The sequence below is a fragment of the Natronorubrum tibetense GA33 genome (assembly GCF_000383975.1).
Taxonomy (GTDB): Archaea; Halobacteriota; Halobacteria; order Halobacteriales; family Natrialbaceae; genus Natronorubrum; species Natronorubrum tibetense.
The window spans coordinates 3066492-3986240 of record NZ_KB913017.1; the positions used below are offsets into that span (position 1 = coordinate 3066492).

General features: G+C 61.1%; 849 protein-coding genes, 12 tRNA genes and 27 pseudogenes (2 of these 888 running past the window's edge). 437 read left to right on the top strand and 451 right to left on the bottom strand.

What is annotated here, in order from left to right; translation table 11 throughout:
- Both polX and NATTI_RS0115910 read right to left on the bottom strand, forming a co-directional pair.
- Positions 1–1351 carry the 5' portion of a DNA polymerase/3'-5' exonuclease PolX gene (gene polX, locus NATTI_RS0115905; RefSeq protein ID WP_006090512.1) on the bottom strand. 401 nt of this gene lie to the left of the window's left edge, so the window shows 1351 of its 1752 coding nt (coding positions 1–1351); the start codon lies at positions 1349–1351; its stop codon lies beyond the left edge, outside the window.
- Positions 1351–1788, bottom strand: coding sequence for a DUF5788 family protein (locus tag NATTI_RS0115910; protein WP_006090514.1), 438 nt, complete (start codon positions 1786–1788; stop codon positions 1351–1353). The genes polX and NATTI_RS0115910 overlap by 1 nt, the downstream gene beginning before the upstream one ends.
- Before the next feature lie 276 nt (positions 1789–2064).
- Here NATTI_RS0115910 and NATTI_RS0115915 point away from each other — a divergent pair, with 276 nt between their 5' ends.
- Together NATTI_RS0115915 and NATTI_RS0115920 are read left to right on the top strand one after the other, a co-directional pair.
- Positions 2065–2985, top strand: coding sequence for a rhomboid family intramembrane serine protease (locus NATTI_RS0115915; RefSeq protein ID WP_081603663.1), 921 nt, complete (start codon positions 2065–2067; stop codon positions 2983–2985).
- Between the two features lie 84 nt (positions 2986–3069).
- Entirely contained in the window at positions 3070–3867 is a 798-nt protein-coding gene (locus NATTI_RS0115920; protein WP_006090523.1) for an endonuclease V, read from the top strand.
- 38 nt (positions 3868–3905) lie between these two features.
- Here NATTI_RS0115920 and NATTI_RS0115925 read toward each other — a convergent pair whose 3' ends face one another.
- The gene (locus NATTI_RS0115925; protein WP_193787790.1) at positions 3906–4802 is read right to left on the bottom strand and encodes a universal stress protein; all 897 of its coding nucleotides are present in this window, start codon (positions 4800–4802) and stop codon (positions 3906–3908) included.
- A gap of 309 nt (positions 4803–5111) precedes the next feature.
- Here NATTI_RS0115925 and NATTI_RS0115930 point away from each other — a divergent pair, with 309 nt between their 5' ends.
- Together NATTI_RS0115930 and NATTI_RS0115935 are read left to right on the top strand one after the other, a co-directional pair.
- Positions 5112–6161: an SDR family oxidoreductase gene (locus NATTI_RS0115930; protein WP_006090527.1), complete on the top strand. Its 1050-nt coding sequence runs from the start codon at positions 5112–5114 to the stop codon at positions 6159–6161.
- A 63-nt stretch (positions 6162–6224) separates the two neighbouring features.
- On the top strand, positions 6225–6776 hold the full coding sequence (locus NATTI_RS0115935) for a hypothetical protein (RefSeq protein ID WP_006090529.1): 552 nt from the start codon (positions 6225–6227) through the stop codon (positions 6774–6776).
- A gap of 47 nt (positions 6777–6823) precedes the next feature.
- Here NATTI_RS0115935 and NATTI_RS0115940 read toward each other — a convergent pair whose 3' ends face one another.
- Positions 6824–7096: a helix-turn-helix domain-containing protein gene (locus NATTI_RS0115940; protein ID WP_006090531.1), complete on the bottom strand. Its 273-nt coding sequence runs from the start codon at positions 7094–7096 to the stop codon at positions 6824–6826.
- Positions 7097–7290: 194 nt separating this feature from the next.
- Positions 7291–9252: an SLC13 family permease gene (locus tag NATTI_RS0115945; protein WP_006090532.1), complete on the bottom strand. Its 1962-nt coding sequence runs from the start codon at positions 9250–9252 to the stop codon at positions 7291–7293.
- Between the two features lie 223 nt (positions 9253–9475).
- Here NATTI_RS0115945 and NATTI_RS0115950 point away from each other — a divergent pair, with 223 nt between their 5' ends.
- The 3 genes from NATTI_RS0115950 to NATTI_RS0115965 all read left to right on the top strand — a co-directional run bounded on the left by NATTI_RS0115950 (position 9476) and on the right by NATTI_RS0115965 (position 11755).
- Positions 9476–9850: a hypothetical protein gene (locus NATTI_RS0115950; RefSeq protein ID WP_006090533.1), complete on the top strand. Its 375-nt coding sequence runs from the start codon at positions 9476–9478 to the stop codon at positions 9848–9850.
- 131 nt (positions 9851–9981) lie between these two features.
- Positions 9982–11178, top strand: coding sequence for an MFS transporter (locus NATTI_RS0115955; RefSeq protein WP_006090534.1), 1197 nt, complete (start codon positions 9982–9984; stop codon positions 11176–11178).
- A 109-nt stretch (positions 11179–11287) separates the two neighbouring features.
- Entirely contained in the window at positions 11288–11755 is a 468-nt protein-coding gene (locus NATTI_RS0115965) for a universal stress protein (RefSeq protein WP_006090536.1), read from the top strand.
- Between the two features lie 31 nt (positions 11756–11786).
- On the opposite strand, the gene NATTI_RS0115970 is transcribed toward NATTI_RS0115965, so the two are convergent.
- A complete protein-coding gene (locus NATTI_RS0115970) occupies positions 11787–12551 on the bottom strand; it encodes a DUF7847 domain-containing protein (RefSeq protein WP_019991949.1) in 765 nt (254 codons plus the stop codon).
- 157 nt (positions 12552–12708) lie between these two features.
- Here NATTI_RS0115970 and NATTI_RS0115975 point away from each other — a divergent pair, with 157 nt between their 5' ends.
- The gene (locus NATTI_RS0115975) at positions 12709–14097 is read left to right on the top strand and encodes an O-antigen ligase family protein (RefSeq protein ID WP_006090539.1); all 1389 of its coding nucleotides are present in this window, start codon (positions 12709–12711) and stop codon (positions 14095–14097) included.
- Between the two features lie 26 nt (positions 14098–14123).
- On the opposite strand, the gene NATTI_RS26795 is transcribed toward NATTI_RS0115975, so the two are convergent.
- The 3 genes from NATTI_RS26795 to NATTI_RS0115990 all read right to left on the bottom strand — a co-directional run bounded on the left by NATTI_RS26795 (position 14124) and on the right by NATTI_RS0115990 (position 17925).
- The gene (locus NATTI_RS26795; protein WP_027119186.1) at positions 14124–15374 is read right to left on the bottom strand and encodes an ArsA family ATPase; all 1251 of its coding nucleotides are present in this window, start codon (positions 15372–15374) and stop codon (positions 14124–14126) included.
- A gap of 699 nt (positions 15375–16073) precedes the next feature.
- The gene (locus NATTI_RS0115985; RefSeq protein ID WP_006090543.1) at positions 16074–16364 is read right to left on the bottom strand and encodes a hypothetical protein; all 291 of its coding nucleotides are present in this window, start codon (positions 16362–16364) and stop codon (positions 16074–16076) included.
- 460 nt (positions 16365–16824) lie between these two features.
- Positions 16825–17925: a pyridoxal phosphate-dependent aminotransferase gene (locus tag NATTI_RS0115990; RefSeq protein WP_006090544.1), complete on the bottom strand. Its 1101-nt coding sequence runs from the start codon at positions 17923–17925 to the stop codon at positions 16825–16827.
- 108 nt (positions 17926–18033) lie between these two features.
- On the opposite strand from NATTI_RS0115990, the gene NATTI_RS0115995 reads away from it, so the two are divergent.
- The 3 genes from NATTI_RS0115995 (at position 18034) to NATTI_RS0116005 (ending at position 19874) form a co-directional block, all read left to right on the top strand.
- On the top strand, positions 18034–18546 hold the full coding sequence (locus NATTI_RS0115995) for a CinA family protein (protein ID WP_006090545.1): 513 nt from the start codon (positions 18034–18036) through the stop codon (positions 18544–18546).
- 129 nt (positions 18547–18675) lie between these two features.
- Entirely contained in the window at positions 18676–19230 is a 555-nt protein-coding gene (locus NATTI_RS0116000) for a hypothetical protein (RefSeq protein ID WP_006090547.1), read from the top strand.
- A gap of 158 nt (positions 19231–19388) precedes the next feature.
- A complete protein-coding gene (locus NATTI_RS0116005; RefSeq protein WP_006090548.1) occupies positions 19389–19874 on the top strand; it encodes a metal-dependent hydrolase in 486 nt (161 codons plus the stop codon).
- A 407-nt stretch (positions 19875–20281) separates the two neighbouring features.
- Here the strand turns inward: NATTI_RS0116005 and NATTI_RS0116010 are convergent, their stop codons facing one another.
- Positions 20282–21283 carry a DUF7139 domain-containing protein gene (locus NATTI_RS0116010; protein ID WP_006090550.1) on the bottom strand — a complete coding sequence of 334 codons (1002 nt, stop codon included), beginning with the start codon at positions 21281–21283 and terminating at the stop codon, positions 20282–20284.
- 199 nt (positions 21284–21482) lie between these two features.
- On the opposite strand from NATTI_RS0116010, the gene NATTI_RS0116020 reads away from it, so the two are divergent.
- Positions 21483–21767, top strand: coding sequence for a DUF5789 family protein (locus tag NATTI_RS0116020; RefSeq protein ID WP_006090551.1), 285 nt, complete (start codon positions 21483–21485; stop codon positions 21765–21767).
- A 6-nt stretch (positions 21768–21773) separates the two neighbouring features.
- Entirely contained in the window at positions 21774–22472 is a 699-nt protein-coding gene (locus tag NATTI_RS0116025) for a CPBP family glutamic-type intramembrane protease (protein WP_006090553.1), read from the top strand.
- A 105-nt stretch (positions 22473–22577) separates the two neighbouring features.
- Here NATTI_RS0116025 and NATTI_RS0116030 read toward each other — a convergent pair whose 3' ends face one another.
- The 4 genes from NATTI_RS0116030 to NATTI_RS0116045 all read right to left on the bottom strand — a co-directional run bounded on the left by NATTI_RS0116030 (position 22578) and on the right by NATTI_RS0116045 (position 25795).
- Positions 22578–23279, bottom strand: coding sequence for a DUF7345 domain-containing protein (locus NATTI_RS0116030; protein ID WP_006090555.1), 702 nt, complete (start codon positions 23277–23279; stop codon positions 22578–22580).
- A gap of 2 nt (positions 23280–23281) precedes the next feature.
- Positions 23282–24064 (bottom strand): hypothetical protein, encoded by a 783-nt coding sequence (locus tag NATTI_RS0116035; RefSeq protein ID WP_006090557.1) that lies wholly within the window; start codon positions 24062–24064, stop codon positions 23282–23284.
- A 266-nt stretch (positions 24065–24330) separates the two neighbouring features.
- A complete protein-coding gene (locus NATTI_RS0116040; protein ID WP_006090558.1) occupies positions 24331–25422 on the bottom strand; it encodes a helix-turn-helix transcriptional regulator in 1092 nt (363 codons plus the stop codon).
- A gap of 112 nt (positions 25423–25534) precedes the next feature.
- Positions 25535–25795: a hypothetical protein gene (locus NATTI_RS0116045; protein WP_006090559.1), complete on the bottom strand. Its 261-nt coding sequence runs from the start codon at positions 25793–25795 to the stop codon at positions 25535–25537.
- 239 nt (positions 25796–26034) lie between these two features.
- Here NATTI_RS0116045 and NATTI_RS0116050 point away from each other — a divergent pair, with 239 nt between their 5' ends.
- Both NATTI_RS0116050 and NATTI_RS0116055 read left to right on the top strand, forming a co-directional pair.
- Positions 26035–26499, top strand: coding sequence for a DUF302 domain-containing protein (locus tag NATTI_RS0116050; protein ID WP_006090561.1), 465 nt, complete (start codon positions 26035–26037; stop codon positions 26497–26499).
- A gap of 171 nt (positions 26500–26670) precedes the next feature.
- Entirely contained in the window at positions 26671–27753 is a 1083-nt protein-coding gene (locus NATTI_RS0116055; protein WP_006090563.1) for an AI-2E family transporter, read from the top strand.
- A 75-nt stretch (positions 27754–27828) separates the two neighbouring features.
- Here NATTI_RS0116055 and NATTI_RS0116060 read toward each other — a convergent pair whose 3' ends face one another.
- Complete coding sequence (locus tag NATTI_RS0116060) at positions 27829–28023, bottom strand: hypothetical protein (protein ID WP_006090565.1); 195 nt, start codon at positions 28021–28023, stop codon at positions 27829–27831.
- A gap of 149 nt (positions 28024–28172) precedes the next feature.
- A complete protein-coding gene (gene nreA / locus NATTI_RS0116065; protein WP_006090566.1) occupies positions 28173–29474 on the bottom strand; it encodes a DNA repair protein NreA in 1302 nt (433 codons plus the stop codon).
- A gap of 136 nt (positions 29475–29610) precedes the next feature.
- Here nreA and NATTI_RS0116070 point away from each other — a divergent pair, with 136 nt between their 5' ends.
- The 4 genes from NATTI_RS0116070 to NATTI_RS0116085 all read left to right on the top strand — a co-directional run bounded on the left by NATTI_RS0116070 (position 29611) and on the right by NATTI_RS0116085 (position 33648).
- Positions 29611–31458 carry a cation:proton antiporter domain-containing protein gene (locus tag NATTI_RS0116070; RefSeq protein WP_027119187.1) on the top strand — a complete coding sequence of 616 codons (1848 nt, stop codon included), beginning with the start codon at positions 29611–29613 and terminating at the stop codon, positions 31456–31458.
- Between the two features lie 235 nt (positions 31459–31693).
- Positions 31694–31873 (top strand): HVO_2753 family zinc finger protein, encoded by a 180-nt coding sequence (locus tag NATTI_RS25470; RefSeq protein ID WP_006090569.1) that lies wholly within the window; start codon positions 31694–31696, stop codon positions 31871–31873.
- Between the two features lie 7 nt (positions 31874–31880).
- The gene (locus NATTI_RS0116080; protein ID WP_006090570.1) at positions 31881–32147 is read left to right on the top strand and encodes an elongation factor 1-beta; all 267 of its coding nucleotides are present in this window, start codon (positions 31881–31883) and stop codon (positions 32145–32147) included.
- A 184-nt stretch (positions 32148–32331) separates the two neighbouring features.
- Positions 32332–33648 (top strand): MFS transporter, encoded by a 1317-nt coding sequence (locus NATTI_RS0116085; RefSeq protein ID WP_006090572.1) that lies wholly within the window; start codon positions 32332–32334, stop codon positions 33646–33648.
- Between the two features lie 113 nt (positions 33649–33761).
- Here the strand turns inward: NATTI_RS0116085 and NATTI_RS0116090 are convergent, their stop codons facing one another.
- Both NATTI_RS0116090 and NATTI_RS0116095 read right to left on the bottom strand, forming a co-directional pair.
- Positions 33762–34202, bottom strand: a complete 441-nt coding sequence (locus NATTI_RS0116090) for a hypothetical protein (RefSeq protein ID WP_006090574.1) — start codon at positions 34200–34202, stop codon at positions 33762–33764.
- Between the two features lie 84 nt (positions 34203–34286).
- The gene (locus tag NATTI_RS0116095; RefSeq protein WP_006090576.1) at positions 34287–34976 is read right to left on the bottom strand and encodes an MBL fold metallo-hydrolase; all 690 of its coding nucleotides are present in this window, start codon (positions 34974–34976) and stop codon (positions 34287–34289) included.
- A gap of 151 nt (positions 34977–35127) precedes the next feature.
- Here NATTI_RS0116095 and NATTI_RS0116100 point away from each other — a divergent pair, with 151 nt between their 5' ends.
- Positions 35128–36123 carry a terpene synthase family protein gene (locus NATTI_RS0116100; RefSeq protein WP_006090578.1) on the top strand — a complete coding sequence of 332 codons (996 nt, stop codon included), beginning with the start codon at positions 35128–35130 and terminating at the stop codon, positions 36121–36123.
- Positions 36124–36342: 219 nt separating this feature from the next.
- On the opposite strand, the gene NATTI_RS0116105 is transcribed toward NATTI_RS0116100, so the two are convergent.
- Positions 36343–37530: a cystathionine gamma-synthase gene (locus NATTI_RS0116105; protein ID WP_006090580.1), complete on the bottom strand. Its 1188-nt coding sequence runs from the start codon at positions 37528–37530 to the stop codon at positions 36343–36345.
- A 70-nt stretch (positions 37531–37600) separates the two neighbouring features.
- Positions 37601–38287: a helix-turn-helix domain-containing protein gene (locus tag NATTI_RS0116110; protein WP_006090581.1), complete on the bottom strand. Its 687-nt coding sequence runs from the start codon at positions 38285–38287 to the stop codon at positions 37601–37603.
- 349 nt (positions 38288–38636) lie between these two features.
- Here NATTI_RS0116110 and NATTI_RS0116115 point away from each other — a divergent pair, with 349 nt between their 5' ends.
- From NATTI_RS0116115 to NATTI_RS0116150, 8 genes are all read left to right on the top strand, one after another.
- On the top strand, positions 38637–38945 hold the full coding sequence (locus NATTI_RS0116115) for a 50S ribosomal protein L21e (protein WP_006090583.1): 309 nt from the start codon (positions 38637–38639) through the stop codon (positions 38943–38945).
- Positions 38946–38951: 6 nt separating this feature from the next.
- Complete coding sequence (locus NATTI_RS0116120) at positions 38952–39308, top strand: RNA polymerase Rpb4 family protein (protein WP_006090584.1); 357 nt, start codon at positions 38952–38954, stop codon at positions 39306–39308.
- A gap of 336 nt (positions 39309–39644) precedes the next feature.
- Positions 39645–40241: a DUF655 domain-containing protein gene (locus NATTI_RS0116125; RefSeq protein ID WP_006090585.1), complete on the top strand. Its 597-nt coding sequence runs from the start codon at positions 39645–39647 to the stop codon at positions 40239–40241.
- Positions 40242–40305: 64 nt separating this feature from the next.
- Positions 40306–41211 (top strand): 16S ribosomal RNA methyltransferase A, encoded by a 906-nt coding sequence (locus tag NATTI_RS0116130; protein ID WP_006090586.1) that lies wholly within the window; start codon positions 40306–40308, stop codon positions 41209–41211.
- 108 nt (positions 41212–41319) lie between these two features.
- Positions 41320–42534, top strand: a complete 1215-nt coding sequence (locus NATTI_RS0116135) for a mechanosensitive ion channel family protein (RefSeq protein WP_006090587.1) — start codon at positions 41320–41322, stop codon at positions 42532–42534.
- The gene (locus NATTI_RS0116140; protein ID WP_006090589.1) at positions 42534–43166 is read left to right on the top strand and encodes a HemK2/MTQ2 family protein methyltransferase; all 633 of its coding nucleotides are present in this window, start codon (positions 42534–42536) and stop codon (positions 43164–43166) included. The genes NATTI_RS0116135 and NATTI_RS0116140 overlap by 1 nt, the downstream gene beginning before the upstream one ends.
- A 182-nt stretch (positions 43167–43348) precedes the next feature.
- Complete coding sequence (locus tag NATTI_RS0116145) at positions 43349–44353, top strand: hypothetical protein (RefSeq protein WP_006090590.1); 1005 nt, start codon at positions 43349–43351, stop codon at positions 44351–44353.
- The gene (locus tag NATTI_RS0116150; protein ID WP_006090592.1) at positions 44350–45426 is read left to right on the top strand and encodes a methionine synthase; all 1077 of its coding nucleotides are present in this window, start codon (positions 44350–44352) and stop codon (positions 45424–45426) included. Before NATTI_RS0116145 ends, NATTI_RS0116150 begins: the two co-directional genes overlap by 4 nt.
- 118 nt (positions 45427–45544) lie before the next feature.
- Here NATTI_RS0116150 and NATTI_RS0116155 read toward each other — a convergent pair whose 3' ends face one another.
- Together NATTI_RS0116155 and NATTI_RS0116160 are read right to left on the bottom strand one after the other, a co-directional pair.
- Positions 45545–46336: a DUF2182 domain-containing protein gene (locus tag NATTI_RS0116155; protein WP_006090593.1), complete on the bottom strand. Its 792-nt coding sequence runs from the start codon at positions 46334–46336 to the stop codon at positions 45545–45547.
- A 27-nt stretch (positions 46337–46363) separates the two neighbouring features.
- The gene (locus NATTI_RS0116160; protein WP_027119188.1) at positions 46364–46969 is read right to left on the bottom strand and encodes a DUF1326 domain-containing protein; all 606 of its coding nucleotides are present in this window, start codon (positions 46967–46969) and stop codon (positions 46364–46366) included.
- 301 nt (positions 46970–47270) lie between these two features.
- Between NATTI_RS0116160 and NATTI_RS0116165 the strand changes: the two genes are divergently transcribed.
- Entirely contained in the window at positions 47271–48053 is a 783-nt protein-coding gene (locus NATTI_RS0116165) for a class I SAM-dependent methyltransferase (protein ID WP_006090597.1), read from the top strand.
- A gap of 30 nt (positions 48054–48083) precedes the next feature.
- Here NATTI_RS0116165 and NATTI_RS0116170 read toward each other — a convergent pair whose 3' ends face one another.
- Entirely contained in the window at positions 48084–48920 is an 837-nt protein-coding gene (locus tag NATTI_RS0116170) for a hypothetical protein (protein ID WP_006090599.1), read from the bottom strand.
- Positions 48921–49120: 200 nt separating this feature from the next.
- Here NATTI_RS0116170 and NATTI_RS0116175 point away from each other — a divergent pair, with 200 nt between their 5' ends.
- The 8 genes from NATTI_RS0116175 to NATTI_RS0116210 all read left to right on the top strand — a co-directional run bounded on the left by NATTI_RS0116175 (position 49121) and on the right by NATTI_RS0116210 (position 57664).
- On the top strand, positions 49121–50197 hold the full coding sequence (locus NATTI_RS0116175; RefSeq protein ID WP_006090601.1) for a TrmB family transcriptional regulator: 1077 nt from the start codon (positions 49121–49123) through the stop codon (positions 50195–50197).
- 305 nt (positions 50198–50502) lie between these two features.
- Entirely contained in the window at positions 50503–51975 is a 1473-nt protein-coding gene (locus NATTI_RS0116180; RefSeq protein ID WP_006090602.1) for an extracellular solute-binding protein, read from the top strand.
- Positions 51972–52985 (top strand): carbohydrate ABC transporter permease, encoded by a 1014-nt coding sequence (locus NATTI_RS0116185; RefSeq protein ID WP_006090604.1) that lies wholly within the window; start codon positions 51972–51974, stop codon positions 52983–52985. The genes NATTI_RS0116180 and NATTI_RS0116185 overlap by 4 nt, the downstream gene beginning before the upstream one ends.
- Position 52986: 1 nt before the next feature.
- Positions 52987–53991: a carbohydrate ABC transporter permease gene (locus NATTI_RS0116190; protein WP_006090605.1), complete on the top strand. Its 1005-nt coding sequence runs from the start codon at positions 52987–52989 to the stop codon at positions 53989–53991.
- A 2-nt stretch (positions 53992–53993) separates the two neighbouring features.
- The gene (locus tag NATTI_RS0116195; RefSeq protein WP_006090606.1) at positions 53994–55208 is read left to right on the top strand and encodes an ABC transporter ATP-binding protein; all 1215 of its coding nucleotides are present in this window, start codon (positions 53994–53996) and stop codon (positions 55206–55208) included.
- Positions 55201–55404 carry a hypothetical protein gene (locus NATTI_RS0116200; protein ID WP_006090608.1) on the top strand — a complete coding sequence of 68 codons (204 nt, stop codon included), beginning with the start codon at positions 55201–55203 and terminating at the stop codon, positions 55402–55404. The genes NATTI_RS0116195 and NATTI_RS0116200 overlap by 8 nt, the downstream gene beginning before the upstream one ends.
- Before the next feature lie 63 nt (positions 55405–55467).
- The gene (locus NATTI_RS0116205; RefSeq protein WP_006090610.1) at positions 55468–56544 is read left to right on the top strand and encodes a Gfo/Idh/MocA family protein; all 1077 of its coding nucleotides are present in this window, start codon (positions 55468–55470) and stop codon (positions 56542–56544) included.
- Between the two features lie 151 nt (positions 56545–56695).
- Positions 56696–57664: a sugar phosphate isomerase/epimerase family protein gene (locus NATTI_RS0116210; RefSeq protein ID WP_006090611.1), complete on the top strand. Its 969-nt coding sequence runs from the start codon at positions 56696–56698 to the stop codon at positions 57662–57664.
- Between the two features lie 52 nt (positions 57665–57716).
- Here the strand turns inward: NATTI_RS0116210 and NATTI_RS26590 are convergent, their stop codons facing one another.
- Positions 57717–57875, bottom strand: coding sequence for a hypothetical protein (locus NATTI_RS26590; RefSeq protein WP_019991950.1), 159 nt, complete (start codon positions 57873–57875; stop codon positions 57717–57719).
- Positions 57876–58106: 231 nt separating this feature from the next.
- Here NATTI_RS26590 and NATTI_RS0116220 point away from each other — a divergent pair, with 231 nt between their 5' ends.
- Together NATTI_RS0116220 and NATTI_RS0116225 are read left to right on the top strand one after the other, a co-directional pair.
- Positions 58107–59234, top strand: a complete 1128-nt coding sequence (locus tag NATTI_RS0116220; RefSeq protein ID WP_006090614.1) for a Gfo/Idh/MocA family protein — start codon at positions 58107–58109, stop codon at positions 59232–59234.
- A 173-nt stretch (positions 59235–59407) separates the two neighbouring features.
- The gene (locus NATTI_RS0116225) at positions 59408–59851 is read left to right on the top strand and encodes an SHOCT domain-containing protein (RefSeq protein ID WP_006090616.1); all 444 of its coding nucleotides are present in this window, start codon (positions 59408–59410) and stop codon (positions 59849–59851) included.
- Positions 59852–59882: 31 nt separating this feature from the next.
- Here NATTI_RS0116225 and NATTI_RS0116230 read toward each other — a convergent pair whose 3' ends face one another.
- On the bottom strand, positions 59883–60143 hold the full coding sequence (locus NATTI_RS0116230) for a hypothetical protein (RefSeq protein ID WP_006090618.1): 261 nt from the start codon (positions 60141–60143) through the stop codon (positions 59883–59885).
- A 124-nt stretch (positions 60144–60267) separates the two neighbouring features.
- On the opposite strand from NATTI_RS0116230, the gene NATTI_RS0116235 reads away from it, so the two are divergent.
- Positions 60268–61500, top strand: coding sequence for an HD domain-containing protein (locus NATTI_RS0116235; protein ID WP_006090619.1), 1233 nt, complete (start codon positions 60268–60270; stop codon positions 61498–61500).
- A 57-nt stretch (positions 61501–61557) separates the two neighbouring features.
- Here the strand turns inward: NATTI_RS0116235 and NATTI_RS0116240 are convergent, their stop codons facing one another.
- On the bottom strand, positions 61558–62328 hold the full coding sequence (locus tag NATTI_RS0116240; RefSeq protein ID WP_006090621.1) for an SDR family NAD(P)-dependent oxidoreductase: 771 nt from the start codon (positions 62326–62328) through the stop codon (positions 61558–61560).
- A gap of 114 nt (positions 62329–62442) precedes the next feature.
- Between NATTI_RS0116240 and NATTI_RS0116245 the strand changes: the two genes are divergently transcribed.
- The 3 genes from NATTI_RS0116245 (at position 62443) to NATTI_RS0116255 (ending at position 64713) form a co-directional block, all read left to right on the top strand.
- Positions 62443–63456 carry a zinc-binding dehydrogenase gene (locus NATTI_RS0116245; RefSeq protein ID WP_006090622.1) on the top strand — a complete coding sequence of 338 codons (1014 nt, stop codon included), beginning with the start codon at positions 62443–62445 and terminating at the stop codon, positions 63454–63456.
- A 182-nt stretch (positions 63457–63638) separates the two neighbouring features.
- Positions 63639–64406, top strand: coding sequence for an NAD-dependent epimerase/dehydratase family protein (locus tag NATTI_RS0116250; RefSeq protein ID WP_006090624.1), 768 nt, complete (start codon positions 63639–63641; stop codon positions 64404–64406).
- A 91-nt stretch (positions 64407–64497) separates the two neighbouring features.
- A complete protein-coding gene (locus NATTI_RS0116255) occupies positions 64498–64713 on the top strand; it encodes a DUF7535 family protein (protein ID WP_006090625.1) in 216 nt (71 codons plus the stop codon).
- Between the two features lie 133 nt (positions 64714–64846).
- Here NATTI_RS0116255 and NATTI_RS0116260 read toward each other — a convergent pair whose 3' ends face one another.
- Complete coding sequence (locus NATTI_RS0116260; RefSeq protein WP_006090627.1) at positions 64847–65854, bottom strand: glutathione S-transferase family protein; 1008 nt, start codon at positions 65852–65854, stop codon at positions 64847–64849.
- A 105-nt stretch (positions 65855–65959) separates the two neighbouring features.
- Positions 65960–67018 carry a calcium/sodium antiporter gene (locus NATTI_RS0116265; RefSeq protein WP_006090629.1) on the bottom strand — a complete coding sequence of 353 codons (1059 nt, stop codon included), beginning with the start codon at positions 67016–67018 and terminating at the stop codon, positions 65960–65962.
- A 190-nt stretch (positions 67019–67208) separates the two neighbouring features.
- Here NATTI_RS0116265 and NATTI_RS0116270 point away from each other — a divergent pair, with 190 nt between their 5' ends.
- From NATTI_RS0116270 to NATTI_RS0116280, 3 genes are all read left to right on the top strand, one after another.
- The gene (locus NATTI_RS0116270) at positions 67209–68780 is read left to right on the top strand and encodes a Na+/H+ antiporter NhaC family protein (RefSeq protein WP_006090630.1); all 1572 of its coding nucleotides are present in this window, start codon (positions 67209–67211) and stop codon (positions 68778–68780) included.
- Positions 68777–69052, top strand: a complete 276-nt coding sequence (locus NATTI_RS0116275) for a DUF7513 family protein (RefSeq protein WP_006090632.1) — start codon at positions 68777–68779, stop codon at positions 69050–69052. Before NATTI_RS0116270 ends, NATTI_RS0116275 begins: the two co-directional genes overlap by 4 nt.
- Before the next feature lie 87 nt (positions 69053–69139).
- Positions 69140–70222: a DNA methyltransferase gene (locus tag NATTI_RS0116280; protein ID WP_006090633.1), complete on the top strand. Its 1083-nt coding sequence runs from the start codon at positions 69140–69142 to the stop codon at positions 70220–70222.
- A 205-nt stretch (positions 70223–70427) separates the two neighbouring features.
- On the opposite strand, the gene NATTI_RS0116285 is transcribed toward NATTI_RS0116280, so the two are convergent.
- Positions 70428–71090: a potassium channel family protein gene (locus NATTI_RS0116285; protein ID WP_006090635.1), complete on the bottom strand. Its 663-nt coding sequence runs from the start codon at positions 71088–71090 to the stop codon at positions 70428–70430.
- 91 nt (positions 71091–71181) lie between these two features.
- Positions 71182–72558, bottom strand: coding sequence for a glycerate kinase type-2 family protein (locus NATTI_RS0116290; protein ID WP_006090636.1), 1377 nt, complete (start codon positions 72556–72558; stop codon positions 71182–71184).
- A gap of 347 nt (positions 72559–72905) precedes the next feature.
- On the opposite strand from NATTI_RS0116290, the gene NATTI_RS0116295 reads away from it, so the two are divergent.
- Positions 72906–74342, top strand: a complete 1437-nt coding sequence (locus NATTI_RS0116295) for an NCS2 family permease (protein ID WP_006090638.1) — start codon at positions 72906–72908, stop codon at positions 74340–74342.
- A gap of 99 nt (positions 74343–74441) precedes the next feature.
- Positions 74442–74687 (top strand): glutaredoxin family protein, encoded by a 246-nt coding sequence (locus NATTI_RS0116300; protein WP_006090639.1) that lies wholly within the window; start codon positions 74442–74444, stop codon positions 74685–74687.
- A 116-nt stretch (positions 74688–74803) separates the two neighbouring features.
- Here the strand turns inward: NATTI_RS0116300 and NATTI_RS0116305 are convergent, their stop codons facing one another.
- On the bottom strand, positions 74804–75775 hold the full coding sequence (locus NATTI_RS0116305) for a transcriptional regulator (protein WP_006090641.1): 972 nt from the start codon (positions 75773–75775) through the stop codon (positions 74804–74806).
- Between the two features lie 214 nt (positions 75776–75989).
- On the opposite strand from NATTI_RS0116305, the gene NATTI_RS0116310 reads away from it, so the two are divergent.
- Entirely contained in the window at positions 75990–77267 is a 1278-nt protein-coding gene (locus NATTI_RS0116310) for a tRNA(Ile)(2)-agmatinylcytidine synthase (RefSeq protein WP_006090643.1), read from the top strand.
- Between the two features lie 61 nt (positions 77268–77328).
- Here the strand turns inward: NATTI_RS0116310 and NATTI_RS0116315 are convergent, their stop codons facing one another.
- Complete coding sequence (locus tag NATTI_RS0116315; RefSeq protein WP_006090645.1) at positions 77329–78627, bottom strand: hypothetical protein; 1299 nt, start codon at positions 78625–78627, stop codon at positions 77329–77331.
- A gap of 559 nt (positions 78628–79186) precedes the next feature.
- Positions 79187–79390, bottom strand: coding sequence for a VNG_1110C family protein (locus tag NATTI_RS0116320; protein ID WP_006090647.1), 204 nt, complete (start codon positions 79388–79390; stop codon positions 79187–79189).
- A gap of 389 nt (positions 79391–79779) precedes the next feature.
- On the opposite strand from NATTI_RS0116320, the gene NATTI_RS0116325 reads away from it, so the two are divergent.
- The 6 genes from NATTI_RS0116325 (at position 79780) to NATTI_RS0116350 (ending at position 87578) form a co-directional block, all read left to right on the top strand.
- Complete coding sequence (locus NATTI_RS0116325; protein WP_006090649.1) at positions 79780–82653, top strand: M14 family zinc carboxypeptidase; 2874 nt, start codon at positions 79780–79782, stop codon at positions 82651–82653.
- A 159-nt stretch (positions 82654–82812) separates the two neighbouring features.
- Positions 82813–83922 carry an OBG GTPase family GTP-binding protein gene (locus NATTI_RS0116330; protein WP_006090651.1) on the top strand — a complete coding sequence of 370 codons (1110 nt, stop codon included), beginning with the start codon at positions 82813–82815 and terminating at the stop codon, positions 83920–83922.
- Between the two features lie 161 nt (positions 83923–84083).
- Positions 84084–85757: a Na+/H+ antiporter NhaC family protein gene (locus tag NATTI_RS0116335; protein ID WP_006090653.1), complete on the top strand. Its 1674-nt coding sequence runs from the start codon at positions 84084–84086 to the stop codon at positions 85755–85757.
- Between the two features lie 48 nt (positions 85758–85805).
- A complete protein-coding gene (locus tag NATTI_RS0116340; RefSeq protein WP_006090655.1) occupies positions 85806–86594 on the top strand; it encodes a VOC family protein in 789 nt (262 codons plus the stop codon).
- Positions 86595–86769: 175 nt separating this feature from the next.
- Entirely contained in the window at positions 86770–87132 is a 363-nt protein-coding gene (locus tag NATTI_RS0116345) for a helix-turn-helix domain-containing protein (RefSeq protein ID WP_006090656.1), read from the top strand.
- Complete coding sequence (locus NATTI_RS0116350) at positions 87129–87578, top strand: type II toxin-antitoxin system VapC family toxin (protein WP_006090658.1); 450 nt, start codon at positions 87129–87131, stop codon at positions 87576–87578. The genes NATTI_RS0116345 and NATTI_RS0116350 overlap by 4 nt, the downstream gene beginning before the upstream one ends.
- A 5-nt stretch (positions 87579–87583) precedes the next feature.
- On the opposite strand, the gene NATTI_RS0116355 is transcribed toward NATTI_RS0116350, so the two are convergent.
- Positions 87584–88687: a hypothetical protein gene (locus NATTI_RS0116355; RefSeq protein WP_019991952.1), complete on the bottom strand. Its 1104-nt coding sequence runs from the start codon at positions 88685–88687 to the stop codon at positions 87584–87586.
- A gap of 2001 nt (positions 88688–90688) precedes the next feature.
- Here NATTI_RS0116355 and NATTI_RS27035 point away from each other — a divergent pair.
- Positions 90689–91561, top strand: a complete 873-nt coding sequence (locus tag NATTI_RS27035; RefSeq protein WP_169554999.1) for a BGTF surface domain-containing protein — start codon at positions 90689–90691, stop codon at positions 91559–91561.
- Between the two features lie 260 nt (positions 91562–91821).
- On the opposite strand, the gene NATTI_RS27505 is transcribed toward NATTI_RS27035, so the two are convergent.
- Both NATTI_RS27505 and NATTI_RS0116370 read right to left on the bottom strand, forming a co-directional pair.
- On the bottom strand, positions 91822–91983 hold the full coding sequence (locus NATTI_RS27505; RefSeq protein ID WP_152423949.1) for a DUF3368 domain-containing protein: 162 nt from the start codon (positions 91981–91983) through the stop codon (positions 91822–91824).
- A gap of 25 nt (positions 91984–92008) precedes the next feature.
- Positions 92009–92260, bottom strand: coding sequence for a hypothetical protein (locus NATTI_RS0116370; protein ID WP_027119189.1), 252 nt, complete (start codon positions 92258–92260; stop codon positions 92009–92011).
- Positions 92261–92572: 312 nt separating this feature from the next.
- Between NATTI_RS0116370 and NATTI_RS0116375 the strand changes: the two genes are divergently transcribed.
- Positions 92573–92998 carry a hypothetical protein gene (locus tag NATTI_RS0116375; RefSeq protein WP_006090665.1) on the top strand — a complete coding sequence of 142 codons (426 nt, stop codon included), beginning with the start codon at positions 92573–92575 and terminating at the stop codon, positions 92996–92998.
- A 375-nt stretch (positions 92999–93373) separates the two neighbouring features.
- Positions 93374–94882: a sugar transferase gene (locus NATTI_RS0116380; protein WP_019991954.1), complete on the top strand. Its 1509-nt coding sequence runs from the start codon at positions 93374–93376 to the stop codon at positions 94880–94882.
- A 204-nt stretch (positions 94883–95086) separates the two neighbouring features.
- On the opposite strand, the gene NATTI_RS0116385 is transcribed toward NATTI_RS0116380, so the two are convergent.
- The 9 genes from NATTI_RS0116385 to NATTI_RS0116425 form a co-directional block, all read right to left on the bottom strand.
- Complete coding sequence (locus NATTI_RS0116385; protein ID WP_006090667.1) at positions 95087–95632, bottom strand: hypothetical protein; 546 nt, start codon at positions 95630–95632, stop codon at positions 95087–95089.
- 2 nt (positions 95633–95634) lie between these two features.
- The gene (locus NATTI_RS0116390; protein WP_006090668.1) at positions 95635–96756 is read right to left on the bottom strand and encodes a DUF4330 family protein; all 1122 of its coding nucleotides are present in this window, start codon (positions 96754–96756) and stop codon (positions 95635–95637) included.
- Between the two features lie 114 nt (positions 96757–96870).
- The gene (locus tag NATTI_RS0116395; RefSeq protein ID WP_006090670.1) at positions 96871–97356 is read right to left on the bottom strand and encodes a metal-dependent hydrolase; all 486 of its coding nucleotides are present in this window, start codon (positions 97354–97356) and stop codon (positions 96871–96873) included.
- On the bottom strand, positions 97349–97864 hold the full coding sequence (locus NATTI_RS0116400) for a single stranded DNA-binding domain-containing protein (RefSeq protein ID WP_006090672.1): 516 nt from the start codon (positions 97862–97864) through the stop codon (positions 97349–97351). The genes NATTI_RS0116395 and NATTI_RS0116400 overlap by 8 nt, the downstream gene beginning before the upstream one ends.
- Positions 97865–97921: 57 nt before the next feature.
- Complete coding sequence (locus NATTI_RS0116405) at positions 97922–100375, bottom strand: hypothetical protein (RefSeq protein WP_006090673.1); 2454 nt, start codon at positions 100373–100375, stop codon at positions 97922–97924.
- 100 nt (positions 100376–100475) lie between these two features.
- The gene (gene glmS / locus NATTI_RS0116410; RefSeq protein ID WP_006090675.1) at positions 100476–102269 is read right to left on the bottom strand and encodes a glutamine--fructose-6-phosphate transaminase (isomerizing); all 1794 of its coding nucleotides are present in this window, start codon (positions 102267–102269) and stop codon (positions 100476–100478) included.
- A complete protein-coding gene (locus tag NATTI_RS0116415) occupies positions 102269–103471 on the bottom strand; it encodes a sugar phosphate nucleotidyltransferase (RefSeq protein ID WP_006090676.1) in 1203 nt (400 codons plus the stop codon). The genes glmS and NATTI_RS0116415 overlap by 1 nt, the downstream gene beginning before the upstream one ends.
- Positions 103472–103737: 266 nt before the next feature.
- On the bottom strand, positions 103738–105063 hold the full coding sequence (locus NATTI_RS0116420) for an FAD-dependent oxidoreductase (protein ID WP_006090677.1): 1326 nt from the start codon (positions 105061–105063) through the stop codon (positions 103738–103740).
- An 80-nt stretch (positions 105064–105143) separates the two neighbouring features.
- Entirely contained in the window at positions 105144–106439 is a 1296-nt protein-coding gene (locus NATTI_RS0116425) for a TIGR00341 family protein (protein WP_027119190.1), read from the bottom strand.
- 164 nt (positions 106440–106603) lie between these two features.
- Here NATTI_RS0116425 and NATTI_RS0116430 point away from each other — a divergent pair, with 164 nt between their 5' ends.
- From NATTI_RS0116430 to NATTI_RS0116445, 4 genes are all read left to right on the top strand, one after another.
- Positions 106604–106888 carry a DUF357 domain-containing protein gene (locus NATTI_RS0116430; protein ID WP_006090679.1) on the top strand — a complete coding sequence of 95 codons (285 nt, stop codon included), beginning with the start codon at positions 106604–106606 and terminating at the stop codon, positions 106886–106888.
- A 372-nt stretch (positions 106889–107260) separates the two neighbouring features.
- Positions 107261–108232 carry a transcription initiation factor IIB gene (locus NATTI_RS0116435; RefSeq protein ID WP_006090680.1) on the top strand — a complete coding sequence of 324 codons (972 nt, stop codon included), beginning with the start codon at positions 107261–107263 and terminating at the stop codon, positions 108230–108232.
- A gap of 119 nt (positions 108233–108351) precedes the next feature.
- A complete protein-coding gene (locus NATTI_RS0116440; protein ID WP_027119191.1) occupies positions 108352–108531 on the top strand; it encodes a DUF7836 family putative zinc-binding protein in 180 nt (59 codons plus the stop codon).
- A 265-nt stretch (positions 108532–108796) separates the two neighbouring features.
- Positions 108797–109033: a UPF0058 family protein gene (locus NATTI_RS0116445; RefSeq protein WP_006090682.1), complete on the top strand. Its 237-nt coding sequence runs from the start codon at positions 108797–108799 to the stop codon at positions 109031–109033.
- A 202-nt stretch (positions 109034–109235) separates the two neighbouring features.
- Here the strand turns inward: NATTI_RS0116445 and NATTI_RS0116450 are convergent, their stop codons facing one another.
- Positions 109236–109712, bottom strand: a complete 477-nt coding sequence (locus NATTI_RS0116450; RefSeq protein WP_006090683.1) for a DUF555 domain-containing protein — start codon at positions 109710–109712, stop codon at positions 109236–109238.
- A gap of 165 nt (positions 109713–109877) precedes the next feature.
- On the opposite strand from NATTI_RS0116450, the gene NATTI_RS0116455 reads away from it, so the two are divergent.
- Together NATTI_RS0116455 and NATTI_RS0116460 are read left to right on the top strand one after the other, a co-directional pair.
- Complete coding sequence (locus NATTI_RS0116455) at positions 109878–110759, top strand: DNA-3-methyladenine glycosylase family protein (RefSeq protein ID WP_006090684.1); 882 nt, start codon at positions 109878–109880, stop codon at positions 110757–110759.
- 46 nt (positions 110760–110805) lie between these two features.
- Positions 110806–111123, top strand: a complete 318-nt coding sequence (locus tag NATTI_RS0116460; protein WP_006090685.1) for a DUF3784 domain-containing protein — start codon at positions 110806–110808, stop codon at positions 111121–111123.
- A gap of 67 nt (positions 111124–111190) precedes the next feature.
- On the opposite strand, the gene NATTI_RS0116465 is transcribed toward NATTI_RS0116460, so the two are convergent.
- Entirely contained in the window at positions 111191–111439 is a 249-nt protein-coding gene (locus NATTI_RS0116465; RefSeq protein ID WP_006090686.1) for a hypothetical protein, read from the bottom strand.
- Positions 111440–111540: 101 nt separating this feature from the next.
- Here NATTI_RS0116465 and NATTI_RS0116470 point away from each other — a divergent pair, with 101 nt between their 5' ends.
- Positions 111541–111819, top strand: coding sequence for an acylphosphatase (locus tag NATTI_RS0116470; RefSeq protein ID WP_006090687.1), 279 nt, complete (start codon positions 111541–111543; stop codon positions 111817–111819).
- Positions 111820–111875: 56 nt separating this feature from the next.
- On the opposite strand, the gene NATTI_RS0116475 is transcribed toward NATTI_RS0116470, so the two are convergent.
- Positions 111876–112373, bottom strand: a complete 498-nt coding sequence (locus tag NATTI_RS0116475; protein WP_006090688.1) for a hypothetical protein — start codon at positions 112371–112373, stop codon at positions 111876–111878.
- Between the two features lie 387 nt (positions 112374–112760).
- Here NATTI_RS0116475 and NATTI_RS0116485 point away from each other — a divergent pair, with 387 nt between their 5' ends.
- From NATTI_RS0116485 to moaC, 3 genes are all read left to right on the top strand, one after another.
- Positions 112761–113234, top strand: a complete 474-nt coding sequence (locus tag NATTI_RS0116485) for a hypothetical protein (protein ID WP_019991957.1) — start codon at positions 112761–112763, stop codon at positions 113232–113234.
- 179 nt (positions 113235–113413) lie between these two features.
- Complete coding sequence (locus tag NATTI_RS0116490; RefSeq protein ID WP_027119192.1) at positions 113414–114841, top strand: bifunctional ADP-dependent NAD(P)H-hydrate dehydratase/NAD(P)H-hydrate epimerase; 1428 nt, start codon at positions 113414–113416, stop codon at positions 114839–114841.
- Positions 114834–115364 (top strand): cyclic pyranopterin monophosphate synthase MoaC, encoded by a 531-nt coding sequence (moaC, locus tag NATTI_RS0116495; protein ID WP_019991958.1) that lies wholly within the window; start codon positions 114834–114836, stop codon positions 115362–115364. Before NATTI_RS0116490 ends, moaC begins: the two co-directional genes overlap by 8 nt.
- Before the next feature lie 13 nt (positions 115365–115377).
- Here moaC and NATTI_RS0116500 read toward each other — a convergent pair whose 3' ends face one another.
- The 6 genes from NATTI_RS0116500 to NATTI_RS0116525 all read right to left on the bottom strand — a co-directional run bounded on the left by NATTI_RS0116500 (position 115378) and on the right by NATTI_RS0116525 (position 119660).
- Positions 115378–115782 carry a VOC family protein gene (locus NATTI_RS0116500; protein ID WP_006090691.1) on the bottom strand — a complete coding sequence of 135 codons (405 nt, stop codon included), beginning with the start codon at positions 115780–115782 and terminating at the stop codon, positions 115378–115380.
- A gap of 6 nt (positions 115783–115788) precedes the next feature.
- On the bottom strand, positions 115789–116532 hold the full coding sequence (locus tag NATTI_RS0116505; RefSeq protein WP_006090692.1) for a beta-ketoacyl-ACP reductase: 744 nt from the start codon (positions 116530–116532) through the stop codon (positions 115789–115791).
- A 133-nt stretch (positions 116533–116665) separates the two neighbouring features.
- On the bottom strand, positions 116666–118264 hold the full coding sequence (gene phaC / locus NATTI_RS0116510; RefSeq protein WP_006090693.1) for a class III poly(R)-hydroxyalkanoic acid synthase subunit PhaC: 1599 nt from the start codon (positions 118262–118264) through the stop codon (positions 116666–116668).
- Entirely contained in the window at positions 118261–118806 is a 546-nt protein-coding gene (locus tag NATTI_RS0116515; protein WP_006090694.1) for a poly(R)-hydroxyalkanoic acid synthase subunit PhaE, read from the bottom strand. Before NATTI_RS0116515 ends, phaC begins: the two co-directional genes overlap by 4 nt.
- A 51-nt stretch (positions 118807–118857) precedes the next feature.
- A complete protein-coding gene (locus tag NATTI_RS0116520; protein WP_006090695.1) occupies positions 118858–119343 on the bottom strand; it encodes a hypothetical protein in 486 nt (161 codons plus the stop codon).
- Positions 119340–119660 carry an AbrB/MazE/SpoVT family DNA-binding domain-containing protein gene (locus NATTI_RS0116525; protein ID WP_006090696.1) on the bottom strand — a complete coding sequence of 107 codons (321 nt, stop codon included), beginning with the start codon at positions 119658–119660 and terminating at the stop codon, positions 119340–119342. Before NATTI_RS0116525 ends, NATTI_RS0116520 begins: the two co-directional genes overlap by 4 nt.
- A 295-nt stretch (positions 119661–119955) precedes the next feature.
- Here NATTI_RS0116525 and NATTI_RS0116530 point away from each other — a divergent pair, with 295 nt between their 5' ends.
- The 7 genes from NATTI_RS0116530 to cdd all read left to right on the top strand — a co-directional run bounded on the left by NATTI_RS0116530 (position 119956) and on the right by cdd (position 127938).
- Positions 119956–120591: a MaoC family dehydratase gene (locus NATTI_RS0116530; RefSeq protein WP_006090697.1), complete on the top strand. Its 636-nt coding sequence runs from the start codon at positions 119956–119958 to the stop codon at positions 120589–120591.
- Between the two features lie 148 nt (positions 120592–120739).
- Positions 120740–122137 (top strand): phosphohexomutase domain-containing protein, encoded by a 1398-nt coding sequence (locus NATTI_RS0116535; RefSeq protein WP_006090698.1) that lies wholly within the window; start codon positions 120740–120742, stop codon positions 122135–122137.
- Between the two features lie 209 nt (positions 122138–122346).
- Positions 122347–123411, top strand: coding sequence for a BMP family lipoprotein (locus NATTI_RS0116540; RefSeq protein WP_006090699.1), 1065 nt, complete (start codon positions 122347–122349; stop codon positions 123409–123411).
- Positions 123412–123417: 6 nt separating this feature from the next.
- Positions 123418–125064: an ABC transporter ATP-binding protein gene (locus NATTI_RS0116545; protein WP_006090700.1), complete on the top strand. Its 1647-nt coding sequence runs from the start codon at positions 123418–123420 to the stop codon at positions 125062–125064.
- Positions 125061–126326 carry an ABC transporter permease gene (locus tag NATTI_RS0116550; RefSeq protein ID WP_006090701.1) on the top strand — a complete coding sequence of 422 codons (1266 nt, stop codon included), beginning with the start codon at positions 125061–125063 and terminating at the stop codon, positions 126324–126326. Before NATTI_RS0116545 ends, NATTI_RS0116550 begins: the two co-directional genes overlap by 4 nt.
- Complete coding sequence (locus NATTI_RS0116555; protein ID WP_006090702.1) at positions 126319–127386, top strand: ABC transporter permease; 1068 nt, start codon at positions 126319–126321, stop codon at positions 127384–127386. Before NATTI_RS0116550 ends, NATTI_RS0116555 begins: the two co-directional genes overlap by 8 nt.
- A gap of 153 nt (positions 127387–127539) precedes the next feature.
- Positions 127540–127938, top strand: coding sequence for a cytidine deaminase (gene cdd, locus NATTI_RS0116560; protein ID WP_006090703.1), 399 nt, complete (start codon positions 127540–127542; stop codon positions 127936–127938).
- A gap of 301 nt (positions 127939–128239) precedes the next feature.
- Here the strand turns inward: cdd and NATTI_RS0116565 are convergent, their stop codons facing one another.
- Complete coding sequence (locus NATTI_RS0116565) at positions 128240–128506, bottom strand: flavin reductase (RefSeq protein WP_006090704.1); 267 nt, start codon at positions 128504–128506, stop codon at positions 128240–128242.
- Between the two features lie 54 nt (positions 128507–128560).
- Positions 128561–129037, bottom strand: coding sequence for a DUF488 domain-containing protein (locus NATTI_RS0116570; protein WP_006090705.1), 477 nt, complete (start codon positions 129035–129037; stop codon positions 128561–128563).
- A 59-nt stretch (positions 129038–129096) separates the two neighbouring features.
- Between NATTI_RS0116570 and NATTI_RS0116575 the strand changes: the two genes are divergently transcribed.
- Entirely contained in the window at positions 129097–129924 is an 828-nt protein-coding gene (locus NATTI_RS0116575; RefSeq protein WP_006090706.1) for a nucleoside phosphorylase, read from the top strand.
- A 51-nt stretch (positions 129925–129975) separates the two neighbouring features.
- Here NATTI_RS0116575 and NATTI_RS0116580 read toward each other — a convergent pair whose 3' ends face one another.
- The 4 genes from NATTI_RS0116580 to NATTI_RS0116595 form a co-directional block, all read right to left on the bottom strand.
- On the bottom strand, positions 129976–131349 hold the full coding sequence (locus tag NATTI_RS0116580; RefSeq protein WP_006090707.1) for an APC family permease: 1374 nt from the start codon (positions 131347–131349) through the stop codon (positions 129976–129978).
- Positions 131350–131780: 431 nt separating this feature from the next.
- Positions 131781–132545 (bottom strand): mechanosensitive ion channel family protein, encoded by a 765-nt coding sequence (locus NATTI_RS0116585; RefSeq protein ID WP_006090708.1) that lies wholly within the window; start codon positions 132543–132545, stop codon positions 131781–131783.
- 1 nt (position 132546) lies between these two features.
- Positions 132547–133359 (bottom strand): diadenylate cyclase DacZ, encoded by an 813-nt coding sequence (gene dacZ / locus NATTI_RS0116590; protein ID WP_006090709.1) that lies wholly within the window; start codon positions 133357–133359, stop codon positions 132547–132549.
- Positions 133360–133730: 371 nt separating this feature from the next.
- Positions 133731–133815, bottom strand: a tRNA-Leu gene (locus NATTI_RS0116595).
- Positions 133816–134296: 481 nt separating this feature from the next.
- On the opposite strand from NATTI_RS0116595, the gene NATTI_RS0116605 reads away from it, so the two are divergent.
- Positions 134297–134605 carry a transcription initiation factor IIB family protein gene (locus NATTI_RS0116605; RefSeq protein ID WP_006090711.1) on the top strand — a complete coding sequence of 103 codons (309 nt, stop codon included), beginning with the start codon at positions 134297–134299 and terminating at the stop codon, positions 134603–134605.
- A 142-nt stretch (positions 134606–134747) separates the two neighbouring features.
- Here NATTI_RS0116605 and NATTI_RS0116610 read toward each other — a convergent pair whose 3' ends face one another.
- Positions 134748–135239, bottom strand: coding sequence for a phosphopantetheine adenylyltransferase (locus NATTI_RS0116610; RefSeq protein ID WP_006090712.1), 492 nt, complete (start codon positions 135237–135239; stop codon positions 134748–134750).
- 146 nt (positions 135240–135385) lie between these two features.
- On the opposite strand from NATTI_RS0116610, the gene NATTI_RS0116615 reads away from it, so the two are divergent.
- The 3 genes from NATTI_RS0116615 (at position 135386) to NATTI_RS0116630 (ending at position 139847) form a co-directional block, all read left to right on the top strand.
- A complete protein-coding gene (locus NATTI_RS0116615; RefSeq protein ID WP_006090713.1) occupies positions 135386–137641 on the top strand; it encodes an NADP-dependent malic enzyme in 2256 nt (751 codons plus the stop codon).
- A gap of 310 nt (positions 137642–137951) precedes the next feature.
- Positions 137952–139304, top strand: a complete 1353-nt coding sequence (locus tag NATTI_RS0116620) for an outer membrane protein assembly factor BamB family protein (protein ID WP_006090714.1) — start codon at positions 137952–137954, stop codon at positions 139302–139304.
- Positions 139305–139475: 171 nt separating this feature from the next.
- Positions 139476–139847 carry a 30S ribosomal protein S8e gene (locus NATTI_RS0116630; protein WP_006090715.1) on the top strand — a complete coding sequence of 124 codons (372 nt, stop codon included), beginning with the start codon at positions 139476–139478 and terminating at the stop codon, positions 139845–139847.
- Between the two features lie 153 nt (positions 139848–140000).
- On the opposite strand, the gene NATTI_RS0116635 is transcribed toward NATTI_RS0116630, so the two are convergent.
- Entirely contained in the window at positions 140001–140996 is a 996-nt protein-coding gene (locus NATTI_RS0116635; RefSeq protein ID WP_006090716.1) for a phosphate signaling complex PhoU family protein, read from the bottom strand.
- Positions 140997–141197: 201 nt separating this feature from the next.
- Here NATTI_RS0116635 and NATTI_RS0116640 point away from each other — a divergent pair, with 201 nt between their 5' ends.
- From NATTI_RS0116640 to pstB, 5 genes are all read left to right on the top strand, one after another.
- Positions 141198–142169: a PstS family phosphate ABC transporter substrate-binding protein gene (locus tag NATTI_RS0116640; RefSeq protein ID WP_006090717.1), complete on the top strand. Its 972-nt coding sequence runs from the start codon at positions 141198–141200 to the stop codon at positions 142167–142169.
- A gap of 58 nt (positions 142170–142227) precedes the next feature.
- Entirely contained in the window at positions 142228–143151 is a 924-nt protein-coding gene (gene pstC / locus NATTI_RS0116645; protein WP_006090718.1) for a phosphate ABC transporter permease subunit PstC, read from the top strand.
- Complete coding sequence (pstA, locus tag NATTI_RS0116650) at positions 143148–144083, top strand: phosphate ABC transporter permease PstA (protein WP_006090719.1); 936 nt, start codon at positions 143148–143150, stop codon at positions 144081–144083. Before pstC ends, pstA begins: the two co-directional genes overlap by 4 nt.
- A 182-nt stretch (positions 144084–144265) precedes the next feature.
- A complete protein-coding gene (locus NATTI_RS0116655) occupies positions 144266–145927 on the top strand; it encodes a sensor histidine kinase (protein ID WP_006090720.1) in 1662 nt (553 codons plus the stop codon).
- A 396-nt stretch (positions 145928–146323) separates the two neighbouring features.
- A complete protein-coding gene (gene pstB / locus NATTI_RS0116665) occupies positions 146324–147187 on the top strand; it encodes a phosphate ABC transporter ATP-binding protein PstB (protein WP_006090722.1) in 864 nt (287 codons plus the stop codon).
- 103 nt (positions 147188–147290) lie between these two features.
- On the opposite strand, the gene NATTI_RS0116670 is transcribed toward pstB, so the two are convergent.
- Both NATTI_RS0116670 and NATTI_RS0116675 read right to left on the bottom strand, forming a co-directional pair.
- Positions 147291–148679 carry an FAD-binding oxidoreductase gene (locus NATTI_RS0116670; RefSeq protein ID WP_006090723.1) on the bottom strand — a complete coding sequence of 463 codons (1389 nt, stop codon included), beginning with the start codon at positions 148677–148679 and terminating at the stop codon, positions 147291–147293.
- 202 nt (positions 148680–148881) lie between these two features.
- On the bottom strand, positions 148882–149616 hold the full coding sequence (locus NATTI_RS0116675; RefSeq protein WP_006090724.1) for an HNH endonuclease: 735 nt from the start codon (positions 149614–149616) through the stop codon (positions 148882–148884).
- 658 nt (positions 149617–150274) lie between these two features.
- Here NATTI_RS0116675 and phoU point away from each other — a divergent pair.
- Positions 150275–150946, top strand: coding sequence for a phosphate signaling complex protein PhoU (phoU, locus tag NATTI_RS0116685; protein ID WP_006090725.1), 672 nt, complete (start codon positions 150275–150277; stop codon positions 150944–150946).
- Between the two features lie 25 nt (positions 150947–150971).
- Here the strand turns inward: phoU and NATTI_RS0116690 are convergent, their stop codons facing one another.
- The 5 genes from NATTI_RS0116690 to NATTI_RS0116710 all read right to left on the bottom strand — a co-directional run bounded on the left by NATTI_RS0116690 (position 150972) and on the right by NATTI_RS0116710 (position 156623).
- Positions 150972–151349, bottom strand: a complete 378-nt coding sequence (locus tag NATTI_RS0116690) for a hypothetical protein (protein ID WP_006090726.1) — start codon at positions 151347–151349, stop codon at positions 150972–150974.
- A gap of 1 nt (position 151350) precedes the next feature.
- Positions 151351–153042 (bottom strand): FAD-dependent monooxygenase, encoded by a 1692-nt coding sequence (locus tag NATTI_RS0116695; RefSeq protein WP_006090727.1) that lies wholly within the window; start codon positions 153040–153042, stop codon positions 151351–151353.
- Positions 153042–154625: an electron transfer flavoprotein subunit alpha/FixB family protein gene (locus NATTI_RS0116700; protein ID WP_006090728.1), complete on the bottom strand. Its 1584-nt coding sequence runs from the start codon at positions 154623–154625 to the stop codon at positions 153042–153044. Before NATTI_RS0116700 ends, NATTI_RS0116695 begins: the two co-directional genes overlap by 1 nt.
- 1 nt (position 154626) lies before the next feature.
- Complete coding sequence (locus NATTI_RS0116705; RefSeq protein ID WP_006090729.1) at positions 154627–155496, bottom strand: electron transfer flavoprotein subunit beta/FixA family protein; 870 nt, start codon at positions 155494–155496, stop codon at positions 154627–154629.
- Positions 155497–155762: 266 nt separating this feature from the next.
- Entirely contained in the window at positions 155763–156623 is an 861-nt protein-coding gene (locus tag NATTI_RS0116710; protein ID WP_006090730.1) for a polymer-forming cytoskeletal protein, read from the bottom strand.
- A gap of 126 nt (positions 156624–156749) precedes the next feature.
- Here NATTI_RS0116710 and NATTI_RS0116715 point away from each other — a divergent pair, with 126 nt between their 5' ends.
- On the top strand, positions 156750–156947 hold the full coding sequence (locus NATTI_RS0116715; protein ID WP_006090731.1) for a DUF5800 family protein: 198 nt from the start codon (positions 156750–156752) through the stop codon (positions 156945–156947).
- Positions 156948–156995: 48 nt separating this feature from the next.
- Here NATTI_RS0116715 and NATTI_RS0116720 read toward each other — a convergent pair whose 3' ends face one another.
- Positions 156996–157946, bottom strand: coding sequence for an AAA family ATPase (locus NATTI_RS0116720; protein ID WP_006090732.1), 951 nt, complete (start codon positions 157944–157946; stop codon positions 156996–156998).
- Between the two features lie 117 nt (positions 157947–158063).
- Between NATTI_RS0116720 and NATTI_RS0116725 the strand changes: the two genes are divergently transcribed.
- Positions 158064–158148: transfer RNA gene (locus NATTI_RS0116725), tRNA-Ser, on the top strand.
- Positions 158149–158395: 247 nt separating this feature from the next.
- Here NATTI_RS0116725 and NATTI_RS27420 read toward each other — a convergent pair.
- Together NATTI_RS27420 and NATTI_RS0116735 are read right to left on the bottom strand one after the other, a co-directional pair.
- Complete coding sequence (locus NATTI_RS27420; RefSeq protein ID WP_152423950.1) at positions 158396–158752, bottom strand: nuclear transport factor 2 family protein; 357 nt, start codon at positions 158750–158752, stop codon at positions 158396–158398.
- A 125-nt stretch (positions 158753–158877) separates the two neighbouring features.
- A complete protein-coding gene (locus NATTI_RS0116735) occupies positions 158878–160029 on the bottom strand; it encodes a PAS domain-containing sensor histidine kinase (protein ID WP_006090733.1) in 1152 nt (383 codons plus the stop codon).
- A gap of 265 nt (positions 160030–160294) precedes the next feature.
- Between NATTI_RS0116735 and NATTI_RS0116740 the strand changes: the two genes are divergently transcribed.
- Both NATTI_RS0116740 and NATTI_RS0116745 read left to right on the top strand, forming a co-directional pair.
- Positions 160295–161953 (top strand): 4Fe-4S ferredoxin N-terminal domain-containing protein, encoded by a 1659-nt coding sequence (locus NATTI_RS0116740; protein ID WP_006090734.1) that lies wholly within the window; start codon positions 160295–160297, stop codon positions 161951–161953.
- Between the two features lie 55 nt (positions 161954–162008).
- Entirely contained in the window at positions 162009–162212 is a 204-nt protein-coding gene (locus NATTI_RS0116745; protein ID WP_006090735.1) for a hypothetical protein, read from the top strand.
- A 47-nt stretch (positions 162213–162259) separates the two neighbouring features.
- Here NATTI_RS0116745 and NATTI_RS0116750 read toward each other — a convergent pair whose 3' ends face one another.
- Positions 162260–163786 (bottom strand): (R)-citramalate synthase, encoded by a 1527-nt coding sequence (locus tag NATTI_RS0116750; RefSeq protein ID WP_006090736.1) that lies wholly within the window; start codon positions 163784–163786, stop codon positions 162260–162262.
- Positions 163787–164030: 244 nt separating this feature from the next.
- Between NATTI_RS0116750 and hpt (NATTI_RS0116755) the strand changes: the two genes are divergently transcribed.
- Positions 164031–164591 carry a hypoxanthine/guanine phosphoribosyltransferase gene (gene hpt, locus NATTI_RS0116755; protein ID WP_006090737.1) on the top strand — a complete coding sequence of 187 codons (561 nt, stop codon included), beginning with the start codon at positions 164031–164033 and terminating at the stop codon, positions 164589–164591.
- 13 nt (positions 164592–164604) lie between these two features.
- On the opposite strand, the gene NATTI_RS0116760 is transcribed toward hpt (NATTI_RS0116755), so the two are convergent.
- The 3 genes from NATTI_RS0116760 to NATTI_RS0116770 all read right to left on the bottom strand — a co-directional run bounded on the left by NATTI_RS0116760 (position 164605) and on the right by NATTI_RS0116770 (position 170361).
- The gene (locus NATTI_RS0116760) at positions 164605–164997 is read right to left on the bottom strand and encodes a DUF192 domain-containing protein (protein ID WP_006090738.1); all 393 of its coding nucleotides are present in this window, start codon (positions 164995–164997) and stop codon (positions 164605–164607) included.
- 74 nt (positions 164998–165071) lie between these two features.
- A complete protein-coding gene (locus NATTI_RS0116765; RefSeq protein WP_006090739.1) occupies positions 165072–167642 on the bottom strand; it encodes a methyl-accepting chemotaxis protein in 2571 nt (856 codons plus the stop codon).
- Between the two features lie 199 nt (positions 167643–167841).
- Complete coding sequence (locus NATTI_RS0116770) at positions 167842–170361, bottom strand: methyl-accepting chemotaxis protein (protein ID WP_006090740.1); 2520 nt, start codon at positions 170359–170361, stop codon at positions 167842–167844.
- A 174-nt stretch (positions 170362–170535) separates the two neighbouring features.
- Between NATTI_RS0116770 and NATTI_RS0116775 the strand changes: the two genes are divergently transcribed.
- Positions 170536–171075 (top strand): DUF7097 family protein, encoded by a 540-nt coding sequence (locus NATTI_RS0116775; RefSeq protein ID WP_006090741.1) that lies wholly within the window; start codon positions 170536–170538, stop codon positions 171073–171075.
- A gap of 24 nt (positions 171076–171099) precedes the next feature.
- On the opposite strand, the gene ppc is transcribed toward NATTI_RS0116775, so the two are convergent.
- The 4 genes from ppc to NATTI_RS0116795 form a co-directional block, all read right to left on the bottom strand.
- Positions 171100–173790, bottom strand: coding sequence for a phosphoenolpyruvate carboxylase (gene ppc, locus NATTI_RS0116780; RefSeq protein WP_006090742.1), 2691 nt, complete (start codon positions 173788–173790; stop codon positions 171100–171102).
- Between the two features lie 382 nt (positions 173791–174172).
- Positions 174173–174418 carry a DUF7861 family protein gene (locus NATTI_RS0116785; protein WP_006090743.1) on the bottom strand — a complete coding sequence of 82 codons (246 nt, stop codon included), beginning with the start codon at positions 174416–174418 and terminating at the stop codon, positions 174173–174175.
- Between the two features lie 69 nt (positions 174419–174487).
- Positions 174488–175300 (bottom strand): ABC transporter permease, encoded by an 813-nt coding sequence (locus tag NATTI_RS0116790; protein ID WP_006090744.1) that lies wholly within the window; start codon positions 175298–175300, stop codon positions 174488–174490.
- Positions 175297–176415 (bottom strand): ABC transporter ATP-binding protein, encoded by a 1119-nt coding sequence (locus NATTI_RS0116795; RefSeq protein WP_006090745.1) that lies wholly within the window; start codon positions 176413–176415, stop codon positions 175297–175299. Before NATTI_RS0116795 ends, NATTI_RS0116790 begins: the two co-directional genes overlap by 4 nt.
- 191 nt (positions 176416–176606) lie before the next feature.
- Between NATTI_RS0116795 and NATTI_RS0116800 the strand changes: the two genes are divergently transcribed.
- The 9 genes from NATTI_RS0116800 to NATTI_RS27040 all read left to right on the top strand — a co-directional run bounded on the left by NATTI_RS0116800 (position 176607) and on the right by NATTI_RS27040 (position 187507).
- Positions 176607–176933, top strand: a complete 327-nt coding sequence (locus tag NATTI_RS0116800; RefSeq protein ID WP_006090746.1) for a TRAM domain-containing protein — start codon at positions 176607–176609, stop codon at positions 176931–176933.
- 943 nt (positions 176934–177876) lie between these two features.
- A complete protein-coding gene (locus tag NATTI_RS0116805) occupies positions 177877–178737 on the top strand; it encodes an IS5 family transposase (protein WP_027119193.1) in 861 nt (286 codons plus the stop codon).
- A gap of 146 nt (positions 178738–178883) precedes the next feature.
- The gene (locus NATTI_RS0116810) at positions 178884–180467 is read left to right on the top strand and encodes a pentapeptide repeat-containing protein (protein ID WP_241434331.1); all 1584 of its coding nucleotides are present in this window, start codon (positions 178884–178886) and stop codon (positions 180465–180467) included.
- 283 nt (positions 180468–180750) lie between these two features.
- Positions 180751–181035, top strand: a complete 285-nt coding sequence (locus tag NATTI_RS25480) for an AbrB/MazE/SpoVT family DNA-binding domain-containing protein (protein WP_081603669.1) — start codon at positions 180751–180753, stop codon at positions 181033–181035.
- The gene (locus NATTI_RS0116820) at positions 181028–181495 is read left to right on the top strand and encodes a type II toxin-antitoxin system VapC family toxin (protein ID WP_027119194.1); all 468 of its coding nucleotides are present in this window, start codon (positions 181028–181030) and stop codon (positions 181493–181495) included. The genes NATTI_RS25480 and NATTI_RS0116820 overlap by 8 nt, the downstream gene beginning before the upstream one ends.
- A gap of 611 nt (positions 181496–182106) precedes the next feature.
- The gene (locus NATTI_RS25025; protein ID WP_006090752.1) at positions 182107–183030 is read left to right on the top strand and encodes a M48 family metallopeptidase; all 924 of its coding nucleotides are present in this window, start codon (positions 182107–182109) and stop codon (positions 183028–183030) included.
- A 214-nt stretch (positions 183031–183244) separates the two neighbouring features.
- Entirely contained in the window at positions 183245–184633 is a 1389-nt protein-coding gene (locus NATTI_RS26150) for a hypothetical protein (RefSeq protein ID WP_152423951.1), read from the top strand.
- 1304 nt (positions 184634–185937) lie between these two features.
- Positions 185938–187215, top strand: a complete 1278-nt coding sequence (locus NATTI_RS0116850; protein WP_241434332.1) for a hypothetical protein — start codon at positions 185938–185940, stop codon at positions 187213–187215.
- 148 nt (positions 187216–187363) lie between these two features.
- Positions 187364–187507: a hypothetical protein gene (locus NATTI_RS27040; protein WP_241434333.1), complete on the top strand. Its 144-nt coding sequence runs from the start codon at positions 187364–187366 to the stop codon at positions 187505–187507.
- Positions 187508–187917: 410 nt separating this feature from the next.
- Here the strand turns inward: NATTI_RS27040 and NATTI_RS0116860 are convergent, their stop codons facing one another.
- Together NATTI_RS0116860 and NATTI_RS0116865 are read right to left on the bottom strand one after the other, a co-directional pair.
- The gene (locus tag NATTI_RS0116860; protein ID WP_006090756.1) at positions 187918–188853 is read right to left on the bottom strand and encodes a metallophosphoesterase family protein; all 936 of its coding nucleotides are present in this window, start codon (positions 188851–188853) and stop codon (positions 187918–187920) included.
- A gap of 222 nt (positions 188854–189075) precedes the next feature.
- A complete protein-coding gene (locus NATTI_RS0116865; protein ID WP_006090757.1) occupies positions 189076–189696 on the bottom strand; it encodes an SIMPL domain-containing protein in 621 nt (206 codons plus the stop codon).
- A gap of 289 nt (positions 189697–189985) precedes the next feature.
- On the opposite strand from NATTI_RS0116865, the gene NATTI_RS0116870 reads away from it, so the two are divergent.
- The 4 genes and pseudogenes from NATTI_RS0116870 to NATTI_RS27510 form a co-directional block, all read left to right on the top strand.
- Positions 189986–190732 carry a hypothetical protein gene (locus NATTI_RS0116870; RefSeq protein ID WP_006090758.1) on the top strand — a complete coding sequence of 249 codons (747 nt, stop codon included), beginning with the start codon at positions 189986–189988 and terminating at the stop codon, positions 190730–190732.
- Between the two features lie 109 nt (positions 190733–190841).
- Positions 190842–193229 carry a tubulin-like doman-containing protein gene (locus NATTI_RS0116875; protein WP_152423952.1) on the top strand — a complete coding sequence of 796 codons (2388 nt, stop codon included), beginning with the start codon at positions 190842–190844 and terminating at the stop codon, positions 193227–193229.
- A gap of 103 nt (positions 193230–193332) precedes the next feature.
- Positions 193333–193900: pseudogene (locus NATTI_RS0116880) on the top strand (zinc ribbon domain-containing protein); the annotation flags it as partial.
- 686 nt (positions 193901–194586) lie between these two features.
- A pseudogene (locus NATTI_RS27510) lies at positions 194587–194769 on the top strand (ISH3 family transposase); the annotation flags it as partial.
- A gap of 494 nt (positions 194770–195263) precedes the next feature.
- Here the strand turns inward: NATTI_RS27510 and NATTI_RS0116890 are convergent.
- The 11 genes and pseudogenes from NATTI_RS0116890 to NATTI_RS25490 form a co-directional block, all read right to left on the bottom strand.
- Positions 195264–196889 carry a hypothetical protein gene (locus tag NATTI_RS0116890; RefSeq protein ID WP_241434334.1) on the bottom strand — a complete coding sequence of 542 codons (1626 nt, stop codon included), beginning with the start codon at positions 196887–196889 and terminating at the stop codon, positions 195264–195266.
- A 346-nt stretch (positions 196890–197235) separates the two neighbouring features.
- A complete protein-coding gene (locus NATTI_RS26610; protein WP_006090762.1) occupies positions 197236–197409 on the bottom strand; it encodes a hypothetical protein in 174 nt (57 codons plus the stop codon).
- A 160-nt stretch (positions 197410–197569) separates the two neighbouring features.
- Entirely contained in the window at positions 197570–197818 is a 249-nt protein-coding gene (locus NATTI_RS27660) for a DUF7837 family putative zinc-binding protein (protein WP_081603665.1), read from the bottom strand.
- Between the two features lie 995 nt (positions 197819–198813).
- A complete protein-coding gene (locus NATTI_RS0116905) occupies positions 198814–199335 on the bottom strand; it encodes a hypothetical protein (protein WP_241434335.1) in 522 nt (173 codons plus the stop codon).
- A gap of 121 nt (positions 199336–199456) precedes the next feature.
- Positions 199457–201811, bottom strand: coding sequence for an AAA family ATPase (locus tag NATTI_RS0116910; RefSeq protein ID WP_006090766.1), 2355 nt, complete (start codon positions 201809–201811; stop codon positions 199457–199459).
- Between the two features lie 66 nt (positions 201812–201877).
- Positions 201878–203515, bottom strand: coding sequence for an AAA family ATPase (locus NATTI_RS0116915; protein ID WP_019991973.1), 1638 nt, complete (start codon positions 203513–203515; stop codon positions 201878–201880).
- Positions 203516–203875: 360 nt separating this feature from the next.
- The gene (locus tag NATTI_RS0116920; RefSeq protein ID WP_019991974.1) at positions 203876–204817 is read right to left on the bottom strand and encodes a hypothetical protein; all 942 of its coding nucleotides are present in this window, start codon (positions 204815–204817) and stop codon (positions 203876–203878) included.
- A 24-nt stretch (positions 204818–204841) separates the two neighbouring features.
- A complete protein-coding gene (locus NATTI_RS0116925; RefSeq protein ID WP_006090768.1) occupies positions 204842–205648 on the bottom strand; it encodes a hypothetical protein in 807 nt (268 codons plus the stop codon).
- A gap of 290 nt (positions 205649–205938) precedes the next feature.
- On the bottom strand, positions 205939–207093 hold the full coding sequence (locus NATTI_RS0116930; RefSeq protein ID WP_241434336.1) for a DUF4143 domain-containing protein: 1155 nt from the start codon (positions 207091–207093) through the stop codon (positions 205939–205941).
- A gap of 1003 nt (positions 207094–208096) precedes the next feature.
- Positions 208097–208240: a DUF7563 family protein gene (locus NATTI_RS27665; RefSeq protein WP_449289287.1), complete on the bottom strand. Its 144-nt coding sequence runs from the start codon at positions 208238–208240 to the stop codon at positions 208097–208099.
- Positions 208241–208310: 70 nt separating this feature from the next.
- A pseudogene (locus NATTI_RS25490) lies at positions 208311–208674 on the bottom strand (IS5/IS1182 family transposase); the annotation flags it as partial.
- Between the two features lie 497 nt (positions 208675–209171).
- Between NATTI_RS25490 and NATTI_RS0116940 the strand changes: the two are divergent.
- The 6 genes and pseudogenes from NATTI_RS0116940 to NATTI_RS0116970 all read left to right on the top strand — a co-directional run bounded on the left by NATTI_RS0116940 (position 209172) and on the right by NATTI_RS0116970 (position 215533).
- On the top strand, positions 209172–209864 hold the full coding sequence (locus NATTI_RS0116940; RefSeq protein ID WP_019991976.1) for a nucleotidyltransferase domain-containing protein: 693 nt from the start codon (positions 209172–209174) through the stop codon (positions 209862–209864).
- Positions 209857–210372: pseudogene (locus NATTI_RS27515) on the top strand (DNA-binding protein). The gene NATTI_RS0116940 and the pseudogene NATTI_RS27515 overlap by 8 nt, the downstream one beginning before the upstream one ends.
- Before the next feature lie 203 nt (positions 210373–210575).
- Complete coding sequence (locus NATTI_RS0116950) at positions 210576–210908, top strand: hypothetical protein (RefSeq protein ID WP_006090771.1); 333 nt, start codon at positions 210576–210578, stop codon at positions 210906–210908.
- 346 nt (positions 210909–211254) lie between these two features.
- Positions 211255–213594: an Eco57I restriction-modification methylase domain-containing protein gene (locus NATTI_RS0116955; protein ID WP_006090772.1), complete on the top strand. Its 2340-nt coding sequence runs from the start codon at positions 211255–211257 to the stop codon at positions 213592–213594.
- A gap of 280 nt (positions 213595–213874) precedes the next feature.
- Entirely contained in the window at positions 213875–214042 is a 168-nt protein-coding gene (locus NATTI_RS26805; RefSeq protein WP_006090773.1) for a hypothetical protein, read from the top strand.
- A 228-nt stretch (positions 214043–214270) separates the two neighbouring features.
- The gene (locus NATTI_RS0116970) at positions 214271–215533 is read left to right on the top strand and encodes a competence protein CoiA (RefSeq protein ID WP_241434337.1); all 1263 of its coding nucleotides are present in this window, start codon (positions 214271–214273) and stop codon (positions 215531–215533) included.
- Between the two features lie 49 nt (positions 215534–215582).
- Here NATTI_RS0116970 and NATTI_RS0116975 read toward each other — a convergent pair whose 3' ends face one another.
- Positions 215583–216500 (bottom strand): hypothetical protein, encoded by a 918-nt coding sequence (locus NATTI_RS0116975; RefSeq protein WP_006090776.1) that lies wholly within the window; start codon positions 216498–216500, stop codon positions 215583–215585.
- Between the two features lie 194 nt (positions 216501–216694).
- Between NATTI_RS0116975 and NATTI_RS0116980 the strand changes: the two genes are divergently transcribed.
- Positions 216695–217324 carry a homing endonuclease associated repeat-containing protein gene (locus NATTI_RS0116980; protein ID WP_006090777.1) on the top strand — a complete coding sequence of 210 codons (630 nt, stop codon included), beginning with the start codon at positions 216695–216697 and terminating at the stop codon, positions 217322–217324.
- Positions 217325–217470: 146 nt separating this feature from the next.
- Positions 217471–218640, top strand: coding sequence for a hypothetical protein (locus tag NATTI_RS0116985; protein ID WP_241434338.1), 1170 nt, complete (start codon positions 217471–217473; stop codon positions 218638–218640).
- A 76-nt stretch (positions 218641–218716) separates the two neighbouring features.
- On the opposite strand, the gene NATTI_RS0116990 is transcribed toward NATTI_RS0116985, so the two are convergent.
- From NATTI_RS0116990 to NATTI_RS0117025, 7 genes are all read right to left on the bottom strand, one after another.
- A complete protein-coding gene (locus tag NATTI_RS0116990) occupies positions 218717–219778 on the bottom strand; it encodes an HNH endonuclease (protein ID WP_027119195.1) in 1062 nt (353 codons plus the stop codon).
- A 113-nt stretch (positions 219779–219891) separates the two neighbouring features.
- Positions 219892–220557 (bottom strand): 3'-5' exonuclease family protein, encoded by a 666-nt coding sequence (locus NATTI_RS0116995; protein ID WP_006090780.1) that lies wholly within the window; start codon positions 220555–220557, stop codon positions 219892–219894.
- Complete coding sequence (locus NATTI_RS0117000) at positions 220557–221555, bottom strand: hypothetical protein (RefSeq protein WP_006090781.1); 999 nt, start codon at positions 221553–221555, stop codon at positions 220557–220559. Before NATTI_RS0117000 ends, NATTI_RS0116995 begins: the two co-directional genes overlap by 1 nt.
- Positions 221556–222012: 457 nt before the next feature.
- Positions 222013–222912 (bottom strand): hypothetical protein, encoded by a 900-nt coding sequence (locus tag NATTI_RS0117010; protein WP_394296414.1) that lies wholly within the window; start codon positions 222910–222912, stop codon positions 222013–222015.
- Complete coding sequence (locus tag NATTI_RS0117015; protein WP_006090783.1) at positions 222845–223183, bottom strand: hypothetical protein; 339 nt, start codon at positions 223181–223183, stop codon at positions 222845–222847. The genes NATTI_RS0117010 and NATTI_RS0117015 overlap by 68 nt, the downstream gene beginning before the upstream one ends.
- Positions 223180–224154, bottom strand: coding sequence for a hypothetical protein (locus NATTI_RS0117020; RefSeq protein WP_006090784.1), 975 nt, complete (start codon positions 224152–224154; stop codon positions 223180–223182). Before NATTI_RS0117020 ends, NATTI_RS0117015 begins: the two co-directional genes overlap by 4 nt.
- A gap of 2 nt (positions 224155–224156) precedes the next feature.
- A complete protein-coding gene (locus NATTI_RS0117025) occupies positions 224157–224756 on the bottom strand; it encodes a hypothetical protein (protein ID WP_019991983.1) in 600 nt (199 codons plus the stop codon).
- Positions 224757–224938: 182 nt separating this feature from the next.
- Between NATTI_RS0117025 and NATTI_RS25505 the strand changes: the two genes are divergently transcribed.
- A complete protein-coding gene (locus NATTI_RS25505; protein WP_006090785.1) occupies positions 224939–225169 on the top strand; it encodes a hypothetical protein in 231 nt (76 codons plus the stop codon).
- A 186-nt stretch (positions 225170–225355) separates the two neighbouring features.
- Here the strand turns inward: NATTI_RS25505 and NATTI_RS0117030 are convergent, their stop codons facing one another.
- The 4 genes from NATTI_RS0117030 to NATTI_RS0117045 all read right to left on the bottom strand — a co-directional run bounded on the left by NATTI_RS0117030 (position 225356) and on the right by NATTI_RS0117045 (position 233114).
- Entirely contained in the window at positions 225356–226549 is a 1194-nt protein-coding gene (locus tag NATTI_RS0117030; protein ID WP_006090786.1) for a hypothetical protein, read from the bottom strand.
- Positions 226542–228299, bottom strand: a complete 1758-nt coding sequence (locus tag NATTI_RS0117035; protein ID WP_006090787.1) for a DEAD/DEAH box helicase — start codon at positions 228297–228299, stop codon at positions 226542–226544. Before NATTI_RS0117035 ends, NATTI_RS0117030 begins: the two co-directional genes overlap by 8 nt.
- Before the next feature lie 645 nt (positions 228300–228944).
- Complete coding sequence (locus tag NATTI_RS0117040) at positions 228945–231620, bottom strand: DUF1156 domain-containing protein (protein WP_006090788.1); 2676 nt, start codon at positions 231618–231620, stop codon at positions 228945–228947.
- Positions 231621–231890: 270 nt separating this feature from the next.
- Positions 231891–233114, bottom strand: coding sequence for a DUF4143 domain-containing protein (locus tag NATTI_RS0117045; RefSeq protein WP_019991985.1), 1224 nt, complete (start codon positions 233112–233114; stop codon positions 231891–231893).
- Between the two features lie 16 nt (positions 233115–233130).
- Here NATTI_RS0117045 and NATTI_RS0117050 point away from each other — a divergent pair, with 16 nt between their 5' ends.
- Both NATTI_RS0117050 and NATTI_RS0117055 read left to right on the top strand, forming a co-directional pair.
- Positions 233131–234366 carry an AAA family ATPase gene (locus NATTI_RS0117050; protein ID WP_006090790.1) on the top strand — a complete coding sequence of 412 codons (1236 nt, stop codon included), beginning with the start codon at positions 233131–233133 and terminating at the stop codon, positions 234364–234366.
- Positions 234359–236161: a 5-methylcytosine restriction system specificity protein McrC gene (locus NATTI_RS0117055; RefSeq protein ID WP_027119196.1), complete on the top strand. Its 1803-nt coding sequence runs from the start codon at positions 234359–234361 to the stop codon at positions 236159–236161. Before NATTI_RS0117050 ends, NATTI_RS0117055 begins: the two co-directional genes overlap by 8 nt.
- Before the next feature lie 5 nt (positions 236162–236166).
- Here NATTI_RS0117055 and NATTI_RS0117060 read toward each other — a convergent pair whose 3' ends face one another.
- From NATTI_RS0117060 to NATTI_RS0117070, 3 genes are read right to left on the bottom strand one after another with little or no spacing between them, the layout of a single operon-like run.
- A complete protein-coding gene (locus NATTI_RS0117060; RefSeq protein ID WP_006090793.1) occupies positions 236167–236562 on the bottom strand; it encodes a hypothetical protein in 396 nt (131 codons plus the stop codon).
- Positions 236563–236598: 36 nt separating this feature from the next.
- Positions 236599–239229 (bottom strand): DUF1156 domain-containing protein, encoded by a 2631-nt coding sequence (locus NATTI_RS0117065; RefSeq protein WP_006090794.1) that lies wholly within the window; start codon positions 239227–239229, stop codon positions 236599–236601.
- A gap of 39 nt (positions 239230–239268) precedes the next feature.
- Positions 239269–242493 (bottom strand): hypothetical protein, encoded by a 3225-nt coding sequence (locus NATTI_RS0117070; protein ID WP_006090795.1) that lies wholly within the window; start codon positions 242491–242493, stop codon positions 239269–239271.
- A gap of 98 nt (positions 242494–242591) precedes the next feature.
- Between NATTI_RS0117070 and NATTI_RS0117075 the strand changes: the two genes are divergently transcribed.
- A complete protein-coding gene (locus NATTI_RS0117075) occupies positions 242592–242813 on the top strand; it encodes a hypothetical protein (RefSeq protein ID WP_154658243.1) in 222 nt (73 codons plus the stop codon).
- 231 nt (positions 242814–243044) lie between these two features.
- Complete coding sequence (locus NATTI_RS0117080) at positions 243045–243638, top strand: hypothetical protein (protein WP_006090796.1); 594 nt, start codon at positions 243045–243047, stop codon at positions 243636–243638.
- Positions 243639–243889: 251 nt separating this feature from the next.
- Here NATTI_RS0117080 and NATTI_RS0117085 read toward each other — a convergent pair whose 3' ends face one another.
- Positions 243890–246562, bottom strand: a complete 2673-nt coding sequence (locus NATTI_RS0117085; RefSeq protein ID WP_006090797.1) for a DUF1156 domain-containing protein — start codon at positions 246560–246562, stop codon at positions 243890–243892.
- Between the two features lie 142 nt (positions 246563–246704).
- On the opposite strand from NATTI_RS0117085, the gene NATTI_RS0117090 reads away from it, so the two are divergent.
- The 5 genes from NATTI_RS0117090 (at position 246705) to NATTI_RS0117110 (ending at position 251603) form a co-directional block, all read left to right on the top strand.
- Entirely contained in the window at positions 246705–247181 is a 477-nt protein-coding gene (locus NATTI_RS0117090; protein WP_241434339.1) for a hypothetical protein, read from the top strand.
- 73 nt (positions 247182–247254) lie between these two features.
- Positions 247255–249150: a DUF262 domain-containing protein gene (locus NATTI_RS0117095; RefSeq protein ID WP_006090799.1), complete on the top strand. Its 1896-nt coding sequence runs from the start codon at positions 247255–247257 to the stop codon at positions 249148–249150.
- Positions 249151–249232: 82 nt separating this feature from the next.
- Complete coding sequence (locus NATTI_RS0117100) at positions 249233–250150, top strand: hypothetical protein (RefSeq protein ID WP_006090800.1); 918 nt, start codon at positions 249233–249235, stop codon at positions 250148–250150.
- A gap of 233 nt (positions 250151–250383) precedes the next feature.
- Complete coding sequence (locus tag NATTI_RS0117105) at positions 250384–251025, top strand: tetratricopeptide repeat protein (protein WP_006090801.1); 642 nt, start codon at positions 250384–250386, stop codon at positions 251023–251025.
- Complete coding sequence (locus NATTI_RS0117110; protein ID WP_006090802.1) at positions 251022–251603, top strand: hypothetical protein; 582 nt, start codon at positions 251022–251024, stop codon at positions 251601–251603. Before NATTI_RS0117105 ends, NATTI_RS0117110 begins: the two co-directional genes overlap by 4 nt.
- Before the next feature lie 218 nt (positions 251604–251821).
- Here NATTI_RS0117110 and NATTI_RS0117115 read toward each other — a convergent pair whose 3' ends face one another.
- On the bottom strand, positions 251822–256846 hold the full coding sequence (locus tag NATTI_RS0117115) for a DUF3883 domain-containing protein (RefSeq protein ID WP_241434351.1): 5025 nt from the start codon (positions 256844–256846) through the stop codon (positions 251822–251824).
- Between the two features lie 353 nt (positions 256847–257199).
- On the opposite strand from NATTI_RS0117115, the gene NATTI_RS0117120 reads away from it, so the two are divergent.
- On the top strand, positions 257200–258021 hold the full coding sequence (locus NATTI_RS0117120) for an IS5 family transposase (RefSeq protein WP_006090804.1): 822 nt from the start codon (positions 257200–257202) through the stop codon (positions 258019–258021).
- 18 nt (positions 258022–258039) lie between these two features.
- Here NATTI_RS0117120 and NATTI_RS26155 read toward each other — a convergent pair whose 3' ends face one another.
- On the bottom strand, positions 258040–258210 hold the full coding sequence (locus NATTI_RS26155) for a hypothetical protein (protein WP_154658244.1): 171 nt from the start codon (positions 258208–258210) through the stop codon (positions 258040–258042).
- 296 nt (positions 258211–258506) lie between these two features.
- Here NATTI_RS26155 and NATTI_RS0117125 point away from each other — a divergent pair, with 296 nt between their 5' ends.
- Both NATTI_RS0117125 and NATTI_RS0117130 read left to right on the top strand, forming a co-directional pair.
- Entirely contained in the window at positions 258507–261356 is a 2850-nt protein-coding gene (locus NATTI_RS0117125; protein WP_006090805.1) for a DEAD/DEAH box helicase, read from the top strand.
- Positions 261357–261614: 258 nt separating this feature from the next.
- The gene (locus NATTI_RS0117130; protein ID WP_006090806.1) at positions 261615–262256 is read left to right on the top strand and encodes a tetratricopeptide repeat protein; all 642 of its coding nucleotides are present in this window, start codon (positions 261615–261617) and stop codon (positions 262254–262256) included.
- 10 nt (positions 262257–262266) lie between these two features.
- Here NATTI_RS0117130 and NATTI_RS26160 read toward each other — a convergent pair whose 3' ends face one another.
- Both NATTI_RS26160 and NATTI_RS25035 read right to left on the bottom strand, forming a co-directional pair.
- Positions 262267–262776, bottom strand: a complete 510-nt coding sequence (locus tag NATTI_RS26160; RefSeq protein WP_152423953.1) for a hypothetical protein — start codon at positions 262774–262776, stop codon at positions 262267–262269.
- A gap of 16 nt (positions 262777–262792) precedes the next feature.
- Positions 262793–263047 (bottom strand): hypothetical protein, encoded by a 255-nt coding sequence (locus tag NATTI_RS25035; protein ID WP_006090807.1) that lies wholly within the window; start codon positions 263045–263047, stop codon positions 262793–262795.
- A gap of 297 nt (positions 263048–263344) precedes the next feature.
- Between NATTI_RS25035 and NATTI_RS0117140 the strand changes: the two genes are divergently transcribed.
- Both NATTI_RS0117140 and NATTI_RS0117145 read left to right on the top strand, forming a co-directional pair.
- Positions 263345–266974, top strand: a complete 3630-nt coding sequence (locus NATTI_RS0117140) for a metallophosphoesterase (protein WP_019991989.1) — start codon at positions 263345–263347, stop codon at positions 266972–266974.
- Entirely contained in the window at positions 266974–267939 is a 966-nt protein-coding gene (locus NATTI_RS0117145; RefSeq protein WP_006090809.1) for a DNA-processing protein DprA, read from the top strand. Before NATTI_RS0117140 ends, NATTI_RS0117145 begins: the two co-directional genes overlap by 1 nt.
- Before the next feature lie 425 nt (positions 267940–268364).
- Here the strand turns inward: NATTI_RS0117145 and NATTI_RS27045 are convergent, their stop codons facing one another.
- The 4 genes and pseudogenes from NATTI_RS27045 to NATTI_RS0117160 form a co-directional block, all read right to left on the bottom strand.
- Complete coding sequence (locus NATTI_RS27045) at positions 268365–269036, bottom strand: hypothetical protein (RefSeq protein ID WP_241434340.1); 672 nt, start codon at positions 269034–269036, stop codon at positions 268365–268367.
- Positions 269037–269116: 80 nt separating this feature from the next.
- Positions 269117–270541: a hypothetical protein gene (locus NATTI_RS0117155; RefSeq protein ID WP_244879981.1), complete on the bottom strand. Its 1425-nt coding sequence runs from the start codon at positions 270539–270541 to the stop codon at positions 269117–269119.
- A 97-nt stretch (positions 270542–270638) separates the two neighbouring features.
- Positions 270639–270792, bottom strand: a pseudogene (locus NATTI_RS25510) (integrase core domain-containing protein); the annotation flags it as partial.
- Between the two features lie 51 nt (positions 270793–270843).
- Positions 270844–272934 carry a HEAT repeat domain-containing protein gene (locus tag NATTI_RS0117160; RefSeq protein WP_006090813.1) on the bottom strand — a complete coding sequence of 697 codons (2091 nt, stop codon included), beginning with the start codon at positions 272932–272934 and terminating at the stop codon, positions 270844–270846.
- A 68-nt stretch (positions 272935–273002) separates the two neighbouring features.
- Between NATTI_RS0117160 and NATTI_RS0117165 the strand changes: the two genes are divergently transcribed.
- Positions 273003–273368, top strand: coding sequence for a DUF429 domain-containing protein (locus NATTI_RS0117165; protein ID WP_241434341.1), 366 nt, complete (start codon positions 273003–273005; stop codon positions 273366–273368).
- Between the two features lie 48 nt (positions 273369–273416).
- On the opposite strand, the gene NATTI_RS26165 is transcribed toward NATTI_RS0117165, so the two are convergent.
- The 5 genes and pseudogenes from NATTI_RS26165 to NATTI_RS26170 form a co-directional block, all read right to left on the bottom strand.
- Positions 273417–273806: a DUF7344 domain-containing protein gene (locus NATTI_RS26165; protein WP_152423954.1), complete on the bottom strand. Its 390-nt coding sequence runs from the start codon at positions 273804–273806 to the stop codon at positions 273417–273419.
- 692 nt (positions 273807–274498) lie between these two features.
- Positions 274499–274972 carry an EVE domain-containing protein gene (locus NATTI_RS0117180; RefSeq protein ID WP_006090816.1) on the bottom strand — a complete coding sequence of 158 codons (474 nt, stop codon included), beginning with the start codon at positions 274970–274972 and terminating at the stop codon, positions 274499–274501.
- Between the two features lie 11 nt (positions 274973–274983).
- Positions 274984–275529 (bottom strand): hypothetical protein, encoded by a 546-nt coding sequence (locus NATTI_RS25515; RefSeq protein ID WP_241434354.1) that lies wholly within the window; start codon positions 275527–275529, stop codon positions 274984–274986.
- A 108-nt stretch (positions 275530–275637) separates the two neighbouring features.
- Positions 275638–275790, bottom strand: a pseudogene (locus NATTI_RS27050) (HNH endonuclease); the annotation flags it as partial.
- A 399-nt stretch (positions 275791–276189) separates the two neighbouring features.
- Complete coding sequence (locus NATTI_RS26170) at positions 276190–276834, bottom strand: hypothetical protein (protein WP_152423955.1); 645 nt, start codon at positions 276832–276834, stop codon at positions 276190–276192.
- Between the two features lie 907 nt (positions 276835–277741).
- Here NATTI_RS26170 and NATTI_RS27055 point away from each other — a divergent pair.
- The 6 genes and pseudogenes from NATTI_RS27055 to NATTI_RS0117215 all read left to right on the top strand — a co-directional run bounded on the left by NATTI_RS27055 (position 277742) and on the right by NATTI_RS0117215 (position 286616).
- Positions 277742–278701, top strand: coding sequence for a HEAT repeat domain-containing protein (locus NATTI_RS27055; RefSeq protein WP_244879982.1), 960 nt, complete (start codon positions 277742–277744; stop codon positions 278699–278701).
- A 288-nt stretch (positions 278702–278989) separates the two neighbouring features.
- On the top strand, positions 278990–281110 hold the full coding sequence (locus NATTI_RS0117200; RefSeq protein ID WP_006090819.1) for a hypothetical protein: 2121 nt from the start codon (positions 278990–278992) through the stop codon (positions 281108–281110).
- A 9-nt stretch (positions 281111–281119) separates the two neighbouring features.
- Positions 281120–282289: a BREX system ATP-binding domain-containing protein gene (locus tag NATTI_RS0117205; RefSeq protein ID WP_006090820.1), complete on the top strand. Its 1170-nt coding sequence runs from the start codon at positions 281120–281122 to the stop codon at positions 282287–282289.
- A gap of 184 nt (positions 282290–282473) precedes the next feature.
- A pseudogene (locus tag NATTI_RS27520) lies at positions 282474–282686 on the top strand (DNA-directed RNA polymerase subunit H); the annotation flags it as partial.
- Positions 282687–282704: 18 nt separating this feature from the next.
- Positions 282705–283853, top strand: a complete 1149-nt coding sequence (locus NATTI_RS0117210) for a BREX system ATP-binding domain-containing protein (RefSeq protein WP_394296415.1) — start codon at positions 282705–282707, stop codon at positions 283851–283853.
- A 300-nt stretch (positions 283854–284153) separates the two neighbouring features.
- A complete protein-coding gene (locus NATTI_RS0117215) occupies positions 284154–286616 on the top strand; it encodes an MBL fold metallo-hydrolase (RefSeq protein ID WP_006090822.1) in 2463 nt (820 codons plus the stop codon).
- Between the two features lie 390 nt (positions 286617–287006).
- On the opposite strand, the gene NATTI_RS0117220 is transcribed toward NATTI_RS0117215, so the two are convergent.
- Positions 287007–288722, bottom strand: a complete 1716-nt coding sequence (locus tag NATTI_RS0117220) for a GmrSD restriction endonuclease domain-containing protein (protein WP_006090823.1) — start codon at positions 288720–288722, stop codon at positions 287007–287009.
- Between the two features lie 138 nt (positions 288723–288860).
- On the opposite strand from NATTI_RS0117220, the pseudogene NATTI_RS27060 reads away from it, so the two are divergent.
- From NATTI_RS27060 to NATTI_RS0117250, 7 genes and pseudogenes are all read left to right on the top strand, one after another.
- Positions 288861–289189, top strand: a pseudogene (locus tag NATTI_RS27060) (IS1595 family transposase); the annotation flags it as partial.
- A gap of 222 nt (positions 289190–289411) precedes the next feature.
- Positions 289412–291952, top strand: coding sequence for a DEAD/DEAH box helicase (locus tag NATTI_RS0117225; RefSeq protein ID WP_006090824.1), 2541 nt, complete (start codon positions 289412–289414; stop codon positions 291950–291952).
- Positions 291953–292308: 356 nt separating this feature from the next.
- Complete coding sequence (locus NATTI_RS25525; RefSeq protein ID WP_081603666.1) at positions 292309–293595, top strand: metallophosphoesterase family protein; 1287 nt, start codon at positions 292309–292311, stop codon at positions 293593–293595.
- Complete coding sequence (locus NATTI_RS0117240; RefSeq protein WP_006090827.1) at positions 293588–297145, top strand: AAA family ATPase; 3558 nt, start codon at positions 293588–293590, stop codon at positions 297143–297145. The genes NATTI_RS25525 and NATTI_RS0117240 overlap by 8 nt, the downstream gene beginning before the upstream one ends.
- A 19-nt stretch (positions 297146–297164) precedes the next feature.
- Positions 297165–297272, top strand: a pseudogene (locus NATTI_RS26175) (IS5/IS1182 family transposase); the annotation flags it as partial.
- A 151-nt stretch (positions 297273–297423) separates the two neighbouring features.
- Positions 297424–300930: an AAA family ATPase gene (locus NATTI_RS0117245; protein ID WP_006090828.1), complete on the top strand. Its 3507-nt coding sequence runs from the start codon at positions 297424–297426 to the stop codon at positions 300928–300930.
- A gap of 240 nt (positions 300931–301170) precedes the next feature.
- Positions 301171–302331 (top strand): hypothetical protein, encoded by a 1161-nt coding sequence (locus tag NATTI_RS0117250; RefSeq protein ID WP_241434344.1) that lies wholly within the window; start codon positions 301171–301173, stop codon positions 302329–302331.
- 24 nt (positions 302332–302355) lie between these two features.
- On the opposite strand, the gene NATTI_RS0117255 is transcribed toward NATTI_RS0117250, so the two are convergent.
- Both NATTI_RS0117255 and NATTI_RS0117260 read right to left on the bottom strand, forming a co-directional pair.
- On the bottom strand, positions 302356–303816 hold the full coding sequence (locus NATTI_RS0117255; protein ID WP_244879983.1) for a PD-(D/E)XK nuclease family protein: 1461 nt from the start codon (positions 303814–303816) through the stop codon (positions 302356–302358).
- Positions 303817–303911: 95 nt separating this feature from the next.
- Positions 303912–305591 (bottom strand): AAA family ATPase, encoded by a 1680-nt coding sequence (locus NATTI_RS0117260; protein ID WP_006090831.1) that lies wholly within the window; start codon positions 305589–305591, stop codon positions 303912–303914.
- A gap of 255 nt (positions 305592–305846) precedes the next feature.
- Here NATTI_RS0117260 and NATTI_RS0117265 point away from each other — a divergent pair, with 255 nt between their 5' ends.
- From NATTI_RS0117265 to NATTI_RS0117285, 5 genes are all read left to right on the top strand, one after another.
- The gene (locus NATTI_RS0117265; protein ID WP_006090832.1) at positions 305847–308516 is read left to right on the top strand and encodes a Piwi domain-containing protein; all 2670 of its coding nucleotides are present in this window, start codon (positions 305847–305849) and stop codon (positions 308514–308516) included.
- A 62-nt stretch (positions 308517–308578) separates the two neighbouring features.
- A complete protein-coding gene (locus tag NATTI_RS0117270; RefSeq protein ID WP_006090833.1) occupies positions 308579–310699 on the top strand; it encodes a phospholipase D family protein in 2121 nt (706 codons plus the stop codon).
- 5 nt (positions 310700–310704) lie between these two features.
- Positions 310705–312762: a PD-(D/E)XK nuclease family protein gene (locus NATTI_RS0117275; protein WP_027119200.1), complete on the top strand. Its 2058-nt coding sequence runs from the start codon at positions 310705–310707 to the stop codon at positions 312760–312762.
- The gene (locus NATTI_RS0117280) at positions 312759–313667 is read left to right on the top strand and encodes a RecB family exonuclease (protein ID WP_006090835.1); all 909 of its coding nucleotides are present in this window, start codon (positions 312759–312761) and stop codon (positions 313665–313667) included. The genes NATTI_RS0117275 and NATTI_RS0117280 overlap by 4 nt, the downstream gene beginning before the upstream one ends.
- Positions 313664–317119, top strand: coding sequence for an ATP-dependent helicase (locus NATTI_RS0117285; protein WP_006090836.1), 3456 nt, complete (start codon positions 313664–313666; stop codon positions 317117–317119). Before NATTI_RS0117280 ends, NATTI_RS0117285 begins: the two co-directional genes overlap by 4 nt.
- Before the next feature lie 498 nt (positions 317120–317617).
- Here the strand turns inward: NATTI_RS0117285 and NATTI_RS0117290 are convergent, their stop codons facing one another.
- From NATTI_RS0117290 to NATTI_RS27345, 5 genes are all read right to left on the bottom strand, one after another.
- Entirely contained in the window at positions 317618–319876 is a 2259-nt protein-coding gene (locus NATTI_RS0117290; RefSeq protein ID WP_006090837.1) for a PAS domain-containing protein, read from the bottom strand.
- 277 nt (positions 319877–320153) lie between these two features.
- Entirely contained in the window at positions 320154–322427 is a 2274-nt protein-coding gene (locus NATTI_RS0117295; protein WP_006090838.1) for a phospholipase D-like domain-containing protein, read from the bottom strand.
- 360 nt (positions 322428–322787) lie between these two features.
- Positions 322788–323345, bottom strand: coding sequence for a DUF4268 domain-containing protein (locus NATTI_RS26810; RefSeq protein WP_338045770.1), 558 nt, complete (start codon positions 323343–323345; stop codon positions 322788–322790).
- A gap of 30 nt (positions 323346–323375) precedes the next feature.
- Positions 323376–323735 carry a hypothetical protein gene (locus tag NATTI_RS26815; protein ID WP_006090839.1) on the bottom strand — a complete coding sequence of 120 codons (360 nt, stop codon included), beginning with the start codon at positions 323733–323735 and terminating at the stop codon, positions 323376–323378.
- A 780-nt stretch (positions 323736–324515) separates the two neighbouring features.
- Positions 324516–324650: a hypothetical protein gene (locus NATTI_RS27345; RefSeq protein ID WP_019991997.1), complete on the bottom strand. Its 135-nt coding sequence runs from the start codon at positions 324648–324650 to the stop codon at positions 324516–324518.
- A 338-nt stretch (positions 324651–324988) separates the two neighbouring features.
- Here NATTI_RS27345 and NATTI_RS0117330 point away from each other — a divergent pair, with 338 nt between their 5' ends.
- Together NATTI_RS0117330 and NATTI_RS27065 are read left to right on the top strand one after the other, a co-directional pair.
- Positions 324989–325513, top strand: coding sequence for a hypothetical protein (locus NATTI_RS0117330; protein ID WP_006090841.1), 525 nt, complete (start codon positions 324989–324991; stop codon positions 325511–325513).
- A 568-nt stretch (positions 325514–326081) separates the two neighbouring features.
- Positions 326082–326330, top strand: coding sequence for a hypothetical protein (locus NATTI_RS27065; RefSeq protein WP_241434346.1), 249 nt, complete (start codon positions 326082–326084; stop codon positions 326328–326330).
- Between the two features lie 77 nt (positions 326331–326407).
- Here NATTI_RS27065 and NATTI_RS25540 read toward each other — a convergent pair whose 3' ends face one another.
- From NATTI_RS25540 to NATTI_RS0117355, 4 genes are all read right to left on the bottom strand, one after another.
- On the bottom strand, positions 326408–326587 hold the full coding sequence (locus NATTI_RS25540; protein ID WP_006090843.1) for a hypothetical protein: 180 nt from the start codon (positions 326585–326587) through the stop codon (positions 326408–326410).
- A gap of 135 nt (positions 326588–326722) precedes the next feature.
- A complete protein-coding gene (locus tag NATTI_RS0117345; RefSeq protein WP_006090844.1) occupies positions 326723–328312 on the bottom strand; it encodes a right-handed parallel beta-helix repeat-containing protein in 1590 nt (529 codons plus the stop codon).
- A 102-nt stretch (positions 328313–328414) separates the two neighbouring features.
- Positions 328415–329761: a BNR-4 repeat-containing protein gene (locus NATTI_RS0117350; RefSeq protein ID WP_241434347.1), complete on the bottom strand. Its 1347-nt coding sequence runs from the start codon at positions 329759–329761 to the stop codon at positions 328415–328417.
- A 52-nt stretch (positions 329762–329813) separates the two neighbouring features.
- A complete protein-coding gene (locus NATTI_RS0117355; protein WP_006090846.1) occupies positions 329814–330473 on the bottom strand; it encodes a hypothetical protein in 660 nt (219 codons plus the stop codon).
- A gap of 392 nt (positions 330474–330865) precedes the next feature.
- Here NATTI_RS0117355 and NATTI_RS27070 point away from each other — a divergent pair, with 392 nt between their 5' ends.
- From NATTI_RS27070 to NATTI_RS0117385, 6 genes are all read left to right on the top strand, one after another.
- Positions 330866–331411: a winged helix-turn-helix domain-containing protein gene (locus NATTI_RS27070; RefSeq protein WP_241434348.1), complete on the top strand. Its 546-nt coding sequence runs from the start codon at positions 330866–330868 to the stop codon at positions 331409–331411.
- Positions 331412–331743: 332 nt separating this feature from the next.
- The gene (locus NATTI_RS27075) at positions 331744–331980 is read left to right on the top strand and encodes a hypothetical protein (protein ID WP_241434349.1); all 237 of its coding nucleotides are present in this window, start codon (positions 331744–331746) and stop codon (positions 331978–331980) included.
- A gap of 332 nt (positions 331981–332312) precedes the next feature.
- A complete protein-coding gene (locus NATTI_RS0117370) occupies positions 332313–334145 on the top strand; it encodes a transposase (protein ID WP_241434350.1) in 1833 nt (610 codons plus the stop codon).
- A 27-nt stretch (positions 334146–334172) separates the two neighbouring features.
- Entirely contained in the window at positions 334173–334907 is a 735-nt protein-coding gene (locus NATTI_RS0117375) for a hypothetical protein (protein WP_241434353.1), read from the top strand.
- A gap of 449 nt (positions 334908–335356) precedes the next feature.
- Positions 335357–335983, top strand: coding sequence for a hypothetical protein (locus NATTI_RS0117380; protein WP_006090851.1), 627 nt, complete (start codon positions 335357–335359; stop codon positions 335981–335983).
- Between the two features lie 333 nt (positions 335984–336316).
- The gene (locus NATTI_RS0117385; RefSeq protein ID WP_006090852.1) at positions 336317–337696 is read left to right on the top strand and encodes a site-specific integrase; all 1380 of its coding nucleotides are present in this window, start codon (positions 336317–336319) and stop codon (positions 337694–337696) included.
- Positions 337697–337718: 22 nt separating this feature from the next.
- Here the strand turns inward: NATTI_RS0117385 and NATTI_RS0117390 are convergent, their stop codons facing one another.
- The 3 genes from NATTI_RS0117390 to NATTI_RS0117400 form a co-directional block, all read right to left on the bottom strand.
- On the bottom strand, positions 337719–338846 hold the full coding sequence (locus NATTI_RS0117390; protein ID WP_006090853.1) for a tyrosine-type recombinase/integrase: 1128 nt from the start codon (positions 338844–338846) through the stop codon (positions 337719–337721).
- Positions 338847–339065: 219 nt separating this feature from the next.
- Positions 339066–339140, bottom strand: a tRNA-Glu gene (locus NATTI_RS0117395).
- Between the two features lie 97 nt (positions 339141–339237).
- Positions 339238–340530 carry a helix-turn-helix transcriptional regulator gene (locus NATTI_RS0117400; protein WP_006090854.1) on the bottom strand — a complete coding sequence of 431 codons (1293 nt, stop codon included), beginning with the start codon at positions 340528–340530 and terminating at the stop codon, positions 339238–339240.
- Between the two features lie 147 nt (positions 340531–340677).
- On the opposite strand from NATTI_RS0117400, the gene NATTI_RS0117405 reads away from it, so the two are divergent.
- Positions 340678–341256: an MBL fold metallo-hydrolase gene (locus NATTI_RS0117405; protein WP_006090855.1), complete on the top strand. Its 579-nt coding sequence runs from the start codon at positions 340678–340680 to the stop codon at positions 341254–341256.
- A gap of 94 nt (positions 341257–341350) precedes the next feature.
- On the opposite strand, the gene NATTI_RS0117410 is transcribed toward NATTI_RS0117405, so the two are convergent.
- From NATTI_RS0117410 to rpl7ae, 12 genes are all read right to left on the bottom strand, one after another.
- Positions 341351–342400: an ABC transporter ATP-binding protein gene (locus NATTI_RS0117410; RefSeq protein WP_006090856.1), complete on the bottom strand. Its 1050-nt coding sequence runs from the start codon at positions 342398–342400 to the stop codon at positions 341351–341353.
- Complete coding sequence (locus tag NATTI_RS0117415; protein ID WP_006090857.1) at positions 342397–344286, bottom strand: ABC transporter permease; 1890 nt, start codon at positions 344284–344286, stop codon at positions 342397–342399. The genes NATTI_RS0117410 and NATTI_RS0117415 overlap by 4 nt, the downstream gene beginning before the upstream one ends.
- Positions 344287–344295: 9 nt before the next feature.
- Positions 344296–345405 carry a thiamine ABC transporter substrate-binding protein gene (locus NATTI_RS0117420; protein ID WP_006090858.1) on the bottom strand — a complete coding sequence of 370 codons (1110 nt, stop codon included), beginning with the start codon at positions 345403–345405 and terminating at the stop codon, positions 344296–344298.
- Between the two features lie 177 nt (positions 345406–345582).
- Positions 345583–346422, bottom strand: coding sequence for a hypothetical protein (locus NATTI_RS0117425; protein ID WP_006090859.1), 840 nt, complete (start codon positions 346420–346422; stop codon positions 345583–345585).
- On the bottom strand, positions 346419–346751 hold the full coding sequence (locus NATTI_RS0117430) for a DUF5827 family protein (protein WP_006090860.1): 333 nt from the start codon (positions 346749–346751) through the stop codon (positions 346419–346421). Before NATTI_RS0117430 ends, NATTI_RS0117425 begins: the two co-directional genes overlap by 4 nt.
- Positions 346752–346872: 121 nt before the next feature.
- Complete coding sequence (locus NATTI_RS0117435) at positions 346873–349932, bottom strand: FAD-binding and (Fe-S)-binding domain-containing protein (protein ID WP_019991999.1); 3060 nt, start codon at positions 349930–349932, stop codon at positions 346873–346875.
- Positions 349933–350078: 146 nt separating this feature from the next.
- Complete coding sequence (gene sod / locus NATTI_RS0117440) at positions 350079–350681, bottom strand: superoxide dismutase (RefSeq protein ID WP_006090861.1); 603 nt, start codon at positions 350679–350681, stop codon at positions 350079–350081.
- A gap of 194 nt (positions 350682–350875) precedes the next feature.
- Positions 350876–351298 (bottom strand): DUF7344 domain-containing protein, encoded by a 423-nt coding sequence (locus NATTI_RS0117445; protein ID WP_006090862.1) that lies wholly within the window; start codon positions 351296–351298, stop codon positions 350876–350878.
- A gap of 271 nt (positions 351299–351569) precedes the next feature.
- Positions 351570–352034: a nucleoside-diphosphate kinase gene (ndk, locus tag NATTI_RS0117450; RefSeq protein WP_006090863.1), complete on the bottom strand. Its 465-nt coding sequence runs from the start codon at positions 352032–352034 to the stop codon at positions 351570–351572.
- Positions 352031–352429, bottom strand: coding sequence for a 50S ribosomal protein L24e (locus NATTI_RS0117455; RefSeq protein ID WP_006090864.1), 399 nt, complete (start codon positions 352427–352429; stop codon positions 352031–352033). Before NATTI_RS0117455 ends, ndk begins: the two co-directional genes overlap by 4 nt.
- 3 nt (positions 352430–352432) lie before the next feature.
- On the bottom strand, positions 352433–352657 hold the full coding sequence (locus NATTI_RS0117460; RefSeq protein ID WP_006064297.1) for a 30S ribosomal protein S28e: 225 nt from the start codon (positions 352655–352657) through the stop codon (positions 352433–352435).
- Between the two features lie 11 nt (positions 352658–352668).
- Positions 352669–353031 carry a 50S ribosomal protein L7Ae gene (rpl7ae, locus tag NATTI_RS0117465; RefSeq protein WP_006090865.1) on the bottom strand — a complete coding sequence of 121 codons (363 nt, stop codon included), beginning with the start codon at positions 353029–353031 and terminating at the stop codon, positions 352669–352671.
- A 383-nt stretch (positions 353032–353414) separates the two neighbouring features.
- Here rpl7ae and tmcA point away from each other — a divergent pair, with 383 nt between their 5' ends.
- The gene (gene tmcA, locus NATTI_RS0117470) at positions 353415–355823 is read left to right on the top strand and encodes a tRNA(Met) cytidine acetyltransferase TmcA (RefSeq protein ID WP_006090866.1); all 2409 of its coding nucleotides are present in this window, start codon (positions 353415–353417) and stop codon (positions 355821–355823) included.
- A gap of 85 nt (positions 355824–355908) precedes the next feature.
- Here tmcA and NATTI_RS0117475 read toward each other — a convergent pair whose 3' ends face one another.
- On the bottom strand, positions 355909–356655 hold the full coding sequence (locus NATTI_RS0117475; RefSeq protein WP_019992000.1) for an SDR family NAD(P)-dependent oxidoreductase: 747 nt from the start codon (positions 356653–356655) through the stop codon (positions 355909–355911).
- Positions 356656–356804: 149 nt separating this feature from the next.
- Here NATTI_RS0117475 and NATTI_RS0117480 point away from each other — a divergent pair, with 149 nt between their 5' ends.
- The 4 genes from NATTI_RS0117480 (at position 356805) to NATTI_RS0117495 (ending at position 359106) form a co-directional block, all read left to right on the top strand.
- Positions 356805–357290 (top strand): DUF456 domain-containing protein, encoded by a 486-nt coding sequence (locus tag NATTI_RS0117480; protein ID WP_006088613.1) that lies wholly within the window; start codon positions 356805–356807, stop codon positions 357288–357290.
- A gap of 88 nt (positions 357291–357378) precedes the next feature.
- Positions 357379–357552, top strand: coding sequence for a hypothetical protein (locus NATTI_RS26620; protein ID WP_006088612.1), 174 nt, complete (start codon positions 357379–357381; stop codon positions 357550–357552).
- 142 nt (positions 357553–357694) lie between these two features.
- Positions 357695–358588 (top strand): carboxypeptidase regulatory-like domain-containing protein, encoded by an 894-nt coding sequence (locus NATTI_RS0117490; RefSeq protein WP_006088611.1) that lies wholly within the window; start codon positions 357695–357697, stop codon positions 358586–358588.
- A 164-nt stretch (positions 358589–358752) separates the two neighbouring features.
- Entirely contained in the window at positions 358753–359106 is a 354-nt protein-coding gene (locus NATTI_RS0117495; RefSeq protein ID WP_006088610.1) for a hypothetical protein, read from the top strand.
- Between the two features lie 32 nt (positions 359107–359138).
- Here NATTI_RS0117495 and NATTI_RS0117500 read toward each other — a convergent pair whose 3' ends face one another.
- Positions 359139–360857: a glutamate--tRNA ligase gene (locus tag NATTI_RS0117500; protein WP_006088609.1), complete on the bottom strand. Its 1719-nt coding sequence runs from the start codon at positions 360855–360857 to the stop codon at positions 359139–359141.
- A gap of 634 nt (positions 360858–361491) precedes the next feature.
- Between NATTI_RS0117500 and NATTI_RS0117505 the strand changes: the two genes are divergently transcribed.
- Positions 361492–362688 (top strand): Cdc6/Cdc18 family protein, encoded by a 1197-nt coding sequence (locus NATTI_RS0117505; protein ID WP_006088608.1) that lies wholly within the window; start codon positions 361492–361494, stop codon positions 362686–362688.
- 155 nt (positions 362689–362843) lie between these two features.
- Here the strand turns inward: NATTI_RS0117505 and idsA3 are convergent, their stop codons facing one another.
- Entirely contained in the window at positions 362844–363941 is a 1098-nt protein-coding gene (gene idsA3 / locus NATTI_RS0117510) for a geranylfarnesyl diphosphate synthase (RefSeq protein WP_006088607.1), read from the bottom strand.
- 1 nt (position 363942) lies between these two features.
- Positions 363943–365295 (bottom strand): ribonuclease J, encoded by a 1353-nt coding sequence (locus NATTI_RS0117515; RefSeq protein WP_006088606.1) that lies wholly within the window; start codon positions 365293–365295, stop codon positions 363943–363945.
- A 501-nt stretch (positions 365296–365796) separates the two neighbouring features.
- Here NATTI_RS0117515 and NATTI_RS0117520 point away from each other — a divergent pair.
- Both NATTI_RS0117520 and NATTI_RS0117525 read left to right on the top strand, forming a co-directional pair.
- Entirely contained in the window at positions 365797–368130 is a 2334-nt protein-coding gene (locus NATTI_RS0117520; protein WP_006088605.1) for an amino acid permease, read from the top strand.
- Between the two features lie 119 nt (positions 368131–368249).
- On the top strand, positions 368250–368915 hold the full coding sequence (locus NATTI_RS0117525) for a hypothetical protein (RefSeq protein ID WP_006088604.1): 666 nt from the start codon (positions 368250–368252) through the stop codon (positions 368913–368915).
- Positions 368916–368919: 4 nt separating this feature from the next.
- Here NATTI_RS0117525 and NATTI_RS0117530 read toward each other — a convergent pair whose 3' ends face one another.
- On the bottom strand, positions 368920–369660 hold the full coding sequence (locus NATTI_RS0117530) for an isopentenyl phosphate kinase (RefSeq protein WP_006088603.1): 741 nt from the start codon (positions 369658–369660) through the stop codon (positions 368920–368922).
- A complete protein-coding gene (gene mvk / locus NATTI_RS0117535) occupies positions 369657–370643 on the bottom strand; it encodes a mevalonate kinase (protein WP_006088602.1) in 987 nt (328 codons plus the stop codon). Before mvk ends, NATTI_RS0117530 begins: the two co-directional genes overlap by 4 nt.
- A 130-nt stretch (positions 370644–370773) precedes the next feature.
- Between mvk and NATTI_RS0117540 the strand changes: the two genes are divergently transcribed.
- The 6 genes from NATTI_RS0117540 to NATTI_RS0117565 all read left to right on the top strand — a co-directional run bounded on the left by NATTI_RS0117540 (position 370774) and on the right by NATTI_RS0117565 (position 376940).
- Complete coding sequence (locus NATTI_RS0117540) at positions 370774–371799, top strand: phosphate/phosphite/phosphonate ABC transporter substrate-binding protein (protein ID WP_006088601.1); 1026 nt, start codon at positions 370774–370776, stop codon at positions 371797–371799.
- A 6-nt stretch (positions 371800–371805) separates the two neighbouring features.
- Positions 371806–372507 (top strand): phosphonate ABC transporter ATP-binding protein, encoded by a 702-nt coding sequence (locus NATTI_RS0117545; protein WP_006088600.1) that lies wholly within the window; start codon positions 371806–371808, stop codon positions 372505–372507.
- Complete coding sequence (gene phnE, locus NATTI_RS0117550; RefSeq protein ID WP_006088599.1) at positions 372500–373390, top strand: phosphonate ABC transporter, permease protein PhnE; 891 nt, start codon at positions 372500–372502, stop codon at positions 373388–373390. Before NATTI_RS0117545 ends, phnE begins: the two co-directional genes overlap by 8 nt.
- A gap of 80 nt (positions 373391–373470) precedes the next feature.
- The gene (locus tag NATTI_RS0117555) at positions 373471–374391 is read left to right on the top strand and encodes a thiamine-phosphate synthase family protein (RefSeq protein WP_006088598.1); all 921 of its coding nucleotides are present in this window, start codon (positions 373471–373473) and stop codon (positions 374389–374391) included.
- A gap of 435 nt (positions 374392–374826) precedes the next feature.
- Entirely contained in the window at positions 374827–375978 is a 1152-nt protein-coding gene (locus tag NATTI_RS0117560) for a DUF354 domain-containing protein (protein WP_006088597.1), read from the top strand.
- Positions 375975–376940: a glycosyltransferase family 4 protein gene (locus NATTI_RS0117565; protein WP_006088596.1), complete on the top strand. Its 966-nt coding sequence runs from the start codon at positions 375975–375977 to the stop codon at positions 376938–376940. The genes NATTI_RS0117560 and NATTI_RS0117565 overlap by 4 nt, the downstream gene beginning before the upstream one ends.
- A gap of 79 nt (positions 376941–377019) precedes the next feature.
- Here the strand turns inward: NATTI_RS0117565 and NATTI_RS27350 are convergent, their stop codons facing one another.
- The 14 genes from NATTI_RS27350 to NATTI_RS0117640 all read right to left on the bottom strand — a co-directional run bounded on the left by NATTI_RS27350 (position 377020) and on the right by NATTI_RS0117640 (position 383764).
- Positions 377020–377142 (bottom strand): hypothetical protein, encoded by a 123-nt coding sequence (locus NATTI_RS27350; RefSeq protein ID WP_006088595.1) that lies wholly within the window; start codon positions 377140–377142, stop codon positions 377020–377022.
- Positions 377143–377300: 158 nt separating this feature from the next.
- The gene (gene rpsB, locus NATTI_RS0117575) at positions 377301–378116 is read right to left on the bottom strand and encodes a 30S ribosomal protein S2 (RefSeq protein ID WP_006088594.1); all 816 of its coding nucleotides are present in this window, start codon (positions 378114–378116) and stop codon (positions 377301–377303) included.
- On the bottom strand, positions 378113–379324 hold the full coding sequence (eno, locus tag NATTI_RS0117580; protein WP_019992002.1) for a phosphopyruvate hydratase: 1212 nt from the start codon (positions 379322–379324) through the stop codon (positions 378113–378115). Before eno ends, rpsB begins: the two co-directional genes overlap by 4 nt.
- Positions 379321–379506, bottom strand: a complete 186-nt coding sequence (locus NATTI_RS0117585; protein WP_006088592.1) for a DNA-directed RNA polymerase subunit K — start codon at positions 379504–379506, stop codon at positions 379321–379323. Before NATTI_RS0117585 ends, eno begins: the two co-directional genes overlap by 4 nt.
- A gap of 1 nt (position 379507) precedes the next feature.
- Positions 379508–379702 (bottom strand): DNA-directed RNA polymerase subunit N, encoded by a 195-nt coding sequence (locus NATTI_RS0117590; protein WP_004213962.1) that lies wholly within the window; start codon positions 379700–379702, stop codon positions 379508–379510.
- A 12-nt stretch (positions 379703–379714) separates the two neighbouring features.
- Positions 379715–380113 (bottom strand): 30S ribosomal protein S9, encoded by a 399-nt coding sequence (locus tag NATTI_RS0117595; protein ID WP_006088591.1) that lies wholly within the window; start codon positions 380111–380113, stop codon positions 379715–379717.
- Positions 380107–380556: a 50S ribosomal protein L13 gene (locus NATTI_RS0117600; protein WP_006088590.1), complete on the bottom strand. Its 450-nt coding sequence runs from the start codon at positions 380554–380556 to the stop codon at positions 380107–380109. The genes NATTI_RS0117595 and NATTI_RS0117600 overlap by 7 nt, the downstream gene beginning before the upstream one ends.
- A complete protein-coding gene (locus NATTI_RS0117605; protein WP_006088589.1) occupies positions 380553–380906 on the bottom strand; it encodes a 50S ribosomal protein L18e in 354 nt (117 codons plus the stop codon). The genes NATTI_RS0117600 and NATTI_RS0117605 overlap by 4 nt, the downstream gene beginning before the upstream one ends.
- Before the next feature lie 267 nt (positions 380907–381173).
- Positions 381174–381258, bottom strand: a tRNA-Leu gene (locus NATTI_RS0117615).
- 132 nt (positions 381259–381390) lie between these two features.
- Entirely contained in the window at positions 381391–382140 is a 750-nt protein-coding gene (locus tag NATTI_RS0117620; protein ID WP_006088587.1) for a DNA-directed RNA polymerase subunit D, read from the bottom strand.
- Positions 382141–382143: 3 nt separating this feature from the next.
- Positions 382144–382533 carry a 30S ribosomal protein S11 gene (locus tag NATTI_RS0117625; protein WP_006088586.1) on the bottom strand — a complete coding sequence of 130 codons (390 nt, stop codon included), beginning with the start codon at positions 382531–382533 and terminating at the stop codon, positions 382144–382146.
- A 1-nt stretch (position 382534) separates the two neighbouring features.
- On the bottom strand, positions 382535–383056 hold the full coding sequence (locus NATTI_RS0117630) for a 30S ribosomal protein S4 (protein ID WP_006088585.1): 522 nt from the start codon (positions 383054–383056) through the stop codon (positions 382535–382537).
- Positions 383056–383580 (bottom strand): 30S ribosomal protein S13, encoded by a 525-nt coding sequence (locus tag NATTI_RS0117635; RefSeq protein WP_006088584.1) that lies wholly within the window; start codon positions 383578–383580, stop codon positions 383056–383058. Before NATTI_RS0117635 ends, NATTI_RS0117630 begins: the two co-directional genes overlap by 1 nt.
- Before the next feature lie 101 nt (positions 383581–383681).
- A tRNA-Ser gene (locus NATTI_RS0117640) sits at positions 383682–383764 on the bottom strand.
- A gap of 195 nt (positions 383765–383959) precedes the next feature.
- On the opposite strand from NATTI_RS0117640, the gene NATTI_RS0117645 reads away from it, so the two are divergent.
- The 4 genes from NATTI_RS0117645 to NATTI_RS0117660 all read left to right on the top strand — a co-directional run bounded on the left by NATTI_RS0117645 (position 383960) and on the right by NATTI_RS0117660 (position 389794).
- The gene (locus NATTI_RS0117645) at positions 383960–385957 is read left to right on the top strand and encodes an AMP-dependent synthetase/ligase (protein WP_019992004.1); all 1998 of its coding nucleotides are present in this window, start codon (positions 383960–383962) and stop codon (positions 385955–385957) included.
- 92 nt (positions 385958–386049) lie between these two features.
- A complete protein-coding gene (locus NATTI_RS0117650; RefSeq protein ID WP_006088582.1) occupies positions 386050–387186 on the top strand; it encodes a DUF4129 domain-containing protein in 1137 nt (378 codons plus the stop codon).
- A complete protein-coding gene (locus NATTI_RS0117655) occupies positions 387183–389222 on the top strand; it encodes a DUF58 domain-containing protein (RefSeq protein WP_006088581.1) in 2040 nt (679 codons plus the stop codon). Before NATTI_RS0117650 ends, NATTI_RS0117655 begins: the two co-directional genes overlap by 4 nt.
- Entirely contained in the window at positions 389219–389794 is a 576-nt protein-coding gene (locus NATTI_RS0117660) for a DUF7519 family protein (RefSeq protein WP_006088580.1), read from the top strand. The genes NATTI_RS0117655 and NATTI_RS0117660 overlap by 4 nt, the downstream gene beginning before the upstream one ends.
- 33 nt (positions 389795–389827) lie before the next feature.
- Here NATTI_RS0117660 and moaA read toward each other — a convergent pair whose 3' ends face one another.
- Positions 389828–390847, bottom strand: coding sequence for a GTP 3',8-cyclase MoaA (moaA, locus tag NATTI_RS0117665; RefSeq protein ID WP_006088579.1), 1020 nt, complete (start codon positions 390845–390847; stop codon positions 389828–389830).
- A gap of 190 nt (positions 390848–391037) precedes the next feature.
- Between moaA and NATTI_RS0117670 the strand changes: the two genes are divergently transcribed.
- Together NATTI_RS0117670 and NATTI_RS0117675 are read left to right on the top strand one after the other, a co-directional pair.
- A complete protein-coding gene (locus NATTI_RS0117670; RefSeq protein ID WP_019992005.1) occupies positions 391038–391703 on the top strand; it encodes a helix-turn-helix domain-containing protein in 666 nt (221 codons plus the stop codon).
- Positions 391704–391797: 94 nt separating this feature from the next.
- Complete coding sequence (locus NATTI_RS0117675; RefSeq protein WP_027119201.1) at positions 391798–392022, top strand: hypothetical protein; 225 nt, start codon at positions 391798–391800, stop codon at positions 392020–392022.
- Positions 392023–392125: 103 nt separating this feature from the next.
- Here the strand turns inward: NATTI_RS0117675 and NATTI_RS0117680 are convergent, their stop codons facing one another.
- Positions 392126–393364, bottom strand: coding sequence for an RNA-guided endonuclease InsQ/TnpB family protein (locus NATTI_RS0117680; protein ID WP_006088576.1), 1239 nt, complete (start codon positions 393362–393364; stop codon positions 392126–392128).
- Positions 393365–393842: 478 nt separating this feature from the next.
- Between NATTI_RS0117680 and NATTI_RS27525 the strand changes: the two are divergent.
- A pseudogene (locus NATTI_RS27525) lies at positions 393843–393935 on the top strand (orc1/cdc6 family replication initiation protein); the annotation flags it as partial.
- 212 nt (positions 393936–394147) lie between these two features.
- On the opposite strand, the gene NATTI_RS0117690 reads toward NATTI_RS27525, so the two are convergent.
- Positions 394148–395620 carry an RtcB family protein gene (locus NATTI_RS0117690; protein WP_006088574.1) on the bottom strand — a complete coding sequence of 491 codons (1473 nt, stop codon included), beginning with the start codon at positions 395618–395620 and terminating at the stop codon, positions 394148–394150.
- Between the two features lie 173 nt (positions 395621–395793).
- Here NATTI_RS0117690 and NATTI_RS0117700 point away from each other — a divergent pair, with 173 nt between their 5' ends.
- Positions 395794–396237 (top strand): hypothetical protein, encoded by a 444-nt coding sequence (locus NATTI_RS0117700; RefSeq protein WP_006088573.1) that lies wholly within the window; start codon positions 395794–395796, stop codon positions 396235–396237.
- A 10-nt stretch (positions 396238–396247) separates the two neighbouring features.
- Here the strand turns inward: NATTI_RS0117700 and NATTI_RS27080 are convergent.
- Positions 396248–396481, bottom strand: a pseudogene (locus tag NATTI_RS27080) (DoxX family protein); the annotation flags it as partial.
- A gap of 154 nt (positions 396482–396635) precedes the next feature.
- Complete coding sequence (locus NATTI_RS0117715; RefSeq protein ID WP_006088571.1) at positions 396636–397127, bottom strand: archease; 492 nt, start codon at positions 397125–397127, stop codon at positions 396636–396638.
- A 218-nt stretch (positions 397128–397345) separates the two neighbouring features.
- On the opposite strand from NATTI_RS0117715, the gene NATTI_RS0117725 reads away from it, so the two are divergent.
- Positions 397346–397822, top strand: a complete 477-nt coding sequence (locus NATTI_RS0117725; protein ID WP_006088570.1) for a GNAT family N-acetyltransferase — start codon at positions 397346–397348, stop codon at positions 397820–397822.
- Between the two features lie 188 nt (positions 397823–398010).
- Here NATTI_RS0117725 and NATTI_RS27085 read toward each other — a convergent pair whose 3' ends face one another.
- Entirely contained in the window at positions 398011–398196 is a 186-nt protein-coding gene (locus NATTI_RS27085; RefSeq protein ID WP_241434264.1) for a hypothetical protein, read from the bottom strand.
- On the opposite strand from NATTI_RS27085, the gene NATTI_RS0117735 reads away from it, so the two are divergent.
- The gene (locus NATTI_RS0117735; RefSeq protein WP_027119202.1) at positions 398195–398986 is read left to right on the top strand and encodes a 2-oxo acid dehydrogenase subunit E2; all 792 of its coding nucleotides are present in this window, start codon (positions 398195–398197) and stop codon (positions 398984–398986) included. The two genes, NATTI_RS27085 and NATTI_RS0117735, sit on opposite strands and share 2 nt — an antisense overlap.
- A 144-nt stretch (positions 398987–399130) precedes the next feature.
- On the opposite strand, the gene NATTI_RS0117740 is transcribed toward NATTI_RS0117735, so the two are convergent.
- Complete coding sequence (locus tag NATTI_RS0117740; RefSeq protein WP_027119203.1) at positions 399131–399823, bottom strand: LiaF transmembrane domain-containing protein; 693 nt, start codon at positions 399821–399823, stop codon at positions 399131–399133.
- Positions 399824–399973: 150 nt separating this feature from the next.
- Here NATTI_RS0117740 and NATTI_RS0117745 point away from each other — a divergent pair, with 150 nt between their 5' ends.
- Positions 399974–400354, top strand: a complete 381-nt coding sequence (locus NATTI_RS0117745; RefSeq protein ID WP_006088567.1) for a hypothetical protein — start codon at positions 399974–399976, stop codon at positions 400352–400354.
- Between the two features lie 209 nt (positions 400355–400563).
- Here NATTI_RS0117745 and NATTI_RS0117750 read toward each other — a convergent pair whose 3' ends face one another.
- Entirely contained in the window at positions 400564–400893 is a 330-nt protein-coding gene (locus tag NATTI_RS0117750; protein WP_006088566.1) for a hypothetical protein, read from the bottom strand.
- 113 nt (positions 400894–401006) lie between these two features.
- Positions 401007–401699, bottom strand: a complete 693-nt coding sequence (locus tag NATTI_RS0117755) for a YqjF family protein (protein WP_027119204.1) — start codon at positions 401697–401699, stop codon at positions 401007–401009.
- Positions 401700–401799: 100 nt separating this feature from the next.
- On the opposite strand from NATTI_RS0117755, the gene priS reads away from it, so the two are divergent.
- The 3 genes from priS (at position 401800) to bcp (ending at position 405101) form a co-directional block, all read left to right on the top strand.
- Positions 401800–402975 (top strand): DNA primase small subunit PriS, encoded by a 1176-nt coding sequence (gene priS / locus NATTI_RS0117760; protein WP_006088564.1) that lies wholly within the window; start codon positions 401800–401802, stop codon positions 402973–402975.
- Positions 402972–403898, top strand: coding sequence for a hypothetical protein (locus NATTI_RS0117765; protein ID WP_006088563.1), 927 nt, complete (start codon positions 402972–402974; stop codon positions 403896–403898). Before priS ends, NATTI_RS0117765 begins: the two co-directional genes overlap by 4 nt.
- A 723-nt stretch (positions 403899–404621) precedes the next feature.
- Positions 404622–405101 carry a thioredoxin-dependent thiol peroxidase gene (bcp, locus tag NATTI_RS0117770; protein ID WP_006088562.1) on the top strand — a complete coding sequence of 160 codons (480 nt, stop codon included), beginning with the start codon at positions 404622–404624 and terminating at the stop codon, positions 405099–405101.
- Positions 405102–405313: 212 nt separating this feature from the next.
- Here bcp and NATTI_RS0117775 read toward each other — a convergent pair whose 3' ends face one another.
- Both NATTI_RS0117775 and NATTI_RS0117780 read right to left on the bottom strand, forming a co-directional pair.
- Positions 405314–407581, bottom strand: coding sequence for a CDC48 family AAA ATPase (locus NATTI_RS0117775; protein WP_006088561.1), 2268 nt, complete (start codon positions 407579–407581; stop codon positions 405314–405316).
- Positions 407578–407826 carry a DUF7127 family protein gene (locus tag NATTI_RS0117780; RefSeq protein ID WP_006088560.1) on the bottom strand — a complete coding sequence of 83 codons (249 nt, stop codon included), beginning with the start codon at positions 407824–407826 and terminating at the stop codon, positions 407578–407580. The genes NATTI_RS0117775 and NATTI_RS0117780 overlap by 4 nt, the downstream gene beginning before the upstream one ends.
- Positions 407827–408116: 290 nt before the next feature.
- Between NATTI_RS0117780 and NATTI_RS0117785 the strand changes: the two genes are divergently transcribed.
- Positions 408117–408917 (top strand): alpha/beta fold hydrolase, encoded by an 801-nt coding sequence (locus NATTI_RS0117785; RefSeq protein WP_027119205.1) that lies wholly within the window; start codon positions 408117–408119, stop codon positions 408915–408917.
- A gap of 155 nt (positions 408918–409072) precedes the next feature.
- Here NATTI_RS0117785 and panB read toward each other — a convergent pair whose 3' ends face one another.
- The gene (panB, locus tag NATTI_RS0117790) at positions 409073–409885 is read right to left on the bottom strand and encodes a 3-methyl-2-oxobutanoate hydroxymethyltransferase (protein WP_006088558.1); all 813 of its coding nucleotides are present in this window, start codon (positions 409883–409885) and stop codon (positions 409073–409075) included.
- A gap of 176 nt (positions 409886–410061) precedes the next feature.
- On the opposite strand from panB, the gene NATTI_RS0117795 reads away from it, so the two are divergent.
- Positions 410062–410295, top strand: a complete 234-nt coding sequence (locus NATTI_RS0117795; RefSeq protein ID WP_019992010.1) for a DUF5822 domain-containing protein — start codon at positions 410062–410064, stop codon at positions 410293–410295.
- Between the two features lie 46 nt (positions 410296–410341).
- On the opposite strand, the gene NATTI_RS0117800 is transcribed toward NATTI_RS0117795, so the two are convergent.
- On the bottom strand, positions 410342–410881 hold the full coding sequence (locus NATTI_RS0117800; RefSeq protein WP_049806290.1) for an HAD family hydrolase: 540 nt from the start codon (positions 410879–410881) through the stop codon (positions 410342–410344).
- A gap of 376 nt (positions 410882–411257) precedes the next feature.
- Here NATTI_RS0117800 and NATTI_RS0117805 point away from each other — a divergent pair, with 376 nt between their 5' ends.
- Positions 411258–412409, top strand: a complete 1152-nt coding sequence (locus NATTI_RS0117805; RefSeq protein WP_006088555.1) for a Rossmann-fold NAD(P)-binding domain-containing protein — start codon at positions 411258–411260, stop codon at positions 412407–412409.
- 24 nt (positions 412410–412433) lie between these two features.
- Here the strand turns inward: NATTI_RS0117805 and NATTI_RS25040 are convergent.
- The 3 genes and pseudogenes from NATTI_RS25040 to NATTI_RS0117820 all read right to left on the bottom strand — a co-directional run.
- Positions 412434–412898: pseudogene (locus NATTI_RS25040) on the bottom strand (dihydrodipicolinate synthase family protein); the annotation flags it as partial.
- A 76-nt stretch (positions 412899–412974) separates the two neighbouring features.
- Positions 412975–413652, bottom strand: a complete 678-nt coding sequence (locus NATTI_RS0117815) for a helix-turn-helix domain-containing protein (protein ID WP_006088553.1) — start codon at positions 413650–413652, stop codon at positions 412975–412977.
- 326 nt (positions 413653–413978) lie between these two features.
- Positions 413979–415253 (bottom strand): HAD family hydrolase, encoded by a 1275-nt coding sequence (locus tag NATTI_RS0117820; RefSeq protein WP_006088552.1) that lies wholly within the window; start codon positions 415251–415253, stop codon positions 413979–413981.
- Positions 415254–415413: 160 nt separating this feature from the next.
- Here NATTI_RS0117820 and gfcR point away from each other — a divergent pair, with 160 nt between their 5' ends.
- The 4 genes from gfcR (at position 415414) to NATTI_RS27355 (ending at position 417528) form a co-directional block, all read left to right on the top strand.
- Entirely contained in the window at positions 415414–416064 is a 651-nt protein-coding gene (gene gfcR / locus NATTI_RS0117825) for a transcriptional regulator GfcR (RefSeq protein ID WP_006088551.1), read from the top strand.
- A gap of 300 nt (positions 416065–416364) precedes the next feature.
- On the top strand, positions 416365–416640 hold the full coding sequence (locus NATTI_RS0117830; RefSeq protein WP_006088550.1) for a hypothetical protein: 276 nt from the start codon (positions 416365–416367) through the stop codon (positions 416638–416640).
- A gap of 323 nt (positions 416641–416963) precedes the next feature.
- Positions 416964–417413 (top strand): DUF4399 domain-containing protein, encoded by a 450-nt coding sequence (locus tag NATTI_RS0117835; RefSeq protein WP_006088549.1) that lies wholly within the window; start codon positions 416964–416966, stop codon positions 417411–417413.
- Positions 417397–417528: a hypothetical protein gene (locus tag NATTI_RS27355; protein WP_019992012.1), complete on the top strand. Its 132-nt coding sequence runs from the start codon at positions 417397–417399 to the stop codon at positions 417526–417528. The genes NATTI_RS0117835 and NATTI_RS27355 overlap by 17 nt, the downstream gene beginning before the upstream one ends.
- A gap of 87 nt (positions 417529–417615) precedes the next feature.
- Here NATTI_RS27355 and NATTI_RS0117845 read toward each other — a convergent pair whose 3' ends face one another.
- Entirely contained in the window at positions 417616–418578 is a 963-nt protein-coding gene (locus tag NATTI_RS0117845; RefSeq protein ID WP_006088548.1) for a transcription initiation factor IIB, read from the bottom strand.
- 162 nt (positions 418579–418740) lie between these two features.
- Between NATTI_RS0117845 and rnhA the strand changes: the two genes are divergently transcribed.
- Both rnhA and NATTI_RS0117855 read left to right on the top strand, forming a co-directional pair.
- The gene (rnhA, locus tag NATTI_RS0117850; protein ID WP_006088547.1) at positions 418741–419334 is read left to right on the top strand and encodes a ribonuclease HI; all 594 of its coding nucleotides are present in this window, start codon (positions 418741–418743) and stop codon (positions 419332–419334) included.
- A 167-nt stretch (positions 419335–419501) separates the two neighbouring features.
- Complete coding sequence (locus tag NATTI_RS0117855; RefSeq protein ID WP_006088546.1) at positions 419502–420149, top strand: DUF7108 family protein; 648 nt, start codon at positions 419502–419504, stop codon at positions 420147–420149.
- A 71-nt stretch (positions 420150–420220) separates the two neighbouring features.
- On the opposite strand, the gene NATTI_RS0117860 is transcribed toward NATTI_RS0117855, so the two are convergent.
- Positions 420221–420580, bottom strand: coding sequence for a PadR family transcriptional regulator (locus NATTI_RS0117860; protein ID WP_006088545.1), 360 nt, complete (start codon positions 420578–420580; stop codon positions 420221–420223).
- A 205-nt stretch (positions 420581–420785) separates the two neighbouring features.
- Between NATTI_RS0117860 and NATTI_RS0117865 the strand changes: the two genes are divergently transcribed.
- The 8 genes and pseudogenes from NATTI_RS0117865 (at position 420786) to bluB (ending at position 426829) form a co-directional block, all read left to right on the top strand.
- A complete protein-coding gene (locus NATTI_RS0117865; RefSeq protein ID WP_006088544.1) occupies positions 420786–421316 on the top strand; it encodes an inorganic diphosphatase in 531 nt (176 codons plus the stop codon).
- 315 nt (positions 421317–421631) lie between these two features.
- Entirely contained in the window at positions 421632–421766 is a 135-nt protein-coding gene (locus NATTI_RS27360) for a hypothetical protein (protein WP_019992013.1), read from the top strand.
- Between the two features lie 413 nt (positions 421767–422179).
- A pseudogene (locus NATTI_RS0117875) lies at positions 422180–422632 on the top strand (zinc ribbon domain-containing protein); the annotation flags it as partial.
- A 278-nt stretch (positions 422633–422910) separates the two neighbouring features.
- Positions 422911–424254, top strand: a complete 1344-nt coding sequence (locus tag NATTI_RS0117880) for an alkaline phosphatase family protein (protein ID WP_006088542.1) — start codon at positions 422911–422913, stop codon at positions 424252–424254.
- 57 nt (positions 424255–424311) lie between these two features.
- Positions 424312–424680: a hypothetical protein gene (locus NATTI_RS0117885; protein WP_006088541.1), complete on the top strand. Its 369-nt coding sequence runs from the start codon at positions 424312–424314 to the stop codon at positions 424678–424680.
- Positions 424681–424743: 63 nt separating this feature from the next.
- On the top strand, positions 424744–425157 hold the full coding sequence (locus NATTI_RS0117890) for a DUF371 domain-containing protein (protein ID WP_006088540.1): 414 nt from the start codon (positions 424744–424746) through the stop codon (positions 425155–425157).
- Positions 425158–425210: 53 nt separating this feature from the next.
- On the top strand, positions 425211–426050 hold the full coding sequence (locus tag NATTI_RS0117895; protein ID WP_027119206.1) for an endonuclease III domain-containing protein: 840 nt from the start codon (positions 425211–425213) through the stop codon (positions 426048–426050).
- Positions 426051–426157: 107 nt separating this feature from the next.
- Entirely contained in the window at positions 426158–426829 is a 672-nt protein-coding gene (bluB, locus tag NATTI_RS0117900) for a 5,6-dimethylbenzimidazole synthase (RefSeq protein WP_006088538.1), read from the top strand.
- Between the two features lie 26 nt (positions 426830–426855).
- Here the strand turns inward: bluB and NATTI_RS0117905 are convergent, their stop codons facing one another.
- Together NATTI_RS0117905 and NATTI_RS0117910 are read right to left on the bottom strand one after the other, a co-directional pair.
- Positions 426856–427269: an EamA family transporter gene (locus tag NATTI_RS0117905; RefSeq protein WP_019992014.1), complete on the bottom strand. Its 414-nt coding sequence runs from the start codon at positions 427267–427269 to the stop codon at positions 426856–426858.
- Between the two features lie 134 nt (positions 427270–427403).
- Positions 427404–429341 carry a beta-CASP ribonuclease aCPSF1 gene (locus tag NATTI_RS0117910; RefSeq protein WP_006088536.1) on the bottom strand — a complete coding sequence of 646 codons (1938 nt, stop codon included), beginning with the start codon at positions 429339–429341 and terminating at the stop codon, positions 427404–427406.
- A 335-nt stretch (positions 429342–429676) separates the two neighbouring features.
- Here NATTI_RS0117910 and NATTI_RS0117915 point away from each other — a divergent pair, with 335 nt between their 5' ends.
- Entirely contained in the window at positions 429677–430159 is a 483-nt protein-coding gene (locus tag NATTI_RS0117915) for a hypothetical protein (protein WP_006088535.1), read from the top strand.
- Here the strand turns inward: NATTI_RS0117915 and NATTI_RS0117920 are convergent, their stop codons facing one another.
- On the bottom strand, positions 430160–430834 hold the full coding sequence (locus NATTI_RS0117920) for a hypothetical protein (protein WP_006088534.1): 675 nt from the start codon (positions 430832–430834) through the stop codon (positions 430160–430162).
- A gap of 225 nt (positions 430835–431059) precedes the next feature.
- Here NATTI_RS0117920 and nucS point away from each other — a divergent pair, with 225 nt between their 5' ends.
- Positions 431060–431833, top strand: a complete 774-nt coding sequence (nucS, locus tag NATTI_RS0117925; RefSeq protein ID WP_027119207.1) for an endonuclease NucS — start codon at positions 431060–431062, stop codon at positions 431831–431833.
- Positions 431834–431929: 96 nt separating this feature from the next.
- Here the strand turns inward: nucS and NATTI_RS0117930 are convergent, their stop codons facing one another.
- Positions 431930–432412 (bottom strand): hypothetical protein, encoded by a 483-nt coding sequence (locus tag NATTI_RS0117930; protein WP_241434263.1) that lies wholly within the window; start codon positions 432410–432412, stop codon positions 431930–431932.
- A 50-nt stretch (positions 432413–432462) separates the two neighbouring features.
- Positions 432463–435198, bottom strand: a complete 2736-nt coding sequence (mutS, locus tag NATTI_RS0117935) for a DNA mismatch repair protein MutS (RefSeq protein ID WP_006088531.1) — start codon at positions 435196–435198, stop codon at positions 432463–432465.
- A gap of 550 nt (positions 435199–435748) precedes the next feature.
- Here mutS and NATTI_RS0117945 point away from each other — a divergent pair.
- Positions 435749–437326, top strand: a complete 1578-nt coding sequence (locus NATTI_RS0117945; protein ID WP_019992016.1) for a sensor histidine kinase — start codon at positions 435749–435751, stop codon at positions 437324–437326.
- Here NATTI_RS0117945 and NATTI_RS0117950 read toward each other — a convergent pair.
- The 4 genes from NATTI_RS0117950 to gvpA all read right to left on the bottom strand — a co-directional run bounded on the left by NATTI_RS0117950 (position 437296) and on the right by gvpA (position 439795).
- Positions 437296–437634, bottom strand: a complete 339-nt coding sequence (locus tag NATTI_RS0117950) for a CHY zinc finger protein (protein ID WP_006088529.1) — start codon at positions 437632–437634, stop codon at positions 437296–437298. The two genes, NATTI_RS0117945 and NATTI_RS0117950, sit on opposite strands and share 31 nt — an antisense overlap.
- Before the next feature lie 233 nt (positions 437635–437867).
- Positions 437868–438419 carry a gas vesicle protein GvpO, halophile-type gene (gene gvpO, locus NATTI_RS0117955; RefSeq protein WP_006088522.1) on the bottom strand — a complete coding sequence of 184 codons (552 nt, stop codon included), beginning with the start codon at positions 438417–438419 and terminating at the stop codon, positions 437868–437870.
- A 56-nt stretch (positions 438420–438475) separates the two neighbouring features.
- The gene (gvpN, locus tag NATTI_RS0117960; RefSeq protein WP_006088520.1) at positions 438476–439501 is read right to left on the bottom strand and encodes a gas vesicle protein GvpN; all 1026 of its coding nucleotides are present in this window, start codon (positions 439499–439501) and stop codon (positions 438476–438478) included.
- A gap of 6 nt (positions 439502–439507) precedes the next feature.
- Positions 439508–439795, bottom strand: a complete 288-nt coding sequence (gene gvpA, locus NATTI_RS0117965; RefSeq protein ID WP_006088519.1) for a gas vesicle protein GvpA — start codon at positions 439793–439795, stop codon at positions 439508–439510.
- 424 nt (positions 439796–440219) lie between these two features.
- Here gvpA and NATTI_RS0117970 point away from each other — a divergent pair, with 424 nt between their 5' ends.
- The 8 genes from NATTI_RS0117970 (at position 440220) to gvpM (ending at position 445266) form a co-directional block, all read left to right on the top strand.
- Positions 440220–440843 carry a GvpL/GvpF family gas vesicle protein gene (locus NATTI_RS0117970; protein ID WP_006088517.1) on the top strand — a complete coding sequence of 208 codons (624 nt, stop codon included), beginning with the start codon at positions 440220–440222 and terminating at the stop codon, positions 440841–440843.
- A gap of 2 nt (positions 440844–440845) precedes the next feature.
- Positions 440846–441100 carry a gas vesicle protein GvpF gene (gene gvpF, locus NATTI_RS0117975; protein WP_006088516.1) on the top strand — a complete coding sequence of 85 codons (255 nt, stop codon included), beginning with the start codon at positions 440846–440848 and terminating at the stop codon, positions 441098–441100.
- Positions 441100–441939 (top strand): Hsp20/alpha crystallin family protein, encoded by an 840-nt coding sequence (locus NATTI_RS0117980; RefSeq protein ID WP_006088514.1) that lies wholly within the window; start codon positions 441100–441102, stop codon positions 441937–441939. Before gvpF ends, NATTI_RS0117980 begins: the two co-directional genes overlap by 1 nt.
- A complete protein-coding gene (locus tag NATTI_RS0117985; protein ID WP_241434262.1) occupies positions 441932–442924 on the top strand; it encodes a hypothetical protein in 993 nt (330 codons plus the stop codon). The genes NATTI_RS0117980 and NATTI_RS0117985 overlap by 8 nt, the downstream gene beginning before the upstream one ends.
- Positions 442925–443016: 92 nt before the next feature.
- Positions 443017–443625 (top strand): gas vesicle protein GvpJ, encoded by a 609-nt coding sequence (gene gvpJ, locus NATTI_RS0117990; protein WP_006088510.1) that lies wholly within the window; start codon positions 443017–443019, stop codon positions 443623–443625.
- The gene (locus NATTI_RS0117995) at positions 443622–443966 is read left to right on the top strand and encodes a gas vesicle protein K (RefSeq protein ID WP_006088508.1); all 345 of its coding nucleotides are present in this window, start codon (positions 443622–443624) and stop codon (positions 443964–443966) included. Before gvpJ ends, NATTI_RS0117995 begins: the two co-directional genes overlap by 4 nt.
- Positions 443963–444925, top strand: coding sequence for a gas vesicle protein GvpL (gvpL, locus tag NATTI_RS0118000; RefSeq protein ID WP_006088506.1), 963 nt, complete (start codon positions 443963–443965; stop codon positions 444923–444925). The genes NATTI_RS0117995 and gvpL overlap by 4 nt, the downstream gene beginning before the upstream one ends.
- Positions 444922–445266: a gas vesicle protein GvpM gene (gene gvpM, locus NATTI_RS0118005; protein ID WP_006088505.1), complete on the top strand. Its 345-nt coding sequence runs from the start codon at positions 444922–444924 to the stop codon at positions 445264–445266. Before gvpL ends, gvpM begins: the two co-directional genes overlap by 4 nt.
- 164 nt (positions 445267–445430) lie before the next feature.
- On the opposite strand, the gene NATTI_RS0118010 is transcribed toward gvpM, so the two are convergent.
- From NATTI_RS0118010 to NATTI_RS0118025, 4 genes are all read right to left on the bottom strand, one after another.
- Positions 445431–445646: a hypothetical protein gene (locus NATTI_RS0118010; RefSeq protein ID WP_006088503.1), complete on the bottom strand. Its 216-nt coding sequence runs from the start codon at positions 445644–445646 to the stop codon at positions 445431–445433.
- Between the two features lie 377 nt (positions 445647–446023).
- On the bottom strand, positions 446024–447040 hold the full coding sequence (locus tag NATTI_RS0118015; RefSeq protein WP_006088502.1) for a Gfo/Idh/MocA family protein: 1017 nt from the start codon (positions 447038–447040) through the stop codon (positions 446024–446026).
- A gap of 537 nt (positions 447041–447577) precedes the next feature.
- Positions 447578–448642: a zinc-dependent alcohol dehydrogenase family protein gene (locus NATTI_RS0118020; protein ID WP_006088500.1), complete on the bottom strand. Its 1065-nt coding sequence runs from the start codon at positions 448640–448642 to the stop codon at positions 447578–447580.
- A gap of 561 nt (positions 448643–449203) precedes the next feature.
- On the bottom strand, positions 449204–450781 hold the full coding sequence (locus NATTI_RS0118025) for a class I adenylate-forming enzyme family protein (protein WP_006088494.1): 1578 nt from the start codon (positions 450779–450781) through the stop codon (positions 449204–449206).
- A gap of 271 nt (positions 450782–451052) precedes the next feature.
- Here NATTI_RS0118025 and NATTI_RS0118030 point away from each other — a divergent pair, with 271 nt between their 5' ends.
- The gene (locus NATTI_RS0118030) at positions 451053–452303 is read left to right on the top strand and encodes an acyl-CoA dehydrogenase family protein (RefSeq protein WP_006088492.1); all 1251 of its coding nucleotides are present in this window, start codon (positions 451053–451055) and stop codon (positions 452301–452303) included.
- A gap of 360 nt (positions 452304–452663) precedes the next feature.
- Here the strand turns inward: NATTI_RS0118030 and NATTI_RS0118035 are convergent, their stop codons facing one another.
- On the bottom strand, positions 452664–453833 hold the full coding sequence (locus tag NATTI_RS0118035) for a thiolase family protein (RefSeq protein ID WP_006088491.1): 1170 nt from the start codon (positions 453831–453833) through the stop codon (positions 452664–452666).
- A 129-nt stretch (positions 453834–453962) separates the two neighbouring features.
- Positions 453963–454961, bottom strand: coding sequence for an MBL fold metallo-hydrolase (locus NATTI_RS0118040; RefSeq protein WP_006088490.1), 999 nt, complete (start codon positions 454959–454961; stop codon positions 453963–453965).
- Between the two features lie 133 nt (positions 454962–455094).
- On the opposite strand from NATTI_RS0118040, the gene NATTI_RS0118045 reads away from it, so the two are divergent.
- The gene (locus NATTI_RS0118045; RefSeq protein ID WP_006088488.1) at positions 455095–455892 is read left to right on the top strand and encodes an enoyl-CoA hydratase/isomerase family protein; all 798 of its coding nucleotides are present in this window, start codon (positions 455095–455097) and stop codon (positions 455890–455892) included.
- A 551-nt stretch (positions 455893–456443) separates the two neighbouring features.
- On the opposite strand, the gene NATTI_RS0118050 is transcribed toward NATTI_RS0118045, so the two are convergent.
- From NATTI_RS0118050 to NATTI_RS0118065, 4 genes are all read right to left on the bottom strand, one after another.
- A complete protein-coding gene (locus tag NATTI_RS0118050) occupies positions 456444–457181 on the bottom strand; it encodes a 3-hydroxyacyl-CoA dehydrogenase family protein (protein WP_006088486.1) in 738 nt (245 codons plus the stop codon).
- A 111-nt stretch (positions 457182–457292) separates the two neighbouring features.
- A complete protein-coding gene (locus NATTI_RS0118055) occupies positions 457293–458582 on the bottom strand; it encodes an MFS transporter (RefSeq protein WP_006088484.1) in 1290 nt (429 codons plus the stop codon).
- A 201-nt stretch (positions 458583–458783) separates the two neighbouring features.
- On the bottom strand, positions 458784–460376 hold the full coding sequence (locus NATTI_RS0118060) for a class I adenylate-forming enzyme family protein (RefSeq protein ID WP_006088482.1): 1593 nt from the start codon (positions 460374–460376) through the stop codon (positions 458784–458786).
- Between the two features lie 88 nt (positions 460377–460464).
- A complete protein-coding gene (locus NATTI_RS0118065; RefSeq protein WP_027119208.1) occupies positions 460465–461238 on the bottom strand; it encodes an SDR family NAD(P)-dependent oxidoreductase in 774 nt (257 codons plus the stop codon).
- A gap of 351 nt (positions 461239–461589) precedes the next feature.
- Here NATTI_RS0118065 and NATTI_RS0118070 point away from each other — a divergent pair, with 351 nt between their 5' ends.
- Positions 461590–462582: an FAS1-like dehydratase domain-containing protein gene (locus tag NATTI_RS0118070; protein WP_193787780.1), complete on the top strand. Its 993-nt coding sequence runs from the start codon at positions 461590–461592 to the stop codon at positions 462580–462582.
- A gap of 341 nt (positions 462583–462923) precedes the next feature.
- Here the strand turns inward: NATTI_RS0118070 and NATTI_RS0118075 are convergent, their stop codons facing one another.
- Together NATTI_RS0118075 and NATTI_RS0118080 are read right to left on the bottom strand one after the other, a co-directional pair.
- The gene (locus NATTI_RS0118075) at positions 462924–463364 is read right to left on the bottom strand and encodes a Zn-ribbon domain-containing OB-fold protein (RefSeq protein ID WP_006088478.1); all 441 of its coding nucleotides are present in this window, start codon (positions 463362–463364) and stop codon (positions 462924–462926) included.
- Positions 463361–464509 (bottom strand): acetyl-CoA acetyltransferase, encoded by a 1149-nt coding sequence (locus NATTI_RS0118080; RefSeq protein WP_006088476.1) that lies wholly within the window; start codon positions 464507–464509, stop codon positions 463361–463363. The genes NATTI_RS0118075 and NATTI_RS0118080 overlap by 4 nt, the downstream gene beginning before the upstream one ends.
- Positions 464510–464737: 228 nt before the next feature.
- Between NATTI_RS0118080 and NATTI_RS0118085 the strand changes: the two genes are divergently transcribed.
- From NATTI_RS0118085 to NATTI_RS0118105, 5 genes are all read left to right on the top strand, one after another.
- On the top strand, positions 464738–465010 hold the full coding sequence (locus NATTI_RS0118085; RefSeq protein ID WP_006088474.1) for an MTH865 family protein: 273 nt from the start codon (positions 464738–464740) through the stop codon (positions 465008–465010).
- A 102-nt stretch (positions 465011–465112) separates the two neighbouring features.
- Positions 465113–465892, top strand: a complete 780-nt coding sequence (locus NATTI_RS0118090) for an SDR family NAD(P)-dependent oxidoreductase (RefSeq protein ID WP_006088472.1) — start codon at positions 465113–465115, stop codon at positions 465890–465892.
- 145 nt (positions 465893–466037) lie between these two features.
- Complete coding sequence (locus tag NATTI_RS0118095) at positions 466038–467213, top strand: acyl-CoA dehydrogenase family protein (RefSeq protein ID WP_006088470.1); 1176 nt, start codon at positions 466038–466040, stop codon at positions 467211–467213.
- A 350-nt stretch (positions 467214–467563) separates the two neighbouring features.
- Positions 467564–469033, top strand: coding sequence for an APC family permease (locus tag NATTI_RS0118100; protein WP_006088469.1), 1470 nt, complete (start codon positions 467564–467566; stop codon positions 469031–469033).
- 5 nt (positions 469034–469038) lie between these two features.
- Positions 469039–469596, top strand: coding sequence for an RDD family protein (locus NATTI_RS0118105; RefSeq protein ID WP_006088468.1), 558 nt, complete (start codon positions 469039–469041; stop codon positions 469594–469596).
- Here the strand turns inward: NATTI_RS0118105 and NATTI_RS0118110 are convergent.
- The 4 genes from NATTI_RS0118110 to NATTI_RS0118125 all read right to left on the bottom strand — a co-directional run bounded on the left by NATTI_RS0118110 (position 469590) and on the right by NATTI_RS0118125 (position 474019).
- Positions 469590–470969 (bottom strand): ABC transporter substrate-binding protein, encoded by a 1380-nt coding sequence (locus NATTI_RS0118110; protein WP_019992019.1) that lies wholly within the window; start codon positions 470967–470969, stop codon positions 469590–469592. The genes NATTI_RS0118105 and NATTI_RS0118110 overlap by 7 nt on opposite strands.
- Before the next feature lie 89 nt (positions 470970–471058).
- Complete coding sequence (locus tag NATTI_RS0118115) at positions 471059–472135, bottom strand: ABC transporter ATP-binding protein (protein ID WP_006088466.1); 1077 nt, start codon at positions 472133–472135, stop codon at positions 471059–471061.
- A gap of 49 nt (positions 472136–472184) precedes the next feature.
- Positions 472185–473072: a carbohydrate ABC transporter permease gene (locus tag NATTI_RS0118120; RefSeq protein ID WP_006088465.1), complete on the bottom strand. Its 888-nt coding sequence runs from the start codon at positions 473070–473072 to the stop codon at positions 472185–472187.
- Positions 473069–474019, bottom strand: coding sequence for a carbohydrate ABC transporter permease (locus tag NATTI_RS0118125; RefSeq protein ID WP_006088464.1), 951 nt, complete (start codon positions 474017–474019; stop codon positions 473069–473071). Before NATTI_RS0118125 ends, NATTI_RS0118120 begins: the two co-directional genes overlap by 4 nt.
- A gap of 261 nt (positions 474020–474280) precedes the next feature.
- Between NATTI_RS0118125 and NATTI_RS26190 the strand changes: the two genes are divergently transcribed.
- The 3 genes from NATTI_RS26190 (at position 474281) to NATTI_RS0118135 (ending at position 476433) form a co-directional block, all read left to right on the top strand.
- Entirely contained in the window at positions 474281–474442 is a 162-nt protein-coding gene (locus tag NATTI_RS26190) for a hypothetical protein (RefSeq protein WP_154658246.1), read from the top strand.
- Entirely contained in the window at positions 474439–475374 is a 936-nt protein-coding gene (locus tag NATTI_RS0118130; RefSeq protein ID WP_006088463.1) for a D-2-hydroxyacid dehydrogenase, read from the top strand. The genes NATTI_RS26190 and NATTI_RS0118130 overlap by 4 nt, the downstream gene beginning before the upstream one ends.
- 69 nt (positions 475375–475443) lie before the next feature.
- Positions 475444–476433, top strand: coding sequence for a TIGR03617 family F420-dependent LLM class oxidoreductase (locus NATTI_RS0118135; protein ID WP_006088462.1), 990 nt, complete (start codon positions 475444–475446; stop codon positions 476431–476433).
- Here NATTI_RS0118135 and NATTI_RS0118140 read toward each other — a convergent pair.
- Entirely contained in the window at positions 476406–477404 is a 999-nt protein-coding gene (locus tag NATTI_RS0118140) for an MBL fold metallo-hydrolase (RefSeq protein WP_006088461.1), read from the bottom strand. The genes NATTI_RS0118135 and NATTI_RS0118140 overlap by 28 nt on opposite strands.
- Positions 477405–477413: 9 nt before the next feature.
- Entirely contained in the window at positions 477414–478610 is a 1197-nt protein-coding gene (locus NATTI_RS0118145) for an acyl-CoA dehydrogenase family protein (RefSeq protein WP_006088459.1), read from the bottom strand.
- Between the two features lie 148 nt (positions 478611–478758).
- Here NATTI_RS0118145 and NATTI_RS0118150 point away from each other — a divergent pair, with 148 nt between their 5' ends.
- The 3 genes from NATTI_RS0118150 to NATTI_RS0118165 all read left to right on the top strand — a co-directional run bounded on the left by NATTI_RS0118150 (position 478759) and on the right by NATTI_RS0118165 (position 481759).
- A complete protein-coding gene (locus NATTI_RS0118150) occupies positions 478759–479535 on the top strand; it encodes an IclR family transcriptional regulator (RefSeq protein ID WP_006088458.1) in 777 nt (258 codons plus the stop codon).
- 1098 nt (positions 479536–480633) lie between these two features.
- Positions 480634–481302 carry a peptide-methionine (S)-S-oxide reductase MsrA gene (gene msrA, locus NATTI_RS0118160; RefSeq protein ID WP_006088455.1) on the top strand — a complete coding sequence of 223 codons (669 nt, stop codon included), beginning with the start codon at positions 480634–480636 and terminating at the stop codon, positions 481300–481302.
- A 49-nt stretch (positions 481303–481351) separates the two neighbouring features.
- Positions 481352–481759, top strand: coding sequence for a hypothetical protein (locus tag NATTI_RS0118165; RefSeq protein WP_006088454.1), 408 nt, complete (start codon positions 481352–481354; stop codon positions 481757–481759).
- 15 nt (positions 481760–481774) lie between these two features.
- On the opposite strand, the gene NATTI_RS0118170 is transcribed toward NATTI_RS0118165, so the two are convergent.
- Positions 481775–482233, bottom strand: coding sequence for a MaoC family dehydratase (locus NATTI_RS0118170; RefSeq protein ID WP_338045748.1), 459 nt, complete (start codon positions 482231–482233; stop codon positions 481775–481777).
- Positions 482234–483258: 1025 nt separating this feature from the next.
- On the opposite strand from NATTI_RS0118170, the gene NATTI_RS0118175 reads away from it, so the two are divergent.
- Positions 483259–483441 (top strand): hypothetical protein, encoded by a 183-nt coding sequence (locus NATTI_RS0118175; RefSeq protein WP_006088450.1) that lies wholly within the window; start codon positions 483259–483261, stop codon positions 483439–483441.
- Between the two features lie 86 nt (positions 483442–483527).
- Positions 483528–483866 (top strand): DUF7344 domain-containing protein, encoded by a 339-nt coding sequence (locus tag NATTI_RS0118180; protein WP_006088448.1) that lies wholly within the window; start codon positions 483528–483530, stop codon positions 483864–483866.
- A gap of 173 nt (positions 483867–484039) precedes the next feature.
- Here the strand turns inward: NATTI_RS0118180 and NATTI_RS0118185 are convergent, their stop codons facing one another.
- Positions 484040–484918, bottom strand: a complete 879-nt coding sequence (locus tag NATTI_RS0118185) for a universal stress protein (RefSeq protein WP_394296401.1) — start codon at positions 484916–484918, stop codon at positions 484040–484042.
- Between the two features lie 81 nt (positions 484919–484999).
- A complete protein-coding gene (locus NATTI_RS0118190; RefSeq protein ID WP_006088445.1) occupies positions 485000–485494 on the bottom strand; it encodes a universal stress protein in 495 nt (164 codons plus the stop codon).
- A 339-nt stretch (positions 485495–485833) separates the two neighbouring features.
- On the opposite strand from NATTI_RS0118190, the gene NATTI_RS0118195 reads away from it, so the two are divergent.
- The gene (locus NATTI_RS0118195) at positions 485834–486271 is read left to right on the top strand and encodes a universal stress protein (protein ID WP_019992020.1); all 438 of its coding nucleotides are present in this window, start codon (positions 485834–485836) and stop codon (positions 486269–486271) included.
- Positions 486272–486303: 32 nt separating this feature from the next.
- Here the strand turns inward: NATTI_RS0118195 and NATTI_RS0118200 are convergent, their stop codons facing one another.
- Positions 486304–486744, bottom strand: a complete 441-nt coding sequence (locus tag NATTI_RS0118200) for a universal stress protein (RefSeq protein ID WP_006088442.1) — start codon at positions 486742–486744, stop codon at positions 486304–486306.
- Between the two features lie 76 nt (positions 486745–486820).
- Between NATTI_RS0118200 and NATTI_RS0118205 the strand changes: the two genes are divergently transcribed.
- Positions 486821–487444: a SagB/ThcOx family dehydrogenase gene (locus tag NATTI_RS0118205; RefSeq protein ID WP_006088440.1), complete on the top strand. Its 624-nt coding sequence runs from the start codon at positions 486821–486823 to the stop codon at positions 487442–487444.
- 379 nt (positions 487445–487823) lie between these two features.
- On the opposite strand, the gene NATTI_RS26195 is transcribed toward NATTI_RS0118205, so the two are convergent.
- The 3 genes from NATTI_RS26195 to NATTI_RS0118220 form a co-directional block, all read right to left on the bottom strand.
- The gene (locus NATTI_RS26195; protein ID WP_152423926.1) at positions 487824–488036 is read right to left on the bottom strand and encodes a hypothetical protein; all 213 of its coding nucleotides are present in this window, start codon (positions 488034–488036) and stop codon (positions 487824–487826) included.
- An 8-nt stretch (positions 488037–488044) separates the two neighbouring features.
- Positions 488045–488455 carry a universal stress protein gene (locus NATTI_RS0118215; protein WP_006088438.1) on the bottom strand — a complete coding sequence of 137 codons (411 nt, stop codon included), beginning with the start codon at positions 488453–488455 and terminating at the stop codon, positions 488045–488047.
- A 191-nt stretch (positions 488456–488646) separates the two neighbouring features.
- On the bottom strand, positions 488647–488889 hold the full coding sequence (locus NATTI_RS0118220) for a hypothetical protein (protein WP_006088437.1): 243 nt from the start codon (positions 488887–488889) through the stop codon (positions 488647–488649).
- A gap of 166 nt (positions 488890–489055) precedes the next feature.
- Here NATTI_RS0118220 and NATTI_RS0118225 point away from each other — a divergent pair, with 166 nt between their 5' ends.
- Positions 489056–489505 (top strand): universal stress protein, encoded by a 450-nt coding sequence (locus tag NATTI_RS0118225; protein WP_006088436.1) that lies wholly within the window; start codon positions 489056–489058, stop codon positions 489503–489505.
- Positions 489506–489546: 41 nt separating this feature from the next.
- On the opposite strand, the gene NATTI_RS0118230 is transcribed toward NATTI_RS0118225, so the two are convergent.
- A complete protein-coding gene (locus tag NATTI_RS0118230) occupies positions 489547–490764 on the bottom strand; it encodes a CBS domain-containing protein (RefSeq protein WP_006088434.1) in 1218 nt (405 codons plus the stop codon).
- Between the two features lie 120 nt (positions 490765–490884).
- The gene (locus tag NATTI_RS0118235; RefSeq protein ID WP_027119210.1) at positions 490885–491523 is read right to left on the bottom strand and encodes a phosphoribosyltransferase; all 639 of its coding nucleotides are present in this window, start codon (positions 491521–491523) and stop codon (positions 490885–490887) included.
- A gap of 97 nt (positions 491524–491620) precedes the next feature.
- Between NATTI_RS0118235 and NATTI_RS0118240 the strand changes: the two genes are divergently transcribed.
- From NATTI_RS0118240 to NATTI_RS0118250, 3 genes are all read left to right on the top strand, one after another.
- Positions 491621–492262 carry a dienelactone hydrolase family protein gene (locus NATTI_RS0118240; protein WP_006088431.1) on the top strand — a complete coding sequence of 214 codons (642 nt, stop codon included), beginning with the start codon at positions 491621–491623 and terminating at the stop codon, positions 492260–492262.
- Positions 492263–492488: 226 nt separating this feature from the next.
- Positions 492489–494243: an SLC13 family permease gene (locus NATTI_RS0118245; RefSeq protein ID WP_006088430.1), complete on the top strand. Its 1755-nt coding sequence runs from the start codon at positions 492489–492491 to the stop codon at positions 494241–494243.
- A gap of 195 nt (positions 494244–494438) precedes the next feature.
- Positions 494439–494957, top strand: coding sequence for a DUF2267 domain-containing protein (locus tag NATTI_RS0118250; RefSeq protein WP_006088429.1), 519 nt, complete (start codon positions 494439–494441; stop codon positions 494955–494957).
- A gap of 159 nt (positions 494958–495116) precedes the next feature.
- Here NATTI_RS0118250 and NATTI_RS27090 read toward each other — a convergent pair.
- Positions 495117–495518: pseudogene (locus NATTI_RS27090) on the bottom strand (DUF4010 domain-containing protein); the annotation flags it as partial.
- Between the two features lie 555 nt (positions 495519–496073).
- On the opposite strand from NATTI_RS27090, the gene NATTI_RS0118265 reads away from it, so the two are divergent.
- A complete protein-coding gene (locus tag NATTI_RS0118265) occupies positions 496074–496985 on the top strand; it encodes a universal stress protein (protein WP_019992024.1) in 912 nt (303 codons plus the stop codon).
- A 184-nt stretch (positions 496986–497169) separates the two neighbouring features.
- On the opposite strand, the gene NATTI_RS0118270 is transcribed toward NATTI_RS0118265, so the two are convergent.
- The 3 genes from NATTI_RS0118270 to NATTI_RS0118285 form a co-directional block, all read right to left on the bottom strand.
- Positions 497170–497655: a hypothetical protein gene (locus NATTI_RS0118270; RefSeq protein ID WP_006088426.1), complete on the bottom strand. Its 486-nt coding sequence runs from the start codon at positions 497653–497655 to the stop codon at positions 497170–497172.
- Positions 497656–497898: 243 nt separating this feature from the next.
- On the bottom strand, positions 497899–498318 hold the full coding sequence (locus NATTI_RS0118280) for a universal stress protein (RefSeq protein ID WP_006088425.1): 420 nt from the start codon (positions 498316–498318) through the stop codon (positions 497899–497901).
- 188 nt (positions 498319–498506) lie between these two features.
- A complete protein-coding gene (locus NATTI_RS0118285) occupies positions 498507–498911 on the bottom strand; it encodes a universal stress protein (RefSeq protein WP_006088424.1) in 405 nt (134 codons plus the stop codon).
- 197 nt (positions 498912–499108) lie between these two features.
- Between NATTI_RS0118285 and fer the strand changes: the two genes are divergently transcribed.
- On the top strand, positions 499109–500338 hold the full coding sequence (gene fer, locus NATTI_RS27365) for a ferredoxin Fer (RefSeq protein ID WP_006088422.1): 1230 nt from the start codon (positions 499109–499111) through the stop codon (positions 500336–500338).
- A 124-nt stretch (positions 500339–500462) separates the two neighbouring features.
- Here fer and NATTI_RS27530 read toward each other — a convergent pair.
- From NATTI_RS27530 to NATTI_RS0118320, 5 genes and pseudogenes are all read right to left on the bottom strand, one after another.
- Positions 500463–500695: pseudogene (locus tag NATTI_RS27530) on the bottom strand (sugar phosphate isomerase/epimerase family protein); the annotation flags it as partial.
- A gap of 18 nt (positions 500696–500713) precedes the next feature.
- Positions 500714–501181: a universal stress protein gene (locus tag NATTI_RS0118300; protein WP_006088421.1), complete on the bottom strand. Its 468-nt coding sequence runs from the start codon at positions 501179–501181 to the stop codon at positions 500714–500716.
- 51 nt (positions 501182–501232) lie between these two features.
- Positions 501233–501994 (bottom strand): proteasome assembly chaperone family protein, encoded by a 762-nt coding sequence (locus tag NATTI_RS0118305; RefSeq protein ID WP_006088420.1) that lies wholly within the window; start codon positions 501992–501994, stop codon positions 501233–501235.
- An 85-nt stretch (positions 501995–502079) separates the two neighbouring features.
- On the bottom strand, positions 502080–502331 hold the full coding sequence (locus NATTI_RS0118310) for a hypothetical protein (RefSeq protein ID WP_006088418.1): 252 nt from the start codon (positions 502329–502331) through the stop codon (positions 502080–502082).
- Between the two features lie 218 nt (positions 502332–502549).
- Positions 502550–502789 carry a hypothetical protein gene (locus tag NATTI_RS0118320; RefSeq protein ID WP_006088417.1) on the bottom strand — a complete coding sequence of 80 codons (240 nt, stop codon included), beginning with the start codon at positions 502787–502789 and terminating at the stop codon, positions 502550–502552.
- 341 nt (positions 502790–503130) lie between these two features.
- Between NATTI_RS0118320 and NATTI_RS0118330 the strand changes: the two genes are divergently transcribed.
- A complete protein-coding gene (locus tag NATTI_RS0118330) occupies positions 503131–503781 on the top strand; it encodes a cytochrome b family protein (protein ID WP_006088415.1) in 651 nt (216 codons plus the stop codon).
- A 297-nt stretch (positions 503782–504078) separates the two neighbouring features.
- On the opposite strand, the gene NATTI_RS0118340 is transcribed toward NATTI_RS0118330, so the two are convergent.
- From NATTI_RS0118340 to NATTI_RS0118350, 3 genes are all read right to left on the bottom strand, one after another.
- A complete protein-coding gene (locus NATTI_RS0118340; protein ID WP_006088413.1) occupies positions 504079–506907 on the bottom strand; it encodes a cation-translocating P-type ATPase in 2829 nt (942 codons plus the stop codon).
- Positions 506908–507064: 157 nt separating this feature from the next.
- Positions 507065–507436, bottom strand: coding sequence for a Zn-ribbon domain-containing OB-fold protein (locus NATTI_RS0118345; protein WP_006088412.1), 372 nt, complete (start codon positions 507434–507436; stop codon positions 507065–507067).
- Positions 507437–507438: 2 nt separating this feature from the next.
- On the bottom strand, positions 507439–508602 hold the full coding sequence (locus NATTI_RS0118350; protein WP_006088411.1) for a thiolase domain-containing protein: 1164 nt from the start codon (positions 508600–508602) through the stop codon (positions 507439–507441).
- 136 nt (positions 508603–508738) lie between these two features.
- Here NATTI_RS0118350 and NATTI_RS0118355 point away from each other — a divergent pair, with 136 nt between their 5' ends.
- Positions 508739–509467, top strand: a complete 729-nt coding sequence (locus NATTI_RS0118355; RefSeq protein ID WP_006088410.1) for an SDR family NAD(P)-dependent oxidoreductase — start codon at positions 508739–508741, stop codon at positions 509465–509467.
- Positions 509468–509595: 128 nt separating this feature from the next.
- Here the strand turns inward: NATTI_RS0118355 and NATTI_RS0118360 are convergent, their stop codons facing one another.
- Positions 509596–510483, bottom strand: a complete 888-nt coding sequence (locus NATTI_RS0118360) for a universal stress protein (RefSeq protein ID WP_006088409.1) — start codon at positions 510481–510483, stop codon at positions 509596–509598.
- A gap of 152 nt (positions 510484–510635) precedes the next feature.
- On the opposite strand from NATTI_RS0118360, the gene NATTI_RS0118365 reads away from it, so the two are divergent.
- The gene (locus NATTI_RS0118365) at positions 510636–511061 is read left to right on the top strand and encodes a universal stress protein (RefSeq protein WP_006088408.1); all 426 of its coding nucleotides are present in this window, start codon (positions 510636–510638) and stop codon (positions 511059–511061) included.
- A gap of 183 nt (positions 511062–511244) precedes the next feature.
- Here the strand turns inward: NATTI_RS0118365 and NATTI_RS0118370 are convergent, their stop codons facing one another.
- Complete coding sequence (locus NATTI_RS0118370; RefSeq protein WP_006088407.1) at positions 511245–511718, bottom strand: universal stress protein; 474 nt, start codon at positions 511716–511718, stop codon at positions 511245–511247.
- Between the two features lie 256 nt (positions 511719–511974).
- Here NATTI_RS0118370 and NATTI_RS0118375 point away from each other — a divergent pair, with 256 nt between their 5' ends.
- Both NATTI_RS0118375 and NATTI_RS0118380 read left to right on the top strand, forming a co-directional pair.
- Positions 511975–512364, top strand: a complete 390-nt coding sequence (locus NATTI_RS0118375; RefSeq protein WP_006088406.1) for a DUF2267 domain-containing protein — start codon at positions 511975–511977, stop codon at positions 512362–512364.
- Positions 512365–512373: 9 nt separating this feature from the next.
- Positions 512374–513117 carry a class I SAM-dependent methyltransferase gene (locus tag NATTI_RS0118380; RefSeq protein WP_006088405.1) on the top strand — a complete coding sequence of 248 codons (744 nt, stop codon included), beginning with the start codon at positions 512374–512376 and terminating at the stop codon, positions 513115–513117.
- Between the two features lie 114 nt (positions 513118–513231).
- On the opposite strand, the gene NATTI_RS0118385 is transcribed toward NATTI_RS0118380, so the two are convergent.
- Positions 513232–513669, bottom strand: a complete 438-nt coding sequence (locus NATTI_RS0118385; RefSeq protein WP_006088404.1) for a universal stress protein — start codon at positions 513667–513669, stop codon at positions 513232–513234.
- A gap of 133 nt (positions 513670–513802) precedes the next feature.
- On the opposite strand from NATTI_RS0118385, the gene NATTI_RS0118390 reads away from it, so the two are divergent.
- Positions 513803–514246 (top strand): pyridoxamine 5'-phosphate oxidase family protein, encoded by a 444-nt coding sequence (locus NATTI_RS0118390; protein WP_027119211.1) that lies wholly within the window; start codon positions 513803–513805, stop codon positions 514244–514246.
- A gap of 294 nt (positions 514247–514540) precedes the next feature.
- Here NATTI_RS0118390 and NATTI_RS25555 read toward each other — a convergent pair.
- The 6 genes and pseudogenes from NATTI_RS25555 to NATTI_RS0118420 form a co-directional block, all read right to left on the bottom strand.
- Positions 514541–515536: pseudogene (locus NATTI_RS25555) on the bottom strand (IS630 family transposase).
- Between the two features lie 266 nt (positions 515537–515802).
- Positions 515803–515877 (bottom strand) — tRNA-Val (locus NATTI_RS0118400).
- A gap of 40 nt (positions 515878–515917) precedes the next feature.
- Positions 515918–516196, bottom strand: a complete 279-nt coding sequence (locus tag NATTI_RS0118405) for a DUF7553 family protein (protein ID WP_006088401.1) — start codon at positions 516194–516196, stop codon at positions 515918–515920.
- Between the two features lie 156 nt (positions 516197–516352).
- The gene (locus NATTI_RS0118410) at positions 516353–516886 is read right to left on the bottom strand and encodes a cob(I)yrinic acid a,c-diamide adenosyltransferase (protein WP_006088400.1); all 534 of its coding nucleotides are present in this window, start codon (positions 516884–516886) and stop codon (positions 516353–516355) included.
- A gap of 457 nt (positions 516887–517343) precedes the next feature.
- Positions 517344–517751: a DUF7344 domain-containing protein gene (locus NATTI_RS27670; protein ID WP_449289288.1), complete on the bottom strand. Its 408-nt coding sequence runs from the start codon at positions 517749–517751 to the stop codon at positions 517344–517346.
- 58 nt (positions 517752–517809) lie between these two features.
- Positions 517810–518475, bottom strand: a complete 666-nt coding sequence (locus NATTI_RS0118420; protein ID WP_006088398.1) for a helix-turn-helix domain-containing protein — start codon at positions 518473–518475, stop codon at positions 517810–517812.
- Positions 518476–518665: 190 nt separating this feature from the next.
- Between NATTI_RS0118420 and NATTI_RS0118425 the strand changes: the two genes are divergently transcribed.
- The 5 genes from NATTI_RS0118425 to NATTI_RS26630 all read left to right on the top strand — a co-directional run bounded on the left by NATTI_RS0118425 (position 518666) and on the right by NATTI_RS26630 (position 520748).
- Positions 518666–519310 (top strand): helix-turn-helix domain-containing protein, encoded by a 645-nt coding sequence (locus tag NATTI_RS0118425; protein WP_027119212.1) that lies wholly within the window; start codon positions 518666–518668, stop codon positions 519308–519310.
- An 83-nt stretch (positions 519311–519393) separates the two neighbouring features.
- Positions 519394–519744 (top strand): HalOD1 output domain-containing protein, encoded by a 351-nt coding sequence (locus tag NATTI_RS0118430; RefSeq protein WP_006088396.1) that lies wholly within the window; start codon positions 519394–519396, stop codon positions 519742–519744.
- Complete coding sequence (locus tag NATTI_RS0118435) at positions 519741–519926, top strand: hypothetical protein (protein WP_006088395.1); 186 nt, start codon at positions 519741–519743, stop codon at positions 519924–519926. Before NATTI_RS0118430 ends, NATTI_RS0118435 begins: the two co-directional genes overlap by 4 nt.
- A 21-nt stretch (positions 519927–519947) precedes the next feature.
- Positions 519948–520271: a hypothetical protein gene (locus tag NATTI_RS27110; RefSeq protein ID WP_241434260.1), complete on the top strand. Its 324-nt coding sequence runs from the start codon at positions 519948–519950 to the stop codon at positions 520269–520271.
- A gap of 300 nt (positions 520272–520571) precedes the next feature.
- Positions 520572–520748 (top strand): DUF7838 family putative zinc beta-ribbon protein, encoded by a 177-nt coding sequence (locus NATTI_RS26630; RefSeq protein ID WP_162832105.1) that lies wholly within the window; start codon positions 520572–520574, stop codon positions 520746–520748.
- A gap of 20 nt (positions 520749–520768) precedes the next feature.
- Here NATTI_RS26630 and NATTI_RS0118450 read toward each other — a convergent pair whose 3' ends face one another.
- Positions 520769–521224 (bottom strand): CBS domain-containing protein, encoded by a 456-nt coding sequence (locus NATTI_RS0118450; protein ID WP_006088392.1) that lies wholly within the window; start codon positions 521222–521224, stop codon positions 520769–520771.
- Positions 521225–521377: 153 nt separating this feature from the next.
- Between NATTI_RS0118450 and NATTI_RS0118455 the strand changes: the two genes are divergently transcribed.
- A complete protein-coding gene (locus NATTI_RS0118455) occupies positions 521378–523099 on the top strand; it encodes an NAD(+)/NADH kinase (RefSeq protein WP_006088391.1) in 1722 nt (573 codons plus the stop codon).
- 26 nt (positions 523100–523125) lie between these two features.
- On the opposite strand, the gene NATTI_RS0118460 is transcribed toward NATTI_RS0118455, so the two are convergent.
- The 9 genes from NATTI_RS0118460 to NATTI_RS0118500 form a co-directional block, all read right to left on the bottom strand.
- On the bottom strand, positions 523126–524331 hold the full coding sequence (locus NATTI_RS0118460) for a M24 family metallopeptidase (protein ID WP_006088390.1): 1206 nt from the start codon (positions 524329–524331) through the stop codon (positions 523126–523128).
- 232 nt (positions 524332–524563) lie between these two features.
- Positions 524564–526111, bottom strand: a complete 1548-nt coding sequence (gene gcvPB, locus NATTI_RS0118465; protein ID WP_006088389.1) for an aminomethyl-transferring glycine dehydrogenase subunit GcvPB — start codon at positions 526109–526111, stop codon at positions 524564–524566.
- Positions 526108–527445: an aminomethyl-transferring glycine dehydrogenase subunit GcvPA gene (gcvPA, locus tag NATTI_RS0118470; RefSeq protein ID WP_006088388.1), complete on the bottom strand. Its 1338-nt coding sequence runs from the start codon at positions 527443–527445 to the stop codon at positions 526108–526110. The genes gcvPB and gcvPA overlap by 4 nt, the downstream gene beginning before the upstream one ends.
- 181 nt (positions 527446–527626) lie before the next feature.
- The gene (locus NATTI_RS0118475; protein ID WP_006088387.1) at positions 527627–528895 is read right to left on the bottom strand and encodes an AI-2E family transporter; all 1269 of its coding nucleotides are present in this window, start codon (positions 528893–528895) and stop codon (positions 527627–527629) included.
- 62 nt (positions 528896–528957) lie between these two features.
- On the bottom strand, positions 528958–531423 hold the full coding sequence (locus NATTI_RS0118480; RefSeq protein ID WP_006088386.1) for a heavy metal translocating P-type ATPase: 2466 nt from the start codon (positions 531421–531423) through the stop codon (positions 528958–528960).
- Positions 531424–531441: 18 nt separating this feature from the next.
- Positions 531442–532260, bottom strand: coding sequence for a sulfite exporter TauE/SafE family protein (locus NATTI_RS0118485; protein WP_006088385.1), 819 nt, complete (start codon positions 532258–532260; stop codon positions 531442–531444).
- 199 nt (positions 532261–532459) lie between these two features.
- Positions 532460–533455, bottom strand: coding sequence for a M48 family metalloprotease (locus tag NATTI_RS0118490; protein WP_027119213.1), 996 nt, complete (start codon positions 533453–533455; stop codon positions 532460–532462).
- 221 nt (positions 533456–533676) lie between these two features.
- A complete protein-coding gene (hmgB, locus tag NATTI_RS0118495; RefSeq protein WP_006088383.1) occupies positions 533677–535014 on the bottom strand; it encodes a hydroxymethylglutaryl-CoA synthase in 1338 nt (445 codons plus the stop codon).
- A gap of 100 nt (positions 535015–535114) precedes the next feature.
- A complete protein-coding gene (locus NATTI_RS0118500) occupies positions 535115–535492 on the bottom strand; it encodes a hypothetical protein (protein ID WP_006088382.1) in 378 nt (125 codons plus the stop codon).
- 146 nt (positions 535493–535638) lie between these two features.
- Here NATTI_RS0118500 and NATTI_RS0118505 point away from each other — a divergent pair, with 146 nt between their 5' ends.
- The gene (locus NATTI_RS0118505; protein ID WP_006088381.1) at positions 535639–536394 is read left to right on the top strand and encodes a hypothetical protein; all 756 of its coding nucleotides are present in this window, start codon (positions 535639–535641) and stop codon (positions 536392–536394) included.
- Positions 536395–536563: 169 nt separating this feature from the next.
- On the opposite strand, the gene NATTI_RS0118510 is transcribed toward NATTI_RS0118505, so the two are convergent.
- The 8 genes from NATTI_RS0118510 to NATTI_RS0118545 all read right to left on the bottom strand — a co-directional run bounded on the left by NATTI_RS0118510 (position 536564) and on the right by NATTI_RS0118545 (position 544373).
- On the bottom strand, positions 536564–538204 hold the full coding sequence (locus NATTI_RS0118510) for a BCCT family transporter (protein WP_006088380.1): 1641 nt from the start codon (positions 538202–538204) through the stop codon (positions 536564–536566).
- 303 nt (positions 538205–538507) lie between these two features.
- A complete protein-coding gene (locus tag NATTI_RS0118515; protein ID WP_006088379.1) occupies positions 538508–539092 on the bottom strand; it encodes a DUF7110 family protein in 585 nt (194 codons plus the stop codon).
- 121 nt (positions 539093–539213) lie between these two features.
- Positions 539214–539558: a glutaredoxin family protein gene (locus NATTI_RS0118520; RefSeq protein WP_019992032.1), complete on the bottom strand. Its 345-nt coding sequence runs from the start codon at positions 539556–539558 to the stop codon at positions 539214–539216.
- Positions 539559–539805: 247 nt separating this feature from the next.
- Positions 539806–541137: a PQQ-dependent sugar dehydrogenase gene (locus tag NATTI_RS0118525; protein WP_019992033.1), complete on the bottom strand. Its 1332-nt coding sequence runs from the start codon at positions 541135–541137 to the stop codon at positions 539806–539808.
- A 193-nt stretch (positions 541138–541330) separates the two neighbouring features.
- Positions 541331–542548 (bottom strand): RNA-guided endonuclease InsQ/TnpB family protein, encoded by a 1218-nt coding sequence (locus NATTI_RS0118530; protein ID WP_006088376.1) that lies wholly within the window; start codon positions 542546–542548, stop codon positions 541331–541333.
- Positions 542549–542727: 179 nt separating this feature from the next.
- A complete protein-coding gene (locus tag NATTI_RS0118535; protein WP_006088375.1) occupies positions 542728–543195 on the bottom strand; it encodes a DUF6691 family protein in 468 nt (155 codons plus the stop codon).
- The gene (locus NATTI_RS0118540) at positions 543196–543750 is read right to left on the bottom strand and encodes a YeeE/YedE family protein (protein ID WP_006088374.1); all 555 of its coding nucleotides are present in this window, start codon (positions 543748–543750) and stop codon (positions 543196–543198) included.
- A gap of 158 nt (positions 543751–543908) precedes the next feature.
- Positions 543909–544373 (bottom strand): response regulator, encoded by a 465-nt coding sequence (locus NATTI_RS0118545; protein WP_006088373.1) that lies wholly within the window; start codon positions 544371–544373, stop codon positions 543909–543911.
- A gap of 241 nt (positions 544374–544614) precedes the next feature.
- On the opposite strand from NATTI_RS0118545, the gene NATTI_RS0118550 reads away from it, so the two are divergent.
- Positions 544615–544968 (top strand): DUF7344 domain-containing protein, encoded by a 354-nt coding sequence (locus tag NATTI_RS0118550; protein ID WP_006088372.1) that lies wholly within the window; start codon positions 544615–544617, stop codon positions 544966–544968.
- Between the two features lie 49 nt (positions 544969–545017).
- Here NATTI_RS0118550 and NATTI_RS0118555 read toward each other — a convergent pair whose 3' ends face one another.
- Together NATTI_RS0118555 and NATTI_RS0118560 are read right to left on the bottom strand one after the other, a co-directional pair.
- Complete coding sequence (locus NATTI_RS0118555) at positions 545018–545815, bottom strand: M14 family metallopeptidase (protein WP_006088371.1); 798 nt, start codon at positions 545813–545815, stop codon at positions 545018–545020.
- Positions 545816–545956: 141 nt separating this feature from the next.
- Positions 545957–546448, bottom strand: a complete 492-nt coding sequence (locus NATTI_RS0118560; protein WP_006088370.1) for a DUF309 domain-containing protein — start codon at positions 546446–546448, stop codon at positions 545957–545959.
- 636 nt (positions 546449–547084) lie between these two features.
- Here NATTI_RS0118560 and NATTI_RS0118565 point away from each other — a divergent pair.
- The 3 genes from NATTI_RS0118565 to NATTI_RS0118575 are packed head-to-tail and all read left to right on the top strand — an operon-like array spanning position 547085 to position 549944.
- Complete coding sequence (locus tag NATTI_RS0118565; protein ID WP_006088368.1) at positions 547085–548032, top strand: extracellular solute-binding protein; 948 nt, start codon at positions 547085–547087, stop codon at positions 548030–548032.
- Complete coding sequence (locus NATTI_RS0118570; protein WP_006088367.1) at positions 548029–548844, top strand: ABC transporter permease; 816 nt, start codon at positions 548029–548031, stop codon at positions 548842–548844. Before NATTI_RS0118565 ends, NATTI_RS0118570 begins: the two co-directional genes overlap by 4 nt.
- Positions 548841–549944 (top strand): ABC transporter ATP-binding protein, encoded by a 1104-nt coding sequence (locus tag NATTI_RS0118575; RefSeq protein ID WP_006088366.1) that lies wholly within the window; start codon positions 548841–548843, stop codon positions 549942–549944. The genes NATTI_RS0118570 and NATTI_RS0118575 overlap by 4 nt, the downstream gene beginning before the upstream one ends.
- Positions 549945–550357: 413 nt before the next feature.
- Here the strand turns inward: NATTI_RS0118575 and NATTI_RS0118585 are convergent.
- Positions 550358–550432 (bottom strand) — tRNA-Glu (locus NATTI_RS0118585).
- A gap of 228 nt (positions 550433–550660) precedes the next feature.
- Between NATTI_RS0118585 and NATTI_RS0118590 the strand changes: the two genes are divergently transcribed.
- The 4 genes from NATTI_RS0118590 to NATTI_RS0118605 all read left to right on the top strand — a co-directional run bounded on the left by NATTI_RS0118590 (position 550661) and on the right by NATTI_RS0118605 (position 554823).
- Positions 550661–551398, top strand: a complete 738-nt coding sequence (locus NATTI_RS0118590) for a fumarylacetoacetate hydrolase family protein (RefSeq protein ID WP_006088365.1) — start codon at positions 550661–550663, stop codon at positions 551396–551398.
- Between the two features lie 87 nt (positions 551399–551485).
- Positions 551486–552196 (top strand): MBL fold metallo-hydrolase, encoded by a 711-nt coding sequence (locus tag NATTI_RS0118595; RefSeq protein WP_006088364.1) that lies wholly within the window; start codon positions 551486–551488, stop codon positions 552194–552196.
- 154 nt (positions 552197–552350) lie between these two features.
- Positions 552351–553721, top strand: coding sequence for an Nramp family divalent metal transporter (locus tag NATTI_RS0118600; protein ID WP_006088363.1), 1371 nt, complete (start codon positions 552351–552353; stop codon positions 553719–553721).
- A 130-nt stretch (positions 553722–553851) separates the two neighbouring features.
- Complete coding sequence (locus NATTI_RS0118605; RefSeq protein ID WP_006088362.1) at positions 553852–554823, top strand: zinc ribbon domain-containing protein; 972 nt, start codon at positions 553852–553854, stop codon at positions 554821–554823.
- A gap of 95 nt (positions 554824–554918) precedes the next feature.
- Here NATTI_RS0118605 and NATTI_RS0118610 read toward each other — a convergent pair whose 3' ends face one another.
- The 5 genes from NATTI_RS0118610 to NATTI_RS0118635 all read right to left on the bottom strand — a co-directional run bounded on the left by NATTI_RS0118610 (position 554919) and on the right by NATTI_RS0118635 (position 561233).
- Complete coding sequence (locus NATTI_RS0118610; RefSeq protein WP_006088361.1) at positions 554919–556010, bottom strand: DNA topoisomerase IV subunit A; 1092 nt, start codon at positions 556008–556010, stop codon at positions 554919–554921.
- Complete coding sequence (locus NATTI_RS0118615) at positions 556007–558508, bottom strand: DNA topoisomerase VI subunit B (RefSeq protein ID WP_006088360.1); 2502 nt, start codon at positions 558506–558508, stop codon at positions 556007–556009. The genes NATTI_RS0118610 and NATTI_RS0118615 overlap by 4 nt, the downstream gene beginning before the upstream one ends.
- Positions 558509–558597: 89 nt before the next feature.
- Entirely contained in the window at positions 558598–558789 is a 192-nt protein-coding gene (locus NATTI_RS25050) for a hypothetical protein (RefSeq protein WP_049806270.1), read from the bottom strand.
- Positions 558790–559029: 240 nt separating this feature from the next.
- The gene (locus NATTI_RS0118625; RefSeq protein WP_241434259.1) at positions 559030–559506 is read right to left on the bottom strand and encodes a hypothetical protein; all 477 of its coding nucleotides are present in this window, start codon (positions 559504–559506) and stop codon (positions 559030–559032) included.
- Between the two features lie 728 nt (positions 559507–560234).
- Positions 560235–561233 (bottom strand): potassium channel family protein, encoded by a 999-nt coding sequence (locus NATTI_RS0118635; protein WP_006088357.1) that lies wholly within the window; start codon positions 561231–561233, stop codon positions 560235–560237.
- Between the two features lie 162 nt (positions 561234–561395).
- Between NATTI_RS0118635 and NATTI_RS0118640 the strand changes: the two genes are divergently transcribed.
- From NATTI_RS0118640 to gyrA, 3 genes are all read left to right on the top strand, one after another.
- A complete protein-coding gene (locus NATTI_RS0118640; protein ID WP_006088356.1) occupies positions 561396–564854 on the top strand; it encodes a PAS domain S-box protein in 3459 nt (1152 codons plus the stop codon).
- Positions 564855–565633: 779 nt separating this feature from the next.
- Positions 565634–567565: a DNA topoisomerase (ATP-hydrolyzing) subunit B gene (gene gyrB, locus NATTI_RS0118650; RefSeq protein ID WP_006088355.1), complete on the top strand. Its 1932-nt coding sequence runs from the start codon at positions 565634–565636 to the stop codon at positions 567563–567565.
- A gap of 18 nt (positions 567566–567583) precedes the next feature.
- Positions 567584–570124: a DNA gyrase subunit A gene (gene gyrA, locus NATTI_RS0118655; protein ID WP_006088354.1), complete on the top strand. Its 2541-nt coding sequence runs from the start codon at positions 567584–567586 to the stop codon at positions 570122–570124.
- Between the two features lie 117 nt (positions 570125–570241).
- Here gyrA and NATTI_RS0118660 read toward each other — a convergent pair whose 3' ends face one another.
- The 3 genes from NATTI_RS0118660 to NATTI_RS0118670 all read right to left on the bottom strand — a co-directional run bounded on the left by NATTI_RS0118660 (position 570242) and on the right by NATTI_RS0118670 (position 572682).
- Positions 570242–570775 carry an Rrf2 family transcriptional regulator gene (locus tag NATTI_RS0118660; protein WP_006088353.1) on the bottom strand — a complete coding sequence of 178 codons (534 nt, stop codon included), beginning with the start codon at positions 570773–570775 and terminating at the stop codon, positions 570242–570244.
- Positions 570776–570915: 140 nt separating this feature from the next.
- Positions 570916–571848, bottom strand: coding sequence for a ZIP family metal transporter (locus NATTI_RS0118665; RefSeq protein WP_006088352.1), 933 nt, complete (start codon positions 571846–571848; stop codon positions 570916–570918).
- A gap of 153 nt (positions 571849–572001) precedes the next feature.
- Positions 572002–572682 carry a metal-dependent transcriptional regulator gene (locus NATTI_RS0118670; protein ID WP_006088351.1) on the bottom strand — a complete coding sequence of 227 codons (681 nt, stop codon included), beginning with the start codon at positions 572680–572682 and terminating at the stop codon, positions 572002–572004.
- 86 nt (positions 572683–572768) lie between these two features.
- Between NATTI_RS0118670 and rocF the strand changes: the two genes are divergently transcribed.
- Both rocF and NATTI_RS0118680 read left to right on the top strand, forming a co-directional pair.
- Entirely contained in the window at positions 572769–573689 is a 921-nt protein-coding gene (gene rocF, locus NATTI_RS0118675) for an arginase (protein WP_006088350.1), read from the top strand.
- 117 nt (positions 573690–573806) lie between these two features.
- Positions 573807–574961, top strand: coding sequence for an NAD(P)/FAD-dependent oxidoreductase (locus NATTI_RS0118680; RefSeq protein ID WP_006088349.1), 1155 nt, complete (start codon positions 573807–573809; stop codon positions 574959–574961).
- Positions 574962–575066: 105 nt separating this feature from the next.
- Here the strand turns inward: NATTI_RS0118680 and NATTI_RS0118685 are convergent, their stop codons facing one another.
- The gene (locus NATTI_RS0118685; protein WP_152423925.1) at positions 575067–575723 is read right to left on the bottom strand and encodes a helix-turn-helix domain-containing protein; all 657 of its coding nucleotides are present in this window, start codon (positions 575721–575723) and stop codon (positions 575067–575069) included.
- An 82-nt stretch (positions 575724–575805) separates the two neighbouring features.
- Here NATTI_RS0118685 and NATTI_RS0118690 point away from each other — a divergent pair, with 82 nt between their 5' ends.
- Complete coding sequence (locus tag NATTI_RS0118690; protein WP_006088347.1) at positions 575806–577251, top strand: cytochrome P450; 1446 nt, start codon at positions 575806–575808, stop codon at positions 577249–577251.
- A 148-nt stretch (positions 577252–577399) separates the two neighbouring features.
- On the opposite strand, the gene NATTI_RS0118695 is transcribed toward NATTI_RS0118690, so the two are convergent.
- Complete coding sequence (locus NATTI_RS0118695) at positions 577400–577951, bottom strand: acyltransferase (protein ID WP_006088346.1); 552 nt, start codon at positions 577949–577951, stop codon at positions 577400–577402.
- A 302-nt stretch (positions 577952–578253) separates the two neighbouring features.
- Here NATTI_RS0118695 and NATTI_RS0118700 point away from each other — a divergent pair, with 302 nt between their 5' ends.
- On the top strand, positions 578254–578595 hold the full coding sequence (locus NATTI_RS0118700; protein ID WP_006088345.1) for a DUF7344 domain-containing protein: 342 nt from the start codon (positions 578254–578256) through the stop codon (positions 578593–578595).
- Between the two features lie 4 nt (positions 578596–578599).
- Here NATTI_RS0118700 and NATTI_RS0118705 read toward each other — a convergent pair whose 3' ends face one another.
- The 4 genes and pseudogenes from NATTI_RS0118705 to NATTI_RS27115 form a co-directional block, all read right to left on the bottom strand.
- The gene (locus NATTI_RS0118705) at positions 578600–579415 is read right to left on the bottom strand and encodes an Nmad3 family putative nucleotide modification protein (protein WP_006088344.1); all 816 of its coding nucleotides are present in this window, start codon (positions 579413–579415) and stop codon (positions 578600–578602) included.
- Between the two features lie 129 nt (positions 579416–579544).
- Positions 579545–579802 (bottom strand): hypothetical protein, encoded by a 258-nt coding sequence (locus NATTI_RS0118710; RefSeq protein ID WP_019992038.1) that lies wholly within the window; start codon positions 579800–579802, stop codon positions 579545–579547.
- A 7-nt stretch (positions 579803–579809) separates the two neighbouring features.
- Positions 579810–579986 (bottom strand): hypothetical protein, encoded by a 177-nt coding sequence (locus NATTI_RS26200; RefSeq protein ID WP_019992039.1) that lies wholly within the window; start codon positions 579984–579986, stop codon positions 579810–579812.
- 607 nt (positions 579987–580593) lie between these two features.
- A pseudogene (locus NATTI_RS27115) lies at positions 580594–580837 on the bottom strand (DUF7563 family protein).
- Between the two features lie 337 nt (positions 580838–581174).
- Here NATTI_RS27115 and NATTI_RS0118725 point away from each other — a divergent pair.
- Positions 581175–581399, top strand: a complete 225-nt coding sequence (locus tag NATTI_RS0118725) for a ribbon-helix-helix domain-containing protein (protein WP_006088342.1) — start codon at positions 581175–581177, stop codon at positions 581397–581399.
- A complete protein-coding gene (locus tag NATTI_RS0118730) occupies positions 581389–581775 on the top strand; it encodes a PIN domain-containing protein (RefSeq protein ID WP_006088341.1) in 387 nt (128 codons plus the stop codon). Before NATTI_RS0118725 ends, NATTI_RS0118730 begins: the two co-directional genes overlap by 11 nt.
- A gap of 191 nt (positions 581776–581966) precedes the next feature.
- On the opposite strand, the gene NATTI_RS0118735 is transcribed toward NATTI_RS0118730, so the two are convergent.
- The 4 genes from NATTI_RS0118735 to NATTI_RS0118750 all read right to left on the bottom strand — a co-directional run bounded on the left by NATTI_RS0118735 (position 581967) and on the right by NATTI_RS0118750 (position 584707).
- Positions 581967–582037 (bottom strand) — tRNA-Pro (locus NATTI_RS0118735).
- Between the two features lie 99 nt (positions 582038–582136).
- Positions 582137–583057: an RNA-guided pseudouridylation complex pseudouridine synthase subunit Cbf5 gene (locus tag NATTI_RS0118740; RefSeq protein WP_006088340.1), complete on the bottom strand. Its 921-nt coding sequence runs from the start codon at positions 583055–583057 to the stop codon at positions 582137–582139.
- Positions 583058–583060: 3 nt separating this feature from the next.
- On the bottom strand, positions 583061–583636 hold the full coding sequence (gene cmk / locus NATTI_RS0118745; RefSeq protein ID WP_006088339.1) for a (d)CMP kinase: 576 nt from the start codon (positions 583634–583636) through the stop codon (positions 583061–583063).
- A 126-nt stretch (positions 583637–583762) separates the two neighbouring features.
- Entirely contained in the window at positions 583763–584707 is a 945-nt protein-coding gene (locus NATTI_RS0118750) for a DUF106 domain-containing protein (protein WP_006088338.1), read from the bottom strand.
- Positions 584708–584947: 240 nt separating this feature from the next.
- On the opposite strand from NATTI_RS0118750, the gene NATTI_RS0118755 reads away from it, so the two are divergent.
- On the top strand, positions 584948–586435 hold the full coding sequence (locus NATTI_RS0118755; protein ID WP_449289289.1) for a DUF7289 family protein: 1488 nt from the start codon (positions 584948–584950) through the stop codon (positions 586433–586435).
- A 7-nt stretch (positions 586436–586442) separates the two neighbouring features.
- On the opposite strand, the gene NATTI_RS0118760 is transcribed toward NATTI_RS0118755, so the two are convergent.
- Positions 586443–587078, bottom strand: coding sequence for an adenylate kinase (locus NATTI_RS0118760; RefSeq protein WP_006088336.1), 636 nt, complete (start codon positions 587076–587078; stop codon positions 586443–586445).
- 59 nt (positions 587079–587137) lie between these two features.
- Here NATTI_RS0118760 and NATTI_RS0118765 point away from each other — a divergent pair, with 59 nt between their 5' ends.
- Positions 587138–587605 (top strand): hypothetical protein, encoded by a 468-nt coding sequence (locus NATTI_RS0118765; protein WP_006088335.1) that lies wholly within the window; start codon positions 587138–587140, stop codon positions 587603–587605.
- A gap of 48 nt (positions 587606–587653) precedes the next feature.
- On the opposite strand, the gene NATTI_RS0118770 is transcribed toward NATTI_RS0118765, so the two are convergent.
- Positions 587654–587950 carry an amphi-Trp domain-containing protein gene (locus NATTI_RS0118770; protein ID WP_006088334.1) on the bottom strand — a complete coding sequence of 99 codons (297 nt, stop codon included), beginning with the start codon at positions 587948–587950 and terminating at the stop codon, positions 587654–587656.
- A gap of 450 nt (positions 587951–588400) precedes the next feature.
- Between NATTI_RS0118770 and coxB the strand changes: the two genes are divergently transcribed.
- Together coxB and NATTI_RS0118780 are read left to right on the top strand one after the other, a co-directional pair.
- The gene (coxB, locus tag NATTI_RS0118775; protein ID WP_006088333.1) at positions 588401–589426 is read left to right on the top strand and encodes a cytochrome c oxidase subunit II; all 1026 of its coding nucleotides are present in this window, start codon (positions 588401–588403) and stop codon (positions 589424–589426) included.
- Positions 589423–591897 (top strand): cbb3-type cytochrome c oxidase subunit I, encoded by a 2475-nt coding sequence (locus tag NATTI_RS0118780; RefSeq protein WP_027119214.1) that lies wholly within the window; start codon positions 589423–589425, stop codon positions 591895–591897. The genes coxB and NATTI_RS0118780 overlap by 4 nt, the downstream gene beginning before the upstream one ends.
- Positions 591898–592258: 361 nt before the next feature.
- On the opposite strand, the gene NATTI_RS0118785 is transcribed toward NATTI_RS0118780, so the two are convergent.
- Genes NATTI_RS0118785 through NATTI_RS0118795 form a run of 3 tightly spaced genes read right to left on the bottom strand, consistent with a single transcriptional unit; the run spans position 592259 to position 595630 of the window.
- A complete protein-coding gene (locus tag NATTI_RS0118785; protein WP_006088331.1) occupies positions 592259–593962 on the bottom strand; it encodes a S8 family serine peptidase in 1704 nt (567 codons plus the stop codon).
- 57 nt (positions 593963–594019) lie between these two features.
- Entirely contained in the window at positions 594020–594187 is a 168-nt protein-coding gene (locus NATTI_RS26635) for a hypothetical protein (RefSeq protein ID WP_006088330.1), read from the bottom strand.
- 39 nt (positions 594188–594226) lie between these two features.
- Positions 594227–595630: a hypothetical protein gene (locus tag NATTI_RS0118795; RefSeq protein ID WP_006088329.1), complete on the bottom strand. Its 1404-nt coding sequence runs from the start codon at positions 595628–595630 to the stop codon at positions 594227–594229.
- Positions 595631–595797: 167 nt separating this feature from the next.
- On the opposite strand from NATTI_RS0118795, the gene NATTI_RS0118800 reads away from it, so the two are divergent.
- Positions 595798–596058, top strand: coding sequence for a cytochrome C oxidase subunit IV family protein (locus NATTI_RS0118800; protein WP_006088326.1), 261 nt, complete (start codon positions 595798–595800; stop codon positions 596056–596058).
- Positions 596059–596691: 633 nt separating this feature from the next.
- Here the strand turns inward: NATTI_RS0118800 and secY are convergent.
- From secY to NATTI_RS0118925, 25 genes are read right to left on the bottom strand one after another with little or no spacing between them, the layout of a single operon-like run.
- Complete coding sequence (secY, locus tag NATTI_RS0118805; protein WP_006088324.1) at positions 596692–598152, bottom strand: preprotein translocase subunit SecY; 1461 nt, start codon at positions 598150–598152, stop codon at positions 596692–596694.
- A 3-nt stretch (positions 598153–598155) separates the two neighbouring features.
- Entirely contained in the window at positions 598156–598653 is a 498-nt protein-coding gene (locus NATTI_RS0118810; RefSeq protein WP_006088323.1) for an uL15m family ribosomal protein, read from the bottom strand.
- A gap of 2 nt (positions 598654–598655) precedes the next feature.
- On the bottom strand, positions 598656–599123 hold the full coding sequence (locus NATTI_RS0118815; protein WP_006088321.1) for a 50S ribosomal protein L30: 468 nt from the start codon (positions 599121–599123) through the stop codon (positions 598656–598658).
- Positions 599120–599773: a 30S ribosomal protein S5 gene (locus NATTI_RS0118820; protein ID WP_006088319.1), complete on the bottom strand. Its 654-nt coding sequence runs from the start codon at positions 599771–599773 to the stop codon at positions 599120–599122. Before NATTI_RS0118820 ends, NATTI_RS0118815 begins: the two co-directional genes overlap by 4 nt.
- Positions 599770–600318: a 50S ribosomal protein L18 gene (locus NATTI_RS0118825; protein WP_006088317.1), complete on the bottom strand. Its 549-nt coding sequence runs from the start codon at positions 600316–600318 to the stop codon at positions 599770–599772. The genes NATTI_RS0118820 and NATTI_RS0118825 overlap by 4 nt, the downstream gene beginning before the upstream one ends.
- Positions 600318–600767 carry a 50S ribosomal protein L19e gene (locus tag NATTI_RS0118830; RefSeq protein WP_006088316.1) on the bottom strand — a complete coding sequence of 150 codons (450 nt, stop codon included), beginning with the start codon at positions 600765–600767 and terminating at the stop codon, positions 600318–600320. The genes NATTI_RS0118825 and NATTI_RS0118830 overlap by 1 nt, the downstream gene beginning before the upstream one ends.
- Positions 600760–601500 (bottom strand): 50S ribosomal protein L32e, encoded by a 741-nt coding sequence (locus tag NATTI_RS0118835; protein ID WP_006088314.1) that lies wholly within the window; start codon positions 601498–601500, stop codon positions 600760–600762. The genes NATTI_RS0118830 and NATTI_RS0118835 overlap by 8 nt, the downstream gene beginning before the upstream one ends.
- Before the next feature lie 3 nt (positions 601501–601503).
- On the bottom strand, positions 601504–602037 hold the full coding sequence (locus NATTI_RS0118840) for a 50S ribosomal protein L6 (RefSeq protein ID WP_006088312.1): 534 nt from the start codon (positions 602035–602037) through the stop codon (positions 601504–601506).
- Positions 602038–602039: 2 nt separating this feature from the next.
- On the bottom strand, positions 602040–602432 hold the full coding sequence (locus tag NATTI_RS0118845; protein ID WP_006088311.1) for a 30S ribosomal protein S8: 393 nt from the start codon (positions 602430–602432) through the stop codon (positions 602040–602042).
- 1 nt (position 602433) lies between these two features.
- Positions 602434–602622: a 30S ribosomal protein S14 gene (locus NATTI_RS0118850; RefSeq protein ID WP_006088310.1), complete on the bottom strand. Its 189-nt coding sequence runs from the start codon at positions 602620–602622 to the stop codon at positions 602434–602436.
- On the bottom strand, positions 602615–603160 hold the full coding sequence (locus NATTI_RS0118855) for a 50S ribosomal protein L5 (RefSeq protein ID WP_006088309.1): 546 nt from the start codon (positions 603158–603160) through the stop codon (positions 602615–602617). The genes NATTI_RS0118850 and NATTI_RS0118855 overlap by 8 nt, the downstream gene beginning before the upstream one ends.
- A complete protein-coding gene (locus NATTI_RS0118860; protein WP_006088308.1) occupies positions 603153–603857 on the bottom strand; it encodes a 30S ribosomal protein S4e in 705 nt (234 codons plus the stop codon). The genes NATTI_RS0118855 and NATTI_RS0118860 overlap by 8 nt, the downstream gene beginning before the upstream one ends.
- Complete coding sequence (gene rplX / locus NATTI_RS0118865) at positions 603854–604210, bottom strand: 50S ribosomal protein L24 (RefSeq protein WP_006088307.1); 357 nt, start codon at positions 604208–604210, stop codon at positions 603854–603856. The genes NATTI_RS0118860 and rplX overlap by 4 nt, the downstream gene beginning before the upstream one ends.
- A gap of 3 nt (positions 604211–604213) precedes the next feature.
- Positions 604214–604612: a 50S ribosomal protein L14 gene (locus tag NATTI_RS0118870; RefSeq protein WP_006088306.1), complete on the bottom strand. Its 399-nt coding sequence runs from the start codon at positions 604610–604612 to the stop codon at positions 604214–604216.
- Positions 604612–605055: a 30S ribosomal protein S17 gene (locus tag NATTI_RS0118875; RefSeq protein WP_006088305.1), complete on the bottom strand. Its 444-nt coding sequence runs from the start codon at positions 605053–605055 to the stop codon at positions 604612–604614. The genes NATTI_RS0118870 and NATTI_RS0118875 overlap by 1 nt, the downstream gene beginning before the upstream one ends.
- Positions 605046–605510 carry a ribonuclease P protein component 1 gene (locus NATTI_RS0118880; protein ID WP_006088304.1) on the bottom strand — a complete coding sequence of 155 codons (465 nt, stop codon included), beginning with the start codon at positions 605508–605510 and terminating at the stop codon, positions 605046–605048. The genes NATTI_RS0118875 and NATTI_RS0118880 overlap by 10 nt, the downstream gene beginning before the upstream one ends.
- 7 nt (positions 605511–605517) lie before the next feature.
- Positions 605518–605730: a 50S ribosomal protein L29 gene (rpmC, locus tag NATTI_RS0118885; protein ID WP_006088303.1), complete on the bottom strand. Its 213-nt coding sequence runs from the start codon at positions 605728–605730 to the stop codon at positions 605518–605520.
- Complete coding sequence (locus NATTI_RS0118890) at positions 605730–606701, bottom strand: 30S ribosomal protein S3 (protein ID WP_006088302.1); 972 nt, start codon at positions 606699–606701, stop codon at positions 605730–605732. The genes rpmC and NATTI_RS0118890 overlap by 1 nt, the downstream gene beginning before the upstream one ends.
- The gene (locus tag NATTI_RS0118895) at positions 606701–607180 is read right to left on the bottom strand and encodes a 50S ribosomal protein L22 (RefSeq protein ID WP_006088301.1); all 480 of its coding nucleotides are present in this window, start codon (positions 607178–607180) and stop codon (positions 606701–606703) included. Before NATTI_RS0118895 ends, NATTI_RS0118890 begins: the two co-directional genes overlap by 1 nt.
- A 7-nt stretch (positions 607181–607187) precedes the next feature.
- The gene (locus tag NATTI_RS0118900; protein WP_006088300.1) at positions 607188–607610 is read right to left on the bottom strand and encodes a 30S ribosomal protein S19; all 423 of its coding nucleotides are present in this window, start codon (positions 607608–607610) and stop codon (positions 607188–607190) included.
- Positions 607607–608329: a 50S ribosomal protein L2 gene (locus NATTI_RS0118905; RefSeq protein WP_006088299.1), complete on the bottom strand. Its 723-nt coding sequence runs from the start codon at positions 608327–608329 to the stop codon at positions 607607–607609. The genes NATTI_RS0118900 and NATTI_RS0118905 overlap by 4 nt, the downstream gene beginning before the upstream one ends.
- A 2-nt stretch (positions 608330–608331) precedes the next feature.
- Positions 608332–608586 (bottom strand): 50S ribosomal protein L23, encoded by a 255-nt coding sequence (locus tag NATTI_RS0118910; RefSeq protein ID WP_006088298.1) that lies wholly within the window; start codon positions 608584–608586, stop codon positions 608332–608334.
- The gene (gene rpl4p, locus NATTI_RS0118915) at positions 608583–609335 is read right to left on the bottom strand and encodes a 50S ribosomal protein L4 (protein WP_006088297.1); all 753 of its coding nucleotides are present in this window, start codon (positions 609333–609335) and stop codon (positions 608583–608585) included. Before rpl4p ends, NATTI_RS0118910 begins: the two co-directional genes overlap by 4 nt.
- Positions 609336–609338: 3 nt before the next feature.
- The gene (locus tag NATTI_RS0118920) at positions 609339–610358 is read right to left on the bottom strand and encodes a 50S ribosomal protein L3 (RefSeq protein ID WP_006088296.1); all 1020 of its coding nucleotides are present in this window, start codon (positions 610356–610358) and stop codon (positions 609339–609341) included.
- A 4-nt stretch (positions 610359–610362) separates the two neighbouring features.
- Complete coding sequence (locus tag NATTI_RS0118925; RefSeq protein WP_006088295.1) at positions 610363–611235, bottom strand: putative RNA uridine N3 methyltransferase; 873 nt, start codon at positions 611233–611235, stop codon at positions 610363–610365.
- A gap of 306 nt (positions 611236–611541) precedes the next feature.
- On the opposite strand from NATTI_RS0118925, the gene NATTI_RS0118930 reads away from it, so the two are divergent.
- A tRNA-Gly gene (locus NATTI_RS0118930) sits at positions 611542–611612 on the top strand.
- A 363-nt stretch (positions 611613–611975) separates the two neighbouring features.
- Here NATTI_RS0118930 and NATTI_RS0118935 read toward each other — a convergent pair.
- From NATTI_RS0118935 to NATTI_RS0118945, 3 genes are all read right to left on the bottom strand, one after another.
- Complete coding sequence (locus NATTI_RS0118935) at positions 611976–612548, bottom strand: hypothetical protein (protein ID WP_241434257.1); 573 nt, start codon at positions 612546–612548, stop codon at positions 611976–611978.
- A 65-nt stretch (positions 612549–612613) separates the two neighbouring features.
- Positions 612614–613852, bottom strand: a complete 1239-nt coding sequence (locus tag NATTI_RS0118940) for an RNA-guided endonuclease InsQ/TnpB family protein (RefSeq protein ID WP_027119215.1) — start codon at positions 613850–613852, stop codon at positions 612614–612616.
- Positions 613853–613926: 74 nt separating this feature from the next.
- Positions 613927–614301 carry a hypothetical protein gene (locus NATTI_RS0118945; protein WP_006088292.1) on the bottom strand — a complete coding sequence of 125 codons (375 nt, stop codon included), beginning with the start codon at positions 614299–614301 and terminating at the stop codon, positions 613927–613929.
- Between the two features lie 802 nt (positions 614302–615103).
- Between NATTI_RS0118945 and NATTI_RS0118950 the strand changes: the two genes are divergently transcribed.
- Entirely contained in the window at positions 615104–615457 is a 354-nt protein-coding gene (locus NATTI_RS0118950; protein WP_006088291.1) for a HalOD1 output domain-containing protein, read from the top strand.
- Between the two features lie 156 nt (positions 615458–615613).
- A complete protein-coding gene (locus NATTI_RS0118955) occupies positions 615614–615928 on the top strand; it encodes an MTH1187 family thiamine-binding protein (protein WP_006088290.1) in 315 nt (104 codons plus the stop codon).
- Positions 615929–616086: 158 nt separating this feature from the next.
- Here the strand turns inward: NATTI_RS0118955 and NATTI_RS0118960 are convergent, their stop codons facing one another.
- Entirely contained in the window at positions 616087–616530 is a 444-nt protein-coding gene (locus NATTI_RS0118960; protein WP_006088289.1) for a universal stress protein, read from the bottom strand.
- Positions 616531–616633: 103 nt separating this feature from the next.
- Here NATTI_RS0118960 and NATTI_RS0118965 point away from each other — a divergent pair, with 103 nt between their 5' ends.
- The 5 genes from NATTI_RS0118965 (at position 616634) to NATTI_RS0118985 (ending at position 619214) form a co-directional block, all read left to right on the top strand.
- Positions 616634–616843 carry a heavy-metal-associated domain-containing protein gene (locus NATTI_RS0118965; protein ID WP_006088288.1) on the top strand — a complete coding sequence of 70 codons (210 nt, stop codon included), beginning with the start codon at positions 616634–616636 and terminating at the stop codon, positions 616841–616843.
- A gap of 77 nt (positions 616844–616920) precedes the next feature.
- Positions 616921–617853 (top strand): methenyltetrahydromethanopterin cyclohydrolase, encoded by a 933-nt coding sequence (gene mch, locus NATTI_RS0118970; RefSeq protein WP_006088287.1) that lies wholly within the window; start codon positions 616921–616923, stop codon positions 617851–617853.
- Between the two features lie 2 nt (positions 617854–617855).
- Positions 617856–618365, top strand: coding sequence for a hypothetical protein (locus tag NATTI_RS0118975; RefSeq protein ID WP_006088286.1), 510 nt, complete (start codon positions 617856–617858; stop codon positions 618363–618365).
- Positions 618366–618494: 129 nt separating this feature from the next.
- Positions 618495–618722, top strand: a complete 228-nt coding sequence (locus NATTI_RS0118980) for a PLDc N-terminal domain-containing protein (protein WP_006088285.1) — start codon at positions 618495–618497, stop codon at positions 618720–618722.
- 96 nt (positions 618723–618818) lie between these two features.
- Complete coding sequence (locus NATTI_RS0118985; protein WP_006088284.1) at positions 618819–619214, top strand: hypothetical protein; 396 nt, start codon at positions 618819–618821, stop codon at positions 619212–619214.
- 14 nt (positions 619215–619228) lie between these two features.
- On the opposite strand, the gene NATTI_RS0118990 is transcribed toward NATTI_RS0118985, so the two are convergent.
- Both NATTI_RS0118990 and NATTI_RS0118995 read right to left on the bottom strand, forming a co-directional pair.
- Entirely contained in the window at positions 619229–620833 is a 1605-nt protein-coding gene (locus tag NATTI_RS0118990) for a GTPBP1 family GTP-binding protein (protein WP_006088283.1), read from the bottom strand.
- Positions 620834–620955: 122 nt separating this feature from the next.
- Positions 620956–621432 (bottom strand): cupredoxin domain-containing protein, encoded by a 477-nt coding sequence (locus NATTI_RS0118995; RefSeq protein ID WP_241434256.1) that lies wholly within the window; start codon positions 621430–621432, stop codon positions 620956–620958.
- 133 nt (positions 621433–621565) lie between these two features.
- On the opposite strand from NATTI_RS0118995, the gene NATTI_RS0119000 reads away from it, so the two are divergent.
- Both NATTI_RS0119000 and NATTI_RS25570 read left to right on the top strand, forming a co-directional pair.
- The gene (locus NATTI_RS0119000) at positions 621566–621745 is read left to right on the top strand and encodes a hypothetical protein (RefSeq protein ID WP_006088281.1); all 180 of its coding nucleotides are present in this window, start codon (positions 621566–621568) and stop codon (positions 621743–621745) included.
- Positions 621746–621751: 6 nt separating this feature from the next.
- On the top strand, positions 621752–622033 hold the full coding sequence (locus tag NATTI_RS25570) for a hypothetical protein (RefSeq protein ID WP_027119216.1): 282 nt from the start codon (positions 621752–621754) through the stop codon (positions 622031–622033).
- On the opposite strand, the gene pyrF is transcribed toward NATTI_RS25570, so the two are convergent.
- The gene (gene pyrF / locus NATTI_RS0119010; RefSeq protein ID WP_006088279.1) at positions 622030–622878 is read right to left on the bottom strand and encodes an orotidine-5'-phosphate decarboxylase; all 849 of its coding nucleotides are present in this window, start codon (positions 622876–622878) and stop codon (positions 622030–622032) included. The genes NATTI_RS25570 and pyrF overlap by 4 nt on opposite strands.
- 237 nt (positions 622879–623115) lie before the next feature.
- Here pyrF and NATTI_RS0119015 point away from each other — a divergent pair, with 237 nt between their 5' ends.
- A complete protein-coding gene (locus tag NATTI_RS0119015) occupies positions 623116–623400 on the top strand; it encodes a hypothetical protein (RefSeq protein WP_006088278.1) in 285 nt (94 codons plus the stop codon).
- Between the two features lie 169 nt (positions 623401–623569).
- Here NATTI_RS0119015 and NATTI_RS0119020 read toward each other — a convergent pair whose 3' ends face one another.
- Complete coding sequence (locus tag NATTI_RS0119020; protein ID WP_027119217.1) at positions 623570–623989, bottom strand: VOC family protein; 420 nt, start codon at positions 623987–623989, stop codon at positions 623570–623572.
- Positions 623990–624065: 76 nt separating this feature from the next.
- Positions 624066–625934 carry a polysaccharide deacetylase family protein gene (locus NATTI_RS0119025; protein ID WP_006088276.1) on the bottom strand — a complete coding sequence of 623 codons (1869 nt, stop codon included), beginning with the start codon at positions 625932–625934 and terminating at the stop codon, positions 624066–624068.
- A 275-nt stretch (positions 625935–626209) separates the two neighbouring features.
- Here NATTI_RS0119025 and NATTI_RS0119030 point away from each other — a divergent pair, with 275 nt between their 5' ends.
- From NATTI_RS0119030 to NATTI_RS0119040, 3 genes are all read left to right on the top strand, one after another.
- Positions 626210–627868: an alkaline phosphatase family protein gene (locus tag NATTI_RS0119030; protein ID WP_241434255.1), complete on the top strand. Its 1659-nt coding sequence runs from the start codon at positions 626210–626212 to the stop codon at positions 627866–627868.
- A gap of 117 nt (positions 627869–627985) precedes the next feature.
- Positions 627986–629719, top strand: a complete 1734-nt coding sequence (locus NATTI_RS0119035) for a carbamoyltransferase family protein (protein ID WP_006088274.1) — start codon at positions 627986–627988, stop codon at positions 629717–629719.
- Positions 629720–629821: 102 nt separating this feature from the next.
- Positions 629822–630190: a methylglyoxal synthase gene (locus NATTI_RS0119040; protein ID WP_006088273.1), complete on the top strand. Its 369-nt coding sequence runs from the start codon at positions 629822–629824 to the stop codon at positions 630188–630190.
- Between the two features lie 4 nt (positions 630191–630194).
- Here NATTI_RS0119040 and NATTI_RS0119045 read toward each other — a convergent pair whose 3' ends face one another.
- Positions 630195–630407 (bottom strand): hypothetical protein, encoded by a 213-nt coding sequence (locus NATTI_RS0119045; protein WP_006088272.1) that lies wholly within the window; start codon positions 630405–630407, stop codon positions 630195–630197.
- 34 nt (positions 630408–630441) lie between these two features.
- Entirely contained in the window at positions 630442–632721 is a 2280-nt protein-coding gene (locus tag NATTI_RS0119050) for an amino acid permease (RefSeq protein ID WP_006088271.1), read from the bottom strand.
- Between the two features lie 224 nt (positions 632722–632945).
- Here NATTI_RS0119050 and NATTI_RS0119055 point away from each other — a divergent pair, with 224 nt between their 5' ends.
- Positions 632946–633140: a hypothetical protein gene (locus NATTI_RS0119055; protein WP_006088270.1), complete on the top strand. Its 195-nt coding sequence runs from the start codon at positions 632946–632948 to the stop codon at positions 633138–633140.
- 72 nt (positions 633141–633212) lie between these two features.
- Here NATTI_RS0119055 and NATTI_RS0119060 read toward each other — a convergent pair whose 3' ends face one another.
- Together NATTI_RS0119060 and NATTI_RS0119065 are read right to left on the bottom strand one after the other, a co-directional pair.
- Positions 633213–634940: a cation:proton antiporter gene (locus NATTI_RS0119060; protein ID WP_006088269.1), complete on the bottom strand. Its 1728-nt coding sequence runs from the start codon at positions 634938–634940 to the stop codon at positions 633213–633215.
- A 2-nt stretch (positions 634941–634942) separates the two neighbouring features.
- Positions 634943–636700, bottom strand: coding sequence for a cation:proton antiporter (locus NATTI_RS0119065; protein ID WP_006088268.1), 1758 nt, complete (start codon positions 636698–636700; stop codon positions 634943–634945).
- Positions 636701–636866: 166 nt separating this feature from the next.
- Between NATTI_RS0119065 and NATTI_RS25575 the strand changes: the two are divergent.
- The 4 genes and pseudogenes from NATTI_RS25575 to NATTI_RS0119095 all read left to right on the top strand — a co-directional run.
- A pseudogene (locus NATTI_RS25575) lies at positions 636867–637199 on the top strand (NAD-binding protein); the annotation flags it as partial.
- 477 nt (positions 637200–637676) lie between these two features.
- On the top strand, positions 637677–638348 hold the full coding sequence (locus NATTI_RS0119085; protein ID WP_006088265.1) for an HAD family hydrolase: 672 nt from the start codon (positions 637677–637679) through the stop codon (positions 638346–638348).
- A 334-nt stretch (positions 638349–638682) separates the two neighbouring features.
- A complete protein-coding gene (locus tag NATTI_RS0119090) occupies positions 638683–641052 on the top strand; it encodes a hypothetical protein (protein ID WP_019992043.1) in 2370 nt (789 codons plus the stop codon).
- Positions 641053–641119: 67 nt separating this feature from the next.
- On the top strand, positions 641120–641425 hold the full coding sequence (locus tag NATTI_RS0119095; RefSeq protein ID WP_006088262.1) for a hypothetical protein: 306 nt from the start codon (positions 641120–641122) through the stop codon (positions 641423–641425).
- A gap of 131 nt (positions 641426–641556) precedes the next feature.
- On the opposite strand, the gene NATTI_RS0119100 is transcribed toward NATTI_RS0119095, so the two are convergent.
- From NATTI_RS0119100 to NATTI_RS0119110, 3 genes are all read right to left on the bottom strand, one after another.
- Positions 641557–641934 carry a hypothetical protein gene (locus tag NATTI_RS0119100; protein WP_006088261.1) on the bottom strand — a complete coding sequence of 126 codons (378 nt, stop codon included), beginning with the start codon at positions 641932–641934 and terminating at the stop codon, positions 641557–641559.
- 78 nt (positions 641935–642012) lie between these two features.
- Positions 642013–642471 (bottom strand): DUF2240 family protein, encoded by a 459-nt coding sequence (locus tag NATTI_RS0119105; protein WP_006088260.1) that lies wholly within the window; start codon positions 642469–642471, stop codon positions 642013–642015.
- Positions 642472–642597: 126 nt separating this feature from the next.
- Complete coding sequence (locus NATTI_RS0119110; protein WP_006088259.1) at positions 642598–643233, bottom strand: ribonuclease H family protein; 636 nt, start codon at positions 643231–643233, stop codon at positions 642598–642600.
- 179 nt (positions 643234–643412) lie between these two features.
- On the opposite strand from NATTI_RS0119110, the gene NATTI_RS0119115 reads away from it, so the two are divergent.
- From NATTI_RS0119115 to NATTI_RS0119150, 7 genes are all read left to right on the top strand, one after another.
- Entirely contained in the window at positions 643413–645026 is a 1614-nt protein-coding gene (locus NATTI_RS0119115) for an ABC transporter substrate-binding protein (protein WP_006088258.1), read from the top strand.
- 90 nt (positions 645027–645116) lie between these two features.
- Complete coding sequence (locus NATTI_RS0119120; protein WP_027119218.1) at positions 645117–646106, top strand: ABC transporter permease; 990 nt, start codon at positions 645117–645119, stop codon at positions 646104–646106.
- Positions 646103–647110 carry an ABC transporter permease gene (locus NATTI_RS0119125; RefSeq protein WP_006088256.1) on the top strand — a complete coding sequence of 336 codons (1008 nt, stop codon included), beginning with the start codon at positions 646103–646105 and terminating at the stop codon, positions 647108–647110. The genes NATTI_RS0119120 and NATTI_RS0119125 overlap by 4 nt, the downstream gene beginning before the upstream one ends.
- 1 nt (position 647111) lies before the next feature.
- Positions 647112–648386 (top strand): ABC transporter ATP-binding protein, encoded by a 1275-nt coding sequence (locus NATTI_RS0119130; protein ID WP_019992044.1) that lies wholly within the window; start codon positions 647112–647114, stop codon positions 648384–648386.
- On the top strand, positions 648383–649699 hold the full coding sequence (locus NATTI_RS0119135; RefSeq protein ID WP_006088254.1) for an ABC transporter ATP-binding protein: 1317 nt from the start codon (positions 648383–648385) through the stop codon (positions 649697–649699). The genes NATTI_RS0119130 and NATTI_RS0119135 overlap by 4 nt, the downstream gene beginning before the upstream one ends.
- A gap of 180 nt (positions 649700–649879) precedes the next feature.
- Complete coding sequence (locus tag NATTI_RS0119140; protein ID WP_006088253.1) at positions 649880–650245, top strand: DUF7344 domain-containing protein; 366 nt, start codon at positions 649880–649882, stop codon at positions 650243–650245.
- A 170-nt stretch (positions 650246–650415) separates the two neighbouring features.
- Positions 650416–651342 carry a DMT family transporter gene (locus tag NATTI_RS0119150; RefSeq protein WP_006088252.1) on the top strand — a complete coding sequence of 309 codons (927 nt, stop codon included), beginning with the start codon at positions 650416–650418 and terminating at the stop codon, positions 651340–651342.
- 18 nt (positions 651343–651360) lie between these two features.
- Here the strand turns inward: NATTI_RS0119150 and NATTI_RS0119155 are convergent, their stop codons facing one another.
- Both NATTI_RS0119155 and NATTI_RS0119160 read right to left on the bottom strand, forming a co-directional pair.
- On the bottom strand, positions 651361–651717 hold the full coding sequence (locus tag NATTI_RS0119155) for a hypothetical protein (protein ID WP_006088251.1): 357 nt from the start codon (positions 651715–651717) through the stop codon (positions 651361–651363).
- Positions 651718–652058: 341 nt separating this feature from the next.
- Positions 652059–654290 carry a CDC48 family AAA ATPase gene (locus tag NATTI_RS0119160; protein WP_006088250.1) on the bottom strand — a complete coding sequence of 744 codons (2232 nt, stop codon included), beginning with the start codon at positions 654288–654290 and terminating at the stop codon, positions 652059–652061.
- A 235-nt stretch (positions 654291–654525) separates the two neighbouring features.
- Here NATTI_RS0119160 and larC (NATTI_RS0119165) point away from each other — a divergent pair, with 235 nt between their 5' ends.
- The 9 genes from larC (NATTI_RS0119165) to NATTI_RS0119205 all read left to right on the top strand — a co-directional run bounded on the left by larC (NATTI_RS0119165) (position 654526) and on the right by NATTI_RS0119205 (position 665249).
- Entirely contained in the window at positions 654526–655956 is a 1431-nt protein-coding gene (larC, locus tag NATTI_RS0119165) for a nickel pincer cofactor biosynthesis protein LarC (protein ID WP_006088249.1), read from the top strand.
- A gap of 641 nt (positions 655957–656597) precedes the next feature.
- Positions 656598–657659: a Gfo/Idh/MocA family protein gene (locus NATTI_RS0119170; protein WP_006088248.1), complete on the top strand. Its 1062-nt coding sequence runs from the start codon at positions 656598–656600 to the stop codon at positions 657657–657659.
- A gap of 73 nt (positions 657660–657732) precedes the next feature.
- A complete protein-coding gene (locus tag NATTI_RS0119175; protein ID WP_006088247.1) occupies positions 657733–658995 on the top strand; it encodes a nucleotide sugar dehydrogenase in 1263 nt (420 codons plus the stop codon).
- A gap of 2 nt (positions 658996–658997) precedes the next feature.
- Positions 658998–660044 carry a glycosyltransferase family 2 protein gene (locus tag NATTI_RS0119180; RefSeq protein ID WP_027119219.1) on the top strand — a complete coding sequence of 349 codons (1047 nt, stop codon included), beginning with the start codon at positions 658998–659000 and terminating at the stop codon, positions 660042–660044.
- On the top strand, positions 660037–661134 hold the full coding sequence (locus NATTI_RS0119185; protein WP_006088245.1) for a DUF354 domain-containing protein: 1098 nt from the start codon (positions 660037–660039) through the stop codon (positions 661132–661134). The genes NATTI_RS0119180 and NATTI_RS0119185 overlap by 8 nt, the downstream gene beginning before the upstream one ends.
- Positions 661131–662012 carry a polysaccharide deacetylase family protein gene (locus tag NATTI_RS0119190; RefSeq protein ID WP_006088244.1) on the top strand — a complete coding sequence of 294 codons (882 nt, stop codon included), beginning with the start codon at positions 661131–661133 and terminating at the stop codon, positions 662010–662012. Before NATTI_RS0119185 ends, NATTI_RS0119190 begins: the two co-directional genes overlap by 4 nt.
- The gene (locus NATTI_RS0119195) at positions 662009–663013 is read left to right on the top strand and encodes a lipid II:glycine glycyltransferase FemX (protein WP_006088243.1); all 1005 of its coding nucleotides are present in this window, start codon (positions 662009–662011) and stop codon (positions 663011–663013) included. The genes NATTI_RS0119190 and NATTI_RS0119195 overlap by 4 nt, the downstream gene beginning before the upstream one ends.
- Before the next feature lie 75 nt (positions 663014–663088).
- Entirely contained in the window at positions 663089–664549 is a 1461-nt protein-coding gene (locus NATTI_RS0119200; protein WP_027119220.1) for a flippase, read from the top strand.
- A 106-nt stretch (positions 664550–664655) separates the two neighbouring features.
- Positions 664656–665249 carry a hypothetical protein gene (locus NATTI_RS0119205; RefSeq protein WP_006088241.1) on the top strand — a complete coding sequence of 198 codons (594 nt, stop codon included), beginning with the start codon at positions 664656–664658 and terminating at the stop codon, positions 665247–665249.
- A gap of 66 nt (positions 665250–665315) precedes the next feature.
- Here the strand turns inward: NATTI_RS0119205 and NATTI_RS0119210 are convergent, their stop codons facing one another.
- A complete protein-coding gene (locus NATTI_RS0119210) occupies positions 665316–666314 on the bottom strand; it encodes a GNAT family N-acetyltransferase (protein ID WP_006088240.1) in 999 nt (332 codons plus the stop codon).
- Between the two features lie 220 nt (positions 666315–666534).
- Entirely contained in the window at positions 666535–668430 is a 1896-nt protein-coding gene (locus NATTI_RS0119215; protein ID WP_006088239.1) for a hypothetical protein, read from the bottom strand.
- 673 nt (positions 668431–669103) lie between these two features.
- Here NATTI_RS0119215 and NATTI_RS25055 point away from each other — a divergent pair.
- The 3 genes from NATTI_RS25055 to NATTI_RS0119230 all read left to right on the top strand — a co-directional run bounded on the left by NATTI_RS25055 (position 669104) and on the right by NATTI_RS0119230 (position 673432).
- Positions 669104–671095 carry a polysaccharide lyase gene (locus NATTI_RS25055; RefSeq protein WP_244879984.1) on the top strand — a complete coding sequence of 664 codons (1992 nt, stop codon included), beginning with the start codon at positions 669104–669106 and terminating at the stop codon, positions 671093–671095.
- 240 nt (positions 671096–671335) lie between these two features.
- Positions 671336–672283: a polysaccharide lyase gene (locus NATTI_RS0119225; RefSeq protein WP_019992049.1), complete on the top strand. Its 948-nt coding sequence runs from the start codon at positions 671336–671338 to the stop codon at positions 672281–672283.
- A 273-nt stretch (positions 672284–672556) separates the two neighbouring features.
- Positions 672557–673432 (top strand): polysaccharide lyase, encoded by an 876-nt coding sequence (locus NATTI_RS0119230; protein ID WP_006088236.1) that lies wholly within the window; start codon positions 672557–672559, stop codon positions 673430–673432.
- A 519-nt stretch (positions 673433–673951) separates the two neighbouring features.
- Here the strand turns inward: NATTI_RS0119230 and NATTI_RS0119240 are convergent.
- Positions 673952–674830 (bottom strand): hypothetical protein, encoded by an 879-nt coding sequence (locus NATTI_RS0119240; protein ID WP_006088234.1) that lies wholly within the window; start codon positions 674828–674830, stop codon positions 673952–673954.
- A gap of 247 nt (positions 674831–675077) precedes the next feature.
- On the opposite strand from NATTI_RS0119240, the gene NATTI_RS0119245 reads away from it, so the two are divergent.
- The gene (locus NATTI_RS0119245) at positions 675078–676118 is read left to right on the top strand and encodes a DUF1616 domain-containing protein (protein WP_006088233.1); all 1041 of its coding nucleotides are present in this window, start codon (positions 675078–675080) and stop codon (positions 676116–676118) included.
- Between the two features lie 94 nt (positions 676119–676212).
- On the opposite strand, the gene NATTI_RS0119250 is transcribed toward NATTI_RS0119245, so the two are convergent.
- Both NATTI_RS0119250 and NATTI_RS25580 read right to left on the bottom strand, forming a co-directional pair.
- A complete protein-coding gene (locus NATTI_RS0119250; protein WP_241434253.1) occupies positions 676213–677082 on the bottom strand; it encodes a carboxylate--amine ligase in 870 nt (289 codons plus the stop codon).
- A gap of 458 nt (positions 677083–677540) precedes the next feature.
- Positions 677541–677648, bottom strand: a pseudogene (locus tag NATTI_RS25580) (integrase core domain-containing protein); the annotation flags it as partial.
- Between the two features lie 58 nt (positions 677649–677706).
- On the opposite strand from NATTI_RS25580, the gene NATTI_RS25585 reads away from it, so the two are divergent.
- A complete protein-coding gene (locus tag NATTI_RS25585) occupies positions 677707–678342 on the top strand; it encodes an IS6 family transposase (protein ID WP_081630550.1) in 636 nt (211 codons plus the stop codon).
- Between the two features lie 66 nt (positions 678343–678408).
- Here the strand turns inward: NATTI_RS25585 and NATTI_RS25590 are convergent.
- A pseudogene (locus NATTI_RS25590) lies at positions 678409–678973 on the bottom strand (DDE-type integrase/transposase/recombinase); the annotation flags it as partial.
- 472 nt (positions 678974–679445) lie between these two features.
- Here NATTI_RS25590 and NATTI_RS0119260 point away from each other — a divergent pair.
- Together NATTI_RS0119260 and larC (NATTI_RS0119265) are read left to right on the top strand one after the other, a co-directional pair.
- Positions 679446–680117 (top strand): hypothetical protein, encoded by a 672-nt coding sequence (locus tag NATTI_RS0119260; RefSeq protein WP_241434252.1) that lies wholly within the window; start codon positions 679446–679448, stop codon positions 680115–680117.
- A 150-nt stretch (positions 680118–680267) separates the two neighbouring features.
- Positions 680268–680447 (top strand): annotated as a pseudogene (gene larC / locus NATTI_RS0119265) (nickel insertion protein); the annotation flags it as partial.
- A gap of 272 nt (positions 680448–680719) precedes the next feature.
- On the opposite strand, the gene NATTI_RS0119270 reads toward larC (NATTI_RS0119265), so the two are convergent.
- A complete protein-coding gene (locus NATTI_RS0119270) occupies positions 680720–681181 on the bottom strand; it encodes a hypothetical protein (protein WP_019992051.1) in 462 nt (153 codons plus the stop codon).
- A 537-nt stretch (positions 681182–681718) separates the two neighbouring features.
- A pseudogene (locus tag NATTI_RS25595) lies at positions 681719–682151 on the bottom strand (transposase); the annotation flags it as partial.
- 240 nt (positions 682152–682391) lie between these two features.
- On the opposite strand from NATTI_RS25595, the gene NATTI_RS0119275 reads away from it, so the two are divergent.
- From NATTI_RS0119275 to NATTI_RS0119310, 8 genes are all read left to right on the top strand, one after another.
- Entirely contained in the window at positions 682392–682904 is a 513-nt protein-coding gene (locus tag NATTI_RS0119275; RefSeq protein ID WP_006088225.1) for a hypothetical protein, read from the top strand.
- A 349-nt stretch (positions 682905–683253) separates the two neighbouring features.
- On the top strand, positions 683254–684081 hold the full coding sequence (locus tag NATTI_RS0119280; protein WP_006088224.1) for a DUF4330 family protein: 828 nt from the start codon (positions 683254–683256) through the stop codon (positions 684079–684081).
- A complete protein-coding gene (locus tag NATTI_RS0119285) occupies positions 684074–684868 on the top strand; it encodes a hypothetical protein (RefSeq protein WP_006088223.1) in 795 nt (264 codons plus the stop codon). Before NATTI_RS0119280 ends, NATTI_RS0119285 begins: the two co-directional genes overlap by 8 nt.
- A gap of 495 nt (positions 684869–685363) precedes the next feature.
- Positions 685364–685594 carry a DUF7557 family protein gene (locus NATTI_RS0119290; RefSeq protein ID WP_006088222.1) on the top strand — a complete coding sequence of 77 codons (231 nt, stop codon included), beginning with the start codon at positions 685364–685366 and terminating at the stop codon, positions 685592–685594.
- Positions 685591–685998 carry a PIN domain-containing protein gene (locus NATTI_RS0119295; RefSeq protein WP_006088221.1) on the top strand — a complete coding sequence of 136 codons (408 nt, stop codon included), beginning with the start codon at positions 685591–685593 and terminating at the stop codon, positions 685996–685998. Before NATTI_RS0119290 ends, NATTI_RS0119295 begins: the two co-directional genes overlap by 4 nt.
- 110 nt (positions 685999–686108) lie before the next feature.
- Positions 686109–686582, top strand: coding sequence for a helix-turn-helix domain-containing protein (locus NATTI_RS0119300; protein WP_006088220.1), 474 nt, complete (start codon positions 686109–686111; stop codon positions 686580–686582).
- Complete coding sequence (locus tag NATTI_RS0119305; protein WP_006088219.1) at positions 686566–686805, top strand: hypothetical protein; 240 nt, start codon at positions 686566–686568, stop codon at positions 686803–686805. The genes NATTI_RS0119300 and NATTI_RS0119305 overlap by 17 nt, the downstream gene beginning before the upstream one ends.
- 25 nt (positions 686806–686830) lie before the next feature.
- Positions 686831–687139, top strand: coding sequence for an AbrB/MazE/SpoVT family DNA-binding domain-containing protein (locus NATTI_RS0119310; protein ID WP_006088218.1), 309 nt, complete (start codon positions 686831–686833; stop codon positions 687137–687139).
- A gap of 287 nt (positions 687140–687426) precedes the next feature.
- On the opposite strand, the gene NATTI_RS0119315 is transcribed toward NATTI_RS0119310, so the two are convergent.
- A complete protein-coding gene (locus tag NATTI_RS0119315; RefSeq protein WP_006088217.1) occupies positions 687427–688383 on the bottom strand; it encodes a hypothetical protein in 957 nt (318 codons plus the stop codon).
- Complete coding sequence (locus tag NATTI_RS0119320; RefSeq protein WP_006088216.1) at positions 688376–688807, bottom strand: hypothetical protein; 432 nt, start codon at positions 688805–688807, stop codon at positions 688376–688378. Before NATTI_RS0119320 ends, NATTI_RS0119315 begins: the two co-directional genes overlap by 8 nt.
- Positions 688808–689041: 234 nt before the next feature.
- Between NATTI_RS0119320 and NATTI_RS0119325 the strand changes: the two genes are divergently transcribed.
- The 5 genes from NATTI_RS0119325 (at position 689042) to NATTI_RS26210 (ending at position 695302) form a co-directional block, all read left to right on the top strand.
- Complete coding sequence (locus NATTI_RS0119325; protein WP_019992052.1) at positions 689042–689302, top strand: MarR family transcriptional regulator; 261 nt, start codon at positions 689042–689044, stop codon at positions 689300–689302.
- Between the two features lie 277 nt (positions 689303–689579).
- Entirely contained in the window at positions 689580–691385 is a 1806-nt protein-coding gene (locus NATTI_RS0119330; RefSeq protein ID WP_006088214.1) for an ABC transporter ATP-binding protein, read from the top strand.
- A gap of 318 nt (positions 691386–691703) precedes the next feature.
- The gene (locus tag NATTI_RS25600; RefSeq protein ID WP_081603638.1) at positions 691704–692408 is read left to right on the top strand and encodes a class I SAM-dependent methyltransferase; all 705 of its coding nucleotides are present in this window, start codon (positions 691704–691706) and stop codon (positions 692406–692408) included.
- A gap of 309 nt (positions 692409–692717) precedes the next feature.
- On the top strand, positions 692718–693728 hold the full coding sequence (locus NATTI_RS26205) for a hypothetical protein (protein ID WP_152423924.1): 1011 nt from the start codon (positions 692718–692720) through the stop codon (positions 693726–693728).
- An 86-nt stretch (positions 693729–693814) separates the two neighbouring features.
- Positions 693815–695302 (top strand): O-antigen ligase family protein, encoded by a 1488-nt coding sequence (locus NATTI_RS26210; RefSeq protein ID WP_152423923.1) that lies wholly within the window; start codon positions 693815–693817, stop codon positions 695300–695302.
- Positions 695303–695356: 54 nt separating this feature from the next.
- Here the strand turns inward: NATTI_RS26210 and NATTI_RS25605 are convergent.
- Positions 695357–696020, bottom strand: a pseudogene (locus tag NATTI_RS25605) (IS6 family transposase).
- A gap of 67 nt (positions 696021–696087) precedes the next feature.
- Here NATTI_RS25605 and NATTI_RS25610 point away from each other — a divergent pair.
- Both NATTI_RS25610 and NATTI_RS25615 read left to right on the top strand, forming a co-directional pair.
- Complete coding sequence (locus NATTI_RS25610; protein ID WP_081603637.1) at positions 696088–696816, top strand: ParB N-terminal domain-containing protein; 729 nt, start codon at positions 696088–696090, stop codon at positions 696814–696816.
- Between the two features lie 52 nt (positions 696817–696868).
- Complete coding sequence (locus NATTI_RS25615) at positions 696869–698083, top strand: glycosyltransferase (protein WP_006088212.1); 1215 nt, start codon at positions 696869–696871, stop codon at positions 698081–698083.
- Between the two features lie 121 nt (positions 698084–698204).
- Here the strand turns inward: NATTI_RS25615 and NATTI_RS0119355 are convergent, their stop codons facing one another.
- The 3 genes from NATTI_RS0119355 to NATTI_RS25620 all read right to left on the bottom strand — a co-directional run bounded on the left by NATTI_RS0119355 (position 698205) and on the right by NATTI_RS25620 (position 701179).
- On the bottom strand, positions 698205–699065 hold the full coding sequence (locus NATTI_RS0119355; RefSeq protein ID WP_006088211.1) for an IS5 family transposase: 861 nt from the start codon (positions 699063–699065) through the stop codon (positions 698205–698207).
- A gap of 112 nt (positions 699066–699177) precedes the next feature.
- On the bottom strand, positions 699178–700323 hold the full coding sequence (locus NATTI_RS26215) for a hypothetical protein (RefSeq protein ID WP_152423922.1): 1146 nt from the start codon (positions 700321–700323) through the stop codon (positions 699178–699180).
- Positions 700310–701179, bottom strand: a complete 870-nt coding sequence (locus tag NATTI_RS25620; protein ID WP_006088210.1) for a glycosyltransferase — start codon at positions 701177–701179, stop codon at positions 700310–700312. The genes NATTI_RS26215 and NATTI_RS25620 overlap by 14 nt, the downstream gene beginning before the upstream one ends.
- 130 nt (positions 701180–701309) lie before the next feature.
- On the opposite strand from NATTI_RS25620, the gene NATTI_RS25625 reads away from it, so the two are divergent.
- Both NATTI_RS25625 and NATTI_RS25630 read left to right on the top strand, forming a co-directional pair.
- On the top strand, positions 701310–702245 hold the full coding sequence (locus tag NATTI_RS25625; protein ID WP_006088209.1) for a glycosyltransferase: 936 nt from the start codon (positions 701310–701312) through the stop codon (positions 702243–702245).
- A 130-nt stretch (positions 702246–702375) separates the two neighbouring features.
- Positions 702376–703116 carry a class I SAM-dependent methyltransferase gene (locus NATTI_RS25630; protein ID WP_081603636.1) on the top strand — a complete coding sequence of 247 codons (741 nt, stop codon included), beginning with the start codon at positions 702376–702378 and terminating at the stop codon, positions 703114–703116.
- 26 nt (positions 703117–703142) lie between these two features.
- On the opposite strand, the gene NATTI_RS0119360 is transcribed toward NATTI_RS25630, so the two are convergent.
- The 7 genes from NATTI_RS0119360 to NATTI_RS0119395 form a co-directional block, all read right to left on the bottom strand.
- On the bottom strand, positions 703143–704309 hold the full coding sequence (locus tag NATTI_RS0119360; RefSeq protein WP_006088208.1) for a glycosyltransferase family 2 protein: 1167 nt from the start codon (positions 704307–704309) through the stop codon (positions 703143–703145).
- A 232-nt stretch (positions 704310–704541) separates the two neighbouring features.
- Positions 704542–705984: a sugar transferase gene (locus NATTI_RS0119365; RefSeq protein ID WP_006088207.1), complete on the bottom strand. Its 1443-nt coding sequence runs from the start codon at positions 705982–705984 to the stop codon at positions 704542–704544.
- 262 nt (positions 705985–706246) lie between these two features.
- On the bottom strand, positions 706247–708691 hold the full coding sequence (locus tag NATTI_RS0119370) for a hypothetical protein (RefSeq protein WP_006088206.1): 2445 nt from the start codon (positions 708689–708691) through the stop codon (positions 706247–706249).
- Between the two features lie 148 nt (positions 708692–708839).
- The gene (gene aglF / locus NATTI_RS0119375) at positions 708840–709613 is read right to left on the bottom strand and encodes a UTP--glucose-1-phosphate uridylyltransferase AglF (RefSeq protein ID WP_027119223.1); all 774 of its coding nucleotides are present in this window, start codon (positions 709611–709613) and stop codon (positions 708840–708842) included.
- Between the two features lie 402 nt (positions 709614–710015).
- The gene (locus NATTI_RS0119380; RefSeq protein WP_006088204.1) at positions 710016–711221 is read right to left on the bottom strand and encodes a winged helix-turn-helix domain-containing protein; all 1206 of its coding nucleotides are present in this window, start codon (positions 711219–711221) and stop codon (positions 710016–710018) included.
- Between the two features lie 391 nt (positions 711222–711612).
- Positions 711613–712518 (bottom strand): hypothetical protein, encoded by a 906-nt coding sequence (locus tag NATTI_RS0119390; RefSeq protein WP_006088203.1) that lies wholly within the window; start codon positions 712516–712518, stop codon positions 711613–711615.
- Positions 712509–712718, bottom strand: a complete 210-nt coding sequence (locus NATTI_RS0119395; RefSeq protein ID WP_006088202.1) for a hypothetical protein — start codon at positions 712716–712718, stop codon at positions 712509–712511. The genes NATTI_RS0119390 and NATTI_RS0119395 overlap by 10 nt, the downstream gene beginning before the upstream one ends.
- Positions 712719–712917: 199 nt before the next feature.
- Between NATTI_RS0119395 and NATTI_RS0119400 the strand changes: the two genes are divergently transcribed.
- The 4 genes from NATTI_RS0119400 (at position 712918) to NATTI_RS0119420 (ending at position 717053) form a co-directional block, all read left to right on the top strand.
- Positions 712918–713562, top strand: coding sequence for a hypothetical protein (locus NATTI_RS0119400; protein ID WP_006088201.1), 645 nt, complete (start codon positions 712918–712920; stop codon positions 713560–713562).
- Positions 713563–713831: 269 nt separating this feature from the next.
- Entirely contained in the window at positions 713832–714551 is a 720-nt protein-coding gene (locus NATTI_RS0119410; RefSeq protein WP_006088200.1) for a phosphatase PAP2 family protein, read from the top strand.
- Positions 714497–714895, top strand: coding sequence for a hypothetical protein (locus tag NATTI_RS0119415; RefSeq protein WP_006088199.1), 399 nt, complete (start codon positions 714497–714499; stop codon positions 714893–714895). The genes NATTI_RS0119410 and NATTI_RS0119415 overlap by 55 nt, the downstream gene beginning before the upstream one ends.
- Before the next feature lie 319 nt (positions 714896–715214).
- Entirely contained in the window at positions 715215–717053 is a 1839-nt protein-coding gene (locus NATTI_RS0119420) for a PGF-CTERM sorting domain-containing protein (protein WP_006088198.1), read from the top strand.
- A 217-nt stretch (positions 717054–717270) separates the two neighbouring features.
- Here the strand turns inward: NATTI_RS0119420 and NATTI_RS0119425 are convergent, their stop codons facing one another.
- Positions 717271–718041, bottom strand: a complete 771-nt coding sequence (locus NATTI_RS0119425) for a hypothetical protein (RefSeq protein ID WP_006088197.1) — start codon at positions 718039–718041, stop codon at positions 717271–717273.
- An 816-nt stretch (positions 718042–718857) separates the two neighbouring features.
- Between NATTI_RS0119425 and radB the strand changes: the two genes are divergently transcribed.
- A complete protein-coding gene (gene radB, locus NATTI_RS0119430) occupies positions 718858–719565 on the top strand; it encodes a DNA repair and recombination protein RadB (RefSeq protein WP_006088196.1) in 708 nt (235 codons plus the stop codon).
- A gap of 94 nt (positions 719566–719659) precedes the next feature.
- Here the strand turns inward: radB and NATTI_RS0119435 are convergent, their stop codons facing one another.
- On the bottom strand, positions 719660–720817 hold the full coding sequence (locus NATTI_RS0119435; protein WP_006088195.1) for a CBS domain-containing protein: 1158 nt from the start codon (positions 720815–720817) through the stop codon (positions 719660–719662).
- A gap of 159 nt (positions 720818–720976) precedes the next feature.
- On the opposite strand from NATTI_RS0119435, the gene NATTI_RS0119440 reads away from it, so the two are divergent.
- From NATTI_RS0119440 to NATTI_RS0119455, 4 genes are all read left to right on the top strand, one after another.
- Positions 720977–721279 (top strand): lycopene cyclase domain-containing protein, encoded by a 303-nt coding sequence (locus NATTI_RS0119440; protein ID WP_006088194.1) that lies wholly within the window; start codon positions 720977–720979, stop codon positions 721277–721279.
- 83 nt (positions 721280–721362) lie between these two features.
- Positions 721363–722139: a CAP domain-containing protein gene (locus tag NATTI_RS0119445; RefSeq protein ID WP_006088193.1), complete on the top strand. Its 777-nt coding sequence runs from the start codon at positions 721363–721365 to the stop codon at positions 722137–722139.
- Between the two features lie 123 nt (positions 722140–722262).
- Positions 722263–723045 carry a YihY/virulence factor BrkB family protein gene (locus NATTI_RS0119450; RefSeq protein ID WP_006088192.1) on the top strand — a complete coding sequence of 261 codons (783 nt, stop codon included), beginning with the start codon at positions 722263–722265 and terminating at the stop codon, positions 723043–723045.
- A 102-nt stretch (positions 723046–723147) separates the two neighbouring features.
- Positions 723148–723957, top strand: a complete 810-nt coding sequence (locus NATTI_RS0119455) for a putative sodium/potassium/calcium exchanger (RefSeq protein WP_006088191.1) — start codon at positions 723148–723150, stop codon at positions 723955–723957.
- Between the two features lie 168 nt (positions 723958–724125).
- On the opposite strand, the pseudogene NATTI_RS27425 reads toward NATTI_RS0119455, so the two are convergent.
- Positions 724126–724275, bottom strand: a pseudogene (locus NATTI_RS27425) (AEC family transporter); the annotation flags it as partial.
- Positions 724276–724441: 166 nt separating this feature from the next.
- On the opposite strand from NATTI_RS27425, the gene NATTI_RS0119465 reads away from it, so the two are divergent.
- Together NATTI_RS0119465 and NATTI_RS0119470 are read left to right on the top strand one after the other, a co-directional pair.
- Positions 724442–725887 (top strand): MATE family efflux transporter, encoded by a 1446-nt coding sequence (locus NATTI_RS0119465; protein ID WP_006088189.1) that lies wholly within the window; start codon positions 724442–724444, stop codon positions 725885–725887.
- Positions 725888–726072: 185 nt separating this feature from the next.
- Entirely contained in the window at positions 726073–726417 is a 345-nt protein-coding gene (locus tag NATTI_RS0119470) for a DUF7853 family protein (RefSeq protein ID WP_006088188.1), read from the top strand.
- Between the two features lie 399 nt (positions 726418–726816).
- On the opposite strand, the gene NATTI_RS0119475 is transcribed toward NATTI_RS0119470, so the two are convergent.
- Positions 726817–726891 (bottom strand) — tRNA-Val (locus NATTI_RS0119475).
- A gap of 183 nt (positions 726892–727074) precedes the next feature.
- On the opposite strand from NATTI_RS0119475, the gene trpD reads away from it, so the two are divergent.
- Genes trpD through trpG form a run of 4 tightly spaced genes read left to right on the top strand, consistent with a single transcriptional unit; the run spans position 727075 to position 731080 of the window.
- Entirely contained in the window at positions 727075–728091 is a 1017-nt protein-coding gene (gene trpD / locus NATTI_RS0119480; RefSeq protein ID WP_006088187.1) for an anthranilate phosphoribosyltransferase, read from the top strand.
- Positions 728088–728738: a phosphoribosylanthranilate isomerase gene (locus NATTI_RS0119485; RefSeq protein WP_006088186.1), complete on the top strand. Its 651-nt coding sequence runs from the start codon at positions 728088–728090 to the stop codon at positions 728736–728738. Before trpD ends, NATTI_RS0119485 begins: the two co-directional genes overlap by 4 nt.
- A gap of 15 nt (positions 728739–728753) precedes the next feature.
- Positions 728754–730433, top strand: coding sequence for an anthranilate synthase component I (gene trpE / locus NATTI_RS0119490; protein WP_006088185.1), 1680 nt, complete (start codon positions 728754–728756; stop codon positions 730431–730433).
- Complete coding sequence (gene trpG / locus NATTI_RS0119495; RefSeq protein WP_006088184.1) at positions 730430–731080, top strand: anthranilate synthase component II; 651 nt, start codon at positions 730430–730432, stop codon at positions 731078–731080. The genes trpE and trpG overlap by 4 nt, the downstream gene beginning before the upstream one ends.
- A gap of 77 nt (positions 731081–731157) precedes the next feature.
- Here the strand turns inward: trpG and NATTI_RS0119500 are convergent, their stop codons facing one another.
- Positions 731158–731340 (bottom strand): hypothetical protein, encoded by a 183-nt coding sequence (locus tag NATTI_RS0119500; RefSeq protein ID WP_027119225.1) that lies wholly within the window; start codon positions 731338–731340, stop codon positions 731158–731160.
- Between the two features lie 438 nt (positions 731341–731778).
- Between NATTI_RS0119500 and NATTI_RS0119510 the strand changes: the two genes are divergently transcribed.
- The gene (locus NATTI_RS0119510; protein WP_006088182.1) at positions 731779–734901 is read left to right on the top strand and encodes an adenosylcobalamin-dependent ribonucleoside-diphosphate reductase; all 3123 of its coding nucleotides are present in this window, start codon (positions 731779–731781) and stop codon (positions 734899–734901) included.
- A gap of 129 nt (positions 734902–735030) precedes the next feature.
- Here NATTI_RS0119510 and NATTI_RS0119515 read toward each other — a convergent pair whose 3' ends face one another.
- Complete coding sequence (locus NATTI_RS0119515; RefSeq protein WP_006088181.1) at positions 735031–736338, bottom strand: MFS transporter; 1308 nt, start codon at positions 736336–736338, stop codon at positions 735031–735033.
- A 167-nt stretch (positions 736339–736505) separates the two neighbouring features.
- Between NATTI_RS0119515 and NATTI_RS26640 the strand changes: the two genes are divergently transcribed.
- The gene (locus NATTI_RS26640; protein ID WP_006088180.1) at positions 736506–736682 is read left to right on the top strand and encodes an HVO_2523 family zinc finger protein; all 177 of its coding nucleotides are present in this window, start codon (positions 736506–736508) and stop codon (positions 736680–736682) included.
- 54 nt (positions 736683–736736) lie between these two features.
- Complete coding sequence (locus tag NATTI_RS0119520; RefSeq protein WP_006088179.1) at positions 736737–737276, top strand: response regulator; 540 nt, start codon at positions 736737–736739, stop codon at positions 737274–737276.
- Between the two features lie 32 nt (positions 737277–737308).
- Here NATTI_RS0119520 and NATTI_RS0119525 read toward each other — a convergent pair whose 3' ends face one another.
- Positions 737309–738058 carry a TVP38/TMEM64 family protein gene (locus tag NATTI_RS0119525; protein WP_027119227.1) on the bottom strand — a complete coding sequence of 250 codons (750 nt, stop codon included), beginning with the start codon at positions 738056–738058 and terminating at the stop codon, positions 737309–737311.
- A gap of 115 nt (positions 738059–738173) precedes the next feature.
- Here NATTI_RS0119525 and NATTI_RS0119535 point away from each other — a divergent pair, with 115 nt between their 5' ends.
- Complete coding sequence (locus NATTI_RS0119535) at positions 738174–738572, top strand: DUF5830 family protein (RefSeq protein WP_006088177.1); 399 nt, start codon at positions 738174–738176, stop codon at positions 738570–738572.
- Between the two features lie 33 nt (positions 738573–738605).
- Here NATTI_RS0119535 and NATTI_RS0119540 read toward each other — a convergent pair whose 3' ends face one another.
- On the bottom strand, positions 738606–739913 hold the full coding sequence (locus NATTI_RS0119540; protein ID WP_006088176.1) for a DUF7115 domain-containing protein: 1308 nt from the start codon (positions 739911–739913) through the stop codon (positions 738606–738608).
- Between the two features lie 103 nt (positions 739914–740016).
- Here NATTI_RS0119540 and NATTI_RS0119545 point away from each other — a divergent pair.
- Together NATTI_RS0119545 and NATTI_RS0119550 are read left to right on the top strand one after the other, a co-directional pair.
- Positions 740017–740171: transfer RNA gene (locus tag NATTI_RS0119545), tRNA-Met, on the top strand.
- An 815-nt stretch (positions 740172–740986) separates the two neighbouring features.
- Positions 740987–741277, top strand: coding sequence for a HalOD1 output domain-containing protein (locus tag NATTI_RS0119550; protein ID WP_006088175.1), 291 nt, complete (start codon positions 740987–740989; stop codon positions 741275–741277).
- Positions 741278–741518: 241 nt separating this feature from the next.
- Here NATTI_RS0119550 and NATTI_RS0119555 read toward each other — a convergent pair whose 3' ends face one another.
- The 6 genes from NATTI_RS0119555 to NATTI_RS0119580 all read right to left on the bottom strand — a co-directional run bounded on the left by NATTI_RS0119555 (position 741519) and on the right by NATTI_RS0119580 (position 749395).
- Positions 741519–741818, bottom strand: coding sequence for a HalOD1 output domain-containing protein (locus NATTI_RS0119555; RefSeq protein WP_006088174.1), 300 nt, complete (start codon positions 741816–741818; stop codon positions 741519–741521).
- A gap of 116 nt (positions 741819–741934) precedes the next feature.
- Entirely contained in the window at positions 741935–745102 is a 3168-nt protein-coding gene (locus NATTI_RS0119560) for a PAS domain S-box protein (RefSeq protein ID WP_006088173.1), read from the bottom strand.
- 127 nt (positions 745103–745229) lie between these two features.
- Positions 745230–746903 carry a gamma-glutamyltransferase family protein gene (locus tag NATTI_RS0119565; RefSeq protein ID WP_006088172.1) on the bottom strand — a complete coding sequence of 558 codons (1674 nt, stop codon included), beginning with the start codon at positions 746901–746903 and terminating at the stop codon, positions 745230–745232.
- 94 nt (positions 746904–746997) lie between these two features.
- The gene (locus NATTI_RS0119570) at positions 746998–747327 is read right to left on the bottom strand and encodes a cupin domain-containing protein (protein WP_006088171.1); all 330 of its coding nucleotides are present in this window, start codon (positions 747325–747327) and stop codon (positions 746998–747000) included.
- Positions 747328–747385: 58 nt separating this feature from the next.
- The gene (locus NATTI_RS0119575) at positions 747386–748531 is read right to left on the bottom strand and encodes a DNA-methyltransferase (RefSeq protein ID WP_006088170.1); all 1146 of its coding nucleotides are present in this window, start codon (positions 748529–748531) and stop codon (positions 747386–747388) included.
- A gap of 261 nt (positions 748532–748792) precedes the next feature.
- The gene (locus NATTI_RS0119580; RefSeq protein ID WP_027119228.1) at positions 748793–749395 is read right to left on the bottom strand and encodes a hypothetical protein; all 603 of its coding nucleotides are present in this window, start codon (positions 749393–749395) and stop codon (positions 748793–748795) included.
- A 435-nt stretch (positions 749396–749830) separates the two neighbouring features.
- Here NATTI_RS0119580 and NATTI_RS0119585 point away from each other — a divergent pair, with 435 nt between their 5' ends.
- Positions 749831–750475 (top strand): hypothetical protein, encoded by a 645-nt coding sequence (locus NATTI_RS0119585; protein ID WP_006088168.1) that lies wholly within the window; start codon positions 749831–749833, stop codon positions 750473–750475.
- Here NATTI_RS0119585 and NATTI_RS0119590 read toward each other — a convergent pair whose 3' ends face one another.
- Positions 750476–751063: an NADPH-dependent FMN reductase gene (locus NATTI_RS0119590; RefSeq protein WP_006088167.1), complete on the bottom strand. Its 588-nt coding sequence runs from the start codon at positions 751061–751063 to the stop codon at positions 750476–750478.
- Positions 751064–751193: 130 nt separating this feature from the next.
- On the opposite strand from NATTI_RS0119590, the gene NATTI_RS0119595 reads away from it, so the two are divergent.
- Positions 751194–752198 carry a hypothetical protein gene (locus NATTI_RS0119595; protein WP_006088166.1) on the top strand — a complete coding sequence of 335 codons (1005 nt, stop codon included), beginning with the start codon at positions 751194–751196 and terminating at the stop codon, positions 752196–752198.
- A gap of 26 nt (positions 752199–752224) precedes the next feature.
- On the opposite strand, the gene NATTI_RS0119600 is transcribed toward NATTI_RS0119595, so the two are convergent.
- Positions 752225–753178 (bottom strand): HhH-GPD family protein, encoded by a 954-nt coding sequence (locus tag NATTI_RS0119600; RefSeq protein ID WP_006088165.1) that lies wholly within the window; start codon positions 753176–753178, stop codon positions 752225–752227.
- Between the two features lie 315 nt (positions 753179–753493).
- On the opposite strand from NATTI_RS0119600, the gene NATTI_RS0119605 reads away from it, so the two are divergent.
- Together NATTI_RS0119605 and NATTI_RS27375 are read left to right on the top strand one after the other, a co-directional pair.
- Positions 753494–753817, top strand: a complete 324-nt coding sequence (locus tag NATTI_RS0119605; RefSeq protein ID WP_006088164.1) for a hypothetical protein — start codon at positions 753494–753496, stop codon at positions 753815–753817.
- A gap of 166 nt (positions 753818–753983) precedes the next feature.
- Positions 753984–754109, top strand: coding sequence for a hypothetical protein (locus tag NATTI_RS27375; RefSeq protein WP_275040219.1), 126 nt, complete (start codon positions 753984–753986; stop codon positions 754107–754109).
- Between the two features lie 178 nt (positions 754110–754287).
- On the opposite strand, the gene NATTI_RS0119615 is transcribed toward NATTI_RS27375, so the two are convergent.
- Positions 754288–756195: a DHH family phosphoesterase gene (locus tag NATTI_RS0119615; protein ID WP_006088163.1), complete on the bottom strand. Its 1908-nt coding sequence runs from the start codon at positions 756193–756195 to the stop codon at positions 754288–754290.
- Between the two features lie 277 nt (positions 756196–756472).
- Here NATTI_RS0119615 and NATTI_RS0119620 point away from each other — a divergent pair, with 277 nt between their 5' ends.
- Complete coding sequence (locus NATTI_RS0119620; RefSeq protein WP_006088162.1) at positions 756473–757276, top strand: phytanoyl-CoA dioxygenase family protein; 804 nt, start codon at positions 756473–756475, stop codon at positions 757274–757276.
- 347 nt (positions 757277–757623) lie between these two features.
- Here NATTI_RS0119620 and NATTI_RS0119625 read toward each other — a convergent pair whose 3' ends face one another.
- Positions 757624–759876, bottom strand: coding sequence for an NADP-dependent malic enzyme (locus tag NATTI_RS0119625; RefSeq protein ID WP_006088161.1), 2253 nt, complete (start codon positions 759874–759876; stop codon positions 757624–757626).
- 287 nt (positions 759877–760163) lie between these two features.
- On the opposite strand from NATTI_RS0119625, the gene NATTI_RS0119635 reads away from it, so the two are divergent.
- The 4 genes from NATTI_RS0119635 (at position 760164) to ilvD (ending at position 765165) form a co-directional block, all read left to right on the top strand.
- Positions 760164–760661: a Mov34/MPN/PAD-1 family protein gene (locus NATTI_RS0119635; protein WP_006088160.1), complete on the top strand. Its 498-nt coding sequence runs from the start codon at positions 760164–760166 to the stop codon at positions 760659–760661.
- Positions 760662–760748: 87 nt separating this feature from the next.
- The gene (locus NATTI_RS0119645; protein ID WP_006088159.1) at positions 760749–761180 is read left to right on the top strand and encodes an adenylyltransferase/cytidyltransferase family protein; all 432 of its coding nucleotides are present in this window, start codon (positions 760749–760751) and stop codon (positions 761178–761180) included.
- Positions 761181–761540: 360 nt separating this feature from the next.
- Positions 761541–762893 carry a YncE family protein gene (locus NATTI_RS0119650; protein WP_027119229.1) on the top strand — a complete coding sequence of 451 codons (1353 nt, stop codon included), beginning with the start codon at positions 761541–761543 and terminating at the stop codon, positions 762891–762893.
- A gap of 535 nt (positions 762894–763428) precedes the next feature.
- Positions 763429–765165 carry a dihydroxy-acid dehydratase gene (gene ilvD, locus NATTI_RS0119660; RefSeq protein ID WP_006088156.1) on the top strand — a complete coding sequence of 579 codons (1737 nt, stop codon included), beginning with the start codon at positions 763429–763431 and terminating at the stop codon, positions 765163–765165.
- A gap of 39 nt (positions 765166–765204) precedes the next feature.
- On the opposite strand, the gene NATTI_RS0119665 is transcribed toward ilvD, so the two are convergent.
- Entirely contained in the window at positions 765205–765834 is a 630-nt protein-coding gene (locus NATTI_RS0119665) for a molybdenum cofactor guanylyltransferase (RefSeq protein WP_027119230.1), read from the bottom strand.
- Between the two features lie 142 nt (positions 765835–765976).
- A complete protein-coding gene (locus NATTI_RS0119670) occupies positions 765977–766681 on the bottom strand; it encodes a glycosyltransferase (RefSeq protein ID WP_006088154.1) in 705 nt (234 codons plus the stop codon).
- A gap of 153 nt (positions 766682–766834) precedes the next feature.
- Between NATTI_RS0119670 and NATTI_RS0119675 the strand changes: the two genes are divergently transcribed.
- Positions 766835–767815: a beta-ribofuranosylaminobenzene 5'-phosphate synthase family protein gene (locus NATTI_RS0119675; RefSeq protein ID WP_006088153.1), complete on the top strand. Its 981-nt coding sequence runs from the start codon at positions 766835–766837 to the stop codon at positions 767813–767815.
- A 58-nt stretch (positions 767816–767873) separates the two neighbouring features.
- On the opposite strand, the gene NATTI_RS0119680 is transcribed toward NATTI_RS0119675, so the two are convergent.
- Positions 767874–768281, bottom strand: coding sequence for a hypothetical protein (locus NATTI_RS0119680; RefSeq protein WP_019992066.1), 408 nt, complete (start codon positions 768279–768281; stop codon positions 767874–767876).
- A 309-nt stretch (positions 768282–768590) separates the two neighbouring features.
- Here NATTI_RS0119680 and NATTI_RS0119690 point away from each other — a divergent pair, with 309 nt between their 5' ends.
- The gene (locus NATTI_RS0119690; protein ID WP_006088150.1) at positions 768591–768920 is read left to right on the top strand and encodes a transcription factor S; all 330 of its coding nucleotides are present in this window, start codon (positions 768591–768593) and stop codon (positions 768918–768920) included.
- A gap of 19 nt (positions 768921–768939) precedes the next feature.
- Here the strand turns inward: NATTI_RS0119690 and NATTI_RS0119695 are convergent, their stop codons facing one another.
- Positions 768940–769341 (bottom strand): DUF5518 domain-containing protein, encoded by a 402-nt coding sequence (locus NATTI_RS0119695; protein ID WP_006088149.1) that lies wholly within the window; start codon positions 769339–769341, stop codon positions 768940–768942.
- A gap of 138 nt (positions 769342–769479) precedes the next feature.
- Here NATTI_RS0119695 and NATTI_RS0119700 point away from each other — a divergent pair, with 138 nt between their 5' ends.
- Both NATTI_RS0119700 and NATTI_RS0119705 read left to right on the top strand, forming a co-directional pair.
- On the top strand, positions 769480–770868 hold the full coding sequence (locus NATTI_RS0119700; protein WP_006088148.1) for a DNA polymerase Y family protein: 1389 nt from the start codon (positions 769480–769482) through the stop codon (positions 770866–770868).
- A 142-nt stretch (positions 770869–771010) separates the two neighbouring features.
- A complete protein-coding gene (locus NATTI_RS0119705; protein ID WP_006088147.1) occupies positions 771011–772333 on the top strand; it encodes a J domain-containing protein in 1323 nt (440 codons plus the stop codon).
- Between the two features lie 84 nt (positions 772334–772417).
- On the opposite strand, the gene NATTI_RS0119710 is transcribed toward NATTI_RS0119705, so the two are convergent.
- From NATTI_RS0119710 to NATTI_RS0119720, 3 genes are all read right to left on the bottom strand, one after another.
- Positions 772418–773050: a uracil-DNA glycosylase family protein gene (locus tag NATTI_RS0119710; protein WP_027119231.1), complete on the bottom strand. Its 633-nt coding sequence runs from the start codon at positions 773048–773050 to the stop codon at positions 772418–772420.
- 98 nt (positions 773051–773148) lie between these two features.
- Positions 773149–773865, bottom strand: a complete 717-nt coding sequence (locus tag NATTI_RS0119715) for a helix-turn-helix domain-containing protein (RefSeq protein ID WP_006088145.1) — start codon at positions 773863–773865, stop codon at positions 773149–773151.
- Between the two features lie 329 nt (positions 773866–774194).
- The gene (locus NATTI_RS0119720; protein ID WP_006088144.1) at positions 774195–774611 is read right to left on the bottom strand and encodes a CopG family ribbon-helix-helix protein; all 417 of its coding nucleotides are present in this window, start codon (positions 774609–774611) and stop codon (positions 774195–774197) included.
- 106 nt (positions 774612–774717) lie between these two features.
- Between NATTI_RS0119720 and NATTI_RS0119725 the strand changes: the two genes are divergently transcribed.
- A complete protein-coding gene (locus NATTI_RS0119725; RefSeq protein WP_006088143.1) occupies positions 774718–775209 on the top strand; it encodes a metal-dependent hydrolase in 492 nt (163 codons plus the stop codon).
- Between the two features lie 48 nt (positions 775210–775257).
- On the opposite strand, the gene NATTI_RS0119730 is transcribed toward NATTI_RS0119725, so the two are convergent.
- A complete protein-coding gene (locus NATTI_RS0119730; RefSeq protein ID WP_006088142.1) occupies positions 775258–776133 on the bottom strand; it encodes a COX15/CtaA family protein in 876 nt (291 codons plus the stop codon).
- 181 nt (positions 776134–776314) lie between these two features.
- On the opposite strand from NATTI_RS0119730, the gene NATTI_RS0119735 reads away from it, so the two are divergent.
- Positions 776315–777418, top strand: a complete 1104-nt coding sequence (locus NATTI_RS0119735; RefSeq protein ID WP_006088141.1) for a M24 family metallopeptidase — start codon at positions 776315–776317, stop codon at positions 777416–777418.
- Positions 777419–777503: 85 nt separating this feature from the next.
- On the opposite strand, the gene NATTI_RS0119740 is transcribed toward NATTI_RS0119735, so the two are convergent.
- Both NATTI_RS0119740 and NATTI_RS0119745 read right to left on the bottom strand, forming a co-directional pair.
- Entirely contained in the window at positions 777504–778181 is a 678-nt protein-coding gene (locus NATTI_RS0119740; protein WP_006088140.1) for a helix-turn-helix domain-containing protein, read from the bottom strand.
- Positions 778182–778244: 63 nt separating this feature from the next.
- Positions 778245–779333: a glutamate--cysteine ligase gene (locus tag NATTI_RS0119745; RefSeq protein WP_006088139.1), complete on the bottom strand. Its 1089-nt coding sequence runs from the start codon at positions 779331–779333 to the stop codon at positions 778245–778247.
- Between the two features lie 430 nt (positions 779334–779763).
- On the opposite strand from NATTI_RS0119745, the gene NATTI_RS0119750 reads away from it, so the two are divergent.
- The gene (locus tag NATTI_RS0119750) at positions 779764–780297 is read left to right on the top strand and encodes a hypothetical protein (protein ID WP_019992068.1); all 534 of its coding nucleotides are present in this window, start codon (positions 779764–779766) and stop codon (positions 780295–780297) included.
- Between the two features lie 20 nt (positions 780298–780317).
- Here NATTI_RS0119750 and NATTI_RS0119755 read toward each other — a convergent pair whose 3' ends face one another.
- The 4 genes from NATTI_RS0119755 to kynU all read right to left on the bottom strand — a co-directional run bounded on the left by NATTI_RS0119755 (position 780318) and on the right by kynU (position 784899).
- Positions 780318–781901 (bottom strand): fatty acid--CoA ligase, encoded by a 1584-nt coding sequence (locus NATTI_RS0119755; RefSeq protein ID WP_006088134.1) that lies wholly within the window; start codon positions 781899–781901, stop codon positions 780318–780320.
- Positions 781902–781982: 81 nt separating this feature from the next.
- Entirely contained in the window at positions 781983–782615 is a 633-nt protein-coding gene (locus tag NATTI_RS0119760) for a fibrillarin-like rRNA/tRNA 2'-O-methyltransferase (protein WP_193787779.1), read from the bottom strand.
- Positions 782608–783510 carry an NOP5/NOP56 family protein gene (locus NATTI_RS0119765; RefSeq protein WP_006088131.1) on the bottom strand — a complete coding sequence of 301 codons (903 nt, stop codon included), beginning with the start codon at positions 783508–783510 and terminating at the stop codon, positions 782608–782610. The genes NATTI_RS0119760 and NATTI_RS0119765 overlap by 8 nt, the downstream gene beginning before the upstream one ends.
- Before the next feature lie 87 nt (positions 783511–783597).
- Positions 783598–784899, bottom strand: a complete 1302-nt coding sequence (gene kynU / locus NATTI_RS0119770) for a kynureninase (RefSeq protein WP_006088129.1) — start codon at positions 784897–784899, stop codon at positions 783598–783600.
- A 135-nt stretch (positions 784900–785034) separates the two neighbouring features.
- On the opposite strand from kynU, the gene NATTI_RS0119775 reads away from it, so the two are divergent.
- Positions 785035–785991: an alpha/beta hydrolase gene (locus NATTI_RS0119775; protein ID WP_006088127.1), complete on the top strand. Its 957-nt coding sequence runs from the start codon at positions 785035–785037 to the stop codon at positions 785989–785991.
- 39 nt (positions 785992–786030) lie between these two features.
- Here the strand turns inward: NATTI_RS0119775 and NATTI_RS0119780 are convergent, their stop codons facing one another.
- From NATTI_RS0119780 to NATTI_RS0119790, 3 genes are all read right to left on the bottom strand, one after another.
- Positions 786031–786660, bottom strand: coding sequence for a hypothetical protein (locus tag NATTI_RS0119780; RefSeq protein WP_193787778.1), 630 nt, complete (start codon positions 786658–786660; stop codon positions 786031–786033).
- Positions 786657–787319, bottom strand: a complete 663-nt coding sequence (locus tag NATTI_RS0119785) for a hypothetical protein (protein WP_006088124.1) — start codon at positions 787317–787319, stop codon at positions 786657–786659. Before NATTI_RS0119785 ends, NATTI_RS0119780 begins: the two co-directional genes overlap by 4 nt.
- A gap of 115 nt (positions 787320–787434) precedes the next feature.
- Positions 787435–788037: a metal-dependent hydrolase gene (locus NATTI_RS0119790; RefSeq protein WP_027119233.1), complete on the bottom strand. Its 603-nt coding sequence runs from the start codon at positions 788035–788037 to the stop codon at positions 787435–787437.
- Positions 788038–788355: 318 nt separating this feature from the next.
- Here NATTI_RS0119790 and trkA point away from each other — a divergent pair, with 318 nt between their 5' ends.
- Positions 788356–789690, top strand: a complete 1335-nt coding sequence (trkA, locus tag NATTI_RS0119795) for a Trk system potassium transporter TrkA (protein ID WP_006088121.1) — start codon at positions 788356–788358, stop codon at positions 789688–789690.
- Between the two features lie 172 nt (positions 789691–789862).
- On the opposite strand, the gene NATTI_RS0119800 is transcribed toward trkA, so the two are convergent.
- The 3 genes from NATTI_RS0119800 to NATTI_RS0119810 form a co-directional block, all read right to left on the bottom strand.
- Positions 789863–792226 (bottom strand): amino acid permease, encoded by a 2364-nt coding sequence (locus NATTI_RS0119800; RefSeq protein ID WP_006088120.1) that lies wholly within the window; start codon positions 792224–792226, stop codon positions 789863–789865.
- A gap of 324 nt (positions 792227–792550) precedes the next feature.
- Entirely contained in the window at positions 792551–794971 is a 2421-nt protein-coding gene (locus NATTI_RS0119805) for an efflux RND transporter permease subunit (RefSeq protein ID WP_006088118.1), read from the bottom strand.
- A gap of 3 nt (positions 794972–794974) precedes the next feature.
- Positions 794975–796807: a COG1361 S-layer family protein gene (locus NATTI_RS0119810; protein ID WP_006088117.1), complete on the bottom strand. Its 1833-nt coding sequence runs from the start codon at positions 796805–796807 to the stop codon at positions 794975–794977.
- 144 nt (positions 796808–796951) lie between these two features.
- On the opposite strand from NATTI_RS0119810, the gene NATTI_RS0119815 reads away from it, so the two are divergent.
- Positions 796952–797749, top strand: a complete 798-nt coding sequence (locus NATTI_RS0119815; RefSeq protein ID WP_006088114.1) for a TrmB family transcriptional regulator — start codon at positions 796952–796954, stop codon at positions 797747–797749.
- Between the two features lie 94 nt (positions 797750–797843).
- Here NATTI_RS0119815 and NATTI_RS0119820 read toward each other — a convergent pair whose 3' ends face one another.
- Both NATTI_RS0119820 and NATTI_RS0119825 read right to left on the bottom strand, forming a co-directional pair.
- Entirely contained in the window at positions 797844–798965 is a 1122-nt protein-coding gene (locus tag NATTI_RS0119820) for a DUF63 family protein (protein WP_006088112.1), read from the bottom strand.
- A gap of 75 nt (positions 798966–799040) precedes the next feature.
- Positions 799041–799853 (bottom strand): inositol monophosphatase family protein, encoded by an 813-nt coding sequence (locus NATTI_RS0119825; RefSeq protein ID WP_006088111.1) that lies wholly within the window; start codon positions 799851–799853, stop codon positions 799041–799043.
- A 168-nt stretch (positions 799854–800021) separates the two neighbouring features.
- Between NATTI_RS0119825 and NATTI_RS0119830 the strand changes: the two genes are divergently transcribed.
- A complete protein-coding gene (locus NATTI_RS0119830) occupies positions 800022–801377 on the top strand; it encodes an MFS transporter (protein ID WP_027119235.1) in 1356 nt (451 codons plus the stop codon).
- Between the two features lie 18 nt (positions 801378–801395).
- On the opposite strand, the gene NATTI_RS0119835 is transcribed toward NATTI_RS0119830, so the two are convergent.
- Complete coding sequence (locus NATTI_RS0119835; protein ID WP_241434251.1) at positions 801396–802424, bottom strand: universal stress protein; 1029 nt, start codon at positions 802422–802424, stop codon at positions 801396–801398.
- A gap of 353 nt (positions 802425–802777) precedes the next feature.
- Positions 802778–802860: transfer RNA gene (locus NATTI_RS0119840), tRNA-Leu, on the bottom strand.
- Between the two features lie 132 nt (positions 802861–802992).
- Here NATTI_RS0119840 and NATTI_RS0119845 point away from each other — a divergent pair.
- The 3 genes from NATTI_RS0119845 to NATTI_RS0119855 all read left to right on the top strand — a co-directional run bounded on the left by NATTI_RS0119845 (position 802993) and on the right by NATTI_RS0119855 (position 804014).
- Positions 802993–803220 (top strand): DUF5795 family protein, encoded by a 228-nt coding sequence (locus NATTI_RS0119845; protein WP_006088106.1) that lies wholly within the window; start codon positions 802993–802995, stop codon positions 803218–803220.
- Positions 803221–803268: 48 nt separating this feature from the next.
- Positions 803269–803649, top strand: coding sequence for a DUF6176 family protein (locus tag NATTI_RS0119850; protein WP_006088104.1), 381 nt, complete (start codon positions 803269–803271; stop codon positions 803647–803649).
- A gap of 101 nt (positions 803650–803750) precedes the next feature.
- Positions 803751–804014, top strand: coding sequence for a hypothetical protein (locus NATTI_RS0119855; RefSeq protein ID WP_241434250.1), 264 nt, complete (start codon positions 803751–803753; stop codon positions 804012–804014).
- 15 nt (positions 804015–804029) lie between these two features.
- Here the strand turns inward: NATTI_RS0119855 and NATTI_RS0119860 are convergent, their stop codons facing one another.
- Positions 804030–804908 (bottom strand): UbiA family prenyltransferase, encoded by an 879-nt coding sequence (locus NATTI_RS0119860; RefSeq protein ID WP_006088100.1) that lies wholly within the window; start codon positions 804906–804908, stop codon positions 804030–804032.
- A 418-nt stretch (positions 804909–805326) separates the two neighbouring features.
- Here NATTI_RS0119860 and sucC point away from each other — a divergent pair, with 418 nt between their 5' ends.
- From sucC to NATTI_RS26645, 4 genes are all read left to right on the top strand, one after another.
- Positions 805327–806481, top strand: coding sequence for an ADP-forming succinate--CoA ligase subunit beta (gene sucC, locus NATTI_RS0119870; RefSeq protein WP_006088099.1), 1155 nt, complete (start codon positions 805327–805329; stop codon positions 806479–806481).
- Positions 806478–807350: a succinate--CoA ligase subunit alpha gene (sucD, locus tag NATTI_RS0119875; RefSeq protein ID WP_006088097.1), complete on the top strand. Its 873-nt coding sequence runs from the start codon at positions 806478–806480 to the stop codon at positions 807348–807350. Before sucC ends, sucD begins: the two co-directional genes overlap by 4 nt.
- Positions 807351–807489: 139 nt before the next feature.
- Entirely contained in the window at positions 807490–807966 is a 477-nt protein-coding gene (locus NATTI_RS0119880) for a hypothetical protein (protein WP_006088095.1), read from the top strand.
- Positions 807967–808041: 75 nt separating this feature from the next.
- Positions 808042–808191: a hypothetical protein gene (locus NATTI_RS26645; RefSeq protein WP_162531100.1), complete on the top strand. Its 150-nt coding sequence runs from the start codon at positions 808042–808044 to the stop codon at positions 808189–808191.
- Between the two features lie 70 nt (positions 808192–808261).
- Here the strand turns inward: NATTI_RS26645 and NATTI_RS0119890 are convergent, their stop codons facing one another.
- On the bottom strand, positions 808262–809053 hold the full coding sequence (locus tag NATTI_RS0119890) for a hypothetical protein (protein WP_006088091.1): 792 nt from the start codon (positions 809051–809053) through the stop codon (positions 808262–808264).
- A 685-nt stretch (positions 809054–809738) separates the two neighbouring features.
- Here NATTI_RS0119890 and NATTI_RS0119900 point away from each other — a divergent pair.
- The 5 genes from NATTI_RS0119900 to bioD all read left to right on the top strand — a co-directional run bounded on the left by NATTI_RS0119900 (position 809739) and on the right by bioD (position 815746).
- Positions 809739–811214: a hypothetical protein gene (locus NATTI_RS0119900; protein WP_006088087.1), complete on the top strand. Its 1476-nt coding sequence runs from the start codon at positions 809739–809741 to the stop codon at positions 811212–811214.
- A gap of 237 nt (positions 811215–811451) precedes the next feature.
- Positions 811452–812564, top strand: coding sequence for a biotin synthase BioB (bioB, locus tag NATTI_RS0119905; protein ID WP_006088085.1), 1113 nt, complete (start codon positions 811452–811454; stop codon positions 812562–812564).
- Positions 812565–812596: 32 nt separating this feature from the next.
- Complete coding sequence (locus NATTI_RS0119910; RefSeq protein WP_006088083.1) at positions 812597–813661, top strand: hypothetical protein; 1065 nt, start codon at positions 812597–812599, stop codon at positions 813659–813661.
- Between the two features lie 174 nt (positions 813662–813835).
- On the top strand, positions 813836–815044 hold the full coding sequence (locus tag NATTI_RS0119915) for an aminotransferase class I/II-fold pyridoxal phosphate-dependent enzyme (protein ID WP_027119236.1): 1209 nt from the start codon (positions 813836–813838) through the stop codon (positions 815042–815044).
- Between the two features lie 9 nt (positions 815045–815053).
- The gene (gene bioD / locus NATTI_RS0119920; RefSeq protein ID WP_006088079.1) at positions 815054–815746 is read left to right on the top strand and encodes a dethiobiotin synthase; all 693 of its coding nucleotides are present in this window, start codon (positions 815054–815056) and stop codon (positions 815744–815746) included.
- 22 nt (positions 815747–815768) lie between these two features.
- On the opposite strand, the gene NATTI_RS0119925 is transcribed toward bioD, so the two are convergent.
- The 4 genes from NATTI_RS0119925 to NATTI_RS0119940 form a co-directional block, all read right to left on the bottom strand.
- Positions 815769–815969: a hypothetical protein gene (locus tag NATTI_RS0119925; protein ID WP_027119237.1), complete on the bottom strand. Its 201-nt coding sequence runs from the start codon at positions 815967–815969 to the stop codon at positions 815769–815771.
- A 104-nt stretch (positions 815970–816073) separates the two neighbouring features.
- Positions 816074–817585 (bottom strand): replication factor C large subunit, encoded by a 1512-nt coding sequence (locus NATTI_RS0119930; RefSeq protein ID WP_006088076.1) that lies wholly within the window; start codon positions 817583–817585, stop codon positions 816074–816076.
- Between the two features lie 43 nt (positions 817586–817628).
- The gene (locus NATTI_RS0119935) at positions 817629–818003 is read right to left on the bottom strand and encodes a PIN domain-containing protein (RefSeq protein ID WP_006088074.1); all 375 of its coding nucleotides are present in this window, start codon (positions 818001–818003) and stop codon (positions 817629–817631) included.
- Positions 818004–818234: an AbrB/MazE/SpoVT family DNA-binding domain-containing protein gene (locus NATTI_RS0119940; RefSeq protein WP_006088072.1), complete on the bottom strand. Its 231-nt coding sequence runs from the start codon at positions 818232–818234 to the stop codon at positions 818004–818006.
- Between the two features lie 596 nt (positions 818235–818830).
- Here NATTI_RS0119940 and NATTI_RS0119945 point away from each other — a divergent pair.
- Together NATTI_RS0119945 and NATTI_RS0119950 are read left to right on the top strand one after the other, a co-directional pair.
- Positions 818831–820006: a hypothetical protein gene (locus tag NATTI_RS0119945; protein ID WP_006088070.1), complete on the top strand. Its 1176-nt coding sequence runs from the start codon at positions 818831–818833 to the stop codon at positions 820004–820006.
- Between the two features lie 74 nt (positions 820007–820080).
- On the top strand, positions 820081–820827 hold the full coding sequence (locus NATTI_RS0119950; protein WP_006088068.1) for a competence/damage-inducible protein A: 747 nt from the start codon (positions 820081–820083) through the stop codon (positions 820825–820827).
- Positions 820828–820868: 41 nt separating this feature from the next.
- On the opposite strand, the gene NATTI_RS0119955 is transcribed toward NATTI_RS0119950, so the two are convergent.
- Together NATTI_RS0119955 and NATTI_RS0119960 are read right to left on the bottom strand one after the other, a co-directional pair.
- Positions 820869–821141, bottom strand: coding sequence for a DUF7521 family protein (locus NATTI_RS0119955; protein WP_006088067.1), 273 nt, complete (start codon positions 821139–821141; stop codon positions 820869–820871).
- A 73-nt stretch (positions 821142–821214) separates the two neighbouring features.
- Positions 821215–821565, bottom strand: coding sequence for an ArsR/SmtB family transcription factor (locus NATTI_RS0119960; RefSeq protein ID WP_006088065.1), 351 nt, complete (start codon positions 821563–821565; stop codon positions 821215–821217).
- A gap of 296 nt (positions 821566–821861) precedes the next feature.
- Here NATTI_RS0119960 and NATTI_RS0119965 point away from each other — a divergent pair, with 296 nt between their 5' ends.
- From NATTI_RS0119965 to NATTI_RS0119975, 3 genes are all read left to right on the top strand, one after another.
- Positions 821862–822062 (top strand): DUF7835 family putative zinc beta-ribbon protein, encoded by a 201-nt coding sequence (locus NATTI_RS0119965; protein WP_006088064.1) that lies wholly within the window; start codon positions 821862–821864, stop codon positions 822060–822062.
- Positions 822063–822195: 133 nt separating this feature from the next.
- On the top strand, positions 822196–822906 hold the full coding sequence (locus tag NATTI_RS0119970) for a helix-turn-helix domain-containing protein (RefSeq protein ID WP_006088062.1): 711 nt from the start codon (positions 822196–822198) through the stop codon (positions 822904–822906).
- 5 nt (positions 822907–822911) lie between these two features.
- Entirely contained in the window at positions 822912–823109 is a 198-nt protein-coding gene (locus NATTI_RS0119975; RefSeq protein WP_241434249.1) for a hypothetical protein, read from the top strand.
- 9 nt (positions 823110–823118) lie between these two features.
- Here NATTI_RS0119975 and NATTI_RS0119980 read toward each other — a convergent pair whose 3' ends face one another.
- The 7 genes and pseudogenes from NATTI_RS0119980 to NATTI_RS27540 all read right to left on the bottom strand — a co-directional run.
- A complete protein-coding gene (locus NATTI_RS0119980; protein ID WP_006088059.1) occupies positions 823119–824267 on the bottom strand; it encodes a GIDE domain-containing protein in 1149 nt (382 codons plus the stop codon).
- Positions 824268–824359: 92 nt separating this feature from the next.
- Positions 824360–824743 (bottom strand): glycine cleavage system protein GcvH, encoded by a 384-nt coding sequence (gene gcvH, locus NATTI_RS0119985; protein ID WP_006088056.1) that lies wholly within the window; start codon positions 824741–824743, stop codon positions 824360–824362.
- A 2-nt stretch (positions 824744–824745) separates the two neighbouring features.
- Complete coding sequence (gcvT, locus tag NATTI_RS0119990) at positions 824746–825852, bottom strand: glycine cleavage system aminomethyltransferase GcvT (protein ID WP_006088054.1); 1107 nt, start codon at positions 825850–825852, stop codon at positions 824746–824748.
- Positions 825853–826298: 446 nt separating this feature from the next.
- The gene (locus NATTI_RS0119995) at positions 826299–828176 is read right to left on the bottom strand and encodes a serine hydrolase domain-containing protein (RefSeq protein WP_241434248.1); all 1878 of its coding nucleotides are present in this window, start codon (positions 828174–828176) and stop codon (positions 826299–826301) included.
- Between the two features lie 587 nt (positions 828177–828763).
- Positions 828764–830020: an RNA-guided endonuclease InsQ/TnpB family protein gene (locus tag NATTI_RS0120000; protein WP_019992071.1), complete on the bottom strand. Its 1257-nt coding sequence runs from the start codon at positions 830018–830020 to the stop codon at positions 828764–828766.
- A 347-nt stretch (positions 830021–830367) separates the two neighbouring features.
- A complete protein-coding gene (locus tag NATTI_RS27535; protein ID WP_394296561.1) occupies positions 830368–830796 on the bottom strand; it encodes a pentapeptide repeat-containing protein in 429 nt (142 codons plus the stop codon).
- Positions 830797–831238: 442 nt separating this feature from the next.
- Positions 831239–832573 (bottom strand): annotated as a pseudogene (locus NATTI_RS27540) (S8 family serine peptidase); the annotation flags it as partial.
- Positions 832574–832753: 180 nt separating this feature from the next.
- Between NATTI_RS27540 and NATTI_RS0120010 the strand changes: the two are divergent.
- From NATTI_RS0120010 to NATTI_RS0120025, 4 genes are all read left to right on the top strand, one after another.
- Positions 832754–833230, top strand: a complete 477-nt coding sequence (locus NATTI_RS0120010) for an NYN domain-containing protein (protein WP_006088049.1) — start codon at positions 832754–832756, stop codon at positions 833228–833230.
- Between the two features lie 326 nt (positions 833231–833556).
- A complete protein-coding gene (locus NATTI_RS0120015) occupies positions 833557–834399 on the top strand; it encodes a TatD family hydrolase (protein ID WP_006088048.1) in 843 nt (280 codons plus the stop codon).
- 83 nt (positions 834400–834482) lie between these two features.
- On the top strand, positions 834483–835061 hold the full coding sequence (locus NATTI_RS0120020; protein WP_006088047.1) for a DUF2150 family protein: 579 nt from the start codon (positions 834483–834485) through the stop codon (positions 835059–835061).
- A 523-nt stretch (positions 835062–835584) separates the two neighbouring features.
- On the top strand, positions 835585–836556 hold the full coding sequence (locus tag NATTI_RS0120025; RefSeq protein ID WP_006088045.1) for a phosphoadenosine phosphosulfate reductase family protein: 972 nt from the start codon (positions 835585–835587) through the stop codon (positions 836554–836556).
- A 118-nt stretch (positions 836557–836674) separates the two neighbouring features.
- Here the strand turns inward: NATTI_RS0120025 and NATTI_RS0120030 are convergent, their stop codons facing one another.
- The 3 genes from NATTI_RS0120030 to NATTI_RS0120040 form a co-directional block, all read right to left on the bottom strand.
- Positions 836675–836866 (bottom strand): DUF7333 family protein, encoded by a 192-nt coding sequence (locus tag NATTI_RS0120030; RefSeq protein WP_006088043.1) that lies wholly within the window; start codon positions 836864–836866, stop codon positions 836675–836677.
- An 85-nt stretch (positions 836867–836951) separates the two neighbouring features.
- Positions 836952–837722 (bottom strand): hypothetical protein, encoded by a 771-nt coding sequence (locus NATTI_RS0120035; RefSeq protein ID WP_006088042.1) that lies wholly within the window; start codon positions 837720–837722, stop codon positions 836952–836954.
- A 114-nt stretch (positions 837723–837836) separates the two neighbouring features.
- The gene (locus NATTI_RS0120040) at positions 837837–838679 is read right to left on the bottom strand and encodes an aldo/keto reductase (protein WP_006088041.1); all 843 of its coding nucleotides are present in this window, start codon (positions 838677–838679) and stop codon (positions 837837–837839) included.
- 207 nt (positions 838680–838886) lie between these two features.
- Here NATTI_RS0120040 and NATTI_RS0120045 point away from each other — a divergent pair, with 207 nt between their 5' ends.
- On the top strand, positions 838887–839513 hold the full coding sequence (locus NATTI_RS0120045; RefSeq protein WP_086009524.1) for a trimeric intracellular cation channel family protein: 627 nt from the start codon (positions 838887–838889) through the stop codon (positions 839511–839513).
- Between the two features lie 20 nt (positions 839514–839533).
- On the opposite strand, the gene NATTI_RS0120050 is transcribed toward NATTI_RS0120045, so the two are convergent.
- From NATTI_RS0120050 to NATTI_RS0120080, 7 genes are all read right to left on the bottom strand, one after another.
- Positions 839534–840961: an amidase gene (locus NATTI_RS0120050; RefSeq protein ID WP_006088038.1), complete on the bottom strand. Its 1428-nt coding sequence runs from the start codon at positions 840959–840961 to the stop codon at positions 839534–839536.
- Positions 840962–841057: 96 nt separating this feature from the next.
- On the bottom strand, positions 841058–842434 hold the full coding sequence (locus NATTI_RS0120055) for a geranylgeranyl reductase family protein (RefSeq protein ID WP_019992073.1): 1377 nt from the start codon (positions 842432–842434) through the stop codon (positions 841058–841060).
- Positions 842435–842614: 180 nt separating this feature from the next.
- Positions 842615–843058 (bottom strand): pyridoxamine 5'-phosphate oxidase family protein, encoded by a 444-nt coding sequence (locus NATTI_RS0120060; protein WP_006088035.1) that lies wholly within the window; start codon positions 843056–843058, stop codon positions 842615–842617.
- A 181-nt stretch (positions 843059–843239) separates the two neighbouring features.
- Positions 843240–844589: a sulfatase family protein gene (locus NATTI_RS0120065; RefSeq protein ID WP_006088033.1), complete on the bottom strand. Its 1350-nt coding sequence runs from the start codon at positions 844587–844589 to the stop codon at positions 843240–843242.
- A gap of 114 nt (positions 844590–844703) precedes the next feature.
- Positions 844704–845132: a universal stress protein gene (locus tag NATTI_RS0120070; protein ID WP_006088031.1), complete on the bottom strand. Its 429-nt coding sequence runs from the start codon at positions 845130–845132 to the stop codon at positions 844704–844706.
- A gap of 117 nt (positions 845133–845249) precedes the next feature.
- Positions 845250–845666: a universal stress protein gene (locus tag NATTI_RS0120075; RefSeq protein WP_006088029.1), complete on the bottom strand. Its 417-nt coding sequence runs from the start codon at positions 845664–845666 to the stop codon at positions 845250–845252.
- Between the two features lie 221 nt (positions 845667–845887).
- Positions 845888–846628 carry a proteasome assembly chaperone family protein gene (locus NATTI_RS0120080; RefSeq protein WP_006088027.1) on the bottom strand — a complete coding sequence of 247 codons (741 nt, stop codon included), beginning with the start codon at positions 846626–846628 and terminating at the stop codon, positions 845888–845890.
- A 104-nt stretch (positions 846629–846732) separates the two neighbouring features.
- Here NATTI_RS0120080 and NATTI_RS0120085 point away from each other — a divergent pair, with 104 nt between their 5' ends.
- Both NATTI_RS0120085 and NATTI_RS0120090 read left to right on the top strand, forming a co-directional pair.
- The gene (locus tag NATTI_RS0120085) at positions 846733–847644 is read left to right on the top strand and encodes an RsmB/NOP family class I SAM-dependent RNA methyltransferase (protein ID WP_006088026.1); all 912 of its coding nucleotides are present in this window, start codon (positions 846733–846735) and stop codon (positions 847642–847644) included.
- A complete protein-coding gene (locus NATTI_RS0120090; RefSeq protein ID WP_006088024.1) occupies positions 847641–848198 on the top strand; it encodes a DUF7122 family protein in 558 nt (185 codons plus the stop codon). The genes NATTI_RS0120085 and NATTI_RS0120090 overlap by 4 nt, the downstream gene beginning before the upstream one ends.
- 44 nt (positions 848199–848242) lie before the next feature.
- Here NATTI_RS0120090 and NATTI_RS0120095 read toward each other — a convergent pair whose 3' ends face one another.
- The 3 genes from NATTI_RS0120095 to NATTI_RS0120105 form a co-directional block, all read right to left on the bottom strand.
- A complete protein-coding gene (locus tag NATTI_RS0120095) occupies positions 848243–849169 on the bottom strand; it encodes a ring-cleaving dioxygenase (RefSeq protein ID WP_006088023.1) in 927 nt (308 codons plus the stop codon).
- 104 nt (positions 849170–849273) lie between these two features.
- Entirely contained in the window at positions 849274–849699 is a 426-nt protein-coding gene (locus NATTI_RS0120100; protein WP_006088021.1) for a response regulator, read from the bottom strand.
- Positions 849700–850031: 332 nt separating this feature from the next.
- A complete protein-coding gene (locus NATTI_RS0120105; protein ID WP_006088020.1) occupies positions 850032–851570 on the bottom strand; it encodes a DUF790 family protein in 1539 nt (512 codons plus the stop codon).
- A gap of 307 nt (positions 851571–851877) precedes the next feature.
- Here NATTI_RS0120105 and NATTI_RS0120110 point away from each other — a divergent pair, with 307 nt between their 5' ends.
- The gene (locus NATTI_RS0120110) at positions 851878–853899 is read left to right on the top strand and encodes a glycoside hydrolase family 15 protein (protein WP_006088019.1); all 2022 of its coding nucleotides are present in this window, start codon (positions 851878–851880) and stop codon (positions 853897–853899) included.
- A gap of 282 nt (positions 853900–854181) precedes the next feature.
- Positions 854182–855141, top strand: coding sequence for a TIGR03885 family FMN-dependent LLM class oxidoreductase (locus NATTI_RS0120115; RefSeq protein WP_006088018.1), 960 nt, complete (start codon positions 854182–854184; stop codon positions 855139–855141).
- A 57-nt stretch (positions 855142–855198) separates the two neighbouring features.
- Here NATTI_RS0120115 and NATTI_RS0120120 read toward each other — a convergent pair whose 3' ends face one another.
- Entirely contained in the window at positions 855199–855402 is a 204-nt protein-coding gene (locus NATTI_RS0120120) for a DUF7501 family protein (RefSeq protein WP_006088017.1), read from the bottom strand.
- A gap of 169 nt (positions 855403–855571) precedes the next feature.
- Here NATTI_RS0120120 and NATTI_RS0120125 point away from each other — a divergent pair, with 169 nt between their 5' ends.
- Entirely contained in the window at positions 855572–855997 is a 426-nt protein-coding gene (locus tag NATTI_RS0120125; RefSeq protein WP_006088016.1) for a DUF7522 family protein, read from the top strand.
- Between the two features lie 150 nt (positions 855998–856147).
- Here NATTI_RS0120125 and NATTI_RS0120130 read toward each other — a convergent pair whose 3' ends face one another.
- Positions 856148–857611: a DEAD/DEAH box helicase gene (locus NATTI_RS0120130; RefSeq protein ID WP_193787777.1), complete on the bottom strand. Its 1464-nt coding sequence runs from the start codon at positions 857609–857611 to the stop codon at positions 856148–856150.
- Positions 857612–857795: 184 nt separating this feature from the next.
- Between NATTI_RS0120130 and grpE the strand changes: the two genes are divergently transcribed.
- From grpE to NATTI_RS0120185, 10 genes are all read left to right on the top strand, one after another.
- Positions 857796–858932, top strand: coding sequence for a nucleotide exchange factor GrpE (grpE, locus tag NATTI_RS0120135; protein WP_006088014.1), 1137 nt, complete (start codon positions 857796–857798; stop codon positions 858930–858932).
- 190 nt (positions 858933–859122) lie between these two features.
- Entirely contained in the window at positions 859123–861060 is a 1938-nt protein-coding gene (gene dnaK, locus NATTI_RS0120140; RefSeq protein ID WP_006088013.1) for a molecular chaperone DnaK, read from the top strand.
- 237 nt (positions 861061–861297) lie between these two features.
- On the top strand, positions 861298–862467 hold the full coding sequence (dnaJ, locus tag NATTI_RS0120145) for a molecular chaperone DnaJ (protein WP_006088011.1): 1170 nt from the start codon (positions 861298–861300) through the stop codon (positions 862465–862467).
- A gap of 123 nt (positions 862468–862590) precedes the next feature.
- On the top strand, positions 862591–862971 hold the full coding sequence (locus NATTI_RS0120150; protein WP_006088010.1) for a hypothetical protein: 381 nt from the start codon (positions 862591–862593) through the stop codon (positions 862969–862971).
- 140 nt (positions 862972–863111) lie between these two features.
- Complete coding sequence (locus NATTI_RS0120155) at positions 863112–863708, top strand: DJ-1/PfpI family protein (protein WP_006088009.1); 597 nt, start codon at positions 863112–863114, stop codon at positions 863706–863708.
- Positions 863709–863810: 102 nt separating this feature from the next.
- A complete protein-coding gene (locus NATTI_RS0120160; RefSeq protein WP_006088008.1) occupies positions 863811–864557 on the top strand; it encodes a hypothetical protein in 747 nt (248 codons plus the stop codon).
- A gap of 104 nt (positions 864558–864661) precedes the next feature.
- On the top strand, positions 864662–865207 hold the full coding sequence (gene hpt / locus NATTI_RS0120170; protein ID WP_006088007.1) for a hypoxanthine/guanine phosphoribosyltransferase: 546 nt from the start codon (positions 864662–864664) through the stop codon (positions 865205–865207).
- A gap of 158 nt (positions 865208–865365) precedes the next feature.
- Positions 865366–866745 (top strand): uracil-xanthine permease family protein, encoded by a 1380-nt coding sequence (locus tag NATTI_RS0120175; protein WP_006088006.1) that lies wholly within the window; start codon positions 865366–865368, stop codon positions 866743–866745.
- A 93-nt stretch (positions 866746–866838) separates the two neighbouring features.
- Positions 866839–867120 (top strand): MoaD family protein, encoded by a 282-nt coding sequence (locus NATTI_RS0120180; protein ID WP_006088005.1) that lies wholly within the window; start codon positions 866839–866841, stop codon positions 867118–867120.
- Positions 867121–867256: 136 nt separating this feature from the next.
- Positions 867257–868477, top strand: coding sequence for an MFS transporter (locus NATTI_RS0120185; RefSeq protein WP_006088004.1), 1221 nt, complete (start codon positions 867257–867259; stop codon positions 868475–868477).
- Positions 868478–868762: 285 nt separating this feature from the next.
- Here the strand turns inward: NATTI_RS0120185 and NATTI_RS0120190 are convergent, their stop codons facing one another.
- The 3 genes from NATTI_RS0120190 to NATTI_RS0120200 all read right to left on the bottom strand — a co-directional run bounded on the left by NATTI_RS0120190 (position 868763) and on the right by NATTI_RS0120200 (position 873913).
- Complete coding sequence (locus NATTI_RS0120190) at positions 868763–870016, bottom strand: RNA-guided endonuclease InsQ/TnpB family protein (protein WP_006088003.1); 1254 nt, start codon at positions 870014–870016, stop codon at positions 868763–868765.
- A 267-nt stretch (positions 870017–870283) separates the two neighbouring features.
- A complete protein-coding gene (locus tag NATTI_RS0120195; RefSeq protein WP_006088002.1) occupies positions 870284–872170 on the bottom strand; it encodes a S9 family peptidase in 1887 nt (628 codons plus the stop codon).
- Positions 872171–872236: 66 nt separating this feature from the next.
- Positions 872237–873913, bottom strand: coding sequence for an aldehyde ferredoxin oxidoreductase C-terminal domain-containing protein (locus NATTI_RS0120200; protein WP_027119239.1), 1677 nt, complete (start codon positions 873911–873913; stop codon positions 872237–872239).
- A gap of 114 nt (positions 873914–874027) precedes the next feature.
- Between NATTI_RS0120200 and NATTI_RS0120205 the strand changes: the two genes are divergently transcribed.
- From NATTI_RS0120205 to NATTI_RS0120230, 6 genes are all read left to right on the top strand, one after another.
- On the top strand, positions 874028–874693 hold the full coding sequence (locus tag NATTI_RS0120205) for an HAD family hydrolase (RefSeq protein ID WP_006088000.1): 666 nt from the start codon (positions 874028–874030) through the stop codon (positions 874691–874693).
- A gap of 156 nt (positions 874694–874849) precedes the next feature.
- Positions 874850–875785, top strand: a complete 936-nt coding sequence (locus NATTI_RS0120210; RefSeq protein WP_019992075.1) for a hypothetical protein — start codon at positions 874850–874852, stop codon at positions 875783–875785.
- A gap of 154 nt (positions 875786–875939) precedes the next feature.
- Positions 875940–876893, top strand: a complete 954-nt coding sequence (locus NATTI_RS0120215; protein WP_006087998.1) for a phosphatase PAP2 family protein — start codon at positions 875940–875942, stop codon at positions 876891–876893.
- A 188-nt stretch (positions 876894–877081) separates the two neighbouring features.
- A complete protein-coding gene (locus NATTI_RS0120220; RefSeq protein ID WP_006087997.1) occupies positions 877082–877696 on the top strand; it encodes a GNAT family N-acetyltransferase in 615 nt (204 codons plus the stop codon).
- 235 nt (positions 877697–877931) lie between these two features.
- The gene (locus NATTI_RS0120225; protein WP_006087996.1) at positions 877932–879614 is read left to right on the top strand and encodes an acyl-CoA mutase large subunit family protein; all 1683 of its coding nucleotides are present in this window, start codon (positions 877932–877934) and stop codon (positions 879612–879614) included.
- A 77-nt stretch (positions 879615–879691) separates the two neighbouring features.
- Positions 879692–880525, top strand: a complete 834-nt coding sequence (locus tag NATTI_RS0120230; RefSeq protein WP_019992076.1) for an aldo/keto reductase — start codon at positions 879692–879694, stop codon at positions 880523–880525.
- A gap of 26 nt (positions 880526–880551) precedes the next feature.
- On the opposite strand, the gene NATTI_RS0120235 is transcribed toward NATTI_RS0120230, so the two are convergent.
- Complete coding sequence (locus tag NATTI_RS0120235) at positions 880552–880866, bottom strand: YbjQ family protein (RefSeq protein ID WP_006087993.1); 315 nt, start codon at positions 880864–880866, stop codon at positions 880552–880554.
- Positions 880867–881028: 162 nt separating this feature from the next.
- Between NATTI_RS0120235 and mce the strand changes: the two genes are divergently transcribed.
- On the top strand, positions 881029–881412 hold the full coding sequence (gene mce, locus NATTI_RS0120240) for a methylmalonyl-CoA epimerase (RefSeq protein WP_006087992.1): 384 nt from the start codon (positions 881029–881031) through the stop codon (positions 881410–881412).
- 36 nt (positions 881413–881448) lie between these two features.
- On the opposite strand, the gene NATTI_RS0120245 is transcribed toward mce, so the two are convergent.
- Together NATTI_RS0120245 and NATTI_RS0120250 are read right to left on the bottom strand one after the other, a co-directional pair.
- Complete coding sequence (locus tag NATTI_RS0120245; protein ID WP_006087991.1) at positions 881449–881841, bottom strand: hypothetical protein; 393 nt, start codon at positions 881839–881841, stop codon at positions 881449–881451.
- 207 nt (positions 881842–882048) lie between these two features.
- A complete protein-coding gene (locus tag NATTI_RS0120250) occupies positions 882049–882726 on the bottom strand; it encodes an FAD-dependent oxidoreductase (RefSeq protein ID WP_006087990.1) in 678 nt (225 codons plus the stop codon).
- A gap of 258 nt (positions 882727–882984) precedes the next feature.
- Between NATTI_RS0120250 and NATTI_RS0120255 the strand changes: the two genes are divergently transcribed.
- Together NATTI_RS0120255 and NATTI_RS0120260 are read left to right on the top strand one after the other, a co-directional pair.
- Complete coding sequence (locus NATTI_RS0120255; RefSeq protein ID WP_006087989.1) at positions 882985–884742, top strand: 2-oxoacid:acceptor oxidoreductase subunit alpha; 1758 nt, start codon at positions 882985–882987, stop codon at positions 884740–884742.
- Positions 884739–885602 carry a 2-oxoacid:ferredoxin oxidoreductase subunit beta gene (locus tag NATTI_RS0120260; protein WP_006087988.1) on the top strand — a complete coding sequence of 288 codons (864 nt, stop codon included), beginning with the start codon at positions 884739–884741 and terminating at the stop codon, positions 885600–885602. Before NATTI_RS0120255 ends, NATTI_RS0120260 begins: the two co-directional genes overlap by 4 nt.
- Before the next feature lie 230 nt (positions 885603–885832).
- On the opposite strand, the gene NATTI_RS0120265 is transcribed toward NATTI_RS0120260, so the two are convergent.
- The gene (locus NATTI_RS0120265) at positions 885833–886489 is read right to left on the bottom strand and encodes a DUF6517 family protein (protein WP_006087987.1); all 657 of its coding nucleotides are present in this window, start codon (positions 886487–886489) and stop codon (positions 885833–885835) included.
- A gap of 152 nt (positions 886490–886641) precedes the next feature.
- Between NATTI_RS0120265 and NATTI_RS0120270 the strand changes: the two genes are divergently transcribed.
- The 4 genes from NATTI_RS0120270 to NATTI_RS0120285 all read left to right on the top strand — a co-directional run bounded on the left by NATTI_RS0120270 (position 886642) and on the right by NATTI_RS0120285 (position 889910).
- On the top strand, positions 886642–887763 hold the full coding sequence (locus tag NATTI_RS0120270) for a pyridoxal phosphate-dependent aminotransferase (protein ID WP_006087986.1): 1122 nt from the start codon (positions 886642–886644) through the stop codon (positions 887761–887763).
- A 137-nt stretch (positions 887764–887900) separates the two neighbouring features.
- The gene (locus NATTI_RS0120275; protein WP_006087985.1) at positions 887901–888386 is read left to right on the top strand and encodes a cupin domain-containing protein; all 486 of its coding nucleotides are present in this window, start codon (positions 887901–887903) and stop codon (positions 888384–888386) included.
- A gap of 141 nt (positions 888387–888527) precedes the next feature.
- Positions 888528–889493, top strand: a complete 966-nt coding sequence (locus NATTI_RS0120280) for an NADPH:quinone reductase (protein WP_006087984.1) — start codon at positions 888528–888530, stop codon at positions 889491–889493.
- Positions 889494–889652: 159 nt separating this feature from the next.
- The gene (locus tag NATTI_RS0120285) at positions 889653–889910 is read left to right on the top strand and encodes a DUF5789 family protein (protein WP_027119240.1); all 258 of its coding nucleotides are present in this window, start codon (positions 889653–889655) and stop codon (positions 889908–889910) included.
- Positions 889911–890013: 103 nt separating this feature from the next.
- On the opposite strand, the gene NATTI_RS0120290 is transcribed toward NATTI_RS0120285, so the two are convergent.
- The 3 genes from NATTI_RS0120290 to NATTI_RS0120300 all read right to left on the bottom strand — a co-directional run bounded on the left by NATTI_RS0120290 (position 890014) and on the right by NATTI_RS0120300 (position 892111).
- Positions 890014–891021: a TIGR04024 family LLM class F420-dependent oxidoreductase gene (locus tag NATTI_RS0120290; RefSeq protein WP_006087982.1), complete on the bottom strand. Its 1008-nt coding sequence runs from the start codon at positions 891019–891021 to the stop codon at positions 890014–890016.
- Positions 891022–891112: 91 nt separating this feature from the next.
- Complete coding sequence (locus tag NATTI_RS0120295; RefSeq protein ID WP_027119241.1) at positions 891113–891676, bottom strand: GNAT family N-acetyltransferase; 564 nt, start codon at positions 891674–891676, stop codon at positions 891113–891115.
- A gap of 108 nt (positions 891677–891784) precedes the next feature.
- A complete protein-coding gene (locus NATTI_RS0120300; protein ID WP_006087980.1) occupies positions 891785–892111 on the bottom strand; it encodes a hypothetical protein in 327 nt (108 codons plus the stop codon).
- 133 nt (positions 892112–892244) lie between these two features.
- On the opposite strand from NATTI_RS0120300, the gene NATTI_RS0120305 reads away from it, so the two are divergent.
- The 3 genes from NATTI_RS0120305 to NATTI_RS0120315 all read left to right on the top strand — a co-directional run bounded on the left by NATTI_RS0120305 (position 892245) and on the right by NATTI_RS0120315 (position 894618).
- A complete protein-coding gene (locus NATTI_RS0120305) occupies positions 892245–893642 on the top strand; it encodes an FAD-binding oxidoreductase (RefSeq protein WP_006087979.1) in 1398 nt (465 codons plus the stop codon).
- Positions 893643–893743: 101 nt separating this feature from the next.
- Complete coding sequence (locus tag NATTI_RS0120310) at positions 893744–894097, top strand: hypothetical protein (protein ID WP_027119243.1); 354 nt, start codon at positions 893744–893746, stop codon at positions 894095–894097.
- 149 nt (positions 894098–894246) lie between these two features.
- Positions 894247–894618, top strand: a complete 372-nt coding sequence (locus tag NATTI_RS0120315) for a hypothetical protein (protein WP_006087977.1) — start codon at positions 894247–894249, stop codon at positions 894616–894618.
- A gap of 131 nt (positions 894619–894749) precedes the next feature.
- On the opposite strand, the gene NATTI_RS0120320 is transcribed toward NATTI_RS0120315, so the two are convergent.
- Positions 894750–896441: a thiamine pyrophosphate-binding protein gene (locus NATTI_RS0120320; RefSeq protein WP_019992078.1), complete on the bottom strand. Its 1692-nt coding sequence runs from the start codon at positions 896439–896441 to the stop codon at positions 894750–894752.
- 106 nt (positions 896442–896547) lie between these two features.
- Here NATTI_RS0120320 and NATTI_RS0120325 point away from each other — a divergent pair, with 106 nt between their 5' ends.
- Both NATTI_RS0120325 and NATTI_RS0120330 read left to right on the top strand, forming a co-directional pair.
- On the top strand, positions 896548–897462 hold the full coding sequence (locus NATTI_RS0120325; RefSeq protein WP_006087976.1) for a beta-propeller fold lactonase family protein: 915 nt from the start codon (positions 896548–896550) through the stop codon (positions 897460–897462).
- Between the two features lie 60 nt (positions 897463–897522).
- Positions 897523–898383, top strand: coding sequence for a UbiA family prenyltransferase (locus tag NATTI_RS0120330; protein WP_027119244.1), 861 nt, complete (start codon positions 897523–897525; stop codon positions 898381–898383).
- A 70-nt stretch (positions 898384–898453) separates the two neighbouring features.
- Here the strand turns inward: NATTI_RS0120330 and NATTI_RS0120335 are convergent, their stop codons facing one another.
- Complete coding sequence (locus tag NATTI_RS0120335) at positions 898454–898708, bottom strand: hypothetical protein (RefSeq protein ID WP_027119245.1); 255 nt, start codon at positions 898706–898708, stop codon at positions 898454–898456.
- 327 nt (positions 898709–899035) lie between these two features.
- Between NATTI_RS0120335 and NATTI_RS0120340 the strand changes: the two genes are divergently transcribed.
- A complete protein-coding gene (locus tag NATTI_RS0120340; protein WP_006087973.1) occupies positions 899036–899680 on the top strand; it encodes a LysE family translocator in 645 nt (214 codons plus the stop codon).
- A 111-nt stretch (positions 899681–899791) separates the two neighbouring features.
- On the opposite strand, the gene NATTI_RS0120345 is transcribed toward NATTI_RS0120340, so the two are convergent.
- On the bottom strand, positions 899792–900052 hold the full coding sequence (locus NATTI_RS0120345; RefSeq protein ID WP_006087972.1) for an amphi-Trp domain-containing protein: 261 nt from the start codon (positions 900050–900052) through the stop codon (positions 899792–899794).
- Positions 900053–900235: 183 nt separating this feature from the next.
- Between NATTI_RS0120345 and NATTI_RS0120350 the strand changes: the two genes are divergently transcribed.
- The 3 genes from NATTI_RS0120350 (at position 900236) to NATTI_RS26650 (ending at position 901526) form a co-directional block, all read left to right on the top strand.
- A complete protein-coding gene (locus NATTI_RS0120350) occupies positions 900236–900703 on the top strand; it encodes a GNAT family N-acetyltransferase (RefSeq protein WP_006087971.1) in 468 nt (155 codons plus the stop codon).
- A 168-nt stretch (positions 900704–900871) separates the two neighbouring features.
- On the top strand, positions 900872–901360 hold the full coding sequence (locus NATTI_RS0120355; RefSeq protein ID WP_006087970.1) for a type II toxin-antitoxin system death-on-curing family toxin: 489 nt from the start codon (positions 900872–900874) through the stop codon (positions 901358–901360).
- A 25-nt stretch (positions 901361–901385) separates the two neighbouring features.
- Positions 901386–901526, top strand: coding sequence for a hypothetical protein (locus tag NATTI_RS26650; protein ID WP_006087969.1), 141 nt, complete (start codon positions 901386–901388; stop codon positions 901524–901526).
- A gap of 287 nt (positions 901527–901813) precedes the next feature.
- Here the strand turns inward: NATTI_RS26650 and NATTI_RS0120365 are convergent, their stop codons facing one another.
- The 4 genes from NATTI_RS0120365 to NATTI_RS0120385 all read right to left on the bottom strand — a co-directional run bounded on the left by NATTI_RS0120365 (position 901814) and on the right by NATTI_RS0120385 (position 905283).
- The gene (locus NATTI_RS0120365) at positions 901814–902197 is read right to left on the bottom strand and encodes a hypothetical protein (protein ID WP_152423921.1); all 384 of its coding nucleotides are present in this window, start codon (positions 902195–902197) and stop codon (positions 901814–901816) included.
- Between the two features lie 293 nt (positions 902198–902490).
- On the bottom strand, positions 902491–903669 hold the full coding sequence (locus tag NATTI_RS0120370) for a redox-regulated ATPase YchF (RefSeq protein ID WP_006087967.1): 1179 nt from the start codon (positions 903667–903669) through the stop codon (positions 902491–902493).
- 162 nt (positions 903670–903831) lie between these two features.
- Positions 903832–904221 (bottom strand): hypothetical protein, encoded by a 390-nt coding sequence (locus NATTI_RS0120375; protein ID WP_006087966.1) that lies wholly within the window; start codon positions 904219–904221, stop codon positions 903832–903834.
- 330 nt (positions 904222–904551) lie between these two features.
- Positions 904552–905283 carry a GNAT family N-acetyltransferase gene (locus NATTI_RS0120385; RefSeq protein ID WP_006087965.1) on the bottom strand — a complete coding sequence of 244 codons (732 nt, stop codon included), beginning with the start codon at positions 905281–905283 and terminating at the stop codon, positions 904552–904554.
- A 307-nt stretch (positions 905284–905590) separates the two neighbouring features.
- Here NATTI_RS0120385 and NATTI_RS0120390 point away from each other — a divergent pair, with 307 nt between their 5' ends.
- Positions 905591–906037, top strand: coding sequence for a hypothetical protein (locus NATTI_RS0120390; protein ID WP_006087964.1), 447 nt, complete (start codon positions 905591–905593; stop codon positions 906035–906037).
- A gap of 67 nt (positions 906038–906104) precedes the next feature.
- On the opposite strand, the gene NATTI_RS0120395 is transcribed toward NATTI_RS0120390, so the two are convergent.
- The 6 genes and pseudogenes from NATTI_RS0120395 to NATTI_RS0120420 all read right to left on the bottom strand — a co-directional run bounded on the left by NATTI_RS0120395 (position 906105) and on the right by NATTI_RS0120420 (position 912879).
- On the bottom strand, positions 906105–906674 hold the full coding sequence (locus NATTI_RS0120395; RefSeq protein ID WP_006087963.1) for a DUF7344 domain-containing protein: 570 nt from the start codon (positions 906672–906674) through the stop codon (positions 906105–906107).
- Positions 906675–907239: 565 nt separating this feature from the next.
- Complete coding sequence (locus NATTI_RS0120400; RefSeq protein WP_006087962.1) at positions 907240–907932, bottom strand: helix-turn-helix domain-containing protein; 693 nt, start codon at positions 907930–907932, stop codon at positions 907240–907242.
- Positions 907933–908273: 341 nt separating this feature from the next.
- Positions 908274–908465 (bottom strand): annotated as a pseudogene (locus NATTI_RS27135) (hypothetical protein); the annotation flags it as partial.
- Between the two features lie 6 nt (positions 908466–908471).
- Positions 908472–911903 (bottom strand): PAS domain S-box protein, encoded by a 3432-nt coding sequence (locus tag NATTI_RS0120410; protein ID WP_006087960.1) that lies wholly within the window; start codon positions 911901–911903, stop codon positions 908472–908474.
- A 155-nt stretch (positions 911904–912058) separates the two neighbouring features.
- Positions 912059–912358 carry a hypothetical protein gene (locus NATTI_RS0120415; protein ID WP_241434246.1) on the bottom strand — a complete coding sequence of 100 codons (300 nt, stop codon included), beginning with the start codon at positions 912356–912358 and terminating at the stop codon, positions 912059–912061.
- A gap of 125 nt (positions 912359–912483) precedes the next feature.
- Positions 912484–912879 (bottom strand): SPW repeat domain-containing protein, encoded by a 396-nt coding sequence (locus NATTI_RS0120420; RefSeq protein WP_006087958.1) that lies wholly within the window; start codon positions 912877–912879, stop codon positions 912484–912486.
- 214 nt (positions 912880–913093) lie between these two features.
- Here NATTI_RS0120420 and NATTI_RS0120425 point away from each other — a divergent pair, with 214 nt between their 5' ends.
- From NATTI_RS0120425 to NATTI_RS25065, 3 genes are all read left to right on the top strand, one after another.
- Positions 913094–913552 carry a response regulator gene (locus NATTI_RS0120425; protein ID WP_027119246.1) on the top strand — a complete coding sequence of 153 codons (459 nt, stop codon included), beginning with the start codon at positions 913094–913096 and terminating at the stop codon, positions 913550–913552.
- 577 nt (positions 913553–914129) lie between these two features.
- Complete coding sequence (locus NATTI_RS0120430) at positions 914130–914597, top strand: response regulator (RefSeq protein ID WP_006087956.1); 468 nt, start codon at positions 914130–914132, stop codon at positions 914595–914597.
- Positions 914598–914871: 274 nt separating this feature from the next.
- Positions 914872–915081, top strand: a complete 210-nt coding sequence (locus tag NATTI_RS25065) for a hypothetical protein (RefSeq protein WP_006087955.1) — start codon at positions 914872–914874, stop codon at positions 915079–915081.
- Positions 915082–915489: 408 nt separating this feature from the next.
- Here the strand turns inward: NATTI_RS25065 and NATTI_RS0120440 are convergent, their stop codons facing one another.
- From NATTI_RS0120440 to NATTI_RS0120450, 3 genes are read right to left on the bottom strand one after another with little or no spacing between them, the layout of a single operon-like run.
- Complete coding sequence (locus NATTI_RS0120440) at positions 915490–916515, bottom strand: tyrosine-type recombinase/integrase (RefSeq protein WP_006087954.1); 1026 nt, start codon at positions 916513–916515, stop codon at positions 915490–915492.
- Positions 916512–916670: a hypothetical protein gene (locus NATTI_RS26655; RefSeq protein WP_019992082.1), complete on the bottom strand. Its 159-nt coding sequence runs from the start codon at positions 916668–916670 to the stop codon at positions 916512–916514. Before NATTI_RS26655 ends, NATTI_RS0120440 begins: the two co-directional genes overlap by 4 nt.
- A complete protein-coding gene (locus tag NATTI_RS0120450) occupies positions 916667–916972 on the bottom strand; it encodes a hypothetical protein (RefSeq protein ID WP_006087953.1) in 306 nt (101 codons plus the stop codon). The genes NATTI_RS26655 and NATTI_RS0120450 overlap by 4 nt, the downstream gene beginning before the upstream one ends.
- Before the next feature lie 628 nt (positions 916973–917600).
- On the opposite strand from NATTI_RS0120450, the gene NATTI_RS0120455 reads away from it, so the two are divergent.
- Positions 917601–917840 (top strand): MarR family transcriptional regulator, encoded by a 240-nt coding sequence (locus NATTI_RS0120455; protein ID WP_006087952.1) that lies wholly within the window; start codon positions 917601–917603, stop codon positions 917838–917840.
- 15 nt (positions 917841–917855) lie between these two features.
- On the opposite strand, the gene NATTI_RS0120460 is transcribed toward NATTI_RS0120455, so the two are convergent.
- Positions 917856–918686: a hypothetical protein gene (locus tag NATTI_RS0120460; RefSeq protein WP_006087951.1), complete on the bottom strand. Its 831-nt coding sequence runs from the start codon at positions 918684–918686 to the stop codon at positions 917856–917858.
- A 330-nt stretch (positions 918687–919016) separates the two neighbouring features.
- Here NATTI_RS0120460 and NATTI_RS0120465 point away from each other — a divergent pair, with 330 nt between their 5' ends.
- Both NATTI_RS0120465 and NATTI_RS27140 read left to right on the top strand, forming a co-directional pair.
- Positions 919017–919496, top strand: coding sequence for a type IV pilin (locus NATTI_RS0120465; protein ID WP_006087950.1), 480 nt, complete (start codon positions 919017–919019; stop codon positions 919494–919496).
- Between the two features lie 12 nt (positions 919497–919508).
- Positions 919509–919749, top strand: a pseudogene (locus NATTI_RS27140) (type IV pilin) (its annotated part continues 194 nt past the right edge of the window); the annotation flags it as partial.

Here is a 919749-nt window from a genome sequence, read left to right on the forward strand (position 1 = left end):
AGGCGACGATCACGTCCAGCGCCTCGATTACCTCGTCGGTGAGACCGATCTCGCCGTCGGCGTCGACGTTGGCTTCGATGCCGGCAAAGACCGCAATCTCACTCGCGGCGGCAGCCTCGCGGACCTGTTCGATCTGCTCGAGAATTTCGGTGTCTGAGAGTCCCATCCCGCCGACGATACCGGGGCCTTCCGCGTGGTCCGCGACGCCGTAGAACTCGTAGTCCAGCGCCGCGGCGGCGTCGACCATCGCCTCGATACTCGTGTTGCCGTCGGACCACTCGGTGTGGGTGTGGAGGTCGCCGCGGATATCGTCTCGAGTGATGAGGTCGGGCAGGTCGCCGCTCTCGGCGGCGGCGATCTCGCCGCGGTCCTCGCGAAGTTCCGGCGGAATCCACGGCAAGCCGAGGGCTTCGTACATCCCCGCTTCCGTTTCACCAGCGACACGCTCGCCGACGCGCTGGTCAGATTCGGGGTCGTCGACGGTACTCACGTCGAACGCGCCGTACTCGTTTAACTTCATATCGCGGGCGATCGCGTAGTTTCGCAGGCGGACGTTGTGGTCCTTACTTCCCGTGAAGTACTGGAGCGCGGAGCCAAACTCCTCAGGGACGACGACCCGCAGATCGACCCGGATCTCGCCGACGCGGACGCTCGCCTTCTCAGGGCCGGACTCGATCTCGCTGTCGACCGACTCCCAGTCGACGAACGACTCGATCACGTCCTCGCCAACCTCGGTCCCGACGAGCACGTCCACGTCTCCGATGGTCTCCCGCCAACGCCGGATCGAGCCTGCCACTTCGCAGCGCTCGACGGCCTCGAGGGACTCGAGGAAGGCGAGCACGTCGTCGGCGAGCGGTCGCCCCTCACCGAGGAGGTGACGCTGGCCGACCTCGCGGGCGAACTCGATTCCCTCGCGGATGTTCTCTTCCGTCTTCGGGCCGAAGCCCTTGATCTCCCGAATCTCGCCGGCCTCGGCGGCTTCCTCGAGGTCGTCCAACGTCTGCACACCGAGTTCGCGGTAGAGTTTCCCCGCCGTTTTGGGGCCGACGCCTTCGATTCTGGTGATATCGGCGATGTCGATCGGCAACTCCTCGCGGAGTTCCTCGAGTTCCTCGATCGAGCCGGTTTCGACGTACTCGACGACCTTCGACGCGATGGCGTCGCCGACGCCGTCGATTTCCTCGAGAATCTGCTCGTCTCCGGCTTCGACCCGATCCCCGATCGGCACGGGGTGGGCCTGGATGTTCTCGGCCGCGCGTCGATAGGCGCGGGGTTTGTACTCGACGTCGTCGGCCGCGAGCAGGTCGGCGAACTCCTCGAAGCGGCCGGCGATTTCGGCGTTGGTCGCCATTATCGTCCCCCTCGAGTGCTGCCGTCGTCGTCGCCGAGGGCCTGCTTCAGGAACGACATCCAGCGCTTTCGGTCGGCGGCCTGCTGGGCTTTCTGTTCGCGCTCGAGATCCGTTGGGCCGAGGCTCTCCAAGGCGTTCAGTGCGCGGTCGATGCCGATGATGCTCTGGGCGAGTTCCTCGCCTTCCGCGCGGGTGATGTCGCCTTCCTCGATGGCCTCGAGGCGATCGTTCCGTTCGCGGCGCAGGTTCTTTTTCGCCTGCTCGACGCGGTCGCGCTCGCCGGCCGGGACCGTCTCGCGGCGCTTGATCTCGAAGACGAACGTCCGGAGGTCGATCGCCTCACCCTGGACGGTGATCGTCTCGGGGATGTCCGCGCCGACGGTCGCGCCATCGCGCTCGACCCGCTCGAGCAGCTGCTTGCGCTCGTATGCTTGCACGCCTCGATATCCGGGTTGGGAGGGCAAAAATGTACAGTTCGTCCCCGGCAGAGTGGGCCGCCGCTCCGTTTCGACTGCGCTCGAGCCGATCGGGTTCGACGGTGTTCGGTCGAACGAACGAACCGAACGGAGTTCAAGCTGTGACTGCTAGCCCGGTCGAACTGTTAGGGACGAAAAACTGTCGCGAGCGCGGATGTAAGCCCACCATTCGAGGCGCGATTCAGTGCGAGTGACGAACCCCAAATCCCTTAGCGGTGCCACACATACCCCCGGTCAATGGCGAAGTGCGACGTGTGTGGGAAAGACGAAAGCATGCCCTACAACTGTCGGCACTGCGGGGGCACCTACTGTGGTGAACACCGACTGCCGGAGAACCACGACTGTACGGGGCTCCAGAACTGGAACGACCCGAAGGGGGTCTTCGACAGCGGCTTCGACGACAGTGTCAACGGCGGTGGGGGCAAATCGAAGGCCTCGAGTCTGACCGACAAGCTCCCGATCGATACGGGGGCGGGCGGACCGCTCGCGTACTTCCGCGGGAACATGACCTACACGCTGCTGGCACTGATGTGGATCACGTTCCTCGCGCAGCTAATCACGCAGGCCGTCGCCGGTCCGCGCGTCGCCCAGGACCTGTTCGTCCTCTCCTCGTGGAACATCGAGTACGTCTGGACGTGGGTCACGTCGGTCTTCGCACACGGCGGCTTCATGCACATCGTGTTCAACAGCATCGTGATATTCTTCTTCGGACCCCTCGTCGAGCGCTACGTCGGCTCGCTGAAGTTGGCGATCCTTTTCGTCGTGAGCGGCGCCCTCGCTGGACTCGGCCAGATCGGCATCTCGATGGCACAGGGCGATCCCTCGAGCGTCCTCGGGGCCAGCGGGGCCGCGCTCGCGATCCTGGGCGTCATCACGATCCTGAACCCGAATCTCCGGGTCTACCTGTTCTTCATGATCCCGATGCCGCTGTGGATACTGACCGCCGGCTTTGCGATCCTCAGCCTCGGTTTCATCGGCGGCGGCGCTGCAGGCGCGTTCAACATTGCCCACGCGGCACACCTGATCGGCCTCCTCGTCGGATTGGCCTACGGGGAGTACATCAAGCGGACTCAGAACGTTCGCGCGCCGAGCCAGCTCCAACTCGGCGGCGGCGGTCCCGGCGGTCCTGGCGGTCCCGGCGGTCGCCGTCGGTTCTAACCACCCATCGCTCACTGGACACACTCGAGAAACCTCTCACAACCCTGGCACTGATTTTCACCCGCTGCCAACTCGTCCCTATCGATGACTCTACCTCGTCCGGACCTCGCACCCGACGGCTCGCTCGAGCGCGACGACATGGAGGCCCTCCAGCGCGAAATCGCCGACGCCGCGGTCTTCGAGGACGATTTCGCGTTCGATCCGGCGGCGCTCTCGAACCCGCTCGCGACGGCCTCGAGCCCCGACGAGCCGCCGATCGTCGCGGGCGTCGACCAGTCTTTCCTCACGAATTCCGAGGGCGACCAGGACCGCGCGCTGAGCGCCGTGGTCGCGATGCAAGGCGGCGAAGTGATCGAGCGCGTCCACGCGGTGACGCCGCTCGAGATTCCCTACATCCCTGGCCTGCTCGCATTTCGCGAGGGTGGACCGATCCTCGAGGCGCTCGAGGGACTCTCCGTCGACCCCGACCTCTTCCTCTTCGACGGCAGCGGCCGCATTCACTTCCGGCAGGCCGGCATTGCGACTCACATCGGCGTTATCCGGGACGTGCCAGCCGTAGGCGTCGCGAAGAGCCTGCTCTGTGGGACGCCGCGCGAGGACACCGAGAACCTCCCGGCAGGTACTCGAGTCCCGATCGAGGCGAACTCGCGGGTCGACTGCCCCGACGGCACCCTGATCGGCTACGCGGTCCAGACGCGCCAGTACGACTCCCCGGACCGGTACATCAACCCGCTGTACGTCAGCCCCGGCCACCGCGTCGGTCCCGAAACCGCGGCCGATATCGCGCTCGCGCTCGCCTCGTCCTACAAACTCCCCGAACCCGTCCGACTGGCCGACGGCTACGCCGATGAGGCAAAACGGGAAGTCGACGAGACGGCGTGAGAGGTAGGGAGGTGGGGACGGAGAGGTATCGACGGTCGCTACGACGGAGTCAGGAGCTGTCGAATTTGGGTGAGCACCGACCCGCCGACGGCGTCTCCGTCGCGAGCGAGAATGACCGTCTTGTCGGTCTGACGAGTGACCGTCCGCGGAATCGTGCCGACGAGGCGGCGCTGAAGCGCCCCCTGACGCGTCGCGCCGAACACGATGATGTCGTGGTCGGCGGCGACTGCGAGCAGTTCCGTCGCGACGTCGTTGCCAGCGTAGGTCGCAGACTCCGACCGAACGGGAGGTCCCGTGGCGTCCTCGAGAGCGTCCCGGGCCTGATCGATGTACTCGCCGGCCGCGGTCGAATCCGTCTCCCTGTCGACGACCGACGCCAGGTGGACGGTCGCGTCGTTGCGGGCGGCGATCGCGGCTGCGACGCGGACCGCTGGACGGACGTGCGGGCCGCCCGCGACCGGAACCAGGATCGAGTCGACGCCGTTTGCCTCGTGACCGATACGTTCGACGTAGAGGTCACACGGTGCGCGTTCGATGAGTCGATCGATCGTCGATCCGAGAACGGCGTCGGTTCGGCTTCCACGGGCCTGCCAGCCGACGACGAGCGCCCGTGCGTTGGTCTGTTCGACCGCCGCGAGGATGCCCTCGGAGACCGAGTGGCTGACGACCTGTGCATCGTCGACGGTGACGTCGTCGGGCGCGACGGCGATCGCCCTATCCAGTAGCTCCCGACTGTTTCCCGCGTACTGGTCGATGATCGTCTCGTCCGAGTAGACGGAAAACGGCGAATCGTGGGATTTGACGACGACCGAAGCGATCTTGACCGGACTATCGCTCGCTCGAGCGAGATCACCGGCCGTTCGGACCAACTGTTCGGCGCGGTCGGGATTGCCGACGGCGACCAACACTGGTCGGGTCGCTGACGAGGTGCTCATGACTGATATATAGTACCACGGCAGTGAATAGCTCCCGGTTAGTGATCGAGAACGTCACCGACGCTGATCAATCATCTCGTCGGTTCACCGATCGAAATCGGCCGGGTGAACTGGTGTCGGCGAGTAGTTGCCGAAGCGATCATCGATCGCGCGTTGTCGCTACAGCGACGGACCGCTCCGGCACCACCCGCTACAGTGCTCGAGCCATGCTCCCCCAGCGCCGACGGGGAACTCGATCGCTGAACCGGACAGTACGTTCAGCGCGACAAACCGTCGATACTTAGGTATCGTCTCTCGAACCCGTCACGTATGGCCACCGATGAGGACGTCGAGGAAGCCGACGATGGGCCGGACGGCACCGTCGTCGAGGAGGATCGCGAGGCCGAATCGACTGCGACCGAGACGGACGCCCCCGATCACACGTCGTCTGAGACCGATACAGACGACCGTACAGCGTCTGACACTACCACGAGCGACCGCGCAGCGTCCGAGACCACGACCGACGACGCGAGCGATCAGGACCGCTACGCGCGCAAGAAGAGCGTCCTGATCACGGGTTGCTCCTCGGGAATCGGTCGGGCGACCGCCGAAGCGTTCCTCGCCAACGACTGGCAGGTCTTCGCGACGGCGCGCGATCCGGACGACATCACGGCACTCGAGGAGGCAGGCTGTACGACCCTCGCGCTGGATGTCACCGATCCCGATCAGGTCGCACGGGCGGTCGAACGGGTCGTCGACGTCGCCGGCGCGATCGACTGCGTCGTCAACAACGCGGGCTACGCCCAGATGGGACCGATGGAGGATATCTCGACATCGGATCTCCACCGCCAGTTCGACGTCAACGTCTACGGCCCGCACCGACTCGTTCGCGCGGCGTTGCCCCACATGCGCGCCCAGGGTGCCGGCCGGATCATCAACGTCTCGAGCGTCGTCGGCCGGATCTCGATCCCCGGTTCGGGCGCGTACGCGGGCTCGAAACACGCTCTCGAGGCGATGAGCGACTCGCTGCGCGCGGAGGTCGAGGAGTTCGGGATCGACGTTACCGTGATCGAACCCGGTCCGGTCGAGACGAACTTCACCGACCGTGTCGGCGAGGAACTGCCCGAGAGCGAGCGCACACCGGCCTACGAGACGCTGTACGAACTGTACGACGAGATGCAACTGATCGGCGGCGGCAGCGGGGGGCCGTTCGCCTCCGAGCCGAAGGACATCGCGCAGGCAATTCTCGAGTCCGCGACGACTCCCGAGCCGCCGGCCCGATACCCGGTCGGGCCGCTCGCCCAGTACGGCGTCTACGCTCGATTCCTGCCGGAAACCCTCCGCGACGCGGGCTACCGGTTGCTTCAAAAACTGGTCTGAGCCGCTCTCGAATTCGTTACAGAACGTTTACAGTAGCCGGCCGCGAATTGCGGGTATTCGATAATGTCTTCGAAACGATCCGGTGCGGTCGAACTCGCGGATCGGGTCGCCGAGATCTGTTATGCCCTCGCCGGCTGGCTGACCGTCGTGTTCGGTATCGGGATCGCCTTCGTCGCGATCAGCGGATTCCTCGCGTCAGAGCCGCATCTCGGCAACGCTCTGCTGGCGATAGTACTGTTCGCCGTCGGGTTCGTCGTCGCTTCGCTCGGCATCTTCGTCAATCCGGGGATGCGTCGCCGACTGAACCGTCGGCACTCGCCGTCGGCGTTCGGCCGCGTTCGGTCAGTCGATCGACGGGTCGTCCGCCCCGACGAAGACTGCGACGAACGCTGTATCGCCTGTGACTCCCGCGTCGAGCGGGGACTGGTTCGGCGCTACCGGGAGGAGTACGCGCTCGCGGGACTGCCGGTCTACACGCGGTCGACGGACTACAACTACTATTGCCTCGAGTGTGCGACGAACGAAGTGTTGGATGAGTCGGCAGCCAGGGACGGCAAAAGAGACGGCGAACACAGTCGTCGACCCGTCGACGATCCGGCCCTCGAGCGACGGTAATCGGAATCGCTGCTATGGGACGACCGGATTCGGTCGCCCGGGGGCGGTCAGTCGGCGGGATTCGGTGGTCGGTGTCGGTCCGAGGAGGCGTCAGCGGGGGCTGTCTGCCGGCCGGTGTCGGTCTCGACGAGCGTGTACACCCCACCGGTACACTGACGGATATGGCCGTCTCGCTGGAGGGACCGGCAGCGGCGCTCGACGGTTACGGGGTGTGTCTCGAGAGCCGTCGCGAGATCGGCGATCGTCGCCGGACTGGACGCCTCGAGCGCCTCGAGGATTGCATCCGTCTGCGTTCGTTCCGGGGTGTCGTGGTCTGACATACCGTCTCATTCATGACGTATTCGGCGGAGTGCATCAACCGGAGACCCGGTTCCCAGCCAGTCGGAACGTGGTTTCCATTGGCAATTTCTCGAGCCGTTTGCTCGATTGATGCGTTCTGTGTACCGCTAATCGATGGGGGCCTCTCGGCCGAAATCCCGCATCTAATCGGAGCACTCGAGTCAGCGACCGGTCGTCACGAGCCCCACGCTTCGACGAACTCTGTCGGAAGCGCCGTGATGTCGATGCCCCAGGCGACGGGCAGCCACACGAGCGCGACGGCCGTGATCAGGATGATGCCAATCACGTTGAGACCGACTCCGACGCGAACCATCTGGGGCAGCGTGATATATCCGCTGCCGAAAACGATCGCGTTCGGCGGCGTCGCGACCGGGAGCATGAACGCGAACGAAGCCGCGGTCGCGGCGGCGATCATCAGCCCGAAGGGATGGACGCCGATGCCGACCGCGACGCCAGCGAGGATAGGCATCAACATCGCCGTCGTCGCCGTGTTCGAGGTAACCTCGGTCAGGAAGATAGTCATGGCAACGACGGAGAACAGGATGAGCACCATCGAGACGCCCTCGAGTGCTTGCAGTTGTTCGCCGATCCAGGCCGCGAGGCCGGTGTCACCGAAGCCGGCAGCGATGGCGAGACCGCCGCCGAACAGGAGGATGACGCCCCACGGAATGTCGACGGCGTTGCTCCAGTCGAGCAGGAACGTGTGCTCGCCGTCCTCGGTCGTGGTCGGCAGTGTGAACAGCACCATCGCACCACCGATAGCGACGACCGTGTCCGCGTCATCGGGAACCGGGACCGCGAAAATCGGATCGAGGAACAGCGCTACCGCACCGGGAACGAACGCCGGAGCGGAATCGAACTGCCCGATCAAGCTGGCACCGATCCAGGCGAATGCCATGCTGACGAAGACGACGAGCACCAGTCGCTCCTGTTTGTTCATCGAGCCGAGATCGGAGAGCTGTCGATCGATCGTGCCCGCACCGATCGGTAGCTGGTCGAACTGCGGGGACATCGCGATGCGAGTGACGTGAATATAGACTGCAACGAGACCGATCGCCGAGATGGGAACGCCGTAAAGCATCCACTGGGCGAAGCTGATGTTCTCGCCGAAGAGTTCCCCAGCCTGCCCCGCAAAGAGGATGTTTGGCGGCGTGCCGATGAGCGTCGCGACCCCGCCGACGGATGCACCGTAGGCGATACAGAGCATGAGTGCGATACCGAACGAGAAGTTCCCCTCGGTGGTATCGATATCGAGGTCGCTGTCGTCGACCAGATCCGCGGTCTGGTAGATGACCGCCAGCGCGATGGGGACCATCATCATTACCGTCGCGCTGTTCGAGACCCACATCGAGAGAAACGCCGTCGCGAGCATGAACCCGAGGATGAGCCGTGAGGGTTCAGTACCGACGGCTTTGATGGTTCGGAGCGCGATGCGTCGGTGGAGTCCCCACCGCTGCATCGCCATCGCGAGGAAAAAGCCGCCCATAAAGAGGAAGATCAGCGGATTGGCGTAGGACGGCGTCGTCTCCGCGGCCGGAAGCGCGCCGGTCAGCGGGAACAACACAATCGGGAGCAACGACGTCGCAGGGATCGGAATCGCTTCGGACATCCACCAGACGGCGACCCACGCGGTGACGGCTGCAACGGCTTGCCCTTCCGGTGTGAGTCCCTCCGGCGTCGGCGAGAGAAAAATAAGTGCGAACAAGACGGGTCCGAGGCCGAAGCCGATCTTCTGGCGAAGCCCGTACGAGCCGCCGACGTCGAACGGTGATTCTTCGTCTCCATTACCGCCACCGTCACCGCCGGTACCGCCACCGTCACCGCCGGTACCGCCAACGTCTCCGCGTTCGGTTGTCGTGTCGCTATCGTCGGTACCGCTGTCGACGTCGCGGTCCCGACCGTCTCCCGCGGTCTCGCCGAGATCACGACCGCCGTCCGCGAAGGCCTTCCGCGCGAGGCGTCGTTCCTCCGCGGAGAGGCTGTCCATATCCTCGACGATCGCGGGACCGTCGAGCGTGAGGTACGCCTTCGTCTGTTCGTTGAGCCGCCACAGATACGCCCACAGCCGCTGCGTGGCCGTTCGAACGCGGTTCGAGAGCTGGTCCGTCAGTCGGTCGTCGGGCTTTGAGTTCGGCATTGAATTCCTTCGGTGTCAGCGCGCGGTTCGGTCTCGTCAGCGGGCTCGGCTTTCACGGGTTGTTTGCTCGAGCCATCCAATAAGTAACTAGCAAGTAGCAGCCGTTTCCGGATACTCGAGCGTCGATAAGTTCCGATTACGGGTCCGCGATCCGATGGGTGGGTCACTCGAACGACGGACGAGCCGCCGGAATTCACAAGCCGACGCCCCATGAAATAGGGGTATGCCGCTGTTACAGTTCGACACGACGCTGTCGCTTACCGGGGACGAGAAAACGGCGCTGGCGGGCCGAGTAACGGAACTGTACACCGACGAGATGTCGACCACCGCGGGTCACGTCGCCGTGACGATCCGCGACCGCGAGTCGGCCGACCTCCATCTGGGCCGCGCGGTGGACGGACCGCTCCTCTTTCTCGACGCTGAGATTCGACGGGGCCGGCCGTTCGAGCGCAAGCGCACGTTCGCACTCGAGACCATGGCATACGTCGGCGAGACGTTCGACGTTCCCGACGAGAATATGAAGGTCGTCTTCACCGAGCACGCGGGCGAGAACATGATGGGCGTCGACCGCGTCGGCGGCGAGTGGGACGACGAGTGAGGGACAAGTGAGTGTCGAGTGGGGCAGCGAGTGAGCGGGGGAACCGTGCGACGGTAGCAGCGTCGCGAGCCGGAACGTCTCTCCGCCACCGGGACAGTAAAGCGCGTACTCGAGAAAAGAGGCGACGGTCGATGGATCGGTCGTACTGGCGAACAGTCTCGCTCGTGTCGCTGTGGCAGGTGTCGGCGAGTATCTGTTACTACACGGTCTTCGCGGCGACGCCGTTCTTTCGCGACGAGTTTGGGCTCTCCCGGCTCTCGGTGGGGTTCGTGGTGACGGCGCTGACGCTCGGCTACGCGGTCTGTCTGCTCCCCGTCGGCGCGCTGATCGACCGTTTCGGCGAGAAGCGGTCGCTCACGCTCGGCCTCGTCGGACTAGCGGCCGGCGTCGTGATGGTCGCCGGCGCACCCACCTACGCCCTGTTGCTCGCGGCTGCCTTCTTCCTCGGCTCGATGTACGCCTCCGCGATTCCGGGGACGAACAAGGCGATCTACGACGGCATCCCCGCGGGTCGCCAGAACTTCGCGCTGGGAATCAAGCAGGTCGGCGTCACCGCCGGCAGCGGTATCAGCGCGTTGCTCGTGACCGGATTGGCGGGCGTGCTCTTTTGGCAAGCCGGCTTCCTGATCGCGGCGGGCGTCGGGTTCGTCGTTGCCCTCCTCTTCGCGCTCCTCTACAGCGGCGCGGGCGACGGCGGCGCGGCGGAGTATCCGGACTTTCGGCGACTGTCGCGCAACCGCCCGTACCGGGTGCTCGTCGCGGCGGGCTTTTTCCTCGGCGCGGCGCTCTTTACGACGACCGGCTACACCGTCCTCTACGTCGAGGAGGATATCGGCGCGTCGGTGGCCTTCGGCGGCGTGGTGCTCGCGCTGGTACAGCTGTTCGGGAGCGTCGGCCGCGTCGTCACGGGCTGGCTGAGCGACAACCTGCCCGGCGATCCGCAGACCCGGATCGGGGCAATCCTGCTCGTCCAGGTCATCGCGGGGACCGTCCTGTTCGTCGTCGTCGCGGCGACCGACAGCGCGCTGAACGCCGCCATCGCCTTCTCCGCCCTCGGCTTCTTCGTGCTCGGAAACACCGGCATCTACTACTCCTACATGGCGACGCTGGTCACGGCCGACGAGATGGGCGGGGCGACCGCCGCCGGCCAACTCTCGCTCGTGATCGGCTCGGTCGTCGCTCCCCCGGCGTTCGGTTATCTTGCGGACACTGTCGGCTACCACGGTTCGTGGTGGCTACTCGCCGCCGGGATGGGTCTTGCCGTTGGCCTCCTGTTCTACGCGGTTCGGCTCGAGCCCCCGATCGACGAGCCGGCAATGCAGGAGTGACGGGGGCGAATCGGCTCGCCGATGGCGCACTCGGCGTTCGGACGCCACGCAACATCTCGACGCCGGATCCGGGAGACGACTTTTAATTCAGGCGACCGAAGGAACGGCCATGTACCGCATCCTGCTCCCGGTCGACGAAACCGAGGCTCGAGCGCGTTCCCAAGCGGAGTCGATCCTCGAGAACCCGGCCGCGCCCGACTGTACCGTCGATGTTCTATACGTTCACCGCGACGTTTCTGCACCGGACGCCGAGTGGGCTACCGGCGGTTTCTCCGAGACCTTCGCCGAGGAGATGGCCGAGAACGTCGAGAACCTCCAGCGGCTTCCGAACGCGGCCGAGGCCGCAATCAACGTCCTCGATTCGGGCGGCGTCGACTGGTCGCTCCACGAGACGACGGGCGAACCTGCCGAGGCGATCCTCGAGTTCGCCGCGGAGGTCGACAGCGACGTGATCGTGCTCGGCATCGGGACCGAGTCGCCGGTCGGCAAGGTCCTCTTCGGCAGCGTCGCGCAGGCGGTGATCCTCGCGAGCGATCGACCGGTGACGGTCGTCCCGGAGGGCCGATCGGAGTCGTAACTGCGACGTGGGGCGGTGCCTTCGGTCTCCGCTACCAGTTCGCGTCGTCCCAGCGGTCGTCGTCGCGGTCGGTTCGCGTCCTGTCGTCGCTCGTCGACCCCCACCCATCGTCCTCCCGGGTGTCGTCACCGGTTGTCGATGTCTCGTCGGTTGGCCGGTTCTCGAGGTAGACGCGAGCGAGGGCGAACTGGACGACGGGGCTGACGACCGCGGTCAGGAGAGCTGAGAGGAACAGAAACGTGATGTAGAACTCGCTGTCGAAACCGGTGAACAGCACCGTGACGATCCCGACGCTACCGACGACGACGAGCGATGCGAGGAAGATGCCGAACAGCTTCAGGAGGTTTCCTTTCGCGACCGACCAGCTCGTGCTGAGACTCTCGAACGCGTCCTGATCGTCGATAACGCAGGCCGGAAACGCAAGGGAGAGGCGAACCGCGAGGTAGATCCCCGGGAGAATCAGAAAGATGAATCCGATGGAAACCGCCACGACGTAGGCGATCCAGATACCGATCAACGAGACGTACCGGGCGAGAACGGTCGAAGAGGCCCGCCCGAGATCCCCGGACTCTCCGGATGCTTCCTGTTCGCCGATCACGTGGACGAGGCCGTCGATGTAGGGCAACAGGAGCCAGCCGACGAGCGTGAGCACGACCCCGACGGGGCTGAGAAGTTCGGCACCGAGCTCAATCAGGCCGTACAGCAAGAACACGACGATCAGTATCGGATTTCGACGGAGCCACTCGATTCCGTCGGCGATCGATCCGATCACACCTTTTCGCTGGAGGGATGTCATAGGTCAACCAGATTGAGATAACGGTTAGGTGTTACTGTCTCGGCGTGAACTGGCCGGCAGTATCGAACGTCACATCGGTATCAGTTTCGGTGCGGAGATTCACCTGTGGAGAACGACCGAAAGCAAGCCGTTGTTGGATACGGAACGGTCAGTACCGATGAGTGACTGGCGAGACACCGAGTATCTCTGGGGCCGATCGCCTGCTGATTCTCCGACGGTTCCGCTACACTATCCGCTACTCGCCGTATTCGCGATCGTCGTCAGCATCGCACCGTCGACGTGGTATTTCTCGACGGACCAGGGCTATCTGCTCTCGGCCGTCGTACTCGCTGCGATCACCGTATACGGGGTGGTGTTTACGGGCGTTCGGCTGTCGACGGACCCCGCATTTCTCGTTCTCTTCGGCGGGTACTGGCTCGGACTAATGGTGCAGTATCGGTTCCACGCGCCGCAAACCGAACTGTTCTACGTCGCGCTCAGTGCGCCACTCGCGGTGTTCGCGACCGTGGTCGTCCTCCCCCGGTTCGTCGAGGGGCGACGGCAGACGTTCGCGATGGCCCTCACGCTGGCCGCCGTCGCCGTCGCCCTGGTCGGAATACTGGTGCTCTGGTGGGCCGGAACGGCTGACACCGACCTTCCCGACTTCATCGGCGAGGAGGTCATGGGACTGTACGCGATCCGGACCGTCTCGGTGTTCAGTAACCCCAATCCGTACGGCTTTTTCATGATGATCGGCTGTCTGGCGGCGCTGTACACCGTACTCGTTCGCGGCGGACTCGTCTGGATAGTCGCGCTCGGCATCTGCGTGCTCGGACTGATCATGAGCGAGGGCGATGCCGCACTCGCCGGCGTGAGCGTCGGCACGATCATCGTCCTCGCCGGGCGACATCGACTGCTCTCGTTTCTGGGTATCGGTGTCGGCGTGGCCGTGCTGTACGCGGGGATCCGTATCGGTCACGTCTCCGAGGTGATGCAGACGACGCTGATGAGTCGCATCAATCTGTGGGTGCGTTCCGTGGAGCTACTCGCGGCCGACCCGCTGTGGGGGATCGGCTTTGCGGACGTCGGGTCCCAGATCGGCATCGGGAGGGAGTTCGACCACTCATCGATATACCCGCCGCTCAGTTCGGACACCGGAACCAGTAGCGGTCCGCACAACTCCTATCTCTATCCGCTGCTCAGCACGGGAGTGATCGCCGGGTCGCTGTACCTCGGCTCGCTGGTCTATGCGCTCGGTCGTGGGATCAGAGGACGCTGGACGGCCTGGAAGGGGTTCGTCGTCGGTACCGCGGCCGGGATCTACGTCTACATGGCCTTCGAATCGCACTTCCTCGGTGGGCTGGGCGTCTCATCCGTCGTGTTCGGCCTGTTCGTCGGCCTCATGTTGCTGACCGAGCCTGAAGAATCCGAGCGGGAGTCCCGGCCCGCTACCGCGCGAGAGGCACTCGCGACCAGCCGACTCGCCAGCGCTCTCACTCGAGTTCAACAGCGGGCCGCCGAGCGCGACGGGACCGGTTCGCGCCGCGAGTCGAGGCGAAACGGGTAGCCGATTCGCTCCCGCGATCCTGAGAGTTATCGCAGACAGGCCGCGACGACTTCGAGCATCTCCTCCCCGCGAACCTCATCGGCAAAGAGCGGCACCCGCCGGACGTCGGTCCCGCGGAAGAGGTCCTGGGCCTCTGCGAGCGCGTTCTGCTGGACATCCCAGCGTCGCTGACAGAACTCGCAGTCGTCCAGATTCGGCTGGAGGAACTCGCCTTCGACGTCATCGGTGACGTCCGAGAGCGGTTCCATGACGCGATTGACGACGAGGGTGCCGACGGGAATGTCGAACTCCCGGAGCTGTTGGCGCAGGCGTTTGGACTCGAGGACGCTCATCTCTTCGGGCACCATGACGATCCGGAAGTCCGTCCGCGCGGGATCGCGGAGGACCGCTCGGAGCCGTTCGATTCGGTCTCGCAGTTCGTCCAGGTCGTCGAGGTCGTCCTCCTCGGGCGGCTCCTGTCCGCCGAACATCCCTTTCATGCCCTCGAGCATACCGCTCATCCGCTTGCGGAATTTGAGAATTTTTCCCATCATCGTATCCATCAGTTCGGGCAATTGGAGCAGCCGAAGGGTGTGGCCCGTCGGCGCGGTGTCGACGACCACCCGGTCGAATCGGGGGTCGTCCATGTACTCGAGGAGGAGTTGCATCGCGGCGGCCTCGTCGGCACCCGGCATCGCGCCGCCGAAGATGGCGTCCATAGGCGACTCGCCGCCGAGCATGTCGCCGAGTCCGCCCATGCCACCCATTCCGCCGCTCTCGGTGCCGCCGCCGAACGGTCCCTGATCACTGCCGCCGAACGCGTCATCGCTCCCACCGAAGCCGGCGCTCCCGTCGTCTGTCCCGGTGCTGTCTCCGCCACCACCGCCACCCAAAAAGGCGGCCTGTCCCCGTTCCATCGCGGCCTCTGGATCGATCTCGGCCGCGTAGAGGGGGATATCATCGCGGAGACGACCGGGCTCGGACGGCACCTCGGTCTCGAACGTATCGGAGAGGGAGTGTGCGGGATCCGTCGAAACGACGAGCGTACTGGTGCCAGCGCGGGCGCTGTCGAGGGCCGTCGCCGCGGCCATCGTCGTCTTTCCGACGCCGCCTTTCCCGCCGTAGAGGACGTAGTCGGGACCGTCGATCGGCTCGTCGGACGGCTCCACGTCGATCGTCTCGCGTTCGTCGTCCGCGACGGAGTCCGTCGGCGTCACCTCGATAGTGTGTGCACCGTCGTCACCGCTCGAAGCGTCCTCGGCCTCCTCGCCGACCGGCTCGACGTCGATTCCACTCATGCCAGCCGGTTCTCCGTCCCGACACGAGTATTCGTCGGTCTCTCGGTCCGATTTCCCGGGCCAGTCACGTTCGTCCTCGAGTGGCACGTCGCCGTCCGCCTCGCGCTGCCAGCGATCCAGGTCGGCCAGCACGCGCGCTTCGGTGAAGAACGCCGAGCCCAGGAGGTAGGACGGTCCCTTGCTCGACTTGTAGCACAGGTCCGACCAGCCCGCACTCGCCATCGACTCGAGCAGCGGCAGGACGCCGTCGTCGGCGTTCCCGACCGTCCGCTTGGCCTGTACGATATCGTACTCCGCGAGCCCGGCGACGGCGAGTTCGAACGTGTCGACGGGCAGTCGCGTGCCCGCCTCGAGAACGGTGACGACATTGTCGTCCGCGAACGTCCGGGACTGGCTCTCGTAGGCGGACGTGAGCGCACGGGCTTGGGGCTGCGAGACACCAGTTCCGGAAAAACACCACTCGTCCGGAGACCGCTCGCTTGACAGTGCATCGGGGTCGGTTTCGATGGTCACGACCTCGAGCCCCGGCGGTCGGCCCGAGCCAATCGCGCCCTCGAGTTCCGGCGCGGCCGTTTCGCGGGGGTCGTACGCGACGATCACGCGCACGAGCGACACCGGATAGCTCTGGGAGGCGATACTCGTGAGGGTCCGCTCGAGGAGTCTCAATTCGTCGTGTCCGACCGACACCAGGACGTGCATCTACGGGAGTTGCACGGCGGGAAGCCGACATCGGGGGCCGGGGCCGTACTCGAGAGGGGGGTCGACGGCGATTCGATCGAGCGGCGGTGGCTGTTCGGAGCCGCCGTCGGCGCGGGCTTGAATCGGTTGTCGGTCGCGCCGTCTGTTCACCGTCTCGAGGGCGCGTCCGAGCGTCCGTTCGTCGACCTCGTTCGCCGGCCGGCGGACGAGCAGTCCGAGCAGTCCGCAGTTGACGAGGGCGTAGCACAGCTGCGTCAGGACGAACGCGGCGACGACGGCCTCGAGCAGCATCTCCCTGCAACACTCTCGGCCGCTCGTATCTGTATTGCGGCCGGAGCGCAGGTTGCGGTCTCCGTCGATTGCTCACTACGTCTGTTTACTGTACGGTGTGATTAAAGGAGATTAGGACGATACCGAGTGTTCTGCTATCGTGGCAACAGGGAATCGCCACGTCCTCCCCAGCCGATTCGCTCACTGCGTCTGCTCACGGGCGCGAAGCGCCCGTTCGCATGGTATGCGGGACCTTCGGTCCCGCACTATTCGCTCATCCCTCGCGCATATTCGAGCCGCGGTTCGCTAGCCACTCACCGCGACTCAGCGCGCGCCACCGCACGCCGGCTGGTCGGCGGTAACTCCTTCCCGGTACTGACCGTTACAGGTACTGAACCGATTACTTACTGCGGGTTTCGACGAGCCGTTGGATCCTGTATCCGACGTGGCTCGCCGTCGAACTCGAGGGTCGGCAGTCGAGTCAGTCGAAGTACGCGGCCAGCCGCTCGGCCGCCTCCTCGACACGCGGCGTGACGAGGGCGAATCGGAGCCACTCCGTCCGCGAGTCGCCGAAGGCTTCCCCGGGCATCCCGGCGACGCCGGCCTCGTCGATCAACCGTTTCACGTTCTCGAGCGTCCCCGGATAGCCGTCGAAGCGGGCCATAACGTAGAACGACCCCTTCGGCGTGGTGTACTCCGCTCCTGCGGCGTCGAGCGCGTCGGTGAACGTCGCGACGCGCTTGCGGAGCAGGTCGCGGTTTTCCTCGTAGTAGTCCGGATCCGTCTCGCGAAGGGCCTCCAAGACCGCGTACTGACCGGGCCGGGTCGTGGCGACGTTGACCAGCATGTGTCGGCTCTTGGCGTTCTCGACGAGGTGGGGCGGAAAGATCGCGTACCCCACGCGCACGCCGGTGATCGCCATTGACTTCGAGTACGCGTTGGTGACGATCCGGTGGTCCGAATCGAACTCGAGCGCGCTCGAGAACTCCCCCGAGAGGTCGAAGTGGTCGTAGACCTCGTCGCTGACGAGGATCGCGTCGTACTCCTCGGCGATGGCGACGAGTTCCCGAATCGTCTCCTCGGGGTAGACCGCCCCGGTCGGGTTGTTCGGCGAGTTAACCACGATCGCCGCGGTCTCCTCGCTCGCGGCCTCGCGCACGTCGGCCGGATCGAGGCGACCCTCATCGTCCGCCGCGACGAACCGCTGCGTGCCGCCGAGCATCGTCGTCTTCCCGGGATAGTAGGGATAAACCGGATCGGTCAGGATAATCTCGTCACCGCGGTCGCGCTCGAGCGCCCGCGCCATCGCGAGGTAGTTCGCCTCGCCCGCGCCGTTCGTGATTACCACCTGTTCGGCGTCGACGCCGCGGCGTGCAGCGATCTCCTCCCGCAACTCGAGCAGCCCCTCACTCGGCGGGTACTGGAACTGATCTGGCTCGAGGTCGGCGTACTCACGCAGGCCGTCCCGAAGCGCTTGGGGCGGCTCCCAGTCGGGGTTCCCGCTGACCATGTCGATAACGTCGCGATCAGCCCGGTCGGCGTATTGCATGACGTGAAAGAACAGCGGCGTCTCGTACTCCATGTGGTAGAAAGGGTGGTCCCGGACCGTCGTTCTTTCCGTTCGTCGCCGCGGAACCGCTCTCGTGAAACCCGTGCTTTGACACGTCGCCGGACCCTGTACTCGAGCACGATGAACGACGACATCGATCGCGAACTGCCGATGGCGGTCGCCGACGCGCTCCGGGACCGCGAGGAGACCCTCGCCGTCGCCGAGTCCTGTACCGGCGGGTTGATCGGCGCGGCGATCACGGCCGTCCCCGGTGCGAGCGACTACTTCGACTCCGGACTGACGACCTACGCCTACGATGCAAAGCGACGCCATCTCGGCGTCAGCCGCGAAGCCCTTGACGAGCACGGGGCCGTCTCCGAACCCGTCGCGTACGAGATGGCCCGCGGCGTGCGAGACGTCGCGGACGTCACGTGGGGGATCGCCACGACCGGCGTTGCCGGACCGACCGGCGGTACGGAGGAAGACCCGGTCGGTACCGTCTACATCGGCGTCGCGTACGCCGGTCCGTGGGGGAGCGAGTCCTCGTTTTCGGTGGTCAATCGGTACGTCTTCGACGGCGACCGGGCGACCGTCCGGTCGAAAACCGTAGATCAGGCGCTCGAGGACTTGCTCGAGGCGATCGACGCTCAGTGATCGTCTGATCGGGCGGCGAGCGCGTCCATCAGTCGCGAGGGTGTTTTCCGTCGACAATTTCAGACAGCCGGCGACCGTTTTCGACGAATAGACCAGAACCGGCTTTTGAATTAACAGGGTAGTGAGCGTATGAACCGTCAACACGCCGTCTTTGTGGCTGGCGCTCTCGCGCTCTTCACCGCGGTCATTCATCTGGTGTTCGGCGTACTCGATCTGTACAACTGGCTCGTCAACGGGGATTCGCTCTCGATACTGCCGTTTGCCTTCGTCGCGCTCTCGCTGATCGTCTTCCTCCTGATATACACGTACTCCAAGGGGCTGCTCCGAGAAGCACAGGCGTACGCCGCGGGTGCGGCCGTCATGTTTCTCCCGATCGTCGGCTACGCCGACTGGCACGCGGCGGGAATCACCGAACCAGCCCTCGGTCTCGACGATGCCGGACTGGGGCACGAGCACAGTCACAACGGCGACGGTCACGACCACAGCCATGACGACGATCACGATCACAACGGAGACGACCACGATCACAACGGAGACGACCACGGTCACAGCCACGACGACGAGGGCGGCGTCATCGAGGTCACGATCGACCACCTTCGAGACGATATGATAGGCCTGTCGACCAAAGTCGCCGAGTTCGTCGCCTTGGCGCTCTTTACTGCGCTCGCGATCACCGAACGGTAATTCGGGTCGAGATCACCGACTCGAGCGAGCCGACGACACCGAAACTCGAGACGAGAACGGACCCTCACTCGCCCCCGTCTCGCACGGCGCGACCGACACGAGTCGATGACAGTCATCGAAAGAAACCTTTTCGGCGGTTGCGTCTCCAGTAGCGGTAGATGAACAAGAAGGGACACGTTCTCAACGCCATTCTCTTGAGTCTCGGACTGGGCTACCTCCTCGAGCCGGCGGGCGACCTCGAGACGTTCCGGACGATCGTTATGATTGGCGTCCCGGTAACGCTGGGGGCCCTCTTTCCGGATGTCGATACGGCCTTCGGCAAACACCGGAAAACGCTGCACAGTCTTCCGGTACTGGCCGGATTCATCGCCTTTCCGTACGTCTTCGGAAACCTCGAGTACGTCTGGATCGGCGTATTGACCCACTACGTACTCGACGTGGCGGGGAGCAAACGCGGCATCGCGCTCTTTTACCCCCTCTGGAAGAAGGAGTTCGGACTGCCTGTCGGCGTCGCGGTCAGCAGCAAACACGCCACTGCCGTGACGGTCGTCATCACCGTCCTCGAACTGGTACTCGTCGCGATGGTTCTCTACGAGGTTCCTCAGTGGGGGCTCGAGCTAGGGCGGCAGGCGGTCGGAATCTAGCGCCTCCGTCGACACTGTGCGTCTCGGAGCCGGATGTTCTCAGTGACGCTATTCACGAGAGTTCGTGACTACTTGGGTCCCTACCCGTGTGGCGCCACCACGTAGCGTACGGTAACCGTGTCGTCACAGTACGTAGCGTATGACCACCATGTCGCGTCGAACGATCGGTAACACGGCCATCGCTGTTGGAAGCTCCTGGCTGTTCTTCGGTCTTATACGGTCTGCTGTAGCGATGTACCGGTGCAACCGCGACCGTCCTGCGGTTGTACCGGAACTGACGTACAGCGATCCGTATCATTCATATGGTGGATGTGATCCGCGGACGAAGGAGCTGTTATAGTCGGTACTCTCGGCGGTTGGATGTCCCAAAACGAGTAATTTCGAGCGTGAAAACGAAAACCGCGGTGTCAGTTGTTTGGTGTCCACTCTTGGCAGGCGTCCATATCGTCCATCGCTTCGTCGTGGCGGCCACAGTACGGGACCATCCCCTCGGACGAACGGACGTACTCGAAGTGGCCACAGTTCCCGCAGTACTGGTCCGTCGGTTCGTTCGGCGTGTCCGACTCCGAGCCGACGATTTCGGCGTCGCGGCCGTCACCGGCGTCGAGCGGCGAGGAGAGATCCGACGCCGCCGTCCCGCCGTCGCTGGTCGGGGTACCGGCGGTCGGCGCTCGAGGACGCGTCGAGCCACCGGAACGCCCGGTACTAGCGCTGGATCCGGTCGGCGACCGAGATTTCGATTCGGAGACGCTCGCAGATTCGTCGTACGATAGTTGTTTTCCGCCGGACTCGGGTTCGTTGGTCTGCGTTTCGACATCGCCGTCCGGCGTGCCGCCGAAGAAGCCGATGCCGCCGAAGCCGGTTGACTCGTTCGATTCGGTGACTTCGACGACGGTCTGGTTGTGCCGGGTGACGTTCATCTCGAGTGCACCGCCGGGATCGTTTCGGGTCTTGAAGTTGACGACGGCGGTGAACAGGCTCCAGAGGGCCGTAAACAGGCCGAGAAGGTAGATTGCGGAGACGCGGAGCGTGTGATCGTCGCCGTAGGATCGCCAGTCGTTGGGGTAGGCCCCCCAGAAGAGGACGACGCCGAGCAGACACAGGCTCACGCTGATCGCCGCGGCGGCCTGGATCCGGCGGCCCGCCGGGAGGACGATGAAGACGCCGACGAGTGCGGTCGGGACTCCGAGACCGGCAAGCACGCCGGCGAGGCGGACCGCCGCGAAGTGCTCGTCGATGTTTGGGGAGAGCGATGCGGCGAGCCCGCTCCAGAGGTCGGTCGTCGCCACGAGCACGGCCGCGACCGCCAGGATCGCGCCGACGAGGACGAGTGCCGTCCCCGCGTACAGACGCTGGGGGCTCGCCACCTCCCCCGCGCTCCCGTCGTAGGCCTCGGTCAGGCTTGTCATGCACGGGTGTTCGGACTCCCACCACAAAACGATACGTCAGACACACGTCGTGCGAAAGAGCGGTCACGCCACGCCGAACTGACGGGGACACCCACCGTTGTCGGGCCGATCGACCGGCGAATCGAACCCGAACCAACGACGCCGGAACCGCCCCTCGGGAAACGAAAGCTTGAATCGATGCGCTCGCAAAACCCCGTTCATGAGCGACGAGGACGACGAGGAGCCAGCCGTGATACTCGGAGCATCGACCCCCGTCGAGGGCGCCCCCCTCGCCCGCGTCACGTCCCGTCTGGTCTGGCCCAAAGAGAAGAGCGAGATCGATCGACTCGAGGGCGATAGCGTCGTCCGGACGCCCGACGGGCCACAGGAGCTGTCGACTATCCTCGAGGACATCGACGAGACGTACTTCCAGCGCCACCAGGAGTTCGAAAATCACGTTCGAGCAGTTATCGGCACCGGACCGATCCCGACGGCGGACGAGTAACTAGCCGTGGCGACCGAGGGTGCCCGGAGCGGCGGTCGGTGGCTTCGCGACCAGTTCGATCGACTCTCGTGGTTCCAGAAGTCGCTGCTGACCGGTGCGATCCTGACGATTCTCTGGATGCAGTACGTTCCTGGCGACCTCGAGCGACGGGTCTGGGTCGACGGACTCCTGCTGATCGGTGGCCCGCTCGCCCTCGGTCTCACACACGGGAACCACATCGGTTGGAACATCAACCGCGTCGCCGTTCGCAACGCGGTGCTACTCTCGCTGTTTGTTCTTCCCTTCTATCTGGTCGGCTCGACACTGCCGACGATCCGAGAGTTCTATCCGATGTGGGAGACCTCGGCCGCGCTGGGAGAGTTCGTGCCGCACGCAGTCCAGCTATTCATCCTTGCGCTGGCCGCTGAGACGTACTATCGTGGTCTGCTCTGTGTTGGCGTCAGGGAGATCGGGTTCAAGGCAGTTCTCATCAGCCCCGTCGTCTACATGATCCACCACGCCGGGAAACCGCCGATCGAATTCCTGCTGTCGGGTCCGACCGACATCCTCTTCGGCGCGGTGGATTACCAGTCCAACTCCATCCTCCCCTCCGTCATCGCTCACGGTGCGGGCCTCGTCTTACTCGACTGGCTCGTAGTCCACGACCCGCTGTTCGATCCCACGTCGGTGTTGGAGCACCTCGAGTGGCTGCCGGTTCCGTTGTGACTCGAGTTCGAAAAACGAAGAAATCCATCGCGACCGGGACGGTCACGGCTCGATCGGCGACCGACTGTGTATCGGCCGATTAGCGACCGACCGTGTATCGGTCGATCAGCGACGATTCGCGGCGAGCAAGGCGACGGTGAGACCGACGGCGACGAGTGCAACACTCCCGGTGAATCCGGGAGTTCCATCGCTCGCGTCGTCGCTCGCCGTCGTCGCTTCCGAAACCGTCAGCTCGAATCCGTCGAGATCGGTTTCGGCGTCCCACGCCGCTCGAGTCTCGTCTTGCGTCGTCGGTTCCGGTGTCGACGATTCGATCGTCGCCTCAGTTGGTGCGGTCACGACGAGTGATCGATCGGCGTCGAACCCGCTTGCGAACGGTTCCGTGACAACGAGCGTGTCGTCTTCGACGGCCGCCAGTCCCTCCCAGGTTACGGAGAGCGTCACGATTCCGCGGTCGTCGGAGACGGAAACGTCGGCCGATTCGGCAGACACCGTCATCTCACGCTCGACGTTGGCTTCCGCGTTCGTCGCAACTGAATCGAACCGATCAGCGGCCCGGTCCAGTAATTTTTCCTGTGCTGATTCGTCCTCGCGAAGCGTCTCGAACGCATCACGCTCGTCCGGATCAGTGAGGTCGTAACTCGAAACCAACGATACGGTGGCATCTCCGTCTGCCTCGAGGTCGACGTGAACCGCCGATTCCTCGACGGACTCACTGCTGTTCGGACTCGATGCTGCGACTGGCAGTGCGAACGCGCTCACGAGGAGCAACGAAATGACGCCCACGGTAGCGAGTTCGCGCTGCATCGTTACTCGCCACCACTGTGGCGGTCGGTTTCTTCGTGCTCAGTTTCGTTCGTCGTTTCCGCGTCGTCGCTATCGGATTCCGTCTCGTCCGTTGACTCCGCGTCATCGTCGGCCGATTCGGTATCACCGTCACGATCAGCGGCGGCATCGTTGCTCTGATCCGTTCCTGGGGTGTCTATCGGGGCCCCTGGCTCGCGGTCCGCAACGGGTGACTGACCGACGCTGTCACCGGCAATCGACTGTGCGATTGCAGCGACATCGCCACCACTGAGTTCTGCCGCGTTATTTTGCAGTTCTTCGATCGCGCTCACGTCGATCCCCCGATCCTCGAGGACCGATCCGTTCAGTTCGCCTGCGGTTGCGTTCGCATCCCCTGCGAGGCGTTCGACGGTCGCCGTTTCAGCGGCGATCGTCGCTACTTCGGCCCGGTACTGCCCCTCGGTGATTTCACCGGAGTCGCGGGCGTCCTCGAGTTCCTCGAGTCGCTGTTCGTGTGCTGCGAACCGATCCTCGGCGTCAGCGAACTGCTTCTCGACGACGTCCGCTCGCTCGTCGTCGGATTGGGCGTTCGCGAGTTCGATGCCGTAGGTTCGCTCCGTGAGTTCACCCTGTATCTCCGCCTCCTGGACGCCGACCGCACCGGAGAGCTGTTCGCCGGGCGCAACCGATTCCGTTTCGTCTGTCTGTTCGTCTCCGTCCGCGAGGGCACCCGCTGCGCCGAGTGGCATCGCTGCCAGCGCGACGACGAGTGCGATCGCCAGTACGATCGTCGGTAGTCGGTTCATGACAGCCCATCCTACGGACTAACCGGTGATATACGTCCGAGTTGATTACTCCGGTTCAACGACCGTTTCCGACGTTTTCTCCCATTTTCGATCCGTTGCAGTCCGTCGGTTTTACCGAAATTGGTACTCGAGAACAGTGACAGCGTTCCGCTGCGAGCGTATCCCGCCGAGACGATCAGTGGGCGTTCGATCGTGCCTCTCGAAGCGTCGCCGGCCAACCCCCACCCGAGGAGTCGGGGTTTGCATAGCGTCGTCCCACTACACGGTCACCCCTTCTGTACCGGGTCACGCGTCGTATCGGAGGCCTCGTCGTCCGTCGGAAGCGACAGCACGTTCTCGCGTCCGAGACGGAACGACTCCAGTTCTCCTTCCTCCCGGAGGGCGCTTACGACCTTGCTCGTCTTCGCGTCGGTCCACTCCAGTTCCTCGACGACGGTCTGCTGTTTCATCCGCCCGCCGTACTCCTCGAGCAGGCGGAGAACCTGTTCTTCGTTGCTAAGCAGGTCGTCCCGCGGATCGGGTGTGGCGTCGGTCCCCGCGGCTACCGTCCGGGAATCGGCGTCGCTCGCCGCCGCAGCGGACGGTGACGTGGGGGCGTCTGCGGGTTCGCTCGCGGTGGACGAACGAGTTCGGTACCACCAGATCCCGCCGGCTCCCATGGCGACGACGACCGCGGCCGCACCGATGGCTATCGTTCCGAGGCCGAGTCCACCAGAGGAGACGACGACGCGGGGCTCCCCGGAGACGAAGTCGGTCTCGCTTCCGTGCCAGATGACGGTTCGGTCACGCTCCTCGTCGGGCCCGGGGTCGACCGAGACGAGGTCGTACGCATCGGGCCAACTAATCGACAGCCGCGTTTCGTCGTCGAGATACAGCCCCTCGATCGCGTCGCCGGCGTGGAGTTCGTCGCCGTCGGCCGCGGCGAAGCCGTGCCACGTGAACGTGTATCTGACGACTCCGTACTCGGCACCTAACGACTGACGAGCGGTGTCGACGGTGAACTCCTCGGCCGACATCTCCCGATCCGTTGCGCTGACCGCCGTCGCCACGGTGTCGTCGACTCGATCCGCGAACTGGTCCGTGTACGCGTCCGGATCCTCATCGATATCGTCCCTGATGGATTCGAAGGCCTCGGTGCTCTCGTCATCGTCGAGACGAACCCAGAACTCGACGGACCACTCGGCGCTGCCGTCTTCCCCCAGCGAAATATCGAGTCGCGTCTCGTCGGCGTCGATCTCTTCCGGTTCTCCCGCGACGGAGGCCGACTCCGAGCTACTCGGTTGGGCAGCCGCCATCGGCACGGCAGCGATGGTCCCGAAACCAACGAGGAGGACCACCAGCGCGACGCGGAGATTCATACGCCACCGTGCTACCAGCGGTGCTTAAAATAATCGGTCCTCGCTAATTCTTGTCAAAACGGTAGTCAACGTGTTAGATGTTTCAACTCTCGGTACCCGAATCCACGACGATTTACGCACCGGATGGTGGAGCATCGCCGGCAGCCGGGACGATACGTTGGATGGCCTCACCGAGTGCGGAGAGGACGCCGCTAACGAAGTCGCTAATCGACTGAAGCAGATCCGTCACGAAATCGGGAACCGGGTCGGGCAAGTCGACCGGCGGCCCCTCTCCCTGAGCTGTCGTCTCATTAGTTGGCTGTGCCGTCGCTGCAGCCGTCCCCCCGACGAGGACGACGAGAGCGATCGTGACCACGAGTAGGTATCGGTTCATTACACCGGTTCAGAGGACCTTCATCGATATTAACCGGTCAGCTCGTTGCCTCGGTTTGCACCGATTCTTCGACGATTTGTTTCCCGTTTTCCCCCAGTTTCCTCGGGATATCTCGGTCGAGGCCCGTCACCGAGTGAGACTCCACAAACCGCGTTCCGGTTCCCGCTCATGGACACGATCCGCCGACTGCCAGCCGCGTTCGACCACACGTATTTGAGCCACGACGGCGAAGAGCGAGTATGTCACTGCCAATCGACCCCGCGACGCTCGACCCGGAGGATTTCGGCGAGAAACAGGCCATCCTCGAGATGGACCACGAGGACGCCATCGAACACGTCCGCGAGGTCTGTGAAGACGTCGGCTTCGGCATTCCCGTCGAGTTTTCGCCGTCGGAACTGTTGAACGAGAAGGTCGATGCCGACAGAGATCCCTACTACGTCCTCGGGGCCTGCAATCCCAATATCGCCGATCAAGCGCTCGACGAGACGATGAAGATCGGCGGCCTCTTTCCCTGTAACATGATCGTCTGGCAGGAAGAGCCGGGACGCCAGCGAGTCTACCATCTCTCGATTATGAAGGTCGCCCGACTGCTCGGCACGGCGCCGGACAACGAGGCGTGGGACGACATCATCGATACTACCGGCGAGCTCACAGAGGAAGCATTCGAGCGGTTCGACTCGGTCGACACCGACATCACCGACTGACGCCCCGAGCGGCTGTCGGCTCGGACCACGACCGCGTTGGCGCTTGTTCTCTCTCTACACTGGCACTCGTCTATTCTCCGCGCTGACTCGCTCGAGCCATCGCATTCGGCTCTCGAGATCGTTTGCATCCCAAATGTCAATCTTTACGTATTGTTCGCCACACGTGACTGTATGGACGCTCGAACCGCGTTTTTCGCCCTCCTGCTCGCCACTCTCGGCGTGATTTGCGCTCTGCTGGTCGCCCCGCTGTTGCAGTACGTGCTGGCTGCAGGTCTCCTCGCGTTCGTCCTCTACCCAGCCCACGAACGACTCGAGAGGCAAATTGGCGCCCGACCCTCGGCGCTCGCGCTCACCGCCTTTGCGATCGTCGCCGCCGTCGTTCCACTGATTTACTTTTCGATCGTCGTGCTCCAGACCGTCTTCTCGTTTCTCGACGATTTCGACGAACTCGCCGCCGTCGAAGAACTCAGAACCGCCGCGCTCGAACTCGGCATCGAGGCGGAGGTGCTCGACGAACTCGAGTCCGAACTCCTCGCGGAGATCGAGGGCTCGCTCTCCGGCTCCGTCGAGATCGTCTTACAGGAACTGGTCGGCCTCCTGAACGCGAGTATTCGGATGAGCTTCGGGCTCCTCGTGCTCGTGTTCCTCCTGTACTATCTGCTGGTCGACGGCGACCGGTTCGTCGCCTGGGTCAGCGACATCGCACCGCTCGAGGACAACGTTCGCGACGAACTGTTCGACGAGATCGAGGTCGTCACCTGGGCGGTCATTTACAGTCACGTCCTCGTCGCCGTCGTGGAGGGGCTGTTAGGCGGACTCGGATTCTACCTGCTCGGCGTTCCGAACGTGGCGTTCTGGACCGTCGTCATGATCGTCGTCTCGTTCCTGCCGGCAGTCGGCGTCTGGCTGGTCTGGGGGCCGGCCGTCGTCTATCTCGCCATCACGGCCGATCCGCTCACTGCGGTCGTAATGCTACTGTACGGCGTTGTCGTCCTCTCGATCGTCGACAACTACCTGCGGGCGATCTTCGTCGATCGCGGGTCGGGACTCCATCCGGCGGTGGTCCTTATCGGCGTCATCGGCGGGATCTACTTGCTCGGAATCATGGGGCTGTTCCTCGGCCCGGTTCTGCTCGCGGTATTCAAGGCGGGACTGAACGTCTTCAGCACGATGAATCTGGCCGCCGAGGAGCGCGACTCGCAACCGGCCGATGCGGAGTCCGACGGAGAGCTCGTGGAGATGGAACAGCCGTAGCGAGGCTCGATCGTCGCCCGTCAGCCGGGTCCCGAGTCACGTGCCCTCGGCTGCTCGTCGTCCCGATTCGCCTGCTCACCGCCGCTCGTCGTCCCGATTCGCCTGCTCGCCCTCCCTCGTTTCGACCTCCTCGAGGTACTGTTCGGCGTCGAACCGAACGTACGCCGAGAAGACCGCGATCACGCCGACGACGAACAGCGGGACCCCGACGAGCAACGCGAGCATCGCGATCACGGTGAGCAGTTCGGTACTGACGAGTGCGAGCCACATGCTCGATCATACGGCTCTAGACGGTTTAGAGGCGCGGATTCTCGACAGCGCGTGTCGAGGAGACCAATCCCGTCAGGGCCACTCGAGAAAGCAAAACGGTTCAGATCCCGTGACGTGGCGTCGACCGTCGATCGGTGCGATCGGTGGGACTACCCGCCTCGAGAGAACGCGCTGAGGTTCGACTGTAACCCGGCGGCGAGTTCGGACTTTCGCCGGAGGCGGGCGTAGGAGACCGGAAGCTGCGTCGAAACCTCCGCGACGGCCTCGTGGAAGGTCTCGGCCTCGCCGTAGTTGCCTTCGAAGGCGTTTCGCACGCTCTCGCGAACCTGCCAGACGCCCACGGGGGCCCAGTAGTCGTCGCTCACTTCCCGGAGGACTAGACACTTCGCCTGACGACCGATCGACTCGAGGTACTCAAGTACCCCCAGCCGTGCGGCGTAGTAGGCCCCGGCAGTCTCCTCGACGTAGCTCGAGCGTCCTTCGTACCCCTCGGACGCGCTCTGGAGCCAGATGTCGTCGTTCGGATTGGGGTTCCAGATGCTGCCGGGTGCTTTCATCTCGACGAGTTCGAACTCCCAGTTGCCCGGCGCGAGAACGATCCAGTAGCGGTTGCCGACGTACTCGTTGGCCCAGACCTGGACCTCGTCGATGCTAGGTTCGTTCCGAATGCCGCCGCGGAGGTACTGTCCGACGGTGTCGTCGACGGCGGTGATCGACCACCGCGTGGGGACGAGGCGACGCTGTTTGGCCTCGCCGAGCGCACCCGCAGAGAGGATCGAGTTGATCTCGTAGACGTCGAAACCGCGCCGATAGAGGTAGGTCATCGCCCCCTGGGCCTGCCAGTCGTCGTCCTCGAGGGTCTTCTTGACCTGTTTCGGGACGTAGGGATTTTCCCGCAGTTCGGCGTTGCGAGCGTTGGCCCGCGGACCGCGGGGCGTCGCGACGTCCGTCCCCGCGTCGAGTCCGAGATCAGGCGCGTCGTCCAGGCCGATCTCGAGGTCGACCGGTTTGCCGGCGATGGCGACCTCCCGCTGGACGCCGACGAAACCGTCCCAGGTGTCGTGGACGGACGGTGCCAGGCGACTCGCGATGCTCGGCGAGTCGACGTTCGCACGCTTGCTTGAGTTCAACAGCCCCGTGCGTCGCTGGAGCACGTCCGGGATGTCGTACCCCTGTTGGTACCAGTTGCCGTCGGTGACGTACTCCTCGGCCGCGTCCTCGTCGCCGACCGGCGAGAGGAGTCCCACGGGGATGTCGGGGTAGTTCGACCGGCCGACGAAGATCGACGGGGCCGTCGATCCCACGAGGGAGTCGCCGCTGAGCGCGCTGTCGAACCGCTGTTCGAACTCCTCGAGATGGTCCGTGATCGCGTAGGACTTCTCCTTTGCGAGGCGCCGTCGCTCGGCTTCTTCGTCGGGCTCTAAATCCTCGATGTAGTCGTCGAGGCGCATTCGGTGACGTGTAGGAGTGGCCCGGGTTTGAATGTTGAGTTGGGAGCCGACGATCGGTCGTCGTCGCATCGGTGTTTCAGGGTCCGGAATCGGCCGAGACGTTATGTACTGCTTCGTGGTACATCTCGACACACCCGTGGATCTCCTGTCAGTCGTGATCGCAATCCTCGCGCTCGGCATCGGCGCGCAGGTGCTCGCCAAACGCCTGCAGGTCCCCAGCGTGCTCTTTCTCATCGGCATCGGCGTCGTCGTCGGTCCCGAAGGGTTCGGTTTCGTCACCATCGAAACGTTCGGCGATGGCCTCTCGACGGTCGTGGGCGTCAGCGTTGCCATCATCATCTTCGACGGCGCCTTTCACCTCCGACGTGAGAAACTCGAACAGGCCCCACAGGCCGTGGTTCGACTGATGACGATCGGTGCGGCGCTGACGTTCGTCGGAACGGCGCTCGCGGTTCGATTCTTCCTCGGCACCGAGTGGGACGTCGCCTTTCTGATCGGCGCGCTGTTGATCGCGACCGGCCCGACGGTGATCACGCCGCTGCTCGAGGTGCTCACGCTCCGGGAACACGTCGGGACCGCCCTCGAGGCCGAAGGGATTTTCAACGACGTGACCGCCGCGGTGCTCGCGATCGTCATCTTCGAGGTCCTCGTCGTCGGGGACTCGCCGGAACTGATTCCGCCGGCGTTCCTCCAGCGGCTGGCGGCGGGGATCGGTATCGGGATCGTCGTCGCGCTCGTCGTTCGGACGATTCTCGTTCACGCCACGACGCCGGCCGGCAACGCGCCCCAGCTGGCGCGGCTGGTGACGCTCGTCGGCGCGCTCGTCGCGTTCGGGCTCGCCGAGTCGGTGTTCTCCGAAACCGGCGTGGCCGCGGCCGCGACTGCCGGTTTCGTCCTCGGTAACGTCGATCTCCCCCACCGCGAGGAGATCCTGCAGTTCAACCGCGACCTCACGCTGGTCGTGCTCTCGTTCGTCTTCATCTCGCTCGCGGCGCTGATCGACTTCGACTCGCTGCTCGGGCTCGGAATCGGGGGTATCGCTGTCGTCGTGGCGGTCACCCTGTTCATCCGTCCGATCCTCATGGCCGTCTCGGCGACCGACCGGCAGTTCAGTCGTGACGAGCGGTTGTTCCTCTCGTTCGTCGGTCCCCGGGGAATCATTCCGGCGTCGGTGGCGACGCTGTTCGCCATCGAACTTGAGGCCGCGGGCCAGTTCGAGGCCGCCCAGACGCTCGCTGGAACCGTCTTTCTCGTCATCTTCATCACGGTCGTCTTACAGGCGGGGTTCGCCCGTCAGATCGCAGAGTACTTTCAGGTCATTCCAATGCGCACCATTATCGTCGGCGGCGGCCGAGTCGGCCGGTCGCTCGCCACACGACTGGAGAATCGCGGGGAAAACGTCGTCCTGATCGACGAGGACCCGACCGTGGTCGAGAACCTTCGGCGGGACGGGTACACCGCCCACGAGGGCGACGGCACCGACGACGAAACGTTGCGAGAGGCGGGAATCGAGGATGCCAAGATCGCGGTCGCGACGACGGCCGACGACGACACGAACCTGCTGGTCTGCCAGCTTGCACGGACGAAGTACGACGTCGAAACCGTCGTCGCGCGGGTCAACACGCCCGGCAACGTCGACGCTTTCGAGACGCTCGACGTCCGGGCGATCGACGTCTCGAGTGCGACAGCGTGGTCGCTCGACAACCAGATCGAGCGACCCGCACTCGCCCAGTGGATGACCCAGATCGGGGAGGGCCACGACGCCCAGGAGATCTCTGTCACCGCCAGCGATCTGGGCGGGTCGACCATCGCCGAACTGGACGCCGAGATCCCCGACGGCTGTATCGTCGCCGTCATCGCACGCGAGGGCGAGACGTACGTCCCCAGCGCTGAGACGGTGCTCGAGGAGGGGGACAAGGTGACGTTCCTCGGTCGCGAGGACGCGGTCAAAGCAGCCGTCCGGCGGTTTCACCCGCACGACTGACGGCTGCAGTTTCGACCGCAGAATGTCAGAGGCAGAGGTCCGGTCTGGCGTTCACCCACCGAACCTCATCCTTCCCTTTCGGCTGGAATATAAAGTATCCAGACGGGCGTTTTCTGGCTCAGAAAACGCTGGGGCAACCGTCACATACCCCTCGTCAACACGCACCGTGGACAACGTATCGGTCTCGAGCCCCCAAAAGACAACCGTTAAAAACGGCGGGCGGGAAGGGAGGGGTATGAGTACGACGGACGACAAGCAGACCCGATCCTGCGTCTCCTGCGGGATCAACATCGCGGGCACAAACGCTGCCGCCTTCAAGTGTCCCGACTGTGGCGCCCAGATCTACCGCTGTGCCAAGTGCCGCAAGCAGAGCAACCTCTACGAGTGCCCCGACTGCGGATTCACCGGCCCGTAAGATACCCATGGGAAAAGTAGCTGCCAAAATCAAGGTCATGCCGGACAGCCCAGAGATCGACCTGGATTCGCTCCAGGAGCGTCTCGAGAGTGCCCTCCCTGAGGGTGCGAAGATCAACGGCGTCGAACGCGAAGACGTCGCATTCGGACTCATCGCGCTCTACCCCACCGTGATCGTCCCTGACGGCTCGGGCGGGACGGAGACCGTCGAGGAGAACTTCTCGGAAGTCGACGGCGTCGAGAGCGTCGGCGTCGAGAACGTCGGCCGTATCTAATCCGGTTTTCGGCCGCCTTCTTCAGCAGGAACCCACTCCCGAAGAGCCGTCAGCATCGCCTCATGACTCGCCGTAGCGTGACTCGTTGGACGGTCGTCGCCGCGGCGATTCGGTCTCGAGTCGCATTCCGCCAGCCACGCGGCTCTCGGAATTCTTACCACCCCGCCTGAGAAAGAGTCCCGACGTGAACGTCCTGTCGGATCCGACGAAACGCCGCTGGCTCGCGTGGGGAGCGCTGGTGATCGTCTTCTTGCTCGTCAATCTCCACCGGCTGTCGACGGCCGTCCTGTCGGAACGGCTGACCACCGATTTCGAGACGACGGCGGCACAGCTCGGGACGCTGCACGCCTCGTTCTTCCTCATCTACGCGGCGATCCAGATTCCCACGGGCGTCCTCGCCGATCGCCTCGGGCCGCGGTACGTCGGCTCGATCGGGGCCCTCGTCCTGAGCGCCGGGGCCGTCGGCTTCGCACTCAGCGGGAGCTACCTCGCGGCGTTCGGCTCGCGTGCGCTCATCGGCCTCGGCAGCGGCGTCATCTTCGTCTCGATCCTTCGATTCTGTGCGAACTGGTACCGTGCCGACGAGTTCGCGACGATGACGGGGCTAACCGGCAGCGTAGCCGGTCTCGGCGCGATCCTCGCGACGACGCCGCTCGCGGTCACCGTCGGACTGTTCGGCTGGCGGGAGACGATGCTCGGTCTCGCGGCCGTCGGGTTCGTCGCGGCCGGAGCCGTCTACGTCCTCGCACGTCAGTCGCCGGCCGACGCCGGGCTGGAACCGATCGAGGGCGTCCCCGAACAGCCGTCGGTCACGCTCGAGGAGATCGGCGGCCACCTGCGGACGCTCGCGCGCGATCTCGACCAGTGGCTGCTCTCGATCGTGTTCTTCGCGGGCAACGGCGCAATGTTGACGCTGGTGGGGATGTGGGGCGTGCCGTACATCGTCGTCGTCTACGACGTGAACGTCACGACGGCATCGTACTTTACGCTCCTCGCATCGATCGGCGTGCTGTTCGGTCCGACGGCCATCGGCTGGCTCTCGGACAGGCAGGGGCAGCGACTGCTGCCGATGACGATCGGAATCGGGCTGTTCGCGGTCGCGCTCGCCGCGGTTCCGATTCTCGGTCGACCGCCGCTGGCCGTCGTCGCCGTCTCGTATCTGGCCTGTGGCTTCCTCTTCGGCGCCGCGATGCTCTCGCTGTCGGTCGTCAAGGAACGGTATCCGGCCGGCGCCAGCGGCGTGGCGACGGCGACCGTGAACACGGCGGGGTTCATCGGCGGGACGATTCTCCCGACGGTGATGGGGATGGCCCTCGACGCCTATCAGACCGGCGAGACCGTCGGCGGCACCGTCGCCTACACCGAGTTCGGCTACCGAATCGCCTTCGGTATCCTCGCTGGCACCGTCGCGGTCGGGTTTCTGTGTTCGTGCTGGTTGCTCGTCCGGGATCGCAGGGAGGGGACATCGCCGCCGAACCAGGCGGTCTCGAGTTCCGACTAGCGATATCACAGTCGGTCGATCGGTTCGAGTCGGCCGTCGCACCTCGACTCGAGCGGCCGGCGAAAAGCGGGTGCCGGAACCGACCTCGTCGACTCGAGCCGACGCACCGGACGTTACGGCTGCTTTTCGCGGTCCGCGCCGAGACCGGCGCTGGAGATGATCTCTGCGCCCTTCGGCGAGAGGTCGACGGTAACGTCGCCGGGGACAGCCTTGCTGATTTCGTCGACGTTGCCCGCAAGAACTGTCAGGATGTCATCGGGGTTCGCGTACAGCAGCATGTTGCCGTCCTGTCCCTCCGCGACGAGTTGCGTGTCGTTCAGGACGATCTGGTTGTTCTGAATCGTCGCCGCGACGACCGGCAGCGCCTCGGGTTTCCCCTGCTCGGTGTCCTTGACTTTCCGGATGTGGACGTCTTCGAGGTCGAGTACGTCCTTGTGCTCTTGAATTACTTCAGCGCACGCGACCATATCCTGGAGCAGCGCCGATTTGTGGTGGCCGCCGTGTCCGTCGTCGCCGTCCAGACAGTGCTGGCAGACGCGAAGTTCGATTCGCATTGTGCGAGCGTTGTCGCTCGAGCCCGATGAGAATTCCGTTTCGGGGGCTGCGACCCGATGGCCGGAGTGTCCAACCGGACCCACTCAGTCCCGGTGGGTTTCGGTAATTTCTCCAATAGCCTCGGAGCCGCAGTCGACGTAGCCGCCGTGGAAGCAGACGACGTGTTCGATATCGCGGTCAGCCAGGTCGGCCACCGACTCGAGCGCGCGGTCCATGTTCGGTGTGAACTCGGGCTTCGGGCCGTCTATCGGCCCATCCCCGTCCGCGACGAGCGCGTCACCGGCGAGCAACAGGCCATCTTCGGGGAACTGCAACGAGATGTGACCCGGAGAGTGGCCGGGGGTGTCGACGACTTCCATCGGTCCTGCGAGGGTCGGGATTCGGACGCCCCCGGTGAGCTCTAAGTCGACGGAAGCCGGCGGATACCGATCGCCGTCGCCCTTGATCGGCTCCCGTTTCCCCGTCACGTACGGCGCTTCGTTCCGGTGGGTCGCGACGGCCGCGTCGACGTGCTCGAGCAACTCCGCGAGACCCCCGGCGTGGTCGCCGTCGTGGTGGGTCAGGAGGACAAGCCAGATATCCTCGAGTTCGTACCCCAGCGATCGGAGATGCGTTCGAACGGCGTCGACGGCCCCTTCCGGGCCAACGTCGATCAGGATCGGTCCGCGCTCGGTTTCGACGAGCGTCGGGGTGATCGGCAACGCTCGGCCGCCGTAGTCGACCGTGATCGGGAGCGCGTGAACGCCCGCCTCGCGATTTTCGTTCGTTCCCATACGCCAGTCGTCGACCGCCAGAACGAAATGATTGTCCGTCGGCTCCCGGTTCCCAATCCGCAGACCAACGGTCGGTGCCGGAAGTGGGTCGGTTTCAGAAGTTCGGTACTAATGAAAAATAATAAATCTAATAGATGTAAATACTACAACAATGACGAACATCGCCAGTGTTCCACGACTCGAGGTCGAGATCGACCCGTTCGCCGACGCCGCTTCCCAGACGCTCCCCGAGGTGGTTCGTCCGCTGGCAGACGCGTACGACGAGCAGATTGCGGATCGAGACCGATCGCTTTGGCGTTGGTTCTACCGGGCGACGGCCGAGTTCGGCCTCTCGTGTGTCGATACGGACCGCGTCCGACGGACTCGAAGCGCGAAGGTCCTCGCCACGATGTTCATCACCGTCGTCGACGACGTCGCCGAACGATACGGCGACCGGGCGACGTTCGCAGAGCTGTTGAAAGTGCCCTTCGAGCATCAGGACGCCGATCCGACTCGAGCGGGCGTCGCGGGCGAGTACGTCCGATTTCAACAGGAGCTCTGGGCGGCGTTGCAAGCGCTGTACGACGACGGTCCGCGAGCGGAGGAGTTCGCGGCGCTGTTCCGGTTCGACCTCCGGCAGGCGCTTCAGTCGGTCGACTACTCCGCGCTGTTGGCCCAGCACCCCGGGCTCGCCTCCGAGCGCGAACTCTGGACGTACGACGCGCACAACATGATGGTACTCTGTTTCGCCGATATCGATCTCGCCGCCTCGTTGTCGTTCGACGCGGCCGAACTCGCGGCGGTTCGGGAGGTCGTCACGCGGGCACAGCGGATGGCTCGAGTCGGCAACTGGATCGCGACCTGGGAGCGCGAACTCGCCGAAGGCGACTACAGTTCGGGCGTCGTCGTCCGCGCGCTCGAGTCCGGCGTCGTCTCGATCGACGAACTGCGAGGGCTCGAGACCCGGCCGACGGGCGACGCCGTCGATCCGATCGTTACGGCGATCCGTGAGTCCGAGATCGAGGCCTACTTCGTCGATCGCTGGCGCAGCGAGTACGACGAGGCGGTGCAGTTCGTCGGGGCGGTGGACAGTGTCGATCTTCGGACGTATCTCGAGGGGTTCGAGACGATCTTTCGGGCGCAACTGGCGAACCGCCCGTCGAACTGACCGGATCGCCCACCGCGACTGTTGGGACGGGCATGGGCACTGAGGTCTGCGAGCGGCCGAACGGATACGACCTCGTGAGACACTGTACGGTTGAGCGAGCGAATCGGCTGCGGAGGATGGAGAAATCGCTGCCATCACTGTGGGAACAACGCTCGAGCCGGTCTGATTCGCTGCTCGTCGACCGACGGAACGGGGATCCTCGTTCCGAGATCGATTCGATCAGTGAAGCGCCGATTCGATCGCCGCGTCGAGATCGTCGATCAGGTCGTCGACGTGTTCGATGCCGACGCTTACGCGGATCAGGCCGTCCGTGAGACCGGCGGCGATGCGCTCCTCGCGGGGGATCGCTGCGTGAGTCATCGGGGCGGGCTGTTCGATCAGGCTCTCGACGCCGCCGAGGCTCTCCGCGAGCGTGAAGATCTCGGTGTTCGAGACGGCCTCGCTCGCCTCCTCGAGGCTCGCATCGAGTTCGAAACTCAGCATCCCGCCGAAGTCGTCCATCTGCTCGGCGGCGATCTCGTGACCGGGGTGGGATTCGAGGCCGGGATAATAGACGCGGTCGACGTCGGGGTGGTCCTCGAGCCACGCCGCGATCGCGCGGGCGTTCTCGCAGTGGCGGTCCATGCGGACGGGCAGCGTCTTCGTCCCCCGGAGGACGAGGAAGGATTCGAAGGGGCCGGGCGTCGCACCGACCGAGTTCTGGTAGAATCCGAGTCGCCCATCCAGGTCCTCATCGTTCGTTAGCAAGGCCCCGCCGACGACGTCCGAGTGACCGCCGAGGTACTTCGTCAGGGAGTGGGAGACGATGTCGGCACCGAGATCTAGCGGCCGCTGGAGGTACGGCGTCGCGAACGTGTTGTCGATTGCACACAGCGCGTCGTGTGCGTGGGCGATCTCGGCCGCGCCCGCGATGTCGACGATCGACATGAGCGGGTTGGTCGGCGTCTCGAGCCACAGCAGTTCCGTATTGTCCTGAAACGCGGCCTCGATCTCGTCGAGATCGGTCATATCGACGAAGGAGAACTCGATATCGTACTCCTCGTACACCTGCGTGAAAATGCGGTGAGTGCCGCCGTAGACGTCGGTGCCCGTAACGACGTGATCGCCGGCCGAAAGGAGGTTGAGGACGGTGTTGATCGAGGCCATGCCGCTGGCGAACGCGCGGCCGTAGTCGGCGTTCTCGAGGCTCGCGAGGTTCGCCTCGAGATCGGTTCGGGTGGGGTTCCCGGTTCGAGAGTACTCGTAGCCCCGGTGTTCTCCGGGCGCGTCCTGCTCGTAGGTCGAGTTGGCGTGGATCGGCGTCATCAACGCCCCAGTTTCCGCGTCGGGTTCCTGTCCGGCGTGGATCGAACGGGTCTCGAGTCGGTACTGCTCGCCATCGTCGCCGTCGCGCTCGCGGTCGTCCATACCGGGCCCAACGGACTGCAGTGGGGTTACTCTTGCTTTCGACGTCGATCGGAACGGGTCGTCGAGATCCCTACAGTTGCTGGGGCGTCGTCGACTCGGAGATCGGTTCCGAGACGACGTGATCGACGAGTTTCGCCTCGATCTTCCGGAGGTGTTCGCCGACCGTCCCGCCGGCGATACCGACCTCGCTGCCGATTTCCTCGTACGTCGTCTCCCGCGGCGAGGCATAGTAGCCGAGATCGATCGCCGTTCGAAACAGTCGGCGCTGTTGTGCAGTGAGGGTCGCGAGGAAGACGTTCTCGTCGGGTTCGAACGCCTGTTTCGTCTCGAGAACGATGTCAACATCGTCGGGGACGACGGCCATCGCCCGCTGGAAGGCCGGCTCCGTCGCGAGGTAGGTCACGCGCAGGTCGCCGTCGCGGACGTAGATCATCGGCGGGTCGAGGAAGACGCGAAACTCGCGGGTGATCCGGAGGAGTGCGTGGACGGTCTCGTTCGGGACGAACAGCGAGCAGAGCAGGATTCGGTCGCCGAAGGCCTCGAGCCAATAGTCGAACGGACCGAGTTCGTCCGCCACGAACGCCTCGACTCGATCGAACTCGCCGCCCAGTTCGTACAGCACCAACCCGAGTTCGTCGGTCGCGAGGCGGATCCTGTGAATCGCGACGCGTCTGACTCCCTCCCGCTGGTCGAGTCGCTTCTCGAACGGGTGAAACCACCCGTCCGTCGGAGAGAGCCGAACGTCGTAGTGCCGCATACCCTACCAACCGGAGCCATTGCCCATAACTATCCGTCCACAAAAGAACGGTTAAGTCGTGGTTTCCCGAACCGGCAAATCTCCCGATTCGATGGCCGAGACGGGGGACGAAGGCAGACCGACTCGAGTTCTATAGTAGCCACTGAAAGTCAATGCACACCTGATCGCACGACAGCTGTGCGATCAGTGTGTACATCGTTTCAGTTGTTACTATACCCCCGGTGGGATCACCACTGGGATGAGAGTCCGTTCCGGAGGTGTCGGTCCGTGTGGACGAGTGCCGATGTGGAAACGGTGGCCGGAAGACGTGCGTTTTATAACCATCACCGCTCAAGAGGGCCGTACGACTATGCCACACTCTAATGGCCCTCGTCAAGGAACCCGGAGAAAACTCGCGAACGCTCCTCGAGACCGCGGTACGTCGCCGCCACAGCGAGCGATCCAGGAGTACGAGAACGGAGAGAAAGTCCACCTGAAGATCGACCCGAGCGTTCCGAACGGACGCTACCACCCGCGCTTCGACGGACAGACCGGCGAAGTCGTCGGCAAACAGGGCGACGCTTTCAAGGTACAGATCAGCGACCGCGGAAAGGAGAAGACGCTGATCGTCACCGCGGCACACATGCGCGCACAGAACCAGGACAAAAACCGGATCTGAGCCAGGATGACGATCTTCAAAGAGATCGTCGACGAGGAGTTCCTGACGGTCTCGGAGACGAAGGAGCTACTCGCCGACATCGAAGCCGAACGCGCGATGGACGAAGAGCGAGAGCTGCGCTACGAACTCGCGCGAGCGATCGAACACGTCAACCGTTTTACGGTCTTGGAGCCAGAAGAGGCCCAGGACCTCGTCGACGACCTGCAGGAACTCGAGAAAGTCGACGAGCCCACGGCGTACAAGATCGCGAACCTCTTGCCGCGCAACCGTGACGAACTTCGTTCGGTGTACGCCCAGCAGCGGTACTCGCTGTCGGGCGACGAACTCGACGAGATTCTCAACGTCCTCGCGCAGTACGTCTGATACTGTCTGCTGTACGTCATTTCCGGTAGGACCGCGAACCGTCCTGCGGCCCCACCGACAACTCGGTACAGCAAACCGTATGAGCCAGCGCCGTTCGGGGCGTGCGTTTTCTGGCGACGACGGTTCGGTACGACCCGAGCAGTCGCATTTCGAGCCATCGTCGGCGATTGGACCTGCCACTGATCCGGTTCGACCGTCACGCCCGCGGGTCGCCAACCGGAGCGATCGGGTGTACACTGACTTCCAGTGGCTACTATACGATGGCCGGGCACGGCAGTTCCCGTCCCACGATGGCGGGCCGACTCTTTAAGTACGCCCTCGACGTATTCAAAACCAATGAGCGAAGCCGACAGCGACGGGACGGATGTCCGCCGCGCAGTCGTGTTGGACTATCTCGCACACGGGCTCTCGGACGACGGCCGGCCACAGTACGAGAAGTCACCAGCAGGATACGCCCTCGGAATCGACGATTTCCAGCTCTATCAGGTCGCTTTCGACGAAGAGGAGCGACTCACGATCGGGAGCGAAGTCGTCGTCGAGCCGCCGGGCGAGCGCGAGATCGTGACCGAAGCCCACCGGGTCGACTACGAGAACCTCTCCTCCGGTGCCCAGACGGAACTCGAGTACGTCGTCGCCGACCTCGTCGAGGAGGACGAACAGCGGTTCGTCGACTTCTACAACGACGCCCAGCCGATCACGCTGCGTCTCCACCAGCTCAATCTCCTGCCGGGGATCGGGAAGAAACTCCGCAACGGGATCCTCGACGAACGCAAGCGCAAGCCCTTCGAGAGCTTCGAGGAGCTTTCGGAACGCGTCTCCGGACTCCACGATCCCGACGAGGTGTTAGTCGAGCGCATCCTCGAGGAACTGCGCGACGACGACCTCAAATACCAGACGTTCGTCGGGCGGCGCGAGCAGGAACAGAACCAGTAACTACTTTTCGACGCCAAATCCGCGAGACGGTGCGTTTACACCGCCCCCATCCGTAGCGCAGCCAATGAGAGACCCAGACGGACTGATCGCGCGGGCGGGCGTCCGCGGCGATCCGGACCGCGATCAGCACTTTCTCGTCGACGACCGCGTCCTTGATCGACTGCCGACGTATCTTGAGAGCGAGGCGCAACGCGCCTCGGATGAAGCGAGCGGGGATTCCCCGCGAGCCGATGAGATCGACGCCGACACCTCCCACCTGCTCGAGATCGGCGGCGGAACGGGCGCGCTGACGGACCGCCTGCTGGCGATGGGTGACGAGGACGACGAAGTTACGGTCGTAGAGCGGGACCGGAAACTCGCTGGGTTCCTGCAGGAGGAGTTCCGCGAGGAGATCGATGCGGGCCGGCTGACCGTAATCGAGGGCGACGCCCTCGAGGTCGACCTTCCCGACTTTACGGCCTCTGTATCCAATCTTCCCTACGGCGTCTCGAGCGAGATTACGTTCCGACTCCTGCCCGAAAAACGGCCGCTGGTGTTGATGTTCCAACAGGAGTTTGCCGAGCGGATGGTCGCCGGACCCGGAACGCCCGAGTACGGCCGCCTCTCCGTCTCGACCCAGCACTACGCGGACGCCGAACTCGTCGAGTCCATCCCGAAAGAGGCATTCTCGCCGCCGCCGGCCGTCCAGAGCGCGGTCGTCAGACTCGAGCCCCGCGATCCGGACTACGAGGTCGACGACGAGGACTTTTTCCTGCGGTTCGTCAAAGCGCTGTTTACCCAGCGCCGGAAAACGATCCGGAACGGGATTCGGAACACGGCCCATATCTCGGGGCTCGAAGCGCCCGACGCAGTCGTCGAGGCGGCCGACGAGGAGATCCTCCAGAAGCGTGCCGGCGCGATGACACCGGTGGAGTTCGCGGCGCTGGCCGAACTCGCCGCCGCTGTCAGCGAAGTAGGCGAGGGACAGTAAGGCCGTGGCGGCCACGTTCAATCGGACGGGAACCGTTGGCAGTATCGACACCGACCGACGGATACTCGTAGCTACGCGGACGACAGCCTCGAGAGACGACGACCACCTATGTCCGAGATACTGATGGGGTTCGACTGGCTGTCGAACGTCTTCGAGACGACCAACGGCAGGCTCGCGGTCACGTTCGCAGCGGTCGGCGTCCTGCTCGTCGTCCTGCTCTCCTACCGCCAGCTACAGGGCTGGCTCATCGAGCGAACGCGACCGCTGTACAGCGACATCATCTCGATGGGCGTATTGATTTTGACCTGTCTACTCAGTCTCGCAATCGTCCTTGGCGTCTGGGACCAGACCAGCGAAATTCAGTCGATTTACACAGATCTGGATCTCGGTAGCGACGTCATCGCGCGCGGCGTGTTCACGTTCGTTCTCGTTATCGGGACGCTCATCGTGACCCGATTCGTCCGCCGAGTGCTCCAGGAGGTGCTCGCCTCGGCGACGGCCGTCACCGACCATCAGCGAGAGATCACGCATCGACTCTCCCAGGTGCTGATCTGGTCAGTGTCGCTCATCATCGTTCTGGGCGTCTGGGTCGACGACCTCGGCGGCCTGCTCGTCGGGGCCGGGTTCGCCGGTATCGTCATCGGTATGGCCGCCCGACAGACGCTCGGCACGGTCATCGCGGGCTTCGTCCTGATGTTCGATCGACCGTTCGAGATCGGTGACTGGATCGAGGTTGACGACGAGGAAGGGATCGTCACCGACATCTCGATCGTCAACACTCGCCTCCAGTCGTTCGACGGCGAGTACATCATGATCCCCAACGACCTCATCTCCTCGAGTATGGTGACCAATCGGTCGAAACGCGGCCGACTGCGCATCGAAGTCGACGTCGGCGTCGATTACTCGACGGACGTCGAGCGAGCCGCCGAGATCGCGAGGGCGGAAGTCGAGGAGCTCGACGAATCGCTGACGGCACCGTCACCGCAAGTCATTACGAAGGAGTTCGCCGACTCGGCGGTCGTGCTGGGCGTGCGATTCTGGATCGACAACCCCAGCGCCCGCCGGTTCTCGAAGTCGAAGACGGCCGCGATTCACGCGATCAAGCGCGCCTTCGAGGACGAGGGGGTCAAGATCCCGTACCCGCAGCGCGAACTGACCGGCCGAGCCGAAACCGGTGGGTTCCGGATCGCCGAGGACGATAATCGAGACGCGGGTGACTCCTCGCTAAATCCCCAGGACAACGATATCGACGATTCAGCGGACGACAGGATCGAGGAACCGAAACGGGAGAGTCAGGCGGGAACGCCCGCGGAGGACGACTGATGGGGCTCGAGGACCGACGCGGCGTCGATACGGACGTCTACCAGCCAGCTGAGGACTCCCACCTGCTCGCACAGGCAGCCTGCGATCGGCTTACGGACGATGGCAACGGGACGCGAGATGACGAGACGCGAAACGACGAACCGCGAGACGGAGCGACCGGACCGCTCGTCCTTGAGGTCGGCACCGGCTCCGGTTACGTTGCGGGCCGGATCGACGCGGAGACGAGCGCGCGCGTAGTCGCCGCGGATCTGAACCCACACGCGGTTCGGCAGGCTCGCGAGAAGGGCCTCGAGGCGGTCCGTGCCGACCTTGTCGCGCCCTTCGCCGACGGCGCGTTCGACGCCGTCGTCTTCAACCCGCCGTACCTCCCGACGGACCCGGAAAACGAGTGGGACGACTGGATGGAACGCGCCCTGTCGGGCGGCGAGGACGGTCGGGCCGTCATCGACCCCTTCCTCTCCCGCGTCGGTCGCGTGCTCGCACCTGACGGTGTCGTTTACCTGCTCGTCAGCAGCCTGACGGGGGTCGACGAGGTCGTCGAGGAGGCCGGCGAACACGGGTTCAGCGCCGTGGCGATTGCGGACGACTCCTTCCCCTTCGAGACGCTGACGGTGCTCGAACTACTTCGCTAACCGCGACCGCACCATATCGACCAGCAGTCGGAACTACCGGCGGACGCTGGAACTACCGCGGAGGACGCGTACAGCTATCACGCCCGCCGAAAGCGCGGTAACGGAAACCTCGTGAGAATTACTGTCGTGTATTAACGAGGATGGAAAATATTAAGCGTCGGTATAGCCTAGCCGCATCCACGATGACTGAGTACGTTTCGACCACGCCGGGACTCTTTCCGCTCCCGGACTGGGCGAAAGACGACCTCTCGGACCTGAAGGGACACCAGAAACACGATCTCATCGGCGGCGACGAAGGCGGCGAGATCGCTACCGCCTACGAGAACGCACGTATCGACGTGATCGAGGACCAGCAAGAGGCCGGTCTCGACCGAATCGTCGAGGGACAACTCCGGTGGGACGACATGCTCGCCCACCCGCTGGCCGTCCACGACGCCGTCGAAACCCGCGGCATCGTCCGCTACTACGACAACAACAACTTCTACCGAGAGCCGGTGGTCTCCGGCGACCTCGAGTTCTCGGGAGACGTGGCGAACGAACTCGAGGCCGCAAGCGAGTTGATCGACGGCGACGACCTGCAGGCCGTCCTCCCCGGCCCGTACTCGCTGGCCGAGCTCGCCACCGACGAACAGTACGGCGACGACGCCGAGTTCCTCAGCGCCATCGCGGACTTCCTCGCGGGCGAGGTCGACGCCTTCCCCGCCCACGAGACGCTGTTCCTGCTCGAGCCATCCCTCGTCGAGGAGCCGCCGGAAGACGGTGCCGACGAGCGCGCGAGCGAGGCGATCGACCGGGTCGCGAGCGCGACCGACGCCGACGTCGTCGTCCAGCCCTACTGGGGCGCACTCGAGGAGAAAGTCTACGCCCACCTGCTCGACGCCGATATCGACGCGGTCGGCTTCGACTTCGTCGCGAACCAGGACGACAACATCTACAACATTCAGGAGTACGGCGCGACCGGCGACATCTCGCTCGGACTCGCCGACGGCCAGAACACGCTCGTCGAGGATCCCGAAGCGATCCGCGACCGCGTCGACTGGGTCGAAGACCAACTGCAGGTCACCGAGTTCGAGACGGTCTACCTGACCACGAACACGGAGACGTTCTACCTGCCGTACGCGAAGTACCAGGAGAAACTCGAGGCGCTTGCCGAAGCCGCGGATCTCGCGGAGGTGACAGCCGCATGAGCACGAACGTAAACCGAGACCAGTTCCGACCGGAGGATCACCCGAACGACCACTTCATCCTCACGGGCGTGGTCGGCTCCTATCCCAAACCGAAGTGGCTCAACCGCGCGAAGGAGCTCTATCAGGACCCCGACCACAGCTTCGACGAGGACGACTACCAGGAGGCCAAAGACGACGCCGCTCGCCTCATCACGAACGAACACGAGCGTGCGGGTCTCGACGTCGTCGTCGACGGCGAGATGCGGCGCAACGAGATGGTCGAGTTCTTCGCCCACCGCATCGAGGGCTACGAGTTCAACGGTCCCGTCAAGGTCTGGGGCCACAACTACTTCGACAAACCGTCGGTCGTAAGCGAGGTCGAGTACGACGAGAGCTGGCTCGTCGACGAGTACGAGTTTACCGCCGAGGCAGCGGATCGTCCGGTGAAGGTACCCATCACGGGCCCCTACACCCTCGCCAACTGGTCGTTCAACGAGGCCTACGATGACGACGACGAACTCACCCTCGCGCTCGCCGACCTCGTCAACGAGGAAGTCGAGAAGCTCGTCGACGCCGGAGCCCGATACATCCAGATCGACGAGCCCGCGCTCGCGACCACGCCCGACGACCACGCCATCGTCGGCAAGGCCCTAGAGCACATCGTCGCCGACATTCCCGAGGAGGTCCGCATCGGCCTCCACGTCTGTTACGGCGACTACTCGCGGATCTACCCCGAGATCCTCGACTACCCCGTCGACGAGTTCGACCTCGAACTCGCGAACGGCGACTACGATCAGCTCGACGTCTTCAAAGATCCCGCGTTCACCGCCGACCTCGCACTCGGCGTTACGGACGTCCACGTCGCCGAGGTCGAGTCCGTCGAACAGATCGAGGAGAATATCAAGAAGGGACTCGAGGTCGTCCCGCCGGAACAGCTCGTCGTCTCGCCGGACTGCGGGGTGAAGCTGCTTCCCCGCGATGTCGCCTACGGCAAGATGGCAAACATGGTCGAAGCCGCCCGCAACGTCGAGGCCGACCTCGACGAGGGCAACATCGATATCGAGCGCGGTGCGCCGACGCCGGCCGACGACTAACCTCGAGCGCGCGGTTCAAATCAGCCCCGGTTCTGTTGTGAGGAGCTCCGAAGACAGCTCCTTCAGTGGATCTACCGGTCACTGCGCGGTACGTTTCTTTTATCCACCCTCGAGTGGCCTACACCATCGCGACCGCGAGGAAGGCAATTCCGGCGATGCCAGCGACCACGCCGATCGTCTTCGCTAATTGTGGACCCCACGATACCGTTCGTTCGAGTGAGAGTGCGAGGGCGATAACCGCCATCCAGAGGACGTTCATCGAGCCGGCGACGACCATGAACCCGAACAGTGCCCAACAGCATCCCACACAGAAGAGGCTAAATCGTAGACCCATCCACGCCGCGCCGTAGACCCCGGGGCGATGATACGTCATCAGAAATCCGAAGGGTGATCGACACTTATCTAGGCATTGATACTTGTACGACGATAGTTGGTATCCCCCGAGCAGGAGTAACACGCTTCCGAAGAGGAGCGGTCCACGGTCGTCGGCGAGCGCTGCGAGTGGGACCACCGTATTGACTACCAGCGGGATCAGGCCAGTGACCGTCCAGACGAGCGTATATACCCCGAGCAACGCGCTCAATCTGACCGCCTTCGCGGATCTGGACGCATCCCGAAGCGTTCCGTTATAGAGTCTGAACAACGGGACCGTCGACGGATACATCATGGCGATCATCATCGTCCCCCACATGAGCAGATAGAACCCGACGCCGACGAGACCGTGTCCGATCGCCATCGCCTCCGGGACACCCGGATCGGACATCTGCATGTCCATCTCCCCTCCCGGCATCGGAACCCACCGCCAGAGAATTGCGATCCACGCGCCGAGCGCGAGCACGTACATCGCGACGGCGATGAGCGGAAGCTGGCGACCGGTGAGGATCTGCGTTCTGGTCTCTCGTGTAGCCATCGTTCGGGGAGGGTGTGAGTCGCCGGTTCAGGTGCTTGCCATCTCGAACTCGCCAAAGTACGAGTTATTGCCCCCGACGTCCCACGAGAAGTCGTCTTCGAAATCGACGGTCGCTTCGGTCGTCTTGCCAACGTTTGCTGTTTCGCCCGGTGGAATAAACGGGTGGGGGTATGCCGTTCCCTGACTGTCTCCGAAGCCGACACTTCTGTCGGTTTCGATCGTAACGATATCGCCGGCGCTGAACGAGAGGTTGCCGTTCTCCGTCGAGTAGCTGATGGGAACTACGACACTATCTTCGACGGTCTCGATCAGCGGCGCAGCGGCTTCGAACAATCCGCCCGCCTGGCCGGTGAATATGGTCTCGAGTGCCTCCGCTTGCCGTTCATCAGCAGCTTCGTCGATCACGAGGACGACGTGCCATCCGCCCTCGAGGAGGATTCCATCTTCCCAAACGAGCATCCCGGCTCCCAGCCCGTCTAACGATACGTCGCCGTACGTTCCGTCCGTGATATTCCAGAACCCAGCGAACGTGCATTTGTCGTCATCCGCCGGTTCGTACCACAAACACTGGCACGGGACCGAACAGTTGCACGCTTCGATGAAGTTGCCTTTCAGGCTCCAGTCTTGTGTCATTGGTGTTCTCCTCTTCCCCCTCCACGGTTTCTTCTGTACGCGATCCGGTCTGGATGAGGGCTGAATGTGAGGTTACACGAACGGTCACAAGTAGTCACCCACCGACGTTCTCGCAGTTGCTGCCGTTCGTGCAGCCACTGAAACGGGACGGCTAACTCCTCTGGTGGTCGTGATCGGCCATCCCCATACTGAACAAATTATCCAGGAAAGACGGCGGAAATAAGCGAAGACGATCCCTCTTGACTCGAGTCCACCGCTCGGACGTACACACTCTCAAATAGAGCGACCAACAGTATTGGGTATGGGAAGCAACGAGTCGCGACCAAACGACTGGAACGCCGACGATTACGACGAGAATCACTCGTTCGTCGCCGAGTACGGAACGGACGTGCTCGAGCTTCTCGCTCCGGAGCCCGACGAGCGGATCCTCGATCTCGGCTGCGGGACGGGCCATCTCACGGCCCGGATCGCGGCCACCGGCGCCACCGCAGTCGGCGTCGATAGCGCCGCCGAGATGATCGAACGGGCCCACGAGGCGCATCCGGACACCCTGTTCGTCGCGACCGATGCCCGCACGATGTCGTTCGACACACCCTTCGACGCGGTCTTCTCGAACGCCGCCTTGCATTGGATTCCCGACGAGGAACAGGACGCCACCCTCCGGGCTGTTCGCGATGCGCTCCGCCCCGGCGGTCGGTTCGTCGCGGAACTCGGCGGAACGGGCAACGTCGAGCGGATCGTCGACGCGACGCTCGCGGAACTCGAGGGTCGCGGCTACGACGCCGACAGTCCGTGGTACTTCCCGAGCGTCGGCGAGTACGCCGGCCGGCTCGAGGACCACGGCTTCGAGGTCCGCTTCGCGCGGCTGTTCGACCGGCCGACGGAACTCGATGACGGCCAAAGGGGGCTCCGGAACTGGCTCGAGATGTTCGGTGACAGCCTCTTCGAGTCGGTGCCGGCCGACGAGCAGGCAGCCGTGATCGGGGCCGTGGAGGATCGACTCGAGTCGGACCTCTACGACCGCGACGAGGAAACGTGGACGGCGGACTATCGTCGGCTGCGGTTTCGTGCGGTTCGTCGCTGATCGGCGCTCGAGATTTTCGGACTGTACCGATCAACGCTCGGCGTCCTCGAACGTGTAGAACCGTTCGTCGCAGGCGGGACAGCGTAGCTTCTCCGACGGGAGACTACCGATCGGCGTGACCTCACCGCAGCAACTCGAGCGGCTGATGGTTACCTCCTCGTCACAGAGTGGACACCGCTCGAGGACCGTTCGGAGCGGCCGACCCGCGGCGCGACGGATCGCGTCGGACTCGACGCGGGACTCGAGGGCGCGCGCGGCGGCGAGTTCGGCGATTGCGATCCCCCGCGAGAGCGTGACTGGTGCGCCGGTTTCGGGCATGAGAACGATCACGGATCGGCCCCAACTGCGCCGCGACTGCGCGTCGACCGACGGATCGGTCTGGCGGCCGGCCACCCGTGCGAGAGCTTCGAGATCGGTCTCGCGCAGCGTTCGCATCTCCTGTCGCCAATCTTCGCGAAAGTCGGACTCGAGGGCGATCTCGTCGCCGTGAAATTCGACGACGCCGGCCTCGACGAGTCCGGCGACGATTTCCTCGCCGGACGGCTGTTCTCGCGTCGCGTCGTCGGGTTCGCCACCCGGATCCGAGAGCGATCCGTCGTCGGCCGACGCCTCGGCGTGGAACGGATCGATCGGGAGCGCGGCGACGAGCCGTGGGGCGAATCTGGGCGTGTACGGCACAACGTAGCCGCGAAGCGCAATCGCGGCGGTCCCGATGACGACGACCGAAGCGGCGAGGCGTCGACGGCCCCGGAGCGTGGCGACGGCGACGAGAATGGCGAGTACCACACCGTTGGAGATCGTACACGGCCAACAGCGGTTCTCACCGGTGTACTCGGATCGTCGAATCGGCTCGAGCAGGTCGAACATACGCCCTGCGTTCCGATCGAATCCCCTTCAGTGTACTGTCTCAACAACAGGTTTTTACAACACCTGTTATATTTGACTGACAATGGACGAGCACGTGATACGGACACGAGACACTGCTTCGGCTCGAAGCCGGTGGCGTCAGCCGACCCTCCGCCGTCGGTCGAGCGGTGCGCGCGCGAGCTACGCAACGGTGAGTATCGATGGACGCTGATGAACTCGTCGAGACGCTCGAGGACGCCGGACTGTCGCCGTACCAGGCCGACGCGTTCGTGACGCTGCTCGAGCTCGGCTCTGCCTCGGCGACCGACATCGCGCAGGCGAGTTCGGTGCCCGATCCGCGCATCTACGACGTTCTGCGGGGGCTCGAGGACCAGGGGTACATCGAAACCTACGAGCAGGATAGCCTGCACGCCCGCGCCCACGATCCGGCGGAGGTGCTGGCGGACCTCCGGTCCCGAGCCGATCGGTTCGAGACGGCGGCAGGTGAGATCGAGGATCGCTGGAGCCAGCCCGATATCGAGGAGCACAAGGTAAGCATCGTCAAGCGCCTCGACACGGTGCTGGCGCGGGCCGACGAACTGATCCGTGAGGCCAGCAATCAGGTCCAGATCGGCCTGACGCCCGGACAGTTCGCCGACCTCTCGGACGCCCTCGCGACGGCCCGGGAGAACGGCGTCGACGTCAAGGTCTGTCTGTTTCCGGAACTCGGTACCGAGCCGACGCTGCCACCGACGGACGCGCTGGCTCGTGCCTGTACGGAGGCGCGCTACCGCGACCTCCCGTCGCCGTTTCTGGCGCTGATCGACCGCTCGTGGACCTGTTTCTCTCCTCACGGCAACTCAACGAACGAGTACGGCATGATCGTCAACGACCGAACCCACGCGTACGTCTTCCACTGGTACTTCCTCACCTGCCTCTGGGAGGTCCACGAGACGATCTACTCGGCCCGGCGCGACGAGCCACCGATCACGTACGTCGATCTCCGGCAGTGTCTCCGAGACGTCGAACCGCTGCTCGAGCAGGGGGTGACGATCGAAGCGACGGTCGTCGGGTACGACACCGAGACCGGTCGAGAGGTGACGAAACGGGGGACGATCACCGACGTCGCGTACGCCGGCGTTTCGGCCAGTGACGAACGCGTGATGCCGCTCTCACAGCTCGCGGGAAAGGCGGCGATCACGCTCGAGAACGGCGAGGAACGCACCACGGTCGGCGGTTGGGGGGCGATGCTCGAGGATCTCGAGGCCGTTCGGATTACGATCGAGTCGCTCGAGTGAGGTGTCGGGTGGGTCGGCCACTGGTGGCTCCGATTCAGACCGGCTCGATCAGTGGTGCTTGTGACCCGCAAGGGGTGTCGGTCCCGCCCTGTCCGCGCATTTTTCCGCGAGTGTGGCTGCTGTGTTGAACGGCTGTCGGGGACGTAGAAACTGTGTGTGAAGTCGTGCGTATTCGTCCGTGAGGCCACGAAACGCACGTCTTGGCCGCTTATTCATGTTCTTCTGAGTCTATTAGTTGCCATTAACTACACCTGTTGTACACTGACCAGTAAATATAAATAGTAATATCTATCATGTCTCCTTATATGCCTGGCAAGCACTCACAGGGGAGAAGTCGTACTGACTCGAACGTCTCGCGGCGAACGTTCGTCAAGGCAGCCGGTGCAGGCGGGGCCGCCGTCGGCCTGGCTGGCTGTATTTACGGAAGCGAGACGTCCGAGGACGCCGTCGTCTGGGGAATCGACCCGACCGCCGAGGAGGCGGTCGGCGACGAAATCCTCGACCTGCTGGCGGAGAACGGTGCCGACGGAGTCGACGTTCGGCTGCAGCCCGGCGACGAGGACACGGGCGACCGGCGAGATGCCTACACGAACCTGCTGCAGGCCGAGGAAACCCAGCCGGATCTGTTCCTGATGGACAACGGCTGGGTGAACGTCTTCATCCAGCGCGGACAGATCGCCAACCTGAGCGATGAACTCGACGACGAGGACCTCTCGCAGGTCGACGACGAGTACTTCGAGTCGTTCACCGAGACGGCTCGAGATCCGGATTCCGGCGATCTGTACGGGATCCCGATCTTCCCGGACTACCCGACGATGCAGTACCGCAAGGACTACGCGAGGGAAGCGGGGTACGACGACGAGGACTTCGACGAGTGGGCCACCGAGCCGATGACCTGGTCGGAGTGGGCCGAGGTTACCGAAGAAATCGTTGAGGCCTCCGACGCCGAGTACGGACTCGCGACCCAGTGGGACCAGTACGAGGGTACCGCCTGCTGTACGTGGAACGAGGTCATGTCCTCGTTCGGCGGCGCCTACTTCGGCGGCTTCGACACCCTGTTCGGCCCGGTCGGGGACCGCGACGTGACCGTCGACGAACCGGAGTTCGTCGAGGGGCTGGAGATGATGCGGACGTTCGTCGCCGAGGAGGCGGACGAGCACACCCTCGAGGACGAGTACCCACTCGGACTCGCGACGTCGAACATTACCTCCTGGCAGGAGGAAGACGCCCGCGAGGCCATCCTCGAGGGCGACGCCGTCATGCAGCGCAACTGGCCCTACACGATCAATTCGAACCTCGAGAGCGACGAGGGCGACGACCTCACGGTCGACGACTACGGCGCGATGCCGATGCCCTACGCCGTGAGTCAGGACGAGGCCGCCCAGCCTGGAACCGGCGGATCGACGTCCGCACTCGGTGGCTGGCACATCGTCCTCAACCCCAACTCCGAGAACAAGGAAGAAGCCCTCGAGGTCATTCGCGCGACGATGACCGACGAGTTTAATCTCGGCATGTTCGATCTCTTCGGCTGGATTCCACCGAAGCCACACCTGTTCGAGACCGAGGAGGCGGAACAGGTCGAACCGATGGGTAACTACATCGACACCCTTCGCGTGGCCGGTGAAAACGCCATGCCGCGTCCGGTAACGACGGTGTGGTCGAACCAGTCCAGTCGAATTGCCGAGGAAGTCAACCTCGCCGTCGCCGGCGACAAGAGCCCTGCGGACGCCGCAGCGGATCTTCAGGGCGCACTCGAGGACATCGAAGAGCAAGGATGAGCACCGAAGACCGGACGACCGGCCCGGCTCGACAGTCGAACCGCTCCGGGCCGATCGTCGCGATCACGCGCTGGATGGAGAACCTCGGCGAAACCGGGTTCGCCTATCTGCTGTTGACGCCGGTGATGCTTCTGCTCACCACGATCGCACTCTATCCGCTCTTGCGGACGTTCGAGCTGTCGCTGTACCAGAACGTGCTCTCGAATCCGGAGTTCGTCGGCCTCGAGAACTACGTCCAGCTGTTTACGGGCACGGCAGACTCGCGGTTCCCCGGATCGACCACGTTCCTTCCCGGCGTCAGCACCAGTGGGAGTTTCCCGTTCGTTCATTTCGAGGGACTGCTACGGAGCGCGCTCGCGGTGACGATCATCTTCACCGTCGTGAGCGTTTTCTTCGAGACGATTATCGGCTTCGGACAGGCGCTCGTCCTCGATCAGGACTTCCGGGGCCGCCGGTGGGTCCGCGCCGCGATCATCATCCCGTGGGCGATCCCGATCGTCATCCAGGGGATGATCTTCTACCTGATGTTCCATCCGAGCGCCGGCTTCCTCACGGGGCCGCTGTCCGACTGGGGAATCATCGCCGGATCCAACACGCTCAACGATCCGTTCAGTTCGCTGCTGATCATCACGGTCGCCGACATCTGGAAGACGACGGCGTTCATGGCGTTGCTGATCCTCGCCGGCCTCCAGAGCATCGACCGGAGCCTCTACGACGTGGCGAAGGTCGCCGGCGCGTCCAAGTGGCAGCAGTTCAGGTACATCACGTTCCCGCTGGTTCTGCCAGCGCTCGGCATCGCGATCCTGTTCCGAACGATCGACGCGATGCGGATCTACGGGCTCATCGACTCGGTGTCGGGCTGTACGACCGTCCCGTCGCTGTCGTGTATGGTCGTCGCGACGTTCGACACGAACCGCGGTCTCGCGGCCGCCGTCGCGTTCGTGACGGCCGGGATCATCGGCATCGCCGTTCTGGGCGTCATCTACCAGCAGTACAGGGAGGGGTTCTGAAATGACGACCGCATCCGAACCGACCGAGCAGTCGACGGACGAGATGGGGCCGCTCGAACGGTGGACCCACGGCGTCGTCAACGAGCCCGAAAAGCGCAAGCGGCTGTACCGGGCCCTGTTCTACGTCGCGGCGGCGTTTTTCCTCGTCACGACGCTGTTCCCGTTCTACTGGCTGCTGGTGCTGGCACTGACCCCGAGTGGCGCGATTACGCGTGGCGACTGGAACGTGACCGTCCCGCTTCTCGGCGAGATCCCGTTCCCGACGCCCCAGGGGTTCAAGGTCGCCTCCTTCGTGGAGGTGTTCCAGCAGGTGCCGTTCCACCTCTACGTGTTCAACAGCTTCGTGCTCGCGACGGCGACGACGATCATCGTCCTGATCCTCGCGAGCCTCGCGGGCTACGTCTTCGGTCGACTCGAGTTTCCCGGTCGCGGGCTGATGATGCTCGGCATCTTGGCGGTCTCGTACTTCCCGCCGGCGGCGTTCCTGATCCCGCTGTTCGACGCGTTCCTCGGGAACGCGGTCGTCGTTCCGTTTCTGGGGATCGAACTGTTCGAGCCGCCGCGGCTGGTCAACACGCCGGGCTCGATGATCATGCCCTTCAGCGCGCTGTTCCTGCCGCTGTCGATCTTCATACTCACCACGTTCTACGCCCAGATTCCGGACGGGTTAGAGGACGCGGCGCGCGTCGAGGGGACGACCCGACTCGGTGCGCTGTTCCGCGTGATCATGCCGCTGTCGGCACCCGGCGTCGCGACCGCCGCCGTGTTGACGTTCATCGCGGTCTACAACGAGTACTTCTTCAGCTCGATCATGGCGCTCCAGAACCAGCCCGAGCAGTGGTCGCCGCTGGTTGGCGGGATCTTGAGCTACCAAACGCAGTACACGACGGACTTCAACCTGATGGCTGCAGCGAGCATCGTCGGCGTGTTACCGATGTTGATCATCGTGGTCGTCGCGCAGGAAAAGATTGTCAGCGGACTCACTGACGGAGCACTCAAAGAGTAACAATGGCACGAGTACGACTCAACGACGTTACGAAACGCTACGAAGACATCGTCGCCGTCAACGAGATGAATCTCGACATCGAGGACGGCGAGTTCATCTGTCTCGTCGGCCCGTCTGGCTGTGGGAAGTCGACGACGATGGAGACCATCGCCGGGCTCACGAAGCCGTCCGACGGAACGGTCCACATCGGCGACACCGACGTGACGAAACTACCGCCGAAAGACCGCGGGGTCTCGATGGTGTTCCAGAACATCGCCCTGTTTCCGCACATGGACGTCTACGAGAACATCTCGTTCGGCCTCCGACTGCGGAAGTACGACAAAGACGAGATCGACCGCCGAGTCGACCGGGCGTCCGACATTGTCCAACTCGAGGGGATGTTAGACCGGATGCCAAACGAGCTGTCCGGCGGCCAGCAACAGCGGGTCGCGATCGCTCGCGCGATCGTCCGCGAACCGGACGTCTTCCTGATGGACGAGCCGCTGGCGAATCTCGACGCGAAACTCCGCGTCCATATGCGAACGGAACTCCAGCGACTCCACAAACAGCTGGACACGACGATTATCTACGTCACCCACGACCAGGCCGAAGCGATGACCATGTCCGATCGGATCGCGGTCATCAACGGCGGGAAACTCCAGCAGATCGATCCGCCGCTGGTCTGTTACAACGAGCCCGCGAACCTGTTCGTCGCGGGCTTCATTGGCTCCCCGTCGATGAACCTCGTCCGGGGCGAACTCGCCGCCAACGGCCTGCGGACCGATCACTTCGACCTCGAGTTCGCCGTCGACGACCTCGAGTCCGCCGTCGGCGACGGCGTGACGATGGGGATCCGACCCGAGGATATCTACCTCATGAAGAACGCGGATTCCGTCGATAGCGCGTCCGAGGTGATCGAGGCGCGAACTGACGTCCTCGAACCGATGGGCGACGAGATTTTCGTCTACCTCTCGCTCGACGACACGAGCAGCGAGATGATGACCAGCGAGGAGGTGTCGACGGCCTCGAATCAGTTGCTGATGAGCGTCGATCCCGACACCGTCATCGACGCGGACGAATCGGTGTCGGTCGTCCTCGATCGCTCGAAGATCCACCTGTTCGAGACGGCTTCGGGGACGGCGATCACGCACGGCATCGCGGACCTGTCGTCTCGGCCGACAGCCGTCGAGGCGGAGCCGACGCCGACGGAAGCGGAATCGGGTGGGCAGCATGAGTGAACTCGTTCCACTCGTCTACTACGGCGGACTGACCGTCCTGTTTTTCTTCTGGATCTACGGGATCGTGTCGTTCGCACTCGACCTAAAGCACAAGCTCGTTCCAGGAATCCGGCAGTATCGGCGCGGACGAACGCAGCGCGACCAACGACACCAAGATGACCATGAACGCAAAGAGAACGAAGAGCAGTTGTACTGAGCGAAGCGCCGTCGCCCGGCGACACCCGACCGCAGTCGGCAGAACTAACCTCCCGGAGGGCCGATGACGCGAGAATCGGCGTCACCGGCCGTTCCGACCGGCATCGTCGGTCTCGGAAACATCGGCCACCACCACGCCGAGCGGCTCGTCGATCTCGGCGTGCCGCTGGTCGGCGGGATGGACGTTTCCGCGGAGGCGCGAGAGCGGTTCGCGAACCAATACAGCGCCAAGAGCTACGCAGATCACCACGCGCTCTACGACGACGTCGACGCCGTCGTCATCACCACTCCCAACAAGTTCCACGAAGAGTACGCCGTCGCCGCGTTCGAACGCGACCTCCACGTCCTCCTCGAGAAGCCCCTGGGCCACACCGTCGAGAGCGCGGCGCGGATCAGCGAGGCCGCAGCGAAAAGCAGCGGAACGTGCATGATCGGCTTCAACAACCGGTTCATGAACGCCGTGAAACTCCTCCAGAAGCGGATCGAGCGCGGCGACCTCGGAGAGGTAACGCACGTCGAGGCGAACTACGTCCGTCGTCGGGGCATTCCCGGCCGCGGCTCGTGGTTCACTCGCAAAGAGGTCTCCGGCGGCGGGGCGCTCATCGATCTGGGCGTCCACGCGATCGATCTCTCGCTGTACCTGCTGGGCTACCCGGCGGTCGAGGAGGTGTCGGGCGTCACCCGTTCGGAGTTCGGCTCCCGCGAGGAGTACTCCTACCTCGAGATGTGGGGCGACGATCAAGGTGCCACGGCATTCGACGTCGACGACTCCGCGAGCGCGTTCGTCCGCTGTGCCGACGATCGAACGATTTCGCTCGAGGTCGCGTGGGCGACGAATCGCCCGCCGACCCACGAGTTCATCGTCCGCGGAACGGAGGCCGCCGCGCGGTTCGACCTCCTCACGAACGAACTCACCATCCACTCCGCAAGCGCGGACGTCACCGACCACATGCTGGATACGACGGTCGAGACTCGTGAGAACGACACGCACGCCGATGAGCAGGCCGCGTTCTTCGATATGATCGAGAACGGCGGTGACGCGGGCTCCAGCGTCGAGGAGGCGTTGACCGTCCAGCGGATCGTCGACGGGATCTACCGCTCGAGCAAGGACGGGCGGTCGGTCACACTCGACGACACCTGACGGCTCGAGTGTGGGCGGTCCCCGCGGGGATGCGCCGTCGGACGATCGGAAGGTCACGCAACCGATCGATGACAGCGTAGTTGCTACTACAGTTTTATTTTTACTATAATAGATAGAAATATATTTGCCACTGGCTCCGCTACCGATTCGTATGGACATCGGTGTACACACGCCACCGCTGGCGGACGAATCGCTCGAGGGTGCACTCGCGTACCTCTCCGAGATCGGCGTCGACGCGATCGAACCGGGCGTCGGGGGTTATCCCGGCGACGACCACCTCGTTCGACGGGAGTACCTAGACGACGAGGACGCACAGGCCGAGTTGGCGGAGCTGCTCGAGACCTACGGGATGCGGATCAGCGCGCTCGCGACGCACAACAATCCGCTGCATCCGGACGACGAGCAGGCAGCCGCGGCGGACACCGAACTCCGCGAGGCGATTCGGCTCGCCGACCAGTTGGGTGTGAACACGGTCACTTGCTTCTCCGGGCTGCCGGCCGGCGGTCCCGAGGACGAGGTTCCGAACTGGATCACGGCTCCGTGGCCCTCGGAACACGCCGACGCCCACGAGTACCAGTGGGATGTCGCCCTCGAGTACTGGTCGGACCTCGCCGCACACGCAGACGAGCACGGTATCGACCTCGCCATCGAGATGCACCCGAACATGCTGGTCTACGAACCCCACGGGATGGCTCGCCTGCGCGAGGAGACGAACGACCGGGTCGGCGCGAACTTCGACCCCTCGCATCTCTACTGGCAAGGAATCACGATCAGCGACGCGATCCGATACCTCGGCGAGCGCGACGCGATCCATCACGTCCACGCGAAGGACACTCGAGTGTACGAAGAACAGGCCCGCGAGAAGGGTGTTCTCGACACGACGGCGTACGACGATGAGTCGAATCGGTCGTGGCTCTTCCGCTCGGTCGGCTACGGCCACGACGAATCCCACTGGAAGGAGATCGTCTCGACGCTCCGGATGGTCGGCTACGACGGCGCGCTGAGCATCGAACACGAGGACTCGCTGACGAGTTCGCGCGAGGGTCTCGAGAAAGCCGTCGATCTGCTCGAGCGAGCAGTGTTCCGCGAGCAACCCGGGGACGCGTACTGGGCCGAGTAAGGGCAGGTGACGCAGCTCCTGCTCAGACGGATGATCGATATGCCAGAACTGGTCAGTATCCCATCATGACGAACACGATAATATAGGAGATCAATCCAAAGATGGCGGTGACCCCCAGCCAGACGAAGACTATGAGAACTGCCTGTCTGCCGGTCATTCCCTCTCCATCGAGGATTGTACTAAATTGGGCAAGGACATCGTCTCCCCTCATAATTGGGCTTAGTTGGTAATATGTAAAACGTTACTTGATTTTTGGGCGATAGTAGCCACTGGATATCACTGAACACCCGATCACAGAACAGCGTTGCGATCGGTGTGTGAATCGTTTTCTAGAGATGATTGTTCAGTGCGCACGTCGACTGTGCACGTATTCCTCGAGTGCCCCACGGAAAACTCCCTCGCGACGAAAACCACTAACTACACTCGTTGTGAACGAGTACGTATGTCACTCGAAGTCGGGGTTCTTGGCTATCGGTTCATGGGCAAAGCACACGCGAACGCGATGGCGCGGCTGCCGATGTTCTTCCCGGACGCACCGGAGATCGAGCGCAGCGTCCTCGTCGGCCGCGACGAGGCGGCGTTAACCGACGCGGCGGATCGACTCGGCTTCGACTCGATCGCGACGGACTGGACCGAGGTCGTCGACGACGTCGACGCCTTCTACAACCTCGGACCGAACCACGTCCACGCCGAGCCCTCGATCGCGGCGCTCGAGGCCGGCACGCCGGTCTTCTGTGAGAAACCGCTCGCGCCGACGCTCGAGGACGCCGAAACGATGGCCGAAGCGGCCCGAGACGCCGGGAGCGACGTGCCCGCCGGTTGTGCGTTCAACTATCGGTTCGTCCCCGCGATTCGGTACGCGAAACGGCTGCTCGAGGCGGGCGAACTGGGCGAGATACACCACGTCCGCGGACGGTACCTGCAGGACTGGCTGGTCGACCCCGAGGCCCCGTGGTCGTGGCGCAACGACGAGGAACTGGCTGGCTCGGGCGCGCTCGGCGACCTCGGCGCGCACACGGTCGATCTGCTCCGATTCCTGGTCGGCGACGACGACCTCGCCGGCGAGATGGTCGGCGTCAGCGGCCACCTGCAGACGTTCGTCGACGAGCGGCCGGTTCCGGATTCGGACGAGTCGCGACCCGTCACCGTCGACGACGCCTACTCCGCGCAGGTCGAGTTCGAAAACGGTGCGATGGGGACGCTCGAGGCCTCGCGCTTTGCTACCGGCCACAAAAACGACCACACTGTCGAAATCCACGGCTCAGAGGGCAGCCTCCGGTTCTCTCTCGAGCGACTGAACGAGCTCGAGGTCCTCCGGACGGACGAGAACCGCGGCTACGAGACGATTCTGGTCACCGACGCGGACGACCCCTACGTCGACCACTGGTGGCCGCCGGGCCACGTGCTGGGCTGGGAGCACACCTTCGTCCACGAGAACTACGAGTTCCTGAGCGCAGTCGAGAGCGGTGGCGAGTTCGAGCCGAGCTTCGAGGACGGCCTCGCTGCCCAGCACGTGCTCGCAGCCATCGAGGAGAGCGACGAGAATCGGGAGTGGGTCTCGCTCGAGTAGGGCCCACTCGATTGAGCAGTGCTCTCGCACCACGTATTTTGAGTACGTCAGCGCGCCACCGAACGTAACGTCGAGCGCTTCGGGCGAGATATCGCGCTGCCACCGACTGCTCATCGAACGGCTCGCACCGTGAGAATCACTTTTACCGACTCCCGACGAAGTATCAACTCAGTATGGGGAACAGGCTCCGTGAGTTCGTCGCCGAGGATTTCTGGCTGCTGATCGGGATCGTCACCTTTGCGCTGATCAGTCTCGCCGGACTCGCCGGACTCGAGGCGCTCGCCGGCGCGATCACGATACTCGGCTGGTTCCTGCTGACGCCGCTGTTCCTGTTCTGGGGTGAGGAGATCGCCGCGCTGTACTTCGGTGATGAAGAGACGATTCCGGATACGGACGACACCGAAATGGACGCGCTCGAGGACCTCAAGCGCCGCTACGCGGCGGGCGAAATCGACGACGACGAGTTCGAGCACCGCCTCGAGCGACTGGTGGCAGTCGACGAACTTCCCGACGACGTGTTCGCCGCCGAATCGTCCACGAAGGCGGACGCCGGAGGGTCGTCCGGGGAAACGGACGCCACAGGCGATCGACACGAGCGCGAGTACGACCTGGAGTGAGTGCCGCGAACGCTTCCATCGTTCGAACCGACTACGCCTTCTCGTCGGCCGTTTTCGCTCTGATGACCGTATCGATCTCGTCGTAGCGAACGCTCTTGTTTTTGGGCGACTGGCCGTCGATCTCGAGGTAGGCCGGCTCGAAGCTCGTCACCGCGCCAGAGTGTTCAGGATCTTCGGCGTCCGTTCGTTCCCGTTTCCAGATTTCGACGACGTCGCCGACGGAGATGTGTTCTCGGACGAGCGCTGCGGCTTTCTCCTCGTCGGCGTCCGGCGGGACAGTGAGTTCGGTCATGTCTTCGGACAGACGGCGGCGATGTCAGTAAGTGGCCACGCGTCGGTTGACGGCCGTTTTTAACTGACCGCACCATCCCCGGCCCGAACGACAGTTTTTGTACGATAGCGCCGAACCGAGGGGTATGACCACGATCAAGGACAGCGTCCACGATCATATCCGGGTCGACGGCGTGGCCCGTGCCCTCCTCGATACGCCCGCCGTCCAACGACTTCGGAATATTCGCCAACTCGGTACCGTCTCGCTGGTCTACCCCTCCGCCAACCACACCCGGTTCGAACACAGTCTCGGCGTCTACCACCTCGCCTGTGAAGCCCTCGATAACCTCGGCATCGACGGCCAACAGGCCGAACGCGTCCACGCCGCGGCGCTCCTTCACGACGTCGGCCACGGCCCGTTCAGCCACAATCTCGAGGCGGTCACTCACCGACGAACGGGCCGCTATCACGATGATGTCCACAGCCTGTTGGCGGAGGGTGATGTTGGCGACGTCCTTCGGAGCCACGACCTCGAGCCGGCGGCAGTCGCGGACCTCGTCGCGGGCGAGGGGCGGTTCGGACAGCTCGTCTCGGGCGAACTGGACGTCGACCGGATGGACTACCTGGTGCGAGACGCCCACCATACGGGCGTTCCCTACGGTACCATCGATCACGGCCGGCTCGTCCGCGAACTCACCTTTACCGACGGCGAACTCGTCCTGGACGAGGGGAACGTCCAGGCCGCCGAGAGCCTGCTGGTCGCCCGGGCACTGATGAACCCGACCGTCTACAGCCACAGCGTCGCCAGACTCACCAAGGCGATGCTCCGGCGGGCGAGCGAACGGTTGCTCGAGTCCCCCGACACCGATGTCGACGCCGGAACGCTCCAGCGGATGGACGATCACGACCTGATCGTCGCCCTGCGGACCTGTACGGAGACGAGCGAGTTCTCGCGACGGTTAGACCAGCGAGATCTGTACAAACGAGCGGTGTGGGCGGAGATAGATGACGTTCCAGGCGGGATCATCGAGTCCGAGCACGAGTCGATCCGGGAGTTCGAACGTGAGGTCGCCGATACGGCGGATGTCGATCCGGAGTGCGTGATCCTCGATGTTCCCGGACGGCCGTCGATGAAGGAGTCGACGACGCGCGTGCTGGTCAACGGCGACATTCGTCGGCTGGGCCAGCAGTCGCCGCTCGTCGAGGCGCTGCGAGCCGCCCAGTACTCCCAGTGGCGACTCGGCGTCTACTCGCCACCGGAGATGCGCGAACGGGTCGGCCGAGCGGCCGTCGACGTGCTGGGGCTGGATATCGAGGGCGCGCTCGTGCGGGAGGTTCGAAACGGACTGGACTCGACGCTCGATCAGTTCGTCGACTGACTTCGCGGCTGCCGGTACCCGGTTTCGAGGTGGTCCGGCCGTGGCCCGTTCTCCCCCTCAGTACCAGGCGCCGCCGGAGGAGACGTTGATGTCTTGGCCCGTCACGTGACGGGCGTCCGGACTCGCGAGCTGGATAGCCAGTGCGGCGACCTCTTCGGGCGGAACCAGTTCGCGGATCGCGAGATTGTCGAGCACTTCGCCTTTGGCCTCCTCGAACTCGATCCCTCGTTCGTCGGCCTGTCGCTCGAAGACGCTCCGGATGCGCTCGCCCTCGACCGGACCGGGACAGATCGCGTTCGCCGTGACGTCGTCTTCGGCGAACTCGAAGGCCAGTGCGCGCGTCAGCCCGATGACGCCCATCTTCGAGGCCGCGTAGGGCGTCCGATTGGGGTAGGGCCGTTTGCCGCCGATCGAAGAGAGGTTGACGATGCTGCCGTGATCGGACTCGCGGAGGTGTGGCGAGGCTTCCCGAACCGCTCGAGCGATACCGACGACGTTCACGTCGAGCGTCTCGAGCCAGTCTTCGTCGGTCGTTCGCTCGACGGGGGCGGTCGGTCCGGCGATGCCGGCGTTGTTCACCAGACAGTCCAGTCCGCCGAACTCGTTGACGGTGGCCTCGATGGCGTCGGCGACGGAGTCGGAGTTCGTGACGTCCGTTTCGACCGCCAGCGTTCGTTCGGGTGCGTCGATCAATTCCTCGGTCTCGTAGATCCCGTCGCCACGGGCCGCGAGTGCGACGTTCGCACCCGCGTCGGCGAACGCGACGGCGATTTCGCGACCCAATCCCTGACTCGCACCGGTGACGAACGCTGTGGTATTCTCCAGCATACTCGAGTCGTCGGGCAAGAGTCCCTAAAGCGTTCCTGCCGGTGAACCGCCACGTAACTCCCGACGGTTCCGCGTCCCTCATCGTCTTTGCGCTCGAGACCGACTCCTGTACCGATGCGAGCCGCAGCCTTCACCGATCTGATCGGCCCGGACGGCGTGAGCGTGATCAACCAGTCGGAGCCCGACCCCGGCCCGGACGAGGCCGTTGTCGACGTCGAAGCGAGCGCGATCAACCGCCACGACCTGTGGATTCTCGAGGGCGACTCGGCGATGGTCGACGCGGCCGACCTCCCGTTCGTCACGGGGTTGGACGTCGCGGGCGTCGTCAGCGAGACTGGTGACGAGGTCCGCGGTGTCGAACCGGGCGACAGGGTCGTGCTCTGTCCGAACGAGACCTGCGGCGCCTGTCGGTTCTGCAGCGAGGGTCCCGAGAACACGTGCGAGCGATTCTCACTGTACCACGGTGGCCTGGCCGAGCGGGCTCGAGTCCAGGCCGATCGACTCATCGTCTTGCCGGACGAGGTCGATACGACCGCGGCCGCCGCGCTGCCCACGGCGTACATGACCGCCTATCACATGCTCCGGCGGGCCGACGTCGGCCCGGGCGATCTGGTCTTCGTTCCCGGCGCGACGGGTGGAGTTGGCGTTGCGACTATTCAGTTGGCCGACCTTCTCGGTGCACGAACGATCGGGACCTCGTCGTCGGAGACGAAACTCGAGCGCGTTCAGGAACTCGGCCTCGACCACGCGATTCAGACGACCAACGTGGACGAGATTCAGGATGCCGTGGCCGATATCGGCGATCCCGACGCGGTCATCAACCACCTCGGCGGCGAGTACACGAAACTCGGCCAGCACGTACTGGCCCGCGGCGGGACGATGGTGATCTGTGGCCGCACAGCCGGCAACGAGTCGACGATCGACGTTACGAATCTGTTCCTCGGACACAAGCGCGTCGTCGGTTCGACGATGGGAACCCAGGACGATCTGCGACGACTCGTCGAGTTGACCGCTTCAGGAGAGCTATCGCCGGAGATCGACCGGACGTTCGCACTCGAGGAGACCGGCGACGCCTTCGCGACGATGCAGGACCGCGAGAGCGTCGGCAAACTGGTCGTCCAACCGTAGCTCAGCAGCCTTCATTCGGGCAGATTTCGGCCACCCGGCCATCCACCGCCGCGTGGGAATGAAAGGGGCTTTCAGGGTGTTCGCGTCCGCGCTCACGCAATCCGTATCAATTCACACGCTATTTAGTACTAGCCGGAACGCGCTGGCCGGAGCTATTTCCGCCGTCCCGATGTCGAACGCCCATGACCGATATCGCCATCACTGGCGCGTCAGGACGGGTGGGACGGGAGGCTATCGAGGCGCTCTCCGACGCGAATCTCACGCTTTTTTCCCACAGCGAGGCCGAGGATCTGGACACCACGCCGATAGACGTCGCGGACCGCGAGACGTTCGTCGACGCCCTCGAGGGCCAGGACGTCTTGATTCACCTCGCGGCCAACCCGAACCCGCGGGCGGAGTGGGACGAGGTTTCGGGACCGAACGTCGACGGAGTGTACAACGCCTACGCGGCCGCGGCGGAAAACGACGTAAAGCGGGTCGTCTTCGCGAGTTCGAACCACGCGGTGAACATGAAAAACACCGTCTCGCCGATCCGGCCGGAGTCGACGGTCGGCAAGCCCGAGATCGTCCGGCCCGACGACGAGATGGATCCCGACACCTACTACGGCGTGACGAAGGCATTCGGGGAGGCGATGGGCCACTACTACGCCAACCGCCACGGGATCGACGTGGTGAACCTGCGGATCGGCTGGCTGCTCTCGGAGGACGAACTCGAGCAGGAAGTCGCCGATCGGGACGGCGCGGGCGAGCGCTTCGCCCGCGCGATGTGGCTCAGTGACGGCGACTGCCGGCGGGTGATCGAGGCCGCGGCGACGGCGAGCCTCGAGTCGAATCCGACGACGGCCCACGGCATCTCGGACAACTCCGAGCGGTTCCTTTCGCTGTCGGAGACGATGCTCGAGTTGGGCTATCGGCCCCAAGACGACTCGGCGGACGTATTGGGAGACTGAGGGGATAGGGGACTCGAGGCGAGTGGGCCGTTCGGCGTCGGCCGATTCGTGGACCGTAAGACGGATTAGCGACTGGTCCGTACCGAGACATATGACACGGGTAAGCGAGTCGACGGGCTACGGACCGAACACCCAGATGTCCCTGTTCGGGTACATCATGGCGGCGGTTCTCGTGATGATTGCGCTACCGTTGCTTCCGGTGATCGTTCCCGCGTATCTCATCTGGCGAGTGTTCTCCGCCGACAAACCCGAGCACAGCTTCGAGACGTGGCGAAAGGAGCGGGGGCGACCGCCGAGCAGTTCGTAAGCGGTCAGTACCGTCGCATTTCTCACGACCGCTCCGCTGAATTCGATACCGGAAGCGAGCGGTACGCTGCTCACACTGGCAACGAGGAGCGCCACGTCCCGCGCGCCACCGCACGTCGGTCGTCGAGCGAGCCTCAGTCGTCCGCACTCACGCCGGCCAGCGCCGACGGCGGGCCGCCCGGCAGTTCGTCGCGATCGTGTGGGGCCCCGAACGCGAGATCCGGGCCTCGAGCGACGATCCGATTGGGGTTCACGTCGGGATGGGTCGTGTAGTAGTGTTCTTTGATGTGGTCCATGTTCACCGTCTCTGCAACGCCCGGCGTTTGGTAGAGGTCGCGCAGGTACGGCCAGAGGTTCTCGTACTCGCGGACGTACTGGACGTTACACATAAAGTGCGTGTGGTAGACGTTATCGAATCGGACGAGCGTCGTGAACATCGCGATATCGGCTTCCGTCAGCCGGTCTCCGGCGAGATACCGCTGGTCCGCCAGCACGTCGTCCCAGTGATCGAGCGCGGCGAACAGGTCGTCGACCGCATCGTCGTAGGGTCCCTGTTTCGTCGCGAAGCCCGCCCGGTAGACGCCATTGTTGATCGGCTCGTAGATCTCGTCGATGATTCGGTCCACGTCGTCCCGATACCCGTCCGGGTAGAGATCGACGTCTCGGTCGGCGATCTCCCCGAACTCGGTGTCGAGCATCCGCATGATCTCCCTGGACTCGTTGTTGACGATCGTGCCTTCCTGCGTGTCCCAGAGGACGGGCACCGAGACGCGACCGGTGACGTCCGAGTCGGCCTCGACGTACAGCTCTCGGAGGTAGTCAGCGTCGAGGACGGGATCGCGCGTACACCCCTCTTTGTCCGGGGTAAACTGCCAGCCGTCCTCGTCGCGGTAGGGGTCGACGACCGAGACGGAGATGGCGTCCTCGAGCCCCTTCAGCGCCCGGACCACGAGCGTTCGGTGCGCCCACGGGCATGCGTAAGAGACGTAGAGGTGGTACCGGCCCGCTTCGGCCCGGAACCGGGCGTCCGGATCGTCGCGGACCCGGTCGCGAAACGTCGTCTCCTGGCGTTCGAACGAGCCGTCGTCGTCGGTGTACTCCCCGGCATTCGTGCGCCACTCGCCGTCGACGAGCATGTTCATGCTCGAGCGTACGGCTCGAAGGTACAAAGCGTCCCGCTGACATCCGTGTTACCACCGTGGAACGACGCTTCGGGCGGTCAGCCCACGGCAGCCCCGCCCGGTATCTCAGCCCGCGGCAGTCACGACCCAGTAACTCGAGCCGATGGCGACGAGGAGGCCACCCTCGAGGCGCGTCACGCGCCTCCCGGTCGCGAGCAGCCCCGTCGCGACGACGGTCAGAGCGACTAGCCAGATGACGCCGGGGAAGACGGCGGGATCGACGGTCATGGGACGCACGACTGCCGCAAGGCCGAGCACGCCGAGCAAGTTGAACACGTTCGAGCCGATGATGTTGCCCGCGGCGATGGCGACCCCGCCCCGCCGCGTCGCGACGACCGCCGTGACGAGTTCCGGCAACGAGGTGCCGGCGGCGACGATCGTCACGCCGACGAGCCACGGCGAGATCCCGAACGAGAGTGTGATTGTCGTGGCCGAGACGACCAGGATGCGACCGCCGAGGACGACCAGCGCGAGGCCGAGGAGCAGCCGGAGCCCCTCGCGACCGAGGCGAACGGAATCCTCGGCCGTAGCGGTCTCGTCGGTGACGGCACCGTTCTCGTCCCCCGTTCCACCGATCGCTTCGATCTCGGGACTGTCGATTTCCTCGACTTCCTCGATCGCCGTCCCACCGTCTGAATCACCTGCCTCCGTACTCGAGTCCGAAGCCGACGACCGCCGGATCGCCATCCCGAGCGCCCCGAGATAGCCGAACAAAAGGACGAGGAGGAGCGCGCCCTCGAGTCGCGACACCGATTGATCCGCCAGCACCAGCGCGGCGATAACGGTCGCACCGGCCATCACGAGCGCGTCGCGGCGGAGCAGCGTCGTCGTGACCCGGAACGGGGCGAGGAGGGCGACGATCCCGAGGATCACGCCCAGGTTGAACACGTTCGAACCGACGACGTTGCCGACCGCGACGTCGCTCTGGCCCTCGAGTGCGGCGGTCGTCGAGACGGCGATCTCCGGCGCGGAGGTGCCGAAGGCGACGACGGTGAGACCGACGACGAGCGGCGAGATCCCGACCGACTCGGCGAGCCTCGAGGCGGCCGCGACGAGCCACGTGGCCCCGAGCCAAAGGGCGATCGTACCGACGACCAACAGTGCGACGCTCTCGAGGACTCCCATCAGTTCCTCTCTCTCCCGGACCCGACAAAAGCACCGGGCCGACACCCCGTGACTCGTGGAGGTATGTGTGCGCTGGAGGGACGATTTTCGGCAGACGGCCGGTAGATCGTCGCAGAGACCTATCGGCTGGCGGTATTCCTCTGGGTAAGACTTTTCAGCGAGAGTTTGATTGTACATATTGGGACTTCAAATGAGTGGTGTCAGTGATGATTCAGCTGATGACGATCCGACGGACGCATTCGTCCAAGGAACGGACGATGATGACCCACGAATAACGTTTTACGGCGGTCGCGGGATGAGCGCGTTCCCGATCGCCTTTTTCATCGTCTGGGCCGTCGCACAGACGGCGCTCTGGCGGATTTCCGACACCGGCGGACTGATCGTCGGTATCCTGATCGGCCTCATCGTCGGGATGTTCTTCGTCCGCGGGAACTGGAAATCGTACGCGAACACCATCTTCGAGGGGATGACCCAGCCCGTCGCGGTGACGGCAATCGTCGCCTGGATCTGGGCGGGAATGTTCGCTGAAGTGTTACAGGACGGCGGCTTCGTCGACGGACTGGTTTGGTTCGCCGACATCGCGGGGATCGGTGCGACCCTCTTCCCGGCGATCACCTTCGTCCTCGCAGCGCTGTTCACGACGGGAATCGGGACCGGATACGGCGCGGCCATCGCGTTCGTCACGCTGTTTTTCCCGGCGGGCATCCTGCTCGGCGCGAACCCGGTCTTGCTGTTCGGCGCGATCCTGTCGGGTGCGATCTTCGGCGACAACCTCGCGCCGGTCAGCGACACGACGATCGTCAGCGCCGTCACGCAGGACTCTGACATCGGTGGCGTCGTCGCGTCGCGATTCAAGTACGTGATAATCGCTGCGCTCATCGCGTTCGTCGGCTACGTCGTCGCCGGACAGTTCATGAGCGGGCTCGAGATCGCCGGTGATGCCCAGGAGATTCTGGTCGCCCAGAGCGAACCCATCGGTCTGATCCATCTCGTCTCGATGGGGATCGTCATCGGTGCCGCAGTCGCCGGCCGGCACATCGTCGAAGCGATCTCGTGGGGGATCGTCTCCGCGATCGCGTTCAGCCTCGTGCTGGGGCTGATGAGCGTCGGCGACATCGTGACCTTCAACGCGCCCCAGGACGCACCGGTGGCCGAACCGCTCGAGTTCCTCCCGTTTCTCACCATCGTCGACAACCCTGACGCGGTCGGCGTCGGCGGGAGCCTGATCAACGGCGCGGCGGGCTTCTTCGAACTCGCGATTCTCGTCCTGTTGATCATCGCGGCGGCACAGATCATGATCCGGGGCGGCGCGTTCCAGGCGATCCTGGACTGGTCGATCGAGAACCTCGCGACGAACGTCCGAAACGCCGAACTCACGATGGTCGGCTCCGCGGCGCTGATCAACGCCGTCATCACGATCAACACGGCCGCCGAGGTCGCGATCGGGCCCTACATCTCGAAGATCGGCGAACGGTTCAACCTGAACGGCTACCGTCGAGCGAACATCTTAGACGGACAGACCGCCGCGCTCGGCTACATCTTCCCGTGGTCCGGCGGCGTCCTCGCGGGCTATACCGCGATGCAGGATCTGCCCGACGCGTACGACTGGTTCGACACGGGCATGCTCGTCACGCCGATCGACGTCGTCCCGTTCGTCTTCCAGGGCTGGCTGCTGGTCGCGGTGTTCGTCGTCGCGGCGATCACCGGCTTCGGCCGCGAGTACGTTACCGACCGCGAAACTGAGGAGGTGGCACGAATATGAGTGTCTTCAAAAAGTATCTCAAAGGATGGACGTTCCGGAGTACCAACCCGTCGTTCGACGTGGGCGACGAGATTAGCGTGTTCGTCTCCGAGACGAACGGTACCGACGCGGGACTGGCCTACGTCGGTGACACGCGACTGATCATCGATGGTGCCGGTCCGGAGACCGTCGAGAAGCGCGTCCGACTCCGGGTGACCGAGTTCGACGAGGCGGAGTCGACCGGACGCGGCGAGTTCCTCGAGGTCGTCGGCGAGAGTTCCTACACGCAGTAATCACTCCGCAGTTTCGATCACGGTTTTTCGCCACTCGGGCGACCGAGAGACACACGTTTAAGCGACCCGAGTGAGCACTCGAGGTATATGGCAGAGGACGGGGACCGGCACCGACAGAGTCGCCTGTTCACGGACGACGACGGGGGATTCGACGCCGAACGCGCTCGAGACGAGTCGCTCCCGGTCGAGGACGGCGAACTGATCGATACTGACGAACTCGCCGATCACCAGCGCTACGTCGAGGGACGTGGGATCTACGACGAGCGTAATCGGGTCAACGACCTCACGGGCAAGGAGTGGAAGTACGCGACGAAGTCCGTGATTGCGGAGAGCTATCCGCCCGACGTCCAACACGACCTGCGGAGCGAACACGGCGGCCAGAAGCCACCGCGACTCTGTGCCGACCTGATCGAGCGGTTCAGCAAGGCCGGCGACACCGTCCTCGACCCGTTCGCCGGCGTTGGTGGGACGCTGCTCGGGGCGAGTTTCTGTGAGCACGAAGGGACGGGCCTGCGCGAGGCGATCGGTTTCGAGCAGACCCGTCGCTGGATCGAGATCTACGAGACGGTCCTCGAGCGCGAGAACGAGGAACGGCGGAGCCGCGGGGAACCGCCGCTTTCCGAACAGGACGTGCGCCACGGCGACTGTGCGGACCTGATCGGGGAGATTCCGGACGACTCGGTCGACCTGCTTCTGACCGACGTTCCCTACTGGAACATGGACGAACTCGAGCAGACCCGAAACGAGCGCGCAACCCGGGAGAGCAAACTCGGTGCGTTCGACGCGGACGAAGACGCCGGAAGCGCCGGAAACGCCGAAGACACCGAAAACGTCGCCGAAAGAGCCGACGACGCAGCGAGCGACGAATCGGACACGCAGTCCAAAGCCGAGTGGCTGGCCGACATGGCCGAGAAGTTCGACCGATTTGCCGACGCTGTCGCGCCCGATGGCCACCTCGTCGTCTTCATCGGCGACATGTACCGCGAGCAGTCCTACGAGTTCCTCTCGGCCGATCTCGCGCAGGCGATCGAGTCGACGGCACCGGTGACACTCGCGGCGAACCTCATCTGGTACGACCCGACGAAGGACCTCCACGTCTACGGCTATCCGTTCTCGTTCGTCCCGTCGATGGTCCACCAGAACGTCCTCGTCTTCCGACCGAATAGCTGATTCTCCCGCAGGCTGACCCGTGTCATTCGGGCGTCTGACGCGGTTTTATTGACTCTCGAGACGATCGTTCAACTGGCGCGCAGTGGCGGATTCGCTCCCCATCCCACTCCAATCCACCCCATCCGCGCGCCAGCATTCCTCCCCTCTCACTTTCGTGTGGACGACCGAACCGTACAGAAGGACGGCTCGTCTCCGCGACGCAGCCTCAGGCGCTCGCCGGCAACAGCGCCGCCCGAACGTCGTCCGCCCGATCGGTTTCGGTGATGATCGCGACCTCGTCGCCGCTTGCGAGCTCCGTCCCGGGTAACGGAATCGTCAGCGACTCGCGTGCACGACCGTGCGCGTAGATCCGCGCGTCCGCGGGCAAGTCGAGTTTGCTGATCCGCTTGCCGACGGCCGGCGAATCGTCCGTGATCTCGAGGACGGTCAGTTGCAGATTCGTCGCGAGATCCGCGACGACGTTGAAGTCGCCGCCGAGCATGGCCGTCTTGGCACCCGCCGCACCGAGTCGCTCGGGATAGATTATCTCGTCGACGTCCGCGGCGTACTTCTCGTAGATGTCCTCGCGGTAATCCTCGTCGATCCGCATGACGGTGCGGCAGTCGTGGTGCTCGCCCACCATACAGGCCGCGAAGTTGACGTTGAGATCCGGCGAGAACGCGCCGATAGCGTCGGCGGTATCAACCCCGGCGTCGATGAGGATGTCCTCGTCGGACCCGCTACCGTGGACCGTCTCGAATCCCTCGCTTTCCGCACGCTCGATGCGATCGGGATCGTTGTCGACGACGATGGCTTCGTGACCTTCGTCGCTCAGAATGCGCGCCGTTCGCGACCCGACCCGTCCGTAACCCACGATGACGAATCTCATGGTACAGTAGTACACGCTCCGAGGTCAAATACGTTGGCTCGAGGACGGGGAAAGCGGACGCGAGCGTCGCATTGTCCCTACGCCGCATCCGTCAGTCGCCGTTCGTCGACGCCGACTCGACGACAACCACTCGCAGATCGTTCAGGTTCGTGCCGGTCGCGCCGGTTCGAATCAGTTCGTCTCGGGCGGCCAGATACGGCGAGACGTCGTTGTTTTGTAACGCATCTCGAGCGCTCTCTCGCTCCTCGACGGTTGTCTCGTCGACGAGCGCCCCCGCCACATCGATTGGGCCGTCGATTCCGTCCGTGTCGACGGCTGCGACGGTGATCGCCCCCTCGAGGAGTGCGTCGTCCGCGAGTTCGATCGCCGCGCTCGTCGCGAACTCCTGGTTCGGCCCGCCGGTTCCGTCGCCGGTGACCGTCACGGTCGTCTCGCCGCCCGAAAGGAGCACGGTCGGCGGCGACAGCGGGACTCCCGTCGCCAGCACCTCCTCCGCGATGGCCACGTGTGTCGTCGCCGCCTCGCGGGCCTCGCCGCGGATGCGCGAGGAGAGTACGAGCGGTTCGTAGCCGCGGTCGACGGCGACCTCGCGGGCCGCCTCGAGCACCGTCATCCCATCGGCGACGATATGCGTCGTCGCGTTCCCGAAAACCGGATCGTCGGCGCCCGGCGTCTCCGGAACCTCGCCGGTGGCACCGCGATCGAGCCGATTGGCCACGGCTCCGGGAACGTCGGTCTCGTACCGCTCGAGCACCGCAATCGCGTCCGTGAACGTCGACTCGTCAGGGACCGTCGGCCCGCTCGCGATCACGCTCGGATCGTTGCCGACGACGTCGCTCAAAAGCAACGAGACGACGGTCGCGGGGGCTGCGCGACGAGCCAGTTGGCCCCCTTTCAGCGCCGAGCAGTGCTTTCGGACCGCGTTGATCTCGCGGATGTCCGCACCGCTCTCGAGCAGCGCGGTGGTTACTGCCCGAAGATCCGCGAGCGAGATGCCTCTCGCGGGCGCGGGCATGAGCGCGCTCCCGCCGCCGGTGATCGTCGCCAGCACGAGCGTCCGTTCGTCCGCGGCGTCTGCGGCCGCGAGCAGTTCGCGCGTGCTCTCGACGCCGCGCTCGCTCGGGACCGGGTGGTCGCCCTCGAGCACCGCGACGCGGTCGGTCTCGGTCGGATCGTCGGTGACGACGACGCCGCCGTCGATCCGATCGCCGAGGAGGTCCTCGAGCGCCGCGGCCACGTGTGCGGCGGCGTTCCCGCCGCCGAGCACGATGATCTCGTCGTACCCGCCGAGGTCGTATTGTGCGAGATCGTCCGTCCCGCCGGCGACGCGAAGGGTATCGTCTCCCTCGAGCGAGACGGCCTCGCGGATCACTCGCCGCGGGTGGCCGGCCGCGATTCCCGCTTCGATACACTCGAGAGCGAGGTCACGAGCGTCGGTCGTCGCCAGCCGATTTCGGTTCTCGATCATAGGCGATCACCCACCGAACGATCCGGTGACCGTCGCAGCAAACGGTCCGGTGGCCGTCGCAGCAAACGGTCCGGTGGCCGTCGCAGTAGTCGGTCGTCGGTGTGTCGCGGTTCGATGGCCGAATCGCCGGCGAACGGCCCGTACACCGTCTCCTCCATAGTCAGGCGTTTCTCCCGAAGCCGATAAAGGTGATCCTGATCCGGCCTCCCTCGAGTCTTCGACGGGAGACCGAACCGAAATCCCCGAAAGCGGTTGTCGCGAAATTATTGCACGAACGTGTCTATCAGCTATCGGCTCTCGGACGGGAAGCTTTAACTAATCGCTCTTGTTATGCTCGATCGTCCAATATGGGGGCTTCCGATACAATCGCGGCCTACTTCGGATTCGACGAACACGAGACAGACTATCGAACTGAGACGCTCGCCGGCGTGACGACCTTTCTGGCGATGGCCTACATCATCGTGGTCAACCCCGCGATTCTGGCCGAAGCGATCACCATCGACGGCTACACCGATGCCCAGACGCGGGACGTCATTGCGATCGCGACGATCCTCGCGTCCGTTCTGGCGATCGGCGTGATGGCGTTCTGGGCAAACCGCCCGTTCGGACTGGCCCCCGGGATGGGGCTCAACGCCTTCTTCGCGTTCACCGTCGTGATCATCCTCGGCGTGCCGTGGGAACTCGCTCTCGCCGCCGTCTTCGTCGAGGGAATCATCTTCATCGCACTGACGGCCGTCGGGGCCCGAAAGTACATTATCGAGCTGTTCCCCGAACCAGTTAAGTTCGCCGTCGGGGCTGGTATCGGTGTCTTCCTGCTCTTTCTGGGACTCCAGGAGATGGAGGTCGTCGTCGGCTACGACGCGACGCTGCTGACGCTCGGGAACGTCCTCGAGAGCCCCGTCGCGGCGCTCTCGCTCACCGGTCTCGCGCTGACCTTCTTCCTCTACGCCCGCGGTATCCGCGGCTCGATCATTATCGGGATTCTCTCGACGGCAGTCGCCGGCTGGCTGCTGACGCTCCTCGATGTCGTCTCTCCCGGCTCGCTGGTGCCGGAACCCGCGTACGATCAGGCGACGAACGACGGGCTTTTCAGCATGCTGCTCTCCGTCGAGTACGACATCACGCCGCTGATTTCGGGCTTCATCGACGGACTGGGGATGATGGCCGACGATCCGCTCGTCTTCGCGCTCGTCGTCTTCACCTTCTTCTTCGTCGACTTCTTCGACACCGCGGGGACGCTGATTGGCGTCTCCCAGATCGGCGGCTTCCTCGATGACGAGGGTGACCTCCCCGAGATCGAGCGGCCGCTGATGGCCGACGCGGTCGGGACGACGTTCGGTGCGATGATCGGGACGTCGACGGTGACGACCTACATCGAGTCCTCGACGGGTATCGAGGAGGGCGGCCGAACTGGCTTCACGGCACTGATCGTCGGCGTCCTCTTTCTGGCGGCGCTGCTCTTCGTGCCGCTCATGCGTGCGGTTCCGCAGTACGCGACGTACATCGCGCTCGTCGTCGTCGGGATCATCATGCTCCAGGGCGTCGCCGACATCGACTGGCAGGATCCCGTCTGGGCCATCTCCGCCGGCCTGACGATCACGATCATGCCGTTGACCGCCTCGATCGCGAACGGACTCGCCGCGGGGATCATCAGCTACCCGCTTATCAAGGCGGCTATCGGTGAGGCTCGCGATGTCAGCCCCGGCCAGTGGGTACTCGCCGTCCTGTTCGTCGGCTACTTCGCGATTTACTTCGCCGTCGAAGCGGGGCAGATCACGTTCTGACCGGCTCGCGCCGTCGCTTTCTGCCCGTTCGTCCTCGATTGCGGCAATTCGACACCCGACCAGTGGTCTCTTAGGGCTGAGTCGACTATCCGCATCCATATGGCTGACATTACGATGTACGATCTTCCCGGCTGTCCGTTCTGCGCGAAAGTCCGCACGAAACTCGACGACCTCGAGCTCGAGTACGATGTCATCGAGGTCCCCCGGTCACACGGCGAGCGCACCGAAGTCGAGAAGGTCAGCGGTCAGACCGGCGTTCCCGTCATCACCGACGAGTCACAGGGCGTCGAGGGGATGCCGGAGAGCGACGATATTGTCGAGTACTTAGAAGAAACGTACGCCTGAGTCGCCCCTACCGTTCGGTCGTTCGAATCGGTTTCCGGTCTGACGCCCACTCGTGAGCAACGGCTCGCGCGTCGTCTCGAAGCCGGACATCACACTCGAACTGTGTAAAAACCGCTTTAAGCCGCTTCTTCGTGTTCGGCGCGCTCTCGAATGACCTTCCGGAGCTCCGCGGCGTCGCGAAGCTCCTCGAGTTCGTCGCGTTCGACCAGCGCGGTGCCGTCGACGGACTCCTGTTTCGCCCGGTCGACGACGTAAACGGACTGCGTGTGGGTGACGTGGCCGATAGAGCTCATGATCCGAGCCCGTTTCTCGGCCGCCTTCGTGAACTCGGAGTGGCCGGTGAGTACGACCTCTTCGTCGTCGTCCTCGTCGTCCCGGCTGACGGCTTTGAACGGCGAGCGCAGCGTCGGGTGGACGCTGTATCCGGCCCGCGTGAGGACGGCGACGACCTGTTCGTCGTCGGGATCGGCGTCGGGGTCGTCCGGCGTCGAGTCGCTCTCGTGGACCTCGTCAGCGCCGTCGAGTACGTCAACCGGACTCGTCAGCGGCGCGTCGAACAGCTCTTGCAGCGTCATCGCGACCTCGACGGAGGCGTTCATCCCGTCTTCGTACTTCGAGACGGTTCGCCGGGAGACGCCGAGTTCGGTCGCGAGTTGGCCGAGACTCCACTCTCTGTCCTGGCGTTTGTCGGCGAGTAAATCGCCGTCGATGTTGACGTAGAGACCGCCGGGTGCGGCGTAGATCAGCGGCGGGACCTCCTCGATGAACAGGTTGTACGCGGTATCGGGGCTGAGGACGGGGACGCCGTGACGGAAGTAGGTCACGTCGGGTTTGAGATCCTCGTCACGACTCCGGAGGCCGATGACCAGCGGCGTCGCCCGGAGATAGGTCCCCAGGCGGCGCATCTCGTGGCCCGTGGCCTCGTTGAACGCGTCGATGTTGCCGAGGATCTTGACCAGAATGAGATCGTCACCCCGGCGTGCAGCGATATCGAAACTCTTCGGTCGGATCGCACACCGGTCGCTCACCACGAATCCCGCGTCCTCTAACATCGCGGTCACGTTACCGACCAGTGCGGAGCGGGACATAGGGGGATGTAAGCGATTCCTCCTATAAGACGTTTTCCCCGGGATATCCGGGTGCCGTGTCGTGGTTCGGATACGTACCAGCAGTATACTTTTATAGTTGGTATCCGCTCCGTCGGTGGTACGTCGCCTCCGCGAATCGGTTCGGCTCGGTTCGGCCGGGGACTCGCAGAGCGTTCCCGAAAGCGGTTACTCGCTCCCGTCCCAACTCCGGGCGATGACCGTCGTCGGCCTCGACGATACCGACTCCCGCGAGCACGGGATGTGTACGACCTACGTCGCCGCCCAGATCGCAGAGCGACTGCGCCGGCAGGGGGCAACGGTCTCAAGACTGCTGCTCGTCCGACTCAACCCCGCCGTGCCGTACAAGACGCGAGGGAACGCCGCGCTCGCGATCCACACCGATGCCGATCCGAAGCGTGCGTTCTCGATCGCTCGAGACCGCCTCGAGTCGCTCTCGGAAACGGCCGACGAGCGAACGAATCCGGGGCTCGTCGTCGCCGAGGGTGGGCCCCAGGACGTTCCGGACGACGTAAGCGAGTTCGCCGAGCAAGCGATCCGCAAGCACCTCGAGATTTCGGACGCGACGGCGCTGCTCGAGTGCCATGGCTACCGCTCGTGGCACGCGGGCGACGGTCGGGGTCGGATCGGCGCGCTGGCTGCGATCGGGGGCCGACGGGCGCTTTCCGAGTGGACCTACGAACACATCTCCTACCGGGACTCGAGTCGGTGGGGAACCCCTCGCGAGGTCGACCGCGAGAGCGTCTTCGACGCCGCCGACTGGGGCTACCCGGATGTCTGGGACACAGTGGACCGCGGCGAGGACGAGGCCGTCTGCGTCCCCCACACGCCCGGACCGATCCTGTACGGAATGAGAGGCGACGATCCCGAGGCCGTTCGAACCGTGGCGGAGCGGATCCAGAGCGAGCCCGTCGCCTCGAGCCAGCTGTTCGTGACCAATCAGGGGACGGACGTCCACCTGCAGGACGGGGACCTCGAGTCGGTCGTCGACGGCCGGGCGTACCGAATCGACGGACGGGTCGCGAGCGAGCCCGAAACGCGTCGGGGCGGGCACGTATTCGTTGATCTGGCGGCTGGATCGGCGGACGACGCTCGGCTCGAGTGTGCCGCCTTCGAACCCACGAAACGGTTCCGCGATCGGGTGCGAGCGCTGCGGGTCGGCGATCGGCTCACCGCTTGCGGCGAGGTGTCGCGGGGAACGCTCAAACTCGAGAAGTTCGCCGTCCGGGAACTGGTGACGACCGAGCGCGTAACGCCGACCTGTCCCGACTGCGAGCGGCGGATGAAAAGCGCCGGGCGAAACCAGGGCTATCGCTGTCGGGACTGCGGAACCAGCAGGGACGGGAAAGTCGAACGAGGGCTCGACCGCGACCTCGAGACGGGCTGGTACGAGGTGCCCCCGTGCGCACGGAGACACATTTCAAAGCCGCTGGTCCGCGGGGGGTTCGACGCGCCGACCCACCCCGAGCGGTAGGTGCTGTGCGAGCGGACGGGGTTCGTCAAACGCGGTCTCTCTCGGACCTGGACGAATCCGATCAGATCTGCTTCTTGAGCGTACCGTAGACTGGGTACAGCGAGTTGTAGACGGGATACGGAATGTTGCGCGCGACGCCGCGGACGACCTTGCGGTGTGTGGCTTCGGTCGCCGACTCCGTGATCGCGCCGATATCGACGGTTTCCAGCCACTCGAAGAACGCGGTCGCGCCGTCGACCGGGAACTCCCGACCGTAGCGAACGTGGTCTTGAATGTCCCGCCAGTGGAAGATGGTGTGGTCGTCCATCACGAAGGTTCGCTGTTCGAAGCCCTCGCGAACTTCGTGGAACCTCCGCTCGTCCATCTCGTAGCCGAACCGGTTGGGGTCGAGCCCCGCGAGGACCATCCCGACCATCGTCCGGTAACACTTCTCGCACTCGTTGCAGTTACCCCCGCGATCCTCGTGGACGCAAGTTCGGATCGGGAACGCCGTCGTCTCGGTCTCGACGTAGTCGGCGATGAGTTCGACCTTCTCCTGTCTGCTCAGTTCGTAGCCGTCGTGGTTGCCGCTCGTGTACGTCCAGCGGACGTTATTATCGATGCTGGGGTGTGATCCCCAGGGGTGCTCGAACTCGTCTGTGTGACTCGAGGCGATGTGGATCGTTCCCAATCCGAGCGCGTACGACAGGGGGGCACAGAGCGCGACGAGGCCGATACCGTGGCCGACGGAGCTGTACCACGCGCCGTCGACGTAGCGCTTGTAGTGGGCCTGCAACATCGGCATGTCCAGACAGGAGAGCATGTTCGAACGGACGTTCTGCACGTCGAGGCCGCGATCCGCCGCGAACGTGTCGATGTCCGTTCTGGCTCCCTCCCACCGATCGTCCTGTTCGACGCCGACGACCCAGCCCTGAATGCTGATCAGCGTCGGCGTCTCCTCGCGCTGTCGCACGTAGCTCGCGACCGAGTCGATGCCGCCGCTGAACAGCAGTCCGCTGCGGTCGAACTCCTCCGGCGAGCGGTCGGTTCGCGTGTCGACGACCTCGCCGACGCGGATGTCGCCGCCCTCGATGAACGACGGGTACATCCCACGGAGGACCTCGCGGACCTCCTCGAGCGTTTCCAGGAACGTCTCGTCGACCGCCGACACCTCCACGTCGACACCGTTGGCCCACGCGACCGGACAGACATGTGCGAGCGCGGGTATCGTCGCGATTTCCGTCGGCAGTCCCTCGAGATCGACGTTGTACTCCACGCGAAACGGCTCGCCCGAAAAAAATCGCTGCGTGTGACGGGGTGGAGTGATCTCACACTCGATCGTCGAGCCCTCGATCGTTGGATCGTGTACAGTGAGGCTCATCGGTGGATGGACCTTCGATCGGGTTCTGTGATCCGTAACTGGGTCGATGTCTCTGATACTGGTATTGACATAACAATCGCCGTTAAGAGCTCCTTCTCCCTGTTTCCACTAAGTTAGCAGCGAACTACCCAAGATATTGATACGGGCTACGTGATACTGACGGAACAGTAGACGGTCTTCACACCCATCACATCGGAAATTGTGACTGGGAAGCTGCACTCGTGATTTTCGTTACCAATTTCCACTACGGCCGACGATCAACTGCGTCCTCCGGGAGAAGACGCCATATTTTCCCGCCGTCTTCGCTCGTTCGGCGTCCAGTCTCGACTCGCGAAGCGACTCGTCGGGCCCACAGCGACCGACAGAACGGACGACAGCTCACCTCACCGAAATCACCGCTGTCCGAGAATCGATACCGTACGACGGTCACTCGAGCAACGGCTCACCGATTCCAAGAGCCGGAACGCGGACGCCGGCCGGCGAACTCGAGGGATTCACTGAACGACCGGTTCGATAGCCGGGACACGCTTTCACGACAGCGATATTGACCGGTGCACTCTCACTGAACTGCGATCCCGCGGCGGACGAGAAACTCGCTGGCCGCCTTGATCTCGACGGGGCTGCCAATGATCCGACAACGATCCTCGCCGTCGGCCACGATAGTCACGGTAAACTCGTCGTCCAGCGGCGGCTCGAGGTCCTCGAGGAGTTCTCGAGGGAGCACGATCTGAGTGCTATCGCGCAGCCGCGCCGCGTCTGGCATCGTCTTAATCGATGCCGTGCATGTCGTTTATGGGTATCGAAAACCCGTTGCGAACGGTAATCGAAGCACGCGGTACCATCGACCGAGGGGCGGTCCTCGAGCCAGCGTTTTCTAGAAGAAATAGAGGCGATAACTGTCACCCAGCGAAACAGTCGGATACGTACCGCCAACAGGCGTACTACTCAAAACCCTCATACCACTATATATTATATCTGTGACATAAGGTCTTGAATAACTGATTGAGACACCATCATATTCGACGATTCTATCCTCGATGAATATCTTTATTTCCTATAAGTATTTCGTTGAGTACGTTAATCTGAGAGTGATAGTCACGATATTATAATACTCTATAATAGCCGGCTGTGCGGAGAGTTACCAAATAAAACATGAGCACTGAACGACACGACTCCGACCGAGCGACACGGGACGACGATCAGGAACGCTACACTCACGAAGAAGCCGCGGAACTGGACGAAAGTGCCTTCGACGGCGGCAGCGTCGGACGGCGCACCTTCTTGAGCGTCGCGGCAGCAACCGGTGTGGCACTCGCAGTACCGAGTACGGTATCGGCCACCGTCGAGCACGATGCGCTGACGGAACGGGCCGCCTTCGCCGTCAACGCTACTCCGGATGACTACGAGGTACCTGTCGTCATCACGTTCGAGGGCGGCGTTCCGGCGACGTTCGAAGCGGCGTACACCGACCCCGATTGGGACGTCGACGACCAGACTGCGCCGCCGACGGCGGTGACGCGAACCGAGCCGACGGCGGCGGCACACGCCCACCTCGATGCAGACGAACTCGATTCGGTTCTCGACGAGTTCGGGGACGACATCGAGGGGGTAGGCTACTCCCCGGGGGCGAACCCGTGGTGGCACCTGGAGGACCCGTACGCAGACGGTGTCTTCCCGCCGGTCGAGGAATCCCGCGATTGGCTCTCGTACGAAGAATCCGTCCAGGGCATCCGATACCTCGAGGAGGAGGTGAGTCCCGACCGGATCAACTGCTACTCGATCGGACAGTCGCCCGGCTGGAACAACCAGTTCACCGGCGATAATCCCGATCCGAGTGACGTCTACGTCGCCGAGGTCACGAACGACGTCAACGACGAGGCGTCCTTCGCCGAGAAGGAGAAGGTCGTCTACTCCCTCAACATCCACGGCGACGAGCGCGCCGGCACCGAGGCCGGCTGTCGCATCATCGAGGATATCGCCCGCGGCGAGGCCCCCGACTTCGAGGACCTGCTCGACGACATCGTTCTCCTCTTCCTGTTCACGAACCCGGACGGCTGGGTCTCGCGGAAGCCCGAAACCGAGATCCCGTGGGTCGCGGGTCACGACTGGAACTTCCAGCGCGGCAACGCGTCGGGTCTCGACACGAATCGACAGTATCCAACCATGGGCTGGACGGACCCGTCGTTCTGGCCCGCCGAACCCGAGGACACGCCCGACGTGCGTCCCGACGATCCCGAGGGTCGGGGCTACCAGGAGATGGTTCCGGACGCGCTGGCCATCGTCGAGCACTTCCGGGCGTACGACAACGTGGAGTTCCTCTGTGACTACCACGGGATGTACACCGCCGACCACATGGTGTTCAACCTCGAGACGAACGCCCCGTTCACCCACGACAAGACCCACGACTTAGACGAGGTGAGCATCCAGATCGGCGAAGCGATGGCCAAGGAGTGGGGCTCGGTCGAGACCGAACCGCTGGCGTCCGACATCATGGAGGCCGGTGAAACCGAGTACGGGGCCCCGTTCCTCCCCGAGGGCGACAGCTACGAGGGTCTCCTCGACTGGGGGACGATCTACGACTCGCTGTCCTACCAGGTCACGGGTGCGTTCCTGGGTTGGGCCGGCCAGCCCGGGGCGTTCGGCGGCCTCGGTGCCGTCACCGTCGCCCCCGAGGTCATCATCTCGAATCACTTCGGATCCGCGATCAAGGAGTGGAAGCCCTACTGGTCGCGTCACTACGCCACCGCTTACCGTCTGTCGATGCGCGAGTACGCGCGGATGACCGCCGCGGAGACCGACGCGACCGTCGGGACCGGAGGCCAGGACACCGCCTACGTCACCTCGGAGACGCTGACCCGTCGGTCTGCGGATCTTTCGCACACCGACGAGAGCCCCGGTCAGGGCCGCGGGCCCGGGAGAGGCCGGGCCACCGCAGTGCAGCACCGCCACGAGACCATCCAGTCCGGACCTAGCGGCAGGGCGAGCGTCGACACGTCCGCCGTCGAGTCGTCGCACTCGCTGTTCGTCCACTTCCGGGGCCTCGACGACGCGACCGAGGGAACGGTACGGCTCCACAACCCCGCCGGGAACGTCGTCCGCGAACTCGACCTCGCGGAACGGGCGGATCCGACCGCGACGGACGTCCCTGGACACGACTTCGAGGACTGGTTCGTCCGCCGCCCCGAGGGGGGCGACTGGCGCGTCGAGGTCGACGCCGACGCGGACGTCGACGTCCAGCTCACCCGCCTCGATTCCGAGGACGAACACCCCGACCCCGAAGAGGTCCTGGGGTACGAGCAACGCGAGTACGTCGTCAACCCGGTGCAGTTCTTCGCCGACCTCGAGCCGTACGTCGAAGACGGCGCGATGGACGAAATGAGCGTCCACCACGTCAGCCGCGGGCGATTGCTCCGAGGCAACTCCGGACAACGCCACTACGACAAACTCGTCGTCTCACACGACGACGGGATCGACGACTCCCGGTACATCGAAGCGATCGAAGCGTTCGTCGAGACCGGGGGTGATCTCGTCTTAACGGATAGCGGCGTCAACCTCCTCGGCACTCTAGATGTCGGCGACGCCGCCCAGCTCAGTGGCGACGACGTCAGCGATATCGAGGTCCAGTTCGCCAACCTCGAGGACCGCGACTTCGATCACGATTTCCTCGCGGGGATTCGGCCCCGACAACAGGAGATGTGGAAGGGGTCACAGCTCGGCTACACGACCGGCGTCGACCAGCCGGCGACCGTCGTCGACGAGGACGCCTTCCAGGGCGCTGGCGGTGAAGTCGCCGGGACGATCGGTGGCGAGGGCGTCGGTGCCGGCCGGCTCACCGCCGGCGACAGCGAGATCAACGTCCTCGGCTCCGCCCTGCCGCCGGCCCAGCAGACCGAGCTTCATCCGTTCGGCATGGGCGACTACGCGGTATCGTTTATGGGCCACACTCTGCTCTGCAACGCCCTCGGATTCGAACAGCGACGGTACGTTGCGGGGGAGCTGGTCGGAAGTTACGGGGAGATACGATAGTAGCGGCCTCGTGTTCTCCGCCGAAGCTATTTTTCGTTCGTGCTCGGACTCGGCCGTTCGGAGCCGTCGCTCGCGAGCGGACGCGAACCACAACGGAGGATCCCCACTCGCCGTGCGTCTCGAAAGGGTTTTTCGGCACGGGCGGTTGGGTACAGACAAATGGGGCTCGAGGACGAAATCGAGAAGATCGAAGACGAAATCGCCAACACGCCCTACAACAAGTCGACGGAGGCCCACATCGGCCGGCTGAAGTCCAAGCTCGCGGAGAAAAAGGAAAAGCTCCAGAATCAGAGCTCGGCCGGCGGCGGCACCGGCTACTCCGTCGAGAAACACGGCGACGCGACCGTCGCATTGGTTGGCTTCCCGAGCGTCGGCAAGTCCTCGCTGTTGAACTCGCTGACCAACGCCGAGAGCGAGACGGGGTCCTACGAGTTCACGACGCTGGACGTCAACCCCGGCATGCTCCAGCACCGCGGGGCGAACATCCAGATGCTGGACGTGCCCGGGCTGATCGAGGGCGCGGCGTCGGGACGGGGCGACGGCCAGCAGGTGCTGGCGGTCGTCCGGAACGCCGACCTGATCATTTTCACCCTCTCGGTGTTCGAGATCGAGCAGTACGATCGACTGCAAGAGGAGTTGTACGACATCAACATCCGCGTCGATCAGGAACCGCCGCGGGTCACCGTCCGGCCGAAGATCAAAGACGGCATCAAGATTACCTCGAGCACCGAGCAGGACTTAGACGAGAAGACGATCTCGGACGTGTTGCGCGATCAGGGCTACGTGAACGCCGACCTCAATCTCCAGGAGAACGTCGATATCGACCGACTGGTCGACGGCCTGATGGAGAATCGGGAGTACATTCCCTCGATCACCTGCGTGAACAAGGTCGACCTGATCGAACCCTCCTACAAAGAAACCGTAGACGAGCAACTCCGCGAGCGCGACTTAGATCCCGAAGAGGTGACGTTCATCAGCGCCGAGGAGGAGAAGGGACTGGACGTCCTCAAAGACCGCATCTGGGACAACCTCGGACTCATCCGAGTCTACATGGAGAAACCCGGACGCGGCATCGACTGGGAGGAGCCGCTCGTCATCGAGGAGGGCGCGACCGTCGCCGAAGCCATCGAGAAACTCGGCGGCGAGATGGAAGAGCGGTTCCGGTTCGCCCGCGTGACGGGGTCCAGCGCGACCCACGACCAGCAACAGGTCGGGAAGGATCACGTGCTCGAGGACGAGGACGTGCTGAAACTGATTCTGCGACGGTAGCCGTCTTCAGCGTCGAGACGGCGGGAGCAGTTTCGTTCGATGGTAGTGTGGACTCGAGGAACTGTTCGCCCGCTCGTTCAGTCACTCCGGAATTAGTTAGCAAATTGAGTGTACCGTTCTGATCGACTAGCGTTATTCGCCAGCCCGATGGGATCTCTAGCATGTCCGAATTCGGTGCTCTGTCGCTGGTTCCGCCGCTGCTCGCGATCGTCCTTGCGATCGTCACCCGGCGGCCGATGCTCTCGCTGTTCCTCGGCGTCTGGTCGGGAGCCGTCATCTACACCGAGGGCCTCGGTCTCGCACAGACGTTCGACTGGATCGTCGGGGCGATCATCGCCGACGAGGGGTTTCACGTCCAGATACTGCTGTTTACGATCTTGCTCGGCTCGGGCGTCGCGCTCATCTGGCGTCTCGGCGGGGCAACCGCCGTTCGTAACTGGGCGACGGCCCGACTCGAGACCCAGCGAACCGTCGGGCTGACGACGTGGGTACTGGGGTTGCTGATGTTTTTCGACGACTACGCGAACACCGCGATCGTGGGCAGCACGATGCGCGAGATCTCGGATCAGTTCCGCATCTCTCGCGAGAAGCTCTCCTACATCGTCGACTCGACGGCCGCGCCCGTGGCGACGATCGGGCTCTCGAGTTGGGTCGCTTTCCAGCTCTCGCTGATCGCCGCCGGCTACGACGATCTCGGCGTCGAGGAGGAGGCCCCGACGGCGTTCGAGACGTTCGTCTGGTCGATTCCGTACAACACCTACTCGCTGCTCGCGATCGCGATGGTCGGCATCGTCGTCTACACCCGCCGGGACTACGGCGAGATGCTCGACGCGGAACACCGCGCGTGGACGACCGGGAAGGTCAGCCGGGAGGACGCCCAGCCGTTACAGGAAGTCGAGAAGGACCTCGGCGAACCGATCGACGATCGGCCGATGCTGCGGACGTTCTTCGCCCCCGTCGTCGTCCTGATCGCGGTCACGCTGGCCGGTGCGCTCTGGACCGGGTACGACGGGTGGACCGCGGAGCAGGCCGAGGAAGGCGCGCCGACTGCCGTCGGCACCGCCGCGGGCGAGGACGGCTGGCTGCAGGTGCTCGTCGATATCGTCGGCGCGGGGGACTTCGCCGGCGCGCTGGTCTGGGGCTCGTTCGCCATGGTGGCGACCGCGATCGCGATCGGCGTCGCCTACGATCTCTTCGATCTCGGCGACGGCGTCGACACCGTCATCGACGGCTTCCGGCTCATGGTGACCGCCGTCACGATCCTCGTCCTCGCGTGGGCGATCAGCGACGTCGCGTCGGCGCTCGAGACGGGCGACTACGTCGCCGGTGCGGTCGGGGACGCGATTCCGATCGCCGTGTTTCCCATCGTGATCCTCCTCGTGGCGGCGTTTATCGCGTTCACGATGGGGTCGTCATGGGCGACGATGGGGATCGTGACGCCGCTCGCGATCGAACTCGCGTACAGCCTGACGGGAACGTTCGATCTGATGCCGGTCGTCGTCGGGGCCGTCTTTTCGGGGGCGATCTTCGGCGACCACACTTCGCCCATCTCCGACACGTCGGTGCTGTCGTCGACGTTCACCGGGGCCGATCTGATCGACCACGTGCGCACACAGATCTACTACGCCGCGACCGTCATGGTCGTCGTGATCGTCTGTTACCTGCTCTACGGCTATCTGGACGTTTCGCCAGTCATCTTCCTGCCACTGGGAGTCGTGCTTCTCTACGGGCTCGTCCGCGGGCTGTCGGAGTTCGACGGGGCGCGCAAGGGACTCGATCCGATCGCGTCGCGGACGTCCGCGGAGCGCGCCGACGGCGACAGCAGTGACGAGTAGCCCGCCGGCTTCGCCACGCTTTTTGATCCCGCAGGCGTCGTGTCGCGTATGGACGGAACGCTCGACCACACGATGATTCGCGTCGAGGATCTCGAGGAGTCCCTCGACTGGTACCAGACGCACCTGGAGTACGAGGAGAAAGACCGCTACGAGGGCGACGGTTTCACCATCGTCTACCTCGGGCCCGAGGAGATGCACGAGGAGGGCGCGATGCTCGAGCTCACCCACAACGAGGGCGCGGATCTCGAACTGGGCGACGCCTGGGGACACATTGCGGTTCGCGTGCCCGAGGGGGAGCTCGAGGACCACTACGAGCAGCTGATGGACGCGGGCGTCGAGGACTACCGCGATCCGGAGAGCTGCGGCGGCCGGTACGCGTTCGTCAAAGATCCCGACGGCCACGAGATCGAGATCGTCCAGCGTGATCAGGGCGAGACGTGGTCGCTCGACCACACCATGATCCGTGTCGAGGACGCCGACGAAGCCCTCGGCTTCTGGACCCGGAAGTTCGAGTACGACGAGATCGGTCGCTGGGAGTCCGACACGTTCGCGAACTACTTCGTCGAGCCGAGCGACGCCGCCGACGAGGCGATGTCCGTCGAGCTGACGTACAACTACGACGGCCGCAGCTACGACCTGGGCGACGCCTGGGGACACCTCTGCGTTCGGATGGACGACCTCGAGGAGGATTGGGACCAGTTGCTGGTTCGGGAGGCCGAGGACTACCGAGATCCCGAGAGCAACGACAACATGTACGCCTTTACGAAAGATCAGGACGGCCACGAGATCGAACTGATCGAGCGCGACCTCGAGGCCGACTCGCTGTTCCCGTTCTGAGCGACGAACAGCCGTTTCATTGTTCTAACGCGATCGCAGGACGAATCTCTTCCTCCGAACAGTTCAAAAACGAACGAGTGCTCGAATCTGTACCGACCAAGCACTACGTAGTGTGGGCTAACGCTGACCCGGCACACCTATTGGTGTGCGGGTACTTTCTCGAGTAGAGAAGGAGATGTCCGGAAACGCCGATCGGGACGAATCGGGGCAGTTCGAATCGACGTTCGACGACGAGGAGGTTCTCGCATACTTCGCCGACGGTCGGCCGTTCCATACCGCTCAGGAGGTCGCCGACCGCTTCGGTGTCGACCGATCCACGGCCTATCGTCGATTATCTGACTTGGCGGCAGCCGGGGCGCTGGAGAAAGTCACCCTCGGTAGTCGGACCGTCGTGTGGTGGTACCCGACGGAGACGGCCGGAGAGCACACGGAAACGGAGGCCGACGACCCACTTTTTACTGCTCCTGCGTTTGCTGTCGACGAATCGGTCGACGAAGACGACATCGACGACGTCCTCTACGGTGAACTCGAGGAATGAGCGGTCCGGGAACGACTCCGCTGTTCGTCGATACGGGTGCGTTCTTCGCACACTTCGTCCGGGATTCTCCTCGTCACGAACGAGCACGTACCGTCATGAACGGGATTCAGACGGGTGACCTCTGGTTTCGTCCGCTGTACACCACCGGATACGTTCTCGGCGAATTAGCGACGCTTATTCTCCGAAAAAAGAGCCACGAAAAGGCGTTCGAGACGCTTCGAAGGATTCGAAATTCGTCGGCGGTCACGGTCCTCCACCCCGACGAAACGCAATTCGATGCGATCTGTGACGAATTCGCTCACTTCGACGACCAGCAGATTTCGTTCGTCGATCACGCGACGGGATCGCTCGCGGCTGCCTACGAGGTTGAACACGTGTTTGCGTTCGATAGCGATTTTCGAACGCTCGGGTTCACGCTCGTTCCCGACGACGTGCCCATCCCGTAAACCGATTACTCGAGCGCCTCGTTGTCCGCATCCCACGACGCCTGCGCCGTGACCCGACCGTCTTCGACCTCGAGGCTCCGATCGTCGGCCGTCGCGCCGAGTTCGGTCTCGAGTTCGGTTTCCGTCTCGTCGTCGATCGTCTCGAAGGTCGCCGCGAAGTCGCCCTCGGCGCTGCCGTCCGCGTCGAACGTGAGCGAGCTGACGATCGTGTTCGCCTCTTCGACGTCGTCGATATCCTCCTCGCCGCCGTAGATGCCGAGGACGACGTGGCCCTCGCCGGCCGTCTCGAGCGTCCAGTCGAACTCGTCGCGCTCGTCGGTCGCGCGCTCGCGATCGCCCGCTTCGGTCTCGAGGACGGATCGAACGTGGTCGATTCCGTCCGCAGTCTCGGAGTCGCTGGCGAGGAGGATTGCGTCGGGACCGACGGCCACGGCCTGGTCCGACGGGTCGCCGAATCCGTCGTCGTCGGATTCGCTCTCGTAGAGTTCGAAGTCGCCGACATCCTCGACGTGGCCGAACGTCGTTCCGGCGGCGTACGGGTCGTCACTGGTTTCGGTGAGCGCGTCAACGACTTCGTCGGTCGCGACGTCGCCCAGGAAGAGCACCGTCTCGTTGACGACCAGCAGTTCGTTGAGCGTCGTCTCGGCGTCCGCCGCAGCCAGGTCGTCCTCCATATCGACGATTCGATCGAGTCCGGTTCCCGGAATCGCGAAGCCGGCCGACATCGCGCCGACGAAGAGCCCGAGCATCGGCAGTTGGATCATCGGATCCTCCGCGTCGGTGTGGTCGTCGTCGGGCATCGGTTCGTCCTCGTCGTCCTCGAACGCCTCGAGGCCGGCCCAGTCGATGTAACTGAATAGCAGTTCGTCCTCGTCGTCGCTCGCCAGCCACCGCTCGTAGGTAGGGTGGGTGGTGGACTCGCTGGCGTCCTCCGACTCGGGTTCCCCGTTGTCGCCGTTTTCGTCGGTGTCACCGTTTTCGTCGCTGTCGTCGGCCCCGTTTCCGTCATCGTCGCCATCATCGGCGCTCGTACAGCCGGCCAGCGCGGCCATCGAAGCGGCTGCGGTCGCCCCGGTGAGCCCGAGCAAGCGTCGTCGGTCCAGATTCATACCGCTCGTGTTCTGAGGGATTCGCCAAAATCGTTCTGATCGGGACTGTCCCGTTTTCGGACCGATCATCCGCGCTCTCGTCGTGGGTTGGTTCGCCTCGCTCGAGACCAATTTGGTTGTTGTGCGCGCGAGGGGGCGTTCGTGTCGGTTTCCAAGGTGGTAATCAGTGGTTAGGAGAGAATGGACTCGCGACTGTGGCGTGGTCGGGACGAGTAACAAGGGGTGAAGATCCACACCAAATCGAGAAAGTCAGGTTTCTTTATGAGTAATTCTCAGTTGGAATCGATCTTCACGAAGTGGTATCAATTGGTGACTCGAGTCGTTAATCGCTGCCACGTCATGCGGTTTTATCCAATCGAAGCCGAAGTAATCGATCACTGAGTGTTCCAGAAAGCTTATTACGTGATGCTTTATACATTTCTGATACCCCTACCCGGTGCGGGTCAGTGCGGCGGTTTGCACTGGTCGCTCACTCGCACTCCTGTCGTATCGCTCGCAGACCAACCAACAACAAAAGACAACACAACATAAATGACAAACGAAATTTCATATCGCGAAAAGGGACGCGCAGTGTTCCTGGCCGCGCTTATGGTACTCTCTGTTGTCGCCATGTCCGCAGCGTTTGCGGGTGCGGCGGCGGCAAATGAGCACGCAGATAGGTCGCTTGACGCAACCGACCTCAATGGAGACGACGTATGGATCGGACAGCAAGTCGAATTCACGAACCTCAACGACCCTGCTGACCTGAAACAGGGCGACGAGGTCATCCAGAACCTCCGTGTCGGTCAAGACGGAACCGCTACTGTCGACACGACCGAACTCGACGAGGGTCGGTACTACATCAACCATGACGATGTGGACACCGGTTCTTTCTGGGTCAATGAGCAGGAGATTGATGTAGAATTCGAATCCTCTGTTGCTGGTCAGGACGACCCAGTTACCGTTAACTACGAAGACGTTAGTGATGTCGAACGATCTGACGGTAACATCGCCCTTAATGTGACTGGTGAACTCGACGGCGAAACCCTCAGCGACGACGAACTCGCTGCGATCTTCACCGACAGCGAAGAGGTCGGCGATGAGACCGTCCAGATTGACGACCTCGACGTTGAGGATGACTTCGAAGCTGACTTCGCCGAAAGCGAAGTCGGTGACTACGAATTCACGTTCGATGTAACTGACACGACGGCATCCGACAATGCTTCGGTCTCTGTGACCGACGACGATGCTGACTACGAATTCGTCAATGTGGAGGATGTCAACCAAGGTGACTTCGCTGAGATCACCATCGGTGTCGAGCAGGCTAGCAGTGCCTCCGTTGTTCTCTACGAAGAGGACGTAGACTTCGCCTCGGGCGTTGAGGTGACCGACATTGAGGGTGACGAGGTCACTCTTCTGTACAACACGCACGCACCCAGCGACGACGAAGCGTGGACAGTCCACGATGACTCCGATGCTGAAGTGAGTGAAGCGTTCCACGGTGACCAGAAGATCGATGATCAGGCACTGCCAGTCCACAACTGGGACCTGAGCATCGGTCAGGGCGACCAGCTGGATGACCCGGTTGACCTCGAGGACTTCGAGGATTTCGACCGTGACCGACTCGTCGTTAACGAGCACGCTGGCTTCGGTGACACGGTTAGCTCCACCGCACCAGCCGATGAAGATGTTGACGACTTCGAAGACTTCCACGAGTACGCAACTGAGACGGACACCATCGCAGAGGGTGACCAGCTGTTCCTGACGCTCGAGGACTTCGGTGCCGATGGCGCAGTTGAGAACCTCGACACTGATGAGTTCGTTGTTGAAATCGTTCAGGACGAATCGACAGTGCTTGGTGAAGACGACGTCACCTGGAACAGCAGCAACACCAGCCTGGATTTCGTCGAACTCCTTGACGATGACCTTGATGAGTACGACGGTGACCTGATCTTCGAAATCGACCTCGATGAACTCGACGGCTTCGAGTACGAAGATTCCGAACACGAAGTCACCTTCACGGTGACTGACGACAACTACTACGTCGCTGACGATGACGAGTACGAGGCTGAACTCGACATCGACTTCGACGAGCGTACTCTCGAATGGAACGATATCGACTCGCTCCCAGCAGAGTCTGACGCAACCGCATACGGTGAGACAAACGTCGCACCGGGTACGGAACTCGAAGCTGACGCAGACTCGCCAAGTGACGAGGGTGGCTTCGTCGACTACACCGACGCTGTTGTCGGTGACGACTACACCTTCGCAGCTGAGTTCGACCTCGAAGGCGAACAGGTTGGTTCGCTCTTCACCATTACCGCTGAAGACTCGACTGTCGACAGCGGAATCGCAGCAGACGATGCTGTCCTCGAGGACCTGACGCTCACCGGCGCTGACGATGCTGACGCCCTCGAGCTCGGCGCTGACTACGACGCAGAGATCACCACCGAAGAGTCGACCGACATCGACGCTGTCGTTACGAACAACGACGCCGACGAAGTCACGGTTGACCTCGAGCTCGAGCTCGACGGTGAGGTCTACGACGAAGAAGTCACTGTTGACGGAGAGGACTCCGAGACTGTGACGCTCACCACCGCCGACGGTGCAGACCTCGGCGAGGGTGAATTCGACTTCACCATCACCGCAGAGAGCGACTCTGACGACGCCTCCTACGACGGTACGCTGAACGTCGAAGAGGCTGCTACGGACGATGATGATGACGACGACGGCGTTGAGGACGACTCCACTGAGGACGACTCCACTGACGCCACTGACGACGATGATGACGACGACGATGACGACGACGATGACGGAACGCCCGGCTTCGGTGTCGCTGTCGCTGTCGTCGCTCTGCTCGCAGCCGCCATGCTGGCCCTGCGACGCCAGAACTAAATCGTAACTAACCACCGGACTTCGTCCGGCTCCGACGCACTTTCATTTCTTTCGACCGCTACACCACACAGCGACAGCCGTCGCAGTCGTTACTGTCGTTTCTGTTCTCCTCGAGGCCACGTTTACACCCGGACAGCGACCGCGTTCTGTTCTGCCTCCGTTCGTGACTACTGGTCGAACCGGATCCGTTCGAAACCAGTCCACCGTCTCCACTCGACAGTGGAGATCCAATGGGAGCGTACGTCTCGAGTCCAGCCCAGTTACCAGTCCGTCTCGTTCGCTTCGATCCGTCGAAGGGCGTGTTCCACGAGCGGATCCGACAGGTAGAGCGATGTCGACCGTTTCAACCCCCTAATGAGTTCCCTTGCCTGCGAGGCATCGATCGAACCGGACGAATACGCCCGCAAAATGATCCCTATCAATTATCGATCACGACGCGACTCCCGCTCACGCATCGAGGCCCCACTCGACGTCCGCTTCGACGTACTGCGCTGCAGTATCCACTTTCCGGACCGTCTCGCGCCCGAGTTCGTCGATAGCCGCCTCTCGCGAGAGCTCTCCCTCGAGATACTGCGTAATCACGATATCTCGCCAGAGCTCCTCAAGTCCCTTCTCGACGGCCCGCTGAATGATTTGGGACTCGTCGACGCCGCGATGGCGAGCAATTTTCCGCACGCGAGTAGAGACATCCGTGGACATGGGCGACTGTAAGCCGTACAACGCTATAAATTGACCCCCGATCGATCTCGAGACGCTGTAGCCGACCACTGAAAATCACTGCACAATCGCCGTACAATCGGTGTGTACACCGTTTCAGTTGTCACTCTAGCACTCGATTGTCGTGAGGCGACACGCACCGCTTACTGTCCGAACTCAACACTGTTCAATAAGCCTAAATAACTGCCGCGAGAACGCGTATCCGGAAGCCACCTCCCAGAGGGCGCGCGTCGAAACGCCCCGGGTGCTAGGACCACCCGAGACTGGCTTCCAAGCCGTGCGGCTTCGAAAGCCATGTCCGAATTCTCACCACCGAGGCTTAAACGTCTCGCAAGCCGACAGTATCGACCCCGAGCACCGCCAACGACCGTCCGTCGACGAGGACCGACCGCGAGCGCGGGTCTCGAGTCGCCACCACCGATCGTCCCCACCACGGCCGATCGACGACTGGCGGTCGACGAACGCGACTCGAGCGAGAACGCGGATTCCGGAGGCATCGACGACACTTCGGGCGACGATCCGAACGACGCTTCCGGCGACGGTCCGGACGACGCTCTTGATCCCGATCCGGCCGACTCGAGCGACACCGACACGCACTCGTTCCCGCCGTGTCCCACCTGCGGGAGGCCCGTCATCGCCGTGACGGTCACCGGACCGACCGAGCACCGAGCGTCACCGTGTGGCTGTTGGGTGCACGCGGACTCGCTCGAGCGGGAATAGGTCCCACTCGAGACCGTCCCGGTTCGGTGCGTCGGAAACCGCGTCCGTTTGGGGCCCTGACAGCAGTTCGATTCCGAGAGCGGCCCGCCTCGGCGTTCGACCGCGCTCACGGGCCGACCGACATAATTCTACGAAACCGTCAACTGATAAAACATATCTGGTTCTTGGTGTACAGGACGTTCGTCCCGAATAATTACCATCACGGATTCTCACGAGTCCGTCTTATAGGCTCCTTACCTCCCGTGGTGAGTGAGATAGCAGATTCGATACAGTCAGTCTCCACCCCGAAAACCGATCCGTGTATCGCCAATTCATCCTCGGTCTGACACCGTTTTCAACAACGTTATGACACTGCCGACTCGTTCATCGTAACGAATGCTTACTGGGTGGCGATATCGAATCGTGAGCGTCCTCGGCGTGGTCGGGTTGACCATCGCCGCCGTGTTCGCCACCAACCACCCGTTCGCCCAGCACGTCTTCACGACGTACGTCCCCCTGTTCGATCGCCTCGAGGTGACCGTCCTGACTGGGAGCTCGTTCTACTGGGCCGTCGCCCTCACCGTCCTCGCCGTCACGGCGTGTCTCCTACCGCTTTATCGCCCCCGCCCGCGTCGCCTCCTGGATACCGTCACGATGGCCCAGAAACGGGTGCTGGTCGCCGGACTCGGGCTCGCGGCCCTGGGCTACTTCAAGTGGTCCCACAGGCTGCCTCGCGCAACCCTGGTCATGATCGTCGGGCTTCTCGCGATACTGCTCCCGGCGTGGTTCGTCTGGATCCGCCGACGACCGGCCGCGTCGGACGGCCGCACGCTGTTCGTCGGCGACGATCTGGCCCAGATCGAGCGTATTGCACCGGCCGTCAACGCCCCCGTGCTGGGCTATCTCTGCCCGTCGAGCGTCGGCTACCACGGGTTCGACGAGGACGATATCGACGGCCACGGCCCCCAAGCGACGACCGGCAACGTCAGAGCCGACGGTGGCGTCGCCGTGGAGCGCCGTCAGACGGGTGGCCCCGAACCGAGACCCTCCCCCGACTCGACACTCGACGAGCCGCGAGCACTCGCCGGACTGACCCGACTCGGTGGGCTCTCGCGACTCGAGGACGTGCTCGTCGAGCGCGACATCGATACCGTCGTGCTCGCGTTTCGAGAGGCCGATCGGGCGGAATTTTTCGGCGCGCTCGACGCCTGTCACGAACACGGTGTCAACGCCAAGGTTCACCGAGAGTACGCTGACAGCGTGCTCGTCTCCCCGGGGGATGTTGGCGAACTGGTCGACGTGGATCTCGAGCCCTGGGATCCGCTTGACCACCTGTTCAAGCGCGTGTTCGACGTCCTGTTCGCGACGGTCGGGCTGCTCGTTTTCGCGCCGGTTATGCTGTTGATCGCCGCTGCGATCAAATACGACAGCCCCGGGCCGGTTTTCTACAGCCAGGATCGGACGGCCGGGCTGGGCGAGACCTTCTCGGTCTACAAGTTCCGTTCGATGGTCCCCGAAGGTGAGGACGCGACGCCCACCGACGACGAGACCAACGATCGAATCACGCGCGTCGGCCGCGTCCTGCGGAAGACGCATCTGGACGAACTCCCCCAGCTGTGGTCGATCTTCGTCGGCGACATGAGCGTCGTCGGCCCGCGCGCTGTCTGGACGGAAGAAGAGGAACTGCTCGAGCGAGACGCACCGGCCTGGCGCAAGCGCTGGTTCGTGAAACCGGGGCTGACCGGGCTGGCCCAGATCAACGACGCGAACAGCACCGATCCGAACGCGAAGCTGCGGTACGACCTCGAGTACATCCGCCGACAGTCGTTCTGGGTCGACGTAAAGATCGTCGTCCGACAGGTCTGGAACGTGCTCGCGGACGTCTGGAAGATGGTTCGAGGGTAGGCCCGAATCGTATCGAAACTCGAGTTCGCTGACTCTACTGATGAGGCGCCGACTCGAAACCGGCCACCGGTTTTTTGGACCGCGTCCCCTCGAATATCGACAGCCGTCTCGAGTCGCGTACGGCGACGTCAGCTGTTCGAGAACGGGGCGCGGTTCGAGAAGAGATATCCGCGGTGGTCTGGAAGTCCGTCCGCGATGGCGAACCTATCGCTTTTCGGGCGGCTCGGGCGGTTCGAACGCGGCAGCGAGCACCGTCCAACCCCGCGTCTCGGTGATCTCCTCGAGCGTCCGCTCCGAACGCAGTCCCGAAATCGAAATCAGTACGAGGACCGCGTGCGCGACGATCGATACCGTCCCTGGTCGACCGAGCGCAAGGGAGACGACCAGCGAACCGAGTACCGCCGCGGTCATCGCCAGCCCGACGACCCGCAACGGCCGAACCCGAAACGCCGCGTCGACTCGAGCGGCGACGGCGGCCGTTTTCGACGATTCCGCGGCGTCCGAAACCCCCTCGAGACAGCGGTCGAGAAGTCGGATGAACGGCCCGACCGTGTACGTCTCGCGGAGGTCGATGACGATCACGTCCGGCTCGGGTTCGGTCGTGAACCAGCGATACAGCCGCGAGTGACGAACGAAGCGCGCGAGCGTTCGGACACCGCCAGTGAGCCGCGACTGCGAGACTCCCCGCCGAAGTCGCTCTTCGAGGGTTTCGAGCGTCGATTTCGGGGAGTCGGCGTTCGAATCGAGCATGATCAGTCGTCGACGATCCAGACCCGTTCCTCGACGGACGTTACGCCGAAGTCGAGGTAGACGGTGTCGCCGTTGTTGAGAGCGTCTCCTTTGAATCGGGGGCCTAGTTCAGTGTCTCGAGTCTGCAATTCGACGGTGAGCGTCACGTCGTCTCGCGTCGGATGCTCGTGCTCGTGGAGTTGGCCGTCCTCGCTTTCGACGACGACCGACGCGGGTTCGCGCTCGACGTCTTCGATCGTGGCCCACGTCTCGCCGCCGGCGGTCTCGGTCAGTCCGGGCTCGAACAGACTCGCCTCGCGGTCGCTCAGTTTCTCGAGGTCGATTTCGACGGTCGTCGTCGCTGGCTCTCCGGTCTCTTCGATGGTCTCCGTTTCGAGCACGTCCAACATGAGATCGTAGTCGGCGGTCGAGAGCGGGATCACTGACCCGGATTCGACCGGCGCGTCTCCATACCGAAGATCCGCCCCTCGCTCGAGGGTCGTCAGCGTTGCGCCGACGAACACTCGGTGTTGCTCGTCACTGACGGGGTAGACGGAGACCGTTTCGACCGTCGCGACGGTGTCGTCACCGAACGTGACCTCGTCGCCGACCCGAACGTCTGCGGCGGCGGACGGCGAGAGCGTCGTCTCGAGTAGCACGTCGGTCTCGGTGCGCGGGAGGTCCGTTCCCTCGTCTTCGACGGCGTCGATACCGCCGGTGGCGGCGTACTCGCCCGTGTCGATCGAGACGTTCTGTCCGGGGGCGAACTCTTGATCGCCGAAGGCGTAGGTTCCGTTCTCGAACTGCGTTCCCTCGATCTCCGTTCGGACGGTCACGTGTGCCTCACTGCTCGAAACCGGCGTCGCGTACACGTCGGTAACGGTGAGCGTGTGGGGATAGTCGTCGTGAGCCATTTCGTCTCCGACCGAGATATCGTCGGCCGTCGACGACAACTGTGTCCCGAGATCGATAGTCGCGTAGCGAGTCTCGATGTGAGGTTCGTCGGTCTCGGTCTCTTCGCTTGCCCCGAGCGTCCCGACGGCCGCGACGCCGGCGACGAGGACTGCGAGGACGAGGCAGACGGCGAGCGCATCGACGACGTTGACGGCCCCGAAGAGGTTCCCGTCTTCGTCGATTAGCTCCATGGCGCACCCGAATCGTTCATATCACTGTTGAGTTCATCGCATCCACATAGGCATTTTGACCTGGCGATAGGGATGAGGGGTTTCCCTTTCGGTCCAACGACCGTGCGTCGCGGCTCACTCGTTTCGAGTGCGGTCTCTCCACCAGACGAGAAGTGTCCCGGTACCGACAACTGCGAGGACGGCCGGATCCGACGAGACGTACAGGTTCGGGGTTGGATGGCGGGCCCAGGTGACCGGATACAGCCACGCGCCGGCGGCACCGTCGGCGTACGCCTTGAGCGCGTCCACGAGCAGATGCGAGAGCGCGCCCGCGAGCAACACGCCGAATGCCCGCCGGTGCTGGTCGACGACGACCATCGCGCCGACACCCGAGAGGAGCACGACGCCACCGAGCGTGTGGATCGCGTCGACGCTGAACGGGACGCCGAAGACGCTCTCGAGCGTCGCATCCGCGACGAAGAGACCGATGCGGTTGAGATCCGGCAGGAGTGCGCCGATCATCGCGATGGCGACCCAGCGCGTTGTCAGCCACTCGAGTCGCCAACTCGCTACGGTAGCGAGAGCGTAGGCGACGAGGACGTGCGAGAGGAGTTCAGCCATCGTCGGGAGCCTCCACAATATCGGTAGCATCCTGCCCCCGCGGTTCGACGGCGAGCGTTCGCGGGTTCACGGTCCAGTGGCGGCCGAAGTAGCCGATCGCGAGCAGGACGCCAACGACGGAGGTTCCGAGCTTGTAGTCGAACGCGCTCTCGTCGCGGTCGACGACGACCGTTTCGTCGGCCGTCATCGTTCGATCGGAGTCGAGGATACCGTAGACCTGGACGGTGCCGCCGGGGGCCACCGAGTCGTCGACGCCGTAGATCTCGAGTTCGGCCGCGACCTCGTCGGCGGAGTCCGTGACGTGGATCACGGTCGTCTCGCCATCGACCGACTCGACGCTCCCGAACAGGAGGACGCGTTCGCCCGCGTAGGCGTCGTACTCGTCCTGTAACTGGTCGCCCGTCGGATGCGGCCAGTTGTCGTCGTAGGCCCCACCGTAGTGCACGCAGAGTCCGAAAAGTGCCGCGAGCAAGAGCGTGGAGACGGCGATTCTGGCGGCGAGACGCATTCGTCTCTGTGCTGGACCGTCGTCGTCTTGATGGTGTCGGTCGAATACGATCTCGCCTTAGCTCGAGTCCCCGTCGCCGTCCGCGCCGACCTCGAGGACCGCACCCTCCAGTACGTCCGACTCGGCCACGTCGACGCTGTCGTCGCCGACCGCGTACGTCCCGTCGTAGGGAACCGTCGCCTCGAGTTGACCGTCGTCTCCGACGGTCACGTCGCGCTCGTAGGTGAACGACTCGTCGTCGACCGACACCGAGGTACTGACGGACACCGTCTCGCCCGGTTCGGCGTCCGTTTCGATCGTCGCACCCGGAACGACGGCGAACGCCGCCGCAGACCGATCGTCGGCCGCGTAGAGCAACTGGTAGTGGGCGAGCGCCTCGCCGCCGTCGCCGCCGGCTCCGAGGTCCTCGAGCAGTTTCGCGTGTGCGCTCTCGGCCGGCAGCTCGCCCTCCCGTTCGGTTACGACGACGTAGCCGACCCTGTCCTCGAACTGGCTGTAGTTGCCGTCCGGATCGTTGCCGAACCGGAAGTCGTCGAAGTTCGACATCGCGTAGCCGTATCTCTCCGACTCCCCGCTCACGTGGTAGTTGTACATCCGGTTGTCGCCCCACTCGCTCAGCACGAAGCTGTCGGGGTACTCCCGGTCAGCGTCGGCGGCGTGCTCGTCGATCGTCAGTGCGGCTTCGAACTCCGAATCGCCGTGAGCGACCTGCCCGGAGAGTCCGGGAACGTAGAGCAGGCTGAACCCGCAGACGAGAAGACCGATGCCGAGGACGTATCCCAGCTTCCGTGCGTCGGGCAGCGTGATCGAGGGCTCGTCGCTGCCGCCGTCCGCGGCCACCGCGTTCGGTCGTTCAGTTTCTCGCCGGAACGGGAACGGTCGCCGCGCCAGGTCGATCGTCGAGAGCGCGTAGACGAAACCGACGCCGCCCAGAACTGACAGCGGAACCGCGAACTGTGCGGCGAACCGAACCTGAATCGCGGCGAGTAGCATGAGAGTCGACGTGTATACCGCAAGCAGCAACCACGCCGGTTCGTACTGGCGAGAGACGTGCCAGACGGCCCAGATCAACACCGCGACCCCGAGATAGAAGCCGACCCCGAGCTGGATCAGCGGTCCGAAAATCACCGCGTACTCGGGAGTAAACAACGACGACGTCTCCGTGATGCCTTCCCGGAGGAGCAGATCATCAGCACGAGACCGCGCCTCGGCCCAGTCGTCCGGTCGAAGCCGGCGCAGCGCGTAGAGTCCCGCGCCGACGACGGCCGCCTCGAGCGCGAGGAGTCCGCCGACGTGAAGCTCGAACTGTCGCCACAGGTCGCCGAGTGCGAGTACGACGACGCTACCCCCGAGCACCATCGCGGGCGTGTACGCGACGAACCCGGAGTGCCAGCCCCAGTTGGTGTAGAGCCAGACCGAGATCGCCGTCCCGATTCCGATCCCGACCAGCACTGGGAGGTTCGCCAGCGTTGGCGAAAGTCCCTCGCGGGCGTCGACGACGGCTCGGAGGCCGACGTACGCGGCCAACGGTACAAACAGCAGTGAGGAACCGCCCCACAGGTGGGCCGACACACCCAGCGCAACACCCAGAACCACCGCAGTGAGCCACGTTCCGGGCGACGAGAGGTGGTCACGAACCGCGTCCCGACCGGCGTTCGTCTCACGACGACGGGTCAGATCGACCGCGAGCCACGCCAGCGCCAGGAGCGTCACCCCGAGCCAGAGGTACTGGTGTAACCGGTGTTCGAGAAATCCTACCTGCGTGTACACGGCGTGTACGGGCGTGACCGCGAGCAACACCACGGAGGCAATCCCGACTCTGACGTCCCTCGTCACCACGACCGCCAGCGCGTAGATAACGACGGCGAGCGCGACGGAGGCGACGACGGGCAGCCAGGCCGCGACCGCATCGGCGGCCCACTGATCCCCGCCTAACAACGTCGCGAACCACCAGTTCAGCCCGTGGGTTAGCGGCCGCCGAGCGGCGGCCCCGGCCGGCAGTTCCGCGAGGACGCCGATGTCCGTCGGACTCGTCGATTCGGCCAGCAGTTCGTTCGTCCAGTACCGGTAATAGTACGGGTCGTTGCCCGGCGAGACGACGTGGTCGCCGCGGAACACCGACTGGAACTGCGTGAGCCGCATCGCGACGACCAGCAAGAGCGCGCCAACTAATCCGGCGAGTGCCCGTCGGTCGCCCCAGACGCCGAGGTCGATCGCCGAGCGGAGATCGAACGAGTCTTCGTCGGAGTCCGACTCCACCGCCTCGCCCGACAGCACGGCCCGGACAACGGCCGCGTCGGCGACCCGGTACTCGCCGTCAGCCTTCTCAACGATCCCGCGAGAGACGAGTTCGCCGAACGTTCCGGAATCAAGCGAGAGGTCGTCGAAGGTCCAGGTTTCGGCTCCGGCGTCGACCTCGAGTGCGGTCTCGAGCGCCCGTTCCGCCTCGTCGTGATCCGCGAGAAACGAGGCGGTCGCATCGGCGAGCGCGCTCGAGTCGGCGTCGGTCATTGGCCATCACGTGAGTGTACGGACTCATCACGTTTTCGCTCCGAGCCGGCGGTGGCGATCCCGTTTCGCCGCGTTCGAGCGGCGAATTCAGGCCGGGCCATCACTCCACCGTCACGCTCTTCGCCAGATGTCGCGGTTTGTCGATCGACCGACCCAGCCGGTGGGCGATCCAGTAGGAAAGCAGTTGCAACTGGACGTTCGCGGTGATCGCTGCGCCGATTTCGTTCGACGCCGGTACCTCGAGGACGTGATCCGCGTAGCGTTCGACATCGGTTTGCCCGTCGGTCACCGCCACGACGGGCGCGTCGCGGGCCTCGACCTCCTTGACGTTACTGACCGTCTTGTGTGCCCGTTCGTCGTCTCCGGTGACGAGCGCAAACACCGGCGTTTCCTCAGTTACGAGCGCCAGCGGCCCGTGTTTCAACTCGCCGGCGGCGAACCCCTCGGCGTGGCGGTAGCTGATCTCCTTGAGTTTGAGCGCGCCCTCGAGCGCGACGGGATACTGGTAGCCCCGACCGATGAAAAAGAAGGCGTCCGACTCGGCGTACTCCGCGGCGATCTCGGTCGCCTGCGACGTATCGAGAACGGTCTGAACCTGGTCGGGAACGTCGCGCAACGCGCGAATCACGTCGTGGTTCGACCCGTCGCTCAGCCGACACGCGAGCAGCGTCAATGCGACCTGCTGGCTCGCAAAGGTCTTCGTCGCGGCGACGCCGATTTCGGGACCCGCGCGAATGTACAAGGCGTGGTCGCACTCCCGTGCCGCCGAACTGCCGACGGTGTTCGTCACGGCGACCGTCTCCGCGCCTGCGCGGTTTGCCTCGCGCAACGCGCGCATCGTATCCGCGGTCTCGCCGCTCTGGGTGACGCCGACGACGAGCGTCGACGAGTCGACCGGGATCCGGTCGGTCGAGTACTCGCTGGCGAGAAACGACTGAGCCGGGACGCCACGGTCGCGTAACAGCGTGGCCCCGAACAGCGCGGCGTGATAGGACGTTCCGCAGGCGACGAACTGTACCGGCGACGACGACTCGAGCTCGTCGAGTTCCTCGAGCGTCACCGTCCCGGTCAGTTCGTCCACGCGGCCGCGAAGACACTGTCGCAGCGCCGTCGGCTGTTCGTGGATCTCCTTGCGCATGTAGTGGTCGTAGCCGCTCTTGCCGGCGTCTTCGGCGTCCCATTCGATTGTCTCGACGGACGTTTCGACGACGTTTCCGTTCGAGTCCGTGACGACGACCGCTTCGGGCGAGAGTCGCGCGAACTCCCCGTCCTCCAGATAGACGACGCGGTCGGTGTAGTCGATGAAGGCCGGCGCGTCGCTCGCGAGGTAGTAGCCGTCGTCGCCGATCCCGAGCACGAGCGGCGACGCCTGTCGGGCGGCGTGGATCGTCTCCGAACCGGCGAAGACGGCCGCGACGGCGTAGCTCCCCTCGATCCGATCGATGGCAGTCCGAAACGCCGTTTCGGGGCTCGCACCCGCCGAGAGGGCCTGACTGATCAGGTGCGGGACGACTTCGGTGTCCGTCTCGCTCTCGAACGTGACGCCGTCGGCCGTCAGCTCGTCGCGCAGTGATTGGTAGTTCTCGATGATTCCGTTGTGAACGACGGCCACTCGTCCTTCGCCGTCCGTATGGGGATGCGCGTTGACGTTCGAGGGCGGCCCGTGCGTGCTCCAGCGCGTGTGCCCGATGCCAATCGAGCGTCCGCGCAGTTCCGCGGTCGGCAGCGCCGACTCGAGCGCGGCGAGTTCGCCCTCCCGCTTGTGAACCGCGAGCGTTCCGTTCGCCAGCGCTACACCTGCAGAATCGTAGCCGCGGTACTCGAGGCTGGAGAGCCCGTTCAGCAGGACGTCGATAGCGTCGCTCGAGCCGACGTACCCGACGATGCCGCACATCAGGACCGAACCTCCGTTTCAGAGTTGATCGTCCCGCTGACGGTGGTTCCGGACCCGATGACGGCACTCGAGCCGACGATCGTCCCCGGCGCGTACGTCACGCCGCCCTCGTCGCGGACGCGGTCGGCGATGAGCGCGCCAAGATCCTCGTTTCGGTGGATCCGATCACCGACGTGGACGTCACCCGGGCCGCCGACGACGGTGGATCCGGCACCAACCCGGACGCCGCGGCCGGTCACGCAGTCGACGAGGGTGGCGTTCGGACCGATCCGCGTATCGGCGTCGACGACGCTGTGCTCGCAGACGACGTTCGAGCCGACGGTAACGTTCTCACCGAGACAGACGTTGGGACCGATCACCGCGCCGGGCCCGACGACGCAATCGTCGGCGATGACGACGGGACCACGGATCGTCGCACTCTCGTGAATTCGGGCGGATGCCGCGGTCGTGCTCTCGACGCCGTCATCGCTCTCGAGGAGGACATCGGCGACCTCGAGTAAGTCCCACGGATAGGTCGCGTCGATCCAAATACCCTCCGAGCGCACCCCTCGAATCGGCTCGTCTCCGTCGATCAGCGCGGTGAGTCCGTCCACGAGCGAGTGCTCGCCGCCCCGCGAGTTCGCCGATCGGACGGTGTCGAACGCACGCTTCTCGAGGGCGTAAACGCCCGCGTTGAGCAGGTAGCTTCGTCCGTCGGTCGGATTCTCCACGATTTCGGCGACGCGACGGGACGACATCGACGGCTCGTCGGGCTCGAGGAGGACGCCGCCGTATTCGGTGACGTCGCGGTGCTGGATCGTACCGATGGTCGCCGCGGCGTCGTCCGTCTCGTCGTGTGCGTCGATGACGTCCTCGACGATCCGCTGGTCGACGAGCTGGTCGCCGTTCACCACGAGCGACGGACCCGTCACCGTCGATTCGGCAGCCGCCAGCGCGTGACCGCTCCCGAGCTGTTTCTCCTGAGTCACGTACGTCACGGGGACGTCGCGGTACGTCGGGCCGAAGTGCGACTGGACGCGATTCCGTCCGTAGCCGACGACCACCGTTAGCTCCGTGATTCCGGCAGCGATCAGCGCGTCGAAGACGTGGGCCAGAATCGGGTCGGTGGCGGCGGGAAGCATGGGCTTCGGTCGGTGCTCTGTCAGCGGCCGGAGCCGCTTTCCTTCCCCCGCGGCGAGGACGATAGCGGATCGAACGGTCATGTTGCCTCCTCGTCACACGGTCGGTGTAGGTCTTCCGGTCTTTCGGCCGGCAAACGGCCGTAAACGCTATTTGTCGGGCTTGAAACGGCGTCTCGAGCGACCGGCCGCGAGATCAGAATCGGGTAGTCAGGAAACGTCGAGAGCGGCGGATCGGTACGGTCGATCGCTCATTCGCGCGGTCGATCGCTCACCTGCGCTATCAGTACGGCTCTCGAGGAGCCGTATCGAACAGCGATAGAAAAGCGGTCGTTCGGCGATCGGACCGATCAGTCGTCCGCGGCGACGGCCTCGCCCTCGCTCGTCGACTCCGCGCGCTCGAGATCCTCGAGATACTCGTCGGCATCGAGTGCGGCCTTCGATCCCATTCCGGCGGCCGTCACGGCCTGCTGGTAGTGGAAGTCGACGACGTCGCCGGCGCCGAAGATGCCGGGGACGTCAGTTTCGGTCTGGCCGCCGCCGTCGCCGCCCTGGGTTCGGAGGTAGCCTTCGTCGTCCATCTGGACTCCGGTGCCCTCGAGGTACGCCGTGTTCGGCGTGTGACCGATCGCGAAGAAGACGGCGCCGACGTCGAACTCGAACTCCTCGGTCTCGGGGTCGTCGAGGCGATCCGTGGGGTGGCCCTTGTCGTTTCGCACGAGGGTGACGTGGTCGACGCCCTCCGCCTGCGAGCCGTGGAGTTCGGTCACTTCCGTGTTCTTCATAATCTCGATCTCGCCCGCCTCGACCTTCTCGTGGACGCGGTTGACCCAGTACTGTTCGGCGCGGAACTCCTCGCGTCGGTGGGCGATGTAGACGGTGTCGGCGAACTTCGTGAGGAAGGTCGCCTCCTCCATCGCGGCGTCGCCGCCGCCGACGACGAGCATGTCCTCGTCGCGGAAGAACGCGCCGTCGCAGGTGGCACACGTCGAGAGACCGTACCCCATCAGTTCGTCCTCGCCGGGGATACCGAGCGTTCGCGCGCTCGCACCGGAGGCGGCGATGACGGCGTCGGCGGTGTAGACGTCCCCGTTGGTCAACTCGACGCGGAACGGCTTGGTGTCCGCGTCGACAGATTCGATGATGCCGTTTTTCAGCTCGGCGCCGAACTGCGTGGCCTGCTCTTTCATGTTGTTGACCAGTTCGGGGCCGCTGATCCCCTCGGGGAAGCCGGGGTAGTTCGCCACGTCGGTGGTCAGGGTGAGCTGGCCGCCGGGTTCGTCGCCCTCGATGACTAACGGCTCGTTGTCACCGCGACCGGCGTAGATCGCCGCCGTCAGGCCCGCGATTCCGGTTCCGGCGATGATCAGTTTTCGGTGTTCGAGCACTTCACCGTCCTCGGTGTCGCTTTCGACGCCGAGTTTCGCGTCCAGTTCGCCCGTCTCGTCGAGGGCACTGGTGTCGTCCCAGCCGCCGATCAGTTCGTCGTCGATGAACACTTCGGGGGCCGTCTTGCGCCCGTTTGCCCGCTCGACCATCTCCTCGAACAGGTCGTCGTCGCCCGTGACGTTGTACGTCTCGTACTCGACTCCCTTCGCGTCGAAGAGGTGCTTGGCTTTGTCGCAGTACGGACAGTCCTCTTTGGTATAGATCTCGACTCGAGGCTGTTCGCTCATGGCTACGGATTGGGACAGAGTGCCTAAACCGCTTGCGTTCTCAGCAACGCTGCGCTCTCCTGTGACACCGAGTAACGTCGTTAGGCCTCGGTAGATCGCGCCGCGTCGACGAACTCGACGACGACGGCGACGTCGCGGTCGGTCCGATCCTCGAGGGCCGTTTCGAGATCGGAGACGAGATTCGGGTACGGCGCGTCGGCGGGTCGCTGGACGACGACGGTCACCTCCGTTCCGTCGTCCACGCCGACGCCGACGAACTCGGTTCGCACTTCGACGAGTTCGAGGTCGGCGTACTCGTCGTCGTCGAGGACGGTTCGAACGTCGTCGTTGACGCTGTTCTCGTAGAGGACGTACTGACCGAGCACGAAACCGCCCAGAGAGAGGACGACCACGCCCAGAACGACGGCGACGGCGAGCGTGCCGACCCAATCGCCGGAGATATTCTCCCGAATCGAGCCGCGCGTCCAGCCGTCGGGTCGATACCCCAGATACCAGAAGACGGCGAGCCCGGAGAACAGGATCGACGTGGCGTTGACCGCGACCAGGACGAACGCACCGAGCGCGACGGAGACGTTACCCCAGGCCATCCCGATACCGACCGCCGCGGCCGCCGGAATGAGGGCGACGGCGATCATCACACCGACCAGCGAGACCGGAATCGCCGTCGCGAGACCGAACGCACCCGCGGCGCCGGCACAGATTCCCACGACGATAGCGAGCAGTCCGGGCGAGATCCGGTTCTGGACCTGGACGATGGCCGTGATGTCGATCGTCGAGGGGACGATCCCACCCGAGCGGACGATCCAGGCGAAGACGAACGCGCTGGCGATGGCAACCACGAGCCCGACGGCCAGCGACGTGAGCCCGTCGACGATCATCTTCCGGTCGTCGAGCACGAGCCCGACTGTTCCCGTCAGCGCGGCGCTGACCTGCGGCGCGATCACCATCGAACCGACGACGATCGCCGGCGAGTCGAGCAACAGTCCCGCGGTCGCGACGATCGCGCTCAACACGGTCATCGCGTAGTAGGTGACGCGGCCGGGCGTCATGTTCATCGCTCGAGATCGGATCTCCTCGTGGGCGATGCTGTCGTCTTCCTCCTGGCCGTTGACGTATCGCTCCTCGAGTTCGTCGATCCGCGGCGTTCGCGCCGTCTCGATCGAGGAAACGACGACGAACTGGTCGTCGATTCCGGCCTCGCGAAGTGACGACAGCACGCGTTCGACTGCCTGGGGCGGAAGCGGGAAGCTCACGAGTTCGCCGTCGGTCCCGTCGCCGGCTTCGGCAGTCCGGACGTAGTCGATCCCCTCGTCGTCGAGGACCGACAACGCGTCGTCGGATCTGTCGTCCGGCACGAACAGTTCGATCAGTCGCACGCTCGAGCACAGCACGCCCGGTTTCAAACCTATGAAGGCGTTAACGCCGTCGAACGCGTTCCATACGTGTTCACGGTCGAACCGTTCGATATCTGGGACCGTCCCCGCCACCGGGACCGGCTCGGTGACGACACAGTTACGGTGGCGACGACCGACCGTCGACTATGGCTGCGGATCTCGAGGAGAAGACGGATCGCTACGGGGAGTTGCTCGCGGAGGCGCTCGAGGAAGCATCGATCGCCCCACCGGACGGAACGCCGATGGCGGAGGCGGCCGACGAATGTTACGAGATGGCGGCCTCGTATCTCGAGGACGGTCGGCACTTCCGCGAAGAGGGCGACCGCGTCAACGCGCTGGCGTCGTTTTCCTACGGCCACGCGTGGCTCGACGCCGGTGCGCGCGTTGGGCTGTTCGATGTCCCGACGGAGGGACATCTGTTCACAGTCTGATCTCGAGCGCTGTCGTCACGGGATAGGAACCGGGCCAATGGGGTGATTCCCAACGTGTGTTGACGGTAGCTTTCTGTACCTACTCGACGTGGACTCGAGTGACGTGACAGTACCGAGAACCGATCGCGAATCGGGCTGCGTTTGCGCCCGTCCGTCTGCAGCGGCCGCGGGGGCAAGTAGTCGGTCACTGCGACACCAATCAGTAACGATCAATCACCATATAACCAAAACATATATAACAGCTTTCCCGATTAGCTTATAAAGTAGGCGAAATCTTTATATGGCTTACGGCCTAACTATACGTTAGCCGAGGCGACCGGGTTTCTTCTGGATTCCCCACCCGGGAGCCCCGAGTAACCATCCCGATACACCATGACAGACACGACAATCAGAACCTATACGGACGAGGAAGAGCGCGAAGAAACGACCGAAAAATCGGGTGAGCGAGAAACCTGTCCCGAGTGTGGCGGCCGAGTCCTCTCGGACGCCGAACACGCCGAGACCGTCTGTGAGGACTGCGGGCTCGTCGTTGAGGAGGACGAGATCGATCGCGGTCCCGAGTGGCGCGCATTCGACGCCGCCGAGAAGGACAAGAAGTCCCGCGTCGGTGCCCCCACGACGAACATGATGCACGACCAGGGGCTCTCGACGAACATCGGCTGGCAGGACAAAGACGCCTACGGCCGCGCCCTCTCGAGTCGCCAGCGCCAGAAGATGCAGCGGCTTCGCACGTGGAACGAGCGCTTCCGCACTCGCGACTCGAAAGAGCGCAACCTCAAGCAGGCCCTCGGCGAGATCGACCGCATGGCCAGCGCGCTCGGTCTCCCGGAAAACGTCCGCGAGACCGCCAGCGTGATCTATCGGCGCGCCCTCGAGGAGGATCTCCTCCCGGGCCGTTCGATCGAGGGCGTCGCGACGGCGTCGCTGTACGCGTCCGCACGGCAGGCGAGCACGCCTCGCAGTCTCGACGAGATTTCGGCCGTCAGCCGCGTCGAGAAGATGGAACTGACCCGAACCTACCGGTACATCATCCGGGAACTCGGTCTCGAGGTCAAACCCGCTGACCCCGAACAGTACGTCCCGCGGTTCGTCAGCGATCTGGACCTCTCGGACGAGACCGAGCGCATGGCCCGCGAACTGCTCGAGTCCGCGCGTCAGGAAGGCGTCCACAGCGGCAAGTCGCCAGTCGGCCTCGCGGCCGCCGCCGTCTACGCCGCCGCGCTGTTGACCAACGAGAAGGTGACCCAGAACGACGTCAGCGAGGTCGCGAGCATCTCCGAGGTTACGATCCGAAACCGCTACAAGGAACTCCTCGAAGCTTCCGACACGGCAGCCCCAGCGTAAACAACGTCTTTCGGGGATCTGTCATCGGCGGTACCGGTGTGACGTCGGGATCTGCGATCGACCGTTTCGTGAGTATTCGTGCGGCAACACTTTTGAGGCATGGTGTGGAATACCGTGACATGGACCAGACGACAGTCCAATTGTTGTGTCCTGAATGTACGAAAGAGTGGCAGATTACTCCGGGTGACCTCCCCGAATCCACCGCGATGTTCCACTGTCCGAACTGTCACGCTTCCCGACGACTCTCCGAGTTCATGCGGACGGACCGCGATCTCCAGACGCTAAAACAACTCGGCTAACCCTGATCGCCGTCATCGTTCTCGCGTTCGGTCCAACAGTAGTGACGGTTTAACTCTCCGAAGTAGTGCCATTGGAAACTGAAACGAACGCGTGATTTACGGCGGTAATACTTTCTTGTAGTCGGCTCCTTCGGGCGATTTCCGAGCGGTAGGAACGACCTTCGTTGACATCTAGCCGGTGACATACCCCGGTCCGAGCACGGATTGCGTGTTAACGCGACTCAAGATAATAATATAACCCTGCAGTGGGTAGGATTGGATGGTTATGAAGAAGCAGGAGCTCATTCACCTTCACGGCCTTCTCGCGGAGGTATCGAACCAGTGTGCGGCGTGGGACGACTGTCAGATTGATCTCGAGGAGTACGAAACACTCGGGATCCGACCGACATCGATTCACAAATCGAAAACAGATCACAAAGCTGCTGTCTTTGCACTCGCGGGGGGAATCACGATGAATATGCGCGAGGGGGAGCAGGAAGCAGTTGCCGCTACTGCAGACTGAGAAACAAGACGTCTCCTTCGAGTACGCTATAATTGACTGCCGAGACGTATCTTCTTGTTGACCGTTCCGATCGGTTTCGTCGACGATATACTGTTTCGGTCCACTCAATTCGAGTCAACGGATCGTTCTAGCAGGTAACATCAAGGTCCACCGAAAAGTGACCGCTCGGGTACTCGATTCGATCCTCGAACTCGGAAACAACTTACTCGACTAGATCTTCGAACTCGGGAAGGATCTCGTCGTCATCGTCGTCCGTCGTCTCGGACGATGTCGATTCGTCCGACTCCGTCTCGTCGGTCGATTCCGTCTCGTCGTCCGCCGTTGACTCATCGTCGTCGTCTTCGTCCTCGAACTCCTCGATGCTGATGACCTCGAGCGGGATATTCTCGAGACGCTGTCCGATCTCCTTGCGAGCAATTCGAGAGGCATGTTCCTCGCGCTCGACGTTGAAGACGGACATCTCCAACTCGAGTGCGACGAGTGCTTCGTCGGCCGCGATGAAGGCGGGCGGCAGCTCCTCCCCCGATGGAGTCGTGCGCTCGCCCATGTTGATCTCGACGTAGTTTAAATCAGGGTTCAGCATCTCGCCCGTCTTCGAGATGGCGATACGGATCGCCTCGTCTTCCGTCTCAACGTCGAACACCGGCACGGCGGCTTCGACGACGACCCTGCAGTGCATACCTAGACATTGTGTCGCCTGCAGTATGAAGGTTCGCCTCACCTCAATCTGATTCCACGAACCGCTGTGCCGTCCCCTCGGTCCACGCCTCCGATCACGACGAGACGATACCGGTCGCCGGCCAGTTCGAAAGGCAAAAGCCTCCGCTCTCGAAGGGTCGGACAGATGGACACAGGGACCATTTCGGTCGACAACCTCTCCGGCGGGCTCGACCTGTACCGGACGCTCGAGAGCGGACAGAGCTACTGCTGGCGACGCAGCGACGGTGAGATGTACGGCGGTGCGTCGCCAGATGGCGCGTGGTATCACACCGTTGTGGGCGGCGATGTCGTTCGCATCCGGCAGGTCGACGACGTCCTCGAGTGGGAGTCGACCACCGATGCAGAGGCGACCGTCCGTCGACTGGTGCGGCTGGACGACGACCTTGAGGCCATCGTGGCGGCCGCGCCGGACGATCCGCTCCTTCGGGAGGCGTACGACGCCCACCGCGGGATGCGACTGGTCGAAGATCCCCCCTTTGGGTGTCTGATCTCGTTTATCTGCTCCGCTCAAATGCGTGTCAGTCGGATCCATACGATGGTCTCGACGCTGGCCCGCGAGTACGGCGACGCGATCGAGTTCGACGGCGAGACCTACCACGCGTTTCCGACGCCGGACCAGCTCGCGACGGCGACCGAAGCGGAACTCCGAGAGCTTGGACTCGGCTACCGTGCGCCGTACGTCGTTCGCACGGCCGAGATGGTGGCGAACGGCGAGGCGGATCCGGCCGCGGCTCGAGGGCTCGAGTACGAAGCCGCTCGCGACTTCCTCACGCAGTTCGTCGGCGTCGGCGACAAGGTGGCGGACTGCGTCCTGTTGTTCTCGCTCGAGTTCGATGAGGCCGTCCCGTTGGACACCTGGATCAAGTCGGCCATTGAAGAGTACTACCCCGACTGCGATCGGGGCTCCTACGCCGACACCTCGCGAGCGATCCGCGAGCGATTAGGCGGGGAGTACGCGGGCTACGCCCAGACGTACATCTTTCATCACCTGCGGACCGGGGAGTGAACTCGTTCTCGAAACGATTTTGTTGGTTCGGCATCACTAACCAGCTATGGTTGACGGGACGGTCGCTTCACTCCTTCTCGCGGCTGGATTCGTCGGCGCGCTCGGCGTCCTGATCAAGTATTTCGGGATGGTCCAGTTGATCGCGGGCTACGACTCCGACCGCGTCACCGACGAGGAGGGATTGTCGAGGTTCATCGGAACGAACACGCTCTACGTCGCTGCGATGCTCGTGCTCGTCGCCGCCGTCGAGTATACGGAGACGTTCGCGGCCGCCGAACTGGTCTGGATTGGCTTCCTCATCGTGGTGTTTGGACTGACCGCTCGCATGATCGTCGGCGCTCGCCGGTACGAAGACGCTGGATGAGAGTTGCGTTCGCATGCAGTCTGGGGAGCGCGTTGTATGCGTCGGCGTCCCGTTCGGCGCTGATCGACTACGTCCGGTAATCGTCACGTCCAGTCACCGCCCAGTACGCCTGCGAGACGAGCGTGACGGCGAAGATCACCGCGAGAATCGCCCCGACGGCGAGGGCGATGGTCCTGCCGAGCAGGTAGTACGCGAGGGCGCTCGCGACGACGGCGAAGACGACGGCCCCGGCAAATAACTCGAGTAACTCGCGAACCGTCGCGCGGCTGTTCGAGACGTCGAGATACTCGTCTTCGAAGCGTTCGATGATACCCATCTCTCGTCGTCGAGTGAGTAGCGGGCGGCGTATATCGTAATCGCCTCGATACAGGGTGACACGAAGCCGGGTTTTTGACGCTCGCGGTCGATGACCCGCACATGACAGATCGAATCCGCGCACACGTCTTCATCACGGGGACGGTCCAGGGCGTCTACTACCGCGCGAACACTCGCGACACGGCTCGAGAGAAGGGCGTCGACGGCTGGGTGAAGAACCTCGAGGACGGCCGCGTCGAGGCGATCTTCGAGGGACCCGAAGACGCCGTCGGGTCGATGATCGAGTGGTGTCACACGGGGAGTCCCGCGGCCGAGGTCGAGGACGTCGACGCCGAGTTCGAAGAGCCACAGGGCGAGGACGGGTTCGAGATTCGGTACTGAACTGTTGTCTTGGGGATGGACCGACGACGAAGGTACGTCGACCGTTGCCCGGCCGATCACTCGAGGTCGGCGGCGTACTCCGCGAGCCACGGCGGCTCGTCAGTGTAACGCCACTCGGCCCAGTCGGCCTTCTCGCCGGCGTAGTAGGCCCGATACGCTGCGACCGGATCGTCGGGTCGCCTGTACTCGTCGGGCATCGCCTGCGGGCGAGGTGTCGGCTCGTCGCTCGGGAACGCGATTCGGTCGGGATCGATCCGCTCGATTACCTTCCACGAAGCGTGATCGTCGTCCTTCTCGTACCGTTCGACGAACTCCGCGTTGAGCGCCTCGGCGTGCTCGCGCAACCGAAGCCAGTTAGCTCGAGACTCGGTCGCCCACTGCGTCACCGGGTGGCCGGTGTGGGTCGGCTGGTAGAGGAACTCTTCCTCGGAGCCGTTCTCGCGGGCCGCCGTACAGAGCACCTGGGCGGCCTCGAGCAGCAGTTTGTTCACGTGCTGGTCGCAGTGATACCGCGCCGCGAGCCGCGGGTCCTCGTCGAGCCAGAAGACGTTCACAGCGGTGCTGGGGGACACGAGAACTTGAGCGTATTGGCGACGCGAGTAGGCCAATCGCGCAGTTTAGTGTGTCGACCGGTGTTCGGTGATCGATTCGGTTCGGTCGACCAGCGGCGTTCACCGGAGTGGACCGACATCGGCGTCCGCACTCTTCGACGGAGGGGTCGACGAATAGAGAGGGATGTCGGTCTCGTACCGGTTTTCGTGAATTGCCGTGGAGAGCGTCTCTGCAGGGGCGAACAGCATGTCCACAGTGCACTGATTACGTTGTTACTGCCATGACAGAAAAAACTTGAATGCCGTCATATTATGTAGAATATGAATCGGCGAGCGTTACTGTCGGTCACTGTATCCAGCTTCTCCATCACGTTAGCAGGGTGCCAATCAATGGATGATTCAGAGAGCGATCGTTCTTGCCCAGAACCAGATATCGAGGAAGGTGACACGTTGTCCTACGAACGATTGCATTTCGAACAGCTCGACGAAGAGTGGATAGGAATCTATCTATTCACGGAACGAGATCAGCTATCCGAAATCGATCTTCTCGATGAGCGAGATCTCAGTACCGAAGAGCGGCAGTGGATCGACGAGACGGATTTTACACGGAATTCCATTCTTGCGATACAAGTCTTCTCGTCAACTGACTCGAGTGAATTACGGCCAGTTGATGTAACGCGTGAGAAAATTATTGGCGAACGGGATGCATACAAGATGCACGCATATACGTGTATTAGCGACCCAGGGGACGATGAAAATCGGAAACGTTCTGCTCAACTTCTTCGGGTGTCGCACAACGGCGAAGCGCCGAGTGATGCCGACCTTACACACTGGGAAGGAGATAGTTCGGTTTTCCACGCGTAGATTTGGTGAACCATCTCCCGCGCTGGACGGCGGTTGAGGAACTGTTCTGTACCTCAAATACAGTTGATAAGGTCAATTTGTGATTTGTTGAGAAATTAACGCCAACCGAGTTGAAAGGGTGGGTGAAATCCGGCGTGTCGTCCGCAATCTTCAACGGTCGGCCCGTCGAACGCTTCCGCATGATCACAGGCGAGCGGATGGCCGCCGTCGACGAGAACGCCGCGGCGCTCGGCGTGGCACAAAAGCAGTTGATGGAGTCGAGCGGGCACGCAGTCGCCCGCGCGGTTCGGGAGGTTGCCGAACCGGACTCGAGCGTCGCGATCGTCGCCGGCCGCGGAAACAACGGCGGCGACGCGTTCGTCACGGCTCGCTTCTTGGACGACTACTCGGTTACGACCCTCCTGCTCGGTAAGGCCGAAACCATCGGAACCGAGATCGCCCGTGAGAACTGGGACGCCCTCCAGCAGAGCGAGTACGAGACGCGAGAGATCACGGACTCGAGTCAGTTCGACCTCCCCGACTGTGACGTCGTCGTCGACGCGATGCTCGGCACCGGAATCAGCGGGGACCTCCGAGAGCCCGCCGCGACTGCAGCCGAGGCGATCAACGACGCCGACGCGACCGTCGTCGCGGTCGACGTTCCCTCCGGCTTCGACGCGAACGACGGTGACCACGCGGGCAACGGCGTCGAGGCCGATCGCATCGTCACCTTCCACGATACGAAACCGGGGCTGGACGAACTCACAGCCGACGTGACGGTCACAGACATCGGCATCCCCGCAGCAGCCGAGCGCTACGTCGGGCCGGGCGATGTCTCGCTCGCGCGGCCCGACGGCCGGGACGGTCGGCCCTACGTCATCGGCGGCGGACCCTACACCGGCGCGCCGGCGCTCGCCGCGCAGGGGGCGCTTCGAGCCGGCGCGGAACTCGCCTTCGTCGCCGCCCCCGACGCCGTCGCAGGCGAGATTCAGGGCTACAGCGAGGACCTCATCGTCCAGCCCTACGCGGAGGACGTGCTCACGCCCGAACGAACCGAGGAACTCCTCGAGACCGCCGAGCAGTACGACAACGTCGTCGTACTTGGGCCGGGACTGGGTATCGCCGACGAGACGCTCGAGGCCGCGAAACAGTTCCTCGAGTCCTACGACGGCCGCGTCGTCGTCGACGCGGACGCCTTGCGGGTCGTGCCCGACCTCGAGACCGACGCGACGCTGGTCTGTACGCCTAATCGCGTCGAGTTGGCCCGGATGGGCGGCCCCGATACCGACGATCTGGCCGGCGCGGCCGACAAGATCGAATCCTTCGCCGCCGAACTGGGCCACATCGTGCTCGCGAAGGGCGCGGCCGACGTGATCACGGACGGCGAGCGGACTCGGATCAGCCGCTCCGGCACCGTCGGCATGAAAGTCGGCGGCACCGGCGACACGCTGGCCGGCATCGTCGCGGCCCTGATGGAACACGCCGAGCCGTTCGACGCCGCGGCGGCGGGCGCGCAGGTCAACGGCCTCGCAGGGGAACGGATCGCAACGACTGAGGCGTTCGGCTTCCTCGCGTCCGATATGCTCGACGAGATTCCTGCGGCACTGTGGGGTGGGGTCGATGAGTGAAACGCCCGACGAGCGGTCGAACGCGGCGGAGTCCTCCGAGGCAGCCGCGGCCGACGAACTCACCCACACCACCGACGACGGCGATGTCCAGATGGTCGACGTCGGCGAGAAACCGGACAGCGAACGCCGCGCCGTCGCGGTCGGGGAGATCCACCTTCAGCCGTCGACGATCGAGGCGATTCGGGAGGACCAGGTCGGTAAGGGCGACGTGCTCGCGACCGCCCGAATCGGCGCGATTCAGGCCGTCAAACACACCTGGGAGACGATCCCGATGTGCCACCAGATTCCGATCACCAACGTCGACACCGATTTCTCGCTCGCAGAGGACCGTATCGAACTCGAGGTCGGCGTCGAAACCACCGGCAAAACGGGTTGCGAGATGGAGGCCCTCGAGGGCGTCACGACCGGACTCAACGTCGTCTGGGATATGGTGAAAGCCGTCGAGAAGGACGACGACGGACAGTATCCCTCGACGGGCATCGAGAACGTGCGGGTGCTCGCGAAGGAAAAAGAGCGAGCCTGAGCCGCGTTTGTCGTCAGTCCACGTACTCGAGCAGTTCGATCCGTGTTCCGGCGGGGTCCTCGAAGAAGGCGACCTTCAGGTCGCCGAAGACAGTCGGCTCCATGACGAACGAGACGTCGTCCGCGAGATCCGCGACCGCCGCGTCGACGTCGTCGACGGTGTAGCCGAAGTGGAGCACCCCGTACGGTAACTCGTCGACCAGTCCCGCGGCCTCGTACGGCGCTCGGTCGAAGACGTAGAGGTGTTTGTCGCCGACCATCAGCGCGGCGTGCTCGACGGCCGTCGCGCCCGTGGCCTCTTCGTTGGGCTGTTCGTGCTCGATGAGGTCCCCGTTCAGGTGCTCGCGATAGAACGCGACGGCCTCGCCGACATCCGGGACTTTCAGCGCGACGTGGAAGAACGCATTCGGCGAGATCACGGTGCGTTACAGGTCCATCCCGCCGTTGACGTCGATCACTTCGCCCGTCACGTAACTCGAGTCCTCGCTGGCGAGGAATCGAACGACGGCGGCGATATCCTCGACTTCGGCCAGTCGCTCGAGCGGGATGCCCGAGATGATCCGCTCCAGGACGTGATCCGGCACGCTCTCGAGCATATCGGTCGCGGTGAAGCCGGGCGCGACGCAGTTGGCCGTCGACCCGCCCTTCGCGAGTTCGAGGGCGATGGTGCGGGTAAAACCGAACATGCCGCTCTTGGCGGCGGCGTAGTTGGCCTGTCCGAAGTTCCCCTGTTTGCCGACGACGCTCGAGATGTTGATCAGTCGCCCCTCGTGGGCGTTCCAGATGTCGTCGAAGAACTCCTGGGTGCAGTTGAACATCCCGCCGAGATTGACGTCCATGACACGGTCCCACTCCTCGCGAGTCATCTCGGTGAACTGTTCGTCGGCCGTGATCCCGGCGTTGTTGACCAGTACGTCCGCCGGCCCGAACGCGTCGTGGCAGACCTCGCGCATGTGTACGACCTCGTCGCGGTCGGCGACGTCGGCCCGTGCGGTCACGGCGCTTCCGCCGGCCGTTTCGATGGCGTCGACTGCCTCGAGTGCCGATTCTTCCGACGACCGGTAGTTGATCACGACGTTCGCCCCTTCCGCACCGAGGTACTCCGCGATACCGCGTCCGATCCCGCGCGCCGAGCCGGTGATAACACAGGTCCGCCCATCCATAGACATGGTACACCCGTTCAACGTCCGGCGATAAATAACAACATGTTGGGTATCATGATATACACCGGTGAGAAGAACAAGCGGGGACACGTATCGACGATCCGTACCGTCGTGTGAACTGCCGATTCCCGCAGCGACGCTATCGATTCTGGGCCTGCTCGATCCAGTCTTCGATTCGGCTGGGTGAGATGCCGGTTTCGGTAGCCAGCTCCGCGGTATCGGCGTCGGCCAGTTGGTCGAAGGTTTCGATACCGGCTTCCGTCAGACCATCCGCGTAGGCCTGCCCGACGCCGTTGAGATCGGTCAGGTCGTCGGTCTCGGACTCGATCTCGGAGGCGGCGTCCTCGCCGGCGACCTCCTCGACGACGTCTTCGTCGACGGTCATCTCACCCGGTTCTGCGGGCTCCGCTTGGATGTCGTCTTCACCGCGTGCGGTGACTTCCTCGTCGGTCCGGTCGGTCGTCTCCGCGCCGATGTCGCCGTTTTCGGCGTCGACACCGGTCTCCTCCATCTCCGCGTTGCCCTCGGACTCGACCGCCGCGCCGCCGTCGGTCAGGTCGTTGGAACCGGACTCGTCGCCGGCGATGTCTTCTGCGAGTGCGGCGTCCGCCGCTTCGGGCTCCGGCGTCTCCGGTTCAGCCTCAACCTCTGTGCCGTTCGAGCGCGCCTCGAACCACTCGCTGACCTGCGGCCAGAGTTCGTCGTGGCTTCTCGAGGAGACGGACATCCCGATGTGGCCCGTCGCGAACTCGAGGATCTCGGTATCGTCCGAGCTGATGACGTCGTTGAACGGTTTCGACGCCTCCGGTGGGATGAGGTGGTCGTACTCCGCAACGATCTGGAGAACGGGCATGTCGATTTTCGTGAGGTCGACGTGTTCGCCGTTCAGGTAGAGCTCGTTTTTGTAGAGCTTGTTCTCCTGGTAGATGTCGCGGATGAACTCCTCGTAGGCCTTGCCGGCGACATCGATCCCCTCGTCGAGCCAGCGCTCCATCCGGGCGAAGTTCTCGACGAAGTCCTCGTCTTCCATGTTGTCGTAGAACCGGACGTACTTCGTCATGTTGTTCGCGACGGGATCCATCAGCGCGAAGCCGACGTCGAGGAATTCGGCGGGAACGTTGTCGAAGGTGTCTGTGACAGTTTCGGGATCGTAATAGTCATCGGCGCCCCACAATTCGAGCACGCCGCCGTCCCCGGCGAAGCAGAGGCCGGCGGCCATCAGCGCGAGGTTCTTGACCTTCTCGGGGTAGAGCGCGGCGTACATGGCCGACTTCGTCCCGCCCATACAGTAGCCGAGGATGTTGATCGAGTCCTGTCCGGAGCGCTCGCGGACCACGTCGACGCAGTTGTCGATGTAGCGGTTGACGTAGTCGTCGAGACCCAGCGTGCGGTCGAGCTTCGAGGGCTCGCCCCAGTCGATCAGGTAGACGTCGAAGCCGGCCTCGAGCAGCGTCTGGACGACCGATCGATCCGGCTGGAGGTCGAGGATGTACGGCTTGTTGATCAGCGCGTACGTGACGAGGATCGGCACGTCGTGTTGCTCCTCGGTCATCGGCTCGTAGTGGAGGAGTTTGAGCTTGTTCTCCTCGTAGACGATCTTGCTCGGCGTCTGGCCGACCTCGACGTTCTCGAGCGTTTCGGTCCGATCGGGTGCGACTTTGCTCTTGTCGGCCAGATCGGCGGTCGCCTCCCAGGCCTGGCGCTGCATGTCGAGGACGGATGTGAACGGATTCATCATTCCTCCTCGAGGTGGTCGAGAACGCGGTCGAGTTTCTGCTCGACGGCGTGCTGGCGGCGCTCGAGTTCGACGAGGCGATCGCCGACCTCGACGACGGTGTCTTCCGTCGCGAAGCCGAGCTGGCTGAGCGTCTCCTGTGAGGCCTCATCAGCCTGTTGCTGGAGTTCGAGGATGTCGCCGACGGTCTCGCCGGTCATCTTCGCGAAGGCGGTCGTCGACATGACGTCCTTGAACGCCTCGTTGGCCGTGTTGAGCCAGATATCGCGGAACTCATCCATATCGACCTCTTCGCCCTCTATGCTGTCGTTCATCCGCTCGACCATCTGCTGGGAGGCGTTCATCCACGTCTCGTAGGCCCGCGCATAGCCCTCCACGCCCTCGGAAATCTCGTCTTCCTCGGTGGCCTCGCCGACGGCCTCGGACCAGCTCTCGACGAACTGGGCCTGGGCTTCCATGTTCTCCTCGATCGCGTCCATAAACTGTTCATTCCACTGTTCGACGACTGCGTTCCAGTTCTGGGCCTGGGGCTGTGAATCTGTCATTGTGCTAAAATTGGGGAGCGGCGCTGAAAAAGGTACGCCTGATGCTGCGGTCTACGCCGAGACGTCGAACTCTTCGGCGGCTTCGTCTACGTTTTCGGCGACGGATTCGACGTTCGCTTCGACCTGTTCGTGGGCCTCGAGTGCGGCGTCGAACGAGTTGTCGACGACCTCGGAGTAGCTCGCGGCGAACTCGTCGTAGGCAGCCTCGGACTCGTCGATGGCCTCGATCATCGCTTCCATCGACTGGTGCTGTGCCTCGGTCGCGGAGTCGAAGCCTTCGTCGACGAGTTCACGCATCTCGTCGAAGTCAGCCGCTTCCTCGGGCATCGAAGCCTCGAGAGCGTCGAAGTAGGCGTGGACGGCGCCCTTGGTCAGTTCGGCGTTGGATTCGAACAGCGTGCCGGAGCTTTCGACGGCGTCGCCGAAGGCGCTGATCGAGGACTTCTGGGCCTCGAGGGCGTCGTGGGTGAGGTTCTGGGACTGTTCGAGTGCGGTGCGCTGTGCGTCGAAGACGGCGGTGAATGGGTTCTGAGTCATGATTGATCTTCTCGGTTTCGCTTGACGGGTACGACGATCGTTTGGACGATATCGCCCTCTTCGATGTCGAGGGCTTCCCGTTCCGGGCCGGGAATGCTGATCCGACCGCCGCTCTGGACGCGAGCTTTGAACGTCGCCGTTCCCATGTTCATCGGGCCGAAGCTGGAACCGGTGTCGAACGGGTTCGAGCCGCTGGCCTGCATCATCTTCTTCATCATCTCCTGCTGGGATTCGGCAACCTGCTCGCCTGCCTCCTGCATCTGTTCGGAAAACATCGCAGGCGGGAACCAGAGCGATCGGTCGGAGTCGTCCGTCATCAACAGTACGTATGGGCTCCGGGCTTATAAGGCTTCCCACTAGATACCATCTAATACCATTTGATGGCGTATTAAGTATCGGGTACGCTCTCACGGATTTCGAACGGACGACGATTCGGCAGCTCCAACCGACCGAGGTGACGGCGACTCACTCCCCTCGAGGGGACGATAACCCTTGATCGACCGATCGATCGAACCTGGCGATCGAAAGTGGGTAATAATCGTGTATAAATCGGTTAAAATCGTCCAGGTCAGCCAAAGAAGTCATAACCACCACACGCATATCGGCCCGTAGATGTCCCACGAGAAGCCTGCGAAACACAACTTCGCTGCCATGACAGACGCGTGGACGTCGATGGCCCAGACTCTCTTCGAAAGTGCGACTGCTGCCAACCGTGCGGCTATGTCCGCTATGTTGACACCCGACGTATCGAACGGTGCCGACGACAAGACCGTCGCCGCCTCGATCCCCTCGATCGAGCACTCCCACCTCGACTGGCAGTTCGACCGAACGGTCGACGAACCAGCCCACATCAGCGTCGGTGACACCGTCACCTTCGAGAAGGTTTTGAGCGAGGACGACGTTCGGGCGTTCGCCCACGTTAGCGGCGACACGAACCGACTCCACCTGGACGAGGGCTTCGCCGCCGGCACGCGGTTTGGCGAACGGATCGTCCACGGGACCCTCGTTTCCGGTCTCATCAGCGCCGCGCTGGCACGACTCCCGGGGCTCACGATCTACCTCTCCCAGGACCTCGAGTTCAGCGGCCCCGTCGGTATCGGCGACCGCGTCTCCGCTCGCGTCGAGATCGTCGAGGACCTCGGGAACAGGCAGTACCGCCTCGAGACGATCATCCGGAACGAGAGCGAGGACGCGACCGTCATCAACGGCGAGGCGGTCGTCCTGATCGACGACATGCCCGAAGAGTAGTCGACACACCGCCCGTCGACCGACCGTTCAGGCAGTCTGGCAGCCTCTCGTTTTCAGTTTTCCCCTCCCGCGCCCGCCGATCCCGTAGCGACGGGCCTCCGAATCCGGGTGCAACGTTGCTAAGTAGTTCCTCGCGGAACGGCCTGCTATGACGCTCTTCGGGACTGCAGGGATCCGCGGCCCGGTCGAGGAGGTAACGCCAGCGCTCGCGCTCGCGGTCGGTCAGGCCGCCGGCGATCCCGACACGACGTTCGTCGTCGGCCGAGACGGTCGAGAAACGGGGCCAGCACTCGCCGCCGCGGTCGAAGCCGGCCTCGAGAGCGCCGGCTCGGACGTGTATCGAATCGGCGAAGTACCGACGCCGACGCTGGCGTTCGCCTCGCGCGGCCGCAAGGGCGTGATGCTCACCGCGAGCCACAACCCGCCCCAGGATAACGGCATCAAACTCTTCGCGAACGGCGTCGAGTTCGACCGCAACGCCGAACGCGCCGTCGAGGATCGGGTCGAGGGTGACGACGGGCTCGAGTCCGCCCGTTGGGATCGATGGGGCGAGTCGGCGACGCTCGAGGTCCTCGACGCGTATCGGGACGCCGTCGTCGCCTACGTACGCGAGCAGTTCTCGTCGTCGAGCGACGGTCCGGCCGACGACGCGCCGCTCGAGGGCCTCGAGATCGCCGTCGACTGCGGCAACGGGGTAGGATCGCTCGCGACACCACACGTCCTCGGACGACTCGGCGCCGATGTCGTCGCGCTCAACGCGAACGTCGACGGTCACTTTATCGCCCGCGAGAGCAAACCGACGCCGGAAACGTTGTCGGACTTTTCGGCCTTTTTGGAGACGGGATCGTTCGATCTCGGGCTGGCCCACGACGGTGACGCCGATCGACTGGTCGTGCTCGGCCCCGACGGCGAGGTTATCCACGAGGATACCGTGCTCGCCCTCGTCGCGGCCCACTACACGGCGGCGAGTGACGCCGACGACCCCGTTGTCGTGACGACGCCCAACGCATCGGCCCGTATCGACGAACAGGTCCGAAACGCAGGCGGACGCGTCGAACGGGTCCGTCTCGGCGCGCTTCACGAAGGCATCGCTCGAGAGCGCCGCGCGGCGGCGGACGACAACGAGACCGCCGTCGTCTTCGCCGCGGAGCCGTGGAAACACATCCACACGGCCTTCGGCGGCTGGATCGACGGCGTCGCGAGCGCCGCCGTTGTCAGCGCTCTCGTCGCCGCGGCCGGCGATACGGAGACGCTCCGCGCTCCCGTCACCGAACGACCCTACCGAAAGGTCAGCGTCGACTGCCCGGACGACGCCAAGGCCGACGCGATGGCCGCCCTCGAGACCGACCTTTCCGATGCATTCCCGGCGGCAACGGTCGACACGAGCTACGGCGTTCGTCTCGAGTTCGAGGACGCCTCGTGGATCCTCGTCCGCCCGAGCGGGACCGAGCCCTACGTGCGGATCTACGCCGAGAGCGACACCGTCGACAACCTGGTCGCGGACGCTCGCGACGTCGTCGAGACTGCGATCGCCGCCTCCCGGTGAGGAGTTGGTTCCGGAGCGTCGTATCGGGGACACGACGGCGGAGTCGAACCGGATCGGGTCTCGTGAGAGCCGAACGACTTCAATTACGGCTGTGGTTTTCACACCGTTCGTGTTCGGAACGAATAGCAAATGTAATCCGAATAGTTCTGTTGCTATTACATTCGTCGATTTCGACGAGTATAAACCGAATGTCTACGCTATTCAGGACTATGGCGCAGAATCGACGGCGGTTCCTTACTGGAGCAGGTGTCGCAGGACTAACAACGATAGCTGGCTGTGTCGGCGGCTTCGGCGAAGACGCCGATACGGAGTTCAACGTCGGCATGATCTACGCGAGCGGTGGACTCGGCGATAACTCGTTCAACGATATGGCGCAGTCGGGCATCGACGACGCGGTGGACGACTTCGACGTCAGTTACGACCAGGCCGAACCTGACGACGAGGGCGAGTTCGACGGCCATCAGCGCGACTTCGCCGAGGGCGGCGAGTACGATCTAATCTCCTGTGTCGGCTTCGCACAGGAGGACGCGCTCGCGGAGAACGCACCCGAGTACCCCGAACAGAACTTTATGATCATCGACACCGCGGGTATCGAGGAAGACAACGTCCGAAACTACGTCTTCGACGAGCCGGGCGGCTCGTTCCAGGTCGGCCACCTGGCGGGACTGTTGACCGCCGAGGAGTTCTCGGCCGGCGACGGCGAGACGAACCCGGACGAGGACGTCGTCGGCTTCGTCGGCGGCGTCGAGTCGCCCCTGATCGAGTCGTTCGAGGCCGGTTTCACTGCCGGCGTCGAGTACGCGAACGACGACGCCGAGGTCATCTCGTCGTACGTCGGCGACTTCAACGACACGAGCGGCGGTCAAGAGGCCGCACTCTCGATGTATCAGGACCACGGCGCCGACATCGTCTTCCATGCCGCTGGTGCGACCGGCGTCGGCGTCTTCCAGGCCGCCGAATCCGAAGGCCGATTTGCGATCGGCGTCGACTCCGATCAGTCGCTCGAGGAGGAAGACTACGCCGACGTGATCCTCGCGAGCATGGTCAAACGTGTCGACGAGGCCGTCTACACCGCAGTCGAGTCGGTCGTCAACGACGAGTTCGAGGGCGGCGAAACCGAGGAGCTCGGACTCGAGGACGGCGGCGTTGAGGCCGTCTACGGCGACACGATCGGCGACGAGATCCCCGACGAGATCACGGATCAGGTCGACCAATCCAGACAGGAACTCATCGACGGCGAGATCGAGGTTCCGGACGATCCCGACGACGTCTGATCGCGCATGACCGAGCCGGGAACGGAACACACCGACGACGCGGGCGCGGTCGAGACAGCGGCTGCGGACGATCTCGCGGTGCATCTCGACGGAATCACCAAACGGTTTCCGGGCGTCGTCGCGAACGACGACGTCGACCTGCGGGTGGAGCGAGGATCCGTCCACGCCCTGCTGGGGGAAAACGGGGCCGGAAAGACGACGCTGATGAACGTCCTCTACGGACTCTACGAGCCGAACGAGGGGCGAGTCGTCGTCGACGGCACCGAACGGGCGTTTGACTCGCCGCGCGACGCCATCGACGCGGGGATCGGCATGATCCACCAGCACTTCATGCTGGTCGACACGATGACCGTCGCGGAGAACATCGCGCTCGGCAACGAGCCGCGAAAGTGGTTCGGGATGGCGGTCGACCGCGAGCGTATCGAGCGCGAGATCCGGGATCTCTGCGATCGCTACGGGTTCGACGTCGATCCGACGGCGACGATCGCCGACTGTAGCGTCGGCGTCCAGCAGCGCGTCGAGATCCTCAAAGCGCTCTACCGGGGCGCCGACGTCCTCATCCTCGACGAGCCAACGGCCGTTCTCACGCCCCAGGAGGTCGAGGGGCTCTACGACGTGCTCGAGGAGCTGACGGCCCAGGGGAAGACCATTATTTTCATCACGCACAAACTCGGCGAGGCGACCCACGCCGCGGACGCGATCACCATCCTCCGGGACGGGGAGTCCGTCGGCACGGTCGATCCGAACCGGACGACGCGGGAGGAGTTGGCCGAGTACATGGTCGGTCGAGAGGTCCTCCTCGAGGCCGAAACCGAGCCGAACGAGGTCGGCGAGACGATCCTCTCCGTCGACGAGCTGTCCGTCGAAGACGCGCGCGACGTTGAGGTCGTTTCGGGCATCGATCTCGAGGTTCGGGCCGGCGAGATCCTCGGCATCGCCGGTGTCGACGGCAACGGTCAGGCCGAACTGATCGAAGCGATTACGGGGCTTCGAGCGCCCGAACGCGGATCGGTCGTCTTCGACGACGCGGACGTGACCGGCTGGTCGCGCCGCGACCGAATCGACGCCGGCATGTCGTACATCCCGGAGGATCGCCACGAGCGCGGTCTCGTGATGCCGTTCGATCTCGTCGAAAACGGCGTTCTCGGGAGCCAGCGCTCCGAGGAGTTCTCCGAATCCGGACGCATCGACTGGCAGCAGGTTCGGGACCACTCAGAGGAGATCATCGAGACCTACGACGTTCGCCCGCCCGACGCGGAGGCGGACGCCGAATCACTCTCGGGGGGCAACCAGCAGAAGTTCATCGTGGGGCGCGAGTTCGAACGCGATCCGCGGCTGGTCGTCGCGACTCACCCGACGCGCGGCGTCGACATCGGGTCGACCGAGTTCATCCACGAACGGCTGCTCGAACTCCGGCGCGCGGGTATCGCCATCCTGCTCGTCTCGTCGAATCTGGACGAGGTACGGAGCCTCTCCGACCGGCTGGCGGTCATCTACGAGGGGTCGTTCATGGACGTCACTGATCCCGACGATCTCACCGAGGAAGGACTCGGCTTGCTCATGGCCGGCGAACGGCCGGAGTCACGAGCCGCGTCCGACTCTGCCGGCGGAATGTCACCGACCACCGACGCCGACTCCGGAGGTGACGCATGAGACAGCGACTCGAGACCCTTATCGAGCGCCTCATCCGCGCGTCAATCCTCGAGCGGGTCGCCATCAGTATCGCGGCCCTGTTCGCGTCGATCCTGGTCGGCGGCGTGCTCGTGTTCGTTTCGGGCGCCTTCGCCTCCTGCCAGACCGGGCTGAACCTCGCCGGCTGGACCTTCTGTTACAACCCGGTGCAGGTCTACTACGAGCTGTTCTTGGGCGCGCTTGGCCACCCGCTCGAGGGCGGCTGGAGTCCGGGGAACCACCGACTGGCGACGACGCTCCAGCAGACGACGCTGCTGATCTTCACCGGGCTGTCGTTCGCGGTGGCCTACCGGGCCGGCCTGTTCAACATCGGGACGCAGGGACAGTTAGTCGTCGGCGGTCTCGCGACGGCGGTCACCGTCGTCTACGCCTCGCTGGTCGTTCCCAGCGGCGTCGTCGGGACCGTCGTGCTCATCCCAATCGGCGTCCTCGCCGGCGCGGTCGCGGGTGGGTTCTTCGGCGCAATTCCGGGCGCGCTCAAGGCTTACGCCGACGCGAACGAGGTCATCACGACCATCATGCTCAACTTCGTCGCCCTCGGAATTACCTCGACGCTACTGTCCTGGCAGTTCCAGGATCCCGACAGTGCCAACCCACAAACCGAGCGCGTTCCCGCGTACGCCGAGATTCCGAACATCCCGCTCGTCGGCTTCAGTAGCCGGGCGAACTTCTCGCTGCTCGCGCTCGCGTTCGCGGTTGCGTTCATGATCGGGATCGCCTGGCTGCTCGCGCGTACTTCCTTCGGCTACGAACTCCGGACGAGCGGCGTCCAGCCGGAGGCGGCCGCCTACAGCGGCGTCGACGAGAAACGGATGATCGTCACGAGCATGACCCTCTCCGGCGCGCTCGGCGGCATCGGCGGTGCGCTCTGGGTGCTCATGCAACACGGCCGCTGGCTAGAGAGCGTGCCGCCGCTCGGCTTCGACGGCATCGCCGTCTCGATCCTCGCGGCCAACAACCCGCTGGGTATCGGCGCGTCGGCGTTCCTGTTCGGCGTTCTCGACAGCGGCTCGAGCGCCATCGGGACCGCGACGGCCGTCCCGCCGGAATTGGTGGGGATTCTGAGCGGTCTCATCATCCTGTTCGTCGCGATGCCGGAGTTCTTCCGTATGATCGGCACACGATACGTCGACGTCAGCAGTAGCGACCCCGTCCGCGCGGACGGTGGTGAACCAGCCGACGACGGAGCAACGGCCGACGACGGAGGTGAATGCAATGATTGACGGACTCTCACGCTGGACCATCGTCGCGATAACCGCCTCGATCGCGGTTGTCTGGATCGCTCTTGGCGTCGTCTTTCCCGACTCGTGGGCGGGCGTCACGCTGTCGGTCGCCGCCAGCCCGGGAACGCACACGGCGATGCTCCGGCTGGCCGTCCCCATCGCGCTCGCCGCGATCGGGGGAATCTTCGCGGAGAAGAGCGGCGTGATCAACATCGGAATCGAGGGGCTGCTCATCGTCTCGGCGTTCAGCGCGGTGATCGTCACCTTCTGGCTGGGCTCCGGCGAGTCGACGTTCGCGGTCTCACACCACTGGTGGGGGCTGCTCGCGGGCGTGCTCGTGAGCACGCTCTTCGCGCTGCTGTTCGCGGTCGTCTGCATCGAGTACAAGGCCGATCAGATCATCGCGGGACTGGCGCTCTGGCTCATCGCACTCGGATTGGCACCGTTCGTCTCGCGAATCGTCTTCGACAGTCCGAACACCGGAAACGTCGGCACGTTCGACAACGTGACGATCCCGGTGCTGTCCGAGATTCCGCTGCTCGGCTACCTGCTGTTCGACACGCCGCCGCAGGTCTACCTCATGTTCGGGGCCGTCCTCGTCGGCTGGTACGTGCTCAACTGGACGAGCTTCGGGCGCTGGGTCGTCGCCAGCGGCGAGAACCCAAAGGCGCTCGATACGGCCGGCGTCGACGTCCGAAAGGTCCGCTACGCGGCGGTCATCCTCTCGGGCGTGTTCGCCGGTCTCGGCGGTGCGGGGTTCGCCCTCGGCCAGCTCGGGACCTTCGCCGGCGGCGGCGAAACCGACATGCAGGGCCGCGGCTTCATCGCCATCGCGACCTACCTGTTCGCGAACTACCACCCCCTCGGCGCGCTCGCTGGCTCGTTCCTCTTTGCGGGCCTCGACGCGTTCCAGCTCCGAATTCAGAACATCGGCTACGCCGTCCCGTCGGAGCTCGTCCGCACGATCCCCTACGTGGTGGTGATCCTCGTGATCACCTTCGTCGGGAAGACTCGGCTCCCGGATGCCGCCGGCGAAAACTACGAGTCCGGCGAGGACTGATACGGTCTGCTGTAACGATTTACTGGAGCAACCGCAGGCGGCCGCGGTTGCTCTGGAAATAACTTACAGCAGTCCGTATGACGACCGCTTCGCTTCCGACGGCGGTTCTACGGCTGTCGGTGGCTTCTTGTCCGCGCTCGAGTTAGCAGCGTTATGAACGAAACCGAACTCCTCGAGGCCGCCCGCGACGTCCAGTCCGACGCCCACGTTCCCTACTCCGAGTACCGCGTCGGTGCCGCCCTCGAGACCGCCGACGGTGAGGTCTTCGTCGGCTGCAATTTAGAGAACGCGAACTACAGCAACAGCTTACACGCGGAGGAGGTGGCCGTCGCCGAGGCGGTCAAGAACGGCCACCGCGACTTCGCCCGCCTCGCCGTCAGCTCCGGCCGCCGCGACGGGGTCACCCCCTGCGGGATGTGTCGCCAGACCCTCGCCGAGTTCTGCGACGACGACCTCCTCGTGATCTGCGACGAGGGCGAGGACGAGGACCCGATGGAGTACACGCTCGGTGGCCTGCTGCCGAACACGATCACCGAGGAGATGCTCGAGTAGCTTCGTTGCCCGTCCTCGCGTAACTGTCTGTTGACGGCGCGCTGCGGCACGGCGAACGACAGTGAGCGGTGCCGCAACTCGCGAGGGATGAGCGACTGAAAGGAGCGTAGCGCGGAACCAACGGTTCCGCGGACATTCGAACGGACGCGTTGCGCCCGTGAGAAGAAATCGGTTGGGGAGGGTGTGGAAACCCTCAGTGCCAGCCTCGAGGCGATGTTTTGAGTTCCGGACTGCCAAGATCGGTGCACTGTCCTCCGTATCGCCTCGAGTCGCACCTTCCGTTGTGTCGGAACACCACCACTCAGAACTGGCGATCGAACTCGACCGGGTCGGAGACCGTGTAGTACGGCCCACCGAGCCGGCCGACGGTCGGGAGATTGCGCATATCGAGTTTCCCGTCCTCCTCATCGAGCAGTTCGTCGTCAACGTGGACGTGCTGGACATCGCCGAGGATCATCAGTTTGTCGTGGGCCTCGAGCGAGTCGTGCAACGTACACTCCATCGAGACGGCCGCGTTCGCGACCCGCGACGCCAAGACGGTTCGACAGTCGGCGCGCTCGACGCCCACATCAGTTCAATCGGTTTCGGCGATTTGCTCGAGCACGCAAAACAACCGAGTCAGTCAGGCTCGTTCCGCGAGCACGTCCCGAAGCACCGTTCGGTGACAGCGCTTCTTTGCGGTGTTCTCGAAACAGACCAGCGCCAGCGACTCGCCGTCCGCGAGTCGGGTCTCGAGGCGCTCGAGCGCTGCCCGCGCGTCGGCCGACTCCTCGAGGTAGCCTCGATACCGCTCCTCGAATCCGACTTCGTCCCACGCGGCGTTGTGCGCGCCCTCCTCGCAGACGCCACGCATCTTGCAATCGTCGACGGTCGTCCGGAACGACTCGAGCAACGCCGCTGGCGGCCCGAGTGCCGGCAGATTCTCGTCGACGGCCCCGTGAAACCACGGCGTCGGTTTCCGGACGACGCCGACGAGCGTCGTCTCGGACGAGAGACCGACGAGATCGTGTTGCAGCGCGGCGACGTAGGTGTCCGTGAGCGTTCCCTCGAACCCATTCTGGTCATCGGCTTCGTCCGTCCCCTCGGTTTCGCGTGCCATACCGCTGGTACATCGGCCCTGCAGTTATATACGGCGGCGGTGCGAATCACTGCGTCTGAATGACCGGCGACAGCGAAGATCCGAACGCCGACGTACAGTACCACCTCGAGGTCGGCTCCGACGACGTCGCGGAGACCGTGCTCCTCCCGGGGAATCCGGAGCGACTCGAGAAGATCGTCGACTTCTGGGACGACCACGAAGTCACGGCACACCACCGCGAGTACCGAACTGCGACGGGTACGACCGACGGAACGCCGATCTCGGTCACGTCGACGGGGATCGGCAGTCCATCGGCCGCCATCGCCGTCGAGGAACTGGCTCGCGTCGGCTGTGACACGTTCATCCGCGTCGGCTCCTGCGGTGCGATCCAACCGGAGATGGACGTCGGCGATCTGGTGATCACGACCGGTGCAGTTCGCCAGGAGGGCACCAGCGACGAGTACGTGCGGGAGGACTACCCCGCCGCAGCCGACCACGAGGTCGTCTGCGCGCTCATCGCGGCCGCCGAACGACTCGGCTACGACTACCACACGGGCATCACGATGAGCGCGGACTCCTTCTACGCGGGCCAGGGGCGGCCCGGCTTCGACGGCTTCGAGGCTGCCGGCGCGGACGACCTCGTCGATCAGTTGAAGGAGGCGAATGTGAAGAACATAGAGATGGAAGCGAGCGCGATCGTGACCATCGCGAATATCTACGGCCTGCGGGCCGGTGCCGTCTGTACCGTCTACGCGAACCGCGAGACCGGCGAGTTCCGAACCGAGGGGGAGTCTCGCGCCGCCGAGACGGCGACGCTCGCGACCCACCTGCTCGCGAAGATGGACGCCGTCAAGCGGGAGGCGGGCGCGGATCGATGGCACGCCGGGCTCTCGCTCGAGGACGCGTGAGCGACGGTCGGTCGATAACCGGTCGCTGAATCCAAACGCGTGCGGTTCGCCTCAAATCTGCTCGTTGTCGTGGAGGCGTTTCATCCGGCTCTCGAGGTCGATACCGCGCTTCTCGAAGTACGAGATTCGAGCGCGGTAGAAGAGATAGCCGAGGAGTATCCAGCCGGCGAGGACGGCGACCATCACCGGTAGCTGCGTCGACACCAGTACCCAGAGGATCGCCGCGGAGACGACCGCACCCACGGCGGTGGTCTTGAGCAGCCACGGCGGCAACTTGTACAGCGAGTACTCGTAGCGGTCCGGGAACACCTTCGGCAGGTTCCACAGCGCGACGCCGGCGACGGCGAGGCCGAACAGGATCGTCAGCGAGAGCGCCACGGAGAGGGTGACCGTTCCCGGCGAGATCGGCGCGACGAGCAGCGGCGGAATACCCAGCAGGAGGACGGCCACGTACGGCGAGTCGTAGCGCTCGTGAATACGGGCTGTCGCCCCCGGGATGATGTTGTCACGACCAGCCCGCATCAGGAGCCTCGAGTACGCGGTGTAGGTCATGTTGATCGACGTTAGCGCACCCATCGCCGCGGCCATCAGGACGAGTGCAGTCAGTGCCGTCGGGAAGTTCTGCAGGGACACCTCCGCGACGGCGGCGTCCATCCCGCCGAGCACCTCGTAATTCGCCGAGCCGACGAGGACGACGACGAGTCCGACCAGCAGCGAGAGGGAGATCGCGGCCGACAGCCCGAGCACGCGCGGGATGTTCTTCGCGGGGTTCTCCATCTCTTCGCCGAGTTCGACGACGAGTCGGAAGCCCCGAAGTGGAAAGTAAAGCGAGACGACGGCGACGATAGCAGGGCCGGTTCCCTCGGGGAACAGCGGCGTGTAGTTGGTCGTATCGACGATGAATGCGCCCGGAAGGATGAACGCGAGTATTCCGACGACGATGATCGAGACCATCATGAACTGGACGATGGCGACCATCTTGATCCCGAGTACGTTCAAAACGATAAACGGGATAAGCAGCCCGTAAATCAACCAGAGATCGGGAATCGCCGGAATAGCCGAGATGTTGTCGGCGACGAACCCGGCGTACTCGGCGAAGCCGAGTCCGATGAACAGCATGCCGGCCCAGACGCCGGGGATGGTGATCCACGGGAGCAAAAAGCCCCAGAACGGCCCCACGAGCCGCGACGCGTAGACGTAACTTCCCCCGGCGACGGGTATCGCACTGCCGAGTTGGAGCGACATCAGGATCCCGAAGGTCAGCGGAATCAACGCGAGCAACAGCGCGAAGATGATCCCCGGCCCGGCATCCCCCGCCAGCGGCCCGGGCAGCACGAACGCGCTCACCCCGATGACGTTTCCGATTATCAGTACCGTGGCCCCTATCAGTCCAACTTTCTGATCGATTATTCCGTGTTCAGACATTGTATTTATCTCGAGCGATTGTTCGAGACAACCCCGGTAATCAATAACAATGTTGCGGATTGTCGACGCACACGATAACAGTGGTTGCAACATTTGCCAAGAGAAATACGACAGCGAACGCTCGGGGTATGTTCGCCAGAACGCTGGAGGTAGTGGTCCCGACCTCACGGAAGGATAGTAACAACTGAAACGCATTACACACCGATCACAACGCCGTCCTGCGATCGGGTATGCAGTGACGTTCAGCGGCTACGAGAGTGAGTGTCGATCCGCCTACGTCGGTTGCGAAACGACGCGTTTCTCGTTTCGGAGCGTGCATAGCGCCGATCGGGAGCGTGTTCTTTGCCCCTCTCTACTCATGGGTCGTTTCACTCTTCGCTCGTTAGCGGGACCGACTCTCTACTTAGGCGTGAAGCGCCGTTCACGCCTCACTATTCCCGAATACGGATGATTCCGTCTTCGAAGACTTTCCGATTGGGGACGATATACTCCTCGGACTCGTCCTCGATTTTCGTCACGAACAGGTCGACTTCCTGGACGATTCCCGTCTGGTCGCCGATCCGGATCCGGTCTCCGATCCCGTAGGGCTGGTTGAGCAACAGGTAGATGCCCGCCGCACTCGAGACGAGAAAGTCCTTGAAGGCGAGGGTTCCCACGAAGACGATTCCGAGGGCGTACACCGTCAACAGGATCAACAGCGCGACGACATGCACTCCGATCTGACCCAGCGCGATGATGAAGGTCACGTAGAGGACGGTATACTTGACGAGTTTGGGGAGGACCGATACCTCCGGGAGTTTGACGCCGCGGAGGTACTCGCCGACGACCAGCTCTGCCTTGTCCGCGACGATGAAGCCGATAATAAGCACGAGGACGGCGATGAATACCTGTGGGATGAACTCCGTCACGCGCAGCCAGAACGCGTCCGTATCCAGCAACTGCGCGATGTGAATCGCCGTGAGCACGGCGATTCCGTAGATGAACCACGAACTCAATCGCGCGACGATGCCGACCGTGGAGGTCCCGATCGACTGAGCGGTCCGCTCGAACGGCGTTCCCTCGACCGTCTCCGGCACGCCGGATGCTGTCAGCAACTCCTCGTTGAGCCGTCCGACGAGATAGCCGACGACGATCCCGAGCGCCAGCACTGCCGCGGCTATCACGGCCGGTTCGTCGATGAGGGTCTGCCAGTCCATATTAGTACGCCTCCGGATCGACCTCCAGAATGAGCTCGCCGGCCTTGAACGCCCGCACGAGTCCGTCGCTCTCGGAGAGGACGATCGTTATCGAGTTCGTGTCCCGCGTGATCGCCCCGCCCGCCATGTGGCGAGCGCCGAGCCCTTTGGGAATGTCGACCCCTTCGGCGGACGGCTCGAGGTACCGGTACGCCGAGACGATCTTTCCTGCGTCGGAGATGACGAACGCTCCGTCGAGCCGCGAGAACTCCTTCAACATCACGTTCACGATCGGGTCGCCGACGTGAACGTGGGACTTCTCGAAGGGGTTGTACGACAGCGGCCGAGACTTGTTCATCACCTTGCCCGCGTCGCCGACGACGAACAGCGCGCCGACCGGTTTCCCCTTCTGGCCTTTCTTTCCGAGTTCGATGGCCAACTCGAGGACCGCCTTGACGACCTCCGGCTCCGCTCGTGACTTGACAAAGAGGTCGTAGATCCCCGTGTGGGCTTCGGCATCCGCGCGGACGCGAGAGAGAGTGTCGATACTGTCGCTAAAGGTGTTCGTCGCACACAGAAGTTCGTCGCCACCGTCGATCAATCCCTGCTCTAACGCACCCTCGAGTCCGAACTTGATTCGCTCTCTGATGTCGTCGAACGCCAGCGGCAGTTCGACGAACGTCTCCGCGCCGACGGCGTTTTCGGTCCCGATGACGATCAGATCGAGGTCCTCGATCTCCGTAAACCGCTCGTAGTACGAGCCGCTCGGCGAAAAGAGAACGACTGCATCGACGTTCGCATAGAGATCCCCGAACACGTCATCTAACCCGTCCATTGATCATACAAGTCGGTTCCGCGTGAATAAGCGTTGTGGACCGTCTGACGCGCGTCTGTCGCGTGGCATCCATCCTCGCCGCACAGAGGGCCGCTCCCGCCCGTATCGGACGTTCAGCGACGGTTGATGCACCGATTCGGGTCGGTTCGTTTCTCGAGTGTCGACGCTCGAGTGGTGTCGGTTCGATTGTGTTGCGTGGGGTTGTACTCAAGGTTGTGGGGGACCGGATTCTCCGCTCACGACGTAGTTCGTCTAGAAAGGGCGGGACCGGATTCGAACTACGCGAAGACGTGCTCGCTGCGCTGCGTGCGTCTTCTCTCGTTCGAATCCTCATCGCGATGCTTCTCCTCGCGTAATCGCTCGGAGAAGCATGCGCGGGACCGGATTCGAACCGGCGGACCCCTACGGGACAGCGTCCTAAGCGCTGCGCCGTTGGCCTGGCTTGGCTACCCGCGCGCACTCTCAGCTATCCACGAACTCAGTAAGAAACTGTCGATACGTACTACGGGTGTGTCAACGGTTCCTCGGGTGACCAGTCCGGCGGAACGATGAACGTCACGTGCTCCGAGTCCCGGAGTTGATGTAGCTCCGCCGCTTGTTCGGCCAGCGATCGATCCCGGTACGGCATTTCTAAACCGCATCCGGTGCAGACGAGCTTGCATGTTGGCTCTTTCATAGACGAGACGCAGCCGCGGATCGTACCCGGACGACGAGCGTCTATTGGAGTGGAGGGACAGCGACGGTTTAGTAGTTGTATCCTAGTGAAAATGACAGTGAACGGCCAATCCGCCTACTCGTTCGTAGCTGAACGTTGTCCGGGACAGCGCTGCATTGGCCGATCGTTTCGTCGAGTGTACGTCTCGAGGACCACCGATATACTCCACTTTTGACATACCTATTCCGTAGCTTTATCGGCGATGCACCGATATCCTGTCGTATGCACAGCGCTCGAGATCGTATCGAATACGAACAGTGGCTCGATGAACTCGAGTGCGTCGCGGACCGGCTGGAGCTTTCGACCGACGCACGGTCGTGTGCGGTGGATCTCTTTCTGGCCGACGTTCCCGACGAAGACCGGTCGAAACAGGCTGTTCTCGCGGCCAGCGTCTACGCCGGATCGCTCGTCGCGGGCGACGGCCGAACGCAGGGGGCCGTTGCCGACGCTGCAGACGTCTCGCGACTCTCGATTCAATCCCGCTGGAAGGAGTTACTCGAGACGGCGGGTCTCGAACCACCGCGATGGTAGGTCGATCTAAGCCTCCGTTTCGACCGTTTCAGGAGGACAGTTTTACACTGAGACACTGTAAGTAGACGATACGCAGCCGAAACCGAGTACAACAGCAGTGAACGGGCACCTACATCGGAGGTGATGGACGCAACTCTCCGACTCACTCCGAGCGGTCCGTTTCGCGCTCCGCGTCCTCGAGGACGTTCCCGTGTTCGTCAATTTCGCCCATGACGATTCGCGTACTCGAGATGATGTCGCCGTCGTCGGCCCGCAGGTGCGGAACGACGACAACCTCGAGTGGGTCGTGCCCTCGTTCGCGACGGATTTCGTTGATCCGTTCGCCGCCATCTTTGGTTTCGGGCGAGACGACCAAATAGTCGAACTGCGGTTCGGTCGCGATCCCGGTCGGTCCGTCGAGGCGTCGAATCTCGAACTCGCGGTCGTAGTTGTCGGTGATCGACTCGAGTTCGTCTTCGAGCGCCGCTTTCCGCTCGTCGAACGCTCTGACCCGTCGCTCGACGTGTCGTGTCTTCGGTGCGAGTTCGTCGCTCGTCAGTCCCACAGTCACGTCCCCGAGTTCGAACGCCCGTTCGAACAGCCGACGATGGCCATCGTGGACGGGGTCGAACGTCCCACCAAGCGCGACGTCCATACCCCACCTCACTCGAGCGGTGCGTATAAAACGGTCGAATCGGGGAACGAAGCGACGCGAGACGCGAGACCGATCGCGAGTGGTTTCGACAACTGTCGTACCTCCCCTTCGCATTGTTTTTAGTAGTCGCCCGCAGTGTCCCCGATATGGGATTAGACGAGGATTCACTGGAGTACCACCGAACCGATCCGCCCGGAAAGATCGAAATTTCGACCACGAAGCCGACGAACACGCAGCGTGATCTCTCGCTCGCGTACTCGCCCGGTGTCGCCGCGCCGTGTTTAGAGATCGACGAGGACGAGAACGAGGCGTACACCTACACGGCCAAGGGCAACCTCGTCGGCGTCGTCTCGAACGGCTCCGCGGTGCTCGGACTCGGCGACATCGGCGCGCAGGCGTCGAAACCCGTCATGGAAGGGAAGGGCGTCCTCTTCAAGCGCTTCGCTGATATCGACGTCTTCGACATCGAACTCGACGAGGCCGATCCGAACAAGATCGTCGAGGCCGTCAAGATGATGGAGCCGACGTTCGGCGGCGTCAATCTCGAGGACATCAAAGCCCCCGAGTGTTTCACCGTTGAGGAACGTCTGCGCGAGGAGATCGATATTCCGGTCTTCCACGACGACCAGCACGGCACCGCAATCATCTCGGGCGCTGCCCTGCTCAACGCCGCCGATATCGCTGGCAAGGACCTCGAAGACCTCGAAATCGTCTTCTCGGGGGCCGGAGCAAGCGCGATCGCGACGGCCCGCTTCTACGTTTCGCTGGGCTGTAAGAAAGAGAATATCACCCTGTGTGACTCTTCGGGGATCATCACCCAGGAACGCGCCGAGGCGGGCGATGTCAACGAGTACAAACGGCAGTTCGCTCGCGATGTCCCCGAAGGCGACCTCGCGGATGCGATGGACGGTGCGGACGTCTTCGTCGGCCTCTCGATCGGCGGCATCGTCTCTCAGGAGATGGTGCAGTCGATGGCCGAGGATCCGATCGTCTTTGCGATGGCCAACCCCGATCCTGAGATCGGCTACGAGGAGGCCAAACAGGCCCGCGACGATACCGTCATCATGGCGACCGGACGCTCGGACTATCCGAATCAGGTCAACAACGTTCTCGGGTTCCCCTTCATCTTCCGCGGCGCGCTCGACGTGCGCGCGACCGAGATCAACGAAGAGATGAAAGTCGCCTGCGCCGAGGCGCTGGCCGACCTCGCACGGCAGGACGTCCCCGACGCGGTCGTCAAGGCCTACGGCGACGACCCGATCCAGTACGGCCCGAACTACATCATCCCGAAACCGGTCGACCCCCGGGTGCTCTTCCGCGTGGCACCGTCGATCGCAGAGGCCGCGATGGAGTCCGGCGCCGCACGGACCGAGATCGACCTCGAGGCCTACGAGGAGGAACTCGAGGCCCGCCTCGGTAAGTCGCGCGAAATGATGCGCGTTGTGCTCAACAAGGCGAAAAGCGACCCCAAGACGGTCGCCCTCGCGGAGGGCGAGAACGAGAAGATGATCCGGGCGGCCTACCAGATCCAGGAGCAGGGGATCGCCCTGCCGATTTTGATCGGCGACGAGGGCGAGATTCGCCAAACCGCGGCGAACCTCGGGCTGGACTACGATCCGCAGGTCGCAGACCCCTCGGTCGGCGACTACGAGGAGTACGCCAACCGCCTGCACGAACTCCGCGCACGCAAGGGGATCACGCGAAGCGAGGCCGGCGAACTCGTCGAACGCGACTCGAACTACTTCGGCAGCGTGATGGTCGAACAGGGCGACGCCGACGCGCTCCTGACCGGCCTCTCCCACCACTATCCGTCCGCCTTGCGCCCGCCGCTGCAGGTCATCGGAACGGACGAGGACGTCGACTATGCCGCCGGCGTCTACCTGCTCACGTTCAAGAACCGCGTGATCTTCGTCGCCGACGCGACGGTCAATCAGGCCCCCAACGAGGACGTCCTCGCCGAGGTCACCAAACAGACCGGCAAACTCGCCCGCCGGTTCAACATCGAACCGCGCGCCGCGCTCTTGTCGTACTCGAACTTCGGCAGCGTCGACAACGAGGGCACCCGCAAACCCCGTAAGGCAGCCGCGATGCTCCAGGACGACCCCGAGGTCGACTTCCCCGTCGACGGGGAGATGCAGGCCGACACGGCCGTCGTCGAGGACATCCTCGAGGGCACCTACGGCTTCTCGGATCTGAACGAGCCCGCGAACGTGCTGGTCTTCCCGAACCTCGAGTCGGGCAACATCGGCTACAAGCTGCTCCAGCGCCTCGGTGGGGCCGACGCCATCGGCCCGATGCTGGTGGGGATGGACGAGCCGGTCCACGTCCTCCAGCGGGGCGACGAGGTCAAGGACATCGTCAACCTGGCGGGTGTGGCGGTCGTCGACGCACAGCAGGAGTAGCGCGGTTCGGAGCGAACGGAGTGAGCGAGAACCGCGAAGAGACGAACGGCGAACGGAGTGAGCCGTGAGTAACGAGGGATCAAAGATCCCTCGAACGAACGGGCGCACAGCGCCCGCGAGGAGCGCGATTCGGAGCGAACGCGGTTCGGAGCGAGAACCGCGGAAAAGCGAACGGTGACCGAAGGGAACCGTGAGCGGACGAAGTGAATGAGAACCGCGAATTTCGAACGGGGTGGAACGACCCGTGAGCAAGCGACGATCGATCACCGCGTTTTAGCTGTCGCGGGTACCGAGTGTCAGTAGACCCCGAATGCAACGTCCGAACAACTCCGCCGCGTCGGAGACCGGTCGAGACCGTGGTGCTGGCTGCTCCCGCCGGCGACTGCTCGCCGCGAGCGGGGCGACCGCGGCGACGGGACTCGCCGGCTGTGTCGATCTTCCGTCAACACTGGACCGCCGCCTCGAGGGCTCCGAGGACGTCTCGCTGTTCCACGGCGGCCTGCGTCGACTCGGCTACTATCCCGACGAAACCGTCCCGGACTCGGTGGCCGTCAACTGGGAGTTCCCGCTCAACTACGTCGAGCACACGGCAGCCAAGTCCAGTCCCGTGCCGACGCCCGACGGGGAAACGATCGTGTTCGCGGGCGATACTGGCTGGCTCTACGGCTACACGCCGGGGGGCGAACTGCGCTGGTCGACGCGGACGGGTGCAACGGATCTCGGCTTTCACGGCTCGGCGGCCGTCGTCGGCGACACCGCTTACATCGGCGGCTACGACGGCGACCTCTACGCGCTGGATGTCGACACCGGCGAGATCGTTTGGCGGACCAGATCCGCGGATCTCGACGGGGCACTCGCGATCGGCTCGAGTCCGGCCTATCACGACGGCTCGCTGTACGTCGTCTCCGAGTACGGCTCTCCCTCCACGGGGACGCTTTGGGAGATCGATCCGAACACCGGCGAGCCGACGTGGAAAGACGACCGCATGTGGGGCCAGCCCCATCCCTCGCCCACGATCGACCTCGAGGCCGGGCGCATCCTCGCCGGCTCGAACGACGGCGTCCTCTACTGCTGGGAGTACCCCTCTCTCGAGTTTCGCTGGGAGTTTCAGGCCGAGGCCGACGGCGAGGAACGGGAGGGCGGCGCGTTCCGCGCGGGAGCTGAGATCAAGGGAACGCTCGCGGCCCATGACGGCTACGGCTATTTCGGCAGTTGGGATGACAACTTCTACTGCCTCGATCTCGAGGACGGCTCTCAGGAGTGGGCGTTCGAAGCGGGCAGATCGATCATGTCGAATCCGGCGGTCGATGTCGAGACGGATATCGTCTACATGGGAAGCGACGACGGCTTCGTCTACGCGCTCGACGCCGCATCGGGCGAGGAGATCTGGTCGACGGATGTCGACGGCCGCGTCATCGGTGCGCTGACGGTCACCGCCGAGACGGTACTCGCCGGCTCTTACGATTCGCACCTCTACGCGCTGGACAAGGAAACGGGCGACCGGAACTGGCGGGTCGAGAACCGGGGTCGCGTCACCAGCGCGCCGGTTCCCGTCGACGGCCGAATCTACTACGCGGAACGGGCCGTCGTATCGACGGGCGACGAAAACGAGGAGACGACCGAGGTTCCGGGCCACGCGTACTGTCTGGTGAGTGACGAATGAGGTCGGGTGCGGACGAACGAGATCGGGTGAGACGGGAACGGACGAAAGAGAACGAGCGAGTTCGACTCGAGCGCGACGATCGCCATATCGTGTGAGCACGACGCATGGCCGTCGTTCATCGCCGGCGTCCATCCCGTTGCATATAAATATCCGCCGAGATTGTTTGCGGGTATGCAAGACCAGGGTAGCTCTACGCGCAAGCGAACCGGTGGCCGACTGAAGAACGTCCGCAAACGCCGGAAAGACGAACTCGGCCGCCTGCCGACCGAGACGCAGGTCGGCGAGCAGCGATTCCGAACCGTCGACGTCCGCGGTAACGGGACGAAGACCCGCGCGCTCGCAACGGATGTCGCGAGCGTCAACAAGGGCGACGAGACCGTCTCGGCCGACATCGAAGACGTCGTCGAGAACGACGCCAACCCGAACTACGTCCGCCGAAACATCATCACGAAGGGCGCCGTCATCGACACCTCGGAAGGACAGGCCCGCGTCACGTCCCGACCCGGCCAGACCGGTCAGGTCAACGCCGTTCTCCTCGAGTAAGTCCTCGATTCTCGGTTCGTCCGACGGCAACGGACGCGACTCGTACTATCCGCCCGATCGCGAGTGACGACCCTCACGGGCGTATTCCTTACAGCGCTCGAGACGGCGACGATTGGCGCACTCGAGCTATCAATTTCGCGACGAAGCTGCGACTCAGGGCCGCGGCGCGGCCTTCTGCAGGGCCGTCTCCGCGATGTTGCCGCCGTAGTCCGCGCTGCGGGAGAGCGAGTCGACGATCAATCCGAGCGACTGGGCTTGGACAGGGTCTAAGTCGCGCAGCATGTCGTCGATCCGCCGGGTGTGTTCGTCGATCTCGAGGACGGACTCCAGGGCGGCGTGGCCCAGCCGCGTCGCCTCCTCGGTCTCCTCGGCGACCAGCGCGTCCATCGCCTTCTCGAGGATGTCCGAGGCGTCCCCGTGAAGTTCGATGAGCGCGTCGGCGACGTCCTCGGGGATCTCCTCGAGCTTGAACGCGAGATTGGAGATCTTGGCCGCGTGATCGGCGACCCGTTCGAGCTGGCGCGCACTCGAGTGGTAGTCGAAACAGTCCTCGCGGGGGACGCCGAGTTCCTCCGCGGCGCGGGGCGAGCGCAGCGTGGCGCGGAAAATCCGGGAGACGACGAGCCAGAGTCGGTCGACATCGTCGTCGCGCTCGATGACGTCCTGTGCGATGTCGTCGTCGTTCTCGACGAGCGCGGTGACGGCGTCTTCGAGCATCGACCGGGCGATCAGCCGCATGCGGCTCACGGCGTTGACGATCGAGAGCTCCGCGGAGTCGAGCAAGTCCTGGATAACGACGCTGTCGGTCGTCTCCTCTAACACTTCGACTCCGACGAGACTCTGGGTCGCGCTCCTGATTGCGCTGCGCTGGTCGGTCGTGATCCGGCTCGCCTCGAGTCGGATGATATCGAAGCCGCTGACGTACATCGTCATGACGGCCCGCGTGAGTCGTTCACCCTCCAGGTCAGTGATTTCGAGGGTGCCCTCCTGGCGATTGGTTTCGCTCTGTGGCGTCAACAGGAGGGAGTCGTTCTCGGGGTAGAATTCCACCGTCGTCCCGGCGCTGACGCCGTTGTCGGTCGCCCAGGATTTCGGCAGCGAGACGGTGTACGTCGAGCCGCCCGTCACCTGCACTTTGCGCGTCTCCATGCGAGAACGTTCGAGAGGGTACGTATAAATTCACTCCTCTCTATAGATGTGTTCCACCGGGACGATGGAACAATGTGGCGACCAATCGACGTATGAAACCGCTTTACAGTGCGTATTTAATACTGTTACTCAGTATCGAACATAGGGATATATAGATAACATAGTAGAGTATTTAGACTGGACGTGCGCTATACCTATCCGATGGGTACCGAGCCGATGTCCGGTGCGGACGGCGTCTCTCGTCGTCGCGTTTTACTCGGTGTCGCAGGATCGAGTCTGATGGGACTGTCGGGGTGTATCGTTCACGGCGAAGATAGCGGTCTCGAGGGCGAAATCGTTATCGACGGATCGAACACGTTGTTGCCCAACAGCGCCCTCGTCGCCGAACAGTTCAACTGGGAAAACAATCAGGTACAGATTCCCGTCAGGGGGTCGGGAACCGGGGCCGGCTTCCAACAATTCTGTCGCGGCGAAACGGATCTACAGAACGCGAGCCGCGACATCGCTGACGACGAACGGGATCTGTGCGACAGCAACGACGTCGACTGGATTCAACTCGAGGTCGTGACTGACGGCCTCGCCGTAATGAAACACCCGGAGAACGACTGGTGTGACTGTCTGACGACCGACGAACTCCGGGAACTGTGGGGGAGCGACTCCGATATCGAGACGTGGCAGGACCTCGACGACGAGTGGCCCGACGAGGAAATCTCATTCTACGGCCGTGATACGGCGTCGGGGACGTTCGATTACTTTACCGAGACGATCAACGGGGCCGTCGGAAACATTCGCAGCGACTACAGCGGGACGCCGGACACGAACGCGATCGTCCGCGGGGTCAGAGGGAATCGCAACGCGATCGGGTTCGGTGGTGCCGGCTACTACTACGAGAACGAGGACGAGCTCGATCTGATCGCCGTCGACGACGGTGACGGCTGTATCTACCCCGAACCGGAGACGATCGAAGAGGGCACGTATACGCCGCTTTCGCGGCCGATGTACCTCTACGTACGCGAGCAATCGCTGGAGCGGGAAGTCGTCCGGGTGTTCCTCCGATATTACCTCGACAACACCCAGCAGACGGCTCGAGACGTTGGCTTCTACGCCGTTCCGGACGAGACGATCGACGCCCAACACGAGAAACTCGACGAACTATTCGAGGAATACGAATGAACACAGCTACCGACGGCACTGAGCCACACACTGATCGACGAGGAATCTGGGGGAGACGATGAGCACGGAGCCGATCGATCTCAGCCGTGAGGACAACAACGTCGGGTCGCTCATTGACCGGGCCGCGAAGTGGATCTTCTTCTCGTGTGCGCTCGTGACCGTGCTGACGACGCTGGCGATCATCATCGTCCTTCTGGACGGGGCGATCGACTTCTTTGCGGAGGTGTCGGTCGTCGAGTACCTCACGGGGACTACCTGGAACCCGCGGGACGCCACCGACCCGAGTTACGGGGTTCTCCCGCTCGTCTGGGGGACACTCGTGGTGACGATCGGCTCGGCGCTCATCGCGCTCCCGGTCGGTACGCTGACGGCGATCTACCTCTCGGAGTACGCCGACGAGCGAGTTCGCCGCACCGTCAAGCCCACCCTCGAGATACTGGCCGGGATCCCGACGATCGTCTACGGCTTCTTTGCGCTCTCGTTTATTACGCCGATCATCCAGTACTTCTACGCGGACGTGGGGACGTTCAACGTGCTCTCCGGGGCGATCGTCGTCGGGATCATGATTATCCCGATGGTCTCGTCGATCTCCGAAGACGCGATGAGTTCGGTCCCCGATTCGCTTCGGAACGCCGCCTACGGTCTCGGTGCGACGAAGTTCGAGGTCTCGACGCAGGTAGTCCTCCCGGCGTCGCTGTCGGGAATTCTCGCCGCGTACATTCTCGCTATTTCTCGAGCGATCGGCGAGACGATGGCGGTCACGCTCGCCGTCGGAATGCTCCCCCAGATCACGACGAGCCCGTTCGCCGAGATGCAGACGATGACGGCGTACATGGTAGAGATCGGAACCGGCGACGCCTCCGTCGGATCGATCGGCTACATGAGCCTGTTCGCAATCGGGCTGACGCTCTTCGTGATGACCTTCCTGATGAACGTCGGTAGCATGTGGATCCGCTCGCGCTACCGGGAGGAGTACCAATGAGCGCGCCGACCGAAACCGACGCGTTCGAGGTGGACGACTCCTCGATCCGTCGAATGCGGTTCTACGGACGGATCTTCCTCGGCGCTTGCCTGCTGGCGACGATGGTCGGCATCGTCGCGCTGATCGCGCTGGTCTTCGACGTCGTCAACGAGGCCTGGGGCTGGCTCACTTGGGAGTTCCTGACGCATCCGCCGTCCTACCTGGCCGAACACTACGATCCCTCGAACTACGGCGACCTGCCGACCGGGCCCGGCGGCATCTACCCGGCTCTCGTCGGTTCGATCTACCTCATCGCGATGACCGCCGTCTTCACGCTGGTACTCGGCGTCGGCGCTGCGATCTACCTCGAGGAGTACGCCGGCGACAACCTCCTGACACGGTTCATCGAGGCGAACATCTCGAATCTGGCCGGCGTCCCGTCGATCGTCTACGGACTGCTCGGACTGGCGCTGTTCGTCAGAGCGATCGGTGCGGGCTCGAGCCTCCTCGCGGGGGCACTGACGCTGACGTTGTTGATCCTGCCGATCGTCATCGTCCAGACCCAGGAGGCGTTGCGTGCCGTGCCGGACTCGATGCGACGGGCATCGTACGGCTCGGGGGCGACGAAATGGCAGACGATCCGCAACGTCGTCCTCCCCGAGGCCATCCCGGGTGTCATGACGGGGATCATCCTCTCGCTCTCTCGAGCGATCGGCGAAACGGCGCCGATCATCATGGTCGGCGCGGCCACCTCGATGTTTGCTCCCCCGAACCTGACCGATCCGACCGGCTCGTTCGCTGCGATGCCGATGCAGATCTTCACCTGGGCGAAAGAGCCCGAAGGTGACTTCCAGCATATCGCGGCCGCCGGGATCATCGTTCTCCTGACGGTCCTGTTACTGATGAACGCGGCTGCGATCTACATCCGGAACAAGTACGATCGACGAAAATAAGCACCATCACGCCGGCCGATCCACATCGGGCAGACGATCCGTCGGTTTTTTCGCTCGGTTTCGGTTCGGTCGGTTTCGGTTCGGTCGATCGCATTTGTACCTGAACAAATGACAGTGAATTAAGAGTACGGCCACAAGAATAATGCGCTCGTTATCTGTACGGTGTATCGAGACATGCTCGCATGAGGCTCGTGTATCGGTTCGGTATCGTCTTTCTTGTCGTCGTTCTCGTCGCAGGAGCCGTACTCGTCGTTACATTCGACGCCCACCGAACCGACGTCGAAGAGCAGTCGAACACGTCGGTTGCCGATCGAGCGGCGCTCTCGGCGTCGATCCTCGATGACCGCCTCGAGGAACAGCGGCGAACCGTCGCCGTCGGTGGGATCAATCCCGATCTCGCAGCTCACGGCACGGATCGTCAGGACGAGGCGCTCGAGCGGTTCGTCGCGTCGACCGCGTTCGACGGGGCGTCAGTGGTCGACGAGGAGGGAACGGTCCGGTCGTTCGAGACGACATCGCCCGAGTTTGAATCCGAGACGGTGGTCGGATCGGACTTCAGCGATCGCACCTACGTCCAGCGCGCACTCGCCGGCGAGCAACACGTTAGCGATCCGTTTCGAGCACAAACTGGCAACACGGTCGTCATAATCAGTGCGCCGCTCGTCATCGACGGGGAGGTCGTCGGCTCGGTCAACGGCGGTTCCCAACTCGAGGAAACGGGTTTGTTCGGCGGGCTGAGCGGTGACGACGAGCGAGAGGCCGTTTCGGTGGCGACGGAGACCGAAACGCTGTATTCGACGGCCGATCGATTTGACGAGACCGTTTCCCACAGCGCCGACCTCGAGACCGTCGACTGGACGGTCACGGCCCACCGTGACCGAGCGGCGGTCGACGCTCGAATCAACCGCCTCGCCGTCTTTCAGGCCGTCTCGGGCGTCGCCCTGCTCGGCTCGATCGTCGTCTTCGGCGGCTGGGTGTATCGCTCGAAGATCCGCCGGATCAGTCAGTTCGCCGACCGCGTCAGGGCCCTGGAACGACGGCAGTACGACGCCGGCCCGTCGTTCGAGGGGGCTACCGAGTGGCGGCGTATCGACGACGCCCTCGAGCGACTCGGAACCGCACTGGCCCGCCGTGAGCAGATGTTGCTCGTCCTCAACCGAATTCTGCGTCACAACCTCCGAAACTCGCTCAACGTGGTCGCCGGTCGGGCCAGCGACCTCGAGGACCGACTGGACGGTCCCGAGCGGGAGTCGGCCCGAGAGATCCGGCTGGTGACGGGGGAACTGCTCACGTTAGCCGACCGGGCGCGGATGACCGAGAAGTTGCTCGATCCGGTCGGCGAGGAGTCGCCCCGGATCGATCTCGCGGCCGTCGTTCACGAGCGCATCGTTCAGTTCGGACTGTCGGGAGCGGACGACGCGAAGCCGAACCTGACCGTGACGATTCCGGATCGAGCCGTCGCCGTCTGCGGACCCGAGGTCGCCGTCGCAATCGACGAACTGCTCGCGAATATCGCCGATCACGCCGGACCCTCGCCGACCGTCGATGTCACCGTCGAGACGGACGACGACATCGTCCGGATTCTGGTCGCCGACGACGGGCCCGGTATTCCGGAGGACGAGGCCGCCGTTATCACCGGTAACCGAAAAATCTCGCAGGTCAGCCACACCGGCGGCATCGGGTTGTGGCTGGTCGACTGGATCGTGAGCCAGTACGACGGTCGGCTACTGATCCCGTCGAAGGAGTCGAACTCGACGACGATAGCCGACGGTGCGACTGTCGTCCTCGAGTTCGCTCGGGCACCGGAGTCGACGGCGGACGACGGCGGCGAAGAGCAGACGTGACACACCCCGTCGCTCCCGTCCCGACGCTCGGGCTCTCCGTGGCCAGGGCTGACGGCGTTCGTCCCGAGACTACAGTGTACTATATAGCAATCAGTAGTGGTATATGGGCCACAACAGCCGAACAGAGGGGTCATAGCACGCTATTTATTCGACCGGCTGATCGTATCGAGTGATGACACCGGCGACTCGAGTCGGGCGAGTTGAGCTCTCGACCGACCGAACCCGATCCCCCCGATCCACCGGACCAGTTCGGCGGCCGATCGAACCGGTTTATCGATCCGCCGAGCCGGTCTGTAGGCCCGTCGTGGCTCGAGCGAGTACCAGCGTGGCACCGTCCGTAGCGAAGTACATTCCGGAACAAGTAACTGCGTGAGTCCCAAGAATCAACCACCTCATATGACCGCGAATGGCGGCGGACCCAGAACCGTATCGACGACAGAATCCGACGGCGCTCGGTCGGACGCATCGATGGCCGACAACGCGCCGCTCGGCACCCCGCGCGTCGACGATGCCGTCATCGAGTCCCGGGATCTCGACGTCTTCTACGGCGACGATCAGGCGCTTCACGGGATCGATATGGACATTCCCGAGCACAAGGTGACGGCACTCATCGGTCCGTCGGGCTGTGGGAAGTCGACCTTCCTGCGCTCGATCAACCGGATGAACGACCTCATCGACGTCGCCCGCGTCGAGGGCGACCTCTACTTCCACGGCAAGAACGTCTACGACGACGACGTCGACCCCGTCGCCCTCCGGCGGAAGATCGGCATGGTCTTCCAGAAGCCGAACCCGTTCCCGAAGAGCATCTTCGACAACGTCGCCTACGGGCTGCGAGTCCAGGGGAAAGACGACGGCGACACCGAAGAACAGGTTCGGACGGCACTCGAGCGTGCGGCACTGCTCGAGGAGGTCGAGGACCAACTCGACTCCTCGGGACTCGACCTCTCCGGCGGCCAGCAACAGCGACTCTGCATCGCTCGAGCGATCGCACCCGACCCCGAAGTCATCTTGATGGACGAGCCGGCGTCGGCGCTGGACCCCGTCGCAACGTCGAAGATCGAGGACCTTGTCGAAGAGCTCGCCGAGGAGTACACGGTCGTCATCGTCACCCACAACATGCAGCAGGCGGCCCGTATCTCCGACAAAACGGCCGTGTTCCTCACTGGTGGCCACCTCGTCGAGTTCGACGACACGAACAAGATCTTCGAGAACCCCGAGAGCGATCGGGTCGAAGACTACATTACCGGCAAGTTCGGGTAGTCAACGGGATCGGGTTCGGGCTGGGAATCCGCTGGTCCACCGCTTCTTACGGTCAGTTTCGTGTCCGCCTCGAGAGCGATAGCGTGGTCTCCTCCGGCGGCGATCACGTCGCCGGCTCGATGTTCTGATTGACTCGGAAGAAGTTGTCGGGATCGTACCTCGATTTGACTTCCTGCAACCGTTCGTAGTTGTCCCCGTAGGTAGCGCGGATCCGATCCTCGCCTTCGTCCATCATGAAGTTGATGTACGACGCGCCGGCCGAGTGGGGGTGCACCGCCTCCCAGTAGTCGCGGGCCCACTCGGTGAGTCGATCGCGTTCGGCGGGGTCCGGGTCGACGCCGACGATGACCATCGACCAGGTGGCGTCGCGGTGACTCCACGCCGTTTCGTCCGCATCCACGCGGTTGACGGCCCCGTCGATCGGGTAGAGGTGCATCGTCGACTTGGGTGTCGGCACCTCCCCGAAACGCCGGTGTTCCGCGATGGCGTCGTCGGTCAGTTCAGCCACGAAGTCTCCCTTCCAATACCACTGGTCGCCCGGCGCGTAGAGCTCGTCGAACATGCTCTGTAACGTCGGATAGGGCATCGGTCCGACGTGTTCGAACAGCGGTTCGGCAACGTCACGGGCCGGTTGGATCGCGGACTCCGCCTGCTCTTCGGGTCCCGTGTAACACCACAGCAGCCCGCAAACCTTCTCACCGTGGATCTCCTCCGGGAAGGGATCCCCCGGCACCTCGGCGGTGAGGTAGAAGGCGTAGACGTCCTCCGGGGCCTCAGGCAGCCACTCGCGATACCAGCGCATCGTGGTCTCGAGCTCTTCGATCGGCCAGAACATCGGCCCGGCGATCACCGTCTCGACCGGATGCAACTGGAACTCGAACGCGGTGACGACGCCGAAGTTACCGCCGCCGCCGCGCAGCGCCCAGAACAGATCGGGATTCTCGTCCTCGCTGGCGTGAACCAGCCGGCCGTCGGCCAGCACGACGTCCGCGCTCACGAGATTGTCGATCGCCAGTCCGTACTTGCGACTCAGGTAGCCGTGGCCGCCGCCGAGGGTCAGCCCGCCGACACCGGTCGTCGAGATGACCCCGCTGACGGTCGCCTTTCCGAAGGCGTGAGTTGCGTGATCGATGTCGCCCCAGGTACAGCCCGGTTCGACGCGGACGGTCTCCGCATCTGGATCGACTCGAATGCCGGTCATTTCGGAGAGGTCGATGACCAGTCCGTCGTCGACGAGCGACAGCCCCGGACCGCTGTGGCCGCCGCTTCGGATCGCCGTCTCGAGTCCGCGTTCGCGGCCGAACGTCACCGCTGCGATCACGTCCGCCACGTTCGCACACCGGACGATCAGCCGCGGGTGCTTGTCGATCATCGCGTTGAAGATCGTCCGCGCGTCGTCGAACGCTGGATCGGCGGGCCGGAGTAGCTCCCCTCGAAGCGTCTCCGTTAACTCCTCGATCGTCGCATCGTCGTCTGCTGTTGTTGTTGCCATGATTGCTCCCCCGTTCCGTTCGCGACGAACGGACATCGCCCAGTAATAGCGTGTTATTACCAAGCACACTCTCACAGACTACCGAGAGCGTGATGAACGTAGTGAGTGCCGATCCGGCAGTCGCTGGATTCCGCGCGACCGGTGCGACCCGGTCACCGGCTGCAAACCGGGAGCGTCCCGCGAGAGCGCCCGTTCGAGGCCGTTACAGCGACACGACGAGGATCAGGACGACGTACCCCACCGCAGCGAGCATCGCCCAACGGATCCCTGCGTGGTTGACGACGAATCGGAGCGGCGTGTCGTCGACCAGCCGTTCGCGAACGGTCCGGGGCTCCCGTCGAATCGCGACCTGCTGCGACGCGAACACGCTGGGACGAACCGGGGCGTTTACTCGTCGTGACGCGAGTTCGTGCGTCGAGAGCCGATGATTGGCGGCGATCGCGCCCCGAGTACAGTCCAGATCGCGCTCGAGCACCAGTCCGGCACACGGTTTACAGAGCATCAGGTGGTCGGTCTCCCGGCCGTTCACCGGCGTCGGAACGTCGGTCCAAGCGACGAGTTCCGTCGGGTCGTCGTGCTGGGTGCCACACCGACTGCAGCACTGATCATCCGGGGTCCGCATCCGGGCGACGGGAGCGGGCGCGGTGCGGTCGGGAAAGAGTGGTGCGTCGTCGCGAACGTCGTCGAATGCGCCGTTGGACTGGTGGATCACGCCGTGGCACGGACGACAGATCGTAAGCAGATTCTCGAGGTCGTCCGGTCCGCCGGCCGATCTCGGGACGACGTGGTGGGCCTGAAGCGTCCGATCATCGGCCCCGCAGCGCGTACAGGCGTACCCGTCCCGACGCAGCGTTTTTTGGCGAAGTTCCTCCCAGCCCTCGCCGTAGCCGCGCTCGTCGGGTCGGCCGTCGGTCTCCCGCTCGCTCCGATTCCCCATCGGTTTCGAAACGGTACGGGTTGCGGTCTCAAAGGCGCATCGGCGGACTCGAGACGGCTCGACCTCACACGTTCGTCGCTTCAGCGTGGCCCCACCGACAGCGCTGGAGCGATCGGGACGGCCGCTCAGGCCGCGTCGATACTTCCGTCCGGCCGCGTACGCCGCGATCTCTTCGGCGGGAACGCCGGTTTTGACGACGGCTTCCGCCTCGAGGCCGCGCTCTCAAATCGTCGCCGCGAGCTCGTCTGCCAACTCGGCGGCGACGTCGGTGACGTCCTGTTTGCTCTGGGGCGGCTCCCCGCCGATCGACGAAATGTCGGAGATGTTCACGTCGCCGACGGCGAGCGCGTGGACCGTGGCGTCGAGCTTCTCGGCGAAGTCGAATCCGACTTCGGCTGCTCTTTCGGTATATTCGGCCCATTCGTCGGCATTATACTCTCTTTGATTACCAAATGTGCTCTATTTCAGATACCTAGCGGACGCTCGCATAGTATTTCCCAATCGAGCAACGGTGGCAATAGTCACGGTTCTTCGGTCGTCCGTCCCTGTCCAGTCTCCCTCCTGTCCATCCCACAGAACTCCCGCCCGGTTACTGGACATCGCGATCGTCGTCACAGTGAGCGCAAGCTATATCTTCGCCCGGAAAGGTGCGTGAATCATGGCTCGGAAATCGTATCAGGAGCAGCTCGCGGAACTCCGCGAGGATATCCTCTACATGAGTGAAGTCGTCATGGAACGACTTCGGATGGGACTCGACGCGCTGGAGCAGAAAGACAACTCGCTCGCTCACGAAGTGATTCAAGGAGACGGCGAGATCAACCGAATGTACCTCGATCTCGAGCAGGACTGCATCGATCTGCTGGCCCTGCAGCAACCGGTCGCGAGCGATCTCCGGTTCATCGCCGCCTCGTTCAAGATCATCACCGATCTCGAGCGAATTGCCGACCTCGCGGTCAACCTCGGGGAGTACACCTTAGACGCCGAAGAAAACCTCTTTCCCGACGTCGACGTCCAGGAGATGGGCGATCTTACCCTCGAGATGATCGAGGACGCGATGGTCGCCTACGACGTCGAAGACACCGAGGCCTGCCGGGAGTTGGCCTCTCGAGACGACGATCTCGACCACTTCGCGGAGCGAGCGAGCGAGATCGTCGTTCGAGACCTCATCGAGCGCGAACTCGACTCCCCCTCGGAGGTCGAACTCCTCCTGCAGGATGTCTCCAGACTGCTGTTGACGATCCGTGATCTCGAGCGCGTCGGCGACCACGCGGTCAACATCGCGGCGCGAACGCTGTACATGGTCGAAAACGATGACGAGCTGATCTACTAACTGCATCTCCGAGTTCCGGCGCGCGTCAGCAGCGCTCTCGCGGCGGCGTTCCGGTCAACAACTGGCCGACGTCGTCGACGTTTCGCGTCTGGACGAGCAGTCCCGCGGCTTCTCGGACCGTAAAATCGGCGTCGAACGCGACCCCGTAGCAGCGGGTGTAACACTCGAGCCACTGGTTCATTGCTCGCTCCAGGGCCTCGAGTTCGGCCGGCGAAAACGGGACCAAGCGGCCGCCAGTTCGGGCCTCGACGTAGAGCCAGATTGCCTGCCCCGCGCCCTCGCGGAGGTACGTCGCAGCGTCCTCCGAGTCGGTCGCTCCAGCCCCATCCTCGTCTGCCACGGCGGCTCGATCACGCTCCGCGCGGCGCTCGAGGGCCGCGATTCGAGGACCGTATCGACTCATCCTATCCCTCGCGGTACTCGACGCCCTTGCCACCCCGCGGGTGTTGCCACTCGGTGTCCGCGACGATCGCACAGGTCCCACACTCGATGCAGGGCTGGGTGTCGAGGCTGACTAACGTCTCCTCGGTGCCGTTCGTCTTTACCGTCTCCGAGCGGTAACAGCCGCCGCCGAAGTCCTCGGCGCTGACCGGACAGGCGTGGACGGCCGCGCCGCTGGCCTCGGCGGACTCGTCTCTGAGTTCGATGTGCGGGTTTCCGACGTCCGTATCGTAGGTGAGGTCCCCGATGCGTTCCTCGAGCGTCGGCGGTTCGATCTCGCTGCCCCAGTGGATGGTCCGACCGTGCTCTTCCGCAATGACCGTCGGGAGCGTGACGTAGCCCGTGCTCGTGTCGGGCAGCATCGACACCAGGAACGGCGAGTTATAGGCCCGCTTCAGCAGGCCGTTCGCGATCGGGTTACCGACCGCGATCGAACCGACCCGGGACTCGAGCACCCGGTCAACCGCGCTCTCGACCCGGTCGTGCTCGCCGACGCCCCGGCTGAGTTCGTAGCGCCGGGGTCGGAGCTTGTCCATCGTGCCGGACTTCTCGAGCATCTGTGCGTACCGTCGACCAGTGGCCTCGGGTTTGACGTTGCCGCGGGTGACGACGAAGGCGTCGGCCGCGAGCGCGCCGGCGGTGACGGCGTGGTTCATCCCCTTGATGATCGGGCCCTGGGCCTGCATCTGACCGGCGGCGTCGCCGACGAGCACCAGTCGGTCCTGGTAGGGCTCGGGATGGGCGACCTTCTTCGAGTCGGGGACGAGTTTTGCGGAGTACTCGCGCTCGTGGTAGTCGTCGCGGATCCACTGGGCCAACAGCGGATGGGTGAGCAACGCGTCGAGCAGTTCGTGTGGCTCCGCTTGCTCTTCGACGAGGCTGTCGAGGTGGAAGACGGTCCCGATCGACAGCGAGTCCTCGTTGGTGTAGAGAAAGCCGCCGCCGCGGACGTCCTCGAAGAGGTCGCCCGAGAACAGGTGGGCGACGCCCTCGTCGGAATCGATACCGAACCGGTCGTTGACCACGTCCGGATCCATCTCGACGACGGCTTTGACGCCCTGGAACCACTCGTCGGGCTCCTCCCAGTCCATCAGCCCGGCGTCACGGGCGAGTTCGGAGTTGACGCCGTCCGCGCCGACGATCAGGTCCGCTTTGATGGGATCGAGTTCATCGCAGGTGACGCCGACGATCTCTCCGTTCTCTCGCAGCAGGCCGTTTACGCGGACGTCGGTCAGCACGCCGCCGCCCGTCTCGCTTGTTTTCTCGTGGACGCGGGCCTCGAGCCACGAGTCCATCTGTCGGCGGAGCACCGCGTCACACCAGTCGGTGTCGTGCTCGTGGAGATCCGTTAGCTCGTAGCTCTTGACTTTGTTCCCCGCGATGTTGTGAATGTGGTAGTCCGTGACTGGGCGTTCGGCAGCCGCCTCGCGGAAGCCGTCGAAGAGGTCGTCGATCGTGTAGGCGGCCGACTCCTCGGCGTAGATAAGCCCGCCGGAGACGTTCTTGGACCCGGCCTTCGTGCCGCGCTCCAGGACGAGCGTCTCCACGCCGTGATCCGCCAGTCGCGCGGCGGCCGCGGCCCCGCCGGGGCCACAGCCGACGACGACGGCCTCGTAGTGTTCGTACTCGCTCGTTTCGTCGCTGTCTGTGCTCATCAGTCGTCACCTCCGCTCCCGTCCGCCATCGCCTCGAGTTCGATCTTGCCCGATTCAACCGCGCTCGTCAGGCGCGGCAACACCTCGAAGAGGTCGCCTTCGACGAAGTAGTCCGAGAAGTCTCGGATTCGGGCGTCAGTATCCGTGTTGATCGAGACGATGGTGTCTGCCTCGTCCATCCCGACCTTGTGCTGGACGGCACCCGACACCCCGGCAGCGATGTAGAGCTTGGGCGCGACGACCTGTCCGGTCTCGCCGATCTGGCGCTCCTCTTTCGAGTACTCCTCCACGTGGCCTTCGAACTGGTAGGAGGAGGTGACGATCCCTCGCGTAATGCCGAGTTCAGCGTCCTCGAAGGCGTCGGCCAGATCGAGACCGAGCTCCATCCCCTGGGTTGGGTCGTCCGCAATGCCGCGACCGAGACAGACGACGACCTCGTGGCCGGTGAGGTCGATCCCGGCCTCGAGTTGGTCGTGTTCGGTGATCTCGACGCGGAACCAGTCCTCCTCGAGGTCCATATCGTGTTCGATTACCAGGCCCTCACGGTCTGGGTCCCGTTCTATCGGGTCGAAGCTCCCGGGGATGATCGACGCCCCCTGCGGGTGGAACTCCCGGCCGGGGTTGTCGAGACAGAGGATCGTCGAGTACTCGAAGCCCGAGAAGTCCGGCCGCTTCATGTGTAAGACCTTCTCGAAAGTCTTCTTAACACCGGGTTCGCCCGTCTTGACCGGATTGGAGACTTCGTTCTCCTCGATGTAGAGGTCCGAACAGTCCGAGGCGAGTCCGGAGTCGAGTTCCGCCTGCACTTTCGCCGAGAGGTCGCGGCCGTTGTTGGTCGCCGGGAACAGAATGTACCGTGGCTTGTCGTACTCTCGCCAGTCGGTGCTCTCGACGGTTCCCTCGCCGCGGGCCATATGGGATGTGATCTCGGTGTAGGGTTTGTGGAGGAATCGCTCGAGGCGATTGTCGTCGTGATAGACGGCGACGTCCGCGCCGTAGGCGATGCACTCCTCGGCGAGCCCCTCGCAGTCGTCGCCCATGAGGAACGCGACGACGCGCTCCTCGTCACCATAGTCGTCGGCGAACTGGTCCATCAGTCCGCGGGCCTTGCCGAGCATCTCGAGTGAGACGTCGAGCAACTCGCCGCCCTGGGTCTCACAGAACACCCACATGTCGGCGTACTCGCCGTCCGCGAGCGCGCGGACGTGGCGTTTGTCCCGCGTGGGGTGGGAGAGTCCGTCGTCCTCCTCGTCGTCAGCTTCGTCCGGCTCGGATTCCTCGTCGTCTTCGACTGCTTCCTCGATCTCCTCGCCCTCGGCTTCTTCGCCGACGTCCTCTTTGGTCCCCTCGTACTCGCCTTCGGTTTCGGTTCCCTCCTCGACGCCGTCGCTCTCTTCCGTCTCATCGCCGTCGAGTTCGCCGATATCCTCGAGTCGCTTGTGGACCGCTTCGCGAGCAGTCGCCCGATCCTGTCCGGCTTGTTCGGCCTCGAGGATCGTCTGCAGTTCGTCCGCGTCGTCGATCGTCTCGAGTTCGTCGGTCAGTTCGTCGAGCGTGTGTTCGGTTGGGTCTACGTCGGTCATCTCAATCACCAGCTCCTGTCGCGAACGGGTGCATCTCCTCGAGCACCTCGCCCATCTCGCCCTCGTCGTCGGGGTCGATCATCGTTGCCTCCCGCTCCGAGGGCGCTTTGGGGATCGGATCGACCGACGAGACGATCGTCGGGGAGCCGTCGAGCCCGATGTAGTCGGAGTCGAGGTTCAGATCCTCGTGATTCCACGTCGTCAGGTGCTCCTCGTGGTCGGCCGCACGCGCCTCGGTCTCCGCCCGGAGTTGTTTGTGCGTCAGCCGGTGTGAGGCCTTGCGGTAGGTCGGCTCGAACTCGGGATCGGTAACGACGAAACAGGGGAGCGACACCTCGATGGTCTCGATCTCGTCGATATCGCCCTCGACGAGCCGTTTCGCTCGGAGCACTCGCTCGTCGGGATCGATATCGAGCGCGAGGACGTGCGTGACGATCGGCCAGTCCATCGCCCAGGCGGTCTGGGGGCCAGTCTGGCCCGTCTCCCCGTCGGCCGATTTGAAGCCGGCGAAGACGATATCGATGTCGCCGACCTCTTCCTGATAGGTCTCGAGCCCGGCGCTGAGCGTGATCGCCGTCGCCCACGTGTCTGAGGCGGCGAGCTCACGGTCGGAGAGCAGATAGCTGTCGTCGGTGTAGACGGACCCCATGGCTTCCTTTAGCACGTCGGCGTAGCCCGGCGGGCCCATGCTCATCCCGGTCACGTGCCCGCCGTGGCGTACCCGCGTCTGTAATGCGGCCTGCGCGGCGAACTCGTCGTTCGGGTTCATCACCGTCGGCGTCTTTCCGCGCTCGAGATGACCGTCCTCGTCGAACGAGACGGCCCCTTCGGAAAAGTCCGGTACCCCTTTCGTCAGGACGATCGATCGCATTGCACCCTCCGTTTCGGTTGTGTGATTGTCATTCCCATGCCTGTCAACCCCTATCGTAATTATCGGTATTAAGAATAGGGGTAAAAATCGCCACGAGAAGCTGACGGTCCGCTTGCCACTCGTTCGGACGGGGACACTTGCCAGCTCGAGATGGGAAGCGAGTCCACGGAAATCTGTAAAAAGAGGGATCCCTCGCCAGACGTATTGATCGCACCGTTCGACCGACCACTACAGAGTCAGCCGATCATCGACGTCTCGACCGGCGATCACTCGGGGTCGCGTTCGGTCGTTCCCATCGTGATCTCGCCATCGGCGCGGATCGTCCCGTCGATTTCGGCTTCGGGGCCGAGTTCGAGGTCGTTACACGAAACGTCGCCGAGGATCCGAGCGTTTGGCTCGATCGTAACATCACCGTCGCGAGTCGTCAGATCGCCGTGGATCCGGGTTCCCTCGCCGACAGTGACGTCGCCTCGAGCGCGGAGGCTACCGAAAATCGTCGTATCGGTGCCGACATCGATCGTCTCGGCGCGGACGTTGCCGTGGAGCCGGCAGTCGTCGCCGATCGTCGCGGGCGTCGAGACTCGCCAGGCGTCGTCGCTGACGGTCGCGTTCCGGGGGATCACGAGCGGTTCGACGTCGGGTTGGGCGTCCCCCTCTTCGTCGACGAGTTCGGAGACGAGCCGCTGGGCGGTGTCCTCCTCGCCGACGAGCAGGAGGTGTTTGAGGTAGACAAAGAGGAGGACGATCGTCGGCATCGGGTTACGAATGACGATCCAGCCGTTGGCTTCGAACCCCTCTTCGATCTCGACGTCGTCGCCGATATCCAGATCGCCGGCGACTTTCATCTCGCCCGCGACGTGGACTCGCTCGCCGATGTAGGCGTCCTGGCCGACCAGGACGTTCTCGGCGACGTCACACCACATGTCGAGTCGGCAGTCGCCCTCAGCTTCGATGGCACCGCCGAACTCGACGCTCTCGCCGGCGAGGACGTTTCGGCCGCGGACGCCGAAGTCGATCGTCGACCGCGCGCCGACGAGAACGTCTCCGTCGGTCACGAGGTCGACTTCCTTGGCTTCCGTCCCGTCGGGAACGACGAGTTCGTCGAGCGGATCCCTGCTAAATGCCACGTTTCAGGCCAAAGGAGTTATCCGGTAATAAATCTCGCGCGTCGTCTGCCGTCCGTCTGACGCGTGTCTCACGCTCGTCCGGCCCAGTCGCCTCGTTTTTATGAGCCCCACCGCGTACACTCACATATGACTACACTCGCGTTCGACGACGAGGGCGTCGACGTCGTCTACGAAGGGACCGAATTTCGCCTCGAGAAGGAACTCATCGAAGAGGCCACGGAGAAATCCTACTACGACGTGACCGACCACGAAGTGCTCAAGATCGTCGCCGAGCAGCCGAATTTGCAGGGCGAACCGCGACGCGTCGGCGATATTCTCGACTGAAGCCGTCGATTTCGGGGCGTAGTCGCGTTCAGATTTGGGGGCGACCCGTTAGTCGATTGTCGGCACCGGCACCGACTCGAGGACGCGCTCGACGATCCGCCCTTTGTTCGCGTCGTTGACCGTCGCGTCGGGCGTCAGCACCAGTCGATGCGCTAGCACCGGCTTCGCGACGCGCTTGATGTCGTCGGGAGTGACGTACTCCCGGCCCGTGACGACGGCGTACGCGCGGGCGGCCTCGAACAGCCGTTGGGTTCCGCGCGGGGAGACGCCGGTCTCGACGCGGCCGTCGGTCCGGGTCTCTCGGGCCAGCGTCGCGATATACTCGAGCAGGTCATCGTCGACCCGAACCGTTTCGGGGACCCGTCGTAACTGCGCGACCTGCTCGGGCTCGAGGACAGGGTCGACGGACGGACTGCCGGTCTCGCGGTTCGCCCGGCGTCGGAGCAGCTCGACCTCGCCGTCCGCGTCGGGATACCCCATTGCCGTCTTGACGAGGAAGCGATCGACCTGGGCCTCCGGCAGCGGAAACGTCCCCTCCTGCTCGACGGGGTTCTGCGTCGCGATGACGAAGAACGGATCCGGGAGCGGGCGGGTCTCGCCGTCGACCGTAACCTGTCCCTCCTCCATGGCCTCGAGCAGCGCGGCCTGGGTTTTCGGCGGCGCGCGGTTGATCTCGTCGGCCAGCACGATGTTGGCGAAGATCGGTCCCGCCGAGAACTCGAACTCGCGATCCTGTTCGTTGAAAATGTGCGTGCCGGTGACGTCCGACGGGAGCAGATCGGGTGTAAACTGGATGCGCGAAAAGGAGAGACCCAGCGCGCTCGCGACCGTGCGGGCCGTCAGCGTCTTCCCCGTTCCCGGTACGTCCTCGACGAGGACGTGGCCACGGCCGACGACGCCGAGGAGGAGCTCCTCGAGAAAGGCGCGATCACAGATGACGGCGTCGCCGACGGCCTCGAGGACGGCTTCGCAGTCGGCGGTCGCCTGAGTTCCGTTCATAGCTCACGGATCACAGGCTCGTGTCAAATGATTTTCGCTCTCGAGGGACGTGAGCCAGTCACACTCGGGGAGAAAAATCGAAACGGGTAAAAACGTCTCCCGGGTAAGTAAAGATGAGCCGAGATAGCCTAGCCCGGCCAAGGCGGTAGATTCGAAATCTACTGTCCTCACGGACTCGGGAGTTCAAATCTCCCTCTCGGCGTTTTACAGCGACCAATTCAACGAGCGACGCGTAGCGGCGCGAGTTATACAGTCGCTGTAAACGACGTCGGGGAGTTTGAACTAGACCGAGGTTCTGCGCGAAGCGCAGGTTCTCGGGCGTAGTTCAAATCTCCCTCCACAGTTTCACTGACACAGTGAGCAAAACGCTCGAGAACCACTAGTGACCTCGAGGCCGATAGCAACGCGGTGCAGTTTCTCACCCGTGAGTTCGAGCCACCGTCGCCCGATCAGCCGTCCCCCTGACCGGCGTAGATGTCTTCCCACGTCACGTCCACGGATTGCTGAACGGGCTCGAGGTAAATTCGCCCCCACTGAATTCGTTTCCCCGAAATCCCCTTGATCGCGACGCCGCGGACGTCTAATTTCTCGTCGGTCTGTGCGCCGTGCATTCGGAGTGCGATCCAGGCAGTATCGCCGTCGATCGTCGTTCGCGAAAACTCGACCGCCAGATCGGGGGTGGTCTCGAACAGCTGTATCCAGTTCGCCCGAACCTGTGCGTCCGGTGAACGATCGTTCGGGGTGGATCGGCGTTTCGCTCCGATAGTCCTCGGGGAATGACGAGAGCAGTTCGTCGAGGTCGTGATCGTTCATCCCCCGCCGAAACCGATCCACGACGTGTTTGGTAGTTTGTAACATGAGTGCTCTCCACCGACGGAGGGTATATCCGAGATGTCAAGCGGTGAGTGAGAGAGGAGACTCGAGCCGAGTGTCACTCGGCAAGCCCGTCCGCGGCGGGGAGCGTGAACGAGAACGTCGTTCCGCCGTTTGGGCCGGAATCGATCCAGATCTCACCACCGACAGACTCATTTCGCTCGTCTGTCGAGCCCGGTCTCACGCTGTTCGCCCGGACGCCGTGGCGTTCGACGATCCGCTCACAGAGCGCGAGCCCGATTCCCGTTCCGGCGTGTTCCTCCTGGCTGTGCAGCCGCTGGAACACCTCGAAAACCCGATCTTCGTCCTCGGAGTCGATCCCGATCCCTTCGTCGCTGACCGAGATGACCCACTCGTCTTCGTCGCGCGTAGCGGAGATCGTCACTCGAGGTGGCTGTTCGCCTCGATACTCGATGGCGTTGTCCAGTAGGTTCTGGAACAGCTGACGGAGTTGGTTGGCGTCGCCCGCGACGGTTGGCAACGGCTCGCTGGTGATCTCTGCGTCGGTGTCTTCGGTCCGTCTGCCGAGATCCATCAGGACGTCGTCCAGCACGGCGTCAAGGTCGACCGGATCGAAGGAGTCACCCTGCGTATCGATTCGCGAGTACTCGAGGAGCCCCTCGATCATCGCACCCATACGCTCGGCACCGTCGACGGCGTACTCGATGAACTCCTCGGCGTCCTCGTCGAGTTCGTCGGCGTACCGGCGCTCGAGGAGTCCGAGATAGCTCGTGACCATTCGCAACGGCTCCTGGAGGTCGTGTGAGACGGCGTACGCGAACTGCTCTAAGCGTTCGTTGGACGCCTCCAGTCGACGCTGGTACTCGTGGCGCTCGGTGATATCGAAGTGTGCGACGGCGACGTATCGCTGTCCGCCGTCGGTGAACGGTGCCGCCCGCATGAGGAACCACCGGTGCTCGTCGGGGGAGTGACACGGATACTCGAATTCGAACAGGTCCCGCTCGCCCGCGAGAATTTCGGATACGCCCGCAGCAACCTCCTGTGCGGTCTCCGTCTCCGCTCGCGCGGTGACCTCGAGATAGTTCGTCCCGACCGTGTCCCCCGGGAGTTCGATGTCGTTTGCGTCCCCGAACTCCTGCCACGCGCGGTTCGTATGCAGGATCGTTCCCTCGTCGTCGAGAATCGCGAAGTTGATCGGGAGCGTGTCGACCGCCGCAGGAACGAGAGCCTCCGGCTCTCGAGAGTACATGGACAGGTCCAATCGGTCCACGGAGAAAACGTTGTTCCCGGCGGTTGTATGAGACGCGATTTCGGGCGTCTCGGCTCGCTGCAGACACCACTATCGGCCGTCGACCAGTATTCGAGTGCAACCCGGATGATCGTCGACACTGGTGTTGTGCATGTCAGTCGCAAGCACCCCGTTTATCGATATCTGGCTGGTAGCTACAGTGCCAGTAACTAACAATGGACACGGATCGCATCTACCGCGTCGCTCGTCGGGGTGAGGTGGCGCGATGAGTTTCGACGACAGCGAGGAACACGACGACGAGGAGACGTTCCATCCGCTCGGTGAATCGTGGCAGGACGGTCTCGAGGACGCGCTCGAGGACACCGAGTACGATGCGGAGCTGGGAATGGAGATGGCGAAAGACGCCATGCGCGTTACCGAGGGGAAGCTTTCGGAGGAAGAATTCTACGACCGGTATCACGACGACGTCGTCGAGGAGTTCGGCGAGGACGGTCGGCCGATGGCCGAGGAGATCGAGCAATCCAGAGAGGAGGGGCGGTTCGAGGAGACGCTCTCGCGGTTCGGCGTCGGCGAGGATTCCCGACGCAGCGTGATGAAGAAGATGGGGGGTGTCGGTGCCGTGGGACTCGGCGCGTGGGGAACGGCCAACAGCGGCGGCAACGAACCCGCACTCGTCCAGGACGAGGACCAGGAGGCAGACGAGCCGGACGATATGAACGGTGAGGGTATTCAGTGGGGGATGACGCTGGATCTCGAGCACTGCGACGGCTGTCTCTCCTGCGTCGTCGCCTGTGCCGAAGAGCACGACTGGGATCAGGGGGCGAACTGGATGTACGTCCTCGCGTACGAGGACGACACCGTGAGTTCGCCGCCCGCCGACGAGTTCGAGTCGACGGAGGACTTCGAGTATCTGATCCGGCCCTGTCAGCACTGTACCGACGCACCCTGTGAAAAAGTGTGTCCGACGACGGCTCGTCACACCCGAGATTCGGACGGGCTCGTCCTGACCGACTACGACGTCTGTATCGGCTGCCGATACTGTCAGGTAGCCTGCCCATACGGCGTCAACTACTTTCAGTGGGGTGAACCGGATGTCGGCGAGGACGAACTCGACGAGGACCACGTCTACGACGAACGCGACCGGCCGGTCAGCGCTCGCGGCCCGCGCGGCGTCATGGAGAAGTGTACGTTCTGTCCGACCCGACAGGACGGCAGTTTGGGTGACGAGATGGTCGGGAGGACCGCCTGCGAGGACGCCTGCCCACCCGAGGTGATCCAGTTCGGCAACATGAACGATCCGAACAGCGACCCGCAGCGGTATATCGAAAACACCGCCAAGAGCCGCACCCTCGTCCGCATCGCCGGTGACCTGCCGGACCCGGAGGACCTCGAGGCGGCGCTCGAGGACGTAGACGAAGACGAGGACGACGATCTCGAGGCCGTCACCGAGGCTGTCGAGGATCTCGACGAGGAGATGATCGGGAACCTGCTGGCGATCCAGATCCTCGGCGCGGAAGACCAGCCCGAGGTAGAAACGAGCAGCAGTTTAGCCGACCAGGAGCAAGACGCTCTCGAGGTGCTCGCAATGTTAGCCGAGCACGGACTGGACCTCGAGGACGAGGAGCTGCTGATTGAACTCGATCTCGCTGAAGAGCCCGACGAAGAAGAGGACGAGGAGTTCGAGGGGGCAAGCGAGGAACTCGCCCAGCAGCGGCTCGACACGTTCGCCGGCGATCCCGACTCGCAGTTCAAATTGCTCGAGAACATGGGCACGGATCCGAACGTCGTTTATCTCGGCAACGAGCCCGGTCCGACCGCGGAGCAGGTCGAGGGACCGGTGACCTACGACGACATCGGTCAGACGGACGACCGGAAAGATGTCCTCGACGAGGGGACCGTCGGCATCGACGGCCCGTCTCTCTGATCGACCCAGCGGCACGACTCGCCGGCTTCATTACGGCTGACCCGAACGTCCACGTATGAACGTTCGTCAGCGGGTGATCGTCGGCAGTCTCTGGATCGGGGTCGCGGCGTTGATGGCGATCACGCTCGAGCCAGGGATTCCGTCGACGGTCGATGAGTTCGCACGGCTGTTCGTCGTGATCGTCGCGCTGTTTCTCGCCGTCGTCTACCTGTTCGATCCCTGGAACATCCACGGGCGGCTGATGCCGGATCAGGAGTAGTCAGCTGGAACCGCAACCCCAAAACGTTGGTCGCGCTGAATCGCTCGTTAGTCGTCCGCCGGCGTAAGCGGCTGCGGATCGGCTGCGAGGAGTCGGTCGAGCGCATCGACCATCGCCTCCACGCTCGCCCGCGTGATATCGGCCTCGCTGCGAGCGACGGTGACCGACCGATCGTTGCGGACCATCGTCACCTCGACGGTAACGACGGCGTCGGTGCCGCCGGTCACGGCGTCGACGTGGTAGGAGTCGAGTTCCGCGTCGGCCATCGAGCCGAGCGCCTCTCGAACGGCGGAGACGGCGGCGTCGACCGGACCGGAGCCGGTGCCGCTGGCGACGCGCTCCTCGCCGCCGACGGCGAGTCGGATGCTCGCGGTGGGGACGGCCCCGCCGCTCGTCGCGGTGAGGTCGAGCAGTTCGACCACGCGCTCGCGGTCGTCGCCGGTGACGTCCTCGGCGATGGCGAGCAGGTCGGCGTCCGTCACCCGGCGGCCGCGGTCGCCGAGTTCGGTGACGCGGGTCGCGATTTCGGCGACGGCGTCGTCGTCGGCCTCGACGCCGTGTTCCTCGAGCGTCGCCTGGACGCCCGCGCGACCGGTGTGTTTGCCGAGTGCGAGCCGTCGCTCTCGGCCGACCGTCTCGGGCGCGTAGGGCTCGTACATCTTGTCGTCTTTGAGCGTGCCGTCGGTGTGAATTCCGCTCTCGTGGGTGAAGGCGTTCTCGCCGATGACGGCCTTGTTCGGCGCCAGTTGAATCCCCGTCGCTCGGGAGACCGTCTGTGCGAGGCCGTACAGTTCCGTGAGTTCGAGCGTCTCGACGTCGTAAACGTGGGAAAGAGCGATCGCGACCTCCTCTAAGGCGACGTTGCCGGCGCGCTCGCCAAGGCCGTTGACGGTGCAGTGAACGAGATCCGCGCCGGCGGAGACGGCCGACAGCGCGTTTGCAACGCCCAGTCCCAGGTCGTCGTGGGTGTGGGCGCTGACCGGCCCCAGTTCGGCGAGTCGGGAGACCGCCTCGGCGGTGCGCTCGGGACCCGTGTGGCCGACGGTGTCGGCGAAACAGACCCGATCGGCACCGGCGTCGAGCGAGGTACCCATGAGTTCCTCGAGGTAGTCCAGATCGGCCCGGGAGCCGTCCTCGCCGATGACCTCGACCCAGAGGTCGTGGTCGGCAGCGTACTCGACGAGCTCGGCGGTCTTCGCGAGGTTATCCTCGCGGGAGGTGCCGACCTTGCCCTCGACGTGACGGTCGCTCGAGGGAACGACGAGGTGAATACCGTCGACATCACAGTCGAGCGCGAGATCGATGTCAGTCCGGATCCCGCGACAGAAACTGGTCACGCGGGCGTCGAGAGCGAGGTCGGTCACGCGGGAGATGGCCTGGCGCTCGCCGGCCCCGGTACAGGCGCTGCCGGCCTCGATGACCGAAACGCCGGCGCGTTCGAGCGCGCGGGCTATTTCGACTTTCTCGTCGGGTGAGAGCGAGACACCTGGCGCTTGCTCGCCGTCGCGAAGCGTCGTATCGAGAAGGCGGACGGTACGGTCCGGGGAGATCGTCTGCTCGGCGGAGTGAGTCACAGGTACGAGTGAAGAGTGATGGCTTTCATCGCTGAATTTCACGCCCAGCCGGGTTGCCCCGACTTCCTCTATCCTCGGACTCCGGCGTTGAGAAGGGTTCTCGTGCCATTGTATCTCGCTCTATTGAATCACGGCGACTTAACTCCGCCGGTCACGGTACCATCTGCGTGATCCGTCGGTCGCGACCGACTCGCTGTCGGGACCCGAACACCCATTCTCCTCCCCGTTGTAGCACCCCTCGAGTATGGATCCAACCCTGGAGCCGCTCGCGCGATCGCTTCGCGAGGCCCCCGTCGTCGACAGAGGCGGCTACGAGTACTTCGTCCACGGCGTTACCGACGGCGTCCCGCCCGTCGAGCCGTCGGTGCTGCGGGCGATCGCCGACGGCATCCGCGAGCGGGTCGACCTCGAGTCCGTCGACACGCTCGTAGCCCCGGAAGCGATGGGCATTCACCACGGGACGGCGCTCTCGCTCGCGACCGACGTGCCGCTCGTCATCGTCCGCAAGCGCTCCTACGGCTTCCCCGACGAGGTCGCCGTCCACCAGGAGACCAGCTACGGCGAGGACGAACTCTTCTTGAACGGCGTCGACGCGGGTGACCGCGTGGTCGTCGTCGACGACGTGCTCTCCTCCGGCGGGACGATCGACGCCGTCTGTGGGGCACTCGAGACCGTCGGTGCCGAGATCGTCGAAGTCGTAACCGTGCTCCGACGGGTCGATGCCGACCACGAGGACGTCTCGCGCGACGTGACGAGCCTGCTCGACATCCGCGTTCGGGACGGAGCGGTCGAGATCGTCGACTGATCGCCGGGCGAATTCACCGACCTTCGAGAACGAGTCGGTCGCCGGCCTCGACGTCGTCCGCAGCCCCGGCGGGGAGTTCGACGAGCAGGTCACACTTCTCGCGGGCGAAGCTCCGCCACGGCCGCAGTCGCTCAACGCGCTGGACGACGCCATCGACGACCCAGACGGCGTCGATGGGGAAGAAGACGAACAGCATGTGAACGTCGCGCGTTTTGGCCGTTTCGAACCGGAACGCGAGCGCGGAACCGTCCGGAAAGGATCGGCGAAACATCAATCCTCGAGTCTGACTCAGGAGCGACTCCGCGAGGTCGACGTCCGTGGCCAGCACCTCCTCGTGGCTCACCGCCTCGGCGTCCGCTTCCGAATCGACGTTGCGTCCGACGGTCGAATGGTGAACCAGCTGCACGCTCTCGGCTCCGGGGGCGAATAGCAAAAACCTTCCCGCTGGCACCGAACGCGAACCGATTCGCGGAGACTCACTCAACCGCCGAACGAGAACGTCTCGTCGTCGGCCGTCTCACCTTCGGATTCCGTAGTTTCGCCGTCGGCGGTCTCACCGTCGGACTCCGTAGTTTCGCCATCGGCCGTCTCCTCGTCGGTTGCCGTCGTTCCCGCATCCGTTTCGTCGTTCGTCCCGATGATTTCGTCGCCAGAATCGATGCCGCGTCGTCCGTCGCCGTCGTCCCCGACCGTCGCGAGAGCGGCGGGGTCGATATCCGATTCTCGAGCCGTCTCGGACTCGGCGTCGGTTTCGAACCGGTCGAGCGCCTCCGAGAGCGTCACCGCCTGCTGGGAGAGATCGTCGGCCGATCGCGACACTTCCGTCAGTGCCGACGTCTGCTCCTCGGCGGCGGCAGCGACGTTCTCGGCTTCGGCGGTCGTCTCCTCGGAGATCGTCGCCACCTCGTCGACCATCGCGACGACTTCCTGGGTAGAGGCCGCCTGCTCTTCGGTCGCCGCCGAGATCGACTGCACGCCGTCGTTCGTCTCCTCGGCGTACTCCGAGATTTCCTCGAGCGCGCCCACCGCGTTCGTGACGAGGTCGTTCACGCGCTCGATCTCGTCGCTCGTTCGATCGATCTCTTCGGCGGATCGCTCGGTCTGGGACTTGATTCCCTCGAGACGGTGATCGATCTCCTCGGTGGCCGTCTTGACGTTCTGGGAGAGTTCCTTGACCTCGGCCGCGACAGCGGCGAACCCGCCGTCGTCGCCCGCGGCGGATCTGGAGGCCTCGATGTTGGCGTTGAGCGCGAGCATGTTCGTCTGCTCGGCGATCTCGGCGATCCGGTCGATCAACTCGTCGACTTCCGCGACTTCGGCGCGGAGTTGGTCGAACTCGTCGACGACGGCGTCGCGTTCGTGCTCGAGCTGTTCGCAGGCGTCGACGGCGTCCCGCGCTGCGTCGTGTCCCTCCCGGCCGGTGTGAGCCGTTCGTTCGGCGACGTCGGCGACCTCGTTCGAGGAGGCGGCGATCTCTTCGGTCGTCGTCGAAAGCGCGTTCATCTCCGCGTCGACCGACCGAAGCGACTCGTACTGTTGGTCCGCGCCGTCCGAAATTTCCTGAACCGACTCGCTGACCTGTTGGGAGGCGGAGCGAACCTCCTCGCTCGAGGCCGTGACCTGTTCGCTGGCGGTCGCGACCTCGGTCGCGAACCGGTTGAGGTCCTCGATGGTCGACTCGATCTCGGCGAGCATCTCGTTGAAGTCGACGGCGATCTCTTCCATGGTCTCGTTGTCCGAGGTGTTCGGGTCCATCCGAACGGTGAGATTCCCGCGTGCGGCCTCCGCCATGACGCCGCAGTAGGTCGTCGCCGCCCGTTCCAGGTCCTCGTTCAGTCGCTGGACGCGTTCGCGTTCGCGCTCGGCGTCGGCCCTCGCATCCTCGGCTTCGGTGATCTGCAGGTTCAACTCGTCGCGCATCGAGCCGAACCCGTCGTAGAGTCGGCCGATGTTGTCGATCCGCCTGGTCTCGAACTCGACGTCGAGGTCGCCGTCTTCCATTTTGCCGACCTTGTCGGTTAGCCGATCGATCGACACCGCCGTACTGCGCCCGATCACGGCGCCGAACAGGCCGATCAGCACGACGCCGAGAATCGTGATTCCGGTACCGAACTGATCGACCGTCTCGACGAATCCCAGCGCGTCGGACTCCGCGGTGTGGACGAGGACGAGCCAGCCGTCGGCCGTCGTATGGTAGCCGACGACGTAGCCGTCGGGAGCGAAGCCGTACGGCTCGTCGTGGAGGGTCTCGCTCGGAGCTCCGTCGACTTTCGTTGCGCCCGGCGCGTCCGCTCGTGCCGTCTCGAGGATGCCGTCGGCGTCGTCGTACGTCTCGAGGAAACTCACTGCGTCTCGATCCTCCTGATAGCCGAGGTAGGCGTCGTCGCCGACGATTCGGTCCTCCTCGTCGAGGATGGTCACGACGGTATCCGAATCCGTACTCGAGAGCAGGTCTGTCGATCGATCCGCGAGGGTGAACGTGACGACGAGCGCTCGGTCGGCGTCGTCACCGACGCCGATGTAGTAGGAAACCACCGGCCGATCGTCGAACGTGACTCGGTGTTCGTCCGGCATCGCGTACGGATCGGTTCGCTGGGTCTGGTGGATAGACGCCTCGTCGAGGGCGTCCGTCTCGGGGAATGCGATCCCCTCGAGCGTTTCGGCGTCGGTATCGACGCCGTCGAGCACCTCGCCGGTGGCCGTATCGACGTAGAGTGCGTTCACCCGTTCGTCCGGGAGGTCCTGGTAGACGTCTTGAAGGTACTCCTGTCGAACCTCCTCATCGTCCGACTGAAGGGCGGGTGCCCCGGTCGCCGTTGCGACGAGCTGTCTGTTTCGTTCGTCCCAGTTGTCCACCGCCTGTGCTTCCTGCACCGCGGCATCCTGCTGATCCTCGAGCACCGTCGATTCGACGCTCTCGGTGAGTGCCCCCGTCGCGACCATCCCGAGCGTGCCGATCGACACACCCAGGACGAGCAGAATGAGGCCGAACTTCAGTGCGTAGCTTCGCCGAACGATCGCCGGAATCCGGTCGTAAACTCTGTCCCGCATAGCTGATGACGTCGCCCGCCGATATTATTCTTTACGAAATAATACATCACTATTTCTAAGACGTGGATTTTTGTCACCGAACCGTTGTTATTCGCCGACAGTTCGAGAAGGAATACACCGATTTCCGTCGCTCGAAAGCGGCAAAAACGCAACCAACCGGCGTGGTAAAAAGCGTGAGAAAAGCGACGTTGCCGTCGATCTACTCGTCGAACGTGAAGGAGTCGTCGTCCGACTCCTCGGACGCGTCCGTGTCCGTCCCGACCGTCTCCTCGCCGAACGAGAACGTCTCCTCACCGGCATCCTCGTCGGGGGTGCTTTCGTTCGGTTCCGAGATGTCACCGACGACGGCGGCGCCGGTGGCGGTCTCGAGGGACTCAAGTTCGATGGCGGACGCGCTCGCGTCGGCGTCGGTTTCGAACCGATCGAGCGCCTCCGAGAGCGTCACCGCCTGCTGGGAGAGGTCGTCCGCCGATTGGGACACCTCCGACAGCGCTGACGTCTGCTCCTCGGCGGATGCGGCGACGTTCGCGGCTTCGGCGGTCGTCTCCTCGGAAATCGTCGCCACCTCGTCGACCATCGCGACGACCTCCTGGGTAGAGGCCGCCTGTTCCTCGGTCGCCGCCGAGATCGACTGCACGCCGTCGTTCGTCTTCTGTGCGTACTCCGCGATCTCCTCGAGTGCGGAGCCAGCGGTCGTCACGAGTTCGTTGACCGCTTCGATTTCCTCACTGGTCTGGTCGACCTCCTCGGCCGACCGCTCAGTCTGATCCTGGATCTCGCCGAGTCGGGCGCTGATCTCGTCGGTAGCCGTCTTGACGTCCTGGGAGAGCTCCTTGACCTCGGCAGCGACCGCGGCGAACCCGCCGTCGTCACCCGCGGCGGATCTGGAGGCCTCGATGTTGGCGTTGAGCGCGAGCATGTTCGTCTGCTCGGCGATCTCCGCAATCCGGTCGATCAACTCGTCGACCGTCGCGACCTCGTCGCGAAGCTGCTCGAACTCGTCGACGACCGCGTCGCGGTCCCGCTCGAGTTCCTCGCAGGCCTCGATGGCGTCGTCGAGTTTCTTGCGACCGTCTCGGCCGGTCCGAGCGGTTCGCTCGGCGACGTCCGCGACCTCGTTCGAGGAGGCCGCGATCTCCTCGGTCGTCGTCGAGAGGTTGTTCATCTCCGCGTCGACGGAACGGAGCGACTCGTACTGCTTGTCCGCACCGTCGGAGATCTCTTGTACCGACGCACTGACCTGTTCGCTGGCGGATCTGACCTCTTCGCTCGAGGCCGTAACCTGTTCGCTGGCGGTCGCGACCTCGGTCGCGAACTGGTTGAGGTGATCGACGGTCGCTTCGATTTCGGTAAGCATCTCGTTGAAGTCGACGGCGATCTCCTCCATGGTCTCGTTGTCCGAGGCGTCCGGATCCATCCGAACGGTGAGGTCGCCGTCCGCAGCGTCCTCCATCACGCCGCAGTAGGTCGTCGCCGCCTGTTTGAGATCCTCGTTTATCTGTTCGACGCGTTCGCGTTCGCGCTCGGCGTCGGCCCTCGCGTCCTCGGCCTCCGTAATCTGTAGTTTCAGTTCGTCGCGCATCGAGGCGAACCCGTCATACAATCGGCCGATATTGTCGATCCGCTTGGTTTCGAACTCGACGTCGAGATCCCCCTCCTCCATCTGTCTGACCTTATCGGTCAGTCGGTCGATCGATGTCGCCGTACTGCGCCCGATCACGGCGCCAACGAGACCGATCAGGAGGACGCCACCCATCGTGGCTATCGTCCCGTACTGGCTCACCGAGTTGACGAAGCCGTAGGCCTCGTCAGTCGAGGTGTGAGAAAGCACGACCCATCCCGTTTCGGTGCCGTGGTACGCCGCAACGTAGCCGTCCGGGTTGAAGTCGTGTGGCGACGACTGAAGTGCACTAACCGGTTCCTCCTCGAACGTCATCGATCCCGAATGGGTCGCGTTCTCAGAGGCCAACGCCTCGTTCAGAAGCGGGTGCTCGTCCGCGTAGGCGGTCTGGAACCCGGAGTCGACGAACCCGTCCTGTAATCCGTCCGCGCCGCTTCCGGTGAGTCTGTCGTCGAGGATGATCTGCCCCTCGCGATCGACGACGACCGTCGATCGTTCGCCTTCGACCGTCGCACCGAGGTCCGTCATCACGTGCTCGAGTTCGAACGACACGACGATCGCCGTGTCGTCCTGGCCGCCAGTGCTGATGTAGTGCGAGACGACCGGCGTGTCGTCGACGGCGTACGGCTCCGTTCGTTCGACGCTCGACGCCGACAGCTCCGAGTCGATCCGATGCGATTCGGGGAACTCGACATCCTCGAGCGTCGCCGCATCTTGCGTCGTCGTCGCCAACAGTTCGTGGCTCTCCTGGTCGACGTAGTGGATCGCTTCGACCTGTCCCGATAACTCGAGTTGGAGGTCGTAGAGATACGATTGGATCGCCTCTTCGTCACCCGATTCGATGACGGGTGTATCGGACGTACTGGCAGTACGTCGTTCGTTTTCTTCGTCCCAGTTGTCGATCGTATTCGCCTCCTGAGCGGCGAGGGACTGCTGATCTTCTAGCGCGTTCTCTTCGACGCTGTCGGTTATCTGGGCGGTCGCGACGAACCCGATCGCGCCGACGGAGAGGCCGAGTAGTAACAGGGCGATACCGAACTTCAGTGCGTAACTTCGTCGAATCGTCGAAGGGACGATCCGCCGTAATGAATCGAGCATTGAGATAGAACAGTTATCATTATTCAAAAAACCTTCCTGTTTGCGCTAGTATCTCACCAGCCTACAGTATCGCAGTAAAAAATGTTACGGCCGAATAGGGCGTGGCGTTGACAGTTGTGTCGAACTGCGCTCGGAGCATTCACATCAGTTCGGTCCGTACCGTGAACTCGACGCATGGAAAAAACGCCCCGGGGTACGTCCGTCGGCGTCGACGATCCGTACGAGTTCGCGGGCGTCTGTGACTATCTCACCGGCGAGGGGCAGTGTCGCTACGCGTTCGATCACTACGAGCACGACCCCGCGTTCGCCCGCGAACGCGCGGATGACGACTACGCCTGCCCCGTTGTCGATCCCGAAACCGACGAGACGTGGGCCGACTGCCCGCACTTTCGCTCTCGAAACCACGACCGAGAGTGTGTCCGCTGTGGACTCGAGGAAAAGCGCATGGCCCACGACGACGAACGCCCGCTGCTCGAGGAACACCACCTCTCGTATGCCCGCGACGGCGAGGAGTTGACCCACGAGATCACGGTCTACCTCTGCCGGTGGTGCCATGCGAAGGTCCACAACTCGTGGGCCCGGATTACCGACAACGCCGCGCCGGAGCCGGACGCAATCGCCGCGCTCGAACAGCGTCGCGGACGCGAGTACGACGAACTGGGCTTCGAGTCGGCCGCGGAACGGTACGGTGAGGACGAAGACGGCTCCAACTGAGCAAAATCGCCACCCTGCGGCTCGTTATCCCGTGTTCTTCATCCCGGCTGCGATCCCCTTGACCGTCAGCCGAAGCGTTCGTTCTTCGATGTCGGTTCGGTGAGTTCGGTCCAGCAGGTACACCTGCAGTAGGTTCAGCGGGTCGACGTAGGGGTTTCGCCGCGCCAGATTCTCACCGAGCCAGTCGCGGGTGTGGAGGGTCTCCCGTTGACCGACGGTGGTGATTAATTCGGTCGCTCGCTCGTACTCGTCGGTCACTCGCGGGAAGAATCGACCCCGGATGTCCTCGTCCGCCAGATCGGCGTACTGTTCGGCGATCTCGAGTTCGGTCCGGGACAGCGAGAGCGCGGCGTTGTCGAGCGTTGTTCGGAAGAACGACCACTCCTCGTACATCTCCTGGAGAGTCTCTATTGTGCCGCCATCGTCTAGGTAGGCGTCGAGACCCGTCGCGAGGGCGTACCAGCCCGGCAGGATACAGCGTGACTGCGTCCACGAGAACACCCACGGGATCGCCCGCAGGTCCTCGACGGTTCGCTCGCCGCTACGCGAGGCGGGACGCGATCCCAGGTCGAGGTCTTCGATGACCGTGATGGGCGTCGCCTGCTCGAAGTAGCGGACGAAGCCGTCGCTCTCGAGGAGGTCACGGTACTCCCGACGGGCGGCGTCGGCCATGGTCTCCATCGCCTCGACCCACTCGTCGTGGACCTCCTCTTCGGGCTGCTCTTTGGCGTACAGCCGCGCCCGAAGCTGTGCGTTGACCATCTGTTCGATGTTACGCTCGGCGATGCGCGGGTTAGCGTACTTTTCGGCGATCGCCTCGCCCTGCTCGGTGAACTTGACCTGTCCGGTCACCGTGCTGTTCGGCAGCGCCAGCAACGCCTCGTTCATTGGGCCGCCGCCGCGGGAAATCGAGCCCCCGCGGCCGTGGAACAGTCGCATCGTCACGTCGTGGTCGTCACAGATCTCCCCCAGTCGGCGCTGGTTCTTGTACAGCGACCAGTTGGCCGCGAGGAAGCCGTTCTCCTTGTTCGAGTCCGAGTAGCCCAGCATGATCTCCTGGGTGCGCCCGCGTGCCTCGAGGGCCTGCGCGTAGGCTTCGTTCTCGAAGAGCGTCCCCATGATCCGGCGAGCGCCGGAGAGGGCGTACTCCGTCTCGAGCAACGGAACGATGTCGAGCCCGCAGTGTTCTGGCAGGGAGACGACGCCGGCCTGATCGGCGAGGAACAGAACCTCGAGGACGTGGCTTGGTTCATCGGTCATCGAGATGGCGTAGGTGTCGATGGCGTGGACGCCGTACTCGGTCTGCCAGTCCCCGAGGTTGGCGAACAGGTCGAGGACCTTCGCCGACGAGTCCGAGAGATCCTCCGTCTTGGAGAGATCGACGACGGCTTCATCCTGAAGAATCGCGTCGGTCAGCAGGTCGGCCCGTTCCTCCTCGTCCATGTCGTGGTAGTCGATTCCCTCGCGCTCGAGGGCCTCCGCGATGGCATCGGTGTGGTTCTGCTGGTGTTCGCGCAGGTCCAGACTGGCGAGCGAGAAGCCGAAGGTGGCGACCTGCCGCCGGATCGGATCCACGTGCGCCTCGGCAACGCTCTCCGCACCGTTGTTCCGCAGGCTCCCCGCGATAATCTCGAGATCGTCGAGCAGCTCGTCGACCCCGTCGTAGCCGCCGGGACGAACGTCGCCGACGCGCTGGAGTCGCTCGCGCATCAGTTTGAGCTTCTGTCGGTAGGGCTCGTCGGGATAGCGTTCCTCGGCGGTTCGGGCACTACCGGGCAGTCGCTCGCGATCGTCCTCGAGCGAGACCAGGAACTCGGAGCCGGGATCGATCCGACTGCCGTCCTGACTGAGGACGCCGGACAGCCGCTTGAGCTGTTCGCGGTACTTTTCGAGGATCACCGAACGCTGGCGTTCCAGCGTGTTCGCGGTCACCTCGGGGGTTACGTAGGGATTCCCGTCCCGGTCGCTGCCCGCCCACGACCGGAACTCGAACAGTTTGGGAATCTCGAGATTCCCCTCGACTTCATCGTCGATCGCGTCCGCCAGTTCGTCGTACACTTCGCCGACGACATCGAACAGCGTGTTCTCGAGATACCACTGGACGTTTCGCGCCTCGTCTTCGGGTTCGGGCTGTCGATTACGGACCTGCGGCGTCTGCCAGAGGCTCGTCACTTCGGCGTCGATGTCCCGCCAGATCTGGCCCTCTTCCTTCTCGGTCAGTAGCCGCTCGTCGAGCGTCTCGAGCTCCGTCGAGATCGTTCGGAGCTTCGATTTGACCGTCTTGCGTCGGGCTTCCGTCGGGTGGGCCGTAAACGTCGGCTCGATCAGCACGTCGTCTAAAACCTGTCTGACGGTGTCGACGTCGCTGTTACCCAGCTCTTCGGCCGCGGTCTCGAGGCTGTCCTCGAGGGTCCCCTCGTGGGACTCCGTTCGAATCGTTCGCACCCGCTCGCGCTCTTCGGCGAGATTGATCAGTTCGAAGTAGGTCGTAAACCCCCGCGCGACGACTCGCTGGTGGTGTGGTGACAGTCCGCGGAGGTCCGAGATGAGCGCGTCGCGTGACTCGAGTTCGCCCGACCGGTAATCGATCGCGGCCTGCCGACACGATTCGACCGTTTCGAACGCCCGCCGGGAGGTCTGGTCCTCCAAAACGTCGCCGAGCAACGCACCGAGCTCTCGGACGTCCTGTCGAATCTCCCTGTTGTGAAGTCGCATACCCAGAGCGTACGGCTTCTACCTCAAAAACCCCCGTGGAGGGTCGCTACCTCCCATTTCATCCTTTTCCGTGATAGTTACTGACGGTGACCTGTTGGAGAGCAATCGATCGATTGCGGCTTCGATAATCTGTCACGTATTCACATCTCGGTTTCGACCGGTCAGTAGCGTTTCACTTGCTAATTAGAAACTCGGAATCGAGTTCTTTTCTCGGAACCGACAGTAGCCCGCGACGAGAGCGTCATTCAATTATTTGGAACGATGATGATGAATTTTCGAACGAAACCGACGGGATCGAACTGGCGCGCGCATCCCTCGCGGGCGAACACCCGGTCGTCTCCGTGACATATCGAGGGATCGGTCTAGCCCCGCGTCGACCGCTTCAGCCACCGTATTTTCGATACCAAACTCGAGCGCCGATCGGCGACTCGTCCGCCTCGAGATCCAGTCTTCGCAGTACCAACTCCTGGATAGCGGCCGTGACGACGAGTTCGACCGAATCGCCGTCCTCGGTTCGCAGTTCGAAGACGCAGTGTCCGTCACGCTCATCGATGCGTTCGATCGTTCCGACCGACCACCGATCGAGATTGTGGGTCGGTTTTCGCGCGTGAATTCGATCGTGGCCCATGTTCGGACGGAAGTCGGGCAAACGGTTTAATTTGCGGTACCAATGAAGTGAGTCTGCCCGCGTTGTCCGTCAGTAATCGCCGAGAACGCCGAGCCGTCTCGCTCTGCGGGTCGCGTACTGAAAGACCGCATAGCCCAACACTACGTAGCCGCCGGCGACCGCGATCAGAAGCCCGAGTTCGGCCGGCGAGAATTCCCAGAGACGAACGCCGTCGATCATCGCCCGCTGGAGGAGCGCGCTCCCGTGAGCGAGAGGGAGAAACCGCATCCACCCGAGTTCGAACGCGGGTGCCGAAATCAGGACGATGAATCCGAACTGGAGGAGATTCAGCCAGTTCCCGATCTGCTTGTAGAGCACGGTGACGCCGCCGGCAGCCAGACCGAGTCCGAGCACTGAAACGATGCTGAGCGTCGCGACAACGACGATCGTGAACAGGTTCAGTTCGAGCGTCGTCCCTGTGATCAGGATCATCGCGACCAGAATCACCGTCGAGGTGATGAACGTCCGAACGATCTTCGCGACGCCTTTCAGCAGCGCGACGGGCGCGAACCCGAACGGCGTCATCACGTGGCGCTCGAGAGTCCCCCACTGCACCTCGCTCGCAATATCGTTCGAGATGGCGGAGTACGCCCCCACCGACAGCGTCCACAGGAAGTAGCCGACGATGATCCCTTCGATCGAGTCGGTGAGCGCCTGCCCGGCGACCATCTGCCCGCCGTAAAAGAGCACCCCGAAAAAGAACAGGGAGATGACGATCCCACCGATAGCGTTCGCCGGATAGCGCACGAAAATCAGAAACTCGCGGTAGAGCACGGCCCGTGCGAGGTGATAGTAGCCGGCCGTCCGCGGCGTCGGCTCCTCCTCGTGCAGTCGCGAACTCATCGTCCCCTCCGTTCAACTGTCGTCAAATCGACAAACACGTCCTCGAGGTCGGGTTCGATCGTCCGGACTCGCTCGAGCGTCACGTCCGCGGCGCGGAGCGTGTCCAACAACTCGTAGAGGCCGTCGCTATCCGTCGTCACTTCGATCAGGTTGCCGCGGTCGCGCGGCTCGACGTGAATCGCGTCGAATCGGCCCTCGAGTCGCGACACGATCGCCGCGTCGAGATCCCGACTCGCGATCTGCACGCGGTGTCGATCTGTCCCGTCCAGCAGCGCCGCCACGGTGTCGTCGGCGACGACCGCTCCGTCGGACATGATGAGGACCCGGTCACAGACCGTCTCGACGACGTCCATGTCGTGACTACTGAGGATAACGGTGAGGTCCTCTTCCTCGACGAGCCGTCGCAACTCCCGCTGGAGGGTTCGAGAGCTCTCGATGTCCAGTCCCAGCGTCGGTTCGTCGAGAAAGACGACCGCCGCTCCCCCGGCGAGAACGCTCGCCAACGATACTTTCTGTTTCATTCCGCGTGATAGCTCGCGGACGGGAACGTCCGCTTTTGCCTCGAGTCCCAACTGCGTCAGGAGCCGATCGTGACGGTCGCTCACCGAATCCGGATCGACGCCGCTGATCGTCGCGAAGTACCGAAGGTTTTCTCGAACGGTCAGCCGCCAGTAATCGTTCCGCGCACCCTCGAGCATCGCATCGACGGACGCGTACGCCTCTCGAGGCCGATCGTAGACGTCGATACCCCGTATCCGAACGGCCCCCGCGTCCGGCAGAACCATCCCGAGAATCGACTTGATGAGCGTCGTCTTCCCGGCCCCGTTCGGACCGAGCAATCCCACTATCGATCCGGTTTCGATCTCGAAGGAAACGTCGTCCACGGCGGTCACTGCCGCTGTTCCGTCACCGAACCGTTTGCGCAGTCCGGTCACGGAAACGGCGACATCACAACCATCTGCTTTCGCAGTCACGGTCCCGGCAGAGACATCGCCCTTCGTGACGGGGGCAGCATCGGTCGGCGAGCGCCCAGCGGATTCCACGGTAACTCTCCCACCGGGTGGGGGGCCAGCGACTTCCCCGTTCGTCGATCGGTCGTTGTCTCGCGCGGTCACAGTACCGTTTTAAGTGTGGTAGCTACAAAAACGCGAGGCCAACGGGAGTTCGATACTGATCCGAGGCTGCAACCGTCTCACTCGACAAAACGGGGCTGCGGACCTACGCGCCGCTGCGGGAACGAAGCGGTCTGCAGCACGTCCGTCGATCCAGCGCCACGTTTTTACGAACCAGTCGTGTCGAGGGCACTGTGGGACGCTATCAACCTGGGCAGCACGACTCGTTTATTAGCTGTGATACGCCTCGTTGCGGGGCGAGCAACGCACCAGAAGGATCTCCAGAGTACGACACCGACTGCTGGCGGTGTGGAGAACCGCTGGGTGGGAAACCCGAACCAGGTGATACCGTTCACGTCGACATCGTCGACGAGAAAGCCGACGGGACGCTCGTCTGCAAAACGGAGAGCGGATTCGTCCTCTTTCTCGAGGCGGATATCGCGGCGATCGAAGCGACGGTTCGAGTAACCTCCGTCGACGAGACGTACGGTGAGGCGGAACTCGTCGAAACGGGATCGTAGCTGGGACGGCGTTGCTGTGCGTATCGGTCTCAAAGGGGTGCTCGATTGGGGACTCGAACACGCGAAGTGTTCGCTACTGCTCGTGGTTCTCTAATTCAAATCCCGGAGCGTCCGCTTTTTGCTCACTACGTTCGCAAAAATGCTCCGTCAGGGATTCGAACCCTAGTCATTGCCGTGAGAGGGTAGATCTCGCCTAACTGATAATTCCCTGCCCTCTCAATTACCCGTCCGCTGAGACCATGATTTTCGGCCGTGTGAGCGATGCTACGGTCCGGAGACTTAAAAGGAACCCAGTTAATTGCCTTAGTGGGACGCCGGGTCTATCCTAACGATTTTCGACCCGATTGGGCATACCCAGATGAGTACTTGAAGTGGGCAAATAGAGGCACCAAACCAGGATCGGCGGATTCGGGATTCTTTATGTTACCCCCGTTTCTATTCGTGGGATACGCTCATTCCAATAAAGATTGCCTCATTCTCTTTATTAGCGAATTCAGAAATCATCAAACCGGTATTATTCCGCCACACAATTGATAGTATAATAGGTTTGCTGTAGCCGGCAGCTGAGAATGCAACCCGGGATATATCTGTCTCTATGTTGAGGGGATTGGAATCGAATCGGTGTTTATCGCTACACTCCAGATTACAAATACCTGTATCATATCTGTGTACCATGAACCGAGTACGCGCTAGTGATCCTCGTCAGTGTACCATAGTACTGTGCTATGTATATGCACCAAGCGCAGATACTCCTTCTCAAGAGCGTCTTCAGCAGGAGTTTACGAATAAACGGCTCTGTTGAAACCCTCAGTAGATGATAAGATTGGACTGCTGAATACAGAGGGTGGGCCTTGTATAGACGCTCAAACGTTAGCAGTGTATAGCTGATCGAACTCTTGTCGCTGTGCTAGTAGCTCGGGGAAAATACCACATCTACTAGGAAGTGAAGCGGGACGGGTTCGTTGTGCACACGAAGACCTCCCGCTTCACAGAGAGGGTTGTGTCGCTCGCCCAAAAAGCCGTCGTTGGCCCGCCAGCTCCGGCCTACCGCCCGGGAGAAGAAGGCTACGCTGACTGGGTGATTCTCGCCGTTCAGGGATTGAAAGAGTATCTCGGCCATCCGTACCGGAAGCTGATGGACGTCCTCCGTGAGATGCCGAGAGTTACGGAATCACTCGGATTGACGCCTGAAACGGTTCCACACTTCTCGACGGTGTGTACGCGAAAACAAGCGATTCCAATGAAGCGGTGGCGAGCGATCCTCGATCAGTCCGTCGAACTGTATGATCTTGGAGATGTACAGGCGATCGACGCAACCGGTGTCGATCGCGTCCAGGCCAGCCAGCACTACGCAAAACGGACGGACTACACGTTCGAGGCGGTGAAGACGACGCTGCTCATCGATTGTGAAACCAGTGCGATTCTCGATATACACTGTTCGATGAAACAACCGCACGATACACAGGTCGGTTGGCAGGTGTTAGTGCGGAATCTCGACGAGTTGGCGACTGTCGCTGCCGATAAGGGCTACGACTGGGAAGAACTTCGCACGAGATTGCGTGCGGAAAGTATCACACCGCTGATTCCGCAGCGAGATCCTGGAATGCGGGGATGGGCGAGAAATTTGCTCATCAAGGATCGGGCGTATCACCAGCGTTCGAACGCTGAATCAGTGTTTTTTGGGCTCCGGCGCAGATACGGCGATACGCTCTGGTCGAGAACCTGGTTCGGCCAATTACGTGAACTTGTCATGAAATCCGCCGTCCGCAACATCGAACGCGCAATAGAGGACTCACACCCGTGAAATCACGCGTTCAAACAAGGCCCAGAGGGTGGGTGAAGCACACCACTCTAATTTATTTCGATTTAAAGTGGATAAATAATAGGTCCACTACACGTATCTATGTAGCAGAAGAAAGAATTGTAAGTGATAAGTGAGAGACTGCGGATATGAGTGGACCGACACCAGACCGTTGCGGATACACGTGGCCCGAAAAACACGAAATTGATGACAGCCCGCATCACCAGAACTGTTGCTGGCGACAGACCGTATATGGAGAAGACCACTGTGTATGGCATTCTGACACAGAAAAAGTCACGAAATTAGTTGAGGAGTTGCAAGGAACGAGAGCCCGGCCAGAAATCCGTGACCTGAATTTTATTAAAACTGGTAAAACCCCATCCCCATCTTACGATAAAGTTCTGTCTGAAACCCTTGACGGGGTAAAGTTATCTGCCGTAGAGTTGGGCAATAAAATTGATTTTGAGAAAGTTACGCTACGTGACGCTGACCTATCGGACGCGGATCTTAGAGAGGCCAATCTATCAGGCGCGGATCTTAGTGATGCTGACCTATCAGGCGCGGATCTCAGAAAGGCCGACCTGTCGGGCGCAAACCTCAAGAAGACCGACTTAGCGGGAGCAAACCTGTTTGAGACCGACCTCTCAGACGCAAACCTCTTTGAGGCCAAACTCTCGGATGCAGACCTCGTGAGGGCTAATCTCTCCGACGCGAGGGTCATTGGTGCCGATCTCTCCAACGTGGACACCCGGGACGCCGACCTCTCTGACGCAAATCTTGCGAGAGCCGACCTCTCGGACGCGTATCTCGTAAATACCGACTTTTCTGGCGCAGAGCTCAGGGCAACCGACTTCTCGGGTGCGTACCTACCGGAGGTTGACCTTTCGGGTGTGAATCTGAAGAGTGCGACGTTCCATAATGCAAACCTTCAGGAGGTAATACTGAACCGTGCAACTCTTTTTAGAGTTGACTTCCGAGGTGCGAAACTTCACGGAAGCCTTCTCGGAGACGCTCGAATTGACGCAGAGACGGAGTTTCTGGGACCACCGGTCAATGATGGTGTGCGGTCTCCTCATACGTGTGCTGCTATTTTCTCAAAACCGTGCTGTGTGTACGACCCAAACTACTCTGGTGAGAGTGACGAAACGAACGAAGATAAAGCTAAAAGCGTCTATCAGGCCCTCGAAGAACTAGCGACCAGAGCGGCGCAGACGCGCTTGCAGTCACAGTGTTTTGTTCGCCGTCAGGACATCCAAAAAGATGTCTATAGAAAGACACTACTCAACGGACCGGAACAAGACAGTGACGAGACAGAAACAATCGATTCACAACCATACCTCCAGTCGAGACTTAACTCATTTGAGATAAGGTCCATCGCAGGAATGCGATACGCCCGTGCGAAAACAGCCCGAATGACGCTCCTCTATGGCGAAAGTCCTTGGCGAATTATTGCATGGAGTGTTGGATTTGTCGTTGCAGTAGCGCTCGTCTATCCGCTGAACGAGTGGCTGAGACCGATCGGTGAGGAGCCAATCACGTATAGTCGAATAGCTGAAGAGCCAACATTATTCCTAGAATCACTGTACTTCAGCACTCTCACTTTCACAACCCTCGGGATGGGTGACTACGAACCGCTGGGGTGGGGACAAGCGATTGCGACACTCAACACTGCATTCGGAGCCATCTTAATCGCTCTACTCGTATTCGTCCTTGGGCGTCGAGCCGCGAAATAGAAGCGCTAAACTCAGTGCTCTTTTGATGATAGATGTAATATGTATGTCTGTTCTGAAAGTCACACCTGTACTGACCGGTCACTACCCTCAAAGTTCGGCTCCCAATCTGTACGACATTCGCGCTGTCTATTCAGTACGACTGTTGAAACTTATCACTAGGCAAGAGTTTCAATAGAGCCGAATAAACCCTTGTCGTCTCAATGAGGCGCTCAATTTTGTGTGCTGGGTGGGCATCAGTGCTCTGAGCAAAACTGTTATGAATGCTCCCACTGGAAGTGGGAATATGGTGAAAGTGGATTCAAAAGGACGGATCGTCCTCCCGCAGGAGGTCCGAGAGCGTCTCGGAATTACGCCCGGGACGGAAGTAGAGATCCACGAAGAGGGTGGAAAGGCAGTCGTTGAACCCGAAGATAATCCCGAACAAATTATCGAACGGATGGACCATCTCGTTGCGAAAACGGCTTCTGACCGAGGGGAGACGACTCCGGTTGACGAAGAAGTTGATCCAATTGCCCAGAAGCACCGGGCTGCTGTTCGAAGAGGAGCAGAGAAAAACAGCGATGAGTGACGCTAGCGGCCCGTATCTTTTCGATGTTGGGGTAATTGCTCTCGCACACACGGAGACACCGGTTCGTGAGGCAGCACTTTCATACGTTCGAGACGCCATTGCTGGAGAGATCGATGCCGTTGTGCCATATCCTGCGCTATTCGGCGCGCATACTGTTCTGACGACGTACTACGGGCAGTCAAACACAGATGCGTCCCGGTTGCTGCAAAATTTCATGGACGCAAAACGCATCCACTGGTATGACGGGATACCCGACGACGTTGTCCGAGGTGGGTTGTCGCGGTCGAGTGAAGCAAATGTTAATGGGTGGGATGGGTACTATGCTCAGGTAGCAATTGACGAAGGAGTGAACACTGTGTTGACGATCGACGACGACTTCGAACGGTTTGACGAGTTCGATACCGAAGTCATTCTCTCGTCTGACGAATTTAGCGAACTGAACCGGTTTTTGGGAAACTGATTCCCCTTCTCACTCTGAATAAAGGAACGGCATTCCCAGCTACTGTTATTTGAACTCGGTTGGAGCAAAAAGACCACAAAGAACAGGTATTTAGTGGTGAAACGAATCAAAGAGCCGTTCAGTGTGTCGAGATAACGCGTGATTCTCGTCGGCAGTATAGGCAGATCCCTTATCGTCCGTTCGGAAAAGGAAACCGTAGCCGAGCAACGGGGCGTCTAGTGCTGCATCAATGCGTCCTGACTCAATTTCTCGTGATTCGAGGCGAAAACTCATGCGTCAGTCGTAGGAAGACGTAAAGTTACTCCGTACCAAGTAGTCAATCATGGGTGTCGCGCGTTCGCTTCTCACAACACTGATCCTCGGGACCACGGCGATCGTTGCCACCGCGGTTCTAGTCGGATTTCTATCGGAATCAGCACTTTGGGTCGTCCTCGCCGCCGCTACGGTTGTCGTGATCGCGGACCTCTCATTAACCACTCGCCCCCTCCTTGCTGAGGACGTCAACTAGCCAGAAAGAACAACAGGCTCACCCACAATATTCTCCGTGTATATACACTCTCTTCATCTTCGAATACCTTGATAGGGGGCCTTGATATTAACTGTCACAGGAGATGTTCGCAACGGTCCGAGAGCGGATTGAGTCAGTTGAGCACTGGGAATTACTGACATTGATGTTGTTAACGTGTGCGGCAATCGTGACATTATACACACTCGGAATACTGATCGTTCGTCCGTTCTTTTTCGGGATGGACTTTCACGTTTATTTGATAACCGCGTTTCTTGTTGCTGTAGGGTTAGCAGGGTATCAATACTGGCGAAGCTATCGAATTATCAAACAAGATGGGGTGAAACTACAGGAGGCAGATCATCCACAACTACATCGGTCTGCTCGTCGCTTTGCAAGAGATTTCGACATTGAGAAACCAGAATTACGACTACTTGACGATCCAGTACCGAACGCGTACGCGATTGGCGGCCCAAAGAACGGTGTCGTGTTTTTCAATACTGGACTCCTCAATACACTTGACGAGCGAGAAACTGAAGCTATTCTTGTTCACGAACTCGCCCACCTCAAACACCGCGACAGCATCGTCATGATGCTTGCGGGCGCTGTCCGTCAACTAATGCGCCGTGGTGCGTTTTACATCGCACTTTCGGTAGTGATCGCCGCCAACATGCTCTTCTCGGAAGACGAACAGAAAGAAGAAAGTCAGTTAGAGTACGCTATCGTCGCTGGTACAACTGCGTTCGTATCAGGTCTCGTCTTATTTTTCAGTCGTGCTCTCTCACGATACCGAGAGTACGTTGCGGATTTGACTGCTGCGCGAGCGATTGACGATCCAAATTCAATGATCTCTGCTCTCCGCTCCCTCGAAGTAGCAACCGCTGGCGGAAAAGACGTCGAAAACGACCAAGCTGCATCGCTATACATCATGAACAGAGTTGAGGGCCGATTAGCAATGCTGTTTCAAACACATCCATCGACCGAACAACGAATAGACGTCCTTGGCTCCGTTGAAATCCTTCAGAGATGACATTGAGAAGAGTTACTCTTTCCACCGGGTTTCGCGGATCCGACTGAAAACTAGCTCCTTAGCGAATCGCAAGACGTGAAGAGGGTTTCAACAGAGCCACGTCCTTCAATCCGAGTTCGACACTCACGGATCTGCTACTGAACCATTTAATGTCGGGCCGTTTCTCGGTCGGTTTACGAAATTTGGCTTCACAGGCGCCCCAGTCGTGATCTTATTGATCGGATTCATCGGGGCTGCTGCAATTGGCGCTGACATAATCGGAATCTCATCCACTGCGGTTCTACCATCTATTGGGGGAGTCACTGCGATGGTGTTGCTGATACTGTTGCTTCTCTGGCTGGCTAGCCTTGTCCTCTTTCCATGGGCGTTACTGTTCGCAAATGGCGGAAGTCCAATACTTGGTTTCTTAGCCGTTACTTCGGTACTGCTGTTCTTCTTTAGCGGAGCTGTTCTCCCTGACGTGCTCATCCTTAGACAGTTAGATCTCTTCTTTTACGTTGGGTTGATGGGAATCGCCGCGATTCACGTCAAACAACTACTCCTGGATTCGAACACTCAAAGCACTTCATCAACTGCCTCACCAGAAGATGCTGTACGGGACCTCGATCTGGAAGGAGAACACCAACAGGATCAACGAGAAGCTAGCATCGAACCGACGCCTACAGAGACAGCAGCGACACCAGAATCACACTCAAAACCGTCTACATTCGATAGTGACTCAGTAGCGAATTCATGTAACGAATCCGAAGCTGGTGCCGAACACACTGCATCACCAGTTGGGTTTAATCCGACAGATTCTTTCCAGGATACTTCCCGGACAAATCGGACTGATGAGTCAACGCTAACGCCTAACGAGACAATCAACTACTTTGCCTTCCAACAGCGGACTAACTCGGAGAAAACACGAAAAGCGAAAGAGCGCACCGTTGCCGAGGAACAGTCCTCGACCTCACTTTCGGAATCATCACACACGACAAACCCTCCTAACTCATCTTCATCTACTTCCCAGGAAACTGACCTTGGACACGATCCCGTTGATGATCCTCCGAATAACCGGAGTAGGCGGGCAGTTATTGGTGTGGCACTCGCAGCAACGGCCAGCCTTCCCTTCCTCTACACGCAGCGTGACGGCATCGCCTCTTATCTCGGAAGCACCCCACTCGGGGGATACATTTCCGGTGCTGGTGGCCCACCCAGTGCAACAAACAATTCATCAACCGACGACTCTAGCGCCGCTGATGAGGATGCCGCCGAAGATATCTTTGATAAATCGTCAGATTCAGACGGTTCAGAAACCGACTCATCGTATTTTGAGGTGAGTGGCCTCGAAACGAATTCCCCGATTGGCCCAAACGAACAATTACGCGTCGAAGCCACTATCGAGAACACGGGAGCCCAGCGCGGAGAGTCACCTGTAGCCTTAATAATTGGCCACGACCCTCAGATCGAGGATATCGAAAGAGTAGCGCTCGGAGCCAACGAATCAGACAATCTCACGCTTGAGTTTACGGCTGGTGAACCAGGGGGAGGGTACGAGGAGTTCCCGATCATAGTCGAAACAGAATACGACGAACGAAGCGTGGAAGTTGTCGTTGCAGAGTGAACAAACAGGCTGGTACCGCGTTCATGACAAGCTCAACCACATTGTCCGTGCCATTCAGCGTACTGACGCCAACGGTCACTTGCAGGTAGCGATGAGTCGTATTCGTTGGGGGTCAATCTCGGTCCAGTGCTGAGCACAAAAGCTGCCCACCAAATTAGCCGTGGCGCTCGCGGAAGCGCTCTTTCGAATGGGCATTGCACAACCATGCATCGATTTCTGGATCATGTCTGATTGCTTCTTCGCCACATTTCACGCATTCGTGATCTGCCATGATAGGTAGTATGAAAGAAATATAGAAAAAGATCGGCATTGCTTCCGGCACTGACACATCCTCATCAAAAGATCAGCTACAGATTTGAGTGAAAATTTGACCGCTTTTCGGTAATTTCAAGCCAAAGATAGTGTTCTGGACTGGTGAGATTTCTGGAGTGATTAATACTTTGCCGCCAGGCTCCCGGTGTCACTCGATTACTTTGCGCCGATTCAGCGAGTTGTTCCGAGCGACGCGCTGGTGCGGATCGAACTCGGGGATCGTAAGTACCTACGATTTCAGTATCCGATAGTTAATGGAAATATTACAGTCATACCCAGCGGACTAAACTTTATCGTGTTCTACTTCCCACCATCGAACTGACTGTTCCTCCGCATTCGACCGGGGCATGACCAGCGTCTATACACAGTCGAGCATCCGGAGAACGCCGATCAGTATCGTCTTCACAGCCGCTACGGTCGTCATGATAGCGGATCTCTTATTGACCACTCGCTCCCTCCTCACTGAGAATGAGAAGTAATTATACTCAACAACGACCGCGTCTTTGTGATCCCATGTAGCGCCGGGCTAGCCGTCCGTGTGGTGTGGCTGCCGGTGTCATCACTTGCATGTTGCGTGGACTCACGGCAGCAGCCACATCACGACGTAGCGGCGTGTATTCCGATCCCTACACCGTTCTTTGCAGTAGAACCGATGTTACATATCAAAGACGCTTTGGAAACGTGTAACGAACTATCGGCCAATGCGTCGAACAGCGGTCATCTCAGGGCTCTGTGGGATCACCGGATTCTCCATCGGGACACGATGGTTGTCAAACCGGGGCGGGTCGCTGTTCGGGTGGGCTACAGCTGCGTCCGACAGCACTACCGTCGCAGTCCTTTTCGCCTTTATTGCCGAACACGGCACTGTACTGTTCGCCGTGAGTCTCTCGGCCCAACTAGTCCTTTACGCGATAGGTATCTACCTTCTATGGCCGTATCTCCTTCCAGGACGGAGTCAGGAACTGGTTCGTTTCTCCCGAGTGCGTATCGCGTTGACCGTTACGGTCCTGCTGACCTTTTCATATTCATATATGCTGATCCAAAGAGATTACGTCCACCCCCTCGATGTCGGGGCTTTTGTTGTTCTTGTTTTGCTCATCCCGTGCGTGATCGGTTGGCTGCTTGTGCGATCACATCCAACACCGTATGATCCCGAGGAAGGCTGTATCGTGTATGTTAGTGCGTTGACTGAGATCGGTCGACCGGGAGGTCACTCATCTTCTACGAACGAATTCGATCCATACAGTCTGCAATCTATGCTGATTTATACGTATCTGGCCGGCCTCGTGCTAACCGCCATCGCTTTTTTTACTGGAGGAATAATGTCGTTGCTCTTTTTATTATACCCTCTTCTTGAAGTGACAGTACTCATATTCGGTGTCTTGAGCGTTGTGAGGTCACGATTGTCTATCCCCGTTAGGACCGTCCATGCCGATGTTGAAACCGTGTTTTTGAAATCGGCATCAGCCGTGATCGTCTCGCCCAAAGGGTTCGCGACGTTCTTTTTTATTTTTGGCGGACTTGCGATGGCCGGAATCTCGCTGGTCGCAGGAGTCGGTATTCTCACGCTCGGTGGTCGCGTATTCCTGACCGAGATGGCTACTGGAACGATTGGGGCAACCGTCGCTGTAGGACTCACTTGTGGGGTGATCTATGGGATATACGGCCTATGGTACTGGCTCGGGGTCGCTCGTCGGCTTCCGGCATTGCTTCGAGTATCGGAGGGAAGTTCAGTTTCGCCAATTCCCATCCGGCCACGGGGCGCGATGATTTCTCCCACCATGTTGTTGCTTTACCCTGCCGGAGTTGTTGTCATTCTAGCGTTATTGATTTTTCATGGCCTATATGACGAGATTTCCCCACTGTGGCTGATAGGAACGATCGGAGTCGGGTTCATCGTAGTACTCGGGCTCGTCACATGGAACGTCTTATCGACGTTCCGTCAATCTCGACCACAGCCGGCCGCGTCAGACGATCAGGCCATTCCGACCGCCATCGTGATACAGAGCATCGGATTCATTGCCTCGTTAGTCCTGTTGTCGGTATACGATCCGATCACTGGCGGTGGAATAAAAGCGGGAATTGAGTCGCTTCGTTCCTCGGTGGTGGTGTACGGGCGATGGCTCCTGTTGCTGCCACCATTCTTGACGTTATTTTATGCGAACCGACTCGGTCGAATGCTCTTCGATAGCGATAATTCTCGGGTGGAGGTGGTGATAATGTTCGCGGTCACCGCAGTTCTGATCGGTCTCTTGGTTGTGGTTTTTTGATCCCACCGGGGAGTGGATCGTCCGCGAGAATGTCAGCTCCGCGATCAGCCGACTCCCGGGAACTCGTCCCGATTTCGCCCGTGAGACGATTTCTGCCGTCGCTCGGAGCGCCTCCGATCGAGACGGAACCCACCTCTGTCGGGTGACGATGAGCACGCTTGAGACACTCGTCGCGTCCCATCCGGAGGGCGTCGCGACCGGGATCGATATGGTCGCGCTCAGCGAGCTGTTGGATCCATCGGAAGCGCTTAGATCGGGCGCGAACGACGCGACCGACTCAATTGAGGAGTGACCGCGACGACCTCTCACGGACGCCGACCGGGGGCTTCCGATGCGGTTGACGTTCTCGAACTCAAACGAGCGGAATGGATTCTCTGCCGTTTGCATGATTGGACTGGAATGTGCCCCTGTCGACACTCCCGGGCCGCCCGAAAGAAAATCCCTTGCCGAAATAACCGACAGCGTCCAGCAAAGGTTTTTATTGGTGAACTGTCCTGATTGACGCGCCATTGAATCGGAAACATTGTCGCTCAATCATCCCGCCGTGCGAGCGTTTCGGGACTATTGAGTCCATCCGCGGGATGCGGAAATCCCCCACGTAGTACGAATCGTCTCTTTGACGGGCGACACTAAGACCCGAATTCAGGTGTTGCAGTACTGATCGTAACCATCCACCACGAGAAGTCCGCGTGTCATGGCCGATCACACAACTCTCGTGAGCGAACCCGTCTCTGTCTCGATCTCAACGAAGGAAACACCGGGGCTGCCGGGATTGTAGATGTCTGCATAGCCGCCTGTGGTTTCGATTACGTCCCGTCCTTCGGCATGCATGTGGCCACTAAAAACGACGTCCGGTGCCGACGCAGCGATCGCCATTTTGAGTGGGATTGAGCCGCGGTGAAGTCGCCCGCGGAGGGCCTCGGAGGAATGGTGGTGATCAAAATCAACGTGAAACGGCGACTCGTGCGAGAGCAGTATCGTCGTCTCTCCCTTATTGGTAAGCAACTCACGTATCTCGTCGAATTCCTCTGCAAGTTCGGTGAGTTCGCCAGCGCACTTCTGCTGGCGATCCGCCGACACGCCGAGTTCAACTGCCGCTTCTCGTGAATCGAGTCGTCCCGCGAGAAACCGCCCGACGATGGCTTCCACGGCGTTCGCAGTTTGTGCTGCCGTTTGCGTCACGCTCTTGACTTCAGTCAACTCCGGGACGATCCCTGGATACTGATCGTACGCGAACGTCGGCGTCAAGTCGAACTGTTTGCACCCCCAACCGACGAATCGGACCGCCTCGAGAGTTGGCTGTTTCCTTATCAGATCATCAACAGCGCATCGATGTGCGACGATGACGTTGTCAAGACCGTTGGCGAGCCGTCGCGTGCAGTCAACAGGATCGTGATTTCCGGGAACAGTGATGACTGGTACACCGACCTCGTTCAGTTGCTCAAAAAACGCCCGTCCGCGCCTTTCATAAGCGCTTCCAGCAGTTTCGTCTCCTGCATGATCGGTATTGTCGTCGATAATGTCCCCGATCGAGACGATCGCATCCACGTCTAGTGACTCGATATTTGGACACTCTGGCGGAGTCGTCGGTCCGGTCGCACTCAGATGGAGATCTCCGAGCAGGAGGAGTCTGACCATTGATCAGGGTTGGAGATACTCGCCTGAAAATATAACTTGTGGTGACCGAGTACGTTGCATGGATGAACTCTGTTCCAAGATTATCTACAGGGGTCAAATGTCGCAACGACCTTTGGCCAAGCCTCATACGGCCAGCGCTTTGAAACCTACCAATCAAAACTCGATAAACCGGTGCCGGCCCGCTACTTTGAATCATCTTGACCGCTAACATCCGATTCGCCGCTACGGCTCCGTGATCTCATAGGAAGCGGTAACGCGCGCATTGATTTCGACTGGACCGGGTACGATGTTGTCCGTAGCGCTATACTCTAGGGCCTCGTCAACAAGCGATTGCATTCCGTCAGGACTCCTCTCACTGATCTCGATAAGATCCCCGAGTTCGACACCTTCGGCGTCCGCTATCGCTTCCGCGTGTTCTCGGGCGTCGCTCGTTGCCCTCGTCAGCGCCGCTGATCGCAACTCAGATCGGCGTTCGTCCGAAAGCGCTGTCTGGATTTCTAATACGTCCGCGCCAGCTTCCAAACCGGGGACAAGCCGATCTCGAACCTTTTCTGATCGACAGCACAGAACGAGCGTTTCTTTGGCGCAGTATGGTAGGTCGTCGGGCGCGGGATCGAATTGGTTCGATCGATGTTTGACCGTACACTCGATCGTCTCAAACTGGGACCGATCGCAGCCGTGATCAAGCAGCGACTGCCGAAGTGCCATCGTCCGATCAGCAACCGTCTGATACGCGTCTGTCGGCAGATCTCCACCCCCGCTGGTCTGAAATCGGATTTCAGATCGCTCCGGTCGAAATTGAACGCTCCCATCACCGAGTACCGTAATCGATCGTTCGGCCATAGACCACTAATACGACTTTCTTGTGAAAAATCTAGTCCACTATTGATATCCTCCATGACCTGAATGGCCAAAGCTCCGTCGCACAACTGCTAAGTGCGCTCTTGACATCCTTCCCGCCCTGAAGGGCGAGCCTTTCTCTTTTAATTTCCGTAACCTACCGCCAAGAACATCATACCTCGGAGAAGTCGGCGGATTTCAATTCCAGTCACCAAAAATGATATAACGGAGTGATAATAACTACTGGCGTGAAATGATACGCTCAACCTCTCTTACCGTTCCACTCACTCTCTTGGTTGTTCTTTTAATCGCAACCTCGTCAGCAGCCGGGGCCGTTTCCACCAGCTACGATACGGAGTATCACGGTGACAGCGAGGACGCCGACCAGGCCATCGAAACGACGTTTACGCTGTCTCCCGACGACGACGAAATTACGGACATTCAGATCGATTTCCAGCACACTGACGACGCGTTCGTCGACTTCGATTCCTTCAGTACGACGACCTCTGCCGGGGCGGACATCGACATCCAGTACGAAGGCAACGGCGTGTTCACGATCGATGAGATTCAGACGAACGAAGACGTCGTCTTCGAGTTTGAGGCGTATCCCACGGATATCAAGCAGGAAGAGATCAGATCGACGACCATCGAAATCGACTACGTCCAGCAGGGACAGGGGCTTTCGGAAACGGAACACATCGATGTCGACATCTCGTCCTCTCCGTGGTTCCTGTATCAGGAGGAGGTGTCTGAGGATGAGTTTTGGGATCGAGCGGGTAGCGTCATCAGCATCGGAACATTTGGCGCGTTCGCCGTGGGACTTCTCGGACTTGCTACCGCTGGAGTCTTCTATGTCCGCAGCGCAAACCGGGTAAAGTCGGCTCGTCAAACTCTGGTTAAGAAACTGAAGCGGCTCGAGAATCAGGTTGAGTCAGAGCGTGCCACCACGAAGATTCGAGACACGAGAAAAGAACTGGAAGACGGTAACACCGGTGACCCCACCCCCTCTACCGAAGATGGGCCAGAGCTCCGTCCGTAAGTGATGGCATTCGTCAGGGGAGGGGACCAGCGAAAGCCGGGTCCTCTCGCCCGTATCTGCGATCCGTTTCAGCCATAAGTTATTTCATCTATAACGACAGGTATTACCTATGACAACGAATCCAACGATAGTGGTTGGGGTGGGTGAAGCTGGCTGTCGAATGGCCACTCACCTTTACGAAGATCTCAAGCGCGACGGCGAGTCTCTACTCGACGAGTTTTCGTTCGTCGGCGTCGACACCAAAGAGAGCGATCTGAAGGCGATCACGTCAAAAGAGGGGTTCACCCAGATCACGTTAGATCCGCCCGAAGAATTCTGGGAGAACGATCGCGAGTCGTTCAGTTATCTCTCGTCGGACTACGAACTGAGCCGGAGCGGAGGCGCCACTCGCCAGCGGTCGATCGCCCGGTACTATATTGACAACAAGGAGAACTACGTCTCGCTCTATCAGAGCCTCGAAAACGTATTCGCCGAGTTCGAGAGCAACGACGGCGGCTCGCTAACAGATCCCGATATCGGGGGCGCGAACGTCTGGTTGCTCAACTCCCTGGGCGGGGGGACCGGAAGTGGCGCATTCCCGCTCATCACTTCGATACTCTACAACGTCTCACGGGCCCGGAACTACAAGTATTACCTCTGTGGCATCGGCTCACTCCCGCGCCTCGACAGCCTGGAGCATCGTGGGCTCCCTCCCCAGGCGAATGCCGATTTCTACGGGAACGCGTACGCTGCACTTCGAGAGCTCGCGGTCCTCATCGATTACAATTTCCACGAAGAGTATCAGGACGCGGCAGGAATCGACTCCAACAAGGCGATCCGTCTCGAATCGGAGCCAAAACGACAATCAGAACTGGACCTCCCTGACAGCGCATTCGACTTTTACGGCCTGATCGGGGCGAACGAAAGCGAAATGAGCGTCAGCTACCGGGACGAGATGAACCAAATCTCGGCGAATACGATCCGATTCTTCGCCCAAGCCGTTGGCCTCGAGGACTTCCCGGATGACCGAAACAAGCCTGGATCGGAGGACGTGTTATTTTCGCTAGACAGTACTTCGGTTCGCGTTCCGATGGACGAAGTCGATGAGTACATTGAGGTCGTTGAGGCGATAAACGAAATCGAAGCGGAGCTTAGCGATGTCAAAGATCGGATCCAGCGCACCAGACGGAATCGCGACTACATCAACGGAGCGCTGGATATAGACCTTCGGGATGTGGATCTCGAGGAACTCGGCCACGTTGATCCAGAGTTCATTAGAACAGCTAAAGATCGCACTCGAAGCATCGAGGTAGCGTCGATATCGAATCCTGATGTGCTGGACGAGGAGTTTGAGAATTACGTAATGAATCAAACGCCGGCCATCAGCGATGAGTACGATGTTGAGAAGTCCGACGTGGTCGGGCTCATATTCTATCAGTCGCTCCGGAACCGGATGGAAGATCTAATCACAAATGATCAGTCGGCTCAGGACCTTCAGGAGGCGTGGACGGACTACAGCGTCGAGATCGGTTCGTTCCGAGATGAAGTCGTGGACACCGCTGAGTTAGAAAGCAGTTCGACACTTCGAAAGTGGGAGGACGGTCTTGCCCCCTTCTTTACGGGCTGGAAGAAAAGCCTACAGAACTCGCTCGAGCAGATCCCCTCGTATCGAGTGCTTGAGCGACGGAACACAAGAGAGGACCTCCAGAAAGTCGAAAACCTGTACAGGAATCTCGAATCGGCGTACGCTCAACATCGAACGCTGGTCAACGCCCAGAACGTGGTGACGTCGCGATTGAACACGCAGCGGTCGAACCTCAAGTCCGCCCGTAAAGAGTACGAGAGCCAGATCGAAGAGTTCACGTCCGAGCGAGAAACGCTGATCGAGCGTCAACAGCAACGAGAAAACGAGTTACAGACGAAAGAGTACACGTTATCACACACCGACCATGAGCGGTACATGTCCGTGGAGCTTCGAAATTTCGAAACGATCGACGAGGAGTTCCTGGACGAAATGGAGAGTTTCTCGAACCTGATCGTTCGCAACGCGGTAAGCAAGGAGACGGTGGCGTTGGCAATCGAGAAACAGCTCGACGAACTTCACGAACCGATTCAGGATATCACGCCATACGTTGTCTCCGAGAGTAGCTACGAGATTCTTGGAGCGCTCGTGGACGAAGAGAACCGGGGGCTTCTCGAGGGAGAACTTGCCGACGTTTCGGCGAGCGACGTCTCCGACGCCCTCAGTTCGTTCAACGAGGTGGAGTACAGCGAAGCGTTCCAAGATCCGTTTTCGATTCGATTCGTCGGCTGTTACACCGACGTATTCATCGAAAACACCAGCGAGTTCGGAACCATTCACGACTTCTACACTGATCCCGATAAGGACGTAGGAGACCTGTTCGGACTAGATACGACCGACGACGACTTCATCGCGGACCGAATTGCCTACCCGGAACTGTTCCCGGAAGACGAGCGGATCCAGACCTATCGAGATCCGATTTCGGCAGACGACTAAACTGCCCAGTTCGAGATACGGGTCTCGAATCATTCAGCCGTCTCAAAGCCGGAAAGTCGCTTAACGCCTTCTTCATTCAAACGAACAAGACTTCTCGCAGTCAGAACACGAGAAGACGAGCATCCACCGGAAACTCGGTGACAAAGAAAAACGATTCACCGAAAGGATATTGCATCGTCTCTCCCGTGCTGTCGTGGAGTTTACGGAGCAGTTCTCGAACCCGGTTATCGTGTCCGAGGATATGAGCGGTATCCGTGACGAAATGCAGTACGGCACGTATGTGAACCACCGGTTGCACAAACTCCCGTTTCGCAAGTTCGAGACGCTCGTCTCGTACAAGGCGACTTGGCGGGAGATCTCCACCGACACAGTGGATGCCTATTACAACTCGCAGACGTGTTCGTGCTGTGGTGAGTGTGGATATCGGTGGGAACGGCGGTTCCACTGTACGAACGATGAGTATGACGTGGTGCAAGATCACGCAGATCGGATTGCATCGGTGAATATCGCGTGGCGCGAGAAGGCGAAACTCGACGGTAACGAATCGGATTACCGGACTCACATAACCCAACCGCAGGTTCGGTTGGTGCGTCTGTCCAGGTCCGGGGCGTGTAAGCCGTCCAACCTTATCCCGCTCGTTCGCGGAACAGGGAGTGCTATCGCATGGCTAAGGGAACTACAAAAGCTCGGGCCACCGCGCCCGAGGCTGTTTACTCATCGAATTTGCTCATTACAAGAATAGTTAAGCTAGAAAATGTGATATAATATATCCATGTTTCAATGGTGAGCAAAATTATCGGCTCAAATAACGGGTCAACTATTGCATAAAACGGAACCGGAAAAACGCCGCTCTCCGGTGCAAACAGAATTAACGAACCCACTTGATCTTGTAGGCGACTGGATAGCGCTGGCGAGCTCCGCCGTGGTCTACCCCTCAGTAACCGAATCGGTGCCCGTATTATTCGGAGCGTTCCAGAAAAAATAAAAACAGTAATGAAAATAATCATCGGGATGAAGTGTGAAAATGTGCCATTCCACAAAAGGAGGGCGATAAGAGAAAACTCTTCATCTGGTTTTAATATCCATATTAAATATCCGCTTATTACACCAAAGACAACTAGAATCTGGGGAGGTAAATAAAAGACGCCCAAAAAGAATCCTACCCCTGTTAAAGCTATGAATAGCGGCATCGAAAGGAAGAGCGGAACTATTCCAATCTTACTATTTAGCATGTCCAGAATCCCACTCCTCCCGCATTTTCATATAGTCAATGAAGAGTCTGGGCCATTAATACTTTTGAATATTATGACCTACACGTGCTGAATATGATTGATTTGGGAATTTTGCCACGATTCATGCACTCTCGACACTCTGTGAGAAGAGCGAAAGTTCACCAGAATACGGTTCTGTACCACCCCGTAAGAAACTCGACATAGATTCGGTCGAACAGATCGGCAATACGCTGATCCAGAAGGATGTTCTCGATATTCTTCCCGAGCAGGTGGAAATCTGCGCAGACTTCCACTTGTGGCCATCCTATGTGCGGAATTCGGCTTAATTTGCGAAAGAGGTGATCAGTCAGTACATGCGAAGGCGTTACCGAAGAAGGTACCCACCTCTCGGATAGGCGTCAGAAACAACCTGCTGAATCTAGTGGGTCTATTTTGCAGCATTGATCGAAAAATTTGTACTTTTTCAATGAGACAAATATGATATGTACACTCGTAATCATGCACTTTTATCTGCCCTTGTCGGGATTCCAGTTGCAATGGCTGCTAACGATATAAGTTCCCAGATTTCAGTCTGGGTATAATTGTCCTAATAGGTACGATTATTGATTTAGACCATTTTCTGATTTCACGGTTAAACTCTGGGAGTTGGATACATGTCGTCCAAAGTATCAAAACCCTTATAGACTATTCTTTGATCAAACCACTATTTTCAATCCAGGTGACTTGTTCAGGGATCAGCGGCTATTATCTCATCATTTGATATTTGGGTTTGCTACAGTTACCACATGGGTTCATGTGCGCTCTAATCGCTCGACACGAACACGTGCTGCAAAGTGTATAGAAAGCACACGGCGCCAATCCAAGCGTACAGGAACACGTTGAATAATTGTCCGACGAAGAGGACACAAAGAAGGAATGCAGTTGATGCAGCCAGTGACCGCTGCACGTCTGCCGATTTCACGAACGGTTTGAGATGAATGATGTAGACGGCGCCAACACCGAAAATGAAAAAGAAAAACTCGTAGAGGTCATACAGGTTCGAGACAGGTGTGTCGAAAAATCGGATGCCAGCCAGCACGAGTAGAGAATAAAGGTATCCAACGAACCAAGTTGTATCGAAAAAACGGCGCGCGTATCGGTACACGTCGTCCATATAAAACAGAAGTATAAAAACCAAGGCTGCTTGGCCCACCTGTTCCGAAGACATGTGTCCAGCGGTCAGTTCAAACTCCATTCCGCTGGTTACCCCTGACTCGATTGACGATAACGCGTTCGAAAGAAGCATGAAACCAAGCAAATAGACGAGGAATGCGCTTGGAAGCCACCAGTTGTCGCGGCCTAGCCTGGCCTCGGTACTTGATTCTCTGGTTCGTTTGAACGACTCTCCGATAGACATGGCCCCCAACGCGTAGAAACCGATGATTCCGAGGGTCCAAACGGTTATTCCCTCGGCGTCAAACTGGGAGAAGAAGGCAAGCAAACCGACCGTACCTCCTGACAAGACCACTGTCGGTACAATCCAGAATCTGGGTAACGGTGTGACAGTAATTCTTTTTTTGCCGGTTACGAACCGCTCCTGTTCGTCTCGCCGATAACTGGTCAGGAATGCGGGCATCCTATCTAAAACCCGAAGCCAGAACCAGAGGCCGTACACCGCATAGAGAATGACGGATAAGCTAACGATGATATGTGCATCGGTTGGTACTGTCCCTTCTGACAGTACCTTCCCGAAAGCGAACATCGTCTCGCGCTCAAGTGAGAACGGTGTCACAGCCAACAAAAGCCCAACGAGAACCATGAAGACTGTCATCATCCCTTTCAGTGGTGTCGTAAGGACTGAGCCGAACGTGGTGAACAACGTGTCCAACAAATCGGTCTTAATCCGCGGTCCTTCGGGAAGTAATGCTACTCGCCGGGCGATCATATCGTACGTGGCGACACCGACTACGAGGACCTCGAGTATTGGAAACTGTTGCTCGGCGACGCTTATTGCTAAAATTGTGAAACAGACAAACAGCATTACCATTCCACCGATGAGCAGCGAAATAGCACCCGTATTCGCTCCTGCTGGTGGTTGATCCATAGTGCCGGTATTTGCTATCAGAATCTGGCTGAACATCTGCTGAGGTTCACTCTGGTTGTCTATTGCCTTGGACCACGCGTAAACGATCCCAGTCAACAGTAACCATGTCGTGAGTGATAGAATAACAAGTAATAACAGCGTGTTTGGCGTCGGATCGCGACTCCAAAATAAAAACCCGCTAATCACAATGCCCGTAACAAGAGCCCAGAACGGCGACCACTTTGAACTATCATTTTTGGTAAAATAGTTCGGTGTTTGATATACGACATAGGCATACAGGACAAGTTGAAGAACTCCCATCAGTACGTCGGGTAGCCAGTCCAGCCAAAAGAGCGCCAGCACCACTGGGGCCGAATCCAACAATATCAGTATACCTGCGAGTATGCCGGCAATTGCTGAGGGCCTGACTCGTGTCAATTGTATCCTACTCATATCATAACACGGCGCTTGACGTATGTCGATATCATAATTATCATTTAAATATCTTTTCAAGGTTATACTTACCCTCTTCGCGATTGCGCCCAGACAATTCCCTCGAGGCCGAAACACGCGCTGAAACGCCGATAAAACCGCAATCCCGGGCCGATACGGGCATCAGGCAGGAATAGCGACAGAGACGTATTTCCTAGTCTGTACCTTCGGTTTCCGGGTGGTCGTATCGATTGAACCGGTACTTGCCTGTCCGAATCACCTAGTACCGGCCGTCAAACTCGAGAAGATCCTCGTTGGTGACCGCCTCCGAAAGGAGATCCGGGATCTCCGTATCGGTGATGCCGTGATCAGATGCCAAGTCCATGATTTCCTCGACGGTAGCTCCCGGGTTCTCCGCCACGACCTCCAGGATCTGGTCATATTCCTCCGTCATAGGTTAAGAGATCCGGTATTGGACGATCGATTCTGTGTTACAGGCAGGACAGGTTTCGGTATCTTTGTCGACGGTGGTTCCGCAGCGCCGGCACTCGTACACGACCTCTTCCTGGTTGTCCGGGATAGCAGCCGTTCTACACATATCAGGGATACAGAAATCACTCTGGGTTCACGACGTCACGGCACTCCGGGCACTCAGCGTATACTGCCGGTCCTGTCTCGCTTTCGTACTCGAGAATCACATCGGTCGTTGTGATCTCGGCCTGGCAGAACGGGCATGTACCGAGAGACGGTGGATTTGTCGTGGACACGAGTTGAGGAAGATGAAGTCTGATGAGGGAAGGGAGCACGTGTGACTGTGACAGGGTGCCGTGAGCGCCTCCCTCTACAATCAGTAGCTTGTACACGGATCGGTATATAGGCGAGCCAATCAAAGTGAAACTGAAACGGGCGGAAGCAGGAGGTTATAGATCGGATTTGGAGGAATATCTATTCTGGCGGCCTCGTCAAGTGATCGGACGAGCATGATGATGGAAACTCAGCGACGATAGAAGTTAGTGGCTCTTTGCTGGAAAACGACGTCGTTCATGACGGTGTCACTCGCCGTCTCGACGGTGTTTCAGTTCCCACGGTGGCCGGCCCGGGTGGTTAAGCTGGTACCACGAGCTATCCTTTGCGTCTCGAATATCGCCTGCAGGGACGTCAGCTGCATCGACAAACACGGCACTCAACTCGAGTGCTCGCCAAACCGGAGAACAGTACGCCGTGAGCAACACCGGATGGTAGAAAAATTCGAGTAACACGCCAGCGATGAGCAAGTAATCCTGGCCAAAGGGACCGTGTTCAGGCTGACGAGCCGAACTGGTATCGATTGAGTGTCGAAGAATTTGCGTTCCGCGAGCCCACTTGAGCCGGTCTTCGATTGACTCAGAACCGCTTGCGTTCGAAGGGTAGGTGAAAAACCAGTATTCGTCTTTTCGTGGTGCGTATTGCTCTCGCCAGTCCCGCTCGAACAACGACATCGCATCCCCATCACAGAGAACTTTCGTCAGAGCCCACCTCGATAACGTCCCAGCCCGTGATTGGGCAGAACCGACCAGCCCGGCCAAATGTGGGTCGACCGTACTTCGATTGAGCAGTTCAGCGATGAGAAGCCAATCCTGCTCTGTCAGCTGTGTCAGATCCCCTGCACACCACTCCGGATCAACGTACCAGCGATACGCGCTCTCATCGACATGAGTCGACTCCTCTGTTACAGCTGGGTGGTTCAGCGTGTTCGCAACGTCTTGAAGGCGTGCTCGGAATTCGTCAACGGAGTCGATCTGGTGAAAGACGTTTGTCATGGGAATGGTATCGGATACGTTGGTTTCAGAAGCGATTCGAGGAGATTGTCTGGACGCTGCTAGATCGGATCAACCCCGGAGTTGACAGCGATATCGACTTCGATCTCCTCAGCAGATTTTTCGCCAGTCGCTTCGAGATCGTCCGGTTGGATCCGTAACTCCTCGTCGTCGAGGAAGTCGGTAATAATCGGCACGTGAGCAAGGGAGACAGGGGCGTGGTCGTAGAGCACCGAACTCAACGCCTCGACACACTGTCGCCGGTAGGTAGCCGCAGGTTCGACACTGTAGTACGAGAGTGAGTTGAGGACGGTCTGGGCTTCAGCAGCGGTGTTTATGGTCAGTGTCGCACCAGCACCAAGCGAGTGCGTTTCTCGAAGCCGATTGTGAAGTTGCCGCGCACGGCGGCTCTCATCGGTGTCCGGGTTCAACTCGATGATCTCGTCGCTACGATACTCAGAAAATGCCCTCTCTAAGACGACACTGGCGGAGTCATCGAGTAGTATTGCGAACGGTTCGTCGATCGGTTCAAGGTCTCGAGTCGGTTCGTTCATTGCAGTGGGATCGTCTGGTGGGAGTGGCATGTTCGTGGTCTAGGTGGTACGAGCGCTACTGTGCTGTGTCAGATGACTGGTGCCCATCTCGAATTCGGGAGTGACTGGTCGAGACAGATCCCAGTTCCTCGGGGAGCCGGACAAACGCGCTTCAGTCTGCCGATGCGAATCCGCCGGTGCCAACTGACCCGCTTCCGCCGGTCAGTTCCACCAGCGCTTTTTCGAAGTGGCGCATCTCCACCACAGTCCGAATATCACTCTCGGATTCGAGCGAGTCGGTACTGATCGCCTCCTCGAGCGCGAGTGTGGCTGCGCGGTCACAGATCGCTGCTAACGTACTTCCCGAGGCACCATCTGTCTCTTTCGCAATGGTATCCAGTTCGACATCGTCGGCGAGCGGTTTCTCGTCGGTGTGGATTTCGAGGATCCGCCAGCGGGCAGTGAGATCGGGAAGCCCAACGGTAACCCGCTCACCGAGCCGCTCCTCCCGAAGGATCGCTTCGTCGATCCGGTCAGGACGATTCGTCGCCGCGATGACGGTGATGTCACCGCGTTCAGTCACTCCGTCAAGTTCGGTGAGGAACTGACTCACGACGCGATCGCCAACTGGGCCAGTCGTCCCGCGTTCCGGGACGAGACTGTCGAACTCGTCGAAGAACAGTATCGTCGGTCCCGTTTCACGGGCCGTTTCGAACACCTCTCGGACCGCCGCTTCGGCGTCGCCGACGGCGCCGCCGATCAGCTCCGGCCCATTGACCAGCATGAAGTTCGCGTCGGTTTCGGTGGCGACGGCTTTTGCGAGCATCGTCTTCCCTGTTCCAGGCGGGCCAGCGAGGAGGACACCCGCTCGCGGCGTGATATCCATCGCGTCGAATGAGTCGGCGTACTCAATCGGGAGCACTGCCGCTTCGTGGAGGTGGTGTTTGACATCTTCGAGACCGCCGATATCGTCCCAATTTGTTTCCGGGACGGTAACCCGGTGGTCGACGAGTCCACTCGGCTCGACGGCTTCGAGTGCTGCTTCCATATCTGTGTCCGTCACCTCGCAGTGTTCGAACCAGTCGATGATCTGGTCGCGGTCTCGGTCAGACCACTCCGTATCGAGGAGGTAGTCGATGTCCAGATTTGCATCGGCGAGGTGACGGCTGAATGCTTCCTCTCGTGCTGCATTGACAACGGCCGCAATGTCAGCGCCGGTGTACCCATGTGTGCGGGCAGCGATCGCATCGAGATCGACGTCGTCTGCCAGCGGGACGTCCCTGGTGTGGACGGCGAAGATTTCCTCGCGGCCCTCCTTCGAGGGAGTTCCGACTTCGATGGTCGTGCCGAGTCGCCCCGGCCGGCGCAACGCCGGGTCGATCTGCTCGGCGTTGTTCGTCGATCCGATGACGATGATGTCGTCGTTCTCCTCGAGGCCGTCCATAACGGAGAGGAGCTGGCCGACGACCCGTCGTTCGGTTGTGTCAGTCGGTGAGTCGGTCCGAACTTGGCCGAGGCTGTCGAGTTCATCGAAATAGATGATACTCGGGGCGTTCGTCCGTGCGTCCTCGAATAGGTCCCGAACGCGGCGCTCGGCTTCGCCGTACCACTTGCTCATCACTTCGGGGCCGTTGACCCGGTAGAAGGCGGCATCCGTTTCGTTTGCCAGTGCCTTCGCTAACAGCGTTTTGCCAGTCCCGGGCGGGCCACGCAGAAGGATCCCCAACGACTGGTCGTCACCGAGGACCGACTTGAGTTCGGGGAACGCGAACGGAAGTTCAGTGACTTCCCGGAATTGGTCGATGATATCGTCGAGACCCCCGATGTCATCATATGAGACGTCAGCGATCTCGTCGTTGCTGACACGGAACTCGTTGGTGGCCGCGGTATCCGCCCTGTCGTCGTTACCGGTCGGTTCGTCGCCGTCATCGGTGGTTACACTCGACTGTTCGTCCGAGTTCGAGTCAGATCCGGGTCGGTACTCGGAAACGATCTCGTGGTCGCCACGATTTGTCGAGTACGGGGCTCCGGGACCGTCGTTATGGGTGACGAACTCAAGAGTCGTCGTCGCGGTGATGGAGACAACTGATCCCGGGAAGGTGCCGACGATGTTGGCTACATCGGTGGACCGATCGATAGCGTCGATGTCGACCAAGACCGTTTTCGATGCGAAGACCGGCCGACCGAGCAACGCGTCACGAAGCTCCGTATAGGCGGCCGACGTGTCAGCGAGCGACGGCGGAACGCGGACAGTAACGCGACTGGCTGGCGATGCTGGGATCGGTGTGACATGGACCGTTGCACCGCCCGTGATGCTGAGTGCGTTCCGGTCGGACCGATCGAGTGCGACGATTCCCTCCGGGTCTCCCTCGATTCGCGTCAGACGCAGGAGGAGGTCTCGGTCATCGACCCCGACCGAGACAGCGTCACCGACGGAGCAGCCGAGTTCGGTGTAAATGTCGTCGCTAACGGCGGCGATGCCTTCAGCGTGCAGTTCCGGGTTGAGTTTTGCGACGGTGGCTTGCATGGGTGGACAGTGGAGATCTCGAATTCCGTGGTTCGGACTCAGTACCCCGTCAGCGACTGCTAGCGGTTAGTAGAACCCGTCCCGACCCGAGTCTTCGGCGCTAACCGCGGTATCGTCCGTGTCAGTCGGGTAGTCTTCGAGTGCAGCCAGGATATCGTCGCGACGGACCTCAAGGTCGCCGTCGCTGCCGCCATCGTCGGCGACCCGGCACATTGCGTACCAGCGGAGGGCATGGTCACAGACACCAGTCATGGTGGCTGCGGGGACGCCGTCGTCGAACTGGGCGGCGATCCATTCAGCGGTGACGTCATCGGCGAAGGGATAGTCACCGGCGTGGGAATCGATGATGGCCTGGGCGGTTTCGCTGTCGGGCACCGGGACGTGGATGTGGCGTTCGATCCGCCCTGGCCGCAGCACGGCGTCGTCGAGGACGTGCGGGCGGTTGGTCGCACCGATGACAAGTACGTCACCGGTGTCCTTGAACCCGTCCAGTTCCGCTAGCAACGTATTGATGAAGTCGACCTCGAAGGAGGCGTGAACGTTGTTGCGGTCGGGTGCGAGCGCGTCGATTTCGTCGAAGAAAACGACGCTGGGGGCGTTCTCACGGGCGGACTCGAAGACCTGCCGGATGTTCTTTTCCGTACTCCCGACCAGCGAGTCTTGGAGTTCTGGCCCTTCGACCGAGATGAACGCCCGGTCGTATTCGTTCGCGACAGCCTTCGCCAGCATGGTCTTGCCGTTGCCTGGCGGCCCGTAGAGGAGGACGCCAGCGGTGTCGAGGCCACACTCCTCGTAGGTGTCAGGGAATTGCTGAGGGTACTCGATAGCCGCCTGAAGCTCGGCTTTCACCTCCTCGAGGCCACCGATATCGTCGAAGCTCACGTCGGTGTCCTCGACGAACCGGTCGTTCGACGGCTGTGACGGTTGCAGCCCGAACCTGGACTGGGGTTTGGACTCGGCGGTCACCGACAGGCTTTCGACGAGCGTCTCCGTCCGAACCGTCTCCACATCGGGTGTGACGGCCACGCTCTGGAACGCGTGTTTGGTACCGGTCCGCAGTTCCAGGGCGGACAGTCCGTCAGTGGCCCCACGGAGGGCTTCATCGGTGGTGTCGACGGTCGCGTCGATATCGCCCTTGGCAGCGAACTCCTGGAGATACGTCTCGAGGAGTGCACACGCCCGCTCCGTGTCGGGCTGGCCGACCTCGATAGCGGCTTCGAACGGCATCGAGGCCGAGCTGAACGAGTCAAAGGTCGTCGTCGCGATGACGAGGACCCGGGCATCGGTTTGCTCGATGCGTCCGAATTCGGCTCGGAGCGTACTGAGCAGGTCGTCTCTATGGTACTGGTTGAACTGGTCGAGGACGAGGACACTCGGGGCGGTCGCGATGGCGTCGCGAACGGCCTGGCCTACGATTTCAGTGGCATCCCCAGGTGTGTTCTGGAAATGTTGCAACCACCCGATAGCGAACCCTTCTGCGGCCAGTTCACTACAGATGGCATCGACGAAGAGGGTCTTCCCGTTCCCACTGGGTCCGTGAACGAGCAAGCTGGTGGTCGTGATCCCAGTATCGGCCGCAAGCGGTTCGATAATGTTCCGCGCGAAGGCTTTCGCATCATCGAGTCCGACGACATCCTCCAGCGAGGTTTCCGGGGTCGAATCGAACGTAAGGTCGAGGTCGACGTTAGCGGGCTCGTTATCCACCGTCGTGGGCTCAGGGGTGAAGTATTCGGACATGTATTTGGGCGCTGGCCGCGGTATGGTTTGCGGGCGGTTCGTCGCAGTAGATACTATGTGGGTATACCTACATAATACTTTGGGAAAGCGGGTCTGCGAATACGGCTTTTTAGATTTTCTCTGAACTGCTAGATCAGGACCTTTGTGCGGGCGGGTGAAGATGGTCGGTCAGGTGCGTATTCACTCAACGACATTCGCGCTATAAAAGTAGGGAAGCAGACACAAAAAACCAGTAACCGTTCGGTTAGCTATCAGTAGTAGGTAATACGGTTGCTTTATTCAGAGTTAGGTGTGAAACCCACGGCAAGTATAGGGCGAGCAAGTAACTTATTTTTCCCTCTTGATTGTCCCCGTAGTTACCTCAAAGCCAGATTCTTCAACAATGGATTGGAACCATGCCGGTCCATATTTTTGTCTTCCGGTAAGAGCTAACAGCAATGGAGTCTTTGGTGCTAATGGTGTTGTGGTATATCTCGCCTCCTCTAGGTATGAAGAGACTTCAGATTGAACACTACCCTCAACGATTATGGATTCGATAGCCCTCTTGTCTGAAAATGGGACAGAAAACAGTTCTTCGAACTCCCAGCTATCCTCTGCCCCTCTTGCCCGGCAAAGAATCTCGGATGGGGGAGCCTCAACTCTTGCCACTGAGAGAACAGCAGGATTGATAGCGATTCCATCCGTTTCTTCGGAAAACACACCAAGGCAATTAATGTCCTCAACGAGGTCCAGAATAGCAAGTTCCTCTTTGACTTCGCGCCTGATAATCTGGTCAAACGGGCATATCCCATTTGAATGAGTCGTGTCGTGCGTTGTGTCTAGATAGCCACTCCCGGGGGAATCAATCCAATAGCCGCCTTCGATTGGCTTTCTTCCAAGAAGTACTTCATTTTCAGAGACAATCGCGAGATGGCTAGCGGTGGCATGGAGATGGCGCTGTAAGAATGCCCGCTGTTCAGTTGTCAACTTAATCTCCCTTGCCACGGTTGCGTTACGGAGCGAAAGCCACAAAACGTAATATGTACGGAAAGGTACATGCCCGAACTCCAAAGTGTAGCCACCATCAGCGATACCCGTTAGATTTAGTATGTCACTGTCGTGAAGCCTCGGACGCTTCTCAAGCAGTTGACTCCAGACAATTTTGATTTGTTCATCAAGAGTAGGGGGCACTTCACAGTTGTTTGTTGGGTCAAACTCTCCATGTAATGTCTTCGGATAGATCCCCTCCGGCCCGTAGTCAGCGTACTTTCGGTATCTCTTATCACTCATCGGTGGTTACTTTTATTAAACCAATCATATCTTCGAACCATCTTCGTACCACTCCTGAAAGTCTACCGTTCTCGGATCGTTCCAGACATCGTCGTAGATATCCTCAAGTGTGTCAATGACATTTGGATCTTCCGTCCAGAACTTTGCCGCCTTGGACCCATCATACATTGACGGTAATATCAAAAACCCTGCCTTTGACCCGTCGATGATTGCTGCCCTCAGCCAAGGCGTCGTCTCATAGAGGCGAACCTCCACATTGTTCCATTTCTCTTCACTTAACATCCGGTCGATATAGGCGAATCGCTGGATAAATTGATCCTTCGAAGGATTCGTGTCGATATTTGAGTCGTAAACGGTATCAAATCCGGTATGTCCACCAGTTTGTTGACTCACCGTCAGATCATCGGCGGATGCGGGTTTAACCAAAAGTATACGGTGGGAAACTGTATCGTCGGAAAAGTTATTCTCAGTCCTATTAACATAGTGCATATTAAAGTGTATTCGATCAATAGAATTCACTGCATTATCAGCTGCCGACTGAATTTTCTCCCCAAATTCTTCGGTGTTCTCAATTTGTTCAACCTCCGTTTCCGGACCGAAGACATCATCAACGAGTTCCGGTGCGGACTTTTCGACAGTTTCAGATGTTGATGACTCAAATACGATATCGACGATACCGAACAAGATGGTAACAGCGACAGTAACAACCGTCGCTGCTGCTCCAACAGTCCATTGGAACTCCACGTGAATGAAATATACGAGTAACACAGCGAACGGAACCGCAACTGCCCCCAAGACGACAACCCGTAATGCAGAATTCCTGTCGACCATTCTCTATTCGTCTATCAATCTATATCTAATCGATTCAATTTACATATTCTGGTTCGGCTATCGTCTGCTACTCCAGCCAGAGTGTGCTGTGAAGTTTGTTTTTCTAGTTCACTCGCCACTATGGATTGCGGACTATGCGCCCCTGTATCTCGCACGAGTATCGAAACATCTCTTGCAACTGGCAGAGCCTCCGGTGGTCAGTTCGCACACGTAGTTATCGAACCACTCGATTCGGTTTCAGGAAAGTTTCTGAATAAAGAAGTCGTGCTACGATATACTACTATCCAAAATCATATCGCTAACAACAGTAGCCAGAACGGAATATAGTAGAGTATACAGCCATCTTTTTCGACCCGAAGTGTACCGGTGTCTTGGCAGTCTCGCGGGACGATATCAGTCAGAACAATCCGATACGGAGACCGGAACGCGCCTTCGTCGTGGGCGGGTTGCGCGTTAGTCGGGTCAAACGCTTCAACGGCGGCTGTAGCTTCGGCCGGAGTTTTCACACCCTGATATGCCAGTGAAATCGGAATGGAAAGCGGTTCTGTATCCGACCGGACGACAAAGTCAACGAGACCACTCGAGGTTTCCGCGTACTCAACGTCAGACTTGTAGTTTTCAGAGAGATGGGTGAGTCGCTTGAGATGATCGAAACAGACCTGTTGTGCGACTGCACTCTCGAACTCACGATTCCACCCGGAATCAGACCCGCGCAGTTGTCGTTGAGAGAACATCGCCATATGAAGTGGATCGCGCAAATAGAGTCGCCCCTCTCGATGAGACTGGAGTGAGTAATCATGCGATCGCGAGAGGACGATCGCCTGTTCTAGGTAGTCGAAATAGTCGTCGAGCGTCCGACGATCGATACCCGTATTGTTGGCTAGGTCCGTGTAATTGATCGCGTCGTCGTCTGGGAGCGCCGCAGCGGCACAGAGCTTGAAGAGATTTTCCGGGTTCCGCAGCGAGTGTTGTTCTGCCAGCGATTTGTAGACCAACAGTTGAAGATTTGCACGCGCCTGTTGAGCGCCCTCTTCGTGTGTTTCGGTGACCGGTAACCCTCCTTCGTGGAGATACGCGTTCACGTATTGCTTCAGTTTCGACTTCAGTTCGGTGATGTCTGGCTCGAAGTAGATCTCGTCGAACGCGGTGAGGCTTTGCTGTACCGCTGTTTCAGTTCCACCTTTTAATTGCTTTCTCGCCGTTTGGAGGAGTTCACCGTCTGTTCCGCCGCCTTTGTGGCGCGTCTTGGCGAAGGATCGCACTTTCCCCGTCTTTGTCCGTTCGACCCAATCTGCGAACTTCTCCGGTATAAGTCGAAAGTGGTCGTGATCTCCTTCAAGGACAGTGTGATCGTCGGAGCTCGCCGAAACGATGAGATACGTATTATCGTACAGAACGCGAAGCAGCGGCTCTTTCCACGCCTCAGGGTTGTCGGAGGCAAGCACGTCGATATCGTCGACGATGATCAGGTGTGAGCCCTGTGTGACCTGGGTTTGCTGGTACCACTCGATGACTTCTATGAACTTCTGTATGCGCGCTTCCTGAGGGAGGAGTCGATACTGACTGTCTTCGAGAGGGAGATACAGTATCTGCTCGTTCGCGAGCGCGTTCTCGAGTTCGTAGTCCGTGTCTTGGTCGTCGATCTGGTCAGTGAGTTGTGCATCGGTCGTCGAGAGCGAGACATTGATGAACTTTCGGAGGAGCGTCGTCTTTCCGATCCCGTAAGGGCCAGTAATCGTTCGAGCAACGTTAGTTCGATCGTTTGACTCATCGATCAGTTTTGTCCCGTGAAACGCCTTCACGAGATTGTAGAGATCCGACCGCTCTTCAGCGTCGATCTCTGGAAGACTATCGGCGGCGTTCGACCGCCACCACGGATTTTGCGCCTCGGCTTCGCTGATGAAGTCCAGCGTATCGCTGAACGACCTGGCCAGTTTCGTTGACATTGATGTCTGTTCAAAACGAAACTACATAAATTCTGTGTTCGAGTAGACGGATTATCCTTCTAAAGTGCATCTCCAATTACGGTGTTGTTAGTGATATGTGTTGTATGTCTTGGAGTTTCGATTTCAATTACGATGTATGACTAAGTTCGTTTCACGATGCAGTACCGTTTGGTCGTTGGATCGCCAACGGACTGTTTAATAAGCTGTGGGCTCGGTGAACATCCTTATTATCGCTTGTGGTCACTGTCTTCTTTGCAGGTGCTTTCGCGATCAACGCTGAATCTCGACTGGATCTTTCGCTAATAGATATGCGTCTGGATTTTCTTCTTCATGGACACAAAGCCCTGCTCGAGTAAATATCGCCACCAATCGTGGTGCATGTCCAGCAGGGGCTGGAATGTGACCGTGTTCAAGGCCGTGAGCTGGAAGAACGAATTCACGTTTCATTGGACCGTTTCTTAGGGAGACTACTCCTGGTCAGATGAGCCTGCGATGAGAATTGTCACGTCTCTTCTGCTGACTCGCCGTCTGAGATCTCGGCGTAGGTCATGCAGGTGGGACATCCGTGGACGTTATTCTCATCAACGGCAAAGACACGGACGAAGGCTGAGGTAGCGTGACTTCCACAGTTGGGACATTCAGGCATACTGGTTGGTTACTTTCGATGTTTAGGATTTAGAACGCTTGAGTGTTACGTAGTTTCCCTGTAGTGATCATTAGAGGGTTCGGTCGAGATTGTGGACGATACACGCAAGGGCGAGTTCACGAAACTGCTTCCACCAGCATCGTGAACGGGCGAACGCACCGTATCTTCGCTTAAGCCGAGAGTTCACCGTTTTGCTCTGACTCCGTTGACCGTAGATTTCAGTATCCAACCGAGCATTCCACACTTTCTGAAGTGAGGAAAACTCACGGTGTTTGATGAGTGGACGAACCCCGTTCTTGCGGGCCATCGTCCGAATCTGCTGATCGTCGTACCCTTGTCTCCAAGCAAACTCTGGTTGGAGCTACGGTGCGGTTGATGAGCGATGGTGCGATCTGCGTATCGTGTTTTCGGGTTGTTGTGACGTGAGAGGGTAGATCTCGCCTAACTGATCATTCCCTGCTCACTTAATTACCCGTTCGCTGAGACCGTGATTTTCGACCGTGTGAGCGTTACTACGGTCCGGAGACTTAAAAGGGACCCAGTTAATTGCCTTAGTGGAACGCCGGGTCTATCCTAATGATTTTCGACCCGATTGAGCGTACCTAGATGAGTACTCGAAGTGGGCAAATAGAGGCACCAAACCAGGATCGGCGGATTCGGGATTCTTTATATTACCCCCGTTTCTATTCGTGGAACACGCTCATTCCAATAATGATTGCCTCGTTCTCTTTATTAGTGAATTCAGAAATCACTAAACCGGTATTATTCCACTAGTCAACTAACGGTGAAATCAAGTCGCAGATCCACATTCTGAATACGGGGTACGTCCAAAGAAGGGTCTCGCGTTGAACTGCCCCACTAGCAAATCAATATAAACGAATACCCGTTCTACATATGAAGTTTAAGTAGATCACGTAACGAATAGTTCTCTATGACAAGCAAGCCGAATACTGACACAGAGACTGGTGCAAGAGTTTCGCTTGATATTCCGGCTCAAGACACGAGCCTTTTCAAAAGCCAGGCAGTTCACGATGTGCTCTCCTTTTCATCACGCTATCATGCTGACGAGTTCTCCATCACGGAACTGGCTGACGCGGTAAACTACTCTCGCCCAACGATTACGAAAGCAGTAGACACGTTAGTCGCCAACGATCTCATCACCGATCGGCGGGATGGGAACACACGATTAGCCCAGGTCAACCGGGAACGACTATCTCGCCCCGACGACCCGTTGCTCCAAATCCCCCAGGCCGAGTTTCACACGCCAGTCCGCACTGCTGTCGAACAATTAGTCGAACAACTCGACACCGTCATCGGCATCATCCTATACGGAAGCGTCGCCCGGGGGACTGCTGACCGGCGAAGTGACATCGACCTCTGGGTGCTTGTCGAGGAAGACCGGATGACGAATGAGCGAACCACGAACACAATCCGGCAAGACCTCGAGGACCAAGAATTTGACACTGGTCGCTACGCATACGAAATCGATGTCGAAACCCTGCCAGCCGTCCCGAACTACACCATAGAACTACAGGAGATTCTCAGCGACGGCATCGTGATCCACGATACAGAGAAATTCGAAACAGTTCGAGAGATGGTGTTCCACGGTGATCTCGATGAGTAGCGACTCCGACCCACAGGCTATCATAGACGCGCTTGCAGCGGCTATCGATGCGTTCAACGAAGAGGATACGGCATTCCCACGCGTGAAGACAAGATCGATTCGGATACTGATTGGAAAACGCAGTTGACGAAGGCCTGCCGGTTGCTGGCCGCTATCGAACACATCTCAGGACAGGGATTTTATACAGCAACGATCGAATTGTGCTTCGGGGCAACTGAACGGTCCGTCGAAGCCTACGCGCTAGCCGAAGGCGGGGACGACCTTGATGACTTCCATGACCACACTACATGCTACGACCGCGCAACTGCACTCGGCTTACTCACCGACCCAACAATACAGGAACTCCGGGAAGCTGTATGACACCAACCGCACCGATAGTTACTACGGCGGGAGACGACCCACAGAACGACAAGCAGAAACGATGCAGCAACTCGCCCGAAGCGTCCACGAGTATGTTACCGATCAAATCAGAGAAGGCGGCGTGTGCGTCTGCAACTCGCTCGACTGACAGCCTTGCAGCTCACTGGTTCTCAAGCGCGTCGTAGATTTCCCGATTCGCGTCCCGATCAGCTGTTCAACGGTGGGTAGCTGACAAGCCGCCGAGATCGAACTCAAATATCGATTGTCCACGTCGTTACCGACAAAAAAGGATGATTCGGCGTAACAGATTTGCAAATGTTTTTTATATTGAAACAAGTTTCGGAGTGTGTTATGCCATTCGATGGGTTTCAGGGATTCACAACGTGGGATTCAAAAGAAGATGATTTGTCTGATCCGTGTAACGGGAACAACCTGATAATGGAGTTCAGGCGTGACGATGATGTAGTATTAATATTTGATTCACCCGACCATGGGGTGTACGCAGTGTATCACGATCTCCACTATCTGCATAATGTTTATTACATGGATTCGTTGCAAATCCTCCTCCCACTTGTTCCTTCACTGCTCAATACCGATTGGGAAGTAGCAGAGTATAATGCTGAATTGGTCACCGAACAGTTCGATACTCAATTACCATCCGCTGTAACTGCCTTAGGCGAATGAAAGCAGCCATATCTGTAAACTGCTGCTACAGGTATGACGGGGATCGTGTTTCGATTCTCAGTGGATGAAACGATTCGCTAGAAATCACTGACCAACACAAATATTTCGTTGGCACATCGTTCCAATGACAGCATCCGTAACGGGAATGGGGTCTGGTCAGATTACGGGTTTCGAACACCGTTCAGATAGTGACTATCTCGCCAGAATCAAGCCTGTTAGGCACCATACCTGCGAATATCTGTCCTGATCGGCAATCAGACAGGCGAGAGCAACGACGAGCTAACGCGTGCCAATTACTGAGCGGGCAGACGTTTAAACCGAACTGGGTCATGAACGGTGGTGCGAGATGATCCCCTCATTAGATCACGTCAATCTCGACCAGCCCAACGGAGACTGGTATGAGACGACGACCGCCGAATCAGTTGTACCGACTCACACAATTAACACGCCCGAAAGCGTGTCCGGGATAGAGCAACATCGCGTTCGTGACTCTCGAAGTGATGCGCTCCGATCAACATCAATCTCTGAAGCGCCAATCATTGAGCCGCTAACTGTTGCAGCTGACAGTATCTCCGAGCGTCTCCAAGCGTCTCTGATCGAGGACGACAAAAACCGTATTGAAGCGTGGTGTGAGATGCACGGAATCGAGGATCGTGCTGCCGATAAGCGATTCGAGATTATCGCTCGACAAGCAGTGTTTAGTCTGCTGTTGAAAGCAGCGCTATACGAACAGCGTCACCGGCGCGGTGAATTCCCGACTCTCTCAACAAGGACGCGAGCGGAGCTCCGAACAGCGATCGATAGAATATCAATCCCAGCAGTAGATACATCACTCCTCAATGACGTTGTATGGTTAGCCGACGGAGACGACCTCGCGGCGGTTGTTCAAGAACGACAGCAACTGGTACGGAGCACACAGCCAGCCGAAGATATCGGGAGCCTACACGAGCAACTCGTGATGGACGAAGGTCGCCAAGCGCTTGGCCAGTATCGATCACCGCCTATTGCCGGGACGATCATGCGCCGCTGGGCGGCTGACAATGGTTCCTCCGTGCTCGATATCGGCGTTGGGGCTGGCTCGCTCGGAGCACCGTTCCATCCAGACTGGGAGGTCAATACCGACCCGGGGACGATAATTGGCATCGACCGAAGTCCGCTCGGCGTGGCAATGGCGACAACGGCATTGACACTCTACGGGCAATCACACGTCACCCACCAGACAGACGTATTCGAGCTCACGCCCGAGGATCTCCCAGATACAGTCGATGGGATCGTCTGTAATCCACCATACACGAGCAGTGACCAACTCTCGACCGAATACAAAGAAACACTGTCGAGAGCACTCGCTGATCTCGACATCGAACTCTCCGCGAACGCCCCGTTGTACACGTACGTTCTCGCGTACGCAACTCAGTTCCTAGATGACGGTGACCGGATGGCAGTACTCGTTCCCCGGTCGTGGATGGACGCTACATACGGCAACGCTGTCAAAGAGTTCCTCCTTGATCGGTACCGGATTCATGGCATCCTCGGCACATCCACACAGCGGATCATCCCGCAAGCCGAAGTCGCCACAGTCGTTCTGTTTCTCGAACGGACGACCGACGCTGCATCCCGTGACCGAAATACGGTCACGTTCACACACATCACCGACAGTCTACAGTCGGTCGACGACGACGTCGGAATCCCCCGACTTTGCTCAATCATCAACGGCACGAAGACGCCGCGTGGGAATGCAGCCGAAATTGAGATGTTGAACAGACCACAGCGTGAACTCGACGCGAGCAGTCACTGGGGACGGTATCTCCGCGCCCCTGACGTGTATTTCGACGTGATCGCTCCGAAGCTCTCACTAACACTCGCGGATGTCGCCGCGGTGACCACGGGAATGACGTCGGGATATAACTCGTTCTTCTACCTCGATGCTGCCGACGCCGAAGCAACCGAAATCGAATCTGCCTACTTACAACCGCTTGTGAAATCCCCGACTGACTGCCAGCGATACAGACTCACCCGTTCGGATGCCAGCCATCGAGTCCTCGCAGTCGAAGCTGACAAATCCGCACTCGACGGAACCGGCATCGCAGCATACATCCAACACGGCGAATCCACAGGTATTCCCGAACGACCGTATTTCGAAGGCGACTCCGGGGATGAGTGGTACAAACAAGACTTGAAAACGGCAGCACTTCTTCAGCCATACACGGTCGGTAGCCGACACTTCTGTGCGTACAATTCGGACGGCCTGTGTGTCGATAAGCGACTTGTATGTATCGAACCGTGCACTGACTCACATCAAGAGTTGCTTTTCGCGTTTCTGAATTCGACGATTGGAGTACTTCTCAAGGAGCTGTTCGGTAAATCCGGGCATGGAGGTGGTGCGCTTGACACATCAGTCAGGGACATGCAGCAACTCCCTGTAATTGATCCGGAAGTACTCAGTTGCGAACAACAAGACGCGTTGCGAGCAGCTGCTGAGTCGCTCAAAACGCAGCCGATCAGAGATATCCAAGGCGAACTTGGAGCAAGCAAACCTGAAGACGTAACGATCGATCACGTGACGGGTCCTCGACGCAGAATCGATGAGATACTGATGGGGGATCTTCTTGGACTGTCACCCGCTGAGCAACGAGAAGTCTATCGGACCGTACTTCAACTTGTTACCGACAGGGCGAACAAACCATAAATGATTTTGGCGTTCAAACGTCCGAGATCCCCTCGCAGAATCACAAACCAAAGAACTGATCGACGCCCTCATAACCGAGATCGAGAACGAAGTAGATACCAACAAACCGTTCACACCCCATAACGATTCCTCACCACCTCCACATTCTCACGAAGAAACGCACGATGTAGAACCTGCTCCTGAGGGCAGGGACTCTACGCAGAATTCAACGCCAGGACCATGGGAGACATCAGACCAGTTCACCGTTAAGATCGAGGATTCGAAGAACAAAATAGCAGCAGTGAGCGGCACTGACCAAACGGAAGCAATGGTCAAAGCAACGAACTACCTCATGGAGAACCACGACTTGATAGACGAAGTCACGATCCCATGGATTCCAGGTCGGAAAAAAGCAATACTCAATGACGAACCACACTGGGACAACGCCGACCCGGAATTCAAACGGTGAGTAACGGGTACTACGTCGACACAAAACTCAGCCGCTCTGCGAAACAGCGAGAATTGAGGCGCATGGCAGAGAAAGTTGGGTTGAGTGTACATTTCGACGGCAACTGGTAAGCACGACTTCACTGACCTAAATTCGGAGGCTCTCAACGAGTTCCTGATTCGTTTTGAGTAGAATAGAGACATGTCTTCGAATGAAGATATATAATCTATCGCGCCCTTGATCGAATCAATGCCCTTCATTGCGGTCGATCCCGCTGATAAGCGTCCTCGAATCCCGATCGGCGTCGGTGACGACGAAGAGGTTCAATGCCCAGTCTGTAACGATCCTCTCCGTGTTCGTGAAGGCTCTTCTACTGCTCGGCATTTCTACCACCCGCCAGACCACTCTTGTAGTGGTGAATCCGCTCTCCATCTCCGGATGAAATCGATCGCGGTTGAAAAACTCAAAGACGAGTATCCTAATGCATCGATAGACGTTGAGTTCATCACTGACGACATCCCGCGTCGTGCTGATGTCTTCGTTGAATTCGAGCAGCCACAATTCCCTTTCGGGAAAGGGATCGCTGTTGAGGTACAGTACCGAAACGAACAAAAGAACCTTACAGAAACGACTGCCAGCTACCTCACCGGCGATATCAGTGTGATCTGGCTCTTCGAGGAAAACTATGTCGGTACTCGTCCTGAGTACGAGGATGTCGAACTCCCCGATCCGATCCCAGTCTGGCCGTACGGCATCCCTCACGGTGAGTTGTCGTCACCGGACCCGTCAGCCGGGGGCTATCTGGGTATCACTGAAGCCGATCTCATCGCTGCGCTCCCGAACCACATTGACGACCAAGTTTCGCTGGCTGAATTCCCGAGTGAATCGGATGAGGGTGAAGAGTCCGATGATCTACCGGAGTGGACTCGTGAGAAAGAACTCCACCTCAACCTCTCTTTAGGGTCCCCAGGTGTCCGGGAAGTCTACAAATCATGGTTGGACGGCAAAATACAGAGCAAAGGCAGTGAACACCAAGACGAAATCGAGGAGCGCCGGGAAATATTGGAATTAGAAGACCGATTCACGTATTTCCCTGAACGCTTTAGCAAAGGGTCCGGAGAGACATTTGAATTCAGTATCGGTGTCCGCCACGCTGGCAGTGGTCAGTTCACTGTCCGAAAGTTTGTGGACGGTATAGAACGGGAACTCGTGTTCCCTGTCAGCGACGATGAGATCGACTCGTTCACCGAATTCGTGCTTGAGTTGTGTTATACGTTAGAGTGTACTCGCGGCTCAACGTCGAAAGAGAAAGAAGTGAACCAGCCAATTGAATCCAACCTCAGCACGCTCTCGTACGCAGTTTCCCAAACAGGAACTGAGACAGTTACCGTCAAGCTGAGCAGTACCACAGAAACCATGAATATAGAATTCTTCCCGCAACAGATCCAACCGCTCGTCGATCTCTGTGCTAAAGTCCGACTCTGGTACGACTACTCGGATACCGGTGCTTGAAAAATGTTTCACGCAACCGTGTCGAACCGGTCGCTAATCTACTAACCTCTCATTCTAGCGTGATAGATCGAAAACCGCACTGCGGAGACAGACACACCCAATTCCCGGTTGAGGAGTCCCGGTCAAGTGGACTCTCACACTCCGGGCAGCGTCGCGTTACAGTAGCGGACTCGTCTTGCTGTCGAGAGTTACCGGACGAGGACTCCGGTACCGGAATCACATAACCGATTGCGGTCCAGTCATCACGGCGAAAGATCATTGCTCCCGTCTCGTCGTCACCCCAGGTGAAACACGGAGTTGACTCGACTGGGTAGAACTGATCGAACACGTCGAGAAACTCTTGCCCGCAATAGGTTGCTTTCCTAGAACCAGCGCTTTCGTTCCACGACCAGTGTGAATCTCCGGCCGGAGTTGTAATGGACGCTCCGTCCGGAGTGAGTGTGATCTCCGTCTCAGGATAGTCTGCTTCCCAGTTGAGGAAATCTTCAAACTGCCAGTCATCGATGTCGGCTTCAGCAGTATGTCGGTCGTGGATCGCACGGAGATCAAACTCTGCGATCTCCTGCTGCCGACTCCCGTCACGCTCAGGAATCACAGTCGGTACAGTGCCGCCAAACCCGTTTGCTTCCAGAGTCAATCGGTCACCCTCAAGCGAAACCGACACGCGCTCGGAATCAGTCGAGAGAGTCGCAGACCGGAGCGTTGAGATGTACGATGGGTTCACCGTGACAGCACCGGCGGTCGAACACTCGAACTCCGGGAACGCCTCTGCAGGACAATGAGCGTGCGCTCCCTGGCGATACGTCCCCGACCGGATCCAGACACCATCGTCGTTCACGCCGAGAATCGCAGCCGAGTCCGACAACATCGCGTTCGCTAACACCTTGACATCGATCGGGCAACACTCGATCTCAGCGTCGATCGGCCCGAACCCAACCGGCCAGTCGATGATATCATCTACAGACATGATTCAGTCACGCCGGAGGGACCGATATGGTTCAGTCACGGGCGTAGCACGAACAACTGCAGCATAGCGCGGCCGCTGCGCGGGTGCATTGTACAACATAACATCGGTCCAGTTGAGACAAGCGTCATAAGCATCAGCGCTTTAGTACAGTAGACCACCTTATTTTATATCGATAAGATAACAATAAGTGTTTGATGGGGATACGCGACGGCGAAGTAACTCATACCCGCGGCTACACGGAGGCAGCACTCATCGAGCATCTGCGAGCAGTGAACGACGCGTACCAGCAACTCCCGACGATCACTAATCTCGAAGCATACAACGACGAGTATGACCCGGCAATCACGCCGCACCCCCAGACCTACATTTCACGCTTTGAGAGTTGGACCAGCGCGCTCAAAGCAGCGTTTCCCGATGCCGAGTTATGCCGCGAGCTGTGGCGGGTAGCGAACCACCTTGACCGGCGACCCTACCAAGACGATCTCGACGATCACGGCCGATTCGGGTCACGAGCATACCAGCAACGATTTGAAGCGTGGGAAGCCGCGTTAGAAGCCGCTGAATTCGACCCCTCCGTTCGCATCCCCGAGGACTTCCTCATCGCCGATCTCTGGCGAGTTGCGCGACTCGACGAGACGTGTTCGGAAACCGAGTCCAAGACAGACAAACCAATGTTCTCCGCGATCGACGATTGGTGGTCACTATCAGTAGAGAAACTCCAGCAGCACGGTACGTACTCGTATCAAACCTATATTCGGCGGTTAGGTGGGTGTCGAGGTGGTCTCATCGGAATCCAACAACAAGCCGGATTACGGAACCTGTGAGAATTATCATGACTATGCAAATGAAAGGTGTACAAACGCTTGTTACTTAGGACCTCAGAAAGCTGACTCTTTCTGAGAACGACAGATACTGACGTATTGTTACTCCTTTAACTAATCTTTTAAGATAGTAATTATGTGAAGGAGTTATGGCTCGCGGACAAGATCTACTATTCGCACATCATGGAAGTTCGAACGAAGACAATGCAACCAAGAACCTCTGCTGGCTTCTAAACCACCTTCCATGGGAGATCTCGGCAAGTCTTCTTCGTCCTATCATTGCGGCATTCGAACAAGAGCCATTACTTGATGAGCTCAGTTCGGAAGACATAGAGGTAGTTGCACAAGAGGGTGCAGAAGTTACAAAAACACGAACTGGAATGAAGGTGCTTCTCGGGTTGGGAGCAAGTGGTCACTCGTACTCTGATACTGCTATTAACGAATTTGCTCCCGAGAGCGATAACACTACTAGTGAAAGTATACCTGATCTAACCATTCAACTCGGGGATGAACTTGTTATCGCAATTGAGGCGAAAGATGGCGGATTCGACCATACACAGTTACAAAACCATGCTCGGTGGTTGAACGCTGAGAGATTCCAGACAATCACATGGAGTGATATTGCTGACCGAATTAACTCTATACAGGAGTCCCGATCAGAATCCGACAGAGAACCGAATAGTATTGGTGGTACTTCTCTGCCCTCAAATAGCATCGAATTACTTCTAAACGAGTATAAAAACATACTACATGATCAGTTGATCCCGCAAAGTAGGGTGATCGCAAGTTCAGAGTATACAAACGGGAAAAATTACGTTAAAGCACGTAGAGACGTTGGTTCGAATAAGTTCACTGGTCGAGTCGCAGATGAACCAAAACAATCACTCCCGGTCCCGGTCGCAATATACTTCCGGGCATCAGGAGATGATACCAATGGGCAACGTTTGTTCTTCAGCCGTGAGGAGTGGATCTCTTTGCTGAAATCAATCAGCAATCCCGAGTATCATCGCGGGCTAGCCCAGGGAGACATCAGCAGTATCGTAGCTGATTACGACCAAAGCACTGATGCCGACATATCGATAGCACATATTGAGGACTCAGACGGCAACGAGAAAACGCTATTCTACGGAACTGGGAAAGGTAATAGAACAAATGACCTCCTCTTCATGAATCGGTCAACAGCAGCAGGCAGCAACCTTCAGCAACCCCCAATGTATGGTCCGGATGAATTTGATAAACTCTTCGCCGGTAATGACCAGATGAAGCAGTTGTTCACGAATCCAAAAGCAGTATTCAATGAACTTGAAGAGGATCTCTGACGGTTCTTTCGCCCCAATCAGCTAGGTGAACTTTTCGGTCATACTTTGCCACCACTGATTGGGATCCACACTTCACCTACAGCGCTTCATCCACCTCCAGTAACGCGTCGATTGCTTGCTGAAGATGCTCTCGTAACTCGTTGCTGCCACTGCCATCACTTGCTACCGGGTCTGTACGTTGCTCGTTGACATCAGTGGACTGCACCGTAGACTCTGACTCAGGTGTCCCCCACGTTTCAGTCCGGCCCAGTGACTCGTCTTCTCCCTCAGCAACTGCATCGAGGCGTTGCTGGTCATCACTCTCGTCCGTCGCTACCTCCTCACTCACGTCCTGCTCCGATTGCGTGTCTTGCGATGGTCGGCCACCGCGACCGAACACGTCCAACGGAAAGTCGTACGCGTACGCCCGCTTGGCCTTGTTGAACGTCGTGCGACGCGTGATGCCGAGCACACCCGTCACTGCACTCCGGTCACACCCTCGCTCCAACGCTCGCCGCACCTGCTCGTCTTCCATGCGTTGCAACAACAATTGCGGGTCGTCCGGGATGTGCCCGCGTGCCGATGTCTCGATTTGCTCAGTCAACCCCCACTCACCGGTCTCGACATCTTTATCGACGATTTGCCGGTCACGTGACTCCACACGGTTATCGAGCCCCATCAGCACCCATAAGCGTTCTCGAACTGCGGAGACCGACAAGTCCGCCGTCAGTTCACCCGCGATGTCACCCGTCCGTCCCGGCCCGTCATCTGCGAGGACTTGCAAGATCTCGATGTCTTGCGGTAACAGGACAGTGAGATCCTCCTCAGTAATATCCACTGGGGCATCCTCCGGCTCCGATTGTTGATGGTGCCAACTGTGACACGCCCGGCAGATCAGCGTGAGGTTCTCCATGTCATGCTCGTCCACATCCTCGGGGTTTCGCTCGATGTGATGCGCGTGCAATATCGCTAACCCGCCTTTCTTCGGCCCAACCCGCCCACACAGCTGGCACTTGTGACCGTACTCTGTCAGCACAGCCTCGCGTGTCTCCGGATCAACCGTGTCATTACACGCGTCCGGCTCAAGCACTCTGGTATCCTCATTCGTTGTCGATTCGTCACTCGTTTCGTCGTGAGATCGTCGGTCAGTATCTGCCATTCTTACGTCCTGCATCTGTCGATTATGCACGGTTCCACACCGCTCGATGGCTACCTGCTGGTGTATCGCTTCAATCCGCAGTTCACAACCCAACACGGCTCAACGACCGTTCCTCACCCGTACCTCGTCGAGGTCAACGACTTCAGCTTGAAATCCGATTTCGAACAGTACCGCTCCGCGAGTAACCCTAACTCTCTCGTCCTGAGGACATCCGCCGCGTTATGCAACACGAGCGGCGTGAACTCACCAGCCTCGAACGCCGACACTGCTTCACTACTCTCCGCAAACGAATCCAACTCACCAGCCGACCCACCACACAACGTGTCGTACACGCCGACGAGGTCCCGGCACTCATCCTCACCAACCGTCGTGTTGAACCGCTTTGTCAGGAGTGGGAGCAGATCCGTGTACGGTAACTCATCGAACGGCCACGCAACGTCGGTCCGCGTGAGTCGCGTCCGTAAGAACGGAAGGTCAAACCCGGATCGCCACGTCTCACCATTGAACGCCGCGAGCAACACGTCATCACCAGCCAATCGGTCACTTGAGAACTTCCCGACCGCTTCCAACAACGCCCGCTCAGACGCGTGCGTCGACAGTTGCACGTGACACTCCGTCCGGTCCTGGACGACCTCCGAAACACCCTCGATGTCTCGACCATTAGTCTGAACGAAAATTCGAACACCTAGTGGGAGCGCGAACCCAGCGACCGTCACTTCATCATCTACCGTGAACCCAGTCGTCTCGATATCGAACGCAACCAACGTCAACTCCGACATCACATCTCACCTCCAGCGACTCCCTCAACAGCGCCACGCCCAGGCACGCGATCCACACTCGCTGGCCGCAATCGGAACTCACCGAAGCCGTACTTCGCGTGCGTCCCAACGCGCAACACTCCATTCCGCGCCGTCTCCACCGGCTCACTTCCCGCGTACCCGACCACCTGCCCATGATCGGCCGTCTCGACTCGATATGTCTCACCACCGTCAACGAGCCGTGTTTCCCGTCGCCGCAACCCGTCATCACGCCGCCCATCCGTCACAGGCGTTCCTGTCTCGATCGTCGGCGTTTCCGGACTCGCATCCCACCACCACGGCACCGACTGGTCATCCGCACCGGGACACGCACTCGACAGGACGTACGGCGACACGAGTTCAAGCACGTACGCATCCGCCGCCGCGTCCGTGAGTCGCCCGTAGTCGAGCGCATCGAGATCAACGACCTGTGAGTCCGCCAGCGACAATCGCCCGAACCCGTAGTTGCGCGCCCCGCCAACCCGTATCTCGTCAAGCACGTCTTCAGAGAGTGGCAGAACGTCGTCCGTACCACGATCCGTGTGCAGGTAGCAGTGCACGAACCACTGCACCGACCGCTTCGAATTCCGCTGCTCCGCCGGTCGCCCGAAGAAACACGCCGGCGCGAACGCGACCCGGTCACCATGACGCTCGAGGTCATGCGTGTTATGCGCATCTCGCGGCCGTGACTCCAACAGCCACCGGTGGGCCACGTCCCGGAACACGAACAAATCATCGTACGCATCGACGTCAGGCAGCGACTGCCCAAGCTTCCCGGCGTACCCAGATTGAGAGTGCGCCGCCGGGTACTCACCGTACTCACCCGGAACGAACACGCCGTGACTCACGTGCAACGCCCGTCGCGTCCGCTCGTCAACACGCCGCGCGATCGCGTTGAACAACGCGTTCCCCGTCACGAAATACGGGTGCCCAAGGTACGACCCATCCAACTCGAACAACACCTGCTGAATACCAGTCATTCACACACCCCTCCGTTTCCACTCCACGTTCTGGGCAGCCGTGTTCCACCACTTAGACGACACCCAACACACTCACTCTGCGTCCCACACCCCACTTCAAGTGCTCCTCGACCAGGAACACACCCTGTTTCCAGTGGTCTCCGCACTCCAAACCCAGCACCGGAACGAGCACGCACCCGTCGCAATCGCCGAGTAGAACCACTCGCCGCCACGTAGCAAGGGTTCGAACGGGTTCGTCGGGACGCCACCACGCACCCCGACGATCGCCCTCGCCTACCACACCCAGGGACTCTCTCACTGGCACTCGCAGCGACACGCCCACCACAGCCTGCCACACGAGCAGCCACCGCCCGGCGTGACCGGTGCCCCACCACGAGCACCGCCCACAACCGACCACGCCCCGCATCCCGACCACGACAGCCACACCACCCACCACCGCACCCCCAACCCAACGGCATCACCACCCACCCCCAAGACCATCGCCACGACCCGCACCACTCCGCGGGTCGAAGCGCCGACAATACTCCTCAACGTACTGCAGCGCCGTCGACCACGACCGGATGCGCCGCAGTTGCGCATCCAACACCCGCCAGCGCCGCCCGCCATCCACATCGAACGGGTGCACCAGCAGGCGCGCCCACACGTCAGCAAAGCACCGCGCCGGCCCATCACCAAGCCGCGCCGCCGGGCGATCACCCGGCTCGCTAGTTATGCACAGTTGCATTTCGGGTGTCGAAAGCACCGTCCGGTGTGGCGTCACCGGCCCGTCCGGGTCCTCGACCGTCAGGAACAACTCTTCAAACCCGACGCCTGCACGATAGTTGTCGAGCAGCGCCGCCGCCAGTAGCGTATGGTATTTCAGCGACGTATACGGGTAGTACAGCGACTCGTTGAACAGCGCCGCCACATCGAACGACAGCCACGCCTCGTGCATCGCCACCGGATCCTCAACGCTCACTACATCCCGAACGGCCGCGCCACGACCATCCGCACCCAGCGAGCCTGTCATCACCACGTCGCCGGTCAGCAGCGACACCCGAGACGGAGACGCGTGGGCATCTACCGTCTGCTCAGGCTCCCCGTGTGGACGGCTTAGCAACGCGGCATCTCGATCCGCACCCAACGGCACCGTCTCGTTCACCCGCACGCCAGCAACCCGCTCACGAGCCGCCGCATGCGACCGGCCACGCAGCTTATGCACATCGTGGCGATACACCGCAAGCATCGGATCCACGTCCGTCACAGCCCCACTGTCAGCCGACTCACGACCAGCGCCTGTCGCCGACGAATCAGTCATCGCCACCACCACCACTCCCGTCGGCGTCCGACGCGTCCACATCGTCATCATCACCAGCATCAGCACCATCGCCCACACCAGCCCGGCTCTGTACCGACTGCAGCTCCGACGACACCGGCTGAACCTCATTCAACCCACCCAGATCCATCTCCGGGGCGTCACCGTGCGCTTGCTCCTCAGCAGCATCCGCAGACGCATCCGTCTCGCGCTCCTCGTGTTGTACCGACCGGAGCGACGTCGAGACCGGGTGAACTGCATCAAGATCCTCGTCCTGTTCGCCGTCGTCATCCTCACCGTCAGGCCTGCCCGCCTCGTCATTCGAGTCCGTCATGCCGACTCACCTCCCGACCCATCGCCAGGCATCGGCAAATCACCATCACGAGCAGCCGTCCGCGCTTGCAACGCCCGAACGAACTCTGCACGACACTGCTCACGCCAGACATCGTCTTTCGTGTCCATCCCGCTCGTCGCATCCTGCGCACGATTGTAGACGCGTCGGAGTTCCGAATCAGTATACAGCGGGTTCACCACTTCAGCATCGACGATGCCAGCCCCGAAGTTCCGAGCGCCGCCGAGTTGCATGTCGTACTCAGCGCTGTGGGCATCCAGATAATCAACCGCTTCGACGAGCAGACCCACGTATTCAGGTTTCAACTCACGGAGCGTGAGCCGCCACGTTCCAACTAGGTTCCCGACGACGTCGCGTTCAGCTTTCCGTAGCGGTTGGCCTTCATCCTCAGCATTCCGCGAGCGCACCTGCGTATTCAACTGGCGATAGTGAGCTTCGGCCTCGCCCTTCGTCACATCCACTTGTCTACGGATGGGTGAGAACCGGATTGGGTGGCGAATCACCCTGCCAGCGCGGTCGCCGAAGCCACCGAACAAGTCGTGAATGACACAGCCCGCGTCATCGTCTTCGACGCACGAGCCTTTCTCGTGATAGCCATTATCCAGATCGCGCTCGTACACGTCCGCGAGCATGTAGTCGCCATCGGCGTTGCCCGGATGGCACGCCGTCACGCCCGCCGCCTGGACAACTCGTTCACAGCCATGGCGCAGCCAGCCCGACAACGTGAACGGGGAGATCTGACCGGCAATCTGGTTTTGTGGGTCGTCTGCTTCGTATCGGTCAGCTGAGGCATGGTGTCGATCCGTGACGATCCCATCGCCCGGTGCGAGTAAGTTGATGTCGAGGCCGACGTACAAATCCGGGAACGCCGTCTCGTCGACGGGACGTGGGAGGTCGAAATCGATCTCGAGGTGTGAGGTCTCGAAGGCCTGCGTGTCTTGCCCTCCGTGCATCGTTACTGCACCTCTCCCCGACGGCCGCCGTCAAGAGCGTGTGGAGTAGTGGTTTCGGCCGTTTCGTTATCCTTCGAATCTGGTTCGGGTTTGGATGTGCTATCGAGGTTCGCGTTGTCGGCCCGCACCACCGGCCGCTGCCAGGGTTTGCGCGCCGATTCGCAGTCTGCAGCAACGTATGTGTCGCTACGCGCTATGGGTTTGCGAAACCACGTGCTTCCGGGCAGTGGGTGCACCGTAGTCGCATCTGGTGGGCTCACCGCGCGCGGCTGTGGCGCAAGTAGTACTGGCCACGAGGACTGGGTCACAGGGTCACTGCACGTGCCAATGCGGCCATCCAACACGAGCTCGCGCACGCCGAGCGTAAAGAACTCCGATGGTTCGTGCCGGCAGTCAATGCATTTCACGTGCCCGATCTTGAAGGCCGGTTGTTCGGCCGGCCGGAAGGCGAACACGACGATCGGTGCGCCTTCCCGCAGTTTTTCGCCGCAGACTTCACAAACCGCGGCCCCTTCCCCGAGCGAAATATTATTTATTTGATGTATATCTTCAATTAGATTCTTGTCGCTACCTTCTTGTGCTTGCGTTTTTGATTCTTTCATGGGTTCTTGACCGATGTTTGGAACCCGGCCTGGGTGGTGCAACACCCGGGCATTTTACTGATCAATGCCCAGTAGCCGAGTTCATACCCATTAGTCATACAGCCAATGGTATAAACCTTTGGACGCTCGACTAAAGGATAGTGTCCCAGCAGTCATTAGTGGAATGGACTAAATATCCAGATATGGGAGATCGGGATCGTGACGAAAACAGTGGAAAGTTTACAGAGGAATACCCTCGAGAAGAATTCCTTAAGGCACTTGAGGAACTCGGTGCAACAGGAACGACAGACGTTTCTAGTCACGTGGGATGTGATCGAAGGACAGCATACCTGAAGTTACAAACCCTTGAAAAGAAGGGCGAAGTCAAGAGTCAAAAGGTCGGGAATGCCTTACTATGGGAGTTAGTTGATTGATCTATCGAAGTAATCATCAATCCAATTGAATCAGTAGAAAGATCGAACTCCATCAGTCGGCGTGGTGCCCGCTCTCGCGGCTATTGGGGTCCAGATGACGAACTTGGTGCACTAATACTGGAGAACTCATCTAAAGTCACTTTTGAGATCGCGCCGGCTACCGAGCGAACACATATCTCGCCGGAGTCACTGACAACTCTGACAGCCAAACCTTCCTGCAACCATACTGATCGGATTCTCTTCTAAAAGTTGTGAGTTGCAGTTCCCACAGTAGACTTCGTCGGTTACACCAGCACCGATCGCGTACGGTGCACGGATAGTATCAGTCTGATCACCGTCACTTACAGTAAATTCAATTTCTCCACGCTCGTACGTCACGAGCGTGGACGCAGTGGGATTGGTATTCACCTCTATCGCGTGGCGTCGATAGATTTCCTGCTGTTTCTGAGCGAACCCTCGTTCTTTCTCCTGTAGGTGTTCCTCCAGTTCAGCTTCGAGGTCTTCTTTCTCGGTTTTGAGTTCCTGGCGTTTTTCGAGCGCCTCTACACGTTGTTGCTGTGATTCTGCGCTATCCACGTCCGTAGACAAGGTTTGGAGACGGTTTGAAAGCGAAGTTATCTCATTGCGATGGTCGTTAATTCGCTGTTCCTGTAGCTGCCGGTACTCTTCAAATTCTGAATCAGCAGCACGAGAGGCCGAGTGACGGATTTCGTTGATCTCGTCCTGAACCCCTTCTACAGCGGCTTTCTGTCCCGCAGCGATTGCGTTGGTCACCTTGTTGGAGGCAATCGAAACATCGCTCTCGTCACTCCCTTCAGTTATTTCGTGACGCCAGCCCGATTTTGGGTTGAAAAACTCGTCAACGAGTATCTCTGTAACTCCTGGGAGTTGATCCTTCGACTCGACGTCGATCGTCACGGCTTCTAAGAACTGTGTCTGATACTTGCTAACTGTCTCGACGTCGATTCGGACGAACACGCAGATGGCTGTCCGGTCGTAGTACGGGCTGAACGTCGCGTCCACGACCTTGATGTCACTCTTTACAATCCACGGAGGATACTGATAGTCGCTATCGGTCATCGAGTCCGTCAGAGCAAGCTGCCCGACAGTGGCCATCGCTGCCGCTTCATCGAGCAGCTGTTGCGTGAATTCGCTCTCTGGCGTGAGCAGACAAACAGCGTCCTCTTCGTCCTCTTGTGTTTCGTCGTCTAGAACGATTTCGAACTCGTGGTGGTCGCTGAAATTGATGTCGACGTGGCTGGGCAATTGTACCTGCCATCGGTTTCCGTTTTCGCGGACGGCAGCACCGAGGTCGTTCAAATATTCTCGGGTAAACGCTTCCAATGCGGATTGCGTTACCGCGTGAGTCACGTCAGTCATCGTCTGCCCCCAGATCGAAGCTTTCGAAGACGCCGCTGTTGAATTCCTCTACCTTCTGTGAGAGATCCTGTTGCTCCTCGAGGTCGATAGCCATCGAGTCAAAGTCGTTCTCAAGGTCGATCTCGGAGTCAGCGTTGGTGAGACGTTCGAAGATCTCGTCTTCGAAGCTCTGCCCGGAATCCTCGAGACGAGTAAGAATCGTGCTCAGTTCCCCGACCGTCTGCTGGAAGAGATCGATCTTGTGGTAGAGCCGTTCCAATACGTATTCCTCGATAGTGCCTTTCAGTCCCATGTTGAAGACGTAGACCTTGCGCTTCTGGCCGATCCGGTGAATCCGCCCGATTCGTTGTTCGACCTTCATCGGATTCCACGGTAGGTCGTAGTTCACCATGATATTGCAAAATTGGAGGTTACGACCCTCGTTCATCGCGTCTGTGGACACGAGGACGCCCCCCTCTTCCCGGAACTGGTTCACGATGTCCTCCTTCTCCTGGCTCGAGTGCCCGCCGTGGAACGCGTGAGTCGTGTATCCCTGCTCGTCCAGCACTTGGAGGACCTGTCTCTGGGTCGGCCGGAACTGAGTAAACACGATAACGCGTCCCATATCGACGTTCTCACGGACTTCTTCGACGATATCGAATAGTCGCTCCTGCTTCGTGACCGTGTCAATCGCGTCGATCTTGTCGAGGATGGTTTCGAGTTCGTTCCGGTGAGTCAGCTCGTTCTGTTCGTCGAGCATTTTGAGAATCGTTTGTTCGAGTGCGGCCGGGCTGCTGACGACCTCCTTCTGGAGTAGCATCAACACCAGCTTCTGGCCGCTGTCTTGACTATAGGCGCCACGGACATACTTCGTCACTTCGTCGTAGAGTTCCTGCTCCGCCTCGCTCGGCTCGAAGGTGCGCGTGTCGATGATACGGTCTGTAAAGTCGATGTCCGTGTCCTCACGGCGGTTCCGGATCATTACTTGTCCCAGCCGCTGCTGTAACTCGTTCCGGTTCACCAGTGTCTCCTGATTGCTGTTTACGAAGTATTGATGGAACGTGTCCCGACTGCCGAACAATCCGGGCCGGAGCAAGGAGACGATGTTGTAGAGGTCGGTAAGCTCGTTCTGAATGGGAGTCGCTGTGAGGAAGAACGCGTAATCGTAGGTAAGTTTCTCGATAAGTTCGTAGCGATCGGTCTCCTCGTTTTTTACATAGTGGGCTTCGTCCATGACGAGGACGTCCCAGTCTCGAGCGAGGACCATGGCCCGGTGTCGGTCGCTCTTCGCGGTGTCGATGCTGGCAATGATGCGATTGTGTGCGTCGAATCCCTGGAACTCATCGTCGTAGTTGCAGACGAACTCGAGACCGAACTTCTCGAGGAGTTCCCCTTGCCACTGTTTGGCCAGCTGCGCGGGGGTGAGGATCAGCACCGAATCGTCGGTCTCGCGGTAGTGCATTTCCTTCAGGATCATTCCCACCTCAATCGTCTTTCCGAGGCCGACTTCGTCCGCGAGGAGCGCCTTTCCGTCCATCTCGAAGAGGGCTCGGTGGGCTGCATCGACTTGGTGTTCGAGGAGTTTGACCTCCTCTTCGTCGACGTGCGTGAGCGATCGAAGTTCTGTGTCCGGCTGCCCCGCAAGAAGGCGATTTGCCACGACGGTCTGCCGGTGAAAGGGAAAATCAGAGATTCCCGAGGAATAGGAGTCGACAAGATCGTCCGGGTCATCGTGTGTGACCTCGATGTCGACGAGGTCATCCTTTTCCATAATTCATCGAAACAGGTAGGCCACCAAATAGGTTGTGTAGTGGGATGTGGGGTTCTCTGGGTCTGCTGGTGGGCCTATTAACATTAGTGCTATACCCCTCCTACCTAAATCGGATACTATCACGATGATGTCGACGATATGGACGACCGCGTCTGGAACCACGGGGACCGTTGACGAAACCGTCCCTGTAAAAGAATATTATCAGGGAGCTACCTTCCGTCCTGCCGCAGTTTTGGAAAGCAATCTCAGTGATTACTGTGAGACTAGCCTCTATGTCTTGCTTGATGATGGGGGCTATGCGAGAGGGAATGAACCAAGCACTAATCTCCCGAATCAAACTAACGACCAGAATGAAGTCAAAGCTATGTTTCTTGATTCCCTCGTAGGGTCGGATATCACGGTGATTTTACTACCATCAAGTAAGTTTGATGCGTACGTTACTCCGAACTGGGATCAACTGGTTAACCGTGCTAAACCGGACACAATCTGGTGTATAGGAACGGCGAAGAGTTCTTTGGAGAACATCAACATACAAAAGTTGGAAAATAAAGGGTGCAAAGTCCTTCTCTATGAACGAAGTGGAGTTGCTCCTATTGGTACCGAAATTCGAGATCAATTAATAGAGGAAGTCCGGGTCCGAGTTAGTTAGACGTCATCGAAGGAGGTATTCTCTCCAAGCAGCTTCCGATACGTATCATCTCCCGTTGCTTCGGCGAGGTCCCCACATACTTTTCGTAGCTCGTCATTGATCCCCCACTGTTCAACGTATTCCCTTGACGACCTTCCCTCTTCGAATAGAGAACGTAGGAACTGTGCTTTATCGAGTTCGTTTAAATCACGATCAGGGTTATCCATCTTGCTTCGGATGTATGCCTGTCGCTTTTCATTCTCCCAGGTTCCGAGAGTGAGTTCATTCCCTTCCATTTGGAAGAGCTGCATATCCTTCATCTCGTCAGAAGTCGCATTAGTCCCGCGAGATAGTTTATTGAGATCTGTGTACGTTGGGTTAGGCAATTCTAGTAGATCCAGAAAGACCTCGATTTCGCCATACTCAGTATCTTCTTGAATGATTCCATAAATCTCATCGACTATCTCCTTTGCGGACATTATCTCGCCATCTTGGTGAACCTTCCCATGATGTTTTGAATACTCTGCAAAACATTTCCCCATCTCAATAACACCGATATCGCCAGCAGCGAGCTCTCTGTTCTCCTCTAAACTTTTACGGGCTATGTTTGCTGTCCGTCGGATATTCCGACGTAAGGATCGCCAGGAGGTTGGAGTTCTTTCATCAGTTGGCCTGGCAACGATAACGATATCGAAGGAAACTGTTTCTCCTTTTGTGAATTTATGAAGATCAGAGTTTATCGGGTATGTCGCAGTAACCTCGAAGCCGGTTTCGCAAAGCGCCTCTAGGAGTTCCCCCCATGACTCTGAACTGCTGTGATGATAGGTGAAAGCGACTACTCCCTCGTCTTTCAACGCAGTATTGATCCGAGAGAATGCTTGTTTGAGTTCGGATTCAAAGTCCTCATCTCCCTTTCCTGAGGCAGGGTTAACTACCATACTCTCCGCACGTGGCGTATGTTCAGTTTCAAAACAATCGTATTCATTCTCTAATACTGGCTTTAGCCATACATAGTGAAAGTCGGAGAGTTCGGAGTAGAGGATATTGTTATAGTACGGTGGATCCGTTATTACTGCATCATATTCATCCTCGGCATCGATGAGACGCATATCGCCTTGTTTGACGACCGAGTTTTGGCCAATCGGTTGTCTGAACTCATCGGTCTCATGCGTATCTTCGTTTTCCACATAGCGTTCAGTAGGAGAGTTAGCATATTCTACGCCTCGTAGGACCATCTCCCAGGTTTTTCGAAAGGTAATCATTCCATATTCGGTACCCCATGGATTGTTCTCGGCAGGACTTGTTGGCGGTTCATATGAATTTGTTCGCCACAAGTCCGCTATTTTTGATGCACTAGCCTGATACCCGACCATCATCGAGTTGCAGCGTAGAGTTTCGCTGAACGCCAGTAACAGGAACTCCTTCGCATTATCATTGTCTATATAATCAATGGATTTTGATATTTTTGAGAGTGATAAAAGTTGACGAGAGTTGAACATATCTGACCAGTTTTCCACCCCATGACGTGGAAGATTCCCATTACCTGGCATCGTTCCTTCAAAGTGATTTGCGTCTGTTTTCCAGCCTGGTCGAATTGGCTTATCAGGGATATATTCCCGCAGTTCACTAGATGAATTCCATTCTTGTTCTGCTTTCTCGTAGAGCTGCTTGTCCGCAGGTGTAGCAGGTTTGTAGCCCTTTGTTTGACTCCGTTGTGCCCCATTTTCGTCGCAATGAGTGCAGTAATACTCTACTGCAAATAGTCGACTATCAAATCCATCTCTTTCTTGTATTCGTTCAGTGACGGAGTAGCGTTGGCCACAGTCTGAGCAGATGTAGTCACCATAGTCCACAGTCCCTTCTTGGGGGATGAACTCATGGTCACATTCACTACAGCTGCATTCCTCACGCCAATCGTCAACCAAGATCACTGATTCGCAATTGGGGCAAAGAACGTTGTCCTTGTCGTCATTCTCATATCTTCCCTTCGCTATCCGGTAGTCCTTGAATAGTGGAACCGTGTTTCCGCAAGAGGTGCAGTCAAGTTCCTTCACCCAGAAGTTGTACATCACATCGGCTTTGTGATCTCCGTGAGGACACTGGGTCTGATAGTACTGGAATATCTCATCCTTGACGTCAGACTTCACCTGCTCGAATGCTTCTTCAAGCTCTTCAATTTCAGTACTGCCTGCTTCCATCTGCTTCTTTGTAACGAACCATGCCACCGGATTGAGGTCCCAACCTTCTGATTCCACACCAAATCGTGAAGCTTCAACAAGTGATGTACCTCCACCCATGAACGGATCAAGGACTTTCAGATCATTCACCCGGATATCCTTCGGATATAAGTCCCAAAGCGATTCTGGGTCATCCATATCGACCTCTTGAATTTTCTGTACGAGGTCCTCACGACTGTTTCCACTCCCTCCAAGAGTTTGGTTCTGTCCGGGTTCGTAAATCTCGAAATCCTCTATATCCATATTTTCATTAAGGAGTGTATAGAGCGAAATAGCACGGAAGAGACAGCCCGGTCTTCTTGCCCACCACTTGTGCATCGTGTAGATAGGGCGATACCATTGTTTCGCGCGGCTCTCCTTTGCAGCAATCTCGTTAACCCGTTCTATGGGAAATCCCCGTTCAATTGGAAGTTCTGACCGGTCACCGGATTGGCGATTTTCCTGCTCCTGAGACATTGTAGATGTGTACCCGAAAACAAGTGAGGGATATAAATGTACTCGACATCGGCGGGGCAGACTCGAGGTGCGAACGAAGTATTTGCTTTGTAGAAGAAAGTGATTTCCATCCGTAAACGCATGGCTCACTCGAACTCGAGAAAAACTACATTCTATCGACTATCCAGAAGTTCTCCAAAAATCTAGTAAGGAGCTGGTCGAGGCGGAGTTCAAAGAGAGGCAAACATCCGATTAGCTACGTGTCTTCTTGATCGCCTCTAGTTATCTCTGCTACGATAGCCGGAGATACGTCCAGAGTGGGACCTGGATGATCGGCTTTGGGCCGTCGGTATTGACGGTGATTCCATCGTCCAGTGCTGACCTTGCAGTTGTGAGCACCACCCCGAATGCTGGTTCCGCGTCAAACGTAGCCTTCTGGTCATCACTGAGCTCACCTCCGTACTTGCCTTGCTCTACGTATGCCTGTCTCTGCTTGGTGAAGGTGCCCGTCACAGGGCTGTACATCTGCTCATCGACTCTGTCTCGATCGCTCTCGCAAGCATCGCTCTCGAGTAACTCCTGTAACGCATCGAAATCAGGCGTATCTCGACTCATCTGGAGTTCTTCCAGGGGCCGATTGTAAGACCACAGTATCGGAACGGGAGTACCGTTTATCTTGGGTACGAAGTCGACTGTGCCCTTTGATCCCACCCAGAACTTGACTACACCGCGCTTCGGATCGTGTGGATGATTGAGTTCGTTCGACAGCCGGATCGTGTGATCGAACGCGACCGCCTTCGCCAGTGCCTCGTCTAGTCCGGGCTTACGCCGGAGCAAGTCATTGAGATCGTTCCGACAGAACGCGTTCGTGATTCCTGGATCCCGCAGGTAAAATCGGATTTTCCGCGGTCGCTGATTGTCGTACTCTTGTGCTGCAGATAGCAGGTGGAGTCGTGAAAGGGCGCTGAGATACTTATCTCGGAGGGTTCGGCGATCGACATCGAGAACGTCGGTTAGCTCGTTGAAGCGAATATCCCTGGTCGGGTGTTCGTGAGCGGTAAGGGCACAAAACCGCTCCAAGTCGAGCGTGTCCTTTACCCCTCCAAGATCCGTCGTAGCATGAAGGGGGTCGTTTCTGAAGTCCGTGAGTAGCTCTCGCGGATGGGATTCGAAATCGACATCGTCTCGTCCACGGATTATGTCGACAAACTGCTCCGCGTCAATCGAGATGTCGTCTCCGGCGATCCGGAGCGTCAGCATTCCCCCGCTCGTGCAGTAATTCGCGATCTCTCGTCGGACCGTCGATGGTTCAGTAATTGCGTCGCCACTCTGTGCTTCAATCCCGGATACGAATCGGTCAGCGTCTCTCTTCTCGACAGCCTCATGTAACGCCTCTCGAAATTTGCTTTCATCGAACCGCTCGGTCGGTGGCGTGACTTTGATATTCCGGTATTGCACCTCGAGGAAATCCGAGAAGCCAATGCGGTAGACACACGTTGTTTTATAACAGCTCACCGATATTCTCCAATCAATGAGTAGCCGGAAGCCGAGTTTCCAGAACTACGACCGAGACGAGGCCGAGGAGTACAGTGGCTTCCTCCTCAGCAACGCCGCCACCGCGAAGGACTTCATCACCCGGACGACCGATCCGGACGCGATCCGCTACTTGGTCGAGGAACACACCATCGACCTCGACGTTCCCGGAGCCGGTATCCAGCTCAAGGAGGCCGTCCTCACCTCGGAGACAGCACCGCTCGATGTGAAACAGACGGTTGCACAGCGCAACGCAGATCTCGGTGACATGCTCGTGCCGGAGACCGTCGAGCGAAATGCCCGCACCGCGCTTGCGGTTGGCAAGCCTATCGTGCTCTACGGTCCGACCGGGACAGGCAAGACCTACTTTGCGAAGCAGCTCGCGTTGGCGACCTGCGTCGACTACGAGGTCTACACCGCGACGCCGACGTGGACCCCAGCAGACATCACCGGCAGCATTCAGCCCGAGACTCACGACGGCGATATTACCTACCATCGTCGCGCTGGCTGCGTCTCACAGGGCATTCAGCAGGCCGAGCGATACGGCGACAATTACGCCGTTATCATCGATGAAATCACCCGTGCGGACATCTCACAGGTGTTCGGTCCGCTGTACACCGCTATAGAAGATCAAGACCAGGTGATCTTCCGCGATGATGAGGGCAATGGGCTGACGCTGAACGACAATCTGAAGCTGATCTGCACGATGAACATGTCCGACCGGACGGTAAACGAACTGGACAATGCCATCACTCGTCGATTCGCCATGATCGAGTTGAGCCGCTACGACAGGGACGCCAGAGCGGAGCTGTTCGACGATTGGATCGGCGAACTGGATCCTGGTCCAGACCGCAACATCGACACCGACGAGCTGAAAGACTTGTTTGAGAACCATCACCGCGGCATCAACAACGGGACGACAACGAACAGCGAGGGTGGTATCATGGAGTTCGGTCCGATGCACTACGTCGACGTGACGAAGTTCCTGAAACACGCCTGTAAACCGAGCGGGCCGTATGCAGGGGAGGCGGTCATGGCGGTCGGGCAGGCCTTTGCGACCTACGTTGCACCACGACTCCTGAATACGGCATCACTCCCGCAAATAAACCGTATCGCAAGTCATTACGAGACTCTGGACGATCAGTATCGGTTTGATATGAGCGCCCCCGCCGATTTAGCGCGCCGACAGGCTGCCGCCGAGGAACGCGAGATGGGCGTCAGCGCATATGAGTAGGTCAGTACGGTGCGAGTACGGCACCTCCCTGTGCAGCGTCCAAGAGAATGGAAAGCTGGTTGTCGAAGGCTGTGACCCACAACAGGTCACGGAAGAACTCCGTGCGGCAAACTTCGTACGGGAAGGAAGTCAGTTCGTCAAGCGACGCACGCGACTGCGCCGTGGACGGTCCAATGCTGACGAGGAGGGGAATGGACTCCAAGTCCTCACCGCTCGAATCGTTGAGGACACGATCCACGTAGAGCCCTCGGATGTCGTCGGTGTGGTTCGTCTACTGCCGGGAATGAGCGTTCAGATAGAACCGAAGGTCGACTGGGACGATGTCGTTCGAATGCTGTTGACCGTCTACGAAATCGAGCGAACCCAATCCCCCTACGGAATCCCGCTCGATGAGATGACGGCTGGGGGCATTGACGCGTCTAGAATCATCGCGATCTTCGCGATCAACTATGTTCAGGGCCTGCGAACGATCAACAGGAAGGGGTTTATCCGGAACCTCGAAATCCATCGGCGGACCGGGTTCGATGGAATCGGTTCGATCGACATGTCACAGACGCTGCTGAACCAGGCCAGCGGAAACCCGGAGCCGACCTGGGTTGAAACGCAGGCCGAGTACAGCAATCTCGTTAACGAGACGATTCATATGGCTGGAAAGCTACTGCTCCGGTTGCTCCAACAGACTCCTCACGAGCAAGCACATCCCCAACAGAACGCACTATTCTCGATAGTGTATGCAGAGGTCCAGCAAATGGAGGAACTCGGAGTCCAGAGTTCGCAAAAGCGGCTCGGTGCGTATCGGCAGGTATTGTTATCCAATCTCCCGCGACAGCGTCACTACTATCGACGAGCACTTCATACTTCCCGGTCGGTTCTCGCCTCGACACTCCTCGGACAGGCCGGGAGCGGCCCGGAGGAGCTGCTCGTGGACTACGCGCTCAGCATGAACTCGTTGTTCGAGGACTATACACAACGGGTGCTGTCTCGAACGCTCGGATCACTCGAGAATATCGACCACCTCAACGAACTTGAGACGGTCGAATGTGAGGCGGAGCCTCCCATCTATCCGTTCGATGGGAACACCGATGCGACATACTATCCGGACCATCTGCTCACGGACGATGAGGAGACACTCGCCGTCTTGGACTCGAAATACTATCGTGAAGGAAAGAATCCAGCCCACGAGTCCGGGTCCCGATCTCGGATGTTCTCCTATGCGTACCTGACTGCTACAGAACGAATGGCGTTTCTCTGTCCGCTCTACCATCGTACGTCACTCGACGTGAACCGCGCCGGTGCCACGGTGGATATCGTCTCTCCTGACGGGGAATTTACCTGTGAGTCGTACGAGTCGATCATCCGGGAGTATCTTCTTGACGTGTTAACCGAGTCATATCCGGAGCTAAAGGCATTCAACGCCGTCAACGGGGGAATGCTCTGCCTTGATAATGTTACGACCGAAGATCTTCCACTGATCGAGGACGTGAATGGACCGTTCAGTATTGCGAACCCGTCGTCCTTCGCAAACAAGATCATCTCCGCGATCACCTTCTCGACAAGGGGGCCCAACAAACTCGATCTCGAGAACGGGGGGCAATGGACGAAGTCCCGAATCAAGGAAATCTGTGCCAAACAGAACGACGAGGGTCGTCCTAAATACCCCCCAGACCGGACGACGTGTATTCCGGTCTACGATCCCGATGAGAATGAAGCCCATGGGACGATCACGCTCTTTTTCATCCGACAGGAGGAGGACAGTACTAGAACCATGGAAACAGAAACACGCCCGCTGCTGTGACCTCACTAGACCCTGAACGGTGTGGCCAACCATCCATCTCGCCGTTGTTTGATTTGGCGACCGAAGATCGGTTCAAGCGCATGGAACTCGTCATCAACCTGTAGCTCAAAACTATCACCAACGCTCTGGAACCTCCCCCCAACAGCGAACTGAATCGATGGGAGAGGGTGCTGGTTATTCAGATAGTCCATTTCGGAGCGCATGACCGAGACAAGCCGTTCGCAAAGTTCGTCGTCTTCCGAGAGCGCCTCTTCGAGTCCGACGACACAAACTTCCTTCGGGAGCGTACGCCCCTCCAACTGACGGATGAACTCGTCAAGCGGAAGTTGATAATCGGCGGTGGCACGGCTCTCCCGGTTCACGATATTATACATCCCCGCCACTGCGTCGATATCGCTCATTGTTCCCTCCGAATGAGCTTAATGTCGTGAATCGTCTTAATCATGAAAGAGCCCTCGATAGCCGTCATCGTTAGTAAGCCTTGCCAGCTCTGCCGCTAATTCGACAAGCTCGCTGGTTGTTTCCGTTTCCCGTTGATCGCGGAGTTCTCCGGGAGATTCCGATTTCTGACGGAGCAGATGTACCCGGTCGAGTGGCGTCAACTCTGACTCCGCCGTTGATGTGAGATATGTCCGTCGGGACTCGTCGGCCCAGCTAGCGATTCCAAACGTGTCACCGGCCGTAACGAGCCCTTTCCGGCGTAGGTCATCGGGAGAAACGTTGGTGCTATAACAGAGTCGTTGGAGATCACGATGTGATGGCGCTTCCATCTCGAGGAGGCTGAGATAGATTTCATCAGGCGTGACCTCTCCCGAGACAAGTTTCTGGAATTTAGCTACCACTTCGACTGGGTCCATTGTATCTCCCCCGCGGTGGACTTGACCGTGGTGCTGAGAGTACACCCGGAGACATCGTCCCAGTTCAATGATAGAGATCTCCCCCTCGGAGGGGGACTGGTCACTGTCCTCAATCTGGTCTCGTGCACGCCCGGCGGAGCGATGTGCTTTCCGGCGGAGTGCTGACCAACTGATCGGTTCTCTTCCCTGAGAATTTGTGGGGCGTGCAACGACGATAACGGTAACATTCGGTTTATTATCACCGAAGAGCTCACTCGCGTTGGCAGCGATTGGGTACATCGCTGTCAGTTCGAAATCCTCCGAGCAAAGCGCGTCGACGAGGCCACCCCACGCATCAGCGTCGCCATTGCGATAGGTGAACACCAGAATCCCGTCGTCCGCAAGTACTTCTTGTATTCTCCCGAACGCGGTTCCGAGTTCATACTCGAATGTTGCCTCATCCTTTTCTGTCGCGGGATTAGAAATGATACTGTTCGAACGCGGCGTCGTTTCCGGCTCGAAACAATCGTATGAATCGGACAGGAGGATCCGCTGCCAGACGTAGAAAAAGTCGGATACTTCTGAGTATACGACGTTGTCATAGTACGGCGGATCAGTGATGACGGCGTCGTATTCTTCCTCCAGTGAAACCTCACGCATATCTCCCTGGTGGAGTGTGTACTCACCACCGATCAGCTCCTCAAACGATTCCGTTTCGTGGAGTTCCTCGTTCTCGAGATATCGCTCAGTCGGATCGTGGGCGAAATCGACTGCGTCCAGTATTTTCTGCCAAGTCGTGGTGAACGTTCCTCTCCCGGCTCTCGTGCCCCAGACGTTGTTTTCCGCGTAGCTCGTCCGTGGCGTGTAGGAGTTCCGACCGAGTGCGCCCTCGATCTTGCTCCCAGCACTGTTGTACCGTGAGAAGTTGTTCTGGAATAGCAAGGAATCACTGAAAGCTAACAGCAGGAACTCTTGAACATCGGGATCGTCGATTTTGTCGATCGACCGGAGGAGTGTCGATAGACTGTAAAGCTGTCTGCCATTGAACATGTCCTGCCACGTCTCGTACCCATGCTGGAAGATATCGTTCCCACTGATCGAGGAAGCCGCTGTGATTGCACCCTCCGGAATCTCTCCATCTGGTGCATAATCCGACAGATTATCGTTCTGCTCCCACTGCTTAGCAGCGTCTTCGTAGCGTTTGATATCTCCCTCGCTTGGGGACTTGTATCCCTTGTACGTCGATCGTTCTTCCCCCTCGTCCTCACAATCCGTGCAGTAGTACTCTATCGCGTACAGCTCCTCCCCGTAGGACTGGCCCTCCGAAATCGCGTCAACAATTGGGTATTTGAGCCCGCACGAGGGGCATCCGTACATTCCACCCTGGGAAACCGGTCCGTTCGCCGGAGCGAACTCATGTCCACAGTCTGAACAGACGGATTCTGTCGAGATATCGTCCGTCAAGAAAATCTCACTACAGTCCGGACAGACTACATGATCGCGGTCGCTATCCTCGTATCGGCCTTTTGCGACACGGTAGTCTTTGAACAGCAGTATCGTCTCGTCACAAGAAACGCAATCAAGGGAACGAACCCATAGTGCGTACACGACGTCGGCTACGTGGTCACTGTCATGTGGACAGTCCGTCTGGTACAGTTCAGCAAGCTCGTCCGAAATATCTGCTTCGACTTGCTCGAAGGCGTTCTCTAAGTCATCTCTTTCGACTTCAGCCGCCTCGAACTCTTTTTTTGTCACGAACCACGCAACCGGGTTCAGATCAATTCCCGTCACCGATGCTCCGAAGCGGCTGGCTTCCAAGAGGCTTGTTCCCCCACCCATGAACGGATCGAGGACACTGATGTCCGCTACCTGTACATCTTGTTGATATAGCTCCCAAAGCTCACTTGGGTTTCCCAGATCCACACTGTCAATTAACGCTCCGATATCAGGTTCGTCATCTTCGTTCCCGTTCGTAAACTGCGACAGAGATGCATCGTCTCCGCTTCCCGGATGATCACGTACACTGACGCGAGCGGGATCGTCAAGCAGCGTGTAGAGAGAGATCGCTCTGAAAACGCTTCCCAGTTGGCGAGCCCACCATTTGTGCATCGTCGTCAGGGGACGGTAGTGGAGTTTCGCTCTGCCCTCTCGCTCGGCCAAGGCACTTACCTCTGAAATGGGGAACCCCCTCTCTATCGGTCGCCGGTCGGGCTCTTCGGCTGGGTCAGGCATATCGAATCGTATTTTCGAGATGGTATTTGAACCTTCGTCTCATTCGAACTCGAGAGTGATATCGATGGTCGTCGCACTTTCCGGGATCTGTTCCAGGATGTCGGCGACCGTATCGTGGGACTGGCCGACTTGCAGTTGCAGTTCTGCGTGGGTCTTCTCAAATGTCGCCGCGTCGCCGAAGCCAAGAGGTGCCGCACCCTCTCCTTGACAGGTGATCGAAATCACCCCGTAGCTAATCGTACCTGCCTCGTGGGACTGTTGCCAATCCGATCGGAGATCGGATGCACTGTCACCCTGATATTCGAACTTCCAAGTATCGTCCTTCGGAACACGGAAGCCTGCACCGGGGAACCAGTCCGAAGGATCGGTCGATCCCATCGTCCCGAGTTCGTATTCCGGGTCGTCTCCACCGAGATGTGCCAACAAGAAGTGTCTTACTTCATCTTCAGTTGCCTCAGGGGCACAGTTCGTCTGAACGTCACCGATACTAAATGTGGCTTCGTCGTCGAGATCGCCGATGTATTCGAGTATCCGCTCGCCAGTGTTGTCGTCGACCATCGGAACGAGAGTAACTGAAAGGGGGTCCCGATTGCCCAGCGAATTGACGTAGTCGCCGCCGGTGTTGACCCGATGGCCATCCGAAATCAGGCCACTCACCGCTCCTCGGAACGCTGACTCCGTCTCGTCATCGGATAAGAACACTTCGGAGTCGTTTCGGATCGCAGTCAGGACTTGACCAGTTTTCGCCTCGCCTGCTGCATCAATCGCAGCTTCGATACGAGAACGAACCTCAGTTACACCGATTCGATTAGTATCGGAAACATCTCGAAGTGTTGCATCCGAGCGAGCCTTGGTGATGATTTCGCTCCCACTAACCAGTACGTACTGGTCCTGAGCTGCCAGCCGTCCCACAGCCATCATAATATTGTCTTGCGGATCACTGCCCTCAATCCAGACGTCCGTTCGTTTCAGAACCTCGAGTTCGAACGCTCCCACCTCAACTTCTGCAGTGCCACCACTGAATTTCCGCCGCAGCTCGTTCTCGATATCGTCGACAGTCCATCGCTCAACATCGTCTTGTAACACCAGGACTGTATCAGGACTCAGGTTCTGCAACTCGTCGGTGAACCCGGTATTGTCATGTGCAAGGACAGGTTTGTCTTCAAGTCCATCCTCCACCGCGTTGACGACCGCTTGTTTGCTCCCGGGAATCGGGTACGTCGGATCCATCAGGAACTGTTCGTAGATATCGTCTATCGTCGCTTCACCGCGACGATCTAGTCGGTTTTGAACCAGGTCCCAGACATGCCGTTGAAGATCAAACGGGTCCGCCTCGGTGGCCGCGGCAATGTTGCTCGCACTCAGTTCGTCCTCCGCGGAGACGAAGTTCCCGAGCGTCATTTCCGCGGCGTAGTCGAACTCATTCAGCAGGTCGTCACCGTCGATGACCTCGCCGTACGCACTGCTCAAGCGTTCTTCGAGGTCTTCGGTGTACTCCTCGTGGAGCTCCTCGATACCCTGGATAATCTCGTCGCTCAGATTCGGATCGTCTTTTCTGATCTCCGCACCGATTACTTCCTTCGCTTTGCCGAGGAACTTCTCCTGCTGGTCGGTTGTGGAAATGCGTTTGTCGTTTTTGGGTTGAACGAATACTAGGGTGTTTCGCCACTGTCTGCCGGCCGGCTGGTTTTTAATGATTTCAGCCACGTCCGACCCACTCCACGGACCGTTCTTCACGACGACCTTGATATTCTGGCTATCGGGAACACTCTCGAGTTCGCCTTCGGCATTGAATCCAACAGGGTACGATCCTGCGCCAAAGATAGAGTTGACCGTCTCCCCGAGAAGCTCCATTGCGTCGGAATCGTCCACATCTCTGGCCGCGTTCTTCACCAGCGATCGCGGGTTCTCGTCTTCTCGAATAACGAATTGGTCATCGTTACGCCAGAGGTGGTACACCTCCCCTTGGAGGCGCTCCAGATCGACAATAATATCGTTTACTCGGTCGCCGGCGTGGTAGGTCCCGAGAATGATGTCCGATGTCGTCGCCCCCTCGGCGAGCCCTGGCGTGAGCGAGTAGATGAGAACGGTACTGAGGATCGGGCGTCCGAATGGGATGTCCGTATCGGCCAGTCGGTCCACGATGTCGTCGTAACACCGGTCTGGCCGCGCGTGTTCGACGTTGATACGGGTGAGTTCGTCGTTGTAGTCGACCGCGTCGACCGTCCCGTGAGTGACGAGGTCCGTCTCCTGGTAGCTGTCTACGAGGATCTTCGCGAACAGGTACAGCATCCCTCGGGTCGCACCGGATTCTGTCTCCGCGAAGTAACGCGTCTTCAGCGAGTCGATCAGCTCCGGGTGGAACGGATAGGTATCCTCCATATCTCCCCGAAGCCCGTCCGGTAGGTCAACGTAGTCTGTCCCGTCGTACGCTTGAATGTACTCGTCGACGAGCGATTCGACGGCAGCCATATCCACCGACCCCGGTTCGACGAGGCGGTGACGCAGCACGTCCCTGATGTCCACCTGATTGGACATGTTCACCTCGACGCGGGTTTGCCGCGAGAGAATGTCGTGGACATCCGATCCCTCTCGTAGCACGGAGACGATGGCGAAGAGGTTCGTCCGTGAGGTGGTCTCTAATAGTGCTTGGAGGAACCCCTTGTTGGCGCTTAGACGGCGGCCATCGAGCGTTCCAAACCAATCCTCGAGTTCGTCCATAAAGAAGGCGACTGTCCGATCGCCAACCGCGTCCTCGATTACGTCGATGGTCGGGTACCCACCCTCTTCGTCGTAATCCTCTTCGCTGATCTCGTAGTCGAGTGCATCGAACAGCGGTTCCCAGAGGTAGTCGTACTGCTCCTTCTGGAGCGAGACGACGACGGGGAGGCCATCTCGCGGGAGTGTCCCGTTGAAATCGTCGATTCGGCCGTTGGCCCACTCCTCGACGACTTCCGGAGAGTCGAAACAGTGGTACATCGCCACCATCTGATGGGACTTCCCCGTCCCGTATGGGCCGTACATTTCGTGGATGCGAGTGTTGTCCTCGCCAGAAAATGTGTCGCGGAGCCGTTTCAGGGAGTCTTCTAGCCCCCCAGTCAGCAATGTCCGCTGGAAGAATCGTTCGGGGTCCGCCTCCAGCGAGTCTTCGTTGTCCTCGACGTCGTACAGCCGGATCTGCCCTTTTATTAATCCGTCTCCCTCGGTGAGTTCCTTGCTGAGCGTGAGCACGTCGTCAATGCTCGTGTCCACCGATCGTTCCATACTCATGTTATTTCGATTCGTTAGCAGGGACGATAATGAAGGTACGCATCTTGGATCCGTTCGCGTCACGTGGTTTTTTCGCGAGACGACCGAAAGCTGTGAAACAGGAGGATGCTGTAGACGCGGAAGGGCCCGGACAGACTACGCTATCAGAGAGGTCAGTCGTCTTAGAACTCGCTGATATCGACGTTAACGTCGAGCAGTTTGAGGTAGGTCTCGTCGCCGCTGGCTTCGGCCAATCTCTCGCAGAGTTCACGCAGATCATCGTCTTCCCCTCGGATCGGTACTCGCTCCGATCTTTACCCTCTTCGAACCGCTAGCGGAGGAAGTGGACCTTCTCCAAGGGCGTCGGATTCCAGTGTGTCGTCATCACTGTCGATATCATAGAGTTGAATCTGACCTTTGAGCAGGCTGCCGCACTCAGTAAGCTCTGAGCTGAGCGTCAGTACGCCATCGTTTTTGTGTTGAGAATCATTTCCTATAGAATCTCTACTGGGTAGAAACTAAATTGGATAGTAAAAACTATTACTTAGTAGTGTGTGAGTGAGGGTATGGGGAAAGAGAAACGATCGATCGTGTTCACGAGCGAGGGGATTACCGTCAAGGAAGAGCGCAAAGCACCGCTTTCGAACGATACGAAGTACGTCACTATCGACGAGCTCGAGTGGGACGATTTCCCGATCGAGAACCTCACGATGGAGGTCACGAGTGTCTGGCCGAAAGTGAGTGACGAAGACGAGACCGCGCTAGAAGCCCTGGAATTCGAAGTAGAACGCCTGGAGCGAGCCGATGCCCAGACCGAAGCGTCGACGTCGGACGACTTCTGGGAGCAGGTGTACGAACAGACGGGAATCACGTACGAGGACGGAGAGATCACACTCAGTGGGAATAAAAACGCCAAGGATAACCTGGTCGCGTTCGTCAACTTCCTGCTCGTCAACGGATACCTCACGGAAGGCGATCTCCCGATCAAAAGCGGCTGGAAGCGGTACCTGATCAATACGGAGCCGCTTCATCAGAAGGGAGGATCGATGGCAGAGGATGTCGAGGTCACTGATGGGGTCTATCTCGAGACGAAGTACAGTCGAAAAGACATCTGCAAGAAGATCAAGGAACTCGCAGAGCGGGTCGGTGAGCTGGAATAACGATGTCATCGCAAATCGAGCACTGAATCACTACGTTTGAATGCCTGCCTAACAACCAGTCACACGAAAAGTTCCAGTGGAAACAAGGGGGTGTGATAAGATCAAACGTTGCGACGTACATGACTAGCTTGTTATTTGCTGATTAATATATTCGTGAATCCGAATTGCTACTTTTGTCGAGTGAGGGAAAGTGATTCTGATAACAAAATTTATGCAAGTACGATCAACTATGAGATCATCGAAAACCAGTCCTAGTCCTCAGCAAACTCGAGCAGCGACGTATCGACACCGAGCATCTTCAGGTATGTGTCGTCACCCGTAGCCTCGGCGAGACCCTCACAGACGTCCTGAAGTTCGTCGGTATCCCACTGCTCGAGATATTCACTCGTCGATTTGTCTTGTTCGAAGCGATACCGGAGGAAGTGTGCCTTATCGAGAGCGGTCAGATCACCGTTGTCCTCCTGGACCTTGCTCTGGACGTAGGCCTGGCGCTTTTCGTCGGCCCAGTCACACAGGACGAAATCATTGCCCTCGGTTCGGAAGAGGTGCATCTCTTTCATCGTCTCTTCGGCGGCATCGGAGTGTTTGAGATGCTTGTTTAGGTCGTCGTAGGACGGGTTGTACGCCTCGAGGAGATCGAGGTAGACGGCCTGTTCGCCACGGGTGTTGTCCTGAATAATCCCGTAGATTTTCTGGACGACCTCCTTGGCGGTCATAATATCGCTCCCACGATGAACCTCGCCATGATGTTTGGAGTACTCCTGGAAACACTTCCCCATCTCGATGACACCAATGTCCCCAGCTGCGAGATCACGACTCTCCTCGAGCGTTTCTCGAGTTTCGGCAGCCGTTCTGACGATACGTCGGCGGAGAGAGTTCCATGAGATCGGTCGATGGTCCTCGACAGGACGAGCGACGATGACGATGTCGAAGGAAACAGCTTCACCACCGATGAACTTGTTCAGATCAGAATTGATCGGATACGTCGCCGTGATCTCGAAGTCGTTCTCACAGAGCGACTCAAGTAACTCGCCCCAGGATTCCTCGTCGCTGTGGTGATAGGTGAACGCGAGGATGCCGTCGTCTTTCAGGGCTTGTCGGATAACGGCAAGTGCTTCGCCCATCTCGTGTTCGAAGTCCTCCGCGGTCTTGTCGAGATAGGGGTTCGTCACGATGGATTCCGCACGTGGGGTTTTGTCTTCATCAAAGCCAGGATATTCGTCCTTAAGAAGGATTTTTTGCCAGACGTAGAAGTAGTCAGCAACTTCTGAGTAGATAATATTATCGTAGTATGGAGGGTCGGTGATCACCGCGTCGTATTCGTCCTCTGCGGTTATGTTCCGCATGTCATCCTGATAAACCTCAGAATTTAAACCAATCGGTTGTGCGAACGCAGGTGTTTCATTGTTTTCGCCATTGTCGATATGACGTTCAGTCGGGGAATTAGCGTACTCAACTCCGCGAATGGTCATATCCCACATAGCGGCAAACGAACCGGACCCATGCTTGGTACCCCACAAATTGTTTTCAATAGGTCGTTGTGGCGCATCGAAAGAATTTGTGTTAAATATATTGGCAATAAGATTCTTCCCAGGGTTATAGGACGTCATCAACGTATTGTAATTCAAACTTTCTGTAAATGTTAGCAATAGATACTCTCTTATATCACGACTTTTCTCATCATCGATACGGTTGAGAAGTTTCGAAAGTGACAACAACTGCCTCGAATTAAACATATCTGTCCAATCTTTGAGGTTATGCTGAAATACGTCGTTCCCGCTCACTGATGACGCCGCCGTGATAGCACCTTTAGCAATCTCTTCATCAGGCACATATTCATGGAGATCCGTTCGCGTTTCCCACTCACGTTTCGCCTCTTCGAACAGTTGCTTGTCGGCGGCTTCTGCCTTTTTATAGCCTTTGTACGAGCTCTTCTCTAACTCCTGCTGGTCACACTCTTTACAGTAGTATTCGACCGCATAGAGGCGCAGGTCGTACCCACCCTGTTCGGCAATGCCGTCAGTGATCGACTCTTTCTGTCCACATTCGGGACAATTATAATAGCCTCCTCGAGATACGTTTCCTTCCTTGGGAACGAACTCATGGTCACACTTGTCGCACTCGCTTTCTTCTTGCCAGTCGTCGACGAGCGTCACTGCCCCACAGCCAGGACAGAGGACGTTGTGCTTGTCGTCGTTTTCGAACCGACCAGCAGCGACGCGGTAGTCTTTGAATAGTGGAACGGTATGACCACAGGAGACACAATCCAGTTCCTTCACCCAGAAATTGTACATCACGTCCGCGTCGTGCTCACCGTCGCAGTTCGGACACGGAGTCCTATAGTATTGGGTGATTTCGTCAGCGACGTCTTCTTTGACTTGCTCGAACGCCTCCTCAAGTTCCTCGACGTCAGTCTGGCCGGCCTCGAGTTGCTTCTTCGTAACGAACCATGCCACAGGGTTCAGATCGACCCCGACAGAGTCGACGCCGAAGCGAGAAGCCTCTACAAGTGAAGTCCCACCACCCATAAACGGATCGAGAATCTTCTTGTCTTTGATTCGGACGTCCTTCGGATAGAAGTCCCACAGTGATTCCGGATCGTCCATCGAAACCTCGCGAATAGCGTCGACGAGATCGTCATTGCTCAATCCATTGCTGCCGAGCGTCTGATTTTCGCCCGGTTCGTACACGTCAACGTCGTCGATCGTCGTCTCGTCGTCGAGAAGTGAATAGAGCGTAATCGCGCGGAAAAGACACCCCGGCCTGCGTGCCCACCACTTGTGCATTGTGTAGATGGGGCGGTACCACTGCTTCGCCCGACCCTCCTTTTCGGCAATCTCGTTCACTCGCTCGATCGGGAAGCCGCTTTCGATAGGGAGTTCAGAACGACCCTCCGACCGCTTAGATTGTTCCTGTTCAGACATGAGTCAGCCTTACCACACCTTTCCAGAGGACCCATATAAAAATACGCAACTGCGCGGTCTCTGTGGTGGTTCTTAGTACAGATGGCTATAAAAGGACAGAGCATCATAAAGGTTGTATATCAACAAATTCTGATTAGATAATATGAACTATCGAATCGTAGTGACCGTCGGACTTACCGCGATCATAGGAGCAGCAAAACTCATCTCCAAGCTCCGAAGCAAAGCTGACGACGAAGAAGAGACCCCACAGGACGATCAGGAGTCAGACGAGGCTAACGCTTCTGAGTCGGATACGCAGTCTTTCACCGACGAAACGGCAACCCACTCCAGATCTTCGGAATATAACTCCTCAGAACAGAAGGAATCCTGGGAGGCTCACAAGAGAGCAACGCGGCGTAGTCCTCCCGTCGAGCTCGGAGAGGTCCACGAACTGGGGGTCGAAGAAGTCCTGGATCACCACACTGGCAAGCAACAAGCGCGTGGAAAAATCGAAGGATTCCAAGTTTTCGTCGACGATGTACCCAGTGATATCCGTCCGTTAGATATGATCCGAGTCAAAATTTTGTCTTATGGAAGGGGGCGGACCTCTGCAGAGGCCAAGTTCTTAGAACGAATGTAAATCCTCACGTGGCATTTAGAAGGTCAGCCGGGAGACAGAAACCTTCACAACGGTTGACTCGAACGCTGTCTATATGTCCGAAACGATCGAGGATCTCCTCGCAGACATCAACACTGATGTCTATCTCCCGGGACTCCAGCGTGAGTTCGTCTGGTCACCGAACCAGATCGAAACACTGTTTGATTCGCTCATCCGCGGCTATCCGATTGGTGTTCTTCTTAAGTGGGACATCCGCCGTGCTCGAGACGACTACTACGCATACGAGTTCATCCCGGAATACATTGCTGACGATGGACGCGTTCCCCGGTCAATCAAGAATCAGGGTTTCAGACGGAACAACAAAGGCGTCGATGATGCTGATGCGGACTCACTGATCATCGACGGGCAACAACGCCTGAACTCGCTCTATATTGCCCTGTACGGGAGTATCGCCACATACACAGGCGGAAGCGGACGCACCAGAGACGAGTCCCGGTACTGGGACGAGAAGAAACTCTGCGTGAACCTCTTCGGTCACCCACAGCACGATCGCGACGGCCTCGCCGGCGACTACGAGTTCAGCTTCCGTCGATCCGATCAGTTCGCCGATGAAGACGAATTCGGATACGAACACCGAGGCGGAACTCACCGGTACTGGTTCCCCCTTCCCGACGCCATCGCTGACGACGGACTTCTGCGAGAGCAATCTGACCTACGAACACTTGCGAAGGACCGAGTTCGATCAACGACTATCGAAGCCGATGAGGAGACCCGCGAAGCGCTATACGATTCGGCGTCGCTGGTCATGGACGAGCTTTATCATAACGTAATGAAGAGCGAACTCCCAGTGGAGACGATCAAGAAGGACAATCACCACATCAAGGAGATTTTCCAGCGGATCAATATCCAAGGAGAGGAGCCTCGTCCCTACCAGCTCATGCTGTCGAAGCTGATGAGCACGTGGCCGTACATGGAAGACCGGCCATTCAATCCTCGAGGGAAGGTAGAAGACTGGATTGAGGACTTCAAGAGCGACTTCCCTGGGTACGAGACGGAAATCGATCGGGACTTGTTCATGCGATACTCGTACATGCTCCTCGACGACGATCTCGCCGGAAAGACCTCGGTCAATAACCTTTCCGAGAAGGATATGGAAACGCTCCGAGCGAAGTGGATGGGTGGTCCAGAGGAGTATTCGTACGCTCCCTTCGAGTGGTTCCCTCGAGCGATGGGGATATCACTTGAGAGCCTCCTCGCGATCGGCTTCTCTGAGTACACAATGGGGTCGAAGAGCCATATCGCACTGCTGGCGAAGTTCTTCTACGAGAATCCATCGATAGACCATACTGATCCTGAGATTCGAAATGATATCTTCAAGTTCTTCGCAACGCTGCTGTTGTTGAACGAGAGCCATGGACTCCTGCGGCGAACGAAAGCCCGGACGATCATGTCGGTCGTCTCAGAAAACAAAGGGGAATTCTCGTCATTCCCAGCACGTGAGCTATTCGACCAACTTGGTGTCAGTCCTGCCAGAGAAGACATCGAACGAGTAGTTGACCATGCGAGTTACAATCCGAACGCCACGGGATCAGTGACGTTCACCAGTCGAAACGTTGCTGCAGTACTGGGGCTCCTCGATGGAATCTACGGCGACCGAAACATCAGTGACTACGAGGTCGATCACATCTTCCCTGCCAGCAGAGAAGACGAGGTGAGTGATGCAGTTGGTGAGGATGTCAACATCCATAGACTCGGGAACCTGCAGTTGTTGCACCACCGAGTGAACAACAGTGAGAAGGATACTCAATGGCCGCTCGACTGGTTCGAAGACATTTCTGAGAGTGAGCAGCGACGATATCGCAACGACAACGTGTATCCCGAAGATGTAGAAATGACGCCCGAAAACTACACCGAGTTCGTCGAGAAACGGGAGCAGCTGATCAAGAGACAGTTGATCGGTCGATACGTCAGCGGCATGGAAGCAGAGTAACTGAAGAATGTGAATTGAGTAACTACAACCGAATCAGTGATGTATTGGCGGCAAGCTACAGTTCTGCACTTATTAACGATCCATGGACCTCCCAATTGACCCAACGCAAAACGACGCGTCACCACAAGAACTCATTCGCAATCTCCCCTCGCAGGCCGCACGTCGTCGCGTCCTCCAAGCGGCCGATATCTCCATCGACGTCGACGATCGGAGCTTCGCCGACACGCTCGATGAACTCTCTCAGATCGAACTCCGGCGAGCAGCGTCACAGCTCCGCTTTGCGGGCGCCCGGACAGTCTACTACTACCGAGTCGATGGACTGCGCCAGGTCTCACCCGACGGTGCAACCGGCCGAGTCGGGGATGTGGGCTCCCCGGGCGCGTACGGGCCCGAAGTCCAGACCGCCGTCAGGGATCACGACCGCATCTACGTCGTCTGCAATGTCCCCGACACCGGATCCCAGACACAACTGACGATCTCGAAAGAAAACCGGCCGACGACCGTCGCGACGTTCAAACCGAGAACACAGCTTCTCGCCGTTCGGGCATCCGACGACGGCACCGCAGACGCGACTGTACAGGCGGTGCTGAGTTATCTGGAACTGGATGATGCAACCCGTATTTCTTTCCTCGATACCGGGTTCCGGGGACGGCTCGAGGATGCCTGCGTAGATGGGTATTCGACGCTCCGACTGAGGAATACGAACCCTCGAGACAGCTCACGGGAGGTCGAGGTTCGGTCAAAAGAATCGGAGACTGAGAATGTAGCTGACGTTCGTACCGATGCGATCGTTGAGGACCTACTCCGGCGTGGTGACACGGAACTCGACACGGCGACGGGACTCGTCGCCGTCCCGACTGACGTCCGATCGATGGAACACGGCGAACCCCTGCACCCGCGGGTGACAATTGGATTTCCGGATGGGTGGGTAACCTTCGAACAGTTTGTGCCCGAGCAGGTGTTGATTGCGTTCGACAATATAGTGCGGGAATCCCTTTGATATACGACCAAGTAATCTGAATGGCGTGATCGAATAGCGTACTGATAGCCGATAAACTCAGCTATAATTGTCAAGAGAGCAACTTACAATACGTTCCGGAACACGTTATACTTCTTCTCTATCGAGATATTCGATTGTGCTATTCGAAACGAGCCGATATTTCAAGAAGTGATCACGGATAAGGGTGTAGCTGCCCCGGTTTTATTATATTCAGGGTCGTTTCTCCGCAGTATATGCTGAGGAGAATTGTCGATTTTCTAAACCCTTGGAAGCGAAACGACCCGAATTTGTTGGAGTATCTGGAGCTAAATGAGTGGTACGAATCGTTGTCTGAAGAAGAGCAGCGAAAGCTGGGGAAGTACAGTACGGTATTTGGCGAGAGCGATGTGGGTGCGTTATTGAACCAATCTATCTCGTCGACCTCGCAAACGCAGCAGTCGTATCTGAAGAGTGTCGGCTCGAGAGCGGCTAGAAACGAAGACTACGAATTTGCTGAGAAAGTTCTTCTCAGGGCGCTGGAGGCAGAAGATGATAATCCGAACGATCGCCATTTCGTGTACAATACGCTCATCAGAATGTACTACGACCAGCGGGATGAGCGAGCCGATGCGATCGAGAACTGTATCAAATACTGTAAAGAGGACATCGATCACATCGACGAATTCCTGAGCGTGTTGGACCAGGACTCCAACATCGATCACCTTCCGTCAATTCCCTCGTTCAAGCGGTTAGCCATAATTTATGAAAGACAGGGAAAGTACCGAGATGCCGTCGAAATTTGTGAGATGGCTCTCGAGCGTGGGTTAACAGACGGGACGAAAGGTGGGTTCGAAGGACGAAAACAACGTCTTCAAAGTCAAATAGACGACTCATGACAAAAGGGATTGCACGAATTGTGGCTGGGATGTTAAAGAGTGAGAAAGGATTTTCTGTCAGAGGGGCGATGGTTTGGATACCTTTTCAACAGAACCCATTCCAGATCCAAGACCACATTGCTCATGCGCTACGGTTGCACGGGTACGAGGTTAAAGGTAGAAATCACAGATCCTACGCTGGCCTTGAATTGGGCGTACCAGGAGCGCGTGAACTATCCGATTACGAACTTCGTGACGTCCTCCAAGAGACCTACGGATATAGTGGTCGAATCGCCGGCCTTTCGCACGAGAATCAGGCATTCGAGATCAAGGCAATTGAACCCGGAAACATATTGGAGATTCCCGCCATAGGATGGCTCGGTGACGAGTCTCGAGTTGTTATTGGCGAATACAGCGGGATTTACGTTGCAAAAGTCCATACTGATACTCTCGAGGTTCACGACAGTACGAGAACACTGAGAGTGGTTCATCCAGCATACGATCGGTCAGAGACGACGCCCGAAGAACTAATCAATAGAAACGAAGTGATCGTAAAGAGGCGGGAGTGGTCTGGATATCCGCAGCAGCAGATTACATAGGTTGATACGTGACGAGATGATCGCCTCCTAGCTATTCCTCGGTAAATTCGAACACCGAGGTGTCGACGCCGAACATTTTCAGGTGCGAATTATCGTTTGTCTCTTCGGCAAGTCCCTCATATACCCCTTGATTTCCTTGGTATCGTACTAGCTGTGTCTCGTCGAATTAGATCCAATTGTCTCGCCTAACTGATCACACATACACTATTCACAGACGGTTAATTTCTGTAATGAATACGCACGCCGTCGGGCCGATACTCGATATCGTCGATACGCTTAGTGAGTGTCGGAACTCTATCGAACACACGATAGACGTGCGGATTGTCCGACAACGCGTGATGTACGCGCACGACTCTGTAACTGTCGGGTCGATTTACTGCCGTTGCGTGTTCGTTACTCGTCAGCGTGAACGTGGATACCTCGTCACCCTTGCTAGCCTTGACCTCGACGAGCGACTGGTGCTTCTGTCCGAGACCAGCGATGGTGAGATCCGTCGCAGGACCTGCTATTTTCGCTCCCTCGAGTAAGATGTCGTACCCTCGATTTTCAGTACTGACGTCGAATACCTCGACGAGTCGCTCTTCACCATCGCACTCACCACGGATGGTGGCTCTTCGATTCTCTTCGTCTTCAATCGATTCCTCGAATCGTCCGTTCGCCTGAAGATAGTTCTCCACGACTCTTCGAAGTTCGTCAAACACGAACTGCTCACCGCAGTCGCCAATCTCTTGTCTGTCGGCGTCGCTGTGACCGAATCCACCACTGCCACCACTGTTGTTCTTGTAATTTGATTTTCGGTGGTGGCTTGTCGTAGACTCCGATTTATCGCCACGTTTTCGATCCGGTTTCGTCGTTCTCGTTCGCGACCGATTCTGGTTTCCAGTTCTCGTTTGTGTTTTCTCCCGATTTGTCGTCGACGAGCTTGCCTTTTCCCGATCTATAGGCGTGCGATTAATGTCATTTGATCCGGCAGTTTGATTCGATCTCTCCGACTCGTCGGTTCGTTTCTCGACGCTCGGCTCTGTCTGTTCCTCGTGGGTGATTTCGTCTGATTCCTCAGTAACCGATGTATTCTCCCCAGCTTCCGATTCGAGCGATGGAATCTGATCGTCTACGTATGGAGATGGTGTCGTAGATGTCGACTCTGGTTGTACAGGATCCTCCTCGATCGTGGGCTCTTCTGTCGTTGATGTATCCGATCGAGATTCCTCATCCTCTGCTTTCGCTTCGTCTACTTCCTCCGTTTCGACACTCGGTTTCGTTTCTTCTGTCGATGTCTCCTGCTGTGATTCCACTTCGATGGCCGGTAGAACGTGATACTTGTATTCGCTGTCTTCGAGAAACGCGCGGATCAACTCGTCGGATTTGCCAACCGCTCCCTTCATCAAGGAACTCAATCGAGAACGGTCCGTGGATTCCAGCTCGAGTTCTCTCGTGAGAGCGTCGATGAGAGCGAATCCTGCCTTATCGTCATCTCTGAGTACGATCGTTTTCTCTTCCACATCGATGAAGCACTGTCGATCGTTGGTCGTAACTACGTACTCTCCATTGAGGAAGTACGTGCACGAGATCTCGTCAGTCCTGTAGACCGAGAACCCACCCATTTTTTGAAGGCGCTCTACTCCAGAACTTTCGGTACTCTGGACGTAGCTGTACGCAACGTCCAGTACCTGCGAATAGTTCTCGGTGAGCCGCTCGGCGGGCATATCGTCCGGAACTGGGGTCGTAAGTTCCGTCCGCAACGCTGGCTCCAGTGGGTTGGTTCCGGTCAACGTCTCGAGTCGTTCCTCATAAACGGGATCCGTGTATCGCTGGTTACGCTCTAGATGAAGTATCCGTTCCTGGATTGGAGTTGGAAGAGTGGAGACTAGCGTCGAATTATCACTGTGATACTCAACGTCGCCGTAAGCACTGAGAGTGTTTGCTGCTGTCGGGACGGAGCCCTGCTTTTCGAGCATCGTCGTTGCTTTCTCAAGTGGATCTGCTGGACCACCGACCTGATCTCGAGGGAGGTACACCACTTCTTGAAGCACTTGCCACCATGCTTCTTTGCGATCGGTTCCCTCCAGTTGTTCTTCTTCCGAGTCGGATAGTTCCCGACCTAAAAAGGAAATATAGTCGTCTAATTCGGGTTCCTTCTTCGTGTCGAGTTCTTTCAAGAGCGGCCACGCGTCGGGATAGATGTCCGAAACCGGGACGAGATAATCACCGAGTGACTGACCTGACCACGTCACCTGTGATGACTTACGGAACGGCGTTTCAGCGTTCCGCACGAATACGAACGGGAGGTCCTTCAGTTGGTCGACCACGTCTTCGTTCACTGACCCTGCGTCCAACTCGGGTAGTTTTTCGGAGATAGCCCAGAGTTGTTGTCTGATAGTCCGCTCGATCTCGTCAGCGTGGAACTCATCAAGGTCGCGCCGATACGTATCGATCTGCTGGCTCAGTGTACTGATGGTAACCTGTACTCCCGGAGACTGACGTATCCCGAGGAATTCAATGAGTTCAAGAGATTTTGGTTCTGGCTCAATGAACGTTACAGGCTTATCCTCGGTCAGTTCGTTTCGAACGAAGAGATTTTGTGCCCTGTGGACACTCTTATCAGACCCCGGGGCGCACATTGCTTCCTGAAGGAACGTGCCGAACGACGATGGACAGTAACAGTCTTCCTCGTGAACCTTGTATTTCGATTTGTTCGTCGAGTATCTATAGGAACGATACACCCGCGATTGATAGTATGAGTCCCACCACTCGTCTATCATCTTGAAGAACTCGGTCCAATACCCGATCGGGTTCACGCCCGAGTTGTCACCTGTTACCGCTCTCAACGCCGCTTCCGTCTCGTCAGGGAGATACCGATCGATCACCGCATACTTGTAGTTCACAATCCGGCCACGTCGATTTTCACGTTTCATCCACCGCCACTTGTTAGCGGTACCGTTGTATCCATCTAGGAGCTTTTCGTCGTGAACTTCCGTCTTATCCTCGTCGCCGTGCTCCTCAAGAAATCTCCGGACCTCGTCCTCCGATTTGAAGCGATCGCTCTCCCACGGGTCTTGTTTTTCGACCCTAATTCGTCGCCGAACGCCCAATGTTGCGAGCGCCTCTATCCACTCCTCTTTCGAAAGCTCTCCGAGTTCTAAGTAGTGGCCAGAAATGGGGTCCACGTCGTCAAAAATGCGAAAGATCGTATCAGTATCGTAGTCGTCGATATACTCCGGTCCGAAGTAGAGGGTCTCGGGGGGTTGGAACTGAACCGTCGCGTCGTCGGTGTTCGTTTGCAACTCGAGTTGTGCGACGTCACTCAACGTACTCGGTCGTTTGGCCACGAAGCGAATGAATTCGTCTGCCCGTTCCGGTGTGAGATTACCGTTCTCGAAAGCGGGATTAATTACGTTCTGAACGACGTCGGTCGACTTGAGCTCCGGTATCTCGAGTAGCTCATCGAACAATAGGTCTTGCGCAAGAGATGCCTCCCGTTCCAAATCCTCACTCGGCTCCTCAATCGACGAGACGAAATCACTAGACAGAAGAATTAGGTTGTCCGACTCGGTGAAAATATCGAACTCCGTCGCTGTGTTCCCGCTGAGCCGATAGAGCGTTTTCTCGAGTCCAGCGTACGACGTGACTGAACCATCTTCGAGCGGGAGAAAGGAGACTTCCTCGAGACTATCAGTGAATTCCTTCTGTGCTTGTTTCTCTTCGCTGCTGGTCCGGCCGAATCTCGACACTTCGTACTCAGAACTCCAGTGACGCATGATCCCTGCAAGAAACCTGATGAGCCAGTTATCGCTTTTTGATTCGAACAAAGAAGAGTCTGTACAGTGGTCTAGAAACGTCTCCAGTTGGAGTTGGCTATCCGGTACAACCGCTTGAAGACGTTCTCGAGCTGTGTCCGAAATCTGCTCAGATGGATACTTGACGGGGCGGTCGAGAACGTCGCTGACCTCCGCTTCAGTAAACAGGTCTCGGAAGGGATCCGCAAAAAATACCACTTCTGACGGTTGGAACAGATTATCTCGTCCGTCGGGAACACAGGATTCAGAACGTACGAACGAGACGATATCAGTTACTAACGGATCGATGTACGGGTCCATCTCTCGTTCGAGATTCGGATCAGGTACTAATTCGAGTATCTGAGACGGATCAACGAGCTCGCTGTGAAGTTGAACGAACGCCGTTTCGAATACATCTACGGCGCAGTTGAGCAACTGTTCGTTGAATTCGTCCGGCCAGATAATGTGCTTGCGATCGGGTTTGAGAGAGAAATCCGCCTGAATGTGGAACGGGAGGTTCGTATCCGGTTCCGTCGGAAAGTAACAGAAAAGGTGAGATTCGTCCAGTGCCATCGGTGCACCGTCTGTATCGATCGGGATCGCGATTTCGATGTCGAGTTTGAGGGTTTGCTCACGGAGGGCGTCCGTGTTCAGGTTCCGTTTCTCGGCGAGGTAGTTCACAAGTTCCCGATCGGGTTCGAACGTTCCGGAGAACAACCGCATCCGTTCGGACCGAACCGGTTCACCGTTTTGCTCGCAAATTACTTCGAATCCACCGTCGTCAATGGGGCTCGCGCGGAATGTCTTTCGCTCACCGAATGCCGAAACGTGTACAGTATCGATATTGTTGAGGAACGGAAGAAGGGATCCGATTGAGTCTAACTGTTCCTCGAGAATCTCTCGGCGATTTTTCTTCGCATCGTCGGTCAAGGGAAGAGTGATCGTTGTGCCATCGTAGCATTCGTCATCTGTGGCCGGTTGATCGTTTTGACCAACTGGCTGTGGAACGGTTCGTTCGTCCGTGGTGTATCGAAACGAGAAGAATCCAGAGTGAACGTAGACGACGTTGGCTAAGCTGAAAACCGTCTTGAAACCGATGCCAAAGTGGCCAATCGAATCCAAGTCCCCCTGTTTCGTACTCCTTGTATATGCGCCGAGTGCTTCGACGTTCTTGACGGACATTGGTTCTTCGTGATTCTGAAAGACGAGCGAGTCCTCAGTCAGTTGAATCGTCACCTCGGAACAATTCCCGCCGATATCGTCCGCGTTCTGTAACAACTCTGGAAGGACGTGTGTCGGGTTATCGAGCGTCTCGGATGTGACTTCGCGAAGCCCTTGTAACTCCTCTCGAGCGGCGGGATGCGTAGCTTCCCACTTTGTCCGTTCTTGTTTTTTGATTTGTGAGAGGATTTCTCGAGCTTGAGACGGAGATGTAGGACGCAACGACGTATCGTACCCATCGACCATTGTCAACTGCCTTTACCAACTATCTTCTCTGAAAAAACGTTTTGGGCACTGAAAACGGCGCTATATTCCTTACACACGCCCATATTAGTTATTCTGGAGAGGTTCCAGTACTGGAACATCATGTACCCCACAGCATTTCGCCTTAGTGTCAACTATTTCTTCTTCGCTACGCCAAGTATCATCGAGCAGTTAATTACCCCGATATTTCAAGTAGTGAACAGTCTCATACTGTTCGCACTAGTTCTCTTTCTCGCATGGCTTCTCCACAGAAATCTATTATCAGCTAGAATCACGATAGTTTGGCTCTGTTGAAATCCTCAGAGAGTTACATGTTCACCGTATAATTCGACGAGATGAAGCCCCTCCCAAAGTCGCAGATTCTCCGGTTTACTGAGAAGGCGATCCATCTGGCACGTCGAGCTGTCTCTCAATACTCCTCAAAGTTCTCCAAACACCGTTACACACTTCCGCAGCACGTTGTTCTGCTGTGTCTCAAAGTTCGGAAGAACACGACCTATCGTGGTCTGCTTGATGAACTGATTGAGATGCCACGCATCCGTCGTGTTCTCGGGCTAACCGAGCTTCCTACTGCTTCAACGCTCTGTAAGGCGTTCAACCGGCTTGATATGGCTGTGTGGCGTATCATTTTGACTCTCTCAGCGACGTTACTTCCGACAAGCGGAGTTGTTGGTGTTGATGCGTCAGGGTTCGACCGTAGTCACGCTTCGAAACACTACACGAAACGTGCTGAACTCACGATTCAGCAGCTCAAGGTGACGTTGCTGGTCGATGCGAAAGTGAACGCAATTCTCGATCTACACGTGACGACGACTCGAAAACACGATAGCCAGATCGCTCCGTCGTTGATCAAGCGCAACCCCGAGTGTATCGATATTCTCCTCGGAGACAAAGGCTACGACGATCAGAAAATCAGACGGCTCGCCCGGCAACACGAGGTTCGGCCACTGATTAAGCATCGTGAGTTCACATCACTCCACAAGGCATGGAACGCACGCTTAGACGCTGATCTCTACGGACAACGGAGTCAATCCGAGACTGTGAACTCAACGCTCAAGCGAAAGTACGGTGCGTTCGTCCGCTCACGACGATGGTGGAAACAGTTCCGTGAACTCACCATTGCTTGTCTCATTCATAATGTAGATCGATCACTCTGAGCGGTCAATACAGGGGGCTCAAGCTGAAGTGGCATATCCATCGGCAAACATCAAGATGGTTAATATGACAATTGGAACGATGAGCATCATTATCCCGTCGTTAGGAAATTGCCAAACCGCAGCAGGAACGCCAATAAAAGCAGAAATAGCACAGAATACGAGGAACCGCCGATCAGTAAGTGTACTCATACTTACGGATGGAGAGTAGTAACAATAATAAAACTTATGATGGGATGGTTAATCCGGTCAGCACGCAGCTCTCATTGACCGATTGGTTCAGGCGAAAATATATCTGAAGAATAGGATTTCAACAGAGCCGATAGTTTCTATATTCCGGTTGCTGAATCCGACTGGCAATAAGGTATTTGTACTGACAGCACTGAGTTAGCTAGTGAAACACAAACGCTGGGCGCAGATAGCACCCACCGCAGAATGAACCACCACGCTCGGTAGACTTCAGAATATACGCACGGTAACACAAGAACATGAGACGAATTGACAAGCTAGCTGATGAGAAGACGTCGACAGTAGATGATTCTGAGCAGTTCTACGATGAGCGATTAATCGCCTATACTCGTGATGAGTGGCCGTCACGAATCGATAGAGCGGCGCTTGACGTGCTCATGCTGGAAGTTGCGATTGGGTCTGAAGAAACGAGTAATGACATCGGCGGAACGATCGGGAAACTGAATTTCGGCGATGCGACCGGGAAGTACTATGCGAAGGGGCTCACCGAGTTAGCAGACGACCAGTCCGACCTGCCGGGCCTAGTCAAGCAGTACAAGCGAGAGAACGGGGCTGATTCGGTGGGGGACCTCGCGTTTCGGTTGAATGAGCTTCGGTACGAGTTGGAGAAACACCTGGATTCGGAGAGTGAGATTCGGAATCTAAATCGGGCTGTTGAGGCGTTAATTGACAAGTTGGCTACGACGTCAATGTCGGAGAACGTGACTCGGCAAGCACTGCGGGACCCGGAGTCCATCACGGATGCAATGATGCAGCTCTTTTCTGACCCTGCTATCGCCGAGTATGCGGACGTGTTGACGGAAACGATGGATGTGGTCGCTCAGAATGAATCGTTCCTTGAGCGGCTTGACGCGCCGCACATGACGACGCCACTGTGGGAACACCAACGTGACGCGCTCGGCGAGTGGGTCAACCATGGCTGTAAAGGGTACGTCGATATGGCGACAGCGACGGGAAAGACTGTGCTCGGGTTAGCTGCTGTTGCGCTTCTCTACGGGGAACTCCACCCAGATGATACAGCGCAGATATTTACGAGCGCCACTGCAGAGACCGCGCAGCAATCACTTATTGACGAGCTCTCGGTTGATTCAGATGATGAGCATGCTCGAGTGCTCGTCGTTGCTGGACAGGAACTGATTCTTGAGCAGTGGCAGAGTGAGTTCGACGAGCACCTAAATATTCCACGGGAACGTACGCAGACGAAGGGGCGGACGATGAAGTTTACGTGGGGGTCGATCGAGTTCCGGACAGCGCCTGACTTGCTTCAGATGGACACGTTAGGCGGGTATGATCTCGTCGTGCTGGACGAAGCACATCAGTACTCTCATGGGGGGCGAAGTGGCGGGTGGCAGCCGGTCTTGGAAGAATTAGCACAAAAGAGCGATGCGATCCTCGCTATGTCCGGGTCGATCGACACTTCGTGGCAAGGCGACTCTGCGGTGAAACGCGTGTTAGAAGAGCACCTACACGAGTGTAAGCGCTTCTCCGTTGACGAAGCCAGAGACGCTGGTGTTGTCGCTGATTTCGAGTGGGATGTGTATTACGCTCACGCAGCTGATTCAGCGTCCCAAGACGGAGTGATTGAATCGACAACTTCGATCAGGAAGGTGTACGACCCGGAGCAGCACAAGATTCGCGTTGATAAGCTCGACGGTGATGTGCCGTCGAACACGCCGTCAGGATTTGAAACGCTGACGGATCTGCGTTCGTTCAGTCAGTCGAAAGAAGGGGCAGACGCTCGAGACGCGTCAGATGCGTTCGATAGACTCGCTACTGACGCGTTCACGCGACGGCCGAAACGGTGGCAGTTGCATCCACCGATCCAGACGCTAGTCGAGTTGATTGGTCGACACGCGCCTGAACAGCAGTGTGTGGTGCTCGTCCAGAGTTACGAGCAGGCCGATCAAATCGGTGACGTGCTCGAGGATCGCTACGGCGAGGATCTCGTTCTTGTTCCAGAAAGCGGGGCTTCGGAGCAGTTTGCAGAAATCACTTCGTTTAAGCAGAAGGACCGTGGTATCATCGTCGGTCCTGCGAACGTTCTCGGGACGGGTGTAGACTTGCCGAACGCAGAGGTGGCGATCAATCTCTCGAAAGGGGGTGTCAACGCGTCGCTTATCCAACGTATCGGGCGTGTCTTGCGGAATCCTCACGGTACGAAAGAGGCGATGTTCTACCAGGTAGTGACGTTCCCGTCAGATCGACGCGGGTTGCTTCCCGGAGAAGACGGGCGTCGGTTGTTGCGACGTGCCAGTGAATTCCGGGCACTCGGCGCTCGCCTCCGGCAACTCCCAGGGTACGATGTTGCGGACGACCCGACGAGCGAAACGCTCGCAGTGCTCGAACAGCACGGTGTCGGTGGTGTTCTCCGAGATAACCGGTCGATCGACGAGATCGTGGAAGATGAGGTTGCGCAAGCGTTCCTCCGCGAACTATGCGATCTGATCTCGACGAGTGAAGACGAGAACGCAGAACGGCCCGTTCTTCGAACCTTCAATGGGCATGTCCTTGACCGGCAGGCTCGCCCGGTGGCTGAAGCAGTGAAACAACATCCCCGCACAGCAGAATCGAATCTGGAACAAAATGGAACCTCGACAGGAAGCAAGTCTGAATCGACGTCTCAGTCTTCAGGATCTGCAGAAACGTCGGAACCGAGTATGAACACGCACGCTATTGAAATCGAAATTTCACCGGCACTCAATTACCTAGTCGAACAGGAACTGGAGACAGAATCGTACGCGTCAATCGACGAGTTCACGGACGAAGTCGTCGGCAAGTACGTTTCCTCAGAATTGGATGGTTCAGCCTCAGTGGTTGCATCTAACGATGATTTCGATGTGACTCTCCCGTCGGATATCGAACGGGTAATCGAGGAGAAGTACATTGGGAACGGAGCAGACTCAGTGCCGCAATTTATCGAGGAAGCAGTATACGCTTACCTCGATCTGGACACTGAACCGAAGACGGTGGCGGTAACCCTCGGAAGTGGCCTTTACCAGGTTTCCTCAACTGTTGCCGAGACTTCCGAAGGACATGAAACGGTTGATGAGATCGTCACCGAGGCAATCCGAAGTGAGTTTGTTCGATAACTGCTGAACAGCTAATCGTCGTTTTTGTCTTCATGGATGTTATCATCAACGTTCAGGTGTGCCAACTCCAAGTAACTGAGGTGGCCAATTAAGTGTTCTAACACCCTCTCAGGGGGGGAACGTCGACCGTGTCGCTGATCTTACCGCTCGTGAAATAAAGATAAAATCATTCATAATACTCCGAGATCCTGGACTCGTTAATCTGTCGGGAGGTTTTTCGACCTATGATTTTTGTTGTTCGGTTCACATCTCAACCGTATGTTCGACAAAATAACCGAGTTATTCCAGTCCGGACCAGACGTTCCTGATTTGATAGCGGTTCTCGACTTGGAAGAGTGGTATTTGAGCCTTGGCGATGGGCAGCGAGAAAAACTCCATCAGTACAGTACATCGGTTGGGATCGGGGTGACCTCATCTGGGGACGTTAATGAGTTCAACATGCTCGAACAAAGCGTATCAAGTACTTCTCAAACTGCGCAAAAGTACCTTCAAAACGTGGGGCAGACTGCAGCAACCGAAAAGGACTACGAGTTCGCTGAACAGGTTCTGCATGTAGCACTTGAGTTTGAAGATGGGTCGGCTTCAAGCACTCACTTCACGTACAATGAGCTGATCGATGTCTACTACAAGCAACGTGACGAGCGAGGTGATGCGATAGAGAGGTGTATCGAGTACTGTAAGAGAGATATTGAACTCGCCGATGACTTTATCGATGAATTTGGAGAAGTTCCGCGGATTCCCTCTTTCAAGCGTCTCGCTATTATTTACGAGAAGCAAGACCGTTACGAGGAGGCCCTTGATATCTGTGATCGGGCGCTTGAAATCGGCACCACGGATGGGACGAAAGGGGGATTTGAAGGACGGAAAGAACGAATTCGTAAGAAGATGAAAGACGGATAGAGGTGTATTGCTATTCACCCCTGTTGTCGAAGCCGTGTTCTGGGTGCCACTGTTCTCGAATCTCGTTCCAGCAGTTGCGGCAGAACCGGTTGGTCGTGTTTCCGTTGGTACGGTTAGGTGTCACTATGTCTTGGGCGGGAGTTTTTTCGTGGCAGTGCTGGCACGTGATTGTTGGTGGGCCGGTGTAGTTGTCCGGGATCCATGATGGAAGCGTTTGAGTAGCGATTGGTGAGTCAACTAGCCAGTTCGGCACGTCAGTTTGCGTGGCGAGGAGTGTGTCGCCGAGTTCTTCGATGCCGTCTTGTGTGACTCGGACGATACCGGACATGTACCCAGTATAGTTGACGAGGTACTCGTTGTCGGGTTTTGGGATGACTGTGATGCGGTTGATCCCGTCTCTGATAATGTGTGGTTCAGTATCGTTGTAGACGAGGGTAGTCGTTCGGTCAGAATCGCTCGGTGGCGAGTGGGACGTTCCTTTGCTGTGTTCGAGGATATTTTCTGATGAAATCCCTAACATGAGTGTGAGTAGTGGTTCACAGGTCGTCGTGTGAGTATGCGTTCCCGTCGCTGTCGTACACGACGTAATCGGCGAACTCCGTTTCAGGAGGCATTGAGACGTCGTCGAGTGAATCGTACTCTGCGAGTTTCGTGAGCGCTTCTCCTGGTGGTTTCATCATGCTTATTTTGATGAGGGCGTACCCATCATCGGGATACACCGATTGGCGTTCCTTTCTACCGGCCTCGAACCCGGTTTTCTCACTACTCGTGGAGTTGTCCTGGGAAGTCATGAGTAGTAGTTTCTCGTGAACATATTATTTCTATGGGCTATCAAGAAGGGGACACTGGGTGTGAACAGATCAAAAGACGGTCTAGTAAGATCAATACGGCGAGTCATAATTCTGAACTGGGTGGTGGCAGTGGGCCGATGGTATCATATTCTAGCAGTCAACACTAAAGTATACATGAATGACTGGATTTGTCTCGGAACTTCTTTCAGACAACTGCTTCTAAATGGAGAGTTTCCTGTATCGGTCAGATGCGGAATTGTTTCCCGAAAAATCAACCACTTGTGGTGTTAGAGGCTGATGAAAACCAATATATTACACACAACAGACACGTTTCTAGACCGCAAAAATATGGGTCGAACATCCCGTCGTAAAGATTATTTATCTGCCTTCAGCCAGGCTATTGCGTATGCACTCCGAGAAAATGTTGACGGGGTGATTCACACAGGCAATCTCTTCTGGACAAAAGATCCTTCAGAGGACATTATTGAGGCTAGCAAAAAGCCTCTGAATCGATTGGCAGAAGCAGAGATTCCGTTTTACCTGGTATACGGAAACAGGGATGAGAAGTTGGCAACTGACCTTCTGGACGAATTTCGAGAGGAAGGATTACTTCGCCCATTGACCTCAGAGTGGAACACCATCGGTGACGTCTCGGTTTGCGGCATCGACGTAACGACCGATCTGAGATCGACCGATCACCCGGAGATTAAACCACCGCGACCGCGGATCGCTTGCGCACATGAGGACGTCAAGGTCTCCACCCTCAACAGGGTCCTGGGTTCAGAAGTTGATGCGTTGCTTCTCGGCGATCAGAAGGGGCCGGTTGACCGCACGGAATCTGGCTGCCGAATTCTCTCTCCTGGTAGTCCCGAACGAGTGATAGGACAGTGGACGACTGAAACCGAAGCCGAGACCAGCACATGGAGGCAGCCGCGCCGCATCAACGTCTACACATTCTCCGAGGAGTCGATCTCCGTTGAGCCAAGTCAGATTGACGCTCGGGATTACGAGGGCATCGAAATTCGGACCGATTCACAAACGACCATGCAGGACATCGAGCGAAGACTGGATCAGCTTGATCTGAAAAATAAGGCGGCCTTGCTGATCCTGAGAGGCGAGAACAGCCCTGCGACCCCGTCACGAGACGCAATCCAGAACGAACTATCGGACCGGGCTGAAATCGCTCGTGTCTACGACCGACGGGACGATGTCGATGCTTCTGATGGCGCGTCGGGAGAATCCAATGGGACGACCAAGGCACCTCTTGACGCGGATGGTGGAACGAATTTCACTCCTGCCAAGGATACGAGGACAATCAAGTCCGTAGATATTACGCGCGATGATATCGACAAACTCGAGGTCGCCGACGGGAACTCTCCCGATTCCTCACATCTCGCGGTCAAATTCGAGCGGTTACAGGCGCAGATCGAGACTCTCTTCCAGAATGCACCGTGGTTTGAGTCGTTTGATTGGTCCGGCGACCCGGGCTCGCCGTACATCGGACCTCCTGACTCCAACGAATCGGACTATCTTTGGCTGGGTGTGTATCACGACTCGTACCGGTCACTCGGCACGCAGGCCAGTGCGCTTCAGTTCGAGTTCGGGATCGATACGAATTCCAATCGCGGATTCTTCGACCACAGCATAATCTGCGGACTGTATCTCGGGCCCTGGGTAAAGGAGTCGGTCACCGAGGATATCGCCGATCATCTCTGGGCACATCACGCGAATGTCGCCTCCTTTTTGACCACTCAGTCGGACTACATCCTCGTCACTGGTGACAAAACGTGGCAGACACTCACCCCGGATATCGTCACAAGACGAGCTGATCCCATTGCCCAGGGATTCGCTCTCACCCTCGACCTTTCGCTAGAAGATCTCTATGCATGCGATGACCTGGTTGAACTCGTGGGGCAGACAATCCTGGAAGTACTGCCACTGTACTACAAACTCGCCGGAGTGGACGGTCCCGACCAGATCCGAAGTATAGAATCGCTTCGAGAAGACCTCATGGCTCACGAAGACTCGACTCGTGATGCGGAGGGCAGGTCAACCACACAACCGACCGTAACCGATGCCGATGTCAATGTAGAGGCGACGGTTGAATCGATTGAAGCATACTCATCGATACTCGATTCTGATGATATCGAAAAGTCTCTTGATAATCTCACTGAACGGGGTGCGTCGCGTGACGAGGCGTTGCGGTACGTCCGACAATACGTCCTCGACATGGAACGTGGCGACGGCCTCTACGCGATTAACGGACTGGGTCCGGTTGCCGGCTACGTGCTTACTCAGGCCGGAATCACGACTCCCGAGGAACTGGCGTCGGCCTCGCTCGAGGAGGTGAAGGCGATCGACGGACTGGTCGAGGACCACGCGCAGAGAATCCTGAAAAATACTCGCAACGGGGAGCTGACACCGGCGGCTGTGGAGGCGAACAATGGCTCATCAGCTGCCACAGCCGACACTGCGTCCGAATCGGACGTCACCGTAGCTTCCGAGGCGACCGGTGGCGAGCCTCGAAGGGTGTGCAAGTCACGCGTCCATTCCGCTGATGCATCTCGGTCGCATACAACAGACGATCTGCCAGTCGCCACCTACAACGGGCAAGAGGTCCCGGCAAACCAGTTGTCCGAATGCTACGAAGCAATCCGCAGCGTTCGGAAGGTCCTTTCGACAGTCATGCAACTTCCGGGAACCACCATCGATCCCGATGATTTGACCGATCCCTGCGTTCAATATTACGTGCTACTCGAAGCATGCATCAGCGGCCATTCAAATCTTGATTTATCGGGATATGGCCAACAGCATCGGGATCGACTCTCGTTCAGAATCGTTGATTATCGCCATGCGTATGGCGATGGCGACTGGGTGACCAAATATCACACCATCGACGTTACATCGTATCGAGAAGAGACGCAAGACTGGCTCGAGGAAAAGACATATCTCGAGGACACACAGCGATTCGTTCGGCCGATACCGCCGGGGATCGAGCAGCCGCTCCCGGAGAGCGTCGGCTCAGTTGACGACCTCCGCTACGCGCTCGAGGTATTAAGCGAGTTCCCCGCTTATCCTCCCCTACCGATGGAGAACGGAGCCTCCGACCGTACAATACCGGTCGAAACGCTCTATACATCATTGTTCAGCCAAGTGGATGGTGCGCAGTTGATCGATGTTGAGACGCTTTCCAACCTAGGTTCGGCAAGTCCTGAACCGATCACGGGACCGGTAGCTGACGCGACGCCAACGTCGAAGGCCGACGCTGAATCGGTACTGCTCGATTACGGCAAACTCACGCACCTGTATAAACAGGTCGAACCGCCGACTCAGTCGCCCGTTCGACGTCCGCTGCCCGTCTTCGGCCTCGACTGGTACCGTTCGGCATCTGGTTCATTCGACGCCCTGCGGGATCTCGCGAAGCACGGTAAGGACGACCCGGTTTCGGTCTTTCGGCCGCGGCTGCGAGACATGGTGCATCGTCGATTCCTGCGTGATCGCTGGGAGTACGATTACATTACGGTTGTCCCGGGCCACGAGGCCGGAAGTTTGAGCTCGCAACTCGTTGAACTAGCGCAGGACTCCGTCCTCGAAACATCGACGATCTACTCACCGCTGCTGGAACGAACGGAAACGACGGAACGGCAGCGCGAGAAATCACGCGAGGAACGCAAAAAGGTCGCACGAAATCCGGAGGCAACATTGCGGGCCCGCGCCTCACTCGATGGAGAAAGCGTGATTCTATTCGACGATATCTGCACCTCCGGGAACTCACTACTGGCGGGAGCGCACCTGCTGCGTGAAGCCGGGGCCGGCCGCGTGGTCGGTCTGACCCTCGGGTTTACACCCGGCGAAGACGAGATGCGGACGAAAGAAATCAAGAAGCCCGATGCCTACGCATCGGATATCATCGCAGGGCTAGAATAATGGAAATAGACAATCTCGCCTCTCTAGTCGCATTAACGGATGTCGACGGAGTCGGTGATAAGCGCGCCCTCAAATTGTATCGAGCGGTCGAGACACCGGAGGAACTCTGGTCGAGTTCGTTAACCGCATTTGACGACTTTCACTATGTGGATGAAGAAACCCACACGCAGCTACAGAATTTGCCGGAGACCATCGACAACTACCGCGAGCGGTTCGATCGCTACAGGAACGATGGAATCAAGATCATCGGTATCGACGACGACCGGTACCCAGCATCATTACGGCGCAATCATGCACCGCTTGTCCTCTATGCGAAGGGAAATGTTGATCTGTTAAACGGGCCAGCAGTGAGCGTTTCCGGATCGCGCGAGACCAACGAAGCCGGGCAACACTGGACCCGTGAGATCGCGTGTGAGCTGGCCGCTGAAGGGTATACGATTGTCAGTGGCGGTGCTCGAGGCGCAGATACGGCGGCTCACGAAGGAGCCCTCGATGCGACTGGCGAAACGATTGTTGTCCTCGGGACGGGTGTAGATATCCCGTATCCAGAGGAGAACAAGGCTCTGTTTTCCGATATCGTCGATACGGGTGGCCTTCTACTCTCACACCAGCGACCGAATGCGGGACCGACTCGTCATTCATTCCTCAACCGCAACCCGACGATTTCTGCGTTGAGCCCTGGGATAATCGTCGTCGCTACCGATGGGACGGGCGGAACGATGGCCCAGTATGACATCGCTGTCGAACAGAATCGCCGAATATTCGTTCCCAAAGCTGATCGCGACATACGACCCGATAATGGCCTCAGAGAGTTGCGAACTGCCAAGGCGACGACGGTTGTCTCCTCGACTGCGTCGGTCGAAGCCAAACTTGTAGAAGCAGTTCCCGGTGACGAGGCAAAACCCGGTGATACGGACGGTTTCGAGGAACAGGCAAACCAAACGTGTCTGGATGACTGGGGGTGACTCTTTCTAGTCAAGCTGTTTCCCGAATCGGGAACTCGCAATTTTGCTTAGCGGACACTGGATAGGTTGTACCCGTCGGTGGGATGGTGGTAGTCGACGAGATCGGCCAGTGAACTCGAGGACGTACATCTCGACAGACTGAGTACAGTGGTGTCGTTTTCCGCTCATATGTGTGGCGTGTCCGACCAGATATTCTGTTTAAATTACCGTCGCCGTCTCGGATACTCTCGAGGACGTAGCGAATCCCCAGCAGAATTGCACAATCGCTCTTGTGTAGCACATTGTTTATGTAGAGCTGACTTGCGATTCTGTGGTGAACTGAGTAAGACTATAATCCGGTCGTTGGGCGATCAGACGGTCAGTTTCTGTTCCAACTCCTTTATCGAGAGCTGTATCAACAATCTTTTGCGGAAGAGCGTTGGTAATTATTTGAGCTCAGAATCAGCCTGTTGGTCTAAGTTGTCTCGCCAGTGATGTTCACCCGAATTTGGACTAATAGATGGGTACTGTTTGCCGTCAAGGTCGACCGGTGCCGACTCTAATCTATCAACGGTTTGTTCGGCTTGATCGTGTTTCTTTCTCACCGATGCTAGTATTGAATCAATCACCATCCCGTCACAGTCCCATTTCTCAGCCATCTCCTGCCTGTTTAATCCGGTTTCTTTCAACGAGACAATCTGTGCTTCCTCGTGAGAGAGAATGGTCCTCTGTTGGAGTTCTGCAAGACTTGGCCATATCCGTGCAACCGTGTCCACGGTGTTTTTTCGTACTCGTCCTGTGTCGGTCCAGGAGTACGATAACTCTGCTTTGCCCCACGCTCCGTCTTCTGTTCGAGTGATTGAAACCGTGTGATGTCCCATATCGTCTTCCCGGTAGGGGCTCTCGAAGTTCTGGAATTGGGCGTGCACTTCCTCTGGATCATCTGAAGGTCCGTTTTCAACGACGCTGGTAACGGGTCCTGAGATGCTTCCCTTTTTATTAAGTGAAACAGTTATCTCGTCTCCTTTCTCAACTGAGTGTAAAACTCCGAACTGGTTCTCAGGAGATTGCTTTTTGAGGGTATAATCCGACAGATAAGCCATTTTGTAATACTCCACACACAGAACTTGGAGATAAACATTATGGCCCCGTTTGACAGATTATATTGAATTAGCTTAATATTGGCCTGATTTTGAGATCATTTGTTCCATAGATGGGGATGAGTATCTGTTTGAGTCTTCTGGAGCTGTTCATCAGGCCGATTGAGGTCATCTGACTCAGCAGCTATCTTCTCGAGTTGGTGCATACGCTTCTCGTACTGAATCTCTTCGAAGAGACGTTCTGCGGCGGAGAATTGTTCTTTGCCAAACAGAGGAATGAATTCTCTTGTTATTGTCTGTACTGTTTGCAGATCAAGCTGTCGTGCGGGGAACGATTCTGGTGAAATGTTGTACTTTTCAAAGAATTGGTTACGGATATTATTGTATTCGGTTTCGTCAGCCTCCCGAAGTGCACTGAGACAAACGACTTCTTGTAACGGATAAAAATAATGTGAGTAGGCGGCCAGTGACTTGTAGTGTTCTGGTTCGTACCGCTTTCGAACCCATTGAACGAGTTCATCAATCGTTTTGAGGAGTTCTGGTAGCGAATCCTTCGGATGAAATGTCGGGACGTTGGTTAGTGAGTATCCTTGCGCCTGGAGGCTCCGAATGATACCATAGGGAGGGAGGTCAGGTACGCCATCGTGTTCCAGCACAAGGCGGTTGTTATCATGTTTAGCGAATCGGTATCTGTCGATTGCGTATCGAGAGACGAGAGAGCCAAAGAGATACTGTGAATCCTCTGGATTTGTCATCTCGATAGAGATTCCTTGATCGTCAACGGGTTCCTCCTTCTCTTCTTCCTCTTCTATAAAAAGAGCTTCTGGCAATTCAGACTTATCAACTCCGTCCCAGAGGTAGCTGTCTTCGCGAGGAAGGTAGACTGGACCTGTGACTGCATCAATATCATAGAGATACTTGAAAATCGACTCGTCAACATCGTCTTCCCACCACCTGAAGTTCTCTAAATTCGTCGCGAATTCCTCAATCACCTGATTAAATGCTTCTTCTGGAAGCTGGTGTTCGAACGAAGAGAAGAACGCAAATGTAGCGATACCACCTGCAAACTGACTGATACAGGCCTCCAACAGGGGATCTGCGTTGTTTGCGTGTTGCTCGAGAAATCGAGTTGCACTGATTAGGTGATCAAAGACGTATCGTCGGTTTGTCTCGGGCGTCGTTCGATCATGGTAACCGAAGCGTTTCAAAGCGCGACGGACGGGCCACGGAACTGACTCTGGATTGGAATTGTTATAGCTGCAGGTACGTCGTTCTTCATCTACTATTTCAAACCCGTATGTTCCGAGACGTTCGTCATCCCGCCTATGAAGAACATCAATTCGATTCGTTCCATATTGCGCTTCTCGGAGAGTAATCGTTATAGTCTCATCTGCATTTCCACGGGTCTCATCCTCACTCGGTATTTGGTCCTGATCGGTTACATAATCCGACCGCAGACCCCAATATCGAAGTGGAGTATCATATAGTGGTAGAGAGTATGTTTCCTTCCGAATCGAATCCATATCGGAAAAGACTCATTTTTGTATTAATTAGTTATCGGCCGCTTGGTAGCGAGTCTCCACCTCAGATGATACTCTCAATCGAGATGCACGGCACTGTCTAGTTCAGTACCGCCTCAGCTGGCGTCTTTCCATCGAGCGATTGATGCGGTCTTTGATGGTTGTAGTAATGCACAAATTGCTCAAGCCATTTACGGGGCACTCCGCCGACTGCCCACCCACGAGTTATGGAAACGGTCAACCCGAATTTTGATTTGCATAATGGTGCTAAACGCTTCCATCCATTCTGCGGCTAAACGAGATGGTCAGGAGATTCGACCAAGTGCCCACGTTGCCTGTTCCTGAACCTGTTCATCGGGGTCGTCTTTGAGCAGCCGTAACTGGTCAACTGGAACCGGCGCATCAGCGTTACCAATCAATGTACACGTGTTCGCCCGCACGGTCGAATTTGAATCGCTGAGAGCTGCGACCAATTGTTCGTGTTCATCACGGACTGCTTTGGGGTTCGCTTCGCCGGCACGAAGTAACGTAATTGAGGTGTGCACTCTAGTTTCGTCGTCGTCAGCAGTAAGAGACTCTGCCAGCTCCGGTGCAAGTTCGATAACGTCTTCGGGGTTCGACTGTGCAATATCGGCCAAGAGGCCAGCAGCGTTCGCACGAACCAACGCATCGTCGTTGGTAAGCAATTCACCGAGTGAATCAACGATATCACCGGCTGCGTCGGGGTAGGCCTGTGCGATTTCCCCGAGCGTCGAGAGCGCGTTCGTACGTAGATTTTCATCGGGCTCGTCGATACTATTGATTAGGATCTCGACTGCCGGGAGGAGTTCCTCGGGATATGCTTCGGCGACGTTCGAGAACGTATATAGCAGCCAGCGGCGAGTCTCCAAGGTCGCTGAATCAGCTGCCGACGCCATCGCAGGCACCGCATCTAGCACCCGTTTTGGAGCTACCTCAGCCACAATTCCGAAGCACTTCGCTATTTCCGCTGCTTGCTCCCGATCGGTAAGGAGATCTAATCGAGCCAGGAGCATAGTCTCGAAATCGTCGGCAACTGTCTCACGGACGTCTTCTCGCTCCCCGAAGACCATAGCGATGAATTCTAGTGCTGTGGCGGCCTCGACTTGGCCATTCTGAGATGCTTCGAGAACAACCTCAACATCTCCGAGCGGGATTTGCTCTGCGTTCTCATCGGCGATCGCCACTAACTCCGAAATTGCGGAATCCCAGACCGGGTCGGGTAGCTGTTCGAAAGAAATCGGGTGAAGTTCACGCAGAGCCGGGAGACGGATCGTGATTGGGGGGTTTCCGACAATCGGTTGGAATCGAAACACCGGGGGCCCATGGAGCGGTTTTGCCGATGGCCGTGTAATCTCGTTGTGGTAGCCGACCACCCGCTGTTCTTCGTTATCGTCCAAGTACGCAATTTCGAATAGGTACCCGACATCCAGGATGGTTTCGACTGTGGTTTCGGATTCAAAGCCTCCCGTCATCGCTTCTGTGGATAGCCACTTCCCGGATTCGTGGGTCGGTTCCTGGATATCTGGAAGCGAACGCAGCCCGGGAGCAACGACATCTTCCCACCATCTTTGCCGGAATTCGTATTCGAAACCCTTTGCTCTGGCCTGAACACCGTTACTCCCAAGCGGATGATTTTTCTCGGGTTCCAACGCTTCCACGATCTCGTCACGGGACACACCGCCGTGTTCGAGGATGTACCGGCGTGCAGCGGCAATAGCGAGCACACAGTCCTGACGCGGTGCTTTCATTGAAAAATCGACGTTCTCCAGAGCGAGCAGATCGGCATCGACCTCAAGCCGGCGCCTTCGCAAGTCCAGACTGAGTTGGTCACTCAGGACGTCCTGGTCGAATCTATCTTCGTACTGTGAGAGTGTTATCTGGCGGCTATCTCCAGTCCGGAACTCGGTGTTTCCTAATCGAATGCCGTGAGGGATTGCTTCGATCGGGAGTTCTTCCCTCCAGGCGGTAATCATCGCTTCTTGGATCGTGATGGAGTCCCCGTCGTCGGAAACCAGTTCTTTGTCTGGATCAAGACCGCCGCTCGCCGGGTCATAGAGGAACGCGTCAGCCCCGACGACATCATAGATCCCAAGCTCCCTTACAAGTCCGTTCCAGCGTCCCTCGATCGTCTCCTCGTCTTGGTCGTTCAGCAGCGCGATCAGATCTTGAATTAAGTCCGAGGTGAACTCCTTATTGAGCAGTCCCGCTTCTTCCAGCGCCTCGATATCGGGACTGGCAACCAGTTTCCGAACGCGATTTGTTATCTGCAGGGCCCGTTCTTGGCCTACTTCGTACTCCCGGTGCATCTTTGTTGCCATCGCACCTGCCCAATCACTCGCCCCCATAGAGAGGGCAAGCAGCCCGAGAACTATCATAGTAAGGTATATTTCGGCGCTGCTGGCATCTCAGTTCACTCGATTCGTTTACGGTCAAGATACGCGAATTGCTGGTCGAACTCGTCAATCTTCTTCTGATGATTTTCGCCGAAGGCCATCCGAAGGTCTGCTTTCGCGCGTTCAACGGAGCTCCGCTTGAACACAGCAAACATACCGCTGCCGGCGTTGAAGAACGGTTGTCTACGCTGAAGTCCGTTCCTGAATACGAGGCCGGTGACTGGCGAACAATCGCTCGAGAGCTTCAAGGTTTGGAGTACAAGATCGGCATTGACGATGTGTTAGATGCGTTCGCCTTAGCGCTCACTGCGTGTGCGCCTCACGATGAGTTCCAGCAGTTGCCATCGGATCCACCGGAAGATACGCGTGGATTACCGATGCAAATGGTGTACCGAAGCGAAACGCAGTTACGCTGAGAACTTAGCCTGTAGCTCTGCGTGAGACACGACGCGACTGGCCCGAAATCAGCGATCCATCTCAGGGGGTTTACTCATGTCGCTGTTAGCGGTCTCGATAGTCTCCTCAATGCTCTGCATCACCTGAGCCACAACCGGTGTCCGATCGGTCGTGGACACGGTCTTGCTCTGTTGATCGTAGTCGATGATCCCGTGCTCTGCAAGCACTGGGAGGTGCGTGTGATGGAGTCCGATCGCGGCTTTACGTCGAGTTGTCTGACCGACTGCGGTGGACTCTACACCGGCTTCGATCGCTGCGACTTGACGAGCGAGATCACGTGCGTGGACGGTCACTTCGTCGTTGGATTCCTCTCGTTGAACCTCGGAGAGGACGTCGAGGACAATGCGACGGCGTTCGGATTTGAGGACCTCCAAGAGATCGTCGAGTTCGTTACTCATGACTGCCCTCCGATGACCAAGTGTCGATAGTCGGTTGTGGGATCGATCTTGTGGATGGTTCGAGCTGCCGCACACTGCGGTGGGCGGATTGTCCGTCTTCGTTGAAGCCAAGAGGTTGCTCGTTGCCTGTCGGTCGGACAGAGTTATCACTCTTGACCTGCGTAGGGTTGATTGCTGTCATTGGTAGGCAGCGCGGCGTTCCGGCGTCCTACCGCCGGGCCCGTTTCGGGACGACCGCGCTATCTCTGGATGTGAGACTAATCATAAAAAGCGCTTGTATTTCTGAGTGCTAACTATACAACCATGGAAATTACCCATCGGGTTTCCAGAAGCTAGCACTGTTAAATCGGGTAAATCAGATCGACTGCGTAGGGTTCTTTGAATCATCCAATGCAGTTGGTTTGCTATCTGTTTTCCTTAGCTGCCGTATTTCATCAGGTTGAGTAGTTCTAAAGTATCAGTGTCGAAATAACTATTAATACTCTATGCCGTGAGAAATGCTACTCAGACTTCGCCCCTACTGCGGTTTTTGTTCGATTTAACAGTACCTCTTCGGCTATTACATAGGAGTCTAGACGTTTCAGAGAAAGAATTATGCGTGATTATTTTTACTATGTTTACGAATCGTTCGGGCTTTGATCTCAGCCCTCAAGCTTCTTGTAGGTCGCTCCGAGATCGTTTCAACTGAGCGATTACTGCGAGAGTTTCTGTAGCACTTCGTCGATAGTGTTGTATCGATTGTCAACGACGCGATGACTACTCTGGGGATAGGAACTGTACCCGAGTATCGTTTCGATTTCTTTGACTGGTTTTCTTATCGGTTGGAAATCGGTAACAGTGTATGCGAGTGTCGCAACTGAAGTTCTAAAGAAGGTCTCCGCCTGTGCTTCGGTTAGTCGATGTTTCTCACCGACCCTACCTACGCCAACGTACAATTGTTCATCATCGGCAATTCCTCGCTTGACCTTGTAGAACAGTAGGCCGTCACCTGGTTTCATCGTGTCATAGAGCTTCTGCCCCTTCTCATTGCTTTTTTGCGCCCAAAGTCGAGCGCCCTGTTGGGTAGAGAAATTGGCTTTGTCGAAGAGTGTATCAGTGGGTGGAGATGCGAGTAATTGTCCGTAATTCGGTTCGTCTACCGTGATTCTGAATAGGTCTTGTGTCATGGTGAATTAAGTTAGTTTTTAATTTCCAGATCATCTCGTGATTTGGATTGTTCTCTCGCTTTCTTTTTCCATTCGAATAATGGTAGAACAGATCCGACATCAGACTCGTTACCACTCGTCATAATCCATTCAGAACGTAATATTCTCTTTCTTAACTTAGTACCACAGGAGTTGCATTTGAAGAACTTTATAAATAAAATCGAGTTGAGTGTTACTGCAGCACTCTTTCCGCAGGTTGGGCAGGAACCGAAGATATCAGTTGCTTGTGTCCGACTATGCATCCTACCTCGAATTCTGTATCGTTTGAACTCTTGAATAGTTCCTGCAGTTGTCGGCTCTATTTTTTCAGTATTTTCGACACGAACTAATTCGAGATTTTGCCGTGCACCATCCTGTGTGATTCTCTCATCGTACATTGCTCCACATGAAGAGCACTGGAGAACTTTAGCTTCCTCTTTGGCAGTTATTTGTTCCCATCGAACTGTGAGATTTGCTTCAGTACAGTTGGGGCATCCCCCATAGAACTCGTTCAGTTCCTCATCAGCTGATTTATACATTCGACTCCAGAACCCTTTCTGAGGCCGGTGAGTCGTTGCTCCCATCCAACTGTGCCGTTTACCGTGACAGTCCTTGCAAAGCGTTGTGAGATTCTTGAGTTTGTGACTCCCTCCCTTGCTTTTCGGGACAATATGATGAGCATGAAGCTCACTATCACCCCTGGAACCGCCTTTTTCCCCGCAGTCTTGACACGTGTAGTTGTCCCTTTGATATATCTTCTTTCGCCGTTGGTTCCAGTCACTGGGATAACCAGCACCCATTAGAACTCACCCTCTTGTTTTGGGTCATCCTCACACCACGGGCAACTTCGATCATCCCTGGACGGTTTGTATTCTAAGTTGCACGTATCACATACGACGAGGTGATCAGCGGTATATGAGGTATACTCACTGCACAACACCGTTATTATTTCATCATTTTTCACCACTAGAATTGTTCTACTTGGTGGATGGAGCTTGGAAGTCCCACTATAGGAGATTCCACCAACGTGGTAGCCATGCAGCCATGCCTCAGTGAGACTGTGTGCGGTTCCGCGCTGAAGCCATCTGAGCTTCGCATGGTCTGTACCTGTCGGTAGATGAGCCCAATCTTCGGGCTGAATGTCACGCCCAAGATCATCGGTTCCCTCCCGGATTGTATTCGGTACAGACATCGACACTCTAATTATCTTCCTCGAGTTTTTGTTTCGCAGAGGAGACCCGTCCATTAATTGCCTGCCGGCTAACACCTCTTATTTCAGCCCAGTCTGACTGAGTCATTTGCGAGAGACCCCTAGATGACTCTTCCATCATCCAGTAGTCTATTGTGTCCGCACTCGATCCAAGATGATCTGTTAAGGATATAAGTTCTGCACGAGCAACTAGCCGCCCAATATCGACTGGAGAGATATTATCGATTCCTTCCTCACCATGGTTAAGGAACGTGTCGATTACTTGTCTTTCCGACCCCTCATTGATGATAGAACCTTCAATAACGCACATACCATTCGCCTGATATTCAACATCAATTTTTGACCGTACATTTTCAGCAATATGTTGTTCTACGGTTATTGCTCTTGCAGCCTCCCATGGTTCGGCTTCGGTTCCCGTCTGCGGGTTTGTGATTTGTGGAGTACCATACTCCCTCAATACACTGGTCATTTCTTCCAATTTTTCCCTATAGCGATCGTCCTCCTCAAGAATCAGATGTCCCTCCTCGTCTGTTGGACACCCAAATGAAGCAGGAACACTTCCAACGTCGAATAACTCTACAGTGATCTCCCCTATTTCACGAATAGCCCTCAATTGCCTTTGAATCGAACCCATATATTGACGTTATATTTCTAATATATAAGTCTTGCTGTATAACAGTAAATAATATATTTACACCTCAGGTTGAGGTATTGCTGAGATTGTGCGATAGACGAGACACAAGAGCTACCGACCTCGAAACCACTCGTGTTGACACCAGAGGTAACTGATGTTCGTTCTCGCATTCGATCGTGACTGGACAGTCGATGTGAACCCGCCGCCAGACCGATCGGCCGTCCCACTTGATTGGGTAACGTTCTGGGCGCACGACATTGAACACGAAGTGTGGGCGATTGGAAACCAGCAACTCGTCTACGAGGCTGGTATCCCGGGTGTTATCGAAGCTGTTGACCGGTATTACGGTGATCTCGACATCATCGGTGAACAAGATGAGTCCGGTGAGTACGATTTTTGGCCGTCACGGGAACGACGACTCGAACTACTGGCAGAACTTTTCCCCGACGCACGCAAACACATCGTTATCGGTGATAGCGACTGCAGCCACGTCGACGGGTGGGAGCAGTACACCGCCTGGGAATTCCGTGAGGCAGTCACGACAGGTTCGCTGAGCGCGTTTTTCCACCCGCCATCTATTGACTCCGACACAATCAGCGATACGAGTTCAGATCACGTCGAAACGATCCGCCAGCAACTCCGAACCGCCAGCGAAGCCCAAATCACCGTCAGCGGCAGTGAAGAAGACGCGTTCCGAACCGCGTCGTGGAAAAAACCGCGTCCAACCGCACTTCCGGTCGACGCACCAGCAACACTCGACTTTACTACAACCGCTGGCGACACACGGCGCATCCAACTTCCAGACATCACTGATGTCACTGTCCTCGAGGAGCAACCTGAGTCCGAGCGCGAACACGAAGACAACTCCAAACCCACAGCCGACATCGAACTGCCGGACACCGGACTGATGCTGCGACGCGTCGAGCGGGCCACGTACCTGACAACCGCTCAACGAGTCGAATTCACGATCGATGTCCTCAAAACTGCCACGAAACTCTCCGCTCTCCCGAAAAAACTGATGGGCGAGTTCAACCGCGCTATCGACGATGTCCCCGACGGCACGTCTCCCGTGGATAAGGCATCGTCCTACGCCGCACGACACCCCTCACACCTGCAAAACCACGTCAGCGATCTGAGCCGCCTTACTGGTGTCACCGATACTGGGGCGAGCAGACACGCAACCTGGTGCCTGATGGAACTCGCCGAGAAAACACCAGAACCTGTGATCGACGCCGTCCCAGCACTCACGACCGCACTCACAACCGACGACGAACCCACACGTACGTACGCAACGTATGCACTCACCTGCATCTCGAACCAATACCCGGAAGAACTCTTACCTGCGCTCGATACGCTGATCAACCAGCTTGACAACGAGAACCAAACGATTCGAACCAACACGCACTCTGCCGTCGGTCATATCGTCAACGGCTACCCTGATACAGCGGTCGCACATACCGACTCGATCGCAACACTCCTCGAAAGCGACACAAAGCGAGTTCGAAACAACGCCACGGGATTACTCGCAGATATCGCCCAAGAACATCCAGATCGTATCATTGAGTACGCTGACGACCTCGCAGCACGACTCACCGATCCAAACATCCAGGCCCGAATCAACGCCTCGATCGCACTTCTCCGAGCTGGAGAAGCGAATCCAGAGGCCGTCCGGAACCACCACCGGCAACTCGAAAAAGCACTCGACGATTCCAGCCCTGAAATGCGAGCAAACGCCTGTGTACTCGTTACGAATACTGACGCTCCAGTTTCAATAGAGATACTCCAAGAGCTTCGTGCAAACGATCCTGACGAGACTGTGAGAGATCACGCGGCGATGGCAATCAGAAGACGAGACAACAGTCCATAACAGCATTTCACCTCAATAGCACTCAGGAAAAGGTGTCAAAACCGGCGATCGGATCATCATCGGCTCGTCGGTTCCATCTTTCAAAAACGAGAAAAAGGGGTCTTGGAACAACGTATCGGAACGGCCTATCGGGATGTCGCTCACGCGCTATTGTGGAATGAGTTCCCAGAACACCGGACGGATCTCACGAACGTATTGTGTGGTGTAGATTTTTTGTGAGGGCGCGATAGCGCTGTGAAAGTTCCGACCGTTAGTAGTTTATCTCCCTGGGATAAGCTATGAATAGCAATGAACGACGAGACACTGACTTCGTCCCCGAGGTGTTTGTATTATCTCGTCTCGTCTACCGATTCAGTCATTTCCCAAAGTAAAACAGTGACTGATCGGCTTGACGAGATACCCGGTATCCAGGCAGAGGTGACGATCACGGACCTGATTTCTGACTCGCCATATGACTCGGTTCTTCGATCTGCAAAGGTGGGGTCTCGATACGGGAAGCCATTACTCGATCTCTATCTTGATGAGATTCGAACACGGCTGGAACGTGTCGATGAGGCCGCCCTAGCAGATGAGTTAGAGGCGCAGTTCAGTAGGAATGGAGCTGATCCGTATCAAGCCGGACTCACGGCTGATGTGTTGACTATTGGAATCGACGTCAAGTCGAAGCTTGAACAGACGATTGAGACGCCGGAGCAGCTTTCGTTTAACAGTGATGACCTTGCGGCAGCTGCTGGCTTCGCCGCTGAGCAAGAGAATATCCAATCAAACGAATGTTGTGGTGCAGTCCTCGTCCAAGTCAACGAACCGCTATCGGAACTGGTTGATCGTCATTCTACGGGCGGGTTATCCAATGTTGTACAGCAGCTTTTGTTGGCAGGTCTTGATGTTTACTTTGTTGGGTCGCGTGGAGGGTCAGATGAACTTGAGATCATCCGTAACCAGTTTCGACGTATTGGGTCTTTTTCAGTAGAAGAAGAGACACAAGTTGAGTTTGACACCTCAGAGGGAACGAAGTCGTTTGTGGAACAATGGTATGAAAGTCTGTCATTCGATGTAGCAGACGGGCGTGTCAGAGAGTCAGTAATCCGTCCGGCAAGTGTCGTAGCTTACGATCTACCAGAGCGAAAAGCGCGTCGTCATTTCTTTAGAGCGATCGTTGATGGCCTACAAATCGCATACGCAGAGCAAAAGTCCGATGCAGAGGAGTTCGCTCAGCTATGGTCGGATCGGATTACGCCTCACCCAGAGTATGATCAATACCGGTCTCAGCGGAGCGATTTCCCAATCGTCACACTCGCACGTGAAGATGGTCGGCAACGCGAGTTCCGGTTTACATACCGGGGTCCAAACACGAAACCGCATATCGATGGTGTTCCAGTTCGGTCAGAGGAGATTGAGGAAGCCTTTATTGATCTCCTTGAACGGTACTTGGACGCCTCTGTAGTAGATGATGAACAGTGGAACGGTCTTCTAGATGGTATCCGGACAGGCATTGGGGAACAACTTGACTTGGATGCTGAATCTCTTGCGGAAAATGCTCTCCTGCGACGAGCTCGGATTCGGACTCAGATTTCTCCAGCTCTAAGTCCCGTCCAACACTCGAAACAGAACATCCGATCCTTGGAAGAAGAGAAGAACGCAGAGTGGTACCGTGATCACTGGCGGACAATTCTCTCTGATTACAAAATCACGACGACAACCGGCACAAACATAATCAAGAAGAAACAAGAACTGACCACCGAACTTAATCCGGAATCAACAGCTGACACGGCGCTCTATTACAAACTTCAACGGGATATCGAAAACGCGTGGGAGTACTACTGCTCGAATTTGAAAGAACAAATTCGAGTCAGTTTACCGGATGAACTCGCTGTCGATATTGAGCAACAAGAGAAGGATGCTCGAACGGATATTCGCGTTGCCGTGCATCCACCTGATGCAGGCAACGTAACTACGACCGTATCGATTTACCTGCCGTTTAGCGATGTCCGGGTTGATGAAGAGCGAGTGACGCGAGCTACCGTTCCGACTGTCGTTGCGCGAATATTAGAAATGTTTGAGGGGGTTCTTTACTCCCGAGCCGATGGAGATGAGATTGGCGCTGAAGAGTTACTACTGGAGATAATCCGGCTCTATTGTAACGTAGCAGAGGTGGAAAAGGGAGATTTAGTCTACTTCGAAGAGATCGTCACATTTGCACAATCGTTACCAGACATTGCTGAGCGATTCCAAGAACCGAATCAAGATATTGAGGAAAGCATGTACCAGAAACTCGGTAGCAGGCAGGTAATGGATTCGCTCCGTGAGGCTCACGTCCGGTTCCACCGCAAGGGCAGTGACGACAGACGAAGTGTCAAAGTTAGAGGTGACCAATACATTGCGATGGAATTACGTGACGGGGCACCATAATTTCAGAATGTGTCACAATCTCCATTCTCCATCGATCCGGATACCGCGATACCGATACTAACGAGGTTACAACAAGGGGTTCCTCCTGAACCGGAGAGTATCCAGTACATCCGTGTTGGACGAAAAGACGAAGAACGCCGTCTCTGCGATAAGCCCATAGAGGGGCTACAGAGTCTTAAACGGGGCAGCGGTCAAATCTACTTCGTTCTCGGTGACTTCGGGTACGGGAAGTCGTTTTTCATCAACCTTCTTTCACAGCGGGCTACTGACATGAATATGGTGCGGTCCCGTTTCGACCTTCAGGATATCCAAGATATCGCTGATAAGACAGATTTGTATACTAATATCGTTCGAAATATACGGTATCCAGATGAGCGAGGAGAGGGACTGGTACCGCTTTTCCGGAGATTCTGTGAAGAAGTAGACCGTAGTGATTTTGACCGTATTGCGACCGAGCGCGGATTCTATGGGCACCCGATCTATAATATGCTCTCGAATTTGCTTGAGGCATGGGAGAAAGGACAACTGCGCGTTGAAAAAGATGAGGTGACACTTGATCAAAGTCAGGTACTCACTGCTGTTACTAGCTATCTTCAAGGTGAGGATGTTCCTTTAGAGGGACTTCACGCTATCGGCAAGGTTGGGTTTGATCATATTTCGAAGGAAGACGAGTACGAATACCTCCAGCATATTCGCTCTCTGGTATTAGAACTGGGATATGATGGGGTAGTAGTGCTGTTAGACGAAGCCGCAGAGCAACTTGAATGGTCCCCTGATTCTGGGACGACCCAACGGTTGATCGATCTTTACAATAAGTGCTTTCAGCAAGGCAAATTTGATCATATGATGTTCGTCTTTGTTGGTAACCAGGATAAGTGGGACACGCTAATTGATGAGACAGGACATCAAGCTCTCTCTGACCGATATCGAGCGAAAAAGGTAGTTCTCGGAGAACTTACTGAAGAGGACTATGTGGACCTAGTTGAACGTGTCGCCCATCTTGTTACGGTCGCCCATGACCGTTCGGTCTCGCTGACGGAGACGGAAGCACGCGAAATTGTAACTAATGCTGCAAGTGAGTACGGGGGCGTTAGCGAACTTAGCCCCCGCCGATTACTCCTTTTCCCAAGGCGAAAAGAGAACGATACAACTCTTGTTGATCTAATCAGTGACAAGTAGGGCTATCAGCCGACAGGTTTTTCTATTTTAGCTGAGGTTTCAGAGTATAATGGCGGTACATGATTGCTCTACTTGTGACCGGTCAATAGTCAGTACTGCGATTTACTGTCCCCACTGTCTCATAATGCGGATTGAGTCCGATACTTCTTGGTTTCCCGTGACGACAGAAGGGAGTGATAACTCATTGCTTCAGCATGAACTAGTCCCCGAGCATCGGATTCTACCCGAAAAACGTACAAAACAACTGCTCAAGGAATATGATATTGAACGTACAGACTTACCACGGATTAAGGATACAGACCCTGCGATTGAACATCTTACTTGCGGACCGGGTGATGTAATTGAAGTCATCAGGGATAGTCGAACAACAGATACTGCGAAGAACTATCGATTAGTCACCGGTAACAGTGGGGCCTTGAACTCTGGGGGAACATCACACGAGGAATGGCGTAATCCTGCTGATACAGCTGATGACCTTTATACAGCTACTGAAGAGCTCACAGAAGACAAAGCACTCCACATTTTGGAGAACATCAGAGCACATGTTCCACCAAGTCGTCCAGGAGCGTGTGAAGCGATTGCCGTCAATAGAGACGACGAGATCACGGACGCAACTACAAGAGTAAGAGAGGGGGCACCATATACGTTCATTCAGGGCGAACTCGGCTATGGAAAGTCGTTCTTTCTCCAGTGGGTCCGCGATCGAATGTTTCCAACAACTGCGATCAGTTTCGTTGACTTGGACGACGAAATTACATTTACGAACGACGCCTTGATTGTCGAAGCGTTCTGGAAGAATCTTGAGACTCCCCGTTCAAATGTGAACGACCAGTATGCAAACGGGCTTGACGAAGTCTGGGATACGTTCTTGCGTCAGGTCGCAAACCTATGTGCTAACTACTATGAGGGGCAAGGCTACGATCTTCGGAAAGACCGGGTTGCTAGGAGTTTGAGTCAAGCGGTAAGAGATATCCTTCGATCCAACGGGGTTGAATCAGAGATCGCAGACCAGCTTTCAAATGTCGCGGGAAGCTACTTCGACACTTCCGTCAAGAGTTTAAGTCAAGTACTTGAAGACGACCTCCAGATTGATGATCCGATGAACCTCATCTCGCTTATGGCTACACTTGTACATCTCAACGGATATCACGTGCTATTGGCCGTTGACGAACTTGAGAAGTCTGATAGGACAGAGGAGCATTTTAAAGCGATTGATAAGTTCATAGAGAGACTGCCTCAGGGGGTCTCTTTATTCGTGACAGGAACACCTGAGCTTGTAACTGGCGGTCAGGAAGGGAACGGTATGAAAGAGACATATCAATCATTCCACAAACGCACGATCAACAACCGGATCACACTTGAGCAACCATCCAGAGAGGAGTTGATAGCAATCGTCAAACGGGTGAACTACTTAGAGACAGAATTAGTCGAGAGCAATGCTGTACGAGAATATTCTGATGCAACTGAAAATTTGGGCGGGGTAGAGGAAGCAGTTGAGACGTTCCTTTCCGAAACTGCACCTTCTTTCCGCGCTTTCCTGACTCATCTAGAAGAAAATAGTTAGTGAGTTAGATCATAATCTGCAATTTGATTTCCGTACTATCGTAGCTTCTAGTAGTCTTTTCAGGTCCTGACATTTTCTCATTATTCAACCTAGTTTCCGACCAAGAGAGATGGCCCTGAGCGCATACTCTGAAGACCCGTACTGATACTTCCATCGGCTTAAAGTCAGATTTTAAATGGGGAGATACGAAGAGTCAACTTGGCTCTAGCAGCATTTCATTCCGATAATAGACGCACATTGACACGTCGAGTTAGGAAAACTACTCGTGGTTCTCATGACTGGCCAGGGGTCGGAGATGTAATGGGATCCCACTATCCATCAATCAAAATTACTATACTCTTAGCTAACGCGTTTTATGACGTGCGTATCTCCTTTCACCATGCCAACCCCGACGCCGGGAACGAGTCCTTCCTACTCCGGTTCAACGGGGAAGCCGATGAGACACCATGCATCCTTGTTGACGCAGGTGACGGCGTGGACCTTGATGCGCTCCTTCAGCAGACCGACCAGCTCGCCGCTATCTGCCTCACGCATGCTCACCTCGACCACTACGCCGAGCTCACTGCTGCCCATCGTGATGATGCACCTATCGTTACGTCACCAGCAACCGCAGCGGTCCTTGACGATGTCCTTGACATCGCTGGGGTGGAGTACAATGTCGAGACGACAGATGCCGTCGCCGACGCCATAACGCCAGTTGACGATTGGATCGATGTTGCTCCCGGGATCGACGTCCATCCAGTTCCCGCAGGACATATCCCAGGTGCGGTTGGCTTCCTCGTACGTGCGACCGATGGCGACCAAAGCCACCATATCTTGGCGACCGGCGACTTCACACGCCGCCGTGTTGGGGGGTTCCCCGGGTTCGATGCTGAGGGATTCGTCGATATTGACGTTCTCTTCTTAACGGCGGCTACTTACGATGACTTCGAGAGGGGACTCACTGGTGCGCTCGGGACGGCGCTTGAACATGCTCACGGTGGGGCACCGACCCTTGTTACGACCAGCGGAATCGTCGGCGTCCATATCGCCTACCTACTATCGTCACTCGCCGCTGAGTACGACCTTCGGGTGCCGATACGGGTTGTCGGCCACGTTGCGAAACTCTACGAGGCGCTTGACTACGATCGTCCGGGTGTTGAGACGATCCCGCACTTCCAGAACACCGACGAGTGTCTCGAACCGGGGGCAATCGTAATCGCTGGTCCGGAAATTCCGAGCGAACGGAGCAGTGGCCGGTTGTTCGGTGTCCTCAGGGAGAACCCCAATGCTTGTGTCGTCCAGATTGTTGGATCTGGTGAGGAGCCACTCTCCGAGGCCACGTGTACGATCCACGACTACGAACTCAGTAATCATCCCTCGCGCGAGACGCTCATTGATATCCACGACACACTTGACCCAACCCAAACGGTCATCACTCATCGTCACGGTGGCGCACAGGGCGCGTTCAACGATCTATCGAGTGTGGTGTGGGGGGCCGGTGATACGGACGAGTACACGCTGTTCGACGGTCGCCGCTGGAAACTCCCGCCCTGGATGCCTGGGAGGAACGTCTCCCAAACCCATAGCCGAAGCCTCCAGCAGATCGCTGGCGCCGATCTTCTCGCCGAGTTCTCGGTCCCGGCGCTTGATCGCTCCGCCGAACCTAATCTAGAAGCAGAGGGCCTTGACGAGGATCGGATTGCAACGCTCCTCCACCAGAATCAAGATGGGGGGACGAGCCTTGACGCCCCAGAGGGGAACAACAAGCAACCAGCTGAACAACCGGATTCGCGGACAGATTCCACGACCATGGCTACGGACAACACCGATTCGACTGGCAGCAGTGACTCGACTACCGATGCGAAGCCACCAACAGGACTGATACGGACGGCCGGTGCCGATCTTGATGTTGGACTCGATCCCGCCTTACAAGCGGCGCTCAGTGATGGCTCGCTCGCAACAGAGGATCTTACTGCCGCGCTCACCGCACAGAAGCGTCTCGTTGGACAGGACACCGAAAGTAACGATGAGAACGAGGAGCGGGACGAGGGCGATTCAGCAACCGCTCCTGAGAACGGTGGGGCCAAGGCAGAAGACACTGACGAAGAGTTCGTCGAATTCAATGGTGAGGACGGAGACGGACCTGAGACTGCCTCTGAAGACGGGGCTACAGAAGTCCTCGCCGATGGTGCGGCAGAAGGCGTGTACACGACGGAGGAGCCAACGGACGAAACATCGTCCACCGAGCCGCCAGAGACAACGAATAGCGAGGTTTCAGAGCCGGATACCAATACGTCGCTACCTCCTGGGTCCGAACTCCATGCGGCGGAAACGAAGGCGGCAATTGTACTTGATCTGAACCCGGTCGCAGTGACCCTAGCCGAGCGAGCAGTTGAGGAGATGGGCGATGACTCGGACCCAGTTGATGCAGCGATCGTAGCAGCTGTCGATCAGTATATCGCTGCGCTTCTAGCCGGAGAGGCGTCTGGCTGTAAAGACGAACGGTTTACTGTCAGTTTCGACGGCAGCCGAGCCGTTGAACGAGCACTCACCACCGTCGTCGATGAACACAAGCAGTTCGAGTCTCCGACAGACTTGGTGACCAACGGGCTTGCATCGCTTCTCGGTAGCGATTCGAGTGGTGTACGAGAGGTTTCTGGTCTGGGCGTCTATCGCCAACACCTCAATGCGATTGCGGCTAACGAAGCGTACGTGTTCAATGAGGTTGCGGAGATTGTCGAAGCTGCCATCGCCTGGACAACTGTGACTGTCACCGAGTAATAGCTCAGTGGTTCTGTATCGATTGGGATCGCTTGTCCGATAAGCCACTGAAGTTGAGAGAGCCCGATGACGTTCTGTGAATCACTCAGAGGTTGATCCTTCGACACACAATAGATGATACTTTGTGAAGTACTGATACACGTTCGAGATTTCGACGGTTGCGCTCCCAGGAATCTTGTACCGGGTCAGTTCGGACAGGAGGGAGGGGGATTTCGGTTATCGGCCACGCTCTGAACCAGACTGAGTAACCCCGATTCCTTTCGAGGAAGAAAGAAGGGGAAACGGCCTTTCCGCTTATCCTATCTCTTCTTCCCTTTGTTACGTAGACCCCGACTCCAATACAAGACAACATCATCAGCCAGATTTTATATTGGTTCGGCAGGCCTTGAACTACTCTGCTGCTCCCTCTACCTGCAGCAACTGACCCTCCTCCAACCTCAGAAGACTCGCAGACTTCTTCACCAGATAATCCTTGAAGTCTCTGACATTCTCAGGTGTCCAATCATCATACTCCTCGACCACACGACGAGTCAAATCAAAATTCGTAGCCGCACGGTCTTCAGCCACCGATGCTAAGGTACTGTCACTCCCCATGTAGTGAGCCGCCTTCGTTGGGAAGGGCTTCTGCTGAACCGTCTCGTGAACCTCCTGTTCCAAGGGGATCAAATTACCTAGACTATGTCTCAACTTAGCGGCCTCTTCAGCAGAGAAGTTCTCCCTCCAATACTGCTCGTTCTCCATTGCAGTAGTGAATTTCTTGGGTAGAATGTGCTCACGGTGCAGTTCCTGGCCAGGCTCAATCTCACTGGTCTTCATATCTGGAGTGAACCGGTACTCGATAGCGAGAAGAAGCGGTCGATGCCAGCTAGCTTCGTAAACGTCAGAGTCCAGATTGTTCTGCACCTTCTGAGCGATGTTTTTGCTGCTACGATCATCCTCGATGTACTCCCAGACCTCATCGAGACTTCCACCGTCCTTAATCAGGCTCAGAAGGTCGTAAGACGGGTTCTTGATTTTTGCGCTGGTGTGGCCTCCAACCCAATAGGAGTAGTACATAGCGACCAGGGCATCCACCAACCCCTCGTAATCCTCAAACCCTTGCTTCTTTGCTGTGGTGAGCAAGGTCTTCCAGTACTGAGTGTGCTTTAGATTAGAGAGCATGTACATCTCCCGCGACTGATCATTTTCTACACTCAGGAACTCCTCCGCGTACCTATCGATGTCCCTGGCCAATTCCACGACAGATGTCTCGCCGTGCAGCGTTGAGTCAAACTCATCCTTCAACTCCTCGTAGATTGACGATTCTGCCCGTGTTTCCTGAATATAGAGTCGGTAGCTGGATAGCAGGTTGTCTAACCGACTGTAGTTGTCCTCGAACTTGCTGGAGAGTTTCTTCCAGGACTCCGTCACCGTCTTTCGCTGTTCATCGTTCGAGGTGAGGCTGAGAAGGTAGCTCTTGGTCAGGTCGGAGACAGTGAGGTCCTTTCCTCGCGTATTCGCCGTCTGAAATAGCCGGATAGCATACGAAAGATCCGATGTCTCAATCTGTATGATCTCAACCTCTAGTTCGACAAAGTCGTAGAAGTTCCTCAACTCCTCTGGATCCTCAAACTTGTCCTCCAAGGCGTTCTTGGTGTACTTTGCTGCGTCCGTGTAGTTGTTGTCTTCACTCAGGTCGACACCGGATAGGATCGTGGTCTCAAACTCGTCCTGATGCTTCTCACCTGTCCGTAGCCTGTACGTTGAGTCGTCACCTGAAGAGTCCTCCAACCGGCGTTCTATTGTACCCATTTGAGACGCCAACTCTTCACTGAAAAAGTCACGAAGGACAGCATAGAAGATTATCAACGTAGTGATACGCTGCTGACCGTCTAAGATATCCAGTCTTTTCTCACCGTTGTCAACCAGAATCACCGTCCCCAAAAAGTACGAATCATCACCATTCTTCTCCGCGTTCCAGGCCTCGAAAAGGTCATCCCAGAGCTGGTCGATATGTCTTTTCTCCCAGCTGTACGGTCGCTGGTACTCCGGAATCTTGTACAGGGTCTTCCTGCCCTCGAAAAGATCACAAATATCCGCTGGTTCTGCGTCGAACTGGCTAGCCATGAGAAACAGTCGAAGTAACTTCAAATAAAATCTATGCTATAGGTGTCATTTGGCCTCTCGGAAATAATTTCGAACCTTCTGTAGCGTGGCGGACCCGATCTATGAGTATTAGGGCCTCCTGCGTGGGCAGGAACGGGTATGTGCAAACAACGCCCTGCCGAAGGCAGGAGGATTGAAGACCCTGATCAGTTGGGAGCAATAGAGTTTCGCCCGGAGCCGCTCGACAATCGTGTCAAGCGGAGACTCAAGGCTATTTGGGTGACACGATCTGCCCACACAGCAAAGCGGAAGCACTCCAGGCGCTCGATAGTTCCAGCCGAATCTGGGGCCGTCGCTGTAACTCGAAAGCTGCCTACACTCGTTCGATGCCGTTCTACAATTCGGAACTCGCTCCCGACGAGTCCCTCATCACATTCATCCTGTACGCCGATACGTTGCTCAGATCGGCACTGTCTAGTTTAGCACCTCCTCGGCTAGTGTTCAGTCATTCAGCGCTTTATTCGGCCGATCGTGGTTGTAATGGTGTCTAAAGCGCCTGAGCCAGCATCGTGCGATATAGATTGACTAGGTGTTCTAACGTCTCCTCGTCGGTGCAGCGGTTTGTCGTCGATTCCGTCTTCTGGTAATGGCTGCGGTATCGTCGATCAAATTACAAAAGTTCACAAGCAGCAATCGACAAGAACCGGCAGATGAAGAATCGACCCGACATTGGGGAGACAGTCGAATGGTTACGGGGTCGAGGCTATTACGGGGGACAGATCACGCATCAACTGGTTGAGAAGGGACAAGCTGCGGAGACGGCTGATATCGACGTTTCTGACCCGGTATCGGTCGCACTTCGACAGTCCGGAATCTCGAGTCTGTATTCTCACCAGGTTGAGGCAATTGGGGCTGTCCAGTCTGGTGAAAACGTGGTTGTCGCAACGCCAACGGCTTCTGGCAAAACCCTCACATACGTCGTTCCCGGTCTCGAGCGAGCGATCGAAAACACAGGGAAGACACTCTATATCGCACCGTACCGCGCACTCATCAATGATCAAGCGGACACGTTCGAAGCGTTCGATACTGAGTTAGGGCTTGGTGCTTCGATCGATATAGGTGTTCAAACAGGAGAAACATCGAGAACGGTTCGGCAGGAAATCAAGGGTTCTCAGCCGGATGTACTTCTGACGACGATCGATCAACTCCATCTTAGTCTCCTCCCATATGCCCACGGGAAGAATCATTGGCGGTGGTTATTCCAGCAGTTGGATACCGTAGTCATCGACGAGGTCCACATGTATCGTGGGGTCTTCGGAAGTCATGCCTCGTTGATTTTTCGACGGCTCAATCGGTTGTGTGACCATTATGATGCGTCTCCACAGTACATCTGTTGTTCGGCAACGATCGGGAATCCCGTCGAGCATGCAGCAACTGTCACTGGCCAGGACGAAACCACGTTCAGACTTGTTGATGACGATGGGAGTGCATCGGGCGATCGCCACTGGCTGTTCTGGAACCCACCGCTCAAGCAAGATGGCGACGAAGACCGATCGATTACGGATCCGGCTGTCGACGCAGATGGTACTGTCCGTGCTGGGCATGATGAACATCCACCTGAGCAGATCGCAGCCGCTATTGATACCGCTCCGAGTTCGACAATCGACTCACAAGCGGAGCCAGACGGGTCATCGGAGCCCGCCGATGAGATTACCCTCCCATCCCATCAGGAGGTGGTCGGTGGGGAACGGCAATCGAATCACGTCGAATCCGTGCGGCTGTTCTGCGATCTCGTGACCAGGGGCTATCAAACGCTCGTTTTCACTGCTGCTAGACAGGGGACGGAACAGTATGTTGACTGGTCGGACAAAATGCTGCGTGACCGAGGCCAGCATGACCTCGCGGACAGCGTTCACGCCTATCATGCAGCACTCAATACGGACCGCCGCCTCCAACTTGAAGAGGAGCTTCGCAGCGGCGATGCTCGTGGCGTTTGGAGTACGAACGCGCTTGAGCTCGGGATTGATATCGGGACTCTCGACGTCGTCTTGCTCGATGGCTATCCGGGAACGTCGATGAGTACATTCCAACGAGCCGGGCGAGCTGGGCGTGGTGAGGACGCCTGCCTCGTTGTTCTCGTCGGGGCAGACGATCCACTGGACCAGTATACGATCCGAGAGCCCGAGGAATTGTTTGAGAGTGGTGCTGAACAGGCTGCTGTCAACCCGACTAATGATGCGATTCGCCCGGATCACGTTGTTTGTGCGGCAAGTGACCATTTCTTGTCGCCAGATGACGAGGACTATTTCGGCCCCGATCTGCCTAGTGTTGTCACGGACGCGGAAGCCAATGACCGCCTTCGCCGTGTAGAGAGTGGCGATCGGATTCAATGGCGTGCCACGGATTCAGATGTTCAGTGGAATACAAATATTCGAGCGATCGATGACCGCGAAATCGATCTCATTGACCGGAACCGGGACGAGCAGTTGGCATCGCTTGAGTTTGGAGCTGCGGTGCGGGATGCACATCCGGACGCGATTTATCGCCATCAGAAACAGACCTATCGAGTTGTGGAGTTAGATCTTGAATCCGATCAGGCGTTGCTCGAAACGACGTCTACAGCAGAGTACACACGTGCTCTTCGAGAGAAGTCCGTGACTATTGAGGATACGTACCGCCAGTCATCCGTTGAGACGCATGAAATGGACGCTCAAGCGACGTTAGGAAAACTCACAGTAGAGGATACGGTCACGGGATATTTGCTGTACAGCAACCCCAGTGACGACACTCCACGGGAGTGTGAGTTTGAAGAGCCGTTGGAGTCACGAGCTATCGAAACTACAGGAGTGTTCATCACCGTCCCCGGCGACGTTGAGGCGATGATTCTCGACCAGGTAGAGTCACAAGATGAGTATCTCAGTGCGCTCCACGCGATCGAACATGCCCTGATATCGCTGTTTCCCATGGAGGTGCTATGTGATCGAGGCGATATCGGCGGCCTTTCAACTGTCAGTCATGGGCAAACGACTAATGGGACCATCTTCATTCACGATGGCCATCCCGGTGGAGCCGGGCTGACGCGACAGGCATTCAATCAACTTGACGTACTGTTAGAAAAGACGTTCAAACTACTTCAGGACTGTAGCTGCCGGGATGGGTGCCCATCCTGTATTCATTCACCCCACTGCGGGAATGCGAATCGGAGTCTTAACAAACAGCTTGCACTGCAGTTGTTGTCGGAGTTGAAATAGGTGAACTACTTTACTCGCTCGCTTACTCGTTCGCGGCTGACACCGCTTGATGCTTGAGGGGAGAAATTCCTGTTTTCACGATGCGCTTTCAGATGCAGGTGTATCCACAGGGAGCGCAGTCTTCACGGGATTTGGTTGCAGCCGTACTCAAGCGGTATTCCTTGATAGGGTCACGGGGTGTGTCCGGAATTGCTGTCAATAGAATCTAACTGCTAGAAGAGTCTCTGTATCTGGGATATCAGCGATAATCCAACCCGCTCGTCACGAGTTCGCTCAACGGAACATATCACGAAGAACTATCAGCCTCTCAACCTGATCACCGGATTTATATCAATAGCTTCGTAGTTGCTTATCAGATGGCATCAATAGAGGTTCTGTGTACAGCGGATATTCATATCGGACGCCGTCCGAGCCGACTTCCCGACAGATTCGATCCGGCCGACTTTTCTCCCCGGACGATCTGGGCTGATATCGCGGAAGCAGCTGTTACTCGGGGAGTGGACGCGGTCGTCGTTGCGGGTGACCTCGTTGACCGCGAAAACAAGTACGCCGAGGCGTTCGGTGCCGTTGAGTCCGTGGCGGCCACGCTCGCGGAGGCTGGTATTCCCCTCGTCGCTGTCGCTGGTAACCACGACGCCGGCGCTCTTCCGGACTTGGCCGAGGCAATCGATAATCTTCAGTTGCTTGGCCGGAACGGTTCGTGGGAGCGAACAGGCCTCACCGATGACGACGGAGATCCGTGCCTCCACGTCGACGGGTGGTCATTCCCGAGCCGGTACCACCACGAGAGTCCCTTAGCTACCTACGATTTGGCTAACGAGGGCATTCCACGTCTTGGCGTCGTCCACGCAGACGTGAGTGATGAGGACCGGTACGCACCGGTTGCTGTGGATGACTTGGCGACAAGTGGGCACGTAGCATGGGTGCTTGGCCACCTCCACGTCCCGGGCCTACGCCACGACAACCCACCAGTCCTCTATCCGGGATCACTACAGCCGCTGGACCCAAGCGAGACCGGCGGTCACGGTGCGTGGTTGGTTTCGGTCGAGACTGATGGTACAGTTGACACGGAGCCGCTCGGGTCGGCAACACTGCAGTACAGGGAGGCTGTTGTCTCAACGACCTCCGAACAAGGGTTCCATGATGTCGTCGACACTATACACGAGCGGTTACGTGAGACGGTCACGGAGTGTAGTCCTGAAACCGAACTCTTAGCCGTCGATGTGACGATCGAGGGTCGAACAGACGCACATACCGACTTACGCGGCCGAAGCGGGGAACTCGAACAGATCGAGCTTACGGACGGCGGGACGACAGTACAGGTCGCCGACGTGACTGTCGACGCGAAACCCCCGATCGATCTCACTGATCGCGCCGGCGATGATGATCCGATCGGGTACTTGGCCGGGCTTTTGCGCGCACTCGAGGGTGACGAACCGCTCGAACCCTATCAGGATGTCATTGAGACTGCGCACATGAATATCCGGGAGACGCACGACTCAAATGCCTATCGGGAACTCAAGAGCCATGATGAGACGTATTCCCGCCCGACAGAAGCCGAAACGAAAGACGTACTCCGCCAACAGGCTCGGCAACTCATCGACGCATTCGTTGAGCAACAGGGGGTGACGGCGGATGAGTGAGCCAGTCCCAACTGACCGCGACCAGTCCGACACCGACGGTGACACAGCGGATGAGCGGGAGACGCCCGTTGCTATTAACGCCGTTACGCTCGAGCGTGCACCGGGGTTCGAGACGGCTGGTTTCACAGTTGAGGACTTTTCCCCAGGTGTCAATGTTGTGTACGGTGCGAATGCGGCTGGCAAAACGACGCTTTCGGAGGCGATCCGATGGTCGCTATGGCCCGAGGAGGCACCGTCCTCGGCGACTGTTCGGGCTGAACTCACCTACGATGGGGAGTCGCGGCGGATCGAACTGCATGGTGGCGTTGGTGAGCATGTCCGCGACGGCGCACCAGCTGATCCGATCCCGGTGCCGTCGCTGAATGGTGGCCGCCGGTATGCGCTCTCGCTGCACGACATGCTGCAGGAGGAAACGGACGATGGCGAGTTCGCAAACGTCATCCAGCGGGAGTCAACTGGCGGGTTCAATATCGATGCAGTCCGGGAAGAATTCGATCTCGCTGACGGGGCCAGTCCATCTACACGAGGAATTAGTGCTACACAAGAGGCGGAGACAGCCATCGAACAAGTCGAGAAACTGCGACGGGATACACCTGATCTCGAAGCGGAACGGGCACGCCTCGCCCAACTCGAAGAGGACCTTGCCGCTGCTGCCGCCGCAAGAGAGCGAGTCGATCTGCTTGAGACGGCCATTGAGTACACGAAGGCAGAAGACGACTACGACCAGAAAATCGCGGAGTTAGAGTCATTCCCTGACGAACTGTCGGCGTTCGACGGCGATGAAGTGGAACAGCTCGACGACCTCGACGAACAGATAGAGAAACAGAAGCGGGAGGAACAGGAAGCGGCCTTGAAACACCGCTCAGCTGCTGAAAAGCTGGCAGACACGGAACTGCCCGAAGATGGCGTCGACGATGAGGTGCTCCAAGTCCTCCGAGGGCATCGGGACGACCTCGCTGACGCTGAAGACGATTGTGACCGTTTCGAACGAGAAGTAGCCGATGCAAAAGCTGAGCGCAACGAGATTCAGGCGAAGATTCCGCTCAATCTCGACAATGAGACACTCCGCGAGGTCAACACGGGCGACCTTGCTGAACTCCGATCGTTCGTCAGCAAGGTAGCTGAAGTCGAGGGGAAAAAGCAGGTCGAAGCTGCCATCGACGAGTGGTTCAGCGATGACTCGGATAATCGGTCGGATCGTGAAACCCTCGAAAGCGGGCGGAATGCACTTGAGAACTGGCTCGCAGCCCCACCAGAACACGCCACTAACAACCAGCGTGGTCAAGGACTCGTCGCAGCGGCCGTCACGGCCGGGGTTCTCACAGCACTCTCAGGGCTCGTGCTTGCGTTCACGGTCAATCCGGCTGGCGGCGTGCTGACGCTCCTTGGTCTTGGGCTCGCTGGATACGCGGCGTTCACCGCGAGGAGTGATGATGGTAGTACGGACACTGCTAGGACGACTCATGCAGAAACGTTCCGGCAGACCGGGCTAGAGGAGCCGGCAACTTGGGAAACCGATGCCGTCAGAGACCGGTTAACCGACCTTCGCAAGCGACTGAGTGGTATCGAAGTCGGCGAGCAGGAGATACAGAAGCGGGACGAACTCCACGCACAGTTTGACATCGATGATCTCAAGGATGAACTGAGGACGGCCCGAGAGCGACTTCGGGAGCGGTTCGACACTGAGGTCGACGACGACATTGAGCTGGCGGTGACAGTCGAACGTGTCGAGCGCTGGCAGGCTGCCGACGAGACCGTCGCCGGGAAACAGGCGGCATTGCAGGAAGCTAAAGACCAAGTCGAGATGTACCGGAAGCGGTTCTGCGCGACGATCGAAACCTACACGACTGACACATACACCTACGCGGTCGAGACGAGTGCCGAGGCTACGGCCGCGGTCGACAGTCTCGAACAGCGGCAGCGCGACTACGAGGATGCGACGCAGCGCCTCGTAGAGGTCGAGGGGAGTGTCGCTACGGCCCGTAAAGAACTCGAACGATACAGATCGGAACGGGAATTACTGTTCACCGAGCGTGACTTGGAGCCCGGTGACAGCGATCACCTCTCGGCGCTGTGTGATCAACACTCGGAGTACGAAGCTACCGTTGACGCAAAGCACACAACCGAGACCACTCTTGAGAACCGGCGTGAGGACCTTCGTGACCACGAGATCTACGACGAGACCATCGAAGAGCGAGACAGAGAGGACTTGGAAAAAGAATTAACGGAGAAACAGAAGGTTGCAGACCAACACGACGATCTCTTACAGGAGAAAACAACCCTGGGGAAAGAAATCGAGGACGCGAAAGCGTCGACGGAGATCGCTGATGCTGTCCAAGAACGGGACGAAGCCTTGGCGGCCCTCGAAGACACGCTCGAAGCGGACGTCGCTGACGCGGTGACGGATACGCTCCTTGAGTTCGTCGAAGAAGAGACGATTAGCAGCAACCAGGAGCCGGTCTTTCAGCGGGCAGACGACCTGCTGCGTCGGATTACTGACGGACAGTTCGAACTGAGACTCGATGACGGTACGTTCAGGGCGTACGATACGGGTGAACAGCGACGGGTTGACCTGAACGACTTATCGAGTGGGACGCGAGTGCAGGTTCTGTTAGCGGTCCGGGTCGCTTTCGTCGAACACAGAGAGCAGGAGACCGCACCCCCGTTGTTGCTTGACGAGACGCTGGCACCGTTCGACGACCAACGGGCCGAGACAGTCCTTGAGACCGTGATCGATTTGGCCCGAGAGGGGCGACAGGTGTTCTACTTCACGGCCCGGCATGACGAACGCACGCGTTGGGAGAACCGCCTCGAGGAGTCAGATATTGAGTACAGTCTCCAGCAACTGACGGCAGGCGACGGGCACGACCCGATCGCGGAGCCGCCGACACTCGAAACACTTGGTGCAATCGACGTGCCAGCTCCGGACGGCAACGATCATCGGACGTACCGTGAACGCCTGGGCGTCCCGACGTTTGATCCACGACAAGGAGCTGCCGCAGCTCCGCTCTGGTACGTGACTGAGGACCCGGAGCAACTATACCGACTCCGTGCTGCTGGCATCGAGCGCTGGGGACATCTCCGATCGTTGTTGGAAGTTGGTGCCGTTGATGGTCTCCTATCGGAACCGTCCCGAGAACAGGTCCGACAGCACGGTGTGGCACTTGAAGCGTTCGTTGAGGCGTATACTGTTGGGCGCGGGAAGGCGGTTGACCGCGATGTGTTAGAAGCCAGCGGTGCTGTCAGCGATAATTTCATCGACGAGGTGAGTTCCTTGGCGGACCGTGTCGACGGCGATCCAGAAGAGATTCTTGATCGGTTGCCTGATGTCCCTCACTTCTATCAGGATAAAATCGAGGAACTCCGAGAATACCTCCGTGAAGAGGACTACCTTGATCCGCGCCCGACGCGGCCGGACGAACAGATCCGGTCAGCGGTGGTCGATACCTATTGTCAGCACGGACTCGAACCAACCACAGCAGCAACGGCCGCAGACAGACTCCTTGATCGGATTTCAGCAACCCCTGGTTCGGGCGAAGAAACGGGCTGAAATCGGGTTCGATTTGGGAATTAAGCGCACGCTTGGCGACGCCGTGCGAGCGCGAAACTGGTACCGAGAGTTCCGTGAAATCGTCCTGATGTGTGGTTTCTACAACATCAAGCGTGCTGTGAGCTAGGCGAATCAAACGCTATATGGTGATTTACCACAGGCAAAATTAGCTGCGGAGTATTGTCAATATTATATGTAGTGAATTTGTTTGATGTGCAGCTATATAATCGGGAAGAATAATCACCGTTATAATGACCAATGGACCGACTTCTCCTTCAGTGGAACTCGATGACGGGACCGTGATCACACGAACCGATGTCATTGAAGGATTCAAGAATACCAAAGACGAGCCGCCGTATGAGAGTCATAGTAAACGCGTCTACGTAGATGGCAAGGGGAAAGGGGTAAAAGATGTCTTCCGTAATTTGCCTGGAATTTCAGATGATGCAAATCTCCATACCCACAGAATTGAGGATCTCTTTGAAACGCTGGGATTCGAAACCGGAACGGATGATGGCTCTACCGATTTGTCCATAACCGGTGATATTGGTCAGGTATGGCACTTCGGCTTCAATGACGGTTGGTGGGAACTATTTAAAGAGAACAAGTGTGTGAGTATCGGCTTCTCTGGTGCCAATACTGATCTCTCTGAGTTAACCGATGTAGATGCGATTGTAAGCAATAGCGGGCTTGAAGACGATTCTAACCATCCTCGAAATCCAGCAGAGCAGTTACGAAAGTTCGCACACGATGTGCAGATCGGCGACATACTCGTTATCAAAGATGGGCAGCGATTCGAAGACGGCGATTCGTGGGCAGGTGGGGCTGAGATTCCGGCTATTGGTGTCGTTACTGGCGAGTATCAATATTCTCAAGCAGAAGACTGGTATAATAGTCTGCCAGCCGAAATTGCGGCAACGGAGAATCATCACCATCGACGAGTGGACTGGGTTATCGATTTAGAATCTAGTGAAGAAGGCAGGTTCCAACCAAATGCACTCATCCAACAGTGGACGATTGATGACATTGACTACGAGAATATAAAGCGGCAACTCCTTGATGCGCGTGGATTTGAAGCAGAATTTGAGGAGCTTGAACAGCGATCTGCAGCGCTCGTCGAACGTAGATCCGAGCAAATCGATAGTCGGAGATTCGATGATGTGATTGAGTTTGGGGGGATTGATGCACTTATTGATCGTTTCGTTGATGTCTGGCGTGCAGGTGGATACGAGGAGGATGCTGAGTCACCAGTTGGGTGGGAGACGTGGAAATGGGATTATCAGAAACACCTCCAAGAGGAATTTTTGAGCAACCACGAAATAACGAACCTCTCGCCGGATGATGTCGAGGAGTTGACCGAGGTGCTCGATGAAAAAGTGAGTCTCAACACCCGAGTCCCAGTGTACATGTTGGGTGGAGGTGCGAATGGTGGTATTGCGTGGCGTGACTTTAAGGAGATTTCACGTGAGGATCCGGGAGAGGCTGCTAAGACGCTCTCATTCTTTTTCGATACGACGGAAGATATTGAGGAACGGCTCGAAGCATTCCGTGAGTTCTATTCGGAGATCGATACCGGTCCTGGATCGTTGCTAGCGTTGGCGGCGTGTCTGCTCATGTTCGTTCATCCGGCCCAGTACATCCATTATAAGTGGACGCAGATGCGGGAGTTCTTCGCGGAGTTCTCAGAGTACACAGTGAGCCAGGGATTCGATTCGGACCAGTATCGGGAATTGAATCAGGCGTGTGAACGGTTACGGGAGCGACTTGAGGGCCGAGTGGAGGAGCCATCGATGCTGCACGTTCAGTCGATGATCTGGAGTTGGGGGGACCTTATGTCCGAGACGGATGTGAAGGCGGAAGAGTTTCGGGAGGCAGCTCCTGACGACGTTGCGTTCTACTGGGTAAACCAGACGCATACCGAAGAGCTCGAAAAGGAGTATTTACGATCCCAGGACACGAAGTGGCAGCGGGATTTGACGGTGTTGGAGCCGGGTGATGTGGTGTTTCATTACACCGATCAGGCACTCCAGGCGGTATCGACGGTGGTAAATAAGCCGTATCGAGACGAGTACGAGGGTGGACAGCAATATTTTGTTGAGCTCAGCACGGAGTGGTTCGACACGCCAGTCCCGCGGGACACGGTCACCGAAGTGCTACAGAAGCCGGAGATCCGCCAGGAGCAGTCACGATACCCGATCGATAAGAACGGGGGTGTTATTCAGGCGTATCTTTGTCACTTAACGCCCGCTGCAGGTGCGTTTTTGCTAGATGTTGCCGACGCGTCGATTCCGGATCGTGGGGAGAGAAGAGATGATGGAGAGAAACGCTATTTCTGGGTGAATGCGGCGAACACGGGCTGGCACGAGGAGGGTGGGGAGGCGTTCTATGCGCTAGAGAGCTCCGATGGAACAGAACGGCGGAATCAAGAGGCGTACGAGCAGGCGCGTTCCGGGGATGAGGGGCTCGTGTATCGAGTTTCGACGGCGAAGCAGGTTATCGGGCGAGTACGTGTAGTTGAGGGACTGCACGAGGAAGTCCCGGAGGGTCGTGACGAAACAGCCGAGGGAATTACGTTTCAATGGGAGGAGTCGTTAGATGGGGCGCAGTGGTGCGATGTGATGTCGGATCCAGAACTGACCGATAGCAAACTCGTTACATCGGATAACAGCTACTACATCACCGAGCTGGACAAGCGAGAATATAACCGGATCCTTGAGTTAGGGGAGATCACCAGGTTCGAAAAGTACGAGGAAGAACTCACTGTTCCCGCGTCGGAGATTACTGTCGAACAAGGCAATCTCCATTTCCAACGAAGAGAGTGGGAACGGCTACAATCCCGAATTGAGAAGGCGCTGATGAACGGGAACCACGTGCTGTTGTTCGGGCCGCCGGGGACGGGGAAGACGAAGCTGGCGCGGCAGATCTGCGAAGCGACTGTGGGGGCCAAGAATTACGAGCTCGTGACAGCGTCGGCAGACTGGTCAACGTTCGATACGGTCGGCGGGTATCAGACAACGACACAGAACACGCTGGAATTCGAACCCGGTGTCGTGTTGGATCGGTTCCAGCGTAACGAGGACGGGATGCCAGCGAATGAATGGTTGGTTATCGACGAACTCAACCGAGCAGATATCGATAAGGCGTTTGGCTCGATGTTCTCGGCGTTGACCGGCGAGAGCGTCACACTCCCATTCGACGGGTCTGACGGTTCGCCAATCCAAATCCTTGACGCGTCCCGGAGCCATGAAGAAGTCAAGGCGAACCGGTTCTACATCCCGGAGGACTGGCGGATGCTGGCGACGATAAACACACTGGACAAAACTTCGCTGTACGAGATGAGTTACGCGTTTATGCGGCGCTGGGCGTTTGTCCCCGTTGGAATCCCTAATCTTCCTGACCGTGAGGATGGCGATGATTCTGAACTCGAATCACTCGTCGCGGACTATGTTGCAGTCTGGGCGGCAAACGGTGAAGTGCCGGAAGCAGACCATCACTACGAGACAGTCGGGCGTATCTGGCGAGCGGTTAACGAACAGAGAGCTATCGGGCCAGCTATCGTGGAGGACATTTATGAACACGTTGCAGCTGCTTCCTCAATGGAGACGGCGGATTACGTTTCGCCGATTATCATGTACGTGTTCCCGCAATTGGAGGGTCTGCGGCGAAACGAGTTAGAGCAGCTGATCGGGGCGCTTGAAGTGATTGTTGACGATGAAACTGGTGAGTTGTGGACAGTCGCACGTGATTTCTTCCAGGTTGATCTGCAGCCGGGCGGGGGAGAGTGACTGAAAATGGCGAAGACGACTGAAGAGGCGTTGTTAGGAGAGATTGCCGACGATTTCCAGACGTATCTCCGGAAAGGAGTTCGGTTCGATCGAGTCATCGGGTCGGCGTACGCGGATCTAGATATCGATGACATCGAAACGCTGCTTCGGATTCACTTCGTCCTGACCGATACTGAAGACGACAGCTCGGAAGTCGGTGTCCTGGATTTTATGCGGGAGTTAGAAGACCGAATTCGGCAGATGAAGACGACAACCGCTCCTGAGTCGTTCCAGTACCGCGGTGAGATCCGCGGACAGATCGACTGGCAGGGAACGGTGAAGACACGAGCGCGCGCTGGACGGCTGGATGAACCGATGTTTGTGTGTACGCAGCCTGAAGAGCACTACAATATCGACGAGAATCTCGTGCTGAAACAGTTACTGACGATTATTCACGATATCGTTATGGACGACCTTGCGTACGCGGTAGACAACCCGGAGGGATATGACTGGCTGAACGAATGGGTGATGCCGCATACAGGTGGAAGTGGTCGGGGCGTGGAGTCAGCAGCGGAGATGCTTGACCGGATTTACGAGCAGAACATCTATCTGCAGCGGATCAACGCCGCTGAGGCAGATATCACAGACAGAACCATCGAGTCAGTCAAGCGCTCGCGCTCGCAGTTCTATCAGGATGCAGCAATACTTCTAGATCGGTACCGTCAATTGATGAACCACGAGTTGGACAGTACCGAAGCACGCGATATATTGAATCACACACTCATCGCGCCGGCGAACACGGACACGCTGTTCGAACTGTACTGGGTGTTCCGCGTCCTCGATGCGTTCGAGAACGTCAAGTATCGGGTGTTAACTGACAGTCGGGATAGTCCGTCGACGATCGCTACGTGGGAGCAGGACGGGTCACGGTTCGTCCTGTCCCATGATGCGACCGGTGAAGGTCTGTCATTCAGCGAGTCAATCGGTTCTGAAGACATCGAGCCTGACGGGTACTTGTACCGCATGAACGAGGTGCTCTCCCGATGGCAAACGATCTCTGAGGATCTGCTTGGCCGTGGTGGCAGTGATTCACTGTGGGGTGGCCGTCCTGATATTGTCCTGGAGCGATATCGGGAGACAGAGACTGGTGAGGAGGAACTTGAACAACTGTTCCTTGGGGAAGTGAAGTACACGCAGAATACCGACTACGTCGCAACCGGGCTCCGAGAACTATTGGAGTACATGGCGTTTGTCAAACGGTCGGCGACTGACGAGTACGTTGAATCCGCAGACAACCTCCTGAAGTCAGTCGATGTCAAGGGGCTGTTGTTCGTCGACGAGTTATCCCGCGAGACACCCACTAACCGCGACGAAGACGTGAAAATCATTCAGTACCCGGAATCACCGGGATCGGTATTGTAAGCCGGAACGACGCGGGCTTCGAACTCAGTTTTGTTTGGGCCTCATGGTGATCTGGCTGCCGTAGACCTCTGCGACGGCGTCGGTATAGATATTGTCAAGGATGGTGATCAATTCTGGATTCTCGACGACTAGGTCAGAGAACCCTCGCTCGAGTGCAGTGACATAGGCCGCGAAGAAGTCCTCGTGTTCGTCGGGGAGGATGTTGTACTTTGCCGATATCATATTCCGTTTATTACCGGTGAGACTGGCAGTTTCCGGCAGCGCTGCTTCGATAGCATCGGCTCGCGCATCGAAGTGCTCAGACACAGCATCTATGAACGATTGATCGTTGGCTCCCATGTTCCGGAAGTAGAGCGTAAGCGTGTTGTCTCGGAGTGCATGCTCACGGTCGTTTTCGAGGCGATGGTGGAACCCGATTCGGGCGTCGTTTCGATCATCCGGCCGGCCGTGGAGAATGTCTGTGAGGTCATCGGTGTGTCGCCACCAGCCGTGTTTGAATATCATCCCCCAATCGGAACTCGTTGAGCGGAACCACCAGTCCCCGACAGCGTCGTTCGCACACTCGAACAGTACGTGGTAGTCGCTCTCCGAGCGGATCGATCCTTGATCGGCGGTTACGAGACGATCAGAAAGATGAGAGGGCCAGTTATGAGAGAACGTCTCCCACTGGTTCTCGAATGTAGCCGTCACGTCAGCGATGGCCTCGTAGTGGTCGAGATACAGTTCGATCTTCTCGTCAACGTTGTCGGTGGGGTCTGACATACCTGTGATTGATCGAATATCGTCAGCGAATTCGTGGAGCTGTACGACTGTTCGTTGTGGGTATCGTGGTGCGTTATCGACGATAAAGTCGGTCAGGACGGTTTCGACGAAGGCTGTCCACGTCCAGTTATTGAATTCTGGGTCGTTCGCGTCTGGTCGGTCCTCTTGATGCAGATAGAGATAGTATGCACCAGACTCGTAGTCGTCCTTCGGAACACCGTCGATGTGTGTAACATCCTGTCGGTAGAACTCCGTCTGAGTGTCTTCAGCAGAGAATTTGAGTTCGACCAGAAGGAACCATTCGTTGGGGACTTGAACTGCCAGGTCGACGAATCCTGACGACACTGTTTCTCCGTCGACTTGCTCAGTGAGCCGTACTTGATCGTCGACGACGACATCCGAGAGATCGTGGATATCCTCCTCGAATCCACACGTATCGGGTAGGCCATTGAGAAATGCGCGGAGAAATTCCGAGTTCATCCGGTGTGGCTGCTCCGGGTCGAGGAAGTATGCGAAGAGCCGGTTGATGTACACCTCGGCCTTCCGTTGCGTTCCTAACGAGTATTCGATCACGTCCATCAGTGATCGAGGCGTCTCGGGAACCGCGGTGAGTTGCTCCCACCGGCGTGTAAGCGTCTTCAATTCCCGCCGCAAGTCATCTGTCTCAGTCATACCATCATCTCCGAATAACTCAGCGCGGGAGTATAGACGCTTTGGCGACAAACTTCGAGGCTGGAACGAATACATCTTCTAAGAGGGCCATGGGGGAACGACTCGGAGCACGGAACAGGCCGCCGACATAGACGGTAAAGGATTTCTCAGCAGATCAGTAAGAACAACCAGAAGGGGAGATAGCAGATACTGGTCTCGTCTTTCTCGATGACCAGGGATTCGTCCTTTCTGACTTCCTTTGGCAAGCTGTCGGTAACGATGAACCGGTACGGTGCCTGATAGTCTAACTCCTGTAGCTCCTCGCTGCCGGATTCGGTGTGCTGGCCGGATTCGGGATCGAATTCTTCGGCGATTGTTTCGGCGTTGCCAGTGTGTGGGTGGTAGGAGAGGATGAAGGGGAGGACGTGTCCCTTGTGGTGGAGGATGTAATCGACTAGCCCAGAGTCTGTCTCTGTGTATTCGACATCGTATGCATCGACTTGATATGCTAATCGTTTGGCGTGGTCGAAGGCGACGGTGCGAGCGAGTTTGTATTCGAATTCGTGGTTGAGTGTGTCTTCCTGTTCATACGCCTCGAAGCCGTGGTGTTCCTGTCGTTGGGAGAGGAGGACGAGGTGGCGTGGGTTGCGGAGGTACAAGCGTGTGCGGCGGTAGCGGCGCAGAGAGTAGTCGTGGGATTCAGTGACGGCGATGCCTTCATCGAGGACATCGAGGTAGTTGTCGACGGTCCGCCTGTCGACGCCGACTTGGTCGCTGAGATCAGTGTACTGGAGTTCTTCACCGGCGTTGGTGGCGGCGATGGAACTGAGTCGGTGGAGGTTTTCAGGTTGTTGGATGGACCGGTACTTGGCGAGTTCTTTGTAGAGGAAAAGGAGGAAGTGAGATTTTGAGAGGTCGTTCCGGATCGAAGCGTCGTCTGTTTGGTGGAGTGTGCCGCCTGTTCTGAGGTATGCGCGCGCTGCGTCGTGGAGGTTATTTCGTTCGTCCTCATCAAAAATTTCGAAGCAGAGTTCCGAGAGTGTCTCAACAGCTGTGTCGAGACTGGTCTCTGAATTCGTTCCGGAAAGCCCAGTCCGAATTGTTTTGATCGGTGATGGGCCGTCTAAGTCGGGTGATTGGAATTGTTCGAGTCGCGTTCGGAATGCCTCATTGAATTCGACACCTAGTCCTTCGCCGGTTTGGACGGTATCGATGAATTTCATCGGGAGGATAGGCCATGGACCTTCGAATTCATCGACGGTGTCGGCGGTTTCGACGGTGGAGTGGTTGACCTGTGCGCGGACGTTGCCGGTTAGGAATACGTACGTATTTTCGTCGATGAGATCGAGTAACTCTGCTTTGCGGTTCTCATCGAAGTCAAGGGCTTGGACGTCGTCGAGAAGGATGAATTTCTGTCCTTGGCGGGGTGCGACGTGCGTCTGGAAGTAGTCGATGACTTGGTTGAGGCGTTTGATGTCGTTACCTGGGCGCTCCAGCTGATACAGAGAATCTTCTAAGGGGAGATAGAGGATTTGTCTGGGGGAGAGTGCGGAGGTGAGTTCAAGGTCTTGGTTTTGCCGTGGGAATTCAGTTGTGTCGAGGAGAGCTGCGACGAGTTGGTGGAGAAGGGTTGTCTTGCCGATCCCGGTTTGTCCGTGGATTGCGTAGACGAGACTCTCGACATCGTCAGTATAGTGGATGTTTGTTCTCTTGAGGACCCGGTGGAAATCAGAGCGAGGGGTAAGGTCTGTGGCGTGTGATAGTTCTGGGGAAGTGCCGTCACTCCACCACTGGTTGTGGTGTTCGGCGTCGTCAATGAACTCTTCTGCGCTCCCTGTCCCGATCATAGGGGTGATTATTCTAGGCTAGTACAAATATTCGTGCATCCTGATGTCCCTATCTCGACCCTATTAGAAACTCTCTGTTCGCCGTGGTATGTGTGGGAGATTTATGACCTCGTCGTTGTCCGGTGCTATCTTCGCAGCGTCCCCAAACCGTTTGTAGAGAGGTTATTGTATTGGAATTGCCCTAAAGCTCACTTTCCGTGTTTTAGATGTGCCTAGTGGAAACCTATTTATTATGGGGGTTCGTTGGCCGGTGTAATGGCAGTGAAGACCGACATTGAGGATGGGAAACAGATCGATATCTCACTGCGCGTCACAGGGACTGACGAGTGGGATCACGACGCCATCGCTCGGAAAGTCCAGTTGGAGGACGTCGAAGGGACGCCAGTGGAGCTGACCGTATTCCACAATAATGAGATCGCGGATTTCGAGTGGGATGACGAGCGCTGGTACGTACTGGAGAACGTGGTCGGGAACGAGTATCGCGGTGAGATGCAACTCAACCCGGGATATGACCTGATCGTCACCCCGCTCGACGAGCCACCTGCTGCAGCCGAGAACGGCGGGGCGGAGAACACATCGGCTACGCAGTCCTCCGAGAGTGGTGATAGTGGATCTTCAACGGAGGCAGATCAAAGCGCTGAGTCGGAGTCCGCTCGAGAGAGTGAGGTGACGAGCGAACCACGGCCAACGGCAGATGGTGGCGGTGAACTGTTACACCAACAGCCGTTGTCGGAAGGGAACTATCTGCTGCAGTTCGAACTCGGGGACCTACCGGAACTCACCGTCCACGAATATGAACTCCGCGCAACCGGGAGCGGCGGGATCAACCCAGACGACTTCACGAACGGGATTGAGGGGTTCACAGCGAAAGCGGCGAACTACTACCAGTCACGGATCAACAGCCCAGTCACAACAGCTGATGCGTCCCGGCGGCGTATCTACGCAACCGAGAAACTCCACGGTAAAATTTCGATTCACGGGTACACGGTCAAGCCGGTACATCAGGGCGAGACGACGCTAGAAGCGCGTTCGTACACGGACGACGGACCGCTCCAAGAGTTCGTCAAGCAAGACGTGAAACGAGCTGTTGCTGGCCGCTTCGAGGTGTCAGGTATTGATTCGATTATCGAGCCCACCCCGCAGCGAACCGCGAACAGTGGATTGTTCGAAGCCTATCGAAAGTACAAGTGTCGGATTCGCGTCGATGCTGACGGGACTGTGATTTGCGGTGTGAACGTCGCATATCACTTGGAATCGACGTTCTCCGCCGCCGACTGGGTACAACGCGGACACGACATTGCCGAGGTGACCGTCGAACACGACACGGACCTGTACGACAGTGCTCGCACGGCAACGGTCAAGGAGGTCATCGATATGGACTACGACGATGTGCTGGACGGACCGGGCGTTCCGATGTCGGAGTACCACGAGCAGCACGTCGAGCAGGACGTCATCAACTCAATGCAGGCCGGTGACCCAATCATCGCTGATCTGCAGTACGGGAGCGACGAGGACTCGATCTTCCCGCAGCTCTTGGAATACTGTAAGGTCATCCCGACGTTCGACCAGTTGGGCAGTGTCGATGACACGTTCCTGGATGTCATCCATAATGAGAGCCGGATGGAACCTGAGGAACGATTCAGTGTCGTCACATCGTTCGTAGACCTACTCGGCCCGACACCGTACTTTAGCTTCGACCCCGTCCCGCAACCCACGAACGCAGGATACCGGGAGCACAAGACACCAAACACCCCGAACCTGCGGTTCGGCGATGGGAAGACAGGGTTCTATGGGGCCGGTGGGCTGGAACGGAAGGGATATGGCATATACAAAGCTCCTGAATCGTTCGATATCATCGCGCTGTACCCGGAAGATGAAGAAGACGACGCACGGCCGTACGTACTCTCGCTGCTCAACAAGCTCGCAGACTACGATGCGGGTCCAACGGTATTCGATCAGGAGACCTACGAACTCGGCTCGGAGTTCCACTACTCTCAGCATGCGCAGAAAGCGAGTGACTACGATGCGGCGCTGATCGTCGTGCCGGATGCAGACAAGGCTGCGGCAGCCGACTACGACGACCCGTATCCCGAGTTTAAGCGTCGACTCGGACAACTCGGAGTCCCGAGTCAGATGATCTCTGTCGACAATCTCGGCAACGACAACTACCGCGGGAACATCTGCTCGTCCCTCATTGGGAAAGCGGGTGGTGTGCCGTGGCGTATCGACGACGTCCCTGGAGACGTTGACGCGTTCGTCGGGCTTGACGTGACCTACGACCATGCGACCAAGCAACACCTCGGCGCGGCTGCGAACGTCATCATGGCCGACGGAACGATCCTCGCGTCGGAGGCCGTCACGAAGCAGGCGGGTGAGACGTTCGATGAGGATGACGTTGCGAACGTCATCAAACACGTCTTGGAAATTTTCGCCGAAGAGGAAGGCCGGCCACCACGGCACGTAGTCATTCATCGTGACGGGAAGTTCTATCTTGATGTCGAGAACCTCGTCAAGCGTCTCGACAAAGCCCGCGATCTCATCCAACGGTTCGACCTTGTCGAGATCCGGAAATCCGGGAATCCCCGCATCGCCGCATACGACGAATCGGAATCGCGGTTCGATATCGCAGACAAAGGGATTGCCTTCCACGTCCACAACGGCGACCACTCCTACCTGACCACGACCGGCGGAAGGGAGGGCAGCCCGGGCACGCCGCGGCCGTTGCAGATCGTGAAACGCCACGGGTCGACAGATCTTGACACGCTCGCGGAGCAAACTTACTGGCTGTCGGAAGCACACGTCGGTTCGCTGAGCCGGTCCACCCGGCTCCCCATCACCACGTACTACGCCGACAAGTGCGCCGACTTCGCCATGAAGGGCTACCTCACCAAAGGCAGCGTCATCCGCGGCGTCCCGTACATCTGACCCTGCACCGTAACAGCCCGCGCAACCACCCACGTACCCGTCAACACACCGGTGACCCTCGCATGACCAAGACAGGATTCGAAGCAACAGTCGAGTTCGACGACGGCAGCACCGCCGAACTAGAGATGGCTGCCGACAAATCATGGGATAGCTTCCTGAACTACTTCGGGGACGCCCAGCACGTCTACTGCGTCACGTACAGTCAGTCCCCCGCGTTCATCTACAAGATTTTTCAGAACCAAGACCTCGAAGTGGACTCGCTAGAGGTCATCGTCGGGGACAACCAGCACGACGACTACCGACGCTCGCTAAAAAACACGAACAACGCAAAGAAAATCGCCGCGCAACTAGAATCACTTCGGCGGGACGGCGACCTTCTTATCCACACCGTCGATTCCGCACGCGTCCTACTTCACACGAAACTCTACATTGTCGAGAACCAGGACGGGTCACGTACTCTCATCTGTGGGTCCGCGAATCTCTCCAAGCAGGCCTGGCAGGGGAGCAAGCAAACCAACGTCAACATCGCCTGGCGTACCGATGGAGGCACGCCCGTCGACGAGTGGTTCGAACGGCTCTACGCGTTCCACAAGGACTACGCGACGCCGTTCATGGAGGATCTGACCGAGGAGATCGAGGACGCCGAAACCGCAGAAGAGGAGGCGAAGATCTACGATATCTGGCTGGGTGGCGACGAGTTCAGTGACGACCCGGTCGCCGAGCTGAACGCACGGCTCGACGAAGCAGTTGACGACGACCAGGTCAATACGTACAACGTCGTCACCGACGCCGAAGAAGCAGAGAAAGCTGTGTTCGCCGCTGAAGATACGGACACGGATCCGACCGAAATCAGCCCGGACAAGCGCGTCCGTCTCTCCCCACAGGGACTCGAAGACGCTATCTCGAATCTGGACGACACGCTGTCTGCCAATAACATCCGGATCAACGACGGTGAAATCGTGGCGACACCCGCCGGTATCGCACGTTACAAAGAGACCTTCACTGGGTATCCTGACCTCAACGTCGATAGAGACGAGAAAAATGTTGGATTGCGGGTTGACGACTCCGTCCTTGAACTAACGGCATCACTGCCGGACGATCCGCAGGAAGTCGCTAACGCACTTGACCTGATCGAGCAGTACATCGAAACTGTCGGCGAGTTCGGTGAAACGCGAACGCCAAAGGAGACGCGGGCACATTTCTACGAGGGAATTATCTACTTCTGCTGGGCTCCGTTCGCCAACTACTGTGCCCATCACTACGCCGAATACGAGTCCGCAGAACTGGACAAGGATCTACCGTTCCTGTTCCTCCACGGTGACAACGACAGCGGGAAAGGCATGTTCCTGCGGTTCGGGGCGCGGCTCATCTCGAACGGGTACGTACAGGAGGTCACGACCGGGGACGACTTCGTCAAAAACAACATCGAGCGCGCTCGTGCGTCGGACACCGTTTTCCCGTACATCGTTGACGACGTGGCGAAGTCGAAGATCGACCGGGACATCATCAAGTCATACTGGGAGGGGAAGTGGGACGGTTCTATCCAGATGCCGACGTTCATTTTCTCCTCGAACGACTCGACGAAGCCGAAATCCGAACTCCGCACTCGGATGAAGACGCTGGATTTCAACGTCAACTTCTCCGAACTGAAGAAGGACGAACGCGAAGCAGCCGCGCAGATCGCGGGACAGGCAGACAGCTGTAATTTGTTCCCGTGGTTTGCCCACCTGTTCTTGCAGCGGGATATCTCGCTGCCAGACCAGTCGGATCGGCTCGCGGATGCTCGGGACGTGTTTGCGGAGCTGTACGCATATGCCGAGAAAGAACCGCCGGAATACGTGCCGCTGGAGAAGCCCGCCGAACAGGAACACGATCCGGGGCGTCGGAAGTGGATCAGTGCGCTGTCCGACAGGCTGTGTGAACTTGATTTCAAGGACAACGGGCGGATTGTTGCTGATTTCTCGGCACATCTGGACCAGCAACAATGCTGGGAGTTCCAGAAAGCCACGCCAGCCCATATTCGGGCGGGTATTTACGGACCGGCGGTTCAATTTGAAAGCGCAAACAGGTTCCAGAATTGGATTGATGAGCCCAGTATCATCGAAAATGCACGACGCGACACCGAGACAGCCGCTGACGACACCGGTGTTCTGTCTCGGGTCACGCGGCTCGTCCGAGGGTAATAGACATGTCTGATCACCCATCTCACCGGCGGTTCGACGGGACGTTAGTCACAGTACCGTTTGGGGGCGAAAACATCGAACGGGCAGCACGAGACGAATACCGAATGCTTCTCGACGAGCACGATTCTGAGGATGTACTCGTCATTACAGGTGCGCCGACGAGTGCGGACACGTTCCGTGAGGCGTTAGGTGAGGAACTGCCGGGCGCGGCGACGCCGTACGTGACGTCGCCGGTGGTGCACGCAACCGATGTCCTCAACCAGACCGATGACTGCGTCATTCTCTCCGACGCGCTGCGGCGTGAACTCCTGTATCGGTTCCTCGCAGACTACGAATGGGAAACCGAGTACCTCCAACGGGCATCTGTGCAGCCGTCGTTTATCGAGGATGTGGATGCCGTGATGGGCACGATCTCCTGGCAGACGGTCACACCTGAGGAAACTCCAGAACTCCGTGACATCATGGCTGCGCTCGACGCGTTCCACGAGTGGCTCGCCGATCACGGGCACATGGAGCGCGGGCACCTCATTTCAGAAGCGCTCGATGTCCTCAGTGGGGATGCCCGCGACGATGTCGTCGATTTCGATGCGGTGCTTGCAGTCGAGTTTGAGGAGTTCTTCCCGCTTGACCGCGCGTATCTCGACGCGCTCGCGGGAGACTGCGACCTCGTCTGTGTCGCCGAAGAGAACGCGAGTGTGCGCCGGACGTGGGTCGAGACAGGGCCAGTCACGGACTACGTCTCGTTCAGAGAGTCTCGACGTGGGGCATCGGGGACACCGTCGACGCGACCCGCTGCGACGGCGGCCTATTTCGCCGAGGAAACGGTCCCGAAAGATCCGGGAGCTGGGTCGGTCTCTGTTCTCGCTACAGACTCTAGTGACGAACAACTTGCCGAGATTACGAACGAGATTGAAGAGCTCGTCGCGCAGCCGGACTGGGGATACGACGACATCGCTGTTGCCACGAAGCAAAGCGGCAGTGCTGTTACAGACATTATCGAGGCACTCGAAGGCACTGGGATTCCAGCGGAATCGACAACCGTCACCGGGTTTGGTGACGACCCCGCGATTCGGGAGCTTCTCGCTGTCGTTCAGTATCTCGCCGGCGATGACGATGATGTACCCAACCACGGTCCGGAACTCGATACAGAGCGCATAGACCGTGTCAGCGAGAATGACAGCCTCGAAGACGCGATTCGCTGGTGGGCGACGGACTCCGGGTTAAAAGAGCGGATCGCGGAGCGGGCGGCCCCGTTGGATGCACGGGCGCAGTTCGGGAACGTCCGGCGGGCGTTCCGGATGGCCGAATTCCTCGAAGAGACCGAGTTCGTGGATGCGACGTGGGAGTCCTTCAAGGAGATGCTCGAACGTGCTCACGAGTATGCACCACAGCAGAATCAGACGAGCGCGACGGACCTCAGCGGTGGCGTCCGCGTCGATCACTTGCAAGCGATTAAGAACGAGTCCTTTCGCGCTGTGTTCCTCGTGAATCTCGTTGACAGTGAGTACCCAGGTGACCCGTTCCAGACACGGTTGTTCCCGAGCGAGCGAGTCGCGTCGATGCCGGACTATCCTGGTGTTACGGAACTCGAGGGATCGGATGTGGATGCGACGTTCCCGACGGCGTCGACAGCGTCGGGACGACCGTTCGTGCAGTACCATACGGAGCACGCGCGGCGACGGTTGGCTGTCGGTGCGGGTGCGGCGGCGGAGCGGCTATACTGTTGTCTCTACGAGTACGAAGACATGGCGCTCGAAGAGCGTGTGCAGGCGTCGAGGTTCCTCACAGCGGCGTATGAGGATCTTCCGTGGGTGACTGAAGCCGATGAGCCACACATTACGAGTGAGCAAGCGGCGGAGCAGTACCTGCTGTCGCGGGTTGACAACGCGCTCGCGGAGGTGCGCCGCGCGAACAGTCAGAACGTGACGGTGTCGCTTGACGAGGTCGAAGCGGAACTCGGAGAAATTCAGGACCTACTCGAACAAAGTGGCTCCCGAGGGGACGATCTCCGGGAAGCGTTGCGTGCACGTGTCGAATTCGCTAACGGGGAGGTGCGGCGATGAGTTCGTCGCTCTCCCCGTCGCGGTTAGCGAACTACGCGACGTGTCCGCGCCTGTACGACTACCGCTACGCTCAAGACGTGAACGCGCCGGACCGTACAGAACTGTATCTCAACCAAGGAACGATCTACCACGAGACTATCGAGGACGTGTGTGATGCGACTGACCGCGGTGACGACCCGGAGACGATACACAACCGGGCGATGCAGGTCTTCGATGCGAAGTGGGACGAACACAGTACTCCGGATGACTACGAATCTGCCGCGCATCAGGAGTACCAGCGAACTGAGAACCGCGCTGCCATCGCGTCGTTCTTCGATCCGGACGGCGGTGACGGGATCGAGCACGCTCGCTACTCGGTCGCTACGGAATGTTGGGTGGAGTGCGAAGTGGATGGTCGAGAACTCCATGGGAAAGCTGACAACGTCGTCCGGAGTGACGACGGGCTGCACATTTTCGACTACAAGCGGAACACGGACGGGGTTCTTTCGTCGGGGACGGCCGAGTATCTTGGCGACCATCTCGACGGGGAAGCCCACGAACCGAAGCGGGTCCGGAACGCGTTCCAGACCGCGACATACGTCGAAGGCGTGAAGAACGAACCGTTCTATGAGGATGGGATGAAGATCCGGTTCAGTTTCTACGGGATCCTCAACAGCACGTCGTTCGAGAGCACCCCGAGCGGATACGACGTGTCCGCGCGTGGCTGGCCTCGGGAAACCACGGAAATCTACGAGGACCACTACGACACGATATGGGCGCTCATCCGGGACGCCCATGATGGCATCACGGGTGAGACGTACGAGCCGGACCTGCTCGAGCTCGACCGTATCACTGAGGAGGCGTGCCCGGACTGCGACTATCGAGAAATGTGTGCTGACCGACTGTCCACGGAGGTGCAACGATGAGCGACGAGGCCGAGTACCCGTCTTGGTTTCCAGTGCCGGAAGCAGATCTCTCACCGGAACCCCAACAGGAGTCGATTATCGACTCGGACGCATACCCGATGCGTGTCCTCGCAGGCGCAGGAACGGGCAAGACGTTCACGATGGTGCGGAAGATCGAGCATCTTATCGACGATGAAGACGTCTCGCCGGACCGGATTCTCGCGTTAACGTTCACGAACAACGCGGCGGACTCGATGCGGGAGAAGCTTAACGCGAAACTCGGGACAGCGGGGTACGACATCGACGCGTACACGTACCACTCGATCTGTAACGAGATCCTCACCGACTACGCCTACGAAGCTGGGATCGACCCGGACTTCGAGGTTGCGACGGACGCCGAGAAGTACGCTATTGTGCTGGATGTTCTCGACGACATCGAGTACCGATCGGTCAAACCCAACGTGTACGGCAGCGACGGATATGCGTCCGGAGCCGCGTCGAAGCTGCTCAACTTCATCGGGTCGATGAAGCGCAGCGGCATCTCCCCAGACGACATCGACGCGTTCCTCGGGCCTGCCGACCGCGTCTACGATCTCGCCGACCTTCCGGAGCGCATCGAAACGATTGCCAGCGACCATCTCGGCGGCCGTTCCGTGTCAAGCGTACTTGAATCACTTTCTGATGTGCGCGATGAACTCACCGCGGAACGCGACGCATTGGGAACGGACGGGATCGAAGCCAGCGCCCGAGACTTCCTCGACCGGCTCGTCGACCTGTGTGATGCGCTTGAAACCGCGTTCGAGGCCCACGAAGATGGCGAGCGTGACCTGCCAGACAATGCGTACAAACTCCCGAAGTACCTGTTCGGAGGGTACGCAAGCGGTGCCCCGAAAGGGATCCCGGACGATCTGGACCTCGAACTCACGGACCATCTCGACTCGTTCGTTTCCGACTGTCTTACTGCCCGAGACCTCACCGCAGGGTACGCTGCATACGAGCGAGAACTGGACGACCGAAATCTCATCGACTTCGACGGCCTAGTAGTCGAGACAGCTGTGCTGATGGATTCTCCAGTTGGCGAGGAAATCGCCGAGCGGTGGGACTACGTGTTCTGCGACGAGTTCCAAGACACGGATCGCCTCCAGTTCGACCTCGTTACGTCACTTGTCACCGACGATAATCTGTTCGTCGTCGGGGACGACGATCAGGCGATCTACGAATGGCGCGGCGCGAACGTCGCCAACATCACCGACGAACTCGATCAGGCGTTCACGGCGCTCATGGACGAACCACTGGAGGAGAACTTCCGCTCCCGACAGCCGATTCTCAACTTAGCGAACGAGGCAATTCAGAAACTCGACCACCGTGAACGGCACAAAACACTCACTCGCGTCGACGAACCCGCGTATAACGGGGACACCGTCGCTACCGTCGAACTACCGGACGAAGACGACGACTCGAACGGTGCAACCCAACTTCGTACCGTCGTACAGAATTTACTAAGCGGTGCAGCAGAAAATCTCGATGAGACATACGACCCAGGCGACATCGCGTTACTCGTTCGGAAGAACGCCCACGCGACACCTGTCATCGAAGAATTCGAAGACGCTGGCATCCCGTACCAGGTTGCTGGCGATTTAGCCACGGAATCAGTCGGCGTCGGAACCGTCACTGCCTACCTGAAGGCGCTTGCGCGGCCGGAAGACGAGGTGAGTTGGAATCGCGTCCTCCTGATGCGGTACCGGCTGTGCGACGCAGACCTCCGCACGCTCAATGCAGGCGACGACCTGCTCGTGGATACGCTTCAGGAGACATCACTCGACGAGTTCGAGGAGCCCGACCGCGTCGCAGAAGCCCGCGAGCACGCCACAGAACTCCTCAATATCCGTGATTCGGCGTCGCTCAGCCACCTGTACCGCGAACTCACGGACCGCACGAACATCGAGTGGTATCTCAGCGAGCAGGAGCGCCGGGACCTTGCCCAGCTTGAAGACGTCATCGAACAGTACGGGGATAGTGCCGTCCAACCACCACTCACCCCGGAGTTCATCGACTCGCTCGAACACTACGACTCCCTGTTCGACGAGAGTGGCACCACACCCACGAGTCAGCCAGACGTCGCCGACGACGCGGTCAACGTGATGACCATCCACAAAAGCAAGGGCCTGGACTTCCCGGTCGTCCTTATCCCACAAGTCACGGCTGATGAATGGGCACCGAGCTCACGTACGTACGACGCCCTCGAAACCAGCCTCTCGGATGGCGCGGAAGCAGCGTTCGCCGAGGACTTCGTTGAGCGTGATGCCCGTGAGACCCGTCGTGTGTTCCACGTCGGGATCACGCGTGCCGAGGACATCCTCGTCATGCAGGGCGGTAGCGAGGAAGGCGACGATGCTGCGGACGAGGATTCGGTTTCAGAGATGGTTGACGAAATTCTTCCATCTCGAATCCCATGGCAGCCAGATCGAGGACATCTCCCGCTCTGGACCGACATCCAAGAGTGTCTCCCGGGCGAGGCAGTAGACTGGACGAACACGCTGGCCAGCGAGACTGTCGGAGACGTTGGTGGTTCCGTCAGGCATGATGGGGAGGAACTCGCGGTTGAAGCTGCGCGTAACCGCGTGATAGATCTCGCAACAGCCACACTCGGCGGGAATCTCTCACCGAGAGCCGAGCGGGAGACACTTCAGGTTGCGTCGCTGACTGGCCCGTCGACACCGTCGCCATCGCTCTCTCACAGCTACACGTCGCTAGCGGCCTACGAAGAATGCCCGCGGAGTCACTACTTGGAGTACGTGGTCAACGCCTTCCCCGATTACCAGGAGACCACAAGCGACGCCGGGAATGGCGTGTCGCAACGTACAATCGGGTTGTTGTTCCACGACACTGCAGAGCAAGCCGCGAATCAAGATGTGGAATGCCGTGAGGAATGGTACGAAATCTGCGAGCGACTTGCCGTTCAGCGCCGCTCTGAGGACGCTCTCCCGGCGGCAAAACAGTGCATCGACCGGTACTTTGAGTTAGATCTCCCCAGTTACGAGATCATCGACGCGGAGAGGGAGTTCGAACTTGATATCGATGGTCACGAACTCGTCGGCTATATCGACGCTGTCTACCGCACGCCTGACGACGAACTGATCGTCGTCGACTATAAGGCGACCGAACGTCACCGCGACCTACAAGATGATAAGCAACTCCCAATCTACCTGTTAGCGTGTCGTGACCTGTACGATGAGCCTGTATCACGAGCGGGATACGCTTATGTCGGTGACATTGGCGCAAAAGTCGAATCCCGAACATTCAGCGGTGACGACCTCGAAGCGATCAGGGACGACGTAACGGAGTCGATGAACCGTATTGCGGAGTTCTCGTTCAGTCAGTACACTGCGGGCGAACACTGTCAGTGGTGTCAACACAACCAACTTCCCTGCGCACCAGATTCGTTCACTGTCGAGCCTGGGTTCAAAGAGTAGTCAGGATTACGTCTGAAGGCCGCAAGTTCGGATTCGGACTCGGGATTATCAGTCAACGCCCGTCGAAAATCGATCAAGACGTTCTGTCGCAGTGCGGAACGCAGATTTCGATGCAGATCAAGAATCCGAGTGACCAGGACGCAATCAAAAACTCCGTGGAGGCCGCTGGTGAAGACGTGCTTCGAGAGTTGCCCCGGTTTAACCCCAGGGCAAGCGGTCGTGTCTGGTGATGCAATGAACACGCCGGCACTGATCCAGGTTCGACAGCGACGCACACCACACGGTGCTGGAAGTCGGCCAGTCATCGAGGAATGGCGCGAAGCATACGACGAACGGCAACGTGAACCGACACAGTCCGAATCTGCTGATTTCGGGGAGGGGGACTCGACTGGCGTTCAGAGTCTCGATTAATGTGATCTGGCTGTGAGCGAGAATCACGCTTTTGAGGGCGCAACGGTCTGCTGAGAAAGTAACTGCTTGTCAGCAGTCACAGAGATTCTATTGCTCAGTCGGTTCAGTTGAACGTGTTGCTCGGAACTCGAACCGTGCGCCGTCTTCTTCGCTGTCTGTAAGGGTAACGTCCCAGTTGTGAGCTTGGGCAATTCGTGAGACAATTGTGAGTCCGATACCGCTTCCGCTGTAGCCTGTTGTATAACCATGATCAAACACAGTGTCACGTTCGTCAGAGGGAATACCGTCACCAGTATCTTCGACGTAGAATCCGTTGTCAAGCGGACCAACCCGGACAGTCACGTCTGGGCCACCGTGTCCGACCGCATTCCGGAACAGATTCTCGAAGAGTGCCGTGAGCTGACTTGCATCGCCCGACACTGTGCACGGGTCTGTTGACAGGGTTGCTGACCGCGTGTCGATGAATTCCCAGGCGTCGTGGGCAATCTCAGACACCGACACTGGTTCGTGGTTTTCGTCAGGCATCCCGTGACGTGCGAGTGCGGTTAGATCAGTGATGAGTTCCTGAATACGGGTGAGGGACATATCAATCGATTCGAGTTGTGATTCGTTACCGGTTTCCTGATATAATTCGAGGCTCCCGGACGCAATTGATAACGGGTTGCGGAGATCGTGTGAGACCATACTGGCGAACTGTTCAAGCCGTTCGTTTTGGGCTTCTAACTCCGCTTCTCGCTCACGTAACGCCTGTTCGGTGTTGACCTGAGAGAGTGCAGTAGTGAGGTGAGCGGCAAGTAGTTCGCCGATAGCTACGTCTTGTGAATCGAACTCCGAGGTGGTTGGTGACCCGGCCATCAAGATGCCGTACTCACCCAGTGGAAGGTGCAACTCGCTGCGGATCGGTGACTCCGGGTTATAGATATCTGCGTCAGTCTGGGTATCATCAATCGCTGTCGCGTTCTCATCCGCAAATACCCGCCACGCGATACTCTCTTCGTCACGAAACGTCGGCGGGTCACCAATGAGCTCCAGAACAGCATCAGTGTACGCGATAGGGGCCAGTTCTTCGTTCTCCGCGTCGTACAGATGAATCGCGTTCGCCTGTAGGTCTAAGATCTCACGAGCGGCGACAACCCCCCGTTCAGCGACTTCCTCAACCGTCTCAGCGGACAATAACCGTGGCATCTCTCTGTTGAGTGCTTCGAGTTGGCGTTCTCGTTCTTTGCGCTCGGTTATCTCTGTAGACACGCCGAACACGCCTTCTACCTCACCAGCAGTATCCAGCGCAGGGACTTTCAATGAGAGATACGTTCGCTCATCACCGCCTACCGTGATTTGTTCTTCAACTTCAACCGGTTCGCCCGTTTCAAGGACACGGCGATCGTTTGCGTGGACAGTTTCAGCCATGTCCGGTGGGTGGATGGCCTCATCGTCTTGGCCGACGAGCTCTTCGGAGTCTACATTGAACAAGCGCTCGTATTCAGCATTCACAAACACGTACCGGCCATCAGTATCTTTCAGATACATCACTGCAGTCGTATTGTTGAGGATGAGGTTCAGACGGCGGTCTGCCTCCTGGAGGTCTGAGAGGACGTGTCGCCGGTTAAGGTACGCCGTGACGAACTGTAGAATCGTGGTGAGCAGCTCCTGTTCTTCGAAGAGAAACACATCGCTGTCCGTCTCAGACACAGAATCGGTCGTGTAGCCGATCGTGAGTGTGAGTTCATTACCAGCGGTGGTCACGTCCTGAACTGTGAGTTGGTGAACTGGTGGTTCATACTCCGGAGAGGTGAACTCTGTCTCATCGATAGAGAGCGAAGCAACTGCTGCTTCTGGGAACTGCAGCGACTGTGGAAGATACGTAACGATTTGCTGGAATTTTTCTGACGACTGACCGTCACCATCGCTAAGCAGATCGCTGATCGTTTGAATCGTAGTGAGTTCTTTTACTCGTTCTCGCAGTTCGTGTTCCGTTTGGTACTCGGCAACTGCGTGACGAATGCGTGTGGCAAGCCGGTCGTACTGTTCTGTCCCGCGTTTCTGTAGGTAATCGGTTACTCCGGCAGAGATGGCTTCGCTAGCGATCTCTTCTGAGCCTTTCCCTGTAAAGAGAATAAACGGTAATTCCGGATGGGTTTCACGAACCGTGTCTAAGAATTCAAGCCCATTCTGGTCTGGCATCTCATAGTCACTCACAATACACGTAATCGGTTCCGTCTCAATGAGTGTCCGCGCGTCGTGGACGCGTGTCGCAGTATGTATCGTCGCCGCAGGGAGTTTGCGTTGTAAAAACGTGGTTGTGAGATCCAAGAAATTCGTGTCGTCATCGACACAGAGAAGATGCATACAGGAGTGTATGATGCCCTTATCAAAGCTCTTTCTCAAAACACATTCTTCAGCGCCTTAATACGGACACTATCCAGACGCTACTACCGATACGGTTGATTTCGCGGCCGCGGCGATGACGTCTGCTTCTGTGTGGGGGTTCTGTTCAGTCATCCACGCGTAGTCCCGCGGCAACACGTACGATCCGTCGAAGTTGTTCGACCAGCGTATCGCTATGACGAGCAGGCGATGGATCTCGTGTAGTACCCCGCGAGAGTCAGACAGGCGATCGTGACGACTAGTCCCCAAGCAATCGAGAAAAGAAGCCACCAGATTTGTCGGTATCCGACGCGTCTTCCGTGGTGGCTGACTGCTCGATGTCCGTACCGGTTTCGGCCGCCCCGTTCAGGAGGTCGTTGACAGAGTACCCGATCCACTCAGCGAATTCCTCAGGTGCGCCGATATAGACGCTGGTGGATGATTTCTCGGACATAAATCGTTTCGGGAGACGCTTCTCGTAGTCGTACACCTCGTACTCTTCGCGGTCGAAGTCAGCCGTAATGGCATTCGGCTCCGACTCGAACGTGACACGTCCGCCTTGGATATCTCGCTGCCACTTCAACCGTCCCGTGTCGTACGTCTTCTCAGCCGGTTCATCAGCGGGGAAGTACTCGGGTTGCTCTCGACCGGCTTCGTCGTAGAATTCGCGGACAATGCGACGGACGTCTTCGATAGTGCCGTTCGCATCGGTCCACGGCTGCTCGGTGAGCATTCGCCGAGCCACGTAACTGAAGATCGGGTTTTGTCGTTCCAGCACCTCCGAAAGGTCTTCTTGTGCTTCGCGGAATCCCGGGTCCTCCGGATTAGAGGGGAAGGAGACATCCATGCTCAGGATTTTCATTCGGTTCCGGAACTCGGATTTCGGGAGCGCGTCGTTGGTCGTGAAGATGAGACACGGCTGATCGACGCTGGTGGGCGTCCAGTCGCCCCAGTAGTTTCGGATCGGGCTCCACCGCTGAATCTTCTCCTTCTCCGCGTCGATGATAGCGTACGGGAAACACGTGTCCCACTCACGGACGCCGCGGACCTCTTTGACGCCGACATCGTCCGCGTCTACACCGGAGATGACCGTGTTGTCGGAGACGAGTCGCAGGATGTACTCAGTGAGCTTGTCTTTCCCCGCGTCACTCTTCCCTTCGATGTAGAGGTGCTGCAGGACGTTGTCCAGCGTCCGGGACGGTGACGACAACGCCGCGGCGTACTGGTTGGCGAACGGGGCCCAGAACCCGTAGAGGAACGCTTCGTACATCTGCGCCATCACTGCGGTCTCGGATTGCGTGTGGCCGTGGTTCTCGACCGTCTCGATGTAGTCTTCGATTGTTTCGAGGCAGTGATCCAGGACTTCGGGGGTCGGCTCGCCGGTGGCGACAAGAATCATTTCGTCATCCTCGCCGATCACGACCTGTTCGGCCTCCGGAAGGATGGACATCGTTGGGATGGCTGTCGATTCCTTGACCTGCTTGTTATACGCGCTCATTGGCGCGGTAATGCTGTGGTCTTCGACGGTCGCGCCACGGTCACGGAGCCCAGCCCCGAACTCGTCAGCAGTGTCTTTGTCCACCTTGCTGGTTCCCATCCGTATCTTCTCGTCGGGTGCACGAATCCGCGGACGGTCGAGCCCATCCGTTAGCCCCGTTTCGTGATCCGATTCGACGAGTCCGACGTCCGGTGATTCGTCGTCATCCGGAGCGACGCTCGAGCTTTCATCGTCCGTTGGCTCGTCCGGCTCGATGACGTTGCGATCGGCGTTCTCGGGGTCTTCGACGAACGCAACTGTCTCGTCGGCCTCCTCTGGGTCGTCGACGACGGCAGTGACCTGATCGGCAACATCTTTCAGGTCCTCGACGGCATCCTGATTCAGGGCAGCAGTGTCGCTCACGTCAAGGTCCCCGGCACCAACCCAGTACTCGATGCGGTTCTCCCGCTCTTCCGGCGTATCGGCATCCTCTAACGCTTCGACAAGTCCTTCGAGGAGCGTCTGATCGCTGTACCCCTCGCGGTACTCGTCAATGAACCGCTCGAACTCCTCGTCCAGTTCGGTCCCGACATCGGTCGTGAAGACGGAGATCTGGTTCGTGTGGTACTCCCAAGAGTTTCGTGAGAGGTTGGCCGATCCTTGGACAAGCTTCACCGTGTCGTCCGGCATGACGATTCGGTAAATCTTCGAGTGGACTGTCTTTCGGTTCTTCAATCGGATCGTAAGTCGGTTGTCCTGTCGAAGTCGAACGAGCGACCGGGCCGTGGACACCTCGCTCACCTGGTCGGCATAGTCTTCGGCGTTCCCGATGAGTACGTCGAGTGAGTCGATGTCGTACTCGGTTAGCATCTGTACCATCAGCTCGGGTGTCTCCGCGTACGTCACGGCGTCTACGTGACGAGCGCCTGCGAACAGATCGAGAAAGTCATCCCGGTCTTTCACCATCGCCAGGCGGTATTTTGCAGCACCGGATCCATAGAACTCCGGCATATCTGCGAATCTGTCAAACGAGACATTCGCCGTCAGTTCGTCCATATACATAGCAGCGGTCTAAAACGAATAAAACCGTGCCGTGGCGTGGTAGTGGACCATACGCTATCGACACTTGGAGATACTTCGACAGCGACGCACACCGCACGGTGCTAGGAGCCGGCCAGTCATTGAGGAATGGCGCGAAGCATACGACGAACGGCAACGCGAACCGACGCGGTCAGAAGGAACTGACTTCGGTGAAGGTGATTCGAGGGCAGTTGGAAATCTTAACCAGGTCAGACAAGAGTCCCCTTATAGGGATTGGCGAGGGAGTATGGGGGCAGTGACAAGGGAGAGGGAGAGCCAGAGTCCTCTAGGGTGGCTAAGCAAATCCTGAGGCGAACTCGGGGCCGGAAGGGGAGGTCAAAGCTGCTGCAGCCGATCGTAGAACACGTCGTAGAACTGCTCGCCGTTTTTGACCATCCAGTCGAGATACGCGTCCCATTGCTCTTCGTCGCTAACATCACCGTGTTTTGTAATCCCGATTCTGCTTCGTTTCTTCCCTGACCGAGTCTCCTCGGGCTCATCCCAAGCGACCTGTTGATCAAATTGTTGGTCAATCTCATCACGATCTTCTTCCAACTGCGAATACGCGTCAGCATCATCCCGAATAACGAGACCGACTCCGAGTTCATCATCACGCGTGTTAATTGTGAACTGGAGTTCGAATCCTGACTTGCCGATGGAGAGATTGTGATAGTAACTCGGGTACGGTTTGCGGGCACTGAGTTGAGTCTCCCGTTCCTCGATTCGGTCCCGAAATTCCGTCCAATACTCTTCTTGAAGTTGTTTCGTGTCGGTAAGCTCGCCTTCGGATCGTTGTGCTTTTTGTTTCCATTCGCTCGGTTCGACGACTGGATTGAGACGAACGGCCGGCTTTGAATCGCCAATTCTCCAGACTTCTAACCGGATAGCGAACAGATCGACTCCCTCACGACTGTTCTCGTTGAGTCACTGCATTGCGTCGCGGTGCTCGTCATAGAATCGCGGGGCGATCCAGACGATAATATCCGCATCAACGCCTGAGGCGTACGCAATCGATTTCCCCAGATGATCATGATCGGACGAGTTGAGTTGGTTCTCGATAACGACATTCCGATTGTCGTTGACGACTTCAGCCAAGATATCGACGTTGTACCTGCCGACACTCTTCTCTTCTTTAATAACCTCTAACTCCAGTCCAAGCGCGTTTTCTAGTTCGGATTCGTCCTCAGAACGTATTTCGTTAGCTACCCAGGGTGTGAAATCCCGAGCCTCGTCCGTCCAATAGTCACGTACTTCCTGCGACTCAAGAGACTCCAATTCCGGCATAGTCGAGACGATTCACCAGAGTATTAAAAACGTATGTGACTATGACCAGCCGTCTGTACCGAGTCAGAACTCTCGTTAAGCCGGCAGAGTAAAAGCTGATCTCGGTAATTCCGTCACTACACTAGTGTAGCGCCGGATTCAACGGGATTTTCAGATCTCACGGGGAAGTGTTGGTGTCGAGACCAGTTGTCATCTGGTGCTGGGTCTGTATTCCTGTGTGGAACCGTTGGACGAGTTCGGACTGGTGTTCGGGACACGCCATCGGAAGGATGACCCCGTTTTGAACTTGGACCAAGGGATGCGGCGAATTGTACGGGGCGAGACGGCAATTGGGACACGACAATCCGCCGGCCGGTCGATGATGGAGAAGGTCAGCCGTGTCCTCCGATGTCAATCCACAGATCGAAGAAAACTGCTCGAGGTGGTCGTCACAGCTGAGGACAGGGATCGTCAGCTGGTCCAGGAGGAGAAATGAGACCTCTTGTTGGCTGCCAGACTGGACGGCAGACTGGCACGCATCACATCCGATAGCCGACAGCGACTGCTGGATATCTGGTGATGCCATTGTGTGTCCGCGGGCCGCTACACAGGTAAATCATGGGGTGTCAACCGTTCAGCAGGAGATGATGAGACGCTAAGACATCTCGAACCAGTTGACCCTGAGACGATTCACTTGGTGCGCTACGGGGCGTCCCCCTTTTGCAAGTCATTAAGTGAGGGAGTCCACCAACCTGTTATATGAGGTACGAAAATTCGGCGGCAGGACGCCAATTGACCCTCCTACTCGAAGGGGTAGCGGTACCGACTGACGAGACAGAGCGTGAGCAGTTCCTCGACGATCTCGAAACCGCTCTCGAGTCTGTATTCATCGAACACGACCTCGATACGGAGCGTCTCCGAGCGATCGGTGGTCATACTTACTCAGCAATCGATGACCGATGTCCAGTGTGCGGTGACGATTTGAAACTGATCGAGCCGTCACTCGATCCGCATAATGGAGCACACGCACGGGCAACTTGCGAGTGTGGCTGGTTTGGAGAAGCAGTGTACCGGCTGATCGATCTCCACGAATCCACAGCAGGTAGCGGCGATCACAGTGCGACAAACGATGGTGAGTCAGGAACTGCGCTTTTCGACGAGAACAGTAGTGTCTCGCTATACGATCTCGATCTTCGGTACTATCCCTACTGACGATTGACGCAAAGTGCCACGAATCGACCGCGACCGCAGCTACGAAAAAAGCTAAGGTATAGATGATAGGGAATCAACCAGACGACGACCGCGACCAGTGTACAAGGAATCAAACACATCCCGTCACGCTCGAGGACGTACTCGCTCTCGAGGAAGGGGACGCCATTGCTGTGCGAACGGTTATTGAAGAGCGCGTCGAGATATTTGCAGGCCGAGTCGAAGCAGACCCTCCCTCCCTGACGGCAATTGAAAATGATCTCGACGAGTATTCTTGCGCATACTTACTGCCTGTCGACACGAATCTCTGGTGGATGCTCGAAGATGATCAAATCCATGATAAATACCATGAGTTAGACGAACTTCCGCCATATCGGAAGGCAGTGGGTGAACCACTGACAGAACCACCGTCGTGTTCATTGGACTATCGAGAGGAGGAGGGAGTTCTATTCACACTTCCATCACCGGTGTATAACAGCAGACGTGTCCACCACTATGCAAGAGATTGGGAGTACCCTGTCGTCGCACTTGAAAGTGGTAGTCTCGTCGAACCTGAGAATCTAATTCCCGGAGACTACGATGGACAATAACGTACTTGCTCTATTTCAAGGATTCCATTGTTTTTGCTCTCGATCGGTGTGCTGGCGCGCGCGTTCTCATATCAGCACGGATTTTTGGGCGATTCGTTCATCGGGAAATATCAATGAAATCTGTAAAACTCGGGGGTGGCTCTGCTGCTAGGTACTGTTTTGGGTGTCGGTTAGAGCCATCACTAGTTATTTTCTGCCAGTCTCGGTTATGTAAATTCAGGTGTGGGGGAATCTGAAGTGGATAATCTTGGTTGTTTGCTGTATTATGGCGATTTGATCGGCTAATAATAGCAGCTGAGGGCTTACTTTTTAAATAGCGTGTAGACTACAACCGTCTGCGAATATGACAAACACACACGATTCCGAATCGGTACAGTGCAGAGATATTGATCATGAAAAACTCTTCGAACAGGGTATAGCCCCGGAGGCGTACCATGACTTTCAGGAGGTGGCTCAGGGTCTGATCTCTGTCCAAACCTGCTGTGAAATCGGTTACATTGAGGAACGATGCTCGCGTTGTTCAGCCAGGTTTTCCGGCCTTCAGATTCTTGGTGACGTTCCGAAGTCGATGCAGGATCTCAAGTGGATCACCGATGACGTGTACGATACGTTTTACGAGGATCCACGACCCGTTCATCACGTCGCCATGGGGCCGGATGTACTCGAGTTGGGGCAAGAAGCAGTAATGGAGTTGTTCAAGTTGCTGCAGTTGACTGCTGGACTTGCCCGCGAGGACAAAGAGGACGGGACTGGCAAACGATCCAAACAGGATCTCTGGGCGCGCGTACTCGGCCCGGAACACGCAAACACCAATTAACACGACCAGGCCAGTTGCACGTTAGAATCTGTTATAGAATGATTCTCATGGATTCGGACGGTGATCAGTACAAGCGTCTACTCATTACTAAGGAAGACACTCGTATCGCGTTTCATGGCCGCTTCAAAGGCTTCCACTTCTTTCTCTATCGAATCAACGACGTCATCACCTAACAATTCTCGCACCTCTGTCTCTGTTATTTCGCCATCTCTATACTGTTCGTATATTTTGATTTTCTCTGCGTCAGCATCATCCATAGCTGTGTATTTGCCTCTCATCGGATTAAGAGTGACTGAGCAACAGACTTCTTGATGCTCACTGCATACCCTAACTGTCGAATATGAATGAATTTATGACACGCTACGTTAACAGTAGATAGTAGTACCGCTTCTTTATTTAGTTCCACACCTGAAACTGAAATAGGCGATTCGGTAACTACGTATGCAGGATGGGGCGATTATGTCTGTGTTATCATAGTATTTCCAGCTAGATCCATCGAAGACTGCGAGAACGTATGAATCACCAGCAGACGAATCGTCAGAGAGTGCAGTATTCCCTTCTTCAGCACCGGACGACTCGCTCAAATCATCCCCTCCGAGTGGACCACCATCAATCACACCGTCGAATTTGCATCTGTCTCCCGCACAGGTGAAGTCGGAGCCAAATCCTTCGGAATCGACACTCCACAGTTCCACATCATCCGAACTGATCCTAACTCCGTCCCCAGTTGAGTCGCCCGCAGCAAACGAAGATTGCGAAAGTGAAAAACCATCTGCGTTAACGATCCAAACCCCATGATCATCAGGATCTATAACATGAATGTTGCTTGCTTTTCCATTCACTGCCCCATCGACGTTAAAACCGTAGCGTCCAGCGTTTCGTGAGATAATCCCACGAGCTTCGCCACGCTCTTGAATCCTGAAACCATCCCGCCCGGTACCATCAATAAAGCAGTCAACGATTTTATTTGGGCCGTCGCTTAGGTCTGCAATTCCAAAGTCTTCAGAGTCGAACACCTTACAGCCCTTTACGGTATTATTCGCTACCCCATCGCCCCGAAAGTCAATCCCCGATCCGGGACCGTCGGGGTTGTGGGCATCGTCAAACGACCACACGTTTTCAACGGTTGAGTTGGTTGTTCCCATCGACACATGAATCCCGCTCTGCCGACAATTTCGTGTGATTCCGTGGCCGATATAGATATTGTCGCAGTAATCAGTATCAACGCCGTCACCGTTGCCCGCGAATGCATCGTCTGAGTCTCCTGAATTCTCGGAAATGAAATGCGTCACCTCCGAATTGTTTGCGAAATCAACGTCGATATTCTCTGTCCTGCCCCCCTCAACATGGACATATCTAATTGCACAGTTCTCGATACGATTATTTTCTTCACCTTGGATGCCAAGAATATATATTTCGTCGTGTTCATCTCCCTGTGTTATCGTTGCCGCTGGTCCCGGACCCCATAGTTCAACATTGTTGTGATCAATTGTGACTGGTTTGTCCCAAATATAGGTTCCTGACCCGTATGTACGGACGATTCCGCCGCCGTTGGAACCAATAGTACTGAGAGCGTCTTGGACTGCCTCCGGCCCGTCGTCAAGGTTGACCCGCTTGACGTTGTTTTGCTCACCTACACTGACCTGGTCCGTTTCTACTGCATTCGTGACAAATGCTCCATCCGACTTCCAACCCCACGTCTCGCTGCTCGGTTCATGCTTAATGATGCGATCTCCGGTCTCCGGATCGATCTTCTCGGACACATCGCCATCGTCAATCCGAATCGGCGAGGTCAGTTCATTGTCCTCGTTGAAGTGATGTGAAGTTCCGTCAGTCATATCCTCGTCTTCTTCCGGTTCCGGGTCTTCGGAATCTTCGGGGTCGCTCGGACCATCGTCTGTTGTCTCTTGCCTCTGGCAGCCTGCTGTGAGCGTCGCCACCGCAGCGCCGGCCACAATCGCGGCCCGTCGCGAGAGCTTCATGTCTCGTTGGTGTGACAGTCACCATATAAAACATCTGTTTGAGCTGAGTACTAGTCATTAGCATAGCTCATAAGGTCCGGTCCGGTGTATTAAGTAACCGCGTCAGGAGTGATCGGTGTAGATCCAATTATTCCCCTCTCGGACGTATTCGGTCGGCGTATCTTGACGCTGTACTTTTGTGTCGTATCCACTTCCCTGCGAGTAATTGAAATGGTCATACCGCCCGGCCCACCAAATAACTGGCAAGTCGTTTTGGTGGCCTCGTGGGCTGATGGGTCGACCGCGTTTCGTCGGACGAGTTACAGACTCATCTGCTGGCGATAAGTCTTTTGACGACCACGATTCCCCATCATCGTCGGTCGACCATTCCTGTATCTGGTAGTTCCGGTTATCGGTTTCAACGGATGCATAGACCCTTGTTGGGTCTTGGGAGTCCAGCGAGAGTCCACCCTCGTAATAATGTTCCTCGGGGAGTGAGCCACCCATCTCCACGATCTCACTTCCGATTACCCATTCTGAGCCGTCCCACTTAGCCCAACGAGCGCGATAGTCTCCATCTCCGCCACCTTCCCCAGTTTCGACGTGCTCGGTAAACGCAACGTGAGGGCGTCCAGCGCCATCACAAATCAAATCGTATTGTTTCGGCGGATTGTTCCCACTGGCTTCGCCGTCGTAGACCAGCGTGAGTTCCGTCTCATCCGTTAACTCCTGATCGCCGGACTGTATCACCGTACCGTCGCTCTCGTGATAGTCACCGCCCTCGAGATACCAGTGACGGATCGCAGGCGTATCCATACGATGATCTCCGAGCGCGAAGTGTAATCGATCCTCATGCTGGTACGGGTGGATGTAAATGGCTTCCGAGACCAAATCTACAAAGTCCTGTTCGCTGCCGTAGGTCTCTCCACCATCTGTCGACACGCGATATTTCCATTTCCCGTCAATGTGGCCTCCGACTCGGTAATAGAGCCGTAGCTCGCCATCCCACGGAACGGGCTGTGGATAGTCGACGTTTTCCACGTCGGCAGACGTGAACGACTGTGTACTCCCCCACGACGATATATCCAGCGCGTTTTCGCTGATCGCATAATCCATATTTTCTGTCCCTTCGCCCCTATCGGTCCAGTAGACAATCAATCGATCATCGTCGCGGACGTGGATTGCAGGGGATGAGTGATCGTCTGTCCAGTCAAGTTCGTCAGACACCCTCACTGATTCGGTCGCTCCGTCGTTGTGATCGTAGGCCGTGATACCGACCCAGCCACGCGAGTCCATCCAACCGACATAGGTCGTGTCTTCAACGCGGACTGCGCGCGGACGTTGATGGACTGACCATGCCCCATCGGAGACAAGTACTTCAGACATTACCTCTGCCTCCTGGTTAGTTGCCAAGCATCCCGAAAGACCAACTGCACCGACCGTCGAGACAAGGAAATCGCGGCGTTCCATGCCCCGTGGTTGGAGTGGTGTTGATTAAACGTACCGTCTGTGATTCTATACATTAGAACACCTCTATTCTGGTCACATCGAGGTCGTGGTCGGCTGTGTTAATTGGCGCAAATATCTCAGGGTTAGATGGCATGAACGTTTCCGTTTCGGTACCCTCACTAACGCCGTCAAAGAACAACTCCCAATTCCCATCCCCGTCGTGTACTGCGGAGACGGTATGAGGATCAGTATCCACAGGCCATGTAGATGAAACAACAGTGGACGTGGATCCGCCTTCGTCATACCGAAGTTCTAAACCACCATTCTCAATGACCGAAATACGCCATCGATTGTCGGTGTCTTCACGAATTATATTTGGTGTGAACGCGCCAGTTCCGTCGGAAATCGTCTGGAACTGAAACTCAAAACTCCAAGTTCCGGCTGTCGTTGGCGCTGGAGTTTCTATCCCAGAGGTTGCATCGCCGGGCAATGTGAGGGAGTTATTCGATACGATCGGGTCTCCCGCAAGCACGTCCCACCCGACACGTGCTGTCGTTACAGCCTCGCTGTCCTCGGGTTCATCAAAGGCATACGGAACGTCGTCAAACCTCCTACCCCACCCCAGAGAGTCGTCTTCCCAGTCTTCCAAGACCCAACCATTTAGCACGCCAGCGACCTCTGGCTCGATCTCCAGCCAGTCTCCGTTCCAGCGGACAAATCTCGTTCTCGTCATTCGTCCACCTCTACCCAAACATCACCATCTCGAACGGTGAAATCCTCGATTTCTTCAGGATCATCTGGGCCGACAAAACGAGTGTGTGACGCGACCGTCTCGGCAGTCGTTTCTACGGCGTTCTCTATATCCTCTGTACTTACCGCGATTTTCACGGAGAACTCTGAATAAAGAAACCGTACTACCAGCTACTGTTAAGTAATGAGCATTCTCACCCTTCCTTTTCGCCACGACGTGCGTTGACGAACCAGTTGGGTCATCTGTTATAGCTAAGCAAAGTCGACAATATCGACGAGATATTCAGCCAGAAACCGAGACCAGTACACTAGCAGGTAGTGCGCAATAATTTGAGGTGGGGTAGAATTATTATGCTCAAGCGGCTACTGTAGCGTATGCCGCCCGAAAATGCGTCCGGCGACGAGCCAGAATGGGTAGGGGCGTGGAAGGAGCACGCGTCGGCGTTTGATCGGGTGAAGTCGGTCACGATGACGCTTTCGGAGTCCCGACCCGCCTCTTGGATCGCTGAAGAGGCAGCCGTCTCTCCGAATACTGCGCGGGACCATCTACGTCGACTCATCGATCTTGGTGTCGTGATGGCGACCGAGCAGGACGGGGTCCGCCACTACTATCCGGATCCGCTGTACACGCGACTCCGAGACATCCGGGAGTTACTCGAAGACACGACAAAACGGGAACTCTCAGAGCAGGCAGTGGCGTTGAAAGAAGATATCGCGGAGTGGAAAGCCGAGTATGACGCTGACTCCCCCGACGCACTCCGTGAACGAGCAGCTGTGGACGATGTCTCTGCTGAGCTGGCATACGAATTGACGCGGGCAGCAAGCGACTGGGAACTCGCCCGGTATCGGCTCTCGCTTGTGCAGGACGCGATCAAGAACTACGACACCTGGACGTCTGACTCGTCGTCAGTCACCATATGACCGGCGACCGGGACGTGTCGAAGAACCAGTCCGACACTGACATCCACCGACGCGCTTCGCCTGACTCCTCCCGAGGACGTGTTCGCTTCGATGGGGGTTCGGATCCGGGTCGTGATCGACACCGCATTTTGCGCGAGTTACGTGGCGAACTGGCTCGACACCCTGCCGTTCGATCTATCGAGGGGGAACCACCGGACGAGTACCGGGAATTACGGGCCACGCTCGATCCATCGTGGTTCGGTCGCCCAGCAGAGACTGCGTCTCTCCGGGTGACGTGGATCCCGGATCCATTACCAGGTCCCGAAGCGGCCGACCGTACGAACGATACCTGGATGCGGACTCCGATACAGGCGTACTACACCATCCATTACAGCGAAACTGACGGGCTCGACTGCGGGTTCCACTGTGAACCGAACCCCCACGTCGATGGACTACTTCATTATCAGGAGCGCGATGACGCGGATGACACATACACCTACGAGCCGGTTTCGTTCGGTGCACGCTCGGTGTCCGGCCTCCTGTGGGAAGTGATGGACGCGCTCGCCGACCGGCTTGACGACTCTGAGTGACGCGGATAAACTTGTTAGGATCGACCGGCTTTGTCAGGTATCCACTTGCACACAAGTTTCCTGGAATATGCATGGATTTTCTCAAGCACGGCTGTGAGACCAGTATCCCGCTCAGAGAAGGAAAGTGCAGCTAAACGTGTAGAGGAAATATAACTTTCTCGGGACGAGGTTTTATTATCTACCAATCTTCACGGGGGTAAAATCGCCAGAGTGCGACGGGGTGAGTGACAGCTGATCTGTGAGGGAAAGTATGCCCTATGGTATGTGAACTTTGGAGATTTTCTCCCGGGGCAAGTACTTATCCCGGAGAGGGCGGGAAGCAGACGTGAACTATGACAAGTCACCAATCAGGAAAAGCGAAAATATCCCATTCGGACGCATACGCTTGCGATCTCGGTACTGACGCTGATGGATCGTACAGTGTTGACATCACAGGCAGTCATGGCGACGAGACCAATGATGACGTGGGTCTCGGAGGGCGTGATACTGACGTTGCTGTCGAGCATCCAGTCGAAAACCAGCAGGAATTACGTTACCGGGCCCACCTCACTGCACAACTCGCTGCCCGCAACGATAAGAAGATTAGAAACACCGAACCCGCCGCAGCGTTCGACGACGCTGTGCTGGCTGTCGCGGATCGCGCGCTCGATGCGGTCGGTATTGACATAACCGCAATTCCGATCGAGCAACCGTACCTTTACGCCCTCTTCTTACACGATGCGTGGGGGTTCAACTCAATCCTGAAACTCACCCGGCATTTGGATGATCACCCCGTGATTGCAAGTCGGATCGAACTGAGTGAGATGCCCAGTGACTCCTCGTTCTACCGGCGTGTCTCAACACTCGCTGACGAGGGACTGGCAGGCCCCATCAAGAATGCAAGCGAGCGCGCGGTTCACGCCGTGTGGCGGAACTGTCGTCACGTCCCAGAGGAAGTAATGGAACACTGGGACCTTTCCCCAATAACGAGCATCAACAAGTATCCTGTATCAGCAGAGACGCGCCGAGAGGCGATTCGAAACTGGGTGAAAGTCTTACTCTCGGACGCTGCTGAGACACTCACGTTCGATCGTGCAGAGAATGCCTCGTACACCATGGAAGAATACATCGGCGTGCTCGCTCACAGTGCACTCCAGAATACTGGTCTCACTGCTCTCCCGACCACGGCAGCGTGGCTGTACGATGCCGACCGACTCCCTACGGGAGAGAGCTTGCTCAAACACATCAAATCAGACTCACTCCGTCTTGATGAAATCGAGACACAGTTCGCTGCAGCGAACGCCTCGGTACTACAGCGAGGTGAAACGCTCGGTTTGTTCGATAACCCATTGGATCTCGCATTCGACACAGTAGACATCACGTGGTGGGGTTACCCTCTTGAAGCGACTATCGGGAAACGTCGATCAGCGACAGATGCCACACCGGACTGGGTGTACGGCGTGCTTATCGCGGTCACCAAGGACGCACGTGTGTGCTTCGGTGTTAACCTCGTAAAGAGCAAGGACCTGCATGACAGCGTTCTTGATGACCTGCTTGCGACGGCAACCACCTACGCCCACATCCGGCACGTGTTCGGCGACAAAGAATTCTACGACGGGTCGGTCATCGAGACGCTTCGGAAACACATCGGCGATGGCTGGGTGATCAAAGCCCAACGCAGGAACCGTGTTCAAGAATTCATACGCGAGATCCCGACAGACAACCGCGGATTCCGTTCCGGACTCAACGTCACAAGCGCAACGCCAGCGCCCAACGCATTTGCTCTCCCGAAGCGCCTCCACGGCCAGCAGACACTCGTGCATTTCAGAGACTCAAATACAGAGACTGCTGCTGATGATCGCGCCGATACTCATACGGTGTATCTTACAGACATGACGGATGAGGACGTGTCAGTAGAGATGATTAAGTCCCGGTACGATGATCGCTGGTCGATCGAAACGGCAATGCGCCAGTATCAACACGACTTCCACCCCGTCTGTGGTTCCAAGAACGTCAAGATACGAGTGTACTGCGCCAACATCGCCATGCTGTTCTTTAATTGGCATGCGCTGATCAACCGTGTCCTCTCCCCACAGTACAACCTCCCGTTGACCGTTACGCACCAAGAATTGCTCACTGCTATCCGGGATGTCGCCTTCAGAGAAGCAGACGGTCGAGAGAACTAATCAATGCGCGCCTGCCTCTCTGCGAAAATGCTCCGTGACGCGCTTGCCCCAGTCGTTGCACTGGTTAACGAAGTTATCGTCTACGCTGACGGTGATGCACTCGTTCTCCATGCACTCGGAACAGACAAGACGGCCAGCGTGACTGTGACCATCCCTTCCGAGGCGTGCACTGCGTATACGCCCAGCGAACAGTCCTTCGGTATCAACGTTGACCGACTAACTGAATTTTTACATTGCTTCTCGTCTACTGCTCCAGTCACGATAACCAGCCCACCACATAGCGACCGATTCACCATTTCGATAGTTGATTCAACGTACTGCGCGGACTGTATCGACCCTAATACGATCTACCAACGCACCCAGAACGACTCGACTCAACCTGTTGCTGCCGTCTTCACCGTTCCTAGTGAGTCTACTCCCCTCAAACAATCTCTCGTCGCCGCTAATCTTTGCAGCGAAACCATCACCATTGAGACTCAACGCAGTGACCCGGTGGTTCAATTCACAGCCACTGGGGACACGGACAGTATGACCTCTCAACTGACTCGAGACGACATACTCACACTCACCGGAACCTCCATTCGTGCCACCTACCCTGTCGATAAATTCCTCTCGATGCACAAGGCTTTGAATCGGCGAACAGACCAATTCCGATTCACAATCAACGCCACACAGACACTCAGCCTCACCGCCCTCTACGCTGATAACGCCACCACAACTTGGTATACCCTCTCACCACACGCAACCACATCGACTGATTGAATGGTCCCAATACAGTGTATTCTGATTACACGGTTTCGATACGCCCGAGCAGTGTTACGATATCGTTGCCCACCAGGCTGTTCTGAACGAACTCTTAAAATAAACAACCTATTCACGTTCTACAATGCAACGTTCACTGAAACGAAATTGAAAGCCTTGCGTGCATTTCTAAACAGTGACCCCTTTGATCTCGTCGTTCGTGACTACACGAAGACGCGTGACGGAGGTTCGACGCGACCAGTCCGAATGATCTTGAAGCGGCCCCAGTGCTTAATCCGAGGACTCTACCTGATGAAGAGGTCACACGACTCGCCGAATTATTTCGGTCATCGAAACCCAGTTAGGGGATTTCTAGACTGGGTCTCGGATTCCAACTGATCAAATATAATTTGACTCAAGTGGTCCTACGTTGCCAATACTTATCACTCAGATTCGAGCAGTATGAAGGCATGCAAAGCCGGCTATCTCGACGGTCACTCTTAGCGGTCGCTGGTGGGATCAGTCTCGCAGGTTGTCTGGATACGTCACCAACGGACGGGAACGATGACAGTGAGGACGAGACCGATTCTGATGACGGCGAATCCACGGAATCCGAAGGCGAATCGGACGCACAAGATGCTGGAGGCAGTGACAACGTTGGTCTTGACACGTACAATTTCGAGGTAGATGTTCCTGAGGAACGGCATGAAGAGGCACTTGAGAACCTTCTCGAAGGTATCGAGATGATAAACAACTCTGAGGAAGGCGACGAACTATACATGGAAGGCGAGATCGTCAGCTATACTGACGACGGGAATACGGCCGAAATAGTGGTTGAGTACCCGGAGGGGTACTCTGACCCGGATGAGGATGAGGATCTTAACGAGACGGCGTACGCTGCTGGTGAGTTCATCGGTGAACGAATCGTAATCAGTGTGCTTATCGGCAGATACGCGTACAATGCGAACTCTCTTCCCGAGACATTCGAGACCCTCTATATTGAGGACGGCGCTGACGAACCGTTCGAGACGTCAACCTCAACAGCTGAAGAAGCCGCCGAGTACTACGAAGAGGACGTTGACAGCACGGACACTTGATCAGATCTCCGGGGGCGTTAGCAAGGGCAAGTGTCCCTGTATCGTGAGCGCCGAGATGATTCCCGATACTCGTCTTGAGGAGGTGAAAAAAAGAGTCGTGGTGAAAGACGCTGTGTTGTGATTTTGAAGAATTCATTGTTGAAACGATTGAGTGATCCTTTCTAGAGGCCATTCCGTTCGGCTAATTCGCTACGTTTCCTATATGCCAATAGATAGCTCCACGAGCGCATATACCGATAAATTCCTTCAATTTTTAATATTGAAATATAACTCCATAAATCACTCAAGAGAGAGGGTTTTTAACTAAAAAGGTAATAGGCCGGTTTGCGTCAAATGACGAATGCAAAGCCAACGGCTGCTATCACTCAAGAGTTGCGGAGAGAACTCGGTGATGAGGCAGAAGATGTGCAGCGAAAGTATAGTGACCTTCACGATTGGATGATCAATGAGGGGAAGAATCCAAGGCGAGAAATCGGACTCAACAGAACAACGGCGAAGAACTACCTCAATCGTCTCGATCAGCTTCATCGGCTCTCGATCACACATTTCGAACCGGATGATCCGTCGAAAATCGAAGATGAGCACGCAGACGCGCTTCTGTTGATGATTGACCGAGCAGAGATCACAAAACAACGCGGGAAGAATAAAGACGAAGAGTACGGTGAATCAACGAAGAGAAAATTCTCCGACACGCTGGAGTGTTACTTCAAGTGGCGGTATTATGAAAGATCGATGGACTACGAATGGGAGCCCAAGATCAACTTCAGTGATGAGAAAGGTGAGTCCGCATACCGGTTCACTTACCGCGAATTAGGGAAGTTGTTCAAAGAAGCAGAAACGTACGGAGTGCTTCCATCGTACTACGATACACCAGTTAACGAGCGAGAACGGGTTGACGGTCTCGTTGCACAACGCCTCGGGATTCCGAAAGAAGATGTCACGCGGAACGACTGGCTCCATGCCGATTGGAGCGGGAAAACCCATTCACTGGTGACCGTTGGATTTGATGCTGGATTAGCCCCGATCGAAATTGCAAACGCCGAGACGCGCTGGTACGACCCGAAAACAAAGACACTCACAATCCCGACAGAGTACTCCTGTAAAGAGCGCGAAAAAGAAGAAGTCGGTCTGAGTGATGAATCTGCGGATTCGATGAGTGGATGGATGCAGGAACGACGCCACCTCAGTAAATACGACGGCAGCAACAAGATCTGGCTTAATAGAGAGGGGAACTCCTACCAATCAGGGAGCCTCTGTAATCTTCTTCGAAGTCTCTGCGAAGAAGCAGGCATCAAAACTGACGATCGAAAGATTGTCTGGTACAGTCTCCGCCAAACGATGGGACGGAACGTCACGGCAGAAGGAGAACTGTCAGAAGCTAACGATCAGTTGCGTCACGAACGATTCGAAACAACACAGGAGCGATACAACCAAACCCCAGTCGAAAAGCTTCAACTCCGACTCAATGAAACACGGCGGAAGGCAACGAAGGCAGCAGCAGATCCAAATTACAACCCCTACGAGGAAGAAGAACAGACTACATCGTCGACGCGTAACGCGAACACTTCGTCAGCACAGAACGCAGGAGATCCGTCCTCTGCGGTCACCACAACACATGGAGGAGGCGTCCATATTGACGCTGTAATCCCCGACACTACAGAATCCCGAGTCGATATCACGAAGCAAATTCTCCACGACGAAACAGAGGACTAACTTCGCCCCTGGGAATGGAGAGCTAGCCCATTCGGTCCAACGCGTTCTTCCTGTCCTCAATTGGCGCTTGGTCGTACTTCATCGTCGATTCTGGGGACTTATGACGGAGCTGTGTCTGTGCTGCAGCGAGTCCTTCTTCGCGCGCCATGTACGTTCCCGTTGAGTGGCGGATCGCGTACCAACTCATCTGTCGATTCTCGGTGGAGATGTCTGCAATCTCGCAGAGCCGATGGAGTAGGTTTCGAAGTGACGCGGATTGGTAGGGATTTTTCTTTCTGGTGAGCCAGAGAGCGTCGGTGTCGTCATATTTCTCGATCGTTGATCGCTGCGTCAGCCAGCGGTCTAACATCTCGACGGTCTGGTTCTGTAGGCTGACGATCCAGTGTTCCGTGTTCTTTGACGACTCTTCTTTCGGGATTCGAAGGACACCGTTGTCGATGTCAATCCACGTTGTTCGTGCGCGCTCAACTTCGATCGGGCGAAGTCCCCCATCGAGGCTTGCCCCAACGAGGCTGGGGATTTTCCAATTGTTCGCGCGTTCCCAGTCTGCTTCCGTCACCTCTGCTTTTGGTTTCCCGAACCGCTGGGCAAGATACGCCACCCACTGGTCTCGTTCGTCGCCGTAGACGCTATCACGACTCGGGACGCTCCCATATTCCAGCGACGCGTCTCGGATTGCGGTCCGTTCTTCGCGCGTCAGATAATCCCGGGGTGTCGTTGATTGGTTTTTGCGGGAGAACGTGATTTCTGGCTCCCACTTGTCCGCACCTCGTTGATGATGCCGCCACTTGTAGAGCATCATCAGGGCCTTCCGACACGAATTTTTGTGCGCGTTTGACTTCTGTTGACCAGCTAAGTGACGCAAGTATCTGTCAGCGTGGTCGTGAGTGAGGTTGGACGTGTACCCTCCTTCGTGATCCCAGACCCAGCGATAGAATTGGTCCATCCGGAATGCTCGGTTACTGACCGTTGTCTCAGCATAGCCGTCAGCTGTCTTGGGATCCTTCCCAAACGTCAACAACCAGTCTAGACAGTGTTCTCGCTCGCTCCGGTAGTCGAGGTACTGTCGTTCGTTCAGTAACTCTTCAGTTGGACCAGGGATGAGCGTGATCCGATCGAGGGGGTCGGTTGCCTGATCGGCGTCTTTCATTGCCTGACCTCCGAGGTGGGAACCTGGGTGAGTGCCCCTCGATTTCGCCGATCGCAAGACGGCGGTCGATTTTCCCCCGTGAACCGCATTGCCTCACGAGAAAACCGAATCGCAAGACGGCGTCGGGGTCGATGCATCATTTGAATCGCATTGCCCGTGAACATACGTTTACCTATGGTTAGTTCACGGCGAAAACCACGAGAAGGCGGCGGGGTAAGATGCTCCGTCAGGGATTCGAACCCTAGTCATTGCCGTGAGAGGGCAATATGATTGGCCGGACTACACCAACGGAGCGTACTACATCACATAGTTGTGCGGAGGACAGTTTAAGGATTCCGTTTCGATCCGTCACTGTTGCGTCGTACCACAGATTCGAGCGGTGACACGACCGTCACTCCTCGAATGGAGATTTGGTCGCCTCGGGTTCGAACCCCTCGAGGCTGATGATGTTCTCGCGGCCGACGCGAAGCTTGCTGATGGTTCCCTCTTCTTCCATATCGGAGAGGAGCATGCTGACCTTGGACTTCGACCAGCCGGTCTCCTCGACGATGTTGACCTGTTTCATTCGGCCACCGTTCTCGCGGATGAGTTTGATGACTCGGTCCTCGTCGGTGAGCAGTTCCTCGTTGGCCAGCGGGCTGGCACCGTTGGTCGAGTCTTCGTCGTGGCTCTCGCCTGCGGACGACGCCGTTGCGTCCAGATCCGTCTGCTCGGCCGATGTGACGTTCGACTGCGCCGTGGCGCCGGCGTCGGTAGCCGTGTGACCGTCGGTCTCGGATCCCGAATTTCGGCGTCGGTACCAGACAGCGGTGCCACCGATCCCCAGTACGAGGAGCGCGCCGAGAGCAAGGTACCACGCCGCGTCGTCGCCGTTCGTGATCGGCGAAACGGCCGAGCCAGTCTCGTCGTTCTCGCCGCCCGAACCGTCCGTGACGAAGACGGCGCGCGGATTGCCGTCCAGGAACTGTTGTTCACCTTGCCACTGCACCGAGTCGGCGTTCTCGAGCGTGTTGTGTGAGGGCTGGGCCCCGTCTTCGGGCCCGATACGATCGAACGTGAGGCCGTCGCCGGCGATAATCACGATCGACTGATCCGAGCCGATATACATTTGTTCGAAGACGTCGCCGACTTCGACGGTCCCGTCTTCGACCTCCGCGAACCCGTTCCAGGTGAACGACATCTCGACGATCCCCCGGGTTCCGAAGCGATCATCGACCGTCGCGGATCGGTTGAACCCCGTCGCCTCCATCTCCCGGTCGGTCGTTTCGGCGCCGCTGTCGGTCATCCGCTGGGCCTGCGTGACGAACCGCTCGTACAGTCCGGTCTCTTCCTCCTCGAACTCTTCGGCGAACTCCTCGAACGCCTCGCGCTCTTCGGATTCGTTCTCGGCGTCGAAGCGCTGTTCGTGCTGGAAGGTCCACGTCGCGCTGCCGTTTTCGTGGACGGTGATCTGGAACGTCGTCGTGTCGAAATCTTGTGAGTCGCTGGCGATCGACTCGTCGGCTACCGTGGTAGTTGCACTCGAGTCCTGAGCGGTCGGCTGCGTCGCTGTGATCGACTGAGACGAGGCGCTCTCGCCGACATCGGTGTCGGACATCGCCATCGGAACCCCGATACCGGCGGTACCGGCGAGAAAACCGATGACGACGAGGGCGACGATGCCGACGGAGACCGACCGGTTCATTCGTCTACCACTACGTGGCGGAGCTAAAAATGCTTGTGAATACCGGAACCCGCTGGCAGTAGTCACGAGGTCGTCGACCCAGAGCGGAGATACCACTCCTCGCAGCGTGTCGATACGCACAAACCAGTCGATGGCGTAGCCACGGCCATGATCGCCAATCTCGCGCAGGGCGTCCAGGTGTTCACGAGCAACGTCTATCTCGTCGACGGCGAGCGAACCGTCCTGATCGATCCGGGAGCGAACTTCGACGTCGTCAGCGCTATCCGCGAGCGAGTCGACGATCTTGACGCCGTCGTTCTCACCCATACCCATCGGGATCACGTCGGCAACCTGGAGGCCGTCACAGACGCCTTCGACGTCGACACGTGGGGATACGACACCTCGATCGACGGCGTCGATCACGCCATCGAGGACGAAGAGACGGTCCAACTGGGCGACGACGAGTACGTCGCGCTCCACACGCCGGGGCACAAGAACGATCACCTCTGTTTCTACGCGGCCGACGCGGGGATCCTCTTCGCGGGCGACCTCGTCTTCCAGAACGGGAGCTTCGGCCGGACAGACCTCGAGGAGGGCGACCGCGAGCTATTGATCGAAAGCATCGATCGGCTACTCGAGCGGATCGACGAGGGCCTCGAGGAGATGCACACGGGACACGGCCCGAGCGTGACGAACAACCCGTACGATCACGTGGAGCTGTCGGCGAGAATGGCCCGGCAGGCCTGAGCGGCGGGCTGCCGAGACAGCGTCCATCTGCTGGCGTCGAATCGCTCTCGACGCCACGGACGGCCCCGATCAGCCCGTCCCGACCGCGAGACCGTCACGGCTCCAGCACGTGCGCACTCGAGGGCTCGAACCCCACGGTGATCTCGTCCGCTGGAACCTCCTCGAGCTGTAGCACGATCGGAACGCCGTTCCATCGGCCGTACGCGTGGACGGTCTCCCCGCGGAACTCGCTGGTCTCGACGGAGATCGGAAACTGATTCCGCTCGACCGTGGGCGACAACGCGGCCGCCCGGACGCAAAAGTGTACTCGATCCGTGCCGTCCGGAATCGACTGAACCTCGACCGCTTTCCCGCCAACATCGACCACGCATCGATCGGCGTCTCGAGCGACGACCGTCCCCTCGAATATGTTGTTGTCGCCGACGAACTCGGCGACGAAGCGCGTGTTTGGTTCGCGATAGATCGTCTGGGGCGAGGCGACCTGCTCGATTCGGCCGTCGTTCATCACCGCGAGCCGGTCCGAAATCGCGAGCGCCTCCTCCTGATCGTGCGTGACGTAGACTGTCGTGATATCGAGTCGCGACTGGATCCGCGTGAGCTGGCGGCGCAGCGATTCCCGGAGGCGGGCGTCGAGTGCGCTCATCGGCTCGTCGAGCAGGAGCAAGTCGGGTGCCGGCGCGAGCGCGCGGGCCAAAGCGACCCGCTGCTGTTGTCCCCCTGATAGCTGGTCAGGGTCACGGCTCCCCGTTCCCTCGAGGTCGACGAGTTCGAGCAATTCCGCGACGCGCTCGTCGACGCTTACCCCGCCGGGCGGGTTCCGGAATCGGAGCCCGTAGCCGACGTTTTCGGCGACGCTCAGGTGCGGGAAGAGGCCGTAGCTCTGGAAGACGACGCCGACATCGCGATCCTCGGGCGGCACACCAGCCATCGGTTTGTCGTCGAAGTAGACGGTCCCGTCGGTCGGCTCTTCGAAGCCCGCGATCGTTCTGAGCGTGGTCGTCTTCCCACAGCCCGAGGGGCCGACGAGCGTGAAGAACTCGCCGTCTTTGACAGTGAGGTCAATCTCTTGCAGCGCATCCGCCGCGGTCTCGCTTGCCCCGGTCTCGTAGCGTTTCGAGACGCCCTCGAGTCGGAGCTCGGTCACAGTTCGTACCTCCCCCCGACGCGGTCGATGACGACGAAACTCGCTGCCGTCACGAGCAGTAGCAGCGTCCCCATGGCGATCGCGGGTCCGGATCGACGGCCCAGGTAGCGTTCGACGGCGACGGGCATGGTGTAGCTCTCGCCGCCGCTGGCCAAAATCACCGTCGAAGAGAACTCGCCGATCGAGATGGCGAAGGCGAATGCCGCGCCGGCGACGATGCCGTTCGCGACCAGCGGGAGTTCGACGTCCAGCAGCGCGCGGAATCGCGAAGCGCCGAGCGCGCGAGCGGACTCGATCATCGCCGGATCGAGGTTCGTCAGCAGCGGCGAGACGTTTCGGGTGACGAACGGATAGGCGGCGACCGCGTGCGCGATGACGATCGCGACAGCGCCGGTCACCTGAAAGCGCCAGCCGCCCGGCAGCGGGATGCCGAACACGAGCCCCTGTAGGAGTCCGATTCCGAAGACGATGCCGCTGACGGCGAGCGGGAGCATCGCGAGGGTGTCGACGATCGTCCCGCTGCGGCCGGTACGGGCCGTCAACACCGAGATGACGACGCCCATCGGCACGGCGATTAGAAGCGTCGCAACCCCGAACAGCAGCGAGTTCCGGATCGCCGGCAGCGGGAGCGTCTGGAAACTCGCGCCCTCGAGTTGGCGCTCGAGCAGAAACGCGTAGTTCCGGAGCGTGAGGCCGGAGCCGTCGGTGAAACCTCCGGCGACGAGACTCGCCATCGGTCCGACGAAGAGCACCAGCGCGACGAGCCCGTAGCTGAAAATCGCGAGTCGCCGCGGCGAGAGAGCGGTCCGCAGGTCGGGGACGAGTCGCTCCTTCGGCGGTGGCGACGGTGCCTGTGAGAATCCGGTCTGTGCGGACTCGTAGCGAAGGTAGGCGTAGGTCAGCCCCAGCGAGAGGATCGTCTCGAGGATCGCAAGCGTCGCGGCTTCGGCGTAGTCGAGTCGCTGGATGCGGTCGTAGATCCAGACCTCGACGGTCGCGAGCTGCAGTCCGCCAAGCGCGAGCACGATGGGGAATGTCATGAACGTGAAAATGAAGGTCAACAGCGCGCCGGTGAGGACGGCCGGGGCGAGCTGCGGGACGACGACGTCCCGAAAGGCCCGTCGCTCGCTCGCGCCGAGGCTACGTGCCGTTTCGACGGTTCGGGCGTCGACGGACTCCCAGGCAGCGACGGTGAGCCGGGCGACTAGCGGCGCGTTGTAGAACGCGTGGGCGAGGATGACGACCGTCAGCGGACTGGTCTCGATGAACGCGTAGGGACCCAGACCGACCGTCCCGAGGAGCCCGTTGAGCGTCCCCGCTCGCCCGAACATCGCGTAGAAGCCGACCGCGACCAGAATCCCGGGCATGACGAAGGGGAGGATCGTCAGCGATCGGAGCGTTCGCCGGCCGTAGAACTCGTAGTTCGCGAGGACGTACGCGGCCGGCAACCCGAGCGCGACGCTCGCGACCGTCGACAGCGCGGCCTGGTAGGCCGTAAAGCCGAACAGTCCCTTCCGAACGCCGGGCGTGTCGACGGCGAGCCACGGCACGGGGAGGTCGATGCCGGGGAACGGATACTCGAGCGTCAGCGAAATCGAAATCGTGGCGAGCCAGCCCACGAGCGAGCCGAGATGCGTGCCGACCGCCAGCGGTTCCGCGAAAACATCCGCGAGCGCCCCAAAGTAGAACGGATCCGTCAGTACGTCGGCGAAGTGACCGAGCGTCGGCGTTCCGTCCTCGAGGACGGCCTCGACGAAGACGACGCCGACGGGGAGATACAGCATGACGGCGAGGATTCCCGCCGTCACGAGCGCGGTCAGTCCGATTGCGTGGCGCTCGAGCCACGCGCGGACGCGACCCGGTGCGACGCGACCTGTAGCGGACACGGCCGTCGGTTACTGGCTGGCGAACTCGCGCGCCCAGTCGTCCACCCACTCGTCGAGGTTTCCGCGGAGGTCGTCGTAGCCGACCGTCACCGCCTCCGGCGGCACGTGGGCGTACTGATCGAACTCGTCGTCGAGATCGACGTACTCGTCCTCGACCGCGGGGAACTGGACGTTTCGCTCGGCGATCTCAGCCTGGGCGTCGTTCGAGAGGACGAAGTCGAGGAACTCGTAGGCGAGATCGACGCTGTCGGCATCCTCGAAGATCGCCATCCCTTCCGGGTTCGCGTAGCCCTGGTCGTTCAGGAAGCCGACTTGGTGGCGTGAGAGGTCGTTTCCTTCCGCGCTCGCGAACACCTGGTCCGTCGAGTAGGAGACGACCATCGGTCGCTCCTCGTTCATGTACGCGCCGTAGTAGGACTCGGACCAGTCCTCGAGGGTCCGGACGCCATTCTCCCGGAGGTCCCGCCAGTAGTCGAGGTAGCCGTCCTCGCCGAAGGCGTCGATCGTCCACAGCAAGAACGCCTGTCCAGGATCCGAGGTCTGGGCGTTTTGAGCGATCAGGGCGTCCTCGTACGCCGGTTCAGTCAGGTCCTCGAAGGTCTCGGGTTCATCAACCTCGGTCTCGTCGAAGACGAGGCTGATGTACCCGGTGTCGTAGGCGAGCACGCGGTCGTGCGGGTCGCCCATATCGAGTCCGTCGCGGATCCGACTCGAACGGTCGATACGATCCGCGTTGAGTTCGCGGAAGAGCCCGCCCTCCTCGAGACGGTCGTCGACGCTCACGAGGTCGTCGATGTTCAACCCGACGTAGACGTCGGCGTCGATATCGCCCTCGAGCTGGATGTAGTGGTTGATCCCCTGACTCGGAAGTTGGGTCCACTCGAGTTCGGCGTCGGGGTACTCCTCCTCGAACGCCTCCTTGAGCCACGGGCCGGCGGGGTTGTCACCGTCGATCATCGATTCGTAGGTGACGACCTCGAGCGTCCCCTCGAGATCGAGATCTTCGGGTTCGGGATCGCCGTTCGAATCGTTCGATTCGTCGTCATCCTGTGTCAGACACCCAGCAAGTCCGAGCGCGGCCCCACTACCGACTGCACCGACGAACGTTCGTCGTCTCATTACACGGTTGTTTCACTGGGTGGTTTTAACCCCTCTGATACTGAATTTGCGGTCTCTGGAACCGGAATCGACGGATATCGATGATTCGAAGGAGGGAAATACGGGGCCAACGAGGCAGGGTCTTTCCGATAGCGGGCCTCAGGCGTCGGAACCGGAGTTCAGCAGTGTCATCAGTTCTCAAACTCTCTGGGCCGCCTCGAGCATCGCGTCGTAGGCCTCCCCGTACGCCCGCGCGATCCGTGCCGGATCGTCTCGTGCGTCACCGCCGAGCGCCGGTAGCCGAATCCGCTCGAGCGGCTCGAGATAGTCGAGTACGTCCGGGACGCGTTTCTCGAGCGCGCCGTCTTTCGGGCTCGAACTGGCGATCTCGCAGGCGCGACAGTACCGATCGCTTGCGTAGATCCGCGCGCGGCCGGGTTCGACGGCCGCGACGGCGCTGATCGCCGCGTGCTCGAGTGACTGAAGCGGCTGGGCGATGTCGCTGTAGGACTCGACGACGGCGACGTCGGTCGATTCGATCTCGGCCGCCAGTCGTTCGAACGCGGGGACGTACCGTTCCTCGGCGAGTTCGTTGAACTGGCCGACGGTCTCGACGGGGATGGCGTCCTCGAGCGGGAGCGCGTCGGCGACGACGTCCGGAATCTCGGCGGTTGCGTTACGGACGAATATCGGCCCGTCACCGTCGACACCCGGCCGACCGACGCGGTCGACGAGGAACTCGCGATCTGACCTTCCGAGGAGTCCGGACCCGCCGCCCGGCGTGGGCCGCCACAGGCGGTGGACCGGGTTGAGCCGCTCGGGCTCGCGGCCGCGCGCTTCGGCCCGTGCAAGCCGTTTCGCGTCCTTACCGTAGAGCCGGCCGTCGGCGAGCGCCGACCGGCAGTCGTCGTGGTCGAACCAGTAGTCGTTTCCCGCACGTGGTTTGTAGCCGACGCCCCCGGTTCGCTCGAGGAGGCCGGCCGAGAACGTGGTCTTGCCGGCGTCGACGCGGTCGGCACCGACCACGAGGAGGATCATTCGGTGTCGTCGTCGGCTTCGTCGCCGCTGCTGTCGTCAGCGTCGGTTTCGTCGCCCTCTTCCTCCTCTTTCAGCCCGTAATGGGCGGGTTCGTCGTCGGAACGCGGTTCGGCGACGACGAGATCGTCGGCGTTGTTCATGATCCAGGGGATCGTCCAGTCGAGCAGGACGTCTTCGGTCCCCTGGTCGATCTCCGCGTCGGGATCGAGCCCCTGCAGGAGGCGAGCGATCTCGTAGACGGTGTACATCTGGTCGGCCTCGAGCAACTCCGCGGGCGTGTAGAAGTCACACGGCGGCAGACTGTCGAACTCGGACTTGGAAACGGGCATCTACTGGGTGCTATCGGTCTCGGACGCCTAAATCGTTCGTTCTCGACCCGTCGGTTGGGCCACGGGGTGGTGTTACCGCCGAGACCACACCGAGGGTACATTCCGCTGGAATCGCTGTACGCTATCGCAATCGTTCGCCGTCAGCGACCGCCGCGTCGAGCAGTTCGATCGGATGCGGCGGCCGATCGTACGCCTCGAAGTCCCCGATCTGGGTGCGACAGGAGGTCCCCGGGGCGACGACCGTAGTCTCGTCTCCGTTCGCCGTCTCCACCTCGGCCGCACTCGCCTCGAGTTGTTCGCGGAGCAGGTCGCCGATGGCCCGCGAGAGATCGTAGTGTTCGGCCTCGTAGCCGAAGGAGCCGGCCATGCCACAGCAGCCCGAATCGACGGGGTCGACGGCGTAGCCCGCGCGTCTGAGCAGGCCGACCGCGTGGTGGTCCGCGCCGCGAGCCTTCTCGTGGCAGTGGCCGTGGTAGGTCACTCGCTCGCGTGCGTCCTCGTGGTCGACCGGGAGCCGTTCGTCCAGGTGATGCGTGTCGAGATACTCGCAGACGCCGTAGGCGTTCGAGACGAGTCGCTCGAGTCGCTCGTCGTCGACGCGGCCCGGGAGCAGCGACCGGTACTCGTCGACCACCATCGCCGCGTCCGAGGGCTCGACGAAGCAGACCGACCAGCCCCGCTCGAGGTAGGGATCGAGATCGTCGAGCAGCGCCTCGCCGTGTTCGGCAGCGTCGTCGAGCAGCCCCTTCGAGTAGGCCGCCCGCCCGGTCGGTCCGAGGTCGGGGACCGCGACGCGGACGTTCGCAGCCTCGAGGAGCCGGACGGCGGCCTTACCGGGAGCTGGGTTCGAGTAGTTTGTGTCCGTGTCCGGAAAGAGGACGACCCCCGCGGTGGCCGCCTCGGGATCGACGGTCGACTCCCGATCGGCGAACCAGTCGACCAGCGTCTCCCGCCGGAACTCCGGCAGCGTTCGCTCCGACGCGATTCCGAGGGTCTTTTCGAGGGCCGTCCGCGCGCCCGGCAGCTTCGTCGCTCGATTGGCGACCGGGGCCGCGGCGCTCCCAGCGGCGGCGAGCCGATCGACGTTCGAAAAGAGGCGCTCGCGGAGGCTCGTCCCGTTGCGTTCGTGGGACTGGTGTTTCACCTCGGCTTTGAGTTTCGCGAGGTCGACCCCGGTCGGACAGTCGCTCTGACAGCCCTTACAGCCGATACAGAGGTCGAGAACCTCCTCCTGGAACCGGTCGCTGTAGAGTTCCTCGGGATCGATCTCGCCGCTGATGGCCGCCCGGAGCAGGTTGGCCCGTCCGCGGGTCGTCGCGATCTCCTCCTCGGTCGCTCGATAGGTCGGACACATCACGTCGCCGTCGGTCTGGCGACAGGTGCCACAGCCGTTACAGAGTTCGACGAGGTGGGAAAAGCCGCCGTCGTCGTCGAAATCAAGTGTCGTCTGGGGCTCGAGCGAGGCGTAGTCGGGGCCGTAGCGGAGGTGTTCCCGTATGTCCGTCCGCTCGCCCACGTCGTCGCGGTACACCACCTTCCCCGGGTTCATCCGCCAGTCGGGATCGAAGGCGGATTTCACGTCCTTGAACGCCTGCCAGAGCGTGGGACCGTACAGCTTCGGGTTGAACTCCGTCCGCGCCAACCCGTCCCCATGCTCGCCCGAGAACGCGCCGTTGTGCTCGAGCGCAAGGTCGGTGACATCCTCGGCAATGGAACGCATTTTTTCGACGCCGTCGCCGTCCTTGAGATTCAGTACGGGCCGGATGTGCAGCGTCCCCACGCCGGCGTGTGCGAAGTAGGCCGCCGTCGTGTCGTGATCCGCGAGGATCTCCTGAAAACTCGCGACGTACTCTGCGAGCTCTTCCGGCGGCACCGAGGCGTCCTCGACGAACGGGTACGGCTTCGGATCGCCGTCCATACTCATCAGGAGGGGAATCGACGCCTTGCGGAGCTTCCAGAGTCGGTCCTGGGTTTCGGCCTCGAGCGCTTCGATCGAGTCGAACGCCGCTCCCTCGTCGACGAGCCGTGCGGTCGCGTTCGTCAGTGCCGCCGAGAGGTCGTCGACCATCTCGGAATCGAACTCGACCATCAGTACCGCCGCTGTGCCGTCGGGGATCGGCTCCGCGTACTCGGCGTACTCCGGCGACTCCGCCGCCAGTCGGAACACCTCATCGTCCATCAGTTCGACTGCGCTGGTCTCGAGGGACAGCGCCTCGGGCACCGCGGCCAGCGCCTCGAGCAGGTCGTCGTAACAGCAGACCGCGAGCGCGGTCGTCTCGGGGCGGGTGACGAGTGAAAGTTCGGCCTCGACGACGACGCCAAGCGTGCCTTCCGCGCCGACGACGAGCTTCGAGAGATTGATGACATCGTCTCCCGCGTCGTTCTCCCGCAGCACTTTCTGCAGGTTGTAACCGCTGACACAGCGTTTGAGGGTCGGATATCGGTCTTCGATCTCGTCGGCGTTGTCCTCGACGAGCGCGCGGACGGTTTTGTAGATCTCCGCCTCGCGGTCGTCCTTCGAGACGATCTCGTCCCACTCTGGACCGTCAACGACGACGTCCCGCGTGCGAATCAGCGAGCCGTCCGCGAGAACGACCTCGCACTCCTCCACGTAGGCGTCCGTGATGCCGTAGCGGACCGAGTGTGCACCCGTCGAGTTGTTGCCGATCCCGCCACCGATCGTCGCCCGGTTCGACGACGCTGGGTCGGGCGCGAATCGGAGGCCGTGGGGCTCGAGCGCGTCGTCGAGGTCGTCCTGAACGACCCCGGGCTGGACGGTGGCCCGCTGGTCATCCGGCTCGATTTCGAGGATATCATCCATGTGTCGGGACAGGTCGAGGACGATACAGCCCGGACCGACCGCCTGTCCGGCGAGCGAGGAGCCCGCACCTCGGGGGAGAACGGGGACGCCGTAGTCGGCCGCGACGCGGACCGCAGAGCAGATGTCGTCCCTGTCCCGCGGGAAGACGACGCCCGCTGGCTGTGCGCCGTAGATGCTTCCGTCGGTCGCGTACAGCACTCTGGTGTACTCGTCGAAGCGAACGTCGCCGTCGACCGCGACCTCGAGGGCGGCCGCGAGGTCGCCGCCCGTGCCGTCCGCGTCGCCATCGCTATCGTCCCGATCAGCGTTCGTGGTGCCTTCGAGCGGTCGGTCCTCGCCGCCGACTCGTTCCGTAGCCATACGAGCACTCGACCACCGAGAACCAAAACAGTGCGTGTGAGCTTCACACGATGTCGCCGACCGCGACCGACTGGCGGCGCGGCTATCGGGGACGTGTGTCAAAAAACGTCAAGATTGCCGAGTCGTCGCGTTTCCGGGCAGCTACGTTACTCGAAGTGGTCGAGGCACTTCTGGTACTCCTCGGCGGCCGAGTCCCAGTTGACGACGTCGAAGAAGCCGTCGATGAACTCGCCGCGGTCCGGACCGTAGTCGTAGTAGTAGGAGTGTTCCCAGACGTCACAGGCGAGAATTGGGTGCGAACCCCAGAGTGCGCCCTGGTCGTGCTTGTCGACCGCAACGTTACGCAGCTGCTTGGCAACCGGGTCGTAGACCAGCAGAGCCCAGCCACCGGCGGCGCCGGCAGCGGCCTCGAACTCGCCCTTCCAGCCCTCGTAGGAGCCGAAGTCCTCCTCGATGCGGTCGGCGAGGTCGCCCTCGGGTTCGCCGCCGCCGTTCGGCGACATGTTCTCCCAGAACAGCGTGTGGAGATAGTGTCCACAGCCGTTGTGGGTGACATTCGAGAGGGCTCCGGGCGTCGAGCCGAAATCGCCCGACTCGCGGTTCTCCGCGAGGGTCTCCTCGGCGGCGTTGAGACCGTTGACGTAGCCCTGATGGTGGGTGTCATGATGCCAGGTCACGACCTGTTCGGAGATCGATGGCTCCAGCGCGTCGTAATCGTACGGAAGTGGTGGAAGTTCGTGGTCAGTCATTGGAATTCACCTGTAGTGTTGTATCTGCATCTCGCCTGTTAAGTTTTGAGGAGAGAAACGGTATCATGCCGCACAGGCGATCGCACTCCCCTCGTGTGGTTCGTCTCGCGTGATACGCCGCCACCAGTACTCTCACCACGGGTCGGGGGTTAAACCTTTCAGCCGGGCCGGGGGACCACGTCGTCGCCGTCGGTCTACGAGAGTTCCTTGTGTTTTGCGTGCTCGAGCCACTCCTCGAGCGAGGGCTGTGTCCAGTATCGAACGGTCTCACTGCGTCGATCGTGGTCGAGAACGCCGGCGTCCTCGAGTTTCGGCAGGTGCGTGTGCTGCAGTTCTGTTCGGATTCGCAGTTGTCGCTGGTCGCAGTCGGTCTCGAAATCGGTGTCGTCGCCGGAGTCGGCTTCATCTGCTATGGCTGCCTCCTGGCTCGAGTCCGCCTGCTGGAGGTCGACGACCGCGGTCGTGAGTTCGTCGAGCGTCGCGACGCCGTCCGGTTGGTCGTGCATGTAGTAAAGCGCGTACCGTCGACGGCGGTTCGAGAGAAGATCGAAGATCAGATCGAGCGACGGCGTCACCTCGGCCGTGATCTTCGTCGACTCTCGCTCGGTTTTACGCATCCACGAACCACCTACCGTGTGTTACCATTCGAAACCACCAACCGTCTCTTCTGCAGCCGTCCCATTAGATGTTGCGTCTACCTAGAAAAACACATGTACATTCTCCACAATATAATCTCCGGTATAATTACTGGGTGGTGGCCGCTGCCAACGAGATTACAGTCGTCGCTCTTAACCGTCTGTTTTTGATGTCGACTGTACGTTAGACGCGAGAAAATGAAGAATCGATCGGGCGAATCGCTGCGTTCGAGCCGAGACGAGCCTCGACGTACTACTCGTAGAGCCACTCGGCGTCGTGCTGATCGTAGTCGATCAGTTCGTCGTCGTCGAAGTGAATCGCGATTTCGCGTTCGTTCGCGCCATCGTCCTCGTGGTCGGCAGCGTGAACGACGTTTCGACCGAGATCCAGCGCGTAGTCGCCGCGGATCGTTCCCGGTGCGGCCTCGAGCGGGTCGGTCTCGCCGATCATCTGACGGACCTGACGGGTCGCATCCTGGCCTTCCCAGACCATCGGGACGACCGGACCGCCGGTGATGAACTCGATGAGGCCGTCGAAGAACGGCTTATCCTCGTGTTCGCTGTAGTGTTCTTGGGCCCGCTCCTCGGGCATGTTGATCACTTTGATCCCGACGAGTTTGAGACCGCGGTCCTCGAGTCGGGAGATGACTTCGCCGACGAGCCCGCGCGCGAAGGCGTCGGGCTTGACCATGACGAAGGTCCGCTCGTGGTCGCTCATTGTTCGGCCTCGGTCTCTTCGGCTTCGTCCTCGCCGTCGTCTTCCGCTTCGGCTTCGACATCCTCGTCCTCGGCGACGTCCTCGTCACCGGCGGATTCGGCGTCGTCGTCTTCGTCGACGGCTTCGTCCTCGGTCTCGAGGTCGTCGTCAGCTTCGGCGTCGGCGACCTCGTCTTGATCGTCCTCGGCAGCGGGCGTGGTATCCTCGGCCGGCCCCTTGTTACGGCGACCGTCCTCGGTCCACTCCAGATCGCGCGGTTCACGACCGAGCTTGTAGTTTTTCTCCGCCTTCGAGTCGACGAAGTGGAGCACACTGCCGTTCTTGCGGACGTACATGATGCCCGTGCCGGGCTCGATCTCTTCGCCCGTGTAGTCGCACGTACGTTTCTCGACCATTGGTTATTGTCCTCCGATGGAGTCTGCCTCACGAGCGGTCTCGCGAAGCTGCAACACGTCGCCTTCGCGGACCGGCCCGAGGCAGTTTCGGGTGATGATTCGTCCCTGGTTCTCGCCCTCCTTGATTCGGCATTTGACCTGCATGGCTTCGCCGTGCATGCCGGTCTTGCCGACGATCTCGATGACCTCGGCGGGCGTAGAGCCGCTTTCTTCCTCTTCAGCACTCATCTCTGATCACCTCAGTCGAGGTCCTCGACCTTGTCGGCGATATCTTCGACGTCGTCGCCCGCCTCGCCGGCGTCGACGATCGCCGCGGCGGCGCTCCCGACCTCGAGGCCGGCAGCGTGGCCGACGTCGTCCTGGGTCTCGATGAAGACGACCGGGATGCCCTTCTCGTCGGCGAGTTCGGGCAGGTGCATGACGATCTCCTCGGGGGAGACGTCTTCTGCGACGTAGACGAGATCGGCGTTGCCGCGCTCGATCGCTTTCGTCGTTTCGTTCGTTCCTTTCTTTACGCGTCCTGTGTCTCGTGCGACCTCGAGTGCCTCGAGGGCATCGTCTGCGAGGTCGGCCGGGATGTCGGTTGTTACGTAGACTGACATTGGTTGTTCACCTCTCCTACACGTGGGCTCGCGCTCCCCTGCCGTCCGGGTGCTGGGCACCCGTGCCGAACTGATTCCGGCGGAAGTCCTGTGAGGCTAGGAGCATCATCAACCCCGCGTAGGGTGTACTACGCCAGTAGCGTTGCCCCCCTTAAAAGCGTGTTCAAACGGACGGGGCTGTGAGAGGGGTCCGCACGGGCCGATTCGACAGGATATAGACAATCGTGACTGTGGTGCGAGACTATCGATCAACCCACGGTACGCGGTGGTCCGGAGTATCGATTGCCGTCGAACGGAACGCTTCTCTCGATCACCCTTCCAGGCGACTGCCCCATCGATCGTACTCCGGTGGCTATTACTCTCGAGTCCCCCAATCCGCTCACATGGACGCGGACATCGTCGGACTCGCCGAATCGCTGTTCGACGAAGCGACGGGAACGAACGAGCGACGGCTGCTGGTCCTCTCTGGCGAACGGGAAGAGGGATACGACGCCCTCGAGTCGATCCTCGACGCCCTCCCGGTCGCGATCACCGCCACGACGCTCGTCGGTCCCGACGACCGCCTTCGCTGTGAATACCTCCCGCAGGCCAACGCGAGCGACCTCCTCGGAACGACTCGAGACGTCGTCGCGCTCGATGCCCACGAGGGACTCCGACCGAACGCGCTCGGCAAAGTCATCGGTGCGGTCGACGGGGGCGGCCTGCTGGTCCTGCTGACGCCACCGCTCGAGGGCTGGCCCGACCGAAGCGGCGAGTTCGACGAGTCACTCGCGGTGCCACCGTTCTCCCTCGCGGACGTTACCGGGCGATTCAGAGGGCGACTCGTCGAAACCCTTCGCGCACATCGCGGAATCGGAATCGTCGACCTCGATGCCGAGCAAATCGTCGACGACGGATTGACGAATCCGGCACCGCGCCCGAGCCGCGAGCAGGAACCGTCGCTCGAGGCACCGACGAACACGCGGTTCCCCGCCGAAACCTACGAGGCCTGTCTCACCGGCGACCAGGCCAACGCGGTTGCCGCGTTCGAGTCACTGCTGGAGGGAACCGAAGCAACTGGCGCGACCGACGAGACCGAAGCGACCAAACGCACCCAGCCAGGAGCCGTCGTCCTCGAGGCCGACCGCGGCCGCGGCAAGTCGAGTGCCGCAGGACTGGCCGCGGGAGCCATGGCTGCGGCGGGACTGGACGTCCTCGTCACCGCACCCCAATCGCGGAACGCGGCCGAACTATTCGATCGCGCGGGGGAACTCTGCGAGGCGCTCCCGGACGTCGACGCCACGGTCGACCCTGCTCGCCGGCTCGAGACCGCTGTCGGCGGCCGTGTCCGGTTTCTCGAGCCGACCGACGCCGTGGCCCAACTCGAGGACGCGGACGTCGTCATCGTCGACGAGGCCGCCGCGCTCCCGGTCTCGATGCTCGAGTCGCTACTCGAAGCCGACAACGTCGCGTTCGCGACGACGATTCACGGCTACGAGGGGGCCGGCCGCGGCTTTTCGGTCCGGTTCCGGGATCGACTGGCCGGGAGCGATCACGAGGTGGCCGAGCGAACGCTTCTCGAGCCGATCCGGTACGCCGCGGGCGACCCCGTCGAGGTCTGGGCGTTTCGCGCGCTGCTCCTCGACGCCCGGCCGCCGGTCGAGTCGCTGGTCGAGGACGCGACACCAGACTCGGTCGACTACCGACGACTCGAGCCGGACGACCTGCTCGCAGACGAACACCTGCTCCGGGAGGCGTTCGGCCTGCTAGTGCTCGCCCACTACCGCACCGAGCCCAACGACCTCGCGCGAGTGCTCGATGCACCAAACCTCGAGGCCCGCGCGCTGGTCCACGGTGACGGCGACGGCACCGAATCCCAGGGGGACGGGAGCCGGAACGGACGCGTCGTCAGCGTCGCCCTGCTGGCTCGCGAGGGGAACCTCTCGCCGGAAACGCGGACGATGATGTACGAGGGAGACCGCGTTCGCGGGAACATGCTCCCCGACGTGCTCACGAGCCAGTTGCGCGACGAGTCCGCGGGCGAACCCGCCGGCCTCCGCGTCATTCGCATCGCGACCCACCACGCGGTGCGCTCGCGCGGGCTGGGGTCGCGGCTGCTCGAGTGTATCCGCGAGGAGTTCTCGAGCGAGACGCCACGCGTCTCGGACGGCGAACGGGACCGACGGCCCCGCGAGGGGATCGACTGGCTCGGCACCGGGTTCGGCGCGACGCCCGGTTTGCTCGAGTTCTGGCGCGAGAACGGCTACCGAACGGTCCACGTTTCGACGACTCGCAACGACGCCAGCGGCGAGTACTCGGCGCTCATGCTCGCCCCGACGACCGAGCCGGGAGCCGACCTCCACGACCGCCACGCCGACTGGTTCGCCCGGCGGTTCGCAGCGCTCTGTACGGACGCGCTGTCGGATCTCGATCCCGACGTAGCCCGTGCACTCTTGCGGTCCGTCGACGACGCGGCAGCGCCGCGGCTCGAGCTATCCGACCACGACTGGCGGGTCGTCGCCGGCGCGGCCTACGGTCCCGGGCTGTTCGACGTCGATCCCGAGCCATTCCGTCGACTCATCATCCGCTACTTCGTCGAGAACCCGGTCGAAATCGACCTGACCGAACGCGAGGAACGACTGCTCGTGCTGCGCGCGCTCCAGGCTCGCGGCGTCTCGGCCGTCGCGGAGCGACTCGGGTACCACTCGACCGGCCAGTGCATGCGCGCGCTCGGCGACGCGCTCCGTCCGCTGGTCGATCGGTACGGTGGAGACGCGGCGCTCGAGGAGCGAGGTCGGTTCGCCGACGGGTGAGCGCGACGACCGCATCGCCTCCGGATTACGATCGTCGCTGACTGCTCCCGACATGGGGCAATGGAGATTTCGGCGGTCCGCGGCGCTACAACAGCCGGCGAAGCAGCCAGTTGGGGGTCAGAGCGAGGACCCACGCGACGAGGCGCCAGCGCCGCGTGACGTAGACGTGATTTTTCTCCGTCCGAATCGCTCGAGCGATCTGTTTCGCGGCGGTTTCGGGCGAACACTCCCAGAAGTCGCCCATCGAGAGCTCGGTGTCGACGTAGCCGGGTTCGACGGTCGTAATCGAGACGTTCGAGTCCGAGTCGCGCTGGCGGGCCCGGAGTCCCTCGAGGTAGGTCGAGACGAACGCCTTCGACGCGCAGTAGGCCTGGACTCCGCCGCCGCCGAAGTGGGCCGCAACGGACGAAATTCCGACGAGATGACCGTCGAGTTCGCTCGCGTGGTCCTCCCGACCGACGGTTTCGAAGTACTCCATCGCGGCCGTTGCGAGCGCGACGAACCCGCGGACGTTGACGTCGACGGTCCGTCGTTCGGGCTCCCAGTCCAGTTTCGGATTGAACGGACCGACGCCGGCGTTGAGCACGACCAGATCGACCGATCCCATCGCCTCCGCGAGTTCGAAAAAGCCCGCTCGAGCGTCCTCGGTGTCGGTGACGTCCATCGTCGCGACGTACGATTTGGTCGGTAACTCGTTTCCGATCTCTCGCATTCGCTCCGTTCGACGGGCGGCCAATCCGATCTCGTACCCCTCGTCGGCAAGCTGTCGTGCGAGCGCTTCGCCGATCCCCGACGACGCGCCGACGATGATCGCTCCGCGTGTCTGCGTCATATCCAGTCGTTCGGATGCCGGTACGTAATAATACGGGAGTCGGAACCGGCCACCGACGCCGCGGGAATTGCACGCCAGGTACCGACCGATCTCTCATCGACTGCACCGAAGACCGTACGCCTTTTGTCGGGCCGGCCGTCGGGGTCGATATGGTCGATGCGATCACGATCCTCGCAGTCGCGTTGCTCGTCGGCGGTATCGTCGGGACCCTCGTCCCGCTCGTTCCCGGCGGACTGCTCTCGCTGTCGGGGATCTACCTCTACTGGTGGCACTCCGGCTTCGCAGAACCCGGAACGATCACACTCGCCGTGCTCACGGTTCTGGGGTTACTGACGCTCTTCGCCGAGTTCTTCGCCGGCTCGCTCGCGGCTCGAGTCGGCGGCGCGTCGTGGGCGACGACCTCCATCGCTGCCGTGGTCGCCATCACGCTGCTTCTGGTCGTCGGCCCCATCGGACTGCTCGTCGGCCTGTTCGGGACGGTCTTTCTCCTCGAGTACTTTCGACGCGGCGACGCCGCCCACAGCACCCGGTCCGCGCTCTTTGCGACCGTCGGCACCCTCGCGTCGACGGCGATCCAGGCGCTGCTGACGGCAACGATCCTGTTCGTCTTCGTCCTCGCCGTTTTCGCGTTCTGATGGTTCGACCTCCAGTTCGTCTCGCTCGTCTCTATCCGACTCGCTCGAGGAGCACAAACACTGAGTCGGCCGCCGTCGTAGAGCGCCTATGGACTGCACCGAGGACGACTGCGACCGGCCCGCTGCCGTCGAACTCCACATTCCGTGGACGGACAACCGGCTGGTCTGTGCCGCCCACGCGCGAGTGCTGGGTCGGCAAGACGGCGTCGTCGCCGATCCGATCGTCGACACCGGTGACGACCTCCTCGAGCGCGACGAGTGAGGAAGGACTCGAGCCGCCGACGGTCGCCAACTAGACGCAAATTATATCGTCACATTCGCAACTTAGAGACGTTCTCGGGCCTGTAAACGACCGTTTCCAGAAGAGATATGATGAGGTCACGGCTTGCTCACCACAGCAACCCATGCACCCCAATCGGCGAACCGTCATTCAGCGCTCGAGTCTCGTCACCGCAGGGCTTCTCGCCACTGCCGGCACCACGAACGTCGCCGGAGCCACGTCCCAGTCCGAGGAGACGGGACGGGTTGAGGGTCGGCTCACGTACGGGGGACTCCCCGTCGAGGATATCACGGTCACGTTCGACGGCCAACACGACACCGACAGTACGAGCAACGGCTCGTACGAGCAGGGGCTCGAGCCCGGCACGTACACGCTCGCAGTGGATACCGACGGCTACGTCGCGGAATCGGCGGAGATCACCGTCGGAGCCGGCGAGACCGTCACCGCCGATTTCGACCTCCGACGCGAATGGGGTCCGGGCGAGGGCGAACTCGAGGTCGCCGTTATCGAAGAGAGCGGGGGCTCGACGATCGACTCTCGAGTGACCATCTACGGGAACGGCGAGGAACACAGCGCCATTGCGCCGGGCGGCCGGGTCCCGGACAACGATCGCTGGCGACGCGGCTTCGTCGTCTCCGAGGGCTGGTGGGAGATTCGCGCCTCGGACGCTGACGGCTACGGCGACGGCTACGACGAGGTGTACGTCGAGGCCGACGAGAGCGTTCGGTCGCTGGTCGAACTTCCCGACGACGAGCGGACGATCCACCCCGACGGGTGGGTCTCGGGCACGGTCGCCGACGAGGCGGGCGAACCGATTCCGAATGCGATGGTTCGATTCAGGAGCTACCGATCGACGATGATCGAGCGGACGTCCGAGGCTGGCGAGTTCACCGTCGAAATCCCCCACGGACAGTACACGCTGGACGTCTCGGAAGCGGGCTACGAGCGTCTCGAGACGGACGTCGCCGTTCGATTCGGCCGCATGACGGACCAGGACGTGACGCTCGAGGCGGAGTAGTCGACCCTCGTCGGGAGCGTAGTCAACTCACTCGTTCGATCGCGCTCCCGCGACGGTGACGCAAGCGAATAGTGGTTTTCGGGCACTCTCTGTCGCTCGAGCCGGGATTCAGCTCTTTTGTTCTACCGACGGAATTTATCTGTCTGTGGACCCATCTCGCGACTATGGGAATGTTCGAGCGGCTTGGCGAGAAGGTCGAGCGATTCAAACAGGAGGCGGTATCCGCTCGAGACGAGAGCGCCGACTATCGGTGCCGAAACTGCGGATCCGAAATTTTCAGCGAACAGGAGCAGTGTCCGGAGTGTGGCAGCAGCGAAATCGAGCTCGTTGTGCAACCCGAGCCGACAGCGGAGACCGCGGACGGTGACGACGAGACGGAATCCGACGAAACCGCTGCAGCCGAAACCATCGACGAGTCTGAGGACACCGAAACCACCGAAGCTACCGACGAGTCTGAGGACACCGAAGCCGACGTGCTCATCGAGGAGGCGGAAGAGAACGAAACCGGCGAGACGTAACCGTTTTCGGTACCGACCAGTCGCTTTTCGCCTTAGTCGTGCGTGTAGTAGACGACGGTCTCGTCCTCGTCGTGACGGTCTATTCTCGAGAAGCCGACCCGTTCGAACTGCACGAGTTCGTCAGCATCGAGGTCAGCGACACCGGGTTCGGCGTGGCCCCGGACATCGCCGTCGGGCGTTCGCATACGGACGGCGACGCTCTCGTCCGCCGGCACCCAGTGGACGACGTCGACGTCACCCTCGCGGACGACATCGATGTCCTCGCCCGTGTACTGGAGCACGTCCCGCGTGAACTGGAAACAGCCCAGTCCCTTGAGCCAGATGCGCTCTTCGCGCTGGGGAAGATCGTCCTCCTCGAGCATCACGGACGCGCCGACGGGGACCTCGCGGACGCCGCGCTCCTCGTGGTTGGGATGGAGCGGCGGATTCGCCTCGTCCGGCGGGCTGCCACCCAGCGGGACCTGAGTGCCCTCGCGGACGAAAAAGCGCCGGTCCGTCTCCTCGTCGATCAGGTCTCGGTTGTTCGCATAGATCGTGCTCATCGCCAGGTCGACGTCGCTGGTCGAGGTGCCGAGACCGGTCATCGACTCGACGATGGCTTCGCCGCGAATCCCGCGGCGTCGGAGGCTCTTGAGCGTCGGGGCGCGCGGGTCGTCCCAGCCGTCGAGTTCGCCTTCCTCGATCAGTTCCGCGATCGTCGAGGTGCTCATCTTGACGTCGTAGGCGTCGATCTGGACGTGCCCCCAGTGGAGGACTTCCGGGTACTCCCAGTCGAAGTAGTCGTAAACGAACTGTTGGCGTTTGGCGGAGTCCTGCAGGTCGATGCCGCGAATGATGTGGGTGACCTCGAGCAGATGGTCGTCGACCCCCGATTGGAAGTCGAGCATGGGCCAGCAGCGGTAGTCGCTGGCCTCCTCGCGCGGGTGTGGCGTGTCGATCATCCGGAACGCAACCCAGTCGCGCAGCGCGGGGTTCTTGTGCTCGATGTCCGTCTTGACGCGAAGGACCATCTCGCCGCTCTCGTACTCGCCGTCGACCATGGCCTCGAACTCCTCGAGGACGGTGTCGACGTCCTTGTCGCGGTGTGGACACGGCTCGCCGCTGTTCTTCAGCTCTGAGAACTCCTCGCCCGAACAGGAGCAGGTGTAGGCCCCGCCCAGTTCGATCAACTCACGGGCGTGCTCGTAGTAGGTCTCGAGGCGATTGCTCGCCCGGTAGATCGCGTCGGGTTCGAAGCCGAGATAGTCCAGGTCCTCGAGGATCGCGTCGTAGGCCTCGAGATCGGGGCGTTTCGTCTCGGGGTCGGTGTCGTCAAAGCGGACGCAGAACCAGCCGTCGTATCGATCCTTGTAGCTGCCGATAACGGCCGGCATCCGTGCGTGACCGACGTGCCACGGCCCGTTGGGGTTCGGTGCGACGCGCATCCGAATCTCGTCGTGATCGTCTGCGTTCGAGAGGTCGGGGAGATCGTGTTCGTCCTCCTCATCTTCGGCTTCGATCTCCGCGAGTTCCTCGGGGGCGAGTTCCTCAAGCCGCTCGCGTTTTTCCTCGTTGGAAAGGTCGTTGACCCGACCGATGACGCCGCCGGCAATGCCCGGAATTTCGTCTCCGTGGGGTCGGAAGTCGGGATTATCGCCCATCAGCGGACCCATGATCGCGCCAACGTCGGCGTCGCTCTCGTGTTTGACCGCGTTCAACAGCGCGTGTTTCTCCGCCTCACGCTCGACACGCTCTCGTAGCTCGTCGTCCATTACCGAGACGTACTCGGTCCCGGCCCAAAACCTCCGCGATGTGCGTTCGGTGCGTTCCCGGGGCGTGCGTTCGGTGCGTTCCCGGGACGTGCGTTCGGCACGTCCGGCGATACTGTCGGTCAGACCGATTTGATCGAGCGGACTCACCCCGCAGTGCCGATGTAAGTCGCCCGAAAACGTACGCTATAGCCAGTTTAGCCCGAATATCCGAATTCGTTGATTGCTGCTGAGAGACTGCTACCAAAGCATATAAATAACACATCTACGATATCGGTCATACGAGAGTCACGATAACCAGATTGTGACATCGGTCACAACGTGTCCACCCGAATCGGGTGTGATCGACCGCTCGTCCGTTCCGTCGTGTTCGTTCGTGACTGCGGTTCTGAATCGAGTGTTTCAGCGTTTCTCGTCGACGCTCGTAGCGTATTTACACCGGCACTCCGGGGTGGGAGTGTTCCGAAATCGACAACTACATCGGAACTCCGGTGGACTTACACTGGCACCGAAGGGTGGTGAAAACGGTTCTACAGGCTTTGAAAGGGCAATTTACAAAATCTACATCGGCACTCCGGTGTGTTTACACCGGCACCGAGGAGGTAGCGTTAAGTACCACCTCGAGCAAACCCGACGTATGTCAGGATCTGAGTCCTTCTTCGACAACCAAAATCATATCTTTGCGAACAAGGACTTGCTGCGGATCTCCCACCTCGTCGACGGTGACCGAATCATCGGTCGACAGGACGAACTCAACAGCCTCGCACAGGCGCTCAAAGACGCCGTACAGGGTCAGACGCCGAATCATGTCCTGATCTACGGTAAGACGGGCACGGGCAAATCGCTCTGCTCGAAGTACATCACGAAGGATCTTCGCTCGAGCGCTGCGGAAAACGACGTCTCGATCGGTGTCGCCTACATCGACTGTCTCCAGCACACGACGGAAACCCAGGCCGTTCGCACGATCGCTCGCGAGCTCAACGACGAATCCATAACGGGGGTCACGATTCCCGCGTCGGGTCTGAGTACGGGCGAGTACTATCGGCGACTCTGGAACGTCCTCGACAGTCGGTTCGACGTGGGAATCATCATTCTCGACGAAGTGGACAAACTCGGCGACGACAACATCCTGATGCAGCTCTCTCGAGCCGTCGAATCCGGAAAACTCGAGGATAGCACGCTCGGAATCATCGGGATTAGTAACAAGATCCGGTACAAGGAAGAGCTGAACGAGCGCGTCAAATCCAGCCTGAGCGAGCGGGACTACGTCTTTCCGCCCTACGATGCGAACCAGCTCCGGGCGATTCTCGAGTCACGCAAAGACGCGTTTCAGGACGGCGTGCTCGAGGATTCGGTGATCCCGAGAGTTGCGGCGCTGGCCGCGAAAGAACACGGCGACGCGCGAAAGGCGATCGACATTCTCCGGTACGCCGGCGAGATCGCCGACGAGAACGGCCTAGAAACTGTCACCGAAGATCACGTCAACCAGGCTCACACTCGAGAGGAACAGAATCGGCTGGCAGAACTCATCTCGAAGCAGCCACCACATTCGAAACTGCTCCTGCAGGCGCTCGCATTTCGGACCCAACAGGCTCCAGAGGACGACCCAGCGGTCCCAACGTCGAACATTTATTCGACCTACGAAGTGCTCTGCCAACAGGAAGGTGCGGATCCGCTTCGGATCCGGCGGGTTCGCGAGTTGCTTAGCGAACTGGCATTTCTCTCGATTATCGAGCAGACGCGGAAGGGACGTGGCCACGGCAAAGGCGCACACACGATCCACGAACTCGTCGACGATCCGGAACTGGTTCTCAAAGCCTGCAAATCGGTGTAGGTGTCCAAAGTCTGCAAATCGTGTCGGCGTATCGCACCGTACCGACGGCTCGTCGCTCAACTGCACTCACGATAGGAACTCGACTCGAGACATACGTCAGTACGTTTTCCGAGACGCACAGTAGCACGTTCGAGAGAAAAGCGGCGAGAAGTCGATCAGTAGCCGCGTTCGATCAAGTAATCCGCCAGCTGACAGAGCAGTTCGCGAGCTTCGTTGTCCGGCAGGACCTCGAGTCGTGCCTTGCCCTGATCGACGAGGTCGCGGGCCTTGTCGTTGGCATAGCTGATCGAGCCGGCCTCCTCGAGCCGGGCGACGGCGTCGTCGATCTCGGCCTCGGTGACCGCATCGACATCGGTCGTATCGACCAGCCCTTCGATGTCGACGCCCTGGTCGCGGGCGTGGACGGTGATCAGCGTCTGTTTGTTCTCGACGAGGTCGCTACCGCGTTGTTTCCCGAGTTTCTCGCTCGGGACGGTCAGATCGAGGACGTCGTCCTGAATCTGGAACGCGCGGCCGATGTCGAGCCCGTAGCCGTAGAGGGCGTCGATGGTCTCGTCGTCCGCTCCAAGCAAGATCGCGGGGAGACACGCCGATGCCGCGTACAGCACGGCCGTTTTCTGTTCGACCATCTCGAGGTACTCCTCGGGCGTGACATCGGTTCGGTTCTCGAAAGTGATGTCGAGCGACTGCCCCTCGCAGATCTTCGTACAGGTCGTCGCGAGGATGCCGAGCGCGTCGACGGTCCGGGCGGGATCCGCACCCGTCTCGAGCATGATCTCGAACGCCTTCGAGTAGAGCGTGTCGCCGGCGAGAATCGCCGTTCCGAGGTCGTACTCCTTGTGGACGGCCGGCACGCCGCGCCGGAGGTCGTCGTCGTCCATGATGTCGTCGTGGATCAGCGTGAACGACTGGATGACCTCGACGCTGACGGCGGCGTCCATGAGGTCGATCGTGTCTCGCGGCGGGCCGCTCGAACTATCCGCGGAACGTGTTTCCGTGCGCTCCCCATCGATCGTGGGGAACGCGCGGTAGTCCTCGCTGAGCGGCTCGGCGTCGACGAGCGCCTCGCCCGTGGCGAGCAGCACCGTCGGCCGGAGTCGCTTCCCGCCGGCGTCGAGCAGATACCGCGACGCCTCGTAGAGCCGCTCGGGTCGTTGGATCGGTAACTCCTCTGGAATGGCCTCGTTGACCTGCTCGCGGCGCTTCCGAACGGCCTCGAGCACCGCCTCTTCTCGTGCCTCTGGGGTCGTCATATCAGTCGACAAGCTGGATGAGGTTACCGTTGCGCGTTACGTGAACATCCCGACCCATCTGGTAGCCTTCGCTCTCACAGAGGCTTACGTAGCCCGACAGCCCCTTCAAATCCTGGTGGGCGGGAATGATGTTCTGTGGCTGGAGCGCATCGAGCATCTCGTAGTGGCCCTCCTGGTTGAGGTGGCCGGAGACGTGGATGTCGTCGTAGATGCGGGCGCCCTGCATGCCGAGCAGTTTCTCGGCCTGGTAGCGCTGGCCCTCGTTGGTCGGCTCCGGAATGACGCGGGCGGAGAAAACGACCTTGTCGCCGTCGTCCAGTTGGTACGGCGTCTCGCCGCGGGCCATCCGGGTGAGCATCGCGCGTGGCTCGCCCTGGTGGCCGGTGACGACTGGCAGGAAATTCTCCTTGCCCTCGTTCATGATCCGTTTGAACGTTCGATCGACGGACTTGCGGTGGCCGAACATTCCCAGGTCGTCCGGGAAGTCGACGAAGTCGAGTCGCTCTGCGGTGCCCGAGTACTTCTCCATCGAGCGACCGAGGAGGACCGGCTGCCGGCCGATATCCTTGGCGAACTCGACGAGGCTCGTCACGCGCGAGATGTGACTCGAGAACGTGGTCGCGACGATGCCGCCGTCGTAGTCTTCCATACTGTAAATAACGTCCCGGAGGTGTTCCCTGGCGACGTTTTCGCTGGGCGTGCGCCCCTTCTTGTTCGCGTTGGTACAGTCCTCGATGTAACAGAGCACGCCATTGCCCTCGCGACCGATCTCGCGGAACCGCTTCATGTCGATCGGGTCGCCGATGACGGGCGTGTGGTCCATCCGTTTGTCCAGCCCGTAGACGATGGCCCCTTCGGGCGTGTGGAGGACCGGGTTGATCGCGTCGATGATCGAGTGGGTGACGTTGACGAACTCGAGTTCGACGGTACCGCTGTCGCCGATCGACATCGTTTCGCCGGCGTCCATCTTGACCAGGTCGTTCTCGACGCCGAACTTCTGTTCGCCTTCGATCTGCTGTTTGACGAGTTCGATCGTAAACGGCGTCGCGACGACGGGTGCGTCGTATCGGTGAGCCAGTTTCGAGATGGCACCGATGTGGTCCAAGTGACCGTGGGTCGGAACGATCGCCTGCACGTCGCCCTCGAGGTCGGACATGATCCGGTCGTCCGGAATCGCGCCCATGTCGATCAGATCGAGGCTGTGCATCCGTTCGGTTTCGACGTTGTCGTGGATCAGAACCTGCGAGAGGTTCAGCCCCATGTCGAAGATAACGACGTCGTCACCGGCGCGGACGGCAGTCATCTGCCGGCCGACTTCTTCGTAGCCGCCAATTGTTGCAATTTCGATTTCCATGGTTCGTTGTACTGAAAGTCGCGTGATGGACTCTCGTCGAAACGGTCCGCGGACTCCCGGTCGTACGGCCCCGGCGTCTTGCAGCGCGTCGGCCATCCCGCTATGCGTTCGCGGCGGCCATCGCCGCCGATCGACCGACAGCACCGCCGTCGGCCGCGAACGCACTTGCCCGCGGGTTTCGCTACTGGCTCATACACGCCGGGGTGTTAAAAACACAGTGGGTTAGTCGCCTCCGGTTGCGACGGCCAAACGAGCGGGAGACCGGCCAACACTCCAGCTACCGGTAATTCGCCGACGGAGTCCCTCAGGCATCCCGACTGTGAGGACGGGCGAACGTGTCGGGAGAACCCGTCTCTCCGCGAGTATTTTTGACCATAATAATTGATCAAATGATTTTCTTTCGGCCGTATCTTCTTCCGGATTCTCATTCGGCATGTGTTGCAAACACATACGATGCCTCAATGGGAAGCTTTTGTAACTTCCGTCCGAAAGCCCCACCCGATGACGAAGGATCTCGAGCGAGACCTGGGGTTGTTCGCCGTAATCGCGATCAGCATGGGGGCGATGATTGGGAGCGGGATCTTCATCCTCCCCGGCGTCGCGATGGCCGAAGCGGGACCGGCCGTGATCCTCGCATTCGTGATCGCCGCAATTTTGGTCGTGCCGGCGGCACTGAGTATCGCCGAACTCGGCACGGCGATGCCCGAAGCGGGCGGTGACTACGTCTTCATCGAGCGCGGGCTTGGACCGACGTTCGGGACCATTGCGGGCCTCGGGACGTGGCTCATGCTGATGCTCAAAGGATCGCTCGCGCTCTACGGCGGTATGTTCTACATCAACTTCGTCTACGAACTTCCGACGTGGGATCTCGCCGTTCCCGCGGTCGAATCGACGCTCACGATACCCGGTGTCCGTGCGCTCGGAATTACGTTCGCGATCGTGCTCATCGCGGTCAACCTCTTCGGGGTCAAACAGACCGGTGGGCTCCAGCTAATCATGGTCATCGTCATGCTCGCGATCCTCTCGGCGTTCGTCGCCGGCTCGATAATCCAGGTCGAAGGCGCGAACTTCGACGGCTTCTTCGACGAAGGAATCGACGGGATCCTCAGCGCGACGGCGCTCGTGCTGGTCTCCTACGCCGGCGTGACGAAAGTCGCCGCCGTCGCCGAAGAGATCGAGAACCCCGGCCGGAACCTCCCGCTCGGCCTGCTCGTCTCGCTGATCGCCACGGCCTTTCTCTACGCTCTACTCGTGTTCGTCCTCGTCGGCGTCGTCGAAGGGGAGGCGCTGACCGGCACGGAGGAGCCGATGGCCGAGGCCACGGAGCTCCTCTTCGGTGAGGTGACGATCTGGGGCGGCCTCCCACTCGGGACGCTCGCCGTCGGTGCGATCGTCCTCGCTGCCCTGCTCGCCCTCATCAGCACCGCCAACGCGGGGATCTTGACCGCCTCTCGCTACCCGCTCGCGCTCAGCCGCGACAACCTCTTCCTCGACAAGTTCGAGTACATCCACCCCCGGTTCTCGACGCCGTTCGTCGCCATCCTCACCACCGGTGCGATCATCATCTTCATCGTCGCCACCCAGGAGGTCGACGAGATCGCCAAGATGGCCGGCGCGTTCCAAATTCTCGTCTATATCCTCGTCTGCGGAGCGCTGATCGCCTTCCGCGAACGCGATCTCGAGTGGTACAACCCCGACTTCCACACGCCGGGCTACCCCTGGGTCCAGCTGTTCGGGATCTTCTCGGGAATTTTCATTATCTCTCAGATGGACGTTCAGGAGATCGTCGGCTCGATCGTGATCGTGATCTTCGGCTTCGTCTGGTTTCGCTGGTACGCCAAGGACAAGGTCGAACGCGAAGGCGTTGCCAAGGGACTCGCCCGTCGCGAAGCCAGCAAGCAGTTCGTTCGCGACACCGAAGCACAGCTCGAGGAAGGAGCGGACTCCCCACAACCTGCCCGCGCTACCGACCAGTACGAACTGCTGATTCCGATCCGGCAAGACGTCTCTCGCGAACAGGAGGACGCCCTGATCCAGATGGCCGCCCCGATCGTCAGCCGGCGCAATGGACGGATTCGCGTGGTCCGTTTCGATGAGGTCCCCGATCAGGTGCCCCTCGATACGGCCGCCGAGGAGGTTTCAGAGGCCGACATCGAGTTCGAAGAGCGAACCGACGAACTCGTCCGCTACCTCGAGGTGCCCGTCGAGGTCGGCGAGATCGTCAGTCACGACACGCGACACGCGGTCGTCAACTTCGCCGACCGAACTGGCGCGGACCTCATCCTCGCCCGTCAGGAGGCGACCAGCCGCCTCGGGACCCTCTTCGGTCGGGACACCGACTGGATCATGGACCACGCGCCCTGCGACGTCGTCTTCGTCCAGCACGAACAGCGGGTGCAGGTCGACGAGATCGCCATCGTCACGGATCGGAGCCCGTTTAACGATCCGCTCAAGGTCGAACTCGCGGACGCGATGGCGGATGTCCTCGGCGCACGCATCCGGTTTTGCTACGCTGTTTCCGAGAACGCTCCCGAGGAGCTCACCGAGACGATCGAGGAGTACCACGACGAACTCGACGACCTCTGTACGGTCCCCGTCGAGTCGACCATCGTTCGAGCGAATGACTCTGTCGAGGGGCTCTCGCGGGCGCTCGAGTCTTCCGACATCGTCATCCTGAGTACGGTGACTCACCGTCGCTTGCCCGATCTGGTCATCGAACAGCGATCCGATCGCCTCGCCGCGGCAATCGACCAGCCGGTGTTGCTCGTCCACTCCAAGCAAACGCGTCGGGGCTCGTTCCTGCGACCGATCCTCGACCGGGTGCTGTTCGACTGATCAGAGCGACACTCGGCTCTCGCTCTCACCGCTCTTCCTGTTCGATCGATTTGGCTGTCGGATCGTTTCCGTCCTGAAAACCCTCAAAATATTTACTTCTGTACTGGGTTGGTGCTACCATGCCCTCCAGACGAACGGTCGTCGTCGGGTGCTGTGCCGTCGCATTCGCCGGCTGTCTGGGCGACGGCGGAACGGAGCCGGAGTCGGAGTCAACAAACGTCGAAGACGCCGACGACCCACCGGACGATGTCTCGGAACCCGCCTACCGAACTCTCGAGAACGCGCAGAAAGGCGGGCAAGCTGAGCCGATCAGGGCGACGAAAGCGGAGTGGGACAGGTGGGTCGAGTACCTGCCGGACGAAGACGCGGTTCGATATGTCGCCTCGAAGGGGCCCTCGAGCGACGTTGATCCCGACGATTACGAACAGAAGCCGCCCGATCGAGACCTGGAGTTTACGACGACGCCCTGGGACCGCTGGAAGCATATCCGAGCCAACGACATCGCGGGCGAAGCCGCAGTCGAAGCCGTGACTGACGAATTGGGGATCGAAAACGTCGGTCGACCAATATCCGTCGGCAGAGAGCCCGCCGATCGACCGACAGTCGTTCGCGTCGAGATAGTTGTCGATGCCGAGGGAGAGACCGTTCACGGCGAAGCGATCGATATCGACGACCTCGCGGCGGCGACACCGGAATCCGTCGACGTCACCTACGAACTAGACGGGAAAACCGTTGAGACCACGCGAACGGTTACCGCGGAGTACCGGAAACAGAGACTCGAGTAATCGGCTAGTCGATCGTCGTCCCCGGTTCGTCGCTTCCGAGGAAGGCATCCAACTCTTCGAGGCCGAAAATAGACGCTTCAGCCTCGAGTGCGAGCAACGCCTGCACCTTCGCGGCCATCCCGCCGGTTACGTCGGTCGAATCGCTGGCACCCAGAACGCTCTCGACGTCCTCGTAGGCCGAAATTCGCTCGATGACCGCCTCGTCGTCGTTCAAGACGCCCGGAACCGTCGAACAGAGGCCGATCCGGTCGGCCTCGAGGTCGCGGGCCAGCTCGGCCACCAGTTCGTCGCCGCTAACCACGGTCGCGCCCGACCCCGCGTGGGCGATCATATCGCCGTGAAGGACGGGGACGAACCCCTCCGCGAGCAGCGTCTCGACCTGCCCGGTCGGGAGTTCGAGACGCCCCTCCTCGTCGCGGTAGCCTGCCGAGAACGGGTGGACCGGAATCGCTTGCACGTCGCGCTCGAGCAGCCGCGTCAGTACGAACTGGTTCAGCGTCTTCATCGCGCCGTGGATCTCGAGCGCCGCAGTCGCGTCGTGCGTGCCCGCGGTCGTGGAGACACCGTGCTCGCTGGCGTTGTGGTGGCCGAAACTGCCGCCGCCGTGGACGATTACGAGGTCCGTCGCGTCGGTTTCGACCGTACTCGCCACGGCGGCGGCGGCCCGCTCGAGCGCCTCGCCGTCGAGCGTTTCGGGTCGATCCTTGTCCGTGATGACGCTCCCACCGAGTTTCAGGACGATCATTCGAGGCGCTCCACCCCGGTTTCAGCGAGTTCGGCGCGGAAAGAGTCCTCACAGCCCGGCGTGTACGACAGCGCCGTCTCGGTCTCGTCGGTCGGATCGAGCGCGACGATACAGCCGCCGCCACCCGCGCCCGTCAGCTTCGCGCCGTGGGCACCGGCGTTGCGAGCCGCCCAGACCATCGAATCGAGCGAACGCGAGGAGACGCCCAGCGCGGACAGCAGCCCGTGGTTGAAGTTCATCAATCGGCCGAGTTCCTCGATGTCGTCCGCGGCGAGCGCTTCCTCGCCGTTTCGAACGATTTCGCCGATAGATTCGACCGTATCCGCCGCGAACTCGTACTCCTCGCGGAGGCCGCGAACGCCAGCGACGAGTTTTCCGGTGTCGCCGGCCCCGCCGTCGAAGCCGACCACGATCGGGAGGTCGGGCGCTTCGAGCGAGCGACAGTCGTCGCCCTCGACCCGGACGGCCCCGCCCGTGGCCGAACAGAACGTATCGGCTCTGGAGGCTTGCCCGCCCTGCACCTCGTACTCCGTCTGGTAGGCCCGCTCGGCGAGTTCATCGGTCTCGAGCGTCGTCCCCAGTTCGCGGGTGCCGGCGTCGATCGCGGCGACCGCGACGGCCGCCGACGATCCCAGCCCCGCACCGAGCGGGATGTCGCTCTCGATCGTCACGTCAAAGCCGACCTCGTCCTCGCCGGTGACGTCCCGGACCTGCTTGATCGCGCCGTCGACGTACCCCATCGCCGCGGTGAGCAGCGACTCCTGGACATCGACATCGGGCGGCCCGTCGGCCGTTCCGCCGTACTCGACGGTGAAACCATCCAGACTGAGATCCTCGGCGTGAATGCGCAGTTTGCTGTCCGCCCGTTGCTCGACACCGACCCGCGCCCGTACCTCGATGGCACACGGAACCGCGGGCTCGCCGTAGACCACCGCATGCTCCCCGAACAAGTACACCTTCCCGGGAGCGCTCGAGACTGCCATGGCCGGCCGTTCGCACGACGACGGTTAATAGCTATCTTCTCGGACCGGACTCCTCACCGATCGTGATAGTTTGCTAACTCTCCCGGCAAATATTCGTGGGTGTTAACCTGCAGTGGTACCCAGTCCGTCTATGAACCGGAGAACGTACCTCGGTGCAGTAGTAGGCAGTCTCACAGCAGGTGTAGCGGGCTGTCTCGACGGCTTCGCCGGCTCGGATATCGACGAAGACGAACACCCCGTCGGCGCGTGGGCTGACGGCAGTATCGAATTCGGCCTACCGCCGTTTCAGAGCCAGGAGGAACTCGAGGAACAGTACGCGGGAACGTTCGAGTGGCTCGCGGACGGCTTTGACGAGGTCGACAGCGTCGACGGCGTGCCAACGACGAACTACAGCGGCGTCGTCGAGAGCGTCGTCAACGGCCATACCGAACTGGCGAATCTCTCGCCGTTCATCTTCGTCCTCGCCCAAGAGGACGACGTCCACCCGCTGGCGATCAACTGGTCGCACGGCTCGGATTCCTATCACACGTACATCGCAACCAGAACCGACACCGACGTAGAGGAGATCGCGGATCTCGAGGGGAAAACCATCGCGATGGTCGACCCAATGTCGGCCAGCGGGGGGATGTTCCCCCGCTACCGGCTCTCCCAGGAGGGACTGCACGCGGGCGACCTCGAGACCGACCCCGAGGACTTCGACATCCAGTGGGCCGGGAGCCACGACGCTGCACTCCGCGTCCTCGAGGAAGGCCACGTCGATGCCGCGGCCTACGGCGACTTTCAACACCCCGACGACGACGAGATCGTCAAAATCGCCGAGAGCGATCCGATCCCCTTCGACGTGATCGTTGCCAAACCGGACACCCCCGAGGAGGTCCGCGAAGAACTCGCCGACCGGCTGGTCGAAACGCCGGAGGAAGCCCTCGAGGACCACCGCGTCGACGAGTACGGCGAGTTCGATCCGGACCTCTACGACCACGTTCGCGACATCGCCGAGGAGATGGGCGTCGATATCGAGACGCTCGACGATGCCGAGGACGAGGATAGCGATGACGACGAAGACAACGGAACTGACGACGATGGAGCCGAAACCGACGACGGCGATGATGGAGCCGAAACCGACGACGGTGACGACGGGAACGAGAGCGACGAGTAACCACCCATGCTCAGCGTCACCGGTCTCGAGAAACGCTACGACGATGTCGCGGCGGTAGCCGACGTCTCGTTCGACCTCGAGCCCGGGTCGCTCGCGGTGCTGGTCGGCCGGTCGGGTGCGGGAAAGACGACACTCCTGCGGTGTATCGATGGACTGGAGCGGCCGGATTCGGGTTCGATTCGACTCGCGGGTGAACCCCTCGAGTCGACCGACGCGGCGCTGGTCTTTCAGTCGGGCGCACTACTGGACAACAAATCGACCCTCGAGAACGTTCTCGACGGCGGGCTCGCGCGCGAGCCAGTTTGGCGCGAACTACTCGGATGGCACACGCCCGCGGCGAAGCGAGCCGGGATCGAACGGCTTCACGCGGTCGATCTGGCCGGCTACGCCGACCGCCGTGTCGGCGACCTCTCGGGCGGCGAGCGCCAGCGCGTCGGCATTGCCCGGGCACTCCAGCAGGAGCCGCGAGTACTGCTGGCCGACGAACCGGTCGCCTCGCTCGACCCGGCGACCGCCCGCGCCGTCCTCGAGCGACTCGCCGCGGTCGTTCGCCGCGAGAATCTGGTCGGTCTCGTCAGTCTCCACCAGCCGCGGCTGGCCGGAGAGGTCGCGGATCGATATCTCGGTCTCGCCGATGGACGGCTCACGGTCGACGAGTCGGCGACCGAGATGGAGCCGGACCGAATCGCGGAGGTGTACCGTGGCTGACCCCGACTCCGGAGTGGACGACCGCTCCGCTCACGCGGATCCCTCCGTCGACGAGGAGTTCGATCGGATTCAGGCCCGCTGGCGGCGCCGCTTCGCGGTCAGAATCGGCGCCGTCGTCGGGCTGCTCGCCCTCGTGATCGCGACCGCACGGTGGCTCGGCTTCGATCTGGCGTACCTCTACGCACACCGCCGGAACCTGCGGGACGTCTTGCTCGAGGAGATGCTCGCGCCCGCACAGCTCTGGGCACAGTTGCAGGCGGACAGCTCAACGCTGGCGTCGGCGACCCTCGAGACCCTGGCCATCGCGGGCGTCGGCACGGCTATCGGCCTTCCGCTCGCGTTCTGTCTCGGGATCCTCGCTGCGGGCAACGTGACACCGAGAATCGTCCACGCCCCGCTACGGCTGTTCCTGGGCGGCGTCCGCGCCGTGCCGAGCATGGTCTATGCGCTCCTGTTCGTGATCCTCGCCGGACTCGGGCCGGTCGCCGGCGCGCTCGCCATCGCGATGGGAACGGTCGGCGACCTCGGCCGACTCTTCGCCGACGAGATGGAGGAGATCGACCGTGCGCCGGTCGAAGCCGTCGCCTCGAGCGGGGCCGGACTGCTGGCGACGACCGCGGCCGCTCGACTCCCGCAGGTGACGACGGCCTACGTCGCGTGGACGCTGTTCTACCTCGAGATCAACGCCCGCAAGAGTTCGGTGCTCGGCATCGTCGGCGCCGGCGGGATCGGCTACCCGCTGTTCATGGCGTTCAATGCCAGAAACTACACGCGCGTGATGGCGGCGATCGTGGCGATCCTCGTCCTCGTCGTGAGCGTCGAACTCGTCGCGAATCGGCTCCGGAGTTTGCTCGACGCCGACCGGCGGGCCGCACGGAACTAACCCGGACCGCAGGGCCACTCGAGCGCGCTCGTTCGGCCGCAGTAGCCGGATTTAAGCCGGTGTCCGCGCTACGCGGTCGTATGTCTCTCGTCCTGCCGAGCGAACTCGTCGTCGACCGATTTCTCCCGACGGTCCGGGCCATGCTCGCGACTCGTCTCGCCGACCGCGACATGACTCAACAGGAGATCGCGGCCAACCTCGGCGTTACCCAGGCCGCCGTCAGCAAGTACGTCGGCGGCGAGAGCGGCGGCGACGATCGGTTTCGCGAGCATCCCGAAACCGTTGCCACGGTCAACCGAATCGCCGACGGGCTTTCGAGCGGCGAGATGGACGGCTACGACGCGCTGGCCGAACTCCTCGCGCTCGTCCGCAGTCTCGAGGACCGCGGGCCGATCTGCGAACTCCACGAGGAGGAGATGCCCGCCCTTCGCGGTCTCGGCTGTGACCTCTGCGTTCGCGGACTCGATGCCGACGTGCGGGCCGAACGCGACGTGCTCGCCGACGTCCGAACGGCCGCACGAACGCTCGCGGCGATTCCCGAAATGGCCGACTACGTTCCGAACGTCGGCACCAACGTCGGGATGTGTCTCCCCGATCCGCGGGACGAGACCGACGTCGCCGCGATTCCGGGTCGAATCTACTCGATGGGGCGCCGTATCGAAATTCCCGCGAATCCCGAGTTCGGTGCGTCGAAACACGTCGCCACGGCACTCCTCGCGGCCAACGTGATCGATCCCGACGTTCGGGGTGCGACCAACGTCGCGACCGACGAGAGACTCCTCGAGGCCGCCCGAGAACGAGGACTGGAACCCCTCGAATTCGACGCCGACTACGAAGATCGTGGGGCCCACCTCCGTTCGCGCTTCGAGGAGCGGGGTGGGGTTCCGCTCGTGGCCTATCACGAGGGGGCGTTCGGCATCGAGCCGACGACGTTCGTGTTCGGGTCGACGGCCGGTGACGCAGTCCAACTCGTGGACGAACTGATCGCGATTTCCTCGTAACGTTTCGTGTCGGCCTGAGCTATCGGAACCGAATCGGCGCGTTCTCGAATCGGACTCGAGTTCGATGGCGAGTACACAACTGCGGCGAACGTCTCTCGAACCAGTTCGACGAACGGGACCCACGAGTCGCCTTCCATCGGGCGCGTTCGGAATCGAATCCACGACTGACGCGTTCGACACGGCGGCCGAACCAGTTGCTGAACTGCTCGAAGCAGTTTCGCCATCGCGACAAACCACCTGCAGGCCGACGTTGCCCGACAGTTTCGACGCCTCTCGAGGCGACGAACACCGACGCACTTCCCGTACTATCAGCACGATTGAAACTGTTCTATACAGCAGTTAGACAATACTCGTCGCGGTTTCGATCGAGTGTACGGTTCTATGACGACGATAGTAATGCGTGTCAGCTGAGTGGAGTTATCCGTCTTAGCACGAATGGACATCATCATCACGATCCAGCACGCGGCGAACGTCCACTTCTTCAAGCACGTTGTCCGCGAACTCGAGGCTGCGGGACACGACGTGTCCGTGTTCGCCCGCGAAAAGGGAGTCGCTGGACGCCTTCTCGACGCCTACGATATCGATCACGAACTGCTCTGTGGGGAACCCGACGGCTGGCTCGGATTGGGACTGACGCAACTATTTTATGAGGTGCGACTGCTCCGACGGGCGCGCGCTATCGACCCGGCGTATATCCTCAGCAGTCACGGTATCGCCGCGACGCACGTCGCCACGCTGGTCGGCGCGGAGAGCCACGTCTACATCGATACCGAGACGGCGATCAACACCGGGAACCGACTGACACTCCCGTTCGCGGACGCACTCTACACGCCCGAGAGCTTCCGCGAGGAGTACGGCGACAATCACGCTACGTACTCCGGTTACCACGAACTCGCGTACCTCCACCCGGATCGATTCGAACCCGACCCGTCGGTCCTCCGACGAAACGGCGTCGATCCCGACGAACGGTACGCAGTCCTCCGCTTCGGCGCGTGGAACGGCAACCACGACGTCGGCAAAGCGGGCATCTCTCCCGAAGGCCGTCGCGAAATCGTCGACCTGCTCGGGGCCGACGGACGGGTGTACGTCTCCGCGGAGGGCGACGGATCGATCCCCAGCGGCGGCGAGTCGCTCCCCGTCCCGCCCGAGGCGTTCCACCACCTGCTCGCGTTCGCCGACATCGTCGTCGGCGAGGTCGCGACGACCACCCTCGAGGCCGGCGTTCTCGGGACGCCGACCGTTCGAATCAGCCCGTTCGCCGGGACGAACGAGATGGGAAAGTTTCGTGAACTCGAAGAGTACGGCCTCGTCCAGTCGTTTCACACGAGTCACGAAGCGGAGGGTATCGAGGCTATCGAGCGGCTCTCTCGCGATCCGAACGCCGCCGAGACGTGGGCGAGCCGACGCGAGACGCTCCTCGAGGAGACGATCGACGTCAGCGGCTACGTGCTCAGTCAGCTTCTCGAGGACGTCGACGAACCGTCTCCGGAAGCGGGAGCGCGGAGCGAGCCTGAACCAGCAACGGAAGCGCGGATCGGGACCGACCCAGCAACGACCGAACGCAACGAGCCGATTTCGAACCGATGAGGACGACTATCCGCGTCCTGAGTCTCACCACGACCGACTGGCGCAGTTTCTATCAGAGCCAGCTTGCCGCACTCGACTCCGTCGATGTCGAGGTGACGACGCTGCCCGTTCCGGGCGAACATCGCGCGCGCGAGGACGATGTCGAGCAGCGGACGCCGGTCGATTACGCCCGATACCTGCCCCAGGTACTCCGAGCGGCGGGCGACGACTACGACCTCGTCCACGCCAATTACGGGCTGACCCTTCCGTTCGCCGTCGCAGCGTCCTCGCTCCCGCGGACCGAATTACCTGTCGTCTGTACGCTCTGGGGCGGCGAGTATCGCGACAACTCCTACGCGTCGCTCATCGAACGATTCGTCGCTCGAGCCGACGAGGTCGTCGTTCCCTCGAACGCGATGGCTGACCGCGTCGACCGGTCTTGCCACGTCGTCCCGTTCCCCGTCGACACGAAGCAGTTTCGCCCGATTCCACGGGCCGAGGCCCGCGAACGCGTCGGCTGGACGAGCGACGAGCGGATCGTCCTCTTCCCCTACGCGCCGTCGCGCGAGGAGAAGGACTACCCGCTGGCGAAACGCGTCGTCGACGGACTCGAGGAAGAGATCACCCTCCGGACCGTCGCCAACGAGCCATACGAGGACGTGCCGTACTACCTGAACGCGGCCGACGCCGTCCTGCTCACGTCGCGATTCGAGAGCGGCCCGATGACGGTCAAGGAGGCCGCCGCCTGTAACACTCCGGTCGTCTCGCGCGACGTCGGCTTCGCTCGGGAGGTGCTCGCCGACGTCTCGAACTCCGCCATCGCAGACGACGAGGAGGCGCTCCGTGATCGGTTGGCGACCGTCCTCGAGACCGCCGAACCCTCGGATGGGAGGGCACAAATTACCGGGTACGGCACCGAGGAGATGGGGGCGCGGCTCCGAGCTATCTACGAGCGCTGTCTCGAACAGACGATGCGAGTGTAACGTGCGGTATCCGCCCGTCCGATCCGAACCCCTGTAACAGCGTGGACGAACGATCGTCGATCAGGCGACGACCTCCAACTCAGAATCCGACAATAAGGCGGAACGGAATCCCGATCGCGAAAATCGCGATCAGCGCCGCCGTCGCGACCACAACCGGGACCGGGATCGCCTCCTCTTCGAAATTGAACAGTGAATCGAACATACCTCCCGTTGGCATGGTTCCTACGTAACTCTGTTGTTCGTCTACCAACTTGACCGCGCTCGAGCGGGCCTCAAAGCGGTTCTCGGCATTTACACTAGGCAGTCGCTGGCCGATTCGTCGTCCACTCGAAAAACGAACAGTATCCGAATTCGAACGCGTTAGACCATACTCTCGAAGTCCTCGAGCGAGTAGGACGGCTCTGCGCCGCGCTTGTCGAGGACTTCGTTCGCGAGGAGCCAGTAGACGACCGAGAGGGCCTTGCGACCCTTGTTGTTCGTCGGGACGACGAGGTCGACGTTACTGACCTGGTTGTTCGAGTCACACATCGCGATGACCGGGATGCCGACCGTGATGGCCTCCTTGACGGCCTGGGCGTCGCCGATCGGGTCCGTGACGACGACGACATCGGGTTCGATGTAGCCGTCGTACTTGGGGTTGGTCAGCGTGCCGGGGATGAAGCGGCCGGTGCGGGCTCGAGCGCCCACGGCTTCGGCGAACTTCTCCGCCGGGAAGCGACCGTACTGGCGCGAGGACGTGACCAGGATCTGTTCCGGGTCGTAGTTCGCGAGGAAGTCCGCGGCCGTGCGGATCCGGCCGTCGGTCTTCGAGACGTCCAGTACGTAGAGACCGTCGGTCCGGACGCGGTGGATGAACCGCTCCATGTCCTTGGTCTTCTGCTGGGTACCGATGTGGACACCGGCGCCGAGGTAGTCCTCGACGGGGATGAGGAGGTCGGCCTCCTCGTCGCTCATGACGTCGTCGTCGAGCGTCGGCCCCTCGTCTTCGGGCTCCTCGTCGGTCACTGGTTCTGCGTCGGCGTCGGCCTCCTCGGCCTCGGCGTCGGCGGGCTGTTCCTCGGCTGGCTCGACGTCTTCTTCGGGATCGGCGGCGGGGCCAGGCCCTTCGGCTGGCTCCTCGTCGATCTCGTCTTCGGCGGCGTCGAGCCCTTCCTGGGTTGCGTCGTTATCTGTCATGTCGCGTCGTCTGCGATTCTGATGAGCTCGTTGAGCTTGGCGGTTCGCTCGCCGCCGACGGCACCCGTTTTGATGTAGGGTGCGTCGGTCGCGACGGCGAGGTGTGCGATCGTCGTGTCCTCGGTTTCGCCCGAGCGGTGGGAGATGACCGAGTCGTAGCCGTTCTGGGTCGCGAGTTCGATCGCGTCGAAGGCGTCAGTGAGCGTCCCGATCTGGTTCGGCTTGATCAGGATGCTGTTGGCCGCGCCGCGGTCGATACCCTCGACGAGCCGATCGGTGTTCGTGACGAACAGATCGTCACCACAGATCAGCGTTTGGTCGCCGACCTCGTCGGTGAGTTCGGCGAAGGCGTCGTAGTCGTTCTCGTCGAGGGGATCCTCGACGTAGACCAGATCGTACTCACGGACCAGATCAGCGATGTACGCGATCTGCTCGTCCGTGTCGCGGCTGACGCCTTCGGACTCGTACTCGTAGGTTTCCGAATCGTCGTCGTACATCTCGGCGGCCGCAACGTCGAGTCCAAAGCCGATACCGAAACCGACCTCGTCTTCGACCTGCGAGACCGCCTCGTCGACGATCTCGAACGCCTCCTCGTCGTCGATCGACGGCGCCCACGCGCCCTCGTCGCCCTTGCCCGACGGAACGCCTCGTTCCTCGAGCAGGTCGGCGACGGCATCGTGGACGGCGGCATTGGCGAAGACGGCGTCTTCGACGTTCGGCGCCCCGACGGGGGCGACGAGGAACTCCTGAATGTCGGTCGCGTCGGCGGCGTGTTCGCCACCGCCGACGACGTTGCCGAGCGGGATCGGGAAGTTCTCGCCGCGGAACGCACCGCCAAGATGCTGGAACAGCGGCGCGCCGAGGACGTCGGCACCGGCTTTCGCGGCGGCCATCGAGATGGCGACCGCGCTGTTAGCGCCGATTTCCGAGAAGTCGTCCGTGCCGTCCGCGGCACGGAGGATCGAATCGACTTCTCGCTGGTTGCCCGCGTAGGCCTCACCGACGAGACGGGGGACGGCGCGTTCGCGGGCCGCGGCGATCGCCTCGTTGGCGGGTCGCTCGACGGCCTCGTACTCGCCCGTGCTGGCACCGCTGGGTGCCGCAGCGCGACCGAATCCGCCGCTTTCGGTGATGACGTCGGCCTCGACCGTCGGGTTGCCCCGGGAGTCGAGGATTCGACGCAGCCGAACGTCCGTGATGCGCGTCATTTCCGGTCGTACCCCCGCTTGACGGTAAACGGCAGGACGCCGGCATCGTACTCTTCGGCGGCGATGAGGATCGGTTCGGTCTGCTTCGTCTCGATCAACACCGGCGCGCCGTAGGACACCTGCAGCGCTCGCGCGCCGAGGATGCGTGCTTTCTCGTAGCGATTGTGACGTTCCTGTTGCATGTTACTGGTATGGAGAGACGACGTCAACGAGGTCGGTGTGACTGACGAGCATGCGCCGACAACAGTAGCGGTCGACGCCGAGTTCGTCGAGAACCTTCTCGGGGTCCTCGTCGCCCTCGTTCGCTCGCTCGTCGAACTCCTCCCAGTGTTCGCCGACGACAGTGCCACAGGTGAAACACCGGACCGGTACCATCATGTTTGAATCACCTTAGCGGTAGGACTTCTGGTAGCGAGCCCGAGCGCCCGGGCCGCCCCACTTCTTCGGTTCGGACTGGCGAACGTCGTTGACCAGCAGCGACCGGTCGAACTCCATGTAGGCGTCGCGGAGTTCTGCGTCGTTGCTGTGCTGGACGATGCCGCGTGCGATGGCGGTGCGGACGGCGTCGGCCTGTCCGCTGATCCCGCCACCCTCGACGCGAACGTCGATGTCCATCTCGCTCCGGAGGTCCTCACCGGCGATGCGGAACGGCTCGAGCATCTTGAGTCGGGACATCTCCGGTTCGACCAGTTCGACCGGCTTGGAGTTGATTCGGACGCGACCCTCGCCCTCGCTAACGGTTGCGCGAGCGACGGCGGTCTTCTTCTTTCCACTCGTGTTCGTTACCATGTGACGTTAGCACCGAGTTGATCGGAGACTTCGCCCAGGTGGACGAAGCGGATGTTCGACAGGCGATCCAGCGACGTGTCCTCGAGAATCTCGGCCTCGCGGTCGTCGTCGTCCTCGTACGGGTTGCCGACGTAGACGCGAACGTTCTCGAGTGCCTCGCGACCGCGCGTCTTCTTGTACGGCAACATCCCGCGAACGGAGCGCTTGAAGATCGTGTCCGGTCGCTTCGGGTAGTAGGGTCCGCGGTCGGAGCCCAGCTGGATGCGCGTGCGGTAGTTCTCGAAGATATCCTCCTTGTCGCCGGTGATGACGGCGTCTTCGGCGTTGACGATCGCGACGCGTTCGCCGTCGAGTGCGCGCTGTGCGACCTCGCTGGCGACGCGACCGAGAATGCAGTCCCCGGCGTCGACGACGACGTCCGCGTCGAACTCTGCGATACTCATCGAATCACCCGGACGTTGGATCCTTCGGGGTTCTCTTCGAGCAGTTGCTCGAGCGGTACTGGCTCGCCGACCTGATCGATCTTCGTCTCTGCGGACGAAGAGAAGTTGACGGCGGCCACGGTGACGTTCTTCTGTAGTGCGCCGGAGCCCAGCACTTTGCCGGGAACGACGACAGTCTCTTCTTCGCGTGCGTATCGTTCGATGCGGCCCAGATTCACCTCTGCGTGGGTGCGTCGGGGCTTCTCGAGTCGATCCGCAACGTCTCGCCAGACGTCGGCGTCCGCTTTGCGGGACGTCGACTTCAGCTCGGCGATGAGATCGTTGAGCCTCGGATTAGTTTTGCTACTCATTGGTTTCCTCCAAATACTGCGGGCTCGAGAGCGAGCACGTGCTCGCGTCCTCGAGCGATCGTGGAATCGATATCGGTTCGATCGAACCGATCGAGACGTCGACCGCGTCTGGTCGTGTCTCTTCGGATCGATCGACTGCTGAGAAGTGGATGCAGGGAGCAGGATTTGAACCGCCGGGAGACGGTCGGTTTTGCAACCGCTCGACTCCCGTGGCTCAAATCTGCCGTTCCATTTTCACAGCTCTTCCGTTTGGTCGAGCTGGAAAAATGCAGGGAGCAGGATTTGAACCTGCGGACTCCTACGAGACAGCGCCCTGAACGCTGCGCCGTTGACCTGACTTGGCTATCCCTGCTCGCACTTCTGTCTATCCGTCGCCCCTTCAAACCCCTTTCGATTCCAGTGGACGACGCCGCACCAGTCTCGTCGCTCGCGGCGCTGGCGAACGGGCGTGCGTCCGTGTGGGTGTGGGGGCGATGAATCATCGTTACAGCTGTACTGCGTCTTCGAGTTCGGTCGCACGCGCCTCGATCGAGTCGACGGCTCGCGTGACCAGTTCCTCGACGGTAAAGGAGCCGTCCGTCTCCACGCGGAAGACGAAGGCGTTCGGGACGTCCTCGACTTCGACCTGCTTGCCGGGGTATCGGTTCGAGAGATCGTGGTCGAACTCGCTGGTCGGCACGAGTTCGCCGTCGTCCTCGATGACACCGCGGACGATCTGTGACTCCTGCTCTTCGAACTCCGGCAGGTCGTCGACGACCGACACGCGCTGGAGGTGTCGGTACCCGACGGCGACACCGCCCTGATGTTTCGCGTGGTTCTTTCCGCGTTCGAGCACGGCGTCGGCCTCGGCCTCGAGGCGCTGGCCGTCTTTGAGCTCGATGATCGGCACGTTGTCGTCCGCGGGCTGGACGAGGTCGTCGCTCGAGACGAGATCGCCCGAGTAGGCGGTGGCCGGCCCTTCGACGTCGATCGAGAGCGTGACGGTGTCGTCCTCGACGAACTCGCCTTCCGGCGGGGTCGTCAGCGGGACGAGTCCGAGTCGGAGCGCGAGTTGCTCGTCGAACATGACCGACGAGTTCTCGACGAACCGGACGGTATCGATCGCCATCGTGGGGACGTCGGCGACCATCGCGCGACGAATACCGTTGGCGAACGCGGGTGTCACGTCGCGGACGAGGAAGCGTGCGTCACGATCCTCGCGTTCGACGAACTCGACGTCGTACTCTGCTGTCATGGGTTAGTAGCCGCCCTTGCCTTTCGGTGCGCGCGATCCGTCGTGTGGGATCGGCGTGACGTCTTCGATGCGGCCGATCTCGATGCCGGCACGGGCGAGCGCGCGGATCGTCGCCTGTGCACCTGGACCGGGAGATTTCTGTAAGTTGCCGCCGGGGCCGCGGACCCGAACGTGCAGGCCCGTGATGCCGGCCGCCTTGACCTCTTCGGCGATGGACTCGGCCATCTGCATGGCCGCGTACGGCGACGCCTCGTCGCGGTTCTGTTTGACCGCCGTCCCACCGGAGGACTTGGCGATCGTTTCCGCGCCAGTGAGGTCGGTCACGGTCATGACGGTGTTGTTGAACGATGCGTGTACGTGGGCAACGCCCCACTTGTCGTCGTCCTGGCTCATGTTATTGTCCCTCCGCTCGTTCCGGGTGGAGATCGTCCGCGAGTGGGCTGTTCTCGTCGAACGCGACGAGGTCTTGCTCGTCGACGTCGACGACGTACGACGGGATGCAGTGACGCTGCTCCCCGATCACGATGTGGCCGTGGATGATGAACTGACGCGCCTGCTGTGGCGTGTTCGCCAGTCCCTTGCGGTAGGCGACCGTCTGGAGTCGTCGCTCGAGGACATCTTCGATCTCGAGCGACAGGATGTCGCCGAGTTCGTCGCCCTCGTCGAGGATGCCAACGCGTTTGAGCCGACCGAGGAACTCCTCGGAGCGGCGGATGACGACCTCGTCGTCCTGGGCCTGGCCGAGCAGCTCTCGAGCCTCGCGCCGGTAGGAGCGAAGCTCGGACTGTGCTCGCCAGAGCTCTTCTTTGTTTGAGAGTCCGTAGCGGTCGAGCAGGGAGTGCTCGGAGGCGATCCGTTCACCCTGATACGGGTGGTTCGGCGTCTCGTACTGTTTAGTGTCGGTTCCGAGCGGCATTATTCGTCATCCTCCTCTTCGGCGGCAGCTTCCTCCGCCTGCTCTTCGCGGATCTCTTCGACGTTGACTCCGATGGTGCCCTCCGTACGACCGGTGGACTTGGTTCGCTGACCGCGAACCTTCTGGCCGCGCTTGTGGCGCGAGCCCTTGTAGGAGTCGATCATCTTCATCCGGTTGATGTCGTGCTGACGGGTCAACTGGAGATCGTTGCCGATCTCGTGGGTCGTCTCCCCGGTGTAGAAGTCCGACTGGCGGTTAGCGAGCCACTCGGGTACTTCGTCAGCGTAGTTCTCTACCTGTTCGACGACGGTCTCGATGACGTCGTCGTCGAGTCGACCGAACGTCGCTGTTCGGTCGACACCCGCTTCGTCGGCGATGAGACGGGCGGTCCGGCGACCGATACCGTTCATCTCCGAGAGCGAGCGCTCGACGGACTTCGTCCCATCGAGGTCGGTCTGACCGATGCGGACGAAGTACCGAAGATCTTCGTCGTCCTGTTGTTCTTGAGGTTCTTCCTCGCTCATGTGTCGTGTATGGTTGTCTGGTCTGCGCGCGTTGCAAACGCAACTGGCGAAAGCACGCCAGCGTGTGTTGAATACTGACGACAGTTCGCCAGTATATCCGACGTTGTGGCGGGGATTCGAACCCCGGAGGCTTGACGCCACATGGTTAGCAACCATGCGCCTTGGGCCGCTTGGCTACCACAACACCGTGTCTCTATCATCGCCCTCCCGGACTCGGGGACTGCTCCCCTACACGTATTGCACCCGAATTTACCCCCGACGGGTACTTAAGCGCAACGAAAGGTGGCTGCCAGGAAGCGACTCTCTTCGGCCCGGCCGACTCTCGATCGCCCGTAACTCTCACCATTTATAGTATAGGATCGAAAATCCCAGTATAGCCATGGACCTATACGAGGCCGAAGCCGCGTTCGAACATCCGGTACTCGAACTCGACACGCTGGCCGAGATGTTCGAGGCGAGCGTCGACCGAAACGGCGACCGACCCGCTCAGCAATACAAGGGTGGCATCTACAGCCGATCGATCGCCAGTGGTGGAGACGATACGCCGCTCGAGCCGGCCCCCAATGGCGAGTACGCGACGATCACTTACGATCGAATGGGCGAACTCGTCCGCCGACTCGCGGCGGGCTTTCGTGACCTCGGTATCGCCGACGGTGAACGAGTGGGAATCTTCGCGGACACGCGCATGGAGTGGGCACTGTCCGACTTCGCGGTCTTGGCCGCCGGCGGCGTCGTGACGACCGTCTACAAGAGTTCCTCGCCCGACCAGATTCGGTACCTGCTCGACGACCCCGGCGCCTCGGGGGTCATCGTCGAGAACGAGACACTCCTCGAGCGCGTCCTCGATGTCGGAGACGATCTCGCCCTCGAGTTCATCGTCGTTCTCGACGACCTCGAGAGCGACGAGTACGCGGACCGCGAGGACATCCTCACGCTCGCCGACCTCTACCGCCGGGGTGCCGAACGATTCGAGCGCGACGAGTACGAGTCGTGGCTCGACGAGCGCGATACCGCCGACCTCGCGAGCCTGATTTACACCAGCGGGACGACGGGCCAGCCGAAGGGCGTCCGGCTCACGCACAAAAACCTCCGGTCGAACGTCAATCAGACCTACCGGCGCTACGGGCCGCGGCCGGACAAAGACGCGGACGATCCAACCATCGACGACGAGACGCAGGTCGTCTCCTTTCTCCCGCTCGCACACGTCTTCGAACGCACCTGTGGCCACTTCATGCTCTTCGCGGCGGGCGGCTGCGTCGCCTACGCTGAGAGCCCCGAGACGCTCACTGAGGACTTGCCGGCGGTCGCGCCGGACAGCATGACGAGCGTCCCGCGCGTCTACGAGAAACTGTACGATGGTATCCGGGAACGGGCCGCCCAGGACGAGGCGAAAGCCGATGTGTTCGAGTGGGCCGTCGACGTCGCCCGCCGCTATCAGGCGGCCGACGAGCCGAGCGACGAACTCGAGGGGGAACTGGAGAGCGCCGATCAGCTCGTCTTCGCGGAGATTCGCGAGAGCATGGGTGGCAACATCGAATCGCTAATCAGCGGCGGTGGCAGCCTCTCTCCGGAGCTCTGCCGGCTCTTCCACGGCATGGGCCTGCCCATCTACGAGGGGTACGGCATGACCGAGGCGTCGCCGGTCGTCGCGACGAACCCGCCGGCGGACACGCGTATTGGAACCATCGGCCCGGCGCTCTCCGGTCTCGAGACGAAGATCGATTCGTCGGTCGTCAGCGACGACGATTTTGACGACGAGGGCGATATCGGCGAACTGCTAATCAGGGGGCCGAACGTCACCGATGGATACTGGAACAAACCTGACGCGACCGAGGGTGCGTTCACTAAAGACGAGGACGGCAACCGCTGGTTCCGAACCGGCGATATCGTCCACGAACGCCCCGACGGCTATCTCGAGTTTCGCGAGCGCGCGAAGCAACTCGTCGTGCTCTCGACCGGGAAGAACGTCGCCCCTGCGCCCATCGAGGACGCATTTGCCTCGGTCGACGTCGTTGAACAGTGCCTGGTCGTCGGTGACGGCGAGAAGTTCGTCGGGGCCCTCCTCGTTCCGAACGTCGATGCGCTTCGGAGTCGAGCCGAGAGCGAAGACGTCACCCTCCCCGACGACATCGACGCGCTCGTCGAGGACGAGTGGGTGCTCGAGCAGGTCGATGCGGCCGTCGACGACGTCAACGAGGCGTTCGAATCTTACGAAACAATCAAGCAGTTCAGACTGATCCCCGAAGAGTTCACCGAGGCGAACGACCTGATGACGCCGACGATGAAGAAGAAGCGCTCGAAGATCGAAGATCGGTACGACCACCTCGTCGAGGAGATCTACGCGGACGACGAGACGGTCGGCGCGAGTTCGGACTAACCCGCCGACGAGGATCGACGGGATGCCGAAATAGATCGGCGACTCGCTGAGGCAGACCGGCGGCTCACCGACGCGAAACCGTCGACTCGCCAATGCAGACCAGCGAGTCGCCGCTCTCGGTTCGCTCGAGTCGCGTCCGGGTCCGACCGGCTGCAACCGACGCCCTGTCCTCGATCCGACCCACCGCGTCCGATGGGTCAATTTATTATCATACGGCCGTTAGCTGTCGCCAACTGGTGTCCCGATCGAGCCTCCTCCGTCGAGTAGGCGTCGCGGCCTGTGCGATCGTCGCCATCGCGCTCGTGGCGGCGACCATCCGCTCGCCCCTCGAGACCGGCGGCGACGGCACGGGCGGTGGCAGCGGCGGCGGCGAGGGAGACGGCGTCGGTCAACCGGCGCCGCCGGAGAGCGCTGCCGACGGAAGTGTCCCGGCGTTTCTCGAATACCTAATCATCCTGTTGCTCGTCGTCTTCGCGCTCGCGCTCGTATGGTATCTCCTCGCCCACCGACGCGAGGCGGTCAAACTGATCGCGATCGGATTGGTCGTCCTGTTTATTACGGCAGTGCTGGTGTACGCCATGATGGCGGTGCTGCCGTTCGCCGCGGGCGAGTTCGAACCGGCTGAGCAGCTCTCAGGTAGCGGGGAAGGCGGAGCGGGTGAGGGCGGCTCGTCCGGGTCCGAAGAGGAGACCCCGATATCCATCGGGCCGATGTTCGTCCTGCTGGCGCTTCTTACGGCTATCTTCCTCGGCGGACTGTTCCTCTCTCGCGATTCCAGCGGGACCGAAGATCGACGGTCCGGCTCCGATCTCGCGGACGACGATTCACGGGTCGACGGGGAGACGACCGCCGCCGTCGGGACGGCCGCGGGAGCGGCGGCCGACCGACTCGAGGAGACCGACGAGTTCGACAACGCGGTCTACCGCGCCTGGCAGGAGATGACCCGGCCGCTCGAGGTCGATCGACCCGACTCGAGCACGCCGCGCGAGTTCGCCCGCGCCGCGACCGACGCGGGAATGGACCGCACTGACGTCGACGAACTCACGCGATTGTTCGAGGATGTCCGGTACGGGGACGCGCCAACTACACCCGAGCGGGAGGCCCGGGCGATCGAGGTGCTCCGCCGGATCGAAGCCGAGTACGCTGACGCTTCGGATGGGGACTCGAGCGACGATCGGATCGACCCGAAGGCCGCCGAACGGCATCGCTCTCGAGGTGACGACCCGTGAACACCGCTCGCATCGCGGTCCTGTTCGGAAGTGTCGCATTCCTCGCGGCGATTGGCACGGTCGTCGGAGTGTTCGATCTCGCGTTGACGAGCGAGACCATCGTCTTCGTCGGTCTCGTCGCGCTCGGTATCGGGCTCGTCGGACTCTCCCGCGCACGCGGCGACCACCATCACGCCGGGACGCCCGACCCCGAGCGACGGACCGAGGTCCCGGTTCCCGGTCGATCGCTTGCCGACGCCGCCGAGGAGTTTCGCGGGATGAAATCGAGCGTCGTCGTCGACAGCAACCGGCTCACTGCAAAGCTCAAGACGGCTGCAATCGCTTCCCTGACGCGCTTCGAGGGGCTCTCCGGCGAGGAGTCGATCCGGCGCGTCGAGGACGGCACGTGGACCGACGATCGAACGGCAGCCGCCTTCCTCTCGGAGTCCAGGGAGTTCCCGCCGCGGTCGATCCGAGAGCGGCTCACGGGCCTCGTCAGCCGGTCCGGCGAAACCAGGTACCAGACCGGTGTCCGACACGCGGTCGCCGCGATCGTCGCCGTCAGTACCCACCCGTTCGCCGACGAGGGTGAGGACTCCAGTGTCGAATCCGAGAGCCCGACCGCCGAATTCGGTCGCCCCATCGCCGATCGCGACCGACCGTCACTGTCCACGTACGGCCGCTCGTCCGTCTCGCACGCTCGGTCGCGGTCGAACCGCCGAACGACGACCGACTCGGTCGAAGACGTTACAGCCCGTCGCCCTCGCCCGACCGGTCACTGGTCCGGCGTCGGTGCCGTCGCGCTCCTCGCCGTCGGTATCGGTGCCATCGCCGAATCCCCGGCCGTCGTCCTCGCCGGCGTCGTCGGCGTCGGCTACGCCGGCTTCGCCTACGCCACCGAGCCACCGGTACTCGATATCTCCCTCGAGCGGGCGGTGAGCGACGACGATCCGGAACCCGGAGACGACCTCGAAGTCACCCTGACGATCACGAACGAGAGCGGCTCGTTCGTGCCCGACCTGCGGCTGGTCGACGGCGTCCCCCCGGGGATGGCGGTCACGGAGGGAACGAGTCGCCTCGGAACCGCACTGCGACCGGGGGAGTCGGTGACGCTCGAGTACGCCGTGACAGCCCGCCGAGGGAGCCACGCGTTCGACCCCGCGCTCGTGCTCACCCGTGACCTCTCTCGGTCGACGGAGCGCGAGCAGTTCGTCGGCGCCGAGACGACGATCGTCTGCGAGCCGTCGATGCGTCCGCTCGCGTCGGCGGTGCCGCTCCGAGACGCGACGGCGGCCTACGCCGGCCGAATACGGACCGCCGAGGGCGGTTCCGGGACGACGATTCACTCCGTCCGGGAGTACCGCAAGAGCGACCCACTCAACCGGATCGACTGGAACCGCCGCGCCAAGACGGGCGACCTCGCGACTCTCGAGTTCCACGAGGAACGAGCAGCTCGCGTGATCGTGCTGATCGACGCGCGGCTAGTCGCTTACCACGCGCCGCTGCCCGACGCGGCTCACGCCGTCGATCGGTCGGTCGACGCCGCGGGACGGATCGGCACGTCGCTGCTCTCTACGGGCGAATCGGTCGGCCTCGCCGCGATCGGACCGGTCAGTCGCGACGCAACCGAACGGTCGACGAGCGATCCGTGCTGGCTCGCACCGGGATCGGGACGCCACCACGAGGTGGAGTTTCGCGAGTCCCTCGCAACCCATCCCCAGTTCGCGACGCACCCGCCGGACGGCAACTGCCATTGGCGCCGACAGCTACGGACGATTCGCCGGCGACTCTCCGGCGACAGTCAGGTCGTCTTCCTGACGCCGCTGTGTGATAACGCGTCCGTCGAGATCGCCCGACAGCTCGAGGCCCACGGCCACCCGGTGACCGTCGTCAGCCCGGACCCGACGGCCGATCGGACGGCCGGACAACAGCTATCGCGCGTCGCCCGTCGCGTTCGAGTAGTCGACCTCCAGCGAGCGGGGATTCCAGTTGTCGACTGGCCCGACGACGAGTCGCTGGATACCGTGTTCGCACGCCACGCGGGTGGTCGTCGATGACCGAAGACGGAGGCGACGGTGAGTTCGGGGAGGGAGTCACTCGGCGACCTCCCGTTCTGCTGAGCATCGTCGCGGCCGTCGCTGTCTCAGTCGGTGTCCTCTCGACCACCGTCGGACCGTCCAGCGCGATCACGTTCGGTGTCATCGGTGCGATCATCTTCGCCATCGGACTCGTCCGGTCGCGTCAATCGACGCTCGACGCCGGCGCACTCGTCGTCTTCGCCGGAATCGTCGGTGGCGGGCTCGAGCAAACGGCGGTCGAACCGACCGTTATCGGGACGATTGCCGTCGTCGTCGCGTGGGATCTGGGCCACAGCGCCGTCGCCCTCGGCGACCAACTCGGCCGCGAAGCACAGACGCACAGACTCGAGGCGGTCCACGTCGTCTCGAGTCTCCTGATCGGGCTGTTCACGGGGACGGTCGGCTACGCAGTTTACGTTGCGGGCGGGAACCAACCGGTCGCCGCGGCCGTGTTGCTGTTGCTTGCCGCAATCCTGCTGGTCGTCGGTCTCGGAAGACGGCGCGACCGGTCTGCCATCGGGAACCGATCGGGACTCCCGCGAAATCGGTGAGCTGTCCGGAAAATCAGCCGTAAGCGTCGAGACTCAGATCTCCGCGTACTCGCCGACGTACTCGTCGTTGAGCTCCCACTCGCCGTCGCCGTTTTTGACCATGTACTCGCCGTAGTAGGGGACTCGGTTCGCGACGACCTCGCGGAACGCCTCTCGGATCTCCGGTTTGGTCATCTCGCCCATCGGTTTCAGGTCGTCGTTGCGGTTGAGACAGCCCTTCAAGTAGCCTTCGTGGGTGACGCGGACGCGATGACAGTTCGCACAGAACGCGGCGTTCTCGACTGGATCGACGATTTCGACCATGCCGATTCCGGGCGAATCCGGTGTGAGTTCGTCGACGCCCTCCGCGTCGCTGCCACCGACCCAGTAGCGCTTTCGGTCGTGCATCTCGCGGTGCTCGATCTCGACGGCCTGCTCGGCCAGCCAGTCGTGTACGCGCTGGATGTCGATGTTCCACTCCGGTTTCCCCGTCAGTTCGGGCATGTACTCGATGAGCTGGAGCTGGAGCCCCTCGTTTTCCGCGACGTGGTCGACCATCTCGGGCACGTAGCCTGCGGTGTGCTCGAAGACGACCATGTTGAGTTTGACCGGATCGAGGCCGGCTTCGAGCGCCGCGTCGACGCCCTCAAGCACCTTGTCGTAAGCCCCACTCTTGGTCACGGCGGCAAAGTCCTCCGGGTCCAGTGCGTCCTGGGAGACGTTGACCCGCTCGAGACCGGCGTCGACGAGGTCCTCGGCGCGGCCGGGGAGGAAGGTGCCGTTGGTCGTCAGCGACACCTCCATCTGATCGGGTGTCCGTCGGATGATTTCCTCGAGATCCTGACGGAGCATCGGCTCGCCGCCGGTGAACTTGACCGCGTCGACGTCGAACTCGGCGGCGACCTCGAGGAAGCGAACGACATCGTCGGTCGACATCTCGTCGTCCTGGGGATCCATCGGCCCGCGAGTGTCGCCTAACCCCTCGTTGTGACAGTAGATACAGTCGAAGTTACACCGATCGGTGAGGGAAACCCGAACCCCGGTTACCTCCCGCCCGAACTCGTCGGTGAGCATACCATCCGATTGCAGGTGGATCCGCTTAAACACGACGGGTGTTCCCGCCCCTACGTAACCAATAATGGTTTCGTCCGCGGCCGGAACCCGCGCAGCTCTCACGGCCAATTTTGGTTCGGAGGATTGAGGCACGCAATCGATCCCGGTTTCGGATCGATTACTATTGGGGGTGGGCGTAGTGGGTGTGGTCATGAGTACGATCGCAGAGCTGACGATCCCCGCGGAGGAGTTTGCCCTCCGGGAGTCGCTCGAGACCACGGATTCCGTCGGCGTCGAGATCGAGCGCGTGGTCGCGTACGACCCCGAGTACATTATGCCGTACGTCTGGTTCGACGGCGACGAATCGGCGCTGGAAGCGCTCCACGACGCGCTTGCGGACGACCCGAGCGTCGACGAGTACGAACTGCTTACCGACCTCGACGACGAGCGGCTCTACCGGCTGAGCTGGGTCGACGATGTCACCGTCATTATCCACCTGCTCACCGAGGAGCAGGCGACGATCCTGGATGCGAGCGTCGAGGAGACCCACTGGCGGTTTCGGGTGCTCTTCCCCGAACGCGATTCGCTCTCGAGCACGTACGACTTCGCGACCGAACACGGACTGACCGTCGATATCCGGAAGATCCACCAACTCGAAGAGGACAGACACGGACTCTACGGCCTGACCGACGCCCAGTACGAGACGCTCGTCGAGGCCCTCGATCGCGGCTACTACCAGATTCCCCGCGACATGGATATGGAGGGGCTGTCGGACGAGCTCGACATCTCCCATCAGGCGCTCTCCGAACGACTCCGGCGCGCCCATCAGACGCTCGTCCAGGAAGCCATCGACGTCGGAACCGACGACGAGCGGTAATCGCGTGTTGCCGTGGCTCGAGCGGATTCTAATCGACCCGGCGGGGAAAGCGGTCGGCGCAAGAACTACCCGACCGACCGTCGAACGCTATCGTATGGACGAGGACATGCTCGAGGACCAGCGCCGCCTCGTGGAACTTATCGAAGCAGAGGGCTGGGACGTGACGGATCTCGAGATTTCGGCGTACGATAGCCCGTGGGCCGACGAGGACGATCCCGAGGCGACGGTGACGATCACGGCACGAAAACCGTACGAGAGCAAGGATGGTGATGGTAACACGGACGATGAAGACGACGACAACCCGTTTCGGTTGAAGTAACGTGGACGTGTACGGGACGACTTCGCTTCGGGCGACTCTCACACTGTGTTCGAAGTAAGCTACCACGCCCTGAAGGGCGTGGCATTCAGCGTGGACTCCCGTTCTAACCGCTAAGAGCGGTAGGCGAATACTCGCCGTTCACGTTCAACATCCCGCTGTTCAAGCGCACGCCTACGGGTGCGCCTCCACGTCCAGACTTTTGCTGGTCGCGGAGATACTTCAGTCCGATATTCTTCGCGGCGTTGTAATCCGCGTGAACATCGTACCCGCACTTCAGACAACCGAAATCGTCCTGTCCGTTGTTGTGAGGGCGGTTGTCCTCGTGGGTGAACCCACACTTCGAGCAACGCTGACTCGTGTACGCCGGATTAATCTGCTTCACCACAAGCCCCTCAGATTCTGCCTTGTACGAGACGTACTCAAACAAGCGGTGGAACGCCCACTTGTGAACCGCCTTCGCGTGCGGTAGGCGCTCGCGGATGCCTTTGAGTTGCTCAAACACGATATGAGTACAGTCGTTCTCAAGGGCTTCCTCTACGAGTTCGTTCGAGATTGCGTGAAGCATCTGCTCGAAACGTCCAGTCTGCTTGCGACCGACTCGTTGAACGTTCTCGTGCGCCCAGCGAGTCCCTGTCTGTTGCAGGTCGCCACGTCGCTTCTCGTACTCACGGTGCCAGTGAGTGAGTTCACCGCCGCTCCAGAGGCGTCCGGTTGAGGCGGTTGCGATGTTTGTGATGCCGAGGTCAACACCAAGGACGGAGACGTGCTTGGAATCGCCTTGTTCGGCCTCATCATTCTCCACGGCGGGCTTTGTCCGCACGTGGAGGTAGAAACAGTCCTCAACATCGTCATAGTGGAGCGTAGCTCCGTTCACCTCGTAATTATCGTTGAACAAGTACGCCGAGTGTGGCGTGTCACGCTGTTCGTCGGGAAGAACAAACTCTGCGGTCACTCGCCCGTCGATGGTGGCGAGTGTTGCATGGTTGTCGTTGACGGTAACGGTTCGCGCATCGTAGCTGGCAAAGCGTGAGGTGAACTGTGGCTTCGAGGCTTTCTTCCCTTCCTTCCAGCGTTCAACACAGCCTTTAACGGCTTCTGCGGCTCGGTTGCGTGCGGCTTGCACGAGATTGGCCGGAAGCGGTGAGTCTTCTCTTACGTCGTAGTAGGTGAGGTCGTGGAGTTTGGTTTTGCTGGTGATTTTCCAGTCTGGTTCCCACGCTGTGTCTACGACGTAGTTGGCGGCGTCGAGGAAGCGGTCGGTTGTCTGGTGGAGGAGGTCAGCGGCACTTTCGTCCACGTCGAGTTTGACGGGCACGGTTCGAGTGGCTGAGTCCTCCACCATCTGTACTTCATATGTAAGAGCCCGTATTTATACTGATTTGGATTGGATGAGGGAGTCGGCCAGCCATCGAGCGTGGTTTGTGTCCGTGTTGCCGGCTTCCTCCCGCGCCTGAAGTCGCGGGTTTCCGCCTTGCAGTCATTATGAAATTCGGACAGCGTATCCGGTTTTTGGGCCGTTTGCCGGCCTCGGTGGTGGAAACACCGGTTCGGCGCGAAGCTCCGTACAATTCATCTCGATCACGGTACTCGAACGCCGGTCACGAGGTTCCTTTTTTCGCCGTCGCCGGTCACTGGCCCCTCCATTTTCTCCGTTTCATTTCGGTCACTTCGAAAAAGGTATTGCTGTTTCGTGAGCAGCGCCGGTAATGGATCAGGAGCCATCGACCACTCGAAGGGACGGGGACGGCGGCCGTACGACCCGGTCCCCCGAGTCGTCTTTCGTCGATAGCATCCTCGATGGCGAACGAAAGACCGTGACCGTCCTCGAGACGCTCGAGGAAGACGATACGTTCGACGAACTCGATCTATCGATCGCTCGCTCGATCGCGCGTAACTCCCTCCGCGACTCGTGAGACGATCTGCTGTACCTGTATTCTGGAGCGATCCCAGAACGGATCGCGGTCGCTCCGGAACCGACAGACGGCGGTCCGTCTGCGGTGCTCCACGTCGTACCCGACATCAGCGCTCGAGCCTGAGGCAGTGATTCTCGAGTCCGCGGCAGTAACTCTCGAGTTCGAGGCAGTGCTCCCGTACGTATCGACCAAAGAGCGGTCCGGCGTTGCGGTCACCCCTTGATGTTACAGACGGGGTACGTCCGCGCCACCCTGTCGCCGATGCCGAGTTCGTCCGAGACGCGGACGACCTCGTCGACGTCCTTGTAGACGCCCGGCGCCTCCTCGGCCACCGTCGCGCCCGACTGCGCTTTGACGTAGATCTGGTCCTGGTCCTCGAGTTCTTGCTGGACGTCACCGCCCCAAAACTCGTCTTTGGCCTGCGTGCGGCTCATCAGTCGCCCCGCGCCGTGGGCCGTCGAACCGAACGTGAGATCCATCGAATTCTCGCCCCCGCGAAGAATGTAGCTGCCGGCGCCCATGCTGCCGGGGATGATCACCGGCTGACCGACGTCGCGGTACGCGTTCGGCACTTCTGGGTGGCCCGCGGGGAACGCGCGGGTGGCACCCTTGCGGTGGACGTAGAGTTCGCGCTCGGTCCCCTCGTCGTCGACGACGTGCGTCTCCTTTTTGGCGATGTTGTGCGCCACGTCGTACAGCAGATCCATCTCCATTTCCTGCCAGGAGCGGTCGAAGACCCGCTCGAAGACCTGCCGCGTGCGGTGCATGATCAGCTGGCGGTTGACCCACGCGAAGTTGATCGCCGCGTTCATCGCGCCGTAGTAGTCCTCGGCGAGCTGCGAGCCCGCGGGCGCGGCTGCAAGCTCCCTATCCGGAAGTTGGTCGAGGAGCCCCTGGTGTTGCTTCTCAATCTTGCGCAGGTAGTCGTTACACGTCTGGTGGCCTAATCCGCGCGAGCCGCAGTGGATGAGGACGACGATCTGGTCCTCTTCAAGGCCGTACGCTGTGCCCACGTCACCGTCGAAGACGTCGGTGACGCGCTGGACCTCGAGGAAGTGATTGCCCGAGCCGAGCGAGCCGATCTGGTTCTTCCCGCGATCCTTGGCCTTTTGGCTCACTTTCTCCGGGTCCGCGCCCTCGCGCATTCCCTCGTCCTCGCAGTGGAGCAGGTCTTCTTCGACGGCGTGGCCGTTCTCGAGGGCCCAGTCGACGCCGCGAGCGAGGATCTCGTCGACGGTGTCGACGCCGGCTTCGACGATGCCGCCGCCGCCGAGACCTGAGGGAACGTTGGCAAATAGCGAGTCAACGAGCTCCCGCTCGTTGCCCTGGAGCTCGTCGTAAGTCAGGTTCGTCCGCATCATCCGGACGCCGCAATTGATGTCGTAGCCGACCGCTCCCGGCGAAATACAGCCGTTTTCGGCGTCCAGTGCCCCGACCCCGCCGACCGGAAAGCCGTAGCCCTGGTGGCCGTCGGGCATACAGATCGCGTAGTTGGTAATTCCGGGCAGGTGGGTCGTGTTTTTGAGCTGCTGGAGCGTCTTGTCGTCCTGGATCTGCTCGAGGAGCGCCTCGCTCGCGAACACTCGCGCGGGGACGCGCATCTCGCCCTCCTGTGGGATCTCCCAGACGTACTCACGCACTTGCTCGAGCGTGATGCCGTCGGCGTCGAACGTGGTGTTGCTCATACGCACAACTCGACGCCGGACAGTGAAAGAAGTTCGTCTCTGGCACCGCCGTCGCGAGTCGGGATCGCTGTCGCCGGACGGTCGAAACCGATCTCGAGCGATCGATACACGGCGGCGCAGTCGCCGTTTGATCGCCCCATCCGTATTTGGTCGTCCCTCGAGTTGGGAGGCGTATGAAGCGACGAACGGCGCTCGCGGCTGTGGCGACTGGCGGACTCAGCCTCGTTGCCGGCTGTCTCGGTCGGCTTCCGCTCGTCGGTTCGAGCGTACAGACGGAGTTCGAACTCGTCGATCCCGAACTCGAGGTCGAGGACGACCCGGACGTGAGGGTCGACGACGATACGGTCACGGTTTTGGGAACGGTCGAGTACGCCTCGAGCGAGTGCGGCACGGTCGATCTGGCACACGCCGAGTACGAGGCCTCACAGGACCGACTGGACGTGCTCGTCGTCGCCGCGGACGACGGCGGCGGCCTCGGCGGGTGTACGGACGATATCGTCCAGACGGGCTATCGCCTCGAGGCCGCGGTCGACGGGCGGCTTCGCCGCGTCTCGGCGACCGAACATCACGTCTTCGGCGACACGTACTCGACGTCCGTCGACGGACTCGACCGGTGAGACGTGCGCGTCACTCGGTGCTGGTCGCGAGGGTCTCCACGTGCTCGTCGGCGTCCGTCGCGACTCGCTCGAGGTGGCCGTCGACGGCGTACGGATCGCCACCCGTGATGAGCAAGACGGAGGCCATCCCGAACAGCACGCCGTGGGCGAGCACGGGATCGTCCGGGAGCGCGAACAGCGTGAGCGTGAAGATCGCGATCGCCGTTCCGGCGCTGGCGCGGGTGAACAGTTCGGCGATCAGCGCCGGGGTGGCGATGCTCGCGGCGAAAAATTCCGAAACTCGGCGGCATCTCTGATCCAGTCTCGAGAGTACCGTAGCGAGCGTGAAAACACGTCTGCCGTCCAGTTGTGCGTACGAATCGGCGTTTCAGGGCGGATGAGTTCGAAGACCGAGAAGATCAAACGTCGAAGACGACGTACGCCTCCCAGTCGCCCTCGTCGGACGCTCCGGCATCGACTCGCTCGAGACGCATCTCCGAGTAGGTCACGGCCTTCACCTCACGGGCGTCGATCTCGTCGAGCGGAACACCGCGAGTACTGGCCTCTAGGGTCCACTCGGTCTCGTCAGCACCCGCTGTCCCGGTCCCCGCACCGTTTTCGCCGGACGGCTCGATTCGCTCGACGCGGTGGCCGACCGGCAACGCCGCTCGCACGTCCCGTTCGTAGATCAGTTCGTCAAGGTAATCGAACAGCAACGCCTCGCGGCTCTCCGCGCTTACGGAGAGCGAAAAGCGGTCTCCAGTCTCGGCGGGAACGTCGTCGGCCGAGGCGGCCGCGAGCCCGTTGGCGACCGCGGCGAAGACGGCCTCGAGCGTGTCCCCGGTCGCGGCAACCGCGATGTCGGCCGTGTGATCGCGGAGTTCGAATCGTCCGCCCTGCGTTCCTGTCATCAGTTGCTGGCTACGACTTCGACCACGGGGAAGGTATGCCCGTCGGTTTCGTTGCGCAGGATTTTATCCGATTGCGTTCTCATCGGCAGGTGATCCCATCGATGCATACTGGTCGACGGGCGATCACCTGATCGGTTCTCGAAGCGGGTCACTCGTCTGACGATACGAATCGCCGAGTGCCGGTGGAATTATATTGACGACGATGGTAGGGTGAAACAGTGAGCGTCAACATCGACAGCTGCGTCGTCACGCCGGGGAGTGACGACTACGTCGACGAAGCCTGGCAGCTCAAAGAGGAGATCAACGAGCGGGAAGGCGTCCTCAAACAGCGCCACAATTTCTTCTCCGACGCGTACCGTCGGTCGACGGTCCACTGTTACGTCCGAGAGGGTGAGCTGATCGGATTCGCGGCCGTTCGACGCGACGGTTACATTCTCTTTCTGGCGGTCTCCCCGGAGCTCCGCGGTGAGGGAATCGGCAAACAGCTCGTCGCCCGCGTCGCCGAAGATCACGACACGATCACGTGCCACGCCCGGACGAGCAACGAGAACGCCCTCCAGTTCTACGAACACCTCGGCTTCGAGATTAAACGCCGTATCGACGACTACTACGAGGACGGCGGCGACGCCTACTACCTGAAACTCGGCTCCGACGTCGGCATCACCGACAAGATTTCGGAACTGATGCGTCGGTAGAGCGGCCGTTTTTCCGTCCGGGTCAACCGGAGATCGCTCTCGTATCTGGGTCCGGCAGCGCTCAGAGGGTGCCATCTCCTCGGCGATCCGGTCGATAATCTCGCCGCACTCGGGCTCGAGGTCGCCGTCGAGTTCCGTGATAGGGCGTTTTCTCCGCGAGCGCGTTTTCTCCGCGAACGTGTCGAGAATCATCGTTCGGACGGTTCGTCGACGGCGCTCGAGACGTTCCCGTTCCGGATCGCGATATCTTCGACCGTGACGTCCGACGTGAGGCCGGCCATCGTGGGGTGATCCGGAGCAGACTCGTACCCGTCGTTCAGCGGAACGGCCACGAGGACCAAGGCGTATGTCCCGTGCCAACCTAACACACCCATGACTGAGCACGGGGTAACGGTCGAGACTAGTTCACTCCAGCGTCGAGGCACCGTCGACTACATGCGAATGGCCGGTCGGCGGAGTACCGTTCACGGACTCGTCGAGGTCGACGTCACCGAGGCGAAACGGCGCATTCGCGACCGGGAATCGAACACGGGAGAGCGTCTCTCGTTCACGGCGTTTCTCGTGTGCTGTCTGGCTCGAGCCATCGAAGCCCATCCGCACGTTCAGGCGTACCGAGACTGGCGAGGTCGGACCGTCCAGTTCGACGACGTCGACGTGAACGTCCTCGTCGAACGGCAGATAGACGGCGAACAGATCGGGGTTCCACACGTCATCAGGGCAGCCAATCGGCGTTCACTGCAGTCGATCCACGACGAGATACGAGCGGCCCAGACGGATCCGGACGACGGACGACAGACGGGAATGGCCGCTCTGGGTCTCCGGTTACCCGGCCCCATCCGGCGGCAGTTGTGGCGTCTTCCGCAGCTGTTTCCCCGGCGGTGGAAACGCATCGCGGGCACCGTCGCCGTAACGTCCGTCGGAATGTTCGGTACCGGCGGCGGCTGGGGCGTTAGCCCGACGAACTATACCCTCCAGCTCACGGTCGGCGGAATCGAACGGAAGCCGGGGATCGTCGACGACGAAATCGTCCCTCGAGAGTTCCTGAGCCTCACAGTGACGTTCGACCACGATGTCGTCGACGGTGCACCCGCTGCCCGGTTCGTCCAGCGGTTGGCGGAGCGCATCGAAGCGGCCGACGGGATCGAAACGGAACTCGAGTCCTAGTGATCCGGATCCATCGAGCGCGCCTGACGACCGGCCGATGTCGACAGGGACCCGAAAACGAGTCGTTGCGACGGTTCGATACCGGCGAGATCGATCCATCACAGTTTACGGACCGCAGTCGGCTGGCGGGCAGCGAAGCGCAGATCAGTCCGATACGGAGACGCCGCCGAACGCGGCGAAGCCGGTAACCACGAGATCGAGTTCGTCGTGACCCCCCTCACGGCGTGGCCGATCGTCGGCGGCTCCGCCCAGTACTGGGAGGACATCCATCCGTACGTTCCAATCGCGAGGGACGATGATATCGACCCCGCCGAACAGCGCGACGGCGTTGATCTGTGCCGGTCGGCTCTCGATCTCCGTATCGCGAAGATCGAGTTCGGTGCCGCCGAAAATGGCCGTCAGATCGGCACCGGCGAACGTCCTCGAGGTGTTTCGCTTCTCGACGCCGCCGAACGCGGCGAACGCGGACGTGAAGGCGTCGTCGGTCGCACGAACCCGCGATCGGAACTGGCCGGTGATGATCGAGAGACCGAAGGCAATCACGAACACCGGCCAGAAGACGACGACCTGGTCGACGGTCGCGTACTCGAGTGTGACCAGTTGCCACGCGCCGGCGACGCCGATCAGGACGATCGGACCGACGATATTGCGAAATCGGCTCTGGACGAGCGCCCAAACGCCGACGACGACGAACAGCGACGGGACGTAAACCAGCAGGCTCTGGGTCGGCGAAACGCCGGTCGTCTCGAGTAAGAGCAGGACGCCTAGCAGGACCACTAATGCTCCGAGGAGGAGTTGGCTGGTCGGAAGCCGACGGGAGGAGAGTGACGTAGGCATACAACTAGCTACGTCGCGGATGGAGAAATAGCCGTAGTACGTTTCTTCGTTGTCAGGAAATCGATTCCGAAATGAGTAGCCAGTAATGGTGACCGTGCCCGTGGCAATAACACGGTTCCCAATGATAACTGTGCGAATTGACACGAGTCTATGGCCGGATACCTCACGTCCCTGTTCGCGTTCGTCCTCGTGGCCCACGGACTCGTCCACTTGCTCGGGGTCGCGGTGTACCTCGAGCTCGCGACGGTCGCTGACTTGCCCTACAAGACGACGTTGCTCGGTGGTGCGATCGACGTGGGCGATAGCGGGATGCGAATCTATGGCCTCCTCTGTGGGGTTGCCGCCGTCGGGTTCGTCGCGTCGGCTGGCGCGCTTCTCGTCGACTGGCACTCGTGGCGGCGGCTGTTGGTCGCGGTGACGCTGTTTTCACTGGGACTGACGATACTCGACTGGACGGTCGCGTCCGCCGGTATTGCCGTTAATCTGATTATTCTGGCCGTTCTCGTCGCAGACATTTGGAATTTGGTCTGATGGACGACAACCGCCGACGAACGGGACGGTGGCCGGCAATTCTATATCGACCATCACGGCGACAACGGCGACTTCGGTCGCCAGGTGGGGTTGAAACAGCGTTATTCGTCGGTCGAAAAGATAGCCGAGGGGGACGGTCCCGTACCATCGCGAGTCGCGGAACAGGCGATCGAGCGTGCAGGGCACCAATACCGTCGGCGTTTTACGTCTCACTCCGCTTCGTCGCCGAGTAGGTGCCTGAACGCGACGTACAACACGGCGAACATCACGATGAAGACTAGCAACCCCTGAACGGCCATCGTGAGCCGGCTTTTGTCGCCGGTATCGGATTCCTCGTCAACGGTCAGTTTGTCGTCCGCAGTCGGCTCGTCGTCGCGTCGTTCGTCGAGCGGTTCACCGATCGTCTCGCCGACGGCCTCGAGAATGGGGTCACGTAACGGCGTCTCCAGTCCGGCGCGCACCGCTTCCGAGACGAACAGTTGGATCAGGTCGTTCTCCAGGTCGGCGTCGTCGAGTACCGTATCGAGTGACGGAGCCATTGGTCTGTCACGTGAGTACACTGTGCAGTCGGATAACTGTTAACCGAGAGGTCGGATCGTGAGGCGCCTGGCGGCCACTGATTCGATCTCACGCTCGAATCGACGCTCGCGCGTTACTTCGTCCGTTTACTCCCGGACGCAGTCGTCTCGACGCCGGGGCTGTAGAAGTGAACCGGGTCCGACTCCGGCGTCGAGAACCCGTTCGCGCGAAAGAGCGTGTTGGTCTCGATTTCGACGGCGGCGTCGTACAGCGGCCACGGCTCGTGATCGATGGTTGCGTAGCGCAGCGTTCCGTCCGGGGCTTCGGTGTAGTAGCGATAGCGCGCTGTGAGAAACGCAGCGAGCGTGTCCGGTTCGCCGGTGTACCGGTCGCCGACCGGGCCGTAGGTTGCGTCGAACCGGACCGGTCTGGCCCCCGGATGACGACGGCGATTCGTGAATCGAATGCGACCATTTTCTCCACGAAGGTCGATGCTGGCGTAGTAGTACGGGAGATAGTGGAAGAGCCGAGCGCCCAGAACCGCGAGGAGTCCGTCCGCGTCGAGGCTAAAGAAGTACACGCCTGGCGCACCGTCGTGAGTCACGTAGGTCCGCAGGTTGAGTTCGGGGAGCGGGATACCCACGCCGGAGGGAAGTCTCCGCGGCCGGACGTCGATGTTCGTGAACGGGACGACCGAGAGCCACGCCTTCCCGTCGCGGGTGTCGAGCGCGAGCGCCTCCGGGAGGTGGGGCTCGACCACGGCCGGATCGACCGGCCAGTTCGCGAAGAGGACGTGGCGCCAGCCCATGTGCAGTGATCCGAGCATCGGTTCATCCTAACGGACGACCAGGAGACGGAAATAGCTGCGTTCGGAGTCGAGCCATTCGGCAGGATTATACCCCCGCACACACGATTACTCGAGACGCATGGAGGAGCGAACGAGGGCCTATCTTCGCGGTCGATTTCGTGATCACTACCGGCGGACAGAGATCACGCCGCCGCCCGCGGCCAACGAACGTGAGTGGGGCTACATCCCCTGGACCGAAGGGCCGGATACGACGATGGTCCGCCACCGGTCGCTCCTCGAGTTAGGCGATCTCTCGGAGTTTCTCGTCCGGAAGCGGCCACAGCACGTCTACTTCTCGGCGGGACGGTTCCGTGATCCCGGTGCCAGTTCGATGCACGCGAAAGACTGGCAGTCCGCGGACCTCGTCTTCGACTTAGACGCGGACCACCTGCCGAGCGTGACCCTCGGCGAAGATTCCTACGCCGAGATGCTCGCGAAGTGTAAGGACGCGCTGTTCCGACTGATCGAGTTCCTGGAGGACGATTTCGGCTTCGAAGAACTCGAGTTCGTCTTCTCGGGCGGTCGCGGCTATCACGTTCACGTCCGCGACGAGAACGTCCTGCATCTCGACCGAGAGCACCGCCGAGAGATCGTGGACTACGTTCGCGGCATCGGGATGGACTATGAGGAACTGATCGAGACCGAGACCGTCGCCGGACTCGGGCGAAAGACGCCGACGGAGCGACGAACGCTCGAGATCGACGGCGGCTGGGGCGCCCGAACCCACGACCACCTGATGGCATTCGTCGACGACCTGCTCGCGATGGACGACGAGGACGCCCTCGCCCGCCTCCAGGAGTTCGACGGCATCGGCGAGGGGAAGGCGACGGCGACGCTCAACGCGGCCCGCAACAACCGCGAACAGCTCGAGGCTGGCAACGTCACCGTCCACACCGCGGTCTCGCAGTTAGCCGAACGGTTCGCCAGTCAGGCGGTCGAGCGTGACAACGCGCCAATCGACGAACCGGTGACCACCGACACGAACCGGCTCATCCGCCTGCCGGGGAGCCTCCACGGCGGGAGCGGACTGAAGACGGTACGCCTCGAACGGGACGAAATCGCGGAGTTCGACCCCTTAGACGACGCCGTCCCCGAGACGTTCCAGGGCCACGAGATCACCGTCGACGTGACCCGCGGCGGCGAGGTCGAACTCGGTGGGGATAGCTTTACGGTCACGGAGGGTGACCAGTCACTACCAGAGTACGTTGCCGTGTTCCTGATGGCACGCGGCCGCGCCGAGAAGGAGAAAGAATGAATTTAGACGAGTTGCGTTCGGTCCAGAGCAAGGAGCGCCAGAAAGATAGCCTCCAGAATTTGCGCCCCTCGTTCTACCAGGAGGTCGGCGAGTACATCGCCGATCTCGAGGACGAACGCGACCGCGTCGCCGAACAGGCCGACGATCCCTTTTCGTCGCCCGAAGTGAGCCGACTCACCGACGAGATCGAGACTGCCAAGGACGTCGTCGAGGCCATCTACGAGCGGCGCATGGGCAAACTCGTCAAGCAGGCCAGCCTCGCCGCGGCGGGGATGCCGGCCAACGACGACGGGCTGACCGCGGAGGAGGCCGACCTCTTCGACGACCTCGTGGACCGAATTTCGTCGAACAAGACTCGTGTGCTAGACGTGCTGGAGGGCCTCGAGACCGAAGCTGAAACCAGTGTGAGCAGCGGATCCGATCCCGCAGCCGACGCCGGTGGCGATCTCGATCCGACAACTGGCGGACGCGACCCCACGGCCGTCGATCCGATCGACGACTCCGAACCGTCGGTCCCAGAAGCCGCGCCAGCGGACGCGCCACCGGTGCCACCGCAGGACGCGCCGGCCGACGGCGACTCGGCCCCCGCAGCCGACGGAGGCGAGACGGCCGTCGAGGGGTCTGACGGCTCGAGCGGCGTCACGCCCGCGGACGTCATGGGCGGCGACGGACCCGAGATCGACGATCCCGAGACGCCGTCCGAGGCGGCTCCGGCACCGCCGGACGATGCCGGCGGCGATTCAGACGGAGGTGCGAATGATACCGACATCGACCGCGTCACCGTCAAGATCACCCGCGACATCGGCTCGATTCTCGGTGTCGACGATCGCGAGTACTCGCTCTCGACGGACGACATCGTCACCCTGCCCGAGCAGAACGCGACGCCGTTGCTCGAACAGGAAGCCGCCGAATCGCTCGAGTAGCATCTCTGTACCTGTTTTGTTACGAATGTCCAATTCGCTCGAGCGGGCTGTACACACTGGCTGCGGTGCTTTCCACAATTTCCCCCAAATCGCTTCTCATACCTGTGCTCACAGAGTTCGCATACTAACCGGTAGAGTCTCTACCATTTTCAGGTGATGTTTGTAGCGTCGTGCTGCATACACAGCGCGAATGTTCCACGGTATGTGACTCGATTTACGAAAACGATGATCAACCAGTGCAGGCTAACTATCGACTCTCTTCCGTCGGTTCGGATGTTATGTATAACACGAGAGATCCAAGTGTCAGAAGGAGTCCTCCATAGAGTAAAACAACAGGTAAGTCTGCTCTCGATCCACCGTACAGTTGCCAAGTGAGATTGTCATCTATCAGGAGGAATCCACCGAGAATCGTGATATGGAGGCCAATAAGAGTTAAATGAACTTTATCAATTCTCATTGAAGAAAATAATTGTACCTTGATAATAAGAGTTGTGCTCTATTTGCAGATCTACTGAGCAGCCGAATCCTTGTTCCCGGTGTGAAACAAACCTAGCTGGCCTGCTGCACTAATCCTCTATATTCAGCAGGTCGTTTCTGACGCCTATCCGAGAGGTAGGTAGCTGCTCCGGTAACACCCCGGCCTGTACCGAACACGAGTATCGATCCGAAACCAGGTCGTCCCCAAACCACAACGCATACATCGACCCTCGCTAACAGACGGCCATGCTCGACGTCGGCGACGAAGCACCCGAGTTCGAACTAGCCAACCAGCACGGCGAGACCGTCCGCCGCTCAGATTTCGACGGCGAGCGACTCGTCGTCTACTTCTACCCGCGTGCGAACACCGACGGCTGTACCACGGAGGCCTCCGCGTTCAACGACGCGCTCGCTGAGTTCGACGACCGCGACGTGAACGTCGTCGGCATCAGCGACGACCCGGTCGCGGACCTCGAGTCGTTCGCCGCGGAGTACGACCTCGAGTTCGACCTCCTCTCGGACGAACTCGGCGAGGTCGCGACGCTCTACGAATCCTACGGCGAGAAGCAGATGTTCGGAAACACCTTCGACGGCGTCTTCCGAAACACGTACGTCGTCGGTCCGGACGGCTCCATCGAAACGGTCTACGAGGGTGTCACCCCTGAGGGACACGCCGAGGAGGTTCTCGAGGACCTCGCGGAGTCGTCGGTCGAACTCACGTCGTAACCGACGCTCAGTTTGTGCCGTCCGTTCGTGTCGCGCGGTCTGAGTTCCGCTCCCATTGGTGACGATTGATCGTGACCCGAAACAGGGTGCTCGAACACCTCGAATTAGTATCGATAGCCCGGCCGCTCTTCGGGGAGTTCGAGTCGTCCGAAAAAATCACACCGCGGTAATCGACAGCGTCTCAGTTCGCTCCCGATCGCTTGAGGCCGCCCTTACTGGAAGGTGCGGCCGAGCTGATCCTGTTCCTGGGCCGGTTCGGCCTGCTGGAACTGTTCTTCGATCTCCTCGTACTGCTCGCGCGTCTCGGGAGTCACGCTCGGCTTGACCTCGTTGAGCGCGTGTTCGAAGTGCTCCTTGCTGATGCGGACGTTACCGATGGAGTCGGGCATGTCCTCGGGATCGACGGAGTTGATGAACTCGCGGCTGGCGGCCATCGAGGCTTCGCGGCAGGCCGCTTCGATGTCGGCGCCGACGTAGCCCTCCGTCTCGCTGGCGAGCCACTCGAGGTCGACCGCCTCAGCCAGCGGTTTGTTGCGGGTGTGGACTTCGAAGATCTTCTCGCGCGCCTCCTCGTCGGGGACGGGGACGTGCACGTGTCTGTCGAGGCGGCCCGGTCGGAGCAGAGCCTTGTCGATCAGGTCTGGACGGTTGGTCGTCGCGATGACGACGACGTCCTCGAGCTCCTCGAGCCCGTCTAACTCCGTCAGGAGCTGGCTGACGACCCGTTCGCCGACGCCGGAGTCGCTCTGGTTCTTCCCGCGTTCGGTGGCGATCGAGTCGATCTCGTCGAAGAAGATCACGGTCGGTGCGTTCGACCGCGCCTTCTCGAAGATCTCTCGGACGCCTTTCTCGGACTCACCGACGTACTTGTTCAGTAGTTCGGGGCCCTTGATCGAGATGAAGTTCGACTCGGCCTCGTTGGCGACGGCCTTGGCGAGCAGGGTCTTTCCCGTGCCCGGCGGGCCGAACATCATGACGCCCTTGGCGGCCTCCATGTCCATGGCCTCGAAGACCTCGGGGTAGTCGAGCGGCCACTGGATCGTCTCGCGGAGCCGTTCTTTGGTGTCGCCGAGTCCGCCGACGTCGCTCCAGGTGACGTCGGGGACTTCGACGAAGACCTCGCGCATCGCGGAGGGCTGGATGCCCTTGAGCGCCTCCTTGAAGTCACCCTTCGTGACCTGCAGCGACTCGAGTACTTCGGCGTCGATCTCGTCTTCCTCTAAGTCGAGGTCAGGGCGGATGCGACGCAGCGCGTTCATCGCGCTCTCGCGAGCGAGGCTCTCGAGGTCGGCGCCGACGAAGCCGTGCGTGTTGGACGCGTAGTGGTCCAGATCGACGGAGTCCACGAGCGGCATCCCGCGGGTGTGGACCTGCAGGATCTCCTTTCGCCCTCCCTTGTCGGGGACGCCGATCTCGATCTCGCGGTCGAATCGGCCACCGCGGCGGAGCGCGGGATCGATATCGTCGACGCGGTTCGTCGCGGCGATGACGGTGACGCGGCCGCGTTCTTCCAGCCCGTCCATCAGACTGAGGAGCTGGGCGACCACGCGCCGTTCGACGTCGCCGCCGGCGTCTTCGCGCTTGGCGGCAATCGAGTCGAGTTCGTCGATGAAGACGATTGCGGGGGCGTTCTCCTCGGCCTCTTCGAAGACCTCGCGCAGCTTCTCTTCGCTCTCACCGTAGTACTTCGACATAATCTCCGGTCCGGAGATCGTCTCGAAGTGGGCGTCGATCTCGTTGGCGACGGCCTTGGCCATCAGGGTCTTTCCCGTGCCCGGTGGGCCGTGCAGGAGGACGCCCTTCGGCGGCTCGATCCCTAACTGCTGGAACAGTTCGGGATGGCGCATCGGCAGTTCGATCATCTCGCGGACCTGATCGAGTTCGCTGTCCAGGCCACCGATGTCCTCGTAGGTGACGTTCGGAACGCCCTCGGCGGAGCCGCCGGGGCCGCCCGAGCTAACCTGTTCGGCCGGCGTTTCGGAGATCTCGATGTTCGTCGAGTCCGTGATGACCACGGTGCCCGACGGCGACGTGCTCGCGATCTTCAGCGGCACCGACTGGCCGGAGCTGGCCATCGGGCCGAACGAAAGCGAGAACGGGACGGTCTGGCCTTCGGTGACGGCCTGTCCCGAGAGTTTGTCGCGGACGAGCGGACCGATATCCCCGCGAATGCGGAGGTTCTGGGGGAGCGCGACGGTGACCGATTTGGCGGGGTTGACGTCCGCGGGTTCGATCTCGACGCGGTCGTCGATCCCGACGTCAGCCTCCTGTCGGAGGCGACCGTCGATGCGGACGATCCCGCGACCCTCGTCTTCGGGGTAGCCGGGCCACACTCGCGCGACGGCCTGGCTGTCGCCCTTGCCGTCGATGACGATGTAGTCGCCGTTCTCGAGATCGAGCTCGCGCATCGATACGCGGTCGATCGCGGCCAGTCCACGCCCTGCGTCCTTCTGTTTGAGTGGTTTAACTGTGAGTTTCATAGGTCACCTTCTAGCTCGACAGTGAGGACGCCGTTTTTCATAAACGTGTGCGCGTCGTCTGCACCGTCGGGCAGATCGAATTCGTACTGCTGGTCGTCAGCGACTACGATAACCGTGTCGTCGACGAGGTCGACCGTGGCCTCGATTTCGTGGCCCCCAAAGTCGACGGCCAGCACCGCACTGTCGTCGTACTGGTACTGGCGTGCTAACTGCCCCTCGTTCCGGGTGAATTGTTCGAGTGTCATGCTTCAACTAACCCAAGGTAAGCCTTACAAGTATATAAACCTGTCGGCTACTAAGGCGCAGACGGCACCGTTTTCGGAGAAAGAACATTGTTCGTAGTTCACAGTAGATTTGGGGCCGATTTGGACGACGAGTTCCCTCAACGAACAGGGCTCGGGTCGACCGGACTGTGCGCGCACTCGATGCCGTCGATCGACCGACACTGATTCGGACTCGAGGCGAACTGAGCGGGAAACCGAATCGGTTCGACGCTTCTCGAGAATTTAAGCCGTCACCCCTCGTTCGAACGAGTATGGAGACAGTGACACACCACGGCCGAGAGACGGCCTACGACGTCGCCGACCGCGGCGGAGACGGCCCACCGATCTGTTTCGTCCACGGGAGTGGCGGGTCGAGCGACGTCTGGTCCGCCCAGCATCGCCTCGCCGACCGAAACCCCGTCGTCGCGCTCGACCTGAGCGGTCACGGCGATTCCGACGATATCGATGCCCAACCCGGCTATACGACGCTCTCCGCGTACGCGGACGACGTGTTGGCCGTCGTCGAGGCGACCGAGAGCAGGGTTTTAGTGGGCAACTCGCTGGGGGGTGCCGTCGTCATGCAACTCCTGATCGAGCGCGACCCCGATGTCGATGCCGCCGTGCTAGCGGGGACCGGCGCACGACTCGGCGTCCTCGAGGATCTTCTCGACTGGCTCAAAAACGATTTCGAGCGCGCTATCGAATTCCTCCACGGGCCGGATCGACTCTTTCACGATCCCGACCCGGCGCTTCGGGAGGAGTCGATCGAACAACTCCGCGAGACCGGTCAGGCCGTCACCCATCGGGATTTTCTGACGTGTCACGAGTTCGATGTCCGAGAGGAACTGTCGGCGATCCACTGGCCCGTTCTCGCAGCCCACGGCGAGTACGACAAGTTGACGCCGCCGAGATACCACGAATACCTCGCCGAGGAGATCGACGACGCCTGGATCGCGAGTCTCGAGGACGCCGCACATCTGGCGATGGTCGAGCAACCCGAGGCGTTCAACGCCGCAGTCGCTGAGTATCTGAATATCGTGTACGAGAACGACGGCGAGTTCACCGAGGAGTGACGCCAACCGACGGAAGCGACGAGGGGTCGTCCGGCGACGGCAGCGTCTCGACACAAGCGGAAGACGCACCGTGGCCGGCAGCGTCTCGACGCCGAAGACGACCCCCGAACCGCTGGGCGACACGAGCGTAACAGCGACGCTTGAACCGCCGCGGTTCAGTAGATATCTTCGAGGTCGCTCTCCTCGTGGCTGTGCTCGTCGGCGGGGAACTGGCCGGATTCGACCGCTGAGACGTAGTCGTCGACGGCCGACTCCATTTCGGCGCGGACGTTCCCGAACTGTTCGGAGAAGGAGGGCGTCCACTCGCTGATGCCGACGGCGTCGTCGAAGACGAGCACCTGCCCGTCGCAGTGGGGCCCCGCACCGATGCCGATCGTCGGAATGTCCAGCGCGTCGGTGATCTCGGCCGCCAGATTCGAGGGGACGTGCTCGAGTACCAGCGAGAACGCGCCCGCCTCCTCGTGCTTGACCGCGAGTTCGAGCATCCGCTCGGCGGCCGCCTGATCGGTTCCCTGCCGGGGGTAGCCGCCGTACTGGTTGACGTGTTGGGGCGTGAGGCCGAGATGAGCCATCACTGGAATACCCAGTTGGACCATCTTCTCGGTTAACTCGACGGTGTGGGGGCCGCTCTCGAGTTTGACCGCTTCCGCGCCCTCCTCTTTGAGCATCCGTCCGGCGTTTTCGAGGCTGTCTTTCTCGTCGACGCCGAAGGAGAGAAACGGCATGTCGGCGACGACCAGCGCGTCTTCCGTCGCGCGTGAGACCGCGCCGACGTGGTGGGCGATCCCGTCGACGGAGACGGGTACTGTCGTCTCGTGGCCGAGCACCACGTTACCGACGCTGTCGCCGACGAGAATAATGTCGACGCCGGCGTCGTCGACGATTCCAGCCGTCGGCGCATCGTAGGCCGTCAGCATCGTAATCGGTTCGTCGCCTGCTTTCTCTCTGATATCCCGCACGGTAGCCATACCCACAGATTCGTCGCCGGCGATTAAATGCCACCGTTCTTCGACCGGGCCCGCGGAGCGGACTCGAGACCACGCGACCCCACTCGCGGACGGGACTCTGCGAAGTGACGGCCGATCGGACGCACCGGAGCGCCGAACACGGAGAAATTAAGAGGGCTGGGTTGCCACTGTCGGTCGTGCCAGAACCCGTCGAAACGAGCACTCCCGAGGGCGTCGACTACGGCTGGGTGATGCAGGTCACCTTCGTCGCCACGATCCTCGTTGGGGCCCCGATCGTCGCCTTACTCTCGGTAAACGCCGATCTGCCGAGTTGGGGCGCTCGAGCCGAGTTCGCGATCCGCGTCGGAGCCCCGATCTGGTTTCTGACGGCGGTCGCCGTCTTCGCGTACGCGAAGCGAACGCAAGAGTAGCTCAAGGAGTCTGCCAGGGGAACCGCTCCGGGAGCCGACACGCCCGTCAAACGCCGGTGGAACCGTCGCCTACGAACTCGAACGCAACGCCCGCTCGTTCTGCCGTCAGTCGATCCCGCGGCGAGTCACCGACGAACAGCACCGTTTCCGGCTCCGCTTCGAGCGTCCGAACCGTCTCGAGTAGCGGCTCCGGATGGGGCTTCCATGTGTCGACCGTATCCCGGCCGACGACGGCGCCGACCGTCTCGAGAAGGTCGTGTTCCTCGAGTGCGATTCGACAGGCCGACTCGCAGTTGAGCGAGCAGACGCCGACAGGTACCGACCGCTCGACCAACTCGTCCGCGTGGGTCAGCCGCGGCGCAGTCTCGGCACCGGTCCGTTCGTGGGCGGCGATGGCGGACTCGACGTCCGCCTCCAACCCGACGTCGCTCGCGGTCTCGAGCAGTTCCCACAGGTCCTGACTCGGTGGCTCGACGTCCGCGCGCTCGTAGACCTCGAGGACGTCGGTAGCTACGGCGCCCCAGTCGACGTCGAGGTCGACGAGCGTTCCGTCCAGATCGTAGACGACAGCATCGTACGTGGTCACGACTGGTGATACGAGCGGTGGACGAATAGTGACTTCGGTCGCGAGAGCGGGGTCGATTGCGAACGCCATCCGAGGACTTGCAATGACAATTGTTACCGCGGCCACCTCGCTTCAATTTTTGACACTAATAGAGTACCATAGACACAGAAGAACCGGAAATGCAGTTCAACTATACTATTGTCGGTGACACGATGGCGGAGGATATTTCACAGAAATGCAAGGAGGAAGCCCACGACTTTAGTCGTGGGTTAGTGACACCGTCCTAACGAGGAAGACTCATCAGGAGCCGGTCGCGGGTCGATGATCGACTTGTGCGTCACAATAACATGCAAGTGAGCCAGAAATACTATTTAGGTATACTGTCTCTTCAGGCGTGATGAGAGAGGACATTTCACGACGGACGCTTCTTCGAAACGGGGGTATCGGACTCGTTGCGATGAGCACTGCAGGACTGGCCGGCTGTACGAGCAGTCTTCCGGTCGTCGGCGACGACAGTGCATCGGGACCGGCGGTCGACCGCTGGCTCGTTGATCTCTCGTTTTCCGATCTCTTCGACGAGAGCGAACTGACCGACGAGTACGACGACGGTGAACTCGAGGGGTACGACCGGACCGGGTTCGAGTTCGACACCGTCGTTCCACAGGCGGTCTTCGATAACGAAGAAGAACTCGTCGTCTACTGGCCACTCGAGCAGGGGTCGGAACTACGAAGCACAGCGGGCGTGACTGCCACGGATCTCGACTGGCAGCTCACCCAGCACGTCGAGTGGGAGTACGACGTGACCTACACGCAGGAAACCTGGGACGGAACCCAGTCCTACGAGGACGAGCGGAGCGCGTCGATCGATATCGGCACGCTCGCTGGTACGTTCGATCCCGCGGATGTCGAGGACAGTCTCGAAGACTGGGCCGACGATCAGTCCGCCGAAGACGAGGACCTTTCCAGCGAAGGTGAGTACGAGGGATTCGATCTGTACGCGTTCGAGGGCTCGGCCTTCGGCGTCAGCGAGTCGTACGTCGTCAGGGTCGCCGGCAGCCAGTCCCTCGATTCGGTCGAGGCGCTCGAAGCGGCGATCGACGTCCAGACGACGTCGGTCGGCGGCCTGTCCGAGACGGACGATGGCGACGCGCTGTTGGCGCAGTTCGAATCGGCCCACTTCGCGAGCGGCGAACTCCACGAGCCGCGGACGGTCGAATCCAAAATCGAGCGCCAGTACGGCGATATCGACGACATTCCGGACCGGCAACGGGACGATCTCGAGGAGCACTTCGAAGACCGACTCGACGACTGGGAACTGGGACTCGTCGGGTCAGCGAGCGCGTACGAGTTCGACGGCGACATGACCGACGTTCACGAGGTCTACCTCTACGAAACCGAGAGCGATGCCGACGCGGGCGAACTCCGCGACCACGTCGAGTCGAACCGCGATATTACCGATCAGTGGGCGACGATCGAAGACCTCTCGATCGACGACGAGGGACGTACGCTCGTTCTGTCCGGACGGGTTCGAACGCGGGCGCTGCTGTGAACGACACCCGCTGAGCTACACCAACTCGAGGGAGAGCGCGTTCCCCGTTTTGCTCGGAATGTGGGTGATATAAACGGGGACGGAGACGCTCTCGGCGACGCGCCGGTAGTGGGTGAGCGCCGCGTCGTGATCGATCGGATAGTAGCAGGGTGTGACGGACACAACGCCTTCGATACCGGCGCGTTCGGCCTGCGCGACGGGCTCGTACGTACTCGGTGCGCCGACGCCGGTGATCACCGGCACTTCGCCGCCGACCTCGCCGACGACACACTCGACGCCGCCGGTCCGTTTCTCACCGGTCAACAGGGGACACTCGCCGTTGGTACCGAGTGGAAAGACGGCGTGGGCGCCCCGGTCGACAACGAAGCGGGCGTGGGCGGCCGTCGTCCCGTAATCGCCGGGCTCGTCGTCGCGAAACGCGGTGACGGTCGGCGGAACGACGCCGTGCAACGAGAGCGGATCGTTAGTGCCGTGATCGTGGAACGAGATAGCAGTGGTCCGTGCCGAACTGTATACGTTCCTGCCGTCAGTTGCAGGGACGGCCGTGCTGGCGGTACTCGCCGCTTCAGTCGGTCGCCAACTCGCCCGACGGCTCGTCCAGTTGTTCGCTCGCGAGGACGCGGTTCGCGCGGCGTAGCCGCTCGGAAAGCGCCTGATGGGAGATGTCGAGTTTGTCCGCGAGTTCCTCGAGCGAAATTTCGCGAGGAACGTCGTAGTAACCCTGACGGTAGGCCTCGGAGATGGCCTCCTGCTGGGGTTCGGTCAGTGCGGCCGTCGTCTCGAGATCGTCGTCCTGGCCGGCTTCGACCATCCGGCGGACGTCGACGCGAACGTCCTGGTTTTCGATGGCGGAGACGGTTTCGGAAAGCTCCTCGCGCTCGGGAAAGAGCAGTCGGAGCGTCCACTGGCCGTCGGTGACCTGCGCGTCGAGTACGGTGCCGCCGTTGGCGTAGACCGACGCGCAGACGGAGCTGACGTCCTCGCCGTACTGGAGGCGATAGAACCACTCGCCGTCGTCGGCAGTCTCGAGGAGACACTGGTAGTCGTCGACGGTCGGATCCGAATCGAGTGCCGCCTCGAGGTCCTCGGGATCGTCGGTCGAGAACCAGACGAGGGGCATCGTTCGCGTCGGTCCCTCGGCGACGACGCTCTCGACTCGAAGCTCCAAGTCGGGCAGTCTGTGGAGCGTTTTCGCGAGCGCAAACTCGTCGTTCGACAGCGTGAGCTCTGCAATCGTCGTCATCGGTCGATCACCCCGTACAGCAGGCTCGAGTCCGGTTGATAAACGGTGCTGCTATCGTCGGTAGATCGGGACTCGAATCGTATCATAGTACCACGCCGATCCGCGCTTCGGGGTGGCAAGCATGTCTCGTCAGCGTTTCGTCGATGAGAGCCGCTGCCTGCCCGTAACATTCCCGCTTGGATCGTGCTACTACTCGGTAGCGCACCGATTCGATTGATGAGCGGGCTTTTGTGTTCCAGCCGTTTAAGACAGCATCTCACGGCCGATGACGGTCAGTGAGACGTAATTGTCGAATCGTCTCAGTGGGACAACAGTGTTGAATCGTCTCAATCGAGACGAGCCAACCGATTCAGCGCGTACACCGTTCGGAGGATGTCGACACTCTTCCCGCGGTCGAAGACGAGTCCGTCCGTCTCGAGGACGTGCTCTAAGGTGTCCTGTGAGGCGTGTTCGGGCGCGGCCGCGATGCCCGCGTCGGTCTCGTCGACCCACTGCATGACGCGCAGATCGCTCTTCGAGTCGCCCATCACGAGACTAAACGGGTCGTCGATGTCCAGCACGTCGAACGCTCGCTCGACGCCGACGACCTTGTTCAGTTCGAGGCTGCCGATCTCAGCCGCGTCAGCCTCGTAGTAGGCGACGTCGATCCGCTCGAGGACGTCGGCGAGGGTCTCGGGAACGGCGTCGGATTCGAGGTCGGGGTACTCCCCCTCGCTCTCGAGGACGCCCCTAATTTCGGGGTCCTGGTCGGCGTAGAACGCACGCGTCCAGTCGACGATGGTCTCGTCCTCGAGCACGGCGGTACCGTTCTCGTTGTCGTTCGACTCGAGCGCTGCGCCGACGGCGTCGGCGAGCAGGTCGATCAGATAGACCAGCGCCGTATCGATGGTCTCTCTGGCCTTCGTCGAGCCGGTCTCGTAGTTTGGCTTCATCGTGACGTTGAACTCGTTGCCCTGCAGGTGACAGCCCCGCCGGAGGTCCTCGGGGGCTTCCGGGAGTACCCGCGAGCGCACGTCGTCGAAGACGTCCCGGATCTCGTCGTCCAGTTCTTCGTAGAGGAGTTGTTTCGTTTCTGCGCCGTGGCCCGGCGTGAAGACACCCGTCCCGGCCTCGTAGACGATCGAGAGCTCGCCCGAGTGGACGATTTCGCTTCCCAGCCCCTGAATCGCGAACCCTTTGACGTTCTCTAAGGTCTGTCCGGTACAGATGACGATCGGAACGCCGGCCTCGTGGAACTCGGTCAGCTCGTGAAGCGTGTCGCGTGGAATCTCGTTGTCGGTTCCGCCGGCCGACCGTAGCGTCTCGTCGACGTCCAAAACGAGTACGTTCACCGCGCGGCCGTACTTGGCCTCGAGATCCAGCGCCGTGAAAGCCTGATCTCGATTGGCTCGGGAGGCGACCTCCGCGAACGTCTCGCCGGATGCGAAGTCGGATCGAATTTCGTTCTTCCGGCGCTCGAGTTCCTCGTTCGCCTCCTGCCAGTGTTCTAACGCGACGCGGGAGTCGACCGCCGGGAAGACGTCGACGAACGCCTGATACTCCCGCAACGTCTCCGTATCGTAGTCGTCGTACAGCTGATAGACGAGGTCGTAGCGTTCCATGGGTACAACAGGCGGGAGCAGGCAGATAATCGTTTTCAGTACCAGTCGTCCGGGGAGGGGTCACTCGAGGCCGGGACGTGCGAAGCGTTCTGAGCACGGCTAAAGCCGTGGGTTTTCACCTCGCAACTTCTATAAAAACGGCGCTCGAAATACCAGTTATATGAAAAACGTCGACGACCTGATCGAGAGCGCAGCCGAGCTCGCAGCGCGCGGGCTCTCGAAGGGGGAGATCGCGGACGAACTGAACGTCTCTCGGGAGACGGCGAGCTGGCTCGTCGAACGCAGCGGCGCGACGACGGAGCCCACGGATCAGTCGACACAGACCACCCAACCCGCGGGCGGCCCACAGGACATCCACGTCGACTGGTCCGCGATCGGTCGGGACAGCAAACGGATGGGGGCGATCGCGGAAGCGATGGCCGACATGCTCGCCAAACACGGCGAGGACGTCGATCTGACGATCGGTATCGAGAAAGCCGGCGGTCCGATCGCGACGCTCATCGCGCGCGAACTCGAGACGGATCTGGGGACGTACACCCCGGCGAAACACCAGTGGGAGGAAGGAGATATCGAGGAACTCGGCGGGACGTTCAGCCGGAACTTCGCGGGGATCCGCGACCGCGAGTGTTACATCGTCGACGACACCATCACCAGCGGGACGACGATGCGCGAGACCATCGAGGCCATTCGCGCCGAAGGTGGCGAGCCGCTCGCCTGTGTCGTCCTCGCGGACAAACAGGGACTCGAGGAACTCGAGGGCGTCCCGGTCTACTCGCTGTTGCAGGTCATCAGCGTCGGCAAGGAAAAGTAGGCGAGTCGGACGCGATTGACGTATCAGACCCTGTTTACGTGTTTCTTGAGTGAAACGGTCAAGGCTGCAACGATGCAGGTAACTACCCGTTTTCGGACGCCGTATCGATCGACGCCCACTGCGGGTTTCGGCTGAAACGGTCGACAGTCGAACCCGTAAGTGTACTAATCAAAACGTAGTCAATCCGAGCCTATTTCCACACCATAACAAGTCCGATATAACAGCCGTTTGTCGCCCAGCTACTGATACTAGGCTCCGAATTCTATTGACCATCAGTCGCTCCGTACTGAGTGGAGAGACATGACAGACCGACTCACACGCCGACGACTGATCGCACTAAGCGGCGCAGTCAGTTTCGCTGCGATCGCTGGATGTAACGACAACGGGGACGACGACGTAGAGGACGAAGAAGACGACCTCGAGGACGACGCAGAAGACGAGGAAGACGACCTCGAAGACGACGAAGAGGATGTCGAGGACGACGCAGAAGACGAAGAAGACGATGCAGAAGACGACCTCGAGGACGACGAAGACGATGCAGAAGACGATCTCGAGGACGACGAAGACGACGTATAGGAGTCCTCAATCGGGGAGTACGAGCGGTTGGAACGATTTGCGGAACGGCTCGTTCTTCTCTCGTCCCGCTTCGACGCGAGGCGACGCTTCGGACGGGGTCGGTTGCGCGTTCTGGCTGCGCCGATTCGCCCACTGCCGGCCACGACTGGCGACGGAAACGAAACTACCTCACGGCGGGCGTTACAGCCGGTATCGTGGCGCTCGCAGGCTGAAGCGATCTGCTAGAGGACTACGAAGCGGACGACGGCCCCGAGGAGGAAAACGGCGGGGAGGATCCGGTCGAAGACATCGACCACGAGAATCCGGAGGGAGAACTCGAGGTCGTGAGTCCGAACGACGGCGACGTGGTGACGTCCCCCGTCGAGATCGAGATGGAAATCGAGGACTTCGAACTGCAGGCGGTCGATGCCGACGACGGCAATGACGGTGGCGATGACGATGAGGCCGACGCACCCGACGACGGTGCCGGACACCTCCACGTCATCGTCGACGAGGGCTGTGTCGATCCGGGGTACCTGATCCCGCTCGAGGGCGGCTACCTCCACCCAACTGAGGGGGTAACCCAGATCGAACTCGACCTCGAACCGGGAGAGTACGACCTCTGTGCACAGGCCGGCGACGACCAGCACAACGCCTACAACATGATCGACGAACTCTCGATCGAAGTCGCCGAGGATGTTGACGACGGGAACGAAGACGACGAAAGCGAGACCGGTGATGACGACGACAACGAAACCGGTGACGGCGACAACGATAGTGACGACGAGAACTGAGTCACCGACATCTGACGACCGACGACGGAACAACCACGGAACGGATGGTATCGGCGAGGGAGACGGCAACGACACGGCCGATAGCGACGCCGACGATACCGATACTTACGAGTAGTCACACGATCCATCGAGACGCGTTCCTCACTGCAGGTGCTGGCTTCCGATCGATTGCACAAAAATGGTAAACTGGTGAGCGGACGAGTTAGCCGTGGATTCCCATCGCTTCGATCTGTTCCTGATAGCGGTTCCGGATCGTGACCTCGGTCACCTGGGCCACGTCGGCGACTTCGCGCTGAGTCTTTTTCTCGTTACAGAGCAAGGACGCGGCGTAGATCGCGGCGGCGGCGTAGCCGGTCGGTGACTTGCCCGAGAGGAGCCCTTTCTCGGCCGTCTTCTCGATGATTTCGTTGGCCTTGGTCTGGACCTCTTCGGAGAGTTCGAGTTCGGAACAGAAGCGAGGGACGTACTTTTTCGGGTCGACGGGGCGCATCTCGAGACCGAGTTCCTGTGAGATGTACCGATAGGTGCGACCGATTTCTTTGCGTTCGACGCGTGAGACTTCCGAAATCTCCTCGAGACTTCGCGGGATGCCTTCCTTGCGACAGGCGGCGTACAGTGCGGACGTCGCCACACCTTCGATCGATCGCCCGCGGATGAGGTCTTCTTTGAGTGCGCGTCGATAGATCACGGAGGCGACCTCGCGGACCGAGCGCGGAACACCCAGTGCGGACGCCATTCGATCGATTTCGCTCAGCGCGAACTGCAGGTTTCGTTCCCCGGCGTCTTTGGTACGGATGCGTTCTTGCCACTTGCGCAGACGGTGCATCTGGCTGCGCTTTTTCGAGGAAATAGACCGGCCGTAGGCGTCTTTGTCCTTCCAGTCGATCGTCGTGGTCAGTCCCTTGTCGTGCATCGTCTGGGTCGTCGGCGCGCCGACGCGGGACTTCTCCTGTCGTTCCTGGTGGTTGAACGCACGCCACTCAGGACCCGGATCGATCTTTTCTTCCTCCACGACGAGCCCACAGTCTTCACAGATGAGCTCACCCCTGTCGGAGTCCTTTACGAGATTGTCCGATTCACACTCGGGGCAGGCACGCACCCCTTCCTGATCCTCGGTCTCGTCCGTCTCACGCGTTCGCTCCCGCTGGCGGGTGGACCGTGTCATCGCACTTTTATAGTAGTATCACCATGATATATAAATCCTTGGTGGGCGCTCTGGTTTCTCGATGCTAATATGCCGAAATAGGGCCATACAGCGCTTCAAAATCGAGATTTACAATTCGGAACCGGAAAGACTTTATCCGGTTCTCGACGAGAACAGCCACGAATGCCGGTTATCGAGTGCGACGTCGAGGCGGCTCGAGAACGACTCGAGGAAGCGGGTGTGACGGTCGAATCCGGAAATACGGATCACGAGCGTTGGCGTGCGAGCCGCGGTGGCGCGACGGCCGTCGCGTACGACGACAAAGTCGTCATCCAGGGCGGAGACCCGCAGGATATCGAGGCGCTACTGCGCGAGGGTGGTGGCCGCGCACACGCGTACTTCGACGGCGCGTGTCGCGGCAATCCCGGGCCCGCGGCGACCGGTTGGGTGATCGTCAGCGGCGACGGGATCGTCGCCGAGGGGGGCGAGCGGATCGGCACCGCGACGAACAATCAGGCCGAGTACGAGGCGCTGATCGCGGCCCTCGAGGCTGCCAAGGATTACGGGTTCGACGAACTCCACGTGCGCGGTGACTCCGAACTCATCGTCAAGCAGGTCCGCGGCGAGTACGACACCAACAACCCCGAACTGCGGGAGAAACGCGTGACCGTCCACGAACTCCTCGCCGCGTTCGACGAGTGGACCTTAGAACACGTTCCCCGGGAGGTTAACGACCGCGCGGACGACCTCGCCAACGAGGCGTTGGATCAGGGCTGATAGGGAGTATCGTAGGCAACCAGAGATCTCGAAACCCGTTCTTCTGTAGCGTGTCTCGGTTCTTCGCCGCGACACGATGAACTTCTACCCTCTGAGTCGAGCGCGGATCGTCGTTGCCGACTCGCAGACCAGCAAGGGAAAAACCCTCGAGTGCGTACCGACTGTTAATGTCCGATTCGAACGACCCGCCCGCCGGCTCCGGTCGGGAGTCCGAGAGGCCCCAGGATGCCGGGGAAACCACTGCGAACGAGGACCTTCCTGCCGAAATCGTCGACGAAGCGGAGCGGCTCACGCGACTCGAGCGTACCGTCCCCGACGAGGGCGAAGCACGGGCCCACGCCGAGCGACGCGACGAACTGCTCGACGACCACGACTTTACGTATCGAATCCGCGAGGACGACGGTGACGATGTGCTCGTGCTCCATCCCGAGGAGTGGCACGACGACGAGGCGGGCGTCATCCGAACCGACCGCATCGACGACATCTCGCGGGGCGTCGAAGTTCCACTCGAGGGAACGGCCGATCCCGACGACTGGGACGCGATCGAAGCGCACAATCGAGACCTCGTCGAACGCGTCAACGACCGCCACGGCGACGTTCACGGCGATAACGCCGCGCTGCTCGCCGATTTCGTGGGCAACCACTACGCGAAACGCATCGAGGACCTGACGGGCGCTGAGCTTCAGGAGTTTCGGACGGACTATTTCGTGCGAAACGCCTGGCCCTCGGACGAACAGCGAGATGCGATCGAGGAGTCGATCACGCTCGTCTACGAGACGGCCGGGGTATCGGTCCCTGAACAACGAGTCCGGTGAATCACCCGGCCCTCAAGAGACGGAGTATTCTGATCGCCTATAAAAAGGGTCTGGTGGAGTTGGTCGCGCGTTCAGTAGCTGTTCTCGACGATCTCGCTGATCTCCTCAGCGCGGTCGTCGCCGGTGACGACCTTCGAGAGCGTCCACTGGATGCCGTCGAGGACGGCGTCGTAGCCGTCGTCGGTCAGCGAGTACTGGTTCGTTCGCTTGTCCAGTTCACTCTTTTCGACGAGACCGAGATCGACGAGTTCGTCGAGGTTGGGGTAGAGACGGCCGTGGTTCACTTCGGTCCCGTAGTACTCCTCGAGTTCGCGCTTGATGGCCAGCCCGTACATTGGCTCTTTCGCGAGGATAACGAGGATGTTGTTCTGGAACGCGGTAAGTTCGCGTGCAATACTCTGATCGCCGCTGATTGATTGTGCCTCTGACATACCTGTGCAAATGTCATCAGACTATTTAAGACTTGTCAACCATTTCTCGGTATTCATCGATCGCCCGCGGGCAGATCGGGTACCGCAACGCCGAATACTGGTGGAATTCGGTCGAATCACGTCTCAGTGGTGCCTGATGACCTTCACCTCCAAGGTGACATCGATTACGAAAATACTTTTTGATCGGCCGTGAAGCCTCGGGTACATGGTTAATCTCTGGGAAGACCTCGAGACTGGACCGAATCCACCCGAAGAGATCTACGCCGTCGTCGAATGTCTCAAGGGCGAACGCAACAAGTACGAGTACGATAAGGACGTGCCGGGCGTCGTCCTCGACCGTGTTCTGCACAGCAACGTCCATTATCCGAGCGACTACGGCTTCATCCCGCAGTCGTACTACGACGACGAGGACCCCTTCGACGTGCTCGTCCTCGTCGAGGATCAGACGTTCCCCGGCTGTATCATCGAAGCCCGCCCCGTCGCGCTGATGAAGATGGACGACGACGGTGAGCAGGACGACAAGGTCATCGCCGTCCCGTCTGAAGATCCGCGCTACGATCACATCGAGGACCTCGAGGACATCACCCAACAGCAACTCGACGAGATCGACGAGTTCTTCTCGAGCTACAAGAACTTAGAGGAAGGAAAGCAAGTCGAAACCCAGGGCTGGGAGGACAAACAGGCCGCCTACGACGCGATCGAACACGCACAGGAACTCTACGAAGAGAACTTCTAGAAGTCGTCCAACATTCGTTACGCGCCGTTTTTCGGACCGACACGGCGATCACTGTCGTTCGCTCGCCGGACCACAACGTGTATCGTCACGATGATACGCCCACGATTGTATCGCCATCCAGAACTCTCCGCTTCTCGTTACTGTACGACTTCGGGGTCTCTCGTCAGCTGGCATACCTGACAGCTCACGCCCGACTATCCAGCACTCTGTGGTCACGAAACCCATCGGATTCACGAGAGTTATCTTCGGCCGTTCCGCTCATGCATTATGAGCATGGGTAATTTTATGCGGCTAACCGCCGTAGCTAGACTCGTTATGGCAGCAACCAACCCGTCCGCACGAACGTCCGCTTCGGCAGACGATGCAGCCGAATCCGGTGCCGGTATGGCCCACCTGACGGTCGTCCCCGCGAACTTCGAGGCGACCGAGCAGGACGGGGATGAGGACTGAGTTCTCCAGTCGACGACGTGTTCAGTATAATTCGAGGTGGAGCCTCCGACCTCAAGGAGCGAGCGAAGTCGTTCGAAAGACCGGGGGTCTTTCGTGATGACGAGACGTTCCGCGTCTCGAACCACGAGCGAGTAGGTCGGAGAGGACAGCGAGGGATCAAAGATCCCTCGAGCCGTGCGAACGGGCCTACGGCCCGTAAGCAGAAACCGACGAAGGATGGCACAACCGCACGACAGTAGCTACCCGACTCCCGGAGCTATAAGTACCGTTAGGTAGTAATCTGAAACATTGAGGTGCGTCGAACCGTGCCGGTCAAACTCATTGTCCCCGATGAGCACCGCGACGACCTCCACGAATCCGCTCGACAGTTCCTTCACTGCGCGAACCGTGCCGCCGAGTTCTGTTGGGATGACGAGTCCTACACGGACTGCATTAAGAACATCCCGCAGGCGAAGTGGCACCACATATGGGCGTTTCGACGCCTGTTCGAGTACGTCAAGTACAAGGCACCGGAACGCGGCGTCACGGTAAAGCAGGTTGCACCAAATCACACGTCCCAACGCTGTTCTCGGACGGACTGTGGGTTTACGCATGAAGCGAACCGCGACGGCGAACACTTCCACTGCCAGAAATGCGGTTACGAGGTCAACGCGGATTACAATGCCGCCAAGAACATCGGGCTACGCTACGCCCGGAAACGGCAGCACAGACTCCGTTCCTCGCCCACGTCGGGGAGCGGAGACGTCTTGGAAAGCGGAGCTTTCCAATGGTCAGGAAATCGGAGATTTCCTTCGACACCAGTAAACGTGCGTTTGAATGGTGGGACGGTGAACGGCAAGAGTCATCAGCAGATTGCCGGCGACTGATTGCCGGGAGTCCACATCAAAGCCCTATTCTGCTCACGGGCGCGAAGCACCCGTTTGCATGGTCAGTGAGACCTTTGGTCTCACGCTACCCTCAACGAGCGAACCCCGTATGGAGTGAGCGAAGTAGGGTAGGGTAGTTTACCTAGCGCACTCGAGTCAGCTCGACGAGCGCGCACTCGAACGCGAGCGAACGGAGAGACGCGTGAGTGGATGCCACGGCGTCTCAGCAGAGTGTCTCGAAACGAACCTTCTTGTATGCGGTCGAACTACGTCCGTCCATGGGTCTGTTCGATCGATTGCGGGGCGACGGAGCTCCCCGAGTCGCATTTATTGGGGTCGACGGCGTGCCGTACAGTCTCCTATCGGAGAACGAGGAACTGTTTCCAAACTTCGCTGCGATCGCCGACGAGGGGACGGCGGGCAAGATCTCGAGCATCGTCCCACCGGAATCTAGCGCCTGCTGGCCGTCGCTGACGACCGGAATGAACCCCGGCGAGACAGGCGTCTACGGCTTTCAGGACCGTGAAGTCGGTACCTACGACACCTACGTCCCGATGGGACGAGAAGTCCAGGCCGACCGCGTCTGGGACCGCGTTCAGGAGGACGGTCGCCGCGCGACCGTGATGAACGTCCCCGTTACGTTCCCGCCCCAGCGTAACGTCCAGCGGATGGTCTCGGGCTTTCTCTCGCCGGGGCTGGACAAGGCAGCGTACCCCGACGACGTTCGTGACTACCTCGAGACGCTCGACTACCGAATCGACGTCAACCCGAAACTCGGCCACCAGGGCGATAAGACCGAGTTTATTCAGGATGCCCACGAGACGATCGACGCTCGCTTCGAGGCGTTCGAACACTACATCGAGGAAGACGACTGGGATCTGTTCTTCGGCGTCTTCATGACGACCGACCGGGTCAACCACTTCCTGTTCAAGGACTACGAGCGCGACGGCGAGTACAAAGAGGAGTTTATCGACTTCTATCGGAAGGTCGACGACTACATCGGTAAGCTTCGCGAGGTGCTGCCCGACGACGTCACCATGATCGTCGCCTCCGATCACGGCTTTACGAGCCTCGACTACGAGGTCCACTTCAACGAGTGGCTCCGAGCGGAGGGCTGGCTGTCTTTCGACACGGACGAACCGGAGGAGTTGGGCGACATCTCCGACGATACCAAAGCCTACTCGTTCATCCCCGGCCGGTTCTACATCAACCTCGAGGACCGCGAACCGCGCGGGGGCGTCCCCGAAGACGAGTACGACGAGGTCCGCGACGAACTCAAGGCCGACCTCGAGGCGCTCGAGGGCCCCGACGGCAAGAAGGTCGTCGAGCGCGTGGTCGAGAAGGAGGCGGCGTTCCGCGGCGATCACGACGACATCGCGCCGGACCTGGTGGCGATCCCGAACAAGGGCTTCGACCTCAAATCCGGCTTCAAGGCCGATTCGGACATCTTCACTACCGGACCCCGAAACGGTATGCACAGCTTCGACGACACCTCGCTGTACATCGACCACCCCGAGGCGACGATCGGCGACGCTGACCTCTTCGACATCACACCGACGATCCTCGATCTGCTGGACGTCGAGTACAGCCGCGGCGAGTTCGACGGCGCAAGCCTCGTCTGAGCACCGTCCCCCGTTAGCGATCGAAACGGGTTTTGTCACCTGAGACAACTTTCCGTTATGAACGACTCGAGAGTCGTCGGTCTCTCGCTCCTCCTCGCCGTCGGTCTTGCTGGCGTCGTCAGCGTCGTGACCGACAGTCTCGCAATTCTCGGGCAGACACCGATCGGGCTGGCCATCTACCTCGCCGTCGGAATCGGGCTGCCGCAGTACGTGCTCGCTCGACGAACCGGATCGCCGCTTCGACTCGGGCTGGCGTTCCTCGCAGTCGGCGGAGCCGCGCTAGCCGTCCTTGTCGGCGCTGCGATGGGCTCTCTGACTGGTGAGTGGCGTCTCGGGATCGTTCCGATTCTGTTCCTCGTCGTGTTCGGAATCCTGATCGGTAGTATCGTTCGTGAGTTTCGTACCGGTTTTCGGACGCGGTCGTGACGTGGGCGCACCGATAGTGATCGAATTCGAGGCCGTTTTCCGGCCCGCAACGAACTGCTGGGCATGGAAGAAATCATCCGCGCCCGCGGCCACGAGCACGTTAGCGCCGAACACTCGAGCACGTTCGAAATTACGACCGACGACTTTCTCACGCCCGCCGGCGACTGCATTCTCGCGATTGAGGCCGACCGCGCGCCAGCGGACTTCGACCCCGACTTCGTCGCAGCCTGCCAGGATTCGGGCGCGACGATCACGGTCACGATCGAGGCTGGCGGCTATACCGAATCGGTAACTGGACGGGGCGATCCCGACCTCGAATTTACGAACGAGCGCAGCGCGGTGGGTCGAACGAGCGAGTACGTCGACGACCGAACGATCGTCAACGACGCCGAGTTCGCGGCTGAGGGGTTCGACCGGGACCTGGTTGCCGCGCTGGCCGATGGGGCCGAGGTGACGGTAACGATTAGCGTCGAGTGACGGGAGCGGAATCGTCCGTCGCGGTTTTGATTCGCGAGACCGTACGCGATTGTATGAGCGACGAGCCGGACCTCGAGTCGGATCGCGAACCGTCGATGAACATCAGCGGCGGCGTCGAGGGCGGCGGCGTCGCGGCCGAGTTCGATCCCGCGACCGCGGACACCCGCACCGAGGAGGTCGTCGATCGACTTGGCGAACTGTACTGGCAGAAGACCTACGGCGGACAGGACGCCTTCACCTGTCTCGTTCGGACGATTTTGAGCCAGAACACCAGCGACAAGGCGAGCCAGCCGGCTCACGACGCGCTGATCGAGCGATACAATGCCGAGGACATCGACCTCGCAGCGTCGCTCGAGAACGCAGAGCAGTCCGAACTCGCCGAGACGATCAGCGGCGCGGGCCTCTACAACCAGAAATCCGAGACGCTGATCGACACCGCTGAGTGGGTCCTCGAGGAGTTTGGCTCCGCCACTGCGTTCGACGACTACGTCAAGGACGAGGACCCCTCGGAAGTCCGAGCGACGCTTCTCTCCGTCCGCGGCGTCGGGCCGAAGACCGCGGACTGCGTCCTCCTCTTTGCGGGCGGCCGCGGCGGCGTCTTTCCCGTCGACACCCACGTTCACCGAATCTATCGGCGGCTGGGGATCGCCCCCGCGGACGCGGATCACGAGGCGGTTCGGGCCGTTCTCGAGCGCGATATCCCCGCTGCGAAATGTGGCTTCGCCCACACGGCAACGATCCAGTTCGGCCGTGAGTACTGCACGGCGCGAAAACCGGCCTGTCTTGAGGACCCCGACGCCTGTCCCATGGGTGATCTCTGCGACCAGGTCGGCGTCTACCCCGAGACGAACGAGGTCGTCGATCCGACAGAGGCACCCGAAGCGGGCGACTGATATCGAGCGAGTGGGGCCACGTTCTCGAGTCGCTGCAACTGCTCGGTATCGATCGTTGCTCGCCCCGATCACTGCGTTTATACAATCGTACTTTATCTACTGAACCAATGATTTCATTTACGGCGACCGAGCGAGACGCGGTCTACAAGACGATCTACGCTCGGCGTGATATCCGCCGGTTTCGGCACGATCCGATTCCCGAGGACATCCTCGAGCGACTGATTCAGGCCGCCCATCACGCCCCGAGCGTCGGCTTCTCACAGCCGTGGGATCTGATCGTCGTCAGGGAGGACGAGACGAAAACCGAGATCGCCGAGATTGCGGATCGGGCCATCGCGGCCGCTCGCGAGGGCTACGAGGAGCCTCGCCGATCCGACTTCGCCGCCCTAAAACTCGAGGGGATCCGCGAGTCGCCGATCAATATCTGCGTGACCTGCGATCCGACCCGCGGGGCACCCCACGTATTGGGTCGCAGTTCGATGCAGCGAACGGACGTCTACTCGACGTGTCTCGCGGTTCAGAACCTTTGGCTGGCCGCCCGCGCGGAGGGCGTCGGCGTCGGCTGGGTGAGTGTGCTCTATCCGTACGAGGTCCAGGAAGTGCTGGGCATTCCACCCCACGTCAAGCCGGTTGCCTATCTCTGTCTGGGCTACCCTGAAGACGGCTTTCCGGACGAACCCGTGCTCCAACAGGAGGGGTGGCGCGAGCGCCTCGCGGTCGAGGAACTCGTTCACGACGAGCAGTGGGAGGGCGACCGGAGCCACAACGACGACGCGTAACGAGCGCTCGGCGAACGCAACGAGGGCTAGCTCGCGAGGAGAACGACCGCCAGTATCGCGAAGGCGATCCCGAGCAGATCCGTCGGTGCGAGCGACTCACCGAGGAATATCGCGGCGAGGACCACGGCGACGATGAAGTACATCGCCGAGACGGTCGTGACGATCCCCGCTCGCCCGGAGTTTAGACCCATGTAGAACGCGACAGCACCGATCCCGGCGAACACTCCCGCAGCGAGCGCGAGCACCACGCCCGTTCGCTCGAGCGAGACGGGGTCGTTCAACACCGAAACGTAGCCGACGGCCACGGCGACGGCGGCGGAGTAGGAGAGAATCATCGCGAGCTCGGGATCGATCGTTCGAGTGGCCTCGTTCGCGATCACCGTCCAGACGCCCCAGCTGAGCATCGCGACCACGGCCAGCGAGACGGCGTATCGGCTCATGATCGGACGAACGGTATCCGGCTCCGAATAGGCGTCGAAACAGCGGTCCGCAACGGCCGTCTGTCGCGGCCTGCGGCCGGCACTCGCAGGCAACTGTGAAGAAATCTCGACCGTGAGAGACAGTCTCGAGGCGGTTAGAGGAACCGGAACGTCTCGAGGTTCTTCGGCGCGAAGGTACGCATGTTGTAGTCGTGATAGAGCGCCGAGGAGAGATCCTGCGTGGACCGCTCGTCGCCGTGGACACAAAGGACCTTCTCGGGTCGAGGATTCATCGTCTTGACGAAGTTCTCGAGGCCAGCGCGGTCGGCGTGGCCGGAGAAGCCGTCGACCGTCTCGACGTTCATGTTCAGCGAGAGGGTGCCGCGGCCGTTGCCGCCCGATCCCATCGCCCCGACCTCGCTGGTCGGAATCTCGTCCCAGCCGTTCTGGATGCGGCGACCGAGGGTTCCCTGGGCCTGGTAGCCGACGAAGACGAGCGTCGAGTCCGGGTCGGGGCCGAGGTGGCCGAGCCAGGACATGATCGGACCGCCGGTGACCATCCCCGACGTCGAGAGGATGATGCAGGGTTCACCGTCGGCGACCTCCTGCCGTTCCTCCTCGCCGGCGTCGATGTGGTTGAACTCCTCCGCGAGGAACGGGTTCTCGTCGTCGTGGAAGATCCGATCCCGGAGGTCGTCGCGTAGATACTCCGGATAGGTCGTGTGGATGGCCGTCGCCTCCCAGATCATTCCATCGAGATGAACCGGCATCTCAGGGATATCACCGCTGCGCATCGCCTGCTCGAGAACGAGCATGATCTCCTGTGAGCGACCCACCGCGAACGCGGGGATGACGACTTTACCGCCCTTCTCGTAGGTCTCCGTGATGACCTCTTTGAGCTTCTCTTCGGAGTCTTGCTGATCGGTCTGGTAATCGTTGCGACCGCCGTAGGTCGACTCGAGGACGAGCGTCTCGACCCGCGGGAAGTCGTTGGTCGCGCCGTTGAACAGCCGCGTATCCTCGTAGTGAATGTCACCCGAGAAGCAGACGTTGTAGAGACCGTCGCCGATGTGGAAGTGCGAGACGGCCGAGCCCAGAATGTGACCCGCGTTGTGGAAGGTGAGTTTGACGTCCGGCGCGATATCGGTGACGTCGCCGTACTCGAGTGGGATGCAGTGTTTGATCGCCTCGCGAACCTGCTCCGACTCGTACGGCGGCGCGCGGCCTTCCTTGGCCGCGACGTCGAGGTAGTCGAGCGTGAGCAGTCCCATCAGATCTCGTGTGGGCTCGGTACAGTAGATCGGGCCGTCGTAGCCGTACTTGAACAGCAGCGGGATGAGCGCGGAGTGGTCGAGGTGGGCGTGAGTGAGGACGACCGCGTCGATGGTCTGTGGACCCGCACCGAGGGCCTCGGGCGCGTGGAGGTACGGTACCTCGCCCTCAGCGCCGGGTTTGTCTCCGCAGTCGATGAGAATGCGCGTCTCGGGGGTCGAGAGGATAAAGGCGGCGCGACCGACTTCGCGACAGCAGCCGAGCGTCGTGATCCGGACGTACTCGTCGTCTGACATCTCCTCGCGGTGGATCTGCCGGCCGACCTTCTCTAAAATGTCGCGTCGCTCGTCACGTTCTTGCTTGAGGAAGCTCCGAACGTTCGAGACCGTCGAGGACTCGATCGGCGGCGTCCGGACGACTTCGGGCGTCCAGCCGACGTTCTTCGTGATATCGCGGAGCGTCGAGCCGTGACGGCCGATCACCATGCCAGGCTTCTCGGCCTCAATGACGACCTCGCCGGTGTCGGCGTGGAAGTCCAGATCCGTGACCCCCGCCTCTTCGGGGATGACGTTCATGATCTGCTCGCGGGCCTCGTCGGGCCGCGAGAGGACGCTCGGATCCGGGCGAACGGTGATCCGCTTTCGGAGTTTGCTCGCGAGTTTGCGAATGAGGTCGCCCTGCTGGGCGAACTTCTTCGGGTCACGCGTGTAGACCACCAGTTCGGGGCCTTCGTACTTCACCGAGGAGACCGAGATATCGGTCGGTAGCTCGCTCGTGATCTCTGCTTTCAAATCGTCGAGTTGCTGCTCTACAGTACTCATAATCGCCAATTGTGGCTTGCGTGAACTCGCCGCCGGGGGGCGGATGTCCAACAGGATACGGGGAGTCGGGATCCAGCCCTCGAGTCAGTGGCCGCGCGAAAACCGCCACGCGCCGACTGCATCGTCGAGAGCTGTGGTTCTGAAACAACGTCGGTCGTCTGCAGTCCAGTATCCCGGATCATCGCGTTGTACCGTGCTGTGACAAACACGCTCCCAGAACGGTTGTCCTGGTTCGTGCGGGAAGATTCCAGGGAGAACCCGCTTATTCGACGCTATTCTTTGCGTCGTATATAAGCCTTCGCAAAACCCAGGGCCGTTCGGCACGAACGGGGGGTATGCACCTGACACCGGAGCGCGTTGGGAAAGAGCGTACCTGGGTCGCTGAACGGGTCGAGACGGTCGTTCCGATAATCAATGGCGTCCGCGATGATCTCGGCGACATCTTCGATACTGACGTCGACCACGTTACTGAAGGTCAGTATCTCGAGGAGGTCGACATCGTCTTTGCGAACGGCGATCTGGCGGTCAACGTCGCCGCCATGGTCGCAATTCTCCGTAATCTCGACGTCGAGGGCGATTATCCCGGCTTCATCGTCGACGAGATCATCGGCCGGGAACTCGCCGCGACGATTGCCGGCACGCAACCATTGCGGACGCTCGGCGAGGCGACGTTTCACTACGCCGACCTGCAGGTTCACGGCGACGGCGACGAGAACGCGGGCGTCGACGACTGCGAGGCCGCACTCGCGGCAGGCTTCCAGGAACGCATTCCGGGCTGGAACTGGACCGAACGCGAGAGTCCGTTCAGCGTCGAGTAATCAGTCCGACTCTTCGTCGTCGGCGTCGTCTGGTTCTTCATCGGTGTCGTCGCTATCCGATCCGTCGTCCGCGTCGGATTCACCGTTGTCGTCCGCGTCGGACTCTTCGTCCTCGTCAGCGTCATCGTCGCTGTCGGAATCCTCACCGTCGATTTCCTCGTCCGGTTCGGGTTCGGGCTCGGGCTCGGGTTCAGCACCGCCCTCATTGTAGGCCTGTAGTGCCTCCTCGTACTCTTCGCCGGGAAGCAACGCTTCGACGTCGTTGTTGCGGAGGAGATCGATCAGCCCGTCGTCCGACCCCGTCAGCAAGAACGCACCGTGTTCGCCGATCGCCGCCTCGATCGAGAGGCTGGTGTCCACCATCGCTCCTTCGAACTCGATCGACCGCGACATGAACAGCTCCTGCTGTCGCTCCTGCATCTCGAGCTGGGCTTCCTGCTGGTCGATTTCGCCGTCTTCGACGTCAGCCATGACCTCCTGTTGGGCCTCCATCAACGCCTCTTCGGAGGGCTGGACGATCGCCGTAATTCCCTCCGACGGATCGATATCGGGCTCTGCATCCGCGCTGAGTTCCTCCTCCGATTCCGAAAAAATGCTCGTACAGCCGGCGATCGATGCGGTCGCACCGGCACCGGATAACTGCAGCACGCGGCGTCGGGTTGGATCGGATGTCATCGTGGCGGCTTCGGGGACGAGCGCGAATAAACCCTCGTGATTCGCGACGCATTTCCACGTGACTCGGTCAATATAGTAACAACTGAAACGATGTACACACCGATCGCATAGCCATCCTGCGATCGGGTGTGCAGTGATATTCAGTGGCTCCTATAGGTGGAGCGGGCGAGCCCGCCCGTTCCCGGTCCGGACGCCTTTTGGTCGTGCGAGAGCTACGTCGTCGTAGTGACACCCGGGACACCGACGACGCAGCGGTCGCAGGCGGTCACCCTCGAGCAGCCCACCCTCGAGGCGGCCTGCGAGGCGATCGCCGACGGCCTCGAGCGCGAGGCCCTCGTAACGGTCTTCGGCCGCTGTACGGTCGACTACGACGGCCGGGCCTCGAGCACGCTCGAGGCGGGCGACCGCCACGTGATGTTGAAACCCGACGGCGCGGCGCTGGTCCACACCGACGAGGGACAACAGCCGGTCAACTGGCAGCCGCCGGGCTGTGACCACGACGTTCGCTGCGATGGTGGGGCCGACGGCGAAAGCGATCCCGAACTGATCCTCGAGAGCGTTCGGTCGACGCCGGACGAACGGCTGTGCGTTCGCTTCGAGGAGGTCCTGCAGGTCTCGACGTTCTTCGGCGCGGACGAAAACGAACTCGCTCTTTCGGGGACCGAAGAGGACCTCCGCCAGCGGATACTCGACGAACCCGCCCTGCTCGAGACCGGCTTCACTCCGCTCGCGACGGAACGCGACACGCCCGCGGGGGCGATCGACATCTACGGCGAGGACGCGGCGGGACGGAGCGTCGTCGTCGAACTCAAACGTCGACGCGTCGGCCCTGACGCCGTGAGCCAGCTTCGCCGGTACGTCGACGCACTCGAGCGCGATCTCCACGCCGACGCCGCGGTTCGGGGCTTTCTCGTCGCCCCCTCCGTCACTGATCGCGCCACCCGCTTGCTCAGCGATCACGGCTTCGAGTTCGTTCCGCTCGAGCCGCCTGCGGAGTGAACGTGATCGACATCTGGTATCGGTATACGTGCTGCACATGGAGTCGAGATCACTACCACAGAAGAACTGACAGCGGGTAGCGGTGACCAGGGACGATCACGCTTCGTTTTCGAACCAGTGTTTTGCGGCTTGGACGGCCTCTGAGGACGTGTCTACGATCGCGTATTGGTCTTCAATGTTATATCCGCGTTCGGTACCGTACCCAACCGTGATCCCGTATGTATCATCCTCACTCCGTAGAGTGATCAGTGCAGCGGGTTCACCGTCTTCAAATTTGGCCCGTTTGCCGGTGATGCCGTCTGAACGGTCCAGTTCGGTCCCGAACGTGATGAACATGTACTCGCCCTCGGGATGATCGGCATCGAGTTTATCCACGGACACATCGTCGAACCCGTTCTCGTTGAGTGCCTCTACGAGTTCGTTGGTCCGCTGCTCGAGTGTCCCATCGCCATCAGTATCGTCATCGTCAGACTGAGTATGCCGTCTCATCCTCAGACCTTTCGGGAAAATAATAATTAATCTTTCTAATACAGCAGTGTTAGGAAGGATCGGCACCCCATCTTCAGCAGAATATTCCAATCAGGCGGGTGTGTAAACCGTTTCAGTTGGTAACTACACAAGCGTCGGTCTCACTCCTCGAGTAATCGCTTCAATCGGTCCAGTTCCGTCAGCGCCTCGACGGGGGTCAGGTGAGCCAGATCGAGCGCCCGCAGTTCGGCCGCGATGTCGGTCGGCACGTCTCCACCGTCGGCACTCGCTGTAGCCGTCGTCGACTCGTCGGTCGCCTCCGCGTCGATCGGCACGTCGTCATCGTCCGCAGTCCCGTCACTGGCAGCGTCTGCGACCAGTTCTCTCGAGCGCTCGACCACGTCGGCCGGAACGCCCGCGGCCGTCGCGACCTCCACCCCGTAGGAGCCCGTCGCCGCCCCCGGCGCGATATCGTGGTGGAAGACGACCTCGCCGTCGACCTGCTCGACCTCGAAGTGGAGCGTGAAGGCGGCCTCGAGATCGTCCGCCAACTCGGTCAGCGGATGGTGGTGCGTCGCGAAGAGCGCCGTCGCACCGACGATATCGTGGAGGTGTTCGGTGATCGCCTGTGCGATGGCGAGGCCGTCTGCGGTCGAGGTGCCCCGACCCACTTCATCGAGCAAGACCAGCGAGTGCTCGTCGGCCTCGCGCAGGATGGTCGCGAGTTCGTCCATTTCGACCATGAACGTCGAGCGGCCGCCCGCGATGTCGTCGCTGGCACCGACGCGGGTGAATATCCGATCGGCCGGGGTGAGTCGCGCCGCCCTCGCGGGGACGAAGCTCCCGACCTGTGCGAGCAGGGTGATCTGGGCCACCTGTCGCATGTAGGTCGACTTCCCGGACATGTTGGGTCCCGTGATAACCGCCAGTCGCTGGGCGTTCGTGAGGGTCGCGTCGTTCGGGACGAACGACTCCTGGGTACGCTCGACGACGGGGTGACGGCCGCCGTCGATGTCGATCTCGAGACCCGCTCGTTCGTCGCGCTCGAGCAGTTCGGGCCGACAGTAATCGTACTGCGCGGCGACCGTCGCAAGCGAGACGAGCGCGTCGAGCGTCGCCAGCGCGTCGGCGAGTCCCTGTACGCGTTCGACCTCCGCGGCGATCTCGCGACGTACCTCGCAGAAGAGTTCGTACTCGCGTTCGTCGGCGCGTTCCTCGGCACCGACGATCTGATCTTCCCGCTCTTTGAGCTCCGGCGTGACGAACCGTTCGGAGTTTTTGAGCGTCTGTCGGCGCTGGTAGTCCTCGGGGACCGACTCGAGGTTCGGATTCGTCACCTCGATGTAGTAGCCGTGGACCGAGTTGTAGCCAACTTTCAGCGAATCGATTCCGGTTCGCTCGCGCTCGCCGTCCTCTAAGTCGTCGATCCACTGCTTCCCGTCCCGTGCGGTCGCGCGAAGCTCGTCCAGCCCGTCGTCGTACCCCTGTGCGATGATGTCGCCCTCGGTGATCTCGATCGGGGGGTCTGAGACGATCGCATCGTCGATCAACTCGCGAACGTCGACGAGCGGGTCGAGGCTCCCGTGAAGCTCCTGGAGCCGCGTACAGTCGGCGTCGGCGATCTCCTCGCGAATCTCGGGCACGACGGCCAGCGTGTCCCGGAGCGAGCGCAAGTCACGCGCGTTCGCCCGTTCGCGAGAGATGCGACCGATCAGCCGCTCGAGGTCGTAGACGTTCCGGAGTCGGTCGTGCAGCGGCTCCCGCGTCTGGAGGTCCGCCGTCAACTCCTCGACGGCGTCCAACCGCGCCTCGATTCGGTCGGGCTCGAGCAGCGGCCGTCGAATCCAGTCGCGGAGCGTTCGGCCGCCCAGCGCACAGGCGGTTTCGTCCAGCACGCCGACGAGCGTCGCCTCCTCGCGGCCCTCCACGGCTCGCGGCTCGAACAGTTCGAGGCTCCGCATGGCGACAGCATCGAGCAGGAGGTACTCGCGGGGATCGTAGCGGGTGAGATGAGTGATGTACTCGAGGCGGTTGCGGTCCGAATCGTCGGCGTCGGTGTCGTTCTCACCGCCTTCCGCTTCCTCCTCGAGCGTCGTATCGCGCTCCCCCTCGTGTTCGCCGCCGCGGACGTACTCCGCGTAGGCGAGTGCCGCGCCGCAGGCCCGAATCTCGGCGTCGCTCGCGAGTAAGGCGTCGGGATTCCGGAAGTACCGCGAGACGGTCTCGCCAGCGCGCTCGCGGTCGAACGCCGTCGCGTCGTAGGGCGTCACCATACAGCGCTCGGCGAAGAGATCGGTCGGCGCGTTCGGGCCGACGACGGCCTCGGCGGGATCGAATCGGCTCACTTCGTCGGCGATAGCCTCGCTCGAGGTCGAACTCGTCGCGAAGAAGTCGCCGGTCGAGACGTCGAGCAGGGCGAGCGCGAGTTCGGGGTCGTCGCTCTTCGCACCGGAGCCGCGCCCTCGAGCCACCGCGGCGACGAAGTTGTTGTCGTCGCTCGCGAGCAGTTCGTCCTCGGTGAGCGTCCCGGGCGTGACCACGCGCGTGACCGCACGCTCGACGACGCCCGGCGACTCGCCGGGTTCTTCGACCTGATCAGCCACCGCGACTCGGTAGCCGGCCTCGAGCAACGTCTCGACGTACGATTCGGCGTTGTCGATCGGAATGCCGGCCATCGGATACTCGCCAGTGCTGTCCTCACGGCTCGTGAGGGCGATCTCGAGCAGCCTCGCGGTCCGCTCGGCTGCACCACAGAACGTCTCGTAGAAATCCCCCACCTGAAAGAGGACGATCGCGTCGTCGTAGCGCGCACAGAGATCGTGATACTGCGCCATCATGGGCGTCAGTTCGTCGCGTTTCTCGGCCATCGCCTCGGGAGGGCCAAGCGCCGGATCCATACCCGAAATCCGGCTTCGGACGCGGAAATAGCTTGCTGGATCAACCGCGTTCGGCCATCCTCGACTACGGGACGAGAACGAGATAGTCTCGACAACGGACAAGACGTACTACGATCGGCATCCGAGAGAGCGGCGAATAGCATGTCCGTCCGCTCGTCCGTCGCGAGTCGGCCGTTCATCTGTCTCGTCGCCGTTTTGCTCGGCGGCGCCGGGATCGTCGGCGCTGCGGCAGCGGTCGCGCCGGGATGAGACGACAGAACTGGATTCGGACGATGAGTCGCTCGAAGAGGATTCGGCAGAGTCGTCGGCATCGGCTCCCGCGGACGACTGAGCTTCCGAGCTCCGTTACCCGACGCTAGTCGGCTCGAACCCGATTCGAGCAGCCGACATCCGAACCGAATCGGTTGGGAGTAGATTTCAGGGCGAACCGCGTAGCGGAAACCGGTCGAAACGCTGAATCAGCGGTACGAAATCGATTATCCAATCTCGGTGCGCTCGCTTATTTGTCAATATATTTATACGGTTTCCGGTAAAAGCCGCTGACAGTACCATGGGGGGTTCGATCCGGGTGCTGTACGCCGATACCGCGCCGACCGAAACGGCGGCCGGTCTCGAGCGCGCAGACGACCGATTCATCGTCGAGACGGTGACGAGTGTGGACGACGGGCTCGAGCGCCTCACCAACGCCGATATCGACTGCATCGTCAGTACACACGATACGCCCGAGATCGACGCGATCGATTTTCTCGAGGCTGTCAGAGCGGAAGACACCGACCTACCGGTCGTTCTGTTCACCGAGAACGGGGACGAGGCCCTCGCCAGCGACGTGATCTCCGCCGGCGTCACCGACTACCTGCGGCGAGCCGCCGGAACGGATCGGTACGAAATGCTGGCGACTCGGATCGTCGACGCCGTTGACGGCAGTGAGGAGAGCAGCCAACGGCGCCAGTCCGCCCTGAAAGCCCTACACAAGGTTGCGACGACGCTTCAGACTGAAGAAACGGTGACGGCAGTCTGCGAGCGAACCGTCGCGGCGGCGGCCGACATCCTGGAGTTCCACATGTGCAGTGTTATACTGCGCGAGGGGGAGTGGCTCGTCCCCTACGCCGTCTCGGCGGGCGCACAGCCGGACGGGAGTCGACGAATGCGGATCGATCAGGGTCTCGCCGGGAAAACGTACCAGCGCGGCGAGTCGTCCGTCGTGGCCGACGTCGGTCCGGACGACGAAACGGATCCGGCGAAGCCGACGTACCGCTCCGCGATCAGCGTCCCGATCGGCGACCGCGGCGTCTTTCAGGCGGTGAGCACCACTCCGAACACGTTCGATACGGAGGACATCGAGCTCGCGGAACTGCTCGTGAGTCACACGGCGAGCGTCGTCAAACAACTCGAGCGCGAGGAGGTCCTCAGGCGGCAAAACGACCGCCTCGACGCCTTCGCGAGCATCGTCAGCCACGACCTCCGAAATCCGTTAAACGTGGCCGAAGGGCGACTCGAACTCGCTCGAGAATCGTGCGATAACGAGCATCTCGACGACATCGCCGTGGCGCTCGATCGGATGGACGCGTTGATCGACGACGTGTTGACCCTCTCCCGTCAGGGCGAGGCTGTTCGCGATCCCGAACCCGTCTCGCTCTCCGAACTGTGTCGGGAGAGCTGGGAGAACGTTGCGACTGGCGGGGCGACGCTTATTCTCGATCTCGACCGGAGAATCTGGGCCGACCGATCCCGCCTGCAGGCGCTGCTGGAGAATCTGTTTCGGAATTCAGTGGAGCACGGCTCGACGAACCCCGCCTCGCAAACTCGGCAGGACCCCGCACACAAGGACGGCGACCTTACGGTGACGGGCGGGACACTCGAGGACGGAACCGGATTCTACGTCGAAGACGACGGTACGGGCATCCCGGAAGCCGAACGGGAATCGGTCTTCGAGAGCGGCTACTCCACCGTCCCGGCTGGCACCGGGCTCGGACTCGCGATCGTGAGCGATATCGTCGCCGCTCACGGCTGGAACCGTACCGTGGCTACGGGTGCTGATGGTGGTGCGCGGTTCGAGATCTCCGGCGTGGAGTGGGTGGAAAGCGAGCGCTCGGACTGTTACTCCACGGATTCCTCGACCTCGAAGTAGCGGTCCGCGTGCGCGCGACAGCCAGGGTTGAACGGCGCGTCACACGACGGACAGCGATGGTCGGCCTCGAGGTACTCCGGAACGGTGAGTTCGGTATCACAGGCCCCACACAGTACCGAGCACTCGTCGAAGCGCTCGCGGGGCCAGGGAGCCGCTTCGTGGTCCGTGGTCTCCTCGTGGCACCGAAAGCAGGGATAGTACCCCTCACAGCAGTCGAAGCTGAACGCGACGACGTCACGGTCGGTGTGATAATGTGCACACCGGGTCTCCGAGTCGACATCGACGCCGTGAACGGGTGGGCCAGTCACGGGTTGTCATCGAACCCACGTGAAGAGGGATCCTCAGCGTTGCGCTTCGATGGCGTGGGCAATGCCTCGAGGCGGTCGATAAACCCTATACAGCCATACGAAATAGTCGGGCCGAACGCGCTCGGTCGAAGAGTACCGACGGACCAAACGCGACTCGAGCGATACCCGCGACTCGAGCGGCCACGGTGGCCACAGACAGGGCGTACGGAGCCGTCGCGACGAACGGACGATCGTTACTCGAACGTGGCCGTGTCGCCCCGACGATACCGGTCGAGGCGACGGTAGCCGTGGACGGTCGCGTCCTCGTTGAGTTCGATCTCGTAGCGTCCGACGATATCCTGCGTGTCGGGGACGGCCCGCCGTTCGACGACTTCGACGACCGCGCGCCAGCCGTCGTCGGTTGGCGCGATCTCGCTGACCGCGTCGAACTCCCGACCGATGAGTTCGCCCGCCGTCGATTCGACGGTGCGTCGAACCGCGAGGACGCCCGCAATTTCGTCGTGGTCGGTCTCGACGTCGACGTCGACGTCGTCGGGATCGGTCTTCTCGTCGGCGGTCATGTCGACCGTCCCTAACTCCTGGCTCTCGGGCTCCTGCTCGGAGTGTTCTTGTTCGTCCTGTTCGTCCTGTTCTGCCTCGGCTGTCTGACTATCGCTCACAGTTTGATCACTCTCGTCGTGTTGGTAGCAAAACCCGTCGTCCCGGGCCGGCCGTGAACAGCGCTCGCCGTCGTCGGTGAGCGCTTTGCACTGGTCCGTCGATTGGTGGGTATCGGCTTCGGCCATTGGTGTGTAGTGAACCTATTCTCGGTTTCGTGTCTGGTGTCGTGGTCGTCGACCCCTCAGAGCGCTTCGGCGATCTGCGATCTGAGCTGTGCGACGTCGTCCGGGCCTTCGCCGGCGATTTTCGGCGCTAGCACGTCCATGAAGACCTCGGTCAACAACTCGTCTTTGAACTCGCCGTTCTCGCTGCCGTCGTCGAACACGGTGAGCCCCTTCGCGGCCGTGATCGCCGCTCGCGTGCCGACGACGATATCGAGTTCGTCGCGCAGCGCTCGCGTCGTCTCGACGATCGTTTCGATGTCTTCCTCGGAAAGATCGACGTGCGAGTTGACAATCTCGCGTTCGGTCTCCGCGTCGTAGTAGTCGATATGGACGCCGACGAATCGATCGAGCAGCGCGTCCTGTTGGCGGTGGACGCCCGCGTACTCGACGTCGTTCGAGGTCAGGATCATCCGGAACTCGGGGTGGACGTCGATCGATCGATCCGCACCCTTCTTGCCCGGTCGCTCGAGGACGCCCTCCTCGAGCACCGAGAGCAAGACGTTGTGGGCGGAGGGATCGCTGCGCGAGAACTCGTTGTAGACGAGCGTCGCACCCTCTCGGACGGCCACTGAGAGCGGGTTGTCGACCCACCGCTCGCGGACGATCTCCGTCTGTTTGCTGACGCCGCTGACGAACTGGTCGCTCTCCTTGTAGCTCTCTCCGCCGGCGTTCGCGCCGACGAGTGCGGCCGTATCGACGGATTCGTCGCCGTTGATCCAGACGACCGGCCGACCGCGCTCGGCGGCAGCCGACAGCGCAAGCGCCGTCTTTCCACAGCCCGTCGGGCCGATCAGGTGGACCGGTTGGTCGGCTTGCAGCCAGCCGTTGATTCTGCCTCGCAGCGATGCGACGGCATCCGTCTCAACGAACGGCTCGGGTGCGACCTCGTCGGGGTCTGAGAGGGGACTGTCGCCGTTCTTTTTGCCCACGCTCGAGGATTTTCTGGCGAGTTCTTTTTTCGCTCGCCGTCCCTCTTTACTCGAGCGGCTGCTTGCGATTTTCTTCCCTCTGACCTTGCGCTTGCGCGAAGAATCGTCGGCCATGGGGTGTTATTCGGCGGACTGTGGTGACGATTCCGGTCGCTGTTCGACCTCGAGTTCCTCCAGTTCTTCGAGATCGCCCTCTGCCGTCGCTTGCTCAATTTTTGCAATCTCCTCCGCGTAGTGCAGGAAGGTGTCGACAGAGGCGACCACGACGCGGGCCTCGATCGTCAGCAGTTCGATTCCGACGACCGACACACGAGCCCAGACGTCGATAACGACGCCCTTGTCGAGGATCCGGTCCAGTACCTCTGCGAGACTCGAAGAGTCGGGTCTTCGACCTGATGATGCTGCCATGATACGGTCACAGGTTCACGCCGACTTCGTAACACGGCTTGCACTGCGACTGCAAGCCAGTCCACCGAATTCACGGACGAAACCAGATGAGACCCCACTCAATCGAGTCAGACGCTGAACCGAGTGAGATCTCGCCCGCAACTACCACATTCCTCGGCAGGACCGTCGGCTGCAACTGCAAGCACCACGATAACCCGTCGGACCGTCGAATCTCAGGTGACGAGTTCCTCGGCTACCCGCGGGTGACCGCCGTTCGCGTTCGACTGGTGTGTGTTCGGGCCCGCCGCGAGTAGTCGAATTCCGTTCCCATGATATCCCGATCGATCCGTCTCGAGACCAGCGACGAATCACGCCCGCGTCTGCGGGCACGAGTACCGAGCGACAGCCGTCGGGTGCCGAACGCCGACACGCGGGTGATCGAGCGATGACTAACCGATACGTCTACGGCGTGATGGACGACGATCCCGTCGAGTTCGAGACCGACGCCGTCGGTGGGGCTGACCGCGTCTACACGGTCTCGCACCGTCGTCTCAACGCGGTCGTCTCCGATATCGACACCACCAGCCCGGAGGAGACCGACGAGGACGCCCAGCGACACGACGACGTGCTCCGGGAGATCATGGAGCGCGACGGCGGCCGGGCGATCGTCCCGATGCAGTTCGGGATGGCCTTCGAGAGCGATCGAGCGCTGAAGAACGTGCTTCGCGGCGCCAGACCGGCGTTTCGCCGCGCGCTGAACGACGTCGAGGGCCGGATCGAACTCGGCCTCAAGGTCGTCCGCGAGGAGGACGCGGAGATCGACGACGACGCGGTCGAGGAAGCCGTCGCGGACGAACTCGAGTCCATCGCCGCCCAGTCGGTCCCGAACGACCTGTTCAGCGATCGGCTCGTGCTCAATCGCTCGTACCTCGTCGAGCACGAGGACCGCGAGGCGTTCGATGACGCGGTCGCCGAACTCGAGGACCAGCACGACGACCTCATGTTCCGGTACACGGGGCCGTTCGCACCGTACAGCTTCGTCGACGTCAAGATCGGCGCCCAACAGTAACCATGTTCATCCTCGACGACCTCCTGATTCGACCGTTCGTCGGCATCGTCGACACGCTGCACACGATGGCGCTCAGCGAGCTGTACGACCTCGAGGGCCTCGAGGACGAACTCAAGGAGAACCAGTTGCTGTACGAACTCGGCGAGCGCTCCGAGGAGGAGTACCAGCACCGAAAGGAGGAGATCGAGGCGGAGATCGAGATCGCTCGCGACGTCCACGAACGACTCGCGAGCGGCCGCGTAGAGGTAAAATCGTAATGACTGTAGAGGACTCCGATCCGGACGACCGACGCGACGAATCGAGCGACGAGCACGACGAGGCCGTTAACGACGCGAACTCCGACGACGAGGGCTCCGATGCCGTCGATGACGACGACTCGACGGACGTCCCGATCGACGACTCGTCCTCGAGCGACGAGTCTCCGTCCGACGAACCCGAAGTCGACGAGGAGGGGGCCGATCGACGTCCGAACGACCGGGAATCGGACGAATCGCGAATCGGCGTCTCGGTGTCCGGAACGGATGCCGGGCCGGAATCCGACGATCCCGAAGCGAACGACGGGGGAACGCACTGGCTCTCGAGCCTGCTGTCCGCCCTCGAGTCCCTCGACAGCGGGTCGAGGTCGGGCCGCCGCCGGAGCGATCGAACGGTCCTCGATTACGACATCTCGGTCCGTTCGGGGGACGATGTCATCGACGAGTCGCGGTTCGAGCGGACGTCGTTCACCAGCGAGGGGACGACCGACCGACATCGACGCTCCAGTTCCGATACGGATCGGCCCCGAAAACGGCGGCGGCGGTCGTCCTCCTCGGAGGGCCACCTGACGACCCGCCGGCACGACGACGAACTGCTCGTCACCGCCGACGTGGCCGGCACCGATCCGGACGACGTCACCGTCGGCTTCGACGACTCGACGCTCGTCGTCGCCGTCTCGGGGAGCGAGCTCGACCGGGTCGACATCCCCTGGAAGGATCGTGCGGCTGAGGCGACGATCAAGAACGGCGTCCTCACCGTCCTGATCAAGCCGGCTTCCGACGAAGGCGCGAACGCGGAGATCGACGGGGACAACGGCGATGGGGGCGACGACGATGAGTGAGCAGACTACCGGCGAGGACGAGGGCTTCGACGCCCTTGTCGACCAGGCGGAAGACGCCCTCGCTAACGTCGACGAGTTGCTCGGCGGCGTCGAGAGCCTCGACGAACTCGACGACGGTGCGATCGAATCGGTGATCGGCGACGTCGAGACGCTCGTATCCGTCGTGAGAGAGACCGAAGAGTTGCTCGACGACGGTGCGATCGAATCGGTGATCGGCGACGTCGAGACGCTCGTATCCGTCGTGAGAGAGACCGAAGAGTTGCTCGAGGCGATCGATCTCACCGACCTTCCCGACGCCGTCGAGGGTGACGAACTGCTCGAGGCGATCGAGATTGGCGACATTCCCGAGATACTCGCGGACGAAGAGCAGGGTGCGAGCGACCTCGTCAATTTCACGCAGCTGTTTCGGGCGATCGATCTGCTCAACGCCTGGGACGCCACCGATCTCACCGATCTGTGGCAGGAGAAACGCGAACTCCAGGACGCGGTGGACGAGCTCGGTGACGGCGAGGACGCCGGGATGGTCGAAGACGCGATTTCGGACGTTACCGACGACGACGACGGCGGAGACTTGATCGGAGACGACGACGAAGACATGATCGAGATGGACGCGGGCGACGCGAAGGAGGCGCTCGGCGACATCAACGTCGCGGAGGATCCCGAGGCCTACCAGGTCGCGATCCAGGAGCAGGCGATGAAGGGGATCGACGCCTTCCGCTCGGCGCTGCTCGAGACCCACGAGAAGTTCGAGCAGTTGTACGAGATGAACCGCGAGAAGATGCGCCGCCAAGATACGAGCACGAACTCGCGGAACCCGACCGCGGCGTCGACGATCCAGACCGATCGCCGCGACCTCGGCGGCGGCGCTCGCTACTCGACGGTCCCACAGGAGGTCAAACTCTCGACGGCACCCACTCGGAAGCGCATCTACGGTCGCCGGTTCGAGATCGAGCGGGAGAAACAGCGGAGAGCCAACAATGAGTGATCTATCACAGCACACGACCGGACGACGCGGGGTGAGCCAGACGACCGATTCGAACGCGAACGCGGAATCGACCGACTGTGGAGGTGAGAACCATGGTTGACGACTTCCAGCCGAGTCGACAGAAGGCCGACCTCGCCGAAGTCGTCGAGATGCTGCTCGACAAGGGGATCGTCATCAACGCGGACATCGCGGTCTCGATCGGCGACACCCAACTGCTCGGCGTACAGGTCAGAGCCGCCATCGCCTCCTTCGAGACCGCGGCGAAGTACGGGCTCGAGTTCCCAGAGGGAACCGACATGCGCCGCGTCGCTGCGGCGGTCGACGAACCCGAGTTAGCCGAAACGGATCGGCCGAAGATACCGGTCGATCCGACACGCGGCGTCAACATCACTGCCGACGACCGGTACGCAGACGAGACGCGCGAGGAGTTCTCGGACGAGGCGGACGACGGCGAGGACGCGGGCTCGAGCGAGGGAGACGGGACCGACGAGAGCGACGAACAGCCCGACCGTGGGACCGAACACGTCGGCGCGCGACCGGACCCGGAGCGGCCGACGAGCGGCGGATTCGATCTCCTCAGCGACGACGCGGAAGAGAACGAAGCAGAGTCCGGCGACGCCGACGGAGCGTCCGGTAACGACGACGAGGGCGACGAAACCGAGGACGCCGAAACGGCGGACGCGGAGGCCGAGGACGCATGAAACAGATCGACGTCGGCGACGGCGAGGACGCCCGCCAGGGACTGGTCACGCTCGTCATCACGGTCGTCGAGATCCTGATCGATGCCTTGGAACGCGAAGCGGTTCGGCGCATGGAGTCGGGCAACCTCTCGGACGAGGAGATCGAACGGCTCGGCCAGCAACTCGCGGCCATCGAGGCCGAAATCGAACAGCTCAAAGACGACGAGGGGATTGAAGAGGGCGTCGACGATCTCCGCGGCGATCTGGACGGGCTGGTCAACGACGCAATCGAACAGCTCCACGGCGATCACACCGTCGCGAACAAACCCGGCTACTCCGTATTCGGGGGTGACGAACAGTGAGCTCCGACCGCGCATCCGATCGGCTCGAGGAACTCGAGGACGTCGACGGCGTCGACAGCTTCGACGCCCTCGAGACCGGCGACTCGGACGACGTGGAGACGGTCGTCGACGACGATGTCATTCCCGAGTTCGACGACGGGCGATACCTCTACTGCATCGTGCGGATCGACGCTGACGACGAGGGCGATGCGTTCGAGACGACCGGCGTCGACGGCGAACCCGTCTCGGTCGTCGTCGAAGACGGCATCGGCGCGGTCGTCCACGCCTGCGACGGCATCTACGACTCGGGGAACCTCACGCAGGTCAGACGCTGGCTCGTCCGCCACCAGACGGTGGTCGACGAGGCCGGCGAGGCCTTCGGCACGCCGATCCCGTTCCAGTTCGACACGATCCTCCGGAGCGACGACGCGGGTGTCCGCGAGTGGCTCCGCGAGGAGTCCGAGACGCTCGAGCGCGCGTTGTCCGGGCTGGCGGACCACTGGGAGTACCGCGTGGAGGTCGTCGAAACCGACCCGATCAGCGACGAGGCGCTGATCGAACGCGACGAGCGGCTGGCCGAACTCGACGCACAGATCGACGACTCCGGGGAGGGGACGGCGTTCCTCCTCGAGAAGAAGTTCGACCAGCGGCTCGCGGAGCTGCGGGCGGCCCGTCGCGAGTCGATCACCGGCGACCTGCAGGCGCGACTCGACGACCACGCGAGAGAGGTGCATCAACTCGAGCGGTCGCCGAGCGCGTCGCTCTCCGACGAAGTCGCCGGAGACGCCTCCGACGGCGAGACGCTCTGTCGGCTCACCCTGCTCGCCCACGAGGACGACGAGGGGGCCGTCGGTTCGGTGCTCGACGGCGTGGCCGCGAACGACGGCATCGAGGTCAGGTTCACGGGTCCCTGGCCGCCGTACACGTTCGCGCCGGAACTGGGTGGTGACTCCGAGTCGGCAGATCAGTCCCGATCATGAGACCGCAAAAGAACGAAGAGACACTCGTCGACGTCCTCGACGTCCTGCTCAGGGACGGGGCCGTCCTCCGTGCGGACGTGGTCATTTCGGTTGCGGAGATTCCGCTCGTCGGGCTCAAACTCACAGCCGCCCTCGCGGGCATGGAGACGATGAACGAGTACGGCCTCTTCGAGCAGTGGGATATCGAACGCCGGCAGACGGCGGTCACTCGTCGACAGCACAGACAGGCCGGTCAGCGAGAGAAACGTACCCGACGGCTACAGGAACGGGAACGAGAGCGAAGCCGCGAGTTCGAGGGGCTCGACGAGATCACGGTCGGCGATGAGCAGGATCGGGACTGATCCCCGAACGTGGCCGGTTCGGCGCGGGTTATCGCCGGGCGAAATCCGGACCCGTGACTCGAGTCGCTGACTCCGATCTCCGACACGCGAACACAGAACGAGACGAGCAACAGACCGATTCGGCGGCTATCCGTCAAACGAGACCGCGCCAGTCCGTCGCGCTGTCAGGCGAACTTCGGTCGTTCCGTCGTGAGTTCGACGTCGCCCGTGACGGTTTCCTCGTTGTGGTCCTCGTCGTAAATGTACTGTCCGGTCGCCCCGCAGAGCGTGCACTCGTAGGTTTCGGAGATCTCGTTGATCATTTCGCCGTCTTCGAAGTAGACGCGGCTCTGCGTGATCTGCAGGAATTGGGCGGTCTCGCAGTTACTGCAGGTGATCATACTCGACCGAAAGCGAGGACCAGTTGTAGTTATCCGGCTTGTAACGGAAAGCCGCGACCGGCTATGCGTTTCTTACCCGACGTTCGCCGACGGACCGACCGCCGGCGTCTGTCCCAATCGATTCCGCCCTCTCGACGATGTCGTGTGCGAGAGTAAACACCACATAACCGCCCGACTACGTCGGTTTGGGTCCGGTTTTTCGGAACCGGATTAGCTGCTGGTAAACATCGTGCGATCCGAGAGTTGGCCGCGTTATTCGGACACTTCTTGTGGCCGTTTCCGGACCCGATTCGGGTCGAATCAATCGCGGGGACGAGTCGCCCGACCATCACCGTTCGGCGACGACGACACCGGCTGTGATCCTCGCGATATCGACCTCAGTTCTCGAGCGAAATCGATACTCGCTCTCCGGTTCGAGCCGATTCGTAGGCTGCCTCCGTGAGCGCTGTCACCCGAAGGGCGTCTCGAGCCGTGGCCGGCGGCTCCTCGCTCGTTCGGACGCTCTCGAGGAAGGCCTCGGCGCGGTTCTGTTCGGTTCGAAAGTCGATGTAGGGGTCGTACTCCCCCGCATCGGAATCGATCTCCGTGACCGTTCGCGAGCCCCACTGGCGACCCTCGAGGTAGACCGCCCCCTCCTCGTCCCACAGGTGGATGTGTTCGCGGACCGACGGAGCGTCGCCGTGGAACGAGAAGGTCCCGGTCGCCCCGTTCTCGAACCGAACGTCGAGGTGTGCTCGTTCGTCGATCCGTTCCGCCTCGTCGTGAAAGTCCATACTCGCGGCGACGGATTCGGGCTCGAGACCGGTCGTCCAGAGCACGCCATCGAGGACGTGACTGCCGGTATCGTAGAGGAAGCCGCCGCCGGAGAGATCGGGATCGAGCCGCCAGGTACCCATCGAGTCGTCGATCCAGTCTTGCGTGATGGAGGCCGTCAGCCAGTTCGGCGAGCCGTCGAGAAACCGTTCCCTGGCGGTTCGAAACGCCGTCTGGAGGTGGCGCTGGTAGCCGACCATCAGCGTCTGCTCGCTTCGTTCGGCGCGTTCGGTGAGGTCGCGAGCGTGCTCGAGGTCGGTCGCGAGCGGTTTGTCACAGTAGACGTGATAGCCGTGCTCGAGGGCGGCGACGACCTGCTCGTAGTGGAGGGTGTGAGGCGTGCCGACGAGTACGGCGTCCAGCGGCGCGTCCTCGAGCATCGTCGCGTAGTCGGTGTACTCTCCGTCGCTCGAGACATCGAACGCAGTGCTAGCCTCCGTGAGTCGATCTGTGTCGAGGTCACAGAGGGCTCGGACGGTCGCGCTCGGGTGCTGGTGAAGCTGTCCACCAACGGTTGTGCCGATGTATCCGAGTCCGACGATACCGATTCGAAGCGGGGACGAAGCCTGATCGTCGCGCATGGCCCAGCGGATGGGCTACAGTACCATCGCTTGGGGGTCGTCACAGGCAAGCATCCGCGGCTCGAGCGAGTGTCGGCGATCGAACGCGGCGGCCGCTCGCTCACCGACGGCCGAAGGCAGTGCCAACCGCACCGAAGGGGAACGCTGTACGACGGTATCCGTCGCCTGTCGAGGTTTCGCCCCCGCTACCATCGCGCAAGTGGCTGCATAACAATGTGTCGGACTTGCAATGTACTGGTTGCGGGGACGTAAGGCCCCGCCGGGTACACGCTCCAACGACGACGCGCTTACCAGCCGATTGCGTGTTCGTGCCCGGATCGCTCGAATGTGGACTCGCCCCCGCTTCGAGTTAGCTCATGTCTCTCACGCCAGGGCGGGTTCCCGCCCCCGCCCGGGTTTTCGACCCTGACTCGCCACCGAACCGCGGTTGCGGACCCTGTCACAGGCGAGTCGGGACTCGATCCGAACGCTACACTTACACACCGTTCAGCGACGCAGAAACGGATTCGCGATCGAAAGTTCTGACCTCGCGTCGACTTAGAACTCAGTTATGACGGGAATACCGACCGTCTCGTAGTCGTCCATCGAGGCCAGCGTCTCCGGCAGTTCATCAAGACTCAGGGTCTCGCCGATGATTTTGCCCGGCTCGAGGGTTCCCTTCGCGATCAGTCGGAACAGCTCCTCGTAGCGGACCAGCGGCATGCCGAAGGAGCCGTGGAAGTCGATCTCCTGCATCGTCATGACGTCGACTGGCAGCTCGATCTGGCCCTGCTCTTCGCCGGTCGTCAGGCCGACCTGCACGTGGCTCCCTCGCGTGCCTAGGCTGTTGACCGAATTCTGGCAGGTCTCCGCGATACCGAGCGCGTCGATCGAGACGTCGGCACCGCTGCCGCCGGTAATTCCCTTGATCTCGTAGGCCGCGTCGTCTACCTTGGAACCGTTGACCGTCTCGACGGCACCGAGTTCCTCGGCGCGCTCGAGTTTGGAGTCGAGCACGTCGACGGCGATCGGATGGGCACCCAGCGCCTGTGCGATGTGGATCGCCGAGAGACCGACGCCGCCACAGCCGTGGACGGCGACCCAGTCGCCGGGCCGGAGGTCGGCTCGGTCGGCTAACGCGTGGTAGGCCGTCATGAACCGGCAGCCGAGCCCGGCCATCTCGGTGAAGTCGACTTCGTCAGGCAGTTTGACGCAGTTGAAGTCGGCTTCGCGGACCGCGAAGGCCTCCGCGAACGCGCCCTGAGAGTACTCCGAGAGTCCAAGCGGGAGGACCGTCTCGCAGTTGTTCGCTCGCCCCTCGCGGCAGTGTGGACAGGTGCCGTCGCCGAGGTGGAACGGGACGGCGACCCGGTCGCCCTCTGCGAGCGTCTCGACATCGTCACCGACTGCGGAGACGATCCCGGCGGGTTCGTGACCGAGGATCTGTCCTTCCGGGACGCCCGCTCCGATCCAGTTCCAGTCGCCCTGCCAGGCGTGCCAGTCACTGCGGCAGACGCCGCAGGCTTCGGTCTCGACGACGACCTGATCCGGTGCCGGCTCCGGATACGACACGTCTTCGATCTCGAGCGGTTCTCCGTGTTCCTGAATTACGGCTGCTCGCATACGTTCATGGTTCTTCCTGATAGTACAAAAGTGTGGGACATGTGATTCGATGGATCGCTGCGATAGTTCGTTGCTCGAGTGTCTGAAACGGTTGTAAACGTAACATCCGTTCTTCGAAGTAGTATTGCTTGGCAGTCGTGACACATGAATCGTGAACGGCCGATGGGGACACTCAGTTCGGCCTAGAGCCGTAATTCATCGAATTCAACAATTTCTTTTTATCCAACATGTAATTTTGAACGGATACTAGAATATAATACGTTTTCCGAGCGACTTTTTCCACAGGCACAGTAGCAATAACGCACTAATGGCCCAAGACATGGCTCAATACTGTGTATCGGCCCTGATACCATAGGTTCTGGATTCCCGAGAAGGCACATTGGTTCATCCGTTTTATCGTCCGTTAAAGGGCATGAGAAGGCATGGCTAACGATATTCCTCGTTAGATCACTTTCTGTATATAATAGTTGGATATCTGTGTACTCACAGTAATAGTCGAGAACCACTCATTTCACCAATCGAGGACTGGGCTCGATAGCGTTCAACCCACCCGAACTCCACTCACTCGTCGGTCTCGTCGGCGTCGCGATCTTCGAGTTTGAACTTCTGGATCTTGCCGCTGGTCGTCCGCGGGAGTTCGTCGATGAACTCGACCTCCCGCGGGTGTTTGTAGGCGGCGACCCGCTCGAGGAAGTAGTCCTTGATATCCTCCTCGGTGACGTCGACGCCGGCTTCGATGTCGGGTGCCGGGACGACGAACGCCTTCGGAACCTCGTTGCGTCGGTCGTCCGGAATTCCGACGACAGCACCTTCGGCGACGGCGTCGTGCTCCGCGAGGAGTTCCTCGAGTTCGCTGGGGTAGACGTTGTAGCCGGCGGTGTTGATCATGTGCTTTTTCCGGTCGACGATCTCGTAGTAGTTCTCTGCGTCCCGGCGGGCGATGTCCCCGGTCCGGAAGTAGCCGTGTTCCGTAAAGGCCCGGTCGGTCGCCTCGGGCATGTTGTGATAGCCGTCCATCACCTGCGGTCCGCGGACGACGAGTTCCCCCTCCTCGCCCGGCGGAACTTCCTCGCCGGAGCTGTCGACGATCTTGCAGTCCGTCTGTCGGATGGGCTGTCCGATCGTGCCGTGGCGCAGGCCGAACGTCGAACTCCCCTGGGTGTGGGTCGCGCCGTGGGTCTCGGTGAGCCCGTATCCCTCGGTCATCTCCACGCCCGCGACGTCCTCGAACTCCTCCTGAACCGCGACGGACATCTTCGCGCCGCCCTCGCCCGCGGACTCGAGGCAAGTCAGGTCGTACTCACCGAACTCGTCGCTGTTGACCATGTCGACGTACATCGCGGTGACGCCGACGTAGTGGGTGATTCCCGCCTCCTCGATGAGCGCCATCGCCGCGTCGGCGTCCCAGTTCGCCGCACTCCGGAGGAAGATGCTGCCGCCGCGAAGCAGGGGCTGCCACGCGGTGTGGGTAAAGCCGGTGATGTGGTACAGCGGGAGCCAGACGAGGCTGCGGACGTCCTCGTCGTCGAGCTCGCTCGGCTGGGAGAGCACCGAGAACATCTGCGCGCGGAAGTTCCGGTGGGTGAGCCGGACGCCCTTCGGCTTCCCCGTCGTCCCGGAGGTGTACGGCAGGAGTGCCAGATCGTCGTCCGCGCGTTCGACGAACGTCTCCTCACCGCGAACGTCGGAGAACATCTCGACGCCCTCCTCGGTGCTGCCTACGCCGATCACGACGGGGTTCCAGTCGATCTCCTCGAGGGCCTCCTGTAAGTACGGTAACAGTGCCGCGTGGGTCAGGACCGCCGTCGCCTGGGTGTCCTCGAGCTGATAGGCCAGTTCCCGTCGTCGGTACTGCGGATTGACCGGCGAGACGGCGACGCCTGCTTTGAACGCCCCCAGAGCGCCGATCAGGTACGGCGGACAGTTCGGCAGATACTGAAGCATCACGTCGCCGGGTTCGATCCCGAGGTCTGCCAGCCCCCCGGCAAACTGCGCGCTCTCCGTGCGAAGTTCCTCGTGTGTCAGTTGCGTCCCGTGATATTCGATGGCCGTCGCCGATCCGTGATGGCGCGCGGTTTCGTCGTGCAATCGAGCCGCATTCCCCTCTCTCGCCTGGTCGCGAACGTCTTCCAGATCCATGTTCTCACATAACACAGTATAGTACTAAAGCGTATCCCGAGCGATCGGTCTTGAGACCGGCGGACCGATGTTCGATTCCGTGTCGTCGAAATCGGTTTCCTCGAGAGTTCTCCGACAGGAATAGTCGGTTCGAGTTCGAGTACGCGCCGCTTTTCGGTCCGTCTGAGACCCACGGTGGGCCGATTTCCACCGTATCCGGAGACTTCATTTCACAACGTTGTATCTGACCGCTTTGTTGTACATTTACAATGTTGTATGTGTATTCCCCGGTATGGAGTACCACGACTCCGAGAAAGCGAAGGAGGTCGCCGGGCGGGTAGAGGCGTTCATGGACGACGTCGTCATCCCGCGCGAGCGCGAGGCTCTCGCCACGGGCGAGCAGATCACGATGGACGAGATCCACGAGATGTGGGAGATGGCCAAGGCGCGCGATCTGTTCGCGCCCCAGGTTCCCGAGGAGTACGGCGGGCAGGGACTCGATTTCAGCGACATGCTGCCGTCGTTCGAGCAGGTCGGCCGCTCGCTCATCGGTGCGCTCGCCATCCGCGCGAACGCGCCTCAGGAGGGGAACATGCACACCTTAGAGATGGTCGGCTCCGAGCAACAGAAAGAGGAGGTCCTCCGACCGCTCGTCCAGGGCGATATCACGACGGCCTTTGCGATGACCGAGCCGAAACAGGGCGGCGGCTCTGACCCGAAGATGCTCCAGAGCACGGCCGTCAAGGACGGCGACGAGTGGGTTATCAACGCCCACAAGTGGTGGACCTCGGACGGGCTGGACGCCGACTACTACCTGGCGATGGTTCGGACCGACCTCGACGCCCACCCCTACTCGGGGACGTCGATTATCCTCGTTCCGTCCGACGCTGACGGCGTCGAAGTCGTTCGGAATATCCCTCACGTCGGCGGTCACGGGATCACCGAACGAACGGGCGGCCACGCCGAAGTGAAGTTCGACAACGTCCGCGTCCCCGTCGAGAACACGGTCGGCGAGGAGAACGAAGGGTTCCAGATCGCACAGATGCGACTCGGCGGCGGCCGGCTCACCCACTGCATGCGCTACTCCGGGATGGCCGAACGCTCGCTCGACATCGCGAAGGCCTACCTCGCCGAACGCGAGGCCTTCGGTACGACCTTAGAGGAAAAACAGGCGCTGCGCCATCGGATCGCGGACGCCGAGACCCAGCTGCACGCCGCCCGCTGTATGGTCCGCCACGCCGCGCGCGAACTCGACCGCAGCGACGCGCGTATCGAGGTCGCGATGTCGAAGATGTTCACCGCGAACGTGACGAACGAGACGATCGACCTCGCGCTCCAGTGTCTGGGCGGCAACGGCATCGGGAAGGATCTCCCGATCGCGCACTTCTACGAGAACGTCCGCGCGTTCCGGATCGTCGACGGGGCCGACGAGGTCCACCGCCGCTCGATCGCCCGCTGGGCGTTCGAGGACATCGACGAAGCCGAGGTCGAGAACTCGCTGCAGTTCGACGAGGACCTGCGGATCGACGCACTCGACGAGTAACCGCAGCCGTTCCAGCGGTATTTTTTAGGAACCCGTCGCCCATCGTCGCTAATTGGGACGATCGACGTGCGGTGGCGCACGCTGTCGGCCGGCCGAACGAATGTGAGGGCGGACGACGATCACGTGCGAGGTCGTCGCGAGTAGCACGAGCGACTGCTCGGAAGGCGCGAAGCGTCTTCTGGTGGACGAGCAACCGAGCGGCGTGAGGGAGCGAGTCGGTTGGAGAGGGAGAGGCCTCTCAGTGGCGCCACGGTAGCAGCGTCCTCTCCCGTCCGAAAACGAGTCCAGTTCATACCAACCAATTCCCGTCCGACAACCGAGTCCGGCTTCCCGTCTACAAAAAATCGCCACCCAGATGAGTTAGACCCGCTCGATGATCGTCGCGATCCCCTGCCCGAAGCCGATACACATCGTCGAGAGCGCGCGATCCTGCCCGGTGCGCTCGAGTTCGTGCGCCAACTTCGTCAACAGCATCGCGCCGGTCGCCCCCAGCGGGTGGCCGTGGGCGATGGCACCGCCGTTGACGTTGACGTCTTCCCAGGAGACGCCGGTTTCCTCGAGCCAGGCGGCGACGACCGCGGCGAACGCCTCGTTGACCTCGAAGAGATCGATGTCCTCGAGTTCGAGGTCGGTTTGCTCGAGCACCTGCTCCGTCGCCGGGATCGGGCCGGTGAGCATCGTGACGGGATCGACGCCGACGACCTCCGTCTGGACGATCCGGGCCATGGGCTCCCAGCCGTGTTCCTCGGCGGCTTCCTCGCTAGCGACCAGCAGGGCCGAGGAGCCGTCGACGATTCCCGACGAGTTGCCGGGGTGGTGCCGGCCGTTGCCCTCCTCGCGGAACGACAGCGGGAGGTTCGACAGGGTCTCGAGGTCGGTTGCCGGCCGCGGGTGTTCGTCCTGCTCGACGGTAATCGGCTCGCCCTCGAGTTCGGTTTCGACGGGGACGACCTGATCGTCGTACCGGCCGTCCTCCCAGGCTTCGCCCCAGCGGCGCTGGGAGTCGACGGCGATCTCGTCGAGTTCCTCGCGGGAGAAGCCGTACTCCTCGGCGATGCGTTCGGCCCCCTCGCCCTGGTGGGTTAGCTCGTCGAAGTGTTCGAAGTAGGTGTCCGTGACGGCGCTTTTGCCGTCCACGCCGTCGGCCCCGTCGGAACCCATCGGGACGCGGGTCATGTGCTCGACGCCGCCGGCGATCAGTACGTCGTGCTGGCCGGCCATGACGTTCGCCGCCGCGAAGTTGAGCGCCTGTTGCCCGGAGCCACACATCCGGTTGAGCTGGACGCCGGGAACGACGTCGCCCCAGCCGGCGACCATCGGCGCGAGCCGGCCGATGTTGAGTCCCTGCTCGTCGATCGGGGAGACGCAGCCGTAGATCACGTCCTCGATCGTCTCGGGCTCGAAGTCGTTTCGCGCTCGAAGCGCCTCGAGCGGTTTCGCCGCCAGATCCTGCGGGTGCGTGTCGCGGAACGAGCCGTCTCGCTTGCCGAAGGGCGTTCGAACCGCGTCGACGATGACTGCCTCGTGCATGGTATAGATCACCTACCACGGCGAGCCTGAAAATCGTTCGGTTCAGTCGGTCCGCGACTGACCCGCTGTCGGATCGCTTTGCCACTGTCTGCCCGCTGCATCACTGTCAACCCGTCGTCTCCGGCGCATCTACGCCGACTCGTAGTATCGAACCCCGTCCTCGAGGCGCGACCGAACCGCCCCCTCTCGCTCGAGGTACTCGAGCGCGCCGACGATTTCGGGGAGCACCCGCGCCCGTTCGCCGAAGCTGTCGGTTAACTCGTCCGCGAGTTCCGTTGCGGTGGTGGTCTCCTCGCGGCCCTCGAGAGCGTCGGCGCAGCCGTCGATCCGGTCCTCGAGGTCCGCGATCGACCGTTCGACGGTCTCGTGATAGCGCTCGTGAACCGGACCGTGGCCGGGATAGACGCGGTCGAAATCGTACCGCTGCAGTCGCTCGAGGGCGTCGATAAAGGCGAGAACACAGTCGCGGACGCCGTCGTCGAAATTGACGTGGATGGCCGCCGCGCGGAACGGTTCGACGGCCATATCGCCGGCGAAGACGACCCGTTCGTCGCCGAGCGTCGTCCCGTAACAGTGGTGAGTGACGTGGTGGCCCGGCGTGTAGATGGGATCGAACTCCTGGTTTCCGACGCGTATCGGCTCGTCGCCGTCGAACCAGACGTCGACCGCCTCGAGCGTCAGGGCGTCGCGATTCGATTCGTGGGCCTCGAGCAGCCGGTCGATCGCGGACTCGATGTACGCCGGATCGACCCCTGCTTCGGCCAGATTCCGCCTCGTCGCGGCTTCGACGGTCTCGATATCCCGCGCGAAGCGCTCTCGGATCCGTGTCGGCGCGTGAACGGTCGGGTCGCCGGCCTCGAGCAGTGCTTCGATCTGCCCGACGTGATCCGTGTGCGAGTGAGTGAGCAACAGATGGTCGATGTCTTCCGGGACGTAGCCGTGGCTGTCGAGTCCGTCGATCAGCTCCGCTCGCCCCTGTTCGCCGGCCATTCCGGCGTCGATCAGGATCGGTTCGTCACCGGCGAGGAGATACGCCGCCGCGTGGCCCGGCGGCCAGTCGACGGTGAACTCGAGGCGGTGTGCGCGTGACTGGTCGTCCGCCGCGTCCGGTCGATTCGGCCCTGACACGACCCCACATACGAACGCCGCCGATGAGACGCTTTGTGACCCGGCAAGCCTTACACGACGCCTGGGTCGTCTCCGGCATCGATTGCCGGCCCGATCCGTGTACTTATTTGGTGACCGATCGTGAGTATCCGTCATGGACGACAACCTCGATACGGTCCTGGTAGAGTTCGACGACGAAACCGGCGTCGGCACGCTCACGATGAATCGACCGGACGCGCTCAACGCGCTCAGCGGACAGCTCAGAGACGACATCGTCGCCGGCCTGCAGCAACTCGAAGCCGAGAACGACGATGCCGAGGGAATCGCCCTGCGCGCCGTCGTCCTCGAGGGTGCCGGCGAGAAGGCTTTCTGTGCCGGTGCGGATATCGGCGGCTTCTCGGACGAGTCGGCGGGTGCTACGTCAGCGCCCTCCCACTACGATTTCGTCCGCGAGTTCCCGGTGCCCGTCATCGCCAAGATCGACGGCTACTGTCTGGGTGGCGGCCTCGAGACCGCACTCGCGTGTGACTTCCGACTGGCAAGCGAGGGCAGCACGTTCGGCTTCCCGGAGGTCAACCTCGGTATCCTCCCCGGTGCCGGCGGCGTCCAGTACGTCTCGAAACTCGCCGGCCCGTCCGTCGCGAAGGAACTCGCGATGTTCGGGAACCACATCTCGGCCGAGCGCGCCGCCGAGGAAGGTATCATCAACCACGTCTACGACGAGGACGCGTTCGACGACGAGGTCGAGGCGTTCGTCACCGAACTCGCCGGACAGGCCCCGCTCTCGATTCAGGCGATCAAGAAATCCGCGGATATGGCGGTTCACTCGGGACTCGAGGAGGGGATCGCCTACGACGGCCAGCTCTTCGCGGAGCTGCTGAAGACCGAAGACCACGCAGAAGGTGCCGCCGCGTTCGGCGAGGACCGCGAGCCCGAGTTCCAGGGCAAGTAGACGGTCGGACGGGCGATCTCCAACTCGTTACTGTCGAACCAGACCACGTGCGGTGGCGCGCGCTGTCGATCGGACCCGAGCAGTGCGAGGTTCGAACGGAGTGAGAACCTCGGGAAGCGAACGGTGTGAACCGTGAGCGAAAGCGAGGGGCGATCGACAACACTGCGCGAGGGATGAGCGAGTGAACGCGTGAACGAGCGAATCGGCTGGGGAGGATGTGGTATCCCTCGCTGCCAGCGTGAATGTTGTACTCACCTGTACCGGTACGAGTACGGCTACTGGCCACTCCATATGCAATTCGACGAACTACTCTTTCGATGTGGCAAGCACACTACTCACACTGGCAACGGTGATTTCCACGTCCTCCCCAGCCGATTCGGTCAGTCACTACGTTCCTTCCCTCATCCCTCGCGCAGCTTCGTGCCGCGGTTCGTCGATGACGAACCCCGGCACAGCGCGCGCCACCGCACGTCGGGTCATCGATTCGCCGAATAGGGCGTTCACTCGAGCGTCTCGCTCGCCGGAAAATAACGACGGCTACTGCAGCGATCCTAGTCCCATTCCTCGCCGATACCGCGCAGCGAGAACGGTCCAACGGGGAGGTTGTACCCCTCCTCGAGCGCCGTATCAACCTGCTCCTCCGTCGCGATCCCTTCGTCGACGATTTTCTGGGCCTCGGCGCGCATCGCCGCGTGACAGCGGTTTGCAATGAAGCCGTAGGAGCCCGGATCGTCGTCGATGGTGACTCGCGTCTTGTCGAGTTCGTCGACCAGTTCCTCGGCGCGTTCGACCACCGCCTCGTCGGTCTCGGGGGCTTTCACGACTTCGACCATCGACATGATCGGGACCGGGTTGAAAAAGTGCATCACGGCTACGCGCGAGGGGTCCGAGACGGCGTTCGCGATTGAGGTCACGGAGAAGCCGCTCGTGTTCGAGTACAGCGGCTGGTCGTCGGTGACCGCATCCAGGTCGCGAAAGACTTGGCCCTTGATCGAGAGCTTCTCGGTGACGGCCTCGATGACGAACTCGGTACCGTCGGTCGCTTCCTCGAGATCCGTCGTGAACGTGAGTCGCTCGAGCGTCTCCGCCTTCTCCGCCTCGGAGAGGTAGCCGCCCTCGACGGCGTCGTTGAGACCGTAATTCCCCTCGACGATGCGTTCTTCAGCCTCTGCGGCCAGTTCTTCATTGATTTCCCGGACGCGAACGTCGTAGCCGTTGCGGGCGAGTACCTGCGCGATTCCAGCACCCATGATGCCGCCGCCGACGACGGCCGCTGCTTCTTGTGCCATGTCTACAAACTCCACAGTAGCAGTGTTAACGGTTTCGACTGGTCTCCGCGGTTTTCGCGGGCGGAGAGCGGGACAGTCCGAACCGGATCCGACGGTCGATACTGAAACGCATCAGTCCGCGTTCACGGTGGACGTGGTGACCTTCGGGTTCCGGAGCAACGGAACGGAGACGACCAGCAGACAGCTGAAGACGAGCGCGGCACAGAGCGCGTAGGTCCACTGGAAGCCGATCGCGTCGACGGCTGGCAGCGCGACGAGCGGGCCGAGACTCAATCCGATATCCCCCATCACGTTGTAGACGCCGCCCATCCGACCGAGTTCGTCGCCGGGCGTCAGATCGCCCAGGATCGCCATGAGCGCGGGTGCGGCGGCCCCCATTCCGAGCCCGATGAGGAAGATCGCCGCGAACAGGGCCTCGAGCGTGGGTACGTATGCGATAATCAGGAAGCCGACGCTCATCGCACAGAACGCGGGCAGCGTCAGCAGCGTTCGGTCGTTGACGCGGTCCGAGACCCGTCCCATGATCACCGTCGTCGTCCCGGACGTGAGCACGCCGACGGCCATGACGACGCCGCTGACGCCCGCCGCCTCGAGCAGGGAAATCTCGAGACCGAAGTCGTTCGCGAACCGCGCGAGCGTCGCGAGGATGACCCCGCCCCAGAGAAACTGGAGGGTGAAGTTGCCGAAGCCGATCACGAGCACAGCGGGACGCCCGCGGAGCAGCGTGGGAAGTTCCCGCAGTTTCGCGGATTTGGTGTCGGCCCCGCCGTGGACATCGGGGAGGACGAGCGTCGCGACGGTGCCGGCGATCAGTGCGAGGATCCCGGCGGCGAGGAAGGCGATCTCCATGCTCGCGACGTCGGTCAGCACGCCCCCGAGGATGAGTCCGGTCGGGAAGCCGAGCGATTGCCCGCCGCGCAGGTAGCCGACCCAGCGGCCGCGATTGTTCGACGTCGTCACGAAGGTGACCGTCGCGAACGCGCCGATGAAGACGAATGCGCTGCCGATCCCCCAGAACAGCCTCGAGAGGACGAAGACGAGTCCAGGAAGCGAGACCTGCCCGAACCACGGGAGCGTCCCGACGACGATTTCGGGCGTGTAGAGTCCGAGGATGTAGCCGAAGGGCGCAAGCGCCTGCGTAAAGAGCCCGACAATCATCGGCGTTCGCGCGCCGACGCGGTCGATGATCGTCCCGGCCGGCGTGTTCATGAACAGTCGCGCGATGCGGTTGGCCGAGAGGATCACGCTGAGCATCAGCGTCGAGATAATCAGCCGCTCGTCGAGCAGCGGCAGCGTCGGAAAGGCGACGCCGGTAGCGACGCCACCGAAGAAGATCCCACCGATGACCGCGAGGGCGACCGTCCTGATCTCGCCGGGCGAGTACGTGTCGTCGTCGGTCATCGAGTTCGGTTCACCGTTTCGGTCTCGCTGTGTTCAAGGTTGTGTTCGAGTAGTGTGGCGATTGCCGGTTCTCGCTGCCGTCCTGTGGATTGCCGTGGTCGCTGTTGGCAGATCTCGATCTGGATTCCGTTCCGGAGCCAACGCACGGACGGCCGTTCCGGAGCCGAAACGAACGGCCGGCGTAATACCACGGGTGTCGCCTCATTCGGTGTCGTAGGTCTCCCGAAACTCCTCCCGAAGGATCGTCTTTCGGATCTTGCCGCTCCCGGTCTTGGGTAGTTCCTCGCGAACCTCGACGTAGCGCGGATGTTTATACGGGGCGAGTTCGCCGAGGACGTACGCTTCGACCTCGTCCGCCTCGAGCGACTCCCCGTCCGTCGGGACGACCGCCGCGGCGACCGTCTCTCCCCGGCGCTCGTCGGGGACGCCGAAGACCGCGGCCTCGAGCACCGCCGGGTGGTCGTAGAGCGCATTCTCGATCTCGCGGGGGTAGACGTTGTACCCCGCCGTGAGGATCATCTCCTTCTCGCGGCCCTTGATGTAGTAGTAGTTGTCCGCGTCTCGGGAGCCGATGTCGCCGCTCCGGAAGAACCCATCTTCGGTGAACACCGCCTCGTTGGCCTCGGGGTTCTCGTAGTAGCCCTTCATCACCTGCGGGCCGGCGATGAGGATCTCGCCCTCCTCGCCGACGCCGACCTCCTCGCCGTCCTCGTCGACGATCTTCGAGCGCGTGTGGCCGACGGGCTGGCCGACACTGCCCGGCCGATTCCCGAGCGTCGACCAGCGGACGGTGTGCGTCGCCGCCGTCGTCTCGGTCAGCCCGTACCCCTCCGAGAGCGACACCCCGAACGTCTCCTCGAACTCCCGTTGTACCGGCTTCGGCAGTTTGTCGCCACCCTGTCCGGCCCGTACCAGCGCCTCGAGATCGTATTCGTCCGGATCGTAGGCCTCGAGCAAGTCGTTGAACATGGTCGCGACCCCGACGAATGCGGGGATGTCGTGCTTTTCGAGGAGTTCGAGCACCCGTTCTGGGTTCCACTGATCGGGCCGCATAAGGTGTAACGTCCGACCGGCACACAGCGAGGCCATCATCTGGAGCAGCCCCGTGATGTGGTACATCGGGAGGATAATCAGCCCGTCGCCTTTGATGGGGCTCGCGCTGTAACTCGAGACGCTCTGTGCGATCTGCACTCGGAAGTTGCGATGGGTGAGCAGGACTCCTTTGGGATTCCCCGTCGTCCCCGACGTGTACGGCTGGAGCAACACGTCGTCGTCCGATCGTTCGACAAGGTCACCGTCGACATCGGTTGCCCGATCACTTGCTGCGAGTTCGGAAAGCGATGCGTGACTGCTGTCGACGCTCGTGCTGACGATTTCGGTCTCGAGGTCCGCGACAGCACTCACGACGTGCTCGCTGGCCTCGCCCGCAACGACGATGGCCGTCGCGTCGGCGTGGTCGACCTGGTACTCGATTTCGCGGCGGCGATAGGCCGGGTTCAACGGACTTGCGACGATTCCGCCCCGACAGCACGCCCAAATGACCGCACAGAACGCGATGCCGTTCGGGATGTAGACGCAGACGCGGTCTTCGGGCTCAAGTCCGAGCGCTCGGAAACCGTGTGTGTATCGTTCGACGAGGTCGGCGAACGCCCGATACGTAACGGTCTCGCCGGCGTGCTCGATCGCAATCTGGTCGGGCCGTTCGGCGACCGCTCTGTCCAGTAGTCGGGCGACGTTACCGTCGTACGGCGACTCGAGGAGCGTCTCCGCTGGAACCAGCTCGAGGTCCTCCATATGACAGCAGATTTGTCGATAACACTGAAAAGCGTATGGGTTCTGGTAACATGGGTCGATCTAGGGATCGAGTACGGACTCGATCACCTCACTCCGAGAGTCGCGGCGTTCCCTTGATCGTCATCGTTTCGCCGACGATGTACGACGAGGCGGGACTGGCAAGGAACTGCGCGAGGTCGGCGACCTCCTCGGGGGTACCGATCGTTCGATCGGCGGTCGTCCGGTCGATCTCGGCGGCGTCGTCCTCGACGCCCATCTGGGACTTGACGCCCTCCGTCGCGACCAGACCGGGCGCGATGCAGTTGACCCAGACGTCGTCTTCGGCCCAGTCAGCCGCCAGCGACGACGTGAAGTTGATGACCGCGGCCTTCGCGGCCCCGTAGGGGCTCATCCGTCTCGAGCCGCGCTGGCCGGCGACGCTCGCGATGTTGATGATCTTGCCGCCGCCGTTCTCGCGCATGTACGCCCCCGCGGCCTGACAGCCGTGGAACGTGCCGTGGAGGTTGATGTCCACGATGGTCTTCCAGCCGTTTTCGCTGATTTCCGCCACCGGTGCCTGAAAGCTCGCCCCGGCGTTGTTGATGAACACGTCGAGCGAGCCGAACTCCTCGACGGTGCGCTCGACCAGGTCGTCGACCGATTCGCGGTCCCGGACGTCGCACTCGACGGCGATCGCTCGGCCGTCCGCCTCGCTCTCGTTGATCCCGTTCGCGACGGGGTCGACGTTCTCGAGTTCGCGGGACGTGACGACCACGTTCGCGCCGTCGTCGGCGAACCGTTCGACCATCGCCTTCCCCAGGCCGCTCGAGGAGCCGGTGACGATGGCCGTCCGGCCCTCGAGGCTGAACTGGCTGGTCGTCATCGGCGTCCCCCATCGATCGATCGACTCGCTACCGACGGTGCTGTGGCAGTTGCTGACATCGTGCACACGTCGGTTCGACGATCCGTCTGATAAGTCATTCGACCGGTCAGGGCTCGAGCGGTGATCGTCGGCCATCGCGCGTGGGGAACTCGAGAGATGGGCGGCTACCGCACGAGACGGACGAGCAACGAAATCACCCGTGAAGAATACAATTATGGGTGCCGTCGAGAAACCACCTCGACATGGACCGAACCCGGATCGGGACCCCGTCCCGAACGCGGCCGACGGATCGCCAGTGCGGACCACCGCGGTGCAGGCTCGCTCGAGGTGTCGTCCGTGCCGAATAAGCCGATGACCGACCTCGAGGCGATGGTCGGCGACTCGAAGGTCACCGTCGAGGAGTTCCGGATCGAACCGGGGAAAGTCGAGGAGTTCGCGCGCTCGATCACGGAGACGGATCCGGTGTTTCGAGACCCAGACGCTGCGGCGGACCGCGGCTTCGACCGCGTTCCCGCACCGCTGACCTACCCCCGCGTCAGTCGGTTCCCACGATATCGCCCCGAGGATGTCGAGATGTACGGCTTCGACCTCGGCTTCCAACCCGAGTACGTCCTCCACGGCGAGCAGACCTACGAGTACGAGCGCCCGCTGCAGGTCGGCGACGTGCTGACGGGGACGACAACGCTCGCGAAGGTCTTCCAGCGCGAAGGCGGCCGCGCCGGGACGATGACCTTCGCCGTCTACGAGACCGAATACCGGGACGAGAACGACGACCTCGTGCTCACCGACCGCGCGACCGCCATCGAGACGTCCGGTGCCGTCCAGAACGATGCGGACGACGGAGAGGAGTCGGACGACTCGAGCGACGCCGACGAGACGGCAGCCGTCGCGAACGGCGGACAGGTTCCGGAGCCAGACTCGCTCGAGACGGTTTCGTCCGTCGCCGACGTCAGCGTCGGCGATACCGGCCCGACGGTCGTCGTCGAGGATCTCGAGCGCAAACATTTCGTTAAGTACGCGGGCGCGAGCGGGGACTTCAACCCGATCCACTACGACGAACCCTACGCCCGCGCAGCGGGCAACGAGAGCGTCTTCGGCCAGGGCATGTTCACGGCCGGCGTCGCCTCCCGCGTCGTCACCAACTGGTTCGGCCTCGAGTCGATCGACTCCTTCGGCGTCCGCTTCCAGTCGCAGGTCTTCCCCGGGGACTCGATCGTCGCAACGGGCGAGATCGTCGATGGCGAGTCCGACGATGGTGTCGTCGAAGTCGATCTCGAGGCGACGAACCAACACGGCGAGACGCTGCTGACCGGGTCGGCGACGGCGACGCTCGAGGAGGACTGAGCGAGATCTCTCTTTCAGGGTGCTACAGCGTCTCGAGATAGCGACGTGCGGTGGCGCGCGCTGGCGACACTCCCGAGCATAGCGAGGGGTGTCGCCGATGTTGTGCGAGGGATGAGTGAAGGAGCACAGCGACTGAGCGTAGCGCGGAACCGCAGGTTCCGCGGACCATGCGAACGGGCGCGAAGCGCCCGTGAGCAGAAATCGGCTGGGGAGGACGTGGAAATCCTAGTCGCCAGCGATAGTAGCGTTCTCGACTCCGTTACTCTCGAAATCACACACTCGAGCGTCACCACTTCCCCTTCCGACAGGTGTAAAGCGCAGTTTCGGACTGTTCGAGTCACCTAGTGAGGAACGAACACGGGCAGCGCAGCCTCGTCGGAGACTTGCCAGAACGTGACCGCGACGGCGGACCCGATCTCCACGTCCGCGGGCTCACAATCTACCAACGCTAGCAGCCGCGGCCCCTCCTCGAGATCGACCGCCGCGACGACGTATGGCGTCCGATCCCCGAAGCCCGGCTCGCCCGGGACGTGACACACGGTGTAGCTGTAGACCGTCCCGACACCCGAACTCGTCTCGAACGGCGGACCGACGACACCACAGCCCGTACAGACGGCCCGCGGGTACAACTGGGCGGTCCCACACTCCTCGCACTGTTGGTACACCAACTCCCCCTCGAGCGTCGCCGCCCAGAACTCGGTATTCGCTCCAGTTGGAACCGGAATCGGCCCCTCCCAGGAGTCGCGGCGATCTTCGACGGGTGCCGAATCAGGCCCCGTCATGCGCCCCTCCGGAGGACGACGGTGCTACTTGAAGACAACACGCCGCCCGTCCCGTGGGCCACCGCGACCTCAGCCCCATCGACCTGCCGGTCACCAGTATAATCACCCCGCAACTGCCGGACGGCCTCGATGAGGACGAAGACGCCGAAGTGGCCCGGATGGCAGTACGAGAGCCCGCCGCCCTGGGTGTTCATCGGCAACTCGCCGCCGGGCGCGGTCGTCCCGCCCTCAACGAACGAGCCGCCCTCGCCTTTCTCGCAGAAGCCGAGATCCTCGAGGGTCACGAGCGCCGTATACGTAAACGAGTCGTAAAGCTGTGCAACGTCCACGTCCGCGGGCGTAATCCCGGCCTCGTCGAACGCCTTCGGGCCGGTCACCGCAGCCCCGGTGGTCGTCATATCCGGCATCTCGCTGATGTCCTGGCGGTGGGTACTCGTGGAGGCTACACCCGCAACCGAGATCTCCGGCACGCCGATCTCGCGGGCCTTCGCCTCGGAAACCAGCACGACGGCCCCGCCGCCGTCGGAGACGAGACAGCAATCGAGCAGGTTGAACGGCTCGGCAACCGGCCGGGACTCGAGGACGTCGTCGACCGTAATCTCCTCCCGCTGAGCCGCCTTGGGGTTCATCGACGCCCACTCGCGGGTCGAGACCGCGATTTCGGCGAGTTGCGCCTCCGTGGTGCCGTACTCGTGCATGTGCCGTTTCGCGGCCATCGCGTACGCGCCCGGCGGGCGAAACAGCCCCGTGGGCCGGAGGAAGCCGTCGACGGGGTGGGTGACCTCGAGCGAGCGATCCCGCCCCGGACCGGTCTTCCGCGTCGAGCCGTAGGCGATCACGACGACATCCGCCCGCCCGCGAGCCATCGCGTCGCCGACGTGCCCACAAAAGTGTTCGAACGAGGAGCCGCCGATTTCGGTGCCCTCGAGCAGCGACGGCTCCTCGAGGTCGAGGTACTCCGAGAGGACGAGCGCGGGCATGTAGTCGTCGCCGCCTGCAACGGCGACGCCGTCGACATCCGAGAGCGAGAGGTCGGCGTCCTCGAGCGCTCGAACCGTCGCGATGCCCGCGTTGTCGAGCCAGTTCCGATCGGGCGTCTCCCCGAGATCGCTCTCGGCGACGCCGGCGACGATCGGCTCAGCCATGGCAGTGCCTCCGGACGGCTAGTGTGGTCATACCCTGCGTTTTTCCAACGGTCGCTAAATAGGTTGCGGTGGTATAACACGGCACTATGTGGCAAGAGGAAGAAATGGTATTCGCGTTTTAGGAACGTCGCGCAGTCGGGTGGTTCGGTCGAGATGGGCGTTGGACCAAGGAAACATGTGAACGGGGGAACTATTATGTGGGCGGGGTTTGTTGTCATAGGCCATACCATGTCCGAGCCTGATGTCGAAGCGATTCGAGCACAGCTAGTTGACGCGTTCGAGGGGGCAGATTACCCCGTCTCGAACCCGATGGAGTTCCTGCCGGCGCTGCCGAACGGCCCCGCAACGACGTTCGAGTCCGGCGACTTCTCGATGTCGATCATGGAGCTACAGAACGCCTCCGACGGCGGCGACGATCGATACCCCTACCACGGGCCCGAGGAGGTCGCCGACGATATCATCGAGGGACTGCAAGACGCCGGGGAACTCCCGACCGAATAGGCCGGCGACGGTCGTCTTTTCCCGATCGGTACCGGCCTCGAGCCGCGTTCGTCGAACCGAAAGATGACAACGTATATAGTGTAAACTAACAACTGCGGAAGTATGGATCTCGGACTCACAGACCGTACGGCCGTCGTTACCGGCGGTGCCGGACGAATCGGAAGCGAAGACTGTCGCGTGCTCGCCCAGGAAGGGGCCGAAGTGATCGTCCTCGACGTGAACCTCGACGGTGCCGAGCGCGTCGCCGACGAACTCGTCGAGGAGTACGACGCGACGGCCCACGCCGTCGAATGCGACCTCACCGACCGCGAGGACGTGGGCGACACCGTCGCCGCACTCGAAGCCGAAACCGGCGGAATCGACATCCTGATCAACAACGCTGGCCTGGTCGACGGCCGCGGTCGCGTCGAGAATTTCGACGACGAGATCTGGGACCGCGACGTCGCCGTCAATCTCACGGGGACGTACAACATCACCCGCGAGGTCTTCCCGCACATGAAAGACCGCGAGTTCGGTCGGATCGTGACGATGTCCTCGATCGCGGGCTTGCAAGGTGGGTTCGGTCAGGTTTCCTACTCGGCGACGAAATCCGCACTGATCGGCTTCGGGAAGTCGCTGGCCTTAGAGGGCGGTAAACACGGTATCACCTCGAACATTCTCACGCCGACGATCGTCGTCGGTGACCTCGCCGATCTGCCACACGAGCAACTCGAGGCCATCGACGAGAACTTCGCACGTCTCGCAGACGCCACGCCGATGGGGAACCTCGGTCGGGAAGAGGACGTCGCGCCGCTCGTCGCGTTCCTCGCGTCGGACCACGCGGAGTACATTACGGGTCAGGTCGTGGGTGTGACCGGCGGTGCGGATCTATTGTACTACTAAGGCGACTCGTCATCTTCGCAGTGACCCCGAGTGCGGCCGTCGCGGCGACTCGACTCGCGTGATTTTCCCTCTGTCTATCGTTCCCGTGTGAAGATTTAACACCGTTCGACAGAATAGGTAATTCGCTGTCAGGAGTGACTACACAATGATGCCAACCGACGAACAGCGGATGATTCGAGACTCCGTTCGGGAGTTCATGGACGAGGAGATCGCGCCCGACTTGCCGGAAGCGGACCGCAAGCCCCTCTCGAAAGACGACGCGATCGACTACATGCAGCGGATGGCCGAAATCGACGTTGGCCCCTACGCCGAGGAGCGCTTCGACGACCCGCTGACGAGTACGATCGTCAGTGAGGAGGTCTCGAGAGTCTGGCCGAGCCTCCAGGTGACGATGGGGATGTCGCTGCCGGTCACCATGTTCGAAATCTTCTCCGAGCGGACGCGGGACGCCTACGCCGAGGAGTACGACGAGGACCGCCTCGTCGGTTGTTTCGCCATCACCGAACCGTCCGGGGGCTCCGATACGAAGGTTCCGAACACGACGGCGGTCACGGACGGCGACGAGTACGTCATCAACGGCGAGAAGACGTGGGTCTCGAACGCCCCCATCGCCGACATCGCGCTCGTCGTCGCCTGGGACGACAAGGCCGACCGGCGCGATATGTTCCTCGTCGACCAGAAGACGGCCGGCTTCGACACCCGTCCCCTCGAGAAACTCGGGTGGAAGGGGTCACCTACGGGACAGCTCTTCTTCGACGACTGCCGGATCCCACAGGAGAACAAGCTCTCGCGGGCAGTCATGGAGGCCATGAGCGACGGCCGGATGGATCCCAGCGAGTCGTCGTTCGCCACCGGCGGCAACCCGCTGAACACGATGTTCGCCTCGATGCGCAACGGCATGGCCGCTATCTCGGTGGGGATCATGCAAGCGGCCTACGAGGCCGCACTCGAGTACGCGACCGACCGCGAAGTCTTCGAAAAACCGATCGGACAACACCAGCTGATTCAGGAGAAGCTGTACAATATCCGCGCGGGACTTGAGACGGGACGGCTCCTCACCCGCTACACCGCCCAGAAGATCGCCGAGGGCGACGAGGAGGCGCGGATGCTCTCCTCGCTCTCGAAGGGCTGGGTCTGCGAGAAATCGGTCGAGGTGGCCGACGATGCGATGCAGATCTACGGCGGCAACGGGCTCTCGACGGACTATCCCCTCGAGCGTTACTACAGGGATGCCCGCACGATGACCATCCCCGACGGAACGACCGAAATCCAGAAACTCGTCGTCGGCTACGAACTGACCGATATGCAGGCGTATACGTGACGTCGACCATATGCAGGCGTATAGGTGAGCCGATCGTCGACGGGATCGGCCGAGATCACACAGCTGGTAGTCTGAATCGGGAGACGAGTTAGCAGTATTCGTGTGGGTTGACCACTAGATTTACGGTATTTGGTTCAGACAATGGTGGTATGACGATCCGTCCGCGTTCGAGTACGGACCTGATTTCGGAGACGCGGCCCGGTCTTGCTATCGGCTCGAGGTCCCAACCTGCTGCAGGAACGTCGTTGCGACTCGAGTCTCGAGCCGGAACGCGGGAGACGCCGGTCGATGAACCGGGAGATCAGTGCCAATCCCCGCAGGGGCGTCCTCGAGACGGAGTGTGCCGATAGATGTCCGACGCGGAGTTCAGCCTCATCGACGAGAAGATCGGGCTGTTCGGTGGGACCTTGCTTCTCGTCGGGAACGTCATCGCGATGACGGCGTTTCTCCTGCCTGCCCACCTGATCGCCGACGACGGACTCGGTCCCGAGGTCGCAATTGCGATGTTGCTCGTCATCCTCCCGGTCACGTTCAGCATCCTCAGTACGTTGCAGATCGGCGGGGCGATGCCGGCCGCCGGCGGGAGCTACGTCTACGGCTCGCGGCTCATCAGTCCCTTTTTCGGCTTCCTGTTGCCGTGGATCGTCATCCCGTCGATCTGGCTCGGGCAGCTCTACCTCGCGTTCGGCTTCGCCGAGTTCGTGAGTTTCTTCCCGACGTTCGACTGGATCCCGATGTGGGCACTGATGTACGCCGTCATGATCCCGTTCGTCGTCCTGAACGTCCTCGGTATCCGGCTGGTGACGCAGGTCCAGATCGTGCTGGTCTCGATCATCATCGGCGGAATGTTGCTGTTCATCCTTCCGGGGACGCTCCACGTCGACACCGGCAACTACTCCGGGATGTTCGAATCCGGAACGGGACCCTTCTTCCTGGCCGTCGTCTCGCTGTCAATCGCGATGCACGGCTTCGGCCTCGCGACCGATCTCGGGGAGGAACTCGAGGATCCGGTGACGAACATCCCGCGCGTGCTGGGGCTGAGCGCCGTGATCTCGATCGGGCTCATGGTCGCCCTTGTCGTCGTCGCTGTCGGCGTCGTGCCAACCGAGTTCTACGTCGAGAACCGCGACGCCGGCGTCGCGTACGCCGCCTTCGAGTTCCTGCCGAGCGGCGGTGCGTACGTCGTCGCGTTCGCCGCGGTCGTGGGGGCGTTCACTTCGCTGAACACGCTGTACACAGCCTACTCCAGACAGCTGATGCGGGCCGCCCGCGACGAGGCGATCCCGCTCTACTTCGCGAAGCTCCACCCCGAGTACCAGACGCCCTACCGGGCGATTCTGCTGCTCGCCGTGCCGGCGTTGATTCTGGTGCCGCCGATCAGCCAGACGACGCCCGTGCTCATGGCCTCGGTGTTGGCGATGACCTCGATGATCGGGGCGATTATCAGTTCGATCGCGCTGTGGAACCTCCCCAAGCGGTTCGAACGTCGCTACGAGTACTCGATCTACAAGCTGCCGTTGCCGTTCCTGAAGTTCGTCGCCGTCGGGAGCGCGCTCGTGGCCACCGTGTTCCTCCTCGGGGTCTCCCTGGAACTGGGCTGGGTGCTCGCGATCATCCTCGGCTGGATGGTGCTCGCCTACCCGACCTACCGCTACCGCGTCTGCTCGCTCGAGGCGAACAAAGACGTCGATCTGAGACGACGGATGAAGTCGCTTCACGATTACGAGGAAGAGCGCGCCGAAGCCGGCTCCCGTGCCGGTCAGGAACAGTCCGTCGATACGGAAACCGACGTGGATAGCTCGTCACCCGCCGAGGATTGATCAATATGCTAAACTGGCTCCCAACGAAACGAGAACCCGAACCCGACCTCGAGTCGGCCTCGCCCGCGCTGCTCAGACGGCGAGCGGTCGCGACGGTGATCGATCTGGCGGTCTGTTACTTCGTCATCGAAACCGCGATACTTGCGGTGCTGATGGTCGCGTTCACGGACTTCTTCGTCGCCCCGAACAGCGACGCGTTCGCACTCAGTATCGTCGGTCTCGTGCCGATCTACCTGCTCTACACGTTCTGCTTCGAGTGGCGGTACACCAGAACACCGGGGAAAAAGCGCATGGGTCTGCTCGTCGTCGAGGCGGATGGCTCTCGATTGGGACTTCGCACGGCGGCGGTTCGAAACATCGTCCGGTACGTCGACTGGCTGCCGGCGGGCTACGCAGTCGGCTGGCTGCTCGCTCGCCGATCCTCGACCGGGAAGCGACTGGGCGACCGACTGGCCGGTACGCTCGTCGTGCGTCCGGTCACGACCGCTGACCCGCTGTACACGACCGAGCGGGAACGATACGACGTCGAGGACGGATCGACTAAAACAACCGAGCGTCAGTAGTCCGCTTGCTGCTGGACGTCTTCGTACCGGCTCTGATGCTCTTCGTAGGCCCACTCGTAGGCGTCCTCGGGATCCTGTCCGTCGACCAACACCCGGTTCGTCAGTTCGGCGTCGATATCGAACGTCCCGACGTGTAGCGTCTCGGGACTCGAGGGGATCTCCGGATTGTCGAGTTCGGGGACGATCTCGTCCATGACGAACTGGTTTTTCTCGAGGAACGCCCCGTCTTCGATCTGGAATATCTCGGCCGACTGGTAGGCGTCGGTCTCGATGATATCCTCGTACGGCGGAAGGAATCGCATCGGTTCGATGAGTGAGACTTCGACGTGCCGGTCGGACCCGTACATGTATCGTTTGAAGTCCTTGGCGTCCTCCGGATTGCTCGAGTTCTCGACGATCGGGGTGCCGTTGACGAGCACCCAGCCCCGCGAGATCGGGTCGGCCCCTTCGCGCATCGGGATCAGCGCCTGGTCCGTGGCGAGTGCAACCTCTTCGGCTCCCGCGAAGTACGCCGGACCGCAGAGCCACGCGTTGTTCATGAAACACTGGCCGAACCGACCGGCGATCCAGTACTCGATCGTCTCCTCCCAGCCGATGCTCGAGGGATCCGGCGAGTACTCGGACAGTTCTTGCAGTACGTCGAGGACGGCCATCGCGTGCTCCTCTTCGAACCAGAGTTCGACGTCGCCCCCGTTTTCCTCCCAGAACCAACCACCCGAGTTGTACAGCCAGTTCGAGAAGTCGGAGCCGGATTTCCCCGCCGACTGCCCGGCGAGTCCGAACCCGCGCATCTCTTCGAACTCGTCGGACTCGTCGATGATGCGAGCGTTTTCGACCAGTTCGTCCCACGTTTCGGGGACCTCCAGATCCAGTGCCTCGTAGACGTCCGACCGATAATTGAGACAGCCGCCGACGTAGATCCCGTGTGGAATCGAGTGCGTTTCGTCCTCGCGATCGCCTCTCATCGGCTGCAGCGTGTACTTGTAGAGCGCGTCGCCCCACTCGTCCTCGAGGTCGTCGACGACGTCGTCGACGGGCATGGTTAGCCCCTGATTGATCAGATCACCGATTTCGGCGGTCGTCGCGTGGTAGATCTCGGGGGCGTCGCTAGCCTGTAACAGCGTCGCAAGCCGTTGTTCCCCTGTCCCGTGGAAGCCGGCGTGCTCGACGTTTATCGGGACCTCGGATTCCTCCTCCCATCCTGGGACGAGTTCATCCTCCCAATAGGGTTCCCACTGATCACCGGAGAAGTCGGTCAAAATGTGTATCTCGTCTTCGTCGTCTCCCCCACCAACACAACCCGCGAGGAGTCCGGCCGAACCGGCCCCGATACCCTGCAGTACCCGTCGCCTGTGTATACCAGTGTCTGGCATATACCGTGGGCATTGTTAACAATCGTTATAAAGTTACCGACTACAATCACCGTTTTTAGACAGGTGCCGATTTCGGTTGCCGAACTGATTCAGTCGATCCGAAGTCCACTCTTCGGATCGAACGTCTTTATCGCGCCCGTATCGAACTGGAGCCCGTACTGCTTGCCGTTGCCGCGGAACCTCGGCGGCGTAACCACGGTAATTCGCCCGAGCGGCGTGTCGAAGAGGCTGTGGGTCTGATCGCCGAGCGTCTCGTCGAAAACGTGCTCCCCGGTCACGCCCTCGTCCGGATCGTCCGCGATCGAGATATCCTGCGGTCGGATACCGATTCTGACGTTGCCGCCGGCGTACTGCGTCAACGCCTCCGAAGTCTCGACCTGATAGACCGCGTCTCCGATCGTGAGATCCATCGTTCCGTTGTGCTGTTCGATGCCCGCGTCGAAGAACTCCATGTTCGGCCGACCGATGAACTCCCCGACGAACGACGAGGTCGGTTCGTCGTAGACCTCCTCTGGCGGCCCGACCTGCTCTAGTTCGCCGTCGTTCATGACCGCGATGCGATCGCTCATCGTCATCGCCTCCTCCTGATCGTGGGTGACGTACATCGTCGGACAGCCGACCTTCTCGGTCACTTCGGCGAACAGCGGTCGAAGCTCGTGTTTGAGCTTCGCGTCCAGATCGCTCATCGGTTCGTCGAACAGGAACATCGCTGGCTCCCTGACGATGGATCGACCGAGCGCGACGCGCTGTTGTTGTCCCCCGGAGAGCTCGCTCGGGTGTTTGTCCAGCTGGTCGGCGATCTGTAACATCTCCGCCGCTTCGCGGACTCGCTCGTACCGTTGCTCCTTGCTCTGTCCCTCGAGTTTCAACGGGTAGGCCATGTTGTCCTGGACGGTCATGTGCGGGTAAAGCGCGATGTCCTGAAACAGGAGTGCGATACCGCGTTGTTGGACCGGGTAGTCGGTGACGTCATGGTCGCCGAACATGACCTGTCCCGACGTTGTGCTCTCGAGGCCAGCCACGCAGCGCAGCGTCGTCGTTTTCCCGCAGCCGGACGGGCCGACGAGCGTAATGAACTCGCCGTCGTCGATTGTGAGGTTGAAGTCGTCGACCGCGACGAGCGATCCGAATTGTTTCGTGAGGTTCTGGATGGTGATTTTTGCCATGGTTTCGTAGTGTGTTGAATCGTGTTTAATTGGTCTTCTCGATACTATTTCAGAGCGCTCGAATCTTGAATCCCTTCAGCAGGTACGACTGCAGGAAGAACGCGAACAGAAGTGCCGGTAGCGAAACCAGCAGACTCACAGCCATGAACTCGGGCCAGCCGGTCTCCCACGAGGAGTGAAACAGCCGGAAGATTCCCGGCGGGAACGTAGTCGCCGAGTCCGACGGCATGAGGATGTACGCGAACGTGAAGTCGCCCCACGCGATCGCGAACGCGAACACGGCGTTGGCGATCATCGCCGGCTTGGTCTGTGGGACGACGACATCGAGGAACCCGCGCCACCTCGACGCGCCCGCGACCCAGGCGGACTCCTCCATCGACGCCGGGATGGTCTGGATGTACTTCCACATTAGCCAGACGGCAAACGGCATCGATAGCGCGCTCAGCGCCAGAATCAGCCCGACGTACCTGTTGAGCAGTCCCAGCGCGTCCCAGATGAGGTACAGCGGAATCGCGAGGACGATCGGACTGAACATGTAGCCGACCAGCAGAAATCGGGCGGTCTTGACCTTGTGTTTGTAGTCGAACCGCGCCAGCCCGTAGCCAGCGATTAGCGAGACGACGATGACGGTCACGACGACGCCAACCGTGACGATGATGCTGTTCAGCAGGTATCGACCGACGGTCGGATTGAAGATCACGTCGAACTGCTGGACGGTGAACGTCTCTGCTGTCGGTATCGGGAAGAACCCGTCCTGGACGCCCAGACGGGTCATGAACGAGCTTCGGGCCATCCAGTAGATCGGGAACCCGAGAACGACCAGCAGTGTTGCCATGCTTCCGTACAGCCCGGCCCGGTAGATGAGGCTCCGATAGGTGTGTGGAATCCGGAAGCTGCGACCGAACTCCGGTTCGTCGGGTTCGTTCTGCGTGCTCATGTTTCCACCTCCTGACTCGGGTTGAGGTGTTTCAGGTAGATCAGTCCGCTCGCGAGCAGGAAGACGAACATCACGATCGCGACGGCGTTGCCCATCCCGTAGGCGCCGAGTTCGAACGTCTCTCGGTAGGCGAGGATCGGCATGGTCGTCGTCGCGCTACCCGGACCGCCCTGGGTCAGCTGGTAGATGATATCGTACTTGTTGAACATGAACACCGCGCGGAGGAAGATCACGACGAGAATCGCGCCGTAGAGCCGCGGCAGCGTAATGTCGCGGAACATCTCCCAGGTCGTCGCCCCACAAACCTTCGCGGCTTCGTAGAACCGATCGGGGATCGACTGAAGCTGAGCGAGCGTGAACAGCGTCACGAACGCCGAGAACTTCCAGCTACTGATGAGAACGACGGCGGTCATCGAGAGGCTCGTGTTTCCGAGCAGGTAATCGCTCCAGAGACCGAGCTGTTCGGCACCGATCCAGTGGAGCACTCCGTCGTACGGATCGAGCATGAACAGGAACATCATCGTAACGATGATCGTCGGGATGAGGTACGACGTGAACACGAGCGTACTCAGAATCCGGCTCCCGCGGGAGATCTTGTTCAACACGAGCGCCATCCAGACGCCGACGATCAGTTGGATGACCGTGGAGCCGATCATGAATACGAACCCGCGCCACATCGACCCCCAGAAGCGATCGATCTGGAAGACCTCGACGTAGTTGCTGAACCCGACGAACTCCCACTGCGGGTTCAACAATGGGATGTTGTGAAACGATGCGGCGATCGCGAATCCGATCGGTATCAGCGCGACCAGTGTGTACAGCAACAACACCGGCAGGATCGTAAGCCAGCCCCAGAAGTCCTCCGAGGAAATCTCGAACCCACCGATCGAGATTCCGTCGTCGTAGAACCGACGGGATCTGTCTACTGGCTCAATGTCGGTTGCCATGGAGTCACAATACACACGATAATTGTTAACATTTTCCCTCACGGCTGGTAGCTTCCGGCCAATCAGGTTCGCCCGGACGAACTGCTTCCGGGGCGAAGTAGTGCACTTATTGTCTTCTGGAGTTCCTGAACTGTCCAGTTTCCGCACCCGAAAGTTACTGTTCGTGTAGAATACCTCTCCGCGTGACGGGGTGACCCCTCGAGCCCGGCGCGCACGGAACGGAGGAGAGTATTTTTACCCCTGTCAACGCGTTGTCTACCCATGAGTGTACCACGAGAGAGTCACGCGATGGCGGCCGATCGGTCTCGAGACGGCTCGCCGTCGGCTGGGGCCCGACGGGAGCGTCGCCAGTCCAGTATTGATATCAACTCGACGCGACGCCTCCATCCGAAGCGACGACGGCCGGAGGCGAGCGACCGATGAGCGTCGTCCTCACGCCGTACGTCTTCGGCGCCGGCGGCGAACGGCTCGTCGACGCGATTCGCGACCGTCGGCCCGATATCGATCTGGGGCATCCCGACGAGGACGACCTGCTCGATGCGGTCGTCGACGCCGAGATCGTCGTGACCGGTCGACTCCCGGAGGAGGTGCTGACCGCAGCGGACGACCTGCGTTGGGTACAGGCGCTCAGTGCGGGAACGGACGCCTACGATCACGACGCGCTCGACGCTCGAGACATCGCATTGACGACCGTCTCGGGAATCCACGCGAAACCGATCGCCCAGCAGGTGCTGGGATATCTGCTTTACTTCGAGCGGCGGTTCGATCGCGCGATCGCCCAACAGCGGAGCCGTACCTGGAAGCGATACACTGGTGGCGAGCTGGGCGACCGCACGATCGGTATCGTCGGCGTCGGTGCGATCGGATCGCAGATCGCCGACTACTGTACCACGTTCGACGCGCGCGTCATCGGGACGAAACGCGATCCGAGCGACGCGCCCGCGGCCGTGGACGCCGTCTACGGTCCGGACGACCTCGAGACCGTCCTCGCTGAGAGCGACTACCTCGTCCTCGCCTGTCCGCTCACCGAGGAGACGCGCGGGCTGATCGACGCCGAGGCGGTGGCGACGCTGTCCGACGACGCCGTCCTCGTCAACATCGCCCGCGGTGAGGTCGTCGATCAGGCGGCGCTCGTGGACGCCCTCGAGTCCGACGAACTCGGCGGCGCGGCGCTGGACGTCTTCGACGAGGAACCGTTGCCCGAGACGTCGCCGCTGTGGGACCGCGACGACGTGCTCGTGACGCCGCACATGGCGGGGTCGACCCCCCACTACTGGGAGCGCTGTGCCGACGTATTCGTTCGGAACTACGATCGGTTCCGGGACGGGGAGGCCCTCGAGAACCGGGTCGTCTGAGTCAGCGTACCGATTCGCCGACGTTCGGTTCGTCGATAGATTCAAGAACCGATCCGTCGACAATACTGTATGTCAACGCTTCGCATTGATGCGAACGTACCGAGTCTGTCCCCCGAGACGGGTGACGCCGCCGAACGTGCCGAGGAACTCGGCTTCGACGGCGTCTGGACGGCCGAAACGGACCACGACGCCTTTTTGCCGCATCCGGTCATCGCGGATCGGACCGAGCGGATCCAGCAGGGAACGCGCATCGCGCTCGCGTTTACTCGAAGTCCGATGGCCCTCGCCTACACGGCCTGGGATCTCGCGCAATACTCGAACGGGCGGTTCGTGCTCGGTCTCGGCACGCAAGTCAAGGGGCACAACGAGCGACGGTTCAGCGTGGACTGGGAATCACCCGGCCCGCGACTGCGCGAGGTCGTCGAATCGGTGCGCCACATCTTCGACGTCTTTCGGGGTGAGACCGAACTCGACTACGAGGGCGACCACTACTCCTTTTCGCTGATGACCGAGACGTTCGATCCCGGGCCGATCGACCACCCCGACGTGCCGATTTACATCGCCGGCGTCAACGAGTACAACATCCGGCTGGCGGGCGAACGCTGCGACGGACTGGCGATGCACCCGTTCAACACACCTGCGTACGCGAGCGACGTTATCGCTCCGACGGTCGCGGAGGGGGCGGACCGCACCGACAGATCCCTCGAGGACGTCGCCCTCTCGGCGAGTCCGTTCGTCGTGACGGGCGAGACGGAAGACGAGATGGATCGCTCCCGCGAGGAGGTCCGCCGCCGAATCGCCTTCTATGGCAGTACCCGAACCTACCACGACGTCCTCGAGCACCACGGCTGGGGCTCGATCGGCGAGGAACTCCACGAACTCTCCCGAGATCAGCGATGGGACGAGATGGCCGACCGCGTCACGGACGAGATGGTCGCGACGTTCGCGATCGAAGCGCCGCCCGAAGAACTCCTCGACCGCGCTCGAGACGCCTACGGCGGGATCGCCGACCGACTCGTCCTCCCCCTCGATCAGGGCGAGGCCTTCATGAACGAGTAACGACGAACGCCGTCGAAACTGTCGAACGAGACGCGCCCTCGTCGCTCCAGCGTTCCGAGCGCGCCCAGCGTGTCGAGCAATTGTGCCGGATACCGAACTTCGCCGGCGCGATTTCGGGTGATCTCCATCGGCGTCGCCGGTCCGACGGTCACGACGGCCTCGAGGGTATCGGCGGTGAGCGACTCGAGTTCGTTTCGGGTGAACTCGACGGTCTGTCGGTGCGTCGTGAAGACCGGTCCGTGACCCGGGAAGATCCGATCGAACGAGCGTTCCTCGAGACGATCCATCGCGTCGTGAAACGCGTCGACGGCCTCGTAGGCACCGTGATCGATCCCGACGTGGATCGCCCCGGGCCGGAACGGTTCGACGAGCGCGTCACCGCTGAACAGCACCTGCTGGTCGCCGACCGTCGTTGCGAGGCTCGCGTGATCGATCTGATGACCGGGCGTGTGGATAGGGTCGAACTCGAGACCCGCGACCGAGAACAAGTCGCCGAACGCGAAGCCGACGGCCTCGTCCGGGGCGAGCAGTCGCCGGTTGCGTTGCAACGAGTCCCGGGCGCGTTCGACCTCCCGTTCGATCGCCTCGCCCCGGTAGCCCGCGGAGCGGCCGATTTCGCGAACGCCGTCGGCCAGGTCGGCCGGGTCGCGCTCGAGTCGCTCGAGCACCGGCGCGGGCGCATAGACGGTCGCACCCGCCTCGCGAAGTAACGGCACCTGCCCGATGTGGTCGCTGTGGGGGTGGGTGACGACGACGGCCTCGACGTCTCCCGGCTCGTAGCCGCGTTCGGCCAGCCCCTCGCGGATCGTTTCTTCGGCTCGATCGCTGGGGTCACCGGCATCGACGAGGATCGGTGCCGGCGTCTCGAGCAGGTAGGCCGCGGCGTGCTTCGGCGGCCACTCGATGTCGAACTCGAGTCGCGTGATCTCCGTTTGTGCGGAGTCCACCGTCCCCTCCGTCGGTTTGCTCATCGACTCGCCTCAGATTAACTCGCGGGCGATCGTTCGTTTCTGGATCTCGTCGGTGCCCTCGAAGATGCGGAAGACGCGGGCCGAACGGTAGTTCCGTTCGATTGGCAGGTCCTTCATGAAGCCGGCACCGCCGTGGACCTGCATCGCGATGTCGGCCGCGTCATTGGCCAGTTGCGCGCCGCGAAGTTTCGCCATCGACTCCTCCTTGCGAGCGCGCTCGCCGTTGTCCATCTTCCAGGCTGCATAGCGGTAGAGCTGACGAACCTGTTCGATGTCGGTCGCGAGTTCGGCGAGTTGGAAGGAGATTCCCTGTCGGTGACCGATGGGTTTCCCGAAGGTTTCCCGCTCGCGAGCGTACTCCACGGACATGTCTAGCAGGAACTCGGCTGTGCCGACTGCGCCGGCGGCGATATTGATTCGACCGCCACCGATCCAGTCCATCGCCGACTGGAACCCTTTGTCGACCTCGCCGAGCACCTGCTCTTCCCCGACGCGACAGTCGTCGAAGCGGAGGGGGCCGTGGGTTCCGGGGGTGATACCCATCGTACGGTGGATCTTCCCCACCTCAAAGCCGGGAGTCCCCTTGTCGACGAGGAAGCACGTGATTCCATTGAGGTCACCGTCCTCGCCGCTGGTTCGGGCAAAGACCATCGCGAAATCCGCGTAGGGGGCGTTCGTAATCCAGACCTTCTCGCCGTTGATTACCCACTCGTCCCCGTCTTTCTCGGCTCGGGTGTCCATGTGGTGGGCGTCGCTGCCGTGGCTCGGTTCGGTCAGTGCGAAACAGGTCGTGATCTCGCCGTCCATCAACGGGTCGAGATACTCCTCGCGCTGACGTTCGTCACAGTTCAGCAGGATTGGCGTCGGCCCACCCGCGCCGCCGAAGATGGCGCTGTGAAAACCCGGTGGCCGGTTGGACATGTGTTCGCCGACGATAGCGCGAGTGAGAATGTCGACATCACCGCCGCCGACCTCTTCGGGCATCGTCATGCCGTAAAAGCCCGCCTCGACGGACTTCTTGCGGATCTGTTCGACGATGTCGCGGTACTCTGGAACCTGCCGGTGGTTCTCGTCGACAATGTGTTTCTGGTAGTCCTCGTCGAGGAATTGGTTATACTCGTTCTCGAGCGGTTTGACTTCCTGATCGACGAAGTCGTCGAGCGCCTGCTTGATCTGCACCGCTTCGGACGGTTCGCTAAAGTCCATAGCCTATATGACAGAACATGGTACATAAGTGTTATCGTGGCCCATACGTCTGACGGGAGACCGCGAATCGGGAAGTGTCGGTCGGCGGACGGACGCCGCTGTTCGACAGAACAGAACAATTATGTCACCCTACCGGCAACGTATTGGTATGACAATTCAGGGCACAGACGAGGGCGACAGGGTGCAATCGGTCGTCAAGACGCTGGATATCCTCGAGGCCCTCTGGCAGTCCGAGGGCGCCGGCGTCACCCAGTTGACCGAGCGCACGGGACTTCCGAAGAGTACGGTCCACGCCCACCTGACGACGCTTCGCTCGAAAGGGTACGTCGTCCAGGACGGCGATGAGTACCGACTGGGCATTCGGTTCCTCTCCTTTGGCGAACACGTCAAACACGCCGAACCGCTGTACGGCGCGTCCGAGACGCCGATCGAGGACCTAGCGGACTGGACCGGTGAGCGAGTCCTCTGTTCGACGGAGCAGAACGGACTGGGAACCGTCATCCGGGCCTGCGACGGCGAACGGTCGATCTCTTCGACTATCGACGTTGGAACGCCGACGTACCTCCATTGTTCGGCCGGCGGCAAGGCGATGCTCGCACACTTCGATCGGGCAAAGATCGATCGAATCGTCGATAACTGGGGGCTTCCGGCCTTTACCGACGAGACGATCACGGACTGGGAGACGCTGGAAACGGAACTCGAGACGATCCGCGAGGAGGGTGTCGCGTACAATCAAGGCGAGTACCTGCCCGGTATCAGTGCGGTCGGTGCTCCGGTGCTCGACAGCGACGGGAGCGTCCACGGCGCGGTTACCGTTGCCGGTCCCCAGCACCGACTCGAAAACGAGTGGGAACACGAGGAACTGCACAACCAACTGCTCTCGGCCGCGAACACGATCGAAGTGAATCTCCTGTTCACGGAGTGAGTCTCCGCGCCGCGTCCGGTTCGATTCCCTGCGTTCGGCCTGGCTGAACGATGCTCTGTGATGAGATCGAACGCTAGATTCGTGTCTCGACTCGTCAACGGAGAGTATGCTCGATTTCTTACGTTCCTGCCGACTGAACGCAGGATTATTTACAGTCGTATGTATGTAATTGTCTGTGCGACGGTCGTTCTCCCTCGTGGAACCGGTACCGTCTCCCGACTGTAGTGGAGACGGCGTCGGGGCGTTTCGCGAGGATGCCCAGGCGTTGCTGAAGTCCTCCGCGGAGTAACGAAGATAGCGTCCCTACAAGTGATTTCCATCGACTCGGATACGCAGGTCTCGGGAATTCGTTGTCGACGACAACGACCAAGAGTAGGTGAGTAAAAAGTAACTACAATAGCTGATAGATGGTAGAAAGTTATGCAATGATATACAATATACGAAATATCAGTACCACCTCTCTTGTCCGGAGAGGATTGCCGGTCTGTTCCGGACTCGGCACCCGACCGATCGGAGGAGAATAGCTCCTACACTGTCTGTATACTACCGTTTCGGTATCGATTAGTAGGAGTTTTTCGTATTTCGATTCGTACGGTTCGTGTACTGTTACGGAATCGCTCGAGCCGTGTTTACACTCACGGTATTCGACATTGTATCGAAAAGATACTCAAACATGTTCAAGTACATGTTTGTAGTATTACAATCGGGCCGAAGGTACATCCGTGGCCGAGAGAGTCATCGGTTCTGTTATTTTCCGCACAATGCTTGCAGTTCGATTAATGCGCGTCTGTGCCAAACGGATCGATGGGATGGGAGTGGTTACAAGACTTCGACTGATCATCGACGACGACGGAGAGCTGTACGAGTGTCGCAACTGTGGTTCGAAGTTTGACCACGAACCCGACACGTGTCCGACCTGTGGATCGGGCGAAATTGCTCACTACGAGTTTTGAGCGAATTGCCAGTTGCCAATCATCTGGCCTTTGGGATCCGTCCGCACAGACCACTGTCTGGAGCCGACTACTCCGGTCAGTTGCGCGTCGCAGTGCCAACCTCCCACGGCGACGAAGCCATCTGTCTGGACGGCGAAAAATAGGTATGAATCGCTCGAGTCCGGATTCGACAACTGCGCCGACACGCGAGCAGGACACGAGGACGTTGCCGGCGGACGAGACCAGAACGGCGACGTTCGGGATGGGCTGTTTCTGGGGTCCCGACGCCCGCTTCGGCGCGATAGAGGGCATCGTTCGAACGCGTGTCGGGTACGCCGGTGGGACGACACCGAACCCCAGCTACCACTCGCTCGGGGACCACACCGAAGTCGTGCAGGTCGAGTACGATCCTGACAAACTGGGCTACGAGGACCTGCTCGAGGTGTTCTGGACGAACCACGACTGGGCCTCGACAGCGCCCAAACGCCAGTATCGGAGCGTCGTCCTCGCGGCGGACGATGACCAGCTGGCAGCCGCCGAGCGGTTCCGAGACGGGCTCGAGGAGCGGGCCGGCCGGTCGGTTACGACGAATCTCGAACGACTCGAGACGTTCACCCGAGCCGAGGACTACCATCAAAAGTACGAACTCCGATCGACGCCGGTCGTCGGCGACGAACTCGCAGCCCGCTACGGCGACGCGTTCGTCGACTCGACGGTCGTCGCACGGCTCAACGGTTTCGTCGCCGGCCACGGCGACCCCTCACGGCGTGAGGCGCTGATGGAAGGCGTTGACCTCACACCGACACAGCGCTCGGAACTGCAGCGGCGCTTCTGATCGGGACGTTTCGTGACCCTACTTGTACGTCGACCACGAAGGAGGGGGTATGACTGACGACGATCGGTACAAACTGTTCGGCGTCTACCTGTCGGAGCCAACCGTCGACGCGCTCGCAGAATCACTGTACGAGGAGGCAGGCGTCGTCGACCTCGAGACGTACTTCGACGAGACGGCGGATTTCGTCCCCGCCGGCGATCCGGGTGCCGACACGACCGACGCGCTCCTTGCGGATGTCCTCGAATCGTTCGCTACCCTGTACGACCACGCTGCGTTCGAAACGGCGGAAGCCGTCGATCCCGACTCGTTCACGCTCGTCCACCTCGCGGCCAGGCCGCGACACGTCACAGAGCTTCGCGAACGCTTTCAGGCCGCAGCGACGATTCAGGAAACCGACCTACGGACGGTACAGACGGCGATACTCGCGGCTCACCTCGAGACTGAACTGACAGCGTAGCCGGGGGCCGACGGTCTACTGATCGGGGTCGCGTCGCTCGATCATCGCCAACGCAACGAAGGAGACGACGATGTCACCGTCTTGATTGTATCCTTCGACGCGGCTGTCGACGTACCCTCGCCGGGGATCGCTCTCCGAAATGCGTTTGTCCACGATCTCCGTTCGGACGGAGAGCGTGTCGCCGGGTTTGACGGGTCGTTTCCAGCGCAGTTCGTCGACGCCGCGTGCACCCATACTCGCTCGCTCGTCGATCGGGCCGTCGACGAGCATTCGCATGCACATCGAGGCGGTGTGCCAGCCGGAGGCGACCAGTTCGCCGAACGCGGAGTCCTCGGCTGCGTCCGCGTCGGTGTGGAACGGCTGCGGGTCGTACTGTTCGGCAAACTCGACGATCTCTTCGGCCGTGACGTTGTACTCACCGAACTCTCGGACGTCTCCGATCTCGATGTCCTCGTAGTACTGCATTTCCTCCAACTGAGGCGCACGTGACCAAGAGTGTATGGAAAGGAGAACGAAACGAGACCGATCGACTGTCTCGCTACAGCTCTTACAGATCGTCGATGCTTACCCGGGGCCCTATTTAACCGCCGATGTTTATCAGTTAGAGCCCTCGATAGCGCGTTCGATGTTCCACACCGCGTATCTCGTGACACATTCGCGGAGCTGACCGTCCCAGGTTCTCGACCACAGCGTCTCACCGTACCGACGGCGCGATCCGAAAAACACCGACTCGGCGTTCGAACGTTAGTAACACGTCCGACCATCGATCAAGAGATTTCTCACGTGGCCACGCAAATCCATCACTCTCGTCGGGATACGTGGTGTGACACCTTGCGGTCGCCGTTTCGTGCAAAACCCCACCCAGTCGTAGCCCTTATCGGCAGTAACGGCGGTCGACATGTCGAACTTCCGCACTAGCACCTGCCAGCCGATCTGTGTATCGTGCGATCATTTCATCGAGCAGTGTATATCTAGGATTAAATCTGTCTCACAAACGACGAGCAACGTTGTCTTCACCGCCTCGAACGAGCAATCGGTGCGTCTGACGTAGTGCTGGCTGGCTCGGATGCGATCCACGCCGGTTGTATCGATTGCCAGAACATCACCGAGTTCGTATAAATCACCCGGAGAATCGAGGATCGCTCCCCCATCATTTCATCCGAATCTCCTGCTTTCGCATGTACCCGCCGAGAAGTAGGTTTGCAGACCCATTCCGCCCGCTTCACTTCCTAGTAAGTTTGGTATTTTTAGAGATACTAGAAATTCGATATTACCTCAGATTTCTCACCTCCCGTAACTGATCAGCTAAACGAGTTCCTCACCCAGTGGTCGTGTGAGCATTCAGTAAGTTTTGGAAAACTGACGCTCCGTCCGACTGTCGTAAGGGTAACCGACACCACGACAGCGTGTCTCGCGACTGAGATCGGGTCGGTTGGGACAGACTTGAACCACGCCGAGACGTGCTCGCGGAATTGTAGCAAGCCCGGGTTCACTTCGGCGTGATCATCGACGAGTACGGAATCACCGAAGAGGTCGTCACCACCGAAGGCCCCACCGGGGTGATCGTCGGCGGAATCCTCCGGTCGATCGAATCGGTTCCATCCGGGTCGTCCGACCGCCCGTCGACGCTTCTCGACGCGATGGGACGTAGCAGACGACCGCCAACGGATCAAAATGACTGATAGTTGTCCGTTCGCGGTGGTTTCACGGACTGGGAACACCGAACGAGTACTTGAGTGGGAACAACGATGCTCCACCTAGCATGGCTATGACTGAGTTTCCGATCGTCGACGAGAACGGAATCGTCCGCGCCACGCCCTCCGCGGACACCGTCCTCGAACTCCTCGCGAACGATCGGCGCCGAGCGGTCGTCGCCGCGCTCGATCGGCACGACGAGAACTGGATGCGCGTCGAAACCCTCGTCGAGCGCCTCTCGACGACGTTCGAAACGACGGAGTGGAAGATCGAACTGCATCACGTCCATCTACCGATGCTGGACGACGAAGGGCTCGTCGAGTACGACGACCGCAACGGAACGGTCCGGTACTACGACTGTGAACTGGTCACGGACGTACTCACAGCAGTCGAACGGCACGCGATCGGGTGAGGGCGCCCGGGTCCGTGGCGATACCGTCGCGACTGGCAGGTCCTGAAAGCGCATTGCCCGAACGTGGGAACTGGCATCGAGAGGATCGAACCGGGATCGGACACCAGGGACTCCCGCCCGTGCTTCAACCCGACGCCGCATAGCCGACGCCGGTCGCCCGTCCCCCAGCGCGATCAGGAGACCGTCAGCACTGGAACGGTCGATCGGCGAACGACGCGAGCCGTCGTGCTCCCTAGCAGGCGGCCGGAGCCGACCGCTCGTCCGCGCGTGCCCATGGCGACGAGGTCGGCGTCGACCGTCGAGGCGTACCCGAGCAGTACCTCGGCGGGGAGTCCGCGCCGCACGTTGGTCTGCACGTCGAGGCCGCGATCGCGCGCCAGCTCCGCGATCGCCTCCGTCGCGTTCCGGCCGCCCTCCTCGAGCAGCCCGATGATGCTCCGGGGCGCATCTTCGAGGTCATACGTCGTCGGGTCGACGACGTAGACCGCGTAGATCTCGGCGTCGTACTTCTCTGCGAGATCGAGGGCGGTCTCAGCGGCACGTTCGGCGTGATCGCTCCCGTCGGTCGGGACGACGATCCGATCGTACGAGACGGCTGCTGCGGGAGTCGGCTCCCCGTCCTCTGGGCGGCGAACCGACAGCACCGGCACGTCGGCCCGCGTAATCACCCGCTCGGTGGTGCTCCCGAGGCGGACCCGATCGGCCCCGGTCCGGCCATGGGTCCCCATCACGACGATGTCGACATCGTTGTCAGCGACGTACGAGAGGATCTCGCGGTACGGGACGCCCTCGCGTACCTCGCGCGCGGCGTCGATGCCGTGTTCCTCGGCCCGGTCCGTGACGCGGATGGTGGCCTCGCGTCCGTGCCCTTCCGAGCGCTCGCGGACCGAGGCTCGCTCGTCGTTGGAGAGGTCGATCGGACCGCTTCCGGTGTCGACGACGTAGAGAGCGTGCACGGCCGCGCCGTAGGTGTCCCCCAGTTTGATTGCGTGGCCGATCGTCGCGTCTGCTCCGGCACTGTCGTCCGTCGGAACGAGGACTGTACTGAACATACCGTACTGTTCAATCCGGACGGTCATCAAAACCACCCCTCGTTCATCGCCCGCTCATCCGCGCCGGATGCGATCGGCAGATCACTGCTCCTGCTCCGTGTACTGTCCCTCCCCCAGTCGAATATCGGGGATGGATGGCGGGGCGTAGTACCGGACGATGTGAACGTCGTAGGTCGCGTCCGCGGCGACGCCGCCGGCGACGCTGGTCACTGGCCGAGCAATCTCGCCGATGTCGTCCGTGCCGAGGAATACGACCGCCGGCCGGAGATCGTCGGCGACCGCCTTGATCCGGGTTGCGATCGCCGCCGGCGTTCCGTGGTCGATTCGCTCGTGTCGAAATTCGGCCCGAGGAGCGATATCGACCACGCCCTCCCGGAGCTTGTTGGCGACGTACTGTACGGTGAACGGGTCCTCCTCCCGCCGTTCGTACCACCCGACGTCGATCGCGTACGCTTCGTCGTCAGGAACGACGGACAGGGCGATCACGTCTTGATCCAGCGCCTCGCCGTACTCGGCGGCCCGCTGCAGCGCTGCCTCGGCGAGGTAGGAGCCGTCGAACGGAACGAGAAATACCATCGGTACGAGAGCCTTGGTCACACGGGATCAACAACCTTTGGGGCGCAGTCACATGCTGGCGGTCGTGCCGACCGCCGCCCGGTCCGAGGGCAATCGGTGGGCTCGAGCGGGAAGGCGTCACTACCTCATACGGACTGCTGTCCGTCCGTGCCGCAGCGATCGCGTCCCGTCGGGCGGTCGCTGCGGAACATCGGTACGGCTGTCCGTCTCTCCTGATGATGGTCTCTGGAACCGGTGTGCGACGGACGACCGTCCCGGCGACGCTTCCGCTACTACGGATCGTCTCCGGACCGTAGCCCGACAAATTATAGTCTCTGGCTGTCACTCGTCATAGGACAGATGAGTGAACGCATCATGGTCCCCTACGACGGAAGCGATCACGCGGAAGCCGCGCTTCGATTCGCGTTCGAGACGTACCCCGACGCGACGATCGTGGTCTTCCACGTCGTCGAACCGTTCGCCGAGCACACCGACGCCGGGGTCGAGAACGTCCGCCGGTGGCAGGATCGCGCCCGCGGATACGCGGAAGCGGTCTTCGAAGAGGCAGAGACCGTCGCCGAGGCGTCCGATCGATCCGTCGAGACGGACTGGGAATACGGTCGGCCGCGCCACGTGATCGTCCGGTACGTCAACGATCATGACATCGATCAGGTCGTGATGGGCAGCCGCGGGCGCGACGGGATCGATCGGCTCCTCCTCGGCAGCGTCGCGGAGACGGTCGTCCGGCGGGTCCCGGTCCCGGTGACGGTCGTCGGGGACGCGAAACTGGGCGAGTAGTCGGCGCAAGCGAGCGACATCCCGCCGACCCCTTACCGGACGACCGTCACCCGAACTGGCGAGCGACGGGTGACCGTCTCGGCGACGCTCCCGTAGATCGGTCGCTGCGGTTCCGGCCGACCGTGCGCCCCGATGACGACGTGATCGACGGGCTCGTCGGTCGCATACTCGAGGACGAGTCGGGCCGGATCGCCGACGTCCGAGTCCGTCTCGACCGATCGGTCGTAGTCGGCTGCGACCGCCGCGACGTCGTCGAAGATCCGATCGCGTAACTCGCCGACGTACCGGTACCACTCTTCGGTGCCGAGCATCGGTTCATAGGACGACTCGCCAGCGCCAGGTGGGTCGGGATCGAACAGGTCGACGACGTGGTACGCCGTTACGTCGGCATCGGGAAACTCCCGCAAGGCGTGCCGGAGTGCACGCAGCGACAGCGTCGATCCGTCGACGGGAACGAGAATGCGACTGGGCATACGGACCGCTACGGACTGGAGTAGCATAGTGTTCCCTCGGGACCGGTATTTTCCCGCTCCGCGTCGAACGACCCGTATGACGAGGATCGAACTCCCTGAAGCCGAGACTGACGGCTCGACGAGCGCCGAGCGAGCGATCGCGACCCGAGCGAGTCGCCGGTCGTTCGCTACCACGCCGGTCGCGCTGACGGACGTTTCCCAGCACCTATGGGCTGCCCAGGGGGTCACCCACGTCGCAGACGGCGTCGAGATGCGGACCGCGCCAAGCGCCGGCGCGACGTATCCACTCGTCGCCTTCCTCGAGGTCGCATCCGAGGGCAGCACACAACTCGACCCGGGGCTGTACCGATACAAGCCGAGCGACCATGCACTCGAGCCGACGCTCGAGACGGCCATTCACGACGACCTCACGACGGCCGCACTGGACCAGCCGGTTGTCGGCGACGCGCCGGCGACGATCGTCCTGGCGGCCGATTACGAGCGGACCTGCAGTCAGTATCCAGACCACGGCGAACGGTACGTCCACATGGAGGCCGGTCACGCGGCACAGAACGTCCACCTCGTCTGCGAGTCCCGCGAGCTGAACAGCTGCCCCGTCGGGGCCTTCGCCGACGCGAAGGTCGCTGACACACTGTCGCTGCCCGATGACCTCGATCCGTTATACCTGGTGCCGTTTGGCTACCGCCCGACGGAGCAGTAACGGGAGCGGCGGATCGGCCCTGCTGGACGGTGACGGGAGCGGCGGATCGGCTCTACTGGACGCACGTCCCTCACGGTGGCGTTCGAACCAGTCGGCGGCTACCTCGGCACTCGCCTCGAACTGGCACTGCATGCGTTCGAACGGCCGCTCGAGGATCCTGAACGGATTATTGTCGGTCGTCATGAGTATCTATGGAGGGGCACTGATGGGACGTAGCAAGCTTTCATCCCATCAGTGCCGACCCGAGGAAGATGACGACCAGTGAGAAGATCGTCCCCATCGGCTGCGGGTGTACGAAAACGGGCGCGTGGATAAGCGCGAAAGCCGCGCCGGCGAGGAAAATCGCACTACTCCGGCCGTACGCTCCGTAGGTCCGTTTTTACACGATGTTCCGGAAAACGAAATCCACGACGGGGGCGTTGAACAGGAGGAGCAGCGGGATCAACGCGAGCAGCAGCGCTGTGTCGTCCCCGACGAGAAGGATTACTTCGTTCGAGACGACGCTCGCTCCGACGAACGCACCGATCGTGACGGCGATCACCCCAATAACTGCCCGTACCTGACGCTCATCGCGAGTGCTGGTCTCGTTCATGTGTGGCGTTACTCCTCAGGTGGGACCGTCACCACGGGAATCGGCGACGTTTCGATGGTGCGCTGGGTGACGCTCCCCACCAAATACCTGTGGAGTCCGCTCCGGCCGTGGGTTCCCATGACGATCAGGTCGACGTCGTGTTCCTCTGCGCAATCGACGATCTCGCGGGCGACGGGACCGTTCCGTCTCGCTTCCTCGTACTCGAGACCCTCCCGATTGGCGATCTCGCGCGCTTTCGCGAGCGCGTCCGTCACGCGCTCGTCCCACTCTTCTTGTGCCTTGGATCCCCTGGTCATCTCCGGAATTACCGACAGCGCGTGAATCGTTGCGTCGGACGATTTCGCGATTTCTGTGGCCTGTTCGATCGCGCGGACGCTCGGACCGCTGTTGTCGGTCGGGGTCAGTATGCGCTGTATCATGGCTCCTCTATCCGATCTGTGCACGATTCACATAATAAATCACGAGGGTAGAAGCGGCCGTTCTCGCGGGAACGGGCTGCAACGAGATGGCGTCCTGCGGTCGCTTCACTGATACGGTCGGCTGTACCGATGTACCGGCGTAACCGCCGACGCTTCGCCGTTTCGGCGGGAATGACTGACAGCAGACCGTATCAGTCGCCACGATTGATCCTCTCGCCGAACGTTTCCTCGTCCCAGACGTGGTCCGACGGCCCCTTATTGCGCCAGTCCGGATACGCGTCCGCGATTAGGTCGATCACCGTCCGGCCGAGGTTCTCGAGTTCCCGCCGACGGAGGTCCGCCTGGGTGCGGATCTCCCTGCCCGCTTCGAACTCGCTCGAGAACCCACAGTTCGACAGTTCCGCCGGATCGGAAACCGGGACATCTCGGGCCATCACTCGCCTCTCCCGACGGTCTCGAGCGGTGGCCTCCGTTCTGCCACGCCGTCGCTGTAGCCAAAATCGGTCACAGCACGTAAATCGGGGCCGTTCCATCGCTGAGGGGAATATTGGTGGCCCCGGACGTGGGCCCTTTAACTCCGTGGACGCCGAACGGAGACCTATGCGGTTCCTTGTGGCCGTCGACGGCTCCGAAGAGTCAGAGAATGCACTCGCCTACGCCGCCGACATCGCAGACGCGATGGACAGCTCGATCACGGTCGTCCATGCCGTCGATCCAACCGTCCACGACGAGGGCGGGAGCGAACCGACCGTGTCGCTGTGGGACGCCGACCAGCGACTGGTCCTCGAGAGCATCGAAGACGCCGAACAGCGAGGGCTGGACCTGCTCGGGGACGTTTCGGCGTTCGCCGACGAACTCGGACGCGATGTCGAGATCGAACTGCTCTATGGCGACCCGGTCGTGGAGATCGCCGATTTCGCAGCGGACGAGGGGTTCGACACGATCTACGTCGGCCATCGCGGCCGATCGGAGCGTGCGGGGCTGATGCTCGGCAGCGTCGCAAAATCACTCGTCGAACGGGCGACCGTTCCGGTGACCGTCGTGCGCTGACCTCACCTTGCTGGGCCCCTCTCAGAAGGTGACAGCGCCGATCACTCCTCGAGCAGCCAGCCGAAGCGTTTCTCCCAGAACTCCTCGGTCGGGGGTTTCTTGCTCTGCCCGTCTGTCTTTTTGTCCCGGATCTGCCGTTCGAGCACGTCGCTCGCTTCGTTGATCGCGTGACTCGCCCCGTATCCTTCTCCAGAGGCGATGTACAGCCCACGGTCGGTGTGCAGCCGGATTCGGGCGAGCAACAGCGGCGTTCCGCGTCGCTTCTCGTCGTGCTCGTGGAGGTGAATCTTCGCGTCCAGCACGTTCATCCCGTGGTCTCTATCGTCGAACTTCTCGACTTTCGAGACGATTTCGTCGTAGGTCACGTCGTTGATCAGGTTGGTGCCGTAGACCTGTACGCCGCGGTTCCCGCCGGCTTCCCACGTCAGCGCGTCGAGGACGTCCGTCTTCGTGACGATACCGTGTGGCGAGCCGTTTTCAGTCACGACCAGCGACGAGCCGTCGACCTCGAACATCTCTTCGACGGCCGTCTCGAGCGTCTCCGACGGCCGAATGGTGCGGACCGGCGACGCCATGGCGTCGCGAACCGGAAGATCCAGCATCCGCGCGGACTCACCCTCTCTGGCACCGAACCCACCGCGGCGCGCACGGGCCGTACTGGAGGAGATTTCGCCGCCGAACGGATCCGTCCCGCCCGCGTCGCCACCCTGGCTCTGGACCTCCGCACGAACCGTCAGATCGGTCACGTCGTAGAGGCTGAGGATACCGACCGCCGTATCGCTCTCGATGACCGGCAGGTGCGTGATGCGGTGTTCTCGGAATCTGTTGAGCGCGTCGCCGAGTGACGACTCCGGATCCAGCGACACGAGATCCTCGGTGTACGCTTCGGCGACCGTCGCCGCGTCGAGATACGGCGTCACTTTCTCGACAATCGCGTCGGCGGTGACGACCCCGGTCAGTTCCCGGCTCTCGAAGACGGGGAGCAGTTGCGAGTCGCTGTCGATCATCAACTGCGCGACCTTTCGGATGTCCTCATCGGGCGCGAGTCGCGGGACGTGCCAGACCAGCGACCCGAGCTTTTCGTTCGGCTGGTGGTGGGACGTGGCGAGTTGTCGCCTGGTGACGACGCCCTCGTACTCGTCGCCGTGAACGACAACGCCCTCAACGTCCGAATCAGCGAACGTCCCGACCAGCTTCGAGACAGTGGTTTCCGGTGTGAATTCGACGTACTCCTCTGAGACGATCTCTTCGATGTTCATGATTGGTGTGTTCGAGTTTGGTCGTTCGGACTGTGCTGCGTCGGGCGAGTGCCGTTATTGGATCGTTCGTCGCTCGGTCTCAAGTAGTCGGTGGTCATTCCCAACCTGTTCGAATTCGGCTCACGTCTCGAGATACGCCATCGCTTCCTCGTCCGACACCTGTCCGAAGTTCTCGTAGAACTGACCGACACCCCTGAAGCCGGCGGGTATCTCGAGACAGACGACGTCGTCGACCGTCTCTTCCAGTTCGTCGATCGTGTCGGGCGGACCGACCGGCACCGCCAAGACGATCCGTCCGGCGTCGGAGTTTTTGACCCGCTCGAGGCAGGCTCTGGCGGTCGAGCCCGTCGCCACGCCGTCGTCGACGACCACGACGGTCTTGTCCGTCAGGTCGGGTTCCGACCGCCCGCCGCGGTATCGGTCGGCCTTCTGCCGTGCGTTCGCCGCTTCCGTCTCGCGTTGGTCCTGGAAATACTCCTCGTCGGTCCGCGTCCCGCTGATCGCGCGTTCGTTGCGCCAGACGCTACCGTCGCTTGCGACGGCACCGACGGCGTACTCGGGGTTTCCCGGGGCACCGATCTTCTTCGCCACGACGATATCGAGTGGTACGTCGAGCGAGTCGGCGACCGCGCGCCCGAGCGGCAGTCCGCCCCGCGGGATCGCGAGTGCAATATCCGCGTCGATCCCTCGCTCGCGGAGTTCCGCTCCGAGCCGTTCCCCCGCGTCGGTTCTATCCGTGAATCGTCCTGTCTCGTTCATCGTTTCGAAGCTGTGAACGACGTGTGGGCACATATAACGTGTTGGTGGGGTGCGGCGACCCCCATCGATAAAGAGGACTGCCGTCGTCGGAACGGATATGGCACAGCCAACGGACACCACCGTCTCCATCCCGGTCGACGACATCGAACTCGAGGGAATGCTCGACGTTCCGGCGGACACACAGGGAGTGGTCGTCTTCGCTCACGGAAGTGGATCCAGTCGAAAGAGTCCACGCAACAACTACGTCGCGGAGGTCATCCGCGACCGCGGACTCGGCACCCTGCTGTTCGACCTGCTCACCGAGGCGGAAGACAGGAACCGCGAGAACCGATTCGACATCCCGTTGCTCACGGAGCGACTCGTCGCGGTCACCGAGTGGCTCTGGAATCGCAACGAAACGCGAGAATGCACCGTCGGTTACTTCGGCTCGAGTACGGGTGCCGCGTCCGCACTCCGGGCGGCGGCACTCCTGCAGGACGACATCGACGCCGTCGTCTCGCGTGGCGGTCGCGTCGACATGGCGTCCGAACTGCTCGACGACGTCCGGGCGGCGACCCTGTTCATCGTCGGCGGGAACGACACGCAGGTGCTCGAACTCAACCACGAGGCCCGCGACCGGCTCACCTGCGAGAACGAGTTGCACGTCGTCGAGGGCGCGGGCCACCTCTTCGAACGCGAGGACGAACTCGAAGAAGTCGCAGATGTCGCCGCCGGCTGGTTCGCTGAGAGCCTGGCGTAGGGAACCGACTCGTACTGTCGGACAGTCACAGATTTTCGACCGAACGGGGGTCGAAAATCGGTACCGACTTTCGCCCAGCAGTATCAGCCTTCACTCTCGTTCGCGGGTGCAGCCGGAGTGCCGTGACTGATCGTCGCTTGGACAGTACGAACGAGGCCCGTGGCGAATCGGGCCGGTGTTGGTTATATCCCGTACGGGAGTGTACTGAGTGAGCGACTCCAAGTCTATGTACGGAGAGACGTGGTCGCGAGGCGTCCGTACTCGTCTTCGCGATTGTCACCGACAGCTCTGGCGGATCCACCATCGGACGAAATCGATACTGAACGGCCCATCGATCAGGGCGTCGCTCGACGGGGTCGAAAGCTCACCTCGCACGTCCACGTCGCTCGGGCTCGTCACCGACGGTGGTGAGCGGAGAACGGACGCGGAGGGAACGGCCGAGCAGTCCGGCGTCGGTAGCCGATCTTCGTTCGACGTCGACGAGGAGTACACGATTCGGAACAAGATCGGGCTCGTCATCGGCCCACTGGCGTTCGTGTTCGTTCTCGCCGCGCCGACGCCAGCGGGATTGACGACCGCCGGTCAGGCAGTCGGTGCGACAGCAGCCTGGATGGTGATCTGGTGGGTGAGCGAGGCCGTACCGATCCCGGTTACCGCACTGCTCCCGCTCGTGTTGTTTCCACTTACCGGTGCAACGGAGCAGAATACGGCCGCGGAGCCGTACGCGAACCGTCTGATCTTTCTCTTTCTCGGCGGCTTCATGATCGCCGTCGCGGTCGAGCGGTGGGAACTTCACCGACGGCTCTCCCTGTGGACGATCGCAACCGTCGGTACGCAACCGCGACGGATCATACTCGGATTCATGCTCATTACGGCGTTCCTGTCGATGTGGATCTCGAACAGCGCGACGGCGATGCTGATGATGCCGATCGGACTCGCCGTTATCGACCAGGTGGCGGAACTCGTCCGGCGGTCAGACCTGGATATCCCAACCGAGGACGGCGAGTTTCAGTTCGGAACGGTGCTGTTGCTTTCGATCGCGTATTCGGCGTCGATCGGCGGCGTCGGGACGCTGATCGGCTCCCCGCCGAATATCATCTTCGCCGGATTCGTCAGCGAGAGCTACGGTCAGGATATCTCGTTCGCCCAGTGGATGGCGTACGGCGTCCCGCTTGCCGCACTCGGCGTCGGCATCTGTTGGTTCTACCTGACACGAATCGTCCTCGACCGTCAGTTCGAAACGCTTCCCGGCGAGACGGATGTTATCGAGGAGCGTCGACAGGAACTTGGATCGATGAGTCGACCGGAAACACTCGTTCTCGTCGTGTTCGGAATCGTTGCATCGGGTTGGCTCGCCCGTCCCGTCCTCCTCGAGCCCATCGTTCCGGCAATCGACGACGCGGCGATCGCGATCGCCGGTGCGGTGGCGTTGTTCGTCGTCCCCGTCCGAGACGAGGACGGCGAGTGGACGTTCTTGCTCGACTGGACGACGGCCGTAACCGTTCCCTGGGGAGTGATTTTGCTGTTCGGTGGCGGGTTGTCACTCGCTGCCGGCGTCACCGAAAGCGGTCTCGCTGATTGGATCGGAACCGGACTCTTGGCTTTGGAGGGTATCGATTTGCTCTGGATCGTTGCTACCGTTGCACTTCTGGCCGTCTTTCTGACCGAAGTGACGTCTAACACGGCGATGACCGCGATGCTGATTCCCATCCTCGGCGCACTCGCCGCGGGGCTCTCGGTCCATCCGTACGTGTTGATGCTCACCGCGACGACCGTCGCGTCGTTCGCGTTCATGCTACCCGTGGCGACGCCGCCGAACGCCATCGTGTTCGGCGGTGGTCATCTCAAAATTCCCCAGATGGCGACGATTGGATTCGTCATGAACCTCGTCGGAGTCATGCTGGTCGTGGTATTCGTGCTCGGATGGCTTCCGTTCAGTTGGGGGATCGACGTAACGACAGTCCCTCCCTGGTACGACTGATACCGATTACTGTACCGATTTCCCGGCGCAACCGCCGACTGGATCGCGGTTGCGCCGAACATGACTTACAGTAAACCGTATGACCCTCCGTGGGACCCGTTCCACCGGAGCGACGGCGAACTACTGCGCTTCGTTCTTCCGCAGTGGCAAGTACCACGTAGCTTGTTGTCGCTGGCCGACCACTGGGCTAGTGCGATGAATTTCGACGAATTTACCGGCGAGATCCAGCACCGACTCGAGCTACCGGACACCGGTCGAACGGTACGGACGATCCGCGCGACGCTTATGACCCTGGGCCAGCGGATTCCGGAGGGAGCGGCCGACGACCTCGCCGCCTCGCTTCCGATGGAGATCAAGTGGTACATGACCGGCGCTGTCGAGGAACACGGCCAGCGGTTCGATTGGCAGGAGTTCCTCGCACGCGTCACCGAAATCGAAGGTGACAAGACCGAACCGGCTGAGAGTGCCTACCACGCACGAATCATTATCGACCTCGTGGAGACACTCGTGCCGCCATCGGACTTCCAGCAGCTACGCGACCAGCTTCCCGAAAGCGAGGACGACGAGAACTGGCGCAAGCTGTTCGAGGTGGTCGACGCCGGCGGCTGGGGTGACGCCCAGGAGGCACAGACCGGTGGCGGTCCACAGCCCGACCCCGAACTCCAGAGCGATGACGCCGCGGGCGGTGAGTCCGCCGACGAAACGCACGAGTAGCAATCCGGATCGACCGTCGGTCGGTTCGACGAGGGACCGACGCGCGACGGTGCCGGGCCACGCGAGAACGAAGACGACGGGTCCGGCGACGTCGACCAGCGCCATCGGAACTGCGGCCGTCCATCGCATTCGACCGCTCTCGAGTTCGATCAGGACGCTTTTCGCAGTGAGACTCGCGGTAATCCCCAGGACGACCGTTCCCGCAGCCTGCTGTGGGCCGACACCGCCGTCGCTGAAGACCGTCGCCGCACTCACTGCCACGGCGACCGACGAAACGAGTCCATCCGCGAACGCCGTCGCGTACAGTCTGAGGTCGCCGAACCACGCCTCCACGACGAGCGAAACGAGCAGGATGGACGCGTACGCCACCGAGAACTTCGCAGTCACCGTCAGCGAGAGCGGCGACTCGAGGTTGAACCGCGCGGCGCGCTCGCTCCTGTGCCACGTGACGGCGGCAATCACGACGGTCAGCCCGACCATCACGGCGACCGGCTGCCAGAGCGTCCAGAGCAGTCCGACCGCGAGGACGCTGCTGGCACCATACTGTGTGTTGCACGCCATTTTCGGTGGGACCGTGATCCCCGGCCTGCGGTCCTACCGATACATCGGTACAGCAAACCGTATCAAGCGAAGCACGATCACGGCGGTGAGTCGCCCGTCCCCGGCGACACTCTCGGACAGCAGACGACTCCGTTTGGTGAGAGTGTCGCCGCTGGTCCGAAGCGCCGTTCGCATCGCAGTATTCGCCGCTGGGAGTAGTCCAACTGAACCGGTACACCAGTCGAACGAAACCTGTCCGATACGTATTCACTGTTGATCCGATAACGCATTATTTCTGGAGCTGCAATTACAGCCATACAGTTGTAATACTGTTATAACTGGCCGACGTATGGCGGGAGTACGGATTGCGACTAGGTGAAGCGGGCGAAACGGTCGGGTAGTTTACGCATACGTGCCTTAACCAGGAAATACCGTAGCGATCGATCGCGTCGAGTAGCTGCACGGTAGGGAGGGGGCGAAAGAGGAGTCGCCTACGAGAGGTCTGGAACCAAATTGACCGGCACCGTTCGTGTCTACCCCATAGAATTAATCAGTGAGCGGGTGTAGCCTCCGTCGATGTCACCGACCACTGACGCGATCGATTCAGTCCTTTTGCCGACGGACGGCAGCGACGGGGCACTCGTGGGGGCGAAACGGGGTATCGATCTCGCTACAACGGCCGATGCGATCGTTCACGTCCTTTCAGTCGTCGATACGTCAGAAGCCGACGCCGTCTCGTCCGTTCTCGAACGCGAAGACACTGAGCAGCGGGCCACAGTCGAAGCCGAAGCCGAAACTGCCGTCGACGCCGTCGCGTCGCTGGCGCGGGATCGAGATGCGGAACTCGAAGTCACGACGGCGACCGAACGCGGAACGGCGTTTCGAGTCATCGATCGCTACGTCGACGAGAACGGGATCGATGCCGTCGCGATGGGGACGAAAGGCCTGACCGGTCTCAGACGTGTCGTACTCGGGAGTGTCGCGGAAAACGTCCTCCGGACGGTCGGCGTCCCGATACTCGTGGCTCCGCCCGATGCCGAAGACACCGCACTGACCGAGGAGACGGTCGAGAACGTCCTCGTACCGACGGACGGAAGCCGTGGCGCAGCGGCCGCCGTCGACTGGGGGATCACCCTCGCGGACGCGTTCGACGCGATGGTCCACGCACTCTACTCGGTCGACACGAGTCGATATCCGGATCGGATGGAACCGGATGAAGTCCTGACTACACTCGACCAACCCGGACGGGGCGCGCTCGAGATGGTCCGCGAACGCGCGACCGAGTACGGGGTCAGCGTCACGGGAACCGTGGCGACGGGTCCGCCAGCGAGAATCATCCTGGACTACGCCGACGACGAGATTGATTTCGTCGTCATCGGAACCCACGGGCGATCCGGACTCGAACGTCACCTTCTCGGAAGTGTCACCGAAAACGTCGTTCGCAACGCCGATGTACCGGTGTTCTGTGTGCCGATGGACGGCGACTGATAGGGTTCTCGTAGTCAGCCGACTGTTTCTTTTGGGGCGTGGAATGTCCGTGACTCGGTTTCAGGACTGCAAATCTATGGACGCCTCCGAGGATCCCTACGAGAACGCGGTTGGGCGACCAGCGGGGAGTCGCATCGTTCGACGACAGGATCGTACCGACGTGCGATCGACAACCCCGGTCGCGTCACTCGGTCTCGACGTTGATGTCCCCGACCTGGGTCGACTCGTGATACTGGCAGATGTACACGTCCATCTCCTCGGAGGCGACGACGCCCTCGAGCGTCGTTTCGTCGCCTTCGTCGCTGACGTCGTCACTCACGTAGTCGTCGATGATCTCGTCGTCACCGTCGCGGATCTCGAGGTTGTGCGTTACCCCATCGGCGTTGACCCACGTGAAGTCGTACTCCTGGCCATCGATGAGGGTGAGCGTCGGGTTCTCTTCGCCGTCGATGAGATCCGGTTCGACACCCGTCCACGCCTGCGTGCGTCCTTCGAAACGGAACTCCTCGACGCCTTCCCACTCTTCGACGTCCACGTCGTCATCGACGTCTTCGTCGTTGGTGTCGTCGTCCTCGTCACCAGGGCCACCACAGCCTGCAAGCGCTACTGCTCCCGTTACACCGGCGAATGTCAGTACTGTCCGTCGAGAGAACCGAGTACGTGCGGTCATTAGACTAGACGAACGTGGCGAAAGGTGGTAATCAATTTGCATCATTCAAGAGACAGTAGTGGTCGTTGATTGGACTCGTAACTGATATAGTGGCCACTGAACGTCGATGGCTACGATAGCGATCGGTGGCCGTCGACGCGGAACGGACTGGTCACGCGCGACTTCTGCCGGAGAATCGAAACGGCGTCTCGGTAAGCGTCCGAACGGTGAATCGAACGCGGTTGTATCGATCCTGAACGACGATCAGGCAGTCAGCACCGGCCGGTTTGCGGTCCGGACCACACGCTCGGCGACGCTTCCGATTCTCGCCGTCCGCTTGTGGCCGTGCCCCTGAAACCCGATGACGATCAGGTCAGCGTCGAGTTCATCGCCTTTCTCTTGAACCGCTTCCCAGGGCCGACCGTGACACACGTTCGTGTTGCACTCGATGCCGACGTTTTCGGCCCGTTCGGCGAGTTCGTTGAGCATCCCTGCACCCCGTTCTTCGAGCCTGTCGAGGACGATCTCCGCACTGCTCAGGGCGGGCTCACCGTACCGATGCGTCTCGACGCAGTACATCGCGTGTACTCGAGCATCGTACCTTTCTGCGAGTTCGAGCGCGTGCTCTACCGCCCGGTTCGCGGGATCGCTCCCGTCGGTCGGGACGAGAATTGTGTCGTACATTGGGACACGAGTACCAACGGCGGAACTCGCTAAATAGTTCATCCGAAGATCGCTGATAGTTTCGGCGCAGTCGGGGGCCGTTGGTCCGGGACTGCGATCCGCGTCGCATATGGTCTGCTGTGCGTCGTTTCCGGAGCGATCGCAGGACAGCTCGCGGCCGCTCCAGTAACACGGTACACCAGACCGTCTCAGGCCGTTATTACCGGGCGGTCGACGGACCTGACGACTCGTTCCGCGTTGCTCCCGATCTCCCCGCCGGAGCCGAGACCGCGGTTACCCAGCACGAGCAGATCCGCATCGATTTCGTCGGCGTACTCGCCGATCTTCGCGTGCGGGCGACCCTCACGAAGTGTTACGGTGACGTCGACATCGGCGCGCGTCTCGATATCCCCCAGGAGCTCCCGTCCGCGTTCCTCTAGTTCCGCGGTCGCCTCTCCCGAGTCCCCCAGCATCGCCTTCCCGTACCGGCGGGTGTCGACGACGTAAATCGCGTGAAGGGTGGCGTCGAACGTCGACGCGAGGTCGAGCGCGTGGTCGGTCGCACGGGTCGCGGCCTCACTGCCGTCGGTCGCCACGAGTATCGTGTCGTACATCGATGTAGGATGCCACAACCGGACACGACATATAGTTATCCGGTCTGTCACACGTCGTGACGGTTCGGCGTCCAGCGAGCGATGCCGCTCCGGGACGCCGACATCAAACGGGCGACGGTTCCGTTCGTGGTCGTTCGCTACCCCCCGACCTCGAGCGGGAGTTACTTTTGGACGGCCGTCAAAGAGTAGACAGCGAGATGTACGAAACAATCCTCGTTCCGACTGATGGGAGTACGGTCGCGGAACGCGCCGGCGAGTACGCCGTCGAACTGGCCGCGCGGTTCGATGCGACGCTGCACGTCCTCCACGTCGAGGAGTCGGGGCTCCTCGGTGCTGACGACGATAAGAGCGAGCGTGCCGTCGACGAGCTCGCTGACCGCGCGGCCGAGCGAGACCTCGAGGTGACGACGGCGATACGCGAACCTGGGAAGGCGGTCCACCGCGAGATACTCGAGTATGCGGACGAACACGACGCGGACCTCGTCGTGATGGGGACCCACGGCTGGAGCGGGCTCGATCGATTCCTCCTCGGTAGCGTCGCCCAACAGACGCTGCAGGAGTCGGCCGTCCCCGTTGCGACGGTCCACGACGAGACCGTCCTCGAGGCGCGGTTCGATCGGCTCCTGGTTCCGATCGACGGGAGCCACAGCGCGACGACCGCACTCGAGCACGCCATCGACCTCGCGGTCGATACCGGCGCGCGACTCCACGTGGTCCACGTGGCCGAGGAATCGTCGCTCGACGACGACACGGTGACCTACGACGTGGCGGGGTCCGACGGCGAGGTGGTCGGACTCGAGCCGGTCGACGACGCCATCGATCGTGTTCGCGCCTCGTCGCTCGAAACGCTCGACGTCTCGGTTCCGAGCGGCCGCGTCGACCAGCAACTCCTCGCGGTGGCGGCCGGCGACAACGCCGACGGCATCGTCATGGGGACCCACGGCGAAACCGGGCTCCGGCGGTACCTCCTCGGGAGCACCACCGAGCGCGTCGTCCGATTCGCGGACGTGCCGGTGATCGGACTCAGCGCACCGCGGACGAAACCGGTGACCGTCGAGTACCTCGACTATCGGGTCGTCGACGAACGCGGCTGGGATGTCGACGATCCGTTCGAAGCGGCAGCGGAGGCCGACCTCGAGGACGACGCCCATGGCACGTTCGAGGCCGGCCGCGAGGAGTACGTCCTCGACGCAGCCGAGGCGGCGGGTCTGGACTGGCCGTTTCACTGCCGGGCCGGCGGCTGTGTGAACTGCGCGGCCGTCGTGACCGAAGGCGAGATCGAGATGGATGTCCAGCGGAGTCTCTCCGAGTCGGAGGTCGAGGAGGAGAACCTCCGACTCACGTGCGTCGGAACGCCGGCCAGCGAGTCGATCAGGCTCGTCTATAACGCGAAGTACCTCGACAACCTCCAGGATCGTGTCATCTGATACGGTTTGCTGTACCGATGTACCGGTGGACCGCAGGACGGATCTCGGTCCCACCGGGAAAGACATACAGCAGACAGCATGAGCGACGACAAAGGACGGGAGCCGAACACGGCCAGGAGTATGAGTCGGCCTCGAGCGTTGCCCTCGCTCGCCGTGCAGTGTCACGTAACAGTGCCACGTCGTCAGTGAAACCTCGATCGCGATGGTTCCGTCGAACCTCGCAAGCTGGTCCGTGGCGATGTCGGAGTCAATCTCGCCGGCCCCGATCGGGAGATGGGTGTCACCCCGGCTGTGTCCGTCTGAGACGTGAAGGTACAAGACGAGGTCGCCGTAGCCCAAGCAAAAGCGATCGATGCCGCCATTGACCCCGTCCCGTTACTCCTCTGGGCGGACCGTCAGCACTGGGGTCGACGACGTGCGAACGACCCGCTCGGCGACGCTGCCGATCAGGACGTGATCGAGTCCCGTCCGGCCGTGCGTTCCCATCACGATCAGGTCGATGTCGTGTTCCCTCGCGTACTGAAGTATCTCCTCGTGCGGAACGCCCGGTTCGACGGCCCTCGTTGCGTTCACGCCCGCGCGATCGGCTTCGGCCGCGACGTGATCGACGGCCTCCTCCGCGTCGCGCTCGGCGTCTACGCGGAGTTGATCCCGCTTCAGCGCGCCCGCCCCTTTGATCACCGATAGCGCGTGGACGGTTGCGTCGAGTGCGGCCGCGAACTCGACGCCGCGCTCGGCTGCCCGCTGTGCCTCGTCGCTCCCGTCGGTCGGGACGAGAACGGCCGCGTACCGGTCGCGTGCCTGTGCTGCGTACTCCTCCGGATCGACGTCAGCGTTCGTCATCGTTCACCACACCACCTCCAACGACGCGAGACGGCTAAAAATCGACGGGGATCACTGGAACATGCCGGTTTGGGGCTGCTGTTGTGGTTGCTGCTGTTCTTCGGCAATCTGCTGGTACTGCTCTGCGACCTGTTGCATCCGCTGTTGGATCTCGTCGGCCTGCTCGTCGAGCGATGTCGTGTCGACGTCGAATTCGACCAGCGGCTCGAGGGCGGTCTCGATCACGGACTTGGCCGCCTGCGGGTCCGGGAGGAACGGGTGCGAGCGGACGATCAGGAGCGCGGCCGGGATGTCCGCCTGGTAACACTCGCGGACGAGAGCGCCGGTGATACCGCCGACGAGCCCGGGTTCCTCAGGGACCGAGATGCCCGCGTCGACGAGTTCGGCCTTGATCGGCTCGGTCGTCCCGACGCCGCTGACCTCGCCGACCTGCTCCTCGGACTCGGCCGGCGCACCCGCGAGGAAGATCGCCCTGTCGAACTCGTCCGCAAGGTCCGAGAGCACGCACTTGCTCAGCGGTTCGAACGCCGGCTGAGGGAGCGCGAGATCGCTCTCGAGAGTCATCACCGCCGGGTCGTTCCCGGTGTAGACGCGGACGAGGTCCTGGACGATCCCGTTCTCGAACGTGGTGACAGGCGGAAAGTTCTCAGAGGCGACGTTCCCGTAGTGCTCGAGCCCGAGTTGGTCGGTGATCAGGTCGACGGCGATCGCCGCGACGAGCCCGTGTCCGGGTAGCCCCTCGATCAGCGTCGGCGCTCCGTCGGGATCCGGTGCGACTTGCTCGAACGACGCAGCTTCTGTCTGGTCTGCCATATATTGGCTATTTTCCGCCGCGAACATTAGTGTATATCACAAGGATTGATCGGTTCACGACCGCTCCGATCGAGAATTGAGACGTTCAGACCGCGAACGCGGCGACTGCGACGGTTCCGAAAAACACGTGCCAGACGATCGCTGCGGCCGCAACCCGCGGATCCGTCGCCGGCAGGGGCGGGTTTCGAAACATGGCGTCGTAGACCAGCAGCGTGGCTACCAGCGTCCCGATGAAGAGCCCGGTGTGGAACGCGATGGTCGTTAGAGTCCCGAGGAGAATCCCGGCGAGGAGACTCCCCGCGATTCCGACGAGGATCTTGTCGTAATAGTCTAACATGGGTGTGGCCCTCCTGTTCGAAGGTCGGTCGCGACCATCGACAACCCCCCGTTCGTTCCCGCGGATCGAGAATGCCGACGATCGATCCTGACAATATCATCCAGAACGACGTCGACCGAATCGTCACGGGCAGCAACTATCGGTCGGGAGCGTCGCGAAGATAGTCCTCAGGCGTTCGCCGGTGCCCGGTGATGGTCGTCCGGTGACGCGGCGGTTCACTACCGACGTGGGGACTTCTCTTCCAGGTCGAACTCGAATGCCTGTTCGTGGATCGACGGCCCGTCCTCGTCGTCGGGCCACCAGCTAGTCCCCTCGCGGTCGAGGATTTGCACGTCGGCACAGCGGACACATCGGAGCGGGTAGACCGGGCCGATATCCTCCGTGACGACGACTTCGTGGTTCCAGGGATGGTGCCAGTCGTGGCCGTACAGCCGGCACTGCCAGTTTAGGTATCCCATATCGAGGGATACGGTCTCATGGTAAGTAAGCTACTCGGCGACCGTTCGTCTCAGCGGGAACGAAAACACATCGATTGCTGAATCTGGACAGGTTCATGCCCGATTCGGTAGACAAGGACGGTATGGATGTCGCGTGGGTTTCGCGCTGGCGGCAGCGTCCCCGATTGAGACGGACATGACCGCAATTATCACCCTCAATGATACGCTTACGACGCTAAAATATCGGGTGTCGAAAATTCAAATGCTTGTAACTATTATCTAGAAAAACTGTGGGGTCGAGGAACAGTTTTATTTGAGTAATCGATGTCCATTCGGCCACGAGCGCGTGACACCGTAGATTTATGACCGCAGATACAAACAACGAACTCACCCATCATTTGGGCGTAGCGATCGGAAGCATCGTCGTCGCGGTCCTGCTGTGGGTCGTCGGATACCGCGGCCAGCGAGTCGTCGCCGCGGTCCCCTTCTTCATCCTGTTTTTCGTGATGGTCATCGGCCCGCTGGTGCGCATCCGGCCGTCGATCAGGCGTCAGTTTTCCGGGAACTTTCCCGTGAACTGGCGTTCTGAACTCGGTATCTGGTTCGCTATCTGGTCCGTGATCCACGTGCTGTTCGTCTTCTGGGACCGCGATTGGGACGTGGTCGGATACCTCGTCGACATGAGCCCGTGGGCGTTCGGTGCCAGCGTGGCCGTCCTCATCGCGATCGTACTGGCGTTTACGTCTAACAATAGGGCCTACGACTATCTCGGCCCGAAAGCCTGGAAGTGGCACCAGAGTCACGGAACGTACGTTATATTCTGGCTCGTGGCCGTCCACGGCTACGATCGGGCGTACCTGCGTCCGTACGAGGAGATGGGGTTTCCCTCGGACGATCCGCTCCACCTGATCTACCTCGCGATGATCGTCCTGGTGGTCGTCCTCCACGTGGTCGCGTTCGCGGCAGTCGTCTCCGAATATCGGAACACGGGTGAGTATCCACCGGACCTGTGATCGTCTCCCTCGGCATATCGCTCCTCGGAGTCGGCCCGACCTGTCCGGCGGCGATGCGTCGACGGAGCGGTCCCACTGGCGGTCAGAACAGCCGCCTCGAGTCGACATCGACCCGCGCTCAACCCGACCTGTAGATGCTTCCTTCGCTCACACGCCGCGACAGCGTCGCGCTGAGGAGACAGGCAATCTCGAACGGGAGGACGATCGGACGTCGACAGTCAGTTCGTAGATGATAACAATAGCGGAGAGGAGCGCGTGAGCGATCCGGTTGGGAACTCGCGGTTTCGTCGGTAGAGCTCAGTACCGCTCGAAATACAGATCCTGCACCTTTACGAAGATCGCCATCAGCAGCGCGAAGACGACGGCGGCGATCCCGATCTGCGCCCAGTGGACGAGCGCAAGCGGTTCGACATCGAACAGGAGCTGTCCGGTCCCCGTGTAGAGCACGAGCAACTGGAGCGTGACCGCGACGGCGACTGCGAGCACGAGCCAGTTGTTCGAGAATAGCCCGAGCCCGTACCGGTACCGGATCGCCTGGATACGGACGATTTCGAAGACGACGAATCCGGTGAACACCATCGTCTGGGCGAGTTCTCGTCCGACCTCGTAATCCGGACTCCAACCGACTACCGCGCCGGTCACGTCGTAGCCCGGGATCACCTCGCCGTAGAAATTCAGCGTAAACAGCGGGAGCAGACAGATCGTCATGAAGGCGGCGATGCCGACGACCGAGGTGACGATCCGCGTCGTGATGACGCCCTCCTCGGGTGGCCGCGGATCGCGCTCCATGATGTCCTCGGCGGCGGGGTCGACGCCCATCGTGAGCGCGGGGATGCCGTCGGTGACGACGTTGATCCAGAGAACCTGGATCGGCGTAATGACCAGTCCGAGGCCGGCCAGCGTCCCCGTGAAAATCATCGTCACCTCGCCGCCGTTGCCGCTCAGCAGGTAGTTGACAAACTTGCGGACATTGTCGAAGATGCGTCGGCCGCCCTGAACGGCGTCCCGGATCGTCGCGAAGTTATCGTCCAGCAGGACGATGTCGGAGGCCTGCTCGGTGACGTCCGTGCCACGGATCCCCATCGCGATCCCGACGTCGGCGTTTTTGACGGCGGGTGCATCGTTGACGCCGTCGCCGGTCATTCCAACTGTGTGACCTTTTTTCTGGAGCGTCTGGAGGATCCGTGTTTTGTGGTCGGGCGAGGTACGGGCAAAGATGTCGACGTCGTCGACGATATCGGTCAACTCCTCGTCGCTCATCCCCTCGAGTTCGGGCCCCGTCACGACACGCGTCGATCGCAGGCCGACCTCCTCGCCGACCGCTCGCGCCGTGACGGCGTTGTCGCCGGTGATCATCACGACGTTGATGCCAGCGTCCAGACAGCCTTCGATTGCGCCCGGAACCTCCGGCCGGGGCGGGTCGAGCATTCCCTGCAGGCCAAGGAAGACCATCTCCTGCTCGAGGTCCTCGTCTGGGTCCTGAGCCTGCGATTCGGGCACGTCGGGCCGGTAGGCAAAGCCCATCACGCGCAGGGCGTCTTCGGCGAACGACTCGTTCTGTGCCTCGAGTTCCCGACGGCGCTCGTCGGTCAACTCGACGAACTCCCCGTCGACGAGTTCGCGATCACAGCGCTCGATAACCGTCTCGGGAGCGCCCTTCATGTACGCGACGGTCTCCCCGTCGGGCGTTCGATGGACCGTCGTCATCCGCTTTCTCGCGGAGGTAAAGTCGACTTCGCCGAGACGGGGGTAGGCCTCGTCGAGTTCGTTGTGGTCGAACCCAGCTTTCTGTGCGGCGACGAACAGCGCGATCTCGGTGGGATCGCCGAGATAGGTTCGTTCGCCCTCTCCAGGGCCAGTCGTGGCATCCGCATCATCGCCGGTCCCCTCGTCGGTCACGTCGTCCCGTTCGCGAGTGCCAACGTCGACGTTGTTACAGAGCATCCCACAACGCATCACCTCTGCAACGCGTTCGCTGTCGACGGGCGTGTCGTCCTGTAAAAACTCGCCGTCGGTGTCGTAGCCAGTGCCGGTCACCTCGTAGGTCTCTCGGTTGGCGACGATCCGCTGGACGGTCATCTCCTCCTCGGTGAGCGTCCCGGTCTTGTCCGTACAGATGACGTCGACCGAGCCCAGCGCCTCGACGATCGGCAGTCTACGCACGAGCGCGTTCTGGTCGGCCATCCGACGCGCCCCCAGCGCAAGCGAGAGCGTGACGACCGCGGGCAACCCCTCGGGGACCGCGGAGACGGCGATCCCGACCGCCGTCAGGAAGACCTGCAGCGGCGGCGTGTCGCCGATTACCAGTTCGGTGATCGCGATGATCGAGACGATGCCGATCACACCCGCCGCGATGATCTTGCCCAGACGATCCATCTCGGCCTGGAACGGGGTGTCGCGATCTTCGGCCTCCTCGAGCGCGGTCGCGATCTGGCCGATCTCGGACTCGGGACCGGTCTCGACGACGACCGCCGTCCCGGAGCCGCGCTCGACGACGGTATCCTTGTACAGCATGTTCTCGCGCTCGGCCAGCGAGGTTTCCTCGGCGACCTCGCCTACTTCCTTGGAGACGCCGACGCTCTCCCCCGTCAAAGCCGCCTCGTCGACGCTCAGGTTGGACTCCTCGATGATCCGGGCGTCGGCGGGGACGATGTCGCCCGATTCGACGAAGATAATGTCACCGGGTACGACGTTCGTCGCGTCGATCTCCGTCTTCTCGCCGCCGCGCCGAACGAGCGCGTACGTCGTCGACATCTCCTTCAGGGCCTGAATGCTCTGTTCGGCCCGGTAATCCTGAAGGAACCCAAAAACGGTGATGAAGACGACTACGGCCGCGATGACGCCCGCGTCGATCGTGTGACCGACGAACGCCATCACCGCCGCGGCGACGATAAGCACCCAGATCAGCGCCGGCTTGTACTGGTCGATGAAGATCTGTAGCGGAGAGATGCCCTCTGTCGCCTCGATTTCGTTCGGTCCTTCGCGTTCGAGACGCGCCCGAGCGTCGTCCGACGACAACCCCTCGTCAGACGTCTCGAGTTCGTCATAGACGTCCTCGAGCGGCCTCGAGTGCCAGTCGTTCTCCGACGCGGGCTCGGTCCGCTCGTATTCTGCTGTCCGTGACACGTGTCTATCGTTGGTGACAGTAGCGGAGTACTTAGTCGCAATCCCCGACGGCTGGGAATTGCCCGCAATTATTGCGACTCGTTCGGAGCTGGAAACGGAACCGTGTCGACCGAAAACCCGCTTTCGGTCGCTCCAATGAAAATCCCAACAGACCGAATTAGCCGGTCGGGGAGAACGTGACCAACCAGCCGTCGTCGCCGCGTTGCTCGACGCCGACCGTCACCGTCTCCTCGAGTTCGACCTCGTCAGCGCCTCGCAGCTGCCCGGTGAGACGGACGCCCTCCTCGAACGTCGCGATGACGACTGTGTAGGGGGTCTCGTCGGCGTACGCCGGGATCGAACTGAAAATCGTCGTCGACGCCGTTACCGACGCCGTCTCCGACAGCGGCCGTTCCTCGAGCGTTCGGGTACCACACTCCGGACAGACCGTCCGCGGCGGCAATGCCGTCGAGCCACACTCCTCGCAGGCGAGATAGATCGGGTCGCCGTCGTCGATTCCCTCGGCGAAGTCGATAAACCACGGCTGCATGGTTACGCACCCCCCGTTCGCAGCACGTTGACGACGCAACTCGCCCCGCTGCCGCCGACCGTGTGCGTGAGCCCGACCGTCGGATCGTCCACCTGATTCGGATGGCGACCCTCGAGTTGCTTCGTGATCTCGACGAGCTGGGCGACACCGGTCGCCCCGACGGGGTGGCCCTTCGCCAGTAGCCCGCCCGAGGTGTTGACCGGAATGCGGCCGTCGACGGCCGTCTCGCCCTCGAGTGCGCCGCGGCTTCCCTCGCCGCGTTCGAAGAAGCCGAGCGATTCGATCGCCAGGATCTCGGCGATGGTAAAACAGTCGTGGAGTTCGACAACGTCGATGTCGTTGGGGCCGATTCCGGCGCGTTCGTAGGCGTCCTCGGCGGCCCGTTCAGCAGCCCGCGTTCGGGCGAGATCCGGCCGATCCTGTAACGCGAGCGAGTCGCTCGACTGGCCGCTGCCGGCGAACTCGACAGTCGTCTCGAGGCCGTGGTCGTCGGCGTAAGCCTTGCTCACGAGGACGGCCGCGCTCGCGCCGTCAGTGATCGGACAGCAGTCCTGCAGATTGAGCGGCGTCGCGATCGGTGGCGACTCGAGGACGCTCTCGATGTCAGTTTCCTCCTGGCGCTGTGCGAGGGGGTTGGAGACGCCGTTCTCGTAGTTCTTCACCGCCACGGCGGCGAGATCCTCCTGTGTCACGTCGAACGCGTTCATGTACATCTGGGCCATCAGCGCGTAGATGCCGGGAAAGGTGAGTCCGGCCTCGTTCTCGTACTCGTTGTCTGCAGCGTTTGCGAGCGCGTCGGTGACCTCGCCAATGCCGCTTGCGGACATCATCTCGACGCCGCCGACGAGGGCAACGTCGGCGTCGCCGGCTTCGATCGCCTGTGCGCCCGATCTGGCGGCCGAACTTGCGGAGGCACACGCACTCTCAGTTCGCATGGAGGCAGCCTGCCGTGCGCCGAGGTAGTCCGCGAGCATCGCGCCGACGTGGGCCTGGTCGTCGGTGACATCGCCGATGAAGTTGCCGGCGTACAGTTCCTCGATGTCGTGAACCGGCAGCGATGCGTCCTCGAGGGCATCGAGTGCGGCGTCAGTGAACAACTCGCGTGTCGACGAATCGGGGTGTTTCCCGAACGGCGTGCTGGCGACGCCAGCGATCTGGACGGTCATACGCCGACCGCTACCACAATACGGCTCTTAATACCCCTAGTGATTGATATTCAAACACGACATACAGAGAATAGGACATATCAATTGCTGGGACGACACAAACGGATTTGTAGGCCCTCAATGTAGGGAGCGTCGAATGCTTGACAACAAGATCGCAATCGTCACCGGTGGCGCGGTCGGTATCGGTAAAGCAATCGCCGACCGATTTCTCGAGGACGGCGCAACCGCCGTCATCGCCGACATCGACGAGGAGACGGGCGCAGCGGTAGCCGACGACCTCGGCTGTCAGTTCGAACACTGCGACGTCCGCGAGTACGAACAGGTCGAGGCGCTCGTCGAGGGCACCGTCGAGGAGCACGGTCGCCTCGACGTGATCGTGAACAACGCCGGCGTCGCGAGCGTGACGTCGGTCGAGGAGATGGAACTCGAGGAGTGGGAGAACGTGATCGAGACAAACCTCGACGGCGTCATGCACGGTACGAAGGCCGCGCTGCCACACCTCAAGGAGTCCGACGGTAGCGTGATCAATCTCGGCTCGATCTACGGACTCGTCGGCGGGCAGGGTGCCGCCTCCTACTCTGCCGCGAAGGGTGGCGTGATCAACTTCACCCAGCAGGTTGCGATCGACTACGCTGATCAGGGCGTCCGCGTTAACAGCATCTGTCCCGGCTTCGTCGAGACGCCGATGACCGAAGACCTGCTCGAGGACGAGCGTTTCTACAATTTCATGGAACAAAAAACGCCGATGGATCGCCACGGCCAACCCGAAGAGATTGCCCCGATGGCCGCGTTTTTGGCGTCCGACGAGGCGTCGTACATCACCGGGGCGAACATCCCGGTCGACGGCGGCTGGACGGCGTTCTGACGGGGAGATTCCGCTCGATCGGTTCGCCGACACGGAAGACGTCGTGGTGCGGTTTCTCACCGGCGACTACGCGGATACACGACGAAGTCATCGGGCCCAACGGCGACATAGAGTGGGAACCGGGTCCGTCACGCCGTCTCCGGCTCACCCCGGACCAGCGTCACCGTTCGCGGCGAGTCGCGCGCGACCCGTTCCGCGACGGAGCCGATCAACAGTCGGGCGGCCAGCGATCGGCCGTGGCTCCCCATGACGATCTGGTCGTAGCCTTCGTCGTCGGCGTAGTCGACGATTTCCGCGGCCGGCGTCCCGTAGGCGGTTGCCGTCTCGACATCGCCGCCGCGCTCCGCGGCGACCGCAGCGGCAGACTCGAGGATCTCCTCGGCGCGCGTCTCGTGGGCCGTGCGGATCTCGTCGAGGTAGGTCCCCTCGACGTCCACGTGATCGTGATCGAATCCGAGATTGACCACGTTTAGCAGGGTGTGGGACGCGTCCGGAAACGTCTCGATAGCGTACGCGGCCGCTGCCTCGGCCTGCTCGGAGCCGTCGACCGCGACGAGGACGCGACCCGGAAGGTCGCGTTCGCGGATCGCCGTCGGCGCTTCGGGAACGATCGTCGTCGAAACGGGCGATCGGCGAACCACGGCCTCGCTGACGCGACCGAGGAAGGGGCTGGTGATCGGTGATTGGCCGTGGCTCCCCATTACGAGGTGGTCGACGTCCTCCTCGGACGCCACCGACAGGATCTCCGTGTGCGGCCGACCGGTTCGAAGTTCCGTCCTGATCTCGTGGCCGTGGTCGTCAGCCAGGTCCGTCGCCCGCTCGAGGAACCGCTCGCCGCGTTCCTCGGCGCGTTTCTCGGGTGGATCAGACTCACCGACGCTCGTGTAGTGGTCGTACGACGGATCGACGACGTGTAACGCGGTGAGCGTCGCATTCGGGAACGATGTGAAACAGTACTCGAGGCCGGCGTAGGACTGCCCAGCCCCGTCGATCGGAACGAGGACGTGTCGTGACATAGTGCGAGGGAAACCTCTACTCGACCGTAGGACGAGGACCTGCTTAAAGACGGACCTCGAGAGCGGTCGTCGCGAACCGACGGCGACAGCGCGACCGGCGATCGATGGAAGGACGCCGTGATATTATAGTCGGCGGCATCGTAGAACGACCCATGAACGACCGAATTCTCGTTCCGTACGACGGGTCGCCGCCGTCCGAGAAGGCGCTCGAATACACCTTCGAGATGTTCACCGACCCGGAGGTCACCGCCCTCTACGTCGTCCCGACACCGGAAGGCTACTGGGCCGCGTTTGAGGACTCCGAAGACCGGATCCCGAACGTCGACGAGGCCCGCGAGCGCGGCCGCGAGATCCTCACCGAGGCCGAGTCGATCGCGAGCGACCACGACGCGACCCTCGACACCGAGGTCGTCCTCGGCAAGCCGAACCGGATCATCGTCGATCGGGCTGAACACGAGGACTACGACACGATCGTGATCGGGAGCCACGGCCGCGAGGGCGTCTCGCGGGTTCTGCTCGGGAGCGTCGCCGAGACCGTCGTCAGCCGAGCGCCTATCCCTGTCCTCGTTGTCCGATAAATATCCGCAGTAGACCGCTTCGAACGGCGTTCGAAGACTGAAACCACTACGGAAGTCCCCGTCGCACCCGCTTCGGTCGCGTGCTTGCTTCGTCCGGGAGGGGTTGAACGGCGCGAACTGACGAACGAGTGGCACGCGCTGGCGATCGGCTGCGTCGCCACCGCGGGCAATCGTCCGGGTCTATTACGCGAGACCTGCGTCGGCGTCTTCGTCGCGGACGACGGTAACGGTGACCGGCGCCCGACTAACGACCAGTTCGGCGGTGCTGCCGAGCAACAACCGCGTCTGTCCGGATCGCCCGTGGCTGCCCATGACGATCGCGGCGATGTCGTGGTCTTCGGCGTAGTCGACGATCCGGCGGGCCGGGTCGCCGACCGCGGATTCCGTCGTGAGATCCGCGTCGTACTCGGCCGCGAGGTCGCGAACGTCCTCAAAAATCGCTTCTTCCATCTCCCCGGCGCGATCGTACCACGCCTCGGATCCGTGCGAAGGTTCTGTCCTGACGTCGACATCCATGGGCGCGCTGTACCCCGGATCCGCCGGATCGATCACGTGAAGCGCGACGACGGAGACGTCGTCGTGGGCGTCGAACGCGTATTCGAGCGCACGTTCGGAAAGCGGTGAACCGTCGACTGGGACAAGTAGCTGGCGAGACATCGACGGGACGTATGTCGTGGAGGCGGAAAGCTCTATCCGAGATCGTCGATTCGCGATGGGAACGGCACATTCCGATTACAGTGGGGACCGAGGCCGGCGTCTGACCGGGATCCTCGAACACGACGCTTCCCAGCCCCACCTTTATTCCGGGGGACGACGTACTCCGGGGCGAGTTGATCGCGCGAGAGACCGCTCGGCCCCGCGATGGGTCCGAAAAGTCCCGCGCCGGAACCGGCAGCGCCCCATCACCGTCATCATGAACTACAAAGACTTCGTCGGACAGGTCCAGCACAGACTCGAGTACGCACAGTTCGGACAGGCCGTCAGGGCAACGCGGGCCGTCCTGACCACGCTCGGCGAGCGCCTCCAGGAGGGCGAGGCGACGGACCTCGCCAGCCCGCTCCCGATGGAGATCGATCGCTACCTGACCGAGGCCGAACACGGCCAGCGCTTCGACTACGGGGAGTTCCTGGACCGCGTCGCCGAACGCGGCGGCGTCGATCGAGCCGACGCGAACTACCACGCCCAGCAGATCGTCGCGCTCGTTGCCGAGGTCGTTCCTCCAGGAAACATCGACAAAGCGGACGCGCAACTGCCTGATGACTTCGATACGCTCTTCGAACTGATCGAGGCGGAAGCGGAGTGAGTACGCGACGTGACTGCCCTCGAGGACCCGCCGGAAGACGGCAGTGAGGTCTTCCCGAGGGAGCCGACCAACTGGAACGCGGCGGACGCGCCGCCGGGCCCGATCGCCACCGTCCCGCGATCCAAGGCGGCCGCCAGCGAGTGGTACGACGCGCTCAGTGGGTGGTACGACGCGATCGCCGATCCGTTCGAGAGGTCGGCCCGGGCTACGGGACTGGACGTGCTCGACGCCGCGCCGGGCGAGCGCGTCCTCGATGTCGGTTGCGGGACCGGAACCGCGCTCGTGTCGATCGCCAACAATGTCGGCCCGAATGGAACCGCCGTCGGGATCGACCTGGCGGACGGGATGTGTCGCGAATCGCGGCGGGCGCTCGCGGCAACCGGACTCGACCCGGGCATCGTGATCGCGGGCGACGCGGCGACGATGCCGGTCCGGACCGGCGCGTTCGACGCCCTGTTCGCGAGTTTCGTCCTCGAACTCTTCGACACGCCCGATATTCTGGACGTCCTCGCGGAGTGGCGACGCGTGCTCGCTCCGGACGGACGCCTCTGTGTCGTCTCACTGTCCCGGCGCGATGACGGGCCCGTCACGCGGCTCTATGAGTCGGTCCACGATCGGTTCCCGACGAAGGTCGACTGTCGACCGATCTACGTCCGTGACACGCTTCGCGAAGCGGGGTTTCGGATCGCCGAGACGCGCGACGAACGCGCCTGGCGGCTGCCGGTCGAAGTCGTCCTGTGTCGGCCGAACTGAGACGGACTACTGTAAGTCAGTGGCGGTACAACCGCGAGCGGTCCTGGGGTTGCACCGGTACATCGCTACAGCAGACCGTACGACGGATATCGCGGACCACCGTCGGCCGGGCGATCAGCGAACGATCGTCACCGGCACCGGCGCCCGGCGAGCCACCGTTTCGGCGACGCTCCCGAGCAGGACCCGCGAGACGCCTTTCCGACCGTGACTCCCGAGGACGACGTGATCGACGTCGTGCTCCTCGGCGTACTGGATGATCGTCCGCGCCGGACGGCCCGTTTCGACGGCCGTTTCGAGGATCGTCTCCGCGTGCTCGCCTCGCTCCTCGAGTCGATCGCGCGCCTGCTCACAGAGCGTTTCGCCGCGTTCGAATGCGTGATCGAAGACCGTCCCATCGTAGTAGCCTCCTTCCGGCCCCGGGTAAACGCCTTCGGCGGGATCGACGACGTTGAGTACCGAGATTCGATCCCCGGCGTGCTGGTCGAGCGCGTGATCGAAGGCAGTCCACGACGGATCGGATCCATCCAGCGGAACGAGTACGTGTTTCGTCATGTCGGAGGGGATGACCCGCACCGATAAAATACCACCCGTCGACTCGACACGGTGGAAAAAACGGCGGGCGCGAGAGACTGCGCAGGCGCTCTGGTGTGTCAGCTTCTTATCCGGCGGCGACGTCCGTTCGACCATGGATCGAATCGAGTACGTCTACACGGTCGGCATAACCGACGATGAGGTCGAGTCCCGGCTCGAGGAAACCGACACCAGCGTTCTCGGGCTCGCGTCCGCGGACGACGCCTACGCGATCCCAGTCGCACACCACTACGAGAACGGGCGGCTCTACCTCCGGCTGTCGAGCGAGTCAGAGGACACGAAGCTATCGTATATTGAGGACACCAACGCCGCATGCCTCACGCTATACGATGTCGACGAGGCCGGCGACTCCTGGAGCGTCATTGCGACCGGTCCGGTCCGAAAACTCACCGGCGACGAACGTGAGGCGTTCGATCCGACGGCGGTCAACCGATCGTTCCTCCAGCTCAGGGTCTTCGACGAGGACATCGAGGCGATCGAGCTCGAGATCTACGAACTCGAGATTGAGACGCTCACCGGCCGAAAAACGGTGGAGTAGCTCGATGAGGAAACGTCCTACGACGGTGGCGAGTGCCGCTGACAGCCTCGCGTTGGCCTCGTCGGTCGTAGCGAGTGCGTCGATCGTCTGCTCGTCGTGGACGTGGGTGGTGTCGGTCGGGACGGCGCACTCGACGGTCGGAATCCACGGGTTCTGGAGGTACTTCACGTCACCGCCGCTAGTCGCGCTTCGGCGGCAGATCCGATCCTCGAGGATGCTCTCCGCGACGCGAGCCGTTACGTCAACGATCGGCATGTCGAGCCGTTCGCAGGTCCCGACTCGAGATAGTAGCCTTTAGAAATGATTGCTCACACCGAGGGTTTGGGACTGGTCAAAAACGATGTCGATCGCTGTTGTGCGGTCCTCGAGTGAGTCGAAGAAGCGATTGCTGAGGGATGCTTGAAGGGTTCTCCAGCATTTTCGACCGGATTCGGCTGCGGCGAGTACGAAGGGAGCCTCACGAAGGCGAGGTTGTTACCGGCCGTCAAGTCCGTGACAGTCGACACCGGAAAGTCCGGCGCTCTATTCAATACAACGATCAGATATCTACAAACCCTTTCTATAATCTGAAAGTGATATGTCTGCGTAGTTGACGGTGCCGTGCTCCTCGAGTTGAGCGAAAAAGCGATCACCGTTATCGGTGATTTCACCCAACAGAGACGTCAAGTCACGTCACCCGAAGAATTCGACAGACGGCCGCGTGCCGCGCGGAAACCACACGGCACGCGGTCAAACTTGGACAGGGTTCTTGTTTGGCCGACACAAACTACTGTGGCGCCCATTTCCCGCCGCTTTCTTTCAGTTCCTCACGAAACGTCTCCTGGTCGGGAGCATCAGACTCGGCGGCTGTACGGCGTGATTTTTCTTAGCGTAATCCCGCTTCCTTGAGAAACCTCCGGCAACTCGGGATCGAGTACTCGACATCGTACGTCTCCGCCAGATACTGCTGGACGAGCGCCGGCGTGGACGCCGGCGCGTCGATCCCAATTTTCCCAGGAGATTCGCGGACGGTTTCTTCGAACGCTTTTTGCTTATTTTTTGAGAGCTTGCGATTTCTCTCAGATAGTTGAACATCAGTTATTGCCTGCTCAAGCGATTCGTCGGTGTCGAGTCGCTCGAGCCAGCTATAGACCGTCCGTCGCTGAACGCCGTACCACTCGGCCAGTTCAGTCTGCGTAATACCGTTTTGTACGCTATTGCCGCTAATAGCCGTTGTGTCGACTTCTTTCGTTCAACGTTGTCGAGTGCATCTTGCAATTCCTCGACAGAGATCTCGTCGAGATGATCCACTACACCTGACCACAACATATGAGTAGAAAGTTCTAACGGCCTCGTACCGAATTTGCTGCTCGCGGATTGCTCGCAGCAAAATTAGTGGGTTGGGGCAGATTTGAACCACGCCGAGACGTGCTCGCTCACGGCGCTTCGCGCCGTTCGCAATCGCGGTCGCGTTGCGACCGCGCTCTCGCTGCGTGCGTCTCGTCTAGTTCAAACTGCCGACCATTTTTGACGACACGGACTCCTCGCTACGCTCGTCGTCATTGCGTCGTCAAAAATGGGTTGGGGCAGATTTGAACTGCCGACTTCCTCCGTGTGAAGGAGGTATCATAACCGGACTAGATCACCAACCCGCACGGAATCGTATCCGTGCGTATAACTTAAGACTTCCTTTCAGCGGTCGTCGGCTGAGTCGGCCGCGTCAGACCGCGAGAGCGTCGCTCGAGCGCTCCCCACGACCCCACGAGCCTGTCCTGCGGCGTTGCGCTCCAGATCGACCACGCCGTCTCGAACCGCCTCGAGGCGGTTCGGTTCGGGCTCCGGTTCGGACTCGCGGCCGATCAGTTCGCGGACTCGCCTCGCGTAGGGCTCGACGGTTTCGCTGAGACCGAGTTTCGCGTGTTCGCCGGCGCGGCTGAGGTAGTAGCGGCTGTCGTCGAAATGCTTGTTCATGGGACCTTCTACCAAGGGGAGGACCCCATCCAATATAGCCCTTTCGTAGGCAACAGGATGGGGGCGGTACTGATCCCGACGCCGACGTTCGAGTCGATCTCGAGCCCAAGTCAGGCGGTTAGCGGTATCGATTTCGGTCGAGTAGCGGCAACTGACTCAGTACTGGGGCGAGTCTTCCGGCTCGCCGTCGCGCTTGTTGACGACGCGACCGAACGTAAACAGGCCGTCCGAGAGCCGGTTCAGATACTGCACGGCTTGCTCGTTGATCTGCTCCTCGCTGGCGAGTGCGACGGCCCGGCGCTCGGCGCGCCGACAGACGGTTCTGGCGTGGTGGAGCGCTGCACCGTGTTCGCTGCCCGTCGGTAGGATAAAAGAGGTCAGTGGCTCGAGTTCTTCGTCGTACGCATCGATCCAGCCTTCGATGGTCTCGACGTGCTCGGCTCGCACTGCGGGATCGTCATCGTCGGGGTCGGGGTTCGCGAAGTCCGCCTGCACGACGTGGAGGTGGTTCTGGACCGTTCGCAACTGCTCGTCGACATCGTCGTAGCCGGTTGGTCGAATCGTTCCGATTAAGGCGTTGAGTTCGTCGACGGTCCCGTAGGCCTCGATGCGCGCGCTGGTCTTTGAGACGCGGGTCATATTCCGGAGATCGGTCTGTCCGTCGTCGCCGCGACCGGTGTAGATCGTCATACCTAATTCGACGGACGGTGGCTACTTAACTACTGACGCATCGGTGGGCGATCAGCTTGGAACACCCGACGGTCAGTACAGGCGAACGATGTAACGCGACAGATTGTGATCTGACCGACCCCTGATAGAAATTGCATGCAGAGGATTGGTTCAGCGTTTTGGATTCGATCGTTTCAAGCTATTTGATCGGTGTTTGAATGCTCTGATGGTTCTTTGAACGATCTCAATTATTTATCGGTAAGAAGATGCCGAAACCGATAGTCTGGTCCGGGAAACCTTCGAAAGTCCGTGCGTTGTTGCGAGGTCAGGACACGTGACTCCCCAATTCCCACCCATCCTGAATCGCAGCGATTCACTGAATGGAGCTCCTCCTCTTCTGTTGGGAATAACACCATCAGGTTGAGTAGGTGAGATGAGTTTGAAACGGGAGCTACGTATCCTCACTCACGCCCATCTCTCACTCGTGGATGTCGTACGGCTCGACTAACCGCAGGATTTGCTGTTCCAGTTCACCGCCAGTAAACTGGATATGACCCGTTTCAGTCTTGTGGTCGATTATCCGTGCCTCCTCGAGTTTTGGAAGATGGGTATGGCGAAGTGCGATCCGGACGCGTTGTCGGTGTTCGTCGGACGCCCAGTTCGCGTCTTCGTCCCGAACCCGGTCTGCAACGCGATCTACGAGCGCATCGTATGTCAGTGTCCGTTCAGTTGCATCGTCCAACGCGTTGAGGATGGCGCGTCGGTGTTCGCTCGCTACTGCCGACAGAACCGTATCGGGGGAGATCGGTCTCTCACGCCCCGAAGAACCGGAACCCGCATCAATTGACTGGATATCACGTGTCCCCAACTTTCGACTCTTATCCATACACACACAACATAGGTCCAACTATCTGGTCCTGCCCCATGGTGTATAATGGAACTAGTCAGTCCACGTGCGCCGCTGACTCGGGAGTAAGCAGTGCGTACCTCCCGAACGTACTAATGGCACGACGCAGTCGCTCCGTCACTGCCTGATCGGAAATCCCGAGTTCGGCAGCTAACTCCGCGGTCGTACAGCCCCGTGGTATGTCGTAGTATCCCATTCGGACGGCAAGCGTCAGCGCTTCTCGTTGGGGCTCACTCAAGCCGTACCACGGACCAGCCTCGGGGTCCGTTGGATTGTATATACGGGTTAGTTTCAGGGAAATGTGTGCGTTCTCACAACAGTCTTGGCACTGACTCAATCCCTCGCGGTCTGAGAATCGTATCTCGAAATTCCACCCTTCCGGTGAGCCAGTCGCACTCAGTATTTGTCCGTCGTGTTCCAAGATGCACTCAAATAGGTAGTCCTGGGTCGCATCCCAGTCCATCCTGAACAACGTCCGGTCGTCGAACACGTCCATCTCCGTGACGCTGTTGACAGCTGGATAGCGTTCGACGGTATCGAGAAAGCTGCCTTCGACCGGTTCGTAGACCCAGAAGAGCGGCACGGTCGCGTCCCCACTCGGAACGAGCGTTTCGAGTTCGATTGCCGACGCTTGCTCTAGACTGAGGATTTGTCCGAGTTCAAAGTCATCAGACGGGACACGAATCTCTGTTATCACACTCATGCTCGCTTGTGCGGCTAGATTGCCCGGTCGTACAAAAGGAGACGACATGGTGCACCATGGCTATCCGATACCAACCGGACTCCCCGCTTGCAGCACACATTATTCCGGCTATCAACGTTGCGTTGGCTCGTTTCGAAGCCATGATACACCACCCATGCTGGTTATTGGCCTGCCGAACGAACCCTTCCGCATGGCGACTGTAATGGAATTTACAAGTCCGGTAGCGGAGTTTCCGCTGGGGAGTGTGTTCGAGAATTTGCCGGGTGTGACCGTCGAACTGGAGCGATTGATTCCACACGAGACGCTGATTATCCCGTATTTCTGGGTACGCGATGCAGAAACGGAGGACATCGAGGCTGCGTTCGAACAACACGCCGGCGTGAGCAACATCCGAATGGTCGATAGCGTCGAAGACGAATATCTCATGCGAGCCGAGTGGGAACAAGAGTACTTCGGCATCCTGAGTGCGCTTGCAGAGGCCAACGTCGTCGTGCTCTCCGGAATCGGTACGAAAGACGAGTGGCGATTCGAGGTGCGCGCCGAGAGTCAGGAGGCGATCGCAGATTTTCGAGAGTATTGCCAGGAGAACGACATTCCGATAGCGATCACCGCCGTCCACGCCATGCTTCCGATCCAGGGAGAGGGCTACGAGTTGACCGAGACCCAACGCGAGGCGCTGATATTGGCCTACGAACGGGGCTACTTCGATAGCCCACGCGATGCGTCGCTGGAAGAGATCGCTGACGAGATCGGTATCACCCAGCAGTCACTATCCTCACGACTCCGACGTGGACATCGACGCCTCATTGGAGCGACGCTTAGCAGTCAATCGTGACGGCTCGGATAGCTGCTCCTTTTAAACCCCCTGTATTATCAGTATAGCTTTTGAACCGACACAGACGGCTAGAATCGGGCACGATGGACACGAAGGTATCTGGGGTTGGAGTCGAAGCGGTCGAATACGTTCAGAAATCTGGGACTGTTCGCACCCGATTTGATCAGGAGAAGACACCCGCGAGCATGGCTGTTATCGCAACGCTGGCGGACCTACTGGGGACTGACCCGGTCGAACTCGACCCGCTCTATTCTACTATTGACCCCGACGACGTAGATGCGCTCGTCCGCGTTCGAAACGGGACGAACGGAGATTCCCACGTCACGTTCACACACGAGGAGCACGCGATAACCGTACACAGCTACGGTGTGCTTACCATCACACCAGAACACGAACCCACAGCGGAGACATACGGGAGGGGCACGGGAAGATGACTTCTGAGGAGACCGCGCTTACGTCGAAGGAGGAATTAAACGCGGAGCTGAAAGCCCTCCTTCGCAGGGCCTACGAGAGTGGGCTCAATGTGGAAGGTGGATTCGAATGTCGGAACGGAGTCGAACATCCCGACTGGGACGTGATCGTCACGGAAGTCGAAAAGAACGAGCGCGCGGAGTGACCGAGGACGAGGGTACCAGTCGTGACAGATAACAGGGCTGTGAGGGAGAAACGCTGTGACGATGATCGTATCGAACGTGTGCTCTCAGCGCAACAGTGGCGAGTATTACGCGCGCTACTGGACGAACGTTCGGTGTCTGCAGATCCGATTCTTCGAAAGGCAGAGATGCTCGACTCCGGCGAGTATCTCACGATCTGTTACGAACTCCATCACGTTCTACTCCCCGAATTAGCGGATATGGGAGTTGTCGAGTTCGACAGGTTCGAAGACGAGGTGCGGCGAGGACAGAGATTTGACGAGGTGCGTCGGTCCCTCGAACAGATCGCTGACGATCATGACAAGTAACCTGGAACTGCAATCGCTTCGCTGCTGGATGTGTGCCCTGAGGCTTGCACGACGCTACGAACAGTATCCATAGCTGGTAGGAATCTCGGCGGCCAGTCCACACGTGAACTGAACAGATCGTGCGGGGCGTACTACTTACTGTCGCCACCGCCGCAGTCGACGGTACAGCGGCCATACGATCAGGACCCATGCGCCGGGCGACCAGTTCACGAACTAACCGCTGCTACCTTACCAGTGAGCGACTCAGTCCCAGCGGCGGCGACCGGTACGTTAAACAGGCGCCGCGCCAAACGCCCGCGTATGGCCATGGAACTCGATCACGAGTGTCCGGACTGCGGCGAGGAGCGGACCTTCTATCGCGCGGCGAGCACCACGCTCCACCTCGGCGAGAAGGTCAAGTGGCACTGCCCCGACTGCGACTACGGCTTCGTCCGAATCGGCGACAACGGCACCGCCGTCGACTCGAGTGCGACATAACGACCAACTCCCCTCCGATTTTAGTACGGGCGATCGCCGTCGCTTCGTGGCAGTCGCTCGTAGGCCGGCGACACCGACCGAATAATGTTCGCGATCTGCTGGAGTTCCATCCCCAGAAGGACGACGATATCGCTCAGCGAGACGATGCCGACGAGGTCGCCGTCCTCGACGACGGGAACCCGTCGAACGCCCTTGCGTGACATTTTCTCGAGGAGATCGTAGATCCCCGCGTCGGCGGCGACCGTCAGCAGGTCGCCGGAGACGATCTCGCTCACTGGCGTCGAGTTCGTCGCCCCGTCTCCCTCGAGGACCTCGAAGGCGAGGTCACGGTCGGAGACCAGCCCGATCGGCTCTCCTTCGGCGACGACGATGACGCTGCCGACGCGTTTCGTCCGCATCGTCTGGACGATGTCGGACAGCGTGGCTTCCGGTTCGACGGTGACGACGGTCTGCCGTGCGATATCGATCACTGCCATAGATGGTCCATCATCGCCGACCGGGACAAACGTTGTGCTGCGTACGGATCGACGCTCGTTACCGGTCTTCCCCGTCGAAACCATCGACCACACGGTATCTGCAGTCGAGAGCGCATACAAGATTACTTCTGCCGAGGAGTTCGTGGGATACGTATGCAAGGACGCAGGCTCGCCACGACGGACGAGATCATCGCGATCGTTAGTCCGGACAGCGACGAAGCGCTCGAGTCGCTCACCGAGTGGACCGAGGATCGGGGGCTCGAGTTGGCGACCGTCGCCGTGGGGGACGACATCGGCGACGTCTACGACGAGAGTCGAGCGACGCTGGGCGTGACGCTCGGCGGCGACGGAACCTTTCTGGAGGGGGTCAAGACGTTCAGCCCGCGGAACATCCCACAGTTGGGCGTCAACACGGGGACGCTCGCGTTTCTGGCTCGCGTCGAGCCCGAAGATCTCGGGGACGCACTCGACGAGACGCTCCGCGGGCGGGCGTCGGTCGACAGCCGCCAGCAGGTTCACGTCGAGGCACCGGGCGTCGACGCGACCGGAATCAACGACCTCATGGTTCAGCAGGTGCCCCCGGAGAACCCCATCGACCGAAAGGTGACGCGACTGGACGTCTATGCGGACGACGAGTACGTCGGCGAGTTCGAGGGGACGGGACTGGCCGTCTCGACGCCGACCGGTTCGACCGGTATCTCGCTGTCAGCCAACGGGCCGGTCCACTACCCCGTCAACAACCACACCCTCCAGATCGTCCCGCTGCACACGCACAAACTCGGCGTTCGGCCGATCGTCGTTTCCCCGGAGACCGAGCTCCGGATCGTCACGCAGGAGCAGGCGAGTCTGCTAGTCGACGGCGGCCGGGCCCACACCGTCCTCACCGAGGGCGATGAGATTACGGCCACCGGGGCCGATAAACTGGCCCACGTCGTCCGAACCAGTTACGACGATCACTTCTTCACCGCGATCACGAAGAAACTCGGCTGGGACGTTCGGGACGCCGAAGTGCCGGCGGCGAAGCGTCGCGAGCCGCTGTCCGCCGCGTCGAAGAAGTCGATAACTGCCGACGAGGAGACGGATACCGTCGAGCGTGCGCTGACGGTCGCGACGGAGGCCGCGAAGGCGGCCGGAGAGCCGTTGCGCGAACTCCACGGACAGGTGGAGTCCATCGACATCAAGACTGACAAGTCCGATATCGTTACCGAGGCTGATCATCAGGCTGATCGGATCATCACGACCGTTATTCGAAACGAGTTCCCCGACCACGCGGTCTTCTCGGAGGAGGGGGCCCGTCAGCGAGGCGCAGACAGCGACTACACCTGGGTGATCGACCCGCTCGACGGGACCGGCAACTTCGCCCACGGCAACCCCAACTACTCGATCTCGGTCGCCCTCGTCGAGGACGGCAAGCCGGTGATGGGCGTCGTTTACGTCCCCGAAACCGACGAGCTGTTCTCCGGTATCGCCGGGAAGGGCGTCTGGCGAGACGGCGACCCGATCGGGACGACCGACCGGGACCAACTCGACGAGAGCATGCTGATCTCCGGCTACGATCCCGACGGCACCTTCCTCTCGCACTTCTACCAGGAATCCCGCGGCGTCCGCCGCCTCGGCTCGGCCGCGCTCAATCTGTGTTACCTCGCCAGTGGCAGCGCGGACGCCGTCTGGGAGCACGACACCTACCCCTGGGACATCGCGGCTGGGCTCGTCATCGCCCGCGAAGCTGGCGCGACGGTCACCGATCAGGCGGGCGATCCCTACGAGTTCAATTTCGATACCGAGGACCGTGCGGCGCTGCTCGGCTCGAACGGCTCGCTTCATTCAGCACTGCTCGAGCACTTAGAGGAAAGTGTCACGACGCCGTCGCGGTAGCTCGCCCGGAAAACGGGCGGCGGTGACTACTCGAGCGAGATCACGTTCGACTCGAGGTCGCGCGGATAGTAGGTCAGCCACTCGATGCCGTCGTCGGTGACGGCGATCGTGTCCGAGTGGCGGTAGCCGTACGTGTCGGTGTAGAGCCCCGGTTCGATCGTCCAGACGTGTCCGGGTTGCATCACGGTGTCCTCGGCGTCGTAGCTCGTGTACTCGCTCTCGCAGCGACTGCCCCAGCCACGGTCGATGTACGGCGGTTCGTGGCCATCGAGTCCGATGTTGTGCCCGACGTGGTGCTGAGCGAGGTCCGAGACCCCCTGCTCCTCGAAGTACTCCTGGACCGCTCGGTCGACGTCGGCGATCGGAACGCCCGGGCCGAGCGCCTCGATCGCGATCGTTTGTGCTTCGAGCATGAGTTCGAAGTAGTGAACCTGTTCGTCGCTCGGTTCGCCGAGGAACATCGTCCGCTCGAGTTCGGAGTAGTAACCGTCGACGGTCGCCGTCGCACCCGTGATCAGGACGTCGCCGGCCTCGAGCCGGCGATTCGCGGTGTGGCCGTGGGGGAGTCGCGTCTGCTCGCCCGTGATGTACCCTGCGTGAACCGGTCCGTTGCCGCGGGTACGCGGTACGTATCGATCGCCGAGCGTATCCAGCATCGCTCGCGACGCGTCCATCGATGCCCGCTGGCTCACCGTCACCGGATGGGCGCCGGGTTCGGTGTACTCCGCGAGATAGCGGTGACCCAGGTTCGCCCACGTCGCGGACTCGCGGATCAGGTCGACCTCCGCGTCCGACTTCTCCCAGCGCAGTCGCGGGACCCACGACTGCGTGTCGACATTGACGTGGTCGGTGAGTGGCGGCCCCTCGTAGCCCATCGTCCCGGGTGCGCCCTCGGCGTCCGCCGCGACGCGCTCCGCGTCGAGTCCGGAAAGCATCTCGACTGCCACCGCGATCGGTCGGCCGCCCGGATAGTCGCGGTAGTGGTGTACCGCGTCGATCCGCGGGTTCGGCTCGACGCGCTCGACCTCGAGTCGGGGCACGACGATCTCGGTTCGATCACGGGTTACGGCCAGGACGACGGGGCGCTCCGTCTGGATGTGGTCGAAGCCAGTCAGGTACTCGATGCTCGTCGCGCCGAACCAGACGCCTGCGTCCGCGTCCGTGTCTGCTATCTCGTTGCGAATGCGCTCGAGTCGTTCGTCGTACTCCGAATCTGGGAGTGCTGTAGCCATAGGAATACCTTCATACGTTCCCTCAAAAGGATTCAGGTGGTCCGTGCCTCTCGCTCGAGGATCGATGGGGGGTAACGCGAGTTACGGCAGACGATTTGCCAGTAGTATCTATCCATATTTCGTCGAGTGAGTGAACCGTTCGACTTCTCCGTTTCGAAAAAGTAGCGAAGAACCTCCTGATCAGCAGGACCTCTTCAACGGTATCTCAGGGGGAAATCCGATCCGACTTCTGCTATTCGTCCTCGAGGGCCTGCCACGACAGCCGCGGATTCCGCGCGGCGCTGGTCTGGTCGATCCGGCGAGCCGTGGTGCGGCCGGGAGCCGCTTCGAGCGTCTCGTCGTCTTCCGCCGCGACGGCGTTGAATGCGGCGGCGAGCCGATCGAGCGTTCCCTCGCTCTCGACCTCCGTGGGTTCGGTCATCAGCGCCTCGGAGACGATCTCGGGCCACTTGGTCGTCGGCGGGTGGACGCCGTAGTCGAGCATTCGCTTGGCGACATCCGCGGCGTCCTGGTCGCCCGCGCTGGCGACAAACTCGTGGTGGAACGGCTCGTAGGGGATGTCGTACTCGAGTTGACTCGCAAGGTAGTTCGCGTTGAGCACCGCCTTGGCGCTGGCGTCCGAGAGGCCCGCATCACCCAGCCGAGCGATGTAGGCGAACGTCTTGACGAGAACGAGCCAGTTGCCCTGGTAGCCGTGTACGTGGCCGATCGTGTGTTCCGGGTCGAACAGTTCGTAGGTCGACTCCCCGCTCTTGCTCTCGCCGCCTTCCCGTACTCGAGGTGCCGGGAGGAACGGAGCGAGTTCGTCGACGACACCGACCGGTCCCGCGCCCGGCCCGCCGCCGCCGTGGGGTGTCGCGAACGTCTTGTGGACGTTGTAGTGCATCACGTCGAAGCCCATATCACCCGGCCGCGCACGGCCGAGTAGGGCGTTCAAGTTCGCTCCGTCGTAGTAGAGCAGGCCGCCCACGTCGTGGACCATCTCGGAAATCTGTTCAATATCGCGCTCGAACAGCCCGAGCGTGTTCGGATTCGTCAGCATGAGCGCGGCCGTCTGCTCCGAGAGCGCGGCCTCGAGCGCCTCGAGGTCGACCCGGCCCGTGTCGTCGCTCGGGAGCGAAACGACGTCGTAGCCGCCCAACGCAGCGGTCGCGAAGTTCGTTCCGTGGGCGCTTTCGGGAACGATGACCTCGTTGCGGTGGTCCTCACCGTTGTGCTCGTGGTAGGCCGCGGCGACGCGGATGCCGACGAACTCGCCGGCCGCGCCGGCTGGCGGCTGGAGCGTCACCGCGTCCATCCCGCCGATTCGACCGAGGTAGTCCTGGAGCCGATACAGTAGCTCGAGAGTGCCCTGCAGTGAGCGTTCCGAGCGATCGGGGTGGACGGCCGCTTTCGGCAGCGCCGCGACGTCCTCGGTGAACTTCGGGTTGTACTTCATCGTACACGATCCCAGCGGATAGGGCCCGCTGTCGATCCCGTAGATCATCTGCGAGAGTCGCGTGTAGTGGCGAGCCAGTTCGGGTTCGGAGAGTTCGGGTAACTCGAGGGAGTCTCGCGTGAGGTGGTCAGGGAGGGGCGAGTCGTCGCCGACGCCGCCATTGCCGCCGTCCGTCCCGTCACCCTCAGCGCCGATCTCGACGCGCGTCAGGTCCTTCTCCGAGAGCAGCGGCTCGTACTGACCGTCCTCGACGTACCGAGCCTGATCGTAGCGGACCTGCTCGGCTCGAGGGTCGACATCGGTGCCGTTGCTCCCGTCAGTCTCATCGGAACGCTCGCTCATCGCGACACCTCCTCGAACGCCGCGACGAACCGATCGATCCGCTCGTCGGGGACGCCCGCGACACAGACCTGAATCAGGTGTTCGCCGATCACGTGGACCGCGAAGCCGCGTTGCTCGAGGTCTTCGGCGATCGCGGCCGCTGGCTGGTCGACGCGGGCGACGAACTCGCGGATGTGGTGTCGGTCGTGGATCGGCGCTTTGACGCCGACGAGGTCGTCGAGTCGCGTCGCAAGATCCGAAGCACGGGTGACGCCGCGTTCGGCGAGGTCGACCATGCCGTTCGGCCCCAGGGAGGCGGCGTGCATCGCGGTTCGAAGCGCGACCCACGCCTGATTCGTACAGATGTTGCTCGTGGCTCGCTCTCGGCGGATGTGCTGTTCGCGAGTCTGTAGCGTGAGGGTGTACGCCCGGCGATCGGTCGCGTCTTCACTTGCGCCGACCAGCCGGCCGGGTACCTGTCGGAGGTAGTCCTCGCTCGTCGCGAACAGCCCGAGTCCCATTCCGTAGCTCGTGGGCAGGCCGAGGACGCTGGCGTCGCCGACGACGACGTCGGCGCCGACGTCCGCCGGCCGTTGGAGTACGGAGAGCGCGACCGGATCCGAGCCGAGGACGAACAGCGCGTCGTGGTCCGCGGCGAGGTCGCCGATCGCCGTCAGACTCTCTTCGATCGTTCCCCGAACCGTCGGGTTCTCCGCGTAGACCATGAGGCTCTCCTCGTCGACCCGTTCCTCGAGGGCGGCGAGGTCGACGTTTCCGTCGTCGGTCGGATACTCCTCGACGACGAGGTCTGTCCCGGCAACGTAGTTCTCGAGCGTCGACCGTCGACCCTCCCGAAGGAGGTCGGGAACGAGCACGCGATGGCCGCTCGTGTCCCGGACGCGTTCGGCCAGCGTGGCAGCCTCGCCGAGCGCCGTCGCGGCGTCGTACATCGAGCAGTTGGCGATCTCGAGGCCCGTCAGTTCGACCAGCAGCGACTGGTACTCGAACAGCACCTGCAGGAACCCCTGAGACACTTCGGGCTGGTACTGCGTGTAGGAGGTGAGAAACTCCGAGCGGTCGGCGAGGTGGTCGACCAGTGACGGCACGTAGTAGCCGTAATGGCCCCGACCCAGCAGCTCCGTCAGGTCGGTGTTTCGGCCCAAAATCGACCGAACCAGCCGTCTCGTCTCGCGTTCAGAACGCGCGTCGATACCGAACGTCCCATCGAACTGGACGGGCGCCGGGATGTCGAAGAGGTCGGCTTCGGTCTCAGCGCCGACGGCCTCGAGCATCCGCGAGCGTTCCGCGTCCGTGTGGGGAGCGTACGGACTCCCCGTGGCGTGTGATCCGTGCATAGTTAGTAGCGGTCCCGGTCGAACGTCGCGGCCCGTTCCCGGCGTGGCCCGCCCCGTGCGATTCGAGACATGATACCAGCCAGTAGCGGTCACGGGGTAATGAACGCACCTCTTCGATTCCGAGAACATGTCGTTGAAACTGATTTATCACGCCAACCGAATACGGATCAGCGACGAACCGCTACCCGCCCGAGTCGGTCGCGCTATCGGCTCCGCCGTTCGGTCCGTCAGCAGTTTCATCGGTCGGTTCGTCAGCGGTCCGGTCGGTCGATTCGTCGCCGGTGTCGACTGGCGTCTTCCGAGCACCGTCGCCCTCCTCGTCCGAATCGTCGTCTGCGCCGGTCCGAATACCGGATTCTTCCTCCGTGTCGACGGCAGGATCCTCGGTCTCCTCGGTCTCCTCGAGGCCCGGTTCCGCGCCCGCCGCCGCCGCTCGCTCTCGAGCGAATGCGTCGAGCGTGACCTTCGCGCCGCCGAGGACGACGGGGCCGACGAAGAGGCCGACCGCGCCGAAGACGACGATACCGCCGAAGATACCGACGACGATGATGGCGGAGTTGAGCGCGCTCGTCCGGCCGATGAGCGCCGGGCGGAGGTAGGTGTCGGAGGCGCTGACGATCGAGCCGTAGACGACGAGCGCGACCGCACCGACGGGATCGCCTGCGACGAGCAGATAGAGCGAGACCGGAACCCAGACGCCGAACGCCCCGATCAGCGGGAGGAGCGCGAGGACGAACGTCGCGACCGTGAGCAAGACGACGGCGGGCACGCCGAGAATGGCTAGTCCGATACCCAGTGCGACCGCTTGAATCGCCGCGACGATGACGTTGCCGACAACCGAGGCCCACATGAGCTGGTCTAGATCGGCGAGGAGTTCCCGCTGAATGTCGTCGTCGATCGGGAGGACGTGACGGGTCCAGACGATGAGCCGATCGCCGTCTCGCAACAGCGCAAAGAGGACGAACACCGTGACGGTGAGCCCGATGAGCAGCCCCGGCAGTCCGCTAACGAGTTCGATTCCGCTCGTCGCGAGTCCCTGTGCCGCCGTTCCGATCGGCTCCTGATACGTCTCGAACAGTTCGACGAGATCGTCCGGCTGACCGACCACCTCGAGTCGCCGCTCCACATCGGCCATTCCGAGCGTCCCATCCTGGACGGCTGTGAGCAGTTCGATGGCCTCCCGAAGTGCGACCGCGAGAACGTACAGCATCGGCAGCAGGATCGCGAGGATGGCGACGACGACGAGCGTGAGCGCCGCGGTCATCGAGCTGACGGTGCGCTCGAGGCGGCGCTGGGCCGGCATGAGGATATACGCGAGCACGACGCCGAGTAGGACGTACTGCAGATACGGCAAGAGAATTAGGGTCGCGAGGATGGCACTCACGAGCGCGAGTAGGGCCAATCCGGTCCGTTCGGAGAGCCACTCCGGTCGGCTGGATCGATCGGGCATAGCCTCTCCTACGTCCACCTAACGGATTATTGCACTGGAAGGTTCTCGCTCTCCGTAGCCGACTACGCCTCGTCGTCGAGCAGCGACCGAGAGGAGTTCGTCACGACCAGCAGGCTGCTGATTCCCATCGCGACCGCGGCGAACAGCGGGTTGAGCAGTCCCGTTACGGCGAGCGGGATCGCGATGCCGTTGTAACAGAACGCCCATCCGATGTTCCCCTTCACGCGCCGATCGGTCGCTCGAGCGAGGTCGAAGACGGTGTCGACGGACGATAGATCGTCGTCGACGAGGGCGACGTCCGCCGCGTCGGCCGCCATCGCGGTACCCCCGCCGAGCGCGATGCCGAGGTCGGCGGCCGCGAGTGCTGGCGCGTCGTTGGTTCCGTCGCCGATCATGACGGTCTGGCCCCTCTGTTTGAGCCGTTCGACGGTCTCGGCTTTCCCCTCCGGCGGGACGCCCGCGAATACGCGGTCGACCGCGTCGTGCTCGCGGAACCGAGTCGCTGCACGTGCGTCGTCGCCGGTGAGGACGACGACCTCGGCCCCGTTCTCGGAGATCGCCGTCAGCGTCTCGGTCCATCCCTCCCGCAGGTCGTCGCCGACGACGACGACGCCTTCCGCGGAACCTTCGCGGCCGACGGCGACCGGAACGCGCCCGGTTTCGCGGCTCTCGGCGATTTGGTGCTCGATCGTGTCCGGAACCGTCCAGCCCCGATCGCGGAACAGGTCCGGGTGGCCGACGACGATCTCGTCACCGTCGACGACGCCGGAGACGCCGTTTCGATGGCTCTCGAAGGACTCGACGCGTTCGGTAGCGTCGTCGTCGCTATCGGCCCCACTGGGCTCGGAGTCGGTCGACGCGATCGCGTCTCCTTCGACGGCACCGCCGTCAGCGACCGGTTCCTCGGCGGCGATCGCCTCACCGATCGGGTGGGCCGACTGGCGCTCGAGCGTCGCCGCCCGCTCGAGGAGGTCGGCGTCGCAGTCGGCGTCGACGACCGTCATGTCGCCGGTGGTCAGCGTCCCGGTCTTATCGAAGACGACGGTGTCGGCGTCGCGCAGCCGTTCGAAGACGCTGTCGTCGAAGACAACGATCGATCGCTCGAGCGCGTCACGGATACCCGCGGCGACGGCCAGCGGCGTCGCCAGCCCGAGCGCACAGGGACAGGAGACGATCAGGACGGTGAGTCCAATGAGGAGGGCGGCGGCGAGCCCGGACCCCAGGAGGAGGTAGACGATCGTGACGACCGTCGCAAGGACGAGTACGAGCGGGACGAAGATCGTCGCCAGCTTGTCCGCGAGCTTCTGGATACCGTGGGTCCCGCTCTGGAGGTCCCAGACGAGTTCGCTGATGCGATCCACGGTGCTCGTGGCGTCCTCGCCGACGCGGATCGTAAGGGTGCCGTCCGAGACCGTCGAGCCGCCGATAACTGCGTTGCCGCCGACTTTGGTGACGGGCAGGGACTCACCGGTGACGACCGCCTCGTCGACCGCGGCCTCACCGTCGACGACCGTGCCGTCGATCGGAATCCGTTCGCCCGCGCGGACGACAACGCGCTCGTCCGGTTCGAGGTCGTCGACCGCGACGTCCTCCGTCTCGCCGCTCTCGAGGAGTCGTCTGGCTTCGTCCACCTGCACGGCCGTCAGGTCCGAGAGGCGCTCGGTCGCCTTCCGCTTGATTTCGGACTCGTAGTAGCCGCCGACGGAGACGATGACGATGATCGCGACCGTCACGTCGTAGTAGATGTGCGGGCCGCCGACGGCGATCGAGAGCGTGCTGTAGAGGTAGGCGCTGACGGCCGCGATTGCGACGAGCAGGTCCATGTTCGGCGAGCGCGTCTTCACGGCGACGTAGGCCCCCTGCAGGATCGGTTTGCCGGTCACGCCGAGGACGATCGTCGTGAGCGCGGCGATCATGAGGTAAAACGGCGTCGCGAGGTCGCTGGCCAGCGCCTGCGTGAAGAACTCCGTCGTTCGTTCGTCGTAGAACAGCCCGCCGAAGTAGGTGGGATAGATGATGAGCAGGTACTGCAGCATCACCGACATCCCCATGAGCACGCCGACTGCGATCCGTCCCATCGCCCAGTTGTCGGCCCGGCGACGGCTAATCGCGTCCTCGCGGTCGTACGCGCTGTAACCGAGCTGGCTAATTTCGGCTTTCAGCTCCTCGACGGAGGCGGCCGCGGGGTCGTGGTCGATCCGCACCGTGTCGGTAACGTAACTGGAACTGACCGAACTCACGCCGTCGGCCTCGCCCGCGACCGACTCGATGAACGCCTCACAGGTCGCACAGTACATGCCGTCGACCTCGAGGAACGTCGTCTCGTGACCGTCGGGAACGACTCGCGTCTCCTCCTCGTCGGATTCGTTTCGTGCGTCGCGGACGTCGTCGGCATCGACCGCCTCGATGTCGCCGAGCGCGTCGTACACCTCGCGACAGCCCGCACAGCAGAACGCGTTACCGTCGGCCGTCACGCCGCTGTCTTCGACGGGCAGTTCACACAGCGTACAGGCGTTTCGACTCGACATTGGTGATCGTGGTGGTAGTCAGTGGTGGTCGTGTCCGCCGGTTCCGAGTCCGTCGTAGAACGGCAGTTCGGGGTGTGGAACGTGGATTCCAAAGCTCATCAGCCCGTGGGCGAACAGGACGTAGCCCAGCGCGACGAACGCGATTCCGAGCAGCCGGTGGACCCGTCGGCGGTGGGCCACGTCGACCGAGTCGATGATCGTCCCGTAGGCGAAGACGGCCGGCACCGTCCCGATCCCGAGCGCGGCGAGCGCGAGCGCCCCGCTGATCGGCGAGCCGGTCGCGAACGCGTAGAGAAAGGCCGGGTAGAGGATCGGACAGGGGAGCAGTCCGTGCACCGCGCCGAGACCGACGATGCCGGGGCCGTTCGCGAGTCGGTCGACGCGCCCGGCGAGCCAGCCGGTGAGTCGCTCGAGCCCGGGAAACGAGATCCCGCCGGTCGTCCGCCCCAGCGCGTAGTAGACGCCCGTCGCGATGACGAACGCGCCGACGAGGAGCCCGACCGCGCCGCGGGCGACGTCGACGGCCGGCGTCAACTCGGCGGTCGTGACGAACAACAGCCCGCCGAGCGCGCCGAAAAAGGCACCCAGAAGGGTGTAGCTCGCCGTCCGCCCGAGGTTGAACAGCGCGTGCTGGCGAACCTCGTAAGTGGAGAGATGGCCCGTGCGTCCGGCGCTCGAGGCGTTCGCGGTCGTGCCGCCGTCAGTCGCGGCACCGTCCATCCGACTCGCGTAGACGGTCACGAGCGGGCCGCACATCCCGATACAGTGGGCTCCCGCGAGTAGCCCGATGAGCAAGAACAGCGCGACGTCGACGCCGAGGAACGTGAACGGGTCCATATATTAATTCTCGAAGTGATCGTTGGTCGACCTAGTCAGCCAACGGTGTAGTGCGTTTCGCTCGCGGAACGGTTTTCGAGAATCGTACCTCGAAGCGCGTCGATCGTAAGGAACGCACCGATGCGCTTGAGGGGGCCCTACGGGTCGGCCGTGCCTGCGGCGACATTCGACTGCGAGCGACGGGATTCTGAGCCCGCTACTATCGCTCCCGCTCGAGCGCCGCCAGCGACTCGAGCCGATCCGCCGTCGGCGGGTGCGTCCCGAACAGCCAGCGCTGGAGGCGGTGCAGCCGCGTTCGAAGCCACCAGTACGACGGCTCGATGTCGCCCTCGGGGCCGAGCATGACCTTCTCGAGTTCCCGCGGCTCGAGGGGCAAGATGGATAGCGAGGAGACCCCCGACACCTCGCGGAGATCCTGCTTCGGCGTGTCGGTGATCTCCGCATCTAACCGGCGGAGCGCGCTGGCCAACGTCGCCGGCGAGCCGGTCACTTCCGCGGCGGTCCGATCGGCCGCGCGCTCTCTGACCCGGGAGAGGCGAGCCGTGATCGCGCTGCCGATGATCCAAACGACTGCCGCGACGAGCCCGATAATAGGCGCCACGAACGGAACCACCGCGGCGACGATCGATTCCGAACTGGGCTCGTCTATCCGTTCGAGTCGCGACCCCAAGCCGTCGGCGAGCACGACGGGCAGCGAGACGACCGTCATCACCATCGCGTCGCGGTTCTTCACGTGAGCGAGTTCGTGGGCGATCACCGCCTCGAGTTCGTCAGCGTCGAGCGCCCGGATCGTTCCGAGCGAGAGTACCAGGTGGACGTTTTCCGGCCGGAAGCCGACCGCCAGCGCCTCCGGCGCGTTCCGCTCGGAGACGGCGATCGTCGGCACGGGGACGTCCAGTTGCGCGGCGACGCGCGTCGTTACGTCGTACAGGTGCGGCGCCGACTCGCGGTCCACTGGATGGGCGTCCGAGAGTCGTTCGATCGTCTCGAGGTGTCTGTACTCGAGGTAGGCGATCGTCAGCAGGGTGACCGTTGTGGCGACGAACGCCCCGTGCGCCGCGGGTCGAATACCAAACACCACGAGCATGCCGTAGAAGACGACCCATACGCCCGCGAGCAGACCGATCGTGACGAGTACGAGTGCGAGGACGGCGGCAACCATGCCGACGTAGAGGCGGATCGATGGGGAGGGCATCGTCACACCATTCGGATAACGGGTCAAAAATATTGACTAAACATGGCGGCAGCGAGACGACGCAGGAGGACGTGTTCAGGGCAGGCGGAGGCGTGCACTCACCGCGAGCGACCGAAGGAGCGAGCGGGCCGACGACCGGCCCGCAGGGGAGGGAAGAGTGCTTTTTCTCAACGTTTTGCCGAGTGCGGTCGCGGAGCGACCGCACGCAGAGCAAAAGGTTGCTATTCGACGTACCGGTACTTCCGCTCGCCCATTCGCCCCCAGCCGTCGAAGACGAACTCCGACTCGGGAGCCGTGAACTCCTCGACGTCGACGTCCATGTCGTGATTGTGGACGTCGTGGATCTCTTCGTAATCGTCCCAACTCATGTCGTAGCGGGCGTCGAGCTGTTCGTCGATGTTTAGCGCCTCGATTTCGTCCTTCCAGCCGTCCTGGATCGTCTCCGCGTGGCCCTCCGCCTGCGCGCCGGAGCCGTAGGAGCCGACGAGGAGCTTGCTCCCCGCGAGGTCGAGGTCGTTCTCGAGGCCGTGTTTCAGCGCGCTCACGCGGGCGACGTGGACGGAGCCGGTGTACCAGTTGCCGACCTCCCGAGAGAGGGTGAGGGTCGGATCGATCGTCGCCTCGTACCACTCCTGGTAGGTCTCGGTGTCCTTGAGGGCATCCATATACTCCCGCAGCGCGTCGTGGAACGCCTCGTCGTCGTCGAACGCTTCGGCGCGGGGCTGGCGACCGATCTCCTCGGCCAGCTCATCTTCGATGCTAGTGTCGCGAATCATATGCCGGTAGACCAGCATTCCGGCCTTGCGGACCATCCCCGGGAACGGGGTGTGGAACGGGATGTAGGCGAACTGATCGGGATGGGTTTCGCCGGCGACGCTCTCGAAGTCCTCGAGCGCCTCGCGCATGCGGGCGAGGTACACCTGCACGGAGCGTTTGCCGTCGACGGACGGGAACTGCTGGTTTGGTTTGAGGAAATCCGTCTCGTCGGCCGAGCCGTAGCCCTGCTCGGTCGAGAGTTCGACCAGATCGGGGTCCTCGCTGATGAGCATCGCGACGGCACCCGCACCCTGGGTCGCCTCGCCGGCGTCGCCGCGGGCGTACAGCGCCGTGTCGGTCGCAATCACCAGCGCCGAACGACCGCGATTTCGGCCGGCCTGGATCCAGTTGAACGCGTCGTCGAGACTCTGGGTGCCCGCGATACAGGCGAACTTTCGTTCGCCCTTGTTCGCGTGGTGGAAGTCATCGCCGTAGACCTGCTCGAGACAGCCAGCGACGTACGTCGAAACCGGCTTCGAGTTGTCGAACGCGCTCTCGGTCGCGACATCGATTCGACCGATATCGTCGGGCTCGAGGCCCTTGCGTTCCATCAGCCGGTGGGCGGCGTTTGCCCCCATCGTGACGATGTCTTCGTAGCTGTCGGGGAACGAGCTTGCGTTGAGACCGAGTCCCTTCGTGTACTTCTCGGGGTCCTCGCCCTTCTCGGGCGCGAACGTCCCGGGTAAGTCGAGTTTGAGATTCCCGGTCCAGATTTCGATGGCGTCGATACCGACTGCAGTCATGCATCGAGAATGTGGGCCGAGATACAAGATATTGTCGTTCGATGTTTCGACGTCTGTCGAACCCGCCACCGCGGTCCGCGAACGGTTCGTACAGATCCGATTAGCCGGCGTACTCGAGCGTCTCCGTTCGGGTGGCCTCGCTTTCGCCGTCCCAGACGGTGACGGCGACCGTGTACGTCTGTGCATTGGGATTTCCAGTGTCCCTGAGTTCGGTCTCCCCGCTCGCGGTCGTCCCGGAAACGTCGACGCTGAGCGTCTCCGGTTCGGCATCGATAGTGATTGCCTCGCTGTCCGACGGGGCGCTGAGCCACTCGCTGGCAGTCACTGTAATCGTCCGATCACCTGCATCACCGGGAGTAGTCCCCCAGGCGAGCGTCACTTCGCCGTCCTCGTCGACGGCCACCTCATCGACGACAGTGGCGTTGACCTCGAGTGAGACATCCGCTCCCAACGTATCAAACCCGTGAATGGTCTCCATAGCGTAACCGTGTACTGGCCGCCACACGACGTGTCGCGTGCGAGCCAGCTACCGTTGGCGGCGTCTCCGTCGCCGAATCATCGAGCGAGCGACACGCGCCGAAGGCAGTGGCTTACTATGTGCTGGCTCGGGCTACCAGCAGTCGAATGAGACCCGCGGAAGAGCGGTTCACGAGGCACCTGGTCGAGGGCGAATCGGTGCAACAGCTCGCTTCCGGGACGCTGCTCGAGGATGCCGTTCGGGGCACCGCAGCGGTCGGTGCGACCGACCGACGGATACTGTGCGTTTCGAAGACGGGTGAGTTCGTCGACGTCAGCTACGACTACATCTGTTCGATCGAAAGCCAACGGCGAACCAGAACGGAGTATCGGTCCAGTGATGAGAACGACCGGCTGCTCCCCCTTCTGGGCGGACTCCTCGGTGTGGGCGTACTCGCCGTCATCGTCGCCGCCAACGTCCCTCTCGATGCGTTCGGCGCTTCTTTTACGGTCGGTCTCGCGGCCGCGACGGTCGTCGTCGCGAGCGCCGTCGAATACGTCCGCGTACAATCCTCCATCAGCCGAGCGTACGCGCCGGTGTTCGTCGGTGCCGGCGTACTCACACTCCTCGCGCTCGTCGGTGTCGCACTCTTCGCACCGAGCGTGTACGTTCCGCTGTATCTGCTCGTGACGCTCGGCGGGGGCGGGCTGGTGGCCTACGCCGCCCGTCACCGGGAGCACCTCAGCGGTCCTGGGCTCGAGCGCCATCCCGAGACCCACCTCAGCATCAACACGATCGACGGCGAGACGATACGGATCGCAATCGACGCGGAGACCGATTTCGACCGCGAGCTCAGCGCGTGCGTCCACCGGTACGAGGATTCGATCGTCGATCGAGCCGTCGCTGGAACGGTAATAGAGTGAGTCCAATTTGGGATTCGGCACCGTCGAGAGCCCGGAATGCGCCGCCAGAACGGGTGGCGGTAGCTATGGCTTACAGCGCTGACGTGTGTTCGCCCTCGAGATAGTCGGCGATTACGGACCGACCGAGAGGGGGCGAGCGATGCTCGGCTGCCGGTAACGTCCTCGGCGGTCAGTCGCTGTCGCTCTCCACAGTGGGTTCGGAGTCGCTCGAGGCCATCTCGCCGGAGCTCGGAACGTCGACTTCGTCCTCGTCGCGCAGGAACAACGACCGCTGGGTGCCGAACGCGAGCGCCATCGAGGCGACGGCGATCAGGGTGATGACGGAGAACGGACCACCGGTGATGATCGCGGCTGCCTGCAGCGCTTCGACGCCGCCGGTAACGATCAGCAGGGAGGCGAGGGCACCGATGAGAAAGCCCCAGATGACGCGGTTGACCGTCGACGGTCGCTGTGCGCCGCCCGTCGTGAGCATTCCGAGCGCGAGCGTCGACGAGTCCGCGGACGTGATGAGAAACAGCAACACGAGCAGGAGGAACAGCGCGGTCAACAGCCACCCGAGCGGCAGGGCCTCGAAGAGCGGATAGCCGGCACCGGCTTCGTCGAACGTCGCGATCGCCGAGATGACGTCGGCCTGGCCGTCGTTCTGCAGGTAGATCGCCGTCCCACCCATCGTCGCGAACCACGGGATCGTGATGCCCGTCGACGCGAGGACGCCGGTGACGGCGACCTGCCGGACGGTTCGGCCCCGCGAGATTCGGGCGATAAACAGCCCGACGAACGGCGTCCACGAGAACCACCAGGCCCAGTAGAAGATCGTCCAATCGCCGACCCAGCCAGAGACGCCGCCGTTCCCCGTCTGGGCGGTGCCGGTGTAGAAACTCATCTGGATGAACTGGCTGATGTAGGTGCCGAGCGCTTCGGTGCCGATCGCCGTGATGTAGTTCGTCGGCCCGAGCAGGAACGTCACGACCGTCAGCAGTCCGAACAGTGAGAGATTGACGTACGAAATCCGGCGAATACCCTTCTGCACCCCGAGTGCGACGGATGCCGTGAACGCGACGGTCATCCCGGTGATGATGAGAACCGTCCCCAGATCACCGACGGAAACGCCTGTGGTCCACTCGATGCCGACCAGGAACTGACTGCCGACCAGTCCGAGGGTCGTGGCGACCCCGCCGATCGTCGCAAACACCGCCAGAATGTCGACGGCTTTCGCGAGCGGCCCGTCGAGGTTGTCGATCCCGATCCACGGCGCGAGCACCGTCGAGATCCGCATCGGTGCGTCGTACTTGTACGCGCAGTAGGCGATCGGCAGGGCGACGACGACGTACGCCGTCCACGCCGAGACGCCCCAGTGGAAGAACGTATACTGGATCGCCCCGACGGCAGCCTCGGAGGACTGCGGATCCGCACCGATAAACGGCGAGACGTCGTCGTAGTGCGAAACCGCTTCCGCCGGCCCCCAGAAGACGATGCCGGCGGCGATCCCGGCCGAGTACAACATGGCGAAGTACGAGAGGAAGGCGAACTCCGGCTCTTCGTCCTCCTCACCGAGTTTGATGTTTCCCCAGGGGCCGAAGATGAGGAAGATGACGAACGCGACGAGAAAGAACATCACGATCAGATACCACCAGCCGAACCCGGTCCAGATGACCTGGTTCGCGCTGTCCATGTACCCCGTCGCCGCGTCCGGCGCGACGACGAACGCGATCACCGCAGCCACTGCGATCGTAAACCCGACGCCGAACACGACGGTGTCGAGTTCCTCGAAGAAGCCATCCGCTGGACGTTGTCGATCTGAGTCAGTCATTGGGTAGCGGGAGTGTGACGTCGCTGTGCGTGTTGGACGGGTCGATTAGCGAGCGTCTCGAGTAATCGAAGACCGAGTACCGATAAGTGCGCTGGGCTTGCACCGACGAGCCGATATCAGTGTCGTGAATTGATTTCGGGGGTTCAGACCACGGAGGCAGTGTAGACGAGTTCCATCGGTCAGGACGGCCAGCACGATGGGGGCCGAACGAGACTCTGGTCGGTCCGCACGCTATCTGCCGATATCGAACGCATTAGGGAGAGCAGTCGCGTTTCGGAACGCTACTCGAATTTGCGCCGGCGCTCAGTCGCTGATAAACTTGTTGTCCCGCCAGTTGACGCCGCTCTGGCCCGAGGCGTTCTCCCCGGGGCCTTCGACGACTTCGATGTCGGCCGGGCGGGGTTCGCCCTCGACGATTCGGGTCGCCTCGAGGTCGCCGTCGCGCTCCGAGATCGCGGTCAGCGTCCCCTTCTCTGCGGCCTCGGCGATCCCGCAGAGGACGAGGAACATCTGGTACTGCAACAGCGAGTTCTGGAGAACCGTCTCGCGGTCGCCCTTGAACGCCGCGAACTCGACGAGTTCGGACTCGATCTCCTCTTCTTCCTCCTCGTCCCAGCTAAAGGACTTCTGTCGTCGTTCGTCCGGATCTTCCTCGTAAACCCGGTTTTCGGTGACGCTGGCTTTTAACTGGGCTGTCGGGGTGTACTTGCTGACGGACTCGTCCTCGGCGACGGCCTTGAGAATGAGCGTGTTGTTTCGCCGCGTTATCTCCACGTCGGTGACGCCGTCCGGATACGTGGCCTCGTCGATGTGTTCGCGAAGCTCTTCGAGGGGCAGTTCGAGGGTCGAGTGCAGCCGATATACGTGTCTGGATTCCTCTGTTGACATAGTGGGATGGTCTGCGGCGATAGTCGCTGGTGGCTAGTACGGGTGCGTGACTTATATGACCTGCTATTGAATACGTGGTCGATTCGGCCGGATGAATTTAATCGGCAGTTCCCCGCTTGGATTACGCCGTCTCGAGCGTCTCGGCCAGTTCGCCGCGTTCGTCGAGTTCCTCGAGCACGTCCGAGCCGCCGACGAACTCGCCGTCGACGAACGTCTGGGGGATCGTCTCCCAGCCGCTGTGACGGTTGAGGGCGGTGCGGTACTCGTCGAGCGAGTCGAGGACGTCGACGACTTCGACCTCGTCGCGGTGCTGGGAGATGAGTCCGAGCGCCTTGCGGGAGTAGCCACACTGGGGCATCAGCTCGGTCCCCTTCATGAAGAGGACAACCTCGTTGTCGGCGATGAGTTCGTCGACCTGTTCGTCGACTTCGTCCTGATCGAGACCTTGATTCGGTGGGAAGTCCATACTCGACATATGTCGGCGAAGGGGGATAGACCTTGCGTCATCACCGCTGGACGACCGGTGGCACGGACGAAACGACCCCGACTCATACGGTTTGCTGTACCGATGTACCGGTAGGACTGCAGGACGGACCGCAGCCCCATCGGAACTGACTCACAGCAGATATAGTAACAACTGAAACGATTTACACACTGATTGTACAGCTGTCGTGCGATCAGGTGTGCAGTGACGTTCAGTGGCTACTATAGTATCAGGCTGGATCAAGGCGGACGATCCGGTCGTCGTCCTCGAGCGGAAACTCGTCGCCCGCTCGACCGTCTCGATTGGACGTGAGCAGGTAGAGCGAACCGTCAGGACCGGGTTCGATGTGTCGAAGTCGACCGAACTCGCCCTCGAAGAGCGTGTGAGCCGTGGCTTCGAATCTATCGTCGAGCCAGTCGTCGTCGTAGTGGGTTCCGGTATCGTCGGTGACGGACGCGCCGTCGCCCTCCGCCACTCCCGGCGTCAGCGCTACGGCATACAGCGCGTTCGACGCGAGTCCGGCGACGAAGACGTGGTTCGTCCACGCCTCGATCGTCTCGTCGTCGTAGAACGCGAGTCCGGACGGTGCCCACGTCGTCTGGGGGCCGGTGTTGATCACCGGCGGCGTCGCCTCGTCGTATTCGTCGTACCCGTCGTACTCCGGATCGTCGGGACCGCCGCGGACGAGATCCCAGCCGTAATTACCGCCGGGTCGGAGGAGCGACACCTCGTCTCGAGCGGCCGGGCCGTGTTCGGCGAGTACCGGCCTCCCCTGCGGGGTGAAGTCGATTCCCTGCGGGTTTCGGTGGCCGAGCGTATACGTCCGCGGGTCGCCATCGGTGCCCCAGTCGACGGGCTCGGAAACGGGGTCGCCATCGGGCGTCACTCGGAGCACTGCGCCGGCGCGGGAGCCGGGGTCCTGCGTGAGGGCGGGGTCCTCGGCGTCGCCCGTCAAAACCCAGAGATCGCCGTCGGGACCGAACGCGATCCGGCCACCGTTGTGGGTCGTCGCGCCCGGAATACCGTCGAGGACGGTCTCGAGTTCGTCGGTCTCCAGATCGTAGCGAACGACCCGGTTTTCGGTCCCGTCGTCGTCGATAGTGTAGTAGACGAACAGCTCGGCGGCGTCCGGATAGTTGGGATGGACGGCGATTCCGAGCGTGCCACCCTCGCCGGGGGACGCCCGATCCGGGAGGTCCTCGCCCTCGAGGATCGTCTCGCCGTCGTCGGGACCGAGCGGGATTTCGTCGGTTTCGGCGAGTTCGTCCGCGTCGAACCGTCGCACGCCGCCGTCGCGCTCGGTGAGGAAGGCGTCGTCGTCCGCGAACGTGAGGTCCCACGGGATCTCGAGGTCGGCGACGACCGTCGTCGCGTCGACGTCGTCCTCGGTGGGCCTGGCGTCCGCCGGACGCCAGTCTGGTTCGGACCAGTCGTCGTCCGGTGTCGCTTCGGGCGTGGCGAGTTCCAGACCGTCGGAGTCGACACCCGTGAGACAGCCGGCCAGCGGGACGAGCGAGGTACCAGTTACCGCGAGCACGCGTCGCCGTGTCGGGGGCGTCATACTCGACACGAGGGAGCCGAGACGTGTGAACCCTGTGGTAAATCGCCTCGGGGTCAAGTGGTTCGAGAGACGGCTTCTCTCGTCATCAAGCGAGACCTTCGGTCTCGCGGACATCGCGGAGCTTCGCTCCGCTCAGTCACGGAAGATCGAAGATCTTCCGAACGACCCCGAGGCTTTCGCGTGGACTCCCGTTCTATGCCTCAGTAGAGGCAGGGGGTACGTACTCCCCGCTCACGTTCAGCGTCCCGCGATTCAAGCGCACATCTACGGGTGCGCCTCCATCGCCTGCGTTTTGCCTGCGACGGAGATACTGCAAACCGATATTCTTGGAAGCGTTGTAGTCGGCGTGGTTCTCATACCCGCACTGCTGACACTCGAACGATTCGACCGACCGATTGGCGTCGTGGGTAAACCCACACGTCGAGCAACGCTTTGACGTGTTGCGCGGGTCAACCTGTACGGCCTCGATGCCATGTTCTTCGGCCTTGTATTCGACGTACTCGTAGAGGCGTCGGAACGCCCAGACGTGTTGCCACGTAGCCTCGGGAATATTCTCCCGAATGTGGGTCAAGTCCTCGAACACGATATGCGAACAGTCGTTCTCGACGGCCTCCTCGATGATCTCGTTCGCCACCGTGTGCAGGTATATTTCGAAGCGCCCGTACTCTTTCTGTCCGACTAACTCGATATTCTCGTGGGCGTGGCGAGAACCACACTGTTGAAGCGAACCACGACGCTTCTCGTACTCTCGCCGCCAGTGGTTGAACTCATCTGCCGACCAGAATAGCCCTGTCGAAGCAACGGCAAGATTGTTCACGCCTAAATCCACCCCAAGGACTGTTCTGTGCTTGGACTCGGATTCAGACGATTCCTCGTCCGCTTCGACTTTCCGCATCGAAGCGTGGAGATACCAGTCACCATCACGGTACTGTAAGTGGGCCATCCGAAACTCGAAATCCTCGTCGGAGACGTACTTTGTCGGCGGTATCTCCGAGTCGTCGGGGAGGATGTAGTCACACTCGACGCGCCCATCTACGGTCGAAAGAGAAACGTGGTCCCGGTGGAAGGTCGCACTCCGCTTGTCGTAGACCGCGCTATCGGCAGAAAAGTGCGGCTGCGATGTGTTCTCACCACGTTTGAGCCGTTCGACTCCGCTTTTGATGGCTTCAACCGCCCTGCGAATCCCTTTCTGGACGAGATTCGCGGTCAGGTCGGTTTCGTCGCGGAGTTGGTCGTAGAGGGCACGTTCGGCTTTGGCTTTTGAGGTGACGTGGTATCCGTCGTCGTCGTGCCAGCACCACTCGCTTGCGGTGTTGGCGCAGTGTTTGAATTGCTCGACAGTCTCTCGAAGGGAGTCGTCTGCTCCTTCAGGAGTATCGAGCTTGATGACGGCGGTACGACGGTATTCCACTGTATTTTCACATATACAGCCTATGTTACTTATACGTTGGGGGGTCGGTCAGCCATTGTAACGTGGTTTGTCTCATCAAGTGTCGGCTTCCTCCCCGACCTCAAGGCTCGGGGCATCCGCCTCGTACCGCCTGTGAACTCGAGTCGATCCAAACCGATACCGAGGAGTGCGAAAAGGGGTCAGTCCGCGGCCGTCGCGGGCGAGTCGCCCTCGGCGCGCGCCGAACGCCAGTAGCCCTGGACGTACGCGCCGACGAACATCCCGGCGATCCCGTAGAGGATGAAAACGTTCCCGACGCCGAGGCTGGCGTAGGCCGCACCGGGACAAATTCCCGAGAGTCCCCAGCCGACGCCGAAGATACCGCCGCCGATGACGACGTTTTTGTCGAGCGTCTTGAGTCGACGGCCGTAGATCGCCCCCGTCAACGGTGCTTCGCTACGGAACTGCGTCACGCCGAAGAAGGTGATTCCGGTCACGACGGCCGCGCCGAACATGACGAACAGCAGCCCGAAGTCTTCGAACTGCAGGAAGTTCAGGACGACCTCTGGCTGGGCCATGTGACTGAACCCGAGTCCGAAGCCGAAGATCAGTCCGCCGACGAACACCAGCGGCAGGAACAGCGGGTGTTGCTCGTGTTCGGCTGCCATCTACGGACTCACCCCTGTTGCTGCCACCAACTGAGCGACTCCGATCGCTACCAGCAGGAACGTTGCGACGCCGACGAACGACGCGCCCGAGGCCGAGCCGACGCCACAGACACCGTGACCGGAAGTACAGCCCTTGCCGAGTCGTGTTCCGATACCGATGAGGATGCCGCCGAGGAACAGCCGCCAGGGCTGGACCTCCGTTAGCCAGATCGTCACGCCACCCACTTCCCGGAGTTCGCCGGTGGCCGCACCCGGCTGGAGTCCGCTCGAGAGGAGCCCGGACTGGAAGGTCAGCGCGTAGACCGCCGCGCCGGCGACGATCCCCAGCGTGAAGACGACGCGCCAATCTCGCGACGCGTGATACCGGTCGAACCGGGCGAGACTCGAGCCGTAGGAGAGCGTCGACTCGAGGAACGTACTCGCGCCGGCGGGAATGCCGGTGCCGAGGTAGATCACGGCGACCCCGAGACCGACGAGCAGGCCGCCGATCACGTAGTGGCTGATCCCGTTGGGGAACAGCTCCGCGAACATGGCGACGATAAGCGTTGCAGTCATCGTTCTTCGGAAGGGAGTGCTGGGGTATCAAAGCTACCGACGCGGGGAAAATTGTGCACATCTCGGAGCGTTCCGTGGGAAGCTCGAAGCGGTCGGCGGCTGGTTTCGTTCGAAGCGACCGACGAGTTAGCGTCGTTCGAAACGGCCGGCGTCCGGGATTAGCTCCCCTTCCCCCCGACCGGTAGTTTGGCGACCGAGAGCCAGAAATCCGTGTACACTTCGATGGTGTCCATGAACTCCCCCGGCTCGACCGCCTTATGGAGACAGGCGTTGGCGTGTCTCTCGTAGGATCGGGCGACGTCGCCGTCGTCTTTCGAGCCGGTCAGGACGGTGACGGGAATGTGCTTGAGATCGGGATCGCCTTTCACCTTCGTCAGCACTGTCTCGCCGCTCGTCCGCGGAATGTTCCAGTCGAGTAACACCAGATCCGGTCTCGGCGCGGCCGCGTGATTGCCGCGCCGATAGAGGAAGTCCATCGCCTCGTCGCCGTCGGAGACGACGTGCAGCCGTTTTGGGTTCGGACAGTCACGAAGCGCTTCCTCGACGAGCCGTGCATCTCCCGGGTTGTCCTCGATCAACAACAGCTCTGCTGGCCGCGTCGGATGCGAGGACGAGTCGCTCATACCCCGGCCATTCGATCCGACGACGGATGAAGGCACTGCCTGAACGCAGTGACTGTCTCCGATGCCGCACCGATCGTCGCCGCAACTGTTCACCGAGTACGGAGCGTCGGATCGGAAAAATCGCACGCCCGTGCCGAGACGGTCGGTCCTTCGAGACGGGGCGTACGCAAGCAGTGGTGTAGTCCAAGGATTTTAGGTGTGCCACCTATGTCCGTGTGACCTGTGGGTGACGGTAGTAGAGATGGATCAGCGGGATGCGTTTCGAGTGCTCGCAAGTGCAGACCGGCAGTTCGTGCTCCACGAATTGGTCGACCGGGACAAATCGATATCCGTCGACGCGCTCTCGCAGGCGGTTGCCGCGCGACGACACCGCGTTCCGACCGAGGCGGTGAGCGACGCACAGGCCGACCGAGCACAGGTCCGACTGGTCCACCTCCATTTCCCCCAGTTGATGGAACGGAACATCATCACCGTCGACTGGACCGACGACGAAGTCTCACTGGCCGATACCGGGCACGTCGACGTGTTGCTCGAGGCCGCCGAGGAACTCGAGCCGTGGCCGCCGAACGATATGCCGGGGAAGTTCTCCTGGTAGCCCCGATATCGGTCGTCGATTCGGACAGATCTGCGAGAACGGAGAGAGCTCAGTCTGCGGCCGGTGACGGCGTCAGTACGTCGACCTTCTCCGCGGCGTAGCCGAAGACGTTTCGATAGCCGTTCGGTGACATGAGCACCGGATAGAACGGCTCCTGTGCGACCTGCGTATCGCCGTCGGCGGCCGCGAAGGGGTCGCCGGGCTCGACTTCGGCGAAGTTCTCGACGAAGACCTCGTAGGTGTCGGCTCGCTCCTTCCGAATGACATCGGTGAGCCGATAGACCGGCAGATCCCGGGCGACCGTATCGCCGGGTAACGCGCCGACGGCCGTCAGGAACGCTCGCGTCAAACGATCGGCGTTTTGGGCGGCCGTCTCGGTGCCCTGCAGTCCGCACTCGACTTCGATCGTGTCGACCTCGGAGAAGAGCCGTCCCTCCGCGAAGTTACTCGTCTCGACCATCGTAGCCACTGGGAGCTGTGGAACCAGTTCCGTCGCCGTCTCGCTGAGCTCGTTGACGATCGCGAACGGCTCGGCGTGGCTCTGCGTGGAGTGCATCGAGAACGACAGACAGCCCTCGAGCTCCTCGATGAGTTCGTGTGCGAGTCGGCCTTCGTGAGTCTTTGCGTGTGAATCGCCCGGGAATGCGCGGTTGAGATCCTCGTCGACGAACCGTACCTGTCGCTCGAGCGCCGCCTCGTTGACGACGACGAGCTTGACGGGCCGTTCGACGGTCGGACGTTCGTCGAGCAGCCGTTTGACGGCGCGGACGCCACAAGGTTCGTCCCCGTGGACGCCCGCGACGACGGCGATCTCCGGCGTTCCCGACCCGAGCTGTGCAACTCTCATTGTCCAGTAATTGGTCTCGGTGGCAAAAGGCGATTCGGTCTCTCACGCACGCGAGAATTCAGCGAGGCGGACACGTCGCCGTTTGTCACGGTACGGTGTGGCATCGACGCGGCTGATCCGCTCACGAGTACCGTCGACCTGTCACTCCTCGAGCCCGTCGAGGTACTCGAAGTCGACCTCCCGAGCGGTCGGTCGCTCGCCGTCGATGGGAATTCGCCACTCGTCGATCCGGCTCGGTTCCTCGAGCGCGTTCGTCAGCGTCGTTCGGACCTCGAGGAGGTCCACGCCGTAGTAGTCTCGTGGAACGCCCTGGAGGTACTGGAGTGCGGTTCGAAAGAGCGACCGCATCCCGTCGTCGTCCGTGAAATCGGCGCGTTTGTACGTGCCGGCGGCGACCTGGACCATCCCGTGGAGGAACGCACTCTCCTCGGTGCCGCGGCCGTAGTTGTACCACTCGAGTTCGAAGCAGTCGTGGCTCTCGTGGTAGGCTCCGGCGTTGAACAGCCGGACGCCGTGGACGGTCGCCCGACGGAGCGTCGCGTGTTCCCAGCGGCCGTCGGCAGCGCGCCAGCCCGTCGGTGCGGTCCCTCCGGTCGGTGGGGGAACCGACGGGTCACTGGTGTGGTCGTCCATACACACCGTTGGCCGAGGCCGCGGGTAATTCCATCGCCACGAACCCTCAGCGACGTGTCGAACGCATATAATGTCGCCAGTGGAATAGCCAAGCGTTTATTTCGGTTTAATTCCTTCGCAGCGCTAGATGAGATACCCTATCGGGAGTTGTCGGGACTGCGGGGAGCGTCTGTACGAGCACATCGAGGGCGATTACCAGTGTCTGAACTGTAACCGACGGTACGAATCGACCGAGTTCGAAATGCGAGCAGCCTAACCCCCCGACGCTGCCGAACCGGAGGATCGAACGAGCGATCAGCGATGGGAACGCGGTGGACAGCCGTCGAGGGCATCTTTTTGGCGTACCGGGAGACCGTATCGTCGACGATTTCGAGACGAACTGCACGAACGAGTCGGTACAGTGCCGAGCGCGCTCGCGGACGTGGTTGTTTCGCTCGAGGCGGCGAGTCCTCGAGTGACTCGGTCGATCGAGCCTCCAGTTACCACCGAGCGAATAAACGGATGTCAGTTACGGACAGCGTGCCGACTGTAGTTTTGCTACCGAATACGTTCGCGTGCGAAACCAATATTAGTTATATTCTGGGCAAACAGGAACCTAAGGTGGTTATATGTGTGGTCGCGTGCGAATAGCATCGTATGAACACCGCTGGCGACCGCAGTGGACCCCGGGTGAGTCGCCGTTCGGTACTCGCGACGACCGGGTCACTCGCCGGTCTCGGTATCGCGGGCTGTCTCAGCGACACCTCTTCAGTACGAGTGCTGTCGGCCGGGAGCCTCGCTCACACCTTCGAGGACCACGTCGGGCCAGCGTTCAGGGAGGAAACCGGAACCGAGGTTCACGGCGAGTACTACGGTGCGAACGCGGTGATGCGGATGGTCGAAGACCGGACCAAACATCCCGACGTCGTCGTCAGCGCCGATGCGACGCTGCTTCGGGACCGGTTATACGGGGAATTCACCGACTGGGACGTCGAATTCGCGACCAACAGTCTCGGGCTCGGATACAACGAGGACACCGAATTCGGAGAGCAACTCGAGGACGGCGAGCCGTGGTACGAACTGGCTCGAGAAACCGACGACGGTGACCTCGCCATCGGTGACCCGAACCTCGATCCGCTGGGGTATCGCGCCGTGCAGGCGTTTTCGCTCGCAGCCGAGGAATACGGACTCGAGGGGTTTCGCGAGGCGATGCTCGAGAGGGTCTACGAGGAGCCAGAAGAGCCCCAGATCATGGCTGGGGTCGAAAGCGGTAGCCGCGCTGGTGCAATCATCTACCGAAATATGGCGGTCGATCACGACATGCCGTTCCTCGAGTTTCCGGCCGAGTACAACTTCGCGGAGCCGGAACTCGCCGACCGTTACGCAACGGTCGAGTTCACGACCGACGAGGAAGGGTACACCGCCGAGGGCCGCCCGATACTCTACAACGCGACGGTCACCGACGACGCCGACGACCCCGACGCGGGCCACGAGGTCGTCCAGTTTCTGGTCAATAACCCGGGCCTGCTCGAGGAGGCGGGGCTGACGGTCGGATCGAGCGTCCCCACCCCGAACGGTGCGGTTCCGGAGGCGGTCGACGTATGAGTCGCTCCGAAACGGCTCGTCTCCGGCGAATTCGAACGCCGGAGCTACTCGTTCCGGCGGCGCTCGGCGGACTCATCCTCGTCTACTTCGCGCTCCCGTTCGCCACCTTCCTCTCTCGAACGGGGACGGCGGACGTCGTCGCCGGCCTGTCCACCCCCGAGGCGCAGGTCGCGATTCGCAACTCGCTGCTCACCGCACCGGTTTCGACCGCGATCGCAACAGTTCTCGGCGTGCCGCTCGCGTACGTCCTCGCCCGGACGTCGTTCCCCGGAAAGCGTCTCGTCGAGGCGCTGGTGATCCTCCCGCTCATCGTCCCGCCCGTCGTCGGCGGCGCGATGATCATCACTGCCGTCGGGCGATTTACGCCGATTGGCTCCGCCGCGACCGCCGCGGGCGTCCCGCTCACCGACAGCTTGGTGGGGGTCATCCTCGCCCAGACGTTCGTCGCCGCGCCGTTCGTCATCATCACGGCTCGAGCCGGGTTCGGCGCCGTTGACGAACGCCTCGAGCAGGCCTCCCGGTCGCTCGGCTACGGCCCGCTCGAGACCTTCTGGAACGTTTCGCTTCCGCTGGCTCGCGGCGCGATCCTCGCCGGGATCAGCCTGACGTTCGCTCGAGCGATCGGCGAGTTCGGCGCGACGATGATGGTCGCCTACAACCCGCGGACGATGCCGACGCGCATCTGGGTCGACTTCATCACCGGCGGGATCGACGCGATTGCCCCGCTCGCGCTCGCCCTGTTCGCGATCACGCTCGTCGTTCTCGCGGCCGTCCAGCGGTTCGGACGAGTTCCGACGGTGATCGATCGATGATGCTCGAACTCGATTCGCTCACGCACCGATACGGGACCGAATCCGCCGTCGACGACGCCTCGTTCGGCGTCGGTGAGGGGGAACTCGTCGCGCTACTCGGCCCAAGCGGGTGTGGCAAGACGACGATCGTACAGGCGGTCGCCGGTCACGTCCGTCCGACCGCGGGCCGGGTAAAACTCCGCGGCGCAGATGTTACCGACTCTCCGCCCGAATCCCGGGGGATAAGCGTCGTCTTTCAGCAGTCGACGCTCTACCCCCACATGACCGTTGCCGAGAACGTCGCCTACGGCCTCAAAGCGCGCGGCGTCGAATCGAACCGACGGGCCGATGTCGTCAGCGAGTATCTCGAACTGGTCGACCTTCGAGAGCAGCGCGACGCCTATCCGTCGGAACTGAGCGGCGGCCAGCGTCGCCGCGTCGAACTGGCTCGAGCGGTTGCTCCGGAGCCGGACGTACTCCTGCTCGACGAACCGCTCTCGGCTCTCGACCGATCCCTGCGCGAACGCCTCCGGGACGAAATCGCCCGCATTCAACGCGAAACCGGCGTCACGACGCTGTTCGTCACGCACGACCAGGAGGAGGCGATGGCCCTCGCTGACCGACTCGTCGTGATGGACGACGGCAGCGTCGCCGGCACCGGGGAGCCGCGGCCGCTCTACGAGTCCCCTCCGACGCCGTTCGTGGCGTCCTTCCTCGGTCGGTCGAACGAGCTCTCGGCGACCGTCACCCGCCAGGCGCCACTGACGCTCACAGTCGGCGGCCAGGAGGTCGTGCTGTCCGACTCGCGAGCCGACGTTTCGACCGGTTCCGCCGTCTCGTGTCACGTGCGGCCGGAAAATCTCACGCTGGGCAGTGTCAGCACGCTTAGTTCGGACGCCCCGGCGGTGTCGGTGCCGGGAACGGTGACCCGCGTCGCCGATATGGGTCGGCGCTACGACGTGACCGTCCGACTCGAAAGCGAGGAAGCGGTTATTGTCGAGCGGACCGAGATGCCGCCAGCGACGGGCGAGTCGGTTTCGGTGGGACTGCTCGAGGCGGACCTGACGATATTCGGTGCCGGCCGGAGCGACCGTCTCGGTGTCGACGTCTCGAGCACCTGAATCCACAATCGGCAACGGGGTTATCGATCGAGAGAACTCTCTGAAAGTGTGAAACTGACGGCTCTCGGAGTCCTACGATCCGACCAGGAGATCATCGTCATCGTCGTCCTCGCCGTCTTCGGTCTCCTCGATCGCCTCCTCGACCTCGTCCTGTGTTGCCTCCTCGAGTTCGTCCCTCATTCTAGTGCTAGATACGAGTACGAGGATATTATCACCGGTGAGCGTTTTCACAATCAGATAATATCATACACGACAGCTCTCGCACAACAGATCGTCCCCTCGACTCGGCGTTGTAACGTTTTGATGAAAAAGTGCCCCGTCAGGGATTTGAACCACGCGAAACGCTCGCTTCGCTCTCGTTTCTCTAATTCAAATCCCTTCCGTCCGCTTTTTGCTCACTACGTTCGCAAAAATGCTCCGTCAGGGATTTGAACCCTGGTCATCGGCTCGAAAGGCCGAAATGATTGGCCGGACTACACCAACGGAGCGTTCACTTCGTTCACGCGCCGAGCCTCGACGGACTTCGTCCGTCTCGCCAACGGAGCGTGTTTCGCTCTGCAATCAGTCATTGCCGAGGCCTAGTAAAAAGCGTTCCGTTCCGAGTCGACGGTGGCACACGCTGACGCACCTGAACGTCACGCACAATACACACTCCCGCGTTCACCGCTTCCGCCGCCATCTCAACGTTTTTGAAGCCCCGTGACAACCTATCCCGCATGAAATACGTCCGATTCCGTGACCCGGCCGGTGCCGTCCGACGCGGCGAGTTCGAGAGCGGTCACGTTCACTTCGCGAACGAGAGCTACGACCTCGAGGACGACGCCATTGACATCCTGCCGCCGAGTGACCCATCGAAGATCGTCTGTATCGGTCGCAACTACGCCGACCACGCCGACGAGATGGGGTCTGATCTGCCGGATCGCCCCCTGCTCTTTTTGAAACCACCGAACGCGGTCGCCGGTCACGGCGACACCATCACCGCACCCGCCGGAAAAGAACGGATCGACTACGAGGCAGAACTCGGCGTCGTCATCGGCGAACAGTGTCGCCACGTCCCCGAAGCCGACGCGATGGACGTCATCGAGGGCTTTACCTGCGTTAATGATATCTCGAACCGCGACGACCAGGAGAAAGAACAGAACTGGATCCGCGGAAAGGCGTTCGACGGTGCCGCGCCGATCGGCCCGCTGCTCGCGACGCCCGACGAGGTACCCGACGACGCGAGCGTCCAGTCCCGCGTCAACGGCGACCTGAAACAGGACGGGTCGCGCGAGCAACTCATCTTCCCCATTCCGAAGCTCATCGCCGAGATCACGACGTACATGACCCTCGAGCCGGGCGACGTGATCGCTACCGGCACGCCGGAAGGCGTCGGTCCGCTCTCCGACGGTGACGAGGTCGAAATCGAGGTCGAAGGCGTCGGAACGCTGTCGCACTCGATCCGCCGCCCCTGAGCGGCCCGTTTCCGACACGACGGTCAGTCGGCCTCTGCACCGACTCGAACCGAACCGTTTTCGCCCCGCTCGAGTGAAGACAGTCGTATGACCGTTCGATTCGGTGCGGTGACCGTCGACTGGATCGGTCTCGCGACGATTCGCCTCGAGGGCCAGACGGGGGCCGTCATCTACACGGATCCCGGGCCGGAGGCGTACGGCGTCCTCGACGGCCTCGAGCCGCGGGACGGCGATCTGATTCTCGTCAGTCACGACCACCACTACGATCCCGACTCGATCCGGCGGGTGGCTCACGAGGACGCTATCGTCGTCGTCCACGAATCGATCGACGCCCGCGAGATCGATCGGGAGGTCGAACAGCCCGAGAGTCTGCCCTACGAGGTCGAACGCGTTCGCGCCGACGAGTCGTTCGTTCTGGGACCGCTCGATCTGTTCACTACGCCGGCGTACAACGATCCGGCGGGCCCGCACGTCGACGAGGCGGGAACGCCGTACCACCCCGAAGGGCGAGGCTGTGGCTTCGCGGTCACTGTCGACGGCGTCTCGGCGTTCTGGCCCGGCGACACCGACGTACTCCCGTTCCACGAGGAGTTAGACGTCGATCTCTTCTGCCCGCCAATCGGCGGCACGTTCACCATGGATCGCCACGAAGCCGCCGATCTGGCGGACCGAATCCGGCCGGATCTCGTCCTGCCGGTCCACTACGACACCTTCGAAGCGATCGAAATCGACGCGGACGCGTTCGTCGTCGACGTCGCGAACCGGGGCGTCCCGGTGGTTCTCGACGAACAGAACTAACCAGTCTTACACATTTGGGGACGAATCCGTGGACATAAGTTGACGGTTGGCCACTCTCACGCATCTCCCATGCATACTGGTACCACTCCGACATCTTTCGGAGGCGACCGCGTGAACAGTCGTCCGAGACGGACTCTCCCGGATTCACGAACGGGTGACCGACGTGGCCAATAGCGCGGCCGATGAGAGCGGCCCACAGGATTCCGAACTTACCTACCCATCGTCCGACTGGCGCGGGTTCTTCGAGAATCACTTCGGACCGTCGATGCTCTGGGCGCTGATCAGCATCGGCGGGAGCCACATCGTCCTCGCACCGACCCTCGGCGGAACGTTCGGGCTCGTTGCAATCTGGATGTTCGGTCTCATCTACGTCGCCAAGTACGGCGCCTGGGAACTCGGCATTCGCTACAACTACGGGGTCGGAGCGAACCCCATCGAAGCGTACGGCGATCTCCCCGGGCCGAAAAACTGGGCCCTCTGGCTGACGATCCTCGTGTTCACCGTCATGTACACGTTCATTACGGCCAGCGTCGGGATGAGCACCGCCGCGTTCGTCGCCGCACTCACGCCCGGCTGGCTCACCGCCGCCTGGGCGTACGTAATCTTCATCGGCGCCGCCGGTGCCCTGGTGATCACGTCGCGATACTCCGTCCTCGAGAAAGCCCTGATCGGCTTCACGATCGCGGTGGGCGTCCTCGTTCTCCTCGGGGCGCTCGTCGGGCCGCCCTCCCCGGAACTGATCGCCGACACGGCGTTCGCGGTGCCGGACCTCACCGGCCCGGCGTTCGTCGCGCTGTTCGCCGCCGCAGCGGGCTTCGCACCGACCGGCTTCAGCACCAGTATCCTGATCGGGAGCTGGAGTATGGCCAAAGGGGAAGGCGCCAGTGAACTCCGCGAGAAGGGGCTGGATCCGGACGATCCCGCCAATCACGACTACATCCGCGCGTGGATCAAAACCGGTCGACGGGACTTCAACGTCGGCTACGTCTTCAGCTTCGTCCTGATCGCGGCGATGGTTATTCTGGCGACGAACGTGCTCTATCCGAACCCGCCGACGGACGCCAACCTCGCCTTCGCCATCGGATCGATTCTGAGCGACTCGTTCGGGGAGTGGTCGTACTACGCCATGCTGATCGGTGCGTTCGCGGCGCTGTATTCGACGGTCATCACGCTCCTCGACGGTGCCGCCCGTGCGACCGGGGATATCCTCCCGATGGCACTCGAGGACGAGAGCATCGACAGTGAGCGGGTGCGAAAGCTCGTCGTCGTCGGCGTCGTCGTCGTCAGCAGCGCGATGGTCGTCGCGCTCGGGGATGTCCCGGTGACCCTGTTGCTCTACGTCGCCGCAATCCTCGCGGTCACGGAGATCTTCTTCTACCCGGCGAACTGGTACGTCGTCGAGAAGCACCTGCCCGAGCCGTTCCGCCCGTCTCGAGCCTGGCACGTCTACTACGTCGTGAGTCTCGTGCTCGTCCTCGTCTTCGGTGCGATGGGGGCCGCACTCCGACTCGGGTTCATCGGCTGAGACGCCGTTCGGAACCACCAGCCGTCGGGGTGAGATACAGTGATTCAAGAAACCCATTCGAGCGGGGCTGAACTGGTTGGTTTTCCGACCGGACCAAAGCGTTACTGTCACCGCTGACGACTCCACGCCTATGAGCAGCGACCGTCGGTCGAATCGAGACGGGGGTGGGCCGCCGTACTGTTCGAACTGTGGCACCGGTCTCGAGCCCTTGACGAACTACTGTCCGAACTGCGGGGTGGCGAACAGTCGTTCGACCGGCCGATCGAGTCCCGAGTCGTCGACCACGCGAGGACGATCGGGTCTCGGTATCAGCACAGACAGGGACTCGAGCGACGGGGTGACGGATCGCGAGGCCCTCGAACACCGGATCGCGACGGCGCTGCAGGACGGCTGGAAACTCGAGCACGACTTCGGAGATCACGCCGTGATGGTGAAACGGTCGTTCGGCAGCAGGGACGAGCACCTGGTGGTCGCGCTGATCACCGTCTGGTTCACGATGGGAATCGGGAACGCACTCTACGGCGCGTACCGGTACGTCGGCGACGCCGAGCGGATGGTGTTGCGAACCGACCACGTCGAGAGCAGCGACGCCGATCAGGAGTCCACCGGATCGGCACTCCTCTGGCGGGCGACAGCCGCGGTCTGCTGGCTCGCGGCCGCAATCGTCGCCGTGATCGGCCTACAGGTCGTCACGGCAGCCGCGAGCCTACCGCTGTTCCTCCTCGCGTTCGTCTTCGCGGCGATGGGTGTGAGCGCACTGCCGTCGGTCCGACGACGACTCGAGGATCGACACTCGGTGACGGCCAACGGCCGGATCCGATCGGTCGACGAACGCACCGTCGTCGCCTACGACAGACCGTGTGCCGCGTGTGCCGATCCCGTTGGTCGGGGCCTCGAGCGAATCTACCGAAAGGAGTTCTGCCTGCTCGGCGTCCCGCTGACGGCCTCCGAGGGGCGCAACTACTACTGCAAGCGGTGTGCGACGGCCGAATTCCAGACCTCCCGCGGGAACGATCAGCAGGCAACGAAGTCGTCGTCCGGCCCGGTAGCGGACCGGAGTGTGGAGTCGCCAGAAACGGATCGGGAACCGGATCACGCCTGAACGGTGCTGTACGCTCTGGCCGTCGCTATCAAGGATCGGTCCCAGCGGGACGCCACGCTCGTCTACCCGTTCCGAAACGTCGGTTCGACGGCCGTCTACAGCACACCCATCGCGTCCAGCCGTTCCGGCAGATAGGTGTCCGTCACGAAGTCGAGACCGCGCGCTGCGAGCGACTGCTGTTCGGACTTCTTGCCGATCTCGAGCTGTAACTCGATCTGTTCCTCCCAGTAGTCGGTCTGGAAACGCGGGTCCTCGAGTTCGCTCTCGAGGGCGTTGATGTCCGAATCCGAGAGGGGATCGGTGGGAAGTTCGTACTCGACGATGTCGGCGGGCTGAATGCCGATGTACTGAGCCTCCGGAGTAGCGAGGTACTCCGAGAGGTGGGCCGATTTGATCGAGCCGTAGGCGACCGAGCCGTAGATGCGGTACGACCACGGGTCACCGTCGGCGAAGACCGTGACGGGGAGTTCGAGTTCGTCGTGGAGCCGTTTGATGATCCGCCGGGTCGCCCGAGCGGGCTGGCCCTTCAGGTGGACAATCAAGGCGTTGTACTCCTCGTCGAAGCCGTTCTCGACGAGTCGGTCGCGCATACCACCGGTCTCCACCGCGAGGATGAAGTCGGCGTCGGAGCTCAGAAACTCGATCGTGTCGGGGTTGTTCGGGATCTGGTAGCCGCCCTCGCCGACGTCTTTCTGACAGTGAATCTCGCGCTCGCCGCGACGGGTCTGCTCGCGCAGGTGGAGCGGGCCCATAATCGTCGCCCCTGACTCCTCCGGGCGCATGTGGAAGTCCTCGCGGGTGACTCCCGAGACGATTTCTAAGTCCTCGATCAGGCCGTTGGACTCGTCCTGATCGTTGAACTGGGCTTCCTTGTTGTCCCAGCTTTCTGAAAGGTAGTAGAGTTCACGCAGGGTCGACGACCGATCCTGCTCGAGTTGCTCCGCGAGGAATTCGATGGTGTAGACGGCTTTCAGGAGCTTTCGGGCCCCGCGGACGGAGTTCGCCGAGCGCGTCGACTCGCGGTCGCCGTACACCCAGACATCCATCTCCTCGCTGTACTCGATGTTGTTCTTCGTCCGCGTCGGGACGGACATGTGGGGGATCTCGCCCAGTTCGAACTGATCGTAAAACTGCGCCGCGAGATCGATCAACTGTTCTCGTGCCTGCTGGTCGTTGTCTGCGCTCATTGGTCTGTGACGGTGAGTTTCTCGGTTTCGACACCCTTCACGTCGAGATCGAACACGGCGTCGTCGGCCACCTCGTACTCGAGTGCGGCGTCGTCACCGCTCGAGACGTCCGGTTCCCACTTGACGAACCACTCGCCGTCCATCTCGACGACGGTGGCGTCGTCGGGGAGGCTGGTCGGCTCCGCCGAGACGATATCGGTGATCTCGAGGGACTCGCTGGTGTTGGAGTTGTTCTCGACCGTAACTGTAACGGCCTGACTGGTTCCGTTCTCCTCGAGCGATCGCTCGACGAGGACGTTGTTCATGATGCGGGCGATGGCGTCGTCGATGTCGGGTTCGTCGCGGCCGGTCACCTCGGCGACTTTCGTGGCCATCTCCGGGAGGATCTTCCCGAGGACGTTCTGTTTCTTCCGGCGCTGTTGCATCGAGCGGCGCTTGTTCAGGTAGCTCTTGAGTTCGCGTGCGGCCTCCCGGATCGCGAGTTCGATTTCGTCTTCGATTTCGGGGACGTTCGCGACGGCGTCCTTCGATTCACTGGTGAAGGGGACGTTCGTCGAGGCGACGTGGACCATGATGACGGCTGGGCCGTTTGGCAGGCCGGAGCCGCCGGGCTGGTCGAGCCCGTAGTTGCGCCAGCCGATCGATTTGACCACGTCGGTCGTGGCACACGCGCCGCGCTGATAGACCAACGGGACGCGGTTGGCAAAGCGCATGACATCGGCGCTTCCCTCTGCCGGAAGGTCGCCGCCGTAGGCGATGCCGGCCTCGACGATGAACGGATCGCCGCCGTGGACCTCGGCGTCTCGAGTCGCCGAGGAGTAGAAATCGGCTTCGAACTCCTTTTCGAGCCCGGCCGAGATCAGCTCCTCGGTGATGGGGGCGAGACACCGCGTTGGCGGCGCCATAATGTCGGTCTCGCGCATCCCGTCGACGAGGTTGCTGGCGGCGTCGCGGTCGCCTTTGAACTCGCGAACGAGCGGCGGGTCGTCCGGGACGGTTGCCATAACCCCCCAGACGGCCTCGAGGACGTTCTCCCGGGCGGTGTCGCCGAACGAAACGTCGTCGTACTCCTCGGTGAGGTCCGCCGCACGGTCGACGAACGAGCGAAGTTGTTTGTGGGTGAGTCGATGGCGGGCAAGCTCGTCTTCGTCTCCCGTCTCGTATTCGTCCTCGAACTTGGCCGCGAGGCGCTCGGCGAACGCGTGGATCACCTCGTCGTCCTTGCGCGTACTCGTCGCGTCGTCGGCGAGGGCGTAGAGGTCCGCAACGAGCCGGGTCTCGGCGTCGACATCGTCCTCGTCGAAGTCGACCGCTTCGTCACCGTCCGCCGGTTCGTCCGCTTCGGGCGCGTCGATCAACGCGCGCCAGACCACGTCGACCGCGTTCTCACGGACGGTGTCACCGAACGTCGTCCCGTGTTCGGACTCGACGTCGTCGGCGGCCGAATCGACGACGGCGAGGAGCTCGTGGTGGGCGATTCGGTCGCGGTCGTCGACCGCATCGACGATGGCGTCGGCGAAGGCGTCCGTCGCGTCGGCGCCCTTGTTCACGGTCGCATCCGTGATCGCCGCGTGGAGGTCGATCTCTTCGTGGCTCGCGGGCGGTCGCCAGCGCATCTCGCGACCGTAGTGGCGGTCGCGGAACTCGTCGATGATCGATTCGGCGCTCTTCTTGCCCACGCGCGTGAACTCCTCCTGAAGGAACCCCGAGACCGTCTGGGAGTCCGTCGCCGACAGCATCTTCATCACGGTGCCGAGTTCGACGCCGTGGGGGTGTGGGCGGATCTCCTCGGTCTCCTCGGGCAACTGGTCCGTCGCCCGTTCGAACTTGAAGTGTTCCTGCGGCTCGCGCAACTCGAGGCGTGCGTGGGGGTTGACGACCGCCGTGTGCTTGATGTAGTCGTGAAGCTGGCTGCGGGCGCGCATGTTCGCCTCCATCTCGAGGACGATGCGCGTCCCGTGGGGACGATCCCACGTGGTCGTCTCCTCGACGCTGATTTCGGGTTCGTTTTCGTCGGTGTCGACGATAAGTTCGAAGTACTCGGCCTCGCTTGCACCCTGGGTTCGACTGGTGATCTTCGCGGGCTTCCCGCTCGTGAGCTGTGCGTAGAGAACTGCAGCAGAGATCCCGATCCCCTGCTGCCCGCGGGACTGTTCGCGGGCGTGGAATCGAGAGCCGTAGAGCAGTTTCCCGAAGACCTTCGGGAGCGTTTCCTTCGTCAATCCCGGTCCGTTGTCCTCGACGATCAACCGATAGTAGTCGCCCGCTTCCTCGATCTCGACGTAGATATCCGGTAGAATGCCCGCCTCCTCGGCGGCGTCCAGAGCGTTGTCGACGGCCTCCTTGACGGCCGTGACGAGCCCTCGAGCCCCGCTGTCGAAGCCGAGCATGTGCTTGTTCTTCTCGAAGAACTCCGCGATCGAGATCGCCTGCTGGCTCTCGGCCAACTCCTCGGCGATCCCCGCCTCGTCCTCGAGTGTCGACTGAAACGACGTCATTGTCCCTCCATACTAACGGCGGGGCTAAAAGGTGTGTGTTACCGGAGTGAAAGTGATGTGGGCCTAGCTCACGTTGACTTCCCGGCCTCCTACGGGTACACTATGGACGGCTCGCCGTTGTGATCGCCCTTTTCGTTTCCGAAGTCATATCCGTCCTCGAACGTCGAATAGCCGGCATCGTCGAATAAGTCCAGCATCCGTCCTTCGGGGTCGGCTCGAGAGACGATACTGTGGGGAATTTCATCGTCCTCGTGGACCTCCATACCGATTCGGTCGTCCACGAACTCCCATATCTTGGCGTGGTCACCGCCGTTTGGTCGATACCGACTTGTCCCGTAACTCGTCGGACTTTCGAACGAATCCGTTCGATGGTTGTATCCCCATCGGCGGTATTCGTGACCTTGACGCCAGTCGAGTGAAGTCCATCCATCGTCGTCAAGTACGTCCGTTACTTCGGAAATTCCGCTGAGGTTCTCGAACGTGACATTGATCGGATTTTTCTTCTCGTAAGCCCAACCGCTTCAGGTAGCACTTCTGGAGTACGTCCAGACCGGGTATGACCAGTAGTGTTCTTCTGGATCTTCGTCATGCGCGCCAATCCCGCCAGGGCTTTCCTCGCGTTCCGCTCGACGGGTTCGATGATATTCCTGCCACTCCTCCTCGTAAGCGATCTCCGTCTCCCACCGCTCAGTCGTGACATCAGTCCCGCGTTCTGGTAGCGTATCTTCTTCCTCGAACGACGAGCGATTGTATTCGATCTCCTCGGTTAACGTCGCCGAATCAAGGTCCAATCGATGAACGAGGTCCTCGCTCGTTTTTCGGATTTCGACCGTTATCACGTCTGGATCGTATGTAACCTTCGTTCGTTTTCGTCCACGAACGGTAAAATCCTCTTCAGTGGAAGTTTCTTCGGTCGCCCCGACGCCACTTGCCGCACCAATTATACTCGCCGATCCAGATATCTGAATGAATTTCCTTCTTGTATAGTTTCTATCCATACAAACAGATATAATTATATGCTATCATTAAATATTTCTATTTTAACCAATAGCACCATTACATACAAGTCACTGGAGATGGAATCAACATACAATGAGTACTAGCCCGGAAAATCAGTCGCTCCTCACCACGTTACTGTCTGTCCTTCGACCTTCACGGCCCGTCGGGGTGGTATTCGTGGTTCTCGTTCTACTCGTCCTCCAGCACTTTTTTCGACGAGTGATTGCCGGATATACGACGACGTGGTTCGAAACCGGCCTTCCCTTCAGACTGTTAGATAGGGTGATGGAAATCGTTCTCGCACCCGTCCAGTCGACCGTAAACGTCTTGTACGATCCCTGGTCTCCTGATTGGGCTTTTTTCTTGGTCGCCTTCGTGTACTTCTGCGCGCTCGCGATCGTAATCGGGACCGCATACGAACACATCGCTCACGGCGTGTAGTCGGGATGTACGCCAGCGGTGAATCACCGAGGTAATTCCATCCGAGTCCACGACCGAATATACCGAAGGCAACGAATCTATGTTGATACGAGCGTTGACCGAACCGGAAATCTTCCATGCGGTGTCGGTGGCCCGCTGATCGACGCTGTGGCGAACGCGACTTCCCACACCGCGTTGCCGCTGCCGGGGTTGGATAGGGTGTGCCTCCGACGGTCTGCTGTAGCGCGCTACTGGGCAACCGCGAGATGTGTCAAGTTGCGCCGACACTGTCGCTCAGCAGTCCGTGTCACTCCTCGAGGGGTGGCCAGTACCACGCGTCGGCTCGGACGACGCCGAGCAGCTTCCGCCGCCGGTCCGTCAGCTCTTCGAGGCTCTCGCTGAACTCGTCGTCAGCCAGCGGAATGTCGTCCTCGCGGAGGCGGTCGAGATTCGGCGCTCGCGGCACGTCGTCCGCGGGCTCGATGAACGCCGTGCCGAGCGTGTCGAGATAGCTGTCGACGCTCGAGCGGGCGTTTTCGACCAGCGTTGGATTCGGCTGGGCGTCCTCGTCGACGCCGTGTCGGAAGATGGTCAGGGCTTCGTCGAAGATGGGGACGGCCATCGCCGAGGCCCGCGTGGCCTGTTCGCTGTGGTAGTAGTGGAGGATCGGGTAGGCCTTGTGCTGGTCTGCGAGCAGAGAGAGCTGGGTCGAAAGCGACTCGAGGGGGAGATCGAGCCCCTCGAACTCCTCGCCCTCGCCGGCCCAGCCCGCGCGGACGAAGGCCTCGCTGCGTTCGCCCAGTCCGGTGACGTCGCTGGCGAACGAGCGTTTCTCCGAAACGGCTCCGAGGACGGTGAGGACGTAGGAGACGCCTAGCGTCACGAACGCCATCCCCGTCGCGGTCGTAAAGGAACTCGCGATTTCCCAGGTGCCGGTCGTTGGGGAGTAGTCGCCGTTCCCGTTCGTGAACATGGTGTAGGCGACGTAGTAGAATCGGCCGGACCAGTCGGCGTACTCCCCAGTCTGCGGACTGACGAGGGCCGTCTGGTCTCCGGCGAAGAGAAGAGTCCAGCCCAGCCACAACAGTGCGATCCACATGGCAAGCGTGAGCGCGAGAATAAGCGGCCCGGCGAGGCTCAACGCGCGCGGGTGATCACTGACCGTCCGGAGGCCGCGCCAGGTCCAACTGGTCATCCGTCCCGAGAGCGGACCCGACCCCCCGTCGACCCAGAGCGTCGTCCAGAGAATGTCGACGATCACGGCGGTGAGTACGACGATACCGGCGGCCAAATACAGCGGTCTCATTTTGGACGAACTACAGGACCGAACTTCGTCAACGATGGCCCGGTCACTGACGCGGCTTTTTCAGTACCGACGAAGCCGACGGTGACGCCTCGTGAGTCGCCGTCTGGAAAAGCCGTTTCGGTGCGCCAGAGGGTTTATACTATTCACGACACACCAACGACTATGAGTACACGAACGGGTGCCACCGACGGATCCTTCTGGGGGGAGGTCGACGACGACCTGGCACTCACTCGGTATCGGGCACTCGTCGAAACGATCGACGACGGTCTCTACCAGCTCGACGCCGACGGGCGGTTCGTCGCGGTCAACGACGAACTCGTTGCTGTGACGGGGTACGCTCGAGACGAACTCGTCGGCGAGCACGTCTCCCTCCTGCTCGGCGATTCGACTATCGACGCGATCGAACGTGAAATCGCGAATCGACTGCGGTCGGACGACGACGCTGCGACCTTCGAACTCGAGGTTCAAACGGCCGACGGTGAGACACTTCCCTGCGAACTGCGGATCAATCCGATCGTAGAGGACGGCGAGTTTCGGGGCACGATCGGCGTCGCCCGCGATCGATCGAGGCCAACCCGGACGTTGCACGCGACCGACGCGGAGCGATCCGCACCGGCGGATATCGCGGACACCTCCTCCGAGTCGATCACGACCATTCTCGACGATGCCAACATCGGCGTCGTCGTGCTCGACGACGGCTTCGACATCGCCTGGATCGACGAGACGATCGAGGACATCTTCGGTCTCGAGCGCGAGTCGATCGTCGGCCGGGACAATCGAAGGGTGCTCGAAGACGCCCTCTCGGAGTTGGTCGCCGAACCCGATTCGTTCGCGGAGACCGTCCTGGCCACGTACGACGAGGGCAGCTATACCGACGGCCTCGAGTGTCGAATCACCGGAACCGCAGACGACGATTTCGAGGAGCGGTGGCTCGAGTACCAGAGCGAACCGATCGAGTCGGGCGAGTACGCCGGCGGTCGGGTGGAGATCTACTACGACATTAGCGATCGGAAGCGGTCGGAAGGTGTCCTGCGGGAGAACCAGGCGGTGTTTCACTCGCTAGTCGACGCCGTCGAGGAGTACGCGATCTTCCGGTTGGATCCGGAGGGGCACATCACCAGTTGGAACGAAGGCGCAACGCAAATCAAGGGCTACGACCGCGAGGAGATCCTCGGCGAACACATCTCGAGGTTCTACACGGACGCGGATCGGGATGCGAACGTTCCGAAACGAAATCTCGAGGCGGCCACCGAGAACGGCTCCGTCGAGGACGAAGGGTGGCGGGTTCGAGAAGACGGGACGCAGTTCTGGGCGAACGTGACGATCACACGAATTCGAGACGAGGACGGGACCCATCAGGGGTTTTTGAAAGTAACTCGCGACATGACCGATCGGTGGCAGTTCGAACGAGAGCTCGAAACCGAACTCCAGCGGATGCTCAGCCGGATCTCCGACGCGTTCTACGCCGTCGACGACGAGTTTCGGTTTACCCACGTCAACGACCGCGCCGAGGAGCTCCTCCAGCACTCCGAGGAGGAGTTACTCGGCGAGCAACTCTGGGACGTCTTCCCCGACCTCGTCGAGATCGACGAGGTCTGGGACGCCTTCCATACGGCACTGGACACGCAGGAGCCGACCAGCTACGAACTCTACTACGACACGCTCGACTTCTGGGTCGAGGCGAACCTCTACCCCTCCGAAACCGGTATTTCGGTCTACTTCCGCGACATTACCGAACGGAAAGAACGCCAGCAGGCCCTAGAGGAGTCCGAACAGCGCTATCGGACCCTCGCCGAATACTTCCCGAACGGACTCGTCACGCTGTTCGACCACAATCTCGAGTACACGCTCGCTGCTGGTCAGGGCTTCGATCGGATCCCCGTGGACCCCGATTATCTCGAAGGAGAGACCGTCTACGAGGCGTGGCCGGACGGGACGAGCGACGAACTCGAGCCCGTGTTTCTGGCCGCGCTCGAGGGCGAGGAGCGATCGATCGAAATTTCCTACGCCGACCAGGAGTGGGTCATTCACGCGGTGCCGATCACCGACGAGCGCGGTGCTGTCATCACTGGGATGACGATGGCCCAGGACATCACCGAGCAAAAGGAACGCGAGCAGTATCTCGAGGACGCCAAAGCGCAACTCGAGGCGGCGACCGAGGCCGGTGCCGTCGGGACCTGGGAGTGGCAGATTCCCGAGGATCAGTTCGTCACGGGTCGATCGTTCGCCAAGAAGTTCGGCGTCGATCCGGATGCAGCCCGCGAGGGCGTTCCGCTCGATCGAATCATGTCGTCGATCCACGAGGCGGACCGCGACCGCGTCGAGCGGCGAATCGAAGCTGTCCTCGAGTCGGGCGGTGAGTACGAGGAGGAGTACCGCGTCTGGAACGCCGACGGCGAACTCCGGTGGGTCGTCGCCCGCGGGCACGTCGAATACGACGAGAACGGAACTCCCGAGACGTTCCCCGGTGCGCTCACCGACATCACGGAGCGAAAGCGAACCGAACTGGAACTCCAGCGGAACAAAGAACAGCTCCAGTCCCTGTTCGAGATCCTCCCCGTCGGGGCCATCGTTGCGGAGCAAAACGGCGGTATCGTCGAGGCGAATAGGGCCGCCAAGGAGATCTGGGGTGTCGACGCGCTCGACGCCGACTCGTTCGACGACTACGATCAGTTCCCGGTCAGGCGGGCCGACACGGGCGAGTCGCTTGAGCGCGACGAGTGGACGATCGCTCGCGTGCTACAGGGCGAGGAGGTGACCGAGCCCGGAACCTTCGAAATCGATTCGAGAGACGGCGAACAACGTATTCTCAGCGTCAGAGGGATGCCGATCAGAGACGCACGCGGTGACGTGACGCGTGCCGTGATCACGCTCAGCGACATTACCGAACGCACGGAGTACCAGCGCCGACTCGAGGAGACGATCGCCCAACTGGAGGAGTCAAACGAACGGCTCGAACACTTCGCGTACGCCGCCAGCCACGATCTGCAGGAGCCGCTGCGAATGGTCTCGAGCTATCTCCGACTCGTCGAGGACCGGTACGGGGACCAACTCGACGAGGACGGCGAGGAGTTCCTCGAGTTCGCGGTCGACGGCGCCGATCGCATGCGCGAGATGATCGAGGGGTTGCTCGCCTACTCCCGCGTGGAGACCCGCGGCGATCCGCTCGAGCCGACCGATCTCGACGCGGTGTTCGAGGATGTCGTGGCAGATCTCCAGCTTCAGATCGAGGAGTCGGACGCCGAGATTACAATCGACGAACTCCCGCGCGTCGAGGGTGACGCGAGTCAGTTACGGCAGGTGTTCCAGAATCTCCTGACGAACGCGATCACGTACAGCGGGGAGGAGCCGCCACGGATTCACATCGAAGCCGAGCGACGGGACCGGAACTGGGTCGTGTCGGTCCACGATGAGGGGATCGGCATCGAGGCCGAGGATCAAGAGCGCGTGTTCGAGGTCTTCCAGCGACTCCACAGTCGCGGCAAACACTCCGGGACGGGGATTGGACTCGCGCTCTGTCAGCGAATCATCGAACGCCACGGCGGTGATATCTGGCTCGACTCCGAACCGGGCGAGGGGACGACGTTTTCGTTTACCCTGTCGGCGGCCGAACGTCAGTGAGATACGTCGGGTCAGCGACTGTCGAACAGCGTCTAACAGGAGTGTCACGGCGCTGTTCGACAGTCTGACACTACACGTTTCTTGCGCACCGATCGATCACCGTTCAGTCGATCGCTACGAGAAAGTCGCCAAACGGTTCGGCAAGTTCGTCGATCCACTCGCCGTCCTTCTTGGGCACGAACCGGACCACGATCGTGTCTCGCTCGTCTCCGCTGCGTGCCCTCTCGAGGCGCTGGATGCGCTGCGTCCGCTTCCAGCTCCCCGTGATTTCGACGCGTCCGTATTCGGCGTGGTCGTGCGTCTCTCCGTCCTCGATGAGTCGGTCATCGGCTGACCCGTACTGCTGTTTCCTGTCAGTGATAGGGGCTGTTACTGACCTGTGCGGTTTCCGTTCCCTGCCTGCAACGGTATAGGCGCACTCGCCTCCACTTTGGCGGTAGTCACACGAGTTCGGGTCGGCGTTCGCGATTCGCCGACCGTCGCACTCGTGGGGCGATATGTCCCGTTCTCGAGCACTCCCGGCTACCGGTCGTCAGCGACGGTTTCCGAAAACACCGTCGTGACCCCCCGATTCGTCTCGAGGTTGTATTGGTCTCCCTCGCCGTGTTCGACGTGACGGGGAATCGAGCCCCTCCAATCATCGATTACTCGGCCGTCGAACGCAACTAATACCGTGTTGTAGCTCCCTCGATACGAGCAACCAGCTGTTACCGAGCGCTCGCCCGCGCGCGTACGTGACTTTTATTAGGGCCCGACCACTACCCGAAAGCAGGTTTTACATGTCCCAGGAAAGTGAGTACGGCGCCGGACAGATTCAGGTCTTAGAGGGCCTGGAGGCCGTGCGAAAACGGCCGGCGATGTATATCGGCTCTACAGATTCTCGAGGACTCCACCATCTCGTCTACGAAGTGGTGGACAACTCGATCGACGAGGCACTGGCAGGTCACTGCGACGACATCACCGTCACGATCCACGAGGACAACTCGGTGAGCGTCGCAGACGACGGCCGCGGTATCCCCGTCGACACGCACGACGAATACGATCGCCCGGCTCTCGAGGTGATTCTCACTGTTCTCCACGCCGGCGGGAAGTTCGACAACAAGTCCTACCAGGTCTCCGGCGGTCTCCACGGTGTCGGCGTGAGCGTCGTCAACGCGCTTTCCGAACGTCTCGAGGCCGAGGTCAGACGCGACGGTGCCGTCTTCCGCCACGCCTTCGAGACGGGCGAACCAGTCGGCGACATGGAGCGCGTTCGCGACATGGAGCCGGACGAGGAGACCGGCACGCAGGTTCGGTTCTGGGCCGACACCGACATCTTCGAGGCAGACGAATTTTCGTTTTCGACGCTCTCGAACCGGCTTCGCGAACTCGCCTTCCTCAACTCGGGCGTCCGCATTACGCTGCGTGACGAACGCGAGCAGACCGACGACGGCGAGTTCGTCGCGGACACCTACGAGTACGACGGCGGCATCCGCGAGTTCGTCGAGTATCTGAACGAGACGCGCTCGGCGATGCACGACGATATCATCTACTTCGAGGACGAAGAGCAGAACATCCAGATCGAGGTCGCAATGCAAGCCACCGAGGAACTGCAGGGCTCGATCCACGCCTTCGCGAACAACATCAACACTCGAGAGGGCGGGACTCACCTCACCGGGTTCAAGACCGCGCTCACGCGGACGGTCAACGACTACGCGGGTGACAACGGCTTGCTCTCGGATCTCGAGGAGAATCTCACGGGCGAAGACATCCGCGAGGGACTCACCGCGGTCATCTCGATCAAACACCCGGACCCGCAATTCGAGGGCCAGACGAAAACGAAACTCGGCAACTCGGAGGTCCGCGGAATCGTCGAAAGCGCGATGCACGAGGGGCTTGGCACTTACTTCGAGGAACATCCCGACACGGCACAGGCCATCGTGATGAAGGCCGTCGAGGCCGCGAAGGCGCGGAAAGCAGCCCGAAAGGCCGAAGAGTTGACGCGACGCAAGTCGGCGCTCGACTCGACCTCGCTGCCCGGAAAGCTGGCGGACTGCCAGACCAAGGATCCCGACGAGGCCGAACTGTTCATCGCGGAGGGTGACTCCGCGGGCGGCAGCGCAAAACAGGCCCGGAATCCGGATTATCAGGCTATCCTCCCCATCAAGGGGAAAATTCTGAACGTCGAGAAACACCGACTCGATCGGATCCTCGAGAACGACGAGATCCGGAACATGATCACCGCGATCGGCGCGGGGATCGGTGACGAGTTCGACATCGATGATGTCCGCTACAAGAAGATCATCATGGCGACCGACGCCGACGTCGACGGCGCGCACATCCGGACGCTCATGCTGACGTTCTTCTACCGGCACATGCGCCCGCTGCTCGAGGGTGGCTACGTCTACGCGACTCAGCCGCCGCTGTATCGGGTTCGCTACCGCGGCGAAACGTACGACGCGATGACCGAGGCCGAGCGGGACGAGATCGTCGAGGAGAAGTGCGACGGCAATCCGACCCAGGTCCAGCGATTCAAGGGACTGGGCGAAATGAACCCCGAACAGCTCTGGGAGACGACGATGAACCCCGAGAACCGTATTCTCAAGCAGATCACGATCGAGGACGCGGCCGCGGCGGACAAGATGTTCTCCGTGCTGATGGGCGACGCCGTCGAACCGCGCAAGCAATTTATCAAAGATCACGCTCCCGAAGCCGAGTGGATCGATATTTAGACGAGGTGACGTAACTACATGAGTTCAGACGTACCCGATCCGACTGACGTAGAGGCACGGGCGGTCGAAAACGTCCGCATCGAAGACGAGATGGAGCAGAGCTACATCGACTACGCGATGTCCGTCATCGCGGGCCGAGCCCTCCCGGACGTCCGGGACGGCCTGAAGCCGGTTCATCGGCGCATCCTGTATGCGATGCACGAGATGGGCGTCTCGTCGGGCAGCAGCCACCGCAAGTCCTCCTCGATCGTCGGGGAGACGATGGGTGATTACCACCCCCACGGTGACAGCGCGATCTACGACACCCTGGTCCGACTGGCCCAGGACTTCTCGATGCGCTATCCCCTCGTAGACGGGCAGGGGAACTTCGGCTCGATGGACGGCGATCCCGCCGCAGCGCCTCGATACACTGAGGCGCGGATGGCCCCCGTCGCCGAAGAGTTGCTCGAGGACATCGACAAGGACACGGTCGACTTCTCGGCGAACTACGACGACCGCCTGCAGGAACCCGACGTGTTGCCGGCTGCCTTCCCGAACCTGCTGGTCAACGGCTCCTCGGGGATCGCGGTCGGGATGTCGACGAACATCCCGCCGCACAATCTTGGCGAGGTGATCGACGCGACGATCGAGTTGATCGACAACCCCGACGCGACGGTGGAGGACCTGATGGAGCACGTCAAGGGTCCCGACTTCCCGACCGGCGCGAACATCGTCGGACGGGACGCCATCTACTCGGCGTACAAGACCGGCCGCGGACGCGTTCGGGTCCGCGCCGAGTTTGAGGTCGAGGAGTGGAAAAAAGACCGCGAACGGATCGTCATCACCGAACTTCCCTATCAGGCGAACAAGGCCCGAATGGTCGAGCGCATCGCCGAGGACGTCAACGAGGGCCTGATCGAGGGGGTCTCGGACCTGCGCGACGAGTCCGACCGCGACGGCGTCCGCGTCGTCGTCGAGTGTAAACGCGGCGCGAACGTCGAGGTCGTCAAAAACCGACTGCTCGAGAACCATCTCGAGAAAACGTTCGGCGTCATCAACCTCGCGCTGGTCGACGGCCAGCCCCAGGTGCTCTCGCTTCGAGAGACGCTCGAGGAGTACGTCGCCCACCGACGCGAGGTCGTCCGCCGCCGTAGCGAGTACGATCTCGAGGAAGCCGAAGACCGCGCCCACATCTTAGAAGGCCGGCTGACGGCCGTCGAGAACGCCGACGACGTGGTCGAACTGATCCGCAACAGCGAGGACCGCTCCGCTGCAAGAGAGGCCTTACAGGAGGCGTACGACTTCTCGGAGGCCCAGTCCGAGCATATCGTCCGGATGCAACTCGGCAGCCTCACTTCGATGGAGACCGCCGAGATCGAAGACGAGTACGAGGAGGTCCAGGCCGAAATCGAACGCCTGACGAGTATCCTCGAGAGCGAGCAGGAACTGCTCGGCGTCATCAAGGACGAACTCCGCGAGATCAAAGACGAGTATGCCGATGACCGTCGTACCTCGATCGTCGAGGACCAGGGGACGGTCACCCACGAGGACCTCATCCCGGAGGAGGAGGTCTTCGTCGTCATGACCGAAGACGACTACGTCAAGCGGATGCCAATCGAGAACTTCGATCCCCAGGGCCGGGGCGGCAAGGGGATCATCGGCGCGGACGTCAAGGACGACGACCGCGTCACGACGGTGTTCCGGGCGAACACCCACGACTACCTGCTCTGTTTCACCAATCAGGGCAAAGTCTACCAGCTCAAGACCTACGAGATCCCCGAGATGGGCCGCACCGCTCGAGGGAAATCGGCGGTCAACATCCTCGATCTCGACCCCGGCGAAGATATCACGGCGATCGTCGACACCGACGCCTTCGGCGAGGACGAGTACGTAACCATGGCGACCCGCCACGGGTACGTCAAGCGAACCACCGGCGACGACTTCGAGAACATCCGGACGACCGGGATTATCGCGGCCGACTTAGAGGAGGGCGACGAACTGGTCGACGTCGAAGTCACCGACGGCTCGCAGGATCTGGTCATCGCGACGGAAGGCGGGATGACGATCCGGTTCGACGAGAGCGAAGTCCGCTCGATGGGACGAAACGCCCGCGGGGTCAATGGGATCAAACTGCAAGAGGACGACGCGGTCGCCGGACTGGTCGCGACCGACGAAGAGGACGGACAGGCGCTGTTGACCGTCACCCGAAACGGGTACGGGAAACGGACTCGGCTCTCCGAGTACCGCACGCAGTCCCGGTACGGAAAGGGCCTGATCGACATCAAGACGGGCGAGCGAAACGGTCCCGTGACGGCCGTCAAAGCCGTCGATGACGACGACCAACTCGTCATGATGAGCGAGCGCGGCCAGATCGTCCGCACCCGCGTCGACGAAATCTCCGAAGTCGGACGGAACACGATGGGCGTGATCGTGATGGCCGTCGAGGACGGCGACGCGGTTGCCAGCGTCGACGACATTCCGGCGGCCGCGGCAGCCGACGCCGAGGCAGACGACGGTGACGAGGCAAACGACGAAGTCGAGGCGGACGGCGAAGTCGAGGCGGACGGCGACGAAAACTGAGCGGCCCGCAGCAATTTTTTGCGTGTCGAAGCGCCGTCGAGCACAGTAGGCGAGCGGAGCGTCGGTGGATACTCTCGAGTACGGGGTAAGTTATGAAGAGTCGAAACTGTGGGCGACTCAGTGTGCAGGCTCTTCGGCAGGCGCGACCATGTCTTCGATCCGCAGGATGAGAATGTTGTTGGTGTCGTCCTTGCCGTCGACGCGGCCCTCGATGACCAGTTTCGACAGCGGCGTCGGGCCGACGGTGACCGAATCGTCCTCGTGAATCTCGCCCATCGAGCCCTGCATGTGAATCTCGGCGCGGCAGAGTTCGGGGTGGTGGACGCTCGAGAGATCGATCTCCTCGACGATGACGTCCTGGACGGGGTTACCCTCGTGCTCGAGCGGGACGGAGGCCGGATCGTCCATCTGCTGGATCTCGAGGGCCTCGTAGGCTGCGGCGGTCGGCTTGTAGCCACCTTTCGGGCCTGGTACACCCTCGACCAGCTGCAAGGCCTTGAGACTCTGCATCTGGTTGCGGATCGTTCCGGGGTTCCGGTCGACCTGGTCGGCGATATCCTCGCCTTTGATTGCGGATTCGGACTCCTTGTGGAGATTCGTCAATGCGCGGAGGATCTTCTTCTGGCTGGGGGTGAGTTCGATGGATGACATACTTTATTGTTCGTAATTGATTTCCTTAAACCCGACGGGTACGCCGGGCTGATATGCTCAGATTTTGCTGTTTGAACCAGCCATAGTAAGGCGTTTGGATTTGTCATCCGCCGCTCGCTCCGGCCGACGATGCTCGGCGATTACGTCGGAACCAGCCAGCCCTCGAGGACCACGTCGGTGAGCACGTCCTCGAGGAGGAACATCAGGACGAAGCCGAACGAAAACGTCGCGGCGTTGACTCGGGTGATGACGGCTTCGGCATCGAATCGGATGAGTTCCGCGACCTCGATGAGCACCTGGAGGATCGCACCGATCGCGATGGCGTAGAACAGGACCGCGAGCAGATTGGACTGGGCGAAGCTGCCGACCCAGCCGCCGAGAATAACGGTGCCCCCCGCGATGGCACCCATCGCGACGAAGTGATACAGCGGGGGCGTCGCCCTGTCGCGAGCGACGGCGGCGACGATGGTCGGGCCCTCCATCACGTTGTGCATCACGAACGCCAGAACGAGCAACATCACCAGCGACGCGTCACCGGCCACGTAGGCGACGCCGATGCCGAGCCCTTCCCCGAGACTGTGGAGGCCGAGCGCGAGCGCGACCAGATAGGCGATCTCGAGGCCGCTTTTTTGTTGGTCGGCCATCTTGCGCTGGCGCCACTCGCTGGCAGCGTACATGACGAGGAACGTCCCCCCGACGCCGACGATGGCCAGCGCGGCAGCGAGACCGGTACTCTCGGCGGCAGCGCTGTACTCGAAGACCTCTTCGGTCATCTCGACGGCGATGAACACGAGGACACCGGCAGCGAGCGCCATGAAGGCGTGTAAATACCGCGGATCGAGATTGCGAATAAACGGGAACCAGAGCATCCCAATCAACACCGGAATGATACCGGCAATCGCCCCGATTATCGTCAGCATCCAGAGCATATCGGCCGTGCTCGCTTCGTCCACGCTTCCGAGGTCGCCGAACGGCGAAGTGAGATAGAGCGCTCCGAAAATCGCCCCGAATACGAGGAGAGGACCGATCGCTAACAGCCAGCGAGGCAGGTCGTGTATCGACCGATCCGTCATCGCAAACCGTCACCTCCAGAAACACAAACTCGAGTCGTCATTACACAGTTATTAGGTCCGTCTAAACTTATACCTTTTCCACGCGCTTTCCGTTAGATCGAATCTAAACAAAATTCTCGATCGGCTTCTTGTAGGAATATGGTCCGTCTCGTACTATTGTTCGACCTCTGCCCCTCGAGCCACGCGCACGTGGTGTGCGACGGCGTCGGGGAGCGAGACCGATTCGTCGTGCTCGCTCGAGCGCGCGGTGATCATCCCGAACGGTGCGACCTCGACGATCTCGAGTTCGACGCCGGGTTCGACGCCGTGGTCGGCCAGATAGGAGAGGACGTCCGCGTCGCGGTCGGCAACCTCCTCGACGACGACGACGTCGCCCTCCTCGAACTCGGTGACGGATTTGCCATCGGGACGCTCCGGCGGCTCGAGGTCGGCGCTGGGGATCGGCGAGCCGTGGGGGTCGACCGTCGGCTGGCCCAGCGCGTCCGCGACGCGGGCCTCGAAATCCTCGCTGATGTGGTGTTCGAGCCGGTCAGCCTCCTCGTGGACCTCCGCCCAGTCGTAGTCTAAGTGTTCGGTGAGGTAGGCCTCGAGCAGCCGATGGTGGCGGACGACCTCGAGGGCGACGGTCTCGCCCTCGTCGGTCAGCGTGACGCCGCGGTACTTCTCGCGGTCGACGAAGCCCCGTTCCTCGAGTTTGTCGAGCATGCTCGTGACGGTTGGCGACGTGACATCCAACTCCTCGGCGATAGCCGACGTCTTGATGCGCTCGTCAGTCTCGCGCTGGAGCTGGTAGATCGCCTTGAGGTAGTCTTCCATCACGTCGCTCAGCATCATCTTGTTCGAGGTTTAGCCCCGTCTAACCCTAAATCTGTCGCCGTCTCGATCGTCAGCATCAAATCGCCCCGTCGTAAACTGGACGTATGGGCACGACTGTCAGAATTATCGGTGCGCCGATGGACTACGGCGCGGATCGCCGCGGAGTCGACATGGGACCGTCCGCTATCCGGTATGCGGGACTGGCCGACAGACTCGAGCGGGCGGGGGTCGATCCGATCGACGCGGGAGACCTCGATATCCCGCGGGCCGAAGAACGGGACCCGGACGCCGGCGGCCCGAATCGGGGGAACGCGAAGTTCCTCCGGGAGGTCGAAGACGTCTGTACGCGCCTGAGCGATCGCGTCGCGCAGACGCTCGCCAACGGCGAATTCCCGCTCGTCGTCGGCGGCGACCACTCGGTTGCCATCGGATCGATGCACGGTGCCGCTCGAGACGCCGACCTCGGCGCGATCTGGTTCGACGCCCACGCCGACCTGAACACGCCGGAGACCTCGCCCAGCGGAAACGTCCACGGGATGCCCCTCGCCGCGACGCTCGGCCACGGCGCGTTCGCGGAGATGGAGTGGGCCACCGCGCCCCGCGTCCGAGAGGAGTCGATCGCGTACGTCGGCCTTCGCAGTATCGATGAGCGCGAACGCGAACTCGTCCGAGAAAGCGAGATGACGGCGTTTACGATGGCCGATATCGACGAACGCGGCATGACGGCCGTCGTCGAGGACGCACTCGACGTCGCAACGGACGGCACCGACGGCGTCCACGTCAGTCTCGATCTCGACTGGCTCGACCCCAAAGCGGCCCCCGGCGTCGGGACGCCCGTCCGCGGCGGCGTCACCTATCGGGAAGCCCACGCCGCACTCGAGACGGTCTCCGAGCGACACGATAGCGAGGGAGTCCTCCGATCGATGGATGTCGTGGAAGTAAACCCGATCCTCGACGAAGGGAACGAAACGGCGACGCTCGGGGCCGAACTGACCGCGAGCGCGTTCGGAAACCGAATCCTCTGAACTCGGAACCTGTCAGGAGCTCGATTTTCCGGAGGGCGTACACTGAGGGGTGAGAACACGCCACAACTTGATGCGCGTTCCAACACCTTTGTATCGTAGTGTATCTGACTGTCGAATATGACTGAGAACGTCGTCGTGCTCGGCGCGGGCTATGCCGGTGCTGGTGCGATCAACAAGCTCCAATCGGAGCTCGGGGGCAACGCGCGGCTAACGTGGATCGCAGACGTCGACTATCATCTCGTCTTGCACGAATCTCACCGCGTGATCCGTGATCCGGATGTCCGTTCGGACATCACGTTCCCGGTCGAAGACATCGCCGACCCGTCGACTCGGTTCATCCAGGACGAAGTCACCGGCCTCGACGTCGACGAGCAGGTCGTCGAACTCGCCGACACCGACGACGTCGACTACGACTACGTCCTCGTCGGCCTCGGCAGCCAGACCGCCTACTACGGCATCCCCGGTCTCGAGGACCACTCGCTGACCCTGAAGAGCCTCGACGACGCCCTCGAGATTCACGAGGCCGTCAAAGAAGCCAGTCAGGCCGCAACCCGCGGCGAACCCGCACAGGTCGTCATCGGCGGTGCCGGTCTCTCGGGCATCCAGACCGCCGGCGAAATCGCCGAGTTCCGCGACAACCACCGCGCGCCGATCGAAATCCACCTCGTCGAGGCGCTCGAGGAAATCTTCCCCGGTAACGATCCGGAAGTACAGCAGGCGCTGCGCGACCTGCTCGAGGAGGCTGGCGTCCAGATCCACACGGACGACCCGATTACGGAAGCGAAGGAAGACGTCATCGAGTTCGACGAGGGCGAACCGCTCGAGCACGACGTGCTCGTCTGGACTGGCGGCATCACGGGTCGCGACGCGATGGACGACGTCGACCTCGATAACGAACACAACCGCGTGAACACGGAAGCGAACTTCCAGACCTCCGACGAGCGCGTCTTCGCCATCGGCGACTCGGCGATCATCGACCAGGGCGACCGGCCCGCACCGCCGACCGCACAGGCCGCCTGGCAAGCCGCCGAGGTTGCCGGCGAGAACATCTCGCGTGCCATCGAGAACCGTCCCCTCAAGACCTGGGAGTACAACGACAAAGGGACCGTCGTCTCCGTCGGCGAGAAAGCAGTCGCTCACGACGTGCAGATGCTCCCCGTCGACACCTTTGGCGGCTTCCCCGCGAAGAACCTGAAAAAGATGATCGCCGCCCGTTGGATTGCGGACATCACCTCCTGGAACGTCGCCCGCAAGTCCTGGTCGTCGCTATAAGCCGGCCACGCCCCAGTTTCGAGCGCTCGAGTCGATCTTTTCACAGGCCTGGTGGATCCCTTGCGTTGATACCGTCTACACGTACCGTAGGGTACGCGCGCCGCCTCAGAAGCGTCCGTCGAGATAGCTCCGTGCGAGCGTCGCCTCCGCCTTCCGCAGGTGGTCGCCGGCCGTACTCGTCGCGATTCCCAACTCGTCCGCGATGTCGCTTATGGTCCCCTCACGTGGGATTTCGTAGTAGCCGACTCGCTCGGCGGCCGCCACCGTCGCTCGCTGTCGCTCGGTCAGTCCGATACGACCGTCGGTCGGCCCCATCGAAGTCACGGCCTCGAGTTCGACGGCGAACCCGTCGGGGAGTTCGTCCACGACGGTATCGACGTCAGCGGCGGTTCCCAACACCTGTATCGTGAGCCGACCACCAGGGAGGAACGTGACCGGCGGCACGGCGACGAGGTTCGTTGCCGTGAACGCGTTGTACAGCTCCCGATCGCTCTCTGTGGGAGTATCCCTGACGTAGAGATACAGTTCGCCGGCCCGACCGTCTACCAGTTCGTACTCGCGGATCGACGCCGTCTCTCGGAGCGCGCGCTCGTATACGTCACGGTCGGCGAGCACGCGAAACACCAGCGCGATGCGCTGCTCGCCCGTGACGTTCCACTCGAGTAGCTCGCTCCGGTGAACCGCCTCGTGGTCGTCGATCAATCGATGCATCGGATGTTGGGCCCACTCTGGCATCCGGATCGCCACTGTAAACGAACGCATACCGATACCAACGGGTTTAGCTTATAAATAGACGGATAGATCCGTGACAACGACGAGGGGTTCGGGCCACCGATCCGCTGCTATGAGCGAGGAGACACGCGCTTCCGCGACGACCGACACCGCGTCCACCGCCGACGATCACGGCGACCCCAGCAGCGCCGACGGCGACCGAACGGATCGTCCGAAACCGCTGCCGGTAATCGGCAACCTCCACCAGATAACTGGCGACCCGCTCGGATTCTTCGACGCGGCGCGTGGACACGACCTGCTGCCCTACCGGATGTTCACCGACCAGTGCTACGTCGTCGCCCATCCCGAAGGGGTCCAGGCCGTTCTCGTCGATGACGACGACGCGTATCGCAAGGGGGAGATGATGCAACGACAGATCGGGAGCCTCCTCGGCGACGGAATCTTCCTCGCCGAAGAGGGCGACTGGCAGGACCAACGGTCGACGATGCAACCCGCGTTCTACCGAGAGCGGATCGCCGGCTACGCCGACACAATGACCGAAAAGTCCGCGACGATGGCCGACGGATGGACGGACGGGCAAGTCGTCGACGTTGCGGAGGTCTCGAGCGAGCTTACCCTCGCCGTTCTCGCGGACACCCTGCTCGGAATCGATCCCGGGTCGGATCGGGACATCGTCGCTCACGCGGCGGATGCGATCGCCGCGAGATACGACTCCCGGCGCGTCGGCGCGTTCCTCCCGGAGTGGATCCCCTCGCCGACTAATCGTCGCTACCGGCGGGCGCTCGCGGATCTTCGCCGGACCATCGATCGGATTATCGACGACCGGCGAACCGCTATCGAGGAGGGGAGCTACTCCGGAACGGATCTCCTATCGATGCTCATCGCCGCCACCGCTGACGGCGGTATGGACGACCAGACGCTTCGAGACAACGTCGTCACGTTCCTGTTCGCCGGCCACGAAACGACGGCACTCGGCCTGACCTACGCGCTCCACTCGCTCGCGACCGAGCCCGACGAACAGGCGAGCGTTCGGGACGCGGTCGACGAATTTGGCGACCCCGTGATCGATCCGGACGGCGCGGCTGCACGCGACGCGCTTCCAGCCGTCGATCGCGTCGTCGACGAGACGCTTCGGCTGTATCCGCCGGTACACGTGTTCTTTCGCGAGCCCGCCCGTTCGGTCGACCTGCTCGACACTCGAGTCCCGGCGGGAACCGTCCTCGCGCTGTCGCCGTGGACGTGCCATCGAGACCCGCGCTGGTGGGAGAACCCCGAGGCGTTCCGTCCGGATCGCTGGGAGACATCGACGGGAGACGGGAGAAACGGTGGACCGGCGTCGAAGTCGTCTCGTCCGGAGTATGCGTACTTCCCGTTCGGCGGGGGCCCACGCCACTGTATCGGAATGCGCTTTGCGCTGCTGGAACTCCGACTGACTCTCGCCGTGTTGCTCTCTCAGTACCGGTTCAGTCCGGTCACCGAGACGCTGTCTTTTGCCCCGAGCGCGACGCTACAGCCCGACGGGCCGGTTCGACTGCGAGTCGACACTGACTCTCTTTGAGACGACCGCCACGTTCAGGTCGGATTCAGCGAGGTCGACACTTTTCAGGCGATGCGACGCCCGGGATCGCTCCAGCCAGGTTGATCGCGGCCGAATCCGGTCGTGTTCGACTGGACGGAACCGTCTCTGCTCGCGTTCGCGCTCCGTCTCAGTCTCCGGTTTCGCCGTCGTCGCTCGCTCCGGTGTCGTCGGTGGTCGGCGATCCCATCGGCTCGGCCGGAACGCCCGCAACCGTCGTCTCCGGCGGCACGTCCCTCGTCACGAGCGAGTTCGCCGCGACGCGCGCGTCCGCACCGATTTCGACCCCCGGGAGTACGATGGCTCCGGCACCGATCATCGCCCGTTCGCCGATCCGGACCTCTCCCGTCCGATACTCGTCCTGCAGGAACTCGTGACAGAGGATCGTGGCGTCGTAGCCCACGATCGCTTCGGCTTCGACGGTGATCAGTTCGGGCCAAAAGACGTCCGGCGTGGCCTCGAGTCCCCAGGAGACGCCCGGTCCGACGGTGACGCCGAGCCGTCGGAGGAGCCAGCGTTTGAGTCGAAGACTCGGAGAGATTCGCACGAGCCAGACGACGACGTACGAAATTGCGACTCGAAGCGGGCTTCGAGCGCGGGTCCAGTCGGCGAGCGAGTTCCCCGGTCCCGGCGTTGGATGGCGCCGGACGCGGTCGTGGCGGGACGGCGTCTCGTCAGTCACTGGCTGGTGATATGACCCATCACTACATGAAACCGCCCGGTCGTCGTCTAGGTCAGCGACTCGAGGACTCGGTGGCGAATTCGACACCGGTCGTTTCGTATTCGCCACCAGCGGATATCGAACCGTTCGGTCGCCCCCGACGGTTCCTTTTGAGACTATCTCACACAATCCGTTACAGACGTAACGATGATTATAATAAACAGTCGCCGTTCGTTGATGGTTCGACAATCATATAATATAGTTGGACACCCAACCAGTTAGGCCTAATCGTTGTTTTAGATGGCATCATTGTGTCAAGCACAATGTCGCTCCAACGGGATACGCTCGAGCCGGAAACGGTCTATTCGCTGCTCGCCAACCGAGTCCGCGGGTATTTGCTGAGCTATCTATCGGCCACTAACCGTACGACGGTGCCGGAAGCCGCCCGGCGGATCGCCAACTGGCAACGCGAGGCGACGGCAACGACGTTCGAATCGGATCGGACGGCCGTCCTCGTCCAGTTGATCCACAACCACTTGCCGCGGCTCAGTCAGTACGATATCGTCGAGTACGACCGCACGACCGAGGAGATTACCCCCGGATCGAACTTCGAGGCGGTAGCGCCGTACGTCTCCGACCTCGAGATCTCGGTGGATCACCAGTGACGCGTTAGGCGGCTTCGATAGCCGCGTCGTCGACGGTCCGCTCGCCGGGGACGCCGACACGCCGGCGGAACGCATCCCCGGAGATCCCGCAACGATAGGCCGGCTTATACATCATATTTTCGCCACCAGCACGGACGTCAAAGGCGCTCGCGACCGGCTCTCGTAGATAGTACTGCGCCCGTTGGTTCCCCGACTTGACGTAGTACTCCGACAGCCGAATTGGGTGTCGGTCGAAGAGGCCGCCGGGTTCGCAGCCGTCGATCAGCACGACCGGTTTCTCGAGGTAGCACTCGCCGTCGCGGGCGCGTTTGGTGTGGGCGTTGTCCGGATGTGCTGCGAGAATTGACTCGCGTTCGTCCTGAGCCATATCCGGCGTGACGACGTCGACGCGGTCGACTGTGAAGTAGCCGATCAGGTAGCGATGAGCGCGGTCGCCGTCGGGGCGGCGCAGGCCGGCGTAGAAGCCGACGATGTCGCCCGACTCGAGTGCGCGTAGCCTCGAAACGTAGCCGCTGGTGCGGTGTTCGCCGTAGGTCAGGGCCTCGAAGTTGGGATCGTGATGAAACGGCCAGGACTCGAGTTCGCCACCGGTGACTGTCCGGTCGGCGTCGCCGATCGGTTGGGGTGTGATCCGGCTCGTGAGGTCTACGGCGGTTCCGTCAGTCGCGCGGAGGTCCCACGAACCGAGCGTGGCGCTCTCGTCCGTCTCGCAGGTCTTCTCGGGAATCGGGACGTACTCGAAGCGTCCGTCGTCATACAACGGCGCGAGGGCCCCCAGATTCGTGCTATCCGCACCGACACCGGCCAGAACCACCGTCATTACTCGTCCGTGGGGATGGCTGGGACGTAAAGCCGACGGTCGTGGGAGCGAAAACGCGGATTCGACGAACGGGGGATGATGTGGTAGTGGTGTCGGGTGCAGGGGCTCCAGATCGCTCGAGCCCAGTCGCTACCGGGCCGATGATCGAGCCGAGTAGAACAGGGGAACGAGCAAGACGAGGAAGAGACATCCCATCACGGCGCTCCCGATCCAGATCGCCGATGGCCACGTTTCGGGGACCACGCCTGCCAACTTGAGCACCCAGAGGAGGCTGTAGCCACCGACGACGACGAGCGAGCAGACGTAGAGCCGGAGTCCCCAGCCGACAACGTGGTACAGGGTCGTTTTCGTCACCTGTGGTGGGACCAACTCCTCGAGCCCGAACATTAGAGTCTCACCGTACGATCGAAGACGCGCGTTTCTGCATCGACGTCACCTCGAGGGTGACGAACCCGTCGGCTCCGTCCTGTACCAGCGTGGTGGTCCCGATCGCTGCTTTCGGTTCGGTCTCGCCCTCGAGATCGTTCTCGTAGCCGATCGGGACCGTCCCCACGGCGGCCGAACAGAGCACCGCTACCCGACGAGGAGCAGTCCGGCGGCGACGGGATTGATGGCGCGGTCGACCGGTAAGTCAAGTGGGAGACGCATCGATTTCGATACCTGTAGCCAGTCACGGCAGTACGTGCGCTTGAATCTATTCGCGGCGAGTGGGACGCGAGGGCTCGAAGGCCACACGGGCGTGTTGTCCCTCGAGACTCGGCGGTCGACCTCAACGGACCCTCACGTTTCTCCGTCTGTCCGACTGCTGGCTCTGCGCGCGAGATCGCGCTCGAGTCCTGCCGTCCGCGAACTCATCTGGAAGGACCGGTCTCACGATCAGTTTCTCCTCACAGTGACCGCCCACCGTCAGCCTCGAACTCGTGCTCGATTCAGCGGGTTCGAATCGGTAGCCGAGCCGGAGCGTGCCTCTGACAATTCGTCGTTCGACTCGGCAAATGACCAGCGGTCGTCAGTTGTCATAGTTCTGTAGGCTGACTGGTAAGCGCTGTTAACGGAATATCTGCCAGCGGTTCGAATTTCTCGCCCCTCGAGCGAACGGCGAGCGTTCGTGACGGATGAGTGCTGGCTAGCTTGATTGTGGGCGTTCGACTCTCGAGGTTGTACTGATCGCTGTCCACTCACACATCGGCCTCACCCCCGTGGTGACCGTCGGTCGTCTCCGGATCGGGAATCCCAACGTCGACACCAGCTGCGGACCCGCGAGTCAGTCGGCGGTACAAGTCACACTCCCCACAGCGGTGGGCTTGGTCGTTGTTGTCGCCGTAGACAGCACCAGAAGCGGTCCGAAACGTACGCTCCGCAGTGTTCGCACGTGCTCGAGGTATCCGTCGACGGTCACGGTGCGATCGTCACGCCGACCACCTCCGAACGGTCTGTCGGCTACGTGGTAATATACTGAAACCGAGAATTGGATTTTCGGTACGCTCGAGGGTGCGAGCGGCTAGGATTTGAACACTTAGATAATTTCGAGTGGGACCACCGAGGACTCGATTCGCTCGTCCTCCCATTTTCGCGTCGCGATGCAGCAGTCGCTTCGCTCCCTTGCTTGCCTCGTCGCGAAAAGTGGGACCGCCGAGGTCAACGACTCTCTTTTTGCGGACGCAATCTCGATTTCGTCTCGTCTCGAATGCTCTCGAGTACCGCTGGTGGTCCCATCGTGTCCGAAAAAGATATGCGATCTCTATACATATGTATAACCATGAGCACCGACAGGAAGTCGATCCCAGTTTCGATCCCGGAAGGGTTGGTCGACGAACTCGACGAACTCGTCGAGGAAGGAAAGTTCGGTTCACGATCCGAGGCGCTGCGATACGGCGCACGGCTGGTCGCACGCGAAGCACAACAGAAACGGCTGCACGAACGAACGTCGAGAACTGCCGAACAGGATATCGAGGATCGACTGGAGAGAAAGCGTGTACGTTGATACCGACGTCGTTCTCGCCGTTCTGAAGGCAGACGATTGGCTCAGTTCGGCCGTCGATCTCGAGAAGATTCCCGATCCCAAAACGTCCGTCGCGACCTGTATCGAGGTACAGTACGCGATGCAGGACGAATGGGATCGAGAGCGTCGGACAACGGTTCACGAACAGCTCGCAGACGAGGGAGTTCAGCTTGTTCCTCTGCGTTTCGAGCACATCGACGCCGGCTCGACGTTGCAGCGAGCATACGAACGGCTGAATCTGTTCGATGCCGTTCACCTCGGTGTTGCTACGGTTCTCGACGAGACGGTCGTTTCGACTGATACGCTGTACCCGGAGATCCAGGAAATAGAACACATCGACCCGCGCGACCTCGAGTAATGGTCGTAGTAGCAGCGTAGCTGGACTATTGCTCGAATTGGAGTGATTAGGATTGACCGTCAGCGATACCTCTCTTGCGTTTGCGTCGTAAAAAGTGGGACCACGGTCGCAGCGAAACTACTCCCTACTCCCATTTACCCTCCTCACATCACAGCGGTCGCTCTGCTCCCTCGTTCGTTGCGTCGTGAAAATGGGACCGCCGAGAATTGAACTCGGGTCCTACGGACCCCATCCGCAGAGGATACCACTACCCCACGGTCCCGCATCTTGGTGGAGGTCCGTCTGCCGTTTAAGCGTGTCGTTTCGGGTCGACTGCCGGCGCGAAAACGGCTTCGACGGCCGAACACAAGCCCCATCGACCTCAGACCAGCACGCGCTCGAGCGACACCACAACCCCGCGATCCGCATCGGCATCGCCCACGAACTCCCCGAGACACACGGCGGCCTCGTTCGGCGTGTAACACGCGACGAGATCACCCTCTGTTACACCAGCATCGACCGCGAGCACGCCCGGTGCGTAGACAGGTGCGCCGTTGGCCACCTCTCGAGCCGCGTTCTCCGCGATCGTGATCGACGGAATATCCTCGAGAATTCGTTCGGCCGGATCGACCGCCTCAAAAAGGGGGTCGGGATCGTCGTCCTCGACCCAGAAAGCGAGCGCGTCCAAGAAGTCGGACGTGCTGTGGAGGTCGCTGTCGTCGAACGGGGTCGTGGCCGAGCGACGCAGGTGGCCCATGTGGCCGCCCGTCCCGAGTGCGAGGCCCAGATCGTGACAGAGCTTGCGGACGTAAGTCCCGCTCTCGCAGCGAATCCGCAAGAGGACCTGCCGCTCGTCGGTTTCGAGCACCTCGAGATCGTATATTTCGCGGACGCGCAGGCGTCGCGACACCGCGCTCTTGCGCGGCGGCTTCTGGTAGATCGGCCCCTCGAACTCGGCGACGACCGACTCGACGTCGGCCGGCACCGGTGCGTGACACTCGAGGACGGCGATGTACTCCTTTGAACCCTCGAGGAAAACCTGTGCCAGACGAGTGGCCTCGCCGAGCATGAGCGGCAGACAGCCGGTCACCTTGGGATCGAGGGTTCCGGCGTGGGCGGCTTGCTCGAGCGTCGCATCGGCGCCGCGTTCGGCGAGCGTCTCGGCGACGGAGTCGCGTAACCAGCCGCTTACCTGGTGTGAGGAGGGGCCGGGCGGCTTGTCGAGGTTGACGACGCCGAACGTGAGCAGTTCTACGGGTGAGCGGTCGTCGGGCGGGCCACGGAGACGAGGACGATCAGCCATGGCTCAGAACTCGTACTCGATCGGGATGGATGCCTGTCCCTCGTCGCCTGCAGCCTCGTACTCCCCGACGGCGGTGACGAGCATGTCGAGCACTGCGTCTGGCTCCCAGCGAGCCGTGTTCACCGAGAGATCGTAGATCGTCAAATCCTGGATATCGATGTCGTAATACTCCTGATAACGCTTTGCCTCACTGGCTTCGCGTGCCTGGGTCTCCTCCGTTGCACGGGCGGGGTCTTTCGCTTCCCGCTCGGCGATCCGTTCGCCGCGAACCCGTGCCGGTGCATCGAGCCAAAACCGGAAGTCGGCCTGCTCGCCGGCCAACCAGCCCGCGAGACGGGACTCGAGGACCAGATCGTCCTCTTCGACGGCGATTTCGCGGAGCCGACGGTCTAGATCGCGGTCGATCTGGGCGTTCTCCTCGGCGAGTTTGTTGAACTCGAGGGGCGTGTAGCCGCGCTCGTCGGCCAGTTCCCGGAAGATGTCGCCGCCGCTGACGTGATCGAGGTCGAACGCGTCGGCGAGCAACTCCGCAGTCGTGCTCTTCCCGCTCCCTGGCGGGCCGGAGACGGTGAGTAACATAGTCGAACTGCGCGGTGACTGGTAAAATGGGTTTTGAATCGCTTGACGGAGCACGAACGTCTCGCCGAGCGAGAAATCATCGAACAGACGCAAAGCCGAACTGTCGAGATCTACTTCTCGAGGGCTTTAGGCCCCGGACGGCGTCATATCGATATTTAACGCCTTCCGCAACAGTTGCGTAAAGCCCATCGAGCACAGGAAGTACCAGACAATCCAGGCCGGCATCGGACCGAGCAGGCCGGCGTTCCAACTCGTTTCGCCGATCAGCGGCATGACGACGGTGCCGTCGATACCCACGCCGTGGATCTTCCAGTACATCCAGAGGAACAGCGGAATGGTAAAGAGCATGATCCAGACCATCGGCCGCAGCTGCTCTTTGAACATGCCGAGGTTCTCCGCCATGGCCTCCATCTGTTCTTCGCGGACCTTCTCGAGTTCGTCGTCGAGACGCTCGATTTCGGCCTCGCTCGCGCCGCGCTCTTCGGCCTCTTTCTTGGCCTCGCGAGCGTCTTTCTGTTTCTCCTGCATTGCCTTCATGCGCTGTTGGTACTTCCCCATGATCTCGGGGTTCATGAGGTTCGCCTGCAGGAGCGTCGAGTACAGCCCCGTTAGCAGCGCCACCGAGAGAATTACGCCGTAGAACGGGAGCGCAGCGTCGAGTGGTCCCAACGCCATGTCGAGGGTTCCACCGACCGTATCCCGAACGGACTCGATCCAGTAGCCGAACATCAGTAGGAGTGAGCCCACGCCAGCCAGTTTGTCCCACTGCGACCACGACGATTCTTCGGCGTCGATATCGACGTCGGTGTCGTAACTCTTGGTGTCACCGTCGCCGTCGAGCGCCTGGTCGTAGGCCTCGCGATCGGTGATCTCGAACCCTTCGTCCCCGTCGACTAATACTCCTTTTTCGATCAGCCGGCCCCATTGTCCGCTCGTAAGCTCCTCGCGGACGTCGGCCCACTCGACTTCGCCCCCGTTTCGATCGGCCGCCTCGCGAATGGCCTCGAGAGCGTCCGTCATCGAAGAATCCTCGCGGACGAGGTCGTTGATCTTCTCCGCTGTACGCGTCATCTGTGTTGGGCTAGGGTACGTTCGGTATACAAGTGTTTATCTTCGGCCGGCACTCGAGCGAGCCACCCGGAATCCCGTTGCACCCGACAGCTAATTACAGCGACAGTTTTCCGTTGGGGTCCGTAATCGTGGCTCCGAACGCGCTACTCGCCGAAAATACCGCCTGTGAACTAATATAAACGATTTGGAAATATTTGATCTACCGGCATTACTATTATCCGTATTGTCAAGATACCGTTCATGAGTATTCCGTTCGGGCACGGGGCAATTACACCGTCACGGAGGGGCCAATCGACGGTGCTAGGGATCGTCCTGTTGATCGGGATGGTCGCGGCCGGCAGTATCGGCGTATTGCTTGTCGCAGGGGAGGCCATAGGTAGTGCAGAACAACAGTCTGAGCAGGAACAGATTGAGCAAGCCTTCATCGAACTAAGTCATAGCATTTCTTCATCGACATCTGCCAGTGATGTCTCACAAACGATGGAATTACACGCCGGTGAACATGGAGCAATCGCACACCACGATTCAGCAACCTACAAAATCTGGACCGAGAGCTATAATGAAGACAACAAATCACACGTAGCAAATGGCTCAATTGGGACGATTGAATATGAAGCCGATGATGGGACGAAAGTCGCTTACGAAGGGGGCGGCGTCTTTCAAGAAACGGGGGAGCGAACACAAATACTCTCCGCACCACCCATTAACTATGACCACAGGACTAATACACTCTCGTTCCCCGTTTTCGGACTCACTGAAGATCAGGAAATTAGTTCTGGTGACGTGACGATTAGTCAAACAAATGTAGAACGAGAGCCAGTTAATCACGTGGAAGACGACCACGTTTTTGTCGAGATTGAAAGTGAGTACTGTCGTGGCTGGGAACAATATTTCACAGACCAATCACACGACACAAGCATTCAAGAACCATGTTACGATGCTGCAAACGACGACGGGAAAGTGAAAGTCAGGCTAGGATACGATAACATAGAAGATGCGTTCTCTTCAGGTACAGCGGTTCCTAGTGAGGAACATATTGGATCGGGGACCGGAAGTGGACATCCCCTCGATAATGTTGATGAAACTAGGTTTACTCCACTTGACGATACGATTGACCAGTTGAGAGAGGACTTTAAAGAGAACGCATCTCGCAATTTAGATACTGGGGAGTCTAATTCCGGTGGTGAATACTTCGCTGAGGAACTTAACGGATCGTATGATTTTCAGTTAACAGATGACGATGCAATCGTTGTCGTCAATGATAGCGTGACAACTGACAATGGTGGAATCACTGTATCTAACTGTGACGGCGGTGAACACAGTTTAAAAATATATGCAAAAGGTAACTTTTCCCTTTACGACGACGTGAAACCAACTGGTGAGTGTGAGGGTGAAGACGTGGACACGATCCAGATGTACGGAACGTCAACATCGACTGTGGACTTCCACGATTCAAGCAGCACGTTCCATGGGTTACTCTACGTCGCGAGTGAGGAATTCAATCCCGACGATGGCGAGTACCAAGTTGATTTCAGTGGTGCCGGCGGAGTTACTTTCAGGGGAGCAATAGTTGCAAACTCCATCTACTTTGATTCGGCAGCCAATGAGGTAGAGCCGGAGGGAATAGATAATTCCGAAATTGATGTAATTCCTGAAGGATACGAGCCTGCGCCTCAGCTAACCTACCTCAACATCGCCGAGCACCAAATAGAGATCAAGAACGACTAATTGTCGACTACGCCGCGTCTTCGATCGTCGCTTTCACTTCTTCCCAGACCTCGTCGGGTGCCTGTTCACCGTTGACACGCTCGAGCGACCCCTTCTCCTCGTAAAATTCGATAACCGGCTCGGTGTTCTCCCGGAACACGCGAAGCCGTTCCGTGACGGTCTCCTCGGTGTCGTCGTCGCGCTGCTCGAGTCGGGCCTCTACGTCGGGATCCTCCGGCGGGTTGTACTCAATGTGGTAGATATCACCGGTTTCGGGATCCATCCGACGACCGGTGAGTCGGTGGACGAGTTCGTCCTCGCCGACGTCGAGGTAGAGGACGACATCCAGTTCGGTCATCCCCTCAAGTTCTTCGGCCTGCTCGATGTTTCGCGGGTAGCCATCGAGGACGAAGCCGCCGGCCTGGGAGAGGGCCTCGTCGACGATAGCGTTGACCACGTCGTCGGGAACCAGTTCGCCCTGGTCCATGTACTCACGCGGCGTATCGTACTCCGTGTCCATCTCGGAGATATCCATGTCCTTGTTCGCGCGGAGCGCGTCGCCGGTGGTGATGTGTTCGACGTCGAACTCCTCGGTGATCTTTGCACTCTGGGTCCCTTTGCCTGCCCCGGGCGCCCCCAGGATCAGAATTCGTGGCTGTGCCATACTCGCACGTTCACCGGCGTCACATAAAGGCTTAAAGAAACGGGCACATCTACCGCAGTATGACGCGTTTCGAAGCGGCCGATCCGGCGGAACGACGAACGTTGTACGTCGATGCCATCACGGCGCATCGACGTCGAGGGAGCGAGTTCTTGACCCTCGAGGTCGACGCCGAAGTGTTCGAGACGGACGGCAACGACGGGACCTTCGAAGACGACGATGGGGATGAAAACGACGAGGGCGTCAGCAACGGACTCGATCCGGAACTCGGTCTTCCTTGGATCCAGTTCGGCGACGGAACGATCAACGTCGACTGTACGGATACGGAGCTCGAATCCCTCAAAACCGTCCTCGGCGAGTTCCCGGCGTTCAAGATCGATGAGATCCACCGGCCGGACGACGCCGAAGGGGTCAACGTTCGTATCAGCGCGAAAGCGGATCCCAACCGAATCGCCCAGTGTCTCGACGCAATCTTCCAGCGGGTCTACGATCTCCCGGCTGACGTTCGTATCTGGGTCGTGGAGATCTGATTTCCGGCAATCGTCACACTGACTCGAAACTGAGAATCGAGACGCCGGTTACTCGATCGAGAGCGTGCTGTCACCAGCACCCTCCCCGTCTTCGCCCTCATCCCATTCGAGTTCGAACTCGAGTCCGAGTTCGCCCGGTCCGTCGGGCGCCGAGCTCGAAGTTTCTCGCTCGGCTTTGATCTCGAACGTCGGCTGAGCGGGCGGGTTCATCGTCACCGACTCACCACCTGCCTCGAGCGAGATTGAGTCACCGCTCTCCAGACTGTCGGCAACGGTTCGAAGGTAGTCGGCAATCTCGTCGCGTTCCATCCGCTGCTCGAACTTAAAGAGGACCTCTTCTGGCATATCCAACCGTACGTGACCAACTGTATAGAACGTTCCGGAGAATATCGTTAAAAACGTGGCCCGTTTTCGGCAATAGCACGGGAGCGCGCGCGAGCGAATTACCACGTGGTATGACGGGGGTTGATGTGTCGGTGCAGTTTTTTCGCGATCTGCGATCCGAACACGTTCGCTTTCAGTCGGACATTCCTCGGATTGGTGTCCGATCCAAGACACGATTTGGGACCCACAGCGATAGAAAAAAGGTCTCTCCCCCAAAGCGAATGTTGAGGGACTGAGAAACAGTGGCAAGGGTCACCGTAATCGAACGGCGATATCCGCGGTAGCAGTGGACGACGAGACCGATTCAATCGGGCCGTTTCCAAATAGATAAGTGCCCCCGGCCATCATCGTCCGACATATAAGCGGTATACAAACGAGGTGAATACAATCTTCAGCGCACTTACGACTCCGATGCAGGTGCAGACGCGCGTAGACGTGTTCGAGAGCATCTTTCAGGTGTTTCTCGCACTCGGAACGCTCGTCGGTGTTGTCGTCGTCGCGTACACCTTGTACAACGCGTACAAGTATCGCGATACTGACGACGCGAAAACCGACGATTCGCTGCCAACGCTCGGGGAGTTACCGACAGGCGGAGAGGGTGGAAAAAAACTGTTCCTATCGTTCGGTATCAGCGCCATTATCGTTATTTCGCTGGTAATCTGGACGTACGGAATGTTGTTGTACGTCGAGGACCCGCAGGACGACTTCGAGGAGGAACCGATCGATGTTGAAGTCGTCGGCGACGGCTTTGCCTGGTCCTTCGAGTACGAAAACGGTGCTTTAGAGAGAGGGACGATGACCGTTCCCGAAGATTATCCGGTGGCAATCCAGGTGACCTCTGGCGACGTCTGGCATACCTTCGGGATCTCCGATCTCCGCGTGAAAGCGGACGCGATCCCGGGCGAGTACGACGAAACGTGGTTCATCGCCGACGATGCCGATGAGGACCACCGAATCGAGTGCTTCGAACTCTGCGGTGACCAGCACACGCAGATGGACGGTACCGTCGAGGTACTGCCGGAAGACGAGTTCGAGACCTGGCTCGACGAACGTTTCCACCTGGATATTAGCTTCGAAGACCCGGAGGGTGAGCCGATCAACGACACCGGCGACCTCACGCTCGAACTCGTCCACCAAGAGAACGACGAGTTCGATGAGGATCTCGCATACTCGTACACCGAAGAGGACTTCGACAACGACACGATCTCCATCGAGGATATCGAACAGGGTGGCGAGTACGATCTGGTAATCGAATTCGAAGAAGAGGAGTTCGAGACGATCGAGGACGAACTCACCATTACCAGCCCGTCGAGCGAGACCTACACGCTCGGTGAGGAAGACGAAGACGAGGACGAAGAGGACGATGACAACGACGAAGACGAAGAGAACGACGAAGAAGCGGACAATGACGACGAGGAAGGAGGTGACGACGAATGAGTGACCTTCCACCAATGACGTCCGTCAAGCGCTGGCTCGTCACGACGAACCACAAGGACGTCGGGATCCTCTATCTAGCGACGGCGCTGTTCTTCCTGTTGCTGGGTGGCGTCCTCGCACTGATCTTCCGTGCACACCTGTGGGAAGCGGGCGGTACGGGACTGCTCACGGGCAACGAGTTCAACCAGGCAGTCTCCGCCCACGGGTTACTAATGGTGTTCTGGTTCCTCTCGCCGTTCGCGGCCGGCTTCGCGAACTACTTCGTCCCGCTGCAGATCGGGGCGAAAGACCTCGCGTTCCCGCGACTGAACGCCCTGAGTTACTGGTTCTACCTGTTCTCGGGGATCCTCATCGCACTCTCGTTCTTCCAGCAGGGAACGTTCGCTGGTGGCTGGACGATGTACGCGCCACTGAACGTGCCGACGTACACGCCTGCGATGGAGGCGACGACCGGGAGTAACGCGACGGTTCTCGCGTTGCTGCTGTTCGTCTTCTCGATCACGCTCGGGACGGTTAACTTCATGACGACGATTCACCGCTCCCGTGCGGAGGGCCTCGGCCTCTGGAACATGCCGTTGTTCACGTGGTCGTGGCTGCTGACGGTCTGGATGATGCTGTTCGCGTTCTCAGCACTGCTCGCTGCACTGCTGTTACTATCGATCGACCGGCTCTTCCTGACCCAGTACTTCGCAACCGATCAGGGATCGGGTCTGCTGTGGGCACACCTGTTCTGGTTCTTCGGCCACCCAGAGGTCTATATCGTCTTCTTCCCCGCGCTGGGGATCATGTTCGAGACGTTCCAGACCTTCTGTGGTCGACGACTCGTCGGTCGGAAGTGGGTCATCATCTCGATGGTACTGGTGGCCGTCCAGTCCTTCCTGGTCTGGATGCACCACATGTTCCTGACGACGATCAACCTCGAGATCAAGACGTTGATGATGGCAACGACCATCGGGATTTCGTTACCGTTCGACCTGATGGTCTTCGCGCTGATCTACACGATGGTCAAGGGACGGGTTCGGTTTACAACGCCGTTCCTCTTCAGTCTCGGTGCGCTCGTGTTGTTCATCCTCGGCGGCATCACCGGAGTCTTCCTCGGAGCCGTCGTGCTGACCTACGAGTTCCGTGGCACCTACTGGGTCGTCGCTCACTTCCACTACGTGATGGTCTCCGGCGTGACGGCGTTGATCGCTGGGCTCTACTACTGGTGGCCGAAGATTACCGGGAAAATGTACTCCGAGACGCTCGGAAAACTGAACTTCGCGGTCTACTTCATCGGCTTCAACCTGCTGTACTTCCCGATGTTCCTCGCCTGGGAGACGCCGCGGCGCGTCTTCGACTTCAGCGAGGGCATGGAGATCTACCACCAGCTGGCGACCGTCGGGGCGTTCGTCCTGGGCGCGTCGTTCTTGATCATGTTCTACACGTTCGCGAAGAGTTGGATTTCGGGTCCCGACGCACCCGACAACCCGTGGGAGTTCTCCCGCACCGCCGAGTGGGCGATTCCCTCGCCCCCACCGCTCGAGAACTGGGGCGGCCGACCGAGCTACGCCAGCGGCCGACTCGAGTTCGTCGAGGATTCGAAGGCAGCTACCGACGGCGGCGTCGCCACCGCCCACGGTGAAGCGACGGCAGCCGAAACGAGCCACGAAGAGGAACACGCCGACCACGCCAGCATCTGGCCGCTCGGTATCGGATTCGGAATGTTCGTGTTCTTCCTCGGACTGACCGGAATGACGCCGTACATGATCGATTTCGCCTCGGAGCGCGGACTCGAGGGTATCGGCACAGCAGCCGAGACGAACATCATGTATCCGCTCATTACGGTGCTCGGCGTGGCGATCCTCGGGGTCACGCTGTTCAAGTTCGGCATGGAGGAGTTCCACGCGCCAGAGATGGCCATCGCCGAGCGCTGGCCGTTCGAAGGCGTCGGCAACACGAAGTTCGGTGTCTGGGTGTTCCTGGCGTCGGACGTCGTCGTCTTCGGGGCGGCGATCGGGGCGTTCGTCTTCATGCGCCTGCACATGGGCTGGGGTAACTGGGAGACGATTCCCTTCGCCTCTTGGCCCGGCTTGCTGAACACCTACGTGTTGCTCACCTCGAGTTTCACGGTCATCATGGCGCTCGTCTTCGCAGAGCGCCAGAACAAGAAGGGGCTGCTCGGTGCCATGGGTGCGACGCTCCTTCTTGGACTGACGTTCATGGGTGTCAAGGCCTACGAGTACAACTACAAGTTCCAGATCGGCGAGTACTGGTGGACGAGCATCGAGCACTCCGTTTACTTCGTCACGACGGGGCTGCACGCACTGCACGTGATCCTCGGATTGCTCATCGCCGTCTTCATGATCTACCGGATCATCAGCGTCGATGCCTACCTCGAGGACCATCGGCCGGTCGAGTTCTTCGGACTCTACTGGCACTTCGTCGACATCGTGTGGGTCTTCCTGTTCCCACTGTTCTACCTGATGTAGCGGCCATCCGCTACACGGGATTCGAACGCCTTTTTTGGAGCCAACGTTCGCTTCGAGCGATAGCCAATCGCCACGCTGAGTCGGATCCGTCCGGAAATCGTTTCCCGACCGAATGGTCTCGGTCAGCTACCCACCGTAGCTACGCGACCAGTCGCTCACGCGTCGGCGAGTGACGATTCTGCTCCGCCCGGACGGTACCTGTGACTCAGTCGGGAGCATGCCGACCGATCACGGACCGTACGCTCGTCGATCTCAGGGGCTGTCAGGGCACACGATGTTCGGAAAAGTCACTGAACGCCCGTCTCCTGTCCGCAAGAACGGTGGGTCGAGAGCGCGTGTGCGGACGAGGTGTTCCCGCCGGTTACCGCTCGGTCTCTCGAGAGACCGAACGCGCGGCGACCAGTGCGACGGCAGCGACGAACACCACGATAACCGACACTCCAGCGGCGAAAAGTTGGCTGTAGGGTGCCGTCGTCTTCGATTCCGTTTCGGTCGTGCCATCTGCCGAATCGGTATCGATCGCCTCGCGAGTGTCGACGAGTGCGTTGGTCGCAGCCTTCGCGTCGACGATGCCGTGCCCGTAGCGCGTGTCCATCGTGTCCGCGTCCGCGCCGTCGGGTTTCCAGGTCGTCCCGTAGAGTGCCGTCGAGATCTCTTCGGCCGTCGCATCGGGTTCGGCCGACAACATTAGTGCGACCGTTCCCGAGACGTGTGGCGTCGCCATCGAGGTGCCCGGCATCGGCTGATAGCCGCCGCCGGGGACCGCGCTGAAGACGGCGACACCGTGTGCCACCACGTCGGGGACGACGTACGACGACGGCCACGACGCTTGCTCGTGAGTCCAGTCGCTTCGGTTGATCGTTTCGCCGCCGGAGAAGGAAGCGACGGTCCCGTCCGTGTGAACGGCGCCGACGCTGATCGCTTCGTAGACGTTTCCGGGCGAGTTGGAGGTTTCCTCGCCGTCGTTGCCGATCGCTGCGACGACGACGGCACCGCTATCGACGGCGTTTTGCACCGGATCGATCAGTGGGCTGTGTGTGCCCGTCGCCCCGAGACTCATACTGATCACGTCCGCCTCCTCCTCGAGCGCCCACTCCATGCCGGCGATGATCTGTGCGAACGAGCCGCTAGTCTCGTTCAAGACGAGTCCGTGGAGCAACTCCGCGTCCGGTGCAACGCCGATCTGTGCGCCGCTCGCGGCGTTGCCCGCGACCGTCCCGCTGACGTGCGTGCCGTGGGTACCGGAGTCGTACGGCGTCGACCCCTCGACGCGCTCGCCGGCCGCGTCGAACTCGGCCCACCCGCCAGGATACGTCGGATCCGACGGATCCTCCGTATAGAGGTCGATCGAGGGATGATCGGCGTCGACGCCGGTGTCGAGAACGGCAACTCTAACGCCGTCGCCGCGAGTGTCGTACGACTCCCAGACCGCCGGCGCATTCAGTTGAGCGATACCGGGTGTCGTCAACTGAGTCGTCCCGCTAATTTCGTCGCCGTCGACCGGCATCTCCGCCGTACTACTCGTCCCGTCGACCGTCGGCTCCTCGGGAACGGAGAGCTCGAAGTTCTCATGGACCGCTTCGACGGGGTCGACGGCCGCGAGAATTTCGAGGGTCTCGAGGTCGATCCGATCGGCATCGATCTCGAGGAGGACGGCGTTGGTCAGCCAGAACTCCGATTCGACATCGACGCCGGGCGTGTCGGCGACGTGCTCGAGGAGCGACTCCTGTGTCTCCGCGGCGTGGGTCTCGAGGAGCCGTTCGGCCTCTGCCTCGGTCGCGTCCGCGGGGATGGTCGCTTCCTCGAGTCGGAGCACGACCTCGATCGTTCCGTTAGCCGACTTGATGGAGTCCTCGACGTCGGTGTAGATCGCGGCGTCCGCCGGGTCAGCCGTCTTCTGAAGCTGAACTGCACTCGTTCGGTCGCCGTCAACTGCGGTCCGCTCGAATCCACTGCTTGCAGCGAGCGCGGGGGTGAGCAGCGCCGTCGTCAGCAACAGACAGACGAGCGCAACGGTGAGAATACGAACGGTCCCGGCAGACGGGACCGCACGGTGTGCCGCCATGATACGCCAACTGGGTAGTCACCGAATAAAGAGATTCTGGAGATCGAACTAATCCGTTCAGCCGGCCCGGACGAGCCCGTAGAGGAAAGTGAACATGAAGGAGGCCAGAAAGACGGTGACGGCCGGTTTGAGATGGAGCGGGAAGAGCTCGTGCTCCTCCGTCGTGGCGCTGTCCTCGAACGCCGGTACGTCGTACTCATACGCCGTGACAGCTTCCGGATACAACTGCCTGGCGGCTGGGATCGTTTATCGGACCGAGACGATTCAGCCCGGTACGTAGACCGGTTCCGTAGCGGGCATCGAGAAGAGATACAGAGTCACCATGGTAAAAAAGACCATAACGACGATGAAGGGGTACTGACTCCGGATCGCTTGTAGCTTCCCGGGGAACAGTTCGAACGAGACGGCGTGGGAGATCCAGACGGCGAGGATATGGCCGATCAGGATCCCGGCGATCTCGACGTAGCCGAACCACGATGTCAGCGCGTACTGGGTCGGGTTCTCGGGCGGGTTCAACGGGGCAGCCATCGTATCGACGAGCGACGGCCACAGCGAGATCGAGAACCCGATGTAGTGGGCGAAGTGATAGCCGGCCGCGATGGCGAGCAGCGGCGGCGCGAACCGGAGGGCGAGATAGCGCCGCGAGAGCCGCGTCTCGGCGCGCTTTCGAGTGATAGCGGCCGCGAACCAGTACACCGTCCAGAAGAGGACGAAGCCGGCCAGCAACAGCCCCAGATAGACGATCTGGGGCGGGATCCCGAGGGCGACGAGCAGTTCGACGGTTCGAACACCCGGCTCGGTGGCGATGAAGCCGCTGTAGGTCAGCTCCCAGACGAGCACGAGGACGAACGCGACCAGCGAGACGTCCGTGACCACGTCGTCGTCGCCAAGCCTCGAGCCGGGATAGCGAACCTCGAGCCCGTCGTCGGTCCGCTGTAGGGGAGCGACTGCGCCGTAGAGACGGAACCAGACGGAGATCGGATCTCCATTCCGAAACCATGTCTCGGGGGAGAAAGTGACGGCCCCGGCGATCGTCAACGCGGAGTACGCGAGGACCACGACGGCGAGTGCGCGCGCCGAACTGCTCAACGGCATGAGTAACTCGAGCCAGATGAGCGCAAGGAGCGTGCCCACGGCGGGCCAGGAACCGAGCCATGCGGGGTAGGTGGCGTCGCCGTTCGGGAGGAAAAGGGCGATGCGTCGCCACGGGTTGAGCGCGCGCCACGGACTGCCGACGGTGTAGGCGATGATCGTCAACAGCGCACGGCCACCGACCAACGTCAACAGAACCGCGGCGCTGAAGTTGCCGAGCTGGGGACCGACGAGGCCGACGACGACGATGAACACGAGGGCGGCGACGCCGAGCGTTCCGAGCAACAGCGAGCCCACTGCCTCGAGACGCGCCGTGGGGAACACGACCGTATCGTCGTGGTAGCTGGCGATGACGTCGCGGTCGATCACCAGCATCGTCATCAGCGCCGACGCGCCGATGACGCCGCCGCCCGTGGCGAGATACAGCCACGCCGGGACCGACGTCTCGCCGCTTTGTTCCGAGAGTCCGACGGCGACGTTGCTCGCTGCGACGATACCAGTGCCGACGGCGAGCGCGGCGAGTACGAACGCACAAAGGATGCCGGTTCGCCGACGGAGGGCCCGACGTCCACTCATTGCTCGAGCGTTAGCCCGTGGCCCCATCTACGTGTCGTTTTCGACGACTGCGTACCCGAAGATGTTCGCCGAGCGCTACGTTGCGCGAGGGGGACAGGCCCTCACCAAACGATCATGACCGATCGTATGAGGAAGGTATAAGTGGCCGTCCTCCACAAGGTACACCAATGGCTGACGTTCGGACATACACCCTCATATACGTCGTACTGCTGGTGTTGGGGACCGCCAAGTTCGTCTTCTTCGAGATCGATATCCCCGAGTCGATGGCAATCGGCGCGACGATGGTTCTCGCGGTCGTCAAGTCGCTGCTGATCGCCGGCTACTACCAGCACCTCCGAGAGGAACCGCGTTCGATCACCTACATGATGCTCATCGCCGTATTCATGGTGTTCCTGCTGACGGTTGCAGCAGGTTACTCCATCCAGTAAGCGACTCTGATCGTCGTTTTCCGCTCTCTTCTCCCGGGCGTTCGTCTTCGTTTCCTGTTGTGCATTTCGTTCGAAGGAACCAGCGGTTCGGCAAATTCGGTCCCACTTACCAGTCCTCGAGATGAGCGATCACGCCGACTCCGTTCCGCTATTGGATCGATCGAACGGGTGATCGTCCCGAATCAGCCTCGGTTCCGACTGTCGTCGCGGTTCGAAATGTATCGTCCCCTCTGAAGGGGAATCGAAATGTCCGCTGTCGTCGCTAGCGACTGGTGCTATCGAACAGCGTGTTTCTGAAACGTTCCCAGTCACGGTTGTCCAATCGGTACAACCCGGCTCTCGAGTTCGCGACGGAGCGCACAATTGCCGGTACCGGTGGGTGAGAAGATTAGTTGGCCAATATCCGCGAGACGGGGCGATTCCATCTGCGCCGACAGCCCGGTCTCTAGTCACTGCGTCGGGGTTGCGGTCAAGAGGGAGGGCATACGGACGAAATCGCGGCGCCGTTGGACACGTTACGAAAGCGTAGAGAGGTTCGGTCAGTTGCCGTGATGATTCTGCACAGCGGACTCGAGTGGAACGAGACGGATGTCGCTACCGAGTCGAAAATAACGGAGAAAGTCGAGAGAGTCGCTATTCGCGGCCGAACATCTGGCGCATCATCGGGTGCATCTCCATCATCTGCTCTTCGGCGATCTCCTCGTACAGCTTGTACGTGATGGAGACTGCCAGCAGCAGACCGGTCCCCGTGACACCACCGACCGTCCCGAGCATGTTCGCCCAGACGGCCAGCAGGCCGACGAGTGCACCGCCAATGACGGTCACTTGCGGGATGTACCGCTCCATGACCTTCTCGATGACGCCGACGTTCTGTCGGAAGCCGGGAATCTGCATCCCGGAGTTCTGGATCTGGCGCGCGGTTGCCTTGGGACCCATGTTGGTGGTCTCGACCCAGAAGATGGCGAAGATCGCCCCGCCGATGACCATGAACGTCAGGTCAACGGAGATGCGGATCAACACCATCCACGCGTCCTGAGTGACGGCACCGGTCCACCACATCCAGTCCTGTGGCGAGTAGATCGGCGCGGTGTAGTAGAAGAACCCGCTAACGGGCTCTTCACCGGAGTAGTTGCCCAGCCACGTGGGCATCCCGGCCCACTGACTGTTCAGGATCTGCCCCATGAACTGAATGTTCGCCTGTAGCGCGCGAACGAGGATCATGGGCAGGACGCTCGCGTAGATGAGCTTCACCGGGAAGCGACCGCGAGCACCCTTGACGCGGGCGTGACTGAGCGGAATCTCGACGCGCACGGACTCCGCGTAGACGACGATACTGAAGATCAGCAGCGTCGTCAGCAAGGCGACGATCTGACCCTCGCCAAGCAAGAGCGTGTAGAGTCCGTCACCGGAGACGAGCGATCCAGTCTCAATCTGGCCGGTGAGGATCCGATACCAGTCGTAGAAGAACCCGTCGGCGCTGGGCTGGATGAACCCGGTGACGAGTCGCTGGCTCACGCTGGCGATAATGAACAGCCCGATCCCGCTGCCGATCCCCCACTTACTGACGACCTCGTCCATATACAGGATGAGGATCCCGCCAATGAAGATCTGGGTAAACATCAGCACCTGGATCTCGGTTTGTCCGAACTCGATACCGCCGAGAGCCAGTGACTGCTGAGCTGGCAGGAAGCCGCCGGCGAACACCATCGGGAGCGCAGTCAGCGCCGTCATGATGATGACGAGCAGTTTCTGCAGCCCCTGGTAGAGCACCTGGTCCCGTGGATCGTCCGTGTCGAGACCGAGCAGGTTGGCACCACCGAGCAGCTGTAGGACAATGCTGGCGGTGACGATCGGTCCGATACCGACCTGCATCAGCGACCCCATCTCGCCGGCGAGCACCGAACGGAACTCGCCGAAGATGTCGGTCGCCTCTCCGCCCTGCAACCCGAGCAAGGCGATGTTCGTCAGGAAGAAGTACAACACGAGGATCCCCGCAGTCCACGCCAGCTTGCGCTTGAAGGGAACGTGTCCCTCCGGACGGCGGACTGCAGGCATCCGCGTCAAGACCGGTTCAGCGGCTTCCTTCCATCCCATATGTTAGTCCTCGTTCTGTTCGTCGTCGGCTTCTTCGTCCTCGGCCGCTGCGGCCTGCTGTGCTCGTTCCGTGAGCACGGCCTCGCCGCCGGCAGCCTCGAGTTTCTCCGCGGCGGATTCGGAGAAGTCGTCTGCCGTGATCTCGAGGGAGTTTCGAACCTGCCCCGAGCCGAGAACCTTCACTTTGTCGACCTCGTGTCCGTCTTCGACGACGTCGCGAGCGTCGATCGCGTAGCCGTCGTCGGTCTCGTCTGCGAGATCGTCGGCGACGTACAGGATCGCGTCCTCGTCGAGTTTCTGGACGTCGATCTCTGCGACCTCGTCGCGGATGTTCTGCGGTCGCTTGAAGCCGTGTTTGCCCTTCGGTTCGTAGTTGTGGAACTCGTGTTTGCTACGTCCAGCACGGCCGCGGCCACCGCGATGGCCCGCACCGCGTCGGTTTTTGTGGGTGCCGCCGCTGTGGGTGCGCGATCCGCGCTGGCGTCGTTTTTTACTCGTCATGGTTATCGCATCGATTCTAGCAGGTCGTTAATCTGCGCTGTTGTATGCTTTCCGAGTTGGCCGCCTTCGACAGTCGGCTTCTTGATGCCGTCGTGGCCGCCTCGTGGTGGGTGCAGTCGAAGCGTCGGCGACAGACCCTGCTCGCGCAGCGTCGTCTCCTCTGCCAGCAGTGCCTCGGCGAGTTCACCGAAATCGTCGAAGTCGGTGTTCTCCGCGAGCCACTCCTCGTCGACGTCTGCTTGTTTGCCCTCGAGGGGCTCCGCTCGCTTCACAAGCAGGGTCTCGAGGACGTCGGCGTCCGGTTCGCCGACGGCGACGTAGTCGTTGACCTTCGAGATCATCCCCTGATAGGCGTCGGTCTCGGGGACGAGGGTACAGTGGTTGACGCTGTGAATGTTGAGCATCTCCAGGGTGTCCTGGATATCGGCATTGCGGTTTACCTCACCGCGTACTTGCACGATCGCTTTCATTGGTCAGCCACCTCGGCTTCGTCTTCTCGGCCGTGTTGCTGGGGCTGGCGCGATTGCGATGCGTTCTCGAGTGCGTTGAACGTCGCCTTCGCGAGATTCACGGTCGTTCGAGTGTTGCCGTGACTCTTGGTCCATGCGTTTTCGATGCCGGCCAGTTCGAGGACGTGACGGACGGTGTCGCTCGCAGCCAGTCCGAGCCCTTCGGGCGCGGGAATGACCTCGACCTCGACGGAGCCGGCTTTGCCGGTCGTCTTCCGGGTCAGCGAGTGTGGCCGATCCGAACGGTCCTCCCAGGAGCCGGAGCCGCGTGGCACCTGGATGATGTTCAGCTTCGCGATACCGATCGCCTTCTGGATGGCGGAGCCGACCTGATCGTCTCGGCCTTCCGCGTAGCCGACGTAGCCGTCGCGGTTACCGACCGCGACGACACACCGGAACTTCACGCGGCGTCCGGAGTCGGTCATCCGCTGGACCATGTTGATGTCCAGCACTTCGTCGTCCAGTCCGGGAAGGAGCTGGTCGACGATCTCGGGTTCCTTCAGCGGGAGTCCCGAGGCGAGAGCGGTCGCCATATCGTCGATCTCGCCCTCTTGGACCTTCCGACCGAGACGGGTGACGGGTTCCCATCCGCTGTCGTTGTAGTTGCTCATTCGAGAATCGCCTCTCGTACCTCGTCGAAGTGTTCTGGGAGATCAGCTGCGTCGAACTCCCCGCTGTACAGCGGCTCGTCGAGCTGTTCGGCGTACTCGGCGATGTGTTCGCCGCGGGTACGCGACCAGTCTGCGAGCACGCTATCGTTGTGCGGAATCTCGAGGCCTGCGTCGATGGCCCCTTCCTGCACTGCGAACACCTTGTTCCCGGGCGTGGCCGTGTTGAGACCGATGTCGAGGACCGCCTCCTCGAGACCGGCGTCGACGGCTCGTTTGCCGGCCAGCAGGCCGGTCAGATACGCCGCGGAGATGTTGGATGTCGGGGCTTCCCAGCCGTACTCCTCCAAGTCGCTGGAGTGTGCGCTTGCGAGCGTCTCGTCTCCCTGAGGTCCGGGAGTGATCAGCTGCGCCGTAGTGTGCTTGTTGCTCTTGCGAGCGACGAGGCGGGGCTTTCCCGATTTCAGCAGGCGCAACCTCTGGTGGTAGTCCGTCCGGACCTCACGGCGACGCCGCATCGGTACCTTATATCGTGGTCCTGTCGCCATTATTGGTCACCGTAGGTTTCGTCGATGTAGTTCAACAGGTACTGGACGCTCCGGAACTCCCCGCCGCCAGCCTTCTTGTAGAGCTGTCGGTACTGCGTGGGCGTCAGCTCGCCCGAATCGCGGAGTTCACGCAGCTTCCGTCGCTGTGCGCGAATCTTGTTCTGCCATTGGTCTTTCTCGTTCTGGCGTGCGCCCTTCTTGCCGCGGCGCTTGCCCGGCCCTTTCTGGTGTCCGTACGCGCGCTTCTTGTTGCGCTCACGGGCACGGCCGCGAGAGTTGCCAGAGGCGTCGTCAGCCTGAATGCGACCTTCATCGACGAGGTCGCGGATCTCGTCGCGAGTGATCGCTTCGGCAATCTCCGACTGGGCGTCGGGATCGAGCCAGACGCGGTTCTGACCGACATCCAAGACGTCGGCTGCGAGTCGCTTCTGTGCGCTCAGATCAGTCATTGGATTCCACCTCGACTTCTTCGTAGGTCGGGTTCAGGACGCGAACGCCCTGTTCCTCCGCTTGCTCTTCGATCCGTTCGCGCTTGCGCGCGCCGACCGAGGAGGCGATGCGGACCGCTTCGTGAGAGCCGTCGACACCCTCGAGGTCGTTCGTGTTCTCGACGTAGACCTCGTCGAAGCCGCTGGGATGTTTCCCTCGCACGGCTTCTGGCGTGCGGTAGCCGGCCTGGACCTTGGGGCCCTTGCCTTTGATACCGCGGCGCTGTTTCGACAGCTGCCCGCGCGGGCGGCGCCAGGACTCCGGCGTCCGCTTTTTCTTGTGGTAGTCCTGTCGGTTGAACTGCGGTTTCCCTTCGCTCTGCCGGCGGCCGAGGAGTCGTTCCTCGTCGTCGGAGAGGTCGGGCGTCTTCTCGGTCAGCCCGCGGGGCTGCAGTTCGGTCTCGACGTCTTCGACCGCTTCGGCTTCCTCGTCGACGCCTTCGTCTTCGATTTCGGCGTCGGTCTCTTCGGAAACCTCGAGGTCGCCGACGTCGGCTTTGATACGGGCCGCGAGTGCGTTCCCGACACCTTCGGCTTCGGCCAGGTCGTCCTGGTCTGCCTCTTTGACGTCCTCGATGGACTCGAATCCGGCGTCGCGCAGGGCTTCTGCCTTGCTCGCACCGACGCCGCTGATGTCTTCGAGCTCCTGGGGCTCGTCTTCGGCCGAGTTGTCTTCGGGTTCTTCGTCTGCCATCTATCAGGCACCTCCTTTGGCGGGTTTCTCGGTGATGTAGACCCCGTCCTGGAAGACGCGGGTGTCCTTGTCGTTGACGCGTGTCAACTGCTCGATGTCTGCCGCCGTCTGGCCGACGTCCTCCTTGTTCGGACCGGAGAGGACGAGCCGTTCGTCGTCGACGGAGACGTCGGTCTCACCGTGGATAGTCGTACGTCGCGGTGCCTTTTCGCCGAGGAAGTTCTCGATGACGACGTCGTCACCCTCCACGCGGACCTGCATCGGGAAGTGAGAGTAGAAGACTTCCATCTTGTACTCCCAGCCCGTGGTCACGCCGTGGAAGGCGTTACGGACGTGGCTCTCGAAGGTGCCAACGGTCGCGTTCGTTTTCGCGTCCTCGTTGTCGCTTTCGATCGCTACAGTGTCGTCTTCGAGTTCGACGGACACGTCGGGGTACCAGAGACGTCGCGTGACGTTGCCCTCTGGACCGTCGACGGTCACGTCGAGGTGGTCGATCTCGACGGATACGTTTTCGGGAATTTCCAGTTCGACTCGCATGGTTAGTAGACGTATGCGATCACCTGGCCGCCGATTCCCTGCTCACGAGCCTCGTAATGGCTCATGATGCCGCTGCTCGTCGTCACGACGAGCGCACCGAAACCTCGAGCGGGGAGATAGCGCTTCTCCCACTTCTCGAAGTCCTCGGCACCTGCGGCGTAGCGGGGCTTGACGGGGCCACACTCGTTGATCGCTCCTTTTAGTTCGACCTCGAACTGACCGGCTTTACCGTCGTCGACGTACTCGAAGCCGTCGATGTACCCGCGGTCGTAGAAGACCTCGAGTACGCTGCCGATCTCGTTCGAGGCGGGCGTTACCTCGTGGGACAGATGTCCCACACTCTCGGCGTTATCGATTCCCGAGAGCGCGTTGCTGAGTGGATCGTTTCCGGTCATGTTATCGATACTTCTTGAATCCCATATCACGAGCGATTTCGCGGAAACACTGGCGACAGAGGTTGATGTCGTACTTACCGACGAGCCCCTGTTTGCGGCCACAGCGCTGGCAGGCCGCTTCCTGCCCAGTGCGCTTTGCGGCATGTTCGCCCGTTTGCTCGCGTTCTACGTCAGTTTCAGTTTCACTCATCGTCTGCCTCCTCGACGTTCACGTCGAAGTTCGCCTCGAGGAAGCGAATAGCGTCCTCGGGGGTGAGTCGGTGGTTCGACGGGATCGACCGGTTGGCCTTGTCGCGTTTGGCCACGCGGTAGCCCGGCCGGACCAGATTGACCGTCACGTCCATGCCGTAGATACCGACGTTCGGGTCGTACTCCTGGCTCGGGAACTCCGTGTGTTCCTCGACACCGAAGCTGAAGTTGCCGGTGTCGTCGAACTGCTTTGCGGAGAGTTCCGAGAGCGGCAGGGACTTCTCGAGGAAGTCGTAGGCGTCCTCGCCGCGGAGGGTAACCTTCGTGCCGATCGGGTCGCCCTGGCGGATACCGAAGTCGGGTTCGGTCTTTTTCGCCTGGGTACGAACGCTCTGCTGGTTCGTGACCGCCTGGATGATGTCTTCGGCTTTCCCGAGTTCGCGGCCACCGCGGCCGACGCCCATGTGAACGACGACTTTCTCGACGCGGGGTTCGCGCATCTCGTGGAACTCGCCGTCGGATCCGGCTTCACTACTCATCATCATCACCCGTGAAGTTCTCGTCGATAACGACGATGTACTCCTGAATCGTCTCGAAGCCGTCGTCGTCCGTATCGACACCGATCGTGTTCGGGCCGCTGCCCGGCGTGATGTCGATCGCGTCGATCTCGCCGATCTTGCCGCCGTGGTTGCCACGGACGGCCGTCACGAGCGCACCCTCTTCGAACGGGAAGTGGGCGACGATGGATTTGTCCTCGTTGTCGACGACGATCGAGTCGTCCGAGTTGTACTCGTTTTCGTCGTCGACGATGACGTTCGTGCCATCGTGGAGGGTCAGCTGGGTCTTTCCACCGGGAACCTGCTGTTTGCCCTTAATCTTGCCGAGGCGGCTTCCGGCGGCCTCGGCGTCGATTTCGGTCAGCGCGAGCCGACCGCCTTCGTCGGGGAAGACGCGGTAGTACTCCTCTCGGCCGGGGAACGCAACGATGTCGAACATGCCGATTGGGCGCTGTTCGTCGTTGATCGGTTTCCCGTTGACGAGGATCGCATCCTCGGAGAGGGCGTATCGTGCTTCTTTCTTCGAGTCGACGTAGCCGAGTACGTCCCGCAGCAAGACGACGAGCGGCACGCCGTCCTTACCGTGCGGTCCAGCGCCGGCTTTGACCGTGAAGGTCTCCGTCTTGCGCTCGACCGGCCAGGACTTCGGTACTGACAGTCGTTTCTGGTGTTTCGTCATTCGCTATCACCTTCGAGGCGTGCCTCACGACGCTCGTCCTCGAGATTGAGGTCGGTAAGACGGACGTTCGAGGGGGCAAGCGGTCGCGGCACTTCTTCGCCGTCTGCCGTCTCGACCGTCACGCCCTCGACGTGGATCGTTCCGTCCTCGAGGATCGCGCGGAGGACTTCGCCCGTTTCGCCGGCGTCGTCGCCGCGCATGACCTCGACCGTGTCTCCCGCGTTGACGCGGGTTCGACGGGTGTCGTACTCCTCGCGGAGGTCGTCGGACAGCGTCGCGTGAAGCTGCTTTCCTCGCTTGTGCAGCGGTGCACGCGCAGTCTCGTTTCGCTGTTTGGTTGGTTGTTCGCTCATTGTCTATACGATCATCGTTGCGGTAGAGGCGATTGCTCCGAAGCGCTCTGCGACTTCGCGAGCGATCGGGCCCTTGATCTCCGTCCCGCGGGGCTCTTCGTTCTCGTCGATGATGACGGCCGCGTTGTCCTCGAACTTCAGGCGCGTGCCGTCGGGCCGGCGGATCGATTGCCGCTGGCGGACGACGACGGCCTCGAGGACCTGACGGCGCATCTCGGGGGTACCCTTGGTGACCGAGACGGTCACTTTGTCACCGATTCCCGCCTTCGGCTGGCGGTTCTTGGTGCCGTGGTAGCCCGCGACGCTGATGACTTTCAGCTCACGTGCGCCGGTGTTGTCGGCACACGTGACCAGCGACCCCTTCTTGAGTCCCTGGGTGACGTCGGCTTTCAGTGCCTCCATCACTCATCACCCTCTTCATCGTCGCTCTCGGCGCTGAGGTCTTCGGCCGAGAGCTGTGGGTCCGGCTCCGCTTCGCCGGTGAGTTCGGCGACGTCCTCTGCCGTCGCTTCCTCGGTTACTTCGACGACCACGTGCGATTTCGTCTTCGACAGTGGTCGGGTCTCTGCGATCTTGACCGTGTCACCGACCGAGAGTTGCTCGAGCACGCCCGGCACATGTGCCGGAACGCGCGAGCGACGTTTCATTTGACGGTCGTACTTCGGAACCGTCACGTCGTACTCTCGCTCGACGACTACGGTCTTGTCCATGTCCGTCGAGACGACCTGCCCTTCGAGGATCTGTCCTCGAACGGGAAGCTCGCCGTAGAACGGACACGTCTCGTAGTCGTATTCCTCCGGGTTTTCGGGTTCCGGAGGGGTTTCAACGTCTAGTCCTATTGCCATGGTGAGTCACCATTCGTTTCCGTGCGTCGGGCGGGTCGTGAGAGCAGCCGCGATCCATCGACCGTAACGTAGGCCACGTCCTCGCCAGCAACGTGGCGGTGATCCCGCGAGGGGTCATCGCCACGACAGCCGGCGGCATCGCCGCCGGCTCCGTCCGACTCGTCCGATTTCTCGGACGGGTCGGGTTGAGTATCGGCCAGTTTGGACGCAGTCCCCGAGGACTTCTCGTCCCCGGCGGCTTCATCTGTGATCGCGAACTCGAACGTCGAGCCCGACTTCGGCACCATCAACACCCGAGACTCGCCGTCGTCCCGAACTTCTATCGAGAGGGTGTTCGTCGTCTCGATGACGACGCGTCCCTCGAGGCCAACCCGCGAAGCGTCGTCGCTCTCGACGACTCTCACGGGAAGCCCGTTGAGTTCGTGTCGGGGCAGGGTCTCGGGTGTCAGTGCCATTGTTGTATTACTCGTCGTCCAGGTCGCCTTCTTCTCGCTGGATCGTCTTGACCCGAGCGATCGTCCGGCTCAGTTCGCCGATGCGGCCCGGATTCTCCGGGGCACCACCGGCGGCGAGGACGGACTTCTGGTTCAGCAGCTCCGTCTCGAGTTCCTCGAGTTCCTCTGTGCGTTCCGCGGGGGTCATGTCGCGAACCTCTGCGACGTGGAGGATCGCCATCAGGCGTCACCTCCCTCGTCTGCGTCATCCGCGTCCTCGACATCCGCTTCGTCGGCCTCGGCTTCCTCCTCGTCCATCTCCGCGACGAGTTCCTCAGCCTCGGCTTCGACGTCCTCCTCGAGTTCGTCGAGGTCTTCCTCGATCGGGGATTCGTCGGGAATGTCGACGTCTTCCTCGTCGGCCTCGACTTCCGCTTCGATGACCTCCTCGACGTCTTCTTCCTCGAGTTCGGGCTCGGGTTCGACGGCATCCTCGGCAGGGGCTTCGGCGCCTTCGTCGGCGGCCTCGGCCTCCTCGGGCTCACCCTCAAGCAGTTCCTCGACACCTGCGGCCTCGTTGGCCTCGACGGCGTCGGGAACGATCTCTGCGGGGTCCATATCTTCGTGGACACCGAAGTCGTCGGGCAGTTCGGCTCCCGGCGGGATGATCTTGACGTCGACCCCGATGGTACCGAGTTTCATCACTGCGACGCCCTGACCGTGGTCGACGACCTCTTCGGCGGGTTCGCCGTTGTGCTTGATGTAGCCGCGGTTGAACTTCTCAACGCGCGAGCGGGCACCGGTGACCTTTCCGGAGAGGACGATCTCGGCGCCAAGCGCGCCAGCATCCATGATTCGGTCGATCGTCGTGTGACCGGCCTTCCGGAAGTACCAGCCACGCTCGAGTGCGTTAGCCAGTCGGTCTGCGACGATCCGTGCGTTGAGGTCGGGTTCGTCGACCTCTTGGACGTCGATCTGTGGGTCCTCGAGGTTGAACTTCTCCTCTAAGGCCGTCGTGACCTTCCGGATGTTCTCGCCACCTTTGCCGATGACCATCCCGGGCTTTTCGGCCTTGAGGACGATCTGCGTACCCATCGGCGTCTTGGCGACGTCCATACCACCGTAGCCCGCGCGGCCGAGCTCTTCCTGGAAGAACTCGTCGATCTGGGACCGCTGAAGGCCGTTTTCGATGAATTGGTGTTCGTCAGCCATTAGTTATCGTCCTCCGTTTCTTCGTCGACTTCCTCGACGACGATCTCGACGTCGACCTCCGGCGTGTTCCAGGCCGAGGCACGCCCCATCGCGCGGGGCTTGCGACCGACCGATTCGCCGACCTTGTGGGCGGCGATGTGGACGATCTCCATCGATTCGCCGTCGAAGCCCTGGTGGTCAGCGTTCGCCGCGACGTTCTCGAGCAGGTCGAGGAACTCGCCCGAAACCTTCTCGGGGTACTTTCCTGCGTCCCAGCCGTCGATGTCGGAGCGGTGACCCGCACCGGTGTTGTGGGACTTGAACGGAACGGACTGCTCTTCGTCGATGACGTCCTGAAGGAAGGCCTGTGCGTCCGCGACGGTTCGGCCCTTCAGTTCGCGAGCGACCTCCTTGCTGTGCTTGTTGCTCATGTGACGCTCCCGAAGCATCGCTTTCGCGGTCTTGTCCGGGTCGGCGTCGACTGAGTAGTTGATTCCCATACGATGATCACTTCAGTGGGACGAACTTCGAGGAGCGAGTCGCACCGATCCCTGCCTGTCCGTGTTCGACGGAGTTGCGGGTCAGCTGGAACTCGCCGAGATAGTGTCCGATCATCTCGGGCTCGACGCGGACGCGCTCGAACGACTGTCCGTTGTAGACCTCGAAGGTCAAGCCAACGAACTCCGGCAGGATCGGCATATCCCGCAGGTGCGTTCGGATCGGCGCGTTCGCCGTCTCCTCTTCTTCTTTCTCGCGGGCCTTCTCGAGCAGCTTCTGCTTCTCGACTGAGAGGCCGCGTTCGATACTTCGCCGCTTTCGAGCGGGCAGCAGTTCTGCGACTTCGTCGATGTCCAGATCCTGCAACTCCTCGAGCGTGTGACCGCGGTAGGTGAACTCACCTTCGCGGCCGGTTCGGTACTCCTGACTCATTTGTTTCCACCTCGGCCGGTACGGCGCGAGGAAATGTCACCAACCTTCCGTCCCGGCGGGGCATCCCGCGAGACGGACTTGGGTTTGCCCGGGTGCTGTCGGCCACCGCCACCGAACGGGTGGTCGACGGCGTTCATCGCGACACCACGGACGCGAGGGTATTTCGTCCCCCGTGCCTTCATCTTGTGATACTTGTTCCCGGCTTTGACGAACGGTTTCTCCGTTCGACCGCCGCCGGCGACGACGCCGACGGTGGCACGGCACTGTGGATCGAGGCGTTTGACCTCACCGCTGGGAAGCTGGACGACCGCAGCGTTGCGGTCGTGGGTGACCAGATCCGCGTTGACGCCGGAGGCCCGGGCGAATCGACCGCCGTCGCCCTGGTTCGCCTCGACGTTACAGACCGGAATTCCTTCGGGGATCTCCGCGAGCGGGAGCGTGTTGCCCGGCTTGATCTCCGCGGAGACGCCGACCTGAATCTCCTCGCCGACGGAGATGCCCTCAGGTGCGAGGATGAGTCGCTGGTCGCCGTCGTCGAATTCGACGGCGGCGATCGGCGCGGATCGCGCCGGGTCGTGTTCGATATCCACGACCGTTCCGCGGACGAGGTCGTCGTCCTCCTGTTTCTTGTGGTCGAGCTTCGCCTTGTAGCGGTGTGACGGGGCACGGAACGTCGGGCCACCGCGACCGCGTCGTTGTCCCTGAATACGTCGTCCCATCTTCAGAACACCCCGATTCGCGAGGCGACTTCCTGTGCGTCGTCGTCCTCGGAGAGTTTGATGATCGCTTTCTTTTTGCCTTTCATCGTCACTTGCGTGTTGATGTCAGCGACGCCGACGTCGAACCGCTCCTCGACGACATCCCGAATTTCGGGTTTGGTGGCGTCGGGGTTGCAGATGAACTGGAGCTTGTTCTCGAAGTCCATGTCGTTCATGGCCTTCTCGGTCACGAGGGGGTGCTCGATGATCGAACTCATCGGTCTGCCACCTCCTCGAGTGCGCTCTCGGTCCAGACGGTCAGTCGACCCGGCTGTGCGCCGGGTGCGAGCTCTTCGGCGTTGACCTCCGCAGCCGTCGTCACGTCGGCACCAGCGAGGTTCCGGGCCGCACGGGACGGGCCGGACTCACTGGCGGTGACGAACAGAATCGACGTCGGCGTCTTGTACTTCCGGCCACGGGCTTTCCCCTGTCCGGATCGGACGCTCCGACCTTCGTCGGCGCGTTCGATGTCGTCCGCGAGACCGGCGGCCTCGAGGAACGAGACGACTTCCTTCGTCTTCTGGAGGTCTTCGAACTCGTCGCTCACGACGACGGGAATCTCCGCGTCGTCGTCGAACTGGTGGCCGCGCTCGGCGACCAGGTCGGCGTCCGTCGTCGCCGCGATGGCGCTACGGACGGCGAGTTTTTTCGCTTTCGTGTTGATCGAGTCGGACTGGTCCTTCTCGGCCTTCGGTGGGTGTGACTTCCGTCCTTTGATCGCCTGGGGGACGCGTCGTGCGCGGCCGTCCTGACGTGGAACGTGAGCCATCCCGCGACCGCTACCGAACGATTCCGCGGGCGTTCGCATGCCCGCGAACTCGTCGGCACCGTAGGCCTGTTTTCGGTTTGCCTGGGCGACGCGAACGGCGCGGGCGATCAGGTCCGGGCGGTAAGTGGTCTCGAAGACCGCCGGGAGCTCGATCGAGCCCGCGTCGTCGCCGTCCAGGTCTCGTACTGTTGCTTCCATGTGTTATCCCTGGTTAGATGCGGTGGAGACGTAGCGTACCTCGGGATCGAGGCGCGGCTGGTCTCCGGGTCGGATCGCCGGGCGGAAGCGCACGAGGCGCTTGTTCGGCCCGGGGAGCGAGCCCTTGATCAGCGCGTGCGGTCCGTCGACTTCGCCGTAGTTGACGAAGCCACCGTCGACCGTCGCGTCTGCGCCGTCGCCGATATCGACGAGGCGTTTGTTCAGTTCCGTCCGCTGGTGGTAACCGGTCTGTCCCTGCTGTGGGACCGTCGACCGAACACGGGACGGGTTCCACGGACCGAGGTTCCCGATGCGGCGCCGCCATCCCTGCCGGGCGTGCTTGCCCTTTCGTTTCTGGACGCCCCAGCGTTTGACGGGGCCCTGGGTCCCTTTCCCTTTCGTGACACCGCTCGCGTCGACGTACTCGCCCGCGCGGAACACGTCGTTCATGACGTGCTCGCCGCCGTCTGCGACGGTCTCGAGGGCGAAGTCGACGCGATCCTCGACGGAGCCGCCGCCGACTCGCGTCTCCATCACGTCCGGTTTCTTCTTCGGCATCGAGGGAATGCTCCCTGGAACCGTATGCGTGATAACGCGAACGTCGTCGACGCGTCCTTCTTCGAGGTAGCCCCGAAGCTCGTCTTCGGCGGCGTCGGCGTCGTAGTCATCACCGGGGACGTCGAGGACGCGATCGAGTTCGGTAACGAACTCGTCGGTCCAGACCTCGGTGACCGGCTTCATGCCGTATGGCGTTGCTTCGTACGCTCGTAGTGCGACCGCGCGCATCGGCGGCGTCTCCACGATCGTTACGGGGACGGTCTGTTCCATCCCCTCGGTCGGCGAGTTCGCTTTATCGTCGACCATAACGACGTGGGTCATGCCGGCCTTGTAGCCCGCGAATCCCTGGAGCGTTGGCTGTCCGTCGTCGTCCGGCCACGAGTTAAAGCGTGGGACCTCGCTGGTCGCACGCTGTCGTGGGCCGAACCCGAGTGAGCCTTTGCGTGGTGAATTTGCTTGTGGCATTCTATCACTCTCTCAGTGAGAGGGGAGCGAGCGAGGCGAACAGAGCCTCCTCCGTTCGCACGACCTCGCTTCCCTGGTCCGGAACCGTATTTAGCCAGAGGTCGAACCCCGGATCGGCAGTGGGTTCGACTCCGTCGTCCGCGTCGCCCGTTCCATCCGCGGGGGCGACAGCGGAAGCCTCGATGTCGAGGATGTCCGGCAGCCCTCGTTCGGGCGCCCCGAACGCGACGGTCATCCCGTCCCGTTCGACGCGTCCGGCCAACGTCTCGAGCCGCCCGACGGTGAGATTCTCACCGAACCGGGAAGCTGCGATACGGACGCCGGCGTCCTCACGGCCGAGTGCTGCGGAGAGGTCCGTCCGCTCGACCGACAATCCCGGAAGGGGATCGTCGACGAGTTTCGCCCGGACCGGTCGTCGCGAAGAGATCCTGACGGTCACGCGCTCCCCCTCTTCGACCTCCATTTTCGGAGGAACGTTGAGGGAGATCGGGTGTTGCAAGCCGCAATTGACCCGGACGCGCCCTTCAGGTCCGACCTCGGTCACGATTCCTTGTCTTGACGACCCCGAACCGTCAGATTCGGAGCCGGTCTGTGACATGGCGCGGAGCGGCGGCAGGATGCCCGCATACTCCAGTTCGTCCCGCATCCCCCATGCCTCGTTGCGGAGGTATGGCGGCGTTGCGGCGTACCGCAAGACGGTGCTTACGAACCCGCCGTCGAATCGCCCGGTTTCGCCATCCCGGTCGGGATAGACGATTAGGCGATCGGCCCGGAAGATCGTCGCCGCGCGGGCGACGTATCCGAGTTTGCGAGTTGCCTCGCGTTTGTCCTCGGCTTCACGGGTGAGCGACGACGGGACGAGTATGCTGACGGTCATGCCGAAACGCTTCGGCGCCGCGTCACTAGACTGTAGCGATGTGTTGCCGGTAATGTCTTAAAAGGGTAGCGGATTCGATCCCGGCTGTGAACGGCTCACACCCGCGAATTCGTGTGTTACAGCCACACACTCTGTCGAAGTGATAGATGCGTGATCGATTTCCGGAAAAACGGGTTTGTTAGGGCGGGTGCGGGGACTCGAGAACCGACAGCAGGCAGTCGGACATCGTCATGTGCCGGCATGCCGATGTCGGGTCGATTCGCAACCCTTATACATCCCTCCGGGTGTACATTAGAGTGTAGCAGGGCGCTGGTAGTGTAGTGGTATCACGTGACCTTGCCATGGTCACAACCTGGGTTCAAATCCCAGCCAGCGCACTTCTGCGGCGAACAACTCCGACGAGCACCGCGTAGCGTGTGCTCGTCACTCGTGAGCCGTGAAGTCGCTCTGGGTTTGAATCAGGTCAGTCGCAGCGCCGATCGGAGGGAGGCGACCGTCTGACCGTGGTTCAAATCCCAGCCAGCGCATTTCTCTGAACACAACACCACGAGCATTGCGTAGCAATGCGAGTATCCGTGTTCGGAGAAATCGTTCTTGAATTTGAATCAGACTGAGGTTCTGCGAGCGTAGCGAGCAGGTTCTCAGGCGTGGTTCAAATCCCAGCCAGCGCATTTCTACGGCGAACAAACTCGTGAGCGACAGAAATCGTCCTATATTTGAGTCATGGTAGTCTCGTCAGTTTATTCTGTATTATGATCGGTTCTAACGTGACCAGGATACGAGGTCGGGGTGATTTCGATGTTAGCCTCCGGGTCTATCGTGTCGATCCAGAGCTCTTCAGTCGGAGTAATGAAGATCGAAGTGCCGGCCCATGATGGAGCGGTGTCGCTCGTGATTTCCCATTCGAACGTTTCCGTATACCCCGTTTCCAGTTCGGCTTCCACCTCGTATGTTCCGCGTCGCTGCACCAGATTGGAGAGTACAGCGAGATACAGATGGTTCTCAACCGTTTCGGAATATACCTCCTCGGGTTGGGAGTCGTCCATGAACCGCACCGTTAGGTCAACGTCGTACTCGTCCCCAGTCACATTGTAGACTTGAAGTTGGGCAGCTGAGCCGTGTTCTGAGACTGTGACGTTCTCACCGTCATCGGAACTCTTGTACGGATCGTCGGCACCAACGAGAGTGATCCAGTCGTACGGGATTCGCATGTGGAAGTTCGAGTCAACAAAATGCACTACCGTAGGATTGTTTCTACCGGTACTGCTTCCACACCCGTGACCGTATTCTTCATCTTCTCGTACTCCGCCCATCGATGACTCGTCTTCACACCAGTGCTTCGCTCTCCCGCTGATGGAGGTGGTGAATCACCCCGCCCTCAAGGGGCGGGGCTTCCCGTTTCTACGACGTGACTTGCAGACACTCGCTGGAAATCAGCGGTGTCCGTAGCGGTCACAGTCTCCACGGGCGTTGATTCGGGCCATCCCAGCCCTAATTCAGCAAAACCGCGCTTCAATACGTTCATTGCCGCGTTCGCATCCCTATCCGTCTCAAATCCACACGATGGACATGAGTGTTCACGAACCCAGATTGGCTTCGCTGTCTCCACACCACAACACGCACACTCTTTCGTTGTTCCACGAGCAGGCGCTTGCACGACGTGTGTACCGTACAAGTCGCCCTTGTATTTGAGCAAAGTGATGAACTGTCGCCACGCCACATCCTGCTTGTTCCGAGCATTCTCGTCCCCTTGAAGCATACCAGCGACGTTGAGGTCTTCCACGAACACGGCGTCGTACTCTGTGACGAGCCACGTCGTCAACTTGTGCTGGTAGTCAAGTACCTTCCGGCGAATCTTCCGTTTTACCTTGGCAACTGTTCGGCGTTGTTTCTCGTAGTTGTTCGACCCGTGTTGCTTCCGGGAGAGTTTGCGTTGTTCGCGGCGGAGTCGTTCGTATTCGTCTTCGAGGTCGAGCCAATCCACTGTCTTGCCGTCACTCGTGTGGATGTAGTTGAGGATCCCAAGGTCGATTCCCACGCTGTTGCTCGCGTCGAGTGAGTCTAACGCGGGTTTCTCGGGAACGTATTCGTCGTCGGTTTCGAGGCTGAATGAGACGAACCACTCGCCAGTCGTCTCCTTTTTCAGCGTGACTTCTTTGATAGTAGCGTGGTCAGGGAGTGGTCGGTGGTAGCGAATCTTCACCCAGCCGACTTTACTGAATCGCACGTAGGCGTACCCGTCGCGCCCCCTCTTGTTATCGAGGTCGAAGCCTGACTGGTTGTACGTGACACTTCGGTACTCGCTGGGTGATTGCCGTTTGAGCCACCCGACTTTCTGTCCCTTCTTTTTCTTTTTTCGAAGGTTCGAGAGGTTTCGGTGGAAGCGTGCGACGGTGGCTTGAGCAGCTTTTGAGTGTAACTCGCTGAACACGGGCCACTGTCGCTTCCACTCGGGAAGCTTGTTGTTCTGGGCGTATTCGCTTGGTTTGTCGTCGGGACTGTTCGTGTAGTCCCATTTGACGTGGTTGTAGAGTTGGCGATGAACGTTGATGTGATGTTCAGCAGCCATCGCTACCTCGTTGCTTGGGTAAGCGCGGTAACGGTGGCTGTGTTCCATCGCTGTCTACGTGTTTGACCCGTTTTTACTTATTAGTGTGTATCTGGGGCTTCCTATCGGATTCATCCCCGAGGTCAAGCCTCGGGGTATTCTCCTGTACCGCTGATAAAATAGTAGCCGTGGTCAGTTTCTCTCAACAATTCGATTGCAAGTGGTTTGATACTGAGTTCGACAACGTCTCGATCGTCAACGCTGCCCACGTGGCCTTCGTGGTGTTCACTCACATCTTCCCCAAGCAATTCGTTGTAGATCCGGTGCTCTTCGTACATTTCGACGTACGATTGAGCCGAGTCTCGGTCCACTGATTCGGGTGGCTCCGGCATCTCCTTGAGTTCGTCGTAGACGTGAACATCTTCTGGGGCCGTGTAATTTTTCCCGCCTGGATCTTGTTCTGACAGGCATCCTGCGAGTAGCGCTGGGGTGAGTGCGAGGAGGGCACGACGCTGCATACCCGTTATTTTGTAGGCTTGTCAATAAGTATTCATGACCAGTCGTAGCTGTTCCGTCTGTGTCCTGTGCGTAGCGTAGGGACCTACGCGAAGACGGAGACAAACAGGGCATCATGGTCGAATAGTACTGCACCGCACCAGAATTCCTCTCGCTGTCGTGTCGTCTTATCTACTATTGGGCCAAACTCTTTCCGTGCGGCTAATTCCGCTTATTGTTGTCTCTGTGGAGGCCTATCAGACCCCTCAGCCAGCGCATTGCTGTCGCGAACAAATCCGCAAGCGAGAACGATAGAAATCGAATCTGGATTTGAGGTAAACGACTCGCACACAGCGAAGTGAGCATACCTAGACGTCGTTCAACTCCCAGCCAGCACGCGTATCTAATGATTACTCGTGGATCCGGCAACTATTCTCGAGCCCGAGCTCCCTCCCTCGAGAGGCACAACCGAGAACCAAACTGGCCATCGAGGCAGTGAACGACTGATTACGTCGGAGATTGTGAAGAACAGTGGCGTGTGACCGTCTCAAAGAGTTATTTCGCTACGAGGCGATATCGGCTCGCTAACAGGCGAAGACGTCGTTTTTAAAGTGGAACGACAAGTCTACGCTCGGTAACACGTGATTGTACTGACGGGACGACAGAAATATCCGCAGAACTCACCATCAATAAGAGGATACTATCCGACTGATCGAACAGTTCCCACAGGTCTTGGGTCAAAATCAGTAACCAATACCGCCTGCGATTGGCTTTTATAGCGTGGCTTGCTACGGGTAAATGGACAATTGAACTCGTGATTTAGCAATGCAAACTGAACTCCCTACCGCTGACGATGCGAACGACCTCCAGTACGACCAGACCAACGACCGCTACGTCTTCCACCACGATTTCGAAAGCACGGCGACGATCACTACGACGATCGTCCACGCCATCGCCTCGATTGCGGACACCGACGTCTCCCAGGGCGAGTTCTCTCTCTACGACAGCGTCGACCCGGACGCGCTCGATCGCATCTTCAGCAAGAAGGCCGACGGCACCGAACGCTCCGGCGGTCACATCGCCTTCACCGCGCTCGAGCACGAGGTGTACGTCTACGCGAACGGCGACGTCATCGTCTACCCGCCGACGGAGACGAGCCGCCACGGCCAGCCGAGCTGAACGCGACCCCTGTCCGTTCCCGCCGCTCTCTACTCCCCCGTTTTTCGACGCTCGAGAGCCGTCTGTACGTCACTGTTGCGGATCGATCCGCCTGAACCGACGACCCGAAATCCGCATGGAACGGGTTTAGGGGTCTTCACCCCGTCAACAAAATCGATGACCGTAATCGCACTCCTGAGCGTCGCACCGGTGGTCGAGGGGAGCATGTCCGGCGAGATCGCGAAGGCCGTCGAGGCGCTCGAGGCGTACGACGTCGAGTACGAGACGAATCCGATGGGGACGGTAATCGAGACGGACGACATCGACGAACTCTTCGCGGCCGCACAGGCGGCCCACGAAGCGGTCGACCACGATCGCGTCAGCACCGTGTTGAAGATCGACGATAAACGGAACCGAGACACGAACGCGGCGGCAAAAGTCGAGGCCGTGGAGGGGCATCTCGGTCGGGCAGCGACGAACACGGACGAATAACGGCGAGTACCCGCGTAGAAATCTCGCACTCGAAGGTGGTGACGGGACACTCGAGCGAGAAGAGAGTGAAGACGCGTCTCGTACTATCTGCTGTACGTCATTTCCGGGGGGACCGAGATCTCTTGGGTCCCACCGGTACATCGGTACAGCAAACCGTCTCAGGCGGGGACAACCTTGACCGGCCGATCCGTATCGAGGATGACGGACTGGGCGACGCTGCCGAACAGGACCTTCCCGACGGGTGACTGTCTGCGGGCACCGACGACGAGTTCGTCGACATCAAACGTGTTTGCGACGTCGACGATGGCCGCAGCGGGATTGCCGGTTGCCGTGTGAACGGTGGTATCGACGCCGGCCTCAACCAGTTCTTCGACGGCCAGCGAGATCGTTTCGACCGGGTCGTCGATGTCGTCGACCGAGAGATCGGACCGAATCTTCCCGATCTCCACGTCGTCGTCGCTGTCGGCAAACTCGAGTTCTTTCCTGACGTGCAGCAGTTCGACGGCGACGTTGTCCGCTGCGTTCGGCAGATCGAGAACGGCCTCGACCTGTGCGCTCACTCGGTCTGGTTGTTCGTCGATCGGGACGAGTACTGTGTACATGGTCGAACGAACAGTCCAATCACATATCAAACCACCCATTGGAACACCTGCGTGGGAATCGAAGACGGAACGTTCTATTCGGTGTGGGGGCCTACGCACACGTATGGAACAAACGATACTCGAAGTTACCGGCATGGCGTGTGATGGCTGTGAAGCGACCGTAGTCGAGGCTCTCGAGGCCATCGAGGGGGTCTCGTCCGTGACGGCGGACCACGAGGAGAACGAGGTTCGCGTCGAACACGACGGGGCGACCGTCGACGAAGCGACGGTCAGCGGGACGGTCGAAGCGGCCGGCTACGAGGTCGTCGCCTAAGAGACGGCGGAAACGGTTCCGATAGCCGGGAGCGCGAACTACCAAACTGTTTTACGACGGAGAGCGAACCAGTGGCTATGGAGAGTCTCAATCGGATGGCGATCGAGTTGGTCGACGAGGCCCTCGAGTACGCCGAAGAGCTGAATATCGGCGGCTACGACCTCGAGAACGAGGCGAGCGTCCTCGACTTCGGCCTCGAGTTCGACGGGGGGATCGAAGCCGGACTGTTGCTGACGGAGATCCAGACGGCGGGGATGGCGACGCCGAGTCACCGACTCGGCGAACTCGGTGGAGCACCGATCCCGTTCGTCGAGCTCTCGACGGATCAGCCGGCCCTGTCGCTGCTCTGCTCACAGAAGGCGGGTTGGGAAGTGATGACGGAGGACTTCGAAGGACTGGGCAGCGGCCCTGCCCGAGCGCTCGTCGCCGAGGAAGAGGAGTTTCACCGCGTCGGCTACACGGACGCCTTCGATCTGACGGCGCTGGCTGTCGAAACCGAACAGGACCCAACCGAAGCCGCGGCCGAACACGTCGCAGACCTCGCGGAGGTCGAGACGAGTGGGGTCTTCCTGCTTGCCTATCCGACCGCGAGCCTGGTCGGGAGCATCACAAACGCCGCCCGGACGGCTGAACTGGCGACGTTTCGCCTCTCCGAACTGGGCTACGACCCGCTTGATATCGTTTCGGCGACGGGTCGAGCGCCAGTGGCCCCCGTTGCCGCGGACGAACGAACGGCGATCGCTCGCACGAACGACGCCATCGCCTACGGCGGGACGGCCCACCTCACGGTTCGTGAGGACGCCGACATCTTCGAGGACGTGCCGTCGACGGCTGCCGAGGGTCACGGACGGCCGTTCGGCGAGATTTTCGACGACCTCGAGTGGGAGTTCTCGGAGGTCCCCTCGGATCTCTTCGCGCCCGCGAAGGTGACGATCGACGTGATCGGCGGACCGACGTACGTCCACGGCGAGACGGACGAAGCGTTGCTCGTCGAGTCGTTCGACCTGTAGCCGTGCAGTTCAAACCGGTTCCCGAACCGCCGAGTGATATCGAGGCTATAGGGCCGATTCTCGAGGCCGTTCCCTCCGAAGCCGGGGCCGTCGACGACTGTTGTCAGCATCTCATAGCGGAGACGTCCCTCGAGAGCCGAAGCGAGGCCGAGACCTGGCTCGTCTTTCTGCGGGCGCTCGAACTCGTGACCGAGGAGCCGGCAGGCTATCGTCGACGTTCGGACGCGAAGGGCATGATTGATGGCGCATCGCCGAATTCGGACCGACTCCAACGGGCGTTTCGAGACCGCGTCTACGGGGCAGATTCGGTGCTCGAGATCCTCGAGCGAGCCGAGACGCCGCTTTCCACCGAGGAGGCCGGTGCCGAATTCCGTCAGCGGGCGACTGCTTCCAACCGTCGGAGCAACGTCGGTCGAAATCGGCTCGATGACGGCGATCGCGTCAATCGGCTGCTCGAGTGGACAACGCTGTTGGGACTCGGAGACCGAACCGACGACGGTCGGTACAGGTAGCCGTCACTGCGGGTTCCACTCCGGTATACGCGGTCGCCGGTAACTCCGTCAACGAACCGCTTCCGAGATAGTTTGCGCTCGAGACCGAGTACCAAAAAGCATTTTACAGTCGCTTTCCCGCATTATCCTATGCTCGAGAATGTCGTACTACAACAAGGTGGTGCCGCCTTCGCCTTTCTCTTCTTCATCGTCTTCACGGTCATCTTTCTCGCGATGGTCGTGTGGGTCTACACCGACGCGGAGCAAAACAGCGACCACCCCGCGTTTCTCTGGGCGATCGTCGTCTTCCTCGCGCCGGTGTTGGGGCTCGTCCTGTACTTCCTGCTCGGACGGAACGCCCGCAGGAGTCAGTTTTAGCGCCGGTATCTGCGGTCTCGCGAAACGACTGCCGGTCCGCGGCCGCTCGAGGATCGACCGGCCGATTTTACCCGCTCGCGCTCGAGGTCGTACTCGATGACCGACCGCGCGCTCAACTTTCGAGCAATCGTCGCGTCGATACGGAACGACGCGGAGTCGACCGCCGAATCGACCACGATCGTCGACGCGACCGGAACCGATCCAGTCGACGTCTGTCAGGCGGTGTATCGGCGCCTCGGAGAGCACACCGACCACGCCGACTGCGAGTTCTACATGAGCCTCAACACGCGTCGCGAGATGGAACGCGGGCTCGTGAAACGCGGCCCCGAAGCCGCCTCGCTTGACTTTCTCGAGCGACAGATCCGAACCGACGTCTCGATGCCGGACGAGACGGTGCTGTTCATGGAACCCGACGCAGTTACGCTCGGCGGCACGATCACCGGCTCGTCGCCGATCGGGGTGGGGACGATCTCGAAGACGGAATCGGCCTGAAAACAGGTTGTCAGTCAGTCCATCGGGTGGACCTTGGTCACCGTTCCGACACCCTTGCTCCGGCCTTCGCGGAAGACGAACTTCTGGCCCTCCTCGACGAGGTACGGGCGGAACTTAAATCGAACCGTGGTTTCGCCGGTGTCGCCAGGGAGGAGCCGCCCGTCGTCGGGGTGGAAGGCAGCGGCCTCGCCGATCGTCTCGAGGTGGACGACGGGTTCGTAGCCGTCGCCGATTCGCGTGGGATGGTTGAGCACCATCACCTCGGCTTCGAACTCCCGGACCGGTTTCGGATCGGCCTCGCGGGGCAGGAGGACCATCCCGCGCTCGATGGCGCTCTCTTTGACGCCTTTCAGCGCGATGCCGACGATGCGGCCGGCCTGAGCCTTGTCGACGCGGTGGTAGTGCATCTCGATCGAGCGGACCTCGACCTCCTGGAACCGGCCGTCGGGCATCGGCCCCAGTAGGAGTTCGTCGCCGGCCTCGACTTCGCCGGACATCACCGTCCCCGAGGCGACCGCGCCGACGCCGGTCACCGAGTAGCTCCGATCGACGTACATCCGGAATTCGCCGGTGTCCTGGGAGGTTTTCGGTAACCGATCGAAGAGTTCGTCCAGCGTCTCGAGGCCGTCCATCGTGATCGCGCTCGTCTCGACGATCGGGACGACGCGGTCGCCGATCTCGTCGATCGCGGCGTCGACGCCGTGGCGGGCGACCCGCAGCGGCGACTTCTCGACCTCGCGCAGGAGTCGTTCGACCTCGCGTTCGACCTCCTCGACGCGCTCGTCGTCGACGGCGTCGGTCTTGGTGATCGCGACGATGGTCGGGAGTTCCGTCGCGAGCAAGACGCCGAGGTGTTCGCGGGTGGTTCGGGTCGGCCCGTCGTCCGCGGCGACGACCAGCAGGCCGTAGTCGAGTTTCTGCCCGACCAGTCCCCGGATCGTCGTCCGGAGCCACGGCTCGTGCCCGACGGTGTCGACGAACGAGACGAGTCGATCTGCCTCCTCGACGACGGCTGCTCGATCCGCCTTGCGGTTCGGGTTACCGACCCGAATCGGGCCGCCATCCTCGTCGAAGCCGTACACGGCGTAGGAGAGGTCCGCGGAGAGTCCGCGCTCGACCTCGTGGGGTTGGACGTCGAGATAGGCGCGCGTGGCGCCGTCGCCGTCGTCCGGCTTGCCGGTTACGAGCGACCCGACCAGCGTACTCTTCCCGTGGTCGACGTGACCCGCGGTACCGACGACAACGTGTTCGTCGTCCGTCTCGAGGACGCCGCCTTCCCGCACCTGAGCGAGGCCCACCAACCCGTCGTTGATCCCCCACGTCTGAACGTCGTCGATGTGTGCGTCGGCCTCCTCGGCCAGCAAGGAGAGGACGTCCATCGTCTCGGAGAAGGTGTCGGGATCGATGCCGGCGAGTCCGCCGTCGTCCGTCACGCCGACGACGTACGTCGCCTCGCCGTCTCCCGAGAGAATTCGGTGTCGGAGTTGCGCGGCCAAACTCTCTCGGCGTCCACCCTCGAGGTGAACGTTACGTGACAGTCGTTCCTTGAACTCGACGTTGCCACCGTCCTGTTCACCACGGTCCAGGGCTCGCTCGAGGAGAGCCCGGTCACGGCTCATGTAGAGCGGTAGCTGCTCACATGGCAAAAGCCTTCCCGTGGGTTGTTAACACGAGACACGACTGTGTCGAATAGTAAAACCCACGCAGAACGTCGAACGGTCCGTGAGCCGACCGTCAACCGTCACTCCTCGACGTGAATGTACCCGAGCATCCGGCGCGGGTGGGGTTCACAGAGGTACTCGTGCATGTTGCTGTTCGCCTCGAACTCGAGTGTCGCCGCGTCGCCGCGGCTGTGAATGTCGGCCGTTCGGAGACCGCTGACCACCCGGTTGTCCTCGTTTCTGATCGCGAGATTGTGGTTGACACCGTCGGCGTTCTCCCACGTCAACTCGTACTCGTTGCCGTCGAACAGGAGCAGCGTTGGGTTGCGAATGCCGTCGATAAGATCCGGTTCGGCGCCTTCCCAGCCGCCGGTGTACCCCATCAGCTGAATCTCGTCGACATCTTCCCAATCGTCCGGGTTGAGGGGCTGTTGCCACTCGTTGTCATCGTCTCCGCCATCGTCACTGCTGCTGGTACAGCCGGCAAGGCCCGCTGTGAGCGCGGCTCCGGAAACGGCGAGTGCGCGACGCCGACCTACGGACCTGTGGTTGGTCATACGCGTCCAGTAGAACGTGACCATCTTAAATCCTGATGTGAACGCGTCGGACGCTGAAGTTACCGGGTGGCCCGCTGTCCCCACGGGACCGTTCCAGCCCCGGTTTCAAGTCGATCCGGACCGTACGATCGGTATGAGTGTCAGTGGTCTCTGTCAGATCTGCGAGTCGCGCCCGGCCCAGAAGCGGTGTGCGAACTGCGGCACGCTCGCGTGCGATGTTCATTTCGAGGATCCGAAGGAACTGTGCGTCGAGTGCGTCGCACAGGCCGATCCGAGTCGCCAGTCGGACGACGTCGACATCCACCGATTCTGATTCATCGTGACATCCATCCGTGATTTACTCGGCGAGTCCCTGGCCGTCGGCGAGCAGTTCTGCCTCCGTCTCGAGGAGCGGGACGGAATTCTCGTCGCCGACCACCCGCACGACTCGAGTCCGATGGACATCGCCGTCGTCGAGGGTCTGGAGCTGCTCGAGGAGCGACCGCCGTCCGACCCGGTCAGGGTCGAACTCCTGAGAAAACGAGTCGACGGGCGAATCGCCGGCCGCGTCGTCGGACTCGATTGCGACGATTCGCCGAACGAAGACGGCAACCGAGATTAGTCGCGGTACTGATTGAGCCGCTTTTTCAATCGCTTCGCGGCCTGCCCGCTCGCGTTCGCGAACTGCTCGCCGTCGTCTCGCGGCTCCGCCGCTCGACTGTCCGAGGCGCTTTGCGCCTCGCTGTCTTCTCCGGCAAAAATGATTCCACGAGAGGAGTTGACCAGCCCGACGCCGTTCGCGAGTCCGAACTCGACCGCGGCCTCGGCGTCGCCGCCCTGTGCCCCGATACCGGGGACGAGGAAGGGGAGATCAGGTACCTGTTCGCGCAGTTCCTCGAGTTCCTGGGGCTTCGTCGCGCCGACGACGAGCCCCACGTTGTCGTTCTCGTTCCAGAGGTCGGCCAGCGCGGCCACGCGCTCGTAGAGTGGTTCGCCGGTCTCGAGTTCGAGGTCCTGTAAGTCGGCTCCGCCGGGGTTCGAGGTCCGACAGAGGATGAAGACGCCGGACTCCTCGTCGGCCAGAAACGGCTGCAGGGAGTCCCGACCCATGTACGGGTTGACGGTGATCGCGTCCGCGGTCTCGAGCAACTGGGCGTACTGACGGGTGGTGTTGCCGATATCGGCCCGTTTTGCGTCCAGCAGAACGGGCACATTCTTCCCGTGTGCGTACGCGATCGTCTCTCTGAGGGCGCGCCAACCGTCGGAGTCCTCGTAGAACGCGGCGTTGGGCTTGTAGACTGCGGCGTGTTCGTGGGTCGCGTCGATGATTCGCCGGTTGAACGCCCAGCGAGGCAGGTCGTGTTCCCGTAAGTGGTCGGGAATCCGTGATAGATCGGGATCGAGACCGACGCTGACGACGCTGTCGACCGTCCGAATGCGGTCGTGCAGCCGATCGAAGAAGTTCATACCTCCGAATGGTCCTGCGGCGGTCGAAAAGGTTGCTATCCCATACGATGACAGTAGCCCGTTGATTTCGGACACCCATCCTGTTAACAGACACCACATACTGGCGGTAAGACGCCCAATTCGGGCGGTATATGGGTTCACTCGAGCGCAGTGACCAGTTGCCACTCGGTTCCGGGCAAGTCACCTCCAAATACTTTAGACATCAGGTACTTCGGTACTATAATCGTCGGCTACAGTATGGCTATTCGAACCAACGAGAAATCTAACTCGCGTCTCGGTCGACTTCGAGACCGGATCCGTTCGACGCTGTTTGCTGGACGGAACGCGACGGCGGACGACGCCCTCGATCACGAGTCGGCAGCCGAGCAGCGGCCGACGAACCCGGACGCGCCCGGCAATCTCTTTCACTGCTCGACCTGTGGAAACGTCTACATCGACTCCGAGAAAAGTAGCTGTACCGCGTGCGAGGAGGACGTCGAGCAAGTGTCGTCGACGCTCGAGTCCTCGCCAGTTCGTCACTGACGCCGACCCGAGTGAGCCATTCAGCCGTCCGATTCGACCAATCCTACTCCTTTCGAGCGTCCAGTCCGATCGGACCTCGAGGAGGCTCATCCGGTTTGCTGTACCGAGTTCCCGGTGGGACCGCAGGGTGGATCGCGATCCCGGCGAAACTGATGTACAGCAGACCGTATCAGGCTTCGAGTACTTCGATCAGGTTCCCCTCCGGATCGCGGAGGAACACGATCGACGTCCCGCTGGCCGTCGTCCGCGGCTCGCTGATCGTCGTCACGTCGTCAGGGAGGCCCGCGTAGAAGGAGTCGAGATCGTCGACGGAGAGGCCGACGTGTGTCGCACCGGGCTGGTTGAGCCCCGCGGCCGGCGAGTCGCTCGCTTCGGGATCGTACTCGACGAGTTCGATTCGGATCCCGTCCGCCTCGAGGTGGGCGAACTCGCCGCGGGCGTCTTCGACGCCGACGGCGTCCGAGAACGCCTCGCCCTCGACGCTGAACCGATCGGCGACGGAGAGACCGAGCACGTCTCGATAGAACGGCAGCGTTTCCTCGAGGTCGCTAACGGTGATACCGACGTGGTGTGCGCTGAGAGTCGTCATTAGCTGGACCGTACCGGCCCGCAGGAAAAACGGTTCCGGCTGGCGAATCGGTTTTCTCACCGCTCGAGACTGCTGTTCACGGTTCGCCGACGTCGAGCGTCCAGTTACCATCGGCCTCGACGTCGATCCAGGAGACGCCGCTCGCGCCGGCCGATCTCGAGGCATCGAACTCGCCGCGTTGGTTGACGAGTTGTTCCCAGCCGCCGTCCGCACCGTAGCCGTCGACGACGAACGCGCCGTCGCCGTCGTGAGTCACGGAGAGGGTGAGACCGTCGTCGGCCCACAGCGGACCGACGAATCCGGATCCCGATCCGGACGCTTCGATCGGAGGCTCCTCGAGGTCGTCGCCGTGGACGGCGGGCTGCTCCAGTTCGATCGACCACGGGCCGTCTGCGTCGACGACGATCTGGTACGTTCCGCCGCCGACGGGCACCATCGACTCGCCCTCGGTGACTCCAGCCGTGGTACTGAGCCGTTCGTTGGGGAGATCGCCATCGACCGGTATCAGCTCCGCGGCGAACGTGCCATCGCCGTCGTGAGTGAACTGTGCCGTGACGATTCCCTCGTCGAGATCGAACGCGTCGGATTCGTCCGTTCCGTCTCCGTCGAACGAATGGGATCTCCCCGCCTCGAGGATCGTCCCGTCCGGCTTCCCTCCGGATTCGTCCCCAGTTCCGCGGTCGATATCGTCCATCCCGTCGACGATATCGGAGGGCGTGATCACGTCGAGACCACGGTTTTCGATGTGATCGAGCAGGTGTTCGAACTCCTCGAGCGACATACTGTTGCTCCCGGCGTCCCCCTCGACGATCCGGGGGATCCGAATCACGGTGAGCTGGCGGTACTGATCACAGAGGTTGATGTGTCGTCGAACGCCGTTGTGGAGCGCGGGACCCCAGATCACCGGGGTCATATGGGTCCCGGTCGGCGGCGCGCCGGTTGGACAGCTGCCGAACAGGAAGCCCGACTCGTGGTACTCCCGGACGATTTCGTGGGTCTCCGGCGTCATGCTGCGCCAGTCCGGGGCGAAGAAGTGACGCGAGCCGTCGTCGAAGCCGCGATCCGCGAGGGAGTCCCGCGTGCTCTCGACGACCGTCCGCTGTCGCTCCGCGGGCTGTTCGGTGAGGTCGCTCTCTCCCCGCGGATACGAACAGACGTCCCAGCCGCGGTCCCGAAGCTCGTGTAACTCGTCGATCCCCATCCGCCCCTGCCCGCCGATGCGCCCGGGATCGACCGGGACCGCGGCGGCCCAGCCCCGTTCCTCGAGCAGTTCGGCTGCGAGATCGTAGTGCGAGTCGTGTCCACCGTAGCACGCGAGGATCGCCTTGCCGTTGTCGACCGCCTCTGTTCGTCGGAGGTCGTCGACCAGCAGCCGGGTCGGGCCGTCGTCGGGTCCGACCGCGATCACGTTCAATCGGGTGACGTTCGACAGATCCGGCTCGCCTTCCGGCTTGTGTTCGTAGCCGCAGTCGAGGCGAAACCAGCCGTCGTAGCCGTCGGGGACCGCACGAACGGTGTTCAGCCGTTCGTCGCGGGTCGGTGCGATAAACTCCACGACGATCTGCGTCGCGGATTCCGGCTTGACCGCGAGCGAGGTATCCCACCCCTCGAGGTCGAGTCCGTTGGAGAGGCCGATGGTTATCCCGGCAGTCCGGTCGTCGCCCTCGATGACTGCCGCTTGCGAGCCGGTTCGCGCCTCGTCTGGAGCGGCCTCGAGTCGCCCATTTCGGACGCCCCAGCGGTCGAGATCCTCGAAATCGTCGATGACCTCGCCGGAGTCGATCGCGGGCCACGTCGACCCGTGGCCGTTCGTTCCGTTCCCACCGCCCTCCTCGGCGGAGTCGTCGGTTCCGTCGCCGGAGAGGAAGTCGAGGCAGCCGGCGAGCGCGGTCGACCCGACGGCGAACGTCGCCAGTGCGTGACGTCGTGAGAGATCGTGGTCCATGTTTGCCGTTCCTACGAACGGTCACCCTTTGGTGATGGTGCCGTTAAGCGAGGTTTCCTCGAGCGGGAGTTTACGAGCCCGCGTTCGCACCGCGGTGAGGGCGTTTATAGAGGTGTTAAACACCCGTTCAGGCGGTCAACGGGTCGCCGAACCGTCGGGAGAACGTCGCTCGCTCGCGTCTCTCGGTGCGGGTGTGAAACCGAACGTCCGACGGTGGAGTGCCAGTTTTACTCGATATTAATAATCACCCCTCGACGCCGATGCTCGCGTATCTGATGGAACGGAACGCGGGAACCGAAGGAGAACGGACGGATCGCAATCGGATGGACGCACTACTCATCGGGATCGATGCCGGCTGTCCGTCGGTGTTCGACCGACTGTCGGACGAGGACGTGATTCCGAACCTGCAGGCGCTACTCGATGCGGGCGCCAGCGGCCCGCTCGAGTCACAGATTCCGCCGTGGACGCCGAGCGCGTGGCCGTCGCTGTTCACCGGCGTCAACCCCGGGAAACACGGCGTGTTCGGCTTCACCGGGTTCGACGGCTACGATTTCCACGTCGTGAAAGGCGACGACGTCCGCGCACACCGGCTCTGGACGCTACTCGACCAACACGATCGCTCGAGCGTCGTCGTCAACGTTCCAGTCACCCACCCACCGGACGAGATCGACGGCGCGATCGTCCCCGGGTTCATCGGCCCGGAGGATCCGCCCTGTCACCCCGAGGGGATCCTCGACGACGTTCGCGAGGAGATCGGGGAGTACCGCGTCTACCCGAAGTACTCGCGGGGCGACGAATCGCTATCGGACGCCGAGAAGATGGACGAGTACTGTTCCCTCGTCGAGATGCGCGGCGAGGCGTTCCAGTACCTGAGCGGGCGGTTCGAACCGGACTTCGGCTTTCTCCAGTTTCAGAAGACCGACACCGTCTTCCACGAGTTCGACGGCGAGTGGGAGAAAGTCAAACAGGTCTACGCCGCCGCCGACGAGCAGATCGGCGCGGTGCTCGAGGCGTGTAACCCGCGACAGGTGTTCGTCGCGAGCGATCACGGGATGGGGCGCTACGAGAAGCCGGAGTTCCGCGTCAACGCCTTCCTCGAGGACGCCGGCTACCTCGAGACGACGCTGGGCGGCAAGGGAATGCCCACGTGGAACGTGATGCGAGACGACCTCCGGGACGGCGAACAGGCAGAGGAGTGGGAGCCGAACACCGTGGAGCGACTCGCCGCGCACTTGGCGAGCGTCGGACTGACGGCGCATCGAATCGGTCGCGTGCTGGACCGACTCGGCCTCTCGGAGTTCGCGAAAGCCCACGCTCCGGACGGCGTCGTCCGAACCGGAAACGAACAGGTCGACTTTGCGAACTCTCGAGCGTACGTCCGCGCGCGGACCGAACTCGGCGTTCGGCTGAACGTCGAGGGCCGCGAGCCGAACGGGCAGGTGCCACAGGACGAGTACGACGAGGTCAGGGCGGCGCTCATCCGGGACCTCGAGTCGGTGACCGCACCCGACGGTGAGCCCGTTTTCCAGACGGTCGCCCCTCGAGAGGAGTTCTTCGAGGGGCCGTACGCCGATCGAGCGGTCGATATCGTCACGATCCCCACCGACTTCCAGCACTTCCTCTCGGCGCAACCGGCCGACGAGTACTTCGCCGAGACGACGGAGCCCTGGAACCACAAACTCGACGGGATTTTCGTCGCCAGCGGAGAGGGGATCGACGCCTCGCGGCCGGTCGAGGACGCCCACCTGTTCGACGTCGCGCCGACGATTCTCGCCGCGCTCGACGTACCCTACAGCGACCGAATGGACGGACGCGTGCTCCCCGTCGTCGAGCCGACCGAGTCCACGAGCTATCCGGAGTACACGGCATCGAAGCGGACGACCATCGATTCCGCGGTCGAGGGCCGACTCGAGGACCTCGGCTACGTCGAGTAACATACTCATGAGACCCGAAACAGTCCCCTACCCCACGACACTGAAAACGGCCGCTCGCCGTTCGACCCTCCCGATGAAACGACACGACCACACCCGACTCCGCAGACGAACCAACACATGAGCTACACCCTGTCATTCAAGCCGGCGATCGACCTCTACGGCCAACACGATCCGAGTGCGGCGTTGTTCAAAGACAGCGAACTTCGCTTCGCGATCGAGGAAGAGCGCCTGACGCGGGACAAACACGCGGTCGACACCTTCCCCGAGCAGGCGATACGCGCCTGTCTCGAGTACGAGGGGATCGAGCTCGCCGACATCGAGAAGATCGTCCTTCCCTACGATCCGAAACTCCGGCGAAAGATCACCCCTCACTACCTGAAAAATACCAGCCAGCTGGAGGGGACGCTACGGAAAGTCACGCACCTCCGGAACGTCGTCAGGGATCAGTTCGTGGCGTCGGTTATGCCGACCCGAATCGTCGAATCCCGGCTCCAGCGGATCGGAACGCCGGTGCCGCCGATCGAGTGTCGCTCTCACCACGAGTGTCACGCTGTGAGCGCGTTCCACCCGTCGACGTTCGAGGAGGCGCTGGTGGTGACCATCGACGCGAAAGGGGAGTACGATTCGACCGTCGTCTGGCACGCCACCCCCGACGGACTCACGCGCGTGCGTACGTACGAACACCCCAACAGCTGGGGCCTGTTCTACGCCGCGATCACGAACTACCTCGGCTATCGGATGTTCAACGGCGAGGGGAAAGTGATGGGACTCGCCCCCTACGGCGAGGACAACCCCGAGATCGAGCGCCGACTGCGGAAGACGATCGATACCGGCGTCGACTACGACGTGACGGCGCTCACCGGTCGCTGGGGAACGGAACACGGCGTGGCCGCCCTCGAGGAGCTGTTCGGCCGACCGCGGTCGACCGACACTGACGAGTTCGACCAGTTCGAGAAGGACCTCGCACACACAGCACAGAAACTCCTCGAGGAGTCCGTCACGGAGATGGTCGGCACGTACGTCGACCGCGTCGGGACCGGAAACGTCGGCCTGGCCGGCGGCGTCGCCCTCAACTGCAAGCTGAACAAGGCGGTCAGGGAGCACCCGGCCGTCGACGAGGTATTCGTCCAGCCCGTTGCTCACGACGCCGGGCTCGCACTCGGCGGCGGCTGGATCGATCGATCGCCGTCCGAGGTCGATCCGATGACGACCGTTTACTGGGGCCACGAGTACGCAACCGCCGAGATTCGGGAACTCCTCGAGACGAACAAGATCGAGTACGCCGAACCGGACGACCTCGAACGGCGGGTCGCCGAACGCATCGCGGACGGCGCGCTCGTGGGCTGGTTCCAGGGCCGCTCCGAACTCGGGCCTCGAGCGCTCGGCAACCGAAGCATTCTCGCGGATCCACGGACCGAAGCGTCCCGCGACCGGGTGAACCGGTTCGTCAAACACCGCGAGGAGTGGCGGCCATTCGCGCCGTCGATGATCGAGTCGGCTGCCGACGAGTACCTGGAGAACGCGACGACCAGCCCGTTCATGATCGACACGTTCGACGTGCGACCCGACCGTCGGGACGACCTTCGAGCAGTGGTTCACCCGGCTGACGACACCACGCGAGCACAGACCGTTCGCGAGGACCAGAACCCGCGGTACTACCGGCTGCTTCGCGAGTTCAAGGACGTGACCGGCGTCCCGGTACTCCTCAACACGTCGTTCAACGACCACGGCGAACCGATCGTCGACACGCCGACCGAGGCGCTGAAGGACTTCTTCGGAATGGGCCTCGACGTGCTCGTCCTCGAGGACTGTCTCGTCGAGAAATCCGGCTCGAGCGACGCGCTGCCGTGACGAGGGTCGACTCCACGCGCCGTCGCGTCAGGACGCCCCATCGCGTCGGGCAGCCCGTTTGTGGAGGTAACGTTATCCCTTCGCCGGATGACCATTCGCCGTATGACCCGCGTCGCGCTCATCGCTCACGACGAAAAGAAGTCGGAACTGATCGAATTCACGCAGGCTCACGAAGCCCAGTTGCGGGAGTACGACCTGCTCGCGACCGGGACGACCGGCAAGCGACTGATGGAGGCGACCGACCTCGAGGTCGAGCGCAAGGCGTCGGGACCGCTCGGGGGCGACCTGATGATCGGCTCGGAGGTCGCCGAGGGGATCCTCGACGGCATCGTCTTCCTCCGGGATCCGCTGCGCGCCCAGCCCCACGAGCCCGACATCTCGGCGCTGTTGCGGATCTGCGACGTGCACGACACGGCGCTGGCGACGAACCTCGCGTCCGCGGAGTTTTTGATCGAAGGGCTGTCCGACTGAGTGGCTACTCGTCGGTGTCGCTCAGGAGAACCCCCGGATAGAGCTGGCTCGGAATCTCGAACGCCGGTTCGTACTCGTCGAGATCGGCTCGCCGGATCACGACTACGGAGACGTGGACGAGCGAGTAGGCGACGAGAAACGAGCAGCTCGCCACTTCGGCCAGCAGTTCGATGATCGCCCCGACATACAAGCCGGCGTCGATCAGAAGCGCCGTCACGTCACCCGTGGCTACGACGGCTCGTCGGACGTCCTCACCTCGACAATCGTTCCACGATTCCCTCTCGGACCGATCGGTGAATGTCGTACTCGCCGCGAACCAGCGCCACGTTTCCGTCGGCCCGACTGACGACCCGATCCGCGACCGATCCCCAGAGGATCTTCGAGACGGACCGTTTCTCCGAGACGCCCAGACAAACGGTGTCGTACTCGTCGATATGCTCGAGAATCGCCGTCTCGATATCGTCGCCGACGATGACCTTCGACTCGTACGTTCCGTCCTCGAGGCCGGCGGTCTCGGCGACGTGCTCGATCATCCGTTGACCGCGTTCCTGCGGGCCGATCGGGTCGTCACCCTCCGCTCCGTCCTCGGCGGTTTGCTGTACGTTCAGTAGCGTTGGTGTCGTTCCTTGAAGCGACGCATACTCGTATGCGCGACGCGCCGCGATGGGTGCGTGCGGTCCGGGACCCGCCAGTGCGACGGTCGAGCCGATCTCCCGGTCCGCGAGGTTCACGATCGTGACCTCGCACGGCGCGTCCTTGATAACCGGGTCGACGGTCGATCCGAACACGTAGTCTCGCTTCCGTCGTTTCCCGTGCCAGCCGAGGAGCACGTGATCCGCCTCTTCCTCCTCGACAACCGACAGGATCGTTCGCCCGACGTCTCGACCGACGATCGCGCGGGTACGCAGATTGACGTTCAGTTCGCCGGCCGCTTCGCGTGCGCTCCCGAAGAGTTCCCGTTGCCGTTCGACGCGTTCCTCTTCGAACTGGAGATTCTGTTCGAGCGCCGTCTGCGGGGGAACTCGGATCACGTTCACCGCGACGATCTCGGGCGTCCCGGCTTCGGTGTGCGTTCGGGCGGTGGCTGCGGCAAGACGCAACAGCTCCGACTGCGTCTCGGGATTCGCAATCGGAACGACGATCCTGTACGCATCGGTCGATTCGCCGGCTCTGTCTTCGGTGCCGACGATCGCATCACCGACCAGCTGGTCGTCGTCGACGCGCGGTCGAACGTAGCCGGCGTACCACAGCAGGCTGAGCGTGATGATGCCGGCTCCGATGAGTACGACGACCGTGTCCATCTGCGAGATGACGACGAACGACAGTGCGACGCCGACAATCGGCACCGCCGGATACAGGGGCGTCGGCATCTCGAAATCCGGCTCGTAATTTTCGGGTTCGGCCCGCCGGACGACGACGACGGTGACGTGGATGAGCGCATAGGAGACCAAGAAGCTGAAGCTCGCGACCTCGGCCAGGTACTCGATAAACGCCTCGCCAACCCAAAGACCAGTGATAATCAACAACGTGGTCACGCCACCAGTCGCTAACACCGCTCGATGCGGCGTACGGAACCGTCGGTGCGTCTTGTTCAGTTTGTGACTCATTACCCCGTCCCGTCCCATCGCGAAGACGACGCGAGCGGCCGACAGGATCGACGAGTTAGAACTCGAGATCGCGGCGACCGCAGCGGCAGAGACGATCGCGATGACTCCTACCGACCCCATCGAGACGGCCGCGACGTCGGAGACCGGAACGAGCGACCCACCCAGTATTTCGTAGTGAACGACGCCGGTACTAACGATCATCACGACCGCGTACAGCGCAGTGACGGACACGACCGAAAGGACCATGGTGAGCGGGATCAGCCGGCCCGGATCTTTGATCTCCTCCGCGACGGTCGCGATGATCTCGAACCCGAGAAACGTGACGAAGACGATCCCGGTCGTCGCGATGATCCCGCTCGGGCCCGTCGGTGCGAACGGCTCGAGATTGCCCGAATCGACGTAGAAAACCCCCACTGCGACGAAAATGATGATAATAACCGTCTCGAGGCCGATCATGATGTTCTGGAACTGGCCGGACTCCTCGGTCCCGACGTAATTGAGCCCGACGAGGAACACGAGCCCGAGGAGCCCGAACAGGATAATGAGCGCACGACCGTCGAGGAACGGAATCGGCTCGACGATGTACTGGCCGAAGCCGACCATGTAGAACGCGCTCGCGAACATCAGTCCGGTCCAGACGCCCCAACCGACGATCGAGCCGAAGAGATTGCCGAGTGCACGATTCACGTAGTGGTAACTGCCACCGGCGATCGGCATGCCGGTCGCCAGTTCGGAGATCGAGAGCGCCGCCAGTAACGCGACGAACCCGGCGATCACGAACGAGACCGAACTCGCCGGACCGGCGTTCTCGGCGGCGATTCCCGGCAGAATGAAGATTCCGGCTCCGATCATCGTGCCGCCGCCCAGCGTCATCGCCTCGACGAAGCCGAGATTACGAGCGAGTTCGCTGTCGTCAGCAGACACGTCGGTTCACCCCTACCAACGACAATCCCTGCGGCACCTTCTGACAAACCATTCGTAGCGCTAGATGAAACAACAACCGACATAAAAGCTCACGTATCGAAACCCGAGATGGCGAGATGACCACGGTCAGTTCGCCCCTAATCGATATTGTATGCTGACATCCGGATCAGTGAGTCCGACAGAGACCGTCAGAGCTATTCAGACCGCTCGTCCTATCACGGACTATGCTCGAGTCGATCGATACGGTCAGTTTGGTCCGAAATCTCAGTATCTATGCGGTCGGCGTCGGGTTGGCAGCCGCCGGAGCGCTCGGGCTCGCGGAAGCGATCGAACTCTCGAGTCCAATCGCCGCGGCCCTGTTCATCACGGGACTCGTGACAGTCGTCGCCGTCCACGAGTATCTCGGCGGGCCGCTGTAGCGATCAGCGGATTCAGACACGGAATTCAAATCCAGTCGGGACCGTTTTCAGTCTCGTTCAGGACGGTCGTCGCTATATTCGATCGAATCGCGTCGAGAAGCCGTGGCGCTCGAGATCGACGAGCACGTCCATGTGTTCGTCTTTGAGCGCGTCCACCTCGCTTTCGTCTTCGAGTACTCGCTTGACGTTGTGGACCAGCTGATCCGACGCGAGAACGTTCGGGACGTTGACGAACGTCGCGCCGTCGTCGAGCAACTGCCGAGCAGTTCCCGACGAACTGGATCTGAGGATCACGTCTGCATCCGTCTCGAGGTCGAGCAGGTGCTCGGAGAGCGGTCTGTGATCGACCGTCGAAACGAGCAGCGCGGCGTCGGAGAGTTTCGTCCGTTCCATCGGATAGGATCCCATAGCGTCCCCGAAGACGTAGTTGCGACACTCCCGCTCGAGGTCGTCTCGGAGCACGGGGTCGTTCTCGATGACCACGTACGGCTGCTCTAGGTGCTCGAGTTTGTCGACCAGCAAGCGGCCCTGTCGTCCGTACCCGACGACGACCACGTGATGCTCGAGGTCGTCGGCGACGCGACTGTGTTCGTCGATCCGGCGCGTTTGCTGCCCTCTGACGAGCCGCTCGACGACGGATCTGTACACCTGTTCTTCGTACTGTCGCGCGATGACGGTGATGATCATCGTGGCGGCCGTGGCCAGAATAATCGCGTCGAACAGTCCGTCCGCGATCGTTCCGAGCAGCCACGCCTGGATCGCGATCACGAGCGCGAGTTCGCTCATCTGGTTCAGACTCGAACTCGCGTAGAACGCTGTTCTCGCGTCGTACCCCTCGTAGAGGAACGCGAGTAGGTGCACCGCGGGGCTGACGACCAGGGCGAGACCGAGCAACGCGGCCGCGAGAACGAGCACCTCGAACGTCGGTATCTGTACCAGCGCGCCGACGGTGACGAAGAAGATTGCCACGAAGAAGTCCTTGATCGACTCGATCCCGTTCTGGACGCCCAGCGCCTGTGCGCCGTCGTTTCGGATCGCGATCCCGGCGGCGAACGCGCCGATGACGATCGAGATCCCGGCGAGCTCCGCGGCGGCGAGGAAGGCGATCAGGATCGAGATGCTCCCCATCAGTATGAGCTCCTCGAACCCGTCCGCAGCGCGAACCAGTAGCGGGAACCCGTGCTGATACATGAGGAGACCGGCGATCAGGAACAGCGTTCCGTACCCGATGTTCGACGTGACGATCTGGGGATCCGCTAACGTCTCTGCCGAGAGGATCAGGATAACCACGATCGCGACGACGTCGTCGAAGAAGTGGATCGACGACGCGAGCCGACCGTGGACGAGGTTGCTACGGATCTCCTGTTCGAGGACGCCGGCGCCGACGAGCGTCGAGCTGAGTGTCGCCGCGGCGCTGAAGTAGATCGCGTTCCGGAGCGCGTACTCGAATCCGAAAAGGATCGAGAACCCGTACCCGACGGCGAACGCGATCGATCCGACGACGAGCAGCTGCGTCGCGGCGGCGACTTCGGCGTCGCGGAAGACCGACTGGATGTCCCCGAAGTCGACCCGGATCCCGAAGACGAACACGAGGAAGGCGATCCCCCACTGCGCGAGCTCGAGGAGCTCCTGCTGGTCGACCATCGGGGGACCGAACAGGTCGCCCGTGATCACCGGTCCCGCGAGCAGACCGGCGAGAATATAAAACGGGATCGGCGAGAACCCGAAGTGGTTCGCGACGATCAACAGCACGCCCGCGGTGACGAACATCACCGAGAGCGCGATAACGAGGTCGGCCATCGTCAGTCGTCACCCCCGAACTTCCGCGGATCGAACTCGATATCGATTCCCTTCGAGTCGCGATCCTGCTCGGCATCGGATCGGTCGCGCCGCCTAATGCGTTCGATATCGTCCTCGATGGCCGAGTGGAACGCTTCCCTGTCGGTGAAGTACTGTTCGAGGTAATCGTTGACCTTCTCGGCGGTCAGGTAGGTGTTCATGATGACGTACGCGGCACCTCGTCTGTAGAGTTCGCGTGCATCGTCGATCTGGCCGGCCTCGACGAAGACCGTCGCGTCGTCGTCGACCTCATCGAGCAGCGCTTCGTTGACATCGGTCTGGACGCTCGAACTCAGTACGAAGCTCGCTTTCTTCAGTCCCGAAGCCTTTCGGACTTCGCTATGTCGGAAGTCGCCGAACACGTAGTCGTACTCACCTTCGGACTCGAGTTCTGCGATGTGATCGGTCCGTCGGTCCACGACGACGACCTCGCCGTACTTTTCTTTGAGCAGTGGCAGGGCTCGCTCGGTCACCTCGTCGTAGCCGATTGCGACGGCGTGGTCCTTGTAAACCTTGAGCTCCTGGTCCACTTTCTCTTCCGATTCGAACCGACTGAACCACGGCGCGACGCGCTCGTAGATCGTGTGGTTGTACGCGATGATGTACGTCGAGAGGGTCATCGTCATCAGCGCCATCAACGTCAGGTAACCGAGCACGTCGGGTCCGATGTATCCCTGCGCGATCGCCAGCGCACCGACGACCAGCGAGAACTCGCTGACCTGGACCATGTTGATCGAGCCGAGGAAGGAGGTCTCGACGCTGAAGCCCTCCCGGTCGATGAGGTAGAACATGATCCAGAAGTTGCCGATCATGAGGACGATCGAGGCGATTACGGCCTCCTGCCAGTAGGCGAAGAGACTGGCGGCGCTCTCGATCTGAAGCCCAATACTCGCGAAGAACACGAGGATGAAGAAGTCCGTGATCGGCGTGATACGGTCCTCGAGTTCCTTGCTGTAGGGGAGCTGTGCGAGGCTGATTCCCGCGAGGAACGCGCCGACCTCGACCGAGAGGTCGAATCCCTCGGCGATAGCGATGAAGAGGAACGCCCACGCGATCGCGACGATGAGGAAGACGTCCTTGTTGTCCGCGATCCGTCGGAAGAGCCGCGGGAGGAGGTACCGCGAGGAGAGGATCGAGAAGAGGCCGATAAAGCCCATCATGACGAAGATCACTGCGAGGGTGGTCGCGATCTCTCCCGGGTTGCCCAGCGAGTCGGCGCTGAACATCGCGAGGACGACGACGAGGTAGATGTCCTGAACGATCAGGACGCCGACGTCGATCTTTCCGGGAAGGGAGGTGATCTCGTCCTTATCAGTCAATACTTTGACAATAATCGGCGTCGCGCCGAAGACGGTCGCCAGCGCGATGACAAGGACCTCGACGGTGCCGAAGCCGAGCGCCCACGCAACGAGAAACGCCAGCGCGGTCTGGAGGACCGTTTGCCCGATAGCGATGTTTGAAATCGGCTTGAGAATTTCTCTAATATCGTCGAACCGCATCTTCATTCCGAGGAGAAACAGCAGGAATCCGAGCCCGAGTTCTGCCATCACGTCGACGAGCCCCTCGTCGGTGACGACGTCGAACAGCACCGGACCGAGAACGACGCCCGTGGCGATGTAGGCCACGATCGTCGGCTGCCCGAGCCGACGCGCGATCAAACCAATCGCGGTCGCGACGACGATGATGATCGCAAAGTCAGCAGCGAGAGCGATCTGGTCCATAGAAAGTAATCCCTACGGCGATTTTGTTCAAGGGCCGTATATATGTTGCTTCTCACGGTGACGGCGCCCGCGTCCTCGTTCTCGGAACGAGCGAGTTGACGGAGACTATCGTCGAGGAACTCGATTCGAGCATCCCGGTTCTGATCGTTTCGCGAAGCGGGCGGAGCGCATCGAGTTAGATCGGGAGTACGACGTACTCGAGGGTGATCCCGGACGACGCGAAACGGTAGAGGAAGCGGGAATTCACGCCGCTAGCGCCGTAATCGCCGCGGCGGAAAGCGATTCGCAGGACGCGATGTCGATACTCACGGCGAGGAAGATCGATCCGTCGATGCGGATCGTTGCCGCCGCGAGTAGCGCCGCAAACGTCTCGAAACTGAAACGAGCGGGTGCCGATGTCGTAATAAGCCCCCACACGCTCGGGGGAAAACTCATAGTCAAATCGGTTCTCTCCGAAGATGACGACGAGGCGGCGAACGTACTGGCGGACCTATCCTAACGCGTAACTGTATCTCGGTTTCCCCTGTGGTGTACGTACTATCCTTCGAAGGGACCCCAGGGTATGTGTTCTCGAGGAACGTACTACGGGCACGATGCTGAAGGTACCCCGTATTCGTCGGCCCGCAGCGTTCGAGGATCTATTCACGGTCCTCTCGGTGTACGTCCTCGCAGTACTCATACTATCCGCGGTCCTCGAAAACGCGTACCGGGGATATTGGTTCATCGCTGTTACAGCTCTCGTCGGTTGTTGGACCGTCTGGGCGGTTTACAGCGTTATCAAACGGTCCGCCGAAGCCGTATCACCCGAAACGAAATAAATTCGCGTCGAGTCCGACATCCGAGACTCGAGGCCAGATCCGAGCCAACGCCGCGGCCGAGCGACGACTGATCGTTTACTCGCCCTTCGGTACCAGTTTCGATTCACACGCCGAGCAGAAGGGATAGCTTCAACCTCCTCGAGCGCCCCGTGACTCCCATGCCACGGGCGGTCGTCTTCGACCTCGATTACACACTCGCCGTGCCCACGCAGGACCGAACCACCATCCTCCAGCGGGCCGCCGCCGAAGCCGGCGCGCCGGCGCTGACCCGCGAGGCCTATCTCGAGGCCCACCGGCGAAACCTCACGCGCGAGACGCGCGAACCCATCTTCGCGGATCTGCTCGAGGGCCGGGAGACCGACGCGGACCCGGCCGCCGTCGCCGACGCCTACCGCGAGACGATCGCGGCCTCGCTCAAGGCGCTGCCGGGCGTCGAAGCGATGCTCGAGGACCTTCGTGCGGAGTACCGCGTCGGACTACTCACCAACGGCCCGGTCCGGGCCCAGCGGGACAAGATCGCGACGCTCGGCTGGGAGCGCGCCTTCGACGCGGCGCTCGTGACGGGCGAACTCGAGGCCGGGAAACCGGACCGTCGGGCGTTCGAGGCGATCGCCGCCGAACTCGACGTCGATCCCGCTGACGCCGTCTACGTCGGCGACGAGGTCCAAGCCGATGTCTACGGCGCGACGAACGCCGGGATGGACGTCGTGCAGGTGATGCTCGAGGACGGTCCCGACCCCGATCCGCGGGCGACGGATCACGTCGATCAGTCGGCTATCGCCGCCGAGTTCCCGTCAATTCTCGACGCACTCGATTCTCCGGCTACGTAAGCGAGCGCATCGTTTGGCGACGGCTATCGTTGAGTCTCTCCTCGAGAGAACCCTCGGTCGACGAGCAGCCGCTACCGTTCAGACCGACCCGAACACCTACGGCGTCCGTTCTCGCAGCCCTCCGTTCTCGTCGCCCGCTTTGGTTCGACAACGGAACCGTTCGGTGGAGCTACGCGTGGGCCAGTCTGCAAAGCGAACTGCCGCCGATATATAAAAAATAGTGAACTGAATACGCTTATAATGCTAATAGTAGTCAAGATTCAAGGACACTCTGTTTATTTTATTCATTCTTAAGGAGAAAGCTTATATAGGAAACAGAGAATTACAGGATCGTATGGCACGCGATATTGCAGAATCGGATGGCGGTAAAAACGGCGGCAAACGGGCGTTTAACGGCGATAAAGCGGATAATAACACGTTACTTGATCGTCGCTCGTACCTGAAACTCGCCGGAACGACAACGGTGGCAGCGGCCGCAGCGGCCGGTGGGGCGAGTGCCAGCGGTGACGATTACGACGTGATTACGGCCCGCGGACAGACGATCCGTCTCGGCAACGAGACGTGGGCAAACAAACTCATCGACGTCACCGGCGGCGGGAGCATCACCGTGCTCGTCGAGGGCGCAGCCACGATCCGCAACGTCGGCGTCGAGGGGCTCTATCAGGGAAGCGGCTTCATCTTCTCGATCACGAACACCGGCGGCACCGTCAGCTTCGAGAACGTCTACATCGGCGACGGGGCGAACAAACGAGGCGAAAGCTTCGTCCACGGCCCCGGTGCCGTCTTCTACCACCGGAGCGCGAACTGCCGCGTCGAGTTCGACCGAATGAACGTCCAGGGCTACCCGAACAACGGCTTTTACTGTTCCAACACTGCCCACGGCGGCAGCGTCCACTGGACCAACTGTTACGGGAAGAACAACGGCGTCACCACGTTCCGGACGGGATCCGGGTCGGACACGCTCGAGAACTGCGTCGCGTACAACGACAACACGGACTACTCGACGAGCGACGGTCGCTGGGGGAACTACTCCGAGAGTCACGGCCGACCGCTCTGGCACTGGGGCAACCAGACGATGACCGCCACGAACTGCAACTTCGCCGCCGGCTCGTACGGCGCCGCGGCGATCACCCACGAGAGCGGGCGGATCGTTCTCAACGGCGGAAACATCTCCGGCGGAACGCAGGGGAACGTCAACACGTCTCGAGCGGGCTCTACCCCCGATCTCTCGATCCCCGACGGCGTCCCCACGTCGGCCGAAGCGGCCGCGTCGGGCAGTTCCGGCGGCTCACCCGAGCCTCGCGGCGACTACGAGGACCTTCGGCACACCTACGAGTTCGTCGCCGAGGGCGAGTCCGAGCCGACCGACTACTATTTTGAGATCGAGGACGGACCGATCGAGCCCTCGACGTACAACGACGCCACCGTCGAGGACGACTACATGTGGGTCAGCGACGACGGGACCCGCGCCGCGGGCCGCGTCGTCGACGGCCGTCACGCCTGGGAGTTCGATACGAACATCATCGACGCCACCGTTGAGGGCCCCGCTCACGCGGTCGTCAACGACGTCGACTCGAACCTCGAGCGGTATCCGCTCTCCGGCGCAACTGGCGACGGCTGGAAGGGCGATATGCCGTGGCACGACGAGGGGGAAGCCGACGAACCCGAAGAGGACGACGGCGACGACGAGGACGGCCACGAGTTCGACCACACCTACGAGTTCGTCGCCGAGGGCGAAGACGAGCCGACGGATTACTACTTCGAGATCGAAGACGGCAGTCCCATCGTCCCGTCGACGTACAACGGTGCGACTATCGAAGACGACTTCATGTGGATCAGCGACGACGGCACTCGCGCCGCGGGTCGCGTCGTCGACGGCCGTCACGCCTGGGAGTTCGACACGCTGCTCGTCGACGTCACCGTCGAGGGGCCGGCCGAACCGATCGTCAACGACCAGCAATCATACCTCAGTCGCTACCCCCTCTCCGGTGCAACCGGAGACGAGTGGAAAGGCGACATGCCGTGGCACGACTCCGGTGAACACACCTACGAGTTCGTCGCCGAGGGCGAGTCGGAGCCGACCGACTACTACTTCGAAATCGAAGACGGAAGCACCATCGAGCCTTCGACGTACAACGGCGCAACGATCGAGGATAACCTGATGTGGGTCAGCGACGACGGAACCCGCGCTGCGGGCCGCATCGTCGACGGCCGCCACGCCTGGGAGTTCGACACCCTGCTCGTCGACGTCACCGTCGACGGCCCTGCGGAACCGATCGTCAACGATCAGGAGTCCCACCTCGGTCGCTACCCGCTCTCCGGCGCGACCGGCGACGGCTGGAAGGGGGATATGCCGTGGCACGCCTCCAGGCAACACACCTACGAGTTCGTCGCCGAGGGTGAAGACGAGCCGACCGACTACTACTTCGAGATCGAGGACGGAAGCACCATCGAGCCCTCGACGTACAACGGCGCGACCATCGAGGACAACCTGATGTGGGTCAGCGACGACGGTACTCGAGCCGCCGGCCGCGTCGTCGACGGTCGCCACGCCTGGGAGTTCAACACCCTGCTCGTCGACGTCACCGTCGACGGCCCTGCGGAACCGATCGTCAACGACCAGCAATCGTACCTCAGCCGGTACCCGCTCTCCGGCGCGACCGGCGACGACTGGAAGGGCGACATGCCGTGGCACGAAAACTAGCTCGACCACATCCTGCTGATCGACGGCGTCAGCTCCTCGAGTAAGACTGAGTACGAACCTGTCGCACGTGCCGACCGTCGTCGGCAACGGTTCGCCGGCTTCCTACGAAGGGTGCGTCGGCAGCGAGATCCAGCGGATCGGCTGGGAGGACTCGAGTCGATACGCGACGGCGGACTCGGACGGCACAGCCAGCGGTGCAATCGAGGACGGCTACCACGGCTTGCGCTACTCCGACTCAGTTACCGAGTTTTTGTTCGCGGCGGGCTCAGCGTTCGTCTACGACAACTCCGACCGCATCGACCCGACGACTACTGAGACGGTCTGCTGTACCGAGTTACCGGAACCCGCAGGACGGTCGCGGTTGCGCCGGTAATGACGTACAACAGCCCGTACGAGGTACCGACGGATTCGCGGCTGCCATTTTCGCGGGGTTCGATCGCCCGTTACGACCGATCGTACTCCACAAAAGAGACGCGACGACGAGCGGGCAGCACCCGCCAAACGTTACAATAACCGGTTGACGGCTTGTACGACGTCCGTCGCCCGCTTTACCGCCGCGCCACTTTCGACGAAGACCAGCGTTCGCGGCGGCTCCGTTGCCTTCGGGCGCACGCGCAACTCGAGGTCGTCGGCAGTCCCGGCCGCGACATCCTGTCCGGCCTCGAACTCGAGGCGCGCGCGATCGTCGTGGACAAACACCCGGGCGATCCGCTCGTCCGAAAACTCGACGTCGTACGCTCGCGAGCCGTCCGCCGTCGGCTCGACGTCTCGATCCGCGTTCGTGACGCGCGTCGACTCGAGCGTGCCGTCCTCGCGGCCGTCGAGTTCGGAGGCGAGCAGTTCGGCGATCCGGCGGCCGTCGGTGATCCGCGCTTCGACCATGGCGGACATCGGTCGGCCGGGGATTAACGCGCTTCGGCTTCCGATTCGTTCGCGGCGGCCTCGTCCACGTCGAGACGCCTACGAAGCCTCGCCGTCGTTCAGCGCCGCCCGCGCGACGGGGACCAGGTCGGTCACGTCGATCCCCTCGCGACGGGCGTAGACGACGGCGGCGGTTTCGATCGTGACGCCAAGTTCCTGTTGGAGCGTGTTGATCGCGCCGACAGCCTCGTGTTTCTCTACGCCTTCCGCGACGAGCGTATCGAGGACGCGCTCGAACGCGGAGCGTTCCTGCAGGAGGTCCTCGTCGGGGACGAACTCGTCGGGAACCGTTACGTCGGCGGGATCGAACGTGACCTCGAGACCGTCGTCGACCGGCTCGAGCAGTCCCTCGCGCGTCGCGACGTCGATCAGCCGTTTGGACTGGTCGGGGGAAAACCAGTCCCGATCGAGCGAGAGTGCGACGACGAGTTCGTTTTCCTGTAGCTGTCGGCTCCCGTTCTGGATGAACGGTGCCGCGATCGCGACGCGAAGGCTCATGCACTGTCTTGACCCGAACGACGAAATAACGGTGGCGGTTCCGACCGCTGGACTGGGTGGGTTCGATCCCCGCTCGAAGAAGCGGGTCGACCCTCGAGTGACGAAGCGATCGCTGGGGGTTGGCCGTCAGTCCGAGGCGCGACCGCCGCTATTGCGGTTGGCTCGAGACGGCGGCGGGAACTCGGTCGCGGTCGGTTCGGGCGTCTCCGGGAGGACACAGCGGTCCGGTTCGCGATTGACGTGTCGGTACTGATTGGGTGCGTTCGCGAGCGGATGGGCGGGGTTCTGGTCGCTGTCGATGCGCGCGGCCCGGACCTCGCCGAAGCCGTTGAGCCGCGCCTGGATGCCCCGCCAGTGATACCGGGTCGCGGACGGGACGGAGATCGGACGCGGTGCCTTTCCGTCGGGGTGGTTCGTCGCGAGAATGGCGCTGTTGACGTTACTGGCGAGCGCATCGTGGTCGATGAGGACGCCGACGCGGGCGTCTCGAGGCGCACGCGCTGCCAGGACGTCGAGTCCGAGATGCAGCGCTCGATACTCGGCGACGTTGTTATCCGGCGGCGTATCCGTAGTCGCGACGCGTGCGACACGGGTGCCGTCGCGCGTTTCGATGACGGCGCCCAGTCCACCGCCCGCCTTCCGGAAGGACCCATCGGTAGCGACGTAGAAGTCACGATGATGGGTCCGCGGCGGGTGAGCGATGTGGGGTGTGGGCGACTCGTCGAACAGGTCCCGCAGGGCGGACCGGCCGTGAGCGGCCATACTCGTAGTACGAGTCGAAGGTTTCTTAAAGTTATCCCAGAAATCTGCCCGTGAGACTGATCGACCGGCCGTTTATACTCTCCGTTTGTTGGACGTAATTATACATCGGTGTACATACCACAACATATCGCTCGGTAGATACCAATATTTATAAATAATCATCCGGTTTCCTATGGGGTATGAAGGGTGTTATCAACCAGAGCATCGATCGACGGACGTTGCTGAAGCTTACCGGGGCAGCCGGGGCGACGACCGGACTAGGTGCACTTGCCGGCTGTTTAAGCGATCCAGACGACGACGATGGCGACGGTGATCTCGAGCTGGATTCGCTCACGATTACTCAGGGAGAGTTCCCGGACGTCGAAGACCCGAACGACCACATCACGGGACCGTACTTCAACGTATACGATCACGTGTACGAACCGCTGTTCGACGTCGTCCCGGGCGAAGAACCTGCAGGTCGCGTCGTCGAGGACTGGGAGCACGGCGACGAGGGCACGGTCGAGCTGACGATCCGCAGCGACGTCGTTTTCCATCAGGGACAAGAGCTGACCGCGGACGATATCGCGTTCACGCTCGAGCGACAGATCGACCCCGACGTCCCACCGGTATCGGATCAGGTTGCCGGGCTCGGCTCGATCGACGGTGCGGAGGCGATCGACGACACGACCCTCGAGCTCTCCTACAGCGGCGCAGCACAGCTCGCGGAGTTCGAGTTCGGGAACTACCTGCGAGCGGTCAGCCAGGAGTGGTACGAGAACGACGCGCCGACGACTGACGACGGCGTCATCTCCGGCGACGACGCGGACGCGTTCAACGGTACCGGACCGTTCCAGGTTACCGAGTACGATCCGGCCCAGAACCGGATCGTCATGGAGCCGTTCGACGACTACTGGGGCGACGTACCGGAGCTCGAAGAAGTGATCTTCGAGGGCGAAACCTCCGACTCCGGTCGGGTGAGTTCGTTGGTGGCTGACGAGACCAACCTCATCGACAACGTCCTCCCCGACGACGTCGGTGAGATCGAAAACGACGACGAGTCGCGGATCGAACAGGTGACCTCGTTCCGTAACATCTTCCTGCCGATGAAAAACGAGGTCGAGCCGTTCGACAGCGAGGAGTTCCGTCTGGCGATGAACTACGCGGTCGACAATCAGGAGATCATCGACGAGGTCCTGGGCGGGTTCGGTGCGCCGATGTCCCAGCCGACGCCGCCGGAAGTCAACGGGTACAACCCGGAGCTCGATCCGTACCCCCAAGACCTCGAGGAGGCCGAGCAACTCGTCGAAGACGCCGGTTACACGGAGGACGATCCCGCGGAGATCACGCTCACCGCACCCGAGGGACGCTACCTCAACGACGCCGACGTCGGCCGACGGGCGGCCGACCAGATCGACCAGCTGCCGAACGTCGAGTGCGACGTCGACATCGTCCCGTTCGACGTGGTTTCCGACGCCGCGTCCGCCGGCCCGGACGACGACGAGATCCCCTTCTTCCTGATCGGCTGGGGGGTTATTACTGGCGACGCCGACTACGGGATGGTCGGCTTCTTCCACGAGGACGGCGGCGTCCAGACCTTCAGCGACGACGAACTCCAGAGCGAACTCGAGGCCACGCAGGTCGAAGACGATCCGGAGACCAGAGAGGAGATGCTCCAGGCTGTCAACGAGATGGCCCGTGAAAAGGCGCCGTGGGTCTTCCTGCACCAGCAGGAAAGCATCTACGGCATCAACGAGGACATCGAGTGGGACGCTCGTGAGGACGAGAGCATCTTCGTCTGGGAGATGAACTGATCGGCGAGAGAGAGCTCGCTATCTCACTTGAGTACCGATGAAGAACGAAAACAACTTATTGGCAACCGATAACCGCTGAACGGGAATTGAATGGCTCTTGGAAAGTTTTTGATGAGACGGGTTCTGCAGGGAATATTCGTCCTCTGGGCCGTCGTCACCATCATGTTTGGCCTTCGGGCGCTGTCTCCCGGCGATCCGGTGAACCTGATCGCTGGACAGGTGCCGGATCAAGCAACGCGCGATCAAATTCGGCAAGATCTCGGGCTCGATCAGCCGATGTACGTCCAGTATCTGGACTATCTCGGTGATCTACTGACGGGAAGTCTGGGATATTCGTACAACCAGCGTCGGGCGGTCACCGACATCGTGGCCCAGCACTTCGCCGCGACCGTCGAACTCGCCGTCGCGGCAACGGTCGTCGCGATTGTCATCGCGATCCCGCTCGGCGTCGTCAGCGCGACCCGGCGGAATCAGCCCGCGGATTACGGGGCGACGCTCGGCTCGCTCGTCGGGATCAGCACGCCGAACTTCTGGCTCGGAATCATGCTGATTCTGCTGGTAGCCGAACAGGTCGGGATGTTTCCGACCTCTGGGCGCGGCGTCGCGTTCCACGATGCGATGTACATGGTCTTTCGATACGGCTACGTCGGTGACCTGCTCAGCTGGCTCAGCTACATTATTCTGCCGGCGATTACGCTCGGGACGTACTTCACAGCGCTGATCACGCGACTGACGCGCAGCGGCATGATCGACGAACTCGGCAAGCCGTACGTGACCGCGACGGAGGCCAAGGGGCTCCCGCAGACGCTGATTCGGTACAAACACGTCCTTCGAAACACGCTGATTCCGATTATCACGGTTCTCGGGCTCCAGCTCGGGACGCTGATGGGCGGTGCGGTGATTACGGAGGAGGTCTTCAACTGGCCCGGTCTCGGACTGATGTTCATCGAATCGCTTCGAAACGGCGATTGGCCGGTCGTGCAGGGAATCGTCCTGTTCATCGCGGTCGCGTTCGTGGTGATCAACATTCTGGTCGACGCCGTCTACGCGCGGCTGAATCCGCAGGTGAGCGACGAATGATTTCGGACCGAATCAAATCGAATCTGACGAAGGAACTGCGACAGAGCCTGCTAGCCAAACTCGGGATCGTGCTCATCGTTTCGATCCTTCTCATGGGAATCTTCGCGCCGGTGCTGGCGACGCACAATCCCTACGATCAGGGCTATACCGACGACAATGGCGCCTCGTACCCGCCGGTTGGACTGAGCTACGATACGACGATCGCACAGGACGGGGAACGGGTAAGCCACACCGTCGAAGGAACCGGCGACCACGTCCTCGGAACGAACAACCTCGGACAGGACATCTATTCGCGGTTCCTCTATGGTGCGCGAACGTCACTGCTCGTCGGCATCTCCGGAACACTGCTCGCGGCTGCGATTGGCGTCCCCATCGGCCTCACCGCGGGCTACTTCGGTGGCCGGGTCGACGACGGACTCATGCGGATGGCAGACGTCATGCTGGCGTTCCCGTCGCTCGTCCTCGCGCTGGCGCTGATGGGCGCGTTCGGCAGAGGGACGATCGGGATACCCGATCCGATCGTGAGAGCAGGGCTCGCGGACGGAATGCCCGAGACGATGACGTTTCCCGGGATGGTCGCAGTGGTCGTCGCACTGGTAACCTGGGTCTGGTTCGCGCGCGTCGCCCGCGGCGAAGCGATGTCGATACGCAACGAGGAGTACGTGAAGGCGGCGCGCTCGCTCGGCGCGAGCCACGGCACGATCCTGCGAAAGCACGTACTCCCCAACAGCCTCACGCCGATCATCGTCCTCGCGACGATTCAGGTCGCGGCGATCATCCTCCTCGAGAGCTCGCTCTCGTATCTCGGGTTCTCGGGGACGACGCTCTCGTGGGGCTTCGAGATCCAGAACGGACAGGACGTGATGCGGACCCAGTGGTGGGTCGCCACCATTCCGGGGATCGGAATCGTCCTCGCCGTGATCGGTATCAACTTGCTCGGCGACTGGCTACGGGACGCCCTCGACCCGAACATCGAGGGCGAAGGTGCCGGAGGTGCTGGCTAACATGACTGACGAGATTCTGCGAGTCGAGGGACTGAAGACCAGATTCTTCACCGACGAAGGACAGGTGAACGCAGTAGACGGCGTCGACCTCGCTATCGAGCGCGGGGACACCTACGGCATCGTCGGTGAGAGCGGCAGCGGAAAGAGCGTCACCGCTCGATCGATCATCGACCTGATCGACTCTCCCGGTGAGATCACCGACGGCGAGATATGGTACCGCAACCGGGAGTTCGCCGACGCCGTTGCCGACGACTACCCGGACGCGATCGACGACGATCAGGTCGATCTCCTCCGGATACCGCCGTCGATTCGCCGTTCGCTGCGCGGGACCCACTTCAGTATGATCTTTCAGGATCCCCAAAGCAGCTTCAACCCGAGCATCACCGTCGGCGAACAGATCGCCGAGGCAGTGGAGGTCCAGCAACGTGCGAGCGCGAACCCACGGTCAACGCGAGCGCGCTCGCAGAACTACACGCTCACTTCGATGGCACTCGGGACGGTGCTCCAGTCGAAGCGGTACGTGACGTCAGCGAGTCGCGAACGGGCAATCGAGTTGCTCGAACTGGTCGGCATCCCCGATCCGGTCGAGCGGGCCGACGAATACCCCCACGAGTACTCCGGCGGCATGCTCCAGCGAGCGATGATCGCACAAGCGCTCGCCGGCGAACCCGACATACTGGTCGCCGACGAGCCGACGACGGCACTCGACGTGACCATTCAGGCCCAGATTCTTGACCTCCTCGACGATCTCAAAGCGGAGACCGGAATGACGATACTCCTGATCACACACAACCTCGGCGTCGTGGCCCGCATGTGCGACCGCGTCGGCGTGATGTACGCCGGCGAAATCGTCGAGCGCGGCACGCTCGAGGACGTCTTCGACGATTACGTCCACCCCTACACGGCAGGCCTGCTCGGCTCGGTTCCCGATCTGGAGGGTGCAGGCGGTCGTCTCCAACCGATCTCGGGGAACGTTCCCAGCCTGCTGGATCACGAGATGGGGGATCGGTGTCACTTCGCGGATCGGTGTCCGAAGGCCATGGAGAACTGCCTGAACCATCCACCCGAATATCCGACGAGCGGGAGCGACGATCACGCGGTACGATGCGTGCTCGCAGAGACGGAGTACGACGATGAAAAAGCGTTGCCCGACGACTACTTCGTCGGGACGGACCGTCCCGCTGGGGACAAGCACGTCGGTCCCGACGACCGCGACGAAGACGACGAAGAACGGCGACATCCGCCGGCGGAAACCACCGGGGGTGAACACCAGTGAGCGCCGACATGCCGCTCGTCCGCGTCGAGAACCTCGAGAAGTACTTCTGGGAGAACGACTCGATCCTCGATCGACTGTTCGGTGACGAGCCGGTGCCCGTCCGCGCCGTCGACGGGGTGAGCCTTGATATCCACCGCGGCGAGACGCTCGGTCTCGTCGGCGAGTCGGGTTGCGGGAAGTCGACCGCCGGCGAGACGCTGCTTCGACTGCAGGAGCCGACCGACGGCCGAGTCGAGTTCGAGGGCGCGAACGTCTACGACATGGATGGCAGCGACCTCGACGACTTTCGGCGCGAGGCCCAGATCGTGTTTCAGGATCCGTTCTCGAGTCTCGACCCCCGAATGACGGTCGGGAGCATCGTCAGACAACCCCTCGACATCCACGACGTAGGATCGAAGGCTGAGCGCCGGGACCGGGTTCAGGAACTCCTCGAGCGCGTCGGCCTCTCGGCCGACCAACTCGATCGCTACCCCCACGAGTTCTCCGGGGGCCAGCGCCAGCGGATCGGGATCGCCCGTGCGCTGGCCCTCGAGCCCGACTTCCTGGTGCTCGACGAGCCGACGTCGGCCCTCGACGTCTCGGTGCAGGCGCAGGTGTTGAACCTGCTCGACGACCTGCAAGCGGAGTTCGATCTGACCTACCTGCTGATCAGCCACGACCTCTCCGTGATTCGTCACGTCTGTGACCGCGTGGCCGTGATGTATCTCGGGGAGATCGTCGAGATCGGTCCCGTTGGCGACCTGTTCGAGGACCCGAGACACCCCTACACGCAGGCCTTGCTCGAGAGTGTCCCGCGGGCGTCGACCGCGGAACGCGAGCGCGAACGGGAGACGCTCGCCGGTGACGTGCCGTCGCCGCGAAATCCACCGAGCGGCTGTCGGTTCCGGACCCGGTGTCCGATGGTGATCCCGCCGGAAGACCTCGACATCGAGCAGGATACCTACCGCCAACTCATGACGGTCCGCCAGCGGATCGAAAGCCGCGACGTCTCGCTCGAGTCCGTCGGCGACGACGGTCGGTTCGAGCGCGGCGAGGACGGCATACCCGCCGAGGACGTTCCTGGGTTCGTCGCGGCACTGAAGGAGCGATTGCTCGACGAGACCCTCCCCCCACGTCACGACGAGATTCTCGAGGAGGCGCTCGCGGAACTGGCCGACGAAAACTGGGGCGCCGCCGCCGACCGACTGCGCGAGACATACGAGAGCGTCTGCGAACGGGACCGTCCCGAACTCGAGACCGAGGAACACCCGGTCGCCTGCCACCTTCACGGTGAGGCCAGCGAGCGGACCGGTGAGCCGGATTCGTGGACCTGACGGAGTTCGTGAATACCGGCCCGGCGAACGGTGGACTTACACGAGGTCTGAATCGGTGGCATTGACATCTGTACTGTCCGTTTGGGCCGTAATCGGTGCCAACACAGTGTCGATCGTTCGGATGGGGGTGCCTATCTGTGTTGGCAGTAGGTGTAATATCGCTCAGGCTCTTGGACAGGTATGAACGATGCGAGCGCCAGCCGAATGGAAGCTGCCTGTTCTCTCCTCGCCGAGTCCGAGCGCCGGTTCCTGTTGTACCAGCTGGCCGAGCACCGGGACGCGAACCTCGAGGATGTCGTCACCGGAATCGCGGCCTGGGAGCTCGACGCCCGCCCGGCACAAATCGACAAGGACACCAGACAGCGAGTCTACGTCTCGCTGGTGCACAACCACCTGCCGCGACTCGCCGACTACGACATCATCGAGTACGACCTGCGAAGCGGCGATATCGTGCTCACCAACGGGTTCGACGAGATCAAGCCGCTGTTAGAGCAGTTCAAGCAGACCGAAGCGGAGCCCGAAATCCGCGAGCTACCCCCGCTCTGAACCGGCGTCTTCTTTGGCAGGGAGTTTCGCGTCGCCACCGTTTCTGACGGGTTTCTGACGGTCGAGATACGTTCGATCGTTGGTTCCTACGAGCCGATAGCCACGGTTCGGCCTCGACATCGATCGTTTCGAACCGAAACAGGTAGGAGCGTTCTGGCGAGACGTTCCGTGTGAGCCGATATCGAAACCTCGGACTCTTTCTGGCGCTCGCGGCGATCTGGGGAAGCGCGTTCGTCGCGATCAGCGCGGGTCTCGATCACTTTCCGCCGGTGTTGTTCGCAGCCCTGCGATACGATATCGCGGGCGTGCTCATGCTGGCGTACGCGGCATTCGCCGTCGACGACTGGTATCCGCGGTGCCGTAGCGAGTGGCTACTGGTCGCCGCCGGCGCCGTGTTGTTGATCGCGGCCTACCACGCGTTCCTGTTCGTCGGACAACAGCACACTACCGCGGCTGCGGCGGCGATCGTCGTCAGCCTCTCACCCGTGTTGACGACGGGGTTCGCCCGCGCGTTCGCCCCGTCGGACGCGCTCTCGGCGGTCGGCGTCGTCGGCCTGCTCGTCGGACTGGTCGGCGTCGCCATCATCGCTCGGCCGGATCCGTCGAACCTGCTGTCGGCGGACGTCGTCGCAACGCTGCTCGTCTTCTGTGCGGCAGCCGCCTTTGCGCTGGGAAGCGTCCTCACGCGGGCCATCGAGGCGGATCTCCCGATCGAGACGATGGAAGCCTGGTCGATGATCGGCGGCGCACTCCTCATGCATCTCGTCAGTCTCGGCCTCGGCGAACCGATCGAGCCCGCCGCCTGGACCCACCCCGAAGCGCTCGGCGCGCTCGGCTACCTCGCGGTCGTCGCGAGCGCGATCGGGTTCCTGCTCTACTTCGACCTGCTCGAGCGACTGGGGGCCGTCGAGATCAACATGGTCTCCTACGTCGCCCCGATCTTCGCCGCGGTCGTCGGCTGGGCCTATCTGGGCGAAGTCATCGACGTGACGACCGTCGTCGGCTTCGGTCTCATCGCGGTCGGCTTCGTGCTCGTCAAACGGCAGGCGCTGCGCGAGGAGTTCGGACACGTGATGCGGTGGCACTCGAGCGAGTGAGAGTTCCGCGTCGTCGACTCACCGATCGCCCGAGCGTCGACGCCGATGTGTGTGACCGACGTACAAAGCGACGAGGTTTACCGAAAGCACTCCGAGAAAGAGCAGGGCTTGGAGCGGCGTCGACAGCCCGTTTGCGAGTAACGGAAGGTAGAGGATGGGGAGCACGATCGCCCCCCAGAACCCGGCTACGCGAATCGGTTTCGCGAGCGATGGAGCGACGGCCTCGAGCGTTCGGTCGTCGCTCGCCGTTTCGGGACTCGACTCGAGGTCGGGATCGTCCCCTTCGCCGGATGGCTCTCGCTCGTCCCGACGTTGGTCGTCGGTCGACTCGAGGGAGGCGTCGGCCGAGTCGCTGGCAGTGGAGGGTTTCGACATCGATCTGGACGGATACGTATCACAGATCCGATGGCTAGTACATATAACGGGACGAACGTTTGCCGACCCCATGGCAGGTTCACTGTCGATAAGAGCCACCTGAACGAACACCTTCGGTTTCGGTCCGGAAAGCGGTCAGTTGGTGGTTATCTGATCCGCATTCGTTTCGGATTACAATCGTCTGCTACCGTTCCTAAGGGCTGGTTACAGTTCGACAGATCGCGTTATTGTAGTATTCGTGACACCGAACTGCCAACGAGAGATCGGGACCGGTCGAAGACGGCAGCTGCTCGAAGGCAGATTGGTGCAAAAAATCGACGTCGATACGCGAGCGCCTCAGCTCACTGGAAGCCGATGCGGCTGCCGCGTCGGCCCGTCGGCCCAGGGCCACCCGAGCCGCCGCCCTGGAACTCCTCTTCGATCTGCTCGTAGTACTCGAGGATGTCGTCCGTAATCGTCGGTCGGACGTTCTCCATCGCCTGTCGGAAGTGACGCATCTCGACGATATCGGCCTCGTGATCATCGCGAAGCGCCTCGATGGCTGCCTCCCGAGAGATCGACTCGAGGTCGCTGCCGACGTAGCCGTCCGTGATCTCCGCGATCTCGCGGAGGGTCACGTCGGCCGCCAGCGGCGTGTTCTGCGTGTGAATGTCGAGGATCCGTTCGCGGCCGTCGACATCGGGTTGACCGATCATGACGAGTCGGTCGAACCGACCCGAGCGCAACAGTGCGGGGTCGATCATGTCTGGGCGGTTTGTCGCGCCGATGACCATCACGTTCTCCATCTCCTCGAGTCCGTCGAGTTCGGTCAGCAGCTGGTTGACCACCCGCTCGGAGACGTTCGAGCCGGTCTCACCGCCACGGCCCGGCGCGAGCGCGTCGAGCTCGTCGAAGAAGATCACCGTCGGGGAGACCTGCCGCGCCTTGCGGAAGGTCTGGCGGATGGCCTTCTCCGATTCGCCGACCCACTTGCTGAGCAGCTGCGGGCCACGAACCGAGATGAAGTTCGCGTTCGTCTCGTTGGCGACGGCCTTCGCCATCAGCGTCTTTCCGGTGCCCGGCGGTCCGTAGAGGAGGACGCCGGCCGGCGGATCAACGCCCAGCCGCTCGAACCGCTCTGGGTTGTTCAGCGGCCACTCGACGGACTCCTGGACCTGTTCTTTGGCGTCGTGGAGCCCGCCCACGTCGTCCCAGGAGATTTTCGGGAGTTCGACGAGCACCTCGCGCATCGCGGAGGGTTCGACCTCGTTTAACGCGCCGCGGAAGTCCTGTCGCTTGACGATCATCCGGTCGATCAGGCTCGGCGGGATGTCCTCCTCGTCGAGGTCGATCTCCGGCAGGTATCGACGCAGCGCCTTCATCGCTGCTTCCTTCGTCAGCGACTCGATGTCCGCACCCACGAAGCCGTGGGTCTCGTCGGCCAGGTGGCCGAGTTTGACGTCGTCGGAGAGTGGCATGCCGCGGGTGTGGATCTGGAGGATCTCCTCGCGACCCACCTCGTCCGGGACACCGATCTCGATCTCACGGTCGAATCGACCGGGTCGGCGCAGTGCCGGGTCGACCGAATCGACGCGGTTCGTGGCGGCGATGACGATGACCTGGCCCCGGGCCTCGAGGCCGTCCATCATCGTCAACAGCTGGGCGACGACGCGGCGTTCGACCTCGCCGGTGACGTCCTCCCGTTTCGGCGCGATCGAGTCGAGTTCGTCGATGAAGATGATCGACGGCGACTCCTCGCTGGCGTCCTCGAAGATCTCACGGAGCTGTTGTTCGGACTCGCCGTAGTACTTCGAAATGATCTCCGGCCCCGCGATGGAGAAGAAACTCGCGGAGGTCTCGTTGGCGACCGCTTTCGCCAGCAGCGTCTTCCCGGTCCCCGGCGGCCCGTGGAGCAGGACACCCTGTGGCGGCTCGATCCCCAACTTCTTGAAGATCTGTGGGTGTTTCATCGGGAGTTCGACCATCTCCCGCACGCGTTGAATCTCGCCCTGGAGACCGCCGATGTCCTCGTAGGTGATCCCGCCGCCGGTCTTCTCGAAGCCGCTGATCGGCTCCTCACGGAGTTCGACGTCGGTGTCCTCGGTGATCAACACGACACCCTCCGGCTCCGTCTCGACGGCGATGAGCGGAATCGCCTGCCCTGGCGACCGCATGAATGGATGATTCGTCGAGGACATGACCGGGACGATGTCGCGGCCGACGACCGGCCGTTTGAGAATCTGGCGTTTCACCATGCCAGCCGCGTCGGAACCGAACTGCACCGACGCCTCTTCGGGGGGTGCAAGCGTGAGTTTGTCCGCTTTCGTGGCTTCGGCCTTGCGGATCGTCACGCGCTCGCCGATTCCCACGTCGGCGTTCTGGCGGGTGAAGCCGTCGATCCGGACCGTGTCGGTGTTCCAGTCCTGCCGGTCGGCGCGCCACACCTTCGCCGCGGTGGTGTCTGCACCTTCGATCTCGATGATGTCGCCCGGACTCAGCTTCAAATGCAACAGCGTGTCCGGGTCGAGTCGGGCGATACCACGACCCGAGTCGTTCGGGTACGCCTTCGCAACCTCCAGTTGAACTTCATTCATGATTCGGGGTAGACGATGATGTCTTTTACTCCGCTTCGTGAGCGGATAGGTTTTTTGCTAGCCTTCACCGCATGGTGTGCTAGATGCTACCATATGTATCTGTGGCTGGAAACTACATAGATGTACCGGCATCGGTCGGTTTTGGTGCTACCGACAGCCGGTGGCGGAACCGAATACGGAAGCGGCCTCGGGACGAGCAGATGCCTTTTTGACCGTGCCACCCGGCCACCTACCTATGAGCATCCTCGCGTTCGACGGCCGCATGGGCGCAAGCGGCGATATGATCCTCGCCGCCCTGCTCGATGCCGGCGCCGATCCCGACGTCCTCGAGTCCGTCACCGACGCCCTCGAGGTGGAGTACCGAATCGACGAGACGGTCAAGTGCGGCATCTCCTCGACGACCATCGACGTCTACCTGACCGATCGTGACGGTTCCGACGGCCACGAACAGGGTCACGCTGACGAGCACGACGGGAGCGAACACTCCCACGAACACGTCGATCACGACCACGGAGACGGGCACGATCACGAGCACGAGCATACCCACGACGACGGGGACGAGGACGACCATACTCATGACCACGCTCACACGCACGAGAACGGAGACAGCCACGATCACGTCCACGCCGAAGGCCACGGCCCCCACCGGAGCTACCTCGAGGTCCGCGAGATCGTTGAGAACATGGGCCTCGAGCCGGCGATCGAGCGCGACGCGCTCGCGATCTTCGAACTGCTCGGGGAGGCCGAGGCGAGCGTCCACGGGGAGTCCCTCGAGGAGATCCACTTCCACGAGGTCGGGGCCGACGACGCCATCGCGGACATCGTCGGGGCCGTGTTGCTGTGTCACGACCTCGCCCCCGACGAAATCGTCACGACGCCGCTCGCGACGGGCGGCGGCAGCATCTCGATGAGTCACGGCGAGTACCCCGTCCCGACACCGGCGGTCGTGGAGATCGCCCAGCGGGCGGACTGGTCGCTCCGCGGCGGGCCCGTCGAGACCGAACTGCTCACGCCGACGGGGGCCGCGATCCTGGGCCACCTCGCCGACGGCGTGGAGTCGCTGCCCGCGCTCGACCTCGAGGGGTCGGGCTACGGCGCCGGCGGCTACGACCTCGATCCACACCCGAACGTGTTGCGGGTGCTGGTCGGGGACGGCGGCGGGCGCGGCGAGTTGGTCAAAGACGATATCGCCGTCCTCGAGACGAACCTCGACGACGCGACGCCGGAGGTCCTCGGCGGCCTCCAGGAGACGCTCGCAGACGCGGGCGCAAGAGACGTGTCGATACTGCCGGTCACGATGAAGAAGTCGCGGCCGGGGCATCTCGTGAAGGTGATCTGCAAGCCCGCGGACCGAGAGCGAGTGGCTCGAGCGCTGGCCGAGGAGACCGGGACGCTCGGCGTTCGCGATGCGGGGGCGACTCACCGCTGGATCGCGAACCGGGAGTTCGAGACGGTGGCGCTAGAGGTCGATAGTGAGACGTACAACGTGACGGTGAAAGTTGCCAGCGACGTGGACGGCGAGGTGTACGACGTGAGTGCGGAGTACGACGACGCGCTAGCGGTGGCTCGAGAGACCCGGGTTCCAGTTCGCGACGTGCTTCGACGGGCCGAAACTGTGGCTCAAGCGGCTATCGATGCCGACGACAGCTTCGGCGACATCTCGTGATCCCCAGTGTGACAGCTGGGTGAGACGAGCACCTGTTCAGGGAGGACGAAACGAGACCAGCAAAGCGGAGAGTCAGTGGACGTTCAGGTGCGGTGACCGGAACCACGAAAGAAATAAGAGATTTGTTCTCGATCGATGGCGGTAATAGGAGATATTCGAGTACGGTGCCGTGCAGTTGTACTCGGTTTGGCTATTCGTTCGCGAATGGGGCCCGAGTCTGTCTAACGACGACGTTGTACAGCGACAATAAAACCGAAACTCCGTGTTATTTCCGATGGAAATCTCGCATAGACCGAGTGGGGTGAGCAGTAAATTGTAACTCTAGTCCCCAATCAGTCGTTCTGAGGCCTCAAATCGTTGGCAGCGACGGTTAATCACTGAAACGATCGTTTCGGCTTTTGACAGTATCGTCGGTATCAAAGGCATATGAGCAGCGTGATTTTACCCCGCAAAGAATGTAGCTACCTGAGAAGTCGACATCAGAGTGACCTATTAGAAGGCCGTAACCGGTTGGCCAACACAGGTCGTCGATCACGGCCGCTTCGACAGTATACGTGCGCTACGACCGGTCATACTTCTGAACTAACGGTCCATTCGGGTGTTAGTCGATGTCGAACACATCGTGGGGATAATCGATGACTATGCGAGCTAACGAACAACTCGATGTCGGAGTGATCGGAGTGGGGTCGATGGGACAACACCACGTGCGCGTCTACAGTTCGCTCCCGGACGCAAACCTCGTCGGTGTCTTCGACGCCGACGAGAACCGTGCGCGGGCGGTCGCACACGATCATGACACGTCCGCGATGGAGTTCGATCCGCTTCTCGACGCCGTCGACGCCATCTCGATTGCGGTTCCCACGAGCGCACACTACGAGATAGCGACCCGCTGTCTGGAGGCCGGCGTCGCAGCGCTCGTGGAGAAGCCGGTGGTCGGCGATCTCGAAACCGGACAGGACCTACTCGAGAGGGCGAATTCGGCGGACGTTTTGCTACAGGTTGGTCACATTGAGCGGTTCAATCCGGCAGTGATAACGCTCGCGGAGATTCTCGACGAGATCTCAGTGATCGGCCTCGCTTCGCGCCGACTCGGCCCGCCACCAAACACGAAAACGGACGACAGTGCCGTACTCGACCTGATGATCCACGATATCGATATCGTCCTCTCGCTTCTCGACGAGGTTCCGACGTCCGTGAAGGGAACCGGGGTTCGAAAGAACGGGCACGTCTCAGCGCTAGTGGAATTCGGGCCCGACCTGATGGCATCACTGACGGCGAGCCATCGGACGCAGCGGAAAGTGCGAACGCTCGAGGTCACCGCCGAAGAGGGGCTGTTCCTCGTCGATTACATCAACCAGTCGATCGAGATTCACCGTCGCTCGGTTCCGGAGTACGTCGAGCAGAACGGCAAGATCCGTTACAGACACGAGAGTTCCGTCGAACACCTGCACGTTCCGAACGAAGAGCCCCTCCGAAACGAACTCGAGTCGTTTCTGAAGGCGGTCGCAACGAACTCCTCGCCCAAGGTCACGCTCGAAGACGGGTTGAATGCGCTCGAAATCGCAGAACAAATCGAACAACAGGGTCTGGGGACCCTACCGAAGAAGGACACGCACAAACGGCTGTCGAATGAAAGGATATGCGCGACCGAACGGGGCAGAGGAGAGACGAGAAATAAACAACCGTCTGACAGGGGTGGGTGACATGTCGTCTCATCGATCGTCGAGTCGACCCTACGACTCGTCCGGGACAGACCAACACTCCGTCATTTGCGTTGTGGGGCTGGGATACGTCGGCCTCCCGCTCGCGTACGAGTTCGATCGTGCCGGCCACACCGTCATCGGATTCGATGTCGATACCGAAAAGATTGAGCGACTTCGTTCCGGGGTTGATCCGACCAGCGACGTCGGGGACGACGCGATAGCGGATTGTGACGTCTCGTTCACGAACGAACCGGCAGCGGTGAGCGCCGCACGGTTCGTTCTCGTGACCGTCCCCACACCGCTCGACGATCTGAAGAACCCGGATCTCGAGTTTGTCCGGAGTGCGGGCGAAACGATCGGCCGAAACATCGAACCGGGTACGATCGTGATACTCGAGTCCACGGTCTATCCCGGAGCCACACGAGAAGTTCTCGCACCTGCGATCGAACAGTCGTCAGGCCTGCAGTGTGGCGAGGACTTCTATGTTGGGTACTCGCCCGAGCGACTCGTTCCCGGCACCGACGAACACACCATCCGAAACGTCACGAAGATTGTGAGTGCACAAACCGACGAGATCCGCGACGAGATCGCGTCCCTGTACGAGACCATTGTCGACGCCGGTGTCCACCGAGCACCGAGCATCGAGGTGGCGGAAACGGCGAAGTGTATCGAGAACATCCAGCGCGATCTGAATATTGCGCTCGTCAACGAGCTCGCGATCGCGTGTGAAAACCTCGGCGTCGACACGAGAGAGGTGCTCAAGGCAGCTCGTACCAAGTGGAATTTTCACGATTATCGGCCGGGCTTGGTCGGCGGCCACTGCATCCCGATCGACCCCTTCTACATCATTTACAAGTCCAAACAAAATGGATTCATGCCGCACCTGATACAGCAGGCGCGTGACGTCAACGAGTACGTTCCCGTGCACATCGGAAAACTCGTAATCAAGTGTTTGAACAACTGTGACAAGGTTCCCCGACGAAGTTGCGTTCTCGTCCTCGGACTCTCCTACAAGCCGGGTGTAGGTGACGTTCGAACCTCCGCCATTGATGGGACGATAGCGTATCTCGAAGGATTCGACATCGATGTCGTCGGATACGATCCCTGCACAGAGAACGACGTCGCACGCGCCGAGTTCGGCATCGAGGTCCAGGAGGAACTGTCGTTCGAGGGCGTCGATGGGATCGTCTTGGCGACGGCCCACGAGGAGTTCCGATCCATCGATTACGGAACCGCAGCAGAGGACATGGCGGACGACCCGTTCTTCGTCGACGTCAACGCGCTGTTCGACACCGACGAGATGACCGAGTGCGGATACGAGTATCGGAGATTGTAATCATGTATCGAAATCATCACATTGGTGTGATCGTACCAGCATACAACGAAGAGGGTCACGTCGGAGACGTCATCCGCGAGATGCCCGAGTTCGTCGATCGGATCTACGCCGTCGACGACCGGTCGACGGACGGAACGTGGGCCGAAGTGCTGGACGCTGCCGAAACCGGCGCGGGCGAGCACTCGTCCAGTGGGCTCCGGACGATGTTGACGGATGGCGGTCGAATCGCGAATCGAGGATCCGTTCACGAACGAGTCGGCCAAGTCGTTCCAGTTCGCCATCACGAGAACAGGGGTGCCGGCGGGTCGATCAAGACGGGCTATCTACTGGCGCTCGTAGATGGGGTCGATATCACGGTCACCGTCGACGGCGACGAGCAGATGGACCTCGGTCAGATGACGCGCTTGCTCGATCCGATCGTGGAAGGGCGGGTCCAGTACGCGAAAGGAAACCGTTTGCTCCGCACGAAACCGAACAGAGTGATGCCAACCTGGCGACTCTTCGGGAACGCGGTTCTGACAGTTTTGACGAGTATTGCCAGCGGTTACTGGGGGATAATGGACCCTCAAAATGGGTACACCGCTATTTCACGAGAGGCGCTCGAGACCATCGAGGTCGAGGACCTCTACGAGTACTACGGGTACACCAACGACGTACTCACGAAATTGAACGTTCACAATATCCGTGTCGGTGACGTGACGATGAAACCGATCTACGGAGATGAAAAGTCGAGTATCGTATACACGGAATACATTCCCAAAGTATCCGGAATGCTCCTGCGGAACTTCGTATGGCGACTACAGAAGACCAACCGCGGATGGTTCGTCCACCCACTCGCGCTATCGTACATCGTCGGTGGGATCGCTTCAGGCCTCGCGGCGGCCATCGGAGTTCGATCGCTGTACGCACACGTAAGTCGAAAAAAAGGCTCGACTGAACGATTCGCGTCGAGCCTCACGCTATTTGCAGTGGGGTGTCTCTGCATACTGTTCGGTACAGTGTTCGATATACACTGCAACGAGGAGAAGGTGGTGCGTATCCATGACTAGCGACGGTCTCAGCGTCGTCGTGACGATCCAGCACCCGTCTAACGTTCACTTTTTCCGAAATGCGATAACCGAATTCAGGAGTCGAGGCGACGACGTTCACGTTTTTGCGCGAGAAAAAGACATTGCGTGTGAGTTGCTCGACGAGTACGGAATCGAGTATCAACTTCTTGCAGGCGGTTCGTCGAACCTGTACGAACTGGCGAAAGTACAGACGAAATACGAGTACGAGATTCTGAAACGCGTTCGAAGCCTCCAGCCCGACGTCCTGCTGGCCGTCAGTGAACCGGCGATCACCCACGCGTCCACCTGTTTCGATTGTCAGAGCGTTTTGTTTACCGACACCGAGCACGCGACGATCCAGAACTACCTCGCGTATCCGTTCGCCGACGTTATTTGCACCCCGGAATCGTACTGGGACGACCTCGGCAACAAACAGGTCAGCTATCCCGGCTTCCACCAGCTCGCGTATCTCCATCCCGATCGTTTCTCGCCAAATCCTCGCGTCCTCGACCACGTCGACGCCGACGAGGACGATAAACTCGCAGTATTACGTCTCGTATCGTGGGACGCCGCTCACGACATCGGACAGCAGGGGATCGGCGGCGTCGAAACGCTCGTCGAGGGTCTCGAGCGCAGTGGTGTTCGGGTCCTGATCACCTCAGAGACCGAGTTACCGGCGTCGCTCGAAGATCGCCGGGTCGACCTCCCCGTCCACCAGATCCTCGATCTGCTCTACTACGCGGACCTGTTCATCGGAGAGAGCGGTTCGATGGCCATCGAGAGCGCCGTTCTTGGCACGCCGACGATCTACGTGTCGTCGCTCTCCGCGGGAGTTCTCGAGAAACTAGAATCGTGGTACGGACTTCTTTTCAGTCATGCCCAAAGTCCGCCGCCTCAGCAACTCCTCGAAGAGGCGACGACCATCCTCGAGACTGACTCGTCGGTCTGGGAGTCGCGCCGTCAACGCCTGCTCGAGGAGAACGTGGATATGACGGAGTTCATTCTGGAAATCGTCGATCGAACGGTCGCGGTACCGAAATCTCGGCCCGGGGCCCTGCAAAAAACGATTGATCGAGTGAGACAGCGATGACGGAGTTGCTCGACGAGTACGAATTCGCACTGTGTCTAACCCACGACGTCGACCGCCCGTTCAAGACGTTCCAAGCGCCGTACTACGCGCTGCAGGAACGGGACCCGTCACACCTGCGTTCGTTGCTCAACGACGAGCAACCCTACTGGCAGTTCGAGGAGGTAATGAGCCTCGAGGACGATCTCGGTGTTCGGTCGTCGTTCTACTTCCTGAACGAGAAACGGCTCTGGGAGAAGGGACTGCGAGAGTGGCTGCGTCCCGAGAGCTGGAAGCTCTACGGCGGCCGGTACCGCATCGAAGACGAGCGGATCGTAAACGTGATTCGAGACCTCGATCGCGGCGGCTGGGAGGTCGGAATTCACGGCTCCTACGAAACGTACGACGACCGGGGACGGCTGTGGTACGAGAAGGAGACGCTCGAGCGTATCCTGGGGAAGGAAATCCTCGGCGGGCGCCAGCACTATCTTCGATTGAAACGACCGACGACGTGGGAACACCACCGGGCAATCGGGCTGAAATACGACGCGACGCTCGGGTCGAACGGCGGATACGGGTTCGACGGACAGTACGACGTCCTTCGACCGTTCAACGACGAGTTCGTCGTGTTCCCGCTCACCGCGATGGAGCGGCCCCTGCTTGAATCCGCCGGGTCGACGGAGGCAGCGTTGCGCGAGTGTAACCGTCTCCTCGACGAGGCAGCGGCGAACGACGCCGTAATGACCGTGTTGTGGCATCCTCGGTACTTCAACGAGAGCGAATTCCCCGGATACCGGGAGCTGTACGTCGAGTTGATCGAAGGAGCGCAGGATAGAGGTGGATGGGTGGGACCGTGTGGCGAGTGTTACGACCGACTTGAACTCGAAGAAATGATACAATGAGCATCGACATCGACACGCTCGAACCGACCGAACGCGAACAGTGGGACGATTACGTCGAGCAATCGCCGATGGGAACGTTCTTTCACCGCTACGACGTCCTAGAGGTCATCGAACGGCACGCGTCCGCCGAGTTGCATCCACTGGTAGGATACAAGGGCCAGGAACCCGTCGGAATTTTTCCGGTATTCGAGATTCGAAAGGGTGGGGTTTCAACCGCGTTCTCACCGCCACCCGGACTCGGATTGCCGTTTTTGGGGCCTGCCCACCTCAACGAGAACAAGCTCAAACGCAGAAAGCTCGAGCAACGACGGAAACGGTTCGTCGACGGCTGTCTCGAGTGGATCGACGAGGTGTCTGGACCTCGATACACGCGGATCTGTACGTCGGTCACCTACGACGATCCGCGGCCGTTCAGCTGGAACGACTACGACACGAGGCCGCTACACACCTATCTACTCGACCTCGATCGGGACGAGGAACAGCTCAAACGATCCTTCTCGAAGTCGCTCCGTCGCTACCTCGATCCCGACGATTCGGATCGATTCTCCATCGAAGAAGGCGGCACCGACGCGATCGGCTTCATCCACGAGCAGATCCGGTCGAGATACGAGGCGCAGGGGCGGCGGTACCGGGTACCGCTCGAGTTTCTCACGGACCTGTTCGAATCGCTCCCGGACGGACGCGTTCGTCCGTATGTCGCGGATGTAGACGGCGAGCGAGCGAGCGGAATCATTGTCTTCGAGGGCCAGTCGACGATCTACTACTCGGAGGGTGGCGGAAAGCCCGACGTGGAGTACCCGATAAACGATCTGCTCCACTGGCGAATCATTCGGGACGCCAAAGATCGGGGGGTCGAAACGTACGACCTCCACGGGGCCGATTCTCCGCGAATCTGCGAGTACAAGTCGAAGTTCAACCCCGATCTGGGGACGTACTACGAACTGGAGAACGGGACCCCCCTGATGAACGTCGTCTCGAATCTCTACCAGAAGTACAGATAGCGGCGCCAAATCGAAGGTACCCCATGTTCGTACGACGAATCCGATCTCCATACAGCCGTTTACAGCAAGGTACGAATGAGAAGTGACCTCGTATCGAGCGTCACGTCCGAGTTCGCAGGAAGAGCTTTCCACGCCCTGATGGCCGGCGTGTTGCTCGTATTCCTCACTCGGTCGCTAGGTGCAGAGTCGTACGGATTGCTCGCGCTGGCGATCTCTGTCTTCGCGTTTTTCAGGTTGTTCAGCGAAATGGGAATCGCTCGGTCTGCTGCGAGATACGTCGCGGAGTTCAAATCGTCAGAGCCGGCGAAAGCAGACACTGTCGTCGTCGAATCGCGGCTGCTCGCGATCGTTGCAGCGATCGCAGTCGCGCTGATTCTCGTCGTCTCAGCGGACGTGATCGCCGACGTGCTCGACGAACCGTCGATCGCACCCGTCATCGTCGTTGGTTCGGGTATCGTGCTATTTTACTCCCTGCACCAGTACAACCGAATTCTTCTGCAGGGGTACGAGAACGTCATCGCGAGTGCGAAGCTTCACGCCCTCGAAGCGCTGTTCACGGGCCTGTTCGTGATCGGATTCGTCCTCTACGAACCGTCCGCGGTGACCGCGGTCCTCGGATACGTCTTCGGATACGGATCGGCGGCGATCGTCGGGTTCGTCATGATCGCCAGGGTTCGGAGTCCGGACGAAACGGGGGAGAGAGATCGATCCGAAATCCGGTACCAGGTTCTCCGGTACAACGTTCCGCTGACCGTGACGAGACTGTCCGACGTCGTTGACCGACAGGTGGACATCCTCCTCGTGGGCTACTTTATTAATCCGCTGGCCGTCGCGTTCTACACGATCGGGAAAGAAATCTCGCAGCTCGTCAGCGTCCCTGCGGCTTCGCTCGGCTTCGCACTTTCGCCGACTTACGGTGCTGACAAGGCGGCTGGGCGGGGGAAGAACGCCGCAGCCCTCTACCAGGAGAGTCTGAACAAGACGCTCATATTTTATGTCCCCGCTGCTGTCGGGATCATCCTCGTCGCAGACGTCGCGATTCCGAGTATCTTTGGCGACGAGTACACCGGTGCGATTGTCGTTGTGCAAATTCTCGCGTTGTTCGTCTTCTTCGAGGGACTCGCCTCCATTTCGAGCCCTGCCGTCGATTACCTCGGCCGAGCTCGATCGAAAGCGATCGTCAAATTCATTACGTCGTTAGGAAATCTCATTTTGAACATACTGTTAATTCCGGTCGTAGGTGTCGTTGGCGCTGCGATTGCGACCGTCATCACGCACGGTCTGTATTCGTTCGCCACCGTCTACATCGTCTACACGGAACTGCCGTTCGACGTCCCAAGCATCGGCCGTTGTCTCTTACGGGTGTTGGTGCTTTCCTTCGTGATGGGAACGGCCGTTCACGGACTCACCCAGGCGTTCACGGGGTACACGGCACTGATACTGGGTGTAACGATTGGAACCGGTATCTGGCTCTTCGCCTGTCACGCGCTTGATCTCATCGATTACGGCGAGATAGTGACTATGCTCAAAAACTGATTCCACAGGGGTACGTAACACGATGCGAGCGGTGAGTTCGGCCGCTATTATACGGCAGTCCTGTCCAAGTGTTACAGCTACGTCGTTCGTGCTGGAGGGGGCAATCATGGACGTGCTTTCCGGGTCGTTCGAAAAAATACGTACCGAGTCCCTCGTGTACTATCACGACGGTGCGATACCGAATATTGCGATTCCCAGTCGGGATTTGAATGTTGAATGGGTTGCGGAGGAATTAATAAATACTGTCGTAGAATCAAGCAACCGACGGGAGAGATTTTTTCATTTCCTCGATTCAGGGTACAGCGGCCTACTCGCACACGACGACGAGTCTTGGACCGCGTACGGATGGATCTGTACGCCGAGATCCGACAGGGTTCCGATCCAACTCCCCGACTGGATCGGGGACCTCGATACGTATTGGTTGTTCTTTGCCAGAACGAGAGAAGGGGATCGCGGGGAAGGATGGCACAAGTATCTTCTCGCCGAACGGCTGCGAGCGATCTACGAATACGACCTCGGTTCGTCGATTTACACTGACACCGACATCGACAACGTCTCGCGATTTTCGATAGTGTCGAGCGGATTCGGACCGGCAGGAACGCTTAGAACGTACAGTCTGGGCTATCCACCATTCGATATGAAAAAGATCGGGCGGTGGAACTGGGACACGTCGCATCCGCCGCTTCCCGAATCAGAGTGAATTCGAGTTCTCCGTCTGCCGACCAGATATCGAATACGTTCCGGTAGTCGATCAATTCGATGCGCGTCACCGGAAGCGCTTGTACAGTTCCTTCACTCCGTTCATCGCTTTACTTCCTCGTTCGAGCGTGTAGTAGGACCGGATCTCGGGATTAAATTTGGCCTTGTACTTACAGAGGCGGGGATTGTTTGCCCCGGCGAGATCGAATCGTTCGATACCGCGTTCGTGGGCTTGGCGGATATAGTACCAGACGACGAGATCTGTCACGGGTAAATCGAATTCGTAATCGGCTACCCCTTGCCAAGCGAGAATCACCTCGTCGTTCTCCAGTGTGAGATCGCCGCCGACGAACTCACCTTCCGCTCGACAGATGTACGCGCGCATGGTCCCTTCGGGTAGCGCTCGATAGAGATCGCGAGCGAAGGACTCGGGGACATTGAACGCGACGCCTTGCTCGGCGTGACGGTTCTGTGCCATGTTGATGATTCTCCCGACGTCCGCCTCGTCGCCTTCGAGAAGTTCGTACTCGGCGTCGTCAGCATGGCGAACGTTCGACCGGATGTCACCGCTGAACGTCATAAACAGGTCGTCGGAATCGGGCGTGATGTCGACCTCGTAGGTGAACTCCGGGGTCGCCTTGAAGTCGTTCCAGATGAACGGACGGGGATCGTTGTAGGCCGGGTGAGTTCGAACGTGGACGTAGCGAGGGTCGACGGTCTCCTGTAGTTTCACGTCGACAGCCTCAATAAACCGACGGTGGCGCTTTTCGGCCTTTCGTCGTTTCAGCTTTTCGTGGTTGAGTAAAACGGGACCCAGGTAACTGATCTTTAGGTCGGGAGGCGGGGAGAGCGCAATGCGAATCGGGCCCCGCGACAACGCGAAAACCGGGAACAGTCCGATGGGTTCGTCCCCCTTGTAGCCACAGAACGGATGCAGAGTCGCGTTTGAGTACTCTCCCATCACCTTGAGCGCTTCGAAGCGATGGAAAGGGGTAGTCTGTGGAGAGCGCTCGATGAGGCTGTTCCATTCGTCTGCGTCGTCGAGACGCGCGACCTCGATACTCATCTAATCACCTGTCCGGATACAAGGAGGTATCGTGTCTGCGTTACGTAATATATCATCATGAACGTGGAACACTGGCGATCGGACCCAGTGTCAGTGGTTGTCGGAGTTACTCATTACCGCATCGAATGGCATAATAAGTGCGGCATGGGCTTTCAACGTCCGGAAATCGAACCTGCTGGCAAGATGGTGACTGATCGGTTGGTCCGCTGCACCGTCGGGATTACCGGTAGTACACGACGCTGTTCGAATCGTACACTCGGTTCCGTTCCGAGAACTCGTCCCACGGCAGTTCGTCCTCGTAGACGTATTCAGATTCGGCCAACTGTAGCGGTCGCTGCTCGAGTTCCCCCTCGCGGATGAGAACCCCGTCGGCTACTCCGTGGTCGACGGATCCGTCTTCGATCGGCAACCGTTCGCACTCGGACTGCAGCACCTCCTCGTAGTATCGACACGTGACGTGGTCGGATCCCAACTCGTCTCGATGGACCGCATCGAGCTGCTCGAACGATTCCCGTTCCTGTTCCGTGTGGTAGTACGTGTAGAACTCCCGCTCGACGAGGGGGTTATCGGATGCGACGAAGTCGTTCGAGACGGCCACGAACGAGAAACACGATACCAGTAGTAATACGACGAGAAACGTTTTGAAACCGCCTCTCTTGACCAGTTCGTAGAGTCCGTATCCGGCCGTCAATGCGAGGAAGACGAACCCGTAATGAGCGAACCTGGTGAAGTTCACTCCTGCCAGCGATTCGACGAGGAGCGTCGGACCTGGGAACAACAGGGGGATCATCAGCACTGTCGCGACGCTGAACGAGGTGAGAAGCGGTGCCTCGTCGCGCGTCCGTTCGAACCAGAAGAGAAATCCGACGAGTACGAAGAATAACGCGAAGGCGTACGGGAGGTAATTCGCCAACTCGTGCCACGGGAATTGCAATACGCCCCCGGGAGCACCCTCCGTCGGACTCGTTCCGACGAAAATGCCGACGGTGTAATCGATTACGAGGGCCGCGAGGCTCTCGGCGCTATACAACCAGTAAATGCCGGTGATCGCGCCAGCGATGAGCAGCACCGATCCGTCGACGACGTATTTTTCAGCCCCGATTCCGCGCTCGAGAGAGCGCTGGTTGACGGTGTATCCCCGCTCGACGACGAATAGAATTCCGAGTAGTACCAGCACGAACGGGATCGATACCGTGTGATAGAACACGATAGCGGCGACGAAGAGAGCACTCAGCAGCCGCATTCTGACCGACGCGCGGGAGACAAGCGTGAAGAGGAGAACGATAAACAGGACGGACGTGATGCTCCGCGAGATCGAGTACATACCGTAGAAGACGTACTCGGGGATCGCAATGAGCACCAGACAGGAGAGTAACGCGACCGTCTCGTTCGGATACACACGACGCGCGAGGACGTACATCATCACCACGCCCGCACCGAAGATGAGTCCAGAAAGTAAGACCATCGTCGTGTGAGGATTAATCGACTCGCCCAGAAGGGCATACGACGACGCAGTGTACGTGTGCCACAGCGGAAACGACTCGTACAGTTCCCACGTTTCGGGCATCGTACCGGTTTCGTAAATCGAGAGCATCATTCCGACATGAGCGGGCAAATCCGTTCTACCGATGAAGTAATCGTAGTTGAGCGTCACGCTGAAAATCGAGACCAGCAGCGCCAGGATACAGTGATAGAGTGCGACACCGCTGCGTGCAGCGCCGGGTCCGGATGAGAGAATTAGTAAAAACAACAGCCCGTAGACGGCGGCAAACACGAAATAAAACGCCGTCGGTCGAACGGCGTACGCCGCCGTCATGGAGATCAGAATCGCGACGAGTACGTGAACCAGTATCGATGGAATTCGCCAGTCGAGTCGGCGGAGTGAATCGGGATCGAACGTCGTCTTTGTTTTCTTTTCAGTCGACCGTCGGAACGACCGCGCTACCACGGGTGCGAGCAGCATCGGAACGGCGAGATAGATTCCGAGAATACTGAAATTCGACAGTCCCAGCAACAGCGGCGTCAAAATGCCGACAACCGCCAAAACGGGCAGGCCGTAGATCATGAGCGCGTACGTGAGAGCGAACAATTGCTCGCGGCTTACGGCGAACGTCATGCTTTCAATTCTGCCGGCGACAAATCACGACTCGTCGTCCTTGAGGGACGAGAACGGACCCCCTCGTGTCGCGAGCGAACCGTTCGACCGCGAATCGCCGCGTTCGGTAGACGAAATCGTGTGATAGACCGGTAGAGACGAGAGGACACACGTCGTTTGTATCGTCCGTTCAGTTCGAAAGAGAAGTCGGACGTCGCGGGAATCGTCACCGAATTGTGCGACGATTCGTCGAAGGGACCGTCCAGGTCGTGCGCGCCCGCGAGGAGTGTACGTGATCGCATCTGTAGAGTCACGGATCGTACATCGAGCGGGACTGTATAGCTGTAGGGGTGGTGACAGTGCGAAGGAAGGTCTCTCGGTTGAATGTGTGGTTTTCTCAGGACGTAATTGGTGATTTCCGTATCGGATCCGGCTCGCAATCGAACGGGTCGATACCGAGTTCATGGCGAACGGTACGATTGCTGCGGTAGTAGCTTCTTACGCGACGTCCGATCCCTATTCGGTCTCGTAAGCGCCTGTTGACTTCCGGTAATAGTTAATAAATAGACCATATTTTTCCAAAAGAACATATATATTATAATGAAATTGTTCAACTCTAGAATTCAATTCTAATCGTTTGGTGACTTTCATGCGGAAAGACTTATTATACCGTGACTGTCTGTATACAATTACAATGGCACGCGATCGACCGATACTGGACGGCAATAGCAGCAGCACTGGCGACGAGCGACGAACAACCGACAACCGTTGTAACAGGCGGTCGTACCTGAAACTGACCAGTGGTGCCGCTGTGGCAGCGGCGTCTCTGGGGATGGCCACAACCACGGCGAGTGCGACGGCGGGCTCCGATCCCGCCGCGTATCTCGAGAGCGCGGACGACTACAACCACGTCTCGTTCGACGGGAACTGGGAACAGTGGTTCACGAATACGCACGGCGGCTACGTTTCGACGACGACGAATCACAGTCGTGGTGGCAGCGCACTCCGCATCGACTGGCCGACGGGAGAGTACTACGGCGCGACGATGGAGTACCTCATGGACGAAAACCACGGCTACCAGCCCGACTCCGGCCACGTCCGCTACTGGGTCTACTTCCCCGACGACTGGGAGTTCCACTCCGACGGTCTCGGCGGGACGAAACTCCCCGGCTTCGCTGGCACCTACCAAACCGGCGACCACGACATCGGTCCCGGCGGCTACGGTGGCCGCCCCTCCGACGGTACCAACGGTTGGTCGTCCCGACTGTTCAACTGCCGACCAGATCGGGCCGGCGGCCGCGGCCCAATCGGTCTCGGCAGTCAGGTCTACCACGCCGGCGACGGCGGCGAACACGGTGCGCACCCGACCTGGGACGCCGCCCTCGAGACGGGCACTTGGCACCGGATCGACCAGTATGTCGAGATGAATACGCCCGGCAGGGAAGACGGCGTCTACCGCGGCTGGGTTGACGGCGACCTCGCCGTCGAGATGGAGGGGCTGTACTTCCGCGACGAAGGGTACGGTGACCTGATCGGCATCCAAACGCTGTGGGCGATGTTTTACTTCGGCGGCGACTGGGGGTCGCCGGTCGACCAGCACATGCTGTTCGACGATCTGGAGATCTGGTTGTGGAACGATCGTCCGGATCTGAGCGACGGGAATGATGACGAGAGCGGTGAACCGACCGAACCGAGCGTTAGTACCGGCGGTTCAATCGTCGACGAAACCGCTATCGAACTCACCGGCGAGGTGGAAACAGTCGGCGAGCACGACGCGTTGGAAGCCCGATTCTACTTCCGCGAAGCCGGGAGCGACGGTTGGGTCTGGCATTATGCGGGCCCAACCGACGTTACCGAACCGACGAGTATCGCCCGAACCATGTCCAGCGACGAGTTAGCGGAGGGTTCGGAGTACGAATATTACGCGTCCTTGATCGATGGAAGCGAACAAGTAGCTACGGGCGAGACGGAAACGTTCACGACGTTCGAAGAAGAGGCGGAAGAAGGCCCAAGCGTGACTACTGGAAGTACGGAGGTCACCGACGAGTCCGTCGAGTTAACCGGCGAGGTCGAAACAGTCGGCGAGCACGACGCGTTGGAAGCCCGATTCTACTTCCGCGAGGCCGGGAGTGACGGCTGGGTCTGGCATTACGCGGGCCCAACCGATGTTACCGAACCGACGAGTATCACCCGAACCATGTCCAGCGACGAGTTAGCGGAGGGTTCGGAGTACGAATATTACGCGTCCCTGCTCGATGGAAGCGAACAAGTAGCTACGGGCGAGACGGAAACGTTCACGACGTTCGAAGAAGAGGCGGAAGAAGGCCCAAGTGTGACTACCGGAGGTGCGGAGGTCACCGACGAGTCCGTCGAGTTAACCGGTGAGGTCGAAACAGTCGGCGAGCACGACGCGTTGGAAGCCCGATTCTACTTCCGCGAAGCCGGGAGTGGCGGCTGGGTCTGGCATTACGCGGGCCCAACCGATGTTACCGAGCCGACGAGTATCGCCCGAACCATGTCCAACAATGAGTTGGAGACAGGGGCGGAGTACGAGTACTACGCGTCACTGTTGGATGGGGCCAACCGGGTTGCCGAAGGGTCGGTACAGGCGTTCACTACGGCCGACGACGAGGAGGATACCGAAGACGACGAAGAACGTCCAAACCGTGGTCGAGGACAAACTTAACGCGTTACACTGTCTCAACTGACAAGTCTCGTGTTCGGCCAGTAGCAGACGGCCGTTCCACTCAACAAGCGGTCTTTCGATATTTTTCGGCTCAAAGTAACCATCGATACGAAAGAACGCTTTCTATTAAGCAGATCGTTGTATTTTTACTGTTTTTTAAAATAAGAATTATTTCAAGAATTATAGCGAATTCGAACTCGAGAAAGTTTATAATTGTATTACTCGGTTGGTCGAGTCGTAATGGAACGTTACCGAGCGGACGCGGACGACAGTAGCCCCTCGACTGAACACACTCGGTATCGCGGGACTGACGACGGACTCGGTCGACGATCTTGCCTCAAACTGGCGGGCGGAACGCTTGCGACGCTGGGCATCGCGAGCGGGGCTGCGAGCGGACGTGACGACTCGGAGTCCGGACACGATCTTGAGACTGCGTCCGACCACACCGCCATTTCGTTCGACGGAAACTGGGAACAGTGGTTCACGAACACGGAGGGCACCAACACATCGGTGACGTCCGATTCGGACCGCTCGGACGCCGTATTGCGCGTGGACTGGCCGACGGGAGAGTACTACGGCGCGACGATGGAGTACCTCATGGACGAAAACCACGGCTACCAGCCCGACTCCGGCCACGTCCGCTACTGGGTCTACTTCCCCGACGATTGGGAGTTCCACTCCGACGGTCTCGGCGGGACGAAACTCCCCGGCTTCGCCGGCACCTACCAGACCGGCGACCACGACATCGGTCCCGGCGGCTACGGTGGCCGCCCCTCCGACGGCACCAACGGCTGGTCGTCCCGACTGTTCAACTGCCGACCAGATCGGGCCGACGGGAACGGGCCGATCGGTCTCGGCAGTCAGGTCTACCACGCCGGCAACGGCGGCGAACACGGCGCGCACCCGACCTGGGACGCCGCACTCGAGAGGGGAACCTGGCACCAGATCGATCAGTACGTCGAGATGAATACGCCCGGCAGGGAAGACGGCGTCTACCGCGGCTGGGTTGACGGCGACCTCGCCGTCGAGATGGAGAGGCTGTACTTCCGCGACGAGGGGTACGGTGACCTGATCGGCATTCAGGCCCTGTGGTGCAACTGTTACTTCGGCGGCGATTGGGGCTCGCCGGTCGACCAGCACATGCTGTTCGACGACCTCGAACTGTGGCTCTGGGAGGAGCGGCCCTGACTTCTGAGTCGCTATCGCATCGCCCGATAGCGCGGCCACGCCGACGGAAAGCCGACGAGTAGACCGATACACTCGATCGGTTCCATCGACGCAAGCGACGGAAGCGTGTCGGAAGACGACTCAGCGCGGTCGTCGACATCGAGAAGTAACGTCTGATAACTCTTTCCTGACCTACTCCGAGGGATTACCGTTCGTTGATTCACCTCCAAACACTCGTTTACGGCGCTAATGACGGCCAAAGGCTCTTATCCGATGAAGGTAGTAGGTTCCCGTATGCGTCGACGTGCCCTCCTCGCTGCGGTCGCTGGAACGACACTAGCGGGATGTTTTACCGACGATCCAGACTACGGCGAGGTAGATGACGTCGACGACCTCCTCGAAACCGCCGATCAGTACAACACGGTATCGTTCGACGAGGACTGGGAACGGTGGTTCACGAACATCTTTGAGGGATCCGATACGACGACGTACACCGGTCGATCGGACGTTCCGTTTCGGGTCTACTGGCCCGAAGGTGAATATTACGGAATGACGATGGACCACTTCATGGAGGAGCACTACGACTTCGAACCCGAAGCTGCCCACCTCCGGACGTGGATGCGGTTCCCGGACGAATGGGAGTTTTACTCGGACGGGCTCGGTGGAACCAAACTCCCGGGGTTCGCGTCGCGGTTCAACGGTAGCGATACGGAACAGGGAGGATACGGCGGTCGGGAGGTTGACGGGACGAACGGATGGTCCGCGCGTATGTTCAATTGCCGGCCCGACCGACATCCCGAGGGAGCGGGGCCGATCGCCCTCGGGACGCAAATCTATCACGCGGAGGCCGACCGCGAGTACGGCGACCACCCGCGGTGGGACGTTCCGCTCGAGACGGACACCTGGCACCGCATCGACCAGTACGTCGAGGTGAACGCGCCCGGCGAATCCGATGGGGCGTACCTCGCCTGGGTCGACGGGGAACGCGCTATCGGCGTCGACGAACTCTACATGCGCGACGAAGGATACGAGGATATCAAAATCGAGTCCCTGTGGTTCAACTGTTACTTCGGCGGTGACTGGGGGTCGCCAGTCGACCAGCACATGGACTTCGACGACCTCCAGTTGTGGCTGTGGAGTGAGCGACCGAGCGTAACGGCGTCGCAGTGATGTGCCGAAGCGCTGCGGGTGTCCCGGAATCGAGCGGTTCTCGAGTATCGATTCGGTCACGAGACGGTTGGTGACCGGTTGGCCGACTTGTGTACCCTCCGGTTTTACGTTCGTGCTTGGGGTAAACCGATCGATGACCCACCACCGATGGATTCAATTCGTTCGCTGGCAGATGGCCTGGATGGTTACGGCCGTGTTCGGACTGGTGGCACTCGGTGCGCTCACGTATGAACTCTTTTTCCTCCTCACGATGCTCGGTCTCCTCGTCGTGTCCGATCTAACGGCACCGTCCGCCGTGCAACCGAGGTGGCGATCGCGATTGCGGTTACTCCTCGCGTTCGGTCTGGTCGCTTTCTCGATCGTACTGATGCGACGAATCCTCGAAATTCAGGGAATCGGCATACTTTCGTAGTGAGCGGTCGAATCGAGTTCCAGTGCGCGACCGTCACGCCAGAACTGTCGACCGATTTCCTCACATGGCATCCGGTGCACCGTCGGTTATCGCCGCCCCGTTTCACGTCAAGCGTCGTCTATCTCCCACCGACAGGTGACCAGCCACTCCGCTCGACCATCACTCGAGTCGACCTCGAGTTCGATCGGCCGATCGAGTCCAACGGCGAGACCGACACCGATGAACGAGGGTATCGGATGATCGAACCGGTCGAGAGGCGCGAGCGAGCCACCAGAGATCTCGAACGTCATCCGCCCATCGGCACTGTCGACGGTCGGCTTCACCTCACGCGCGAGATCGAGTCCCTCGACCAGTCCATCGGCGAGCGCCGCGGCGAGTGGGGCCGGTGTCGTCGCAAGATCACCGGACAGCATGCGTTCGAATTCTCGAAAGAGACCGTACCCGGTTGGCTCGAGGACGAGTCCGTTACCGCCGTCCTCGGACCGGACGGCAAGTTCTTCGGGAACGTGGCCGCCGGATCGAACAGGAATAACCAACCGTGCTCGATGGAGGTCGGCGTTCGGCCCAGTTGGTGCGTAAATGTGGTCCGCTTTCAGGTCGAACGCGTCGACAATCGCGGCACCGTTCGAGGCGCTTGCGGCGTATATGGATTCGCCGACTGTGACGGAAAGATACTGGCCGGAAGAGAGATAGTACGTGAGGAATCCGCCGAACAGTCCGACAGCGGCGAGCGTAAAGAGGACGTCACGGGTGTCCGGGAAGAGGATCCCGGCCAGACCGATCCCGAGTCCGAGCGCTGCGAGCGCGAGCGCTGTCCAGCGATACTGCGATCCGGAAGAACGAGCGTGATCGCTGCGAAACGATGCGGGTTCTTCGGGAAGCCGTTCGGCGTGATCGGCGGGCAAACGGGTCGTACTCAGGTTGTGGCCACTGACCGATTCACTGTCGGGTGAACTCGCGTCTCCGTCGATGTCTTCGGAACTCATGTGCGGTCAATGGGCCACATTAGAAAACGTATACACTGATATCACATTTGAATGTGGTGGTCAGTAAGATAGATTGTAAACATCTTATTATATTTTAATATAAATATACGACGGGTAATAACCAACGATATCGTTCGAGTACAACGGATCGAACACGAACACTGACTCACCGCCGCGTTCACCGTAACTTGAGTGTCTCGTTTCGTGACCAGCCTCTTTTTACCGACGACGGTGGAAGAAGCGACGCATGGCCGCCGATCACTCGCTCGGTCCGGTTCCCTTTCGCCAGCTCTGGCAGATCCCCGCGGATCTCGTGGCGGTTCTCGGAGTAACGGCCGTCGTCAATGCTGTCGTGTTCGCGCCGATCGTCCGTGAAATACCGATGCTTCGAATTCCGGCAATTCTCGTGTTCGTGCTCTTCGTTCCGGGCTACGCCGTCGTAGCAGCACTCTACCCAGAGCAGGGGGAGTCACCACCCAGCGACGAATCGAGGGAAAGTGATCGATTACGAGCGGGAATCGACGGTTCGGAACGCGTAGCGCTCTCGATCGGCCTCAGTGCGGTAATCGTTCCGATCGTCGGGTTTCTCTTTACGTTCACGTCGTGGGGGATTCAGACCGGTCCGATCGCGATCGGCATCACTGCCTTCTCGCTGATCTTGACGGGCGTCGCCGTCGTTCGACGGTGGACCATTCCCGAAGCGGAGCGGTTTCGGGTTCCGTACGAAACGTGGCTCGCGGCAGCCCGATCCAGTGTGCTCGAACCGGCCGACCGAGCGGATGCGGTCCTGTCCATCCTGCTCGTCGCATCGGTACTTCTCGCGGCCGGAAGCGTCGGGTTCGCCGCCACGAACCTGCCACAGGAAGACGATTTTTCGACCGTCACGCTCCTCGTCGAGGACGACGGTGAACTGGTTGCCGACGACTATCCGACCGAGTTCGAGCCCGGTGAGGAGCAGGAGTTTGTTCTCGCGATCGACAATCACGAACGCCAGACGGTGGATTACACCGTCGTCGTCGCCGAACAGGACGCCGAGGTCCGTGATAATGAAACCGTAGTGCACGAAGAGCGGGAGCTCGAGCGGTTCGAGATTCAACTCGAGCACGACGAAACGGGAACGATCGAACACGATATCGACCCGACGGGAGCGGATGACGAGGTTCGAATCGTGTGGCTGGTGTATCTGGACGACAACGTTCCGTCCGACCCATCAGTAGACGACGCGAGTTATCACGTTCATCTATGGGGAGAATCGGGTGCGACTGAAACGACGACTGACGAGGGGTAGCAGAGTTTTTCCACGGACGATCGACTTTCGAACCGCCGCACCGAATCTCGCTCGACAACGGGTTCGGTCGAACGACACCGTCGATCCAGGCCGTTCACTTCATCAGCCTGTTTCGAAGGACTCGACGAAGACTACGCACGGTCGGGACCGGGTCGTCGATATGTACGACATCGAATCGGGGAGTCATGAGACAGGAACTGAGGATTTTCCACGTTTTGATCGGCAACGACGGGCGATCGACCAGTACCGAACTATCAAATAGAACGCTCGACAGGTGACAGATCTCGCCATAGAGGTAATGACTTCTGATTCCGTTCACGTATCCCGGATCGATCGCCTCAGTCCTACCGGTTGCTTGCATCCAGTAGTACGTCGGGAAATCAGCACCTGCACGAACTGCACAGGAGAGTGATTGCCAGAAACGCGGGTTGATCTCCAGGAGTTTGTACTCGCCCGTCTCGCTGTCCTTCGCGAATTCGATACACGCGATTCCGTGCCAGTCGAGATGCTCCAGGAGTCGACGACCAACAGCCTCAAGATCCGGATCGTACATCGACTCTCGATAGACGCCACCACCGCCAGTGTAGGAGTCGCCGCGAATCTGTCGATGTTGAAACGTCACCTGCGGCTCTCCGTCGTCGTATAGTGCACCGAACACGTACTGTGCGTCGTTTCGCACGTACTTTTGGACGATCGGTTTATGATTCATTTCGGTAATGATCGAATTTCGATTAGGTTTGGCGCCGGATTCGACGTGGACGATCCCCTTTTCGATTCCAGATTCGTTCGATTGGTACGACGGAACCTGCTCTGCCGTAAGAAGATTGTATCGCGATTTGATGATGAACTCGTCGTCCCACTGATCGAATTCATCGATACACCAGGTTTCGGGGACCGGAACCTCTGCCTCGACGGCGTTGTCGTAGAGCTTCATCCGATCGTTGACGATACTGATTGTTTCCATCGAGGGGACAGGTACCGACGTGTGTCGTTCGAATTCGTCCTGATATTTCGCGAGCACATACGGGTCAGAGGGACGAAGCGGGAGAATAGTGCGGACGTTTTGCCGTCTGGCGATGCGTCTCAGCGCATTTTTGTAGGCGATCAGATCGTCCTCGGGAGAACAAATGCGAATCTGTTCGTCACAGAACCGTGATCCGCCTGCCGGGACGTCCTCGTACTCGGAGGCGACGATCGTGTACACGCCGCTTTTTCCGAGTGACCGGACACATGTATAACACGCAGGGCTAAACGTTGCCGGAAGGAGAACTTTCTCTCGCTCGGATACGGTTCCTGCCATGTACACCGTTATCACAACGAGGCCGGATATATACAGTCGTGATTGTTAGATTAGTAACTTGAACTTTAAGTTTTAACTCAAAACTCTACGGAGACCAGAGTCATTAAGCGTTGGGGTACTGTCTAGTTTAGCACCTCCGCTGGCGTCCGTCCGTTGAGTGACTGGTGCGGTCGCTGTGTGTTGTAGTAGTGTGCGAACTGATCAAGCCACTCTCTGACGCTGGCCCGACTGGCCGGTGGTGTTCAGATAAGGTTGAAGGAGTGAGGCGTGGCGTTTTCAAAGTGATTCATGCCCGAAAACGCACGCCTCAGTTCTAGTATCGGCCAAATTGACTTGGATTTTGTGGAGCGAGAGGCAACACCGCGACTGTTGATGAAGCTCAGTATTCAGCTTCATCTCGCTGGCCTCTCGCTTTCAAATACTGTTCGCATTCTCGAGATATTCGGTGTTAATCGAGCTCGGTCCACCGTCCATAATTGGGTTCACAAAGCTGACCTACAGCCAGATTCTGGTCGGGATCCGGATCAGGTTGCGGTTGACGAAACCGTGATCCGACTCAACGACGAGCAGTACTGGCTGTATGCTGCGGTGGATCCCGAGTCAAACGAATTGCTCCATACACAGCTTGAACCGACCAGAACCAAAGTGATAGCAAGTTCATTCATTGCGGAACTGCGCGAGAAACACGACGTCGATGACGCCGTGTTTCTCGTCGACGGCGACAAAGCACTGAACTACGCCTGCCAACGACATGATCTCGATTTCAGATACGAACGCCACGGAAATCGGAACAGCGTCGAACGTGTCTTTCGAGAAATAAAACGACGAACTTCTTCGTTTTCAAACTGCTTTAGTCATGCACACGCGGAAACAGCTGGTGAGTGGCTTAGATCGTTCGCCTTTGCATGGAATCAGCTTATCTGAACACGATGGACTGGCCACCCACGAACTATGAAAGCGGTCGACCCGTATCTTCAGCGTATGAAATCACTTTTCGGTCAGGTTTCGGTCAACATAATTAAGCTGACCGCTCAATCCTAATCGGGAGAGTGCAGTCAGGTGGCCGTAGCCAACAACGAGAAGCTCAGTATCGGAGAGATCGCGTTTCTCGGTTAACCGATGCAGAAACGCGGCAGCTGGATCGGTGCCTTGTCGTGCGAAGACTGCGACATCGAGAATCAACCGTGAGTCGAGATCGATTGCAGCATACCTCAAGGCCAGTCGCCGTTTATCTTGACAGCAGTCTCATCAATCGCGACTCGCGACGATTTCGCCGTCCTCAGAACGCGAAGCGTTCTGATGGGCTGCACGAGAACTTCGTTATCGTGGTCGGCGGCGGGTCTGGCACGCTGTCAGCCAGCCGATGTACCCACTGGCAGATCGCTTGATAAGAGCGGTCTACGCCGAGCAAGCGAAGAATTGCTTGTGTCTATCGAAGCGAATATCTGGTCGCATGGAGGCGGACGGCGAACACCCTGATGGGCGTCGCCATCCGCTCCCAACATTCATCAAATTCCGCCGCATAGCACTCGCTGAGCAGGTCTGCGAGCGGCATGATCAAACCAACTCTACGACCTGCTGCTTCTCAAACCGCGCTAACTAGACGGTGCCACTCGCCCAAATATCTCGCTCGAACAAACTGTTTCGTTCTCTATACTGCCCACGTGTGAGTGGAACCTGATAATTCGATAGCGCCGATTACGTGTCGAGATGCGTAGCGAAGAAAGCGTTAATTTCGGGTCCACCGTACGCTTTATGACGGTTATTCGATAGTTGAACGTCACCTCGCCCCGACGACTCAGCTCTGTTGGCGGTTTGCCTCACCTTCTGAAATAGCGGTGTTAGTCGGTTAGGGCTAATTACCTGATGTTCTTTCCATCCACCCGCGGATTGGTCACGAAATGGCAACAGCGGAAGTAATTTAGCCGCCGATACGCCGAGTAAACAGGCGTGGGCGAAGTTTGGATGCGATTGTGCCCTCCTATCGATCCTAGCGAGCTAAGTACCAAATTCACAGAGACACACCTATGCGCCGCCGAATGCTGCTAACGGGTGGTGGAATCGTTCTCGGGACGACACTCGGAACCGTCCCAGCGACCGCCATGGGACAAGACGATAGCGACGACGATGAGGAGTCGGATTCGATCGAGTTCACCGGCGACGGAGTAACCGTAACGGAGGAGTTCGAAATCGACGGTGGGCCGACGTTGATCGACGGCGTTCACGAGGGTGAGTCGACGTTCGAGGTTCGGGCCGTTCCGAGCGAGAACGGGCAGGACTACTCGCTGCTCAGTCATATCGGACCGTTCGATGGATCAACCGGTACCTTCGTCGAAGAGGGAACGTACGTGCTCTACGTCGACGCCGACGGACCGTGGGAACTGACCGTTCAACAACCGCACGTGTCCGAAGACGACGCGGAGAATCCGCCGTTTTCGATTACGAGTTCCGGAACGGACTGGATCGGTCCGATTCTATTCGACGGTGACACGGTTGTCAAAGCCATGTACGAGGCTGAATCGTACTTCCGCGTCGATGTCGTTCCACAGGAAACGGAGAACGATGACTTCGTTTGGAACGGGAGGGAACTCGTGTTCGATGCGATCGGCCCGTTCGGCGGCGTAACCGCTGTTCACACCGAAGGCGTCGGCTACGTTACCGTGAGCGCCGTCGACGAGTGGACGCTCGAAATCGAGTGAGAGGTCCGCAGGATCCGGTTTCGGTCACTCTATCACTGAGACGGTGACTGATCGTGCTAGCGATAGCGATGTTGCAGACGGGCCGGCCCGAATCTACACGGGGATCACGGACTGCTCGTTCGAGTCGGCGGTCGGCGTTTGGGAGGCGGGGGGGCGATCCACCGCTGGATCGCAAACCGGGAGTTCGAGACCGTGGAGGTCGATATTGGGGGTGAGACGCACGAGGTGACGGTGAAGGTCGCCAGCGACGTGGACGGCGAGGTGTACGATGTGAGCGCTGAGTACGACGAGGCTGCCGCGGTTGCATCAAAAATGGGTTTCCCCGTATGAACAATAATTCGCCAAGCAGAAACGGCAGCAAGAAGAAAACGGTCCTCAAAGGATTGCAACGATTAGACAAAACAAGCGGACTGTTGAATCGGCGAATGGACTCCTACGATGAACTTGTATTTCTGTGCATTAGCTGAAGCAAATTGTCAATACGATATCGCACCAGCGATTATTCCGTGGATGCAGATTTCAAGAAAAGCTCTGCTCTAGTCGGCTATACTGGTCGGCAAAAAACAATATTATTCATACCGATTTTAACGGCAGTTCGTCACTCAGAGACCGACAAGGAAGCTGGGACTACTATTGTTGTCGTCGAAGTCGTCACCGAAGGCAGCACTGATTGCTGCCTGAACGTTGTCTCCGGTCTCAGCCTGCTGGTTCGTCACCGCCGTGTTAGACTGGGTGACATCCTGGGCCTGGTTTACGGTGGCATCAGCGCTGGAACTGGAGAAGGCTTCTGCAGCTCCACCGTGGTTCTTGGGATCGTGGTCATGGCCCATTGCAGTCGCGCTTGACTGCGAAGTGGCTTCTGCAGTGCCTACCTGTGCGTTATTGTTCTCTTGGGTCGTTTCGGCAATGTTTATCGCATCGCCAGAGGTCTGGTCACCGAAATTAACATCGCCGTCTCCGGGCATGTTGGTATGTGAATCTGCCGCTGCTGTTCCTGCGAACCCCATGAACATGAGGCTGCCAAGCATCGCTACCGTCAGTGTGATTGCGAGTGCGCGTTTCATTGTTGTTGTATCAGGCCACACATCACATACACCTGGAGTTTGCAACCCATGCGGAGCGGCGAATCGTTGAAGATTCGCCAGCCCCCTGCCGTCAGTGCTGTGATGCGGGACCCAGTCTCGGCTTATTACTGAGTCCCACTTATACCCGGAGAACAGTTTCGGAGAAACGAGCCGATTAAAGGCCTGAAACGGCCGTCATAGCCACACTTGATGAATATTCATAGATTGTGTATGTGCAGTTATTGTCTCCCTATTGTCACCGTGGTACGTTCGTGATTCCCCTACCGATAGTGTATTGGGTACCAGTTCCAAAATTCCGGATACTAACTGTATAGACGGCTACTGAGACGATCAAAAGCCGAGCTAAAATAAGGTGGTAATTGATTGTTAGGTAGAAATGATGACAAGATGGGTGGATGCTGTATGAAGTGTTACGGTACTCGTGACTATAATCCGCTGGTTATACTCATGGAGAGAGCAACTCTACTAGTCTACTCACGAATAGGACGAACACTCTTGTGTAACACTTTGTTGATCTCACAGCGTGGCTTTGATAGCGTGTTTGAGCGCTTCTCTTCCGGTCTCCGCAGTAATTCCCGTCGAAGCAGGAAGGCTCGGAGATACTGTGTGAGCTTATCTTTTGAGATGCCTCGATGAGGCGAGAGCCACGGTTGCAGAAGCGACCCATGGCTCTCGCAGGTGTTGACGTGAACGTTTTGTCCGCATATTCGCCATTGCCGTGGACAACGTATTCGCGGTCGAATGCGTCGTCCTCGTTTAATTGATCGTAAGCACGAAATCTGTCAATGTAGACGATCAGTGGCCCCTTCTTGCGGTTTGCGAGAAGGAGCCGAACCGTCGATTCATCGGCTGATTTCGCTGGGATCACGTATCGGTCGCCAGTGCCACGATCGACGAGCGTGAACACCGTCGGTTTGTCCCGATCATATGATTCTCGTCCCCAAACCGATATTTTTGCAGAAACCGCGACTGACGACTGAGAGGAGTGGGGCGACCAGTTTACGGCGTACTTGAGCTGAGACAGCGAAGACTCGAGGTGAGAATTGTTTACGATGGAAATTACACTAGTCTCTCCTCGATTCTCGAGGGGCACTCGAACAGGTGGGAAACTCAATAATCAGCATATGTGCTCGTGACAATCTGCCTTCTATGAAAAAAGCGTTTGCGATTCGATCACGTGGGACTCAGTATGAATCGACGCGACATCATCGGTCTCGGTGCAGGTGTCTGTGTCAGTGTCACCGCCGGCTGTCTCGGGAGTAGTGGCGATTCCTCGGACGGTCAGTCCGACGACGAGTCACTGTGGACCGACGAGAGCGACGACGGTCAGCGTGACGAGGAGAGTACGTCGGACGGGGAGTCGGAAACCGAACCGGTCGAGCGGATCACCATCGGCGACGAGTCGGAAACGGACGCGGCGTACTCCCTCTACATCCGGAACGCAACGGACGACGAGCGGTCGGTCGAGGTTCGGATCGACCACGACGAGGAGACCGTCCTCGATCGGACCGAAGACGTTCCGGCCGAGGCGTATCTCGAGATCGTCCTGGTTGATCCGGGAACCTACGAGACGACCGTGGAGTCCGAGTCCAGTCGGAGCACGACGTCGATCACGCCGCCGAGCGCAGACTGCGAAGAATCGCGGACGGTCATGACGCTCGGGGAAGGCGGCATCGGCGTCGATACGTCGATACAATGTTGAGCGGCGGCGTTCGGCATCGTCTCGCTCGAGCGGGAGGGCCGCGAGGTGTCGGCAGACGGGACCTTTTCCGGTCGCGTAGGCATCCGCTAATTATGTGGTCGGGATGTGTGGCCCGTGGCATGCACTTACGCCGACTCGCACCGGGATCCGGCACTCGGTTGCGACGACTGAGCGACGACGCGACGAGCAGGGAGGCTGCGAACGGCGGGATTGTCGTTTTGGGACGTGACAACGGGAACGCAAGTGGACGGTCACTTGCGGCCGGAACACTCGAGTATCGCCAGCGAAACGAACTGTCGACGGCGCGGTTGTCTCCGTTTCGCCGCGCCGGCCGTCTCTCGAGTGAGCCATGCCGCTGATCGACGACGACGGGAACCTCTTCGGGGCCGTCAACGTCATCGACGCGATCATCGTCGTCGTGTTGCTCGCTGTGGTGGTCGCGGGGATCGCGGTCGTCGCGGCCCTGGGCGGCAGCGAATCGGAGACGCGGTACGCAACGATCGAACTCGAGAACCAGCCCGACTACGTCGTCGAGCGAATCGACGAGGGCGACGTCGCGACGTTCGAGGGGTCCGGTGACTCGATCACCGTGACGGACGTCCAGATCACGCCGTCGGCGGCGAACGAGGGGAATAGCAGCCAGCCCGACGTGACGATCCGTACAGAGGTCGACGGCGAGCGTATCGAGGACGAGGACCGGGAGGAGGATCAGTTCCAGGTCGCCGGTAATCCGGTCATGCTCGGGAACGAGATCCAGCTCGATATGGGCGCGTACGCCACGAGCGGGACGGTGACCGATCTCGGACACGATGGGGAGACGCTCTCGGACGCCGAGGGGGCCACCACGACGCGAGCGGCGGTCGAACTCGAGAACGTCCGGCCGTCCGTTGCGGACGGGCTGGGGGAAGGGATGTCCGAGACGATGCGCGGCGAGACGGTCGCGACCGTCGAGGACGTGGAAAGCGAGCCGGCGTCAATCGTCTTACAGAGCGAGGACGGCAACATCTACGAGCGCGAGCATCCGCAGAATCGGGACGTGACGATAGTCGTCGAGTTGCAGACGACGGAAACCGAGACCGGCATCGAGTTCCGGGGTGAGCGACTCGGCGTCGGCTCGTCCATCGTGCTCAACTTCGACGGGATGACCGTTCAGGGCGAGGTGTCCGCTGTTGAGTGACGAGGCGCTCGAGTCCGCGCGGGATCGATCGGTCGTCGTGCAGGTGGTGAGGCGGGGGAGTGATCGGGTTCGGTCGGCGGTCGGAGGGTCCGCGTTCATGCAGGTGGTTTCGGGTTGGGTCTCGAGTTTTCGGTCTCGGGACGAGGGTGAGTCCGTCGGTGGAGGTCCGCTCGGTCGGGCGCGTGCGAACTCGCGAGCGCTTTCGGTGGTCGCGGGGAGTAGGGTGGTCTCGAGCGGGGCGGCCGTCGGGAGCCGAATCACGCAGTGGCGAGGTGGGTCACGGCTCGTCGGTGCTGGAACGAAGGGAACGGACGTTCTGGAGTCGTCGTTCGCCTACCGGTGGCTCACCTCCGAGCCGGATCCGGAGGTCATCGTCATCGACCTCCGCGAGACGCGGGCCCTCGGGCCGCTGATTCGAGGCGTGGATCGGGTCGGGAGGGGACTCGAGGCCCGGAGTACGACGTCGACGGTCGTCGGTTATGTGAGGTGGTTTGTTTCGGCCGTCCAGGCGCGTCCGATTCAGGCGGTGAGTGCTTGCGTGCTGGCTGCGGTGCTCGTTTCGCTAGTGCTAGTTGTGAGTGTTGGATTGGTCTCGGAACCGCTGCTCCTCGGACAGCTTCTGGTGGCCGGTCTGGCTACGCTTGGGCTTCGATCGCAGTCTAGTTTGGGGGAATTGCTCGAGTCTCGAGTCGGTCAGCTGCTCGTGGCGGCGTTCGAACCGCCGGAGCCGCCGGAACGCGGTGAGGGCGGGTCGCGACACGATGAGGAAGAAATACTCCAGGAGTAGAACCCTCTCGAGCGTGAGTCGGCACGGCTCTCGAAGAGACGCACACCTCGAAAGCCCCCGACGCGCTCGAGTCGGGGGGCTTGCTGCGCTCCTCACTCCTTCCAGTCGTTCCGGTGCTTACTGCGCCCGCCTTCCTCGAGCAACGGGAGCGCAAGCGCTCCCGAGCATCGCGACCGCGTCGCGTTCGCTCACCGCGTCGGCCCCTTTCAGTCCCACCCGACCGCGCGGTGGTCTGACGCGAGGCGTCTCCGTCGCCGAAACGGGTCGGGCGACGATCCCGGAGCGTTTCGACGAGGGACGCGAGATTCCGGCTTCGGGACGGGTGGCAGTCGACGAGAACGAAGACGATGCGCTACTCGTTTAGTTGGGTCAGTGTGTAAATCGTTTCAGTTGTTACTATAGAACAGCACAAGACCGAAGAACCTTGACGAACTGGGGCAGTGCGCTGACTACCCCAATCTTGATTCTCGTGGAGCGTCAACGTTGTCAACAAGGATGTCACATCAGATCCGTCTTGAAGATGACGTATACGAACGCATCAAAGCGAACAAACGTGATGATGAGTCATTCAGCGACGCCGTGGATCGTCTTATCGGTGGGCGGTCACTCCGCGATCTCCGCACTGTCTTCGACGAAGACCAGGTGAGCGAGATGCGCGACGCGATAGCGGCCGCTGATCAGGCAGACCGCGATGAAGTACGGGAGGTCGCAGAGCGCTTCGAATGATCGTTGATACGAGCTTCGTTCTGGATGTCATCGACGACGTCGAACCCGCTGTCCAGAAAGAACAGGAGCTCGAAGCCGAGAGCATCCCGCTGGTGATCCCCTCGATGACCGTATTGGAGCTCTACATCGGCGTCGGGAAGGTGGCGAACACCCTCGAAGAACGTCAAAAGGTAGAAGCCGTACTCGATTCCTATCCAGTAGTGGATATGACTCCGAGCATCTCTCGCCGCGCTGGGCGACTGCTCGGTGAGCGAATGGCCGATGCGGCCAAAGGAAAGGGGCCTGGTATCGGGAAAGGAGATGCAGCAGTCGCAGCAACTGCTCTGGAACGTGATGAGCCTGTTCTCGCTGGTGACGGACACTTCGGGAACATCCCCGGAGTCACCCACGAAACGTACCGGTAAGGAAGTGTCACAACGTACATCGTCCTTCTTCCATCCATAACCATACTGGTCTAACGTAGTGAAGTCAACCCTGTGTGCTTATGTGATCCACCATCTTACATCTAGATGACGTGTCCGACATCTCCGCGCACTCCAAAGCCGACCGGGAGGAAAACCCCTTGGAGCGGCAGCGAGAGTTGATGGAGTTACTGTCGCAGGAAACCCGCCACAGCATCATTCAGGTTCTCTTGGGGCACCCAGAGGCTCTCGCGTCAGCGGGTGAAATCAATCATTTCATTCCGAGCAAATCGAAAAAGACCGTGGAAGAGCAGCTGGGCGTGCTCGTCGAAGCGGGCATCCTCGAAATCTACGAGTACCCACCAAACAAGGAGAAGCGTGGCCTGCCGTGGAAATTCTACGGTTTCACCGAATATAGTGTCGGTATCCTCGTGGACTTCAACTATCTCGAGGGCGTCCCAATGGCGCGAGCCGTGCACCAGAAAACGCGAACGCCCGAGAAAATTGAGCGGCACGAAACGGCCCCTCGACCACCCCTCCCAGAATCAGTCCGGACGGCGTTTCGGCTTGATGAAAAAGCGGAGTAACTGGTTCCGGGCGTACAGGAGCGGGTCGCCGGAGATAGTTGTCGTCGCCGGGCTGGCCGCGCTCGGACTTCGGTCGCAGTCGAGTTTGGGGAAATTGCTCGAGACTCGAGTCGGACGAGGGATTGTGGCGGCGTTCGAATCGCCGGAGCGGGTTGAAAACGAGTCCCAGCAGGATGAGGAAGATACTGGGCGAACCTCTGGGAACATCCGAGAACAGGGCTAAGTAATTCTATCTGGATGTATTACGTATGCCGAGTAATACCAACGGAGCCGGTGAGGAGCGAATCGTCTCCGTCACCGAAAAGGGGCAGGCGACGATTCCGAAGCGGCTTCGAGAGAAACACGGGATCCCGGTGCCCGGACGGGTGAAGTTCGTCGAGAACGAGGCCGGTGAGATCGTCGTCCGGCCGGTCGGCTCGATGCGGGAGTTCCGCGGCCTCGAGCGAGACGGCGAGGAGGAGCTCCCGGCGACAGCCGTCCTTCGCGACGAGCGGGAGCGAGATACGCGGCGATCCGAAGCAGTAGTCGAGAAGTTCGACGACGAGGACGCGGGATGACCGAGCGGATCGTTTTCTACATCGGCTCCTGAGCCGGCTTTCATCCGGACGACGTTCGGCGGAGTCTCGAGCGGTTCCGCGACGAACTGGCCTGTTCGGTCGCCGTGGACAGCCGTCGTCTTCGGGCGAGTCATCGAATCCGTCTCACTAACAGACTGCCGAGCGACTGCTCGAGGGGACACCAGCAGCTACCCGACCCACTACCTACCCGCTTCGCGAGGATTTCCACGTTCAGTTTTGAGAGGGAAGATCTCTCTCGAGGGTGGTTGCTTACGTCCCGTCCACGGTCACCCGAGGACGTCAGCCGTCTCCGGGGGCTGCTCTGCGGCCTGGGTTGTTTCGCCGGGGATCGCCGCATCGTCGGGCACGATTAGTCGGCGCTCGGTGTACTCGAGCCCGTTCTTTCGCTCGGTTCGCTTGCGGACTGCGAGTCGGTGCTTCGAGAGGTCGAGTACTGCGTCGATCGTGCGGGAGACCAACTTCTTCGCGTAGCTCTCGCTGGTCCCCGGCTCCTGGCGTCGGATCCAGTGTTTGAGGTCGCTCGCCTTGAGGTACTCCCGGACGCCCTTGCAGCCCGCGTTCCAGGGATCGTCACCGACGCTCGAGTCGGTCCGTGCGCTCCACAGCTTCGCGGCTAATCTCGTCGGGAGCGCGTTCGTGGTCGACCGGAGCATGTCGTCGTCCACGCGCGCGAGTTGCTGGATCGGGAGCAGGTCGCCGTAGGCCAGCGAGACGTCGCTTCGGTCGAGGGGATCGGTGTGTTCGGGGAGTCTGAAATAGGTTCGGCCGTCGTCCTTCGTGATCCGCTCGAGGCGATCGCCCCGGACGTCGAGTTCGTGTTCGTCGACGGTGTCGGCCCGGAGGTGGGCTCCCTTCTCGAGTTCGCGCGCCTGGAGCTCGCGCAGGCGCGTCTTGTTGGTGTTCGCTTTCTTCAGGGCCGCTTTGGTTTGCTTGGTTGTGGTTGTGGCGTTGGTCTGGAGGTCCTCGAGTGTCGTTTGATGGTCCTCGAGTTGGGTGTCAGTTTGCTCGAGGTGGTGGGTGTGGTTCTCGAGGCGTTTATGCTGGTCGTCAAGGCGTTCGTCGTGGTCCTCGAGACGGTGGGTGTGATCGTCGAGGCATTCGTCGTGATCGTCGAGGCGTGACTCAAGCGTCGCGATCCGCTCGTCCTTTCGTCGGAGTTCGGCCTCGAGTTGCTCGATACGGTCGGTGAGGGCGGCGAGCTGGGACTCGAGCGACTCAGTCATCGTTCTCACCGTCGGTCTCCTCGGTGTCGGGCCGGTCTTCGGATGCCCGTTCCTGATCGTCGTGCTGGTCGTGGTCGAATTTTTTCGGCGGCGGTCCGGAGAACGTCGTCACGCCACGGCCCGCATTGGTGTCGGTCTCGTCCGGATGATAATGGATCGCCGCTTCGGGTCCGAGCAGGAGCAAGCCGATCTGGCTCGCTTCCGCCCTGATCTCCCGGCACCGTCGACGGGCTTGGTGGCGCGTCTCGTCCGGTACTCGTTCGCCTTCTATTTCGGCTCGATGGAGGCGCGCGTGTAGTGATCGGGTGAGCGTGTCGAGGGCCTCGAGATAGGTTTCGATCGGTTGAGTAGGGTCCTCGAGTCGTGCTGGCGATGCATCCTGTCGGTCGGGGCTTTCATTACCCCGCGAATCGTCGTTCGACATGGCTTCCGTAGTGTGGTTACGGGAGCTTCTCGCGGACTGGTGCCGCTAACACCGGTCCGTCATTCTGCGACTCAGTGATTGGAAGAGCCACATATTGCTTCCGTGCGAGAGACAAAGTACTCCTCTGACATAAATCTTGACTACATATGGCGTTCTAAAGAGACCCCAAATAACGAATTATCTCTCGAAGATGGTACTGATTTTTCTGTTCTGATGGAGGTCTATCGTGAATAGATGGTCGAACGGGTCCCGTGGATGGCTCCTGTTGACTACGAGATTCTGCTCTTTTTCGACGAGCATCCTATCCAAGTGTCTCCAAAGGTAGTTGCAGCGAATATCGACTACGATCGCCAGTATGTGGGCAAGCGATGCGGGACACTCGCTGATGCAGGACTGCTGGAATCCGTTGGAACTGGCCTCTATGCGCTTACGGAAACTGGGCACGCGTATCTCGAGGGTGAGCTAGATGTGAGCGAACTCGAGATGGAAGAATAGCATTAAATTAAAATGCTGGACTCAGGTGCTTTGAGTGTTCTTAGGAAACCTCAATGGCTTGTGCGGAGTAATCCGTGGTATTCCTTTTTATGGTCGTAATTCAGTTACACATCAGACCATTAGCTGTGAGTCGCGTAGATCGGTTTTTAACGTCGCATATTGTTTGAAGGAGAGTACTAGTCAAGTGGTGCTAAGCATCCGGTAATAGAGTTCTACGACCGCATCAGACCACCGAGGTTATTACACTCTGCCAAATTACTACCTAATCAGTCACCGTATGTCCTCATCTGAATCCGATTCCGTCTCTCGGCGCGAAAAAATAGATGCCCTCCTCGACGTTGCTCGCTTCAATCCGAAGTTCACAGCGTTGATTGTCGTGCTGGGGCTTGCTGCGGCAGTACTCGAGGGTATCGGACTGAGCTTTATTTTGCCAGTCATCGAGATCGTACAGTTGGATGACCCAACAGCTGAGGCTGACGGGCTTTTGGGTGCATTCGTAACGGCCTACGCGACTCTTGGTGTTCCGTTCACACTTGGATACGTTGTCGTCGGTGTGGCCGTCGTGATGACCGTCCGCTACACGACTAGTTTTGTGGTCGCATGGTTCCGTGAGGCTCTGCGAACCTACTACATTCGTGACCTTCAACTTCGGGCCTATGATAACGCGCTTGACGCGCGTGTTGAATACTTTGACGAGGAGGGATCTGACGACATTCTCAATGCCATCGTTACACAGACCACCTACGCAGGGCGAGTTATCCAACGAGTTGTCCAATTACTTGAGTCGCTATTTCTCTCGCTCGTCTATCTATTAATCGCGCTAGTCATCTCGCCATTATTGACACTCTTTGCAGTAGGTGTTCTCGGATTTTTAACGGTCTTCCTTCGGCGAATCGTTGAACCGGGCTACGAGGTTGGCGATATTGTTGCTGACGCCAACGAACGACGGCAAGAAGCTGCACAGGCGGGCACCCAGGGCATCCGTGACGTCCGTATTTTCGGACTTGCCAGTGAGCTTCGACAGGATTTTGTCAATGCAGTTGACCGATTTACTAGTGCACGAATCACGCTTCGACGTAACGAAGCTGCGATCAATAACTTCTATAATCTCGGCGTCGCTGTTTCCGTATTCGTACTCATTTATCTTGCGCTGACGTTCGCTAATCTCTCGATCGGTGCACTTGGTGTGTTCCTCTTTGCGATGTTCCAACTCGGGCCGAAAGTGAGCCAAGTGAATAAGTTACTTTACAATGTTGAAAATGATCTTCCACACCTCGTTCGTACACAGGAATTTATTAAGGAACTTGAGGCTCGAGAAGAGCCGAACAACCCGACTCGCGATGTTCCACAGGCTGTCGACCATCTTGAGTTCGCCGACGTTCATTTCTCGTATGATCAAGAAGAAGAGGTTTTGTCCGGGATCAATTTTGAGGTTGACAAAGGCGAGTTCGTCGCCTTCGTCGGCCAATCGGGTGCCGGTAAATCGACGATCATCTCAGTGCTTGCACGGCTATACGAACTCGACGGTGGTGAAATTCGTGCAAATAACGTTCCGATCGACGAAATGGATATTCACGATTGGCGCGAACGAATTGCCATCGTCCGGCAGAATCCGTTCATCTTCAACGACACATTGGAGTATAACCTCACAATCGGAAATCGCGATGTAACGCGTGCCGAACTAGAACGTGCCTGTGAGATTTCGAAGATCGACGAGTTCTTCGACGAATTGCCGAACGGGTACGAAACGATGCTCGGCGACGATGGTGTCCGACTATCAGGTGGACAGAAACAACGTGTCGCGCTCGCGCGGGCGTTACTACAGGACGCGGATCTATTAGTGCTGGACGAAGCAACGAGTGACTTGGACTCGAACCTTGAACAGGAAGTACAAGCGGCGATCGAGGAGATGGACCGCGACTACGCGATGATCGCTATTGCGCATCGACTGTCTACAGTCGAAAACGCAGATCGAATCTACACAGTCGATAACGGTGAGATCATCGAGACTGGAACCCACAATGAATTGATCAACAACGATGGACAGTACTCCGACCTGTATGCTATCCAGTCTCGTGGATAATGCGTCTCTGGCTTTTGATCAAGTTAATATCAACACCTCACAAATCATCCTCAGCTAACTGGAGCTGAAGCGTGATTTGCTGAGGAACCGAAGGCAGATTCGTGCATCGAGGGGACCATCCCATCTCTCGTCGTAGTCACAGTCGAAGATAGCTATTTTGAGAGAGATTCGCCCAGTGACCTCTTCCGTGGGGGAAGTGAGGAAAACCTAAATGACAATCACGGAACGATATGAGTTAGCTACTTAGTGGGACGTCATAGTTGCCTCACACCTGATTGAACGATAACCTATATCAACCAAAGGGACAAGATTGGAATTATGCCTAAAGGTGATAATTGGAGTGCCCTAGCAAAAAAAGGGCTGAAGAAACCACACCGGATACCCCCGTTTGTTCTGCGGCAAATGTTCCCAAAAAAGTTCCAGAAGTGGAAAAGCCAAGAAGGAGTGGTGACGTGGGATTCATTCAGTTGGGGTGATGGCTCTAACCCTGCACAAATTAGCGCCATTAATTACCATATGGTCCAAGCATTGCGGAAGGATCTGGAAGGACACAATTTCGAGACTGCCGTCGAAATAGGATGCGGGTATGGACGGGTAACCCCATGGTTATCTGACTATGCATCTACTGTGATCGGTATTGAGCCAAACGAAGAAATGGCACAATATATAGAGAAATATCACCCCAATATAAAATATATTCAATCAAAAGCGCAAGATATGCCATTGGATGATGATAGTGTTGGCTTGATTTTTACGCGCTCTGTATTACAACATATACCCCCAAATGATATACAGAGTGTTTGCAATGAAGTATCTCGTGTGACTTCATCTAATTCTCGTTTGTTGCTCTGCGAGGCGACCTCAGGAGAGGGGGATAATCAAAGTTTCTGGCCTCGTCCCAAAAGCACCTATAAAGAACTATTCTCAGATTTCGAACTAACACAGAGTTGGAAAAGAGACGCTCCTGCAAAAACGCGGGAACACACTCGTGAAAGGATGACGTTCATCTGCAAACAGTCCTGATAGCTATCGATTTCCCATTCGCCAGGGAGTTCATCACGCATCAATTTTTATTTCATTTGGTTTATCAATTAACCCTGGAAGTCTGTCGTCTATGGTGGTGGCTGAGCAACTGAAGAATCAATCTGTTTTCTTCACGTGATATTTAGTATCACTGATTGGTTATCCAAATTATAAACAGATATTGGCAATTGTTTAATACTGATTGGGACTTTCTACGATAGTGCTTGAATGTTTTTGTTCAGTTCCTCGAATCGTGTCCTTTGTATGAGTAACTAGGTTTAAATTCGATGACCGCATGGTGGTTGACTGATGCAAGTACCAGACAATCCTATTCGAAAGGCTATTAATAACCCTAAGAAGGTTCCAAAATTCATCTTTGATGACATTATGCTCAAAACAATATCTGAAATCCACTCCTCACTCATTTCATCACAATATCCACAGCAAGAAGATTTGTTGGGTAAGCTTCGATCTGAAGATAATTACTGCCTTATTGTACTAGATGCATGTAGATTTGATTATCTTCAGAGTAGCTTTCACCAGTATTTTCAAGGAGAATGTATGCCAACGTGGGCTGCTTCGCTGAATACATTCCAATATCTACAAAATCTCTGGAAAGGGACATATGATTTTCCATATATAACTGCTGCTGCGCCCGTGACAAGCCAGAAATTTAATTTTCAAGATGGTGAAAAAGTGGATGGTCTTGCGGGCGATGGTGCTGAACTGAGTAAACGATATAATGGATACATACCAAATGAACACTTCAATCAACTTGTTGAAGTATGGCGTGAAGCTTGGGACGAAGATTTAGGTGTGTGTCCACCAGAACCTGTTACAGAGCGGGCAATTGATATTGCTCCCGAGACAGATCAAATGGTAGTTCACTACTTCCAACCCCATGGTCCGTTTATTGGCTCTAAACAACTTACAGGTCAAATTGAAGAATATGATACTAACATAAAAGGAGGAGCAGTCGAAAAAGGCATTTGGTCCGCCGCTAAATCTGGAGATTTGAACAAATCAGATCTACGGAAAATGTACCAAGCTAATCTGGATCGAGTACTCCCTGCCGTTGGGGAATTAGTGCAACGAACCGATTTTGACAAGTATATTGTTATTGGAGATCACGGTGAAGCTCTCGGAGAATATAATAGATATTACCATTCTATAGAACATCCAAAAGTTCGGCTCGTCCCATGGGCACAGATCGATGGGGTTCAGGAGAACATACCGGAAATGTGGGAATATGAGGCTGAAGCTCAGTCCATTGATAAGGATACTGTTTCTAGACTTCAGGAGCTAGGTTATATTGAATAACTCCTCACGTTGCTGCTTTACTATGCTTTAATGCGTGAAGCCACAATCAACATCCAAGGGGCATCTTATCCCTGGCTATGGCAATAATGGACAAAGACATAATAAAACTAACTAATCAAAACTCAAATCGGAGAGAGTTTATGGTGTCAGGGATCGTGCTCATATTATTAGTTGGTGTGTTTGCCCCCGCCAGTGCATTGTTAACTGGAATCACAGACCAATTGTCATTTTTATTTATCGGTCTGGCAGGATTTATCTGGCTATTATTTATTCTGTATCGAGGGTGCTTAGCAGCGGGATTTGCATCATCAGTACCAGCTCTCGTTTCATTTAATATTGGTATTCCGTTATCACCTTGGATTGGTCCTACTAGAGTTGAATTGTTACTGGTCGATTTCGGTTTGGTTTTGGTAGCCGCGTTGTCAATTTTATTATGGCATATAGAATCCAAAAGTCATATATTGTATTTGATCCTGCCAATATTTTTGTTTGCAGTTTGGTCATTTATTTCTGGCATCGTAGCAGTATTACAAGGTTATCCCCCCACAGGCATTATATTTGGTATTAACCAATTCCGATATGTGTTAATAGCGATCGCTACTATTGGAATCTCATTATCATTTGGTCATAAACCAATCATGATCACACTATTTACATCCATTTCAATCCATTCTATTAATGCTATTATGCAATCATTGATTGGTCGTCCATGGGGTCTGCCTTATTACGGAGACAGTGGCATGAGTGTAGCTAATACAGAGATTGGTTTCGGCTTGCTCCAATTTACTACAGGATTATTTCCTGGCGGATTCGTAGGTAGTTCACGGTCGTTACTTGCCATGTTATTAATTGTGTTTGTACCTGCAATTTATTACCTATCTAAAGGAGGATTTCAAGCAGTTCCTGCTCTGGTTTGCATAATATCAACCCCACTTGTAGTGATAGCTAGCCGATCGCAGAATGGTTTGGCAGTATTTATAATATCGTGTGTCATAATAGTGACTGTGCTATTACTCATAAGATGTAATAAATTTATATCTTTGGCCACCATATTAGCGGGGACTATTATTGGCTTTTTCTTATTATGGGCATTTATTTGGAGAATTTTGTCACTTGATCTCACTTCGACCTCTGCGATCCGGTACCGGCAGTATATTATTGCTATTGAAACCGGATTTTCTCACCCAGGGTTCGGAATTGGTGGGATGAACTTTAATTGGTACACAGATTTAGGCCTTAGAGAGGGATATGAAGATGTTGAAGAAATCTATGGGGTACATAATACGTTTTTAGCTTACTTTGCTGAATTGGGACTTCCTGGGCTGTTACTATATATTATATCCATATTTGTCCCATACTATTATTGTATCAAAAAATTCGCTTCTACCCATTCATTGTTAGCAGGTTTATTCGCTATTGGGATGTTAAATTTCCATATATTTTCCAACCTTGCATGGGTGTATCATAGAGAAGTTGTGATAATGACGTTTTGGCTAGTAGTGACGGTTGCCAGCACTAGCTGTTTAGATATGAATAATATTAAGCGAAGGTCGAAATTCACCTTCGAGGAGTAATTCACATGATACTCGTGGATTTTTAGTTTGTGGCATGGTTCCAGACGGCATTGTTCAGATCAGGTGGTTCCAGCAATATGCATAGCTCTGCAACCATGTTTCAGCAGGTGCTGGCTCGACGTTTCTGAAACAGTTCCCAAACCGGGAGGTGCGTCGTTTTATTTCTTTGAAGAGACATTCGACGGTGTTCCGACTTCCATATTTCTCGTATCGAAATCGGAGGCCGAACTGGTGGAGTGCAGCTTTGATCCACGGTGCTGAATTGACGAGAAACACAGCATTATCGAAATCATGTTTCTCAGTGAACCCCGAAAAACCATTCTGTCAGCGCGGTCGTAGTCGTCGAATACAGCCGTACATGGAGTATATTGTTCGTTCGGGATCAACAGAAGTGTACAGCCAATAGCGATAGTTATCAAGTTGAATTACTATCTTGCCAAGCGTAACGTGATTCGGTTCCTAGTCAACTGCTGACTGTAGATCGCATTTATAAACCAAATCGTGAACTGCCTTGCAACTACGTTTGACACCAACTTCTCTAATTCTCGAATGGTATTCGAAACCGAGAGACCGGAAAGATGGAGTCAAGTACCGAGCTCCATCAGTTGAGGCGGGTTCCATTCTTACTCAACAAAACTCAAATCATCCAGTCGCTACACCCGCTGAGACGGTCGGTTTTGGCATGATCGCCATAAAATCGTGTCTCCTCACTTTTCACGTTTAACGAAACACCACCATCAGAATGGGAACAAGTTTATATTAGCCTCGTTCAGAATGTGTTACCTATGAAGATAAATCATTGCCGTGAAATAGTAGAACACATACTCACACACTTTGTTTCGAATGAGTTAGCATTCAAAGTGTCTGACTTGATGCGAAGTCGTGATATTGATCGATACGATACTCCTCTTTCCCCATTCAAACGCTATTATATTCCGCCATCCAAAATCAAACGAAATACAGGCCGTAAGTATCCGCCTTGGAAAAACCGCAAAAGCTTATTGGGACAGGTTCAAGATGGTATCTGGGATCAACGCCCCCCAACACCAGATGGATACCCCATTAAATTCAATGAAAGATCTCAATTCATATGCTCTAAGTTGCACTTTGAGGACGGAGTACCGTTAACAGATATTGATCAGTACAAAGAACAAATCGGTGATTTCAACTCCGAACTCATAAGGGAAGATATTCGTAGGATAGGTGAATTGATTCAAAGTATTAGAAATCACGGATATAAAACACAAGACGAATTGGGAGAATTTCCAAATAACAAACTAAAGCGCTATACTAACGAAATTGCAGTTGATATTGCTCGAGACGGCGAATTTCTTTTTGTAGATGGTAGCCACCGACTTACAGCAGCAAAGATTCTGGATCTCGATGCTGTCCCTGTTGTGGTGCTTGTTCGCCATGAGCAATGGATGAAAACAATTGAGGAATTGATTGAAAGTGATAGAATTAGAGAGTTACCTTCAAATCATCCAGACGTACGATTTTCCAAACTAGACTGAGTGTATGGCTATAAAACAATAAATTTTTACCAATCGACGACAACATTCCTGCATGAAGATAGCAGTTTTAGTTAATAGCTTTCCAAAAATATCAGAGACATTTATTTTAGATCAAATTATAGAAATGATTGAACGAGGGCACCATGTAGAAATCTTTGCCCGAAATAAAACTGATGAGGAGGTAGTACACGAGGAAATTCAAGAATATAATTTGCTTTCAAATACCCATTACCCAAACATACCTCAGAACAAAATTCGGCGAATACTGTCCGCTGGAAAGACTTTCGCTGTCAACTTTCCTTACCGGCCTCGGAGAGTAATCGAATCGCTTCGAATTGGGAAATATGGGCGTGATGCTCTTTCATTACGGATGCTACACTACTCCCAATCATTTAAAGAAAATGATTTTGATGTACTATATTGTCATTTCGGCCCAAATGGTAATCTTGGTTCTCTTCTCAAACAAACTGGAACAAATGCACGAGTGATAACTGTGTTCCATGGGTATGGGATACGTCTAGGAATCGAAAATGGTCCTGGTATGTATGATGAGGCATTTAAACACAGTGACCTACTGTTAGCAAACTCAAAGTCCACTATTGATAAGTTAATAAAAATGGGCGCTGATCCGGATAGTATTATATTCCACTCTATTGGAGTAAATATTAATGAATTTTATCCTAGAAAAGATGGTGTAAACGGCAATGATACCGATAAGGTGATCGTAACAACCGTGGCAAGGTTAGCAGAAATAAAAGGCCATGAATATGCGATTCAAGCGATCTCCGAGATCATCGATAGAAACATCGATCCAGAAATTGAATACCGAATTGTTGGCGGGGGGCCAAAACGAAGTGAGCTCGAGCAATTGGTTTGTGAACTCAATATCGAAAATTCAGTTCTCTTTACTGGACAGGTGGATCGATCTACTGTCCAAAGTCATCTTAAAGAAACAGATTTGTTTTTACTATCAAGTCTCGATGAAGGTCTTGGAATAGTTCTACTTGAAGCACAAGCTTCTGGTATTCCAGTTATTGCAACTAACGTTGGTGGTATTCCAGATGCGGTTAATCAGAATGAGTCAGCTATACTTGTTCCGCCAAAGAAACCAATGTTATTGGCAGATGAACTGGAGTTTCTATGCAACAATCCTGATCAGTGGATCGATATGGGAAATAAAGGAAGAGAATATATTAAAAATAATTTTAATTCTAATGATTTGAATGACAAATTGGAAAGGGTTTTGAAAGGAAATACTAGACAATAATATATACTACAGAGCCCAGTATAGTTAAGTTATTTCATGAGAAGTACTATCTGTGAAACACGCCTGAGGCCATAATCGCGATCGGAGTTTGCTATTCTTGGTCTTGTTTAGACGCCTGAATTCAGGCATGTGAGCGGTCGAGCGCTAGTTCGATGTTTCTGATGGCACATTTCAGGACGAGTTCGCGGAACTGTCCAAACCAAGTTCGTGCACGGACGATCTCGCCGTATTTGCGCCGCAGCGCGAAAAACGTCGATTCGACGGTCGAGCGCTGATGATACGTTTCATCATCGAGCAACACATTGTTCGCGACGCCCGTCCAGCCGAATTCGCGGTGCTTGATCACCGGTGTAACGCCTTCAGCACGGAGTTTGTGGCGAAACAGCCACCAGTCGTAGCCTTTGTCGGCAGTTAGTTTGGTCACTCTGTCTAGATTTCGTTGCAGGACCTGCCAACCGATCTGTGTGTCGTGCGGTTGTTTCATCGAGCAATGTATATCTAGAATCGCACTGGTTTTGCAGTCGATCAAAACGGTCGTTTTCACGGCTTTGAACGTGTAGTTCGTCTTGTTCGCGTAGTGCTGGCTCGCCGCGACGCGATCCATGCCGGTTGCGTCGATTGCCTGAATCTCACCGATGTCATGCAGCTCCGCCGACAACCGCAGTAAGACGCGCCAGATCGGCATCTGCAGCTGTTGCATGCGAGCGCACACGGTGGAAAAATCGGGCAGTTCGGACACTTCTAGACCAAGTTTAGCGACGATACCGTGCATCTCGTGAAGGACGTCTAAGAGACGGCGGTACGGGTGATCAAGATACTCGCGGAGGCCGTGAATCGCAACGATCACCCAGTCTGCGTAGCCGCCGTTACCTTTCTGAACGGCCGGTTCTGGCGCACCAGCGACGACTTTTTGGGCAAGCGAGACAACGCGGCTAGTGAAGCGGGCTAGTTTGCTGGACACAAACACACCGTCCCGCTTCACTTCCTAGTAAGTTAGACATTTAGAACGAGCTACTAGGCAGACGATACTATCCGCAGACTGCTTCAGCCGGAGAGGTTCTAGCGTCTAAACACGGCCCTATTCTTATTAATTACTATTCCATACCATCTAATTTGATTGTTAAATTAGGCGACCATGTCAATTCATACATTCTTGCAGCGAGGGTTCTAGGATCACATGTATTTTTTTCCATTAACATTGTGTTTTGATCATAGTGATCACTAAGTTGCTTTTCAATTAAGTTAGATTTCAATGTGTCTGGCTCGTTTCCACAGATATGCCAAAAATATGCTATTTCAAATCCCGAGGGGTTATATGGGTAACCATATTTGTTACTGTCTATGGATTCTATATAATCATTTGACTTAGAAAATTCAAAAATGCTTTCAAATGTGGAACATTCCCAAAATGGGTTATTTGGCCGGTTGTTTTTCAGAATTGCCAATGCTAAAAGGTTAAAAGAATGATATCCAATCGACTTATATATGAGATCCGATTTACTGATATCACCGAATGTTAATTGATAGAGTTGGCTACGCCCAATATAGGTCCTCAAAAACGATTTTATTGCCCTAACATCTCCTTTTATCATCCCATAAGAAATATTTTTTAATGGCGTGTGTATATGATGCTGTATTAGTCCACTCTCAAAGATTCGTAGATTCTCATTAATTTTTTTCAGAAATATACTTATTTGACGAGAAACTTCGCATGAGTCAGTTTTCTTTTCTAGCAAACTGCCTGCCATTGCAAACCATAGCTGATGGTTGAACGTCATATCTAGTCCTAGGTTTTCCCCATTAATTTCAGTCCTTCCCCATAAGCCAAAATTGTGATTGAAGGGGTGTGATGTGAACACATTTTCAGCTACCTCAAGCAATTCTTTGTCTTTCAATACATTATGTGATCTGCACAACGCCTCAATTGACCATGCCTGCCCAATTAGTCCATTGCATGAATCTTTGCCGGACGAGATCCTGTGATAGAAGGTTTTTCCAGACGGACGACACTTGTCTTGAAGAAGATAGGCTGTTGCATCTTCAACCGACTTTTTAAATACATTATTTCCAGTTATTTCATAAGCTCTTGCGAACGTAATAGCCCAGTGCGATGTGTTGCGAACAGGCGTCTCTTGGTCATTATATGGTCCATTGTGGCCCGGAGGCATACTTCCATCAGATTGCTGTAATTTAGTACCCTTGTTTGCTGTTTCTACAATAAAATCTTCAACTCTTTTCATTTCGATTTGTTCCTTCGTATAGATTGCCTATAGCGGTAACGGTTTTTAGCACCCAGCCAATTAACCACACTGGTAGAAAGTTCCATGTTCGAACATCATTTTTTCTCATTTTTTTGAAAATTCTGATTGGGTTTGGGGGGAATAACAATCTAAGAATCGATTTAGACTGCGAGGATTGTGATATGCCCCGCCCTACTCTAAACTGCTTTTTCACCAATGGCAAAAATGATCTAGTTGGATGAAATACAATTGCATTAGAAGAGTATGATAGCTTGAATCCGGATTCAGTAGCCTTTTTAGTCCAACCAACATCCCCACCGGATATTAATTCATGTGGAAATAAACCAATTTTTTTGAATACTTCCCTTTTAGAAAACAGGTTAGCGGTTTTAGCGACATTTCTCGTTTCAATATTCTCCTTGTTTTGCATATTAGAGATAGAATCTAGTATTTCTGAATTTGATGGTGATTTGGAGAGCTCAAACTTAACCGCACCACCGACTAGGTCCGCGGGTTGATTCAATAGTTTATGTACTCCACGTGCAATCCACTGATCAATTGGCTTGCAGTCTGAATCCGTCATTGCAATAATTTCGTTGTTGGAATGTTTAATCCCCTTATTTCTGGCCGCGTACGATCCTTGGATATTGGTTTCATACAATAACTCTACATCAAACTCTTTTGCCACATCAGGAGTATGGTCTGTGGATTTATTATCTACAACTATTATATTTAGTTTTTCTTTTGGATAAGTTTGAGATTCTAAACACTCTAAGCATGTTCTTAAACCGGTTGGGTCATTATAGACTGGTACAACAATAGATACCGTAGGAAGTGTTTTGTTAGATTGAATCATCACTTATTGTCTATGGTAGCCTATTAGTGGCTATCCTATAACATAATACTTATTCATCTCTTTGAACAATCCCAATAGAAACATGAGAGATTATTATTCGAACCGAATGAGTTGGATGAGGTAGAGGAGTATGGATTCCAATAGAGAACTTCCTTTAGTCTCAGTAATCATACCGGTCTATAACGATCCAAAGGGTATCCAAAATTGCCTTAGCGCTCTTGAGGAACAAACATATCCTGATTCATTATTTGATGTGATTGTTATAGATAATGGATCAACAGATGAAACAAGAGACATTGTAAAAGAATTTTCTGTTAAGCTTCTTGTTGAAAATTCTATTCAAGGATCGTATGCGGCCAGAAATAAGGGAATTGAGCACGCTAAAGGTGAAATTCTCGCTTTTACCGATGCCGACTGTACTCCTATACCTGAATGGATTGAAGCGGGTGTTTCAACAATTATTAAAGACGGAACTGACCTAGTAGCTGGTCGCGTACAGTTTGAGTTTACAGAAAAAAAAACTGCTGCAGAGAAATACGATGCATTTGTGAGTATGCGTAATGATAGAGCAACCCTTAAGGGAACCGGAACTACAGCAAATTTGTTTGCATATAATACTCTCATTGATGAGATCGGGCTGTTCCCAGAACAGCTTCAATCAGGTGGTGACATTTACTGGACAAGAACTGCAACAAATTCTGGGTTTGAAATTACATATTCTTCTAATGCAATAGTAAAGCATCCATCAAGGAATTTAGTTCAATTTCTAAAAAAGATGTACCGCGTTGGAAAAGGTGGGGCACAACTGTGGCAATTAGACAATCAACCGATTGGATCGAAAATTATTTTAGGAATGATTGGGGCCCCATTTAAACTGGCTCGACTCATATATAGAGTCATATACCATAATAAGACGGATGACAAGTCAACGAATGCCACACCTCCGGACCGTAATGTAGATATGACTATCGGGTTCCATATTGTTGCAATCTTATCAATTATCGCCCTGGGAATTGGACGAATTATCGGAATGGTCGGATTAGCATCCTATTGTATGAAAAAATAACACGTTCACACATCATATCCAACCCATTACCTTGGAAATTGTTATAGCATGAGATTGTTATATTTTGAGTTGAGCCTAAATGTTAGTTAGCAAGATTAATACGCGTCACGAACCCCTTGAAGGATAAAGAATGTCAGCTAAACGCTTGGATGATTTAGAGATAGATACTGATACAATCTCGACCGAGTTCACTCATCTTGACCATATGTATTCGGGACGGTTCTCTAAATATTACTATCGTCGCTTTGATCAAGCACTAGAAGCAGCTCAATCGGCTAAAGACGAAACCGTGTTAGAGATCGGAGGTGGCACGGGTGTATTTCTCCTCTCCCTTTCTGAGATCTATTCAGATGTTCATTTTACAGACATCTCACGCGAACACCCGCCATTCTCAACTGCGAGAAGGTTGCTCAATTTAGCAGGCACTACTGACGATAACGTGAAATATGCCGTGGCAGATGCCACGACACTCCCATACCAATCGAATACGTTCGACTCCGTGTTCGTTCTAGACGTTCTCGAGCACATACCGGATGAACGAAACGCAATTTCGGAAATCGCACGTGTAACCGCCAAAGGGGGCAGAGCAATCGTCTCTGCGCCGATAGAAGTCGGTCTTCCGATCATGGTTCGAGAGGGATATCGACTAATAGACGGAAATCGTCGCCACACAGAATCACTACGAGAGTTGTTGAGCGCAGCTGTAGGTCGTCCGTCGTTGGAGACTAATGATCAACATCGGGGATATGATTATCGGCAAACGATGAAGTGGCTCAAAGAGGATTTCGAGAAGGTCTCTGTTGAATACTGTCCGTGGCCGGCGTTGGGAAGCCAATTTAATCCAACTGCGATCATAACCGCTGAATTTTGATTTGAATTCTTCAACACGATAACTCGCTACTCATCCGTCCGGCTAGAGGTTTCCCACACGACGATATTCTTTCGTTGTAAGAAGTTCAGTAACCCATGGAGCATACCGTAGTTCGCCTGAAGGAAGTAGAAGGGAACGTGTGCGATTAGCGGACTGTCGATCTCGAGTCGATCTGCAACCCAACCAACTCCGGCGAGAAGATAGAACGATATCTGTCCGGCCAGCAGCACCTGATACACTACGGAACTCGTGACAGCCACTAGCCCGACGTTCGCAACGAGAACCACTCCCAGAAGCACCGGAGACAACCAGCGCAGGATCTTATGCGACCACAGCTGGTACGCGAATCGGGGATCTCGAATTGGATTGAGTAGATCGGGAAAGCCCGCGATACTGTTCCAGCACCGAGTCACGATACGGATCCGTCGCTGGAGTTCCTCCGATGTGGAGCTACTGGTCTCCTCCCACGCGACCGCACTGGGTACGTACTTGACTCGCTCTCCGTTCCGGATAATCGAGAGGGGTTCGGTGAAATCGCTGATCGTGCCGGGCGGCTGTGGCACGTACGACTCGGACTTCACCGCATAGATCGAGCCGTTCCCGGTGACGAGGGAGTAAAACCGGGACTCGAGCCGTTTGATCCACGACTCGTACTGCCAGTAGAATGACTCTCCTTCGACGTCACTCGACTCCCGGTAACGCAACTCTCCCACGACGCAGCCGACCTGGGAAGAGAACCCGCGGACGAGGTTGGTTATCGCGTCGGACTCGTACATACTGTTCGCGTCCGAGAAGACGATGATATCCTCATCGACGAGATCCACGACGCGGTTTTGACACTCCGTCTTTCCGACTCTACCCTCAATCCGAACGAGTGAGACGCCTTGATTCTCGTACTGTTTTACGATCTCGTCGGTCCGATCGTCGGAGGCGTCGGAAAAGACCACGATGTTGAGTAACTCGTCGGGATACGCTAACTCAAGGCTGTTTTCGATTTTCTCGGCGATAACGTCCTCCTCGTTGTATGCCGCGATAATTAACGCGACACTCTTCAGGTCGCCTCTCTCTTCGGACTCGTCGTCACCACTAAATAGCGCCCAGAGTTTGAGCGTCAGAGGATACATGAAATACGTGTGGACCAATCCTAACCCGGCCCCGAAAAACAGGACGAGAAACACGATCTCCCAGAGCATAGCTTAGATTATACACCTCTCTCGAAGCGCACACCGGAATATCTGCTGTACGATTTTGGGGGCCACATATATCTCCATCCTTTCGACCGAACGCCAATAAGATGTTGATCTACCACTGATTTGAGGCGGAATACCGTTCTATTCGATAGCTGTTCGCGACGGCCATACAGGTGAGAATTAGCACGAACCTCGATCGAACCGCAAAGTCGACTGACTCCCCGTCTCGTCTCCCTCACTGGCGAAGAATCTCATGGACATCCTCGAGCACCCCCCAAACCTGCCGAATAACGATCTTCAGATCGAACCACGGCGACTGCTTTCGAATGTACTCCAAGTCATACCGCAACTTCGCCTCCGGATTCGTACTCTTCGCCCCGTTCACCTGCGCCAACCCGGTCAAACCAGGCTTCACGAACCACCGTTTGCGCCACGCCGGCGCGTCCTCCTCGAGCAACACCTCCTCTTCCGTCCACGCCGCGCGCGGCCCGACGACGCTCATGTCGCCGACGAAGATCGACCACAGCTGGGGCAGTTCGTCGAGGTGCGTCCGGCGCAACACCCGCCCGACGGCGGTAATCCGATCGTTCTCGCCGTCCGAAGACGGCACCGCGGACTCGCCCTCGGGGACCATCGTCCGGAACTTGTAGACGGGGAACGTGTCACCGAAGCCGGCCGTGCGGTCCTGGCTGTACAGCGCGGGGCCGGGACTGTCCAGTTTGATCGCGAGGGCGATCACAATGAACAGCGGCGCGAACCCGACCAACCCGACGGCCCCAAACGTGACGTCGAACAGCCGCTTGAACAGGTGGTCCAGCGGATCCCACGGCTCGAGGTCCACGTCGACGATCCCCTCCACGTCGTCCTCGGCGACGAGCACGGCGTCCGCGTACTCCCGGTGGATCTTCACGTCGATCCCGTGTTTGTGACAGACGTCGAGCGCGCCGAAGAACTCCGCCCGGTCGGGCTGATGAAACGCCAGCACGACCGTGTCGACGTCGTACTGCAATAAGACAGTCTCGAGCCGCGATAACCCACCCAGACGATCCAGCGCGCCGACATCGACCTCAGCGCCGCCCTCACCCGCCTCAGCACCGGCCGTGATCCCACCGTCGGCCACGGTCCGCACGGAGAGGGAGTCGGCACTAGTACCAACGACGGACGGATACAGATACCCAAGTACCGGCACGTCGATCGCCGGGGTGATCCGCTCCATCTGCTCGAGATCGTCGCCCACCACGAGCGTCCGTCCGGGATCGTCGGCCGGGCTGCGGTGGATCCAGACGAACCACGCGGGGATCGCGACCACGAGCGCCCCGATGGTCATCACGAGCGTCGCCCGCGGCAGTCGGTGCGACCACTTGAAGTATCCCAGTGTCGCGAGCGCGAGCCCGCCGACGATCACCCGCCGCTGGGCGAAAAACACCGTATCCAGCACTCGCCGCGGCTGGGGTTTGTACAGCGGCACGAGACTCCCCCCGATCGCCAACGCACTCAGGAGGACTGCCCAGTACAGCGACTCGCCGGTCAGGACCGTGACCTCGAGTCGGTTGAACAGCGGCACGTGCGTAGTAAACAGGGCCTGAGAGAGCTGGTGGTTCGCGACGAGCACCGCGCCGACGGTCAGCAGTATGACGCCCACGACGCTCACCGTGCGATACCGCCATCCCGTGAACATTCATTACCTGACACGACCGGGGGTTACATAGTGCATTTCATGATATTTCGTGTACATCTGTTCTCGGAACGTTAGGTGTACGGATGAGAACATAGTCATACTGGGCACGATATAGCAATCGCTGACACGAATTTCCGCTCGAGAATCCGCGGAAATCACCGTCGAGAAACGCGACCGCCGCGCCGGTCGTCGGGACCTCGAAAACGAGTAGCGACCACGTCGATCGATCCAAACGGCCACCAACCAGGGCGTCTCGGTACGATCACTGCACCTCAACCGCCTCCCCGTTCTCGACCGCCTCCGCCGGAACCTCGACCGTCTCGTCGCCCACCACGTACTCGCCCGTGTAGGGGACCGTCACCTCGAGCGAGCCGTCCTCGCCCGCGGTCACCTCGCGCTCGTACGAAATCGTCTCTCCGGAGACCTCGACCTCGGTCGCGACGATCACCGTTTCGCCGGGCGACGCAGTCGACGTGATCGTCGCCCCGGGGACGATGGCGAAGGCCGTCGCGTCCTCGCCGACGTAGATCGCCTGGTAGTGCGCAAGCGGCTCGCCGCCGCCTCCACCCGCCCCGAGATCGTCGTGGAGCTGTGCCTGCGTGCTCGCCTCCGGATACTCCTCGTCGATGTCGGTCGTCACGACGTAGCCGACATCGTTCTCCGCGAACTCCTCGTACCAGCCGTCCGGATCGCCACCGGTCACGAACTCCTCAAAATTCGCCAACGCGTAGGCGTATCCCGCCGACTCCCCGTTGACGAAGTAGTTGTACATTCGGTTGTCACCCCACTCGCTCAGCACGAAGTTCGCCGGATACTCCCGGTCGACCGCCTCGGCGTGGTCGTCGATGACCGCCGTGGCCTCGAACTGCGCGTCGCTGTGAGTCGTGTCCGCGAGCATCGACGGCACGAAAAAGAGGCTCATCCCACACACCAACAGCACGATCCACACCAGCGTGACGAGCGTTTTGGCATCGCCCGGAACGACGAGACTCGGCCGGCGTTCGCCGCCGTCCGCAGCCGTGCCTCGAGCCTCCCCCGTTCCGCTCGCTACATCGCCCTCCCCGCGCTCGTGGAACGGCACCGGATCCCGCGCGAGCTTGGTCCAGGACAACAGCCAGACGAGCCCCATCCCGCCGAGCACCGACAGCGGGATCGCCAACTGCGCCGCAAAGCGACCCTGGATCGCCGCCAGCGTGACCCAGAAGACGACGTAGACGGCGAGCAACAGCCACCCCGGTTCGTAGCGACGGACGGCGACCCAGCAGGCCCACGCCAACACCAGAATCGCGAGGTAGAAGCCGAGGCCGAACTGCGACAGCGGTCCGAGGACGACCGCGTTCTCGAAGGCGAATATCGACGTCGTCTCCGCGGCTTCGACCCTGAAGAACAGGTCGCCCGCGCGTTCCGATATCCGCGTCCACTCCTCGGGACGAAGGGAGTGAAACGCGCCGAGACCCACGCCGGCGAGTAGCACCTGAACCCCGACGAGCCCCCCGACGTGCCACTCGAGGCGTCGCCACAGCTCTCCCAGACAGGCGACGGCCACGACCCCCGCGAGGACGAGCAGCGGGACGACCGCGGTGAACCGGTCGTGCCAGCCCAGTCCGAAGTGGAGAACCGCGCCGAGTACTGCTCCGAGGACTAGCCCGACGAAGATCGGCGCGGTCGTCGCCGCGGGCGAGAGCCCGGCGCGAGCGTCGACGGCGACCTTCAGCCCGACGTACGCCGCGACGGGGACGAGCATCAGGATCGAGCCGCCCCAGGCGAACATCGACAGCGTGACCGCGATCCCGAACACGGCGGCGGCGAGCCACGTCCACGGACTCCGCAGGTGGCCGCCGACCGCCGTCTGCGGCGTCGACTCGAGCGCCCGCTGCCGGAGGTCGACGGCCAGCCAGGCGAGCGTCAGCAGCGTCACGCCCAAATAAAAATACTGGTGGGCCCGGTGCTCGAGGAAGCCGACCTGCGTGTAGACCGCGTGGGCCGGCGTGAGCGCGAGGATGATGACCGACGCGAGTCCGATGCGAACGTCGTCGCTGACGACGACGGCGAGCCAGTAGACGACGATACCGAGGAGCACCGTCCCGACGACGGGCAGCCACGCGGCGACCATGTCCGCCGCCCACTGGTCGCCCCCGAGCAACTCGGCGAAAAACCAGTGCGTCGAGTGCGTCAGCGGCCGTCGTTCGGCCACCCCCTCGGGCAGGTTCGCGACGATACTCGCGTCCGTAATCCCCGACGTCTCCGCGAGCAGCCCTTCCGTCCAGTACCGGTAGTAGTACGGATCGTTCGCGGGCGAGACGACCTCGTCGCCGCGAAACACCGATCCGTAGGTCCACAGTCGCGTGACCAACAGCAGACCCAGCACCCCGAGGAGCCCCACGGCGGCGCGCGGGTCGAGCGCGATCGGACTCGAGAACCCCGACGCCGAACCCGACCGATCCACAGAAACCGCCCTGCCCTCGAGTCCCGCCCGCACGCCCTCGCGATTCGAGACCCGGTACTCCCCGTCGGACTTCGTCACGATGTCGCGCGAGACGAGTTCGCCGAACGTCCCCGAGTCGAGCGGCAGGTCGTCGAAGGTCCAGCCGTCGTGGTCGGCGTCGACCGCGAGGACGGTCTCGAGCGCCTGCGCTCCGTCGTCGCGCTCCTCGCGGAAGGTCGCTGCGGCGTCGGCCACTGCGGCGGGATCCGGCTCGTCGGGCATTACGCCGATCCCTCCATGTGTACCCTGATAAAGACTGGGCGCGTACGGCGTTCGAACCGACCGATAATCGAACGATACCGATCTCGTTCCTCCTCACCGCACCGAGCACGCCTCATCGGAGACTCTCAAGTACGCGTCTCGAGCCCGCTCAGTCGGTCGTCGACTGCGACGCCTGCTCGGTCTCCGTCCCCGGTTCCGTGAGCCGGCCCGATTCGTCCCGGAGTCGCTCCTCGGCGCGCTCTCGATCCTCGGGGTAGCCGACGTCGACGCGCCAGCCTTCCATGCGAATCGCGTCGATGGTGCGGCCGGACTGGATCAGCAGGTCGACCGCGTCCGAAAGTTCGTACTCCCCGCGGTCGGAGGGCTGGACGAGGTGACAGGCGTGGAAGATCGCCGGCGTGAACGTGTAGAACCCGGTCATCACGAGATTCGACGGCGGCTCCTCGGGCTTCTCGACGACCTCGACGATCTCGCCGTACTCGTTCGTGTCGAGCACGCCGTACCGGGAGGCCTCCTCGTAGGGCACCTGTTCGACCAGAAACGCCGCGTCGGCCCGATCCTCCTGCTGTCGGTTCCTGACGTCCGCGAGGTTCCCCCGGAAGACGTTGTCCCCGAGCATGAGCATGAAGTCGTCGTCGATGAGCGATTCGACCTGCAAAATCGCGTGGGCGAGCCCCAGCTGTTCGCGCTGGTGGGCGTACGTGATCGGCACGCCCCTGTACTCGTCGCCGTACCGATTGATGATCTTCTCTTTCAGGTAGCCGACGACCACGATCAGTTCGTCCGCGCCGGCCTCGAGCAGATTGTCGAACACGTCTTCGATGATCGGCCGGCCGTCGACCTCGACGAGGGATTTCGGTTTGTCCTCCGTCAACGGTCGAAGTCGAGTTCCCTTTCCTGCCGATAAGACAACAGCTTGCATGTGCGACCCACAGTCCGAAGATCGGTAAATAGCTATCCCCTGAACTCGTCGGTTGGGCACGAAAACCGCCGAGAGAGATGCCTACGGGCCACTTAGCTGTTGCTCGAGAGAGCCCACACCTTCGCTCGTAGAGACGATGATCCCGTCTCACGTCCGGCTCACGCTCGCGGTCAGTTGATACGCGTCGCCGTGATCGGCCGATCCGCCGCTCGAGTGATCGCGCAGCGCTAGGAAGGTACCGACTAGTGGTTCGGTGTACTAGTAGCCAGGAGTTGCTAGTGGTTCGCGTCTACTAGTGGTGAACCGAATTGACTAGTGGCTTGCGTCTACTGGTGACGGATCGACGCTCGCCGAAAACAACCGCGAGCGGTCCCACGGATCAACTGGGAGTCACGACCGATGTCACGTCTGCGCAGAGTCGGTCGCTGCCATCTCCTTCAGGAGCCGCAACTCTTCGTCCTCGGAAATGTTGTCCGCGGAGAGACACGCGTGGACGACCTTGTGTGCGAGTTCGGGATCCGACAGGGCACCCGGTTCCGACGCGGAGTCGTCCTCGAGTCGCCGTTCCAGCGACTCGAGTCGCTCCGTCACCGCCTCGAGTTGCTCGGTGAGTTCGCTGACCGACTCGCCGCCGGGAACACTCGACGTGCCAGCGTCTAATCCCGCGGCCTCCGACGACGCCGCTCGAGCGAACGCGTGGGATTCGTCGCCGCTATCGCCCTGTGACTCCGGGTCCGGCCCACGACCGGGATCGGGATCCCGTCTACCGTTGCTCTCGGCGCCGGGTTCGGTCCGCTCAACGCCGCTCGCGTCTGGAGGCTGAGCTCGAGCGGCCCCACTCGCGTCTGCAGGCTGGGCTCGGTCGACGGAACCTCCGTCCGCAGGTTCGGCTCGCTCGGCGGCACTCCCGTTTTCAGACGGGGGTCGTTCGTTCGCAGACGGACTTCGTTCGACCGGCGTTTCGTCGCCGGGAGTCAGTCGTTCGACGTCGCTCGTCGCGCTCGAGTCGATCCCGGACGGCTCCTCGAGGTCGGTCCGTTCGTCGTCGCTTCCGGACCCGTCGATCGCCGTTCGCTCCGCGCCGGAATCCGACTCGGGTTCCGGACCGTCCCGTGCGGTCTCCTCGACGGCGTCGTCTTCGAACCAGTCGCCGTCGTCGAACAGTACCTCGACGAACTCGTGGCGGTCGGCCCAGTGGAACTCGTCGATCGCGTTCACGCGCTGACTGATCGTCGCGCTACTGACGCCGAGGGTCTCCGCGAGCGCCGCCTGCGTCGCGTCCGGTCGTCTGTAGATCTCCGCGAGCGTCTCGCGTTGTTTCTCCGTCACATCGTCCGGTTCCAGCGACAGTTCGAGATCCGTATCGGATCGGCTATCGTGTTCGGTCATGGCTGACTCCGCGTCGTCTGATTCGGGTGGGTCGCGTGCTGTAGCCGACGACTCGGGCGTCCGCGTCTCCTGTCGCTCGTCGGCCTCGGCGTCGCTACTCGAGTCGTCGCCGACGTTCTCGGATTCGCCCGGGGATTCCCCGGGATCGCCGTACTCCTCGAGAACCTGGTCGACGATGGCGACGGTGGCACCGCTGACGTCGTCCGCGATCGCCTCCATCGATGCCGACGGCCGCGACTCTGCGACATCGAGGATCTTCTTGTGAATGACTGCTCGTGGGACCCTCGTACTCCGCTCACCTGTTTCCCCAGTTGATAGTGGTGAATGACTCATTTGCAACCTTTCCGAAGCGACGGTTCAGGCCAACAGTCCTCGACCCGGCCGATATAATTTTTTCAGCGAAACAACACATACACGAATTTGTACAGCTATACCGAGGTGTTTCCGTTCGTATAGCCGACGTTACTCGGACGGGTCGGATCGTCGGAGTAGCAGTCTTCGAGCCCCGTTACGATGGCGCTCTGTGGCCCGATATCGGCCGGTCCGACGACCGTAATCCGTTGCTGAGCGACCAACCGGCGAAACCGGGACGGAGTACGGAACCATTCGATTACCGGTACCGACTGAATGCGACACCCGCCAGCGCGACGAGGGCGGCGACTGCCCCGAGCCCGATCCAGCCGCTGATGCCGTCGGTCAGTCCATCGTCGTCGGTTTCGCCGTGGCTCTGTTGGTCAGCTTCGTCGCCGTTCAACTGCAAGACCACGACGGTTTGTCCGTGTGACTCGTCGGTCTCGTACGTCCAGCCACCCTCCGTCGCCTCGTAGGATTCGGAGTCCCCGATCGGATGGACGTCCGTTTCCCAGGCCTGGTGGGCCTGCTGAACGTAGCCGACGACCTCGATATCGTCCGCGTGTTCGCCCTCGAGTTCGACCTCGCCGTAATCGACGGTCTCGTCCTCCGGCAGACCGTGCCACTCGAGGCAGTGTGAATCCATGTAGCCGTCGCCCTGTGGCAGCTCCGGATTCGTCCCGAACTGATCGCTGTCGAGCGGCCGGACGTAGTGGTCGGTCAGCGGGAACTCGACGACGAACGGATCGGCGTCGGAGTGCCACTCCAGGGAGTCGCCCGTCGGAACCGTCGCCGTCGTGTTCGGGACGCTCTCACCGACGATCGGCTGGCCGGCTTCGTTGAGCAGCGTCACGCAGATCTTCCCCGACCCCTGACCCAGATTCGGGTCCCGGTACTCGTCGCGCGGATTGACGTAGCTCACCCAGCTCCCGTCGTCAGCGCCCTCCTCGAAGAACAGGTCCCCTTCCTCGGGAACGGGTTCGGCGTAGGCGTCTTCGCTTACGTTCTCCTGAATCGCAGCCTCGGTCTCGGGTACCGGGTCCGCGCCGCCGCTGCCGTCACCGATCGCGAGCCCGGCGAGCAGGGCGACTGCGAGCACCACACCGACGACGAGCACGCCGGCGACGACCGCGGGACGACCGAAGCCGGTGCGCGTCAGTGCCACGGGTATCCCCTCGAGACGGCCCATTCGGTCTCGAGCGGGGTGATCGCGGCCGTCGCGGGTTCCCGTCCGGCTGGCGTCGGTCTCGTCTCGAGGTCGCCACAGGCCTCGAGGTTATCACCGGCGAGGTCGCCGCTGCTCGGTGGCGGCCCACCGTCTCTGTCGTCGGCGGATCGATCGGTCGGGGTGAAAAGCGTCACCATCGGGTTGCAACACAGCGTCAATCATCCTATATATGAGCATCGTACAGCCGCTAGTCGCGTACTTCCTCGCCGGCCCGGTTACCCCGAATCGTCTCCCTCGAGTTCGTCGCGCCCGCGGTATTGATACTCACAACTAATAGAAAATTATCGAACTGTGGCGTCGTCATTAACAATATGCTGAAGTCTACCACGGACCCACATGAGTTGGCTGGTCCTGCCGATCGCCGTCGTGCTCTTGTCGATCCTCACGGTGGTAGCCGTGGCGTCGAACTATCGGAATGTAGCAGGACGACTGTCGGAGCTTCCCGGCGTCGACGCCGGTGGTGGCGTCCAGACCGGCTTCATCGCGGGTCTCTACGCGCTCGTTCTCTGGAGCGTGGTCGTCTCCGGCGGGATGCTACTCGTCGGCGGCGACTCCGGCGCGACCGGTGCCGACGCCTATCAGGGCCCCGGCGCTGACGCGCCGGACCCCGACGAGGCCAGCGCGTCGGGAGAGTACTCTGACGCCGAACTGCTCGTGTTCTTCGAGACGATCGCGTCCCACTGGGGCGTCGACGTGACCTCGACGGAGCTGGTCGACGACGAGTTCGTCGTCGAGTACGCCGATACCACCGAGACGGAAGAGGAGTTCACCAACGAGGTGGGAACGCTCATCGGCGTCTACATCGATATCGTCGAGGGCGGACTCGAGGCAGAGCGGATGGACGTTACCGCCGTCGACGAGGACGACGACAGCGAGCGGACCTGGCACGTGGAGTCCGAGTTGGCTGAGGCGTACATCGACGGAGAGTTCACGGTGGATGAGGTCTACGAACGGGTCCTGGAGACGGTCGACTCCGCGTAGCGTAGCGGCGACCAGTGTGATCAGCCTTGCGCGCTCGGGAGCGTGACGGCGACCTGTGTATTCGGCTCGTTTTCCCACTCGGCTGGCTCCCCGCCTTTGTTCGGCGGAACGGTCGAAACGATTCGATGCGTCGTCACGATTGCGCCGATCCGGGGGCGATCCTCGAGTCGCGAACGGGTGCTCCGAGACCGTCACTTCGAAAGGTTATTTGTCGGGAGGCTGGACGACGAACGTGACGAGTTGGGTCCGGCCCGTCGTCGTTGAGCCCTATGTTATCACAGTCCGCTCTGGATCGATCCGTCGGCGTTACCGAACTCCTCCGAGACGTCCTCCCGGAGTGGATCGTCCCGTTTTTCGAACTCGCGGCGCTGTTCGGCGACGAACTCGTCGTCGTGGGCGTGTTACTGCTGTTCGTCGCCGCCGACGTTTACCGATCCGTCCGGCGCGGCTCCGACCGACTCGTCTCGGACCGCGTCGCGTTCGTCTCGGCCGTCGTCCTCGGCGGGCTGGCACTGACGCTCGTGGTGAAGACGACCCTCGGATTCCCGCGGCCGCCCGCGTCGTTACAGGCGGTCCCGCGCGAGGGAGAAGGGTTCCCGAGCGGGCACACGATGGCAGCCACCGTTCTCTGGGGCGCACTCGCACTGTGGGGCGTGCGGTTCAGCCGTCGACGACGGGTCGGCCTGGCCGCGGTGCTGATCGGACTCGTGGGCTTCTCCCGGCTCGCACTCGGTGTTCACTATCTCGTCGACGTGCTCGCGTCGGTCGGGTTGGGGATCGGCTATCTCGTTCTCGCAGCGGCGGTCACCGGCCGCGAGCCCAGGCCGGCCTTCGCCGGCGCGGCGGTGCTCGGCGGCGTGGCAGTACTCTCGACCGGCGGCGACGCCGACGGCTGGCTGGCGTTCGTCGGCTGCGTCGGCGGGGCCGTCGGCTGGTGGCTCACGACCCTCCCGTCGGTCCGAAAGATCTGGCGATCAGTCACCCAGTAAGTTTCGCGCCGTCGACCGGCTCTCCGCCGCCCGAACGGTCGAATGGCCGAACGGAACGCAACGGCCACGAACTCCTGAACGGAACGCAACGGCCAGCGACCGGGACGCTCGAAGACGGTGTCGCCAAACCCGAAGCGGCCGCTGACGAACCCGGCGACCGTCGGCGGAATGCGGAGCGAACAGCGACGGAATGCGGATCGAACAGGAGCGACGGCCGGATAATCGTCGTCGATCACCGGGGCTGGATCGGACTCGAGACGGCCACGTCTGATCCGGCAGCGAACGGACCGTGGCGACGACGGGGCGCTATCGGTACCGCCGACGATCCGTTTCGCAGATACTGAAAGTCGCCGCGAGTAACCGGTCCAAAACGGGCCGGCGAGTCGCGTCGATCCGCGGCGACATCGCGTTCACACCGATCACGTACTGTGGTTTCAAAATGTTACCGTAGCGAACCCCTGCCGGAATGGTTCGACGACTGACCCGGCGTGAAACCACCCTCTCATCGAATGGAAGGGACCGACAATAGATCTCTAGCCGGCTTCTTATTCGGGGCAACCGACAGATAACAAAGACCATCTTCGGGATAGACTGGTTTGCGTCGCAGACATTCAGCGGCGAAAGACCCTCACCGGCGATTTCAAAGCTGATGCGACAATAACCATGAACCGACGATCACAGCTTACGACGGTATTCGTCGCCCTGATGGTCGCTATCTCGATGGTCGGGATGGCGGGCACCGTGGGCGCAAACGGGAGTATGGATTCGGATCGAACAGTGCACACGATGGAGAACGGGGAGGACGTCTACCTCGTCTTCGGCGTCGACCTCGGCGATCAATCGGTTGAAGAGTTTATTGACGATCACGTGACGGACAACCCTGGTGAACCCGCAGCTGACCAGGACACCGTCTCCGAAGTGATCCAGTACCAGGACGTTGGCCAGGTTAACATCAACGAACAAGGTGAAGCCGTCGCCATCGCGATGGACGGCGCCGAGGCCACGGCCATCCAGGAAGTGAACCAGCAGAACGCGAACACTCAGGAGGGTGTCGCGTCCGCGGAGAACAACGCAGGTGTCAGCCAGGAGACGACCATCGAAGAAGTCGGTGACGTCTTCGTGGTCATGGGCGACGAGAACGGACAGGAGTACAACGGCTGGGGCGCCGTCGACGAGGACGGCGAGACGACCGTCAGCCAGGACGCTGAAGCCTCCGTCAGCCAGGCCCAGGCAGTGAACCAGGCGAACATCGTCCAGAACAACACCGCACTCGCGTTCGCGGAGAACGGTAGCGAGGCGACCGCGGTGCAGATGACCGAGCAGTCCAACATCAACCTCCAGGAAGGCTACGCAAGCGCGACGAACGTCTACGGCGCCGACCTCGAGGGCGACAAGGACCTCCACGACGAGCACAAGAAGTACGACGGTGACAGCACGGCTCCGAGCGCGGAGCAGGACGCTGACGCATCCGTCGAACAGATTCAGGAGATCGAGCAAGTAAACAGCGTCGAGATGGGCAGTGCGATCGCGATCGCAGTCGGTGAGGACTCCTCCGCGACCGCCGTCCAGATCACCGACCAGACCAACCTGAACGAACAGCTCGGCACCGCCGAAGCCATGAACGTCCTGATGGACTCCGCCGGGATGCACGTCGCGACCGCGAGCGCCGACGGCGCAACCGACGTCGTGACCCAGGACGCCGACGAAGAGTACAGTGACACCGAGCTGAAAGGCGATGAGGCCAGCGACGTTGGCCAGACCGCCGAAGCGAACGTCACGCAGTACCAGAGCGTCGAGCAGGTGAACATCAACCTCGACAGCTCGGCCCAGGCGATCGCCACGGACGGCAGCACGGCCGAAGCCGTTCAGCTGACCTTCCAGCAGAACGTCAACGCGCAGATCGGTTCCGCCGAAGCGCTGAACGTCTTCCTGGAAGACGACGAAGACATCGACTACGACGACGCGAAGGACCAGTACGAGGGTGCCATCAAGACCTCGACGACGACCGCGATGGTCAACGGTGACGGCCTCGCCGACGCCAACAGCACGACCTTCGACTACGACGGTGACAACGAGCAGCTCAACGACGTCGAGCAGCACTCGAGCGCCGACGTCGAACAGAGCCAGCAGGTCGCACAGACGAACCTGCAGTCGAACAACGCGCTCGCAGTCGCCGAAGACGCCGGCGACGCCTTCGCGTTCCAGATGACCATGCAGGAGAACGAGAACCTCCAGTTCACGTCCGCTGAATCCGCGTCCGTCGCCGAAGGCGCAGTCGGCGACGACGCTGACGAGGACGAGAAGGACCACGACGATGACGAAAAGAAGAGCGACGACGATGAGAAGACTGACGACGATGACAAGTCCACCATCGAAGCGAGCGACTCCGACGCCGATGACGACGAGCAGAAGAAAGAGGACGACTCCGTGCCCGGCTTCGGTGTCGTCGTCGCCCTCGTCGCAGTGCTCGCCGCCGCGATGTTCGCCCGATTCGAACACTGACCACCGCTCACGAGGAACTACTTCCGGTCGGAATTGACCGCGAAATTCGGCGATTCAATTTCAGCGACCTATTTTCTCCGCGTTCACTGCCACTAAGAGCCGTGCCGCGGGTGTACCAACGGCTCGAGTACGAGCTGTCAGTGTACGCTCGATACGAACATACTCCAGCTACAGACGACAGTGTACGCGAGTGAGAGACGACAGTGTACGCGCCCGCTCACTCGAGCGTCTCGTCGGCCGCCGAGGAGTCGATATCGTCGTCCGCACCCCGATGTTCCGCGAGCGCTTCGCCGATCGTCAACTCGCCCGCGGCGACCCGACGCGCGAGGCGGTCGTCGATCGCCCGATTCTCCTCGCTGTGCTCGCGCGAGCGATCCTTGATCACCTGCAGCTCGCCGGCGGTCGGCTCGATCTCGCGCGTGTCGACCACCTCGCCCTCGAGGCGCGCGATGTTCACCGCCGCCAGCACGTCGCCCATCCCCCTCGAGCCCGTGCCGAGATACGGCGTCGTCCCCGTTTCGTCGACGAGTTCGACCGTGACGCCCTCGAGGTCGTTGACGAGTGTCGCGCTCTCGAGGCGGGAGCCGTCGCCGATGCGGACGACGGGCGAGGTCGCCTCGTCGGCCTCGCGCTGGATGACATCTACGGCGTCGGCAATGGGAACCTGAAAGGCCGCGACGATCATCTCCCCCGCGAGGATGGCGATGCCGGGTTTGCGTCCCGGATCGACGCCGATGATGGTTCGGCCGCCGTCCCCGCGGACTGCCGTCAGCGCCTGATCGACGGTCCGTCGGGGATCGTCCGGATCGGCGACGATCGTCGTCACGCCCGCGAAGGCGTCGGCGTTTTCCCCACCGGTGACGACGACGGCCGTGTGCTCGGGCAACTCGGCGTCGGGTTCGACGGTCGTAAACTCGGTGCCACGATCCTGTAGCTCGTTGACGACGCCGTGGTACACCTCGAAATCTGACGTGGCGACGACGATCACGAATCGGTGTTGGTCTCGAGCGTGAATAAACGTACGCGACCTGCCCGATCGATACTCCAGACTGGGGAACCGGAATGCGGTGGCGCGCGCTGTCGATCGTGTCCGAGCGAAGCGAGGTTCGAGCGGAGTGAGAACCTCGGAAAGAGAACGGTGAACGGAGTGAACCGTGAGCGGCAGCGAGGGCCGATCGCCAATACTGCGCGAGGTCGTCGCGAGTAACACGAGCGACTGCGTGGAAGACGCGAAGCGTCTTCCTATGGATGAGCGAATAGTGCGGGACCAAAGGTCCCGCATACCATGCGAACGGGCGCTTTGCGCCCGTGAGCAGACGGAGTGAGCGAATCGGCTGGGGAGTGCGAGGTGTGAACGGAGTGAACGCCTCGAGGGTGCAAACGGGGAACGAAGTGACCCGTGAGCGACGTGGAAATCCCCGTTGCCAGTAACTGTAGAGCGACCGTCATCGCTGTCAGTAATCGATGCACTCGAGCGTTCCGTTCACCTTTGGACGGACCAGCTGTGGCTCGAGAGAACAAAGGAAGCGGAGTTTTCTGCGACTCGTGGCAACTAGGGTTGCCACATCCTCCCCAGCCGATTCGCTCACTCCGTTCGCTCATCCCTCGCACGGCAACGGACCGCGTCTCACTTCACGTTGCCGCGATCCGGCGCACGCCACCGCACGTGGTTCGATCGGTCCGAACAGAGTGGGGACGATCTGCGAGTCGCTCGAGTCCGCTCGAAATTCGCCTTCAGATAGCGATTCGGCCGGCCACCGACGTATTTCGGGGGCTTTTTGCACGCCTCCTGCCAACTCGAACCGTGAACGACGAGGCGATCCCGACCGGCTGTGCCCCGGTCGACGAGTTACTCGGTGGGGGATTCGAACGCGGGACCGTCACGCAGGTGTACGGCCCGCCGGCAGCGGGCAAGACGAACCTCGCGCTCTCGGCGGCCGTCGAGACGGCCGCGGACGACGGCACCGCCGTCTACATCGACACCGAGGGCGTCTCCGTCGACCGCTTTCAGCAGTTACTCACCGCACGCGTCGGCGAGGACGACGTCGAGGCCGTCGCCTCCCGGATCGTCGTCGAGGACGCGCTGAACTTCGAGGAGCAGTCCGAGGCCGTCCGCGACGCCGAGGAGTTCGCCGAGCGCGCCGACCTGATCGTCCTCGACAGCGCGACCGGCTTCTACCGCCTCGAGCGAACCGGCGACAACGACGACGGCGAGGCGCTCCGCGGCGTCGCCCGACAGGTGACCCACCTGCTCTCGCTCGCCCGAAAACACGACCTCGCGGTCGTCCTGACGAACCAGGTGTTCGCCGACCCCGAGGCCGACCGCACGCGCGCGCTCGGCGGCAATACCTTGGAGCACTGGACCGGTGTCGTCCTCCGTCTCGAGCGCTTCCGCGGCGGAAACCGGCGGGCCACGCTCGAGAAACACCGCTCGAAAGCCGTGGGCGAGTCCGTTCAGTTCCGGATCACGGATTCGGGACTCGAGGGTGGCGACGACTCGAGTCGGTTGTAAGACGCGACGATTGGAGTCGGTTAGAGGGCGGCACACTCGCTGGCGCATTCGATAGCCGGCACCAAAAAATCGTGAAATCGAGCAGTCGGAACGCCTACAGCTCGTTTAGCTTTCGAAGCAGCTGACCGCGGTACTCCTCGTCGCTGGTGACGCCTTTGACTTCCAAGACGTTGCGCTCGAGTTTGTCGATGGCGACGCGGAAGCTGTTCTCTGCGCCGTAGCCCTCGCCGGTGCCGGCGACCTGGCCCTTGTTGGTTCGCAGTCGAATCTGACACTGGACGAGCGGGGTACCCCGAAGCTTCTCGTTGTGCTCGTGGAAGCGGACGTGGGCGTGCATCACCTGCATGTCGGCGTACTTGTCGGCGACCTCCTCGATGCTCTGAACGATCGACTCCCGGGTGATGGTGTCGAGCATCGAGATGTTGGTGATCTGGACGTCCATGTGTTCCTCCTCGGTGAACGTGAGCGCGCGCAGGATGTCGGTTTTGGTGATGACGCCGATGACGACGCGGTCGTCGTCCTCGGGGGTGACCATCAGACCGGCGTAGTCCTTCTCGAGCATGGTTTCGACGGCTTCCTTGGCCGTTACCTCGAGCGTCGTGGTCACGACGGGGCTGTTCATGATGTCGTAGACGGGGACATCGAGCAGCCGCTGGGAGTCACCGACGCGGTCGCCCGTCGTCGTCGTGTGGTTCTCTCGGATGACGAAGTCCGCGATGTCGTGGGTGGTCACGACGCCGGTAAGAAAGCCGTTCTCGTTGAGGACCGGAAGCCGAGAGATGCCGTTCTCTCGCAGATAGTTGATTGCCTTGCCGATCCCGTCGTCCTCTTTGAGGGTGACCGGATCGTCGGTGTAGATGTCCTCGACCGAAAGAGCGTCTAGGTTCTCGAGGACGGCCTCGAGAATGGCGTCGTCGGTGATGACTCCCCAGAGGTCGCCGTGTTCGAAGACGGGCGCGACCTTCGAGTTGCTCTCGATCAGGAGGCGTGCGGCCTCCCGGACGTTCTCCTCCCGATCGATCTTCGGTGCCGGGTCGTTCCGGCTCGGTTTGATTAGCGCCGCCACCTTCGCATCGTCCTCGACGTGTGACTGGAGGACCTCCCGCTCGCTGATGACGCCCTCGTACGCCCCGTCGTTGGTGACGATAATTCCCTTGGGGTTGCCGTTCTCGAACGTAGAACGAACCTTCCCCATACGCTGCCCGACGTCGACTTCGATATAGTCCCTGGTGGCGATATCAGCAATATTCATCGTTCTGTCCGAGTATACTGTCGCCGGGGTTTTGAACATACCGCACGTTCTGGCCGGGTGGAAACGAGGCCGGTCGCCGACGAAGGGCGACCGTCGAAGCAGGATCGATCGTCGACGCAGGGCCGACCGTTTTGCATATCGCGCTCGTAGGAACACGTAATGGCACCCGACATCAGTGTACTCGGTCGGTACACCTACCTCGCGACGGAACTGGTCTGGGGAAGCGTCGCCTTCCTGTTGCTCCACCGAGCGAACGCGCTCCGAAAGGCCGCCGTAACGATCCTCGCGCTGTACCCCGTCGCCTACCTCTGGGACCGCTACACCCTCGCCGTCGGCGTTTTCGACATCAAACTCCGGACGGGGATCGATATCGCGGGGATCCCGCTCGAGGAACACCTCTTTATGGCGGTCGTGCCCGGACTCGTGATCGGCTTCCACGAAACCATCTTCGGCAAAGAGTAATCGCCACCTACGGCGACGACTCGAGTGTCAGTCGCTGCAATGGACCGCGACTGTCTTATCCCGGCCTCACGACCGTACGGGCGATGGAAGACCGGCGTCCGTCGACCGATCCGAACGGCAGCGATCCCACCGATAGAGCGCTGATCCGGGGGATCCTGCGCTTTTTCGTCGCCGTCGCGCTGGTCGGCGCGATCGTGTTCGGCGCCGTGCTGTTCGCACCGACCCTCGTCGACGATATCGGCGGCGTCGACGAGTTCGAGAGCCCAGACGGCGTCGACATCGGGACGCAGCCGTCGCCGAGCTCGGACCCGCCGCCAGCCGGCGAACGCGATCCGAACGTCACGGACCCGAACGACCCCAATGAATCGGCGTACGAGGCCGATGTCGAGACGATCGATTCGATGACCGTCGAGGACTTCGTCCACGCCGAGGTCAACGACCGCCGGGCCGAGCACGGCCTCGAGCCCCTCGAGTGGGACGGCACGGTCGCCTCCGTCTCCCGGGCTCACAGCTACGACATGGCCGACCGCGACTACTTCGATCACGTCAATCCCGACGGCGAGGAGCCAATGGACCGGTTCACCGACGTCGACGACTACTGCCGGGGCTATGGTGAGAATATCGCGCTGACGTACATCGATCGGCCCGTCCAGAACCCCGACACGGACGAGACCGACCGCCACGAGACCGCGGAGGAACTCGCGAACGGGCTCGTCGATCAGTGGATGAACTCCACGCCGCACCGACAGGCGATCCTCGAGGAAGACGGCGTGCCCGACTGGGATCGGGCCGGCGTCGGTGTCTACCTCACGGACGACGGCGAGGCCTACGCGTCGCACAACTTCTGTCGCGAGTACTGACCGACTAACAGCTTCTGTCGAGAGTCTGGCTGCACAACCGGTTGGTGTCTGGGCCGACACTCACACGGTCCGGAATCTGTGGCGGATTGACAGAGCTTTGAGGCTGGATCACCGGTATCCGGTATGGACGTTCCTGAGACGGCGAAGTCGGTCTATCGAACGGCAACCGACCGCGACATCTCCTTTCTCGCGGCCGGGTTCGCGTACTACGCGTTTGTCTCGCTGATTCCGCTCGTGATCCTCGCGCTCGTCGTCGGCTCGTTTCTCGGCGGGGAGGACGCCGCCGAACGGCTGATTCTGGTCGCCGGCGACTTCCTCCCCGAAGCGGGCGAGGACCTCGTGCTCGAGGCGCTGACGACCGAGTCCGGTCGCGCGGAGGCGACGATCGTCGCCCTCGGCGTCGCCTCCTGGGGTGCGCTCAAGGTCTTTCGCGGGCTCAGTCGCGCGTTCGACACCGTCTACGACCAGACCGGCGAGGACACGCTCGTCGACCAGCTCAAAGACGGCGCAACCGTGATCCTCGCCGGTGTAGGCGCTCTGGCGCTCATGATCGGTATCGGAACGGTGATCGGGCTCGCGGCCGACGTCGTTCCCCTCGCCGGTCTGCTGAGCTGGGTCACGCTGCTGGTCGGGCTCGTCCTCGTCTTCTTCCCGATCTACTACGTGTTGCCGCCGATTCCGGTCGACGCACTCGAGATCCTCCCCGGGGCCGTCTTCGCTGCCGTCGGCTGGACGGTCCTCCAGGCCGGCTTCCAGCTGTACGCGGCCAACGCCGGCCAGTACCAGGCCTACGGCGCGGTCGGCGCCGTCCTCCTCTTCGTCACCTGGCTCTATTTCGCCGGCATGCTCATCCTGTTCGGCGCGGTGCTCAACGTCGTCCTCTCGGAGCTCCGCCTCGACGAATAGGCGGCCGAAAACGCGACACTGACCCGAGTTCGGACGGCCCCGGTCGTCGGCCATCACCGCCGTGGGGAACAGTTATGGTTCCGGCACGGACAGACCAGCACAATGAGCGACGACCAGTCACGGCGGTCTACCGCCGCCGACTCCGGTGCCGACGCGAGCGAGTCGGCCGACGATGCGGACGGCGACACCCTCGAGCCGAGCGGCGGTCCCCAGCGCGTCGTCTCGGACCAGAGCGTCGACGACATCCTCGACTCGCTCGGTGAAACGAAAGCGAACGCGACGGGCTCGAGCGAGCCCCCCGCGACGACCGCAGGCGAAGAATCAACGACGGTCGAGTTCGACGAGGACGAGGTTCCCGACCCCGAGGAGACGGCGACCGACGCCGAATCGAATCTCGAGGACGATGGCGAAGCGAACACAGACGAGACCGAATCGGACGGTGACGGTACAGCGGCGGAGACCGACGGCACCGAAGCGGGTGACGATAGCACCGAAGCGGGTGACGATGCCACCGAGGCGGAGACCGACGCTACCGCTTCGGTCGACGCGGCGGCCTCCTCTCTCCAGGCTGAAACGGCCCGCGCGGAGGACGAAAACGAGTCAATCGAGGAACTGGCCGCCCGCATCGAAACCGGCAGCGTCACCGGCGCGGACGTTCGGGCCGCCGAAGCGGGGGAAGGACGCGAGTCGACACCCGATGTCGACGAAATCGAGCTCTCGATGGACGATCTCGAGGCCACGCAGTCGAAAAGCAGCGGCTCGAGCGCGGCTTCCGGCTCCGATCTCGGAGACGACGCCGGCCCACTCGCGGGGTCGATCTCGCGCGACGACGGCGACTCGAGCGACGACGGGGAGGACGAGGCGGAATCTCCCGGACTGCTCGGACGAGTCAAGCGGCTCTTCGGCGGATAACGGCGCGAACGGCTCGTTTCGGGGTGCTTTCCGGTTTTCTCGAGTTTGGCACTTCCTCAACCGACCAGCGTGATCAGCACGAACAGCGTAAGGATCGAGACGAGCGTCGTCGCGAAGACGTTCAACGAGGCGAACTCCGTGTCGCCGCCGAGCTCGGACGAAAACGTTCGAGACGAAGATCAGCGCGGGCAGCGCGACGTAGTATGCGGTGGCGTTCAACGCCGCAGTTCGGCCGGTGTCGAGGATGCCGGAGGCTCGCAGTCCCGTTCCGCACAGGAGGAGGACGAGCAACGCCAGGAGCCGGCCGAGGAGTTCCACAGCGGTCTCGAGTCGGCTCCCGCTTTTTTACCGTTCAGTTACACGACAGTGTAACTAATGACACGATTCGAGCGGCGGATCGGACGATAGCCGCCTCGATACGTCCTCCGGTCAATCGCCAGGTCGCAAGCCCTTTGAACGCATTCGATAATGGACTGGTACTGCCGTGAGTCGGATTCCGAACCCGTTGCGTTTGACGATCCTCTACATCGGTCTCTCGCTTGCACGTCTCGGGCTGATCGATCGAGAGCGCGCCGTTCAGACAACCATCCTCGCGTGGCCCCGCATCGTCACCGGGATCGCGCGGATGTCCAAGAGCGCCGTCGACGTCGCGATGGTCGGCGTCGCGGTCGGAACCTCTGCCGTCGCGGGCGTCGGCTTCGCGGGGCCATTCTGGGGACTCGCGTTCGCCATCGGCGGGGGCGTCGCCGGCGGCACCATCGCGCTCGTCTCGCAACGATTCGGGGCCGACGCCTACGACGAGTTGGGACTGGCCGTTCGCTCGAGTACGCTGCTCGTCGTCGTGATCAGTCTCCCGGTCGCGGCGTGTTTCTGGTTCTTTCCCCACGAGTTCATTTCGCTGCTCAGTAGCAACGAGTCGGCGATCGACTACGGCGCGACGTACCTGCAAGTCGTCGCCCTCGGCATCCCATTCGCGGGGCTCAACCTCGTCGGGAGTCGGACGCTCGTCGGCGCGGACGACTCCTACATCGCGATGCAGATCCGCGCCGGCGGCGCGGTCATCAACATCGGGCTGAGCGCCCTGTTCATCTTCGGACTGGGGTTAGAGGTCGCCGGTGCCGCGCTCGGAACGGTGCTCGCGAACGTCGCCGTCACCGCGACATTCGCGGTCGGCATCGGTGCGGGCCGACTCCCGATCATCGGTGCGTTGCCGATCCGAGTCGATCCGCTGGGGTCCTACCTCGATCAAGATACGCTTCGAGACATCGTAACCATCGGACTCCCCGTCGGTGGTCGGAACCTCGTCTGGACCGTCGCCGAGTTCCCGATGCTCGGCATCCTCGACATCTTCGGCGAGAACACCGTCGCCGCGTTCGTCATCGCCCGGCGCATCTGGGGCATCATGAACACGCCCGGCTGGGGATTCGGGCTGGCATCCTCGAGTCTGGTCGGCCAGGCGCTCGGGCAGAACGACGAGCAGACAGCCGAGGCCTACGGGCGTGATATCATTCGATTCGCCGTGGCAACCTATCTCGTCAGCGCAGTTCTCATCGCGGTGTTCGCCGAACAGATCGTCGTGCTCTTCGCGGACGATCCGACGAGCCCCGAGATTCCGATCGCGATCACGCTCGTCTACGCCTCCTGCGTCGCAGTCGTCTTTCAGGGAGTCGCCGGCGCCGCTGCCGGGCCGCTCGACGCCAGCGGTGACACGAAGGTTCCGTTCGCCAGCCAGTTCGTCGGGATGTTCCTCGTCTCGATCCCACTGGCGTACCTCGGTGCGACGACCGCGCTGGGCTACTGGGGGCTGTACCTCGCGTTCGTCGCGGAGACGAGCGTGCCCGCCGCGATCAACTACTGGCGGTTCCGCACGGACAAGTGGAAGGCGATCAGCGAGACATATCGGCCTGATGTGGCGGTTGCAGACGATTGAGGTCTGGGGCTCGAGACAGCGCGCTTGCGGATTGGTCGTTTCGAGAGAAGATCGAACCCCCTTCGATCGAGTCGTGATTCGACGTGGCCGTAATCTCGCCCATCGGAGTGGAACGAACTAACCATGGTAAGGGTTAACATTACACATAGCATAGCGTACGTCTAACCGACAAGAGATCGGTGCCCATGCCAGAACAGTCAGCACATTCCCAGTCCGTCACGCTATCGCTGCCGCTCGAGGAGCAGTGGACGCTCCATCACGTTCTCCTCGATCGTATCGAACAAGAGCGCACGGCAACGGATCCGACCACCGTCGATCCGCCGCCAGTCGAGGTGTTTCAGGCGTTCGAGACGCTCGACGCGGGCCACGCCCGCTTTACGATCGCACAGCTCGACGCGATCCAGACGATCCTCGCGGAATACCATCACTCACCAACGTGGTGGGAACTCGAGCGCCCGCAGCTCGAAGAGCTCCTGTACCGCGTCTCGAGCGCCATCGACGGGTTCGAACCGGCACTTTCGGCTGATTGATGGGTGTGCTCGAGCGAGTCGGTATTGTCGACTCGCGGCCGGTTCTCGAGTTCGAAGTGATCCGCTATCGCGTACGGCCGCTACCACCGAATCCAGGTGCGTCGACTCAAGTAGTTGTCAGCGCAGTAGAAACAGATAGGCGGATTTGAACGACGTCGAGACATGCTCGCTCGTGTTTCACCGATTGCGTTCTACGGTGCTAACGCGCCACGCTTCGCTCGTCAGTTGTTGTTCGTCGAAAAGTGGTTGGGGCAGATTTGAACTACGCCCGAGAACCTGCGCCTTCGGCGCAGAACCTCGGTCTAGTTCAAATTGCCCGGACAATTTCTGACGGAACGACGACTCGCTCCGCGTGGCGCAAGCGCCACGCTTCGCTCGTCGGTATTGTTCCGTCAGAAATGGGTTGGGGCAGATTTGAACTGCCGGCCTCCTCCATGTCAAGGAGGTGTCATAACCAGACTAGACCACCAACCCGCCTGGTTTCGCTTGCGTGGCCTCCGTCGCCACCTTGTCTGCACTCATTGATTGCCCACCACCGTAATTGAAGGTTTCGAATCGACTGCCGTACGCGACTCGCACCCACGCACCCCGCCGATACGCTTAAGTTGATGTACTGATTTGGACATTGTAAGACAACTACGTACATTGGTGTTCACTATGCAGGAGTACGTCGAACGGGTAACTGACGGGGAGGATCTCACACAGAACGAGGCTCGAGCGGCCTCTACGGCGGTCTTCGAAGAGGCGACGGAGGCACAGATCGGCGCGCTGCTCGCCGCGCTGCGAGCGAAAGGCGAGACGGAAGCCGAAATCGCGGGCTTCGCCGAAGGCATGCGCGAGGCGGCGCGAACGATCTCCCCCGATCGGGAGCCGCTGGTCGATACCTGTGGCACGGGTGGTGACGACTACGACACGATCAACGTCTCGACGACGAGCGCGATCGTCACCGCCGGCGCGGGCGTTCCGGTCGCCAAACACGGCAACTACTCCGTCTCCTCCTCCTCCGGCAGCGCGGACGTCCTCGAGGTCGCGGGCGTAAACGTCGAGGCCGAACCGCCGGCCGTCGAGGACGCCATCGAACGCGACGGGATCGGCTTCATGCTCGCGCCCGTCTTCCACCCCGCGATGAAGGCCGTCATCGGCCCGCGCAAGGAACTCGGGATGCGGACGGTGTTCAATGTGCTCGGGCCGCTGACGAACCCCGCTGGCGCAGACGCGCAAGTCGTCGGCGTCTACGACCCCGATCTCGTCCCCGTCCTCGCGGACGCCCTCGCGCGGATGGACGTCGACCGAGCGCTGGTCGTCCACGGCGCGGGCACCGACGAAATCGCGATCCACGGGGAGACCGTCGCCGCGGAAGTAACTGGCTCCAGCGTGGAGGCATACACCCTCGAGCCGTCCGATCTCGGTCTCGAGCAACACGATATCGAGGCCATCTCGGGCGGCTCACCCGAAGAAAACGCCGACGACATGCGCGGCATCGTCGAGGGGACGGTTACGGATGCCAAACGGGACGTCATCCTCGCGAACGCCGGCGCGGCGATCTACGTCGCTGGCGAGGCCGACTCGCTCGAAGCGGGTGCCGACGCGGCACGCGAGGCGATCGACTCCGGGTCGGCGGCGACGAAACTCGAGCAACTCTGCGCGGGAACGACGGAGCAGGTACAGCGATGACTCGCGTGAAGATCTGCGGGCTGACGAGCGAGGACGACCTCGAGACGGCCGTCGAAGCGGGGGCCGACGCCCTCGGTATCATCTGTGACGTGTCGGTCGATACGCCCCGAGAGGTCTCCATCGAGCGAGCCAAAGCGCTCGTCGCCGCGGCCCCGCCGTTCGTGACGACCGTGCTCGTGACGATGCCGTCCGGACCGAACCGGGCGATCGAACTGGTCGAGGAGATCGAACCCGACGCGGTTCAGTACCACGGCAGCATTCGACCCGGGGATCTGGCGTACCTGCGCGCGAAGATCGACGCCCAACTCCTGCTCGCGGTCGACGCCGACGATGCGGAGACGGCCGCGGCCTACGACGACGTGGTCGACGGACTCATCGTCGACACGCCTGGAGAGGACGGCGGCGGCGGCACCGGTAAAACCCACGACTGGGAACAGACTCGACTGGCCGCGGTCGACCTCGAGTCCCCGCTGATCCTCGCGGGCGGACTCACCCCCGACAACGTCGGCGATGCGGTACGGACGGTCGAACCGTTCGCCGTCGACGTCGCGAGCGGGGTCGAGGCGGACGGCGGCGTCAAGGATCCCGACGCCGTTCGATCGTTTATCGACCGAGCCACGAACGCCCGCCGACCGGCGGAGCTCTGACCAGCCGATTTCAGTATGAGTGATCCAGACCCCCCATCCGACGCGACGCCGACGCTCGACATCGACCGCGAGATCTTCCGCGAGCACGCGGGTGACCGCGACGAGCGACCGGCGGTCGTCCGCACCGTCGCGACGCTCGACGTCGAGACGACGCCCCTCGAAGCCTACGCCGCGCTCACCGGCCGGTCGCCCTCGAGCGACCGGGAGCGGTCGCCGTACGCCTTCTTACTCGAGAGCGCGGAGAAGACCGCCTCGAGCGACCCGGACGGCGCGTTCCGACCGAGTTCGGCGCAGACGGATCGCCACGCCCGTTACTCCTACGTCGGCTACGACCCGGACGCCGTCGTCACGGTCGAACCCGAGGGCACGTCCGTCGAAGCCCTCAAAGACGACGTGCCGCTCGACCTCGTCGAGACGACCGACGACGGCGACACCGTCGACGCCCTCCGCGCGGCGATGCCGGACGTTCGGTTCGCAAACGCGCCCGACCACGACCGCCAGCATCTGACCGGTGGGCTCGTCGGCTTTCTCGCCTACGACGCGGTTTACGACCTCTGGCTCGAGGAGGTCGGTCTCGAACGGCCCGAGTCGCGGTTCCCCGACGCGCAGTTCGTCCTGACGACGAAGACGCTCGCGTTCGACGAGCGCGACGGGACGATCTCGCTGGTCTGTACGCCGATCCTCGAGGGCGACGACGACCCGGACGCGGTCTACGACGCGCTCCTCGAGGAGACCGCTGCGGTCGCGGCAACCCTGCGAGGGGCCGAGCCGCCCAAGACGGGCGGATTCGCCAAGACCGACGAGATTGCCGGCTCCAAGGAGGTCTACGAGGAGAGCGTCGAACGGGCCAAAGAGCACGTCCTCGACGGGGACATCTACCAGGGCGTCATTTCCCGCACTCGAGAGCTCTACGGCGACGTCGATCCGCTCGGCTTCTACGAGGCGATGCGCGACGTGAACCCCTCGCCGTACATGTACTTGCTCGAGCACGACGATCTGACCGTCGTCGGCGCGAGCCCCGAGACGCTGGTCTCCGTGCGCGGCCGCGAGATCATGTCGAACCCGATCGCCGGCACCTGCGACCGAGGAACCGGACCCGTCGAGGATCGGCGACTCGCGGGCGAGATGCTGGCCGACGAGAAGGAGCGCGCCGAGCACACGATGCTGGTCGATCTGGCCCGCAACGACGTGCGCCGGGTCGCCGACGCCGGCTCGGTCCGCGTCGACGAGTTCATGAACGTCCTCAAGTACAGCCACGTCCAGCACATCGAGTCGACGGTGACGGGCGACCTCGCGAGCGACGCGGACGCCTTCGACGCGACGCGGGCCTCGTTCCCCGCCGGCACGCTCTCAGGTGCGCCGAAGATCCGGGCGATGGAGATCATCGACGACCTCGAGACCGAACCCCGCGGCCTCTACGGCGGTGGCGTCGGCTACTACTCCTGGTGTGGCGACGCGGACTTCGCGATCGTGATTCGGACCGCGACGGTAGAAGACGAGGGTGATCGAGACCGGATCACGGTCCGTGCCGGTGCGGGACTGGTCGCGGACAGCGACCCCGAATCGGAGTACGAGGAGACCGAGAAGAAGATGGGCGGCGTGCTCGCCGCCCTCGAGGAGATCGAGGAATCCGTCGATACGGACGGGAGCGGGCCGACAGACGACTCCCTCGAGACCCCGGAGGTGAGCCGATGAGCGCGGCGGGCGAGGAGCACACGGCGAACGCAAACGGAGACGGTGAGACGGAGCCGTTGACGGTCCTGTTCGTCGACAACTACGACTCCTTTACGTACAACCTGGTCGAGTACGTCAGCCAGCAGGCCGGCACCGAGACCGAGGTGCTGAAAAACACCGCGTCGCTCGAGGAGATCCGCGCGGTCGACCCCGACGCGATTATCATCAGCCCCGGACCGGGGCACCCGAAGAACGACCGCGACGTTGGCGTCACGATGCAGGTTCTCCGGGAGGTGAGCCCGACGGTGCCGACGCTCGGCGTCTGTCTGGGTCTCGAGGCCGCCGTCTACGAGTACGGCGGGACCGTCGGCCGAGCGCCCGATCCAATCCACGGGAAGGCCTCCGCCGTCGACCACGACGGCGCGGGCGTCTTCGCGGGACTCGAGCAGGGCTTTCGCGCGGGCCGGTATCACTCGCTGGTCGCGACAGCGGTCCCGGACTGCTTCGAGGTATCGGCCACGGCCGAACACGGAAAAGAAACGCTCGTCATGGGCGTCCGCCACCGAGAGCACCCGATCGAAGCCGTGCAGTTCCACCCAGAGAGCGTGCTCACGGCGCTCGGGCACGACGTAATCGAGAACTTCCTCGAGTCGGTCGCGGAGGACTGAGCCGTTCGGCGGGACCGATCCTGGCGAGGGACGGTCGCCTCACGAGTGCGCAATCGCGAAAATTGTTCTCGATCGAATTAAAAGAACGGAAGGAACGAAAGGTCCGTCACGCCGGCTGTATAGAGGCCGGCGAGCACGACGGCGGAGACGATTCCGACTCGGATTGCCAGTTTGATCGCGATGCGGATCGCAATGATGGCGACCGCGACGGCAGCAAGTCCCGCGAGTACGAGCAGGACCATCGATGATGGTTCGACCATACCGACTCCCCGTACTACAGGGACGTAATCTTTCTGGATATCATGACAGAATTCGGATCGTGACTACCATCGGGGAGAGAACGCCGAGAGAGCCGATAACCGGCACCCTGAAACTGAAAATCACCGGACAGAGGGGCGGTTTGTCCCACTCACGGCTACTTTCAGTTCGGTCTGAAAATCGTTAAGAGCGTCGGCGTTGTAGTTCCAGACAGCACCGATCGCGGCCGTTTCGAACGTCGTGGTCGGAGACGAAACCATAGCGTACAGAGACATCCATACAACTTCAGTTGTCCTAATACAAGAAAAGCAGGACAACAACACCCAGTTTTAAGATGTATCGATGACTACCGAACCTTCGTCACGAACGATGAAATGCAGGACCCGGACCCACGACAGAATCGCCACCCCGCGGCCCGTTCGCCTCGAGGTGACCCGCGCATGAGCGAATCGGAGCTCTCCGCGGAAGAACTAACACTCCCAATCAAGCGCACCGACGGCGACACGCTCGAGGCGCGCATGACCGACAACGCCTATCACAACATCCTCCCCGCACGCTACCTGCGGAAGGATGCCAACGGCGAACTCACCGAGACCCAGGAGGATCTCTTCGAGCGCGTCGGCACGAACATCGCGCTGGCCGAAGCCGTCTACGAGGCCGAAAAACGCGACCTCGAGATCACGGTCACGCCCGACCAGCTCAAGCCAGGCCACCCGCGCCGTGACGAACTCGCCGAAGAAGTGTTCGGTGAGGGAACCACGGCCGAGGACGACGCGGAAACCGTCCTCAGCGAGCGCAACGTCAACAAGTTCGCCTACGACACCGTCGTTCCCGAACTCCCCGACGAGGTACGCGAACACGTCGAGGACGTCGCGGAGACGTTCATCGAGGGCATGTCGGAGCTCTCCTTTATGCCGAACTCGCCGACGCTGATGAACGCCGGCGACGAACTCCAGCAGCTCTCGGCCTGTTTCGTCATGAGCCCCGACGACGACCTCTCGGACATCCACGAGACCGCCAAGAAGGCCGCGGAGGTCTTCCAGTCCGGCGGCGGCGTCGGCTACGGCTTTTGGCAGCTTCGCCCCTTCGGCGACTCCGTCGGCTCGACCGGCGGCATCGCCTCCGGGCCGATCACGTTCATGCGGACCTACGACCAGCTCTGTGAGACGATCGCACAGGGCGGGACCCGACGCGGCGCCCAGATGGGCATCATGCGCGTCTCCCACCCGGACGTCATCGAGTTCATCCACGCCAAGAACAAGGACGTCTCGCTGGCGCACACGCTCCGGCTGAACGATCCCGACGACTACACCTACACCACCTTCTCCGAAGCGCTCGAGGAAGCGCGCAGTCTCATCGACGAGGACGGTCGCGTCCCCAAACACCTGCGAAACGCCGTCGAGGGCCATCTCTCTAACTTCAATATCTCCGTCGGCGTCACCGACGACTTCATGGAGGCCGTCCAGAACGGCGAGGAGTTCACGTTCACCAACCCGCGGACCGAAGAGCCCCACATCGCCACCGAGGAGACCAAGGAGATGTACGGCCGCTACGACCTCGGCGAACACGTCGAGGTCGGCGAACCGCTCTCGATCCCCGCAGAACTCATCTTTGAACGCATCGTCGAGGGCGCCCACGAGAACGGCGAACCGGGCGTTATCTACCTCGAGCGAGTGAACAAACAGCACTCCTTCGACGTCGAGAAACAGGAGGATCACCAGATTCTGGCAACGAACCCGTGTGGCGAACAGCCGCTCGAGGAGTACGAAGCCTGCAACCTGGGTCACATCAACCTCTCGACGCTCGCCGACCAGGAGGCGCCCGACTGGCGCGTCTGGTCCGAAAAACACGGCGACGAGTACGACAGCTTCGAAGCCGCCGTCGACGCCTTCCTCGAGGAGGCCATCGACTACGCGGAGTTCGACGAGCGAATCGAGTACGGTACTCGCTTCCTCGAGAACGTCGTCACGATGTCCGACTTCCCGGTCGAGGAGATCGAGGAGAAGGTCCGTGACATGCGCAAGATCGGTCTCGGCGTCATGGGACTGGCACAGCTGTACATCCAGCTGGGCATCAAGTACGGCAGCGACGAGGGCAACGAGGTCGCCCGCCAGCTGATGACCCACATCAACCACGGCGCGAAGGCGACGAGCCACGACCTCGCGACCGAACGCGGCTCCTTCAACGACTGGGACGACTCGAAGTACGCGACGCCGACCGAGTACCGCGAGTGGTTCGAGCACCAGACCGGCGAGGACGCCGACGACTGGGCCGACGGCTTCCCGATCCGCAACCACAACGTGACGACCATCGCGCCGACCGGCACGACCTCGATGGTCGGCAACACGACGGGCGGCTGTGAGCCGATCTACAACGTCGCCTACTACAAGAACGTCACCGACGACGTCCAAGGCGACGAGATGTTAGTCGAGTTCGACGACTACTTCCTGCGGACCTTAGAGGAGAACGGCATCGACGTCGACGCCGTCAAAGAGGAGGCCCAAGAGCAGATGGCCACGAACCAGTTCGAGGGCGTCGAAGGGCTCTCGACGGTCCCCGACGCCATCGGCGAACTGTTCGTCATCACGAGCGACCTTTCGGCGAAACAACACGCCGCAGTGCAGTGTGCCGCACAGGCCGGCGTCGACTCCGCCATTTCGAAGACGGTCAACGCCCCGAACGACTCCACGCTCGAGGACGCCAAGGAGGTCTTCGAGTGGGTGTACGAGAACGGTGGCAAGGGCGTTACCTACTACCGCGACGGCACCCGGAGCAAGCAGGTGCTGACCACGCGCGCCGACAACGCCGACTTCGCCGACGAGACCGAAGCCGCACAGGCGCTCGTCGAACAGATCGACGAGATCTTCGGCGGACTCGAGGCGTTCCTCGGAAGCGACGAGGTTCGAGACGTCCTCGAGGAGGACGTCGACTCGCTGACCGCTGACGATTACGACCACGTCACCGTCGACTTCACCGAGAAGCGCGAGCGACCGGACGCCCTGCAGGGCGTCAGCCAGCGCATCGACACCGGCTACGGCAAGGTCTACGTGACGATCAACGAGGATCCGGAGACCGGCCAGCCGTTCGAACTGTTCGCGAACATCGGCCACTCGGGCGGGTTCACCAACTCCTTCACCGAAGCGCTCGCGAAGGTTATCTCGACTTCGCTGCGCTCCGGCGTCGATCCCGAGGAGATCGTCGACGAACTCTGTGGCACGCGCAGTCCGAAGGTCGCCTGGGATAAGGGCGAGCAGATTCAGTCGATTCCGGACGCCATCGGCACCGCGATGCGGCGCTACCTCGATAACGAGATCGACAAGCCGTATCCGAAACAGCAGACGCTCGAGGAGTCCGCCGACGCGGACACCGAAGTCGAGTACGACGGCCCGCAGACCGACGGCGGCGCGGCCGCCGCACAGGGCGGCGCTGAGGCCGACGACGACGCCACGCAGGACCTCATCGACGCCGGCGAGTCGCCCGAGTGTCCCGACTGTGGCTCGATGTCGCTGTACTTCTCCGAAGGCTGCAAAACGTGCGAGAGCTGTGGCTGGTCGGAGTGTTGAGCCGGTAAGAACGGCACTCACGGTTCGGTAACGGTTCGAACGACCTACGAGCGATTTTTTCTGGCTCCACTGATCCAGCGATAGCAGAGCCTCGAGTCAGTCGGTCCGTAGCATTCCTCGGCGGCCCGATCAGCTAGCCGACCGGTTTAACGCCGTCACGGCCGCCGTTCGGTGCCACAACAGGACGACGAGACCGGCACCCCCGAGAACCAGCCCACCCGCGACGGCGAAGGCGAGTCCGTAGCTCGAGGCGGCGAGCCAACCGCCCAGGAGGCTTCCGAGCCCGCCGGCAAACGCCATGAGCGCGCTGTAGACGCCGAGGGCCTCGCCGCGGACCCCCGCGGGCGCGAGCTGCGTGACGATCGTTCCCGTCGTCACGGCAATCACGGCCCAGGAGAGCCCGATCAGGACGAAAACGACCGCGGTCCCGGCGATACCGATTGCCGTCGCGCCGAAGACAATGCCCACGAGGGCGACGAGCGGAAGCCCGATCGCTCGGCCGAGGAGTCCGGCGACCTGGACGAGCTCGGCGTCGTGTCTCGCCGCGAGACGACCGACGCGGTCGAAGAAGACGGCCGAGGCGACGCTCGAGACCAGATAGAGCGCGAAGATGCCGTCGGAGCCATAGCCCGCGTCGCCCAGAAACGCGGGGAGTGGAGCGAAAAAGACCGCTGATCCGGCGAAGACGAGGACGATCGCGCCGAAGTAGAGTGTGAGGTCGGGCGTGAACCGACGGGCCAGTCGGCTGGGATGAAGGTCTCGAGGGTCGACGCGCACGGGGGAGAACGGAAACGTGACGCCGCGAACATTGAACCGGCCGGCGCGTCGAATCGCGCGTCGAAGCTTCCGCGGCGTGGGCTCCTCGCCCGGTCGGGGGTCCGGCGGCAACAGCCGAACTGCGGCCACACAGCTCAGGCCGGCACAGCCGGCGCAGGCCAGCAGGAACCCCTGCTGGGCGGCGAGGGGGTCGAGAACCAGTTCCGCGCCGGCGGTCCAGACGGCACCCGCGAAGAGTCCGAGCGCCCAGCCCACTCCCTGGTAGGTGTTGAGCCGGGCGATCTGGGCGCTCCACTGAGAGTCGGGGACGTCAGTGACTGCGAGGAGGGTCAGGATCGGTAACGCCGCCGCGGAGGCGAACCAGATGACGGCGTTCGCGCCGACGACGATCGGAATCGACTGCGTAAGGGGGACGAGAGCCGCCATCACGGCGACGAGTCCGAGTGCCGCGACGACGAAGCCGCGGCGTTTACCCGTTCGATCCGCCAGCCCGCCGAACGTCAGCGCGCCGGGAACCCCGGCGAACGCGGCTGCTGCGGCGAGTACGCCGAGTGTGAACGGGTCGCCGCCAAGCGAGACGACGTAGAGCGGGACGATCAACGAGACGCCACCGAACGCGACGGAGCCGAGCCCCCACGCGTACAGCCACCGATCGGACATGAAGGGGACACTCGAGCGCCGCGTTATAAATGGTCGATTTCGCTCGGCGCGTTCGACAGCGATTCTCTCGCTCGAGGGCAGTCACCCACCGTCGTCCGCGAATCGAACAGCGGGTCGTCTCGACCGGGAGCACCACACTTAGCACAGTCGGGGCGGTACTGAGAGTTATGGCTGCCGACGACGACGGAGATGGGAACGGGCCGGATGCAGTGGACGGGCCCAGTGTCGACTCGAGCGGCGCACCGACCTGTCCGCACTGCGGGGAACCGCTGTACAAGCGCCACTGCAAGTACGTCTGTCCGCAGCACGGCCCCATCATCGACTGTTCTGATCCCTTCCGGTGATTACGACTCAGCGCCCGACTCAGGGCGTGAGTTGCGCGGTACTGATACAAGGCGATGGCCTGTGGTCTCGAACAAGCGACCTGTCTGTCCACACAACCGACGATCCTCGTCGTCGACGACGAGCGCGAACTCGCCGACCTCTACGCGATGTGGGTCGATGGAGAGTACGAGGTGCTGACCGCCTACGACGGCCGTTCGGCGCTCGAGGCGATGGGTTCGGCGGTCGACGTCGTTCTGCTCGACCGTCACATGCCGGATCTCACCGGCGACGAAGTCCTCGAACGGATCCGCGCCGCGGGCCACGACTGCTGGGTGATCATGGCCACGGCGGTCGATCCCGGGCTCGACATCGTCGAACTGGATATCGATGACTACGTGACCAAGCCGGTGACCAGAACCCAACTGACGCGAATCATCAAGAACCTCCGCGTGCAGGCCAAGTTCAGCAACGGCGGCCGCCGCGAACTCGCCGCGCTCTCGAACAAGATGGAGACGCTCGAGGACGAGCAATCGGTCGAAGAGTTAGAACAGACGGAGGCCTATCGGCAACTCGAATCCGATCTGACGGTGCTGAGCGACTCGTTGGTCAAGTGAAACGCGACGAGAATCTGCGGGACGATATTGAACTAACTCTCCGCCGTCCGCCCGGTCTTCCCCGACCGTCTGTGCGTCCGAACGGCGCGATACGCCGGGCCGGCAAGCAGTACCGACGCCGCGACGAGACAGGCGACGGTGAGCGTGACGCCGAGTTCGCCGAGCCCGCCCGCGGTGACGGTGGCGGCCGACGCGCCGACGACGACGCCGGCCACCGTCCACGGGAGTTCGCCGACGACCGTCCCGAGCACGAACTGTCGGAGTCGCACGCCGCTGACCGCTGCCGCACACGTCGAAACGTCCGATGGAATCGGTGCCAGCCGGGAGACGACGACGCCACGGGTCGGTCCCGCCGTCTCATAATAGCGGGCGACGACGCTCCCCGCCCGCTCGAAGAGAGAGCCGAACGCGCCCTCGATTGACGCCGACACGGAGTCGTCGCGTGCGTCACTCGAAGCGCTCGCGTCGGTGCGGACGAACCAGCGAGCGACGAGGAAGACGGGTATCACTGTCGCCACGACACCGACGAGTGCGATCGGGATCCCGAGCGTGACGCCGTAGCCGTACCCGACGACGACGGCCAACGGCGTCGTCGGGAGCACGAGCAGCGGCCGTACGAGATAGAGCCCGACCACGACGAGTCCGAACAGATACGGATCGACCGAGACCGACTCGACGGCCCCGAGCACCGTCGACGGCGAGACGAGCACACCCATCGCGACGATCGCACCGATCACGACCGTCCCGACGAGCGCACGGCGGTCCACCGACGACAATGTCATCGATTCCAGTTTTTCACCGAGCGTTGAAACGTTTGTGTCTCGACGGGTGGAGTTCGGTCGCCGTCGGTGGCGAACGACACAACGTTTATTCGCTCGCGGCCGACAGCACTCATCGATGGATCGCGACGAGACCAAATCCGACACGGCCGCCGGCGTCAGCGACGACCGGGTCGCGCTCGGGCTGGCGCTGCTCGAGCGACTCGAGCACGAGTCGCTTCCCCTGCCCGAGGTCGTCGACCGGATCGAGACGGTGACGACCGATCCGACGGTGACGCGGACGATCCTCGACGAGGCGGAACTCCGCGGTATCGTCGAGCGTGAGGACGGAATCATCCGCCCGAAGAGCCGCCAGTACGTCCGGTTCGAGCAAGACGTGATCACGAAAGAGGGCGATTTCTCCTGCCAGCGCTGCGGGACGGGCGTCTCGACGGGCTATTTCATCGATCTCGACGCCGGCGAACTGGGACCCTTCGGCTCCTCGTGTATTCGGAAGGTGACCGGGCGGGAGGATTGAGGACGTTACCCGCTGAGAGGACTGCGGACGCTTCTACCGCTGCTTGCGGAGTTCGGCGATCAGTTGCTCGATCGTTCCCTGCTGGCGTTCGATGACCTCGGTCTGTCGCTCGACGGCGACTTCGAGTGCCTCGACGCGCTCGAGCAGTTCGTCGGTGACGTCGTCATCGGGTTCGGGGTCGGTCCCGAGCAATGGCGTCGAGTCCGTGCCGAGTCCGCCGTCGTCCTGCGTCGGGGTCGTCTCGATATCGGCCGGCTCCGTGTCGATCTCGGTCGGCTCAGTTCCCTCGAGATCGGAGTCGTGTCCACTTACGGTCTCAGCCGACATTTCGAAGGTTTCGGCCTCGCTCGCCGCTGGATCAGCCTCCTGTCCCGTGGCCGGATCGGTCTCGGCTGGCGTCTGCGCCACCGACTGCGTCTCGGTCTGCTCGCGGTGCGTGGACGCCTGTTCGGGGTCCTGGTGGCCCTGTGGCTCACTCGTCGGACTCGACTCTGCCGCGGGCTGTGGCTCGTTCGCGTCCGAGCCAGCGGCCGGCGTCTCGTCCGCCAGCGGATCAGGGGTTGCTGCGGGTTCCTGGACGCCACCGGCCGTCTCGTCGACGGGTTCGTGATCGTCCAGCGACGGCGGGTTGGCGTCGAGGGGATCGACACCCTCTCCGAAGTCGACCGACGCGCTCCGCTGGCGCTGTTCGGCCTCGTCGTCACCACCGACTTTCTCGTTGAGTTCCTCGAGCGAGCCCACGTCGTGGTACTCGAAGAGGGCTCGCTGGAGCCGTTCCCGGAGATCGTTCGCCTGCTCGTTGGGGGCTTTGATCCGCTGCGGTCGGCCGTCGACGGTGAGCACGATCTGCGTCGCGACGCTGCCATCCTCGAACGCAAGGCTCGTGACGTCCTCGAAGTGGTACTCCTCGTAGTCGCCGTCCCAGACTGCCGCGCCGATGTGTTTGACGAGTCTGTCGCTGGTGATTATCAGTGTCAGTTCGCTGAAACGGTAGGTCTTGGCGACCGTTTCACCGGGATCAGTGATTCCGTTGCCGTTCAGAACGCCGGCCAGCACCGGGTGCAAGACGCCGTCAGTTTTGCTGCCAGGGACGCTGAACGATTTCGTTCCCTCGAGGGGGTACTCGAGGGTGAACTTCGTCTTGCGTCGGCCTTCCGAGAGGGTGAGTCGGTCGGCCTCGTGGGGGTATTCGTCGATCGACTCGTCGCTTAGCAGGCCTTCGGAGCTGTAGACGAGCGTGCTCGAGGGCGTGATGAAGAGTTCGTCTTCGCCGCCGAGAGAGACGCGCGCCGCGATTTCCTCGCCATTGAGAGTAGACTGGACGATTCCGGGAACGCTCATGCGCGGGTAGTTGGGAAGGCCGTGCCATAAATCCGTGGGTCGGCGTTGCACGCCGGGGCCGAATGAGAAGGTTAAAGAAACAGACGCGGCTATCACAGAGTGAGCCCGGGTGGCTTAGCTGGACATAGCGCCGCACTCATAGGGTTCAGAGATTCGGTGCGGTTTCGCCTTGGAAGCCTCCGTGTCCCCACGAGGACTCATGCCGAGCCTCGGACCTGGGACATGCGGAGATCGAGGGTTCGGAGCCCTCCCCGGGCATTTTCCCAAGAAGTCACGAACGAAGTGAGTGACGACGCTGGAAAATGCCCGGGGAGGCGGAGAACCCGGTGGTCTTACGCGAGCGCCAGCGAGCGTAAGGCAGGAAAGACGAACGGAGTGAGTCTTTCCGTGGTTCGGAGCCCGGGAAGGCGAAGAACCCGATTATCTTCGTGGGCGTCTCGGAAATGCGAGCGGACGACGGCTCGAGAGAGCTTTGCTCTCTCGTAGGTTCGGAGCGATCCGGTAGTCTTCACTGAGCGAAGTGAGGTGCGACCGAGGGAGCGCCTCAAAAATGCGAGCGGCGAAACCGTGAGCAAAGCGAGTCTTTCCGTGGTTCGGAGCCCTCCTCAAAACCCGTCAAAAGCGACAGTATCCTTTCGAGACCCACCGCCTGCTACCGACGAACCATTTCCTTTCGAAAAACGCCGGCTGGGGCCAGCGTCACCGCACCCCATCCGCTGTGGTGTGTCAGTGGACAGGCCGATCCGAGATCGACTGTCGATCGTCTCGAGCGACAGGATCTCGATCACTGGCGAGGTCCGGCCGTCTCGAGCGGCCGGATACCATCGGCAACGACAGTATTCCTCCCCTCGCCGGATGACTATTCGACCATCGTCGATTAAAACTACTGGCCGCTCGACGCTGGACCTGATCGAGTTGCCATCGCATTGCCGTCTACAACCGCCTGTTCCGCCGAACGCACCGAGTCTCGACGGTTCGAGCGAGCTACGGCTCGATTGAGACCCGCGCGCGGCAACTAATTCTTTCGCGAGTGCTTCGCTAGTTTTATGCGACACACCATAGCATGGCGTGGTATGGGGACGGGGGTCCCACCGAGCCACAAAATACTGACGCAGGTCGCATCATCCGAGGGCGTTTCACCGACGGACCTCGAGCCACCGCTTCACGACGTCATCGATCCGGAGGCGCTCGACCGGCTGGTCGAGTCGAGCGGACGCGCCTCGGGTGGCCGCGTCGTGACGATCGAGTTTCCCTATCGAGAGTACACGGTACGGGTCGACAGCACTGGCGCGGTCGATCTGACCGTGGGAGATCACCTCCCGGATTCGACCGGCGATTCGACGGAGGAGTCCCACAGCGACTGAGAACGGCGGGAGCCACGTGCCGGTTCGATCGTCGTGAGCTGTGCCGACACGACGAGCGATGCGTCGAACGCTGAACTACCGAGACGGCTGTTCGTAAGGACAATTGCAGCGACAGTCGTTCTGACCTCCGGGACGGCGACGCTCCCGGCGATGGGTTGGTGAAAAATCGACGGCACGGAAGTCGAGAGCAGAGATAGTTCGATTCCGGCCTGTGAGTCGACGCGTCGTGACGTCGGACGAGCTACGCCGTTTCGACCCGAATTTCGCCGTCGGCATCGACGGTTACGAGACAGTCGTTGTACTCGAACGTTACCGAACCCCCCGATCGGAGTCCGTCCGCTCGCGGTTCGAACAGCCGTTCGAGCGCGTCGGCGTTGATCGTATAGTGAAGTGGCTCGAGTTCGGTCACGTCGTCGTCACAGAACGTCGCAACCGCATCGACGACGGCGACGCTCAGTGGTTCGTTGTCGAGTCTATCGTACTGCACAGCGTACTGTTCCTCCGTTAGAACGGACGGTGATTGTGAAGTCATCTCGGTCATGTAGTTCTGCGCACCCCCAGTGCGGTCTGTGGGAAGACGATTGCCAGTTCACGAGTTGCACTGAAGAGCCTGACCGTTAACTGTGTAGCCCACCGGCCGAAAGAGGGGTTAATCAATTAACCATCCAACAACGCCTCGTCGAAGAGCGTCCTGAAGAGCTTCTGCTCGGCGGCTCTTACGTGTTTGTGGAAGGCCGGCGACGAGATATCGAGCGAGTCTGCGATCTCCTCGCCGTTCGTTTGTCGAGGCCACTCGAAGAACCCGCCGTGGTACGCCGTCTGAACGACCTCCCGTTGGCGATCGGTGAGTTGCTCGAGCAGCGAGTTGCGCGCGCCAGCGTCGATCGTGGACCGGTCCGCGGTCGCCTGTTCGCGGCGCGCGAGCATCGAAACCGAAAAGCCGCGGCGGTTGAGTCCCGACAGGAGATCCCTGATTTCGATCGATTCCGGAACGTCGACGATGGCTCGAGTCGTCGACTCGTCGGCGACGAACGACCGGAGCGTTCCGCCGTGGGAGTCGACGACGACCCCGAAAAACGGCTCCGTGCTCTGAAGCTGTAACAGCGTTTCGTCCTCGGTTTCGGCGATGACCGTGACGCCGTAGATCCCGTCGAGATCGGAGAGTTCGGCCGCCTGCTCGGGCGCGACCGACGCGTCCGTCACGACGAAGACGGTCGTCGGTCCGTCCTCCCGTATCGTCGCGCCCTCGAACGCGACGCGGGCCTCCAGTCGGCTGGCAAGGCGAGAGAGCAGCGACTCGCCGGTGAGTTCGAGTTCGAGTTCGGCGGTCGCGACGTCGTCCTCGCGCAGCGCGGCTTTCCGCTTGACCGCGTCAATCGCGTATCCGACCGTTTCGCCGAGTTCGGCGAGCGTTTCGCGAAGGGGGTCATCGAACGCGTCGCGGTCGTCACCGTAGATCGACAGCACGCCGTAGAGGAATCCGTCGTAGACGAGCGGCACGGCGTAGACCGACTGGTAGTTTCGCGAGAGGGCTTCGACCCGCCACGTTCCGTCGCGGAGCGAATCGGCGGCGTTTTCGACGTACGTCGGCTCCCGCGTCCGCGCCGACCGTCCAGTCGGCTCGGCCGCGGAGTCGTCGACGGTCGTCACCGAGACGGCGTCGAGATACTCCCGCTCGCGTCCGGCGCTGGCCTGCGTCTCGAGTCGATTGCCGCTCGGATCGGGTTCGCCGATCCAGGCGAACGAGCAGGCCTCGAGATCCGCGAGACGGTCACAGATTCCGCGTTCAATCTCGGTTCGAGAGTCGGCCATCAGGAGTAACTGCTCGATGTCCTGGCGGATCCGACTGGCGGCGTGTAACTGCTCGAGATGCGTGTTCTGACGCGTGAGTTCACGCTCACGTCCGTGGAGTCGACGCGTCCGGGAGATTCGGTCGAGCGAAGCCTCGGCCGTCGTAGCGAACAGTTGGGCGAGTTCGAAGGTATCGTCGCCGTACTGCTCCGGCTCCGGATCGAGGGCGACGAGGACGCCGTGTTCACCGATCGGAACGAAAAGCCCGCTGTGAGCGTTGGCGGCCGCGTGATGCGTTCGATCCGCGTCCATCTTCTCGTCGAGACGCGAGGGTGTGCCACCGACGAACGTCTGCCAGACGGTGCTCTCGTCCGGTTGCACTCGAGACGGCCGCCCGAACGTCGATTCGAACGCCTGTGAGTAGGCCGCCGGGATCAGTTCGTTGTGCTGGTCGTCGAATCGGTAGACGACGCTCTCGAGGTCCAGGACGTCCGCCGCGACGTCGACGATGTACTCGCAGGCGGCCTGTTTGGATTCGACGGTCAGCAGGTGACTCGTCGCCTCGTGCAGGGCGTTCAGTGCCTCCTGATACTGGGCGCGCTCGGTGACATCGGCGGCAATGGCGATGACGCGGTCGGTCGATCCGTCGTCGACGATCGGCCGATACCACGATTCGAAGACCCGATCCATGAGACGGATCGAAGAGTGGGCCTTCTCCCCGTCCAACGCTGCCGTGGCGTCGGCGAGAATCTGGGAGTGGCCCTCGAAGACGTCGAACAGCGACTCGCCGACGATGTCGTCCGACCGGCGATCGAATCGCTCGAGGGCACGTCCCTCTGCGAGCGTGATCGTTCCGTCGGCGTCGAGTACAAAGAGCACGACAGGAACGTTCTGGACGAGCGTTTCCAGTCGCTCCGTTCGCTCCCGAAGTTCACTCTCGCGTTCGATCCGGTCAGTAACGTCCGTGAAGTAGATCGAGATACCGGATGGGGAGGGGAAGATTCGCACGTTGTACCAGCAGTCGGTGGGCTCGTAGTACCGTTCGAAGGAGATGGGCTCTTGGGTCTCCATCGCTTCGATCGCCGACGTCTGAAAGGCGGTATCTCGAAGCTCCGGGAACTGATCGTGTATCTTTCGTCCGAGAATCTCCCCCGGTTCGGTGTCGAGCAGGGTCGCTGCCTGCTCGTTGACGTACGTAAATCGCCAGTCGGAGTCGAGTGCACAGAACGCATCGGTCACGCGATCGAGCGCGACGTCCAGTTCCTGGTCGACCTGCTGGTGCTCCGTGATGTCCCGGATCGAGGCGACGAGCCCGCCGATGTCGTCGTCCGCGAGTCGGTTGGTGAGGTCGGCTTCGTGGACGTACCAGGAGCCGTCGGCGTGCTGGCATCGGTAGGTGATCGAGACCGACATCCCGGGCTCGCGCTCGCGGAGATCCTCGAACGCGGTGCGGACCGTCGAGGTGTCCTCGGGGTGGACGGTCTCCGTCACGTGGTTGCCGATCAATGATTCGGGATCGTAGCCGCCGACTTCCTCGACCGACGGGCTGACGTAGGTGATCGTTCCGTCGGCCTCGGTGACGACCACCAGATCCGACGACTGCTCGAGCAACGCCTGATACCACGTTTCCTGTCGCGAAGCCGTTCGACGGACCGCGGCGAGTTCGGCCGCCTGCCGAAGCCGATGACGGAGAACGGGAGGCTCGCACTCGGGTTCGCCGGCCCGCCGTTTGACGATCACGTCGGTCGCACCGTCGGAACGGAACCGATCGATCGACTCGCACGCCGCTGGATCGATGGCGTAGACTACCGGATGCGTCTCGCTGAGCGACGTGAGCGTCTCGTGTTCGTCCGTGAGGACACAATCCGTCGCGTCGAGTTGTGTCGTGTCGAGATCGGACCGGGTTTCGAACGGTCCATCGACGGTGAGATTACCGTCTTCCAGTTCGCTCGCCGCCGTCTGCAGCCACGGCGACGATCCGACTGCGAGCACTCGGACCTGAGCCGCCTCGGGGACCTCGAGACCGCGGGTCATGTCTCCGATGGGACCGGCGCGCGTAAAAAGGTCGTGTTACCCCTAAACGGGGACCCGCTCGCGAGCGAGCGCCTCGGACGCGCCGACCGAGTCGAGTTCGGTGACCGACTCGAGCGCCTCGCTCGGCTCAGAAGCCGATCGCGACGCCGTCCTTTCGGGGTTCGGTCGCACCGGAGAGCGTCTCGCCTCGGCGGCGAACGAGCTGTGCGCCGCCGAACATGACCGGCGGGAGGACGCCGACGTCGTGGCCCTTCCGCGCGAGTTTGGCCGCGTTCGGGAGCCGGTCCTCGATGCCGAGCGAACCGCTCTCCCGGTAGCGCCAGCGGGGTGCGTCGAGTGCCGCCTGCGGACTCATGCCGTAGTCAACGAGGTTCGAGAGTACCTGGACGTGGCCCTGGGGCTGCATGTAGCCGCCCATGACGCCGAAAGCCAGCCAGTCGTCCTCGTCCAATTTCGCGATCGCCGGAATCAGTGTGTGGAACGGTCGTTTACCCGGCTCGAGGCGATTCGGGTGATCGGCGTCGAGCGAGAACGACGCGCCGCGATTCTGGAGGGCGATGCCGGTGTCGCCGGCGACCAGTCCGCTGCCGAAGCCGGCGAAGCGGGAGTTGATGTACGAGACCAGGTTCCCCTCCTCGTCGCCGACGGTCAGCAGGACGGTGTCGGCGTCCTCAGCGTTGGCGTTCGGGACGCCGACCGCGGGATTTCGGATCGGACTGTCGCCGATCGCCGCCGCCCGCTCGCGCGCGTAGGATTTCGAGGCGAGCGGTGGAATCTCCTCGTATTTGGGGTCGGTAATATAGTGGTGGCCGTCGACGAACGCGAGTTTCATCGCCTCGGCGAAGGCGTGGATCCGTTCGGGGGAGTCGTACGCGTGCTCCCCGGCACCGATCTCCTCGGCGATGTTGAGCGCCTCGAGCGCGACGAGACCCTGGTTGTTCGGCGGCAGTTCGTAGACCTCGGCCCCGTTGTAGGTCGTGCTGACCGGATCGACGAACTCGGGTTCGAAGTCGGCGAGGTCGTCGCGGGTCATGAAGCCGCCCGCGGACTGGATCTCGTCGACGATCGCGTCCGCGATGTCCCCTTCGTACACCTCGTCCGCGCCGTGTTCGGCGATCTGCTGCAGGGACTCGCCCAGCCGCGGCATGGTAACCGTCTGGCCGGGGTCCGGACTCTCGCCGTCGAAGAGGTACGCCTCGCGCGCGTGCTCGTCCGTAAAGAGTCGCTCCGCGCCCTCCCAGTGGTGGGCGATGATCGGCGAGACGGGATACCCCTCCGTCGCGTAGTGGATCGCCGGCTGGAGGACCTCGGAAAGGGACCGGCGGCCCAGTTCCTGCACCGTCGTCTCCCAGCCGCGGGCCGTGCCGGGAACCGTGACGGCGTGGGGACCGAGGAACGGCATTCCCAACTCGTCGGCGCTCGCCCCGCTGTCGACCGCGTAGCCCCGTGACTCGGGATAGTAGCTCTCGAGGGTCTCCTCGTCGGTTTCCTCGAGCGAGCGCGACACGTTCTCGATCGTCGCGTCAGCCGGCGCGGGGCCACAGGATCGCATGGCTCCGACGTCGCCGTCGGCGGTTCGGTAGAGCGCGAACACGTCGCCGCCCAGTCCGGTCGACGTGGGTTCGACGACGTTGAGCGCGGCGGCCGTCGCGACGGCCGCGTCGAAGGCGTTCCCCCCGTCGCGCAGGATCGAGAGGCCCGCCTCTGCAGCGAGCGGCTGACTGGTCGCGACCATCCCCCGGTTTCCGTAGACCGTCGACCGCCTCGAGTCGAATCGGTCGAGATCGATAGCGTCGTTCACACCCGACCTACGCACTCCACGACTAAGTTACGACGGAAGCGGCGGATGCCGCCCAGGACTAAGTTACGACGGAAGCAGCGGATGCCGCCCAGGATTACGACGGCAACGGACAGAGACTCGCCGTGAAGACGACCGTCTCGTCGGTCTCGTTTCGCGCGCCGTGGATTACGCCCCGTTCGTGGTGGACGACGCCGGGGGCTGAAATCTCCTCGCTCTCGTCGCCCTGGACGACCGTCACCGTCCCCTCGAGCACGTGAAAGACGTTCGTGCTGTCGGGATGGTCGTGGGCATCGAGTTCCGCGCCGGGACCGAGCGCGAACGCCTTGACCAGCACGTCGTCGGTGACGACCAGTTCGGTCGTTTCGATCTCGCCCTCGCTCGGCTCGAGGTCCGACACTGCTGTCGCGTATTCGTCGAGAGGCATAGCCGCTCGTTCGCTCTCTGGTCCAAAAAGCGTGGTCGTTACGATTTGCCGACTGCGGTCACTCGAGACGCAACGGGACGTGTTCGGCCCGATAGCCGTATTCGTTGTTGCCGTCGTCGCTGTCGCCGTTGTTGCCGTCGCTGCTGTTATCGTCGTCGCTGTCGCCGTTGTTGCCGTCGTCGCTGTCGCCGTCCAGCGCCTCGATTGCATCGACTTCGCGCAGCCGAATTCCGCGCTCCATCTTGGTCACGACCGGCGTGTCGTAGTAATCGGCCTCGTACTCGAACCCCTTGCCCGCCTCGAGACGGCTGGTGACGAACTCGCGGTGGCGCTCGAGGCGCGTCCGCCCGATCGACCGCGACAGCGCCGGGATAGCGGGAACACGGTCGTCGAACCGTTCGACGAAGGCCTCCTCGAGCTCCGAGCCGAGCGAGTGGCGGCCGGCACAGATGGCCGCGAGCGTCGTGGTCCCGGTCCCCCAGAACGGATCGAGGACGGTGTCGCCGTAGGCCGAGTACATACAGATCAGTCGATAGGGGATCTCGAGCGGGTAGGCGGCCGAACGATCGCGGAGGTCCCCCTCCCCGTCACCGCCGAGCGCCTGCAGCTCGCCCTGAACGTCGGTCCAGAGGTCCGTGAACCAGCGGTTGCGCTCCTCCCAGAAGTAGGCAGCCTCGTAGCGCCGGTCGGCTCCCGGCTCGAAGCCGCGACTCTCGCCGCCCTTCCGGAAGACCAGCACGTACTCGTGTTCCAGGGTAACGTAGGCGTTCGGCGGGATCATCCCGCTGCCCATGAACTTGGCCGCGCTGTTGGCCGGCTTGCGCCAGAGCACGTCCGGTAAGGGATCGAAGCCGCGGGACTCGAAGGCCTCGAGCACGCGGGCGTGGTTCGGATAAACGCGAAAACTCCCGTCGATCGTCCGCGTCGCATCGCCGACGTTGATACAGGCGATGCCGCCGTCAACGAGTACGCGCTCGAGTTCCGCCCAGACGCGATCGAGTTGGGCGTGCATCGCGTCGAACGCCGCGCGGCCGTCGCCGGACTCGAGGGCGTCGCCGATCGCCGGATCGAGACCCGTAAACAGGTCGTCCCACATCTCGATCATGGGGTACGGCGGGGACGTGACGACGAGTTCGACGGAAGCGTCGTCGATCGCGGCGAGATCTCGAGAGTCACCGACGAAGACGCGGTGGGTCGTCTCCATTGGGTTCACACTGTCGGCGTCGCCCCCTTAGCTCCTTCGTCAGCTACCGGCCAGCTGCCGACGCCGGGTTTCGGTCTCCGGGGGCGTTCTTTAGTGGCTGTCCTCTGGCTTCTGTGGCCGGTTTCGCCGCTCGAGGGGACGAGTTGCGTACGAACAGGGCGAACACGCGGTTTCCAACGACTGCCGGTATCGGTTGGTTTCTCGAAAACGAACGCGTCGGTCGTCTGCCGCTCGACGGCTCTCGGTACCGAGTTGTGCGACTTACTCCTCTTCCTCTTGTTCCATCTCGTCCGACTCGTCGCCGTCAGCGTCGGTCTCCAGTTCGTCCTCGTCGTCGAACTCCTCCGGCTCCGCATCCGTCGCGGGCTCGAACTCTTCGATCGGCTCCCACTCGTCTTCCTCGTCGCCGGAGAGCCGACGGCGAATGAGCGCGACGCCGGCGAGGAGACCGACGGCGAGCAGTACTCGCGACAGCCGACTCGAGCCGCTCTCGTCCTCCGTCTCGGCGTCGATCTCTGCTTCCGACTCGTCGTCGCTCATCGTCTCCTCGGCGCTCGCTTTCGTCTCTTCGGCGGTCGACGTCGTCTCCTCGACGACGTCTTCGATGATCTCCGGCTCCTGCAGATCCTCGAGCGAGGCGTCCTCGAGTTCGGGTGACTGCCGACCCGCGAGAAAGCCGAGTGCGGCACCGGCACCAAAGAGGGCGCCCGCCAACGGTAGACTCGTTTTACTCCCCGTCGATCCGTCCGCCTCCTCGACGGCCTCGAGGATGGATTCCCGCAGCGGCGACTCCATTCCCATTCCGATTGCTTCTCTGACGACGGTCTCGGCAAGCGTCTTGTCCTGTTGCTCGGTTTCGGGCATAATCAGTGCCGACCACATCCCCCTAAATAGTTCTGTCCAACGTTTCGGTCGCGCGAATCGTTTGTGCGAACAGTACACGTCGGCTACCATCGTGCGTTCGACCGAGTAACCGGCCCCTACTCGATCGAACGGTCGCTCGTATGATTCTCCGGACCCTTTCAAGCGACCGGCTACCGACCGGAGCGAGACCGAATGCGAGCGAAACCGCCACCGGTGGTGGGTTCATCGCCACTGGCTTGGGAGCGACACTCCGTCCCGATTCAATGAAGTCGCTTGCAGCGTTCGACCGCGCAGACACCGTCTCACGAAACAGGTTAGCAAAACAACTCGTTACCGCCGTATAAATTCAATACCGGCAAATACGCGATTACGCCCGCATTACTGTGCGACATAATGGCTCACATAACGAAAGGGACGGCCCGAGTTGGACGGGGTATGAGCGTCATCCGTCAGCCTGGCGTCCTCGGCCGAACGACCCGCAGGCGGGTCGTCGGGCTGACCGCGGCGCTCTCGGCGGCCACCGTGGAAGCGATCTCGGTCGGGCTCTGGTTTACGCTCGTCGTCGACTCGCGGACGACATCGACCGCACTCGCCGGACTGGGAATCCTCTTCTGTGGCGCGCTCCTCAGAGCCGGCGTCTTCGGCGCGACGATCAGCGAACTCGGAGATCTCCTCGAACCGCGGCGACTCGCCGCAGCGTTGCTGTTGACCAGCGGCTGGGTGGGCTGGCTGCTCGTCGCCGAACTGATCGGGGGCATCACCGGGGTTCTCGTCGCGACGATCCTGCTCGCCGGCGTGCTCGTCGGACAGTTCTCCCTCGAGCGACACGTCTTCCGCCACCGTTCGCCGTCCCGAACGGCACGAACGCCGCTCGTCCCCGGCCTGTTGCTCGCCGTCGGCGCGTCGTTACTGCTCGCGTCCGCCTGGTTCACCGAGTGGGCGATCGCGACCCCGCCGCTGTCACTCGAGGTCACGACGTTCGTGATCCGCATCGAGGCGCTCCAAGTCGGCGTGGGCGTTTTCGCACTGTTCGCCTTCCTCGCCCACCAGCGGCGCTTCGAACAGCTTCTCGAGCCCTGACTACTTGCCTTCCGCACCGACGTTCTGATCGCTCTGGAACGAGTCCGGATCGGGCTCGATCGTCGCGTACTGCACCGCCCGTCGTCCCAGCGTCGCGACGCGTTCCTCGAGTTTTTCCTCGACGAACTCGCCGTCCTCGAACGCCGAGTGGGAGTTTGCGATGGCGGCCTCGTGGGGGATCACCCAGGCGTTCAGCGCGCGGCACACCGAGCGCATGTGCTCTAAGGCCGTCACGGGAAACGCCCCGCCCGACACCGCGAGTAGGCCGACGGTCGTGTCCCTGAACTCGTCGAAGCCACAGTAGTCGAGGGCCGTCTTCAGCGGCGAGGCGTACGAGCCGTGGTACATCGGCGAGCCGAGAACGATCGCGTCGGCCTCGCGCAGGCTGGCCGCGAGTTCCGCCGCGTCGCTGGCTGCCTCCCGATCCCGATCCGCGTCGAAGGTCGGCAGTTCGTACTCCCGGAGATCGATCAGTTCGGTGCTGGCACCGCCCGACTCGGCCGCCTCGAGGACGCGCTCGAGGGCGATGCGGGTGGTACTCGCGTCGCGGAGGCTCCCACAGACTGCAGTGACGTGAACATCTGTCATGCCGTTAGGGTGGGCCCCAAGGTGCAAATAGGCGGGGCAAGCGACACGGCTTCCGTCCGGTCGAATCGACGGTTCCCAAACACTGGGCAGATCCGACGGCCATTTCTTTCGGCGAATCGAACGGATCAGCGTGGAGTCGCTCGTCTCCGTCCTGTTGACCGAGGCCCTTCCGCGAGTGTTGGTGATTTCGGTGCTCATCGGCATCGGCGTCGGACTGGCGAACCTCGCCGTGGCGTACGGGATCGTCGACGTGATCGCCCGCGTCGGGCGGTATCTGACGGAGCCGGCGAACCTTCCCGACGAGGTCGGGGCCGCCGTCCTGACGAACACCGTCTCGGTCACCGCCGGCTACGGGATGCTCGCGGAGTTTCGCGAGTCCGGACTGCTCGACGACCGCGCCACGCTGGTCGCCGTCGTCATCAACACTTTCTTCGGCTTCCTCCAACACATTTTCACCTACTACGGCCCCGTCCTGATCCCGATTCTCGGCCTCCACGCCGGCCTCATGTACGTCGGCGCGCGAGCCGGAATCTCGCTCGCGATTTCGATCGTCGGGCTCCTCGCCGGCGCGCTCTTGCTTCGGGGCTACGAGTACGACGGGAGCGTCGTCGACCCCGAGGTCCCCGAGGACAGTGAGGATGAAGTCGGGGGTCGAACACACCGGAGCAAACTCCAGCAGGCTGGGGCGAAAACGCTCGAGCGGCTTCGATCGATCGTCCCACGGCTCGCGCTCGTCTACTCGCTGGTGTTCGTGGCCCTCGAGTACAGCGAGCAACTCGTCGGCACGTTCGCCTACGTCGGGATCGAAGAGCCCGCTGCAGTCGTCGATCCGATCGCCGGACTCCTCGGACTCCCGGCCGCGGCGGTGCCGGTGATCCTCGTCTCGCTGGTCGATCCGACGACGGGGGCGATCACCGTGGCACCGATGATCGGTGACGTGCTCACGCCGACCGAGGCGGTGATTACGCTGCTCGTCGGGAGCCTGTTCTCGCTGACCATCGGCACGGTCAAGCGCTCGATCCCGTTCCAGTACGGTATCTGGGGCTCGGAGTTCGGCACGAAGGTGATCGTCGTCAACACCGGTTTGAAAGCGATCTTCATCGTCGTCGCGATTCTCGTCTTCCTCGTGATTTGATCGTCGGTGGGGGCTCGAGCCGTCGATCAGCGCTGCAGTCGCGCGACGAGTTCGGCGTCGGAGTCGCTTCGCTCGAGGTCGACCAGTCCGTCGGACTCGAGGTCGGAGAGGAGCCCCGTCAGCCACTCGCGACCGTACTCGCCTTCCGGCGCGTAGTCGACGCGGATCCGGTGGCCGAGGGTGTCCAACTCGAGTTCGTCGTACTCCCGGAGGGTTCCGATTACGCGGCCGCGGAACTGCCGACGGCTCCCCTCGAAGGAGGGCTGGGTGGGGACGTCGGGCGCGGTGAAGTCGCCGCTCGCGTAGGCGTCACACCACTCGCGCCACGGACAGCCCACCTCGTCGCAGCGGGGGGTCTGCGTACAGGCGACGCCGCCGAGTTCCATGATCGCGTTGTTCCAGACCCGCGACTCGCCCTCGGGCATGAGGTCGTTCGCGCCCGCCTCGAAGGCCGAATCGTCGTCCGGAATCGAGAAGGCGCGGTAGGTGACCCGTTTGACGTTCGTGTCGACGACCGCATCGCCGTTGTTGAACGCGAAACTCGCGACGGCGTTGGCGGTGTAGGGACCGACGCCCATCAGTTCCTGCAGTTCGTTGGGCGTTTCGGGGAAGGTGCCGTCGTACTCCGCTTCGATCTGAGTAGCCGACTCGTGGAGGTACTTCGCCCGGTTGTTGTAGCCGAGGCTGTGGCTCGTCCAGAAGCCGACCACGTCCGCCCGGTCCGCCGCGGCGAGATCGGCCGTGGTCGGCCAGCGCTCGAGAAACTCCTCCCAGGCCTCGACAACGCGATCCAACTGCGTCTGCTGGCTCATCACTTCGCTGACCAGGATCGCGTAGGGGTCGTCCGTCCGCCGCCACGGAAAGTCGCGGTGGTCGCCCTCGTACCACTCGATCAGGGCCGTCTGGACGGCCTCGAGATCGTCGGGCAGCGACCAGTCGTCGACCCCGTCCGCGTCGCCGGCACCGTCGCGCTCGCTCATTGGTCGGGCTAGTGACCCGGCTGTCTTACTGGTGGCGGTTTTCGGTCGATCGTATCGGTTTGAGAAGGGATGTGTTTCTCCAGTCTGACTGAATCAGGCGTGGTGGCGCGCGCTGTGCCGCGGTGAGCGGAGAGCGAACCGTGGCATTAAGCCGCGCGAGGGATGAGCGAGTGAACTCCGTGAACGAGCGAATCGGCTGGGGAGGACGTGGCACTCACCGTTGCCAGTGTGAGCAGGACGCTCGTCTTCGCAATCAGTACTATCGAACGATCTAAGCACGAAAGCCCTATCCCGTCGGCTCGAGTCCGCACTCGTATGAGCCTCGACGATCTCAACGACGACGTACAGGAGTCCTACACCGCGTTCGACGGCGACCTCAGCGTCTCGCTCGACCGGGAGACGAAAAACGAACTCGCCCTGCTCGAGGCCGCCTTAGAGCCCGACGAGACGGACGAACTCGTACGGCGCGCGATCCACATGTTGTTCCAGTCGACCGTCGAGACGGGCAAACTCGACTTCCAGCTTCGGTCGGCCTACGACGTCACCTACGACGAGTACCTCTCGGGGATGACCTTCGAGCAGATGACCGGCGCGGACCAGTACCCAACGATGGACGACGAGCGACGCTACCAGTTCTAGTCGACGGGAGTGCGATCCGACGGACGCCCTCGAGCTATCGTCGAAACCGGTTACTCGAGTGATCGTTCAACAGCACACACCGTCATATATACGCATCTTATCGTCACAGAACACTTCTACCTCGATAATAGGCGAGCTTATACACATCGAGTGCTCCAGTCCGAACATGGCAACCAGTCAGTCCGCAACCCACGACTACCGCTGTCCCGAATGTACCGGCACCCTCCAGTCCCAACACGACTCCCTCGAGTGCGTCGACTGTGGCTACACGCCACGTCATGGGTCGGACTAAACTCGAGTCGACAGCAGCTCTCGCACGGAGTCACACCGCAGTCCTCGTGTTAGCCACCACGATCCGGCGCGCGCCGCTGTGCGTTATTCGCTCGGTTCCAAACGAAAACCGAATCCAGCTGTCGCTCCGTCTCAAAACGGATCGCAAATAAGGATGAAACCGACCGAAAGCTAACCGCTCAGTCGTCGATCGGCGCGGCACTCGAGAGCGCTTCGTCGATCTCCGCGTCTTCCATCTTGTCGACTAAGGCGTCGATCACTTCCTCGCGTTTGCCCTTGACGAACTTGATCGAGCCGACGACGAGGTGGCCGCCGCCGGAGACGCCGCCGCCCGAAATTTCTTCCTCGAGTTCCGTAACCATGTTCGGAATGTCCAGTCGAACGCCGTCGGAGCGGAGGACGGCGAAGTCGGGACCGTAGCCGACCGTGATCACAGGGTCGCCAGTTTCCTCGATCTTGCGGTCGTGGATCTCGCCCGTGGTCTTCCCCGGCGCGGGGTAGGTAAAGCGGTGGGCGTAGTTCTCGACGTCGATTCGGTAGAGATGAGCGCCGTTGTCGAGATCCTCGTGCTCGAGATGCGGCATCGCCGCGTCGAGTTGGACATCGACATCGTTGCGAGCGCGGTCTGCGAGAAACGAGACGAGTTCGCGGTGGCGCTCCTCGTCGTTCGAGTCGATCTGTAGCAGGTCCTGAATCAGCTGATCGCCGGAGTTGTAGCGCAGCCAGAAGGCCGCGTAATCAAGCGCCTCGCTGAGATCCTGCAGACGCTCCTCGTCGTAGCCCTCCGCGGCGGCCAGTTCGAGGTAGTCGCCCATCGCGTCGGCCTTCGAGCGATCCGAGAGGCCGGCGACGGCGGGGACGTGGCGGAGTTCGTCGGTGATGTCGGGGTAGATCATCCGCGCGAGTTCGACGCAGAGCATCCCCGTCGTGATCCGGTAGTCCTCGTCGTGGAGGTACGGGTTGACATGCGCGTCGAGGAGATCCTCGACGGCCTCGGGGTCGGGGTGGTGGTGGTCGACCGCGACGATCGGGATATCGTAGTGGGCCAGCGTCTCGTAGGCCGGGACGTCCTCGGCCGTCGAACCGTTGTCGAGCATGAGCAAGAGGGGAAGCTGCTGGCCGTGCTTTTCGCGGTCCTCGAGCGCGAAGTTCAGGTCCCGCGTGGCGTCTTCCATCTCGTAGAAGGGAGCCTTCGCGGGGAGGCGCTTGATGAGGTGTCGCGGCGCGTTCTCGTCCTCGTGGACCTCGGCGATGAATCGCTGGAGGGCGATCTGAACGGGGACGGCGGCGCACATCCCGTCGCCGTCGGCGTGGTGACGGACACGGATCGGACGGCCCTCGAGGACGGTCCGGCGGAGCAGTTTCGCGACCTCCTGAAGGTTGGGTCGGAGCTTCTCGAATGCGGGCCAGTCGATCAGCGGCTCGACATCGTGGGGTTCGGCCCGCGCTTCGAGGGCCTCCTCGAGTCGCTCTCGAGCCTCCTCGGCGTTCTCGCCTTCGAGCGTCGAGAGACCGTCGACCTCGATCTGAACCGATCCCTCGCGGTGTTCGGGGGTGCCGGTGACGCGGACGACGTCGCCGACTTCGACGGCGGGGAAGGCACGAACGCCGGCCTCCTCGAACGCCGCACACGGGACAACGCCGTACTCGTCGGCGACGTGGAAGATCGTCGGTCCGGCCGTCTGTTTGACCTGGACGACCTCGCCTTCGAGGTGAATCTGGTCGCCGACGGTGGCCTCGAGGCGGTCCGTGCCGGTGAGGCTGTAGTCGTGGGCGACGGCGTCGACCGCGTAGTCGTCGCCGACATCGACGGGTTCGAACGCCATATCGCCGTTGTCTCGAACGGCCTCGAGTTCGACGACGAGTTCGTCGCCGACGCCGTAGGTGCCCTCGAGGACGGATTCGTGGACGAGTCCGGAGACGGATTCAGAGAGATCGACGAAGACGCCGTAGTCGACGATGCCGTTGATTTCGGCGAGGTAAGCCTGGCCGTGTTCGACGTCGTCTGCAGTACACTCGGCAGCGAGATCGTAGACGACGGAATCCCCGTCGTCTGCGCCGGGTTCCCCGGCGGACGCTCGTGTCATCTTGGACCGTAGTTTGGGACGGTCGCGTATAACCCTTGTCAAGAAGGAGCGACGCTGTCGCCGGAGGCTGTCGGTGAAGACACAGTTCGGCTCTCGAGCGACGCTGTCGTTCGCCGACGGTCGTCACCAGCTCTGATTATCAGAGCCTGTGTTACAACACTGAGTCCGAGACAGGGAAGTATCATGTTCTTTCGGTTTTAAACGTATAGGTTTTGCGGTATCTTAACGGGGTGATCCGTAGAGCTTCACAAAGGGGGTGTGTTGAGTGATTTGCATCATGCAAGAACGTGTGCTGAGCCCGGAACAACGTGAGCGGTTCATTCACAGTGGCTTCGTCGTTCTCCGGAATGTCATCTCTCAAGCGGTACTCGACGAAGCACTCGACGTGGTGATTGAAACGGTTCCAGAGGACATGACTGACTTCAAGGCGTTGGTCGCCGGTCCTGACGACCGCCATTACTGGAACGATCTTGCAGACATGGCTCCGTTCTACCAGCTAAACGAACAACTACATACCTACGCAGAGGAACTCGTCGGAGTAGACCGACTCCAACCGCCCAGTGAATTCACACAAGTTGCCGTTCGCTATCCTACTGGTCAGTTTCCCAGTACCTCGGAACACCCAGTAACCACCGTAGACGGAAATCCACACATCGATATATTCGGGGATTCTGGGGAGCTCAGACCGTTCACCATCGGCGCGACGACGTATCTCGATGACGTACACCCTCGTGGGGGCGGCCTGACCATCTGGCCCGGTACACACTGGCGAGTCGCAGAGTACCTCTCTGAGCACGGTGTAGATTCCTACTCAAACGAGAAAGTAGGGGACATGATAGGCTCACGTACCACCCCATTCGAGGTCACTGGATCCGCGGGAACAGTCGTGCTCTGGCATAACCTTCTCGTCCACACTGGAGGTTGCCATTTAGAACGAGAGCCACGTATCGCGGCGTTCACGCGATTTCGGCGCTCGAACGAAACGAAAACCAGCCACGACGCCGCTAAAAATCCGTTCAAATACTGGGATGGAGTTAAACAGAAAAGTTCTGTACCAACCGATGGTTCCTCCTTTGCTTGACTAACGGAGCGTACTGAATAAGTGCCTTGTATACTGTTGGCTATGACTGTGTGAAGATTCTCGCCACCCGGGGCAGCGAGAATTGTGAAAGACTTACAGCCAATAGTATACTGTTGGTCATGGTCCTGTGAACGAGCCAGCGCCAGAACGAACGTTTGAGAACGTTTTAAGTCAGGTTCTTGCACCGCCGATTCACATATTTATGACCGACAGTATATTCAGTACGACTTTTCGAAGAGATACGCTGATTGGTAGGAATTCCGGCGATCAATTCGAACCTGTAGTGAGCGTGCGTTTCACGCTAAAATCCATCTGAAGAATGGGGCTCAACGGAGCCGCGAGAGTAGCTACTCGCCCTGCGCGTCGACGGTCGCGACGGCAGCCAGGTTCACGATATCCGTGACCTCGTCGTCGCGCTGTAGGACGTGGACCGGCTCGCCCATGCCGACGAGCATCGGCCCGATCGCTTCGGCGCCGCCGAGTCGCTGGAGCAGTTTGTAGCAGATGTTCCCCGCCTCGAGATTGGGCAGGACAAGCACGTTCGCAGGCTCGTCAAGATCAGTGAACTCGTAGTTGCCCTCGAGCATCTCCTCGACGACGGCGGTGTCGGCCTGCATCTCCCCGTCGACCGGGAAGTCGACGCTCGGATCCTCGCGGAGTCGGTCGGCGGCCCGCCGGGGTTTTCGCGTCCCTTCGTTGTCGACGCTGCCGAAGTCCGAATACGAAAGCAACGCGGCGCGCGGCTCGACGTTGAACCGTCGGGCGAGATCTGCGGTGTGGCGCGTGATCTCGGCCAGCACCTCCTCGTCGGGATCCTGATTGACGGTCGTATCCGCGAGGAAGACGACGCGGTTCTTGAACGTGAGCATGTAGACCCCGGCGGCGTAGTCGGTGTCGGGGGCCGTCCCGATCACCTGCAGTGGCGGCCGGAGCGCCGACGGATAGTGGTTCGTCAGGCCGGTCAGCATCGCGTCGGCGTCGCCCTGATCGACCATCACGGACGCGAAGTAGTTGCTGTCCCTGATCAGATCCACCGCCTCGGTACGCGTCACGCCCTTTCGCTGGCGGCGCTCGTAGAGCGCGTCGGTGTATTCCCCGTAGTCGCCCCCGCTCGGGTCAACGACCTCGGGCTGGAACTCGAGTCCCAGATTCGCCACGGTCGTCTCGATTTCGTCCTCGTCGCCGAGCAGGACCGGGTGGGCGATCTCGCGCTCCTCGATCTGGGCCGCGGCTCGGATGATCTTCTCGTTGCCACCCTCGGCCAACGCGAGGCGTTTCGGATCGCTCTTGGCCTTGTTGAAGACGGTCCGCATCATCTCCCTGGACTTGCCGAGACGGGCCTCGAGGCGTTCGACGTACGCCTCGGGATCGAGCTCCGTTCTCGCGGAACCGGACTCCATCGCGGCGCGAGCGACGGCGGGAGCTACCTCGAACAGCACCCGCGGATCGAGCGGTTTCGGGATGATGTACTCGGAGCCGAACTGCAGCGGTTGCTCGCCGTAGGCCTTGCGGACGGCGTCGGGGACGTCCTTCTTTGCGAGGTCGGCGATGGCCTCTGCGGCCGCGACCTTCATCGCCTCGTTGATTTCGGCCGCGCGGACGTCGAGCGCGCCGCGGAAGATGAAGGGGAAGCCGAGGACGTTGTTGACCTGGTTCGGGTAGTCCGAGCGCCCGGTCGCCATGATGACGGTGTCCTCGCGGGCCGTTTTCGCCGTCTCGTAGTCGATCTCTGGGTCGGGGTTGGCCATCGCGAACAGGATCGGTTCGTCGGCCATCGACTGCACCATCTCCGCGCTCACGATGCCGCCAACCGAAAGCCCGACGAACGCGTCCGCATCGACTATCGCATCTTCCAGTTCGCCGTCGGGCACGTCGCGGGCGAACTCTCGGCTGTACTCGTCGAGATCGCCGGCCTCCGCTCGAGCGGTCGTCAGAATGCCGTCGACATCGACCATCGTGATGTTCTCTTTTTGAACGCCGAGCGAGACGAAGAATCGAGCAGTCGCGAGCGCCGCCGCTCCCGCGCCCGCGAACGTGACCGAAAGCTCCTCGAGGTCCTTTCCGGCGATTTCGGTAGCGTTCAACAGCGCCGCGCCGGTGATGATGGCGGTCCCGTGCTGGTCGTCGTGAAAGACAGGGACGTTCATGCGCTCTCTGAGTCGCTCCTCGATTCGAAAGCAGTCGGGTGCGCCGATATCCTCTAAGTTGACCCCGCCGAAAGTCGGCTCCATCGCCGCGACCGACTCGACGAACGCGTCGACGTCGTCGTGGTCGAGTTCGATGTCGAAGACGTCGATGTCGGCGAAGCGCTTGAACAGAACGCCTTTCCCCTCCATGACGGGTTTCGACGCCTGCGCACCGATGTCGCCGAGACCCAGGACCGCAGAGCCGTTCGAGACGACGCCGACGAGGTTGCCCTTGGCCGTGTAGGTGTAGGCCTCGTTCTCGTCCTCGTCGATCGCTAAACACGGCGCAGCGACACCGGGCGAGTACGCCAGGGAGAGATCGCGCTGGGTACTCGTCGATTTCGTCGTCCGAATTTCGATCTTCCCCGGTGGCTCCTCCCGATGATAGTCGAGCGAGTCTTCGTCTAGTGACATAAGGCGTGGTACGAACACCCCCCAGAAAAACGCCCCGTTATTCCACATGAGAGTGTATTTACACCGGACGGTCGGCGACAACTATCACGGATGATTCACATGATTGCACGGATCGAATCGGATCGTCGACCGGGAACTGGGAGTCGGAGGAAACGCGAACGCGACAACCCCGGCAACGGCCGATCGAATCGAAGGGGCTGGTGGTCCGGAAGCGATCGATCGAGGCGAGACCTCGAGTCGCGTACCTGATCGGAACGTTTAGCAACCGCAAGCACTCAGGTCGTCACATGGGGTTGTTCGACGCGCTGTTTCGCTCGAGTTCGGTTCTCGGTATCGCCGAGGAGACACTCGAGTTCGCCATCGAGTCTTCGGAGGCATCTCACCCGAACGAGTACATGGGATTCCTCCGGGGAACCGAGGCGGAGCGACTGGGGCTCGACAGTGATGGACTCGTCATCACGGACATTCTCGTCGTCCCCGGTACCGAGGCCAACAGCGTCAGTGCGACCGTCAAAACGAGCCAGATTCCGAACGACGTAAAGGCGTTGGGAAGCGTTCACTCCCACCCGAACGGCGTAATCAGCCCGAGCGCCGCGGACTTAGAGACGTTCGGTCGGGGCAGCGTCCACATCATCATCGGCGCGCCGTACCGCCGCTCGGACTGGCAGGCCTTCGATTCGCAGGGCCAGCGGACCCAGTTGAACGTGATCGACGTGGAGCTTCCCGAAACCGAGGACTTCTTCGACTTTACACAGGCGGATATCGACGACGAACTCAGACGTTAGTATGATTCTCGAGACGACGCCGACGACGACGACCGTGTTCACGACTACACTCGCGACGAGCCGTTCGGCCGCCCGACGGAGGCAGACATGACGCGGACGGTCATCGCCCAGGGGACGTTCGACATCGTCCATCCGGGCCACATCCACTACTTGGAGGAGGCCGCGGCGATGGGCGACGAACTGTATGTCATCGTCGCACGCAAGGCGAACGTCGACCACAAGGAGAAGCCGATCTGTCCCGCGACCCAGCGCCGGGACGTCGTCGACGCCCTCGAGGCCGTCGACGAGGCAATTCTCGGCCACGAGGAGGATATCTTCGTCCCGATCGAGGAGATCGATCCCGACGTGATCGCGCTGGGCCACGACCAGCACCACGACGCCGCGGGTATCGAAAGCGAACTCGAGCGCCGCGGGATCGACTGCACCGTCGAGCGTGCGAGCGGGCGCGATCCCGCGGCCGACGAAGAGATCCTCTCGACGCGGCTGATCATCGATCGGATCCTCGAGCGCCGGGGATAGTCGAGATCCGGCCAACCGCCGACGATCGGCCGGCATCGAACGCGACCCCGAGTCGAGACGTCGGCCCTCTATTTCACGCACCCGGGGCCGAAATGTGGGATGAGAGACGGAGGTCGGGTGCTCGAGTCGTGAACTTGCGCTATCCGACGGTCGACAACGTAGATAGCGGCAAAATACTCCGATTCTATTGTCGCAAAACCGCGAAATATGTCGGGGGACGGCCGTAATCGATCGGTCAGACTAGAGGGGAGACAAAGCCGAGACAATTGTTGCCTCATTCTATGCCTCAAATGCCGAAATCGGTACGGAGACGGGCTGAAACCCGCAAACTTTTGAGTGCACAGTACGGAGTGGTTCAACATGCAGATGGATTCCACTCGCAGACGATTTCTGGTGGGCGGTGCAACCGTTAGCGCGGTCGCACTCGCCGGCTGTACCGGGGGCAGCGACGACGATACTGAGGACGAAGACGAAAACGGCGGGGAAGAGCCCGAAAACTACGAAGTCTGGGCGCTCGATCAGGGACAGGACAACATTCACGTCTACGAACCCGCCGACGAAGACGAGTTCGACGAGGCCGAATCGATCGACCTCAACGAACTCGAGGGCGTTCCGGACGAGGGCGTCGTTCCGCACATGATCGACTTCAGTTCGGACTACGAGTACGCAGCCATCGCCTGTACGGCCGGCGCGCGAACGCTCGTCTTCCGAACCGAGGATAAGGAACTCGTCGGTAACATCGAGACCGGCCCGCGGACCCACATGGCCTCGTTCTCGCCGGGTGACGAGTACATCCACGTCGACGTTATCGGTGACCCCGATGAGGAGTACGGCTGGATCATCCGACTCGAGGCCGACTTCGAAGACTACGAGTTCGAGGAGGTCGATCGGCTCGACTTCTCCGAGAACGAGGCTATCGACGAGGCAGGCGTCTGGCCGGCCCGCCCGATCTGCCACCAGTTCGCGGCCGACGGTCGGTCGCTCCACACGCTGGGCCCGGCCCACGGCGACGGCGGAGTCGTCATCATCGACCACGACGACTTCGAGGTCGACCGAGCGTACACCCAGGAGGAGGCGCCGATCAACTGCGGCACGATGCCTCACTACGCCGACGAGAAGTTCTATCTCACCGGCGGTCGGCCGACTGACCCCGACGGCGAGGAGGGGATCGGTGAATACTACGTCTACGACACTGCAGAAGACGAGTTCATCGTCGAAGGCGAGGACAGCGGCGGCATCGACGCCCACGGCTTCTGGTTCACGCCCGACGGCGAGGAGCTCTGGCTGCTCAACCGCGAGACCAACGACGGCCTGATACTCGATCCGGACGACGACTCCGTAATCGAAGAGATCAACGAATACGGGCCCGCCACTGGCGACGAACCGGAGACCAGCGACGCACCCGACATCATGTGGTCGTCGCCGGACGGCGAGTACATGTTCGTGACCCTTCGGGGCCCCGCTCCGCTCTCCGGCGGTGCCCACGCCGCGACGGGCGTCAACCCCGGCTTCGCCGTGATGGACATCGAGACCCGCGAGCGTGTCGACGTCGTCGAACCCGATCCGATCGAAAACTACGACGACGAGGATATCGAAGCGGCGCGAGACGAAGAAGACGATGCACCACGGATTCCGGACTTCCACGGTATCGGGGTCCGTCCGGTCGACGAGTTCGACAGCGAGATTCCGAACTCTCCCGCCTACGACAACTGAGCGGAGTTCGACTGGACTGGTCTGCTGGTCGGCAGCGATTCACCGCGCTCGAATTCGACGACGGTTCGTTCTTAATTGACCAGTATTTCCGGCGGGGGGAGCCTGATCGAATCGACGGCGTGTCCCGTCTCCACAAAGTGATCGATCGCGCGTTTCGAGACCTCCTCGGGCGTACACCCATCCTCCGTGCTCGCGTGCCAGTCACATTCGAGACAGTATTTGTGCATCTGTCGGTCTTACATACCAGTCGACGATAGAGGGTTGAAAACGTCGTGCAGGAAAGCGACGGTCCATGCACTCGCCTGCGAAGGAAAGTCACAGGTGAAAACGAGTCAGAATCTGTGAGGAACACCCGAGTGACGGACGGCGAAAATAGCGGCAATCACGGATAGTTTGATTCTCGTCGAGTGGCGATGACTGGTATCCGATCGAGACCGTCCCGCGACGACGACCGCCCGAATCCGTTCGATCGAGTTTCGACGGGGCTGGTGTCCGTATCCGGGGCCTTTAAGCGCGGAGGAGGCAATCTCTCGGTATGAGTCAACAGCCCGAACAGCGATCGCCCGCGGAGGGCAAACCCGACGAGTTACCGAGCAAGGAGGTCACGGAGGGGACCGAACGGGCACCCCACCGAGCGATGTTTCGCGCGATGGGGTACGACGACGACGATCTCGCCTCGCCGATGATCGGCGTCGCGAACCCGGCCGCCGACATCACGCCCTGTAACGTCCACTTAGACGACGTGGCCCAATCGGCTTACGACGCCGTCGACGCGGCCGACGGGATGCCGATCGAATTCGGGACGATCACCATCTCCGACGCCATCTCGATGGGAACCGAGGGAATGAAAGCCTCTCTGATCTCTCGAGAAGTGATCGCCGACTCCGTCGAACTGGTCGCCTTCGGCGAGCGCATGGACGGACTCGTCACCATCGGTGGCTGCGACAAGAACATGCCCGGGATGATGATGGCTGCTATCCGAACCGATCTGCCGAGTGTCTTCCTCTACGGCGGTTCGATCATGCCCGGCGAGCACGAAGGCCGTGAGATCACGGTCCAGAACGTCTTCGAGGGCGTCGGCTCCGTGGCCGACGGCGAGATGACCGAGGAGGAACTTGACGAGATGGAGCACAACGCCTGTCCCGGCGCCGGCTCCTGTGGCGGGATGTTCACCGCCAACACGATGGCCTCAATCTCCGAAACGATCGGCTTCGCGCCGCTCGGTTCCTCGTCGCCGCCCGCAGAAGACGAGCAGCGCTACGAGGTCGCCCGCGAGAGCGGCGAACTCGCCGTCGAAGCCGTCCACGAGCAGCGCAAGCCCTCCGACTTCCTCTCGCGGAAGTCCTTCGAGAACGCGATCGCGCTCCAGGTGGCCATCGGCGGCTCGACCAACGCCGTCCTCCACCTGCTGGCGATGGCCGCCGAGGCCGGCGTCGAGCTCGATATCGAGGACTTCAACGATATCAGCGCCCGCACGCCGAAGATCGCCAAACTCCAGCCCAGCGGCGCGCGCGTGATGAACGACCTCCACGAAGTCGGCGGCGTCCCGGTCGTCTTGCGAGAACTGCTGGAGGCCGACCTGCTCCACGGTGACGCGCTGACGGTCACCGGCGAAACGATGGCCGAGGCCCTCGAGCGCGTCGATCCACCACGGATCGAAGAGCTCGATACCGACTTCCTCTACACCGTCGACGACCCGATCAACGAGCGCGGAGCCATCCGCATCCTCACGGGCAACCTCGCGCCCGACGGTGCCGTCATCAAAATCACCGGCGAGGACCACCTCCATCACGAGGGACCGGTCCGCATCTTCGAACAGGAGGAGAACGCGATGGCGTACGTCCAGGAGGGCAACGTCGAGACCGGCGACGTCATCGGCATCCGCAACGAGGGTCCACAGGGCGGCCCCGGCATGCGCGAGATGCTCGGCGTCACGAGCGCCGTCGCCGGGCAGGGCCACGCCGAGGACGTCGCGCTCTTTACCGACGGCCGGTTCTCCGGCGCTACCCGCGGCTTCTCCATCGGCCACGTCGCACCCGAGGCCGCCGCCGGCGGTCCGATAGCGGCGCTCGAGGACGGTGACACGATCACCATCGACATCGACGAACTCGAACTCTCCGTGGATCTCTCCGACGAAGAGATCGAGCAGCGACTCGAGGCCCGCGACCCGCCCGAACCCAACTACACGAGCGGTGTGCTGGCGAAGTACGGCCAGACGTTCGATTCGGCAGCCAACGGTGCGGTGACGAACCCCGGCGCAAAGCAGGACTGAGTCGGCGTCGCTTTTTCGAGACCGTGGCGCACCACACGGCTAGCACTGCTCGAGCCGCCGCGTCGCGTCCCGTAGCGCCGCCTGCGTGTCGATGCTGTCGAACGTTCGGTCGGAGACGCCCTCGAGGTCGGCTTCGGCCACCGTCGCGACGTCGAGTTCCTCGAGTGCGGCCATCACTCGACCGTCCCCGGACGACAGTCGCTGCTCGCAGACGCGAGCCATCGTCTCCGCGCGGTAGACCGCCTGCATGGGTTGCAACCAGCCGTCCGCGAGTCGGACGACAGCCCCGTCGCGTCCGTAGGCGCGGTCATGAAGAATCTCGAGCAGGACCGGGTCGACGAACGGCATGTCACAGGCCACGACGGCCGCGTACTCGGGCTCGAGCGCCTCGAGACCGACCTGCATCCCCGAAAGCGGGCCGCGGTCGGGGACCGGGTCGGTCGCGTAGCGAGGGGCGGCTTCGCTGCCCGAGAGCGCGTCTCGGATCGGCTCGAGTTGGTCCGCCCGACAGTTGACCACGCAGTCGTCGGCCACTGTTGCGAGCCGGTCGACGACGCGACGGATCATCGGCGTGCCGGCGAGATCGGTGACGGCCTTATCGGGTTCGCCGAAGCGCGTGGAGTAGCCGCCGGCGAGGACGACGCCGCCGAGTGAGCCGTTGCGCGTCACGTCCGGTCGGTACGGATCACGGTCGTATAAAGACACAGCGACGTTCCCGGTCAGCTGAAACTCCGAACGCGCCGTCGGGAACACTGCGACGGAACCAGCCGGCCGTCGATCGGCGCGAGAGGTGGGCCGAGTCCGCGACTGATCAGCGAAAGTGTGCTCGAGTCGGCGAGCGCCCGGGGATCGCGTACTCGAGATACCCCACGAAGTACGCGAGAAAGAGGGGGAGATACCCTTCCTCTCGCTGGCGACGGGCCGAGGTCTCGACCGGGCAGGTATGATCGTAGACGACCAGTCCCTCGTCGCGCAGTCGTAGCGAGAGGTCGGTGTCCTCGAGAAAGGGCAGCGACTCGTCGAAGCCGCCGACCGCCTCGAACGCCGAACGGCGGGCGCTGCAGTCACAGCCGGGCTGCTGGACGAAGCCGACGGGCCAACTGACGCGGTACCACCAGTCCGAAAGGAGCCGAAAGAGCAGTCGATGCCGAACCGCGTCGGTGATCGGGCGAAGCGGCCCGCCGACGCCGACGACCGAGGGCGTCGCGCAGTGGCGTCGGTGGCGTCGAACCCATTTGGGAGGAACGACAGTGTCGGCGTCGGTAAAGAGGAGCAGGTCGCCAGTGGCCGCCGCCACACCCCGATTTCGAGCGGTTCCCGGCCCGTTTTCCCGTTCGTCGACGAGCACTCGGTCGGTAACCGGATGCTCGCGAGCGGCGGCCAGCGTCGCCGAGCCGCTGGCGACCACGATGGTCTCGAGTTCCCCGTCGAAAACCTGCCCCAAGAGCGAGTCGAGCGTTCGCTCGAGATGGGCCGCTTCTTCGCGAGCGGGGACGACGACCGACGCGGAGTCCATCGACGGTGACTGTCGCCGCGAGCGGTAGAGTCGCTGCGGCTCCGCGATTGCTGGTCGGGCGGCTCTGCGATCCGTCGGTCCGCCTCGCTCGAGACGTTCACAGTCGTTGCCACCGTCGAAATCCCCTTCCCGAGGGCCTCCCTACCGCAGCGTATGACGACCGCGACCGTCACCGCAGGCGCGCGACTCCACGTCGGCTTTCAGAACCTCTCGCTCGCCCGACGGCGACTCTACGGCGGAATTGGCGTCGGTCTCGAGGAGCCCCGCGTGACGGTCGCGGCCGAACCCGCCTCCGGCGTCGAGAGCGACGATCCACTGGTCCGGGAGTACGCCGCGCGAGCCGTCGACGTCCTCGACGTCTCCGGTGTCGCGGTCACGCTCGAGGAACGGCTCCCGCGCCACGTCGGCCTCGGGAGCGGGACCCAACTCGCTCTGTCGGTGCTCGCGGCAACGGCGCACGCACACGGGCTCGAGCCCGACATCCGCGAACAGGCACCCGCGATGGGCCGCGGCGGCCGCAGCGGGGTCGGCGTCGGGACGTTCGAGGACGGCGGCTTCGTCGTCGACGCCGGCCATCCGACGAACCGCTTTACGACCGAGCCGCCGGCCGAGGGCGACTGGATGGTTCCACCCGTCGTCGCCCGACACGAAATCCCCGACGAGTGGCGGTTCCTCGTCGTCGTCCCCGAGGCCGAACCCGGCCGCAACGGCGACGACGAAGACGCGAGTATGCGCTCCGTCGTCGAGCGCGCCGATCCCGCCGTCGCCGACGAGATCGCCAGCGTCGTTACCCGCAAACTGCTGCCCGCCGCTGCGGAGGGTCGTCTCGAGACCTTCGGCGAAGCCATCGCCGAAATCGGGCGCAAGAACGGGGCGTGGTACGCCGACGCCCAGGGGGGCGTCTTCCGGCCGCCCGCCGGAGCGCTCGTCGAAGCGCTCGAGGCGTGTCCGGTCTGTACGGGCGTCGGCCAGTCGTCGTGGGGGCCCGTCGTCTACGGCGTGACGGACCGCACGCACGCCGACGAGGCCGAATCGGCGGCTCGAGACGCGCTGGCGGATAACGGACTCGAGGGACGGGTTATTTTGACGGAAGCGGCCTCGAGCGGGGCTCGAGTCAGCATTGACGGCGATTGAGTTCCACCGTGCGGTGGCGCGCGCTTGGCTGTGGTGAGCGTACAGCGAACCACAGATACTAGTCTTCGAAACTCGTCTGTCGCTCCTGCTCAAGTCGTTGACAGCCGATCACTAACGAATCGGGAATGTCGGTCGCAGTTGCGTGTAACGCGTCGAAAACGACGGCAATCTCGTCAAACTGTGGGCCTCGAGATGCAACCAACGGCTCTGTCTCCCAGTTGATGAACCCCTGATCAGCCAATAGAGGAAGATGGATGTGATGCAATTCCTGCCGAAGTTTTTCGGGATCGGTAGGAATGTTTGGATTCATTGCATTTTCTGGCAATGAAACTGATTGGCCTGATGCGACATCTAACAGAGAAACGATGAGTTGGCGGCGTGGTTCTGCCGAAAGTGCCTCGAAAACGTGATTCCATTTTCCAATGATACGCTGTCCATTCTCGATTCGTACGCCCATCTCTTTCATACCGATAGATCGGACGCTTCTGGCATAAGACTCTAGCCAAACAACAAACAATCCAACTAATTACTAGTATTTATTTATGAACGCAGGATTTCTCCCAGATCCGTCATCGAACACCTGTTCGCGGAGACCGAGACGCTCGAGGAGCACACGGCGCTATTGGCGACCGACATCCTCGAGATGCCCGCCCTCGAGACGTTCCGGGTCGCCGACTGCCCCGTGGTGCTCGAGGACGAGCGACTCGAGCGCGGCTACTAAGCGGCGACGGCGGCGGTCAGTATCCTTTTGCGCCTCGACCCGCTACGGGCGGCTATGCAGTTCTGCGACGACTGCGGTTCGATGATGAAAGCCGACGGCGACCACATGGTCTGTACGAACGACGACTGTGGCACCTCGAGCGAGCGCGACCGCGACCGCGAGAGCGAGTTCGTCTCGACGGAGTCCCAGACGGACGACGAGGTGATCGAGTCCGACGCGAACGCCAACTTCGAGGGGAAGCCGAAGGCGACGGACGTGGTCTGTGACGACTGCGGCAATCAGGAGGCGTGGTACACGCTCAAGCAGACGGCCTCGGCCGACGAGCCGCCGACGCGATTTTTCAAGTGCACCGAATGTGGGAAGCGCTGGCGGGGCTACAATTAATCGAGACGCCGGATTCGAGTCACAGTTCGTTTTTGACGTAAATTCCCAGCACTGCACCCACGGCGCTCAACCCGACGGTGTAGAACGCGCCGAACACCAGAAAGAGGACGAAGAACACGCCTAACCCCGGTGCCGAACCGCCGACGCCGAGGAAAAATATCGAGGCGAGAAAGCCGAAGAAGACGAACGGAACGAGCATGACGAGTCCGGCGAGCGCGCCGACTCGCAGGCCGTCGGCCGGCTGGCCGCCCTCGAGGTAGCCCGCGACCCCGCCGCCGAGCAGCGTCGAGCCCGGGACGAACGAGAGCACGATGCCGGCGGCGCCGCCGACCAACGCGTTGAAGACGGTGTTGGGGTCGTCGTTCGATTCGGTTTCGTACGTGTCGACTGGCGGTGGCATGTCGGCGGTATCGGAGACCATAGGAACTCCTTTCGCCACCGAAATAAAAAATATTTGTAGCTATTCGTCGATCACCCTCCCCGAACGCGACATCGGATCGGCCCCGTCGGAGGCGGACACAACGTTCACAACGATTCGCGCGAACCGATCAGTAGACGAATGACTGACGGGCCGCGACTACCGGGCATCGAGACGGACGACGATGAGGACCGAATCGTCTGTCACGTCGATGCGGACTGCTTTTATGCCTCCTGCGAGCGACTCCGCGAGCCCGAACTGCGGGGCGAACCTGTCGTCGTCGGCATGGGGTACGAACCCGGCGACACCATCGGCGCCGTTGCCACCGCGAGCTACGAGGCCCGCGAGTTCGGCGTCGAGAGCGCTCAAGCGATCTCGAGCGCGCTCGAGCGCCTGCCCCGACGCGAAGCGCTCGACCCCGACGCCGAGGACTACGACCCCGATCTCGAGCCCGAAGAAACCGGCCATTACCGTCCCGTCGATATGGACTACTACGAGTCGATCGCCGGGGAAGTACGCGAAATTCTCCACGACTGTTCCGACACCGTCAGAGAGGTGAGCATCGACGAGGCCTACCTCGATGTCACCGATCGCACCGCCTGGGAGGTCGCGGACGGCTTCGCCCGCCATATCACGGACCGCATCCGTCGGGAGGTCGGCGTGACCGTCAGCGTCGGCGTCGCGCCGACGATGAGCGCGGCCAAGATCGCCAGCGATTTCGATAAGCCCGACGGCCTGACCGTCGTCCGGCCCGGCGAAGTTCGGGAGTTCCTCGCCCCGCTCGAGGTCGATCTGCTCCACGGCGTCGGTCCCGTGACCGCGCGGGCGCTTCGGGAGATGGGGCTCGAGACCGCGGGTGACGTCGCCGCGACCGATCCGAAGCCGCTGGTCGAACGCTTCGGTGAACGCGGTCGAGAGCTGTATGATCGCGCACGCGGGGACGACGCCCGTCGGGTCGAACCGAAAGGAGAGCCCAAGAGCTTCTCCCGCGAGTCAGCGTTCGCGGAACCGATCGAGAAGGCGGAGCCGAAGTACGAACAGATCGAGACGCTCGCCGCGGCCGTCGCCGACCGCGCCCAGCGAGAGGGCGCGCTCTACCGGACCGTCGGCGTCAAGGCCGTCACGCCGCCGTTCGACGTCAACACGCGCGAGCGATCCCTGCCGGGACCGATCGACGATCCGGAACTCGTCGACCGTATCGCTACCGACCTGTTCACCGAGTTCGAGACCGAGGCCGTCCGGAAGGTCGGCGTTCGCGTCGCCAACCTCGAGTTCGCCGCGGCCGATCAGGCTAGCCTCGACGGCTGGGAGGGCCGCGCGAACGAGCAGCGGGCTGACGGTGACGGCGGGACCGAGACGGACGCCGCGGACGGCGAACCGGCACCTAGCAGCGACTCCGGAGCCGACAACGAGACGGATTCGAGCGACGAAAAGCGAGAGTCGACAGACGACAAAACGGCGTCGACGACGGACGGCCGAGACGCGACGGCCCACACCGAGGGACAGTCGTCGCTCGCGGATTTCTCGTGAGGCCGGCCGGTAGATCACGACGACATACCTCGCTCACGGCCACAATAGTAAAATCGTTCGAGCGACGAGTCGAACCCACTGTACAGAACGGCGTAATTATATCCCTCCACTCACAACTCATAGCAGACACGCTTACTTTCACATGACTGAGGACTTCTACGACCTTCTCGAGATCCCGTCCGACGCCTCTCAGGACGAGATCAAAGACGCCTACCGCGAGCAGGTCCGCGTCTACCACCCCGATCACAACGACGACGAGCGGGCCCGAGCCCAGTTTACCGCGGTCAAGAAGGCCTACGATATCCTCGGCGATTCCGTCGAGCGACAGGCCTACGACCGTCTCGGCCACGAAGACTACGTCGCAAAGCGAACCAGCGGGCTCCCCTCACCGGACGTCTGGAAGAGCACCGACGAGAAATCGAGCAGTCCGGCCGAGACGGACGCGGCGGACGAGGAGTCGGGGAAGACGTTCACCTACTCCGACGACGCAAGCGCCTCGAGCGACACCGGTTCCTCGAAATCGAAGACGAAGGCGACGGCCTCGTCCGCTGGCGGAGCAACGACCTCGGGGTCGACGGCGGGAACGTCTTCATCGGCTTCGTCGACTTCGGCGTCCTCGGGCGCGAGGGCGACGGGTACCGCGACCGGCGGGGCAACCCGAACGGGAGCTGGTACCAGCAGTTCCGGCGGGACGAACCGAACCGCCGGATCGACCGACGGTGGAACGAGTCACGCGACCGCGGGTGGCCGAACGGGGAGCCGCTCCCGAGCCGAATCCGGACGGTTCGGCGACAACGCCGCCGTTCGCTGGTGGCGTCGACAGAACTTCTCGCTGCCGCTGATCTGGACCTCGGTGTTCATCTATCTCGCCGGGATCGGTCACTTTGCGCTCGCGAACGACTCCGCACTCGAGGGGCTGGCCGCCGAGCTAAGCGCCGTCGGCACCGACCCCGGTGGGATCCAGGAGGTCCTTGCGAGTGGCCGTCACGGGGTCGATTCGACTGCCAGCTATCTCGCGGCGTTCGAACTCGTCGCGCCGCCGCTCGAGCAGCCGCTCTGGGAGGGCGTGTTGGCCGGCGTCGTGGCCCTGACGCTCCTCGGCCTGCTCGGCGTTCGAGCGGCTCGAGACGCCGAGACATGGGGTCCGATATCGATCGACGAGACGATCGTCCTCGCGCTCGCGGTAGCCGCGTCGACCGTCCTCGTCGGCGGGCCGCTGCTGGCTGGAGCGGTCCTCATGCCGGTGCTGTTCACCGTCATCGTCCGTCATACCCGTCGCGGGCCGGGCTGGAAGCCGTCATATCTGTACGTGCTCCCCGTGCTGGCTCCGCTCGTCGGCGTCGGGATTTCGGCAGCCGGCGAGGCGACGCTTGCGATCGATCTCCTCGCGTTCGTGATCCTGCCGATCGTCGGCGGCCTCGGACTGCCGCTGCGGGCGACGGTCCGGAAACGCTTCGGCTGGTAGCTCATACGGTCGGCTGTAAGTCAGTACCGGACCAACTGCTGTACGGCTCGCAGTTGCGCCGATAAACAGTTACTGCCGACCGTCTCACCCAACCGTCGTCGCGACGCCCTTTGTCTGCCGGTAGTCGCGCCCGAGGATCTCCTCGAGTCGCGCCACGATCGCTTCCCGGTCCGTATCTTCCCACTCCGTCGGCTCCCTTATCGGTACAACCAGGAAGCCGCGGCCGCGGATCTCGCGGGCGTGGAGTCGGGCCATGTCGAGGTCGAGACGGTCCCGCTGGGTCGTGTACTCCCGGAGGACGTGGTCGGTCGCGCGCTCGCCCACCGGCAGGAGGATGTGGGCATTGATCGCCCGCAGTTCGGCGTCGAAGTAGCGCTCGAGGTCGGCGTAGTCTTCCTCGCTCGGCGTCTCGCCGGCGGGGAGACAGCACATGTGGATGTAGCTGCAAAACAGGTTCTCGAGGTCGGGGCGGTCTTCGGGTCCGCTGGCGAAGCCGACCTCGCGGGCGATATCCTGAATCGCGTCGCCGGACTCGGTACCGGTGAACGGCACCCCGGTTGACGTTCCGCCGTGGACGCCGGGATGGTCACCAATCAGGTAGAAGTCGGCGTTGGCGTCGCCGTAGCCGAAGACGGCGGTCCGCTCGTCGGGCCCGGTGCGGTCGAACGGGGGCCGCAGTCCGAACGGGTTGCTCGTCCGCTCTGTAACGTTCTTCACGGGACTGGAAAGGCCGTCGAAGAGCATAATCACCTCGATCACCGAACGGATCGCCGGAGACGAACCCGTCGCCGAAGCGTTCGACCGCGCCGTGCGTGCTACTGATCCGACTCGAGTTCGGTGTCGAACCCGTACTCGATCCCGGTCGACGGATCCGTTCCGTCCGACGCTCGATCCGCGGCGATCGTCGAGCCGATCAACGCCGCGAGCCCGCGCCGGAGACGCTGTGAGACCGCCGAATCGGAGACCTCGAGCTGTTCGCCCAGTTCGACGAGGGTCGTCCGTCGCGGCACGTCGAAGTAGCCCGCGCGATAGGCGGCGGCGATCAACTCCCGCTGGGCCGTCGTCAGCCCGAACTGACGAGTGGAGCCGGGACTAACCGTCTCGTGGAGCTGGACGAGTTCCATCGAGATCGCCTGATCGACGCAGTTCGTGTAGAACGCGGAGAGATCCTCGTAGGACGGAAATCGCAGTCGAAACGTCCACTGGGCGTCGGTCCCGACGGCGCTCGTAACGATCGCGTCGTGCTCGCGAATCGACTCGAGGACGCCGTTGACGCGACCGTTCCACGTCACCTTGATGAGGACGTGGTCGTCGGTCTCGTCGACGATCTCGGCGGTCGCAACGGCCGGTTCGTCCTCGAGCGAGTCGACGGTCGCGTCACGGGCCGAGGCGGGCGCCCAGAAGTACGGAACAACTGATTCGCTCGTGGGAACCGTCGTCTCGACGGTCAGTGTGATGTCCTCGTCCAGATCGGTGAGGACGCCGAGCGGGAACTCGGCCGCCGGAACGGCGACTGTCGCGACGATGCTCATTCAGCTCGTGCCCTCTCGAGCGGTGGGTTTCGGGGACCGTGGCAATTCGGTCGCGAACGTCGGTTCGACTGCATCGATCGGATCGTTGGGAACCGTTGACTGTCACAGGACATGGAGGAGTCGTTCGATGGAACATCCACAGGAGCTTACAAGAATTGGCCGGTTGGATATCGAAGTAGTTTAAGTCCGGGTGCGTATCTGGTCGCGAGAGTCGAGACCCGTCCGACTCGCGCAGGTATCGGATCCGACGGCCCGCCTAGCGTGTCGCTCGGCGACGACGCGTCCCACACCGTTCGCACGACGGAACTCTTCTCAGCGGGAACCGACCGTCAGTACCCCGACTCATGCCCGGCCGCCGAATCCGCGCGCAACAGCGTTACCGAAACGCGGCCGACGGCGTCGAAGTCCTTCAGATGGTAGACGAACGAACGGATGCGTTCGGCCGACCCGTGACAAAAGACGGCCTCGAGACACCACTCGCCGTGGTGGACGTGACAGGTCGTGTCGATTTCGGACTGAAACTCGTGTTGGATCTCGTGGAGGTCCTCGATGATCGCCTCGTGGACGTAGTCGAAGACGACCGTCGCCGCGACCGTTCCACGGGCCTGTTCTAACTGGTGGTGAGACTCGACGTACTCCTGGATCGCCTCCCGGAGGGCGCGCGAGCGGGAGTCCAGACCCTCCGCCTGCCAGGTTCGGTCGAACTCGGCCAGCATCTCCTCGGGAACGTTGAGGCTGGTTCGCATACGCAGTCGTACGCGCGGCGGCGAAAAAGGTCCAGCGGTCGCCGGTATCCGACGGGACCAGCCGATCACGGTGTGTTTATTGCCCGGAAGCGAATCACGTTGAACAATGTATCAGCTCGGCCACTACGGGGCCGCGTTGCTCGTCTACGCACCCCTCGGGACCGCCGTCGGTCTCGCGGGTCACGAGACGGCGGCGATCGTCGGCGCGCTCGCCTGCGTTGCCCTCTCTACGCTTCCCGACTGTGACCACCGGATTCCGACGATCGAACACCGCGGCCCGACCCACTCGGTGGGGTTCGCGCTGTTCGTCGGGGTCGGACTCGCCGCCGTCGCCGCGCTGTTCGTCGGCGCTGGGTCGCCCCTCGCTGAGGTCGGCTTCGTCGCCTTCGCGTTCGTCGTCGGCAGCCTCTCGATCGTCTCGCATCTCCTTGCAGACGCGCTCACGCCGATGGGAATACGCCCGTTCTGGCCCGTCTCGAGGCGACACTACACACTCGAGGTAACGAAAGCGGCGAACCCGATCGCGAACTACGTCCTTCTGGGGCTCGGTGCCGGCGTGGGTGTTGTCGCGACGGTCGTCGTGGCCACGCTCGGCTGAGCGAGAAGCGGTTTTCCCGAAACGGTCCGAAAACGAATCCGTGAGTGACTATCGTGCCTGCCCGTCACGCGCTTTGGCTGTCGCACTCCGGCTCAGATAGATTCCCGCCATGAACGCGACGAAGAGTATCGCCACGCTGGCGAGATATAGGGTGTCAAACGCCGGGTTGACGGCCTCACGGGCGAGGAAGACGACGACAAACGACAGCGCCGCCGTGGCGCTCAACACGGCGGTCAGCCGTCCGCTCTGCAACCGTCGGCGGCCGACCATGAAGGCGACGATGACGGTCGCGAGCAGCGCGAGTGTGACGGCGTACTGTGCCATCTGCATCGACGGGCCGTAGGATGTGATATCGCCGAGGGCGAACGGGCTGAGGGCAACGTGGAACGGAAGCGACAGGGCACCGAGCACGAGCGAACCGGTGACGTGACTCGCCGTCAGCCGCGACGCCCAGACGAGCACCGTCGCCACCACGAAGAGGACGAAGATGAGGACGGCGGTCCAGAAGTGCAACTGGAGGATGTCCATCGTATACTGCGTGACGGTTTCGCGGCCGAGGACGACCTGAATCGGCGTCAGAATCGCACCCATAACCACGAGCACGGCGACGCGGCGGTCGACGTCGGGGAGTCGCCAGGCCGCGGCCGCGGTGCCGATAATCGCGATCCCGGCGAACATGGCGACGAACCGGTGGAACCACTCGTAGAAACTCGGCAGGTTCGCCGGGAAGGCGTTGTACGGCCCGGCATCACAGAGCGGCCAATTTTGCTCGCAGGCCAACCCCGAACCGGTCGCCTTCGCGGCGACGCCGAGCAGGATCGTCGCGGCGACCAGCACGAGCGTCGTCGCGAGTAGCTGGGGAAAGCCGAACCGTTCTATCAGCGGGCGAACTACCGGACGAGAGGTGTAGCTATCGGTCGACACAGGCGTTCAGACGGGGGTTAGGACTAGCTGTACTTAGGTTGCCCGAGTCGTTCTTAGTTCGCTGGAATCGGTCGACTGGGCCGATCACAGCGACGGTTTCGTCACCTCCGTTTCGAACACCCGCCGGGATCGACGGCGTCGCGTTCGTCGCATTCAAACGTTGCCCGCACCAGCACCCGGTATGAACAAGCGAGCGCGACTCGAGCGCTACCTCGACTCGGCGGACCTCGATTCGGTCTGGTTCGCCCGACCGAACGCCTTCGCCTGGCTGACGGGCGGAAACAACGTCGTCGACCGCGAGACGGACGCCGGTGTCGCCGCCGTCGGCTACGACGGATCGGACGTGCGAATCCTGACGAACAATATTGAAGCGGATCGGATCCGGGCGGAAGAGATTCCCGATATCGAGGCCGAAGACGTCTCGTTCGAGCAATTTCCCTGGCACGCCTCCTCGCTCGGCGAGGCCGTCGCGGCCCGCGTCGCGGACGACGAGCGGGCCGCCGCCGATATCGAGGTGCCCGGTCTCGAGCGCGTCGATCCGACGGCGCTTCGACAGCCGCTGACTGAGCAAGATATCGAGCGGTACCGAGAGCTGAGCGGACAGACGGCGTCGGCCGTCGAATCGGTCTGTCGAGAGCTCCGCGCCGAGGACAGCGAACACGAGGTTGCCTCGGCGCTGAGGGTCGCCCTCTCGGCGCGCGACATCGAATCCCCCGTCGTCCTCGTCGGCGGGAGCGAGCGCGCCCAGCGGTACCGCCACTACACGCCCACCGAAGCCGAACTCGGCGACTACGCGCTGGTCTCGGTGACGACACAGCGGGCCGGTCTCCACGCGAGCTGTACCCGCACCGTCGCCTTCGACCCGCCGTCGTGGCTCGAGGACAGACACGCGACCGCTGCCCGCGTCGAGACAACTGCGCTCGCGGCGACGCAGGCGGCAGCGACCGAGGGCGGAACCGCCGGGGACGTCTTCGAGGCGATCCAGCACGCCTACGACGCGCTCGACTATGACGGCGAGTGGGAGCACCACCACCAGGGCGGTGCGGCCGGCTTCGCCGGCCGGGAGTGGATCGCGACGCCCGACCACGAGGCCGCGGTCGCGGCACCGATGGCGTACGCGTGGAATCCGACCGTCCAGGGCGCAAAGAGCGAAGGAACCGTCCTCGTCACGGAAGACGAGATCGAGCCGCTGACGTCAACGGAGCGCTGGCCGACGACAACCGCACGGGCCGTCGACGACGACCTGGAACTCGAGCGACCGGCGGTGCTCGGGCTCGACGATTGAACGGCTGACCGGCGGTCGAAAAGGGATCTGGGGCTAAGAGACGACAGAGAGCACGTTGGGGCGACTCGAGGCGCTCGTGTCCCGACTAGTCGTCCGAACTCGAATCGTCAGTGTCGTCCTCGAGGAGTTCGACGTCTGCCTCGTCCTCCGTCGGCGGTTCGGCGTCGTCTTCTTCGGCCTGGGTGTCGCCCAGTGTGCCGACTTCGGGCGACCCGCTGTCGTCGACGGTGATCGTCACCGGTTCGGGGCCACCCTCGAGGTCAGAGTCCGACGCCTCGCGCCGGTCGAGGACGCGATCGAGGGTGAAGATGGTGTTGAGTTCCTGCTGGACCTGATCGACGACCCCGCCGACGAGTTCGCTCGGCTGGATCGCCGTGTACTCGTAGGGGTTGTTCCCCGCCCCCTCGCTCGCGCGTTTCTCCCGGGTCACGCGGTCCTCGTCGTGGAGTTCCGCCAGCGCCTCCCGAACCGTACTCGGGTAGAGTCCGGTCCCCTGTGCGACCTCCTCGGAGGTGCTGCCGCGGTTCGCCAGCAGGTGGACGTAGATCTTCGCTCGCGTCTCCGTGTCGAGGATCCACGAGAGCAGGTCGACGATTCGCTGGTCGACTTCCTCGACGGCCGCCGTTCGAACGCCGTCGCCGTCGCTCTCGTCGTCGACGAATACGTCTACGTCGGACAGGTCGTACTCCTCGTCGCCCTCGTCTCGATGCTGTTCGTCGTTCCCGTCGTCTACCCGGTACTCGTCAGTGTCGTCTGAAGCCATCTGTTGTCTCGTCGAAAACAACGGCTCGCACGGAAGTAAACCTTTGCGAGGATCGAACCCGTGTCACTCGGTCTGAAGCAAAACCGACTCACAGAGGGCGTCAGAACCGGACTGCTCGCGTATTCGCCGCTGTCGCTGGGCGCCGCTCTCGCGGTCGTAGACGCGCCCGATACCGTCGATTCCCAGCCGCTCGCACTCGCGGTCGACGAGTTCGCCGAGATCGATCGTCCCCTCGAGGTCGCGGCTGACGAGCGACGCCTCGTGGCCGTGGCGGATCGCGCGCCACTTGTTCTCGTCTAACAGTTCGCGGCGATGATCGCGGGCGTAGCCCGACGCGCCGTCCTCGTACGCCGCGGCGAGGTCCTCGACGAGCGCGTGGGCGTACTCGACGAACGCGAGCACGATATCCGGGTCGGCCTGGCCATCCGGCGTGCGCAGTTCGACCGTCCCGTGGGCCGTGTGCGGGCGGACGTCGTACCAGAGTTCCCCCCGGTCCTCGATCGAGTCGGTCTCGAGCATCCGGCGCTCGAACCGGTCGAACGCCTCGTAGTCCTCGAAGTAGGTCGGCATCCCGGTGTTCGGCAGTGCTTCGAAGATCTTCGAGCGAGCAGACTGCAGACCCGTATCGAAGCCGTTCCAGTACGGCGAATTAGCGGAGAGCGCGAGCATGATCGGCACGTACCAGCGCAGTTCGTTGGCGATCCAGACCGCCTTATCTGCGTCGTCGACGCCGACGTGGACGTGGACGCCCGCGGTCGTGTTTCGGTGCTGTGGGTACTGGATGCGGTCGAGTTGGGAGCGATAGCGGGACTTCTCGGCGTGCTCGAGTTCGCGCCACTTCGCCAACGGATGCAGGCCGGCGGCGGCGATCTGATAGCCGTAGGCGGTTGCGTGATCGACTAACGCCCGTCGAATCTCGAGCAGCGACTCGCGGGCGTCGCTCGGCTCCTCGATCAGCGGCGTCTGCGTCTCGATCACGAACTTGAACAGTTCGTGGTCGAGTCGGCCCTCGAGAATTTCGGGTGGGTCGTGTTCGTAGACGAGTTCGTCGGTGCCGCTCGTGGGACGGCCCGTTTCGTCGACAACGAAACACTCCTCCTCGATCCCCAGCGTGCCCATGCGCGTAAACGAATCCCGGGACCCGCGTTCCATCGTCTCCCGTTTTCGCCCGCGGTGATAAATACCGTTTGGACTCGGCAGCGTGGAACCCCTGCGAGTGCGAGCCGTGTTGACGGACGAGACTGCACTCGAGCAGGCCGCCGACGCTATCGCCGGTCGCCGCTCGGCCCCCGGGGGGTCAGTTGTCGCGTGGTAGCGCAAGTCTTGGGCGCGTGTTGCGTACGCCGAAATCCCCTTCAGCCCGCAGATGATGGGATCCCGTAGCCGTTGAAATCCGGTCTTTGTCGCAGACGACGACCGTCGTACAACCGCCGTCGGGAGTCTGCTCACACTGGTTGCAGTTCATGTTTCGATAGCTCGCTCGAGGAACAATTACGGACCACAGCGATTCCCACCGCCTCACAACGGGCGGGAAGACGTTCGGACGGCAGTATTTATAGGCGGCGTCGTGCTACCTTCACTCATGGGACGAGACCGACGCCAGCACGGCAATCCCGTCCGCCAAACGCGGCCGGCCACCAGCGCCACGCGCCGCACCTGGTACGGTCTCGGCAAACTCTCCCGGGCCGAGAAGAGCGGGTTCGGCCGGTTTCTGCACGACTGTAGTCACATTTTCGGCGACATTTCGATCCTCGCGCTTCCGACGCTGTTCGCGATCGTCGCGGCACCCGGGCCGGGGATCTACGACGCGACCGCCGCCGGGCTGCTCGCGTGGATGGCGATGGTCGTCGTCGGGACGCTGATCCGCGGCGGCTGGATCAGGCCGCTGGCGACCGAGACGCTCGGCTGGGTGGCGATCTCGCCGTTGCTGATCGTCCTACGGCTCGTCTACTACAATCTCGCGCTGTCCGTCGCCGTCTTCGGCGGCGTCTGGCTCGCCGGCGCTGTCGGGATTCCGGCGCTCTCACTCGTCGTGGCGTTGGTCGTGTCGGTCGCCTCGATGCTGGCGTTTCCGCGGCTCGCGGAGTCGGTCTACGATACGTTCCGAGAGCGGTGAGAAGCCGCTGTCGACGACGGTCAGGACGCGATACTCTCGGCTTCGGGATCGACGTCCGCCTCGTCCTCACGGAGTTTGAACTTCTGGATCTTTCCGCTGGGGTTCTTGGGCAGGTCGTCGACGAAGTAGTACGCCCGCGGGCGTTTGAAATCGGCGAGGAGGTCGCTCTCGAGGACGAACGAATCCAACTCCTCGGCTGAGACGCCGTCGGCGACGACGTACGCGACGACCAGTTCGCCCCACTCGTCGTCGGGTTCGCCGAGGACGGCCGCCTCCTCGACCGCGTCGTGGGAGAACAGCACGTCCTCGACTTCGGCCGGGTAGATGTTCTCGCCGCCGGAGACGATCATGTCGTCTTTCCGGTCGACGACGTAGAGGTAGCCGTCGTCGTCGAAGCGGCCCAGATCGCCGGTGTAGTACCACGTCGTCCCGTCGTGTTCGCGCAACGACCGCTCGGTCGCCTCCGGACGGTTCCAGTACTCGCGCATCGTACACGGGCTGGCGATCAGAATTTCGCCGATCTCACCGTCTGCGACCACCTGGTCGGGATCCCCGTCGGGTTCGATCACGCGCAGTTCGTGATTGAGCGCGGCCACGCCAGCGGAGCCCTGCTTCGAGAGCTGGTCCTCCGGCGGCTGGAAGACGCCGGCGGGACCGATCTCGGTCATGCCGTACGCCTGGAGATAGTCCTCACAGAGGTGCTCCCGGCAGTTCTCGAGGACCTGCTCGGGCATCGGTGCCGCGCCGTAGAGTCCGAGTCGGAGCGAGGCGACATCGACATCCGATTGAGCCGCGGTCATCGACAGCGCGTTCCAGGCCGTCGGCGCGCAAAACAGGAGGCTCACGTCGTGTTCGTCGATCGCCTCGAGGGCCGCCTGCGGTTCGAACTCGTGGTGGATCACGCTCGCCGCGCCGCGGTGGACCCGCGGGAACAGGTTGCAGTGGAGTTCGGCGCAGTGGTACAGCGGCATGACCGACAGGCCGACGTCGTCGCGAGTCATCCGCCCCTCGGCGATACAGATGAGGTTGTGCTCGACCATGCTTCGATGCTCGTGCACCACGCCCTTCGGACGCCCCGTCGTTCCCGAGGTGTAGATGAAGGCGTATACGTCGTCCTCCGCGACGCGGACAGCTGGTCGTTCGGCCGAACCGGACTCGAGTAGCTCGTAGAACCCCGTCGCGTACTCGGGAACGTCGTCGTCGATGTAGACGTAGTCGGCGACGGTCTCGAGGGCCGGCCGCGCGCCTTCCACCGACTCCCTGGTCGCCGATTCGAACAGCAGCAGTTCGGCCGACGCGTCGTTAACGATGTACTCGATCTCGCCCGCCGGAAGCCGGAAGTTCAGCGGGGTGAAGACGGCCCCGATCTTCGCGCAGGCGTAGACGGTGAGCGCCATCTCCGACCCGTTGTACAGCACCGTCGCGACGCGGTCGCCCTTCTCGATCCCCGCGTCGAGTAGTGCGTTTGCCAGCCGATTGACGCGCTCGTCGAACTCCGCGTAGCTCCACCGCTGGTCCTTGCGCGGATAGATGATCGCGTCGCGGTCGGGATAGCGGTCGACCGTCTGTTCGAGCGTCTCTCCGATCGTGGGGTGTTCCGACATGCCATGATATTATCCCACAAACTTACTTATAATTGTTAGCGACGGGGGAGATGCGGAGGCGAAGTATCGCTCCCGGCCGTCCTATTTCGGTCGTGCGACGATTCCGAGGTGATCGGTATGGTAGTCCTCGAGCCGTCGGGACTCGAGGATCTCGTACCCCGCTTCGAGTTCGGCCCGAACGTCGTCGAAAACCTCACCGGGGTCGCGCGTCACGTCCTCGCTCCGGGCCTTGACGGCCAGCAGGAGTCGGCCGTCGTCGTCGAGGAACTGTGCGTTCTCGAGCGCCACTCTCGCCTGCCCCCGGGTCGCCACATCCTGTACGATCACGTCGACATCCGATTCGACGATATGGGCGTACGTCTCGGGCTTTCGGGCGTCCTTCAGCAACGGAAACAGTCGCGGTCGCGACTCGGCGGCCTCGAGCAGATCCCTGGCCGGCCGCGCCGCGAACTCGACGGCGTAGGTCGGCCCGGCGAAGTCGGCGACGTGGCTCACGGTCGTCCCGCTGGCCGCGCCGAGGTAGAGCACCGTCTCGCCGCCTCCGAGGCCGATCTCCATCCCCAGCTCGAGCATCGCGCCGAGTTTCGATCGGGTCGGGTTCCAGGCGCGCCAGTCACCATCCGTTGGCTCGCCGTAGACGGGTTCACCGCGGGTCGCGAGCCGTTCGGTGCCGTCGAACTGGCGACGTTCGACGCCGTCGGGGAGCTCACTCATCGGACTCACCCGCGCCATCGCCGTCGTCAGCACCGGCACCGCTCCCGTCGTCGCTCCGGGCCTGAATCGTCTCGATCCGTTCCGCGAGTTCGGCCTCGAGTTCCGGTTTCACGTCGCCCGAGTAGTGATCGACGCGGGCGGCGATGGCGAGTTTGCCGGCGACCGCACGCGCCGCAGAGCCGCGCTCGTCGGGGTGGGTGCCCCGGACCGCGTCGTGGGTGTAGATAATGCCGTGTTTGGGCGACGGTGCGTGCCCGCGAAGGTGGGCGAATAACGCGTCCTCAGCGCCGAGGATCTGGACCGTCCCGCTGGGTTTCTTCGCGAGATCCTCGAGCCCGCCGGCCAGCGAGATCAGCCGCGCCCCGAGGACGGGTCCGGCGAGCGCGGAGAGGTTCGGCGCGACGATCGGCGTCTGTCGCTCGACGTACTCCCGCAGGTCGTCGGCCTCGTCGGCGAGCGCCACGACGCGCTCGGCGAGCGAGACGAGCGGTTCCTGTCCCGGTTCCGGTTCTGTCTCTCGAGTCGCGAGGTCGCGGGCGTAGTCGACGCCCGTCCCGGCGTCCGGATCGACGGTTCCGGCCCACTCGGCGAGCCGTTCGGCGAGTTCGTTCGCCGTCCGGGTGCAGTCGTCCATCGCACGGACGGCGTGGACGAGCTGGCGGTCGTCGGCCGCCTCGCGTTCGGTCACCTCGGCGCGGGTCGCTGCCGTCGTCGCCGCCTTCAGCGCGTCGTAGTACGCCGCCTCGTCGTCGGCGAACCCGGACTCGAGGCCGAGGGCCGGCCAGTCGCGGGGCGCGTTGGCGGCACCGTCGCGAACCGCGGCCGCAGCCGCGTCACGGTCGTCCGCCTCGAGACCCGCGAACCAGCCGTCGTCCGCGGAGGTGCTGTCTGTCATACCTACACCTTGGTGGCCGGGGTCGTATATGCGTTCTCGAAATCGATAGGAACGTCCGTATGGCGGCGTCGCTCGACAATCGCCTCCTCACGAGACGGTTCCGTCGGTGTCGACGGTCTCGTACGCGCCGTCCTCGAGAACCGCTCGGAGCCGCTCCGTGAACTCCCAGACGTCGACGAAGCGGGTGTACAGCGGTGCTGGACTGACTCGAATAACGTTCGGCGGGCGGAAGTCGACGACGATTCCGCGGTCGCGGAGGGCCTGACTGACCCGTTCCGCGTCGGGGTGTTCGATCGCCACGTGACCACCCCGTTCCGCCGGTTCCCGGGGCGTCCCGACCGAACAGTTTAGCGCCCCGAGTTTTTCGTCGACGAGGTGGACGAGGTAGTCGGTCAGCGCGAGCGACTTGGCACGGATCGCACCGATCCCGGCCTCGTCGACGAGTTCGAGCGCGCCGGCGAGGGGCGCGGCGCTGAGTACCGGGATCGTCCCGATCTGCCACGCGCCGGCCGATTCGGCCGGTACGAACCGCTCGCGCATCTCGAACTGCGTCTCCTTCTCGTGTCCCCACCAGCCCGCCAGCGCCGGGGTCGTGCCGAGATGGCGCTCGTTGACGTACAGCCCCGCGATAGCGCCCGGACCGGCGTTGAGGTACTTGTAACTGCACCAGACCGCGAAGTCAACGCCGTGTGCCGAAAGCTCGTGGGGGACGACGCCGACCGAGTGGGCGAGGTCGAACCCGGCGAGTACGTTCCGGTCGTGGGCCGCGGCGGTGATGCGCTCGATGTCGAGTCGCTGGCCGCTCCGGTAGAGCACCGACGGCAGGAAGACGATCCCCACCTCGCGTTCGTCTAGGGCCGCAACCACGTCCGCTTCCGCGATCGTTCGGCCGTCCCGACTCTCGACGACGTGGAGGTGCTCGTCCGGGTCGTAGCCGCGCTGGCGCAACTGCGCGCGGATCGCGTAGTGGTCGGTCGGGAAGTCGAGTTCGTCGACCAGAATTCCCGGCGGGCGGTCGCCTCGAGCGTCCAGGAACGTGCCGACGAGCGTGTGGATGTTGACCGTCGTCGAATTGGCGACGACCACCTCCGCCTCATTGGCACCGACCAGCGGCGCGAGGTCGTCCCCCAGCGACTCGCCGTACCAGAACCAGGGCCGTTCGGCCTCCGTCCACCCGCCGATACCCATGTTTCGCCACTCCTCGACGGCTCGCTCGAGCGACCGCTCGGCCGCGTCGGAGATCGGCCCGAGGGAGTTCCCGTCCAGATAGATCTCGCCGGGAACGTCGAACCGGTCTCGAAAGCTCGAGAGCGGGTCCTCGGCGTCCCGTTCGCGGGCGTACGCGACGCCGTCGCCGTGAGTGCGGTCCTGATCGAAGCCGGAATCCATGCGTGACCGTTGGGTCGGCCTCACTGAAGTGTTTCGGCGTGCCGGCTGCGATCGCGGACGTAATCCCCTTCTCGAGCCGTCACGGCCGACGCGAGAGGCCGGTACTGCTAATTGGCGTAGGTACTAGACTGACGTATGGACGATGTGGCGACCGACGAGTTGGACCCGGAGTTCGCCGCGGTGCTCCGGGACGGCCGGGTGGCCGACCTCCCGCCGTGGCACAGCATGTCCGTCGCCGAAGCGCGGCGCGTCGAAGACGAGGCGTTTTCGGCGGGAGACGGGCCGCCCGTCGAACGGGTCGACGACCGGCGTATCGACGGTCCCGCCGGTGACGTGCCGGTGCGAATCTACTGGCCCGAGCCGCCGTCCGAGAATGCTGGCGACCCGTTTCCAGCGCTGATCTTCTGTCACGGCGGCGGCTGGGTCCTCGGAACGCTCGACTCCGCCGACGACCTCTGCCGGGAGTTCGCGACGCGCGTCGGCGCGGTAGTGATCTCGGTCGACTATCGGTTGGCCCCCGAGCACCCGTTCCCCGCGGCCGTCGAAGACGCGTGGACCGCCCTCGAGTGGACGCGCGACGAGTCCGATTCACTCGGTATCGACCCCGACCGCATCGGGGTCGCGGGGACCAGCGCCGGGGGCGGTCTCGCCGCCGCGGTTGCGCTCCGAGCCCGCGACCGAGAGCTGTCCCTGGCCATACAGGTGCTCTGCTATCCGATCCTCGACCGCAATCTCGAGACGCCGTCGTATCGCGAGCACGCCGACGCGCAGCTACTCTCCCGCGCGGACATGGCGTGGTTTTGGGACCGATATCTCGACGAAACGGCAGACGCCGGCGACCCGCTCGCGGCCCCGTTACGAGCCGACTCGCTGGCCGGCTGTCCCCCCGCGGTAATCGCGACTGCCGGTCACGACGTGCTCCGCTCCGAAGGGGTGGCGTACGCCGACCGCCTGCAGTCCGCCAGCGTTGAAACTCGTCACTGTCACTATCCGTCGCTCGCACACGGGTTCCTGAGTCTCGCTGACGAGGTCTCTCGCGCTGGAACTGCGATGGGCGAACTGACCAGTGCGGTCGAGAAGGCGTTGCTGTGATGCCACCGGCCATCCGATCGACAGCGTTCGGTCGCCGTACTACTCGTCGCCCAACAGGCTCTCTCGAACGCTCTCGGCGACTCCCGAGAGGTGAACCTGTCCGAAGGTCGCGACGAGGATCGCACCCACCGTGTTGAAAATCATGTCGCGAACGGTGTCGTCCAGGCCGTGCTGGGACAGCGGCATCGCGATGCCGGTCGACTCGGCGGCGAGATCGAGCCCGAACTCGAACAGCTCCCAGATCACCCCGAAGGCCATCACGACGATCAGGATGAACCCGAACGCGTACTGCCGCGGAATGTGGATTCGGTCGCTGTGAAGTTCGACGCCTCGAGCGAACGTGTACCCGATCCCGGCGACGAGCGACGCGGACATTGCGTGGGTCAGATGATCCCACCAGCCGATGGCGCCGTAGAGGCCGGCCGACCCCATCGTGTGTAAGAACACTGCGAGGGTGATCCAGAGCCCGAGCCACGGGTCGAGCGGCACGCCGTAGTTTTTCTCCAGCAGCGCCGGCACGAACGTGATGATCAGCGCGATAGACCCGTTCGTGATCGCCTTCGGCTGTGCGAAGAGCACGCCGTAGACGATGATTCCGAGCAACAACAGCTGCATCCCGCGAGTGAGACGACGCTGGGTTCGCAGGGATGGTCGAGGGAGCAGCGTCATCGACGAACCACCCGATAGAGGCGACGACGGAGGCTGCGACCGCGGCGTTTGAAGTAGGCGTCGAAGAGGATCCCTGCGGCGAGCCCGGCGAGGGTAACCCAGACGAACTCGATCATCAGCGACGCGTTCGCGGCGTCCTGGGACACTCCCGGCTCGATGAGAAACGAGGTGCCCAACAGGACGTCCAGACACCACCGGACGATGGCCCACGCAGCCGCGGACGCCAGCGTCGTCAGGACGACCAGCAGGACGGCGAACCAGTGGGTGAGCGTGAGTTTGGTGAACATGTGGAGTTCGACGGTGAGCAACAGCGCCATCGCCGCGACCGATAGATAGTAGCCGAACGTGCCGAGACTACCGCCGAACAGTCCGCGGATGAGGATCGGGAACAGCGCAACCACGAGCAGTTCCCACGGGAGCATCATTCGCCAGTCCCAGTAGGAGACCGGCGGGGTGAGGACGATTGCCGCCGTCGCGGCGGTGAACAGTATCCAGAGTCTGTCCGCATCCAGCACGCTCTCGACGAATACGAGGGTGAGAACGCCGACGAGCACCCAGGAGATGATCGCGTTGTACCGCCCGCTTCGGAACAGCCGTGCGAGCACGTCCTCCGGCTCGGTCTCGACGCTGGTTCGACGCTCGGTGCCGTCACGTTGCATAGCGTGGGTAGCGTGACTCGGACCTGATAAACCCTGTAGTCATCGGCGCAATCGTGTTACTCGGTCGATGCGTTCTGTCATCTCCCGTGCTTGGAACGCAGTCGAAAACGGACCGCTACGGACGGTATCGCTCGGGGACGTAGCGCTCCAGTCGGTCGGGGGCGTAGCCGAAGACGACTGGAGCGAGGGTCGCCAGTTGGCGACGGAGTCCGGCGTAGACGGCACCGACGACGAGCGCGGCGGCCACGACGATACGAAACGGATCGTCGAGTACGACGAGCAGCGGGACGCCGAGACTCGCCAGCAACAGGAAATCTTCGGGCGAGCCGTCGTACCGGATCCACCGTTTCGGCCGCCGCCAGCGACCTCGGACGTGGTCGTACACCGCACGCTCTGACGTTCCCTCCCACGGACGGAGCTCGAGTCCGCCTCCGTACCGGTCCAGCCGACAGTGCACGGTGGCACCGACGAGCACGGACGCGATACCGACGGTGGCGGTCGTCGGCGCCATCACTGCGACGGCGACCGCTGGCAGTGAGAGGATCGCGTAGCCCGTCGGATAATGAAGCGTCCGTCGGTGACCGGCGTACAGATCGAGGTCGGGAACGATACTCCCGACGAGGGCGCCCGCGAGCGCAACTGGCGCGATCTCGGGACGGAGAGCGACGAGCGGCGCCGCTACTGCCAGCCCGAGTACGGCGTGTGTTGGGAGCATCATCGTGATTCGGACCTCGTTTCCGAGTGACGGAAAGGTAACGACGCCATATGAGTACTTCTGCTGACGACGGATACTCGAGGCGAGTCGGCGCTTCCCCGGACTCACCTACGTACTGATCGCACGGTGGCGATCGGATACCATTGGCGGCATCCTCCTCGAGGTCGGCCGCGTCACAGCGCGAACGGAGCCGTACGCCAGCCACACCCAGTCTGCAACCGCTGTACGACAACGCCTCCGGTCTGACGCATTGGCGTAACGACTTTGATCTCGCCTCCAATATATCCAGAGAAGAATGTTCCCGCGGAGGAACGAGTGTCAATGTACGTACTGATCGTCGGCGCGGGGCAGGTCGGGAAGATGATCGCCTCGAATCTCGCCGACTCGCACGACGTCGCGGTGGTCGAACGCGATCCGGAGGTCGCCGAGGAGATTACCTACTCGTTCGACGTGCTCTCGGTGCAAGGCGACGGGACCGAACTCGAGACCCTCCGAGAGGCCGGTCTCGAGCGAGCGGATCTGATCGTCGCGTGTACCAACAGCGACGAGGCGAACATCGTCGTCTGTGGGACGGCCAAGAGCGTGAGCGATACGTTCACCATCGCCCGCGTCCGCCGTCGCACGCTGTTGAACACGTGGGAGGGATCGGAGGGCGCCTTCGGCGTCGACTTCATGGTCTGTACCGACCTGCTGGTCGCCCAGACGATCTTCCGGATCTCCGGCTTCCCGCAGGCCCAGGACGTCGAGATGTTCGCCGGCGGCCTCGTCAGGATGGCTGAGTTCGATATCAGTTCCGACAGCCCGCTCGTCGGCCAGCGCGTCGAGGAGGCGGATCAGCACGACTCGATGACGTTCGCCGGCGTCTTCCGTGGCGACGAGATGATCGTCGCCCGCGGGGAGACCGTCTTCTGTGCCGACGATCGGATCGTCGTCATCGGGAGTCCAAGTTCGGTCAAAGAGTTTGCGATGGCAACCGTCACGGACACGACCTCGAGTACGGACGACGTGGTCATCGTCGGCGGAAGCGAGATCGGCTTTCAGACCGCCCGGGAGTTCGAGGCCCACGGCTTCGAGCCACGGCTGGTCGAACGCGACCACGAGCGCGCCCGCGAGATCGCCGAGGCGCTCCCCAACACGTTCGTCATGGAGAGCGACGCGACCGATACGGAGTTTCTCGCCCGCGAGCACATCGACGAGGCCGACATCGTGATCGCCGCACTCGACAGCGACGAAAAGAACCTGCTGGTCTCCCTGCTGGCCCGCCGTGTCGGCGTCGACCGAACGGTCGCGATCATCGAGAACACCGAGTACGGCGACCTCTTCGAGACCGTCGGCATCGACGTCGCGATCAACCCCCGCGAGGAGACCGCCGAGGAGATCGTCCGCTTTACCCGGACGGATCAGACCGAGAAGATCGCGATGCTCGAGCACGACCGCGCCGAGGTCATCGAGGTCGAACTCGGGCCGGAAAGCGCGCTGACGGGCCGTCAGATCGCGGATTCGATGGCTGATCTCCCCGAGTGCGTCGTCATCGGGGCGATCTCGCGCGACGGCGAACTCATTACCCCGCGTGGGACGACGGTTCCGCGGGCGGGCGATCACGTCGTACTGTTCGTCGATGCGACGGTGCTCGACGAAGTCTCGTCGGTCTTGTAACGCGCGCCGACGCTCGACTCCGCCGACAGACCGCCGACGCGGCGTCGAGATCGAACGAAACGGCTCGTTTCGAATCGCTTCTCGAGATGCTTCGATCCAGTCGCCGCACTTTCTCGACGGGAATGAGACGCGTCTCGTCACGGACGAAGGGTGATAGAAGGACGGAACGCCGTCAGTCGTCGTCGGACCGACTGCCGAACAGCCGGTTCCACAGCGACCGTTCCGTCGGCCGTTCGGCTAGCAGAACCGAACACTCGACCTCGTTGACGACGCTGTAGGCCAGCGAACCGCCGATGAGCCGGGAGAGCAGTCCGCGCTCGGTCGCGCCGATGATGATCATCGTGTGATCGCGAGCAGCCGTCGCGATCGCACCCTCGACGTCGCCGGTGGTGTCGATACGGATCGTCGCGTCTTCGAGGCCGCGGTCGGCCGCCCACTCGGTCAGGAACGCTTCCCCGTCGTCCTTCTCGCCTTCGTTGACGACGTTCAACAGCGTGATCTCGGAGCCGAGCTGGTCGCGCATGTAGCGAGCCATCTCGGCGCTGAGATCGGAGTCCGGACCGCCGGCAGTCGGCACGAGCACGCGGTCGGGCTCGAGCCCTCGGTCGTTCAGGACGAGGAAGTCACACGGCAGATTGTGCGTGAGTTCGTCGAGCGGCCGTTCCGCGCGGCCGGCGGTCCACGGTCGGCCAGGACCCCAGCCCATGACGACGGTATCGGCGTTCTCGCGGCGAGCCACGTTGAACACCTCTTCGAACGAGCGGTGGGAGACGACCGTCCGGATGTCGACGGGAACGTCGAGCGTTTCCGTACTCTCGCGAACCTGGGTCATCAGCCGCTCGGATTCCTCGTCGATACGGCGCATGTGTTCGGAGCCCTCCTGCAGCGGCGTCTGGTCGGGCACTTCGACGATGTGGACCGCCTTGACCCTGCCGCCGTTGGCCTTTGCAACCACGCTCGCCAACGAGAGCAGTTGGGATTCAGTACGGGGATTCGACACCGGGACGACGACGGTATAATCGTCGTCTTTCGACGGTTTAGCGGCCTCCGCAGCGGTGACGGCGGCGTCCGGCATCTCCTCGGACCGCGAGAGAATGTAGTCGCTCAGGATGCCCTCGCGGTCAGTCTTGGTTCGCGCGTAGGCGAAGTACCAGGCAATCGCGAAGACGACGAAGACCACGCTGATCGCGGTCGCGAGCGGATCCATGAAGTAGATCAGCGCAAGCGAGAGAACGAAGCCGGCGATCGGCGTGAGCGGGTAGAACGGGACTTCGAAGTCGGGATCGTACTCCGGCGGGTTCGTCTCACGGAAGACGATCAACGAGGCGTTGATCAGCGCGTAGACGACCAGATGGAGGACGCTCGCCGCACTCGAGAGGATCTCGACGGTCTCCCCGAGAGCGATAATAAAGACGAGGATCATTCCTCCGGTGACGGCGATCGATCGATACGGCGTCGCGAACTTCGGGTGGATCTCGTTGAGTTTCGGCGTGACGATCTTGTCTCGGCCCATCGCGAAGTTGATCCGAGCCGAGGCGAGAATCGAGGCGTTCGCACTCGAGGCAGTCGCGAGCAGCGCCGCGAGGGTGATCGACGTCACGCCGACGCCGAGCAGCGGAATCTCGAAGCCGAAAACCGGTATCTGATAGTCGAAGACGATCTCGGCGGCGTAGGTCATCGGCGCATTCTCGACCGTCTCGAGGAAGAACTCCTCGTGCGGGATCAGTCCCATCAGGAGGCCGACGAGGATCGTATAGATGACCATCACGATCCCGACGCTGCCGATGATCGCGATGGGGAGGTTTCGACCGGGATTCTTGAGTTCCTCGCCGATGGTCGCGATCTTCGCGTAGCCCAGATAGGAGACGAAGACGAGCGCCGCACCCGGAAGAATCGCCCCCGCTCCTTCGGGCGTGTAGCTGCCGTCGGCGGTGACGGTTCCCCAGTCGAACGAGAAGAAGCCGACGATGGCAAACACCGTGAGAATGCCGAGCAAGAGTGTGACGATGGCGGTCTGGATGCCGCCGGTCTCTTTCGCGCCAATATAGTTGACGCCGACGAACACGATTCCCGCGATTACCGCCCCGATCTGAATGTCCGAGAGGACGAGCGGGCCGAGCACAATGGTCGGGAGGAGTGCGAACTCACCGAGTCCGGGAATCGGAACAACGACGCCGTCGAGCAGGTCGGCGAGGTAGCCGCCGAAGCCGATGGCGTAGAATGCACTTGCAAAGGCGAGGCCGATCCAATCGCCCATTCCAGAGATCGATCCGAACAGCGGCCCGAGTGCGCGGTTGATGTAGTAGTACGCCCCGCCGGCTTTCGGCATCGCCGTGCCGAGTTCGCTCACCGAGAAGGCGTTTATCATCGCGATCATCCCGCCAATGATAAACGAGATGACAACCGCCGGGCCGGCTTCCTGTGCGGCGATGCCGGGGAGGACAAAGATACCCGCACCGATCATCGTCCCGATCCCGATCGCGAGCGCAGAGACGAGTCCGAGGTCCTTCGCGAGTTCCTCGTCGCTTCCGGTCATCGGTCTCCCTTTGTTGCTCGTCTCACAGAATCACTGAGATTTGCAGTTGCTATTAGCAATCGTAGATAGTATCGAACAAACATGCTGGTTACCCCTCACCAATACTGTATCCGGAGGTAACCAAGACACGATATCGAGCACAAAGTTGCGCCTGCTTGGGTCTCTTTTCACACATAGTGGGCCAATATGGGACCTTCCGCTTAACTGGTTCGTTCGACGCCCAGCGGTTGTTCACGAACGATACGTCCTATTCCCTGGGAATTCAACGGTTTCCGGCCGATCGCAACGAAACAACCGTGTCGTCCGGCGCGCCAGTCGCCACCGCTAGCCGAGCAGTCGCTCCCAGAGTATCAGCGTCGCCGGCAGCACTGCGATCGCCATGAGATACGAGTAGAAGACGCTGATGACCATCAGGACCCCGAACTGGCCGAGCGCAGGCGTGATCGCCAGCACGAGTGACCCGGACCCGCCGAGTGTCGTGAGCATCGATCCGGTGAGTGCGCCGCCCGTTCCCTGAAGCGTAATCACGAGTGACTCGTAGCCGTCTTGGCACTCGTTGTACTCATCGATGAACCGATGCGTAACGTGGACCGAATAGGCGACACCGACACCGATCGTGATCGAGAGCACCGTCCCCGTCAGTGCGTTTAACGGAATATCGAGCAGCGGCATCGTTCCGCCGAGGAGGGCAACCGTGACGACGATGGGAATGAGGTTTGCGATACCCAACGACGCCCGTCCCTCGAGGAGATGGTAGAGAAACATCAGGAACAGTGCCGTGAGTACGAGAGCAATAGCGAGGCTCACCAGTGCAGATTCGAAGATCAACGTCGAAATCTCGTGGAAGACGACGATATCGCCCGTCGGTGTCGTATCGAGGCGATAGTCCGCCGCTAACTCTTCTGCATCCGCGGATATCTCCCCCTGAGTCGCATCGGACTCGACGGTGTAGATAACGCGCATACTGCGTTTGTCCTCGGTGATATACTCGAGGGCCGCCTCCCGAGAGTCCGACTCGAGCAATCGGTCGAGGACGTAGCCGACGTTGTGGTCCGGGACACCGTTGCCGCTGACGTCGTTCGCCGCGAGCACTCGAGCGAAGTCGGGGTCAGTCTCGGCGTGGTCGTGCATAACATCGACGACACTCTCGCTCTCCGCAGTCGCGCCGTCGGTGACGATCGTCGACGGCGGGTCCGTCCCGGCGCGGTGGACGGATTCCAGCGCGTGGTCTTCGGATAATGGCCCCTCGACGTAGATCGTCACTTCGTCGTCTGCGCCGCTCTCGAACGTCTCTTCGAGGAAGTTGAGTGATGCCGTGGTCGTGTACTCAGAGGGAGCCATTGGTCCGGGTGCGGCTTCGACGTAGGCTGGCAACTCCTCGGGCGGGAGGAAATCCTCCTCCTCGAACGTGGTATCGACGGTCGTCGCGTACGCTCCGGCACCCCCAGTTATCAGTAGTGCCGCAAGGAGGATCGCGACCGGACGACGATCACCCAGTTTGGCACCGGCAACGAGCACCCGGCCAAGTGCCGAATCCTCGGAGCCAAGGGGCTCCGTACTGAACGAGGGGAGGCCGTACGTTTGTCGAAGGCGATCGATTTCGACCTTTGCCGCCGGAAGGAAGATCCCGAACACGATGAACGTAAAGACGATTCCGACGCTGGCGACGAGCGCAAAGTCCTGAATCGGCTCGAGGTCGTTTGCCATGTTCGCCCCGAACCCGATGACGGTCGTTCCGGTGACAATGAAAAACGCGATGAGCAACTGCGCAGCGGCGACTCTCATCGACTCGTTGATCCCCGCTCCCGTAACGCGTTCCTCTCGATAGCGATTGACGGCGTGAATACCGAAGTCGATCCCGACCGCGAGCAACAACGGCGGGATCGCGATCATCATGAGCGTGAACGGAATGCCAGCATACCCAGTAAAACCGAACGTCCAGATGATAGATATGACGAGCGCGACCAGTCCGAGAACCAGATCGAAGGGGTCGCGATACGCCGTGATCAAAAAGACGAGAATCAACACGATAACGACGGGGACGATGATATCGAGGGAATCTTCGATGACGTTCTGAAACTCCGTATCGAGGATACCGCCACCGAACACGACGAACTCACCGTGCATCGACGCCGCAGCGTCCTGAATCCGGAACTGAACCTCGGACTCGTCGACATCGCCGTCATGGACGGCGATCGCAATCGTCGCCGAGGCGGCCGGCTCGTTCGCACTGAAGTCGTCGCTCAACGAAGCGGCAAACGATGGCTCGTCTCCCAGATCCCGAACCGTCTCCCGTACCGTCGCGTCGGAACTCCCCTCGAGCGTGCGAATCTGTTCGTCCCGAGTCGTCGCGGTCGGATCGATCGACCGGGCGACCGCTTCGGCGATGCTCGACGTTTCTTCCACTCGATACTCCTCGTGTGCCTCGAGATATTGCTGGAACTCGAGCATCCGCACCAGCGCGTCGCCAGTGAGGACGTTCTCGTCGCGCTGGATGACCTGTGTGGTCGGTTCGGTCTCGTCGAACGGCGGTTGGAACTCCTCTTCGATCGCTCCCTGTGCCTCGTAGGCCGGAACGCCCTGTGCGAAGATATCGACGCCTTCGTCCACCTCGATACTGGTGAGCCCGCCAGCGAACAACGCGGTCGTCAGTAAAAACACGAGGATGACCGCCCGAGAACGGTCGGTAATCCAGCCGTTGATGATCGCGATTGTCCGCCGAACGAACGCCGGTTCCGATCCCATCGGTCAGTGCTCGGTTTTGCCTTCCGATTGCGATTGTGCCGTCTCAGCATCATCGAACACCTCGTCGAACTCCATGACATCCGCTCCGTCGTCGGAGAACGGATCGGGACCGTGCTCGTCGTCGGGGCCCGTCGCCGTTGAACGCTGATCTGGATCTTCGTGCGTATCGGTCTCGCGGTTACGCACGGTAGCGAGCGAGGACGGTAGCGACAGTTCGGAGAGTCGTTTGAGCACCGGCACGCCCTCGAGTCGCTCGGCCAGTGCGTCCCGGAAGCGCCACGCGACGACGGCGATCACGCCGACCGAGCCGAACAGCACGGCGAGAGTCGTTGCGGAGATGATCCCGCTCTCGTCCTGCTCGACCTCGATCGGAATCCGGTAGGTGTCGGTTAGCTGTGAGTTCGATCGGTCGTCGTCGTACCGGAAGTCCATTCGGAGCGGGTACGTCTGTACAGCGGCGTCGTCGTCAACGGAGACATCGAATACCATCGACGCGGACTCGCCGGGTTCAAGGACCGGGACGAACCCCTCGTCGTCGCCGCTATCGAGCGGGGCGTTGGTAAACGGCTTCGCTTCGATGTCGGTCAGGGTCTCGTCTTTCTCGTTGGTGATGACGAGTTCGATCTCGTTGCGTTCACCGGGTTCGAACGTTGTCTCGACCGGTTCGATGTCGAACTCGTCGCGCGCGGGTTCGACATCGAGCGTGATGTCGAGCGGGTCCCCGATCATCTGAATATCGCCGTGGGCGTTTCGATACCGCACGTCGACTTCCATCATGCGCGGCCCTGGCTCCGCCTCACTGCCGACGCCGATACGGAAATCGAACGGCGTCGACTCGCCGGGCTTGAGCGAGCCAACGGCGTATTGGGTTTCCCTCGGATAGACATTCGAGCCGGATCCGATCCCGTCGCCGACCGTCGGAATGAATTGGTCGTCACCGTCGTCGACGACGAGTACTACTCCGTCGACTGGATGCGGCCCCTCGTTGTAGAGTTCGCCTTCGACAGTGCCGTCTTCGCCGACATAGAGGGAACTCGTGACGTTTTCCGAGCTGAACGTCTGTTCGTGAGACGCCGGAACGCCAACGCGGATCGACCGGGCGGTCCGGTCGGTTCCGTTTTCGTCCTGGAACTGGACCCGTACTGACACCGGATACGTGCGTGCGAGGGCATCGTCGTCGACTTCCATCGCCGCTTTGACAGTCACCGTCTCGTTGATACCCCAGTCTCCGACGTACTCCTCGCTGCCCGCCGTCTGGAGTTCCGACTCCTCGACCGTCGGATCGATCGTACGGACGTTCTGATCGGGCGAAGAGAACTGGACGACCGCGTTGCTCGCGTTTTCGACACCGGTGTTCGTCAGGTCGAATTCCACCGTCCCCCGCTCGCCGACGACGAGGTCGGAGGAGACCGTCTCGGCGTCGAACCGAGCCTGATCCTCGACGACGACTTCGATCGTCTCGGTCTCGGTGGCCGATCGCTCGCTCCCGCCGGATTCCGTGTAGGTGTACTCGATTTCCACGTCGACATCGTAGCTCCCGGCCTGGGCATCCTCGTCGACGGCGACGGTGAACGTCTCCGAAAACATCGACTGCGCCGACATCGTCCGCATCGGCGTCTCGTTTGATTTGACGTTGACCGGCCCATCACCGCCGTCGAGAGTCACAGTCACGTCCCGAGCCTCGGTCGTCGGCGTCTCACCCACATCGTTGCCACCTTCCTCGGCTGACGCACCGTTGCGAATCTCGAGTTCGAGCGTCGTTTCTTCGCCCGGTTCGACGATATTCTCCGGGATATATACGTCAAAATCTGGTGTACTAGAGGCTGAAACGACCATTGGAGAGCTCGCAAGCACCAGGAGTGCAATTGAAACCGCAACGAGGTTGTTTCTTCTCATTGAGTAGGCGTTTTCTGCAGCACATATATCAACCTTCCTGTTACAAACCACAAGATTGTTGTTTCATACTCCGGAACGACGTGTATGGACGACGATCATGCCGAGTTACTCACGGAACTCGGTCTCTCGAGTTACGAAGCCAAGGCCTACGTCGTACTCGCACAGTACGGGTCGATGACTGCAGACGACGTTGCTGAAGAATCAGACGTCCCACGTGGCCGCGTCTACGACGTTCTGAACTCGCTTGTCGACCGTGAACTCGCCAGGGCGGACGATGGCAGACCGCGTACCTACGTCTACGTCGAACCCGACGAGGCCGTCGAGCAACTTCTCGACAAACGCATCGACGAACTCGAGACACAGCGATCGGCGTACGAACAGACAGCAGCGACCGCAGCGGATGCGCTGGCGGCGATCACCGACGGCGAACAATCCGGCGGGTTCGCGACGAGTGCAGTTCACGAAGACGCGGCACGGAAACTCCTCCTCGAGCGGTTCGCTGCTACGGACGAAACGATCAGGATCGCTGCAAACACCGTCGACATGAGTCCGGAGTTCAAAACCGAGTTCGCGAATCGGCTGCGGGAGTTACTCGATGTCGGAGTCTCCGTGCGTCTGCTCGGCGTTGACTTCGATCACGCAGCCGATCGAATTAGCAGTCTTGTCGACGCCGGAATGGCCGTTCGAAAGACGGACCACGTTCCACACCAGCGGTTCATCATCCTCGACGATGACGAAGTCTGCCTCGAAGTTGTGAATCCAATGTCTGGAGAAGAACTCCTCGCGGTCGTCAACTTTCGGGACGACGAAACGGCACGTACGCTCGGGGAAAACTTCGACGAACTCTGGGAACAGGGAACACCCTGGAGTCTCGAGGAATAGCGAGTCGTCGTTTTTGTGCCTGTGTCTTTCTCCTTCGTTTTCAGTTCGCCGTGAACGCCGGCAAAATGGGCTGCCGGCGGCAAATGTGTCGGTCTCAGACGCCGAACGTCGCCCGAAGCATGTCGCGGGTGCCGGGCCCGAGGCCGACGGCGACGACGGTGATCATCATCAGGATAGCAAACCGCGGGCTCTCTTCGAAGATCTCCTCGTTGAAGATCCAGATGATGAAGACCGGCGCGGCGAGTTTCAGGAGCGCGAACGGCCAGGCTTCGCCGATGACTTCCGTGACGCCCGCCGGGACGACCGATCCAGTGTAGGTGACGATGGCCTCGTTGACCGGGTGTTTCGGGCTGTAGCCGAGCCCCCAGACGTGCGACCAGTCGAGCATCAACTGATTGGCGAAGCCATCGACGGCGTGGGCCCAGATGACCACGATGCCCATGGTTCCGGTCCCCGCGTTCAACCCGGGTGCGAAGCGCTGAATTCCCCACCAGACGAGCGCCGTCGAGACGGTCGCCGCCGTAAGGACGATCGCGGGGATCGACGGGTAGAACGACGCGTACTCCGTCGTCGCGGCGAGATACCCGAGCCAGCCGACGGTTACGGCGAGCACTACCGCACCGACACCGAACAGCGGATACTCATAGCCCGAGACGTGGTCGTTTCGCTCGAGCCAGACGGAGCCGACTACGGCGATGAACGCGATGAGGGCGACGGTAAAGTAGATCAGCGGACTGATCAGGAAACCCGACCACGGCAGTTGGATGGCGAGTTCACCCGTCTCGCGGTAGGCGGCGACGTTTGCGTCCTCGACCGTGCGAAGCGCCCCACCGAACAGCATGAACGGGAACAGGGCGAAAAAGCCCGCGCGGTAACGGTCGATATCGAGGCGACGAATCGCGAACAGGATCCCGATCGCCATCAGGATCAGCGTCGGGATGTAGCCGGCGTAGGAAACAACGGTGTAGCCGGGCGAGGCGAACGGCCCGTCGTCGGGACCGGCCTCGTTCGCGTTGATTTGTTCGCCGCCGGCCCAGGCGACCTCGCCCCAGCCGTGGGCGTCGGCGACCATCGGTCCCCAGTAGTACTGCCAGATGAAGTCGACGTACACCCGCTGGGGGAAGAGGAGGGCAGCGATGGCGACACCGCCAAAGATGAGGACGACGGCCGCGGCCCAGACTTTCTCGGCCCCGTACCGTTCGATATACTCGTCCATGATCGATATCCGTGGGGGCGAGCGCTTACCGTTTCCGATTTCCTGCAGATTCTGACGGTCGGCCGTCGGTGACCGTCACGTCGTCACACCGTCGATCTCGAGCGCTGCAGCCCGGAGTTCGTCGTGAATCCCCCCGTTCGAGGCCACCAGCCCCTGACTGTCGTGTCGCCAGCGGTTCCCCTCGAGATCGGTGACGGTCCCCCCGGCCTCGCGAATCAAGTGGACGCCCGCGACGGTGTCCCACGAGTTGGCCTGCAGGTTGGTCATCGTCCCCTCGAGCGTTCCCGCGGCGACCATCGCGAGCTCGAGTTGGGCGCAGCCGAACCGGCGCATGTCGCCGAACCGCTCGACGATCGCGCGGGTCGCCGCGGCGTACTGGTCGCGCTGGTCGTAGTCCCACCAGAAGGTCGGACAGACGGTCGCTGCCTCGGGATCGCTCACGTCGCTGACTGAGAGCGGGCCGTCGTTGCGGGCCGCCTCGTTGGGACCGGACCGGTACGTATCCGAGAGCGCGGGACAGACGACCGCCGCCCCGACCGGCTCGCCGTCGCGGACGGCGGCGACAGCCGTCGCGAACGCGCGGTTCTCGTTAACGTAGTTGTTCGTCCCGTCGATGGGGTCGACGATCCAGGCCGGGCCGTCTTCGGGGACGGCTTTCAGCGCGTCCTCCTCCTCGCCGACGACCGGGTCCGTCGGGAACTCGCCCTCGAGAACCTCGATCACTCGCTGCTGGGCGTCTCGGTCGACCTGCGTGACGACGTCGGTCTTCCCGTCCTTGCGTTCGATCTCGAGATCGGTTCGAAACGACTTCGCGGCGACGCCAGCGCCGGCAGTAGCCGCACTGAGGGCAACGCTCGCTCGACGAGCGTCCTGTTCGCGTTCGTTCATTATCGACCGTCTGTCGGGCTGATTGAAAAGCGGTCGCAATTCGGCACGCCGGTACCGGCGGGCGGCGTCGATGGGTGTCGGATTTCTGTCGTGAGCACGGGTACGCGTCCGGCAGAATACGGGGTTTCGTTTCGAAACAGTCTTTTCACGGCTGGCGAAACGTCCGCCGTGAACGAGGATCGCCTACAGTTCTGGTCGCTCTATCTCACACGGTTCTCTGAGGGGTTCGGCTTCATCACGCTGATCACGCTGTTGCCGTACTACATCAACGCGCTCGATCCGACCGGCACGACGGTTCTCGGACTGACGATCAGCGCGGGGCTGATCGTCGGCCTGTACACCACCGGATTCACCTTCGCGCAGACGGTCGCCATCGTGCCGCTCGCGTGGGCCGGCGACCGATTCGACAAACGCCTCGTCCTGCTCCTCGTCCTCGGGATCGGCATCTTCGTCTACGGCCTGTTTCCGATCGTCGACTCGAGTGCGTCGTTCATCGCGATTCGGGCGCTGCAGGGAATCGCCGTCACCGGTGCTGGACTGATGACGCTCTCGCTCGTCGGCCAACTCGCGGACGGCGGCACGCGAGCGAATTACATCGGGAAGGCAAACGCCGCGAGTTTCGCCGCGTCGATCGTCGGCAGCCTCAGCGCGGGGACGCTCTACGAGGCGTTCGGCTTCGGCCCTATTTTCGCGATCATCGTCTGTATCATGTTCGCCGCGTGGCTCGGCACGTTTCGGTACCTCGAGACGGACGAGACCCGCGTCCACGGCTTTCCGTTCACCGACCTCGCGCTCAACCGGAAGCTCATCACGCTCTCGACGTTCCGGGTCCAGTACGCGTTTTCGGTCACCCTCGTTCGAACGTGGATCCCGATCTACGCCGGCGTCGCGGCCGCACAGGGTGGGCTGGCCTACGGCGGGCTCGCCGTTTCGCTCACCGTCGTCGCCGAGAAGTTTACCAACATGTGCTGTCAGCCCTTCACGGGACGGCTCTCGGACGGCTACGGCCGAGCCATGTTCGTCTTCGCCGGCGGCGCGGCGTACGGGCTGGTCGCGCTGCTCGTGCCCTTTTCCCCGGCGATTGGTTCGGCACTCGGACTGTCTTCGGAGATCGTCGTCGGCGTTCCAGCGATCCTCGCCGGTGCAACGCTTCCCGCATTCCTGCCGCTCGAGTCGATCCCCGCTCAGTTCACGCTGTTCAGTGGCGTTTCCGCGGCGTTTTTGCCGCTGGTCGCCATCGCCGGTCTGTTGGGCATCGCCGACAGCTTCCGCGAACCCGCGAGCATGGCTTTGTTCGCTGACGAAGGTACCGACGAGGGCGGTGTGGCCTCGAGTTTCGGCATCCGGGAACTCGTCTGGCGGCCGGGCAGCGTCATCGCGCCGTTGCTGGGCGGCTGGCTCATGTACGAGGTGAGCATGGCGTCCGTGTTCTACGTCGGCGGCGCGTTCGCGCTGACCGGCGTCACGACGTTCCTCGTGATCCTCGTCTGGGCCCACGGGCGGCGGGCGCTTCTCGAGTGGTGAACGGACACCGACGAGGCCCTACTCCGTCCGGAGGAACCGGTCGTCGTGGTCGGGTTCGTCCTCCCGGAGGAAAAACAGCGCGAGCGAGCGGGCCGGCGCGTCGGCGAACCGATTCGACACCGTTCGAAGTTCGTCATCCCAGCCGATCTCGCCCTCTCGAACTGCGAGCGTCACGATCAGCTCTTCGGGGGTCGTCTCGGTTTCGAGCGACGACTGGAGGTCGCGCCACGACGCGACCGAGGAAAATTCGGCGGGGATATCGATCTCGACGAGATCGAAGAGCGTCCGGTACTGCTGGACGTTCTGCTCGAAGACGGAGACGGAGATACCCGCCTCGAGAACGCTCGCCAACTGTTTGACGTTGTAGATCGCCTCGTAGAACCCCTCGTGGTGATCCGTCTGCCGGGGAACCACGACGTGCACCCGATCTATCTCGGCGAGTGAGTCATCGATCTGTGCCAGATAGACCGGGAGGTCCGTCCGAGAGAGGACTCGATCGATTGTCCGTCCATCCGACGCGTCGAGGACGGGGCGCGTTCCGTCCCAGTCCATCACGAGCAGATCGGCGTCGGTCTCGTGGGCCGTCCGGACGATCGATTCAGCGACGTCGTCGTCTCGACTCGTCCCGGTCTGCACGGCGGTCGTTCTGTCGCGACCCACTTCGGCGAGTCCGTCGTGAAACGCAGTGATTTCGTCGGCAGCAGTCCCATCGTTCGGCTCGTCCCGCGTATCGGAGCAAACGGTAAAGAGGTGGATCGGCTCATCGCCGTACCGGTGTTTGATCGAGCACGCGAGATCGAACAGACGATCCGAGTTCGCCTGATCGACGGTAACCGGAAGGAGAATTCGGGGATCGATCGCTCTCGCGTCGTCGACGTCCTCGGTATCGAAGAGGGATAGCTGGGGCGACGGCGGGCTGAATCCCTCCTCTCGAGTCTCGTCCGCCGACGTTGCCGACCGGCGTCGCTTGATTCCGACTCCCGCCAACGCCAGGAGCACTCCGGCCACGAGCACGCTCGAGACGACGATCAGCGTGATGGTCGTCATCTCACCGTACCCGACGCTGGTGACTGCGGGTCGCAGTATCGGATCGCTGTACGCCACCCTGGACCGACGTGTCCGAGACTCGTGAGTCTCTCACTGATCGATAACACCTGTTCGACACTGTCTGCTTGACGACTATAACTGTGCCCATATACAGCCATCCCCACTCGAAAAGACCACTTCGCTGTTTATTTCCCAATTGAAACTACACTCGAACAGTTATTCGCCACACTTAGCCACATCCAGTCATCAGAGAGACGATTTCGACTGAGTAGCGACGGCGTTCCTCGAGAGCGCCAACCGTTCCGCAGAAGTTTGCGAGGGCAAGACGCTCCGTCTTGCCGCACTATTGATAGTGCGAGGGGAGGGAATCGAACCCACGAACCCCTACGGGAGCGGATCTTGAGTCCGCCGCCGTTGGCCGCTTGGCTACCCTCGCACGCAGTTGTTGCTTTCGTCCTCATGGGGTTAAATCGTCCGATTCTCACTCCGATCGCGGAGGCCGGGAGGAGCCACTGTACTCGAGCGGACCTGAAAACGCTTAGGGCGATCGCGCCCGGAAACGAAAGATATGAGCGAAAATCGCGTCGTTCAGGGACGGATGGTCACGGGAAGAAAACTCGCAGAGCTAATCGAGGACGATTCGGTCATGGAGGCCGAGCCGATCGAGGACGCCGACAGGGAGTGTCCCGACTGCGGCGGAGGCGTCCTGAAAGTCGGCTACATGCCCTCGGTGACGGAGTTCATCACGGGCTGGAAGTGCCAGGACTGTGACTGGAGCGAGACGGATCGGGACTGAGGCTCGAGCCCCATAGCTGTTATACCGTTGACTGAATTGCAGCAGTGTATGGCCGATGTCGTGCTGCTGAAACAGCGTGTCGAACCGGGAAAGACGGATCAACTCCGCGAGTGGATGGCAGAGCTCCGGTCGCGTCGAGACGAAGCCGTCGAAACCCTCCAGCACGAAGGGCTGTACACGGAGGCCAGCTTCGTCGAATCGAGGGCGGACGGAACGTTCCTCCTGACGTTTCTGGAGGCCGAAGATATCGACCGCGCGTTCGAAGCGTACGAATCGTCCACCCACGAACTCGATCGAGAGCACCGGGAGGTACTGGACGAAGTGCTCGCAGACGTCCAACCGGAGCGGAATATCGAAGTGCTCGCAGAAGTCCAACCGGAGCGGAATATCGAACTGCTATACCAGGTGACAAATCCCGAGCGACCGTAATCCCTCGCCACCGACTTGGAGCCGACTGCTCGAGCACTGTCTCCACCGTTCGCTCGAGCGCACCCGAATCTTCTGCCGATCGCGAGGCAGTACCGATTAGTATGCCGTCATCGTCTGGTACGGCACGAGCGATGGACATCGGCGAGTATCGTGTCTACCTCCGGAATCGAGTCCTGTTACTCGCCTGTCTCGCCGTCGCGCTCGGCGCAGCCAGATGGAGCGGGCTGCTCGAGCCGTCTTCGTTCTCCGGGATGGAAGGTCGGGCGTACGTTCTCCAAATCCTCGCAGTCGTGATAACCGTCAGCTGGGTTATCATCGCCGTGATCGGTCTGATCGGAGTGGTGAGATGGGGGCGAACGACATAGCGACACTCATCTGGCTCAGAGCACGCCGAGCCACTCGACGAGCACGACGACGACGACCGCGAGAAACACGTGCTCGCCGTCGACGACGAAGCCGTAGTACAGCGGGCCGCGGTCGGGCGTGGCGAACGGAATGTAGCCCGCGACGTAGCCGTTCATCGCGAGCAGCGCGAGGAATTCGAGCGAGAGGTCCGTCCCGAAGACGAGTCCGACGACGACTGCGGCTACGACGACGTTTGCGATCTGCGAGTAGCGCCGCGTCGCGGCCGTTCCGAGCGTGTTTGGAACGGTCGCGATTCCTTCCTCGCGATCGCCCGGAATGTCCTTGACGTCGAAGATCACCGCCGCGATGGTAATCATCGCGATTACGTAGCCCGCAACGGCAAGGATCTCGAGCGTCCAGAGCTGTTCGTAGTAGTAGCCGACGCCGAGCGGAATCAGTCCCCAGGCGAACCCGACGAAGACGTTCTTGACGAGGAAGACCCGTTTGATCCCCCCGACCGAGTAGAGGAGCGCGACGACGAGCGGGAGCAGCAGGTAGATCGCTCCCGGCAGCCCCTCCAGCACGGCGATTGCGATAGCGATGACGTAACAGCCGACGCCGAGCGTGAGGAGGATCGTTCCGTAGCGTTTCGTAAACGAGGCCCGGTCCGGAACGTTGGCCTCGTCTTCCTCGAGGTCGGTGAATCGATTGACGGTGTAAACGAACAGCGTGGCCGCGAAGACGATGAAGAGCGGCAACGCCTCGAGCGGGAGATCCGCGAGCAGGACTGTCGTAACGACGACGCTCATCGTAGCCAGCGAAATAAAGAGATTGCTGTGGACCAACAGCCGGAGTGTCCGCTGAAGCGACGCGACCCACCGCCGTCCGCCGTGGGACGCAGTCGGGATGGTCACGTCAGTTCGGCCTCCAGCGTGGTGACGGTGACGAGCATAGTTCGAGCGAGCGCCGTCCGGCCGCCGACCAGTTCGCGTCGATCTCCGGTCGTACCGCGGCCACTCCCTGTAGGGATGAGTTGCGGCCGACCGGAAACAAACGCTTCGGTCACCCCGAGTGCGGTCGTCGGGACCGAGTCGCGAGACGTGGGATGACGGGATAGGTGGACAATCCCACACCGATGGCATCGAAAACAGCTCGAGTTCGAACGTGTGAACGTATTTCACCACACTGTAGTGGAAAATACACACAGGGGTCGTCGACGAGAGAACGGTGTACTCACAGCCTCAGGATGAAGTTGATGAGCGTCGATAGATGCCGGTCGCGAGTGGAAACTAACAGGATTTAAGCAAGGTCGGAACGGCCGTTTGAATGGCTATGAAACTACACGAGTATCAGGCGAAGCAAGTCTTCGCCGACGCTGGAATTCCGACGCCAGCGTCTCAACTCGCCTCCGACGTCGACGGCGCTGTTGCCGCGGCCGAGGAGATCGGGTATCCAGTCGCGATCAAGGCACAGGTACAGGTCGGTGGCCGCGGGAAGGCCGGCGGGATCAAACTCGTCGACGACGAGGACGAAGCGCGACAGGCGGCCGACGAGATTCTGGGGATGGATCTCAAGGGCTACCATGTCGGCAGCGTCCTCGTCGAGGGCGCGGTCGATTTCACCAACGAACTCTACGTCGGAATCACGATGGACCGCGGCGAGGGCAAACCCGTCGCGATGGTCTCGACCAAAGGTGGCGTCGACATCGAGCAGGTCGCCGAGGAAGACCCCGACGCCATCGCGCGCGAACACATCGACCCCGCCTTCGGGATGCACCCCTACCAGGCCCGCAAGGCAGTCTACGACGCCGGCGTCGATCAGGCGATCGCCCGAGACGTTTCGAGCGTCCTCACCACGCTCTACCAGCTCTGGGACGACCGCGACGGCGCAGACGCCGAGATCAACCCGCTGATGGTTACCGCAGACGACGAGGTCATCGCGGCCGACGCCGTGATGAACATCGACGAAGACGCGCTCTTCCGTCAGCCCGAACTCGCCGAGATGGAGGCAGAAGCCGCAAGCACCGGCGACGAACTCGAGCAGAAAGCCGACGAATACGGCTTCGACTACGTCCGTCTCGAGGGCAACGTCGGGATCATCGGCAACGGTGCCGGACTCGTCATGACCACGCTCGACCTCGTCGACCACTACGGCGGCGAGCCGGCGAACTTCTTGGACGTCGGCGGTGGCGCGAAGGCGGCCCGCATTGCGAACGCCCTCGATATGGTGTTCTCCGACGACAACGTCGACAGCGTCGTCTTCAACATCTTCGGCGGCATCACCCGCGGCGACGAGGTCGCCAAGGGGATCAACGAAGCGCTCGAGCAGTTCGACGAGATTCCGAAGCCGGTCGTCGTCCGCCTGGCAGGGACGAACTGGGAGGAGGGCATGGAGATTTTGAACGAGGACCTCGTGACGGTCGAACAGACCCTCGAGTCCGCGGTACAGCGTGCTGTCGAGTACGCTGGGGAGGTGAACGACCAATGAGTGTACTAGTCGACGACGACACGCGCGTCGTGGTACAGGGCATCACCGGCGGGGAAGGGAAATTCCACGCCGAACAGATGATGGAGTACGGTACGAACGTCGTCGCGGGCGCGGTTCCGGGCAAGGGCGGTCAGGAGGCCGCCGGCGTTCCCGTCTACGACACGGTCCACGAGGCCGTCGAGGAGGAGAACGCCGACACCTCGGTCATCTTCGTCCCGCCGGCGTTTGCCGGCGACGCCGTCTTCGAGTCGCTCGACTCGGATCTCGACCTCGCGGTCGCCATCACCGAGGGTATTCCGACCCAGGACATGGCTCGAGTCAACAAGCGACTCTCCGAGACTGACACCCGTCTCATCGGTCCAAACTGTCCGGGTCTCATCACGCCCGGCGAGGCCAAACTCGGCATTCTCCCCGGCAACATCTTCTCGGAGGGGAACGTTGGGCTGGTCTCTCGGTCAGGGACGCTGACCTACCAGGTCGTCGACAACCTGACCAACCGCGGCATCGGTCAGACCACCGCGATCGGTATCGGCGGCGACCCGATCATCGGCACGGACTTCGTCGACGCCCTCGAACTGTTCGAGGACGACCCCGACACCGACGCCATCGTCATGTGCGGTGAGATCGGCGGCGAAGACGAGGAGGAGGCCGCTGCGTTCATCGACGACTACGTCGACACGCCGGTCGCCGGCTTCATCGCCGGTCGTACCGCGCCGCCGGGCAAGCGGATGGGCCACGCCGGTGCGATCGTTTCCGGCTCCGGAACCGGCACCGCAGAGAGCAAGATCAACGCGCTCAACGACGCCGGCGTCCCCGTCGGCGACACTCCCGAAGAGGTCGCCGACCACATCGAAGGCTTCCTCGGGTAACCTCGAGTCGGGACATCCACCGCTCTCGTTTTCTTGGCGGCGAGTCGGTTTCGGTGCGAAGATTCAGGTGGAAAACGGGGCCTATCGCTTCGTGACGATCGTGCGAACGTTTGTTATGCTCTAGGGATACTAGTCGACTATGCCCGAAACCGACGACGACGATGCTTCGACAGCCGAAGCCTCGGACGGCGTCGATTCGAACGACGGTCTCGTCCCGGCGACCGTCGAGGACGCCAGCGGGTACGGACTGTCGCTTACGCTAGTCGGTGGCGTGTTGCTCGCACTGGCGTACTACGGCTATCTGGCAGTCACCGGCCCGCAGACGCTCGGACAGGCAGTTCCGGAGCCGTTCTACCTGCTCGTCTTCGCGCTCCTGTTCGTCCTCGAGTTGTTCCAGAGTCGCGAGCGCGGAGCGATGGCGGTGGTTCGAGCGATCGCCCTGGCGCTGTTCTACGGCGGGCTCACCGCGTTCGCGATCGAAGGCGGTCTCTACCTCTGGACCACTCCCGAAGCGGCGCTCGACGGCTTCGCCGGCGTCACCGTGTTGGCGGTGTCGTTGATCGTCGCCGCGCTGGCGTACTTTTGCTACCTCGCCGTGATCGAATCGGGACGGTAACGTCGTCTCTATCCCCACCGTCGACCAGCCAGTGCCCGCACCGCGATAATGATCGCTCGAGCCGTCGGGGTCGACATGGTCCATATCGAGTGTACGTCCTGTGCGTTCGAGCACACGATTCCGGAGCGCGAAGACGATCCGGGAGGCGGCACGCGGTGTCCGAACTGCGGCGAAAAACCGTTCTCAGTTCGTCGGGACGGCCTCGAGTGGCATCTCGAGGCGTGAATGCTTGGGAGACGTACTGAAACGACCAACACGGGACTGCAAAGCGAGGGGGCAACCGCCGTCTTGCAGATTAGAACAGGCCGCCGAGCTTCGACCGCAGCCAGCCGAGGACGCCGCCGGATCCGCCATCGTCTTCCACCGTCGCCGGCACGTCACCCTCGTCTTTGGCGACGAGTGCCGTTTCGTCCGACTCCGACGCGTTGGTGGACTCGTCGGGCGTCTCAACACTCTCGGGCGTGTCTGTGCTCTCGAGTTCGAGATCACCGGCTTCCGGATCCGACGACTCGGCGCTCCCCTCGTCGGTCGCTGGTTCCGTCTCCGCGACGGACGCGGCCGTGTCGTCGTCCTCGAAGATGGGATCGGTCTCTTCTTCGGGCTCGCCAACACCGTTGGATTCGTTCTGAGTCGTCTCGGTCTCAGCATCGGACTCGCCCTCAACGTCGGTCTCAGTTTCGGGAGACGCTCCGGACTCCACCCAGAGGAACTCCTTTTCTTTCGTCCGACCAGTGAGCAACAGATCCGCGAGTTCGTCGTCGTCGACGCGGAGGTCGTCGTCGATGTCGGGCTCCGGATCCGGTTCGTCCGCGCTCGCGATGATGTCCTCCGGACTCTCGTCTGCGAGCACCTCGTCGGCGTCGTTCTCGGCGTTGGCCCGGAGCTGCCCGAAGACGTCCGCAGCCGTCTGATCTTCGACGCCGTCGCCGCTGGTATCGTCCCCATCCCCCGTCGTCGACTCGGCTATCGACTCGTCGTCCGCCCCCTCGAGTGACTCGTCCGCGAACTCCCCGAACAGTTCGTCGGCGCTCGCCCCCACGTCGAACGCGTCATCGCCCGAGTTCGTATCTGTCGTACTATCTACCATGAACCTCTTCCAAGAATATACATAATAGCACGACTTTAACTTTTGGAATTTTTTCACCAGCAGCGGCCAGAACTGATAGTGTATTAGTGTGTCGGCCGTTTTCGATCGGTCTCGCAACCGTTGGTTGAAAATATCGCAGTTTTTTGACCATCCAAGAACGTTCGTGTGATTTGTCGTCGGCATCGGTTCGAAGCAGTCGTCTACAGGCCGTCCAACGGTGATTACCTGCGATCACCGAGTTGGTTACCGGAACGTGACGATCGTCGTGTTCCGACGAGGGATGTAGCCGCAATCCCACACTTTGAGCGGTCACGACGCCATTACCGCGCCCGCTCCCCGACGGTATCGGTGTTCGGTCCTCGAGTTCGTAATCGTCGACCGGCCGGACGACGAGCCGAAACCGACGGACGGTTCGAACGATGAACAACTGATTACCGGTCACCGACGATGCAGTGTGCGGGCATCGGCGTCTCGGCTGTGTACCGATCCACAGCTACCGAACGTCTCAGTCGGCATTTCGTTACCGAGATAGCCGGAAATCCAATTCGAGATTGGATTCGCCCGTTCGGTAGAAATACGCGCAACGACCCAGAACGATCAACTCAGTTTATTGGGGAATCCACCCACTATCTGGTGCAGTCCGACAGTCGCATCGGAGACGATTTTCGGAGGCAGCGAGGAGACCATGAGAGACAACAACCAGCGAACGCACGAGGACCGGGCGTACGACATCGCTCTGTCGCGTCGCACGCTTCTGGCGGGGACGGGCGCAGTCCTCGCCGCCGGTACAGTGGTACCGGCGACAGCGTTCGCACAGGAGGATGGAGCCGCCGAAGCCGGCATCGACGAGGGAATCGAACGCCTCGAGGATGAGGGCATCGAAGTCACGGACGAACAGCGAGAGGCGGCGGTCGATGCGGCGACCGACGCTGCTGATGAGCATCCGGACGCGGACGACGATCAGATCTTCGGAGCCGCGAGCGGGGCGGTGTTCGGAGCGCTCGAAGTGGAACCGGAGGAAGAGCCGGAGACGGATCCGGAGGAGTTCGAGGTTCCGGACGAGGACGACGACGAACTCGAGTTGCTGGCGCTCCAGCAGTCACAGACCCAGCAGGTCGACGCTTCGCAGGTCCAGGCGCTTGTGGGCGGCGGAATGAACGGCGCGCTCGCACAGTACCAGCGCGTCACCGCGACACAGATCCAGCACGCGGCGAGGGGAGCGTGCCGCGGCGCGGCGTATCAGTCGCAGGTCGTGACCGTCGAGCAACTCCAGATCGCCGCACTCGGCGGTGCGGCAGGGTCGCTCACGCAGGCGCAGTCGGTGTCGGTGACGCAGATTCAGGCGGCGGCCTGGGGCGGATCCTCGGGCGCACTCAGCGGAGTAACCCAGCACCAAAGCGTCTCGATCACCCAGTTACAAGCCGCTGCACAGGGTGCCGCGGAAGGCGCTGCTCGCGGAGCGGCCCAGCGACAGGATGTCGGTGCCGACCAGCTGATGGCGGCCGCCTACGGCTGTGCCCAAGGGGCGGCAATACAGACGCAGGTCACGAGCGTGACCCAGATCCAGGCGCTCGCCATCGGCGCGGCGCGCGGTATCGTCGTCACGTTCGTGCAGGTGACGATCATCCAGATTCTACTCGTGGCGAGGCAGGCGGTCGCCGCGATCAGCGTCGTAATCGTCCAGATCTCGCTCGTCAGTATCACGCAGATCCAGCAGTACGCGGCGCAGTCCGCAGCCAACACGATGGAACGAGTCGAATCGGAGGGACTCGAGAGCGAAGACGAAATCGAGGAGGCTGCATCCGACGAAGCGACGACGACCGCCGAAGAGGAAGGCTACGAAGAGAACGGCGAGAACGGTGATGAAGACGGCGACGGAGAAGACGGTGACGACGAGAACGGTGATGATGACGGCGACGGCGAAAACGGTGATGGCGAGAACGGCGATGAAGACGGTGAGAACGGCAATGGTGAAGCAGGTAACGGCGCGAACGGCGAGATAGAGAACGGTAACGAGGTTGGCAGCGGCGAGAACGGCAACGGTAACGGCGACTCCGGCAACGGTGTCGCAAACGGCAACGATGGAAGCAACGGCGACTCCGGAAACGACGCGGCCAACAACGGTGCCAATGGCGGCGATACACCGACGATGAACTTCTAAAACGCCAGCCAGAGGAGCCGGGACCGCCCTGGCTCGCGGGCGCTTCGTGATGCGAAACGCTCAGGAACCGACCCGGATTGCTCGAATTCGCCGTCTAACACTCCTATTTTCGGATCATTTCAATCCGGTACAGCAGCCGAGAGCGTCGTTTCAGGTCTCGAGTCGGCCCGATACCCGTTCGTCGCAATAACAGGACGTTCCCCAAACATTTTATTCTCGTTAACCACTATTCGATATGTGGTTTACGAGACGAACAACCAGACGGTCGACGACGCACTCGAGCGCGTGCTGGCCGGCGAGCGACTCGATCGAACCGACGGGCTCGCGCTGATGGCCCAGCCGGTCGACCCACTCGCTGAGGCCGGAGCCGCCGTGCGCGATCAGTTCGGTGACGGCACGGTCGACGCCTGCTCGATCGTCAACGCAAAGGCGGGCAACTGCGCCGAGGACTGCGGCTTCTGTGCGCAGTCCGTCCACTTCGACACCGGCATCGACACCTACGGCTTCCTCGGGCCCGAGAAGATCCTCGAGGCAGCCAAACGCGCCGAACGCGACGGTGCTCAGCGATTCGGCATCGTCGTCGCTGAAAAAGGCGTCTCGAAAGCAAACCGGCCCGAAGAGTGGGCGGAGGTCCTCGAGTCCATCCGACGCGTTCGCGACGAGTGTGATCTCGAGGTCGACGCCTCGCTCGGTATTCTCACGGAGGAGGAAGCTGCGATCCTCGCCGACGAGGGGATCAACCACTACAATCACAACATCGAGACCTCGCCGCGGTACTTCCCGGAGATCGTCGACACCCACAGTTTCGAGGATCGGGTGAAGACTCTCGAGGTCGCCAAAGCGGCCGGGATGGACCTCTGTGCGGGCGTCATCCTCGGGATGGGCGAGACGCCGACCGACCGCGTCGACGCCGCCATCGCCCTGCAGGATATCGGTATCTCCTCGCTCCCGGTAAACGTCTTAAACCCCGTCGAGGGAACGCCGCTGTACGAACAGGGTGCAGACATCACCACCAAGGAGATAATCAAGACGGTCGCGGTGTACAAACTGCTCCACCCCGAATCGCGGGTGCGACTCACGGGCGGCCGCGAGGTCAACTTAGACCCAGATGAACAGCATCTACCCCTCGAGGCGGGTGCTGACGGCCTGCTCACCGGCGACTATCTGACGACGGAAGGACAGTCACCCGGCGAGGATATCGAGATCATCGAGCGCGCCGGTCTCGAGCCGAATCAGGACGCCAACGAGTTCGACCCGGAGGAAGTCAAAGCGCGCCACGGCGCGTCAGCGGAGTCGTCGGCCGACGCGGATACGACGGCGAGTACGGGCGCAGAACCGAGCGACGACTAACGAATCAGTACAACGAACTCACAACGACACACATGGACGACGTTACGTTTGCAGTACTCGGAACCGGAGGAATCGGCCGGCGAGCACTCGAAGTGAGCCAACAGAAAGACCACCTGACGCCGGTCGCAGCCTGTGACCGCCACGGCACCGCGATCGATTTCGACGGCCTGGACGTCGACGAGCTGCTGGCCGCAACTGAGGGCAACATAGACAACGAAGTGGCGACCGACGGCGGAACGGGCGCCACACCGGCAGACGGCGAGGGTGGCGTCAAACAACACGGCGAAAATAGGGGCGTCGTCGCCTCGAGTCAGGCCCGTCCAAGCGAGGATTCGATTCAGGACGTCATCGATCACGGCGACGAAATCAACGCCGTCCTGCTGGCGCTACCGAACTACGAACATGACTTCATCCCACGGGTCGCCGATCGATTCCTCGAGGGCGGCTACGGCGGCGTACTGATCGACGTGCTCAAACGTTCGCGCGTGATCGACATGCTCGACGAGCGCGGCGACGAGTTCGAAGACGCGGGTATCACGTTCATCTGTGGCGCCGGCGCGACACCGGGTCTCCTGACGGGCGCTGCGGCGCTCGCCGCCCAATCGTTCGTCGAGGTCACCGACGTCGAGATCTGGTGGGGCGTCGGTCTCAAGTCCGGCTACCAGGACAACCGCGGCACCGTCCGCGAGGATATCGCACACCTCCCCGAGTACGATATCGAGACCGCTCGCGACCTTTCGGACGCGGAGATTGAGGCCATTATCGACGACCACGACGGCGTCATCGAGTTCGAGGACATGGAACACGCTGACGACGTGCTCCTCGAGCGCGCGGGCGTCTGCGACGCCGAGGACGTGACCGTCGGCGGTGTCCTCGACGTCCGCAGCGACGAGAAACCGACGACGACCACCGTCAGCGTGACGGGAACGACATTCGACGGCGAGACGGCGACGAACACCTTCCAGCTCGGCGACGAGACGAGCATGGAGGCCAACGTCAACGGGCCGGCGCTCGGTTACCTGAAGACCGGCGTCCGGCGTAATCGTGCGGGCGAGTACGGTGTCCTCGGGCCCGCCGAACTGATGCCCGGATTCTGAACCGTATTGCCGGGCCGGACGAGTTTCCCGCGTCACCTCCGACTCGTGTCCTCCGTCGACCGAAACGGCCACACAGACGCCGTCACGCCGACGCGTCCGGTCGTGAACACTGACGTAATGCGTGCAACACAGAACCGTGAAAGTGAAACCATGGCACTGACACCGTACACCCGAATGGAAGACCGCGGGTTCGACCTCGAGGATCGACTCGACGTCCTCGAGGAATCCGATCTGAAACGAACGCTCTCCCCCGTCGACCGGGTCGCCGAGCGTGGCTACTTCGCACCGCCCTGTGGCGGCGAGCTACCGGTTCTCGACTCGGCCGAAGCGCTGGTGTTCGCCTCGAATAACTATCTGGGGCTGACCGACGACCAGCGCATTCAGGACGCGGCCCGGCAGGCCGCCGCAACCGTCGGCACGGGTGCCGGTGCAAGTCGACTCGTCACCGGCGACACGATGGTCCATCAGGACCTAGAACGCGTGCTCGCCGAGACGAAAGGGACCGACCGCGCACTCGCCTTCTCGTCGGGGTACGCCGCGAACGTCGGAACGATTACGGCCCTCGAGCCGGACGTGATCTTCTCCGACGAGTACAACCACGCGAGCATCATCGACGGCTGTCGGCTCACGGACGCCGACTCGATCGTCTACAGCCACTGCGATCCGACGAGCCTACGGACGAAGTTAGAGGAGCGAGCCAGAGCCGCCGGCAACGCGGACGAGTCGTGGCTGATCGTCACCGATTCCGTGTTCAGCATGGACGGGACCGTCGCACCGATCGCGGAACTCTGTGACCTCGCCGAGGAGTTCGGCGCGTGGGTGATGGTCGACGAAGCCCACGCGACGGGGCTCTACGCGAACGGCGGCGGCGTCGTCCAGTCGGAGGGGCTCGAGGATCGCGTCCACGTCCAGATGGGAACGCTCTCGAAGGCGCTGGCGAGCCAGGGCGGCTACGTCGCGGGGAGCGACGAACTGATCGAGTGTCTCTGCAACGACGCTCGTTCGTTCGTCTTTTCGACCGGGCTCGCGCCGCCGGCCGCCGCGGCCGCGAGCGAGGCGCTCCACGTCGCCCGCCACAGCGACGTTCGGGAACGGCTCTGGGAGAACGTGGCCCACCTCCGGGATGGTCTCGAGTCCATGGGGTTCGAGGTCATCGGCGATTCGCAGATCCTCCCCGTCCTCGTCGGCGACCGACGGGACGCGCTCGCGCTGGCCGACGGACTCCGCTCGCGAGAGGTTGTCGCACCCGCAATCCGTCCGCCGACGGTGCCGGAGGGGACGAGTCGAATCCGCGTCGCTCCGATGGCGACCCACGAACAGCGCGACATCGTCGCCTGCCTCGAGGCGTTCCGGGCGGCGGGCGAAGACGTCGGGATTCTCTGAGGACCACCGATGAGCGAGACCAGCACCACGACCGCGATCGTCGGAACCGGCACCGGTATCGGGAAGACCGTCGTGACCGCCGGGCTCACCCGCTGGCTCCGCGAGCAGGGAGTCGACGCTCGAGCAATCAAACCCGCCCAGACCGGCTATCCGCCGGACGACGACGCGGGCTTCGTCGCGGAGGCGTGCGGAGAGGACGAGGCCGCGACCTGTCCGCGCTATCTCGAGCCCGCACTCGCACCGCGCGTGGCCGCGGCCGAAGCCGGCGAGACGCTCACGTACGACTCGATTCTGTCGGCGTGCGAAGATGCGATCGCGGACACGTCACACCCGATCGTCGAGGGGATCGGCGGTCTTCGAGTACCGCTAGCTGAAGATCGCGAGGTGATCGACCTCGTCGCCGACCTCGAGGCGACCGCCGTCGTCGTCACCCGCTCGGGGCTCGGCACGCTCAATCACACCGCGCTCTCGGTCGAGGCGCTCGAGCGCCGCGGCATCGACATCACCGGCATCGTCTGCAACGAGTACGCCGGTGAGACGGTCGCCGAACGGACCAACCCCGCCGAACTCGAGCGCATGACCGGCTACGACGTCGAGACGGTGGCGCCGCTCGACGGTGAGACGCCGCGAGCGCTGGCTACCGGCGTCGAAAGCGCGCTCTCGTCGGACTTTTTGGAACGGGTTCTGATCGCTGACGGCTGACGGAACCGGAAAAAACGCCCGATCAATCGGCCGACGGCGTCGGCCGTTTTTCGTCGGCGGCAGTCTGCTCGTCCTCGAAACCGGTGTCCGTGGCGATATCGGAGAGTTCGACGACGGTCGCGACGACTTCGGACTTTCGGTGCTCGACCTCAAGGTGGACGCGGAGGTCCGTTCGGTCGTCGTGCGGTTCAGCACAGAGAGGACAGCGTAGCTTGTCAGTCATTCGCTCGATCACTGGAGTCTACTGTCGACGCTCTCTAAAGTAATAGTGTCGGTCGTTCCACATTCTGGTATTTCAACGTCGGCTGACAGTCCGCGACCGCGCAGTCACATGAAGTCGCTCAGTCCGGACTGGTCGTCGTCCGGTTCGGGATCTGCCGCTGGCGAGCCGGTATCGGACTCGCCGTCTTCGTTCCCCGAATCGGCGACCGCGGTCAGCGTCTCCTGATCGTTTTCGTCGTCGGATGTGTCCGTGTCGCTCTCCCCGTTCGAGTCGATGTCGGCCGTCTCGTCGTCGCTCGAGTCACCGGTGTCGAAGAACGCGCTGCCGGAGTGTTCGACGGTCTCCTCGGTGAGCAGTTCTTCGGCGTCCTCGACGACCGACTGGACCTTGTTGGTGTCTTTCCCGCTGCCGGTGATGAACGACACCTCCTTTTCGTCGAGATCGTAGGTTGCGGCCATCCGAACGGTGAGGTCGCGGTTCGTGCAGTGATGGGTCATCGCCGAAAGGAACGGGAGGATCTCCCGTCGTGCAGTGGCGACGCTCGTTCCCTCCTGTTCGGCGATACGTTCCGCGATGGCGTCACGGGTGTTCCGCGTCCCCTTGGTGCGGCCGAGTTTCGACCAGTAACTCGGCGGGCCGTAGCGGGTCCAGCCGCCTTTCGGTTCGCGTCGGGAGGCGGCGACACCGGCGGTCATGTTGTCCGTCGCGTAGCGCCAGTAGGAGTAGTTCTGGGTAGCGCGAACGCGGCCGAGCCAGCGGTCGGCGTTCGCGAGGTAGCCGTAGGCGTCGGCCAGCTCCGCCCCCTCGTAGTCCTTCGGCATGTTGTCCTCGATCCAGTTGAGCATCTCGTCGGGATTCTCGTCGACGTCGTAGGACGCCCGCAGCGCCTCCTCGGCGGTCGCCTCCTTGATGACCGTATCGAGGAAGTCGAAGATGCCTTCGGTCCGGTCGCGCTGGCTCGTGACGACGTCGTCGACGGTTAGCCGATCGGCTTCTTCGGCGACAGCCTGCAGGTCGTTGACCGCCGATCGCAGGTCGCCGCTCGTCGACTCGGAGATCTTTTCTAACGCTTCCTCCTCGAACTCGACGCCCTCACGTCGGCAGATGTCCCGCAAGACGGGGACGATCGAGCGTTTCGAGACGTCCCGGAACTCGATCGTCTCGCAGCTATTGCGCAGCGACTTACTCATGTCGTAGAACTCGTTGGCCACGAGGATCACCGGCTGGTTGGCCTCCTTGACGACGCGAGTGACCTCTCGAGAGCCGCCGTAGTCGGCGTTGCCGTGGAAGTTGTCCGCCTCGTCCATGATCACGAGTCGCCGGCCGGCGCCGCCCGCCGTGAGGGTCCCGCTCTTCGAGGCCTCGCCGGCGACCCGCTCGATAACGTCGGCTCCGCGGCTGTCGCTGGCGTTGAGTTCCATCACGGGCCAGCCCATGTCGTTGGCCAGCGCGTGGGCCGCCGAGGTCTTCCCGATGCCCGGACTCCCGTGGACGATCACGGCTTTTCGGTGATCGTCCCAGGTTTTCGCCCACTCCTCGAGGCTGTCGCGGGCCTTGTTGTTTCCGCGTACCTCCGACAGCGTGGTCGGACGGTACTTCTCGGTCCAGTCGCTCATTGTGATGTGGTTGGGGTGAGCCGCGTTTAGTGGTTGCGGAGCGTCACTGCTCGCCGACCGTCTTCAGGTCGAGACGGGACGTAACGCCCTCGTACGTGTCGTCGCTCGAGACGATCGTATCGCCGTCCGATTCGACGAGGTGAAGCGCGTCGAACGGCGTGAAGCCGTGATCTTCGACGTACGTTGCCGCGGCGACGACGGTATCGACGTCACCGCGTACCTCGACGAGGTTGGCGGCGTTCGTGACGACGCGTTCGGTGTCTCGGTCCTCGCGGTAGGCAACCAGAAGCAGTTCGATAAGTGTGAACTGTGACGTCCACAACTCGTCTCGTCGGTCTCGATATACCGACTCGGCGGCATCTCCGAGCCAGTCGTCGTCCTTGATGAGCGCCAGCAGAAAGTCGGTTTCCGCGTACATTTATCGCCCGGCTTCGTCGAGGGCCGCTTTTCGTGCGTTTTCACGAAGTTCGTCGGCCGACTTGTCGACGTCCGTGAACTCGTCTCTGAGCGCGTCGAGCGGATCGTCAGCGATTGGAACTAATTTGATTCCGTCGTGAAGTTGAACAATGTGATATCGGTCGCCGTATCGTTCTCGGACTTCCTTCGGGAGCGTGAGACGACCGCGGTCGTCTAGCGACGCATCGGTCATGTCTTGCGATATGGTGGGAAACGATAAAAATATTCCCTGCCTAAGTAAAATTACCCATCAACGATGGCAGCTACCCGCCTTGTCAACGGACACTCGACTACTGCATCCGGGATATCGAATCTCCATCGTATTCTGCAGACTTCTCCCGCAAGTCGTGCAGTACTGATGCGTGGGGTGAGCAGCGGTTGGGGGTTGCAGAGCGTCACTCCGTGTCGGCGGATTTCGGATCAAAACGAACTCCAACAGAGGGTCTGTAGACCGTTCCTACGTGGTGGATAGCCGTGACTGAACGATATAGACGACTCTTCGACGAACGATTCGATACCGATGAAGTCTCCGCTCGAGGACTCGATTCCACGGGCGTCGAATCCGGGGTCGGGGGCCGGAGACGACCGCTCCATCTGACAAACGACACCCTAGAGCGAAACGCGAAGATGCGGGCGGAACGCTTGTACAGATATTGATGTCTTCTATACGTGAACGTTGAAAGATTCTGGTATACGCTACCTTGGACAGGTCAAATAGCTCCTGATGAAAATAATCAGATGTGACAGATTAAACATGGTTTGATGTGTGTTGACCACGATACGTCGGCTATGGAACGGCGTACGTTTATCGCGACCACGGGAACCGGGATCGGAATCGGGGTCGGTGGCTGTCTGGACAGCGGGGGTACCGCGGACGAAGGGGACGAGACGACGGCCATCAACGATGGCGATATCGACACCGAGGGATCGACGGTCCCCGCGACGTTCGAGGTGGCGTCGATGTCGACGAACTCCCCCGTCGAGGGCGGGGAGTTGCTCGTTGTCGAGGCGACGATTGAGAACGTCGGCGACGAGGAGGGAACGACCGACGTCGACCTCGTCGTCGGCCACGATCCCAGCATCGAGGACAGCGAGATGTTGACGCTCGAGGCGGGCGAGATGGCCGACCTCACGCTCGAGTTCCAAGCCGGTTACCCGGCGGGCGACAGCGAGTCGTTCCCCGTCTGCGTCGATACGGGGGCTCACGAGGCTTGCGAGACGGTCGTCGTCGGAGAGGCGGAGAACGGGAACGGCGAACCGGACCCTGGGCGGGAGGTCACGTTCGAATCCTGCGAGCGAGCGACCGTCAGCGGAACGTTCGAGGAGGGCGACATCGCCTACGCGAGTACGGGATTCTACACGGAGGCGGGCTTCGGCAACACGATCATCGAAGACGGCATCACCGTCGGCGAGGACGTCGCGCCGTTCACTGGAACAATCACCTTCGAAATCGCGGACGGGCAGGCCGTCTCCGAGGGCGTCGACGGCGTCACCGTCACCGTCCCCGACTACGGGGAGTACGGCACGGCGATCACCGGGCTGACGACTGATCCGGGCGACTACGCCATCGCTGGCATCACCCACTCGAACCCGCATGCGGAAGATTGCCTCGCGGAGTTCGAATCCGAGTGGGAAGACGAGACCGGCCAGAACGGCGAGCCGACGCCCGCGACCTTCGAGGTAGCGTCGATGGCCACGAACTCGCCGGTTGGGGGCGGGGAGTTGCTCGTCGTCGACGCGACGATCGAGAACGTCGGCGACGAGGCGGGAACGACCGATGTCGATCTCGTCGTCGGCCACGATCCCAGCATCGAGGACAGCGAGATGTTGACGCTCGAGGCGGGCGAGACGGCCGACCTCACGCTCGAGTTCCAGGCCGGCCATCCGGCGGCAGACAGCGAGTCGTTCCCCGTTTGCGTCGATACGGGTGCCCACGAAAGCTGTCAGACGGTTACGGTCGAGTGATCCGATCGGAGTCGCAGGATTGTCGAGGGAACGAGGAGCGCAGGCGCTAACTAGCGCGACGCCGAACGACCCGTATGAACGTCGCGATCGTCACCGTCGGTGACGAGTTACTCGCCGGGACGACGACGAACACGAACGCCGCCTGGCTATCGAGCCAGATTACCGAGCGCGGGAGCACCGTCGAACGGATCCTGACGATTCCCGACGACCGAGCGCTCATCGCCGACTACGTCGCTCGCTGGGCCGACGCCTTCGACGCCGTCGTCGTCACTGGCGGGATCGGGGGGACGCCCGACGACGTCACCGTCGAAGCCGTCGCGGACGGACTAGACCGAAACCTCGTCGTCCACGAGCGAATCAGAGACCGACTGCTCGAGAAGGCGGCCGCGTTCCGGGAGGAGAACCCGGATCTAGTCGAGGAGTACGACCTGGACCTCGATCTCGACGCCGCGGCGTCGATCCCCGAGGGCGCGACGCCGCTCGTCACCGACGCGGGGTGGGCTCCGGGTTGTGTCGTCGAGAACATCTACGTCCTCGCAGGCATCCCCGACGAAATGAAGGCCACGTTCGCAGAAGTCGCCGACGAATTTCGGGGCGGCGGCGTCGCCCGAACGATTTACACGCCTGCACCCGAAGGGTCGCTCCACGACGCGCTCGAGGGCGTGACCGACCAGTTCGACGTCGCCGTCGGTAGCTATCCGCGCAGCGAGGATCGCCCGGGCCGAATCCGCGTGCGTGGAACGGACGAGAATGCGGTCGAGGGGGCGATAGCGTGGCTCCGAGAGCGCGTCGAGACGACGGAGTCGCCCGCGTGCGAGTGACGGAAAACGGAGCTGAGGTCAGCGGGAAAACTGAGCCGAGGTCAGCGATAGAGCGACAGGTAGAGCATGCCGAACCCGACGATGAAAGGAACCGTCTCGGCTATGTAAAACGCCGTCGGCGCCGACGAAAGCTGGGAGTTGATCGTCGTGAGTCCGACACCCATACTGAGAAAAGCGAACCCGATGAACGCGGATTCCAGCCGCTTCGATTTGGTCTGTGTGTACGACTGAAAGCTGATAAGCGTCAGTCCGAGCGAGAGCGCGAAGACGGCCATCTGCATCAGCATCAGGATCGCGTCGACGATCTCGTTCATTCGTACTCACCGCTCCACGAGTGGTGCGTGTGTCCGCTACGGATGTGAGGTGTGCCGTGCATCTGTGCGGGCGTTATTTCACACCGAGTTCGTCCCAGAGCTTCGTGAAGCGATCCGGTAGGTTCTCTTCCCGGAAGATACGGATGTCGTACTCGTCGTCTTCTAACGAGATGACGGTGCTGTTGAAGTTACACGTGAACTCTTTGTAGTGGTTCCCGTCGTCCGCGACGAGGGTTCGATCCTTGATCAGTTCGTTCTCCTCGAGCAGTTCGAGGCGTCGATAGATCGTCGGCTGAGAGAGTTCGAGGCGCTCGGCGAGTTCTTTCGCGGAGCCGGGTTCGCGGCTGATCGAGGCGAGGACGGTTCGAGCGTGCTCGTCCCCGATCGTATTCAGAATTTCCTCGATGGAGGACTCGTCATCCATATGCTATTGCGTTGGGAGACTCATAGCAAAAGGTTTTCCGAGTGTCGAGGAAAGTTAGCGTTACCGACAGGTCCGGCCGACAGCGACGGATAACGGCCACCAGAGACGACCTCACGACTAAAGAAGCCTGAAACGGGCTCGGTGTTCGGCAACACCCCCGTTTCCAGTGATGGGGTTTTAATATGTGGGCGATCGGTAGGGGGTGTTTTCAGATCGCGAGAACACCTATTTATACCCCTTCTCTGGCTCCGAAGTCAGTGTCGATGATATATGCTGGATGGCTCTAATGGGCAGGTATGGCAACGACAGGTGGCGTATCAAACGGGATGACCGAACCGTGTGATGTCTGTGAAACCAGTACCCTACACGAGGTCAGCATCCAACTCGTGACAGAGAGCATGAACGAAGACAACGCGCAGTACTCTCGCGAGCCCTACCGGGTCCGAGAGTGTACACGGTGTGGCAACCGCGACAGTCAGCGAATGAATAACGCGTAACCAGTTCGTATTCCCTTACCACTGGTTTTTCTCGGCGTTTCGGGCCGTCTCGAGGATTCGAAACGCCACCGTGGCGAAACTTCCGGCAACTCGTCTTCAGTAGCTACTTGAGTCGACCGTCCAACCGTCGCATATGAGCGGCCGTGGGCCAAAACGAGAACTCGCGGAGAAGATTGCCGGGGAGATCACGCTGAGCGACGACCCTGGTGCCACCCTACGCAAATGGCGGACCGATTTCGACATCTCCCAAACCGATCTGGCGTCGGAGCTGGACATCTCCTCGTCGGTTATCTCCGATTACGAGAGCGGCCGGCGCGAGAGTCCCGGTATCGGTGTCGTGCGCCGACTCGTCAGGGGACTGCTGACGATCGACGAACGACGGGGTGGCGACCGCATCCGACAGTACGGCCGCGTCCTATCGGCCGGCTTCGACAGCGACGTCGTCTACGATCTCCAGGAGTACGCGACCTCGATCCCCCTCGAGCGACTCCACGACGACCTCGACGCAACCGTGGTCTCCCCGGGCAACACCGACCACATCAGCGGCCACACAGTGATCGATAGCATCGAGGCGATCACCCGCCTCTCGAGCGAGGAGTTCTTTCGACTCTACGGCCAGAGCACGAACCGAGTGCTGGTATTCACCAACGTCACGCGCGGCGAAGGCGTCGGCATCGCGCTGCGCGTCCTCAACCCGACACCGAACGCCGTGATCCTCCACGGTCTCGAGGAAGACGAACTGTGGGACCACGCGGCGGAACTCGCCCGCATCGACGGCTACTCGCTCGCCGTGACCAACGCCGGGCTAGACGAGATGCTCGAACGACTCGCCAGCCTCGAGTGATCGACATGCTCGACCGACTCGACTGGGCCGAACGACTGACGGTCGCGCTGACGGTCGTTTTCGCGATCACCCTGATGCTACCGTTGCAAACGGAGAACGCGATCGTCTGGGTCGTCTGGGGAGCCGCGATGGTGGTGCTGTCGGGAACTGCACTGGTCCTGATGAACCGGGCCGACTCGCCGGCGGACGAAACGGCCGACTGAGTAAACCGATCAGCTGTGACCGGCCAGGAGCCACAGGACACTGATCCCGGTTCCCGTCAACGCGACCGCCGCGAGCACACAGCCGGCGATCGTTCGCCGAAACTGGTGGTCGACGCTGCGCTCGCACCCGCTGGCGACGACGAACTCGCCGAACGAGTCGCTGGCCGTGATCGTCGGGAGCGTCGTCGGTCGCAAATCAGTCAGCGACGTCGGTCCGGACTCGGCGTGACTCTCGGGGCTGTCCCCCGACTCTCCTCGTGCGATTAGTTCCGCAGTATCGATCGATTCGATGGACGAGTTGGGACGAGCGACGCCGATGACCGACAGTTCCTCACCCGGTTCGATCCTCGTTTCTCGGTAGCGCTCTCGGCGCTCGGTCGGCTCGTACTCGGTCTCACGGACGAGATACCGGAGCAGCGATCCGGACGGGCGGTCGCCGCTGGGGACGATCGTCGTCGTCTCGGTCTCGAGTCGGAGCGCGGCGTCCGTCGGGTCGACGGCGACCCGGCCGGTCTCGTCCTCGAGAACGAACGTCGTTCGAACATTATTGACGGGAATCGTTTCCCGGAACGCCGACGAGAGCAAGCCAGTCGAACCGCCGGCCCCGAAGTCGTCGCCCTTCGGCGTCGACTCGTCTTCGACGAGGTCTCGAGCGACGGTCAGGTCGTAACAGACGGCGTCGCGACCCGAGAGCGGGGCTTCGTGCGAGTCCGTCGACGCTCGAACCGTTCCCGAAACCTGAATGTGCCCCGTTTCGACGGCGGCGGCGTCGACGACGGGTGTTCGCCGGACGGCGGCGTACGACCGGAGCGTGGTCACCGCGCCGCCCGCGTAGTAGAATCCGGCCCAGACTGCGGCGAAACTCCCGACCAGCAGGACGATAGCGAGCCGTCGCTCACTTCGAGCGCCGCCGAGAGCCACCGGGTACGTGCCGCCGAGCGCGAACGGAAGCCAGGTGACGACCGTCGCGAGCAACGCGAGGAATGCGTACTGGCGGATGCTGAGGTCGATGCGCTGACTCCAGGGGAGTCCGGAGCGTTCGCTGTAGGCCGCGAGACCGACGCCGACGAACCAGACGTGGAGGAGCAAGAGGAGTGCGAGCAGGTCCAGTCCCGTGATCGACGAGTACGCGGCGACGCCCGATGACGGGACCGACATAGTGTGCTACTGCAGACACTGCTCTGTGAGTGAAAGTACATCTTTCGGAGTAGCGCACCGGACCGGGTTTGTCGGTCGGAGCGCAGCGACGCTCAAGCGATCTGGTCTTCGTACTCCTCGGCGCTCAGCAGGGCCTGGAGTTCGTCGGTGTCGTCGGCGTCGATCTCGAGCATCCAGCCCTCTCCGAAGGGGTCCTCGTTGACGAGTTCTGGGGCGTCAAACAGGTCCTCGTTAATGGCCGTTACCTCGCCGCTGACCGGCGCGTAGAGGTCCGAGACGGCCTTGATCGATTCGATGACGCCGAACTCGTCTTCCTGCGTGAGTTCGTCGCCAGCCTCGGGGAGTTCGACGAAGACCACGTCGCCGAGTTCGTCCTGTGCGAAGTCGGAGATGCCGACTCGGACGGTGCCGTTTTCCTCGAGTGCCCACTCGTGCGATTCCAGATAGCGTCTGTCGTCGGGAATTTCGAAACTCATAGTTATACGGTATCGATGAAGGGTGTTGTTTCAACTCTTGCCTTTTTCGACTGGCCGCGGACGACGACCTGCAGGGTCGTCCCCGGCTCCGCGTATTCGGTCGGCACGTAGCCGAGCCCAATCGCCTTCTCGAGCGACGGGCTCATCGTCCCGCTCGTGACGGAGCCGATGACCCGGCCCTCGGTGTTCGTGATGTCGTAGCCGTGACGGGGGACGCCGCGGTCGATCAGCTGGAAGCCGACGAGTTGCTCCTCGACGCCGTCCTCGCTGACCCGCTCGAGGGCGTCCCGGCCGACGAAATCGGTGTCCAGATCCACCGTGAAGCCGATACCGGTCTCGTAGGGAGTTCGCGGATTCGACTCGAGGTCGAAGTCCTGTCCGGCCAACAAGAGCCCCGCCTCGATCCGCAACGTGTCTCGAGCGCCGAGTCCGCAGGGCTGGCAGTCGAACAGCGACCAGATCTCCGTCGCTTCCGACCACGGAACGATCAGTTCGAAGCCGTCCTCGCCGGTGTAACCCGTCCGGGCGATCCAGCAGCTGACGTCGTCGATCGTTCCGTACTGGGCCTCGAACCGGGAGAGGTCGGTGACGGATTCCTCGGTGACGTCCGCAACGAGATCGGCCGCGTTCGGTCCCTGCACGGCGAACATGGCGTACTCGTCGGTTCGGTTGTCGACGGTCGCCTCGAGCCCCCACTCGTTGCGGTAGCCGATCCACCGTTCGTGGGTCGCCTCGTCGGTTCCGGCGTTGGGAACGAAGAGATAAGTCGGCTGGTCGACGACTTCGTCGTCGTCCGGCAACCGATAGACGACGGTGTCGTCGATGATGTGTCCCTCCTCGTCGGTGATCGCAGCGTACTGGGAGTCACCGACCTCGAGTCGGCTGATGTCGTTCGAAGTGAGCCGTTGCATCAACTCGGTCGCGTCCGGTCCGGTGACGTGAATCTGGCCCATGTGCGAGACGTCGAAAATGCCGACATCCTCGCGGACGGCCTCGTGTTCCGTCCGGATCGAATCGAACTCGACCGGCATATCCCAGCCGCCAAACTCCGTGAACTTCGCGCCTTGCTCGGCGTGAATCCCACGTAACGGCGGCGTCTGAAGCGGCATATGCGAGCCATCACCCGCGGAGTAGTAATGTCTTTTCGTCGGCCGGCGGCGAAAGCGGGGGGATTCATGCAGTTCAATTGATCTTTCAGACTCGGACCGAGTGTTCAGTTCAAATGGAGACGTTACCGCTCGTGGTGACCAAACCACGTGCAGTGGCGCGCACTGAGCCGCGGTGAACCGACAGTGAGCCGCGGCTTGAAGATGCGCGAGGGATGAGCGAGCGACTCCGGAGCGAGTGAATCGGTTGGGGAGGACGTGGGACTCATCGTTGGCAGCGACAGCAACACGCTCGTCCTCACCGACACCTCATCAACAGAGATCCGTTCACTACACATGCTTATCGAACACTGAACTGTCTATCAGGGATAAGGAATATTCAGATTACCGTGCTGAATACAAGGCGCGAACGCAACACGAGATGAGATTCAAACTGCGTAGGGTGGTGTTCAAAACGCCGCTGTGAATAGATTCCAGTACCACGCTTGCCAGAGTAAGACGAGAAGTGCCATTACCAGCGTGGTCAGATATACCAGACCGTACCGGCTAGTTGATCCTGCATCGAGGTCGCGGGCGACGAAAACTCGTTGCCACTCAATGCCAACCGAGACCACCGTGACTACGGCTCCGATGGCCAAGACGTACAGCAGCACGAACGTCAGCCGTTGCCAGAGCGAGAAGCCGTACACCCAGGACGCCATATCGAACGGCGGATTCAACGCGACGCCACCGATAAACGCCACCAGAAGGGCAACACATCCCAAGATTGCGAGGCGAGGGCGGTTCAGATACCCGCGCATCGCTCCCCAACCGCGGTGTCGATAGGCGTTGATCGGCCAGATGACAATCGTTGAGAGGAGGGTCACAATAACTGCGCCGGCGAGACTGACCTGGAAACCCGCCGTCTCGTACCACGAGAGGCGTTCGAATGGTGGTGCTGGTGCGTTCATGTAGAGGTAGCCATCTTCGATCGCCACGCTCGTCTGGCCGAAGCTTGCATCATCGTCGGTTTTGGGCTCGAAAACGCCCGGTTCGACCTCGACCCATCGAGTCTTCTCACCTGCTGATGATGTGAGTTCGAGCACGCCGTCATCGGTCACGGAGGCCGTCACTGTCCCTTGAGCCAGCCCCAGGAACTTTTCGTGTGTCGTCTGGAACGTTGTCATCCGGTACTCCCCGGCGTACTCGTCCGCTCGATCAGCCGTCGCCGGGTCCGATTCGATCGAACTCTCGGCCGGTACGAATCGCTCGTCGATGAATCCGTCGAGGACATCGTCGAAGGGTGCCATCGAATTGAAGCTCACGAAGAGACCAACGTCGTGTTCGGGAAACAAGACGAACAACGTGTGAAAGTACTCGGTTCCACCGGTATGCATGACAAGTTGCTCGCCACGATATTCGCTCAACATATACCCGTATCCCAATCCTTGTACACCTGGATGATTCGTCGCCTGCTGATCGAACATCTCCACGACTGACGCAGGCTCGAGGATCTGGACATTTTCACCGTCGTGTTCGACTGCTCCGTCCTGGAGTTTAGCGAGCGCAAATGCACCCATGTCGGGTCCGGTGGCACTCACCGAACCAGCTGGCGGAATACCAACGATCGTCGGATCACGCGTTTCGAACCCGTCGTCGACCGGGACGTGCCCCTTCGAAAGCGTTCGGTCTTCTGGAGCGGGTTGGACAAACGTGGCGCTGTCCATCCCCAGTGGGTTGAAAATTTCGTCCTCAATGTGGGACTCGAGGGGTTTGCCGTACGCTTCCTGAACGACGAGGCCGGCAAGGACGGTACCGTGGTTCGAATACGAGATCGTCTCGCCAGGCTCCCAGATCTGTGGCGGCATCTCCGATTCGAGTTTTTCTTCCCATTCATCGATCTCGCTGTGTTCCTGGACGAAGATCCCTTCGAAGCGGTCATCGTATCCTCCTGAGTGCGTTGCAAGGTGTGCAAGCGTTACCTCGTCGTCGCCTTCGAACTCGTAGGCATCGAGGTACGTCCCGACTGGTTCATCGAGGTCGAGCGTGCCATCTTCTACGCCCTGCATTACCGCGGTCCAGACCAGCAATTTCGAGACCGATCCGATCATGAAGGAGGTTTCATCCGGATCGACAGACTCACCCGTCTCGTAGTCGGCATACCCATAGCCCTCAGCGTGGACGATCTCGTCTCCCTCCACGTACGCGACCGTTGCCCCTGCCACGTCGTGTTCAGTTATCGTCTCCTCAATCATCGAATCGATAACCTTCGGTTCAAGTGGTTCGTCACCATCCACTTCTTGTGCATCCGCAGCGTCCCCGGTACCCACTGCGAATGGCCCAATCATAGCCATTGCAAGAAGTACACAAATCGTTAGAACGGTCGCGTTAGAGTTGAACTGCATGTGCGTAGACCCCATTGGTTAGACTGAGTAGGCGAGTGAAATCGATATAGGGCTATTGCTGGTTCTCTTCGTATAGGAAATACAGAAAGTACCGGGTTAATATGGAGTAGTTCTGTTGGAACCCTACTCCTCAGCCGTATTGTAACTTGGGCTACACGCACAGTATGGATGCAGAAGTACCTTTTTCCGCCTCGGGATTCCTCACTTCGTTCGGAACCGCTCTCTGCTCACGGGCACGAAGTGCCCGTTCGCACGGCTCGCGGGACCTTTGGTCCCGCGCTGGGCGCAAAAATCTACGCTAAAAAGGCCGCTCGCTCCCGTTGGTCGCTCGCGGGTGCTGCGCTTGTGGCTCGACCGCAGCGGTAACTCCCTACCCTGTACTGAGCATCCGCCCCTCCGCGTTGATCGCGCTCTGACTCGTGCGACATTCACGCTCTGTATTCAGCACAGTTCTCACAATATCACTGAGATTTGGTGGAAGTTACAGCGATAAGTTTTCCCAGCGAGTCAACTACCCCACCCTACTTCGCTCACCCTGACGGGTTCGCTCGTGGAGGGTGGGGCTTGTCCATGAACTCGGCCTCGAACCCATCCAGGTGGGCGGTGAACCCGCCACTTGGCGTCGCCGTTCCAGACTTCAGGGCAAGCTGACTGTTGCCCGTCCGCCGAGACGACTGTTGGCCTCGACGGACATACCGTATTCCGATATTTTTCGCTGCGTTGTAATCTGCGTTCGCCTTCGACTCGCACTTCACACAGTGGAAGTCGTTTCGTGCTGGACGATTCTCGTCTGCTGTGAACCCACACTCGGCGCACCGTTTCGACGTGTACGCTGAACCAACTTGCTCCACCGAAACGCCCATCGCTTCGGCCTTGTACTCCACCTGTTCGTACAGCGTTCTGAACGCCCATTTGTGTCCCCACGATGCGCCTGTGCAATCGCGGATGTCTGTCAGGTCCTCGAATGCGATCACGTCGCACTCATACCGAAGTGCTTCGTTCACAATTGCATTCGACGCCCGGTGTAGCACGTCCCGGACGTACCGGAGTTCCCGGCCACTCGACTGTTCGAGCGTTCGGTGGGCGCTTCGCGTCCCGATCTGTTGGAGTCCACCACGCACTTTCTCAAACTCACGGAGGTTGTGGGTTAGCTCCCGTCCGCAAAAGAAGTAGGCGGTGCTGGTGACAGCGAGGTTTTCGATACCAAGGTCAACCCCGAGGACCGTTCCGTCCTCGGCGGTGTTCCTCTCAGCATCGTTCTTGTGTCGGCGGAAGCCGATATGCAGGAAGTAGTCACCGTCACGGGCGGTGAGCGTACTTTCCGTGACGTTCCATGTGTCTGAATCGAGATACTGCCGTTGGTAGCCATCGTCGGCGTCGGGGAGAGCGAGCTGACATCGGACTCTGCTCTCTGTTGTGGAGAGCGACACGGTATCGTCCTCAAACAACATCATGGTCCGGGTGTCGTACTTCACTGTGGGTGCAGTGAATGTTGGCTTGCTCACCTTCTTGCCTTTGGACCGACGTTCGATACAGCCGGTGATGGCTTGGGCGGCTTGGTGGGTAGCGAGAATCGCGTGCTGACTACCGAGGTCGGTTTGTTCGCGTACGTCATCGTAGGCGAGGGGTTGCACGTCGCTTTTAGCGTTGCATTTTTTCCACGCCATGTCAGTGGCGATTTGACAACCACGCTTCCACTCGGAGATAGTATCTTCGAGAAGGTCGCGTTGCTCGTCCGTGATTTCGAGACGAGTGATTGCCGTCCGACGCACGTAGTCGTCTGCCACAGTTTCAGTGTGATTGTGTGGCTACTTATGGGTAAGCGTTTATAGTCTATACGAACGCGCTCCTCCCCTCCCTACTCACTCGTTTCACTCGTTCCTTGAGGAAGGGGACTCCACGCTACCGCTTCAGTTGAATGACCGGCTCGAGTGCGTCGAGCCGGTGTCGCTCCGACCCGGTTATCGCCCCCGTTCGTCGATTCGAAGCTCGTATTCGCCGCTGCCGCTGTCGGCGTCGACCCGTACCCTGATCTCTTCGTCGCCCGAGAGCTCGAGCGAGACCTCCTCGGACGCGCCCGATCCAGTCGACGACTCGTCGTGGATCCATTTGCTTGGCGGGAGTCCGTTGGCCGTCACGTAGAGATCGAAGTCGGCATCCGATGGCCCCTCGAGCGTGAGCGTCGCCGAACACGGGTCGTCCGTCCGAAGCGAGTAGGTGTACCGGTCACTGTCACCCGTCCAGCCGGCGTCGAGTTCGCCGTCGAAGCGTTCGCTCGCGGTTTCGTTGCCGCAGCTGGGTTCCTCGTCGTCATCGTCTGGCTCATCTTCGTCGGGTTGGTCGTCGTTAGGTTCCTCCTCGTCAGGTTCGTCTTCGTCAGGTTCGTCTTCGTCAGGTTCGTCTTCGTCAGGTTCGTCTTCGTCAGGTTCGTCTTCGTCAGGTTCCTCCTCGTCAGGTTCGTCTTCGTCAGGTTCCTCCTCGTCAGGTTCGTCTTCGTCGGGTTCCTCCTCGTCGGGTTCGTCTTCGTCAGGTTCCTCCTCGTCGGGTTCGTCGGGGTCGCCACCAGTTTCGTCGATGACCTCCTCGGGGCTCAGCTCCTCCCTGTCGAGTTCGATCCACATCACGTCTGGCTGGTCGAGATCGATCGACGTCACCGGACCGGAGACGGTGAAGGCATCGCCGTATCCGCCGCCGGTAACCCCGCCGGCGCGGACCGTCTCCCCCTCCTCGTCGATGAAGTCTTCGGCAGTGTACGTGCCGCCCTCGATGCTCCTGCCGGATGGACTGTCGTACGGTGCCTCGGTGAACTCGACGGTATCTTCGGCCGTGAACTCGTAGCCCGCGTTGCTGGCGTCGGGTTCAGTGATGAACGCGAGGAGACGTTCCTCGAGTTCGTTGTCGTCATCTTCCTCGCCGTCGTCTTCCTCGCCGTCGCGCTCGTCACCGTCGTATCCCTCGGGAACGGTAGTTACGGCCTCGCCGGCGTCGACGCGACCGTAACCCTGCGCGTTCGAGGAGAGACCGACATCGACGGCCGTCGACTGCAGGTGCTCGCGCACTTCTCCTCCCGAGAGGCCCGGGTACGCCGACAGCACCAGTCCGGCGACGCCGGCGACGACCGGAGCCGCCATCGACGTGCCCGACATTCTGGTGTAGCTGTCCCAGGGAACCGCCGAAATAAGGCGGGTGCCGGGCGCAGCGAGGTCGATCTGGGACCCCCTGTTGGAGAACGACGCGAGCGAATTGCTGGCAGTGAGCGCCGAGACGGCAACTACGTCATCGTAAGCCGCCGGGTACGCGACGCCGTACGACCCCGAGTTGCCGGCGGCCGCGACGACCAACACGTCGTTGTCGACGGCGTACCGACAGGCCGAACGGAGCGTCCGATAGTCGCTCGAGGAACCCAGCGAGAGGTTGATGACATCCGCGCCGGCGTCGACCGACCACTGGACCGCGTCGGCGATATCGGAAAGCGAGCCCCGACCCTGCCGGTTGAGCGCTCGAGCGGAGAGCAACGAGCAGTTGCTGATTCCGGCATGGCCAGTGCCGTTGTTCGTTCCGCCGCCGGCGATGCCGCCGACGTGGGTGCCGTGTCGTTCGTCACCGGCGATCGGGTACGGATCGCTGCCGCCACTGACGAACTCGCGTCCGTGATTCGAGACGCTGTCGTCCATGTGGTCCTCGAGCACCGGGTGGTCGTACTGGATCCCCTGATCGACGATGGAGATGGTGACGTCATCGCTTCCGTAGGTCGTCTCCCACGCGGTTTCGCAGTTGACCTGTTGGGGCGCGTGCTGGCTGCTGTAGTAGGGATCGTTGGGCGTGCCGAGGGCCTCGAGCGTCGCGTTCTCTTCGGCGTACTCGATCTGATCGATGTTGGTGAGCGTTTCGATGAGTGACTCGCGAGCCGACTCCGGCAGTTCCTCCGGGAGAGAGACGACCGCGTAGTGGATCGTCTCGTTCGTGTGTTCGATCCCCGCGTCGCCGGGAATCTGCGGTCCGATTTCGCGATCGATGTCCGATACCGACGGCGAAACTCCGATAAGAATCTCGTCTTTTTTCGGGCCCGGGTCCCGACCATCGTCCCGGTCGTCGGCGCTGACGAGTCCGGTCGAAGCGAGCAGCCCGCCGACTGAGACCGAACCGGCTCCGGTCAGGATCGACCGCCGGTTGTATCCGCTTGTGTCGTCATCCCCTGGGGGATCGTTCTGTTGCATGGAACGAAAGTCATCAAAACTTGAACTTAGTAAAACCTTATCGAACTTCGATTCGTTTATTTCTAGAAATATGCGCAGCCTACACCCAGGATCAAAATACAATTGCAGATAAAAGAGGAACATTTGAATTACGGCCCTTAGATACTCGCGAAACGACGAACAAACACGTCGCGAGTTTCCCAGCCGTGCGTCGAATACGAGAGTGACTCGAGTCGGGTTATTGCCCGCTAACCGATGTCGCCAATCCCGCCTCAGTCGGTGCCTTTCGGTAGAACTATTTCTCGCGCGCGGAAATCGGACGGCATGATCGACCGCGTTCGCGCCCGTCTCGCTCGCCTCGCGGAACCCGACCCCGAACTCGAGACCGAGCCGACGGTGGGGCTGCTCGTCGACGGGCCGAACGTCCTGCGCGACGAGTTCGACGTCGACCTGAACGATCTTCGTGACGTCGCCCGCGATCTCGGCCACGTCGGCGTTATTCGCCTCTATCTCGACGAACACGCCACGCCGGGTCTCATTCAGGCCGCCGAGGCGCGGGGATTCGAGGTGATCATCACCAGCGGCGACGTCGACGTCAAACTCGCCGTCGACGCGACCGCGCTGTGCAGCGAGGGGACCATCGACCGGCTGGCGATCGCCTCCCGCGATACGGATTTCAAACCTGCCCTCGAGTACGCGGGGACCGTCGGCATCGAGACGATCGCCGTCGCACCGGGGTCACACGGCCGCTCGGACGCGTTGCAGAACGCGGCCGACGAGGCGATTACGCTCGGTACCTGACGGCCGGTTCGCTCGAGGCGCACGTCCGGTCTTCGATTCGCGACGAGGGGATCGACATCGATCCCACCGAGCGAGACTGAATCTTCAGGTATTCGAACGCCTGCACAGCCGCGATGAGTATCAGAGGACAGGTGTCAAACTCGCGCTCTATCGGAAGATCATCACCACTCACGACGGTGAGATCTGGGTCGACTCCGAGCCCGGGAGGGCTCGACGTTTTCGTGGTACTCCCGCCGGCACGCTTCGAGACGTGGTCACGAGTCTCAATTGCCTCGGTTCGGTCCGAAGTCGGAGATTTTTCCCGCGCGGGCCGCCCACCGTCGGCTATGATCGACGACGAGACGCCGGTGCTGGATAACCACCTCCACCTCGATCCGGACAACCACCGCGGCATCGACGCCGTCCGGGACTTCGCCCACATGGGTGGCACGCACTTGCTCGTGGTGAACAAGCCCTCCTGGCACCTCGGTGTCGAGGCCGAGGCCGGTGAGGATTTCCGGGCCGTCTTCGAGCGAACGATCGATATCGTCGCCGAGGCCGACAAGGAACTCGAGGGGCGAGCCTGGCCCGTACTGGGCATCCATCCCGGCCTGATCTCGCGGCTGGTCGATGACCGCGGGTTCAGCCCCGAGGACGCGCGCGACCTGATGCAAGCCGGAATCGACGTCGCGGCCGAGTACGTCGAGGCCGGCGACGCGCTGGCGCTGAAGTCCGGCCGTCCACACTACGACGTCGAGGATGCCGTCTGGAACGCCTCGAACGATGTCATGTGCCGCGCGTTCGAGCGCGCCGCCGACCTCGAGTGTGCCGTCCAACTCCACACCGAAGCCAGCGAGGAGATGACCGAGGTGGCGGAGTGGGCCGAGGAGGCGGGACTCCCGCGACACAACGTCGTCAAACACTACGCAGGCGGCCGACTCGAGGGACCGATTCCGAGCGTGATGTGTGAAAAAGACGCCCTCGAGACGGCCGCCGAACGGGGCGAGCCGTTCCTGATGGAGACCGACTATATCGACGACCCGGACCGGCCCGGAGCCGTCCTGGGACCGAAGACGGTCCCGCGACGCGTGCGGTGGTTGCTCGAGAACGGTCACGCGGATGCGGTTCGAAACGCACACGTCGAGACGCCGGATCTCGTCTACGGAATCGACACGGAAGGGACCCTCTAACGGCCATAGCCCGCCCGTACGGCTTCGTTCGGTTCCGCATACAGTAGAGAAAGGCATTTCAAGCGGCCGGTGTAGGTGTCTGTATGAGCAATCCCCCGACCGAGTTCTACTCGGAGGAACGCTGGCAGAACTGGATCGGCCGAATCAAAGACGAAGAGATCGATCCGGAAGACGAAGACTCGGCGCGACTCCTGTTGAACCTGCAGGACGACACGGCGATCGCGATCGCAAAGATCGTCGCCGCCTACGACGACGGGGATCTCGAACAGGAGGAAGCGCTCGAGGAGATCAACGAGGTCCGCGAGATCGTCCTCAGCGAGGTCGATATCGAAGACGAGGAGAAACTGATCCTCGTCGACGGCGTCCAGACGAGTCTCGTCTGCGTCTTCTTCGCCGCCGAGGAGTACATCGCCGGCGGCCCACCGGAAGAGGGCAGCGTGGGCGACTATCTCGGCGCCGCGGCCGACGCCGAGGCCGACGAGGAACTCGACGCCGCGCTCGGCTACGCTGCACAGGCCGGGACTCTCATTATCGACGGCGAAGCGCTGGATATGGGCGTCGCGGAGGACCTCGAGTACGGACTCGTCACCGAGTGGATCAACGGACTCGACAGCCTCCAGAGCGCGATGAGCGACCCGGAAGTCGTCGAAGAAGACGAGTAGGCGACGCTACATCGGGAGTCGACGCGTCGACCGTCCCGCCGATCGATCGGGCGATCGTCCCGGTCGACGACCGAGGCATTCCGACCCGGGGATTCGGTCCGATCACCGTTCGCCGAACGTGATTCTTCGAGCCGTTCGTTACTTACAACGACTGACACGCCGTATTTCTGGATCGAGCGGCTGGAGTTACTCGAGCCGCTCTCGAAACGTTCCAGATTGTGGTACTGTCAATACTGGCCTCGTTTTATCCTCGGCGGTGTTTCCCTTCCCCGCCGCTGGACTGGCCGTATTGTGACCGAATCACACGAGAGGAGTGGCAGATTTCAGCCCCTCGAGCGAAACCATGTGGGCCGCCAAAATGGCAGTATAGAGCCTTACAAACACGAGTCCGAGACTCACCGCGGCATCAGCTCACTCGAGACGCACACGTAACCCCGGCCGTCTCTCCACCGTCGCAGGTCCCGTCAGACGTTTCCGGTCCCCCAAAGGGTTTAAATGTGGTAATTATATCTCATTACACGATATGACGGCAAACTTCCCCAAATACGTCGACATCGACTATGAGGATGGTGAGGGTGAAGATCCCGAGGATTATCCACACGTTCAGGATCGAATCGAGAAGGCAATCGAGGTCACCCGAAAGGGCCTCGAGGAGTACGAGAACCCGGCCGTGATGTGGACCGGCGGCAAGGACTCGACGCTCACGCTGTACTTCATCAAAGAGGTCGCCGAGCGCTTCGACCTCGAGGTACCGCCCGCGGTCTTCATCGACCACTACCAGCACTTCGACGAGATCCACGACTTCGTCGACCACTGGGCCGACGAGTGGGATCTCGAGGTCTACTACGCACGCAACGAAGACATCGGCGACATCGTCGAGGAACAGGGGCTGACCCCCGGCGACGAGATCGCAATCGAGGATCTCTCCGAACACAACCAACACCACGTTCGGGAGATCCTCGAGTACGAGGAAGACGAGTTCCCGTTCCTGCTTGACACCTACGTCGGGAATCACTTGCTGAAGACGGTCGCGCTCAACGACGCGCTCGAGGAGTACGACATCGACGGCGTCATCTCCGGCGTTCGCTGGGACGAACAAGAGGCCCGCGCCGACGAGACGTTCTTCTCGCCGCGTCACGACCCCGACATCTACCCGCCCCACGACCGCATCCAGCCAATTCTGCAGTTCGACGAAGCCGCGGTGTGGGAAGCGTTCTGGAACTTCGTGGTTCCGGACACGGTCGAGAACTTCCCGGACGACGGCTACGTCCCACAGAGCGACGACGACCTCCCCGAAGGCGTCGAGCAAGAAGACATCCCGATTTCACCGAAGTACTTCGCCGGCTTCCGTTCGCTCGGCAGCGAGATCTCGACGGAAAAGAGCGAAGAGGAGCCTGCCTGGCTGCAGGACCTCGACGGAACGACCGAACGCGCTGGCCGCGCCCAGGACAAAGAGGACCTGATGGAGCGCCTGCGCGATCTCGGCTACATGTGATCGCGGTCGACAGTCGCTAACCGACGCCGACTCGATTTTCTTTCCCCGTTCGCTCTCCGTTTCGGACGATTCAGGACTCGAGCAGTCGCGTGCTGCTCGAAACGAAAACCGACAACTCTCAGTTCGTCGCGCGGTACTCGCCGAATTTGACCCCGAGTGCCAGCATAATCGCGCCGAAGACGACCATCGACGGCGCGACCATCATCAGGATCGTTTCGGTCACCATCATGTCCGAGGCGATCATCCCGCCGACGCCGATGGCGATCACGGCGACGAACGCGACTGCTGTCGTTACTTCGTTGAACTCCATATGCGACCGTTAGGAGTCGATCACCTAATCATATCGGAAATCGGTAAGCAGTTTTTGTCCGTGGAAAACGGGCGTTGGCGCGCCGCTACTGCGAGGGCCGCACAAGATTCGCCAGCGCAACGAGGGTTCCGAGGAACCAACCCAGCGGAATCGAGATTCCGAGCCACATCGCCGCGTAGGCAGCTCCCTCGAGTTGGTAATTCCCGCGCAGGTACTCGTTCAACCCGCCGACGAAGAGGACGTTGTCGAGCGCCCACGCCGCAAACTCGTAGCTGGGGTCGAGGATGTACGGGTGCAGCGACGGCGTCACGAGGGCGGCGACGACCGGCGGCAGGAACAGCGCCGTCATCGCGAACGGATACGCGAGGACGACCGTCACGATACGCCCGCCGACTTTCGAAAACGTCGCGGCGAGCGCGGTCGAGAGCGTCGCGACGCCGCTCGCGGCCGCGACGGCGAGCACCGCGTCGAGCGGGATGTCGGCCTGGTCCATGTACGACATCGCCCCCCAGACGAGCGTCAACAATCCCCAGCCGAGCAGCGCAATGCCAGTGACGCCGACGATGCCGAGTCGGGTCCGCGTCGAGTCGAGTTTCGCCGCGTAGAAGCGGGTTGCGAGGCCGATAACGGTGAGTGGGTAAAGGAGCAGTAAGCCGAACAGTCCGAGAATGCTCCAGCCATGGTAGCCGACCTTCTGGGGGAGCGTTTCGGGTTTCCACTTCCCCATGACGGAGTGGCCGCGGCCACGTTGGCGCGGAAAGACGAGTTCCATCCAGGCGCCGTGTAACCGCTGTACGTCGGTCCGGATCGCACCGACGACCCCACCACCGCCACTGTTTCGTGAGCGGGTGGACATACGCGTGCCAAAAAGCCGGGCTACCGTAAACTTTCCTGCTTATTCCCGATCGAAGATAGGTCACTAATGGTACGTCGACCGGACCCACAGCCCGCAGTTACCCGCCAGCGGCCGTCAGTTCCACGGCGCGAAGTCGGGATCGACCTCGCGGTTCGTCTCGTCAATACTGTCGATTCGTTCGACATCTTCGCGATCCAACTCGAGCGTCAGCGACGCCCAGTTGTCGCGAATGTGTTCCTCGCCCGTGGCCTTCGGAATCGCCGTCACGCCCTTCTCGCGCAGCCAGGCCAGACTGACCTGCGCCTCGCTGACGTCGTGTTTCTCGGCGACCGCCTGAATCTCGGGCTGATCGAACACCGCACCCCGAGCGATGGGGGAGTAGGCGACGACCTCGACGCCGGCGTTCTCGCAGGCTTCCCGAAGCTCCGGTTGCGGGAGCATCGGGTGCAGTTCGACCTGGTTCGCCAGAATCGGCGCGTCGCAGCTGTCGACGGCGTCGGCGACCTGTTCGGGCAGGAAGTTACTGATGCCGACGTTCTCGACGAGTCCCTCGTCGTACAGCTCCGAGAACGCCGAGAGCGTCTCCTCGCCTTCGTACGCTCGGGCCGGCCAGTGAACGTACAGCAGGTCGACGTGGTCGACGCCGAGTCGATCGATGCTCTCACGGGCCGTCTCGAGGACGTCGTCGGGTGCGAGGTTCGAGGCCCAAATTTTAGTCGCGAGGAAGACGTCCTCGCGGTCGACATCGGCTCGTGCGATCCCGTCGCCGACGGCTTCCTCGTTGTCGTAGATCTGCGCGGTGTCGATGTGGCGATAGCCCGTCTCGAGGGCCGTCCGGACGCTCTCGGCGCACTGTTCCGGATCGTCGTTCTGCCAGGTGCCGAGTCCGAGCATCGGCATCCCGTTCGCGGTTGGACACGTTCCCGGCGCGACGGTTTCGGCGTCTTCTGTTCCCATGTGCGAGACGAGGGTCAGGACGCGAAAATGGGTTTGGATTGCGGTGAGCGGTTCGGGTTCCGCCTCGGAAGCGTCCCTCGACCCACTCGAGTGCGGTGAACCGCCGAAACGGATGGGGCTTCGTAGCGCTCAAGGCGGTCCCCCAACTGAGTGGAACCAGTGGTACAGGTACTCGAAACCGTCCTGTTCGCCGATCCGTTCGTCGCGATGAACGCGGTCGGGCTCGTCGCGTTCGCGCTCGTCGGTGCGAGCAAGGCGATCCGCGAGTCGTTCGATCTGTTCGGCATCGCCGTCGTCGGGCTCGCCACGGCGTTCGCCGGCGGCGTCACCCGCGACCTCCTGGTCAACCGCGTCCCGCTTGCGCTCAGCGACCCGAACGAAATCGCGCTCGGCTTGCTCGGTGTCGGGCTGGCGATCGGCCTGTCGATCGCGCTCGAGTCGCCGGACGATCACCCCATCACGCTCGTTTCGGACGCCGTCGGCCTCGCCGCATTCGCGACCGCTGGTGCCATTGTAGCGACCGAAGCCGGCGTCTCGAGTTTCGGCGTCGTCGCCATCGCGACGATCAACGCGGTCGGCGGCGGGGCGATCGCGGACATCCTGCTGGATCGGACGCCGTTCATCCTCTTCGAAGATTTCTACGCGAGCTGTGCCGTGCTGGGCGGCGTCACCTACTGGATCGGTTTGACTATCGGCGTCACCGGAAGCGGTGCCGCAGCCGCGTGCGCAGCCGTCACGGTCGGGACGCGGCTCGCGGCGGTCACCTACGGCTGGACGCTCCCGACGGCACAGACGCTCCGGCCGGTAAGCGAGAAGTTCGGCAGAGATCGGTGAGTGGGCAAACGCCAGGCTACTCACCAGTCGTACAGAAATTTCCAGGGTCGCTCGCGCTCGAGTGCACCGCTCGCCGCGAGGACCCGATCGTCTTCGAACCGGGAGCCGACCAGTTGCAGACCGACGGGGTGGCCCTCCCCCGTCAGCCCTGCCGGCGCGGCACCGACTGGGTGACCCGTCCAGTTGAACGGCCAGGTCAGCGGCCAGTCCCACGCGCTGGACTCGAGGTCCTCCTCCAGGCCGACGTCGGCCCGCGAGAGCGTCGGCGTCACGAGGAGGTCGTAGTCGGCCAGCACGTCCTGGACGGCGTCGAAAAAGCCAGTCCGGACGACCCCCGAGCGGGCGAGTTCCTCCGGACCGAATCCTTCGCCGATGTGGATCATCGCGAGCAGGCTATCGGTGACCTCGTCGGGGTGGTCCCGGAAGTCGATCCCGTGTGCCTCCTCGACGGTGGTCGCGGTCTCGAGGATCGAGATCATATACGTCGCCATCGTCGCCTCCTGCAGCTCGGCCATCGAGTAGCCGTGGTCGATCGAGACCTCGTCGACGGTCGCGCCCGCCGACTCGAGCGCGACGACGGCCTCCTCAACGACCTCGTTCACTGCCTCGTCGACCGGAAACGCGTCCAGATCCGGGCTGTAGGCGATCCGATAGTCGTCGATCTGAGTCTCGACCGCAGATCGGTAGTCGATCTCGACGGGAACGCTCGAGGGGTCCGCCGAGTGCGGGCCAGCCATCGCCTCGAGCATCACTGCAGCGTCCGCGACGGTACGGGCCATCGGTCCCTTGGTGACGTGTTGGGTCGTCCGGCCGAAGGCGCTCGGTCGGCCGTCGTCGGGAACCAGCCCGAACGTCGGCTTGATGGCGTAGATGCCACACGCTGCGGCCGGAATCCGAAGCGAGCCGCCCGCATCGCTGCCCGTCGCGAGCGGGACCATCCCTGCCCCGAGTGCCGCGGCCGAGCCGCCCGAGGAGCCGCCGGCGTTGAGGTCGGTGTCGATCGGCGACGCCGTTGCCCCCACGAGTTCGTTGGTCGTCGTTCCCTTGTGCCCGAACTCGGGCGTGTTCGTCTTCCCGATCACGATCGCGCCCGCGTCCTCGAGTCGCTCGACGATCGCAGACGTCTCCTGGGCGACGTTGTCCGCGAAGAGCGCCGAGCCGTAGGTGTGGCGAACGCCCGCCTTGAGCGCGCCGAGATCCTTCAGCGCCAGCGGAACGCCGTGGAGCGGGCCGACGTCTTCATCGGATTCAACTGCGCGGTCGGCCTCGGCGGCCGCCTCGAGCGCCTCGTCCTCGCAAACCGTGACGAATGCGTTGATCTCGTCGTCAAACTGTTCGATTCGCTCGAGATGGGCTTCGACGGCCTCCTTCGCGGTCACGTCGCCGTTGCGAATTCGGGTCGCAAGTTCAGTCGCGGAGAGCTGCGTGAGTTCCGACTCGAGTGACATACCGCTAGCAGCGGTGCGCGGTGTGATATAAGTTAACTCGTTCTTCGACCGGTAAGCGGTTCGGCCGACGTTTACGAACGGTTCACGAAACAATACCTAATACTTCGGCTGGGCACCCGTAATGTCGTAGACGCGATCCATCACAGAGTCACGCTCTTTCTGCCAGGCCTCGAACTGGCCGGGACCGTCGGGATAGCTGTCGTAGACGTCTTTGAGCGAGCTAGCCGCGTTCTGGACTTTGTAGAGATCGTAGAGGGTGTCCCAGTGGCCGAACGTCTTCACGAGCGTCTTGAGTTTGAGCCCGAGACTCATGTCGGTGGTCCCCTTTTTGCCGATGGCGTCGACGAGTTGCTGGCCGGGGAGCGCCGTCACCATTGAGACGAGATCCGCCTGGTCGCGAGCGGTGCCGAAGATGTTGTAGCAGTCCATCGCGGCGAATCGCTTGCCGAAGTCGGTCTGGACGCGACGGTTGTACTCCCAGAGCGCGGCCTCGCTCACGTCGCCGTCCTCGATCGCTTCGATGGCGGCCTCGGCGGCCCAGTGGCCCGCCTTCGCGGCCCCGGGAATCCCCCCGCCGGTACAGGGATTGACGTGCGCTGCAGCGTCGCCGACAGCCACGTAGCCGGGGTGGACGGCCGAGTCGTAGGGCCGTCGCGTCGGGAGGGCCGCGCCGAGTTTGTTCTTCACCGTCGCGCCCGCGAACTCCGCGCGGTTCGCGATGTCGTCTTTGAGCACGTCGACCAGTTCCAGGGGTTGTTGGCACATCTGGAAGCCCAGGCCCGCGTTGATCTCCGTCGACGACCGCGGGAAGTACCAGAGATAGCCCAGTTCCTCGGTCGGCTTGAAGACGAGCGCGTCATCCCAGTCGACCGGTTCGGGTACCTCGAGCACCTCACGATAGGCCGAGCAGAACTGCGAGTAGTTGACGTTCGTATCGAACGTGGACCCCGAGAGGTCCGTTTTGTCCTGCAAGACAGAAAGCGCGCCTGCTGCGTCGACGACAATATCGGATCGATACTCGAGCGGGTCGCCGTCCCGAATCGCCGTCACGCCCTCGACCTGCCCGTTCGGCTGGATCACGTCGTTGACGACCGTGTCGTAGTGCAACTCGACGCCGGCGCGGTCGGTCTCCTCGAGCAACACCTGTCCGTACCGGAACCGGTCGACGACCGCGCCCGTCTCGTCGAACGGAATCTCGAGCGAGTCGCCCGACTGGGGGTTCTCGAAGATGCCCCGTGTGATCGCCTCGTTGGTGAACGATTCCTCCCTGAGTCGGTCGCGGTCGACGACATCGGGAAACGTACTCTTCCCCTTGATGCCGTCCCCGCAGGCGATGTAGCCGCCCTCGTCCTCGCTCTTTCGCTCGAGGAGGACGACGTCGAGTCCCGCTCGAGCGGCGGTCGCCGCGGCGAAACAGCCACCCGTTCCGCCTCCGACGACGACCATGTCGTACGACACCGACTTCGTTGTCATTGTTATCCGCTCGAAAGAGTTCGGGAACTAAAAATACGTGGGAAGTGTTTTGACGCCGTCACGAGGACGGAAACCGTCCGACGCATCCCGCCGTACTGTCGGCCGCTCGCCGCGACGCGTAAGCCACACGGCGAGAGACGAAATCTAATCCGTGTAAACGCCGATCGTCGGTGGTCCCGCTCACTCGCTGACGCTCTTTCGTCCTGTCAGCGTCTCCGGAACGAGCCGGAAGTCTCGAAACGAGATCTCTTCGCGCGGACGGTCGAACACGTCGACCGTCGGGATTTGAACCGCCCACATTCCCTGAACGGCGGCCGACTCGGCCGGGGCGTCAGCCAACTCCTCGAGGGAGCCGGTGGCGACGACGCTGCGCCAGCCGTCGTCAGTCTCGTCGAACACGACGAACGATACCGGCCTGTCGATCACGTCGCTCTTCGAACTGTCCGGTGGAAACGAGAGTCGAAAGTAGAAGTTTCCGGCGTCGGCGTAGTAGCCGTACGATACGGGGAGGGAAGCAGGCGACTCGCCCGCGTCCGACCCAAACGAAAGGACACCGACACCGCCGGTGTCTAGAAACGCGTCTCGTTCGTCCGCCGTCAGTTGAACCCAGCGTAACCCAGTCATAGCGAGTCGCTACAACGCGGACATTAAAAAACCTCGAACGCGTCGGATTGACAGGTATTCTCGGTTCGGGAATCGCATTCGACGTCTTCGGAGCAAACGACTCTGGTATGGCACTCGTCCGCCAGCCAACCTCACTCCGTCCCTCCCTCGAGCAGACCGAATAGGGTAGCGCGGCGGTCGTTCAGTCGGATTCGTGGGGCCACGCCGTAATGGTCTCGTAGTCGCCGGAGACGACCGGCCCGTCGAGCAGAGGGTCGTCGGTCTCGACCATCCAGTCGTGAAGTCGACCCGAGAGGTCCATCCGAACGTCCTGGTATCTGGGTTCGAAGACGACGTTCTCGTCTTCCTGGGGACTCTCCCGGAGATCGTACAGTTCCTCGTACGCTCGGGCGGGGACGCCGTCTCTCTCCCGGACCATCCGTCCGGCTTCGCTCGCGAAGATGTCCTTCGTGAGGTACACCTTCGGCAGGTGCCAGAAGTTTCGGATGTACTTGTACCGCTCCGTCCGTATCGCGCGGACCGGATTGTACATGTCGTGCCAGGTCATCTCCGCGAAGACGCGGTCGCGCTCCCCGTACCCGTCGTCGGTCAGGAGCGGCAGAAAGCTGCGTCCGTCGAGATCGGTCGGCGCGTCGATGTCGACGAGTTCGAGCAGCGTCGGCAGGAGGTCGACGTTGCTAATCAGTTCGTCGTACACGCTTCCGTCGTCGACAAGGCCCGGATAACGGAAAACCAACGCTGCCTCGATGCCGGCGTCGTAACAGCTCCCTTTGGCTCGAGGAAAGGCGATGCCATGTTCGGTGGTGAAGATCACGAGCGTCTCTTTCTCGAGACCGGTCTCGGCCAGCGAGTCGAGGATCGTCCCGACGGCGTCGTCGACGGCATACACCATCCCGCGCATCTCCGCGAGGTCGTGTCGAATGCCCCGGCGGTCGGGAAGGTACGACAACGGCGGGACTTCGTCAGGGTCGTCCGTCTCGTAGTGGTCAGAATCGAACCCGAACCGGCCGTGTTCCTCCTCGACGCGGTGGAGTTCGAAGAGACCGATCGACGCGAAAAACGGCGAGTCGAACGCCTCTCGCTCGAGGAAGCCCGAGACGACCGAGGCGACGTTTCGTGCCCTATTCGCCTGGTGGACGGACGGCGAGACGCCAGGGTAGAGGTTTCCCTCGGAGTGGACGTAGTCGTAGCGGAGTCGGTCGGTGTCCTGCGTGATGTGCTGGAGGCCGAAGAGGTGCGTCTCGTAGCCCGCGTCGCCGAGATAGTGCGGCAGGATGCGCTCGTCGTCGTGGAGTTCCCAGTCGCCGTGAGCGAGCCCCATGAGCCCGTTGACGTGAGGGAATCGGCCGGTCATCAGGCTGCCGCGGCTGGGCGAACACTGCGGCGCCGTCACGAAGTGGTTCTCGAAGCGGGCGCCAGTCGCCGCGAGGCCGTCGATCCGGGGCGTCTCGATGTCGACGTCGTAACAACCGAGGTACTGTCCGAGGTCGTGGCACGTAATCAAGACGATATTCGGTCGGGGACCAGTCATTTCACTCACACGTCCACGCCGTCTCGGATAACTGTTAGGCGTTGATAGCCGTCTCCGGACGGGGGGAGCGAACGATCGGCGGCAATCGGCTGCCATCGTCGCGTGCGAGAGACGCTATCGGACGACAGTCACCGGTACGTCTGCGCGCCTGACGACGAGTTCGGCGACGCTCCCCAGTCGCAGATCAGCGGGACCGCCCCGACCGCGGTGCCCCATGACGATACCGTCGAGATCGTTCTCACCCACGTATGCGACGATACACTGGGCAGCGGAGCCGAACGCGGTGTCCGTCTCGAGCGTCGCCTCGTCCGCGTCGATCTCGGCGCGCGCCGCTTCGAAGAGGTCCGCTACCTCGGCTCGCTGACGCTCGAGCCACTCCTCGGTCAGCGGCGGACGCCCTTCCTCCGCGTTCGGCGTCACCTCGAACGGATCGATCGCGTGAAAGAGGACGATTCGCGCGTCCGGGAAGCTCTCGAGGGCGTACTGCAGCGCTTTCTGTGCGTGCTCCGAGCCGTCGTGGGGAACGAGGATCGATCGTGCCATCCACTAATCGTTCGACGGAGACTGTTGTAAAATCTCACCCGCGGGATCGCCGTCCGGCCATCGTTTCGGACGATCCCGCGGCCGACTCGAGTCGACTGCGTGGCGACGATCGACCGATTACCGAACGACCGTCACGGGAACCGGCGACCGGCGAACGACCTTTTCGGCGACGCTGCCCAGCAGGACCCGCGAGACGCCGGACCGACCGTGGCTGCCGAGGACGATCTGATCGACGTCGTTCTCCGTCGCGAACGTGACAATACTGCGGGCGGGCGTCCCGAGGAGGATCTCCGTCGTCACCGACACGCCGTGCTCGTCGGCGAACTCCTGGGCTGCGTCGAGGAACGTTTCGGCGCGTTCCGTCTCGAGTTTGATGAGCCGCTGGTAGTCGTACGACATTTCGCCGCGGTACATCGTCAGCGCCGGATCGATTACGTGCAACAGCGTTACAGATGCGTCGGGAAACGCCGTGGTAGCGTGTTCGAGCGCTGCTCGAGCGGGTTCGGAGCCGTCGGTTGGAACTAACACGTGCATACCTGCACCGACGGTGAGTGGCCCTAAATAACCAAACGCCGGCTCGAGTTGGCGAGGCGCCGTTGGGCCGAGTTGGGGCCGCCGCGGGTTCCGGTGAGCGACGGGTCCTGCGGTGGTGCCGTCTACCCTAACGACTGAAACGATTGACACACGGATCGCAACGCGGGCCTGCGATCGGATGTGCAGTGACGGTCAGTGGCTACTATAGAACGCGAGCGATGTCACTGATACATCCGCAGCGGCTGGGCCTGCGAGCTCTCCTCCTGTCCGATCTGTTGCATCTGCTGGGCGAACTGTTCGCGTTTCTCTTTGATCTCCTCGGCGCGGTCGAGGAGGTCTTCGACGTCGATCTCGAGGTCGGCGATCGGTGCGATTCCCTCCTCGAGGAGGACGCTCGCGGCCTCGGGATCGGGGAACTGCGGACTCGATTCGACGACCAGCCCGACGCTGTCAAGATCGCGGTGTGCGGCGCGATTGATGAGCGCCCCGGTCGGCCCGGTGATGACGCCGTCTTCGGGCGGGACATCGATGTCGTGGGCCTCGAGCGTCTCGCCGGCGTCACCGGTCGCGATACCGTAGATATCCGGCGCCTCCTCCCGCTCCGACGGAAGCCCGCTGAGATAGATCGGCGTCGCCTCCTGGGCGACGGTCCACTCAGTTACGCAGTCGGAAACGGTACCGACGGCCTCGGATCCGATCGGCGCGTCGCTCTGGAGTGCGAACAGATCGTGCTCCTCGCTGACGTAGATCCGTACCGGTGGGCGAGCCGTCCGGTCGCCGCCGCGATAGACGCCGATTCGCGGTAGTCCCTCACAGTCGACACCCGCGTAGTAGCGCATGTCGAGTTCGCGGACAAGGTGGTCGGTCGCGATCTTCCCGACGAGGCCCAGCCCGGGGAAACCCTCGATCAGCGTCGGCTCCTCAAGGTCGGCCTCCGATTCCTGTAAACAGATCTGTGCCATGTGTGAGAGGACTGTCGGCGGCGGCTTAAAATCGAGGGCGCGCGAGCCAAGCGGCTCCGGCCGCTTCGAAACCCACAAACGCCGGGCACCCGAATTCCGGGCTAATGGAGCCATTCGAGCGGTATCGACCCATCGTCGACGATTTCGAGGCGTTTCTCGCGGCCTGCGAGCGACCGCTCGGCAACGCCGTGCGCGTCAACACCATCAAGGCGTCCGTCGAGCGAACGCTCGAGACCCTAGACGAGGACGGTGTCACGTACGAACAGGCGAATTGGAACCCACGAGTGTTGCGTCTCGAGACCGATTCACCGGGGTCGACGTGGACGTCGTTCCACGGCTTTACCCACGGCCAGGAGGAGGTGTCGGCAGTGCCGCCGGTCGTTCTCGATCCACAACCCGGCGAGCGAGTCTGGGACTGCTGTGCCGCGCCGGGAGGCAAGGCGACCCAGATCGCGGCGCTGATGGACGACCGCGGGACCGTCGTCGCGAACGACAACAACCTCGGTCGCATCTCGGCCCTGCGATTCAACGCGGAGCGACTCGGGGCGACGAGTCTGGCGGTGACAGTCGATGACGCGCGCAACTACTCGCTGAAGCGGTTTCCCTTCGACGAGTTCGACCGGACGCTCGTCGACGCCCCCTGTTCCTGCGAGGGAACGATCCGGAAGAACCCAGACGCGCTTGATAACTGGTCGGAAGGCCACATCTCCTCGATCGCGGGCATTCAGAAAGGGATCCTGCGACGAGCGATCCAGGCCACCCGCGAGGGCGGCACGGTCGTCTACTCGACGTGTACCTTCGCCCCCGAGGAGAACGAGGCCGTCGTTCAGCACGCACTCGAGGCGGAGTCCTGTCGCGTCGTCGACTTCGAGATCGAACTCGAGCACTCGCCGGGACTCACGGAGTGGGAGGGCGAAACCTTCGACGAGAGCCTCAAGCAAGCGATCAGGATCTATCCGCACCAGAACGATACTGGTGGCTTCTTCGTCGCGAAACTGGAGGTGACCGCCGAATGACTGCAGATAACGACGGCCAGCGATTCGATCGACTTCCCGAAACGCCGAGCGATCGAACCGTCGAGGGTCGAGCCAGTCGCGCGGAAGTTGTCGACTACTTCGCGGATCGGTTCGGTATCCCCGCCGAGACCTTCGACGACTACACGTTCTGGGAGAAAGGCGCCGGCAAGATCTGGATCTACGCCGGCGAGGCTGAGACGCCGCTCGAGATCGAAGCCATCGGAATGACCTGCCTGCGCACCAGACAGGAACACTGGAAGCCGACGACGGACTTCGCCCAGCGCTTCGGCCGCGAGGCCACGGAGTGCGTGATCGAACTGGACCGGCAGGAGGCGCGCGCATTCGCGGCGGGCGAGGACCAGGAGATCGAGCGCTGGGACGGCGACTGGGGCTACCTGATCGGTGCCCACGAGATCGGGGCCGAGCCGGAGAGCCGACCAAAGCGAGACGGTGACGCCGTCGAGCGAGAGAACCTCGAGCCGCTGGGGATCGGCCTCTACGTCCACGGCGAACTGCGGTCGATGGTCCCCAAGGGACGACAGCGCGATTTGTAGCGCAACTCACTCGACGCTCCGTCGACCGGCCGAGAATTGACCGATCAGGGAGAGAGCGCCGGCAATCCGGCTTCGATCTCCTCGCGTCGGTCCTCGAGCCACTCGGTGAGGACGAGCCGTTCGCCTAACTCGTCGAGCTCTTCGTCGACCGTGTAGCCCGGTTCCGCAGTCGCGAACTCGAAGAGAATTCCGCCGTGTTCGCGGGCGTAGACCGACTCGAACCACTTGCGGTCGATGATTCCGGTCGGGCGAAGCCCCCGATCCATCAGGAGCTGACGCCAGTCGGGCTGGTCGTGCCTCGTGACCCGAAACGCGACGTGGTGGACGGTTCCCGCACCGGGAATCCCGCGGGGGGCCTGCGGATCCTCGCGCACGTCGACGACGTATCCCAGGTCGCCGTCCGCTTCGTACCGGTATCGGCTCCCGTCGCGGTCGGTCTGTCGGTACCCCATCTCTTTCAGTAGCTCGCCGGTGGCGTCGCCGCTCGTCAACGAGAGCGTGACGCCGAAGAAACCGCGAATCGCGTGGGCGTGGGGAACCGGGCTCTCGGGTAGATTCGGCGACGGTGCGTCCTCGCGGGCGACCAGTTCCAGCGGGAGTCCGTCGGGATCGACAAAGGAGAGCACGGTGTCGCCGAACCGTTCGCGGGGCTTCTCGAGGTCGACACCGGCGTCTTCGAGTCGCTTGCGCCAGTAGTCGATCGATCCGGCGGGGACGAGAAACGAGACGGCGCTGGCCTGGCCCGCCCCGACCTGTCCGGGCCGAGCGTCAGTGTAGGGGAAAAAGGTCATACTCGTTCCCGGCGCCCCCTCGTGATCCGCGTAGAACAGGTGATAGACCGAGACGTCGTCCTGGTTGACGCTTTGCTTGACGAGTCGCAGACCGAGCGTCTCCGTGTAGAACTCGTGATTTTCTCGCGGATCGCTCGCGATCGCAGTGACGTGGTGGATGCCGGGCGTGTCGGCGGGCATACTCGTTTCTACACCGTCTGCGGGGATAATGGTGGGGCCGGTGGGATGAGAACTCGAACGGATCGGGGTGGCACCGGAGCTGTGTCAGGTCAAGAATCGACAGATCACGCCGGGGCTGGCGGCAGCGTCGCCTCCTCGAACCAGAACGCTTCGACCGCTTTTCCCAGTTTTGTGAACTCGTCGGGGTTGCTCGGCTTGGTGAGATACGCGTTCGCATACAGTTCGTAGCTCCGGGCGACATCTTCTTCGGCCTTCGAACTCGTCAGGACGAGCACCGGCGGCGCGGTCAGTTCGTCGTCGTTCTTGATCTCCTCTAAGACCTCGAACCCGCTAATCCGTGGGAGATTGAGATCTAGTAGCGCAAGATCGAGTTCGGTGGTCGAACCGGCTCGCTGTCGCTCGCGAAGCAACTCGAGGGCCGCATCGCCGTCGTGGACCGTGTGGAACGTCGTCTCGACGTTCGCCTCCCGGAACGCCTCCTCTATCAGGCGAACGTCGCCGGGATTGTCCTCGACGAGCAAGATCTGCATGGGTTCAGTAGAGCGAGAATCCTTCACGAGTCGTGCACATATGGACACTGACATCTCAACGGCTTAAGGATACCTACTAATATCGTTGGAACGGAGTCCATGTTCGCGATCGGGAACCGGCAGTCGCACGGTATCCTGACAAGTTTCTTCCCACGAGCCGTTCGGCTGGGATCCTGGTGCATACCGTCTCACTCGAGCGAACGGTCGAGCCGGACCGAAGACGGTCTGAACGCGATCAACAATATTTTCGTTTAATCGACAGAAAGCTGGAGAGCAAGTCTCGTCGATCGATCCACCAGTGCGACAGCTGATCGACGCCTCGCCGACTCTCGTTAGCGCTCGACTAGCGTTCCGCCTGCCAGTCCCTCCCACTCGACGCGGTAACCGAGCGCCGAGAGGAGGGCACTCGAGTCGGAAATTCCGACGTTCTCAAGTGTGCTTTCGGCCGCCGCGAGGTTCATCCCGGCCTCGAGATCGTCGCTGAGCGAGTCGAGTACCGCCGGCCTGACGAGCGTTCGGCCGACCCGCTCGTGGTCGGGTGTCGAGATATCAGCGAGTGCGTCCTCGCTCACGCCGTGGCGGGCGGCGAGGGTCTCGAGCGAGACGACAGCCGCGTCGGGCCGCAGTTCGTCGGGCAGCGACGCGGCGCTTTCGGCGACGAGTTGACGTTCGTACTCCCGGAGGACATCGGCGACGTCCTTGACGCGGACGGTGTCGGTGTAGGGAATCGCCCGGAAGTCTCGAGCGGCGATCTCTTCGCCGACGCCCAGCGACTCGTCGACGGCCACGATCAGTTCGACGTCCTCGAGTCCCTCGAGCTGTCCGAGCTTCTTTGCGACGTACTCCGGCGTCCAGAAGCCCATGATTTCGAAGTAGACCCGGAAATCGGCGTGTTCGTAATCGAACGCGAAATCCGGGATCATCACGCGCGTTCCGGTCGCAAGCGGCTCCGGCTCCCGTACGAGGTCCCACTCGAGTCCCAGATTCGAGAACCGTCCGGCGAAATCGGCTTCGACGCCGCTGTCGAAGGAGACCTCGGCAACCGGGTCCGCGTCGGGAACGCTGACGGGATCCTCGTGAGAGAGCATGAGCGTACGCTCGGTCCCGCGGTCGTCGACGGTCGCCTCGAGGTGCCACTCGTCGGCTTTTACGACGGTGCGCAGGAGCCGCGCGAAGCGAGTGCCGTACCGGCGAGTCGCCCGAAAGAGCCGCGTAGGCCCGGTGACGATGATTTCGCGTTCGACGATCCCGTCGCGTTCCGGGTGATTCGTCCCTTCGCCCTCGAGTCGGCGAATTTCGTACATCAGTCGCAGCCGTTTGATCGCCGAAATCAACGCTTTGGGGTCGCTCGAGCGCACGCGAATCTCCGTCGCGTCGAACAGCGCCGTCTGGGCCAGCGAGAGGTTGTACTGTGCGACGAGGCCGTCGGGATCCCACGGTGAGTCGAGTGCTGTCAGCAGCTGTCGTTCCTCGAGGTCGGCATAGAGCGCGCGCTCGAGGTCGTCCGCCGAGACGCCGAGCGACTCGCCGGCGCGAACGAGCGCCATCGCTCGCTCGTCTTCGGTGACGACGCCGACGGCCTCGGCGGCCTCGAACGCCGCTTTTCGGGCACGTTCGGGTTCGAGGGCGGCGTCTGTCTCGAAGGTGGCCTCGCGCTCGAGCAGGGCGGAAAAGCCGCGGACGAGTTTGAAGTCCTCGGCGTCGCGCTCGAGGTCAGTTATTGCGTCCTCGAGCGCCGAGCGAGGTTCGCCGACGTGGCCCTGATAGGTTCCGATGACGCGGGCGGCCAGCGGTCGATGCTCTCGGTCGGCGAACTGGGGGTGGTAGCCGCCACCGGCCCGCGAGACGCGCAACAGGTCCTTCGTCAGCATCCGTCTCGGTATCGGCGCGGGGCGCTCAAAAGCACCCCGCTCGGTCGATGGGCCGAACTGGACACAGAACCGCCACCGTTCAGGCAGCGATATTACGGTGACACGAGCGACGCGATCGCTGACGGCGAAACGGCAGCCCGATTGACGGTCGACCGACGCGGGCGAATCGGATCCGAGACAGTGTTCGCGACGGGACTGTCCGCCCGTCGTAAATCACACTTTTGCCGGTCCGCGTCGAATCGGTCGTATCGTCCGACCGAACGGAGTCGACCAGTAGCAAATCGGATTACAATACGCTCTTCGACACATGGACGACGAATTTCTCCCGATCGACGACTACGGTGTTATCGGTAACGACGATCGGTGCGCGCTCGTCGGTCGAAACGGCTCGATCGACTGGTACTGCGTCCCCCACATCGAGTCGCCCAGCGTGTTCGCCTCGATTCTCGACAGCGAGGACGGCGGCCGGTTTGCCGTTCGACCCGCCGCTGAGTACGAGGCGAGCCACCAGTACGTCGAGCGAACGAACGTCCTCGAGACGACGTTCGAAACCGACGGCGGAACGGCGACGGTGACAGATTTCATGCCCGTACCGGGGCCTGACGCGGTTCGCGACGGGGAAAACGAAGACGACGGCGACGAACCAGAAAATGAAGACGGCGAGACCGACGAACGACTACAACGGGCCATCTACCGCAAAATCGAGGCCGTGTCGGGAACCGTCGAGATGGAGGTCGTCTTCGAGCCTCGGTTCGGCTACGCGCGGGTTCCGACAGCCCTCGAGCGGACTGAACGCGGCGATATCGTCGCGACCGAAGCGGGCGAGGACGAAGCCGACTCGGCGAACGCCGACCGCCAGGAGCCGGCTCCCGAGGACGATCGACTGCACGACCACGAGGACGGAGCACTCTACCTTCACGGCGATATCGACCTCGAGATCGACCCGGTCGACTCGACCGCGACGGCCACGGTGGCGCTCGAGGCGGGCGAGACCCGGTGGCTCTCTCTCCAGTACGGAGACCCGAACCGGCGATCCGTCGAGGAGTACGAGGGACACCTCCAGGGAACGATCGACTACTGGCGGACGTGGCTCGACGGCTGCGAGGAGTCGGCGACGGACATCTTCGAGTTCGAGGAGGAGTGGCGAGACGCCCTCGTTCGATCCGCGCTGGTTCTCAAACTGTTGATCCACGACGAGACCGGCTCGATCGTCGCCGCCCCGACGACGTCGCTTCCCGAGGAGATCGGCGGCGAACTCAACTGGGATTACCGGTACAACTGGATCCGGGACGCGAAGTTCACGATTCAGGCGCTCCAGAACGCCGGCCAGTCCACGGAGGCCCACCGCTACTTCGAGTGGTTCCGAGAGATCGGCCACGAAACGCCCGAAGAAATCCAGCCGCTGTACGGTCTCCACGGCGAATCGAACCTCGAGGAGGAGTGTCTCGACCACCTCTCGGGCTATCGGGAGTCGACGCCGGTACGAATCGGCAACGCCGCGGCGACCCAGGTGCAACTGGACATCTACGGCACGATCATCCAGGGGATCTACGAGACGATCCGCTACGAGAACGGGCTCTCGGAGTACGACTGGGAGTCGATTCGCGCCCTCGCCGGCTACGTCTGCGAGCACTGGGAGGAACAGGACAAGAGCCTCTGGGAGTTTCGCGACCTCGAGGCACACTTCGTCCACTCGAAGCTGCTGTGCTGGGTCGCCCTCGACCGCGCGCTCCGGCTGGCCGAGGAGTACGACCGCGACGGCCCGATCGAGCGCTGGGAGCGGGAACGCGAGGCGATTCGGACGGCGATCGAGGAGCGCGGGTACGACGAGGAGCGCGGCAGTTTCGTCCAGTTCTTCGACGCCGACGACGCGCTGGACGCGACCGCGCTGCTGCTCCCAATCTATGACTTCCTGCCGGCCGACGACGAGCGCGTCCAGAACACGATCGATACGATCCTCGAGGAGTTGACGACCGACGACGGACTCGTCTACCGATTCGCCGACAGCCCCGCGCGGCCGAGAGAACCCGGCGGATTCGTTATCTGCTCGTGCTGGCTCGTCGACGCGCTCGTCCTCTCCGGGCGACTCGAGGAGGCCAACGAGATCTTCGAACAGCTCCTCGAGCACACCTCCTCGCTCGGCCTCCTCTCGGAGATGATCCACGACGAAGACGGAACCTTCCTCGGGAACTTCCCGCAGGCGTTCAGCCACATCGGCCTGCTCAACAGCGCGATCTACCTCGCGAGTGCGAGCGATATTGAGGACGCTACGCCCGAGGAACGCGAGAGCAGTGCGGCGACGCCGCTGTTCCGACGGCACCAGACCTGAGCCCGCTCGTTCCACCGACATCGACCGCTACACTATCGAATCGGCCAGTTGTGGCGGAACGTCGACCGCGAGTCAAGCAGCACCACGCCGTGGAACTAAGTAGCGTTTTGTGGAGGTACCGACCGTGCAGGCGACGAACCCGCAGACGGCGGGTTCGCCTACGGATAAGACGGGCTGCAACCGGGAAGGCGTACTCACGAAACGCACCCGAGCAGCCGAAGTCGCGACGACGATCACGCACGGTCGCGATGAGACTCGTACTGCAGACGAGGGAGACAGATCATGACCAAGATCGGCTACCACGCTTCGCACGAACAGTTCGCGCCGAGTGACCTCCTCGAGTACACCACGCTCGCGGACGAGCGGGGGTTCGACCACGCCCTCGCGTCGGATCACTTCCACCCCTGGAGCGAGCGCCAGGGCGAGTCGGGGTTCGTCTGGTCGTGGCTCGGGTCAGCGCTCGAGGCGACCGAGATGACCTTCGGAACGGTCAACGCGCCCGGCTACCGCTACCATCCCGCGATCATCGCCCAGAGCGCGGCGACGCTGCGCGAGATGTACCCCGAGCGGTTCTGGCTGGCCGTCGGCAGCGGGCAGTTGCTCAACGAGGGGATCACAGGCACCGATTGGCCCGTCAAGCGCGAGCGGAACGCCCGCCTCGAGGAGTGTGCGGACGTCATGCGCCGACTCTGGGACGGCGAGGAGGTGACCCACCACGGCCGGGTCGACGTCGAACAGGCCCAACTCTACTCGCGACCCGAGACAGCCCCGCCGCTGATCGGCGCCGCACTGTCGGAGGAGACCGCGGCGTGGCTCGCCGGGTGGGCCGACGGGATGATCACGATCGCGACGCCGGATCACGAGGACGACGCGGCTCGCGTCGAGGCGTTCAAAGAAAAGGCGCCCGATAAACCGGTCTTCCTCAAGGCCCAGCACTCCTACGACGACAGCGACGACGCCGCACTCGAGGGCGCCTACGAGCAGTGGCACACCAACTGCGTGCCGGGCCCGGTAACCCAGGAGCTCCGGACACCCGAGCAGTTCGACGACCTCTCGGAGACCGTCGACGAGGAACAGGTCGCGGAGAACGTCCGCGTTTCGTCGGACCTCGAGGAGCACGTTGCGTGGCTCGAGACCGATTTCAAACTCGACGTGGAGCGGGTGTTCGTCCATAACGTCAATACGAATCAGGAGACGTTCATCGAGGCGTTCGGAGAAGAGGTACTACCCGAGTTCGAGTGAGCCAACCGTACCGTCTCGAGTGCTCTCGGTCTCGGCGGGGCGACCGCGGACGTTTCGCTACCCGCCCCATTCCCCACCAATGTCGTCAGCGACGTTCTCTCGCCACTGCTCGAAGCGGTCTCGACAGGCCTCGTTCTCGTCGTTCTCGACGTGGTCAATGAACCCTGGACCGCCGTCCGAGAGCCCGTGACCACAAAACGGGCAGAAGTCCGGGTTGTTCCACGCGTCCGACTCTCGAGGCGGATGATCGTGATCGGTCACACTCGTCTCACACCACCGAGCTATATCAATTGTCTCCCGAACGCGACCCGGCCCTCGTCGGTCGGCAGCGACAGCGACCCGAATCGCTCGAGACGACTCGTCCTGTGCGCTGGCCGCTGTGACATCTGTGAGCGAAACGCTTGATATCGTACGACGCCTCTAGGACTCGATGATAAACGAAACGTATCGCACGGACATCAGTACCGACACCGCGACTGAACTCGCGAGCGTCGCACGTACTAGCCTCGGTGACACGCTCCGAAGCATCATCTACTTTACACCGTCGTCGTTCGACATCATCTATCTCCGTCAGGGCCTCTACGATTCCCCCGACGCGGCACGGCCGGATAAGAAGCAATTGGTCGAACTCGAACGAGTCGGTTTCGCGGAAGTCCCCGTTCGAACGACAACCGCCGAGCGCGGGGATGGCTTGAGTATCGGTCCCTATGAGTTCACCATCCGGTTCCACGACGACGGGTTCGTCATCAGAGTCCTGCAAGACGACGCGGGAGTGATCCTGACGGCCGATAGCATGGACGTCAACGCGTTCGAAGATGCGGCAATCGCCATCCGGCGGCTGCTCAGTAGCGAGTAGCCGAGGCGGTGTGAACGGACCGACACACCGATTTGGATGGAGCCGATCCCGATCGAAACAGGGCGTTCTGTTGGCTCTTCCCCTCGTTAGCGGAGCTTTCACGTCCCGCGAATCGAACGACGAGTGTACTCTACGGGGCTACTCACGGAGCTACGTTCCGTCTCGTCGACGACTCGAGACGCCTTCCTCGCTCGTGTCCGCCGAAACGACCTCGTACAGAACCGCCCGGCTCCCGTCGGCCTTCGGGCGCAGAATTCGCCCCAACCGCTGGACGAACTCCCGTTCGCTCCCGCTGCCCGAGAGGACGACCGCGACCGAGGCGTCGGGGACATCGACGCCCTCGTCCAACACGTTCGAGGTCGCGATTCGGGTATACGTCCCGTCGCGAAACCGCTCGAGGACCTCTCGACGCTCCGCGACTCCCGTCTGGTGGGTGATCGTCGGGATCAAAAACCGCTCGCTGACGTCGTACGCGAGGTCGTTGTGGGCCGTAAAGACGATCGTCCGCTCCTCGCGGTGGTCGTCCAGAACGTCCGCGAGCGCCTCGAGTTTGGCCTCGCTGCCGTACATGATCTCGCGAGCGCGCTGGCGGGCGAGCAACGCCTCGCGCGCCTCGGGGTCGCTGCCGGAGCGTTTGACGAGTTCCTGGTAGTCCGAACCGCTTTGCATGTTGATCCCCGAGCGTGCCAGATAGTTTGTAAACGTCTCCTGGGCTCGCTCGTACGCCTCGCGTTCGTCGGACGTGAGGGCCACTTCGAGTCGCTTCAGGTCGTAATTCGCGAGGTGGTCGCCCGCCAACTCGTCGACGTCGACGCGGTGGATCAGCGGGCCGGCGATCTCTTCGATGATCTCGTGGGCGTCGTCCGGACGCTCGAACGTCGCCGTGAGCCCAAGTCGTGCGGGCGCGGCGAGCAGGCGAGCGATCTCGCGGTAGCCCTCCCCGCCGAGGTGGTGGACCTCGTCGAAGACGACGAGGCCGAAGCGGTCGCCCACCGAATCGGCTTTCAGGTACGCCGAGTCGTACGTCGAGACCGTGATCGACTCGAGGCGTTGTTCGCCGCCGCCGAAGCGGCCGATATCGCATTCGAACTCACGGTCCAGTTCACGCTGCCACTGCTCTAACAGGTCGATCGTCGGGACGACGACGAGTGTCGGGACCGAGAGCCGTTCGATCGCCTTCAGGGCGATAACGGTCTTTCCGCTCCCCGTCGGGAGTTCGAGGACCCCCGCGGGCGCGGTAGTAATCGGGTCGTCGTCCGCCGCGTTCGCTCCCCACCGATCCGTCTCGAGCCACGTCTCGAGTGCCTCCTGTTGATACGCGCGAAGTTCGTACGCCGACCGGAGCGGCGGGAGCGAGTCGAGGGCGAGCACGCGGTCGTCGATTCGATCAGAGACGCTCACAGCGTCCAGCAGCGCTGCTCGAAGCGCCGCGTACCGAAACCCCGGCACGCGCCAGCCGTCGGTCCGCGGGTCGCGCTCGAGGTCGAGAACCGACTCCCGGAGGAAGGATGGGGAGACGGACGCCTCCCCGAGTCCGTCGATTCTGACGGTGCCGTCCTCGTAGCGGAGCGCGATCGATTCCGGATCCGTCCGCTCGTCGCGTGGCCGCGTCACGGTGACCGATCCGAGCGGGGCGAACAAATACTGTCGGGATAGCGATGGCGGCAGTTGGGACGACGAACGCAGTCGAAACGAGTCCGCGAATACGGTCGGAGGGCATCGACGGCCGAGGGCAAAAATCGGGGGCCGTCGGACCCCTACCTCAACCCTTTTATTACCGGTGTTCCTTGACTGGCACATGAGCGAAGACGAGGGCACGAACTCTTCAGCCCAGAGTGTCCCGTCCGAGGAGCAATCCGACGACGGCGAGATGATCGACGGCGACTCCGCCTCGGTGGACGCGGACGGGTCGGACGCCGAATCCGCCCCTGCTGGCGACGCCGAATCTGACGGAGACGACTCGAGCGTCGGTGCGGCAGACACCGTCGAGGAATCCGACAGCGAACCGTCCGCGCCGCCCCAGACGAGCGAGGACATTCAGGAACTGCTCGACGACGTGACCGAGTACGACGACGAACTCGCCCACCAGGTCAGCGCCATCGTCGACGAGGCTCGCGACCTGAACGGCACCGTCGCCCACCAGCGCGAGGAACTCGAGGATCTCTCCGAGCGCGTCGAGGAACAGGCTGAGACCATCGGCGAGCTACAGGACGAACTCGAAACTCGAGAGGAACAGGTCGAGGAACACGAGGAGACGGTCGAGGATTTGAAAAGTCGCCTCAAGCGCAAGCAGGCCGACTTCCAGAACTACAAGAAGCGAGCCAAAAAGCGCCAACAGCAGATCAAAGACCGAGCGACCGAGGATCTCGTCGAACGACTGCTCGGCGTTCGAGACAACCTGAAACGCGCGCTCGAGGAGGACAGCGACGACGCGGAGAGCCTCCGGCAGGGCGTCGAGATGACGAAACGGGAGTTCGACCGCATCTTGGAGGACGAGAACGTCTCGGAGATCGATCCCGACCCCGGCACGGCGACCGACCCACAGCGCCACGAGGTCATGATGCAGGTCGACAGCGCCCAACCGGAGGGGACCGTCGCCGACGTCTACACGCCCGGCTACGAGATGGGCGACAAGGTCATCCAGAACGCGCAGGTGACGGTCTCGAACGGCGAACTCGAGGCCGAAGAAGAGACGACGCCGAACGAGAGCGGCGACGATGGCGAGAACGGCGGCGAGGAGACCGAGGAAGCGTCCGAAACGTCAGACGCGGATGTGGACTCGAACGATGACGGTGTGGCTGCCGACGACGCCGAGAAATCGGCTGATGGGGAGGACGAGGAGCCAGCGATCGAACTCGGTGGCGACATCGCGAGCGACGAGTCCGCGGACGCCGAAGGGGACAGCTCCACCGACTCCGACGAAACTGCCAACTGAAAGAGCAGTCGGCCGCTTATCGCCGGATCATTCTCGACGACCGACATCATATTATCGTGGCCAAAGTCGAATATACTCGAGTCGTTGCAGCCGCTGCTCCCGCCATTCACGGGCGTTTGAGTGGATTTTATTCGCCTCACGATACTGCCTAGTAACCTTTAAAACAAAGTGCGCACAATAGCCTGCCACGATGGCCAGCAACAAAATTCTCGGAATCGACCTTGGGACGACGAACAGCGCGTTCGCGGTGATGGAAGGTGGCGATCCGGAGATCATCGTCAACGCCGAAGGCGAACGGACGACACCCTCCGTCGTCGCCTTTACCGACGACGACGAGCGACTCGTCGGCAAACCGGCGAAGAATCAGGCGATTCAGAACCCCGAAAAGACGATCGCCTCGATCAAACGCCACATCGGCGAGGAAGACTATACCGTCGAGGTAGACGACGAGGAGTACACGCCGGAACAGATCTCGGCGATGATCCTCCAGAAGATCAAACGCGACGCCGAAGACTACCTCGGCGACGAGGTCGAAAAGGCCGTCATCACGGTCCCTGCGTACTTCTCGGACCGACAGCGCCAGGCGACCAAAGACGCCGGCGAGATTGCCGGCTTCGAGGTCGAGCGCATCATCAACGAGCCGACGGCCGCGTCGATGGCCTACGGGCTTGACGACGATTCCGACCAGACCGTGCTCGTCTACGACCTCGGTGGCGGTACGTTCGACGTTTCTATTCTCGATCTCGGCGGCGGCGTCTACGAAGTCGTCGCAACGAACGGTGACAACGACCTCGGTGGCGACGACTGGGACGGAGCAATCATCGACTGGCTCGCCGACGAGTTCGAGGCAGAACACGGCATCGACCTCCGCGACGACCGACAGGCCCTCCAGCGGCTCAAAGACGCCGCCGAGGAGGCCAAGATCGAACTCTCGAGTCGGAAAGAGACCGAGATCAACCTGCCGTTCATCACGGCGACCGACGACGGCCCGATCCACCTTGAGGAATCGATGACGCGAGCCAAGTTCGAGTCGCTCACCAGCGATCTGATCGATCGCACCGTCGAGCCGACCGAGCAGGCGCTCGAGGACGCGGGCTACGAGAAAGAAGATATCGACGAAGTCCTCCTCGTCGGTGGCTCGACCCGAATGCCCCAGGTCGCAGAGAAAGTCGAGGATCTGACTGGCAAGGAACCCCAGAAGAACGTCAACCCCGACGAGGCCGTCTCGCTGGGCGCGGCGATTCAGGGCGGCGTCCTCGGCGGCGAGGTCGACGACATCGTGCTGCTCGACGTCACGCCGCTCTCGCTCGGTATCGAGGTCAAGGGCGGCCTCTTCGAGCGACTCATCGAGAAGAACACGACGATTCCGACCGAAGAGTCGAAAATCTTCACCACGGCGGCGGACAACCAGACCTCCGTGCAGGTTCGGGTCTTCCAGGGCGAGCGCGAACTGGCCGAGAAAAACGAAATGCTCGGCGAGTTCCACCTGACCGGCATCCCGCCGGCCCCCGCGGGCACGCCACAGATCGAGGTCACGTTCTCCATCGACGAGAACGGGATCGTCAACGTGAGCGCCGAGGACAAAGGGACCGGCGAAAGCGAGGAGATCACTATCGAGGGCGGTGCCGGACTCTCCGACACCGAGATCGAGAAGATGCAGGCCGAAGCCGAGAAACACGCCGAAGAGGACAAGGAAAAGCGCGAGCGCATCGAGGCCCGCAACACGGCCGAAGCCACGATCCAGCGCGCCGAAACCCTGCTCGAAGAGAACGAGGATGTCGACGACGACCTCCGCGGCGACATCGAGGCCGCCGTCGAAGATCTCGAGGAGACCATCGACGACACCGACGCGGACGCCGACGATATCGAAGCCGCGACCGAGAACCTGAGCAAGGAGCTCCAGGAGATCGGCAAGCAGATCTACCAGGAGGCCGGCGCGGCGGGCGCTGGCGGTGCCGCAGGCGGCGCGGCCGGCGGTGCGGCTGGCGCAGGCCCCGGTGGCATGGGTGGCGGACCGAACCCAGGCCCAGACGGCGCTGCGGCCGGCGGCGACGACGGCGAGGAGTACGTTGACGCTGACTTCGAAGATATCGCTGACGAAGTCGAGGACGAAGAAGACGACGAGTAAGTCGTCTCCTTCGGTTCGTCCCATCACTCGATGGACGAACAGTGTCTGCGGTGGTATTACCGCTGCGGGTGAGACACAAGCACTGCAACCGCGAGCGACCAACGGGAGCGAGCGGCCTTTTTAGCGTAGATTTTTGCGCCGAGTGGTTCCTCGCGAAGCGAGGAATCCCGAGGCGGAAAAAGGTACGTTCGGAACGTTCGTTTCAAGTGCCTCAACCGAGTATCGGTTTGACAACGAATGAGCGAGGACTTCTACGACGCACTCGGCGTGAGCCCTGATGCGTCGACCGAGGACATCAAACAGGCGTACCGGAAGAAGGCCACGGAGTACCATCCGGACGTCAGCGACGACCCCGATGCCGAAGAAAAGTTCAAGCGGATCCAGAAGGCAAAGCAGGTCCTCACGGACGAGGAAAAGCGCAAGGCGTACGACCGGATGGGCCACGACCGCTACGAACAGGCCGAAAAACACGGCTTCGACGCCGGCGAGGCGGGCGGCGCCGGCGGGATGGGCGGCGGACCGTTCGGTGGTATGGGCGGCGGCGGTGGTGGCATGGGCGGCGGCCTTGGCGACATCTTCGAACAGGTCTTCGGCGGCGGTGGCGGCGGCCGCGGTCGTCGTCGGCCGCGAAAGGGACGGGATCTGCGAACCGAGCTCCGGATCGACCTCGAGGAGGCCTACGACGGCGTCGAAAAGCAATTCACCGTCGAACGACCCGAGGAGTGTGACACCTGCGAGGGCGAGGGACATCCGCACGACGCGGATTCGGAGACCTGCCCTGAGTGTCAGGGTCGCGGCCAGGTGACCCAGGTCCAGCAGACGCCGCTGGGTCGCGTCCAGCAGACGACGGCCTGTCCCCGCTGTGAGGGCGACGGGACGCTGTACTCCGAGAGCTGCGACGACTGTCGCGGCGAGGGCTACGTCCGGAACGAGGCCTCGTTGACCGTCGACGTCCCGGAGGGCATTCAGGAGGGCCAGACGCTCCGAATGGAAGGCGAGGGCGCACCCAGTCCCGAAGGCGGTCGTCACGGCGACCTGCTCATCGACGTCTCGATCCGCGAGCACGAGGAGTTCGAACGCGAGGGCGACGACCTCCAGTATCGACTCCCCATCTCGTTCCCGCAGGCGACGTTCGGCGACACCGTCGAAGTGCCCACCCTCGACGGCGCTGCCGAGTTCGAGATTCCGAAGGGGACCCAGAGCGGCGAGACGTTCCGCCTCGAGGGCAAGGGGATGCCCCGCCTCCGTCGTCGCGGGCACGGCGACCTCTTCGTGCAGGTCCAGATCGTCACTCCAGACAGCCTGAACGAGGACCAGCGCGACGCGCTCGAGGCGTTCGCCGAAGCCGGCGGCGACGAGATCGAGGTCAAAGAAGGCTTCTTCGAGAAGATCAAGCGGGCGTTTTAGGCCGTGAGTTCGTGGGGTCGCCGGATCCCACCTCTGTAACCTCGTACCGCGGCTCGAGGCGAGAAACTGATACTGTCCTGAGCATTTCACAAGAGTTATTCTGTCCGTCGGTACTGTTTGAGTATGATATCCCGCGAGACGGCCGTCCACCTCGTCGCCGTCGGGTTGGCGTTCGGTAGTCTGCTCGCAGTCGATGCCGCCACCGACGGTCCAGTCCCGTCGGTCCCGGCGTTTCTGCTGTTCTACGGAGTCGTACTCGGCGGGGCACACTTCTATCTCGCCGTCCGCGGCGAAGACGGGATGGTGCCGGTCGCGTCACGGTGGCGGTACGTGACGTTGCTCGCGGTGCTCTTCACCACGGGGGCGGTGATTACCTACTGGGGCGACCGAACCGTCGCCACCGTCGAAATCGAGTCGATCGGAACCGCGATCATCGGCCTCACGCTCGTCGCCTACCTTCTCACCGAATCTATCGATGGCTATCGAGCGTCCCGAACGGAGTAATCCTCGAGCATCCCCGACTTCGACCGCCCCTTCGGCGAATAGAATGCAGGGAGATCGATCGTATTCGACATCGTGAGTGTCATGGTGTCATCCAACACAACCTATGACGGCTGTCGTCGAATCGATATGTGGGAATTCCAATGTCACACCAAATCCTGCTCCTCGCCGGCGATTACGTCGAGGACTACGAAGTGATGGTTCCGTTCCAAGCGCTCGAGATGGTCGGCCACGAGGTCCACGCCGTCTGTCCCGAAAAGGGCGAAGGCGACACCTGCCCGACCGCGATCCACGACTTCGAGGGCGACCAGACTTACACCGAGAAGCCGGGGCACAACTTCGAACTGAATCACGACTTCGACGCGGTCGACCCCGCCGACTACGACGCGCTCGTGGTTCCCGGCGGCCGCGCGCCCGAGTACCTCCGGACGTACGACGAGGTGCTCGATATCACGCGTCACTTCTTCGAGGAAGACAAACCCGTCGCCGCGCTGTGTCACGGCGTTCAGATTCTCGCCGCCGCGGACGTCCTCGAGGGACGGACCTGTACCGGCTATCCCGCGCTCGAGGCCGACGTCCGAATCGCGGGCGGCGACTGGACGGACGGCGTCACGCGCGAGGGGAACCTCGTGACTGGACAGGCCTGGCCCGACCACCCCGAGTGGCTCGCCGAGTTCCTCGACTGCCTCGGGACCGAGATCGACCACCAGGACGCCGCGCCCGCGGCGGCGGACGACTGAGACGGCTATCGGGGAGAGAGTCCCGACGTATGGCGGCCACTGACCGCGATCGCGTCGCCTCGAGTCGGCGACCTTTTTTCGACCCGGCCTCGAGTTACGCACATGACCGCCGAGACAGTGGACGATCTACTCACGCGGGAACTCCGGGACGACCGCACGGCGCTCGTGGACGCGACGGGCCGGGAGTTCGACAATCACTGGCTATGTACGACCTCCTGGAAGGCCGGGAACTTCCTTCGGCACGCGGGCGTCCGCACGGATGTCACCGTCGGCATCGTCGGCGAGGGACCGCTCCCCCTGCTCGCCTTTTTCGGCACGACGCTCCTCGAGGGGACGACGCGGTTCGAGCCGCCGATGGATCTCGCTGAGGCGGAGGACTTCCGCGCGCTCGTCGCTCCCGTTGCTACTCTCGAGTCCGACGAGTACACCCTCCCGCGGGGGGCCCAGCGGGTCGGCTACGGGCAGAAACCCGACGAACCCGACATTCACCACTTCGACGCCGGCGTCTGGAGCGAGAACCCCGCCTTCCCGCCGCTGGATGTCGATCTCGAGACGGTCCTTCTGACTGACGGCGAACGGAACGTGAGTCACGGAGATGCGCTCGAGGCGGCCAGCGAAATCGTCGAGGCACACGGACTCGAGGCCGGCGACCGCGTCGTCGTTCGCGACTCCCTCGCGGATCCTCGAGCCGTGATCGCGGGCGTTCTCGCACCGATGCTCGCCGACGGCGTGATCGTTCTCACCGGCGACGAGGACGAGACGACGGTCGAGCGCGGCGAGTACGGACTCTCGAGCGAGTCGGTGCCGGAGGCGAACCGAATCGAACTACGCGACGTTTCCCTCGAGTGACCGGCCGCGGACGGACGACTCGGTCTCGAGGACGCGGGAGGTGAATCGGTTCGGAACAGACGCGAGAACGAACCGTTTTTGCCGCGATTCGCCCAATCAGCAGCATGGAGAAACTCCTCGCCTCGCTGGACGACGCGCCGATCATCGACAAAGACGGCTACGAGTACCTCGTTCACCCGATCAGTAACGGCGTGCCGATGCTCGACCCGGCCCTCCTGCGGGAGGTCGTTATCGAGGTCATGCAAACGGCCGATCTGGACGTCGACAAGATCGTCGCTCCGGAGGCGATGGGCATTCACCTCGCGACCGCGCTCTCGCTCCAGACCGACATCCCCCTGGTCGTGATCCGCAAGCGACCGTACGGGCTCGAGGGCGAAGTCTCGTTGCACCAGCAGACCGGCTACTCGGAGTCAGAAATGTACATCAACGACGTCGAAGCGGGGGACCGCGTCCTCATCGTCGACGACATGCTTTCGACGGGCGGCACGCTGGCGTCTATCTGTACTGCACTGGACGACATCGGCGCTGAGATCGAGGATATCGTCGTTGTCATGCGGAAGGTGGGGCCGTCCGCGCTCGACGAGACGGCGTTCGAGGCGACGAGCCTCATCGACATCACCGTCGAGGACGGTGAAGTGACTGTTCACTGACTGTTCCCGGGAGAACGGACGACGGCGAGCGCCTGTCTCGTGTCGCCACGGTGCGTTCACCTATACACATTCATGGGTAACCGGAGCCGTTCGGAGCACCGATATACGCTCATATACGAATCTTTTTGATGGGTGATCCGCAACGTGGCGGCCATAGCATGTCGAACGAAACGGACGGGAGTATTCAACTGGAGTACGGACTCGACGACAAGCCACCGTGGCCGAAGTCGGTCCTCCTCGGCTTACAACACGTCGCGGTCATGATCGTCCCGGCGACGGCGGTGGCGTTCATCGTCGCCGGCGACGTCGGCCTCAGCGGCGCCGATACGGCCTACATCGTACAGATGGTCCTCCTGTTTTCGGGACTGGCAACGGTCGTCCAGGCGTACACCGTCGGTCCCGTCGGCGCGCGCCTCCCAATCGTGATGGGGTCGAGTTTCACGTTCGTCGGCGCGGCGGTGACGATCGGAATCGACTACGGTATGGCCGCCGTCTTCGGGGCCATTCTCGTCACCGGATTCGCGGTCGAGGGACTCATCGGCTGGCAGTTCAAACGGATCAAACCCTTCTTCCCGCCGCTCGTCACCGGACTCGTCGTCGTCATCATCGGCCTCTATCTCATCCCCGTCGGCATGGACTACGCCGCCGGCGGCGTCGGAGCAGACGACTACGGCGCGCTTCACAACATCGGTCTGGCCGCACTCGTCCTGGCCATCGCCGTCGGCCTCAACCTGTTCACTCGAGGCATCGCGCGACTGCTGAGCATCCTCGCCGGAATCGCCATCGGCTACGTCGTCGCCGTCGCGTTCGGGCTGGTCGACTTCTCGCCGATCGGCGAGGCGGCCTGGGTCGCCGTCCCCTCGCCGACCCGGTTCGGCTTCGAGTTCGAACCGATCGCCATCGTCGTTTTCGCCTTCCTCTTTCTCGTCTCCGCGATGGAGACCGTCGGCGATATGTCCGGCGTTACGGCCGCGGAAGGGCGAAATCCGACGGATAAGGAGTTCCGCGGCGGGCTGTTCAACGACGGTCTCCTGAGTTCGGTCGGCGCCGTCTTCGCCGCGTTTCCGATCACGTCGTTCTCCCAGAACGTCGGCATCGTTAACTTCACCGGTGTGATGAGCCGTCACGTCGTCGGCATCAGCGGCGTGATTCTCGCGATTCTCGGACTCAGCCCGAAAGTCGGGGCCGCCGTCACGACGATTCCCAGCGCGGTCTTCGGGGGCGCAGTCTTGCTCATGGTCGGCATGGTCGCCGCCAGCGGCGTCAGACTGATTGTCCTGCACACCGACCTCGACCGCCGCAATATGGTTATCGTCGCTGTCTCGCTGGGTCTCGGACTCGGCGTCGCGACGACCCCCGAGGCGCTCTCCGGCCTGCCGACCGCGGCCGAGACGTTCTTCGGCGAACCCGTCATCATGACCGCGCTGTCGGCCCTGCTGCTCAACACGTTCGTCCCCGGCGAGCAGAGTCCGCTGTTCGACATCCCCGCGGAGAATTCCACCGATCCTGATCCAGCGGTCGGCCCGAGCGACGACTAACTCCCGTTCGTCTCGTCCGCCGGCTCCGCCGATCGTCCCCCCGCCGAAGCCGACACCGTCGATTTCAAGAGGAGCGACGCCGAATATCGTGCCGTGCAACTCGAGTGCGTCTTCTTCGGCCCGTTTCGCGATGCCGTCGGCGAGAAGACCGTCCGCTACGAGACGGACGCAGAAAGCGTGGGGGAGCTCCTCCTCGACCTCGAGTCGACCTATCCCGACCTCGAGGGGCAACTCGTGGCTAACAGTGGGGATGGCTTCGCGGGGAAAACGGTCGTCACGAAGAACAAACGAGACGTGACCCACATCGACGGTCTCGAGACGGGACTCGAAGAGACCGACGTGGTTCGGCTGGTACCGTCGGTGTACGGCGGCTGACTCGGTAGATAAACCGCGCGTCGGGTCGAATCCGTACCGGTGCGCCAAATCGGTCGACGAGTGTGTACTCATCCTCGAGCACCTGCCACCTCGTTCCGATCGGAACGACTAACCAGTCCACCTGACAAACCATGCCATGGACCGGAACGATCGCGCGATCGCTCGATTCACCATGCTCGGGCATGCGACGTTCCACCTGTACGAACTCACGATCCCGCTGTTCGTCGTCGTCTGGCTGGACGCGTTCGATGTTTCGCCGGCCGTCCTTGGCACGGTCGTCGCGGTCGGCTACGGGCTCATCGGGCTCGGCGCGCTGCCGAGTGGCGCACTCGCCGACAGATACGGCTCGAGACGGCTGGTCGTCCTCTCGATGGTCGGCATGGGTGGCGGCTTCGTGCTCGTCAGCCTTGCACCGACCGTCTGGCTGCTCGGCGTCGCACTCGTTCTCTGGGGCGCCGCGGCGAGCCTCTACCACCCCGCGGGACTCTCGCTGATCACCCGCGGCTCGGACCAGCAGGGAACCGTCCTCGCCTACCACGGCGTCGCGGGCAACGTCGGGACGGCGGTCGGTCCCCTCGTGGCGGCGATCGCACTAACCCTGCTGGACTGGCGGCTCGTCGCCGCGCTGTTCGCCGTCCCGGCGCTCGTCGCCGTCCTTGCGGCCTCGATCTTCCGCTTCGACGAGCGGGCGGGCGTCGACGCCGAAACCGCTTCGACTACCGACTCGAGAAACGGGTTCGTGACGCTACTCAAACGGACGAAACTGCTTTTCGCCGGCAGCTTCGTCGTCGTGTTCGTCATCGCCATGCTCGCTGGGACGTACTATCGTGGGGTCTTTACGTTCCTCCCGGACGTCCTCGCGGCGCTCCCCGTCTTCGATCCCGTCATCGTCGCCGGGGAGACGTTCGAACCGAGCCAGTACGTCTACGCCGGTCTGCTGTTGATCGGCGCTGTCGGGCAGTACGTCGGTGGACGGGTGAGCGATTACCGCTCGCCCGAGTGGGCCATCGTCGGCGCGTTCGCCGCCTTGGTCGCCGTCTCGTTGCTCTTTCCCCTCGCGACGAACGCCGGTCTCGTCGCGACGCTGCTGATTTGTGCGGCGCTCGGTTTTTTCGTCTACGTGGAAGCACCGATTCATCAGGCTCTGATCGGGAAGTACGCCACTGCGGACGCCCACGGGCTATCGTTCGGTATCACGTATCTCGGCGTCTTCGGTATCGGCGCCGCGGGGGCGTCCGTCGCCGGCGTCGCCCTCACCTACGGAGGGACCTCTCTCCTGTTTCTCGTCCTCGCCCTCTTCCCGGCGCTCGGACTCCTGCTAGCCGGTTACCTCGCGATGACGAAGCGGCGTGACTGATTGACCGGCCGATCTGTTCGCTCGACTGTTCCGAAAATCATCCAGTATGGTTCTGCGCGTGGTTCCGGCAACTCGAGGTCAATCCAGCCCCCACCACACCTTGCATGAGGTTGACTGGCATGAATTTATGTGACTGAGGGGACGATGCTGTCGTGCGGTCGGGCGATGACATCCTCCCCGGCGTGAACAGAGAGGGAGCTTCGCTCCCTCAAGCAGTCGGGCTACGCCCGACGACGCCGGGGTTTCCCGTACCGCGTTGGGATATTGGGGTTCGCGGTTCGACCCTTATTCTCGCGGGGCGAAACTGCCCTCGCTACGGTCGAACAAGTGAACCGCTGGCTGTGCCATCCAGCCGTTATCCCTATCCCGGCCACCGTCTGTGGCGAGATTCGGGAGTACCTTTCGTCGGATATTCTCGGCTCCGTTAACGTCGGCGTTGGCGACCGTTCCACAGTCGTCACAGACGTACAACCCGCGCTCGATACGCTGGTTCCCGTCTTTCGTTCCACACGACGAACACGTTTTCGAGGTATCACGCTCGGACTTCCGAACGACCTCGATACCTTCGTCCTCAGCCTTGTATTCGAGCATCGACGTGAAGCGGTCGAACGCCCACCCGTGAAGGTCGAGGTTGCCGTGGTCGCCCCAGTTGCGGGCGTCTCCGTTCTCGTCGTCGCGGATACCGCCAAGGTCGCCAACCACGATGGTCCCGACGCTACGTTGCTTGCACGCCGAAACGATGTGCTTCGAGAGCGCATGCAAGAAGTGGGTTCGGCGCTCGGTCTGTTTCCGGTCGAGCCGGCGCGCTTCCCGTGAGGCTGAATGGGCGCACTTCGCCCGTTCTTTGGCGAAGTAGTAGATATCCTCCTTAAGCGCGCCACCGGGATACAACGTAGCTTCGTCTCCATACGAGACGGTAGCGAAGTTGCATATCCCGAGGTCGATACCGGCGGTTCGGTCGCCCGATGAACGGAATTCGACCTCATGCCGGCAGACGATATGCAACCGCCACTCTCCGTGTTCGTAGACCGCACGAACCAGTTGGACGTTCTCGATTTCGGCGTCCGGTCGGGTTTCATATTCGCACAGAAGAAAGTCCGACCAATGCGCTTTGAGGTTCCGCCCTTTCGAGAGACGGATACGTCCGTTCTTCGAGTCGTGCTTGAAGCCGTCTTCTTTGAACGTGACGGTCGAACGGGGGTGGTCGTCGCCGTGTTTTCGGTAGCCGGGCGGATTCGCGTTCTTGTTCCCGTTTCGGCGGTGACCGTACCATGATTTGAACGCCTCAGACAATTCTTCGAGAACTGCCTGACTTGACTGTGCGTTGAGGTCAGCGTAGCGTTCGTGGTTTTTTAGGTACGACTTGAGCGCGCCTTCGCCGGGAATTGTCCCCGTTTCGTCCCAAATACGCCCGATGGTCCACCGGGCAACATTCCAGAGTTTCGAGGCGGCGAATCCGAGCGAATCGAGACCGTCGCGGACCTGTTGCTGGTTGCGTATGGACGCAACGTGGGTCCGGGTGACGGACCTTTTCGCCATACATAGCCTATGTCACTGCGTGGACTTATAGGTTGGCCGTGCACGGTGAAAGTGAATATCCGGCCGGCCATCGACGGAGGTTGCGGAACGGAGCGTACGCGATTCTCGCCCGCCCTTCGGCCTTCGGCCTCAGGACGGGATTCTCTCGCTGTTGAGAGATAGCAAGTCCGACGGTTGGCTGGTCGCGTCGTGTCCAAGCACGATAACGGGCCACGCACTGCACGCCGACAGTACCCGCGTGGCCCGGTTTTGCGTTTCACTCGTCGGTCAGGCGCCCGCTTGTTCTCCGTCGGCGCGCCGCTCGAGGAAATCCGTCAACAGCCGAAAGAGCCGAAGCTTCTGGGTCTGATCCGAGGAGGCGTGGCCCTCCTCGCCGAGTTCGTGGTACTCGAACGCGCCGGTCTCGCCCACTTCGAGTCCGCGGGCCTCGAGCGCCTCGCGGAACAGCCGCGCCTGTGAGACGGGAACGCGTCGGTCGTTGACGCCATGAACGACACAGATGGGTGCGTCGAGATTCTCGACGTGCGTAAGGGGTGAGCGGTCCTCGTAGAGGTCCGGATTCCCCTCGGGGGTGCCGAGGTACTTTTCCATCAGTTCGATACGGTAGTGGTCCATCGTGGTCTCGTACATCTCCTCGAGATCCGTGAGGCCGATCCACGCGATGCCGGCGTCGTAGAGGTCGGGGTACTGGACCAGCTGCCAGTACGCCGAGTAGCCGCCGTAGGAGCCCCCGAAGACCACGACGCGGTCCTCGTCGAGCCAGTCGTAGCGCTCGAGGGCGTACTCGACGGCCGTCGCGACGTCGCCCTGTTCGGCGCCACCCCAGTCGTCGAGCAGTTCCTCGACGAACTCGCGGCCGCGGCCGGTCGATCCCCGGTAGTTGACTTGCAGCACCGAAAAGCCCTGCGAGACCAGCGTCTGCGCGTAGAGGTCAAAGGACGTGTCGTCGCGACTTCGCGGGCCGCCGTGGGGGGTGACGATCAGCGGCGAAGGCCGCTCACCGGAGTCGTAGAAAAGCGCGCCGATCTCGAACTCATCGTACGGCTCGTGATCAACCGCTCGAGCCGGCGTCTCGGGGACGCCGTCCGAGTGGAACGTCAGGTATTCGGCGTCGGCGAAGTCGTCGGGATCGAACGGGCCGTACTCGGCCTCGAGCAGCGTCTCGTACTCGTCGCTCTCGAGATCGTAAACCAGCAGCTCCGGACGCCGCGTCGGACTGGTGTGCTCGAGAAGGATCCGATCCTCGTCGATGCTGATTCCGGTCGGCCCCATCCCGAACGAGGTGACGCCCTCGGGAAGGTCGAGTTCCCGGCCGGCACCCGTCTCTCGGTCGTAGACGACGGGAACGGTGTCCGCGTTCCGACTGCGGGTGGCGAGGAGTCGGTCGCCGCCGGAGAGCACCGCGATCGGCTGCTCGTCGTACTCGCCGTCGCCGTACCAGGTCAGATCCTCGGCCTCGAGGTCGTAGACGCCGACGCGGCCGAGGTCGGTCGTGTTGTCGCCGACGAGCAGCCACTCGCCGTCGGGCCCCCAGTCTGCAGGCGTGGCTTCGGCACCGATTTCGCCGATCTCGAGGTTTCGAGGGTCGGAGCCGTCCGCGTTCGCGACGTAGACGTCCCGGTTGTCGAAGTCGTCGGTCTCGTTGGTCGCGTACGCGATCCGGTCGCTGTCCGGCGAGAGGTGCGCCTCCCAGACCGCTCGCTCGTAATCGGTGATCTTGGTCGTCTCGCCGCTCGAGAGATCGTGCCGGTAGACGTTCAGTTGACCGTCCCGATTCGAGCCGACGAGGAGCGTTTCGCCGTCCTCGCCGACGTCCTGCAGGACGACTTGTCCGTCCATCTCGACGACCGCCTCAGTCGATCCGTCGCGGGAGAGCGCGTAGATGTCGTTCTGTTCGTCGCCCGCGTCGTCGAGGTGAAAGAAGACGCGGTCGCCGTCGGCACCCCAGGCGACGTACCAGCGAGCGTTGCGCGGTACCTCGCCGTCGGACCAGCGCTCGAGATCGCCGCTCTCGACGTCGACGACGTGGAGTTCGTTTCGGCCGGTGACATCGTAGTAGCACGCGACCTCGTCGCCGGACGGCGAGACGGTCGGATGGGCGATCGTCGGCAGCCCCGCGAGTTCCTCGAGTACGGATTCGTCTGAGTCGCTCATTGTTGCACCGTTTCAACGAACTGACTTAATAGTTCGAGAAGTAGCAAACGAGGAATTGATCGGTCCCTAATCGTCGGAGAGCGCGGCCCCGGCCACGGGCTCGAGTCTCGCATCGGAGACGGTTCCGTCGTCCGACCAGCCGCGGGCGTCGTAGTACTCCACGATCGCGTCCTCGATGTCCGGCAGGTCGTAGGGGACGCCGTCGTCGTCCCGGTCGAAGCCCCGCTGGTTGTTGAAGTGGCGCTCGAGTTCGACGGTCCGGGCACCGACGAGCGCGAGTTCCTCGTAGTTGGCATCGAACAGCGTCTCGAGGCGCTCTTCGGTGACGTAGTCGTCGCCGAAGGCGCAGACGATTCCGGTGTCGCGGAACGCGTTGTGGTTCTCCCGGTCGACGAGCGTCTCGGCTTTGCCGAGGGTGCCGTCGGGATCGAGTTGGCCGGCGTACTCGAGGCTCAGCATGCTCGCGTACATGTGGTCGGCACCGCGGTTCGCGACGGCGTAGGAGAGCCCCTGTCCGTGGAGGACGCGGCCGTCGTGGGCCGCAAACTCCATCCCTTTGACCGTGTAGTTCTCGACACCCAGTTCCTCGTGACAGCGGGCGACGCCCTCCGCGAGCGTGTCCCCGATTCCCTCGCGACGAGCGATCTTCTCGGTGAGCTCTTGGGCGAGCTCCGCGTTGCCGAACTCGTCAACGCTGTCGAGGTAGGCCGCGACCGTCACCCCAGCCGAGATCGTATCCATCCCCAGCGTGTCACAGAGTTCGTTGGCCTGCATCACGTCGACGATATCGTCCACGCCCTGCTGGGAGCCGAAGGCGTAGACGGTCTCGAACTCCGGCCCCTCGGTCTCGACGCCAGTCTCCTCGTCCCGCGTCGGGAGCTTACAGGCGTAGGCGCAGGCTGAGCAGGCTCCCTTCTTGTACTTCTTTTCCTCGACGGCGTTGCCGCCGATGTCGGCCGCGCCCTCGAACTCGTACTCTCGGAAATATCTGGTAGGAAGCGAGAAGTTGTCGTTGATGAACTCCGTCCCGCCCGTAGTACCCTGAGTGCGCATCCGGTCGTCCGAGGTGGCAGCCTCCCGATGGATCTCCGACTCCGGCGGGTTCGGAATCTCGAGCGGCGGCTCGACGTTCCCGTCGAACGTGACGCACTTGACGTTCTTCGAGCCCAGCACGGCTCCGAGACCGCCGCGGCCGAAGGCTCGCGAGTCGAACGTCATCACCGACGCGAACCGAACGCGGTTCTCGCCCGCGGGACCGATCGCAATGCAGTGTTCGGGACCCAGACCCTGCTGGTTCTCGACGTAGTCGGAGGTCTCAGGCACCGTCGCGCCCTCGAGTTCCGGCACTTCCTCGAACTCGACGCCGTCATCCGTGACGTGGACGGCGAGCAGTTCCTCGCTCTCGCCCGCGATCTCGAGGACGCTGTAGCCCGTCGCGACGAAGTTTCGCGAGAGGTAGCCGCCGGCGTTGGTCGAAACCAGGCCGTCGGTCAGCGGTGAGAGCCCAGTCATGTTCATCCGGCCGGTAAAGGACATCTGGGACTGCTGGAGCGGTCCCGTCGAGAGGTACGCCCGGTTCTCGGCTCCGAACGGGTCCGCGTCGAAGGGGATCCGCTCGTGGGCGAGGGCGGTCGCAGTGGCTCGACCGCCGACCGTCGCCTCGAGCACCTCGTCTATCACCGTTTCGTCTGCAGTTCGCTCACCGACATCGACGGTGAGCAATGGTCCTGTGGCGTGGAGCATATCATGGGCTTGTACTCTGAGGGTCTTAGTGATATGCCAAGATGGAACACGCAAACAGCAGCGAGCGCGGCGTCTCAGTAGAATTATTGTCCCCGAATAGAGACTCATTCAGTGATGCAGTACGACGCGGTTCTGCTCGACTTCGACGGCGTCGTCGTCGAAACCCCCTCCAGCCGGCGACTGTCCGACGCACTCAGCCGCACGTACGAGCAGTTCGATCGCTCGGGACCGGCGGCCGAGACGCTTCAGGAACTCACATGCGGCGACTTCGAGTCGATCGCCGACCGGTGTCGAACGCTCGACATCGACACCGACGTCTTCTGTACGCGGGCCGCCCGCGAACTGATCCGCACCCAACTCGCCGAAATCGAGCGCGGACTGCGATCGGTTTACGACGACGTGAGCGTTGTCCGCTCGCTCGAGTTGCCGCTCGGCATCGTCAGCGACAACCATCCGACCGTCGTCACGAACGTGCTCGACCGGTTCGGCCTTCGATCGCTCTTCGAGACCGTCTACGGCTGCGCGCTGACGCCGGACGGGCTCGCTCGTCGCAAACCCGATCCGACGAACATCGAGGCCGCGATGGACACCCTCGAGGCCGAGTCGGCGCTCTACGTCGGCGATCGGTCAGTCGACGTACGGGCCGCCGACAACGCGGGCATCGACTCGGTGTTGCTCTCGCGTTCGGCCTCGAGCGACGAGTCTGCCGACGACGCCCTCGACGTGACGCCCACGTACCACAGTTCCTCGCTCGCAGCGTTGCCGGCGCTCCTCGAGTGATCCGGCCCCCGTCCGACCGAGCGTCTCGGCGAACTGAACGGGAGAGCGGTGGGGACCCCCCTCGCGGGTGTTACGCGCCCCGAATGTTTCGATAACGGGGACGACCGGGCAGATTCCAGCCGTCGATTTTTGCAGGAGACAGTGGGAGTGGACCGTATGAACGACGAGAACTGGGCCGAACTTCGATCGCAGTGTGAACGCGTTTCCACCGGCGCACAACTGCTGACACCGCTCTCTGAGCGCCCGTTCGGAATCGAGGCGACCGCGGACGATCGAATCCTCGTCCGGTTCGCCGACAGCACCGAAGAACGCCCCCTCTGGCGCGAGCAGTTCGGCGTATTCGACGAGCAACTCGAGGGCGGCGCAATGGCCATCGACGACCTTCAGCCGGGCGTCGAACCCTACGCCGCGGTGATCTCGCTCTCCGAATCGTACACCGTCGACGACGAGTCGATCGTCACCGCGCCCGACGACGCCACCGGCGGAGAGAGTCCCTTCCTGGTCTCAGCGGCCGAGGCGCGGACGCCACCCGAGCGCGTCCACGACGACGCCATCCTGCTGGCCCACCTCGTCGAGCGACTCGAGATCGACGACCTCGCGTCACTCGATTCAATGGACACCGACTCGCTAACCGACTACTACGTCCTCGCTTCGGACGTCCAGCGCGGCGCCGACGGGGTGCGGTCGGCGGCGCGAGACGAACTGCTCGAGCGCCTCGGACCCGATCAGGAACTTCACGGTCGCTTCGGGACGGTCCGCCGAACGACCCGCGAGCGTCGCCGGCCGAAGGACGACGAGACCGTCCTCGCCGCGCTCGACGAGCACGGCATCCCCCGCGAGTGGGTGCTCGGGGTCGACCGAGACAAACTGGACGTCGTCCTCTCCGTCACCGATCTCGCCGACGACGACGTTTACGACACCAGCGAGGACGTCTACGTCCAGAAAACCGCCGTCGACGAGGACGAAAAGTACTCGCGGCTGCAGGGGCTCGCCGATCGGATCGAGGATCTCGAGAACGCCGACGGCGAGGCGCTAGAGGACGAACTCGAGGCGATCGAGGATCGACTCGAAGAGGCGCTGACAGCAAACTGAGTGAGTGTGAGCGACGACATCGGTTTTCGGAAACGTGTCTCACGTCGATGGGTTTCCGTCGATCGTTTGGCGCAAGCAGCGCCGGTTCCACACTTTCGATAGCGTTTGATCGCAATCGTAAGAAATACTTATTATTCGTTTGAAGTTTCTGTCGATGTGGTTTGACCCCGCTGTCGTCGAAGCCGTCCGTGACGCCGTTCCGACGTGGCTCGGCGTCGTCATGGTCGTCCTCTCGTATCTCGGGAGCATCTACCTGATCGCCCCCTCCATGATCGCCGCCTACTGGGCCAACCGCGACCTCGTCGCGCCGTGGCTCGGGGGTATCATCGGCTGTTACGGCCTGATGTCGATCACGAAATCGTATCACACCGCGAGTCGTCCGATCATCGGCCCGCCCGTCGATGGGAGCATCTTCCCCGGCTGGTTCGTCCCCTGGTACGAACACGCCGCGCATATCTCCACGACGAGCTTCCCGAGCGGCCACGCGATGGCGGCGACGATCATCGTTGGCATGCTCGTCGTCGACCTGCCGGTAGGCACGTTCTGGAAACGAGCCGTGACCGGTCTCGCGGTGATCGGCTGGGTCGGCTTCACTCGAGTCGGACTCGCCGTCCACTTCCCTGGAGACGTTGCCGGCGGCATCGCCTATGCGCTTGGCTTCCTCGCCGTCTACTACCTGGGTCGGCGGTATGTCCCCCGGCGAACGTCGTACGGCGAGACGACGGCCGCCTTTGCCGTCGGCTTCGTCTTCGCGCTGGTCGCGGTGACCTACGTTGGGAGCCGTAACTCGCACATCGCCTTCGGCGGGGGTATCGGTGCGCTGCTCGCCTGGCAGTACGCACCGGCGATCGCGAGTCTGATTCGAGAAACCGTCTGGGAGACGGTGGCTCCACTCGTCGGCGTCGCCATCGTCGTCGGGACGTGGTTCGTCACCGATCTGGGAATCGGCAACCGGGCGTTCATCGTGGTCTGGTCCGCGCTGTTCCTCGCGGCCGTCATCCTCGTTCCGTGGATCTCGCCGACGGGCGCGTTCTGGGCAGCGGCGAAGCGTCGCAGTCGGCGACTGATCGGCTGGCAAATCGGTCGCGGCGATCACGAGTCCGGATGATAACGGCGACTCGAGCACTGAACGGACGATCGTCGCACCGACAACTCCCACTGGTGTGACGGTCGCGATAACGGAACCCGAGGGGACGACGGCACGCTGACGGAAGACGGACCGTGGTGCAGACGAACGCTCCCTCGAGTTCGTCACCGCCGCAAACGCTTTTGGAGATACACCCCCTACTTCGAATCATGTACGTGCGGGACGCGAAAAACAGAGAGGAGGTCTGGCTGCTCGACGCCATCGAGGCGATGGAACTCGACGAGACGGCGTTCCGCTCGCGCGATTACGTCGTCGCCGTCGACGAAACGTCAGGCGAGAAGGCCGGGTTCGGTCGTATTCGCGTTCACAAACGCGACGACGCTGGGTCGGCTGACGCCGACTCCGGGCGCACAGACGACGTCTGCGAACTGACCAGCATCGGCGTCCTCGAGAGTTGGCGCGGCCAGGGCGTCGGCGCACACGTCGTCGAACGACTGGTCGAGTACGCCGGCGATCAGGGGTTCGAGACCGTCTACGCCCTGACGGGCGAAGGAAGTTATCTCGCCCAGTTCGGCTTTCGACGAATCGAGGAGTCGGCGCTGCCGGTGCCGTTACAGAATCGACTCGAGGACAAACGCGACGGCGTCGATCCCGACGCCGTTCCCCTCGAGATTGACGTCGACGAGTTTCAACTGCCCGAGCGACTCCGCGAGGCGTTCAAACGGGCGCCCGACGATCGCGACGAGGACTCGGACGACGATTCTCCCGAGGACTTCGGGATCGACCCCGAGTCGGCGACGTACAAGTACGATACGGGTCGCTAGCTCGAGCCGTTCGCCGCCGGTCGCACGCCGCGTCGTCGCTCGGTACCGGCTGCTCCATTTCGGCTCCACCACGGCTCGAGTGAAAAGCGGCCGTCCCGACTCGAGTGACTCTCGCGGATTCGTACCGGTTCCACTCGTCGACCGATTAGCGACCCACTGGTACCGATCGCAACTCGAGACGATACTGGCCGCCTTCATCAAGCTTCAAGCCCCACCCCAACCTAGATAAACGATAATGTTCGATTCCGACGATCTCGAGGAGATCCGTGCCGGCCGGGAGGAGTGGCACGAGGAAGAAGTCGAGCCGGTGGTCGAACGGTTCGGCGAACGGAAAGAGACGTTCACGACGGATACGGGGGGGCAGGACGTCGACCGACTCTACACGCCCGACGATGTCGACGATCTGGACTATCGGGAGGACATCGGCTATCCGGGCGAGCCGCCGTACACGCGCGGCGTCTACTCAACCGGCTACCGCGGCCGACTGTGGACGATGCGCCAGTACGCGGGCTTTTCGACGCCCGAAGACACCAACGAGCGCTACCATTACCTGATGGATCAGGGCCAGACCGGGCTGTCGATGGCGTTCGACCTGCCGACACAGATGGGTTATGACTCCGACGCCAGCATGGCCGCCGGCGAGATCGGGAAAGCAGGAGTCGCCATCGACTCGTTAGACGACATGGAGACCGTCTTCGACGGCATTCCGTTGGACGAGGTCTCGACGTCAATGACGATCAACGCGCCCGCATCCGTCCTGCTCGCGATGTACATCGCCGTGGGCGACCAGCAGGGCGTCGACCGCGAGGAGCTTCGGGGGACGATCCAGAACGACATCCTGAAGGAGTATATCGCCCGCAACACGTACATCTACCCTCCCGAACAGTCGATGCGGATTATCACCGACATCTTCGAGTTCTGCGCGTCGGAGACGCCGAAGTTCAACACCATCTCGATCTCGGGCTACCACATCCGCGAGGCCGGCTCGACGGCCGCCCAAGAGCTCGCTTTCACGCTCGGCGACGGCATCGAGTACGTCGAGACGGCGATCGAGGCCGGACTGGACGTCGACGAGTTCGCCCCACAGCTCTCCTTTTTCTTCAACGGCCACAACAACATCTTCGAGGAGGTCGCGAAGTTCCGCGCCGCCCGCCGGATGTGGCACGACATCATCGACGAGCGCTTCGACGCGGACGATCCCAAGTCCAAACAGCTCAAGTTCCACACCCAGACCGCGGGCTCGATGCTCACCGCCCAGCAGATCGAAAACAACGTGGTTCGGGTGGCCTACCAGGCCCTCGCCGCGGTGCTCGGCGGTACCCAGAGTCTCCACACCAACGGCAAGGACGAGGCGCTCGCACTGCCGACAGAGCAGTCGGTCCGCACCGCCTTGCGCACCCAGCAGATCCTGGCCCACGAGTCCGGTGCCGCCGATACCATCGATCCCCTCGCGGGCAGCTACTACGTCGAATCGCTGACCGACGAGGTCGAGGAAGAGGCCTACGAGATTCTCGAGGAGGTCGACGAGCGTGGCGGCATGCGCGAGGCGATCGAACAGCAGTGGGTCCAGCGCCAGATTCAGGATACCGCCTTCGATCGCCAGCGAGAGATCGAGGAGAAAGAACGCATTATCGTCGGCGTCAACGAGTTCGAGGTCGACGAGGATCCCGAGATGGACGTCGAGGAAGTCACGCCGGAGGACCAGCAACGCCAGATCGACAGCCTCGAGTCGGTTCGTGAGGAGCGAGACGACGAGGCTGTCGAGGACACGCTCGAGGCCCTGCGCGAGGCCGCACGGGGCGAGGAGAACCTCATGCCGTACATCATCGAGGCCGTGAAGGTGTACGCGACAGTCGGGGAGATCTGTAACGTTCTGCGCGACGAGTTCGGCGAGTATCAGCCTGGCAGTGCAGTCTGAACTGACTTGATCTGCGGGCACCAAGACGCGATTTCCCGGGCCCGGGTTTGATTATGTGTCTCGGTAACGCTTGGAGTATGGCTTCAGATATCTCGACCGCGACCGTGACAGCTAGCGGCGCCGAGATTCCGGCCCTCGGCTTCGGCACCGCACGGATGACCGGCAAAGACTGTCGGAGAGCGGTCGAAACTGCCCTCGAAGTTGGCTACCGCCACGTCGACACCGCTCAGATGTACGACAACGAGCGCGCCGTCGGCAACGCAATCGCTTCGAGCGATGTCGACCGCGAGGAGGTCTTCGTCGTTACCAAGGTCCACCGAAAGAACGCCGCGTTCGACGACGTCCTCGAGTCCACTCGACGGAGCCTCGAGCGACTCGGTCTCTCGACGGTCGATCTCCTCCTGTTGCACGCGCCCAGCAGCCGAGCACCGCTCGAGGAAACGCTGGCGGCGATGAACGAGCTACAGGACGAAGGGAAAGTCGAGCACGTCGGCGTCAGCAACTTCGGAATCGATCAGCTCGAGTCCGCGCGCGAGCTATCGGAGACGCCCATCGTCGCGAACCAGGTGAAGTATCACCCGTATCATCATCAGGACGACCTGCTCGAGTACTGCGTCGCGAACGACGTCTGCCTGACGGCGTACAGCCCGCTCGCAGAGGGAGCCGTGCCCGGCGACGACCGACTCGCCGAGATCGGCGAACCATACGAGAAGTCCGCCGCCCAGGTCGCGCTGCGCTGGCTGCTCCAGCAGCCGACCGTCGCAGCGATTCCGAAGGCCGCGAGTCGTCGACACATCGAGGCGAACGCCGACGTCTTCGACTTCGAACTTTCCAACGACGAGCTGGCGGCCGTCGCAGACGTCGGTGACGGGGTCTGGAATCAGTTGGTTGAAACAATCGGATTGCGTTGACAGCCGATTCAGCGGGGTTGTTCGGCCTACTCGAGTCGAACGGCCGTCCCGTAGGCCATCACTTCCGAGCCGCCGTCGGTGATCTGGGAAGTCTCGAGGCGGACGTTGACCACGGCGTCCGCACCCATCCGTTCGGCGTCGGCCTCCATGCGGGAGATGGCCTCGTCTCGAGCCTTCGAGAGGAGTTCCGAGTAGGCCTTGAGTTCCCCGCCGAAGACGTTCCGGATCCCCTGGGTGATGTCGCGGCCGGCGTTTCTGGCTTCGACGGTGTTGCCGCGGGCGACTCCGATCGTTTCAACAATGTCACCGTTCGGGACGGTTTCGGTGTTTGCGATCTGCATAGTCTCGACTTCACAGACCCGGATCAAATACTCGTCGAAAACGACACCAAGTTGAATAGTTCGGTCTCGGACCGATACGAGACGCCGTCAGCGAGGCTCGAAATGCAAGTCCGGGATCGACAAACCGCATCAATATTTGTGTTCGATCCCGAACGGCGAACCATGCACTTCGATCACGCGGGAATCGCGACCGAGGACGCAGCCGAACTCGGAGCCCTGTACGCGGACCTCTTCGGTCTCGAGGTCGCCCACGAGGAGGAGTTCGACGGTATGCGCGTCGTCTTTCTCGACTGCGGAAACGGCTACTTCGAACTGCTCGAGCCGCTCGAGGACGGGACTATCGCGCAGTATCTCGAGTCAAACGGCGCGGGGATTCACCACCTCGCGCTCGCGACGGACGATATCGAGGGTGCCCTCGAGACGGTCCGCGACCACGACGTCCAGTTGATCGACGAGGAGCCACGGCCCGGCGCGTGGGGGCATTCAGTCGCCTTCTTGCATCCCAAAGACACCGGCGGCATTCTCGTCGAACTCGTCGAGCACTGAATCAGACGTCGCCGCCGCTCGAGTCGGGCGACCGACTCATTCCATTCGATTGTCGTTCTCGTCGAACTCGCCCTGGTCGATGTCGATGCGGTGTGGTTCGGGGCGCTCGCCGCCGCTGTCGCGGCTGCCCCCGACCGGCAGCTTGGTTCGGAGGTCGGCGGCGAACGACTGGACCTGATCGACCAGCGTCTTTACCTCCTCTTCGAACTGCTCGACGGAGCGCTCGACGTAGTGGACACGCTGGGCGGGAATCCGTCGAACGATGTCGTGGCCCTCCTCGTCTTCGTCGGTCTTGATGATCCAGTGGTCCTGAAAGTAGGCGATGTGTTCGTTCGGCACCGTCTTCCTGACGGTGTCCTCGTCCGGTTCCTCGTAGACGATCGTCGCGTGACCGATGTCTCGCTCGAGTTCGAGGTCGTCGTCAACCATAGGCCTCGCTAGGAATCCAATACGCGTAGTGACTGTGCTTGCGAGGTGCGGCGCGTGACCGATCCGGATCAGCAGCGCGTCTTGGCCGACCGTTCGACCGGGTGACCGAAAGTTCGGCCCAGTTGGGTGAACAATCGACCGAGTCGGGACGGACCGGTTTCGTCGGCACGCCACAGAAAAGCAGTGATTCCGCGTTCGAACGATCTCTCAGCCGAAGTTCTCGATCAGCGCCTCGTCGGAATCGCCGCCGTCCTCGTCGATCGTGTCGGCGACGAACCGTACGAAGTCCTCGAAGCCGAAGGCGTAAAGCTGGCCGTCCGTGCGGTGGGACTCGATCGCCTCCGCCAGTCCGTCGCTATCGTCCGCCTCGAGGATGACGACGTCCGCGCCTGCGTCTTCGAGCGCCTCGAGTCGATCGACGTGTGCGGGCTCGTCGTCCTGATAGACGACGACGGCGTCGTGGCCAGATTCGTGGGCCGCTTGGGCAATCGAGACGGCTGGACCGACCCCGGGACCGCCCGCGACGGCGACGACATCTTCGTCACCCTCGTAGGTAATCGTCCCGAACGGGCCTTCGATATGAACGGTTTCACCGCCCTCGAGATCGGCGAGCCACGGAGAGAGGTCGCCGTCGGGGTCGATCCCGACTGTGATCTCGAACGTCTCGCCGACCGCGGGCGAGGAGAGCGTGTAGTGGCGCATGACGATGTCGTCCTCGTCGTGATCGCCGCTCGTCTGGTTCTCGGCCCCGGGGACGGCCCGAAGCAGGACGAACTGGCCGGGAAGGGCATCGAACCCCTCGGGCGTCTCGAGTTCGAGTGCGACGGTACCCGGACCGACTTCGCGGACCGATTCGACAGTGACTGGTGTTCCTTCGATTGTCATGTCGAATCCGTTCGGGGGCCGCTGGAAAAGGCGTTCCGTTCCGCGTCGTCGTTACGCTCGCGGTTCGATACATCCGCGGTTCGAGACAGTACCAACCGGCGTTCTCACAGCTGCCTGAGAGCGTAATTTCACCGGTGATTTATTCTGATTCGAGTAACGAACGCGGCGATCGAGAGCGGACATATCACGCGCTGTTGCGGTGGTCCGGTTGGGTTTTCAGAAGCCTTTTCATTTACTGGGGGCAAGGCTCAGCATAACATGGCTGAGGATCTCAACTGGGCGGTCGGAGGCGAGGCCGGGGACGGTATCGACTCCACCGGGAAAATCTTCGCTCAGGCACTTTCCCGAGCCGGACGGCACGTATTCACGTCGAAAGACTTCGCGTCCCGAATCCGCGGCGGCTACACGGCCTACAAGATTCGGACGTCGGTCGAGCAGGTCCAGAGCGTCGTGGACCGACTCGATATCCTGGTCGCCCTGACACAGCGCACCATCGACGAAAACCTCGACGAACTCCACGAGGGCAGTGCCGTCATCTACGACGGTGAACGCTCCTGGGAGGCCGAGATTCCCGACGAGATCACCGCAGTCGACGTCCCCCTGAAATCGCTCGCCGAGGACGCCGGCGGCGCGATCATGCGCAACATCGTCGCGCTCGGTGCCGCGTGTAAGATCACCGGCTTCGACGTCGAGTACTTGGACGAGGCACTCGAGAAGCGCTTCGGCGGCAAGGGTTCGAAGATCGTCGAGAACAACAAGGAAGCCGCCCGCCTCGGCCAGGAGTACGTCGAAGCGAACTACGATCTCGACCACCTCGGTTACAACGTCGACGTAACCGACAACGACTACGTCCTCCTGAACGGTAACGAAGCGATCGGCATGGGTGCGATCGCCGCCGGCTGTCGCTTCTACGCCGGCTACCCGATCACGCCCGCGACGTCCATCATGGAGTACCTGACGGGCCGTATCGAGGACTACGGCGGACACGTCGTCCAGGCCGAGGACGAACTCTCGGCGATCAACATGGCACTCGGCGGCGCACGCGCCGGCGCTCGAGCCATGACGGCGACGTCGGGAGCCGGAATCGACCTCATGACGGAGACGTTCGGACTGGTCGCGACCAGCGAGACGCCGCTCGTCATCTGTGACGTCCAGCGATCCGGCCCCTCGACGGGGATGCCGACGAAACAGGAGCAGGGCGACCTCAACATGGCCCTGTACGGCGGCCACGGCGAGGTCCCGCGCTTCGTCGTCGCCCCGACATCGATCACCGAGTGTTTCTGGAAGACCGTCGAGGCGTTCAACCTCGCCGAGAAGTACAACACGCCGGTGTTCCTCGTCTCCGATCTGGCGATGTCGGTCACCGAACAGACGTTCCCGCCGGAAGCATTCGACATGGACGAAGTCGAGATCGACCGCGGCAAACTCGTCGACGACGAAGAGGTCGATGAGTGGCTCGACGAGCAGGGACGGTTCCGCGCCCACGCCGACACCGACGACGGTGTCAGCCCCCGTGCCATCCCCGGCACGATCGACGGCGCACACATGAGCACCGGCCTCGAGCACGACGAACTCGGCCGCCGAACCGAGGAACAGGACGAGCGTGTCCAGCAGGTCGACAAACGGTACCGCAAGGTCGAGACCGCACAGGAGCAAGAAGACTGGGAGTGCCGCGAGTTCGGCGACGAGGACGCGGACAACCTCATCCTCTCGTGGGGATCGAACGAGGGTGCACTGGTCGAAGCGCTCGGCTACCTCGAGGACGAGGACGTCGACGTTCGCGTGATCTCGGTGCCGTACATCTTCCCGCGGCCGGACCTCACCGACGAGATCGAGGCGGCCGAACAGACGATCGTCGTCGAGTGTAACGCGACCGGCCAGTTCGCCGACCTCATCGAACACGACGCACTTACCCGCGTCAAGCGCATTAACAAGTACACCGGCGTCCGCTTCAAGGCGGACGAACTCGCCGAACAGATCACCGACAAACTCTCCGAGGAGGTGCCAGCACAATGAGCTCCGACGTACGATTCACCGACTTTAAATCCGACAAGCAGCCAACGTGGTGTCCCGGATGCGGCGACTTCGGGACGATGAACGGCATGATGAAAGCCCTGGCCGAAACCGGAAACGACCCCGACAACACCTTCATAATCGCCGGGATCGGCTGTTCCGGCAAGATCGGGACCTACATGCACAGCTACGCCCTTCACGGGGTTCACGGCCGTGCACTTCCCGTCGGGACCGGCGTCAAAATGGCCCGCCCCGACATCGAAGTGATGGTCTCCGGCGGCGACGGTGACGGCTACTCGATCGGTGCCGGTCACTTCGTCCACGCCGTCCGCCGAAACGTCGACATGTCCTACGTCGTCATGGACAACCGTATTTACGGCCTGACCAAAGGTCAGGCCTCGCCGACCTCGCGATCGGACTTCGAGACCTCCACCACCCCAGAAGGCCCCCAGCAGCCACCCGTCAACCCGCTCGCACTCGCGCTCGCATCGGGCGCGACGTTCATCGCCCAATCTTTCGCCTCCGACGCGTTGCGCCACCAGGAGATCATCGAGCAGGCGATCGAGCACGACGGCTTCGGCTTCGTCAACGTCTTCAGCCCGTGTGTCACGTTCAACGACGTCGACACCTACGACTACTTCCGCGAGAGCCTCGTCGACCTCAAAGAGGAAGGCCACGATCCGAACGACTACGAGAACGCCAAGGATGTCATCCTCGACGGCGAAAAGGAATACCAGGGCGTCATGTACCAGGACGAAAACTCCGTCCCGTACCACGAGCAACACGGCGTCACCGAGGATATGTCCGAGATTCCCGACGGCGCACCCGACGACGCGATGGATCTCGTCCGCGAGTTCTACTGACGACCGACGCTCTCGACGCGACTCGGCAGGATTCGTTTTCTCAGCACCGATCACCGGCCACTGTTGTCACCGTCGAGAGAGTGCCGTGTCTACAACCGCGCTCAAGACGGCGCTCGAGTAACTGTGATGCTTCGGCCTCGCTCCCTCGGTGCGAAGCGCTCGCTCTGGGTCTGTCGGTTACGCTTCGAAAATAGCGACCCAGATACACCACCTCTCGAGTTCGCGAGCGATTAGACCGGGTGCTCGACGGATTCCATCAGCACTTCGGCGTTCGCTGACTCTTCAGCCAGCGGTGCGGGGTAGCTCCCGAGGAGGACGAGCAGGTCGTCCTCGTGATCGAACGAGGCTACCGGAATTTCGATGTCGATCGGTTCGCCCTCGAACTTGGATTCGCCCTCGAAGACGTCGACGGTTCGATCGTCGCCGAGAATATCGAGCGTGAACGAGTCGACCTTCGAAATGTCGTCAACGTCGGTGTGTTCGCTGTCGATTTCGGACATGAACTCCTCGAGCAGTTCTTCGTTCGTCATATCCGAAATCGGGTTGAACGACCGTCCGAGAACCGAGAAGTCGGGAATCGAGACGGCGACGAAGAACGCGCCCTCGTGTTCGATACCGCGGTGCTCGACGTCTTTCGAGTAGATCGACGACCAGACCCTGGCCTCGACGTCGCGCTCGACGCCGACCTCGATCGTCTCCTCGATAGATCGTTCTTCGATCTCGTACTCGGCGTAGCCGGCTTCTTCGAGGGCTGTATCGGTGGGTGCGACGCGTTCGGCCGTGAGCTCCATCGGCCCGTCTCCGAGGACGAAGTCGATACAGCCGGCCGTCAGTGCGAGCGTTCCGGTCGCTCCTGTTGCGAGAATGGCACGTCGAGAGTAGGTCATTAGGGGTCTATTCGGTAGAAACCGTATATTAGTTATGGAACAGTTTATCATGTAGACAAGAATATCGTGAGATCGCGACTGTCGAATCGATCGCTGCAGCGGATTCCCTCGCACACATCAAGAGTTATCGGGATCCGCACCAGTCTCTAGACATGACCGAGTTCGCACGACGAGTCGAGCAGGTGTCGATCAGCGGCATTCGCGAAGTGTTCGAGGCCGCAGGTGACGACGCGATCAACCTCGGGATCGGCCAGCCGGACTTTCCGACGCCCGCCCACGCCCGCCAGGGCGCGATCGAGGCGATCGAGGCCGGAAAGACCGACGCCTACACGTCGAATAAGGGAACGCTGACGCTTCGTGAGGCGATTTCGGCGAAGTACGACCGCGACTACGGACTCGAGATCGACCCCGAGCACGTTATCGCCACGTCCGGCGGCAGCGAGGCGCTCCACCTCGTCTTGCAGGCCCACGTCGATCCGGGCGAGGAAGTGATCTTCCCCGATCCCGGCTTCGTCTCCTACGACGCGCTGACCCACATCGCGGACGGCACGCCGAAACCCGTCGGCCTCCGCGACGATCTCACGCTCGATCCGGCGACCGTCGAGGAAGCCATCACCGACGAGACGGCCGTCTTCGTCGTCAACAGCCCGGCCAACCCGACGGGCGCCGTCCAGAGCGAGGCCGACATGCGCGAGTTCGCCCGCATCGCCGACGAACACGACGTCCTCTGTCTCTCCGACGAGGTGTACGAACACATCGTCTTCGAGGGCGCACACCGGTCGCCGCTCGAGTTCGCCGAGACCGACAACGTGGTCGTCGTCAGCGCCTGCTCGAAGACCTATTCGATGACCGGCTGGCGACTCGGCTGGGTCACGGGCTCCAATCGCCGCATCGAGCGAATGCTCCGCGTCCACCAGTACGGCCAGGCCTGTGCCTCCGCGCCCGCACAGTACGCCGCCGAGGCCGCGCTGACGGGTCCACAGGAACCGGTCGCGGAGATGGTCGAAGCGTTCGAGGAACGCCGCGACGTCGTTTTCGACGGACTCGCGGACGCCGGTCTCGAGGTCCCCAAACCCGAGGGGGCGTTCTACGTCATGCCGAAGGTGCCAGAGGGCTGGTGTGATGAAGTGCTCGACCGCGGCGTGATCGTCGTCCCCGGCGACGCCTTCGGCGCGAACGGCGAGGGCTACGCGCGGCTCTCGTACGCGACGGCGATGGAGGAGTTGAAGGAGGCCCTCGAGATCATCGACGACGCGACGCGGGCGGTACGATAGCGGCTGGACACCCGTCGAAGCACCCGAGACGTCAGTCGAACTGCCGAGGCGCTAATACGGCAGTCGTCGGAATCGTCTCCGGAATCGCTAGAACTGCTTTATCTCCGATCAGAGCGTCTATTCGGTCGGTGATAGCAATGGCAGGAAAACAACTCACACCGCGATCGGACGGCGAACACCTCCACGTTCTCGGCTCGACGATGACCATCACGGCCGACGGTGACGACACGGACGGCGAGTTTACCGTGGTCGACATGCTCGCGCCGCCGGGGTTCGAAAACGGACTTCACACGCACGCCCCGAGCGAGGTGTTTCACGTCCTCGAGGGATCGATGACCCTCCACATCGACGGCGAGAACCACACCCTCGAGCCCGGAACGACCGGCCACGTCGCCGGAGGCCGCCCGCACGGGTTCCGCGTCGAGGGAGACGAACCGGTTCGCGTGCTCATGGCGCTCACGCCCGCCGGTACCGAGGACTTCTTCCGCGCGGTCGGCGAGCCGACCGAAATGCGGACGCTACCGGAACCTCGTGAGGTGACCGACGCCGACCTCGAGGCGCTGTTCGCCGTCGGCGAGGACCACGGCTTCGCGTTCATGGGACCGCTCCCGGCAGACAACTAAGTCGATCGGGAGTTTCGGATCGCTGTTTTTAGCTCGAGAACGCCTCGAGGATCGTCTCACAAAAGGGCTCGAGATCACACCCGCTCCCGAGCAGCCGGGAACTGTACCCTTTTACGGCGCTACGGCGTGTTGACGAACGACATGCGCGCTGTACGCCTACACGAGCACGGTGATGCGGACGTACTGCAGGTAGATGACGTCGACCGACCCGAGCCAGCCGACGACGAGTTGCTCGTCGAGGTGGCCGCCGCGGGGATCAATCCCGTCGATACGTACTTCCGAGACGGCTCCTACGAGCCGGTCGGCGTGCCGTTCACGCCCGGCGTCGACCTCGCCGGCGTCGTCGCGGAGACCGGCGCGGCCGTCGAGGGCTTCGCCGAGGGCGACCGCGTCTTCGGGACCGGGATCGGAAACGGCGGCTTTCAGGGGTCCTACGCCGAGTACGCGACGGTGCCTACCGATCGCGTCGTCCACCTCCCTGACGGGGCGGATCTAACCGAAGCGGGGGCTGCCGGCGTCGCCGCCGTCACGGCCTGGCGCGCGTTAATCGACCACGCCGACCTCGATCCCGCCGAGCACTGCCTCGTCCACGGCGGCTCCGGCGGCGTGGGTCACGCGGCCGTCCAGATCGCTGCGGCAGTCAGCGCTCGCGTCGTCACCACCGCATCGGAGGGGTACCACGACGACCTCGAAGCTCTCGGTGCCGAGACGGTCCTCGACTACGCGCGCGACGATCTGGCCGATGCGGTTCTCGAGGCCAGCGACCGCGGCGTCGACGCGATCCTCGACCATCGGCTGGACGACTACCTCCAGTTCGACGCGGACGTCGCCGCGACCGGCTGTCGCGTCGTCGGAATCGGGGAGAACAGCCCCGATCCGGCCTTCACGAACGACGGCGCGGCCCGCTCGAAGGACGTCAACTACCAGTTCATGAGCATGTTCAACACGCCCGACCTGCGCGTGCCGCTCCGGGGCGTGGCGCACCTCATGGCGACCGACGCCCTCGAGATCGAGATCGCACGGAGCTACGACCTCGACGAGGCATCACAGGCGCAGGAAGACGTCATGAACGAGAGCTTCCTCGGAAAGCTGGTCATCGAGCCATAACCGAACGGTTCCGACTCGCGATCGACGACTCGAGTTCGGTCGCCCGTTCGAGATCAGTTCCCAGAAACGGATTCTTCTGGTCGTCGCTCGGCCGACTACGACTGTCCAGCGATCCGAGACATCCATACGGCTATGCCGACGGGAGCCGTGTTCGATACTATGACACAGGATGTCAAGCTCAACGGACTCGTGAACGTCCTCGACGATCTCGAGTATCCGATTTCGCAGGACGAAGCCGTCGAGCAGTGCGACGACGTGACGCTGATCCTCGCCGACGGAGAGGAGAACCTCGGCGAGATCGTCGCCGACTCGAACGGCGAGCGGTTCGCGTCGATGGACGACCTCGAGACGGAGGTATTCAACCTCCTCCCTCGACACGCCGTCGGCGAACCGTACCAGTCCGAAGGCGAAGGATAACGGATCGGTCGGCGGTCGGACGATCGGCGGTCCGGGGATCGCGGCACTGGTCCCGAAGCGGAACCCGTTTTCGACGGACGACTCGAGCGGTGGTTAGCCGACCCTATACCAGATCGGCGACCGCTTCCATCATCATCTCCTTCTCGTCTTCGGTCATCTCGTTGACGAAGCCGACGCGGACGGCATCGACGCCGTCGATCTCGCTGTACGATTCGACCCACTCACGGACCTCGTCGGGCGTTCCCGCGGGTGCGAGTTCGTCGAGCAGGTCCTCGGGCAACTCGGCGGCCATTCGTTCCGTATCGCGGTCCTGCCACGCCGCACGGATGTTCTCGACGATGTCGGGATAGCCCTGGTCGGCGACCGAGTCGCCGTAGTAGGGGCCGTAGGCACCCAGCATGAACGCGATCGTGCCGCGGGCCTTTCGCCGTGCCAGTTCGCGGTCCTCGCTTGCGATACCGCGGACGATCGGCGCGACGCGAAGGTCGTCAACGCTCTTGTCGGCGAGTTCGGCACCGCGGGAAAGGTCTTCGAGACGCTCCTCGAGACCCTCCTTCGTGAACATCTGTGGCGCCCAACCGTCGCCGAACCGGCCGGCCATCTCGGTGGCCTTCGGGCCGAGCGTCCCGAGATCGATCGGCGGCGGGTTCTCGGGAACCTCGCGCTCGTAGTTGAGCCCGGCGATGTCGAAGATCTCGCCCTCGTAGGCGGGATTGCCGTCCTCGTAGACCGACCGAATGACCTCGATCGCCTCTCGTGTGCGGCGGAGCGGGCGGTCGAACTCGAGGCCGTGCCAGCGCTCGGTGATCGCGGGGGAACTGGGACCGAGACCGAGTCGGAACCGGCCCTCGGAGGCCTCGTGCAGCGTGAGTGCAGTCTGGGCGAGCATCGCGGGCGAGCGGCCGAACGGCGAGATGACGTCGTTCGTGATCCCCAGTTCGTCGGTGCGGTCGGCGGCGAGCGTGAGCACCGGGACGATGTTCCAGCCCGTCGTCTCGCCGACCGTGATCCGGTCGAAGCCCAGCTCTTCGGCTTGGACGGCCCGCTGGGCGACATCCTGCGGTCGCTCGTAGTCGTTGAGCTGCACCAGCAGGTCGAGATCGGCGTTCACGGTTCTCCCCTCCGCATCGGTCGGATCGCTCGGCTGTCTGCCATCGTCCCCTACCGCGTCACCTATTCACATAAAATTGTAGCGTTTCCGTCTACTCGCGCGGACGGACGGTCCAGTTCTCACGAAGCAAGCCGTACACGATCGAGTCGACGCACTCTCCGTCGACGAACCGATCCTTTCGGATGCGCCCTTCCTCGTCGAATCCGAGCGACTCCAACAGGCCGCGGGAAGCGTCGTTGAACTCGTACACCGTCGCCCCAGCGGCGGGCGTCTCGTACGTGCCGAAGATGTAGTCGATCACCAGAGAAACGGCCTCGCGACCGTAGCCGTCGCCGTGGACCTCCGGGACGAGCCAGTAGACGAGTTCCGGACGCCGCCAGTCGGCGTCTTCGATCGTCACGAGGCCGATCGGATGTACGTCGTCAGCATCGTCGGGTCGACCGGGACCCGCACGGTCTCCGTCGAGACAGACGAGGAACCGATCCGCGTTTTCGTCGGTGAGCCACTCCTCGAGTTCCTCTTGGTTCAACAGGGGGGCTCCGAGCGGATACCGAAGTTCGGGATTAGCGTACGCTCGCTGGAGGAACGGGAGATCGTCGTCCTCGACCGTCCGGAGCGTCACGCGAGTACCGCGGGAGATTCGAGCACCTGGCATACAGTCGATAACAGAGACGAGTGAAATATGTCTTCCGTCGTGAAGGAATGCGGCGGACGCGTCGTACCCCGGTATTCGCATCTCGGTACGTCCGGTCTGTCGATGGAGTTAGTTGCGCTCCGTTTCCTCGAGAATCGTCGCACAGCACTTCGTCGCCGCCTCGAGATGATCGTCCGCCTCGTCGTGGCCGGTCTCGTCCACCTCCGAGAGCAGGTGCTGAATCTTCTCGACGCGCTCGACAACGACGCCGTCGTCGAGGTCGTTCGTCGCCACGTCACGGGCGACGGCTTCAGCTTCGCCGAGCCAGCGGTTCGCCTGTCGGTCGATCGGTAACTCGGCGGTGTGCTCGAGGGAGCGGTAAAGCCGTCGGGTTCGCTCCTCGAGCGAGTCCTCGGCCCCATCAGCTGTGCGAATTGGGTGCGAATCGTCAGTCACGATTGGAACTACGGACTCGAGACCCGTGACGTTTGCTCGAAGAAACGGACGGGGCGACCCTCGACATCGGTCAACGGGAACCCAAGGGAGCTACTTGGGAAACGTTGATACGGGATGTGAACAACGACCACGTATGACACACGACTGTTCGTTCCTCGAGGATCTCGACCTCGCGGACGACCAGCTATCGTTCGCGGAGGGACGCCGGGAAACACACGCCGCCGACTGGGGGGCGGAGCAGGACGGACGCGGCGTGCTTCCGGACGCCGTCGTCTGGCCGGAGACGACGGAGGACGTCTCGGCGGTTCTCGCCGCCGCGACCGAACGCGACGTGCCCGTCACGCCCTACGCGGCGGGAACGGGACTCGAGGGGAACGCCGTTCCGGCCCAGGGCGGGATCAGCATGGACCTGACCCGAATAGACGACATCGTCGACTACCGGCCGGACGACTTTCAGATCGACGTCGGGCCCGGAATCATCGGCTCGGCGGTCGACGAGTACGTCGCCGGGGACGGCCTGTTCTTCCCGCCGCTTCCCTCCTCGGGCGACATCTCGACGATTGGCGGGATGATCGCGACCGACGCCAGCGGCATGCAGACCGTCAAGTACGGCGAGGTCGCCGACTGGGTGCTCGGCCTCGAGGCCGTGTTGGCCGACGGAACGGTCGTCCGGACGGGGTCGCGAGCGATCAAGACCTCGAGCGGCTACAACCTGACCGAACTGCTCGTCGGCAGCGAGGGGACGCTGGCCGTCGTCACCGAGGCCACCCTCCGGCTGGCCGGCCGTCCCCAGCAAATCCGCGGCGGGCGGGCAATCTTCGAGACGCTCGACGACGCGACGGCAGCAGTTTTCGACGCCGTGCGAACCGATGTTGACGTCGCCCGAATCGAACTCGTCGACGGGCTGAGTGCCCGGATGGCCAACGAATACCTCGACTCCGGCCTGCCGGACGCGCCGATGGTTTTCCTCGAGTTCCACGCCAACCACGGCGTCGAGGAGGAGATCGACCTCTGTCGGACCATCTTCGAGGACCACGACGTGGCCCGCTTCGAGATGAGCGACGACGACGCGGAGATGGAATCGCTCTGGCGGGCCCGGCGGGAGTTAGCCTACGCCGTGCAGAGCTATGATCCCGATCTACGGCCGTTACACCCCGGCGACGTGACGGTCCCGATCAGCGCCTATCCGGAGATCGTCCACGAGGCCAAACGGTTAGAGGAGGAGTACGGACTGCTCGTCCCCTGCTTCGGCCACGCGGGCGACGGCAACCTCCACTACAGCGTGCTCGTCGATCCGGACGATCCCGAGCAACTCGAGCGCGGCGAGCAGTTGTACAAGGAGATCGTCGAACAGGCGATAGCGATCGGCGGCACCTCGACGGGCGAGCACGGAATCGGACAGGGAAAGCAGGAGTACCTCGAGCCCGAACACGGTGCCGGTGCGGTTGACGCGATGCGACGGATCAAGCGGGCGCTGGATCCGACGGGGACGCTGAATCCGGGGAAGATCTTCCCAGACGAAGGGGAGTGAGCTTAGAGGAAGCGGCGTAACGAGAACCCCATTCGAGGGTGATCCGAACACGTCGCTCCTCGAACCCCACCTTTTTTACGACCCTTGAGTCAGTAGCTATCGTGACTCACGGGTTGGAACCGACGGAGGAGTACGACGGGTCGATCACGGTCCGGCTCCTTGACGACGACGCGGAAACGGAGGAGATCGACTGTGCGTCGTACGAGCGAGCGATCGAACTCGTCAGGGAGCGACAGCACTCGGTCACGGTGGCGAAGATCGTGGATCGAGACGGGGCCGTCGTCTTCACCTCCGCGGAGATGGACATCGACGACTGGGAGAGCGTCTGGCAGCGGGAAAAGCGCAGCCTCTCCGTCCACGTCGAGGCGTACGATTGCCCCTACGACGACATCTCGTGTTTCGCCGACGATCTCTGTGTGCAGTGTCAGATCGACAACGTTCGGGACCAGTATTGAACGGCGCTCGTCTGTTCCGTCCGTCGTTTGGGGCGAGATTGATCGTAGAATAACAAATTTGTTCACCTCGAGTGACATTCCGTACAGTAGTGCGTCGTCTCACTCGCCGAACTACCCTCCAGGTACTCTCCGGTGGCGTACTCCTACCAATGAGCGGCTGTCTCGATCGAGTTCGCGAAACGGACGACAAGACGGCGGACTCCGTCCGACTGTGTCAGGCGATGGTTTTCAACGACGACGAGACCGAGACGCACCACGTTCGACTGCGGCTTCGCGAGGGTGACGACCGACTGTACGACGAGGAAGCAGCCCTCGAGCCACACGAGTGGCTAACGGTCGAAGCGGCCGACGTGGAACCGACCGAGGGCGCGTTCACCTTCGAATTCCAACTGAACGGCGCAGGGTGGCACGAGATGGACATGACGACCATTCGGTCCGATCCGGTGGCTGCGACCGCGCTCGTCACCGGTGACGATTCGTTCGTGTTCCTAGAATCGAGCAAGGGAAACATCGAGTGCTAACTGGGATTCGACGGCTGCCGGCCCTGAACCACCTCGAGCGACCCCGCCTCATATTGTCTGCTGTAAGTCAGTGGCGGTGGGACCGCAGGACGGATCGCGGTCCCACCGGTAAATCGTTACAGCAAACCGTATCAGTCGTGCACTAACACGTCGAGCACGTCCACGCCGTCGTTTGAGAGGGCCTCCTCGAGCGCCCCTTCGATTCCGTCCGGCGTTTCGACCTGTTCGGCCCGCGCGCCGTGGCTTTCTGCGTTCTTCACGAGGTCGACGGCCGGATCGAAGTCCATGGCGGTGAACTCGTAGTCGGCCTCCTCGCCGCCCATCAGCTTGAGCGTGTTGTCCTTCAGGATGCGGTAGTTGCGGTTGTCCGAGATGACGACCGTGAGGTCGACGTCGTGGCGGGCCGCGCTGTAGATGGAGTGGGGGTAGTAGAGGTAGGAGCCGTCGCCGATGAAGCCGATGACGTCCCGCGGGTCGTCGCGCTGGCCCTCGGCGATGGCCGCGCCCACGGAGGCGGGGAGCCCGTAGCCGAGCCCGCCGCCCTTGTTCGAGATGTACTGCTCGGGCGCTAAGTTCCAGCGGGTCAGCATGGCGTACTTCGAGGTCACGCCCTCGTCGACGATCGCGGCGTCTCCGGCCACCCGTTCCATCGCGTCGACGAGTTCGGCCTTCGAGGCCCGCGGGTCATCTTCGGCGTCGCCCTCGCCCATGCCCGCCATCTTCGCCTCGACCATCTCCTTGATCGCAGCGACGTTCTCGAGTCGTTCCTGGACGGTCTCCTCGGAGAGGCGACCCTGCACGCGCTCGATGAGCCCCTGCAGGATCAGCCCGGGATCGCCGATGACGGCCGCGTCGGCGGGCTGGTTCTTGCCGACCTGCCAGTCGTCGTCGCTAACGTGGATACACGTCGTGTCCGGATCGACCAGCGCCTCCTCGTGACGAGTCAGCGTCGTGTTGGTCGAACAGCCGATAAAGGCGACCGTATCCGTATCCATCAGCATGGACGCGAGGTCCTCGTTCGGCGGGATGTAGGAGACCCACTGGTCGTGGTCGGTCGGGAAGTCGACCTCCGAAGAGAGGATCTCGCCGTGGACGCGAGCCCCGGTCGCCTCCGCGAGTTCGACCGCCGCGGCGACGGCGTCCGCGCCGGAGCGCGCGACGTGGTCGCCGACGACCAGCACCGGGTTGTCGGCCTCGACGAGCAGGTCGGCGGCGTGCTCGAGTTGTGCCGGATCGCCGCTGCCCGCGTTCGGAATCGCGCCGAGGCGTTCGGGTTCGGCGTCGGTTTCGGCGAGCATGACGTCCAGCGGGAGGCCGAGGAAGACGGGACCGGTCGGCGGCGTCATCGCGACGCGGAACGCGCGCCGGAGCATCGTCGGCAGCGCCTCGACGTCTAACACCTCGTCGGACCACTTGCAGAACTGCTCGGCCATCTCGACCAGCCCGCCCGAGAGGATCGGCTCCTCGTGGCGGAAGTCGGTGCTGTGATTTCCGGCGGTGACGACCACCGGCGCGCCGGTGATCTTGGCCGCGTAGAGGTTCCCCAGCCCGTGGGCCAGCCCCGGCGCGATGTGGAGGTTCGCCACGCCAACGGGTGTGATGGACTCGTCGTGATGGGAGTGGTACCGTCGCGTCTGGGCGTAGCCCGAAGCCATACCCACGGCGATGTCCTCGTGGAGGCCAAGCACGTACTCGAGGTCGCTCTGCCCGATCGCGTCCACGATCGGAAGCTCCGTCGTACCCGGATTCCCGAAGAGGTAGTCGACGCCGTAGGACTCGAGCGCGTCCGTGAAGAGATCCGCACCAGTGTATCCGTCAGTCATGGGATATCGTGTCCCGTGCGACCACATGAATCTGTGTGTTCCAGCGACCCGTTCACGACGAGGTGATTTCGAGACCTTTAGGAGATGAGACTCACTTCGCTCGTCCATGAACGATCAGTTGCTGGTTCTCAACAAGGACTCCGACACGATGTCGGTCATCGACGCCGATACCGGCGCGACCGAGACCGTCGTGGAGACGGCGTTCAATCCCCACGAAATCGCCGTTACACCGGACGGCGAGACGGCCTACGTCACGTGTTCGCTGGGGAACGCGCTGCTCGCCTTCGACACTGAGACGTGGGAGCGAACGGCGACGATCGAGGACGAGGGGTTCGACTTCCCGCACGGACTCGCGATCCGCGAGCGCGCAAACGAGCTGTGGCTCGCTTCGACCTACAGCAGTCGCATCTACGTGATCGATATCGAGACCGACGAGATCGTCGACCAATTCCCGACGTATCAGGACAAATCACACATGGTTACGTTCACGCCGGACGAGGGGCGGGCGTTCGTCGCCAACATCGGCAGCGAAAACGTGACCGCGATCGACGCCGAGGAGCGACGGATCATCGCCGACCCGCGGGTCGGCGAGGAGCCGGAGGGGATCGAAGTCCACCCCGAGGCGGGCCTGCTCGTGGCAAACCAGGAGGACGGAATGCTCTCCGTGCTCGACCCCGACACGTTAGCGCAGACGAACCGCGCGTTGCTCGGCGAGACGCCGATCCGCGTCGTGTCGTCGCCGGACGGGAGACACGTGCTCGTACCCAACCGGGAGTCGAACGACGTGTCGCTGATCGACACCGAACACGTCCGCGACGGCGAGCAACGGCCGTGGGAGATCGCCCGGATTCCCGTCGGAATCTGGCCCGGCGGGACCGTCTTCGATCCCGACGGCGAGCGAGCCTTCGTCGCAAACAACAAGACGAACGACGTCTCCGTGATCGACTGTACGACGTGGGAGGCCGTCGAACGGTACGAGACGGAACTGCACCCGGACGGCATCGCGTACCTCCCGCGATAGGCCCGCTCGAGCGCAGGAGCCACCCGCGGTATTTTACGTCAGTTCGTGGTCACCCCAGTCATGGCCCTCTCAAGAGCGGAGCACGGCGTGAGCGGGACGGCACGGGCCTTCTGGTCGCAGGTCCATCCAGTGTTCATGCTGCCCCCGCTCGCAGCGTCGCTGTTCGGTGTGGTCCTCGCCGGCGCGCTCGAGCCGACGCTCGCGGCGATCCACGTCGTCGCGATCTTCGCGGCGGTCTACACCGCTCACCTCAAGGACGGCTACGTCGACTTCTACGTCCGCGGTGAGGACGACGACCACCCGCTAACGGAACGCGGCTGTCGCGTCGGTCTCGTCCTCTCGACGGCGACGTTCGGCGTGTGCTGTCTCCTCCTCTGGCTCTCCGTCGGCTGGATCGCGGTCGCGCTGACGCTGCCGACGTGGGTGATCGCCTATCACCACGCCCCACAACTCGACACGAACCCCGTTACGGCGACGACCGGCTATCCGCTCGGGATCGCGCTCTCGCTGCTCGGCGGGTTTTACGTGCAAGCCGGAACGATAACTGCCGTCCCGCTCGGGTTCGCGGTCGTCTTCCTCGTCTTGCTGTCGGGCATCAAGGTCGTCGACGACGCACAGGACTACGACTACGATCGATCGATCGAAAAGCGGACCGTCGCGGTTACGGTCGGCCCGCAACGAGCGCACGCCGTCGCGTACGGCCTGATGGTGACCGCACTCCTCGTCGTGCTCGGCTTTGCCGTCGCTCGCGTGTTTCCACCGACGGCGATCCTCGCAGCACTCGCGTTCGCCGTCGTCGCCGCCATCGCCTACCGGACCGGGCCGGATCTCGCGACCATGTTGCTCGTCCGCGGATCGTACGTCTTCCTAGCTGTGCTGGTCGCCGCGGTCTGGTTCGAGCCGCTAGCGGCGATCGGTTGACGACACGAACACGTCGGTACTCGAAGCGTCGGAAGCCGTCGCTCGCAACGCCGGTGTACGATCAGGAAGATCAGAACAGGTGTGGACCCCAGATCAACACCAGCCACGAAACGAGGCTCACGACGCCGAAGACGGCGAACAGCAGGCCGAACCACGACCGCTCCATGACCGTCGTCAGCCGGTAGCCGCTGTAGGCCGCGACGATCCCCGCGAGCGGGACCAGCAGCGAGACGACCGCCGAGACGATCGCACCCAACAGATGCGGCATGCTCTCCCGGCCCGCCCGTTCGAGGTCCTCCATCAGCGTTGGTCGTGATTCGCTCATCGTGTCGACTCCGTGTAAGCCCTCGAGAGTATTAACGTATCAGGTCAGTCATCGCCCCGTGGAGATCGGTCACACTCTCGACGCGTCGCAGGGACACTCTCGTCACGCCGCAGGGAGTCACACGCCCACTCGAGAGCGAGGGAACCGCATCCATCCTCGAGATCCACTCCCGAAGAGTCGCATCGCTTTTGTCGCCGACTGAGAAACTGATCGGCAGTGATCCGACAGCGAATCGCCCACCGGTATCGCCTCGCGTGCCCCCTCGTTCTCAGCGGCGATGGCGGGCCGTCCGACCTACGCGACAGCCCGCTCGAGGGGTAATCGTCGATGCTCGAGCGTATCGCACCCGCGCTGATCGAACCGACGCTCCTTGCGGTCTACCTCGTCGCGGCGGGTGCGATGATCCTCTCGCCCGGTCCGGACACGCTCTACGTACTCACGAGGAGCGTCGGCGACGGTCGCGACGCCGGCATCGCCTCCGCCGCGGGGATCAGCGTCGGCGTGCTCGTCCACACCCTCGCGGCGGTCGTCGGGCTCTCCGCCGTCTTTCGGGCGTCCGAACTCGCTTTCGCCGCCGTGACGATCGTCGGCGCGGGCTACCTCGTCTTCCTGGGCGTTCGGACGATCCGAGACGATGGACTCCTGCTGGAAGATGACGACCCCTCGACGGCGAGCCCGTTTCGGGAGGCCGTGCTGGTCAATATCCTGAACCCGCAGGTGGCGCTGTTCTTCCTCGCCTTCCTCCCGCAGTTCGTCGATCGAGCCGGTCACGTCCCGACGCAGCTGTCGATCCTCGGCGCGCTCTACGCCGTCGTAACCATGGGCTACCTCGCGACGGTAGCAGTCGGCTCGAGCGCCGTCCGTCGGCTGCTGTTCGCGCGGCCGCGAGTCGCCGGCGGCGTGCGCTGGCTCTCGGGACTGATCCTCGTCGGACTCGGACTCCGACTGCTAATCGGGAGCGTATTCGTCTGAGGCGGTCCTCGAGAGCATTGCACGCTGATGATCGGTTCGAACGCGACTCGAAACGTACCCGTTGAGCTATCAGTGAGACGGTCTCGAGTCGAACGTCGACCGACGATAGCGCTATTCAGCTTCTTCGGACACGCTCGGCGGCTTCCACCCCATCTTGAGGGTCACCGTTTCGCGCTGGCCGCGCAGCAGCGACGAGCGCTCGATGATGCCGACCTCGTAGGCGATCGACTCCGGCGGTCGGAGGTCAACCGCCTTGTTCCCGGTTCGGATCGTCGCCTGATCGCCGTCCTCGAGTTCGTCGGCCAGCGCTCGAAGGTGTTCGGCGGCTTCGTCACGACTGAGTTCGTCCGCGGATCGCGTCTTCTCCACCATGGACCGGATATGCGGGAACGTCCGGAATAAGCCGTATACCTAACGAATTTTGCGCTTTCGGGGTCTGCCGAAACGGTAATACATCCGGCTTGCAGCCTCGGGTAATTTATCAGAGGCCGGGTCCGATGTGGGAGGCCAACACACCGGCCGAAGCCTGAAGAGCGAGCGTTGAGGAATCCACGTATGGAACTTGTAGAAGCCACCGCAGCTGATCTCGATGCGCTCGCTGACCGCTGGTACTCCCTCGCGAAAGCGATGGAGACGTACTCAGAACTGAACGAACTCGACGCGGACGCAATCGAGGGAACCATCGAAGACGGCTTCCGCGCGCACCTCGAGGACGAAGACGTCACCGACTACCGTATCGTTCACGAGGGCGAGACGATCGGCTTCGTCACGCTCCGTCAGGGCCGTCACCCGTCTCGGCAGTACTCGCAGTATCTCCGCATCGTGAATCTCGCTATCGACGAGGACTACCGAAGTCGAGGCCACGGCACAGCCGTCGTCGAACGCGTGAAAGAACTGGCTCGCGAGAGAGGATGTGACCATCTCAAAGTCTCCTGTGAGTGGCAGAACGAGGGCGCACGCAGGTTCTACCGCAACACGAATTTTCGACCGAAGCAAGTCGACTACGCACAGCCGTTGGAGTGAGTCGGAGTAACCACTACGAGTGTGTCGTCGCCAATGTTATCAATTCGTACTCACGATCTTGATCAGTACTTCTGAGTACACACAACGTACACAGCGGATAAATCCACTCAAGTTCAGTGAGCTACAATAGCAAGGGTTACTTCGGGTGCAGTCTGATTGAACGAACGAATGGCAGACTCGCTCTGGTATCCGTCAGTAGGCGACGTTCTCGCCATCCACGACGACATCGTATCAGAGTATTCTGACACGCACGCTGGTATCCAAAATCGTGGGGATATCGAGTTTGTCCTGAACTACATCGAGAGTGGGAGTTTCGGAACGGCACCCGAGACGATTCACGAGAAAACGTTTCACCTCATCCGACTGTTGGTGGCGAACCACCCGTTCGTCGACGCAAACAAACGCACCGCGCTCAACACGACGGTCGTATTCTATTTCCTCAACGGGTATCGGTTCACGTACGACGGCGAAATCAGGACGATCCTCAAGCAGTTTGGCACGGATCAGGCAACCGTCAACGAGACGGAAACCCTCGAATACCTTCGATCACACACCGAAGAAATCGACCTCGCAGGCGAGATCGAACAGTGGCGCGATGATCTCATCCGGTACGGACTGGACGAACTAACCGGCGACTCGTCTAACCCGAACGATTAACCGCAGTCAGGACGATACTCCAACCATGGCGACCGAGGAAGGTTCAGAGTCCGGTTCCCCACTTGATGAAGTAATGGACGACATCCGACGAGAACTCGTCCAGCGGGTGGCAGCGGCTGACCGGGACGCGAACCGAGATATCTACGACGCGCTCGAAAACGAGTAACGCGCTACGACTCGGTTTTATCAGTTAGTACTCACGATCTTGATTACCATATCTGAGTGCACACAGTGTACACAACGTATAAACTCGATCTTGATTTGCTTTGACCTTCGCGGTCACTACAGGTGCAGACTGAACGGTGAGTTATGTATCAAACACAGACTATGTTCGTCGAACCGTGCTGAATACAGGGCGCGAATGTTGCATCCAATTTCGCTAGATTAGATTGAACAGATAAAGGACAACTCGTTTGACCGTTGGTACTGGTAACTCGGACGAAGAAACTCCCACTATAACTTGTTGATAAACACGGCTATACCAGTAACGAGAACAACGGTTCCCCCGAGGATAGTCAACAGACTGCCAATCTGGGGAATAAAATCGCCTCCATACACGGCATAAATGTCGAGTAGAAGGTACGAAGGGAGCGCTATCGAACTCAATCCTGTGAGAACAAAAATCATTGCTGTGAACTGTGAGTATCCGACAAGGATACTCATAGCCACCGAGACGGCGATGAGCAGGAGAAGAGCAAGCGTCACGTCAAATTCAAGTCCCGATGACATTCCCGGCAGGTATACATGGCGGATCACCTCACGCGCGGGATTCGATTGGAGCCACGGAAGGTAAATACCGACAACGATGCTAATGGCACCAAGGAGTGTAGCCCCCACCAACCGAATATCATCAATCGAAGACTGCCAACGTTGAAAAAGAGCGACGGGCGATTGGTGAGTCATAAGAGTATAGTAGATAATTCCTCTCATTCGACAAAATAGTTCCGCTGATCAACATTTATTAATAACTTCATCCGTATTGACCGCTGCTCCTGCAAGATACATGCTCTATATTCAGCAGGTCGTTTCTGACACCTATCCGAGAAATAGGCGGCTGCTCCGGTAACGCCTTTACCTGTACTGATCACCGCGCCCGCCTAAAACGCAGAGTCTTATTTGTTACAATATAGTCAGTTAGTAGATACGATCTTGATCACGTCACCCTCCTCGAGTTCGTACCCATCACTAACCTCCCGACTCGACTTCGCGTTGACGGCGTGCAGGTAGCCGTCGCCGATGTCGGAGTGGACGGCGTAGGCGAGGTCGACGGGCGTCGAGCCGTCGGGCAAGAGGAAAGCGTCGGGCAGGACGTTACCGCTGCCGTCGGACCACTTCGCCGCGTCCTCGACCGGGTAAGCCGTGAGGTACTCGAGCAACTCGTAGACTGCGTAGTTCAGCGCGGACTGCACGCCGGTGCCGTCCCACTCGTCCATCGTTTGAGCGAGTCCCTCGAGCGCCTCGCGCTGGGCGTCGTTGACACCATCGCCGATCTCGAGGGTCTCGTCGCCGGGGTCGTAGTCGACGAGTCCGTTCTCCGCGGCGCGGCGAAGGGCGAGTTCGCCCTCCGCGGTGGTCGGGATGACCGGCTTATCTAACTCGAGCAATTTCTCGACGTTCTCCTGGGGTGCGACGTCGATCTTGTTCGCGGCGACGACGATCGGCTTGGTCCGTTCGCGGACCAGTCGAGCGAGTTCCTCGCGGTGGTCGTCCTCCCACTGGATGGGGTCGTCGGGATACTCGAGTTCCCGAAGCACCTTCGCGATCTGCGTCGGTGAGGCACCGAACCCCGAGAGCATGTCGGCGAGCACTTCGTCGATGTCGAAATCCGGCGAGCGTGACTTGCGCTCGACCGACTCCCAGTTGTCCTCGACGATCCCAGCGAGCCAGAGATCCATCTCCTCCTCGACGAAGTCGATATCCTCGAGCGGGTCGTGTTCTCCGATATCAACGGGTTCGCCCTTCGCGTTGGTCCCGCCGGAGGCGTCGATGACGTTGACGATCACGTCCGCGTTCGTGAGTTCGTCGAGGAACTGATTTCCGAGCCCCTTCCCCTCGTGAGCGCCAGGTACCAGGCCCGCCACGTCGAGCAGTTCGATCGGGACGTAGCGTTTGCCGTCCTCGCAGTTGTCGGCGTTACAGCGCTCCTCGCGCTCGAGGCAGGGACACTCCGTCCGGACGTAGCTGACCCCGCGGTTGGCGTCGATGGTGGTAAAGGGGTAGTTAGCAACGTCGACCTCCGCCATCGTCGCCGCGGTGTAGAACGTGGACTTGCCGGCGTTCGGTTTCCCGGCAAGCGCGATCGAAAGCATGCCTCTCCGTAGCATCGTCCCCTCAAACTGTCTTTCGATTCCCGTTACTGGTGTCGGTGGTGAAAGACGCGGTCCCGCCGTTGTCCCAGCGCTTTCGACTGCAGCCACCAGTGATGCGCGTAGACGAACGAATCTGTAGTATCATGCCGTTGTCGGTGAGATTCAAACCAGCACAGCACGACTCCCGAGAGGCGTACTGAGTCTCTCCCGTTCCACACTGACGACGCTCTCCGAGCGGATCCATCCCGGTGAGTCCGAAAATCTCGGCGCACAGCTCCCCCGAAGAGATCGGCCGATTTCTCGAGGCGTCACGCGAACGGCGGCGACGAATCCCGTCGCGACGCCGACCGCCGCGAGCGTCGTCACGAAAGATAGCGGTTCGACGTTGGTCCCGCCCTCGAGGAAGATGTAGAGCAACAGCCAGTCGCCGAGTCCGCAGGCGGTGACGATGCCGATCGAGACCCAGATCGCGACTCGAGAGCGGACGTCCGGCGCGACGTTTCGTCTGGCCAGCCAGTAGCCGCCGGTGGCGAGGCCCGTCGGGACCAGCAACGAGACGACAACTCGAGCGCGACGACCGGCTATGTGGCCGGCGACGTGATCGTCTGGACGATTCCGACGGTCGCGAGGGCGAGGCCCATCGCGACGATCGCGGCGCTCGGCTCCCCCCACCCCTCCAACTCAAACTCAGGGGGTGAAAAGGCGCATACTCATCCCTTCCAGAGGAGCAGATAAAGTATCGTATCGGCTCAGTCTTCGTTTCTCGAGTCGGAACCGTTCCCGACTGGTGCATCGGTGGCACGCACTGAGCCGAAGCGAGCGAACGGTGAACACCAGCCCAACGTCGCGAGGAATGACGCTCCGAGAGAGCGACCAAACCGTCTACAGCACGAGCGCCATCATCACTTCGTCGACGTAGTGACCGTTTAACTTGTAGTGGTCCTCGCGGACGGCCTCGGTCTCCCAGTCGTGGCCCTCGAGGAACGCGATGGCGTCTTCGTTGCTCGAGGGGACGCTCTGGTAGACGCGTTCGTAGCCGTTCGCGCCGGCCCACTCGAGACCACGCGAGAGGAGGTGCGAGCCGATACCATGGCCGCGGTACTCCTCCAGAACGCCGACGGTGAGTTCGGCGGTGTGGGAGAGTTTCTCCAGTTCCGGCGCGTGGAGGTGGACCCAGCCGACGACCTCGTCCTCGACCGTCGCGACGAAGAACATTCGAGACTCGATTTCGTTGTGCCGCAACAAGGCGTCCTGATGATCGATCTCGTCGGCGACGCTCTCGGCTTCGATATACGTCTTCTCCTCGGCGACCTGTCGGATCGCGCCGACGATCCCCGTGAGGTCCTCCTGTCTGGCCGGCCGGATGTGGAACTCGAGATCCTCGGAAACGTACTCCTCCTCGGCTCCGGCGGCGATCGTAACTCGGAGTTTGCCGTCCGATTCCTCGAGTTTGCCGTCGCGTTTGAGGATCGCGACGTGGTGTCGGAACCCGCTGGGGTCAATTCCGAGGACCCCCTGTACGTCGTCGGGATCGACGGCCCCGTGGCGCTCGACGTGCTCGTAGATCCGTTTCCGGTCGTCGTGGCCGAACTCGAGGGGTTCACTGGATGCCATGGTACTAGCTACCATCTTACAATACTTAACCCTTGGCCGGATGGGACGAGCCGTCGATACCGAGGGTGTCACAGATCGTCTCCACCGCAGAGATGGTGTCCGTAGTGATCTGAGCGCACGACAGTCGCGCAGCGACGCGTCCGCGCCCCGCAGATCGGACTTAATGAACCAACAGGTGAATCCGGAGAGCCTTTCGCGGCAGGTCCCTCCCACCGAGTACGTGAGATAACGATACGGATCGCTGTCCGTCGCTGAACGGAACTCGACTCGAGCGAGTCGAACGGAGGTGTCGATCTCACGTATCCCCATGATCGAAACGGAGGTGGCGGTTGCTGGCGGTGCGCTCGTCCTCGCGGTAGCCACCGGACTGGTGGCCCACGAGTGGCTGCACGCACTGACCCTTCGACTCGCTCGAATCGAGTACACGGTGACCTACTTTCCGGACCGGACCGACGGGGTCGTCGGTCTGCTGGCGAGCTGTCCGTGGGCGGCCGTCCGGCCGCATCCGACCGGTCGCGAACCCACCTGGCAGCTTCGGGTTGCGGCGCTCTCCCCGTTCCTACTGGCCGCGCCCGTCTTCGCACTCGGGATACGTGGCGTGCCGGTCGACTCGCCGGTCGTGACGGCGATCGGAATCGGCTGGCTGGCCTGTTCGATCCCCAGCCCGCAGGACTTCTCGGTCGCCTTCTACGCCCATCGCGCCCTCGAGTCCGCTCGCGAACCGAACACGGCACCAGCTTCCTGCGCCGATTGACGGTCGTCGCTTCGTCGCCGTGTGCTCGCGGGCCGCTCGCTCGAGTCTGTTATCGAGCGACGAACGATTACGTTTCTACGGACGCCGAGTAGACGTGTACAGCCGTGACGACGGCAAACGCCAGGACGGTGAGAATAGAGACGGCGAGCCACGGAACCGATACGAGGCCGCTCGCGGTCACGGCGAGAAGCAGTCCGGAACAGCCGACGGTCCCCGCGTACCGGTAGGGCCACGGATCGTCCGAATCAGACTCCTCGACACCCGCCAGATAGGGATCGAACTGCGGCGTCAGATCGGTCGACGTGATGGTCCCGCGATCCTTGTCGTAGTCGATGATCCCGCGGGTGTCGAGTTTCGGGAGGTGGGATTGGTACAGCGAGATGTAGACGCGCTGGCGCTGGTCCGAGTGCAGGTTCTCGACCGTCGTTTCGTGCTCCCAGGCGGCAACCTGTTCGGCGAGGTCGCTCAACAGAACCGGATCGTCGGTGGTCCGAAGGTAGCGGAGTACATCACGCCGCCGACGCGTCTGTAGGATGTGATAGATGTCGTCAGGGTCGAGCGACGAATCGTCGTCCGATGTGGACGCTCGAGACGGGCCTTCGCCGACGGATCGTGGTGAAGACGCAGGTGACGGCATTGTCGATACGCTAGCACCACAGAGAGTAGATAAGTATCTTCCCCGTCTCGAGGGACGGCTCTCTCGGTCTCGAGCGTGCGAGCGAAAAAGGGTGGGCCGAATAGTATGCAGTGGAGCGGCCCGTGGGATCTAAGACCGGCAGCCACACAGCCACGAGTGGCCGCCGTGATTGAGCACGAGTGATCCACCGGCGCTTCGTAGCACTCGGTAGTGTCGCGGAGTCGGCGTCTCGCCGACAGCAGATGTTTGCTTCCGTCCAATAATAAAGTTGTTTGTTGCGGTAGATTCGACTATATTGGGCCAATATGACCTCATTCGTACAAATTTGCGAGTATATATTCCGAGTTGGCCTATAATTCGCCTCACGAGATTCGTAAATTACCGGTTTGTGAGACCCAGCCGCCGGTGGCAGCGACTCGGTACGACGTCTCGTCGAGAGGTAGTACACGGTCGATCGATCCGCGATCCGAGTGGGCCGCCGAGTCGATTCGTCGGACGAATCAAATTGATCCGTAGGGCCGGACGTAGTGATCCATTGGGTGGAAAACCGATCCCTCGGTCGCCGTCAGGGATCGATCGCCGTCGGCTGCATTCCGTCCGTCAATTCGGCGCTGACGAGCGTGGAGTGACAGCGCCGCAGGCGTTCGGAAAGGGCCTGGTGGGAGACGTCGAGTTCGGCAGCGAGTTCCTTGAGCGTTATCTGGCGTGGAATGTCGAAGTAGCCGAGTTCGTGAGCCTTACAGATCGTCTCGTATTGAGTCTGTGTCAGCGGCGTCTGGGCGCTCTCGAAGTCGTCCATACCGGTTAGTCGCGTCACTTCGACGCCGTAATCGTACTGTTCGAACAGCGCGTAACACTCCGAGAGCGACCCCCGATCGTGGAAGAGCAGTTTCACCGACCACGTTCCGTTCTGGCCGCAGGCCGCCAGAATTGCGCCGCCGTTCTCCGCGACGATCTGTTCGAACAGTTTGACGCTGTCTCCGAATTCGAGTCGGAACAACCAGCGCTCGCTGCCGTCGGATTCGTCCCCAGTTTGGCGGCTCCGTTCACCGCCTGTCAAACTCGCGATCACGTCGACCGATGGGTCCGCCTCGAGCGCGTCGTGGACGGTCCGTCGATCCGGACCGATAACCCAGACCAGCGGCGGCGAATCCCCGATCATCCCACCGATCTGGCACTCGAACGTCGGCACCCGATCGAACGTCCGGGCGATCCCGAATCGATCGGCCGGAATCTCGAGTTCGACGACTGTCGTCATGCTCGAAACCCACCACAGAGACGTATAGACGCGTTGGGTTTCCGGTAGCCTTTCCCGCCACCCAATTGCCGTGACTCTCGTTGGTAGCGGAGTGTTTCGGGCGATGAATAGTTCACCGATACTAGCCGACCGTGTCGATTTTGTGGGAGCTCTCACGCGTTGCAGCCACCAGAAAAGTTATAGTAGGAGTGTGGGAAATATTCGTTCAACCGAGTGTGGAAACTTGGTTACAGGGAATGCAGATCGGTGGTTTCGCGTTTTCTCGTCTCCACGTCGTAGCCACGCTACTCGTCGCGGTCTCCGGCATGCGGGTCCCGGATGGAGCCGCGTCGCTCACCGGCCTATGCGGGAACTTCCTCCGGGCTCCGCCCCCAGTGTCGGTGCTCGGCGATGGCGTCGACGAACGCCTCAGCGAACGCCTCGAGGTCGTCGCTACGACAGGTGACGACGCCGGCGTCCGAGACGAGCTCGCCGTCGTCGGCGATTTCGGTGTCCGGCAGGTCGACCGCCTCGAACAGCGCCGTTCGCTCGCCGTGACTTCACTGTCGGCGACCCTGCTCGTCCGCCGCCGGTAGCACCACCGAGAACGTCGAGCCCTCGCCGGGATCGGAGTCGACCCGAATCTCGCCGCCGTGGCGTTCGGCGATCCGCTGACAGAGCGCCAACCCGATCCCCGTGCCCGGATGCTCCTCGCGGCTGTGCAGCCGCTGGAATACCTCGAAAATCCGTTCCGTCTCGTCCGGATCAATGCCGATGCCCTCGTCCTCGATGTCGATCCGCCACCGCGACCCCGCTCGTTCGGCGTCGATGTCGATCATGGGCGGTTCGTCGCCGCTGTACTCGATTGCGTTCGACAGCAGGTTCTGGAACACCTGTCGGAGCTGGTCGCCGTCGCCGCTGACCCGCGGCAGGTCGCCGACCGAAATCTCGGCGTCGGTCTCCTCGATCTGCAGGCGCAGATTCCCGAGCACGTCGTCGATCACGTCTTCGAGATCGATCGGCTCGAGCGGGTCCCCCTTCGTCTCGACGCGCGAGTACTCGAGCAGCCCCTCGATCATGTCACGCATTCGATCAGCGCCGTCGACGGCATACGCGAGGAACTCCTCGCCCTCCTCGTCGAACTCGTCGGCGTAGCGTCGCTCGATCAGCTGGAGGTAGCTCGAGACCATCCGGAGCGGCTCCTGCAGATCGTGGCTGGCGGCGTAGGCGAACTGCTCTAACCGTTCGTTCGACGCCTCGAGTCGCCGCTGGTACTCCTTACGTTCGGAGATGTCGGCGAACGTGATCACGGCCCCGGTGATCTCGCCGTCGTCGTACAGCGGGGTGCCGCTGACCGAAACCCAGATCCGCTGGCCGTCGGCCCGGCGGACCCCCATCTCGAAGTCGTGAATCGTCTCCCCTTCACGGAAGACGCGGTAGGGAGGAATCGCCGTCGTCGAGAGGGGATCACCGTCCGGTTCGACCGGGTCTAACCCCTCGAGGTCGGCGACGGCGTCCTCGAACTCGCCCTCGGGATAGCCCAGAATCTCCCGCGCGCGGCGATTGACGCGGTCGAAGTCGCCGTTCCCGTCGAGGGTGACGATTCCGACGGGGCTGGTGTCGACGATCCGCTCGACGAGGTTTCGTTCCTCCCGGAGCGCTCGTTCGCGCTGGTTTCGCTCGGTGACGTCCTGGGCCATCGTCATTCCCGCAAAGACGTCGCCGCGCTCGTCGGTGATCGGGACGGCCCGAACCACCCACTCCCGGCCGGCATACGTGAGTTCGATCGATCGTTCCTCGCCCTCCTCGAGGACGGCCTCGAAGATCGGTTCGAGCGCGTCGGCGGCCGCTTCGTTCCACGCGTCGCGGAAGTGGCTTCCCTCGAGGTCCGATGGCTCGACCGGAACCCGATCGAACCCTCTCCCCGCCGCCAACGTGTACCGGCGGTCGTGGTCGAACAGGGTGACGATTCCGTTGGGGAAGTACTCGACGAGGGTGCGGTAGCGCCGCTCCGACTCCGTGAGTTTTCGCTCTCGCTCCTTCCGGTCGGTGATGTCCCGGAAGTAGACCGAGAGCCCCGTCTCGGAGGGGTAAGCGTGAATCTCGAACCAGGTCTCGAGCGGGGCGGGGTAGTAAAGTTCGAACGAGGTCGGTTCCTGCGTTGCCATCGCCTGCTCGTACTCCTCGCGAAGTTTCGAGTCGGCCGCCCACTCGAAGACTTCCCAGAGGTTTCGTCCGTGCAAGCCGCGATCCTCGACGTCGATCAACTCCGCCGCTCGATCGTTGACGTAGGTGAATGTCCAGTCGTCGTCGAGCGCGTAGAAGGCGTCGGTGATCCGGCTGAGGATCGCCTCGAGTTCGCTCTCGAGTTCGCGTTCGCGCTCTTTGAGCGCGGTCACGTCCTCCGCGGTGGCCACGACGCGATTGACGGTCCCGTCGTCGTCGAGAATCGGAGCGGCGTTCGTCACGAACCATCGTCGGTCGTCCGCACCCGGTGTCTCGAGCTGGAGCACCCGATCGAACACCGGCTCGCCGGTCCGAAGCGCCCGTGTGAAGGGATGGCCCGCCTGCGAAACCGGCTCGCCGTTCGCGTCGCAAATCGTCCCGCCCGCCTTCGTGTACGTTTCGAGCCCCGACTCCGAGAGGCCGAGGATATCCAGGTAGCGCTCGTTGACTCGGGTAACTGCCCCGTCCTCGTCGAACGCCACGATCCCGACGGGGCTGGTCTCGAAGACGCGATCGATAAGGTCGCGTTCGCGCTGGAGCTGTTGCTCCCGTTCGCGCTGATCGGTCATGTCGCGGGTGACCTTCACGTAGCCGCGGTGCGTGCCGGTATCGTCGACGACCGACGTGATCGTCACGTTCGCCCAAAACCGGCTGCCGTCCTTTCGTACGCGCCAGCCTTCCGTCTCGATCGAGCCCGCGGACCGCGCTCGCTCGAGGGTTTCTGCGGGAACGTTCGTCCTGCAGTCGTCATCAGTGTAGAACGTGGAGACGTGTGAACCGAGTATCTCCCCGCGTTCGTACCCCTTGATCTGTCGCGCCCCCTCGTTCCAGCTGGCGACGCAGCCGTCCGAATCGAGTCGGAAGATGGCGTACTCCTCGACCGCGTTGACCAGCGAGCGAAACCGCTCCTCGCTCTCCTTGAGCGCTCCCTCGGAACGCTTCCGATCGGTGATGTCGTAGTAGAGTTCGACGCGGCCGCCCGCGTACTGTCCCGAGCGGATCGGTTTGCTCCGGTGCTCGAGCCAGCGTTCCTCGCGCCCGGTCGCTGGATCTGCGGTGACTCGACACTCGAAACGTTCGACGTAGCTGTTGTCATCGTACGTGGCCAGCACATTCCGGGCGAACGCGTGGGGATCGGCGAACTTCTCGGCGACGGACTCCTCGATCACCGTTCGTTTGTCTCGCCCAATGATCGACTCGCGGTCGAGTCCCAGATACTCCTCGATCGATTGGTCCACCCACATCACGTCGAACGACTCGTCGAGGATGAAGACGCCGATATCGGCCTCGTCGACGACACTCGTGATCGAATCGTAGGACGCTTGCGCCGACTCGAGCGTCTCCCGTTGTCGTTTTCGGTCAGAAATGTCGCGTGCGACGCCGATCGTCCCGGCGAACTCGCCGTCGTCTAGCAACACGTTGATACGGAGCTCGCAGGGGATTCGGGAGCCGTTCGCAGTGTGAATCGAGAGTTCGAACGGCGTCAGTTCTTCCCCGCCCTCGAGTTGGGCACGAATCTCGCCGTTGATGCGTTCGACATCCGCCTCGTCGACGACGAGCGAGACGTGCTCGCCGATGAGTTCGTCGCGGGAATACCCCGTCGTGTCGACGATCGTCTCGTTGACCGCGACGAAGTGGCCGTCGGCGTCGAGCTGATACACGCTGTCGTCGATCGTATCGACGAGCGTCCGGTAGCGCTGCAGCGCCACGTCGTCGTCGACGTCTCCCCAGAACGTCAGTCCCGTGGCGTCCGCTCGGTTGCTCATACGTGCTGTCGTCGCTCTAGAGTCGGATAAACCTCCCGACAGATTGAATGGGGCGGAACGCCTGTAGCGGATCTACGCCGGAGCGAGCGCACTCTACCGACTCGAGTCGCGAACTGTCCGCGTTCTCGGTCCCGACACGACCAGCCGAGATGGCGTCAGATCGACTGCTGGTAGCCACACGTCGGACACGTCATCATGCCGTTAGCGATCAGGAGATAGCTCCGTTCGCAGCGGTCACAGGGGCAGCCGATCGAAACGCCGGCCTCTCTGGCAACCGCGCGGAGCGTGTTCTCCAGCAACGGAAGCCGCGTTTCGATCCGCTCCAAGCGTGCGGTTACGTCCCGTAGCTCGGAGACCGTCCGCTCGAGGCGTGGCGTCGGGTCGGCAGGGGACGTTCGCCCGTGACGGTAGTCGTATCCACGGTCGTTCGTCCGTACGGGTATTCGAGGCGTCATCGAACAGTGTAGACCGCGGAAAAACATATATGTGTCTCGTGGTCGAGTGAAGCGCTAGCATCGTCGAAAAATCGCCCCGTCTCGGACGAACGCCGGACCTGGGCCGGGAGTCGATGCGGACGCTGTCAGGCACCGCTCGCTCTCGCCTGCGTCAGCTGCCAGCTCCCGTAGATGCTCCCGCCGGCCAGGATTGCTACGAGCGCGCCGGCGATCACGTTACTCCAGAGGAGTCGGTCTGCGGTTACCTCGAGGACGAACGGGGCGGCGAGCACCCACAGCCCGAGGAGTGCGGCAAGGGCCGGTGCGGCGACGCTCGGCAGCGGACCGCCGTCCGGCCAGCCGGCGGTGTACGCCGCGAACGCGGCGATCGCTGCGCCAGCAAGGAAGTTGTTCATAATGATCAGGCCGGAGCCCGTCAGGATGACTCCCGACCAGAGGATCCAGGCACCGAGCGCGGCGGCGAACGCGGCCGTCCGAACCGGGATCGCCGATCGATCGGTCGTCGCGCGTATCTCGCTCATACCATCCGTACGCACCCAGCGGTGCTAAATGTGGACCAAGCATTGTGCCGCCAGCAGCTGTGTCGGCGTGTCGGATTCCGTCGCCCGTTCTCAACGGCTCCGCTCGCGACACGGGTTCCGTCAAGAGCACAGTGGGTAGCCAGACACACTTCGTCGGAGAGGAGTGTCGGCATCGGACCCTCGCAGTTTTATTCTCTCAGACAGATTAATGGCTATGGCTTCGGGGGACACGCAGATGGACGGAGTGGTCGACATCCTGTTAGTCGAGCCGAACCCAGGCGATACGCGGCTCTTTACCGAGAACTTCAGGGACGCGAAACTGCTCAACACGATCCACTCCGTCTCCGACGGCGAATCCGCACTCGAGTTCGTCCGCCAGCGCGGCGAGTACGCGGACGTCCCGGTACCGGACATCATCTTGCTCGAGCCACAACTTCCCGGAACCAGCGGTATGGACGTTCTCGCGGAGCTGAACTGCGACTCGGTGCTCCGTGAGATCCCCGTCGTCATCCTTACGAGTTCGAAAGCGGGCGAGGATATCGTCAAAGACCACGATCTCGAGGGCGACTGCTACATCCGAAAACCGGTCGCTCCGGAGGAGTTCGTGGATTTCGTGCAGTCGCTCGAGGAGTTCTGGTTCGCGATCGTTCGAAATCCGGTCGACAGCGACTGACGACGCTCCCCCACCGGTCCCCGAACCGATCGAATCCCGTTTCACTCTCGATCTGCCCGACACCGTTTTTCGCGTTCGATCCCTAGGATTGCGTATGACGACCCCCGCATCCACAACCGATCGTCCGCCCTCCAGCAAGACCGTTCTCTACTGTTTCGACTGTGGACACGAGAGTTCGTCCGATGGTGACTGGAAGGTACGGCAGACGACCGACGGGGACAGATACGACTGCCCCGAGTGTGGGACGACGATCACTGTTCGATCAACGGAGACAACTCGAGGTGTCGACCGACACACCACGTCCCGTTACTGCACCTGATGGCGAGTCGTCGGTCCCACCGTGCGCTCGACTGCCACTCGAGTGTCGTACCGGGCAACTCTGACAGTTTCGAATCCGCGTCGAAAGCGACTCGAACAGCCAGGAATCGGCGTCGTCGACCGGCGGCAAAGTACAAGCGCTTCCACCAACGAGCCACTCCCTACTGTAGGGCCATCAGTAGCTCAAACTAACCAGCTGGACTGACAGTGTCTGATATATTTGAGTTGCGCTTATACGCTTGCAGCATCATGCACGGATATGGCAACAGGAGACGACGAGAGCGATGGCGAAATCGGGGAGACGATCGACATCTTACTGATCGAGCCGAATCCGGGCGATACGCGTCTCTTCGAGGAGAATTTCAAAGACGCGAAACTCATGAACGCCGTCCACGCCGTCACCGACGGCGAGGCGGCACTCGAGTTCGTCCACCAACGCGGCGAGTACGCGGACGCCCCGCGACCAGATCTGATCCTGCTCGAGCCACAGCTTCCCGGCCAGAGCGCCATGGAGGTCCTCGCAGAACTGAACGACGAATCCGCACTCCGTGAGGCCCCCGTAATCGTGCTCACGAGTTCGGAGACGGGTGAATCGATCGTCAAATCTCACGACCTCGAGGCGGACGCCTACATCCAGAAACCGGTAGAGACCGACGAGTTCATCGAGTTCGTCCAGGAGGTCGAGGAGTTCTGGTTCGCGATCGTCAAAACCGAAGCCGCCAACTGAACCCCAGATCGCTCTCTCGGTCGGCCCCGACCGGTCGCAGCTCTCGTCGTCACGCACACTGGTTCGCTCGCCGTCTGTGCATATTTTTCACTCGCTATTGCCGAGAGTGATTGTCGCGTGAGCTGTCCGTAATCGTCGTCTTAGAGCGGTCGGTTCGAGTTTTGCACTGCACGCACTGGCTTACCGACTCGAGACCTGTACGCCACAGTGGGTGCACACCGCTTGGAACACCTGTCACCAGAACGTTTATTTCCGAACTCCGAGTGGATGATGTATGGCTGCCACGAGTCGCGACTGGTCCGAGCGCGAACGACTAGGCCTGATTGTTGGTCTTCTCCTCGCCGGTCCCATCGTGGTACATTCCATCGCCGGACCGGAGACACTCACCGTCCTCAGCCTCGTCGGCCTTGTCGCGTTCGCCTACGGGCTCTATCTGCTCTACCGACTGGTCGTGGCCGTCGAGCGCATCGCCGACAAGCTGTAGCTGGACGGTACTGTGGTTCTCACCCGATGCGTTCGTTACCGTTACTTCGCGTCTCATCGCCGTTCGATGTCCCCCTCCGCTCTTGAGAAGCAAGATTGCTCCTGGGGGAGGGACTCCCTGTGGCCCGGGAACCGCCCGCGACAACAGTATCGACCGACCGCCTACGAAACCGTGCCACCAGAGGGAGTGAACCTGTTGACGGTACCGCTCGAGACTCGAGGGTGAGATTCTGCTAGTGGAACAGTAGCGCACGGTCGCAGGAAGCAACTCCTGAGTTCAAATCGAATTGCTTCGAATACGCACCGCTTACGGTGTTGTTCGCGGTGAAAAAATGGGGCCGGAGGGATGGACGCTAGTGTATCCCGCCACATTCTCAGGTCTGTACGCTCCAAATTTCGGGCAGTATCGTTACTCATCATTGTCTTCAATGTCTAGTTTCAGAGTTGTCTCAGCACGCAGTTCTTCGAATTCCTCCCGCTCGGTCGCTTTGTAGTAGTGTCTCCGAATCGTCTCAGGACGGGCGTTCACCCGCTTCGCGACGGTCTCGATAGCGAGCCCGCGGAGCAGTTGCCACGTAATCGACCCTGTTCGGATAGCATGTGGGCTCCTCGAGGACGGGCACTTACTCGCGTGATTTCGACGAGTGAAATCACACGTCTGCCGCCGATTACCGTGCGGACACTGTATGACGAGACACGGATGCGTCCCGACGTAGGACCAGGCGCGAAACGTCGTATCGGACGGTCTCCCCTGCCGACCGCAGAACAACGGCTGACGCCCCTTCTCGTCGCGCTTCTCGAATCGCTCGCGGGCGATGTACGTCCGGAGCGCTTTCACAACCGGTTCCGAGATACCGACGACACGCTCACCCTCCTCCTTGTTCTTCAGCAGCGTCGGCGGGCGGTGACGGAACTCGAGCGTCTGTCGATCCGGATCAAAGTCGCGGAGATCCAGGGCGCGAATGCCGCTCATTCGCGCGCCGACGTGCCATGCGACCTCGAGAAAGGCGTGCTGGGGCCGACCAAACCAGTCAGTCGACGATCGGAAAAACGACAGCAACGAGCTGGCGTCGTCGACCTCGAGCATCGTATCGTTGGACTCCTCCGAACGCGAGAGCGTCGGAACGTTCACCTTGTCCGGGAGATCGTCACCGACGACATCGATCGATGCACAGTAGTCAAGCAGCTGCTTTACGGCCGTCAACTGTCCCTTTAACGTCGCAGGTGCGATGCCTGCGGCCTCGCGCGCTGCACGGTACTCGTCGAGATCCCAGCCGGACAGGTCGGCCATCGAGTCGATCCCTTCGTCTTCGGCCCACTGGACGAACCGAGTCAGTCGATTCTTGTAGCTCCGAACGGTCTTCTCCGTGTTCTCCTGCTTTCGACGGGATAGGAACCGATCGCGAGCCTCTCGAGGCGACAGATCCCGGCTCATCGTGGCTCCTGAAACTGTTCGACCATTCGCTCTTCGCGACGCATCCGACAGCCGTTACAGACCGACGGTCGCGGCTGGTCGTCGAGCGCGACATCGGGCTTGTACCGAAGCGTCGCCTGCGCGCCGCAGTCGTAGCAGAGACCGTACAGGCTCATCGGCCATCACCGTCCGCCCAGTTCTCTGCTCGGTCGAGCCCATTCATCAGCTCGCCCTCGCGGTCGTCGCGTTCGAACAGCCGATCCGCGATCGCCGTCTGAAGCGCAGCGCCCGAGCGGTTCCGCGGCTCGGTTTCCGAAACGTGGTGGTCGTCGACGCGCGCTGCCAGCTGGTCGATCGCGTCGACCGTCTCGACGAGCGCCGCGTTCTGATAGCGCAGTTCCGTCGCGATCGCCTCGAGGGCCGTCGCCTGTCGTTCGATCGCGTCGACCTGTCGCTCCTGGTCGCGATCGTCACTCATCGGCCCACCTCGAGATCGTTGCCGTAGTTACAGTATCCGGTACTCTTACCGTGGATGCGTGCTAGTTCGCTCATGGTCTCACTGTTGTGGGACCGCGGACTGACCGCGCGCGCCACTGCTTGGACACGGGGGCGCGTGCGGTCGCTGTCCGTCGGCTGTTCGTAACGACTGTACCCCGCCCTCTTAGTAGTCGGATGGCGAATTCCGATATTCCGATAAGTACAGCACCGATGACTAACGTGCTCTCGAGAACGAATCCGCGAGTATCGGCGAGTTCCGAAACTATTCCGTTTGTGCGTGGGCCGTGGGCGACAGCCCGTATACTGCGGTCGATCGGGGCCTTTTTGCCCCGTAGCGGTGTGCGAATACATGCTTCCGTACCTGGATTACGGAAGCCAGGCGGGCCGGTGTCCCAAGCACCGGGTCCGCGTTTCTGACGAGGACCCGACCGGGTACCGGCGGGTCCGTCTGGCTTCCGTTGGGCAGACCGAAACATCCCACTTACTTATATTTAACCGACCGTGCGTTATTCTACAGAATACCAAATGTTATCCTCAGAGAATCCAACCAGTATTGCTAAAATGCCGCTCTGGCACGTACCAGTATGCGACGACCGAGGGTGTCGTGGATGACACAAGCCGACGACCGCATTCTCGAGACCCTCGCGGATAGCGATCTCACGCTTTCGCCTCGCGTTCTCGCGGCCAACACGGACTACTCGCGTCACTATATCAGCGCCCGCCTCGGCGAACTTCGGGACGCCGATCTCGTCGATCGCGTCGACGAAGGACTCTACGTGATCTCGGACCGTGGGCTCGCCTACCTCGAGGGCGAACTCAGCGCGGATGAGCTGGAAAAAGACGAGTAGCTTCCGAAAGCTGATTCAGTCCTGCGGCTCGACCCGTTTTCGATACCGTGGCTGTAATCGAAGCGACCGCGCAGCGTCGGCCGAGATCGTCACCATTCGATCGCCGGAGGTCACCGGTTCGTCCGCAACGTCTTCAATCAGCGCGGCCAGCTCGTCGCGGTACGCTTTCGATCGCTGTTCTTGAATCTGGACCGTGTCTTTCGTCCGCTGGTGGATCGCTCGATTCGCGAGATACGCGAGCACGAATATCTCGCGGGTTTCGAACGGCGCGTCGTCGAGATACCACGGGAGCGAGAAGTCCTCGAGTTCCGCTTTCGGTCCGACCGGCGCACCGAGAACGGCCAGCGTCCGACCGAGAACGGGCGCGTCTTTCGTCGGTCGAACCTCGGTCGCCCTCGAGTCGTCGTCCTTGTGGAAAAAGTTGAACTCGACACCGGCGCTCTCGAGCGCGTCGATCACGTGCGAGCGGTGGTCGGCGTGGTTCAGCGCGAACGACGGAACAAAGTTCTCCGTCGCGATCGAGCCACCCGAGAAGACGTTTGCGACGAGCGTGTTCAGAGCCATGAACTCCCGATCGCCGTAGGTTGCATCGAGCCACCCGTACTCGCGGGCAGCTTCGATCCCGCGAACAGCGTCCGGTTTTCCATTGCCGTCGACCCACCCGCGAATGCGCCCTCGAGGCATTTCCAGTGCGCTCGAGATCGCGCCGGAACCCTTGTTCGGGTGCTGGCTCGCGTATCGCATCACAGCTTGATAGTCCAGAACGGCAGTCCACGGATCGCTGTATGCCCCGCCGTCATAGGTGCGCGCGAGGTCGCGCTCGGAGACGAGTGCCGATTCGGTCATACTGCTGTGGTGTTGCTACCCAGCCAAAAGCATTATCACCCATATCTGAGATGCCCGATATCGCCCACCTTAGGCGTTTCAAGGGTACGTTGGAGCGTTTCTATTGGACGCTGATTATCATTGATGAAACCGATATCAGTCTCTGAGAGATTCACTATCCTCTAGGTATATATGGGTACAGTGGGCTGGTTGCTATCAGCACCAAAATCGAACGGCAGGGAAGGATGACGCACGGGATGGTTGTGCAAACCCAATCCCCCTGAGCGTCACACGGTGGTATCACACCCCCGAGAATAAGCTTTCCGACCGTTCTCGCGGTGCGTGACAACAATGGATTTGACCAAATACAGACAGAAGCTGATCGGAAGCGAAGACGAACGGGCAGTGAGTCCGGTTATCGGCGTGATTCTCATGGTTGCGATAACCGTTATTCTCGCAGCTGTGATCGCAGCCTTCGTACTAGATCTCGGTGATAACATGGGTTCAGGCAGTGTGAGTGCTGGCGTTAGCACAGATGTTAGTAATTCAGATCACACAGTGACGATCACTATTGATTCAATGGGCGATGCCAGTCAATTTGATCTTCGTGGCGATCTTCACGGAGACTATGATCAAGACGATCTAAATGATGAACTAAGCCAAACCGGAGCTTCAGTCACCCTCCATCATGATGAGAATGAAGATGGGAACGACGATCTAGATAACGACTTTACCTTAGATGACAGCTCGTCTGGTTCGGTTAACGTTGTCGCTATCGATGGCGACTCCGAATCAGTTGTTGCGTCCTTCGAATGGGACGAGTGGGACTAATATCACATGTCCATGGATGGGAAAATAGTCCGTAATAAACTGGTAGGTGGCGAAGAAGAGCGAGCAGTAAGTCCGGTTATCGGTGTGATTCTCATGGTTGCGATAACCGTGATTCTCGCAGCCGTGATCGCAGCATTCGTACTAGACCTTGGCGATAATATGGGCTCTGGTTCTGTGAGTGCTGGTGTAAGTACAGATGTCAGTAATTCTGATGAGGAAGTGTCAATTACCATTGACTCAATGGGTGACGCTG

Coding starts and splice junctions, on each gene's coding strand:
- NATTI_RS0117370 (WP_241434350.1), top strand. CDS start 332,313: ATGACAAGTCACCAATCAGGAAAAGCGAAAATATCCCATTCGGACGCA.
- NATTI_RS0117805 (WP_006088555.1), top strand. CDS start 411,258: ATGAGAGAGGACATTTCACGACGGACGCTTCTTCGAAACGGGGGTATC.
- NATTI_RS0116055 (WP_006090563.1), top strand. CDS start 26,671: ATGGACGCTCGAACCGCGTTTTTCGCCCTCCTGCTCGCCACTCTCGGC.
- NATTI_RS0120090 (WP_006088024.1), top strand. CDS start 847,641: ATGACTGCAGATAACGACGGCCAGCGATTCGATCGACTTCCCGAAACG.
- NATTI_RS0116605 (WP_006090711.1), top strand. CDS start 134,297: ATGCACAGCGCTCGAGATCGTATCGAATACGAACAGTGGCTCGATGAA.
- NATTI_RS0117180 (WP_006090816.1), bottom strand. CDS start 274,972: ATGACACAAGACCTATTCAGAATCACGGTAGACGAACCGAATTACGGA.
- NATTI_RS0117160 (WP_006090813.1), bottom strand. CDS start 272,934: ATGATAGTTCTCGGGCTGCTTGCCCTCTCTATGGGGGCGAGTGATTGG.
- NATTI_RS0119200 (WP_027119220.1), top strand. CDS start 663,089: ATGAGAAGTGACCTCGTATCGAGCGTCACGTCCGAGTTCGCAGGAAGA.
- cdd (WP_006090703.1), top strand. CDS start 127,540: ATGAACGAAACCGAACTCCTCGAGGCCGCCCGCGACGTCCAGTCCGAC.
- NATTI_RS0118460 (WP_006088390.1), bottom strand. CDS start 524,331: ATGGCTACAGCACTCCCAGATTCGGAGTACGACGAACGACTCGAGCGC.
- NATTI_RS0117125 (WP_006090805.1), top strand. CDS start 258,507: ATGAGACGAATTGACAAGCTAGCTGATGAGAAGACGTCGACAGTAGAT.
- NATTI_RS0116690 (WP_006090726.1), bottom strand. CDS start 151,349: ATGAGTCGATACGGTCCTCGAATCGCGGCCCTCGAGCGCCGCGCGGAG.
- NATTI_RS0119910 (WP_006088083.1), top strand. CDS start 812,597: ATGGACGACGTTACGTTTGCAGTACTCGGAACCGGAGGAATCGGCCGG.
- NATTI_RS0119575 (WP_006088170.1), bottom strand. CDS start 748,531: ATGGAGACGACCCACCGCGTCTTCGTCGGTGACTCTCGAGATCTCGCC.
- ndk (WP_006090863.1), bottom strand. CDS start 352,034: ATGAGCGACCACGAGCGGACCTTCGTCATGGTCAAGCCCGACGCCTTC.
- NATTI_RS0117330 (WP_006090841.1), top strand. CDS start 324,989: ATGATAGGGAATCAACCAGACGACGACCGCGACCAGTGTACAAGGAAT.
- NATTI_RS0119705 (WP_006088147.1), top strand. CDS start 771,011: ATGACTGAGGACTTCTACGACCTTCTCGAGATCCCGTCCGACGCCTCT.
- NATTI_RS0116170 (WP_006090599.1), bottom strand. CDS start 48,920: ATGTTCGACCTGCTCGAGCCGATTCGACGATCCGAGTACACCGGTGAG.
- NATTI_RS0116010 (WP_006090550.1), bottom strand. CDS start 21,283: ATGACAAGCCTGACCGAGGCCTACGACGGGAGCGCGGGGGAGGTGGCG.
- NATTI_RS0120425 (WP_027119246.1), top strand. CDS start 913,094: ATGGCTTCGGGGGACACGCAGATGGACGGAGTGGTCGACATCCTGTTA.
- NATTI_RS0116980 (WP_006090777.1), top strand. CDS start 216,695: ATGGGGATACGCGACGGCGAAGTAACTCATACCCGCGGCTACACGGAG.
- NATTI_RS0118035 (WP_006088491.1), bottom strand. CDS start 453,833: ATGCACGAGGCAGTCATCGTCGACGCGGTTCGAACGCCCTTCGGCAAG.
- NATTI_RS0118665 (WP_006088352.1), bottom strand. CDS start 571,848: ATGACGGATCGGTCGATACACGACCTGCCTCGCTGGCTGTTAGCGATC.
- NATTI_RS0118795 (WP_006088329.1), bottom strand. CDS start 595,630: ATGAGTGGACGTCGGGCCCTCCGTCGGCGAACCGGCATCCTTTGTGCG.
- NATTI_RS0118520 (WP_019992032.1), bottom strand. CDS start 539,558: ATGGACTTCCCACCGAATCAAGGTCTCGATCAGGACGAAGTCGACGAA.
- NATTI_RS27665 (WP_449289287.1), bottom strand. CDS start 208,240: ATGCCTGAATGTCCCAACTGTGGAAGTCACGCTACCTCAGCCTTCGTC.
- NATTI_RS27345 (WP_019991997.1), bottom strand. CDS start 324,650: ATGACCACCGATCGCTCGGAGACGCTCCGTATCGAGGTCGTGTTCGAT.
- NATTI_RS26210 (WP_152423923.1), top strand. CDS start 693,815: ATGGACAAAGACATAATAAAACTAACTAATCAAAACTCAAATCGGAGA.
- NATTI_RS0117380 (WP_006090851.1), top strand. CDS start 335,357: ATGCAAAGCCGGCTATCTCGACGGTCACTCTTAGCGGTCGCTGGTGGG.
- NATTI_RS0117050 (WP_006090790.1), top strand. CDS start 233,131: ATGAGTAGCCGGAAGCCGAGTTTCCAGAACTACGACCGAGACGAGGCC.
- bluB (WP_006088538.1), top strand. CDS start 426,158: ATGATTTCATTTACGGCGACCGAGCGAGACGCGGTCTACAAGACGATC.
- NATTI_RS0116920 (WP_019991974.1), bottom strand. CDS start 204,817: ATGAGTGATAAGAGATACCGAAAGTACGCTGACTACGGGCCGGAGGGG.
- NATTI_RS0118320 (WP_006088417.1), bottom strand. CDS start 502,789: ATGGGATACCTAAACTGGCAGTGCCGGCTGTACGGCCACGACTGGCAC.
- NATTI_RS0116240 (WP_006090621.1), bottom strand. CDS start 62,328: ATGCTGGAGAATACCACAGCGTTCGTCACCGGTGCGAGTCAGGGATTG.
- NATTI_RS0116515 (WP_006090694.1), bottom strand. CDS start 118,806: ATGACAGATTCACAGCCCCAGGCCCAGAACTGGAACGCAGTCGTCGAA.
- NATTI_RS0119855 (WP_241434250.1), top strand. CDS start 803,751: ATGCCGTCATCGTCTGGTACGGCACGAGCGATGGACATCGGCGAGTAT.
- NATTI_RS0119755 (WP_006088134.1), bottom strand. CDS start 781,901: ATGTCGGAACACCCCACGATCGGAGAGACGCTCGAACAGACGGTCGAC.
- NATTI_RS0119260 (WP_241434252.1), top strand. CDS start 679,446: ATGCGCCGCCGAATGCTGCTAACGGGTGGTGGAATCGTTCTCGGGACG.
- NATTI_RS0118905 (WP_006088299.1), bottom strand. CDS start 608,329: ATGGGACGACGTATTCAGGGACAACGACGCGGTCGCGGTGGCCCGACG.
- NATTI_RS0118200 (WP_006088442.1), bottom strand. CDS start 486,744: ATGCCCAGTCGCATTCTCGTTCCCGTCGACGGATCGACGCTGTCGCTG.
- NATTI_RS25055 (WP_244879984.1), top strand. CDS start 669,104: ATGGCACGCGATCGACCGATACTGGACGGCAATAGCAGCAGCACTGGC.
- panB (WP_006088558.1), bottom strand. CDS start 409,885: ATGGCTACCGTGCGGGATATCAGAGAGAAAGCAGGCGACGAACCGATT.
- NATTI_RS0116615 (WP_006090713.1), top strand. CDS start 135,386: ATGGGATTAGACGAGGATTCACTGGAGTACCACCGAACCGATCCGCCC.
- NATTI_RS0119585 (WP_006088168.1), top strand. CDS start 749,831: ATGAGCGTCATCCGTCAGCCTGGCGTCCTCGGCCGAACGACCCGCAGG.
- NATTI_RS25620 (WP_006088210.1), bottom strand. CDS start 701,179: ATGATTCAATCTAACAAAACACTTCCTACGGTATCTATTGTTGTACCA.
- NATTI_RS0118510 (WP_006088380.1), bottom strand. CDS start 538,204: ATGACTGACTCAGATCGACAACGTCCAGCGGATGGCTTCTTCGAGGAA.
- NATTI_RS0117645 (WP_019992004.1), top strand. CDS start 383,960: ATGGACCTATACGAGGCCGAAGCCGCGTTCGAACATCCGGTACTCGAA.
- NATTI_RS0117605 (WP_006088589.1), bottom strand. CDS start 380,906: ATGAGTAGCAAAACTAATCCGAGGCTCAACGATCTCATCGCCGAGCTG.
- NATTI_RS27360 (WP_019992013.1), top strand. CDS start 421,632: ATGGCAGCAACCAACCCGTCCGCACGAACGTCCGCTTCGGCAGACGAT.
- NATTI_RS0119790 (WP_027119233.1), bottom strand. CDS start 788,037: ATGATGCTCCCAACACACGCCGTACTCGGGCTGGCAGTAGCGGCGCCG.
- NATTI_RS0117295 (WP_006090838.1), bottom strand. CDS start 322,427: ATGGACGAACTGACGGCGAATGTCTCGTTTGACAGATTCGCAGATATG.
- NATTI_RS0117980 (WP_006088514.1), top strand. CDS start 441,100: ATGACTGTAGAGGACTCCGATCCGGACGACCGACGCGACGAATCGAGC.
- NATTI_RS0119395 (WP_006088202.1), bottom strand. CDS start 712,718: ATGGTGACGCTTTTCACCCCGACCGATCGATCCGCCGACGACAGAGAC.
- NATTI_RS0117690 (WP_006088574.1), bottom strand. CDS start 395,620: ATGAGCAACACCACGTTCGACGCCGACGGCATCACGCTCGAGCAAGTG.
- NATTI_RS0117715 (WP_006088571.1), bottom strand. CDS start 397,127: ATGACAGGAACGCAGGGCGGACGATTCGAACTCCGCGATCACACGGCC.
- NATTI_RS0116135 (WP_006090587.1), top strand. CDS start 41,320: ATGTCCGAGATACTGATGGGGTTCGACTGGCTGTCGAACGTCTTCGAG.
- NATTI_RS0116735 (WP_006090733.1), bottom strand. CDS start 160,029: ATGTACTCTCGAGAGCCGGAGGCTCTCGTTCCTGCGGCGGTCGACACG.
- NATTI_RS0119970 (WP_006088062.1), top strand. CDS start 822,196: ATGAGCGGCCGTGGGCCAAAACGAGAACTCGCGGAGAAGATTGCCGGG.
- NATTI_RS0117765 (WP_006088563.1), top strand. CDS start 402,972: ATGAATTTAGACGAGTTGCGTTCGGTCCAGAGCAAGGAGCGCCAGAAA.
- NATTI_RS0117820 (WP_006088552.1), bottom strand. CDS start 415,253: ATGGAACGCTACGACCTCGTCTATCAGCTGTACGACGACTACGATACG.
- NATTI_RS0118685 (WP_152423925.1), bottom strand. CDS start 575,723: ATGCGTTCGTTTACAGTGGCGATCCGGATGCCAGAGTGGGCCCAACAT.
- NATTI_RS0119105 (WP_006088260.1), bottom strand. CDS start 642,471: ATGAGCCTTCGCGTCGCGATCGCGGCACCGTTCATCCAGAACGGGAGC.
- NATTI_RS0118360 (WP_006088409.1), bottom strand. CDS start 510,483: ATGTCACGACACGTCCTCGTTCCGATCGACGGGGCTGGGCAGTCCTAC.
- NATTI_RS0118605 (WP_006088362.1), top strand. CDS start 553,852: ATGAGCAGCGACCGTCGGTCGAATCGAGACGGGGGTGGGCCGCCGTAC.
- NATTI_RS0119935 (WP_006088074.1), bottom strand. CDS start 818,003: ATGTACGCGGAAACCGACTTTCTGCTGGCGCTCATCAAGGACGACGAC.
- NATTI_RS0116950 (WP_006090771.1), top strand. CDS start 210,576: ATGCCATTCGATGGGTTTCAGGGATTCACAACGTGGGATTCAAAAGAA.
- ppc (WP_006090742.1), bottom strand. CDS start 173,790: ATGCGACTTCACAACAGGGAGATTCGACAGGACGTCCGAGAGCTCGGT.
- NATTI_RS0117545 (WP_006088600.1), top strand. CDS start 371,806: ATGCTCAGCGTCACCGGTCTCGAGAAACGCTACGACGATGTCGCGGCG.
- NATTI_RS0120080 (WP_006088027.1), bottom strand. CDS start 846,628: ATGGCACAGATCTGTTTACAGGAATCGGAGGCCGACCTTGAGGAGCCG.
- NATTI_RS0116110 (WP_006090581.1), bottom strand. CDS start 38,287: ATGCGGCACTACGACGTTCGGCTCTCTCCGACGGACGGGTGGTTTCAC.
- NATTI_RS0117065 (WP_006090794.1), bottom strand. CDS start 239,229: ATGCCTGACCCAGCCGAAGAGCCCGACCGGCGACCGATAGAGAGGGGG.
- NATTI_RS0117910 (WP_006088536.1), bottom strand. CDS start 429,341: ATGAGTACTGTAGAGCAGCAACTCGACGATTTGAAAGCAGAGATCACG.
- NATTI_RS0118405 (WP_006088401.1), bottom strand. CDS start 516,196: ATGAACAAGCATTTCGACGACAGCCGCTACTACCTCAGCCGCGCCGGC.
- NATTI_RS0117635 (WP_006088584.1), bottom strand. CDS start 383,580: ATGAGCGAGGAAGAACCTCAAGAACAACAGGACGACGAAGATCTTCGG.
- NATTI_RS0120465 (WP_006087950.1), top strand. CDS start 919,017: ATGGATTTGACCAAATACAGACAGAAGCTGATCGGAAGCGAAGACGAA.
- NATTI_RS0117845 (WP_006088548.1), bottom strand. CDS start 418,578: ATGACACGGTCCACCCGCCAGCGGGAGCGAACGCGTGAGACGGACGAG.
- gvpA (WP_006088519.1), bottom strand. CDS start 439,795: ATGGCAGCATCATCAGGTCGAAGACCCGACTCTTCGAGTCTCGCAGAG.
- NATTI_RS0118815 (WP_006088321.1), bottom strand. CDS start 599,123: ATGAAAGCGATCGTGCAAGTACGCGGTGAGGTAAACCGCAATGCCGAT.
- NATTI_RS0115975 (WP_006090539.1), top strand. CDS start 12,709: ATGAGTGACTGGCGAGACACCGAGTATCTCTGGGGCCGATCGCCTGCT.
- NATTI_RS0116315 (WP_006090645.1), bottom strand. CDS start 78,627: ATGAGCCTCACTGTACACGATCCAACGATCGAGGGCTCGACGATCGAG.
- NATTI_RS0120125 (WP_006088016.1), top strand. CDS start 855,572: ATGATAAACGAAACGTATCGCACGGACATCAGTACCGACACCGCGACT.
- NATTI_RS0117995 (WP_006088508.1), top strand. CDS start 443,622: ATGAAACAGATCGACGTCGGCGACGGCGAGGACGCCCGCCAGGGACTG.
- NATTI_RS27075 (WP_241434349.1), top strand. CDS start 331,744: ATGCGGACTCCGATACAGGCGTACTACACCATCCATTACAGCGAAACT.
- NATTI_RS0116555 (WP_006090702.1), top strand. CDS start 126,319: ATGATTGACGGACTCTCACGCTGGACCATCGTCGCGATAACCGCCTCG.
- NATTI_RS0116995 (WP_006090780.1), bottom strand. CDS start 220,557: ATGTCGGAGTTGACGTTGGTTGCGTTCGATATCGAGACGACTGGGTTC.
- NATTI_RS0116290 (WP_006090636.1), bottom strand. CDS start 72,558: ATGATCGAGAACCGAAATCGGCTGGCGACGACCGACGCTCGTGACCTC.
- NATTI_RS0117650 (WP_006088582.1), top strand. CDS start 386,050: ATGCAGACCAGCGAGTCGCCGCTCTCGGTTCGCTCGAGTCGCGTCCGG.
- NATTI_RS0119700 (WP_006088148.1), top strand. CDS start 769,480: ATGACTGACGGGCCGCGACTACCGGGCATCGAGACGGACGACGATGAG.
- secY (WP_006088324.1), bottom strand. CDS start 598,152: ATGGGATGGAAGGAAGCCGCTGAACCGGTCTTGACGCGGATGCCTGCA.
- NATTI_RS0116465 (WP_006090686.1), bottom strand. CDS start 111,439: ATGGGTATCATCGAACGCTTCGAAGACGAGTATCTCGACGTCTCGAAC.
- NATTI_RS0116325 (WP_006090649.1), top strand. CDS start 79,780: ATGAGCACTGAACGACACGACTCCGACCGAGCGACACGGGACGACGAT.
- NATTI_RS0119600 (WP_006088165.1), bottom strand. CDS start 753,178: ATGAGCGAGCGCGACGGTGCCGGCGACGCGGACGGGGTCGACGACTGG.
- NATTI_RS0118475 (WP_006088387.1), bottom strand. CDS start 528,895: ATGCCCGATCGATCCAGCCGACCGGAGTGGCTCTCCGAACGGACCGGA.
- NATTI_RS0118065 (WP_027119208.1), bottom strand. CDS start 461,238: ATGACGACCAGCCAGTTCAGCCTCGAGGGCCGGACGGCCATCGTCACC.
- NATTI_RS0117000 (WP_006090781.1), bottom strand. CDS start 221,555: ATGACTGGTATTCAGCAGGTGTTGTTCGAGTTGGATGGGTCGTACCTT.
- NATTI_RS0116770 (WP_006090740.1), bottom strand. CDS start 170,361: ATGCTCGATTCATTACGGCGGATCGTCCCTTCGACGATTCGACGAAGT.
- NATTI_RS0116705 (WP_006090729.1), bottom strand. CDS start 155,496: ATGCGATCGATCGTCCTGACGAAAGGGGTACCGGACTTTTCCGAAGGG.
- kynU (WP_006088129.1), bottom strand. CDS start 784,899: ATGGATTCCGGCTTCGATCAGGACCGCACTCACGGCGACGGCGTCGCG.
- NATTI_RS0118250 (WP_006088429.1), top strand. CDS start 494,439: ATGAATTTCGACGAATTTACCGGCGAGATCCAGCACCGACTCGAGCTA.
- NATTI_RS0117215 (WP_006090822.1), top strand. CDS start 284,154: ATGGGATCCCACTATCCATCAATCAAAATTACTATACTCTTAGCTAAC.
- NATTI_RS0117780 (WP_006088560.1), bottom strand. CDS start 407,826: ATGACACTCGAACAATTCACCCGGAACGAGGGGCAGTTAGCACGCCAG.
- NATTI_RS0120265 (WP_006087987.1), bottom strand. CDS start 886,489: ATGACCTACTCTCGACGTGCCATTCTCGCAACAGGAGCGACCGGAACG.
- NATTI_RS27375 (WP_275040219.1), top strand. CDS start 753,984: ATGGCAACCAGTCAGTCCGCAACCCACGACTACCGCTGTCCCGAATGT.
- NATTI_RS0118350 (WP_006088411.1), bottom strand. CDS start 508,602: ATGACCGTCCAGATCGCTGGCGTCGCCAGCACGCCGTTCGGGAAACAC.
- NATTI_RS0117530 (WP_006088603.1), bottom strand. CDS start 369,660: ATGATCGTCCTGAAACTCGGTGGGAGCGTCATCACGGACAAGGATCGA.
- NATTI_RS0119160 (WP_006088250.1), bottom strand. CDS start 654,290: ATGAATGAAGTTCAACTGGAGGTTGCGAAGGCGTACCCGAACGACTCG.
- NATTI_RS0120275 (WP_006087985.1), top strand. CDS start 887,901: ATGGCAGGAAAACAACTCACACCGCGATCGGACGGCGAACACCTCCAC.
- NATTI_RS0119100 (WP_006088261.1), bottom strand. CDS start 641,934: ATGGTCGAAGCGCGGATCACCGACGGCCGCCGGATCGCCGAACTGCTC.
- NATTI_RS0119800 (WP_006088120.1), bottom strand. CDS start 792,226: ATGACCGGAAGCGACGAGGAACTCGCGAAGGACCTCGGACTCGTCTCT.
- NATTI_RS0117425 (WP_006090859.1), bottom strand. CDS start 346,422: ATGATCCTCCTCGTGGTCGGTGCCGACCGCGTCGACGCCGGCAAGACC.
- NATTI_RS0119680 (WP_019992066.1), bottom strand. CDS start 768,281: ATGAAAGAGATGGGCGTACGAATCGAGAATGGACAGCGTATCATTGGA.
- NATTI_RS0116175 (WP_006090601.1), top strand. CDS start 49,121: ATGGACGCTGATGAACTCGTCGAGACGCTCGAGGACGCCGGACTGTCG.
- NATTI_RS25610 (WP_081603637.1), top strand. CDS start 696,088: ATGAAGATAAATCATTGCCGTGAAATAGTAGAACACATACTCACACAC.
- NATTI_RS26640 (WP_006088180.1), top strand. CDS start 736,506: ATGGCTGCCGACGACGACGGAGATGGGAACGGGCCGGATGCAGTGGAC.
- NATTI_RS0117475 (WP_019992000.1), bottom strand. CDS start 356,655: ATGACGCAGACACGCGGAGCGATCATCGTCGGCGCGTCGTCGGGGATC.
- NATTI_RS0116670 (WP_006090723.1), bottom strand. CDS start 148,679: ATGGCAACAACAACAGCAGACGACGATGCGACGATCGAGGAGTTAACG.
- cmk (WP_006088339.1), bottom strand. CDS start 583,636: ATGTTACTCACCGTCTCCGGCCCGCCAGGGAGCGGGAAGAGCACGACT.
- moaC (WP_019991958.1), top strand. CDS start 114,834: ATGAGTGAAACGCCCGACGAGCGGTCGAACGCGGCGGAGTCCTCCGAG.
- NATTI_RS0116115 (WP_006090583.1), top strand. CDS start 38,637: ATGCCACACTCTAATGGCCCTCGTCAAGGAACCCGGAGAAAACTCGCG.
- NATTI_RS0119055 (WP_006088270.1), top strand. CDS start 632,946: ATGCTCGAGTCGATCGATACGGTCAGTTTGGTCCGAAATCTCAGTATC.
- NATTI_RS0120075 (WP_006088029.1), bottom strand. CDS start 845,666: ATGCACGTGTTAGTTCCAACCGACGGCTCCGAACCCGCTCGAGCAGCG.
- NATTI_RS0116545 (WP_006090700.1), top strand. CDS start 123,418: ATGACCGAGCCGGGAACGGAACACACCGACGACGCGGGCGCGGTCGAG.
- NATTI_RS0118820 (WP_006088319.1), bottom strand. CDS start 599,773: ATGAGCAACTACAACGACAGCGGATGGGAACCCGTCACCCGTCTCGGT.
- NATTI_RS26205 (WP_152423924.1), top strand. CDS start 692,718: ATGCAAGTACCAGACAATCCTATTCGAAAGGCTATTAATAACCCTAAG.
- hpt (WP_006088007.1), top strand. CDS start 864,662: ATGGAGAAACTCCTCGCCTCGCTGGACGACGCGCCGATCATCGACAAA.
- NATTI_RS0119360 (WP_006088208.1), bottom strand. CDS start 704,309: ATGCTCTGGGAGATCGTGTTTCTCGTCCTGTTTTTCGGGGCCGGGTTA.
- NATTI_RS0119325 (WP_019992052.1), top strand. CDS start 689,042: ATGGTCGAACGGGTCCCGTGGATGGCTCCTGTTGACTACGAGATTCTG.
- NATTI_RS25525 (WP_081603666.1), top strand. CDS start 292,309: ATGGCATCAATAGAGGTTCTGTGTACAGCGGATATTCATATCGGACGC.
- NATTI_RS0117540 (WP_006088601.1), top strand. CDS start 370,774: ATGAACCGGAGAACGTACCTCGGTGCAGTAGTAGGCAGTCTCACAGCA.
- NATTI_RS0118565 (WP_006088368.1), top strand. CDS start 547,085: ATGAACACCGCTGGCGACCGCAGTGGACCCCGGGTGAGTCGCCGTTCG.
- NATTI_RS0118090 (WP_006088472.1), top strand. CDS start 465,113: ATGGATCTCGGACTCACAGACCGTACGGCCGTCGTTACCGGCGGTGCC.
- trpE (WP_006088185.1), top strand. CDS start 728,754: ATGAGTGATCCAGACCCCCCATCCGACGCGACGCCGACGCTCGACATC.
- NATTI_RS0118640 (WP_006088356.1), top strand. CDS start 561,396: ATGAGTACACGAACGGGTGCCACCGACGGATCCTTCTGGGGGGAGGTC.
- NATTI_RS0116225 (WP_006090616.1), top strand. CDS start 59,408: ATGGGGAACAGGCTCCGTGAGTTCGTCGCCGAGGATTTCTGGCTGCTG.
- NATTI_RS26650 (WP_006087969.1), top strand. CDS start 901,386: ATGGCGACCGAGGAAGGTTCAGAGTCCGGTTCCCCACTTGATGAAGTA.
- NATTI_RS0119380 (WP_006088204.1), bottom strand. CDS start 711,221: ATGGAGGCGATCGCGGACGACGTCAGCGGTGCCACCGTCGCCATCGTC.
- NATTI_RS0119485 (WP_006088186.1), top strand. CDS start 728,088: ATGACTCGCGTGAAGATCTGCGGGCTGACGAGCGAGGACGACCTCGAG.
- NATTI_RS0117920 (WP_006088534.1), bottom strand. CDS start 430,834: ATGACATCCGATCCAACCCGACGCCGCGTGCTGCAGTTATCCGGTGCC.
- NATTI_RS26155 (WP_154658244.1), bottom strand. CDS start 258,210: ATGAGTACACTTACTGATCGGCGGTTCCTCGTATTCTGTGCTATTTCT.
- mce (WP_006087992.1), top strand. CDS start 881,029: ATGCACTTCGATCACGCGGGAATCGCGACCGAGGACGCAGCCGAACTC.
- NATTI_RS0116445 (WP_006090682.1), top strand. CDS start 108,797: ATGAAGAAGCAGGAGCTCATTCACCTTCACGGCCTTCTCGCGGAGGTA.
- NATTI_RS0116355 (WP_019991952.1), bottom strand. CDS start 88,687: ATGAATCTGGACCGACGACGCTTGCTCGGGCTCACCGGGGCGACCGCA.
- NATTI_RS0119520 (WP_006088179.1), top strand. CDS start 736,737: ATGGCCTGTGGTCTCGAACAAGCGACCTGTCTGTCCACACAACCGACG.
- NATTI_RS0119950 (WP_006088068.1), top strand. CDS start 820,081: ATGAACGTCGCGATCGTCACCGTCGGTGACGAGTTACTCGCCGGGACG.
- NATTI_RS27065 (WP_241434346.1), top strand. CDS start 326,082: ATGCAGGATCTCAAGTGGATCACCGATGACGTGTACGATACGTTTTAC.
- NATTI_RS0116570 (WP_006090705.1), bottom strand. CDS start 129,037: ATGGCACGCGAAACCGAGGGGACGGACGAAGCCGATGACCAGAATGGG.
- NATTI_RS0117385 (WP_006090852.1), top strand. CDS start 336,317: ATGACGAATGCAAAGCCAACGGCTGCTATCACTCAAGAGTTGCGGAGA.
- NATTI_RS0120195 (WP_006088002.1), bottom strand. CDS start 872,170: ATGAGCGACTCAGACGAATCCGTACTCGAGGAACTCGCGGGGCTGCCG.
- NATTI_RS0116060 (WP_006090565.1), bottom strand. CDS start 28,023: ATGTGGCTCGCACTCGTCAGTACCGAACTGCTCACCGTGATCGCGATG.
- NATTI_RS0119410 (WP_006088200.1), top strand. CDS start 713,832: ATGTTATCACAGTCCGCTCTGGATCGATCCGTCGGCGTTACCGAACTC.
- NATTI_RS0118030 (WP_006088492.1), top strand. CDS start 451,053: ATGGAGTACCACGACTCCGAGAAAGCGAAGGAGGTCGCCGGGCGGGTA.
- NATTI_RS0120185 (WP_006088004.1), top strand. CDS start 867,257: ATGGACCGGAACGATCGCGCGATCGCTCGATTCACCATGCTCGGGCAT.
- NATTI_RS0117405 (WP_006090855.1), top strand. CDS start 340,678: ATGATCGCCAATCTCGCGCAGGGCGTCCAGGTGTTCACGAGCAACGTC.
- NATTI_RS0119195 (WP_006088243.1), top strand. CDS start 662,009: ATGAGCATCGACATCGACACGCTCGAACCGACCGAACGCGAACAGTGG.
- NATTI_RS25035 (WP_006090807.1), bottom strand. CDS start 263,047: ATGACTTCCCAGGACAACTCCACGAGTAGTGAGAAAACCGGGTTCGAG.
- NATTI_RS0118330 (WP_006088415.1), top strand. CDS start 503,131: ATGACCGCAGATACAAACAACGAACTCACCCATCATTTGGGCGTAGCG.
- NATTI_RS0116295 (WP_006090638.1), top strand. CDS start 72,906: ATGGGGGCTTCCGATACAATCGCGGCCTACTTCGGATTCGACGAACAC.
- NATTI_RS0116575 (WP_006090706.1), top strand. CDS start 129,097: ATGACCGGCGACAGCGAAGATCCGAACGCCGACGTACAGTACCACCTC.
- NATTI_RS0116875 (WP_152423952.1), top strand. CDS start 190,842: ATGACAACGAATCCAACGATAGTGGTTGGGGTGGGTGAAGCTGGCTGT.
- NATTI_RS0118860 (WP_006088308.1), bottom strand. CDS start 603,857: ATGACGAAACACCAGAAACGACTGTCAGTACCGAAGTCCTGGCCGGTC.
- NATTI_RS0115940 (WP_006090531.1), bottom strand. CDS start 7,096: ATGTCAGACCACGACACCCCGGAACGAACGCAGACGGATGCAATCCTC.
- NATTI_RS0117120 (WP_006090804.1), top strand. CDS start 257,200: ATGAAGCCCCTCCCAAAGTCGCAGATTCTCCGGTTTACTGAGAAGGCG.
- NATTI_RS0119015 (WP_006088278.1), top strand. CDS start 623,116: ATGGCTATTCGAACCAACGAGAAATCTAACTCGCGTCTCGGTCGACTT.
- NATTI_RS0119240 (WP_006088234.1), bottom strand. CDS start 674,830: ATGAGTTCCGAAGACATCGACGGAGACGCGAGTTCACCCGACAGTGAA.
- NATTI_RS0120215 (WP_006087998.1), top strand. CDS start 875,940: ATGTGGTTTGACCCCGCTGTCGTCGAAGCCGTCCGTGACGCCGTTCCG.
- sucC (WP_006088099.1), top strand. CDS start 805,327: ATGAAACTACACGAGTATCAGGCGAAGCAAGTCTTCGCCGACGCTGGA.
- NATTI_RS0119525 (WP_027119227.1), bottom strand. CDS start 738,058: ATGACATTGTCGTCGGTGGACCGCCGTGCGCTCGTCGGGACGGTCGTG.
- NATTI_RS25615 (WP_006088212.1), top strand. CDS start 696,869: ATGAAGATAGCAGTTTTAGTTAATAGCTTTCCAAAAATATCAGAGACA.
- NATTI_RS0118455 (WP_006088391.1), top strand. CDS start 521,378: ATGCAAGGACGCAGGCTCGCCACGACGGACGAGATCATCGCGATCGTT.
- NATTI_RS0116260 (WP_006090627.1), bottom strand. CDS start 65,854: ATGAACATGCTCGTCGACGGCGAGTGGCGCACGAATGCCGGGGAGTAC.
- NATTI_RS0116820 (WP_027119194.1), top strand. CDS start 181,028: ATGAGTGACGCTAGCGGCCCGTATCTTTTCGATGTTGGGGTAATTGCT.
- NATTI_RS0118960 (WP_006088289.1), bottom strand. CDS start 616,530: ATGTACACAGTACTCGTCCCGATCGACGAACAACCAGACCGAGTGAGC.
- NATTI_RS0119210 (WP_006088240.1), bottom strand. CDS start 666,314: ATGAGTATCGAGGTCGCGCGTCTCGACGACGCAGACGAATGGAACAGC.
- NATTI_RS0116090 (WP_006090574.1), bottom strand. CDS start 34,202: ATGCGAATCGAACTTCGCGTCTGCCAGCACTGTCTGGACGGCGACGAC.
- NATTI_RS0117085 (WP_006090797.1), bottom strand. CDS start 246,562: ATGTCTGAACAGGAACAATCTAAGCGGTCGGAGGGTCGTTCTGAACTC.
- NATTI_RS0117590 (WP_004213962.1), bottom strand. CDS start 379,702: ATGATGGTACCGGTCCGGTGTTTCACCTGTGGCACTGTCGTCGGCGAA.
- NATTI_RS0118595 (WP_006088364.1), top strand. CDS start 551,486: ATGACCGTTCGATTCGGTGCGGTGACCGTCGACTGGATCGGTCTCGCG.
- NATTI_RS0117895 (WP_027119206.1), top strand. CDS start 425,211: ATGAGCGACGAGCCGGACCTCGAGTCGGATCGCGAACCGTCGATGAAC.
- NATTI_RS27055 (WP_244879982.1), top strand. CDS start 277,742: ATGCTGCGACGCGTCGAGCGGGCCACGTACCTGACAACCGCTCAACGA.
- NATTI_RS0115935 (WP_006090529.1), top strand. CDS start 6,225: ATGTCTTCGAAACGATCCGGTGCGGTCGAACTCGCGGATCGGGTCGCC.
- NATTI_RS27040 (WP_241434333.1), top strand. CDS start 187,364: ATGAGCACGCTTGAGACACTCGTCGCGTCCCATCCGGAGGGCGTCGCG.
- NATTI_RS0118725 (WP_006088342.1), top strand. CDS start 581,175: ATGAGCACCGACAGGAAGTCGATCCCAGTTTCGATCCCGGAAGGGTTG.
- mutS (WP_006088531.1), bottom strand. CDS start 435,198: ATGGATCCGGCGCTTGGCCCTCCCGAGGCGATGGCCGAGAAACGCGAC.
- NATTI_RS0118935 (WP_241434257.1), bottom strand. CDS start 612,548: ATGGGCGGAGTACGAGAAGATGAAGAATACGGTCACGGGTGTGGAAGC.
- NATTI_RS0118070 (WP_193787780.1), top strand. CDS start 461,590: ATGACCGACCTCGAGGCGATGGTCGGCGACTCGAAGGTCACCGTCGAG.
- NATTI_RS0118965 (WP_006088288.1), top strand. CDS start 616,634: ATGGAACAAACGATACTCGAAGTTACCGGCATGGCGTGTGATGGCTGT.
- gvpF (WP_006088516.1), top strand. CDS start 440,846: ATGTTCATCCTCGACGACCTCCTGATTCGACCGTTCGTCGGCATCGTC.
- NATTI_RS0119205 (WP_006088241.1), top strand. CDS start 664,656: ATGGACGTGCTTTCCGGGTCGTTCGAAAAAATACGTACCGAGTCCCTC.
- NATTI_RS0120260 (WP_006087988.1), top strand. CDS start 884,739: ATGAGCTCCGACGTACGATTCACCGACTTTAAATCCGACAAGCAGCCA.
- NATTI_RS0118845 (WP_006088311.1), bottom strand. CDS start 602,432: ATGACCGGAAACGATCCACTCAGCAACGCGCTCTCGGGAATCGATAAC.
- NATTI_RS0118540 (WP_006088374.1), bottom strand. CDS start 543,750: ATGACTGCAACGCTTATCGTCGCCATGTTCGCGGAGCTGTTCCCCAAC.
- NATTI_RS0117775 (WP_006088561.1), bottom strand. CDS start 407,581: ATGAAACTCACAGTTAAACCACTCAAACAGAAGGACGCAGGGCGTGGA.
- coxB (WP_006088333.1), top strand. CDS start 588,401: ATGCAGGTGCAGACGCGCGTAGACGTGTTCGAGAGCATCTTTCAGGTG.
- NATTI_RS0117060 (WP_006090793.1), bottom strand. CDS start 236,562: ATGAGCGATATCGACGCAGTGGCGGGGATGTATAATATCGTGAACCGG.
- NATTI_RS0116970 (WP_241434337.1), top strand. CDS start 214,271: ATGCCCTTCATTGCGGTCGATCCCGCTGATAAGCGTCCTCGAATCCCG.
- NATTI_RS0115915 (WP_081603663.1), top strand. CDS start 2,065: ATGGCGAAGTGCGACGTGTGTGGGAAAGACGAAAGCATGCCCTACAAC.
- NATTI_RS0118920 (WP_006088296.1), bottom strand. CDS start 610,358: ATGCCACAAGCAAATTCACCACGCAAAGGCTCACTCGGGTTCGGCCCA.
- NATTI_RS0118425 (WP_027119212.1), top strand. CDS start 518,666: ATGGCGACTGTAATGGAATTTACAAGTCCGGTAGCGGAGTTTCCGCTG.
- NATTI_RS0118575 (WP_006088366.1), top strand. CDS start 548,841: ATGATGCTCGAACTCGATTCGCTCACGCACCGATACGGGACCGAATCC.
- NATTI_RS0118615 (WP_006088360.1), bottom strand. CDS start 558,508: ATGACGTCGTTTCAGTCGACACTCGAGGACGAGGCGGGGATCGCCGAG.
- NATTI_RS0117495 (WP_006088610.1), top strand. CDS start 358,753: ATGGGAATGTTCGAGCGGCTTGGCGAGAAGGTCGAGCGATTCAAACAG.
- NATTI_RS0119555 (WP_006088174.1), bottom strand. CDS start 741,818: ATGACCGAGATGACTTCACAATCACCGTCCGTTCTAACGGAGGAACAG.
- NATTI_RS0120395 (WP_006087963.1), bottom strand. CDS start 906,674: ATGCCGTCACCTGCGTCTTCACCACGATCCGTCGGCGAAGGCCCGTCT.
- NATTI_RS0116630 (WP_006090715.1), top strand. CDS start 139,476: ATGCAAGACCAGGGTAGCTCTACGCGCAAGCGAACCGGTGGCCGACTG.
- NATTI_RS0119315 (WP_006088217.1), bottom strand. CDS start 688,383: ATGACTGAGTCGCTCGAGTCCCAGCTCGCCGCCCTCACCGACCGTATC.
- NATTI_RS0116100 (WP_006090578.1), top strand. CDS start 35,128: ATGACGAACATCGCCAGTGTTCCACGACTCGAGGTCGAGATCGACCCG.
- NATTI_RS0116585 (WP_006090708.1), bottom strand. CDS start 132,545: ATGGACTGGCAGACCCTCATCGACGAACCGGCCGTGATAGCCGCGGCA.
- NATTI_RS0116485 (WP_019991957.1), top strand. CDS start 112,761: ATGGATGATTCAGAGAGCGATCGTTCTTGCCCAGAACCAGATATCGAG.
- NATTI_RS0118105 (WP_006088468.1), top strand. CDS start 469,039: ATGCTAAACTGGCTCCCAACGAAACGAGAACCCGAACCCGACCTCGAG.
- NATTI_RS0117505 (WP_006088608.1), top strand. CDS start 361,492: ATGTCAGGATCTGAGTCCTTCTTCGACAACCAAAATCATATCTTTGCG.
- NATTI_RS0117680 (WP_006088576.1), bottom strand. CDS start 393,364: ATGGTGGAGGACTCAGCCACTCGAACCGTGCCCGTCAAACTCGACGTG.
- NATTI_RS0119835 (WP_241434251.1), bottom strand. CDS start 802,424: ATGACGACCATCACGCTGATCGTCGTCTCGAGCGTGCTCGTGGCCGGA.
- gfcR (WP_006088551.1), top strand. CDS start 415,414: ATGAAAAACGTCGACGACCTGATCGAGAGCGCAGCCGAGCTCGCAGCG.
- NATTI_RS0116020 (WP_006090551.1), top strand. CDS start 21,483: ATGAGCGACGAGGACGACGAGGAGCCAGCCGTGATACTCGGAGCATCG.
- NATTI_RS0116765 (WP_006090739.1), bottom strand. CDS start 167,642: ATGCGGGACAGAGTTTACGACCGGATTCCGGCGATCGTTCGGCGAAGC.
- NATTI_RS0117275 (WP_027119200.1), top strand. CDS start 310,705: ATGTCTGATCACCCATCTCACCGGCGGTTCGACGGGACGTTAGTCACA.
- larC (WP_006088249.1), top strand. CDS start 654,526: ATGAGCATCCTCGCGTTCGACGGCCGCATGGGCGCAAGCGGCGATATG.
- NATTI_RS0120320 (WP_019992078.1), bottom strand. CDS start 896,441: ATGACTGACGGATACACTGGTGCGGATCTCTTCACGGACGCGCTCGAG.
- NATTI_RS25480 (WP_081603669.1), top strand. CDS start 180,751: ATGGTGAAAGTGGATTCAAAAGGACGGATCGTCCTCCCGCAGGAGGTC.
- NATTI_RS0118265 (WP_019992024.1), top strand. CDS start 496,074: ATGTCACCGACCACTGACGCGATCGATTCAGTCCTTTTGCCGACGGAC.
- NATTI_RS0117970 (WP_006088517.1), top strand. CDS start 440,220: ATGACTAACCGATACGTCTACGGCGTGATGGACGACGATCCCGTCGAG.
- NATTI_RS0120015 (WP_006088048.1), top strand. CDS start 833,557: ATGATCGACGACGAGACGCCGGTGCTGGATAACCACCTCCACCTCGAT.
- NATTI_RS0119435 (WP_006088195.1), bottom strand. CDS start 720,817: ATGAATATTGCTGATATCGCCACCAGGGACTATATCGAAGTCGACGTC.
- NATTI_RS0117560 (WP_006088597.1), top strand. CDS start 374,827: ATGGACATCATCATCACGATCCAGCACGCGGCGAACGTCCACTTCTTC.
- NATTI_RS0118135 (WP_006088462.1), top strand. CDS start 475,444: ATGTCAACGCTTCGCATTGATGCGAACGTACCGAGTCTGTCCCCCGAG.
- NATTI_RS0116905 (WP_241434335.1), bottom strand. CDS start 199,335: ATGCCACTCCCACCAGACGATCCCACTGCAATGAACGAACCGACTCGA.
- NATTI_RS0116380 (WP_019991954.1), top strand. CDS start 93,374: ATGCTTACTGGGTGGCGATATCGAATCGTGAGCGTCCTCGGCGTGGTC.
- NATTI_RS0116470 (WP_006090687.1), top strand. CDS start 111,541: ATGACAGATCGAATCCGCGCACACGTCTTCATCACGGGGACGGTCCAG.
- NATTI_RS0116440 (WP_027119191.1), top strand. CDS start 108,352: ATGGACCAGACGACAGTCCAATTGTTGTGTCCTGAATGTACGAAAGAG.
- NATTI_RS0119275 (WP_006088225.1), top strand. CDS start 682,392: ATGAATCGACGCGACATCATCGGTCTCGGTGCAGGTGTCTGTGTCAGT.
- NATTI_RS25065 (WP_006087955.1), top strand. CDS start 914,872: ATGGCTGCCACGAGTCGCGACTGGTCCGAGCGCGAACGACTAGGCCTG.
- NATTI_RS25585 (WP_081630550.1), top strand. CDS start 677,707: ATGCCCGAAAACGCACGCCTCAGTTCTAGTATCGGCCAAATTGACTTG.
- NATTI_RS0117420 (WP_006090858.1), bottom strand. CDS start 345,405: ATGAGACGACGAACGTTCGTCGGTGCAGTCGGTAGTGGGGCCGCGCTC.
- NATTI_RS0119810 (WP_006088117.1), bottom strand. CDS start 796,807: ATGGTCGTTTCAGCCTCTAGTACACCAGATTTTGACGTATATATCCCG.
- NATTI_RS0117905 (WP_019992014.1), bottom strand. CDS start 427,269: ATGAGCCGATACGCCGTCTCGCTGGCCGTGGTCGCGATGCTCAGCTGG.
- NATTI_RS0119125 (WP_006088256.1), top strand. CDS start 646,103: ATGATTTCGGACCGAATCAAATCGAATCTGACGAAGGAACTGCGACAG.
- NATTI_RS0119715 (WP_006088145.1), bottom strand. CDS start 773,865: ATGAGCATCGTCGCGACAGTCGCCGTTCCGGCGGCCGAGTTCCCGCTC.
- NATTI_RS0119140 (WP_006088253.1), top strand. CDS start 649,880: ATGAACGATGCGAGCGCCAGCCGAATGGAAGCTGCCTGTTCTCTCCTC.
- NATTI_RS0118365 (WP_006088408.1), top strand. CDS start 510,636: ATGAACGACCGAATTCTCGTTCCGTACGACGGGTCGCCGCCGTCCGAG.
- NATTI_RS0118875 (WP_006088305.1), bottom strand. CDS start 605,055: ATGGCAATAGGACTAGACGTTGAAACCCCTCCGGAACCCGAAAACCCG.
- NATTI_RS0115930 (WP_006090527.1), top strand. CDS start 5,112: ATGGCCACCGATGAGGACGTCGAGGAAGCCGACGATGGGCCGGACGGC.
- gvpN (WP_006088520.1), bottom strand. CDS start 439,501: ATGGCCGACGATTCTTCGCGCAAGCGCAAGGTCAGAGGGAAGAAAATC.
- NATTI_RS0118085 (WP_006088474.1), top strand. CDS start 464,738: ATGTCCGAGCCTGATGTCGAAGCGATTCGAGCACAGCTAGTTGACGCG.
- bcp (WP_006088562.1), top strand. CDS start 404,622: ATGCTCGACGTCGGCGACGAAGCACCCGAGTTCGAACTAGCCAACCAG.
- NATTI_RS0118890 (WP_006088302.1), bottom strand. CDS start 606,701: ATGGCTGACGAACACCAATTCATCGAAAACGGCCTTCAGCGGTCCCAG.
- rpl7ae (WP_006090865.1), bottom strand. CDS start 353,031: ATGTCAGTCTACGTAACAACCGACATCCCGGCCGACCTCGCAGACGAT.
- NATTI_RS0119760 (WP_193787779.1), bottom strand. CDS start 782,615: ATGAGTGAGCTCCCCGACGGCGTCGAACGTCGCCAGTTCGACGGCACC.
- NATTI_RS0118225 (WP_006088436.1), top strand. CDS start 489,056: ATGCGGTTCCTTGTGGCCGTCGACGGCTCCGAAGAGTCAGAGAATGCA.
- NATTI_RS0117520 (WP_006088605.1), top strand. CDS start 365,797: ATGACGAAGGATCTCGAGCGAGACCTGGGGTTGTTCGCCGTAATCGCG.
- NATTI_RS0116715 (WP_006090731.1), top strand. CDS start 156,750: ATGACTACACTCGCGTTCGACGACGAGGGCGTCGACGTCGTCTACGAA.
- NATTI_RS0119320 (WP_006088216.1), bottom strand. CDS start 688,807: ATGTCGAACGACGATTCGCGGGGTAATGAAAGCCCCGACCGACAGGAT.
- NATTI_RS0118555 (WP_006088371.1), bottom strand. CDS start 545,815: ATGAGAGTTGCACAGCTCGGGTCGGGAACGCCGGAGATCGCCGTCGTC.
- NATTI_RS0119180 (WP_027119219.1), top strand. CDS start 658,998: ATGTATCGAAATCATCACATTGGTGTGATCGTACCAGCATACAACGAA.
- NATTI_RS0115970 (WP_019991949.1), bottom strand. CDS start 12,551: ATGACATCCCTCCAGCGAAAAGGTGTGATCGGATCGATCGCCGACGGA.
- NATTI_RS0118490 (WP_027119213.1), bottom strand. CDS start 533,455: ATGCCCTCCCCATCGATCCGCCTCTACGTCGGCATGGTTGCCGCCGTC.
- NATTI_RS0118765 (WP_006088335.1), top strand. CDS start 587,138: ATGACGCGTTTCGAAGCGGCCGATCCGGCGGAACGACGAACGTTGTAC.
- NATTI_RS0116435 (WP_006090680.1), top strand. CDS start 107,261: ATGACAGACACGACAATCAGAACCTATACGGACGAGGAAGAGCGCGAA.
- gcvPA (WP_006088388.1), bottom strand. CDS start 527,445: ATGCACGGATCACACGCCACGGGGAGTCCGTACGCTCCCCACACGGAC.
- NATTI_RS0117015 (WP_006090783.1), bottom strand. CDS start 223,183: ATGACGGACTCGAATGACGAGGCGGGCAGGCCTGACGGTGAGGATGAC.
- NATTI_RS0120205 (WP_006088000.1), top strand. CDS start 874,028: ATGCAGTACGACGCGGTTCTGCTCGACTTCGACGGCGTCGTCGTCGAA.
- NATTI_RS0115920 (WP_006090523.1), top strand. CDS start 3,070: ATGACTCTACCTCGTCCGGACCTCGCACCCGACGGCTCGCTCGAGCGC.
- NATTI_RS0119120 (WP_027119218.1), top strand. CDS start 645,117: ATGGCTCTTGGAAAGTTTTTGATGAGACGGGTTCTGCAGGGAATATTC.
- NATTI_RS0119825 (WP_006088111.1), bottom strand. CDS start 799,853: ATGAACGAACGCGAACAGGACGCTCGTCGAGCGAGCGTTGCCCTCAGT.
- NATTI_RS0120105 (WP_006088020.1), bottom strand. CDS start 851,570: ATGCTGACGAAGGACCTGTTGCGCGTCTCGCGGGCCGGTGGCGGCTAC.
- NATTI_RS0117755 (WP_027119204.1), bottom strand. CDS start 401,699: ATGCTCGGATCACTGCACATGGGCTGGCGCCACGTCCTCTTCGCGAAC.
- NATTI_RS0119290 (WP_006088222.1), top strand. CDS start 685,364: ATGTCACATCAGATCCGTCTTGAAGATGACGTATACGAACGCATCAAA.
- NATTI_RS0116045 (WP_006090559.1), bottom strand. CDS start 25,795: ATGAACCGATACCTACTCGTGGTCACGATCGCTCTCGTCGTCCTCGTC.
- NATTI_RS0119060 (WP_006088269.1), bottom strand. CDS start 634,940: ATGGCCGACCTCGTTATCGCGCTCTCGGTGATGTTCGTCACCGCGGGC.
- NATTI_RS0118990 (WP_006088283.1), bottom strand. CDS start 620,833: ATGAGCCGTGACCGGGCTCTCCTCGAGCGAGCCCTGGACCGTGGTGAA.
- NATTI_RS0118185 (WP_394296401.1), bottom strand. CDS start 484,918: ATGTTCAGTACAGTCCTCGTTCCGACGGACGACAGTGCCGGAGCAGAC.
- NATTI_RS0118590 (WP_006088365.1), top strand. CDS start 550,661: ATGAAATACGTCCGATTCCGTGACCCGGCCGGTGCCGTCCGACGCGGC.
- NATTI_RS0119635 (WP_006088160.1), top strand. CDS start 760,164: ATGGGGTTGTTCGACGCGCTGTTTCGCTCGAGTTCGGTTCTCGGTATC.
- msrA (WP_006088455.1), top strand. CDS start 480,634: ATGAATCGCTCGAGTCCGGATTCGACAACTGCGCCGACACGCGAGCAG.
- NATTI_RS0117105 (WP_006090801.1), top strand. CDS start 250,384: ATGCTGAGGAGAATTGTCGATTTTCTAAACCCTTGGAAGCGAAACGAC.
- NATTI_RS0119540 (WP_006088176.1), bottom strand. CDS start 739,913: ATGAGCGTTCCCGGAATCGTCCAGTCTACTCTCAATGGCGAGGAAATC.
- NATTI_RS0116305 (WP_006090641.1), bottom strand. CDS start 75,775: ATGTCCCGCTCCGCACTGGTCGGTAACGTGACCGCGATGTTAGAGGAC.
- NATTI_RS0119880 (WP_006088095.1), top strand. CDS start 807,490: ATGCCCGAAACCGACGACGACGATGCTTCGACAGCCGAAGCCTCGGAC.
- NATTI_RS0118810 (WP_006088323.1), bottom strand. CDS start 598,653: ATGACGAGTAAAAAACGACGCCAGCGCGGATCGCGCACCCACAGCGGC.
- ilvD (WP_006088156.1), top strand. CDS start 763,429: ATGAGTCAACAGCCCGAACAGCGATCGCCCGCGGAGGGCAAACCCGAC.
- NATTI_RS27070 (WP_241434348.1), top strand. CDS start 330,866: ATGCCGCCCGAAAATGCGTCCGGCGACGAGCCAGAATGGGTAGGGGCG.
- NATTI_RS0118240 (WP_006088431.1), top strand. CDS start 491,621: ATGGCACAGCCAACGGACACCACCGTCTCCATCCCGGTCGACGACATC.
- NATTI_RS0119230 (WP_006088236.1), top strand. CDS start 672,557: ATGCGTCGACGTGCCCTCCTCGCTGCGGTCGCTGGAACGACACTAGCG.
- NATTI_RS0116270 (WP_006090630.1), top strand. CDS start 67,209: ATGAGTGGTGTCAGTGATGATTCAGCTGATGACGATCCGACGGACGCA.
- NATTI_RS0117350 (WP_241434347.1), bottom strand. CDS start 329,761: ATGGAACGCCGCGATTTCCTTGTCTCGACGGTCGGTGCAGTTGGTCTT.
- NATTI_RS0120415 (WP_241434246.1), bottom strand. CDS start 912,358: ATGACGCCTCGAATACCCGTACGGACGAACGACCGTGGATACGACTAC.
- NATTI_RS0117750 (WP_006088566.1), bottom strand. CDS start 400,893: ATGGCTCCGTCACTCGATACGGTACTCGACGACGCCGACCTGGAGAAC.
- NATTI_RS0118355 (WP_006088410.1), top strand. CDS start 508,739: ATGCTTGACAACAAGATCGCAATCGTCACCGGTGGCGCGGTCGGTATC.
- NATTI_RS0116955 (WP_006090772.1), top strand. CDS start 211,255: ATGATCCCCTCATTAGATCACGTCAATCTCGACCAGCCCAACGGAGAC.
- NATTI_RS0119940 (WP_006088072.1), bottom strand. CDS start 818,234: ATGACCGATGCGTCGCTAGACGACCGCGGTCGTCTCACGCTCCCGAAG.
- NATTI_RS26215 (WP_152423922.1), bottom strand. CDS start 700,323: ATGAAAAGAGTTGAAGATTTTATTGTAGAAACAGCAAACAAGGGTACT.
- mch (WP_006088287.1), top strand. CDS start 616,921: ATGGAGAGTCTCAATCGGATGGCGATCGAGTTGGTCGACGAGGCCCTC.
- NATTI_RS0117480 (WP_006088613.1), top strand. CDS start 356,805: ATGGTCGATGCGATCACGATCCTCGCAGTCGCGTTGCTCGTCGGCGGT.
- NATTI_RS0117885 (WP_006088541.1), top strand. CDS start 424,312: ATGAACGACTCGAGAGTCGTCGGTCTCTCGCTCCTCCTCGCCGTCGGT.
- NATTI_RS0117140 (WP_019991989.1), top strand. CDS start 263,345: ATGAAAACCAATATATTACACACAACAGACACGTTTCTAGACCGCAAA.
- NATTI_RS0117460 (WP_006064297.1), bottom strand. CDS start 352,657: ATGAGTGCTGAAGAGGAAGAAAGCGGCTCTACGCCCGCCGAGGTCATC.
- NATTI_RS0116370 (WP_027119189.1), bottom strand. CDS start 92,260: ATGTCCACGGATGTCTCTACTCGCGTGCGGAAAATTGCTCGCCATCGC.
- NATTI_RS26170 (WP_152423955.1), bottom strand. CDS start 276,834: ATGGGTTCGATTCAAAGGCAATTGAGGGCTATTCGTGAAATAGGGGAG.
- NATTI_RS0120230 (WP_019992076.1), top strand. CDS start 879,692: ATGGCTTCAGATATCTCGACCGCGACCGTGACAGCTAGCGGCGCCGAG.
- NATTI_RS0120155 (WP_006088009.1), top strand. CDS start 863,112: ATGTCACACCAAATCCTGCTCCTCGCCGGCGATTACGTCGAGGACTAC.
- NATTI_RS0119400 (WP_006088201.1), top strand. CDS start 712,918: ATGAGTTGGCTGGTCCTGCCGATCGCCGTCGTGCTCTTGTCGATCCTC.
- NATTI_RS0117145 (WP_006090809.1), top strand. CDS start 266,974: ATGGAAATAGACAATCTCGCCTCTCTAGTCGCATTAACGGATGTCGAC.
- NATTI_RS0116350 (WP_006090658.1), top strand. CDS start 87,129: ATGAGCGGTCCGGGAACGACTCCGCTGTTCGTCGATACGGGTGCGTTC.
- NATTI_RS0119980 (WP_006088059.1), bottom strand. CDS start 824,267: ATGTCGGTCCCGTCATCGGGCGTCGCCGCGTACTCGTCGATCACGGGA.
- NATTI_RS0120420 (WP_006087958.1), bottom strand. CDS start 912,879: ATGAGCGAGATACGCGCGACGACCGATCGATCGGCGATCCCGGTTCGG.
- NATTI_RS0118145 (WP_006088459.1), bottom strand. CDS start 478,610: ATGGACTTTAGCGAACCGTCCGAAGCGGTGCAGATCAAGCAGGCGCTC.
- NATTI_RS0115990 (WP_006090544.1), bottom strand. CDS start 17,925: ATGGAGTACGAGACGCCGCTGTTCTTTCACGTCATGCAATACGCCGAC.
- NATTI_RS0118100 (WP_006088469.1), top strand. CDS start 467,564: ATGTCCGACGCGGAGTTCAGCCTCATCGACGAGAAGATCGGGCTGTTC.
- NATTI_RS0120325 (WP_006087976.1), top strand. CDS start 896,548: ATGAACGATCAGTTGCTGGTTCTCAACAAGGACTCCGACACGATGTCG.
- NATTI_RS0119295 (WP_006088221.1), top strand. CDS start 685,591: ATGATCGTTGATACGAGCTTCGTTCTGGATGTCATCGACGACGTCGAA.
- NATTI_RS0120385 (WP_006087965.1), bottom strand. CDS start 905,283: ATGGCATCCAGTGAACCCCTCGAGTTCGGCCACGACGACCGGAAACGG.
- NATTI_RS0118245 (WP_006088430.1), top strand. CDS start 492,489: ATGTACGGAGAGACGTGGTCGCGAGGCGTCCGTACTCGTCTTCGCGAT.
- NATTI_RS0120330 (WP_027119244.1), top strand. CDS start 897,523: ATGGCCCTCTCAAGAGCGGAGCACGGCGTGAGCGGGACGGCACGGGCC.
- gvpO (WP_006088522.1), bottom strand. CDS start 438,419: ATGGCCGAAGCCGATACCCACCAATCGACGGACCAGTGCAAAGCGCTC.
- NATTI_RS0116145 (WP_006090590.1), top strand. CDS start 43,349: ATGACTGAGTACGTTTCGACCACGCCGGGACTCTTTCCGCTCCCGGAC.
- NATTI_RS0119110 (WP_006088259.1), bottom strand. CDS start 643,233: ATGGCCGCTCACGGCCGGTCCGCCCTGCGGGACCTGTTCGACGAGTCG.
- NATTI_RS0116580 (WP_006090707.1), bottom strand. CDS start 131,349: ATGTCTGAACACGGAATAATCGATCAGAAAGTTGGACTGATAGGGGCC.
- NATTI_RS0116635 (WP_006090716.1), bottom strand. CDS start 140,996: ATGGAGACGCGCAAAGTGCAGGTGACGGGCGGCTCGACGTACACCGTC.
- NATTI_RS0117345 (WP_006090844.1), bottom strand. CDS start 328,312: ATGAAGCTCTCGCGACGGGCCGCGATTGTGGCCGGCGCTGCGGTGGCG.
- NATTI_RS0118125 (WP_006088464.1), bottom strand. CDS start 474,019: ATGGCAACCGACATTGAGCCAGTAGACAGATCCCGTCGGTTCTACGAC.
- NATTI_RS0116400 (WP_006090672.1), bottom strand. CDS start 97,864: ATGCGTCTCGCCGCCAGAATCGCCGTCTCCACGCTCTTGCTCGCGGCA.
- NATTI_RS0119915 (WP_027119236.1), top strand. CDS start 813,836: ATGGAAGACCGCGGGTTCGACCTCGAGGATCGACTCGACGTCCTCGAG.
- NATTI_RS0118940 (WP_027119215.1), bottom strand. CDS start 613,852: ATGGAACACAGCCACCGTTACCGCGCTTACCCAAGCAACGAGGTAGCG.
- NATTI_RS0116940 (WP_019991976.1), top strand. CDS start 209,172: ATGACAAGCAAGCCGAATACTGACACAGAGACTGGTGCAAGAGTTTCG.
- NATTI_RS0116655 (WP_006090720.1), top strand. CDS start 144,266: ATGAGGCTCGTGTATCGGTTCGGTATCGTCTTTCTTGTCGTCGTTCTC.
- NATTI_RS0116810 (WP_241434331.1), top strand. CDS start 178,884: ATGAGTGGACCGACACCAGACCGTTGCGGATACACGTGGCCCGAAAAA.
- NATTI_RS0118480 (WP_006088386.1), bottom strand. CDS start 531,423: ATGTCGAGTCGAAACGCCTGTACGCTGTGTGAACTGCCCGTCGAAGAC.
- NATTI_RS0119925 (WP_027119237.1), bottom strand. CDS start 815,969: ATGACTGACAAGCTACGCTGTCCTCTCTGTGCTGAACCGCACGACGAC.
- NATTI_RS0119695 (WP_006088149.1), bottom strand. CDS start 769,341: ATGGTCTCCGATACCGCCGACATGCCACCGCCAGTCGACACGTACGAA.
- NATTI_RS0118370 (WP_006088407.1), bottom strand. CDS start 511,718: ATGTCTCGCCAGCTACTTGTCCCAGTCGACGGTTCACCGCTTTCCGAA.
- NATTI_RS0117815 (WP_006088553.1), bottom strand. CDS start 413,652: ATGACGACGATTGCAGAGCTCACGCTGTCGAACGACGAGTTTGCGCTC.
- NATTI_RS0117110 (WP_006090802.1), top strand. CDS start 251,022: ATGACAAAAGGGATTGCACGAATTGTGGCTGGGATGTTAAAGAGTGAG.
- NATTI_RS0119955 (WP_006088067.1), bottom strand. CDS start 821,141: ATGAACGAGATCGTCGACGCGATCCTGATGCTGATGCAGATGGCCGTC.
- NATTI_RS0117745 (WP_006088567.1), top strand. CDS start 399,974: ATGGCCGGATACCTCACGTCCCTGTTCGCGTTCGTCCTCGTGGCCCAC.
- NATTI_RS0118980 (WP_006088285.1), top strand. CDS start 618,495: ATGCTCGAGAATGTCGTACTACAACAAGGTGGTGCCGCCTTCGCCTTT.
- NATTI_RS0119535 (WP_006088177.1), top strand. CDS start 738,174: ATGGATCGCGACGAGACCAAATCCGACACGGCCGCCGGCGTCAGCGAC.
- idsA3 (WP_006088607.1), bottom strand. CDS start 363,941: ATGACGACCCCAGAGGCACGAGAAGAGGCGGTGCTCGAGGCCGTTCGG.
- NATTI_RS0118115 (WP_006088466.1), bottom strand. CDS start 472,135: ATGGCAAAAATCACCATCCAGAACCTCACGAAACAATTCGGATCGCTC.
- NATTI_RS25505 (WP_006090785.1), top strand. CDS start 224,939: ATGGGAGATCGGGATCGTGACGAAAACAGTGGAAAGTTTACAGAGGAA.
- NATTI_RS0116030 (WP_006090555.1), bottom strand. CDS start 23,279: ATGCAGCGCGAACTCGCTACCGTGGGCGTCATTTCGTTGCTCCTCGTG.
- NATTI_RS0119890 (WP_006088091.1), bottom strand. CDS start 809,053: ATGGTAGATAGTACGACAGATACGAACTCGGGCGATGACGCGTTCGAC.
- NATTI_RS0118830 (WP_006088316.1), bottom strand. CDS start 600,767: ATGACTGATCTGAGCGCACAGAAGCGACTCGCAGCCGACGTCTTGGAT.
- NATTI_RS0120050 (WP_006088038.1), bottom strand. CDS start 840,961: ATGTCACTCGAGTCGGAACTCACGCAGCTCTCCGCGACTGAACTTGCG.
- NATTI_RS0116210 (WP_006090611.1), top strand. CDS start 56,696: ATGGACATCGGTGTACACACGCCACCGCTGGCGGACGAATCGCTCGAG.
- NATTI_RS0116420 (WP_006090677.1), bottom strand. CDS start 105,063: ATGAGCGAACAGCCTCGAGTCGAGATCTATACCAAAGAGGACTGTCCG.
- NATTI_RS0118435 (WP_006088395.1), top strand. CDS start 519,741: ATGACTTCTGAGGAGACCGCGCTTACGTCGAAGGAGGAATTAAACGCG.
- NATTI_RS0117020 (WP_006090784.1), bottom strand. CDS start 224,154: ATGCACGGAGGGCAAGACACGCAGGCCTTCGAGACCTCACACCTCGAG.
- NATTI_RS0118190 (WP_006088445.1), bottom strand. CDS start 485,494: ATGGTATTTCTCGTTCCGTTCGACGGCTCCTACCTCGCCGAGGCAGCG.
- NATTI_RS0118800 (WP_006088326.1), top strand. CDS start 595,798: ATGGCTGACGTTCGGACATACACCCTCATATACGTCGTACTGCTGGTG.
- NATTI_RS0119675 (WP_006088153.1), top strand. CDS start 766,835: ATGACGACCGCGACCGTCACCGCAGGCGCGCGACTCCACGTCGGCTTT.
- NATTI_RS0118010 (WP_006088503.1), bottom strand. CDS start 445,646: ATGATCACCTGCAGTAACTGCGAGACCGCCCAATTCCTGCAGATCACG.
- NATTI_RS0117080 (WP_006090796.1), top strand. CDS start 243,045: ATGGGGAAAGAGAAACGATCGATCGTGTTCACGAGCGAGGGGATTACC.
- NATTI_RS25025 (WP_006090752.1), top strand. CDS start 182,107: ATGTTCGCAACGGTCCGAGAGCGGATTGAGTCAGTTGAGCACTGGGAA.
- NATTI_RS0119155 (WP_006088251.1), bottom strand. CDS start 651,717: ATGTCGAAACCCTCCACTGCCAGCGACTCGGCCGACGCCTCCCTCGAG.
- NATTI_RS0115945 (WP_006090532.1), bottom strand. CDS start 9,252: ATGCCGAACTCAAAGCCCGACGACCGACTGACGGACCAGCTCTCGAAC.
- NATTI_RS0118880 (WP_006088304.1), bottom strand. CDS start 605,510: ATGGCACTGACACCCGAGACCCTGCCCCGACACGAACTCAACGGGCTT.
- NATTI_RS0117445 (WP_006090862.1), bottom strand. CDS start 351,298: ATGCGTAAAACCGAGCGAGAGTCGACGAAGATCACGGCCGAGGTGACG.
- NATTI_RS26630 (WP_162832105.1), top strand. CDS start 520,572: ATGGCCATGGAACTCGATCACGAGTGTCCGGACTGCGGCGAGGAGCGG.
- NATTI_RS0120255 (WP_006087989.1), top strand. CDS start 882,985: ATGGCTGAGGATCTCAACTGGGCGGTCGGAGGCGAGGCCGGGGACGGT.
- NATTI_RS0119900 (WP_006088087.1), top strand. CDS start 809,739: ATGAGAGACAACAACCAGCGAACGCACGAGGACCGGGCGTACGACATC.
- NATTI_RS26610 (WP_006090762.1), bottom strand. CDS start 197,409: ATGACGGAGGAATATGACCAGATCCTGGAGGTCGTGGCGGAGAACCCG.
- NATTI_RS25470 (WP_006090569.1), top strand. CDS start 31,694: ATGAGTACGACGGACGACAAGCAGACCCGATCCTGCGTCTCCTGCGGG.
- NATTI_RS0119090 (WP_019992043.1), top strand. CDS start 638,683: ATGGCACGCGATATTGCAGAATCGGATGGCGGTAAAAACGGCGGCAAA.
- NATTI_RS0117670 (WP_019992005.1), top strand. CDS start 391,038: ATGAGTACGATCGCAGAGCTGACGATCCCCGCGGAGGAGTTTGCCCTC.
- dacZ (WP_006090709.1), bottom strand. CDS start 133,359: ATGGACGGGTTAGATGACGTGTTCGGGGATCTCTATGCGAACGTCGAT.
- NATTI_RS0119735 (WP_006088141.1), top strand. CDS start 776,315: ATGAACAAGCGAGCGCGACTCGAGCGCTACCTCGACTCGGCGGACCTC.
- NATTI_RS0118895 (WP_006088301.1), bottom strand. CDS start 607,180: ATGGGAATCAACTACTCAGTCGACGCCGACCCGGACAAGACCGCGAAA.
- NATTI_RS0116005 (WP_006090548.1), top strand. CDS start 19,389: ATGAACAAGAAGGGACACGTTCTCAACGCCATTCTCTTGAGTCTCGGA.
- NATTI_RS0118385 (WP_006088404.1), bottom strand. CDS start 513,669: ATGACGAAACACGTACTCGTTCCGCTGGATGGATCCGATCCGTCGTGG.
- NATTI_RS0120235 (WP_006087993.1), bottom strand. CDS start 880,866: ATGCAGATCGCAAACACCGAAACCGTCCCGAACGGTGACATTGTTGAA.
- NATTI_RS0118560 (WP_006088370.1), bottom strand. CDS start 546,448: ATGGACGACCACACCAGTGACCCGTCGGTTCCCCCACCGACCGGAGGG.
- NATTI_RS0116125 (WP_006090585.1), top strand. CDS start 39,645: ATGAGCGAAGCCGACAGCGACGGGACGGATGTCCGCCGCGCAGTCGTG.
- NATTI_RS0118750 (WP_006088338.1), bottom strand. CDS start 584,707: ATGACGCGTACAGCGGAGAAGATCAACGACCTCGTCCGCGAGGATTCT.
- nreA (WP_006090566.1), bottom strand. CDS start 29,474: ATGCGCCTCGACGACTACATCGAGGATTTAGAGCCCGACGAAGAAGCC.
- NATTI_RS27670 (WP_449289288.1), bottom strand. CDS start 517,751: ATGGATAAGAGTCGAAAGTTGGGGACACGTGATATCCAGTCAATTGAT.
- NATTI_RS0116230 (WP_006090618.1), bottom strand. CDS start 60,143: ATGACCGAACTCACTGTCCCGCCGGACGCCGACGAGGAGAAAGCCGCA.
- NATTI_RS0120045 (WP_086009524.1), top strand. CDS start 838,887: ATGAACGCGGTCGGGCTCGTCGCGTTCGCGCTCGTCGGTGCGAGCAAG.
- NATTI_RS0119470 (WP_006088188.1), top strand. CDS start 726,073: ATGCCAGAACAGTCAGCACATTCCCAGTCCGTCACGCTATCGCTGCCG.
- NATTI_RS0118855 (WP_006088309.1), bottom strand. CDS start 603,160: ATGAGTAGTGAAGCCGGATCCGACGGCGAGTTCCACGAGATGCGCGAA.
- NATTI_RS0118375 (WP_006088406.1), top strand. CDS start 511,975: ATGAACTACAAAGACTTCGTCGGACAGGTCCAGCACAGACTCGAGTAC.
- NATTI_RS0118505 (WP_006088381.1), top strand. CDS start 535,639: ATGAGACCCGCGGAAGAGCGGTTCACGAGGCACCTGGTCGAGGGCGAA.
- NATTI_RS0119330 (WP_006088214.1), top strand. CDS start 689,580: ATGTCCTCATCTGAATCCGATTCCGTCTCTCGGCGCGAAAAAATAGAT.
- NATTI_RS0119500 (WP_027119225.1), bottom strand. CDS start 731,340: ATGGTCGAACCATCATCGATGGTCCTGCTCGTACTCGCGGGACTTGCT.
- NATTI_RS0120160 (WP_006088008.1), top strand. CDS start 863,811: ATGACCGCCGAGACAGTGGACGATCTACTCACGCGGGAACTCCGGGAC.
- NATTI_RS0116150 (WP_006090592.1), top strand. CDS start 44,350: ATGAGCACGAACGTAAACCGAGACCAGTTCCGACCGGAGGATCACCCG.
- NATTI_RS0118515 (WP_006088379.1), bottom strand. CDS start 539,092: ATGTCAACAGAGGAATCCAGACACGTATATCGGCTGCACTCGACCCTC.
- NATTI_RS0120315 (WP_006087977.1), top strand. CDS start 894,247: ATGAGCGGCTGTCTCGATCGAGTTCGCGAAACGGACGACAAGACGGCG.
- NATTI_RS0117525 (WP_006088604.1), top strand. CDS start 368,250: ATGCCCTCCAGACGAACGGTCGTCGTCGGGTGCTGTGCCGTCGCATTC.
- NATTI_RS0118705 (WP_006088344.1), bottom strand. CDS start 579,415: ATGACGGTGGTTCTGGCCGGTGTCGGTGCGGATAGCACGAATCTGGGG.
- NATTI_RS0120355 (WP_006087970.1), top strand. CDS start 900,872: ATGGCAGACTCGCTCTGGTATCCGTCAGTAGGCGACGTTCTCGCCATC.
- NATTI_RS26645 (WP_162531100.1), top strand. CDS start 808,042: ATGGTCCATATCGAGTGTACGTCCTGTGCGTTCGAGCACACGATTCCG.
- NATTI_RS0120035 (WP_006088042.1), bottom strand. CDS start 837,722: ATGTCCACCCGCTCACGAAACAGTGGCGGTGGTGGGGTCGTCGGTGCG.
- NATTI_RS0116035 (WP_006090557.1), bottom strand. CDS start 24,064: ATGAACCGACTACCGACGATCGTACTGGCGATCGCACTCGTCGTCGCG.
- NATTI_RS0116395 (WP_006090670.1), bottom strand. CDS start 97,356: ATGGCTGAACTCCTCTCGCACGTCCTCGTCGCCTACGCTCTCGCTACC.
- NATTI_RS0118045 (WP_006088488.1), top strand. CDS start 455,095: ATGGACGACAACCTCGATACGGTCCTGGTAGAGTTCGACGACGAAACC.
- sod (WP_006090861.1), bottom strand. CDS start 350,681: ATGACTGACCACGAACTTCCACCACTTCCGTACGATTACGACGCGCTG.
- NATTI_RS0119030 (WP_241434255.1), top strand. CDS start 626,210: ATGGAACGGAACGCGGGAACCGAAGGAGAACGGACGGATCGCAATCGG.
- NATTI_RS0118710 (WP_019992038.1), bottom strand. CDS start 579,802: ATGTTCGGGCTCGAGGAGTTGGTCCCACCACAGGTGACGAAAACGACC.
- NATTI_RS0118195 (WP_019992020.1), top strand. CDS start 485,834: ATGAGTGAACGCATCATGGTCCCCTACGACGGAAGCGATCACGCGGAA.
- NATTI_RS0117285 (WP_006090836.1), top strand. CDS start 313,664: ATGAGCGACGAGGCCGAGTACCCGTCTTGGTTTCCAGTGCCGGAAGCA.
- NATTI_RS0118235 (WP_027119210.1), bottom strand. CDS start 491,523: ATGAACGAGACAGGACGATTCACGGATAGAACCGACGCGGGGGAACGG.
- NATTI_RS0116265 (WP_006090629.1), bottom strand. CDS start 67,018: ATGGGAGTCCTCGAGAGCGTCGCACTGTTGGTCGTCGGTACGATCGCC.
- NATTI_RS0120100 (WP_006088021.1), bottom strand. CDS start 849,699: ATGCAGATCTTGCTCGTCGAGGACAATCCCGGCGACGTTCGCCTGATA.
- NATTI_RS0116865 (WP_006090757.1), bottom strand. CDS start 189,696: ATGGCCGAACGATCGATTACGGTACTCGGTGATGGGAGCGTTCAATTT.
- NATTI_RS0119245 (WP_006088233.1), top strand. CDS start 675,078: ATGGCCGCCGATCACTCGCTCGGTCCGGTTCCCTTTCGCCAGCTCTGG.
- aglF (WP_027119223.1), bottom strand. CDS start 709,613: ATGCAAGCTGTTGTCTTATCGGCAGGAAAGGGAACTCGACTTCGACCG.
- NATTI_RS0116235 (WP_006090619.1), top strand. CDS start 60,268: ATGACCACGATCAAGGACAGCGTCCACGATCATATCCGGGTCGACGGC.
- NATTI_RS0116525 (WP_006090696.1), bottom strand. CDS start 119,660: ATGACGGACGACTCCGACCGATCGCTCTGGTTCCCGCCTGCGATGTTT.
- NATTI_RS0117040 (WP_006090788.1), bottom strand. CDS start 231,620: ATGTCTCAGGAGCAGGAAAATCGCCAATCCGGTGACCGGTCAGAACTT.
- NATTI_RS0118055 (WP_006088484.1), bottom strand. CDS start 458,582: ATGACCGACGACGACACGTACTCGCCCGGCGAGATCAGGACGGTCGCC.
- NATTI_RS0116190 (WP_006090605.1), top strand. CDS start 52,987: ATGACGACCGCATCCGAACCGACCGAGCAGTCGACGGACGAGATGGGG.
- NATTI_RS0119250 (WP_241434253.1), bottom strand. CDS start 677,082: ATGGAAACAATCAGTATCGTCAACGATCGGATGAAGCTCTACGACAAC.
- NATTI_RS0117390 (WP_006090853.1), bottom strand. CDS start 338,846: ATGAAAGACGCCGATCAGGCAACCGACCCCCTCGATCGGATCACGCTC.
- NATTI_RS26190 (WP_154658246.1), top strand. CDS start 474,281: ATGAGTGTACCACGAGAGAGTCACGCGATGGCGGCCGATCGGTCTCGA.
- NATTI_RS0117200 (WP_006090819.1), top strand. CDS start 278,990: ATGAACGACGAGACACTGACTTCGTCCCCGAGGTGTTTGTATTATCTC.
- NATTI_RS0119580 (WP_027119228.1), bottom strand. CDS start 749,395: ATGCCCGAAACCGAGCAACAGGACAAGACGCTTGCCGAGACCGTCGTC.
- NATTI_RS0116130 (WP_006090586.1), top strand. CDS start 40,306: ATGAGAGACCCAGACGGACTGATCGCGCGGGCGGGCGTCCGCGGCGAT.
- NATTI_RS26620 (WP_006088612.1), top strand. CDS start 357,379: ATGGACTGCACCGAGGACGACTGCGACCGGCCCGCTGCCGTCGAACTC.
- NATTI_RS0118760 (WP_006088336.1), bottom strand. CDS start 587,078: ATGGCACAGCCACGAATTCTGATCCTGGGGGCGCCCGGGGCAGGCAAA.
- NATTI_RS0117055 (WP_027119196.1), top strand. CDS start 234,359: ATGAGTAGGTCAGTACGGTGCGAGTACGGCACCTCCCTGTGCAGCGTC.
- NATTI_RS0120295 (WP_027119241.1), bottom strand. CDS start 891,676: ATGCCAGGTGCTCGAATCTCCCGCGGTACTCGCGTGACGCTCCGGACG.
- NATTI_RS0116385 (WP_006090667.1), bottom strand. CDS start 95,632: ATGCTCGATTCGAACGCCGACTCCCCGAAATCGACGCTCGAAACCCTC.
- NATTI_RS0120400 (WP_006087962.1), bottom strand. CDS start 907,932: ATGACGACAGTCGTCGAACTCGAGATTCCGGCCGATCGATTCGGGATC.
- NATTI_RS0115995 (WP_006090545.1), top strand. CDS start 18,034: ATGAACGACGACATCGATCGCGAACTGCCGATGGCGGTCGCCGACGCG.
- NATTI_RS0116330 (WP_006090651.1), top strand. CDS start 82,813: ATGGGGCTCGAGGACGAAATCGAGAAGATCGAAGACGAAATCGCCAAC.
- NATTI_RS0118625 (WP_241434259.1), bottom strand. CDS start 559,506: ATGGATAGAAACTATACAAGAAGGAAATTCATTCAGATATCTGGATCG.
- NATTI_RS0117625 (WP_006088586.1), bottom strand. CDS start 382,533: ATGAGCCAGGACGACGACAAGTGGGGCGTTGCCCACGTACACGCATCG.
- NATTI_RS0117515 (WP_006088606.1), bottom strand. CDS start 365,295: ATGGAAATCGAAATTGCAACAATTGGCGGCTACGAAGAAGTCGGCCGG.
- NATTI_RS0119310 (WP_006088218.1), top strand. CDS start 686,831: ATGCCGAGTAATACCAACGGAGCCGGTGAGGAGCGAATCGTCTCCGTC.
- NATTI_RS0117865 (WP_006088544.1), top strand. CDS start 420,786: ATGGTTAATCTCTGGGAAGACCTCGAGACTGGACCGAATCCACCCGAA.
- bioD (WP_006088079.1), top strand. CDS start 815,054: ATGAGCGAGACCAGCACCACGACCGCGATCGTCGGAACCGGCACCGGT.
- eno (WP_019992002.1), bottom strand. CDS start 379,324: ATGACGCGCATCACGGACGTTCGGCTGCGTCGAATCCTCGACTCCCGG.
- NATTI_RS0116390 (WP_006090668.1), bottom strand. CDS start 96,756: ATGGAGCTAATCGACGAAGACGGGAACCTCTTCGGGGCCGTCAACGTC.
- NATTI_RS0120190 (WP_006088003.1), bottom strand. CDS start 870,016: ATGGCGAAAAGGTCCGTCACCCGGACCCACGTTGCGTCCATACGCAAC.
- gvpM (WP_006088505.1), top strand. CDS start 444,922: ATGAGACCGCAAAAGAACGAAGAGACACTCGTCGACGTCCTCGACGTC.
- NATTI_RS0118910 (WP_006088298.1), bottom strand. CDS start 608,586: ATGAGTTCGATCATCGAGCACCCCCTCGTGACCGAGAAGGCCATGAAC.
- NATTI_RS0117280 (WP_006090835.1), top strand. CDS start 312,759: ATGAGTTCGTCGCTCTCCCCGTCGCGGTTAGCGAACTACGCGACGTGT.
- NATTI_RS0118660 (WP_006088353.1), bottom strand. CDS start 570,775: ATGTCATCCATCGAACTCACCCCCAGCCAGAAGAAGATCCTCCGCGCA.
- NATTI_RS0119605 (WP_006088164.1), top strand. CDS start 753,494: ATGAGCCTCGACGATCTCAACGACGACGTACAGGAGTCCTACACCGCG.
- NATTI_RS0119420 (WP_006088198.1), top strand. CDS start 715,215: ATGAACCGACGATCACAGCTTACGACGGTATTCGTCGCCCTGATGGTC.
- NATTI_RS0117915 (WP_006088535.1), top strand. CDS start 429,677: ATGCACCTGACACCGGAGCGCGTTGGGAAAGAGCGTACCTGGGTCGCT.
- NATTI_RS0116160 (WP_027119188.1), bottom strand. CDS start 46,969: ATGACACAAGACTGGAGCCTGAAAGGCAACTTCATCGAAGCGTGCAAC.
- NATTI_RS0119690 (WP_006088150.1), top strand. CDS start 768,591: ATGCAGTTCTGCGACGACTGCGGTTCGATGATGAAAGCCGACGGCGAC.
- NATTI_RS0119450 (WP_006088192.1), top strand. CDS start 722,263: ATGGACGTTCCTGAGACGGCGAAGTCGGTCTATCGAACGGCAACCGAC.
- NATTI_RS0120095 (WP_006088023.1), bottom strand. CDS start 849,169: ATGCCCGCCGACACGCCCGGCATCCACCACGTCACTGCGATCGCGAGC.
- NATTI_RS0119550 (WP_006088175.1), top strand. CDS start 740,987: ATGGGGACGGGGGTCCCACCGAGCCACAAAATACTGACGCAGGTCGCA.
- NATTI_RS0118570 (WP_006088367.1), top strand. CDS start 548,029: ATGAGTCGCTCCGAAACGGCTCGTCTCCGGCGAATTCGAACGCCGGAG.
- NATTI_RS0120210 (WP_019992075.1), top strand. CDS start 874,850: ATGAACGACGAGAACTGGGCCGAACTTCGATCGCAGTGTGAACGCGTT.
- NATTI_RS0116550 (WP_006090701.1), top strand. CDS start 125,061: ATGAGACAGCGACTCGAGACCCTTATCGAGCGCCTCATCCGCGCGTCA.
- NATTI_RS0120250 (WP_006087990.1), bottom strand. CDS start 882,726: ATGACAATCGAAGGAACACCAGTCACTGTCGAATCGGTCCGCGAAGTC.
- NATTI_RS0116405 (WP_006090673.1), bottom strand. CDS start 100,375: ATGACCGACGCCGACTCGAGCGCGCTCGCCGATGCGACCGCCTCGTTT.
- NATTI_RS0120285 (WP_027119240.1), top strand. CDS start 889,653: ATGACACAGGATGTCAAGCTCAACGGACTCGTGAACGTCCTCGACGAT.
- NATTI_RS0118270 (WP_006088426.1), bottom strand. CDS start 497,655: ATGACCGCACGTACTCGGTTCTCTCGACGGACAGTACTGACATTCGCC.
- rplX (WP_006088307.1), bottom strand. CDS start 604,210: ATGAGCGAACAACCAACCAAACAGCGAAACGAGACTGCGCGTGCACCG.
- NATTI_RS26165 (WP_152423954.1), bottom strand. CDS start 273,806: ATGAGTAACGAACTCGACGATCTCTTGGAGGTCCTCAAATCCGAACGC.
- NATTI_RS0119720 (WP_006088144.1), bottom strand. CDS start 774,611: ATGCGAACCAGCCTCAACGTTCCCGAGGAGATGCTGGCCGAGTTCGAC.
- NATTI_RS0119765 (WP_006088131.1), bottom strand. CDS start 783,510: ATGACAGACAGCACCTCCGCGGACGACGGCTGGTTCGCGGGTCTCGAG.
- NATTI_RS0117860 (WP_006088545.1), bottom strand. CDS start 420,580: ATGTCAGAGGCACAATCAATCAGCGGCGATCAGAGTATTGCACGCGAA.
- NATTI_RS0118140 (WP_006088461.1), bottom strand. CDS start 477,404: ATGAGCAAACCGACGGAGGGGACGGTGGACTCCGCACAAACGGAGATC.
- NATTI_RS0115985 (WP_006090543.1), bottom strand. CDS start 16,364: ATGCTGCTCGAGGCCGTCGTCGCCGCGTTCGTCCTGACGCAGCTGTGC.
- NATTI_RS0118205 (WP_006088440.1), top strand. CDS start 486,821: ATGACGAGGATCGAACTCCCTGAAGCCGAGACTGACGGCTCGACGAGC.
- NATTI_RS0116540 (WP_006090699.1), top strand. CDS start 122,347: ATGGCGCAGAATCGACGGCGGTTCCTTACTGGAGCAGGTGTCGCAGGA.
- NATTI_RS0120245 (WP_006087991.1), bottom strand. CDS start 881,841: ATGGTTGACGACGACCTCGAACTCGAGCGAGACATCGGTCACGCGACG.
- NATTI_RS0118755 (WP_449289289.1), top strand. CDS start 584,948: ATGAGTATTCCGTTCGGGCACGGGGCAATTACACCGTCACGGAGGGGC.
- sucD (WP_006088097.1), top strand. CDS start 806,478: ATGAGTGTACTAGTCGACGACGACACGCGCGTCGTGGTACAGGGCATC.
- NATTI_RS0116740 (WP_006090734.1), top strand. CDS start 160,295: ATGAGTTTCGACGACAGCGAGGAACACGACGACGAGGAGACGTTCCAT.
- NATTI_RS0118110 (WP_019992019.1), bottom strand. CDS start 470,969: ATGCCAGACACTGGTATACACAGGCGACGGGTACTGCAGGGTATCGGG.
- NATTI_RS0119740 (WP_006088140.1), bottom strand. CDS start 778,181: ATGGCTTCAGACGACACTGACGAGTACCGGGTAGACGACGGGAACGAC.
- NATTI_RS0115955 (WP_006090534.1), top strand. CDS start 9,982: ATGGATCGGTCGTACTGGCGAACAGTCTCGCTCGTGTCGCTGTGGCAG.
- NATTI_RS0119750 (WP_019992068.1), top strand. CDS start 779,764: ATGGGACGAGACCGACGCCAGCACGGCAATCCCGTCCGCCAAACGCGG.
- NATTI_RS0118550 (WP_006088372.1), top strand. CDS start 544,615: ATGGATCAGCGGGATGCGTTTCGAGTGCTCGCAAGTGCAGACCGGCAG.
- NATTI_RS0119115 (WP_006088258.1), top strand. CDS start 643,413: ATGAAGGGTGTTATCAACCAGAGCATCGATCGACGGACGTTGCTGAAG.
- pstC (WP_006090718.1), top strand. CDS start 142,228: ATGAGCACGGAGCCGATCGATCTCAGCCGTGAGGACAACAACGTCGGG.
- NATTI_RS0119930 (WP_006088076.1), bottom strand. CDS start 817,585: ATGAGCGACTGGACCGAGAAGTACCGTCCGACCACGCTGTCGGAGGTA.
- NATTI_RS0116695 (WP_006090727.1), bottom strand. CDS start 153,042: ATGAGCACAGACAGCGACGAAACGAGCGAGTACGAACACTACGAGGCC.
- NATTI_RS0116700 (WP_006090728.1), bottom strand. CDS start 154,625: ATGACCGACGTAGACCCAACCGAACACACGCTCGACGAACTGACCGAC.
- NATTI_RS0119000 (WP_006088281.1), top strand. CDS start 621,566: ATGAGTGTCAGTGGTCTCTGTCAGATCTGCGAGTCGCGCCCGGCCCAG.
- moaA (WP_006088579.1), bottom strand. CDS start 390,847: ATGCTCACCGACGAGTTCGGGCGGGAGGTAACCGGGGTTCGGGTTTCC.
- NATTI_RS0118450 (WP_006088392.1), bottom strand. CDS start 521,224: ATGGCAGTGATCGATATCGCACGGCAGACCGTCGTCACCGTCGAACCG.
- NATTI_RS0119280 (WP_006088224.1), top strand. CDS start 683,254: ATGCCGCTGATCGACGACGACGGGAACCTCTTCGGGGCCGTCAACGTC.
- NATTI_RS0117565 (WP_006088596.1), top strand. CDS start 375,975: ATGAGGACGACTATCCGCGTCCTGAGTCTCACCACGACCGACTGGCGC.
- NATTI_RS26160 (WP_152423953.1), bottom strand. CDS start 262,776: ATGTTAGGGATTTCATCAGAAAATATCCTCGAACACAGCAAAGGAACG.
- NATTI_RS0118020 (WP_006088500.1), bottom strand. CDS start 448,642: ATGCGAGCAGCCGTAATTCAGGAACACGGAGAACCGCTCGAGATCGAA.
- NATTI_RS0118955 (WP_006088290.1), top strand. CDS start 615,614: ATGACCGTAATCGCACTCCTGAGCGTCGCACCGGTGGTCGAGGGGAGC.
- NATTI_RS0119620 (WP_006088162.1), top strand. CDS start 756,473: ATGCAAGAACGTGTGCTGAGCCCGGAACAACGTGAGCGGTTCATTCAC.
- NATTI_RS0118680 (WP_006088349.1), top strand. CDS start 573,807: ATGACTGAGAACGTCGTCGTGCTCGGCGCGGGCTATGCCGGTGCTGGT.
- NATTI_RS0117585 (WP_006088592.1), bottom strand. CDS start 379,506: ATGCAACAGGAACGTCACAATCGCTACGAGAAAGCACGCATCCTCGGC.
- NATTI_RS0116195 (WP_006090606.1), top strand. CDS start 53,994: ATGGCACGAGTACGACTCAACGACGTTACGAAACGCTACGAAGACATC.
- NATTI_RS0116990 (WP_027119195.1), bottom strand. CDS start 219,778: ATGGCAGATACTGACCGACGATCTCACGACGAAACGAGTGACGAATCG.
- NATTI_RS0117620 (WP_006088587.1), bottom strand. CDS start 382,140: ATGACAGCAGAGTACGACGTCGAGTTCGTCGAACGCGAGGATCGTGAC.
- trkA (WP_006088121.1), top strand. CDS start 788,356: ATGTACGTACTGATCGTCGGCGCGGGGCAGGTCGGGAAGATGATCGCC.
- NATTI_RS0117025 (WP_019991983.1), bottom strand. CDS start 224,756: ATGAAAGAATCAAAAACGCAAGCACAAGAAGGTAGCGACAAGAATCTA.
- NATTI_RS0119845 (WP_006088106.1), top strand. CDS start 802,993: ATGAGCGAAAATCGCGTCGTTCAGGGACGGATGGTCACGGGAAGAAAA.
- NATTI_RS0118215 (WP_006088438.1), bottom strand. CDS start 488,455: ATGATACAGCGCATACTGACCCCGACCGACAACAGCGGTCCGAGCGTC.
- NATTI_RS0117700 (WP_006088573.1), top strand. CDS start 395,794: ATGAAGCGACGAACGGCGCTCGCGGCTGTGGCGACTGGCGGACTCAGC.
- NATTI_RS0116105 (WP_006090580.1), bottom strand. CDS start 37,530: ATGGACGACCGCGAGCGCGACGGCGACGATGGCGAGCAGTACCGACTC.
- NATTI_RS0118870 (WP_006088306.1), bottom strand. CDS start 604,612: ATGGAGGCACTGAAAGCCGACGTCACCCAGGGACTCAAGAAGGGGTCG.
- NATTI_RS0116040 (WP_006090558.1), bottom strand. CDS start 25,422: ATGAATCTCCGCGTCGCGCTGGTGGTCCTCCTCGTTGGTTTCGGGACC.
- NATTI_RS0118850 (WP_006088310.1), bottom strand. CDS start 602,622: ATGAGTGAAACTGAAACTGACGTAGAACGCGAGCAAACGGGCGAACAT.
- grpE (WP_006088014.1), top strand. CDS start 857,796: ATGAGCGAAGACGAGGGCACGAACTCTTCAGCCCAGAGTGTCCCGTCC.
- NATTI_RS0120060 (WP_006088035.1), bottom strand. CDS start 843,058: ATGACTGGGTTACGCTGGGTTCAACTGACGGCGGACGAACGAGACGCG.
- NATTI_RS0120460 (WP_006087951.1), bottom strand. CDS start 918,686: ATGACCGAATCGGCACTCGTCTCCGAGCGCGACCTCGCGCGCACCTAT.
- NATTI_RS0118670 (WP_006088351.1), bottom strand. CDS start 572,682: ATGATGCTGAGCGACGTGATGGAAGACTACCTCAAGGCGATCTACCAG.
- NATTI_RS0116185 (WP_006090604.1), top strand. CDS start 51,972: ATGAGCACCGAAGACCGGACGACCGGCCCGGCTCGACAGTCGAACCGC.
- NATTI_RS26655 (WP_019992082.1), bottom strand. CDS start 916,670: ATGAGCCTGTACGGTCTCTGCTACGACTGCGGCGCGCAGGCGACGCTT.
- gcvH (WP_006088056.1), bottom strand. CDS start 824,743: ATGAGTTTCGAAATTCCCGACGACAGACGCTATCTGGAATCGCACGAG.
- NATTI_RS0119625 (WP_006088161.1), bottom strand. CDS start 759,876: ATGTCACTAGACGAAGACTCGCTCGACTATCATCGGGAGGAGCCACCG.
- NATTI_RS0119190 (WP_006088244.1), top strand. CDS start 661,131: ATGACGGAGTTGCTCGACGAGTACGAATTCGCACTGTGTCTAACCCAC.
- NATTI_RS0120345 (WP_006087972.1), bottom strand. CDS start 900,052: ATGGTGGAGAAGACGCGATCCGCGGACGAACTCAGTCGTGACGAAGCC.
- NATTI_RS25625 (WP_006088209.1), top strand. CDS start 701,310: ATGGATTCCAATAGAGAACTTCCTTTAGTCTCAGTAATCATACCGGTC.
- mvk (WP_006088602.1), bottom strand. CDS start 370,643: ATGGCAGTCTCGAGCGCTCCCGGGAAGGTGTACTTGTTCGGGGAGCAT.
- NATTI_RS0119670 (WP_006088154.1), bottom strand. CDS start 766,681: ATGGACTCCGCGTCGGTCGTCGTCCCCGCTCGCGAAGAAGCGGCCCAT.
- NATTI_RS0118525 (WP_019992033.1), bottom strand. CDS start 541,137: ATGACGCCCCCGACACGGCGACGCGTGCTCGCGGTAACTGGTACCTCG.
- NATTI_RS0118230 (WP_006088434.1), bottom strand. CDS start 490,764: ATGAACATCGAAGAGATCGTCTCAGAGGAGTACGTCGAATTCACACCG.
- NATTI_RS0118180 (WP_006088448.1), top strand. CDS start 483,528: ATGACTGAGTTTCCGATCGTCGACGAGAACGGAATCGTCCGCGCCACG.
- NATTI_RS0118430 (WP_006088396.1), top strand. CDS start 519,394: ATGGACACGAAGGTATCTGGGGTTGGAGTCGAAGCGGTCGAATACGTT.
- NATTI_RS0118485 (WP_006088385.1), bottom strand. CDS start 532,260: ATGGACCCGTTCACGTTCCTCGGCGTCGACGTCGCGCTGTTCTTGCTC.
- NATTI_RS0120070 (WP_006088031.1), bottom strand. CDS start 845,132: ATGGCACGATCGATCCTCGTTCCCCACGACGGCTCGGAGCACGCACAG.
- NATTI_RS0119130 (WP_019992044.1), top strand. CDS start 647,112: ATGACTGACGAGATTCTGCGAGTCGAGGGACTGAAGACCAGATTCTTC.
- NATTI_RS0116720 (WP_006090732.1), bottom strand. CDS start 157,946: ATGAACGGAACTCAGGCGACCGCCGACTGCGAAGCCGTCCTCGAGGCC.
- NATTI_RS0116925 (WP_006090768.1), bottom strand. CDS start 205,648: ATGGTCGACAGGAATTCTGCATTACGGGTTGTCGTCTTGGGGGCAGTT.
- NATTI_RS0116250 (WP_006090624.1), top strand. CDS start 63,639: ATGACCGATATCGCCATCACTGGCGCGTCAGGACGGGTGGGACGGGAG.
- NATTI_RS0116860 (WP_006090756.1), bottom strand. CDS start 188,853: ATGGTCAGACTCCTCCTGCTCGGAGATCTCCATCTGAGTGCGACCGGA.
- NATTI_RS0115950 (WP_006090533.1), top strand. CDS start 9,476: ATGCCGCTGTTACAGTTCGACACGACGCTGTCGCTTACCGGGGACGAG.
- NATTI_RS0117630 (WP_006088585.1), bottom strand. CDS start 383,056: ATGCCGCTCGGAACCGACACTAAACAGTACGAGACGCCGAACCACCCG.
- NATTI_RS0119185 (WP_006088245.1), top strand. CDS start 660,037: ATGACTAGCGACGGTCTCAGCGTCGTCGTGACGATCCAGCACCCGTCT.
- NATTI_RS0116790 (WP_006090744.1), bottom strand. CDS start 175,300: ATGAGTTCGCGACTGCACGAGGAGGAGCCGACGCCGCGGACGGCCGGC.
- NATTI_RS0117400 (WP_006090854.1), bottom strand. CDS start 340,530: ATGAACCGGTCGGTCTCCGTCGGCATCGTCGCCCTCGTCGTCATCGGT.
- NATTI_RS0117070 (WP_006090795.1), bottom strand. CDS start 242,493: ATGGAACGATCGGTGGACACGAGCATTGACGACGTGCTCACGCTCAGC.
- NATTI_RS0118285 (WP_006088424.1), bottom strand. CDS start 498,911: ATGTACGACACGATACTCGTGGCGACCGACGGCAGTGAGGCCGCGACC.
- NATTI_RS0117225 (WP_006090824.1), top strand. CDS start 289,412: ATGAAGAATCGACCCGACATTGGGGAGACAGTCGAATGGTTACGGGGT.
- NATTI_RS0116200 (WP_006090608.1), top strand. CDS start 55,201: ATGAGTGAACTCGTTCCACTCGTCTACTACGGCGGACTGACCGTCCTG.
- NATTI_RS0120370 (WP_006087967.1), bottom strand. CDS start 903,669: ATGCTTTCGATCGCGCTTGCCGGGAAACCGAACGCCGGCAAGTCCACG.
- NATTI_RS0118780 (WP_027119214.1), top strand. CDS start 589,423: ATGAGTGACCTTCCACCAATGACGTCCGTCAAGCGCTGGCTCGTCACG.
- NATTI_RS0117100 (WP_006090800.1), top strand. CDS start 249,233: ATGGACCTCCCAATTGACCCAACGCAAAACGACGCGTCACCACAAGAA.
- NATTI_RS0120220 (WP_006087997.1), top strand. CDS start 877,082: ATGTACGTGCGGGACGCGAAAAACAGAGAGGAGGTCTGGCTGCTCGAC.
- NATTI_RS0116910 (WP_006090766.1), bottom strand. CDS start 201,811: ATGCAAGCCACCGTCGCAAAACTCAACCCGGAACTGCACGCTGAAGGC.
- NATTI_RS0120030 (WP_006088043.1), bottom strand. CDS start 836,866: ATGGAGTTCAACGAAGTAACGACAGCAGTCGCGTTCGTCGCCGTGATC.
- NATTI_RS0117430 (WP_006090860.1), bottom strand. CDS start 346,751: ATGCCCGTTTCCAAGTCCGAGTTCGACAGTCTGCCGCCGTGTGACTTC.
- NATTI_RS26590 (WP_019991950.1), bottom strand. CDS start 57,875: ATGAGGGGAGACGATGTCCTTGCCCAATTTAGTACAATCCTCGATGGA.
- NATTI_RS0117270 (WP_006090833.1), top strand. CDS start 308,579: ATGACCAAGACAGGATTCGAAGCAACAGTCGAGTTCGACGACGGCAGC.
- NATTI_RS0120440 (WP_006087954.1), bottom strand. CDS start 916,515: ATGAGCCGGGATCTGTCGCCTCGAGAGGCTCGCGATCGGTTCCTATCC.
- NATTI_RS0118130 (WP_006088463.1), top strand. CDS start 474,439: ATGAGCGTCGTCCTCACGCCGTACGTCTTCGGCGCCGGCGGCGAACGG.
- NATTI_RS0120025 (WP_006088045.1), top strand. CDS start 835,585: ATGACGGCAAACTTCCCCAAATACGTCGACATCGACTATGAGGATGGT.
- NATTI_RS0119805 (WP_006088118.1), bottom strand. CDS start 794,971: ATGGGATCGGAACCGGCGTTCGTTCGGCGGACAATCGCGATCATCAAC.
- NATTI_RS0119085 (WP_006088265.1), top strand. CDS start 637,677: ATGCCACGGGCGGTCGTCTTCGACCTCGATTACACACTCGCCGTGCCC.
- NATTI_RS0119270 (WP_019992051.1), bottom strand. CDS start 681,181: ATGAAACGCGCACTCGCAATCACACTGACGGTAGCGATGCTTGGCAGC.
- NATTI_RS0119365 (WP_006088207.1), bottom strand. CDS start 705,984: ATGTTCACGGGATGGCGGTATCGCACGGTGAGCGTCGTGGGCGTCATA.
- NATTI_RS0119455 (WP_006088191.1), top strand. CDS start 723,148: ATGAGCGACGACCAGTCACGGCGGTCTACCGCCGCCGACTCCGGTGCC.
- NATTI_RS0120280 (WP_006087984.1), top strand. CDS start 888,528: ATGCGCGCTGTACGCCTACACGAGCACGGTGATGCGGACGTACTGCAG.
- NATTI_RS0118835 (WP_006088314.1), bottom strand. CDS start 601,500: ATGGCAGACGAAGAACCCGAAGACAACTCGGCCGAAGACGAGCCCCAG.
- pyrF (WP_006088279.1), bottom strand. CDS start 622,878: ATGAACTTCTTCGATCGGCTGCACGACCGCATTCGGACGGTCGACAGC.
- NATTI_RS0118050 (WP_006088486.1), bottom strand. CDS start 457,181: ATGGCACAAGAAGCAGCGGCCGTCGTCGGCGGCGGCATCATGGGTGCT.
- NATTI_RS0117250 (WP_241434344.1), top strand. CDS start 301,171: ATGAAGACGACAACCGCTCCTGAGTCGTTCCAGTACCGCGGTGAGATC.
- NATTI_RS0118025 (WP_006088494.1), bottom strand. CDS start 450,781: ATGGATCTGGAAGACGTTCGCGACCAGGCGAGAGAGGGGAATGCGGCT.
- NATTI_RS27350 (WP_006088595.1), bottom strand. CDS start 377,142: ATGTTCGATTCACTGTTCAATTTCGAAGAGGAGGCGATCCCGGTCCCG.
- NATTI_RS0119305 (WP_006088219.1), top strand. CDS start 686,566: ATGAAAAAGCGGAGTAACTGGTTCCGGGCGTACAGGAGCGGGTCGCCG.
- NATTI_RS0117555 (WP_006088598.1), top strand. CDS start 373,471: ATGTCTCTCGTCCTGCCGAGCGAACTCGTCGTCGACCGATTTCTCCCG.
- NATTI_RS0118535 (WP_006088375.1), bottom strand. CDS start 543,195: ATGGCAGCCGAACACGAGCAACACCCGCTGTTCCTGCCGCTGGTGTTC.
- NATTI_RS0118925 (WP_006088295.1), bottom strand. CDS start 611,235: ATGACCGTCAGCATACTCGTCCCGTCGTCGCTCACCCGTGAAGCCGAG.
- NATTI_RS0118700 (WP_006088345.1), top strand. CDS start 578,254: ATGTCGCTCCAACGGGATACGCTCGAGCCGGAAACGGTCTATTCGCTG.
- NATTI_RS0116975 (WP_006090776.1), bottom strand. CDS start 216,500: ATGTCTGTAGATGATATCATCGACTGGCCGGTTGGGTTCGGGCCGATC.
- NATTI_RS0115965 (WP_006090536.1), top strand. CDS start 11,288: ATGTACCGCATCCTGCTCCCGGTCGACGAAACCGAGGCTCGAGCGCGT.
- NATTI_RS0116985 (WP_241434338.1), top strand. CDS start 217,471: ATGGCTCGCGGACAAGATCTACTATTCGCACATCATGGAAGTTCGAAC.
- NATTI_RS0116220 (WP_006090614.1), top strand. CDS start 58,107: ATGTCACTCGAAGTCGGGGTTCTTGGCTATCGGTTCATGGGCAAAGCA.
- NATTI_RS0118075 (WP_006088478.1), bottom strand. CDS start 463,364: ATGACGGGGCCTGATTCGGCACCCGTCGAAGATCGCCGCGACTCCTGG.
- NATTI_RS27085 (WP_241434264.1), bottom strand. CDS start 398,196: ATGGGTGTGTTAGGTTGGCACGGGACATACGCCTTGGTCCTCGTGGCC.
- NATTI_RS0116535 (WP_006090698.1), top strand. CDS start 120,740: ATGACGCTCTTCGGGACTGCAGGGATCCGCGGCCCGGTCGAGGAGGTA.
- NATTI_RS0120410 (WP_006087960.1), bottom strand. CDS start 911,903: ATGAGCAACCGAGCGGACGCCACGGGACTGACGTTCTGGGGAGACGTC.
- NATTI_RS0117265 (WP_006090832.1), top strand. CDS start 305,847: ATGGCAGTGAAGACCGACATTGAGGATGGGAAACAGATCGATATCTCA.
- gyrB (WP_006088355.1), top strand. CDS start 565,634: ATGTCCCAGGAAAGTGAGTACGGCGCCGGACAGATTCAGGTCTTAGAG.
- NATTI_RS0116120 (WP_006090584.1), top strand. CDS start 38,952: ATGACGATCTTCAAAGAGATCGTCGACGAGGAGTTCCTGACGGTCTCG.
- NATTI_RS0118740 (WP_006088340.1), bottom strand. CDS start 583,057: ATGGCTGATCGTCCTCGTCTCCGTGGCCCGCCCGACGACCGCTCACCC.
- NATTI_RS0117490 (WP_006088611.1), top strand. CDS start 357,695: ATGCACCCCAATCGGCGAACCGTCATTCAGCGCTCGAGTCTCGTCACC.
- tmcA (WP_006090866.1), top strand. CDS start 353,415: ATGGACGCGGACATCGTCGGACTCGCCGAATCGCTGTTCGACGAAGCG.
- NATTI_RS0118310 (WP_006088418.1), bottom strand. CDS start 502,331: ATGTTAGACTATTACGACAAGATCCTCGTCGGAATCGCGGGGAGTCTC.
- NATTI_RS25515 (WP_241434354.1), bottom strand. CDS start 275,529: ATGTATAAATCAGCTGATGAGGAACTGAACGAGTTCTATGGGGGATGC.
- NATTI_RS0117035 (WP_006090787.1), bottom strand. CDS start 228,299: ATGGAAAAGGATGACCTCGTCGACATCGAGGTCACACACGATGACCCG.
- NATTI_RS0116450 (WP_006090683.1), bottom strand. CDS start 109,712: ATGCACTGCAGGGTCGTCGTCGAAGCCGCCGTGCCGGTGTTCGACGTT.
- NATTI_RS0118015 (WP_006088502.1), bottom strand. CDS start 447,040: ATGCGCGACGATCAGGCTTCGTCCCCGCTTCGAATCGGTATCGTCGGA.
- NATTI_RS0118785 (WP_006088331.1), bottom strand. CDS start 593,962: ATGGCGGCACACCGTGCGGTCCCGTCTGCCGGGACCGTTCGTATTCTC.
- NATTI_RS0116610 (WP_006090712.1), bottom strand. CDS start 135,239: ATGGACGTCGCGCTTGGTGGGACGTTCGACCCCGTCCACGATGGCCAT.
- NATTI_RS0117030 (WP_006090786.1), bottom strand. CDS start 226,549: ATGACTGACGTGACTCACGCGGTAACGCAATCCGCATTGGAAGCGTTT.
- NATTI_RS0120010 (WP_006088049.1), top strand. CDS start 832,754: ATGATCGACCGCGTTCGCGCCCGTCTCGCTCGCCTCGCGGAACCCGAC.
- NATTI_RS0119785 (WP_006088124.1), bottom strand. CDS start 787,319: ATGCAACGTGACGGCACCGAGCGTCGAACCAGCGTCGAGACCGAGCCG.
- NATTI_RS0116340 (WP_006090655.1), top strand. CDS start 85,806: ATGGACGGAACGCTCGACCACACGATGATTCGCGTCGAGGATCTCGAG.
- NATTI_RS0117455 (WP_006090864.1), bottom strand. CDS start 352,429: ATGGTCGAGAAACGTACGTGCGACTACACGGGCGAAGAGATCGAGCCC.
- NATTI_RS0118280 (WP_006088425.1), bottom strand. CDS start 498,318: ATGTACGACACAATTCTCGTCCCGACCGACGGGAGCGATCCCGCGAAC.
- pstB (WP_006090722.1), top strand. CDS start 146,324: ATGACCGCGAATGGCGGCGGACCCAGAACCGTATCGACGACAGAATCC.
- gcvPB (WP_006088389.1), bottom strand. CDS start 526,111: ATGAGCGAGCGTTCCGATGAGACTGACGGGAGCAACGGCACCGATGTC.
- NATTI_RS0117290 (WP_006090837.1), bottom strand. CDS start 319,876: ATGCATCTTCTCTGTGTCGATGACGACACGAATTTCTTGGATCTCACA.
- NATTI_RS0119170 (WP_006088248.1), top strand. CDS start 656,598: ATGCGAGCTAACGAACAACTCGATGTCGGAGTGATCGGAGTGGGGTCG.
- NATTI_RS0118420 (WP_006088398.1), bottom strand. CDS start 518,475: ATGAGTGTGATAACAGAGATTCGTGTCCCGTCTGATGACTTTGAACTC.
- NATTI_RS0119820 (WP_006088112.1), bottom strand. CDS start 798,965: ATGGACGAGTATATCGAACGGTACGGGGCCGAGAAAGTCTGGGCCGCG.
- NATTI_RS0116285 (WP_006090635.1), bottom strand. CDS start 71,090: ATGAGATTCGTCATCGTGGGTTACGGACGGGTCGGGTCGCGAACGGCG.
- NATTI_RS0119225 (WP_019992049.1), top strand. CDS start 671,336: ATGGAACGTTACCGAGCGGACGCGGACGACAGTAGCCCCTCGACTGAA.
- NATTI_RS0116520 (WP_006090695.1), bottom strand. CDS start 119,343: ATGACTCAGAACCCATTCACCGCCGTCTTCGACGCACAGCGCACCGCA.
- NATTI_RS0116140 (WP_006090589.1), top strand. CDS start 42,534: ATGGGGCTCGAGGACCGACGCGGCGTCGATACGGACGTCTACCAGCCA.
- NATTI_RS0116205 (WP_006090610.1), top strand. CDS start 55,468: ATGACGCGAGAATCGGCGTCACCGGCCGTTCCGACCGGCATCGTCGGT.
- NATTI_RS0117130 (WP_006090806.1), top strand. CDS start 261,615: ATGTTCGACAAAATAACCGAGTTATTCCAGTCCGGACCAGACGTTCCT.
- NATTI_RS0118995 (WP_241434256.1), bottom strand. CDS start 621,432: ATGACCAACCACAGGTCCGTAGGTCGGCGTCGCGCACTCGCCGTTTCC.
- dnaK (WP_006088013.1), top strand. CDS start 859,123: ATGGCCAGCAACAAAATTCTCGGAATCGACCTTGGGACGACGAACAGC.
- NATTI_RS0118060 (WP_006088482.1), bottom strand. CDS start 460,376: ATGGAGGACCTCGAGCTGGTTCCAGCGGAGACGCTCCTCGAGTCGCCG.
- NATTI_RS0117595 (WP_006088591.1), bottom strand. CDS start 380,113: ATGGTAACGAACACGAGTGGAAAGAAGAAGACCGCCGTCGCTCGCGCA.
- NATTI_RS0119020 (WP_027119217.1), bottom strand. CDS start 623,989: ATGACGACTCTCAGCGCACACCACGTCGGTATCACCGTTAGCGACCTC.
- fer (WP_006088422.1), top strand. CDS start 499,109: ATGTACGAAACAATCCTCGTTCCGACTGATGGGAGTACGGTCGCGGAA.
- NATTI_RS0119590 (WP_006088167.1), bottom strand. CDS start 751,063: ATGACAGATGTTCACGTCACTGCAGTCTGTGGGAGCCTCCGCGACGCG.
- rpl4p (WP_006088297.1), bottom strand. CDS start 609,335: ATGGAAGCAACAGTACGAGACCTGGACGGCGACGACGCGGGCTCGATC.
- trpG (WP_006088184.1), top strand. CDS start 730,430: ATGAGCGCGGCGGGCGAGGAGCACACGGCGAACGCAAACGGAGACGGT.
- NATTI_RS0117435 (WP_019991999.1), bottom strand. CDS start 349,932: ATGGCTACGGAACGAGTCGGCGGCGAGGACCGACCGCTCGAAGGCACC.
- NATTI_RS0119560 (WP_006088173.1), bottom strand. CDS start 745,102: ATGACCCGCGGTCTCGAGGTCCCCGAGGCGGCTCAGGTCCGAGTGCTC.
- NATTI_RS0118945 (WP_006088292.1), bottom strand. CDS start 614,301: ATGCAGCGTCGTGCCCTCCTCGCACTCACCCCAGCGCTACTCGCAGGA.
- NATTI_RS0116155 (WP_006090593.1), bottom strand. CDS start 46,336: ATGGCTACACGAGAGACCAGAACGCAGATCCTCACCGGTCGCCAGCTT.
- NATTI_RS0118770 (WP_006088334.1), bottom strand. CDS start 587,950: ATGCCAGAAGAGGTCCTCTTTAAGTTCGAGCAGCGGATGGAACGCGAC.
- NATTI_RS0119650 (WP_027119229.1), top strand. CDS start 761,541: ATGCAGATGGATTCCACTCGCAGACGATTTCTGGTGGGCGGTGCAACC.
- NATTI_RS0116165 (WP_006090597.1), top strand. CDS start 47,271: ATGGGAAGCAACGAGTCGCGACCAAACGACTGGAACGCCGACGATTAC.
- priS (WP_006088564.1), top strand. CDS start 401,800: ATGGAGGAGCGAACGAGGGCCTATCTTCGCGGTCGATTTCGTGATCAC.
- NATTI_RS0116675 (WP_006090724.1), bottom strand. CDS start 149,616: ATGGGGAATCGGAGCGAGCGGGAGACCGACGGCCGACCCGACGAGCGC.
- NATTI_RS0116745 (WP_006090735.1), top strand. CDS start 162,009: ATGAACGTTCGTCAGCGGGTGATCGTCGGCAGTCTCTGGATCGGGGTC.
- NATTI_RS0117500 (WP_006088609.1), bottom strand. CDS start 360,857: ATGGACGACGAGCTACGAGAGCGTGTCGAGCGTGAGGCGGAGAAACAC.
- NATTI_RS0116080 (WP_006090570.1), top strand. CDS start 31,881: ATGGGAAAAGTAGCTGCCAAAATCAAGGTCATGCCGGACAGCCCAGAG.
- NATTI_RS0119775 (WP_006088127.1), top strand. CDS start 785,035: ATGGACGATGTGGCGACCGACGAGTTGGACCCGGAGTTCGCCGCGGTG.
- NATTI_RS0120065 (WP_006088033.1), bottom strand. CDS start 844,589: ATGACTGGTCCCCGACCGAATATCGTCTTGATTACGTGCCACGACCTC.
- NATTI_RS0117155 (WP_244879981.1), bottom strand. CDS start 270,541: ATGGATTCGATTCGGAAGGAAACATACTCTCTACCACTATATGATACT.
- NATTI_RS0119780 (WP_193787778.1), bottom strand. CDS start 786,660: ATGACGCTGCTCCCTCGACCATCCCTGCGAACCCAGCGTCGTCTCACT.
- NATTI_RS0119515 (WP_006088181.1), bottom strand. CDS start 736,338: ATGTCCGATCGGTGGCTGTACGCGTGGGGGCTCGGCTCCGTCGCGTTC.
- NATTI_RS0118635 (WP_006088357.1), bottom strand. CDS start 561,233: ATGAGACCGCTGTATTTGGCCGCCGGTATCGTCGTACTCACCGCCGTG.
- NATTI_RS0119965 (WP_006088064.1), top strand. CDS start 821,862: ATGGCAACGACAGGTGGCGTATCAAACGGGATGACCGAACCGTGTGAT.
- NATTI_RS0116415 (WP_006090676.1), bottom strand. CDS start 103,471: ATGACCGTTCGATCCGCTATCGTCCTCGCCGCGGGGGAAGGAAAGCGG.
- NATTI_RS0119510 (WP_006088182.1), top strand. CDS start 731,779: ATGAGCGAATCGGAGCTCTCCGCGGAAGAACTAACACTCCCAATCAAG.
- gvpJ (WP_006088510.1), top strand. CDS start 443,017: ATGGTTGACGACTTCCAGCCGAGTCGACAGAAGGCCGACCTCGCCGAA.
- NATTI_RS0119025 (WP_006088276.1), bottom strand. CDS start 625,934: ATGGACCACGATCTCTCACGACGTCACGCACTGGCGACGTTCGCCGTC.
- NATTI_RS0118900 (WP_006088300.1), bottom strand. CDS start 607,610: ATGAGTCAGGAGTACCGAACCGGCCGCGAAGGTGAGTTCACCTACCGC.
- NATTI_RS0116245 (WP_006090622.1), top strand. CDS start 62,443: ATGCGAGCCGCAGCCTTCACCGATCTGATCGGCCCGGACGGCGTGAGC.
- NATTI_RS0119445 (WP_006088193.1), top strand. CDS start 721,363: ATGGAAGACCGGCGTCCGTCGACCGATCCGAACGGCAGCGATCCCACC.
- NATTI_RS0120350 (WP_006087971.1), top strand. CDS start 900,236: ATGGAACTTGTAGAAGCCACCGCAGCTGATCTCGATGCGCTCGCTGAC.
- NATTI_RS0116320 (WP_006090647.1), bottom strand. CDS start 79,390: ATGCCAGACGCGGCGCGGCTGCGCGATAGCACTCAGATCGTGCTCCCT.
- NATTI_RS0118095 (WP_006088470.1), top strand. CDS start 466,038: ATGATGCCAACCGACGAACAGCGGATGATTCGAGACTCCGTTCGGGAG.
- NATTI_RS0116530 (WP_006090697.1), top strand. CDS start 119,956: ATGTCCCACGAGAAGCCTGCGAAACACAACTTCGCTGCCATGACAGAC.
- NATTI_RS0118080 (WP_006088476.1), bottom strand. CDS start 464,509: ATGGCTGAGCCGATCGTCGCCGGCGTCGCCGAGAGCGATCTCGGGGAG.
- NATTI_RS0116455 (WP_006090684.1), top strand. CDS start 109,878: ATGGACACAGGGACCATTTCGGTCGACAACCTCTCCGGCGGGCTCGAC.
- NATTI_RS0120150 (WP_006088010.1), top strand. CDS start 862,591: ATGATATCCCGCGAGACGGCCGTCCACCTCGTCGCCGTCGGGTTGGCG.
- NATTI_RS0118545 (WP_006088373.1), bottom strand. CDS start 544,373: ATGAGCGACTCGTCCTCGCATCCGACGCGGCCAGCAGAGCTGTTGTTG.
- NATTI_RS0120270 (WP_006087986.1), top strand. CDS start 886,642: ATGACCGAGTTCGCACGACGAGTCGAGCAGGTGTCGATCAGCGGCATT.
- NATTI_RS25600 (WP_081603638.1), top strand. CDS start 691,704: ATGCCTAAAGGTGATAATTGGAGTGCCCTAGCAAAAAAAGGGCTGAAG.
- pstA (WP_006090719.1), top strand. CDS start 143,148: ATGAGCGCGCCGACCGAAACCGACGCGTTCGAGGTGGACGACTCCTCG.
- NATTI_RS0116180 (WP_006090602.1), top strand. CDS start 50,503: ATGCCTGGCAAGCACTCACAGGGGAGAAGTCGTACTGACTCGAACGTC.
- NATTI_RS0119570 (WP_006088171.1), bottom strand. CDS start 747,327: ATGCCTCTCGACGAATACGCGACAGCAGTGTCGGACCTCGAGCCGAGC.
- NATTI_RS0119960 (WP_006088065.1), bottom strand. CDS start 821,565: ATGGATGACGAGTCCTCCATCGAGGAAATTCTGAATACGATCGGGGAC.
- NATTI_RS25540 (WP_006090843.1), bottom strand. CDS start 326,587: ATGGATGATGCTGACGCAGAGAAAATCAAAATATACGAACAGTATAGA.
- gcvT (WP_006088054.1), bottom strand. CDS start 825,852: ATGCCGCTTCAGACGCCGCCGTTACGTGGGATTCACGCCGAGCAAGGC.
- gyrA (WP_006088354.1), top strand. CDS start 567,584: ATGAGTTCAGACGTACCCGATCCGACTGACGTAGAGGCACGGGCGGTC.
- NATTI_RS0116255 (WP_006090625.1), top strand. CDS start 64,498: ATGACACGGGTAAGCGAGTCGACGGGCTACGGACCGAACACCCAGATG.
- NATTI_RS0116785 (WP_006090743.1), bottom strand. CDS start 174,418: ATGGGCCACGATCGAATTCACGCGCGAAAACCGACCCACAATCTCGAT.
- rocF (WP_006088350.1), top strand. CDS start 572,769: ATGGGCACGACTGTCAGAATTATCGGTGCGCCGATGGACTACGGCGCG.
- NATTI_RS0120020 (WP_006088047.1), top strand. CDS start 834,483: ATGAGCAATCCCCCGACCGAGTTCTACTCGGAGGAACGCTGGCAGAAC.
- rnhA (WP_006088547.1), top strand. CDS start 418,741: ATGCCGGTTATCGAGTGCGACGTCGAGGCGGCTCGAGAACGACTCGAG.
- NATTI_RS0118120 (WP_006088465.1), bottom strand. CDS start 473,072: ATGAGCACGCAGAACGAACCCGACGAACCGGAGTTCGGTCGCAGCTTC.
- NATTI_RS25630 (WP_081603636.1), top strand. CDS start 702,376: ATGTCAGCTAAACGCTTGGATGATTTAGAGATAGATACTGATACAATC.
- NATTI_RS0119725 (WP_006088143.1), top strand. CDS start 774,718: ATGTATCAGCTCGGCCACTACGGGGCCGCGTTGCTCGTCTACGCACCC.
- NATTI_RS0116640 (WP_006090717.1), top strand. CDS start 141,198: ATGGGTACCGAGCCGATGTCCGGTGCGGACGGCGTCTCTCGTCGTCGC.
- NATTI_RS0120455 (WP_006087952.1), top strand. CDS start 917,601: ATGACACAAGCCGACGACCGCATTCTCGAGACCCTCGCGGATAGCGAT.
- phaC (WP_006090693.1), bottom strand. CDS start 118,264: ATGATGAATCCGTTCACATCCGTCCTCGACATGCAGCGCCAGGCCTGG.
- NATTI_RS0119215 (WP_006088239.1), bottom strand. CDS start 668,430: ATGACGTTCGCCGTAAGCCGCGAGCAATTGTTCGCTCTCACGTACGCG.
- NATTI_RS0120110 (WP_006088019.1), top strand. CDS start 851,878: ATGGACGACGAATTTCTCCCGATCGACGACTACGGTGTTATCGGTAAC.
- NATTI_RS0117090 (WP_241434339.1), top strand. CDS start 246,705: ATGAACTATCGAATCGTAGTGACCGTCGGACTTACCGCGATCATAGGA.
- glmS (WP_006090675.1), bottom strand. CDS start 102,269: ATGTGCGGCATCGTCGGGTACGTCGGCTCGAGCGACGCTATCGACGTC.
- NATTI_RS0120335 (WP_027119245.1), bottom strand. CDS start 898,708: ATGAGCGAATCACGACCAACGCTGATGGAGGACCTCGAACGGGCGGGC.
- NATTI_RS0118825 (WP_006088317.1), bottom strand. CDS start 600,318: ATGGCGACAGGACCACGATATAAGGTACCGATGCGGCGTCGCCGTGAG.
- NATTI_RS0118390 (WP_027119211.1), top strand. CDS start 513,803: ATGGATCGAATCGAGTACGTCTACACGGTCGGCATAACCGACGATGAG.
- NATTI_RS0118220 (WP_006088437.1), bottom strand. CDS start 488,889: ATGGCCCGAGATGTCCCGGTTTCCGATCCGGCGGAACTGTCGAACTGT.
- NATTI_RS0120450 (WP_006087953.1), bottom strand. CDS start 916,972: ATGAGTGACGATCGCGACCAGGAGCGACAGGTCGACGCGATCGAACGA.
- NATTI_RS0116300 (WP_006090639.1), top strand. CDS start 74,442: ATGGCTGACATTACGATGTACGATCTTCCCGGCTGTCCGTTCTGCGCG.
- NATTI_RS0117375 (WP_241434353.1), top strand. CDS start 334,173: ATGCTCCGTGACGCGCTTGCCCCAGTCGTTGCACTGGTTAACGAAGTT.
- hmgB (WP_006088383.1), bottom strand. CDS start 535,014: ATGACTGCAGTCGGTATCGACGCCATCGAAATCTGGACCGGGAATCTC.
- NATTI_RS0117600 (WP_006088590.1), bottom strand. CDS start 380,556: ATGAGTATCGCAGAGTTCGACGCGGACGTCGTCGTCGACGCCGGGGAC.
- NATTI_RS0117890 (WP_006088540.1), top strand. CDS start 424,744: ATGGAAGAAATCATCCGCGCCCGCGGCCACGAGCACGTTAGCGCCGAA.
- NATTI_RS0117260 (WP_006090831.1), bottom strand. CDS start 305,591: ATGATCGGGACAGGGAGCGCAGAAGAGTTCATTGACGACGCCGAACAC.
- NATTI_RS0117010 (WP_394296414.1), bottom strand. CDS start 222,912: ATGCTGGTGATGATGACGATGTGGACGCGTCGGACGCCGACGGGAGTG.
- NATTI_RS26795 (WP_027119186.1), bottom strand. CDS start 15,374: ATGAGTGGAATCGACGTCGAGCCGGTCGGCGAGGAGGCCGAGGACGCT.
- NATTI_RS0120085 (WP_006088026.1), top strand. CDS start 846,733: ATGGAGCCATTCGAGCGGTATCGACCCATCGTCGACGATTTCGAGGCG.
- NATTI_RS0118165 (WP_006088454.1), top strand. CDS start 481,352: ATGACTGACGACGATCGGTACAAACTGTTCGGCGTCTACCTGTCGGAG.
- rpsB (WP_006088594.1), bottom strand. CDS start 378,116: ATGACAGATAACGACGCAACCCAGGAAGGGCTCGACGCCGCCGAAGAC.
- NATTI_RS0120040 (WP_006088041.1), bottom strand. CDS start 838,679: ATGGGAACAGAAGACGCCGAAACCGTCGCGCCGGGAACGTGTCCAACC.
- NATTI_RS0118610 (WP_006088361.1), bottom strand. CDS start 556,010: ATGAGCGCAGACAACGACCAGCAGGCACGAGAACAGTTGATCGATCTC.
- NATTI_RS0120115 (WP_006088018.1), top strand. CDS start 854,182: ATGACCAAGATCGGCTACCACGCTTCGCACGAACAGTTCGCGCCGAGT.
- NATTI_RS0117660 (WP_006088580.1), top strand. CDS start 389,219: ATGACCGAAGACGGAGGCGACGGTGAGTTCGGGGAGGGAGTCACTCGG.
- NATTI_RS0120175 (WP_006088006.1), top strand. CDS start 865,366: ATGTCGAACGAAACGGACGGGAGTATTCAACTGGAGTACGGACTCGAC.
- NATTI_RS0116430 (WP_006090679.1), top strand. CDS start 106,604: ATGGCTGCGGATCTCGAGGAGAAGACGGATCGCTACGGGGAGTTGCTC.
- NATTI_RS0118410 (WP_006088400.1), bottom strand. CDS start 516,886: ATGACGATCTACACCGGTCGCGGCGACGACGGACAGACCGATCTCCGG.
- NATTI_RS0120055 (WP_019992073.1), bottom strand. CDS start 842,434: ATGACAACGAAGTCGGTGTCGTACGACATGGTCGTCGTCGGAGGCGGA.
- NATTI_RS0117830 (WP_006088550.1), top strand. CDS start 416,365: ATGACAGACCGACTCACACGCCGACGACTGATCGCACTAAGCGGCGCA.
- NATTI_RS0116050 (WP_006090561.1), top strand. CDS start 26,035: ATGTCACTGCCAATCGACCCCGCGACGCTCGACCCGGAGGATTTCGGC.
- NATTI_RS0116490 (WP_027119192.1), top strand. CDS start 113,414: ATGATCACAGGCGAGCGGATGGCCGCCGTCGACGAGAACGCCGCGGCG.
- NATTI_RS0117355 (WP_006090846.1), bottom strand. CDS start 330,473: ATGACGAGAACGAGATTTGTCCGCTGGAACGGAGACTGGCTGGAGATC.
- NATTI_RS0117880 (WP_006088542.1), top strand. CDS start 422,911: ATGGGTCTGTTCGATCGATTGCGGGGCGACGGAGCTCCCCGAGTCGCA.
- NATTI_RS0116310 (WP_006090643.1), top strand. CDS start 75,990: ATGACCGTCGTCGGCCTCGACGATACCGACTCCCGCGAGCACGGGATG.
- NATTI_RS0117220 (WP_006090823.1), bottom strand. CDS start 288,722: ATGGCTAGCCAGTTCGACGCAGAACCAGCGGATATTTGTGATCTTTTC.
- NATTI_RS0116275 (WP_006090632.1), top strand. CDS start 68,777: ATGAGTGTCTTCAAAAAGTATCTCAAAGGATGGACGTTCCGGAGTACC.
- NATTI_RS0115925 (WP_193787790.1), bottom strand. CDS start 4,802: ATGAGCACCTCGTCAGCGACCCGACCAGTGTTGGTCGCCGTCGGCAAT.
- NATTI_RS0118950 (WP_006088291.1), top strand. CDS start 615,104: ATGCAAACTGAACTCCCTACCGCTGACGATGCGAACGACCTCCAGTAC.
- NATTI_RS26815 (WP_006090839.1), bottom strand. CDS start 323,735: ATGCCGGAATTGGAGTCTCTTGAGTCGCAGGAAGTACGTGACTATTGG.
- NATTI_RS0119440 (WP_006088194.1), top strand. CDS start 720,977: ATGGCACCCGACATCAGTGTACTCGGTCGGTACACCTACCTCGCGACG.
- NATTI_RS0117785 (WP_027119205.1), top strand. CDS start 408,117: ATGGAGACAGTGACACACCACGGCCGAGAGACGGCCTACGACGTCGCC.
- NATTI_RS0120340 (WP_006087973.1), top strand. CDS start 899,036: ATGCTCGAGCGTATCGCACCCGCGCTGATCGAACCGACGCTCCTTGCG.
- NATTI_RS0117115 (WP_241434351.1), bottom strand. CDS start 256,846: ATGGTCGATGGGTACGATACGTCGTTGCGTCCTACATCTCCGTCTCAA.
- NATTI_RS0117985 (WP_241434262.1), top strand. CDS start 441,932: ATGAGTGAGCAGACTACCGGCGAGGACGAGGGCTTCGACGCCCTTGTC.
- NATTI_RS0118345 (WP_006088412.1), bottom strand. CDS start 507,436: ATGCAGCCGTGGTTTATCGACTTCGCCGAGGGAATCGACGACGGCGAC.
- NATTI_RS0117945 (WP_019992016.1), top strand. CDS start 435,749: ATGGGGGGTTCGATCCGGGTGCTGTACGCCGATACCGCGCCGACCGAA.
- NATTI_RS0117675 (WP_027119201.1), top strand. CDS start 391,798: ATGGACGAGGACATGCTCGAGGACCAGCGCCGCCTCGTGGAACTTATC.
- NATTI_RS0119745 (WP_006088139.1), bottom strand. CDS start 779,333: ATGGAACGCGGGTCCCGGGATTCGTTTACGCGCATGGGCACGCTGGGG.
- NATTI_RS0120200 (WP_027119239.1), bottom strand. CDS start 873,913: ATGCTCCACGCCACAGGACCATTGCTCACCGTCGATGTCGGTGAGCGA.
- NATTI_RS0116620 (WP_006090714.1), top strand. CDS start 137,952: ATGCAACGTCCGAACAACTCCGCCGCGTCGGAGACCGGTCGAGACCGT.
- NATTI_RS0119645 (WP_006088159.1), top strand. CDS start 760,749: ATGACGCGGACGGTCATCGCCCAGGGGACGTTCGACATCGTCCATCCG.
- NATTI_RS0118985 (WP_006088284.1), top strand. CDS start 618,819: ATGACCGACCGCGCGCTCAACTTTCGAGCAATCGTCGCGTCGATACGG.
- phoU (WP_006090725.1), top strand. CDS start 150,275: ATGGCTCGGAAATCGTATCAGGAGCAGCTCGCGGAACTCCGCGAGGAT.
- NATTI_RS0118305 (WP_006088420.1), bottom strand. CDS start 501,994: ATGGCAGACCAGACAGAAGCTGCGTCGTTCGAGCAAGTCGCACCGGAT.
- NATTI_RS0116375 (WP_006090665.1), top strand. CDS start 92,573: ATGTCCGAATTCTCACCACCGAGGCTTAAACGTCTCGCAAGCCGACAG.
- NATTI_RS0119975 (WP_241434249.1), top strand. CDS start 822,912: ATGCTCGACCGACTCGACTGGGCCGAACGACTGACGGTCGCGCTGACG.
- NATTI_RS0117095 (WP_006090799.1), top strand. CDS start 247,255: ATGTCCGAAACGATCGAGGATCTCCTCGCAGACATCAACACTGATGTC.
- NATTI_RS26195 (WP_152423926.1), bottom strand. CDS start 488,036: ATGAACGAGACCAGCACTCGCGATGAGCGTCAGGTACGGGCAGTTATT.
- NATTI_RS0119615 (WP_006088163.1), bottom strand. CDS start 756,195: ATGACACGAGCGTCCGCCGGGGAACCCGGCGCAGACGACGGGGATTCC.
- NATTI_RS0117735 (WP_027119202.1), top strand. CDS start 398,195: ATGACTGAGCACGGGGTAACGGTCGAGACTAGTTCACTCCAGCGTCGA.
- NATTI_RS0116775 (WP_006090741.1), top strand. CDS start 170,536: ATGGAAAAAACGCCCCGGGGTACGTCCGTCGGCGTCGACGATCCGTAC.
- NATTI_RS0119850 (WP_006088104.1), top strand. CDS start 803,269: ATGGCCGATGTCGTGCTGCTGAAACAGCGTGTCGAACCGGGAAAGACG.
- NATTI_RS0118690 (WP_006088347.1), top strand. CDS start 575,806: ATGAGCGAGGAGACACGCGCTTCCGCGACGACCGACACCGCGTCCACC.
- NATTI_RS0117240 (WP_006090827.1), top strand. CDS start 293,588: ATGAGTGAGCCAGTCCCAACTGACCGCGACCAGTCCGACACCGACGGT.
- NATTI_RS0119995 (WP_241434248.1), bottom strand. CDS start 828,176: ATGATTGGGCCATTCGCAGTGGGTACCGGGGACGCTGCGGATGCACAA.
- NATTI_RS0120430 (WP_006087956.1), top strand. CDS start 914,130: ATGGCAACAGGAGACGACGAGAGCGATGGCGAAATCGGGGAGACGATC.
- rpmC (WP_006088303.1), bottom strand. CDS start 605,730: ATGGCGATCCTCCACGTCGCAGAGGTTCGCGACATGACCCCCGCGGAA.
- dnaJ (WP_006088011.1), top strand. CDS start 861,298: ATGAGCGAGGACTTCTACGACGCACTCGGCGTGAGCCCTGATGCGTCG.
- NATTI_RS0116280 (WP_006090633.1), top strand. CDS start 69,140: ATGGCAGAGGACGGGGACCGGCACCGACAGAGTCGCCTGTTCACGGAC.
- NATTI_RS0116345 (WP_006090656.1), top strand. CDS start 86,770: ATGTCCGGAAACGCCGATCGGGACGAATCGGGGCAGTTCGAATCGACG.
- NATTI_RS0119040 (WP_006088273.1), top strand. CDS start 629,822: ATGACCCGCGTCGCGCTCATCGCTCACGACGAAAAGAAGTCGGAACTG.
- NATTI_RS0116460 (WP_006090685.1), top strand. CDS start 110,806: ATGGTTGACGGGACGGTCGCTTCACTCCTTCTCGCGGCTGGATTCGTC.
- NATTI_RS0119370 (WP_006088206.1), bottom strand. CDS start 708,691: ATGCCCGACGAGCCGGATCCCGCCGCAGTGGCCGACGCCGCAGCGACC.
- NATTI_RS0119065 (WP_006088268.1), bottom strand. CDS start 636,700: ATGGACCAGATCGCTCTCGCTGCTGACTTTGCGATCATCATCGTCGTC.
- NATTI_RS0120390 (WP_006087964.1), top strand. CDS start 905,591: ATGATCGAAACGGAGGTGGCGGTTGCTGGCGGTGCGCTCGTCCTCGCG.
- NATTI_RS0116505 (WP_006090692.1), bottom strand. CDS start 116,532: ATGTCTATGGATGGGCGGACCTGTGTTATCACCGGCTCGGCGCGCGGG.
- NATTI_RS0117855 (WP_006088546.1), top strand. CDS start 419,502: ATGTCCGATTCGAACGACCCGCCCGCCGGCTCCGGTCGGGAGTCCGAG.
- NATTI_RS0119945 (WP_006088070.1), top strand. CDS start 818,831: ATGGAACGGCGTACGTTTATCGCGACCACGGGAACCGGGATCGGAATC.
- NATTI_RS0119815 (WP_006088114.1), top strand. CDS start 796,952: ATGGACGACGATCATGCCGAGTTACTCACGGAACTCGGTCTCTCGAGT.
- NATTI_RS0118150 (WP_006088458.1), top strand. CDS start 478,759: ATGACAATTCAGGGCACAGACGAGGGCGACAGGGTGCAATCGGTCGTC.
- NATTI_RS0116000 (WP_006090547.1), top strand. CDS start 18,676: ATGAACCGTCAACACGCCGTCTTTGTGGCTGGCGCTCTCGCGCTCTTC.
- NATTI_RS0118300 (WP_006088421.1), bottom strand. CDS start 501,181: ATGACGAACGCTGACGTCGATCCGGAGGAGTACGCAGCACAGGCACGC.
- hpt (WP_006090737.1), top strand. CDS start 164,031: ATGGATCCAACCCTGGAGCCGCTCGCGCGATCGCTTCGCGAGGCCCCC.
- NATTI_RS0120225 (WP_006087996.1), top strand. CDS start 877,932: ATGTTCGATTCCGACGATCTCGAGGAGATCCGTGCCGGCCGGGAGGAG.
- NATTI_RS0120305 (WP_006087979.1), top strand. CDS start 892,245: ATGACACACGACTGTTCGTTCCTCGAGGATCTCGACCTCGCGGACGAC.
- NATTI_RS0116335 (WP_006090653.1), top strand. CDS start 84,084: ATGTCCGAATTCGGTGCTCTGTCGCTGGTTCCGCCGCTGCTCGCGATC.
- NATTI_RS0116095 (WP_006090576.1), bottom strand. CDS start 34,976: ATGGGAACGAACGAAAATCGCGAGGCGGGCGTTCACGCGCTCCCGATC.
- NATTI_RS0118500 (WP_006088382.1), bottom strand. CDS start 535,492: ATGGAGACCATTCACGGGTTTGATACGTTGGGAGCGGATGTCTCACTC.
- trpD (WP_006088187.1), top strand. CDS start 727,075: ATGCAGGAGTACGTCGAACGGGTAACTGACGGGGAGGATCTCACACAG.
- NATTI_RS0119035 (WP_006088274.1), top strand. CDS start 627,986: ATGAGCTACACCCTGTCATTCAAGCCGGCGATCGACCTCTACGGCCAA.
- NATTI_RS0117740 (WP_027119203.1), bottom strand. CDS start 399,823: ATGCCTACGTCACTCTCCTCCCGTCGGCTTCCGACCAGCCAACTCCTC.
- NATTI_RS0118840 (WP_006088312.1), bottom strand. CDS start 602,037: ATGCGAGTCGAACTGGAAATTCCCGAAAACGTATCCGTCGAGATCGAC.